Origin of the sequence: Novosphingobium sp. ES2-1 (assembly GCF_015169775.1) — a bacterium.
Classification (GTDB): Bacteria; Pseudomonadota; Alphaproteobacteria; order Sphingomonadales; family Sphingomonadaceae; genus Novosphingobium; species Novosphingobium subterraneum.
The window spans coordinates 1,405,994-2,316,249 of record NZ_CP063445.1 but is presented as its reverse complement, the minus strand read 5'-3'; the positions used below and the strand labels follow the sequence as shown (position 1 = coordinate 2,316,249).

At 63.0% G+C, this 910,256-nt stretch carries 893 protein-coding genes, 16 tRNA genes, 1 other RNA gene, 6 pseudogenes and 4 riboswitches (1 of these 920 cut by a window edge); of the genes and pseudogenes, 496 read left to right on the top strand and 420 right to left on the bottom strand.

Annotated features, from left to right (window positions below):
- Positions 1-89: 89 nt before the first annotated feature.
- Together IM701_RS11230 and IM701_RS11225 are read right to left on the bottom strand one after the other, a co-directional pair.
- Positions 90-1,778 (bottom strand): amidohydrolase, encoded by a 1,689-nt coding sequence (locus IM701_RS11230; RefSeq protein ID WP_193826988.1) that lies wholly within the window; start codon positions 1,776-1,778, stop codon positions 90-92.
- Positions 1,775-2,707, bottom strand: coding sequence for an NAD(P)-dependent oxidoreductase (locus IM701_RS11225; protein ID WP_052242354.1), 933 nt, complete (start codon positions 2,705-2,707; stop codon positions 1,775-1,777). Before IM701_RS11225 ends, IM701_RS11230 begins: the two co-directional genes overlap by 4 nt.
- A 95-nt stretch (positions 2,708-2,802) precedes the next feature.
- Between IM701_RS11225 and IM701_RS11220 the strand changes: the two genes are divergently transcribed.
- The 5 genes from IM701_RS11220 to IM701_RS11200 all read left to right on the top strand — a co-directional run bounded on the left by IM701_RS11220 (position 2,803) and on the right by IM701_RS11200 (position 11,966).
- Positions 2,803-3,189, top strand: a complete 387-nt coding sequence (locus IM701_RS11220; protein WP_052242334.1) for a hypothetical protein — start codon at positions 2,803-2,805, stop codon at positions 3,187-3,189.
- 37 nt (positions 3,190-3,226) lie between these two features.
- Positions 3,227-4,477 (top strand): threonine ammonia-lyase, encoded by a 1,251-nt coding sequence (locus IM701_RS11215; RefSeq protein ID WP_039334181.1) that lies wholly within the window; start codon positions 3,227-3,229, stop codon positions 4,475-4,477.
- 217 nt (positions 4,478-4,694) lie between these two features.
- Positions 4,695-5,561 (top strand): arginyltransferase, encoded by an 867-nt coding sequence (locus IM701_RS11210; protein ID WP_039334179.1) that lies wholly within the window; start codon positions 4,695-4,697, stop codon positions 5,559-5,561.
- Positions 5,530-7,761 (top strand): autotransporter assembly complex family protein, encoded by a 2,232-nt coding sequence (locus tag IM701_RS11205; protein WP_230487679.1) that lies wholly within the window; start codon positions 5,530-5,532, stop codon positions 7,759-7,761. The genes IM701_RS11210 and IM701_RS11205 overlap by 32 nt, the downstream gene beginning before the upstream one ends.
- Entirely contained in the window at positions 7,761-11,966 is a 4,206-nt protein-coding gene (locus IM701_RS11200; protein ID WP_193826986.1) for a translocation/assembly module TamB domain-containing protein, read from the top strand. The genes IM701_RS11205 and IM701_RS11200 overlap by 1 nt, the downstream gene beginning before the upstream one ends.
- A gap of 66 nt (positions 11,967-12,032) precedes the next feature.
- Here the strand turns inward: IM701_RS11200 and IM701_RS11195 are convergent, their stop codons facing one another.
- Positions 12,033-13,457, bottom strand: a complete 1,425-nt coding sequence (locus IM701_RS11195) for an aldehyde dehydrogenase family protein (protein WP_193826985.1) — start codon at positions 13,455-13,457, stop codon at positions 12,033-12,035.
- 122 nt (positions 13,458-13,579) lie between these two features.
- The gene (locus IM701_RS11190; protein WP_118073370.1) at positions 13,580-13,726 is read right to left on the bottom strand and encodes a lmo0937 family membrane protein; all 147 of its coding nucleotides are present in this window, start codon (positions 13,724-13,726) and stop codon (positions 13,580-13,582) included.
- Between the two features lie 115 nt (positions 13,727-13,841).
- Here IM701_RS11190 and IM701_RS11185 point away from each other — a divergent pair, with 115 nt between their 5' ends.
- A complete protein-coding gene (locus IM701_RS11185; protein ID WP_230487678.1) occupies positions 13,842-16,172 on the top strand; it encodes a bifunctional diguanylate cyclase/phosphodiesterase in 2,331 nt (776 codons plus the stop codon).
- Here IM701_RS11185 and IM701_RS11180 read toward each other — a convergent pair whose 3' ends face one another.
- The 6 genes from IM701_RS11180 to IM701_RS11155 all read right to left on the bottom strand — a co-directional run bounded on the left by IM701_RS11180 (position 16,173) and on the right by IM701_RS11155 (position 21,528).
- On the bottom strand, positions 16,173-16,865 hold the full coding sequence (locus IM701_RS11180) for a tetratricopeptide repeat protein (protein ID WP_193826984.1): 693 nt from the start codon (positions 16,863-16,865) through the stop codon (positions 16,173-16,175).
- Between the two features lie 101 nt (positions 16,866-16,966).
- Positions 16,967-17,452, bottom strand: coding sequence for a CHAP domain-containing protein (locus tag IM701_RS11175; RefSeq protein WP_039334400.1), 486 nt, complete (start codon positions 17,450-17,452; stop codon positions 16,967-16,969).
- A 214-nt stretch (positions 17,453-17,666) separates the two neighbouring features.
- On the bottom strand, positions 17,667-19,076 hold the full coding sequence (gene glnA, locus IM701_RS11170) for a type I glutamate--ammonia ligase (protein ID WP_039334175.1): 1,410 nt from the start codon (positions 19,074-19,076) through the stop codon (positions 17,667-17,669).
- 155 nt (positions 19,077-19,231) lie between these two features.
- Positions 19,232-19,570 (bottom strand): P-II family nitrogen regulator, encoded by a 339-nt coding sequence (locus tag IM701_RS11165; RefSeq protein WP_039334174.1) that lies wholly within the window; start codon positions 19,568-19,570, stop codon positions 19,232-19,234.
- 272 nt (positions 19,571-19,842) lie between these two features.
- Positions 19,843-20,673 (bottom strand): type I methionyl aminopeptidase, encoded by an 831-nt coding sequence (gene map / locus IM701_RS11160; RefSeq protein ID WP_174544569.1) that lies wholly within the window; start codon positions 20,671-20,673, stop codon positions 19,843-19,845.
- A gap of 54 nt (positions 20,674-20,727) precedes the next feature.
- Positions 20,728-21,528, bottom strand: coding sequence for a DUF4163 domain-containing protein (locus IM701_RS11155; protein ID WP_193826983.1), 801 nt, complete (start codon positions 21,526-21,528; stop codon positions 20,728-20,730).
- 53 nt (positions 21,529-21,581) lie between these two features.
- Here IM701_RS11155 and IM701_RS11150 point away from each other — a divergent pair, with 53 nt between their 5' ends.
- From IM701_RS11150 to argC, 3 genes are all read left to right on the top strand, one after another.
- Positions 21,582-22,964 carry a M17 family metallopeptidase gene (locus IM701_RS11150; RefSeq protein ID WP_193826982.1) on the top strand — a complete coding sequence of 461 codons (1,383 nt, stop codon included), beginning with the start codon at positions 21,582-21,584 and terminating at the stop codon, positions 22,962-22,964.
- Between the two features lie 84 nt (positions 22,965-23,048).
- Complete coding sequence (locus IM701_RS11145) at positions 23,049-23,402, top strand: SH3 domain-containing protein (RefSeq protein WP_230487677.1); 354 nt, start codon at positions 23,049-23,051, stop codon at positions 23,400-23,402.
- Entirely contained in the window at positions 23,399-24,328 is a 930-nt protein-coding gene (argC, locus tag IM701_RS11140; RefSeq protein ID WP_193826981.1) for an N-acetyl-gamma-glutamyl-phosphate reductase, read from the top strand. The genes IM701_RS11145 and argC overlap by 4 nt, the downstream gene beginning before the upstream one ends.
- 130 nt (positions 24,329-24,458) lie before the next feature.
- On the opposite strand, the gene IM701_RS11135 is transcribed toward argC, so the two are convergent.
- Together IM701_RS11135 and IM701_RS11130 are read right to left on the bottom strand one after the other, a co-directional pair.
- Positions 24,459-27,440 carry a TonB-dependent receptor domain-containing protein gene (locus IM701_RS11135; protein WP_230487858.1) on the bottom strand — a complete coding sequence of 994 codons (2,982 nt, stop codon included), beginning with the start codon at positions 27,438-27,440 and terminating at the stop codon, positions 24,459-24,461.
- Between the two features lie 595 nt (positions 27,441-28,035).
- The gene (locus IM701_RS11130; protein WP_039334168.1) at positions 28,036-28,353 is read right to left on the bottom strand and encodes a 2Fe-2S iron-sulfur cluster-binding protein; all 318 of its coding nucleotides are present in this window, start codon (positions 28,351-28,353) and stop codon (positions 28,036-28,038) included.
- A gap of 137 nt (positions 28,354-28,490) precedes the next feature.
- Here IM701_RS11130 and IM701_RS11125 point away from each other — a divergent pair, with 137 nt between their 5' ends.
- Together IM701_RS11125 and IM701_RS11120 are read left to right on the top strand one after the other, a co-directional pair.
- The gene (locus tag IM701_RS11125; protein WP_193826979.1) at positions 28,491-29,108 is read left to right on the top strand and encodes a DNA-3-methyladenine glycosylase; all 618 of its coding nucleotides are present in this window, start codon (positions 28,491-28,493) and stop codon (positions 29,106-29,108) included.
- A 35-nt stretch (positions 29,109-29,143) separates the two neighbouring features.
- The gene (locus IM701_RS11120) at positions 29,144-29,947 is read left to right on the top strand and encodes an SDR family oxidoreductase (protein WP_193826978.1); all 804 of its coding nucleotides are present in this window, start codon (positions 29,144-29,146) and stop codon (positions 29,945-29,947) included.
- Positions 29,948-29,978: 31 nt separating this feature from the next.
- Here IM701_RS11120 and IM701_RS11115 read toward each other — a convergent pair whose 3' ends face one another.
- Together IM701_RS11115 and IM701_RS11110 are read right to left on the bottom strand one after the other, a co-directional pair.
- The gene (locus IM701_RS11115) at positions 29,979-30,164 is read right to left on the bottom strand and encodes an NTF2 fold immunity protein (RefSeq protein WP_230487857.1); all 186 of its coding nucleotides are present in this window, start codon (positions 30,162-30,164) and stop codon (positions 29,979-29,981) included.
- Positions 30,165-30,331: 167 nt separating this feature from the next.
- The gene (locus IM701_RS11110; RefSeq protein ID WP_193826976.1) at positions 30,332-30,622 is read right to left on the bottom strand and encodes a 4a-hydroxytetrahydrobiopterin dehydratase; all 291 of its coding nucleotides are present in this window, start codon (positions 30,620-30,622) and stop codon (positions 30,332-30,334) included.
- An 86-nt stretch (positions 30,623-30,708) separates the two neighbouring features.
- Between IM701_RS11110 and ccmA the strand changes: the two genes are divergently transcribed.
- The 32 genes from ccmA (at position 30,709) to IM701_RS10950 (ending at position 63,894) form a co-directional block, all read left to right on the top strand.
- The gene (gene ccmA, locus IM701_RS11105) at positions 30,709-31,284 is read left to right on the top strand and encodes a heme ABC exporter ATP-binding protein CcmA (RefSeq protein ID WP_193828430.1); all 576 of its coding nucleotides are present in this window, start codon (positions 30,709-30,711) and stop codon (positions 31,282-31,284) included.
- A complete protein-coding gene (ccmB, locus tag IM701_RS11100) occupies positions 31,281-31,943 on the top strand; it encodes a heme exporter protein CcmB (protein ID WP_039334158.1) in 663 nt (220 codons plus the stop codon). The genes ccmA and ccmB overlap by 4 nt, the downstream gene beginning before the upstream one ends.
- 76 nt (positions 31,944-32,019) lie before the next feature.
- Positions 32,020-33,018, top strand: a complete 999-nt coding sequence (locus IM701_RS11095; protein ID WP_193826975.1) for a cysteine synthase A — start codon at positions 32,020-32,022, stop codon at positions 33,016-33,018.
- Positions 33,019-33,032: 14 nt separating this feature from the next.
- Complete coding sequence (locus IM701_RS11090) at positions 33,033-33,449, top strand: hypothetical protein (RefSeq protein ID WP_062347729.1); 417 nt, start codon at positions 33,033-33,035, stop codon at positions 33,447-33,449.
- A complete protein-coding gene (locus IM701_RS11085) occupies positions 33,450-34,166 on the top strand; it encodes an ABC transporter (RefSeq protein ID WP_193826974.1) in 717 nt (238 codons plus the stop codon).
- A 310-nt stretch (positions 34,167-34,476) separates the two neighbouring features.
- Positions 34,477-34,974 (top strand): division/cell wall cluster transcriptional repressor MraZ, encoded by a 498-nt coding sequence (locus IM701_RS11080; protein WP_039334154.1) that lies wholly within the window; start codon positions 34,477-34,479, stop codon positions 34,972-34,974.
- Positions 34,971-35,957 (top strand): 16S rRNA (cytosine(1402)-N(4))-methyltransferase RsmH, encoded by a 987-nt coding sequence (gene rsmH, locus IM701_RS11075; protein WP_193826973.1) that lies wholly within the window; start codon positions 34,971-34,973, stop codon positions 35,955-35,957. Before IM701_RS11080 ends, rsmH begins: the two co-directional genes overlap by 4 nt.
- Positions 35,954-36,772 carry a hypothetical protein gene (locus IM701_RS11070; RefSeq protein WP_193826972.1) on the top strand — a complete coding sequence of 273 codons (819 nt, stop codon included), beginning with the start codon at positions 35,954-35,956 and terminating at the stop codon, positions 36,770-36,772. Before rsmH ends, IM701_RS11070 begins: the two co-directional genes overlap by 4 nt.
- Positions 36,769-38,514 (top strand): penicillin-binding protein 2, encoded by a 1,746-nt coding sequence (locus IM701_RS11065; RefSeq protein WP_193826971.1) that lies wholly within the window; start codon positions 36,769-36,771, stop codon positions 38,512-38,514. The genes IM701_RS11070 and IM701_RS11065 overlap by 4 nt, the downstream gene beginning before the upstream one ends.
- Positions 38,511-39,959: a UDP-N-acetylmuramoyl-L-alanyl-D-glutamate--2,6-diaminopimelate ligase gene (locus IM701_RS11060; protein ID WP_039334150.1), complete on the top strand. Its 1,449-nt coding sequence runs from the start codon at positions 38,511-38,513 to the stop codon at positions 39,957-39,959. The genes IM701_RS11065 and IM701_RS11060 overlap by 4 nt, the downstream gene beginning before the upstream one ends.
- Entirely contained in the window at positions 39,956-41,425 is a 1,470-nt protein-coding gene (gene murF / locus IM701_RS11055) for a UDP-N-acetylmuramoyl-tripeptide--D-alanyl-D-alanine ligase (protein WP_193826970.1), read from the top strand. The genes IM701_RS11060 and murF overlap by 4 nt, the downstream gene beginning before the upstream one ends.
- Positions 41,426-42,490, top strand: a complete 1,065-nt coding sequence (gene mraY / locus IM701_RS11050) for a phospho-N-acetylmuramoyl-pentapeptide-transferase (RefSeq protein ID WP_039334147.1) — start codon at positions 41,426-41,428, stop codon at positions 42,488-42,490.
- Positions 42,487-43,818: a UDP-N-acetylmuramoyl-L-alanine--D-glutamate ligase gene (gene murD / locus IM701_RS11045; protein ID WP_062347724.1), complete on the top strand. Its 1,332-nt coding sequence runs from the start codon at positions 42,487-42,489 to the stop codon at positions 43,816-43,818. Before mraY ends, murD begins: the two co-directional genes overlap by 4 nt.
- Positions 43,819-43,856: 38 nt before the next feature.
- Positions 43,857-45,050, top strand: coding sequence for an FtsW/RodA/SpoVE family cell cycle protein (locus IM701_RS11040; RefSeq protein ID WP_193828429.1), 1,194 nt, complete (start codon positions 43,857-43,859; stop codon positions 45,048-45,050).
- The gene (locus IM701_RS11035) at positions 45,047-46,291 is read left to right on the top strand and encodes a UDP-N-acetylglucosamine--N-acetylmuramyl-(pentapeptide) pyrophosphoryl-undecaprenol N-acetylglucosamine transferase (RefSeq protein WP_193826969.1); all 1,245 of its coding nucleotides are present in this window, start codon (positions 45,047-45,049) and stop codon (positions 46,289-46,291) included. The genes IM701_RS11040 and IM701_RS11035 overlap by 4 nt, the downstream gene beginning before the upstream one ends.
- Positions 46,288-47,700, top strand: a complete 1,413-nt coding sequence (gene murC, locus IM701_RS11030) for a UDP-N-acetylmuramate--L-alanine ligase (protein ID WP_193826968.1) — start codon at positions 46,288-46,290, stop codon at positions 47,698-47,700. Before IM701_RS11035 ends, murC begins: the two co-directional genes overlap by 4 nt.
- Positions 47,697-48,590 (top strand): UDP-N-acetylmuramate dehydrogenase, encoded by an 894-nt coding sequence (gene murB / locus IM701_RS11025; RefSeq protein WP_230487676.1) that lies wholly within the window; start codon positions 47,697-47,699, stop codon positions 48,588-48,590. Before murC ends, murB begins: the two co-directional genes overlap by 4 nt.
- Positions 48,587-49,540: a D-alanine--D-alanine ligase gene (locus IM701_RS11020; RefSeq protein WP_039334137.1), complete on the top strand. Its 954-nt coding sequence runs from the start codon at positions 48,587-48,589 to the stop codon at positions 49,538-49,540. The genes murB and IM701_RS11020 overlap by 4 nt, the downstream gene beginning before the upstream one ends.
- Positions 49,541-49,543: 3 nt before the next feature.
- A complete protein-coding gene (locus IM701_RS11015; RefSeq protein WP_193826967.1) occupies positions 49,544-50,509 on the top strand; it encodes a cell division protein FtsQ/DivIB in 966 nt (321 codons plus the stop codon).
- A gap of 9 nt (positions 50,510-50,518) precedes the next feature.
- Positions 50,519-51,802 (top strand): cell division protein FtsA, encoded by a 1,284-nt coding sequence (gene ftsA, locus IM701_RS11010; protein ID WP_062347718.1) that lies wholly within the window; start codon positions 50,519-50,521, stop codon positions 51,800-51,802.
- Positions 51,803-51,997: 195 nt separating this feature from the next.
- Positions 51,998-53,479, top strand: coding sequence for a cell division protein FtsZ (gene ftsZ / locus IM701_RS11005; RefSeq protein WP_193826966.1), 1,482 nt, complete (start codon positions 51,998-52,000; stop codon positions 53,477-53,479).
- A gap of 66 nt (positions 53,480-53,545) precedes the next feature.
- Complete coding sequence (locus IM701_RS11000; RefSeq protein ID WP_193826965.1) at positions 53,546-55,807, top strand: SPOR domain-containing protein; 2,262 nt, start codon at positions 53,546-53,548, stop codon at positions 55,805-55,807.
- A gap of 212 nt (positions 55,808-56,019) precedes the next feature.
- A complete protein-coding gene (locus IM701_RS10995; protein WP_039334116.1) occupies positions 56,020-56,523 on the top strand; it encodes a YbjN domain-containing protein in 504 nt (167 codons plus the stop codon).
- 170 nt (positions 56,524-56,693) lie between these two features.
- The gene (gene proC / locus IM701_RS10990) at positions 56,694-57,500 is read left to right on the top strand and encodes a pyrroline-5-carboxylate reductase (RefSeq protein ID WP_193826964.1); all 807 of its coding nucleotides are present in this window, start codon (positions 56,694-56,696) and stop codon (positions 57,498-57,500) included.
- A gap of 123 nt (positions 57,501-57,623) precedes the next feature.
- Positions 57,624-58,367, top strand: a complete 744-nt coding sequence (locus IM701_RS10985; RefSeq protein ID WP_039334114.1) for a Bax inhibitor-1/YccA family protein — start codon at positions 57,624-57,626, stop codon at positions 58,365-58,367.
- 213 nt (positions 58,368-58,580) lie between these two features.
- Entirely contained in the window at positions 58,581-59,315 is a 735-nt protein-coding gene (locus IM701_RS10980) for a hypothetical protein (RefSeq protein WP_062780387.1), read from the top strand.
- A 99-nt stretch (positions 59,316-59,414) separates the two neighbouring features.
- Positions 59,415-59,490: transfer RNA gene (locus IM701_RS10975), tRNA-Ala, on the top strand.
- Positions 59,491-59,626: 136 nt separating this feature from the next.
- On the top strand, positions 59,627-60,685 hold the full coding sequence (gene obgE, locus IM701_RS10970) for a GTPase ObgE (protein ID WP_193826963.1): 1,059 nt from the start codon (positions 59,627-59,629) through the stop codon (positions 60,683-60,685).
- A 70-nt stretch (positions 60,686-60,755) separates the two neighbouring features.
- Complete coding sequence (gene proB / locus IM701_RS10965) at positions 60,756-61,889, top strand: glutamate 5-kinase (protein WP_039337326.1); 1,134 nt, start codon at positions 60,756-60,758, stop codon at positions 61,887-61,889.
- Positions 61,889-62,809 carry an NAD(P)-dependent oxidoreductase gene (locus tag IM701_RS10960; RefSeq protein WP_039337328.1) on the top strand — a complete coding sequence of 307 codons (921 nt, stop codon included), beginning with the start codon at positions 61,889-61,891 and terminating at the stop codon, positions 62,807-62,809. Before proB ends, IM701_RS10960 begins: the two co-directional genes overlap by 1 nt.
- A gap of 202 nt (positions 62,810-63,011) precedes the next feature.
- The gene (locus tag IM701_RS10955) at positions 63,012-63,455 is read left to right on the top strand and encodes a DUF805 domain-containing protein (RefSeq protein ID WP_193826962.1); all 444 of its coding nucleotides are present in this window, start codon (positions 63,012-63,014) and stop codon (positions 63,453-63,455) included.
- 22 nt (positions 63,456-63,477) lie between these two features.
- Positions 63,478-63,894, top strand: a complete 417-nt coding sequence (locus tag IM701_RS10950) for a DUF805 domain-containing protein (protein ID WP_193826961.1) — start codon at positions 63,478-63,480, stop codon at positions 63,892-63,894.
- Here the strand turns inward: IM701_RS10950 and IM701_RS10945 are convergent.
- The gene (locus tag IM701_RS10945) at positions 63,891-66,428 is read right to left on the bottom strand and encodes an ABC transporter permease (protein ID WP_193826960.1); all 2,538 of its coding nucleotides are present in this window, start codon (positions 66,426-66,428) and stop codon (positions 63,891-63,893) included. The two genes, IM701_RS10950 and IM701_RS10945, sit on opposite strands and share 4 nt — an antisense overlap.
- Entirely contained in the window at positions 66,425-67,132 is a 708-nt protein-coding gene (locus IM701_RS10940) for an ABC transporter ATP-binding protein (RefSeq protein WP_193826959.1), read from the bottom strand. The genes IM701_RS10945 and IM701_RS10940 overlap by 4 nt, the downstream gene beginning before the upstream one ends.
- 68 nt (positions 67,133-67,200) lie before the next feature.
- On the opposite strand from IM701_RS10940, the gene IM701_RS10935 reads away from it, so the two are divergent.
- Positions 67,201-67,896, top strand: a complete 696-nt coding sequence (locus IM701_RS10935) for an arylesterase (RefSeq protein WP_193826958.1) — start codon at positions 67,201-67,203, stop codon at positions 67,894-67,896.
- Between the two features lie 3 nt (positions 67,897-67,899).
- Here IM701_RS10935 and recF read toward each other — a convergent pair whose 3' ends face one another.
- Complete coding sequence (recF, locus tag IM701_RS10930; RefSeq protein ID WP_039337337.1) at positions 67,900-68,973, bottom strand: DNA replication/repair protein RecF; 1,074 nt, start codon at positions 68,971-68,973, stop codon at positions 67,900-67,902.
- Positions 68,974-69,041: 68 nt separating this feature from the next.
- Positions 69,042-70,070: a phage shock protein operon transcriptional activator gene (gene pspF / locus IM701_RS10925; RefSeq protein ID WP_039337338.1), complete on the bottom strand. Its 1,029-nt coding sequence runs from the start codon at positions 70,068-70,070 to the stop codon at positions 69,042-69,044.
- A gap of 181 nt (positions 70,071-70,251) precedes the next feature.
- On the opposite strand from pspF, the gene IM701_RS10920 reads away from it, so the two are divergent.
- The 15 genes from IM701_RS10920 to IM701_RS10855 all read left to right on the top strand — a co-directional run bounded on the left by IM701_RS10920 (position 70,252) and on the right by IM701_RS10855 (position 75,506).
- The gene (locus IM701_RS10920; RefSeq protein ID WP_169745747.1) at positions 70,252-70,410 is read left to right on the top strand and encodes a hypothetical protein; all 159 of its coding nucleotides are present in this window, start codon (positions 70,252-70,254) and stop codon (positions 70,408-70,410) included.
- The gene (pspA, locus tag IM701_RS10915) at positions 70,410-71,231 is read left to right on the top strand and encodes a phage shock protein PspA (RefSeq protein WP_370584311.1); all 822 of its coding nucleotides are present in this window, start codon (positions 70,410-70,412) and stop codon (positions 71,229-71,231) included. The genes IM701_RS10920 and pspA overlap by 1 nt, the downstream gene beginning before the upstream one ends.
- Before the next feature lie 3 nt (positions 71,232-71,234).
- Positions 71,235-71,531, top strand: coding sequence for an envelope stress response membrane protein PspB (gene pspB / locus IM701_RS10910; RefSeq protein WP_039337340.1), 297 nt, complete (start codon positions 71,235-71,237; stop codon positions 71,529-71,531).
- A complete protein-coding gene (gene pspC, locus IM701_RS10905; protein ID WP_039337341.1) occupies positions 71,528-71,902 on the top strand; it encodes an envelope stress response membrane protein PspC in 375 nt (124 codons plus the stop codon). The genes pspB and pspC overlap by 4 nt, the downstream gene beginning before the upstream one ends.
- Positions 71,903-71,932: 30 nt before the next feature.
- Positions 71,933-72,217 carry a hypothetical protein gene (locus IM701_RS10900; RefSeq protein WP_039337342.1) on the top strand — a complete coding sequence of 95 codons (285 nt, stop codon included), beginning with the start codon at positions 71,933-71,935 and terminating at the stop codon, positions 72,215-72,217.
- Complete coding sequence (locus IM701_RS10895; RefSeq protein WP_039337344.1) at positions 72,214-72,516, top strand: hypothetical protein; 303 nt, start codon at positions 72,214-72,216, stop codon at positions 72,514-72,516. The genes IM701_RS10900 and IM701_RS10895 overlap by 4 nt, the downstream gene beginning before the upstream one ends.
- Complete coding sequence (locus tag IM701_RS10890) at positions 72,513-72,785, top strand: hypothetical protein (RefSeq protein WP_039337347.1); 273 nt, start codon at positions 72,513-72,515, stop codon at positions 72,783-72,785. Before IM701_RS10895 ends, IM701_RS10890 begins: the two co-directional genes overlap by 4 nt.
- 11 nt (positions 72,786-72,796) lie before the next feature.
- Positions 72,797-73,042, top strand: a complete 246-nt coding sequence (locus IM701_RS10885; protein ID WP_039337349.1) for a hypothetical protein — start codon at positions 72,797-72,799, stop codon at positions 73,040-73,042.
- Between the two features lie 33 nt (positions 73,043-73,075).
- Positions 73,076-73,288, top strand: a complete 213-nt coding sequence (locus tag IM701_RS10880) for a hypothetical protein (protein WP_039337351.1) — start codon at positions 73,076-73,078, stop codon at positions 73,286-73,288.
- Positions 73,285-73,461 (top strand): hypothetical protein, encoded by a 177-nt coding sequence (locus IM701_RS10875; RefSeq protein WP_169745748.1) that lies wholly within the window; start codon positions 73,285-73,287, stop codon positions 73,459-73,461. The genes IM701_RS10880 and IM701_RS10875 overlap by 4 nt, the downstream gene beginning before the upstream one ends.
- Positions 73,462-73,500: 39 nt before the next feature.
- Positions 73,501-73,626, top strand: coding sequence for a hypothetical protein (locus tag IM701_RS22125; RefSeq protein ID WP_255527728.1), 126 nt, complete (start codon positions 73,501-73,503; stop codon positions 73,624-73,626).
- A 9-nt stretch (positions 73,627-73,635) separates the two neighbouring features.
- Positions 73,636-74,049, top strand: a complete 414-nt coding sequence (locus tag IM701_RS10870) for a SufE family protein (protein ID WP_039337353.1) — start codon at positions 73,636-73,638, stop codon at positions 74,047-74,049.
- Positions 74,050-74,065: 16 nt separating this feature from the next.
- A complete protein-coding gene (locus tag IM701_RS10865) occupies positions 74,066-74,416 on the top strand; it encodes a YbaN family protein (RefSeq protein WP_193826957.1) in 351 nt (116 codons plus the stop codon).
- A gap of 74 nt (positions 74,417-74,490) precedes the next feature.
- Entirely contained in the window at positions 74,491-75,063 is a 573-nt protein-coding gene (locus tag IM701_RS10860; RefSeq protein WP_193826956.1) for a hypothetical protein, read from the top strand.
- Between the two features lie 29 nt (positions 75,064-75,092).
- On the top strand, positions 75,093-75,506 hold the full coding sequence (locus IM701_RS10855) for a hypothetical protein (RefSeq protein WP_230487675.1): 414 nt from the start codon (positions 75,093-75,095) through the stop codon (positions 75,504-75,506).
- Between the two features lie 4 nt (positions 75,507-75,510).
- On the opposite strand, the gene IM701_RS10850 is transcribed toward IM701_RS10855, so the two are convergent.
- Positions 75,511-76,026, bottom strand: a complete 516-nt coding sequence (locus tag IM701_RS10850) for a sterol desaturase family protein (protein WP_039337359.1) — start codon at positions 76,024-76,026, stop codon at positions 75,511-75,513.
- 136 nt (positions 76,027-76,162) lie between these two features.
- On the opposite strand from IM701_RS10850, the gene IM701_RS10845 reads away from it, so the two are divergent.
- The 8 genes from IM701_RS10845 to IM701_RS10810 all read left to right on the top strand — a co-directional run bounded on the left by IM701_RS10845 (position 76,163) and on the right by IM701_RS10810 (position 82,420).
- Complete coding sequence (locus IM701_RS10845) at positions 76,163-76,543, top strand: hypothetical protein (protein ID WP_193826955.1); 381 nt, start codon at positions 76,163-76,165, stop codon at positions 76,541-76,543.
- A 109-nt stretch (positions 76,544-76,652) separates the two neighbouring features.
- On the top strand, positions 76,653-78,092 hold the full coding sequence (gene leuC / locus IM701_RS10840) for a 3-isopropylmalate dehydratase large subunit (protein ID WP_193826954.1): 1,440 nt from the start codon (positions 76,653-76,655) through the stop codon (positions 78,090-78,092).
- Positions 78,093-78,100: 8 nt separating this feature from the next.
- Complete coding sequence (locus tag IM701_RS10835; protein WP_193826953.1) at positions 78,101-78,631, top strand: hypothetical protein; 531 nt, start codon at positions 78,101-78,103, stop codon at positions 78,629-78,631.
- 200 nt (positions 78,632-78,831) lie between these two features.
- On the top strand, positions 78,832-79,914 hold the full coding sequence (locus tag IM701_RS10830) for a zinc ribbon domain-containing protein (RefSeq protein WP_230487674.1): 1,083 nt from the start codon (positions 78,832-78,834) through the stop codon (positions 79,912-79,914).
- Positions 79,911-80,408 (top strand): DNA-deoxyinosine glycosylase, encoded by a 498-nt coding sequence (locus IM701_RS10825; protein ID WP_193826952.1) that lies wholly within the window; start codon positions 79,911-79,913, stop codon positions 80,406-80,408. Before IM701_RS10830 ends, IM701_RS10825 begins: the two co-directional genes overlap by 4 nt.
- A 60-nt stretch (positions 80,409-80,468) precedes the next feature.
- The gene (locus IM701_RS10820; protein ID WP_156135865.1) at positions 80,469-80,630 is read left to right on the top strand and encodes an LPXTG cell wall anchor domain-containing protein; all 162 of its coding nucleotides are present in this window, start codon (positions 80,469-80,471) and stop codon (positions 80,628-80,630) included.
- A 90-nt stretch (positions 80,631-80,720) separates the two neighbouring features.
- On the top strand, positions 80,721-81,329 hold the full coding sequence (leuD, locus tag IM701_RS10815) for a 3-isopropylmalate dehydratase small subunit (RefSeq protein WP_193826951.1): 609 nt from the start codon (positions 80,721-80,723) through the stop codon (positions 81,327-81,329).
- A gap of 89 nt (positions 81,330-81,418) precedes the next feature.
- Positions 81,419-82,420, top strand: a complete 1,002-nt coding sequence (locus tag IM701_RS10810; protein ID WP_193826950.1) for an NADPH:quinone oxidoreductase family protein — start codon at positions 81,419-81,421, stop codon at positions 82,418-82,420.
- A gap of 51 nt (positions 82,421-82,471) precedes the next feature.
- Here the strand turns inward: IM701_RS10810 and IM701_RS10805 are convergent, their stop codons facing one another.
- From IM701_RS10805 to IM701_RS10755, 11 genes are all read right to left on the bottom strand, one after another.
- A complete protein-coding gene (locus tag IM701_RS10805; RefSeq protein ID WP_230487673.1) occupies positions 82,472-83,131 on the bottom strand; it encodes a trimeric intracellular cation channel family protein in 660 nt (219 codons plus the stop codon).
- Positions 83,132-83,135: 4 nt separating this feature from the next.
- Positions 83,136-83,333: a hypothetical protein gene (locus IM701_RS10800; protein WP_039337375.1), complete on the bottom strand. Its 198-nt coding sequence runs from the start codon at positions 83,331-83,333 to the stop codon at positions 83,136-83,138.
- A 65-nt stretch (positions 83,334-83,398) separates the two neighbouring features.
- Complete coding sequence (locus IM701_RS10795; protein WP_193828426.1) at positions 83,399-84,094, bottom strand: spermidine synthase; 696 nt, start codon at positions 84,092-84,094, stop codon at positions 83,399-83,401.
- 54 nt (positions 84,095-84,148) lie between these two features.
- Complete coding sequence (locus IM701_RS10790) at positions 84,149-84,484, bottom strand: DUF6481 family protein (protein ID WP_039337378.1); 336 nt, start codon at positions 84,482-84,484, stop codon at positions 84,149-84,151.
- Between the two features lie 143 nt (positions 84,485-84,627).
- A complete protein-coding gene (gene lpdA, locus IM701_RS10785; RefSeq protein ID WP_193826949.1) occupies positions 84,628-86,028 on the bottom strand; it encodes a dihydrolipoyl dehydrogenase in 1,401 nt (466 codons plus the stop codon).
- A gap of 80 nt (positions 86,029-86,108) precedes the next feature.
- A complete protein-coding gene (odhB, locus tag IM701_RS10780) occupies positions 86,109-87,353 on the bottom strand; it encodes a 2-oxoglutarate dehydrogenase complex dihydrolipoyllysine-residue succinyltransferase (RefSeq protein ID WP_193826948.1) in 1,245 nt (414 codons plus the stop codon).
- Positions 87,354-87,381: 28 nt separating this feature from the next.
- Positions 87,382-90,234, bottom strand: coding sequence for a 2-oxoglutarate dehydrogenase E1 component (locus tag IM701_RS10775; RefSeq protein ID WP_193826947.1), 2,853 nt, complete (start codon positions 90,232-90,234; stop codon positions 87,382-87,384).
- 218 nt (positions 90,235-90,452) lie between these two features.
- Positions 90,453-91,337 (bottom strand): succinate--CoA ligase subunit alpha, encoded by an 885-nt coding sequence (gene sucD, locus IM701_RS10770; protein ID WP_062343955.1) that lies wholly within the window; start codon positions 91,335-91,337, stop codon positions 90,453-90,455.
- 117 nt (positions 91,338-91,454) lie between these two features.
- Positions 91,455-92,417: a malate dehydrogenase gene (mdh, locus tag IM701_RS10765; RefSeq protein ID WP_039337385.1), complete on the bottom strand. Its 963-nt coding sequence runs from the start codon at positions 92,415-92,417 to the stop codon at positions 91,455-91,457.
- Positions 92,418-92,743: 326 nt separating this feature from the next.
- A complete protein-coding gene (locus IM701_RS10760) occupies positions 92,744-93,043 on the bottom strand; it encodes a hypothetical protein (protein ID WP_039337386.1) in 300 nt (99 codons plus the stop codon).
- A 258-nt stretch (positions 93,044-93,301) separates the two neighbouring features.
- Positions 93,302-94,474, bottom strand: a complete 1,173-nt coding sequence (locus IM701_RS10755) for a cell wall hydrolase (RefSeq protein WP_193826946.1) — start codon at positions 94,472-94,474, stop codon at positions 93,302-93,304.
- 179 nt (positions 94,475-94,653) lie between these two features.
- Positions 94,654-94,855: riboswitch (cobalamin riboswitch) on the top strand.
- A gap of 68 nt (positions 94,856-94,923) precedes the next feature.
- On the opposite strand from IM701_RS10755, the gene IM701_RS10750 reads away from it, so the two are divergent.
- The 4 genes from IM701_RS10750 to IM701_RS10735 all read left to right on the top strand — a co-directional run bounded on the left by IM701_RS10750 (position 94,924) and on the right by IM701_RS10735 (position 99,543).
- Entirely contained in the window at positions 94,924-96,864 is a 1,941-nt protein-coding gene (locus IM701_RS10750) for a TonB-dependent siderophore receptor (protein WP_230487672.1), read from the top strand.
- Between the two features lie 74 nt (positions 96,865-96,938).
- Positions 96,939-97,853 carry an ABC transporter substrate-binding protein gene (locus tag IM701_RS10745; RefSeq protein WP_230487671.1) on the top strand — a complete coding sequence of 305 codons (915 nt, stop codon included), beginning with the start codon at positions 96,939-96,941 and terminating at the stop codon, positions 97,851-97,853.
- Positions 97,850-98,812 carry an iron ABC transporter permease gene (locus tag IM701_RS10740; protein ID WP_193826945.1) on the top strand — a complete coding sequence of 321 codons (963 nt, stop codon included), beginning with the start codon at positions 97,850-97,852 and terminating at the stop codon, positions 98,810-98,812. The genes IM701_RS10745 and IM701_RS10740 overlap by 4 nt, the downstream gene beginning before the upstream one ends.
- Positions 98,812-99,543, top strand: a complete 732-nt coding sequence (locus tag IM701_RS10735) for an ABC transporter ATP-binding protein (protein WP_193828423.1) — start codon at positions 98,812-98,814, stop codon at positions 99,541-99,543. The genes IM701_RS10740 and IM701_RS10735 overlap by 1 nt, the downstream gene beginning before the upstream one ends.
- 6 nt (positions 99,544-99,549) lie before the next feature.
- Here the strand turns inward: IM701_RS10735 and IM701_RS10730 are convergent, their stop codons facing one another.
- A complete protein-coding gene (locus tag IM701_RS10730; protein ID WP_039337394.1) occupies positions 99,550-99,765 on the bottom strand; it encodes a hypothetical protein in 216 nt (71 codons plus the stop codon).
- A 263-nt stretch (positions 99,766-100,028) separates the two neighbouring features.
- Here IM701_RS10730 and IM701_RS10725 point away from each other — a divergent pair, with 263 nt between their 5' ends.
- Both IM701_RS10725 and IM701_RS10720 read left to right on the top strand, forming a co-directional pair.
- Positions 100,029-100,925 carry a hypothetical protein gene (locus IM701_RS10725; protein WP_193826944.1) on the top strand — a complete coding sequence of 299 codons (897 nt, stop codon included), beginning with the start codon at positions 100,029-100,031 and terminating at the stop codon, positions 100,923-100,925.
- A gap of 294 nt (positions 100,926-101,219) precedes the next feature.
- Positions 101,220-103,799, top strand: coding sequence for a transferrin-binding protein-like solute binding protein (locus IM701_RS10720; protein WP_193826943.1), 2,580 nt, complete (start codon positions 101,220-101,222; stop codon positions 103,797-103,799).
- Between the two features lie 15 nt (positions 103,800-103,814).
- On the opposite strand, the gene IM701_RS10715 is transcribed toward IM701_RS10720, so the two are convergent.
- Complete coding sequence (locus IM701_RS10715) at positions 103,815-104,186, bottom strand: hypothetical protein (protein WP_193826942.1); 372 nt, start codon at positions 104,184-104,186, stop codon at positions 103,815-103,817.
- Positions 104,187-104,426: 240 nt separating this feature from the next.
- Between IM701_RS10715 and uvrA the strand changes: the two genes are divergently transcribed.
- Entirely contained in the window at positions 104,427-107,345 is a 2,919-nt protein-coding gene (uvrA, locus tag IM701_RS10710) for an excinuclease ABC subunit UvrA (protein ID WP_193826941.1), read from the top strand.
- A 388-nt stretch (positions 107,346-107,733) separates the two neighbouring features.
- Here uvrA and IM701_RS10705 read toward each other — a convergent pair whose 3' ends face one another.
- The gene (locus IM701_RS10705) at positions 107,734-109,617 is read right to left on the bottom strand and encodes an NACHT domain-containing NTPase (protein ID WP_193826940.1); all 1,884 of its coding nucleotides are present in this window, start codon (positions 109,615-109,617) and stop codon (positions 107,734-107,736) included.
- Positions 109,618-109,950: 333 nt separating this feature from the next.
- On the opposite strand from IM701_RS10705, the gene IM701_RS10700 reads away from it, so the two are divergent.
- Entirely contained in the window at positions 109,951-111,132 is a 1,182-nt protein-coding gene (locus IM701_RS10700; RefSeq protein WP_193826939.1) for a hypothetical protein, read from the top strand.
- On the opposite strand, the gene IM701_RS10695 is transcribed toward IM701_RS10700, so the two are convergent.
- The 6 genes from IM701_RS10695 to IM701_RS10670 all read right to left on the bottom strand — a co-directional run bounded on the left by IM701_RS10695 (position 111,026) and on the right by IM701_RS10670 (position 117,640).
- Entirely contained in the window at positions 111,026-112,909 is a 1,884-nt protein-coding gene (locus IM701_RS10695; protein WP_193826938.1) for an ABC-F family ATP-binding cassette domain-containing protein, read from the bottom strand. The genes IM701_RS10700 and IM701_RS10695 overlap by 107 nt on opposite strands.
- Before the next feature lie 116 nt (positions 112,910-113,025).
- The gene (locus tag IM701_RS10690) at positions 113,026-113,850 is read right to left on the bottom strand and encodes a hypothetical protein (protein WP_193826937.1); all 825 of its coding nucleotides are present in this window, start codon (positions 113,848-113,850) and stop codon (positions 113,026-113,028) included.
- Positions 113,847-114,572 (bottom strand): SIMPL domain-containing protein, encoded by a 726-nt coding sequence (locus IM701_RS10685; protein ID WP_193826936.1) that lies wholly within the window; start codon positions 114,570-114,572, stop codon positions 113,847-113,849. Before IM701_RS10685 ends, IM701_RS10690 begins: the two co-directional genes overlap by 4 nt.
- Before the next feature lie 193 nt (positions 114,573-114,765).
- Positions 114,766-114,842: transfer RNA gene (locus tag IM701_RS10680), tRNA-Ile, on the bottom strand.
- Between the two features lie 48 nt (positions 114,843-114,890).
- Entirely contained in the window at positions 114,891-115,901 is a 1,011-nt protein-coding gene (locus IM701_RS10675; protein ID WP_193826935.1) for a polysaccharide deacetylase family protein, read from the bottom strand.
- Positions 115,898-117,640: a HAMP domain-containing histidine kinase gene (locus tag IM701_RS10670; RefSeq protein WP_193826934.1), complete on the bottom strand. Its 1,743-nt coding sequence runs from the start codon at positions 117,638-117,640 to the stop codon at positions 115,898-115,900. Before IM701_RS10670 ends, IM701_RS10675 begins: the two co-directional genes overlap by 4 nt.
- A 258-nt stretch (positions 117,641-117,898) precedes the next feature.
- Between IM701_RS10670 and IM701_RS10665 the strand changes: the two genes are divergently transcribed.
- The gene (locus IM701_RS10665) at positions 117,899-118,375 is read left to right on the top strand and encodes an Lrp/AsnC family transcriptional regulator (protein ID WP_039337420.1); all 477 of its coding nucleotides are present in this window, start codon (positions 117,899-117,901) and stop codon (positions 118,373-118,375) included.
- Positions 118,376-118,399: 24 nt separating this feature from the next.
- Here the strand turns inward: IM701_RS10665 and IM701_RS10660 are convergent, their stop codons facing one another.
- Positions 118,400-118,690 carry a chorismate mutase gene (locus tag IM701_RS10660; protein WP_039337422.1) on the bottom strand — a complete coding sequence of 97 codons (291 nt, stop codon included), beginning with the start codon at positions 118,688-118,690 and terminating at the stop codon, positions 118,400-118,402.
- Positions 118,691-118,790: 100 nt separating this feature from the next.
- Between IM701_RS10660 and IM701_RS10655 the strand changes: the two genes are divergently transcribed.
- Positions 118,791-119,804, top strand: a complete 1,014-nt coding sequence (locus tag IM701_RS10655) for a polyprenyl synthetase family protein (protein ID WP_062342872.1) — start codon at positions 118,791-118,793, stop codon at positions 119,802-119,804.
- 31 nt (positions 119,805-119,835) lie between these two features.
- Positions 119,836-120,852: an aldo/keto reductase gene (locus IM701_RS10650; RefSeq protein WP_193826933.1), complete on the top strand. Its 1,017-nt coding sequence runs from the start codon at positions 119,836-119,838 to the stop codon at positions 120,850-120,852.
- A 2-nt stretch (positions 120,853-120,854) separates the two neighbouring features.
- On the opposite strand, the gene IM701_RS10645 is transcribed toward IM701_RS10650, so the two are convergent.
- A complete protein-coding gene (locus IM701_RS10645) occupies positions 120,855-121,001 on the bottom strand; it encodes a hypothetical protein (protein WP_156135869.1) in 147 nt (48 codons plus the stop codon).
- Positions 121,002-121,109: 108 nt separating this feature from the next.
- Here IM701_RS10645 and hrpB point away from each other — a divergent pair, with 108 nt between their 5' ends.
- The 3 genes from hrpB (at position 121,110) to ffs (ending at position 124,019) form a co-directional block, all read left to right on the top strand.
- Positions 121,110-123,560, top strand: a complete 2,451-nt coding sequence (gene hrpB / locus IM701_RS10640) for an ATP-dependent helicase HrpB (protein ID WP_193826932.1) — start codon at positions 121,110-121,112, stop codon at positions 123,558-123,560.
- 33 nt (positions 123,561-123,593) lie between these two features.
- Positions 123,594-123,872, top strand: coding sequence for an ETC complex I subunit (locus IM701_RS10635; protein WP_193826931.1), 279 nt, complete (start codon positions 123,594-123,596; stop codon positions 123,870-123,872).
- A gap of 52 nt (positions 123,873-123,924) precedes the next feature.
- Positions 123,925-124,019, top strand: an RNA gene (gene ffs / locus IM701_RS10630) — signal recognition particle sRNA small type.
- Here the strand turns inward: ffs and IM701_RS10625 are convergent.
- A complete protein-coding gene (locus IM701_RS10625; RefSeq protein ID WP_193826930.1) occupies positions 124,017-124,505 on the bottom strand; it encodes a DUF4188 domain-containing protein in 489 nt (162 codons plus the stop codon). The genes ffs and IM701_RS10625 overlap by 3 nt on opposite strands.
- 98 nt (positions 124,506-124,603) lie before the next feature.
- On the opposite strand from IM701_RS10625, the gene IM701_RS10620 reads away from it, so the two are divergent.
- The 3 genes from IM701_RS10620 (at position 124,604) to IM701_RS10610 (ending at position 127,920) form a co-directional block, all read left to right on the top strand.
- Positions 124,604-126,445 carry a DNA polymerase III subunit gamma/tau gene (locus IM701_RS10620; protein WP_039337430.1) on the top strand — a complete coding sequence of 614 codons (1,842 nt, stop codon included), beginning with the start codon at positions 124,604-124,606 and terminating at the stop codon, positions 126,443-126,445.
- Positions 126,442-126,777 carry a YbaB/EbfC family nucleoid-associated protein gene (locus tag IM701_RS10615; RefSeq protein WP_193826929.1) on the top strand — a complete coding sequence of 112 codons (336 nt, stop codon included), beginning with the start codon at positions 126,442-126,444 and terminating at the stop codon, positions 126,775-126,777. The genes IM701_RS10620 and IM701_RS10615 overlap by 4 nt, the downstream gene beginning before the upstream one ends.
- A 129-nt stretch (positions 126,778-126,906) precedes the next feature.
- A complete protein-coding gene (locus IM701_RS10610) occupies positions 126,907-127,920 on the top strand; it encodes a VacJ family lipoprotein (RefSeq protein ID WP_230487856.1) in 1,014 nt (337 codons plus the stop codon).
- Between the two features lie 67 nt (positions 127,921-127,987).
- On the opposite strand, the gene IM701_RS10605 is transcribed toward IM701_RS10610, so the two are convergent.
- On the bottom strand, positions 127,988-129,022 hold the full coding sequence (locus tag IM701_RS10605) for a hypothetical protein (protein ID WP_193826927.1): 1,035 nt from the start codon (positions 129,020-129,022) through the stop codon (positions 127,988-127,990).
- Positions 129,023-129,233: 211 nt separating this feature from the next.
- Here IM701_RS10605 and lon point away from each other — a divergent pair, with 211 nt between their 5' ends.
- Together lon and IM701_RS10595 are read left to right on the top strand one after the other, a co-directional pair.
- A complete protein-coding gene (lon, locus tag IM701_RS10600) occupies positions 129,234-131,639 on the top strand; it encodes an endopeptidase La (RefSeq protein ID WP_193826926.1) in 2,406 nt (801 codons plus the stop codon).
- A gap of 211 nt (positions 131,640-131,850) precedes the next feature.
- Positions 131,851-132,123, top strand: a complete 273-nt coding sequence (locus tag IM701_RS10595; RefSeq protein ID WP_039337436.1) for an HU family DNA-binding protein — start codon at positions 131,851-131,853, stop codon at positions 132,121-132,123.
- A gap of 73 nt (positions 132,124-132,196) precedes the next feature.
- Here IM701_RS10595 and IM701_RS10590 read toward each other — a convergent pair whose 3' ends face one another.
- Together IM701_RS10590 and rlmB are read right to left on the bottom strand one after the other, a co-directional pair.
- Positions 132,197-133,057: a hypothetical protein gene (locus IM701_RS10590; protein ID WP_193826925.1), complete on the bottom strand. Its 861-nt coding sequence runs from the start codon at positions 133,055-133,057 to the stop codon at positions 132,197-132,199.
- 18 nt (positions 133,058-133,075) lie between these two features.
- A complete protein-coding gene (gene rlmB / locus IM701_RS10585; RefSeq protein ID WP_039337438.1) occupies positions 133,076-133,891 on the bottom strand; it encodes a 23S rRNA (guanosine(2251)-2'-O)-methyltransferase RlmB in 816 nt (271 codons plus the stop codon).
- Positions 133,892-134,066: 175 nt separating this feature from the next.
- Here rlmB and IM701_RS10580 point away from each other — a divergent pair.
- The 4 genes from IM701_RS10580 (at position 134,067) to IM701_RS10565 (ending at position 136,736) form a co-directional block, all read left to right on the top strand.
- Positions 134,067-134,152 (top strand) — tRNA-Tyr (locus IM701_RS10580).
- 92 nt (positions 134,153-134,244) lie between these two features.
- Positions 134,245-135,108, top strand: coding sequence for an alpha/beta fold hydrolase (locus IM701_RS10575; protein ID WP_039337507.1), 864 nt, complete (start codon positions 134,245-134,247; stop codon positions 135,106-135,108).
- Between the two features lie 39 nt (positions 135,109-135,147).
- Positions 135,148-135,897 (top strand): phosphatidylserine decarboxylase, encoded by a 750-nt coding sequence (locus IM701_RS10570; RefSeq protein WP_039337508.1) that lies wholly within the window; start codon positions 135,148-135,150, stop codon positions 135,895-135,897.
- The gene (locus IM701_RS10565; protein WP_193826924.1) at positions 135,894-136,736 is read left to right on the top strand and encodes a phosphatidylcholine/phosphatidylserine synthase; all 843 of its coding nucleotides are present in this window, start codon (positions 135,894-135,896) and stop codon (positions 136,734-136,736) included. The genes IM701_RS10570 and IM701_RS10565 overlap by 4 nt, the downstream gene beginning before the upstream one ends.
- Here IM701_RS10565 and IM701_RS10560 read toward each other — a convergent pair.
- Positions 136,684-136,962 carry a hypothetical protein gene (locus IM701_RS10560; RefSeq protein WP_193826923.1) on the bottom strand — a complete coding sequence of 93 codons (279 nt, stop codon included), beginning with the start codon at positions 136,960-136,962 and terminating at the stop codon, positions 136,684-136,686. The two genes, IM701_RS10565 and IM701_RS10560, sit on opposite strands and share 53 nt — an antisense overlap.
- Positions 136,963-137,429: 467 nt before the next feature.
- On the opposite strand from IM701_RS10560, the gene rpsB reads away from it, so the two are divergent.
- The 13 genes from rpsB to IM701_RS10495 all read left to right on the top strand — a co-directional run bounded on the left by rpsB (position 137,430) and on the right by IM701_RS10495 (position 149,297).
- A complete protein-coding gene (gene rpsB, locus IM701_RS10555) occupies positions 137,430-138,188 on the top strand; it encodes a 30S ribosomal protein S2 (protein ID WP_039337510.1) in 759 nt (252 codons plus the stop codon).
- 124 nt (positions 138,189-138,312) lie between these two features.
- Positions 138,313-139,239 carry a translation elongation factor Ts gene (tsf, locus tag IM701_RS10550; RefSeq protein ID WP_039337443.1) on the top strand — a complete coding sequence of 309 codons (927 nt, stop codon included), beginning with the start codon at positions 138,313-138,315 and terminating at the stop codon, positions 139,237-139,239.
- Positions 139,240-139,381: 142 nt separating this feature from the next.
- Positions 139,382-140,104 (top strand): UMP kinase, encoded by a 723-nt coding sequence (gene pyrH, locus IM701_RS10545; protein ID WP_039337444.1) that lies wholly within the window; start codon positions 139,382-139,384, stop codon positions 140,102-140,104.
- Positions 140,105-140,107: 3 nt separating this feature from the next.
- Positions 140,108-140,665, top strand: a complete 558-nt coding sequence (gene frr / locus IM701_RS10540; RefSeq protein WP_039337446.1) for a ribosome recycling factor — start codon at positions 140,108-140,110, stop codon at positions 140,663-140,665.
- A 62-nt stretch (positions 140,666-140,727) separates the two neighbouring features.
- Complete coding sequence (gene uppS / locus IM701_RS10535) at positions 140,728-141,372, top strand: polyprenyl diphosphate synthase (RefSeq protein ID WP_230487855.1); 645 nt, start codon at positions 140,728-140,730, stop codon at positions 141,370-141,372.
- Positions 141,362-142,108 carry a phosphatidate cytidylyltransferase gene (locus IM701_RS10530; protein ID WP_230487670.1) on the top strand — a complete coding sequence of 249 codons (747 nt, stop codon included), beginning with the start codon at positions 141,362-141,364 and terminating at the stop codon, positions 142,106-142,108. The genes uppS and IM701_RS10530 overlap by 11 nt, the downstream gene beginning before the upstream one ends.
- 6 nt (positions 142,109-142,114) lie before the next feature.
- Entirely contained in the window at positions 142,115-143,272 is a 1,158-nt protein-coding gene (locus IM701_RS10525) for a 1-deoxy-D-xylulose-5-phosphate reductoisomerase (RefSeq protein ID WP_193826920.1), read from the top strand.
- On the top strand, positions 143,272-144,393 hold the full coding sequence (rseP, locus tag IM701_RS10520) for an RIP metalloprotease RseP (protein ID WP_082013475.1): 1,122 nt from the start codon (positions 143,272-143,274) through the stop codon (positions 144,391-144,393). Before IM701_RS10525 ends, rseP begins: the two co-directional genes overlap by 1 nt.
- A gap of 211 nt (positions 144,394-144,604) precedes the next feature.
- A complete protein-coding gene (bamA, locus tag IM701_RS10515) occupies positions 144,605-147,238 on the top strand; it encodes an outer membrane protein assembly factor BamA (RefSeq protein WP_052242655.1) in 2,634 nt (877 codons plus the stop codon).
- Positions 147,238-147,921 carry an OmpH family outer membrane protein gene (locus IM701_RS10510; protein WP_193826919.1) on the top strand — a complete coding sequence of 228 codons (684 nt, stop codon included), beginning with the start codon at positions 147,238-147,240 and terminating at the stop codon, positions 147,919-147,921. The genes bamA and IM701_RS10510 overlap by 1 nt, the downstream gene beginning before the upstream one ends.
- Before the next feature lie 24 nt (positions 147,922-147,945).
- Positions 147,946-148,419 (top strand): 3-hydroxyacyl-ACP dehydratase FabZ, encoded by a 474-nt coding sequence (fabZ, locus tag IM701_RS10505; protein ID WP_193826918.1) that lies wholly within the window; start codon positions 147,946-147,948, stop codon positions 148,417-148,419.
- Between the two features lie 99 nt (positions 148,420-148,518).
- Complete coding sequence (rpmE, locus tag IM701_RS10500) at positions 148,519-148,743, top strand: 50S ribosomal protein L31 (protein ID WP_039337458.1); 225 nt, start codon at positions 148,519-148,521, stop codon at positions 148,741-148,743.
- 113 nt (positions 148,744-148,856) lie between these two features.
- A complete protein-coding gene (locus IM701_RS10495) occupies positions 148,857-149,297 on the top strand; it encodes a MarR family winged helix-turn-helix transcriptional regulator (protein ID WP_062343414.1) in 441 nt (146 codons plus the stop codon).
- Positions 149,298-149,300: 3 nt separating this feature from the next.
- Here IM701_RS10495 and IM701_RS10490 read toward each other — a convergent pair whose 3' ends face one another.
- A complete protein-coding gene (locus tag IM701_RS10490) occupies positions 149,301-149,933 on the bottom strand; it encodes a 2OG-Fe(II) oxygenase (RefSeq protein ID WP_193826917.1) in 633 nt (210 codons plus the stop codon).
- Between the two features lie 97 nt (positions 149,934-150,030).
- On the opposite strand from IM701_RS10490, the gene IM701_RS10485 reads away from it, so the two are divergent.
- The 15 genes from IM701_RS10485 to IM701_RS10415 all read left to right on the top strand — a co-directional run bounded on the left by IM701_RS10485 (position 150,031) and on the right by IM701_RS10415 (position 161,227).
- Entirely contained in the window at positions 150,031-150,489 is a 459-nt protein-coding gene (locus IM701_RS10485; protein WP_230487669.1) for a GspH/FimT family pseudopilin, read from the top strand.
- Positions 150,479-150,853: a type II secretion system minor pseudopilin GspI gene (gene gspI / locus IM701_RS10480; protein ID WP_193826915.1), complete on the top strand. Its 375-nt coding sequence runs from the start codon at positions 150,479-150,481 to the stop codon at positions 150,851-150,853. Before IM701_RS10485 ends, gspI begins: the two co-directional genes overlap by 11 nt.
- Complete coding sequence (gspJ, locus tag IM701_RS10475; RefSeq protein ID WP_039337463.1) at positions 150,850-151,446, top strand: type II secretion system minor pseudopilin GspJ; 597 nt, start codon at positions 150,850-150,852, stop codon at positions 151,444-151,446. Before gspI ends, gspJ begins: the two co-directional genes overlap by 4 nt.
- Positions 151,443-152,426, top strand: a complete 984-nt coding sequence (gene gspK, locus IM701_RS10470) for a type II secretion system minor pseudopilin GspK (RefSeq protein WP_193826914.1) — start codon at positions 151,443-151,445, stop codon at positions 152,424-152,426. The genes gspJ and gspK overlap by 4 nt, the downstream gene beginning before the upstream one ends.
- Positions 152,427-152,516: 90 nt before the next feature.
- Positions 152,517-152,593, top strand: a tRNA-His gene (locus tag IM701_RS10465).
- 153 nt (positions 152,594-152,746) lie between these two features.
- Positions 152,747-153,475, top strand: a complete 729-nt coding sequence (ccmC, locus tag IM701_RS10460; RefSeq protein ID WP_039337467.1) for a heme ABC transporter permease CcmC — start codon at positions 152,747-152,749, stop codon at positions 153,473-153,475.
- 7 nt (positions 153,476-153,482) lie between these two features.
- On the top strand, positions 153,483-153,623 hold the full coding sequence (locus IM701_RS10455) for a hypothetical protein (RefSeq protein ID WP_169745750.1): 141 nt from the start codon (positions 153,483-153,485) through the stop codon (positions 153,621-153,623).
- A complete protein-coding gene (gene ccmE / locus IM701_RS10450; protein WP_230487668.1) occupies positions 153,620-154,099 on the top strand; it encodes a cytochrome c maturation protein CcmE in 480 nt (159 codons plus the stop codon). The genes IM701_RS10455 and ccmE overlap by 4 nt, the downstream gene beginning before the upstream one ends.
- A complete protein-coding gene (locus IM701_RS10445; protein ID WP_193826913.1) occupies positions 154,096-156,051 on the top strand; it encodes a heme lyase CcmF/NrfE family subunit in 1,956 nt (651 codons plus the stop codon). The genes ccmE and IM701_RS10445 overlap by 4 nt, the downstream gene beginning before the upstream one ends.
- Positions 156,048-156,596 (top strand): DsbE family thiol:disulfide interchange protein, encoded by a 549-nt coding sequence (locus IM701_RS10440; RefSeq protein WP_039337470.1) that lies wholly within the window; start codon positions 156,048-156,050, stop codon positions 156,594-156,596. Before IM701_RS10445 ends, IM701_RS10440 begins: the two co-directional genes overlap by 4 nt.
- Before the next feature lie 14 nt (positions 156,597-156,610).
- Positions 156,611-157,018 (top strand): cytochrome c-type biogenesis protein, encoded by a 408-nt coding sequence (locus IM701_RS10435; protein WP_062343445.1) that lies wholly within the window; start codon positions 156,611-156,613, stop codon positions 157,016-157,018.
- Positions 157,015-157,713, top strand: a complete 699-nt coding sequence (locus IM701_RS10430) for a tetratricopeptide repeat protein (RefSeq protein ID WP_193826912.1) — start codon at positions 157,015-157,017, stop codon at positions 157,711-157,713. Before IM701_RS10435 ends, IM701_RS10430 begins: the two co-directional genes overlap by 4 nt.
- A gap of 166 nt (positions 157,714-157,879) precedes the next feature.
- On the top strand, positions 157,880-159,814 hold the full coding sequence (locus IM701_RS10425; RefSeq protein ID WP_193826911.1) for a potassium transporter Kup: 1,935 nt from the start codon (positions 157,880-157,882) through the stop codon (positions 159,812-159,814).
- Between the two features lie 96 nt (positions 159,815-159,910).
- Positions 159,911-160,693 (top strand): sensor histidine kinase, encoded by a 783-nt coding sequence (locus tag IM701_RS10420; RefSeq protein WP_193826910.1) that lies wholly within the window; start codon positions 159,911-159,913, stop codon positions 160,691-160,693.
- Between the two features lie 96 nt (positions 160,694-160,789).
- A complete protein-coding gene (locus tag IM701_RS10415; RefSeq protein WP_230487667.1) occupies positions 160,790-161,227 on the top strand; it encodes a response regulator in 438 nt (145 codons plus the stop codon).
- Positions 161,228-161,278: 51 nt separating this feature from the next.
- Here IM701_RS10415 and IM701_RS10410 read toward each other — a convergent pair whose 3' ends face one another.
- The 7 genes from IM701_RS10410 to IM701_RS10380 all read right to left on the bottom strand — a co-directional run bounded on the left by IM701_RS10410 (position 161,279) and on the right by IM701_RS10380 (position 167,781).
- Positions 161,279-161,584 carry a hypothetical protein gene (locus IM701_RS10410; RefSeq protein ID WP_062343423.1) on the bottom strand — a complete coding sequence of 102 codons (306 nt, stop codon included), beginning with the start codon at positions 161,582-161,584 and terminating at the stop codon, positions 161,279-161,281.
- A 147-nt stretch (positions 161,585-161,731) separates the two neighbouring features.
- Positions 161,732-162,304 carry a urate hydroxylase PuuD gene (locus tag IM701_RS10405; protein ID WP_193826909.1) on the bottom strand — a complete coding sequence of 191 codons (573 nt, stop codon included), beginning with the start codon at positions 162,302-162,304 and terminating at the stop codon, positions 161,732-161,734.
- A 143-nt stretch (positions 162,305-162,447) separates the two neighbouring features.
- Complete coding sequence (locus IM701_RS10400) at positions 162,448-163,107, bottom strand: inner membrane-spanning protein YciB (RefSeq protein WP_193826908.1); 660 nt, start codon at positions 163,105-163,107, stop codon at positions 162,448-162,450.
- On the bottom strand, positions 163,104-164,042 hold the full coding sequence (gene ftsY / locus IM701_RS10395; RefSeq protein WP_193826907.1) for a signal recognition particle-docking protein FtsY: 939 nt from the start codon (positions 164,040-164,042) through the stop codon (positions 163,104-163,106). Before ftsY ends, IM701_RS10400 begins: the two co-directional genes overlap by 4 nt.
- Positions 164,039-165,259, bottom strand: coding sequence for a MiaB/RimO family radical SAM methylthiotransferase (locus IM701_RS10390; RefSeq protein WP_062343425.1), 1,221 nt, complete (start codon positions 165,257-165,259; stop codon positions 164,039-164,041). The genes ftsY and IM701_RS10390 overlap by 4 nt, the downstream gene beginning before the upstream one ends.
- A complete protein-coding gene (gene dapF / locus IM701_RS10385; RefSeq protein WP_193826906.1) occupies positions 165,256-166,065 on the bottom strand; it encodes a diaminopimelate epimerase in 810 nt (269 codons plus the stop codon). The genes IM701_RS10390 and dapF overlap by 4 nt, the downstream gene beginning before the upstream one ends.
- Before the next feature lie 51 nt (positions 166,066-166,116).
- On the bottom strand, positions 166,117-167,781 hold the full coding sequence (locus IM701_RS10380) for a bifunctional diguanylate cyclase/phosphodiesterase (RefSeq protein WP_193826905.1): 1,665 nt from the start codon (positions 167,779-167,781) through the stop codon (positions 166,117-166,119).
- Between the two features lie 334 nt (positions 167,782-168,115).
- Between IM701_RS10380 and ffh the strand changes: the two genes are divergently transcribed.
- The 12 genes from ffh (at position 168,116) to IM701_RS10320 (ending at position 177,704) form a co-directional block, all read left to right on the top strand.
- Positions 168,116-169,603 carry a signal recognition particle protein gene (gene ffh, locus IM701_RS10375; RefSeq protein ID WP_193826904.1) on the top strand — a complete coding sequence of 496 codons (1,488 nt, stop codon included), beginning with the start codon at positions 168,116-168,118 and terminating at the stop codon, positions 169,601-169,603.
- 45 nt (positions 169,604-169,648) lie between these two features.
- Positions 169,649-170,077 carry a 30S ribosomal protein S16 gene (rpsP, locus tag IM701_RS10370; protein WP_039334735.1) on the top strand — a complete coding sequence of 143 codons (429 nt, stop codon included), beginning with the start codon at positions 169,649-169,651 and terminating at the stop codon, positions 170,075-170,077.
- Positions 170,078-170,079: 2 nt separating this feature from the next.
- The gene (gene rimM / locus IM701_RS10365; protein ID WP_039334736.1) at positions 170,080-170,577 is read left to right on the top strand and encodes a ribosome maturation factor RimM; all 498 of its coding nucleotides are present in this window, start codon (positions 170,080-170,082) and stop codon (positions 170,575-170,577) included.
- A 30-nt stretch (positions 170,578-170,607) separates the two neighbouring features.
- A complete protein-coding gene (locus IM701_RS10360) occupies positions 170,608-170,967 on the top strand; it encodes a hypothetical protein (RefSeq protein WP_230487666.1) in 360 nt (119 codons plus the stop codon).
- A complete protein-coding gene (locus IM701_RS10355; protein ID WP_193826903.1) occupies positions 170,964-171,338 on the top strand; it encodes a type II toxin-antitoxin system VapC family toxin in 375 nt (124 codons plus the stop codon). Before IM701_RS10360 ends, IM701_RS10355 begins: the two co-directional genes overlap by 4 nt.
- A complete protein-coding gene (locus IM701_RS10350) occupies positions 171,338-171,688 on the top strand; it encodes a hypothetical protein (protein ID WP_193826902.1) in 351 nt (116 codons plus the stop codon). Before IM701_RS10355 ends, IM701_RS10350 begins: the two co-directional genes overlap by 1 nt.
- On the top strand, positions 171,685-172,425 hold the full coding sequence (gene trmD / locus IM701_RS10345) for a tRNA (guanosine(37)-N1)-methyltransferase TrmD (protein ID WP_039334739.1): 741 nt from the start codon (positions 171,685-171,687) through the stop codon (positions 172,423-172,425). The genes IM701_RS10350 and trmD overlap by 4 nt, the downstream gene beginning before the upstream one ends.
- 2 nt (positions 172,426-172,427) lie before the next feature.
- Complete coding sequence (gene rplS / locus IM701_RS10340; protein ID WP_011445066.1) at positions 172,428-172,796, top strand: 50S ribosomal protein L19; 369 nt, start codon at positions 172,428-172,430, stop codon at positions 172,794-172,796.
- Positions 172,797-172,949: 153 nt separating this feature from the next.
- Positions 172,950-175,220: a S9 family peptidase gene (locus IM701_RS10335; protein WP_193826901.1), complete on the top strand. Its 2,271-nt coding sequence runs from the start codon at positions 172,950-172,952 to the stop codon at positions 175,218-175,220.
- A 105-nt stretch (positions 175,221-175,325) separates the two neighbouring features.
- Positions 175,326-176,351 carry an aspartate-semialdehyde dehydrogenase gene (locus IM701_RS10330; RefSeq protein ID WP_039334753.1) on the top strand — a complete coding sequence of 342 codons (1,026 nt, stop codon included), beginning with the start codon at positions 175,326-175,328 and terminating at the stop codon, positions 176,349-176,351.
- 7 nt (positions 176,352-176,358) lie between these two features.
- Positions 176,359-177,111 carry an alpha/beta fold hydrolase gene (locus IM701_RS10325; RefSeq protein ID WP_193826900.1) on the top strand — a complete coding sequence of 251 codons (753 nt, stop codon included), beginning with the start codon at positions 176,359-176,361 and terminating at the stop codon, positions 177,109-177,111.
- A gap of 113 nt (positions 177,112-177,224) precedes the next feature.
- Positions 177,225-177,704 carry a YbjN domain-containing protein gene (locus tag IM701_RS10320; RefSeq protein WP_230487665.1) on the top strand — a complete coding sequence of 160 codons (480 nt, stop codon included), beginning with the start codon at positions 177,225-177,227 and terminating at the stop codon, positions 177,702-177,704.
- A 96-nt stretch (positions 177,705-177,800) separates the two neighbouring features.
- On the opposite strand, the gene IM701_RS10315 is transcribed toward IM701_RS10320, so the two are convergent.
- Positions 177,801-179,237 (bottom strand): AMP nucleosidase, encoded by a 1,437-nt coding sequence (locus tag IM701_RS10315; protein WP_193826899.1) that lies wholly within the window; start codon positions 179,235-179,237, stop codon positions 177,801-177,803.
- Positions 179,238-179,370: 133 nt separating this feature from the next.
- On the opposite strand from IM701_RS10315, the gene IM701_RS10310 reads away from it, so the two are divergent.
- The gene (locus IM701_RS10310; protein ID WP_193826898.1) at positions 179,371-180,366 is read left to right on the top strand and encodes an amidohydrolase family protein; all 996 of its coding nucleotides are present in this window, start codon (positions 179,371-179,373) and stop codon (positions 180,364-180,366) included.
- Positions 180,367-180,430: 64 nt separating this feature from the next.
- On the opposite strand, the gene rplI is transcribed toward IM701_RS10310, so the two are convergent.
- The 3 genes from rplI to rpsF are packed head-to-tail and all read right to left on the bottom strand — an operon-like array spanning position 180,431 to position 181,633.
- On the bottom strand, positions 180,431-181,030 hold the full coding sequence (gene rplI / locus IM701_RS10305; RefSeq protein ID WP_039334765.1) for a 50S ribosomal protein L9: 600 nt from the start codon (positions 181,028-181,030) through the stop codon (positions 180,431-180,433).
- A 12-nt stretch (positions 181,031-181,042) separates the two neighbouring features.
- Positions 181,043-181,267, bottom strand: a complete 225-nt coding sequence (gene rpsR, locus IM701_RS10300; RefSeq protein ID WP_011445073.1) for a 30S ribosomal protein S18 — start codon at positions 181,265-181,267, stop codon at positions 181,043-181,045.
- Between the two features lie 3 nt (positions 181,268-181,270).
- Positions 181,271-181,633, bottom strand: coding sequence for a 30S ribosomal protein S6 (gene rpsF, locus IM701_RS10295; RefSeq protein ID WP_039334770.1), 363 nt, complete (start codon positions 181,631-181,633; stop codon positions 181,271-181,273).
- 208 nt (positions 181,634-181,841) lie between these two features.
- On the opposite strand from rpsF, the gene IM701_RS10290 reads away from it, so the two are divergent.
- Positions 181,842-182,618: an enoyl-CoA hydratase gene (locus IM701_RS10290; protein WP_193826897.1), complete on the top strand. Its 777-nt coding sequence runs from the start codon at positions 181,842-181,844 to the stop codon at positions 182,616-182,618.
- A 21-nt stretch (positions 182,619-182,639) separates the two neighbouring features.
- Here IM701_RS10290 and IM701_RS10285 read toward each other — a convergent pair whose 3' ends face one another.
- Positions 182,640-183,797, bottom strand: a complete 1,158-nt coding sequence (locus IM701_RS10285) for an acyltransferase family protein (protein WP_193826896.1) — start codon at positions 183,795-183,797, stop codon at positions 182,640-182,642.
- Between the two features lie 248 nt (positions 183,798-184,045).
- On the opposite strand from IM701_RS10285, the gene IM701_RS10280 reads away from it, so the two are divergent.
- Together IM701_RS10280 and IM701_RS10275 are read left to right on the top strand one after the other, a co-directional pair.
- The gene (locus IM701_RS10280) at positions 184,046-186,124 is read left to right on the top strand and encodes an EAL domain-containing protein (protein WP_230487664.1); all 2,079 of its coding nucleotides are present in this window, start codon (positions 184,046-184,048) and stop codon (positions 186,122-186,124) included.
- A 92-nt stretch (positions 186,125-186,216) separates the two neighbouring features.
- Positions 186,217-187,158, top strand: a complete 942-nt coding sequence (locus tag IM701_RS10275) for a DUF808 domain-containing protein (protein WP_193826895.1) — start codon at positions 186,217-186,219, stop codon at positions 187,156-187,158.
- 4 nt (positions 187,159-187,162) lie between these two features.
- Here IM701_RS10275 and IM701_RS10270 read toward each other — a convergent pair whose 3' ends face one another.
- Positions 187,163-187,531: a PilZ domain-containing protein gene (locus IM701_RS10270; RefSeq protein WP_052242402.1), complete on the bottom strand. Its 369-nt coding sequence runs from the start codon at positions 187,529-187,531 to the stop codon at positions 187,163-187,165.
- Positions 187,532-187,748: 217 nt separating this feature from the next.
- Between IM701_RS10270 and IM701_RS10265 the strand changes: the two genes are divergently transcribed.
- On the top strand, positions 187,749-188,282 hold the full coding sequence (locus tag IM701_RS10265) for a GNAT family N-acetyltransferase (protein WP_193826894.1): 534 nt from the start codon (positions 187,749-187,751) through the stop codon (positions 188,280-188,282).
- 67 nt (positions 188,283-188,349) lie between these two features.
- On the opposite strand, the gene IM701_RS10260 is transcribed toward IM701_RS10265, so the two are convergent.
- Entirely contained in the window at positions 188,350-189,819 is a 1,470-nt protein-coding gene (locus IM701_RS10260; protein WP_370584309.1) for a Mur ligase family protein, read from the bottom strand.
- A 41-nt stretch (positions 189,820-189,860) separates the two neighbouring features.
- Between IM701_RS10260 and IM701_RS10255 the strand changes: the two genes are divergently transcribed.
- The 5 genes from IM701_RS10255 (at position 189,861) to IM701_RS10235 (ending at position 195,422) form a co-directional block, all read left to right on the top strand.
- Entirely contained in the window at positions 189,861-190,688 is an 828-nt protein-coding gene (locus IM701_RS10255; protein ID WP_039334775.1) for an LD-carboxypeptidase, read from the top strand.
- Between the two features lie 74 nt (positions 190,689-190,762).
- Positions 190,763-191,698, top strand: coding sequence for an ACP S-malonyltransferase (gene fabD / locus IM701_RS10250; protein WP_193826893.1), 936 nt, complete (start codon positions 190,763-190,765; stop codon positions 191,696-191,698).
- A gap of 4 nt (positions 191,699-191,702) precedes the next feature.
- The gene (fabG, locus tag IM701_RS10245) at positions 191,703-192,467 is read left to right on the top strand and encodes a 3-oxoacyl-[acyl-carrier-protein] reductase (protein ID WP_039334779.1); all 765 of its coding nucleotides are present in this window, start codon (positions 191,703-191,705) and stop codon (positions 192,465-192,467) included.
- Between the two features lie 202 nt (positions 192,468-192,669).
- A complete protein-coding gene (gene dnaN, locus IM701_RS10240; RefSeq protein ID WP_062343443.1) occupies positions 192,670-193,797 on the top strand; it encodes a DNA polymerase III subunit beta in 1,128 nt (375 codons plus the stop codon).
- Positions 193,798-193,976: 179 nt separating this feature from the next.
- Positions 193,977-195,422, top strand: coding sequence for a globin-coupled sensor protein (locus IM701_RS10235; RefSeq protein ID WP_193826892.1), 1,446 nt, complete (start codon positions 193,977-193,979; stop codon positions 195,420-195,422).
- Between the two features lie 55 nt (positions 195,423-195,477).
- On the opposite strand, the gene IM701_RS10230 is transcribed toward IM701_RS10235, so the two are convergent.
- The 3 genes from IM701_RS10230 to IM701_RS10220 form a co-directional block, all read right to left on the bottom strand.
- Positions 195,478-197,226: an amidohydrolase family protein gene (locus IM701_RS10230; protein ID WP_193826891.1), complete on the bottom strand. Its 1,749-nt coding sequence runs from the start codon at positions 197,224-197,226 to the stop codon at positions 195,478-195,480.
- A 113-nt stretch (positions 197,227-197,339) separates the two neighbouring features.
- Positions 197,340-198,650, bottom strand: coding sequence for an FAD-dependent oxidoreductase (locus IM701_RS10225; protein ID WP_193826890.1), 1,311 nt, complete (start codon positions 198,648-198,650; stop codon positions 197,340-197,342).
- Positions 198,651-198,731: 81 nt separating this feature from the next.
- On the bottom strand, positions 198,732-199,550 hold the full coding sequence (locus tag IM701_RS10220) for an alpha/beta fold hydrolase (protein ID WP_230487662.1): 819 nt from the start codon (positions 199,548-199,550) through the stop codon (positions 198,732-198,734).
- A 109-nt stretch (positions 199,551-199,659) separates the two neighbouring features.
- Between IM701_RS10220 and IM701_RS10215 the strand changes: the two genes are divergently transcribed.
- A complete protein-coding gene (locus IM701_RS10215; RefSeq protein ID WP_193826889.1) occupies positions 199,660-202,338 on the top strand; it encodes an EAL domain-containing protein in 2,679 nt (892 codons plus the stop codon).
- A gap of 4 nt (positions 202,339-202,342) precedes the next feature.
- Here IM701_RS10215 and rlmN read toward each other — a convergent pair whose 3' ends face one another.
- Complete coding sequence (gene rlmN / locus IM701_RS10210) at positions 202,343-203,641, bottom strand: 23S rRNA (adenine(2503)-C(2))-methyltransferase RlmN (protein WP_193826888.1); 1,299 nt, start codon at positions 203,639-203,641, stop codon at positions 202,343-202,345.
- 238 nt (positions 203,642-203,879) lie between these two features.
- Here rlmN and IM701_RS10205 point away from each other — a divergent pair, with 238 nt between their 5' ends.
- Positions 203,880-204,551 (top strand): outer membrane protein, encoded by a 672-nt coding sequence (locus IM701_RS10205; protein ID WP_062342626.1) that lies wholly within the window; start codon positions 203,880-203,882, stop codon positions 204,549-204,551.
- 53 nt (positions 204,552-204,604) lie between these two features.
- On the opposite strand, the gene IM701_RS10200 is transcribed toward IM701_RS10205, so the two are convergent.
- From IM701_RS10200 to IM701_RS10175, 6 genes are all read right to left on the bottom strand, one after another.
- Positions 204,605-205,087: a hypothetical protein gene (locus IM701_RS10200; RefSeq protein WP_193826887.1), complete on the bottom strand. Its 483-nt coding sequence runs from the start codon at positions 205,085-205,087 to the stop codon at positions 204,605-204,607.
- Positions 205,084-205,263 carry a DUF4169 family protein gene (locus IM701_RS10195; protein ID WP_193826886.1) on the bottom strand — a complete coding sequence of 60 codons (180 nt, stop codon included), beginning with the start codon at positions 205,261-205,263 and terminating at the stop codon, positions 205,084-205,086. The genes IM701_RS10200 and IM701_RS10195 overlap by 4 nt, the downstream gene beginning before the upstream one ends.
- Complete coding sequence (locus IM701_RS10190) at positions 205,263-205,892, bottom strand: phosphoglycerate mutase family protein (protein WP_193826885.1); 630 nt, start codon at positions 205,890-205,892, stop codon at positions 205,263-205,265. Before IM701_RS10190 ends, IM701_RS10195 begins: the two co-directional genes overlap by 1 nt.
- A 16-nt stretch (positions 205,893-205,908) precedes the next feature.
- Positions 205,909-206,394 carry a transcription elongation factor GreB gene (gene greB / locus IM701_RS10185; protein ID WP_039334807.1) on the bottom strand — a complete coding sequence of 162 codons (486 nt, stop codon included), beginning with the start codon at positions 206,392-206,394 and terminating at the stop codon, positions 205,909-205,911.
- Between the two features lie 185 nt (positions 206,395-206,579).
- Positions 206,580-206,891, bottom strand: a complete 312-nt coding sequence (locus IM701_RS10180; protein ID WP_193826884.1) for a hypothetical protein — start codon at positions 206,889-206,891, stop codon at positions 206,580-206,582.
- Positions 206,892-206,939: 48 nt separating this feature from the next.
- Entirely contained in the window at positions 206,940-208,958 is a 2,019-nt protein-coding gene (locus IM701_RS10175) for a lytic transglycosylase domain-containing protein (RefSeq protein ID WP_193826883.1), read from the bottom strand.
- A gap of 100 nt (positions 208,959-209,058) precedes the next feature.
- On the opposite strand from IM701_RS10175, the gene dapA reads away from it, so the two are divergent.
- The 4 genes from dapA (at position 209,059) to IM701_RS10155 (ending at position 213,616) form a co-directional block, all read left to right on the top strand.
- Complete coding sequence (gene dapA, locus IM701_RS10170; protein WP_062342622.1) at positions 209,059-209,940, top strand: 4-hydroxy-tetrahydrodipicolinate synthase; 882 nt, start codon at positions 209,059-209,061, stop codon at positions 209,938-209,940.
- Between the two features lie 86 nt (positions 209,941-210,026).
- Complete coding sequence (gene smpB / locus IM701_RS10165; RefSeq protein WP_039334817.1) at positions 210,027-210,509, top strand: SsrA-binding protein SmpB; 483 nt, start codon at positions 210,027-210,029, stop codon at positions 210,507-210,509.
- A gap of 105 nt (positions 210,510-210,614) precedes the next feature.
- The gene (locus IM701_RS10160) at positions 210,615-211,175 is read left to right on the top strand and encodes a DUF2062 domain-containing protein (protein WP_039334973.1); all 561 of its coding nucleotides are present in this window, start codon (positions 210,615-210,617) and stop codon (positions 211,173-211,175) included.
- Positions 211,175-213,616, top strand: a complete 2,442-nt coding sequence (locus IM701_RS10155; protein WP_193826882.1) for a response regulator — start codon at positions 211,175-211,177, stop codon at positions 213,614-213,616. The genes IM701_RS10160 and IM701_RS10155 overlap by 1 nt, the downstream gene beginning before the upstream one ends.
- Before the next feature lie 338 nt (positions 213,617-213,954).
- Here the strand turns inward: IM701_RS10155 and IM701_RS10150 are convergent, their stop codons facing one another.
- The 3 genes from IM701_RS10150 to IM701_RS10140 form a co-directional block, all read right to left on the bottom strand.
- Positions 213,955-214,377, bottom strand: coding sequence for a type II TA system antitoxin MqsA family protein (locus IM701_RS10150; protein WP_021245886.1), 423 nt, complete (start codon positions 214,375-214,377; stop codon positions 213,955-213,957).
- Complete coding sequence (locus IM701_RS10145) at positions 214,370-214,687, bottom strand: type II toxin-antitoxin system MqsR family toxin (RefSeq protein ID WP_100237894.1); 318 nt, start codon at positions 214,685-214,687, stop codon at positions 214,370-214,372. The genes IM701_RS10150 and IM701_RS10145 overlap by 8 nt, the downstream gene beginning before the upstream one ends.
- Positions 214,688-214,760: 73 nt before the next feature.
- On the bottom strand, positions 214,761-215,396 hold the full coding sequence (locus tag IM701_RS10140) for a DeoR family transcriptional regulator (protein WP_193826881.1): 636 nt from the start codon (positions 215,394-215,396) through the stop codon (positions 214,761-214,763).
- Between the two features lie 201 nt (positions 215,397-215,597).
- On the opposite strand from IM701_RS10140, the gene IM701_RS10135 reads away from it, so the two are divergent.
- From IM701_RS10135 to IM701_RS10125, 3 genes are read left to right on the top strand one after another with little or no spacing between them, the layout of a single operon-like run.
- Positions 215,598-217,091 carry a recombinase family protein gene (locus tag IM701_RS10135; RefSeq protein ID WP_193826880.1) on the top strand — a complete coding sequence of 498 codons (1,494 nt, stop codon included), beginning with the start codon at positions 215,598-215,600 and terminating at the stop codon, positions 217,089-217,091.
- A complete protein-coding gene (locus IM701_RS10130) occupies positions 217,091-217,990 on the top strand; it encodes a plasmid partitioning protein RepB C-terminal domain-containing protein (RefSeq protein ID WP_193826879.1) in 900 nt (299 codons plus the stop codon). Before IM701_RS10135 ends, IM701_RS10130 begins: the two co-directional genes overlap by 1 nt.
- Positions 217,983-218,942, top strand: a complete 960-nt coding sequence (locus tag IM701_RS10125; protein ID WP_193826878.1) for a plasmid partitioning protein RepB C-terminal domain-containing protein — start codon at positions 217,983-217,985, stop codon at positions 218,940-218,942. Before IM701_RS10130 ends, IM701_RS10125 begins: the two co-directional genes overlap by 8 nt.
- A gap of 228 nt (positions 218,943-219,170) precedes the next feature.
- On the opposite strand, the gene IM701_RS10120 is transcribed toward IM701_RS10125, so the two are convergent.
- The gene (locus IM701_RS10120) at positions 219,171-219,998 is read right to left on the bottom strand and encodes a DUF3883 domain-containing protein (protein ID WP_230487661.1); all 828 of its coding nucleotides are present in this window, start codon (positions 219,996-219,998) and stop codon (positions 219,171-219,173) included.
- 191 nt (positions 219,999-220,189) lie between these two features.
- On the opposite strand from IM701_RS10120, the gene IM701_RS10115 reads away from it, so the two are divergent.
- The 5 genes from IM701_RS10115 to IM701_RS10095 all read left to right on the top strand — a co-directional run bounded on the left by IM701_RS10115 (position 220,190) and on the right by IM701_RS10095 (position 227,292).
- A complete protein-coding gene (locus tag IM701_RS10115; RefSeq protein WP_193826876.1) occupies positions 220,190-223,309 on the top strand; it encodes a helicase-related protein in 3,120 nt (1,039 codons plus the stop codon).
- A 4-nt stretch (positions 223,310-223,313) separates the two neighbouring features.
- Positions 223,314-225,017: a hypothetical protein gene (locus IM701_RS10110; protein WP_193826875.1), complete on the top strand. Its 1,704-nt coding sequence runs from the start codon at positions 223,314-223,316 to the stop codon at positions 225,015-225,017.
- Positions 225,018-225,188: 171 nt separating this feature from the next.
- Complete coding sequence (locus IM701_RS10105; protein ID WP_230487660.1) at positions 225,189-226,061, top strand: WYL domain-containing protein; 873 nt, start codon at positions 225,189-225,191, stop codon at positions 226,059-226,061.
- On the top strand, positions 226,058-226,681 hold the full coding sequence (locus IM701_RS10100; protein WP_230487659.1) for a DUF1819 family protein: 624 nt from the start codon (positions 226,058-226,060) through the stop codon (positions 226,679-226,681). Before IM701_RS10105 ends, IM701_RS10100 begins: the two co-directional genes overlap by 4 nt.
- A gap of 20 nt (positions 226,682-226,701) precedes the next feature.
- On the top strand, positions 226,702-227,292 hold the full coding sequence (locus IM701_RS10095; protein WP_230487658.1) for a DUF1788 domain-containing protein: 591 nt from the start codon (positions 226,702-226,704) through the stop codon (positions 227,290-227,292).
- A gap of 159 nt (positions 227,293-227,451) precedes the next feature.
- Here the strand turns inward: IM701_RS10095 and istB (IM701_RS10090) are convergent, their stop codons facing one another.
- The 37 genes and pseudogenes from istB (IM701_RS10090) to IM701_RS09915 form a co-directional block, all read right to left on the bottom strand.
- Complete coding sequence (istB, locus tag IM701_RS10090; RefSeq protein WP_193826872.1) at positions 227,452-228,234, bottom strand: IS21-like element helper ATPase IstB; 783 nt, start codon at positions 228,232-228,234, stop codon at positions 227,452-227,454.
- Positions 228,224-229,750: an IS21 family transposase gene (gene istA / locus IM701_RS10085; protein WP_193826871.1), complete on the bottom strand. Its 1,527-nt coding sequence runs from the start codon at positions 229,748-229,750 to the stop codon at positions 228,224-228,226. The genes istB (IM701_RS10090) and istA (IM701_RS10085) overlap by 11 nt, the downstream gene beginning before the upstream one ends.
- Before the next feature lie 90 nt (positions 229,751-229,840).
- Positions 229,841-230,575: a hypothetical protein gene (locus tag IM701_RS10080; RefSeq protein WP_193826870.1), complete on the bottom strand. Its 735-nt coding sequence runs from the start codon at positions 230,573-230,575 to the stop codon at positions 229,841-229,843.
- Positions 230,572-234,714 carry a phage tail length tape measure family protein gene (locus IM701_RS10075; RefSeq protein WP_193826869.1) on the bottom strand — a complete coding sequence of 1,381 codons (4,143 nt, stop codon included), beginning with the start codon at positions 234,712-234,714 and terminating at the stop codon, positions 230,572-230,574. Before IM701_RS10075 ends, IM701_RS10080 begins: the two co-directional genes overlap by 4 nt.
- Positions 234,711-235,061 (bottom strand): hypothetical protein, encoded by a 351-nt coding sequence (locus tag IM701_RS10070; RefSeq protein ID WP_193826868.1) that lies wholly within the window; start codon positions 235,059-235,061, stop codon positions 234,711-234,713. The genes IM701_RS10075 and IM701_RS10070 overlap by 4 nt, the downstream gene beginning before the upstream one ends.
- 104 nt (positions 235,062-235,165) lie before the next feature.
- Positions 235,166-235,582, bottom strand: a complete 417-nt coding sequence (locus IM701_RS10065; RefSeq protein WP_193826867.1) for a hypothetical protein — start codon at positions 235,580-235,582, stop codon at positions 235,166-235,168.
- 29 nt (positions 235,583-235,611) lie between these two features.
- Positions 235,612-236,073 carry a hypothetical protein gene (locus tag IM701_RS10060; RefSeq protein WP_193826866.1) on the bottom strand — a complete coding sequence of 154 codons (462 nt, stop codon included), beginning with the start codon at positions 236,071-236,073 and terminating at the stop codon, positions 235,612-235,614.
- Positions 236,074-236,103: 30 nt separating this feature from the next.
- Entirely contained in the window at positions 236,104-236,508 is a 405-nt protein-coding gene (locus IM701_RS10055) for a DUF3168 domain-containing protein (RefSeq protein WP_193826865.1), read from the bottom strand.
- The gene (locus IM701_RS10050; protein ID WP_193826864.1) at positions 236,505-237,068 is read right to left on the bottom strand and encodes an HK97-gp10 family putative phage morphogenesis protein; all 564 of its coding nucleotides are present in this window, start codon (positions 237,066-237,068) and stop codon (positions 236,505-236,507) included. The genes IM701_RS10055 and IM701_RS10050 overlap by 4 nt, the downstream gene beginning before the upstream one ends.
- Entirely contained in the window at positions 237,065-237,412 is a 348-nt protein-coding gene (locus IM701_RS10045; RefSeq protein ID WP_193826863.1) for a phage head closure protein, read from the bottom strand. Before IM701_RS10045 ends, IM701_RS10050 begins: the two co-directional genes overlap by 4 nt.
- Entirely contained in the window at positions 237,403-237,945 is a 543-nt protein-coding gene (locus tag IM701_RS10040; protein ID WP_193826862.1) for a phage head-tail connector protein, read from the bottom strand. The genes IM701_RS10045 and IM701_RS10040 overlap by 10 nt, the downstream gene beginning before the upstream one ends.
- On the bottom strand, positions 237,945-238,145 hold the full coding sequence (locus tag IM701_RS10035; RefSeq protein WP_193826861.1) for a hypothetical protein: 201 nt from the start codon (positions 238,143-238,145) through the stop codon (positions 237,945-237,947). Before IM701_RS10035 ends, IM701_RS10040 begins: the two co-directional genes overlap by 1 nt.
- Before the next feature lie 57 nt (positions 238,146-238,202).
- Positions 238,203-239,435, bottom strand: coding sequence for a phage major capsid protein (locus tag IM701_RS10030; RefSeq protein WP_193826860.1), 1,233 nt, complete (start codon positions 239,433-239,435; stop codon positions 238,203-238,205).
- 24 nt (positions 239,436-239,459) lie between these two features.
- Positions 239,460-240,119: an HK97 family phage prohead protease gene (locus IM701_RS10025; protein ID WP_021245853.1), complete on the bottom strand. Its 660-nt coding sequence runs from the start codon at positions 240,117-240,119 to the stop codon at positions 239,460-239,462.
- Positions 240,116-241,375: a phage portal protein gene (locus IM701_RS10020; RefSeq protein WP_193826859.1), complete on the bottom strand. Its 1,260-nt coding sequence runs from the start codon at positions 241,373-241,375 to the stop codon at positions 240,116-240,118. Before IM701_RS10020 ends, IM701_RS10025 begins: the two co-directional genes overlap by 4 nt.
- The gene (locus IM701_RS10015; RefSeq protein WP_230487657.1) at positions 241,372-243,195 is read right to left on the bottom strand and encodes a terminase large subunit; all 1,824 of its coding nucleotides are present in this window, start codon (positions 243,193-243,195) and stop codon (positions 241,372-241,374) included. The genes IM701_RS10020 and IM701_RS10015 overlap by 4 nt, the downstream gene beginning before the upstream one ends.
- Positions 243,125-243,607 carry a phage terminase small subunit P27 family gene (locus IM701_RS10010; RefSeq protein WP_193826858.1) on the bottom strand — a complete coding sequence of 161 codons (483 nt, stop codon included), beginning with the start codon at positions 243,605-243,607 and terminating at the stop codon, positions 243,125-243,127. The genes IM701_RS10015 and IM701_RS10010 overlap by 71 nt, the downstream gene beginning before the upstream one ends.
- Before the next feature lie 3 nt (positions 243,608-243,610).
- A complete protein-coding gene (locus IM701_RS21900; RefSeq protein WP_230487656.1) occupies positions 243,611-243,895 on the bottom strand; it encodes a hypothetical protein in 285 nt (94 codons plus the stop codon).
- A 310-nt stretch (positions 243,896-244,205) separates the two neighbouring features.
- Positions 244,206-244,715, bottom strand: a pseudogene (locus tag IM701_RS22280) (DNA cytosine methyltransferase); the annotation flags it as partial.
- A 13-nt stretch (positions 244,716-244,728) separates the two neighbouring features.
- Positions 244,729-245,970, bottom strand: a complete 1,242-nt coding sequence (locus IM701_RS10000; RefSeq protein ID WP_193826856.1) for a site-specific DNA-methyltransferase — start codon at positions 245,968-245,970, stop codon at positions 244,729-244,731.
- A 35-nt stretch (positions 245,971-246,005) separates the two neighbouring features.
- Positions 246,006-246,371 (bottom strand): hypothetical protein, encoded by a 366-nt coding sequence (locus IM701_RS09995; protein WP_193826855.1) that lies wholly within the window; start codon positions 246,369-246,371, stop codon positions 246,006-246,008.
- A 186-nt stretch (positions 246,372-246,557) separates the two neighbouring features.
- On the bottom strand, positions 246,558-246,824 hold the full coding sequence (locus tag IM701_RS09990) for an HNH endonuclease (protein WP_193826854.1): 267 nt from the start codon (positions 246,822-246,824) through the stop codon (positions 246,558-246,560).
- 169 nt (positions 246,825-246,993) lie between these two features.
- Positions 246,994-247,575 carry a hypothetical protein gene (locus tag IM701_RS09985; RefSeq protein ID WP_193826853.1) on the bottom strand — a complete coding sequence of 194 codons (582 nt, stop codon included), beginning with the start codon at positions 247,573-247,575 and terminating at the stop codon, positions 246,994-246,996.
- On the bottom strand, positions 247,559-247,828 hold the full coding sequence (locus IM701_RS09980; protein ID WP_193826852.1) for a DUF6378 domain-containing protein: 270 nt from the start codon (positions 247,826-247,828) through the stop codon (positions 247,559-247,561). Before IM701_RS09980 ends, IM701_RS09985 begins: the two co-directional genes overlap by 17 nt.
- The gene (locus IM701_RS09975; protein ID WP_230487654.1) at positions 247,825-248,364 is read right to left on the bottom strand and encodes a hypothetical protein; all 540 of its coding nucleotides are present in this window, start codon (positions 248,362-248,364) and stop codon (positions 247,825-247,827) included. The genes IM701_RS09980 and IM701_RS09975 overlap by 4 nt, the downstream gene beginning before the upstream one ends.
- 445 nt (positions 248,365-248,809) lie before the next feature.
- Positions 248,810-251,095, bottom strand: a complete 2,286-nt coding sequence (locus IM701_RS09970) for an AAA family ATPase (RefSeq protein ID WP_230487653.1) — start codon at positions 251,093-251,095, stop codon at positions 248,810-248,812.
- The gene (locus tag IM701_RS09965; RefSeq protein WP_193826850.1) at positions 251,092-251,859 is read right to left on the bottom strand and encodes a PD-(D/E)XK nuclease family protein; all 768 of its coding nucleotides are present in this window, start codon (positions 251,857-251,859) and stop codon (positions 251,092-251,094) included. Before IM701_RS09965 ends, IM701_RS09970 begins: the two co-directional genes overlap by 4 nt.
- Positions 251,859-252,131, bottom strand: a complete 273-nt coding sequence (locus IM701_RS09960; protein WP_193826849.1) for a DUF6511 domain-containing protein — start codon at positions 252,129-252,131, stop codon at positions 251,859-251,861. Before IM701_RS09960 ends, IM701_RS09965 begins: the two co-directional genes overlap by 1 nt.
- Before the next feature lie 210 nt (positions 252,132-252,341).
- On the bottom strand, positions 252,342-254,021 hold the full coding sequence (locus tag IM701_RS09955) for a DEAD/DEAH box helicase (protein WP_193826848.1): 1,680 nt from the start codon (positions 254,019-254,021) through the stop codon (positions 252,342-252,344).
- A gap of 10 nt (positions 254,022-254,031) precedes the next feature.
- On the bottom strand, positions 254,032-254,607 hold the full coding sequence (locus IM701_RS09950) for a hypothetical protein (RefSeq protein ID WP_230487652.1): 576 nt from the start codon (positions 254,605-254,607) through the stop codon (positions 254,032-254,034).
- Between the two features lie 20 nt (positions 254,608-254,627).
- Positions 254,628-255,497, bottom strand: a complete 870-nt coding sequence (locus IM701_RS09945; protein ID WP_193826847.1) for an ATP-binding protein — start codon at positions 255,495-255,497, stop codon at positions 254,628-254,630.
- Positions 255,494-255,976, bottom strand: coding sequence for a hypothetical protein (locus IM701_RS09940; RefSeq protein WP_193826846.1), 483 nt, complete (start codon positions 255,974-255,976; stop codon positions 255,494-255,496). Before IM701_RS09940 ends, IM701_RS09945 begins: the two co-directional genes overlap by 4 nt.
- An 11-nt stretch (positions 255,977-255,987) precedes the next feature.
- Positions 255,988-256,197, bottom strand: coding sequence for an AlpA family transcriptional regulator (locus IM701_RS09935; RefSeq protein ID WP_193826845.1), 210 nt, complete (start codon positions 256,195-256,197; stop codon positions 255,988-255,990).
- Between the two features lie 167 nt (positions 256,198-256,364).
- Entirely contained in the window at positions 256,365-257,297 is a 933-nt protein-coding gene (locus IM701_RS09930; protein WP_230487651.1) for a hypothetical protein, read from the bottom strand.
- Positions 257,290-258,471, bottom strand: coding sequence for a hypothetical protein (locus IM701_RS09925; RefSeq protein WP_193826844.1), 1,182 nt, complete (start codon positions 258,469-258,471; stop codon positions 257,290-257,292). The genes IM701_RS09930 and IM701_RS09925 overlap by 8 nt, the downstream gene beginning before the upstream one ends.
- Before the next feature lie 116 nt (positions 258,472-258,587).
- Entirely contained in the window at positions 258,588-259,304 is a 717-nt protein-coding gene (locus tag IM701_RS09920) for an ImmA/IrrE family metallo-endopeptidase (protein WP_193826843.1), read from the bottom strand.
- Between the two features lie 13 nt (positions 259,305-259,317).
- Positions 259,318-259,644 (bottom strand): helix-turn-helix domain-containing protein, encoded by a 327-nt coding sequence (locus tag IM701_RS09915; protein ID WP_193826842.1) that lies wholly within the window; start codon positions 259,642-259,644, stop codon positions 259,318-259,320.
- A gap of 549 nt (positions 259,645-260,193) precedes the next feature.
- Between IM701_RS09915 and IM701_RS09910 the strand changes: the two genes are divergently transcribed.
- From IM701_RS09910 to IM701_RS09900, 3 genes are read left to right on the top strand one after another with little or no spacing between them, the layout of a single operon-like run.
- Positions 260,194-260,655, top strand: coding sequence for a DUF2924 domain-containing protein (locus tag IM701_RS09910; protein ID WP_193826841.1), 462 nt, complete (start codon positions 260,194-260,196; stop codon positions 260,653-260,655).
- A complete protein-coding gene (locus IM701_RS09905) occupies positions 260,652-261,974 on the top strand; it encodes a recombinase family protein (protein ID WP_193826840.1) in 1,323 nt (440 codons plus the stop codon). Before IM701_RS09910 ends, IM701_RS09905 begins: the two co-directional genes overlap by 4 nt.
- Positions 261,971-262,366, top strand: coding sequence for a hypothetical protein (locus tag IM701_RS09900; RefSeq protein ID WP_193826839.1), 396 nt, complete (start codon positions 261,971-261,973; stop codon positions 262,364-262,366). The genes IM701_RS09905 and IM701_RS09900 overlap by 4 nt, the downstream gene beginning before the upstream one ends.
- A 103-nt stretch (positions 262,367-262,469) precedes the next feature.
- On the opposite strand, the gene IM701_RS09895 is transcribed toward IM701_RS09900, so the two are convergent.
- Both IM701_RS09895 and IM701_RS09890 read right to left on the bottom strand, forming a co-directional pair.
- The gene (locus tag IM701_RS09895) at positions 262,470-263,291 is read right to left on the bottom strand and encodes a hypothetical protein (RefSeq protein ID WP_193826838.1); all 822 of its coding nucleotides are present in this window, start codon (positions 263,289-263,291) and stop codon (positions 262,470-262,472) included.
- A 439-nt stretch (positions 263,292-263,730) separates the two neighbouring features.
- Positions 263,731-263,821, bottom strand: a tRNA-Ser gene (locus IM701_RS09890).
- 75 nt (positions 263,822-263,896) lie between these two features.
- Between IM701_RS09890 and IM701_RS09885 the strand changes: the two genes are divergently transcribed.
- Both IM701_RS09885 and IM701_RS09880 read left to right on the top strand, forming a co-directional pair.
- The gene (locus IM701_RS09885; protein WP_193826837.1) at positions 263,897-264,892 is read left to right on the top strand and encodes a peptidylprolyl isomerase; all 996 of its coding nucleotides are present in this window, start codon (positions 263,897-263,899) and stop codon (positions 264,890-264,892) included.
- The gene (locus IM701_RS09880) at positions 264,889-265,209 is read left to right on the top strand and encodes a DUF1905 domain-containing protein (RefSeq protein WP_193826836.1); all 321 of its coding nucleotides are present in this window, start codon (positions 264,889-264,891) and stop codon (positions 265,207-265,209) included. Before IM701_RS09885 ends, IM701_RS09880 begins: the two co-directional genes overlap by 4 nt.
- Here IM701_RS09880 and IM701_RS09875 read toward each other — a convergent pair.
- Positions 265,206-265,655: a tRNA (cytidine(34)-2'-O)-methyltransferase gene (locus IM701_RS09875; RefSeq protein WP_039334991.1), complete on the bottom strand. Its 450-nt coding sequence runs from the start codon at positions 265,653-265,655 to the stop codon at positions 265,206-265,208. The two genes, IM701_RS09880 and IM701_RS09875, sit on opposite strands and share 4 nt — an antisense overlap.
- A 125-nt stretch (positions 265,656-265,780) precedes the next feature.
- On the opposite strand from IM701_RS09875, the gene IM701_RS09870 reads away from it, so the two are divergent.
- On the top strand, positions 265,781-267,070 hold the full coding sequence (locus tag IM701_RS09870; RefSeq protein WP_193826835.1) for a cystathionine gamma-synthase family protein: 1,290 nt from the start codon (positions 265,781-265,783) through the stop codon (positions 267,068-267,070).
- 42 nt (positions 267,071-267,112) lie between these two features.
- Here the strand turns inward: IM701_RS09870 and IM701_RS09865 are convergent, their stop codons facing one another.
- Entirely contained in the window at positions 267,113-267,577 is a 465-nt protein-coding gene (locus IM701_RS09865; protein WP_193826834.1) for an Lrp/AsnC family transcriptional regulator, read from the bottom strand.
- A 96-nt stretch (positions 267,578-267,673) separates the two neighbouring features.
- Here IM701_RS09865 and putA point away from each other — a divergent pair, with 96 nt between their 5' ends.
- The 6 genes from putA (at position 267,674) to IM701_RS09835 (ending at position 277,018) form a co-directional block, all read left to right on the top strand.
- Positions 267,674-271,261 (top strand): trifunctional transcriptional regulator/proline dehydrogenase/L-glutamate gamma-semialdehyde dehydrogenase, encoded by a 3,588-nt coding sequence (gene putA, locus IM701_RS09860; RefSeq protein WP_370584305.1) that lies wholly within the window; start codon positions 267,674-267,676, stop codon positions 271,259-271,261.
- A 187-nt stretch (positions 271,262-271,448) separates the two neighbouring features.
- Positions 271,449-271,973 (top strand): hypothetical protein, encoded by a 525-nt coding sequence (locus IM701_RS09855; RefSeq protein ID WP_144905386.1) that lies wholly within the window; start codon positions 271,449-271,451, stop codon positions 271,971-271,973.
- A gap of 302 nt (positions 271,974-272,275) precedes the next feature.
- Positions 272,276-273,322, top strand: coding sequence for a nuclear transport factor 2 family protein (locus IM701_RS09850; protein ID WP_193826833.1), 1,047 nt, complete (start codon positions 272,276-272,278; stop codon positions 273,320-273,322).
- 10 nt (positions 273,323-273,332) lie between these two features.
- On the top strand, positions 273,333-274,685 hold the full coding sequence (locus IM701_RS09845) for an SRPBCC family protein (RefSeq protein WP_193826832.1): 1,353 nt from the start codon (positions 273,333-273,335) through the stop codon (positions 274,683-274,685).
- Between the two features lie 39 nt (positions 274,686-274,724).
- Complete coding sequence (locus IM701_RS09840; RefSeq protein ID WP_193826831.1) at positions 274,725-276,380, top strand: FAD-dependent oxidoreductase; 1,656 nt, start codon at positions 274,725-274,727, stop codon at positions 276,378-276,380.
- A 125-nt stretch (positions 276,381-276,505) separates the two neighbouring features.
- Positions 276,506-277,018, top strand: coding sequence for a hypothetical protein (locus IM701_RS09835; protein WP_039334890.1), 513 nt, complete (start codon positions 276,506-276,508; stop codon positions 277,016-277,018).
- A 2-nt stretch (positions 277,019-277,020) separates the two neighbouring features.
- On the opposite strand, the gene IM701_RS09830 is transcribed toward IM701_RS09835, so the two are convergent.
- From IM701_RS09830 to IM701_RS09785, 10 genes are all read right to left on the bottom strand, one after another.
- Positions 277,021-278,439, bottom strand: coding sequence for a sensor histidine kinase (locus IM701_RS09830; RefSeq protein WP_193826830.1), 1,419 nt, complete (start codon positions 278,437-278,439; stop codon positions 277,021-277,023).
- A 191-nt stretch (positions 278,440-278,630) separates the two neighbouring features.
- Positions 278,631-279,557: a YncE family protein gene (locus tag IM701_RS09825; RefSeq protein ID WP_193826829.1), complete on the bottom strand. Its 927-nt coding sequence runs from the start codon at positions 279,555-279,557 to the stop codon at positions 278,631-278,633.
- Between the two features lie 145 nt (positions 279,558-279,702).
- Positions 279,703-281,472 (bottom strand): allophanate hydrolase, encoded by a 1,770-nt coding sequence (gene atzF / locus IM701_RS09820; protein WP_193826828.1) that lies wholly within the window; start codon positions 281,470-281,472, stop codon positions 279,703-279,705.
- Entirely contained in the window at positions 281,469-285,077 is a 3,609-nt protein-coding gene (gene uca, locus IM701_RS09815) for an urea carboxylase (RefSeq protein WP_230487650.1), read from the bottom strand. Before uca ends, atzF begins: the two co-directional genes overlap by 4 nt.
- The gene (locus tag IM701_RS09810) at positions 285,074-285,706 is read right to left on the bottom strand and encodes an urea amidolyase associated protein UAAP2 (protein WP_062347451.1); all 633 of its coding nucleotides are present in this window, start codon (positions 285,704-285,706) and stop codon (positions 285,074-285,076) included. Before IM701_RS09810 ends, uca begins: the two co-directional genes overlap by 4 nt.
- A 14-nt stretch (positions 285,707-285,720) precedes the next feature.
- Positions 285,721-286,557: an urea amidolyase associated protein UAAP1 gene (locus tag IM701_RS09805; protein WP_193826827.1), complete on the bottom strand. Its 837-nt coding sequence runs from the start codon at positions 286,555-286,557 to the stop codon at positions 285,721-285,723.
- A complete protein-coding gene (locus tag IM701_RS09800; RefSeq protein ID WP_193826826.1) occupies positions 286,554-287,027 on the bottom strand; it encodes a CopG family ribbon-helix-helix protein in 474 nt (157 codons plus the stop codon). The genes IM701_RS09805 and IM701_RS09800 overlap by 4 nt, the downstream gene beginning before the upstream one ends.
- Positions 287,027-287,785 (bottom strand): ABC transporter ATP-binding protein, encoded by a 759-nt coding sequence (locus tag IM701_RS09795; protein WP_193826825.1) that lies wholly within the window; start codon positions 287,783-287,785, stop codon positions 287,027-287,029. The genes IM701_RS09800 and IM701_RS09795 overlap by 1 nt, the downstream gene beginning before the upstream one ends.
- Positions 287,782-288,597, bottom strand: coding sequence for an ABC transporter permease (locus IM701_RS09790; protein ID WP_193826824.1), 816 nt, complete (start codon positions 288,595-288,597; stop codon positions 287,782-287,784). Before IM701_RS09790 ends, IM701_RS09795 begins: the two co-directional genes overlap by 4 nt.
- 28 nt (positions 288,598-288,625) lie before the next feature.
- Positions 288,626-289,705: a putative urea ABC transporter substrate-binding protein gene (locus IM701_RS09785; RefSeq protein ID WP_193828411.1), complete on the bottom strand. Its 1,080-nt coding sequence runs from the start codon at positions 289,703-289,705 to the stop codon at positions 288,626-288,628.
- A gap of 218 nt (positions 289,706-289,923) precedes the next feature.
- Between IM701_RS09785 and IM701_RS09780 the strand changes: the two genes are divergently transcribed.
- Both IM701_RS09780 and IM701_RS09775 read left to right on the top strand, forming a co-directional pair.
- The gene (locus tag IM701_RS09780; RefSeq protein ID WP_193826823.1) at positions 289,924-290,820 is read left to right on the top strand and encodes a sterol desaturase family protein; all 897 of its coding nucleotides are present in this window, start codon (positions 289,924-289,926) and stop codon (positions 290,818-290,820) included.
- 128 nt (positions 290,821-290,948) lie between these two features.
- Positions 290,949-291,025 (top strand) — tRNA-Met (locus IM701_RS09775).
- Between the two features lie 167 nt (positions 291,026-291,192).
- On the opposite strand, the gene IM701_RS09770 is transcribed toward IM701_RS09775, so the two are convergent.
- The 9 genes from IM701_RS09770 to IM701_RS09730 form a co-directional block, all read right to left on the bottom strand.
- Positions 291,193-292,062 (bottom strand): hypothetical protein, encoded by an 870-nt coding sequence (locus tag IM701_RS09770; protein WP_193826822.1) that lies wholly within the window; start codon positions 292,060-292,062, stop codon positions 291,193-291,195.
- A gap of 54 nt (positions 292,063-292,116) precedes the next feature.
- On the bottom strand, positions 292,117-292,533 hold the full coding sequence (locus IM701_RS09765) for a hypothetical protein (RefSeq protein ID WP_193826821.1): 417 nt from the start codon (positions 292,531-292,533) through the stop codon (positions 292,117-292,119).
- Between the two features lie 370 nt (positions 292,534-292,903).
- Complete coding sequence (locus tag IM701_RS09760; protein WP_193826820.1) at positions 292,904-293,704, bottom strand: hypothetical protein; 801 nt, start codon at positions 293,702-293,704, stop codon at positions 292,904-292,906.
- Between the two features lie 55 nt (positions 293,705-293,759).
- Positions 293,760-294,419 (bottom strand): hypothetical protein, encoded by a 660-nt coding sequence (locus tag IM701_RS09755; RefSeq protein WP_193826819.1) that lies wholly within the window; start codon positions 294,417-294,419, stop codon positions 293,760-293,762.
- A complete protein-coding gene (locus tag IM701_RS09750) occupies positions 294,416-295,816 on the bottom strand; it encodes a hypothetical protein (protein ID WP_193826818.1) in 1,401 nt (466 codons plus the stop codon). The genes IM701_RS09755 and IM701_RS09750 overlap by 4 nt, the downstream gene beginning before the upstream one ends.
- Positions 295,813-297,885 (bottom strand): M23 family metallopeptidase, encoded by a 2,073-nt coding sequence (locus IM701_RS09745; RefSeq protein WP_193826817.1) that lies wholly within the window; start codon positions 297,883-297,885, stop codon positions 295,813-295,815. The genes IM701_RS09750 and IM701_RS09745 overlap by 4 nt, the downstream gene beginning before the upstream one ends.
- Positions 297,885-298,451 carry a hypothetical protein gene (locus tag IM701_RS09740; RefSeq protein WP_193826816.1) on the bottom strand — a complete coding sequence of 189 codons (567 nt, stop codon included), beginning with the start codon at positions 298,449-298,451 and terminating at the stop codon, positions 297,885-297,887. Before IM701_RS09740 ends, IM701_RS09745 begins: the two co-directional genes overlap by 1 nt.
- Positions 298,444-298,737, bottom strand: coding sequence for a hypothetical protein (locus tag IM701_RS09735; RefSeq protein WP_193826815.1), 294 nt, complete (start codon positions 298,735-298,737; stop codon positions 298,444-298,446). The genes IM701_RS09740 and IM701_RS09735 overlap by 8 nt, the downstream gene beginning before the upstream one ends.
- Before the next feature lie 3 nt (positions 298,738-298,740).
- The gene (locus tag IM701_RS09730) at positions 298,741-299,001 is read right to left on the bottom strand and encodes a hypothetical protein (protein ID WP_193826814.1); all 261 of its coding nucleotides are present in this window, start codon (positions 298,999-299,001) and stop codon (positions 298,741-298,743) included.
- 123 nt (positions 299,002-299,124) lie between these two features.
- Between IM701_RS09730 and IM701_RS09725 the strand changes: the two genes are divergently transcribed.
- Positions 299,125-299,472, top strand: a complete 348-nt coding sequence (locus IM701_RS09725) for a hypothetical protein (RefSeq protein WP_193826813.1) — start codon at positions 299,125-299,127, stop codon at positions 299,470-299,472.
- A gap of 139 nt (positions 299,473-299,611) precedes the next feature.
- Here IM701_RS09725 and IM701_RS09720 read toward each other — a convergent pair whose 3' ends face one another.
- The 8 genes from IM701_RS09720 to IM701_RS09685 all read right to left on the bottom strand — a co-directional run bounded on the left by IM701_RS09720 (position 299,612) and on the right by IM701_RS09685 (position 304,471).
- On the bottom strand, positions 299,612-299,974 hold the full coding sequence (locus tag IM701_RS09720) for a hypothetical protein (protein ID WP_193826812.1): 363 nt from the start codon (positions 299,972-299,974) through the stop codon (positions 299,612-299,614).
- 1 nt (position 299,975) lies between these two features.
- Complete coding sequence (locus IM701_RS09715; protein WP_193826811.1) at positions 299,976-300,491, bottom strand: terminase small subunit protein; 516 nt, start codon at positions 300,489-300,491, stop codon at positions 299,976-299,978.
- Positions 300,488-300,766: a hypothetical protein gene (locus IM701_RS09710; RefSeq protein ID WP_193826810.1), complete on the bottom strand. Its 279-nt coding sequence runs from the start codon at positions 300,764-300,766 to the stop codon at positions 300,488-300,490. The genes IM701_RS09715 and IM701_RS09710 overlap by 4 nt, the downstream gene beginning before the upstream one ends.
- Complete coding sequence (locus IM701_RS09705) at positions 300,763-301,044, bottom strand: hypothetical protein (protein WP_193826809.1); 282 nt, start codon at positions 301,042-301,044, stop codon at positions 300,763-300,765. Before IM701_RS09705 ends, IM701_RS09710 begins: the two co-directional genes overlap by 4 nt.
- Positions 301,045-301,196: 152 nt before the next feature.
- Positions 301,197-303,185 carry an AAA family ATPase gene (locus tag IM701_RS09700; RefSeq protein ID WP_193826808.1) on the bottom strand — a complete coding sequence of 663 codons (1,989 nt, stop codon included), beginning with the start codon at positions 303,183-303,185 and terminating at the stop codon, positions 301,197-301,199.
- On the bottom strand, positions 303,182-303,364 hold the full coding sequence (locus IM701_RS09695; protein ID WP_193826807.1) for a hypothetical protein: 183 nt from the start codon (positions 303,362-303,364) through the stop codon (positions 303,182-303,184). The genes IM701_RS09700 and IM701_RS09695 overlap by 4 nt, the downstream gene beginning before the upstream one ends.
- A gap of 187 nt (positions 303,365-303,551) precedes the next feature.
- Complete coding sequence (locus tag IM701_RS21890; RefSeq protein ID WP_230487649.1) at positions 303,552-303,836, bottom strand: AlpA family transcriptional regulator; 285 nt, start codon at positions 303,834-303,836, stop codon at positions 303,552-303,554.
- Positions 303,833-304,471 carry a hypothetical protein gene (locus tag IM701_RS09685; RefSeq protein WP_193826806.1) on the bottom strand — a complete coding sequence of 213 codons (639 nt, stop codon included), beginning with the start codon at positions 304,469-304,471 and terminating at the stop codon, positions 303,833-303,835. The genes IM701_RS21890 and IM701_RS09685 overlap by 4 nt, the downstream gene beginning before the upstream one ends.
- A 275-nt stretch (positions 304,472-304,746) precedes the next feature.
- On the opposite strand from IM701_RS09685, the gene IM701_RS09680 reads away from it, so the two are divergent.
- Entirely contained in the window at positions 304,747-305,514 is a 768-nt protein-coding gene (locus tag IM701_RS09680; protein WP_370584303.1) for a lactonase family protein, read from the top strand.
- Positions 305,515-306,264: 750 nt separating this feature from the next.
- Here IM701_RS09680 and IM701_RS09675 read toward each other — a convergent pair.
- On the bottom strand, positions 306,265-306,948 hold the full coding sequence (locus IM701_RS09675; protein ID WP_039333793.1) for a response regulator transcription factor: 684 nt from the start codon (positions 306,946-306,948) through the stop codon (positions 306,265-306,267).
- On the bottom strand, positions 306,945-308,489 hold the full coding sequence (locus IM701_RS09670) for a HAMP domain-containing sensor histidine kinase (protein WP_193826805.1): 1,545 nt from the start codon (positions 308,487-308,489) through the stop codon (positions 306,945-306,947). The genes IM701_RS09675 and IM701_RS09670 overlap by 4 nt, the downstream gene beginning before the upstream one ends.
- Before the next feature lie 285 nt (positions 308,490-308,774).
- Between IM701_RS09670 and IM701_RS09665 the strand changes: the two genes are divergently transcribed.
- Positions 308,775-308,978: a hypothetical protein gene (locus tag IM701_RS09665; RefSeq protein WP_062345115.1), complete on the top strand. Its 204-nt coding sequence runs from the start codon at positions 308,775-308,777 to the stop codon at positions 308,976-308,978.
- 10 nt (positions 308,979-308,988) lie between these two features.
- Here the strand turns inward: IM701_RS09665 and IM701_RS09660 are convergent, their stop codons facing one another.
- The 5 genes from IM701_RS09660 to IM701_RS09640 all read right to left on the bottom strand — a co-directional run bounded on the left by IM701_RS09660 (position 308,989) and on the right by IM701_RS09640 (position 313,698).
- Positions 308,989-310,113, bottom strand: a complete 1,125-nt coding sequence (locus IM701_RS09660) for an NAD(P)/FAD-dependent oxidoreductase (RefSeq protein ID WP_230487853.1) — start codon at positions 310,111-310,113, stop codon at positions 308,989-308,991.
- Positions 310,114-310,163: 50 nt separating this feature from the next.
- Positions 310,164-311,783 (bottom strand): NAD(P)/FAD-dependent oxidoreductase, encoded by a 1,620-nt coding sequence (locus IM701_RS09655; RefSeq protein ID WP_193826803.1) that lies wholly within the window; start codon positions 311,781-311,783, stop codon positions 310,164-310,166.
- A gap of 42 nt (positions 311,784-311,825) precedes the next feature.
- On the bottom strand, positions 311,826-312,404 hold the full coding sequence (locus tag IM701_RS09650; RefSeq protein WP_039333798.1) for a nitroreductase family protein: 579 nt from the start codon (positions 312,402-312,404) through the stop codon (positions 311,826-311,828).
- An 83-nt stretch (positions 312,405-312,487) separates the two neighbouring features.
- The gene (locus IM701_RS09645) at positions 312,488-312,904 is read right to left on the bottom strand and encodes a DoxX family protein (RefSeq protein WP_039333799.1); all 417 of its coding nucleotides are present in this window, start codon (positions 312,902-312,904) and stop codon (positions 312,488-312,490) included.
- Between the two features lie 59 nt (positions 312,905-312,963).
- On the bottom strand, positions 312,964-313,698 hold the full coding sequence (locus IM701_RS09640; protein WP_193826802.1) for a pirin family protein: 735 nt from the start codon (positions 313,696-313,698) through the stop codon (positions 312,964-312,966).
- A gap of 123 nt (positions 313,699-313,821) precedes the next feature.
- On the opposite strand from IM701_RS09640, the gene IM701_RS09635 reads away from it, so the two are divergent.
- Complete coding sequence (locus IM701_RS09635) at positions 313,822-314,751, top strand: LysR family transcriptional regulator (RefSeq protein WP_062345091.1); 930 nt, start codon at positions 313,822-313,824, stop codon at positions 314,749-314,751.
- A 31-nt stretch (positions 314,752-314,782) separates the two neighbouring features.
- Here the strand turns inward: IM701_RS09635 and IM701_RS09630 are convergent, their stop codons facing one another.
- From IM701_RS09630 to IM701_RS09605, 6 genes are all read right to left on the bottom strand, one after another.
- A complete protein-coding gene (locus IM701_RS09630) occupies positions 314,783-315,019 on the bottom strand; it encodes a hypothetical protein (RefSeq protein WP_039333803.1) in 237 nt (78 codons plus the stop codon).
- Positions 315,020-315,189: 170 nt separating this feature from the next.
- A complete protein-coding gene (locus tag IM701_RS09625; RefSeq protein WP_039333806.1) occupies positions 315,190-315,639 on the bottom strand; it encodes a MaoC family dehydratase in 450 nt (149 codons plus the stop codon).
- Positions 315,639-317,510, bottom strand: a complete 1,872-nt coding sequence (locus IM701_RS09620) for a biotin carboxylase N-terminal domain-containing protein (protein WP_193826801.1) — start codon at positions 317,508-317,510, stop codon at positions 315,639-315,641. The genes IM701_RS09625 and IM701_RS09620 overlap by 1 nt, the downstream gene beginning before the upstream one ends.
- A gap of 14 nt (positions 317,511-317,524) precedes the next feature.
- Entirely contained in the window at positions 317,525-319,126 is a 1,602-nt protein-coding gene (locus IM701_RS09615) for a carboxyl transferase domain-containing protein (RefSeq protein WP_193826800.1), read from the bottom strand.
- On the bottom strand, positions 319,123-320,109 hold the full coding sequence (locus IM701_RS09610) for an alpha/beta hydrolase family protein (RefSeq protein ID WP_193826799.1): 987 nt from the start codon (positions 320,107-320,109) through the stop codon (positions 319,123-319,125). The genes IM701_RS09615 and IM701_RS09610 overlap by 4 nt, the downstream gene beginning before the upstream one ends.
- 33 nt (positions 320,110-320,142) lie before the next feature.
- Complete coding sequence (locus IM701_RS09605; protein ID WP_193826798.1) at positions 320,143-321,306, bottom strand: isovaleryl-CoA dehydrogenase; 1,164 nt, start codon at positions 321,304-321,306, stop codon at positions 320,143-320,145.
- A 97-nt stretch (positions 321,307-321,403) separates the two neighbouring features.
- Here IM701_RS09605 and IM701_RS09600 point away from each other — a divergent pair, with 97 nt between their 5' ends.
- Complete coding sequence (locus IM701_RS09600; RefSeq protein ID WP_193826797.1) at positions 321,404-322,264, top strand: LysR family transcriptional regulator; 861 nt, start codon at positions 321,404-321,406, stop codon at positions 322,262-322,264.
- Here the strand turns inward: IM701_RS09600 and IM701_RS09595 are convergent.
- A complete protein-coding gene (locus tag IM701_RS09595) occupies positions 322,257-322,814 on the bottom strand; it encodes a murein L,D-transpeptidase catalytic domain family protein (RefSeq protein ID WP_230487648.1) in 558 nt (185 codons plus the stop codon). The two genes, IM701_RS09600 and IM701_RS09595, sit on opposite strands and share 8 nt — an antisense overlap.
- A 206-nt stretch (positions 322,815-323,020) precedes the next feature.
- On the bottom strand, positions 323,021-324,211 hold the full coding sequence (locus IM701_RS09590) for a cytochrome P450 (RefSeq protein WP_039333813.1): 1,191 nt from the start codon (positions 324,209-324,211) through the stop codon (positions 323,021-323,023).
- A 106-nt stretch (positions 324,212-324,317) separates the two neighbouring features.
- On the opposite strand from IM701_RS09590, the gene IM701_RS09585 reads away from it, so the two are divergent.
- Together IM701_RS09585 and IM701_RS09580 are read left to right on the top strand one after the other, a co-directional pair.
- On the top strand, positions 324,318-325,202 hold the full coding sequence (locus IM701_RS09585; RefSeq protein WP_193826795.1) for a helix-turn-helix domain-containing protein: 885 nt from the start codon (positions 324,318-324,320) through the stop codon (positions 325,200-325,202).
- A gap of 125 nt (positions 325,203-325,327) precedes the next feature.
- Positions 325,328-325,975 (top strand): alpha/beta hydrolase, encoded by a 648-nt coding sequence (locus tag IM701_RS09580; RefSeq protein WP_039333817.1) that lies wholly within the window; start codon positions 325,328-325,330, stop codon positions 325,973-325,975.
- 3 nt (positions 325,976-325,978) lie between these two features.
- On the opposite strand, the gene glgX is transcribed toward IM701_RS09580, so the two are convergent.
- The 7 genes from glgX to IM701_RS09545 all read right to left on the bottom strand — a co-directional run bounded on the left by glgX (position 325,979) and on the right by IM701_RS09545 (position 337,520).
- The gene (gene glgX, locus IM701_RS09575) at positions 325,979-327,745 is read right to left on the bottom strand and encodes a glycogen debranching protein GlgX (protein ID WP_193826794.1); all 1,767 of its coding nucleotides are present in this window, start codon (positions 327,743-327,745) and stop codon (positions 325,979-325,981) included.
- Positions 327,742-329,370, bottom strand: a complete 1,629-nt coding sequence (locus IM701_RS09570; protein WP_193826793.1) for an alpha-D-glucose phosphate-specific phosphoglucomutase — start codon at positions 329,368-329,370, stop codon at positions 327,742-327,744. Before IM701_RS09570 ends, glgX begins: the two co-directional genes overlap by 4 nt.
- A complete protein-coding gene (gene glgA / locus IM701_RS09565; RefSeq protein ID WP_193826792.1) occupies positions 329,367-330,824 on the bottom strand; it encodes a glycogen synthase GlgA in 1,458 nt (485 codons plus the stop codon). The genes IM701_RS09570 and glgA overlap by 4 nt, the downstream gene beginning before the upstream one ends.
- On the bottom strand, positions 330,821-332,080 hold the full coding sequence (gene glgC / locus IM701_RS09560) for a glucose-1-phosphate adenylyltransferase (RefSeq protein ID WP_193826791.1): 1,260 nt from the start codon (positions 332,078-332,080) through the stop codon (positions 330,821-330,823). Before glgC ends, glgA begins: the two co-directional genes overlap by 4 nt.
- 16 nt (positions 332,081-332,096) lie before the next feature.
- Positions 332,097-334,262 (bottom strand): 1,4-alpha-glucan branching protein GlgB, encoded by a 2,166-nt coding sequence (glgB, locus tag IM701_RS09555; RefSeq protein WP_193826790.1) that lies wholly within the window; start codon positions 334,260-334,262, stop codon positions 332,097-332,099.
- A complete protein-coding gene (locus tag IM701_RS09550; protein ID WP_193826789.1) occupies positions 334,259-336,682 on the bottom strand; it encodes a glycogen/starch/alpha-glucan phosphorylase in 2,424 nt (807 codons plus the stop codon). Before IM701_RS09550 ends, glgB begins: the two co-directional genes overlap by 4 nt.
- A gap of 298 nt (positions 336,683-336,980) precedes the next feature.
- Positions 336,981-337,520, bottom strand: coding sequence for a cytochrome b (locus IM701_RS09545; protein ID WP_193826788.1), 540 nt, complete (start codon positions 337,518-337,520; stop codon positions 336,981-336,983).
- 202 nt (positions 337,521-337,722) lie between these two features.
- On the opposite strand from IM701_RS09545, the gene IM701_RS09540 reads away from it, so the two are divergent.
- The 3 genes from IM701_RS09540 (at position 337,723) to IM701_RS09530 (ending at position 340,436) form a co-directional block, all read left to right on the top strand.
- Positions 337,723-337,926, top strand: coding sequence for a hypothetical protein (locus tag IM701_RS09540; protein ID WP_039333830.1), 204 nt, complete (start codon positions 337,723-337,725; stop codon positions 337,924-337,926).
- Between the two features lie 184 nt (positions 337,927-338,110).
- Entirely contained in the window at positions 338,111-339,532 is a 1,422-nt protein-coding gene (locus IM701_RS09535) for an ATP-binding protein (RefSeq protein ID WP_230487647.1), read from the top strand.
- Positions 339,519-340,436, top strand: a complete 918-nt coding sequence (locus tag IM701_RS09530; protein ID WP_039333832.1) for a response regulator — start codon at positions 339,519-339,521, stop codon at positions 340,434-340,436. The genes IM701_RS09535 and IM701_RS09530 overlap by 14 nt, the downstream gene beginning before the upstream one ends.
- 94 nt (positions 340,437-340,530) lie before the next feature.
- On the opposite strand, the gene IM701_RS09525 is transcribed toward IM701_RS09530, so the two are convergent.
- Positions 340,531-340,845 carry a UrcA family protein gene (locus IM701_RS09525; RefSeq protein ID WP_039333834.1) on the bottom strand — a complete coding sequence of 105 codons (315 nt, stop codon included), beginning with the start codon at positions 340,843-340,845 and terminating at the stop codon, positions 340,531-340,533.
- Between the two features lie 455 nt (positions 340,846-341,300).
- Here IM701_RS09525 and IM701_RS09520 point away from each other — a divergent pair, with 455 nt between their 5' ends.
- The 4 genes from IM701_RS09520 to IM701_RS09505 all read left to right on the top strand — a co-directional run bounded on the left by IM701_RS09520 (position 341,301) and on the right by IM701_RS09505 (position 346,493).
- A complete protein-coding gene (locus IM701_RS09520) occupies positions 341,301-342,293 on the top strand; it encodes an NADPH:quinone oxidoreductase family protein (RefSeq protein ID WP_193826786.1) in 993 nt (330 codons plus the stop codon).
- Positions 342,294-342,681: 388 nt separating this feature from the next.
- Positions 342,682-344,082: an aldehyde dehydrogenase gene (locus tag IM701_RS09515; RefSeq protein ID WP_193826785.1), complete on the top strand. Its 1,401-nt coding sequence runs from the start codon at positions 342,682-342,684 to the stop codon at positions 344,080-344,082.
- Positions 344,083-344,111: 29 nt separating this feature from the next.
- Complete coding sequence (locus tag IM701_RS09510) at positions 344,112-344,966, top strand: p-hydroxycinnamoyl CoA hydratase/lyase (protein WP_039333838.1); 855 nt, start codon at positions 344,112-344,114, stop codon at positions 344,964-344,966.
- A gap of 129 nt (positions 344,967-345,095) precedes the next feature.
- Positions 345,096-346,493 carry a M20/M25/M40 family metallo-hydrolase gene (locus IM701_RS09505; protein WP_193826784.1) on the top strand — a complete coding sequence of 466 codons (1,398 nt, stop codon included), beginning with the start codon at positions 345,096-345,098 and terminating at the stop codon, positions 346,491-346,493.
- Here IM701_RS09505 and IM701_RS09500 read toward each other — a convergent pair.
- Complete coding sequence (locus tag IM701_RS09500) at positions 346,474-347,088, bottom strand: TetR family transcriptional regulator C-terminal domain-containing protein (protein ID WP_062342833.1); 615 nt, start codon at positions 347,086-347,088, stop codon at positions 346,474-346,476. The two genes, IM701_RS09505 and IM701_RS09500, sit on opposite strands and share 20 nt — an antisense overlap.
- A gap of 60 nt (positions 347,089-347,148) precedes the next feature.
- Here IM701_RS09500 and IM701_RS09495 point away from each other — a divergent pair, with 60 nt between their 5' ends.
- The gene (locus IM701_RS09495) at positions 347,149-348,330 is read left to right on the top strand and encodes an aromatic ring-hydroxylating dioxygenase subunit alpha (RefSeq protein WP_193826783.1); all 1,182 of its coding nucleotides are present in this window, start codon (positions 347,149-347,151) and stop codon (positions 348,328-348,330) included.
- A gap of 26 nt (positions 348,331-348,356) precedes the next feature.
- Entirely contained in the window at positions 348,357-349,958 is a 1,602-nt protein-coding gene (locus tag IM701_RS09490; RefSeq protein WP_193826782.1) for an NAD(P)/FAD-dependent oxidoreductase, read from the top strand.
- Here the strand turns inward: IM701_RS09490 and IM701_RS09485 are convergent.
- On the bottom strand, positions 349,912-351,213 hold the full coding sequence (locus tag IM701_RS09485; RefSeq protein ID WP_193826781.1) for an amino acid permease: 1,302 nt from the start codon (positions 351,211-351,213) through the stop codon (positions 349,912-349,914). The genes IM701_RS09490 and IM701_RS09485 overlap by 47 nt on opposite strands.
- 80 nt (positions 351,214-351,293) lie before the next feature.
- On the opposite strand from IM701_RS09485, the gene IM701_RS09480 reads away from it, so the two are divergent.
- Both IM701_RS09480 and IM701_RS09475 read left to right on the top strand, forming a co-directional pair.
- Entirely contained in the window at positions 351,294-352,925 is a 1,632-nt protein-coding gene (locus IM701_RS09480; protein WP_230487646.1) for a sulfotransferase, read from the top strand.
- A gap of 109 nt (positions 352,926-353,034) precedes the next feature.
- Positions 353,035-355,593 (top strand): TonB-dependent receptor, encoded by a 2,559-nt coding sequence (locus IM701_RS09475; RefSeq protein WP_193826779.1) that lies wholly within the window; start codon positions 353,035-353,037, stop codon positions 355,591-355,593.
- A gap of 21 nt (positions 355,594-355,614) precedes the next feature.
- Here IM701_RS09475 and IM701_RS09470 read toward each other — a convergent pair whose 3' ends face one another.
- Entirely contained in the window at positions 355,615-356,580 is a 966-nt protein-coding gene (locus IM701_RS09470; RefSeq protein ID WP_230487645.1) for a ketopantoate reductase family protein, read from the bottom strand.
- A gap of 131 nt (positions 356,581-356,711) precedes the next feature.
- Here IM701_RS09470 and mdlC point away from each other — a divergent pair, with 131 nt between their 5' ends.
- The 3 genes from mdlC to IM701_RS09455 are packed head-to-tail and all read left to right on the top strand — an operon-like array spanning position 356,712 to position 360,057.
- Entirely contained in the window at positions 356,712-358,220 is a 1,509-nt protein-coding gene (gene mdlC, locus IM701_RS09465; protein WP_230487644.1) for a benzoylformate decarboxylase, read from the top strand.
- The gene (locus IM701_RS09460; protein ID WP_193826777.1) at positions 358,217-359,560 is read left to right on the top strand and encodes an SRPBCC family protein; all 1,344 of its coding nucleotides are present in this window, start codon (positions 358,217-358,219) and stop codon (positions 359,558-359,560) included. The genes mdlC and IM701_RS09460 overlap by 4 nt, the downstream gene beginning before the upstream one ends.
- Positions 359,557-360,057 (top strand): aromatic-ring-hydroxylating dioxygenase subunit beta, encoded by a 501-nt coding sequence (locus IM701_RS09455; protein WP_062342819.1) that lies wholly within the window; start codon positions 359,557-359,559, stop codon positions 360,055-360,057. Before IM701_RS09460 ends, IM701_RS09455 begins: the two co-directional genes overlap by 4 nt.
- On the opposite strand, the gene ald is transcribed toward IM701_RS09455, so the two are convergent.
- Complete coding sequence (gene ald, locus IM701_RS09450) at positions 360,058-361,173, bottom strand: alanine dehydrogenase (protein ID WP_062342817.1); 1,116 nt, start codon at positions 361,171-361,173, stop codon at positions 360,058-360,060. It lies immediately after the preceding gene.
- A gap of 141 nt (positions 361,174-361,314) precedes the next feature.
- On the opposite strand from ald, the gene IM701_RS09445 reads away from it, so the two are divergent.
- Entirely contained in the window at positions 361,315-361,800 is a 486-nt protein-coding gene (locus IM701_RS09445; RefSeq protein ID WP_193826776.1) for an Lrp/AsnC family transcriptional regulator, read from the top strand.
- Here the strand turns inward: IM701_RS09445 and IM701_RS09440 are convergent.
- The gene (locus IM701_RS09440; RefSeq protein WP_193826775.1) at positions 361,778-362,461 is read right to left on the bottom strand and encodes a TetR/AcrR family transcriptional regulator; all 684 of its coding nucleotides are present in this window, start codon (positions 362,459-362,461) and stop codon (positions 361,778-361,780) included. The two genes, IM701_RS09445 and IM701_RS09440, sit on opposite strands and share 23 nt — an antisense overlap.
- Before the next feature lie 148 nt (positions 362,462-362,609).
- Between IM701_RS09440 and IM701_RS09435 the strand changes: the two genes are divergently transcribed.
- From IM701_RS09435 to IM701_RS09370, 14 genes are all read left to right on the top strand, one after another.
- On the top strand, positions 362,610-363,797 hold the full coding sequence (locus IM701_RS09435; RefSeq protein WP_230487643.1) for an amine dehydrogenase large subunit: 1,188 nt from the start codon (positions 362,610-362,612) through the stop codon (positions 363,795-363,797).
- A gap of 1 nt (position 363,798) precedes the next feature.
- Entirely contained in the window at positions 363,799-364,284 is a 486-nt protein-coding gene (locus tag IM701_RS09430; protein WP_193826774.1) for a MauE/DoxX family redox-associated membrane protein, read from the top strand.
- Positions 364,284-364,871, top strand: a complete 588-nt coding sequence (locus tag IM701_RS09425) for a thioredoxin fold domain-containing protein (protein ID WP_193826773.1) — start codon at positions 364,284-364,286, stop codon at positions 364,869-364,871. Before IM701_RS09430 ends, IM701_RS09425 begins: the two co-directional genes overlap by 1 nt.
- A gap of 3 nt (positions 364,872-364,874) precedes the next feature.
- A complete protein-coding gene (locus tag IM701_RS09420) occupies positions 364,875-365,432 on the top strand; it encodes a methylamine dehydrogenase light chain (RefSeq protein WP_039333863.1) in 558 nt (185 codons plus the stop codon).
- Positions 365,429-365,887 (top strand): cytochrome c, encoded by a 459-nt coding sequence (locus IM701_RS09415; RefSeq protein WP_039333864.1) that lies wholly within the window; start codon positions 365,429-365,431, stop codon positions 365,885-365,887. The genes IM701_RS09420 and IM701_RS09415 overlap by 4 nt, the downstream gene beginning before the upstream one ends.
- On the top strand, positions 365,884-366,357 hold the full coding sequence (locus IM701_RS09410) for a hypothetical protein (protein ID WP_039333865.1): 474 nt from the start codon (positions 365,884-365,886) through the stop codon (positions 366,355-366,357). Before IM701_RS09415 ends, IM701_RS09410 begins: the two co-directional genes overlap by 4 nt.
- Positions 366,358-366,393: 36 nt before the next feature.
- Positions 366,394-367,203 carry a TonB-dependent receptor gene (locus tag IM701_RS09405; RefSeq protein ID WP_230487642.1) on the top strand — a complete coding sequence of 270 codons (810 nt, stop codon included), beginning with the start codon at positions 366,394-366,396 and terminating at the stop codon, positions 367,201-367,203.
- A gap of 42 nt (positions 367,204-367,245) precedes the next feature.
- The gene (locus tag IM701_RS09400; protein ID WP_193826772.1) at positions 367,246-368,649 is read left to right on the top strand and encodes an aldehyde dehydrogenase family protein; all 1,404 of its coding nucleotides are present in this window, start codon (positions 367,246-367,248) and stop codon (positions 368,647-368,649) included.
- Complete coding sequence (locus IM701_RS09395) at positions 368,646-370,280, top strand: AMP-binding protein (protein ID WP_193826771.1); 1,635 nt, start codon at positions 368,646-368,648, stop codon at positions 370,278-370,280. Before IM701_RS09400 ends, IM701_RS09395 begins: the two co-directional genes overlap by 4 nt.
- Before the next feature lie 534 nt (positions 370,281-370,814).
- On the top strand, positions 370,815-371,429 hold the full coding sequence (locus IM701_RS09390; RefSeq protein ID WP_193826770.1) for a hypothetical protein: 615 nt from the start codon (positions 370,815-370,817) through the stop codon (positions 371,427-371,429).
- A gap of 75 nt (positions 371,430-371,504) precedes the next feature.
- A complete protein-coding gene (locus IM701_RS09385; protein WP_193826769.1) occupies positions 371,505-372,104 on the top strand; it encodes a hypothetical protein in 600 nt (199 codons plus the stop codon).
- A 31-nt stretch (positions 372,105-372,135) separates the two neighbouring features.
- Complete coding sequence (locus IM701_RS09380; protein ID WP_193826768.1) at positions 372,136-372,657, top strand: hypothetical protein; 522 nt, start codon at positions 372,136-372,138, stop codon at positions 372,655-372,657.
- Positions 372,658-372,696: 39 nt separating this feature from the next.
- The gene (locus IM701_RS09375) at positions 372,697-373,287 is read left to right on the top strand and encodes a hypothetical protein (protein WP_193826767.1); all 591 of its coding nucleotides are present in this window, start codon (positions 372,697-372,699) and stop codon (positions 373,285-373,287) included.
- A 6-nt stretch (positions 373,288-373,293) separates the two neighbouring features.
- The gene (locus IM701_RS09370; RefSeq protein WP_193826766.1) at positions 373,294-373,917 is read left to right on the top strand and encodes a hypothetical protein; all 624 of its coding nucleotides are present in this window, start codon (positions 373,294-373,296) and stop codon (positions 373,915-373,917) included.
- A 3-nt stretch (positions 373,918-373,920) separates the two neighbouring features.
- On the opposite strand, the gene IM701_RS09365 is transcribed toward IM701_RS09370, so the two are convergent.
- Positions 373,921-374,334, bottom strand: a complete 414-nt coding sequence (locus tag IM701_RS09365; RefSeq protein ID WP_156135756.1) for a hypothetical protein — start codon at positions 374,332-374,334, stop codon at positions 373,921-373,923.
- Positions 374,335-374,605: 271 nt separating this feature from the next.
- Between IM701_RS09365 and IM701_RS09360 the strand changes: the two genes are divergently transcribed.
- Both IM701_RS09360 and ligD read left to right on the top strand, forming a co-directional pair.
- Positions 374,606-375,460, top strand: a complete 855-nt coding sequence (locus IM701_RS09360; RefSeq protein ID WP_193826765.1) for a Ku protein — start codon at positions 374,606-374,608, stop codon at positions 375,458-375,460.
- Between the two features lie 3 nt (positions 375,461-375,463).
- Positions 375,464-377,989 (top strand): DNA ligase D, encoded by a 2,526-nt coding sequence (gene ligD, locus IM701_RS09355; RefSeq protein ID WP_193828406.1) that lies wholly within the window; start codon positions 375,464-375,466, stop codon positions 377,987-377,989.
- 27 nt (positions 377,990-378,016) lie between these two features.
- On the opposite strand, the gene fumC is transcribed toward ligD, so the two are convergent.
- The 3 genes from fumC to IM701_RS09340 are packed head-to-tail and all read right to left on the bottom strand — an operon-like array spanning position 378,017 to position 380,008.
- Positions 378,017-379,399 carry a class II fumarate hydratase gene (gene fumC, locus IM701_RS09350; RefSeq protein ID WP_039333894.1) on the bottom strand — a complete coding sequence of 461 codons (1,383 nt, stop codon included), beginning with the start codon at positions 379,397-379,399 and terminating at the stop codon, positions 378,017-378,019.
- A gap of 6 nt (positions 379,400-379,405) precedes the next feature.
- Positions 379,406-379,816, bottom strand: a complete 411-nt coding sequence (locus IM701_RS09345; protein WP_039333896.1) for a low affinity iron permease family protein — start codon at positions 379,814-379,816, stop codon at positions 379,406-379,408.
- A 3-nt stretch (positions 379,817-379,819) separates the two neighbouring features.
- A complete protein-coding gene (locus IM701_RS09340; RefSeq protein WP_193826764.1) occupies positions 379,820-380,008 on the bottom strand; it encodes a DUF3008 family protein in 189 nt (62 codons plus the stop codon).
- Positions 380,009-380,148: 140 nt separating this feature from the next.
- Here IM701_RS09340 and IM701_RS09335 point away from each other — a divergent pair, with 140 nt between their 5' ends.
- The gene (locus IM701_RS09335; RefSeq protein WP_230487641.1) at positions 380,149-381,693 is read left to right on the top strand and encodes a sulfotransferase; all 1,545 of its coding nucleotides are present in this window, start codon (positions 380,149-380,151) and stop codon (positions 381,691-381,693) included.
- A 125-nt stretch (positions 381,694-381,818) separates the two neighbouring features.
- Here the strand turns inward: IM701_RS09335 and IM701_RS09330 are convergent, their stop codons facing one another.
- Positions 381,819-384,275, bottom strand: coding sequence for a TonB-dependent receptor (locus IM701_RS09330; RefSeq protein WP_193826762.1), 2,457 nt, complete (start codon positions 384,273-384,275; stop codon positions 381,819-381,821).
- Between the two features lie 314 nt (positions 384,276-384,589).
- Here IM701_RS09330 and IM701_RS09325 point away from each other — a divergent pair, with 314 nt between their 5' ends.
- The 3 genes from IM701_RS09325 to IM701_RS09315 all read left to right on the top strand — a co-directional run bounded on the left by IM701_RS09325 (position 384,590) and on the right by IM701_RS09315 (position 391,079).
- Entirely contained in the window at positions 384,590-387,949 is a 3,360-nt protein-coding gene (locus tag IM701_RS09325; RefSeq protein WP_193826761.1) for an ATP-binding protein, read from the top strand.
- Positions 387,939-388,868: a DNA-binding response regulator gene (locus tag IM701_RS09320; RefSeq protein WP_193826760.1), complete on the top strand. Its 930-nt coding sequence runs from the start codon at positions 387,939-387,941 to the stop codon at positions 388,866-388,868. The genes IM701_RS09325 and IM701_RS09320 overlap by 11 nt, the downstream gene beginning before the upstream one ends.
- A gap of 81 nt (positions 388,869-388,949) precedes the next feature.
- A complete protein-coding gene (locus IM701_RS09315) occupies positions 388,950-391,079 on the top strand; it encodes a penicillin acylase family protein (RefSeq protein WP_193826759.1) in 2,130 nt (709 codons plus the stop codon).
- On the opposite strand, the gene IM701_RS09310 is transcribed toward IM701_RS09315, so the two are convergent.
- From IM701_RS09310 to IM701_RS09295, 4 genes are read right to left on the bottom strand one after another with little or no spacing between them, the layout of a single operon-like run.
- Entirely contained in the window at positions 391,067-391,627 is a 561-nt protein-coding gene (locus tag IM701_RS09310; RefSeq protein WP_062346229.1) for an NTP transferase domain-containing protein, read from the bottom strand. The two genes, IM701_RS09315 and IM701_RS09310, sit on opposite strands and share 13 nt — an antisense overlap.
- Positions 391,624-392,562 (bottom strand): XdhC family protein, encoded by a 939-nt coding sequence (locus tag IM701_RS09305; RefSeq protein ID WP_230487640.1) that lies wholly within the window; start codon positions 392,560-392,562, stop codon positions 391,624-391,626. The genes IM701_RS09310 and IM701_RS09305 overlap by 4 nt, the downstream gene beginning before the upstream one ends.
- A 46-nt stretch (positions 392,563-392,608) precedes the next feature.
- Entirely contained in the window at positions 392,609-394,771 is a 2,163-nt protein-coding gene (locus IM701_RS09300; protein WP_193826757.1) for a xanthine dehydrogenase family protein molybdopterin-binding subunit, read from the bottom strand.
- A complete protein-coding gene (locus IM701_RS09295; RefSeq protein ID WP_039333915.1) occupies positions 394,768-395,244 on the bottom strand; it encodes a (2Fe-2S)-binding protein in 477 nt (158 codons plus the stop codon). Before IM701_RS09295 ends, IM701_RS09300 begins: the two co-directional genes overlap by 4 nt.
- 188 nt (positions 395,245-395,432) lie before the next feature.
- Between IM701_RS09295 and IM701_RS09290 the strand changes: the two genes are divergently transcribed.
- From IM701_RS09290 to IM701_RS09265, 6 genes are all read left to right on the top strand, one after another.
- Positions 395,433-396,113 carry a TetR/AcrR family transcriptional regulator gene (locus tag IM701_RS09290; RefSeq protein WP_062346222.1) on the top strand — a complete coding sequence of 227 codons (681 nt, stop codon included), beginning with the start codon at positions 395,433-395,435 and terminating at the stop codon, positions 396,111-396,113.
- A gap of 88 nt (positions 396,114-396,201) precedes the next feature.
- Positions 396,202-397,377 (top strand): amine dehydrogenase large subunit, encoded by a 1,176-nt coding sequence (locus IM701_RS09285; protein ID WP_052242288.1) that lies wholly within the window; start codon positions 396,202-396,204, stop codon positions 397,375-397,377.
- 20 nt (positions 397,378-397,397) lie between these two features.
- The gene (locus IM701_RS09280) at positions 397,398-397,934 is read left to right on the top strand and encodes a MauE/DoxX family redox-associated membrane protein (RefSeq protein WP_193826756.1); all 537 of its coding nucleotides are present in this window, start codon (positions 397,398-397,400) and stop codon (positions 397,932-397,934) included.
- The gene (locus tag IM701_RS09275) at positions 397,931-398,536 is read left to right on the top strand and encodes a methylamine utilization protein MauD (protein WP_193826755.1); all 606 of its coding nucleotides are present in this window, start codon (positions 397,931-397,933) and stop codon (positions 398,534-398,536) included. The genes IM701_RS09280 and IM701_RS09275 overlap by 4 nt, the downstream gene beginning before the upstream one ends.
- 38 nt (positions 398,537-398,574) lie before the next feature.
- Entirely contained in the window at positions 398,575-399,117 is a 543-nt protein-coding gene (locus tag IM701_RS09270) for a methylamine dehydrogenase light chain (protein ID WP_062346216.1), read from the top strand.
- 10 nt (positions 399,118-399,127) lie between these two features.
- The gene (locus IM701_RS09265; protein WP_193826754.1) at positions 399,128-399,646 is read left to right on the top strand and encodes a cytochrome C; all 519 of its coding nucleotides are present in this window, start codon (positions 399,128-399,130) and stop codon (positions 399,644-399,646) included.
- On the opposite strand, the gene IM701_RS09260 is transcribed toward IM701_RS09265, so the two are convergent.
- Positions 399,647-400,261 (bottom strand): TetR/AcrR family transcriptional regulator, encoded by a 615-nt coding sequence (locus IM701_RS09260; RefSeq protein ID WP_039333926.1) that lies wholly within the window; start codon positions 400,259-400,261, stop codon positions 399,647-399,649.
- A 184-nt stretch (positions 400,262-400,445) separates the two neighbouring features.
- Between IM701_RS09260 and IM701_RS09255 the strand changes: the two genes are divergently transcribed.
- From IM701_RS09255 to IM701_RS09230, 6 genes are all read left to right on the top strand, one after another.
- The gene (locus tag IM701_RS09255) at positions 400,446-401,207 is read left to right on the top strand and encodes an SDR family NAD(P)-dependent oxidoreductase (protein WP_193826753.1); all 762 of its coding nucleotides are present in this window, start codon (positions 400,446-400,448) and stop codon (positions 401,205-401,207) included.
- Between the two features lie 40 nt (positions 401,208-401,247).
- Positions 401,248-402,441 carry an acyl-CoA dehydrogenase family protein gene (locus IM701_RS09250; protein ID WP_193826752.1) on the top strand — a complete coding sequence of 398 codons (1,194 nt, stop codon included), beginning with the start codon at positions 401,248-401,250 and terminating at the stop codon, positions 402,439-402,441.
- Positions 402,441-403,508 carry a phosphotransferase gene (locus IM701_RS09245; protein ID WP_193826751.1) on the top strand — a complete coding sequence of 356 codons (1,068 nt, stop codon included), beginning with the start codon at positions 402,441-402,443 and terminating at the stop codon, positions 403,506-403,508. The genes IM701_RS09250 and IM701_RS09245 overlap by 1 nt, the downstream gene beginning before the upstream one ends.
- A gap of 430 nt (positions 403,509-403,938) precedes the next feature.
- Positions 403,939-404,139, top strand: a complete 201-nt coding sequence (locus IM701_RS09240; protein WP_039333932.1) for a hypothetical protein — start codon at positions 403,939-403,941, stop codon at positions 404,137-404,139.
- 321 nt (positions 404,140-404,460) lie between these two features.
- On the top strand, positions 404,461-404,646 hold the full coding sequence (locus IM701_RS09235; protein WP_039334070.1) for a YezD family protein: 186 nt from the start codon (positions 404,461-404,463) through the stop codon (positions 404,644-404,646).
- A 95-nt stretch (positions 404,647-404,741) separates the two neighbouring features.
- Positions 404,742-407,159, top strand: coding sequence for a TonB-dependent receptor (locus IM701_RS09230; RefSeq protein ID WP_193826750.1), 2,418 nt, complete (start codon positions 404,742-404,744; stop codon positions 407,157-407,159).
- A gap of 72 nt (positions 407,160-407,231) precedes the next feature.
- Here the strand turns inward: IM701_RS09230 and IM701_RS09225 are convergent, their stop codons facing one another.
- Positions 407,232-408,065 (bottom strand): TIGR00266 family protein, encoded by an 834-nt coding sequence (locus IM701_RS09225; RefSeq protein WP_039334072.1) that lies wholly within the window; start codon positions 408,063-408,065, stop codon positions 407,232-407,234.
- Between the two features lie 120 nt (positions 408,066-408,185).
- On the opposite strand from IM701_RS09225, the gene IM701_RS09220 reads away from it, so the two are divergent.
- On the top strand, positions 408,186-409,454 hold the full coding sequence (locus IM701_RS09220) for a YceI family protein (RefSeq protein WP_193826749.1): 1,269 nt from the start codon (positions 408,186-408,188) through the stop codon (positions 409,452-409,454).
- On the opposite strand, the gene IM701_RS09215 is transcribed toward IM701_RS09220, so the two are convergent.
- From IM701_RS09215 to IM701_RS09195, 5 genes are all read right to left on the bottom strand, one after another.
- Positions 409,429-410,145 (bottom strand): TetR/AcrR family transcriptional regulator, encoded by a 717-nt coding sequence (locus IM701_RS09215; protein ID WP_193826748.1) that lies wholly within the window; start codon positions 410,143-410,145, stop codon positions 409,429-409,431. The genes IM701_RS09220 and IM701_RS09215 overlap by 26 nt on opposite strands.
- The gene (locus tag IM701_RS09210) at positions 410,093-410,275 is read right to left on the bottom strand and encodes a hypothetical protein (protein ID WP_193826747.1); all 183 of its coding nucleotides are present in this window, start codon (positions 410,273-410,275) and stop codon (positions 410,093-410,095) included. The genes IM701_RS09215 and IM701_RS09210 overlap by 53 nt, the downstream gene beginning before the upstream one ends.
- A gap of 93 nt (positions 410,276-410,368) precedes the next feature.
- The gene (locus IM701_RS09205; protein WP_193826746.1) at positions 410,369-411,826 is read right to left on the bottom strand and encodes an efflux transporter outer membrane subunit; all 1,458 of its coding nucleotides are present in this window, start codon (positions 411,824-411,826) and stop codon (positions 410,369-410,371) included.
- A complete protein-coding gene (locus tag IM701_RS09200) occupies positions 411,826-413,397 on the bottom strand; it encodes a DHA2 family efflux MFS transporter permease subunit (RefSeq protein WP_039333948.1) in 1,572 nt (523 codons plus the stop codon). Before IM701_RS09200 ends, IM701_RS09205 begins: the two co-directional genes overlap by 1 nt.
- A 14-nt stretch (positions 413,398-413,411) precedes the next feature.
- The gene (locus IM701_RS09195) at positions 413,412-414,554 is read right to left on the bottom strand and encodes an HlyD family secretion protein (protein WP_193826745.1); all 1,143 of its coding nucleotides are present in this window, start codon (positions 414,552-414,554) and stop codon (positions 413,412-413,414) included.
- Positions 414,555-414,896: 342 nt separating this feature from the next.
- On the opposite strand from IM701_RS09195, the gene ahpC reads away from it, so the two are divergent.
- The 4 genes from ahpC (at position 414,897) to IM701_RS09175 (ending at position 420,837) form a co-directional block, all read left to right on the top strand.
- Entirely contained in the window at positions 414,897-415,460 is a 564-nt protein-coding gene (gene ahpC / locus IM701_RS09190) for an alkyl hydroperoxide reductase subunit C (protein ID WP_039333951.1), read from the top strand.
- Positions 415,461-415,634: 174 nt separating this feature from the next.
- A complete protein-coding gene (ahpF, locus tag IM701_RS09185; protein ID WP_193826744.1) occupies positions 415,635-417,194 on the top strand; it encodes an alkyl hydroperoxide reductase subunit F in 1,560 nt (519 codons plus the stop codon).
- Between the two features lie 170 nt (positions 417,195-417,364).
- Positions 417,365-419,296: a glycoside hydrolase family 3 protein gene (locus IM701_RS09180; protein WP_230487639.1), complete on the top strand. Its 1,932-nt coding sequence runs from the start codon at positions 417,365-417,367 to the stop codon at positions 419,294-419,296.
- Between the two features lie 74 nt (positions 419,297-419,370).
- Entirely contained in the window at positions 419,371-420,837 is a 1,467-nt protein-coding gene (locus IM701_RS09175) for an ATP-binding protein (protein WP_193826743.1), read from the top strand.
- Positions 420,838-420,854: 17 nt separating this feature from the next.
- Here the strand turns inward: IM701_RS09175 and IM701_RS09170 are convergent, their stop codons facing one another.
- Positions 420,855-421,409, bottom strand: a complete 555-nt coding sequence (locus IM701_RS09170; protein ID WP_230487638.1) for a DUF3237 domain-containing protein — start codon at positions 421,407-421,409, stop codon at positions 420,855-420,857.
- A gap of 202 nt (positions 421,410-421,611) precedes the next feature.
- On the opposite strand from IM701_RS09170, the gene IM701_RS09165 reads away from it, so the two are divergent.
- The 5 genes from IM701_RS09165 (at position 421,612) to IM701_RS09145 (ending at position 429,559) form a co-directional block, all read left to right on the top strand.
- Positions 421,612-422,091, top strand: coding sequence for a MarR family winged helix-turn-helix transcriptional regulator (locus IM701_RS09165; RefSeq protein WP_062780402.1), 480 nt, complete (start codon positions 421,612-421,614; stop codon positions 422,089-422,091).
- A gap of 63 nt (positions 422,092-422,154) precedes the next feature.
- Positions 422,155-422,532 carry a cytochrome c family protein gene (locus tag IM701_RS09160; protein ID WP_193826742.1) on the top strand — a complete coding sequence of 126 codons (378 nt, stop codon included), beginning with the start codon at positions 422,155-422,157 and terminating at the stop codon, positions 422,530-422,532.
- A gap of 155 nt (positions 422,533-422,687) precedes the next feature.
- Complete coding sequence (locus IM701_RS09155; protein WP_193826741.1) at positions 422,688-424,796, top strand: bifunctional rhamnulose-1-phosphate aldolase/short-chain dehydrogenase; 2,109 nt, start codon at positions 422,688-422,690, stop codon at positions 424,794-424,796.
- 22 nt (positions 424,797-424,818) lie between these two features.
- Complete coding sequence (gene rhaI, locus IM701_RS09150) at positions 424,819-426,111, top strand: L-rhamnose catabolism isomerase (RefSeq protein ID WP_193826740.1); 1,293 nt, start codon at positions 424,819-424,821, stop codon at positions 426,109-426,111.
- A 40-nt stretch (positions 426,112-426,151) separates the two neighbouring features.
- Complete coding sequence (locus IM701_RS09145; protein WP_193828403.1) at positions 426,152-429,559, top strand: glycosyl hydrolase; 3,408 nt, start codon at positions 426,152-426,154, stop codon at positions 429,557-429,559.
- Here the strand turns inward: IM701_RS09145 and IM701_RS09140 are convergent.
- A complete protein-coding gene (locus tag IM701_RS09140) occupies positions 429,519-430,565 on the bottom strand; it encodes a LacI family DNA-binding transcriptional regulator (protein WP_193826739.1) in 1,047 nt (348 codons plus the stop codon). The two genes, IM701_RS09145 and IM701_RS09140, sit on opposite strands and share 41 nt — an antisense overlap.
- A 202-nt stretch (positions 430,566-430,767) precedes the next feature.
- Between IM701_RS09140 and IM701_RS09135 the strand changes: the two genes are divergently transcribed.
- From IM701_RS09135 to IM701_RS09120, 4 genes are all read left to right on the top strand, one after another.
- Entirely contained in the window at positions 430,768-432,981 is a 2,214-nt protein-coding gene (locus IM701_RS09135) for a beta-glucosidase (protein WP_193826738.1), read from the top strand.
- A 109-nt stretch (positions 432,982-433,090) separates the two neighbouring features.
- Complete coding sequence (locus IM701_RS09130; protein ID WP_230487637.1) at positions 433,091-434,521, top strand: carboxylesterase/lipase family protein; 1,431 nt, start codon at positions 433,091-433,093, stop codon at positions 434,519-434,521.
- Positions 434,522-434,669: 148 nt separating this feature from the next.
- The gene (locus IM701_RS09125; protein WP_039333968.1) at positions 434,670-435,104 is read left to right on the top strand and encodes an Rrf2 family transcriptional regulator; all 435 of its coding nucleotides are present in this window, start codon (positions 434,670-434,672) and stop codon (positions 435,102-435,104) included.
- A 51-nt stretch (positions 435,105-435,155) separates the two neighbouring features.
- Positions 435,156-435,962, top strand: coding sequence for an outer membrane protein assembly factor BamD (locus IM701_RS09120; protein ID WP_039333970.1), 807 nt, complete (start codon positions 435,156-435,158; stop codon positions 435,960-435,962).
- Positions 435,963-435,969: 7 nt separating this feature from the next.
- Here IM701_RS09120 and IM701_RS09115 read toward each other — a convergent pair whose 3' ends face one another.
- From IM701_RS09115 to IM701_RS09105, 3 genes are all read right to left on the bottom strand, one after another.
- Positions 435,970-436,824, bottom strand: a complete 855-nt coding sequence (locus IM701_RS09115) for a DUF481 domain-containing protein (protein ID WP_230487636.1) — start codon at positions 436,822-436,824, stop codon at positions 435,970-435,972.
- A gap of 162 nt (positions 436,825-436,986) precedes the next feature.
- The gene (locus IM701_RS09110) at positions 436,987-438,051 is read right to left on the bottom strand and encodes a glycosyltransferase family 1 protein (RefSeq protein ID WP_193826736.1); all 1,065 of its coding nucleotides are present in this window, start codon (positions 438,049-438,051) and stop codon (positions 436,987-436,989) included.
- Complete coding sequence (locus IM701_RS09105) at positions 438,048-438,959, bottom strand: UDP-2,3-diacylglucosamine diphosphatase (RefSeq protein WP_082013349.1); 912 nt, start codon at positions 438,957-438,959, stop codon at positions 438,048-438,050. The genes IM701_RS09110 and IM701_RS09105 overlap by 4 nt, the downstream gene beginning before the upstream one ends.
- A gap of 146 nt (positions 438,960-439,105) precedes the next feature.
- Here IM701_RS09105 and recN point away from each other — a divergent pair, with 146 nt between their 5' ends.
- From recN to IM701_RS09085, 4 genes are read left to right on the top strand one after another with little or no spacing between them, the layout of a single operon-like run.
- Positions 439,106-440,770 carry a DNA repair protein RecN gene (gene recN, locus IM701_RS09100; protein ID WP_193826735.1) on the top strand — a complete coding sequence of 555 codons (1,665 nt, stop codon included), beginning with the start codon at positions 439,106-439,108 and terminating at the stop codon, positions 440,768-440,770.
- Positions 440,771-440,784: 14 nt separating this feature from the next.
- Positions 440,785-441,459 (top strand): GNAT family N-acetyltransferase, encoded by a 675-nt coding sequence (locus tag IM701_RS09095; RefSeq protein WP_193828401.1) that lies wholly within the window; start codon positions 440,785-440,787, stop codon positions 441,457-441,459.
- Entirely contained in the window at positions 441,459-443,525 is a 2,067-nt protein-coding gene (ligA, locus tag IM701_RS09090; protein ID WP_370584300.1) for an NAD-dependent DNA ligase LigA, read from the top strand. Before IM701_RS09095 ends, ligA begins: the two co-directional genes overlap by 1 nt.
- Positions 443,525-444,028: a CinA family protein gene (locus tag IM701_RS09085; RefSeq protein ID WP_193826733.1), complete on the top strand. Its 504-nt coding sequence runs from the start codon at positions 443,525-443,527 to the stop codon at positions 444,026-444,028. The genes ligA and IM701_RS09085 overlap by 1 nt, the downstream gene beginning before the upstream one ends.
- On the opposite strand, the gene IM701_RS09080 is transcribed toward IM701_RS09085, so the two are convergent.
- The 3 genes from IM701_RS09080 to bla form a co-directional block, all read right to left on the bottom strand.
- Entirely contained in the window at positions 444,013-444,810 is a 798-nt protein-coding gene (locus tag IM701_RS09080) for an enoyl-CoA hydratase/isomerase family protein (RefSeq protein WP_193826732.1), read from the bottom strand. The two genes, IM701_RS09085 and IM701_RS09080, sit on opposite strands and share 16 nt — an antisense overlap.
- Before the next feature lie 65 nt (positions 444,811-444,875).
- Complete coding sequence (locus IM701_RS09075) at positions 444,876-445,832, bottom strand: 50S ribosomal protein L11 methyltransferase (RefSeq protein WP_193826731.1); 957 nt, start codon at positions 445,830-445,832, stop codon at positions 444,876-444,878.
- A complete protein-coding gene (gene bla, locus IM701_RS09070) occupies positions 445,829-446,689 on the bottom strand; it encodes a subclass B3 metallo-beta-lactamase (RefSeq protein WP_193826730.1) in 861 nt (286 codons plus the stop codon). Before bla ends, IM701_RS09075 begins: the two co-directional genes overlap by 4 nt.
- 160 nt (positions 446,690-446,849) lie before the next feature.
- On the opposite strand from bla, the gene sdhC reads away from it, so the two are divergent.
- From sdhC to IM701_RS21880, 4 genes are all read left to right on the top strand, one after another.
- On the top strand, positions 446,850-447,275 hold the full coding sequence (gene sdhC, locus IM701_RS09065; RefSeq protein WP_039334091.1) for a succinate dehydrogenase, cytochrome b556 subunit: 426 nt from the start codon (positions 446,850-446,852) through the stop codon (positions 447,273-447,275).
- Positions 447,276-447,314: 39 nt separating this feature from the next.
- Entirely contained in the window at positions 447,315-447,698 is a 384-nt protein-coding gene (sdhD, locus tag IM701_RS09060) for a succinate dehydrogenase, hydrophobic membrane anchor protein (protein ID WP_193826729.1), read from the top strand.
- 3 nt (positions 447,699-447,701) lie between these two features.
- Positions 447,702-449,516, top strand: a complete 1,815-nt coding sequence (gene sdhA, locus IM701_RS09055) for a succinate dehydrogenase flavoprotein subunit (RefSeq protein WP_039333993.1) — start codon at positions 447,702-447,704, stop codon at positions 449,514-449,516.
- A 138-nt stretch (positions 449,517-449,654) separates the two neighbouring features.
- Positions 449,655-450,377 (top strand): hypothetical protein, encoded by a 723-nt coding sequence (locus IM701_RS21880; RefSeq protein WP_305082405.1) that lies wholly within the window; start codon positions 449,655-449,657, stop codon positions 450,375-450,377.
- 24 nt (positions 450,378-450,401) lie between these two features.
- Here IM701_RS21880 and IM701_RS09045 read toward each other — a convergent pair whose 3' ends face one another.
- Entirely contained in the window at positions 450,402-451,076 is a 675-nt protein-coding gene (locus IM701_RS09045) for a hypothetical protein (RefSeq protein WP_174544572.1), read from the bottom strand.
- 74 nt (positions 451,077-451,150) lie between these two features.
- A complete protein-coding gene (locus IM701_RS09040) occupies positions 451,151-452,008 on the bottom strand; it encodes a neutral zinc metallopeptidase (protein ID WP_193826728.1) in 858 nt (285 codons plus the stop codon).
- A gap of 95 nt (positions 452,009-452,103) precedes the next feature.
- Here IM701_RS09040 and IM701_RS09035 point away from each other — a divergent pair, with 95 nt between their 5' ends.
- From IM701_RS09035 to IM701_RS09015, 5 genes are all read left to right on the top strand, one after another.
- Entirely contained in the window at positions 452,104-452,889 is a 786-nt protein-coding gene (locus IM701_RS09035; RefSeq protein ID WP_039333997.1) for a 3-hydroxybutyrate dehydrogenase, read from the top strand.
- 119 nt (positions 452,890-453,008) lie between these two features.
- Positions 453,009-454,541 carry a M28 family peptidase gene (locus IM701_RS09030; protein ID WP_193826727.1) on the top strand — a complete coding sequence of 511 codons (1,533 nt, stop codon included), beginning with the start codon at positions 453,009-453,011 and terminating at the stop codon, positions 454,539-454,541.
- Between the two features lie 91 nt (positions 454,542-454,632).
- Entirely contained in the window at positions 454,633-456,090 is a 1,458-nt protein-coding gene (gene guaB / locus IM701_RS09025) for an IMP dehydrogenase (RefSeq protein WP_039334097.1), read from the top strand.
- A gap of 10 nt (positions 456,091-456,100) precedes the next feature.
- Entirely contained in the window at positions 456,101-457,288 is a 1,188-nt protein-coding gene (locus IM701_RS09020; RefSeq protein WP_193826726.1) for an RsmB/NOP family class I SAM-dependent RNA methyltransferase, read from the top strand.
- 66 nt (positions 457,289-457,354) lie between these two features.
- Positions 457,355-457,861, top strand: coding sequence for a hypothetical protein (locus IM701_RS09015; RefSeq protein WP_230487634.1), 507 nt, complete (start codon positions 457,355-457,357; stop codon positions 457,859-457,861).
- Positions 457,862-457,873: 12 nt separating this feature from the next.
- Here IM701_RS09015 and IM701_RS09010 read toward each other — a convergent pair whose 3' ends face one another.
- Positions 457,874-458,359: an RNA pyrophosphohydrolase gene (locus IM701_RS09010; protein ID WP_039334001.1), complete on the bottom strand. Its 486-nt coding sequence runs from the start codon at positions 458,357-458,359 to the stop codon at positions 457,874-457,876.
- A complete protein-coding gene (locus IM701_RS09005; protein WP_193826724.1) occupies positions 458,356-459,309 on the bottom strand; it encodes an alpha/beta hydrolase in 954 nt (317 codons plus the stop codon). The genes IM701_RS09010 and IM701_RS09005 overlap by 4 nt, the downstream gene beginning before the upstream one ends.
- Before the next feature lie 203 nt (positions 459,310-459,512).
- Here IM701_RS09005 and IM701_RS09000 point away from each other — a divergent pair, with 203 nt between their 5' ends.
- The 3 genes from IM701_RS09000 (at position 459,513) to IM701_RS08990 (ending at position 463,534) form a co-directional block, all read left to right on the top strand.
- Complete coding sequence (locus IM701_RS09000; RefSeq protein ID WP_039334010.1) at positions 459,513-461,462, top strand: 2-oxoacid:acceptor oxidoreductase subunit alpha; 1,950 nt, start codon at positions 459,513-459,515, stop codon at positions 461,460-461,462.
- Positions 461,459-462,511, top strand: a complete 1,053-nt coding sequence (locus IM701_RS08995; RefSeq protein ID WP_193826723.1) for a 2-oxoacid:ferredoxin oxidoreductase subunit beta — start codon at positions 461,459-461,461, stop codon at positions 462,509-462,511. The genes IM701_RS09000 and IM701_RS08995 overlap by 4 nt, the downstream gene beginning before the upstream one ends.
- 84 nt (positions 462,512-462,595) lie before the next feature.
- Positions 462,596-463,534 (top strand): metal-dependent hydrolase, encoded by a 939-nt coding sequence (locus IM701_RS08990; protein WP_193826722.1) that lies wholly within the window; start codon positions 462,596-462,598, stop codon positions 463,532-463,534.
- On the opposite strand, the gene IM701_RS08985 is transcribed toward IM701_RS08990, so the two are convergent.
- Entirely contained in the window at positions 463,531-464,271 is a 741-nt protein-coding gene (locus IM701_RS08985; protein WP_193826721.1) for a phosphatase PAP2 family protein, read from the bottom strand. The two genes, IM701_RS08990 and IM701_RS08985, sit on opposite strands and share 4 nt — an antisense overlap.
- Before the next feature lie 53 nt (positions 464,272-464,324).
- On the opposite strand from IM701_RS08985, the gene IM701_RS08980 reads away from it, so the two are divergent.
- Both IM701_RS08980 and IM701_RS08975 read left to right on the top strand, forming a co-directional pair.
- Positions 464,325-465,746 carry a deoxyribodipyrimidine photo-lyase gene (locus IM701_RS08980; RefSeq protein WP_193826720.1) on the top strand — a complete coding sequence of 474 codons (1,422 nt, stop codon included), beginning with the start codon at positions 464,325-464,327 and terminating at the stop codon, positions 465,744-465,746.
- 37 nt (positions 465,747-465,783) lie between these two features.
- Positions 465,784-467,052: a cyclopropane-fatty-acyl-phospholipid synthase family protein gene (locus IM701_RS08975; protein WP_193828400.1), complete on the top strand. Its 1,269-nt coding sequence runs from the start codon at positions 465,784-465,786 to the stop codon at positions 467,050-467,052.
- 3 nt (positions 467,053-467,055) lie between these two features.
- Here IM701_RS08975 and IM701_RS08970 read toward each other — a convergent pair whose 3' ends face one another.
- From IM701_RS08970 to purF, 3 genes are all read right to left on the bottom strand, one after another.
- Positions 467,056-467,409 (bottom strand): PilZ domain-containing protein, encoded by a 354-nt coding sequence (locus IM701_RS08970; RefSeq protein ID WP_039334022.1) that lies wholly within the window; start codon positions 467,407-467,409, stop codon positions 467,056-467,058.
- 91 nt (positions 467,410-467,500) lie between these two features.
- Positions 467,501-468,208 carry an SDR family NAD(P)-dependent oxidoreductase gene (locus tag IM701_RS08965; RefSeq protein WP_039334023.1) on the bottom strand — a complete coding sequence of 236 codons (708 nt, stop codon included), beginning with the start codon at positions 468,206-468,208 and terminating at the stop codon, positions 467,501-467,503.
- Position 468,209: 1 nt separating this feature from the next.
- Entirely contained in the window at positions 468,210-469,715 is a 1,506-nt protein-coding gene (purF, locus tag IM701_RS08960) for an amidophosphoribosyltransferase (protein ID WP_230487632.1), read from the bottom strand.
- 348 nt (positions 469,716-470,063) lie between these two features.
- Between purF and IM701_RS08955 the strand changes: the two genes are divergently transcribed.
- The 9 genes from IM701_RS08955 (at position 470,064) to IM701_RS08915 (ending at position 479,843) form a co-directional block, all read left to right on the top strand.
- Positions 470,064-470,999: an MASE1 domain-containing protein gene (locus tag IM701_RS08955; RefSeq protein ID WP_039334024.1), complete on the top strand. Its 936-nt coding sequence runs from the start codon at positions 470,064-470,066 to the stop codon at positions 470,997-470,999.
- Between the two features lie 100 nt (positions 471,000-471,099).
- Positions 471,100-472,341: a lipoprotein-releasing ABC transporter permease subunit gene (locus tag IM701_RS08950; RefSeq protein ID WP_039334026.1), complete on the top strand. Its 1,242-nt coding sequence runs from the start codon at positions 471,100-471,102 to the stop codon at positions 472,339-472,341.
- On the top strand, positions 472,334-473,023 hold the full coding sequence (locus IM701_RS08945) for an ABC transporter ATP-binding protein (RefSeq protein WP_039334028.1): 690 nt from the start codon (positions 472,334-472,336) through the stop codon (positions 473,021-473,023). The genes IM701_RS08950 and IM701_RS08945 overlap by 8 nt, the downstream gene beginning before the upstream one ends.
- A gap of 52 nt (positions 473,024-473,075) precedes the next feature.
- Positions 473,076-473,339, top strand: coding sequence for a hypothetical protein (locus IM701_RS08940; protein ID WP_052242298.1), 264 nt, complete (start codon positions 473,076-473,078; stop codon positions 473,337-473,339).
- Between the two features lie 64 nt (positions 473,340-473,403).
- On the top strand, positions 473,404-473,637 hold the full coding sequence (locus tag IM701_RS08935) for a hypothetical protein (RefSeq protein ID WP_193826719.1): 234 nt from the start codon (positions 473,404-473,406) through the stop codon (positions 473,635-473,637).
- The gene (locus IM701_RS08930; RefSeq protein WP_039334031.1) at positions 473,634-474,122 is read left to right on the top strand and encodes a glutathione peroxidase; all 489 of its coding nucleotides are present in this window, start codon (positions 473,634-473,636) and stop codon (positions 474,120-474,122) included. Before IM701_RS08935 ends, IM701_RS08930 begins: the two co-directional genes overlap by 4 nt.
- Positions 474,123-474,197: 75 nt before the next feature.
- Positions 474,198-477,788 (top strand): DNA polymerase III subunit alpha, encoded by a 3,591-nt coding sequence (dnaE, locus tag IM701_RS08925; protein ID WP_193828399.1) that lies wholly within the window; start codon positions 474,198-474,200, stop codon positions 477,786-477,788.
- A gap of 19 nt (positions 477,789-477,807) precedes the next feature.
- Entirely contained in the window at positions 477,808-479,427 is a 1,620-nt protein-coding gene (locus tag IM701_RS08920; RefSeq protein WP_193826718.1) for a long-chain fatty acid--CoA ligase, read from the top strand.
- Positions 479,424-479,843, top strand: coding sequence for a DUF1330 domain-containing protein (locus tag IM701_RS08915; RefSeq protein WP_052242300.1), 420 nt, complete (start codon positions 479,424-479,426; stop codon positions 479,841-479,843). Before IM701_RS08920 ends, IM701_RS08915 begins: the two co-directional genes overlap by 4 nt.
- A gap of 890 nt (positions 479,844-480,733) precedes the next feature.
- Here IM701_RS08915 and IM701_RS08910 read toward each other — a convergent pair.
- Genes IM701_RS08910 through IM701_RS08895 form a run of 4 tightly spaced genes read right to left on the bottom strand, consistent with a single transcriptional unit; the run spans position 480,734 to position 484,921 of the window.
- Complete coding sequence (locus IM701_RS08910; RefSeq protein ID WP_193826717.1) at positions 480,734-481,801, bottom strand: PA0069 family radical SAM protein; 1,068 nt, start codon at positions 481,799-481,801, stop codon at positions 480,734-480,736.
- A gap of 51 nt (positions 481,802-481,852) precedes the next feature.
- Positions 481,853-482,380, bottom strand: a complete 528-nt coding sequence (gene moaB / locus IM701_RS08905; RefSeq protein WP_193826716.1) for a molybdenum cofactor biosynthesis protein B — start codon at positions 482,378-482,380, stop codon at positions 481,853-481,855.
- Positions 482,370-484,166 (bottom strand): lytic transglycosylase domain-containing protein, encoded by a 1,797-nt coding sequence (locus tag IM701_RS08900; protein WP_193826715.1) that lies wholly within the window; start codon positions 484,164-484,166, stop codon positions 482,370-482,372. The genes moaB and IM701_RS08900 overlap by 11 nt, the downstream gene beginning before the upstream one ends.
- Complete coding sequence (locus tag IM701_RS08895; protein WP_193826714.1) at positions 484,142-484,921, bottom strand: uracil-DNA glycosylase family protein; 780 nt, start codon at positions 484,919-484,921, stop codon at positions 484,142-484,144. Before IM701_RS08895 ends, IM701_RS08900 begins: the two co-directional genes overlap by 25 nt.
- A 110-nt stretch (positions 484,922-485,031) precedes the next feature.
- Between IM701_RS08895 and IM701_RS08890 the strand changes: the two genes are divergently transcribed.
- From IM701_RS08890 to IM701_RS08855, 8 genes are all read left to right on the top strand, one after another.
- Positions 485,032-486,681, top strand: coding sequence for an electron transfer flavoprotein-ubiquinone oxidoreductase (locus IM701_RS08890; protein WP_039332007.1), 1,650 nt, complete (start codon positions 485,032-485,034; stop codon positions 486,679-486,681).
- Positions 486,682-486,722: 41 nt separating this feature from the next.
- The gene (locus tag IM701_RS08885) at positions 486,723-487,226 is read left to right on the top strand and encodes an endonuclease domain-containing protein (protein WP_193826713.1); all 504 of its coding nucleotides are present in this window, start codon (positions 486,723-486,725) and stop codon (positions 487,224-487,226) included.
- The gene (locus IM701_RS08880) at positions 487,226-488,023 is read left to right on the top strand and encodes a 4-(cytidine 5'-diphospho)-2-C-methyl-D-erythritol kinase (protein WP_193828398.1); all 798 of its coding nucleotides are present in this window, start codon (positions 487,226-487,228) and stop codon (positions 488,021-488,023) included. The genes IM701_RS08885 and IM701_RS08880 overlap by 1 nt, the downstream gene beginning before the upstream one ends.
- Complete coding sequence (locus IM701_RS08875) at positions 488,020-488,742, top strand: N-formylglutamate amidohydrolase (protein WP_193826712.1); 723 nt, start codon at positions 488,020-488,022, stop codon at positions 488,740-488,742. The genes IM701_RS08880 and IM701_RS08875 overlap by 4 nt, the downstream gene beginning before the upstream one ends.
- 122 nt (positions 488,743-488,864) lie before the next feature.
- Positions 488,865-490,712, top strand: coding sequence for a dihydroxy-acid dehydratase (ilvD, locus tag IM701_RS08870; protein ID WP_193826711.1), 1,848 nt, complete (start codon positions 488,865-488,867; stop codon positions 490,710-490,712).
- Positions 490,712-491,068 (top strand): hypothetical protein, encoded by a 357-nt coding sequence (locus IM701_RS08865; protein WP_230487631.1) that lies wholly within the window; start codon positions 490,712-490,714, stop codon positions 491,066-491,068. The genes ilvD and IM701_RS08865 overlap by 1 nt, the downstream gene beginning before the upstream one ends.
- Entirely contained in the window at positions 491,052-492,494 is a 1,443-nt protein-coding gene (locus IM701_RS08860) for an NAD(P)H-hydrate dehydratase (RefSeq protein ID WP_193826710.1), read from the top strand. The genes IM701_RS08865 and IM701_RS08860 overlap by 17 nt, the downstream gene beginning before the upstream one ends.
- On the top strand, positions 492,495-493,700 hold the full coding sequence (locus tag IM701_RS08855; RefSeq protein WP_193826709.1) for a class I SAM-dependent RNA methyltransferase: 1,206 nt from the start codon (positions 492,495-492,497) through the stop codon (positions 493,698-493,700).
- 1 nt (position 493,701) lies between these two features.
- Here the strand turns inward: IM701_RS08855 and IM701_RS08850 are convergent, their stop codons facing one another.
- The 3 genes from IM701_RS08850 to IM701_RS08840 form a co-directional block, all read right to left on the bottom strand.
- On the bottom strand, positions 493,702-494,136 hold the full coding sequence (locus IM701_RS08850) for an MAPEG family protein (RefSeq protein ID WP_039332019.1): 435 nt from the start codon (positions 494,134-494,136) through the stop codon (positions 493,702-493,704).
- Positions 494,137-494,161: 25 nt separating this feature from the next.
- Positions 494,162-494,593, bottom strand: coding sequence for an MAPEG family protein (locus IM701_RS08845; protein WP_193826708.1), 432 nt, complete (start codon positions 494,591-494,593; stop codon positions 494,162-494,164).
- A gap of 64 nt (positions 494,594-494,657) precedes the next feature.
- The gene (locus IM701_RS08840) at positions 494,658-495,662 is read right to left on the bottom strand and encodes a threonine/serine dehydratase (RefSeq protein WP_193826707.1); all 1,005 of its coding nucleotides are present in this window, start codon (positions 495,660-495,662) and stop codon (positions 494,658-494,660) included.
- A gap of 91 nt (positions 495,663-495,753) precedes the next feature.
- On the opposite strand from IM701_RS08840, the gene IM701_RS08835 reads away from it, so the two are divergent.
- The 4 genes from IM701_RS08835 to IM701_RS08820 all read left to right on the top strand — a co-directional run bounded on the left by IM701_RS08835 (position 495,754) and on the right by IM701_RS08820 (position 500,931).
- On the top strand, positions 495,754-496,959 hold the full coding sequence (locus tag IM701_RS08835) for a saccharopine dehydrogenase family protein (RefSeq protein ID WP_062342074.1): 1,206 nt from the start codon (positions 495,754-495,756) through the stop codon (positions 496,957-496,959).
- A 108-nt stretch (positions 496,960-497,067) separates the two neighbouring features.
- Positions 497,068-498,267 carry a carboxynorspermidine decarboxylase gene (locus IM701_RS08830; protein WP_193826706.1) on the top strand — a complete coding sequence of 400 codons (1,200 nt, stop codon included), beginning with the start codon at positions 497,068-497,070 and terminating at the stop codon, positions 498,265-498,267.
- Between the two features lie 41 nt (positions 498,268-498,308).
- On the top strand, positions 498,309-499,535 hold the full coding sequence (locus IM701_RS08825; RefSeq protein WP_193826705.1) for a serine hydrolase: 1,227 nt from the start codon (positions 498,309-498,311) through the stop codon (positions 499,533-499,535).
- 172 nt (positions 499,536-499,707) lie between these two features.
- Positions 499,708-500,931, top strand: coding sequence for a type III PLP-dependent enzyme (locus tag IM701_RS08820; RefSeq protein WP_062342033.1), 1,224 nt, complete (start codon positions 499,708-499,710; stop codon positions 500,929-500,931).
- Between the two features lie 57 nt (positions 500,932-500,988).
- Here IM701_RS08820 and IM701_RS08815 read toward each other — a convergent pair whose 3' ends face one another.
- The 5 genes from IM701_RS08815 to murI all read right to left on the bottom strand — a co-directional run bounded on the left by IM701_RS08815 (position 500,989) and on the right by murI (position 505,328).
- Entirely contained in the window at positions 500,989-501,372 is a 384-nt protein-coding gene (locus IM701_RS08815) for a YkvA family protein (protein WP_039332029.1), read from the bottom strand.
- Between the two features lie 37 nt (positions 501,373-501,409).
- Entirely contained in the window at positions 501,410-502,093 is a 684-nt protein-coding gene (locus IM701_RS08810) for a nitroreductase (RefSeq protein ID WP_230487630.1), read from the bottom strand.
- Between the two features lie 117 nt (positions 502,094-502,210).
- Complete coding sequence (gene hemA, locus IM701_RS08805) at positions 502,211-503,431, bottom strand: 5-aminolevulinate synthase (protein ID WP_039332033.1); 1,221 nt, start codon at positions 503,429-503,431, stop codon at positions 502,211-502,213.
- A gap of 140 nt (positions 503,432-503,571) precedes the next feature.
- Positions 503,572-504,489 carry an MBL fold metallo-hydrolase gene (locus IM701_RS08800; RefSeq protein ID WP_193826704.1) on the bottom strand — a complete coding sequence of 306 codons (918 nt, stop codon included), beginning with the start codon at positions 504,487-504,489 and terminating at the stop codon, positions 503,572-503,574.
- A 26-nt stretch (positions 504,490-504,515) separates the two neighbouring features.
- Positions 504,516-505,328 (bottom strand): glutamate racemase, encoded by an 813-nt coding sequence (gene murI / locus IM701_RS08795; protein WP_193826703.1) that lies wholly within the window; start codon positions 505,326-505,328, stop codon positions 504,516-504,518.
- A 94-nt stretch (positions 505,329-505,422) separates the two neighbouring features.
- Between murI and plsY the strand changes: the two genes are divergently transcribed.
- From plsY to topA, 3 genes are all read left to right on the top strand, one after another.
- Positions 505,423-505,992 carry a glycerol-3-phosphate 1-O-acyltransferase PlsY gene (plsY, locus tag IM701_RS08790; protein WP_193828395.1) on the top strand — a complete coding sequence of 190 codons (570 nt, stop codon included), beginning with the start codon at positions 505,423-505,425 and terminating at the stop codon, positions 505,990-505,992.
- Entirely contained in the window at positions 505,989-507,104 is a 1,116-nt protein-coding gene (dprA, locus tag IM701_RS08785) for a DNA-processing protein DprA (protein WP_193826702.1), read from the top strand. The genes plsY and dprA overlap by 4 nt, the downstream gene beginning before the upstream one ends.
- An 86-nt stretch (positions 507,105-507,190) precedes the next feature.
- Positions 507,191-509,791, top strand: coding sequence for a type I DNA topoisomerase (gene topA / locus IM701_RS08780; RefSeq protein ID WP_193826701.1), 2,601 nt, complete (start codon positions 507,191-507,193; stop codon positions 509,789-509,791).
- Positions 509,792-509,809: 18 nt separating this feature from the next.
- On the opposite strand, the gene IM701_RS08775 is transcribed toward topA, so the two are convergent.
- From IM701_RS08775 to lepB, 5 genes are all read right to left on the bottom strand, one after another.
- On the bottom strand, positions 509,810-511,360 hold the full coding sequence (locus IM701_RS08775; RefSeq protein ID WP_193826700.1) for a hypothetical protein: 1,551 nt from the start codon (positions 511,358-511,360) through the stop codon (positions 509,810-509,812).
- Between the two features lie 185 nt (positions 511,361-511,545).
- The gene (locus IM701_RS08770) at positions 511,546-512,370 is read right to left on the bottom strand and encodes an SGNH/GDSL hydrolase family protein (RefSeq protein WP_193826699.1); all 825 of its coding nucleotides are present in this window, start codon (positions 512,368-512,370) and stop codon (positions 511,546-511,548) included.
- A complete protein-coding gene (gene era / locus IM701_RS08765) occupies positions 512,358-513,263 on the bottom strand; it encodes a GTPase Era (protein WP_193826698.1) in 906 nt (301 codons plus the stop codon). Before era ends, IM701_RS08770 begins: the two co-directional genes overlap by 13 nt.
- Before the next feature lie 61 nt (positions 513,264-513,324).
- The gene (rnc, locus tag IM701_RS08760; RefSeq protein ID WP_193828394.1) at positions 513,325-514,023 is read right to left on the bottom strand and encodes a ribonuclease III; all 699 of its coding nucleotides are present in this window, start codon (positions 514,021-514,023) and stop codon (positions 513,325-513,327) included.
- Positions 513,996-514,856 (bottom strand): signal peptidase I, encoded by an 861-nt coding sequence (lepB, locus tag IM701_RS08755; protein ID WP_062342068.1) that lies wholly within the window; start codon positions 514,854-514,856, stop codon positions 513,996-513,998. Before lepB ends, rnc begins: the two co-directional genes overlap by 28 nt.
- A gap of 167 nt (positions 514,857-515,023) precedes the next feature.
- Between lepB and pgi the strand changes: the two genes are divergently transcribed.
- The 3 genes from pgi (at position 515,024) to IM701_RS08740 (ending at position 519,196) form a co-directional block, all read left to right on the top strand.
- A complete protein-coding gene (pgi, locus tag IM701_RS08750; protein ID WP_193826697.1) occupies positions 515,024-516,547 on the top strand; it encodes a glucose-6-phosphate isomerase in 1,524 nt (507 codons plus the stop codon).
- Between the two features lie 87 nt (positions 516,548-516,634).
- Positions 516,635-518,005 carry a glutathione-disulfide reductase gene (gene gorA, locus IM701_RS08745; protein WP_193826696.1) on the top strand — a complete coding sequence of 457 codons (1,371 nt, stop codon included), beginning with the start codon at positions 516,635-516,637 and terminating at the stop codon, positions 518,003-518,005.
- A gap of 174 nt (positions 518,006-518,179) precedes the next feature.
- A complete protein-coding gene (locus IM701_RS08740) occupies positions 518,180-519,196 on the top strand; it encodes an NAD-dependent epimerase/dehydratase family protein (protein ID WP_039332047.1) in 1,017 nt (338 codons plus the stop codon).
- Here IM701_RS08740 and IM701_RS08735 read toward each other — a convergent pair.
- From IM701_RS08735 to crtY, 6 genes are all read right to left on the bottom strand, one after another.
- Positions 519,193-519,942 (bottom strand): molybdopterin-binding protein, encoded by a 750-nt coding sequence (locus IM701_RS08735; RefSeq protein WP_193826695.1) that lies wholly within the window; start codon positions 519,940-519,942, stop codon positions 519,193-519,195. The two genes, IM701_RS08740 and IM701_RS08735, sit on opposite strands and share 4 nt — an antisense overlap.
- Positions 519,939-520,787: a cytochrome b/b6 domain-containing protein gene (locus tag IM701_RS08730; protein ID WP_370584299.1), complete on the bottom strand. Its 849-nt coding sequence runs from the start codon at positions 520,785-520,787 to the stop codon at positions 519,939-519,941. The genes IM701_RS08735 and IM701_RS08730 overlap by 4 nt, the downstream gene beginning before the upstream one ends.
- A gap of 91 nt (positions 520,788-520,878) precedes the next feature.
- On the bottom strand, positions 520,879-521,844 hold the full coding sequence (locus IM701_RS08725; RefSeq protein ID WP_062342006.1) for a phytoene/squalene synthase family protein: 966 nt from the start codon (positions 521,842-521,844) through the stop codon (positions 520,879-520,881).
- A 3-nt stretch (positions 521,845-521,847) separates the two neighbouring features.
- Positions 521,848-522,429: a TIGR00730 family Rossman fold protein gene (locus tag IM701_RS08720; protein ID WP_039332369.1), complete on the bottom strand. Its 582-nt coding sequence runs from the start codon at positions 522,427-522,429 to the stop codon at positions 521,848-521,850.
- Between the two features lie 14 nt (positions 522,430-522,443).
- On the bottom strand, positions 522,444-523,922 hold the full coding sequence (locus IM701_RS08715) for a phytoene desaturase (RefSeq protein ID WP_193826694.1): 1,479 nt from the start codon (positions 523,920-523,922) through the stop codon (positions 522,444-522,446).
- Positions 523,919-525,115, bottom strand: coding sequence for a lycopene beta-cyclase CrtY (crtY, locus tag IM701_RS08710; protein WP_193826693.1), 1,197 nt, complete (start codon positions 525,113-525,115; stop codon positions 523,919-523,921). Before crtY ends, IM701_RS08715 begins: the two co-directional genes overlap by 4 nt.
- Before the next feature lie 101 nt (positions 525,116-525,216).
- On the opposite strand from crtY, the gene IM701_RS08705 reads away from it, so the two are divergent.
- Positions 525,217-525,810, top strand: a complete 594-nt coding sequence (locus tag IM701_RS08705; protein ID WP_193826692.1) for a DUF2585 domain-containing protein — start codon at positions 525,217-525,219, stop codon at positions 525,808-525,810.
- A gap of 141 nt (positions 525,811-525,951) precedes the next feature.
- A complete protein-coding gene (locus IM701_RS08700) occupies positions 525,952-527,472 on the top strand; it encodes an NAD(P)/FAD-dependent oxidoreductase (RefSeq protein WP_193826691.1) in 1,521 nt (506 codons plus the stop codon).
- A gap of 34 nt (positions 527,473-527,506) precedes the next feature.
- Here the strand turns inward: IM701_RS08700 and IM701_RS08695 are convergent, their stop codons facing one another.
- The 3 genes from IM701_RS08695 to IM701_RS08685 form a co-directional block, all read right to left on the bottom strand.
- The gene (locus tag IM701_RS08695; RefSeq protein WP_230487628.1) at positions 527,507-528,931 is read right to left on the bottom strand and encodes an NAD(P)/FAD-dependent oxidoreductase; all 1,425 of its coding nucleotides are present in this window, start codon (positions 528,929-528,931) and stop codon (positions 527,507-527,509) included.
- 85 nt (positions 528,932-529,016) lie between these two features.
- Positions 529,017-530,300 (bottom strand): PepSY domain-containing protein, encoded by a 1,284-nt coding sequence (locus IM701_RS08690; protein WP_193826690.1) that lies wholly within the window; start codon positions 530,298-530,300, stop codon positions 529,017-529,019.
- Positions 530,300-532,390: a TonB-dependent siderophore receptor gene (locus tag IM701_RS08685; protein WP_052242019.1), complete on the bottom strand. Its 2,091-nt coding sequence runs from the start codon at positions 532,388-532,390 to the stop codon at positions 530,300-530,302. The genes IM701_RS08690 and IM701_RS08685 overlap by 1 nt, the downstream gene beginning before the upstream one ends.
- Positions 532,391-532,532: 142 nt before the next feature.
- Positions 532,533-532,640: riboswitch (TPP riboswitch) on the top strand.
- Between the two features lie 48 nt (positions 532,641-532,688).
- Between IM701_RS08685 and thiC the strand changes: the two genes are divergently transcribed.
- Positions 532,689-534,572, top strand: a complete 1,884-nt coding sequence (gene thiC, locus IM701_RS08680) for a phosphomethylpyrimidine synthase ThiC (protein ID WP_193826689.1) — start codon at positions 532,689-532,691, stop codon at positions 534,570-534,572.
- 71 nt (positions 534,573-534,643) lie between these two features.
- Here thiC and IM701_RS08675 read toward each other — a convergent pair whose 3' ends face one another.
- The gene (locus IM701_RS08675; RefSeq protein WP_193826688.1) at positions 534,644-535,408 is read right to left on the bottom strand and encodes a DUF2726 domain-containing protein; all 765 of its coding nucleotides are present in this window, start codon (positions 535,406-535,408) and stop codon (positions 534,644-534,646) included.
- On the opposite strand from IM701_RS08675, the gene IM701_RS08670 reads away from it, so the two are divergent.
- Positions 535,407-535,883 carry a surface antigen gene (locus IM701_RS08670; RefSeq protein WP_039332062.1) on the top strand — a complete coding sequence of 159 codons (477 nt, stop codon included), beginning with the start codon at positions 535,407-535,409 and terminating at the stop codon, positions 535,881-535,883. The genes IM701_RS08675 and IM701_RS08670 overlap by 2 nt on opposite strands.
- Positions 535,884-535,926: 43 nt before the next feature.
- Here the strand turns inward: IM701_RS08670 and IM701_RS22120 are convergent, their stop codons facing one another.
- Together IM701_RS22120 and IM701_RS08665 are read right to left on the bottom strand one after the other, a co-directional pair.
- Positions 535,927-536,061 (bottom strand): hypothetical protein, encoded by a 135-nt coding sequence (locus tag IM701_RS22120; RefSeq protein WP_255355085.1) that lies wholly within the window; start codon positions 536,059-536,061, stop codon positions 535,927-535,929.
- 66 nt (positions 536,062-536,127) lie between these two features.
- A complete protein-coding gene (locus tag IM701_RS08665) occupies positions 536,128-536,595 on the bottom strand; it encodes a YaiI/YqxD family protein (protein WP_039332376.1) in 468 nt (155 codons plus the stop codon).
- A 245-nt stretch (positions 536,596-536,840) separates the two neighbouring features.
- Here IM701_RS08665 and IM701_RS08660 point away from each other — a divergent pair, with 245 nt between their 5' ends.
- Both IM701_RS08660 and IM701_RS08655 read left to right on the top strand, forming a co-directional pair.
- Positions 536,841-537,047, top strand: coding sequence for a cold-shock protein (locus IM701_RS08660; RefSeq protein WP_039332064.1), 207 nt, complete (start codon positions 536,841-536,843; stop codon positions 537,045-537,047).
- 70 nt (positions 537,048-537,117) lie between these two features.
- Positions 537,118-537,546 (top strand): DUF4440 domain-containing protein, encoded by a 429-nt coding sequence (locus tag IM701_RS08655; RefSeq protein ID WP_193826687.1) that lies wholly within the window; start codon positions 537,118-537,120, stop codon positions 537,544-537,546.
- On the opposite strand, the gene IM701_RS08650 is transcribed toward IM701_RS08655, so the two are convergent.
- The 3 genes from IM701_RS08650 to IM701_RS08640 all read right to left on the bottom strand — a co-directional run bounded on the left by IM701_RS08650 (position 537,529) and on the right by IM701_RS08640 (position 539,152).
- Positions 537,529-537,927 carry a hypothetical protein gene (locus tag IM701_RS08650; RefSeq protein ID WP_193826686.1) on the bottom strand — a complete coding sequence of 133 codons (399 nt, stop codon included), beginning with the start codon at positions 537,925-537,927 and terminating at the stop codon, positions 537,529-537,531. The two genes, IM701_RS08655 and IM701_RS08650, sit on opposite strands and share 18 nt — an antisense overlap.
- Before the next feature lie 342 nt (positions 537,928-538,269).
- The gene (locus IM701_RS08645) at positions 538,270-538,560 is read right to left on the bottom strand and encodes a hypothetical protein (protein ID WP_039332377.1); all 291 of its coding nucleotides are present in this window, start codon (positions 538,558-538,560) and stop codon (positions 538,270-538,272) included.
- A 286-nt stretch (positions 538,561-538,846) separates the two neighbouring features.
- Positions 538,847-539,152 (bottom strand): alkylphosphonate utilization protein, encoded by a 306-nt coding sequence (locus IM701_RS08640; protein WP_062346733.1) that lies wholly within the window; start codon positions 539,150-539,152, stop codon positions 538,847-538,849.
- Between the two features lie 166 nt (positions 539,153-539,318).
- Between IM701_RS08640 and IM701_RS08635 the strand changes: the two genes are divergently transcribed.
- Positions 539,319-539,834, top strand: coding sequence for a GNAT family N-acetyltransferase (locus tag IM701_RS08635; protein ID WP_039332379.1), 516 nt, complete (start codon positions 539,319-539,321; stop codon positions 539,832-539,834).
- Here the strand turns inward: IM701_RS08635 and IM701_RS08630 are convergent.
- From IM701_RS08630 to IM701_RS08600, 7 genes are all read right to left on the bottom strand, one after another.
- The gene (locus tag IM701_RS08630; protein ID WP_039332071.1) at positions 539,827-540,579 is read right to left on the bottom strand and encodes a sulfite exporter TauE/SafE family protein; all 753 of its coding nucleotides are present in this window, start codon (positions 540,577-540,579) and stop codon (positions 539,827-539,829) included. The two genes, IM701_RS08635 and IM701_RS08630, sit on opposite strands and share 8 nt — an antisense overlap.
- Positions 540,580-540,583: 4 nt before the next feature.
- Positions 540,584-540,988: a DoxX family protein gene (locus tag IM701_RS08625; RefSeq protein WP_193826685.1), complete on the bottom strand. Its 405-nt coding sequence runs from the start codon at positions 540,986-540,988 to the stop codon at positions 540,584-540,586.
- Positions 540,985-541,416, bottom strand: coding sequence for a cupin domain-containing protein (locus IM701_RS08620; RefSeq protein ID WP_193826684.1), 432 nt, complete (start codon positions 541,414-541,416; stop codon positions 540,985-540,987). Before IM701_RS08620 ends, IM701_RS08625 begins: the two co-directional genes overlap by 4 nt.
- Before the next feature lie 35 nt (positions 541,417-541,451).
- Positions 541,452-541,805, bottom strand: a complete 354-nt coding sequence (locus IM701_RS08615; RefSeq protein ID WP_082734707.1) for a hypothetical protein — start codon at positions 541,803-541,805, stop codon at positions 541,452-541,454.
- An 18-nt stretch (positions 541,806-541,823) separates the two neighbouring features.
- The gene (locus IM701_RS08610) at positions 541,824-541,982 is read right to left on the bottom strand and encodes a hypothetical protein (RefSeq protein ID WP_169745699.1); all 159 of its coding nucleotides are present in this window, start codon (positions 541,980-541,982) and stop codon (positions 541,824-541,826) included.
- 110 nt (positions 541,983-542,092) lie between these two features.
- Positions 542,093-542,929: a 2,3,4,5-tetrahydropyridine-2,6-dicarboxylate N-succinyltransferase gene (gene dapD, locus IM701_RS08605; protein WP_062346734.1), complete on the bottom strand. Its 837-nt coding sequence runs from the start codon at positions 542,927-542,929 to the stop codon at positions 542,093-542,095.
- 46 nt (positions 542,930-542,975) lie between these two features.
- Complete coding sequence (locus tag IM701_RS08600; protein WP_193826683.1) at positions 542,976-543,665, bottom strand: pyrimidine 5'-nucleotidase; 690 nt, start codon at positions 543,663-543,665, stop codon at positions 542,976-542,978.
- 95 nt (positions 543,666-543,760) lie between these two features.
- On the opposite strand from IM701_RS08600, the gene IM701_RS08595 reads away from it, so the two are divergent.
- Positions 543,761-546,073 carry a S8 family peptidase gene (locus tag IM701_RS08595; protein ID WP_193826682.1) on the top strand — a complete coding sequence of 771 codons (2,313 nt, stop codon included), beginning with the start codon at positions 543,761-543,763 and terminating at the stop codon, positions 546,071-546,073.
- 86 nt (positions 546,074-546,159) lie between these two features.
- Entirely contained in the window at positions 546,160-546,624 is a 465-nt protein-coding gene (locus IM701_RS08590; RefSeq protein ID WP_193826681.1) for a HEAT repeat domain-containing protein, read from the top strand.
- A gap of 79 nt (positions 546,625-546,703) precedes the next feature.
- On the opposite strand, the gene IM701_RS08585 is transcribed toward IM701_RS08590, so the two are convergent.
- Entirely contained in the window at positions 546,704-547,849 is a 1,146-nt protein-coding gene (locus IM701_RS08585) for a PQQ-dependent sugar dehydrogenase (RefSeq protein WP_193826680.1), read from the bottom strand.
- Between the two features lie 49 nt (positions 547,850-547,898).
- Between IM701_RS08585 and IM701_RS08580 the strand changes: the two genes are divergently transcribed.
- The 3 genes from IM701_RS08580 (at position 547,899) to folP (ending at position 550,945) form a co-directional block, all read left to right on the top strand.
- On the top strand, positions 547,899-548,489 hold the full coding sequence (locus IM701_RS08580; protein ID WP_193828392.1) for a ribonuclease HII: 591 nt from the start codon (positions 547,899-547,901) through the stop codon (positions 548,487-548,489).
- Positions 548,490-548,696: 207 nt separating this feature from the next.
- Positions 548,697-549,839 carry a site-specific DNA-methyltransferase gene (locus tag IM701_RS08575; RefSeq protein ID WP_305082404.1) on the top strand — a complete coding sequence of 381 codons (1,143 nt, stop codon included), beginning with the start codon at positions 548,697-548,699 and terminating at the stop codon, positions 549,837-549,839.
- On the top strand, positions 549,839-550,945 hold the full coding sequence (gene folP / locus IM701_RS08570) for a dihydropteroate synthase (RefSeq protein WP_370584295.1): 1,107 nt from the start codon (positions 549,839-549,841) through the stop codon (positions 550,943-550,945). The genes IM701_RS08575 and folP overlap by 1 nt, the downstream gene beginning before the upstream one ends.
- On the opposite strand, the gene IM701_RS08565 is transcribed toward folP, so the two are convergent.
- Positions 550,942-551,709, bottom strand: a complete 768-nt coding sequence (locus IM701_RS08565) for an SDR family NAD(P)-dependent oxidoreductase (protein WP_193826678.1) — start codon at positions 551,707-551,709, stop codon at positions 550,942-550,944. The genes folP and IM701_RS08565 overlap by 4 nt on opposite strands.
- A gap of 19 nt (positions 551,710-551,728) precedes the next feature.
- Positions 551,729-553,147: a sigma-54 dependent transcriptional regulator gene (locus tag IM701_RS08560; RefSeq protein ID WP_193826677.1), complete on the bottom strand. Its 1,419-nt coding sequence runs from the start codon at positions 553,145-553,147 to the stop codon at positions 551,729-551,731.
- A 168-nt stretch (positions 553,148-553,315) separates the two neighbouring features.
- On the opposite strand from IM701_RS08560, the gene IM701_RS08555 reads away from it, so the two are divergent.
- The 12 genes from IM701_RS08555 to gcvPB all read left to right on the top strand — a co-directional run bounded on the left by IM701_RS08555 (position 553,316) and on the right by gcvPB (position 563,996).
- Complete coding sequence (locus IM701_RS08555) at positions 553,316-553,438, top strand: aa3-type cytochrome c oxidase subunit IV (protein ID WP_082013273.1); 123 nt, start codon at positions 553,316-553,318, stop codon at positions 553,436-553,438.
- A gap of 19 nt (positions 553,439-553,457) precedes the next feature.
- Positions 553,458-554,573 (top strand): NAD(P) transhydrogenase subunit alpha, encoded by a 1,116-nt coding sequence (locus tag IM701_RS08550; RefSeq protein WP_193826676.1) that lies wholly within the window; start codon positions 553,458-553,460, stop codon positions 554,571-554,573.
- A gap of 11 nt (positions 554,574-554,584) precedes the next feature.
- Positions 554,585-554,869, top strand: a complete 285-nt coding sequence (locus IM701_RS08545; protein WP_011445494.1) for an NAD(P) transhydrogenase subunit alpha — start codon at positions 554,585-554,587, stop codon at positions 554,867-554,869.
- Positions 554,869-556,281: an NAD(P)(+) transhydrogenase (Re/Si-specific) subunit beta gene (locus IM701_RS08540; protein ID WP_193826675.1), complete on the top strand. Its 1,413-nt coding sequence runs from the start codon at positions 554,869-554,871 to the stop codon at positions 556,279-556,281. The genes IM701_RS08545 and IM701_RS08540 overlap by 1 nt, the downstream gene beginning before the upstream one ends.
- Positions 556,281-556,601 (top strand): hypothetical protein, encoded by a 321-nt coding sequence (locus tag IM701_RS08535; RefSeq protein WP_062346751.1) that lies wholly within the window; start codon positions 556,281-556,283, stop codon positions 556,599-556,601. The genes IM701_RS08540 and IM701_RS08535 overlap by 1 nt, the downstream gene beginning before the upstream one ends.
- Before the next feature lie 79 nt (positions 556,602-556,680).
- Positions 556,681-557,370 (top strand): aspartate/glutamate racemase family protein, encoded by a 690-nt coding sequence (locus tag IM701_RS08530; RefSeq protein ID WP_193826674.1) that lies wholly within the window; start codon positions 556,681-556,683, stop codon positions 557,368-557,370.
- On the top strand, positions 557,351-558,550 hold the full coding sequence (locus IM701_RS08525; RefSeq protein ID WP_230487627.1) for a deoxyguanosinetriphosphate triphosphohydrolase: 1,200 nt from the start codon (positions 557,351-557,353) through the stop codon (positions 558,548-558,550). Before IM701_RS08530 ends, IM701_RS08525 begins: the two co-directional genes overlap by 20 nt.
- Positions 558,543-559,220 carry an NAD(P)H-binding protein gene (locus IM701_RS08520; RefSeq protein WP_193826672.1) on the top strand — a complete coding sequence of 226 codons (678 nt, stop codon included), beginning with the start codon at positions 558,543-558,545 and terminating at the stop codon, positions 559,218-559,220. The genes IM701_RS08525 and IM701_RS08520 overlap by 8 nt, the downstream gene beginning before the upstream one ends.
- A 53-nt stretch (positions 559,221-559,273) precedes the next feature.
- Positions 559,274-559,374: riboswitch (glycine riboswitch) on the top strand.
- A riboswitch (glycine riboswitch) is annotated at positions 559,375-559,500 on the top strand.
- A gap of 75 nt (positions 559,501-559,575) precedes the next feature.
- On the top strand, positions 559,576-560,712 hold the full coding sequence (gcvT, locus tag IM701_RS08515; protein ID WP_082013284.1) for a glycine cleavage system aminomethyltransferase GcvT: 1,137 nt from the start codon (positions 559,576-559,578) through the stop codon (positions 560,710-560,712).
- Positions 560,712-561,083, top strand: a complete 372-nt coding sequence (gene gcvH, locus IM701_RS08510) for a glycine cleavage system protein GcvH (protein WP_039332096.1) — start codon at positions 560,712-560,714, stop codon at positions 561,081-561,083. Before gcvT ends, gcvH begins: the two co-directional genes overlap by 1 nt.
- Before the next feature lie 4 nt (positions 561,084-561,087).
- Entirely contained in the window at positions 561,088-562,446 is a 1,359-nt protein-coding gene (gene gcvPA / locus IM701_RS08505) for an aminomethyl-transferring glycine dehydrogenase subunit GcvPA (RefSeq protein ID WP_039332098.1), read from the top strand.
- Complete coding sequence (gcvPB, locus tag IM701_RS08500; protein WP_039332100.1) at positions 562,443-563,996, top strand: aminomethyl-transferring glycine dehydrogenase subunit GcvPB; 1,554 nt, start codon at positions 562,443-562,445, stop codon at positions 563,994-563,996. The genes gcvPA and gcvPB overlap by 4 nt, the downstream gene beginning before the upstream one ends.
- A 61-nt stretch (positions 563,997-564,057) precedes the next feature.
- On the opposite strand, the gene IM701_RS22115 is transcribed toward gcvPB, so the two are convergent.
- Together IM701_RS22115 and IM701_RS08495 are read right to left on the bottom strand one after the other, a co-directional pair.
- Positions 564,058-564,189, bottom strand: a complete 132-nt coding sequence (locus tag IM701_RS22115; RefSeq protein ID WP_255355086.1) for a hypothetical protein — start codon at positions 564,187-564,189, stop codon at positions 564,058-564,060.
- Between the two features lie 88 nt (positions 564,190-564,277).
- Positions 564,278-565,180 carry a DMT family transporter gene (locus IM701_RS08495; protein WP_230487626.1) on the bottom strand — a complete coding sequence of 301 codons (903 nt, stop codon included), beginning with the start codon at positions 565,178-565,180 and terminating at the stop codon, positions 564,278-564,280.
- Between the two features lie 72 nt (positions 565,181-565,252).
- Here IM701_RS08495 and IM701_RS08490 point away from each other — a divergent pair, with 72 nt between their 5' ends.
- Positions 565,253-565,471 carry a hypothetical protein gene (locus IM701_RS08490; protein ID WP_052242026.1) on the top strand — a complete coding sequence of 73 codons (219 nt, stop codon included), beginning with the start codon at positions 565,253-565,255 and terminating at the stop codon, positions 565,469-565,471.
- Positions 565,472-565,478: 7 nt separating this feature from the next.
- On the opposite strand, the gene IM701_RS08485 is transcribed toward IM701_RS08490, so the two are convergent.
- The 6 genes from IM701_RS08485 to IM701_RS08460 form a co-directional block, all read right to left on the bottom strand.
- On the bottom strand, positions 565,479-567,023 hold the full coding sequence (locus IM701_RS08485; protein ID WP_052242028.1) for a CpaF family protein: 1,545 nt from the start codon (positions 567,021-567,023) through the stop codon (positions 565,479-565,481).
- Between the two features lie 96 nt (positions 567,024-567,119).
- Entirely contained in the window at positions 567,120-567,968 is an 849-nt protein-coding gene (locus IM701_RS08480; protein WP_230487625.1) for a bifunctional 2-polyprenyl-6-hydroxyphenol methylase/3-demethylubiquinol 3-O-methyltransferase UbiG, read from the bottom strand.
- Positions 567,965-569,041, bottom strand: a complete 1,077-nt coding sequence (locus IM701_RS08475; RefSeq protein WP_230487624.1) for a glycosyltransferase — start codon at positions 569,039-569,041, stop codon at positions 567,965-567,967. The genes IM701_RS08480 and IM701_RS08475 overlap by 4 nt, the downstream gene beginning before the upstream one ends.
- 56 nt (positions 569,042-569,097) lie before the next feature.
- Positions 569,098-569,811: a hypothetical protein gene (locus IM701_RS08470; RefSeq protein ID WP_193826670.1), complete on the bottom strand. Its 714-nt coding sequence runs from the start codon at positions 569,809-569,811 to the stop codon at positions 569,098-569,100.
- Positions 569,812-570,013: 202 nt separating this feature from the next.
- On the bottom strand, positions 570,014-571,687 hold the full coding sequence (locus IM701_RS08465) for a glycosyltransferase family 39 protein (protein ID WP_193826669.1): 1,674 nt from the start codon (positions 571,685-571,687) through the stop codon (positions 570,014-570,016).
- Positions 571,684-572,700 carry a glycosyltransferase family 2 protein gene (locus IM701_RS08460; RefSeq protein WP_193826668.1) on the bottom strand — a complete coding sequence of 339 codons (1,017 nt, stop codon included), beginning with the start codon at positions 572,698-572,700 and terminating at the stop codon, positions 571,684-571,686. The genes IM701_RS08465 and IM701_RS08460 overlap by 4 nt, the downstream gene beginning before the upstream one ends.
- Positions 572,701-572,902: 202 nt before the next feature.
- Here IM701_RS08460 and IM701_RS08455 point away from each other — a divergent pair, with 202 nt between their 5' ends.
- Positions 572,903-573,781: a DMT family transporter gene (locus tag IM701_RS08455; protein WP_230487623.1), complete on the top strand. Its 879-nt coding sequence runs from the start codon at positions 572,903-572,905 to the stop codon at positions 573,779-573,781.
- Positions 573,781-574,062, top strand: a complete 282-nt coding sequence (locus IM701_RS21875; RefSeq protein ID WP_230487622.1) for an HNH endonuclease — start codon at positions 573,781-573,783, stop codon at positions 574,060-574,062. Before IM701_RS08455 ends, IM701_RS21875 begins: the two co-directional genes overlap by 1 nt.
- Here IM701_RS21875 and IM701_RS08450 read toward each other — a convergent pair.
- From IM701_RS08450 to IM701_RS08430, 5 genes are read right to left on the bottom strand one after another with little or no spacing between them, the layout of a single operon-like run.
- A complete protein-coding gene (locus IM701_RS08450) occupies positions 574,059-574,901 on the bottom strand; it encodes an HAD-IIA family hydrolase (RefSeq protein WP_193826666.1) in 843 nt (280 codons plus the stop codon). The genes IM701_RS21875 and IM701_RS08450 overlap by 4 nt on opposite strands.
- On the bottom strand, positions 574,898-576,370 hold the full coding sequence (locus IM701_RS08445) for a biotin carboxyl carrier protein (RefSeq protein WP_193826665.1): 1,473 nt from the start codon (positions 576,368-576,370) through the stop codon (positions 574,898-574,900). The genes IM701_RS08450 and IM701_RS08445 overlap by 4 nt, the downstream gene beginning before the upstream one ends.
- Positions 576,367-577,701, bottom strand: a complete 1,335-nt coding sequence (locus tag IM701_RS08440; protein ID WP_193826664.1) for an acetyl/propionyl/methylcrotonyl-CoA carboxylase subunit alpha — start codon at positions 577,699-577,701, stop codon at positions 576,367-576,369. The genes IM701_RS08445 and IM701_RS08440 overlap by 4 nt, the downstream gene beginning before the upstream one ends.
- Before the next feature lies 1 nt (position 577,702).
- On the bottom strand, positions 577,703-578,152 hold the full coding sequence (locus IM701_RS08435; RefSeq protein ID WP_193826663.1) for a biotin/lipoyl-containing protein: 450 nt from the start codon (positions 578,150-578,152) through the stop codon (positions 577,703-577,705).
- 4 nt (positions 578,153-578,156) lie between these two features.
- Positions 578,157-579,278, bottom strand: coding sequence for a Tm-1-like ATP-binding domain-containing protein (locus tag IM701_RS08430; RefSeq protein WP_230487621.1), 1,122 nt, complete (start codon positions 579,276-579,278; stop codon positions 578,157-578,159).
- A 234-nt stretch (positions 579,279-579,512) separates the two neighbouring features.
- Here IM701_RS08430 and IM701_RS08425 point away from each other — a divergent pair, with 234 nt between their 5' ends.
- The 12 genes from IM701_RS08425 (at position 579,513) to IM701_RS08370 (ending at position 591,557) form a co-directional block, all read left to right on the top strand.
- Positions 579,513-580,289, top strand: coding sequence for an IclR family transcriptional regulator C-terminal domain-containing protein (locus tag IM701_RS08425; protein ID WP_230487620.1), 777 nt, complete (start codon positions 579,513-579,515; stop codon positions 580,287-580,289).
- A gap of 79 nt (positions 580,290-580,368) precedes the next feature.
- Complete coding sequence (locus IM701_RS08420) at positions 580,369-581,388, top strand: NAD(P)-dependent alcohol dehydrogenase (RefSeq protein ID WP_230487619.1); 1,020 nt, start codon at positions 580,369-580,371, stop codon at positions 581,386-581,388.
- A gap of 54 nt (positions 581,389-581,442) precedes the next feature.
- A complete protein-coding gene (locus IM701_RS08415) occupies positions 581,443-581,988 on the top strand; it encodes a VOC family protein (protein WP_062346772.1) in 546 nt (181 codons plus the stop codon).
- Between the two features lie 34 nt (positions 581,989-582,022).
- Entirely contained in the window at positions 582,023-583,264 is a 1,242-nt protein-coding gene (locus IM701_RS08410; RefSeq protein ID WP_193826662.1) for an MFS transporter, read from the top strand.
- Between the two features lie 17 nt (positions 583,265-583,281).
- Entirely contained in the window at positions 583,282-584,223 is a 942-nt protein-coding gene (locus tag IM701_RS08405) for a helix-turn-helix domain-containing protein (protein WP_193826661.1), read from the top strand.
- A gap of 150 nt (positions 584,224-584,373) precedes the next feature.
- Positions 584,374-586,878, top strand: a complete 2,505-nt coding sequence (locus IM701_RS08400; protein ID WP_193826660.1) for a TonB-dependent receptor — start codon at positions 584,374-584,376, stop codon at positions 586,876-586,878.
- A gap of 74 nt (positions 586,879-586,952) precedes the next feature.
- On the top strand, positions 586,953-587,486 hold the full coding sequence (locus tag IM701_RS08395) for a 2,4'-dihydroxyacetophenone dioxygenase family protein (RefSeq protein WP_193826659.1): 534 nt from the start codon (positions 586,953-586,955) through the stop codon (positions 587,484-587,486).
- A gap of 13 nt (positions 587,487-587,499) precedes the next feature.
- Positions 587,500-588,045 carry a 2,4'-dihydroxyacetophenone dioxygenase family protein gene (locus IM701_RS08390; RefSeq protein WP_039332131.1) on the top strand — a complete coding sequence of 182 codons (546 nt, stop codon included), beginning with the start codon at positions 587,500-587,502 and terminating at the stop codon, positions 588,043-588,045.
- Positions 588,046-588,052: 7 nt separating this feature from the next.
- Positions 588,053-588,586: a 2,4'-dihydroxyacetophenone dioxygenase family protein gene (locus IM701_RS08385; RefSeq protein WP_039332133.1), complete on the top strand. Its 534-nt coding sequence runs from the start codon at positions 588,053-588,055 to the stop codon at positions 588,584-588,586.
- A gap of 10 nt (positions 588,587-588,596) precedes the next feature.
- Positions 588,597-589,673 carry an aromatic ring-hydroxylating dioxygenase subunit alpha gene (locus IM701_RS08380; protein WP_193826658.1) on the top strand — a complete coding sequence of 359 codons (1,077 nt, stop codon included), beginning with the start codon at positions 588,597-588,599 and terminating at the stop codon, positions 589,671-589,673.
- A 26-nt stretch (positions 589,674-589,699) separates the two neighbouring features.
- Positions 589,700-590,539: an SDR family NAD(P)-dependent oxidoreductase gene (locus tag IM701_RS08375; protein ID WP_039332135.1), complete on the top strand. Its 840-nt coding sequence runs from the start codon at positions 589,700-589,702 to the stop codon at positions 590,537-590,539.
- A 10-nt stretch (positions 590,540-590,549) separates the two neighbouring features.
- Positions 590,550-591,557 (top strand): zinc-binding dehydrogenase, encoded by a 1,008-nt coding sequence (locus IM701_RS08370; RefSeq protein WP_039332137.1) that lies wholly within the window; start codon positions 590,550-590,552, stop codon positions 591,555-591,557.
- A 70-nt stretch (positions 591,558-591,627) separates the two neighbouring features.
- Here the strand turns inward: IM701_RS08370 and IM701_RS08365 are convergent, their stop codons facing one another.
- Positions 591,628-592,551 carry an intradiol ring-cleavage dioxygenase gene (locus tag IM701_RS08365; protein ID WP_193826657.1) on the bottom strand — a complete coding sequence of 308 codons (924 nt, stop codon included), beginning with the start codon at positions 592,549-592,551 and terminating at the stop codon, positions 591,628-591,630.
- A 320-nt stretch (positions 592,552-592,871) separates the two neighbouring features.
- Between IM701_RS08365 and IM701_RS08360 the strand changes: the two genes are divergently transcribed.
- The 3 genes from IM701_RS08360 to IM701_RS08350 are packed head-to-tail and all read left to right on the top strand — an operon-like array spanning position 592,872 to position 597,449.
- On the top strand, positions 592,872-594,194 hold the full coding sequence (locus IM701_RS08360; protein WP_052242041.1) for an MFS transporter: 1,323 nt from the start codon (positions 592,872-592,874) through the stop codon (positions 594,192-594,194).
- The gene (locus tag IM701_RS08355) at positions 594,194-596,293 is read left to right on the top strand and encodes an alpha-galactosidase (RefSeq protein ID WP_193826656.1); all 2,100 of its coding nucleotides are present in this window, start codon (positions 594,194-594,196) and stop codon (positions 596,291-596,293) included. Before IM701_RS08360 ends, IM701_RS08355 begins: the two co-directional genes overlap by 1 nt.
- A 22-nt stretch (positions 596,294-596,315) precedes the next feature.
- Positions 596,316-597,449 (top strand): glycoside hydrolase family 68 protein, encoded by a 1,134-nt coding sequence (locus IM701_RS08350; protein WP_193826655.1) that lies wholly within the window; start codon positions 596,316-596,318, stop codon positions 597,447-597,449.
- Positions 597,450-597,455: 6 nt separating this feature from the next.
- On the opposite strand, the gene IM701_RS08345 is transcribed toward IM701_RS08350, so the two are convergent.
- The gene (locus tag IM701_RS08345; RefSeq protein WP_193826654.1) at positions 597,456-598,475 is read right to left on the bottom strand and encodes a LacI family DNA-binding transcriptional regulator; all 1,020 of its coding nucleotides are present in this window, start codon (positions 598,473-598,475) and stop codon (positions 597,456-597,458) included.
- 266 nt (positions 598,476-598,741) lie between these two features.
- Here IM701_RS08345 and IM701_RS08340 point away from each other — a divergent pair, with 266 nt between their 5' ends.
- The 4 genes from IM701_RS08340 (at position 598,742) to IM701_RS08325 (ending at position 605,629) form a co-directional block, all read left to right on the top strand.
- Positions 598,742-601,252, top strand: a complete 2,511-nt coding sequence (locus tag IM701_RS08340) for a TonB-dependent receptor domain-containing protein (protein WP_193826653.1) — start codon at positions 598,742-598,744, stop codon at positions 601,250-601,252.
- A 159-nt stretch (positions 601,253-601,411) separates the two neighbouring features.
- A complete protein-coding gene (locus IM701_RS08335) occupies positions 601,412-602,914 on the top strand; it encodes a tryptophan halogenase family protein (RefSeq protein WP_193826652.1) in 1,503 nt (500 codons plus the stop codon).
- A complete protein-coding gene (locus IM701_RS08330; RefSeq protein ID WP_193826651.1) occupies positions 602,911-604,305 on the top strand; it encodes a putative 2OG-Fe(II) oxygenase in 1,395 nt (464 codons plus the stop codon). Before IM701_RS08335 ends, IM701_RS08330 begins: the two co-directional genes overlap by 4 nt.
- Position 604,306: 1 nt before the next feature.
- Positions 604,307-605,629 (top strand): glycoside hydrolase family 32 protein, encoded by a 1,323-nt coding sequence (locus IM701_RS08325; RefSeq protein ID WP_193826650.1) that lies wholly within the window; start codon positions 604,307-604,309, stop codon positions 605,627-605,629.
- Here the strand turns inward: IM701_RS08325 and IM701_RS08320 are convergent.
- The 3 genes from IM701_RS08320 to IM701_RS08310 all read right to left on the bottom strand — a co-directional run bounded on the left by IM701_RS08320 (position 605,608) and on the right by IM701_RS08310 (position 609,183).
- Positions 605,608-606,507: an ROK family protein gene (locus IM701_RS08320; protein ID WP_193826649.1), complete on the bottom strand. Its 900-nt coding sequence runs from the start codon at positions 606,505-606,507 to the stop codon at positions 605,608-605,610. The genes IM701_RS08325 and IM701_RS08320 overlap by 22 nt on opposite strands.
- Complete coding sequence (locus tag IM701_RS08315) at positions 606,504-608,009, bottom strand: MFS transporter (protein ID WP_193826648.1); 1,506 nt, start codon at positions 608,007-608,009, stop codon at positions 606,504-606,506. Before IM701_RS08315 ends, IM701_RS08320 begins: the two co-directional genes overlap by 4 nt.
- A gap of 139 nt (positions 608,010-608,148) precedes the next feature.
- Entirely contained in the window at positions 608,149-609,183 is a 1,035-nt protein-coding gene (locus tag IM701_RS08310; protein ID WP_039332154.1) for a LacI family DNA-binding transcriptional regulator, read from the bottom strand.
- Positions 609,184-609,533: 350 nt separating this feature from the next.
- On the opposite strand from IM701_RS08310, the gene IM701_RS08305 reads away from it, so the two are divergent.
- From IM701_RS08305 to IM701_RS08250, 12 genes are all read left to right on the top strand, one after another.
- Positions 609,534-612,254: a TonB-dependent receptor gene (locus tag IM701_RS08305; protein ID WP_193826647.1), complete on the top strand. Its 2,721-nt coding sequence runs from the start codon at positions 609,534-609,536 to the stop codon at positions 612,252-612,254.
- Between the two features lie 171 nt (positions 612,255-612,425).
- The gene (locus tag IM701_RS08300; protein WP_370584362.1) at positions 612,426-613,895 is read left to right on the top strand and encodes a tryptophan halogenase family protein; all 1,470 of its coding nucleotides are present in this window, start codon (positions 612,426-612,428) and stop codon (positions 613,893-613,895) included.
- A gap of 4 nt (positions 613,896-613,899) precedes the next feature.
- Entirely contained in the window at positions 613,900-615,711 is a 1,812-nt protein-coding gene (locus IM701_RS08295; protein WP_230487618.1) for an alpha-amylase family glycosyl hydrolase, read from the top strand.
- Positions 615,708-617,342, top strand: coding sequence for an alpha-amylase family glycosyl hydrolase (locus tag IM701_RS08290; RefSeq protein WP_193826644.1), 1,635 nt, complete (start codon positions 615,708-615,710; stop codon positions 617,340-617,342). Before IM701_RS08295 ends, IM701_RS08290 begins: the two co-directional genes overlap by 4 nt.
- Positions 617,342-619,390, top strand: a complete 2,049-nt coding sequence (locus IM701_RS08285) for a glycoside hydrolase family 97 protein (RefSeq protein WP_193826643.1) — start codon at positions 617,342-617,344, stop codon at positions 619,388-619,390. The genes IM701_RS08290 and IM701_RS08285 overlap by 1 nt, the downstream gene beginning before the upstream one ends.
- Before the next feature lies 1 nt (position 619,391).
- Positions 619,392-620,303 carry an alpha/beta hydrolase gene (locus tag IM701_RS08280; protein WP_230487617.1) on the top strand — a complete coding sequence of 304 codons (912 nt, stop codon included), beginning with the start codon at positions 619,392-619,394 and terminating at the stop codon, positions 620,301-620,303.
- A 170-nt stretch (positions 620,304-620,473) separates the two neighbouring features.
- The gene (zwf, locus tag IM701_RS08275; protein ID WP_039332162.1) at positions 620,474-621,922 is read left to right on the top strand and encodes a glucose-6-phosphate dehydrogenase; all 1,449 of its coding nucleotides are present in this window, start codon (positions 620,474-620,476) and stop codon (positions 621,920-621,922) included.
- Positions 621,915-622,541, top strand: a complete 627-nt coding sequence (locus IM701_RS08270) for a 6-phosphogluconolactonase (protein ID WP_193826642.1) — start codon at positions 621,915-621,917, stop codon at positions 622,539-622,541. Before zwf ends, IM701_RS08270 begins: the two co-directional genes overlap by 8 nt.
- Positions 622,541-624,379 carry a phosphogluconate dehydratase gene (edd, locus tag IM701_RS08265; RefSeq protein WP_193826641.1) on the top strand — a complete coding sequence of 613 codons (1,839 nt, stop codon included), beginning with the start codon at positions 622,541-622,543 and terminating at the stop codon, positions 624,377-624,379. The genes IM701_RS08270 and edd overlap by 1 nt, the downstream gene beginning before the upstream one ends.
- Before the next feature lie 28 nt (positions 624,380-624,407).
- The gene (locus IM701_RS08260) at positions 624,408-625,376 is read left to right on the top strand and encodes a glucokinase (RefSeq protein ID WP_039332166.1); all 969 of its coding nucleotides are present in this window, start codon (positions 624,408-624,410) and stop codon (positions 625,374-625,376) included.
- A 166-nt stretch (positions 625,377-625,542) separates the two neighbouring features.
- Positions 625,543-626,325: an enoyl-CoA hydratase-related protein gene (locus IM701_RS08255; protein WP_039332424.1), complete on the top strand. Its 783-nt coding sequence runs from the start codon at positions 625,543-625,545 to the stop codon at positions 626,323-626,325.
- Between the two features lie 38 nt (positions 626,326-626,363).
- The gene (locus tag IM701_RS08250; protein WP_193826640.1) at positions 626,364-626,816 is read left to right on the top strand and encodes a DUF488 family protein; all 453 of its coding nucleotides are present in this window, start codon (positions 626,364-626,366) and stop codon (positions 626,814-626,816) included.
- Here IM701_RS08250 and aroB read toward each other — a convergent pair.
- The gene (gene aroB, locus IM701_RS08245) at positions 626,813-627,919 is read right to left on the bottom strand and encodes a 3-dehydroquinate synthase (RefSeq protein WP_193826639.1); all 1,107 of its coding nucleotides are present in this window, start codon (positions 627,917-627,919) and stop codon (positions 626,813-626,815) included. The two genes, IM701_RS08250 and aroB, sit on opposite strands and share 4 nt — an antisense overlap.
- Positions 627,910-628,491 carry a shikimate kinase gene (locus IM701_RS08240; protein ID WP_039332172.1) on the bottom strand — a complete coding sequence of 194 codons (582 nt, stop codon included), beginning with the start codon at positions 628,489-628,491 and terminating at the stop codon, positions 627,910-627,912. The genes aroB and IM701_RS08240 overlap by 10 nt, the downstream gene beginning before the upstream one ends.
- A 97-nt stretch (positions 628,492-628,588) precedes the next feature.
- On the opposite strand from IM701_RS08240, the gene IM701_RS08235 reads away from it, so the two are divergent.
- The 5 genes from IM701_RS08235 (at position 628,589) to IM701_RS08215 (ending at position 634,121) form a co-directional block, all read left to right on the top strand.
- A complete protein-coding gene (locus tag IM701_RS08235; RefSeq protein ID WP_156135713.1) occupies positions 628,589-628,732 on the top strand; it encodes a hypothetical protein in 144 nt (47 codons plus the stop codon).
- 242 nt (positions 628,733-628,974) lie between these two features.
- Complete coding sequence (locus IM701_RS08230) at positions 628,975-630,654, top strand: hypothetical protein (protein ID WP_193826638.1); 1,680 nt, start codon at positions 628,975-628,977, stop codon at positions 630,652-630,654.
- Between the two features lie 46 nt (positions 630,655-630,700).
- Positions 630,701-631,540: a tyrosine recombinase gene (locus tag IM701_RS08225; protein WP_052242050.1), complete on the top strand. Its 840-nt coding sequence runs from the start codon at positions 630,701-630,703 to the stop codon at positions 631,538-631,540.
- 32 nt (positions 631,541-631,572) lie between these two features.
- A complete protein-coding gene (locus IM701_RS08220) occupies positions 631,573-632,517 on the top strand; it encodes an acetyl-CoA carboxylase carboxyltransferase subunit alpha (RefSeq protein ID WP_039332178.1) in 945 nt (314 codons plus the stop codon).
- 122 nt (positions 632,518-632,639) lie between these two features.
- Complete coding sequence (locus tag IM701_RS08215; protein ID WP_193826637.1) at positions 632,640-634,121, top strand: M48 family metalloprotease; 1,482 nt, start codon at positions 632,640-632,642, stop codon at positions 634,119-634,121.
- 91 nt (positions 634,122-634,212) lie between these two features.
- Here IM701_RS08215 and IM701_RS08210 read toward each other — a convergent pair whose 3' ends face one another.
- Both IM701_RS08210 and IM701_RS08205 read right to left on the bottom strand, forming a co-directional pair.
- Positions 634,213-634,392 carry a Flp family type IVb pilin gene (locus IM701_RS08210; RefSeq protein WP_193826636.1) on the bottom strand — a complete coding sequence of 60 codons (180 nt, stop codon included), beginning with the start codon at positions 634,390-634,392 and terminating at the stop codon, positions 634,213-634,215.
- A gap of 100 nt (positions 634,393-634,492) precedes the next feature.
- Positions 634,493-634,675: a Flp family type IVb pilin gene (locus tag IM701_RS08205; protein WP_193826635.1), complete on the bottom strand. Its 183-nt coding sequence runs from the start codon at positions 634,673-634,675 to the stop codon at positions 634,493-634,495.
- A gap of 72 nt (positions 634,676-634,747) precedes the next feature.
- On the opposite strand from IM701_RS08205, the gene IM701_RS08200 reads away from it, so the two are divergent.
- The 5 genes from IM701_RS08200 to IM701_RS08180 all read left to right on the top strand — a co-directional run bounded on the left by IM701_RS08200 (position 634,748) and on the right by IM701_RS08180 (position 638,196).
- Positions 634,748-635,182: a (deoxy)nucleoside triphosphate pyrophosphohydrolase gene (locus IM701_RS08200; RefSeq protein ID WP_039332184.1), complete on the top strand. Its 435-nt coding sequence runs from the start codon at positions 634,748-634,750 to the stop codon at positions 635,180-635,182.
- A 28-nt stretch (positions 635,183-635,210) separates the two neighbouring features.
- A tRNA-Arg gene (locus IM701_RS08195) sits at positions 635,211-635,287 on the top strand.
- Positions 635,288-635,350: 63 nt separating this feature from the next.
- Positions 635,351-635,427: transfer RNA gene (locus IM701_RS08190), tRNA-Arg, on the top strand.
- 362 nt (positions 635,428-635,789) lie between these two features.
- The gene (gene pdhA / locus IM701_RS08185) at positions 635,790-636,800 is read left to right on the top strand and encodes a pyruvate dehydrogenase (acetyl-transferring) E1 component subunit alpha (protein ID WP_230487851.1); all 1,011 of its coding nucleotides are present in this window, start codon (positions 635,790-635,792) and stop codon (positions 636,798-636,800) included.
- A 1-nt stretch (position 636,801) separates the two neighbouring features.
- Positions 636,802-638,196 carry a pyruvate dehydrogenase complex E1 component subunit beta gene (locus tag IM701_RS08180; protein ID WP_039332188.1) on the top strand — a complete coding sequence of 465 codons (1,395 nt, stop codon included), beginning with the start codon at positions 636,802-636,804 and terminating at the stop codon, positions 638,194-638,196.
- A gap of 57 nt (positions 638,197-638,253) precedes the next feature.
- Here the strand turns inward: IM701_RS08180 and IM701_RS08175 are convergent, their stop codons facing one another.
- The 6 genes from IM701_RS08175 to IM701_RS08150 form a co-directional block, all read right to left on the bottom strand.
- Entirely contained in the window at positions 638,254-638,928 is a 675-nt protein-coding gene (locus IM701_RS08175) for a TadE/TadG family type IV pilus assembly protein (RefSeq protein WP_193826633.1), read from the bottom strand.
- On the bottom strand, positions 638,925-639,518 hold the full coding sequence (locus IM701_RS08170) for a TadE/TadG family type IV pilus assembly protein (protein WP_039332192.1): 594 nt from the start codon (positions 639,516-639,518) through the stop codon (positions 638,925-638,927). The genes IM701_RS08175 and IM701_RS08170 overlap by 4 nt, the downstream gene beginning before the upstream one ends.
- Entirely contained in the window at positions 639,515-641,320 is a 1,806-nt protein-coding gene (locus IM701_RS08165) for a Tad domain-containing protein (protein WP_193826632.1), read from the bottom strand. Before IM701_RS08165 ends, IM701_RS08170 begins: the two co-directional genes overlap by 4 nt.
- A gap of 263 nt (positions 641,321-641,583) precedes the next feature.
- On the bottom strand, positions 641,584-642,033 hold the full coding sequence (locus IM701_RS08160; protein ID WP_039332197.1) for a TadE/TadG family type IV pilus assembly protein: 450 nt from the start codon (positions 642,031-642,033) through the stop codon (positions 641,584-641,586).
- Complete coding sequence (locus IM701_RS08155; RefSeq protein WP_193826631.1) at positions 642,030-642,506, bottom strand: TadE/TadG family type IV pilus assembly protein; 477 nt, start codon at positions 642,504-642,506, stop codon at positions 642,030-642,032. The genes IM701_RS08160 and IM701_RS08155 overlap by 4 nt, the downstream gene beginning before the upstream one ends.
- Complete coding sequence (locus tag IM701_RS08150) at positions 642,503-644,122, bottom strand: TadE/TadG family type IV pilus assembly protein (protein ID WP_193826630.1); 1,620 nt, start codon at positions 644,120-644,122, stop codon at positions 642,503-642,505. Before IM701_RS08150 ends, IM701_RS08155 begins: the two co-directional genes overlap by 4 nt.
- 143 nt (positions 644,123-644,265) lie before the next feature.
- Here IM701_RS08150 and IM701_RS08145 point away from each other — a divergent pair, with 143 nt between their 5' ends.
- Together IM701_RS08145 and IM701_RS08140 are read left to right on the top strand one after the other, a co-directional pair.
- Positions 644,266-644,853 carry a hypothetical protein gene (locus tag IM701_RS08145; protein WP_193826629.1) on the top strand — a complete coding sequence of 196 codons (588 nt, stop codon included), beginning with the start codon at positions 644,266-644,268 and terminating at the stop codon, positions 644,851-644,853.
- Between the two features lie 78 nt (positions 644,854-644,931).
- Positions 644,932-645,402 (top strand): EF-hand domain-containing protein, encoded by a 471-nt coding sequence (locus IM701_RS08140; RefSeq protein ID WP_193826628.1) that lies wholly within the window; start codon positions 644,932-644,934, stop codon positions 645,400-645,402.
- 4 nt (positions 645,403-645,406) lie between these two features.
- On the opposite strand, the gene trmFO is transcribed toward IM701_RS08140, so the two are convergent.
- Complete coding sequence (gene trmFO, locus IM701_RS08135; protein ID WP_193826627.1) at positions 645,407-646,774, bottom strand: methylenetetrahydrofolate--tRNA-(uracil(54)-C(5))-methyltransferase (FADH(2)-oxidizing) TrmFO; 1,368 nt, start codon at positions 646,772-646,774, stop codon at positions 645,407-645,409.
- Between trmFO and IM701_RS08130 the strand changes: the two genes are divergently transcribed.
- Positions 646,766-647,503 (top strand): lysoplasmalogenase, encoded by a 738-nt coding sequence (locus tag IM701_RS08130; protein WP_230487616.1) that lies wholly within the window; start codon positions 646,766-646,768, stop codon positions 647,501-647,503. The genes trmFO and IM701_RS08130 overlap by 9 nt on opposite strands.
- A gap of 3 nt (positions 647,504-647,506) precedes the next feature.
- Here IM701_RS08130 and trpC read toward each other — a convergent pair whose 3' ends face one another.
- The 5 genes from trpC to IM701_RS08105 all read right to left on the bottom strand — a co-directional run bounded on the left by trpC (position 647,507) and on the right by IM701_RS08105 (position 653,418).
- Positions 647,507-648,295, bottom strand: coding sequence for an indole-3-glycerol phosphate synthase TrpC (trpC, locus tag IM701_RS08125; protein WP_039332204.1), 789 nt, complete (start codon positions 648,293-648,295; stop codon positions 647,507-647,509).
- Positions 648,296-648,363: 68 nt separating this feature from the next.
- Positions 648,364-649,353, bottom strand: coding sequence for an anthranilate phosphoribosyltransferase (gene trpD, locus IM701_RS08120; RefSeq protein ID WP_193826626.1), 990 nt, complete (start codon positions 649,351-649,353; stop codon positions 648,364-648,366).
- Positions 649,350-649,937 (bottom strand): aminodeoxychorismate/anthranilate synthase component II, encoded by a 588-nt coding sequence (locus IM701_RS08115; RefSeq protein ID WP_039332206.1) that lies wholly within the window; start codon positions 649,935-649,937, stop codon positions 649,350-649,352. The genes trpD and IM701_RS08115 overlap by 4 nt, the downstream gene beginning before the upstream one ends.
- On the bottom strand, positions 649,934-651,472 hold the full coding sequence (locus IM701_RS08110; RefSeq protein ID WP_193826625.1) for an anthranilate synthase component I family protein: 1,539 nt from the start codon (positions 651,470-651,472) through the stop codon (positions 649,934-649,936). Before IM701_RS08110 ends, IM701_RS08115 begins: the two co-directional genes overlap by 4 nt.
- 5 nt (positions 651,473-651,477) lie before the next feature.
- Positions 651,478-653,418, bottom strand: coding sequence for a peptidylprolyl isomerase (locus IM701_RS08105; RefSeq protein ID WP_193826624.1), 1,941 nt, complete (start codon positions 653,416-653,418; stop codon positions 651,478-651,480).
- Positions 653,419-653,699: 281 nt separating this feature from the next.
- On the opposite strand from IM701_RS08105, the gene tpiA reads away from it, so the two are divergent.
- The 4 genes from tpiA (at position 653,700) to IM701_RS08085 (ending at position 657,496) form a co-directional block, all read left to right on the top strand.
- Entirely contained in the window at positions 653,700-654,470 is a 771-nt protein-coding gene (gene tpiA, locus IM701_RS08100; protein WP_193826623.1) for a triose-phosphate isomerase, read from the top strand.
- 95 nt (positions 654,471-654,565) lie between these two features.
- Positions 654,566-654,949 (top strand): preprotein translocase subunit SecG, encoded by a 384-nt coding sequence (gene secG / locus IM701_RS08095; protein WP_039332434.1) that lies wholly within the window; start codon positions 654,566-654,568, stop codon positions 654,947-654,949.
- Between the two features lie 153 nt (positions 654,950-655,102).
- Positions 655,103-656,734, top strand: coding sequence for a CTP synthase (locus IM701_RS08090; RefSeq protein ID WP_039332212.1), 1,632 nt, complete (start codon positions 655,103-655,105; stop codon positions 656,732-656,734).
- Between the two features lie 72 nt (positions 656,735-656,806).
- Complete coding sequence (locus tag IM701_RS08085) at positions 656,807-657,496, top strand: Crp/Fnr family transcriptional regulator (protein ID WP_039332214.1); 690 nt, start codon at positions 656,807-656,809, stop codon at positions 657,494-657,496.
- A gap of 54 nt (positions 657,497-657,550) precedes the next feature.
- On the opposite strand, the gene IM701_RS08080 is transcribed toward IM701_RS08085, so the two are convergent.
- The gene (locus tag IM701_RS08080) at positions 657,551-658,012 is read right to left on the bottom strand and encodes an Hsp20 family protein (protein WP_039332216.1); all 462 of its coding nucleotides are present in this window, start codon (positions 658,010-658,012) and stop codon (positions 657,551-657,553) included.
- A 172-nt stretch (positions 658,013-658,184) separates the two neighbouring features.
- Between IM701_RS08080 and grxC the strand changes: the two genes are divergently transcribed.
- From grxC to IM701_RS08055, 5 genes are all read left to right on the top strand, one after another.
- On the top strand, positions 658,185-658,451 hold the full coding sequence (gene grxC / locus IM701_RS08075) for a glutaredoxin 3 (RefSeq protein WP_039332218.1): 267 nt from the start codon (positions 658,185-658,187) through the stop codon (positions 658,449-658,451).
- Positions 658,452-658,480: 29 nt separating this feature from the next.
- The gene (locus IM701_RS08070; RefSeq protein WP_193828385.1) at positions 658,481-659,278 is read left to right on the top strand and encodes a carbon-nitrogen hydrolase family protein; all 798 of its coding nucleotides are present in this window, start codon (positions 658,481-658,483) and stop codon (positions 659,276-659,278) included.
- Positions 659,275-659,751: a DUF1178 family protein gene (locus tag IM701_RS08065; RefSeq protein ID WP_062344759.1), complete on the top strand. Its 477-nt coding sequence runs from the start codon at positions 659,275-659,277 to the stop codon at positions 659,749-659,751. Before IM701_RS08070 ends, IM701_RS08065 begins: the two co-directional genes overlap by 4 nt.
- Before the next feature lie 45 nt (positions 659,752-659,796).
- A tRNA-Arg gene (locus IM701_RS08060) sits at positions 659,797-659,873 on the top strand.
- An 851-nt stretch (positions 659,874-660,724) separates the two neighbouring features.
- Positions 660,725-661,033 (top strand): septum formation initiator family protein, encoded by a 309-nt coding sequence (locus tag IM701_RS08055; RefSeq protein WP_193826622.1) that lies wholly within the window; start codon positions 660,725-660,727, stop codon positions 661,031-661,033.
- Between the two features lie 27 nt (positions 661,034-661,060).
- Here the strand turns inward: IM701_RS08055 and IM701_RS08050 are convergent, their stop codons facing one another.
- Entirely contained in the window at positions 661,061-661,747 is a 687-nt protein-coding gene (locus IM701_RS08050) for a trans-aconitate 2-methyltransferase (protein ID WP_039332224.1), read from the bottom strand.
- A gap of 199 nt (positions 661,748-661,946) precedes the next feature.
- Between IM701_RS08050 and IM701_RS08045 the strand changes: the two genes are divergently transcribed.
- The 4 genes from IM701_RS08045 to IM701_RS08030 all read left to right on the top strand — a co-directional run bounded on the left by IM701_RS08045 (position 661,947) and on the right by IM701_RS08030 (position 665,412).
- Positions 661,947-663,464 carry a phospholipase D-like domain-containing protein gene (locus IM701_RS08045; RefSeq protein WP_230487615.1) on the top strand — a complete coding sequence of 506 codons (1,518 nt, stop codon included), beginning with the start codon at positions 661,947-661,949 and terminating at the stop codon, positions 663,462-663,464.
- A gap of 12 nt (positions 663,465-663,476) precedes the next feature.
- Positions 663,477-664,091, top strand: a complete 615-nt coding sequence (gene folE, locus IM701_RS08040) for a GTP cyclohydrolase I FolE (RefSeq protein WP_039332226.1) — start codon at positions 663,477-663,479, stop codon at positions 664,089-664,091.
- A gap of 110 nt (positions 664,092-664,201) precedes the next feature.
- Entirely contained in the window at positions 664,202-664,651 is a 450-nt protein-coding gene (locus IM701_RS08035) for a hypothetical protein (protein ID WP_193826621.1), read from the top strand.
- Between the two features lie 14 nt (positions 664,652-664,665).
- Positions 664,666-665,412, top strand: coding sequence for a TorF family putative porin (locus tag IM701_RS08030; RefSeq protein WP_039332229.1), 747 nt, complete (start codon positions 664,666-664,668; stop codon positions 665,410-665,412).
- A gap of 45 nt (positions 665,413-665,457) precedes the next feature.
- Here the strand turns inward: IM701_RS08030 and IM701_RS08025 are convergent, their stop codons facing one another.
- Positions 665,458-665,937 (bottom strand): peroxiredoxin, encoded by a 480-nt coding sequence (locus IM701_RS08025; protein ID WP_039332231.1) that lies wholly within the window; start codon positions 665,935-665,937, stop codon positions 665,458-665,460.
- Positions 665,938-666,168: 231 nt separating this feature from the next.
- Between IM701_RS08025 and ahcY the strand changes: the two genes are divergently transcribed.
- From ahcY to trxA, 8 genes are all read left to right on the top strand, one after another.
- Entirely contained in the window at positions 666,169-667,578 is a 1,410-nt protein-coding gene (gene ahcY, locus IM701_RS08020; RefSeq protein WP_193826620.1) for an adenosylhomocysteinase, read from the top strand.
- A 143-nt stretch (positions 667,579-667,721) separates the two neighbouring features.
- Positions 667,722-670,070 (top strand): PAS domain-containing sensor histidine kinase, encoded by a 2,349-nt coding sequence (locus tag IM701_RS08015; RefSeq protein WP_193826619.1) that lies wholly within the window; start codon positions 667,722-667,724, stop codon positions 670,068-670,070.
- Entirely contained in the window at positions 670,067-670,516 is a 450-nt protein-coding gene (tsaE, locus tag IM701_RS08010; RefSeq protein ID WP_039332235.1) for a tRNA (adenosine(37)-N6)-threonylcarbamoyltransferase complex ATPase subunit type 1 TsaE, read from the top strand. The genes IM701_RS08015 and tsaE overlap by 4 nt, the downstream gene beginning before the upstream one ends.
- A complete protein-coding gene (locus IM701_RS08005; RefSeq protein WP_193826618.1) occupies positions 670,507-671,490 on the top strand; it encodes an aminoglycoside phosphotransferase family protein in 984 nt (327 codons plus the stop codon). The genes tsaE and IM701_RS08005 overlap by 10 nt, the downstream gene beginning before the upstream one ends.
- The gene (locus IM701_RS08000) at positions 671,487-672,209 is read left to right on the top strand and encodes a nucleotidyltransferase family protein (protein ID WP_193826617.1); all 723 of its coding nucleotides are present in this window, start codon (positions 671,487-671,489) and stop codon (positions 672,207-672,209) included. Before IM701_RS08005 ends, IM701_RS08000 begins: the two co-directional genes overlap by 4 nt.
- A gap of 1 nt (position 672,210) precedes the next feature.
- Complete coding sequence (gene addB / locus IM701_RS07995) at positions 672,211-675,183, top strand: double-strand break repair protein AddB (protein WP_193826616.1); 2,973 nt, start codon at positions 672,211-672,213, stop codon at positions 675,181-675,183.
- Positions 675,180-678,671 (top strand): double-strand break repair helicase AddA, encoded by a 3,492-nt coding sequence (addA, locus tag IM701_RS07990; RefSeq protein ID WP_370584290.1) that lies wholly within the window; start codon positions 675,180-675,182, stop codon positions 678,669-678,671. The genes addB and addA overlap by 4 nt, the downstream gene beginning before the upstream one ends.
- Before the next feature lie 60 nt (positions 678,672-678,731).
- Positions 678,732-679,052 (top strand): thioredoxin, encoded by a 321-nt coding sequence (gene trxA, locus IM701_RS07985; protein ID WP_039332242.1) that lies wholly within the window; start codon positions 678,732-678,734, stop codon positions 679,050-679,052.
- A 40-nt stretch (positions 679,053-679,092) separates the two neighbouring features.
- Here trxA and IM701_RS07980 read toward each other — a convergent pair whose 3' ends face one another.
- Positions 679,093-679,902 (bottom strand): inositol monophosphatase family protein, encoded by an 810-nt coding sequence (locus tag IM701_RS07980; protein WP_039332244.1) that lies wholly within the window; start codon positions 679,900-679,902, stop codon positions 679,093-679,095.
- Entirely contained in the window at positions 679,899-681,125 is a 1,227-nt protein-coding gene (gene argJ, locus IM701_RS07975; protein ID WP_193826614.1) for a bifunctional glutamate N-acetyltransferase/amino-acid acetyltransferase ArgJ, read from the bottom strand. The genes IM701_RS07980 and argJ overlap by 4 nt, the downstream gene beginning before the upstream one ends.
- 98 nt (positions 681,126-681,223) lie before the next feature.
- On the opposite strand from argJ, the gene IM701_RS07970 reads away from it, so the two are divergent.
- The 7 genes from IM701_RS07970 (at position 681,224) to IM701_RS07940 (ending at position 698,798) form a co-directional block, all read left to right on the top strand.
- Positions 681,224-681,832, top strand: coding sequence for an energy transducer TonB (locus IM701_RS07970; RefSeq protein WP_193826613.1), 609 nt, complete (start codon positions 681,224-681,226; stop codon positions 681,830-681,832).
- A gap of 55 nt (positions 681,833-681,887) precedes the next feature.
- Positions 681,888-682,148 carry a hypothetical protein gene (locus IM701_RS07965; RefSeq protein ID WP_193826612.1) on the top strand — a complete coding sequence of 87 codons (261 nt, stop codon included), beginning with the start codon at positions 681,888-681,890 and terminating at the stop codon, positions 682,146-682,148.
- A 102-nt stretch (positions 682,149-682,250) separates the two neighbouring features.
- Positions 682,251-684,986, top strand: coding sequence for a preprotein translocase subunit SecA (gene secA, locus IM701_RS07960; RefSeq protein WP_062344563.1), 2,736 nt, complete (start codon positions 682,251-682,253; stop codon positions 684,984-684,986).
- Between the two features lie 190 nt (positions 684,987-685,176).
- Positions 685,177-686,940, top strand: a complete 1,764-nt coding sequence (locus IM701_RS07955; protein ID WP_193826611.1) for a ShlB/FhaC/HecB family hemolysin secretion/activation protein — start codon at positions 685,177-685,179, stop codon at positions 686,938-686,940.
- A complete protein-coding gene (locus IM701_RS07950) occupies positions 686,940-695,282 on the top strand; it encodes a hypothetical protein (protein ID WP_193826610.1) in 8,343 nt (2,780 codons plus the stop codon). Before IM701_RS07955 ends, IM701_RS07950 begins: the two co-directional genes overlap by 1 nt.
- Complete coding sequence (locus IM701_RS07945) at positions 695,279-698,362, top strand: CHAT domain-containing protein (RefSeq protein WP_230487614.1); 3,084 nt, start codon at positions 695,279-695,281, stop codon at positions 698,360-698,362. The genes IM701_RS07950 and IM701_RS07945 overlap by 4 nt, the downstream gene beginning before the upstream one ends.
- Positions 698,363-698,474: 112 nt before the next feature.
- Positions 698,475-698,798: a hypothetical protein gene (locus IM701_RS07940; protein ID WP_193826609.1), complete on the top strand. Its 324-nt coding sequence runs from the start codon at positions 698,475-698,477 to the stop codon at positions 698,796-698,798.
- A gap of 182 nt (positions 698,799-698,980) precedes the next feature.
- Here IM701_RS07940 and IM701_RS07935 read toward each other — a convergent pair whose 3' ends face one another.
- The 15 genes and pseudogenes from IM701_RS07935 to IM701_RS07870 form a co-directional block, all read right to left on the bottom strand.
- Positions 698,981-699,202: an AlpA family transcriptional regulator gene (locus tag IM701_RS07935; RefSeq protein WP_193826608.1), complete on the bottom strand. Its 222-nt coding sequence runs from the start codon at positions 699,200-699,202 to the stop codon at positions 698,981-698,983.
- 142 nt (positions 699,203-699,344) lie between these two features.
- Positions 699,345-699,545 carry a hypothetical protein gene (locus IM701_RS07930; protein ID WP_193826607.1) on the bottom strand — a complete coding sequence of 67 codons (201 nt, stop codon included), beginning with the start codon at positions 699,543-699,545 and terminating at the stop codon, positions 699,345-699,347.
- Positions 699,545-699,796 carry a DUF2312 domain-containing protein gene (locus IM701_RS21870; RefSeq protein WP_370584361.1) on the bottom strand — a complete coding sequence of 84 codons (252 nt, stop codon included), beginning with the start codon at positions 699,794-699,796 and terminating at the stop codon, positions 699,545-699,547. The genes IM701_RS07930 and IM701_RS21870 overlap by 1 nt, the downstream gene beginning before the upstream one ends.
- 90 nt (positions 699,797-699,886) lie before the next feature.
- Positions 699,887-700,063: pseudogene (locus IM701_RS21865) on the bottom strand (DNA translocase FtsK); the annotation flags it as partial.
- 99 nt (positions 700,064-700,162) lie between these two features.
- Complete coding sequence (locus IM701_RS07920) at positions 700,163-700,423, bottom strand: hypothetical protein (RefSeq protein ID WP_193826605.1); 261 nt, start codon at positions 700,421-700,423, stop codon at positions 700,163-700,165.
- On the bottom strand, positions 700,413-701,114 hold the full coding sequence (locus IM701_RS07915) for an NERD domain-containing protein (protein ID WP_193826604.1): 702 nt from the start codon (positions 701,112-701,114) through the stop codon (positions 700,413-700,415). Before IM701_RS07915 ends, IM701_RS07920 begins: the two co-directional genes overlap by 11 nt.
- Entirely contained in the window at positions 701,114-701,293 is a 180-nt protein-coding gene (locus IM701_RS07910; protein WP_193826603.1) for a hypothetical protein, read from the bottom strand. Before IM701_RS07910 ends, IM701_RS07915 begins: the two co-directional genes overlap by 1 nt.
- The gene (locus IM701_RS07905; RefSeq protein WP_193826602.1) at positions 701,290-701,514 is read right to left on the bottom strand and encodes a hypothetical protein; all 225 of its coding nucleotides are present in this window, start codon (positions 701,512-701,514) and stop codon (positions 701,290-701,292) included. The genes IM701_RS07910 and IM701_RS07905 overlap by 4 nt, the downstream gene beginning before the upstream one ends.
- Positions 701,514-701,861 carry a hypothetical protein gene (locus IM701_RS07900; protein WP_193826601.1) on the bottom strand — a complete coding sequence of 116 codons (348 nt, stop codon included), beginning with the start codon at positions 701,859-701,861 and terminating at the stop codon, positions 701,514-701,516. The genes IM701_RS07905 and IM701_RS07900 overlap by 1 nt, the downstream gene beginning before the upstream one ends.
- A 101-nt stretch (positions 701,862-701,962) precedes the next feature.
- A complete protein-coding gene (locus tag IM701_RS07895) occupies positions 701,963-702,358 on the bottom strand; it encodes an ogr/Delta-like zinc finger family protein (protein ID WP_193826600.1) in 396 nt (131 codons plus the stop codon).
- 5 nt (positions 702,359-702,363) lie between these two features.
- A complete protein-coding gene (locus IM701_RS07890; RefSeq protein WP_193826599.1) occupies positions 702,364-702,813 on the bottom strand; it encodes a hypothetical protein in 450 nt (149 codons plus the stop codon).
- The gene (locus IM701_RS07885) at positions 702,810-703,115 is read right to left on the bottom strand and encodes a hypothetical protein (protein WP_193826598.1); all 306 of its coding nucleotides are present in this window, start codon (positions 703,113-703,115) and stop codon (positions 702,810-702,812) included. The genes IM701_RS07890 and IM701_RS07885 overlap by 4 nt, the downstream gene beginning before the upstream one ends.
- Positions 703,112-703,357, bottom strand: a complete 246-nt coding sequence (locus IM701_RS07880) for a hypothetical protein (protein ID WP_193826597.1) — start codon at positions 703,355-703,357, stop codon at positions 703,112-703,114. The genes IM701_RS07885 and IM701_RS07880 overlap by 4 nt, the downstream gene beginning before the upstream one ends.
- Positions 703,354-703,566 carry a helix-turn-helix domain-containing protein gene (locus IM701_RS07875; RefSeq protein ID WP_230487613.1) on the bottom strand — a complete coding sequence of 71 codons (213 nt, stop codon included), beginning with the start codon at positions 703,564-703,566 and terminating at the stop codon, positions 703,354-703,356. Before IM701_RS07875 ends, IM701_RS07880 begins: the two co-directional genes overlap by 4 nt.
- A gap of 154 nt (positions 703,567-703,720) precedes the next feature.
- Positions 703,721-704,584 carry a hypothetical protein gene (locus IM701_RS07870; protein WP_193826596.1) on the bottom strand — a complete coding sequence of 288 codons (864 nt, stop codon included), beginning with the start codon at positions 704,582-704,584 and terminating at the stop codon, positions 703,721-703,723.
- A 96-nt stretch (positions 704,585-704,680) separates the two neighbouring features.
- Between IM701_RS07870 and IM701_RS07865 the strand changes: the two genes are divergently transcribed.
- Positions 704,681-705,328 carry a hypothetical protein gene (locus IM701_RS07865; protein ID WP_193826595.1) on the top strand — a complete coding sequence of 216 codons (648 nt, stop codon included), beginning with the start codon at positions 704,681-704,683 and terminating at the stop codon, positions 705,326-705,328.
- A gap of 4 nt (positions 705,329-705,332) precedes the next feature.
- Here the strand turns inward: IM701_RS07865 and IM701_RS21860 are convergent, their stop codons facing one another.
- Positions 705,333-705,917, bottom strand: a complete 585-nt coding sequence (locus IM701_RS21860) for a PEPxxWA-CTERM sorting domain-containing protein (protein ID WP_230487612.1) — start codon at positions 705,915-705,917, stop codon at positions 705,333-705,335.
- 962 nt (positions 705,918-706,879) lie between these two features.
- On the opposite strand from IM701_RS21860, the gene IM701_RS07855 reads away from it, so the two are divergent.
- Positions 706,880-707,794 carry an IS1595 family transposase gene (locus IM701_RS07855; RefSeq protein WP_193826594.1) on the top strand — a complete coding sequence of 305 codons (915 nt, stop codon included), beginning with the start codon at positions 706,880-706,882 and terminating at the stop codon, positions 707,792-707,794.
- Between the two features lie 205 nt (positions 707,795-707,999).
- On the opposite strand, the gene IM701_RS07850 is transcribed toward IM701_RS07855, so the two are convergent.
- Complete coding sequence (locus IM701_RS07850) at positions 708,000-708,779, bottom strand: hypothetical protein (protein WP_193826593.1); 780 nt, start codon at positions 708,777-708,779, stop codon at positions 708,000-708,002.
- Positions 708,780-708,925: 146 nt separating this feature from the next.
- Between IM701_RS07850 and IM701_RS07845 the strand changes: the two genes are divergently transcribed.
- Positions 708,926-709,147, top strand: a complete 222-nt coding sequence (locus IM701_RS07845) for a hypothetical protein (RefSeq protein WP_193826592.1) — start codon at positions 708,926-708,928, stop codon at positions 709,145-709,147.
- Positions 709,148-709,311: 164 nt separating this feature from the next.
- Here the strand turns inward: IM701_RS07845 and IM701_RS07840 are convergent, their stop codons facing one another.
- From IM701_RS07840 to IM701_RS07795, 10 genes are all read right to left on the bottom strand, one after another.
- The gene (locus IM701_RS07840) at positions 709,312-709,797 is read right to left on the bottom strand and encodes a phage virion morphogenesis protein (protein WP_193826591.1); all 486 of its coding nucleotides are present in this window, start codon (positions 709,795-709,797) and stop codon (positions 709,312-709,314) included.
- 2 nt (positions 709,798-709,799) lie between these two features.
- Entirely contained in the window at positions 709,800-710,303 is a 504-nt protein-coding gene (locus IM701_RS07835) for a phage tail protein (protein WP_193826590.1), read from the bottom strand.
- A 123-nt stretch (positions 710,304-710,426) separates the two neighbouring features.
- Positions 710,427-710,816, bottom strand: coding sequence for a hypothetical protein (locus IM701_RS07830; RefSeq protein WP_193826589.1), 390 nt, complete (start codon positions 710,814-710,816; stop codon positions 710,427-710,429).
- Between the two features lie 5 nt (positions 710,817-710,821).
- Positions 710,822-711,040 carry a tail protein X gene (locus IM701_RS07825; RefSeq protein ID WP_193826588.1) on the bottom strand — a complete coding sequence of 73 codons (219 nt, stop codon included), beginning with the start codon at positions 711,038-711,040 and terminating at the stop codon, positions 710,822-710,824.
- Entirely contained in the window at positions 711,025-711,234 is a 210-nt protein-coding gene (locus tag IM701_RS07820) for a hypothetical protein (RefSeq protein ID WP_193826587.1), read from the bottom strand. Before IM701_RS07820 ends, IM701_RS07825 begins: the two co-directional genes overlap by 16 nt.
- On the bottom strand, positions 711,234-711,707 hold the full coding sequence (locus IM701_RS07815) for a head completion/stabilization protein (protein WP_193826586.1): 474 nt from the start codon (positions 711,705-711,707) through the stop codon (positions 711,234-711,236). The genes IM701_RS07820 and IM701_RS07815 overlap by 1 nt, the downstream gene beginning before the upstream one ends.
- Before the next feature lie 92 nt (positions 711,708-711,799).
- Positions 711,800-711,994, bottom strand: coding sequence for a hypothetical protein (locus tag IM701_RS07810; protein WP_193826585.1), 195 nt, complete (start codon positions 711,992-711,994; stop codon positions 711,800-711,802).
- A gap of 5 nt (positions 711,995-711,999) precedes the next feature.
- Positions 712,000-712,749: a phage terminase small subunit gene (gpM, locus tag IM701_RS07805; RefSeq protein WP_193826584.1), complete on the bottom strand. Its 750-nt coding sequence runs from the start codon at positions 712,747-712,749 to the stop codon at positions 712,000-712,002.
- Between the two features lie 238 nt (positions 712,750-712,987).
- On the bottom strand, positions 712,988-714,022 hold the full coding sequence (locus IM701_RS07800) for a phage major capsid protein, P2 family (protein WP_193826583.1): 1,035 nt from the start codon (positions 714,020-714,022) through the stop codon (positions 712,988-712,990).
- Between the two features lie 60 nt (positions 714,023-714,082).
- Positions 714,083-714,973: a GPO family capsid scaffolding protein gene (locus IM701_RS07795; RefSeq protein ID WP_193826582.1), complete on the bottom strand. Its 891-nt coding sequence runs from the start codon at positions 714,971-714,973 to the stop codon at positions 714,083-714,085.
- On the opposite strand from IM701_RS07795, the gene IM701_RS07790 reads away from it, so the two are divergent.
- Both IM701_RS07790 and IM701_RS21855 read left to right on the top strand, forming a co-directional pair.
- Positions 714,972-716,060: a terminase large subunit domain-containing protein gene (locus IM701_RS07790; protein WP_193826581.1), complete on the top strand. Its 1,089-nt coding sequence runs from the start codon at positions 714,972-714,974 to the stop codon at positions 716,058-716,060. The two genes, IM701_RS07795 and IM701_RS07790, sit on opposite strands and share 2 nt — an antisense overlap.
- Entirely contained in the window at positions 716,053-717,033 is a 981-nt protein-coding gene (locus IM701_RS21855) for a phage portal protein (RefSeq protein WP_230487611.1), read from the top strand. Before IM701_RS07790 ends, IM701_RS21855 begins: the two co-directional genes overlap by 8 nt.
- Before the next feature lie 345 nt (positions 717,034-717,378).
- Here the strand turns inward: IM701_RS21855 and IM701_RS22275 are convergent.
- From IM701_RS22275 to IM701_RS07775, 3 genes and pseudogenes are all read right to left on the bottom strand, one after another.
- Positions 717,379-717,579, bottom strand: a pseudogene (locus IM701_RS22275) (Arm DNA-binding domain-containing protein); the annotation flags it as partial.
- A 137-nt stretch (positions 717,580-717,716) separates the two neighbouring features.
- Positions 717,717-717,791 (bottom strand) — tRNA-Asn (locus IM701_RS07780).
- An 80-nt stretch (positions 717,792-717,871) separates the two neighbouring features.
- Complete coding sequence (locus IM701_RS07775; RefSeq protein ID WP_156135716.1) at positions 717,872-718,651, bottom strand: NAD kinase; 780 nt, start codon at positions 718,649-718,651, stop codon at positions 717,872-717,874.
- Between the two features lie 151 nt (positions 718,652-718,802).
- On the opposite strand from IM701_RS07775, the gene IM701_RS07770 reads away from it, so the two are divergent.
- A complete protein-coding gene (locus IM701_RS07770; protein ID WP_193826579.1) occupies positions 718,803-720,089 on the top strand; it encodes a bifunctional diguanylate cyclase/phosphodiesterase in 1,287 nt (428 codons plus the stop codon).
- Here IM701_RS07770 and mfd read toward each other — a convergent pair.
- From mfd to IM701_RS07755, 3 genes are all read right to left on the bottom strand, one after another.
- Positions 720,086-723,580: a transcription-repair coupling factor gene (gene mfd / locus IM701_RS07765; RefSeq protein WP_193826578.1), complete on the bottom strand. Its 3,495-nt coding sequence runs from the start codon at positions 723,578-723,580 to the stop codon at positions 720,086-720,088. The genes IM701_RS07770 and mfd overlap by 4 nt on opposite strands.
- 27 nt (positions 723,581-723,607) lie before the next feature.
- Entirely contained in the window at positions 723,608-723,889 is a 282-nt protein-coding gene (locus IM701_RS07760; RefSeq protein ID WP_193826577.1) for a succinate dehydrogenase assembly factor 2, read from the bottom strand.
- A gap of 127 nt (positions 723,890-724,016) precedes the next feature.
- Positions 724,017-724,403 (bottom strand): host attachment protein, encoded by a 387-nt coding sequence (locus tag IM701_RS07755; protein WP_193826576.1) that lies wholly within the window; start codon positions 724,401-724,403, stop codon positions 724,017-724,019.
- Positions 724,404-724,548: 145 nt separating this feature from the next.
- Between IM701_RS07755 and recG the strand changes: the two genes are divergently transcribed.
- On the top strand, positions 724,549-726,606 hold the full coding sequence (gene recG, locus IM701_RS07750; RefSeq protein WP_193828381.1) for an ATP-dependent DNA helicase RecG: 2,058 nt from the start codon (positions 724,549-724,551) through the stop codon (positions 726,604-726,606).
- 71 nt (positions 726,607-726,677) lie between these two features.
- Here the strand turns inward: recG and IM701_RS07745 are convergent, their stop codons facing one another.
- Positions 726,678-727,289: a hypothetical protein gene (locus IM701_RS07745; protein WP_193826575.1), complete on the bottom strand. Its 612-nt coding sequence runs from the start codon at positions 727,287-727,289 to the stop codon at positions 726,678-726,680.
- A gap of 392 nt (positions 727,290-727,681) precedes the next feature.
- Here IM701_RS07745 and IM701_RS07740 point away from each other — a divergent pair, with 392 nt between their 5' ends.
- The 18 genes from IM701_RS07740 (at position 727,682) to IM701_RS07660 (ending at position 732,985) form a co-directional block, all read left to right on the top strand.
- Positions 727,682-727,819, top strand: a complete 138-nt coding sequence (locus tag IM701_RS07740; protein WP_193826574.1) for a hypothetical protein — start codon at positions 727,682-727,684, stop codon at positions 727,817-727,819.
- Between the two features lie 107 nt (positions 727,820-727,926).
- Positions 727,927-728,199 (top strand): hypothetical protein, encoded by a 273-nt coding sequence (locus tag IM701_RS07735; RefSeq protein ID WP_193826573.1) that lies wholly within the window; start codon positions 727,927-727,929, stop codon positions 728,197-728,199.
- Positions 728,171-728,443 (top strand): DUF551 domain-containing protein, encoded by a 273-nt coding sequence (locus IM701_RS22270; protein WP_370584288.1) that lies wholly within the window; start codon positions 728,171-728,173, stop codon positions 728,441-728,443. Before IM701_RS07735 ends, IM701_RS22270 begins: the two co-directional genes overlap by 29 nt.
- Positions 728,436-728,579 carry a hypothetical protein gene (locus IM701_RS07725; protein ID WP_193826571.1) on the top strand — a complete coding sequence of 48 codons (144 nt, stop codon included), beginning with the start codon at positions 728,436-728,438 and terminating at the stop codon, positions 728,577-728,579. Before IM701_RS22270 ends, IM701_RS07725 begins: the two co-directional genes overlap by 8 nt.
- A gap of 315 nt (positions 728,580-728,894) precedes the next feature.
- Positions 728,895-729,194, top strand: coding sequence for a hypothetical protein (locus IM701_RS07720; protein WP_193826570.1), 300 nt, complete (start codon positions 728,895-728,897; stop codon positions 729,192-729,194).
- Complete coding sequence (locus IM701_RS07715; protein WP_193826569.1) at positions 729,191-729,460, top strand: hypothetical protein; 270 nt, start codon at positions 729,191-729,193, stop codon at positions 729,458-729,460. The genes IM701_RS07720 and IM701_RS07715 overlap by 4 nt, the downstream gene beginning before the upstream one ends.
- Entirely contained in the window at positions 729,460-729,654 is a 195-nt protein-coding gene (locus IM701_RS07710; protein WP_193826568.1) for a hypothetical protein, read from the top strand. The genes IM701_RS07715 and IM701_RS07710 overlap by 1 nt, the downstream gene beginning before the upstream one ends.
- Entirely contained in the window at positions 729,654-729,956 is a 303-nt protein-coding gene (locus IM701_RS07705) for a hypothetical protein (protein WP_193826567.1), read from the top strand. Before IM701_RS07710 ends, IM701_RS07705 begins: the two co-directional genes overlap by 1 nt.
- A 3-nt stretch (positions 729,957-729,959) precedes the next feature.
- Entirely contained in the window at positions 729,960-730,094 is a 135-nt protein-coding gene (locus IM701_RS22110; protein ID WP_255527719.1) for a hypothetical protein, read from the top strand.
- The gene (locus IM701_RS07700) at positions 730,091-730,447 is read left to right on the top strand and encodes a hypothetical protein (protein WP_193826566.1); all 357 of its coding nucleotides are present in this window, start codon (positions 730,091-730,093) and stop codon (positions 730,445-730,447) included. Before IM701_RS22110 ends, IM701_RS07700 begins: the two co-directional genes overlap by 4 nt.
- Positions 730,444-730,755, top strand: coding sequence for a hypothetical protein (locus IM701_RS07695; RefSeq protein ID WP_193826565.1), 312 nt, complete (start codon positions 730,444-730,446; stop codon positions 730,753-730,755). Before IM701_RS07700 ends, IM701_RS07695 begins: the two co-directional genes overlap by 4 nt.
- Positions 730,752-731,054 carry a hypothetical protein gene (locus IM701_RS07690; RefSeq protein ID WP_193826564.1) on the top strand — a complete coding sequence of 101 codons (303 nt, stop codon included), beginning with the start codon at positions 730,752-730,754 and terminating at the stop codon, positions 731,052-731,054. The genes IM701_RS07695 and IM701_RS07690 overlap by 4 nt, the downstream gene beginning before the upstream one ends.
- A complete protein-coding gene (locus tag IM701_RS07685; protein WP_193826563.1) occupies positions 731,044-731,244 on the top strand; it encodes a hypothetical protein in 201 nt (66 codons plus the stop codon). The genes IM701_RS07690 and IM701_RS07685 overlap by 11 nt, the downstream gene beginning before the upstream one ends.
- Positions 731,234-731,461: a hypothetical protein gene (locus IM701_RS07680; protein WP_193826562.1), complete on the top strand. Its 228-nt coding sequence runs from the start codon at positions 731,234-731,236 to the stop codon at positions 731,459-731,461. The genes IM701_RS07685 and IM701_RS07680 overlap by 11 nt, the downstream gene beginning before the upstream one ends.
- Positions 731,454-731,780, top strand: coding sequence for a hypothetical protein (locus IM701_RS07675; RefSeq protein ID WP_193826561.1), 327 nt, complete (start codon positions 731,454-731,456; stop codon positions 731,778-731,780). The genes IM701_RS07680 and IM701_RS07675 overlap by 8 nt, the downstream gene beginning before the upstream one ends.
- Positions 731,777-732,166, top strand: a complete 390-nt coding sequence (locus IM701_RS07670; RefSeq protein ID WP_193826560.1) for a hypothetical protein — start codon at positions 731,777-731,779, stop codon at positions 732,164-732,166. Before IM701_RS07675 ends, IM701_RS07670 begins: the two co-directional genes overlap by 4 nt.
- The gene (locus IM701_RS07665; protein ID WP_193826559.1) at positions 732,159-732,413 is read left to right on the top strand and encodes a hypothetical protein; all 255 of its coding nucleotides are present in this window, start codon (positions 732,159-732,161) and stop codon (positions 732,411-732,413) included. Before IM701_RS07670 ends, IM701_RS07665 begins: the two co-directional genes overlap by 8 nt.
- Positions 732,414-732,796: 383 nt before the next feature.
- Positions 732,797-732,985, top strand: coding sequence for a hypothetical protein (locus IM701_RS07660; protein ID WP_193826558.1), 189 nt, complete (start codon positions 732,797-732,799; stop codon positions 732,983-732,985).
- A 422-nt stretch (positions 732,986-733,407) separates the two neighbouring features.
- Here the strand turns inward: IM701_RS07660 and IM701_RS07655 are convergent, their stop codons facing one another.
- On the bottom strand, positions 733,408-733,635 hold the full coding sequence (locus tag IM701_RS07655; protein ID WP_193826557.1) for a hypothetical protein: 228 nt from the start codon (positions 733,633-733,635) through the stop codon (positions 733,408-733,410).
- Between the two features lie 260 nt (positions 733,636-733,895).
- Here IM701_RS07655 and IM701_RS21850 point away from each other — a divergent pair, with 260 nt between their 5' ends.
- On the top strand, positions 733,896-734,432 hold the full coding sequence (locus tag IM701_RS21850) for a PEPxxWA-CTERM sorting domain-containing protein (protein WP_230487610.1): 537 nt from the start codon (positions 733,896-733,898) through the stop codon (positions 734,430-734,432).
- Here IM701_RS21850 and IM701_RS07645 read toward each other — a convergent pair.
- The 10 genes from IM701_RS07645 to IM701_RS07600 all read right to left on the bottom strand — a co-directional run bounded on the left by IM701_RS07645 (position 734,401) and on the right by IM701_RS07600 (position 744,609).
- A complete protein-coding gene (locus tag IM701_RS07645) occupies positions 734,401-737,115 on the bottom strand; it encodes a hypothetical protein (RefSeq protein WP_193826556.1) in 2,715 nt (904 codons plus the stop codon). The genes IM701_RS21850 and IM701_RS07645 overlap by 32 nt on opposite strands.
- Positions 737,116-737,411: 296 nt before the next feature.
- The gene (locus IM701_RS07640) at positions 737,412-737,747 is read right to left on the bottom strand and encodes a hypothetical protein (RefSeq protein WP_230487609.1); all 336 of its coding nucleotides are present in this window, start codon (positions 737,745-737,747) and stop codon (positions 737,412-737,414) included.
- 139 nt (positions 737,748-737,886) lie between these two features.
- Complete coding sequence (locus IM701_RS07635) at positions 737,887-738,156, bottom strand: hypothetical protein (protein WP_193826555.1); 270 nt, start codon at positions 738,154-738,156, stop codon at positions 737,887-737,889.
- 91 nt (positions 738,157-738,247) lie between these two features.
- Positions 738,248-738,862, bottom strand: coding sequence for a glycoside hydrolase family 19 protein (locus tag IM701_RS07630; protein WP_230487608.1), 615 nt, complete (start codon positions 738,860-738,862; stop codon positions 738,248-738,250).
- The gene (locus IM701_RS07625) at positions 738,859-739,188 is read right to left on the bottom strand and encodes a hypothetical protein (protein WP_193828281.1); all 330 of its coding nucleotides are present in this window, start codon (positions 739,186-739,188) and stop codon (positions 738,859-738,861) included. Before IM701_RS07625 ends, IM701_RS07630 begins: the two co-directional genes overlap by 4 nt.
- On the bottom strand, positions 739,188-741,869 hold the full coding sequence (locus IM701_RS07620) for a hypothetical protein (protein WP_193828280.1): 2,682 nt from the start codon (positions 741,867-741,869) through the stop codon (positions 739,188-739,190). Before IM701_RS07620 ends, IM701_RS07625 begins: the two co-directional genes overlap by 1 nt.
- The gene (locus IM701_RS07615) at positions 741,869-742,258 is read right to left on the bottom strand and encodes a hypothetical protein (protein ID WP_193828279.1); all 390 of its coding nucleotides are present in this window, start codon (positions 742,256-742,258) and stop codon (positions 741,869-741,871) included. The genes IM701_RS07620 and IM701_RS07615 overlap by 1 nt, the downstream gene beginning before the upstream one ends.
- On the bottom strand, positions 742,255-742,941 hold the full coding sequence (locus IM701_RS07610) for a hypothetical protein (protein WP_193828278.1): 687 nt from the start codon (positions 742,939-742,941) through the stop codon (positions 742,255-742,257). Before IM701_RS07610 ends, IM701_RS07615 begins: the two co-directional genes overlap by 4 nt.
- Before the next feature lie 44 nt (positions 742,942-742,985).
- Complete coding sequence (locus IM701_RS07605) at positions 742,986-744,380, bottom strand: hypothetical protein (RefSeq protein ID WP_193828277.1); 1,395 nt, start codon at positions 744,378-744,380, stop codon at positions 742,986-742,988.
- Positions 744,304-744,609 (bottom strand): hypothetical protein, encoded by a 306-nt coding sequence (locus tag IM701_RS07600; RefSeq protein WP_193828276.1) that lies wholly within the window; start codon positions 744,607-744,609, stop codon positions 744,304-744,306. The genes IM701_RS07605 and IM701_RS07600 overlap by 77 nt, the downstream gene beginning before the upstream one ends.
- Before the next feature lie 1,181 nt (positions 744,610-745,790).
- On the opposite strand from IM701_RS07600, the gene IM701_RS07595 reads away from it, so the two are divergent.
- Positions 745,791-746,063, top strand: a complete 273-nt coding sequence (locus IM701_RS07595) for a hypothetical protein (protein WP_193828275.1) — start codon at positions 745,791-745,793, stop codon at positions 746,061-746,063.
- A 28-nt stretch (positions 746,064-746,091) separates the two neighbouring features.
- Here IM701_RS07595 and IM701_RS07590 read toward each other — a convergent pair whose 3' ends face one another.
- The 29 genes and pseudogenes from IM701_RS07590 to IM701_RS07460 all read right to left on the bottom strand — a co-directional run bounded on the left by IM701_RS07590 (position 746,092) and on the right by IM701_RS07460 (position 762,469).
- Positions 746,092-746,631: a hypothetical protein gene (locus IM701_RS07590; RefSeq protein ID WP_193828274.1), complete on the bottom strand. Its 540-nt coding sequence runs from the start codon at positions 746,629-746,631 to the stop codon at positions 746,092-746,094.
- Positions 746,525-748,105: a phage tail tape measure protein gene (locus tag IM701_RS07585; RefSeq protein WP_193828273.1), complete on the bottom strand. Its 1,581-nt coding sequence runs from the start codon at positions 748,103-748,105 to the stop codon at positions 746,525-746,527. The genes IM701_RS07590 and IM701_RS07585 overlap by 107 nt, the downstream gene beginning before the upstream one ends.
- 318 nt (positions 748,106-748,423) lie before the next feature.
- The gene (locus IM701_RS22105) at positions 748,424-748,549 is read right to left on the bottom strand and encodes a hypothetical protein (RefSeq protein ID WP_255527809.1); all 126 of its coding nucleotides are present in this window, start codon (positions 748,547-748,549) and stop codon (positions 748,424-748,426) included.
- Between the two features lie 182 nt (positions 748,550-748,731).
- Complete coding sequence (locus tag IM701_RS07580; RefSeq protein WP_193828272.1) at positions 748,732-748,995, bottom strand: hypothetical protein; 264 nt, start codon at positions 748,993-748,995, stop codon at positions 748,732-748,734.
- Between the two features lie 315 nt (positions 748,996-749,310).
- Positions 749,311-749,760 carry a hypothetical protein gene (locus IM701_RS07575; protein ID WP_193828271.1) on the bottom strand — a complete coding sequence of 150 codons (450 nt, stop codon included), beginning with the start codon at positions 749,758-749,760 and terminating at the stop codon, positions 749,311-749,313.
- Positions 749,761-749,799: 39 nt separating this feature from the next.
- A complete protein-coding gene (locus IM701_RS07570) occupies positions 749,800-750,030 on the bottom strand; it encodes a hypothetical protein (protein WP_193828270.1) in 231 nt (76 codons plus the stop codon).
- A 56-nt stretch (positions 750,031-750,086) separates the two neighbouring features.
- Positions 750,087-750,515 (bottom strand): DUF3168 domain-containing protein, encoded by a 429-nt coding sequence (locus IM701_RS07565; RefSeq protein ID WP_193828269.1) that lies wholly within the window; start codon positions 750,513-750,515, stop codon positions 750,087-750,089.
- Positions 750,512-750,619, bottom strand: coding sequence for a hypothetical protein (locus tag IM701_RS22265; protein WP_193828268.1), 108 nt, complete (start codon positions 750,617-750,619; stop codon positions 750,512-750,514). Before IM701_RS22265 ends, IM701_RS07565 begins: the two co-directional genes overlap by 4 nt.
- A gap of 83 nt (positions 750,620-750,702) precedes the next feature.
- Positions 750,703-750,921: pseudogene (locus IM701_RS22260) on the bottom strand (HK97 gp10 family phage protein); the annotation flags it as partial.
- A 5-nt stretch (positions 750,922-750,926) separates the two neighbouring features.
- Complete coding sequence (locus tag IM701_RS07555; protein WP_193828267.1) at positions 750,927-751,325, bottom strand: hypothetical protein; 399 nt, start codon at positions 751,323-751,325, stop codon at positions 750,927-750,929.
- Positions 751,298-751,672 (bottom strand): DUF4054 domain-containing protein, encoded by a 375-nt coding sequence (locus tag IM701_RS07550; RefSeq protein ID WP_193828266.1) that lies wholly within the window; start codon positions 751,670-751,672, stop codon positions 751,298-751,300. The genes IM701_RS07555 and IM701_RS07550 overlap by 28 nt, the downstream gene beginning before the upstream one ends.
- Positions 751,673-751,936, bottom strand: coding sequence for a hypothetical protein (locus IM701_RS07545; RefSeq protein WP_193828265.1), 264 nt, complete (start codon positions 751,934-751,936; stop codon positions 751,673-751,675).
- Positions 751,937-752,004: 68 nt separating this feature from the next.
- A complete protein-coding gene (locus IM701_RS07540) occupies positions 752,005-752,274 on the bottom strand; it encodes a hypothetical protein (RefSeq protein WP_193828264.1) in 270 nt (89 codons plus the stop codon).
- Positions 752,275-752,285: 11 nt separating this feature from the next.
- Positions 752,286-753,377, bottom strand: coding sequence for a DUF2184 domain-containing protein (locus tag IM701_RS07535; protein WP_193828263.1), 1,092 nt, complete (start codon positions 753,375-753,377; stop codon positions 752,286-752,288).
- 12 nt (positions 753,378-753,389) lie between these two features.
- Positions 753,390-753,857 carry a hypothetical protein gene (locus IM701_RS07530; RefSeq protein WP_193828262.1) on the bottom strand — a complete coding sequence of 156 codons (468 nt, stop codon included), beginning with the start codon at positions 753,855-753,857 and terminating at the stop codon, positions 753,390-753,392.
- Positions 753,858-753,869: 12 nt separating this feature from the next.
- Entirely contained in the window at positions 753,870-754,943 is a 1,074-nt protein-coding gene (locus IM701_RS07525; protein WP_193828261.1) for a DUF2213 domain-containing protein, read from the bottom strand.
- A 43-nt stretch (positions 754,944-754,986) separates the two neighbouring features.
- Positions 754,987-755,166 carry a hypothetical protein gene (locus IM701_RS07520; RefSeq protein WP_193828260.1) on the bottom strand — a complete coding sequence of 60 codons (180 nt, stop codon included), beginning with the start codon at positions 755,164-755,166 and terminating at the stop codon, positions 754,987-754,989.
- Positions 755,167-755,194: 28 nt separating this feature from the next.
- The gene (locus IM701_RS07515; RefSeq protein WP_193828259.1) at positions 755,195-756,016 is read right to left on the bottom strand and encodes a phage minor head protein; all 822 of its coding nucleotides are present in this window, start codon (positions 756,014-756,016) and stop codon (positions 755,195-755,197) included.
- Position 756,017: 1 nt separating this feature from the next.
- Positions 756,018-757,034 (bottom strand): anti-CBASS protein Acb1 family protein, encoded by a 1,017-nt coding sequence (locus IM701_RS07510; protein ID WP_230487849.1) that lies wholly within the window; start codon positions 757,032-757,034, stop codon positions 756,018-756,020.
- Between the two features lie 243 nt (positions 757,035-757,277).
- Positions 757,278-757,823 carry a hypothetical protein gene (locus IM701_RS07505; protein WP_193828258.1) on the bottom strand — a complete coding sequence of 182 codons (546 nt, stop codon included), beginning with the start codon at positions 757,821-757,823 and terminating at the stop codon, positions 757,278-757,280.
- On the bottom strand, positions 757,820-758,065 hold the full coding sequence (locus IM701_RS07500) for a hypothetical protein (RefSeq protein WP_193828257.1): 246 nt from the start codon (positions 758,063-758,065) through the stop codon (positions 757,820-757,822). Before IM701_RS07500 ends, IM701_RS07505 begins: the two co-directional genes overlap by 4 nt.
- Positions 758,062-758,319, bottom strand: a complete 258-nt coding sequence (locus IM701_RS07495) for a hypothetical protein (RefSeq protein WP_193828256.1) — start codon at positions 758,317-758,319, stop codon at positions 758,062-758,064. The genes IM701_RS07500 and IM701_RS07495 overlap by 4 nt, the downstream gene beginning before the upstream one ends.
- A gap of 268 nt (positions 758,320-758,587) precedes the next feature.
- The gene (locus IM701_RS07490) at positions 758,588-759,847 is read right to left on the bottom strand and encodes an AAA family ATPase (RefSeq protein ID WP_193828255.1); all 1,260 of its coding nucleotides are present in this window, start codon (positions 759,845-759,847) and stop codon (positions 758,588-758,590) included.
- A complete protein-coding gene (locus tag IM701_RS07485; RefSeq protein ID WP_193828254.1) occupies positions 759,844-760,737 on the bottom strand; it encodes a hypothetical protein in 894 nt (297 codons plus the stop codon). Before IM701_RS07485 ends, IM701_RS07490 begins: the two co-directional genes overlap by 4 nt.
- The gene (locus tag IM701_RS07480) at positions 760,734-760,919 is read right to left on the bottom strand and encodes a hypothetical protein (RefSeq protein WP_193828253.1); all 186 of its coding nucleotides are present in this window, start codon (positions 760,917-760,919) and stop codon (positions 760,734-760,736) included. Before IM701_RS07480 ends, IM701_RS07485 begins: the two co-directional genes overlap by 4 nt.
- On the bottom strand, positions 760,919-761,356 hold the full coding sequence (locus IM701_RS07475; RefSeq protein WP_193828252.1) for a hypothetical protein: 438 nt from the start codon (positions 761,354-761,356) through the stop codon (positions 760,919-760,921). The genes IM701_RS07480 and IM701_RS07475 overlap by 1 nt, the downstream gene beginning before the upstream one ends.
- Entirely contained in the window at positions 761,353-761,541 is a 189-nt protein-coding gene (locus tag IM701_RS07470) for a hypothetical protein (protein ID WP_193828251.1), read from the bottom strand. Before IM701_RS07470 ends, IM701_RS07475 begins: the two co-directional genes overlap by 4 nt.
- Positions 761,542-761,576: 35 nt before the next feature.
- Positions 761,577-761,771, bottom strand: coding sequence for a hypothetical protein (locus tag IM701_RS07465; protein ID WP_193828250.1), 195 nt, complete (start codon positions 761,769-761,771; stop codon positions 761,577-761,579).
- The gene (locus tag IM701_RS07460) at positions 761,768-762,469 is read right to left on the bottom strand and encodes a helix-turn-helix domain-containing protein (RefSeq protein WP_193828249.1); all 702 of its coding nucleotides are present in this window, start codon (positions 762,467-762,469) and stop codon (positions 761,768-761,770) included. The genes IM701_RS07465 and IM701_RS07460 overlap by 4 nt, the downstream gene beginning before the upstream one ends.
- A gap of 46 nt (positions 762,470-762,515) precedes the next feature.
- Here IM701_RS07460 and IM701_RS07455 point away from each other — a divergent pair, with 46 nt between their 5' ends.
- Complete coding sequence (locus IM701_RS07455; protein WP_193828248.1) at positions 762,516-762,947, top strand: hypothetical protein; 432 nt, start codon at positions 762,516-762,518, stop codon at positions 762,945-762,947.
- 321 nt (positions 762,948-763,268) lie between these two features.
- Here the strand turns inward: IM701_RS07455 and IM701_RS22255 are convergent, their stop codons facing one another.
- Positions 763,269-763,493: a carph-isopro domain-containing protein gene (locus IM701_RS22255; RefSeq protein WP_370584356.1), complete on the bottom strand. Its 225-nt coding sequence runs from the start codon at positions 763,491-763,493 to the stop codon at positions 763,269-763,271.
- Here IM701_RS22255 and IM701_RS07450 point away from each other — a divergent pair.
- The 11 genes and pseudogenes from IM701_RS07450 (at position 763,446) to IM701_RS07400 (ending at position 770,365) form a co-directional block, all read left to right on the top strand.
- A complete protein-coding gene (locus IM701_RS07450) occupies positions 763,446-764,171 on the top strand; it encodes a LexA family transcriptional regulator (protein ID WP_230487836.1) in 726 nt (241 codons plus the stop codon). The genes IM701_RS22255 and IM701_RS07450 overlap by 48 nt on opposite strands.
- Before the next feature lie 330 nt (positions 764,172-764,501).
- Positions 764,502-764,894: a hypothetical protein gene (locus IM701_RS07445; protein WP_193828247.1), complete on the top strand. Its 393-nt coding sequence runs from the start codon at positions 764,502-764,504 to the stop codon at positions 764,892-764,894.
- Positions 764,894-765,202, top strand: coding sequence for a hypothetical protein (locus IM701_RS07440; RefSeq protein WP_193828246.1), 309 nt, complete (start codon positions 764,894-764,896; stop codon positions 765,200-765,202). Before IM701_RS07445 ends, IM701_RS07440 begins: the two co-directional genes overlap by 1 nt.
- Entirely contained in the window at positions 765,199-765,861 is a 663-nt protein-coding gene (locus tag IM701_RS07435) for a hypothetical protein (RefSeq protein ID WP_193828245.1), read from the top strand. Before IM701_RS07440 ends, IM701_RS07435 begins: the two co-directional genes overlap by 4 nt.
- A gap of 2 nt (positions 765,862-765,863) precedes the next feature.
- On the top strand, positions 765,864-766,088 hold the full coding sequence (locus tag IM701_RS07430; protein WP_193828244.1) for a hypothetical protein: 225 nt from the start codon (positions 765,864-765,866) through the stop codon (positions 766,086-766,088).
- Positions 766,088-766,324, top strand: a complete 237-nt coding sequence (locus IM701_RS07425; RefSeq protein WP_193828243.1) for a DUF2312 domain-containing protein — start codon at positions 766,088-766,090, stop codon at positions 766,322-766,324. Before IM701_RS07430 ends, IM701_RS07425 begins: the two co-directional genes overlap by 1 nt.
- A gap of 48 nt (positions 766,325-766,372) precedes the next feature.
- Positions 766,373-767,455, top strand: coding sequence for a phage Gp37/Gp68 family protein (locus IM701_RS07420; RefSeq protein ID WP_193828242.1), 1,083 nt, complete (start codon positions 766,373-766,375; stop codon positions 767,453-767,455).
- Between the two features lies 1 nt (position 767,456).
- The gene (locus tag IM701_RS07415) at positions 767,457-768,641 is read left to right on the top strand and encodes a DNA cytosine methyltransferase (RefSeq protein ID WP_193828241.1); all 1,185 of its coding nucleotides are present in this window, start codon (positions 767,457-767,459) and stop codon (positions 768,639-768,641) included.
- On the top strand, positions 768,638-769,228 hold the full coding sequence (locus IM701_RS07410; RefSeq protein WP_193828240.1) for an MT-A70 family methyltransferase: 591 nt from the start codon (positions 768,638-768,640) through the stop codon (positions 769,226-769,228). The genes IM701_RS07415 and IM701_RS07410 overlap by 4 nt, the downstream gene beginning before the upstream one ends.
- Positions 769,167-769,322 (top strand): annotated as a pseudogene (locus IM701_RS22250) (hypothetical protein); the annotation flags it as partial. The gene IM701_RS07410 and the pseudogene IM701_RS22250, both read left to right, overlap by 62 nt.
- 59 nt (positions 769,323-769,381) lie before the next feature.
- A complete protein-coding gene (locus tag IM701_RS07400) occupies positions 769,382-770,365 on the top strand; it encodes a site-specific integrase (RefSeq protein ID WP_230487835.1) in 984 nt (327 codons plus the stop codon).
- A gap of 89 nt (positions 770,366-770,454) precedes the next feature.
- On the opposite strand, the gene IM701_RS07395 is transcribed toward IM701_RS07400, so the two are convergent.
- Positions 770,455-770,531, bottom strand: a tRNA-Pro gene (locus tag IM701_RS07395).
- A gap of 152 nt (positions 770,532-770,683) precedes the next feature.
- On the opposite strand from IM701_RS07395, the gene thyA reads away from it, so the two are divergent.
- The 10 genes from thyA to IM701_RS07345 all read left to right on the top strand — a co-directional run bounded on the left by thyA (position 770,684) and on the right by IM701_RS07345 (position 778,752).
- A complete protein-coding gene (gene thyA, locus IM701_RS07390) occupies positions 770,684-771,628 on the top strand; it encodes a thymidylate synthase (RefSeq protein WP_193828237.1) in 945 nt (314 codons plus the stop codon).
- A gap of 146 nt (positions 771,629-771,774) precedes the next feature.
- Positions 771,775-772,797, top strand: coding sequence for a VOC family protein (locus IM701_RS07385; RefSeq protein ID WP_193828236.1), 1,023 nt, complete (start codon positions 771,775-771,777; stop codon positions 772,795-772,797).
- Positions 772,798-772,958: 161 nt separating this feature from the next.
- Positions 772,959-773,717 carry an SDR family NAD(P)-dependent oxidoreductase gene (locus IM701_RS07380; protein ID WP_193828235.1) on the top strand — a complete coding sequence of 253 codons (759 nt, stop codon included), beginning with the start codon at positions 772,959-772,961 and terminating at the stop codon, positions 773,715-773,717.
- Between the two features lie 227 nt (positions 773,718-773,944).
- Positions 773,945-775,240: a 3-methyl-2-oxobutanoate dehydrogenase (2-methylpropanoyl-transferring) subunit alpha gene (locus tag IM701_RS07375; RefSeq protein ID WP_230487834.1), complete on the top strand. Its 1,296-nt coding sequence runs from the start codon at positions 773,945-773,947 to the stop codon at positions 775,238-775,240.
- Positions 775,237-776,292 (top strand): alpha-ketoacid dehydrogenase subunit beta, encoded by a 1,056-nt coding sequence (locus tag IM701_RS07370; RefSeq protein WP_039332271.1) that lies wholly within the window; start codon positions 775,237-775,239, stop codon positions 776,290-776,292. Before IM701_RS07375 ends, IM701_RS07370 begins: the two co-directional genes overlap by 4 nt.
- A gap of 4 nt (positions 776,293-776,296) precedes the next feature.
- The gene (locus IM701_RS07365; protein ID WP_193828233.1) at positions 776,297-777,637 is read left to right on the top strand and encodes a dihydrolipoamide acetyltransferase family protein; all 1,341 of its coding nucleotides are present in this window, start codon (positions 776,297-776,299) and stop codon (positions 777,635-777,637) included.
- Between the two features lie 29 nt (positions 777,638-777,666).
- Positions 777,667-778,239: a YdeI family protein gene (locus IM701_RS07360; RefSeq protein ID WP_193828232.1), complete on the top strand. Its 573-nt coding sequence runs from the start codon at positions 777,667-777,669 to the stop codon at positions 778,237-778,239.
- Positions 778,240-778,342: 103 nt separating this feature from the next.
- Positions 778,343-778,419: transfer RNA gene (locus tag IM701_RS07355), tRNA-Asp, on the top strand.
- 138 nt (positions 778,420-778,557) lie between these two features.
- Positions 778,558-778,634: transfer RNA gene (locus IM701_RS07350), tRNA-Asp, on the top strand.
- A gap of 41 nt (positions 778,635-778,675) precedes the next feature.
- A tRNA-Asp gene (locus IM701_RS07345) sits at positions 778,676-778,752 on the top strand.
- Positions 778,753-778,805: 53 nt separating this feature from the next.
- Here the strand turns inward: IM701_RS07345 and IM701_RS07340 are convergent.
- From IM701_RS07340 to IM701_RS07320, 5 genes are all read right to left on the bottom strand, one after another.
- A complete protein-coding gene (locus tag IM701_RS07340; RefSeq protein WP_193828231.1) occupies positions 778,806-779,183 on the bottom strand; it encodes a limonene-1,2-epoxide hydrolase family protein in 378 nt (125 codons plus the stop codon).
- Between the two features lie 68 nt (positions 779,184-779,251).
- A complete protein-coding gene (locus tag IM701_RS07335; RefSeq protein WP_062348370.1) occupies positions 779,252-779,470 on the bottom strand; it encodes a DUF2842 domain-containing protein in 219 nt (72 codons plus the stop codon).
- The gene (locus IM701_RS07330; RefSeq protein WP_193828230.1) at positions 779,467-780,054 is read right to left on the bottom strand and encodes a 5-formyltetrahydrofolate cyclo-ligase; all 588 of its coding nucleotides are present in this window, start codon (positions 780,052-780,054) and stop codon (positions 779,467-779,469) included. Before IM701_RS07330 ends, IM701_RS07335 begins: the two co-directional genes overlap by 4 nt.
- Positions 780,055-780,250: 196 nt before the next feature.
- Complete coding sequence (locus tag IM701_RS07325; protein ID WP_193828229.1) at positions 780,251-780,604, bottom strand: cell division protein ZapA; 354 nt, start codon at positions 780,602-780,604, stop codon at positions 780,251-780,253.
- Between the two features lie 38 nt (positions 780,605-780,642).
- Positions 780,643-780,849, bottom strand: coding sequence for a hypothetical protein (locus IM701_RS07320; RefSeq protein WP_193828228.1), 207 nt, complete (start codon positions 780,847-780,849; stop codon positions 780,643-780,645).
- Positions 780,850-781,069: 220 nt separating this feature from the next.
- Between IM701_RS07320 and tkt the strand changes: the two genes are divergently transcribed.
- The 5 genes from tkt (at position 781,070) to IM701_RS07295 (ending at position 786,814) form a co-directional block, all read left to right on the top strand.
- Positions 781,070-783,037: a transketolase gene (gene tkt / locus IM701_RS07315; protein ID WP_193828227.1), complete on the top strand. Its 1,968-nt coding sequence runs from the start codon at positions 781,070-781,072 to the stop codon at positions 783,035-783,037.
- A 21-nt stretch (positions 783,038-783,058) separates the two neighbouring features.
- Positions 783,059-784,066 (top strand): type I glyceraldehyde-3-phosphate dehydrogenase, encoded by a 1,008-nt coding sequence (gap, locus tag IM701_RS07310; protein ID WP_039332288.1) that lies wholly within the window; start codon positions 783,059-783,061, stop codon positions 784,064-784,066.
- Between the two features lie 12 nt (positions 784,067-784,078).
- Positions 784,079-784,549, top strand: coding sequence for an MOSC domain-containing protein (locus tag IM701_RS07305; RefSeq protein ID WP_193828226.1), 471 nt, complete (start codon positions 784,079-784,081; stop codon positions 784,547-784,549).
- Complete coding sequence (pgk, locus tag IM701_RS07300; RefSeq protein WP_193828225.1) at positions 784,546-785,733, top strand: phosphoglycerate kinase; 1,188 nt, start codon at positions 784,546-784,548, stop codon at positions 785,731-785,733. Before IM701_RS07305 ends, pgk begins: the two co-directional genes overlap by 4 nt.
- 175 nt (positions 785,734-785,908) lie before the next feature.
- Positions 785,909-786,814 carry a fructose bisphosphate aldolase gene (locus IM701_RS07295; protein ID WP_193828224.1) on the top strand — a complete coding sequence of 302 codons (906 nt, stop codon included), beginning with the start codon at positions 785,909-785,911 and terminating at the stop codon, positions 786,812-786,814.
- Positions 786,815-786,886: 72 nt separating this feature from the next.
- Here the strand turns inward: IM701_RS07295 and IM701_RS07290 are convergent, their stop codons facing one another.
- The gene (locus tag IM701_RS07290; RefSeq protein ID WP_193828223.1) at positions 786,887-787,249 is read right to left on the bottom strand and encodes a hypothetical protein; all 363 of its coding nucleotides are present in this window, start codon (positions 787,247-787,249) and stop codon (positions 786,887-786,889) included.
- A gap of 80 nt (positions 787,250-787,329) precedes the next feature.
- Between IM701_RS07290 and thiE the strand changes: the two genes are divergently transcribed.
- From thiE to IM701_RS07275, 3 genes are all read left to right on the top strand, one after another.
- Positions 787,330-787,974, top strand: coding sequence for a thiamine phosphate synthase (thiE, locus tag IM701_RS07285; protein ID WP_039332295.1), 645 nt, complete (start codon positions 787,330-787,332; stop codon positions 787,972-787,974).
- A 55-nt stretch (positions 787,975-788,029) separates the two neighbouring features.
- Complete coding sequence (locus IM701_RS07280; protein WP_062348393.1) at positions 788,030-789,202, top strand: L,D-transpeptidase; 1,173 nt, start codon at positions 788,030-788,032, stop codon at positions 789,200-789,202.
- 64 nt (positions 789,203-789,266) lie between these two features.
- A complete protein-coding gene (locus IM701_RS07275) occupies positions 789,267-791,219 on the top strand; it encodes an OPT family oligopeptide transporter (protein ID WP_193828222.1) in 1,953 nt (650 codons plus the stop codon).
- Here IM701_RS07275 and IM701_RS07270 read toward each other — a convergent pair.
- Entirely contained in the window at positions 791,211-791,588 is a 378-nt protein-coding gene (locus tag IM701_RS07270) for a hypothetical protein (protein ID WP_052242072.1), read from the bottom strand. The genes IM701_RS07275 and IM701_RS07270 overlap by 9 nt on opposite strands.
- Positions 791,589-791,696: 108 nt before the next feature.
- Between IM701_RS07270 and efp the strand changes: the two genes are divergently transcribed.
- The 5 genes from efp (at position 791,697) to IM701_RS07245 (ending at position 794,306) form a co-directional block, all read left to right on the top strand.
- Entirely contained in the window at positions 791,697-792,260 is a 564-nt protein-coding gene (gene efp, locus IM701_RS07265) for an elongation factor P (RefSeq protein ID WP_039332301.1), read from the top strand.
- 3 nt (positions 792,261-792,263) lie between these two features.
- A complete protein-coding gene (locus IM701_RS07260) occupies positions 792,264-793,088 on the top strand; it encodes an inositol monophosphatase family protein (RefSeq protein WP_193828221.1) in 825 nt (274 codons plus the stop codon).
- 40 nt (positions 793,089-793,128) lie between these two features.
- Positions 793,129-793,212, top strand: a tRNA-Leu gene (locus IM701_RS07255).
- Between the two features lie 96 nt (positions 793,213-793,308).
- Positions 793,309-793,923: a hypothetical protein gene (locus IM701_RS07250; protein ID WP_193828220.1), complete on the top strand. Its 615-nt coding sequence runs from the start codon at positions 793,309-793,311 to the stop codon at positions 793,921-793,923.
- A 2-nt stretch (positions 793,924-793,925) separates the two neighbouring features.
- Positions 793,926-794,306: a hypothetical protein gene (locus tag IM701_RS07245; protein WP_193828219.1), complete on the top strand. Its 381-nt coding sequence runs from the start codon at positions 793,926-793,928 to the stop codon at positions 794,304-794,306.
- Positions 794,307-794,444: 138 nt separating this feature from the next.
- Here the strand turns inward: IM701_RS07245 and istB (IM701_RS21845) are convergent, their stop codons facing one another.
- The 5 genes and pseudogenes from istB (IM701_RS21845) to IM701_RS07225 all read right to left on the bottom strand — a co-directional run bounded on the left by istB (IM701_RS21845) (position 794,445) and on the right by IM701_RS07225 (position 798,485).
- Positions 794,445-795,095: an IS21-like element helper ATPase IstB gene (istB, locus tag IM701_RS21845; RefSeq protein ID WP_305082411.1), complete on the bottom strand. Its 651-nt coding sequence runs from the start codon at positions 795,093-795,095 to the stop codon at positions 794,445-794,447.
- 24 nt (positions 795,096-795,119) lie between these two features.
- Positions 795,120-796,175, bottom strand: a pseudogene (gene istA, locus IM701_RS07240) (IS21 family transposase); the annotation flags it as partial.
- The gene (locus IM701_RS07235) at positions 796,163-796,621 is read right to left on the bottom strand and encodes a hypothetical protein (RefSeq protein WP_193828218.1); all 459 of its coding nucleotides are present in this window, start codon (positions 796,619-796,621) and stop codon (positions 796,163-796,165) included. The gene IM701_RS07235 and the pseudogene istA (IM701_RS07240), both read right to left, overlap by 13 nt.
- Before the next feature lie 53 nt (positions 796,622-796,674).
- On the bottom strand, positions 796,675-797,271 hold the full coding sequence (locus IM701_RS07230; protein ID WP_193828217.1) for a recombinase family protein: 597 nt from the start codon (positions 797,269-797,271) through the stop codon (positions 796,675-796,677).
- A gap of 266 nt (positions 797,272-797,537) precedes the next feature.
- On the bottom strand, positions 797,538-798,485 hold the full coding sequence (locus tag IM701_RS07225) for a hypothetical protein (protein ID WP_193828216.1): 948 nt from the start codon (positions 798,483-798,485) through the stop codon (positions 797,538-797,540).
- A gap of 110 nt (positions 798,486-798,595) precedes the next feature.
- On the opposite strand from IM701_RS07225, the gene IM701_RS07220 reads away from it, so the two are divergent.
- Positions 798,596-799,615, top strand: coding sequence for an IS110 family transposase (locus IM701_RS07220; protein WP_193828215.1), 1,020 nt, complete (start codon positions 798,596-798,598; stop codon positions 799,613-799,615).
- A 176-nt stretch (positions 799,616-799,791) separates the two neighbouring features.
- Here IM701_RS07220 and IM701_RS07215 read toward each other — a convergent pair whose 3' ends face one another.
- Both IM701_RS07215 and IM701_RS07210 read right to left on the bottom strand, forming a co-directional pair.
- Positions 799,792-800,601, bottom strand: a complete 810-nt coding sequence (locus IM701_RS07215; protein WP_193828214.1) for an ATP-binding protein — start codon at positions 800,599-800,601, stop codon at positions 799,792-799,794.
- A 724-nt stretch (positions 800,602-801,325) separates the two neighbouring features.
- Positions 801,326-801,847: a hypothetical protein gene (locus IM701_RS07210; protein ID WP_193828213.1), complete on the bottom strand. Its 522-nt coding sequence runs from the start codon at positions 801,845-801,847 to the stop codon at positions 801,326-801,328.
- Between the two features lie 119 nt (positions 801,848-801,966).
- Here IM701_RS07210 and radA point away from each other — a divergent pair, with 119 nt between their 5' ends.
- The 9 genes from radA (at position 801,967) to IM701_RS07165 (ending at position 813,076) form a co-directional block, all read left to right on the top strand.
- A complete protein-coding gene (gene radA, locus IM701_RS07205) occupies positions 801,967-803,334 on the top strand; it encodes a DNA repair protein RadA (protein WP_193828212.1) in 1,368 nt (455 codons plus the stop codon).
- 12 nt (positions 803,335-803,346) lie between these two features.
- Positions 803,347-803,901 (top strand): CvpA family protein, encoded by a 555-nt coding sequence (locus IM701_RS07200; protein ID WP_193828211.1) that lies wholly within the window; start codon positions 803,347-803,349, stop codon positions 803,899-803,901.
- A gap of 1 nt (position 803,902) precedes the next feature.
- On the top strand, positions 803,903-804,331 hold the full coding sequence (locus tag IM701_RS07195) for a Fe-S cluster protein (protein WP_039332313.1): 429 nt from the start codon (positions 803,903-803,905) through the stop codon (positions 804,329-804,331).
- 88 nt (positions 804,332-804,419) lie between these two features.
- A complete protein-coding gene (locus IM701_RS07190) occupies positions 804,420-806,036 on the top strand; it encodes an MFS transporter (protein WP_193828210.1) in 1,617 nt (538 codons plus the stop codon).
- A gap of 1 nt (position 806,037) precedes the next feature.
- A complete protein-coding gene (alr, locus tag IM701_RS07185; RefSeq protein ID WP_193828376.1) occupies positions 806,038-807,096 on the top strand; it encodes an alanine racemase in 1,059 nt (352 codons plus the stop codon).
- Between the two features lie 78 nt (positions 807,097-807,174).
- Positions 807,175-807,726, top strand: a complete 552-nt coding sequence (gene phaR, locus IM701_RS07180; RefSeq protein ID WP_193828209.1) for a polyhydroxyalkanoate synthesis repressor PhaR — start codon at positions 807,175-807,177, stop codon at positions 807,724-807,726.
- Between the two features lie 83 nt (positions 807,727-807,809).
- Entirely contained in the window at positions 807,810-809,357 is a 1,548-nt protein-coding gene (gene proS, locus IM701_RS07175; RefSeq protein WP_193828208.1) for a proline--tRNA ligase, read from the top strand.
- Between the two features lie 80 nt (positions 809,358-809,437).
- On the top strand, positions 809,438-810,757 hold the full coding sequence (locus IM701_RS07170) for a M28 family peptidase (RefSeq protein ID WP_193828207.1): 1,320 nt from the start codon (positions 809,438-809,440) through the stop codon (positions 810,755-810,757).
- Between the two features lie 39 nt (positions 810,758-810,796).
- Positions 810,797-813,076, top strand: a complete 2,280-nt coding sequence (locus IM701_RS07165; RefSeq protein ID WP_193828206.1) for a ribonuclease R family protein — start codon at positions 810,797-810,799, stop codon at positions 813,074-813,076.
- On the opposite strand, the gene IM701_RS07160 is transcribed toward IM701_RS07165, so the two are convergent.
- Positions 813,077-813,535 (bottom strand): universal stress protein, encoded by a 459-nt coding sequence (locus tag IM701_RS07160; RefSeq protein WP_039332326.1) that lies wholly within the window; start codon positions 813,533-813,535, stop codon positions 813,077-813,079. It abuts the gene before it with no gap.
- 171 nt (positions 813,536-813,706) lie between these two features.
- On the opposite strand from IM701_RS07160, the gene IM701_RS07155 reads away from it, so the two are divergent.
- From IM701_RS07155 to lpdA (IM701_RS07145), 3 genes are read left to right on the top strand one after another with little or no spacing between them, the layout of a single operon-like run.
- Complete coding sequence (locus IM701_RS07155; protein ID WP_193828205.1) at positions 813,707-814,996, top strand: pyruvate dehydrogenase complex dihydrolipoamide acetyltransferase; 1,290 nt, start codon at positions 813,707-813,709, stop codon at positions 814,994-814,996.
- 36 nt (positions 814,997-815,032) lie between these two features.
- Entirely contained in the window at positions 815,033-815,419 is a 387-nt protein-coding gene (locus tag IM701_RS07150) for an acyl-CoA thioesterase (RefSeq protein ID WP_039332329.1), read from the top strand.
- A gap of 13 nt (positions 815,420-815,432) precedes the next feature.
- On the top strand, positions 815,433-816,857 hold the full coding sequence (gene lpdA / locus IM701_RS07145) for a dihydrolipoyl dehydrogenase (protein ID WP_193828204.1): 1,425 nt from the start codon (positions 815,433-815,435) through the stop codon (positions 816,855-816,857).
- A 72-nt stretch (positions 816,858-816,929) separates the two neighbouring features.
- On the opposite strand, the gene IM701_RS07140 is transcribed toward lpdA (IM701_RS07145), so the two are convergent.
- Complete coding sequence (locus IM701_RS07140) at positions 816,930-817,457, bottom strand: hypothetical protein (protein WP_052242076.1); 528 nt, start codon at positions 817,455-817,457, stop codon at positions 816,930-816,932.
- A 135-nt stretch (positions 817,458-817,592) separates the two neighbouring features.
- Between IM701_RS07140 and IM701_RS07135 the strand changes: the two genes are divergently transcribed.
- Complete coding sequence (locus IM701_RS07135; RefSeq protein ID WP_156452230.1) at positions 817,593-817,736, top strand: hypothetical protein; 144 nt, start codon at positions 817,593-817,595, stop codon at positions 817,734-817,736.
- 5 nt (positions 817,737-817,741) lie between these two features.
- On the opposite strand, the gene IM701_RS07130 is transcribed toward IM701_RS07135, so the two are convergent.
- Positions 817,742-817,831: transfer RNA gene (locus tag IM701_RS07130), tRNA-Ser, on the bottom strand.
- 110 nt (positions 817,832-817,941) lie between these two features.
- Here IM701_RS07130 and IM701_RS07125 point away from each other — a divergent pair.
- Genes IM701_RS07125 through IM701_RS07085 form a run of 9 tightly spaced genes read left to right on the top strand, consistent with a single transcriptional unit; the run spans position 817,942 to position 826,066 of the window.
- Positions 817,942-818,988 (top strand): lytic transglycosylase domain-containing protein, encoded by a 1,047-nt coding sequence (locus tag IM701_RS07125; protein WP_370584355.1) that lies wholly within the window; start codon positions 817,942-817,944, stop codon positions 818,986-818,988.
- Positions 818,972-819,928 carry an SPOR domain-containing protein gene (locus IM701_RS07120; protein WP_193828203.1) on the top strand — a complete coding sequence of 319 codons (957 nt, stop codon included), beginning with the start codon at positions 818,972-818,974 and terminating at the stop codon, positions 819,926-819,928. The genes IM701_RS07125 and IM701_RS07120 overlap by 17 nt, the downstream gene beginning before the upstream one ends.
- A 42-nt stretch (positions 819,929-819,970) precedes the next feature.
- Complete coding sequence (locus IM701_RS07115) at positions 819,971-821,146, top strand: D-alanyl-D-alanine carboxypeptidase family protein (RefSeq protein ID WP_193828202.1); 1,176 nt, start codon at positions 819,971-819,973, stop codon at positions 821,144-821,146.
- A complete protein-coding gene (tmk, locus tag IM701_RS07110; protein WP_193828201.1) occupies positions 821,143-821,778 on the top strand; it encodes a dTMP kinase in 636 nt (211 codons plus the stop codon). Before IM701_RS07115 ends, tmk begins: the two co-directional genes overlap by 4 nt.
- Positions 821,775-822,743, top strand: coding sequence for a DNA polymerase III subunit delta' (locus IM701_RS07105; protein WP_230487833.1), 969 nt, complete (start codon positions 821,775-821,777; stop codon positions 822,741-822,743). Before tmk ends, IM701_RS07105 begins: the two co-directional genes overlap by 4 nt.
- A gap of 35 nt (positions 822,744-822,778) precedes the next feature.
- Entirely contained in the window at positions 822,779-824,344 is a 1,566-nt protein-coding gene (gene metG, locus IM701_RS07100) for a methionine--tRNA ligase (RefSeq protein ID WP_193828200.1), read from the top strand.
- Positions 824,344-825,120: a TatD family hydrolase gene (locus tag IM701_RS07095; protein WP_193828373.1), complete on the top strand. Its 777-nt coding sequence runs from the start codon at positions 824,344-824,346 to the stop codon at positions 825,118-825,120. The genes metG and IM701_RS07095 overlap by 1 nt, the downstream gene beginning before the upstream one ends.
- On the top strand, positions 825,117-825,884 hold the full coding sequence (locus IM701_RS07090) for an MBL fold metallo-hydrolase (RefSeq protein ID WP_193828199.1): 768 nt from the start codon (positions 825,117-825,119) through the stop codon (positions 825,882-825,884). Before IM701_RS07095 ends, IM701_RS07090 begins: the two co-directional genes overlap by 4 nt.
- Positions 825,885-825,895: 11 nt before the next feature.
- A complete protein-coding gene (locus tag IM701_RS07085; protein ID WP_156452231.1) occupies positions 825,896-826,066 on the top strand; it encodes a hypothetical protein in 171 nt (56 codons plus the stop codon).
- A gap of 202 nt (positions 826,067-826,268) precedes the next feature.
- Here IM701_RS07085 and IM701_RS07080 read toward each other — a convergent pair whose 3' ends face one another.
- From IM701_RS07080 to IM701_RS07070, 3 genes are read right to left on the bottom strand one after another with little or no spacing between them, the layout of a single operon-like run.
- The gene (locus IM701_RS07080) at positions 826,269-826,748 is read right to left on the bottom strand and encodes a hypothetical protein (RefSeq protein ID WP_011445585.1); all 480 of its coding nucleotides are present in this window, start codon (positions 826,746-826,748) and stop codon (positions 826,269-826,271) included.
- Complete coding sequence (locus IM701_RS07075) at positions 826,745-828,877, bottom strand: tyrosine-type recombinase/integrase (protein ID WP_010890943.1); 2,133 nt, start codon at positions 828,875-828,877, stop codon at positions 826,745-826,747. Before IM701_RS07075 ends, IM701_RS07080 begins: the two co-directional genes overlap by 4 nt.
- On the bottom strand, positions 828,868-830,082 hold the full coding sequence (locus tag IM701_RS07070; protein WP_010890944.1) for a tyrosine-type recombinase/integrase: 1,215 nt from the start codon (positions 830,080-830,082) through the stop codon (positions 828,868-828,870). The genes IM701_RS07075 and IM701_RS07070 overlap by 10 nt, the downstream gene beginning before the upstream one ends.
- A gap of 172 nt (positions 830,083-830,254) precedes the next feature.
- Here IM701_RS07070 and mazG point away from each other — a divergent pair, with 172 nt between their 5' ends.
- Positions 830,255-831,040, top strand: coding sequence for a nucleoside triphosphate pyrophosphohydrolase (gene mazG / locus IM701_RS07065; protein ID WP_193828198.1), 786 nt, complete (start codon positions 830,255-830,257; stop codon positions 831,038-831,040).
- On the opposite strand, the gene hflX is transcribed toward mazG, so the two are convergent.
- The 7 genes from hflX to dusB form a co-directional block, all read right to left on the bottom strand.
- Positions 831,017-832,366 (bottom strand): GTPase HflX, encoded by a 1,350-nt coding sequence (hflX, locus tag IM701_RS07060; RefSeq protein WP_193828372.1) that lies wholly within the window; start codon positions 832,364-832,366, stop codon positions 831,017-831,019. The genes mazG and hflX overlap by 24 nt on opposite strands.
- Positions 832,363-832,938 carry an RNA chaperone Hfq gene (gene hfq, locus IM701_RS07055; RefSeq protein WP_082013224.1) on the bottom strand — a complete coding sequence of 192 codons (576 nt, stop codon included), beginning with the start codon at positions 832,936-832,938 and terminating at the stop codon, positions 832,363-832,365. The genes hflX and hfq overlap by 4 nt, the downstream gene beginning before the upstream one ends.
- A gap of 189 nt (positions 832,939-833,127) precedes the next feature.
- Complete coding sequence (locus tag IM701_RS07050) at positions 833,128-834,513, bottom strand: sigma-54 dependent transcriptional regulator (protein WP_062348433.1); 1,386 nt, start codon at positions 834,511-834,513, stop codon at positions 833,128-833,130.
- A gap of 13 nt (positions 834,514-834,526) precedes the next feature.
- A complete protein-coding gene (locus tag IM701_RS07045) occupies positions 834,527-836,701 on the bottom strand; it encodes an ATP-binding protein (protein ID WP_062348434.1) in 2,175 nt (724 codons plus the stop codon).
- A gap of 139 nt (positions 836,702-836,840) precedes the next feature.
- Complete coding sequence (locus IM701_RS07040) at positions 836,841-838,280, bottom strand: sigma-54 dependent transcriptional regulator (RefSeq protein WP_193828197.1); 1,440 nt, start codon at positions 838,278-838,280, stop codon at positions 836,841-836,843.
- The gene (locus IM701_RS07035) at positions 838,280-839,395 is read right to left on the bottom strand and encodes a nitrogen regulation protein NR(II) (RefSeq protein WP_039331021.1); all 1,116 of its coding nucleotides are present in this window, start codon (positions 839,393-839,395) and stop codon (positions 838,280-838,282) included. The genes IM701_RS07040 and IM701_RS07035 overlap by 1 nt, the downstream gene beginning before the upstream one ends.
- A complete protein-coding gene (dusB, locus tag IM701_RS07030) occupies positions 839,392-840,435 on the bottom strand; it encodes a tRNA dihydrouridine synthase DusB (protein WP_193828196.1) in 1,044 nt (347 codons plus the stop codon). The genes IM701_RS07035 and dusB overlap by 4 nt, the downstream gene beginning before the upstream one ends.
- Before the next feature lie 103 nt (positions 840,436-840,538).
- Here dusB and IM701_RS07025 point away from each other — a divergent pair, with 103 nt between their 5' ends.
- From IM701_RS07025 to IM701_RS07015, 3 genes are read left to right on the top strand one after another with little or no spacing between them, the layout of a single operon-like run.
- Positions 840,539-841,699: a bifunctional 2-C-methyl-D-erythritol 4-phosphate cytidylyltransferase/2-C-methyl-D-erythritol 2,4-cyclodiphosphate synthase gene (locus IM701_RS07025; RefSeq protein ID WP_193828195.1), complete on the top strand. Its 1,161-nt coding sequence runs from the start codon at positions 840,539-840,541 to the stop codon at positions 841,697-841,699.
- A 20-nt stretch (positions 841,700-841,719) separates the two neighbouring features.
- On the top strand, positions 841,720-842,271 hold the full coding sequence (locus IM701_RS07020; protein WP_156135680.1) for a hypothetical protein: 552 nt from the start codon (positions 841,720-841,722) through the stop codon (positions 842,269-842,271).
- Positions 842,272-842,274: 3 nt separating this feature from the next.
- Entirely contained in the window at positions 842,275-842,784 is a 510-nt protein-coding gene (locus tag IM701_RS07015) for a CinA family protein (protein ID WP_193828194.1), read from the top strand.
- Here the strand turns inward: IM701_RS07015 and IM701_RS07010 are convergent.
- A complete protein-coding gene (locus tag IM701_RS07010) occupies positions 842,745-843,206 on the bottom strand; it encodes a type II toxin-antitoxin system RatA family toxin (protein ID WP_062348447.1) in 462 nt (153 codons plus the stop codon). The genes IM701_RS07015 and IM701_RS07010 overlap by 40 nt on opposite strands.
- Before the next feature lie 7 nt (positions 843,207-843,213).
- On the bottom strand, positions 843,214-844,152 hold the full coding sequence (gene lipA, locus IM701_RS07005; RefSeq protein ID WP_039331029.1) for a lipoyl synthase: 939 nt from the start codon (positions 844,150-844,152) through the stop codon (positions 843,214-843,216).
- Positions 844,153-844,218: 66 nt separating this feature from the next.
- Here lipA and IM701_RS07000 point away from each other — a divergent pair, with 66 nt between their 5' ends.
- On the top strand, positions 844,219-844,869 hold the full coding sequence (locus IM701_RS07000) for a carbonic anhydrase (protein WP_193828193.1): 651 nt from the start codon (positions 844,219-844,221) through the stop codon (positions 844,867-844,869).
- Between the two features lie 75 nt (positions 844,870-844,944).
- Here the strand turns inward: IM701_RS07000 and IM701_RS06995 are convergent, their stop codons facing one another.
- A complete protein-coding gene (locus IM701_RS06995) occupies positions 844,945-846,255 on the bottom strand; it encodes a lipopolysaccharide assembly protein LapB (protein WP_039331032.1) in 1,311 nt (436 codons plus the stop codon).
- Positions 846,256-846,572: 317 nt separating this feature from the next.
- On the opposite strand from IM701_RS06995, the gene gyrA reads away from it, so the two are divergent.
- Both gyrA and IM701_RS06985 read left to right on the top strand, forming a co-directional pair.
- Positions 846,573-849,329: a DNA gyrase subunit A gene (gyrA, locus tag IM701_RS06990; protein WP_193828192.1), complete on the top strand. Its 2,757-nt coding sequence runs from the start codon at positions 846,573-846,575 to the stop codon at positions 849,327-849,329.
- On the top strand, positions 849,326-849,679 hold the full coding sequence (locus tag IM701_RS06985) for a DUF952 domain-containing protein (RefSeq protein WP_193828191.1): 354 nt from the start codon (positions 849,326-849,328) through the stop codon (positions 849,677-849,679). The genes gyrA and IM701_RS06985 overlap by 4 nt, the downstream gene beginning before the upstream one ends.
- A 26-nt stretch (positions 849,680-849,705) precedes the next feature.
- On the opposite strand, the gene IM701_RS06980 is transcribed toward IM701_RS06985, so the two are convergent.
- Together IM701_RS06980 and IM701_RS06975 are read right to left on the bottom strand one after the other, a co-directional pair.
- Positions 849,706-850,887, bottom strand: coding sequence for a serine hydrolase (locus IM701_RS06980; RefSeq protein WP_039331035.1), 1,182 nt, complete (start codon positions 850,885-850,887; stop codon positions 849,706-849,708).
- A 61-nt stretch (positions 850,888-850,948) separates the two neighbouring features.
- Positions 850,949-851,698 (bottom strand): NYN domain-containing protein, encoded by a 750-nt coding sequence (locus IM701_RS06975; RefSeq protein ID WP_039331036.1) that lies wholly within the window; start codon positions 851,696-851,698, stop codon positions 850,949-850,951.
- A 225-nt stretch (positions 851,699-851,923) separates the two neighbouring features.
- Here IM701_RS06975 and moaC point away from each other — a divergent pair, with 225 nt between their 5' ends.
- From moaC to IM701_RS06955, 4 genes are all read left to right on the top strand, one after another.
- Entirely contained in the window at positions 851,924-852,397 is a 474-nt protein-coding gene (gene moaC / locus IM701_RS06970) for a cyclic pyranopterin monophosphate synthase MoaC (protein WP_193828190.1), read from the top strand.
- Positions 852,394-853,599: a molybdopterin molybdotransferase MoeA gene (locus tag IM701_RS06965; protein ID WP_193828189.1), complete on the top strand. Its 1,206-nt coding sequence runs from the start codon at positions 852,394-852,396 to the stop codon at positions 853,597-853,599. The genes moaC and IM701_RS06965 overlap by 4 nt, the downstream gene beginning before the upstream one ends.
- 119 nt (positions 853,600-853,718) lie before the next feature.
- Positions 853,719-854,438, top strand: a complete 720-nt coding sequence (lexA, locus tag IM701_RS06960; protein ID WP_062344410.1) for a transcriptional repressor LexA — start codon at positions 853,719-853,721, stop codon at positions 854,436-854,438.
- 249 nt (positions 854,439-854,687) lie between these two features.
- Positions 854,688-855,356, top strand: a complete 669-nt coding sequence (locus IM701_RS06955) for an energy transducer TonB (RefSeq protein ID WP_193828188.1) — start codon at positions 854,688-854,690, stop codon at positions 855,354-855,356.
- 109 nt (positions 855,357-855,465) lie between these two features.
- Here the strand turns inward: IM701_RS06955 and IM701_RS06950 are convergent, their stop codons facing one another.
- Positions 855,466-857,055 (bottom strand): ComEC/Rec2 family competence protein, encoded by a 1,590-nt coding sequence (locus IM701_RS06950; protein WP_230487832.1) that lies wholly within the window; start codon positions 857,053-857,055, stop codon positions 855,466-855,468.
- A complete protein-coding gene (locus tag IM701_RS21840) occupies positions 856,977-857,768 on the bottom strand; it encodes a DUF4131 domain-containing protein (RefSeq protein ID WP_230487831.1) in 792 nt (263 codons plus the stop codon). Before IM701_RS21840 ends, IM701_RS06950 begins: the two co-directional genes overlap by 79 nt.
- Before the next feature lie 29 nt (positions 857,769-857,797).
- Between IM701_RS21840 and gltX the strand changes: the two genes are divergently transcribed.
- The 3 genes from gltX to IM701_RS06935 all read left to right on the top strand — a co-directional run bounded on the left by gltX (position 857,798) and on the right by IM701_RS06935 (position 860,929).
- Positions 857,798-859,261, top strand: a complete 1,464-nt coding sequence (gene gltX / locus IM701_RS06945; RefSeq protein WP_193828187.1) for a glutamate--tRNA ligase — start codon at positions 857,798-857,800, stop codon at positions 859,259-859,261.
- Between the two features lie 94 nt (positions 859,262-859,355).
- Positions 859,356-860,594: a citrate synthase gene (locus tag IM701_RS06940; protein ID WP_370584360.1), complete on the top strand. Its 1,239-nt coding sequence runs from the start codon at positions 859,356-859,358 to the stop codon at positions 860,592-860,594.
- A 143-nt stretch (positions 860,595-860,737) separates the two neighbouring features.
- A complete protein-coding gene (locus tag IM701_RS06935; protein ID WP_039331050.1) occupies positions 860,738-860,929 on the top strand; it encodes a hypothetical protein in 192 nt (63 codons plus the stop codon).
- Between the two features lie 3 nt (positions 860,930-860,932).
- Here the strand turns inward: IM701_RS06935 and IM701_RS06930 are convergent, their stop codons facing one another.
- Genes IM701_RS06930 through IM701_RS06920 form a run of 3 tightly spaced genes read right to left on the bottom strand, consistent with a single transcriptional unit; the run spans position 860,933 to position 864,361 of the window.
- Positions 860,933-862,312, bottom strand: coding sequence for a sensor histidine kinase KdpD (locus IM701_RS06930; protein WP_193828186.1), 1,380 nt, complete (start codon positions 862,310-862,312; stop codon positions 860,933-860,935).
- Positions 862,313-862,336: 24 nt separating this feature from the next.
- The gene (locus IM701_RS06925) at positions 862,337-863,311 is read right to left on the bottom strand and encodes a hypothetical protein (protein WP_062344423.1); all 975 of its coding nucleotides are present in this window, start codon (positions 863,309-863,311) and stop codon (positions 862,337-862,339) included.
- 9 nt (positions 863,312-863,320) lie between these two features.
- Entirely contained in the window at positions 863,321-864,361 is a 1,041-nt protein-coding gene (locus tag IM701_RS06920; protein WP_230487830.1) for a hypothetical protein, read from the bottom strand.
- Between the two features lie 3 nt (positions 864,362-864,364).
- On the opposite strand from IM701_RS06920, the gene IM701_RS22100 reads away from it, so the two are divergent.
- Positions 864,365-864,490 (top strand): hypothetical protein, encoded by a 126-nt coding sequence (locus IM701_RS22100; RefSeq protein ID WP_255527803.1) that lies wholly within the window; start codon positions 864,365-864,367, stop codon positions 864,488-864,490.
- A 190-nt stretch (positions 864,491-864,680) separates the two neighbouring features.
- Here IM701_RS22100 and IM701_RS06915 read toward each other — a convergent pair whose 3' ends face one another.
- On the bottom strand, positions 864,681-864,986 hold the full coding sequence (locus IM701_RS06915) for a hypothetical protein (protein WP_039331057.1): 306 nt from the start codon (positions 864,984-864,986) through the stop codon (positions 864,681-864,683).
- A gap of 71 nt (positions 864,987-865,057) precedes the next feature.
- Between IM701_RS06915 and IM701_RS06910 the strand changes: the two genes are divergently transcribed.
- Entirely contained in the window at positions 865,058-867,613 is a 2,556-nt protein-coding gene (locus IM701_RS06910) for a hypothetical protein (protein ID WP_193828185.1), read from the top strand.
- 10 nt (positions 867,614-867,623) lie between these two features.
- Here IM701_RS06910 and IM701_RS06905 read toward each other — a convergent pair whose 3' ends face one another.
- Genes IM701_RS06905 through IM701_RS06895 form a run of 3 tightly spaced genes read right to left on the bottom strand, consistent with a single transcriptional unit; the run spans position 867,624 to position 873,721 of the window.
- Entirely contained in the window at positions 867,624-871,040 is a 3,417-nt protein-coding gene (locus IM701_RS06905; RefSeq protein WP_193828184.1) for an error-prone DNA polymerase, read from the bottom strand.
- A 3-nt stretch (positions 871,041-871,043) separates the two neighbouring features.
- Positions 871,044-872,477: a UdgX family uracil-DNA binding protein gene (locus IM701_RS06900; RefSeq protein WP_193828183.1), complete on the bottom strand. Its 1,434-nt coding sequence runs from the start codon at positions 872,475-872,477 to the stop codon at positions 871,044-871,046.
- Positions 872,474-873,721, bottom strand: coding sequence for a putative DNA modification/repair radical SAM protein (locus IM701_RS06895; protein ID WP_039331064.1), 1,248 nt, complete (start codon positions 873,719-873,721; stop codon positions 872,474-872,476). Before IM701_RS06895 ends, IM701_RS06900 begins: the two co-directional genes overlap by 4 nt.
- Before the next feature lie 124 nt (positions 873,722-873,845).
- Here IM701_RS06895 and IM701_RS06890 point away from each other — a divergent pair, with 124 nt between their 5' ends.
- Positions 873,846-874,742, top strand: a complete 897-nt coding sequence (locus IM701_RS06890; RefSeq protein ID WP_039331066.1) for an alpha/beta fold hydrolase — start codon at positions 873,846-873,848, stop codon at positions 874,740-874,742.
- Positions 874,743-874,746: 4 nt separating this feature from the next.
- Here IM701_RS06890 and IM701_RS06885 read toward each other — a convergent pair whose 3' ends face one another.
- Complete coding sequence (locus IM701_RS06885) at positions 874,747-876,324, bottom strand: DNA polymerase Y family protein (protein ID WP_230487829.1); 1,578 nt, start codon at positions 876,322-876,324, stop codon at positions 874,747-874,749.
- Positions 876,233-877,000 (bottom strand): hypothetical protein, encoded by a 768-nt coding sequence (locus tag IM701_RS06880; RefSeq protein ID WP_230487828.1) that lies wholly within the window; start codon positions 876,998-877,000, stop codon positions 876,233-876,235. Before IM701_RS06880 ends, IM701_RS06885 begins: the two co-directional genes overlap by 92 nt.
- A 161-nt stretch (positions 877,001-877,161) precedes the next feature.
- On the opposite strand from IM701_RS06880, the gene IM701_RS06875 reads away from it, so the two are divergent.
- On the top strand, positions 877,162-877,644 hold the full coding sequence (locus IM701_RS06875; protein WP_193828182.1) for a pyridoxamine 5'-phosphate oxidase family protein: 483 nt from the start codon (positions 877,162-877,164) through the stop codon (positions 877,642-877,644).
- Between the two features lie 72 nt (positions 877,645-877,716).
- Here IM701_RS06875 and IM701_RS06870 read toward each other — a convergent pair whose 3' ends face one another.
- On the bottom strand, positions 877,717-879,237 hold the full coding sequence (locus IM701_RS06870) for an amino acid permease (RefSeq protein WP_039331072.1): 1,521 nt from the start codon (positions 879,235-879,237) through the stop codon (positions 877,717-877,719).
- Between the two features lie 205 nt (positions 879,238-879,442).
- Here IM701_RS06870 and panB point away from each other — a divergent pair, with 205 nt between their 5' ends.
- Positions 879,443-880,312 (top strand): 3-methyl-2-oxobutanoate hydroxymethyltransferase, encoded by an 870-nt coding sequence (gene panB / locus IM701_RS06865; RefSeq protein WP_193828181.1) that lies wholly within the window; start codon positions 879,443-879,445, stop codon positions 880,310-880,312.
- Between the two features lie 32 nt (positions 880,313-880,344).
- On the top strand, positions 880,345-881,412 hold the full coding sequence (locus tag IM701_RS06860; RefSeq protein ID WP_039331076.1) for a DUF475 domain-containing protein: 1,068 nt from the start codon (positions 880,345-880,347) through the stop codon (positions 881,410-881,412).
- A 4-nt stretch (positions 881,413-881,416) separates the two neighbouring features.
- On the opposite strand, the gene IM701_RS06855 is transcribed toward IM701_RS06860, so the two are convergent.
- The 6 genes from IM701_RS06855 to IM701_RS06830 form a co-directional block, all read right to left on the bottom strand.
- The gene (locus tag IM701_RS06855; protein WP_193828180.1) at positions 881,417-882,478 is read right to left on the bottom strand and encodes a CaiB/BaiF CoA-transferase family protein; all 1,062 of its coding nucleotides are present in this window, start codon (positions 882,476-882,478) and stop codon (positions 881,417-881,419) included.
- Positions 882,479-882,551: 73 nt separating this feature from the next.
- Positions 882,552-884,147 carry a tetratricopeptide repeat protein gene (locus IM701_RS06850; RefSeq protein ID WP_193828179.1) on the bottom strand — a complete coding sequence of 532 codons (1,596 nt, stop codon included), beginning with the start codon at positions 884,145-884,147 and terminating at the stop codon, positions 882,552-882,554.
- Positions 884,113-885,489, bottom strand: coding sequence for a PEP-CTERM-box response regulator transcription factor (gene prsR, locus IM701_RS06845; RefSeq protein ID WP_039331473.1), 1,377 nt, complete (start codon positions 885,487-885,489; stop codon positions 884,113-884,115). Before prsR ends, IM701_RS06850 begins: the two co-directional genes overlap by 35 nt.
- Positions 885,482-887,623 carry an XrtA/PEP-CTERM system histidine kinase PrsK gene (gene prsK / locus IM701_RS06840; RefSeq protein ID WP_193828178.1) on the bottom strand — a complete coding sequence of 714 codons (2,142 nt, stop codon included), beginning with the start codon at positions 887,621-887,623 and terminating at the stop codon, positions 885,482-885,484. Before prsK ends, prsR begins: the two co-directional genes overlap by 8 nt.
- Before the next feature lie 12 nt (positions 887,624-887,635).
- The gene (locus IM701_RS06835; protein ID WP_039331082.1) at positions 887,636-889,021 is read right to left on the bottom strand and encodes a TIGR03013 family XrtA/PEP-CTERM system glycosyltransferase; all 1,386 of its coding nucleotides are present in this window, start codon (positions 889,019-889,021) and stop codon (positions 887,636-887,638) included.
- Between the two features lie 201 nt (positions 889,022-889,222).
- On the bottom strand, positions 889,223-889,495 hold the full coding sequence (locus IM701_RS06830) for a hypothetical protein (protein ID WP_230487827.1): 273 nt from the start codon (positions 889,493-889,495) through the stop codon (positions 889,223-889,225).
- A 128-nt stretch (positions 889,496-889,623) separates the two neighbouring features.
- On the opposite strand from IM701_RS06830, the gene IM701_RS06825 reads away from it, so the two are divergent.
- On the top strand, positions 889,624-891,933 hold the full coding sequence (locus tag IM701_RS06825; RefSeq protein ID WP_193828177.1) for a patatin-like protein: 2,310 nt from the start codon (positions 889,624-889,626) through the stop codon (positions 891,931-891,933).
- Between the two features lie 98 nt (positions 891,934-892,031).
- On the opposite strand, the gene dnaJ is transcribed toward IM701_RS06825, so the two are convergent.
- Both dnaJ and dnaK read right to left on the bottom strand, forming a co-directional pair.
- A complete protein-coding gene (dnaJ, locus tag IM701_RS06820; RefSeq protein WP_039331086.1) occupies positions 892,032-893,162 on the bottom strand; it encodes a molecular chaperone DnaJ in 1,131 nt (376 codons plus the stop codon).
- 70 nt (positions 893,163-893,232) lie between these two features.
- On the bottom strand, positions 893,233-895,140 hold the full coding sequence (gene dnaK / locus IM701_RS06815; protein WP_193828176.1) for a molecular chaperone DnaK: 1,908 nt from the start codon (positions 895,138-895,140) through the stop codon (positions 893,233-893,235).
- A gap of 168 nt (positions 895,141-895,308) precedes the next feature.
- On the opposite strand from dnaK, the gene IM701_RS06810 reads away from it, so the two are divergent.
- Positions 895,309-895,860 carry a copper chaperone PCu(A)C gene (locus tag IM701_RS06810; RefSeq protein ID WP_193828175.1) on the top strand — a complete coding sequence of 184 codons (552 nt, stop codon included), beginning with the start codon at positions 895,309-895,311 and terminating at the stop codon, positions 895,858-895,860.
- The gene (locus IM701_RS06805) at positions 895,857-896,351 is read left to right on the top strand and encodes a vgr related protein (protein ID WP_193828174.1); all 495 of its coding nucleotides are present in this window, start codon (positions 895,857-895,859) and stop codon (positions 896,349-896,351) included. The genes IM701_RS06810 and IM701_RS06805 overlap by 4 nt, the downstream gene beginning before the upstream one ends.
- Here IM701_RS06805 and IM701_RS06800 read toward each other — a convergent pair whose 3' ends face one another.
- Positions 896,352-896,612: a YMGG-like glycine zipper-containing protein gene (locus IM701_RS06800; RefSeq protein ID WP_039331092.1), complete on the bottom strand. Its 261-nt coding sequence runs from the start codon at positions 896,610-896,612 to the stop codon at positions 896,352-896,354.
- Positions 896,613-896,777: 165 nt separating this feature from the next.
- Between IM701_RS06800 and IM701_RS06795 the strand changes: the two genes are divergently transcribed.
- A complete protein-coding gene (locus IM701_RS06795; protein WP_193828173.1) occupies positions 896,778-897,455 on the top strand; it encodes a cysteine hydrolase family protein in 678 nt (225 codons plus the stop codon).
- 108 nt (positions 897,456-897,563) lie between these two features.
- Here the strand turns inward: IM701_RS06795 and IM701_RS06790 are convergent, their stop codons facing one another.
- Both IM701_RS06790 and hrcA read right to left on the bottom strand, forming a co-directional pair.
- Positions 897,564-898,139 carry a nucleotide exchange factor GrpE gene (locus IM701_RS06790; RefSeq protein ID WP_193828172.1) on the bottom strand — a complete coding sequence of 192 codons (576 nt, stop codon included), beginning with the start codon at positions 898,137-898,139 and terminating at the stop codon, positions 897,564-897,566.
- Positions 898,136-899,200, bottom strand: a complete 1,065-nt coding sequence (gene hrcA, locus IM701_RS06785) for a heat-inducible transcriptional repressor HrcA (protein WP_193828171.1) — start codon at positions 899,198-899,200, stop codon at positions 898,136-898,138. The genes IM701_RS06790 and hrcA overlap by 4 nt, the downstream gene beginning before the upstream one ends.
- Positions 899,201-899,277: 77 nt before the next feature.
- Between hrcA and rph the strand changes: the two genes are divergently transcribed.
- Genes rph through IM701_RS06765 form a run of 4 tightly spaced genes read left to right on the top strand, consistent with a single transcriptional unit; the run spans position 899,278 to position 902,720 of the window.
- Positions 899,278-899,994 (top strand): ribonuclease PH, encoded by a 717-nt coding sequence (gene rph, locus IM701_RS06780; RefSeq protein ID WP_144907197.1) that lies wholly within the window; start codon positions 899,278-899,280, stop codon positions 899,992-899,994.
- On the top strand, positions 899,994-900,668 hold the full coding sequence (gene rdgB / locus IM701_RS06775) for an RdgB/HAM1 family non-canonical purine NTP pyrophosphatase (RefSeq protein WP_039331102.1): 675 nt from the start codon (positions 899,994-899,996) through the stop codon (positions 900,666-900,668). Before rph ends, rdgB begins: the two co-directional genes overlap by 1 nt.
- 10 nt (positions 900,669-900,678) lie before the next feature.
- Positions 900,679-901,830: a radical SAM family heme chaperone HemW gene (hemW, locus tag IM701_RS06770; protein ID WP_193828170.1), complete on the top strand. Its 1,152-nt coding sequence runs from the start codon at positions 900,679-900,681 to the stop codon at positions 901,828-901,830.
- Entirely contained in the window at positions 901,827-902,720 is an 894-nt protein-coding gene (locus IM701_RS06765; protein WP_193828169.1) for a tyrosine recombinase XerC, read from the top strand. The genes hemW and IM701_RS06765 overlap by 4 nt, the downstream gene beginning before the upstream one ends.
- On the opposite strand, the gene IM701_RS06760 is transcribed toward IM701_RS06765, so the two are convergent.
- The 3 genes from IM701_RS06760 to IM701_RS06750 all read right to left on the bottom strand — a co-directional run bounded on the left by IM701_RS06760 (position 902,721) and on the right by IM701_RS06750 (position 905,219).
- The gene (locus IM701_RS06760; RefSeq protein WP_230487846.1) at positions 902,721-904,049 is read right to left on the bottom strand and encodes a sensor histidine kinase KdpD; all 1,329 of its coding nucleotides are present in this window, start codon (positions 904,047-904,049) and stop codon (positions 902,721-902,723) included.
- A gap of 82 nt (positions 904,050-904,131) precedes the next feature.
- Entirely contained in the window at positions 904,132-904,809 is a 678-nt protein-coding gene (locus IM701_RS06755; protein ID WP_039331476.1) for a response regulator transcription factor, read from the bottom strand.
- Between the two features lie 113 nt (positions 904,810-904,922).
- Positions 904,923-905,219, bottom strand: coding sequence for a PepSY domain-containing protein (locus IM701_RS06750; protein WP_039331477.1), 297 nt, complete (start codon positions 905,217-905,219; stop codon positions 904,923-904,925).
- A gap of 111 nt (positions 905,220-905,330) precedes the next feature.
- On the opposite strand from IM701_RS06750, the gene IM701_RS06745 reads away from it, so the two are divergent.
- The 3 genes from IM701_RS06745 (at position 905,331) to IM701_RS06735 (ending at position 908,986) form a co-directional block, all read left to right on the top strand.
- A complete protein-coding gene (locus IM701_RS06745; RefSeq protein ID WP_039331478.1) occupies positions 905,331-907,127 on the top strand; it encodes an ABC-F family ATP-binding cassette domain-containing protein in 1,797 nt (598 codons plus the stop codon).
- Between the two features lie 97 nt (positions 907,128-907,224).
- On the top strand, positions 907,225-907,797 hold the full coding sequence (locus IM701_RS06740; RefSeq protein ID WP_039331111.1) for a helix-turn-helix domain-containing protein: 573 nt from the start codon (positions 907,225-907,227) through the stop codon (positions 907,795-907,797).
- A 1-nt stretch (position 907,798) separates the two neighbouring features.
- Positions 907,799-908,986, top strand: coding sequence for a glycosyltransferase (locus IM701_RS06735; RefSeq protein WP_193828168.1), 1,188 nt, complete (start codon positions 907,799-907,801; stop codon positions 908,984-908,986).
- A 35-nt stretch (positions 908,987-909,021) separates the two neighbouring features.
- Here the strand turns inward: IM701_RS06735 and secF are convergent, their stop codons facing one another.
- Both secF and secD read right to left on the bottom strand, forming a co-directional pair.
- A complete protein-coding gene (gene secF / locus IM701_RS06730) occupies positions 909,022-909,999 on the bottom strand; it encodes a protein translocase subunit SecF (RefSeq protein ID WP_039331115.1) in 978 nt (325 codons plus the stop codon).
- A gap of 15 nt (positions 910,000-910,014) precedes the next feature.
- A protein-coding gene (gene secD, locus IM701_RS06725; RefSeq protein WP_193828167.1) for a protein translocase subunit SecD crosses the window boundary here: on the bottom strand, positions 910,015-910,256 show its 3' end. Its footprint extends 1,366 nt past the window's final position; only the last 242 of its 1,608 coding nucleotides appear in the window; the start codon falls outside the window, past its right edge; it ends in the stop codon at positions 910,015-910,017.

The window sequence follows — 910,256 nt, the reverse complement described above, 5'->3', positions numbered from 1 at the left end:
GCGAAACCTCAGGTGAGAGGGCGGGTTCCGCGACGCAGCCGTTGGGCAGCATCCGGAAAGAGCGCCCCCAAGCCTTCCGCGTCGCCACCCTAACGCTTTGAAGGCGTTTCGGTTTCCACCCCTTTTTCGGCGGACCAGACCTTGCCCCCGCCAATCCACGTTTCCAGGACTTTCGTCTCCCTGAGCTGTGCAGGATTTGCGGTGAGTGGACCGGTGTCGACCAGCACGAAGTCTGCCCTAAGACCGGGCGCAAGGCGGCCGAACCGGCTTTCGGCAAATCCGGCATAGGCAGCATCGACAGTATAGGCCGCCAGTGCTTCGGCGGGCGTCACGCGCTCCTGCGGCTGCCAGCCACCCGCGGGCTGATCGTCCGGTCCCTTGCGACTGACAGCAGCGGCAATCCCCGACCAGGGGTCGGCCACTTCGACCGGAGCGTCGGACCCGAAGGCAAGACGCACGCCAGCGGACTTGAGCGATTTCCAGGGATAGGCGCCGGCAAGGCGGTCCGGACCGAGCCTCGCTTCGGCCATCACGCGGTCAGAAGTCTGGTGTATCGGCTGCATCGAGGCGATGGCACCGCTCGCCGCGAAACGGGCGATGTCGTTCGGATCGACGATCTGGGCATGTTCGATGCGCCAGCGGCGATCGCCCTTGTAGGTCTCGGAAAGGTCGGCGATTGCGCCGATGACGGTGGCATTGGCCTGATCGCCGATAGCGTGGATCGCGACCTGGAAGTTGTCCATCGCCGCGCGGCTCATCAGGTTGCCGAGCTGGGTCTGGTTAAGTTGCGGGAGCCCGCGCGTGGCAGGCGCATCGGCATAGGGCGCTTTCAGCCAGGCACCGCGCGATCCCAGGGCGCCATCGACGTAGAGCTTTACGCCGTTGAGCCGGAGCCGGTCTTGATAAAGCCAAGGCGAGGGGCCGGGGCCGCCGATGAGAACCATCTGCTCGGTGCCGCGGGCATAGGCCATGATGCGGACATAGAGCTTGTTGGCATCGCCGGCGCGGCGATAGGCCTGCCAGTCCTCGATTGCGGTGCCCATGTCGGCCACGGCGGTGACACCCCGCTTGAACAGGATCTGCTGGGCATTGGCGAGCGCGAGATCGCGGTCTTCGGGGCGAGGCGCCGGGACCTTGCTGCCGACGAGCTCCATTGCGGCATCGACCAGCACGCCTTGCGGGCTGCCATCGGGGGTGCGTTCGACCTTGCCGCCTGCCGGGTCCTTGGTCGAAGACGAGACCCCTGCAGCCTTGAGGGCTGCGCTGTTGGCCCAGCCGGCGTGGCCGTCAACCCGCTCCAGCCAGACCGGGCGGCCACCAGTGACCGCGTCGAGTTCGGCAGCGGTGGGGAAGCGGCCGAGTTTCCAAGCTTCCTGATTCCAGCCTCGCCCGATGATCCACGGACGGTCCGGGTGCTCGGCGCTGAACTTGGCGATGCGGTTCAGCGCATCGGCAAGCGAGGTAGTGCCGGATAGATCGAGGCTCAAGGCGGCGAAGCCGATGTCCATCACGTGAACGTGCGCATCGATCATACCCGGGAGCATGACGCGGCCCTTGCCATCGATGTGGTACTGGTAATCCTTGCGCGGTTTAGGCTTCTTTTCGCCGGTATGGATCACGCGCTTGACGACGCCCGCGCTGTCGAACAGCAGGCCGGTGAATTGCTCCACCTGGCCATTGGCGCCGATTGTCGTGCCGCGCACATTGTCGACCAGGGTATCTGCATAGGCGGCTGGAGCGGTGGCGAGAAGCAGTGCAGCGAGGGTGAAGCGCTTCATGCCTTCTTCGCCCGGCGCGGCAGGCGACGGATAAGCGCCGAGGTATCTTCACGCCCATGGCCCATGGCCTGCACGTCGACATAGAACTGATCGACCAAGGCCGTAACCGGCACGCTCGCGCCAAGGTTTCGTGCCTCGTCCATGGCCAGGCCGAGATCCTTGCGCATCCAGTCGACCGCGAAGCCGAAGTCGAATTCGTCCTTGGCCATGGTGTGGAAACGGTTGTCCATCTGCCAGGACTGCGCAGCTCCTCCCGAGATCGCCTCGAAGACCTTGTCGAGATCGAGATGGGCGATCTGGGCAAAGCGGATCGCTTCAGACAGCCCGGCCAGCGTGCCGGCAATGCACATCTGGTTGGCCATCTTCGCGGTTTGCCCGGCACCGGACTTGCCGACATGGACGACGCGTTTGGCATAGGCAGCAAGGATCGGGCGCGCGGCATCGACAGCCTTGGCGCTGCCGCCGCACATGATGGCAAGGGTGCCAGCTTCCGCGCCTGATTGGCCGCCGGTCACGGGGGCGTCGACGCAGAGCAGCTCCTTGTCGCGGCCCTCGACCGCGATCTGCCGGGCGATGCGGGCCGATACCGTGGTGTGATCGATGTAAAGCGCGCCGCGCTTCAGCGTCGAGAACACGCCGTTAGGGCTGAGCACGACATCGGCAAGATCGTCGTCGTTGCCGACGCAAGTGATGACGGCATCGGCTCCGTCAGCGGCTTCGGCAGGGCTGGTGGCGATGCGGACGGAAATACCGGGATTGGCCGCCGCCCAGGCTTCGGCACGCGCCGTGGTGCGGTTGTAGATCGTGAGAGTGTGTCCCGCCTTGCCGAGATGCCGCGCCATCGCGCCGCCCATTACGCCAAGGCCAAGGAAGGAAACGTTTGCGGGGGCAGCTGCTGGCCCGGTCGATGCTGGTGTCTGGTCGCTCATGATGCGCATTCATATCCGGTTTGCTGCCGAGTGCCAGTAGCTCCGTGCCAGTAGCCGCTTGCCTGCAGAACAGGGGCAAAGCATAGCGGTTAGCGATGCAGCGCTTGATCGACCTTACCTCCCGCGTCGCACGGTTTGCGTTCTGGCCGGCTTTCGCATTTGCGCTCATCATGGCTGTCCTGCCCAAGCCTCCGAGCCTGCCGATCGACAGTCTGGGCGACAAGTTTGCGCACATGCTGGCGTTCTTCACGCTCTCGCTGCTTGCTGGCGTCGGCTGGCCGAGGGCATCGTTGCTGCGTGCTGCGTTGTGGCTTTCAGTTGTCGGGGCTGGCATCGAAGTGGTGCAACTGATCCCGTTCCTCCACCGCGACTCGGACTGGCGTGACTGGGTGGCGGATAGCGCGGCCATACTCGTGGCGATGGTTCCGGTGACCGGTTTTCGCTGGTTCGCTGTCTCCCGCGCCGAATCCGGTAAAGCTTGAGGTTTTCTTGGGGGCCGCTTTCCGTTAGGGCGCGGCCATGGAAAACGTAGCGCTCAAGCCCGCCATGCAGGGAGATTCCCTGCTGACCCTCGCCGATGTTCGTGCCGCGGCGGAGCGTATTTCGGGTCAGGTTGTGCGGACGCCCACGCTTTACAGCAAGACGCTCAGCAACATCACCGGGGCCGACATCTGGCTCAAGTTCGAGAACCTGCAGTTCACTGCCGCCTACAAGGAGCGCGGCGCGCTCAATGCGCTGCTGCAGCTGACCGAGGAGCAGCGGTCGCGCGGGGTGATCGCGGCGTCGGCCGGGAACCATGCCCAAGGCCTGAGCTATCATGGCACGCGGCTGGGAATGCCCGTTACCATCGTGATGCCGCGCACGACGCCGACAGTGAAGGTGATGCAGACCGAATCCGTGGGGGGCAAGGTCGTTCTCGAGGGCGAAACCTTCGATGAAGCCTATGCACATGCGCGCAAGCTCGAAGGCGAACTGGGCCTGACCTTCGTCCACCCGTTCGATGATCCGCGCGTGGCAGCCGGGCAGGGCACTGTCGCGCTCGAAATGCTGGAAGACGCGCCGGAGATCGAGACGCTGGTGGTTCCGATCGGCGGCGGTGGCTTGCTGTCGGGCATGGGCACCGCTGCGCGCGGCATAAAGCCGGGCATCGGGCTTGTCGGCGTTCAGGCGCAACTGTTCCCGTCGATGTATGCCAAGCTCAAGCATCTCGATCTGCCTTGCGGTGGCGATACGCTGGCTGAAGGCATTGCCGTGAAGGAGCCGGGCGAGTTTACCTCGAAGGTTCTCGCCAACATCGTCGATGATGTCGTGCTGGTCAGCGAAGCCGCTCTGGAGAGTGCGGTTGCGGTGCTGCTGCAGATCGAGAAGACTGTTGTCGAAGGTGCGGGCGCAGCAGGGCTGGCCGCCGTGATGACACACAAGAAGCGGTTTGCCGGGCGCAAGGTCGGCATCGTGCTGTGCGGCGGCAATATCGATACGCGCCTGCTGGCCAATGTGCTCCTGCGCGATCTGGCCCGCTCGGGCCGGCTTGGCCGCCTGCGCATCACGTTGCAGGATCGCCCAGGCGCACTGTTCAAGGTGGTCGAGGAGTTCAACCGGCACCAGGTCAACATCCTCGAAGTCTGGCACCAGCGCATCTTCACCTCGCTTCCCGCCAAGGGGCTGACGGCTGAGATCGAGTGCGAGGCGCGGGACCGTGAGCAGATCGACAGGCTGGTCGCAGGGCTGCGTGCCAAGGGCTACGATCTGGAGCAGGTTGAGCTGGGCTGATACAGCCAAGCCGCCTCGCTCGGCGTTAACCTTCGGGGCGAGGACTGTCCTGCGAAGGGACTCGTGCCGTCGGCCATGGCCAAATCGCCATTCCGGTCAGGAAATGGCGCGAATTTGTGCATGAAAGGTAGTTAACGGGCTTTTAGGATTTGCCTGGCTGAGGCATGTTTGTTGCTGACACGCCGGATAGTCCGGCCTCAGGAGCACAAGCCCCGCCGTGACCGCGCCCGTTCGCTTCCCGCGCTTTTTCGTCACCAGTCCCGCGCCGTGTCCGTACCTGCCGGGGCGGAGCGAGCGAAAGGTGTTCACCGAGCTCAAAGGCCCCAACGCGGACGAGCTGAACGATGCGCTGGGCCGCATCGGATTCCGCCGCAGCCAGACTGTTGCCTACCGCCCCAGCTGCGTCGAATGCACTGCCTGCATCTCGGTGCGGGTGGTCGCCAATGCGTTTCAGGCCTCATCAACGCAGAAGCGGATCTGGAAGCGCAACCGCGATCTTGTCGTAAGTGTGTGCAAACCTTGGTCAACTCCGGAACAGTTCGAGCTGTTGCAGCGTTATCTCGCCGTGCGTCACCCGGGCGGGGGGATGGCCGCCATGGACGAGATGGATTTCGCGGACATGGTGGAACACACCCCGGTCAAGAGTTACGTCATCGAATACAGGGAGCCGACCACCGATGGTTCGCAGGGCAGACTGGTAGGGGCCTGTCTGACCGACGAGCAGGGCGATGGTCTCTCGATGATCTACAGTTTCTACGATCCACAACACGAGACGCGGTCCGGGCTTGGCACTTTCATCATCCTCGACCATATCCAGCGAGCAGGCCAGGTCGGCTTGCCGTATGTCTATCTCGGCTACTGGGTCGAAGGATCGGAGCGCATGCAATACAAGGTGCGCTTCCGCCCGATGGAGAAACTGGGCCGCGATGGCTGGGAACGGTTCGAACCTGCTGAACAGGCCAGCGCCATCGAGCGCGCCGTCACTGCACGGCAGGGCGCTGATGCCGATCTGCCGCGAAGCGGCATCGAAGGGAGCCTCAAGGACGGGGTTCATGGGGCGCAGGAGCGCTACGCCCACACCTGACCTCCCGCTCGCGCGCATTCTGGCGGCGGTCTTGCTGCTTGCTCTGCCGACGCAGGCCTTGGCACAGTCGCGTGATGCGGATCAGGAGCTTGAGGCCCTGATCCCCGACTCGGCCCTCGATAATGCGGATACATGGGCGCTTGATACCGAGGCTGCTCGCACCGGCGCGCCGGCTGCGACCGTGATCGAGCAGATTGAGGCCGATACCGCCATGCCGGATATTCCCGGCATGACCATTCCGTGGCCGGACGGGAGCGAGATTCCCGATATCCAGCCCCTCACGCCCGATCCCGATATCGACGTGGCCGAACAGTCCACCGATGCGGCAGTCGATGCCCTTCCCGGGCAGGAAGAGGGTGACTTGCCCGCCGGCGTGCGGCTGGCTGATGCCGACGTTTCGCGCGTGGGCAAACAGGTGGAGGTCGCGTTTCCCAGCGGCAAGGACGCCATTGCCGATGCGGGCGACATCGTCGACCGGTTCGCCGGACTTTCGAGCCTCAAATCCTTCGACGACGATGAAGACAACCTTGCCCAGATCGTCCGGCGCGCCAGAACCGATCGCGAGACGCTGGCCGAGGTCATGCGCGTTTACGGCTATTACGATGCGCAGATCTACCAGACCCTCGGGGGACTCGAGGATCGCGCCGAGGGCGAAGCCACAGGGCCGATCGATGTCGAGAAGGTGGTCGTGCGCTTCGACGTGCAACCCGGCCCACAATACAAGGTTGGCCAGATCGCGCTTGGCGATCTCTCCGCGACCGGGCCGGACTATGAGGCTTTGCGCGGGGCCTTCAAGATACAGCCCGGGGACGCGATCAATGGCGACAGGATCGTGGCCGAGCGCCTCTCGTTGCAAACGGCATTGGGCGAGACAGGCTACGCCTTTGCCAAGCTTGGCGATCCCGACCTGCTGATCGACCACGAACGGCGCGAGGGCGACCTGACGGTGCCGGTAACGCCGGGCGGGGTCTATCAGTTCGGCAAGATCAACTCTTCGCGCGACCGCTTCCTGAGTGCGCGGCATCTGCAGCGGATCGCGCGATTCGATCCGGGCGATCGCTTCAAGCGTTCGGAAGTGGACGATCTGCGTCAGGCAATCCTGGCGACCGGACTTGTTTCCTCGCTGACCGTCGAGGCACGCGAGGTGGCAAAGCCTGACGGGCGAACGCCAGGCACGGTCGATGTCGACGTAACGCTCACCCCTGCACCCCTGAGGACCATAGCCGGGCTGATCGGTTACTCCAGCGGTGAAGGCTTCCGTGTCGAGGCCAGCTGGGAGCACCGCAACTTCTTCCCGCCCGAAGGTATGGTGCGCGTACGCGGAGTTGCCGGAACGCAGGAGCAACTTGCCGGCCTCACCTTCCGCCGCAACAATTTCCTGACGCGCGACCTCGTGCTCAATGCCGATCTCTATGCGCGCAACCAGACAAGCAGCGCCTTCGAGGCGCGCACGGTTTCGTTCACTGCCGGGATCGAGCGGCAGCAGACGCTGCTGTTCCAGAAGCCGTGGGTGTTCTCGGCAGGGGTCGAGATATTGGCCACGGGCGAGCGCGATGCGGCGGCGATCCTCGCCCGCCAGGCGCGCAAGACCTATTTCATCGGCGCACTGCCGATGCGCGCTGCCTACGACGGCAGCGATGACCTGCTCGACCCGACACGGGGTTTCCGGGTGGGTCTGCGCGTCTCACCGGAGATCTCGGTGCAGAACGGCGTGAAGTCGAGTTATGGCAAGGCACAGCTCGACGCGAGCTATTACCAGCCGGTGGGCGAGAAGCTGGTCGTGGCGGGCCGCGTACGGTTCGGCACGATTCTGGGCACAGACATCACCAACATCGCGCCGTCGCGCCGGTTCTATGCCGGCGGTGGTGGATCGGTGCGTGGGTATGGCTATCAGCTGATCGGCCCGCGCGACACCGCAGGCGAGCCGAGCGGCGGCCGCGCCCTGAGCGAATTCTCGCTCGAGGCGCGCGTGAAGACCGGGCTGCTGGGAGGCGCAGTGAGCCTGGTGCCGTTCGTCGATGCCGGCGCGGTGGACACCACGACGACCCCGCGCCTGCGCGATATCAAGGTCGGCGCGGGCATCGGCCTGCGTTATGAAACCAACTTCGGACCCATCCGCATCGATCTGGGAACGCCGCTGAACCCGTCCAAGGGCGACAGTCGCATCGGCGTCTATGTCGCGCTGGGTCAGGCTTTCTGATGGCGGACGATGTGCCTTTGCCAGAGCAGCCTGCAGCCGAGCCTGCAAGGCCGGTGCGGTCGCGCAGGTCGCGCTTCGTGCGTGGCGCGGCGCGACGGGTGGCGATCCTGTTCGTGGCGGGCATCGCGCTGGTGCTGGCTGCCCTGGTGGTCCTTGACTCCTCGCTCGGTCACCGTCTGCTGGCAGATCGCATTGCCGCGATCACGCCGGGGTCGGGCCTGCGGATCGAGATCGGCCGGATCGATGGGTCCATCTACGGAGCCGCGAAGCTGCGCGACATCAGGGTGAGCGATCCGGAAGGGGTTTTCCTGACAGTGCCCGAGGCGGAGCTGGATTGGCGGCCGCTTGCCTGGCTCAGGACGGGGCTCGATGTACGGTTGCTGGCCCTTCATCGCGGCGTACTGCGCCGGGCGCCCCGCCTGCGACCAAGCGAAGACCCTGATGCGCCGATTCTCCCGAATTTCGACATTCGCGTCGACAGACTGGTCATCGACAACCTGACGGTATCTCCGGCCATGGCAGGGCAGAAGCGCCGGGTGGACGTGGTTGCCAAGGCGGATATTCGTGGGGGCCACGCCATCGTGGACGTCAACGGTCGGGTCGCAGGCGATCGCGTCGTTTTCAGGCTGGACAGCGAACCCGATCGCAACAAGTTCGATCTCCAACTCGCCTATGATGCGCCACGCGATGGCATGATGTCCAAGATGTTGGGCGCCGATGGCGACATTCGCGTGCGTGTTGGCGGCAAGGGCGGCTGGACGCGCTGGGACGGCGTGGCGTATGCGACCATCGGTGAAGAACGATTGGCCGCATTTCAGCTGGCAAATCGCGCTGGTGCCTACAGCCTTGGCGGCCAAGTGTGGCCGGGCAAGATGCTGAAGGGCACGGCAGGGCAGGCAGTCGGGCAAACGCTATCGCTGCTTTACGACGGGACCTTTGTTGACAGGGCGTTCGACGGCACGCTCCGTGCGGCGGGCGATGCTTTCAAGGTAAGGGCCGAGGGCAAGCTCGATCTTGCGAACAACGAAGCCGAGGATCTCAAGGTGCGGGCACTGGTGCTCAGGCCCGAACGGCTGATGACTGCGCCGCAGCTTTCCGGTGTCGCGATCGATGCTACTTTCAACGGCGCGTTCTCCGATCTCTCCATCGAACATCAGGTGGCGGTGCAACGGCTCAAGCTGGGCACTCTTGATGCGCAGGGCCTGCGCTCGTCCGGCACGGCGGCATGGGACGGCAAGCGGTTTGTCCTGCCGCTGAATGTCAGCGCGCAAAGGGTCGTCACTGGCAACGCAATGATCGATCCACGCTTTCCCGGTGCGCGCGTAAATGGAGACCTGGTTTTCGCCGGTAATCGTCTCACTTCAGACAACCTCGCGCTGACGATGAAAGGCCTGGCCGCGCGCCTTGCCCTGAGCGGCGACATGGCGCGCGGAGGTTATGCTCTGGCGGGGCCGGTGGTGGCACGAGGATTTGCGATCGAGAACCTCGGTGCGGTCGACGGTACGGCCAAGATCCTGTTCAAGATCGGCAATGGCGTGCCGTGGACCCTGCAGGCAAACCTTGCCGGGCGCATGACGCGGATCGACAACGCCACCTTGCAGTCGCTGACGGGCGGTGGCGTGCGGTTTACTGGCGGACTTGCTCTTGGTGAGCGCATTCCCGTCACATTCCGCAAGGCACGGATAAGCTCGGCCAAGCTGCAGATGGCGCTGGATGGCAAGGTGTTGCCCGGTGGTGCCGCATCGCTGCGCGGTAGTGGCCGTCATGCCGACTATGGCGCCTTCACGGTGCAGGCGGCGATGACCAACGAAGGTCCGAATGCAGTGCTGGTATTCGCCAGCCCGCTTCCCGCAGCAGGACTGAAGGACGTTCGCGTGGCGCTCTCGCCCATTGCCGACGGATTCCGCATCGAGACGGCGGGCGATTCCACGCTCGGGCCGTTTACGGGGACACTGGGCCTGTTCATGCCTCCGGGGCAGGGCACCCGGATCGATATCCAGCAGTTCCGCGTCTGGCAGACGGACGTGACGGGCGGAGTGACGCTTGGCAAAGATGGCGTTGCCGGTCAGATCGCGCTGGCCGGGGGTGGCTTGAATGGCACGGTATTGCTCAGCCCGCGTGAGGGCGGTCAGGGCTTCGATGCCAATGTCATCGCCCGCAACGCCCGGTTCGGTGGGGCGCGGCCGCTGTCCATCGGCAATGCCAAGATCGACGCAACCGGCCTGATCAAGGATGGGCACTCGACCATCGAAGGCACGCTGCTCGCCGAAGGCATCGGCATGGGCAAGGTATTCATCGGCAAACTTGCCGCTTCTGCCTATCTGCAGGACGGCAGCGGATCGGTGACCGCTTCGGTCTCGGGCCGGAGAGGTACGCAATTCGCGCTGCAAGGGACCGCGGCCTTCTCGCCCGAACAGATCGTGACCTACGTCTCGGGGGAGTACGCCGGACGGCAAGTCAGAATGCCCCGCCGCGCGATCCTGACGCGCGAGGGGGAGGGCTGGCGCCTGTCGCCCACCCAGATCGGCTTCGGGCGAGGCATCCTGATTGCCGAAGGCCATGTTCTGGGCGGGCCTACACAGCTGCGTCTTCTGCTTTCGCGCATGCCGCTTTCGGTGGCGGACATTGTCGTGGCTGACCTTGGCCTCGGCGGCGTTGCCTCAGGCATCGTCGAGTACAACAACGACGGGCAGGGTGCGCCTTCGGGCAATGCTGCGCTGATGGTGCGGGGGCTGTCGCGGTCGGGGCTGGTCCTCACATCGCGTCCCATCGATGTGGCACTTGTCGCAAAGCTTGATCCCGACGCCCTGCAGATGCGAACCGTGCTTCGCGAGGGCAACGACATTCGCGGTCGGCTCCAGGCCGTGGTAAACGGCCTGCCGCGCGGCGGCGGCTTCATGGACCGGCTCGAAAGCGGACGGCTTGCCGGGCAACTGCGCTATTCCGGTCCCGCAGAATCGCTCTGGCGCCTATCAGGCGTGGAGATATTCGATCTTACCGGGCCATTGGGCGTGCGGGCCGATATCTCGGGTTCCATCACCGCTCCGGTACTGCAGGGCGCGGTCGCCTCGAAAGGGTTGCGTGTGCAGAGCACGCTTACCGGCACCGATCTGCGGCAGGTGGAACTGGCAGGAACCTTCACCGATTCCCGCCTGCAACTGGCCCGATTCTCCGGCGTGACCACGAATGGTGGCAGGGTCAGTGGGAGCGGCTCGATCGGGCTTGCGGAATTGTCCGAACATGGCCCGACCATCGATCTCAAGCTCTCTGCTCGCAATGCACAGCTGATCTCGCGCGATGACATGGCCGCGACCGTGACCGGCCCCTTGCGCATTGTGAGCAATGGCGTGGGCGGAACCATCGCCGGCCGGGTGAGGATCGAAAGTGCGCGCTGGGCACTGGGCCGGGCCAGCGCGGTGCAGGAACTGCCGGTCATTGCCACGCGCGAGATCAATGCCCCTGCCGATGCTGCGCCCGCCAGGGCCGCCGCAGCGCCGTGGCGCTTTCTGATCGACGCATCGGGCGCCAACCGCATCGATGTGCGGGGCCTGGGCCTTGAAAGCGAGTGGGGCGCCGATATTCGCCTGCGCGGTACGACCGCCGCTCCGCAGATCATCGGCACCGCCGACCTGGTGCGAGGCGGCTACGAATTTGCCGGCAAGCGCTTTGAACTGACGCGCGGACGCATACGCTTTACCGGCGAAGTCCCGGTCGACCCGCAACTGGACATTGTCGCCGAGGGCGATGCCAACAACATCAACGCCAAGATTTCGATCACCGGCACCGGTAACAAGCCGATCATCGCATTCTCCTCAACGCCCTCGCTGCCTGAGGAAGAACTGCTCAGCCGTATCCTCTTCGGCAGCTCGATTTCGCAGATCTCCGCGCCCGAAGCTGTGCAGCTGGCATCGGCCCTGGCCAGCCTGCGCGGCGGCGGCGGGCTCGATCCGATCAACAAGCTGCGTGCTGCGATCGGTCTCGATCGCTTGCGCATCGTCGGGGCGGACCCGACAGTGGGATCGGGGACCAGCATTGCCGTGGGCAAATATATCGGGCGCCGCTTCTTCGTCGAACTCGTGACTGATGGCGCGGGCTACAATGCGACCTCCGTCGAGTTCCGCATAACCCGCTGGCTTGCGCTGCTCGGTACGGTTTCGACGATTGGCGATGAAAGCCTCAACCTCAAGGTCAGCAAGGACTACTGATTGCGCAAAAGCGAAAGGGGCCACTCTTGCGAGCGGCCCCTCCGGCTTTCTGCTTTTCGTCGTGGATCAGGCGGGCAGGCCGCTGATCGCCTTCATTTCCATGAAGTCCTTGAGGCCATAGAGCCCGCCTTCACGGCCATTGCCCGATTGCTTGTAGCCGCCAAACGGCGCACCCGGCGTCGGGCCCCAGTTGTTGATTGCCACCATGCCGGCCCGCAGGGCAGGGGCTACTTCCGCAGCCTTGGCCGGATCACCGGTGATGCAGGCAGAAAGGCCATACGCGGTGTCGTTGGCAATCTCGATAGCCTGTTCGAGATCGTCGTAGGTCATGATCGTGGCAACGGGACCGAAGATCTCTTCCTGCGCGATGCGCATGTCCGGTGTCACGCCTGAAAACACCGTCGGCTTGATGTAGTAGCCGCGATTGACGTTGGACGGCAGGTCGGGACCACCGGTCTCCAGCTTGGCGCCCTCGTCGATGGCGGATTGAATCAGTCCGCGGATCTTGTCGAACTGTGCCTTGTTCACCACCGGGCCGAGATGCTGGCCTTCCTGCAGAGGATCGCCAACGGGCGTCGCGGCATACATTGCCGAAACGAACGCTGCAGCTTCGGCCTCGCGCTCCTTGGGCACAAGGATGCGGGTCGGCGAAATGCAGGATTGGCCCGAGTTGACCAGCGGACCGGAAGCCGTCGACGGCAAGTGCTTGGCAAAGTCCGCATCGGGCAGGACAAGGTTGGGTGACTTGCCGCCCAATTCCTGATGGACGCGCTTCACCGTGTCAGCAGCGGCCTTGGCAACGAGAATGCCCGCGCGGGTCGAACCCGTGAAGCTGACCATGTCGATACCGGGGTGCGAACTGATCGCCGTGCCAACGCCCGGTCCATCGCCCTGAACGAGGTTGAAGACGCCAGGCGGAACGCCTGCCGCATCAAGGATCTCGGCAAAGATCGCCGCATTGGTCGGGCACTCTTCGGAAGGCTTGAGGATCATCGTGTTGCCAGCAGCCAGTGCAGGTGCGACCTTCAGTGCGATCTGGTTGAGAGGCCAGTTCCAGGGCGTGATCATCCCGACAACGCCGATCGGCTCGTAAGCGACCTTGTAGGCGCCGTTGTCTTCCATGAAGTTGAAGTTCTTGAGCGCGGCCATCGTGCCCAGGAATCCGCCGATACCGGCACCGACCTGAGCCGTGCCGGCGAAGCTCACCGGGGCGCCCATTTCCTCGGCCATGGCGACCGCAAGTTCCGGCGCACGTTTCTTGAACTCGGCGACGATGCGATCCATCAGGGCAAGGCGCTCTTCACGAGTGGTCTTGCTGAAGGTCTTGAACGCACGCTGGGCAGCGGCCACAGCCTTGTCGACATCGGCCTGCGTGCCAAGCGTAATGGCGCAGACGGGTTCTTCGGTTGCCGGGTTGATCACTTCGTGGCGCGTACCACCTTCGCTATCGACCCATTTGCCATCGATGTAGTGCTGCAGCCTCTCGCGCATTGCCGTCTCTCCCGAAGTGAGTGCGCCGAACCGACCGTCCGGCCCTTTGCCTTCGGAAAAGTAGGTGCGTGCGTTGCATTCCGCAACCGGTCAGGCCTGCCGGATCATGTCATATTGCCGCGTCAAATCCGGCGCCCGCGAAAGAGGTGGACCAGTCCGATCAGGATGGCGATGACCAGAACGACATGGATGAAGGCTGCGGTAACCTTGAAGGCAAACACGCCCAGCGCCCAAAGGACAAAGAGAATCAAGGCAAGAGTGAGAAGCATGTGACGATCTCCGCTGCGTTCCTCCCGCCCGCGCCCGTCTGATTTCTCAATCCGCCAATTCCTTCGGGGTTCCGGATATCTGTTCAGATTGCATCTACGAATACGAACATCCGGATTGATAACGATTTCTTCGGAAGCGGCCTCTAGACAAGGCCGGATGGGGACGGGACCTACCCTCAGTCGCGCCGCGTCGCGGCGCCACCACACCGGGGCACGCGGCGCCGTATGGATCGTCGTGGGCACGTTTCTTGCGCTTGTGGCGCTGACAACCGCACTGGTTGCGGCTTTCGTCAATTCGACCAGCATTGCCGATGTTTTCACCCGCCAGGAGGAGCAGCGGCTGGTCCATCGCTTTCTCGAGCGGAGCGAGCGACAGATCATGGAGGCCGATCGGCTTCAGATCACGTGGGACGATGCCGTCGTGAAGCTCAACGCGCCCGACGCAGAGGGATGGGCGCGCAACTATCTGGCGGGCTACTTCTGGGGCAGCCACCGCATCGACCGCATCTACCATGTCAGGTTCGATGGCACGCTGGTGCGCTGCTGGAAGGGCGGCAAGATCACGCAAGAGTGCCGCTACAACCAGATCGGGGGAAAGGTTGCAGACCTGATCCGGCAATCCCTGAAGGACGATCCGGGATCGGAGAAAGTCGGCGAATGGCGGAAATTGGGTGATGTACGCTGGCCGTACAGTGCGAAGGGTCTGCCTGTTGGCCGTGCTGCAGCTTCGATGGACAATTTCGACGGTAAGCCGGCGCTGATAGCGGCGGCGTCGATAGTGCCGGACGTGACTGCTTCGTTGCTCAAGGGACCGCCCGATTACATCGTCCTCGTACGCTACGTCGACGCGCGCATGATTGCCGATTTGCAGTCTGCGCTGTTGCTCGACGATGTCCGGTTCGATCAGGCGCCTGATGCAGACGAGAAGCGCAACTCGCTCGCGGTCACGAACCTGAGCGGAGAGCGCATCGGATGGTTCTCGTGGATTGCAAAGCCACCGGGCCCGGCGATCCTGCGCCAGACGGCACCGCTGCTGGCAGTCTATATCCTCTTCTTCATGGGTGTCGTGGCCGGTGGAGCGATCATCGTCCGCCGGATGCGGCGGACGACCAGCGAACTCATTGCCAGTGAAGCGCAGGCTCAACACAATGCCTTGCACGATGCGATGTCGGGATTGCCGAACCGCGCCCATTTCATGCAGAGGCTGCGACAGGAATTGTCTGCCTGCATCGAGCGGCCTGAGCTCGGCGATGTCTTCATCGCCTATCTGGATATCGACCGTTTCAAGGTGGTGAACGATACGCTGGGTCACCATGTCGGCGATGAACTGGTCCGGCAGGTCGCCCTGCGCCTGCGTCGTTCGCTTCCACCCGGCGATTTCCTTTCGCGCTTCGGGGGGGACGAATTCGTGCTGTTGCGGCGCTCCACAGGCGGGCGCGCTGCGGCCGACATGCTCGGGCGGCAACTGATGGCGCTGGCCCTCGAGCCTTTCGTGATTTCGGGCAACAATCACGAAGTCAGCCTGTCTTGCGGGATAAGCTGGGGGCCGGAGCAGAGCGAAGACCCGGGCGAGCTGCTGCGTCGCGCCGACATCGCGCTATATCGGGCGAAACAGCGGGGCCGGGCGCGCTATCGCCGGTTTACTCGCGACATGGATGCTTCGGTCAAGCTGCGGCGCGACATGGAGATGGAGCTGCGCCGCGCGATCAATCGCGATGAGTTGGCCCTGGCCTATCAGCCGATCGTCAATGCCGCGGACGGTGCCGTGGAGGGCTTCGAGGCGCTATTGCGCTGGACACATCCCGAGCGCGGGCCGATCCGTCCCGGCCTGTTCGTGCCGATTGCAGAGCAGGCGGGACTGATGATGCCGCTGGGGCAATGGGTCCTGCGCCGTGTCTTCGAGGATTGCCGCGACTGGCCGGACTGCGACATCTCGGTAAACCTCTCGCCGCTGCAGATCATGGCGAGCGACTTCCTGCCGGAAATCGACCGACTGGTGCGCGAAACTGGCGCCGATCCGCGCCGGTTCGTGCTCGAGGTGACCGAGGGGGTGATGCTGGATCGCAGCGAGCACGTGGTCGACGTGCTCAAGGGTTTGAAATATCGCGGTTTCCGCATTGCTCTCGACGATTTCGGGATCGGCTACTCATCGCTGAGCTATCTGCGCTCGTTCCAGTTTGACCGGATCAAGATCGACCGCTCGTTCGTGCAGAACATCGAAGCCGATCTTGATGCCCATTCGATTCTGCGTGCAATCGTTTCGCTCGGGCACACCTTGCGCATGAAAGTCGTCGCCGAGGGCGTTGAAACCCCGATGCAGCGCGCGCTGGTGCAGGCTGCCGGATGCCAGATGATCCAGGGCCACCTGTTCTGGCAGGCCATGCCTTTGCACGAAGCGCGTGCCCTGCTGGAGCCAGCAGCAATGGAAAAGCGCCGAACTGCCTGATCAGGTGTTGGGCTCGCCGCGTATCTGTTTGATGTACTTGAGCTCGTTGGCGGCTGCAGGGCTGTCAGGCTGATAGGTCAGGGATTCGTTGAAAAGGGTCTCTGCCTCGTCGAGCTGGCCCATCTCGATCTTGTTGAAGCCCATGCCGCGCAGCGCTCGTGCCTTGTATAATGCGCGCTGGCCGTCCGGTGCTGTCTCAGCCGACCTCAACGCTTCTTCGAACAAGCCGAAGGAACGCTTCCAGTCCTTCTGGGCCTTGAACCATTCCGCCAGCTCGTTGGTGTAGTGCGCATTGAGCGGCGCACGGTCATGCGCCAGCTGCAGCCACGGCAGCGCTTCGCGTCCACGGCCGAGATCGATCAGCGCATAGCCCTTGTAGAAATATCCGTCGCACCATGCGGGGCCGACGATCGTGAGCTCCATCGTGACTTCGGCATCGTTCTTCTTCGCCAGTGCCTCGGCCTGTTCCTGCGATTCGGCGCATGCGTGGGCGCGCTTTGCCTGGCGGACATTGAACGCAGCGATCAGCTCATCAGCCTTGTCGATGGCCGAGGCAGGTTTGCCTGCAACGATGTCATTGAAGATGGCCGAGGAAAGCTGCTCGACCTGTGCGTCGGTCATCAGATCGGCCGCTGCGGCGGGCGTCGCGATCAGGCAAACTGCCGAGGCGATGATGGTACGGCGGAACGGCATGGGCAGCTCTCCCTTTCTGGGAAGAGTGCAGTCCCGCCGCTGAACTTGCAAATGCAATTCCCGCCTCGACGGCGGCAATCTCTTTTCGGGTTCAGGGGAGGTCAGCCCTTGGCCGAGGTGGCCTTCGTCGCGTCTGCCGTCATGGTGCGGGGATAGATGAAACCGTGGGCCGGGCTGGCGCGCAGGCCGACCGACTTGGTCGGAGCGTACCACACGCGCACTTCGCTCCAGTCGCCAGCGGCCGAAACGTCAACCGCCATTACGCCCTTTTCGACCATGCCCGGGCCGGACCAGTTCGCGTGGTCGATCAGGATGTGGCGGTCATCGACGACCTTGCGGACAACGGCAACGTGTCCGTAGGGCATTGCACGCGTGCCGCTGAAGGCGAGGACGGCGCCGGCTTTTGGCTGCTGGCCACGGTCATAGGTGCCCGCAGCATTGCTCCACCAGTCACGGGCATTGCCGCTGATCTGAACGTCGGAAATCTGGCGGGCGTAGGTCACGCACTGGAGGCGGGCCTGGGCAGCGGTCGGCAGAGCGACGACTGCGAAGAATGCCAGGAATGCTGCGACCGCGTTCTTTATCATGGGCAGCATCACTAAGGATTTCGGCGGATTCGAGGAGTCCTGCGCCCTTCCGTTCATCCTGCCGCAATCACAGCTCGTCTCGCTTCGTCGCAAAAAGTTCGTGCGCTGTGGATAAAATCACAAACTCGTGCGTTTCCCGCTGCAGGCGGTGCTTCAAACCAAAAGGGCGCCCGGTTTCCCGGACGCCCCTTCGTATCTTCGCCGATCGTGTGGATCAGAGCGAGTAGTACATGTCGAACTCGACGGCCGACGGCGTGGTTTCCCAGCGCATCACTTCCGGCCACTTCAGTTCGATGTAGGCTTCGATCTGGTCCTTGGTGAACACGCCACCCTGGAGCAGGAAGTCGTGGTCGGCTTCGAGGCTTTCCAGCGCTTCACGCAGGCTGCCGCATACGGTCGGAACCTGGGCGAGCTCTGCCGGCGGCAGGTCGTACAGGTTCTTGTCCATGGCTTCGCCCGGGTGGATCTTGTTCTTGATCCCGTCGAGGCCGGCCATGAGCAGTGCCGAGTAGCACAGGTAAGGGTTGGCCATCGCGTCGGGGAAGCGGAACTCGACGCGCTTCGCCTTGGCACCGGCGCCATAGGGGATGCGGCACGAGGCCGAACGGTTGCGGGCCGAGTAGGCCAGCAGAACGGGGGCTTCATAGCCCGGCACCAGACGCTTGTAGCTGTTGGTGGTCGGGTTGGTGAAGGCGTTGAGCGCCTTGGCGTGCTTGATGACGCCGCCGATGAAGTACAGGCACATTTCCGACAGGCCAGCATAGCCGTTGCCGGCGAAGAGCGGCTTGCCAGCTTCCCAGATCGAGATGTGGGTGTGCATGCCCGAGCCGTTGTCGGTCTTGATCGGCTTCGGCATGAACGTCGCGGTCTTGCCATAGGCATGGGCGACCTGCTGCACGACGTACTTGTAGACCTGCATGCGGTCGGCGGTCTGGACCAGGGTGCCGAAGGTCAGGCCGAGTTCGTGCTGGGCCGAGGCCACTTCGTGGTGATGCTTGTCGCAGGGCAGGCCCATCTCGATCATGGTGCGGACCATTTCGCCACGGATGTCGACGCAGCTGTCGACCGGAGCGACCGGGAAGTAGCCACCCTTGGCGCGCGGACGGTGGGCGAGGTTGCCGCCTTCGTAGTCCTTGTTCGAGTTGGTCGGCAGCTCGATGTCATCGATGCGGAAGCCGTTGCCGTCGTAGCCGTCGTAGAACTTCACGTCGTCGAACAGGAAGAACTCGGCTTCCGGACCGACGTAGACAGTGTCGCCGAAACCGGCCGACTTGACGAAGGCTTCTGCGCGCTTGGCGGTCGAACGCGGGTCACGGCCATAGAGTTCGCCGGTCGAAGGTTCGACGATGTCGCAGTTGATGATCAGCATCGGCGAGGCCGAGAACGGATCGACATAGACCGAGTCGAGGTCGGGCTTGAGGATCATGTCCGACTCGTTGATGGCCTTCCAGCCTTCGATCGACGAACCGTCGAACATCAGGCCGTCTTCCAGTTCGTCTTCGCCGAGAACGGTCGAGACCATGGTCAGGTGCTGCCACTTGCCCTTCGGGTCAGTGAAGCGCAGGTCGACCCATTCGATTTCCTCGTCCTTGATGCGGGCGAGGATGTCCTTTGCAGTTGCCATCGCTGGTCCTTCTTCTTCATTGCCTCCGGTGGAGAGCTCCGGAGGGTATCTGGGGTGGTTGTCGTCTGGAGGCTTGCCCGTCCACAGGCCCACCCCCGCTATGCTGCCCGGCGGGTCAGGCCCGCCGCGGCATCAAACTTGTCATGTCGTTCTGATCAGATAGCGTCGTCGTTGCGCTCACCGGTACGGATGCGCAGGGCGCTCTCGATCGGGATCACGAAGATCTTGCCATCGCCGATGCGGCCGGTCTGTGCTGCGGCAGCGATCGCTTCGACCACGCGGTCGACCAGCGCATCGCCAACCACGACCTCGAGCTTCACCTTGGGCAGGAAATCGACGACGTATTCGGCACCGCGATAGAGCTCGGTGTGGCCCTTCTGGCGGCCGAAGCCCTTCGCTTCGGTCACGGTGATGCCCGATACGCCAATCTCGTGCAGCGCTTCCTTCACTTCATCGAGCTTGAAGGGCTTGATGATCGCTTCGACCTTTTTCACGTCGTTCAGACCCCTGCAACGCGGGCCGGACCGCCAAGGTCGGCGTTCCGGCAATTTATCCCGTGTGTGGCAACGACGTTACAAGAATCGTGCCACGCGCTGAGGGCAAGCACTAGGCTATCGCGCTGCAACGCGAAAGCCGTAAAATCAGGGGCTCGGCAAGATTTGAATCGAATGCGCAAGGCTTCCATGCGCAAGATTGCGCAGCATTGTTCAAATCATGCACATTTTTTACGCAGGGGCTGCCTTATTTTTGGGCAGGCCCTATATCGTCAAGCTGCGTAAGGCGGCTTGTCCAAGCCTTTCGGACTTGCGGTAAAGATCTCGCAGCCGTCCTCGGTGATGCCGATAGAATGCTCGAACTGGGCCGAGAGCGAGCGGTCTCGCGTCACAGCCGTCCAGCCATCGTCGAGGATCTTCACGCCCGGCTTGCCCAGGTTGATCATCGGCTCGATCGTGAAGAACATGCCGGGCTTCAGCTCCGGCCCAGTCCCGGCGCGCGCGGCGTGGACAACTTCCGGTGCGTCGTGGAAGAGCCGGCCGAGGCCATGACCGCAGAATTCCCTCACCACGCCGTAACGCTGCTTTTCGGCATGGGCCTGGATCGCCGCGCCAATGTCGCCAAGCCGCGCACCGGGCTTTGCCTGCTCGATGCCGATCATCAGACACTCGTAGGTGACGTCGACCAGGCGCTTTGCCTTCAACGGCACGTCGCCGACGAGGTACATCCGGCTCGTATCGCCGTGCCAGCCATCGAGCAGGGGCGTGACGTCGATGTTGACGATGTCTCCGTCCTTCAGCGTCTTGTCCGAAGGGATGCCGTGGCAGACCACGTGGTTGATCGAGATGCAGCACGAATGGGTATAGCCCCGATAGCCAAGCGTCGCCGGCACGGCGCCGCCATCGAGTGTCATCTTCCGCACCACATCATCAAGGTAGTCGGTCCGTACGCCGGGCACCACCAGCGGGGCCAGCGCATCGAGGATCTCGGCCGCGAGCCGGCCGGCCTTGCGCATGCCATCGAAGCCCGCGGGGCCGTGGAGCTTGATCGTGCCGTCGCGCAGCAAAACGTCGTGGTCTTCAACAGTCAGATATTCGGTCATGCCGTCCATGTAGCGACAAAACCGGCAAATTGCGAGAACCGGACTAAGGGCATTTCATCTTGCGACGAACGCGGCCTTGAATTCGGGCCTGACAGCATCGAGTACCTTCTGTGTCACCGGGAGGGTCACTTCATAGTCCCCCTCGGCATAGGGACCTGCAGCATAAGGCGCGACGAGAATGCCGATCCGGTCGAACGCCTTGCCGTTCGAGGAGCCGAGGATCACGGTCTGCTCGGTGGGATCGATGCAGTCGCTGAACTCCGGGATATCTCCCCTGCCTGAACCAGCGCGCTTCCTGGCGCGCTGGCGATCGAGCTCCTCGCAGAACCGCGCCCGGATCGCCCCGCGCAGCGCCTCCTTCGATGTGAACAGGTCCACCGGCGCACGGCGCTTGGCGGCGATCCTGTCCCACAGCACCGTGTCGTAAACGTAGTTCGGGTGTGCCCCGCCGCTGTAGAATCCGACCAGCGTCGAAAGGCTGATCCAGGCCGGCAAGTCGGTGACCACCTTCCATTCGACGGTATGCGTATAGGGATGGTACGGAAAGCCGCTCTCCTTTGCCGCCTTGCGTCCTTCGGTCGCCTGCGCCTTGAGCTCGCGGCGCGCTTCTTCCAGTTCCTTGTCGAGCAGCGCCTTCAGTTCCGGCACCGCCCCCGCGACCGCCGGATAGGAATAGTCGAATTCATAGAGCTCGTTCTTCTCGTGCACCTCGCGCGCGGTGACCGGCGTCTGTACAGGCGGCCCCGGCGGCATCGGCAGGGCGACGGGAGCATTGGTGCTCGGCGCCGGGGCAGGGGGCTTCTCGCCCGAACAGGCGGCCAGTAGCACCAGTGGGGTCAGAAACAGCACACGCATCAGGCAATTTCCTCTCGCAACGTGCCGCGCTCTGCGGCATGTCCTTGTGCAGCATGACCGACAGACAAGCACTGATCCAGCACGATCGCGGCCAGCCGGCAACGGCGCTCCACCTCGTCGACAAGGCAACGCTGCCCGACTTTCTCAAAGGGCTTAACGCCGGACAGCGCGCTGCCCTTTCCGCGCAGAAGTTCGAAGGCGGCGGATACGAGCACGCGATTGTCCCCGATGGCGACGCATGGTTCGCCGTGGCGGGCGTCGCCAATATCGATGACCTGTCCTCGTGGTGCATGGCCAAGCTCGCCGACGTTCTCCCCGGCGGTACCTATCGCCGCGCAGGAGGGGAGCCCGGCAAGGCGCTCCACGGCTGGATCACCGGTCAGTACCGCTTCGACCGCTACCGCAAGGACGCGAAGGACGCCGAACCGCGCATCCTGCTGACCAAGGACGTTGCGTTGATCGAGCCGGCGACCGCCGAGGCAACGGCCGTCCTCATGGTCCGTGACCTCGTCAACACGCCCGCCGAGGACATGGGGCCGCTGCAACTTGAAGCCGAGGCCCGCGCGCTGGCCAAGCGCCACCATGCCGAAGTCCACGTTGTCTCGGGCGATGCGCTCGAGCACGACTACCCGATGGTCCACGCCGTCGGCCGTGCCGCGGCGCGCAGCCATGCTCCGCGCCTGATCGAAATGACGTGGGGCGATGCCAGGCACCCGCGCGTCGCCATCGTCGGCAAGGGGGTTTGCTTCGATTCGGGCGGGCTCGACATCAAGCCTTCCTCCGGCATGGCGCTGATGAAGAAGGACATGGGCGGGGCGGCTCACGCGCTGGCCCTGGCCGGTCTGATCATGACAATGGGCTTGAAGGTCCGGCTGCACGTGCTTGTTCCTGCAGTCGAAAACGCGATCTCCGGCAACGCGTTCCGTCCCGGCGATATCCTCCGGTCGCGCGCCGGGCTTTCGGTCGAGATCACCAATACCGACGCCGAGGGGCGGCTCGTGCTCGGCGACGCGCTGACTCGCGCTACTGAAATGAAGCCCGAACTCGTCATCGACTTCGCGACCTTGACCGGCGCAGCCCGTGTCGCGCTGGGGCCGGACCTCCCGGCGATGTTCGCGCGGCAATGTCCAACTGCCACCCAACTCCTCGAGGCAGGGCGGCAACTCGACGACCCTTGCTGGCAACTCCCCCTGCATGAAGGCTACCGCGAGTACCTCAAATCCGACGTTGCCGACCTGCAGAATTCGCCGGCCAACGGATTTGCGGGCGCGAGTGTCGCCGCACTGTTTCTCGACCGATTTGTCGGCGAGGGGATCGACTGGGTGCATTTCGATACCTTCGCCTGGCGCCCTGTTGGAAAGCCCGGCCGACCGAAGGGCGGCGATGCCCTGGGGCTGCGTGCGGCGTGGGGGCTGCTCAAGGCGCGCTACGGCTGAGGGGGCGGGCAAGTGCACCATAGCTTGCCTGATGACGCGAGCGCCGCTAATCGCCCGGCTTTCCTGCTGCGGGGACACCCTGAATTGACCGTCGAAGCCATGCCTCTTTCCACCGAACTGCCCACCGGCCAGCTCCAGCTTTCGCGCGCTGCTGACCGTTCGGACAAGCCGCACCTGCCGGTGCGCGGCGATCTTGCGCATATCGGGCTCGCCGGAAAATACTTCGTGCCGCACTACGCGGTGCCGATGGCGCATGGCGTGAAGGCCGAAACGGCGCTGCGTGCTGCGGGCAAGCAGGATGGGGCGGAATTGCGCGCCCTGGTGGCCGGCGAAGTCTTCGATGTTCTCGACATGGCAGGAGGCTGGGCCTGGGGGCAGGCGAAATCCGATCTGCTCGTCGGCTATGTCGAGATGAGCCAGTTGGAGGCCTGCGCATGACCACATCGGTCTTCATCGACGGTGCTGCGGGCACCACCGGCCTCGAAATCGCCGAGCGGCTTGCCGGGCGCAGCGAATTCGCCATGATCGCACTCGATGATGCCCGCCGCAAGGACGATGCCGCGCGCGCCGAAGCGATCAATGACGCCGACGTGGTGATCCTGTGCCTGCCAGATGACGCTGCGCGCGATGCCGTGGCGATGATCCGCAATGACCGGACAAAGGTGATCGACGCTTCGACCGCACACCGCGTGGCTGACGGCTGGACTTACGGATTCCCTGAAATCGTCGGCCGCGAGACCGTCGCTGAATCGAAGCGGGTGTCAAATCCGGGATGCTATCCGACGGGGTTCATCGGCCTGCTCGCCCCGCTTGTTCACAACGGCCTGCTGCCCGCCGCCTGGCCATACAGCTGCAATGCGGTCACCGGTTATTCGGGTGGCGGCAAGGCGCTGATCGGCCGCTTCGAGGCTGAGGCCGACATCGCCTGGCGAGGGTACGGCCTGACTTTCGGGCACAAGCACATTCCCGAAATGCAGCGCTACACCGGCACGGCAATCGCCCCGTTGTTCAGCCCGGCCGTGGTCAATGCCCATCGCGGGATGGTCGTCGAGATTCCGCTGCCGCTGGGCGTCATGCCCGGCAACGTGCCAGCCGAATTGCTGCGCGCTGCTCTTACGCAGTTCTATGACGGCTCGCGGGTGGTCACCGTGGCGCAGGATCTTCCTGCCGACGGCGAGATGCTGCTGCGCGCTGCGATGGAACCATGGGACGGTCTTGCCCTTCGCGTCATGGGCAGCGCCGACGGCGAACAGGCCCGCCTGGTTGCCTTGCTCGATAATCTGGGCAAGGGCGCCAGCGGTGCAGCAGTGCAGTCGCTGAACCTGATGGCCGGCCTCGACGAAACCGCAGGCCTGCGCCTCTAATTCCATTAGCGCCGACTTCCAAAAACGCCTCCGCGAAAGCGGGGGCGTTCTTGCGCGTGCCCTTCGGGAGCAAAAAAAGGGGCAGCATCTTGCGATGCTGCCCCCAAGTCGGACACGTGGCACCAGACCTTTAGAAATCAGCCTGGAAACCAACCTTGAAGTAACGGCCCAGAATGCCCTGGCCGCCCTGGATCGGATTGTAGAGGTGCGCGCCGTAGGTCACGACATCCACTGGCGGCATGTTGTCGAACAGGTTCAGCGCGGTGAGTGACAGCGTGAAACGGTCGTTGACCTTGAAGCGCGTCTGCAGGTCGAATGTGATGTAACGCGGAATGTCGCAGCCGGTCGGACTGTAGCCCGGGTTCTGGCCGCAGTCCTTGTAGAGATCGCCCTGATCCATCGCCGAGAGGTTGTAGCCACCAAAGTAGTTGACGGTGGTGTTGATCTCCAGGTTGTCATCGAACTGCAGGCCATTCAGCCAGTAGCCATGCCACTTCGGCGTGCCCGAACCTGCGGTCAGGTTGAAGTTGCCCAGCGTACCGTCATAGCGCTCCAAGCCACCGCCGCTGTTGGTCAGGTCCGATTCCAGCTTGATGATGTAGCTGGCTTCAAGGTGACTGGTGAAGCGGATGTTGTCGGTCAGGTTGATCCGGCCGTCGATCTGGAAATCAAGGCCTGACACGGTCTGCGTGTTGGCGTTGATCAGCTGCGACTGGATGAAGGCGAGGCGTGGCGTCGCATTCGGGAAGTCGGGGCTGACGGCATCGGCGATCACGGTGTAGCCCGCCGGGATCGGCTGGCCAGTGTAGTAAGCCTCGAGCGCGGGTGCGTTCGAAGGCTGCGTGATCACGCCGGTCTTCTTGATGTTGTAGTAGTCGACCGACAGCGTGAAGTTGCGGACCGGTTCGAACACGAACCCGGCGGTGAAGCTGCGCGACCGCTCCGGCTTCAGGTCCGGCGAGGCCAGCGTGGTCTGGCCGTAGGAAGCGGAGCGAAGGTAGGTCGGGCAGTCGCTGAACGTGGCAACCGTGCAGCCATACTGGCTGAGATAGGCATCGTTGAAGATGCCTGCGCTGTTGGTCACGAAGCCCGTGGTCGGAAGGGCGTTGGCCTCACCGAACGAAGGGATGCGGAAGCCCTTCGACCACGTGCCGCGGATCAGCAGTTCGTCGACCGGCTTGAACTTGATGCCGGCCTTGGGGCTGAATGCGTTCTGACCGCTCGAATACTTGTCGTAACGACCGGCAAGGTTGATCTCGACCTTGTCGAGAACCGGCGCGTTGATTTCGGCAAAGCCCGAATAGACCCAGCGGCTGCCCTTGGTGCCGAAAGCGTTCAGGGTGAAGTAGCGCTGCGTCGGGCCGAAGTAGTCAGGGTTACCCGAAGGCGCGTCGACCGCTTCGTAACGGGCGCCTGCGCCCACTGCGACCTGCAACTTGCCGCCCGGAAGTTCGAACAGATCCGCACCGAGCGTGCCCTGGAACTGGACCTGATCGGAGGTGGCGTTCAGGATCTGGGTAGGACGCAGGAAGTCATTCTGCTCCTGCGTGTTCTGCGTCGGGTCAACGAAGTTGTACGTGCCACGCGCGATGGCCGTCAGCAGGTTGGCTATGTAGACATAGCCCTTCTGCGTACGACGAAGATCGTCATGCATCGCGGTCGCGCCGAAGTCGAAGTTGATGTTATCGGTAAGGTCGCCTTTGACGCCGATCGCACCGCGATAGGCGCGGTTGCGGGTTTCATTGTAGGTGGGCTGGTCGAACAGACGGCCCTGGATGCGGGCAAGCTGTCCGGCACCGGCGAACGGGTTGTTCGGGTTGAGCGTGCCGTTGGTGGCGTTGCAGCCCGTGTTGAGGCCGCTAGCGTCGCCCACACCGTTGGCGCAGACATAGACCGGCAGGGTCAGCGCGAACGAACCGGGCGCGCGGCTGGCTGCATTGTTCGACGTCGAAAAGCCCGGGAACAGGATACCAGCGTTAGCATTGCGCGAGATCGCTTCGGGCAGGCCTGTGTAGGCCGATTTGCTCTGCAGGAAGTTGAATTCGGCATAGCCTTCGATGCTGTCGCTGAGGGCCGCCGTGACGCGGGCAGAGACGCCCCAGCGCTCGATTTCCGGCTGGATCACGCCGTACTTGCGGGTGAGGTCTACGGTGCAGGTCTGCAAGGGAGCTGCCGCGCTGGCGGCAAGCTGCGCAGCCGTCAGTGTGTAAGCACTGTCGCAGCCGACGTTGTTGAGCAACTGGAAGCGGCCGAGTGCAGTGGTGTTGGTGGGATCGTAAGGACGCACGACAAGCGGGCCGCCGGCACCGGTAAAGCTGGTGGCGGTGGGTGAATTGATGCGGTCGTCGCTGCCGCACTCGCCATCGGGCGAACACACGCCGCGCAGGTCATCCGTGTTGAACGGATAGGGACGGTCGCGGTTCATGAGCTTGTTGCTCTTGTAGTAGAACCCGGAGACGTAGGCATTGTAGCCGTTCTCGTCGATGTCGCCCACGCCGGCGGTCAGCGACAGGCGATACTGCGAGGCATCGCCGCGATCGGAAAGGCCGGCTTCGCCACGGGCGCGCACGCCCTTGAATTCGCGCTTGGTGATGATGTTGACCACGCCTGCGATGGCGTCGGCACCATAAGCCGCCGAGGCGCCGTCACGCAGGATCTGCACGCGGTCGACAATGTCGTCCGGAATGGTGTTGAGATCGACGAAGTTGCGCGAACCGTCATCGGCCAGCGGGTAATAGGCCGCCCGCATACCGTCGAACAGCACGAGCGTCGAGTTGGTCGAAAGGCCGCGCAGCGAGATCGCCGAGGCACCGGCCGCGAACGCGCCGTTGGCGGTGAACGAGTTGGTCAGCGCCGGGCCGTTGTTGGCGGCGAGCGTCTGCAGGCCTTCCTGCACGGTCGAGATGCCGCGCTGGTCAAGGTTCTCCTGCGTCACCGTGGTGACCGGCGAGACGGTCTCGGTGTCTGTGCGGCGCAAGATCGAACCGGTGACGACGATCGCCTGGGTGTCGCCGCAGCTGGGATCATCCGGTGTGGTGCTGCAGTCGACGCTCTGCGGTGCAGCCGTCGTTGCCGCATCCTGCGCAAAGGCTGCGGTGGAGACCAGCGCCATGCCGATCGCCAGAGGGGTCGCGCCCGAACGGAGCGCGGAGAGATACTTGATGTTCACGTGGCAGTCCTCTTGTCCTGAACGTCTGCCGCCGTGGGGAACGGCGACAGGCCCGCGCGCCCAGTCCATATGCCGCCGCATTTGCGGTCAGCCGGGGTATGGATGCGAGAGAGGCGCCTGTCTGACGAGGCCAAGCTGCGCTTTCAAACCAGAAACACGTAGTTTCACATTAAACGATAGTTAGTGTGGTGTTCATGTGACAACGCAATGAAAAACCTAGAGAAATTTCGAATTGAAACATTTTGTTACAAACTGGAATTGTATGCCAATAACTTTCGATATGGAGTAATTTAATTTCCTCTGTAACTACCCAAATCGCATGGATGATGCGTTGCCGCATGCCACAAAGGCCGCCAGGCAGGCGCAGAAGCGCCGCGGTACGCCTGAGGCGCGAAACCGTTCCCCAAAAAATCGACGAAGCGATCCACTTTCTGCAAAAGGGTGGCCCAACATTGCCGTTCACCGGTGCGGCTGACACGAAAAAGGCCCGCGCTCCTGCTGGAGGCGGGCCCTTCAAGCGGCGCAAAGGCTGGATAGATCAGTCTTCCGGCGCGATCGTGACGCGAAGACCGTCGAGGTCGCCGGTGATCTGCACCTGGCAGGAAAGGCGCGAGGTTTCGTTGCGGTGGTCCGAGCTGTCGAGCAGGTCGTTCTCGTCCTCGCTCATCGGCGCGACCTTGTCGGCGAATGCAGGGTCGATGTAGACGTGGCAGGTGGCGCAGGAGCAGCAGCCGCCGCACAGGGCGAGCAGCTCGTCGAAGCCATTGTCGCGGATCGCTTCCATCACCGAAAGGCCGGCATCGGCCTCTACCGTCTTCTCTTCACCCGCACGATTGACAACCACGATCTTCGGCATCGTTCGTTCTCCAAATGCGGCGACGGGCACCAACGCAAGACCCGCGTCCCCTGTTCGCCTTTGGACGGGGCTGCTATCGCGCCATTTCGGCTTTGGCAACTGTCGATCCGGCCAAAACACTGTTGCGGAGAACTAGGGTGGGACTGACGGCAGAGGCGCTACGCGAAGGACTCGACTACATCGCCGCCCGCAGCCCCGCCATGGCGAGTGCCATTGGCCGCGTCGGATATCCCGAGCCACGCATTCGTTCGACCGGCTATGGCACCTTGCTGCGCACCATCGTCGGCCAGCAAGTCAGCGTGGCCGCCGCTGCTTCGGTGTGGAACAAGCTCGAGGCACTGCTGGGGGAGGATATTCCTCCGCACGACCTGCTTGCCGCTGACTTCGACGCCTTGCGCGCCTGTGGGCTATCGCGCCAGAAACAGGGCTATGCGCGGTCCTTGTGCGAACTGGTGATATCGGGCGAACTCGATCTTGATGCGCTGCCAGCGGACGACGAAGAAGCGATTGCGGAACTGGTCAAGATCAAGGGCATCGGTCGCTGGTCGGCCGAGATCTACCTGCTGTTCGCCGAAGGGCGCCCCGATATCTGGCCTGCGGGCGATCTGGCGGTGCAGGTGGGCCTTGGCAAGCTGCTCGGCCTTGCGGAACGGCCGAGCGAGAAGGAGACGCGCGCTCTGGCCGAGGACTGGCGGCCGCATCGCGGCGCGGCGGCGATCTTCACCTGGCATTGCTATAACAATCCGGCGCTGTAATGTCTTGCTGACAACAATGTGAGCAGGGGGTGCCAATGGCGCGCAAGACGATCTTCATCACCGGCGGCGCTTCGGGCATCGGCCGGGCCGTGGCGCAGCGCTTTGCACAAGGCGGGTGGTTTGTCGGCATCGCGGATATCAACGAGGCTGGCATGGCCGAAACCGCAGCGCAGCTTCCCGCCGGGCTTAGTTCTTGCCACCGTCTCGACGTGCGTGACCGCGCGGCATGGGACATGGCGCTATCGAATTGTGCAAAGGCGGCTGGCGGGCAGATCGAGGTGGTGTTCAACAATGCCGGCATCCCTATCGGCGGTGGCATTGTCGATCTGACGGCCGAGGAGATCGAGCGCACGCTCGACATCAACCTCAAGGGCGTGATCTTCGGCGCACAGGCGGCGTTCCCTTGGCTCAGGGCGAGCGCGCCGGGTTCGTGCCTGCTCAACACCGCCAGCGCGGCTGGGATCTATGGCTCACCCGGCGCATCGGTCTATTCCGCCACGAAGTTCGGCGTCAGGGCGCTGACAGAATCGCTCGACGGGGAATGGGCCGAGTACGGCATAAAGGTACGCAGCCTGATGCCGGGATTCATCGAAACGCCTTTGCTCGACCACGCCCCCAACCGCGCCAGCAACGAGGACATCCGCACGCGCGTGCGCGGCGCGGGCCTGGAAATCACGCCGGTGAGCGAAGTCGCCGAGGCGGCGTGGGCGGCGGCGCATGGAGACAAGGTGCACACTTTGGTCGGCAAGACCGCGCGGCGGCTCGCGTTCGCCTCGCGCTGGATGCCGGGTACTTTGCGCAAGCAGATGCGGTCTGGCGGGAGGCCTTTGGGGAAGTAGCGGCGTTACGTCCCTTCTGATACTGCATTGCTCACTTGTCGTGAAAAATGCGCAAAACTTTGCCGTTCCGGCGGCAAATCGAGATGTGTGCGACGCCGCCATCCAAGCCTCTTGGTAGCGAGCCTGTCACTATCCAGACACCGTCGCGCAGTGTAGCCTTAAAGGGTCGCTGCCCTTCAATCTGTTTGGTGCCATAAACGGGCTTCAGGTAAATCATGGCCACTGACTTTGCCGTCTCTGCCGACCCTACAACACCCGTCTTGGGCTGAAATGAGGCGACATTCTCAGCGCAAGTGGGAGGTTCGGCACGGGCAACTTGTACCGATAGCAAGATGAGTAGCGCGGCCGAGCCATGCCGTAACCAATTGCTCGGTGAGGTGAGCTTCACAGAAAGCCTTCCATCGCCCGCGCCATCGCCGCATCCCGTGTCGAGAGGCCATCGGCATCGTGCGTCGTCAACGTCACCTCGACGCGGTTGTAGACGTTGAACCATTCGGGGTGGTGGTCAGCCTTTTCGGCGTAGAGGGCGACGCGGTTCATGAAGGCCCAGGCCTCGGAGAAATCGGCAAAGCGGAAGGTGCGCACGATGGCTAGGCCGTCTTCACGCAATTGCCATTCCGGGAGCTCGACCAGCAGGGAAACGCGTTCGGAATCGGTCAGGCGGGCGACGGTCATGCTTGGTCCTTTGGCATCCTTGGCAGTTGCCGCCGTTTCCCCTATCGCCCGATTTCATGCAAGCCCCTCCCATGCAGTCCCACGCCATGCAAGAGTGCGGTCTCGTCGCCATGGATATTGCCTGCCGGCGCGGGGACCGGGTTCTGTTCCGGGGGCTGTCGTTCGATCTTGCGCCGCGTGAAGTCGTCCATCTTGCCGGCCCCAACGGCATCGGCAAGTCGAGCCTCATCCGCATCCTTGCCGGATTGCTGCGGCCGTTCATGGGGTCGGTTGAGCGTCATGGTGCGCTTGCGCTTTCGGATGAGCGGCTGGCGCTGGACGGCCACGAACCGCTCGAGAACGCGCTGGCGTTCTGGCAGCGGATCGACCGCGCACCGCAGGGCAACGCCGATTTCGGGCTGGCCGACCTGCTTGACGTTCCGGTGCGCTATCTTTCCACGGGGCAGCGCAAGCGGGCGGCCCTTGCCCGCGTGGCGGGAAGCGGTGCGCCGATCTGGTTGCTGGACGAGCCGCTCAACGGGCTCGACACCCACTGGTCGTGCATCGCGCAGGCGGCGATCAAGGCGCATTGCAATGCCGGTGGGGCGGTGATCATTGCATCGCACCAGCCGCTTTCGCTCGACGCGGTAAAGGTGATCGAATTGCTGGATTTCCAACCGTGATCGCCAAGCTTCTTCCGATCTTCCTGCGCGATCTGGTGCTGCTGACGCGAGGGAGCCAAGGGCGCGGTGGAGCGGTTCTGCCGCTGCTGTTCTTCCTTGCTGTGGCGATGCTGTTTCCCTTTGCCGTCGGCCCCGATGCCCGGTTGCTGGCACGGACCGGTGCGGGCGTGATCTGGGTTGCGGCGCTGCTTGCGGCGATCCTCCCGCTGGACCGCCTGGTCGAGCCGGACGTTGAAGCCGGCATGTTCGACCAGTGGGCCTTGCGCGGCATTGCCGAGGAGGCGCTGCTCCTGGTGCGCATCCTGGCGCACTGGCTGAGCTTTGGCGTGCCGCTGATGCTGGCAGCACCGATCTCGGCAGGGCTGCTCGGCCTTGATGGCCAACAGTTGTGGACGGTGGAAGTCGGGCTGCTGCTCGGCACGCCCGGTCTGGCGGCGATCGGCGTTACCATCGCGGCGCTGACGGCAGGGTTGCGGGCAGGTTCGGCGCTGGGCGGATTGCTCGCGATCCCTCTGGCTGTGCCGCTCCTGATCTTCGGCGCGGGATCGCTGCAACCGGGGGGCGAGGGGGGCTTGCTGCTGCTGGGCGCGTGCAGCCTTGTGGCGCTGGCCGTTGCGCCGTTTGCGGGCGGTGCCGCTATCCGGGCCGGGCGCGAATAACGCAGCGAGCAGGGCTTGCACGTCGCAAAGCGCAAATTCGTTGGCAATCGTGCAAAGTCTCCCTAACTCGGGGACCATGACTGCACCTTCGATTACACCCGATACCATTTCGCTCATCGGCAACACGCCGCTCGTCCTGCTGAAGGGGCCGAGCGAGGCGGCAGGCGCCGAGATCTACGGCAAGTGCGAGTTCGCCAATCCCGGTGCTTCGGTGAAGGACCGCGCTGCGCTGTGGATCGTGCGCGATGCCGAGGAGCGGGGCGTGCTGCAGCCCGGCGGGACGATCGTCGAAGGCACGGCGGGCAATACCGGCATCGGCCTTGCGCTGGTGGCCAACGCTCGCGGGTACAAGTCGGTCATCGTCATGCCCGAAACGCAATCGCGCGAGAAGATGGACACCCTGCGGGCGCTGCGGGCAGAACTCGTGCTGGTGCCGGCGGCGCCGTTTTCCAACCCCGGCCACTTCGTCCACACCTCGCGCCGGATTGCCGAGGAAACCGAAGGGGCGGTCTGGGCCAACCAGTTCGACAATATCGCCAATCGCCGCGCTCACATCGAAAGCACCGCGCCCGAGATCTGGGAGCAGATGGAGCACCGCATCGACGGCTTCACCTGTGCTGCGGGCACGGGCGGGACGATCGCGGGCGTGGGCCTGGGGCTCAAGGCTTTCGACGAGAACATCACGATCGCCCTGACCGATCCGCACGGCGCGGCGCTCTACAACTATTACGCCAATGGTGAGCTGAAGGCCGAGGGCTCCTCGGTGGCCGAGGGCATTGGCCAGGGGCGCATCACCGCGAACCTCGAAGGCGCACCGATCGACACGCAGTTCCGCATTTCGGACGAGGAAGGGCTTTACTGGGTCGAGCGCCTGCTGGCCGATGAGGGGCTGTGCCTTGGCCTGTCGAGCGGGATCAACGTGGCGGGTGCCGTGGCGCTGGCCAGGCAGCTTGGCAAGGGCAGCCGCGTGGCGACGATCCTGTGCGATACTGGCTTCCGCTACCTTTCGTCGCTCTACAATCCCGAGTGGCTCAAGGCCAAGGGGCTGCCGGTGTTCCCTTGGCTGGATCAATAGGCTAGGCTGCGGTCATGGCACTGTTCGGTTTCCCCGCAGGCAAGCAGGCATCCGCCCCGACCGAGGCGGAAATTGCCGCTGCCAGCGCACTGGCCCATGTGCCGCCGACCACGCGCGAATTGCGGGCGCAGGCGGTTCATCGGCTGCAGGTCGGGCTGTTCGGGCTGGCCGGGATGCTGCTGCTGGTCAGCCTTGCCAACGTGATCATGGATCGGGCCAAGTTCATCGACGCCAGCGCGGTCAATACCGCTGCGCCGAAGGTCGAGGCGAGCGAGACATCGGCGAAGGACCCGTTGGCCGACATGGGGGTGGCTCCGCAACTGCCGGTCACGGCCAAGGAAAAGCCGACCGTCACGATCTCGCCCGCTCCGCCCGCGCCGACTCCGGCCCCTTCGGTCCCGGCCCCTTCGGTTAACGCGCCGAAGAACTGAGTGCATCGCCGGATCGCTCTTGCCGTGCTGGCAGCGGTTGTCGCGCTGGCGGGCTGGTGGGCGTTCTCCGCCGAGCCTGCCCCTGACAGGACCGTGGGCCTGTTTACCAGCCTGCCGATCGTGTGGAACGAGGCGGACGATATCAAGGGCATGATCGACCCGCCAGCCGCGCCGCACTGGGCGCGCGCCGTGCTGGAGTCCAAGGGCAAGGTGATCGCGCTCGATACGCTGCTTCAGCTCGAACAAGTCGACTTGCTGGTCGTGGCGCAGCCGCGCCCGTTGGTGCCGGAGGAGAATCTTGCGCTTGATGCCTGGCTGCGGGCAGGCGGTCACCTGCTGATGTTCGTTGATCCCATGCTGACGCAGGAGAGCGCATTTGCGCTGGGTGACCGACGCCGCCCGCAGGACGTGGCGCTGGTTTCGCCGATCCTGGCGCGTTGGGGGTTGGAACTGCAATTCGACGACAGGCAACCCGGTGGTCTGCGGGAAAGTGCGGGCGAGGGGCTGCCGATCAATCTGGCAGGCACTTTCAAGGCAATCCCGGGCGGGCACGAAGCGAACTGCGCGATTGCAAGGGACGGTCTGATTGCGCGTTGCACGGTCGGCCAGGGCCAAGCAACGCTGGTGGCCGACGCCGCGCTTCTGGAGCCGGAAGCTGTGGGGGATCGGCGGGCGGTCCAGCTTCAACGCCTGCTCGAAGGGGCAATGGCGGAGTGATCCCTTTTTGTTCGCGGGAAACTATGGGCAAGGTGCCAGGCACGGCCGAGGACTTCGGCAAAATGCCCGCATCTGGGCGATTACTTTTGCAGCAGGTGATGGTTACTCAAGCGGTAAGATGTAGAGAAAATGCTACGGAATCATAGCTAGTCCGCATTTTCCCGCATTTTCCCCTTTTCGCCCGCCCCGTCCCGCGTTAGTGGTGTGGTTATCGGGACGAACTCCAATCGCATCCGCGGGGGATGAGTCGGCAACGCGCGATGGCGCGGGGTCGAGCGATGGAGCTTTGTCCGCGAGCGGGGTGTCCAGCGTGGCGGGAGGGCCGGTAAATCTGGTGGGACAGGGCTTTTCGCCGCGTGGCGAAAAGGGCCGCTTCGTCCTGCCTGCCGACTTCCGCTCCGACATCTACGCAGCTTCCGCCAACCAGCGCGTTCTCTGCCTCGACAAGCACCCCCGCCTGCCTTGTCTGACCGGATTTGGCCTTTCCCGCCTGGACGAACTGGCTGCAGAGATCGATCGCGAGGAAGAGAAGAAGCTCCGGCTGGGCCTCGATTTCGACCGCGATATGGCCGAAGCGCAGGCCTACGGCTTTACCCGCGTCAGCTTCGATGAAAGCGGCCGTTTCGTCCTGCCCGAGTACCTGTCCGAACTCGGTCAGGTGGAGGATGGCCTCTATTTCCATGGTGGCGGCCGCCAGATCACGATCTGGAACCCGCAAATCCTGTTCGAGCAGGGCGATGGCTGGGCCAGCGCCAAGGCTGGCTGCCGAGCGAAGATGGCCGAAGCTGCAAAGGGGAAGCGCAAGTGACCGCCGCAGCGCCAAAAGCCCCGCATATTCCCGTGCTGCTCGAAGAGGTCGTGGCGGCCCTTGATGCAAAGCCGGGCGATCTGATCGTCGACGCGACTTTCGGCGCGGGCGGCTACACCCGGTGCCTGCTGGAATCGGGCGCGACGGTTCACGCCTTCGACCGCGATCCCGATGCGATTGCGGCGGGAAGGCTCTGGGGAGAAACCTGTGGAAAAGATCCGCGCCTCGTTCTGCATCCCCGTCGCTTTTCCGAACTTGCGGAAGGACTTGCAGAGGCCGGAATTGCGGGCGTTCAGGGCGTCGTGTTCGACATCGGCGTGAGCTCGATGCAGCTCGATCAGGCGGGGCGCGGATTTGCGTTCTCGTCGGACGGACCGTTAGACATGCGGATGTCACAGGACGGTCCAAGTGCGGCGGATTTCCTGAATGAAGCGGACGAGGGGGAAATAGCAGACGTTCTCTATCGCTACGGCGAGGAACGCCAATCGCGCCGGATTGCCCGCGCCATCGTGGGCGCCCGTCCTCTCACCACCACCGGCCAGTTTGCCGCGGTCGTACGCAAGGCGCTTGGCTATCGTCCGGACATCAAGGGCCCCAAGGCGCAGAAGGACCCGGCGACCCGCAGTTTCCAGGCGGTGCGCATCCACGTGAATGGCGAACTGGACGAACTGATCGAGGGCCTCGCTGCGGCGGAGAAGGTGCTGGTCCCCGGTGGACGCATCGCGGTGGTGAGCTTCCACAGCCTCGAGGACCGCATCGTCAAGCAGTTCCTGCGCGAGGCCGCGGGCGCCGTGCCGGCCAGCTCACGCCACATGCCGCAAATGGCTTCGAAGGTTGAACCGGTCTTTGAAAAGCCCTCGGCTGCCATCCGTCCGACGCCCGAGGAAGAGGAGCGCAACCCGCGCGCCCGTTCCGCCACGCTGCGCTGGGCCGTGCGCACTTCCGCGCCAGCACGCAATCGTGCCGGGAGGGCTGCGGCATGATCTCGACGACAAGCCGTCTTCGCTCGGTTGGCTGGGTGGTCTTGCTGGGCTTGTGTCTGGCGCTGGTCGTGGCGCTGGCATTCCGGGTCAATGCCTTGCGGAGCCAGATCCATCATGCCGAAGCGCGCATCGTCGCATTGAAGCAGGAGAAGATGTATCTCGAGACGGAATTCGAGACGCGCTCCAATCAGCAGCAGTTGAAAGCCTGGAACGACGTCGAGTTCGGCTATGCCGCGCCCAACGCCAGCCAGTACCTCGAAGGCGAGCGCCAGCTTGCCGCACTGAGCGTCCCCGCCACGCCGGATGCGCCCGCACCGATCCGCGTCGCCAGCGTGGATGACAGCGTGATCGCTTCGGCCGCGTTCCCGGCGATGGTTTCGCCGCTTTCGGGCAAGGCCTTGGCCAGCAATGATAGCAAGGCCGTTGCCGACGATGCCGACGAGGACCGTCCGGCGCGCACTGTCGATCATGCTGAAGCGGTCGAGACGCTGAAAGACCGCCTTGGCAAGGTCGTTGACGCCCGCCCGCGCGGGCCGGTGCGGAAGGAAACGGCTTCGGACAAGGAGCGCCCGGTCAAGAAGGACAAGTCCGAGTCCGCGACGTCGGCCAAGCCCAAGGTGGCGCAGAAGGCTGCTGCCAAGGGCGTTGTTTCCAAGGAGAGGGCAAAGACTGCGAAATCTGACGCGCGACCGGCCAGCAAGCCTGCTGCCAAGGTCAAAGCTGTCGCAACTGCGGAAAAGTCAGGCGCAAGCAAGGCCAAGTCCAGTTCGGCCCCTCGCGCTGCCAAGGGCAAGGAGGCTAAGGCAGCCCGGTGAACGCACTCACCGCCTCAGCCGCCATCGCTTCCGGCCGCGTCCTGCTGGCCAACGTCCGTCAGCGCTCGCTGGTCGAGGCCAAGGTCCGTGCGCTGGTGGTGGCGGGCTTCATCCTGTTCTTTGGCTTCGCGGCGCTCGCAAGGATCGCCCAACTCGGCTTTTTCGAAGGCTCCCCTGAGCGTCGTTCACGGGCCGAAGCGCTGCTCCCCCCGCGAGGCGAGATCACCGATCGCAATGGCGTTCCGCTGGCGCGGGCGTTCCCGGCCTATGCGCTGTGGTACAATCCCAAGGCATTCGGCGAAAACGGCACTCCGCTCGTCAAGTCGCCCGAAGAGGTGGCCAAGGCGCTTGTCGCCATCTTCCCCGACGCCGACTACAACGACCTGCTCCGGCGGCTGAAGTCTGACAAGCCGAGCTATCTGCGCCAGCGTGTGATGCCGGAGGATGCCAACCGCATCTTTGCCTTGGGCGAGCCTGCGCTGGAATTCCCGCGCGAGAACCAACGCTATTACCCGCAAGGATCGCTTGGCGCACACGTGCTCGGCTATGTCGACAGTGAAGGCCATGGCCATGTCGGCATGGAGCAGGTGCTTGAGAAGCAGCTGCTCGATCCTGCCCGGCGTGGCAAGCCGGTGGCGCTTTCCATCGATATGCGGGCACAGGGCGCACTTGAGGACGAACTTGGTCGCGGCATGCTGGAGACCGAGGCCAAGGGCGCGGCAGGCATTGTGCTTGACGTCGACACCGGGGAAATCGTGGCCTTGGCATCGCTGCCTTCGTTCAATCCGAACCGTTCTGACCAAGCGCTCAACAACCTCGTGTTCAACAAGGTGACCAATCAGGTCTACGAACTTGGGTCCACCTTCAAGCCGTTGAGCATCGCTGCGGCAATTGACGCAGGTGTGGTGACCGACCTTTCAGTGCGCTACCCGTCGGACAAGCCGCTGGCGATCGGAGGCTTTCATATCCGCGACAGCCACAGCTTCGGCGCTTCGCTGAACGTGCCCGAGGCGCTGATCCATTCCTCGAACATCGTCACCGCGCAGGTAGCCGACAAGCTTGGCGGGCCGGGTTTGAAGAAGACCATGGCTGCTCTCGGCATGAACGAGCGGCCTTATATCGAACTGCCGGCGCGCGGCTTCCCGCTCTGGCCGCGCGGCACCAACAAGAACGGCGACTGGGCGCGCATCACCACGATGACGGTCAGCTATGGCCATGGCATCGCGGTGACGCCGCTGCACCTGGCAGCAGCCTATGCTGCAATGGTCAACGGCGGCATCTGGCGACCGGCAACGCTGTTCAAGCGTGAGCCGACGCAGATCCCTGAAGGCCGCCGCGTCTACAAGGCTTCGACCAGCGCCCGCATGCGCCAGCTTCTGCGCATGATCGTCGTGGACGGCACCGGCAAGAGCGCCAATGCCTCGGGCTATCGCGTCGGAGGAAAGACCGGCTCGGCGGAAAAGCCCGGCGGGAAGGGCGGCTATAACCGCACTTCGCTCGTCGCGACATTCGCTGCGGCCTTCCCGATGGACAAGCCGCGCTATGTGGTGATTGCCATGCTCGACGAGCCGAAGGGAACGGCGGCGACATCGTACCAGCGCACTGCCGCATGGAACGCCGCGCCAATCGTCGGCCGCGTCGTTCCGCGCATCGGGCCGTTCCTCGGCGTCGTTCCCGACGATACACGCGATATCGACATTTCGGACTTGTCGCCGCTGGTCGGCAACGGAGATGGTGAATGAAGCTCGGCGCGATCCTCGAAGCAGCGGGTTTCGCAGGTGAGAACGGTGATGCGAACGTCACCGGCTTTGCTATCGACCATCGCAAGGTCGCGCCGGGCACGATCTTCGGCGCGTTCCCCGGCACCCGCTTCAATGGCGAGGACTTCATTGCGGACGCCGTGAAGGCAGGCGCCGTCGCCGTGGTCGCGCGTCCGGGGGCGAAAGTCGAAGGGGCGGTGCACGTTGCCGATGTAGAGCCGCGCCGCGCGTTTGCCGCGCTTGCCGCGCGCTTCTTCCAGCCCGTGCCCGAGACGGTGGTTGCCGTCACCGGGACCAACGGGAAGACGTCCACGGTCGAAATGACGCGCCAGATCTGGCGCATGGCCGGCCATTCTGCTGCATCGATTGGCACGCTCGGCGTGACAACGGCGGACGAAAGCGTCTCCACCGGGCTGACCACGCCGGACATCGTGACGTTCCTGTCGAACATGACCGGCCTTGCCCGCGAGGGCGTGACGCATGTTGCCTATGAAGCGTCCAGCCACGGCCTCTCGCAGTACCGCAACGAGGGCCTGCGTGTCGGTGCAGGCGCCTTCACGAACCTCAGCCGCGACCACCTCGATTACCACGCGACGATGGACGATTATTTCGCGGCCAAGATGCGCCTGTTCGACCATGTCGTGGAAGAGAGCGGCACGGCGGTCGTCTGGATGGACGACGAATGGTCGGGACGGGCAGTGGAGCACGTCCGAGCAAGGGGTCTGCGGCTGCTCTCGGTGGGCGAGCAGGGGACCGACATCCGCCTCCTCGCCCGTACCCCTACGCAACTGGGGCAAACGCTCGAAATCGCGTTCGAAGGCCAGGCGCGCAAGATCAACCTGCCGCTGATCGGGGCCTATCAGGCCGCGAACGCACTGGTCTCGGCAGGGCTGGCAATTGCTTCAGGGACCGATGCGGCGAAGGTATTCGACGCGCTTGGACGGTTGCAGCCCGTACGCGGGCGGCTGGAGCGCGCGGCGATCAATCGAGCCGGGGCGCCGGTCTATGTCGACTATGCCCATACGCCGGACGCCATCGAGGCCGCGATAGCCGCATTGCGGCCGCATACCTCGGGCCGCCTGATCACGGTGTTCGGTGCCGGTGGCGATCGTGACGGCGGCAAGCGTCCGGAGATGGGCCGTGCAGCCTGTGCCGGCTCGGATCTGGTGATTGTCACCGACGACAATCCGCGCGGCGAAGATCCGGCGGATATCCGCCGCGCAGTCATGGCCGGCTGCGATGGCAAGGCCCGCGAGATCGGGGATCGTCGCGCCGCCATTGCTGCGGCCATTGCCGAGGCAGGCCGTGAAGACATTGTCCTTGTTGCAGGGAAGGGGCACGAACAGGGACAGATCGTGGGCAGGGGCGATGCTGTCCGCATCCTGCCGTTTGACGATGTTCAGGTCGCCAGGGAGTGCACCACATGACCGCCCACCCCGCTTTGATCGCATGGCCAGAGGACCCGTCCGACGCGGCGGGTCTTGCGCTTTGGACGAGCGAGGAAATCGCTGCGGCGACAGGTGGCCGGGCCAGCGCGAAATTCGCGGTTTCCGGTGTCGAGATCGATAGCCGCGAGGTGGTGGAAGGCGACCTGTTCTTTGCCTTGAAGGGCGAAGCTTCGGACGGTCACCGCTACCTCGAGGGCGCATACGGGCGCGGCGCGGCAGGCACGGTCGTCGAACATGCGACGTTCGGCTCGCACGTGCTGGTCGGTAATACGATGGCCGCGCTCGAGGACCTTGGCCGAGCGGCGCGTGCACGCGTCGATGCCGGCATCATCGGCGTCACGGGTTCCGCAGGCAAGACCGGCGTCAAGGAAGCGCTCTATGCGGCACTCGACCGTGCCAGCAGGGGCCGCGCCCACCGCTCTGTAAAGAGCTACAACAATCACGTCGGTGTTCCGCTGAGCCTTGCGCGGATGCCCGCGCGGACCAGCTTCGGCGTCTTCGAGATGGGCATGAACCACGCAGGGGAACTGGCCGCACTTACCCGGCTGGTCCGTCCCCACGTCGCCATCGTCACCACCATAGCGCCTGCCCACATCGGGCACTTTTCGGGTGAAGAAGCGATTGCCGATGCCAAGGCGGAGATTTTCGAAGGTCTCGAACACGGCGGCGTCGCCATCATCCCGCGCGACAACCGCCACTACGAACGTCTCCATGCCAAGGCGACAAGGCATGCGGGACGGGTGGTCAGCTTCGGACAACATCCCGATGCAGGCGCGCGCCTTGTCGATGCCGTGGCGGCGCCGGGCGGTGGAACCTTGGTGACGGCGGACCTTTCTGGACGCAAGGTCTGCTACACGATCTCGCAACCGGGCGACCACTGGGTCGCCAATTCGCTGGCCATAATGGCTGCTGTCGAAGCGATCGGCGGCGACCTGGGCGCTGCCGGACTGGCGTTGGCCGAGATGGAAGGCCTCGCCGGGCGCGGTGCCCGCCACGAGATTGCCGCTACTGGTGGCGATGGCTCTGGCAAGGCCCTGTTGATCGACGAAAGCTACAACGCCAATCCTGCCTCCATGGCCGTCACCCTGCGCCAACTGGGCGCGACGCCCGCCACCCGCCGCGTTGCCATTCTCGGCGCGATGAAGGAGCTGGGCGAGGCCGAGGCACGCTATCACGCAGAGCTGGCAGGCCCCGTTTCTGAGGGCAAGGTCGACAGGCTGGTGCTGGTAGGCGCCGAAATGGCGGCGTTGGCTCACGCGCTGGGGAAAAGCGGGGCGTTGTCGCTTGCCGGTAAAATCGATGTGGCGCATGTGCAGACGGCTTCGGAAGCGGCGGAATGTCTGGCTGCCGACGGTGTGCGCGGGGGTGATGCGATCCTCGTGAAGGGGTCGAATTCGGTGGGGCTGGGCGCGATCGTGCGTTCGCTCACCACCAGGGAACGGTGAATGCTCTACCAGCTGGCCGAGTGGCTGCATTTTGAGGGATTCAGCAACCTCATCCGCTACCAGACGTTCCGCGCGGGCGCGACGTTGCTGACCGCGCTGATGATCGGCCTGATCATCGGTCCGCGCTTCATCAACATGCTGCGCGTGCGCCAGGGGAAGGGGCAGCCGATCCGCGAGGACGGCCCGCAGTCACACCTCGCCAAGCGTGGTACGCCGACCATGGGCGGTCTGATGATCGTCACATCGCTCACGCTGTCGTTGCTGCTGTGGATGGATGTGACCAGCCGCCTCGTCTGGTCCTGCGTGGTCGTGACGCTCGGCTTCGGCCTGATCGGCTTTCTCGACGACTACGACAAGGTGACCAAGTATGCGCACAAGGGCGTTCCTGCCAAGGTGCGCCTCGCCGGTGAGTTCGTCGTGGCCGGGATCGCCGCGTGGCTGGCGGTTGGTGAAACGCACCTTTACGTTCCGCTGTTCAGCAATCTCTATGTGCCGCTCGGGCCGTTTTACTATCTGTTTGCGATTTTCGTGATCGTTGGCGCGGGCAATGCGGTGAACCTTACTGACGGTCTGGACGGCCTTGCCACCATGCCTGTGATCATCGCGGCCGGCACTTTCGCAATTATCGCCTATCTTGCCGGCCGTGTGGACTACTCCACCTACCTCGGCATTCCGCACGTGAAGGGCGCCGGCGAACTTGCCATCTTCTGCGCCGCTATGATGGGGGCGGGTCTTGCCTTCCTGTGGTTCAATGCGCCCCCGGCGGCTGTGTTCATGGGTGACACCGGCAGCCTTGCGCTTGGTGGCGCGCTGGGCGTGATCGCGGTCGCGGCGCATCACGAGATCGTGCTGGCCATTGTCGGCGGACTGTTCGTCATGGAAGCCGTCTCGGTCATCGTGCAGGTGGCGGTCTACAAGCGTACCGGCAAGCGCGTGTTTCGCATGGCACCCATCCACCACCACTTCGAGCAGCTCGGCTGGAAGGAATCGACTGTCGTGATCCGCTTCTGGATCGTGTCGATCGTGCTTGCGCTGATCGGCCTTGCCACGCTGAAGGTGCGATGATCGTCTCGCCCGCCTTCACGGCCAAGCGCTTCGCCGTGCTCGGCCTTGCCCGTTCGGGGCAGGCGAGCGTCGAGGCGCTGCTGGCAGGCGGGGCGGAGGTCACCGTGTGGGACAGCCGTGAGGAACCGCGCGCCGCCTACGAAGGGCGCTGCACCATTGCCGATCCACTGTCGATCGACCTGACCGGATTTGCGGGCGTGGTGGTCAGTCCCGGCGTGCCGCTTAACCGTCATCCGATTGCTGCCCATGCCGCTTCATTCGGCGTGCCAGTGATCGGCGACATCGAGCTTTTCGCGCAAGCCCGCGCCGACCTGCCGCCGCATCGCGTCGTCGGCATCACCGGCACCAACGGCAAGTCGACCACCACGATGCTGGTCCATCACATCTGCCAGGCGGCAGGTCTGCAGGCCCGGCTTGGTGGCAATATCGGCCTGCCGGTCCTTGGGCAGGAGCCGCTGCCCGAAGGCGGCGTCTATGTGCTCGAGCTTTCCAGCTACCAGATCGACCTGACGCAGAGCCTCGATTGCGATGTCGCCGCGCTGATCAACCTCAGCCCTGATCACCTCGACCGCTACGATGGCTTCGATGGCTACGCTGCGTCCAAGGCGCGGCTGTTCCGGATGCAGTCGTCGCGCCATCACGCGGTGTTCGGTTGCGGGGACGAGCACACCCTGAAGATCGCGCGCGAGACTTCGGCCACGCACGACGTGGGCTTCGTCCATGTGGTTCAGCCCGATGCGCTGGAAGGACAGGCGGCATGGCCTTCGCTGCAGGGGCCGCACAACCTGCAGAATGCTGCGATTGCGGTTGAGATCGCCCGCCAGCTCGGCATCGGCGAAGACGTATGGCGTCCGGCGCTGGCCAGCTTTGTCGGCCTGCCGCACCGCATGGAGCGCGTGGCCGAGGCCAACGGCGTCCTTTTCGTAAACGACAGCAAGGCCACCAATCCCGCCTCGACCGCGCCTGCGCTTGGCGCCTACCCGCGTATCCACTGGATACTTGGTGGCCTGCCCAAGAGCGATAATCTCGACGAGTGCGCGCCCTACTTCGACCATGTCGTCGCAGCCTATACGATCGGCGAGGCCGGTCCGATGTTTGCGCAACTTCTTGAACCGCTCATGCCCGTCACCCGCAGCGAGATGATGTGCGATGCGGTTCGCCAGGCGATGGAAGCTGCGCAACCCGGAGACGTGGTAATGCTCTCTCCAGCGTGTGCCAGCTTCGATCAGTTCCGCGATTTCGAGGCGCGGGGCGACAGCTTCCGCCAGATCGTCGAAGCGCTGATCGAGGATCGCGAGGCACCCTGTCCGCCAGGAACCGGGTCATGAGCACGACGCCAACTCCGACACGCCTTGTGACCACCACCATGCCCGATGGCGGCGTGCGCGTGGTCGGCCACGGTGCGCGCTTTCGCCGCAGCCGTCGCAGCGAACTGCTGATCTGGTGGCGCGAGATCGATCGGGTGCTGTTGACGCTGATCCTCTCGCTGGTGACGATCGGCTGTATCGCCGTCGCTGCTGCTTCCCCTGCTTCGGCGCATCGCCTTTCCACGAACCAGAAGTCGCTCGGTGATCTTTACTTCTTCTGGATTCACCTGCGTTGGGTCGCGGTGGGGCTGGTCGCGATGTTCTTTGCGTCTGTCCTGCCCAAGGAGGCGGCTCGACGCGGGGCCATCCTGCTCGCGGCGGCGATGATTTTTGCGCTGGTGCTGGTGCCGCTTGTCGGCAGCGAGGTTAAGGGTGCGAAACGCTGGCTGTGGATCGGCTTCAGCCTGCAGCCTTCGGAATTTCTCAAGCCCGGTTTCGCCATTGCCCTCGCCTGGATCCTGTCGTGGCGGGTGCGCGATCCGAACATTCCCGTCATACCCATCACCGTGGCGATCATGGGGCTGGTCGGCATCCTGCTAATGGCCCAGCCGGACTTCGGTTCCACCATGCTGTTCGGCGGCGTGTGGTTCGTGCTGGCGCTGCTTTCGGGCCTGTCGGTCAACAAAATCCTTTACGCCATGGGCGGGCTGATCCTGGTGGTCATTGCCGCGTACTTCTTCTACCCGAACGCAACGCACCGCATCGACAACTTCATTTCGGGTGGCAGCGAGTTTGACCAGGTCGACCTTGCCATGCGCACGCTGATGAACGGCGGGTGGAGCGGGACCGGCCTGTGGCTCGGCAGTCGCAAGAATGCGCTGCCCGAAGCGCACACCGATTACATCTTTTCGGTGGTCGGAGAGGAATTCGGGCTGATCGCCTGCGCGGTGATCGTCACGATCTATTGCGCGATCGCGCTGCGCGTGCTGATGCGCCTGCTCGATGAGGACGATCTGTTCACCATCCTTGCGGCAGCCGGGCTGACCGCACAGCTGGTCGGGCAGGCGTTCATCAACATTCTTGTGAACCTGCAACTTTTCCCTTCGAAAGGCATGACCTTGCCGCTGATCAGCTACGGCGGATCGTCCACCATCGCGCTGCTCATGGGCGTCGGGCTGCTGCTCACGATCACGCGGCGCAACCCCTACCTTTCGCGCGAGAAGTTCGACGTTACGGAACTGGTGCGCAAATGAGTGGCGCTTCTCGGCATTATGTGCTCGCTGCGGGCGGCACGGGCGGACACCTTATTCCGGCCTTCGCGTTGGCGGTCGAGCTGGAACGCCGCGGCCACCACGTGGCTCTGGTTACGGACGAGCGCGGCGCGAAGATCCCCGGCAAGCCTGATTTCATGCCGGCGCACGTTCTTCCGGCCGGGCGTCTGGCAAAAAGTCCGGTGGCGCTGCTCAAGGGCCTGAGCGCGATCTGGCAGGGCAGAGCGATGGCTCTGCGCCTGTTCGAAAGCTTCGAGCCGTCGTGCGTGATCGGCTTTGGCGGTTACCCCGCACTGCCAGCGCTGCTGGCGGCTCATTCGGCGAAGATCCCCACGGTGATCCACGAACAGAACGCGGTGCTGGGCCGGGTCAACCGCTTCCTTGCCAAGCGTGTGGACGCCATTGCGACGGCTTACGGAGAAGTGGATCGGCTTGATCCCAAGCTTTGGGGCAAGGTCCACCGCGTCGGCAATCCGGTGCGTCCAGAGGTGCTGGCACTGCGCGGCGAACCGTTCCCCGAGTTCACCGAGGACAGCCTGTTTCGCGTGCTGGTGACCGGTGGCAGCCAGGGCGCTTCGGTTCTTTCGGAAGTCGTACCCGATGCTCTTGCGATGTTGCCACCAAGCTTGCGTCACCGCTTGCAGGTAACGCAGCAGTGCCGCCCGGAAGACCTGGAAACAGTGCGCGCACGCTATGCAACGCATGAGATTCCTGCGGAGCTCGGCACGTATTTCGAAGACATGGCTAGTCGGCTTGCGGGCACGCATCTGTTTATTGGTCGCGCGGGGGCTTCAACAATTGCGGAGTTAACTGCAGTAGGCCGGCCTGCCATACTGTTGCCTCTCCCCATTGCAACTGACGACCATCAAGCGGCGAACACGCGTGAAATGGTTACTGCGGGCGGTGCCCGTGCCATTCGCCAGCCTGCGCCGACTATGCTGGAGCCGGACACATTTTCAGGCGAAAAGCGAAACGCAGTGCTTCGTCAGCGCGCTGATGCAATACAAAAGCTTTCCAAGGACATCTGCTTGCAAATCCAGGCAATTGCGCAACATCCGCAGGCGTTGGTGAATGCCGCGCATGCCGCGTGGAACTGTGGCCTGCCCAACGCCGTCAGCGATCTTGCCGATCTGGTCGAGAGCTTCGGGGGCGAGCCGATCATGGACGTGATCCGCGTTGATACGCGCAGTGCTGCGCCTGCGGGGCAGGAGCAACTGGCATGAAGGGCGTCGGCACCGAGATCGGGACGATCCACTTCGTCGGCATCGGCGGCATCGGCATGTCGGGCATTGCCGAAGTCATGCACAACATGGGCTATTCGGTGCAGGGTTCCGACATGGCCGAAAGCTATGTCGTCGATGGCCTGCGCTCGCGTGGCATCAAGGTGATGATCGGGCAGAAGTCCGAGAACGTTGATGGCGTGGCTGTGGTTGTGACTTCAACCGCCGTGAAGCGCGACAATCCCGAAGTCGTCGCTGCGCTGGAAAACCGCATCCCGGTTGTACGCCGCGCCGAAATGCTGGCCGAACTGATGCGGCTGAAGAGCACGGTCGCGGTTGCTGGCACGCACGGCAAGACGACGACGACCTCGATGGTCGCCTGCCTGCTCGATGCCGGGGGCATAGACCCCACGGTGATCAACGGCGGCATCATCAATTCCTATGGCTCCAACGCGCGTCTGGGCGACAGCGAGTGGATGGTGGTCGAGGCGGACGAGAGCGACGGCTCGTTCCTGCGGCTCGATGGCACGCTGGCGGTCGTCACCAACATCGACCCGGAACACCTCGATCACTACGGCAGCTTCGACAAGGTGAAGTCGGCCTTCGTCGAGTTCATCGAGAACGTGCCGTTCTACGGCGCAGCCATGCTGTGCATTGATCACCCTGAAGTGCAGGCGATCATCCCCCAGGTACGGGACCGCCGCGTCGTGACCTACGGCTTCTCTGCGCAAGCCGACGTGCGCGGCGAAGCCGTCACGCCGATCCCTGGCGGCAATCGCTTTACTGCCGTGCTGCGCCAGCGCGATGGCTCGTTCCGCCGCATCGAGGGCATCGAACTGCCGATGCCGGGCCGCCACAACGTCCAGAACGCACTCGCTGCGGTCGCGGTCGCAGTGGAAATGGGCGTTTCCGACGAACTCATCCGCACCGGCTTCGGCAAGTTCGGCGGGGTCAAGCGCCGCTTCACCAAGGTTGGCGAAGTCGATGGCGTTACGGTGATCGACGATTACGGCCACCATCCTGTGGAAATCCGCGCCGTTCTTGCTGCCGCGCGTGAAGGCGTGCAGGGCCGGGTCATCGCCGTGGTTCAGCCGCACCGCTTCACTCGCCTTCGCGACCACATGGATGACTTCCAGGGCGCCTTCAACGATGCCGACGTCGTCTATGCCGCGCCGGTCTATCCCGCTGGCGAACAGCCGATCGAGGGCGTGGACAGCGCCGCGATGGTCGAAGGCATCAAGGCGCGCGGCCACCGCTCGGCGCATCTGACAGCCGGGGCCGACGCGCTGGCAAAGGAACTCGCCGCAACGGCGCAGCCCGGTGACATGGTCGTCTGCCTCGGCGCGGGCGACATCACCAAGTGGGCAGCGGGTCTTGCCGACGCGATTGCGCGTGAAAGGGGGCAGGGGTGACCACTCTTGCGCTGCCTTCGGTTCGCGGCAAGCTGACACCGAATGCCCCACTTGCCCCGTTGGTATGGTTCAAGTCCGGCGGCACGGCCGATTGGCTGTTCGAGCCCAAGGACATTGCCGACCTGAAGGAGTTTCTCGCGGGTCTGGCGCCGGACGTGCCCGTCATGGCGCTGGGCCTGGGCTCCAACCTGATCGTTCGCGATGGAGGCGTTCCGGGCGTCGTAATTCGTCTGGGCAAGGCTTTCGCCAAGGTCCAGAAGGTCGACGAGGTCACGCTCAACTGCGGCGGCGGAGCCAGCGGCATTCTCGTATCTTCCACTGCGCGTGACAACGGCATCGCGGGCCTCGAATTCCTGCGCTCGATCCCCGGCACTGTCGGCGGCTTCGTGCGCATGAACGGCGGCGCCTATGGCCGCGAGGTCAAGGACGTGCTGATCGATTGCGATGTGGTGATCCGTTCGGGCGAGGTGGCGACGCTGCCGGTCTCCGAACTCGGCTATACCTATCGCCACTCCGACTTGACCGATGGCTCCATTGTCGTCGCCGCGCGTTTCCGCGGGCATCCGGGCGAGCCCGCAGCGATCCAGGCTGAAATGGACCGTATCAGCGCGGCGCGCGAAGCTTCGCAGCCGCTGCGCTCCAAGACTGGTGGCTCCACCTTCAAGAACCCTGATGGCGCGAAGGCGTGGGAACTGGTCGACAAGGCCGGTTGCCGTGGGCTCACGATGGGCGGCGCACAGGTTAGCGAAAAGCACACCAACTTCCTGATCAACACCGGCGAGGCCACCAGTGCCGAGATCGAAGCGCTGGGCGAGGAAGTGCGCAAGCGCGTGAAGAATATGTCGGGCGTGGAGCTCGAATGGGAAATCAAGAGGATTGGCAGACCGTGACGCTTTCAAAACTCCACGTCGCGGTGCTGATGGGCGGCTGGTCGAGCGAGCGCCCCGTCAGCCTCATGTCGGGCGAAGGCGTGGCCAAGGCGCTTGAGTCGAAGGGCCACAAGGTCTCGCGGATCGACATGGATCGCGAGGTTGCCCTGCGCTTGGCTGAAGCCAAGCCCGATGTCGTGTTCAATGCGCTTCACGGCACGCCCGGCGAGGATGGCTCGATCCAGGGTCTGATGGATATCATGGGGCTGACCTATACCCATTCCGGCCTCGCCACCTCGGTCATCGCGATCGACAAGGAACTCACCAAGCAGGCGCTGGTGCCGCATGGCATCCCCATGCCGGGCGGACGAATCGTGCACACGGAGGAGCTCTACAAGGCCGATCCCCTGCCGCGTCCCTATGTGCTCAAGCCAGTGAACGAAGGCTCGTCGGTTGGCGTCGCGATCGTCACGGCAGACGGCAATTACGGCAATCCGATCAGCGCCGACGCGCGCGGGCCATGGCAGGAGTTCGACGAGCTTCTTGCGGAACCCTTCATTCGCGGCCGCGAATTGACCACGGCGGTGATCGGCGACCGTGCGCTGCTCGTCACCGAACTGCGCCCCAAGTCCGGTTTCTACGATTTCGATGCAAAGTACACCGACGGCATGACCGATCACATCTGCCCGGCCGAGATCCCGGACGAAATCACCGAGGCATGCAAGCAGATCGCCCTGCGCGCGCACCAGTTGCTCGGCTGCAAGGGCACCAGCCGCTCCGACTTCCGCTGGGACGACGAGCAGGGGGTGGAAGGCCTGTTCCTGCTGGAGGTCAACACTCAGCCCGGCATGACTCCGCTCAGCCTCGTACCCGAGCAGGCCAGGGCACTGGGCATGGACTATCCCGATCTGGTCGAGGCGATCATCGCCGAGGCCCTGAAGGACTCCGGCAAGGCAATGGGGAAGGCCTGAACCATGGCGCAGACGATCAAGCGTGGCGGAAAGGGCGTGCGGCGGGCAGCGGCCGCACGGACGACGCAGCGCAAGGTCCAGGCTGCGCGCCAGCAGACCGGTTCAGTGCTCGACACCGTGATGCACTGGCTGCCGTTCAGCGAGGAGACGCTGCACCGCATCCTCATGACGCTGATTCTGGCGGCTGCAGCCGCAATCGTGTGGACCGTGGCGGTCATGGCTGGAATCCCGACGCTTGCGTCCGAACAGGCGGCGCTGATCGCGTCCGATGCCGGGTTCAAGGTCAGCCATCTCGAAGTTCGCGGCGTCAACCGCATGAACGAGCAGCGTATTTACGAGCGTGTGCTGGGTCAGAATGACCGCGCGATGACCACGCTCGATCTCGCGGCTTTGCGCGACGAACTGAACCAGTTGCCGTGGGTCAAGGATGCCCGCGTTTCGCGCAAGCTGCCCGACACGTTGGTGATCGACATCGTCGAGCGCAATCCGCATGCCGTGCTGCGCAAGCCCGACCGCATGGTGCTGATTGACGATTCCGGCGTGGAGCTCGAGACCGTGAAGTTCGACAAGGCCAAGGGTATGCTCGTGCTGTCGGGCCTAGGCGTCGGCCAGCGTGTTCAGGACCTCACGCGGCTGCTGGATGCCGCGCCTGCCTTGAAGCCGCAGGTTTCGGAAGCCGAATGGGTTGGCAATCGCCGCTGGAACCTCACGTTCAAGACGGGGCAGGTTCTTGCCCTGCCTGAAGGCGACGAGAAGTCTGCCGGAGCGCTGCTGAGTTTCGCCCGGATGGACGGGGTGAACCGGCTGCTCGGAGGCAAGGTCGCCGCGTTCGACATGCGCGCGCCCGACCGCATCTACATGCGCGTGCCGGGGCACGCCGACGAAGTTGCGGCGGAAAAGCGCGCTGCCGATCAGGCCAAGGCCGAAGCCAAGCACATCGCGGCTGCGGCCAAGAGCGACGAGGGCTGATCCACCGCAATGGCAACGCCCCGCATCACCAAGGTCTTTGCTGCCGTAAACATCGGCTCGTTCCGCGTTTCCGCGATGATCGCGGGGCTTTCGGAAACGGGCGAGATGGTCGTTCTTGGTTCCGGGCACCGCGCCGCCCAAGGGATCAAGCGCGGCTATGTCACCGACATGCAAGCGGCGACCCATTCAGTGCGCGACGCGATCGAGCGTGCCGAGAAGATGGCCAATGTCGATATCCAGAAGGTCTGGATCGGCTGCGCAGGAGCGGGCCTTGCCAGCACCACTGCGCGGGTCGAGGTCGAGGTCGGCGGACGGCGGATCGAACAGGACGACATCGAGCATCTGCTGGTGGCCGGACGTGGCGTGATCCAGCCAGACGGACGCACCGTGCTTCACGCCCAGCCTGCGCACTACACGCTCGATGGCGCCCACGGCGTGCCCAACCCCAAGGGCCTTCATGCCGAACGGCTTGCCGTCGACATCCACGTGATGCTTGCCGATGGCGCGCCGGTTCGCAATCTTCGCGAGGCAGTGCAGAACGCCCATCTTGAGGTCGAGGCTGTCGTCGGATCGCCGGTCGCAGCCGGGCACGCATGCCTCACGCCGGAAGAGCGGGAACTGGGCGTGGCGCTGGTCGAGTTCGGGGCGGAGGTCACGACGGTATCGGTCTATGCGGCGGGCATGCTGCTCGGCATGCAGGTGATCCAGTACGGCTCGGGCGATATCACCGACGCGATCGCCTCGGCCTTCGGCATTCGTCGCTATCAGGCCGAACGGCTCAAGTGCATGTCCGGCTCGGCAATTGCCAGCCCTGCTGACCATCGCGAGATGATCCCGGTCAACGCGCCGGGAGATCCCGAAGGCGGTCCGGTTGCTCGTCATGCCGATGACAAGAACCGCATTCCGCGGGCAGAGCTGATCTCGGTCATTACCCAGCAACTGGGCTTCTTCACCGAGGAAGTGGGCAAGTCCCTGAAGTCGATGGGCTTTGTTGGCCAGACCGGGCAGCAGGTCGTGCTGACCGGAGGTGGCGCGCAGCTTCCCGGGCTTGCCGACTATGCGCAATCGGCGCTCGGTCGGCCGGTACGCATTGGTTCGCCGCCGACGATGCTCGGCCTTCCGCCGGGCCATGCCACGCCAAGTTCCTCCACCCTTGTAGGGCTCGTCCTGTTCGCTGCGGCCGATCCGGTGGACATTCGCGCCATCGGTCCAGCCAACGATCCGGTTGGCGGAGCATATGGCGGCAAGAAGCTGCTGATTCGCCTCATGCGGGCGGTAAGGGATTACTTCTGAACGGCCTTTCGGCCCGGTTCAGCGCTCTCGGGGCGCGAAGTTGGCCCGTCATGGTGTTGCAACCTGTGGAAAAGGTTGCTGCGCCTTTGATTCGCCGCGCAGCCTTGTGCAACAGGTTAATGTGAAGCTTTCCAATCTCGTTTGGTGCGCGTTCCGGCCAGCAGCGAGACATATGACCCGATTGGGAGACCGACTATGAGCATCAACATCGGACCGCCGGCAATTGACGAACTTCGTCCCCGGATCACGGTGATCGGGGTTGGTGGTGCAGGCGGCAATGCCATCGCCAACATGATCAACGCGCAGATCGAGGGCGTCGAGTTCATCGTCGTCAATACCGACGCGCAGGCGCTCAACAATTCGATCGCCGAGAACCGCATCCAGCTCGGGCCGGACATCACGCAGGGCCTTGGTGCAGGCGCCCGTCCCGAAGTGGGCCGCGCTGCTGCGGAAGAGACGATCGAGGAACTCGAGCGCGCGCTTGAAGGCGTGCACATGGTGTTCATCGCGGCCGGCATGGGCGGCGGCACCGGCACGGGCGCGGCTCCTGTGATTGCTGAAGCGGCGCGTCGCAAGGGCGTGCTGACGGTGGGCGTGGTGACCAAGCCGTTCCTGTTCGAAGGCACGCGCCGCATGCGCTCGGCCGAAAGCGGCATCGAGGAGCTGCAGAAGCACGTCGATACGCTGATCGTCATCCCCAACCAGAACCTGTTCCTGGTGGCCAAGGCCGAAACGACCTTCAAGGAAGCGTTCCAGCTGGCTGACGAAGTGCTGCAGCAGGGCGTCCGCTCGATCACCGACCTCATGGTCATGCCGGGCCTGATCAACCTCGACTTTGCCGACGTGCGGTCGGTCATGGGCGAGATGGGCAAGGCGATGATGGGTACGGGCGAGGGCGAAGGTCCGAACCGTGCGCTCGAAGCTGCCGAACGCGCCATCGCCAATCCGCTGCTCGATGGCGTGTCGATGCAGGGCGCCAAGGGCGTGATCATCTCGATTATCGGCGGCGACGACATGAAGCTGCTCGAGGTTGACGAAGCCGCCAACCACATTCGCGAACTGGTCGATCCGAACGCGAACATCATCTGGGGTTCGGCCTTCAATCCCGATCTCGATGGCAAGATCCGGGTTTCGGTTGTCGCAACCGGCATCGAACAAAGCCAGGAGCAGGCCGAAATCGCGTCGCGTCCGGTCTCGATTCCGAGCAGTGCGCGCGGTCCTGCCGTGCCAACGGCTGCGCCGGCTGCACCGGTCTACACGCCACCGCCACCCGCCGCCCCGGAGCCTGCTCAACCGGCATGGACGCCGGCGGCCGAGCAGGTCCAGCCCGAAGTGCCAGCGGCGCCTGAGCCGGAACCGCTGGATCTTACGCTGGATCTTTCTGCCGCGCAGGAAGAACCCGCTTCGGAAGAGTTGCTTCTGGGTGGCCTGGAGGCTCCTGCCGAACCGCCAGTGGCCGCGCCGGCACCCGCGCCCGCGCCCGATCCTGCGCCCCAGATGCCCCGCCTTGGCCGCGCGCCGGAGCAAGAGCCTGCAAAGCCTGCCGGTGGCAGCACCCTGTTCGAGCGCATGGCCAATCTTTCGCGCGGTAACCGCGCGCCCACCGGCGACGACGATGGCGATGAAGGCGGCTCGCTCAACATTCCGCGCTTCCTCGGTCGCCAGAACAACCAGTAACCAGTTGCGAAGCGGCGGCCCTTGTTGCCGCCGCTTCATCTTCAAGACGGTAAAGAGCGCGGCAGGATGACGAATCGGCTCCCCATCGCGCAGTTCTCGGGCTCATCGCGTCTAAGGCTTGCTCTGGCGCTCCTGCTTTGCGCTGCGTCGCCGCGGGCGTTAGCCCAAGCGGACGACGATCCTGATGGCCCCGCGACGGTATCGCGCCCGGTGGTGCAGTCTACTGCCCCCAGTCCCAGCCGCGAACTCAATGCCGCTTTGGCTCGGCTCGGCGCCGATCCGAGGAATGTTACCGCCCTATTCGATGCGGCAAGCGCCGCGTTGAAGCTGGGTGACAGCGATGCCGCGATCGGGTTCCTTGCCCGGGCTGACGAGGTCCAGCCGGGCAATGTCCGAACCAAGGCCCTGCTTGGCAAGGCCCAGCTTGTCGCGGAAAATCCCGTTGAGGCCATCCGCGCCTTTGACGAGGCAGAGCGAACCGGTGCCGATACCTTTGCCATGGCTGCGGATCGGGCGCTCGCCTACGATCTCGTCGGGGACAATGGACGCGCACAGCGTTGGTATCAGGTTGCGCTGAGCCGGGGCGGGGATGACGAGATCACGCGCCGCTATGCAATGAGTCTTGCCATATCGGGCGATCGGCGCGGGGCCGAGGCCCTGCTGGCCCCGCTGATTGAAAAGCAGGATCGTGCAGCGTGGCGCACCCGCACCTTCGCGATGGCGGTGACGGGTGGTCCGGACGAGGCAGTGGCCATTGCCTACGCCTCGATGCCGCAGGATCTGGCATCGGGCATCGCGCCCTACTTGCGCTATATGCCGCGCCTAACTCCGGCGCAGCAGGCGGCTGCAGCAAACTTCGGGCGCTTTCCCCGCGCAGCAGACATCGGGCGCGATGATCCTCGAGTGGTGCAATATGCTGCGCTCAACCCGCGTGCCCCGCGCACGGCGGAAGCGGGCCTTATTCCGGCAGGTGCGCCTCTTGGCCCTTCCGTCGCGGCCAGCGAAAAGCCCAGTCGCGAAAAACGCCGCCGCCCCGGCAAGAGCGACAGTGCCGCATCTGCCACGGTCGTTGTCCGTCCTGCAGTGCGCACCTCGCCGCCGGCTGAACTGCCGCCGGTCCAGACTTATGCGAGCGCCGCGCCAGCAGTGCGGCCGGATCCTCCGTCAAGCACGACTCCGGTCGTTCCCCGACCGACGGTGCTTTCGGCGCTCGATGTACCACCCGGATCGGTGCGCCCCGCAGTTCCACCCATTCGCCCGGCGCCATCGGCACCCGCCCAGTCGCCGGTTGCGAGGCCGCTGACAACTCCGGCACCGACGACGACGATCGCGCCATCGGCAAACCCGATTGCAAGGCCCGGCTTCCAACAGGACCCGACCGCTGCGCCAGCGAATAATCCTGCCCGAGCAACGGCCTCGCCCCCTGCTCAGGCAAGCAGCTTAGCAATTGCATCCGCTGCGCCGGTGAGAGCGGGTCCCACGGCCACTACCCAACCAGCTTCGCCCGTTGGTGCTGCCAATAGCCGGCCAGCACCATCGCTCACGCCGGCGGGCGGGTTTGATCTGGCCAAGGTCGGACCGGCTTCTGTCCCCCCGCCTGCGACTGCTGCTTCTCCGACAACGGCATCCGCAACAGCGCCAGGCGCTGCGCCTGCCCCGGTTGGTGCTCAGGTTGCAATGCCCGCTGCGGTCGCGCCCGTGTCATCATCACCCGAGGTGCAGACGGCAGCGGCCAACACGCCGCCTCCTGCGCGCGACCTCGCAACCTTGTTCAAATCCTTCGCTCCTCCTCCAGAGGAGCGCGCCACTTCGGTCCCTGCAGTCGACATAACGCGGATTGCTCCGGCATCCGCCGCCAAGGCCATCAAGCCCGACCCACGCGGCGAACGGCCCGATGGACCAACGGACGTTTCGCGCGTGCCCACGAAAGAGCCACAGAAGCCCTCGGCCAAGGACGCGGTGAAACTGGGCAAGGACGGCAAGCCGGTCAAGGATCCCAAGGCTGCAGCGAAAGAGGCGCAAGAGGCCAAGGCCAAGAAGGCCGGCCCCAGCCATCCAAGCCGGATCTGGGTGCAAGTGCTGACAGGGGCGAACAAGGACGTCATGGACACCGAGTGGCGCCGTCTCTTGAAGGAAGCACCTGCGCTCCTGCGCTCGCGCAAGCCTTATCTGTCGCCCTGGCGCAGCAATTTCCGCCTGCTGACCGGCCCCTTCGCTAGCGAGGCTGAGGCGCAGGATTTCGTCACGAAGCTCAAGAAGGACGGGGTTTCGAGTTACCAGTGGACCAGCCCGGCGGGTCAACCGGTCGATACTCTCTCTCTCAAATAGGGTGGGAGGCGGAACCTCGGGCGGAGTTTGCTGTTCACTCCTTGTCCACAGCTTTCCCACAAGGTTGTCGAGTTTTGCCCAACCGCCTGTTAACCCGCGATTGTCGGGCGGGGGTGTGAACCGCCATTGACGTTTCGAGCAGCAGTCAGGGCAGATCGCCCTGCCGGGCCAACCAGCCGAGGAGGCCCGATCAAGTGTTCAGGGGACGTACCATGCGGACCGGCCATGACGACAACGAGCGCGAGGAGGCAGCGCCTGTCGACATGATCGCCTCGCTTTTCGAAGCGCGCGGCTGGCCATGCGAATTTGTCTCGGACGACGAGGTTACCGGCGAAATTCAAGGCTCCTGGGCCAATTATCAGTTACGGGCCATCTGGCGCGTCGAGGATCACGTCCTCCAGATTCTCTGCCTGCCCGATATCCGCATTCCCGACGACAAGAAGGGGGCCGTCTATGAATTGATGGCCCTGATCAATGAGCAAGTGTGGATCGGTCACTTCGACATCTGGTCCAATGGTTCTGTCCTGCTGTACCGCCATGGCCTGATGCTCGGTGACGAGGGTCTGCTCAGCATCAGTCAGGCCCAGGCGGCGATCGAAGCAGCGGTGGACGAGTGCGACCGGTTCTATCCGGCGTTCCAGTTCATCCTGTGGGGCGACAAGAGCCCGGCCGACGCGCTTGCCAGCGCCATGGTGGATGCGGCGGGCGAGGCCTGAACCTGCTCGACGCTGATGCGTCCCCGCGCAGGCGGGGCCTCGGTGGTCTCTCGGAGCGTCAGCGTAAAACGACTGAGGCCCCGCCTTCGCGGGGGAGCAGGGCTTAAGCCATTGCGATAAGCCCACCGTCCCGGCATTGACCGCGCAAACGCGACTCAAGGAAATCCCCCATGACCAAAACCATCCTCCAGTTCGGCTGCGGCAACATGGGTGGAGCCATGCTCAAAGGCTGGCTCGCAGGCGGCTACGCGCCCGAGATTTTCACGATTGTCGATCCCTACCTGGAGGTCGCGCCGGAAGGCACGCGCCTGCTGGGCTCCGCGCCTGAGGGTGAAGGCGCGTTTGATGTGGTGCTGCTTGGCTTCAAGCCGCAGCAGTTGCCCGATGCGGTCGCCTCGGTCCGGCCCTACGTCGGCACGAACACGCTCCTGCTCTCGATTCTGGCAGGCGTCGATCTCGCCACCTTGCGCGCCAGTTTTCCTGCTGCCCGCGCAATCGTCCGCGTCATGCCGAACCTTGCCGCCGCTCTCGGCAAGTCGCCAATTGCGCTGGTCGGTGATGCGGACGATGCTGCGCGTGCCGAGACCGATGCCCTGATGACCCCTCTGGGACAGGCCGAATGGCTGTCTGGCGAGGATCAGATGGATCTCGTCACCGCACTTGCGGGCTCAGGCCCTGCGTTCGTCTACCGTTTCATCGATGCGCTCGCCCAAGGCGCGGCTGCACTGGGCCTGGCGCGGCAGCAGGCGGACCGGCTGGCGCTGTCGATGGTCGAGGGCGCGGCGATGCTTGCGGCCAGGTCCGAGCATTCGCCCGCTGAACTCGCCCGCCGGGTCGCCAGCCCGGGAGGAGTCACCCAGGTCGGCATCGACGTGCTTGATGCCGATGATCGCCTGGTTCGCCTCATCGAGGATACATTGCGCGGCGCGCGTGATCGCAGTGCCGAGATGACAGAGATGGCGCGGAAGGCGCGCTGAACGCGGCAACAATTCGTTACAGTCGGCGACCTGTCGGTTGGTCCGGTTTCCCTTGAAAGCACAGGCGAAAGCGCCGATATTCCGCGTACGTGGCCATTGGGGCCACAGAACGGAGCTTTGAAAATGGCAAACTGGAACGACCCTCGGCCCACCGGAACGGGCTTCGGCGCGTCTCCGAGCCTTTCCGGCGTTTCCGCTCGCGGCGAAGTGTTCGACGCGGGTCTGCGCCGTCACATGCTGTCGATCTACAATTACATGGCCTCGGGCGTGATGCTCTCTGGCATCGTGGCGCTGCTGTCGGCAACCACCGGCTTCACGCTGACGCTGCTCGGCACCCCGCTGATCTGGCTGGTGATGCTTTCGCCGCTCGCCTTCGTCATGTTCATGAGCTTTGGGGCGAACAAGTTCTCGACCACGGCTCTTCAGGGCATGTTCTGGGGCTTTGCGGTTGCCATGGGCCTTTCGCTGTCGACGATCTTCCTCGTCTACACGGGCGCTTCGATCGCGACGACGTTCTTCGCCACGGCCGGCGCTTTCGCGGGTCTGAGCCTTTACGGCTACACCACCAAGAAGGACCTGTCGGGCATGGGCAGCTTCCTGATCATGGGTGTCTTCGGCATCCTGATCGCGTCGCTGCTTAACATCTTCCTGAAGTCGTCGGGTCTGGGCTGGGCTATCAGCTTCCTCGGCGTGCTGATCTTCGCGGGCCTGACCGCCTATGATACCCAGCGCCTCAAGGAGCAGTATGCCTACGTCGCCGGAACCGAATTCGCCGGCAAGGCCGTCGTTCTCGGCGCGCTGAGCCTCTACCTCGACTTCATCAATATGTTCCAGTTCCTGCTGCAGTTCATGGGCGAGCGCCGCTGATCTGAAAAGCACCCGAACCGAACCAGATTGACCCGGCGGACCGCAACGGTTCGCCGGGTTTTTATTGTCTGGGGGATTCTCATTTGCCCGCGCGGGCGCTACGCTTACCTTCATCTTGCATACAGGATGGTTCGTGCAGCATTTTGACACGCTGCAGCAAGGGACCGTCTGCCTGTCACGGTCCTTTTCGGGATCGGAATTGGGGGAATGCCAATGTTTCGTTTCCGGCGTATCGTCGCGCCAAGTCTTGTTACTGCAGGGTTGGCCATCGGCCTTGCTTCGTGCGCGCCCAAGCCGCCGCCGCCTCCGCCACCCCCGCCACCCCCGCCACCCAAGGTCGTGGTCATTCCGCCAAAGCCCAAGGCACCCAATGGCGCTTCGGACAACATCGCGGTTCCGCCAGCCGATGCAAATGGACTGCGCCAATCGCTGAACCGCAACATCTCGTCGGCCCAGATGGTGTGGAACCTTCGCTCGGCCTACAATGTGGCCGCGCTGAACTGCAACGCCCCGGTCCATGCCGACATCCTGCCCCGCTACAAGGCTTTCCTGACCACGCACAACAAGGTGCTGAACGCGATTAACAAGCGCCTCGATGTCGAATTCAAGGCCAAGTACGGTGCCAAGTTCATCGCTCCGCGTGAGGCTTACATCACGCAGGTGTATAACCACTATGCCCTGCCACCGACGCTTTCGGACTTCTGCGATGCCGTGATGGCGGTCAGCCGCGATGGTGCGGCCGTCAAGTCGGCCGATCTTGAGGCCTTCGCCGTGCGCAGCCTGCCCAATATCGAAGTCGTGTTCGACGACTTCTATCGTCGTTATGAGGTCTATCGCACGGATCTTGCCATCTGGCAGGCCCAGTACGGCAGCCTTGTCAATCCGCCGCAGCAGGCGGTGAAGATCACCGCGGCGCCTGTTCCGGACGGTACTGCCGCCGGGCACTGAGCCGGACTGGACAGGCAAAAAATTTCTTTTCAGTGGGGAGGCGCTGCGCTAATGGCGGCGCTCCCTGCGGTGAGCACACCGTGGGGCGATACCGGGAACGGGGCCGTAGCTCAGATGGGAGAGCGCGTCGTTCGCAATGACGAGGTCAGGGGTTCGATCCCCCTCGGCTCCACCAGGTATCACCGAACCGCCTGATATGGCAGGCGCCTCGCGGTTCGGCGTTACAAGCTCTCCATGAACGGGTAAAAGGCTCGCTTCCGGGGCGGCGTGTTGCATTTGCTCCGGGCCTGTCATTGGAAACAGTTACCCGCATGCATTTTCTCGATCAGGCCAAGATCTTCATCCGTTCAGGGCAGGGCGGCCCAGGCGCGGTCAGCTTCCGGCGCGAGAAGTATGTCGAATACGGCGGTCCCGACGGCGGCAACGGCGGCAAGGGCGGCGACATCATCTTCGAAGCCGTCACCAGCCTCAACACCCTGATCGACTTCCGCTATACCCAGCACTTCAAGGCGCAGCGAGGCGGCGGCGGCGCGGGCCAGAACCGTACTGGTGCGGGCGGCAACGACCTCGTCATCAAGGTGCCGGTCGGCACGCAGGTTCTCGACGACGATCGCGAGACCGTCCTGCTCGACATGACCGAAGTGGGTGTCCAGAAGGTTCTTCTGCGCGGCGGCGATGGCGGCCGGGGCAATGCCTCGTACAAGTCGTCCACCAATCGTGCGCCCCGCCAGCACGGTCCCGGTTGGCCGGGTGAGGAAATGTACGTCTGGCTCCGCCTGAAGCTTCTCGCAGACGCTGGCCTTGTCGGCCTGCCCAATGCGGGCAAGTCGACCTTCATCAACCAGATCACCAACACCAAGGCCAAGGTTGGCGATTACGCCTTCACCACGCTGCGTCCGCAACTGGGCGTCGTGCGCCATCGCAACCGCGAGTTCGTGTTGGCGGACATTCCCGGCCTGATCGAAGGCGCGGCCGATGGTGCAGGGATTGGCGACCGCTTCCTCGGTCATATTGAACGTTGCCGCGTGCTGATCCACCTTATCGACATCCACAGTGAAACCGATCCTGTCGAAGCCATGCAGATCGTCGAAGGGGAACTCGAAGCCTACGGTGCCGGGCTCGATGAAAAGCCCCGCCTGATCGCACTCAACAAGATCGATCTTGTCGATGCCGAACTGGTCAAGGCCTTCACCAAGGAACTGCGCGAGGCAGGCGCAAGCAAGGTCTATCCGATCTCCGGCGCGACCGGGAAGGGCATGGACGCCTTGCTCGATGCAGTCCTCGAACACCTGCCGCTCGCCACGGCAACCGAGCGGCCGACGGGCGAGGTGGAGGAAGAGGCTGACCAGAAGCCGTGGTCGCCGATCTGATCGCCCAAGCGCTCCGCCAGCGGGACTGACAGCCCTTCACGATCCGTCACAATTGCCCTAAGCGGCCCTCATGAAGATCAGCCAGCTTGCCCACCTGACCGACGCCTCTGCCTGTCCGCGCCTGGTGGTCAAGGTCGGTTCGGCGCTGCTCGTGGGCAAGGACGGTGCGCCGCGGCGTGAATGGCTGTCCGCGCTGGTTGCCGAAATAGCGGCGGCCCGCGCTGCCGGTCAGGAAGTCATCGTCGTCTCCTCCGGCGCAATTGCCCTGGGCGCCCGCAGGCTCGGCCTTGCCAAGGGTGGGCGCGGAAGTCTTTCCGATGCGCAGGCTGCGGCCTCGGTCGGCCAGATCGCGCTTGCAGGCCTGTGGGCCGAATTGCTTGCCGCACACGGGCTTGCTGCGGCACAAATCCTGCTGACGCTTGAGGATCTCGAAGACCGTCGCCGCTACCTTAACGTCACCGCTACGCTCGGGACGCTGCTGGCCGCAGGCGCGGTGCCGGTGATCAACGAGAACGATTCTGTCGCCACGCAGGAAATCCGCTTCGGCGATAACGACCGCCTTGCCGCGCGCGTCGGGCAGGCAGCCGGGGCTTCGGGTGTCCTGCTGCTGTCCGATATCGACGGGCTGTATGACCGCGATCCCCGCCAACCCGGAGCCGTGCGCATTCCAGTGGTGAAGGGCGTGACGCCCGAAATTCATGCCATGGCGACAGGCGGTTCCTCCTCCGGCCTCGGATCGGGTGGCATGACGTCCAAGCTGCAGGCGGCAGAGATTGCCGAACTCGCAGGCATGGCACTCGCCATCATCGACGGTCAGCCCGTTTCGCCGATCCACGCTGCCCTGAGCGCCGATCGCGGTACGCTTTTCCTGCCGCGCGGCCGCAAGCAGGCGCGGAAGGCATGGCTGGGCGGACGCATGCGCATGCGCGGGAGCGTCCATGTCGATGCCGGTGCCGCTGCCGCTCTCGCGCGCGGCTCCAGCCTGCTTGCTGCCGGCATTCTGCAAGTCGAAGGCGATTTTCAGCGTGGCGATGCCATTGCCGTGATCGCACCCGATGGCCAAACGCTGGCGCGGGGGCTGTCGGAATATGACGCAGCCGAATGCCTCCGCCTCAAGGGCCATCACAGCCGCGAGCATGAGCAGATTCTTGGCTACGCTCCCCGCTCGGCACTGATCCATCGCGACCAGATGGTGCTGCTGTAATGGCGGCGGAACTGCTGGCGATTACCGGAGCCACCGGCTTCGTCGGCCAAGCCGTGCTCGACTACGCCGCCCGCGCCGGGATCGAGGTCCGCGCGCTCGCCCGCCGCCCGCAGGATGCCCGCGTCGGCGTCGAGTGGGTTCAGGGTGATCTGGGCGACAAGCGCGCGCTGCAGCGTCTCGTCGGACGTGCGAGCGTGGTCCTGCATATTGCCGGGGTGGTCAGCGCGCCGGATGAGCAGGGCTTCGAGGACGGCAACGTCTGGGGCACGCTGAATGTGGTCAATGCGGCGCTGGAAGCCGGCGTCCCGCGCTTCGTCCACGTCTCATCGCTCTCTGCGCGCGAGCCGGACCTGTCGATCTACGGCCGGTCCAAGTTGCGGGGCGAAAAGATCGTCAAGGCCAGCAGTCTCGACTGGACGGTGGTACGGCCGCCCGCCGTCTACGGCCCGCGCGATACCGAGATGTTCGAGCTGTTCAAGCTCGCCCGCCGGGGCATCGTGCCGCTTCCGCCGCAAGGGCATCTCTCGATCATCCACGTCAACGACCTTGCGCGCCTGCTGCTCGCGCTGATTCCGGGCGGCGAGGACGTCACGCACCTGACCTTCGAGCCCGATGACGGCACCCCGGGAGGCTGGACCCACAACGATCTCGCCAAGGCCATCGGCATGGCGGTAGGCAGGCGCGCCACCGCGGTAAACCTCCCCGCCAGCATCCTGCGCCTTGGCGCCAAGCTTGACGCCACGTTCCGTGGAAAGGGCGCCAAGCTCACGCTCGATCGCGTCGGCTACATGTGTCACCCCGATTGGCGCGCCGGCGAGGGCAATCAGCCGCCTCCCGGACTCTGGCTGCCACAGGTCGAAACGGCAATGGGCTTGCATGCCACCGCCGCGTGGTATCGCGAGGCCGGCTGGCTCAAATGAATGTCGGGGCCCGTGCGCACTGTTTGACAAGTTTGGTCTGACCCTCGTTTCCGAACCGGGATCTGCGCCAAAGACCACCCCGGCATCTTTCCTGCGCGTGGCCAATTGACGAGACGGATATCGCACTGCGCTTGCAGTCTCCGCGAAATAATGGTCACTTGTCATCTCGCGTTGGTCACGCGGAAAGACTTGGGGGAAAATCATGGAATGGATGCTGATGCCGTATCGCCGTTACGCGGAATTTTCCGGTCGGTCCCGGCGAAAGGAATACTGGATGTTCACCCTGTTCACGGTGATCGTCTATGCCTTGATTGGGGCTTTCATGTTTGCCGGCGGCCTTGGTACAGCGCTTTCCGGCGTCGAGGACCCTCAGTTCGGAGTTTCGTTCTGGATCGGCGCCGTCCTGATGGTGGTGTTCTTTCTCGGTACTCTTGTGCCGGGCATCGCAGTGATCGTGCGCCGCTTGCATGATCGCGACATGTCTGGCTGGTGGTATCTCGGTTTCATCGTGCTGGGCATGATCCCGTTCGTGGGTTGGATTGCCAGCATCGCGTTTCTCGTCATCCTGTGCCTGCCGGGCACCGCAGGCTTGAACCGCTTTGGCGATGATCCGAAGAACCCGGCTGGTTACGACGTGTTCGGCTGACCCAACGCAAGGGGCTTTCGCGATGAACTGGATGATCCTGCCCTATCGCCGCTATGCCGAATTCTCGGGGCGCTCTCGGCGCAGGGAGTACTGGAGCTTCGCGCTGTTCTATGTGTTGGTGATGATCGTGCTGAACGCGGTTTTCGGCACCAATGAGGTGACGCGAGGCGAGGGGGCGTTTGTCTATGGTTCCCGGCTCGTGGGGGCCGGGGAATGGATCGGCGGGTTGTTCTGGCTCGCCTCCATCGTTCCGGGCCTTGCCGTGTCGGTGCGGCGCCTTCACGATCAGGACCGCACGGGTTGGCTCCTGCTGCTTTGGCTCATTCCGTTCCTGGGCTGGTTCGCGCTGGTCGTCCTGATGTGCCTCGAGGGCACGCGTGGCCCCAACCGCTTCGGACCTGATCCCAAGAACCCGACGCCAGCGGACGTATTCTCCTAAAGCTCGCGCAGCACTTGTGCCGGTCGGGTTCGCAGCAGCCCGACCGAGCCGGTGATCGCCAGCACCATCACCAGCGCCACGCCAGCGCCCAGCACGCCAAGGATACGCGGCCAGTCGGGCAGCCAGTCGAACTCGAACAGCAGCACGATCACGCCCCAGGCCACCCCTGTGCCCAGCACCAGCGCCACGCCCGCCAGAAGCGCGCTGAGCAGCCCGTATTCGGCCACGAGAAGCACCAGCAATTGCCTGCGGCTTGCTCCCAGCACGCGCAGGATGACGTTGTCGTAGGTCTTGCGTTCGCGCGCGGCGGCAATTGCGCCTGCCAGCACGGCCATCCCGGCAAGGATCGCCACGCTCGCCGCAGCAAGGATGGCCGCTCCCATCTGCGACAGGATCTCGCGCGCCTGACCCAGCACCGGCCCGATTTCGATCACCGAGCTTGAAGGCAGGGCCTTGACCAACCCGCCAAGGATCGCTCGGCGCACGTCCGGTGTCTTCGCGCCTTCCGGCAGGCTGATCGTGGCAGCCAGATTGTGCGGAGCATCGGCAATGGCGTTGGGGCTGAACACCAGCACATAGTTGAAGCCCATATTCTCCCAGTCGATCCGGCGGAACGAGGCGATCTTCGCACTGCGCTCAACGCCAAGGATCGAGACCGCGATACGGTCGCCCAGCTTCAGCCCGAGCGCCTCGCGCAGGTCGTCGTCAACCGACACCAATGGCTCGCCAGAATAGGCCTTGGGCCACCATTCACCTGCGGTGAGCACATTGCCTTCGGGCACTTCGTCGGCATAGGTCAGCCCGCGGTCGCCGCGCAGGGGCCAGGCATTCTCCGGAATTTCCTTGAGATCGGCGACCCGAGTCATCGCATCCGCTGGTCCATAGGCAACGATCGACCCGCGCAGGGCAGGGACCTTGCGGACTGCCGCATCAGGCGCGGCGCGCTGCACGATCCGGTCGAACTCCGCAGTCCTTCCCTGGGGCAAGTCGAGCACGAAGTAGTCGGGCGCCCGGTTCGGCACCCGCAGTGCGATGTTGCCGTCCAGACTGGTCTGTACGCCTGCCAGCAGAACGAAGGCGGCAAGCCCGAAGCCCAGTGCGACAACCAGCGCCGAAGTCTGCGCTCCCGGCCGATGCAGATTGGCCAGCGCCATCCGCGCAATCGCACCCCTGGGCCGGGGCAGCTTTGCCGCCAGCCGTTGCAGCCCCCAACCGAGGGCGGACAGCAGGAGGAACAGCGCCGCCGCGCCGGCCAGAAATCCGGCGGCGAGCAGCTTCTGCGGTGCGGTCAGCACCGCCAGCGCCACGATCCCGCCAAGCCCGAGCGCGACCGGCAGCGCCGCGCCCTTCCAGCCGCCCGCCAACGGACTGACCCGCGCCCGCATCAGCGCCATCGCCGGAAAGGCCTTGGCCCGGGCCAAGGGCGGCGCGGCGAAAGTCAGCGCAATCAAGGCGCCATAGGCCGCTGCGATCGCCAGAGCGCCCCAATCAAGTACGAAGCCGGCCTCGATCGGCAGAAGGCCTTCCAGCGCCTTGCCGATCAACGGCGTGATGCTCACCCCGATCACCAGTCCGCCAAGAATCGCCAGAGACGCAGCGGCGGCCAGCTGCAGCAGATAGATCCGCGCAATGTCCCGGCTCGAAGCGCCGAGGATCTTGAGCGTCGCTATGCTCCCGCGCCGCGCTTCGAGGTAGGAGTTCACCCCATTGCCGATGCCGATCCCGGCAATCGCCAGCGCCGCCAGCGCCACCAGCACCAGAAACTGCCCCATGCGCGAGACGAAGCGGTCCAACCCCGGCGAGGCCTTGTCGCGCGTCCGCACCTCATACCCGGCCAGCGGAAACTGCGCCTTTATCCGCTCCCCCATTGCCACCGCGTCGGCACTGGCAGGAAGCTTCACGCGCAGCTTGGTCCGCACCATCGATCCCGGCTGCACCAGCTTCGAAGCATCGAGCGCTGCCTTGCTGACAATCACCGTCGGCCCCAGCGAAAAGCCTTCTGCCAGCCGATCCGGCTCGGACCCGATGACCCCGCCGACACGAAGCTCGACCTCTCCCACGCGCAGCTTGTCACCGATCTTTACGCCGAGCCGGTCCGCCACGCCCGGCGCAATCCATGCCGCCATGCCTTGCGGCGCGCCCGCCACCTTGCCGCCTTCCAGCGTGAACCGCCCGTAGAGCGGCCACTTGGCATCGACCGCCTTCAATTCGACAGGCGTCGTGCGCGTATCGTCATCCGGCACCCGCGCCATTGCCTGCAATCGCGCGCCTTCGGAAAGGTCGCCCATCGCGGCGATGGCGGCCCGCTCCTCCGCCGAGGGCTGGCGCGCCGCCAGGGTGAATTCGAGATCCGCGCCCAGCATCTCCCGCCCGCGCGTCGCCAGTTCGCGCTCGATCGCGCCCGTCAGGGTGCCTATCGCCGAGAGCGCCGCCGTGCCCAGCACCAGGCAGACCAGCAACAGCCGCAAGCCCTTGAATCGCCAATCCAATCCGCGTCGCGCCAACGCCCATGCGGCGCCCCACGAAAGGTTCACGAAGCCTTGTCCGAAGCGATCTGCCCATCGGCCAGCCGCACGATCCGCCTGCACCGTGCCGCCAGGGCTTCGTCATGGGTGACCATGATGAAGGTCGCACCGGCCTGCGCCGCGCGCGCGAACAGCAGGTCGGCCACCGCCTCGCCGGTCGCATGATCGAGATTGCCGGTCGGCTCGTCGGCAAACAGGATGGCAGGGCTCGGCGCGAGTGCCCGTGCAATCGCCACGCGCTGCTGCTCTCCGCCCGAAAGCTGCGCCGGATAGTGGTGCAGGCGATGGCCCAGCCCGACAGCCACCAATTCGGCTTCGGCCCGCGCCATGGCATCGGCCTGACCCGCCAGCTCCAGCGGCGTCGCCACGTTTTCCAGCGCGGTCATTGTCGGCAGAAGGTGGAAGGCCTGAAGCACGATGCCAATCCGCCCGCGCCGCGCGGCGGCCAGGCCGTCCTCGTCCAGTAAAGTGAAATCAGCACCGGCCACATTGAGCGACCCGCCGCTTGCCCGCTCCAGCCCGGACAGGATCGCAAGCAGCGATGACTTGCCTGAACCCGATGGCCCCAGCAGCGCCAAGGTCTCGCCTGCTGCCACGGTCAGGTCGATGCCACGGAGGATTTGCACCTGCGCGTCCCCGGTGCCGAGAGAGAGGGTGAGGGCGGATGCGGCGATTACCGGCGCCGATGAACTTGAAAGGGGGGTGCTTGTCACAGGCCTCACGTGGCATAGATTGGTTGCAGCGTGCAACCGGCACTTGGGGGCGCGCTAATGGAGTTTCAATGCGCCGCTTCGCTCATGCCGCCACCCTTGTTCTCGCCGCCTGCTCGCCAGAGAAGGCCCCCGAACCAGCTGCCACCCCTACCGCATCGGCATCCGCACAGGCGCCGGCACCGGTCCCGGCCGATGCCCCTGTCATACTGGCATTCGGCGACAGCCTTTACGCCGGCTACCAGCTCAACCCGGGTGAGGGCTATCCGCCGCGGCTGGAAGCGGCGCTCAATGCAGGGGGCGTGCCCGCCAAGGTCGTCAATGCGGGCGTCTCGGGCGATACGACTGCAGCGGCCCTCCAGCGCCTGCAGTTCACGCTCGATAACCAGCCGGTCAAACCCACCCTCGCGCTCGTCGGCCTCGGCGGCAACGACATGCTGCGCGGGCTGCCCCCGGCCGAGACGCGCGCCAACCTTGATGCGATCCTGACCGAGTTCGACAGCCGAGACATTCCGGTGGTGCTGACGGGAATGCTCGCCGCTCCAAATCTGGGCGCGGACTACCAGAAGCAATTCAACCCGATCTGGCCCGATCTCGCGAAGAAGCACAAGGCTGGCCTGGTCCCGTTCTTCCTTGCGCCCGTCCTCGGCAAAAAGGATCTGATGCTGGAAGACAATGTCCACCCGAACGCCCGAGGCGTCGACAAGATCGTCGCAGAGACAAGGGATCAGGTGGCAAAGGCGCTGAAAGCGGCCACGGCCGAGTAGCGATCAGAGCGGTTCGACCAATCCGTCGCGCACCGCCCACACGGCGCTGGACCCGGAAACTTCAGCAAATGGCGCCATCTCGGTGCCCGTCATCCACACTTGCGCCCCGCTTGATTCCAGCCGCTCGAACAGCGCCGTGCGCCGCACCGGATCGAGGTGCGCGGCAATCTCGTCGAGCAGCAGCAGGCGCGGGCGCTCGCCCGCCGTCAGTTCCGCATGGGCGAGGACAATGGCGATAAGCATCGCCTTCTGCTCACCCGTCGAACAATCGGCGGCGGGCGCGTTCTTCGCCGCCAGCGTCACGGCCAGGTCATCGCGATGCGGCCCGATCAGTGATCGCCCTGCCGCGCGATCCCGACGCCGCCCTTCGCGCAGCATGCTACGCAGCGCGTCCGCCTCGATCGGCACAGCGCTGGCATAGACCAGTGAAGGCCGCGCGAACGGCTGCTCCGGCACAGTCTCCAGCACGCGCCCGAGGGCTGCCACGAGTGCGGCCCGCGCCGCTGCCATGGCCGCACCGCTCTCGGCCATCTGCGCCTCGATCCCGTCAAGCCACAGCGGATCGGGTTCCGTCGGGTCGCCCAGCAGCCGGTTGCGCTCGCGCAGCGCCGTTTCATAGCGGGTCGCATTGCGCGCATGGCCCGGCTCGCGCGCCAGCACCAGCCGATCGAGAAACCGTCGGCGTGATCCGGCACTTTCGGCGAAAAGCCGGTCCATCGCCGGCGTCAGCCAGGTGATCGAAAGCCATTCCCCCAGCCGCGCCGCCGGCCCTTCCGCACCATTGATCCGCACCAGCCGGCGATTGGGAGCCTCGTGCGCGGTCGACGTGCCGATCTGCACTGCCCCGTCCTCGATTTCTGCCGCCACTGCGAACCCGCCAGACCCATCGCGTCCCGCCATCTCGGCCGGCTGCGCACGTCTGAGGCCGCGCCCCGGCGCCAGCAGGCTGATGGCTTCGAGCACGTTGGTCTTGCCCGCGCCGTTCTCTCCCACCAGCACGTTGAACGCGCGCATCCCTTCCAGCCGTGTCGCGGCATGGTTGCGAAAGTCGCGCAGGGTCAGGCGGGTGAGGGACATTGCTTTGAGGCGTTAGTGGGTTTGCGCGACAAGCGAAACCTCCAGTCTTGTCGCTCAGGCCCTCTCGCTCAAGTCTTGTCGCTCAGGCCATGTTTCTTCATGCAATGGCGCAACTGGTCGTAGGTCAGGCCCAGCGCCTTGGCTGTCTGGCGCTGATTGTAGCGGTTGCGGCCGAGATGGTGCTCCACGATCGCGCGCTCGTGCGCATCTACCGCCGCACGCAAGTCCGCCACGCTATCGAAATCTGCTGACGGCATGGCGCTCCGCACCGGCACTGCCCCCTCGCTCTCCGCCACTTCCGACCGCATCGATGCCACCGGCTTCCACGGGCTCTCGAACGGATCGAACTGCACATGCCCGATGGGCTGGCTCCAGTCGTCCCAGCGATAGACGGCGCGCTCCACCACGTTGCGCAATTCGCGCACGTTGCCGGGCCAGAGGTACTCCTCCATGGCCTTCTGGACTGGACCTGCAAAGCCGGGCCAGGAATCCCAGTGCAGTTCCGCCGCCATGCGTCGCCCGAAGTAGTCGGCGAGAACTGCAATATCCCCTTCGCGCACACGCAATGGGGGGAGGGTGATCACCTCGAAGCTCAGCCGGTCAAGCAGGTCGGCGCGGAAGCGGCCCTGGTCCGCCAGCTTCGGCAGGTCCTCGTTCGTTGCCGCGACAATGCGCACGTCCACGCGGACCGGCTTGCTCGACCCGATCCGCGTCACTTCGCCATATTCGACCGCGCGCAGCAGCCGCTCCTGCGCCCCCATCGACAGCGTGCCGAGTTCGTCAAGGAACAGCGTGCCCCTGTCGGCTTCTTCGAACCGCCCGGTCCGCGCCCGCGTCGCGCCGGTAAAGGCGCCTGCCTCGTGTCCGAACAGTTCGGCCTCGATCAGGGTTTCGGGAAGCGCCGCGCAGTTCATCGTCACCAGCGGTTCCTGCCAGCGCGTCGACAGGCGGTGGAGGCGCTCGGCGATCAGTTCCTTGCCGGTCCCGCGCTCGCCGATGACCAGCACCGGGCGGCGCATTGGCGCCGCGCGGCTGGCGCGTTCGACCGCGTCGAGGAACGCGCCCGATTGGCCGATGAACTGAACTTCCCTGTCCATGCCACAGGTTTAGCGCATTTTCCCAAGTCTCGGCAAGAATTCCCAACATTAAAGATAGGTGACGCACCAAGAGTGGCGGAATTCCGGGCAAATCGCAGTTTGGCACACCCCTTGCTCTAACATGAACATCCGGCACCGAGCCGGCCCGAACTGACAAGTAACCTGCCGAAAGGTCACGAAAATGTACACCGCCCGCTTTTTCTCCACCTCGCTCGGCCGCGCCAGCCTCGCCAGCATTGGTGCGATGGTCGTGATGTGCTGTTTTGCCCTGACGCAGCAGGTGAACGCGGTTCCGACCGTCGTGGCTTCCACCGCCGCCATCACTGGTGAGCTGGCATGATGACCGACGAACTCACCCCGATCCGCTCCGCACGCGACGAAGGTGGTCGCACCACCCGCCTCGATGCGGAACTGGATCGCCTGCGCAATTTCAGCAATGGTGGCGGCAATGGCCAATCCCGCCCCCTCTTCACTCCCGGAGCAAACCTGATGGGTATCTTTTCGCGGACGCGCGACATCATTGCAGCCAATTTCAACGACTTGCTTGATAAGGCTGACGATCCTGCCAAGATGATCCGGATGATCATCATGGAGATGGAGGAGACGCTGGTCGAAGTCCGCGCCTCGGCTGCCCGGACCATCGCCGATCAGAAGGAGATGGGCCGTCACGTGTCCAAGCTGGAACGCCTTCAGGCCGATTGGTCTGAAAAGGCCCAGCTCGCGCTGTCGAAGGACCGCGAGGACCTCGCCCGTGCCGCTCTGGTCGAGAAGAAGAAGGCCGCAGACATGGCTGACCAGCTCAAGACCGAGATCACCGTGCTCGACGATGCGATGCGCGCCTACGAGCAGGACATCGAAAAGCTGCAGACCCGCCTGCGCGAAGCCCGCAGCCGCCAGACCGCGATCGCAGCGCGCCTTGAAAGTGCCGAGAATCGCGTCCGCCTGCGGTCCTTGCTCGCCAGCGAGCGCGTCGATGAAGCCATGGCACGGTTCGACCAGCTGGAACGCCGCGTCGATTACGCCGAAGGCCGCGCCGATGCACTGAGCCTTGCCGACAACTCCAAGCCCAGCCTCGCGGACGAGATCGCCGCGCTCGCTGGGCAGGACAAGATCGACGAGGAGCTTGAAGCGATGAAGCGCCAGCTTGGAAAGGAAGGCTGAGCCATGGAAGACGTCGTTGCAATTGCTGCCATTTTCCTTGGTCTGCCGTGGATCATTTTCCACTACATCACCAAATGGAAAACTGCCGCCACGCTGACCAATGGCGATGAGGCGCTGCTGGAAGAGCTCTACCAACTCGCCCGCCGCCTCGATGAACGCATGGATACTGTCGAGCGCCTCGTCGCTGCCGACAATCCCGAATTCAGGCCTGCACGCATCGTGCACGACCGCGAAACCGACAATCAGAAACTGCGCGAACTGGATCGCCTTTTCGCCGAACAGGGAAGGACCTCGAAGTGAACAGCCCCCGCACCCGCTTTTATCGCGACAAGGTCAATGGCAAGTTCATGGGCGTCTGCGCCGGAGTTGCCGATTACACCGGGGTCGACGTGCTCTGGGTCCGCCTCGGGTTTCTGATCCTGGCATGTTCGATGGGCTGGCCGTTCCTGGTCTACTTTGCCTTGGGCTTCCTTGCCAACAAGAAGCCGGCAAACCTCTACGGCGATCGTCAGGAGCAGCAGTTCTGGCAACGTGTCCGCCAGTCGCCCGCCCGCACCGCCCGCGAGGTCCGCGCCGAATTCCGCGACATCGACCGCCGCCTGGCCGACGTCGAGAGCTTCTACGTCAATTCGAACCCGCGCCTCTCGGCCGAAATCGAGAAGCTGCGCTGAGAACACAACCGTCCTGAGGGGGACTGAACCATGGGACCTGACACACTGGGGCCGCTGATCCCAATCGCGGCTCTGATGATCCCGATCGTCGCGATCTGGACCAAGCACCGCACCAAGATTGCGGAGATGCAGATCAATGCGACGGCCGAACTGAGCGCCGAAAAGGCGGCCCAATACGCCCAGCACACCCGCGAACTCGAAGAACGCGTCCGCGTTCTGGAACGCATCGTCACCGACAAGGGCTTCGACACCGCCGCGCAGATCGAGGCGCTCCGCCGCGACAGCGCCGCACTGGAAGACCGGAGGGCGCAATGAACTGGGGTGGTCCCGAATTCGTCCTGGCGATCATCGCCATCTCCACTGGCGGCTGGGTGATCAACAACTGGATCCGCGCACGCCACGGCTATGCCCTTGAGGACGAATGGGGCGGCAAGACCGATCGCGCCGATCAGGAAGCCTACGCCAAGCTGCGCGAGGAGAACGCCTTCCTGCGCGACCAACTGGACAAGACGCACCAGCGCCTTGCCAACGTCGAAGCCATCGTCACCGACAGCGGCTTCGACGTCTCCCGCCAGATCGAGGCACTGCGCCCCGCTCAGGAGAAAGCGCAATGAACGAAGACGTCATCATGGTGCTGGTGTTCATGGTCATCGTCGTGCCGATCGTGCTCGGCGTCGGGGCCGACATCTACAAGCGTCGCCTCGCTTTCCGGGAACGCGAACTGGAACTGCTCTCGAAGCAGACGGCCGAGAAAGCCGCACAGTACGCTGCCCAGGCCGAACGCCTTGAACAGCGCGTCCGCGTGCTCGAACGCATCGCCACCGAAAACAATTCCGACCTCGCGCTGCAGATCGAGAACCTGCGCGAAGTCAAGGTCAACTGAGGACGCAACAAGTGGGCCCCGGATCAACCATCGTCGCGATCATCGCGATCATCGCCTTCGTCATCATCCGCACCAACCGGGATCGCTATCGTGCCGGCAGCATGCAGCAACCGCCGTTCGATCCCGCTTACACCGCCAGCCTCGAACGCGAAGTCTCGGACTTGCGCAAGCGGCTCGAAGTCCTCGAACGCATCGCTACCGACGAGGGTGAAACCCGCCGCCTGTCGCGCGAGATCGAATCCCTGCGCGACCGTTGATTTGCGAAAGGTAATTATAAGGGAGTTGCTGACATGACCCCGGATCTCGTCCTTTCCCTCTCCGGCCTCACAGGGCTTGCCATGGTCGCCCTGGCCGCCCTTCGCGGCTGGGACGGCTGGCTCGCCCTCAAGCGTATGGAACTTGAACGCGCCGATACGGGAGACGCCGGCAGCCTCATCGAACTTGCCGACATGCGCGAGCGCCTGCGCAAGCTTGAAGCCATTGCCTCGGGCGTCGACCTGTGAGCCGTCACACGGAAGGTGCAGCCAAGGCCGGCATCGGCCTCGGCTCGGCGATTGCCATCACCATTTCGTGGAGTCTGCACAAGTCCATCGTCTGGGCACTGATTCACGGCGTGCTCTCGTGGATCTACGTGATCTGGTATGCGCTTACGCGTCCGGGCGGCCTTTCGGGCTGACATCGCACACCCTCGTCACCCCGGCGAAGGCCGGGCCCCATGACTTCTCAAGTGGGACCGATCGGAGCGTCATGGATCCCGGCCTTCGCCGGGATGACGAGGGTTCGTGGCTGGATCGCCCGCCTGCCCAATCAGGCCATGGACGCCCCCCGCCGCGCCCGCTAATGCGTGCCCATGCGCAGCCTTGAAGACATTCTCGAAGAGTACGAATTCCTGGATGGCGACGAGCGCTATCGGCTCCTGATCGAGCTTGGGCGCGAGCTTGAGGACATGCCCGATGCCCTCAAGACCGACGCCACGCTGGTGCGCGGCTGCTCGGCCAGCGTCTGGGTCTACCCCACGCAGGGTGAGGGCGGGAAGCTCCACTTTCTTGCCGATAGCAACGCCGCAATCACCAAGGGCATCGTCGCGCTTGTTCTCGCTGCTGTGCAGGACAAGCCCGCGGCAGACGTCGCCGCGACGGATATTGCCGAGGAACTCGCGCCCTTCGATCTGAAAAGGCAGCTCTCGTCCAACCGCACCCAAGGCGTACCCAACATGATCGCGCTGGTTCGCGAGCACGCCGCGCGCATCGCCGCCACGGCCTGACGGCAGGGCAGGGAACTTGCGCCGCCACCTCTATCTCGCTGGCGGCGTGATCAGCGTGGCCTTGGGCGCGGTCGGGGCATTCCTTCCGATCCTGCCAACAGTCCCCTTCCTGCTCCTTGCCACCTTCTGCTTTGCCCGCTCGAATCCCGAGTGGGAGCAGCGCCTGCTAAATCACCCGCGCTATGGCCCGCCCTTGCGCCAATGGCGGGACCGCCGCGCGATCTCGCGCAAGGCCAAGACGGGCGCGCTGATCGCGATGGGTGCAGGGGTGGTGCTGACCGGGGTGACCGCAGGGTGGCCCTGGGTCCTGATCCCGGCTGTGGTCATGGGTGTGACCGGCACCTGGATCTGGACGCGCGCCGAATAGTCACTGCCATCTGTTCCACTTTTGTTCCAAATCCGATAGAGTTGTGGTGGACTCGAACGGATTGGATGTGAACGATGATTTCCCTGACTGTCGGCCCAGCTGGATCTGACATCGGTTGGCTTGACTGGACCGCCTCGGTGCTCGCTGCCTTGGCATGGCCAGTCTCGGCGCTGGTGATCGCCCTGATTTTCCGCCGCCCCCTGCTGGCGCTGCTAGCCCGTCTCGACGAACTGAGCTGGGGCGACAAGTCTGCCCGTTTCGCACAGCGGCTGGACCGCCTCGAATCCGAAGCCAGCCCCGCGCCGCCCGGGCCTGAAGGCCCCGAGATCGCCCTGACCGGCGATCACGCCCGCTTCCTCAAGCTGCTCGATCTCTCGCCCGGAGCGGCCGTGCTCGATTCCTGGGCGGGGGTAGAGGACGCGCTGCAATCGCTCGCCATCGAGCATGCCCTTGCCACCCCCGATGTGTCAGAGGCGGGCCGAACCCTGCAGAAGCGCGGCGTCCTTCCCGCGCGCACCGTTGGCATGATCGAGGACATGCGCGCGCTTCGCAACGCCGCCGCGCACGATCAGGCCATCTCCGTCTCCGACGCCCTGCGCTTCCGCAACCTGGCCAAGGGTGTGCTGAACGAGATCAGGCTGGCCTAATTTATAACCACAAGGCTTTGCGAGATATCGTGATTGAAGTATTCGACTGGACCATGGAGTTTTTCTTCGAAATCTTTTTGCAGTTTTTTGGCGAGATTATCGTGCAGGTGCTTGCCGAGCTACTTGCAGAGTTCGGCATCCGGTCATTGGCCGATCCCGTGCGCGAACCCCGCACGCCTGTTTACTCGATGGTCGGCTACACACTCTGGGGTTTGATTGCTGGCGCAATCAGCCTGTTTCTGTTTCCGGCGTCGGCAATCCGGAATCCCGCTTTCCGCACAATCAATCTAGTGGTCACACCGCTAGTGATCGCTGCCATCATGGCGATGCTCGGCAGGGCTCGAAACAAGCGTGGCCAATTGCTCGTCCGGCTTGACCGCTTTGGCTATGCTTACCTGTTTGCGTTCTCAATGGCGCTGGTACGATTTATTTGGGCTAGCTAGCGCCTCAATCCACCGCTTCCCTCAGCACCGCAATCCCCTGCTCGCGCTGCGCCCGCAGTTCCTTTTTCAGCACTTGGGGATCGCGCGCGAAGATGAAGCCGAAGCTTACTCCGCCTTCCTTGCCTATGGTTGCGTGGTGCAGCTTGTGGGCCTGCACCAGCCGCTTGGCATAGCCTTTCTTCGGAACCCATCGGAACCAGCGCTGGTGAACCAGCCCATCATGCACCAGCGTGTAGATTGCGCCATAGGCCATCACGCCAAGGCCGATGAACGTCGCCGGCCACCAGGCCTCGGTGCCCATCACCAGCGGGCTGCCGATCATGAAGAAGCTGATCGAGATGGCGGCACCGACCACCGCATAAAGATCGTTCTTCTCGAAAAACCCATTGTGCGGTTCATGGTGATCGCGATGCCAGCCCCAGCCGAACCCGTGCATCACGTACTTGTGGCTGGACCACGCCACGAATTCCATGACCAGCACGGTGGCAACGATGATCAGAATGGCAACAAGCGTCTGCATGGCGCTCCCATACACTCGCTTCGGCGCGCCCGCGACACATTCTTACACTTTGCCCGAAAGTCGCGACGGCTCGTTTTTCTGGTGTTCAGGCGCTGGCGGGCAGTTTGTCCTCACAGACCAATGAGGAGCTTTTCCCATGCGCAAGACCGTTCTCGCCGTAGTCCTTTCCAGCCTCGTCGCAGGCGTTGCCACTCGGGCTCTGGCTCATGGCGGTGACCGCTATCCCGGCAACAACCGCGCCGAAGCGGCCTACCTGACCCCTGCGCGCAATGCCGAAATCCGTCGAGAGATATACCAGCTCGACAACCGCATCTACCGCGCTCAGGTCAACCGGACGATTTCCCCGCGCGAAGCAGAAGGCTTGCGCCGCGATGCCCGCAATCTCAAGGTTGCCTATAACAATTCCGCCAATCGTGGCCTCTCGATCCGCGAATACCGCGAACTCGATCGCCGCGTGGCGACGATCAACCAGCGCCTGCGTGCCGAAAAATGGGACCGTGATGGTCGCCGGGGCTGATCGAGTGGCGGATAATGCCCAGAAGGCGTAACAAAATTACGCCGACGCGCCTCTTGGCCCGCCCTTTCCTGCTTGAATTGCGGGAAGGGCGGGCCTAACCGCTTGCACCATGTCGAACACCGCAGCACCCCGCACGCTCTACCAGAAGATCTGGGACGCCCACGTTGTCGAACAGCGCGACGATGGCACCGCGCTCATCTACATCGACCGCCACCTCGTCCACGAAGTGACGAGCCCGCAGGCGTTCGAGGCCCTGCGCGCGGCAGGCCGCAAGGTGCGCCGCCCCGATCTTACGCTCGCCGTTCCTGACCATAACCTGCCCACCACCGCGCGCCGCACCGCCGATGGCCAGCGCGTGCCCATTGCCGATCCGGAAAGCGCGCAGCAGCTCGAAGCGCTCGAGCGCAACGCACCCGCTTTCGGCATCCGCTACATCGGCGATGCTGATGCGGAACAGGGCATCGTCCACGTCGTCGGGCCGGAGCAGGGCTTCTCGCTCCCCGGCGCCACCATTGTCTGCGGTGACAGCCATACCGCCTGCCACGGCGGCCTCGGCGCGCTGGCCTTCGGCATCGGCACCAGCGAGGTCGAGCATGTGCTCGCCACGCAAACCCTGTTGCTCAAGCAGTCGAAGTCGATGGAAGTCCGCGTCGAAGGCACGCTGATGCCCGGCGTTACTGCCAAGGATGTTGTCCTGCACATCACCGGCGTGCTGGGTGCGGCTGGCGGCACCGGTTCGGTCATCGAATACACGGGCCAGGTCATCCGCGACCTTTCCATCGAAGGCCGCCTGACCATCTCCAACATGGCGATCGAGCACGGCGCCCGTGCCGGCCTGTGCGCGCCCGATGAAAAGACCTTCGCCTACCTCAAGGGCCGGCCTTATGCGCCGAAGGGCGAGGATTGGGACAAGGCCGTCGCCTGGTGGAAGAGCCTCGCGACCGACCCTGGCGCCAGTTACGACAAGGTCGTGGTGATCGACGCCAAGGACATTGCGCCGTCCGTCACCTGGGGCACCAGCCCGGAAGACGTCCTGCCGATCAGCGGCTTCGTCCCGGCGCCTGAAAGCTTCGCCGATCCATCCAAGCAGGAAGCCGCCAAGGCCAGCCTCGCCTACATGGGGCTGACCCCGGGCCAGCGGATGGAAGACGTCGAGGTGCAGAACATCTTCATCGGCTCATGCACCAACAGCCGCATCGAGGACATGCGTGCCGCCGCCGCGATCCTGAAAGGTCGCAAGAAGGCCGACAACGTCAAGTGGGCGATCGTCGTCCCCGGTTCCGGCCTCGTCAAGAAGCAGGCCGAGGACGAAGGGCTTGATCGCATCTTCACCGAAGCGGGCTTCGAATGGCGTGAACCGGGCTGTTCGGCCTGTCTCGGCATGAACCCGGACAAGGTGCCAGCAGGCGAACGCTGCGCCTCGACCTCGAACCGCAACTTCGTCGGCCGCCAGGGCCCTGGCGCCCGCACGCACCTTGTCAGCCCCGCGATGGCCGCTGCCGCTGCCGTCACCGGCCGGTTGACCGACGTGCGCAAGCTGATCGGCTGACGCAGCCCGTGGCAGGCCTTCCGACAGCCGCGCTCCAGCTCGCCGGGTTCCTCATGGCCCACGCGTTCTGGACGGCGTCGGACCTGCCGCCCGGCGGCCATTACCAGCCGCAATCGCTGTGCATACGCGCCGATGGCAGCCGCCAGCTCCAGACCTTCGACGGCGCCAGCCCCAGGGATCAGGACGCTGCCGCCCGGGCCTTCATCGGTGGCGGTGCAGCCCAGTGGCCCGATTGCGCCATTGCCCGGCAGGTCAAGGTCGACACGCCCACGGGCGAAGTCGATGCCCTGGTGATAGACGTCGTCCAGTACGGCGGCAGCGTGATGACCGTCGTGCAGGCCTTCCGTCCCGGCCCGCAGGACTTCCGCTTGCTGGGTGACGAACTCATGCTCGGCGATAACGGCCCGCTCCCGCCGCTCCCCGCCGCCCAGGCCGCCGCCGCCATGCGCGAAGGCGCGCTCGATCACACCGGCCTCGGCGACAAGTGGCAGCAATGGGAAGCAGGGCGCGACCCGGTGAGCCCGCTGGTCCAGAAGTAACCACGCCATCGCCCCAATCATGAGCCCGTCACCCTGAACTTGTTTCAGGGTCCATCTCTCCCCACGAACGGACCGTGGTTGCCGAAAGATGGATGCTGAAACAAGTTCAGCATGACATCGTGTTGTAACGCAATCCTGCGCCCAATTTACATCGCCCCGCTCGAAGCTTAGCCTCACTCCAAACCAAGGAGGGGTGATCCATGGACATGATCAAGGGCGTGCGCGTGCCGGAACGCGTCTATCGCGGCGTGCTTTGGGCCGTTTCCATCGTCTTCGCCGGCTTCATCATCGGCTTTGGCAACCTCGTCATCGGCGATCTGCCGATGGTCGAAGGCCAGGTCTACACCGCGCCCGCTGATGACACTCCGGCCATTCGCGCGGTGCGCGACGAGATTCGCAGGATTGGCGACAGCAAGACCGCCATCGACGACAAGCTCGAGATACAGCGCCTCCAGCTCGAACAGGCGCAGCGTGCCTCGGGCACCGCGAACGAGACGTTCAAGGCCTGGATCGCCGCCCGTACCGCCACGACCAATCCGGCGCAGGACCCTGAAGTCCTCGCCCGCACCCGCGAACTTGAGCAGCTCAAGGCCAACGAACGCAGCATCCAGCAGGCAATCGCCAATCTCGAGAATGAGCGCGCCCCGCTTGACCAGCGCGAAAGCACGCTGCGGCTGCGCGAAAACCAGCTGATCTCCGACGCCATTCCGGCGCAGGAGCGCGCGATGTTCTGGCAGGAACTGCGGGTCTTCGGCCTGCGGCTGCTCATCACCCTGCCGATGCTGGCGGTCGCCGCGTGGATGGTGGTGAAGAAGCGCAAGAGCGATCACTGGCCACTGATGCGCGGCTTCGTCCTCGCTGCAGTCTTCGTGTTCTTCGTGGAACTCGTGCCCTACCTGCCCAGCTACGGCGGCTACATCCGTTACGCCGTGGGCATCGTCCTGACCTTCGCGGCGGGTCACTTCCTGATCAAGAACATGCGGGCCTATCTTGCCCACCGTCAGGAAGTGGAGGCGCAAGCCGAGAAGGAGCGCCGCGCCCGCGTCAGCCATGACGAGGCCTTCAAGAAAATGGCCGCGAAGGTCTGCCCCGGCTGTGATCGCCCGATTTCGACCACCGGCGATGCCGAAGCCAACTTCTGCGTTCACTGTGGCATGACCCTGTTCGACCACTGCCACAGCTGCAACACCCGCAAGATGGCCTTCTTCCGCTTCTGCATGACGTGCGGCACGCCTGCGAAGGATGAGGTGGCCAGGAACGACCTCACTCCAGCGCCCGCGTGACCGACCGCAAGTCGTCCTTCGCGCCCGTTGCCGATCCACACACGCGGGTGCTTATCCTTGGAAGTCTCCCGGGTGAAGCCAGCCTCGCCGCCGCGCGCTACTATGCCAACCCGCGCAACCAGTTCTGGCGGTTGGTCGGAGCGGTGATCGACGTCGATCTTGTCGCGCAGGACTATGAAAGCCGCCTCGAAACCCTGCTCGCACATCGCATCGGCCTGTGGGATTCGATCGGGTCGGCCACGCGTTCGGGCAGCCTCGATACCGCCATTCGCGATGTCGCGCCCAATGCGCTGGCCGCTCTAGCCGCCTCGCTCTCGCATCTGCGATGTATCGCCTTCAACGGTGCCAAGTCCGCCAGCGTCGGCACGCCGCAACTGGTCGGGGCCGGGGCATTCGCGCTCCTGCGCCTGCCTTCCAGCAGCCCGGCCCATGCCTCGCTCACCTTCGAGGCAAAGCTTGGCGAGTGGACGAAGCTGCGGAAATTCCTCGCCTGAGCCTTGCAATCGCAGAACGCCCGGCCAATCTTGGCGTCACGTTTCAAGGAGTTCTCAAGCGTGACCAAGAAGACGGACTGGACCGGCAAGGCAGCCATGGCGGGCGCGGCAATCGGCTCGGCAGCACTCGCCGCCGCCTTGCTCTATGCGTCGCGCCGCAAGGAACGGGCCGAAAAGACCGAACCCAAGGCCCCGCCCGCCGACGCACCCGAGACCGACTGATTTCGGAATGTCCGCCACGCAATAATCTTGCGCCAAAGCTCCCCCAAAACGGGCATTGCATCACCTAACGCGCAAGCTATAGCGACGGTCATGGAACCGGTGAACCAGATCGAAGGACGGGCCATCCCGTTCGGCCGCAAGAACGTCGATACCGACGTGATCATCCCTGCCAAGTGGCTCAAGACGATCACCCGTCAGGGCCTCGGCAAGGGTGCGTTCGAGGCCTTGCGCGCAGATCCTGACAACATCTTCGACAGCGCGGAATTTTCCGGCTCGCCGATCCTGATTGCCGGCGACAACTTCGGCTGCGGCTCCAGCCGTGAACACGCCGCCTGGGCCTTGGGTGACATGGGCATCAAGGCCGTGATCGCACCTTCGTTCTCCGACATCTTCTCGGGCAACGCCTTCAAGAACGGCATTCTCACCGTCGTCCTGCCGCAGGAAGCGATCGACCGTCTGATGGAAGTCGCGCAGACCGATCCCGTCTCGATCGATCTTGAAACCCAGACCGTGACGACCCCTTTCCAGGACCGCTTCACCTTCGAGATCGACCCGTTCCGCAAGCACTGCCTGCTCAATGGCCTGGACGAAGTCGGCCTGACGATGGCGCGTGGGGACGCTATCTCCACGCACGAGGCGAAGATGCGCGACAGCCTGCCCTTCCTGGCACGCGGCACGGATGCCGTAGCGGCAGCTTAATCGTACGCTTAACAGGGCTTCCCAAGCCGCGCAAAACTTGCTTCCCTGATGCGGAGCGGATCGAATCCGCAACTATTGGGAGAAGTTGAATGAAGGCTCTGCGCACCCACGCCGCGGGCGGCCCTGAAACGCTGGTCATGGACGAATTGCCCGATCCCGTGCCGGGCAAGGGCGAAGTGCTGGTGCGGGTCCACGCCTGCTCGATCAATTTCCCCGACACGCTGATGATCCGCGATCTCTACCAGTTCAGGCCCGAGCGTCCCTATGCGCCCGGCAGCGAACTGGCTGGTGAGATCGAGGCGCTGGGCGAGGGCGTCACCGGCTGGAACGTCGGCGATCGCGTGATCGCGATGATCGGTAACGGTGGCCTTGCCGAAAAGGTCGTTGCTCCGGTCGCGCGCCTGTTCCCGCTGCCTGATGGCGTCGACTACGCCACCGGGGCATCTCTGCTGATGACTTACGGCACCACCATCCACGGCCTCAAGGATCGCGGACACATCAAGGCTGGCGATACGGTTCTCGTGCTCGGCGCTGCGGGCGGTGTCGGACTTTCGGCAGTCGAACTCGCCAAGGCCTTCGGCGCCCGCGTGATCGCCGCCGTTTCCAGCGAAGAGAAGGCACAGGTCGCGCGCGATGCAGGCGCAGACGACGTCGTGATCTATGGCCGTCCGCCCTTCGACAAGGCCCAATCCAAGGCACTGGCCGAGCAATTCAAGGCAGCCTGCGGCCCCGACGGCGCGGATATCGTCTACGATATCGTCGGCGGCGACTATTCCGAACCGGCCCTGCGCGCGATTGCCTGGGAAGGCCGTTTCCTCGTCGTTGGTTTCCCCGCCGGCATCGCCAGGCTCCCGCTGAACCTGACGCTGCTGAAGTCCTGCGACGTCTGTGGCGTTTTCTGGGGGGCGTGGACGGCCCGCGAACCCGCCGCCTTCAAGGCGGAGGTCGAGGAACTCTTCGCGCTGCTCAAGGCGGGCAAGATCAACCCCCGCGTCTCCCAGCGCTACACGCTCGATCAGGGGCGCGAAGCCATCGCCCTCCTCGAAAACCGCCAGGCCATGGGCAAGGTCGTCGTCGAAATGATCGGCTGACAATCTGTTTTCTCCCCTCCCGCATGCGGGAGGGGTTGGGGCTGTGCCTGCTCAGCCCTCGCGCTCGCCCGAGGAATAGACCGGCAAACCCAGCTTCCACCAGATCGCCGCCCCCCTCAGTGCGAACCCGGCCAGCGCAGCCAGCGGCCAGACCATCCCTCTTTCCAGCCCGAGTACTGCCCCCCCTGCGCAAATGCCTGCAGACAGGGCCGCGGCCGTCACATAAAGCTCGGGTCGCATCAGGATGGAGGGTCTGCCTGCCAGCACGTCGCGGATGATCCCCCCGACGCAGCCGGTAATCACCCCCATCAGCACCGCTGGCACCGGAGTCACGCCAAAGGCCAGCGCCTTCGCCGTCCCCAGCACCGCATAGGCGCCGAGCCCTGCCGCGTCGGCCCATTCCAGAACCGGCCAATTTCCGACTGGTTGCACCCACCAGCGGTGCGGCGTGAACCACGCCACCAGCGCCACGCCAAGGCACACCGGCGCCACCCACGGATCGCGCACCCAGAAGACAGGCGCGCCGATCAGCAGATCGCGCACAGATCCGCCGCCCACGCCTGTCACCAGCGCGAAGAACGCCATCGTCACGAACGTCTGTCGCAACTGCGCCGCCAGCAGCGCTCCCGTCAGCGCGAACACGGCGATGCCAACGAGATCCAGCAGCCCAATGAGGGCAGAAAGGTCTGCTGTGGGCAGAGCGGTGGGCACGGGCTCAGTTGCCCAGCAGCGCTTCCAGTTTGCCCTTCAGCGCCTGGATGCGTTCGGCTGCTTCGGTGAAGGTCTTGACGTCCTCGCGGTTGTTGTTGCCGCGCGCTTCCTTCGCCGCTTCGACATAGCCCTCAAGATCGGCTTCGAGCGCATCGATCAGGATTTCGGTCTCGTCTTCGGTCAGGGTCAGCTTGATGGCCATCGTGGCACTCCTTCGATTCAAACCCTGCGGTTACCGTCAGCAGCCGCAGGGCACAAACAAAAGGTTCAGGCTTTCGTCGCGAAGAAGATCACGTGGTGCAGCGGCTTGCGCCCTTCGCGCGGTTCTTCTCCCGCATCGACGCTGGCCACGTCGACGGTAAATCCCGCGTGCTCCAGCAACTCGACGAAAGCCGGGTCCTGAAATGCCGACCACACCGCCAGAATTCCGCCCGGCCGCAAGGCCCGCGCAGCTGCCTGCAGCCCGTCGGGCGAATAGAGCCAGCCGTTGAGCGCCCGGGTCAGCCCTTCGGGGCCATTGTCGACATCGAGCAGGATCGTGTCATAGGCGTTGCGCGCTGCATCGATCAGCATGGCAACGTCGTCATGGACCAGTTGCACGCGGCTATCGTCAAGGCACCCGGCGGTCAGCACCGCCATCGGCCCGCGCGCCCACTTCACGATCTCGGGCACGATCTCGGCCACGGTGACGTGTGCCGTCTCGTCCAGCACTTCCAGCGCCGCCCGCAGCGTGAAGCCCAGGCCATAGCCACCGATCAGCATCTGCAGGTTTGAACGTCCTGCCAGCCGTGCGCAGGTCATTTCCGCCAGTTGCACTTCCGAAGCGCAAACGTCAGTGCTCATCAGCTCGTTACGGTCTAGCAGGATGACGAAGTCCTCGCCGTTCCGCACCAGCCGCAGCCGCGCGCCATCCGGCACGCAACACGTGTCGATCAATTCGTCACCGTCTTCGAGCTCCCACATCGGGGGAGGGGCTACAGGCGAGGTTCCTTGAACCGGGAGGGTGGCGTCCAACGCCTACTTCTTCCGCGCCTTGCGGGCGGCATAGCGGGCATCGCGGGCCGCCTTCTGCGCGGCTTCCAGCTCTTCCTTGCTCGGTGGAGGCGGCACGTTGGCCTTCTCGGCCGCGATCCGCGCCTTTTCCGCCTTCTCTTCCTCGCGCTTCAGGCGGGCCGCCTCGCGCTTTTCGGCCTCGGCCTTCTCCTTGGCCTCGGCGCGGGCAAGCTTCTCGGCCAGCACCGCCGGGTCTACCGGAGCCTTCGCCTTGGCCTTCAGCGCCTCGATAGCCTTGGCGCGTGCCTCGGCCGAAGCGTTACGGCGGTCGCCGAGACCGGGTTCCTTGTATCCTGCCATGATATTCGTCTGCTTTCTCAATTCTTGCTTGGCCGCTAGCAGCGCAGGCCAAGGATGTCACGCTGCAACGCCGCAGTCGTTCCCGGCAAACGAAAAGGGCCGCCCCGAAGGACGGCCCCGTTCATCAACATGACCCGGCGCGATCACATGTGGATCGGCTTGCCCGTCACGGCCATCGCCGCTTCCTTCAGCGCTTCCGAATGGGTCGGGTGCGCGTGGCAGGTATAGGCGATGTCCTCGCTGGTCGCACCAAACTCCATCGCCTGCGCGGCCTGCGCGATCATCGTGCCGGCAACCGAGGCGATGCACCATACGCCCAGCACGCGGTCCGTCTTGGCGTCCGAGATGACCTTCACGAAGCCGTCCGGCTCGTGGTTGGTCTTGGCACGGCTGTTGGCGAGCATCGGGAACTTGCCGACCTTTATCTCGCCCTTTTCCTTCGCCGCCTCTTCCGTGAGCCCCACGCCCGCGAACTCCGGCATGGTGTAGACCACGCCCGGGATCACGTCGTGGTTCACGATGCCCGTGAGCCCGGCAATGTTCTCGGCCACGGCAATGCCTTCGTCCTCGGCCTTGTGCGCCAGCATCGGACCGGGGATCACGTCGCCCACGGCCCATACGCCCGGAACCTTGGTGGCAAAGTCGTGGTCGGTCTCGATCTGGCCGCGCGCGTTCAGCTCCAGCCCAATCTTGTCGAGGCCGAGGCCATCGACATTGGGACGGCGCCCGATTGCCACCAGCACGCAGTCGGCCTCGATGGTCGCCGCCTCGCCACCCTTTGCAGGCTCGACTGTCAGCGTGGCCTTTCCGCCTTCCACTGCAACGCCGGTCACCTTCGTGCCGAGCTTGATGTCCATGCCCTGCTTCTTGAAGATCTTGGCCGCTTCCTTGCGCACGTCGCCGTCCATGCCGGGCAGCAACTGGTCGAGGAATTCGACGACCGTGACCTTCGCGCCAAGGCGGCGCCACACCGAACCAAGCTCGAGCCCGATCACGCCGCCACCGATGACCACCATGTGGTTCGGTACGCGGTTCAGCGCCAGTGCACCGGTGCTGTCGACAATCACGCCCGCATCGTTGTCCACTGTCACGCCCGGCAGTGGCGTCACGCTCGAACCGGTGGCGATCACGATGTTCTTCGCGGTCACCTTCTGGCCCGCCACGGTCACGCTGTGCGCGTCCTCGAACGTGGCGTAGCCCTTGAGCCAGGTCACCTTGTTCTTCTTGAACAGAAACTCGATGCCGCCGGTGAGGCCCTTGACCGAATCCGCCTTCTGCGCCTGCATCGCATCCAGATCCAGCTCGACAGCGCCGGTCTTGATCCCATAGCTGGCGAACGTGCCGTTCTTCGCCTCGTCGAATTTCTCCGACCCGTGCAGCAGCGCCTTCGACGGAATGCACCCGACGTTGAGGCAGGTCCCGCCCAGCGTCTCGCGCCCTTCGGCGCAAGCGGTCTTCAGCCCCAGCTGCGCCGCGCGGATCGCCGCGACGTAACCGCCGGGGCCACCACCGATGACAAGGACGTCGTAATCGTATTCAGCCATTTTCGGCCTCCGTTGCGCGGTCATGCTTCGACAAGCTCAGCATGATCGGCGTCAGAATCAAGTCAGTCGCGAAACATCAATCACAGATCGATCAGCAGCCGCGTCGGATCCTCGATCGCTTCCTTGATCGTCTTGAGCGCGGTCACCGCCTCGCGACCGTCGATGATACGGTGGTCGTAAGACAGGGCGATGTACATCATCGGGCGCACCACGATCTCGCCATTGCGGACCACCGGGCGGTCCTCGATGCGGTGCAGGCCGAGCACGGCGGACTGCGGCGGGTTGATGATCGGGGTCGACATCAGACCGCCGAACACGCCGCCGTTCGAGATGGTGAAGGTGCCGCCCGCCATGTCCGCCATGGTCAGCGTGCCGTCGCGCGCCGCCTTGCCGTAGCCCGCGATCGACTTCTCGATGTCGGCAAAGCTCAGCTTGTCGACATCGCGCACCACCGGCACGACCAGCCCGTTCGGAGCCGAAACCGCGACCGAGATGTCGACATAGTCGAAGTAGACGATCTCATCGCCCTGGATCTGTGCGTTGACCGAAGGGATGTCCTTCAGCGCCAGCACCGAGGCCTTGGCGAAGAACGACATGAGGCCGAGCTTCACGCCGTGCTTCTTCTCGAACACGTCCTTGTACTTGGCGCGCGCTTCCATCACCGCGCTCATGTCCACGTCGTTGAACGTGGTCAGCAGGGCGGCGGTTTCCTGCGCGCTCTTCAGGCGCTTGGCAATGGTCTGGCGAAGGCGGGTCATCTTGACGCGTTCTTCGTTGCGACCACCGGAAACTGCAGCCGCTGGTGCTGCCGCAGGAGCCGAAACGGCCGGTGCGGGCGAGGCCTGCTTGGCCGCAGCCGCTGCCATCACGTCTTCCTTGGTCAGGCGCCCGTCCTTGCCGGTGCCCTTCACGGTCGAGGGGTCGATGCCGTATTCCAGCACCGCGCGGCGCACTGCCGGCGAAAGTGCAGCAGCATCGCCCGATGGCGCAGCAGCAGCGATCGGGGCAGCAGGCGCTTCCGAGGCCGAAGCGGGCGGAACCGGCGCTTCGGTGCGCGGGGCAGGGGCCTGTGCGCCCGCAGCCGCCACGCTGTCCTCGATCAGCGCCAGCAGCGCGCCGACGTTCACCGTATCGCCCTCGTTGGCCACCAGCGCGCCAAGCACGCCTGCCGCCGGAGCCGGAACCTCGACCGCGACCTTGTCGGTCTCGAGGCTGACGATCGGCTCGTCCAGCGCCACGGCTTCACCCGGCTTCTTCAGCCACTGGCCAACGGTTGCTTCGCTGACGCTTTCACCCAGCGTCGGAACCTTCACTTCAATCGACATAATTCACGTTCCTCGGGGAGAAGGAAAATCAGTGCTTCTTTTGGCGGCGGATCTCGCCACGAACCGAAAGGCCCAGCGCATCGGCCACCAGCGCGCCCTGCTCGCTGGTGTGACGGCTGGCGAGACCCGTGGCGGGCGATGCCGCTGCGGCACGGCCTGCATAACGGGCACGGGCAACCTTGCTCTTGGCAGCCTTGAGCGCGTCCTCGATCATGGGCTCGACGAAGAACCACGAACCGTTGTTGCGCGGCTCTTCCTGGCACCACACCACTTCCTCGAGGTTGGTCATGCGCGAAAGGCGCAAGGCCAGCGGCTCGCCGGGGAAGGGATAGAGCTGTTCGAGGCGGATGATCTGCGTGTCGGTGATTCCGGCGGAGTCGCGCGCTTCGATCAGGTCATAGGCGACCTTGCCCGAACACAGGATGACCTTGCGGGTGTCCTTGTCGGCTGCCGGGTTGATGTCCGACAGGATGCGCATGAAGTGCCCGTCGCCGATGAAGTCCGAAGCGACCGACTTTGCCAGCGGATGGCGCAGCAGGCTCTTGGGCGTCATGATGATCAGCGGCTTGCGGAACGGACGGTGCATCTGCCGGCGCAGCACGTGGAAGTAGTTGGCCGGCGTGGTGATGTTGCACACCTGGATGTTGTCTTCGGCGCAAAGCTGCAGATAACGCTCCATGCGCGCCGACGAGTGCTCCGGACCCTGGCCTTCGTACCCGTGCGGCAGCAGCATCACGAGGCCGTTGGCGCGCAGCCACTTGGCTTCGGATGCGGCGATGTACTGGTCGATCACGATCTGCGCACCGTTGGCAAAGTCGCCGAACTGCGCTTCCCACAGCACGAGGCTCTTGGGGTCGGCGCTGGCATAGCCATACTCGAAGCCGAGCACGCCATATTCCGAAAGCGTCGAATCCAGCACTTCGAACGAGCCGTGCGGCAGCGTCTTCAGCGGAACGTACTTGCGCTCGTCCTTCTGGTCCACCCACACCGCGTGGCGCTGGCTGAAGGTCCCGCGGCCGCAGTCCTGCCCCGAAAGGCGCACGCCATAGCCCTCGGAGACGAGGCTGCCGAATGCCAGTGCCTCACCAGTCGCCCAGTCGAAGCCCTGGCCCGAGCTGAACATCTCGCGCTTTGCATCAATCACGCGTGAGAGCGTCTTGTGGACCGTGAGGTCCTCAGGAACGGTCGTCAGCGTGCGGCCGAGGCTGTCAAACAGCTTCTGGTCGATGCCGGTTGCCACGTTGCGGCGCGCGGTCACAGGATCGGCCGGCTTGTTCAGGCCCGACCAGCGTCCGCCGAACCAGTCGGCTTCGTTGGCCTTGTAGCCCTTGGCCGCCTCGAACTCGGTCTCGAGCGTCGCCACGAAGTGGCTTTCGATCTCGCCCTTGTAGTTGGCGTCGATCACGCCTTCGGCGACCAGGCGCTTGGCATAGATGTCGCTCACGCCCGGATGCTGGCGGATCTTCGCGTACATCAGCGGCTGCGTGAATGAAGGCTCGTCACCCTCGTTGTGGCCGAAGCGGCGATAGCACCACATGTCGACGACGATGTCGCGGCCGAACTTCTGGCGGTAGTCGATTGCCAGCTTGCAGGCGAAGGTCACCGCTTCCGGATCGTCGCCGTTCACGTGCAGGATCGGAGCCTGCACGCCCTTGGCCACGTCCGACGGGTACGGGGACCCGCGCGAGAACTGTGGGCTCGTGGTGAAGCCGATCTGGTTGTTGATGATGAAGTGGATGCAGCCGCCCGTATTGTAGCCGCGCACGCCCGAAAGGCCGAAGCACTCCCACACGATGCCCTGACCTGCAAAGGCTGCGTCACCATGGATCAGGACGGGCAGCACCTGCTTGTGGCGGGCATTGGGCCCCACATCGTCGCCGATGTCGTCGCGGAACACCTGCTGCGCACGCACCTTGCCGAGCACGATCGGATCGACCGTTTCAAGGTGCGAGGGGTTCGGCACAAGGCTCATGTGAACCTTGGTCCCGTCAAACTCGCGGTCGGTCGAGGTGCCAAGGTGGTACTTCACGTCGCCCGAACCGCCGACGTCCTCCGGGTTGGCCGAACCCCCTGAGAACTCGTGGAAGATCACGCGATAGGGCTTGGCCATCACGTTGGCGAGCACGTTGAGCCGGCCGCGGTGGGCCATCCCGTAGACGATTTCCTTGACGCCCAGCTGGCCGCCGTACTTGATCACCGCTTCCAGCGCCGGGATCATCGATTCCCCGCCGTCCAGGCCGAAACGCTTCGTGCCGACGTACTTCTTGCCCAGGAACTTCTCGTACTGCTCGCCACGCACGACGGCAGCGAGGATCGCCTTCTTGCCTGCAGGCGTGAAGTCGATCGACTTGTCGCCGCCCTCGATGCGGTCCTGGATGAACTTGCGTTCTTCCACGTCGGCGATGTGCATGTATTCGAAGCCGACATGTCCGCAGTAATTCGCACGCAGGATCGCGACGAGTTCCTCAAGCGTCGCCCACTCGAGGCCCAGCACGCCACCGAGATAGATCTTGCGCTTGGCATCGGCGGCCGTGAAGCCGTGATACTCGGGCGAGATGTCGGCCGGGAGCTTCTGACGAGCAAGGCCGAGGGGATCGAGGTCTGCCGCCAGATGACCGCGCACGCGATAGGTGCGGATCAGCGTCATCGCGCGGATCGAATCCATCGCCGCCTGCTGCAGCGCCGCTTCGTCCAGCGCTACGCCGCCCTTCTTGGCCGACTTCTCGATGACGAGTTTCAGCGCCATCGGGTCCATCGCCTGGGTCAGGTCGTCGCCCGCCGCGGCATCGGTGATCGGCCAGCGCTTGTTGGCCCACGAAGGGCCGGGCTGCGGACCTTCCTGTGCCGGATCCACGTCGAAATCGTGCAGTTCAGAACCCATCATCAACTCCTGGTCCCCCCGGGGAGGTTGGGGGCTTCGGACTTCTTCCGCTCCACTGACCGTGGAACCGACCCTTCTGGCGCTCGCCTCGAAAGACTTGCGCAAAAATCCATAACTGAGGCAGGCCGCTTCCGTTGCGGTGTCTACCCTGAAATCTTCAAGCATCCGCCCGGTGGCACCTTACGCAAGGTAACCTATCCGGGCGGTAGCTTTTGGCCTCAGCCCTTCAGCACCTCGGCCAGCGTCTCACCCAGCAGCGAGGGCGAGGCGGAGACCTTGATGCCGGCGGCTTCCATGGCCGCGATCTTGCTTTCAGCATCGCCCTTGCCGCCCGAGACGATGGCGCCGGCATGGCCCATGCGGCGGCCCGGAGGCGCGGTGCGGCCCGCGATGAAGCCGGCCATCGGCTTCTTGCGGCCACGCTTGGCCTCGTCGATCAGGAACTGTGCGGCCTGCTCCTCGGCATCGCCGCCGATCTCGCCGATCATGATGATCGACTTGGTGGCTTCGTCGGCCAGGAACAGTTCGAGCACGTCGATGAAGTTGGTGCCGTTGACCGGGTCGCCGCCGATGCCGACAGCGGTGGTCTGGCCAAGGCCGATGGCCGAGGTCTGGAACACCGCCTCATAGGTCAGCGTGCCCGAGCGCGAGACCACGCCGACCGAGCCTTCCTTGAAGATCGAACCGGGCATGATGCCGATCTTGCACTGGTTGGGCGTCAGCACGCCGGGGCAGTTCGGACCGATCAGGCGGCTCTTCGAACCCGACAGCGCGCGCTTGACCTTGACCATGTCGAGCACGGGCACGCCCTCGGTGATCGCCACGATCAGTTCCATCTCGGCATCGATCGCCTCGAGGATGGCGTCGGCGCAGCCCGAAGGCGGCACGTAGACGCACGAAGCGGTCGCACCGGTGACGGCCTTGGCCTCGGCCACGGTATCGAACTGCGGCAGGCCGATGTGGGTCGTGCCGCCCTTGCCGGGGGTCACGCCGCCAACCATCTGCGTGCCGTAGTCAAGCGCAGCCTGCGTGTGGAAGCTGCCGGTCTTGCCGGTCATCCCCTGCGTGATGACCTTGGTGTTCTTGTCGACGAGAATGGACATCAATCACTTCCGGATATTGCGTCCCCGCGAAGGCGGGGACCTCGGTGTTGTTACGCAACACCTGCGTAAACCGACTGAGGCCCCCGCCTGCGCGGGGGCGCACGTCATCCTACCAAATTAAGCCAGCGAGCTATCGATGCCCTTGCAGGCTTCCAGCAGTTCCTTGACCGCGTCGACCGAGACCTGGAGGTTCGACTTGGCTTCGTCGTCCAGCTCGATCTCGATCACCTGCTCAACGCCGTTCGCGCCGATCAGCACCGGCACGCCAACGTAGAGGCCGTCAACGCCGTACTGGCCATCGACGTAGGCAGCGCAGGGCAGGATGCGCTTCTGGTCATTGAGGTAGGCTTCGGCCATGGCGATGCCCGAAGCGGCCGGGGCGTAGAACGCCGAGCCGGTCTTGAGCAGGCCGACGATCTCGCCGCCGCCCGAACGGGTGCGCTGCACGATCGCGTCGATCTTCTCCTGGGTGGACAGGCCCATCTTGACGAGGTCGGGCACCGGAATGCCGTTGACCGTCGAGTACTGGGTGACGGGCACCATGGTGTCGCCGTGGCCACCAAGCACGAACGTGTTCACGTCGCGGATCGAGACGCCGAATTCCCAGGCGAGGAACGTGCTGAAGCGCGCCGAGTCGAGCACGCCGGCCATGCCGACGACCTTGTTGTGCGGCAGGCCGGAGAATTCGCGCAGCGCCCAGACCATCGCGTCGAGCGGGTTGGTGATGCAGATGACGAAAGCGTCGGGCGCGTTGTCACGGATGCCTTCGCCAACAGCCTTCATCACCTTGAGGTTGATGCCGAGCAGGTCGTCGCGGCTCATGCCCGGCTTGCGGGCAACGCCTGCGGTCACGATGATCACGTCGGCACCGGCAATGTCGGCATAGTCGTTGGTGCCGGTGATCTTGGCGTCGAAGCCTTCGACCGGGCCGCACTGCGAAAGGTCGAGCGCCTTGCCCTGCGGCACGCCTTCGACCACGTCGAACAGGACGATGTCACCCAGTTCCTTCTGGGCGGCGAGGTGGGCCAGCGTGCCCCCGATATTGCCTGCGCCGATAAGCGCGATCTTCTTGCGTGCCATGCTCTACGGTCCTTTCCCGTTCGCGGGGACAAGCATACAAATGCCAGCAGAGCTTTCGCCCAGGTCCCTCCCGTGCCCCGCGAGACAGGAAGGTTCTGGCAGAATGAATCGGGCCCTAGGCCCGCGCGCACACGAATGCAACCGCGAAAACCCGCTATATCCGGGGTTTTTGTGATATCAGTTCGCAATAGCAAAAGGTCTGTTTCCGAGGTGTTGCGCAACCTCGCAATGCAACGTCGGCGGGCAATCTATCCGACCAGCAAAAAGCCCCGGCGTCTCCGCCGGGGCTCCATTTTGTTTTTCCTCTCCGCAAACTCTTGCGCGGATCAGCTGCGCTTGCGCTTCAGGAAGTCACGCGCCATCCGCCGGTCGAGCGTCGCGCAGACCTCGACCCAGAATTCCACGCGGCTCGGCTCGCCGCTGCGTTCGGCAATGACCGCAGCGTCTCGTGCGCGCGCCGCCGCCGAGAAGCCATGGGCGGCAAACAGGCGCAGCGCGGCGTCCAGCGCCTCATCCTGACAGATCGAGCCTGCCCCATTGTCGTTTACCGCCCGCAGGTGCCGCGCCTGGATCCGTCGCGAAAGACAGGGGGAAATGATGCCGTAACGGGGGGCAAATCGCAGCATGGTGCCTCAACTCTCTGACGGCGCCGGGGACAATCGGTGCCGTTCTCCACGACCCCGCCCTAGACCCACCTGCGCTAAGAGTGTGTGTGACGACACGGTAAAGGAACGAATAACCATCCGTCCTGAAACGGTTTTGCGACGAGCGGAATGGAACAGGTCTGCGGAATCCCGAACCCGCTCGTCCTGAGCCTGTCGAAGGACGCAGGCGCAGCATCAGATGTCTCCACAAGCTCAGCATGAGCGGACTTCACCGTCTGCTCAAGCCCCCGGCTGCGCGATCCACTTGTTGGCGTTCTCGTACCCCGGCAGCACCGACCCGCTTCCCGAAACCGGCGCGCTGGTCGCGCCCGCCTTCACCCCCGGCAGCACTTGCGGGCGGACGAGGTTCTGCTGCGCCGCAGCTTGCGGAACCGCCGCCACCGGAGCAAGTGTCGCGGCAGCACCCGGCGCCACGATCCGTCCTTCCTCGAACGCCTTCTCCAGCGCCAGCGGATCGGCGATGTCGACGGGCGAGGGCGTCCATGTGCGCGGATGCGGCGCGGCAATCGGCTCGCCGCCGAGATAGCGCGCGGTGAACGCCGCCGGACGCCCCGCTGCCCCTGCCCAGCGATAGAAGCGATGCGCCCCGATCGTGCCGATGAACGAAAGGCTCGGCGCCCAGTAGGGATGCACCGCCGTCGTATGATAGTGTGTCGCCAGCCCCACCGGCGCGTAGACGTACCCAGCCAGCGCATCGGCGGCCACGCGCCGCGCCCGGTCCCAGAATGCCTTCATCGGCTTGCGCGCCAGCGAGCCATCGCACGCGAACGAGAACTGGCACCCCGGCCGCTCCGACCCCTGGTAGACTACGCCGCACACCGTGTTCGGCCATGCCGGATGCGCCACGCGGTTGAGCACCACTTGCGCCACCGCGCGTTGCCCGCCGTCAGGCTCGCTCGCCGCCTCATAATAGATTGCTGCGGTCAGGCACTGCAGAGCCCGCCAGCGGTCCTCGCTCGACCCGGCCGCCGACACCGGACGGGCCGAGAGGATCTCGGCATCCGAATGGCTCTGGTCCCATTTCGCCTGCGCTTCTGTCGGCGCGATCAGCCCGCTGTCGCTGGTGTCGAGCCAGTAGAACGCCGAGCCCGGAAAGCTGTCACCCCCGCGCTCAAACGGTTGCAGTCCCGCCATCTGCGCGCGCGCGACAGCCGCTTGAACGCCGCCCGGTTCGCCCCACCCGGTCGGCCCGAGCAGCAGACCCAGCACGCCGAACATCGCCACGCCGCCCAGCCGCTGCCGCATAAGCGAAGGCGCGCGCAAGGCGTTACGGATCGAGCGCATATCCCGGCGCCGGATCCGCGCCGCAAAATCGCGCGGACGCTGCTCGCCATAAGCCGTCGCTGCCACGCCGGGCAGTTCGATCGGGCGATAGGCAAGCTCGAGAGGCATGGGGCTGGGCTGAATCCTGAAAATCCTCAATTGCGCTAACCTTTTGCGCCCCCTCGCGCACGGCCGCATTTCCCGCTGTCCCGATGCGGCACAAGCTCCTGCGATCCGGTTAACCTCCACCGCCGACTTGCCCCCAAGTACGTAGTTCCTCTTGCAGCGCAGCAAAGTTCCCGCTAGTTCCCCGCGCCGACGCCAACGGTGCCCGGTAACACGGGCTAAGAGGGAAGCCGGTTCCAATCCGGCGCTGCCCCCGCAACTGTAACCGGAGAGCGCGCTGTCCAGTGATGCCACTGGTGCCGGATTCGATCCCCGGTACTGGGAAGGCGGGCAGCGGGCGATGACCCGGGAGCCAGGAAACCTGCCGATGGTAGTCGTTCCGCGGCCGGGCGGGGTGTACCGGGCGCACGCGACGAGGCGCGCCAGATTCATGGCCCAGCGCACCTCTCGCCATGGACGGCATCAACCGTTCGTGGCCGGAGTTGCGTCCTGTGAAGAAGTACCTGCTTTCCGTTTCCGCTTCCGCATTTCTTGGCGCGTTTGCCGCCCCGGCATTTGCGCAAGAGGCCGACGATGTCGTTGTCGCTGACTACAAGATCGACCCGGCAACCATCACCGTCATTGCCACCGGCAGCGAAACCCCGCTCAGCAAGACCGGCCAGCCCGTCACCGTCATCACCGCCGACGAAATCCAGTCGATCCAGGGTCCCGACATCACCCGCGTCCTCGAACGCGTCCCCGGCCTGACAATTACCCGCAACGGCGGCCCCGGCAGCTTCACCGGCGTGCGTCTGCGCGGCTCGGATGCCGAGCAGGTCCTCGTCCTCGTCGATGGCGTTCGCCTCGAAGACGTCTCGGCCCCCTCGGGCGGCTTTGACTTCGGTACGCTGACCCCCGGCGGCGTCGAGCGGATCGACGTGCTGCGCGGCTCCAACTCCATCGTCTGGGGCAGCGCGGCCATCGGCGGCGTGATCGCGGTCCAGTCGCGCGATCTCAACGGCATTGAAGCCAGTGCCGAACTGGGCGCGAACGACAGCTATCTCGCCGATGCTGCAGCAGGCATCGCGTCAGACTTCGGTGCGCTCACCGTCAACGGCGGCTACAGCCGCAGTGATGGCGTCTCGGCCGCAGCGGTCGGCACCGAGCCCGATGGCTTCCGCCAGTGGCGCGTCGGCGGGCGCGGGCGCATCAACCTCTCGCAAGACCTCGCAATCGTCGCCACCGCCCGCTATGCCGACACCCGCACCGACATCGACGGCTTCGCCCCGCCAACCTACAGCTTCGGCGATACCCCTGAGTATCAGGACACGCGACAGGCCTCGGGCCGCATCGGACTGCGCTTCACCGGCAGCAATCTCACGCTCAACACCGGCTTCGCGATCTCGGATACCAAGCGCGACTACTACGACCCGACCTTCGGCACTGATCCGTCCTACGGCTACAAGGGCCGCTCGGAGCGCGTTGACCTGACGGGCCGCGTCAACCTGCCTGCCGATTTCACGCTCGATTTCGGCGGTGACAGCGAATGGACGCGCTTCTCGAGCACTTTCGATGCACAGGCCAAGGCCAACCTCACCTCGGGCCACGCCCTGCTTGGCTGGAGCAGCGATCGCGCCAGCCTCGCCGCCGGTGTCCGCATTGACGATCACAGCCGGTTCGGCACGGCCTGGACCTTCGGTGCCAACGGCGCGTTCGAATTGGTCGATAACCTCCGCCTGCGCGCCAGCTATGGCGAGGGCTTCAAGGCCCCGACGCTCTACCAGCTGCTTTCAAACTATGGCAACGCCGCGCTCAACCCCGAACGCAGCAAGAGCTACGACGCCGGCCTCGAATGGGGCGCGCCCTACGGCAAGCTTCACGCTGCGGTCACGGTCTTCCGCCGCGATAGCCGCAACCTGATCACCTTCGTATCTTGCGCCAGCCTCAACGCCTGTGCCACGCGTCCTTTCGGCCTCTACGACAACGTCGGCCTTGCCCGCGCACAGGGCGTCGAAGCCGAACTCGGCGCGCGTCCTACCGACACGCTCCACCTGCAGGCCGCATACACCTACCTCGAAACCGAGAACCGCACGCGCGGCACCGCCAACTTCGGAAAGGACCTCGCGCGCCGTCCTGCCCACGCGCTGACCCTCTCGAGCGACTGGACATCTCCCCTCGCAGGCCTCACCCTCGGTGCCGACTTGCGCCTCGTCGGAGACAGCTTTGACAACGCGTCGAACACCCGCCGCCTCGATGGCTACGCGTTGACCACCGTGCGCGCCAGCTTCCCCCTGACCGAGAAGGTGGAACTCTACGGCCGTGTCGAGAACGTGTTCGACGTGAATTACCAGACCGTCGCCGACTACGGCACCTGGGGCCGCTCTGCCTATATCGGCATCCGCGCGAAGTACTGATGGCGAGGCGTTTCGTCTCGCTGGCGAAACGCCTTCTGCTCCCCTCCCGCATGCGGGAGGGGGTGGGGGAGGGCATGTTCTCCCGAACCCCCCTCGCCAGAACGGCCCTCCTCCTCACTGCCGCCGCCTTGAACAGCTGCATCCCCCAAGGCAAGGCCACTCCCGAATCCCGCGCAACCGCGCACCCGACCATCGTCAGTCTCAATCCCTGCACCGACGCGATCCTCGCCGAAGTGGCAGATCCGGCGCAGATCCTCGCCATTTCGCACTACAGCAAGGACCCCCGTTCCGCCTCGATGGACGCGCGCCTCGCAAGCGTCCTCCCGGCCACGCGCGGCACGGTCGAGGAAGTGCTGGCACTCAAGCCCGATCTCGTGCTCGGCAGCACGTTCATCGACCCCGCCACGGCCAGCGCCTACCAGCGCCTTGGCCTGCGCCTCGAAACCCTCGGCATGGCCAGCACCATCGAGGCCAGCCAGGAGCAGATCCGCCAGATCGCCACGCTCTCCGGCCATCCGGAGCGCGGCGAGGCGCTGATCGCCCGGATCGACGCCGCACTTGCCGCCGCAGCACCGCCAGCCGGAGTGCGCCCTGTCGAGACCGTCGTATGGCAGTCGGGCGGCATGGTCCCCGGTGATGGAACGCTGATCGCCGATCTCCTGCGTCGCACTGGCTACACCAATTTCGCCGCTGCCCGCGGGCTCGGCCAGGCCGACCTGCTCCCGCTCGAAAAGATGCTGGCCGACCCGCCCGAACTGATCCTCGTCGCCGGGCAGAGCGCCGAGACCGGAAAAGGCGACGACCGCGTCCTGTCACATCCCGCGCTGAAGGCGCTCAAGTCCACCCGCCGCGAGCGCCTCGATCCGAAACTCCTCTACTGCGGCGGCCCCACCCTGATCGCCGCCGCGCAAAGGCTGGCGCAAGTCCGCAATTCCTCCCCGGCAGGGGGAGGGGGACCATCGAAGGTGGTGAAGGGGCACTCGCGGTGACCCGCCCCGTCATTTCCCTTTGCGCCGCCCTGGCACTGGCCCTCCCGCTCTCGCTCCTCGCCGGGCAAGTGTGGATCGACCCCTTCGGCGCCCCCGTCCCCAACGCCACCGCGATCCTCATGGAATTGCGCCTGCCGCGCGCGCTTCTTGCCCTGACGCTCGGCGGGGGCCTCGGCGCTGCCGGCGCGGCCATGCAAGGCTACCTGCGCAACCCGCTGGCCGACCCCGGCCTCTTCGGCATCGCCCCGGCTGCAGCGCTCGGCGCGGTCCTCTCGTTCTACACCGGCTACGAAACGCAAGCGCTCACGCTCCCGCTCTTCGCCCTCGTCGGAGCCGCCGGAGCCATGGCCCTGCTTGCCCTGATCGCCGGGCGAAGTGGCGGCATTGCACTGTTCACGCTGGCGGGCATGATGATCGCCAGCCTTGCCGGGGCCATGACCAGCCTCGCCATCAGCCTTTCGCCCAATCCCTTCGCCCTGTCCGAGATCGTCACCTGGCTGATGGGGGCGCTGGCCGATCGCGGCTGGCACGAGGTGCGCCTGGCTGCCCCGCTGACCGTGCTGGGCCTCGCTGCCCTGTGGCGCGCCGGCCCCGCGCTCGATGCCCTTGCCTTGGGCGAGGCCGCCGCCCGCTCTCTGGGAGTCGAACCTGCGCGCCTTCTTGGCATCATGATCGTCGCCATCGGCCTGATCGTCGGCAGCGGGGTCGCGGTGGCGGGCATGATCGGTTTTGTCGGCCTGATGGTCCCGCACTTCGTCCGCCCGTTCACCGACCAGCGCCCCTCGGCCACGCTCCTCCCCTCCGCCCTGGCCGGAGCGCTGCTGCTGCTCGTCGCCGATTGCCTGTGCCGCGTCCTTCCCCTGCAAGGCGGCGAGCTGCGCCTCGGCATAGCGCTCAGCCTTGCCGGCGCGCCGTTCTTCCTGCGCCTGCTCCTCAAGCTGCGGAGGGAACTGGCATGATGCTAGAAGCGCTTGGGCTGACCATCCCCCACCGCCTGCAGGGCGTCACCGCGCAACTGCGAGCTGGCGGTGTCACTGCCATTGTCGGTCCCAACGGTGCAGGCAAGTCCACGCTGCTTGCCGCGCTTGCCGGCCTGATCCAGCCCGCAACCGGCACCGTCACCCTTGCCAGCCAGCCGCTGGCGCAGATGCTGCCGCAGGAGCGCGCGCGCCGCATCGGCTATCTTCCGCAATCGGGCGAGGTCGCGTGGAACCTCTCGGTCCGCACGCTCGTCGGACTTGGCCGCCTGCCGCACCGCGCAAGTCCCGCCGAGGACGCCGAAGCCGTCGCCCAGGCCATCGCGACGATGCAGCTCGAACCTCTGGCCGAGCGCTCGCTGTCCACCCTGTCAGGGGGCGAGCGCGCCCGCGCCCTGCTTGCCCGGGTGCTCGCCACGAAGCCGCACTGGATTCTGGCCGACGAACCGCTCGCCGCGCTCGATCTGGCCCACCAGCAGGCCTTGATCCAGCGCCTGCGCGGGCTCGCGGAAGAGGGCAGGGGAGTCGTGCTCGTCGTCCACGATCTCGCCCTGGCGATGAACCATGCCCATCACGTGGTCGTGCTCGACAGGGGCCGCATCGCTGGACAGGGCAAGCCACGCGATGCTCTCTCGCAGGAGGTCATCGCCCGCGTCTGGAATCTCGATGCGCGCTGGCTGGGTGAGCCCGGCCACATGGCGCTGGCGATGTAAAAAGTCTTACGCCGCGGTCGGGGCGATCTGGTCGTTTTCGTGACGATGCTCGGTCATCGCGGCGGCAAAGTCGGCTGCGAAATAGGCGGCAAAGCTCTCGCGCACCCGCATCGAGATCGCCGGACGATCCTCGCGCGCGCCAGCGCTGCGGCAGAACAGGCTCTGCGCCGGTGGGTTGCCGGATGCTGCCGGAATTGCTGGCAATGTACGGTCGGCGCTCATGCTTGGTGGCCCTGAAACCCTATCTTTGGTTAGCAGGACCTAGCAAAGTTTCGTCACGCGCGATTGTATGGTTTCGACAAAGTTACGTAGTTGACCGACGAAATTTCCCCTCAGAGTAGCCATCATGCACCTTTGCGCACGCAAGGATTGTGATGAAAATCACATGCTTGGCCCGTCTTTACGTTCGCGCCCTTACGGGTTTGCCTCTAGTTCTAGTCATCGGGTTGCCCGGTGCGGAGATTCGGGCAGCAACAGAGGGCAACATGATCACGACGCTGCGCAACGCCACCGCCACCCTTTCGCTTGCAACCTTGCTGGCCTCATGCGGCGGTGGCGATGGTGGCGGCGGCATGGCATCCACGCCTCCGCCGGTCACATACAAGACGCTTGCCGAACTGTCCGGCGATCAGACCTTCCAGTCGGGCGGAATTACCGGCGTGCCCGTCGGCCCGGAACTCAGGAACCAAAGCACCCTTGCTTTCGGCCAAGGCGTGGAGATCAGGTATTCGGCCGCGACCGATTCCTACAACCTCAACAACGGCAGTGGCCTAGTTGTCGAATTTGCGCCCGCGCAGGTCGTCAATCGTAACGATACGACCGTCACCTGGCAGAAGCCTGCCGGCAACGGCGCTGTCGATTTTCTTTCAATCTCCAATCCCAGCATCAACGGTGTGAAGCTCAGCTACGCGCTGTTCGGCAACTGGACGCATTATCAGCCGGGAGCGGACCGATCTTACAGCCTTGTCGGCGGCGTGCCCACCCAGGCCACCGATGTGCCGCGTAGCGGCAGCGCCACTTATGCGACCCAAGTCGTCGGGCTCGCCGCCAGAAGCGGGCAGGGCTACTACCTGATTGATGAATCGACCGGCACATTCTCGGCCAATTTCGGCAGCAATTCGGTCAGCACCAGCCTGACGCTCGCGGGCAAGGCACCCAATAGCACCGTGGTCACCTCGTTTGGCAATTTCAACGGCACCGGCACGATCAGCAGTTCCGGCCCGGGCTTCACCGGCACGCTTTCGGGAAGCAACGCTTCGGGCGCCTTCAGTGGTGCATTCTTCGGCCCGCGCGGGATCGAGGCTGGCTACACCTTCTTCCTCAATGGCACCACCGACACCACGCTCAGCATTCAGGGCGCTTTGTTCGGCAAGAAGAACTGAGCCCGTTCCCTGCTTTCAACAAGGTGGGGGGCATCCGCAGGTTGGTGGAGCGGCCCGAATGGGACAGCGCCTTGCAGAAAAGGGCGAAAACCAACCTCTTTGCCCCCTCCGGAAAGCGGGAGGGGTTGGGGTGAGCCTTCCTCGCACGCGGTCCCACGACTAGAAGTCTCCAAAACGTGATTAAAATCACACAATTGATCCAAATAGATGTTCGCGATTAACATCGGTTCTGGCTAGTTCTTCCTCCGAATTGGTGTCTGAATACAGGGATTCGGGCCAGCAACGGGGGCAGCCGTGAACCGCAAGATTTTCGCCACAACAGCCACGACAACGCTCGCCCTCCTGCTGGCCTCATGTGGCGGTGGTAGTGGCGGCGGTGTGAGCAGCACGCCAACGCCTGTTCCCACTCCGACGCCGACGCCCACGCCCACTCCGACGCCTACGCCGAGCCCCACGCCTACGCCGACTAGCAATCCGGATCTTATCGCCCCGTTGGCAAGTGAAACCTTCACAGGTAAGCGCGGGACAGCCGACGGGCGCTTCAGCTCCAGCAGTGCCCCGCCAACTGAAACGTCGGCCACCTCGGGCGCGATCACGCTTGCCTATAACGCCACCAACAGAACATATACGTTAACTGCAGCCGGTCGGACCCAGGTGTTCGGTCCTGGTGACATCGATGCCGCCCAAGGCAATGCTGCCGTCGTCGTCTATGTGAAGAAGACTGCCACCTCGCAGGATACACTCACGTTGACCAAGGCGGACACCTCCGGACGCTTCACATACCAGTATGTCGGCGCCGGTTACTGGGAGCGCGCTACCTCCGTTGGCGACGGCAGCATCCGCGGTTCGGTCGACGCTTTCGTCTATGGGGTGACAACGCCCGATGCCTCACTGCCCAGAAGCGGCGCAGCGCGGTACGACGTCGATATGCTCGGTGTGCGCACCGATATCGGGAAGCTCACCGCCATGGTGGGCGACGGCACCTTCACCATCGATTTCGCTCTTGGCGCCTTTGCTGCCAGTGGCACGATGGCTGAGGAAGGCGGGGCACTGATATCCTTCGTTGCGGACGGCAGGCTGTCATCGACGGCCAACAGCTACACCGGTCGCGTGTCGATTCAGAGTCCGACCGTACGCTACACCGGCACGATCAATGGCCAGTTCTTTGGCCCCTCGGCTACGGAAGTCGGCGGTGCGTGGAGTGCCAGTGACGGTTCCATCACCGGCTCTGGCGAGGTTGTCGCGGGCACCATCACCGGCCGCCGGAACGACCAGGCAGCGGCAGCATCTTTTTCGACGCAGACCTCGACCACGATATTCAAGGGTACCGGCTTTCGCACACAGATATCGGCAACCGCGCCGTCCCGGAGCATCGCCACGGTTTCGATCAGCCGGAACCCGGCTGACAACACCTATAGCTGGACAGTTCCGGAGGCTTCCGGGACGTTCCCGTCCACGGACATCATCAACAATTCCTACCTCGGTGGCAGCGATTATCACGTCACCGCGGCGAACGACTACGTGCAGGGTGCCGAATGGTTGCGGATCACGCCCGGAACGCCAACGGTCAGCAAGATCGATTCCGTGGTCTTCGGCTTTCAGACCCCCGATGCCGAGCTTGTCCGAACCGGGACTGCATCTTACCGCCTCGATCTGTTCGGCACCTCGTTTGCTGAATCAGAGCGAGCAATCTTTGGCGTCGGCAAGCTGAACGTAGATCTCGGCTCGGGCACGGTTAGCTATAAGGGAAGCTTCTATCCCGAAAATCAGCCAGACCGTTTGGGCGGCGCTTTCTCAGGCGCCGGCACTTTGTCGTCCACGACGAACAGCATCAGCGGTTCGATTTCCATCAATTACACGCAGGACCGAAGCACCGGCGCAATCACCGGCGCGTTTTACGGACCGAAGGGCGTCGAACTTGGCCTTGCCTTCTCCGCCAAGGGCGCTGGAGGACAATTCACCGGCACCATTCTCGGCGTCAAGGATTCCAGCCTCTCTGGTGGCCAGGATCCGCTGTCTGCCTATGCTACCCCGTCAACATGGTCTTATGGAGTGATCAGCGATCTCGGCAAGGCTGGGCTGGGCGGCGCGGCCAGAAACTCGATATTCGATCTCGATCCGGTAACAGCGAAACTGGCCATCACCTGGAATCCGGTCAAATCAACTTACTCGATCCTCACCACGACCATCGAATACAGCGTTGATCCGGTGCGCTACACGTTTACCGGAGCCGAGAAGATCGCTGCCGAAAGCAACGCGAGGTTCGACGTCTATCGGATCACACAAGGGGCGGTCACCAACACGCTCCATGTCTACAAATACGGGCAGAACGAACTGCCGTTGTCTTATGCCAGCTTCGCGCGCTTTGCGATCAACGATCATAGCGGCGCGCCGGCAAGCGATCCCACGTCACTCCTCTCCGACGTCGATCGTCGCGTCTTTTTCCTGTTCGGCAGTGAAACCGCGGCTACCGCGATGCCGCGTACCGGATCAGCCAATTACCGGGGGCTGGCCTACGGTACCGGGGCGCAGACTGGAAGCAACAACTTGCGCAAGCTGTTCGACGTCATTGGCACCGCCGATCTCGCCGCAAACTTCGCGACCGGCGCGATCACGACCCGTCTGGCTCTATCAGGTCAGCAGGTCGGGACCAGCCAGACAGTCGATTTCGGCAGCTACGATTTCACGTCGAAGCTGACCGGCGTCCACTTTGTCGGCAGCGGCAACTCCGGTGGATCGACCGGCACTATCGATGGACGTTTCTATGGACCTTCGGCCAACGAAGTCGGCGCTAACTGGCTGATTCAGCAGCCTCTCTCGTCCGGAGCGAGATACGATCTGGCTGGCGTACTGCTTGGCCAGACAGTGCCCTGATCCACCGCGTCCCAATCAACGCGCGCAGTATTCGTAGCGCCCCGCACGGCACGCCGCCACCGCGCGGCGCCATTCGGCCATGCGCTGCTCGTAATCGTCCTGGGCCTGGGCATAGCCGCGGTCGGCATCGCGGCCTCCACGGCCACTGCGGGCGTTGTGCTGGCGCCACGCCGCCCAGTCTTTCGCATAGCGGGCATCGCGCTCGCGCACGCGGGCTAGTTCCTGCTGGTTGAGCTTGCGGATGATCGCCCGGTCGCGTTCGCGCGCGGCCTGCGTGCGCATCTGCGGGTCATGGGGATCGTCGGCCAGCGCCACGCCCGGCAGAGCCACAACCCCAAGCGCCAGCGCGCTGCACATCATCCGCACGTTCATTCCCGAGACCCTCATGTTATCGCTGCTTCATCCCGCGGCCGCGGCACCCGCGCAATCCACCTTGCGCCGAACCGTTGGCACCCGGTCGCAGCCACCGTCCCTTTCGTCGCGACCGGGGATGGGGAAGCGAAACCGTGCCCCCGAAAGCCCATATTGCACTGCAATGGTCCGCTCCCCACATGGCGCTTGCAACCGGGCCGGCACTCGCGTCCGAATCCCTTGCGAAACCCGAACAAATATGGAACACCGCCGCGCATGTCTCTCACTACCATTTCCGTCCGCGGCGCCCGTGAACACAATCTCAAGGGGATCGACGTCGATCTCCCCCGCGATAGCCTGATCGTCATCACCGGCCTCTCGGGCTCGGGCAAGTCGAGCCTCGCGTTCGACACGATCTATGCCGAGGGCCAGCGCCGCTACGTGGAATCGCTCAGCGCCTATGCGCGCCAGTTCCTCGAGATGATGCAGAAGCCCGATGTCGAGCATATCGACGGCCTCTCCCCTGCCATCTCCATCGAGCAGAAGACCACCAGCCGCAACCCGCGCTCGACCGTCGCCACCGTCACCGAGGTCTACGACTACATGCGCCTGCTCTGGGCGCGCATCGGCGTGCCCTACAGCCCCGCCACCGGCGAGCCGATCAGCGCGCAGACCGTCAGCCAGATGGTCGACCGCGTCATGGCCCTGCCCGAAGGCACCCGCGCCTACCTGCTCGCCCCGGTCGTGCGCGGCCGCAAGGGCGAATACCGCCGCGAGCTCGCCGAATGGCAGAAGGCCGGCTACACCCGCGTCCGCATCAACGGCGAGATCATGCCGATCGAGGACGCGCCTGCGCTCGACAAGAAGCTCAAGCACGACATCGAGGTGGTGGTTGACCGTATTGCCGTCCGCGACGGCATCCAGACCCGCCTGGCCGACAGCTTCGAACAGGCCCTCAAGCTGGCCGACGGCCTTGCCTACGTCGATCTCGCCGATGGCGTCGTCCCCGGCCGCGAGGAAGAATCGGACGCCAATGGCAAGAAGGGCGCCCAGAAGACGGGAATGAAGAAGACCGGCCTTGCCGCCAACCGCATCGTCTTCTCCGAAAAGTTCGCCTGCCCCGTCAGCGGCTTCACCATCGAGTCCATCGAACCGCGCCTGTTCTCGTTCAACGCCCCCCAGGGCGCATGCCCCGCCTGCGACGGCCTCGGCGAAAAGCTGCTGTTCGATCCGCAACTCGTCGTGCCGAACGAGAACCTCTCCTTGAAGCAGGGCGCCGTCGTCCCCTGGGCGAAGTCCAACCCGCCGTCGCCCTATTACATGCAGGTCCTCGCCAGCCTCGCCGCGCATTTCGGCTTCAGCCTCGATACGCCATGGGACGCGCTGCCGGCCGAGGTCAAGATCGTCATCCTCTATGGCACCGCCGGCAAGGCCGTGCCGCTGACCTTCATCGACGGGAAGAAGAGCTACACCGTCAACAAGGCCTTCGAAGGCGTGATCGGCAACCTCAACCGCCGCATGCTGCAAACCGAAAGCGCCTGGATGCGCGAGGAGCTGGGCAAGTTCCAGACCGCGCAACCGTGCGAGACCTGCGAAGGCAAGCGCCTCAAGCCCGAGGCGCTGTCGGTCAAGGTCGCCGGGCGCGACATTTCCTCGGTCACCCGCCTTTCCGTCGCCGCTGCGGTCGAATGGTACGCCAATCTCGATAGCCAGCTCACCAGCCAGCAGAGCCAGATCGCCAGGGCCATCCTCAAGGAAATCAACGAGCGTCTCGGCTTCCTCAACAACGTCGGCCTCGATTACCTCAACCTCGATCGCACCTCGGGCACCCTCTCGGGCGGCGAGAGCCAGCGCATCCGCCTCGCCAGCCAGATCGGCTCGGGCCTCTCGGGCGTGCTCTACGTGCTCGACGAACCCTCCATCGGCCTCCACCAGCGCGACAATGACCGCCTCCTCGAAACCCTCAAGCGCCTGCGCGATCTCGGCAACACCGTGATCGTGGTCGAGCATGACGAGGACGCCATCCGCACGGCTGACCACGTCGTCGATCTTGGCCCCGGCGCGGGCGTCCATGGTGGCGAGATCGTCGCGCAGGGCACGCTGGACGATATCCTCAACAACCCCAACAGCCTCACCGGCCAGTACCTCACCGGCGCGCGGAAGATCGAGGTCCCCAAGACCCGCCGCAAGGGCAACGGCCTGTTCATCGGCGTGGAGGGCGCCCGCGCCAACAACCTCCAGAACGTCAGCGCCAGGATCCCCTTGGGCACCTTCACCTGCGTCACCGGCGTCTCCGGCTCGGGCAAGTCGAGCTTCACCATCGACACGCTCCACGCCGTCGCCGCCCGCACGCTCAATGGCGCGCGCGTGATCGCCGGCGCGCACGATCGCGTCACCGGGCTTGAACACTGCGACAAGGTGATCGAGATCGACCAGTCGCCCATCGGCCGCACCCCGCGCTCCAACCCCGCGACGTACACCGGCGCCTTCACCCTCATCCGTGACTGGTTCGCCGGCCTCCCCGAAAGCGCCGCGCGCGGCTACAAGGCCGGCCGCTTCAGCTTCAATGTGAAAGGCGGCCGCTGCGAGAAGTGCCAGGGCGATGGCCTGATCAAGATCGAGATGCACTTCCTGCCCGACGTTTACGTCACGTGCGAGGAGTGTGACGGCAAGCGCTACAACCGCGAAACGCTCGAGGTGAAGTTCAAGGGCCTCTCCATCGCCGACGTGCTCGACATGACGATCGAGGACGCCGAGGAGTTCTTCAAGGCCGTGCCCCCGATCCGGGACCGCATGCACATGCTCAACGAAGTGGGTCTGGGCTACGTCAAGGTCGGCCAGCAGGCGACGACGCTATCGGGCGGCGAAGCCCAGCGCGTCAAGCTCGCCAAGGAACTCGCCCGCCGCAGCACCGGGCAGACGCTCTACATCCTCGACGAGCCCACCACCGGCCTCCACTTCGAAGACGTGCGCAAGCTCCTCGAAGTCCTCCACCGCCTCGTCGAACAGGGCAACTCGGTCGTCGTGATCGAACACAACCTCGACGTCATCAAGACCGCCGACTGGATCATCGACCTCGGCCCCGAAGGCGGCGTGAGAGGCGGCGAAATCGTGGCGGAAGGCACCCCGGAGCAGGTGGCCCAGAACCCCCGCAGCTTCACCGGCCAATACATGGCCCCGTTGCTGAAACGCTAATTCCTCCCTCACCCGCTCATCCTGGGCCTGTCGAAGGAGGGAGGGGGACCCCAGTTCCTCCCCGTCCGCTCATCCTGAGCCTGTCGAAGGAGGGAGGGGGACCATCCGCAGGATGGTCGAGGGGCACCCTCGCAACACCACCACGTCGAAACACAAACCCCGTCACCCTGAACGCGGCTCAGGGTCCATCCTTGCCCACAAGCGGAGGCATAATCGGCAAAATGGATCCTGAACCAAGTTCAGGATGACCAAGCAGGTGAAAACCACATCACCGCCCAAGCCCCGCTCATCCTGAGTCTGTCCAAGGATGTCGGCGCAACGCCGCTACTCGCGGACGCTTGGCCTCGGGAATACTTATAGTGAGGGCTAATTGGGGATTTTGCACGTCTCACTGCAATTCCCATTTCCGTTTAGAATTCTCAATTCTGCTGAAGGACTGGGCGCGCCGTTCTTGGTTCGCGTAAATCTGCTTGACGAGAGCTTTAACGCTCTGACGGGTCTCTTGAAATGCCTCATGCAATCCACTGTAAATAAGCCAAGGCGCGTCCTTAGCTTTTACGTCAGCACAATCGTTTTCGATAGAGCTTCCCTCCCTCTCCTGGACCAGCTTAGATCTCGCGACAAACTCGTTGTATAGAATACTCGCTTTCCGGTCATCGGGGGGGATCAAATCAGCGATGACATCCAAAGATCTAAATGTTCTTAAAAATACGGAATTCGCAAAAACAAGGTCCGTGTAAACACTTTCTATCAGCGAAAGCCATCCACAAGACTCCTTGCCCCAACCCAGTCCATAATTAAGGATGCGACCGGAATAAGAGTATCCTAAACTTTGATATGTATTCTCAAAATAGGTCCTTAAGCCGCTTTTGGTATTTAACCTAACGCGACCGACTGAATCAAGCCATAAGTTGCACCGCTTTAAGAGCCATTCTCTTTCAAAAAGGTCTTCGCTAAGTTCAGCTAAGAATCCCATCAGATTTCTATTATAAATTCCTCTGCTGACTCCGTCTATCTTTTCGAAGATATCTGGTCCCCTATAGTCCTGTAGAAAGCGCGCTGCAAAATATTCTTGAAAGCTTTTGTGTGAAAATTCATATTGATTTCCATCCTTTACTATTAAGCTTGCTACGTGAATGACATCTTTTGCAAATTCCTCTGGGTCTACTTCGTGCCCAAAGTAGCCGAGTGCCTGACGAAACCTAGCGATGAGCTTTGTGTAATCAAACTCCAGCTCGTTCTCCCGAAGAGTATTATAGCAAAAAACAGAGAAAACTTTTTCGAATTGATCGATCTGTAGCTTTGAATGGTATTCACGACGGAATGAACCTTTATGGACGTCATGACGTAGGTACAGCGACTCAAAGGCTTCTTTGTAGAATAAAGTTTGGCGATTCGGAATATCCGCACTATTGCTGAAGGAAAGAAGCATGATTGTCGCCATAAGGGGGCTTATGAGGAAGTCTTTGTTGCGCTCAAAGTATCCGGAATTTAATTTTGAAATAAGATTAGTTTTGATCGTGTCATCAAAGTCAATTTTCGAGATAACTTCAATAATCTGGGCCTGATTCATCGATAGACTACGGTAAACAGAAAACTCCTGGATGCTTTCTATCTGGTCATCTGGCCTTGTAGACAAAACTATTCCGCATTCGGGGTAATCCCTAATAAACCTTGTTAGGTTCTGCAGAACTCTTTCGCGGAATTTTGGATTTATCTCATCAAAGGCATCCAAGGTAATTAAAAAGAAACCTCTTTGCAATCCAATTATGAATTGCTGAAAAGTTGATTTGTCCTTCGACGAGGCGGAATTGTCAAATAGTATGCTTTCGAACGGCATTTCCGCATGCTTTTCATCGATATTCCTAAGTTCGAAAAATATAGGATAAAGTTGATGTTGTTCATGGGATTCAATTATATTAAGTGTAGACCATTTCATGAACATTGTTTTTCGAAAGCCGGCTCTGCCAGATATAATTATTTTTTTTCTATTTAAAATTGCGTCCTGCAAAGTATCGTCTGTTACTTCATTCTCATCGATAGCAAAATTTATGTTGACATATAGATCGCGCAGGTTAGCAGGAGTTCCACGATATATAATATTCTTTACAGAAGAGCATCGATTTTTAGCTACATTGATACTGCCTGAAAAAATGTTCGTTAGATCGACTCTTAGCTCGTCTATTTTAACTTTCATCATGTTGCTTAGTGGCGTTTTTGAGGCTTCCCAGAGCGCTTTTCCACCAGCCATGAGCATTGCTTCATAGGTCATAAAATTCACCTGTTTCGTTTCTTCAGATTTATAGCGAGGCATTTGGTTTCAAGCAAAGTCTAATGGTGATGGGTGCACTCGTGGGTTGTTCTGAGACTGAAGCGTTTCTTCTTTGCCATGGCTTCGAGCTACATCCTTGCGTAAAACCATTTTCCTACACCCCCCATCCTCGCCTAGAAGTTCCCGTTTCGTTCTAAACGGGAGCCGCCCATGCCGCACGCAGCCGATCCGCATCAGCCTTCCTCCTTTGGGCGCGGGTGGATTCCCGCGAGCCGGGATATCGGGCTGCCTGATGATGCTTTGCCTGCGGTTGGCGCGAAGGGGCGGGGGCGCGTGGCTTCAATTCCCCTCCCGCAGGCGGGAGGGGTTAGGGGTGGGCATTCGCCGGTAGGCGAACAAGGGTGTGGTGGGCATTCGCCGGTAGGCGAAGGGGCTTTCGCGTTCAGGGAAGAAGAAGGAAGGGCCCACCCCCGGCCCCTCCCGCTTGCGGGAGGGGAGAATGCTTCAGCACTTCTCCACCCCAACCAGTTCACGCCCACGCGCATCGCGCTGTTTCTCGAGCATCTCAGCCGCCACGGGCAGGTGCGCGCGGCGGCGCAGGTGGCGGGGGTGTCCTCGCAGACGGCCTATGTCCGCCGTCGCCGCGATCCGGCCTTTGCCGCCGCGTGGGACGCTGCGCTGCTCCATGCGCGCGAGGCGGCCGAGCAGGTGCTCGCCACCCGTGCGCTCCACGGCACTACCGAGACGATCTGGTTCCGGGGCGAGGCGGTGGGCGAGCGGCGGCGCTTCGACGCGCGCCTGCTCCTTGCGCACCTCGCCCGGCTCGACGCCCGCGCGGCGCAGGCGCCGAGGGAAATCCACCACCTTGCCGAGGACTTCGACCGCATGCTGCTTGCTCTGGCCGAGGGCGCCGACGTCGCCGCCGCCACCGGCTTTGCCGACCCGGCGCAGGACCGCTTCCTGAAGGCTTGCGAGAAGCAGGCCGAACAGGACTTCAAGCGCGCCTTCCCCTATCCCGCCGACGACGAGCCCGACGAGGCCTGGGACGACTGGCAGGAAGCCCACGACGCCCACATGGAAAGCGCCCGCCAGCTCGCCCGCGAAAGCTGGTCCGCCGCCCAGAACCGCCGCGAAGCCACGCTCCACGCCCTGTTCGGGGAAGAGGATGAGGAAGATCAGACCGAAATCAGGGAAGCCTGCTCCCCCGCGCAGGCGGGGGCCTCGTTGTCGTTACGGAACGAAAGCGAGAAACCCGAAGCGGTCCGTAAACCGACCGAGGTCCCCGCCTGCGCGGCGACGCCGGAGGAGGAACGCGGAGAGCAAAGCGCCCCTGAACCGTGTAAACCGCGTAAACCCCTCGGGCTGCTGCGGTGCGGAACGTCGCCCTCGGCGCTGCTGTCGGCGGGCCTCAGTTGGCCCCCTCTAGCGCCTCGCCAGCTTCCAGCCACGCCAGTTCCGCTTCCTCCAGCGCCTGCGCAACCTTGCTTCGCCGCTGTGACAGGTCACTCATGGTGAGCTTGGCGAATTCCGGCGCGGCGCTGCCCGGCTCGAACATCGCGCGGTCGATCTGCGCCAGTTCGGCCTGCAGTTTGGCCACGCGCTTTTCCGCTTCGGTCTGTGCTTTCTGCAGCGCCTTGTACGTCTCGCGCGCCGCGGCGCGGGCCTTGCGGTCCTGCTGCGCGCCGCCCTTGGCTGGCGTGTCGCTGCTGCCGCTCTCGGTCTTGGGCTGGTTGCGGCCGAGGATGAAGTCGATGTAGTCCTCGATGCTGCCGTCGAACGGCTTGGCGGTGCCGCCGTCGACGAGGACCAGCCGGTCGGCCACCAGTTCGGCCATGTGCCGGTCGTGGCTGATCAGGATCACCGCGCCCTTGTAGGCATTCAATGCCTGCACCAGCGCCTCGCGCGCATCGATATCGAGGTGGTTGGTCGGCTCGTCGAGCACCAGCATGTGCGGCGCGTCGCGGGTGACGAGGGCGAGGGCAAGCCGCGCGCGTTCACCGCCCGACAGCGTGCCGACCTGCGCGGTGGCGCGGTTGCCGGAGAAGCCGAAGCGCCCGAGCTGCGCGCGGATGGCGGCGGGGCTCTTGCCCTCCATCGCCCGCGTCATCAGTTCGAGCGGGGTGCCGCCATCGGCGATCTCCTCGACCTGGTACTGGGTGAAGTAGCCGACCTGCATCTTCCCCGTCGCCGTCATCGCCCCGTCCATCGGCGCGAGCTGCGCGGCGAGCAGGCGGGCGAGCGTGGTCTTGCCGTTGCCGTTGCGGCCGAGCAGTGCGATGCGGTCATCCGGATCGATGCGCAGGTTCAGCCGCTGCAGCACCGGCTTGCCCGGCGCGTATCCGACGCTGGCAAGATCGAGCGTGATCAGCGGCGGGCGCAGTTCCTCGGGGTCGGGGAAGTCGAAGCTGAGCGAGGGGTCCTCGACCACCGCCGCGATCGGCTGCATCTTGGCCAGCATCTTGGCGCGCGACTGCGCCTGCTTGGCGGTCGAGGCGCGGGCGGAGTTGCGGGCGATGTAGTCGCGGAGCCGATCCGCCTGCGCTTCCTGCGCGGCGCGCGCGGCGGCCTGCTGGGCAAGCCGTTCGTTGCGCTGGCGCTCGAAGCTGTCGTACCCGCCCGGATAGAGCGTGAGCTTGCCGGCGTGGAGGTGGACGATGTGGTCGGCCACGTTGTTGAGCAGATCACGCTCGTGGCTGATCAGCAGCAGCGTGCCGGGATAGGCCTTGAGGAAGTTCTCCAGCCACAGCGTCGCTTCAAGGTCGAGGTGGTTCGAGGGCTCGTCGAGCAGCAGCACGTCGGGCGCGGAGAAGAGCAGCGAGGCGAGCGCGACGCGCATCCGCCAGCCGCCGGAGAAGCTGTCGAGCGGGCTGCCTTGCATCGCCTCGTCGAAGCCGAGACCGATCAGGATGCGCGCGGCGCGGGCGTCGGCGCTGTAGGCATCGATGGCGAGCAGGCGATCGTGGACATCGCCGAGGCGATCGGGATCGCTGCAGGTCTCGGCCTCGGCGAGCAGCTGGGTGCGCTCGACATCGGCGGCGAGCACGGTTTCGAACGGCGTGGCGCTGCCTGCGGGGGCTTCCTGTGCGAGGTAGCCAAGGCGAGTGCGGCGAGGCATTTCGATCGCGCCTTCGTCAGGCTCGATCTCGCCGATGATTGCCTTGACCAGCGTGGACTTGCCCGCCCCGTTGCGCCCGACCAGACCGACGCGCGCGCGCGGCGGCACGGCGACTGAGGCGCGGGAAATGATGTCGCGTCCGCCGAGGCGCACGGTGATGCCGTTGATGGTAAGCATGGGGAGAGACAGGCGTCCGGTTGGAAAAGTCAGGGAAAATCGGGCGCGCGAGTCCCTGTCACACTCCCCCGGTGTAGGCAAGCGGAGTTGAAACCCATCAGGCTGTCGTCAGCCGATCAGCGTCGTACCGTGTAGGCATAGGGTATGTAGAGGTAAACCTCCGTATTGCTGACCTGCGCCCAGGCGATGGCGCGATCGAGCCCGGTCACTTCGACGCCGTAACCCGGGCCGTAAGGGCTGGCTGCCTGAAGCGCGCTTCTGGCGATGCGGGCATTGATTTCCTCGCGGTACTGCTCGGGGTTGACGATGGTCAGCGCCATCGTGCCGAGCTGGCGAATTTCGGAGCGGCCCGTGGCGGGGACGGACTGGACGAAGGCCGAAACCTTGCGCTGCGCCTCGTCGATCGTGCCGGTGAGCTTGGCCTTGATCATCAGCCGTGCGGTGGCGGTACTTCCGTCGTCCTCGAAACCGGGCTGGACCTTGCCGTTACCTTCGTCCTCATCGTCGTCTTGACTGTCGTCATCATCCTCGTCATCCGAGGTGGTGGAGGGGCTGGCGAGAGCGGGGAACAGGGCGCGCCAGTTCTCGCGCGTGACTTCCTTAACCTCGAGTTCGCCGGTGACGAGGCTGAGGCCTTCGCGGCTGGCGCGGTCGAGTGCGGCGAGCAGCATGGCCTGCACTTCGCTGCGGCGCATGTCCTCGCTGCGGGAGTCCGAGCCGATCTCGATCCGGCGCACGACGCCGTCGGCGGCGCGGCGCAGGCCGATGGCAGGGCGGCGATCGAGATAGGGCAGGCTGGTCATCACCGAGGGAAGCCGCTCGCTGCGCCGAGTGGCGGTGACGATGACTTCGCCCATGCCCTCATCCTCTTGCGCCGACACCTGCAGGGGCGCAGCGAGCATCGCGAGCGCGACAAGGCGTGACAACGTGCGCTCGATCATGGTGCGGTCCTCCCGTCGGACTGCCTTGGCGTTATTGCGTAGCGGTATGGAATATACAGGAAGACATCGCTGGGGCTTGCCTGGGTCCAGATCACCTGCCCATCCACGCCTGTTACGCTGAACGTGAAGTCAGACCCGAAGATCCCGGCGGTGGTGCGCGCATCCTGGGCGACGAGGGCAAGGATCCTTTCGCGGTACTGGTCGGGATTGTCGACGCTGAGCGAAGTTACCGAAGTCGTCTCGATCGTCGCGCGGCCATTGCCTTTGAGCGAGGCGATGAACACCTTCAGCTTGTCCTGCGTGGCGCGGGACGAACCCTCGAACTTGCCCCTGACCATCAGTTCGACCCTGCTGGTATCCACCCGGCCGGCGGGCAATTGCGGAAGGCTGCGGTAGTTCGCCTTGGTCACGGGTTCGAGCTGCACGGTCCCGGTCACAAGCTGGAAGCCCGACGCGACGGCGCGATCAATGGCGGCGAGCAGAGCTGCGTCGATCTCGCTGCGGCGGGTAGCGGCGTCGCGGGTATCGGAGACAATTGTGAGGTTCATGACCATGCCATCTGCCTGGCGCCGCAAACCGACGACCGGGCGGTCCTTCTGCCAGAAGCGGGCATCGTTGCGGCTGGCGCTGACCAGCACCTCGCCGAGGCCCGCCGACTGCGCAATTGCCGAACTCGCGCCAAGCCCCACGAGCAACGGGACAATCCCCAAAAGCATTCGCATCAGTGCTGCCCCCTCCAACCAGTTGCCGGGATGGATGCTACGGTGGAGGCGGCGGGCAGCCAAGGCAATTCATCCGCGCGCCTGAGCTGGCAGGGGCCGCAGCCGGTTCACGTGAGGATTCCGTGACAACACCGAGGCCCCCGCCCGCGCGCGGGGAGCAGGGTCATTTGTCCGACTCTATCGGTGGGAATGATGGTGGGCCCGGCAGGACTTGAACCCGCGACCTAGCCGTTATGAGCGGCCAGCTCTAACCAACTGAGCTACAGGCCCATCGCTGATCCCGCTAGCGGCGCAGTCGCGGCTTGGCAAGATCACTCGTCAGACTTGCGCGGCGGTGATGATCTCGCTGACGCAGGTCGGACGGACGCGGTGGCGGGCGAGATGGGCGAAGACGCCGCGCCACCAGTCATAGAACTGGTCGAGGTCATCCTCGCTGCGGACGTAGGGCGTGTAGCCCGGCCGAAGCGAGGGGCTGTGGAAGGAGAAAACGAGCAGGGGCAGGCGGCTTTCCAGCGCCATGTCGATGCCAGTCAGCGCTTCGAGCAGCGTGACACCTTCGGGAGTCAACGGGATCCGATCGAGCAGGCCGAGCCGGGCGAGCGCCCCGCGAAGGCGTGGCACGCGCCACAGGGCGGGGTAGACTGCCGGTCCGTGGCGGCGAAGGTGCCCGGCGAAAACCGTGGTGAGCGGCATTTCCATCAGCCCGTTGCGGCGGTCGATCCACCAGGGGCGCAAGGGGTGGTCGCGGAAGTTGGGGCCGCCGGTGGAGCTGTAATCGAAGCGCGAGCGGACCGAGGTGTCGATCGCGATGGCGCAATCTGACAAGATGGCTGCGGTATTCGGGCCGACACCGTACCGCCCTGCGCGGTAGATCAGCGGGCCGACCCCGAAGGCCTGCTCGATCGTGTCGCGCAGCTTGCGGAACTTGGCACGTTCCAGATCGGCCGGAAGGTTGCCGGCGAAGCTGTTGTGGACATTGACGAGTTCATCGTAGGGCGGGTTGACCCATGGGTGCAACTGCACGCCGATTTCGGCACGCCCGGCGGAAACGGCGGCGCCGAGGACTTCGGCAGCGCGCGGGTCGCTCGCCACCGGGTAATCGACAAGGTAGACCGGGACAACACCGAGGCCCTCGCAGAACTGCTGGAACTTGGCGAGGCGGGGAATGTGATCAAGGCCGTGGCTGGTGCGATCCAGCGGCTTGGACCAGTCAAACTCCTCTTCCGTATCGACCGTCAGGATGAACCGGGTGCCAAATTCGGGCGCGAAAGTGACGAAGTCTTCCGGCGACGGCAGGCGAAGGATCTGAGGAGAAGCCGAGGCTGTCATGCGCGGGCCTGCATCGGCGCGGCATCGCTCGGCGGTTCGTCCGCCAGCGGAATTGTGGCGACGAACTGCGAATGCTCCCGCAGCAGGGATCCGCCGCCGGATTCAAACTCTGCCCGGGCAAGGCGCAAGGCAAAGCCGTTGCCAAGCATTGCCGAAGCGGCCAGCACGCCACTGCCCGTCGGCGCTTCGGGCGCAAAGAGGGCCGCATCGTCAAGCCGGTCGAGCGCGGCAGGCAGCGTGACTGACAGTCTGGCGCAGCGTTCGCGCTGTTCAAGCGCGATGGCGATGCGTTCGCCGGGCGCGACGCTGGTCGCGATGACCGAGAGCAGCCGCCACACGCTGCGTTCGATTTCATCGGCAGCGAATGCCACTGCAAGCGGGCCTTGTGGCATGCTGACGGAAAGCCGGACGTTGCGGGCTGCAAGAACGGGGGAAATCTGTTCGACAAGCCCGGCGACCAGCGCAGCCGCATCGGCAAGGCCGGTGTCGATTGCAAGCGCGCGCGATTCCAGCTTCACCAGCCGCTCGATCTCTTCGAAGCCGGCGAGCATCTGTGCCGCATCTGCCGCAATGCTGGCAGCCATGGCGCGGTACTGGTGCGGCGTGGTGCCGAAGACCTGGGACTGGATCATCTCGGCAAAGCCTTGGATCGCGTTGATCGGCGTGCGCAGCTCGTGCAGCAGCTGCCGCAGACGGTCTGCCTCGGCCGAGACGGAGGGCGTTTCCGGAGCCAGTTCCGCAGCTGGCACTTGGACATGGCGGCGCAGGCGCAAAAGGTAGCCGGCGAAGCGACCACCATCGCGCGTGAAGATTGGCGTGCCATCGGCCTGCCAGTGGCCAGCCACGAGATCGGCGCCCTCGATCGACAAGAAACCGGCCTCGATCGGCTGGCGCTGTCGGAATGCGCGAGCGGTGGTTTCATCGCACCGCATCGGTGCGGCGGCATCGGCACAGAACATTTGGCTGCCGAGCAGGACCCCCGGCGGGTCGATGCCTGCGTGAACGACAAGCCCAAGCGCATCCGTGCGCAGATCAATCGTCGCGACCGGCTTGCGCGGTGCGGCGTTCTCCTCGCCGAAGGGCAGGAGCGGGGCAAGACCATCGCCGCGAGCGGCCTGAGGCGCAGTGGCCTCGCGTTCCTCGCGCTTGCGCCGGAAGGCCTCGATGCGGCGGACGATCGCGCCGATGCCGTCGTCGGCCGGGATGGGCTCGGGCACAGGCTCGGGCTCGGGCTCGGGCTCGGGCTCGGGCAGGGGGGCCGCCTGTCTGTCAGCTCGGCCCTGTTCGATTGCGACCGCAGGTTCGGGCTGGGGCAGCAGGAAATCGTTGATGCCAAGGCGTGATAGCAGCTGGCGGACCGGCTCTCCCAGATCGGCGCGATGGCGCACGAAGCCGCGCGCCTGTACCGGGAGGCGCGGGATAACGGCGAGCCAGTCCTCGTCGGTCAGCCGGGCGGCCGATACTGCAGCCGCCGCGGTACGGGGACCGCCTTGGGCAAAATGGTAAACCAGCACGGCAGAGCGGTGCGGGGCCGAGCGAAGAACTGCGGCGCATTCCTCGTCGGTCAACATGGCGCAAAGCGAATCCATGCGCTGGAGCGCGCCAGCGTGCTGCCGATTCCACGCGGCGAGCGGGACGGGGCCGAGCAGGTCAACCAACTGGCGCAGCTGCGTTCTGGCTGCCGTCTTGCCGGCCGCGTGGGTGCGCAGCACGGTCTCAAGGCGGTCGTCAACGATCATCAGAGCTCCGCGTGTGGCCTTTCGTGCACCGTAGCGTGAAGCTCCGGACAGGTTGCTAATCCGCTGAACTAGCCCGGAGAAGGCTAACAAATCGTGCCGGTTGCGGGAAGGTGACTATCCACTGCGTTGCAATGTGGGACGGTTGCACTATGAAACAATAAAATTATCTTGGACGGCGGATTTTGTGCGGAAAGTTGCGACTCCCGCTTCTTTCCGAATTCCCCGACCGGGGCTTTGCGAAACGGACGAACACGAAGAATGGCAACCCTTGATGGTATCGACCGGCGCCTGCTTGCCGAACTGCAGGCCGAGGGCCGCGTGACCAACGTGGAATTGGCGCAGCGCGTCGGACTTACCGCACCCCCATGCCTGCGCCGGGTGCGCGCTCTGGAAGATGCCGGAGTGATCCGCGGTTACCACGCTGATCTCGACGCCTCGAAGCTCGGCTTTGCGATCACCGTGTTCGCTCTTGTCAGCCTCAAGAGCCAGGCCGAGGAATCGCTGCGTCAGTTCGAGGACCATATGCGCACCCTGCCCGAGGTGCGTGAATGCCACATGCTCAACGGCGAGATCGACTTCATCCTCAAGATCGTCAGCCGCGATCTGCAGAGCTTCCAGGAATTCCTTACCAGCAAGCTGACGCCTGCGCCCAACGTGGCAAGCGTCAAGACCTCGCTGACGATCCGCACTGCCAAGCAGGTGCCGGGGGTGCCGCTGGAAGATCAGGTCGGCTAAGCCCCGACCATCCCCTCCAGGGCTTCAATCGGCAGATCCGGCCGCTTTCTCGTGGTGGCGGATCACTTCCTGGATGATGAAGCGCAGGAACTTTTCGGAAAATTCCGGATCGAGCTTCGCGTCTTCGGCAAGCTTGCGCAGGCGTGCGATCTGGCGCTCCTCGCGGCCGGGGTCGGAGGCGGGAAGCTTGTTCGCGGCCTTGTAGGCGCCGACGGCCTGGGTGATGCGGAAGCGTTCGGCGAGGATGTGGATCATCGCCGCATCGATGTTGTCGATGGACTGGCGATAACCTGCCAGAACCGGATCTTCGCTCATTCCCTTACCCCGTCTTTTGGTCTGCGCGTTCGTGTCTGGGCCGCTACAGTGCAAGTTGCGTCTTGCCAAGCGCTGCCCTTGCCGCCAAGCGGTCAATCCGATGACTGCGACCATCCATACCCTGCCGCGCAAGGCCGAACCTTCGCTGGCGCCGATGATGGCCCTCGTTGCCGAGGGCATGAACAGCGTCAACGCCGTGATCCTCGATCGGATGCAATCGCGCATTCCGCTGATCCCGACGCTGGCCGGGCACCTGATCGCGGGCGGTGGCAAGCGCATGCGCCCGATGCTGACCCTGGCGAGCGCCTCGCTGCTGGGGTACGGCGGATCGCGCCATTACAAGCTGGCGGCGGCGGTGGAATTCATCCACACCGCAACGCTGCTGCATGATGACGTGGTCGATGGCTCGGACATGCGGCGCGGCAAGAAGACCGCCAACATTGTCTACGGCAACCCGGCGACGGTGCTGGTGGGCGACTTCCTGTTCAGTCGCAGCTTCGAACTGATGGTCGAGGACGGCAGCCTCAAGGTGCTGCGCATCCTCTCGAACGCCTCGGCGGTGATCTCCGAGGGCGAGGTCGACCAGTTGGTCGCGCAGCGTCAGATCGAGACGACCGAGGAAATGTACCTCGACATCATCGCGGCAAAGACGGCGGCGCTGTTCTCTGCGGCATGCCGGATCGCGGCGGTGGTGGCCGAGCGTGACGAGGCGGACGAGCTGGCGCTCGATTCCTATGGTCGGAACCTCGGCATCGCGTTCCAGCTGGCTGACGATGCGATCGACTATGATTCCGAAGTTGCCGAAATGGGCAAGGACCAGGGCGACGACTTCCGCGAAGGCAAGATGACCCTGCCGGTGATCCTCGCCTATGCGCGGGGCGACGCCGAAGAGCGCAAGTTCTGGCAGGAGGCGATTGCGGGCGACCGGTCTTCGGACGAAGACCTTGCCCACGCGATCGAGCTGATCCGCCGGCACGATGCGGTGAACGCCACGCGCGAACGGGCGCGGATGTATGCGCAGCGGGCAATCGACGCCATTGCCGGCTTCCCGGCCAGTGCTGCCAAGGTCGCCATGACCGAGGCCGCGCTGTTCGCCGTCGCGCGGAGATTCTGATCCAGTTTCATACGTATAGCGGGAGAGCCTGATGCAGCATCGTCGCCTCGGCCGGTCGGCCATTGTCGTTTCCGATATCTGCATGGGGACGATGACCTTCGGCAGCCAGGTGGATGAAGCCGAAGCGCTGCGGGTGCTGGATCGCTGCCATGACGCAGGGATCAATTTCTACGATACCGCCGAAGGCTATCCCGTGCCGCCGGACGTCAAGTGGGTGGGGCGGACGGAAGAGATCGTCGGCAAATGGCTCAAGACCAAGCCGCGCGATGCGATCGTGCTGGCGACGAAGGTTTCGGGGCCGAGCCATGTCTGGTTCCGCTCACCCTGTCGCAACGGCATGACCGCACTGGACCGGCGCAATATCGAGACGGCAATCGAGGCCAGCCTGAAGAGGCTCGGTACTGACTACATCGATCTTTACCAGACCCACTGGCCTGATCACGACACGCCTTATGACGAGACCATGGAAGTGCTGCACGAGCTGGTGCAGGCGGGCAAGGTGCGGATTACCGGCTGTTCGAACGAGACCAGCTGGGGCCTGATGAAGTCCCTTGCGACTGCCGAGCGTCTCGGCACGGTGCGCTACCAGACGATTCAGAACAACTTCAGCCTGAACAACCGTCGCTTCGAGGACGAACTGGCACAGGTCTGCCGACAGGAAGGCGTGAGCCTGATCCCTTACTCGCCAATTGCGGGCGGCGTGCTTTCGGGCAAGTACAACGGTGGAGCACGGCCTGAGGGCGCGCGGTTCTCGCGCTACCTGGCAATGGAAGGGCGGCAGGCGCAGATGGGCAAGCGCTTCGTCAACGATCGCAGCATTGCCGCGACCGAGCGGTTCATGGCCATTGCGGCGGAGGCCGGGCTCGATCCCGTAACGATGGCGGTGGCATGGTCAAAGCAACACGACTTCGTGGCTTCGACCATTGTCGGCGTCGGTGCCGAAGGTCAGCTCGACCCGATTCTTGCCGCGGCCGACCTCGTGCTGAGCGACGAAGTGATGAAGGCGATCAACAAGGTGAGCCGCGAGATCCCCTATCCGATGGGCTGACCTTACTTGCGCCTGCCGAAGCGGCGCCAGAGCCAGTAGCAGCTGCCGCCGCAGACCGCTCCGATGCTCAGCATGATGGCGCCGATCATCACACCGCTGAACAGCAGGCCGGTGGTCAGCGCCACGACGAATTCCAGCGTGCTCTTCATCTCTCCCCGCCTAGCATGCTTGTGCAGTCTGGACCATGAACGTTCTGTAAGGGTCTGCGTTTCCCGGAACATTGCCTTGGGCGGGCAAAGGCCGTTAAGGCGCATGGCGTGAGCGACCTGCCGATCCATGCCGTCCTGCCCGACCTGCTTGCAGCCTTGCGTGAGGGGCCAAGCGCCGTCCTGATCGCGCCGCCGGGTGCGGGCAAGACGACAGCGGTCGCGCCGGCGCTGCTGGGCGAGAAGTGGTGTGGCGGGCAGGTCATCGTGCTGTCACCGCGGCGTGTTGCGGCACGTGCCGCAGCCGAACGAATGGCCGAGCTGCTGGGCGAGGAAGCGGGGCAGACCATTGGCTATGTCACGCGCCTCGATGCCAGGCGCTCATCCCGAACGCGGGTGATCGTGATGACCGAGGCGATCTTTGTCTCGACCATCCTGAACGATCCCGAATTGCAGGGCATTTCCGCCGTACTTTTCGACGAGGCGCATGAGCGGCATCTCGACAGTGACCTCGGGCTGGCGCTGGCGGTTGAAGCGCAAGGCGTGCTGCGGGAGGATCTGCGCATCGTGGTGATGTCGGCCACGATTGACGGTTCGCGCTTTGCCGCGCTGCTCGGTGACGCACCGGTTGTAGAGAGCGAGGGCAAGGCGCACCCGCTGACGGTCAAGTGGCTGGGCGCGCGGCCGGACCTGAAGATCGAGGCTGCGATGGCTTCGGCAATCCAGACGGCGTGGCGCGATGAGAGCGGCGACATTCTCGCTTTTCTGCCGGGCGTGGCGCAGATCGAGCGGACGGCGGATCTTCTGGCCGAGCGCTTGCCGCAGGCGCTGGTGCTGCCGCTGCATGGACAGGTTGAGCCGGCAGGGCAGCTTGCGGCCATCCGGCGCGATCCGCAAGGGCGCCGGCGCGTGGTTCTGGCGACCAGCATTGCCGAGACTTCGCTGACGCTGGATGGCGTTTCGGTGGTGGTCGATGCAGGCCTTTCGCGACGGGCGGAGTTCGACAAGGCGGCCGGGGTGACGCGGCTGGTGACGACGCGGGCGAGCCAGGCTTCGGCAGCCCAGCGTGCAGGGCGCGCGGCGCGACAGGGACCGGGCGTCGCCTATCGCCTGTGGGAAGAGGCGGCGCACGCGGGGCGGCCCGCTTTCGATCCACCAGAGGTGGTTACGAGTGATCTTGCGCCGCTGGCGTTGACGCTAGCGCAGTGGGGGGCGGGTGACCCGGCGGGGATGGCGTGGCTCGATGCGCCACCGACGGCAGCGATGGCGGCGGCACGGGGGGCCTTGCAGGCCTTAGGCGCACTGGACGGCGAAGGGCGGATCACGGCACACGGGCGGGCGATGGCGCGCCTGCCGATGGAGCCGGCGCTGGCGCACATGCTGTTGTTTGCAGCCGAGCGCGGGCAGGCGGACGAAGCGGCGCAACTGGCCTTGCTGTTGCAGGAACGCGGGCTGGGCGGTCGCGGTGAGGATCTGGCGCGGCGGCTTGATCGCTGGGCGGGTGAGCGCGGGAGCAGGGCCGAAGGATCGCGCAAGCTGGCGGCGCGGTGGGCGCAGATGGCAGGCAGGCTGGGTGCGCGCGGGAAGGCTGGCGAGGTGCCGCTGGGCGTGTTGCTTGCGGAGGCGTTTCCCGACCGGATCGCGCGGGCGCGGGGGGCTTCGGGCGAGGACTGGCTGGCTTCGGGTGGCCGCGGCTATCGGCTTGATCCGGCATCGCCGCTGGCAACGGCGGAGTGGCTGGTGATCGGAGACGCGCAAGGCGAGGCCAAGGGCGCGCGGATCACGGCGGCGGTGGCGCTGGAGGAGGAAGACGTTGTCCGACACCTCGCGCATCGGATCGAGGAGCGGCATTCCCTCACCTGGAACGCGATCGAGGGTCGCGTCGAAGCGCGACTGGAGCGCAAGCTGGGGGCCATCGTGCTGGCGCGGGTGCCCGACCCGAAGCCGGACGCCGAGGCTGTTGTGGCGAAGCTGATCGAGGTGGTGCGCGATGGCGGGTTGGCGCTGCTCCCGCTGGGCGAGGCCGCCAAGGCTCTGATCGTGCGGGCGGGGTATGCGGGGCTTGAGGCGCTGTCCGAAGAGGCTCTGCTTGGCGCGCTTGAGGACTGGCTCGGGCCATTGCTGGCGGGGCGGCGCGATCTGCAGATCGGCGCGGGCAGGCTGCACGAGGCGCTACTGAACCGGCTCGACTGGAACGAGCGGCAGGCGCTCGACAAGCTGGCCCCAGCGGAGTTCCGCTCGCCCGCCGGGACCAGCCACGCGATCGACTATGGCCACGAGGGCGGGCCGTGCGTGGAACTGCGGGTGCAGGCACTGTTCGGGCTGGAGCGGCATCCGTGCGTGGGCCATCCGCCCAAGCCGCTGCTGCTGAGCCTCACCAGCCCCGGTGGCAAGCCGATCCAGACGACGGGAGATCTGCCCGGCTTCTGGCGCGGATCGTGGCGCGATGTGGTGAAGGACATGAAGGGGCGCTACCCCAAGCACCGCTGGCCAGACGAGCCCTGGGCCGAAGACCCGAGCCTCAAGACCAAGAACGCCTTTAACGCGCAAAAGCGGACTTGATTTGCGACCTGATTCGTGTGCAAGCGCGAAGCCATGTCAGCACGCATCTATCAGCGCCCGAAGAATGCCATGCAGTCCGGCAAGGCCCGGACCAGCGACTGGCTGCTCGAGTTCGAACCCGCCGAAGCACGCCGCCCCGACCCGCTGATGGGCTGGGCTGGTTCGGGCGACACGCAGAGCCAGGTGACGCTTGCGTTCAATTCGCAGGAAGATGCGCAGGCCTATGCCGATCGCTATGGCATCGATGCGCGCGTGATCCCGACGCCGCCGCGCAAGCTGAAGCTGCAGAGCTACGCTGATAATTTTAAGTAAGCAGAGTTCGGCGAGGGCTGGACAAGCCTCCGCTTCCTCTCCATATGCCGCGCCGGGAGTCGGTCGGACGCTTGCGTCCGCCAACCTGGTCAGGTCCGGAAGGAAGCAGCCACAACGGGTTGCGGCGGGTCGGCCGGCTCCTTTTTACCCCTCCGTTGCTGTTTTCATGCGCGAGCGGGCCTCGTTGCGCTTTCCGGTGGCGGGGATGAGTCCGGCGACCTTGCCGAGGCCGAAGGGTGGCATGTTGCCATAGATCGTTTCATGGGCCCCGGCTGATACGGCATAGGTCTCGTGAAAGATGCCGACGGTGCCGTCGGCGCCCACGGCCTTGTTGAACGCGGTCCAGGCTGGCCAGTGTTTCTGGTCCCGATCGCGGGCATAGGCTTCGAGACTGTCGAAATCACGCCAGTATTGCAGGAGCACGATGGTGCGCAGATCGCGCAGCATCGTTTCCGTGCCGAGAAAGCCGCTTTGCGGATTTCGCGCGAGTTCGGCGAGCATCGGCCCCATGGCGCGAGCGACTGGGAGCCACTTTCCCACCTTGTGGAAGTGATTGATGCGCATGCCGATGACGAATACCACCAACGAGCGATCGAAATCGGCGGTGAGGCGACCGGGAAGAACCTTGCTCATGAAGTTAAGGTTGCATTTTGCAACCTATGATTCAATCCACCGATTCTCCCCCTCGGGGCATTCGACAATCGGGCCGGGAGTGCTTACCTAAGGCAGCAATGGCCGATTCCACCGACATGTTTGGCGATCCTCCGCAAGAGGAGGAGAACAAGCCCTCTGCTGCCGAGCTCGAGGCGGCGGGCCAAAGTTCGATGTTCGGCGATCCGGCGCCGGTCGCAGCGCCTGTAGCGCCTGCTCCGGCTCCTGCAGAAGTGGTGCGGGAGACGGCGCCACCGCCACCGGTCGCGCCCGCAGCGGCATCTGCTGCGCAACCCTATCGCGTGCTGGCGCGCAAGTACCGGTCGCAGACCTTTGCCGAACTGATCGGGCAGGACGCGATGGTGCAGACGCTGGCCAACGCGATCAAGCGTGACCGGCTGGCCCATGCCTTCCTGATGACCGGCGTACGCGGTGTTGGCAAGACTTCCACCGCGCGCCTGATCGCCAAGGCGCTCAACTGCATTGGCCCGGACGGGCAGGGCGGGCCTACGATCGATCCGTGCGGGTCTTGCGAACCATGCCGGGCGATTGCCGAAGGCCGACACATCGACGTGATCGAGATGGACGCGGCGTCGAACACTGGCGTCGACGACGTGCGCGAGATCATCGAGGCGGTTCGCTATGCGGCGGTTTCGGCGCGCTACAAGATCTACATCGTCGACGAAGTCCACATGCTGTCGCGCAATGCTTTCAACGCCTTGCTCAAGACGCTTGAGGAACCGCCGGCGCATGTGAAGTTCCTCTTTGCGACGACCGAAGTGGACAAGCTGCCGGTCACGGTCTTGTCGCGCTGCCAGCGGTTCGATCTCAAGCGCATTCCGGCGCCGCTGCTCGCCAGCCACTTCGGCATGATCTGCGGCAAGGAAGGTGTCGAGGCCGAGGACGAGGCGCTGGCGATGATCGCCGCTGCCGCCGAAGGTTCGGTGCGCGATGGCCTTTCGATCCTTGATCAGGCGATCAGCCATGCCGATCTGGTTGGCAGCGAGGATGGCAAGACCCGGGTAACGGCCGAGCAGGTCCGGCAGATGCTGGGCCTTGCCGACAAGACCATGCAGCGCCGGCTGCTCGACGCCGTGCTTTCGGGCAAGGGCGGGACGGTGCTGGAGGAAGTGGCGCAGCAGTATGCGCTGGGGATCGAGCCGATCGCGATGATGCGGGCGCAGATGGATGTGGTCCATCGGGTGACGGTTACGCAGATCGGCGGCGTGGGGCCGGACATCCGCTCGACCGAGGAGCGGGAGGCTCTCGAGGGCTGGGCCAAGGCGCTTTCGGCGGGGCAGTTGCACCGGTTGTGGCAGCTGCTGCTCAAGGGTTACGAGGAAGTGAAGGTGGCGCCTGATCCGCTGGTGGCGGCGCAGATGGCGCTGTTGCGGGTGATGCACGCGGCGGACCTGCCCGATCCCAGCGGGCTGGTGAAGAAGCTGGAAGAGATTGCTTCCCGGCCCGTGGTCATGGCGCAGACCGCCGAACCGGGCGCTGTCGCGGCTCCCGTGGCGCAAGCGACCGCGGCGCCCGCGATGGACTGGGAAGCGCTGGTCGAGCAAGTCGAGCATGTCTCGCCATTGGTCGGATCGACGATGCGGCTGGGCGTGCGGGTGGTTGAACTCAAGGCCGGTTTGCTGCGCTATCAACTGGCGCCGGGATTGCCGAACGATCCGGCGGCGGATATCCGCCGCGCGTTGAACCACGTGACCGGCGAGGCATGGATCGTCGAGCGCGGGGAGGGCGATGCCCTGCCCAGCCTCGAGGAAGCCAAGGCCGAGAAGGTGGCGGCGGCGGACGCGGCGATGAAGGAAGATCCCTTGGTCAAGGCGGCGCTCGAAGCCTTTCCGGGCGCGGTGATCATTGATGAGGAAAGCTCGCGAGAGCACGAAAAGAGACCCTGGAGCAAACGCGCATGAAGTCGATGGAAGAGATGATCCAGGCCGCCCAGAAAGCGGCGCAGACCATCCAGAAGCAGATGGAGGACGCGCAGGCGACCTTGGACAACATCGAGGTCGAGGGCGCGGCTGGTGGCGGGCTGGTGAAGATCAAGGCTTCGGCCAAGGGCCGCGTGATCGGTGTCAACATCGACGAGAGCTTGTTGGTTCCGTCCGAGAAGGGCATCCTCGAGGATCTGGTTGCGGCAGCTTTCAACGACGCGCGCGGCAAGGCCGATGCTGCGGCTGCGGAAGAAATGCAGAAGGTGCAGATGGCGGCCGGCATTCCGCCGGGGTTCAAGCTGCCGTTCTGACCGGTGGCTTGACCGGTCAGGCCGGTGTGGGCTGGCGATGAATTGATGGTGTAGGACTTGCGGCGTGGCTGGGGGCGGGCCAAGGCTGTGCGGTAAACTGATGAACCGGACGGGAATTCCTGCTTGAGTGTGACCTTGCTTGCCAGCGCTGCCCTGCTTGCCGTTCCTGTTGCGGACGGACCAGCGGTGCCGGAGGTTGCGCTGGTGCAGGACGCACAAGCCGCCCCTGCCGGTGCAGCAACGCCGCTTCCTGACGAAACCCCGTCTGAGCCGCAGCCCACAACACCTGTCGCCTTGCCACAGGCACCCGCGCCATCGCTCGACCAGATCGAGCAGGACGAGCAGGCGATCGTCGTATCGGGCGAGAAAACTCCGCGGCAGGACCCCATGCAGGCGGTCAATCAGGCCAGCTATGATGCGGTGCAGGCCGTCGATGATGCAGTCATCGCGCCGGTTGCCAACGTCTATGAAAAGGGCGTGCCGCGCCCGATCCGCATGGGCCTCAGGAACTTCCTGCGCAACCTGACCGAGCCGATTGTTGCGCTGAACTATCTGCTGCAACTGAAGCCGGGCAAGGCGGCCGAGACGGTCGGGCGGTTCGCGATCAATTCGACGATCGGCGTCGGCGGTGTGATCGACGTCGCCAAGAACAAGCCCTTCAACCTGCCGTATCGGCGCAACGGCTTTGCCTATACCTTCGGATACTACGGTATCGGGCCGGGACCCTACATGTTCCTGCCGCTGGTTGGCCCGACGACGCTGCGCGACGTGATCGGGCTGGGGCTCGACCGTTTCCTTTTGCCTTTTGCCGTTGGCGGACCGCTGCGCAATCCGGGCTATGTCTATGGCAGCTTCGTCATCCGCTCTCTCGACGAGCGCGTGGCCAATGACGAACTGTTCAAGCGCATCCGTGAGGAATCGAACCCTTACGCTTCCTATCGCGAGCTTTATCTGAAGACCCGGCAGGCGGAGATCGACGCACTGAAGGGCAAGGCGGATTTCCAGAAGGAAGGGTCGATCACCCTGCCGGCGATCACGCCGACACCACCGCCGGCGATGCCTCCTGCGGCCAGCGAACCCGTTCCTGCTACGCCGCCCGCGCCGATATTCGTCTCGGAGCCGGTGGTGCAGCCGCTTCCCTGATCAGAGATGCGCGGCCCGGTTTGGGCTGGTTCCGTAACAACACCGAGGTCCCCGCCTGCGCGGGGACTCAGCTTTCCAGCAGCAGCGAATAATCGCGCAGGACTTCCCAGGCCTTGCCCGGCGAGATCATCAACTGGTCGGCGCTCTCCAGACCTGCGAGGCGGCGAATCATCTGGGCGACGGTGGCGGCGTTGCCGCTGCTCATGCCGTAAGTGGAGATGAGCACTTCGGGATTATGCGAAAGTGTGTTCTCGAAAAGCAAGTCGACATTCTGGGGCTGGAAGCCGAAGCCGAGGAACACGAGGCGTTTTGCGCTGGCGACCGACAGGCGGATGTCGCGCAATGCATTGCGATCGGCGCTGCGTTCGTTGAGCGACTTCAACTGGGCAGCGATCGCATGGATGTTCCATGGCTGCTCGACACCCCATTCGGCCTGGGGTGCCTCACCCTTCTGCCATGGCAGACGGCCAACGGAGCCATGCGGGTGCACGATGTCGAGCTTCTCTGCAATGACTTGCTGCGCCTCCTTGAGCTCGATCCCATAAGCCATGACCAGCGCGTAAGGCAGGAAGTGTTCGACTGACCGATCGTAGTTGAAGTTTATGATGGTCAGCTGTTCGAGCGTCTGTCCGATCTTGCTCCGGGGAACGCCAGAGTTGATCAGCTGGCCGAGCTGATAAATCCAGTATTCGGCAATCTTCCCTTGAAGCGGCAGCTCACCTTCCACGCGCGGGATATCCTTCAGGTTGCTGCGCGATTCAGCCTGGCCCATGAAGAATGTGATCGCCAGCTTGCCGCAGGCGACAACGAGCGGGTCATGATCGTACTGTTCAAGCACGGTATCGATCGAGCGACCGAGGCGGCAGGCGTTGCGCAGGCGCTCGGCGGCAGCGGCAACATCCTCGACCTTCTTGTTCAGCTTTTCAGCAAGCTTGTAGATATTGCGCAGAAGCAACTGGCCGTCGCGTGTCGAGGTCTCCGAGTTGGTGCGCTTGAAATCATAGCCCTGGATGATGCGAGCCAGCAGTTCCGCGTTGGTCGGAAACTGCAATTCTGCGCTCGCCCCTGCGCCGACGATCAGCGTTGTTCGTGTACGCAGCATGCGATGTGGCAGCCTCCCAGTCCTTCACGTCCAATGCGTATTTATACCTAACATTCGGTTTACGGCTCTCGCCGACAAGTGGGTCAAACTGGCCAGGAGATGTCGTGATCCACAGCCGATATGGCAAAAGCCATTGCGACAGGCGCGCGGTCTCCCCATATCCCGGGAAAGCGCCGGGCGGCGTGCCCGGCAGGACGGAAACGAAGTGCCCATGAATCTCTATCCCCTGCTTCCCCTTCGCGACATCGTCGTGTTTCCCGGCATGGTCGTGCCCCTCTTTGTCGGGCGCGAGAAATCGGTAGCGGCGCTGGAAGCGGCCATGGCCGGCAACAAGGATATCTTCCTGCTCGCCCAGCTCGATCCGGGCTGCGACGATCCGGATCGCGACGATCTTTATGATACCGGCGTGATTGCCAGCGTCCTGCAACTGCTGAAGTTGCCGGATGGCACGGTCCGCGTGCTCGTCGAAGGACGGGACCGCGCGGTGCTTGAGGGCCTGCGCGAGGAAACGACGACGCATGGCGCGATGCTCGTTGCGCAGGTCGAGCCGCAGGAAGCCGTGGTGGCCGAGAGCACCGAGATTTCTGCGATGATGCGGTCGGTCGTCGATCAGTTCGCCGAGTATGCGAAGCTTTCGAAGAAGCTGCCGCAGGACGCCGGCGGCCAGCTTGGCGATATCGAGGATGCTGGCAAGCTGGCGGATTCGGTTGCCGCGAACCTTGCTGCCAAGGTGGCTGACAAGCAGGCGGTGCTTTCCGAATCCGATCCGATGAAGCGGCTCGAGATGGTGCTTTCCTTCATGGAGGGCGAACTGGGCGTGCTGCAGGTGGAGCGCAAGATCCGTGGCCGCGTGAAGCGCCAGATGGAAAAGACGCAGCGCGAATACTACCTGAACGAGCAGTTGAAGGCGATCCAGTCCGAGCTGGGCGGTGGCGATGGCGAGGAAGCCAACGAGATCGCCGAGCTTCAGGAGAAGATCGACACTCTCAAGCTTTCCAAGGAGGCCAAGGCCAAGGCGACGGCTGAGCTGAAGAAGCTCAAGACCATGCAGCCGATGAGCGCCGAGGCGACTGTCATCCGCAATTACCTCGACGTGTTGCTGGGTCTGCCATGGGGCAAGCGCAGCAAGCTCAAGAAGGACATTCCCGCGGCGCAGGCGATCCTCGACGCCGATCACTACGCGCTGGACAAGGTCAAGGACCGCATCGTCGAATACCTTGCGGTGCAGGCGCGCACCAACAAGCTGAAGGGGCCGATCCTGTGCCTCGTCGGCCCTCCGGGCGTCGGCAAGACCTCGCTCGGCAAGTCGATCGCCAAGGCGACCGGCCGCCAGTTCGTGCGCCAGTCGCTTGGCGGCGTGCGCGACGAGGCCGAGATCCGCGGTCACCGCCGGACCTACATCGGCTCGCTGCCGGGCAAGATCGTGACCAACCTCAAGAAGGCAGGCACCGCGAACCCGCTGTTCCTCCTCGACGAGATCGACAAGCTCGGCCAGGACTTCCGGGGCGATCCGGCTTCAGCGCTGCTGGAAGTGCTCGATCCCGAACAGAATGCGAAGTTCCAGGACCATTACCTTGAGCTCGACTTCGATCTTTCGGACGTGATGTTCGTCTGCACGGCGAACAGCCTGAACCTGCCGCAGCCGCTGCTCGATCGCATGGAGATCATCCGTCTCGAGGGTTACACCGAGGACGAGAAGGTCGAGATCGCCGAGCGCCATCTGGTGCGCAAGCAGGTGGAGGCGCATGGTCTCAAGAAGGGCGAGTTCACGCTCGAGACCGAAGCACTGCGCGATCTGATCCGCTATTACACCCGCGAGGCCGGCGTGCGCACGCTGGAGCGCGAGGTAGCGCGTCTGGCGAGGAAGTCGCTGCGCCAGATCCTGGAAGGCAAGGCCAAGAGCGTGACGATCACGCCCGAGAACCTTTCCGACTTTGCCGGTGTTCGGAAGTTCCGCCACGGCGTCTCTGACGAGGAGAACCAGGTCGGCGCGGTTACCGGCCTTGCCTGGACCGAGGTTGGTGGCGAACTGCTGACGATCGAGAGCGTGACGGTGCCCGGCAAGGGCGCGGTCAAGACTACGGGCAAATTGGGCGAGGTGATGAGCGAGAGCGTCCAGATGGCGTTCAGCTTCGTCAAGGCGCGCAGTCCGGCCTATGGCATCCGGCCTTCGATCTTCAACCGCAAGGACCTGCACATCCACTTGCCCGAGGGTGCCGTGCCCAAGGATGGCCCGAGCGCTGGCATCGGCATGGTGACCGCCATGGTCTCGACGCTGACCGGCATTCCGGTGCGGGCGGACGTGGCGATGACGGGCGAAGTGACGCTGCGTGGCCGCGTGCTGGCCATTGGTGGCTTGAAGGAAAAGCTCCTCGCGGCACTGCGTGGCGGGATCAAGACGGTGCTGATCCCCGAGGAGAACCGCAAGGATCTTGCCGAGATCCCGGCCAACATCAAGGAAGGTCTGGAAATCGTCCCGGTAAGCCATGTCGACCAGGTGCTGGCACGTGCGCTGGCATCTGTGCCGCAGGCGATCGAGTGGACTGAAGCGGACGATCTCGCCTCTCAGCCGACCGCGCCGGCCGGAGCGGCAGGCGCTGCGCCGACTGCCCACTGACAGTTCTCAACTGCAAGTTCGGAAGGGGTGTGCGCACATTTGTTGCGCGCAGCCCTTTCGTGTTCTGAAAAGTGCCTAAAAATAAGGTGATTCCGGGCTGGACTGAGCCGATTAGGCTTTGACAGGTGATTGTTTCTCGGCTTGTTTCCGTGCACCCGAAAGGCGACTCAATTCCATTCAACCCAAGACAAAAGACTTAGGGGGTTCCGCAATGAACAAGAACGATCTCATCGGCGCCGTCGCCGATGTCAGCGGCCTGTCGAAGGGCGATGCGACCAAGGCCGTCGAGGCCGTCTTCGAATCGATCTCCGGTGCGCTGGCCAAGGGCGACGAAGTGCGCCTGGTCGGTTTTGGCACCTTCTCGGTAGCCAAGCGCAAGGCGTCGACCGGTCGCAACCCGCGCACCGGAGAGCCGATGTCGATCAAAGCCTCGGCGCAACCCAAGTTCAAGGCTGGCAAGGGCCTCAAGGATGCGGTCAACTGATCGCAGCCTGACCGGGCCTACTGCCTGGTGAGTTTCGGAGCCGCGTCGGTCAGGCAGACCGGCGCGGCTTTTTTCATGGTGCGATGCGGATGAGCGCGGTGGGCGCTTCCTTGGTGCGCTCGTTTACCTTCCACTGCAGCGTCTTGCCGGAAGGGGAGGCGACGGGCCCTTCGTCGGTATTGTTGGCGAGAATTTCGCCGTCTGTGCTGAGCATCAGCACGCCGTCGAGCACAGGCATGCCATCGCCGCCGGCCTTTCCGCTCTTTTCATCGGCAGCCATGGCAGCCATGCCCATGATCGGAGAGCTTGCCGCACCGGAGGCAAACGCAGGGGCATCGATGCGCACGCTGCCATCGGCGCGACGGATGAAGGTGACGAAGGGCATGACCATCGGCAGCTTTTCGATCATCGGGAAGCTGAAATCGTGGGTCAGCTTGCCGGTGATCGCGTATTCCACTTCGAACTTGCCGTCGCCCTTGTCGATGACTGACTTCCAGCCCTTCTGGCGGCGCAGGCGTTCGGCGAATTCCTGCGCTGCGCGCGGGTCTGAAGGATCGATGCCACCGAGCATGGCCTTGGCCATCTGCTCGTCGGATTTCTGCTTCTCAGCCGCGGCAGCCTTGCTGGCGGCGACATCCTCTTCCCAGGCTTTCTTCTGCTCCGCGATCTCGCCGTCCGTGCAGGCCCGTTCCTCGCCCTTCTCATCGTCGAAACAGCTCGAAGGTTCGAAAGGGGCGGTCTCGTTCTTGCGGTTGCGCTCTTCGGCAGCGAGCTTCGACAGGGCGAGGACATGGATTTCACCCTTGTAGGTGAAGCTGAAGCTGCCGTCCCTGCGCAGGTCGATGGTGGAAGTGAACTTGCTGGGGAGAAGCAGGCAGCCTGCCAGCAGGAGTGTGGCGAGCGTTGCCGCCGCCAAAGCCCAAGAACGCTGCATCTGCCCCTCCTGTCGCGCTTACCCCTCGCGCGTGGCCACCGCGTAGAGCGCGATCGCCGCCGCGTTCGATACGTTAAGGCTTTCAATCGCGGACGCAATCGGCAGGCGCGCGATCGCATCGCAGTGCTGGGCAACATTGTGGCGCAGCCCTTCGCCCTCGGCACCGAGGACCAGTGCAACCGGACCTGCGGGGACGGCGGAGGGGAATACTGCCTTGCCATCACCGTCGAGCCCGATGCGCCAGTAGCCTTCCTCGCTCATCCGCTCGAGCGCGCGCGACAGGTTCACCACTCGGACCCACGGCACGATTTCCAGCGCGCCTGAGGCAGATTTGGCGAGCGTGCCCGATTCGGGCGGGGCATGGCGGTCCTGCGTGACGAGCGCGGCGACATTGAACGCAGCGCAGGAGCGGAGAATCGCGCCGACGTTGTGCGGATCGGTTACCGAATCGAGCACGACAATCGTGCGGCCATCGGATTCGTCGAGAACATCGTCGAGAGCGACATCGTCGAGTGGGGCACAATCGAGCACGAGGCCCTGGTGGGGTGCATCCTTGGCAACAAGGCGCGCAAGGTCGGCGGCCTGAGCGTATTCCACCGGCAACGAGGCGGGCAGTTCGGCATCGTGATCGTCGAGCATGGCCTGGATTGCCTCGCGCGTGCCCCAAAGCTTCTTGGCGTCGCGGTTGGGATTGGTCAGCGCAGCCTCGATCGCGTGGCGGCCCCACAGGCGGATCGAGCCCGCGCTGCCCCGGCCCGAACCGCGTCCGCCCTTGTTGCGGCCGGCGCGGCCGCGCAGCGCACGGCCCTTCGGTTGATCGTCATTGCGGGGCATCAGGAGACCTTCTCTGCAAGCTTGTTGAAAAATTTCGTGTCGCGCATGCCAGCCTGCCCATTGACAGGCAAGTCCAGCTTCGCCAAAGGGGCCGCCACTCGGCCGGACGGTCTCCTCGGAGACTTCGAAAATCGGCTCTTCCTTCGGGAGGAACCGGCACCGGCAGCACTGGTGTGGACAGGTGGCCGAGTGGTTAAAGGCAGCAGACTGTAAATCTGCCCGCGCAAGCGTACGCTAGTTCGAATCTAGCCCTGTCCACCACCGCTGCTTCTCGATTACGAGAGAATTCCAGGCCTTAATCGGCCAATTAATTCCTGTTGCATGGCGCGGGATGTTGCGCAACGCTGCGCAGCATGACGACGATCCGCATTCCCGCAGCTGGCGGTTTGGCCATCGTGGCCGACGAACTGGGCAACCCGGATGCGCCTACCGTGATCCTCGGGCACGGCGGTGGGCAGACGCGGCACAGCTGGGACCGCGCCGGGCATGAACTGGCCGAGGCCGGCTATCATGTCATCAACTACGATCTGCTGGGCCACGGTGAGAGCGACTGGGAGCCTGATGGCGATTATTCCTATGCCCGCCGTGCTGCTGACCTCACAGCCATCGCAGCGCGGGCGCGGGGACCATTCGCGTTCGTCGGTGCTTCCCTGGGGGGACTTTCGTCGATGGCGGCGGCAAGCCTTGGGACGATGCCGGCAGCGATGGTGCTGGTGGACGTGGTGGTGCGTCTGTCCGAATCCGGGGTGGACCGCATCGTCGAGTTCATGTCGGCCAATCCGCGTGGTTTCGGTTCGCTTGAGGAAGCTGCAGATGCGATCTCGGCCTATTATCCGGACAGGAAACGCCCGGCGCGGCTCGATGGCTTGCGCAAGAACCTGCGCGAGGGTTCCGATGGGCGGTTCTACTGGCACTGGGACCCGAAGTTCCTGATCGGAGGGCGGCCTCACGGCGCACTCGAAGACCTGATCGAGAACGCGGGTTGGACCGCGACTGTGCCGACATTGCTGGTCCGCGGCATGAAGTCGGACATCGTTACCGACGAAGGCGTGGCGCATCTCGCAGAACGGATTGCGCGGCTCGAGGTCGTCGACATTGGCGGCGCGGGACACATGGTTGCCGGCGATCGCAACGACCTTTTCAACGAGGCGGTCATCGGCTTTCTGGCGCGTGTGATGCCGCCTGTGACGGGCGAAGCGCTGCGCGAGCCGGGATGATTGCTTGTCCCGGCGCGAGGCAGCGCCTAGATGGGAAGCATGTCCGGAGAAATTCTCGATAACCGTGGTCGCGGTTCCGCCGGTTGGTCATGGCCATCCATCCATCCCGAAGGGCGCAAGTTTGGCCTGATCGCTGCTGCGTTGAGCGCGGGCGCCGCCTTCATGGCGTGGGAGACCATCGCCTGGCCGCTCGCCTTTCTGACGCTGGGCGTGCTGGCCTTCTTCCGCGATCCCGTGCGCGTTACGCCGCGGGACGACAGGTTCGTCGTATCGCCCGCCGACGGTCTGATCACGCTGATCCAGAAGGTGCCGCCGCCGCGCGAACTGTGCGCCGACGATGGTTCTGGCGTCCGCGGCATGAACCCCGAGCCGGTCACCCGCGTGTCGATCTTCATGTCGGTATTCGACGTGCACATCAACCGCACCCCGATCGCCGGGACGATTCGCCGTGTCGTCTATATTCCCGGCAAGTTCGTGAACGCCGACCTCGACAAGGCGAGCGACGAGAACGAACGACAGCACTTCCTCGTCGAACGTGGTGATGGCGTACAGATCGGCTTTACGCAGATCGCAGGGCTTGTAGCGCGCCGCATCGTGCCGTTCGTCAAGGGTGGAGACATCGTGGCGGTGGGGCAGCGCGTGGGACTTATCCGTTTCGGCAGCCGTGTTGACGTTTATCTGCCTGCCGGGACCGAGCCGAAGGTGCTCATGGGCCAGAAGTGCGTCGCCGGGGAGACGATCCTTGCCGAGATCGGTGAAGCTCCGATGATCGAAGGCATCGGCCAATGATCGACGAGGGCAGGGCGGCTCGCCTCCGTCGCGGGCGCCTGCCCGGGGGGCTGACGTTGCGGGCGATGGCCCCGAATGCGATTACCACTGCCGCGCTTTGCTCGGGCCTGACCGGGATACGGTTCGCGGTTACTGCAGCGTCCGGCACCGATCCCGTGCAGGTGGCCGAGGATTGGCGCAAGGCAGTTGCTGCCGTCATCATCGCAGGCCTGCTCGACGGCATCGATGGCCGCATCGCCCGCCTGCTGAAGGCGCAGTCGCGCTTTGGCGCGGAGCTCGACAGTCTGGCGGACAACGTCTCGTTCGGCGTAGCGCCCGCTCTCATCCTATTCCTATGGTCTCTGCAGGAGGCGCCCCGCGTCGGCTGGTTTGCCGCACTTGCGGTAGCGATCGCTTGCGCGCTTCGGCTTGCCCGATTCAACGCTCGCATCGACATGGAGGAACAACCCCACAAGTCGGCAGGTTTCCTGACAGGTGTACCTGCGCCGGTTGGGGCGGGGCTGGCGTTTCTGCCGCTCTACCTCTGGATTGCCACGGACAACCCGATGTTCCGCGAACCCTGGCTGGTCGGGCCGTGGCTCGTTCTGGTGGCGTTCCTGATGATTTCCAACATCGCTACGCTGAGCTGGTCGTCACTCCGACCCCGTCGCAGCGTACGGTTGGAACTGATTGCACTGTTCGGTCTGGTGATTGCGGCGCTGCTGAGCGAGCCTTGGCTGACCTTGTCGGGGATCTGCATCGTCTACCTGCTGCTGATCCCCGTAGGCGTGGTGCGCTACGCCAGAGTCAGGCGGCAGCGCGCCGCGAGCGTGCGGAGCGAACCGCATCCGCCTGCTTGAACGCGCGGCGCGGCGTGCGACGGAGCTGAGGCGCGGCGAAAGCCCGGGGCGCCTCGGCTTCGTGGCTGGTGACATGGACCAGAAATTCGCGGTCACGCTCCAGCGAGCGGTATTCTGCCAGAAGAGCAGTGATCTGCCCTTTTCGCCCCTGCATCGTCACGAAGACCGCGCCCACGGCGAAGGTGGCTGCAGCTGCGAAGACGAGTGTGCAAACAAGAGCGAGCATTGGACCATTCCCTGCGTTCTGCCAGATCCACCTGGTTAAGAATCCATTTACGATTCACCTGTGGATAACCTGTGGATTGAGCTATCGTTCCTGACTGTCCGAAGACTGATTCGGATATGGAGCTAATGTTCCTGTTTTGTTCCGATCCGTCAAGCTGGAACAGGCGTGCCAACAGCCAAATTGCTGCCAAACGACCCATATCCTTGATTTGAAACGGATGTTTATTGCAGCGTGATCGGATTAATCTCGATCAAGCACGGCGTTCGCCTAGGGACCAGCGGCGCGATTCAATGCTGGATTTTCCCGCATTCCTCATCTATCGGCGGCGCGATCGCATGAGTCCGTTCGGCATGGTGCTGGCGGAACAAGGCGAACAATCCACACGGGATGCACTTTCACCGGTGCCGCCAGCGGGAGCTCCGCAGCGGTTCCAGCGTCCCGGAGGCACAACCGGAAAGGAATTACCCATGGCGGCACCAGTCGTCACGATGCATCAGCTTATCGAAGCCGGGGCTCATTTCGGCCACCAGACCCACCGCTGGAACCCGCGGATGAAGCCGTACATCTTCGGCGCCCGCAATGGCATCCACATCCTTGATCTGTCGCAGACCGTTCCCCTGTTTGCCCGTGCGCTCGAGTTCATCTCGGCGACGGTCCAGGCTGGCGGAAAGGTCCTGTTCGTTGGCACCAAGCGCCAGGCGCAGGAGCCGATCGCGCAGGCTGCGCGCGCTGCCGGTCAGCACTACGTCAACCACCGCTGGCTGGGCGGCATGCTCACCAACTGGAAGACCATCTCGGGGTCGATCAAGCGCTTCAAGGCTCTTGAAGAGCAGCTCGCAGGCGATACTGCCGGTCTGACCAAGAAGGAAGTCCTTCAGCTGACCCGCGAGCGTGACAAGCTCGAGCTGTCCCTGGGCGGCATCCGCGACATGGGCGGCATTCCGGACGTGATGTTCGTGATCGACGCCAACAAGGAAGAGCTGGCGATCAAGGAAGCGAACGTCCTCGGTATCCCGGTCGTCGCGATTCTCGATTCGAACGTCTCGCCCGATGGCATCGCATTCCCGGTTCCGGCAAACGACGACGCAAGCCGCGCCATCCGTCTTTACTGCGAAGCCGTTGCTGCTGCTGCCACCAAGGGTGGCCGTGACGCGGCGATCGCTTCGGGTGCCGACCTTGGCGCCATGGCCGAGCCGCTGGCAGAAGAAGCCACGGCTGAAGCCTGATCCGGATTTTCGTGTGGCGGCCTTGCCTTGCAATGGCGGGCCGTCACCGAACTGACCCGGGTACGATTTACGAGCCGCGGCAGTGCTGCGGCTTCCTGTGTTTTCAAGATAAAGGATCAACGCAATGGCTTACACCGCCGCTGACGTGAAGAACCTGCGCGAGCGCACCGGCGCCGGCATGATGGACTGCAAGAAGGCTCTCGACGAGGCCGGCGGCGATTTTGAAGCCGCCGTTGACGCACTGCGCGCCAAGGGTCTGGCCGCTGCTGCCAAGAAGTCGAGCCGCACCGCCGCCGAAGGGCTTGTCGGTGTTGCTGTTTCGGGCACCAAGGGCGTTGCTGTCGAAGTAAACTCGGAAACCGACTTCGTCGCCAAGAACGACCAGTTCCAGGACTTTGTCCGCAAGGCCACCGAAGTTGCGCTGAACACCGGCGCTTCGGACGTCGAGACGCTGAAGGCCGCAGCCTATCCGGACGGCGGTTCGGTTGCTGACAAGCTGACCAACAACGTCGCCACCATCGGCGAGAACCAGCAGCTGCGTCGCATCAAGCATGTCGAAGTCTCGAACGGCGTCGTCGTGCCCTACATGCACAATGCGGCCGCCACCAACCTTGGCAAGATCGGCGTGCTCGTCGCGCTCGAATCGGATGCTGCTGCCGACAAGCTCGAGGCGCTCGGCAAGCAGATCGCGATGCACATCGCCGCTGCCTTCCCGCAGGCTCTCACTGCCGACCAGCTCGACGCCGAACTGATCGCTCGCGAGCGCAAGATCGCCGCCGAGAAGGCTGCGGAGAGCGGCAAGCCCGCCGAAGTCCAGGCCAAGATGGTGGACGGTGCCGTCGCCAAGTACGCCAAGGAAAACGCACTGCTGTCGCAAATCTTCGTGATGGACAACAAGTCGACCATCCAGCAGGTCGTCGACGCCGCTGGCAAGGAAGCTGGCACGAAGATCGTGCTGAAGGACTATGTCCGCTTCCAGCTCGGCGAAGGCATCGAGAAGGAAGAGACCGACTTCGCTGCCGAAGTGGCTGCTGCCGCCGGCATCAAGTAAGTCTGCGTTGAACGATCCCCGCATGGACGGGCCGGATATCTGGCCCGTCGGTGCGGGGATTGTTATGCCTGCGCCCTTGGCAGGCCCCTTCACAGGGCTATAAGGGCGGCCACTTCCCTTTGGTTACGAGTGCATCCGATCCATGAGTGTCCCCAGCTACAAGCGCATTCTTCTGAAGCTCTCGGGCGAAGTGCTGATGGGGGAACAGCAGTTCGGGATCGACACGGACTACGTCGCCCGCGTGGCGCAGGAAGTGAAGGACGCGCGGGACAGCGGCCTCGAGATATGCCTGGTCATCGGTGGCGGCAACATCTTCCGCGGCATGGCCGGAGCTGCCAAGGGCATGGATCGGGCGCAGGCCGACTACATGGGCATGCTGGCTACGGTGATGAACGCGCTGGCGATGCAGTCGGCGCTGGAACAGCTTGGCGTCCCGACCCGCGTGCAATCAGCGATCGAGATGGACAAGGTGTGCGAGCCGGTGATCCGTCGTCGTGCCGAGCGTCACCTGGAAAAGGGCCGCATCGTGATTTTCGCAGCCGGCGTAGGCGCACCCTATTTCACCACTGACTCCGGCGCTGCGCTGCGCGCTGCCGAAATGAAGTGCGACGCCTTGCTCAAGGGGACCAGCGTGGACGGCGTCTATGATGCTGACCCGAAGAAGGATGCCACGGCAAAGCGTTATGAAACCGTGGATTATGACACGGTGCTGGCAGACAACCTGAAGGTCATGGACGCAAGCGCAGTGGCGCTGTGCCGTGACAACAACATTCCGATCGTCGTCTTTTCGATCCGCGAGCGCGGCAATCTTGCCCGCGTGCTTGCGGGCGAGGGGACGCAGACGATCGTCAAGCAAGGAGCCTGAGCCATGGCAAAGTACGACAAGGCCGATCTCGAACGCCGCATGAAGGGCGCTGTTGAATCGCTCAAGGGCGATCTTTCCGGCCTGCGCACCGGTCGCGCCAATACCGCGCTGCTCGATCCGATCATGGTCGAGGTTTACGGCAGCCACATGCCGCTCAGCCAGGTGGCCAGCGTCTCCGCGCCGGAACCGCGCATGCTTTCGGTACAGGTGTGGGACAAGTCGAACGTGACTCCGGTCGAGAAGGCCATCCGCTCGGCAGGCCTGGGCCTTAATCCGATCAGTGATGGACAGACCCTGCGCCTCCCGATCCCGGACCTCACCGAGGAGCGCCGCAAGGAACTGGCCAAGCTTGCGAGCAAGTATGCCGAGAACGCCCGCATCGCGATCCGCAATGTGCGCCGCGATGGCATGGATGCTCTCAAGGCCGACGAGAACAAGAAGGAAATCTCGGAAGATGAGCGCAAGCGCGCCGAGACCGACCTGCAGAAGCTGACTGACGATATCATCAAGCAGGCCGATGAAGCGGCTGTGGCCAAGGAAAAGGAAATCCTCGGCAAGTGACGGCGGTCCCCGCCTCGACGGGCGGCAGCGCGTCCCATGGCGCGCGGCACGTCGCGATCATCATGGACGGCAATGGCCGGTGGGCGAAGAAGCGGATGATGCCGCGCGCCTTCGGCCACAAGCGCGGTGTAGACACGGTGCGGGACATTGCCCGCGCCGCGCGCGACATGGGGCTTGAGGCGCTGACGCTCTATGCTTTCTCGTCGGAGAACTGGAAGCGTCCGGCGGACGAGATTGCCGACCTGATGGGGCTGTTGCGGACATTCATCCGCAATGACTTGGCGGAACTCGTTGGCAACAACACGCGACTGAAGATCATCGGCGATTATCAGGCGCTTGCGCCCGATATGGTGGAATTGATCGAAGATGCGATGGCGCGGACAGCGGGCAATACTGGCACGACGCTGGCAATCGCGCTGAATTACGGCTCGCAACAGGAAATCGCCCGGGCGGCGGCCAAGGCCGCAGCGAAGGGGCCGGTCACGCCCGAAGCTATCGAGGCGGAACTGGACACCGCGTGCCTGCCACCCCTTGACCTGCTGATCCGGACTTCGGGCGAGGTTCGCCTTTCGAACTTCCTGCTGTGGCAGGCGGCATATGCCGAGATGTGGTTCACGGACGTGCTCTGGCCGGACTTTACCGCGGCGCACCTGCGGGAGGCACTTGAGCAGTTCGGATCGCGCGAGAGGCGCTTCGGTGGACGCTGAACCCCAAGTCGCACCGAGCGCGGCAGAAGCTCCCAGAAAATCCGATCTCGGCGTGCGTGTTGCTTCCGCTGTGGTGATGCTCACGATCGCCGGTGCCGCCTTCTGGGCGGGCGGCCTGTGGCTGGACCTGTTCGTGGCCGTCGTGGCTTTCGGTGTATTCGTGGAGTACGTGCGACTGGTCGGCAAGATCGCTGACAATGCAGCGCGCCTCTCGTCGATGGTGATCTTCGGTGCGGTCTACGTCGGCTGGGGCGGGCTTGCCCTTGCCGTCATGCCCGAGCCGTTGATGCTGGCGGTGCTGGGCCTGGTGATCTGCACCGATACGGGCGCCTACTTCACCGGCCGTTCGCTCGGCGGGCCGAAGATCGCTCCCAGGATCAGCCCATCAAAGACATGGGCCGGGCTGCTCGGGGGTATGGCGGCAGCAGGCATCTGGGCATCGTTGGTGGTGCTTTCCGCAAGCTATCTCGTCTCTGCTATCGGGCCCACGGGGCCAAGCGTGGCGGCGGCGCTGGAAGTCGCCAACCTTGGCATGGCTGCCATCGCGGGCGCGGTGCTGGCCGTTTTTGCCCAAGTCGGAGACTTTTACGAATCGTGGTTGAAGCGCCGGGCAGGGATGAAGGATTCATCGCGACTGATTCCAGGACACGGTGGTCTGTTCGACAGGGTTGACGGACTGCTCCCGGTTGCCATCATCGTCGGCACGGCTTGGGCCGCAACGAAGGCAGGACTTTAGAGGCAGATGGCGCGCTCCATTTCCGTTCTGGGCGCAACCGGCTCGATCGGTGCCTCCACGCTCGACCTGATCAGACGCAATCGCAATGACTGGCGCGTCGTTGCCTTGACCGCCAATGGTGACGCCGAGGGTCTGGCCAGGCTGGCCCGCGAGTTCGGTGCCGAAGTTGCGGTGGTGGCCGATGAGGTTGCGCTGCCCGCTCTCCGCGAAGCTCTTGACGGGACCAGCATTCACGCAGCAGCGGGACCGGCAGCCCTGATCGAGGCGGCCTCGCGTGGGGCCGACATTACCGTGGCAGCGATTGTGGGATGTGCCGGGCTTGCCCCGACGATGGCGGCAATCGAGCGCGGCGGTGTGATCGCCTTGGCCAACAAGGAAGCGCTGGTTTCCGCAGGAGACGTGATGACTGCGGCCGTCGCGCGGCACGGCGCAACGCTGCTTCCGGTCGATTCCGAGCACAATGCCATCTTTCAGTGCCTGGCTGGCAATAGCCTTGAGCACGTCCACGCGATCACGCTGACGGCGAGTGGCGGGCCTTTCCGCGATTGGGCGCTCGAACAGTTGCAGCGCGCAACCCCGGCCGAAGCGGTCAAGCATCCCAACTGGTCCATGGGCGCCAAGATCAGCGTGGATTCCGCCACGATGATGAACAAGGGCCTTGAGTTCATCGAGGCGTTTCATCTGTTCCCCGTCGGGGTGGAACGCCTGCGCATCATCGTCCACCCGCAATCGATCGTGCATTCGATGGTCGAGTATCGCGACGGATCGACTCTCGCCCAGCTTGGCCCCTCGGACATGCGGGTGCCGATTGCTTCAGCGCTCGCCTGGCCCGAGCGGATGGACACACCCTGTGCTCCGCTCGATCTCGCCGCCATTGGACAACTGACCTTCCGCACGCCGGATGAGATCCGCTTTCCGGCTACGCGCCTTGCTCGTAATGCTGTGATCGAGGGCGGGGCGGCCCCTGCCACTATGAACGCGGCCAACGAGATCGCCGTGGCAGCGTTTCTGGATGGTCAGATTGCATTCACCCGGATCGTGCAATCGGTTGAGGATGTGCTTTCGCGCAGCGCCATGCCGGCGCCCACCTGCCTTGACGATGTCATCGCGATCGATGCCGAGGCGCGGGCAAGGGCGCGCGAACTGATGGAACCCGTACGCTGATGTCGCCGATGGAAAGCCCCGGAATTCTCGTCACTTTGCTCGGTTTCGTGCTGGTGCTGGGGCCTTTGGTGTTCATCCACGAACTGGGCCATTATCTTGTTGGCCGCTGGTTCGGGGTAAAGGCCGACGTCTTCTCCATAGGATTCGGCAAGGAAATCGCGGGCTGGACCGACAAGCGCGGCACGCGATGGAAGCTCTCTGCCTTGCCGCTGGGCGGCTATGTCCAGTTCGCCGGGGACATGAATGCGGCGAGCCAGCCCAGCCCCGAATGGCTTGCTCTCCCGGCCGAGGAACGCAATCGCACCTTCCAGGCGAAGCCGCTGTGGCAACGGGCGCTGATCGTGCTGGCGGGGCCGGTTACAAACCTTCTGTTCGCGGTGCTGATCCTGGCCGGGTTTACCCTCGCCTACGGCAAATCGGTCGTTCCTCCTGTGGTGGGCGAAGTTCAGGCGGGTTCCGTTGCTGAGCGTGCAGGGGTGAAGGTAGGCGACCGCGTGGTTTCCATCCGAGGTCGTGCGATCGAGTCTTTCCTCGATATCCGTCTCGAGGTTGGCCAGAATCCGGGGGAACCACTCGATCTGGTCGTGTTGCGGGAAGGTCGCCAGATTGACGTGCCAGTCAGCGCCGCTGTGAAGGTCGAAAGCGACCGGTTCGGCAACACGCAGAAGATCGGCTTTCTTGGCATCGGTCCCAAAAGTTACGAGATCGTCAGGGTCGGGCCAGTTGAGGCGGTAGTGGACGGCGTCAGGCAAACCGGCAACATCATCGCGATGATGGTCAACGGCATTGGCCAGATTGTCATGGGCAAACGCGAGGTCAAGGAACTCGGCGGACCGATCAAGATTGCCAAATATTCGGGTGAGCAGCTGGTTTCCGGTTGGCAATCGTTCGTCGGCTTCGTGGCACTTATCTCGATTAACTTGGGGTTCATTAACCTCCTGCCAATTCCGGTTCTCGACGGGGGCCACCTCGCTTTCTACGCGGCCGAGGCAATCCGCCGGAAGCCGGTTGGCCAGCGCGGGCAGGAGTGGGCATTCCGCACCGGCCTGGCGTTCGTCATGGCATTGATGCTGTTCGTCACGATCAACGACGTGGCGTCGCTCAAGCTGTTTGGAGGGTGAGGCGAGTTTGACTGCGTCCGGTGCGGGGACGCGTGGTATTCGGCGGTCAGGGGTGGCAGGCGGATTTCCACATAATGTCTTTCCACAGAAATGCGGGGCAATGTTTGCTTGATTGGCCTTGTGGCATCGGGCAGAGGGCTACATTGCTTGCCGTGGCCGGACTTCCTCGGGGGCGTCCTGCTGCCACTTTATTACGGGATGGCGCTTGGTGATGATTGGACGTAACGCGGGCCGGGCAGAGAATCGGAACGCCAGGACTTCCCCGCTGTGCGCAGGCCTTCTGGCCACCAGCGCCTTGGTGGCTGTTCCAGGAATTGCCTCGGCGCAGGCCGTGGCTCCTGTTTCGCAACCTGCAGCCCCGGCTCCGGTGGTGCAGGCGCCGGTACCTGCCGGAGACGTCATTCGCACTGTGACTGTGCAGGGCTCGCAGCGCCTTGAGCCGGACACGATCCTTTCGTACATCCGCCTGCGTCCGGGCCAGACATATACGCAGGCGCTGGGTGACCAGGCGCTGAAGGACCTTTACGCGACTGAACTCTTCGCCGACGTCTCGATCCGCAACAACGGCGGTGACGTTGTGGTTCAGGTCAAGGAAAACCCGGTCATCAACCGCATCATCCTTGAAGGCAACAAGCGCCTCAAGGAAGACAAGATCCTCCCCGAGATCAAGTTGGCGGCTCGCCAGATCTTCACGCGATCAAAGGTCCGGGCCGACGTTGCGCGCATCATCGAACTCTACAAGCGGCAGGGCCGCTTTGCCGCGACGGTCGAGCCGAAGATGGTCATGCTTGACCAGAACCGCGTCGACATCGTGTTCGAGATCAGCGAGGGGCCGAAGTCCAAGGTTCGTCAGATCAACATTATCGGCAACGAGAAGTTTTCGGACGGGAAGCTTCGCGGCGAGATGGTGACCAAGCAGGCGCGTTTCTTCCGCCTGTTCTCCTCGGGCACCAGCTACGACCCCGACCGTCTGGCCTTCGATCAGCAGAAGCTGCGCCAGTTCTATCTGACCGAAGGCTATGCCGACTTCCGCGTGGTTTCGGCCGTGGCCGAACTGACTCCGGACAAGCGTGACTTCATCATCACCTACGTGGTGGAGGAAGGCGATCGCTACAAGTTCGGCGACGTGAAGGTTGACAGCCAGCTGCGCGATTTCGACAGCGATGCGATGTCCAAGCGCCTGCCGATCAAGGCGGGTGACTGGTACAACGCCAAGATGGTCGAGGACCAGGTCGACGCGTTGACCGAAACCGCAGGCGCGTTCGGCTATGCCTTTGCCGACGTCCGCCCGGACTTTTCGCGCAACAAGGATGACCTGACGATGTCGGTCACCTTCCGCATCGCCGAAGCGCCTCGCGTCTATGTCGAAAGGGTCGACGTCAACGGCAATACGCTGACGCAGGACAAGGTCGTGCGCCGCGAGTTCCGTCTGGCCGAGGGCGACGCGTTCAACACGTTCCAGGTCAAGCGTTCGACCAACCGCATCAAGTCGCTGGGCTACTTCCAGGAAAAGTTCGAGATCGAGCAGAAGCCGGGCAGCGCGCCCGACCGCATCGTGCTTGAAGCTAACGTGGAAGAGCGGCCCACCGGCGAACTTCAGCTCTCTGCCGGTTTCTCAAGCCTCGAGAGTTTCATCTTCCAAGGCTCGATCCGCCAGAACAACTTCCGCGGGCGTGGCCAGACGATTGGCCTCTCGGTCGACTACTCTCGCTTTACGCGTTCGGTTCAGGTGAGCTTCACGGAACCGTACCTCTTCGACAAGAACATCTCGCTGGGCGTTGATGTCTATCGGCGCGACCTCAACAGCTTCAACCAGTTCAACTCCAATCGCAACACGACCTACAAGCAGGCAACCACGGGCTTTTCGGCGCGTATCGGCGTGCCGCTGTCGGAGTACATGTCGCTGATAGGACGCTACACGTTCAATCTCGATGACGTCACTCTGGACCAGAGCACGTTCTATGTGAACGGCCAGTGCAGCATTCTGCTGGCAGGGCGTTACCTGTGCGATGCCATCGGCAAGCGGACAAGCTCCATTCTTGGCGCTTCGCTGGTCTACGACACGCTGGATAACCGCCTGCGTCCGAGCCGGGGCACGCAGTTCGTCGTCGGCGCCGACGTTGCCGGGCTGGGCGGTTCGGTCCGCTATGCACGCATTACTGCCAACGCAGCCAAGTTCTGGCCCGTGGGTGGAGGATTCATCTTCTCCGTCCGCGCCGAAGGCGGCGCGATCAAGGCGCTTTCGAGCCGTTCCAGCGATCCCACCATCGACGACGTGCGCCTGACGGACCGCTTCTTCCTGGGCGAACCCCAGATCCGCGGCTTCGACATTCGCGGTGTCGGACCCCGCGTCCTGCGCAAGTTCCTGACGATCGATACCAACAACGACAACATTCCCGACACGGCATCGACTGACCGCAACCAGTGGGTCGATGACGCTCTGGGCGGCAAGTATTATTACCTGACCCGCGCCGAGCTTGAGATTCCGCTGGGATCGGGCGCACGCGAACTCGGTCTGCGTCCGTCGATCTATGTCGACGCCGGTGCCGTCTGGGGCATTGCCAACCCGCTCACGCAGAACCCGAACAACGTCGTCTATTACACTGATGCGCTGACCGGGAAGATCACGAACAGCCCGACCGCATCGGATGGTACGGCAAACACTGCCACGCGCTATATCGAAGAGTACGTTGGCGATACGCTGTCGCCGCGCGTCTCCGTCGGCATCGGCGTGAACTGGAATTCGCCGTTCGGCCCGTTCCGCCTCGATTTCGCCAAGGTTCTCAAGAAGGCCAATGGCGACGACCCCAAGACTTTCACTTTCAACGTGGGAACCCAGTTCTGATGAAAATCCGTTACGCTTCCGCGCTTCTCGCGGGCCTCGCTGTTCTTTCCGTTTCGCCGACCGCTGCCGTGGCGCAGGCCACCTCGGGCACGGTCACGCCCGGTATCGCCATCGCCAATCCCTCGGCGGTGGTCGCCGCATCTGCTGCATATCAGACCGCCCAGCAGCAGCGTCCGACGACCTACAAGCCGCAGATCGACCAGGCCAATGCACGCAAGGGCCAGATCGAAGCGCAGCTCAAGCCTCTGATCGACAAGCTTCAGGCGGATTCGAAGGCGGCCAACCCCAACCGTGCGGCGCTTCAGGCCCAGTACGAGCAGATCCAGCAGATCGAACAGGCCGGCCAGGCAGAGATCCAGAAGATTCTCGAGCCGCTGAACCTTTCGCAGCAGTACGTGCTCGAGCAGATCGGCGACAAGCTTGACGCTGCCACCCAGGCCGCGATGGACAAGAAGAAGATCACGCTGGTGATCGATTCGCAGTCGGTCATCAAGGCTGGCCAGGTCTACAATCTCAACCAGGACATCCTGACCGAGCTCAACAAGGCCATTCCTTCGGCACAGCTGGTGCCGCCGGCTGGCTGGATGCCGCGCGCGCAGCGTGAGCAGCAGGCTCAGGCTCAGGCCGCACAGCAGCCGGGAACCGCCGCGCAGCCTGCGAAGAAGGCACCCGAAGGCCGCTGAGGTCTTCGGTTTGGGGGCCGGGTAATGTCCAAGGATCAGAACGCGCCGCAGGGCGTGATCACCGACTATGACGTGCGCAAGGTTATGGCGGCGCTTCCGCACCGCTATCCGCTCTTGCTGGTCGATCGTGTCGCTTCGCTCACCCTGAACGAGCGTATCCACGCGGTTAAGGCCGTGTCGATAAACGAGCAGTTCTTCCAGGGGCATTTCCCCGGACGCCCGATCATGCCCGGCGTCCTCCAGATCGAGGCGCTGGCCCAGGCGGCTGGCGTGCTCGCGGTGGAATCGCTCGGCCTCGCAGGTTCCGGCAAGCTGGTCTACTTCATGGCGATCGAGGATGCCAAGTTCCGCAATCCCGTGGAGCCCGGCGTCCTGCTCGACCTGCATGTCGAGTTCACCCAGAAGCGTTCGCGCGTGTGCAAGTTCGCTGGCAAGGCGATGGTCGGTGACAAGGTGACCTGCGAGGTCGGCTTTACCGCGATGATCGCAGACAGCTGAGGCTGCAGCCGCTGGACAACCTTGCGGCTTTCCGCTAGGCGCGCGCCCTTACAGATTCTAGCGGCCGGTCGGAACCGGCTGCGCACCGGAGCAAGACCCATGAAGACTGGCATTCACCCCGACTACCACATGATCAAGGTGCAGATGACCGACGGCACCGTTTTCGAGACTCGCTCCACCTGGGGCAAGGAAGGAGACACGCTCGCTCTCGAAATCGACCCGACCTCGCACCCGGCATGGACTGGTGGTACGCGCCAGCTGGACCAGGGTGGCCGCGTTGCCCAGTTCAACAAGCGCTTTGGTGGTCTTTCGCTCAAGCGCTGAGCGCTGGCAACAGGACATTGACGGGAAGGGCGGCTTCGGTCGCCCTTTTCTTTTGCGTGAACGGTTTGCCATGGCATATTGCTATCACCGATAGCCGTCCTAAAGATCAGGCCATGACGCTGACCAATTCCCTCGAGAGCCGCCTCGGCTATCAGCTCCGCCGCGCATCCGCCGTGATGATGGCAGACCTGGGGCGCGAGCTTTCCGATCTTGACCTGCGTCCGGCCGAAGTGACGACGCTGTTGGTCATCGCCGAAAATCCCGACTGTTCGCAGACCGAGGTCGGGCAAGTGCTGGCGATCAAGCGGGCCAACATGGTTCCGATCATATCCCGGCTGATGGAACGAGGCCTGGTCGAACGTCGGCGTCTGGATGGGCGCAGTCACGCACTGACGTTGACGGACGCTGGCCGCAGGATGGCAGACGATGCCGTGGCGCGGATCGACAAGCATGAAACCCGATTTACCGCCTTGCTTGGGGATGCGGACACGGGCGTTCTGTTTCGGTGCCTTCCGACCATCCGAAGCGCGCGGAGTGGTGAAGAGGAAAGCTGACCGTCAACCCCAGGGTCTTTCACGATACCATTTGGTTATCACGTACTTGAGGCCCTTGCGCACCTTCATGGCATGGTGAAGCGTGGCCGGGTTCACCGAACCATCGGGACGACGATTGTTCCAGCACACCAGCTTGCCTTTTTCGGGCTGGATGATCTTGTCGATCACCTTGAACCGCGTTGCACCGCCCGCCTCGACATCGTTGAGATAGACCATGAAGGTCCACGTGCGCTGACCTGCTACGTGGCAATATCGCTGGAAGTCTGCGCCATGAGGATCGAAGTAATCCGTGTGCGATTTGAATTCCTGCCCCGGTTCGTACCGCTGACCCTGAATGGGTTCGCCGAACTGTCGATCAATTCCCGAGATTGCCGAGATCTTTTCGTCCAGCGCAACGATCTCCGGCTCCTGCATCGGCAGATCGCAGGTTTCGCTCGTCCGGAAATAGTGGTCACCGTTGGCATCTGCGATTGTGGAAGGCCGGCGGTCACGATCGATCCTAGCGATGAGCGAAGCGCATTCCCGATCGCTTAGAAATCCGCGCAGCATGAACATCTCGAGTCTGGGCGTTGGCACGCGCATCATTCCCGGCAAGGTCAGCAAGCGGTCGGCAGAAGCTTCATTGGCGGGCGTCATCGCCGGTTCTCTACTCCAGCGACATGCCAGACTGCAACTTGAAGCCTCTGGTGTCTTGGTCGTAAAACCGTCACGTTCCTGCCGCATGCGAGCTACCGTGCCCTGTCAGAGTCCATCCTGCGCTGTCCGCAACGGCTTCTCGTTGGTCGAGATGATGGTGGTCCTGCTCGTGATGGGGCTGCTGGCGACCGCTGCAGTGCTGACGATCCCCGGCGATGGGCGCAAACTTCGCGACGAGGCCGAGCGCTTTGCAGCGCGAACGCTCGCGGCGCGGGACGAGGCCATTATCGGCGCGCGACCTGTGTCGCTGGTAGTGAGCGAGAGGGGATACTACTTCGAAGGGCGCCGCGAAGGTCGTTGGCAGCCCTTGCCGGGCCGGGGCTTTGAACTTACGGGGTGGAATGCCGAGACCATTGTCGACGGCCAGCGGCAACGCATCGTGTTCGATTCGCTGGGGCTTGCCAGCAGCGAAGCCCTTATCCGCTTGCGGCGTGCTGAAGCGGCGCTTTCAATCCACCTGCGCCGCGACGGGAGCGTGATCGTCGATGGCGGCTGAGCGCAATGGCTTCACCTTGCTCGAACTGCTCGTTGCACTTGCCGTGTTTGCGATCGCGGCGCTTGCCCTGCTGCAGATGGAAGGCGCGAGTATCTCCCGCACCGCAGATCTGGACCAGCGCCTGCTCCGGGAAATCGTGGCGCAGAACATGGCGGCCGAGATACTGACCGATCCAGCGCCGCCGCCTGTCGGATCGGCTTCGGGCACCATAGAGAATGCGGGACGCCGCTTCCAGTGGACCCGCACCGTCGAGATGCAGCAAGATTACGGCGTGTTGCGCATTGCTCTGTCGGTCCGCGAGACGACTCCGGGCGCGCAGAGCCAGGCTTTCACTCTCGATTTCACCAGGCTGCCGGGAGCATGAGGCAGGAACCCTCGCCCAACGGCTTCACCTTGGTGGAGATGCTGGTGGCGCTTGCCCTGTTCGCGGTAATCGCGGTCGGCGCACTGGGACTGCTGCGGTTCTCGGTGGACGCGGAGCTTGCGAGCCGGGACAAGACGGAAAGCATCGCCAGCCAGCGACGGTTCCTGTCAGTTTGGACAGCGGATCTGGCTCAGGCGGTGCCGCGCCCTTCGCGTGACGCATCCGGCACGAGCCACCCGGCCTTCGAAGCCGATACCGATGGCGTGATGATCCGTTTTACCCGGAGCGGCTGGGACAATGTCGATGGCGCGCCGCGTCCGAGCTTGCAGAAGGTCGAGTACCGAATCGCCGCAGGAGCACTGGTTCGCGCAGGCTATCCCTTTCCCGATGGCTCTGTCGCAGAAGCCGGTGCGGATGTTCTCTCCCTCAGCGCGCCGGCCACGGTGCGTTTCCGGGCGAAAGACGGCAATTGGCGCGATCGCTGGGACCCGCAACTGTCGACCGAACTGCCCGTGGCGATCGAGCTGCTGATCCCGCAAAAGGGCGTGCCGCCGTTGCGGGTGGTCTCCCTTGTCGGGGTGAACTATCAGTGAGGCAGGATGACCCTCGCGAGCGTGGCGCAGCGTTGCTCTCCGTCCTGCTGCTGGTCGCCATGATGGCAGTCATTGCGGCGTTGATGCTCGACCGTCTCAATCTGGCCACGCGCCTTGCCGCCAATGGCCAGGCCATGACGCAAGCGAGGCTCTATGCGGCAAGCGCCGAGACGCTGGCGATGGCGCGGATCAAGGCGCTGGTCGAAACCTCCCAGGAAAGAACGGTAGATCGCAGCGGTCTGCTCGGTCGAGACTTTCCGCTGCCCTTGCCGCGCGGCACCGTGATGGCGCGCGTTGATGATGCGGGGAACTGCTTCAATCTCAATTCGCTCGTCGAAGCCGATGTGCAAGGCGCCTTGCGCCTCAGGCTGGTCGGGCTGGGCCAGATGCGGGCATTGATGAAGGGTCTGGCCATTCCCGAAGCGGAAGCGGCCATCATAAGCGATTCGGTTGCCGATTGGATCGACAGTGACAATGCGCCGGCTCCAAATGGTGCCGAGGACGACAGCTATCAGGGCCGGGCTGTCCCGTACCGCACGGCCGGCCGGTTGATCAGCGACGTCAGCGAGATTCGCGCGGTGCGGGGGATGACGCCGCAATTCTATGAGCGTTTGCGCCCATGGCTCTGTGCCTTGCCCGGGGCGGACCTGTCGCCGATCAACGTCAACACGCTGCGCCCGGATCAGGCCCTCCTGCTGACGATGATTGCACCCCAGGCGATTCCCGCGCAGCGCGCCCGCGCCATGTTGGCGGCACGACCTGCGCTTGGCTGGAAAAGTCCCGATGAGGCCTTGCGTGGCGTGGGAGGGGAGGGCGCTGCCGTTCCTCTCAACCAGTTGCAGGTGCGCAGCCGCTGGTTCCTGCTTATGCAGACAGTGACGGTCGATTCGGTCAGCGTGGAGGAGCAGGCATTGATCGATGTCGGCGTGAACCCGCCGCGCGTCGCTTTCCGCAGCTGGGGGGACAGGTTCAGCCGCTGAATCGTCGCCACCCGCAAATTTCCGCTTCCATTTGTCCCGCCTTTCTGCAAAGGGGCCACCCCGCGCAGAGCAAACCTGCGCAGCAATGTGGCGACCGTAGCTCAGTTGGTTAGAGCGCCGGTTTGTGGTACCGGAGGTCGTGGGTTCGAACCCCATCGGTCGCCCCATTCTCTCCTGACATCAAAGGCATTTTCGCCATGTCGTATCGCCTTTTGGTACGGCTCGGCGCCATTGCGCTTGCCCCGTGGCGCGGCAAGTGGCAGAGCGATAATGGACCGGCGGCGGGGGTCGCCGGGAGAAGGATCAGATTCCCCGCGCCCATGCACGGATTTGCCAATCCCGCCCGTTTCCTGCGCCTTGCCCGCTGGATGATGCCGTTGCTTCTGGTGTCCGGCCTGCTCCTGTCGATGGGGGCGGTACTCTATGGCGCAATCGTTGTGCCGCCCGATCGGCTCATGGGCGATACGGTCCGCATCCTGTTCATTCATGTTCCGGCAGCCTGGCTCGGGATGGCTGGCTGGTCCACCATTGCCATCGCCAGTCTCGTCGAGCTCGTCTGGCGGCACCCGTTGGCAGCCATTGCAGGGCGGGCGGCCGCGGTTCCCGGCGCGACGTTCACGGCAATCTGCCTCGCCACCGGCTCGATCTGGGCGCGGCCTACGTGGGGCACGTGGTGGGTCTGGGATGGGCGCCTTACCAGTTTCCTCGTCCTGCTGTTTCTTTACTTTGGCTATATCGCACTGTCCGGCGCGGCGCAGCGCGACATGGCAGGCGGAGGTGGCGGCAGTCGCATCACGGCTATCTTCGGGCTGGTCGGTGCCATCAACATCCCGATCATCAATCGTTCAGTGGTGTGGTGGAACAGTCTGCATCAACCTCCATCGATCACGGCCGGCAAGTCTGCAATTGATGGAACCTTTCTGTGGCCCCTGCTGATTGCCGCACTCGGCTTCAGCCTCGTGTTCGGCGGCGTGGTCCTTGCGCGGATGCGCACTCTTCTGGCCGATATCCAGGCCGAGGCGCGGCTGCGCCGGAAAGCGATGGCGTAAACGTACGATGCGCGAAGGTCTTCAGCAGTGGGATTACGTGGCAGCAGCCCTGGCAATCGGCGTGATCGGCACGCTGGTGCTGGTCGGCTGGACGCTGGTGGCGATGATCCGGGCGGAACGCCGTCGTGACAAGGTGAGAGGCAAGTGAGCAGCATTTCCAGCGGCGGGCCAACCGGCGGCATCAAGCCGAAGCATCAGCGGCTCGTCCTGCTGGTCATTGCACTTGCTGCGCTGATCGGGGCGGGGCTCCTTGCGGCCTATGCCTTGTCCAACCAAGCCAGCTACTTCTACGTGCCGAGCGACCTGGTGAAGGACAAGCCGGAGCAGGGCCGCGCCATCCGCCTCGGCGGCATGGTCGAGCAGGGCTCGCTCAAGACGCAGGCGGATGGCGTAACGATCGATTTCATCGTCGGCGATGGCAAGGCCCGCGTGCCGGTCCGTTATACCGGCATCACTCCGGACCTCTTCGTCGAGGGATCGGGCGTCGTCGCCGAGGGCCGGATGGAGGGCGACACCTTCGTCGCTGACAATCTTCTCGCCAAGCATGACGAGAAGTACGTTCCCCGCCAGATGGGCGACATGACCGCCGCACAGGCCAAGCAAGTGGTGGCCGAAACCAAATGATCGCAGAACTCGGTCTTGCCGTATTGTGGATGGCGGCAGCTCTTGCCGTGTTGCAGCTGTTTGCCGGGTTCTCGGCGCTTCGGCCGGGCGGCAAGGTGCTGGCCGGCGTGGTTCGGCCGCTTGCAGTGATGCAGGGGGCACTGGTTGCGGTGTCCTTCCTCTGCCTGATCGACCTGTTTCTCGAGACCGATCTTTCGGTGAAGCTCGTCGCCGAGAACAGCCATTCGATGAAGCCATTCATCTTCAAGCTGGCTGGGACCTGGGGCAACCACGAAGGCTCGATGCTGCTGTGGGTGACGATCATGGCGGTTTCGGGCGGCATCGTTGCCCTGGTCGAGAAGCGCCTGCGCGAGGAAACGCTGCTGGCCACGCTGGCGGGGCAAGCCTTCGTCAGCCTTGGCTTCTATGCCTTCCTGCTCCTGTCGTCGAACCCGTTCGAACGACTGCCGGAACCGGCACCGGAAGGGGCAGGGCTCAACCCGCTTCTCCAGGATATCGGCCTCGCGTTCCACCCGCCGACGCTATACGTCGGCTATGTCGGTCTTTCGGTCGCCTTCAGCTTCGCCATTGGCGCGCTGATCACGCGCGATGTTGGTCCCGCGTTTGCCCGGGCGATGCGTCCCTGGGTACTTGGTGCGTGGATTTTCCTTACCATCGGCATCACTGCCGGTTCCTACTGGGCATACTACACGCTCGGCTGGGGCGGCTGGTGGTTCTGGGACCCGGTCGAGAACGCTTCGCTGATGCCCTGGTTGGCGGCGACGGCGCTGCTGCATTCGGCTTCGGTGCTGGCGAGCCGCAATGCCTTGCGGGCCTGGACCGTGATGCTCGGCGTGATTGCTTTCTCGATGTCGATGGTGGGCACGTTCCTTGTCCGCTCTGGCATTCTGACCTCGGTTCACGCCTTCGCAGTCGATCCTGAGCGCGGCTCGTTCATCCTTGCGCTGCTGGCGATTTACATCGGCGGTGCATTGGCTCTGTTCGGCGTTCGCGCCTCGACCGTCACCGAAGGTGAGCGGTTCAGCGTGTTCAGCCGCGAATCCAGCCTGGTGTTCAACAACGTGATGCTGTGCGGCATTCTCGGCATCGTGCTTCTGGGCACGCTTTACCCCCTGCTGACCGAGGCGTTCGGAGCCAAGGTCTCGGTCGGTCCGCCGTATTTCAATCCGGTCTCGGCCATTTTCGCGATCCCGATGATGATGGTCATGGCGGTCGGACCATTGCTGCGCTGGCGCAAGGACAAGCCGGGGCGGATAACCGCCACCGTCGCGGTGCCCGCATTGCTGGCGGCATTGGTGCTGCTGGCCGTTGCGGTCATGGCGCCGGGCATTCGTGTGCTGCCGATGCTGGGCATCGCCGTGGGCGCAGGGCTCGCAGTGGCGAGCTGGTTCCCGCTGCGTGGCCGCAATCTGCGCCGCACGCCGCTGGCGGTCTATGGCATGGTTTTCGGGCACTTCGGCATTGCCGTGGCGCTGCTTGGCGCGGCGGCGGAAAGTGCATTCTCGACCGAGCGCCTCGCCGCCATGAACGTGGGCGATACGCAGACCGTTGGGCCGATCTCGCTCAAGCTGCAAAGCGTCGAGCCGGTGGCGGGTCCGAACTGGACCGCGCTGGAGGCCACCGTCAGCGCATCGTACAATGGCGGTACGCCGGTAACGCTGCACCCGCAGGCGCGCACTTTCACCTCGCCGCCGGGCGAGCGCACCGAATCCGCGCTGCACACGCGGTGGAACGGCCAGCTCTACGCAGTCTTGGGCAACGAGGGTGAGGACGGCCGCTGGCAGATGCGCTTCTGGTGGAAGCCCTTCGTGCCACTGCTATGGCTGGGTGGCCTGCTCGTGGCCTTTGGCGGCCTGCTCGCCTTGATTGGTCGCGTGGCGCACGACGTCCGTCGCCTGCGCGCTGAAGGGAAGATTGCCTGGCGCAAGTCGCAGCAGGAGCAGCTCAAGTGACCGAGCCCGCGCCAAAGCGCTCCAGACTCGCCATCTGGCTGCCACTGATCCTGTTCGGCGCGTTCTTCGCCCTCGTGATCTGGGGCCTTGTTCGCCCGGCTGACCGCGAAGTCGCAAGCACCTTCATCGGCAAGCCTCTGCCGAGTTTCGATCTCCCGGCAGCAACCGATGACAGGCCTGGGCTGAACACTGCAGAGATGAAGGGCAAGCCAAGGCTGCTCAACGTCTTTGCGAGCTGGTGCATTCCTTGCGCCGTGGAAGCCCCACAGTTGGAAGCGCTGCGCCAGCAGGGCATCGAAATTGACGGTGTTGCCTTGCGTGATCGCAAGCAGGACCTTGAGGATTTTCTTGCCAGAAACGGCAATCCCTTTGCCCGCATCGGCAAGGACGACCTCTCCGAAGTGCAGCTCGCCATTGGCTCATCCGGCGTGCCGGAGACGTTCGTCATCGATGCCAAAGGGGTGATCCGGTACCAGCACATTGGCGAGATTCGCCCCGAGGATGTGCCGCTGATCCTTGAAAAGCTGAAGGAGGCGCAATCGTGAAGCGCCTGTTCCTCATGATCGTGGCGTTGCTGGCGTCTCAGCCCCTGTTCGCTCAGGATCAGCTGCCACCTGCGCCTTATGCCTACAAGCAGCTTGAAGACCCGACGCTGGAGGCCAAAGCACAACGGCTGATGGAAACGCTGCGCTGCCTCAAGTGCCAGAGCCAGGCCATTTCGGATTCCGATGCGCCGATGGCCGGTGACATGCGGCATCAGGTCCGCACCCGCATCAAGGCGGGCGAGGATCCCGAGGCCATTCGCGCCTGGCTGGTTGAACGCTATGGCGATTACGTCAGCTACGCGCCGCAGAACAAACCGATCATGTGGCCGCTGTTTGCGGCACCGCTCGTCATTCTGCTCCTCGCTGCCGTTCTGCTGCGGGGGCGCTTCCGCAGGAGCATCAAGCCGGAGGACGGCCAATGACCTGGGTCCTGATCCTGCTGATTGCCGCGATCGTCTTCGTGCTGTTGGCTTTCGTGTTGAAGATGCCGCGTGCCGGCTGGGAACTGTCAGGCGCGGCGTTGCTCGTGGGGATCGCAGGCTATGCGCTGCAAGGCCACCCGGGCGCGCCCGGCGCGCCCAAGGCGCCGATCGAGAACAAGCGCGCCGCAGACGAGGCTCTGGTCAAGCAGCGCCAGCAGATGGGTGACCAGTTTGCCCAGGGGCAGAGCTGGATGATCCTGGCAGACGGACTTGCCCGGCAGGGGCAATACGGCGCGGCCGCGGAGGTTTTGCGCAAGGGGACGCAACAGTTCCCCCAGGACGCCGACTTGTGGGTATCGCTCGGCAATGCGCTGGTCGGTCACAGCGATGGCATAATCACTCCCGCAGCGCAGTTCGCGTTCCAGAAGGCCGCGGCGATTGCGCCGGATCATCCCGGCCCACCGTTCTTCATGGGGCTGGCACTCGCTCAGTCGGGCAGGCTTGCCGATGCTCGCGCGATGTGGGCCGAACTGCTCCGGCGCTCTCCTGCAGACGCTCCCTATCGCGCCGATCTCTCGGAGCGAATCCAGCGCATCGACTCGATGCTTGGCGCAACCTCGGGCGCGTCGACTGCCGGAGCGCCGGTTGCGGTGCCCTCAGGAGAGGCTGGCGAATCTGATCAAGCTGCTGAATAAAAATCAGAATTTTCTGATTAGGAACGGCCCCGTATGCCGTTCGTTAGGCTCCCGCGCGCCCGTGTTCCAGCCCATTGCGGGGGCATTGGGGCAGTGCTAAAGCGCCGCGCCGCGCCGCCCTTTCGGCGGTCGCGATCAAGGCTATGAGGCCGGGGGCACTGTTGCCATGAGTAATGCTGTCAGCAATGCCGAACCAGCCCGTGGAAGCGCACCTGCGCATTCCGCAGGGCACGGTCATCCCGGCCATTCGCACGGCCCCCTGCTGAAGCTTGCCGTCGGCGCCATCGGGGTCGTGTTCGGCGATATCGGTACCAGCCCGCTTTACGCGCTGCGCGATACGTTTGCCGGCCATCACAAGCTCCCGCTCGACCTGCTGCACATCTACGGCATCATCAGCCTGATGTTCTGGTCGATGATGATCATCGTAACGTTCAAGTACGTCTCGATCATCATGCGCGCCGACAACAAGGGCGAAGGCGGCAGCCTTGCACTGCTTGCGCTGATCAACCAGCACACTGACGGAAAGCGCTGGGGCAAGGGGATCATCCTTCTGGGGGTGTTCGCCACCGCGCTGTTCTATGGCGACTCCATGATCACCCCGGCGGTTTCGGTAATGGGCGCAATCGAAGGCGTCGCGGTTTACCGACCTGACATGCATCCGCTGATCGTGCCGCTGGTCGTCGGTATCCTGATTGGCCTGTTCTTTATCCAGAGCCGCGGGACCGAGAAGGTTGCTGCGTTCTTCGGGCCGATCATGCTGGTCTATTTCGGCACGATTGCGGTGCTCGGGAGCTTCAGCATCGCTGAATACCCTCAGGTCATCACCGCGCTCAGCCCCCACCACGCGGTCACCATGTTCATCTCCGACCCATGGCGAGGCTTCCTGGCCATGGGCGCCGCCGTACTCGCAGTGACCGGTGCCGAGGCGCTTTACGCAGACATGGGCCACTTTGGCCGCAGCCCGATCCGGATGTCGTGGCTGGTCTTCGTCCTTCCGGCGCTGGTGCTCAACTATCTCGGCCAGGCATCGCTGCTGATCCGCAATCCCGCGGCGCTCGAAAGCCCGTTCTATTATCTTGCGCCGGAGTGGTTCCAGTGGCCGCTGCTGTTCATTGCCTCCTGCGCTGCCGTGATCGCCTCGCAAGCAGTGATCTCCGGCGCATTTTCGGTGACGCAGCAGGCGATCCAGCTTGGTTTCATCCCGCGCATGACGATCAAGCACACCTCCACTGCGGCCGGCCAGATCTACATCCCCGTGATCAACTGGGCGCTGATGATTGCGGTGATCCTGCTGGTGCTGGTGTTCCAGCGCTCATCGAACCTCACGGCCGCCTATGGCATCGCGGTCACCGGCGCGATGCTGATCGACAACTTCCTTCTTGCCGTTGTGCTGTTCAAGCTGTGGCATTGGAAGGCTCCTGCGGCCGTCGTCATGCTGGCCTTGTTCTTCGCGATCGACGGGGCATACCTTGGCGCGAACATGACCAAGATCCCCGACGGTGGCTGGGTTCCGCTGGTGATGGGCATTGCCATCTTCACCCTGTTGACGACATGGTCGCGTGGCCGTGCCCTGATGCGGGAGAACATGGCCGAAGGCACGATCCCGCTTGAGGTGTTCACAAAGTCTGCCCATTCGAGCGCGGCGCGCGTGTCCGGCACGGCGATCTTCATGGCGTCGACTGCCGCTGGCGTCCCTTCGGCCTTGCTACACAACATCAAGCACAACAAGGTCCTGCACGAGCGCGTCGTGATCCTCACGGTCTCGATCGAGGATGTGCCCTACGTTGACGAGGGCGATCGCTATTCGGTCAAGGACTTCGGCAACGGCTTTTACCGGCTGAACCTTCGATTTGGCTTCCTCGAAGAGACGGACGTGCCCGGCGCATTGAAGGGCGTGAGCATGTGTGGCGAGCCGTTCAACATGATGAAGACCAGCTTCTTCCTCTCGCGCCAGACGCTCATCCCCTCGGAAAAGCCCGGCATGGCTTTGTGGCGCGAGAAGTTGTTTGCCTGGATGTTGCGTAATGCGGCAAGCGCCATGGAGTTCTTCCGGCTTCCCACCAACCGCGTTGTCGAACTGGGCAGTCAGTTGAAGATTTGAACGGTCCGCTTCGGTTCGTCCGGTTTTCAGTAGCGGATATTGGAATTCGGGAGAATTCCGTTACTTCTTGCCCAACGTGGCAACAGGGACGCCCACATGGCCGATAGCGCGCTTCTGCGCGAGATTCTCGATGCTCAGCTTGAAACCGTCTGCCGTTTTCGGGCGGACGGCACGATCCTGTTCGTCAATCGCGCCTACGCAGCAACCTTGGGGCGCGAGCCGCACGAACTGACGGGGCGGAACCTGTGGGATTTCGTCACGGGTGAAGATCAGGCGCATGTCCGCGCCATGTTGCTCAACCTGACCCCTGCGCAGCCTGAACTGACCATAGAGAACCGTTTCGAAGCTGCGGGCGGGACCCGGTGGATGCTGTGGCGCAATCACGCCCTCGAATTCGATGATGCGGGCGCATGGTCGGTTGCCCAATCGACCGGCATCGACATTACCGAGCGCAAGCAACTGGAAGAGCAACTCAAGCTGCTCGTCGACGAGCTGAATCATCGCGTGAAGAACACGCTCATGGTGGTTCAGGCGATGGCTCATCAGACGTTTCGTGGCGAAGGCGCAGCCGATGGTCGCATCAGCACATTCAGCGACAGGCTTGCCGCGCTATCCGGTGCCCACGACGCCCTGAGCCGGACAAACTGGGCCGGAGCGCGGCTGGCCGATATCGTGAACCATGGGCTGTTGATATGCAGAGCCGATGACATGCGGATCGATGTGTCGGGGCCGGAAGTGATCATGCCTGCGAATGCCACTGTTTCGCTGGTCATGGTCCTGCATGAACTGGCTACCAACGCCATGAAATACGGCGCGCTGTCGGGCCTTACCGGCCGAGTGACGGTGCGTTGGCGCTCGATGACTCCGAAATGGTTGTAATAGATTGGGTCGAAAGCGGTGGCCCTGAGGTGAATATGCCGGAACGCAAGGGTTTCGGCTCGCGCCTGTTGGCCGAAGCGATACCTCGCCAGCTTGGTGGTCGCGTCGATCTGGACTATGACAGGGCCGGGTTACGATGCCGTATCGCAGTGCCGCATTTCCGGCCATTTCCTGGGACGCAAGATGATTGACGGGAAACGCATACTGGTCGTTGAAGACGAGTTCATTGTCGCGGCAATGCTTTGCGATACCCTGGAGGATCATGGCGCCATGCCTGTGGGTCCGGTCGGCAGGGTGAGCGAGGGGCTGGAGGTGATCGCCGCAGGCGGCATTGACGCTGCGGTACTTGATTGGAACCTTGCCGGGGAATCCGGTTCGTCACTGGCAGAAGCGCTGGCTGCGCGAGACGTTCCGTTCATCATCGCCACGGGTTATGGTTCGGTCGATGCGCCGTTCAACGAGCGGCCAATTCTGAGCAAGCCGTACGTGTCGGCTCATCTCATTGAAAAGCTTTCCGGTCTTTTCACCGGCTGATTTGCAAAACCGTTGAACCCCGGAGCGGCATTGCCGCCCCGGGAATTCAGATCAGTCCTTCTTGGCTTCCGCCACGGATTCGTTGTGAAGGCTGGCTTCGGCTTCGGCGGCTTCCTGCTTGGTAGCCGCAGCTGCCTTGTCGGCCATTTCGTCGGTCTTTGCGGCCGCGTTGTCGACGGCAGCAGCGGCCTTGTCACCCAGCTCGTCAGTAGCGGCCGCCGCGTTGTCGGCAGCGTTGGCAACGTCATTACCGGCCGATTCCGCCGTCGTCTCGGCAGCTTCCTGCGTCTTTTCCGAGCAAGCGGAAAGCGTCAGGGCGGTCGCCGCGGCGGCAGCGAGGATCGTGAACTTGCGCATGTGGTGAATTACTCCCCTTGGTGTCGTACCCGCAGTGCGGGTTGAGGGGGCAACGCATGAACACGCATTAGTATCCCGTCGCAGAAAAAGGGCGCGGCATCCGAGAATGCCGCGCCCCCAGTTCCAGCGCATCAAAGGCTAGAGCCATCAGCCAAGGTTTGCGCTCACCATGCAGTACAGCATCGGCAGCGACAGCAGCAGATTGGTGCGGCTTGCGGCCAGCGCGCGCGGTGCGGCGGCAGCCTTTTCCTCAGCCGATGCCTCGACGATGCCGAGAATCTTCTTCTGGGCGGGCCAGATGATGAACCATACGTTGAACGCCATGATCAGCGCCAGCCACATGCCAAGGCCGATCATGTTGACGTTGCCTTCGCCCGAGAAGGTCATCGCCTGATGGCCGTATCCGTTCACGAACGCGATGACGAGGCCGGTGATGACCGTAAGCAGCGCGGCATAGCGGAAGAAGAAGAACACCTTGGGTGCGATGTGACCCGTGATCGCGCCCTTCTGTTCGGTCGGGATCTTCGGCATGGTCGGCACCTGCACGAAGTTCAGGTAGTAGAGCAGGCCGATCCACAGGATGCCGAAGAAGGCGTGGAGCCAGCGGAACACCGAGTTGGCGTCGACCGGAGCGGATGCGCCGTAGCCCACCATCACCGCAATGGCAGCGACGAGACCGACTACGAGTACGAGATGAAGATTGCCAAAGAATTTGGCCATGTGATTTCCCCCTATGTGCAACCGTCATATGGCAGGAGCACGACCATGCCCCCACGGTTGCCGCGCATATTAGGCAGCGTGCCGCAAATGTCACACAAAATTAGGGTTGGGCTGCCAGCCTCTTCGGGAAGGACAGGCGCGCCTCAGTCGTGCGGAGGGTTCTGTTCCACCTCGGTCTGTTCGTCCATTGCCAACCCGTGCTTCATCAGCATGGGTATCTGGGCGAACGTGAACAGGAACGACAGTGAGGTCACACCCCAAAGCTTTGCCTGCAGCCAGATTTCGAAGTTGCCGTTGGCCGTATTGAAGAAGTACCGCAGGACTTCATTCAGCCCGGCCAGGAACAGGAAAAAGAACGCCCAGTTCCGCGACAGCTTCAGCCAGCCTTCCTCGTTCAGACCATCGAATGCGGCTTCGAGCAGGTAGCGCAGCATGGCCTTGCCCTTGGCAAGGCCAGCGAACAGCACGCCAGCAAAGAGCAGATATATCGCCGTTGGCTTGACCTGGATCCAGAAGGGATCGCCCAGCAGGACAGTCAGCGTCCCGAACCCGAGGATCAGCACGGTCGACAGCCACAGCATCGGCGAAATCTTGCCGAGCCGCAGCTTCGAGACGATCAAAGCCACGACGGTTGCGACCATGAAGGCTGCAGTGCCTTTGGTAACGGCCACCACCTCGGCCAGCCCGGCATCACCACTGTCGCGCTTGAAGTAGCGATAGGCGAGGAAGAACACGAGCAGCGGACCGTAATCGACCAGCAGGTTCAGCCAGGACGATTTGGGCTTCTTTTGGGCCTCGCTCACCGGAACACTCCTGCGATGACCTTGGCGACAAGGTCGGGATCGAACGGGCGCAGATCGTCGATCTTTTCGCCCACGCCGATCGCGTGGATCGGCAAGCCGTACTGCTCCGCCGCCGCCACCAGCACGCCGCCGCGCGCGGTGCCGTCAAGCTTGGTCATGATCAGGCCGGTCACCCCTGCCACTTCCTTGAAGATCTCGATCTGCTGCAGCGCATTCTGTCCGTTGGTGGCATCCAGCACCAGCACCACGTCATGCGGGGCTTCCGGATTGAGGCGGCCGAGCACGCGGCGCACCTTTGCCAGTTCGTCCATCAGCTCGCGCTTGTTCTGGAGGCGGCCGGCGGTATCGACGATCAGGGTGTCGATGCCGGTGTCGGTGGCGGTCTTTACCGCATCGAACACGATGGCAGCCGGGTCGCCGCCCTCGGGGCCGGTGACGATGGGCACGCCGAGGCGATCGGCCCATACCTTGAGCTGGCCTATCGCCGCCGCGCGGAAGGTGTCGCCCGCTGCCAGCATCACGCCGTAGTCCTGCTCCTGGAACAGGTGGGCGAGCTTGGCGATGGTGGTTGTCTTGCCCGATCCGTTGACGCCGATCACCAGGATCACCTGCGGACGAGGAAACGCCACGATTTCCAGCGGCTTGGCAACCGGGCGGAGGATCGCGGCGATCTCTTCGGCCACTGCTTCCTTCAGTCCCCGTTCGTCCACGCCGTTCTCGAACCGGGCGCTTTTCAGGCGTTCGCGGATGCGGTCGGCGGCACGGGGGCCGAGGTCGGACAGGATCAGCGCGTCCTCGATATCATCGAGTTGCTCGTCGCTCAGGCGGCTGCTGCCGACGATCCCGCCGAGATTTTCGGCAAGCCGCTCGGACGTCTTGCGGAATCCGCCGAGGATGCGGTCGGACCAGCTGGGGCTGGCGGTTTCGGCACTCATTCGAGTATTCCTTCAAAAATCCTGGTCGGCGTTACCGTGACGAGGCTCCCGACGGGAGTGCCTTCCGGAACGCGGTAGGTCGCAAAGTGTCCCGCATGGCCGGTTCCGTCGCGCTCGGCAAGGACTTGCGCAGGCGTGCCGAGGAGCGACTGCAGCCAATCCCGGCGTTGCCTGGCCACTTCGGCCCGGACTTCGGCCGCGCGTTCCCTGACGAGCACGGGATCGACTTGCGGCATGCGCGCTGCCGGCGTGCCGGGACGAGGGGAGTAGGGGAAGACGTGGCCGTGGACGACCGAGCAGTCGCGCACGATCGAGACATTGTCGGCGTGCATTTCGGGCGTCTCGGTCGGAAAACCTGCGATCAGGTCGGCGCCGATTGCTATGCCTGGGCGTCGCGCCTTCAAGCGCTGCACCAGATCGATCGCGTCATGGCGCGAGTGCCGCCGCTTCATCCGCTTGAGCACCATGTCGTTGCCGGACTGCAAGGACAGGTGGACGTGCGGCATCACGCGCGCCTCCTGCGTGATCAGTTCGAACAATAGCGGATCGATCTCCACGCCGTCGAGAGAGGACAGCCGCAAACGGGGCAGGGCGGGAAAAGCGTGCAGGATCGCCGCGACAAGATCACCAAGCCGCGGGCTACCGGGCAGGTCCGCGCCCCATGAAGTGACATCGACACCCGTCAGAACCACCTCGTTGACGCCCTCGAGCCGCGCGATCGCTTCGATGACTGCTGCTGTCGCGAGCGAAACGCTGGTCCCCCGGCCTTGCGGGATGATGCAGAAGGTGCAGGCGTGATCGCATCCGTTCTGCACCGGCACAAAGGCGCGTGTGTGAGACGTGCCGCTTCCCCGCGAAGGCAGGGGCCGCAGCCGGTTTACGGAAGGTTCCGTCGCAACACCGAGGTCCCCGCCTTCGCGGGGACGCCATGTGGCGGGCTTCAGCTTGTCGGCATTCGGCACCACCGCATCGACCTCGGCCATTCCGGCGAAGGCGTCCTGCTCGATCGTGGCGGCGCAGCCGGTCACCACGAGCCGGGCATCGGGATTTTCTCGCCGCAGCCTGCGCACTGCGCGGCGTGACTGGCGCACGGCTTCGGCAGTCACGGCGCAGGAGTTGACGACCACGGTCGGCGGTCCATCAGCGAGAAACCCGCTGATCGCCTCGCTTTCGGCAATGTTGAGGCGGCAGCCGAGAGAGACGACCTGTCCGCTCATGTGGGGAAATCAGCGTCCTCGAAGGAGCCTTCGAAGCTCAGCGCGGCAGGACCGGTCATTTCGATCGAGCCGCCTTCCGGCCAGGCGATGGTGAGGGGGCCGCCGGGCAGGTCGACGCGGACCTTGCGGCCGGTCAGCTTGCGACGCATGGCTGCCACGGCGGTCGCGCAGGCGCCGGTGCCGCAGGCGCGGGTCAGGCCTGCACCGCGCTCCCACACGCGCAGTCTGAGGTGATCGGAGCCGACCACGCTGGCAACATTGACGTTCACGCGCTCGGGAAAAACCGCATCGTTTTCAATGATGGGGCCCAGTCTTTCGAGCTCTACCGCATCGGCATCAGGCACGAAGAATACCGCATGGGGGTTGCCGACATTGACGCCGACGGGATTTTCCAACTCTTCCCAGCCAAGCGGCAACTCCAAGGTATCCATGGCATAACTCAGGGGTATCTCCTGCCAGCCAAACCGGGGCAGGCCCATGTCCACGGTCACGCCATCCTCGCCCGCCTCGGAGCGGATCAGGCCACCCAGGGTCTCGATCGAGTTCGTGCCCCCGAGCAGAAGTCCAACAGCCCGGCTGGCATTGCCGCAAGCCTCGACCTCGCCGCCGTCGTTGTTGAAGATGCGCATGCGCACGTCGGCGACCTGCGATGGTTCGAGCACGATGAGCTGGTCGCAGCCAACGCCGGTGCGGCGGTCGGCCAGCGCGGCGGCGCGGCGGGTGGTCATTGCCACCGGCGTCTCGCGTGCGTCGATCACCACGAAATCGTTGCCGAGGCCATGCATCTTGCGGAAGGGAATGCGCATGGCGCGCGACTTAGGGATTGCCGCGCCTCGTGGCAATCATTTCGCCGAAAATCAGGCCGTGGCCGCTCGCGGCATTTCGGGCAGTTCGTTGACCGAGATCGCGGGGGCGCTGGGCAACAGGTTGTAGCTGGCCAGCAGGGCCCGTACGGCGTCTGCGTCTTCAGGCTGACCGTAGAGATAGCCCTGGCCCTTGAAGGAGCCGTATTTGCGCAGTTCGTCGAGCACTTCCGGGCTTTCGATGCCTTCGGCAGTGATCGGCAGGTCCATGCCCTTCCCGAGCGACGAGATCGCTTCGATGATGGTACCGCTGTCCTTGCTCTTGCCGAGCGTCGAGACGAAGAAGCGGTCGATCTTGATCCGGTCGAAGGGCAGGGTGCGCAGCTGCGCCAATGACGAATAACCGGTGCCGAAATCGTCGAGGCTGATGCGGATGCCTTGATTCTTCAGGCTGGTGATCAGGGTGCGCACGACGCCGACGTTTTCATGCAGGCATGTCTCGGTAATCTCGATGTCGAGCCGGTGCGGCGGGAAGTTGGCTTCGACCAGCAGTTTGAGCAGCTTCTGGGCAAACCACGGATCGCGCAGCTGCAGCGGCGAGATGTTGACCGAGAGAGTGAGGCGAGGATCCCATTCGCGCGCATCGCGCAGCGCCTGACGGATCAGGCTTTCCGACAGCTCCGAGATCAGGCCGATTTCTTCTGCGATCGGAATGAAAAGTTCGGGCGAGAGCAGGCCATGCCTGGGGCTCTTCCAGCGGGCAAGCATTTCGAAGCCGGTCAGCTCGCCGGTGTCGAGATCGACTTGCTTTTCGTAATAGGGCACGAATTCGCCGCGAGGAATACCTTCGCGGATGCCGCGTTCGAGTTCGCTGCGGAAGCGCAGTTCGCTCTCCATGTTCTGTTCGAACCAGTAGTAGCGGTTCCGTCCGCCCTTCTTTGCCTGGTACATGGCCAGGTCGGCGCGGTGGATCAGCAGTTCCGCCAGGGTGCCGGCGTCGTTCGGGTCGGCCGGTCCCGTGTTGGCAAGGCCAATGGAGGCTGTCACTTCAAGTGCGAGTCCGTCGATTTCCACCGGGCGCGCGATCGAAGCGTTCAGGCGGATCATCAGGCGGTCGATGGCTTCGACATGATCCGGATCGTAAATGGTGGCAAAGGCGAATTCGTCGCCGCCAAGGCGCGCCATGATCGATTTCTCGGGCAACAGCGCGCGAATCCGTTCGGCGGTCTGCAGCAGCACGGCATCGCCAGCCTGGTGGCCGTGCGCATCGTTCGACTTCTTGAAGTTGTCGAGATCCATCATCATCGCCACCACCTCATGACCGGTGGCCCGGGCGGTGTGGATCATGTCCTGCAGGGCAGGGCCGATACTCCGGCGGTTGAGGCAGCCGGTGAGGGGGTCGGTATGGGCCAGTCTGTGGGCCACTTCCTCGGCAACTCGGCGCTGGCCGACTTCGCGGGTGAGATCGACATAGCGCCGCCAACCGAACAGGAGGAGGGCGATATTGAGCACAAGCGCGGTGCCGAGCATCGGTTCTTGCGGCCTTGCGCCCGTCGCGAGTGAATGCAGGAAATCGCGCAGCACGGATGAGCCGTTCGCCACGAAGAGCAGCACGGCTGCAATGATGACGCCGAGACCCACGATGTCGTGATCTCGCCGGTCCTTGAGCGCGATGCTTGTGGCATCCGGCTCGTTGAACTTGATAGGCGCTGTCGCCATGCCCCCGCTTTCATCTCTGCCGCATGTCCTGCGGCCCGATTCCGTCAGGGCCATGGCTAAGGGAACGTCCTGAAATTTTGGTTAAGGACTGTTTCTTACGCAGGGCAGGCGTTGCGGGCGGACAGCAGGCCGGGTGGCCAATCGGCCCAAGCTGCTTGCCTTGCGGGCAAAGCGAGGCTAAGGGGCAGGCCTGCGAGCGCCATTGCGTCTTGCGGATTCGACAACGGCCCCTGTTCAGGATGCCACACGCTGGTCGGCGAGGTTTCGCCCACCGGCGTTTTTCGCGTTACGCGAAAGTGGTTCCCGATCAAGGGCATGATGATGGGAATCGCGCGTGTTCGACAGTCTTTCAGACCGGCTTGGAGGCGTATTCGATCGCCTGCGTGGCCGCGGCGCGCTGCGTGAGGAAGATGTCCTTGCGGCGATGCGCGAAGTGCGGATCGCGTTGCTTGAGGCCGACGTTGCCCTTCCCGTCGTTCGCCGATTTATTGACTCCGTTTCGGAGCAAGCCGTTGGCCAGTCGGTCCTGAAGTCGGTCACGCCCGGCCAGCAGGTCGTCAAGATCGTCAACGATGCGCTGGTCGAGATGCTTGGTGGCGGCACGGCCGAGCTTGACCTGAACGCCGCGCCGCCCGTTGTGATCATGATGGTCGGCCTGCAGGGGTCGGGCAAGACCACCAGCACGGCCAAGATCGGCAAGTTGCTGAAGGAAAAGCAGGGCAAGAAGGTCCTGATGGCCTCGCTGGACGTCAATCGTCCGGCGGCGCAGGAACAGCTTCGCGTTCTGGGCGAACAGGCGGGCGTTGCCACGCTGCCGATCATCACCGGGCAGCAGCCGGTCGACATCGCCACCCGCGCCGTGAACGCGGCCAAGCTGCAGGCGGTCGACGTCCTTCTGCTCGACACCGCAGGCCGACTCCACGTCGATCAGGCGCTGATGGACGAGATGAAGGCGGTTGCCACTGTCTCGGCCCCGAAGGAAACGCTGCTCGTCGTCGACTCGCTGACGGGCCAGGATGCGGTCAACGTTGCACAGTCGTTCTCGGGCGAAGTCGATCTTACCGGCGTGATCCTCACCCGCATGGACGGTGATGCGCGTGGCGGTGCGGCGCTGTCGATGCGGGCCGTTACCGGCAAGCCGATCAAGTTTGCCGCAACCGGCGAAAAGCTGGACGCGATCGAGCCGTTCCATCCGGAGCGCGTCGCTGGCCGTATCCTCGGCATGGGCGACATCGTGTCCATCGTCGAGAAGGCGGCGGCGACGATACAGGCGGAAGACGCCGAGAAGCTCGCCCAGCGCATGGCCAAGGGTCAGTTCGACATGAACGACCTGCGCACCCAGTTGCGCCAGATGCAGAACATGGGCGGTCTTGGTGTGCTGGCGGGCATGATGCCGGGCATGAAGAAGGCCAAGGCGGCGATGGCGCAGTCCGGCATGGACGACAAGGTGCTGCTGCGGATGGACGCGATCATCGGTTCGATGACGCCCAAGGAACGCGAGAAGCCCGAACTGCTCAACGCCAAGCGCAAGATCCGCGTCGCCAAGGGTTCCGGCACGCAGGTGCAGGACGTCAACAAGCTTCTGAAGATGCACCAGGAAATGGCCAAGGCCATGAAGCAGATCAAGAAGATGGGCGGCCTCAAGGGGCTGGGCGCGCTTTTCGGCAAGGGTGGCCTTGGCGCCGCGATGCCGGGGCTGGACCAGCAGATGGGGCCCGGGGGCTTGGGCGGCGGTCTCGGCGGTCTGGGTGGGGGCGGCCTGCCCGGTCTGGGTTCGGGCGGCTTGCCGGGCAATCTCGGCGACCTGCTCAAGAAGAAGTGATTTCGAGTTTCGCAGTTCACACAGTTTGATTGAAAGGTAGTTCAAATGTCCGTTTCTATGCGTCTTTCGCGCGGTGGTTCGAAGAAGCGCCCGTATTACAAGATCGTCGTTTCCAACAGCCGCGCCCCGCGTGACGGCAAGTACCTCGAGCAGGTCGGCACCTACAACCCGCTGCTCGCCAAGGACGACGAGAACCGCGTGCGCCTGGTCGAAGACCGCGTGCGTTACTGGATCGGCGTTGGCGCGCAGCCGACCGATCGCGTTGCCCGCATGCTCGACAAGGCTGGCATCAAGGAGCGCAAGCCCACCAACAACCCGCAGGCTGGCGAACCCGGCAAGAAGGCCAAGGAGCGCGCCGAGGAAAAGGCCGAGAAGGCTCGTGAAGCTGCTGAAGCCGCTGCTGCCGCCTCGGCTGCTCCGGCCGAGGAAGCTCCGGCTGCCGAAGCTGCTGCTGAAGAGCAGACGGAAGCCTGATCTTGCGCGACCGGCCCGTCACGCTCGCCGCCATCACTGGCGCACATGGGGTGACGGGCGAGGTCCGCTTGAAGCTGTTCGGTGAAGGCGTGGCGGCGCTCAAGCGCTACCGCGCCTTCAACGATTCTGGCGATGGTTCTGGGCTGACCGTCGTAAAGCTGAAGGACGACGGCAAGGGCGGCGCGATCGCCCGCTTTGCCGAAGTGCCCGATCGCACAGCGGCGGAGAAGCTGCGCGGCACGGCGCTGACCGTGCGCCGCTCGGAAATGCCGCCCCTGCCCGAGGGCGAGTACTATCACGCCGACCTGATCGGCCTGCCGGCAGTCTCGACCGATGGCGAGGCGCTTGGCGAATGCATCGCGGTCGAGAACTTCGGCGCGGGCGACGTGATCGAGATTCGCAAGGCCGATGGCAAGAAGTTCATGGTGCCGATGAAACCGCAAGCGGTTCCGGAATGGACCGACGAGCGGATTGTGATTGAGGCGGGCTGGGTCGAGTAGTATATACGTCGCGTATATACGGAGGCCGTGATGGCACAAGACGACAAGGTCCGCGAAGAACGCAAGAAATTCAACATGCGGGTGTTCGGTTCTGCCCCTTGGCTGAAAGCCATCGAGAAGCAGCGTCACCGCACCAAGGTGTTCAGGTCGGGTAACTCTCTTGCCGTCCGCATCCCGGCTGGCACCAAGCTTTCCGCCGGAATGGAGATGGACCTTTTGGTCGAGGATGGGCAGTTCCTGTCCTACGAGCCTGTCGAGCAGCCCAAGCGGATGTTCAATATCGACAAGGTGGCGGGGTCGGCTACGAGCCTGAAGCCGATCCGGCGCGAGGATCGTATTTTCGAAGACCGCCCGCTGCGCAGTCGTGACTCTTCAAAGGACGAGCAGTGAAGTACCTGCTCGACAGCAACATCATCATCGCACTGGTCATGAACCAGGATTCGGGCGTCTATGCACGTGCATCGCAATGCGAGGCGGGTGAGATGGTGACGTCCGCCGTTTGCTATGCCGAAGTCGCCTACGGTTCTGCAAACGAGAAGCCGCCTGCGACTGAACAGCTTCGCGCGCTTGTCGAGGAAGTGCCCATACTGGACTTCGATTTCAAGGCGGCGCAGGCTTATGCCACACTCCCGTTCAAGCGCGCGAGCTATGACCGGCTGGTCGCGGCGCATGCACTGTCACACGGGTTGATCGTGGTGACGGACAACGAGGCGGACTTCCGGGATGTGCCGGGGTTGGTGGTTGAGAACTGGACGGTTTGATGTTCGATCTCAGCTCCCTCTGTGATGTATCTGGAGCCGACGAGTTACTCGTTGCCGCATGTACGGCGTTCATTGGCGCTGTTTTAGGGGCGGGAGCGAAGGTCTTGCCGTCCCTCGTTTGGCTCGGTCCACCGATTGAGGCGATGTCCTTATCCGGCTTCGGGCTGGGCTGTCCTACTCCCATTGGATTGACCATCGCGCTAGCTGTCGTAGTCTCCATGATCGTGCCCGGCGTAGAAGAGTGCGCATCTACCGATGTCATTGTCTATCCGCTGTTGGCGCTTCTGTTGGGCCCAGTCTCGATCTACGGGGCATTCTTCCTGACCTCCAAATTCAGTAGATTCAAATGACCTTCGCCGCCACCGTCCTGACTCTCTACCCCGAGATGTTCCCCGGTCCGCTCGGCGTCAGCCTTGCCGGACGCGCGTTGCGTGAGGGGACGTGGGCGATGGATGCGGTGCAGATCCGGGACTTTGCCATCGACAGGCACAAGACCGTTGACGACACGCCGGCAGGCGGCGGGGCGGGGATGGTGTTGCGGGTGGATGTGCTCGCCAAGGCGATCGACCATGCGCGGGAAGAGCATCCCGGCTGCCCGGTGATCGCCATGACGCCGCGCGGCAAGCCGCTGACGCAGGAGCGGGTGCGGGAGCTTGCCGAGGGGCCGGGCGTGATCGTCCTGTGTGGCCGTTTCGAGGGCTTCGACGAGCGCATTTTCGAAGGCCGCGACGTCGAGGAAGTCTCGGTCGGCGATATTGTTTTGTCCGGCGGCGAATGTGCCGCGCTGATGCTGCTGGACGCTTGCATTCGGCTGCTTCCCGGCGTAATGGGCGCGGCTTCTAGCGGGCATGAGGAGTCGTTCGAGAACGGCCTCCTCGAATACCCGCACTATACCCGACCCCAGGAATGGGAAGGGCGCACGATCCCTGAAGTGCTGCGATCGGGGGATCATGCGAAGATCGCGGCTTGGCGCAAGTCACAGTCCGAGATCGATACACGGTTACGCAGGCCGGACCTTTGGGAGCGCCACATCGGCGTTCGGGTCCAGTCTGCCTCTGGCGCGCAGCATGAAGTGCAGGATGATTGAAAATGAACCTGATTCAGCAGCTTGAAGCTGAAGCCATCGCCGAATTCAAGGCGAAGAAGGAAATTCCGGACTTCCGCGCTGGCGATACTGTCCGCGTTGGCGTGCGCGTCGTCGAAGGCGAGCGTACCCGCGTCCAGGCCTACGAAGGCGTGTGCATCGCGCGTTCGAACCGTGGCCTCGGCTCGAACTTCACCGTTCGCAAGATTTCGTTCGGCGAAGGCGTGGAGCGCGTGTTCCCGCTCTACTCGCCCAACATCGATTCGATTACCGTGGTGCGTCGTGGTGTCGTGCGTCGTGCGAAGCTTTACTATCTTCGTGGCCGCACGGGTAAATCGGCGCGTATTGCTGAGCGTAAGGTCACCAAGGCCTGAGCAACGCCCCGACGCGGATAACGTGTTCAGAAAGGCGTCCTGGCTCAGAGCCAGGGCGCCTTTTCTGCTTTCATACGCAACCATTTCGGGCCACCTAGGCGCATCGCAAACACGCCCCGGACTTGGAGCCGGGCCAGAGGATACCGAAAACCCATGCGTCACTTCCGCCTGCTCGCCGCCTGCGCGCTTGTCTCTTTCGTCGCTGCGCCTGCGCTTGCCCAACAGGGAACCCCGATGACCACTGCCGCGTCCGCTCCAGCCCCGGCCGAAGCGAAAGACCTGACGTTCGAGCGCGTGTTCGCCAGTCCGAGCCTCAATGGCCCGGCGCCGCGGGCGGTGAAGCTATCGCCCGATGGTCGCTACCTGACGCTGCTGCGCAACCGCGCCGACGACCGCGAGCGCTATGACCTGTGGGGCTTCGACCGCCAGACGGCTGAGTGGAAGATGCTGGTGGATTCGCTCAAGCTCTCGTCCGGCCGCCAGTTGAGCGAGGCCGAGAAGATGCAGCGCGAACGCCAGCGCATCGGCGATCTCAAGGGCATCGTGTCGTACGAGTGGAGCGCGGACGGCAAGTCTGTGCTGGTGCCGGTGGACGGCGATCTGCTGCTGGCAGGGCTCGACGGATCGGTGCGCAAGGTTGAAGGAACCAAGGGGGGCGAGCTGACGCCGAAGCTGGGGCCGAAGGGCGAGCACATCGCCTTTGTGCGCGACCGCCGTCTGTGGGCAGGGCCGGTGACCGGTGGGGCAGCGCAGGCGATCACGCCGGAAGAGGCGAATGCCGACGTCCATTGGGGCGAGGCGGAGTTTGTCGCACAGGAGGAAATGAACCGCTTCAACGGCTTCTGGTGGTCTCCCGATGAAAGCCGCATCGCGGTAGAGCGCTTTGACGAAAGCATGGTCGGCGTGGTCACGCGCGCCGCTATCGGTGCGGAAGGCACCAAGACTTTCGATCAGCGCTATCCGGCTGCGGGCACGCCCAACGCCGAAGTCTCGCTCTACGTGATGGGGCCGGATGGCTCGAACCGCGTGCAGGTCGATCTGGGCAAGGACAAGGACATCTACCTCGCCCGCGTCGACTGGGCGCCCGATGGCAAGACGCTCTACGTCCAGCGCATGAACCGTGAGCAGACCGTGCTCGACATGCTCAAGGTCGATCCTGCGACCGGTAAGTCGAGCGTGCTGTTCAGCGAGAAGGCGGCGGACAGGCACTGGATCGATCTTTCGGACAGCTATCGCTTTCTTTCGGACGGCAGCCTTGTCTGGTGGTCGCAGCGCGATGGCTTCGGGCATCTGTACCGCTTCAACAAGGGCAAGTGGAGCCAGCTGACCAAGGGTGAGTGGGTCGTCACCGGCCTGGTCGGCGTCGACGAGAAGGGCGGCAAGCTTTACCTGACGGGCACCAAGGACGACGTTCTGGCGCAACAGGTCTATGCGATGGACCTCAAGGCGCCGGGCAAGTTGACCCGTCTTACCGAACTCGGCTGGGTCAACAGCGCGGGCATGGACAAGAGCGGCCAGACGCTGATGATCACGCGATCGTCGGACGCACAGCCGGCGCAGTCCTATATTGCGGACACCACGGGCAAGCGCCTGGCGTGGATCGAGGAGAACAAGGTCACTGGCTCGCACCCCTATGCGCCCTACCTTGCCAGCCATCGTCCCGCGCAATTCGGCACCATCCCAGCGGCTGATGGCACGCCGCTGCACTACATGATGATCACGCCACCGCTGGAACCCGGCAAGAAGTACCCGGTGTTCACCTACCACTACGGCGGGCCGACCGCGCAAGTGGTAGCCAAGGGCTTCCAGGGCGCGCTGGCACAGGCGATTGTCGACAAGGGCTACATCTACTTCGCGATCGACAATCGCGGGTCGGAGAACCGCGGCGTGAAGTTCGCCTCGGCGCTGCACCACGCGATGGGCACGGTCGAGGTCGAGGACCAGCTGGCAGGCGCCAACTGGCTGAAGAAGCAGAACTTCGTCGATGCCGACAAGATCAGCACCTTCGGCTGGTCTTATGGCGGCTACATGTCGATCAAGATGCTCGAGGCCAATCCAGGCGCCTATGCGGCGGGCATTGCCGTTGCGCCGGTGACCAAGTGGCAGATGTACGACACGACCTATACCGAGCGTTACCTGGGCGATCCGAACAAGCTGCCGCAAGTTTACGAGAAGTCGAACGCGCTGGCCGACACCGGCAAGATAAGCGATCCGCTGCTCGTCATCCACGGCATGGCCGACGACAACGTGGTGTTCGAGAATGCGTCGGCGATCATCGCCAAGATGCAGGCCGAGGCGGTGCCGTTCGAGATGATGCTCTATCCCGGCTACACGCACCGCATCAGCGGGCCGAAGGTGAGCCAGCACTTGTACGAGACGATTTTCCGCTTCCTTGACCGTAATGGCGCAGGGAGTGGCAAGTAGCCTCACTTCATGGGCCTAAAGCCCAAAACACTTGGCTGGTCGGAACCAGCCGCTAGGGAACGGCCCGTCCGCTGTTGAAGGGCGGGCCGCAGGAAGGGAATGGAAATGGGTTACCGGGTTGTAGTGGTCGGTGCGACGGGGAATGTGGGCCGCGAGATGCTCAACATTCTGGCCGAGCGCGAGTTTCCCTGCGACGAGATCGCGGCGGTTGCTTCGTCGCGTTCGCAGGGCACCGAGATCGAGTTCGGCGAAACGGGCAGGATGCTGAAAGTCCAGAACGTCGACAATTTCGATTTCACCGGCTGGGACATTGCCCTGTTCGCAGCGGGTTCGGGCCCGACGCAGGTTCATGCCCCCCGCGCTGCCGCCGCAGGCTGCGTAGTGATCGACAACTCGTCGCTCTACCGCATGGACCCGGACGTGCCGCTGATCGTGCCCGAGGTTAACCCGGATGCAATCGACGGCTATACCGCGAAGAACATCATCGCCAATCCGAACTGCTCGACCGCGCAGATGGTCGTTGCATTGAAGCCGCTGCACGATGCTGCGAAGATCAAGCGCGTCGTCGTCTCGACCTATCAGTCGGTTTCCGGCGCGGGCAAGGAAGGCATGGACGAGCTGTTCGAACAGAGCCGTGCGATCTTCGTCGGCGACCCGGTCGAGCCCAGGAAGTTCACCAAGCAGATCGCCTTCAACGTGATCCCGCACATCGACGTCTTCCTTGACGATGGTTCGACCAAGGAAGAGTGGAAGATGGTCGCCGAAACCAAGAAGATCCTCGATCCCAAGGTCAAGGTCACGGCCACCTGCGTGCGCGTGCCGGTGTTCATCGGTCACTCGGAATCGCTGAATATCGAGTTCGAGAACGAGATTTCGGCCGAGGAAGCGCAGAACATCCTGCGCGAAGCGCCGGGGGTGATGCTGATCGACAAGCGCGAGAACGGCGGATACGTGACGCCGGTCGAATGCGTGGGCGATTTCGCCACTTTCGTTTCGCGCGTGCGCGAGGATTCGACCATCGACAACGGCCTGAACATCTGGTGCGTTTCGGACAACCTGCGCAAGGGTGCGGCACTGAACGCGGTGCAGATCGCCGAACTGCTCGGCCGTCGCCACCTCAAGAAGGGCTGATCATCGCATGACGGAAGCAACCACCGAGTTCTTCCCAGGCTTTGGCGGAGCGCAATTGGCGCTGCATCGCTTAGGCGCGGGAAGACCGGTGGTGCTTCTGCATGGCCTGTTTTCCTCCGCCGAGGTCAACTGGATCAAGTTCGGAACGGCGGCGAAGCTGGCCGAGGCGGGCTTCGAATGCTTCATGCCCGACCTGCGCGTGCATGGGCGCAGCGCTGCACCGCATGACCCGGCCGCCTATCCCCAGGACGTGCTGGTGCGCGATCTTGAGGCTTTGGTGGCGCATCTTGGCCTGACAGACTTCGATCTGGTCGGTTTTTCGCTGGGCTCGCGAACCGCAGCGCGCGCAGTGATTGGTGGCATGAGACCGCGCAAGTTGGTGCTTTCGGGCATGGGACTCGAAGGGCTTGCCGGCTGGGCGCGGCGGCAGGACTTCTTCCTCGACGTCATCAACCGGTTCGGCACCATCAAGCGCGACGATCCGGCATACTTCTCGCAGCAGTTCCTCAAGACCATGGGCGTTGACCGGCTGGCGGCGCGGATGCTGCTCGGCACCATGGCGGACACCGATCCGGCAGAGCTGTCCGCGATTACCATGCCGACACAGGTGCTGTGCGGCGATCAGGACAATGACAACGGATCGGCCGAACGGTTGGCCGAAGCCCTGCCCGATGCGACGCTGACGTTCATCCCCGGCACGCATATGAGTTGCGTGACACGTCCGGAAATGGGGGAGCGTCTGGCCGAATTCCTCGCCTGAGGGGACGCAAAAAAGGTTGTCAGAGCCCTCTTGCCGACAGCGTGCAATGATGGCAGCTTCGATCCCACAAACGAACGGGCCGGCAAGAGCCCTTTTCGGGATTGAGAATGCGAATGATCTGGAAGAGCCTGCTGGCGGCGGCTGCCGTCAGCGTTCTTGCCCCTTCGGCAGCTGAGGCGGCAACTGCCACCGTCAGCGCGGTAAAGCCCGAAGGTGTGGCTGAAGCGTTGAAGAACCTCGGGTATACTGCCGAACTCGCCAAAGACGCCAACGGCGATCCACTGATCAACACAGAGATCGGGGGCTGGCAGGCAGCGCTGCTGTTTTACGAATGCAACGAAAAGACCCATGACGGGTGCCAGTCGCTGCAATTCGTGGCGAATTTCACGCCCGAGAAGAAGTTCACTGCCGAAGACGCCGTGCGCTTCAACCGCAATACCCGTTTTGCCTCGGTCTCACTGGGCAAGGACGATGCCGTGATGATGACATGGGACATGGTCACCGGGAAGGGCATAGACTTCGAGGTTTTCTCCAACTCGGTCGATATGTTCCGCAGCGCCATGGATACGCTGGGCGCGGAAGTCTTCAAGTAATCAGGACCCCGCTTCGGCCACCCCGAAGCGAAGGGACGCAACCTCGGCAATCCGCAAGCAGGGCTAGCTGCTTCGGATTGCCTTTTCTTTTGTGACTTAACGAAACGGCGGTTCGTTAAAGGCGCGCAGCTTGCGGCTGTGGAGGCGGGGGCCTTCCTGTCGTAGCAGGTCACAAGCGGTCGTGCCGATGGCGAGATGGGCGGCGATGGCTTCCTCGTAGAAGCGGTTCGCCTGGCCCGGCAGTTTGATCTCCCCGTGCAGAGGCTTGTCCGAGACGCACAACAGGGTGCCGTAGGGCACGCGGAAGCGATAGCCCTGCGCGGCGATCGTGGCGCTCTCCATGTCGATGCCGACCGCGCGGCTGAGTGACAGGCGACGGGCGGAGTGGGTGTAGCGCAGTTCCCAATTGCGATCGTCGGTGGTGACGATCGTGCCGGTGCGCATGCGCTTCTTGAGATCGGTGCCGCCTTCGCCTGACACGAGCTCCGCCGCCTTCTGCAGTGCCACCTGCACTTCGGCAATTGCGGGAATAGGGATTTCGGGCGGGAGGACGGGATCAAGCACGTGGTCATCGCGCAGATAGGCGTGGGCGAGGACGTAGTCGCCGATCTTCTGGGTCGGCCGCAAGCCGCCGCAATGACCGATCATCAGCCAAGCCTCGGGGCGCAGCACCGCGAGGTGGTCGCAAATCGTCTTGGCGTTGGAGGGGCCGACGCCGATGTTCACCAGCGTGATGCCCGACTTGTCCGGCGCCACGAGGTGGTAGGCCGGCATCTGGTGACGCCGCCAGGCGGTGTCGGACAGGCGGGCGCGGGCGTTCTCGGTTCGTGCATCCAGGGAAAGGCCGCCCGCGCCGGTGAGGGCGATGAAATTCTCGCCATTGATCTGCTGCGCGGCCCAATCGACGAACTCGTCGACATAGCGGTGATAGTTGGTGAACAGAATGTAGCGCTGGAAATCGTCGATCTGCGTCCCGGTATAATGCGCCAGGCGGGCGAGACTGAAATCGGTGCGCAAGCCGTCAAACAGTGACAGCGGCAGCGGGCCATCGCCCACATCATAATCGGCATCCGCGATTTCGTCGCCGATGTGGGCGAGGTCGGTGGCGGGGAAGTGCTGCGCCAGTTCCTGCGGGTTTATACGGCCGATCTGGGCGCCATAGGCACCGTCGAGCACATAGGGGAAGGGTATTTCCTGCCGCGAGGGGCGGACCGCGATCTCGACCTCGAAGCCTTCGCGGATCAGGTCGATCTGCTCCTTCAGGTAATCGTCGAACAGCGCGGGCCGCGTGACCGTGCACGAATAGTCACCACGCTGGGTGAGACGTCCGAACGCCCTCCCTGTCGATTCATGGCTTGGCTCCGCATTGAGGCGGACGTGCAGTTCGGGGTAGCAGTAGCTGCCGTCGGTCCGCCGCTGCGAGGGGGGCAGGGTGCCGTGGTTGGCGTAGTCCGCTATGTCGGCCCTGAGCGTGGCGACGGCGTTGTCGTAGATGCGGGAAAGTTCGGCGACGATCGTTTCAGTTGTTTCCATCCCCACTTGTCTAGCGCGGCTGCGTGTCCCTGCAAAGACACAGCCATGCGCACGAAGTCAGCAATCCAAACAGATCTTGCGCCTTGCAGGCGTTCGAATGATAACGCTGTCAAATATTGGGAGAACCACGAAGATGCGCCTTGGATTGAGTTCGCTTGCGATAATCGCGCTGGTGGGAGCCGGCTCGGCCTCGGCCCAGAACACCACTGCCGCCGTGGCACCGATAATTGATGTTCACATGCACGCCATGGCCGACGCGCCCTGGGCCACGCCCGTTTGCCCGAATCAGGCGCGCTTCGAAGCCTCGGATCCGAAGAATGGACCCGAAGCACCGTTCGGCTGGTCCAGCGAGGAGTGTTCGCCCAAGCTCTATCCGGCACCCAAGGGCGAGTACATGAAGGCAGTCCTGGCCGAGATGGAGCGCCTCAATGTGCGCGGCGTCGTCTTCGGCGATGTCGAGGCGGTGAAGACGTGGCAGGCGGCGGCGCCGGCGCGCGTCATTCCAGGAACTGCGTTCGGCCGGGTTGAAGGCGGGGATCCAGCCAAGCAGCTCAAGATGCTGGAGGTTGCCTTCACCAAGGAGGGCTTCAAGGTCATGGGCGAGATCGGCTTGCAGTACGAAGGCATATCGCCATCGGACATGCGCGTCGATCAGTACTTCGCGCTGGCAGAGAAGCTGGACATTCCGGTGGCGATACACATGGGCACGGGCGGTTCTGGCCGCGCCAACATTGCGATGCCGACGTATCGCGGCTCGATGGGCAACCCGCTGTTGCTGGAGGAATTGCTGGCGCGACACCCGAAGCTGCGGGTGCAGGTGATGCATGCCGGGTATCCGATGATCGACAACATGCTGACGCTGCTGCAGGCCAACAGCCACGTCTATGTCGATATTGCCGGACTGATCTGGAGCTACCCGCGCAAGGACGTGAACCGCTACATCGAGCGGCTTGTCGATGCCGGCTTTGGCGACCGCGTGATGTACGGGACGGACCAGCTCGCATGGCCTGGGCTGATGGCTTACTCGATCGGGCTGATCCAGAACGCGGACTATCTGAGCCCAGAGCAGAAGCGCGACATTCTCTACAACAATGCCGCGCGCTTCCTGCGGCTGGAACCTGCGAAGTAAGGCCAAAGAAAAAGGGGCGCCCCGAAGGACGCCCCCAATTCTGTTGCCGAAAAGCGATGAAGCCTCAGGCTTCGGTCGCTTCCTCGCCGCCTTCCAGCAGCTCGGCCGGGATTTCGCCCGGTTCTGCGTTCGGATCGTAGGCTTCGGTGAAGCCGCCGGTCTCGTTGTCGAACATCGCGTCGATGACGTTGACGCCCTTCGACTGCAGTTCGGCTTCGTCGGGCGAACGCGCGACGTTGACCTTGACGTTCACCGAGACTTCCGGGTGCAGCGAGACCTTGACGTCGTAGACGCCGAGGGTCTTGATCGGGCGTTCGAGCACGATCATGGCCTTGCTGACCTTGGCGCCCTGTTCGACCAGAGCGTCGGCGATGTCGCGAACCGAGACCGAGCCGTAAAGCTGGCCAGCGTTCGAAGCGGCGCGGATGAGCACGACTTCCTTGCCTTCGACGTTGCCCGATTCATTCTGGGCGTCTTCGCGGCGGGCGGCGTTTTCGGCTTCGATGCGGGCGCGGTTGGCTTCGAAGACCTTGCGGTTGGCTTCGTTGGCGCGCAGGGCCTTCTTGTTGGGAAGAAGGAAGTTGCGGGCGTAGCCGTCCTTCACGGTGACTTCGTCACCGATCGAACCCAGCTTCTCGATGCGCTCGAGCAGGATGATCTGCATGGATAGCGCTCCTTACTTCACGATGTAGGGCAGGAGGCCGATGTGCCGGGCGCGCTTGATCGCCTGGCTCAGCTCACGCTGCTTCTTCGCCGAAACGGCGGTGATGCGCGACGGAACGATCTTGCCACGCTCGGACATGAAGCCCTGCAGCAGGCGCACGTCCTTGTAGTCGATCTTCGGCGCGTTCTTGCCCGAGAACGGGCAGCTCTTGCGGCGACGGAAAAACGGACGAGCCATGTCTTATTCCCCTTCGCGTTCGCGGCGACGGCTGCGCTCGCGATCGTTCTTGCGCATCATCACGGACGGGCCGGCTTCATGCTCGTCAACGCGGACGGTCATGTAGCGGATCACGTCTTCGTTGATCTGCGTTTGACGCTCGAGCTCGGCGATCACGTCGCCCGAAGCTTCGATGTTCAGCAGCACGAAGTGCGCCTTGCGGTTCTTCTGGATCTTGTATGCCAGCGAACGGAGGCCCCAGGTCTCGGTCTTGGTGACCTTGCCGTTGTTGCTCTCGACGATTTCGGTGGCGGCGGCCGCGAGCGTATCAACCTGAGCCTGGCTCAGATCCTGGCGCGCGAGAAAGACATGCTCGTAAAGCGGCATGCTTCGTGCTTCCTTATCTAACTAACCGATCGCTGGCTTGTCCGCGGGATTGCGGGGCCCCTCCGGCTTTCTTCGGTTTTCACGGGACATCCCGCGAAGGGGCGGCGCATAGCGATTCTGGCGTGGAAAGCAAGCCTGAACTTGGTCGGCAGTGGCTTGCCAAGGCCTGATGACTTGCCTTTAATCGCCCCCTTAAGGGAGATGCAGGATGCTGGTCAAAGTCGAACGCCACGATGCCGTGGCCGTGGTTACGCTCAACCGCCCGGAAGCGATGAACGCCTTGTCTTCGGCTATGCGCGCCAAACTGGCGCAGGTGATGCGCGATGTCGATGCGGACGAAAGCATCCGCGCGGTTGTGCTGACGGGAGAAGGGGAGCGTGCGTTCACGGCTGGGCTCGATCTCAAGGAGCTTGGGTCCGATACCTCGAAGCTGGGCGATGCCAACGCCGGTGAGGCCGAACGCAATCCGGTCAAGGCGGTGGAGCAGTGCCGCAAACCGGTGATCGGTGCGATCAATGGTGTGGCCATCACCGGTGGCTTCGAACTGGCGCTGGCATGTGATGTGCTGATCGCCAGCCAGAATGCGCGCTTTGCCGATACCCATGGGCGCGTCGGAATCATGCCCGGCTGGGGGCTCTCGCAGAAGCTCTCGCGGATGATTGGCATTTCGCGAGCGAAAGAGCTGTCGCTGACGGGCAACTTCATCAGTGCAGATCAGGCCTGCGCCTGGGGGCTGGTGAACCGCGTGGTTCCGACAGCAGACCTCCTGTCCACATGCATTGCGCTGGCGCAGGACATGGCAAGCATCGAGCCGCGTATGACAACGGCTTACAAGGCCTTGATCGACGACGGCTACGCCTTGGCCTTCGCTGAGGCACTGGCGCTTGAAGGCCAGGTCTCCCGAGCAATGAACGGGAAGGTCGATGCGAGGCAAGTCGAAGCGCGCCGCCGCGAGGTAATGGAGCGGGGCCGCGCGCAGGGGTAAGGGGGCCGCCGGCCATGCTCGTCAGAAGCGCGCAGGCGAAACCGGCGGGGCAGCAGAGGCGGTCTGCTTCAATGGGGCGCCACAGAACAGGATCGAGGTCAGGTTTGTGGTGCGGACGGCGAGGTAGCTCAAGACCGCCAGCAGCAGGACAGCGCCGGCGCTGACCAGCCATTGGGCCTCGGTCGGCAGGGGTAGTGACCGTGCCTGCGGCAGGACGATCATCGCCCAGACCAAGTGGAAGAGATAGATCGCCAGTGCGCCGTTGACGAAGAAGGTCACGACCTTGCTCGGTCCTCTCACTGCCCAGGCCAGCAGGCGAAACAGCGCAAGCGACATAAGATAGGCCAGCGGCAGTTCGAGCGCGCGCAGCGCCAGCGTCCCGGCGAGGTCAGGATAGATTTCCTTGCCCAGCGCAGGTCGGATAAGCGGATCGAGCGGGACGTAGGGTACCAGCAGCACTGCGATGCCGGGAATGATCCAGCGGCTGCGCAGCGCGAAGATATGCTCGCCAAGCTGGCCGTGCCAGGCCACCACACCAAGCGCGAACCCCGCGGCGTGGAACACGTATTGCTGCCACAGCAGGGTCTCGCTCGGCGCGTTCGGGATCGGCGGGACCTGTTCGATTGCGTAACGCAACAGGCCCCACAGCGCGAGCGAGGCCAGCAAGACCAGCCCTCCGGGGCCTTCGAGCAGCATGGCGCGCCGGACACCGGAGCCGGGCTTCAAGCGCTGCATCGGCATGGCGGCATAGGTGACGCAGAAGCCCAGCAGCACGACCAGAAACCAAAGGTGATCGAGCGCCAGGGGCAGTCCGAGAAAGGTCGGCGATGCCTTGTGCAGTAGCAGGTCCTGCAAGCGGAACTGCACCGCGCCGAGTGTGATAAGGCTCGCCGCGAATGGCAGGCCAAGCCGCCGGGCCCGCTCCGCCAGCCACGCTTTCGTGCCTTTCCGTTCGCGGATCATGCCAGCAAAATACCCGGCCAGCATGAAGAAGGCGAACATGCGGAACACGTGTGTCAGCGAGGCCCAGCCACCGATCACCAGCGATTGCTGGAAGTCTGTTGCGGGCGGTGCGCTCTCGAAGATCGCCTTGGTCGCGACGTGAAAAGGCAGGCCCAGCAGCAGCAGCAAGGCACGGGCGGCATCGAGATGGTGCAGGCGTTTCGCGGGCGAGGACATCGTCGCGCTCTAGCGGTTCCCGCCCGTCTAAGCGAGATAGGCATTCCTATCGGTGGCATCGTCGATGGGCGGACGGCGTTAGGGTGAAAGTAACCACCGCCGTTTAGTCTGAGACGCTGAAAATCCTGCAACTTTTGCTTGAACGAAACTGTCTGATGGTCAGAGGCATATTCAGGGGGCTGGTAAAGCCGGGGGTAGTAGCAAGCGCTGACTGCCCTTCCGCGAAGCCCCCTGCCGGCTCTCCGGCCATGGATCATGTCGATTCAGCGGTCCGGCTTGCGGTTCTGGACGGGTTCGAAGAGGGCGGTCTGGGCTGGCTTTGGGCCACGGACGGCGAAGGCCGGTTGAGCTATATCACGCAGACGATTCTCGACCATGCACAGTCGTATATCGGGCGCCCTTTTCCGAGCGTGGTCGAAACCGACAACAGCGCCGCCGCAGGCCAGCCATCGCGTTCCCTGGCTTTCCAGTTCTCTGCCCACAGCCGGATATCGGATGTCATCGTGCGCTTTGCCGTCCGCCGTGATGACCAGCGTTGGTGGTCCTTGTCCGGACAGCCAAGGTACACGCCGGAAGGCACATTCACCGGTTACGTGGGCTTTGCCCGTGACGTGACGCAGGAATATGCGCGGCAACGCGAGGATGAACGCGCCGCCGAATTCGATTCACTCACCGGTCTTTTCAACCGGCACCGCATGACGCGCAAGCTTGATGCCATACTGGCGGCCTACCGCGCTTCCGGCCGCTGCTGCAGCTTGTTGATGCTCGATCTCGACAAGTTCAAGCACGTCAACGATACGATGGGCCATCCCGCCGGGGACGAACTGCTGCGCCAGGTGGCCGAACGCCTGCGCAAGGTAGTCGGGGATCGTGGCGATATCGGCCGCCTCGGCGGTGACGAGTTCGAGGTCATCCTGCCCGACATCGAAGATCGTGGCCGTTTGGGCGAGATTGCCTCCAAGCTGATCCAGATGATCTCGCAGCCCTATGTCATCGAAGGCAAGCGTGCAGTCATCGGCACTTCGGTTGGTGTTGCCGTGGCGCCGCACGATGGCGAGGACCGCGAAGCGCTGGTGGCATCGGCCGACCTTGCGCTCTATGCCGCCAAGAACGGCGGTCGGGGGCAATTCCGCTTCTTTTCGGCCGAGCTCAAGGACGAGGCGCAGGAGCGCACGATCCTCACCGAAGATCTGCGGGAAGCACTGGGGCGCGGTGAACTGGAACTGCATTACCAGCCTGTCGTCCGGATTGCCGACAACTACGTGGTGGGATTCGAGGCGCTGATGCGCTGGAATCATCCCGAACGGGGACCCATCGCGCCTTCGGTGTTCATTCCGATCGCCGAAGAGAGCAACCTCATCGTTCCCTTGGGGGAATGGGCCTTGCGGCAGGCTTGCGCCGATGCAGCCCAGTGGCCGGACAATGTGCGCTTGTCGGTCAACGTCTCGGCCGTGCAGTTTGCCGTGTCCGGTTTCGTCAATGCAGTGGCGTCTGCAGTGGCGGCGAGCGGGATCGATCCGGAGCGTCTGGAGCTCGAACTGACCGAAACCGTGTTCATGCGGGACAGCGAAGCGGTTGACGAGGTGCTTGCGTCGCTGAAAGGGCTGGGTGTGCGCCTTGCCCTCGATGACTTCGGAACGGGCTACTCCTCGCTCAGCTATCTGCGTTCGGCTCCGTTCGACAAGCTCAAGATCGACCGCAGCTTTGTCGAGACTTGTGCGGCTAAGGACAACAACAGCGCCAAGATCATCTCCGCGATCATCGGTCTGGCCGAGGCGCTCGGCATGGAGACGACGGTTGAAGGCGTCGAGGCGTTCGACCAGCTCGACGTGGTGAAGAAGCGGGGGGCCAAGCTCGTGCAGGGACACCTGTTTGCCCGTGCCATGCCTCTGGCCGAGGTGGAGGCAAAACTCGAGAGCGGCGATCTGAAGCTAGAGCCCAACGGTCCGAAGCGGCATCGCCCGGAAAGAAGGTCGGTATTCCGCCGCGTGACAGTGATCCATGAGGACCACCGCTACGAAGCCGTCATGCGCGACCTTTCTCGTACCGGTGCGCGGATCGACGGCTTGCTCGGCGTGCCGGTAGGGACCAGCCTTGTCGTCGACCTGGGCGGGGGGCAGCTGGTCGTCTCTATGGTGGTGCGTTCGGAGGAGGCGGTGATCGGCGTCGAATTCGAACAGCCCCTGACCAGCGATGGCGCTGGTGGCTTGTGCACACGTCACCGGGTGCCGCCATCGACGTTACAAGCTGCGGGCGCTGCTGCCGAACCGAAAGGCAAACCACGCTTCATCCAGGTTGCCGTGCCGGGCTCGCGCGAGAGAACCTGACAAAATTGCGCTGAACGGGACCCTTGCACTCGTCTCATCGTTCCCGCACATCGCACTTTCGATTTTCCGCCTCTGCAAGGATCCCACCCAGAATGCCTACCGGCCTTGTCGCCCTGCTTGACGACGTGTCCGTCATCGCCCGTGCCGCTGCTGCCTCGCTTGACGATGTGAGTGCCGCCGCAGCTAAGGCCGGGACCAAGGCCGCAGGCGTGGTCATCGACGACGCGGCGGTGACCCCCTCATACGTGACCGAGTTCACCCCGGATCGCGAATTGCCGGTGATCGCGCGCATCGCAAAGGGCAGTCTGTTCAACAAGCTGGTGATCCTGCTGCCTGCAGCTCTGTTGCTCAGCGCGTTCCTGCCATGGGCGATCACGCCCTTGCTGATGGCCGGGGGGCTGTTCCTCTGCTTCGAGGGGGCGGAGAAGCTTCTGGAAAAGCTGGGGGCTGAGAAACATGGCCAGACCCTGGAAGACCAGCCAGCCGATGCAGCGTCATTCGAGAATGAACGCGTTTCCGGTGCGGTGCGGACAGACCTGATCCTGTCGGCCGAGATCATGGCGATCGCCCTGGCCGAAGTGGCTGATCAGGGCATCATTCAGCAGGCGCTGATTCTGGCGCTCGTCGGTGTGGTCATCACCATCGCGGTTTATGGCACCGTCGGCTTCATCGTGAAGATGGACGATATCGGACTGCATCTTGTGAAGCGGACCTCGGCCACGGCCAAGGCCATCGGCGGGTTTCTTCTGCGAGCGATGCCAGTGTTGCTGGCAGTGCTGGCCACGGTCGGCACGGCGGCGATGCTTTGGGTCGGCGGCGGCATCATCCTCCATGGGCTGGAGGTTCTGGGCATCTCGGGGCCGGCACACCTTGCACACGAGGCGCAGCATTGGGTGGAGCATGCAACGGGCGCACTTGGTGGAGTGCTGGGCTGGCTCACCTACGCGGTGCTTTCTGCCTTGGTCGGCGTGGTGCTTGGTACGATCGTCGCCTTTGTCGTGCATGCCATAGGCAAGGCGCGCGGAAAGCACTGACGCTTCAGGCTGCGCGGCGGACGGGCGCCTGCTTCGGCGAATGCCCCTCGCGATAGTGGCGGATGGCAAACTCGCTCACCAGGCGTTCGAACACAGCGTCGTGCAGGCGATGTTCGAACTCCAGCCCCGAGACCCGATCCCGGCTCCACACCACGAACGCCAGCTTGGGCTGGAGGCCCGGCAGCATCAGGTAGAGCGGTTCGTCGATCCGCAGCTTCTCGAGTCCCTCGATCCTCGCGCCGTAAGGATTGAGATCCTTAAGCATAACCGTTGACCGTGTTGCGCCGTGCTTGCAGCGAACCGGAAGCTCGATTCCCACGCGTGAGGCGCGGCGCTTTACATCGAGTTCTTCGGAACTGGTATCCAGCCACATGACAGGTCCTCCTCTGGTATTAACCACATGGATAAGGACGGAGCGTCGGGACAGGATTTCAGGGCGGTACGTGTTTGCCACAAGACCCGTGCGTCAGTTGCAAGCGGCACAGCTTGATTTGCAAGTGTAACGCGAGGCCAGCTTGCGCTGGATCAAGGCTCCGACTGTTGAGGGCATTAATCACGCATCAGCTTCACAGGATGCCAAGGAGATCCTCATGACCGCCGCAAGCCTTGCCGAACTCGCCCCGCTTCGTCCCTTTGCAACGCGCGACGGCACGCGCCTGGATGTGCGTGCGGCCTTTTCCGAAGACGAGGCGGTGCTGGAAAGCTTCTTCGAAAACGTCAGCGCTGAGGACCGCCGCTTCCGTTTTCTCGCAGCAAGCCGCCATGTCGGACACGACCAGCTCTATCCACTGACCCATTGCGATCACTGGCGCACTGAAAGCTTCCTGGCATTTGATCATGAGAGCGGGGTGCTCGTAGCCTCGGCGGTACTCGCCTGCGACGCCAAGATGGAGACCGGGGAAATCGCCGTCTCGATCCGCAACGACTGGCGCGGTCGCGGCATCGGCTGGGCGATGCTCGACCTGCTTGGTGAAGAAGCGCGCAAGCGCGGGCTGCGGCGCGTGATCTCGATCGAGGATCGTGACAACCATGCCGCCATCGAACTTGAGCGCGAACGCGGCTTCGTGCCCCGTGCCATCGATGGGGACCCGCGCCTCGTGCTGCTGGAAAAGCGCTTCGACTGACGCAGTTCCTCGGGTCGCATCGAGGCTGCAGCCGGGGCAGGGGAAGGCCTGCTCCGGCTTTTGTTACTCAGGGTAATCGGGCGAGCATATCCCGCGCAAACAGCGAAAGCGTGTCGTCGCGCGCGCCCATGATTACGATCCGGTCGCCCGGGCGGGCAAGGGCAACGATCCGGTCGGCGCAATCATCGCGCGAGGGGAGGTATTCGGCCTGCCCGCCATGCTCGCGGATCATGCCGACGATGCGCTCTGACCCGACCGAGCGATCCACCGTTCCACCGAAGTAGACAGGATCGCACAGGATCGTGACGTCTTCCGGAGACAGTCGGGTCGCCAGGACTTCTGCGAGTTCGTGGCCCATCTGTCGCAGCGGACCATAGCCGTGCGGCTGGAAGAACGTGATCACCCGGCCCGGGTGGGCCTTGAGGGTGGCGAGAGTGGCCGCGACCTTTTCAGGGTTATGACCGAAATCGTCGATGACCGTGATCCCGCCGGCGCTGGTGCCGACGATGTCGAAGCGGCGGGCCAAGCCGGAAAAGCCTGCAAGGTGCCGAACACCGTCGTTCAGCGGTACTCCGGCGGCCTGCGCTGCAGCAAGGGCCGCCAGCGCATTGGCAAGGTTGTGGCGGCCCGGCACCTTGAGCGTGAGCGGATAGGCGGCGCCGTCGTTGCGGTCGATGACCGTCGCGGAGATTGAAGTGGGCCCTTCCGCAATCGTGCCTGGTTCTACGAAGATGCGCGCATTGCCTGCAAACCCGAACGTCACTGCCTTGTTGGCGCGATGTACCAGTGCAAGGCTTTCCGGGTCATCGGCGTTGATTACTGCAATCGCCGCCCGGCCGAGGAAATCGCCAAACAACTCGTGCAGTTCCTCAAGGCTCTTGTGATCGAGACTGACGTTGTTCAGCACTGCAATCGAAGGTTCGTAGAGCGCGATGGAGCCATCGCTCTCGTCAACCTCCGAAACAAAAATGCCGCCAGAGCCGACTCTTGCTGAGGCGAACGGTGCATCCGCCGCAACAAAGTTCTTCATCACCGCGCCGTTCATGATCGTGGGATCCCGCCCTGCGGCGGTGAGGATCCACCCGATCATCCCCGTCACGGTGGATTTGCCGCTGGTGCCGCCCACCGCAATGCTATGCGCACTCGCGTTGAACAGTCTCGACAGCAACTCTGCGCGGCTCATACGCTCACAGCCGAGCGCCTTGGCTTGGACGACTTCGGGGACAGTATCCTCGACAGCCGCCGAGGCTACGAGCACTTGGCCTGCCGAGGTCAGGCCTGAACCATCCTGCGCATACAGCTTAAAGCCGAGCGTTTCCAGCCATGCGAACTTCTCCGGCGTCCTGCCCTGATCGCGGCTGCGGTCAGACCCTGCAACCTGGGCCCCCATTCCCCGCAGGATCAGCGCGAGCGGCAACATCCCCGAGCCGCCGATCCCGCAAAAGAACCAGTTGCGCGTGGTGAGATCGGAAGGGGCTTCAGGATCGGTCGTGGTCATGCCCTTGCGGTATGCGCCCGCGCGGCTGGTGACAACCATCCGATTGCCGCTTTTACCGCAGCGGAGAAACCGGCTAGGGAATGCGGGTGACCAGACGCATCGCCATCTGCGCGCCTTCGACGCCGTTCACACGGGAAGACGCCGCGCGCGTGATTGCCTTGGCCGAGGCGGAATCCCCCGAACTCGAACTTGTTTTCCACGAACAGTGCTTTGTCAGCGATGGGCACTTCGCCGGATCGGACGCACTGCGGCGCGCAGCATTCGTCGAATGCGCCAATGATCCCGCGTTCGAGGCGGTTTGGTTCGTGCGCGGTGGTTACGGCGCCAATCGCATCGCCATGGATGCGTTGCCCGAGCTCAGCGCGTCGGCCTATGACAAGCAGTATCTGGGCTACTCGGACGGCGGGACTTTGCTCGGACTACTGTACCGCGCCGGCATTGGCCGGCAGGTCCATGCACCTATGCCGGTCGATCTGCGCCGGCCGGGCGGCGAGGCTGCTGTCCTGCGCACGCTGGATTGGCTAAACGGAGGTCGTGCCGGCCTTGAACCTTCGCTTGCCGGCGGGAAGCCCGCCGTCGCATTCAACCTGATGACGCTCGCAATGCTGTGCGGAACGCCACTGATGCCGAATCTTTCCGGGCACGTCGTGATGGTCGAGGAGGTTGCCGAGTACCTCTATGCGGTGGACCGGCTGCTGTTCCATGTCACCGGCAGCCTTTCCTTGGTTGGCGTGGCAGGGCTTCGCCTTGGCCGCGTCAGCGACGTGCCTGAAAACGACCGCCCCTTCGGTTGCGAGGTCGAGGACATGGCGCGACACTGGTGCTCGCGCACCGGGATCGCCTATCTCGGGCAGGCCGACATCGGCCACGATATCGACAACAAGATCGTCCCGTTCGGGCTTGCCTGAAGAGAACGGCGGCAATAGGGCGCGCGCCACAGTAGTGACGGCAACCAATTCGGGCGCGATTGAGGAGAGTTGCAATGCGAGCTTTCGTTTTTCCGGGGCAGGGCAGCCAGAAGGTCGGCATGGGCCTCGAACTCGCCGAAGCCAGCGCCGTGGCGCGCGAAGTGTTCGAGGAAGTTGACGACGCGCTTGGCCAGAAGCTTTTCCAGAACATGAAGGAAGGCCCGGAAGACGCTCTGACCCTTACCGAAAACGCCCAGCCCGCGATCATGGCCAACGCGATCGCCGTGCTGCGCGTGCTGGAGCGTGAAGGTGGCATCACCTTGGCCGAGAAGGCCGATTTCGTGGCCGGGCACAGCCTTGGCGAATACACTGCGCTTTGCGCTGCGGGCGCATTCAGCCTTGCCGATACCGCACGCTTGCTGAAGCTGCGCGGCCAGTCGATGCAGGCTGCGGTACCTGTCGGACAGGGCGCGATGTGCGCGTTGCTGGGGGCCGACATCGAGAAGGCGACTGCCTTGGCTGAAGCTGCAGCCGAAGGAGAAGTCTGCACTGTCGCCAACGACAATGATCCGACGCAGGTCGTGCTTTCCGGCCACAAGGCGGCGATTGAGCGCGCGGTGGCGATGGTCAAGGATCATGGCATCAAGCGCGGCGTGCTGCTGCCGGTGTCCGCGCCGTTCCACTGCCCGCTGATGCAGCCTGCGGCCGATGCCATGGCCGAGGCGTTCGAGAAGACTCCGCCGTCCGCGCTGCGCGTCGCGCTTTTCGCCAATGTCACCGCCGCAGTGGTGACCGATCCTGCGGAAGTGAAGCGTCTTCTGGTCGAACAGGTCACCGGCCGCGTCCGCTGGCGCGAAAGCGCGATGGCGATGAAGGATGCGGGTGTGGAGCAGTTCGTCGAACTTGGCGGCAAGGTCCTTGGGCCCATGATCAACCGCTCGGTCGCCGATGTGTCCGTCACCAGCGTCATCGGCATGGCCGACATCGAAGCCATCCTCAAGGAGCTCTGAGCCCATGGAAAATCGTCTTTTTGACCTTAGCGGCATGACCGCCCTCGTCACCGGCGCTGCCGGAGGCATCGGCTCCTCGATCTGCCATGCACTGGCAAAGCAGGGTGCCCGCATCGCCCTGTCGGGCACCAATCCCGCCAAGCTGCGCGCCTTCCGCGAGGAACTGAACGACACATACGGTCATGACCACGTCGAGATCACCTGCGATCTTTCGAACACCGAGCAGGTCGAGCATCTCGTCCCGGCGGCGATGGACACGCTGGGCAAGCTCGACATTCTGGTGAACAACGCCGGCATCACCCGTGACAACCTGGCCATGCGGATGAAGGACGAGGAATGGGACGCGGTCATCCGCGTCAACCTCGAAGCCGCGTTCCGCCTGATGCGCGCCGCGACCAAGCCGATGATGAAGGCCCGCTTCGGCCGCATCGTCACCATCACCAGCGTTGTCGGTGCGACCGGCAATCCCGGCCAGGTCAACTATGCAGCGGCCAAGGCCGGACTGGTCGGCATGTCCAAGTCGCTGGGTCAGGAACTCGCCAGCCGTGGGGTGACTGTGAACTGCGTCGCGCCCGGTTTCATCCGCACGGCGATGACCGATGTGCTGCCCGATGGCCAGAAGGACGCGCTCAACGCCCGCATCCCGATGGGGCGCATGGGCGAGGGTTCGGACATCGGCGCTGCCGTCGCCTATCTCGCCTCGAAGGAGGCGGGCTACGTCACCGGCCAGACGCTGCACGTCAATGGCGGCATGGCGATGATGTCGTAATGCTCTCCTGAGCCCCGCCACAGGCTGATTCTGGCGGTTTTATCCCCAACTTAGGGGACAAGGGCGGGGCCGGTGCTTGCCGAGTCCCGCCTCTGCGTTAAGACAGGTAGTCCGAACCAAACGCCGGGGAGCGTGATTCCCCGGTTCAGCCATATTCACGGGGCAGGGCCATCCGGCCGCTCCCGGGGGGATCGAGACGAGAATGAAGGCGACGATCGAACGCGCGACGCTCCTGCGCTGCCTGTCCCACGTCCAGTCGGTGGTCGAGCGCCGGAACACGATTCCGATCCTGTCCAACGTGCTGATCGAGGCCGCGCCCGACAACACGGTCCGTCTGATGGCGACCGACCTCGATCTCCAGATCGTCGAGACCATGGCTGCCGTCTCGGTCGAGAGCCCGGGGGCCATTACCGTTTCGGCGCACCTGCTGTTCGATATCGCGCGCAAGTTGCCGGATGGCTCGCAGGTCAGCCTTGAGACGTCGGACAATCGCATGATCGTGAAGGCTGGCCGCAGCCGCTTCCAACTGCCGACGCTGCCGCGCGATGATTTCCCGGTGATCGTCGAGGGTGACTTGCCCACCAGCTTCGAAGTTCCCGCGCGCACGCTGGCCGAACTGATCGACCGCACCCGCTTTGCGATCTCGACCGAAGAGACGCGCTATTACCTCAACGGTATCTTCCTCCACGTTTCGGACGATGCGCAGCCCGTGCTCAAGGCCGCCGCCACCGATGGCCACCGCCTTGCCCGCTTCACCATCGCTCGCCCCGAAGGCGCAGAGGGCATGCCCGACGTGATCGTGCCGCGCAAATGCGTGGGCGAGCTGCGCAAGCTGCTGGAAGAAGTGCTCGATTCGGCCGTGCTGATCGACCTTTCCGCCAGCAAGGTCCGCTTCACCCTTGGCGGTGAAAACGGCGTAGTGCTCACCAGCAAGCTGATCGACGGCACCTTCCCGGATTATAGCCGAGTCATCCCGACCGGCAACGACAAGCTGCTCAAGCTTGATCCGCGCTCGTTCTTCGAAGGCGTCGATCGCGTGGCGACGATCGCCACCGAGAAGACCCGCGCCGTGAAGATGGCCTTGGAGAATGACCGCGTGACGCTTTCGGTCACCAGTCCGGACAACGGCACTGCTGCCGAAGAACTCCCGGCAAGCTATGCTGCCTCCGGCTTCGAGATCGGCTTCAACGCCAATTATCTGAAGGACATCCTCAGCCAGATCGACGGCGACACGGTCGAACTGCACCTTGCCGATGCCGGAGCGCCGACGCTCATCCGCCGCGATGATAAGTCACCTGCGCTTTATGTGCTGATGCCGATGCGCGTCTGATGCTACTACGGTCCGTGCGATGCACGGACCGGCGGCCGGCACCGGTCTGATCACCATCGTTACAAGACACGATGTTGGGTTAACGAAAGTAAGTTTTGCCTCTGGTAGTGCCACTGTAGTGCCAATTACCGTATTTGAATTGCAAGGTAGAATAGCGTGCTCGAACAGGAGTATCGAGCATGCAGAGTTCCCACGATCCCCAGGCGGTGGCCAAGAAGCTGGCTTTCTTTAACATCGGCAGCGAGGATCTGGCCCGCTTCCCTGAGATCGCATCGGCGTTGCGCAAGCACGCACCGCCTGCACTGGACAATCTTTACGACCAGATTTCCGCAACCCCGGAGACATCCCGCTTCTTCGGTTCGCGCGCTGCGATGAACCATGCTCGCGACAAGCAGATCGAGCATTGGGCCGGGATGTTTGGCGGCTCTGTCGACAAAGCCTATTTCGACAGCGCGGAGCGGATTGGCAACGTGCATGCCCGGATCGGACTTGAGCCGGGCTGGTATATTGGCGCCTATGCCTCCGTGCTCGAGAACATCGTAAACAAGATGTTCACAGGCTTCACGGCAATCTTCCGTCGGCGGCAGGTGGCCAAGTCTGTCGGTTCCATGATCAAGATGGCGCTGCTGGACATGGAGGTGGCGCTTTCGACGTACTTCAAGGCCGAGGAAGCTGCGCGAGTTGCGGTCATCGACGAAGTGAGCGCAACCTTGCGCGCGATGGCGGAAGGTGATTTTGCCACTCCGGTGCCGGATTTGCCAACCGCGTTTGCGGAACTGCAGAAGCATCTCGACGGCATGCGGGTCCAGGTTTCAGGCGTGTTGCGCAACGTGGCCGACACATCCGGCTCGGTTGACGTCGGGGCCAAGCAGATCCGCCAGGCTTCCGACGATCTGGCGCGCCGTACCGAACAGCAGGCGGCGAGCCTGGAGGAAGCATCGGCGGCGGTCACTGCGCTGGCCTCAACCGTCAATACGACGGCAGGCGATGCGGCGCACATGCACGATTCGGTGCAGCAGGCGCATGTCGAGGCGATGCGCGGCGGCGAAGTCGTCAGCGAAGCGGTCCAGGCCATGAACGATATTCACAATTCGGCGCAGGAGATCGGCAAGATCATTTCTGTCATCGATGGCATCGCGTTCCAGACAAACCTGCTTGCGTTGAACGCGGGCGTAGAGGCGGCCCGTGCCGGAGATGCTGGCCGGGGGTTCGCGGTCGTGGCCACCGAGGTTCGCGCGCTGGCGCAGCGCACTGCAGACGCCGCCCGGGATATCAAGCACCTGATAACGGCCAGTTCGACGCAGGTAGAGCGCGGGGTGAGCCTTGTGGGGCAGACCGGGGATACCTTTGCCCTTATCGTGGAGCAGGTCGGCCATGTCGCCCAGCTTGCCAGCAGCATCGCCGCGATGGCGCAGGATCAGGCTGGCAGCATTGGCCAGGTTCGCGAGACCGTGCGTGAGATGGACACCATGACCCAGCAAAACGCTGCGATGGTCGAGGAAGCCACGGCAGCGGCACGAAGCCTTGCGGGCGAGGCCAACCGCCTGTCTTCGCTGGTTTCGCAATTCAGGCTTGAGGGCAACTTCGGCCATTCTGCGAATGCAACGTTCCGCAACGCTGCCTGAATTAACGTGAAAGCCGGCAGGCCCGCCCCCGAATGAAGGGGCGGGCCTGCTTGCGTCATTCTGCTGCTTCGAGCAGATCCGCCCGCTGCGGGCCGCGGATCAGCACGCCCGGCGTCGCCCCGGTCCATTCTCCCTTGCGGAACGTCACCTTGCCGCCCTTGATGGTGTAGTCATACCCCTCGGCTTTCTGAAGCAGGCGCTTGCCGCCCGCAGGCAGGTCAAACGCCAACCAAGGCTTGAGCAACTTGATGTTGTCGAAGTCGATGATGTTGATATCGGCCAGGTATCCCGGTGCCAATATGCCGCGATCGTCCAGCCCGTAGAGCCTCGCCGTGTCGTGGCACTGGCGCTTCACGGCATGTTCCAGGCTGATCCTGCCGCCACGCTGGCGATCCCGGACCCAATGCTGTAGCATGAACGTCGGACTGGCCGCGTCGCAGATCGTTCCGCAATGCGCTCCGCCATCGGAGAGCGAGTTCACGGTATCTTCGGATGCTTGCAATGCCTCCAGGAAATCGAGGTTGCCATCGGCGTAATTCAGGATCGGCAGGTAGATGAAGCCGGTTCCGTCATTCTCCATCAGCTTGTCGTAAGCATAGGCGTCCGGCGCAACGCCTGCCGACTTTGCACGGGCGAGCACGCTGGCTTCGGCCTGCGGCTCGTAATCGAAGCCGTCGTCCATGATGAATTGGTTGTGCCAGCCTTGCGAGATCATCATCAGCAGGCCGATGATGTCGCTTTCCGGGTACTCGTTTGCTTCGGACAGGACTTTCTCGCGGAAGGCCGGGTCCTTGAGGTGGGCGAGTTGCTCTTTCCATGGCAGGTCGGCAATCGCCACATAGCTTGGCCGGAAGCGGAAGGGGTGGATCGTGCCCTGCCAGGCCATGATCACGCCGTTTCCGCGCAGAGCGATCTGGGCGACGATGTTTGCCCCTTGCGCGTTCTGGCGGCGCATTTCCGCAATCTGTTCCTCGAGCGGCATTTCCTTGGCGATGGACTGCAGCGCCGCATAGGTGACGGGCAGCCCGGTCTCACGGCTGAGCGCCCCCATCCAGCCGAATTCATCCCATTCGCGGCGCATGTCGGAAGCCATTTCGAACACGCCATGGCCAACACGGCCCATCGCGCGCCCGATCTCGATCAGCTCTTCCGCCGTGGCCGTGGTGCCGGGGACCACTTCACCGTCGACCGACTTGTGGATCACCGTGCGGCTGGTCGAAAAGCCGAGCGCGCCGGCACGGACACCTTCCTCGACGATCTCTGCCATCTTGCGGATGTCGTCCTCGGTCGGGATTGCACCCGGTTTCTCGCGATCACCCAGCACATATGCGCGTACCGCCCCGTGCGGCACGTGCGTGCCGATATCGACCGCGCGCGGCATCTTCTCCAGCGCATCGAGGTACTCGGGGAAAGTCTCCCAGTCCCAGGTCATGCCCTCGGCCAGCGCAGTGCCCGGAATGTCTTCCACGCCTTCCATCAGGCCGATCAGCCAATCGTGGCGATCAGGCGCGGCGGGGGCGAAGCCGACGCCGCAGTTGCCCATGACCACGGTGGTCACACCATGCCAGGAAGAAGGCGCCATTTCGGCGTCCCAAGTCGCCTGACCATCGTAGTGCGTGTGTACGTCCACCCACCCCGGCGCAACGACACGGCCGGTGGCATCGATCTCCTCGGCAGCATCGCCGCGCACAGTGCCGACGGCGGCAATGAGGCCATTCTTCACGGCAACGTCGCCGGTAAAGCGCGGCGCGCCGGTTCCGTCGACGATCGTTCCATTGCGGATGATCAGGTCATAGGCTGGCATAAGCTGGCTCCTTCTCCCCGCGCAGGCCGACTCAAGCTGGTCGCCTGTCGCGTTAACCGGGCGATTAAGTCAGAGGTTTGCCCGACGGTCAACTATGCGGGCGGAGCGTTGCATCAATCATGGCCGCTGGCCCTAATCATCTCTTCGACGTCCACGAATTTCTCGCGCGGAGCATCGTCCCGTGCGCGCAACGTTTCGGCTTCCTCAATCTTCTTCCAGTCGTCGAAGCTGACCACGTCCAGCTTGCGGGCCGCTGCGAGGGCATCGAAGCCAACGCGCCCGGTCTTGCGTTGGCTCTGGGGAAAGTCCTCAGCGATCATTTCGACGATGCCGAAGCCATCCGGACGGTTGGTACCGATCGTGCCCGAAGGCCCCCGCCGCGCCCAGCCCGCGCAATAAAGGCCGGGGAGGATGCGCCCTTCGTCATTGGCAAAGCGGCCGGCGCGATCATCGAAGGGCACGCCTTCGATCGGCGAAGTCTGGTAGCCGATGCACGAGATCACCAGGTTCGCCGGTATCTCGTAGAACTCGCCTGTGCCGACCGCGCGGCCCGCCTCGATACGCGTGCGCTCAACGGAAATCGCCTGCACCTGGCCTTCGCCCATCAGCCCCCGGGGCGAGGCGAAGAAATCGAATTCCACCTCCAGCGGAAGGTCGGCGCGATGGCTTTCCGGGATGGCCGCGAAAGAGCGCAAATGTGTCACGGACTTGCGGATGCCCGGTTCAAGCAGCGCGTCTTCCACTTCTTCGGGCAAGTCGCGCGGATCCACCCACGGGGCGGTTCGGGAAAGGTGGCCAAGCTCACCCAGTTCCTTGGGCGTCATCATGATCTGGTGAGGTCCGCGCCGCCCGAGAATGACAATTCGCTTGATCTTCGAGGCCATCAGCCGTTCAAGCGCGTGCGCCACGATGTCGCTTCCGGCAAACTCCTCGCGCGTCTTGGAAAGGATGCGCGTCACGTCGAGTGCGACGTTGCCCATGCCGATGACTACGGCGGTGTGGCCGGACAAATCGGGATCGAGCGCGGCGAATTCCGGGTGGCCATTGTACCATCCGACAAAGGCCGCGCTGCCGAAGACGTTTTTCAGATGGTCGCCCGGAACGCCGATGTCCTTGTCACGTGGCGCGCCAGTGGCAAGCACGACCGCGTCGTACAGGCCCTGCAGTTCGGCAATCGAGACGTCCTGGCCAACCTTGACGTTACCGACGAAGCGCACGTTGTCGGCAAGCGCGGTCTGTTCATAGCGCCGGGTTACGCCCTTGATCGACTGGTGATCCGGCGCGACCCCGAAGCGAATGAGGCCGTAGGGCACCGGCAGCATGTCGAAGATGTCGATGCGGACGTCATCGCCCCACTGCTTTTGCGCGGCTTCCGCGGTGTAGTACCCGGCCGGTCCCGAACCGACGATCGCGATATGCCGCATGGCCTCTCCTCAGCCTTTCGAGTCTTTCTTCGATGCTATCGTCAAGACAGCAAAAGGAAAGCGGGCCAGCGAGGTTCACGATCAGCCGCGGTGGATATCCTCGTCCAGGAAGGCGCGCAGCTTTTCGATGAAGCGGTCACGCTGGGACAGCATGAACAGGTGACCACCGCCGTGGAACATCTCGATCCGGCTGTGGGGAATGGCATTGTGAAGGAAATGGGCATTAGAGGCCGGAACCAGCTGGTCCTCCTCGTCGGCCATGATCATCACCGGCATGGACAGAAGCGGCAGGAACGGCACGCTGCTCCATGTCGCAAACGCCATCATCTGATATGAGAAGCCAAGCGGCGAGGGCGCCTTGGCCGCATTGAGCGAGACCTTTCCGCTGCCCCCACCATTATAGATCGAGGCGAGGTTTCGGCGCAGTGTCCGCTCTACCGTGTACTCACGTGGATCGGACAGGTGGGCGAGCATGGAGCTATTGCCGGGCACCATGGTCGCGCCGCCGGATGCCGTGGCCGCAAGAACGATCCGCCCGGTCCGTGCGCGGTGCTGGAAGGCGAATTGCTGGGTCAGCGCGCCGCCCCAACTGATCCCGAGGATATCGACCTGTTCGATGCCCAGAAGATCGAGCAGCGACGCCGTGGTTAGCGCCATGCTCGGAATCGTATAGGGCAGTACTGGATCGGGCGAGCCACCGATGCCCGGCATGTCGAAGCAGATCACCTCGCGCTCTGGCAGCGCCCGGGCGACGGGGGCAAGCAGTTCGAGGTTCATGCCGATACCGTTGAGCATGAGCAGAGGGCGAAATTGGCCTCTTCCGGCCCCTTCGTGCCAGCGCGCAATGTTGAGACGACGTCCGGCAACGCCGATCTTTGATTGTTTCGGTGTACTGTTCACTATGACCCCACGCTACAGCCGCTGACTAGCACCTTCGCACTCGCAGCAAAAGTACACGAATGCGGATCGCTTAACGCTTTCTCAAAGCACCGTCGTGCAAACACGCGGCATGCCGGGAGACGCTGAAACTCAACCAAACAGGCAAACTGCCACGCGCGACTTCGCGCGTACGCGCCGGCGCGAGCGTCCTGTCGTCCCGGCAGCGCCCGAAGCAGGGGCCAGTTTTCTGTTTGGCAGCGATTCGGCGAACCGCCTGATAGCGCCGGAATGGCCGCAAATGGCCTATGTCATGCTGGTGCTTCCGCTGCTGGTTGCCGGTTTCAACCTGGTAATCCCGAACCCGCTTGCAGCACTCTTGGCGGTTGTCGCCGCTATTGCGGCGCACCTTTCGAAGCTCGCGGTGCGCCGTGAAGCGCAAAGCGAGATGGAGACCGGGCAGCGGATGGCGCTGATGGGCGTGGCAGTTGCCTTGCCCATGTTTCTGTTTGGCTCTGCCATGGGCGTCTGGGGCACTTCGGGTCAGATCGATTGGTTCTACTGCCTCGTCGCAGTGGCAACTGTTTCGTTGCTGGCGACAGTGGTGCTCTCGGGCCGGTTGGTGGGCGTACTGGCGGCTCAGATCTCCGTGTGGTCGGGTGTCACCTGCGTAGCCAGCACGTTCGGCGGCTACTTCTCTTTGCTGGTAGGTGTTGCGATTGCCGTCGCAGCCTACCTGCACCAGCGCAAGATCGACCTGCTGCTTCGCGAGAAGCTGGAGAACGACCAGCGCGCTTCCACCCGCGCACAGGAAATTCTTTCCGATTATGAAGAGACGGGGCAGGGCTGGTTCTGGGAAACTGATCGTCGTGGTCAGCTGACATATCTTTCCACACCCGTTGCCGAGATTCTCGGTCGCAAGGTCGACGATCTGATCGGCCGTCCCTTTGCCGAGCTGTTCAACCTGTCCGAGCAATCGGGCGAAGGCGAACGTACGCTGGCCTTTCACCTCTCCGCGCGATCCAGCTTCGGCGAACTTGCGGTGCGGGCAGCGACAGCGGAAGAGGAACGCTGGTGGTCGATTACCGGCCGGCCGACCTACGACACGTTCAACAACTTCACCGGTTTCCGCGGCTCGGGCACGGACCTTACCGAAAAGCGTCGTTCGCAGGAGCATGCTTCGCGGTTGGCGCACTTTGATTCGCTGACAGGCTTGTCCAACCGCTTCCGCATGTCGCAGACGCTGGAGAAGATCCTTCTCGCTCCGCAACTGCATCAGCGCGCCTGCACGGTCTTCCTGCTCGACCTTGATCGCTTCAAGCAGGTGAACGATACGCTAGGCCATCCCGCCGGCGATGCGCTGCTCAAGCAGGTCGCGCAGCGTCTGGAGCGGGTCGTGGGCAAGATGGGCCGTGTCGGCCGCCTCGGTGGCGATGAATTCCAGGTGATTTTGCCTGGCAAGATCGAGCGCGAGCAACTTGGCCATCTGGCCCAGCGCATCATCGAGAGCCTGTCGCAACCGTACTCAATCGAGGGCAGCCGCGTGATGATCGGCGCCTCGGTCGGCATCGCGCTGGCGCCGGACGATGGCGTGACCAGCGAGGCGCTGATCCGCAATGCCGACCTGGCGCTTTATGCAGCCAAGGATGGCGGTCGCGGACGGTTCCACTTCTATGCGCCGGACCTGCACAGCGATGCCGAAGAGCGCCGCCAGATGGAAGAAGACCTGCGCGATGCGGTCTCGAATGGTGGTCTTGAGCTTTACTATCAGCCAGTCGTGCAGACAGCGACCGAGAAGATTACCGGATTCGAGGCGCTGCTGCGCTGGAACCATCCCGAGCACGGCTGGATCAGCCCGAGCCGGTTCATACCCATCGCAGAAGATACCGGTCTGATTGCGCCGATTGGCGAGTGGGCGCTGCGCACCGCTTGTCAGGACTTGGCGCGCTGGCCCGATAACGTGCGCGTAGCCGTAAACGTGTCACCGCTACAGTTCGCCAATCCGTCGCTTCCAGTGATCGTCACCAACGCGCTGGCAAGTTCGCAGGTGGCAGCAGAACGCCTCGAACTGGAGATCACCGAAAGCGTGTTCCTCAATGACGACGAGGGCACCGACCAGATGTTCAAGTCGTTGAAAGCCATCGGCGTGCGCCTGGCGCTGGACGATTTCGGCACAGGCTATTCCTCGCTCGGCTACTTGCGGTCTGCGCCGTTCGACAAGATCAAGATCGACCAGAGCTTCGTGCGCGGCGCGACGCAACCCGGCAGCCGCAACGGCGCGATCATCGCCTCGATCGTCAGCCTTGCCGAGGCACTGGGCATGGAAACGACGGCCGAAGGTGTCGAGACGCTGGACGAACTGGATCTGGTCCGCATGCTCGGCTGCAGCCACGTGCAGGGCTATATCTACGAGCGTCCGCTGTCGGCGATGAACGCCGCTGCCCGTCTTTCGACCGGCCTCATGGCTATCGCGCAAGGGCCACGTTCCGCGCGCGCCGCGCGCCAGTCCATGCTGCGCAAGGTCGTGCTCGATCACGGCGGCCATCGCTACAACGCGATGGTCCGCAATATCAGCCAGACCGGGGCGCTGATCGAAGGCTTGTGGAACGTGCCTCCGGGAACGATCTTCCGGGTGCTGTTGGCAGAGAACCACGTGGTTACGGCAACCTGCCGCTGGTCAAGCGATGACCGCATGGGCGTGGAATTCTCCATGCCGCTGCGGCTCGACGAGGGCGGGCGCATCGCTGCCGTATCGGGCATTCCGCCGGTCAGAAACGAGCCCGAACCGGTCGTTCAGCGCAAGGTGGGATGACTGCTCAACCGAGCGCGGCCATCTTCTCTTCAGCAAGACGGTCGAGTTCGGCGCGGCTCTTCTTCTCCGCTGCCGTCTTCAACTGCCCGCAAGCTGCGTCGATGTCGCGCCCGCGTGGCGTGCGCACCGGTGCGCTGATCCCTGCTTCGAACACGATGTTCGCGAAGCTTTTGATCCGCTCCGGGCTGGAGCACTCGTAGGGTGCGCCGGGCCAGGGGTTGAAAGGGATCAGGTTGACCTTGGCCGGCAACTTGTACTGACGGATCAGGCGCACCAGTTCGCGCGCGTCATCGTCGCTGTCGTTCTTGTCCTTGAGCATCACGTACTCGAAGGTGATGCGGCGGGCGTTCGAAGCGCCGGGATAGTCGGAGCAGGCCTGCAGCAGTTCGTTGATGCCGTACTTGCGGTTGATCGGCACGATCTCGTCGCGCACGTCCTTGGTCACCGCGTGGAGAGAGACCGCGAGGTTCACCCCGATCTCCTCGCCGCAGCGCTCCATCATCGGCACGACGCCGCTGGTCGAGAGCGTGATGCGACGCTTCGACAGGGCAAGCCCGTCACCGTCCATGACCAGCTTGAGCGCATCGCGCACATTGTCGAAATTGTAGAGCGGCTCCCCCATGCCCATCATCACGATGTTCGTCAGCAGGCGACCATCGGGGGTGTAGGCGCTGGCAGCTTCCTCGTCCTCATCGTCGAAGTCGAGCCCCGCCATCGTACCGCCAGCCTTGGGCCATTCGCCCAGCGCATCGCGCGCGAGCATGACCTGGCCGACGATCTCGCCCGGTGTCAGGTTGCGCACCAGGCGCATCGTGCCAGTGTGGCAGAAGCGGCAGTTGAGCGTGCAGCCGACCTGGCTCGAAACGCAAAGCGTGCCGCGATCCGCATCGGGGATGAACACCATCTCGAAATCGTGCTTGTCTGCCGTGCGCAGCAGCCACTTGCGCGTGCCATCGGTCGAAACCTGCGCCTCGACAATATCGGGGCGGCCGATGACGAAGCGCTCCGCCAGCCATGGACGCATCGTCTTGGCGATGTCGGTCATCGCTTCGAAGTCGGTCACGCCGCGATGATAAAGCCAGTGAAACACCTGCTTCGCGCGCAGCTTGGCCGCCTTGGCATCAAGACCCGCGGCTTCGAATAGCGAGGCGATCTGCTTCTTCGGCAGGCCGATGAGGTCCACCCGTCCATCCTCGCGCGGCGTCACCTCGCGCGGCACCGGAACGGGATCAACGTGCCCGGCGATGGGCATGTTGGCGGGAAGCGAGGGGCTGGGATCGATCTGGCTCTGCATCGCGCGCATATAGTGATTCGAGGCCCCGGGCGCAAACCGAAGGCTCGCGCGAACGCCTTGGGGGCGTCGGTGTTCCAGTATTTCATCGCCCGTGTGCTGCACTTCATCGAATTTTATGTGTCTGAAATGTCACGGTTTCCTGTTGTGTGAGGTTCAGGAAACCGGATGCAGTTCCACTCATTCCACCGGTCACTGTCGGGTCGCAACGACAACAGGACCGGCAGGAAGTTTTCGAATGGAGTGAGACATGAAGAAGATCTGCGCAATTCTCGCCGCCGGCACCGCCATCGCCGCCGCCCCTGCGTACGCGCAGGACGCTACCCCTGCCGAGGCGTTCAGCGGCTTCCGCGCTGAAGCTCTCGTCGGCTACGACCACAACCGCTCGGGCAGCACTGAGGACGTCGACGGCGACCGTGATCTGAAGCAGTCGATCGACGGCGTCGAATACGGTGCCGCCATCGGTTACGATATCCCGCTAGGCACCAACCTGGTCGCCGGCGCCGAAGCCGAAATCACCGACAGCAGCGCCAGCTGGGACAACAATAACGACCAGCCGAACGTGTTCAATCTTGGCCGCGTCGAAGCCGGTCGCCAGTACTATGTCGGCGCCCGTCTTGGTTACGCGATGAGCCCGAGCACCATGGTCTACGTCAAGGGTGGTTACAGCAACGCCCGTTACAACCTGCAGGGCACGAACGGCACGACCAATCTGCGCCAGCGCCTCGACACCGATGGCTATCGCGTCGGCGCGGGCGTCGAGCAGAACATCGGTACCAACGCCTTCGTGAAGCTCGAATACAAGTACGCCAACTACAGCGAAGGCGAATTCGACTTCAACGGCGACACGCCGGACTCGAGCCGCTTCAACATCGACACCGACCGTCACTCGGTGACTGCTGGCGTCGGCATCCGCTTCTAAGCGTCAAGCTTGAAGACAAAGGGAAGGGCGGGCCGCCAAGGCTCGCCCTTTTCCTATCCGGCACACCCCAACGCCGCGGCATCCATGGCAGAGGCTGCACCGCCAAGCGTGTATACATCGCGGAACTTCCGTCCGTCTGCCCCTTGCGCCGTCACCACCACGCGCGGCGCGCTGCGCAAGGCGGCTACGATCCCGGCGTTGGCGCGCTGGTCCATCGGCCAGGCATCGGCCTGTCCCGCCTGCAGCGTGAAGTTGGCTTCGGGAAACGAGACGTTGACCGACGACCCCGGCGCCAGGCGCCTTGCAAGGCGCAAATGCACTGCACCGCGAATGCCGCGCTTGGGCCAGTAGCCCACGGTGAAGTAGGGCTGGAAAGTCTGCTCCCGCCCGTTGACCTTCTCCGCCATGGCAATCGCATAACAGCGCGGCACACCCGGATCGCGAAACGCGCCCCAAGTGCCGAACACGCCCAAGCTGTCGCGCGCGACGGCGGTCCCGCCAAGCACCAGTGCTGCCAGAACCAGCAGCCGCCTCACGGCTCCTCCCGTTTCGCGCCATCGAGCTGTCTTGCTGCTCGTTCCGCTTCTTGCGCCTCGCGCGGCTTTTCGCCCTTGGTCCGCCCGAACTTGGCCCGGTTGGCCTGCGCCTCAACCTCGCGCGAAACCCGCGCCTTGGCCTTGCGCGCTGCTCGGAGATTGACGACATCGCCCATCAGGCGTGCTCGATCCCGCGTTCCGAGCCGAACAGGACCGATTCTTCGCCGTCCTGGATCAGCGCAATTGAACCTTGCACGAGCGACGGCGCAATTGGTGCGCCGTGAAGGGGATGCACCGGATAGCCCGCCATGATCCCGCGCAACACGCGGCTGGAGATGCCGTGCATCACGACGATGTGATCGCCGCTCTCGGCGGTCAACCCCTCGAGCCAGCGGTTCAGCCGCGCCGCAATCATCGGGTAGTCCTCGCCATCGGGCGCCGGACGCAGCAGGTGGTCTTCGATCACGATCGGGCCGACCTCGTCCTCGACATCACTGTAGGATCGGCCGCACCACGATCCCATGTCGATCTCCTTGAGATCCATCGTCCGCTGCCCGGCGAACCAGTCTAGCCCCAGTTCCTCGGCAATCAGCGCCGCCGTCTGCAAGGCGCGCCCGGTGTCGGAGATATGCAGCGTCACTTGTGGTCGCTCGCCCAGTTCGGCCCGCAGCGCGCAGCCCATCGCCACCGCCTGCTCGAAGCCCTGCCGCGTAAGCGGCGTGTGGATGTGGTTCGCCTGCAGCCGACGCGTCGCATTATAGACCGTCTCGCCGTGGCGCATGATGTAGAAGCGACCCCGTTTCATGGGAACGCTCATAGCGCTAGGCTTCGGGATAGGAAACGCTCATGATTTCCCACTCCTTCTCGCCCGAAGGCAACCGCACGACGCGCAAATCCCCGACCCGCGCCCCGCGCAAGGCCTTGGCAATCGGCGCGCTCCAGCCGATCAGCCCCTTCGAAGCATCCTGCTCGTCATCGCCGACCAAGGTCAGCACCTTGCGGTTGTCATCCTCGTCCGCAATCTCGACGCAGGCCCCGAACAGCACCCGCGACCGATCTTCCTGCCGCGCGGGATCAACCACCCGCGCCGCCTTCATGCGCCGCGCGAGGAACGCCAGCTCCCGATCAATCTCCCGCATCCGCTTGCGCCCATAGAGATAATCACCGTTCTCGCTACGGTCGCCATTGCCCGCAGCCCAAGAGACGATCTCGACAATGGCCGGGCGCTCTGTGCCGAGCAGATGATCGTAACGCGCGCGCAGGGCGGCAAATCCGGCGGGGGTAATGGGATGACCGTCAGGTTTCATGAGATGGCTTTAGGGTTGGGCGGAACGGCAGGGCAAGTGTCGAGTTTGCCGCAAACTTCCGCCTCCTCTATCCGTCATCCCGGGCTTGACCCGGGATCCCGCTTCTTTTTTCACGCGCTCGCCAGAAGAAAGCGGGACCCCGGATTAAGTCCGGGGTGACGATGAGTTGGGTATTTGTCTAGAATTTAGCACCTGTTGCGGATGTAATGCTTCACTGCCGGTGAAAAGTGTCTTGTCAAATGCCCTTCACGATCGATCGCGGGGAGGTGTTCCAGAAAGCACGTGCCAATGGCGTTCTCGAGACTGTCATCGATAGCGATGCATTCCTCGATCAACCGCGCAAGCCATTGAAGCTGTGCAGGATTGGCGGAAGCCGCAACAAAGTAAGATGAAAATTCAAACATAACCGTGTGGAGTGTGCAATCTCCATCGAGATAGTTCTCTTGAGTTTCGTCATCCCAGAAGTCGCTGAAAATCTCCGTCAGGGCGGATGCCAAGCCAAATGGTTGCGTAATAGCGCTACGTGACGGTGGGTTAGGTCGCACTCACCCCGGCTCCCGCTTCCCGATAAAGTAGCTCATCGGATTGCTTCCCCGATAGCTCGCATATTGCGGGTTCATCGCCTCATAGACCACCGCGTTTTCCAGCACGCGCTGGACGTAGTTGCGGGTTTCGGAGAGGGGGATCTTCTCGATCCATTCCACCCAGTCGATCCCGCCGTTGCGGGGGTCGCCATTGGCGCGCAGGAACTTGTTCACGTTGCCGGGGCCAGCGTTGTAGGCCGCCACCGCCAGCGGCCACGAGCCGCCGTAGTAATCGAGCATGCGCTGGAAATAGCCTGACCCCAACTGGATGTTGTACCCCGCATCCTGCGTCAGCGACGAGGCGTTGTACGAAAGGCCCAGCTTGCCCGCCTGCTCGTTCGCCGTGCCCGGCATCAGCTGCATCAAACCCCGCGCGCCGGCATGGCTGACCGCGTTCTGCGCGAACTGGCTTTCCTGGCGGCTGATCGCGTGAATGCCGGTCCACTTGCTCTCATAGCCCGGCGGCACGGGGATCAGCGGGAAAGCGATATGCTGGAAATCGAGGTAGCCGCGCGCCGCCGCTGCCTGCCCGACGATCACGCCGAGGTCGCGCCGCCCCAGCTCGCGCGCCAGGTTCGCCACCATCATGTGCTGCGCTTCGGTCTGCTGCTGCTCGGCCACTTCCTTGAAGAAGCGCACGGTCGTCTTCCAGTCGCCATTGCGGGCCACCTCGCGCACGGCGAGCGTCAGCGGCTGGTTGTAGAACCGGCTGCGCTCGTCCGCCGGGACCTGCACATCCGAATCCTTGGCATATTGCGGCACCGGACGTCCCAGCCGCTCCAGTGCCAGCAACCCATAGAACTGGTCGCCATACTGCGCCGCCATCTCGAAATAGCGCCGCGCCTCGGCCTGCCGGCCGGCCCGCGCCGCTGCCTTTCCGGCCCAGTAGAACCCCTTCGAGCGCGTCCCCGGCGTCCGCGCCGCCGCACCATAGCGCCAGAACAGCGGCGCTGCGCCCGCATAGTCGCCAGTATTGAAGTACCCCTGCGTGCCGCCCAGCCACATCAGCGAGGTATAATCGTCACGCAGGCCATAGTTGAGCTGGCTGACATCCTCGCCAGGAGCAAAGGCATCGTCGATCCCCGCTGCGATGCGCATGGCCGCGCGGGCATCGCCCGACGTCGCCGCGCCACGCGCGTTGACCAGAAGTTCCTCGACCCATTTGTCGCGATCAAGCGGCTTGCGAGAGAGCAATGGACGGTTGGACAGCAGATCGCGCGCTGCTGCGCCCTGGCCAGATTTGCGCAACTGGCGCACGCGCTGAAAAATGAAACCGGGATCGGCATTGAACTGCTGCGCGGGAACCCCTGCCAACAGGCCATAGGGATCGCCCCCCTGCATCGCCGCCAGCCGCGCGCTGTCGATGCCCTCGCGCGCCGGGCTGACCCAGACGATCTGCCGTGCCGCCTGATCAGTCGATCCAGACCACAGCAACGCATCCATCCGCGCATCGTGATCGTCGGGCGTGAAGCTGGTGCCCCATGCGGCGAGCAGAGCGGCCTCGGCCGCATCGGTCATCGCCCCACCGCGCCAAGCCGCCCGCGCGGCTTCCCGCGCTTCGGGCCGACCGAGCTGCGTTAACGCCAGCGCATATTGGGCGCGGCCAAGGTTGGTCAGCGGCGGCTTCTGGCTGAAATAGGCAACCAGCCGCGAAGGCTCGGCAAAATCGCGCTCCAGCGAAAGCTCGGCATAGCGCCGCAGCTTCTCCTCGTCGGGAAAGCCGGGATACGACAGCACGAAATTCGAGTAATCGGAAAAGCCGAAGCGGTTGGAACTGGACAGCAGCTTCCATCGTTCCACAGCAGCCATCATCGGCCCACCCTGACTGGCGGTGAGATTGGCGCGGGCGCGGTCCCAGTCGGATCCATCGGCGCCGTCGGCGCCGCTCGCGTGCACTGCGCTCGAGGCGACCACCGTCTGGAGCAGAACCCCGGCAAATCCCCAGCGCAACATCAAGGCTTTCACGTCCATGCCGGACATACTATGGAGCGGCTCCTTATCACGCGCTGAACAGGCCCCCAGCGGGTTCGGATCACGATGAACCGAACTGCATCATGGGGCAAATTGAGGGGTATTGTCCATGTTTTCCGGCTCGATTCCGGCCCTAGTGACTCCATTTCGCGATGGAGCGTTTGACGAGAAAGCGTTTCGCCGCCTCGTCGACTGGCAGATCGAGAACGGATCGTCGGCGCTGGTCCCTTGCGGCACCACCGGTGAGGCTTCGACCCTGTCCAATGCCGAACACCACCGCGTCATCGAAGTCTGCGTCGAACAGGCCGCCGGTCGCGTTCCGGTGATTGCCGGCTGCGGCAGCAACGATACGATGAACGCGCTGCTGCACATGAACTTCTCGAAGAAGTGTGGAGCCCAGGCGGCGCTCTGCGTCGCGCCCTATTACAATCGGCCAAGCCAGGCGGGCATCATTGCCCACTTCAGCTATCTTGCAGAGCACAACGACCTGCCGATTGTGCTTTACAACGTGCCTGGCCGTACGGTGACCGACATCCTGCCCGAAACGGTCTGCGAGCTGGCGAAGCGCTATCCCGAGAAGATCATCGGGATCAAGGACGCCAGCGGCGACCTGTCGCGCGTCACCGATCACCGCATGGGCATCGGCAAGCATTTTTGCCAGCTTTCGGGCGACGATGAACTGGCGCTCCCGGCCAACGCTGCCGGTGCCGTGGGCTGCATCTCGGTCACCGCCAACGTCGCGCCGAAGCTCTGCGCCGAGTTCCAGGCCGCTTGCGCCGCCAACGATCTCGAAAAGGCGCGCGAGCTTAACGACAAGCTCTATCCGCTCCACTACGCGATGTTCGAGGATGCCTCGCCCGGCCCGGTCAAGTACGCGCTCAGCCGCGTCTTCCCGGATATCTCGGACGAACTGCGCCTGCCCATGGTTCCCTGCAACGACGCGGCCCGCAAGGCGGTCGACGCGGCGCTGGAGCATGCCGGCCTGATCTGACGCGTCGCGTCCGGAAAACTGCTGTCCGACAAAGTGCGAAGTTCCCCTTCCGCTTTGTCGGGTCAGCGCCTACATGCAGCCGCATCATGGCTCGTCCCGTTCATCCAGAATTCGACAAGAAGAAAATCGTCGCCGAAAACCGGCGCGCCCGCTTCGAATACTTCATCGAGGAGAAGTACGAGGCCGGCATCGTGCTGACTGGGACCGAGGTCAAATCCCTCCGTTTCGGTGAGGGCTCGATTGCCGAAAGCTATGCCGAGGTGAAGGGCGGCGAAGTCTGGCTGGTCAATTCGAACGTGCCCGAATTCAGCCACGGCAACCGCTTCAACCACGTGCCCAAGCGCCCGCGCAAGTTGCTGCTGAAGGAACGGCAGATCGCCAAGTTCACCGGCGCGGTCGAGCGCAAGGGCATGACGCTGGTTCCGCTTTCGATCTACTTCAACAGCCGTGGTCGCGCGAAAGTCGAGCTCGCGCTGTGCAAGGGCAAGAACGTCGCCGACAAGCGCGCGACGATGAAGGACCGCGACTGGAAGCGTGACAAGGCGCGGATCATGAAGGACCACGGCTAGGTCGATCCGGGGTGAGGCACTTCACCGACCGGCAAGGAAATCCGGTCTAAGCGAACAAACGGGCCCGTGGCGGGGCGGACGGGAAACGGATACAACAGACGCGCAATGTTCGAGCGGATCGTCAACTGGGCGCGGGCCAACATGCCAACGCGCGAGCAGATGGAGCAGAACCGCTTCGCGCGCCCGCTTGCCGCCCGGCATGAACTGTGGCGCTTCACGCGCCGTTCGGTGCCACGCGGAGTCGCCGCCGGACTTTTCATAGGCATCTTCGCGCTGATTCCCGGCATCCAGATCATCGGTGCGGCCTTGATGTGCGTGCCGTGCCGGGGCAACATCCCGCTTGCCGTGCTGATGACCTTCATCTCGATCCCGCCGACAACGCTGTTCGTGTTCCTTCCAGGCGCCATTGCCGTGGGCAACAGCTTCGGTTTCCACGCGGACTTCTCCACCGTGCAGGCCATGGTTACCAAAGGCGCGGGCATCGGCGAATGGCTCGTCTGGCTTGGATCGGATGCGGCGCCGTCCCTTGTCATCGGGCTTTTCCTGATCTCGATTGTTTCGGCCGCAATCGGCTATGTCCTTGCAGCGTTCGGTTGGCGCTGGTGGACCGCGCACAAGCGCAAGGTGCGCAACATGCGGGCCGCCGCGCGGGACTTTCCCGACTGATGGCGAACGTGGCCAGCGAAGGGGCGGCTGTGGTCACGCCGACCGTACCCTTGCGCGATTGGCTCATGCTATCAGGCGCGGTTGCGGTAAGCGCTGCAGCGCTTTGGGGGATCTCCGGCCAACCGCTGCTCGCCGCCGGGTTTGCAGGAGGGGTCACTGTCATCGGCGCAGCCTTGCGCGTTTTGCTTCGCCCCCGCCAGGATGCAGTTACCGAGGATTTCGCCGTTCCGGATTGGACGGTCACCAATGCCGCGATCGCGCGCGACGATGTGGGCATCGCCATCACCGACAGGGCAGGGCGGCTGGTCTGCGCCAATGGCCTGATGGGGGCCTGGTTCGGTATCACCGCCGCACCGCCACGTCTTCCAGTCGAGCGCGGCTCGGTCGAGCTGCTCGAAGCTGCAACGCGAGCTGCGTGGCGAGATGGCTCTGCAAAGGCCGACGGCGTTGCGTCCAGCCAAGGCACGTGGACGGCAGAGATTCAGCGCGTCGGCCGGGGCGAGGACTACCTCGTCTGGCGTTTCGTGCCGGTCGTCACGCAGGATCTTGTGGCAGACATGGCAGGGCACATCGCCGGCAAGGTCGGCCGCGCTCTCGCCCGCGAAGGGTTGCAGGCAGCCGTGGTCTCGCCCGAAGGCGTGATCCTCGCGGCCAACGCAGCCTTCGCCCAGCGCGCGACGGGTTCGGTCAGCGCCCAGATGGCAGGCGCCGATTTCGTCTCCTTCCTCGCCAGCGACGAAAGCGACCGCATCTACTACGCCCGCGAGGGCGGCAAGGGCACGCCGGTCAAGCTCGTCCACGTGCCGGTGGCCGACCCCGATGGCGTCGCCAACACCGATCCATCACGCACAACCTCGTTGTTCCTGCTCATTGACAATGGCGGTTTCGGGCAGGGCATCGGCGATGTCACGGCGGGCCTTCCGCAGATCGAGGCGCTGCTTGCCCGCCTGCCGCTGGGTCTGGCGATGACCGACCGTGACGGGCGCTTCCTTTTCGCCAACGCCGCATTCCTGCGCGCTGCCGGGCTTGACGATACGATCCCGCCGCCATATCCGTCGGACCTTGTCATCCGGGAAGACAAGGGCGCGCTGGTCGATGCCGTGCGCCGCTATGCGCAAGGGCAGGCAACCGCAGGCGACGTGGCCGTGCGCTTGCGTGCCGCACCGGACGAGCCGGTCTCGCTCAGCCTTGCGGGTGTGCGCGGGCTTGGGGAAGGGGCCGTCCTTCTCAGCCTCAAGGATTCCTCGGAAGAAACCCGGCTCAAGCGTGAGATCGCGCAGGCGACGAAGATGCAGGCCGTTGGCCAGCTTGCCGGTGGCGTTGCGCACGATTTCAACAACGTGCTTACCGCGATCATCGGCTACTGCGATCTGATGCTGATGCGCCACACGCCTGGCGACAGCGATTACGACGATATCCAGCAGATCAAGGCCAACTCGAACCGCGCAGCATCGCTCACGCGGCAGCTTCTTGCGTTCTCACGTCAGCAGACATTGCGGCCGCAGGTGCTGCAGTTGCCCGACGTGGTCGCCGAAGTCTCCGCACTGCTGAAGCGTCTGATCGGCGAGAAGATCACGCTCGAGGTCGTGCACGATCGCGACCTCGGCTTTGTTCGTGCAGACCCCACACAGCTTGAACAGGTGCTGCTGAACCTGGCCGTCAACGCGCGTGACGCCATCAATGACAAGCTTGCCGCTACGGGGGCCAAGGGCGGTGGCGTGGTCAAGTTGATGACCCGGCGGGTGACGGCGGCTGACGTGCGCGCGATGAAAAGCGAGATCCTGCCGCTCGGGGATTACACTGCGCTTGTCGTCGAAGATAATGGTCACGGCATAAAGCCGTCGCAGATCGGCAAGATCTTCGAGCCGTTCTTCACCACCAAGGAGAAAGGCAAGGGCACCGGCCTTGGTCTTTCCACCGTGTACGGCATCGTGAAGCAGTCCGGCGGTTTCATCTTTGCCGAAAGCGAGGTGGGCAAGTTTACCCGCTTCAGCATCTATCTCCCGGTCCATGTACCCGATGCCAGCGAAGCGCCCGCGCGCCAGTTAGCAAGCCCCGAACCGAAGCGGGAATGGTCAGGCGGCGGCCGGATCCTGCTGGTTGAGGACGAGGACACCGTTCGTGCCGTTGCCGAGCGTGCGCTCGTGCGCCAGGGCTATGAGGTGACCACGGCGGCGGACGGCGAGGAAGGGCTCGAGGCGATCGGCCGGGGGCAGTTCGATCTGGTCGTGTCCGACGTAGTCATGCCGACGATGGATGGCCCGGCCATGGCCCGTGAGATTCGGGCACTCCGCCCGGACATGCCGTTCCTCTTCATGTCGGGCTATGCCGAGGAGCAGCTACGCCGCGAGATCGATATCCCGAACATGCATTTTCTCGCCAAGCCTTTCTCCGTCCAGCAGATCTGCGACGAGGTGGAGAAGGTCCTCAGGGTACGCTGAGGGTGCCGGGGAACCCGAACATCGTCATCGTCAAGGTCACAGTGATCTGCGAGCCCCCGTCCCCGAACTGACTGTCCATCGAATTGTCTCGACGAGACCATCGAGGAGCGGGCAATACAATCGCGCTAGTGCCTTACGGCTAACCTGTCACGTCTCGCCGCGCTACGTCGGGTCAGGTAAACGATGCCACGAGGTCATTCGAGGGTCGGCGTCCCATCGTATGAAGTGGCGGTGGGAGAGAGCTTGCGGACGAACTCTCTCGTCGAAGGGCATCTAAGCAGGCAGTAAGCCTGCGAAAAGTTGCGGTCGGCTCTTGCGGATAAGCAATCGCAAGAGGCCTATGCCGCTTCCTTCCGGTGGACCCGCTGCTTCAGAACAGAGAGCCCGGACGGATCCCTGTCGAGCAGCAGCAGGGCACTCATCACCGCATGACTGACAACCACGTCACCGCTCTCGTACTTCTGGAAGGCGTTGGGCCCGCCCCCGATCAGGCGACCGGCATCCTTCTGGGTGAGATGCAGGCGCTTCCTAATGCGGCGCACCGCCTCGGGATCGAGCAAGCCCTCCACCTGGGCCTTGAGCCGGTTCAGAGCCCGATCCGAAACCTTCATGTCGTCACCGGTGTGAATGCTCTCGTCGCTTGCATCACAATACCAGCCGGGCATGTCGAAGGTGGATTCGTGCCCCTTGTAGGTGATGGTCATCGGCCGAACGTCACGGAACATCGGCTGGCCCGTTTCTGGGCAGGTGGGGTTAGTCATCGCCCTTCTCCTTGAACGACAGAAGCAAAAACTCGGTCACGGCATCGGCCGTGAATTTGACGTACAAAGCCCCCTGCTCGGAGGGAACGTGGTAGACATCCTGCCAGACACGGTGATCGGCAAAGGATGTCATGGACTTATAAAAATGGCGTCGCTCGATCGTCTGGATGGTTGCGACGATTTCGCTTCGGCCAAAACCAAGCGAAGCCGCTCCTCTCAGAGCGGAACCTGTGACATTGAGCTTCTCGACCGTCGAGAAAACGGCTTTGACCGCTTCAATGTCATAGGTCGGCTTTCGCTTCTCGGTCATCACCCTTGATAACACCACTGTGGTGTTTTTTCAATAGGGCCGATTCCGTCAGTCCGCCGACTGTCGCGCACGTCTAAGTTGGCCGGCTTTCCACATAGAAACCGCGCCGATGGCGGCCCAGATATCGTATCAGCCCTCTGTCCTTCAGGCTGGCAATGTCGCGTTTAGCGGTACGGCTGCTGACCTGCCAGTGCACCACAATGTCTTCAAACGTACATCGGTCGCCCTGCGCGACTCGCGCCAGCAGCCACTCCTGACGCTCGTTCAGCGGCAAATTAATGGTGACATGGATGTCACCATTAATGTCACCATTCGTGTCACCATTAACGCCGTTGAAGAGGCCCAATTGTGCTCCCGATTCTGACCCGGCCGGTCCATGCGCGAAAGACGCAGCCGTGCCATTCGGGAGTGCTTCTGCCGGTGCCGTTGACGGATCCATATCGGCCAGGAACTGCCGAACCAGCTCGCGAACTGCCGGAGACTTCATGCAAAGTCTCATTAGAAAATAACCGCTTGGACCGGAAACACCGCCCACCCAGTTCTTTACGCTACGCTCGCTGGCGCCGGTCCAGCGCATGACGGTCTTGACCGTTCGGTGGGTCTCATCATGCTCGCGGCGCAAAGCGTCCGCGATCAGTTCCGCATAGTCCTTCGCCGACTTCGCCAGCCCGTTCCATGGGTGCAACATTCTGCCCTTTTTCGGCAACATCCTCCGCTCCTTCCGCCGCTACATTCACGTGTGAGCGGAACGGTAGGCAGAGGTGCTCTTCGGGCTGCAGTTGGTGGATGCCCTGGACTGCTGCAGCGGCTGAACCGGAAAGGGCGACGCTTGAAGGATTGGCAGAACGAAAAGGACCAACCCCACCATGACCCGACAGCCCGCGTCGTACGGGCCGCCGAATACGTCCGCATGTCCACCGATCACCAGAAATACTCGACCGAGAACCAGGCCGATGCGATCCGTCATTATGCGTCATCGCGGGGCATCGAGATCGTCAGCACCTATGCTGACGACGGCAAAAGCGGCCTGTCGATCGACGGACGCGCTTCGCTGCAGCGCCTGATTGCCGATGTCGAATCCGGCGCTGCCGATTTCGAGATGATCCTGGTCTATGATGTCAGCCGCTGGGGCCGCTTCCAGGATGCGGACGAGAGCGCCTACTACGAGTACATCTGCCGCCGGGCCGGGATCCAGATCGCCTATTGCGCCGAGCAGTTCGAGAATGACGGCTCACCGATGAGCACCATGTTCAAGGGCTTCAAGCGGGCCATGGCTGGCGAATATAGCCGAGAGCTCTCGGTCAAGGTTTTTGCCGGCCAGGGGCGGCTCATCGAGAAAGGCTACCGCCAGGGCGGCCCCGCTGGCTTCGGGCTGCGCAGGACGCTGATCGATGAACACGGCGCGACCAAGGCGGTACTCGGCCGCGGTGAGCAAAAGAGCCTGCAGACCGACCGGGTGATCCTGACACCCGGGCCGGACGAGGAAATTGCCGTCGTGCAAGAGGTCTACCGAGCCTTCGTCCATGATGGGCAGACCGAGCGCGAGATCGCCGAGGCGCTCAACGCCCGCGGCATCCTCACCGATCTTGAACGCCCATGGACGCGCGGCACCGTCCACCAGCTCCTGATCAACGAGAAGTATGTCGGCGACAATGTCTGGAACCGCCGCTCGTTCAAGCTGAAGAAGAAACGGGTCCGCAACGCCCCGGACATGTGGATCCGGTCACAGGGCGCATTCGAGGGGATCGTCGAACGGGAACTGTTCGAGGCGGCCCATTCGATCATCTCGGCGCGCTCGTTCCGCCTTTCTGACGAGGAAATGCTGGAAGCGCTTCGGGGGCTCTACGCCAGCAAGGGCCTGCTGTCCGGCATCATCATCGACGAATGCGACGGTCTGCCGTCGAGCAGCGCGTACAGTTCCCGGTTCGGCAGCCTCCTGCGCGCCTACAGCCTGGTGGGGTTCACGCCCGACCGGGACTACCGCTACGTTGCGATCAACCGGGACCTGCGCAAGCTACATCCCGATGTCCTGCGGCAAGTGCTCGACGGTTTGCGCGAACAGGGCAGCGAAGCCTGGCAGGATCTCGAGACCGACCGGGTGATCGTCAACGGCGAATTCAGCCTGTCGGTCGTCATCGCCAGGTGCCAGACTACGTCGACTGGGCTGCTGCGCTGGAAGCTGCGGTTCGATACCTCGGTCATGCCCGACATCACCATCGTCGTGCGCATGGACACTGACAACCGGGCACCGCTCGATTTCTACCTGTTCCCCCGCCTTGATGTCGCGTCCGACCGGGTGCGATTGGCCGAAGACAATGGCCTCAGTCTCGACGCCTACCGCTTCGATACCCTCGACTACCTTTATGACATCGCCGCCCCAGTGCGCATCGCGGAGGCCGCCTGATGACGGAATCACGCCCCCAGCAGATCGAAATGATCCCGATATCCCGGATCACCGTGCTCAACCCGCGTTCGCGCAACAAGCGACAGCACCGGGAGATCGTGAACAACATCGAGGCGATCGGCCTTAAGCGCCCCATTACCGTAAGCCGGCGCCAGGGGCCAGGCGGGCCCCGGTACGACTTGGTCTGCGGGCAAGGCCGCCTCGAGGCCTTTCAGATGCTCGGGCAGACGGAGATCCCGGCCGTCGTCATCGAGGCGGCAGAGAACGAATGCCTGGTCATGAGCCTGGTCGAGAATATAGCGCGCCGGGTGCAGCGCCCCATCGACGTCATGCGCGAGATCGGTGAGCTCCGGAAACGCGGGTACAGTGAGGCGGACATCGCCCGGAAGATCGGTGTCCATAACTCGTGGGTCAGCATGGTGGTGTCGTTGCTCGAACGCGGCGAGGAACGGCTGTTGGCCGCGGTCGAAACCGGCCTGATCCCCGTCACCATGGCGATCGAGGTCGCTCGCGCCGAAACCGAGGAAGCCCAGAACCTGCTGCTGGAGGCTTACGAGACCGGTAAGCTGAAGGGAAAGAAGCTCGCCTCCGTCCGCCGCCTGCTCGATCATCGCCTTCGGAGCCGGAGTAAGGGCATCGGCTCCAGCCGCATGGGACCCCGCGCGGGCAATCGCCGCATCACGGCAAACGACCTGCTTCAGGTCTATCAACGCGAGGCGGAGAAACAGCGCATCCTTGTCAAGAAGTCGGATTTTACCCAGACGCGCCTGCTGTTCGTTGTCGAGGCGATCAAGGACCTCCTTGGCGACGAAGGGTTCGTCACCCTGCTGCGGGCCGAGGGGTTGGAAACCATGCCGCGTGCCCTCGCGATCAAGATCGCCGGAGGCCTGGATGGCTGACTGGCAACCCGAACACGTAATCGAGCCGGGAGGCGATCCGCACGTTCATCTGGCCTTCGAGCGCCAGACCATCACGATTGCGATATCGGCACTCGTCCCTCTGAAATCACTTCGCGAGGGCGTGCGCGAGAGCAAGAAGTACGCCCAGATTGTCAGTTCCATCGAGGCGATCGGACTGGTCGAGGCGCCGGTCGTCATCGCCGACACCCAGCATCCCGGGCAGTATTTCCTGCTCGATGGCCATCTGCGCATTGAGGCCCTGAAACAGCTCGGGACCGAGATCGTCGATTGCCTGGTTGCAACGGACGACGAGACCTACACCTACAACAAGCGGGTCAACCGCCTGCCGCCTGTGCAGGAGCATCGCATGATTGCGAGGGCCGTAGAGCGAGGGGTGGCTCCGGCCGTCATCGCCGAGGCTTTGGGGTTGGAGGTCGGTTCGGTGCACCGCAAGTTTCGTCTGCTGGATGGGATCTGCCCGGAAGCGGTGGACATTCTCAAAGACACCACCTGCCCGATGAACGTGTTCGAGGTGCTGCGTCGCATGTCGACGATGCGCCAGATTGAGGCCGCCGACCTCATGGTTGGGCAAAACAACTTCTCCCTGATTTTTGCGAAGGCACTCCTGGCTGCAACGCCAGATGATCAGCTCGTCAAGCAGGCGAGGAAGGGCCGCAAGGGTGACGCGAATGGCCCGACCACCCAGCAGATTGCCCGTATGGAGCGCGAACTGGCGGCGCTGCAGACCCAGGTGAAATCGGTCGAGGACAGCTACGGCATCAACAACCTGCATTTCACGGTAGCCCGGGGCTACATCGCCAAGTTGCTGGGTAACGCCCTGATTGTCCGATGGCTCTCTCAGAACCGACACGAATACCTCGGCGAATTCCAGCGCATCGCCGAGATCGAAACGATCGCGCCAGTGCCACCGCCCGCACTGGGGCAGGAATGAATGTGATGGGGACCCGGACCCGATAAGCGCGGGGACCATGGGAGACGCCGCACCGTGGGGCGGATCGAGCATGGTGGTGGGAATGGCGGCGAACCCGCATGGAGCCCACTAGGCCGGCCGTCATATGGACCGGCTGCATGCCGCAGTATTGCGCATGTCAGGCAAGGGCGTGTCGGCATATCCGGGACTGTCGGCACGCCCAACCGCCCAAGGCGATCTCACCGCCTTCTATCGCAGCCCCGCCAGAAAACTGGTAGCGGTCAGCTCGAGATGCGCCTCGAGCGGAGGACGCAGCATATAGGCATGTGGCACACGGGCAAAGCTCCAGACCCGAATGAGATGCCATTCGTCACGGCGAGCATCGGCGACGGCCAGTTCATTTCGGGAAATATGGAAAGGGGTGCGTTCCCATCCATTGGTCGTCTTGACCTCGATCAGGCGGTCACGACCGTCAGATTCGAAGCTGGCAATGTCGAAGCCGTAGCCGTCCCCGTCTTGGACTGATGTCCAACGTACCCTTTCCGCCAGATCCTCACGGCCGGCGAATTGCAGTGCCTGCCTTTCGCTGTGCAGGACGAGTTCTTCACCAGCCTTTCCAAGAGCTCGGTTGCGTGCGTCGCGCTCCGCGACATCGAACTTCCGCCCCATCGCTGCAATGAACTCCGGATCGACAGGAGATGGTTCGTTGCGCTGGGTCGGCGGTGGACCGAACTGCAGAAGCGGCGCATTTATCGGCACAGTCCGAGATGGGCGACTAGAGGGTGCCAGCCAATCCGGATGGGCGTCGAGCCATCGGAGGACCCCGTCTACCAAAGCATTCTGGAAATTGGCTGCCGGTTTGTAACCAGTGATCCACGGTTGCCCGAGGCCGAGCATGACGGCGCTGATGTTCTGGTGCTTGAATTCGATTGAGCCCCGACTGCGAGGGATGAGTTCTTGCAGCGCGCGATTGCGTTCAGCCTTTTTGAAGAGTTTACCAGAAATTTCCGCGCCGAGCATCGCGAAGTAATCGGCGACGATCAGGTCGATTTCAGTTTCGCTCCAGGCTTCGGACATCAAGCGATGGTAATCGGCTCAACGGGCTTTGACCAGGCAGGACCTGACCATGCATAAGAGCCCAGCGGAAACAAGCCGGTTGCTGCTTACGGTATTCCCAGTTAGATAATTTGAGGGTCAACTTTCTGTGCGGGTCAATTAACTGATTCGCATCTGCGCGGTTGATAGGGGAACGGGGGGCGCTTGAACCGATGAACTTCAAGCCTGGAGAACGAGTGCGCCTTAAGCGCGATCCTTCCGCAGTGGGGGTCGTTACGGACACGCCCCCGCAAGAGATGACCGGTCGCCTCATGATAGAGGTGGAATTTCCCACCGGTCGCGCCCGCCGCCCAGCCAGCCAGCTTGAACGCGTGGAGGCAGAAGTCGACGCGCTCGAGGATCTTCGCAATGGCAAGCTTTCCTCACCGATTGATCTGCGGCGTACGATCAATCACCTGAGGATGACCGGCAAGCTAGCAGACATGATCTACGCCATGGGTGCCACCAACACCCAGTTTCATGCATATCAGTTCAAACCCCTGTTGAAGCTGCTCAACGCTCCGGCGCGAGGGCTTTTGATTGCGGACGAAGTCGGTCTGGGTAAGACCATTGAAGCAGGGCTGATCTGGACCGAACTGGTTGCCCGCTTCGACGCTCGGCGGCTGCTGGTCGTGTGTCCCAAGCCCCTCGTGGAAAAATGGCGGGCTGAGCTGCGCTCAAAGTTCAACGTGGAAGCCAAGGCGTGCAATGCGGCGGAGCTGATGGACCTGCTGCGCGACGATGCCGAGCGCAAGCAGGGCTTCGCCGCCATCGCATCACTTTCGTCGCTGCGGCCTCCAGCGAAATGGAATGACGATGTGGAGCCTGACCAGTCCGCGAGGGGGCAACTGGCTCGCTACCTGGCTGATGAACGAGATGATGAGCTGTTCGACCTGGTGATCTTCGATGAAGCCCACCACATGCGCAATGCCGATACCGCCAATCATAAACTCGGACAGCTGGTCACCGAGGCTGCAGACTATAGCCTTTTGCTATCCGCCACCCCCATCAACCTGCGCTCGAACGACCTGCGGGTGCTGCTGAAACTGCTTGATCCGGACACGTTTGAAAACGAATGGCAGTTTGCAATCCTGCAGGATGAAAACGCGCCCCTGGTCGCCGCCTGCGAAGCAGCCAGAAATCCGGGTGTTCCCATAGCCTCAGTGGCAAAATTGATAGATGAGCTGCCGCCTGGGCGGATTCTCAAAACCGGGGGGCGTCTCAAGCGCCTTCGCGCTGAACTGAAGTCTGGCGTAGAAGATACCCCTGAAACCAGGGTGCGTTTGGCCGCCCGGCTAGAGGAGATGTCGCTGCTTGGTTCGATTGTGAACCGAACACGACGCCGGGATGTGGCTGAGTTCAAGGTCGAGCGGCGGCCCAAGACCATTCCTTGGGAAATGTCAGCGGACGAACGCAAATTCTATGATCGAATTACGCATGCGATCGAGCGTTACGCCTATGACCGGGATCTCAATGAACGGTTCCTGCTAGCTCAGACACAGCGTCTTCTGGCGTCCAGCCTGGCGTCGGCTTATCGCCATTGGGGGGAGAAGACCGGCAATCTTTCGCTGGATGAAGAGGACGACGACGCGCCGAAATCGGTCCCAGGTCCGCTTGTCAGTGCTCTTGGCGAAATCTGCAATGACCGCACGGTCCTTGCTGAGCTGGAACGGAACGATACCAAGTTCGAGAGGCTGAGCGCTGCGATCAAAGACCTCAAGTCTGCAGATGGCGACCAGAAGCTGATAGTCTTTTCAAGCTTCAGGCGCGTCATCAGCTATCTCAAGGGGCGATTGGAATCCCAGGGGATTAATGTCGTGGAACTCCACGGCGGGATCAAAGAGGACCGCCAGCAGACCGTTGAACGGTTCGCGGATGCGCCAGGCGGCACCGTGCTCCTGACCTCAGAAGTCGGCGGCGAAGGTCTTGACCTGCAATTCTGCCGCATCGTGCTCAATTGGGATCTGCCCTGGAATCCCATGAAAGTTGAACAGCGGATCGGCCGCGTCGATCGTATTGGTCAGCAGTCCGAATCCGTGGACATCATCAATCTTATTGCCAGCAATACCATCGAGGAGATCGTCTATGATCGCCTCTATCAGCGCCTCGACATCATTCGATACGCCCTAGGCGATTTCGAGCCGATTCTGGGCGAGATCGTCAAGGATCTCGACATCATCCTGTCTGACCCCACGCTGAGTCTCGCTGAGCGAGCAGCAGAGATCGACCGCGCGACCCAAGCGGCCGAAGCCCGCAAGCAGCAGGCGGATCAACTGGAGCGTGAGGCGCCTGGGCTCATCGCCCACGGAGAAAACATCCTCAACCGCATCAAGGAGGCCAACGCACCTCACAAAATGCTCTCGAGCAGCGACCTTCGGGACTACATCGTCAGCACGCTCGTGGAGAATTTCCCCGACACCAGATTTGATCGGGTGCCGGGCGCGTCGGTGGAAATCTATGAAGCGCGTCTGTCCTCGCGCGCACAGGCAGAATTCGCACGGTTTCTGGACAGTTCGGCCAAGCGTTACCCGACGCGCTTCAGAAGAGATGCTGGATCTGGTGTCCGTGTCGTATTCGGCAGCAATCCCGACCCGGGCCGCTTTCGCGCGATCGATACCGTACCCATGACACACCCGTTGGCACGGTTCGCATCCGAGATCCGCCAACGCCGCCTCGCCGGTCTCGCCATTCGGCCTGTCACATCGCTTAAGATTTCCCGACAGGAAGCCGGCGGTCTGAAGCAGGGGCGATACGCAGTCGCGGTAGAACGCTGGTCGATCGATGGCCTCGTTCCCGTCGACAAGCTGTTTTATCTCGCATCCGAAATCCGGACGGGCGAGGTTGTCGGACCTGACGATGCCGAAAAGCTGCTCATTCAGGCCCTGACCTCTGATCCCAGCCTCTCGGCACTTACTCCGGCGGAACTGAACAGCGCGATCGATGCTGTCGAAAACAGGATCATCCCGCTCATTGCCAACGCTCGGGACGATTTCGAGAATGCTGAGGCTGCTCGGCATTATGACCAGATCGAAACCCAAATTGCACTGGTCCAGGAACACCGGGAACGAAAACGCACCGACATGAAATCCCGGATTCTCGATCTGGAACTGTCAGGCGGCGATGTCCAACAGAAGGACAAGAAACTGCGATCTGCCAAGATGCTCCAAGGGAAGCTCGATAAATTTCTTGCCCGGATGGACGTCAAACTGGACGATCTGAAGGTCAAGGAGGATGCCTTTGAGATCGCCCAGCCGCAACTCGTCGGCGTGGCGATCATTGAAGTGGCGGGCTGATCCGATGAGCCGAAATCACCGCTTTCCGAAGGCTACGCTCGGTGATCTCGGGTCCGCGCTTGGGGATCTGAAACGCACGTTGATCAAATCTGAAGCCGCAGCTGCTGAAGCCAGACGTCAGCAAGAGGCCGAAGAGAAACGGCGCGCGGCCTCGCAACCGGCAAGGCCGGTTCAGCAGCCGACAGGTCCCAAGCCGAAATTGACGGCGGCAGCCTTGGAACGCCTAAACACGCCGTTACCAGGCGAAGCCAAGGAAGACGCAGCGGAGGGATGGCAGCCGACCGCGTCTCCAACGCCCCACAAACCTGTCGAGGCCGCAAAACCGGTTGCTCGGCCAGCACCTGCGCAAAAGCCCAAGCCTGCCGTGGCCGACGATCCCGCGAAGTTGCGAAAATCCGCTGCGGATCGTGTGCGGGCGCTGGTCGGCGGTTCCACACCTTCGGTCGAGGAGCGGCCGCATTCGATTTCCAATGCGAGCAAAGCAATTATTGACCGCGCCGTTGCTGCTGGATCAGCCATCTTGCGGGATCGTCCAGAACCAGACGAAGACGGTTACATCATTGGCTTCGATTTTGGCACAAGCTCGCTCAAGGTAGCCTATCGTCAGCCTTATGTGGCCGACGATCCTGTGGCCGTGATACCTGTACCAGATGAACTTCGATCCGCACAGCATCCTGGCCTGTGGCAGAGCGTCATCTGGTATCACCCAGGAAACGAGGAATTCTCGCTATATCCGGTGGATGGCGCGATTGCGCTCGACGGTTTCAAAACAGGGTTGATTGCCGGTCATGGCTCGAACCCTATGCCACAGGTGCCTCAGGTCACAAGAGCTGAAGCCGCAACGGCATTTCTGGCTCTGCAGTTCGCCTATATGGTCGGGGCCTACGCTCTTGAGCAGCCACTGCACCCGGTCGGCGCGGATCATTTCGTACTCATCAACATCGGAATTCCAGTCGCTGTTCGTGATGACAAGAGAGCTTTCACGGAGTTTTCCCGCCTGGTAACAGCAGCCTATGCGCTGGCGCCGAAAGTTCGCTCGTTGAACCTGCAGGCATTGAAGGCAGAGCTGGCGGCTGCGCCGTCCACCCTGCCTCCCTACTTGCAGCTTGTGCCTGAACTGACCGCAGCGATCGCTGGATATGCAGCAGACCCCATGGTCCAGCACGGCGCCCATATTCTGATCGATGTGGGGGCATCGACGCTGGATATCGTCTCGTTCAATTTGCAGGCCCAGCTCAGGGCGTCAGTGTTCACAGCGGGCGTGGATCTGTTCGGAGCAGGTGCTCTTGAAGTCGCCCGATCTGCTGGGATCGATGACACCACCTTCGCGCGGGCATGCGATTACCTTTTCGAAGATGTGTATGGGAAGGCCAAGGCCGACACGCGAGCGCCCAGCTTGTTCAAGCCAGGCCGCAGGCGGATGCCGGTCCAATTGGTGATTACCGGAGGCGGGTGCGACACCGACCTCCACACCCGCTATATAAATTTGCTCCCTCAAGACCAGGTGCTTGGGGCCATCCCGTTGAAGCGCCCAGCTCCACCATCGAAGATCCTTCGAGAGAACGGAGATCAGTCGCGTCTCCTGCTCGCCTACGGATTGACCCGTGACGTCACCGAGCTTCACGAATTACGGCTCCCATCAGAGATAGACGACATTCCGCCGCTTCCTGTTCAAACCTTTCGGATGATCGATAAGGATATGGTCTGATCGCGGGCCGCACATCAATCGTTGCAGGACGGACGGGCATCCCGATTGGCCATGCAGGATGGCCTTGGTGGCAACAAGCTGATTGCTGCTGAAGCCATTCCCAGTTAGACGATTTGAGAGTCAACTTTCTGGGCGGGTCCAAAAATTGATTCGCAGGCAAGGGGATTGGCCGTGGACGAGAAACCGAATTTGAGATGGGGCGTCGAGCGCAAGCTCGAGTTCATCGAATTCAGGCTTTTCTGGGAAGGCTACGTCAATCGCGGAGATATCATCGACACCTTCAACGTGTCAGTCAATCAGGCGTCTACGGACCTGAACCGTTACCTCGGCCTGGCACCGGACAACATGAGTTACGATAAGAGTGCCCGAACCTATGTCCGAACATCAGCATTCAAACCGCTTTTCCTGAAACCCGATGCCAGCCTCTACCTGTCGCAAGTGCGTTCGCTGTCGGATGGCCTCCTCGATAAGCATGAGGCATGGATCGGAAACATCCCGGATTTCGGGAGCATCCCTTTCCCGGCCAGAGGCGTGCTTCCGACGGTTCTTCGCACGATCGTAATTGCCATCCGTCGTCATGAGGCGGTCGAAGTTTGCTACCAGTCGATGTCCTCACCAGAGCCGCAATGGCGCTGGATCATTCCCCACGCCCTTGGGTTCGATGGCTTCCGCTGGCATGCACGCGCGTTTTGCGAGCAAAGCGGGCAGTTCAAAGACTTTGTTCTGTCCCGCATCGCGGAAACCAAGCAAAGTCGCCCGGCGGATGCGCGGGCGACAAATGACACGGCGTGGCATGAGTTGGTGCATCTGGAAATCGGGGCTCATCCAGCACTCAGTGATGGTCAGCGTCGCGCTATCGAGCTCGATTACGGGATGACCGATGGGCAAGTGACTATCCCGGTGCGGCGTGCCTTGTTGTACTATGCATTGAAGCGTTTGGGGCTGGACACGGATCCCACAGCCAGGCGCCCTCAGGATCAACAGATCGTGCTGCTGAACGCGGACAAGGTGGCGTTCCTGAACGGGAATGGCGCCAACTCATGATTCAGAAGGCGAGCACCTCAAAATATCGGATGTCCTTCGGCACCGGCGGCCTGTTCCTGAACGAGAGCGTTGCGATCGCACGCCTCTATCAGGAGCTAGGAGACTGGACTGCGGTCAAAAAGGCCGCAGGTGAAAAGGGAGTCATCCCATTCCGCAAACAGTCATCGGTGACCCGCTCGGTCCGGGAGATCGCCAATCGCCTCGAAGTTCTCAAGGCGGACGAGATCGATCTTCTTTGTCATGGTGATTACGCCGATCAGCTTTCGGTCCTCTGGCTGGCACTGTGCCGAGGCTATCGGTTCATTGGTGAGTTCGCGGTTGAACTCCTGTCCGAGCGTTTCCTCAGTTTCCGCACCCACATCACCTACGACGACTTCGATGCGTTCTATGCGGCCAAGGCTGAATGGGAGCCCGAGCTTGAAGCCATCAGCACTTCGACCCGCGAAAAACTGCGTCAGATTCTGTTTAGGCTCATGAGAGAGGCGGGGATCCTTAACCAGGAGGATCATATTTGTCGGGCGCTGCTCTCGCCGAGCTTCATGGCCCTGATGGCGCAATCCGACCCGCATGAACTGCGATATTTCCCGGGCGCGGAGCTCGGCAGGCAAAGGGGTGCCTGATGACAAGAGATACAAACACGATGACGCCCCGAGAGCGTCAGGACCATTTGCTGGAAGTCGTTTCAAGCCAGCGCTTTCTCAGGAAGCTGGGCCTGGGGAACGAGGTTCCTTTCTTCATCTGCCCTTTCCCGGCTGGCGACGCTGTGGACATGGAACAGGTGCGGGGCCAGCTGGTCAGGCAGCTGGCCAATCGCGGCGTCACGGTGCTGGATATCAATCTCTATGATCTGGCAATCGAAATGCTGCGCGAGCGCGGGATCTGGGATGAGCTGATCGCTGCCGAGCCGGGTGTCACAAAGGACGAGCTACAGGAGCTTTTGCAGAACGTCCTTGATCCCGAGACGCACCTCATCCCCGAAATCGGCAAGAGGCTGGCAAGCCAATCGTTTGACGTCCTGTTCCTTTCCGGCGTGGGTGAAGTATTCCCCTATATCCGTTCGCATAACGTGCTGAACAATCTGCAGAGCACGGCCAAGGAAAAGCCAACTCTGATGTTTTTCCCTGGAAACTACACGCACGCCTTGGCCAGCGGGGCCTCGCTGGATCTTTTCGGAATTCTGCACGACGACAAATATTATCGTGCTTTCAACATCTTCAATTACGAGGTCTGAGGGGGCCGATATGACCATTTTGCGCGACATATTCGAGAAGCCCGTCGACCGCCCAATCGAAGGCGTCATCAAGGTGTTGATTTCCGCTGAGAGTTGACCCGGGATTTTCATCGAGAAGTGACCCGGGTTGAAGTTATGTCCCGCGATGCGGGGATGGGGTCAAGCGGGTGATTTTTCCTTTCGTGTTTTGGGCGCGGCGGCGGTGCTGGCTCTGAAGCGGAAGCTGTCGTTTCCGGTCTCCAGGATGTGGCAGTGATGGGTAAGCCGATCGAGCAGCGCGGTGGTCATCTTGGCATCGCCGAACACGCCAGCCCACTCGCTGAAGCTGAGGTTGGTGGTAATGACGACGCTGGTGCGCTCGTAGAGTTTGCTGAGCAGGTGGAACAGCAATGCACCGCCTGACGAGCTGAACGGCAGGTAGCCGAGCTCGTCGAGGATGACGAGGTCGAGGCGCAGCAGCCGTTCGGCCAGCTGGCCCGCCCTGTTCATGGCCTTTTCCTGCTCGAGCGCGTTGACCAGGTCGACGGTGGCGAAGAAGCGGACCTTCTTGCGATGATGCTCGACCGCCTGGATGCCGAGCGCGGTGGCGATGTGGGTCTTGCCGGTGCCCGGCCCGCCGATCAGCACGACGTTGTGTGCGCCGTCGATGAACTCGCCGCGGTGCAGTTGGCGGACCATGGCCTCATTGATCTCGCTGGAAGCGAAGTCGAAGCCGGCGAGGTCCTTGTAGGCGGGGAAGCGGGCGGCCTTGATCTGGTAGGCGATCGAACGGACCTCACGCTCGGCGACCTCGGCCTTGAGCAGCTGTGACAGGATCGGCACCGCGGTATCGAAGGCCGGTGCGCCCTGCTCGACGAGTTCGCTGACGGCCTGGGCCATGCCGTACATCTTGAGGCCGCGTAGCATGACCACGACGGCAGCACTGGCAGGATCATGACGCACGGGCGGTCTCCTTGTTGCGGAGCGCGTCGTAGCGCTCGACGTTGGCCCTGGGCTCGCGGACCAGGCTCAGCGCCTGTGGAGCGTCGATCCTCGGCGGAGTACCGGCCTTGCCGTCGGTCAGCCGGTGCAGGATGTTGAGGATGTGGGTCTTGGTCGGAACGCCGGCCTCGAGCGCCAGCTCGACGGCGCAAAGCACCGCCTGCTCATCGTACTGCAGGACGAGCGCGAGGATCTCGACCATCTCCCGGTCACCGCCGGGACGTTTGAGCAGATGGCCCTGCAGCCGCCGAAACGCATCGGGCAGTTCGGCGAAGGGCGCGCCATTGCGCAGGGCGCCAGGCTTGCGCTGGATCACCGCCAGATAGTGCCGCCAGTCGTAGACCGTCCGCCCCGGCAGGTGGTGCGAGCGTTCGATGATCCGGTCATGCTCGCACAGGATCTGGCCTTCGGCGGCAATGACGATCCGGTCGGGATAGACGCGCAGGCTGACCGGCCGGTTGGCGAAGGATGCCGGCACGCTGTAGCGGTTGCGCTCGAAGTGTATGAGGCAGGTCGGCGAGACCCGCTTGGCGTGCTCGACGAAGCCGTCGAAGCTCCGCCCCAGCGGCATCAGGCTGACTACCTCGTCGGCCCAGGCATCGGCGATCGTGCCGGGCAGGACGCCATGCTGGATCTGGCCCCATTGTTCGATGCAGCGCTGTTCGAGCCAGGCGTTGAGCGCCGCCAGATCGGGGAAGCTGGGCAGTGGCTGCCACAACCTGCGCCGGGCATCCTGGACGTTCTTCTCGACCTGTCCCTTCTCCCAACCGGCGGCCGGGTTGCAGAAATCCGGCTCGAACAGGTAGTGGCTGGCCATCGCTGCGAACCGGGCGTTGACCTGTCGGACCTTGCCGGCGCCGATCCGGTCGACCGCGGTCTTCATATTATCAAAGATCCCGCGCCGGGGGACGCCGCCTAGAACCCGGAATGCCTGGGTCAGCGCGTCGAACAGCATCTCGTGGGTCTGCAGCAGATATGCCCTGACGATGAACGCGCGGCTGTGCGACAGCTTGCTGTGCGCCACCTGCAGCTTGGTCCGCTCGCCGGCAATGATCGCCCAGTCCTCGCTCCAGTCGAACTGGAACGCCTCGCCCGGCGCGAACGCCAGCGGGACGAAAGTGCCGCGGCCGCTGGTCTGGGCATCACGCTGCCGCTCGGCCTTCCAGGCTCGCACGAACGCGGCGACGCGGTTGTAGGAACCGTCATAGCCGAGTGTTACCAGATCGGCGTGCATCTGCTTGGCCGTGCGCCGCTGCTTGCGCGACCTGCCGACCTCGATCCGTAGCCATGCTGACAGCTTCTCGGCGAACGGGTCGAGCTTGCTTGGCCGCTCGGGAACCTTGAACTTGGGCTCTACCGTGCCGGCGCGCAGGTACTTGCGGATCGTGTTGCGCGACAATCCGGTACGTCGCTCAATCTCCCGGATCGGCATCCCTTCGCGGAAATGCCAGCGCCGGATTACGCTCAATAACGCCATGTCGATCACTCCTTGATCCCCCGACGCAAATGCCAGGGGGAAGCTCAGAACATGGGTCACTTCTCAGTGGAAACTTTGGACCTTCCCGGGTCAACTCTCAGCGGAAATCAACAGCATGACGACCCGAGCGGTCATGCGCTTGGCAAAGGCGCGCTCCACAACCGAGATGACGCCAAACTGGTCGGCTTCCTTGCGGCTGTAATCGATGATGCCGATGTCTACGCCGTGTTCGGTGTCTCCCAGCGAGAGCTGACGCCCCAGCAGCAACGACCCGCACGACACGATGTCGGCCGGATTATCGCGGGTGATGGTGACGGTGACGACGCCATTGGCGTAGACCGGCACATCGAGGAACAGCAGCGTCGACTTGCGCCCGATCGGCTCGAAGAACCAGGAGAACCAGTTGTCGATGGCATTGCCGCCGAGGTTGAAGCTCAGCGTGCTTGTGTAGTTGGTCACCCCATCGACGGTCAGCGTGACGGTGGCGCTTTCGGCATCGGTATCGATCAGCGCCACGGCATCGACCGCGCCTGGCGCCAGGACGGCCTGGAGTGACGCCGCCCGGGTGCTGGCCGTGCCGACCCGCGCATCAAACATCGCCCAGCGGTTGGTGGGACCAAGGTCCAGCCACTTCGTCGGATCGGTCGCCGGGTTGACCCCGGTCGAGGCCGCCAGTGCCTCGTAGCGCCGGTGGGTTGAGGCAAGGATCACCCGGTTGCCGGTCACGTAGGCTGTGCCGACACTCCAGGCCGGATGGTCATTTTCGGGCACGGTGCTGCTGGTCAGCATGGCATCGGTGATCGTGACGGGACGTAGCAGCTTCATGCCGCCGTCCTCGTCGACAGGGCGTCGCCATCCGGGGTCACCCGTTCGAGGATGCGAGCGGTCTTGCTCGTCCCCGAAGCGATCGCGGCCGAGGCAATGCGCTGTTCACCGCGCAGGTCCGCCACTTCCTGCCGCAGCGCCCGAAGTTCATCGAGCAGCGCCGACTGGCCACCATTCCCTGGAACGGATGCCGTGCCCATCTGGTTGGCCGCGAACTGCTCCCACCAGCCGGGTGCGCTGGATGCGGCCGCGCCTGTATCGGTGGCCGTGCCGCTCCCGGCAGCCTGACTGATGATCGCCAGCGTCTGTTCCAGACTGACCGCCGTCAGGCCCTGCAGGCGCGCAAGATCCTCGGACGACCGGGCGGTTTCGGCAGCCTGTGACAGCAGCGCCTGGCTCAGACCCGGCAGCGCCTTGGCGGCCTCCTGGTCACCACCGCGAGCCAGCATGGAAGCATTGTTGAACTTCGCCAGCGCCTCGGCATAGCTGCCGGACTTCGTGCCCATGACGCCGCGGATCCGCTCGATCTCGGCCATCAGGGCATCGGTGATCGCCGCCCATGCCGAGCGCAGCTTCTCGGCGGCACTGGCTGCCGCTTCAGCTGCCTGCCGCTGGTCCTCGAGCGCCCAGATCTGCTGCTGCAGCGCCCGGTTGGATGCGTCGAGCTGGGCAAGGTCGAGCGCCCGCAGCGCCGCGGTATCGCCCTGCAGTTCCAGCAGGCGGCGCTCGAGCGACAGGCGTTCGTCAGCAATGGCGGCCGCGCTGGCCGCATCCTGTGCTGCGCCCACCAGGTCCGCGAACGCCGGGGCTAGCTGGACCAGGGCGACATAGGCAGCGCGCCCGGCCTCAGTGGTGAGGTCCTGCGCTTCGACCAGCGCCCGGAAACCGGCGATGCTGTCGGGCATGGCAAGCCCCATGCTGGCCAGCGCCTTCGTCATTTGGGCCGTGCGGGCGGCGGCCTGTTCGGTGCCGGTGTAATAGAGCGCAAAATACTCAGCCGTAGCCGCGGTCATGTCGCTGACCGTGCCGAACATTTCGACCAGATCCATCGACGCGGCGATCGTCAGCTGTGTGGACCGGCCCAGCATGGTCATGGCGCTGGTGACCGCCTCGACGCTCGAGGCGACCCGGATCAGGGTCTCGAAATAGCCTTCGCCAACCTTCTGGAACTGGTCGAGACCGGCAATGGCGTAGCGGGCCAGGTTGTCGGCCGCCGCGCCGAACACGGCCGCCAGTTTCTCCTGGATCTGCGCGCCGGTCAGGCCCTTGAGGTCAATCTTGCCGATGTTGATGACGAAGCTGTCGAGCCGAGCCTGCACCTCGTCGAGCGACAGACCCAGCGGTCCGGCAGCGGCCGAGATGGCATCGTAGAAGCCGGTGAAGATCAGGCTGAACTGACGTTCCAGTTCGGCGCTGGCCTCGGAATATTGCGTGCTGTAGCGGGTGCTGGTCGTGATCCCGAGGAACTTCTTCTTTTTCTGGATGTCGGTGTAATACTGGCCCTGGAACCCGCCGGCCATGATGCCGCCGAGCGACTGGGCACCGCCATAAATACCCTGGCCGACAACGCTGGTCTTGGTGCCGAACAGCGAACCGATCAGCTTGCCGATCGCGCCCACGACACCGCCGAGGATACCGCCGATCACCGGGATCTTGTCGAGGACCGAGCCCACTTTCTGCATCGCACCGCCCAGGATGGCGGTGACGCCGGTCGGCTTGAACCCGGTCTGCACGCCGGCAGCAAGGTCTTCGGCGCCATTGGTGCGGATGATGAGATTGGTGAGCCCGCCTATATTGGCCTCGATGCTTCGCAGCGACGCCAGCATGGCCGCCGAATAGCGCATGGTCAGCGTGTCGACCTCGCGCAGGTGATCGATGGCTTTGGCGATGCTTTCGGACTTGGCTTCCGCATCCCCGAACACCGTGCCGGTGCCGTCGTTGGCAGGTTCAAGTTTCGGTCCACCACCGCCAAAGGCCCCCCCGATCGCGACACCGAGCGAGGCAATGACCCCGGCCGTGACCGCGCCGGCCGCAATGTTGAGCGGGAACGGCAGCGAGCGGATCGCATTTACGACGGCCTCCACCGCCTTGATGCCGGTGGTGATGATCGAGTTGCCCTGTTCGACACCGGCCCGCGCCGTATCGGACGCGTCCATGGCAGTGTCGGAGGCAACCTTGGCGGTCGTCTGCGCACCGATCAGCCCGATCTTTACCGCGGCGTTCTTGATCGCGACGGCCAGTTCATAGGCCCGGAAGGCCTTCTCGGCCGCTTCCAGCGCCTGGAACCCCTTGGACCCCGCCTTGAAGAAGCCCTTCGCGGCGCTGGCGAGATTGCCGTAGTGGTTGATCTCGGCCGCTGCCTGCGCAGTGCGGGCTGCGGCATACTGAAACGAAGACCGGCCATATTCGCGCTCGGCCTCGGCAATGCGCCGGGTGGCGGCCTCCTGGTCAGCAGCATAGCGCGCAAACTCTGCAGCGACTGCCCCGATGGCACCGCCGACACTGCCGAAGGCTTCGGCCATGCCCTGCGCGGCGGTCTGGGTCTGGTCCGCCATCTCCTGGAGCGTATCGAGATACTGCTCCTGTTCCTTCAGGCCGAAATCATGCTCGATCAGCTGGTTGCGCGCGGCGCGATAGCGTTCCCACGCCTCGACCCCGCGCTCGAGCACGATCTGCTCGCGTTCGGCCTCGAGATTGGCCAGCGCCTGCGCGCGGGCCGACTGGCCGAGCAGCGAGACCTGCAGTTCGAGCGGGGCCACCGTCTGGCGCAGGAACTCCGAGGTCGCGAAAGCGCGGGTGGCCTGCTCCCAGGCTTCGCCGGCTTCGAGAATGGCAATGCGCGCGGCGTCAGTCGGGGCTTTCAGTGCCGCCATGGCGACTTCCATCCGCTTGATCTCGATCGGCGTCTTGCCGATCTTGGCGGTTTCCAGGGCAAGATTGGCGGCAAACTCCTGAGCGGCCTGGAGGGCGCGCTCGGCTTCGCTTTCCTCGCGGCTGCTGCGGCCGGTTCCGGTGCGGCCGGCCCGGTCCGAGCGATCAGCGCGGATCCCTGCCGCATCGGCAGCGAGCCGATCGCGGGCCGCCTGCAGCGTGTTCTCGCGCCACTGTGCCGAAAACGCATCCATCATGGTCATGGCGTCGCCAAAGGCCGAGGTGAACTCGTCGCGCACCGTGGCCCCCATGCGGGCGGTCGAGCCGGCAAAGCTGTTTTCCATGCGCGGCAGGGCAACCGTCTCGATCTGGCTGATGGTGGCAAGGCCGACCCGATCGAGCACCGGATTGACCCAGCTGGCCAGCCAGTTGAGCGCGGCGATGGCCTTGTTGGCAAGATACTCGATCCCGCTGATGGCCAGGTTGGCGGCCCCAACGGCGGCTTCGCCGATCACGCCGGGCAGCGCCTGCCAGACGGTGCGGATCGCGCTGAACCCGCCGACCCACCCGGCATAGATCACTGCGATGCTGATCTTGCCGACCTCGAGCACCTTCTGGAATGCCCAGACTGCCCAGTCCTTGAGGCTGGAGAAGACTGCGCCGAGGTTGAGCCCGTCGCTGATCGTGCGCCAAAGCCCGCGCACGACGTCGCCGGCCGTGATCCCGACCGGCCCCAGCTTTTCCATCTCCTTGGCGGTGAGGCCAAGGCTCTGGGCATAGCGGTCGAGTTCGCCCGACTGCTTGACGCTCGACTGGAACATCTTGAACGCGCCGAACGCAATCCCGGCTGCCGCTGCTGCAGCCAACAGATAGGGATTGGTGAGCGCGGCAGCCGCTGCACTGGCAGCAAGTCCCAGCACCGCCCGGGCCATGCCGCCAATGCCGACACCGGCCTGCATCGCGATCTGGCCGATCTGCGAGCCCTGCTGCATGAACACGGTCATCGGCTTCTGGCCCGAGGCCAGGCTCACAACCACATCGTTCAACTGGTAGACGAGGTTCTGCATCTGGTGACCGGCAAGCTTTGCAGACCCGCCCATGCGGGTCATGCCGCGCGTACCGACTGCCTCAATAGCCCGGTCAGCGCGACCGGAGGTCGCCGCGATATCGCCCATGGCGCCGCCAACCGCACGCTTCATGTCGGCCATCTCCTTCTGGAGCCGGGCAACATTGGTGATCATCTCGATTTCGAGGGTGCCGGCTTTCATGAGGCATCCTCCTTCGACAGGATCAGCGCCCGGAAGGCCTGGGAGACTTTCCGGGAGATGGTGGTTCGGTTGTGACCTTCGGCAATGTCGGTCCATGGCGCTGGGCAATCGGGTTCGCGCGCATTCTGGCTTTCGGTGACGAACTCGACCGAGAGACGGCGGAGCAACCGGCAGAGCCAGGGCGCGAGGTCAACGCCCATGCACGACTGCCAATGGGTGATAGTCGCCCACGACAGCGGCACCGGTCCCATGGCGCCGGGTTCGGATGCGCCGATGTCCATCAGGGTATCGATGATCCATGGGGCCCGGACCGGCGGCATGTCAGGGACGATACCGTCCGCTGTCATGCGCTGGAGCCGGGTCTGCGTATCAGGATCTTCCGTTGCCTTGCTGCCGGACTGGCGCGGCTTCGGCGCGGTGCCGAGCCAGGCCAGCTGCCGGACGTAGAGGCTCAGCTCGCGGCCGAGCTCGTCGTAAAATTTGCCCAGTCATTGATGTGGGTCGCGACCTGGGCCGCGATGAAGCCGATCGAGGGATCCTCGTAGGCCTTGCGGAACAGGGCGGCGCCTTCCAGCCCTTCGGCCGGCGGATAGGTGAAATGGTTGAAGCTGACCGTGCAGGCAGCGAGGAACTCGGCCTGTTCGCCGAGCTTTTCCTCGGCCGTCTGATCCATGCGCCCACGCTTCTTGATCTTGTCGACCAGCAGGTTCTGCTGGCGGGCCTGGGCGCGCTGGTAGATCCGCGTGCCCGGCCCATAGACCGTGATCGAGAGACGGTTGCCGTCTGCATCATGGAGCGGCGCGTCATCGCCGCCCACCAGTTCCACGGTGGAGGTCTCGGTGGCGGCGAGCTTGGTAATGTCGAACATGGGTGGTCTCCGTCAGAAAATGTCAGGGATCAGGGCGCGAGAACTTCAACCACGCCGACACCGGCGGAGTTCGTGGTGAGTTCGAGGGTGACGCTGGCCGTGGTGATCTGGTCAACCGAGCCGACGTTGACCTTGAAACTCATGACCTGCGCCTGGAAGTAGTATTTGTCGCCGTTCTGGGTGGTGACGCAGAAGCTGTGGTCGCTGTCCGAGGTCGAAGCGGATTTCAGCAGGATCTGACCGGCATCGTCGGTATCGAGGCCCATCTGGATGGTCATCGTGCCCTGGTTGAAGCTGCCCTTCTTCTTGACGACGCCGCGGCTGCCGACCGGATTGAAGGCGACAAGATTGTATTCCCGGCCGAACTCACCGAGGTCCGATACCTCGCCGACCAGCGTCATCACGAGCGCATTGTATCCGGTGGGATCGAAGGTCGCAGGAATGGAGGCCGACACCTTCAACGTGGTGCCGGCGGAAGTCCGAACGGTCATGGCAGTGGTTCCTTATTGAAGGTGGGAGGCTCAGCGCGCCTCGTTGAATGAGACGCGGAAATCCTGCGTCTGCATGTGGATGCCGGTCTCCTCGTCGAGGAAGTCTGGTCCGGCGGAGTCGGTGTGGACGGTCACGTCGGTGAGCCCGTCGGTTGCGGGCATGCTGTCGGCTGCGGCCGCCCTGACCGCGCGCATAATGGCCTTGGCGGCCGGATAGCTGGCAGCCAGCACCGTGACCTGCACCCGCTCGATCACCCGGCGTTTCGGACCCGGAGCGGGAATATTCCGGTCCGTGCTGCTGACCGACATGAGTGAGATCGCCGGCAGCGCAGTGCCCTGCGGCAGCATTCCAGCGGCAATCCGCACTGCGGGCACAAGCGCCGTCACCCCGGTGTCAGCCACCAAGAGCGAACGGACCGCGATGACCCCGTTCATTCGTCATCGACCTCGAGGCTGGGCGCCTTCAGGTTCCCGATCTGAACCCGGTGCGCGATGTAGGCGCCCATGGCGTTGACGGCTTCTTCGGCCTTCTGGTCGAGTGCCGGGCGGAGGAACGGCTTTGCGGCATGCCCGGGATGCATGACCATCGGGCCGACAAAATGTTCGCCGATCTTCAGGCTGCCGCGCTTCACCATCTTGTTGATCGTGCCGATGCTGACCTTGCGGGGACCGTGGCGGGTGTTGCGCTCGGGCTTGTCGGCCTCGGAAACCGAAATGAGGTGCGGCGCGACGCCATATTCGATGAACAGGCCGAGATAGGAGCCAGACCCACGCAGCTTGACGTACGAACTGAGCCGACTGCCGTGGGTGCGGGTGCCGATCCCGATTGCGCGCTTCAACTGCCCGGTCTTCACCGGCACATTGGCCTTGGCCTGCTGCTGGATGACCTTGGCGCCCGCGCGCAGGCCGCCACGGATGACGTTGCGCTCGAGGTTCTTGGGCAGTTCATCGAGCAGGCGCAGCAGTTCGGGACCGCCCTTGAGCCAGATCGTCATGGTGCGGCTCCTTCGCTGGTGTGCTGCTCGACAATGAGCTCGATGCCCTCGCGGCGACCGATTTCGGCCGGGCCTGACACGATCTGGAGAGTCCGATCGCCGATGATCACCCGCATGTCCGGGGTGATCCCGGCGAGATGGCGCATCCGGATCCGCGCCGGCCGGTTGGCGATGACAATTCTGTCGGCCAGGCGTTCGGCCCTGCTGGGCAGAACGTCCTCGACCTCGGCCCAGACCGTTGCGAATTCCACCCAGGTGACGGCTTCGGTGCCATACAAAGGGTCAGAGGTGACGGATTTGCGCTCGATCCGGATCCGGGTGTCGAGCCTGGATGCTAGACCCATCGCGCGGCCAGCTGGTTCACGAGGGTATCGAAGGCTAGGCAGGAAGCACCCTCGCGGTTTTCGAACAGGGAGGCGGTTTTCACGAGGACCGCGGCCCGGGAGATCTCCAGATTCGGGTGATCCTCGGCAAAACCGGCCGACAGGGTAATGGTGATCTGCCCATCTGGAGCGAGCTCAGGCCATGATTTACCGGCTGCTGGCCGGATCCGCATGAATCCATGGCGTGCCCGGGCAACATAGTCGGCCTCAGGCAAGCTAACCGTCGCACCGCTGGTGGCAGTGTAGGTGATGGCCGCAATGGTCACCGGCCGGACCGGCACGGTGATTTCATCGGGCCAGGCGTCCAGCACCATGGCCAGTGTCTGCGGACACACCCGCAGATCGGCGAGCCATTCAAGCTCGGCCTGGGCCGCATCAAGGTGGATGGCCAGCAGCATGTCCTCGTCATGGGTATCGAGACGCAGCTGCTGGCGTGCTTCCTCAAGCGTCACGGGACGGTCCTGGGGCGGCTCGATCGTTACAATCTCGGACATTATTCCGCCTTGGTGCGGTGCGTGGATCCCGATTTGCGCGTGACCGCCGGTGCAGGTTCGTCGGATGCAACTTCCACCGCGAGCCCGCGTTCGATCAGCTGGCGGCCGAAGTGGTCGTCGAGCTCGAAGCTCTGGCCGGCCAAGATGTTGTTGGAGCTGACCGAGCTGATGTGCAGGGTATCAAGGGCTTTGAGGATCATGGGTTATCCCTTCCGGTGGATGAGAGGGGCCGGAACGAGCCGGCCCCATCATCATCATCAGGCGGCCGTTGCCGCGGTGGCAGCTGCCGCGAAGTCGCCCTTCACGAAAGCCTCGGGCCGGTAGACCGCGAGCGCGAGACGCTCTTCGGCCAGGACCGTCACGAGGTTCTTGCGGAAGTTCTGGTCGTCCTCGGTCGAGATTTCGACCATGGCATCCATGCGGTCGAAGATCTGCGCACCGAGCTGGAAGGCGCCGGTCAGGAACTTGCCCGTCGCCATCGACTGCGTTGCCACCACCGGCTGGCCCCAGAGAGTCGGCGAGAGGTTGCCCTGCGGATTGCCGATGATGAACTGGCCGGTCGTGTCCTTGAGCAGTTCGATCGCCGCCCAATCCGACGGATGCAGCACGACTACCGTCGACATGAGCTCGGAAAGAGCCGTCTGCAGCATGGCGAGGCGCAGGACATCAATGCGGGTGACAGGTGCCGGGATCGTGATCGGCGGCGCGAATGCAGTCGCCTGAGTGTAAACGCCGTGCAGGTCGGTGCCGGTGCCGCCGCCGTTCAGCAGCTGGTTCTCTTCAACGAGCGCCAGGCCATAGGTCAGGCGGCCGTCGATGTAGGACTGCAGCATCGGCACGTCGTCGAGGATCTGGCGGGTGGCCAGAACCCAGTGAGCGATCGTGGTGACGCTGCTGGTCACGACATCGAACTTGATGTCGGTCTGCGGCTTGGAGGCGCCGGCCGTTTCCGAAACGGTGGCCGCTGCATTCGTGAAGCCGGTTTCCTTCACATACTGCACCGCATTGCTGTTGGTGCGACCCGGGGTCAGCAGGTCGCGAACAGTCAGGCGGCGCTGGCCTGGGGTGATGATCCCCGGCTGACGATCGGGCACGATGAGGTCGCCGGCCGAGCCGTTGGCATCGGTCGTGAGGGCAGAGACAATCGCCTTGACCTCGACACTGGCGCGGCCGCGGGCGGTCTTGCTGTTCAGGAACGGCTTGATGGTGTCGGACGAAACGACGCGTTCACCGATGGTCCGATAGTCGGAGCGTTCGTCGTCCTGCTTTTTGCGGGCGAGCTTCTGCTCGACTTCGTCGAGGCGAGCCTTGGCTTCATTGAGCGCGGTTAGCGCCTCGTCGGCCAGCTGCTTGGTCGCAGCCGAGAGCTCTTCACCCTTGGCAGCCTTGCCCAGCGCCTCTTCGGCGATGGCTTTCACCTGGTCATGGCGCGTATCGAACGCAGCCTTCACTTCTTGCGCCAACTGGTCGGCGCTCTTGGTCTCGGTCATGGGATTGCTCCGTAGGAGGTGGGTTCAGCCGCGGATTTGCGCGGCAAGAGCCGACAGAAAGTCGGTGTTGGACTCACTGCCGGACTCACTCCGGAGCAGCGATTTGAGGCCTTTCCCCGCAATTGCGGTGGCCTGGCTTTTCGAGAACCCTGCCTCGCGCAGGAAATTCTCAAAATCGGAGAGCGACGGCATCGTCTGCCCGTCGGTGACGGTCTTGACCGCTGTCACTTTGGCCTCGGTGTTCATGGGCATGGTGACGAGGCTGATTTCGCGAAGATCAATCTTCTTGAGGCGCAGGACACCGGCCTTGTACGGGTCAGGAGCCGCACCGCCCTTGGGGATGGTGTAGCCAATCGAGAGACCGCCAAGCGCCCCATGCTTCAGCTTGCCATAGGCACGCTGGGCGACGGGATCGCCGTCGAGGATCAACTGGCCGCGCACAAACAGGCCGCGGTCATCCTCGAAGATATCGCGCCATACGCCGATCGGTTCGCGTTGGTCGTGCTGCCAGAGCATCGGGATGCCCCAGCCTTCGGCGCGAGCCTTGGCGACACTCTCCCGGAAAGCGCCCGGTTCGATGAGATCGCCGCCTTGGTCGACATTGCCGAAGGTCGAGGCGTAGCCCTCGAACTGCCCGGTGTCCTGCAGGTCACTGGATTTGAGGGTCAGGGTGAGATGTTTCATCTAGGGGGCTCCGATGGGGCATTCGCTCCGGTTGGCGGGAAGATTCCGGCAGGGGCATCGGCCTGCGTGATGGGGACGTTCTGCATCTGCATGCGGGGGACATCGCCGCCTTCGACGGGCGGCAGGTTTTCAAGCGCGCGGACCTCGTTGATGGTCATCACGCCACTCCCCAGCATCGACTGGTAGAAGGAGGCGCGCGCCGCGCTGTCACCGCGCAGCAGGCCTTCGAGGTTGAACTCAATGACGAGTCCCGCCTGCCGGTCAGCAGGCGAGAGCAGCTGCTTGGCCAGCGCCTGTTCGATGCGCTTCAAACGCCTGCGCAACGTGAACTTCTGGAACCCCAGCGTCTGCTGTTCGAGGCCGGTGCCCCAGCTGGTGGTCTTCTCGGTGTGGCCGACCATGAAGGGCGGAACGCCAAAGAAGCGGCAGACCTCCTCGACCGAAAAAGCCCGGCTCTGGAGCATCTGCGCATCTTCCGGGCTGATCGAGAGTTGGACCCAGTCCATGCCCCGGTCGAGCAACATCGGCCGCCCAGCATTGATCGCGCCGGCAAACTTCTCCTGCAGCAGTTCCTCGGCCTGTTTGCGCTGATCGAGGGTCAGGCTGTCGGCAGTCTTCAGAAGTCCTGATGGCCGGACCCCATTGCGGAAGGTGTCGCCCGAGGCCCGCTCGATGGCCTGCGCCAACCCGAAGGTCTGGCGGCCGAAACTGAGGGTCGAAAGACCGCCCAGAGGATTGCCGCCGAAGCCCCGGATATGGAGCATATTGTCCTGACTGACGATGGAGCGAACGCCGCTGTCCGACCACTCATATTCGAGGCCGCCATCGCGGAGACGGCGCACCGTCATGAGCTCAGGCGCGATCGGAACACTGAGCGCCACGACCCGGCCATTGCTGCCCCGGATGATCTCGGCATAGGCATTGCCGCTCAGTTCAATCGAAGCGCAAATGAACTCCCAGAAGTCGACCGCAGTCTGGTCGGCATTCGGGCTGTCGTGCAGGATCCGGTAAAGTGGATGGTCGGTCGCGATCATCCGCGCGCCGCCTTTGGTCCGATAGACCATGAGCGGAAGCGAGGCGATCGTGCCGGCCAGCAGGTTGACGCAGGCCCATGCTGAGGCGAGCCCCAACACCGAGCTGGTCGAAACCACTTCACCGGTTGTTGTCGTGCGGCCGCCGACCGCCTGCACCAGCCGCAGGTCGGTAAGGCCGATCGAGCGCGCGATGTAGCCGAGCGCCTTTTGCAGCAGGTTCATGATGCTAGGCTCTTCAGCCAGTCATCGATGGAGCCGGAGGTGTCGCCTGCCATCGCTGCCCCCACTGCCATGCACAGCGCGACGGCTGCGTCGATCTTGTTGATGGCCCGCTGCTTGGAGAGCCACTTGTTGTCCCAGCGGTCGGTCTCGGTGACCGCCGACATCATTGCCGAGATAAGGACCGGATTGCGTTTGAGCCGGATGCGGCCCTCAAGGATCAGTTCTTCCAGATGCCGGAGCGAACCCGGCATCCAGAGGCCTTCGGTCATTTCGCCCACAGGCTTGGCCCGCTTGGTGCCGCCCTGCGGGTGTTCAACAAAGGCAAGGTCGAGCCCGAGTTCGGCGACCTCTTCCTCGAACCGCCGGAACGCATAACGGTCATAGGCCACGGCCTCGACCCGGTAGTCCGAGGCCATTTCGGCCAAGGCCTGGGCTACATGGCGAAAGCTGATGTTCTCGCCGGCCGGTGCGTTCAGAAACCCGTCGGCGACCCAGAGGTCGTAGGGCTGTTTGTCCCGCAGTACCCGGGCAGCCAGCGTATCGCCCGGCGTCCAGACCTCTACCCATGCGTCAAAGCAGGGTTTGCAGTCCTTCTCGCCATTGCGCTGAACGGCAGCCAGCGCGGTCAAATCCCTGTTCTGGCTTAAATCGAGCCCGAGCCAAACGGCCCCACCAGCCTTGGGTTCGAACTCTGCCAAGAGCGGCTCGATCGTCGAGCGCGCCATCCAGGCGGTTTCAGCGTCGGTCCACACGCAAAAGTGCAGTCGCAGGATCCCGTTCAATTGCCCCGGGATGGCCTTGGCCTGCGCCACGACTTCTGAGAGGTATTGCTCGGTGATCGTGACGCCGAGCAGCGGGTTCGCCTTTATCCAGCAACTGGGGTCGGTCAGCGGGTCGTCGTCTTCATCAAGCCCGCAAACATAGCTGAACGTCGTGTCGTCGAGGACTTGGCCCAAGAAAGTCGGATCGGTCACCGCATCGGAATTGCCAGCTGCCACCCGGATCGCGTGTTCGTGTTCCTCCCATGCGACGGAATTGCGGTCCGAGCCTGAGTTGGTGATCGTGAACAGCAGCGGGTCGCGGCGGAACTTGAAGCCGCGCTCCAGCATCTCGATGATCGAGCGGTCGGGCAGTTCGTGGACCTCATCCGCCAGCACGAAATAGGGGCGTGGCCCCGAGCCAGTCTTGCCGGTATCGCGCGAGACCGGGCGGAAGAAACTGCCCGAGGACAGATGCGCAATGTTGAACTCGCGTCCCGGGCCGCCCGAGAACTCCAGCCGCCGTGCCAGCGCTGGCGATTGCCGGACCATCCGCACAGCGTCGCGAAACAGGATGTTGGCCTGCTCCTTTTTGGCCGCAGCTGCATAGATCTGGGCACCAGCTTCCTTGCAGGCGGTCATCCCGTAAATGCCGATGCCGCCTGCAACCGGCGACTTGCCGTTGCCCTTGCCCTGCTCGATATAGGCGCGGCGGAAACGGCGGCGACCGTCCTTGCGCTTCCAGCCGAACAGCGAGCCGACAATGAAGGCCTGGCTCGGTTCAAGCCGGAAAGGCTCGCCTTCGAACTGGCCCTCGGAAAGCTTCAGCACCTCTTCGAAGAAGGCGAAGGCGTGATTGGCAGCATCCTGGTCGAACCAGATGCCGTCCTTGCGCTTCAAATCGGCGATGTGCCGTTTGCAAGCGTTGCGAACGTGTGGCCCGGCGACGATCTCGCCTGAAGTCACCGCCTTGGCATAAGCCAGTGTCCGGTCAGGCGAAGAAGCGGTCGGCGGGGTCCGCGCCTTCTTCTGGCGGCTGGGCCGCGATCCTGCTCCTGGCACTCGGCGTCATCCCGAATTCTGCGGCGTAACGCATCATGTCCGCCGCCGCCTTGTTGGCGGTGCCCACCAGCGGGTTCTGGATCGCGTTGCCGTTCGATGTCTTGATCATGAGGCCGCCGGTCAGCTGGTCCTTCTCGGCCATCTTCGCGATTGCCCGTTCGGCCTGGACCCAGCGACCATAGGCCATGGCGTAGGCGGCGAGCGCCGCCCGATCGATCTCGGAGAGGATCCCGAGGTTGTAGAGCTCGGTCGCCACCCGGTTCCATTCCTCGACCGCATCAGCGGTCAGGTGGTGGGGCGGTGCCGGGATGGCTGCCTTGGCCTTGGCCTCCTTGCGGTTCAGCGTCCGCTTGCCGGGGTTACCCGTGACCAGCTTCAGATGGGTCGGTTTGGGTTTCGTTCCGGGTTTCATCCGTCACACCTTGGGTTTCCCGATGCCGGACGAGTTCAGATGCGAGAGTTCGCAGCGCATGCGCCGCAACCAGGGGGACCACTCCGTTTCCGCAAAGTCGAAGCCGGTCCACCCGGTGGGCCAGCCCATCAGTGCCTCGACGAACAGCGGGTTCAAGGTCCGGCGCGTATCCGAGGTATCTGTCCCACGCGGCGGTGTCGTCAGGACCTGGCGGCCAAGCAGGCCGTTCACCGGCACATTGGCAAGACTGGTCGACCCATCCTTGTAGTCCCGGGCCGTCGGGGTCATCCATATGGCCGCCACATGGGTAAGGTCCGCCGTCCTGCGGTTGCCCGCACTCGGTTTGCTCCCGTCGCTGGCCATCGGCGTTGGCCACTGGGCCGCAACCTCCTGCAGGTCCGGGCCACCGGCTCCCCGTTCCGCGCGTTTCGAATTCGCACCGCCCGTAATTGCCTTGGGCGTCGGCCAGTCCCGCGCCATGCGGTCCAGACCTTTCTCGTGTTTCCGGTCTCCGCCACGACTGCGAAAGCTGTCGGTTTGCGGCGTCGGCCAGCTCGTCACCCTCGCGCATTGCAAGGATGAACAGGCGCTCGCGTCGGTGCGGTGCGCCGACTTCCGCCGCCGTAAACAGTCCTGCCGCAAGGACGTAGCCCATGCCGACCAGCTCTCGGGCGACCTCGAGAAATCCGAGGCGCAGATGATGGGCGACATTTTCGAGGAAAACGATCGGGGGATCGCATTCCCGGATGATGCGCGCGACATGGGGCCAGAGATGGCGCGGATCAGCTTCGCCGAGACGCCGCCCGGCAACCGAGAATGGCTGGCACGGGTAGCCCGCAGTGAGGACATCCACGAGTCCGCGCCATGGTCGGCCGTCGAAGGTGTTAATGTCGTCCCAGACAGGTGCCGGATCCAGGGTCTTGTCTTCCATCCGCGCCACGAGAGCGGCTGCTGCGAAGGCTTCCCGCTCGATGTAACCCACAGTGCGATATCCGGGACAGGCGATGTGGAGGCCGAGGTCGAGCCCGCCGACTCCGGCGCACAGGGAAAGTCCGTGCAGGCATGCGTCATCGCGCCCCGGAGCGTATCCGGGGGGAGATAGAGCCATGTCATGCACGTTGTTACCGTGGTTGTTCGCAGACGTCGGCGAAGGTTCGCCCGTCGGCTTCGAGGGTGGCGGCCTGGCCGGTAAAGTCCTGCCAGCGCTTGATGATCACGTCGCAATAGCGCGGATCGAGTTCCATCAGACGCGCAATGCGGCCGTTCTTCTCGGCTGCGATCAGGGTGGTGCCCGATCCGCCGAAGCTGTCGAGCACGATGTCGCCGCCCTTGGTGTTGTTGAGCATCTGATATTCGAACAGGGCGACCGGTTTCATGGTCGGGTGTTCGCCATTGCGCGACGGCTTGTCGAACTCGAGAATGGTCGTCTGCTTGCGGTCGCTGGCCCACAGGTGCCCGGCGCCGTCCTTCCAGCCATAGAGGCAGGGCTCGTGCCGCCAGTGATAGTCCTGTCGCCCCATCACCTGGGACGACTTTTTCCAGATCAGGCACTGACGTACTGTCCAACCGGCATCGCGCGCTGCGCCACGGAAATTGTAGCCTTCGCTGTCCGCATGCCAGATGTAGAACACTGCGCCCGGCTTCATCACCGTGCTGGCGGTTACATAGGCATCGCGCAGGAACTGGCGGAACTGGTCGTCCGCCATGTTGTCATTCTGGATGGTCAGCTTGTCCTTGGTGCCGCCCTCATAGGCGACATTGTACGGCGGATCAGTGAGCCACATGTCGACCATCTGCCCGGCGGTCAGCTTTTCCATGTTATCGACACTGGTGCTGTCGCCGCACATCAGCCGGTGTTTGCCGAGCAACCAGACGTCGCCCGGGCAACTCACCGGAATTTCCGGTGGGTTGGGAGCCTCGTCGGGATCGGTCAGGCCGTCGGTCTTTTCGGTCAGCAGCTTGGAGAGTTCATCGTCCGAGAAGCCAGTCAGGCCGAGGTCGAAATCGAACGCTTGTAGATCCGCCAGTTCGACGGCCAGCAGTTCGACATCCCAGCCGGCGTTCAGCGCCAGCTTGTTGTCCGCGATAACGTAGGCCCGCTTCTTCGCCTCGGACCAGCCGCGAGCAACGATTACCTCGACTTCAGTTTGCCCAAGCTTACGGGCGGCCATAAGTCTGCCGTGGCCGCAAATTACGCCGCCATCCTCGTCGATCAGGATCGGGTTGGTCCAGCCAAACTCGCGGATCGATGCGGCAATCTGCGCAACCTGCTCATCCGAGTGCGTGCGGGAATTGCGTGCGTAGGGGGTGACGGCATCGATCGAACGGATTTCGATCTGCCGGTCATCGGCTGCCTGCGACATGGCGCTCCCTTGGGTGAGCGCCGCTGCCGGCGCTGTCAGTCGGCCTGTTCGGCCTCGATTGCAAAGTGGGTCACGAAGCCGGTCAGGTAGGGCTGTCCGTTGGGGATGCCGGTTTCGCGAGCGGTGTTGCGGCTGATGGTCCAGCCCATCCAGCGGGTGATGGCTGCGTCGATCGCCGCCTCGGGATCGAGGCCGGCGTGGATCCCGTTGTGCACGTCGTCGGCGAAGTGGCGGCCGTGGCGGCTGTCGAGAAAGTCCCGAACCCCTTCGGCGGTGGCTCTCGCCGCCTTGGCAACCGCCGGAAAGGCGATGGCCCACGCTGCGTCCGCATCCGTGAACCCGGCGGTCGAGCCGTAGAAACCCCAGGCTTCGTTGCGGGTCGAAAGGTGCGAGTTGGGCATGTCAGTCTCCGTGGTTGGCGGAGACGACTAACGCTCTGTTCGCAGGCACTATCCAGTCAAAAAGACGGTTTTCCGTCACTTTCCCGGGTTCCACCCCCGGTCGCTAACTCGCGGGCGTGAAAAGTTTGGGCCAGGCGCGGTTTCCTTGCCCAAGGCCCCAGAGTTTCGACCCGCCCCCCGGGGGGATCAGCCGATCGGCCAGCCATCGGGGCCGGTGCCGACCGTCCGGCGAAGCCCGAACTGCTGAGCCGTGCGGGCCTTGTGGCAGTCGGGGCACAGGCAGCGGATGTTGCTGTCGTCATCGCTGCCACCCTTGGTGAGCGGCACGATGTGGTCGGGGACGGTGGCTTCCCGGACGATGCCCTTGGCGGCGCAGTCCCGGCAAAGCGGTTCGGCACGTAATCGTCGCAGACGCTGCGCAACTGCCCGACGTCCCCGTTGCCGTTCAGCCATGCGCAACGCCTGAAACGAACAACGCCCGGAAACTGGTGGGCTCCAGGCGCAGTTCTCAATTCTCTATTTCGGAAGGTCTACAGTATCGCGCAATTCTGGTCAATATGAAATTCATGAATAACACAATAGATTCAGTTTGTTACTTCACTTGATAGGCAAGTGAATCTGATCACGAACTGTCGCTTCCAATGCGAAACAGGCGACGCAAGGCATCCAGACCATGGCCAAGGTTGATGATGTCGGCTGCCGACCAGTTCGATGCTTCGGCCTCGTGGCAAACCACTGCATGTACAAGAGCGCTGGGCTTGCGACCAACCGCACCAAGCGCATCGTGGTCAGCTGTGCGCAGCATCATGATTGCGGCAGCAGCGCGGCGGCGAACCTTATCGACCAAATCTGGGTCATGGTCAGGCGCGCTACCACCGAAGATACCCTCGTTGATAAGCAGGGCTGTGACAGAGCGCGGCTGATCCATGGGCAGGCCCATTACCGCACGGTTGCGGGCCATGATTTCACCGTACATCTCGCCTGCCGCATATTGGTCTAAAGTGATCTTGCCCGCGAAGGCGACCCGGCCAAGAGCCGTGCCCAGCCGGTCGTCCTTCGCCTGCCTCTCCGTCACGCCGTAATGGCGCTGCCGGGCTTCGAGCACAGTTGCAACGACTTCACGCTGGGTCTCGCCCACGCTGGCAGGGGCCAGTTTTCCGCAGGGGTGGCGGCGGCCCGCCTTTCGCTTACGACCGCGGGCCACGGACAATCTCCGGAATGAGCGCCGCGTAGCCGATCACGTCGATCGGACCGTCAGCATAATTGGGGTCGTGGGCGAGCCGAGCCAACTTCAGGTCGATCATGCACAGCGCAACCTGCTGCGCCGTTACGGGCGTTCCCAGGGTGATCGACCAGCGCCGGGCAATAGCCTCCATCTGGGTCTTGGGATCGCCGTAGGCAGCACCGCGATCTTCCAGAACCTGCGCCACGCGCTTCAGGAAATTGGCCGCGCTCACCGGACACCTCCACGGGTCTCAATAGCCCAGAGCAGGATGGCGATGGCATCAGCCTCATTGTCATCGGCAGGGGTAAAACCCTTGGCGCGAACGGCCGCGATCACGGCTGCCTTGTCGGCATTGCCTTTGCCGGCGATGAACCGCTTGATCGTGCCGACAGGAACGCCTTGGTAGGCAATTCCCAATTCCTCGCCCCAGGCAGTAAGAACTGCAAGCAGGCCGCCGTAGATGTGGGCGGCATCGGTCCCGAGGTGGCGTCGGACCTCCTCAAAATGGACGGTCGCAATCGGCCCGGCATCAACATCCAGTTGATCGAGCCATTTGCGAAACCGCACGAAACGCATGCCGCCACCGTCGTAGCGGGAAGGCTTGAGGCTGAGGGTGCCACTGACGATCGGACCTGCTGTCGGGCGCATGGCCCAACCGGTGGTGGTCCCCAGATCCAGCGCAAGCATGGTGGCAGACGGGGCGATCAGCCCCGCAGTTGTTGCAGGGGGTGCAATACCTGAAGGCAAAGCGAGGGTATTCGAAGCCATGATGGTCTCCGTTCGGAAATGTCTGAATGATGTTTGCGGAAGATCGGGATCAGGGATCAGGGTGGTGCGCGCTGCTGCCTTGGAGCGACGGCCCGCGGGTTCCCATGCTGAAGGTGGACGCACACCCTACGGGGTGCGTCCCCATCCTTTAGGATGGGGGTTTCACACCCACAACTTGGGGTTGATCTCAACGCCTTGGAAAACTGCCAGAAATTCAAGTTGTGGCAGTTGGGAATGGTCGATCCCTCCGCAACTGGATTGCGGGCGGCACAGCGTGCCCGTGCGAAGTCATGCGGGGGTAGTTGGAAAAATCGTCCGCAACTGGATTGTGCGTATCCGCGCGGGCGCACGGGTGTTTGTGCGGACCCAGTTGCGGAAATCGTCCGCAGCTTCCCCAACTGGATTGTGCGTGCCCATGCGTAGCCCAGAATGGCCGGCCCGAGGATCATTGCTCGTCCTCCGGATAGACCCAGACCCGGGGGTTCTCGACCGGCAGGGACCCGCCTGACTGGGGGCATTTGAAGTGGCTGGGCAGCACCTCCAGCATCGTGGGGGATATTTCACCGGTGTCGGGATCCGCCGTTTCGCCATTCCCGGGAATGACCATGCCTTCGGTGCAGAGGTAGCCGAACTTCGATGTCGTTCTGGCCATGCCGTAGGGCGAGCCATCGCGGACAAACTTGATGTAGCCCTTGGTCGCCAGGACCGAGATGCGGTCCCTGATGGTATAGGTCCCGCCAAGGCCGCCTTTGTTCTCGAACTTCTCCGCGAACTGCAGCGACGTATAGAGCCGCCCGGCAGCGGCCTCGTCGAGCAGGATGCCGAGAATGACATCATGCTTGCGCACACGCTCAGCATCGAGCCTGGCGCCGACATCCTTGCGGATCAGCCGTTCGCTGCTTGCGTCGAGTTCGACCCATTGCCCGCTGCGTTTGTCCACCAGCATCGGGCCGATCGCTGGACCATTACGCAGCTCGATCTCAAGCTTGCGCGCCGGCATGTCCTCGTCCGGCCGGTACATGATGATGCCGGACGTATAGAAACCGCGCAGCGCACTGGCGCCTGACAGCGCCTGGAACGGGTCCTCGGCGACCTGCTTCTTGTTCAGCTTCTTGGTGTGGTGAGCGAGGATCACGCCGGCATCAGGGGCGACGGCGTCGCGCAGCTGCTCGACCCGCTGCTGCAGGAAGAACATCATGGCGTTGTTGTCGTTTTCGCCGCCGCCGTCAGGCCCGCCGTCAAACACGTTGCGGATCGGATCGATGCAGATGATGTCTGGCGGATCGCCCGGGAAATGGGATTTGATGGCATCGACCGCCAGCGCCACGCCGCGCTCGTCGAGCAGAAGACGCAGCTTGGGAGTGACCACCAGGTTGTCGCGGGCGGCGGCAATGACGGCAGGATCGAGCCGGATGGCCTGCAACCGCTCGCGCAGATAATGGTACTGGATCTCTGCCTGGAGGTAGAAGATCCGCAGGGGGCGCGGCGGTGTGAAGCCAAGAAACGCCACGCCCGCAGCCATGTGCGCGAGAAAGCAGATCAGGAAATCGCTCTTGCCGACCTTGGGTGCGCCGCCGAGCACGAGCAGACCGCTGGGTGTCAGAAGCCGGGGTGCGACGATGTCAGCGGGCATCGGGCTGGCGTCATCCAACAACGCGCCAAAGGTGAAGGCGGGCATGTCTGCCCTGCGTGCGGCTTCAGCAGAACGGAGCAGCGGCGGGCCATTGCGCTCGACATGCAAGCGCCACAGCCGATCGGATTCCGCCTTCAGGCGATCGAGCGGCCAGCTCGGCCGCAGCATTGCGGCATTGTACTGACAGATCGCTTCCCAGCCTTCGTCCGGACTGATGCGACCATCATGGACCTGACGGATAAAGTGACCGATGGCGGCGCTCGCGCCCTCGAACCGCGACCAGGCATCAGCCCCGCCTTCATGGACCGGCGTCGTCAGCACATCGGCAAGAGCGGGCTTTTCGGGCGATGAGGCAGAAGCCGCGCCAATCCCGGGCATGGGCGGCATGGCCGAGACCATCTCGGCAAAATCAGCAAGGTCAACTTCACGTTTGGCGGCGTGCTGCAGGATCTGCACCATGCGCTGGCTACCACCCTTGTGGTAGATGGTGCCAGGGACACGGATCGGCTGGTGCGCGGAGCGGAAATGGGTGTCGCCGGCTACCTTGGCGGCAATGGCACCGCGCAGAGCGCAAACCTGGTCGACGTCGGCATCGGTCGCAGGCTCCGAGAGCTTCCACCAGACATGGAGCTTGTGCGCACCCTCAGGCGTTCGCCCGCCGCTTTCCACGATCAGAGTGGGGTCGCCCAGATGTTGGGTCAGATGGGTGAGCTTGGCTCCGATATCGCCCGTGTCGATGTCGACGACGATCGCCTGCATCGCAGTGATGTCGGCCGACTTTGCCTGGCCGCTCTCCGCCACCGTGCCGGGGATCACGTAAACCGCCGCGCCCTCGCGTCCTGCCCAATGGGCAAAGGTCGTGAGCTTTTCCGGTGCGGATGCATCCGCATCAATCCAGATATTATGGGGCTTGCCCTCGATGCCCTGACCCTTGTCGATGAAGCTGCGGACCGGGATCAGGCCGTCGCAATAGTCGAAAACGACATCAAAAAAGGCAGCGATCTGGGCCGGATCTGGCTCGAGGAGCAGCTCTTCCAGCGATGCGGCATCATTGAAATCCCGCCAGGGGTTGAAGTGGATGATGTTGTCTTCGGTCACTGGGGCATCTCCCAGCAACGGGTAGCCCACGAGCAGAAGCGGCACTCGAAATGCTCACGTGTTCGGGTGAAGCGCGGCAGCAATTCCTCGGCATCGGTGGCCGACAGGATCCGCACGGCCTTGTCACTCATGCGCTGGGCCAGTTCTGCATCGAACGGGACCAGTTCGTGGTGGAGTTCGGCCGTGTCCTTGTTGATCGCCGTGAACAGCGCTGGGGCTGCCGAGATGCTCGGCACGCTGGCTTCCATATAGGCCTGGTAGAGCGCGATCTGGGCTGCATAGACCGGCTTCGACAGCACAACGCCCTTCGACACAGTCTCCCGCCAGTTCTTCGCGTTCATGGTCTTGCATTCCCAGAGCGCGGGGACACGAAGTCCAAGTGCTGCAGGAGCGCCGGCGATGATCCCGTCGACGTGACCGCGCAGTCGTCCGCCAGCGGACGAGAAGCCGAACTGCTCCCCGTCCGGACGATTGCCTGTGCGGGTGAACAGATCGAGGCCGGCACCGCGAAGCCAGGCTATGGCGAGGTCCTCCAGGGCGTGACCCATCGCGAAAATCCTCAGGGTTCGGCCCGAGAAGTCCGCATTTTCGTCCTTGGGCGTGGCCGTGAACTCGAACTGGAGCGCGCGTTCGCAGGAAGCGCCGACCCGCGAGCCGCCGAGATAATCCCGGGGGCTGCGCGCGGCGTTGTCTGCCACGAGATGGCTATCGACGAGGGCGTTCAGACGTTCGCCAAATGCGGGACGGTGATTGAAGTCCAGCATCAGAACGGCACCTCCATGGGATCGTCCACGGCTGCCTGATGCATCGCGGTCTGGAAGCCATCGATCGCGACGGTGATCAGCTGGAGCATCTGCTCCTGCGACCATGCGGATGGCGGGGACTGCCAGCCGATCGCGACGGTGATCAGCTGGAGCATCTGCTCCTGCGACCATGCGGATGGCGGGGACTGCCAGCCGATCGTGTCGATCAAGGCTGCGACAGGTTGCAGCGTGGCGCGGATCGCGGCCCCTTCCTGGGCGGTCAGATCAACCATGTCCTGCACCTTGCGCGCCCGCAGCCAGAAGAAGCGCTGGCAGCTGATTGAGCAGAACCACACAGAGGGGCCCGATCGTTTCGTACGTTGCGGGCCCGACCAGCCGAAGCCAGAGGTTGGACGAAGGCAGACTGCACACAGCAATCCGCGTGGATGCCAGCACCGCAGTCGCTTGTCGGCAGAGGGCGATTTTTCCATGGGTGGTGTCCATCACGCCGCCTCCCGCAGAGCATGCGGATCCGCGCCCATCACGAGGCCGCGGATGGCTGACTGGTTGAAGCGGAAGGAGAGCAGCGCCGAAGCGTGGTAACGCGTCAGGCCGTAGTCGGTCCGATAAGACGGCGGCAGGACGGCCAACTGCTTGTCGGTCGGCGGTTGCCGCAGCCAGCCACGGCTTTTGTGGGCAGATTCATCGCTCTCATGGGTGTTGAGCCAGTCGTCTGCGGCAGCGAGGCAAATGCTGCGCTCACCCATGGCCAGAAGATGTGCGGACTTTTTGGGCTGGCCGCCGATGCCGTACCAGCGACCGTTCAGGAAAAAGACGCCGGCCCATGCGTGAAAGCCGTTGGCGACGAGCGCAGCATCGTCCCCGAACAGATCCACCCACTCGAAGCTCGACCGCTTCAACAGGTCAATTTCGGCCATGATGAACTGGCCGAGCGGTTCGGCGGGATCGCGCGCCGAGCCTTCCCAGATGTGACCGCACAAAGGGCATTCGGTAACGGCTGCCGGGACGACAGCGCCGCATTCAGGGCATTCCTTGGTCGGCGCGTCACCGATGGTCTGCTTGCCATCCAGATCGACGTCCTGCTCAAGCGAGCCATGGATCAAGGTCGACGTCCCGAAGTCGAGGACGACGCAGTCGGTCTTGACAATGCTGGGATACTCTTCTGGGTTCACGGTGCGCAGGCCACGCCCGATCATCTGGATCATGGTCGATTTGAACGAGCTGGGGCGCAGCAGGACGACGCAGGATGTCGGGGGGTGATCCCAGCCTTCGGTCAGCACCGCGACATTAACGACCACCTGAATGTCACCGGCATCGTAGGCGGCCAGGGTGGCACCACGGGTCGCCTCATCCAGATCGCCATGTACGACTGCCGCGGGAATGCCGTTTGCGTTGAAGGCGTCCGCCACGTTCTCGGCATGACTGACGGTCGAGCAGAATACGACCGTCTGGCGGTCGCCGGCCTTTTCCCGCCAATGCGCAATGACCTGGTCGGTCACGGGTGCCTTGTTCATGATGGCATCGACCTGGCCCATGTCGAAATCGGCAGCCGTCTTGCGAACCTTGCCGAGATCTTCACGAACCCCGACGTCGATAACGAAGGTGCGCGGCCGCACGAGATGCCCGGAGGCGATCAGTTCCCCCATGCGGATCTGGTCCGCAACGTTAGTGAAGACCTCGCGCAGGCCTTTGCGGTCTCCGCGATTGGGCGTGGCGGTCACTCCGAAGATGCGCGCCATCGGATTAAGATGGAGGACACGATCGATGATGCGGCGGTAGCTGTCGGCGACCGCGTGATGCGCCTCGTCGATCACCAGCAGGTCGACCGCCGGCATGGCGTCGAGATTGGCAGGCCGGGAAAGCGTCGGCACCATCGCGAAGGTGACCTGCCCATCCCAGTTCTTGGTCCCGGCATCGACGACCGATGTCGAAATGCCGGGATTGACCCGGGAGAATTTGTCCCGGTTCTGGTCAGTCAGTTCATCGCGGTGGGCCAGGACACAGGCTTTGGCGCGGCTGTTGCCGATCATCTGGCCCGCGACTGCGGACAGGATAATCGTCTTGCCGGTGCCGGTCGGAGCCACACCGAGCGTGTTGCCGTGGGTGTCGAGCGCAGACAGGCTGCGCTCAACGAAAAGGGACTGTCGTGGACGAAGGATCATGGCGCGCTCCTCACTGTGCCCAAGCGGGGCGCCCGCCGGTTGCAGGTGCCGAGGAGAACTGAGGCGATGCAGCCGCCGGCGTGGCCGCGACCGATCCCATCAGCGCCGAGTACTCGCGGTGGTCCGGAGTGACGGCGGTGCGGATGTCATTCTTGTCATCGCCATTGCTGTCGGTGCCGACATCAATGCGGGCGACGAACTCCAGTCCGTCGAGGTCTCCGAAGCCGCTGATGCGGCGAGACGCCTGGGCCTGCGGGCTGTTGTCCTTGTCGGAAATCCCGCGCGCCGAGTTCAGCATGGAGCGCACCAGGCCGCGCCCCATATTGGCCCAGTCGGGACCCTTCGGGCTGTAGAGACCGATCATGCCGAACACCTTGCGCTTGGCAAAGGGGCCCTCGAGCACCGTGTATTCAATGTTCAGATAGACCGAACCAGCGGTACCACGGGTGGCGTAGCCACCAGTCCAGCCCTGGCTGGGATCGTCGTGACCGCCGGGCCGGATGGTCATCCGGACCTTGGCGAGAGTGCCCTTCGGGATGATATTCGAGGTCTGCTTGGCGTCGTTGAAATCGTTCCAGCTACCCACGATGGGTCTCCTTGTTCAGGTCAGTTTTGGGGGGATTGGGTGTTGGCTGCCGACACGTCGGGCAGGCCGAATTCCAGCCGGTCGCTGGCGGGCGTAACGGGGCCACGGATCTTGGCCATCAGCCGCCCCAAGTGCGGTTCCTCGACCAGTGCGAGACGGCCGGACCGGTCCTTGGCCGGGTAGGACCAGGGGTTGATCGTCTGGCAGATGAAGGCACGCGAAGCGTTTCCGGCCTCGTCCTTCACCTCGGCCATCGTCAGGACTTCATCGACGATGCCCGGCAGCTCGAGTCCGGTCTTGGAACCGTCGATCTGCGGCTGAAAAACCTTGCGATTGAAGTCGTCCAGCTTCTCGTCGAGGATGCCGACGAACCAGACATTCTTCGTCCGGGTGTGCTGGAGATGGGTCAGCCAGGCGATCATTTCCCGGCCGTGCAGACCATAGGCACCGCGCATGTCGGGCTTGCCGGTCTTGTCGGAAAACGCCTCGGGCTGGCCCTTGCACCACTGGAAGCACAGGCGCCCGGCAACCGTGATCGAGTCGATGAAGACCGTCTCGTACCGGTCGATCGCCGCGGCATCGCCGAACCGGGCGCACACTGCATTGTAATGCGCCTGGCTGTAGACCTGATCGTCGCGCAGCGCCGGGTTCGGCCCGCCAATGAACACCGCAAAGTCACGGCATTCCTCCCAGGTGCGGGGACGAATGCTGTCGCCGGTCCAGCCTTCGATCGCGAGATCACCCGCCTCGAGGTCGAAGAAAAGCGCGGTCGAGGCCGGGAGCGTCCAGAGCAGGCTGGTCTTGCCGATGCCGGATTTGCCGAAGATCACGCCCTTGATGCCGCGGTTTTCCGCGAGACGCTGATCTGCCGAAATAATCGGAAGAGTCATGCTGCGCCCTCCAGCTTGAGTTTGAAGCTGGGGGAGCCGCTGCGCACCGTGCGGGCGGTAGTGAAGGCGCTGCGGATATGGCTGGGCCAGGCCGCGAACTTGCGCTCGGAGACCTTGAAGCTGATGTCGACATATTCGCGGGGGTCTTCGCCGTCGGCTTTGATGCGCTCGACCAGCTGGGCCAGTTCGAACTGATCCCAGTCGACCTTCTTCGGCAGGTCCGCGACGATCGTCACATCGCCGTCGGTGAAGCGCGCAGCGCCAAAATCCTTACCAGCGTCGGCACGCACCTGCTGGGCGCGATCGGCATATTTGAGAGCGAGTGCGCCATTGAGCCACTCGCTGGCCGTCTTGGTAAAACGCAGGCGCTCCTCGATCTCCTGCTGGAGATTGGCGAGCATCTCGGCCGGCAGGGCGACGATCTCGCCCACGGCCATGTGAACGAAATCGTCCACGCTGATGTGGTTGGGGATGGTCATATCGGCCGCCCTCACGCCACGGCCTGCGCATCAGCGCGGGAGGTGTTGTGCCGGGCCTGGGCGGCTTCGAACGCCTCGACATCTTCGAGGCGATAAACGACGCGACCGCCGAGCTTGATGAATTGCGGGCCTTCGCCCGTCCACCGCCAGCGCTCGAGCGTGCGGTGGGAAAGGTTCCAGCGAGCGGCAAGCTCGATCTGGGAAAGGTGTCTGGTAGCCATTGGCGTCTCCTTGGGTTCGGTTCGAAAACCTGCGGAGACATTGGCGCTGGCGAAGGTAGGAGCCGGGAAGGAGCGAGGTAGGACTCAGGGTAGGAATCAACGATTGAGCGGGCAGGACAAAAAAAAGCCGCCCGAAGGCGGCTTTCGTTGCAGGATAACCGGAGTGGTCAGCACTGGATCCAGCAGCGACCACCCTCGACCTTGATGAACTCCTGCCAGTCCTTTCGGCCGGAAAAGGCCTTGGTCAGCGTGTTCACGCTATTGGCGCAGTCGGCCGCCTCCAGCACCGCGTCGGTCAGGCATTCGGGCTCCCCGTTCTCCCAGGCTTCATAGAGATGTCGGATAATGGCCCGCTGCTTCGGGCCGGTGAAAGTGTAGCGTTTCCCGCGCACCGTGACAGATCCTCCGTCAGCAGACATGGAAATCGGCACATCCGCCGGCAACGTGCCGGTCCTGATCCGAACTGCTAACAGCGCAGGATCCACGGCAATACCGGCCGCGTGGTCGGCCACATCGCCGACGCCGACGATCTCATGACCCGCGAACATCTGCTTTGGCAGACGGCCGGTCGGCGTCGTACTCAGCACGATCCTCAGCCCCGGCGCCGGACGCACGCGCGTGGCGGTCACGAACGCGGACCAGCAATCTGGATCAGACAGGCGCCGCGCGACCCACAGCGGAACGGGCTTGCTGCGCCCGGGCAAACGGACATTGCCGATTTCCCATACCGCATCCGGAACCAGTGCAAGGGGCTCGGCCCCGCCCACGATCTCCAACTGCGCCAGCATCCGCACCAGCAGCGCCGGCATGTTGACCCCGAACATGCTCAGACGGTCGGGGGTCACCGCCACCCAGTCCGCACCCGGGCTGTAATAGCCATAGCCACCATGTTCGCCGGACCAGATCAGCCGCACCGGCTCATCGTCATGATCGAGATCCAGCGGCGCCGCGAGCGTCTCCCCTTGTGGCATCAGCAGATTGGCTTCCATCAGCTGCCTGCCGTGCCTGGGATGGAAATCGCTGAGCACCGATCCCGCGATCCTCGCACCGGGCGTTTCGGCAATCGTCAGCATCAATCGGGCGGCCGCCTGATCAATCATCGCTGCCAGTGTCCCCGGACAGGATGCCCCAACGGCGCAGGTACTTTTCGCCAATCAGCTGCTCTTCCGGGGTCAGATCCTTGAGATTGCAGCCATGCGGCATCGTGATCGTCAACGACAGAACACGTCCACGCCGCGCTTCTCCCTTGGGAAGGAAAGCGATCGTGAGCTTTGCCTGCGTGACCACCCAGCCGCCAAGGAGCGGATTACGATCGCCAAAATGCCCCGCGGCCATTTCCCAGATGGTCTCCTCGCTGCCGCGCATGCATTCCAGCGTCACGCGCTGACCCTGATTGTCCATCGGCATCAGGCGCAGCTGCTTCAAGGTGACGGACTCGATTCCGTCGGCAGCGTCCCGCGGGAAAGCATGGTGCTGTTGAAGCGAACTGAGATCATAGTTGCGGGACGGCAATTTCTCGCTGGTGAATTCGATCTGGAGCAGATCACGCACCATGATCCGGGCCATGGCTTCACGGCTCTTGCTGTCGTTCGCGACCACCTCAACCACGCCGGTGGCGGGTTCATAGGTCAGGGCGGCCTCGAATACCGGGCTGCGCACCCGGCGAACCAGATCGCCTGCGTCAAACTCCAGAACATCATCCGGCAAGCCCTCGCGGTACACCGCGATCTGGATCAGTTCGCAATCCTCACCGTCGAAGGTGGGGCGACGGCGGTCAAAGATATCGATGTGGATGTTAGACGAGGCGAAACATTCGCGCAGCGCCGTCTTGAATGCGTCGAGAGCGGCCGGATCCTTGTTCAACGGCTGATCGGCGGCGACAATGAAACCCGCCCACGAACGCCCACGGCGACGTTCGTCGGTGTAGCGGACCTCCTCGGCGCGGCGGAAGCGGTCCGGATGATTGAGAAACATCCAGAATGCGCGGTCGTGCGCGCCGCCAAGGCTATCGAGAACGGCCTTGTCTTCGGCAACGCTGTAAAGTGCGATCTGGCCAACTTCATTGACCAAGTCGCCAATCCGACCCGCGTCGAGCGCCAGACGGGCCTTTTCAGTATCCGTCAGTTCATCGACCGCCTTCAGAAGGGGCGGCAGGATTTCCGGCTCGGGGACCGCCCAGTCGATATTTGCAGGCAGGCCAATGCCGCTGTGCTCAAAATAGGCACGGAGGGTGGGGGTGGAGGTTTTGCGAATGATGGTGGCAATCGAGGTCATGGGGGACTCCTTGAGCAGAATCAGGCGCCCTTGCACGCCGATCTGCTAAAGAGCGTATTTACGCCCATGTGGCGGGTCAGTCGAAAATCTACGCAGATTAGCGGATTTGCTGTGGATTAACCGAACAGCGATCCCTGACGATCAGATTCCCCCAATAGTTTGAGCACCTTGAGCCTGACCTGAGCAGCTTCCTCGGAAACCTGAAACGTCTCCATCACTGCGCCAACGATCTGTCGGCCATGGTCTGACCGCACTGCCACGGCCGCGTGGAGATCGCGTTCCTGGCAATAATCGGACACCAATCGGCGGATCGATGTGACCGGCATCAGTATCGCGCCGCTGACATAACCGGCCTGCCACTCCATCCAGTCATAGTTTGCGGCTTGAATGATCGTGTCGCGCTTGCAGATCGCCTTGTTTTCATGACTGCTGCGGTCGAACAGCTGGCCATGCTGAAACTTGCCCGCCCATAGGTGCCGGTGGAAATGCACATGGCCGAACTCATGGGCCAAGGTCGTTCGCAAACGGTTCTCACGGCGAGGATCGTTAGCCAGCCGATCGGAGATTGCGACTTCGGGTTCTCCATCTGGATGGAAGGCCGTGACGCCCTCGACATCGTCCCCGTAGATTGTCAGGTCGGCAGAGGAATCCAGGCTGGCGTCGTTGAGCTCGATCAGCAGATGGAGTTCATCGGTCGTGATACGTGGACGTGCTTCCTGGTTCCGCTTGCGGTGCAGATCCCTGACAAGCCGCTCACACTCCCGATCGAGTTCGTCGTTCGTGTAATAGGGGCGCTCTGGAAATCGGCCTTTTGGGTCCCGTATCATCCTCATCGCCGTCGCTCCGTCAGTTGGTGATGGCGCGACGGAAATTGACGAATGCCTCGGCCGCCTTGGCCGGGTCACTGACTTTGCTGCGGAGGTCGTCGGGTATCTTCCCTGCCAGCAAGAACAGAACGCCTTCGTCGATGTTCAACACCTCCGCAAACTGCCGGATCAGATGATCCGAAGTGGGGCTGCGCCGATCATGCTCGATATCGTTAAGGTACTGCGGTGAAATCGCTGTGCCGTCTTCCTCTTTCATGATTTTCGCAGCCAGCTCCTTCTGGCTGAGAGCCTTGGCCTTCCTGGCTTTGGAAATCTGACGTCCAAAACTCGTCCCGTCAGTGGTCATCGGTTCATCATGGCTTGGGCCAACCCTCAAAATCACGCTTCTATGCGGATTAGCGTAGTTGCGAGGGGTTCCAGGGTCAAGAACGCATTGCCGTGAACTCCGGCCGCACACCCGGGAGCCGATGTCAGAATGTAGCCGATCAGCGACCCTCCGCGAATCAAATTGCGAAGAATTTCGCAGGCGTTCCGACCGACACCTCATAGATGTGGATCGTGACCACCAAGCAATGCTCATGATTTCGCAAGACTGCGATAAACATTTGAAATATATTGTTTTGTGAGACTTTTCGGACCTACCGTGTCGCCAGCCACCCACTATTGCGAACGTTCTCATGTCCTCCGTTACCTCCAATCCAAATGGGCTTTGCCCCTCCAAGATGTCGTCAGACGCCCGGCTCTCCGAGTTGGGGCGCATCGTGGCCGCCGGCGTGCTGCGCATACGCGAACAGTCCAGTCCTTTATCTGCCGCGAGCGGAGATAGTTCACTCGCAATCCTGCCCACCAGGAGCGTCAGTCGTCCCCGGGCAAAGGCTCGGAATGGAGGACAATGATGCACAAACAGGATGACAATGCGCAGGTGCTGGCCAGGTTGGCGGCGCTGAAGGCCATGTCGGTCAAAGAGCTCAAGGCCGAGTGGGAAAAGCTGTTCGAGACAGAGGCGCCGAACAACAGCCGCTCGTTCCTGGAGCAACGCTTGGCCTACAGGATTCAAGAGCTGACCTTGGGCGGTCTGTCGAAGCCCGTGCGCCAGCTGCTCGATGCCCTGGCCGACGAGGTCGAGGGCAAGAAGGTCCGGAAGTCAGTGATCAGCGACCCTCGCAACCCGGTCATCGGCACGCGGCTGGTGCGCGAATGGAACGGGGCCGAGCACGTCATCACCGTGCTGAAGGACGGGTTCGACTGGCAGGGCCGCCGCTACAAGTCCCTGTCGGCCATCGCCCGCGACATCACCGGCACGCAGTGGAACGGCTACCGCTTCTTTGGCCTGCGGGAACGAAAGGACGCTGCATGACAAACATCACGGCACCGATGCGGCGCCTGCGTTGCGCCGTCTACACCCGCAAATCCAGCGAGGAAGGGTTGGACATGGAGTTCAACAGCCTCGATGCCCAGCGCGAGTCCTGCGAGGCCTATATCGCCAGCCAGCGCGCCGAGGGCTGGGTCTGCATGCGTGAACGTTACGACGACGGCGGGTATTCCGGCGGATCGCTCGAACGGCCGGGGCTGAAAACCCTGCTTGAAGACATCGAGGCCGGGCTGGTCGACGTCATCGTCGTCTACAAGATCGACCGCCTGTCACGATCGCTGATGGACTTCGCCAAGCTGGTCGAGGCCTTCGACCGCAACAACGTGACCTTCGTGTCGGTGACGCAGGCGTTCAACACCACGACCTCCATGGGGCGGCTGACGCTGAACATCCTGCTGTCATTCGCCCAGTTCGAACGTGAGGTCACCGGCGAACGCATCCGCGACAAGTTCGCTGCCAGACGCGCCAAGGGCATGTGGATGGGCGGGTTCGTGCCGATGGGGTACGACATCGTCGACCGCAAGCTAGTGATCAACGAGGCCGAGGCCGCTACGGTCCGCCACATCTTCCAGCGGTTTGTCGAGCTGGGATCGGCCACCCTGCTGACCCGGGAGCTGGTGGCGGGCGGCACCCTGAACAAGCGCGGCAAGCCGATCGACAAGGGGTTCCTGTACAAGCTGTTCCGCAACCGGCTCTACCTCGGCGAGGCCGTCCACAAAGGCACGAGCTATCCCGGCGAGCATCAGGCCATCATCGACGAGCCGCTCTGGGATCAGGTCCATGCCATCCTGCAGGAAAGCCCGCGCCAGCGCGCGGCCAACACCCGCACCCAGACTCCGGCGCTGCTGAAAGGTCTGATCTTCACGGATCGCGGCATCGCCATGACGCCGACAGTGACGAAAAAGGGCAGCCGGCACTACCGCTACTACACCTCGATGGATGCGATCCGGAACCGGGCCTGCGAAGGGCGTGACAGCTTTGTCCGTCTCAATGCCGGCATGGTGGAAACGGCCGTGGTCCAGCACATCCGGTCGCTGCTGCGCGCACCGGAAATCGCGGCACGGGCGATGGAGGCAGTGCGCCGGCCCGATCCCGACATGACCGAAAACGATGTGGTCAGCGCGCTGGCGGGTTTTGATGGGCTATGGGAGTCGCTGTTCCCGGCCGAGCAGGCCCGCATCGCGCGACTGCTAATCGAGCGGGTCACCGTCAGCGCCGATGGCCTTGCAGTCGACCTGCGCACCGAAGGCCTCGGGTCGGTTGTCCGGGAAATGATCACGCCGAAACAGGAGTTGGCAGCATGAGCGCCCCAACCACCATGAGGGTGTTCATCCCGCTCACCATCCGCAAACGCAACGGGCGACCGAAGATCGTGCCGCCCGCCGACATGGCGCCCGACACCGACGGCGTGGATCCGCATGTGCTGAAGGCGATCGCCAAGGCGTGGAGCTGGCGGCGGAAGCTGGAGAGCGGGGATGCGGCGACCATTCAGGATATCGCGCAGGCGGAGGGCATCTCAGACCGTTATGTCGGCCGAATGCTGCGGCTGGCCTATTTGGCACCGGCGGTGATGGACAGGCTGCTGGTAGGGCGAATGCCACCCACCGTGTCAGTCAAGGATATGGCTGCAGCCACCGAGCTGCCATGGCCCGAACAGGTTGCGACGGTGTTTGGAAACGGACAGCTACGCCAATGAACTTTGGGTTTGTTTATAGCACGTTGCTCTAGCCTACTTCGGCTAAAACGTTCGACGCGACAGTGAGAATGTCTGTGATCGGAAAACGACTGACCACAGGGATTTAGCGGATTAACCCTTTCCGACGGACTGCCTCCAATGCGGGCGCGATCCGAGTTGCGACTATGGCTCGTTTGTCGCGGTGCGCTTCGATAAACAGCCCTATCAGCATTGGAGAGGGAGGCTCTGCAATGCTCTGGGGATCTGACAGTCGGCCAATGTCGATCACCGCGCCGCCGCTAAAGCCATTCGGTTTAATCGAGCACACCCGCTTTCCTGCCTCGTCGCGCGAATATTTGAAGTTGAAGTCGATCAGAATATGCGTCTCATTCCTATATTTCTGACCGAGCCGGTCCATTGGCACGCCGTTGCTCGTGTAGGCTGCCATGACGGGGCTAACGCTTGTGTCAAAATGGGGAGGCGTTCGGTTCTTCGAATTCGGATAGCCGAGGCAAGTGTAAGTTCGACCTGGGGTGTCGGCCACCGATTTGCTGATGTAATCCTCGCCGATGAAGCGTTCGAGTCCGATCTCAGCGACAAGCGGGTCGGGCAGCCTAGCAAAAGCAAAATCGTAAACATCGTCATCCCGGCTGCCGTCAACTGTTGCGCTCAAGATCGCAGTCAACTCCAATTTCTCAGCCTTACGGACACCTAGATAGAGGCTGGTTGTGGAATTCCAGTCGAGATTATGGGCAGCGGTGAGCATGAAGGGGCCTTCCGCTAGCTGGAGCAGAATAGCGCTACCGAGGTGTTCGGGCCGGCCATCTTTGGTTGCGCCGTAGATCGGCCTTATGCACTGACGGAATATATCTCGGGCTGTTTGTGTCCCCTTATTAATCATCTCCCTCGTTATCTCTTGAACAGTCTTGATGCTTGATTCACCCACGCCTGATCCTTCTCCGCTTCCGGCGCCATCGTATTACTGTGTTCACTAAGATCCGCGCAGGGATAGTTCGCTATGCGCATCGCATACGCCAAGGGTATGGATGCACAAAGACTAGCGCAATGCAGCTCGCTACAATCGGGTGTCCTTCATCCCAGTTACGTTGCAACACGTCCACTTTAGGTTCTTTGAATGCAGCGACAACCATGATTGCTCAGGGAACTGCCAGTCAGACGAAACATTCAAGCCACTGATTGGATGAGATAATTATGACCAGAACCTTTTCAGATGAGGTTCGGGTGAAAAGAGACGAAAGCCGATCAGAGACCGAATTTACCGGTTTCGGCAGTCTCTGGAGTTCGGTCGCCATTGGCAAAACGGCGCGGAAGCTGGGGATTTTCTGGCCCTAGGAGGCCCATCTCATTGATTCGTATTGAGATGTTGGCGGAGCGGGAGGGATTCGAACCCTCGATACGCTTTTGACGTATACTCACTTTCCAGGCGAGCGCCTTCGACCACTCGGCCACCGCTCCGCATTGCTCTGGAAGGCGCCCACTAGCCGCACAAGATCGCTTTCGCAAGGCGTGGCTTCCTGCAATGATGAAGTTATGTCGTTTCTTCTTGCTTTGGCCGCCGTTGCGGCTTCGCCTGTGTCTGCCAAGCCTGCCGCCGCGCTGTCGCCGGGGGAGGTCGTGGCGGCTTCTCCGGCCCCGGACTGGCAAGCGATTTCGCCCGATGACCTGCTGGTGATGGACCTCGCACCCGCTTCCAACGGCAGACCCCGACGCGTGGTGATCCAGCTGATGCCAGAGCCTTTCTCGCAAGGCTGGGTAGGTAACGTGCGCAAGCTTGCGGCGGCGCACTGGTGGGACGGGCTGACCGTCTACCGTGTGCAGGACAACTGGGTGTCGCAATGGGGCGATGCCGATGGCGAGGACAAGACCAAGGCCAAGCTTCTGCCCGCAGGTATCGAGCAGGTGCCGCAGGCGCGCTATGTCGTGCGGCCTGAAGGGCCCGAGCGCAGCGCCACCCACGAAGAACTGGATACGTGGCTGGCGACGATCGAGGGCACGCATGCGGCGTGGCATGCGCTGGCGCGGAAGGGGTCGAAGGTCAAGGATTCCGATCCTTACGCCGACGAGACCTTCTTCTATCGCGGCTGGCCGGTGGCGGCATCGCAAGCGGGACCGAGCGCGTGGCCGGTGCACTGCTATGGCAGCATTGGCGTTGCGCGCGACATGCCGCCCGATACCGGGACCGGGGCCGAGCTATATGTCGCCATCGGGCATGCGCCGCGCCAGCTGGATCGCAACCTGGCGGTGGTCGGGCGGGTGATCGAGGGAATGCAGTTCATGTCCTCGCTGCCGCGCGGGCCTGCGCCGATGGGCGTCTATGCCGATCCGGCAGAGCGCACCCCGATTGTCTCGGTCCGTCCGGCGAGCGAGGTGGCGGACCTGCCGGTTTACGAGTTCCTGTCAACCGAAAGCGCATCGTTCCGCAGCTATGCCGAGGCGAGCGCCAACCATCGCGAGCCGTTCTACGTGCAGCCAGCCGGCGGGGTGGACATCTGCAATCTCAAGGTGCCGGTGCGTCGCCGCAAATGAACGACGAAGTCTACAGCCTGGCTACGACGTTGTGGCGCTGGGTGGGCGGCGCAAATGGCGGCGACTGGTTCTTTGCCACCATCGACGACCCGGTGGGTGAGGCGCTTTCGGGGACCGCAGTGATGCACAGGCTGGAAAGCGGGCGGCGTTCGGGGTGGGGGTCGGTCAAGGTCGTGGCAAAGGTTGGCCAGACCGAGTGGCGAACCTCGGCATTTCCCTCGAAGGCGCTAGGATGGATGGTGCCGATCAAGTCAGCGGTGCGCAAGGCTGAGGGATTGGTCGAGGGCGAGCCCTTTACCCTTTCGCTCATCTTCTAGGGAAGGCCGCCTGTCTGTCGCAGGGCCTCTGCTACGGCGATCGAGGCGGAGGTCGCGAGGTTCATCGAGCGGACCTCTGGCCGCATCGGGATGCGCACCCGGGCGTCGGCGATGTCCGAAATCTCTGCAGGGACGCCAGCGCTTTCCTTGCCGAACAGCAGGATATCGCTGGGCGCGAAGGTGAAGTCGTAGATCGAGGCGCTGCTCTTGGTTGTGAAGAGTACTAGACGGCCGGGTCCAGCCGCCTCGCGGAAGAACGCGAAGCTGGGGTGCCGGATCACGCGCACGTGGTCGATATAGTCCATTGCGGCGCGGCGTACACGCTTGTCCTCCCACTGAAAGCCCAGCGGCTCGATCAGGTGGATCTCCACGCCGAGGCAGGCGCCGGTCCGCATGACGGCGCCGACGTTTCCAGCGATTTCGGGTTCGAACAGGGCAATGCGCATGGCGGCTGATTGGCGGTGGTGCGGGGCAAAGGCAAGACCCATGCGAAGGCCTTGTCGCCAGGATGCAACCGGGCGTTGCCTCAGGCGTTGTACGCACAAGATCGACAAGGCAGGAGGAGGACGCCATGAACGCACCGCGTGAGAGCAAGACCGCTATCGGCAATCACGAACTGCATCCCGAAACGCTGATGCTGAACTACGGATACGACCCGTTCCTGTCCGAAGGCGCGGTCAAGCCGCCGGTGTTCCTGACTTCCACCTTCGTGTTCCCCACGGCCGAGGAAGGACGCGACTTCTTCGACTACGTTGCGGGGCGCAAGGAGCCGCCGCCGGGGCAGGGCCGCGGCCTAGTCTATTCGCGCTTCAACCATCCCAACAGTGAAATCGTGGAGGACCGGCTGGCGGTCTACGAAGGGGCCGATGCCGGGGTGGTTTTCTCATCCGGCATGGCTGCGATCACCACGACGTTGCTTGCCTTCGTACGGCCATGCGAAGTGATCCTGCATTCCCAGCCGCTCTATGGCGGGACCGAGACCCTGCTGGCGAAGACGTTTGCCAACCTCGGCATCGGGGCCGAAGGCTTTTCTGATGGTCTCAGCGAGAGCGCGGTCTGGGCAGCAGCGGAGCGCGCCTTGGCGCGCGGCCCAGTTCCGCTGGTGATGATCGAGAGCCCGGCCAATCCGACCAATGCGCTAGTCGATATCGCGATGGTGGCGCGGGTTTGCGAAGAGATCGGGCAGCGTCAGGAGAAGCGGCCGCTGCTGGTTTGCGACAACACGTTGCTTGGCCCAGTCTACCAGCAGCCGCTGCAGCATGGTGCGGACATTTCGGTCTATTCGCTGACCAAGTACGTCGGTGGGCATTCGGACCTTGTCGCGGGTGCGGCCCTGGGCTCCGCCAAGCTGATGCGCGACGTCCGATTGCTGCGCAGCGCAATCGGAACGCAGCTCGACGCTCACAGTTGCTGGATGCTCGGGCGCTCGCTCGAGACGCTAGGGCTTCGGATGGAGCGGGCCAATGCCAATGCCGTCGCGGCAGCAGAATTCCTAAAGGATCATCCGGCGGTGGAAAGCGTGGCCACACCCATGTTCGCCGACGCAGGTTCCATGGAGGCGGAGGTGTTCGCGCGGCAATGCGGCGGGGCGGGATCGACCTTCTCCTTCGACATTCGTGGCGGGCAGCCGGCGGCGTTCCGCTTCCTCAACGCACTGCAGATCTTCAAGCTGGCGGTCAGCCTCGGCGGTACAGAATCGCTGGCAAGCCACCCAGCGACGACAACCCATTCCGGCGTGCCGGTGGAGTTGCGCGACAAGTTCGGCGTGCGCGATGCAACGGTCCGGTTGTCGATCGGGATCGAGAACCGCGACGATATCGTTGCCGACTTGTCGCAGGCCTTGGCCGCTGCGGAACAATGAGTGATAAAGCGCGCGCTCCTTATTGATCCGCCTTGCGCCGGGCTACTCCTTCACCGTCTCCATCGCCACGAAGGTCGAGGTGCTTGCCACGTGCGGCAGGCTCGAGATCTTTTCGCCCAGCACGGTCCGATAACGGCGGATGTCGGGGGTGCGAACTTTCAGGAGGTAGTCGAAGCTGCTGGCGATCATGTGGCATTCCTCGATCTCGGGGATGCGCAGGACGCCGGCGTTGAATTCGGCCAGCGCCTTGTCGCGCGTGTCGGACAGCTTCACTTCGGCAAAGGCGACGTGGTCCATGCCGAGGCGCGCGTAATCGACCTGGGCGGCGAAGCCGCGGATCACGCCGCCTTCGACGAGGCGTTTGAGGCGGACTTGGCAGGGAGTCTTGGACAGGCCCACCTTTTCGGCAAGCGCGGTGACGGGAATGCGGCCGTCAGCCTGCAGGACCTTCAGGATCTTGCGGTCGTGATCGTCCAGATCGACCGACAATAGGCCGGATTTGTGCATTATCGTCCTTCATATGCCGCATCAAAAGGCAATATAGCTTGCTTATGGAGCCAGTTCGGTCAGATTGCCGTGTGGCCTCGTGGTATGTCAATTGCCATGATAACGCCCTTCGCCTCGTTCGCCCCGCCTGTCCGCCCTGCCACGCCGCTGCGCCGTGAGATTACGTCTGCGGCGCGGATCGATGAGGCCGAGGCTCTCGCGCCGCTGTTGCGCGCGGCGACGTTGCCCGAGGACATGCGCGCGGCCATTCGAACGACGGCGAGCCGGCTTGTGACGGCGCTGCGCAGCGAGCATCGCGGCACAGGCGTTGAAGGGCTGGTGCAGGAATACTCGCTGTCGAGCGAAGAGGGCGTGGCGCTGATGTGCTTGGCCGAGGCGCTGCTGCGCATTCCGGATACGGCGACGCGCGATGCGCTGATCCGTGACAAGATCGCCGATGGCGACTGGAGCGCGCATCTTGGCGGCGGGCGCTCGCTGTTTGTCAACGCAGCCTCGTGGGGGTTGGCGGTGACGGGCAAGCTGGTGAGCAGCGTCGACGATCGCGGCCTTGGAGCGGCGCTGACACGGCTGGTGGCGCGGGCCGGTGAGCCGGTGATCCGGCGCGGCGTGGACCTGGCCATGCGCATGATGGGTGAGCAGTTCGTGACCGGCGAGACCATCGAGCAGGCGGTGTGCCGCGCGCGTGAACTGGAAGCGAAGGGCTTCCGCTACAGCTATGACATGCTGGGCGAGGCGGCGACGACGGCGGCGGATGCGGCACGCTATTATGCCGATTACGAGAAGGCGATCCACGTGATAGGCGCGGCTTCGGCCGGGCGCGGCATTATCGAGGGGCCGGGGATCTCGATCAAGCTTTCGGCGCTGCATCCGCGCTATTCGCGGGCGCAGGCAGGAAGGGTGATGGACGAGCTGCTGCCGCGGGTGAAAACGCTGGCGAAGCTGTGCATGGGCTATGACATCGGGCTGAACATCGATGCCGAGGAAGCCGACCGGCTGGAGCTGTCGCTTGACTTGCTGGAAAGCCTGGCGACCGATCCGGAGCTGGCGGGCTGGAATGGCCTGGGCTTCGTGATCCAGGCTTATGGCAAGCGCTGCCCGGCGGTGATCGACTGGATCGTCGATCTGGCGCGGCGGTCGGCACGTCGGATGATGGTGCGGCTGGTCAAGGGCGCCTACTGGGACGCCGAAATCAAGCGCGCGCAGGTGGAAGGGCTGGAGGACTTCCCGGTCTATACCCGCAAGGTCCACACCGATGTTGCCTATGTGGCATGCGCGCGCAAATTGCTGGCCGCGCCCGATGCGGTGTTCCCGCAGTTCGCGACGCACAACGCGCAGACGCTGGCGACGATCTATCATTTGGCTGGGCCGGACTATCGACCGGAAGACTATGAGTTTCAGTGCCTGCACGGCATGGGCGAGCCGCTCTACGCCCAAGTCGTCGGCGCCGACAAGCTGAACCGGCCGTGCCGCATCTATGCACCGGTGGGGACGCACGAGACGCTTCTGGCGTACCTGGTGCGCCGATTGCTGGAGAACGGGGCAAACAGCAGCTTCGTCAACCGCATCGGCGACCCGTTAGTGCCGGTGGCCGAGCTTGTCGCCGACCCGGTTGAGGTGGTGCAGGCGATGCCGCACCCCGGGGCGCGCCATGACGGGATTGAACTGCCCACGGCCATCTATCCCGACCGGCGCAATTCGGCGGGGTTGGATCTGGCCTCCGAAGCAGTGCTGGAAAAGTTGACGCGGGATCTGCAAGCGAGCGCGGCGGTGGACTGGCGCGCGGGTGAGGGAGAAGGGCGGGCAGTGCTCAACCCTGCGGATCACCGCGACGTTGTGGGGCATGTAGCCGAAGTCTCGCCCGACCAGGCGGTCGCCGCCGTGGCGCGGGCGGCGGCTTCGCGATGGTGGCAGGAACCGGTGGCGAGCCGGGCGGCGAAGCTGGAGCGGGCGGCGAGTGCGATGCAGGCGCGGATGCCGGTGATGCTCGGCCTGATCATGCGTGAGGCGGGCAAGTCGTTGCCCAACGCGATTGCCGAAGTGCGCGAGGCGATCGATTTCCTGCGCTATTATGCCGCGCAGGCGAGGGCCACGTTCGGCGCGGCGCAAGTGCCGCTGGGGCCGGTGGTGTGCATCAGCCCGTGGAACTTCCCGCTGGCCATCTTCACCGGCCAAGTCGCGGCGGCACTGGTGGCGGGCAATGCGGTACTGGCCAAGCCCGCCGAGGAGACGCCGCTTATCGCTGCCGAAGCCGTGCGCCTGCTGCACGAGGCGGGCGTGCCGGAGGATGCGCTGCAGCTGGTCTGCGGAGATGGTGCGATCGGGGCGGCGCTGGTGGGCGCAGAGCAGACGGCTGGGGTGATGTTCACCGGATCGACCGAAGTGGCCCGGCTGATCCAGCGGCAATTGGCGGGCAGGCTCTCGGCGGATGGCAGGCCGATCCCGCTGATCGCCGAGACGGGCGGACAGAACGCGATGGTGGTCGACAGTTCGGCGCTCGCCGAACAGGTTGTGGCCGATGTCATCGCTTCGGCCTTCGACAGCGCCGGCCAGCGCTGCTCGGCGCTGCGGGTGCTCTGTCTTCAGGAAGAGGTGGCCGACCGGACGCTCGCCATGCTGAAGGGGGCGTTGCAGGAATTGCGGATCGGGCGGACCGATGCGCTCGATGTCGATATCGGGCCGGTCATCACCGCTGAGGCGAAGGGCCATATCGAGCGACACATTGAGATGATGCGGGCAAAGGGACTTGCGGTGAGCCAGCTGGCGCTGCCGGACGAGTGCGCGCAAGGGACGTTCGTAGCGCCGACGATCATCGAGATCGGCTCCATGGCAGACCTTGGCCGCGAGGTGTTCGGGCCGGTGCTGCACGTATTGCGCTTCCGGCGCGAAGGGCTGAACCGGCTGATCGATGAGATCAACGCCACCGGCTATGGCCTGACCTTCGGCCTGCACACGCGGCTGGACGAGACGGTGGCGAACGTCACCGCGCGCATTCGCGTCGGCAATATCTACATCAACCGCAACGTGATCGGCGCGATTGTCGGCGTGCAGCCGTTCGGCGGGCGCGGGCTTTCGGGAACGGGACCGAAGGCGGGCGGGCCGCTCTATCTCGGGCGGTTGGTCAGCCGCGCGCCAGTGTTTGCCGGGCGCGGGGGGCGCGTGCCGGGCGCAGCGCAGGACCTTGCCGACTGGCTCGACGCGCAGTGCGAAGCTGACCTTGCGCGCAAGGCGCGACGCTATGCCCAAGCCTCGGCGCTGGGGGCGGAGCTGGAGCTGGCGGGGCCGGTGGGTGAGCGCAATCTCTATGCGCTGCATCCGCGCGGGAGTGTGCTGCTGGTGCCGGAGACGCGCGGCGGGCTGATCGAGCAGATGGCGGCGGTGCTTGCCACCGGCAACCGCGGCGTGGTGCAGGGGATGGCCCTTCCGGAAGGGCTGCCGGAGAGCGTGGCGCGGCGGTTTGCTGCCGGGGGCGAGGGCTTTTCGGTCGCGCTGGTCGAGGGCGGGGCGGAGCGGGTGCGGGCGGTGCTGGCGCAAGTTGCCGGGATGGAGGGGCCGATCGTTACCGTCCATGCGGGCGATGCGGGGGCGCCGCTGGTGTGGAACTGCGACTGGCTGCTGGAGGAAGTCTCGACCTCGATCAACACGACTGCGGCGGGCGGGAATGCGAGCTTGATGATGATCGGGTGAAGGGGCTTTTGGCGGCGCAGGAGGCGCGTTTGCGATTTGAGCGGGCGCGCGGACGCAAGAAAAGCCAAGTCCCGGATCAAGTCCGGGACGACGGGTTTTCGGTACTCACTGTTGCGGGCTGAATGGCTGGTTTGGGGTGGTTAGCTGCCAGTATACGCTCCAATCTCCTTGTGCGCCGACAATAAGCATGGTTTTTGAGAATATGCGCTTCAACGTCACGCAACACGGATGCATGCTGGCTCTTGCCCTTCCATTTGCGATTTTGCTGTTAATAGCTGGACCAGTTAATTGGGGGCTGCGCTACCAAAGCTGGTCTCAGCTTTCCAAAGATAAACTCATCCAATCCGCGAACTCGTATATCGCGAACCGCGCACCGGGCAACGGTGCCTGCCTTTTCGCAGTTGAATGTAAAAGTGGCCGAGCCCGCCTAAAATTAATCAAGTCAATGAAAGATTGGGACTTCGAGGCGTCCAAGCAAATCGCTTGGGATCGTAAGTTTGACGGTATCTGCCAAGGTCTTACTGCAAACTTCGCATTAGAGTTGGCAAACGACAATCCGCAAAGTCACAATACCTACGAGGGCAGCAGACGCGCTGTTTGGTCTTTTTACAATGATAAGTTCGTTCCCACCAGAACTCGCTTAGGATTTGCAGCATTTAGCGAGGCTGAGACTGAGACTTGCGTAAACTCATATTCGGTCACAACGCCATAAAAATCAAAACCTAATCACCAATTTCGTGGGTTGAACAATGTCCGCAATGGCGTCGTGTCCTGACTGACTGCTTTATGGATCAGATTGCCCGGAAGCCGCCGCTGATCCTCCCTGTTTTTGCGGAGCACAAATGGGGAGGATTTAGCGGAGGATCCGAGCTCGCTCCATCCCCTCCTGCCAAAAGGGCCAGTAGGCATCGCGCACACCACTCTGCGATGAAACCGGCAAGGCTGCCGGATTCACAGGTGGCCATAACGCAAGGTCTTGTTTTTGCAGGGCCGGGAGAGCGGGGAATTGGCCGGGTGTTGACTGCCGATGATCTGATCGCGCGCCATGGCGTTCTCAATGCACTGGCCAGTCACAGCCGGGGCGTCGACCGGGCGGATGCGAACCTGCTCGGGTCTGCTTATCATGCCGATGCCACTGTGGACTACGGGTTCTATGCCGGGCCTGCCGCGACGCTGGTGGAGATTCTGGCGGGCGCGCAGAAGGGGGCGCTGCCGACGCTGCATCGCACGTCCAACTGCTGGACCAGGGTCCGGGGTGAGCGGGCCACTGCGGAATCCTATGTGATTGCCTATGTCGAGGAAGCGGAACTGCAGCGCTTCGTGCTGGGCCGCTATCTTGACCGGCTCGAGTGCCGCGACGGGGAATGGCGGCTGAGCCATCGAACCTATGTGCTCGACGGCAATGTGAACCGCCCCAACAGCGCCGCGCGCGCCGATCCGCCGACGGGCTTTGAACATTTCGTCCCCGCTGGCGGCAAGGGTGCCGCCGATCCAGGCCGGGCGCTGCTAGCCTTCCACGCCGCAAGTGCAAGGAATACAACGATGTCCACGTCACCGAACAAGGAAGCCGCGCTGGATGCGGCGCTCGCCCGCGCCGAGATCCACGATCTATGCATGGCCTATGCGCGGGGGGTGGACCGGGCCGATGCCGAACTGCTCGCCTCGATCTTCACCGAGGATTCGACGGTGATTTCAGGCGTGGTCAACGGTTCGGGTAAGGACTTTGCCCGCGAGATCACCGCGTTCGTCTCTGCCAATCTCGAGATGTGCTTCCATTCGGTGGCGAACGAATGGGTCGAGGTGCGCGGCGACGAGGCGGTGGGCGAGCACTACGTCATCGCGCAAATGGTCCAGGCCGGGACCGAGGTGCTGACCGGCGGGCGCTACATCGACCGCTATGTCCGCCGCGACGGGCGCTGGCTGATCCAGAGCCGGACTTTCGTGGCCGACTGGAGCCATTCGCACGAATCCACGATGCAGCGCGACGGCTTCTACGAGGCGCTGACCGACCGGGGCTGCTTCGGTCGGCAGGACCCTGTCTATGCCCACTGGGCGGCTTGAGGAAGGACGCATGATGAGCATTCGCGGACACGTTCCCCTGCCGATGGACGGGCGCGATCCTTCGCACCTGCGCGGCGATCCGATCACCGGTGAGCGCTACTTCTCCGCCGAGTTTGCGAAGAAGGAATGGGACCACATGTGGACGCGCACCTGGCATATTGCCGGGCGCACCGCTGACATTCCCGAAGCCGGGGATTTCCTCGTCCACAACTTCATGAAGGAATCGGTGATCGCGGTTCGCCAGGAAGATGGCACGGTCCGGGCCTTCTACAATTCCTGCGGCCATCGCGGGATGCGGATGGTCCATGATTCAAGCTCGGTCGAGGCGTTCCACTGCCCCTACCACGGCTGGAAGTGGGGCATCGACGGCGTGCTCAGGCACGCGCAGGACGCCGACGTCGATTTCAGGGTGGGCAACCCCTGCGGAAAGCTGAAGCTGAAGGAACTGCGCTGCGACACCTGGGGCGGCTTCGTGTGGTATTCGATGGCGGACGACAGCCCGTCGTTGATGGAATTCCTCGAGCCGATGCCCGAGCTTTACCGCAACTACCCGATGGACAAGGCCGTGCGGGTGGCGTGGTACCGGATCGAGATCAACGCCAACTGGAAATTCGTCACCGACAACTTCTCGGAAAGCTACCACACCCGCACCGCGCACCCGCAGGTGCCGCCGTGGATCGACCAGGACGTGGATTCGGCGCGGCATGAGATGTGGCCCAGGGGCCATGGCCGCACGGTGCAGCCGATGCGCCCGTCGCTGACTGACCGGCCTGAGGGCGGCGGCAATGCCATGTTCGAGGCGGAGCTGGCCAAGTGGGACATCGATCCTGCGTCCTACGCAAGTTACGAGGACTTCGCGCTGCAGGGCTGGCTCGACCTCAAGGCGGCCAAGCAGAAGCTGTGGCGCGAGAAGGGCTATCTCCACTACGAGCACATGGATGACGAGGAGATCACCGACAGCCCGCATACGGTGATGTTCCCCAACGTGACGATCAGCTTCCTGCCCGACAACCTGATCCTGTTCCGCAGCGAACCGCACGCGACCGATCCGGAGAAGTGCTACTTCGACCTGTGGTGCATGGCCTTTCCGGTGGAGGGGCAGACCGAGGTGCAGTCGATCATGGCCGGCATGAAGCCCTTGCGTGAGGTGGCCGAGTGCGAGCACCGCGTGTTCGATAGCGGGCGCGGGGTTCCGGAACTTGCCGGGCAGATCGTCTATCAGGATATGGAACTGGCCGAGGCGATGCAGGCGGGCATGCATTCGCGCGGGTATGCGGACGCCTATCTCTCCGATCAGGAGACCCGCATCCGGTTCTTCCACGAAGTGCTGAACGACTGGATCGAAGGGCGGCAAGGTCGCTGACACCATCAAGCAAAGAAGAATTTCCCGGAGAGAGACCCGATGAGTGGTGATGAGATGACGTGGGATCGCGAGGCGGATGTTGTCGTGCTCGGTTCGGGCGGTGCAGCACTGACGGCGGCGATTGCGGCGCATGACCACGGCGCGAAGGAGGTGGTGATCCTCGAGCGCTCCGGAATGGTCGGTGGCACCACTGCGATGTCCGGTGGTATGCTGTGGATTCCGGGCAATCATCACCAGCTCGCCGCAGGGATCGAAGATTCGGACGAGGACGTCGTTGCCTACCTTGACGGTCTTGCGCCGGGGGCGCTTGACCCTGAAACCCTATGGGCATTCATGCAGGGCGGGCCTGAGATGTTGCGCTATCTGGAAGAGAATTCGCCAGTGCGGATGTGTTCCTTTTCAGACTTCCCGGACTATCAGCCCTATTCCCCGGGCGCGAAGCCCGATGGCGGACGCTCGCTCGACAACGAGGCGTTCAGCTTTGCGCGGCTGGGGAAGTGGGCGGCGCGGGTCAACCCGAGCAAGATGGCCTACCCCTTGCGCGGCAGCCTGATCGAGGCGACGCGCGGCACGCTCGACGAGGCGACGCTGGCCGAGCGCGAGGCAGGCGACTATCGCGGGCTGGGACAGGCGCTGGTCGGCGCGCTGTTCCTCGGCGTGATCGAGCGCGGCATTCCGGTCGAATTCGAGAAGCGCGCGCGCAAGCTGGTCAAGGATGGTGAGCGGGTAATCGGCGTCGTGGCCGAGGACGCAAACGGCAAGGACTTTCGCGTGCGGGCGCGGCGCGGCGTGGTCATCGCCACTGGCGGGTTCGAATGGAACGAGACGCTGGTGAAGGCCTTCATTCGCGGACCGCTGACCGGCCCGGTGAGCGTGCCCGAAAATGAAGGCGATGGGCTGCTCATGGCAATCGAAGCCGGGGCGCAGCTTGGCAACATGCAGAACGCCTTCTGGATGCAAAGCGCGCTGGAATTCAAGCCACAGCACCGCAATGCCAAGCCGAATTACATGCTGGGATCCGATGAGCGCGCACGCCCCGGGGCGATCCTCGTCAACCGCAAGGGCAAGCGCTTTGTCAACGAGGCGGCGAATTACAACGCGCTGGGCAAGTCGCTCCATGCCTTCGAGGGCGGCACGCATGAGTATGCCAACCTGCCTTACTGGCTGATCATCGACCAGCGTTACCGCGACAAGTACCCGCTGTTCAATTCGCAGCCGGGAAGCCCGACACCGAGCTACGCCATCGAGGCTGCAACGCTGGCCGAACTGGCGGAGAAGGCCGGCATCGATCCGGCAGGGCTGGAGGCCGAAGTTGCGCGCTTCAATCAGATGGTTCGCAACGGTCATGACGACGATTTCAACCGCGGCGATACCACCTATGACAACTTCTACATGTGGGGCGACATGGCGTTCGACCCTCCCTACCGCACGCTCGGGGTGATCGATCAGGGACCGTTCTATGCGGTGAAGATGGAGGCGGGAGCCTTGGGTACGGCAGGCGGCCCGAAGACCAACGCCGATGCGCAAGTGTTGGACTGGAGCGGCAATCCCATTCCCGGACTATACGCGGCGGGCAATGCCATGGCGGCCGTGCTGGGCGAGGTCTACGGCGGTGCCGGCGGTACGCTGGGGCCGGGGCTGACCTTCGGCTATCTGGCGGGCAAGCATCTCGGTTCGCACATCTCCAACCATTGATCCATGTTGGCTTGCGGCGTGCTTGCCAGCATGGCCATCGCACAGGGTGACCGCTTGGTCCTTCGGGGCGGAACTGGTGGATGAACAGAAGCTTCTCTCGGCTCAAACCCTGAGGAGAGACAGCAATGCCCGCATCCGCCATTTTCGACAACCACGCACAAGCGGAACGCGCCGTCGGAGATCTCCGCGGCCTTGGCGTGCGCGACAGCCAGATGTCAGTCATCGCGCACCACGGAGGCACGACCACGACACGCTCTGGCGATGGCGAGGTGACGGACGAACATCACCGCAATGTGTTGCGCGGCATAATCGGCGGCGGCGCATTGGGCGCAGGGTTGGGCGTTGCAGCCTTGGCAATACCCGGCGTGGGACCCTTGGCTGCGGCTGGCGCGATCGCGGCTTCGGCGGTGCCCGAGGCTATCGGCATCGGCGCGGCGCTTGGCGCGATTGGCGGTTCGTTGAACGAGGTGCTGACCAAGCACGGCATCGATGAGGCCGACGCGACCTACTACAATGACCGGATGAAGGACGGAGCCGTTCTTGTGACGGTCGAGGACGACTTCGCCGACAGTAATCAAGTAACGGAAATCCTGCACCGCAATGGCGGCCACAACGCGACCACGCCCCGGATGATCTGACCTTAACGCAGTGCCGTGCGCGGAATGCTGATGGCGCAGAATACACCTTCGGGGCGGAACTGGTAATCCAGTTTCCCCCCGATGCCGTGGGTGACCGACCGTTCTATCAGCCTTGTACCAAAGCCTTTTGCGGAAGGCTCTGCAACGGCGGGGCCGCCCGCTTCTGCCCATCTCAGCACCAGCGCCGCGTCGTCCTCGGACGAACTGCTGCAGGTAACCTCGACGCTGCCCTCGGTCGAGAGCGCGCCATACTTCGCCGAGTTCGTCGCCAATTCGTGAAGAACCATGCCCAGCGCCTGGGCCGTGGCAGACGTCAGAATGAGGTTGGAGGTTTCGTCCCCAAGTGCAAACTCGATTCCGTAAGGCGTCAGTTCGTCTGAGATGAGCGCCTGCAATGGCACGCCGTTCCAGCGGTTTTCCGACAGGTGACTGTGGGCGCGGCTGATGGCGGAAATGCGACCGATCAGGGCATCCTTGAATTCGCTGACTGTGCCCTGCGCTTTCATCATCTGGACGATCGACTGGACCACGGCGAGCAGGTTCTTGGCGCGGTGATCGACTTCACGCGTGAGCAGATCCTCACGTTCGCGCGCTTGCTTGAGGTCGGTGATCTCGACGCAGAAAATACCTACGCCCCGCCGAAATCCGTCTGGGCCGTGAACGGGGTAGAACACTTCCGACCAAGTGCGCTTCACGCCTGGCTTTGCCGGTGTCTCGCCGGTGATCTCCACCCCGCGCAGCACTTCGCCGCTTTCCAGGACCTTGCCCAAGAGCGGTTCCGCCGAGGAGCGCAAGTCGGGGAGAAGATCCCACACGCTTTGCCCTAGATGATCCTCGGCTGAAAACCCGTTCATATCCGCAAGAGCCGCGTTGATGCGCGCGAATTTGAGATCGCCATCGAGCAGGCCAAGGCCGACAGGAGCCTCGTCATAGATTGCCTGCAACTCGTCGATCACGCCAAGAAGATGGGCTTTCTGTTCGGCCTGATCGCGGCCTTCGCGTTCAAGCGCCTCTTTTGCGGCGATGAGGTTCATCGCGCTGGTGCAGAGCGAGTGGACGACTTCGAGCACGATTATGGTGCTGGGAATATAGACCAGCATGGCCACCGGCGCGCCCGGCTGCATGCCAAGGCCCGTCCCGGAATTCAGGAACAGATAGCCAGCGCATATCCATGCCAGAGTCGCCGCGATATAGCCTGGTAAGCGGCCTCCGAGAAAAGTCGCGATGACAATTGACGGATAGAAGGGCAGAAGCGGCGCAGGTGGCGGCGTGCCCATGGCGAGCCGAACCACGAGAGCGAATGCGATCACGCCGATGGCGGACAGTACGCCAGGAACGGGGCGGCCGAGAAAAACATGGCACAGTGAGAACGGCCATCGACCAAACAGGTGCGCTTCGCCTTGCTGGCGACCCGATTGCATCCCCCATCACCCTTTCGGCAGGTGCACGCGCAGCCGGATGACTGCGTATGCTCATCTTGCCCGAGTTTGCCTGCGTGGCAATCCCTGCGCGATGCTGAACCCTTGAAAAAGCGTCAATTATGGCAAAGTGAAACGCGGCTGGCGCGCATGTCACAACATAGGTTAGCGAACCTGCGATGAGCTGCGACAGGTCATGGCTTGGCCGCGGTCGCCAATCCGTTTGCAGGCCACCAAGACAGCGTGTGCACATCGTGCGCCGAGGTCCAGATGCCCTTGGGCGTATAACGCAGTGCGCCGCTGCCCGCTGGCTTTCCACCACGCTGGGCGACGGTCATGGTCACCGGATCGATTGCCGCCCAGACCTGATCGTCGGTGGTGCGCAGCCAGACCTTGCCGCCGCCGGTGTCGATATCACCCCATTTGAGGTTGGCCCCGACCTTGACCCGTCCGACGACCTGGCCCGTGGCCGGATCGGCGCGAACGAGCGTGCCATCACCCTGTTCCTGCACCCACACGCCACCTTCGCCCGCAGCGAGGAAGCCCGGCATCGTGCCGAGCGCAGCGCGGGCGACGACGGTGTTGGTGGCGGGATCGATCTTCTGCAGCGTCTGCTTCGTGGCGCTGACCGCCCAGACGGCGTCATAACCGAAGGTCACGTACCAGGTATCGGGATCGACCGGGATGGAGGCGACGACGGTGTTGGTCTCGGGATCGACACGAGCGACCGCGCCTTCGGGCTTGCTCGCCAGCCAGATCGAGCCGGCACCATTGGCGACGATCAGCTCGCCCTGCTTCTGGTTGGCAATTCCGGTGGGGATCGTGGCGGTGATCTTCGCGGTTTCGAGATCGATCCGCACCAGCGAGCCATCGGCGCAGTTGGCGACCCACAGTGAACCGAACGCCACGGTCAGCGCACCGCAGGGGCGGGCGACGGCAACTTCCGCAAGTTTGCCGGTGCGTGACCACTTTTCGACCTTGCCGCGATTGGTCGCCCACACAGCGTCGCCATCGACGGCGAGGAAATCGGCGAAACCGGGAACGGTCTGCGCCTGCTCGACCTGCGCGTGGGCGAGGGTGGGGACGAGGGCGGCGGCGGCGAGAAGCAGTTTGCGAAGCATCTGTTTTCTTCCTGACAGCTCCGGAAACCCTCCCCGCTGCGACTAATTTCGCCTTTGGCTCAATAAGTCTCGCTCCCCTCCCTCAAGGGAGGGGTGGGGGTGGGTTTACGACGCCTGTTTTGGCAAACGACGTGGACTTTGGGGCTTAGCTACGCGAGGCGATATAGGCGCGCCATCCGCCAAGGTGCGTAATGTCTTCGGCTCCGGTAAGGGCGCGCGGTTCGGCGACGAAGCCCTTTACGCTGCTGCCGTCCGCCAGCGTGACGGTGCCGATGGCGAGCGGCGGCGGAACCTCGACGGTGAAGCTGCCGAACTCGGCGACGCCCAACTCGTAGACCTCCAACTTGATTGCCGCCCCACCTTCATCGAATACTAGCGCGGGCTTCGGCGGCACGCTGTTGGCGATCGCGTAGAGCCTGTACGTCGGTGCGGTTTCAAAGGCGCCGACGAACTTCGCATTCCGGGAGGTCAACTGCCAGTGCAGCGGCATGCCTTCGAGGTGTGCGCCAACAACGGCCAGTTTCACGGTCTGCATCTTGCCCTCCAGATCGAGCGGGGGTGGGGGAGAAAGGTTGGCGGCAGCGAGCCACGCATCGGCGGCATCGAGCAGGGCGCGATCTGTGGCGGCCGGGCCGATCAGGGTGATGCCAAAGCCGGTGCCGTTGTGGCGGGTGCCGGCCGGCACGGCGACGGCGGCCATGTCGAGCAGGTTCACGAAGTTGGTGTAGAACCCGAGGTTGCTGTTCAAGGCGACAGGGGCGACCGCCAGTTCGGCCACGCGATAGGTCGTGCCGGTGGTGGGGAAGGCCAACATATCGACGCTTTGCCACAACTGATCCGCATGGCGTTTCAGCTCGGCCATGCGGTACACGCCGTTCCACAGTTCGACGGCGGTCTTGTCCCACCCTGCCTCGACCACGGTGCGCACGGTGGGGTCGACAGCTTCGGGGTTGTCCTTGAGCAGTGCGGCGATGGCAGCGGTGCGTTCGGCCACCCACGATCCGCCATAGAGCAGTTGCGCGGCTTCGAGCAGCGGGGCGATATCGATCTCGACCACTTCTGCACCTTGCGCCAGCGTGGCGAGAACCAGATCATAGAAGAACTCGGACTCGCCATCGCCAAAGAATGCCCGCTGATCGCGGCGAGGCACGCCGATGCGCCTGGGGTTGAGCGGGGCTTCGGTGAGTTGGCGCGACCATGGATCGCCAACGTCAAATCCGGCCAGCGCATGGTCGACGAGACGCGCGTCGATGGTGTCGCAGGCGAACACGGTGATGCAGTCGATCGAGCGGCAGGCCGGAACAAGGCCCCTGGTGCTCCAGCGGCCCTTGGTCGGCTTGAAGCCGATCAAGTGGTTGAACGCGGCGGGCACGCGGCCCGAACCTGCGGTATCGGTGCCAAGCGCGATGGGCACCAGGCCAGCGGCAACCGCGATGGCTGAGCCGGAGCTGGACCCACCGCTGACGTAGTCCCGGTTATAGGCATTGCGCGGAATGCCATAGGGGCTGCGCGTACCGACAAGGCCGGTAGCGAACTGATCGAGGTTGGTCTTGCCCACGCAGATCGCGCCTGCGGCCTTGAGCCTGGCAATGACCGTGGCGTTTTCCGCGGGCGCATAGGCGAAGGCCGGGCAGGCCGCGGTGGTCTGGAGCCCCGCCACGTCGATGTTGTCCTTTGCGGCATAGGGCACACCGGCGAGGGGGAGGACTTCGCCGGCTGCAATCCGGGCGTCGACTGCTCGGGCCTGCGCAAGCAAGTCCTCCGCCGTGGCGCGGCTGATCCACACTTGCGGCTGGACCGCATCGTAGGTGGCAATGCGGGCGAGCGTTTCCTCCATGACGGAGACGGCGGGCGTCGTGCCGGCATTGACCCCGGCAGCGATGGCTGCGGCGCTGCGGCGGTCGAGCACGGTCATGCGCTCCTCCGCAGGGCCAGCATCGGCGTGCCGGGCTGTAGCGGCTGTCGTTCCTTGATGTAGAGCGCAGCCACCGTGCCGGCGCCGGGGCTTTCGACCGGGCATTCCATCTTCATTGCCTCGATCACCGCGATGGTCTCGCCCGCCTGAACCGTGTCGCCGGGCTGAACGAGCAGCTTCCACACGCTGCCGCCGAAGGGTGCTTCGATCAGGTCCGCGCCCTCGGGCACGTCCACCGCGTTTTCTGCCGGAGCCTCGCTTTCGGCAAGCGCACTGACCCGGTCGAACTCGCCCCGGCGCTCCCACTCGGCGCGCTCGGCATCGAAGGCGGCCGTGCGGCGCGCTTCGAACGCGGCGATGTCATCGGCGTTGTCGGACAGGAACTTGCGGTAGTCCGACAGGCGAAATTCCGACGGTTCGATCTTCAGGGAGCGCTTGCCGCTGGGGAAATCGCGGCGCCACTCGGCCAGTTCCTCGGCGCTGACCGGATAGAAGCGGATCTGGTCGAAGAAGCGCAGGAGCCAGGGCTTGCCCTCGATGAAGTCTGCCGTCTGCCGGTGCGTGTTCCATACCTGCACGGTGCGGCCGAACAACTGGTAGCCGCCGGGTCCCTCCATGCCATAGATGCACATGTAGGCGCCGCCGATGCCGACGACATTGGGCGGCGTCCAGGTGCGCGCGGGGTTGTACTTGGTGGTGACGAGGCGGTGGCGCGGATCGACCGGCGTGGCAACCGGCGCGCCGAGGTAGACATCGCCCAGCCCCATGACGAGATAGCTCGCCTCGAAGATCAGGTTCTCCACCGCCGCCACGTCGGGCAAGCCGTTGATGCGGCGGATGAACTCGATGTTGTCCGGACACCATGGCGCATCGTCGCGGACCGCGCTCATGTACTTCTCGATGGTCTCGATCGTGGCCGGATCGCGCCAGCTGAGCGGCAGGTGGACAATGCGCGAGGGGATGGCGAAGTCCTCGAGATCGCCGAGGCGCTCCTCTGCCGCCATGAGCGCGGACAGGGCTTGGGTCTGCGTAAGGTTCCGGCCGTCGAAATGCAGCTGGAGCGAGCGGATGCCCGGCACGACGTCGATCACGCCGGGCAGGGCCATGCGCTCCAACTCCGTCATCAGTGCGTGGACGCGGATGCGCAGTTCCAGATCGAGGACGAGCGGCCCGTATTCGACGAGGATGTTGCGATCGCCCTGCTGGCGATAGACGACGCCGGGGCGTCCGGGCGCGGCCTCGATTGCCCCGAGGATCGGAGTCTGGGTGGCGGCATCGCAGGGGCGGCTGGAGGCGGGCTTGGCGCCAGTTGCGAGGTATTCCTGCTGGGCACGGTCGGCGGCAGTCGCCTCCTCCATTGTTACGGGCACGAAGCGCACCCGGTCACCTGGAACGAGCTGGCCGATCTTCCACCGATCAGCCGCGATCACCACGAAGGGGCAGACGAAGCCGCCAAGCGAGGGACCATCGGGGCCGAGGATGATCGGCATGTCGCCGGTAAAGTCCACCGCACCAATGGCATAGGCGTTGTCGTGGATATTGGACGGGTGCAGGCCCGCTTCCCCCCCATCACGCCGCGCCCATTCGGGCTTGGGGCCGACAAGGCGCACGCCAGTGCGATTGGAATTGTAGTGCACCTGCCACTCGGCGGTGACCACCATGTCGATGTCGGCTTCGGTAAAGAAGTCCGGCGCGCCATGGGGACCGTAAAGCACGCGAACGCACCATTCATTGGGGAGAGCGGGGAGCGCGGCAGGAGCGAGTGGTTTGCCAGTCGGTTCATGGGCGAGGTGAAGGACATCCCCGGCGACGAGGCGGCGCGCCGCGTGGCCGCCGAACTGGCCGAGTTCGAAGGTGCTGCGGCTGCCGAGGTAGGGGGCGATGTCGAGCCCTCCGGCGACGAGCAGGTAGCCGCGCATGCCGCCACCCTTTGCCCTGCCGACGACCAGCGTTTGCCCTGCCTTTGCCTCGAAGAGTTGCCCTGGAGTTACCGGTTTGCCTTCGAGAGTTGCGCCGAAGTCCGCACCAGTGAGGCACAGGGTTGCATCGGCGCCGAACAGGAGCGTGGGGCCGGTGACGGTCATTTCCAGCCCGGCCGTACCTTCGGGGTTGCCGAGCAGGCGGTTGCCGAGGCGGAAGGACTGGTCGTCCATCGGGCCAGAGGGCGGCACGCCCACGGCCCAGAGGTGCTGGCGGCCGGGCCAGTCCTGCACGGTGGTGGCCGTTCCGCCACTCAGCACGCGGATTGATTGGGTTCTGAAAACAACGTCTTCGAGTGCGCGTGTTGAGACTTCACCTGAAGTGAAGGCAGGCGCGGCGACGACGCTGCGCAGCCAGCGCAGGTTGGTTTCGATGCCATCGACGCGGGACTTGACCAGCGCTTCCTGCATGGCAGAGACGGCCTCGGCGCGGGTGGGCGCGTGGACGATCAGCTTGGCAAGCATCGGATCGTACCAGGCGCTGACCTCGGTGCCCGCCATGACCCAGGTTTCGGCGCGGATGTCGGCTGGAAACTCGACACAGGTCAGGGTGCCCGAGGTGGGGCGGTAATCGAGCGCGGGGTCTTCGGCGTAGAGGCGGATCTGAACCGAATGGCCGCTGGGGGTGGTGGGGGCTCTATCGAGGAAGCTGTAGTCCCCAGCCGCGCCGCGGATCATCCATTCCACCAGATCGACACCCATGACCATTTCGGTCACGCCGTGTTCGACCTGCAGCCTGGTGTTCATTTCGAGGAAAAAGAATTCCTTGCGCTCGGAATCGTAGAGGAATTCTACGGTGCCCGCCGAACGATAGCGGGCTGCTTCGCCGAGGCGGATGGCGGCTGCGTAAAGCGCCTGACGGACCTCTTCGGGCAGGAGCGGGGCGGGGGCTTCCTCGACGACTTTCTGGTTGCGGCGCTGGAGCGAGCAGTCGCGCTCGCCCAAGGCGACAACGCGGCCCTCGCCATCGCCGAAGATCTGAACTTCGACATGGCGGGCGCGGCGGACGAAGCGTTCGAGGAAGACACCGGCGTCGCCAAAATTGCTTTGGCCGAGGCGGGCAACGGCGGCAAAGCCTTCGCGGATGTCGTTAGGGGTTTCGCACACGCGCATGCCGATGCCGCCACCGCCTGCCGTGGCCTTGAGCATGATCGGGAAACCGATGGCGTCTGCTGCGGCGAGCGCTTCGTCCTCGCTGGTCAGCAGGTTGCTGCCCGGCGCAAGGGGGACGCCATGGGCAGCGGCAAGCTCGCGGGCGCTGTGCTTTAGGCCGAAAGTGCGGATGTTGTCGGGCGTGGGGCCGATGAAGACGACGCCGGCTTCGGCACAGGCGGCGGCAAACTCGGTGTTTTCGGAGAGGAAGCCGTAGCCCGGATGGATTGCACCGGCGCCGGTGCGCTTGGCCGCTTCGATGATCGCGGCGATGTTGAGGTAGCTTTCCGAAGGTCTCGCGCCGCCAATGCACACGGCCTCGTCAGCATGGGCAACATGGAGCGAGGCTTCGTCGGCCTCCGAATAGACCGCGACCGAGCGCAGGCCCATCTTTCGCAAGGTGCGGATGATGCGTGTGGCGATGGCGCCGCGATTGGCGATCAGTACCGTGTCGAATGCGGGGGCCATGCTCATGCCGCGACGATCATGCGGACGGGGGTGGGGTTGAAGGCGTTGCAGGGGTTGTTGATCTGCGGGCAGTTGGAAACGACGACGATCACGTCCATCTCTGCGCGCAGGTCCACTGTGAGGCCAGGGGCGGAAATGCCGTCAACGATGCCAAGCGCCCCGTCAGCCTCGACCGGCACGTTCATGAAGAAGTTGATGTTGGAGACGATGTCGCGCTTGCCGCGGCCTTCCCAGAGGTTGGCCTCAAGAAAGTTCTCGACGCAGGCATGTTGCGATTTGGTGTGATGTCCATAGCGCAAGGTATTGGATTCGCACGAACACGCGCCGCCGATGGTGTCGTGATACTCGACCGCGCTGCCGGTGATGGTCATCAGCGGGCGGCCTTCGTTGGAAAGCAGCACGGTGCCTTCGCGCAGGAACAGGTTCCCCTGTGCGGCGACAGTATCCTGCGCGCTGTAGCGTTCGGAATCATCGGCGGCGCTGTAGATCAGGAAGTCGACCGCCTGGTTGCCTTCGAGATCGACGATGCGCAGCGTCTCGCCCTGCTTCACGTGGTGCGCCCACGGCGCGCGGGCGGGGACGATCTCGTCGTGGACGATCTTGCCGGAAAGGCCGGAGATGTGGGGATCGGTCATCGGTCCTGTCCTTTTCAGCGGCGGTAGTAGTCTTCGACATTGAGGAAGGCCCGCTGGCCCTCCGGCGTCGCGTTGCGGATGGGGTCGCTTTGGGTTGTCACAGGTCCGCGCCATGCGGTGAGGCGCAGCGGAGTGACACTGTATTCCGGCCTTGGATCAAGGACATGCGGGCAGTTCGTGACAACAACGATGATGTCCATCTCTGCGCGTAAAACCACGCTGCGTCCGGGCGCATAGGGGCCAACCTGCGGCGTGATCGTGCCGTCATCCTCAATGCGGGTGCCCTTGAACAGGGTGACGCAGGGGTGAACATCACGGCGACCGAGGCCGTGCTTGGCAGCGCCCAGCAGGAAACGGTCGCGCCCGTTGGGATAGCTGCCGCTATTGCAGCCTTCGCCGTATTTGGCGGCATTGGTGGCGGCATTCGAGGTGCCGCAGAAGCAATCGTGCGTGCCGGCATCATCCGCCTCGATGCTCATCAGCACGCGGCCCATATCCGACAGGAGAAGCTTGCCGGTGCCAAGGTAGGCATTCCATTGGACCTTGACCGTATCGGCGAAGTTCAGCCGCTCCGTCGGCATTTCGGCGTTGAAGATGTTGAGCGAGGCGCAGGCATCACCCTTTACGTCGATCAGCCGCAGACGGGTGCCGCGAGCGATGCGGCGCGTGGCGTACCCGCCGGGGGCAACGGTTTCTTCCCAGAGCAGGTCGTCAGCGCTGACGCCATCGGGAAGGTCTGCCGCGATTGGGGGAAGGATCGGCATGGCTTCCACGACCGTTCCCGCCATCGAGCGGGCGTGATCGCGGGCGGCGTTGGGGTTTGCCAGTGTGCTGGTTGGGGCGTCGGTCATGCGGCCGCTCCTTTCTTCGATCCGGGGCCAGCCTCGGACAGAGGCGGCAACAAGGCGGTGGTGGTGACAAGCTGGAGTTGCTGGACTCCGCGCACACGGCGCAGAGCGTCGGCAAGACCCTTGAGCCGGGCGGCGGGGCCTTGCACCAGCAGGACTTCCAGCGACTGGTCGTCCTTCAGAAAGACGTGCTGGGTGGAGATCACTTCGGTCTGAAAATCGGCCTGCGTGCTTGCGAGTTGCTGGCGCACGCGGCCGCGGTCTCCACGGTAGACGAGGGTGATGGTGCCGGCGAGGATCTCGTCCGGGCGAGTCAGTGCCTCGTGCGCTGCAAGGGCGTGGCGGATCAGCTCCGCAATCAGCTGCGAGCGCGAGGGGAGCTGGCGTTCCTCGACCATCATGTCGAGCTTGCGGAACAGGTCGGCCGGCAGGCTCATGCTGAGGCGGGCGAGGCTGGCGGGTTCGGTCGACATCACGCCGCTTCCGGTTCTGGTTCAGGCGCAGGCTCGTCCTTGCGCAGTGCCAGATCGTAGACTGCCGTCGCGCCGAAGCGGTGCGGGGCGTGGGGATCGTGCCGGCGCTTGTCGAGCGCGAGAACGCGGGTGCCGAGCGAGAAGGCTTCCTTGATGTCGTGCGTGACCATGATGATGGTCAAGCCGAAGTCCTTCCAGAGCTGGCGGATCAGCACGTGCATGTCGGCACGGATGCCGGGATCGAGCGCGCCGAAGGGTTCATCGAGCAGGAGGATGCGCGGGCGCATGATCAGGGCCTGCGCGATGGCCAGGCGCTGCTGCATGCCGCCCGACATCTGGCTGGGGTAAAGGTTCAGGCTGTCGCCAAGGCCGACCGCCTGCAGCATCGCCGCGGCTTCCTCGGCGGCACGCTTCTTTGCATCGCCGAAGAGACGCGCGAGCAGCGGGGCCTTGGTGCATTCGAGGCCGAACATCACGTTCTGAAGGACGGTGAGGTGCGGGAAGACCGAGTAGCGCTGGAACACCACGCCGCGATCGGGGCCGCATTCGCGGGCGAGGGGCTGTCCATCTAGGGTGATCGTGCCGGAAGTGGGCACTTCCTGGCCGAGAACGACGCGCAGGAACGTGCTCTTGCCCGCGCCGGACGGACCGACGACCGAGACGAACGAGCCTTCTGCGACGTCGAGATCGACCTTTTCGAGGACGACCCGGTCGCCGTATTCGACCCAGACGTTGCGGAGAGAAAGGAGCGCGCTCAATGGCTTGCTCCGTGTGCCCAGGGGAACGCCCTCTGGCTCAGGGTCTTGAGGCCCCAGTCCATGGCGATGGCGAGCAGGGCAATCCACGCGACGTAGGGGATGATCACGTCCATCGCGAGGTAGCGGCGGACGAGGAAGATGCGGTAGCCAAGGCCGACATCGGACGCGATGGCCTCGGCCGAGATCAGGAATACCCAAGCCGGGCCGAGCGCAAGGCGCAGCGCAAGGATTAGGCGCGGCATCGCCTGAGGCAGAGCGACGCGGATGAGGATTTGCCATGAGCCTGCGCCCAACGTCTGTGCCTTGGCCAGCATTTCGCGCGGGAGGGTGCCGACATGGCCGGCGACGTCGCGGATCATCACCGGCGCAATGCCGATGACGATCAGGGCGACCTTGGCTGTTTCACCGAGGCCCAGCGCGACGAACAGGATGGGCAGGAGCGCGATCGGCGGGATCACCGCAATACCTGTTACGAGTGGTCCGAAGGTGGCGCGCACCGGGGGCAGCGCGCCCAGGGCAAGGCCGACCAGCAGGGCCATGAGCGTGGCGATGGCAAGGCCAAGGCCCAGACGCTGGAGGCTGGCGAGGGTATCGGCCCAGAACACCACGCTGCCCGTTAGCACGTCGACCTTGGTCATCTGCGCCCAGAGCGCCGTCGCCATACCCGAAGGCAGCGGCAGGATCTTGTCTGCCGGGTTCCCCGCATGCCGGCCATAGGCAGCGAAGAGGTAGACGATGACCAGCAGCAGGATCGGCACGGCGCCGAGCGCGAGGCGCTGTCTGCGGTCCGGTTCGCGGTTTACCCAGCGCATGAAGAGTTGTCCCGAAGTATCTAGGAGATCAGAGCTTTCCGTCGGCGGCAAGCTTCATGAAGCTGTCGTCGAAGCGCAGGGTGACGCGAGCCGGATCGCCCAGTGTCTTGCCGCCGGGGAAGGCCATGCCCACTGCATCGGCGGAGGATGCGCCGGGGAAGAGGCCCTTGGAGAAGCTGAAGTCGCGCACGCGGGTCATCGTCTCGATGAGCTTTGCGTCCTGCGTGGCGGCTACCGCGTCCTTGGCCTGGGCGTAGAGGTAGGTGGTCTTGAGCTGGGCTTCGAAGACGTCCGGCGTCGTTCCGGCGAGCTTGGCCATCGCGGCACGGGCCTGCTTACCCTGCTCGTCCTGCGCGGTCATCACCTTCATCGTATCGTACCAGATGCCGGCGAGGGCCTTGCCGAGATCGGGGTTGGCCTTGAGCGTTGCGGTATCCACGACGAGGAGGTCGAGGATCTCACCCGGGATGTCCGCCGAGGTGAAGACCTTCGACACGCCGGGCTGCGCGGCCATGACCGAGAGTTGCGGGTTCCAGGCGACAGCGGCCGTTGCATCGGGCGAAGCGAAGGCGGCAACGATGTCCGCATCGGACGTGTTGATTGTCTTGACGTCGGTCAGCGCCATGCCGTTTTTGCCGAGCGCGCGGGCGAGCAGGTAATGCGAGACCGAGAGTTCGGCGAGGTAGACCTGGCGGCCCTTGATCGCGGCCAGAGCGTTTGCGCCTTTGAGCAGGATGCCGTCATTGCCGTTGGAGTAATCGCCGACGATGATCGCGCTGGTGTCCTTGCCGCCGGCGGCGGGGATGGTGAGTGCATCCATGTTGGCAACCGTCACGCCGTCGAACTTGCCGGCCGTGTACTGGTTCACAGACTCGACGTAGTCGTTCACCTGCACCACGTTGATCTTGATGTGGTACTTGTCGGCCCACTTCTTCACGATGCCGGCCTGCTGGGCATAGGGCCATGGCATCCAGCCCGCATAGATCGACCAGCCGATGCTGAATTCGGTGCGCTTTTCGGCGGCCTTCTCACCGCCCGAGCACGAGGCGAGGGCGAGTGCCGCACCGATCAGCGCGGTCTTGCCGACTTTTCCGATATGAGTCCGCAAGCGCGTCGCGAAGGCATGTAGCACCAGCCATTCCCCTTGATGGAGTGAAGCGTTGTCGCAGCCCCGGACCGGCTGGTCCCTGGTATTACGATCAGCTGCTTTGGTAATACCCGCCCTGCCGAAAGTGCGGATACGTCGATTGACGTAGCGCCCGGTTTGGCGGGTTGGGCCTAAGTGCGTTATATCTGCTTCGTTCAGGGGTTTTGCGGGCAAGCGACATGAACATCAGGAAATTTGCAGTCGATATGCTGCCGCCGGTGACGCTGGCGATTGTCGTTTCCTTCTGGGGACTTGCTCCGAAAGCCTGGGTGGAAAACACCTGGACCGCAATCATCATGACCGCGCTTGTGACGACATGGGTGCTGGGACTCGAGATGGTGTTCGAGCGTCATGCCGGGTGGCGGATGAATCGCCAGGAGTTCTTCACCGACCTGTTCTACATGGTGTTGAACGCGACGCTGATCTCGAACGTTTCGCAGCTTGTTGGGGAAGCCCCGCTGATGACTTTTAAGAAGGCAGCGGGCATCGAGACGCCTTGGGCGGCAGAGATGCCGTTTCTGGCGCAAGTGGCGCTGGTCTTGTTCGTCTATGAGTTTGGCCAGTACTGGATGCATCGCCTGATGCACAATTCGATGCCGTTCTGGCTGACCCATGCGCCGCACCACCACATCACGCAGCTCAACGCAATGAAAGGCGCGGTGGGCAACCCGATCGAGCTGGTGCTGATCAGCCTCAGCATCGTCGTGCTGTTCGACGTATCGCAGGCAGCAGTGCTGGGCGCATTCGGCGCAACGGGGGTGATCTCCACCTTTGCGCACGCCAATGTGCGGTCGGACCCGCCGAAGTTCTACTCGTTCTTCTTCACCACGATCTGCCACCACAGCCTGCACCACTCGGTGCCTTACGAGGACACGCGCTGCAACTATGGCAATTCGCTGATCCTGTGCGACCGCATCTTCGGCACCTACAAGGAAGGGGAGGCCAGTGTGGTCGGGCAGGACGATCGCAGGCGGCTGTCTATCCGCGAGCAGTGGGTCTTCCCCTTCGTGCCGCTGTTCAAGGCGTGGCAGTCACGGCGCGCCAATGCGCAAACGGGCAGCAATGGAGTGGTTTAGCCACGTCGGTGCCGATCGGAGGAGCGCAGCCACAAGGGCTGTAAAAAATCCTGCTTACCCGGTTGACCGGACAGGCAGCCACAGCTAGAGGCCCGACCTGCCCAGCGGACTTCAGTTTCGCGCACCGGGGCGGAGTAGCTCAGCAGGTTAGAGCAGCGGAATCATAATCCGCGTGTCGGGGGTTCGAGTCCCTCCTCCGCTACCATCCTTTTTACAATGAAATCAGTAACTTAACAAAAGCCCCTCGGGGCAATCGTTAACGTGGGTGCTGTTTTCGTTTACCATAAAATCCCCATAAATCCGGGCATTTCCAGAGATTCCGGCAGTTCCGTGCAACATGGATGCGACATGGAATGAGCGCATTTAGAGCAATCATTTTCGGGCGAGTGCTGAGATTTGCCGCTGTCGCTCGCGCTCTTGCTCCTCTGCCTCTCGGCATGTCTTTGCCCACGCTGATTCATCCAGTGCCGCTCTGACTGCCGCAGCATTCTCAATGCTTACGACTTGGCACTTTGGATCTATCGGAGCGCGATGTGCGACCTTGTGACCGAACACGTCGGAAAGAAGCAGGTTCTGCATTTCAACATTGAAGTCTTCAACCACCGTCTCGATGTCAGAAAGCGTCTGCAGCGCTCGTTCGACAGACGCGATCGCCTCTGCCCACAACTGGCGGGAAAAGGGCGCGCGGTGAACCACTTCACCCATCGGTGTTGGCACCACATACATGAGATGGCTGGGAAACTCCTGCGTGAACACGCTAGACAGATCATACAGCTTGGAGACGAGGTAATCTCGGAAGATGATAATCTCTGGGTCAACAAATCGCCGCTCTTCGATCAAGAAGACTAAGGCAAGGCAATCGCTGCTAATCTGCGCATGGAGATCCGAGAGCTGTTGGAGGGTGCGATTCGGTGTCGGAATGGCCGGATGCGGTCCTCCAGCCTGGAGCTCGTGTCCTAAGCTTACTGAAGCAACGCGCAGCTTGGTTGAGAGTTCAATGGAGGAGTTCGAGACCTGACGCGCAAGCCTCAGTCCATCATCATACATTGCGGCTTTGATCTTACGGGATTCACCGTCGATGATTGCTTGGCGCGATAGTCCGGCCTGAGCCCTAATCTGCCAGCCAATACCCAAGACTGCCAAAGCAGCCGCGACCAATGTGCTTCCCGCTTGTATCCACGCAGCGCCAATTTCTGAGGGCATTTGAACGGCGTCGAGCAAGGCAGAGCAGATTGGCTTCATGTGCCTAGCGTAAATGTTAGCGAAGGCGTGCGCCAGAGCAGCCGCGTAAGCATATCACTTGCTCTGCAGGTAGCTGACCTGAATTTGAAGAATACGTTGCTGATACTGGCTCAGGTGGCCCAAGATCGGGCTTTTGCAGCCGGGTGCTGTTTCGAAGAATTCTTCGCAATAGGGAAGCTCGACAGTCCGCGTCAGGCAAAAGCGGGTGGCGCACTTGAGCCCGCACATATCCATGTCGTCTAACTTCGCGATGGTGAAGTTTGCATTCCCACCACGATAGGGGTCGACGGATGTTCCGTAGACGACTCGAACCCATGGATTACCGTCCTGATCGGCGAACGCTTGTCGAATCAGGCCAGGACGAGCTTTAGGCGCGGGTAGGTCCGGCTCTTCCGCATACGGAAACCGGCACCATACCGTGTCGTATGGTGCCGGTGCCATTGATAGGGGATAAAAGGTCCAGCCTGTCACTCACCAACCCGCGTCACTGAGCGGTTCAAGGCTGAAATTGGCGGGTTTCTTGTCGTCTACCGCCTTCTGCATTGCCTCCAAATAGGCATCGCTTACCTCGGTGTGATAACCGGGTTGCATCCGAATTTTAGGCGACGCGAAGGCGATTGCCGAACCGGCTCGCTTTCTTGGATGTCGCATGTCGTCTCCTAGTCTGAGGGGTGGCCGATTGTCCGGCCTCAACTCATAAACGCCCAATTGGCGGTTTAGGTCGCATCTTACAACAAAAAGTTGATGACCGACTGCTGAACCAACCTAGAGCGACATTACGACGTTATCCACAGCCCGGAGATTCTGCAACTGGAGATGAAACCCATCAGCGAGAAGGATCTCATGTCACATTACGTGACAGAAAGTCCGCGTCTGCAGCCATCGAAACGCGTGAACTTTGATAGACTGCTGGGGTAGATGTTCCGGCCTGTGACTCCACTATGCGTGCTTGCGCCGTGAAAACTTCATCGATCGTGAAGCCCAAAGTGTCTCGCCAGACTACGCGAATGTAGGACCTGACCGTGACCCAGCTGTCAGTCCAAATCGCTCGAAGCGCTTCACCATCGATCGAGGCAAATCGAGTGATGTCCGCTCCGTCGCCGGGTTTCAAGCTGAACGCACCATCCTCTAGAGGTATCTCGCGAGGCGCTTCGGGCATTACGCTATCATCGGGTAGATAGATCTGAGAGACAATTCCGACGCGGATGTCCGCCGCATCGCTAGCCCCCTCCAGTGTGAAGGGTAAGAGAAACTGTATGGCGTCTGGCCTCGTCTCCAACGACACCCGGCCCAGCGATAATTTAGGACGCATCGACGCGGCCTGTGCACGCCATTGGGCCTGGGCTATTCGTCGAGCATCTTCGACACCCTGAATGGCAGCTGCAGAGGATTTGACTGCCTCTTCTGCTTGCCGTTCAGCAGCATTGGAGGCGCGTCGAGCCTCGCGAAATGCAAAGGCAGCTGCCGCGAGCGCCAGAAATGAGATTCCGGCTCCGATCCCACTTATTAGGTTTGCGTTTTCAGCCGCGTTCGCGCTGCGCAGTGAAGCATCAACAGATGTCCATTGCACAAGTTGGTCACATTGGGGGCCAGATACACCTTCATGTCTGCACACAGGCGGCGTAAATTTTTGGAGCTGCATGGCTTCAAGCTATCACTGCTGGCGAGACAGTCCAGATAGGGTCTCAACCGCGATGCTAATCGCCAGCCAGGTTTCCGACCACGCCCCCAAAATCATGCAGAGGAAAATCTGCGACGCCGTCAGCGTTCACTTTGGTCAGCAATATCTCTCCCGCCACCGCGCAATCAAAGGCGTCAAACTTGTGCTGACGCTGCGCATGGACGAAATCCATGAAGTCGGTGTGAGGATTGAACTGTGACGGATCAGGCAGGTTGCGCTTGATGTCCGCTCCCCAAACCTCAGACGGCGGCACCATAGGCATGATGACCGTTCGGGCAGGATACCAGGTCCAAGGCTCCCGGCCCGATGCTTCCCCATCCTTGGCATGCGTAAACATTGTGAAGCCAAGCGGTCGACCGAGTTTGCGAGAATAGTAGGCAGCGACCCACCGGGAATAGTGCGCATCCTCATCAAGCCCCGCGCCTTCGTGAACGCCACGGACAAAATCACGGAAGGCATCCAGCGAAAAGCCGTCAGAAGACTTCGCCCATGGATTGAGCCGGAACACATCGATCAACGTGTTGCCGCTTCCCACGCATGCCAGAGCGATCGGCACATCTGGTAGCACGATCGACTTCGGCGCAGTCCCAAGCAACCGCCCGTCTGGACCGAAGAAGCCGGAGTCCGTCACGATGTAAGCTGCGTCAGGCTGGACCAGCAGGTTTGCGATGCTCAAGCGTAGGCCTCACTCTGCCCGATGTAGTCCTCACAAGGCGCACACGGGATATATGCAGCCTCAATGCCATGCGCTTCAGCCGTCTGCCCCACGAGCTTTGCAAAGCCCTCAGGATCACGCTGACGGAACTTGCTGGCATTCGCAGCCTTCTCGACCTGATCGAGGAAGCTGGCTGTCCTGGTCGCGTCCTCTGCCTCTCTCAACTGGCGTTCGACACGAGCCGTCGCACGGGCCGTCTCAGGCGTCTGTGCCCTGCTGGCAAGCGCCGAAGCGCCACCAAGGGCACCAGACATCACCAACACCCCTAGCGCCGTCTGGTAGGCCGCAGCGGGCCTTTCCGCGAAATACTCGCCCCAAGTCTTGTTCGGGTTGGCGATGGCGGTGTCGACCGCATCTTGGGCAATGGTCGTCGCCTGTTCCGTCGCCATCTCCTTTACGAAGATCTCTGCGAGAAATTTGCTTGTCGCGCCTTTGCCGAACTTGGACACGACTGCGCCCATCGGGATAGCCTCAAATCCCGCTTCGATCGTACCTTCAAGCAGCCCGCCCGTGGTAGCCTCTGCCACCGTGCCGCCGCGCACTCGATACTTGCCGTAAGCAGTTGTCCCGACCTGAGTGCCCGCCACAGCCATTGCAGGCACAGGAGAGCGGGTCAGGATCGATGCACCAATTGCCGGAGCCATCTGCGCCAGTGACGAAAAGCCACCGTATAGCCCGCGACCTGTTTCGGTCTTGAATGCAGGCGTAGCTTTCTCGACGTCGTCCTGTGCCTGCACAAAGTCAGATCGCAGCCGGTCGGAGTAGGCCTTCCCGCCCTGCATCCATTTTGGTGCGGTCACGCGATCGTCGATCATCATCGAGAGCGCGGTGTCCATTTGCTTCCAGCCACCGACCAAGCTGGACCAGACGCCTTTCGCGCTGTTCCACAAGGTAGGCTCGACAGGTTCAGGCGCACTTATCCGCCAGCCCCGCGAAAGGTCTTGGTCAGCGAACGCACGACCCAACATGCTGAGGGCGCGAGTGTCATCTGCCGCCACAGCCGCATCGCGCGGATTGGCCTCTGCCCATGTTCCAATGCGCGGAAACAGCCGGGTCATGTTGATGAAGCTGGTCGCGCGGTCTGCAATCTGCAGCACCTGCAACTTCGGATCAACCGCCGCCGCTGGCAGTCCTTTCTCGCGGGCTATGCGATTGGCTTGTGCCGCTTGGTCCGGAGCAGGGGATGCTCGCAGGGTCGCACCCAGCACGCGCCCGCGCCGCCGCTGAATGATCGCGTCGAATTCGTTCCCGTCCGCTTCCGCCTTGATGGTGGTAACCGGGTCAGGTTCAGGTCGATAGGTGTTGAAGGGCCGATCGCGCTTGCGGCGAACGATTTCATCGAAGGGGTTTTCGCTCACTTTCCGGACACTCCCTCGACGTAAAGCACAATGCGGTTGGCATCCGTGACCGCGAGACCATTGCGCCGGAGCGCGGCATCTATCTGCCCAAGGATCGCTTGCGGGATATCCGACACGGTAAGGTCATGGGCGGGAATGGACTTGTCGTTCGTGCCCCACAGCAGCCCCGGACGCTTGGCCACGACAGTGCGGGTCGCGAGCGAGAAGGCGTCTTCGAGTTCCTTATCAGTCGGCATGCGCTTGCCGCCCGTTGCCTGCAGAACGCTTGCCTGCATGAGGCCGAAGGTTTCGATGAAGTCCTCTTTGTTCTTGTCGCCAGTCAGGTGCATGTCAGGCGTCGAGAAGGTGTTGATGTGCCCCGCGATGGCCGACCGGATGCTAACTTCGTTTCCGCCGCGCTGCAGCTTCGCTTGGTCCGCATCGAGGCGCGCCAGTTCCCCCGGCGTAAGGTACGAGGCCGAGCGCGTCAGATCGAGACCCGCGAACTGTTCCGGCGCTTCAATCGCCAGACGCTGCAGGCGCAGGAATTCGGCACCGTTTGCCGCGACCGGCTTGGGAGCCGCATTGGCCTTCGCCATGTCCGAGAAGGAGGCGGTGGCATCGATGCTCATGCGGTCGCGAACGGTCTTCGGTATCTGATCCAGTGACCGGAAGTTGTCGCCAAGGCCCAGCACGACCCTCTTGGCTTCGTCGTCGGCCTCCCGCTCTTCGCGCGCATCGATCGAATCCTTCCGTGAGAATTCACGATCGACCCATTCCTTCGCCCGCTGCTTGCGCTCGAAGGTCCAATCCGCATTGGCATCTATCGCCGCATAGGCAGAGCGCTTGTCCCACTCGCCCGCAGCTTTCGCCGATGGTGCGTTCTGCCCGATGAACTGCAACGGATCGACCGGCTTGCCGTTCTGGCGGGCAACGACGTGGACGTGAGGGCCGGTGGTATGGCCTGTCATGCCGACAGGGCCGAGAGTTGTGGTAGCAGTCACACGGTCGCCCTGTTTGACGCTATGGCCCCCGAGGTGCGCGTAGCTGGTGGTCAGGCCGTTGCCGTGATCGATCATCACATAGTTGCCGGACTTCGCGTCAGAGCCGACGCCAACGACTACACCGCTCGCGATAGGCGTAACGGCTGAACCTTCCGGAGCAGCAAAGTCCGTCCCGTTATGCGACCGCCCCTTGCCGCGATCCACGCCGAAGCCCGAGGTGACGCGACCATTGCGAACGGGCGCTGAGTACTTCGCCCCCGGCGTCGAGGCGGGAACAGGCCCACCCTGCGAGATAGCCCACTGCGCATCGCCCGCCGCCTGTCTGGTCTCAATTGCACCGCGCAGCGTGGCAGAGACAGCCGTCTTGTCGCCCAGCGTCATGCGCGTGAGATGAGCCCTGCCGTAATCCAGCGCACCATCGATATCGCCCTGCGCATTGCGTTCCTCGACAATGCCACGATGCACCGAGCTTTCGTATTCCTGTTCGGCCTGCGCAATCGAGGTTTCATCGCGCCCGAGCAGGCGTTCCTTGTCTCGGATCGCACCACGACCAAGCTCAATCTGCGCAGCCACCGCATCGGCGGACAGCCATTGCCGTGCCGCTTCCTCGCGGGCTTTCGCTGCCTGGGAGATGTAGCTTTCTTCCGCCGCCGCACGGGTCTGGCTGATTTCGTGTTCGGCGAGTTCGGCCCGATACGACGCAAGGAATCCATCGGTGCGCATCTTGAGGAGGTCGCGCGCCCGAGGGCTGCGAGACTGCCCAAGCATCTGTTCCCGTGTCGACAGCAGTTGCTCTTCCGCCGCCTTGTATGCAGCCCCGGCATCCACGCCGCGCGATGCCTTGGCCTTCGCCAGTATCTGCCCCGCCGCATCCTGAAACGCGACGGCATTGTTTCCTGCGTCGGCTTTGTCCTGTTCGATCGTCAGCGCGTTCTTGACTTGGGCATGATGCTGCAGGGCCTGTCCGACGCCATCCAAGGCGCGGGCGACCATCTCACCACCCGTAGGCCCCGAGGGCGCACGGAACCGCGCTTCGATCGGCGCAACACCCTGCGTCGTCGGGTTATAGACCGGCGCGCGAGGCATCAGAAAATCACCGGGTTAGAGCCGATCGTGTCGCGCGCGCTTGGCGTTAGCCGAGGCACGTTGCGCCACATCTTGTCCTGCTTCATTTGGCCGTACTGTGAGGCCGCACTCAAGACCGTTGAACCCATATCCAGCGCGCCGCCGATGAGCGCGCCGGTTGCCTGCGATCGAGCCATGTTCGCCTGCGCCGTGAAGTTCGAGGCGTTGATGTCACGTGACTTCACCGCACGATCGCCAGCGGTGTAGATACGCTGCACATCTTCGCGCCCGAGCATCTGGGTATCCGCGACCACATCGGAGGCGGTCCCGAAATCAAGACCAACCCCGTTCGCCGCCGCTGCGAGGCGCTGTTGTCCCTGCACCTTCGACATCTCGCGATAGCGCGCCAACGCCGCAGTGCGCGTGTTCTCCATTTCATCACGGGCAGCATTGCGTTCCATGGCTGCATTGCGGTCAGCAATCTTGGCCTGCGCATGGGCCTGTTGCGACGCCATCACCGCGCTGAAGCCGGTCGAGACGGCAGACAAACCCGCGCCGACCAGCAGGAGCGTACCGGGGTCACACATTGGTCGCACCCCAACCAGAGGGCGGATAGGTCGGGGTGTTGACCGGCAAAGTTCCCGGAGGCAGCGCCTCTTCAGCGTCTTCAAATACCCCGCTGATGTTGTGGCGTTGGCGTTCGGCGTCGACACGTTCGGGCTGTGCCGTCGTTTCCTCCCACGTAGCGCGCGCCTCTATGTCGAGAGGTTCAAGCTTCCAGTCCGGAGCGCCGTCGTAATCGACAGTCTGCCCACGATACCAAAACGTGCTGTCAGGGCGCTGCATTGTCACGAGTATGCGATGGGTTGCCATGGCTTAGACCTCCTTCGGCGCGAGGTGACGAAGGCTACCGCGCAACTGTTCGGCAAAGCGCTGTTCGCGCTCTTCGGCGGATAGTTGATCGAAGAATCCACGATTGCCGACGATCATACTGGACTGCAAACCACCGAGGGCGAGTGCTGCGCCCGTGGCCGCGCCAGTCTGCAGACGGAATGCAGCCGAATTGTAGTCCCGTTCGGCGTAAGAAATCCCTCGTTCGAGTTCGCCACGCTGCTTTGCGTATTCATCGGCGGTCATGGGTAAATCCCCCGTGACGGCTGCAGTGCCCTTTGCCCCGCGATCAACCGTCTGCACCAAAGGTGCAGGGATATTCAGCCGGTTTGAATCGCGGTAAGGTCGCCACGAGCAAGGGGAACCGCGATGTCTGCTTTCGTATTGGCTATGTTGCTGGGGACTGGTGAACCGGCTGATGCTCTGCTCGCCTCCGGTGATATGCTTCCAATCGCGTCCGAAAAGCTGCGCGAATGCGTCGTTTATCATGCCGTGCGTGTTGATGACGGCTCCGCGCCAGTGGATGACCTGATTGCAGCTGCGCGAGTGCATTGCGCTACCAAACTATCCATCTTCCGCTACATCTTGCGCGGTTTCGTGAAGGCCAAGAACCCTAGTGCTGATGCCGACGTTATCACCGAAGGTTCTGAACTCTCGGTATTCCGGCAAGCCAGCAATGAAGTATCAAAGCTGGTCGAGGCTGGCCGGAACAACTGAATATCGACCGTGCTTCCAGTTGGGATTGTCCCGACCACGAGCCGCGCCAGGTGCCTTACCGCCATGACGGTGACAGCGACCGTTGCGCATGGCTCTCGCACCACAGACGCCGCCATCACGCCGACGCGCACCGCAGACGTTACGAGAACACATCGGTCACGCTGATGTCGCTGTGAGGAAGTGACGAGCCATCACAGACAGCCTTGCAGTACTCATTGACCGTCCTACCATCGCCGCGCCGCTTAAGCTCAGCTTCGATCAACTGTTCATGCCCCATGCCGTCAGCACGCAGACCATCTGACAACGCGTGCACCCGCTTGCGTCCTGCCTCAAGCAGTGCCGCGCGGTCGGCCTCCTTGGGATCGCGAAACTTCGACAGCACAAGGTCTATCTCGGCTGTGAGGTTAGGCCGCTCTTTTCCGTCAGCGAATGCCAGGAAGATTTCGCCGATCTCGCGGCGCTCCTCTGATGTGGTGCGCTTGAGGGCTTCCAGTATGTGCATGTTATCCGCCTTTCCTTTTTTGAACTGCGTGCATGATTGCCGCAATTCTCACTGCCCGTTCTTCAGTGGTCATCTGGACTTTCTCGCCGCCGAGTTCATCCATGCCGCCCAGGCGCACTGCAGTTGAATCTCCGTAGCGCTTTGGGGCCAGCTTGGCCGCGAGCCACTTGCGACTATCGACGCGAAGCTTTGACCGCTGCACATGCTCAGGGTTGAAGGCCTTGCCGTTCGGTCCTTCCGAGAAGTCACCGCTGCTATCGTCGCTGATGTCGAGGATGTCTTCCGACAGCGTCTCAGCGAGCAACCGCTTTGCCAGTTCATAGGCCGAGCGGAAGCGGTCATTGGATACCAGCCATTGGAACACGGTGGACTGCGCAGGCATGTGTTCGTCCTTGCAAATCCGTCGCACACTTTCGCCCAGCATGAGGCGCTGACAGATCTCCATTTGCACGTCTGTCAGGTCGTCTTCCTCGCGCACGCGCGCGGGCACGCGCGGGTCATGCTCCGATTGCGTCACTGTAGGCCCCCTTCCGTTGGCATAACGACCGCCTCAAACTTGAGCGTTGCCTTCATCCAATACGGCTCAGGCAAGGCCCGTTGCAGACACAGAAGCTCGTAACGCCCCTTCGGTGTGAGCCGCGCCTTGTCAGGATGGAGAAGCGTGTAGTCCTCGACATCGCCGCTTTCGCCAAAAACAGCCGACACCACACCGCCGAGCGACTGGAATGTCGAAAGCCAGGCTTGCGTTTCGTTGATCATGCGCTCTGCAGCGCCGTCCAATGGACCGGTCACGATGCACCCCCGATATCGCTGATGTCGTCATCCAACTCACCCGGAGCGAGCCGCGATGAGCGAGAGGGCCTTGGCCCCCGGTCCTGCCTTGCCGCACGCCGAGGTGCCGCGTCCTGTTGCTTGGGTTGCGAGACGTAGACCTGCCACGTCGGATCGTCTGCCTCCCGATCGAGGAACGCGACGACCGAAGCCTTGCCCAGCCACCCTGAGAGGTAGCGATTGCCGTTCGCGCTGGTCCGTTCGCGAAGGTCGAAGAGATGCACCTTACCGTCCTTCATATCTCACCCCGAAATCCGATGCGATCTTCCGCACCTGCAAATCCTTACCTGCTTCCCCGCACCACACCCCGCACCCCTATAGAGGTGGGGGTGCGGAGTGCGGGCGTCCGTACCTCCGCACCTTTCCGCACCAACCTTGCAAGGTGCGGAAATCATGCCGGGGAGCCCACTTCAATGAACTTGCGAACCTCGCTTCGGTGGTCCTTACGCTCGACCACGACCAGCGCACCGTTGGCTATCCAAGTCTTGAGGAGCGCCTTGACCTTCGCCTTGTCTGAGACCCGCGTGAGGTCGAGGCCGATGGCCTCTGCAACTGCTTTGCCGACCCAATCCGACGCCTGGTTGTTCTCGCGCCATTGACCATCCGCGACCTTGCTCTGCACCGCGCGGAGATGATCGACCGTGATGTCTTCGAATGGGTCCGGCAGTTTCGCCTGTACCGCCACGCCGACACTATCGCCGCCGTTAGGGCCATTTCCGAGGCTTACTGAAGTAAGATAGAACCAGTCGGCTTTTTCTGCCGGAGCGCGATTGTGCTTATCGTCACCGACGCTGAAGTACCGCTTGCGCTCGCCTTCATCGAAGCCGAGTTCCTGGGCCTTCTTTTCCTCCAAGCGGTTCAGGACGAGCGCCGAGCGGGTCGCATCTGTGAGGGACACAGCGCCTCGCGATGAGTGTGTTGTAACCGTCCCTGCACCCTGCTTGCTGGTGTGGTGTACAAGGACAACGACGCAGTTCGCATCGTTTGCAACCCGCGCCCAAGCTTTTGCCACCTTGTCTACCAGCGAGTTCGCGTTCTCTTCGATCTCGTGGCTCGACACGAACGGGTCAATCACGAGGACGTCGATACCCCGTTTGGTAATCTCTGCAGTAATCTGCTCGTACACGGGAGCCAGCAGCTTGAAGCCGTCTGCGCCGTCGATGGCCGTACACAGGCCGGCACCTTCCATGGCGCAATCGACGAAGAGCTGCCCTTCTACATCCTCCCGGCGTAGGCCGTGATGCATTGCCGCAGCCTGTATTGACCGCTCCATATCTTCAAGGCCGTCTTCAAGGTTCCAGATCCAGACCTTTTGAGGCCCATCCCATACCGTCTTACCGAGAAGTTCGCGGCCCGTGATCAATGACAGAGCAGCACTGGCGAGGAACGTCGTCTTACCAACGCCGCCAGGAGCAACCACAGCGGCCACAGTGCGACGCAGCAGCCAACGCCCAAGCACCCAAGGCCGCAGAGGTATCGTTTCCGGATCACGCCACTGATAAGGCGTGGCTGTGATCTTAGGTGGCAGCGCAGGGTCAGACTCGATCGGCAGCAATGCAGATTCGGCCAGTGACTGCAGCTCAAAAGCCGAACCACCCGCATCTAGCCAGTCGGACACGTCCCCCTTTTCAGGCAGGTGAGGCAAACAGAGCCGCGCAACTTCCGTTGCAACAGGTCCGATCATGGCAAGGCCAGCGATCGCATGAGATGCGCCCGCCTCGTCATTGTCTTGCAGAACAACTACGCGCCGACCGCGCAAATGCTGACTGATGCACTCGGCTACAGCGTCGAACTTGCCAGCTCCTCCCGGGTGGGTTGTGGCGACAAGTCCAAGCTGCGCCAAGCGGTCAGCGTCTTTCTCGCCTTCACAATAGAATACCGGTTCGCCGGGGTCGGCTGCGACCAATTCAGGCAAGCGGTACAGGATGCGCTTAACGCCCGCCATACAGCCGGTTTTGCAGGCAAAGCCTCCATTTCCGTCTGGACCGTGCTGCAGGAACGTCTTGCTATTGCCGCGCTGCTTGCGTTCCACGCGGAAAACAACGCGCCCAACCTCATCCCGATAATCGTAAAACGTCGATGAAGGCCTCGCGTCTGCAGGCCCAGACGTTTCCTTGATGCCCTTGGCCTCAAGCCACTGGAAAGCGCCCGCGTCGTCTTTAACGCCGCCTTTGTGCTTGATCAGTTCGAGCACGCCGCCCCTTACGTCGCTTTCGTAGTCGGAGAACCAGCCCTCGCGGGTGTTCACTTCCATTGAGCCCTGCGAGCCGAAGCGGAACACTCCATCGCGCGGACGAGAGAGCCTATCGTTAGGCTTGCCCAACAACGCCTTGGCGACGTCGTGCATCATCGGTGCCAAATCTGGCCCGTGCCCGGTCATGCCGCAGCCTCCCGCTGCAGGTGCAGCATCTGGATAATGGGCAGGCCCTGGCGCACGTCACGGCGCACCAGCGCATCCATGACGAGCGAAAGGGGGCCGATCGCGGTCCTGTCGGGGCCGTCGTCGAGAAGATCGCGCCCGCCTACGAGTTCGCCACGGAACCCGTCGTCAATCGGCACGACAACCCACGCCCGGACAGCGCAATGAGGAAATGCCAGGATCATCCGACGCGCACGCCCACCATGGGGCGCAGTCGGCGTGCAGCCAACCTTGCGCCGAGTCTGCCGATGCGGTAGAATCCGTGCCGTTCCGACGCCTGCCAGCTGAGAACAGCGCCCGCTTCGTGCGGGCGTTTTCGTGCCTGCTTCACGCAGCCGCCTCCCGCGCATTGATCCACGCATCTAGATCCGCACGGCAGTAGCGAACGCCGCGACCACACAGATACTTGCGGGTGAAGGTCGGGCCGTTACCACGCGCACGCATCGCAGCGAGGGTGCGTTCGTGAACGCCGATGTAACGGGCCGCTTCGGGCGCAGTCATCATTTCCATGGCTGGAACTCCAAGGTTCGGTTTCGCCATGTTGAGCATGATGACCACGCCGTTTGAATCGCGGCCCGTTGTATGCAGATGCTGGACAACAGAGGGCTTCATGCGCCGACGCTCTCCACCCATGCAGCAGCACTTGGGCATTCAATGAGGTCGACCAGACGGAAGCCATCACCGGTCAAATCCTCGTCGATCGAAACCGGAGCCCACTTCGACTGCCACATGTCGATCGCCCTGCCGGTGTACCGGCGCGCTTCGATCTTGATGCGATCGCGCGCAAGCCGACCTTCCATCATGTCGAGGAACATGTCGCCCATCACGTCGTCACGGATGGACGCGTCGGGCACGTGTCGGGTTGCAGCCTTCAGTTCTGCCAGAATTGCCGCTGCGTCCCTTCTAGCGGCGTTTCTCGTGCCTCGGAGTGTAATGCCATGCCCACGCAAGCGCTCGTCGCCCTTGAGGCCCTTACGGAGTCCTGCGGCGGCGTTCCTTCCGCACCCTATGGCTCTGGCGACCTGCCTGACGGTTGCGCCCTCCCGCAGCATCTTGCGTCCACGTTTTCGGCGTTCGGCGGATAGGTGCGGCTGCACGTTGACAATGACATTCGGCGGCAATCCCTCCCGTTGTCGCCATCGTGTTGCGCCGCTCTGGGTAACTCCGAAGTGTCGGGCAATGTCGCCATCACTCTTGCCCTGTGCGTGAAGCTTGCGGGCCTCGTCGGTGTCGATCTTGTATTTCATGCGTCGGGCCTCCCCGATGGCATGAGGTCGGGAACGGGCTCGAACGCCGGGAAGGACGGATTACAGAGAGGTAGGGACTGGTCGATCCCATAGCCTGCGCACAAGCCGAAATCGTCGTAGTCGCCAGCGCTTCCAGCGGAGCCACAGGCAGCTATCGTCAAGCGGTCGTAGCAGGTGTTTACGGCTTATGGTGTGCTGACCTGCAGACTGCTTGGTTCGTCTGCGAACAAGAGGCCGGGCAAGTCTCCGGTTGGCGTCTGGAAAACGATCGGTGGGTGCCCTTGGGGAGCGTCTCGACGGGCGGTGCCGCGCCGTGCTTTCTCGATATCTCTCCGGACCACTCACTTCTTGCCGTGGCAAACTACGAAAGCGGTTCCGTGGCCACCATCGTGCTCGATGCTGCGACGGGAGCGCCGTTGCACCGTAGCGGGTTCCTGCAAAACAGCGGCAAAGGACCTGATCCCGATCGGCAAGCTGGTCCGCATGTACATTGCGCACGCTTTGCCGATAAAGGAGGTACGCTATATTTCACTGATCTCGGCCTTGACCGGGTATTTGCAGCCTCGGTGGATAGTGGAGGCGAACTGCAAGACAAGCGCGTGATGTTTTGCGCACCGCCAGGATTCGGGCCCCGACACCTTGTGGCATTGGCAGACGAGGTCATGGTCAACGGCGAATTGTCAAGCGGTCTGGTGGCACTCGCAAAAACGGACGGCACTTTCATACCAATGGACTCCCTGCGAACTGACCCGTCGAACAAGCCTGGCAATCTCGGTGGGCATCTGTTGGTTGAGGACGAGCTGATTTGGACAAGCAACCGCGGAGCCGACACGTTGGTGGCTTTCCGAGTGATGCAAGGCGCGCTGCACCAAGTTGCTTGCTTTCCCAGTGGTGGCCAATCGCCACGCCATCTCGCGAGAGTGAACAAGCACCTTGTGGCAGCTCACGAAAAAGATGGAACAGTTTCCTCGATCGACGCATCTGTAGGCAATGTCCTCTGCGATGTCATTGTGCCGGGGGCCGCATTCCTGATGAGCGCATGAAAATCGGTCGCTGCTGCGGCTTGGCCAGATCTCCGCGAGGGCCTGAATTTGTCGAATGGGATCTCGCAGTCTTCCTGTGCCCGTTTTTGCCGAAGGAGAATCGTCGTGGGACATTCAGATCTTGATGCTGCCATGCACGATCGGCCGCCATCGAATGCAGGGCAGAATGTTGGCCCGAAATGCACTTCGCGCAGGCGAGACATCAGGGCAATTCGCTTTATCACGACGCACGCATACGCAGTCGTGAGCGCGCGTTGTACGACCACGCCATCGATAGCCAGCTGAGAGGCTGCGATTTGATGAAATTCCGCATTAGAGGACCTTGTGAGCGGCAGACACATCAGAAATCGCGCAACCGTGATCCAGCAAAAGAGGGACCGACCTGTCCAGTTTTAAGTCAGGACTGAAACGCGACTGACGCTAGAACGCTGGCTTGAACAAGAGGTGGGAGAATCAACGATTTCGTGTTCATGCTGCGGGCAGATGCGCGGATGTGGATATCCTCACAGATAAGCCAGTTCAAAGTGTAGAAAGTCGACCGAGGTGGACAACCAGCACACGCTCTGCTGGTGCCTTGCAGGACCTGAACCTGAAAAACGGGGTAAAAAAATGGGGGTAAGAGCGGGGGTATGGCTTTGGGGGTATCCAATTTTCGTTGGGTGACGGCGGCCTGCAGTCTACGGTGACGCGGGAGAGCGCGCCTCGCTGTGACGCGCTCGTGTAGCAATCGTCACTTCAGACAGTGCGCCTTCAGGCCGTCAGTCGGTAGCCGAATCCGCGGACGTTTTCGACGATGGGCGGGCCCAGCGCGTGAAGCTTGCGGCGCAGGCGGCTGAGGTAGACTTCGACGATATTGGTCAGCGGATCGTCCTCGATTCCCCACACCGCACGCAGGATTTCGGTTCGTGAAATCACCGTGCCGGGGGATTCCATCAGCAGCCGCAGCACGCCCATTTCCTTGACGGTCAACTGGACCGGCGAACCGGCGCGAGTGAGGGTCATGGTCCGGGGATCAAAGTGGAGATCGCCCACGGTAAGGCTTCCGTCCGGCTGGATCGGGCTGAATTGCGGCCGCTCCATCCGGCGCTTGACCGCGTCCATCCGGGCCAGCAATTCCTCGAATGCGAAGGGCTTTGGCAAGTAGTCATCCGCACCCCCCTTGAGACCGCGAATCCGGTCCGCCACGTCGTCGCGAGCGGTGACCATGATGATCGGTGTCGTCACGGCAGCTTCGCGCAGTGCCGAGCAGATATCAAATCCGCTCATGTCTGGCAGATTTACGTCGAGAAGAATGAAGTCGAACGCAAGGTTTGTCGCCAACTCAAGACCAGTTGCACCGTCGGTTGCCAGCGTGACCTTGTGGCCCTCCTGCGCGAGGCCGCGATGCAGGGTTGCGGCGAGTTCGACTTCGTCTTCAATGAGAAGCAGTTTCATGTGCTTGCACCATCTATCGCCGATGCGGGCGACATTAGAGGGAGGCGTATGGTGACGACCGTGCCGACATTGACCCGGCTGGTCAGGCTGATTGTTCCGCCCATGGCTTCGGTGATCGAACGGGCAATCGACAGTCCTAGACCTTGCCCGCTGCCGCTGCGCTTGCTGCCCCTGCGGAACCGCTGGAAAAGATAGGGCAGGTCTTCGGCCGGTATGCCATCGCCGTGGTCGGTGATGGTTATGACGGCATGATCCTCTTCCACGCTGACCGATGCTTCGACATTGGGAGCGTGCGTGGAATAGCACACGGCGTTGTCAACGACGATGCGGATGACCTGCTTGAGGCGGGCTTCGTCGCCTTCAACGATGATGCTGGAGGGTCCCTCGTGAAGCACGATCTTCCCGCCGTCTGCTTCGATGACGCGGTGGAAGTCGGCGATGCTGTCGGTCACTGCCGCCACCGCGTCGACCGGTTCGATGGTGGTATGCAGCATCGGCTCTTCTGCACGCGCCAGGTTCAACATGTCTTCGATCATTTCGGCCATGAGTTCTGACAGGCGGACCACCCGATCCAGCGCGCCTCGCAGGTCAACCGATTGCGCCGAGGCATCGCGCAGCGTGATCTCCGCCTCGCTGCGCATGATGGATAGGGGGGTACGCAGTTCATGGCTGGCATCGGCCAGAAACTGCTGACGCAGGCGGTTCGATCGCTCCAGCGAACGGTTGGTTGCGGCAAGTTCACTGGTGCGCCGGGCAACGGCACGCTCGAGCTCTTCGTTGGACCTGCGCAGCGTATCGGCACTTTCGCCCACGCGAGAGGCCATGATGTTGAAGCTTTCTGCGATCGCACGGAATTCCGTCGTGCCGACAATCGGCACGCGCTGTGTGTAATCGCCTTCGGCCATGGCGCGCGTGCCTTGCAGCAGGTTTCCGAGCGGGCGGATCAGCTGGCGCTGTCCCCAGAAGACGGCGAGCAGACCGCAAATGGTCACGACCGTCACCGTCAGCGTCATCGTGTCGATGACGCCCTGGAACGTCTCGATCGAGCTGCGGTGGTACTCTTTCGCCTCGCGCTCCTCGATCTTGATCGCTTCGAACACGAGGTCTTCCCAGACCGTGTCTGGCTTATCGCCCTTCAACGAGCGCTCGAGGCTGGCACCGATCTTCTTCAGGGTTTCCCGTTGTTTGACTTCCTCTTCTATCTCCGAGGCGCGCTGCTTGCGCTTGAGCGGTGTCACGCTGATCATCTTGATTTCGGCGTTGATGTAACGCTCCGCATTTGTGACGTGGGAACGGACGCCATCGATGTAGAGTTCGCGATCCTGGACGAACGCGCTTGGATCGGTGTAGCGCTCCTGCTGCAGGGTATATCCTAGAACCGCGAGCCGCTGGAACGCGCTGAGTGATTGCGACGAGGCTTCGGACCTTGCCTGCTGCGCACGGATGACTTTCACTGCATGGTTGGCAATCACGCCCGGCACTGCCACGATGAACAGCATGAACACCAACGAGACCCACAGCTTCAGGCGCAGCGCGTTCATGCGCACATCGCCCGCAGCATGGCGAAGCGATTGCGGGCACTATGCCTGGCGTCGGGCGATGACACGCCTCGCTTCAATCGTAACATAGAAATGGTGTTCCCCTGCCTGTGCCGCTGCTTCGAGCTCAAGTAACGGCACACGCCCTGACCTCTCACTCACATTGTCCTGACAACGCTTTCCGATCAACGAATTGACCGATTAAATTTCCATGAATGCGGCAGACGCCACATCTGGTTCGACATGCTGATGGATGACAATGCGCTGCGTCCATGGCATCGCAGTCGGATGCGCACCACTCACGATCACGCAAGCGTTCGCCTTTACCATCTGGGAGATGGGCCGGAGGGCGGTTCGGCCGACACGCTGTTCTATGGGCCGCTGAGCGAAGCCCTGCGGATCGCGGCGGAGCAGCCACTTGAACTTCAGGAAGGACTCTTCATCGCGACCGACAATGATGTCGTGGCTTATCTCGACCTGATCGAGGGCTGAAGTCTGGTGTTCACACAGCTTCGCCTGCAGCGCGGCCGCTGGCCCATGCCCATTGGAAATTGTATCCTCCCAGCCACCCGGTTACATCCACGGCCTCGCCAATGGCGTGAAGGCCGGGCACTTTTGCTGCAGCCATGGTCTTCTGATTGAGCGCGCGGGTGGAAACGCCGCCGGCGGTGACTTCCGCCTTGGCATAGCCTTCGGTGCCGTTTGGATTGAACGGCCAGCGCGCGAGTTGCTGCTGGGCCTTGCGCAAGTCAGCGTCTTTCATGCCAGAAAGCTCGCCCTCCAGGCCAAGCCGGCTGCCAAGCGCTTCTGCAAGCCGTTCCGGCAGTCGGCGGGCAAGAGCCGAGCGGAAAGCCGCGCGGGGGCGATTGCGCTTTTCCTCGATCAGCCAGTCGGCGCCCTCTTCAGGCAGGAAGTTGACGGCGATTGGCGTGCGGTGCTGCCAGTATGAGGAAATCTGCAGCATGGCAGGGCCAGACAGGCCCTTGTGCGTGAACAACGCCGCTTCGCGAAACGCTGTCTTGCCCCAGTGCGTGACGACATCGGTCGAAACGCCCGAGAGCGAACGGAACAGCGCCTCGTCCTCACCCAGGGTGAAGGGCACGAGGGCGGGGCGGGTCTGCACCACCTGCAAGCCGAACTTGCGCGCGATCTCGAAAGCGAAACCCGTCGCCCCCATCTTCGGGATGGACAGGCCCCCTGTTGCCAGGATCAGGGCAGGGGCGTGATGATCACGGCCATCGATGGTCACGCGGTACAGGCCGTCGGCATGATCGACCGTGCTCACGCTCTGGCCAAAGGCGAACGTCACCCCGCCATCGCGGCACTCTGCCATCAGCATGTCCACGATCTGCCGCGCTGAGCCGTCGCAGAACAATTGGCCCAGCGTCTTCTCATGCCATGCGATGCCGTGGCGATTGACCATCCCGATGAAGTCTGCAGGCGTGTAGCGAGCCAAGGCCGATCGCGCGAAGTGCGGGTTTTCGGAAATGTAGCGGTCGGCGGCAGTGTGGATGTTGGTGAAGTTGCACCGCCCGCCGCCCGAGATCAGGATCTTCTTGCCTGGCTCGTCGGCATGATCGACAAGCAGCACGCGCCGCCCGCGTTGGCCTGCGGTCAGCGCAGCCATCAGCCCCGCCGCGCCCGCGCCGAGGATGATCGCGTCGTAGTTGGCGGCGTTCACGCGAGGAGTTCGGTGGCGAGGGCCTCGGCGACCTTGATCCCGTCGACCGCGGCCGAAAGGATGCCGCCGGCATAGCCTGCGCCTTCGCCGGCAGGGTAGAGGCCGCGTGTGTTTAGGCTCTGGCAATCCTTGCCGCGCTTTATGCGCACCGGGGAAGACGTGCGCGTTTCCACACCGGTCATCACCACGTCAGGGTGGTCATAGCCCGGGACCATGCGACCGAACGCGGGCAGGGCCTCACGAATGGATTCGATCACGTAGTCGGGCAGGCACTTTTTGAGTTCGGTCAGGTGCACGCCGGGCTTGTAGCTCGGGATAACGCTGCCGAACTCCGTGGAAGGACGGTCGGCAAGGAAGTCGCCCAGCTTCTGGCCCGGCGCCATGTAGTTGCGCCCACCCGCTTCGAAGGCGAGGCTTTCCCAGTGACGCTGGAAAGCCATGCCCGCCATCGGTCCGCCGGGGTAATCCTTGCTCGGATCGATATCGACGACAATGCCCGAGTTCGCATTGAACTCGGCGCGCGAATACTGGCTCATGCCGTTGGTGACGACGCGGCCCTCTTCGCTGGTCGCGGCAACGACGCGCCCGCCCGGGCACATGCAGAAGGAGTAGACCGTGCGCCCGTTCTTGCACTTGTGCGAGATCGAATAGGCGGCAGGGCCGAGGATCTTGTTGCCCGCACTCGGTCCATAGCGCGCAGTGTCGATCCAGCTTTGCGGGTGCTCGATACGCACGCCGATGGCGAACGGCTTGGCTTCGATGTGGACGCCACGATCGTACAGTACCTGGAAGGTGTCGCGCGCGGAATGGCCGACTGCCATGATGACGTAGCGCGCGGGCAGGAACGAGCCGTCCGACAGGTGAAGGCCCGCAATCCGGCGTGTCCCATCGGCGCCGGTCTCGATCTCGAAGTCTTCCACGCGGGTCTGGAAGCGGTATTCACCGCCAAGGCTTTCGATCGTCTCGCGCATCGACATGACCATGGTGACGAGGCGGAAGGTGCCGATGTGCGGGTGGGCTTCGGTAAGGATATCCTCCGGCGCGCCGGCCTTTACGAACTCCACCAGCACCTTGCGCCCGAGATGGCGCGGGTCCTTGATGCGGCTGTAGAGTTTGCCGTCGGAAAACGTACCAGCGCCACCTTCGCCGAACTGCACGTTCGATTCCGGCTCCAGCACCGAGCGCCGCCACAAGCCCCAAGTGTCCTTCGTGCGTTCGCGCACCGCCTTGCCGCGCTCGATGATGATCGGCTTCAGGCCCATCTGCGCGAGGATCAGCGCAGCCAGCAATCCGCACGGGCCCGCCCCGATGACAACCGGGCGCTCACCATCCCAGCCTTCGGGGGCCATGACCGGGAACTTGTAGGAGGTGTCAGGCGTGGGCTTCACGTTCTGGTCGTCCGCAAAGCGGGCGAGCACTTCGCCCTCGTTCGCCACGACGCAATCGACCACGTAGGTCAGCAGGATCGCGTGCTTCTTGCGGGCATCGTTGCCACGACGGAAGATCTGGTATCGCGTGAGGTCTGCTGGCGCGATGTCCAGACGTGCGCAGATCGCCGCCGGAAGATCTTCGGCAGCGTGATCGAGGGGCAGTTTCAGTTCATTGATACGAAGCATGGCGCCGCCCTAGCGAAATCGCGCGGGCGGCGCCACTTGTGCTTATGCCGTGAACGGCCCGGCGAAAGCGATTTCGCTCACCGGCTTGCGGTCGCTCACCACTTCGCGCTCTTGGAGCATTTCGGGCAACTGCGACTTGTCGCCCTGCTTGCCGATCACGAAAGCCATTTCCACGCGATAGCCTTCCGGCAGGTTGAGCACTTCGGCAGCCTTGGCAAAGTCGACGCCGGTCATGCCGTGGGTGTGATAACCAAGGTGCAGGGCCTGCAGTGCCGCATTGGCCCATGCCGCACCGGTATCGAAGCTGTGGCTGTGGTTGGGGTTGTTGCCCTTGTCGCTGCGCATGAATTCGTCGGACACGGCGAAAACGAGCACGCCCGCATCCTTGGCCCAACTCTGGTTGAAGGGCACCAGTGCCGAGAGGAACGCGTCGAAGTTTGCATCGCCCTTGTGGGCATAGGCAAAGCGCCAGGGCTGGTAATTGTAGGCGCTGGCGGCAAGACCTGCGGCTTCGAAGATCACGTCAAGGTCAGACTGCGGCACGGCCGAGCCGTCGAATGCGCGGGGGCTCCAACGATCGACGATGATCGGCAGGACGCTGGGGGAAGCGGTACGGGTCATTGAATGCTCCTTGGGAGAGGTTGGAGAGAGATAAGGGGGTAGGGCCGGAGCGCAACTGCACTCCGGCCCGCGGGGGGTAGGTTTCAGCGGCGGTCGAAGCCGAAGCGGCCCGAGCCGAAAGCGGTCACCTGCAAAAGGCCACCGGCCAGCGCCACGTTCTTGAAAAAGTGGATGAACTGGTTCTGGTCAGCCAGGTTGGCGTGGAAGCCGAAGGCGGCGGCAAGGCTGAATGCAGCTATGGCCGAAGCAACGATGCGGGTGCGGATGCCGGCGATCAACAGCAGGCCGCCGACAAGTTCCACCGCCACGGCAGCGCCATAGGCAAGGCTGGGGGCAGGCAGGCCCGCGCTGGTGATGTAGGCGATCGTGCCAGTCGGATCGGCAAGCTTGGAAACACCGCTCAGCACGAAGATCGCCGCGAGAAAGACGCGGCCGGCTGCCGCCAGCAGGTCAGAAGTGGTGGATGAGCCGCCGCGCGTCTCGAGAGCGAGGGAAGTCATGGGATCGGTCCTTTGCAACAGTCGTAATTGGGGAATGTGAGAAAACAGTTCGGTCACGGTCAGGCCGCGTCGACGAGCACCAACTCGGCTTCCTCGAGAGCGGTAATGACGATCTCGGTCACCCCGGTAATGGCAACGCCATCACGGGCATTGGCTTCGATTTCGCCGATGCGAATCTTGCCCTTGGCAGGAACAAGATAGGTGTGGCGGTCTTCGGTCAGTTCGTAGCGGACCGTTTCGCCGGCCTTCACCGTCGCGCCCAGAACGCGGGCGTTCGCATTGATCGTCAGCACATCGGTGTCACCAGCGATGCCCGAGGCGAGGGGAACGAACTTGCCTTCCCGGCTATCCTTGGGGAACGGCCGGGCACCCCAGCTTGGCGCGTGGCCCCGGCGATCGGGGATGATCCAGATCTGGAACAGGCGGGTTTCCTCGTCTTCCAGATTGAATTCCGAGTGGGCGATGCCCGTGCCTGCCGACATGACCTGCACGTCGCCCGCTTCGGTGCGGCCTTCGTTGCCCAGGCTGTCGCGATGGGTGATCGCGCCCCTGGTCACGTAGGTGATGATTTCCATGTCGCTGTGCGGATGGGTGGGGAAGCCGCTCTTCGGCGCGATGCGGTCGTCGTTCCATACGCGCAACGCACCCCATTGGACGCGTGCCGGATCGTGGTATCCGCCGAACGAGAAGTGGTGGTGGGCATCGAGCCAGCCGTGGTTCGCCGCGCCGATCGAGGCGAAGGGGCGCAGTTCGATGTGAGCCTTTGTAGCGGTCGTGTTGGCAGTCTGGGTCATGGCGATTTCTCCAAACGGGCGGCTTGGGGTCCGTCCTGTTGGGGTGTAGATAGGCCTTGCAGGTCATTCGGAATATCCCGATAAGATAAATCAGAATGTTCGAATTCCTTGAAAGGGTTTCTCTTGGACGTCGGCCAGCCAACCCTTGACCAGCTGCGCCTGTTCCTCGCCGTGGTCGACGAGGGCAGCTTCAATGGCGCCGCGCGCAAGCTTGGGCGGGCGATCTCCGTGGTGAGCTACGGCATCGTCACGCTGGAGTCGCAGCTCGGCGTGACGCTGTTCGATCGCGAAGGATCGAAGAAGCCGGTGCTGACGCCCGCGGGGAAAGCGATGCTGGCCCACGCGCGTGCCGTAACCGACGATGTCGATGCGTTGATCGCGGGGGTTCGCAACTTCAACCAGGGCCTCGAAGCCGAACTCGGCTTGGCCATCGACGTGATGTTCCCGACGCATCTCATTGCGGAAGTGCTTCGCGAGTTTCAGGCGCTTTTTCCTACGGTGCAAATGCGGCTTTTTGTGGAGACATTGGGTGCGATTGCAGCGCTGGTGGTGGATGGGCGCGCGGAACTAGGCATCTCGGGGCCGGATCTTGTGGCCTTGCCTGACCTTGAGCGCGAAGCGATCGGAGAGGTTGAACTGCTTCCCGTCGCAGCGCCCGATCACCCCTTGGCCCGCATGGCCAAAATCCCGCCAGGCGAAGTGCGCAAGCATCGCCAGCTGGTACTGACCGATCGGTCGAACCTGACGCAGGGGAGGGACTTCTCGGTTTTCGCGGCGAGCACATGGCGGTTGGGAGACCTTGGTGCGCGCCATGCCTTGCTCCGTGAAGGAATTGGCTGGGGCAACATGCCTCGCCACTTGATCAATGCTGATCTCGCCAGTGGAAAGCTCAAGCGACTGGCCCTGCCGGAAGCACCAGGCATGGCCTATCGCTTTCACGCCTTGTGGCGGCGAGATTGTCCAATCGGCCCAGCGCGCGCCTGGGTGCTGGACGCCCTGCGTGAGCGGCTTTCACGTTGCCCCGATGCAAAAGCGCCCCGCCAGACTGACTGACGGGGCGCCGAAAGATACTTTTCGATTTGATTCAGGTGCCCGCGCTCTTGCGCTTGAAGGCCGCGTTCTCGTTGGCCTTGATCTTGGCAATCTCAAGGCCAGGGCTGGGCGGGAAGCCGTTCTTCGGTCCCGGCGCCGGATTTCCGTTGCTGGGTGAGGCCGCCACCACAATCGGCGGGCTCGCACGTGTTCCTGCGCTGGCTGCAGTCGGCAGAATCAAGCCCGCAGCAATTCCTGTGGCAAGAAGCCACTTCTTTCCGTCCATCATTTGTGAATGCCCCCGAAGTTTGTCCCTGGACAGGCAGTTTTCATCGGTCCCGAAAACCGCTGCCCTTGTTCATGATTTGGGGGCAGCCGGTTTACTGAAATGAAATATTCTTAATTAAATTGATATTTACCACGATTATTGGCTCCAAAATGACCAAATGGATCTGCAGATTACGGCCGTTTCTTGAGCAGCGCAGAGCGCAGGCAGCGGCAGACAACCTCGCCGCGCTGGTTCAAGAGTTCATGCCTGAACGTGGTGATGCCGGCCTCCGGTCGCGATTTACTTTCTCGCAAATCAACAACTTCACTGGTTGCGCGCATCGTGTCGCCGATGAACACCGGCGCCGGCATCACCAGTTTGTCGTAGCCCAGATTGGCCACCAGCGTTCCGAGCGTGGTGTCACCGACCGACAGGCCAACCATTAGGGCGAAAGTGAAAGTACCGTTCACGAGAATCTGCCCGAACTCGCTTTCCTTGGCCGCTTCCACATCGATGTGGAGAGGCTGCGGGTTGTGGGTCATGGTTGAAAACAGCAGGTTATCCGTCTCGGTCACGGTCCTGCGAATCTCGTGCTCGATTCGGTCGCCGATTCGCCACTCGTCGAAGTACTTGCCCGCCATCAGCCTTCCGCCTTCTTGATCTGCGCCAGCGGCGCCTCGACCTGAACCTGCGCCCCGGCCACGGCGTTCAGCTCCTCCACCACGCCATCGAACGGCGCGGTCAGGGCATGCTCCATCTTCATCGCTTCGAGCACCATGAGCTTCTGGCCCTTGGTGACGGACTCACCGGGCGCGACGTCCACCGAAATGACCTTGCCGGGCATGGGGGCGATAATCGCGCCATCCGATGCGGCGCCCCCAGCGCCGCCTTCAGTTCTGGCAAGTTGCACAAGGAAGCGCTCGCCACCTTCGTCGATGCTTGTGACGGGTTCCCCCGGCCAGTAGTCGACCGCCGGCTCCTCAGGCATTTCGACAATGAACGCCCGTCCGAACTGGTCTGCCAGATGCACTTCGCGCCGTGCGGCGGCATTCATGCGAAAGCCTGACTGGCTGGTCCAGGGACTGCCGCCCGGCGTGCCAACCAGCCGCATTGCCGCAAGCCCAAGCGCTTCGGACGTCGGTTCCGGACGGGTGGTGAGGCTTTCGAGGTTGCGTTCGATCAGCCCGGTATCGACCACCCCGGCTTGGAACGCGGCGTGCCCCAGCAAGCGCCACAGGAACCCGCTATTGGTGATCAGCGGGCCGACCACGCCCTCGTCCAGCGTCTCGCGCAGGCCCGCTATGGCCTCGGCACGCGTCTCGCGGTGCACGATCACCTTGGCGATCATGGGGTCGTAGAACGGCGAAATCTCCGCCCCGGCTTCAGCACCGGTGTCAATGCGCGCCTGATACTGATTGAAGTGGAAGTCCTCCACGCGGCCGATACTGGGCAGAAAGCCCTTGGTGGCATCTTCGGCATAGAGCCGCGCTTCCATGGCCCAACCGTTTATCGAGAGTTCGTCCTGTCGCTTGGGCAGCGGCTCGCCGCTGGCAACACGCAGTTGCCATTCGACCAGATCGACGCCGGTGATTTCTTCGGTCACCGGATGCTCGACCTGCAGGCGCGTGTTCATTTCCATGAACCAGATGCGGTCGGCGCGCAGGCCTTCACTGCCATCGGCGATAAACTCGATGGTGCCCGCGCCCTCGTAGTCCACGGCCTTGGCCGCGCGGACGGCGGCAGCGCAGACCGCTTCGCGCGTGGTCTCGTCCATGCCGGGGGCAGGTGCTTCCTCGATCACCTTCTGGTGCCGCCGCTGCAGTGAACAATCGCGCTCGAACAGGTGGACGACATTGCCATGGGCATCGCCGAAGACCTGCACTTCGAGGTGCCGGGGCGAGAGGATGTACTTCTCGATCAGCACGCGATCATCGCCGAACGAGGACGCCGCCTCACGCCGACACGAGGCCAGCGCCTCGGCAAAGTCGGCAGAGCTTTCAACCCGCCGCATGCCCTTGCCGCCGCCACCGGCGACGGCCTTGATCAGCACCGGATAGCCGATGGCATCAGCCTCGGCCTGCAGGCGCTCAGGCGTCTGGTCCTCGCCGAGATACCCCGGCGTCACCGGCACGCCCGCCGCGATCATGCGCGCCTTGGCCGCATCCTTGAGGCCCATCGCCGTAATCGAGGCAGGCTTCGGCCCGACCCAGACCAGCCCCGCATCCAGCACCGCCTGCGCGAACTCGGCATTCTCCGAAAGGAAGCCATAGCCGGGATGGATCGCCTCGGCTCCGGTAGCCTTGGCCGCCGCGATGATCTTCTCAGCCAGAAGGTAGCTCTCGCGCGCAGGCGACGGGCCGATGTGCACGGCTTCGTCTGCCGAGCGAACATGCAGCGCCTTGGCATCCGCATCGGAATAGACCGCCACCGTGCGAATGCCCAAGCGGCGTGCAGTCCGGATAACCCGACAGGCGATTTCGCCGCGATTGGCGATGAGGAGGGATTTGATCATTGCATTCGCCTCCATCACATCCTGAACACGCCAAAGCGCGGAGCATCGGCAATCGGCGCTTCCAGACAAGCCTCCAGCGCCAGCCCCACCACGTCGCGCGTCTGCACCGGGTCGATCACGCCATCGTCCCACAGCCGTGCCGTGGCGTAGTAGGGATTGCCCTCGTCCTCGTACTTCTGGCGGATCGGCGCCTTGAAGGCTTCGGCTTCCTCAGGCGTCCACTTGTCCGCATCGCGGTGCACCGTCGCCAGAACGCTTGCCGCCTGCTCGCCACCCATCACGCTGATGCGCGCATTGGGCCAGGTGAACAGGAAGCGCGGCTGATAGGCTCGGCCACACATGCCGTAGTTGCCTGCGCCGAAGCTGCCGCCGATCAGCACGGTGATCTTGGGCACCTGCGCTGTCGCCACCGCTGTTACCAGCTTGGCGCCGTGCTTGGCGATGCCCTCCGCCTCGTACTTGCCGCCGACCATGAAGCCAGAGATATTCTGCAGGAATAGCAGCGGGATCCGGCGTTGGCAGGCCAGTTCGATGAAGTGCGCCCCCTTCTGCGCGCTTTCCGAAAACAGCACGCCGTTGTTGGCAAGGATCGCCACCGGTGCCCCGTGGATATGGGCAAAGCCGCAGACCAACGTGGTGCCATAGAGCGCCTTGAACTCGTGAAACTCGCTACCGTCGACGACCCGTGCGATCACCTCATGCACGTCGTAAGGCGCGCGCACGTCCTCGGGGATGATCGAGTACAGCTCTTCCGGATCGTACTTCGGCGGCACCGGATCACGCCGCGCAACGCCCGCATCTCTTGCGGGGCCAATGTGCGATACGATGTCGCGCACGATTGTCAGCGCATGCTCGTCATTGTCGGCAAGATGATCGACCACACCGGACTTGCGTGCGTGGAGGTCTCCGCCACCCAGCGCTTCGGCGGTGATTTCCTCGCCTGTCGCAGCCTTTACCAGCGGAGGCCCGGCAAGAAAGATCGTCCCCTGTTCGCGCACGATCACCGTTTCGTCGGACATGGCCGGCACATAGGCGCCGCCGGCGGTGCAGGACCCCATCACGCTGGCAATCTGCGGGATGCCCCGCGCGCTCATGTTCGCCTGATTGTAGAAGAACCGGCCGAAATGGTCGCGGTCAGGGAAGACCTCGGCCTGGTTGGGCAGGTTGGCGCCGCCACTGTCGACCAGATAGATGCAGGGCAGGTGGTTCTCCTGCGCAATCTCTTGCGCGCGCAGGTGCTTCTTTACCGTCATCGGGAAGTAGGTACCACCCTTTACCGTCGCGTCATTCGCGAAGACCATGCAATTGCGGCCTGAGACGCGGCCAATGCCCGCGATGATGCCTGCGCCGGGCACCTCGTCTCCGTACATCCCGTTGGCGGCAAGCTGGCCGATTTCGAGGAACGGCGAGCCCGGATCGAGCAGGCGCTCAACGCGGTCGCGCGGGAGCAGTTTCCCGCGCGATACGTGGCGTTCTCGGCTGCGCTCGTCACCACCCAGCGCGGCCTTTGCCACCCGCTCACGCAGCTCCCGAGCCAAGGCCCGGTTGTGCGACGCGCGGGCTTTGGCTTGGTCAGAGTTCAGATCGACGTTGCTGGAGAGGACCGGTGCGCTCAACGCGTGCTGCCTTTCAGGTGCTTGGAGAAGAAGGGCAGCACATGCGTGCGGAAACGCTCCTTCACCCGGTTGCCGTGGTCGCCCACATAGATTTCCCAGTCGTGCGCAATGCCGAACCGGGTCAGGGTTTCGTGGATCAGTTCATCGTCAGCGCGCACGAAGTCGGTATCGCCGGTATCGATGGCGATGCCACTCATGCGGCGCAGCGAGGGGAGGTACTGCGAAGCCATCGCTACGGGCGAATTTGCGGCCCATTTGGCGATGACCAGATCGTTCACCTTGCCATCGCTGGTGCCCAAATCGGCATAGAACGGAGGCTTGGCGGGATTGGGTGACCAGGCCGTGGCCACCGCGAAGTTGCCCCGGCTCATCCAGTCCGCCGTCAGTGCCTGATCGACCGACCAGCCTTCGTACTTCGGATCGGCTGAAGATGTCGGGCGCGGAATCTGGCAGCACGGGTTCATCGCGTAAAGCGCGCCGAACACGTCTGCGCGCTTCATGCCGAGCTTCAGCGTGCCGTAGCCGCCCATGGAATGCCCGGAAAGGCCGCGCGCCTCGCGCGAAGGGATCGTGCGAAAGTGCTTGTCGGTCCACGCCACCAGGTCTTCGGCGATGAAGTCCTCGAAGTTTCCGACCGTGGGAGAGTTCGAATACATCGAACCGCCCCACTTGGTCATGCTGTCGGGCACGACAATGATTGCTTCCGTGCCAGAGGCCTTCAGCGCGGCATCGAAGTCATTGCGCTCGACGTACTGGTCTGCGGTCGAATTATACCCATGCAGGAAATAGACGACCGGATAGCGCCGGCCCTTGGACTTGTCATAGCTGTCCGGCAGGAACACGTAGACCGTGCGATCGGCCGAATTGCCCTCTAGATTGCTTTCGACTGCGGCGCTGTGAACGGTCGCCTTCTCCATCCGGGCCATCGCCGGGTTGGCGATCCCGAGCAGGGCAGCACAGGCAAGGAAAGCTCTCAGGCGCATGGTTCTCTCCGCAAGATTGTTATCGTCTGCAGATCAGCGCGCTCCAATAAGCTCACGACCGATCAGCATCCTGCGGATTTCATTGGTTCCGGCACCAATGTCCAGTAACTTGGCGTCGCGCAGGTAACGTTCCACCGGCCAGTCCTTGGTATAGCCCGCGCCGCCCAGCGCCTGTACCGCTTCGCCCGAAACGCGGAAGGCATTCTCGCTGGCGAGCAGGATCGCGCCCGCAGCGTCAAAGCGCGTGGTCTGCCCGGCGTCGCAAGCCTTGGCCACGGCATAGACATAAGCGCGAGCCGACTGGATGGCGACGTACATGTCGGCGACTTTCGCCTGCATCAGCTGGAAGGTGCCGATCGGCTGGCCGAACTGCTTGCGCTCGCGCACATAGGGGATGACCGTGTCGAGACAGGCCTGCATAATGCCGATCTGCATGCCCGCCAGCACCACGCGCTCGTAATCGAGCCCGCTCATGAGGACGCCGACACCACCGTGGAGCGGACCCATCACGTTCTCTTCCGGTACAAAGCAGTCGTCGAACACCAGTTCGCAGGTGGGCGACCCGCGCAGGCCCATCTTGTCGATCTTCTGCCCGATCGAGAATCCGGCCATCTCCTTCTCGATAAGGAATGCGGTTATGCCGCGACTGCCAGCTTCGGGCGAGGTCTTGGCATAGACCACCAGCGTATCGGCATAAGTGCCGTTGGTGATCCAGAACTTGGTGCCGTTGAGGCGGAAGCCGCCTGCAACCGGTTCGGCACGCAGCTTCATCGAAACGACGTCCGACCCGGCGCCCGCTTCCGACATCGCGAGGCTGCCGACATGTTCACCGGAGATCAGCTTGGGCAGGTACTTCGCCTTCTGCTCGTCATTGCCCCAGCGGCGGATCTGGTTGACGCACAGGTTCGAGTGCGCGCCATAGGACAGGCCGACCGAGCCCGATGCGCGGCTGACTTCCTCGACCGCGATGACGTGATCCAGATAGCCGAGGCCCAGTCCGCCGAACTCTTCCTCGACCGTGATGCCGTGCAGGCCCAGCGCACCCATCGGCTCCCACAGCTCGCGCGGGAAGCGGTCGTTACGGTCGATCTCGGCGGCGAGAGGCGCAATCTGCTCGTCGGCAAAGCGACCCGCAGCCTCGCGGATCATCAGGGCGCTTTCGGTCAGGCCGAAGTCGAAATCGGGCGTGGCGCGCATCTTGGGCATCCTCTGCAAACTTGTCGGGGCGAAGGATACCATCGTAGAACCATCGCTCAAAATTGATTTACATCGGGGTTTGCGATAGGTTTTTCCTATGATGAAGCGCGCCCATCTCCGGCAGTTCCTGGCCGTGGTCGAGACCGGGAATTTTACCCGTGCGGCCGAGCGGCTGGCAATCTCGCAGCCGACATTGTCCGCCGCCATTGCCGAGCTTGAGCGCCTTGCCGGAACGCGGCTGTTCCTGCGCGAGCGGCGGCAGGTCCGCCTGACCGAAGCAGGCGCGCGGCTGGTCAATCACGCGCGTGCCATCGAGCGGGAATTCCGCGCAGCCGAAGCCGCCTTTGCCGAGGCGCCCGTGCCGCTCAGCCCCTTGCGGCTCGGAGTCCTGCCCTCGATCGCCACGCTTGCGCTTTCCAGTCTTGCCCGCCGCCATGCCGGACCGCAGCCGCTGACCATGGCCGAAGGCACTGATGCGGAACTGCGCCGCAAGCTGGGCGAGGGGCAGGTCGACGCCATTCTGACGCTGATGCGGCCGGAAGACGCGGACAGGCCTTCGCTGCCGCTGCTGGAGGAAGGCTATCGCCTGCTCCTGCCCGAAGGACATGCCCTTGCCGGAGCGAGTTTGCTCGACGCCAGCGACGTTGCCGCGGAAACCATGATCGCCCGCCGCTCCTGCGAAATCCTCGGCGAGACCAGCCGCTGGTTCACCCAGCGCGGCGTGCGCCCGCCCTTCTTCCTGCGCTCGTCCAACGACGATCGCTGCATCGAGATGGTGAGGGTCGGAATGGGCGTGACGACCGCGCCGCAATCACTCGCGCGCGACGGCGTCGTCGCGGTGCCGCTGGCCGATTACGATTTCCGGCGCACCATCGTGCTGATCGCTGCGCGCGAGCGTCCGGACCTGGTCGAAGAAGGCAGTGCGCTGGCCGAAGCCGCGCGCGCCGCGTTCACTTGACGGCGTAGAGCAGGCGGCCTTCGCCCAGCCGCTCGAGCACGCCGTTGATGTCGCTGTTCGAAAACGCGAAGCAGCCCTGGCTCCGTCCGATGCGGCCTTGCGTTGCGGCCATGTCCTCGCTGACATAGCTCGCCGCGTGGATCACGATACCGCGCTCGAGCGCGGCGCTGTTGGCGTCCTCAAGCCCGATCAGGCGGCGCGAACGGCCATGCTTGCCGTAATAGGTCACGCCGGTGAGGAAAGCGCCGGGGCTCGAGGCGTTGGAGCCATAGGCGTTCGAAAACCGCTGTACCCAGCCGCTGTTCGCCGGATCCGATCCGCTGCCGTGCGAGACGAGGTGCGAGGAGACGAGCTTGCCGCCTGCGACATCGACCAGATGGAAGCGAGCCTCGCGCGAGGCCTTGCCGAAATCGACCAGACCGACGAGATCACGATGGCGGATATGCGCGCCATGCGCATCGAGCGCGGCAATCGCGCGTTGCACTAGCAACGGCGGCGTCGGCCGGGCGAACGGCGAGACTTCCGGCTCTTTCACAGGTGTTACTGCCATCGCCGGCTGGCCCGAAACCGCCATGCTACCCAGCGTTGCAACCATGGCGCCCAAAAATTGGCGCCGATCAGGAACCATTATGCGAGACCCCGGTTATCGTCCATTGGGCCTCAAAATGTATGCGGTACATCACATCTGCAAGAGGGGCGGCCCGGGCTTGCGACGAGTCGTGCATGACCCGCCACCTGCCGAGCCGCCGGGTTAGCTTAGCCCGCCTTCTTCAGCCGCAGCGCTTTCGGACTGCGGAAGTTCGAGGATGAAACCCAGTCGAGCTTCTCATCCACCCGGGTGAAGTCCGGCACGACCTTGAGCAGTTCTTCGTAGGCAATCTGCGTCGCCAGCCGCCCGATCATCGAACCTAGGCAGGCATGGACGCCGCCGCCGAACCCGAGGTGCCGCTTCGCCTTGCGGGTAATGTCGTAGACGTCCGGATTGTCGAACATCCGTTCGTCGCGATTGGCCGAACCATAGGCGAGGATCACCGCATCGCCCGCCTTCATGACCTGCCCATGCAGTTCCACGTCCCGCGTCAGCGTCCGCTTGAAGCGCTGCGCCGATGTATTGAACCGCAGCGATTCCTCGATCGCATCCGGGATCAGCGAAGGATCCGCGACCAGCGCGCGCCGCGCCTCCGGGTAATCGGCGAGGTTCAACCCGAACATCGCCATGAAGCCCGAAAGGCTCTCGATCCCGGCCATGATCAGCGTGGTGACCGTCAGCTGCACTTCCTTGTCGAGCAGCTTCTCGCCATCGATCTCGGCGGTGATGAAGTTCGAAAGCAAGTCGTCGCCCGGGTTGGCCTTGCGCGCCGCCACCAGCTTTTCCGCATAGTCCGCCATCCAGTGGAACGCGGCGAGGTGTTCCGGTCCCTTCTTGCGCGTCACTGGATCGGTCTGCACCATCAGCACGGCGTTGTGCCGCACGAGGTCCGCGTTCTCCTCGGGCAGTGCGAACAGGTAGAAAAGCAGGTCCACCGTCAGCTTCGAGGTATAGTCTCCGACAAGGTCGAACACCGGCTTGTCGGCAATCGCGGCCAGATGCGCGCGGGCCGCTGCCCTCGCAGGCTCGACGATGTGCTCCAGCGCGCGCTTGGTCACTGCCGACTGGATCAGCGCCCGCAGGCGGTCGTGGCGCGGCGGATCGCTGGAGCCCAGCGTCGATCCGGCGCGGCCCGGAAACTCGTCCACCAGATTGCCCTGCGCGGAGGAATAGGTCCGCCAGTCCTGCAGCGCATTGAGCACGTCGGAATAGCGCGAAAGCACCCACTTCCCGGCCTCTTCGGACCAGAAGCAAGGGTATTCATCGCGCAACGTCTTGTAGGCCGGGAACGGATCGGCATCGGTTGCCGGGGAATATGGGTCAAAGCGAAACGCGGGCCGCTCGATGACGGTAGCCATGACAGGTCTCCTCTCTCGATTGATGCTGCACGCGAAGCGCAAATGGCGCGACGCACCGCGCGCGCAAAAACTTGCACTTTTCGCGCAGCCTGCGAGATTGCGGCAGATGCGGAAGGAAGGCTTCAGTCGCTACACGCTCTACGGTGAGGAGGGGATTTCCCTGCCGCCGGAGTTCGTCCATCTCGAACGCATCCGCGATCGTGCCACCTTGCACGATTGGACAATCGATCCCCACGCGCATCCCCACATCCTGCAATTGCTGGTGGTGGAGAACGGCGGCAGCGAATTGCATGGGGAGCGTTCTGTCCAGAGCTTCGCAGCTCCGGTTCTGGTGATCGTCCCGCCCGCCTGCGTGCACGCCTTCCGCTTTGATGCAGGTGCCGAAGGCTGGGTGTTGTCCGTCGCTGCCGACCTCGCCAACGATCCGCGTCTCAGGGGCTTGCTCGGCAGCATGGAAGCGCTTGGCGGCAGTGCCTTGGCTATATCACTCGCCGCCCACCCGCTGATACTCCAGCGCCTTGCATGGTTGCTGGGGGATCTTGGCCAGCGCCTGGGGCAGGAGGATCAGGTCGGCCCGACACTGCTGGCCCAGGTCGCGCTTATCCTTGCCACGGCCATCGAAGCGGGCACAGGCAACCTCGATGCGCCGGCCGATGGGCGCGAACCCCTTGTCGCCCGCTTCAGGGCACTGGTCGAGCGGCACTATCGCGAGCATCTGCCTGTTGCCGACTACGCCGCCCGATTGGGCACGACCACGTCAACCTTGACCCGCGCCACGCGAGCGCTGATCGGAAAGCCGCCTGCCGAGATCGTGCATGATCGCCTGGTCCTCGAAGCTCGCCGCAATCTTGCCTTCTCGGGGGCCAGTGCGGCGCAGATCGCCTATGCCTTGGGCTTTGCCGACCCGGCCTATTTCGCCCGCTTCTTCAAGGCGCGGACCGGGCAGACCACCACAGCCTTCCGCCGCGCACGAAGCTCCAAAGGCGCGTAATCAGTCTGACGCAAACGGCCTGCAATCCGGCGCACACCTCTTGTCTATCAAATTAGTTGAGTTATCTCTGCTGAATGTCGGGACGTAATCCGAGTCGACCGGCCTTCCTTTTCTGGAGACAGCACATGACTCACCAACGCTCGTTCGCGGGGCAGGACCCGCTTGTCCTTACCGTTCCCGGCCTCGGCAACAGCGGCCCCGGCCACTGGCAATCGCAGTGGGAGCAGGACCTGCCCGATTGCGAGCGCATTGATCTCGGCCTGTGGGACGACCCGCATCGCAATACCTGGGTCAACAAGATCAACCTCGCCGTGCACAAGGCCGATCGTCCGGTCGTGCTAGTCGCTCACAGCCTGGGCTGCCTGGCGGTCGCCTGGTGGGCCGAGTTCGAAAAACCTGCAGACGGAAGGGTTCTGGGCGCATTGCTCGTTGCCCCGCCCGATGTCGAAGTGCGCCCGATCGACCGTCGGCTTACCCGTTTTGCGCCGTTCCCGCATGGAGAGCTGCCGTTCCCGTCGATCCTCGTCGCCAGCAGGAACGATCCTTACATGGGCATCGGGCAGGCCCGCCAGCTCGCCCAGGCGTGGGGCAGCCGCTTCGCCGACGCGGGTGAGGTCGGGCACATCAATGCTGAATCCCGCCTCGGTGAATGGACGTTTGGTCGGCTGCTGCTGAACCAGCTCCTGCCCAGGCCGGTCACGCTGGAAAGCGGTGAGCGCGTGCCGCTCGGCTCCTTTCACCCCGACCGCGCATTGCGCCGTCTGGGGGCATGATGATCAGGCCGGACCGGCGTTCGGTCCGGTCCGGTCTATAAGAAGGCAATAGTCCGGGCCTTCCCACGAGAATCCGCGGGTCTGCGGCCATTCCCAGTCTCCCGGATGCATGGGCGCCCCATCCAGCCGACGCCATTGGCCGTTTTCTGAGAAGCGCACAAATGCGCTCGATCGTTCGTTGCGCCACGCGGCCAATCCGAAGACAAAGCTCTCGAGGTCGCGGTCACGGCCTTCCCAGTCGATCCAGGTGATCGCATTGTCCTGCGCATAGGCGTTGTTGTTGCCGAGCTGGCTGCGGCCGAACTCGTCCCCGGCGGTCAGCATGATCGTTCCGGTCGAAACGAACAGCGTGCCGAGCATGGTGCTGGCAAAGGCAGAGCGCCGGGCGAGGACTTCCGGATCTTCGGTCACGCCCTCGGCGCCGTTGTTCCAGCTGAAGTTCTCGCCGTGTCCGTCGCGATTGTCCTCGCCGTTGGCGTCGTTGTGGCGGTGCTCGTAGGCCAAGGTGTCGGCCAGCGTGAAGCCGTCGTGCGCGGCCAGGAAGTTGACCGAGCGGCAGTCTTTCCCGAACAGATCGGAGGAACCGGCAACGCGCGTGGCCAGCACGTCAACGCCAGCCTCGCCTTTCCAGAACCGGCGCACGTCATCGCGATACCTGTCGTTCCATTCGAGCCAGCCCGGGGGGAAACTCCCCAGTTGGTACCCGCCGGGGCCAACGTCCCAAGGCTCGGCGATCATGACGCGGTCGGCCAGGAGTGGATCGGCGGCAATCTCGGCAAAGATCGGAGCATCGGCGGCAAAGCCCGGGCTTCTTGCGAGGATCGGGGCGAGATCGAAGCGGAAGCCGTCAACGCCGCAGTGGCGGACGAAGTGCCGCAGGCTATCGAGCGCCAGTTGGCGCACCGCGGGATTGCCGAAGTCAAGGGTGTTGCCGCATCCAGTGTCGTTGATCAGTCTGCCGTCAGACGCTTTGGCATAGGCTCCGTCGTCCAGCCCGCGCAGCGACAGGACCGGCCCGAGCACGTCGGACTCGCCGCTGTGATTGAGCACGATGTCGAGGATCACGCCGATCCCTTCGGCGCGCAGTGCGGCAACGGTTTTGCGCAGTTCGGCAACGCCGCCGGGGCACAGCCGCGGGTCCAGCGCCATCATCGCCACCGGGTTATAGCCCCATGCATTGCTGAGGCCGAGCGGCGGGAGATGCCGCTCATCGATCCAGGCGACCACCGGCATGAGTTCCACGGCGGAAACGTGCAGGCGCTTGAGGTGCGCGATCACCGCCGGATGCGCGAGCGCGGCGACAGTGCCGCGCAATGCCTCGGGCACATCTGGGTGCAGCTTGGTAAAGCCGCGCACGTTGAGCTCGTAAATCAGGCCTCCGTGCCGGAATAGCGGCGGTGCAGGGGTAGCCGGTTCGTAGAGGCCTATCACCGCCTTCGGCACAATCGCCGCCGTATCCACGCCATAGACTGATAAGCTGGCGTCGTAGGTGAAGGGGCGGTCGAGTTCGATGGCGTAAGGATCGACCAGGAGCTTGGCGGGATCGAACCACTGGCCGGCCGCCGGATTCCACGCTCCCGAAGCGCGGTAGCCATAACCCATGCCGCACAACGCGCCGGGCAGTTCGGCCGTCCAGTTCTCGCCCACGCGCGTCATGGCCACGCGCTGTTCAGGCTCGCCGTCAAACAGGCAGAGCGTCAGGGCTTCGGCATGCGGCGAGCGGACGGTGAAGCGGGTCTTGCCGTCCGTGATCTCGACGCCGGGCGTCACGTCACCACGTCGGGCGCAGTCCGTCCGGTGTGCCGCGCAATCCCGGCGATGGCATCGGCTGCCGCGATCAGGTCGGCCAGCATGTCGGGCGTTTCGCGATCGAGGTCGCCGCCAACCGGTTCATAGCGTTCGAGGTAGACGCGCAAGATCGCCCCTTCGGTACCGGTGCCGGAGAGGCGGAAGACCACGCGCGAGCCGCCCGCGAACATCACGCGCACGCCCTGGTTGCTGCTGGTAGAGCCGTCGACCGGATCGAGGTAGGAGAAGTTGTCGGCCTGGGCGACTGCGAGCGATCCGAAAGTCTGGCCCGGAAGGCTTTCGAGTGCAGCTTTCAGTTCCGCCATCAGCGCGTCGGCCTTGTCGGTTGGCAGCGCTTCGTAATCGTGGCGGGCGTAATAGTTGCGGCCGAACTTCGCCCAGTGCTCGCGCGCAAGCTGGTCGACGCTGATCTTGCGGACGGCAAGGATGTTGAGCCAGAGCAGCACGGCCCACAGGCCATCCTTCTCGCGCACGTGATCGCTGCCGGTCCCGGCGCTTTCTTCGCCGCAGATCGTGGCCATGCCGGCATCCAGCAGGTTGCCGAAAAACTTCCAGCCGGTCGGCGTCTCGAAACAAGGCAGACCAAGCGCTTCGGCAACGCGATCAGCCGCGGCGCTGGTGGGCATCGACCGGGCAATCCCCTTGAGGCCGCTCGCATAGCCCGGTGCGAGATGTGCGTTCGCCGCAAGCATGGCGAGGCTGTCCGAAGGCGTGACGAAGCGGTGACGCCCGACGATCAGGTTACGGTCGCCATCGCCGTCCGATGCTGCGCCGAAATCGGGCGCGTCAGCACCGAACATCGTCTCGAACAGTTCGTGGGCATGGACCATGTTCGGATCGGGGTGATGCCCGCCGAAGTCCTCCAGCGGAACGCCATTGCGCACCGTGCCCTTGGGAAATCCCAGACGGCCTTCTAGGATTTCAGTGGCATAGGGGCCGGTTACGGCGCTCATCGCATCGAACGCCATGGTGAAACCGGCGCTGACATTGGCGCGGATGGCGGCGAAGTCGAATAGCTCTTCCATCAGCTCGGCATAGTCGGCAACGGAATCGATCACCTCGACAGTGAGGTTGCCAACCTGCGTCGTGCCCAGCGTGTCGAGATCGACATCGGGGGCATCGACGGTCAGCCAGCGGTCGATGGTCCGGGTGCGGGCATAGATCGCCTCGGTCACGCCTTCGGGGGCAGGGCCGCCGTTGGCAATGTTGTACTTGATGCCGAAGTCTTCGTCGGGCCCGCCAGGGTTGTGGCTTGCCGAAAGGATCAGGCCACCGCTGGCGCCGTACTTGCGGATCACGTTCGATGCGGCGGGGGTGGAGAGGATGCCGCGTTGGCCGACCAGCACCTTGCCATAGCCATTGGCCGCGGCGATGCGGATCACTTGCTGGATCACGGTGCGATTGTGGAAGCGACCGTCACCGCCGAGGACCAATGTACTGCCCGGCTCCCGCTCGACCACATCGAACACTGCCTGGATGAAGTTTTCAGCGTAGCCCGGCTGCTGAAAAACCTTCACCTTCTTGCGCAGGCCGGAAGTGCCGGGCTTCTGGTCGGAGTAGGGCGTCGACAGTACGGTACGGGTCATTGGTCCTCCGCGATGAGGGCGGCATAGAGGTCCGCATAGGCCCTGCCGGAGCGGTTCCAGGAGAAGTCGGTCTTCATTCCGGCGCGCTGCATGGCACGCCAGGTATCGCGTTGCCAGTAGAGTGTGACAGTGCGGCTGATGGCATCGGCAAGGCTCGCATAATTCACGCCATCGAACTGCACCCCCGTCGCCACGCCGCCCATCACGGCCGCCAGATTGGCGTCGATCACGGTGTCCGCAAGCCCCCCAGTCCGCGCCACCACCGGCACGCACCCATAGGCAAGGCCATAAAGCTGCGTCAGGCCGCAGGGCTCGAAGCGCGAAGGCACGAGGATCGCATCGCCACCACCCTGCATGCGGTGCGAAAGGCCTTCGTCATAGCCGATCCGCACACCGACCTTGCCGGGGTGGCGCATGGCCGCGGCGTCGAAGGCGTTCTCCATCGCCTTGTCGCCGGAGCCGAGGAGGGCGAGGCGCCCGCCGGTGCCGACGAGGTGGTCGATGCACTCGAGAAGGACGTCGATGCCCTTCTGCCAGGTGAGGCGGGTGACGGCGATGAAGAGAGGACCGTCGCTCGCTTCAAGTCCGAATTCTGCCTCAAGTGCGCGCTTGTTGGCTACCCGTTTGCCCAGGGAGAGTTGCCCGTATGCCTGCGGGAGTTGGATATCGGTTGCCGGGTTCCATTGCACGGTGTCGATGCCGTTGACGATGCCTATCACCCGATCGGCTCGACTGACGATAAGTCCTTCCAATCCCATGCCAAATTGGGCGGTGCGGATCTCGCGCGCATAAGTCGGGCTGACCGTGGTGATCATGCTCGCCGCCTCGAGTCCTGCCTTCAGGAAGCCGACGCCGCCGTGATATTCGACCCCGTCCATTGCCCAGGCATGGGGCGGCAAACCGAGCGCCGGGAAAACGTCCGCGCCGTAGTGCCCCTGGAACGCCATGTTGTGAATGGTCATTACCGAGGGCACGCGCTTGCCACCGTCGGGCGGCGAAAAACGCAGGTATGCCAATGCCATGGCCGCCTGCCAGTCATGCGCGTGGACCAGGTCAAACTCGCGTCCCTTGACCATGCACCCACCAACATCCGCCGCCGCCCGACCGAATGCGGCAAAGCGACGCCAGTTGTCGGCCCAGTCGCGGCCCGAAGAGTCGACGTACGGGTTGCCATCGCGCTGAAAAAAGGCTGGTGCATCAAGGGCTAACAACGGGTGGCCGTCGATCTTGCCGCCGACCAGCCGCGCCTTTTCGCCCAGCAGGTTGTCCCAGGTATGCAGCGCTCGAGGGCGGGAAAGCGCCTTCATCACTGCCGGATAGCCCGGAAGAAACGTCGTCATTTCAACGCCATGCGGCGCAACCGCAGCAGGCAGCGCTCCTGCCACGTCGGCAAGGCCGCCGGTCTTGACCAGCGGCACCGCCTCGGAGGCAACGGACAGGACCCTGATCGTCATGCCAGCCGGTCGATCATCCGCTTGGTGATGAGGCAAACCCCGCTTTCGGAGCGGCGGAAGCGGCGGGCATCGAGTTCCGGATCCTCACCCACGACGAGGCCTTCGGGAATGCGCACGCCGGAATCGAGGATCACGCGGCTGAGCCTGGCGCCACGACCGATGTTGCAATAGGGCAGGATCACCGCTTCCTCGCAGGAAGAGAACGAGCCCATTTTTACCCCTGTAAACAACAGGCTGCGCCGGGCGATGGCGCCGGAGACGATACAATCCTGTGAGATCAGCGAGGAGATCGCCATGCCTCGACGGCCATCTTCGTCGTGCACGAACTTGGCCGGCGCGGCGATGATCTGGTCGGTCCAGATCGGCCAGTCGCGGTCGTACATGTTGAGCTTGGGCACCGTGTCGGTAAGATCGAGATTGGCCTCGAAATAGGCGTCGATCGTGCCGACATCGCGCCAGTATTCCTCGATTTCCTCGGCCGCACGGATGCAGGAATTGGTGAAGCGATGTGCCACCGCCTTGCCGTTCTTCACGATCTTGGGGATGATGTCATTGCCGAAATCGCGGCTTGAGTTCGGGTCGTCAGCGTCTTCCTGCAGCATCTGGAACAAGAACTTCGTCTCGAAGACATAAATGCCCATCGAAGCCAGCGCCATTTCCCCGTTGCCGGGAATGCCGGGAGGATCGGCAGGCTTTTCAATGAAGTCGGTGATCGTGTCGTGCTTGTCCACGGCCATCACGCCGAAGCCGGTGGCTTCCATCCGCGGCACCACGAGGCAGCCGATGGTGACGTCTGCGCCGCTGTCGACGTGCTGGCGGAGCATCAGCTCGTAGTCCATCTTGTAGATGTGGTCGCCAGCGAGGATGACCATGTACTTGGGCGCATAGGAGGCGATGATGTCGATGTTCTGGAACACGGCATCGGCAGTGCCTTCGTACCAGTGATCTTCCGAGACGCGCTGCGAGGCGGGCAGGATGTCGAAGCTCTCGTTGCGTTCGGGACGCATGAAGTTCCACGCGCGCTGCATGTGGCGGATCAGCGAGTGCGCCTTGTATTGCGTGGCGACGCCGATGCGGCGGATGCCCGAGTTGATCGCGTTGGAGAGGGCAAAGTCGATGATGCGTGATTTGCCGCCGAAGTAGACCGCAGGCTTGGCGCGGTTGTCGGTCAGTTCCTTCAATCGGCTGCCCCTGCCGCCAGCCAGGACATAGGCCATCGCATCGCGGGCCAGTGGCTGAGAGTAAGTTTCGCGCATCCCCTGTTCTCCGTTCTTATCCCTGGAATTCGAGTATCAGCGTGGCCAGTGGTGGCAGCACCACGAAGGCGGCACCGCCTTCGGCCGTGACCTGCCCGAGATTGCCGATCCCGCTGCCGCCGTAGTCCTGCGCATCGCTGTTGAGCACTTCACGCCATTCGCCGTCGTTCGGCAGCGGCAGGCGGTAGTGGTCGTGCACCTGCGGCGTCATGTTGCAGATCACCGCGATGGGCCTGGCATCGGGAGCCTTGCGCAGCCAGGCGAAAACCGAGGCCTGTGCATCGTCGACGACCAGCCATTCGAAGCCATCCGGCTCGCAATCGCGGGCATGGAGGGCGGGGCGGGTTGTATAGACGCGATTGAGATCGCGGACCCAGCGGCGGACGCCTTCGTGGGCCGGGGCATTCAGAAGGTCCCAGTCGAGCGAGCGGGCCTCGCTCCATTCCCTTCGCTGCGCGAATTCCTGCCCCATGAACAGCAGCTTCTTGCCGGGATAGCCCCACATCAAGCCGTAATAGGCGCGAAGGTTGGCGAATTTCTGCCAGTCATCGCCGCTCATCTTGTTCAGGAGCGAACCCTTGCCGTGGACGACTTCGTCATGGCTGAGCGGGAGGACGAAGTTTTCGCTGAAGGCGTAGGTCAGCCCGAAGGTGATCTCGTTGTGGTGGTACTGCCGGTGGATCGGGTCACGCGCCATGTACTGCAGCGTGTCGTGCATGAAGCCCATGTTCCACTTGAAGCCGAAGCCAAGGTGCTCACGCGGGGCCTCGTCGAACGCTGGTTTGCTGACGCCGGGCCAGGAGGTGGATTCCTCGGCGATCGTGAGGAAGCCGGCGTGGCTGGCATAGACCGCGCGATTCATCGCCTTTAGGAATTCGACCGCTTCCCAGTTCTCACGCCCGCCTTCGGCATTGGGGATCCATTCGCCCGCCTTGCGCGAGTAATCGCGGTAGAGCATCGAGGCGACGGCATCCACGCGCAAGCCGTCGACGTGGTAACGCTCGGCCCAGAAGAGCGCATTGTTGACGAGGAAGCTGACGACTTCGTGGCGGCCGAAGTTGTAGATCAGCGTGTTCCAGTCAGGATGAAAACCGAGGCGAGGGTCTTCATGTTCGTAGAGTGCAGTGCCATCGAAGCGGACGAGGCCGTGTTCATCGGTGGGGAAGTGGGCGGGTACCCAGTCAATCAGCACCGAAACGCCGGCGCGGTGCGCACCGTCCACGAAGCGAGCGAAGCCCTCTGGTGGGCCGAAGCGGGCAGAAGGGGCATACAGGCCGGTGGTCTGGTAACCCCATGACGGATCGTAGGGGTGTTCCGAGACGGGAAGGAATTCGATGTGGGTGAAACCCATCTCCGCGACGTAGGGGATCAGTCGGTCGGCCAGTTCGTCCCAGGTGTAGAAGCCCTCGTCATGCGGCTTCTGCCAGGAACCCGGATGGACCTCGTAGATGGACATCGGCTGGCGACGAGCATCGACGCTGGCCCAGTGGGCGCGGTGATCGGCGTCGCCCCAATCCACCTTGACCGGGTGCGTTGTGATCGAGGCCGTGCTGGGGCGGAATTCTGCGGCCTGGGCGAAGGGGTCCGCTTTCAGGGGCAGCACTGTGCCGTCGGCGCCGATCACGTGGTATTTGTAGGCGCAGTGTTCGCCGATGTCGGGGATGAAGATTTCCCACACGCCGATGTCGGCACGACGCCGCATCGGGTGGCGACGCTGGTCCCAATCATTGAAGTCACCGACAACGCTGACGACCTGCGCATTCGGCGCCCAGACGGCGAAGTGGACACCGCTGGCGCCCTCATGGTCGATCAGGTGGGCGCCCAACTTGTCGAACAGGCGGTGATGGGTGCCCTCGGCAATAAGGAAATCGTCGAGCGGGCCTAGGACAGGGCCGAAGGAGTAAGGATCGGTTACCAGCCATTCGTGCGTGCCTGCCGTGCAGGCGTACCGAACCGGCTGCCGCGGGCCCTTGACCTTCCCTTCGAACAGGCCGCGCCCGTCGACCCGCGTCAGTTTGCCGAGCCTCTTGCCGGAGAGTGACCATGCCACCGCATCTTCGGCACCGGGCAGGACCGCGCGGGCGAATGCGCCCTCTGGTCCTTCGTGGATGCCGAGAAGCGAGAAAGGATCGGCGTGCGTCCCGTCAAGCAGGGCATCGATGGCGCTCGCCGGTGGCTTCATGCTGGCTCTCGGACCCCCCAGATATCGCGGGCGTATTCGCCGATCGTGCGATCGGACGAGAACCAGCCTACGTTGGCAATGTTGCGGATTGCCGAAGCGCGCCACGATGCCTGCTGTTCCCAGCGGCGGTCGATGTTGCGTTGGGCGGAATGGTAGGCGTCGAAGTCGGCCGCGACCATGAACCAGTCGTGGTCATAGATCCCGCCCATGAGCCCGGCGTAGCGCTGCGGATCGTCAGGCGAGAATACCCCGGTGGCGATGGCGGCGATGGCCTGCTGCAACTCGCGCGAGGCTTCGATGACTTCACGCGGGTTATAGCCGTTGGCGCGCTTATCCTCGACCTCTTGCGCGGTCAGGCCGAAAATCTCGATGTTGGGATCGCCGACGCGATCCTTGATCTCGATGTTCGCACCATCGAGCGTGCCGATGGTGAGAGCGCCATTCAGTGCAAACTTCATGTTGCCAGTGCCCGAGGCCTCCATGCCGGCGGTGGAGATCTGCTCGGACAGATCGGCCGCCGGAATGATCCTCTCGGCGAGGCTGACATTGTAGTTCGGGACGAACACCACCTTGAGCAATCCGCCGACGGAAGGATCGGAATTGACGCGGCGGGCGATGTCGTTCGCCAGTTTGATTATCAGCTTGGCATTGTGGTAACTTGAAGCTGCCTTGCCGCCGAAGATCTTCACGCGCGGCACCCAGTCGCGTTCCGGGTGGCTGCGGATCTGGTCGTAGAGAGCAACCGTCTCGATCAGGTTGAGCAGCTGGCGCTTGTACTCATGGATGCGCTTGATCTGGACGTCGAACAGGGCATCAGGATCGAGGCGGACGCCCATCAGGTCCTTGATGTGCTTGGCGAGCGCGATCTTGTTGGTGCGCTTGACCTCGGCAATGCGTTCGCCGAGCGCGGCATCGTCAGCCAGGGCGTTGAGATCGGCAAGCTTTTCGGCATCGTCGAGGAAGGCCGGCCCGATCGCGTCCTTGAGCACTGACGTCAGGCCCGGGTTGCACTGCTGCAACCAGCGGCGCGGGGTGACGCCGTTGGTCTTGTTGTTGATGCGGGTGGGGTAGAGCTTGTGCAGATCGGAGAAGACGGTGGTCTTCATCAGATCGGTATGGAGCGCCGCCACCCCGTTGACGCTGTGCGCGCCGGTGAAGGCGAGGTTGGCCATGCGCACCCGCCTTTCGCCGCCCTCGTCGATCAGGCTGATCGCGGCGATTGCGGCATCGTCCATCCCGGCCTTGCGAGCTTCACGCAGGACGCGGCTGTTGATGGCGTAGACGATCTGCATGTGACGCGGCAGCAGGCGCTCGAACAGCGGCAGCGGCCAGGATTCCAATGCTTCGGGAAGGAGCGTGTGGTTGGTGTAGGCGACGGTCGCCTTGGTGACTTCCCACGCCTCGCTGAACTCGAGCCCGTGCACGTCGACCATCAGGCGCATGAGTTCGGCGACGGCAACCGCAGGGTGCGTGTCGTTGAGCTGGATCGCGGCCTTTTCGGGCAGGCTGCGGATGTCGCCATGATATTGGACATGGCGGCGGACGATGTCCTGGATCGAGGCGGAGGTGAAGAAGTACTCCTGCCGCAGACGCAGTTCCTGGCCGGCGGGCGTGGAGTCAGCGGGGTAGAGCACGCGCACGAGGCTGTCGGCACGGACCTGTTCGGCAAGCGCACCGAAATGGTCGCCGGCGTTGAAGGCATCGAGCCGCAGGGGATCGAAGGCGTGGGCGGTCCACAGGCGCAGGGTATTCACGCGCTTGCCGCGCCAGCCGACGACCGGGGTGTCGACCGCGCTGGCTTCGACCTTCTCGGCCGGGCGCCATTCGACCGCATCGCCATTGGCGACGACTTCGCCGCCGAAGCCGATGATGTAGGCGCTTTCGCGGCGATCGAATTCCCAAGGGTTGCCGTGGCTGAGCCAGGTTTCGGGCAGTTCGACCTGCCAGCCATCGTCGATCCGCTGGCGGAACATGCCGTTCACGTAGCGGATGCCGTAGCCATAGGCGGGAATGTCGAGGCTGGCGAGGCTCTCCATGAAGCAGGCGGCGAGGCGGCCAAGACCGCCATTGCCGAGCGCCGCGTCGGGCTCAAGGTTCTCCAGCGCCGAGAGGTCGAATCCGTGATCGCGCAGGGCCTTTTCCATTTCGCGCGTGAGGCCCATGTTGGATAGGGCATCACGCAGCAGGCGTCCGATCAGGAATTCCAGGCTCAGGTAGTAAACCCGCTTGCCGCCCTGCTCATAGGTCTTGCGGGTGGAATCCATCCACTGGTCGATGATTGCATCGCGAAGGGTCAGGACAGTCGCGGTGTACCAGTCATGCGGCTTGGCGGCGCGTTCATCCTTGCCGACGCGGTGGCGCAGCACGTCGATGATCTTTGCGTCGATCTCGCTTGCGCCTGATTGTCTCATGATGCTCATCGCACAAGTCCCACCCTGATTGACGCCAGATGCGCGCTGCTGGGGACAGCGAGCGCCGAGCGTCTGTTGTACCGACCTGTCAGGACAGCGTGCCGCGCTCCACCTTGCCGCGGAGGATGACTGTCGCAGCGCCTTGCATCACACTCTCGAGCAGGACGGTAGGCGAGGCTTGGGCGCAAGGGCAAGCGTGGAGTGTGAGCCAAGTCAGTCATGGCAGAAATCCGTCGCCCCCAATGCACGTTTCGATGGGGCTAGTACGTATTCTGCCTCGGTTTGTCGGTCAGAATACGTCTGCGCTTCAGAGCATGCGGCGCAAGACATTGTCCTTGATGACAAAATGATGATGCAGCGCTGCGGCAATATGCAGAATCACAAGGCCTGCCATCAGGAAGCCGAGAACTTCGTGCCCTTCATGCGCGGCTTCGGCGAGGGCAGACCCCTTGGCGACCGGAAGCTTCGGCCAGTCAAACAGGCCGTAGATCGAAAGGGGATACTTGCCCGCCGAGGAAAAGATCCAGCCCGTAAACGGCACGACGATCATCAGGGCGTAAAGCGCACCATGCGTCAGGCGCGCCACGCTTTGCTGGAGCTTCCCCATGCTTGCCGGCCATGCCGGCATGGTCCAGGTGAAGCGCCAGGCGAGCCGGGCGAGCGAGAGAAACAGGATGAGGATGCCGGTGGCCTTGTGTGCAGGGAAGGGCTGCCAGATATCTTCGATGGCCTCGCCGAAGATCCCGGTCAGGATATTGAACAGAACCAATGCCGCAATGACGGCGTGAAACAGGCGCGCAACTGCATTGTACCGGACGAGATCGTGCGTGCCAGATAACGTGGCCATGACCATTCCCCTCGACTTGATCTGGAGCCACGATAGTGCGCAGTCTTTCGCTCGTCACGTATCCGATTGTAGCAGGATACCTAAGGTGGCCGGCTCGCCAAAATATGACAGATGTCAAGTAATGGGATGCGGCAAATGACGTATGCCTGTTCGCCCCTGCAAAAAATATGGTGTCGGCAGAAACCATAGTCCGTGAGGGAACATGTCAACGCCGCGTCTCACCCAAGTCGAGCCCGCTGTCGTCCACAAGATGGCGTCCGTCCTCAAGAGCCAGAAGCCAGAGGTTATCCAGAACCATTTCGGTATCGGGCTCAACACATGGGTAAAGCTGCGCGAGGGGAAGGCAATCCGCCACTCCGTCGCGGTGCGCCTGCTGCAACGGTTGCAGCGAGACCAACTGATCTGAAGGGACAATCTGCCCTGCCGGGCACAGCTTGACAGGGCTTGAGTTCAAGCTGGTTGCAGTGCACAATCGCCGCGTGCCTCATACAACGACACAGGCACGCGGGGTCATTGAAATGCAGACTTCCCGGCGCGGCCGGAGCAGACAAGGGGCACAGGCAGGTCGACGGCTGCCCCGGCAGTCGCGAGTGGAAACGCAGGATCAGGTGGCAGAGCTTCGCGCACGCTTGGCTGCGGCCGAAGCGGCCAACGAGGCGAAAAGCCGGTTTCTTGCCAATGTCAGCCACGAAATACGATCGCCGCTCAACGCAATCTATGGCTATGCCCAGCTCGTCGAGCGGGGCGCCCAGGTCGATCCATTGGCGGCTGCGCGAGTCATTCGCCGCAGCGCCGAACATTTGACCAACCTCGTCGAGGGCCTGCTGGATATCGCCTCGGTCGAACAGGGTGTGGTCCGGGTCGATAACGGGGTGATCCGGCTCGGGGCGCTGGTTGAACAGGTAGCCGAGATGTTTTCGCCACTGGCGGCGCATAAGGGCCTGTCGTTCGTCTGCAGCATACAGGGCCGGCTGCCCGAGTTCGTGCGGCTTGATGAACGGCGCGTACGACAGGCATTAATCAATCTGGTGTCGAACGCGGTAAAGTTCACGCAGCGTGGGGAAATCCGGCTCGTGCTGCGGTGGTCGGGCCAGATCGCCACGATCGAAGTTCATGACACCGGTCCCGGCATTGCGCTTGATCGGCAGGAGCAGATCTTTGCGCCCTACGAACGTGCCGATGCTGCATCCGAGGCCGAGAAGACAGGGGCGGGCCTTGGTCTCGCCATCACGCGCGCTGTCGTGAACATGCTGGGTGGCGACCTCAAGCTGGACAGTGCGGTTGGCCGTGGGAGCTGCTTCAGGGTCAAGCTCATGGCGCCGCAGGTTGCGGGAATGGTCGATCATGCGGCCGACAAGGTCCGCCCTGCCGGATACAAGGGGGACCGGCGCGCGATCCTGCTGGTCGACGACGACGCTGATCACCTGTGTGTCTTGCGCACCGTTCTTACCGAGGTCGGCTTCGACGTCGCAGAGGCGGGTGATGGAGCCACGGCGCTGGCACTGGCCGATGCGCAGCCTTTCGACGCCATAATCTGCGATGTCAGCATGCCCGGCATGTCGGGTTGGGATGTCGCCGAACGTCTGCGCGCCATGTGCGGACGCGATCTCAAGATCCTGATGTTGTCCGCCAACGCGTTCGAGCGCCACGGTCTGTCCGGTCAACAAGCCAGCCACGATGCATTTCTGCTCAAGCCAGTGGATCTGGGGTCGCTGCTCGACGCATTGGGGCGCCATCTTCAGCTGGAATGGATCATGCCTGAAGTGCGGGAAACTGGCACTGGCGCGCGTGACAGCGTTCAGGTTTCGGCCGCAACGCGCGAACACGTCGACAGGTTGAGGGCGCTGGTCCAGATCGGTCACGTCAGGGCTCTTGAAGGAGAGATCAAGTCGCTGGCGACCGCTGATCCTGCTGCAGAAGCGCTAGCCACGCGGCTGTTCGATCATCTCGACCGCTTTGATCTCGCCGGGATCGGAAGGATACTGGAGGACCTGCCCGATGAGTGGCGATAACTTGCGTCGTGATACGGTTCTGGTCGTCGACGACGAGCCGGATTCGCTCCGTTTCCTGACCGATGCACTTGAAGGGGCGGGAATCACGGTGCTGGTTGCCATATCGGGGGGCGCCGCGCTGGACCTGCTTGAGCATGTCGTGCCCGACCTGATCCTGATGGATGCCGTGATGCCGGGAATCGATGGGTTCGCCGCAACCAGGCAGATCAAGGCACGCTCGCAGCTTTCGCACGTGCCGGTGATGTTCATGACCGGGCTTACCGAGAGCGAGCATGTGATCGAAGGCTTCGAAGCTGGTGGCGTCGATTATCTGCGCAAGCCGGTCAACGTGCACGAACTGCTGGCGCGGGTTCGAGTGCATCTGGGCAATGCGCGTGCGATGCAGGCGAGCGCTACCGGCCTCGATGCAACCGGACGGCTGATGATGTCCGTTGATCCCCAAGGCGGTTGCCTCTGGTGCACGCCACTCGCCGAACGCGCCATCCTTCGGGTAAGCCCGGAATGGAGCCGGGAGGAGCGGCAGTTGCCCGATGCGATCCGCCTGCCTTTGCTTCGCGTGCTGGCGCGAAATGCCACGGGGGCATCGGTCCGGATCGAGCAAGGGGAAAGCGCGCTCGAACTGGTCGTGATTGCACAATACCGCGACAGTGAAGTGCTGATCCGGCTTAACGAACTCAATCCCAAGGCTGACGTGTCCCAATTGCAGCTCAAGCTGGGGTTGACCGACCGCGAGGCCGAAGTGCTGCTCTGGATAAGCTACGGCAAGTCCAACGGGATGATTTCGGAGGTGCTGGCGATCAGCCCGCGTACCGTGCAGAAACACCTCGAACGCATCTACGAGAAGCTGGGCGTAGAGACACGGGCTGCCGCGGCAGCGGTCGCGATCAAGGTGCTCGGCACCTGAAGGCGCTCACGCCGCCGGAAGGGGAAACACTCCTCCAGGCGGCGTTGCGCCCCTGGCCAAACTTCACGCCAGCGTGAGGCTGGTCCAAGGTCGATCAGCGGCGAGCCATCTTCCCGCTGCGGGCGGCGAGCGCAAGCTCCTGAACCATCGGTTCGACACTCGCAATCGCGGCACGGCGGCACTGATAATCAGGCATCGGTGTGACGATCATGCGGTCAGCCGGATCACAGGCTTCTGCAGCGGCGTCGGCAATGCGGTTCCGAAGACGGCGCATGTCCGAGGCGCGCGACAGGTCGAGGCCGTCGGCCGAGATGGCAATGTTGACGGTCTGTGGGGCAGGTGCGGCAAGAGCGATCTGCGGCGCAGACAGCAAGCCGACCGCCAAAGTGGCGGCGATAAGGGTCTTCATGAGCATTCTCCTGCGTACTGTCTTTATGTGCGGGTACCGTTTTTCGGCCTCGCTTATTTTGGTGGACCGTGCGGTTTTGCCCGGCTTGTTGATCCGTGCATAAAATAGGCTGAGGGCACACGTCGGACAAGCCATTTTTATTGCAAAACCCTTGGATTTACGGGGTTTTCGCTGTTGCCACGCAGCATCTAGGCGGCGGCTGCAACGGAGATTTCATGCACGATTCCTCCACCTGAGAAGGCCGAGTTAGGACGCTTGTTCAAAATTCTTGGCAGAAGTCAGCCATTTGGCGGATGGGCTTCATCAAGATTGCAGAAAGGCGCTGGACCCATGCGCATTAGGCCATTTGCTTTGTGCGCTGCAGCAATGGCGCAGGAAATTTTATTGGTGATCGGTCAAGAAGTGGCAGTTGGAGAGCCCATCGGAATGCGTCACGCTCTGCGGGGGAGATGGAGATGACCAGAATGATGCGAGCGCTGCAGGTCCAGAATCTGAGCGCCGACCTGTCCGGTGTTAGCATTGTGGATACCGCGATTCCGGAGCCGCAGTCGGACGAGGTCCTGGTACGGATCGAAGCCGCAGCGCTTGGATTTCCCGATCTTCTGATGACCCGCGGGGAGTATCAGGCAAAACCGGCCTTGCCATTCATTCCGGGCATGGAAGCTGCGGGCGTAGTGGTTCGGGCGAAAAGCGATGGGCCTTGGCGCGAAGGCGACCGTGTGATTGCAGGGATGCTCACCGGTGGGGTCGCCCAATTCGGGTGTTTTCCCGAAGGAGCTCTCCTCAGGCTGCCAGACCGGCTGTCGATGGCCCAGGGCGCGGCCTTGCGGGCTGCCTACCTGACTGCCTGGGTGGCACTAGTATGTCGTGGAGTGGCGCAGGCAGGCGAATGGTTGTTGGTGCACGGGGCGGCTGGCGGCGTGGGACTGGCTGCCGTCGATCTTGGGGTGGCTCTTGGCCTGAAGGTCATTGCCGTGGCCTCCACGCAGGAAAAGCGGGAAGCGATCGGCGGGCTCTACAAGCCCGCCCACGTTATCGACGGCAGCGCGGGCTTCCGTGAGCAGGTGCTGACCATTACAGGCGGCAGAGGCGCGGACCTCGTCTACGATCCCGTCGGTGGAGGCGTGTTCGATGAATCGACGCGCTGCATCGCGTTCGACGGTCGGTTGCTGGTTGTCGGCTTTGCGGCCGGCCGGATTCCGCAGATCGGTGCGAACATTCCTCTCATCAAGGGGTTCTCGGTGGTCGGCGTAAGGGCAGGGGAATATGGGCGCCGCTTCCCCGATCGAGGCAGGGAGAACATCGCGCATATCCTGGAATTTGCGGATCAAGGCAGGATCAAACCCCACGTCCACGCCGCCTTCCCCTTGGATGACTGGAAGCTCGCGTTCCAGGGCATGGAGCAACGCAGTGTCATCGGGCGGAGTGTCGTCCTGCCACACGGCTGACGCGGACACGTCGCGCGAGGGCTGCACAAAGACAAAAAATGGGCCGCACCGTTGCCGGCGCGGCCCTGAAAAGTTTGGGAGAGGATGCCTGAAAGGCCTTTCCGAAATGGGGAAACTGCGCTCTGTGTGCAAGTGCGAAAGCCACATATCTAGTTGCGTTTATTGCAATTGAGTGTGTGAGTGCGCGCATTTGTGTGTGGGATTGCCCGGCGTCAAAAGCCCGGATTTCCTGGGGATTTCGCTGCGTCGTCTCCAAGCTGTTCATCCTTCCCCCGACCGCTGACGATGCATTCCCTGCACAAAAGATCAGGTGCGGGGTTTTGCAAATGACCTGTTGCGACCACAGACATTGATTGCTATAACCCATAACAGAAATGGGAGAGAGCACATGCTGTTTGAGCGCATCAATCCAATGACTGGCGCGGTAGCTTCGACGGCCGAAGCCATGCAGGCGTCGGATATTCCTGCAATCACCGCGCGTGCAGCTTCAGCATTTCCAGCTTGGGCGGCCATGGGACCCAATGCCCGGCGCGCTGTATTGATGAAGGCGGCTGCTGCGCTCGAGAGCCGCGCCGATGCCTTCGTCGAGGCGATGATGGGCGAGATCGGGGCGACCAAGGGCTGGGCGCTCTTCAACCTCGGGCTGGCCGCAAGCATGGTGCGTGAAGCCGCCGCCCTGACGACGCAGATTTCGGGTGAGGTCATCCCTTCGGACAAACCTGGCTGCGTGGCCATGGCCTTGCGCGAACCGGTCGGGGTGATCCTCGGCATCGCACCGTGGAATGCGCCGATCATTCTGGGCGTTCGCGCCATCGCCGTGCCCCTCGCCTGCGGCAACGCCGTGATCCTCAAGGCCTCGGAGCAGTGCCCGCGGACGCACGCCCTGATCATCGAAGCCTTTGCCGAGGCTGGCTTCCCTGAAGGTGTGGTCAATGTCGTCACCAATGCCCCGAAGGATGCGGCCGACGTCGTCGGGGCACTGATCGACGCGCCGCAGGTGAAGCGCATCAACTTTACCGGGTCTACGGCTGTGGGCAGGATCATCGCGGTTCGCGCGGCGCAGCATCTCAAGCCCTGCCTGCTGGAATTGGGCGGGAAGGCCCCGTTGATCGTTCTGGACGATGCCGACCTTGATGAAGCCGTAAAGGCAGCTGCGTTCGGCGCGTTCATGAACCAGGGTCAGATCTGCATGTCGACCGAACGCATCATCGTGGTTGATGCTGTTGCGGACGCCTTCGCCGAGAAGTTCAAGGCAAAGGTAGCCGCCATGCCGGTAGGTGATCCGCGCGAGGGGACGACCCCGCTGGGTGCGGTGGTGGACGCAAAGACAGTCGCACACTGCAAGAGCCTGATCGACGATGCGCTTGCCAAGGGAGCGCAACTGCTGACCGGGGGCGAGACCACGCACAATGTCTTGATGCCGGCGCATGTCGTCGCGGGCGTTACCCAGGACATGAAGCTGTTCCGCGACGAAAGCTTTGGTCCGGTCGTTGGCGTTATCCGTGCGCGCGATGAAGCCCATGCCATCGAACTGGCAAACGACACCGAGTATGGGTTGTCGGCCGCAGTCTTCACCCGCGACACGGCACGCGGCCTGCGCGTGGCGCGGCAGATCAAGTCTGGCATCTGCCATGTGAACGGCCCCACCGTGCATGACGAGGCGCAAATGCCTTTCGGCGGCGTCGGGGCGTCTGGATACGGGCGCTTCGGTGGCAAAGCCGGCATCGACAGTTTCACCGAGCTGCGCTGGATCACGATGGAGACGCAGCCCGGCCATTATCCCATCTGAATTTGCACGATTGCCCTAGAGGAAAGACCATGACCGAACAGCAGAAGATCGAGCGTGCGGAAGAAGATACCGTCGCTTTCACCGTGGAAGACGGCATTGCCTGGGTGAAATTCAACCGCCCGGAAAAGCGCAACTGCATGAGCCCTAAGCTTAATCGCCGGATGAAGGCGGTGCTTGAGGAACTTGAGTTCCGCGACGATGTGAAGGTTCTGGTGCTGACCGGCGAGGGTGATGCCTGGACCGCAGGAATGGATCTCAAGGAGTACTTCCGCGAGACCGAGGCTCAGGGGCTTGGAGCGGTGCGCAAGTCACAGCGCGAGAGCTATGGCTGGTTCGAGCGTCTGCGCTGGTACGAGAAGCCAACTATTGCGATGATCAATGGCTGGTGCTTTGGCGGCGGTTACGGCCCTCTGTTTGGCTGCGACATCGCGATCGCAGCTGAAGATGCCCAGTTCGGTCTTTCCGAGATCAACTGGGGTATTCTGCCCGGTGGCGGAGCATCGAAGGTCGCCCAGGAACTGATGCCGTTCCGCAAGGCCATGTACCACGCCATGATGGGCGAGAATCTTACCGGCAAGCAGGCCGAAGAACAGGGTCTCGTCACCGAAGCCGTCCCTGCTGACAGGCTGAAGGCGCGCGTTCTGGAGATTTGCGAAGCGCTCAAGAAGAAGGACACGCATGCTCTGCGTGCAACCAAGTGGACGATGCGCCGCATGGTCGACATGACCTACGACAACGGTCTGGAGTACCAGATCCGTGCGCAGGAAGCGCTGCACAGCTTTGGCGGCGCCGCTGCTCGCAAGGAAGCCACGCGCCAGTTCCTGGATGAAAAGAGCTTCAAGCCCGGCCTCGGCACGTTCGACACGAGCAAGGTCAAGGCCTGATCATCTAGACGGGTTTCGGAAGGCCCCGGACGCAATCGCGTCCGGGGCCTTTCTGATTTGATATGCCCAGTAAAAGCGGTTGCCTGTAGTCTCGCAAGAGGTCAGCTTGGCGGAAGAGGAGTCTTGTACATGCCGCCCAAGTTCCGAATTGTCCTTGCCGCTTCAATTGCGTGCTCCATGCCTGCCGTCGCGAAGGAGCCCACTTATCCAAAGGCCGAGGCTCAGGTACTCGACCTGTCGCAGAAGGCCATTGCCATTCGCTCGGTGCGGGGGGACGGCAACAAGACCATCGATGTCGCCAGGCTTTTCGGTGACGCGCTGGTGGCGGGCGGCTGGAGCACCTCGGATATCGAGATCACGCCGGTGGACGATACCGCCTATATCATCGCGACGTGGAAGGGCAGCAATCCGGCGCTCAAACCTCTGGTGATCTCGGGTCACATGGACGTGGTCGAGGCCAGGCGCGAGGATTGGGAGCGCGATCCTTTCGTGCCAGTGGTTGAGGACGGCATCCTCTATGGCCGTGGCGCGAGCGATATGAAGTTCGACGGGGCGCTGGCCCTTTCGACGCTCATCGAACTGCGCCGACAGGGCTTTAAGCCCAGGCGCACCATCGTCATCGAGTTTTCCGGAGACGAGGAAACGACGATGAAGACCAGCGCGATCATAGCCGAGAAGCTGAAGAACGCGGAATTGGTCATCAATGTTGATGGCGGTGGCGGACTCCTCGACGAGGCGACTGCCAAGCCTCTGTTCTGGACCTGGCAGGGCGCGGAGAAGACCTATGCCGACTATCGGCTGGAGGTGACCAATCCAGGCGGGCACAGTTCCGCGCCCCGGCCGGACAATGCGATCGTGCAACTCTCGCAAGCATTGGTGAAAGTTGGTGCCTACAAGTTCAAGGCCGAGCAGAACGAAATCACCAAGGCCGCGTTCGAGAAGGCAGCGCCATTTACCGAAAAGCCGGAGGTAGCTGCTGCGATGCGCGCCTTTGCGGCCAATCCTGCCGACGAGACGGCCTTGGCTACTCTGCGGGCCGATCCGGCCATGGTCGGACTGGTTGGCACTACATGTGTGCCGACGATGCTGGGCGGTGGGCACGCGGAAAATGCCCTGCCGCAGCGGGCCTTCGCCAACATCAACTGCCGCATCTTCCCGGGCCATTCCAAGGAAGAGATCATGGCGGAACTGGTCAAGGTCATTGGTGATCCGGTGGTAAAGGTCACCGATGTCACGGTCGGGTCGGTGGCTTCGCCGGCATCGCCGCTACGGCCTGATGTTATGGCCGCAGTGGCGAAGGCGATGGCCAAGGCCTATCCCGGTGTGCCGTTGATCCCCTCGCAATCATCTGGGGCATCTGATTCAATGTGGTTCCGCGCTGTCGGCGTGCCGAGCTACGGCCTGAGTCCGACGTTTGCGAAGGACTCGGAGTCGTTCGCCCATGGCCTCAATGAGCGGACCCGCCTCTCCAACATCCGTCCGGGGATCACCTATTACTTGAGCCTGATCACCGACCTGACGAAGTGATGGATGCGAGGAAGCCGCGGGCGATGTCCCGCGCTTCTCCGGCTGTGAAACACCCGGGCGACAGGCACAGTTCGAGCCAGAGCCCGTCCACCAGCGCCGTGACCGCGATGGCGTGTCGACGGCGTGCCGAGACAGGCACGCCGCAATCTCCTAACAGGGCTTCGAGCCGGGCGCGGTAAAGGGCGTATTGCTCGTCATGCTGACGAGCAATGTCCTTGCGTGCCGTGACAAGGCTCCAGAACGCGATCCACGTGGCCAGCAGGGCCGTATCTGCAATCGGCGGCGCAAAGGAGGCCGTGACGAAAGCTTCCAACCTGTCCTGAGGCGCGGGGCCGGCCTCGGCGACTGCAAGGTCGAGCGCTTCGGCAACACGGCGATCGACATGTTCGTACGTTGCGGCAACAAGCGCATCAACGCCACCGAAGTAGTGACCCACGAGGCCGACCGAGGCACCTGCTTCCTGCGCAATGGCACGGACGCTCGCCCCGGCTGCCCCGTTGCGGGCAAGCACGCGGGCACAAGCTTCGATAAGGCTCAAGCGCCGGACGTCGGGTTCTGTGCGACGGAACGCGGGGGATGCTGCTGCTTCGCTCATCTCTTGAACAATCTGCCCGTTGTTGTACGATTGTTCAACAGACAATCTGGATTCGGGTTCATGGGCGATCTATCCGGCGCATTCCGCCATATCTCATCGGACGAAGTCGATCCTGACGCGGACTGGAGCCTGCCGGGCTGGCTTTATACCGATCCGGAGTACTTTGCCGTCGAGATGGAGCGGGTGATCCGGCCGTCGTGGCAGATCGTCTGCCATGTAGGCGACCTTGCCGCTGCCGGAGAATACCGGACGCTGGATTACCTGAACGAAAGCGTAATCGCGATCCGAGGAGACGATGGCGTCATCCGCGCCTTCACCAACGTCTGCCGCCACCGCGCCATGCGTCTTGTCGAGGGCCCTGCAGGTTGTGCCAGAAAGCTGGTCTGCCCCTATCACGCCTGGACATTCGAGCCTGACGGACGGCTTTCGGGCGTGCCCATGAAGTCGGATTACCCGGCGCTGAAACTCGAAGATAATGGCCTAGTGCCGGTTGCGGTCGAGATCTGGCGTGGTTTTGTGTTCGTGCGTCTGGTTGATGCAGGCTTCCCGAGCGTCGCTGAAATGATGGCGCCGTTCGAGGAAGAGGTTGAGCCTTATCGGTTTGAGGATATGCGCCGCATCGGCGACGTGCGCCTGCGCGAGAGGCAGGTGAACTGGAAGAACGTTGGCGATAATTATTCCGACAACTTGCACATCCCGGTTGCGCACGATGGCCTGACGCGCATTTTCGGGAAATCGTACGAGATCTCCGACCACGGCTGGGTTGACCGGATGAAGGGCGATCTTGTCGACAAGCCTTCGGCGAATTTCTGGGAACGGTTCTATCAGACGCACCTGCCAGAAGTGCCGCATCTTCCGCAGCAATCGCAGCGCCGGTGGCTGTATTACAAGCTCTGGCCGAACATGGCGTTCGATATCTATGCCGACCAGATTGATTTCATGCAGTGGTTGCCGTTGACGCCCACGACTTCGGTGCTGCGCGAGATGTGTTTTGCGCTACCGGACGAACGCCGAGAGATGAAGCTGGTGCGCTATGCAAATTGGCGGATCAACCGGGTGGTCAATGCAGAAGATACCTGGCTGATCGAACGGATTCAGCAGGGCATGGCGTCGAACTCCTACGGGGCAGGGCCGATTGGCAAGAGCGAAGTGTGCCTGCGCAGCTTCGCCCGCAAAATCCGCGCGATCACGCCCGAGGCGCGACTGCACAGGGCTCCGTCGGCTGGCTGGTCGAAGAAGTAATCACGATGGTTTCGGGGAATAATCGCATGTCCAACCGTTACGACGCACTGATCATCGGCGGCGGCCACAATGGCCTGGTCTGCGCATTCTATCTCGCCAGGGCGGGAATGAAGGTGCGCGTGCTGGAACGTCGCGACATTGTCGGTGGCGCAGCAGTCACCGAGGAATTCCACCCCGGCTTCCGCAACTCGACCGCGAGCTACACTGTCAGCCTGCTGCGGCCCAAGGTGATCGCAGACATGAAGCTCCACGATCATGGCTATCGCGTGATCGAGCGGACAATCAGCAACTTCTTTCCGTTTCCCGATACGTACCTCAAGCTGGGTGGCGGGCCGGGGCGCACGGAGGCGGAGTTCGCGCGCTTTTCCAAGAAGGATGCCGAGGCCTATCCCAGATACGACGCCGCGCTGGAAAAGGTCGCCAACGTGCTGCGCGACATTTCGCTGCAGACGCCGCCGAATGTTGGTGGCGGCATTGCTGCGCTGAAGTCTGCTGCAATGCAGGGGTGGCCGATCGCCAAGCTCGACATGGCAACGCAGCGTGACCTGCTGGATATCTTCACCAAGTCGGCGCGCGATTTCCTTGATGGCTGGTTCGAGGACGATCACGTCAAGTCGGCATTCGCGTTTGACGCGGTGGTGGGCAACTATGCTGGCGTTTCGACGCCCGGCTCTGCCTATGTGCTGCTCCACCATGTCTTTGGCGAGGTAAACGGCAAGCTGGGCGCATGGGGCCATTCTGTCGGCGGCATGGGCGCGATCACGCAGGCGATGGCCAAGGCCTGTGCCGAGGTCGGCGTCGAAATCAGCCTTGAAGCACCGGTTTCCAAGGTGCTGGTCAGCAACGGCAAGGCTGCGGGCGTGAAGCTGGAAGGTGGCGAAGAGCTTTACGCGCCGATCGTCGCTGCCAATGTCGGCCCCGCGCTGCTTTACCGGCAACTGGTCGACTCCTCGGATCTCGAAGAGGACTTCAACCGCCGGATAAAGGGCTACAAGACCGGTTCCGGCACCTTCCGCATGAATGTCGCGTTATCCGAACTGCCGGATTTCACTGTGCTGCCCGGCAAGGAACAGGCCGAACATCACACGGCCGGAATCATCATCGCGCCAGGCATGGATTACATGGATCAGGCCTTCATCGATGCCCAGCAGCACGGCTGGTCGAAGAAGCCGATCGTGGAGATCAAGATCCCGAGCACCGTCGACGACAGTCTGGCGCCTCCGGGGCAGCACGTAGCGAGCCTGTTCTGCCAGCAGTTCGATCCGAACATCGATTGGGATGCGCATCGCGAAGAAGTGGCGGACCTGATCATCGATACCGTCACCGAGCATGCGCCGAACTTCAAGGGTGCAGTCATCGCACGGCAGATACATTCGCCTTTGGACCTGGAGCGCAAGTTCGGGCTTATCGGGGGCGACATCTTCCACGGCACCATGGGCCTCGATCAGCTTTGGGCTGCGCGCCCGGTGCTTGGTCATGGTGACTATCGTTCGCCGATCAAGGGCCTCTACATGTGCGGATCGGGAACCCATCCTGGGGGCGGCGTGACCGGAGCGCCCGGCCACAACGCGGCGCACGAGATCATCCGTGACCGTTCAGTGCTGTGGAAGCTGCTGCATCGCTCCTGACCCAGAGATAGACCGGCAATCCGAGCGCAATGAAGCCCGCGCCATAAGAAAGGGCTTCGCCGCCGAGGCCCCATGCCGCCCAGGCAATGAAGCCTGCTCCGATGAGAGCTGCGACGGCCAGAATGCGCTCGCCCGGTAGCAGGCGCACGGCCGAGAGCATGGCGAGGAAATAGGACAGCATGCCGGCGGCGAGGCTTACGGAGGCGATGAATGCGAAGAGGTCTCCCATCCCGCGACCGAAGTTCAGCAAGGTCACGATGCTCAGCAAGACACTTGAAACCAGGTGCGAGCGTACCGGTGTGCCGCGGGACCCTTCTGTTGCGAACCAGCGCGGGAAGACGCCGCCCTTCGCCATAGCCCAAGGCACTTCGCCTTGAAGAAGGATGAAACCATTGAGCGTGCCGAACGCGCTGATCGCGGCGAAGACTGCGACGATCTGACCCACACCGGACCCGAAGAACCGCGCGAGAAAATCGGCCACTGGCGCAGGAGATGCGGCGGCAGCTTGCATGGGCATGTAAAGTGCGAAGGCGGTGGAAATGCCGATGTAGACGAACCCGGTCAGTGCGACGCCGATTAGTGTGGCGCGCGGGACGACCGAGGCGGCGTTCTCCACCTTGTCAGCAGGGACGGTTGCTGACTCAAGGCCGAGGAAGCCCCAGAAGGTGAGGCCAGCTGCCGCTGCAACCACCGTGCCTGACAGCGGCACCGCAGGCTGCACTGCACGGGGGGCGCCAGTAAGCAGCAACCACAGAGTCAGGCCAATAAGGCCAACCAGCGGCACCAGTTTGAGTACCGTGGTGACAACCGATACATCGCCAGCGGCGCGGACACCCCGAATGTTGACCGCGGTGAGCAACCACACGCACCCGACGGAGATGATCGCAGGAAGCCCGGGAACGCGGCCCATGACGGGAAAGATCAGGCTCAGGTTGGATACGACCGCGACTGCTACGGCGCCGTTGCCCGCCCAGATCATTGTCCAATACGACCAGGCAGTTACAAAGCCTCCAACCGGTCCGAATGCGGCCTGCGCATACGCATAGGGTCCTCCCGCCAACGGCAGGCGTGCCCCAAGGCGGGCAAAGGTGAAAGCAAGGCACAGCGCACCGGTGATCGTCACCGCCCAGCCAATCAACTGGTTTTGACCCAGGGGTGCAAGCGTTGCGGGCAGGATGTAGATTCCCGAACCGATCATGTTGCCAACGACCAGCGCCAGCGTCATCCAGAAGCCCAGCTTGCGCGTCGCGATCATTGGCAACTGGTTCCCTTCATTGTGCTTGGGTGAAGACTAGCGCTTGATCGCGAGGCGTCACCATGTTTGTGATGCAGTTGATGACCAATGTGACCACGTCTTCGCCGCGCATTGCTGCACCGGTCTACGATCCCCGGCTTGTCCGTGCGGCAGTCGCCATGAACGAGAACGACTTGCCAACGGCCGAGCCGCTTCTGCGGTCGCTGCTGAAGGACGATCCCTTCGATGTCCGCGCCATCCGACTGTTTGCCGAACTGGCGGGACGTATCGGGCGCTATAATGACGCAGAGAACCTGTTGCGCAGGGCAATCGAGCTTGCTCCGCAGTTCACGGCAGCAAGGGCGAATCTCGCGCTGGTCCTCTACCGCACAAACCGGGCACCGGAGGCGCTGGAAGAGCTGGCAAAAGTCACGGCTGACGATCCGGACAACGCCGGGCACGCCAACTTGCAGGCAGCTGCCTATGGCCGCATAGGCGAGTTCGACGAGGCTCTTGCGCTCTACCAACAAGTGCTGCGGCAAGCGCCCAACCAGCCCCGCGTCTGGATGAGCTATGGCCATATGCTCAAGACCGTTGGGCGGCAGGCGGAGGGTATCGCCGCCTACCGCAAGGCCATCGAACTTCTGCCAGTGCTTGGAGAGGCCTGGTGGAGCCTTGCAAATTTGAAGACGGTGAAGTTTAGCAATGACGACATAGCGGCCATGCAGCAGGCACTGGCGCGGACGGACCTCACTGCGGAAGATCGCTGGCATCTCGATTTCGCGCTGGGCAAGGCTTTCGAGGATCGAGGAGAGGCAGAGGCGTCGTTTGCGCACTACGCGGCAGGCAACGAGTTGCGTCGTCGTCGGATACCATATCGAGCGGAAGATGCGACCCAGAACGTGAATGCTGCGATCGCAGCTTTCACGCCGGCTGTCGTCGCTGGATTGCAGGGGAAGGGGTGCACAGCGCCTGATCCAATCTTCGTTCTTGGCATGCCCCGCGCGGGCTCGACGCTGGTCGAGCAGATCCTGTCCAGTCACTCGCAGGTGGAAGGTACGAGCGAACTCTCCGACATCGGCTTCCTTGCACGCAGTGTCGAAGGCTATCCCGAAGCGCTGTCAGCTCTCGATGGTGACGAACTGCGCAAGCTTGGCGAAGCCTATCTTTCGCGAACCCGGGTGCAACGGCATACGGCACGGCCATTGTTCATCGACAAGATGCCGAACAACTGGCTGCATGTGCCCTTTATCCATGCGATCCTGCCGAACGCCAGGATTATCGATGCCCGTCGTCATCCGCTCGCCTGCTGCTTCTCGAACTTCAAGCAGCATTTCGCGCGGGGGCAGGGCTTCAGTTATTCGCTGGATGACATGGGCCGCTATTACCGCGACTATGTGCGGGCGATGGCGCACTTTGATCAGGTGCTCCCGGGCGTCGTGCACAGAGTGATATACGAGCGGATGGTAGAGCAGACGGAAGCCGAAGTTAGGGCTCTGCTGGCCCATTGTGGCTTGCCATTCGAGGAGTCCTGTCTCGCGTTCCATGAGACCGAACGCGCAGTGAGGACTGCAAGTTCGGAACAGGTGCGTCGCCCGATTTTTCGCGATGGAACAGAGGCATGGAAGCCTTTCGAGCAATGGTTGGAGCCTCTCAGATCGGTGTTGGGTGACGTTCTCGAGGCCTATCCGGATGCGCCGGCAGACTTCGGAACCGACATCGTTGTAAATTAGCCACGCTTGCAGGGTTAACGCTCGCTTCGTGCAGTATCCTGCTTGACGATAAGGATCGCGGAAGAGCAGCATCGTCGCGCAAAACAGAAACATGAGGGTAAATTCTGCTATGCGCGGGCACACCAAGATCAATCGTCGTACGCAGTTGGCCAAGGTTCTCATGTTGGCGGGGGCGGCAGTTAGTTTCCCGGCGATGGCGCAGGAAGCACAGACGGATGCTGCGGAATCCGACCCCAACGTCATCATCGTTACCGCGCAAAAGCGCAGCGAGAACCTGCAAAACGTGCCCATTTCGATCCAGGCGCTTGGCACGCAGAAGCTGGAGCAGCTCGGGGTCGCCAGCTTCACCGACTATGCGCAGCAGCTGCCATCGGTCACGTTCCAGGCGCTCGGCGGAACGCCAGGTACGAACGTTGTCTACATGCGCGGTGTGGCCTCGGGCGGCGATGGCAATCACTCTGGCTCGCTGCCGTCGGTCGGGGTCTATCTCGACGAGCAACCGGTTACCACCATCGGCGGCAACCTTGACGTGCATGTCTATGACATCGCCCGCATCGAAAGCCTCTCTGGCCCGCAGGGCACGCTTTACGGGGCATCGTCCGAGGCCGGGACAATTCGCATCATCACCAACAAGCCCGATACGTCCGGCTTCTACGGCAGCGTCGACGGCGAGGTGAACACGGTCCGCAAGGGCGGACAGGGCTACAAGCTCGAAGGCATGATCAACGCGCCGCTGTCCTCCAACGCGGCTTTGCGTGTGGTGGGCTGGTATCAGCGCGATGCCGGCTTCATCGATAATGTGCCAGGCACGCGCACGTTCTGCGGCACGCCGACATTCGACGACGAAGATAATATCAACGGCTGCATCAAGGATGGCGTCAGCGTCAACAACGCGGCCTTCGTCAAGAAGGACTACAATTACACCGACATCTACGGTGGCCGCGCTGCGCTCAAGGTCGATCTGGACGAAAATTGGACCGTCACGCCGCAGTTCATGTACCAGGAAACCAAGAGCCGCGGGTCTTATGGATATGATCCGTCGGTCGGTGATCTTCAGGTGCAGCACTTCTTCCCGGAGTTCCGCAACGACAAGTTCTGGCAGGCTGCGCTGACGATCGAGGGCAAGTTTGGCAACTGGGACGTGACTTACGCAGGCGCGTATCTTGATCGCAAGACCTTCCAGTCAAGCGATTATACCGACTATTCGGAAGCTTACGATTCGCTGTATGAATCCGTTGGCGGCTTGGCCAACTACTTCTATTATCAGGACTCTCTCGGAAACACGATTGATCCTCGGCAGAACGTGATCGGCACCGATCACTTCAAGAAATTCAGTCAGGAGTTTCGGGTCGCTTCCCCTTCGGCAGAGGCCTTTCGTTTCGTTGGGGGCCTGTTCTATCAGTATCAGTCCAACCTCATTCATCAGGACTACAAGATCAACAATCTTGGTCCGCTTGTTTCGGTGAATGGCTTCCCGGGCACGCTCTGGCTCACGCAACAGAAGCGCGTCGACAAAGACTATGCGATGTTCGGGGAGTTCAGTCTGGACTTGTCACCGACGGTGACGCTGACAGCAGGTGGCCGCGCCTTTATCTATGACAACTCGTTGATCGGTTTCTTCGGCTTCGGCAGGAATCCCGGCAGCGACTTCAACGACACTCCGTTCAATGGTGCCGGCAGCTTCGCCACAGGCGTAGGTAGTTGCTTCACAAGCAACGGCGAACGCCTGTTCACCAAGGACGAGAACGGTGATTGGCAGCGTACCGGCTCGGGCACATTGTTGCCGGCTGTCGTTGCGGGTAGTCCCTGCAACAATCTCGGGCGCGTCATCAATGGTGAGGTCAAGCCGGTCAGGGCGATCGGTTCGGGCGGTACATACCGCTTCAATGCAACTTGGAAGCCGAACAGCGACGTGCTGGCTTACGCTACGGTGTCACGCGGATTTCGTCCGGGCGGCATCAACCGCAGAGGCGACTTCGGCGCTTATCAGCCCGATTACCTTACCAACTACGAACTTGGCTTCAAAACGACGCTGGCGAACGGCCTGCTACGCCTGAATGGTGCGGTTTATCAGCAGGACTGGAAGAATTTCCAGTTCTCTTACCTTGGCCCAAACAGCTTCACAATCATCACCAATGGTCCGAATGCGCGGATTCGTGGCTTTGACTTAGATGCAGCGATTTCGCTGGATCGCCTGAGCATCAATCTGTCCGGTGCCTATACCGACGCGAAAATCCGCAACAATCTTTGCGCAGCCATTGATCCTACCTTCACCTGCTCCGACCCCGATAATTCGCTGCAGGCGCCGGCAGGAACCCGCCTTCCGATTACTCCGCAGTGGAAGATGAGCGGAACCGCTCGCTACGCGGTGCCGATGGGCGAGGGCAAGGTCTACGGACAGGTCAACGCGACGTACCAAAGTTCCGCAAGCTCGGACCTTCGCGTTGATTTTGCAGCGGCGCAGGGGCGGCTAGAGGGCTTTGGCCAAGTCAATCTTGCGATCGGGGGTGAGTGGTCGAGTTATTCGATCGAAGCCTTTGTACGCAATTTGACCGACGAACGTGGCCAATTGTCGCGCTTCGTTCAGTGCGGCGCCTGCACGCAGCGTCCCTACATCGTGCCTACAACGCCGCGCATGTTCGGGCTGCGGGCCGGCGCAAAGTTCTGACAATGCGCCGCCCGGTCGGGATCAAATCCGGCCGGGCTCGCCCATCCTGACAAGTTCGGCGAGCGTCTCGGTAACCGGGGCGGCAAGTCCTGCTCGTTTTGCTGCTGCAATGATCTGACCGTTGATCGCCTCTATCTCCGTTGTGCGACCTGCCTGTCTGTCTTGTAGCATGGACGGCTTGTGCGCCCGGTGGTTGGTGAGCGCGAAATCGGTCTTGGCCAGGAGGCGGTCCCTATCCATCCGGATGCCCTGCGCGTTCGCCACTGCGATCGTCTCGTCGATTACTGCTGTGGCAACTCTTCGGCCTTCCGGGGAATCGAGGCCACCAACAGGACGTTCGAGGATGGTCGCAAGCGCGTTCAGTGCGGCATTGAAGGCTGCCTTCTCCCAGATTGCTGCAAGCACGAGGGGATCATGCTGCGCCTGCATTGCTGCAGCATTGAGACATTTGACAGCTTCGACTGCCGAGCTTTGTCCACCTGCCGTGAACGATCCAAGCCAGACGTGGCCCGTCCCGTGCGCCGCCACGGCGTTGGGAGGGGACAGGTCCGCTGGCCAGTCTGTCACGCCGACAAGCGTACGGTCTGGCGTGAACACCTCCGAAATGGCCTCGGCATTTCCCAAGCCATTTTGAAGGGTCAATGCACAGCAATGCCCGTCTGCAAGGTGGGCAACGGATTGAATCGCAGCACGACTGTGCATGGCCTTTGTGAAAAGCAGCAACAGATCTGCGTTGGGTGCGCCGGCTGCCAGGGCAGTGCCTACGGCCATCACGCAGTTGCCGCATTCGTCGTGGAGTTCGACGCCCCTTTTTGCAATCGTCTCGAGGCGGTCCGCATCGATGTCCACCAAGGTGACCATTTTTCCTGCACGGGCCAGACGTCCGGCGAAAAGACATCCCATGGCTCCCGCACCTACCACCACCACTCGTTCCATGTTCCCTCCCAGGCGGGGTGGGCTTACAAAGTGTGCCCAACTCTGTTTCACTTACGGGGGGCAGCAAGATATAACAATTGTGCGCATGCCAATGACGCACCATGCTTTGCACCGGGTGAACCTAGAGGAGCGAGATGCCGAGAGTTCGAGAAATTTCGCTAGAGGTGATGCGCGAAGTTGGGATGACGACGGTTTTCGGAAATCCGGGCTCTACCGAATTGCCGATGTTCCGGGATTTTCCGGCGGACTTTCGCTATGTGATGGGGCTGCAGGAAAGCATCGTTCTCGGCATGGCCGATGGATATGCACAAGGAACGGGCCGTGCGGCGCTCGTCAATCTCCATAGCTCGGCCGGGGTCGGGCATGCTTTGGGAAACCTGTTTACCGCGTACAAGAACCAGACGCCGCTGGTGGTGACGGCTGGGCAGCAGGCTCGGTCCTTACTGCCATATGAGCCATTCCTGTTCGCAGAGCGCGCCAGCGAGTTTCCTCGGCCATTCGTTAAATGGTCGTGCGAGCCGGCGCGCGCGGAAGATGTTCCTGCAGCCCTTCACCGCGCTTGGTTGGTGGCGATGGAGCCACCCCGAGGCCCCACGTTCGTTTCGATCCCGATCGACGACTGGGATCGCGAGTGCGAGCCATTTGTATTACGCAAAGTCCATCCCGCCCGCGCTCCGGACAGCATTGCACTGGCCGAATGCGCCAATGCCCTAGCACGTTCCGATCGCCCTGCGTTCGTTGTCGGAGCAGGTGTTGCGCGCGACGGGGTGTGGGATGAGGTCGTCGCGCTGGCCGAAAGGCACAATGCCGCGGTCTGGGTTGCGCCGATGTCCGCACGGTGCAGCTTTCCCGAAAATCATCCGCTCTTCGCCGGCTTTCTCACGGCGGCCCGCGAAGCCATCGTTTCTGCACTTGCTCCATATGACTTCGTTCTGGCCCTCGGCGGACCCATGAATCTGTATCATGTCGAGGGAGGCGGGCTCCATGTTCCCGAAAGCTGTGAAGTCTGGCTGATCGGCGATAATCATGTGCACGCAGCATGGGCGCCAGCGGGAACGGCAATAGTTGGCAATTGCAGAGATGCGATTGTCTCGCTGCTTGCCAAAGGCGGCCTTGCGCCGCGAACGGCACCCATGTCGCGACTGCACCCTGAACCGCTCGATGGTGCGGTCATGTCGGACGCGTTCGTCCTGCAACGACTTGCGGCCTTGCGTGATCCGCACAGCATTATCGTTGAGGAGGCTCCGTCAAGTCGTGGCGCAATGCATGACCGCTTGCCGATCGTGCACAAGGATACCTTCTACACCACGGCCAGCGGCGGTTTGGGGCATGGCCTGCCGGCCGCAGTGGGAATGGCGATGGCGCGTCCTGAGGAGAAGGTGGTTGCCGTACTTGGGGATGGCTCTGCCATGTATGCAATCCAGGGCTTGCACGCAGCGGTGCAGCATGGGCTTCCAGTCAGCTTCATCATAATCAAGAACAACCGCTACGAAGCATTACACCATTTCGGGCATCACTTCGGAATGCAGGAGCTCGTCGGGACCAAGTTTCCGGAACTCGATTTCTGCAAGATTGCCGAAGGCCATGGCTTGACGGCGCGGAGGGCTGTTGACGCAGCCTCGCTTGATGGCGCGCTTTCATGGTCGCTGGCTTCGAAGGCGCCCACGCTTGTCGAAGCAATTGTGGCATGACGCTGCGTCTTACAGACCTCATTGACGACAGACCTGATGAAGGCGTGTTCCGCGTGAGCCGTGCGATCTTCGCCGATCAACGCGTTTTCGACGCCGAGATCCGGCGATTGTTCGAGGGCGGCTGGATATTCCTCGGACTGGAAAGCCAGGCGAGCGGGGCACACGACTTTTTCACGACTTTCGCCGGGCGGGTGCCGGTCCTCGTCCAGCGAGATGGTGAGGGCATCCTGCGAGGCTTCATAAACTCCTGTCCTCACAAGGGAGCGCGCCTGGCGCAGGTGCGACAGGGCAACGCGCGCCTGCACGTCTGTCCTTACCACAGCTGGTCGTTCGACAGCGCGGGCAGGAACAAGGCGGTGAAATGGAAGGCGGCCGGGTGCTATTCGGAGGCCTTCGATCAGGACAATCACGGGCTCGTGCCTTTGGCGCAGTTTTCCAACTATCGCGGTTTCCTGTTTGGTAGTCTGGCGGCAGACGTCCCGCCTCTGGTGGAATACCTTGGCGAGGCCGCCAAGTTGCTCGATCTCGTTGCCGACCAGAGCGCCGATGGCTTGGAGCTTGTACCCGGTCAGGTCACCTTTACCTTCGAGGCCAACTGGAAATTGCAATTGGAGAACTGTTCGGACGCTTATCACTTCACCTCTGCTCACCCGTCCTACATCCGAGTTCTCGAGCAGCGGCAGAAGGAGTTGAGCGCGGACGTCGTCGCTTCGGTCTGGGAAAACAGCGATTACTGGAAGGAGGATACGAAAGGTATCGGCGGTGGCAGTTTCAGCTTCGCCAACGGGCACGTGCTGAACTGGGGCGTGTTTGGCGTGACGCCAGCCATACCCCTGTATGAACGGGCGGAAGCGCTTGCTGCGCAACATGGCGAGGCTAGGCGTGACTGGATGTTCAACATGCGCAACCTCACCATCTTTCCGAACCTACAGATTGCGGAGAATGCTTCAAGCCAGCTGCGCGTGATACGTCCGCTCGGGCCGGGCTTAACGGAAATGCGAACGTGGTGCATCGCGCCGAAAGGGGAGAGCGATGCCGCCAGGCGTCAACGCATTCGCCAGTACGAGGATTTCTTCAATCCCACCGGCATGGCCACGCCCGACGACACGGTATCGTACGAGAACTGCCAGATCGGCTTTGCTGCAGAAATCGAACCTTGGCTACAGGGTTACGCACGAGGGATGACGGCGTCCGCCATAGGGGGAAATCGCTTCTCGGACAGAATTGATCTCTACCCGGAACGCAGTGTTTTGGCTGATTCCCAGCTTTGCGACGAGACGCTGTATCACAGCTACTACCGTGCGTGGGCAAAGCGCATGAGCGCGGAGTTTGCGGAATGACGCCAGCGATGACGCGAGAGCAGGCCGAGGAACTCCTTTATCTGGAGGCCCTGCTGATCGATACTGGTCGCTTCGACGAGTGGCTCGACCTGTTTACTGGAGACGTGGAATTCTGGATGCCGGCGTGGCGTGATGAAGTGACGCTTACCGATGACCCGGATCGAGAGTTGTCGCTGATCTACTACAGGGGGCGCCGCAACCTTGAGGATCGGGTCATGCGGCTTACGTCCGGTTTGTCTACCGCTTCTTCGCCTTTGCCCCGCGTGGTTCACCAGGTAACGAACGTTCTGTTGACTGACGCAGGGGACGGATATGCCGAAGTGTGCGCAGCATTTAACTGCCACCGCCATGACGTGCGCATGAACCGGTCGGACTGCTTTTTTGGCCGATACGAGTACCGTCTGGTCATCTCCGACGGGCGGTGGCGGATCGCACGCAAGAAGATCACTCTTCTCAACGACACGATCCCTACCGTGGTTGATATCAACGCCGTCTGATCAGGCGAGGACCTCTCCAACCGGAACGAAGTCGTACCCGAGTTCACGGGCAACGGCTTGATATGTAACCTTGCCTTCGTGAACGTTGAGACCCTCGGCGAGATTGAGGTCGGCCTTCAACGCTGCCATCCAGCCCATGTTGGCAATCCGCAGCGCGTGGGGAAGGGTGACGTTGTTCAGGGCATAAGTGCTGGTGCGTGCCACAGCGCCAGGCATGTTCGCCACGCAATAGTGAACGACGCCATCGACGATGTATGTCGGCTCGGCATGAGTTGTCGCCTTCGAGGTCTCGAAGCACCCGCCTTGATCGATGGCAACGTCCACCAGAACGGCGCCTGGCTTCATGGTCGACAGCATGTCGCGCGTAACGAGCTTCGGCGCGGCTGCTCCGGGGATGAGCACTGCGCCGATGACCAGATCGGCATCGGCAATGAGAGAGGCAAGCGCAGCCTTGCCTGAATAAAGCGTGCGGGCGCGGCCTTCGAAGTGGTTGTCGAGGCGCTCGAGCACGTCCGGGTCACGATCAAGGATCGTTACGTCCGCGCCAAGCCCAACGGCCATTTGTGCCGCGTTGAAGCCGACGACGCCACCGCCGATCACGACGACCTTTCCGGGCAATACGCCGGGTACGCCACCGAGGAGCACGCCGCGTCCGCCATGTGCCTTTTCAAGAGCCGTCGCGCCCGCCTGAATTGCCATGCGGCCTGCAACCTGGCTCATCGGCTTGAGAAGAGGCAGGGTGTTGCCCGTGCCCGTAACCGTCTCGTAGGCGATGGCCGTGACGCCGGACTTTACCAGATCGGCAGTCTGCTCGGGATCCGGAGCGAGGTGGAGATAGGTGTAGAGGATCTGGCCCTTGCGGAGCATTGCCCGCTCGACCGCCTGCGGTTCCTTGACCTTCACGATCATCTCGCAGCCGTCGAAGACGATCTTGGCGTCAGCTTTGATCATAGCGCCGGCGGCTTCGTAGTCCGCATCACTGGCCCCAATGCCGTTCCCAGCGCCGGTCTCCACCCACACCTCGTGTCCGTGTGCGGCCAATTCCCGAACGCTTTCCGGCGTCAGGCCGACGCGATATTCGTGATTCTTGATTTCCTTGACGGTGCCGACGCGCATTGAATCGCTCCCAGAAGCAGGTCTATTCAGTGCGGGCAGAGTATCGCGGTATGGCCGGCAGTTTTTGCCTAATTTTCGCGTTGAACAGCATCGTGGTGGTGATATTCTTCGCATAGTCGGAGATCAGTGGGATATTGTCCTTTGGACCGTGCAGACCTCGCCCTGCTTGAAGCCTTGCAAAACGACTCGTCCTTGTCCGTGTCCGACCTTGCGGAGAAGGTCGCTCTGTCCTCTTCCGCCTGCCATCGTCGCATCAAGGCGCTGGAGCAGAGCGGCGTCATTGCGCGGTATGGCGCAGTATTGGATCCAGGTGCACTTGGCCTGTCGGTCGAGGTATTCGTGGAGATCACGCTGACTAGCCAGAGCCGCGAGGCGATGGACCGCTTCGAAAGGTCGGTTTGCGATTTCGATGAAATTCTCGAATGTCATTTGATGTCCGGTGCAGCGGACTACATTCTGCGCGTAGCAGCAAAGGATCTGGAGCAATACGATTGGGTGCACCGCGAGTGCCTTGCTCGCCTGCCCGGTGTTTCTGCGATGAGATCCAGCTTTTCCTTGCGCCGGATAAAGCAGATGCGGGGCTATCCCGTCAGGATTGGCGCAATCAGGAGTGGCCAAGCCCCTTGATTTCGCTTTCGCTTATCGTCTTGACCAGCAGTACAAACGAACGCGCTGCAATACGTTCGATCTGCGGCATCCGGCGTTCGAACGGCTTGCCGTGCCCAGCGAAGATGGTCATTCCCTCCATCGATCCCGAAATGAAGAGAGCCACCGTTTCCCGGCTGGCCTCATCCAGATCGGGACGCATTTCGGCGATGATCTCGAGAAGGGGGGCGCGAGCCCGGACGTAGAGTTCCTGAACGCGTTCCAGAACGAACGTGTCGTGGTTCGACAGCGCCCAAAGTTCCGGAAAGAAATTGGTTGTCTTCTTCGATCGGATGTCGTCCAGGATGAGGTTGCAGATCCGGCATAGCCGCTCCTCTGCCGGTACTCCCGGCATGTGCACGATCTCGACAAACTCGAGTTCGTAACTGCGGATCACGGCTTCGAGCAGCTCCCGAACCAGGTCTTCCCGACTTCTATAATGGTACGTCAGGTTGCCGAACTTCATACCGCTGGCAGCTGCGACTCGGCGCATCGACATAGCCCGATATCCCTCATCAATCAGGATGGATAGCGCCGTGCGGAGAATGTGTTCGCGAGTTTCATTACCTTTGACGTAGCCGCCTTCTCGCTCCGGCATGACCATGTCCGTCACGTACTTCGGCGCATCATCAGCCTGATTCATCACAATAACCCTTCAACTCAATTCTAACATATCGCCACTTCGGACCCCTGTCACAAAGGATATTTAGGTCACTTGACAGATTTGTTGCTCCTCTGAGACTATGGTTCGCAGCCGATGAGCGGGCTCGGCGGACAAGGGGAGTGCCGGCATGAGAATTGTTGGATTGACCATGGCTTTTACCCTGGCAGCCAGTGTTGCAGCGGGTGCTGCTGCTAACCCCGTAAAAGCCACTTCCCGGTTTCCCGAGCCGCTACCTGAAGAGCCCATTCCTTCGGTCAGAGGCCTGCCAACAGCTTGGCCAGCAGCATGGGTGCTTATCCACGATTTCCATTTCAGCTCGATCGTTGATGGTCGGGTCATGCTCGTGGACACCTCGTCCGAAGACCAGCCCCTGAAAGGCATCGTGCGCGCTGCGCAGTTCGCGAACATGCTCGTCTCCCCTCGGCGCGGAGAGGTCTTGACTGCAGAGACCTTTTACTCGCGCTTGACGCGTGGCGATCGGACAGATGCGATTACCATCTGGGACATGGCCACGCTTCAGCCGAAAGGTGAAATTGTGTTGCCGGGCGGCAAGCGCCAGCAGTCGGTCACCTATCCGCAGCTGTTCCAGTTCACCAATGCGGACAAGTGGGCACTTGTCGCAAATTTCACACCTGCTCAGTCAGTTAGCGTTGTCGATCTCGACTCGCGTAAAGTCCTGGCGGAAGTCGATCTCCCTGGCTGCGCACAGGTTTATCCCACTGGTGAGCGCGGGTTCTCAAGCTTCTGTGCGGATGGTTCAATCTTGAGCGTGACGCTTGGCGCTGACGGACAGGCCGTGTCGTCGAAGACGCTCGAGAAGGTTCAGGATATCGACAATCAGCCGCTGTTCAGCACCCCGGCATGGGTCGGGCGCACAGCATGGTTTGTCAGCTACCGTGGACAGATCAAGGCTTTCGATTTTTCGGGGGATGTTGCGCGCGCGCTCGGCGGATCCTTCAACGTCGGGACCGCAGACGGTGGCGCGCCGGAATGGCGGCCGGGCGGCTGGCAAGTGATCGCAGCCGATGGCGCAGGCAAGCTGTTTGTCCTGATGAGTCCCAATGGCCGCGAGGGAAGCCATAAGGATGGCGGGACGGAAGTCTGGGTTGTCGATACGGCGTCCAAGGCACGCGTGGCTCGAATTCCCCTGCGCGCAGTGGCATCGGCAATTGCGCTGACAAGGGAAAGCAAGCCACAACTTGTTGTCGCTCGCGGTGACGGGGTCATCGATATTCACGATGCCGCCACCGGCTCGTTCGTGCGCTCCCTCGGCACTGCAGGTGGCGCAAATCCCATCTTGATCACGGCGCCCTGATATGGCCCCGGTCATTATCTTTCTCGCCATGCTGCTTGCCGGATCAGCCGTGCACAAGGCAGTTTCTCATCGGCGTCTGGCCATTGCCGCAGCACGATTGGTGGGCATGCCGTCGCAGGGTCAGCTGTTTCTCATCATCGCCGGCACGCTGGAAGTAGCCGCTGCTGTTTGCCTGCTGGTTGCGCCGCTTCAGAAGACCGGTGCGATGCTGGGTATGGTCGTGTGGCTGGCTTATGCTGCAGCCCTGCTGGCGCATCGCGGACAGAGTCTCGACTGCGGTTGCGATCTTGTCGGTCGCGAGAGGCCAGTTGGCTGGCTGACTATCGCTCGTCCCACAGCGCTCGCCATGCTTGTCGCTATCGCTTCCACCCTGCCGGCGGCATCGATCGGAGTTGACGCTCCATTTGCTGCCGCCGGCCTTTTGGCGCTCTATCTCGCCGCTTCGGAACTGCTGGCCATTCCCCTTCCACGCTGGAGGAAATCGTGATGTTGACGTCCCAGATTCTCTTGTGGACCGCTGTGGTCGTGCAGGCTTTGTTGATCGCGGCCCTCGCTCGCCAGGTTGGCATCCTTCACGAACGCATTGCCCCTGCTGGCGCGTTGACGCTGCACCAGAAGGTAGAGGTCGGAGAAGTCGCCAGTCCGATGACCGTCACCACGATTGAGGACGCGCCCATCGAGATTGGTGGCAAGCGGGAAGGGCGCAGCCAATTGCTGTTCTTCGCCTCGCCTGACTGCCCGGTTTGCAAGACCTTGCTACCAGTTGTGCGATCGGCGGCGAGCGCCGAAGCCGATTGGCTTGATGTCGTAATCGCTGGAGATGGAACCAAGGCTGAATACCTGCGGCTCCGCGGCACGCATGGTCTCGAGCGTGTTCCCATTGTCCTTTCCGAAGCGGTCGGCAGGGCATTCGGTGTCTCCAAACTGCCTTATGCGGTCCTGCTGGACGAAAATGGCCGCGTTGCCTCGCTCGGTCTCGTCAACAGCCGCGAGCATCTGGAAAGCCTGTTCGAGGCGAAGGAGCGCGGTGTTGCCTCGATCCAGGAATTTCTCGCACGCCGAAAGGAGGCCTGATCAATGGCTGGCTTCGACAAGTGGACTGAGCGCCTGACCCGCAGCATTGCACGGGGAACATCGCGGCGCAGCACTCTCGCCTGGCTGGGAGCGACGATTACCGGTGCGGCAGTGTTTCCGGTCCTGCCCGTTGCCCGGGCGGCAAGCGGATCATCGCATGCCGATGGCGGCAAACACGCTCCCATCTCATCCGGCAATCCGCAGGATCCGGGCGATCAGTCTTCGTGCGATTACTGGCGCTACTGCGCGATCGACGGGTTCTTGTGCTCGTGCTGCGGCGGGACTGTCAGCTCCTGCCCTCCCGGCACCGAAATGTCGCCGATTACGTGGATCGGCACGTGCACCAACCCGGCCGACAACCGCGCCTACGTGATCAGCTACAACGATTGCTGCGGCATTTCCTCGTGCGGACAGTGCCTGTGCAACCGTAACGAAGGGGACCGTCCACAAGTCCGCCCGCAATCGAACAACGACTACAATTGGTGCTTGGGCACGGAAAGCAGCATCTACAACTGCTCGACCGCAGTGATCGTCGGCGTAGCGTTGGACGCACCGAAATGAGAGCGCTTGTCGGTCTGATCCCGGTCATGGTGATGGCGGCAGTGGCGCTGCCTGCCACTGCCGCCCCCGATGGCGCGGCAGTGTTCCAGCGCTGCGCTGCGTGCCACACCAAGACTGGTGCGGGCGTGCCGGGTGCCTACCCTCCGCTCGGGGCGGATTTTCGGGCCTTGGCAACCAAGCCGGCAGGGCGCCGCTATCTTGCGCTTGCAGTGCTGCGCGGTCTGTCAGGCCCGATCACGGTCGAGGGAAAACCCTATCGCGGTGTCATGCCCGCTCAAGTGCTGGACGATGCTGCGGTGGCCGCGGTGTTAAACCATATTGGTACGCAGGTCGCAAAGACCGGGCCGAAATTCACGCCGTACAGCGATAGGGAGGTTGCTGCCCATCGCGATTCCGGCGCTTCGCTCTCTGCAGCGGATGTCGCAAGGCTTCATTCGGGAGCCGGCGGGAAATGAAGCGCCTGGCGCTCGCTCTGGTTGCCGTCCTCGCTGCGCTGGCAGCGGGGGCCGGCGTCGAGGCGGGCGAGCCGGTAATGCGTGGCGTCAGCAATCCACAGCAGGCTCGGATCGATTACATACTGAAGTGCCAGGGGTGCCATCGCCCCGATGGCGGCGGCGATGATCGCTCCAATCCGCCGATGAAGAATGTTGTCGCCCGATTTCTACAGGTCCCGGGCGGGCGAGAATTTCTCGGTAGGGTGCCGGGTGTCTCGACCGTCGATCTCGATGACGTGCGTCTGGCAAACCTCCTGAACTGGACACTCTACACTTACGACCCGGCGCACATGCCGGCCGATTTCAGACCATACACGGCTCAGGAAATCGGCAGCCTGCGGCGCCACCCCCTGAGACTGGAAAGAGCGCCGATGAGGGCGCGGCTTGTCGCAGGGTTCGAGCAGGAAAGAACACAAACGCAATCACCCTGAACTTGGGAGCAAAGACAATGAGGGAACGTCTTTTCCGTGGGATCGCGCTGGCTGGGGTATTCGCAGGACAACCTCTCGGGCAAGATTGGTCTCGATTACAAGCTGGCCGACGGCAACCTTGTCTATGCAAGCATCAGCCGGGGCTATCGTGCGCCGAGTTTCAACGCTCAGGCCTTTTTCGATCCGTCCGAGTTGTCGATCGCCAAGCCGGAGCAGGTCACGTCCTACGAGGTGGGAGCCAAGACACAATTCGCTGACCGCAAGGTCACGCTCAATGTCGCTGGCTTCTATTACGACTATCGCAACCAGCAGTTCATCAATGTCGATCCGGCGTCGGCTGCACAGACACTGCTCAACATTCCCAAATCCCGTATCTATGGCGGTGAGGCCGAGCTGACCATCCGTGCGAGCGACCGGCTGACTTTCCATGGCGGCATGGGCCTGCTGGCGACCAAGATTCAGCGTGGCAGCGTGAGCGGCGTGAACGTGGCAGGCAACCGCCTTTCAAATGCGCCGACGCTGACCTTCAACGCGACCATCGACCTGACGGTTTTCGACGGCGGAATGGGCAAGCTCTCGCTGCATCCTGACGTCGCATACCAATCGAGCCAGTTCTTCGAAGTCCTCAATGTTCCCCGCTTGCGCCAGTCCTCCTACGCTCTGGTCGGCGGGCACATCGACTGGGAAAGCGCGGACGGGCGGTTCAATGCCTCGATCTGGGGTAAGAACTTGACCGACAAGTTCTACTTCACCTCTCGGGTTGATCTGCTGGCAGGCTTCGGGTTCGACTACAACCACATCGGCATCCCTCGCATGTACGGGGTCACGCTGGGCGCAAAATTCTGACGTTCTGACATTGCAAGGCGGCAAAGCCGCCAGGAGAGGACCATGGCTGACTACAAGCTGCTGATCGGCGGCAACCTCGTCGATGGCGATATGACGATGGATGTGATCAATCCCGCAACAGGGGAGCCGTTCTGTACGGTTCCCCGAGCCTCCGTCGCTCAGGCAGATGCGGCTATCGCAGCAGCCAAGATGGCCGTCCCCTCTTGGTCAGCCGTGCCTTGGGCCGACCGGCAGGCAAAGCTCCTTGAGCTCGCGGACGCAATTGCTGCTCGCAAGGACGAACTGGCTCGGACCTTGACCATGGAACAAGGCAAGCCGCTTGCCGAGGCCATGGGCGAACTGGCCATGACCGATAGCTATCTGCGCCATTATGCCACGCTGGAGCTGCCCGATCGTGTCATCCAAGACGATGAAGCGGGTTACATCGCGGTCAAGCACCGTCCGTTGGGCGTGGTGGTCGGAATTATCGCCTGGAATTTTCCGCTGCTCGTCGCCTGCTGGAAGATTGGTCCTGCGGTTCTGGCGGGCAATGCCATTGTGCTCAAGCCCGCGCCGACAACGCCGGTCTGTGCGCTGATCCTTGGCGAGATCTGCCGGGACGTATTCCCCGCTGGCGTGGTCAATATCATTACAGATGCCAATGACCTCGGACCGCACCTGACAGCTCATCCGGACGTCGCCAAGGTCGGCTTCACCGGTTCTACGGCCACTGGCAAGCGCATCGCTGCAAGCGGTGCCGACACGTTGAAGCGCGTTACTCTGGAGCTGGGCGGTAACGACCCTGCTATTGTACTGGAAGATGTGGATGTTCGCGAGACGGCGCAGGCGATCTTCGGCAACGCCTTCTTCAACAACGGGCAGGTCTGCCTTGCCGTGAAGCGCGCCTACGTCCACGCTGACATATATGACGCCATGTGCGAGGAGCTCGCCCGCCTTGCCGAAGCTGCCGTCGTGGACGACGGGCTGCAGCAAGGCACCCAGATCGGGCCGATCCAGAACGCGATGCAGTTCGAGAAGGTCAAGGATTTCATCGCGGCGGCACGAGCCGATGGCACGATCGTTGCGGGCGGCGAAGTGATGGAGCGTGCGGGGTACTTTATCCGCCCTACCATCGTCCGTGACGTGACCGACGGTGACAGGATTGTCGATGAAGAGCAGTTTGGCCCCATTCTTCCAGTAATCGAATTCAATGATGTCGAAGATGTGATCGCACGCGCCAACGCATCGGACTATGGTCTTGGCGGTTCGGTATGGTCAAAGGATGTAGCGCGTGCGGCGGACATTGCTTCGCGGATCGAAAGCGGGCAGGTGTGGGTCAATCAGCACATCGCGATTGGCCCCCACATTCCGATGGCCGGTTTCAAGTCCAGTGGCCTTGGCGTGGAACAATCGGTCGAGGGCCTTGCCGAATACACACAGACCCAAGTGGTGAATATCAAACGATGACGCATTTTTCCTACAGCAAGGGCGCCACGGAAGAGCCGCTCCTGGAAAAGACGATCGGACAGGCTTTGCGCGACGCGGCGCAATCATGGGGAGGGGAACTGGCTCTCGTCTCTCGCCATCAACGCATTCGCTGGACGTGGGCGGAATTGGACATCGAGGTCGATCGGATTGCCACCGGCCTGCTTGATCGTGGGGTGGCAAAGGGCGATCGCGTCGGCATCTGGGCACCCAATTGCGCTGAATGGACCGTGCTGCAGTTTGCCACGGCCCGGATTGGCGCGATTCTGGTCACTATCAATCCTGCCTACCGCACCAGCGAGGTGGAATATGCGCTCAACAAGGTCGGCTGTACCTTTCTCGTCACCGCAGCCAGCTTCAAGACCAGCGACTACATTGCGATGCTGCGCGAACTGGGACACGCCAAGTTGCCGATGCTGCGCGGCATGGTTGCTCTTGGTGATGCGGTACATGACGGCTTCGAACCGTGGGACGCCTTGCGCGCCGAACCTGATCATGGTCGGCTAACGGCCGTAGACGCCACGCTTAGTCAGAACGATCCGATCAATATCCAGTTCACCAGCGGCACGACCGGCTTCCCCAAGGGCGCAACGCTCACCCATCGCAACATCCTCAACAATGGCTACTTTACGGCGCGGACAATCAAGCTCGGGGTGAGCGACCGCATCTGCATTCCGGTCCCGCTGTATCACTGCTTTGGTATGGTCTTGGGCAACCTCGCCGCCTTGGCGAGTGGCGCGGCCATGGTCTATCCCGGTGAGGCATACGATCCCAAGACGGCGCTTGAGGCGGTGCAGGCTGAAGGTTGCACTGCGCTGTACGGCGTCCCCACGATGTTCATCACCATCCTCGCACAGCCCGACCTCGATGATTACGACGTCAGCACATTGCGTACCGGAATCATGGCGGGCTCGCCTTGTCCAGTTACCACGATGCGCCAGGTCATGGATCGCCTCAACATGACGGAGGTCACGATTGGTTATGGCATGACCGAGACCAGTCCGCTGACCACGCAGACGGCTACCGACGATCCAATTGAGGAGCGCGTTGGCACCGTCGGCCGCGTCCATCCCCATGCCGAGGCCAAGATCGTGGGGCTCGATGGCGAGGTCCTTCCGATTGGCGAACAGGGCGAGTATTGTTCGCGCGGTTATGCCGTCATGCTTGGTTACTGGGATGATCCTGCCAAGACTGCCGAAGCCATCGATGCTGACGGCTGGATGCATTCCGGCGATCTGGCTACCATGGACGAGAATGGATACATCCGGATTACCGGCCGTATAAAGGACATGATCATCCGCGGTGGTGAAAACATCTACCCGCGCGAGATCGAGGAGTTCCTGCTCACCCACCCGGGCGTTCAAGACGCGCAAGTGTTTGGTGTTGCGGACGAGAAGTTTGGCGAGGAAGTCTGCGCGTGGGTCATCGCCCGGGCAGGGGAAGACCTCGGCCCGGATGATGTGCTGGCGCACTGCAAGGGGCGCATCGCGCACTACAAGGTCCCCAGTCACATCCGCATAGTCGAGGCTTTCGCCATGACCGTGACTGGCAAGGCCCAGAAATTCGAGATGCGGAAGATGATGGAGGCAGAGCTTCAGTCATCTCGCCGGTAGACGCTGCGAATCGGAAGCGAACAGGTGCAAATTCTCTGAGATTTTGATTGATTCTTGTCATTCCTAACGGATCGGCGTCTGCCGGTAATTAACTATATTCTTTAATATTATCAGTTTCTTCGCTCTTCTGAGTGTAGATAAGCTCTCGGCGAGTGGCGGTAAAAAATCACCAAGATACGAAAACAAAAGGAATTTTCGGTTTTACCAGCTGTTCCCTGTTTCAAGCGACGGGGCCAGGTGAAGCCTGTTTACTCTATTTTTTAATTCTCCAGATGCGACGCATCTGGGGCAAATTCTGTCGGATTTGGATGCATCGTGAGTCACGGCAGGCGTTGTGTCGAGCGTAAAAGGTTACCTGCAAGTTAACCAATTCAGGCGCATTGCCACCGAAGACGAACACTGAAGCCAATTTCATCCGCTTGGAGATGTCGACCTACATTTCCAAGGTTGAAGAATTGCGCCCGTAAAAGGGCAAGTGTTTCCATCGCAAGGCAAGCGCGCCGAGTTGCCGTAAGGCAGCAGGGAGCAGTGCGCATGTTGATGCACAAGATCAGGATCGGCTTGACGGCGATTGCGGCCACGTGCCCGTCTGCCGTTCTGGCACAGTCAACCATCGCGGGGCCGACGGCATACGCCGGTGGTACTCCCGTGTCGCTGACCCTACCTGTCACCGCATCTGTTGGTGGCCGGTGCGGCTTCGCTATTGGCGGTGCACCATCCGGCAGCTTCGATGCCGGGCAAATTGACCAGTCAGGTTGGTCCAATCAGTTTCCCTTTACATTGAATTGCAATGGCGCCGCGCGCGTTGCTGTCACGTCCGCAAACGGTGGATTGCGCAGCGGTACTCAACCCTCGGAGCCAGGATATACGGGGATCGCCCCCTATCTGGTGACACTCAACCTGGTTGGCACCGGAGGTGGCAGCGTGACCGATCAGTGCGAGGCAGCCACCCTTTCCATCACGGCGGGCACGCCTTGCTCGTTCATAGGACCTGCCACGCAAAGCCAAGGGCTTCGTGTCGCTCCCAGTTCCCAGAACCTTGCTGGTGCCTACCTCCAGATAAGCGCCCCGGCATACACGGGCCCGTCCGTTCTGGTTCAGGGGACCTACTCTGACACCCTGACCGTGACGGTTTCCGCCGCTTTGTAACCTGACGATTCCAGCCGCGCTTGTCCCGGCACCAATTCACGCCGCCTGTGGCGGCAGACTGAAAGGCCGATTGCCATGAAGACCGTGCTGTCCTTGCTCGCCGCAACTACCGCAATTGCAATCACAACCGCTTCCGCACAGGCGCAGACGGTGACGACTGGCACGGTCAATGTCACTGGCAGCGTCCTGGGAAGGTGCTCCGTTGTTGCACCGGGCGGCTCGGGGACCCAGGCCTTCACCGGCACGATCGCGCTAGGCGCGCTGGACGCCTCGGACGGCACCTTGGCGACCGGCTTCACCACCACCACCAGTGCAGCCTCGGGCGGAACCCCGGTCGCCACGCGCGTGGTCTGCACTTCGGCTAGCGTCTCTCTTGCGATAGTGGCTGACCGTCTCAGCACAGCTGCCGCCGCCGTTTCGGGCTACTCCAACGAGATAGACTATACCGCCGAAATGCAGGTCGCGCTCGCGGCCGGCGGAAATGGCACCGTGACATACAGCACCGCCACCGGCGCCACCGCAGTCAATTCAGCGACTGTCGGCCGTCTCGCAGCTTCGGGGAACAACATAGCCGTCAAGGCCTATGGCTTCGCGACCAGAGGTGGCGCGTCGAACCTGCTCGTCGCCGGCAATTACACCTCCACCATCACCGTAAACATCCAACCCGTGGCCTGAATTGATCGAGCCTTTTTCCAGGAGAAATGAAATGCGTAAGATCCTTCTCGCGGCGACCGCCGCAGCAACCTTCTCGGCAATGCCTGCTTCTGGTCAAAGCGTTACCGGCACTGTCAACATCACCGGCTCCGTAGCCGCCAAGTGCAAGTTCGTGACGTCCTCGCAGGACCTGCCGCTGGGCGAACTGGCTGACGCAGACGGCGGCCTCGACACCAGCAAGGTTGATGGTCAGACCCGCACGCTCACCGGTTGGTGCAACAATTCTGCAGCCACCCTCTCTGTCAAGGCGACCGCGTTGACCGGAGACCAGCCGGTCACCTCCGGCGCCGAGGCGGCGTTCACCGACACCGTCAACTACACTGCATCGGTCTCTGCGAACGGCAAGAGCTTCTCAGACATCAGCACCGATGCTGTCGCCAGCACTGCCGCCAACGTCGACATGTTTTCCGGCAACATCGCCGTCACTTTGGGCTCGTCCACGGCCGCAAGCAAGAAGCTCGTCGCTGGTGCCTACACGGGCAAGGTCGAGGTCTTCCTCTCACCCACCGTCTGATCTGCATTGCGCGTGAAAAGTTCATCCAGGAGCACGACGATGAAATCCGCACTGTTCAAGTCCAGCCTGCTTTTGCTGCCTCTATATGGGATGGCTGCGCCTGCGTCTGCGCAGGAAACGGCTTCCGACACAGCGTCGGGTCAGGTCGCTGTGACGGGATCCGTCGCACGGTTGTGCATTCTGGGTGAACCTTCGCGCGCGGTAGTCGATCTCGGCCAGATGGTGCAGACTTCTGGTACATCCGTCGGACGGATTGCCGCGCTCGCCACGCAGTCGGTCTCGCTACCCGGAAGCTTCTGCAACTTTGCCGGCTCGGTGCTCGGTGTAAGCGCGACCGCATTGCTTGGCGATTCAACAATTGCGCCGCCGCCCGGATTTTCCCGTGCCGTGAACTACATAGCTACCGCAACCGGATGGGGCAATAGCGGTACTGCTGCGACAACCAATGCTGCGGCCGACGGGGCCTCTCCCGATTCTGCCGCGACGGGAAGCACGCAGCCCAGCCCGAAACTTGGTGACATCGAAGTCGCGCTGTCTTCGTTCTCGGCGCCTCAGAACGCGCTGCTCGTTGCGGGAAATTACAGCGGCCTGGTCACTGTAACCCTCGGTCCCGTACCGGTAACGGAGTAAGCGGCCATGAACAGGCTTAAGCTTTTCACAGCTATCTCTTCCGTTGTCGTTTCGGCTCCGGTCCAAGCCCAGAGTACCAGTGACTCGGCAGACTTCGCGGTTGTCGGAACTGTTCCGGCAATCTGTGTCGGTGGCTCGGTGACGGAAGCCGGTGGCATTTTCGACCTGGGCATTCTCGTCGATACGACCACAGGTCTCCTCCGCTCCGATCTCAGTGCACCTTCCCAAGTGCTGGCGGGGAGTTTCTGTTCGTCACGCAGTTCGATCGCGGTTACTGCCACGCCCGTAGTTGCGCAGACATTCACCGCCACTGCGCCGACGGGTTTCTCACGCAGCGTTGATTTTACGGCGACGGCGGCCGGCTGGACGACAGTTCCCGCCAGCTTCAGCACCGCTTCGGCAAGCAACCCTGCAGCGATCCAGCAACGGACGACGGCCTTCAGCCAGACATGCGCCCGCGCCGGGATTGGCGATGCGATCGAAGACCGTCTGCCAGTGCAAGGAACCCTGATCGATGGCGGAGCGACCAAGGCGATCTCCCCGAACTATTCGGAGAACCTGGTCGTCACGATCACTCCGCTCGTTGCTGGATCAGTTGCACCAACGGACTGCGGCAGCATCCCGCTCTGAAAGTCAGCGTGGCTCGATGCGGAAGCGGATCGAGCCAGCAGCCTTGCCGTCAGCTTCAATCGCTATCGAGCGCGTCGTTGCGGCGGCGTGGCTCACGTCACTGATGACGACTTCGCCTGAACCGTCGAGGGCAATTGTGCGGCCATCAACGATCAGTCGGCCCGCAGCAAGCTGCTTGGAATAGGTCGCTACCACCCGGTAACCTGCACCGTTGTTGCAGAACTCGCGCAGTTCGCTCTTGTTGCCATTGGCGCTGAGCATTGCGCTGGCGCTGTTGTCCACCGCAACGCGGCAAACCAACGGCACTTGTCCGGTGATCGTGATCGAAGCGGACCCTTGCGATGCTTGCACCGCACTGCCTGCGGCAACCGTACCCAACGCGGCGAGCGCCAAGGCCGCCATCCTGCCAGAAATCATGATACAATCTCCATTAACACTCAGGCATCATGCATCGGTGCCCGCCAACGTCGGGTTCCGGTTTCTGGTTAACAATTTCCGGAAAAGCTTTAGGAATGGCGGGATTCCGGCGTTTTTTCTCCGCGACCTGCCTAAGTTTCATTACCTAAGCCGCTCGAAAAGTCTGAACGTCCCTTCCTTCTCTCCGGGAACCGCATCCGCCATTCGCGCATAGAGCCAGCGAAGCTGTCGCATCATCGCGCGTCAGTCAGGATCCGGAAGGAAGCCCGCCATGGCCGCTCGCGCATACTGGCAAGGGCAATTGCGCCTTGCCCTGGTTTCGATCCCGGTCGAAATCTATCCGGCCACGCGAAGCGGTGCGGCCATTTCATTTCACCAGATCCACGAACCCAGCGGCAAGCGCATCCGCTACGAGAAAGTGGCGCCCGGCGTCGGTCCAGTCGATCGCGAGGAGATCGTGAAGGGCTACGAGGTATCACGCGGCAATTACGTTCTGCTCGATGACGAGGAGATCGAATCCGTGCGCATCGAAAGCCGCAAGACGCTCGAACTCGTCCAGTTTGTCGGTTCGGACGAAATCGATGTGCTCTATTATGAAAAGCCCTATTTTGTCGTGCCGGCCGATGACCTTGCAGAGGATGCCTACATTGTCCTTCGTGAGGCGCTCAGAAAGACGAGAACTGTCGGGCTGGGACAACTCTCGGTCCGTGGGCGCGAGCAGTTCGTTTCGCTCAAACCGTGCGGGCGCGGACTTATCCTCGAGGTTCTGCGCTATGCTGACGAGGTACAGCGCGCGCACAACTGGTTCCGCGATATTCCCGCACGTGACGCCGACCCCGAGCTTCTCGATCTGGCAGCCAGCCTGATCGAGAAGAAGACGGCGAAGTTTGCGCCCGACAAGTTCCATGACCGCTATGTCGATGCACTCCACGCGCTGATCGAAAAAAAGATCAAGGCGAAGGGGGAGCGCATTATCGAGGATCCCGATGCTGACGAGGCTCCGCGTGGTGGCAACGTTATCGACCTGATGGCAGCGCTCAAGCAATCGCTGGGACACGACGACGAAGACGCCGACGAGGGCAGACCCCGCAAACGCGCATCTCCACCGCGCCGCAAGCGGGCTTGAGTGATGGCCGCCCGCGATCCCCTCGCAGCCTACAACGCCAAGCGCGATTTTACCCGCACGGGAGAACCTCCGGGCAAAAAGGCATCAAGCAAGACTGGCAACCTCTTCATCGTTCAGAAGCACGACGCCACGCGGCTTCACTGGGACTTCCGCATCGAAGTTGACGGGGTACTGAAGAGCTGGGCGGTAACGCGCGGCCCCAGTCCAGATCCGGAGGACAAGCGCCTTGCCGTGCAGACCGAGGATCACCCGCTGAGCTACGCCGAGTTCGAAGGGACCATACCCGAAAGCGAGTATGGCGGCGGAACCGTGATGTTGTGGGATCGCGGGACCTGGGCACCGATCGAGGGCAAAAGCGCGAAGGACCTTGAAGACGGACATCTGCATTTCCGTCTTGATGGCGAGCGGATGAAAGGCGAATGGCTTCTCATCCGCCTGAAGAAGCGGGGCAACGAGAAGCGCGAAAACTGGCTGCTGCGCAAGATCGATGACGCGTTTGCTGCAGAGGGAGATATCCTCGTGGAACGCGCGCTCACCAGCGTGCTTACCGGGCGGACCATGGCCGAAATCGCCGCCGACAAACGTTCGAGTCATTCGCTGAAGGGGAAGCGGGGAGCGGACTTCGCGGCCGAGATGCAAGCAGCAAGCAAGCACAATGCGCGGATGTCCAAGGCCAAGTCACCGCGCAAGAAGCGCAGCAACGCACCACTGTCAGCGTTTCAACCAGTCCAGCTTGCAACATTGGTCGACAGTGTGCCTGAAGGACGCCAGTGGCTCCATGAAATCAAGTTCGACGGCTATCGGGCCCTCATCGCTGCAAAAGGCAAGAATGTAAGGGTGTTCACCCGCAGTGGCCTCGATTGGTCCGAGAAGTTCTCCCCACTGATCTGCCACTTCGCAAGCCTCGATCTGCCTTCATGCCTGCTCGATGGCGAGATCACGGCCTCGGACGCCGAAGGCAACCCGGATTTCTCGCGCCTGCAAGCCGTGCTGAAGCGTGGCCATGGCGAACAGGGCGAAGAAGATGCTCTTTCCTTCCATGCATTCGATCTCCTTGAACTTGACGGCGAGGACCTGAAACCGCTGTCCAATGTGGAGCGCAAGCAACGGCTTGCCGGCCTCTTGGCCGACGCTCCTCCGCCAATTCACATCGCCGATCACATCATTGGCGGGGGCGAGAAGCTGCTGGAGGCAATGTGCCGCGCCGGGCAAGAGGGCATCATCGCCAAGCGGGCTGACGCACCCTATCTGCCAAAGCGGACGCAAAACTGGCTGAAGGTCAAGTGCATCCTCCGCCAGGAATTCATCATCGTCGGCATGACGAAATCGAATGCCCGCCGTCGGCCCTTCGCGTCGCTCCTGCTGGCGCAGCGAGAAGCTGACGTATTGGTCTACAAGGGAAAGGTCGGCACGGGGTTCAATGAAGAACTGCTTGACGAACTGGCCGTCCGTTTTGAACCGCTGAGGCGAGAAGACCGCGCGCTCGAAGTGCCCAAGGCCGAAGCTCGCGGGGCGTCGTGGCTCGAACCGGTGCTCGTTGCCGAAATTGCCTTTGCCGAGTTCACCGGCGAAGGCAGGGTCCGCCATGCCAGCTTCGTCGGTTTGCGCGAAGACAAGAAGGCCGAGGACGTGACGCCAGAGAAACCTGTCCGGATCGAGAGCCCGACGGAGATCATCGCGATAAGCAACCGCTCGCGGGTGATCTTTCCCGAGAGCGGGCAGACCAAGGGCAATCTTGCAGACTACTACGCTCAGCTTGCTCCAGCGATGCTCCCGTTTCTCGCCAATCGTCCGGTCAGCCTCGTGCGTTGCCCGCAGGGGAGGGCAAAGCAGTGCTTCTTCCAGAAGCATGATAGCGGCTCGTTCGGCGAACATGTCCATCATGTCCCGATCCGCGAGAAGGATGGCGATAGCGAAGACTATCTTTATGTCGACGATGCTGCGGGCATTCTCACCTGCGTCCAGATGGGCACCATTGAATTCCACGGGTGGTGCGCACGAACCGATGATGTCGAAGCGCCGGACCGCATGGTCATCGATCTGGACCCTGACGAGGGACTTGATTTTGCGGACGTCAAACGTGCGGCGAATGATATCCGGTCACGCCTGTCTGATCTCGGTCTGGTAAGCTTTGCGATGCTTTCGGGCGGGAAGGGCGTTCACGTCGTCGTTCCCCTGCGTCGCGATCATTCCTGGGAGGCACACGCCAGCTTTGCCGAGCGTTTTGCCAAGGCGCTCGGTATGGCCGACCCTGAGCACTACGTTGCCAACATGAGCAAGGCCAAGCGCAAGGGCCGAATTTTTGTCGACTGGTTGCGCAACCAGCGCGGCAGCACGGCAGTGATGCCCTATTCCGCCCGGGCACGCGCCAATGCTCCGGTTGCAGCGCCGATCGATTGGAACGAACTCGACGATTTCGACAAGGCCAGCACTTTCACTATTTCGGACGCAGCCGCCCTGCTGAAGCGAAGCGAGGGCAAGCTGCTGCGAGGATGGGGAGTCGCAGAGCAATCACTTCCTGACGTGTGAGGCTTTCCCGCGCGCGGTAATAATCCGTTACACCATGTTCTCTGGACGTATCAGGCGATCGAACGTCGGTTCGTCGATCAGGTTTAGGGCCAGCGCAGCTTCTCTCAGGCTCAGATTCTCCTGGTGCGCGTGCTTGGCGATCTTCGCGGCATTGTCGTAGCCGATTTCGGGGGCAAGCGCGGTCACCAGCATGAGCGAGCGTTCGACCAGTTCCGCAATGCGCTGTCGGTTCGGTTCGATCCCTTCGACACAGCGTTTGGCAAAGCTTTCCATTCCGACCGCCAGAAGGTGCATCGAGCGCAGCACCGCAGCCCCGATCATGGGCTTGAAGACGTTGAGCTCCAGGTGCCCCTGCATTCCCCCAACGGTCACGGCTTGATGGTTCCCGATCACTTGCGCGCAAACCATTGTCAGCATCTCTGCCTGTGTCGGATTGACCTTGCCGGGCATGATGGAACTGCCCGGCTCGTTGGCCGGAAGCTCCAGTTCACCGAGGCCCGAGCGTGGACCGGAGGCAAGCAGACGGATGTCATTGGCAATCTTGGTCAGCGCCACCGCCAGCGTCGACAGGGTTCCTGAAAGCTGGACCAGCGCATCGTTCGAAGCCAGCGCCTCGAACTTGTTGGGCGCCGTGCTGAAGGGTTTTCCCGTAAGGTCGGCTATTTCCGCAGCGATCTCTTCGGCAAAGCCAGCAGGTGCGTTCAGCCCGGTGCCAACCGCCGTTCCGCCTTGTGCCAGTCGAAGCAGGTGCAGCTCGATGTGTCGCAGATGATCGTGCGCATTGCGGAGCTGCTGTGCGTAGCCCGAAAACTCCTGTCCGAGAGTCAGTGGCGTGGCATCCTGCAGGTGGGTGCGTCCGATCTTGACCAGACCCTTCCACGCTATCGCACATCCAGCGAGCGCACCGGAAAGCTTGTTCAGGGCGGGGACCAATTCGGCGTTCAGCGCTTGCACCGCCGCCACATGCAGCGCGGTGGGAAAGGTATCGTTCGAGGATTGCCCCATGTTCACGTGATCGTTGGGGTGCACCGGACTCTTGCCGCCGCGCTCACCGCAAAGCATCTCGTTGGCACGACCCGCGATGACCTCGTTCGCATTCATGTTGGTCTGTGTTCCGCTGCCGGTTTGCCAGATCACCAGGGGGAAATGGTCATCAAGTTTTCCGGATGCGACTTCGGCCGCAGCCTGCTCGATGGCGCCGGCAAGATTGCTGGCAAGCCCATGCCGACGGTTCACCCGGGCCGCGGCTTGCTTGATGATACCCAGCGCATGCACCACCCCCAAGGGCATCCGCTCCATTGAACCGAACGGGAAATTGTCGATGCTGCGTTGCGTTTGTGCGCCCCAGTAGGCCTCGGCCGGCACGCGCACTTCGCCCAGGCTGTCGCTCTCGATACGCTGCATTCGCATCTCCGGTCAGGTTCGGTCGAGCAGTCGCTCCACTGTCTCGTCTGCTGTACCCTGCTTGTCGGTCGATGCACCAACTTCGCGTTCAAGCGCAGATCGCAGTCGGCAGATCTCGTCATCGGTGAGATGTTCGATGCCGACAAAGCCTTCGCGGGCCTTGTCTACCGCACGGATCAGCTCGTCCAGCTTCGCCTGCATGGCGGCAGCATCGCGGTTCTGGCTGTTCTGGATCAGAAAAACCATGAGGAAGGTGATGATCGTGGTGCCGGTGTTGACCACGAGCTGCCACGTATCGCTCCACTGGAACAATGGGCCGCTCAAGCCCCAGCCGATGATGATGGCGAGCGCGATGACGAAGGTTGCGGGGCGTCCGGCCCATCCGGAAACCCGGTTGGCGACGGCGGTGAAAGCCTGATCCACCGATCAATCCTTGCGCACGTGCTCTGGCTTGCCTTTGCGACTTGTCGCGGCCAGCTCCTCCAACTCCTTCTCGGTCATCGATTTTTCCATCGATCGAGATGCACCTTTGAGGTCGTCCTTGTCGGTCTCGCCACGTTTGGCCGACAGTGCAGCGCCGGCGGCTTTCTGTTGGGCAGCTGATTTGGCTGGCATCGTCGTTCTCCGAATTGTTCCCGACGTGAACGTTCGGGCAGGTTTGCCGTTCCGAAATCCCGGCCCGCAACTGCGCCGATTTGCGTAGCGCCTGCCGTCGTGCGTGGAGCTAGGCTTCAACTATGGCGGCGGGTTCATCATTGCGACAACTGCTTGGCTCGGGGCGAATTTCCGAGGCTCTGGTCAAGGCGGGAGAGGCGCTTGCGGCCAATCCGCACGACGTCGAGGCCGGGTTCGTTGCCGCAGTTGCTCTGGCGGAGAGCGGGCGCGTTGCCGATGCGCTGAAGGCGATTGGGGCAGTGCTCAGAGCCGAACCCAGCAACGCCGAGTATCTTGCTCAACAGGCGAGATTTTTTCTTCTGGCCCGGCGGGAGGCCGATGCACTTGCCGCGGCGCGGCGGGCAGTAGATGCAGGGAGTTCGGAGCCGCTGGTGCTGGACACGATCGGCTGCGTGTTTGCCCGCCTTGGCGCGCATGACGAGGCGCTGCCCTTGTTCGAAAAGGCCGTGGCGTCTGCCCCGGAAGTGATTGAATTCCAGTTCAATCTTGGCAGCACGCTGGGGTTCTTCGGCCGAGTTGACGAAGCTGCCCGCGCTTATGAGGCCATACTTGCGCGCCAGCCCGGTCATGGCCGGGCGCATCTTGCCCTTGCAGGACTGCGCCGAGCCTCCGCCGGGGCTGGAATCGCCCGGATTGCGGCTGCCTTGTCGCAAAATCCCGATCCCGAAGAGGAAGTCAGGCTGCGCTATGCCGCTTTCCAACTCTACGAGGCAGAAGGGCAACTCGACGAGGCAAACGCACAACTCTCCCTGGCCAACGTGAGGCACAGGGCCAACCTCGGCTACCAGTTCGAGACCGATCAGGCGCTGTTCGAGATCATCCGCCGCACCTTCGTTCGCGACCTGCCACTGACCTCCGACAGCCGCCTCGACGACGCACCGATCTTCGTCGTCGGACTGCCTCGCACCGGCACGACCCTGGTTGACAGGATCCTGTCCTCGCATGGCGACGTGACTTCTGCGGGGGAGCTTCAGGCCATGCCGCTGGCGGTGAAGCAATTGTCCGGGACATCATCGCGGCTGGTCCTCGACCCGGCGACAGTGGAGGCGAGCCGGGGCGTTTCGGCGCAGAAGATGGGGGAGCTCTATCTCGCTCGTGCGCGTCAGAATGCCGGGGCCTCCGGGCCCCGGTTTACCGACAAGTTTCCTCTGAATTTCATGTACATAGGATACATCCTCCAGGCGCTGCCGCATGCGAGCATCTTCTGTCTGCGGCGCGGGGCGATGGACAGTGTGTGGAGCAACTACAAGCACCTGTTCGCCTTGGGTTCGCCCTACTATCGCTGGTCCTACGATCTGATGGACACGGCGCGCTATGTGCTTCTGTTCCAGCGCTTGATGGCGTTCTGGCGCCAGCGCTTTCCGGGCCGAATTCATGAGGTTACCTATGAATGGCTGGTTGCGGATCAGGAGACTGAGACCCGCAAGCTGCTGACTCACTGCGGGCTTGAATGGGATCCGGCCTGCCTCGACTTCCACCGGAACGAAGCAGCCGTGTCCACGCCAAGCGCGCAACAGGTGCGCCAGCCGATCAATACGGGATCGGTTGGCCGGTGGCGGGACCATGAAAGGCACCTTGGCGAGGTCATGGAATTCTTCGCCGCGAATGGCATACCGCTCGATTGACCAGACAGAGTTGATGACGAAAAAAGGGCCGCCTGTCTTGCGACGGGCGGCCCAGTCTTCGCAGGAACTCTTGGCGTCCATGGCAGGACAAGCGGCCGGTCTGCTGAAACAGACCGGCCCGATATTCAGAACCTCAGGAAGTACTCGATGCCGACCTTGCGGGGGGCGATGACCGAGTTGCTGTAATAGCGCGAGACGATGCCATCGTTGATGATGCGGCGCGAACGGTCTTCGCCGACCGACGATATTGCGTAAGTGTTGAACAGATTGTCTGCGTAGATGCGGACCTCGTACTTGTCGCGGCGGTAGCCGATCGACGCTCGGGCCAGGAGGTAATCGGGAATGGTTTCGCCCCCGGCGCGGCCACCGATGCGCGAAAGGACTTCGCCCTGGTAGGTGGCGGTAAAGTTGGTCGAAAGAACCGCGTCAGAACCGAGGTTCATGTCGTAAGTCATGCCGAGGCTTGCGGTATGCCGTGCCGTGCCCGGCAGGCGATCGCCATCGAAGACGGTGACGCGAATGTTCTTGGGCCGCCGATTGAGGTTCTGGTTGCGGATTGTCAGCAGGCCGACCACGTCCTCGGTCAACCGTGAGTCATTGTAGGAGTAGCTGCCGGTGATGGTCACCCCGTCGTCCGGCTTTGCGTTGAAAGTGGCTTCGATGCCCTTCGATACCGCAGAGCCCCCGTTGGCAGTGATTCCGGCGATGCCGTATTGCGTTTGCGAGGCGAGCTGGATGCCTTCCCACTTGATGTGGTAGCCGGAAATCGTGGTCTGAAGCTTGCCGCCAAACAGCGTGGCGCGGATGCCGATTTCCTTGTTCTGGGTCTTGTCCGGACCGTAGAACTGTTCGTTCGGCAAGGCGCAGGCGTTCTGGACGTCTTCAAGGTCTTCAGGGCAAGGCGGGACGCTGTTTGGACCGCCGATGCGATACCCTTCGCTGTAGGTCCCGTAGACCATCAGGTCTGGCGTGATCTTGAATGACGTGTTGAACTTCCACACCACGCCGTCCTGGCCGGAGTCACCGCCGCCCGTATCAAAGCGCAGCACCGGTACCGGTTCGAGCAGAGGCAGTGAAATGCCACCGTCCGTCTTTGCATCATAATCAAAATAGCGGCCACCGGCGGTAACCTGCCACTGCGGCGTGATCTCGAAGGTACCTTCGCCGAATATGGCCTTTTCGATGATCTTGCTGTTGTTGAAGCTCGCGTACTCGATCGGCTCGGGATAGGCGGGCGAATAGGTTACCGGGCCAAAGTAGAATTCGGGCAGGCCGGGGGTCACTTCTCGGTATGTGCCCCTGGTCTTGCGCTCGTTGTAGAAGCCGCCGACCACCCAGCTGAACGGTCCGCCGTGCGTCGAGACGAAGCGCACTTCCTGGTTGAACTGCTTGATGTCTGTTGCCGAGCGGGTGAAGCCCGAGAACTGCGGAAACAGTTCATAGCCATAATCGAGGTCGAGCAGAAGGTCGGTAACGTCTGCTGAACTGCGGATTTTCTGATGCGAATAGGCGGTTGCCGAGACCATCTGGGCAATGTCGCCCAACTCGATCTGGACTTCGCCGCTGACCAGGTGGACCTTGCGCCTTGACGGTTCCAGATAGCGCGAAACCGCTTCGTATCGACCGGTCCCGAAGACGCCGGCGCCATTGACCTGACGACCGTTGGTCGACGTGTCCTGGAAAGCATAGTTGATGTAGATGCCAATGGTTTCCGAGGGAAACAGTGCGAGCGTGTTGCGGGTGGTGAAGGTATGCTCGAAGTTGGCATCCTTGTAGGTATAGAGGTTGGCCGCAATCTGCTCCGGGGTTCCGAGCGGATCGGTGCGCGACGTGGTCGGGCCGCCAGGCTGGGGTAGTGAGACGCCCGGTTCGCGCAACAGCGCGACATAATCGATGAAGCCCGGATCGTTGTAGTACCCGACCGTCGAGCGCAATGCGATCTTGTCGGTAATGATCGGAATGTTGATCGTGGCGTCGGCCTGGAAGCCGGGATCGTCAGCCTGCGCCACGTCATAGACACGGCCGTGGAAGCTGGCCGACCAGCGTGTCGGGTCCGGCCGGTTGGGGATGTAGCGGATGGCACCGGCAAGGGTTCCGACGCCGTACAGGGTGCCTTGCGGGCCAAGCAGCGTTTCAACGCGCGCAATGTCGAGGAGCTTGAAATCCTGGTAGAGCGGCACCTCGCCAAGATAGATGGCGACGGCGTTGTCGGAGTTGTTCCCGGTCACACCGACGTCCGCGGCAGAAAGGCCGCGCATCACGATCGAGCCGGTAGAACGCGGACCGGTGTCGAGGATCGTGAGGCCGGGAGTGAAGGCTGCGAGGCCACGGACATCGTCGATGCGCTTTTCCGTCAGTTCGGCACCACCGACTGCAGTGATGTTGATCGGAACATCCTGGAGAGAAACGGCCCGGCGCGTGGCAGTGACGACGATGGTGCCGCCCTCGCTTGCAGCGTCAGCTTCGGCTGAAACTTCCGCGCCGTCGGCGGCCGGGGCTTCCTGTGCGACAGCAGGAAGAGCCGCGATGCTGGCCAGCGCGCTGGCTGAAAGGAGCGCTGCGCGCTTCAGGGAAAACGTCATGAAACCCTCACTTTGTTGTTTTGTCTCTTGTGGCTTCAGTCACCCTCGCCATCGGTGCAGCGCTGGCTCTGGCTTGAGCTCTGTTCGCGGCGCCGATGCATTTCTCCCCGGTATTCGATCCGGAATGGGGCGAAGCTAACCGCTGCATGCCGCGCGACTATGGGTCATTTGACGTACTGCAGCGGCCTTCGGGGCGGGTTCGCACCTTTGGGTGTACGTAGATCGGCCCATCCTCTGACGGCGCGGTCTTGGCCACTATCGCCTGCATGGAACGAGCCAGGCTGGATTCTGCGGGACGGGCGGCTGCATCGGGCATGTCTCGCTCCACCACGATCGTTCCCGAGCGTCGCTCCTACAATCAGTGGGCGGCGGTCCAGACGCTCGATGACTTCGCACATCGCCATACCGGTGAGGAAGCGCGACAAGGCCCGGCTTCGCGCGTCGTGGCAGCAGCGCTGGGGACGAGTTCCTCGCTGGTCTACGAGGCAATCGGAGCGGCCATCACCGTGCTGTACGGCCTCAAGGTCGGCATTGCGGCGATTGTTACGGGTTGCCTGATCCTGCTCCTGATCGGTCTTCCGATAACCCTGAATGCTGCGCGGCGAGGGATCGATGTCGATCTGATCTCGCGCGGGAATGGCTTTGGCTACCTCGGTTCGACCATCAGCACGCTGATCTACGCCACCTTCACCTTCCTGTTGCTCGCGCTCGAAGCGAGCATCCTTGCTGACGCGCTGCGGCAGGCGACGGGCTTTCCGCTCGAGCTCGGTTACTTTGTCGCGACTTTCGTCGTAGTGCCGCTGGCGCTCCAGGGCATGCGTTTCATCGCACGTTTTCAGGCGTGGACGCAGCCCATTTGGATTGCGCTGCAACTGGTGCCGGTTGCCTACATTGCCTGGAACATTGGCGACGTCGGAGACGTGTGGAGCGGGTTCAACGGGGTATACGCGCCACGCTCTGCCCTCGTTTCGTTCGGTTTTGCGCTTTCGGTCATGCTCTCGCTGCTGCCGCGGATCGGTGAACAGGCCGGGCACCTGCGCTTCCTGCCTCCGCCAGAGCAGATCGGAGTGCAGCGATGGTGGAGCGCGGTGCTGCTCGGCGGTTCGGGCTGGGTCGTGATTGGCGGCCTGAAAATGGCCATCGGCGGGGTGCTGGCAGCCTGGACGATTGGCCGGGGAATTGCGCCCGATGCCGCGGCATCAGTCAGTCGCATCCACGTGCAGGCTTTCGCCGCCATCGGAGGTGGCCGCGAGGCGGGGGTGCTGCTGGTGCTGCTGTTCGCGGTGGTCTGTCAGACGCGTGCGAACCTGACCAACGCCTTTGCCGGGTCGGTTGCGTGGTCGAACCTGTTTGCGCGGCTGACGCAGGGGTACTCTTCCCGCCATGTCTGGCTGCTGTTCAATGTCGGGCTGGCAGCCATGCTGCTGTTCTTTGGCATCACCCGTTCGTTCGACGTGGTGATGATCCTCTATGCAAGCCTTGCAGCAAGCTGGATCGGACCACTCGCGGCGGACCTTGTGGTGTCACGGGCCTTGCGGCTCAACCCGGCCGACCCCGAGTTTCAGCGGGCTTACCTCTATGATGTGAACCCTGTCGGCATCGGGGCGATGCTGTTGTCGCTGATCGCTTCGGCGGTATGCCAGCTCGGGTTTGCGGGGGAAGTGGCGCAGGCCTTTTCGCCGGTCATCGGGCTCGTCGTGGCATGCCTTGCCGCGCCGCTGCTCGCCGGGCTTACGCACGGGCGCTATTATCTTGCCCGCAGGAGAGAGGCCGGGGCTCCGGCGCGGGTCGCCTGCGTGATCTGCGAGAATAGGTTCGAGCGAGCCGATACTGCACATTGTCCGTTCTATTCCGGCGCGATCTGTTCGCTGTGCTGCACGCTGGAGACGCGGTGCCACGATGCCTGCAAGCAGGGTGCCCGCGCCACCGAGCAGTTCACCAACATCGCCGAGCGCCTGCTGCCGCGCGTCCTGGCGCGCCATGTCCACACCACCACCGGGCATTTCGTTGGCGTGGCCGGAGCGTTCACGCTGGCCAACATGCTGGTGCTGGGCCTGATCGGACGCGAGTATGCGCGCTACTATCCGGCACTTTCGACCCACGTCTGGTCGATCCTGTTTGCGGTGTTCCTGGTGTTCTTCTTCATGTCGGGCGTGGGCTCCTGGTTCATCGTGCTGGCGCATGAAAGCCGGCGGGCCGCGCTGGACGAGACACGGCGGCATCTGGGGGAACTGGAGCAGGAGATCGTCGCGCATGAAGCGACCGACGCCGCGCTGCAAAAGGCGCGCGAGGTGGCCGAGAATGCCAATGCTGCCAAGAGCCGTTACCTCGTTTCGGTGAGCCACGAAATCCGCTCGCCGCTCAATTCGATCTATGGCTATGCCCAACTGCTGGAGCGCGGGAGCGACCTGAATCCGGGCGAGGTGGGCAAGGTCATCTGCCGGTCGAGCGAGCACCTTTCCAATCTGGTCGACGGGCTGCTGGACATTGCACAGGTCGAGGCTGGCGTGCTGCGCTTGTCGCGCGATACGATCCGCCTTCCGGCGTTCGTCGAGCAAATCGCCAACATGTTCCGGCCGCAGGCGCAGGCCAAGGGGCTGACGTTCCGCCTGGAGACGCCCAGGCAACTGCCCGAGTTCGTGCGGGGCGACCAGAAGCGGTTGCGGCAGGTGCTGATCAACCTGATCTCGAACGCGATCAAGTTCACGCCGGCCGGCTCGGTGACCTTCCGCATCGGCTGGCGCGGCGAGATCGCGACGTTCGAGGTGATCGACACCGGCATCGGCATCGCGCCCGAGGACATGGACCGTATCTTCGGCGCGTTCGAGCGAGGGAACAGCAATTCCGTGGCGGGGCAGCCGGGGATAGGTCTTGGCCTCGCGATCACCTCGACGCTGGTGCACGTGATGGGCGGAGACCTGACCGTCGACAGCACGCTGGGGGAGGGCACGCGGTTTGCGTTGCGGCTGATGCTTTCCCGGCCGGTTACGCAACCGGTGCAGAGCCATCGCGCGGATGTCATCACCGGGTATGAAGGCGAGCGGCGCCGGGTGCTGGTGGTTGACGACGATGCAGCGCAGGCTTCGGTCATCGAGAACCTGCTGCGGCCACTGGGCTTTGTTGTTACCGGTGCGCGCGACGGGGACACCGCGATCGCGCTGGCTGCGGCGACGCGGCCCGACATCGTGTTCATGGACATCTCGATGCCCGGCAAGACCGGGTGGGAGACGGCCGGCCTGCTACGAGCGGCGCACGGCGGTTCCTTGCGGATTGTCATGGTTTCGGCCGACGCGCACCAGTTCAGGCGGGGCGGAGACGGGCACGATCCGCACGACATGTTCCTGACCAAGCCGATTGAACTCGACAGCCTGCTCGATGCGCTTTCCTGGCAGTTGGACCTGACCTGGACCGTGCAGGATGGCAGTCCGCGAAAATCGCCCGCGGCCGCGACGGTGGAACTGCACTTGCCGGCTGCAGCACTGCCTTTTGTACCCGAGATCGAAAGCCTCGCGCGGATCGGCAATGTCCGCGCGATCCAGACCCGCCTCTCAGAGCTTGAGGATGCCGTCCCCGATGCAGCCCGCTTCGTCGCACACCTTCGTTCCAGTCTCGAATGCTTCGATTTCAAGGGCCTGCGCGAAGCCCTCCGACGAGGCGTCGTCAATGTTCAGTGATACCATTGCCGGGCAGGCCGGGCGCGACACAGTGCTTGTCGTCGACGACAATCCGGAATCCCTGCATTTCCTGATCGACACGATCGAACGGGCCGGGATGACCGTGCTGATCGCCACGAATGGTGAGAATGCCCTCGAGCTGCTGGAGCACGTTGCTCCGGATCTGATCCTGATCGATGCGATCATGCCGGGACTGGACGGGTTCGACACGACGCGAGCGATCAAGAAGCAGCCGCGGCTGGCGGACATCCCGGTGATCTTCATGACCGGTCTTACCGAGACCGAACATGCAGTCCGGGCGCTGGACGCGGGCGGAGTGGACTATGTCCGCAAACCCATTGCGATCGAGGAACTGCTGGCGCGGATGCGGGTGCATCTTGCGGGCGCGCGGGTCTCGCAGGCGGGAAGGTCCGCTCTCGACGCAACCGGCAGGCATCTTTTCGCGGTGGACCGTGCGGGGCAGCTGCTTTGGGCAACGCCGCAAGTGGAGCACCTGATGGCGTCGATGGGCGGCGGGGATCGGTTGCCACCGGACTTTGCCGGGCCGGTTGCCCGCTTGATGGCCCTGCGTGACAATCCGGACGCGACCTTGCGTTTCGAGGCCGGGGCGCAGGTCGTCGAACTGGTCCTCGTCGGACCCGTACGTCGCGACGAGGGCGAGGGGCGGGAGGTGCTGGTGCGGTTGAATCTCATCCGCGAAGGCGCCGACCTGGAGCGCCTGCGAGACCGTTATGGGCTGACCCAGCGGGAGGCCGAGGTTCTGCTGTGGATCAGCTATGGCAAGCCCAACCGGGTGATCAGCGAGATCCTGGGGATCAGCCCGCGCACGGTGAACAAGCATCTGGAGCAGGTTTTCGAGAAGCTGGGCGTCGAGACACGAGCGGCGGCGGCGGCTTTCGCGGTGCGGACAATTGCCTGAGGCCGTGCCCGGTTACCGAATTGGCGAAGGGTCCCGCTCTCTTCCTTCGCCATGCTGCGGGAAAGGCGCTAGGACAGGTCGATGACCTTCGGAGCCCTTTCCCGCAGCGCCTTGCTGGCCCTTCTTATGGCTGCCCGACCTGCGCACGCAAGCAGCCATGACGTCAAGATAACCCGCGATGACTGGGGCATTGCCCATGTCGATGGCAGGACCGATGCCGATGCCGTATTCGGCGCAATCTATGCGCAGGCGGAGGATGATTTCCCGCGCATCGAGGCGAACCTGCTGACTGCGCTGGGGCGACGGGCGGAGACCGAGGGCGAGGACTTTCTGTGGCAGGACCTGCGACAGCGGTTGTGGATCGATCCGGACGCTCTCAAGCGCGACTATGCGGCTTCGCCGGCTTGGCTGCGCAAGCTCATGGATGCCTGGGCGGCCGGCCTGAACCATTACATCGCGACCCACCCGCAAGACACGCCGAAAGTCCTGACCCGCTTCGAGCCATGGATGGCGCTCTCATTTACCGAAGGATCGATCGGTGGGGACATCGAGAAGGCAGCGCTCAAGCCTCTCGCCGCGTTCTACGGTGGCGAAGCAAGCCCCCTGGCGCTGGCAAGGGAAATGCTGCGGGACGACGAGCCGCGCGGTTCGAATGGGATCGCGATAGCGCCCAAGCGCACGGCGAATGGCAATGCTTTGCTGCTTATAAACCCGCATACCTCGCTCTTCTTCCGATCCGAGCTGGAGATGAAGAGCGGGGAAGGGCTGCATGCCTATGGCGCCTCAACCTGGGGGCAGTTCTTCATCTATCAGGGCTTCAACGAGAAGCTTGGCTGGATGCACACCACCAGCGGTGCCGACAACGTCGACGAATTCGTCGAGACAATCGCGCGAAGGCGGGGCAAGTGGCTTTACAAGCGCGGATCTGCATTCAAGCCGTTCGCGGTGAAGCCGATCGTTCTGCGCTTCCGCAAACCGGATGGAAGCCTGGCCGAGCGAACCTTCCGGACTTACGCCAGCGACCATGGACCAATAGTGCGACAGAGCGGTGAGGGAAAGAGCCGCAAGTGGATTGCCCTTTCCTTGATGCACCGGCCAATAGCTGCGCTCAGCCAGTCATGGTTGCGCACAAAGGCCCGCGATAAGGCGGAATTTCTCAGGATCGCCGAGTATCGCGCCAATTCGTCGAACAACACCCTGTACGCCGATCGTGCCGGCAATATCGCGCTGCTCATGCCGCAATTCGCGCCCCGTCGGGATGCGAGGTTCGACTATCGCGAACCGGTGGATGGGAGCGATCCTGGAGCCGATTGGAAGGGGCTATATGGGCCGGCAGAGCGGCCTGACGTGGTCAATCCGCAGTCAGGCTGGGTCTACAATTCCAACGATGCGCCGTGGCGCGCGGCAGGGGAAGGCACGCTGAATGCGGCGCGCTGGCCAGCGACGTTCGACCAGGTCGGGGCCAATCCACGCGGCGACCATGCGCTTGAGCTGCTGGGCAAGGCGCAGGGGCTCGATCTGGAAAGCCTGCGGGCGCTCGCCTACGATCCGCACATGCCGCTGTTCGAAGACCTGATTACGGGGCTGGCGCAGGTGGCTGCAACAGATCCGCTGAGCGGGCCGGTTGCGCTACTCAAGGGCTGGGACCGGCGATGGTCGGCAGGTTCACAGGCCATGAGCCTTGCACACTATTGGGGCGACGAACTGGAGGCTGACGTGCGCAAGTCGCTGCCGCGCACCGGCAACGTCTTCGCCGCGATGCGGGCGACGACGGAGCAGCAGCGCAGGGCGGCGCTTGCACGCGCGGTTGCGCGCTTGCAGGCCGACTTTGGCGGGTGGCAAGTGCCTTGGAGCGAGGTCAACCGCTATCAGCGCACCACTTCGGACATCATCCAGCCGTTCGCTGACGACAAGCCCAGTTTGCCCGTGGCATTCTCTTCAGCCCGCTGGGGTTCGTTGGCATCGTTTGGGACGAAGCAATATCCGGGAACCAGGCGGTGGTACGGCACGAGCGGGAACAGCTTTGTGGCCGTGGTCGAGTTCGGCCCGAAAGTGAAAGCCATGGCGGTATCGTCGGGCGGGGCCAGTGGCCGCGAAGGGTCACTCCATTTCAACGATCAGGCGGAGCTATATGCGGCAGGAAAGATGAAGGCGGTCTACTTCTACCCCGAAGACATCAAGGGGCATGTCGAGAAGACCTATCGCCCCTGAATGATCGCTTCAGCGCGCGCCAGGTCTTCGGGCGTGTCGATATCAAGGGCAAGATGCTGATCCAGCGGGATTGCTGGTGCATTGCGCAGCAGGGCAGCGGCTCCGCGATCACCTTGGAGCGAGCGCAGAGCCGGAAAATGCCGCGCGCCGAAGATGGCAGGAACCATCGTGCGATCGGCCACGCTGGTGCCAATGTGATCGCCATCGAACGCCTGAATGAGATTCTCAAAATGGCTGGTCGGCACGAGCGGCATGTCTGCGAGGGCAATCAAGGCAGCGCAGGCATCGGGAATTTCGCCAATGCCAGTGGCAATCGAGCGGGACAGTGGAGCGCCGATTGGTTCGAGCGCGATCCTCTCGAAGCCTTCGACCTCGGGCGTAGCTTCGGAGCAGATGATCAGCTTTCGCTTGAACGGCAAGGCTGCCAGACGGTCACCGAGGTGCCGGGCCAGTGGCCGGCCTGCAAGCGTCGCGGCAAGCTTGCTGCCGCCGAAGCGACTTCCGCGCCCGGCAGCGAGGAGAACGACGACGATGTCGGCAACTGTCATTGCTCTGCGTCGGCCAGGGATTCGCCTGTCCAGTAGGTCCAATGCGCGAGAGTGTTGTATTCGGCAACGAGTTCGGCGAGCAGGGAAACGGCAAGCGTTGCCGGATCGCGGGTGGAAGGAATAAGCCCGATATGGCCGCGCAGACGCGCGATCTGTTCCAAGGGGACGCCGCTTGCCTGCAAGGCATCAAGCCTTGCGCGATGTGTGCGCCGACTGCCGATGGCGCCGTGGTAGAATGCCGGGAGCGCAAGCGCCTGCGGCAGCAGATGCTCTTCCCAATCGCGCCCGTGAAACAGGAACACGATAGCGGACCAGTGATCGGACGCGGTCAATGGTAAGGTTGAGCGCACCTGGATGCGGGTGGTCGCGATCTCGAGAGCGGCAAGGTCCATGCAAGTGCCGACGTCGGGGGATAGTGCATGAACTTGTGCGCCGAAGGCTTTGGCCAATCTGGCAAAAGCCGTAAGATCTTCGCCTTGGCCCAATGCATGAATGCGCAATGCCGGCTGGTAGCAGTGGGTCAGACATTCGCCATTCCATGGCGCATCCTGCGTGTCTGTCACCACTGTGACCCGATCGCATTCCAACCGAAGCGCGGCTGGCTGGCGTTCTCCCAGCAAATCGAGAGCCTTGCGGATCGACGCAGTATCCGGGCGAGGCGTGAACAGGAGATCTATTCCCCCACCGCACGGCAGGCGAATGTCGATATAGGGTGAACCGATACCGTAACGGACCACATGCCCCCAGCCGTCGGCCAGCGTTTCCAGTGCCTCCGCCGCCACGGCGTCTTCGATACAACCGCCTGAGAACGAACCAACCCGTCGACCGTCTGCCGCGACGGCCATTTGCGTGCCAATGCCGCGCGAGGATCCGCCGATCACCGCAACCAGAGTGACGAGCACGGTCTCCACGCCTTCATCCGCACGAGCGGACAAGAAGCGAAGAATGTCTAAGGGAGTCGTCGCGACCATGCGCCGCGGGCTATATCATCTCCAACGGAAGGCGGCGATGCCGTTTTCCTGTGAGCGAGTAGATTGCGTTCGCCAGGGCAGGAATGACCGGAGGAAGAGCCGGTTCGCCAAGACCGGTCGGCGGGAAGTCTGTCTTAACGAATTCGACCACGATTTCTCGAGGCGCCGCATCAATCCGCATGAGGGCGAAGTCCCCGAAATTCTCGGCGGTGATTGCGCCGTTCTCTTGCACGATCTTCTGTCCAACGAGCGCCTGGCCAATTCCATCGATCACGCAGCCTTGCGCCTGGTTCAGCGCGTTGATCGGATTGATGACGTGGGCGCCGATGTCGCCTGCCACCCAGACCTTATCGATCTGGATGTTGCCGTCCTTCATCGAAAGATCAACAATTTCAGCGAAATAGCCAAGGTGGCTGAAGTAGAAGCCGAAGCCGCGGCCCTTTTTGCGGCCTTGCCATCCAGCGGACTTGCACACCGCGTCGATCACGCCGCGCGCCCGGCCGGTGTGGAACTTCACGCGCTCGCCCGGGATCTCGCGCGGTGCCCCGAGGGTGCGGCGCATGAACTCGGGGAGATCGAGCCCTGCGACTTCGGCAACCTCGTCCATGAACGACTGCCACACGAACGACATGGCGTTCGAGGTCGGCGCGCGCAGCCAGCCGGTGGCGAGGTTGGTCGCCATGTAGCTGGCGCCGAGGTCGACGTTGGGCACGACCGGCGCGGGGAACTCGCTCGGCGCCATCTGCGCGGCGCGGATCGGCTTGCCATCAGCGCCGAACGTCACGAAGTGGTCCTTGAGGGCAATGAGCGCCCCGTTGGCATCGAGACCGGCGGTGAAGCGGTGCCGGCCGGCGGGGCGGTAGAAATCGTGGCGGAAATCGTCGGTGCGGTCGTAGAGGACCTTGACCGGCTTTCCGGGCATGGCCTTCGCGACCTGGCCGGCGATCACCATGTAGTCATTCATCAGGCGACGTCCGAAGCCGCCACCGATCCGTGTCAGGTGGATGGTAAGGTCATCGGCGTTCAGGCCGCATAGCTTGGCGGTTTCCTCGCGGCCGCCCGCGGGCGCCTGGCTGGGCGCCCAGATCTCGAGCTTGCCGTTCTGGAACATCGCAGTGCAGTTTTGTGGTTCGAGCGATGCGTGGGCGAGGAAGGGGTATTCGTAGTCCGCCTTGACCACCTTTGCCGCCTTGGCGAGCGTGGCGTCCGGATCGCCGACCTTGAACAGGCTGGCTTGCGGGGCGTTGCCGACGATCTTCGCGGCGTCGGCTTCGTATTTGGCGGTTGAGAAGCCTGTGACGGCAGCGTCGTCCCATTTCACGGCGAGCTTTTCGCGTGCCTTGCTGGCTTTCCACCAGCTGTCGGCGATGACGACCACCGTGTCGGACTTGCCCTGTGGAACGAAGCCGCTGTTGACGGCGACGACGCCGAGCACGCCGGGGATGGCTTTTGCCGCCGCGTCATCGAACGAGGCGACCGTGCCGCCGTGGGCCGGGCACTTGACGATGGCGGCGTGAACCATGCCCGGGAGGCTGGTGTCGATGCCGTAAAGGGGCTCGCCCTTGACGATCTTCGGCACGTCGACACCGGGCTTGGATTTGCCGATGATCGTGAAGGTTTTCTCGTCCTTCAACTGGACCTTGGCGAGATCGGGCGGGGTTTCGGCAGCGGCGGCCCTGGCCAGAGAGGCGTAGGTCAGGCTCTTGCCGGAGGACGGCTGGATCACGGCACCCCTGGCCGTGGTGAGGCTGGCGGGATCGACACCCCACTTCTTTGCTGCAGCGGAAACAAGCATGGCGCGGGCTGCGGCGCCGACCTGGCGCATGGGTAGCCAATTGCGCGGTGTTGCCGTGCTGCCTCCTGCGGTCTGTACGCCATAGATCTTTTCGTTTGCATCGGTCTGCTCGATGCGAACCTGCTCCCACGCAATGTCCATTTCCTCGGCGATCAGCATGGGCAGCATGACCTTTACGCCCTGTCCGATCTCCGGGTTCTTGGCACCGATGGTCACGGTGTTGTCGGCATTGATGCGGACGAAGGCGTTGAGGACGTCGGCGGGTGCAGTGGCCGTTGCAGCGGCGAGGACGACCGATGCGTCGAGAGTGAGTGCCGTGCCGCCAGCCAGCGAGGCGGCGATGAACGAGCGGCGGGAGAGGGTCAACTGGTCGCTCATGCTGCGGTCTCCTCAGCCGGAAGGCCTGCGGCGGTGCGGATGGCGGCTCGAATGCGCATATAGGTTGCGCAGCGGCAGATGTTGCCGCTCATCCAGCCGTCGATATCGGCCGGTGTAGGTTTCGGGTTCTGCTTGAGCAGTGCGGTGGCGGACATGATCTGCCCGGCCTGGCAATAGCCGCACTGCGGCACGTCGAGCGCGACCCATGCGTCCTGCACGCGCTTGCCGAGCGCATTGAGGCCGATGCCCTCGATCGTGGTGATCGACTTGCCGGCGGCATCGGCAATCGGCGTCTGGCACGAGCGAACGGCATCGCCATCGAGGTGAACGGTGCAGGCACCACACAGGCCAGCGCCGCAGCCGAACTTGGTCCCCGGCATGTCGAGATCTTCGCGTAGTACCCAGAGCAAGGGCTTGTCTGCCTCGGCTTCGACAACGCGTTTGCGGCCGTTTACGGTGAGGGTAATGCTCATCGCCTGAAATCCCTGGATGATCCGGAAGGGCAAAGCGGGACGCCTGATGGCACCGGCTTGTGACTTCCGGAATCTGGACAGGCATCCGGTGTGGGTCAAGCGCCTTGTTGGGCAAGTAACCGTTGGGCGGCAATCGGTGCAAGCGCGACCTTGGTCTCTGGGCGGCGCGGTGTTATGCGCGGTGCGTAATGGCTGCGCTTCCCGAGACCTTAGACACCGACTTGCCATCCGCCCGGCGGCCGGGAACCTACGCTCGTGGGACGGAGACGGTCGACGCGATCATCAAGGCGGCGCTGCGCGTCCTGATCGATGAGGGGGCAGGGGCCTTTACCATTCGGCGGATCGCTGCGGAATGCGGGATGAAAGTGGGGAATGTCAGCTACCACTTTCCCAAGAAGGAACTGCTGATCCAGACGCTGCTCGATGACATCATCGGGAACTATGACAAGCTTCTCGAGCGCACCGTCCGTCAGCCTGGTCTCGACGCCGAGGAGCGGCTGCGACTGATCGTCGTCATGTGCCTCGACGACATCGCGGGCAAGCGAACCACCAGGCTGTTCACGGAGCTGTGGGCTCTGGCCAACCACAACGAATTCGTGGCCGACCGTGTACGCCTGTTCTATCAGCGCGTGCACGAATTCATCGCGGAGTATATCGCTGAACTGAACCCGTCACTGAGCGCGCAGGAGGTCCGCGATGTCGCGCTGTACATCAGTGCGTCCATGGAGGGGGCGACGCCTTTCCTCGGATACCAAAAGCCTTGGGCCTCCCGGATGAGCGCCTATACCGCAATTGCGACACATGCGCTGGTATCGCTTGCCAAGTCGATAACTTCGGCAGAAATTGCGGGCTTGACCAACCGCAGGTAGCGCATCGTTTCGCACACGCAAAAAAGGCGTTGACCGAATCTGGACATGCGTCAAGTCTCTGCCCTGCGGACTGGCAAAGGGGGCCGAGATGACGCTTCAACGCAAGGTGGCGCGAGTTGTTCTGGGTTCGATGCTGACCGGAGCGCTGGCAGGTCTTCATGCCATGCCGGCATTCGCCGAAACCGTGGTGCCGGAGGCCGAAGAGCCTGGCGTGATGACCTTGGAGCCGCCCAAGGCAAGCTGGTTCTACGTCCGTGGCGGCTGGGGATCGGCAGGTTCGAGCATCTTCGACGCTGGCACGGGCAAGATGGTCGGCATGGTCAACACCAGCCGCGATTCCGATATGGCGATCGACCCATCGGGCAAGTTCTACTACGTTGCCGAAACAATCTGGTCCAAGGTCAACCGTGGCACGCGCCAGGATCTGGTTTCGGTCTACGACAGCAAGACTCTGAAGCTGGTAAGCGAAATCCCCACGCCGGGGCGCCTGATCGTCGGCGGGTTTACGACCAACTTCGTGCTGACTGACGATGGCAAGACCGCCTACGACTACAACTTCGATCCGGCCTCGTCGGTGAACATCATCGACATGGTGAAGCGCAAGTTCGTGCGTGCGGTGGAACTGCCGGGGTGCGCGGGGATGATTCCCAATCCGGGCGTGGGGTTTTCCTCGCTCTGCGCAGACGGCACGATCGCGACCGTGGCCATCAAGGGCACAACGCAGGACATCACGCGGACCGAGCCGTTCTTCGACGCTGCGGCAGACCCGATCTTTTCGAACACCGTCTATGATCGCAAGAAGAAGCAGGCGGTGATGGTCAGCTATACCGGCCTGATCCGCACGGCTTCGATCGGTGCCAAGGTCGAGGTCAGCACGCCGTTTTCGATCCAGGAAGCGGGCGGGATGAAGTCCGCCGATGTCAAGCCGCTCGATATTGCCTGGTATCCCGGCGGGATGCAGCCGGTTGCGCTGCACAGGCCCAGCGGCACGCTGTGGGTACTGATGCACAAAGGCGAATACTGGAGCCACAAGGAAGGCGCCGAGGAAATCTGGGGCGTGGATCTGGCGGCCAGGAAGCTGGTCAAGCGCATTCCCGTGGAAGGCAAGCCGGGCAACATCCAGATCACGCAGGACGATGCGGCCATGATCATGGTCAACGGCTACAAGGGCGATGCGCAGGTCATTGATTCCAAGACAGGCGAGGTGAAGCACGAGATCGAAAACGCCGGTGGCGGCTTGATCACCGTCGTGGAGCCGATGTGATCACCGGCGACGCCTTGAGCATGCAGACAGCAATGGGGATCGCCGGCACGGCAGGCGCGATCGGTGTTGGCGCGGTGTTCGTTGGCGCTGGCATTGCAAAGTTGCGCAGCCGGCGGATATTTCCCGGCGTCGTCGCCAACTATCGCTTGCTGCCGGAGGCATTGGTTCCGGTGGTCGCGGCGACGCTGCCTTTTGCCGAAGTGGCGGTTGGGGTTGCGCTGATCTGCGGCGTTCGCCTTGCAGCAGTGCCGGCCGGTCTGTTGCTGCTGGTCTTTGCGGCGGCCATGGCGATCAACATCGGCCGGGGCCGTTCGCACATCGATTGCGGGTGCGGCCGGTCAGAACTTCGCCAGCCCCTCAGTCGCGCGCTCGTGACACGCAACCTCGTGCTGGCTCTGCTGCTGGTTCCCGCGCTGCTGCCACAGCCGCAGTTCGCTTCGGCACAATGGCTGATCGGTCTAGCCGCTGGCACGGCACTTTATCTTATAACCCTTCTGGCCAACACATTGGCGGCGCTGGCCCAAGGGCCTCTCGCCATGGAAAGGAATTCGCGATGATAACGGCACTGATCGTTGGGCAGGTCCTGTCATGGCTGGTGATCATAGCCCTGGTGGTGGCGCTGCTGGCGCTGGCGCGGCAGGTGGGCGTGCTGCACATGCGGGTGGCTCCGGCGGGCGCCTTGCAGACCAGCGGCGGGCCTGCGGTCGGGGGCAAGGCTCCTGCGGTTCCGGCGCAAACATTGGATGGCAAGGACGTGATCGTTGGTGGACCTGCTAAAAACGTGCCGCTTCGGCTGTTGATGTTCGTCTCGGCAACGTGCCCGCTGTGCAAGGGCCTGATCCCGGCGGCGCGCTCCTTTGCCAAGGACGAGCGGGTCGAATTGACCTTCGTCGGCGACGACGACGCGCAGGTGCAGCGCGGGCTGATTGCGGCGCAGGGGCTGGAAAGCTACCGCTTCATCAACGGTCCCGAGGTGGGGCAGGCGTTCGAAGTGGGCAAGCTGCCTTACGCGGTGCTGCTCGATGCGGACGGCACGATCCTGTCAAAGGGCCTGGTAAACAGCCGCGAGCATCTAGAGAGCCTGGTGGTGGCGCATGAAATGGGGATCGCCACGGTGCAGGATTACATCGGCAAGCTGAAGACCGTCGCTGCGGCCTGATCGGTCACGCGCATCCAAAGGATCATAGGGGGCATTCGATGAAGCGTTTCAATCCCGATGCGATGGGCGAGAAGCTTTTGCGGCGCTTTGCTGGCGGAACATCGCGTCGTGGCATCCTTGCGCGGATGGGGGCGGCGCTGGTGGCTGCACCGGTCTTCCCGTTGCTGCCGGTGAGCCGCGCCGAAGCGGCCAAGCCTGATCGTTCGCCCGAGGCCAAGACCGCGTTTGCGCGCAGCGCGCAGACGACCGACCAGACCAAGTGCAACTACTGGCGTTATTGCGCCATCGATGGCGCGCTGTGCACCTGCTGTGGCGGGGGCATCCATACTTGCCCGGCAGGCGCCGAACCATCGCCGGTTTCGTGGGTGGGTTCGTGCATCAATCCGGATGACGGCAAGGCCTACATGATCGCCTATCGCGATTGTTGCGGAAAGCCCGCCTGCGGCCAGTGCAATTGTGACAATATCGATCGCGAGACGCAGCTCTATCTGCCGCAGCTCAACAACAATATCATCTGGTGCTTCGGTACGAGCAGCATGGAGTATCACTGCTCCACCGCGATGATGATCGGCGCGGCCTGAGGATCGGGCGATGCGCGTGTTGGCCTTGGCCGGAGTTATCGCGGCGCTGGCAATTGCGATTCCTGCGGTATCTGCGGGCGATCCGCGCGCCGAGACGGTTGCGAATGGACTGGCGGCGATCGGCGATCCTGAGCTGGCCAAGGCCGATTATGTCGAACATTGCGCCGGGTGCCACGGGGTGCAGGGCCTTTCTGCGCCAGCCAGGCTGCCGGAATTGCGCGAGCGCGTAGGCTACATGATGTGCACGGCTGATACCCGCGCCTATCTGCTGCGGCTGCCAAACATCGCCAAGAGCCGGATCAGCGACAACCAGCAACTGGCTGACATGCTCAACTTCATGGTCTTCGGCCTTGGCGGCACGAGCGTCCTAGCGGGCACGAAGCCTTTCACGGCGGCGGAGGTCGGCTATGAGCGTCAGTTCGCGCTGACCTCGGCCTCGCTGGTGCGTGAGCGCAAGCGGCATGTGGAAACGGCGATCGGCAAGTGCGGCGCACCTGCCTCGTTCCGCAACTTCTACAACGGCAATTGATCAGCGCGGAGCAAGGCCCGCTGTGAGGAAGTCGACCAGCTTTACGGCAATCTCGCGCTCGGGCAGTTCGCCATCGGGGCGATGCCAGCGGGAGGGGCCATTAAGTGCGCTCGCCAAGGTAAGCGACGCGAGCTTGGGGTCGCACGGGGCGGCGGATCCATCGGCTATCGCCTCGGCGACAAGCTCGCGCAGTGTTGCGTCGATGCGGCGCTTGCGAAGGCGTATCGTCTCACGGGCGTCTGGCGACAGGGCTTCGTTGGCCGTCAGGATGTTGCAGCGGCCAAAGTCGTTCATGTTGATCTCGGCATAGTCGATCAGGAACGCGCGCAGACGCTCCAGGCCGAGGCCATGGATCAATCGCGCCTGTTCGGCTGCGGCTAGCAACTGGTTCATGCCAATGGTGAGGCATTCGATCAACACCTGCTCCTTGTTGCCGAGGTAGTGGTAGATCGTCGGCTTGGAGATGCCGAGGCTGGCGGCCACGTCGTCCAGCGAAGTCTGGTGATAGCCGCGCGCGTTGAACATGCGCACTGCAGCGGTCAGCACGGCCATGCGCTTGGCTTCACGTTCTTCGCTGCGTTCTGCGGCGGTCTTGAAGGGCGATCGTGGGGCCAAGGACGGTTACCTGCGTGTTCTGCCAGTTGGAAACTCGACGCGAGCGGCGCTTTTGTCGCGCGCAGGGTAGGGCAGTCTTGCGACTGACACCATACCCAAAAGAACAATACCTACTCGTGAGTATATATTGTTCCAGTGGGTCGGGAAAAGCTTCTGGCTTGCTGCTGATAGGATTGGATTGGCTATGGAAATCAATGGTCTGGCTGCGATCGTAACTGGTGGTGCTTCCGGTCTCGGCGGAGCGACTGCGGCGCGACTCGCTGAACTTGGCGCGAAAGTTTCGATCTTTGACCTGAATGAAGACCTGGGCCGGGCGCACGCGGCAACCATCGGAGGCAGCTTCTTCAAGGTTGACGTGACCGACGAAGACGCGGTCGACAACGCCATTCTTGAAGCTGAGGCGATGAACGGCAAGGCACGCATTCTGGTGAATTGCGCCGGGATCGGCCCACCCGCCAAGGTCATCGGCCGCGATGGCAGGGCCATACCTCTCAAGGATTTCAGCAAGATCATCCAGATCAATCTGGTCGGCACGTTCAACGTGCTTTCGAAGTTCTCGGCCCGCATCTTCGATGCCGAACAGGTTGGCGAGGAGCGCGGTGTCATCATCAACACCGCCAGCGTCGCAGCGTTCGAAGGGCAGATCGGGCAGGCCGCCTATTCTGCGTCAAAGGGCGGCGTTGTCGGCATGGCGCTGCCGATTGCGCGGGAGTTTGCGCGCTACGGCATCCGCGTGAACACGATCGCGCCGGGTCTGTTCCTGACGCCCCTGCTGCAGTCTCTGCCGCAGGAAGCGCAGGATTCGCTGGGGAGCCAAGTCCCGTTCCCGAGCCGTCTCGGCAAGCCCGAAGAATACGCGCGCATGGTCGAAAGCATCGTGACGAATCCGATGCTCAACGCCGAGGTCATCCGCCTTGACGGCGCAATCCGCATGGCGCCGCGCTGATACGATCATCAAACGATCCCGCGATTGAGGAGTGAAGCAAATGGCAACTGGCATCGGCATGGACGCCGCATTGGAAATCGCGGATCGGGTAGAGCGGTTCGTTCGCGAGGAAGTGATCCCGTACGAGAGCGATCCACGTCGTGACGATCACGGCGCGCCGCTTGACGAGATGGTCATGGAAATGCGCGAGAAGGCCCGCGCGGCGGGCGTGCTTACGCCCCACATCCTGGCCGATGGTCGCCACCTCAGCCAGCGCGAGACGGCGGTCGTGCTGATCCGTTCGGGCCTCTCGCCGCTCGGCATGCTGGCAGTGAACACGCAGGCGCCGGACGAGGGCAACATGTACCTGCTCGGCAAGGTTGGCAGCCCCGAACTGAAGGAACGGTTCCTCAAGCCGCTGGTGTCGGGCAAGGCGCGGTCGGCGTTCTTCATGACAGAGCCTGCGGAGACCGGCGGAGCGGGTTCCGACCCTTCGATGATGCAGACAACCTGCCGCCGCGACGGCAACCACTGGGTGATCAACGGGCGCAAGGCGTTCATTACCGGTGCCAAGGGTGCCAAGGTCGGCATCGTCATGGCGAAGGACGAGGAGGGCGGGGCGTGCATGTTCCTTGTCGACCTGCCCGATCCGGCGATCGAGATCGTGCGCGTGCCGAACACCATCGACAGCAACATGCCCGGCGGCCATGCGGTGATCGACATCAAGGACCTTCGCGTTTCGGCAGACCAGATGCTGGGCGAGCCGGGCGAGGGCTTCAAGTATGCCCAGGTTCGCCTGAGCCCGGCGCGCCTATCGCACTGCATGCGTTGGCTCGGCGGCTGCATCCGCGCGCAGGAGATCGCTTCCGATTATGCCAACAGGCGCATGGCGTTCGGCAAGCAGTTGATCGATCACGAAGGCGTGGGCTTCATGCTGGCCGAGAACATGATCGACCTGAAGCAGGCCGAACTGATGATCGACTGGTGCGCAGGCGTCCTTGATACCGGCTCGCTCGGCACGGTCGAAAGCTCGATGGCCAAGGTTGCTGTGTCCGAGGCGCTGATGCGCGTGGCCGACAAGTGCGTGCAGGTGATGGGCGGAACGGGCGTCACCTCCGACACGATCGTCGAGCAGATGTTCCGTGAAGTGCGCGCGTTCCGCATCTATGATGGCCCGACCGAGGTCCACAAGTGGAGCCTTGCCAAGAAGATCCGCCGCGACTGGCGCCACGCACAGGCGGGGACGGCACACTGATGGGCGGCACGGCGCAGGAGGCAAATGCCGGCACCACGCCGGTTCGCGAGGGCTACCGCTTCGATGAGGCCGCGCTTGCGAAGTGGATGGAGGCCAATGTCGAGGGCTTTTCGGGGCCGCTTGAGGTGGAGCAGTTCAAGGGCGGGCAATCGAACCCGACCTACAAGCTGATCACGCCAGGCCGCGCCTATGTCCTGCGCCGCAAGCCACCAGGGCCAGTGCTGAAGGGGGCACACGCGGTCGAGCGGGAGGCCAAGGTCCTCTTGGCTCTCGGGTCCGTTGGCTTTCCGGTGGCGCATGTCCATGGATTGTGCACCGATGAAAGTGTCATTGGCAGCTGGTTCTACGTGATGGAGATGGTCGAGGGCCGCATCTTTTGGGATGCGACCTTTCCTGACGTTTCCCGCGAAGAGCGGCCGGCCTATTTCGACGCGATGAACGCAACGATCGCGCAATTGCACTCGATCGACCATGAATCTGTGGGGTTGGGCGACTACGGCAAGCCTGGCAACTACTTCGTGCGCCAGGTCGGCCGCTGGTCGAAGCAGTACCTCGAGGACGAACTTGCCGGGCGGGATCCGAACATGGATGCCCTGGTCGATTGGCTGCCGACAGCCATTCCCGAAGGCGACGAGACCAGCATCGTTCACGGGGACTTCCGCTGTGACAACATGATCTTTCACCCCACCGAACCGCGTGTGATTGCCGTGCTCGACTGGGAGCTGTCGACGCTGGGGCACCCATTGGCCGATTTCGCCTATCACGCGATGATGTACCACATGCCGCCCAGTATCGTGGCCGGGCTGGAAGGGGCGGACCTGGCAAAACTGAACATTCCCGGCGAGGCCGAGTACGTCGCTGCCTATTGCCGCCGGACAGGGCGAGACTCGATTGCGTCGTGGGATTTCTATGTCGCCTTCAACTACTTCCGGCTCGCCGCGATTTTCCACGGCATCAAGGGGCGCTACCTTCGGGGTACTGCCGCATCAGCGCATGCCAAGGACCGTGCGGAGGCATTTCCGGTACTCGCGCGGCTGGCGAGAGAAGCCATGGAGCGCTGCCGGTAGGTGATTGGTTCGAATCCGAACCTTAACAGTTCTTGGTGATTTGCGGTCTGCGCCGATCCTTTCGTCCGTCGAGCGCATGTTTGCTTTGTCGCTCTTGTGGGGAAAACCCGCTGCTGATTCGGCGGCCGATGCATACTGGAAAGCAGGTGCAAAAGCGCGGAGGTGCCGGGCCTGTCGATACTGCCAAAGCGGAGGCGATTGATTCTGGCGGCGGCAGGTCGCCGGCATGCTGCAGCGCAAAGGAGGGGGCTGACTAACTGTCAGAGAGGTAAGTAAATCTCCGTGGCAACGTCCTCCATCTGTTTCCACCTCGGTTTCCGGTTGTTCATTTCCGGTGCAATCTTCCCTTTCTGCCTGCAAATTCGCGGTTAGGAGTTGGCATGCAACAGGGTCCGTCCGGTTGTGCGGGGCAACAGGAACAGTCTACGCCATGCAGGTAGCAGCCAAGCCACTAGTCGAAGTTTTCGAAGCCCTGTCGACTGCGCTCGACGAACTCGACACGCACGGTGAGGCTATGGCCGCCCTCCATCTTGCCATGGCAGTGGAATGCCTCGCTCACAGGCTAGAGGACGACGAACCGCACGCTCCGCGGAGGGCGCCGCCGATACTGCGTCTGATCAAGAACGACTGAGCCGCCGGGGCGGGGTGTCGAAAACTCCAGCAGGGCTGCCGCGCGAACTGTCGCGCGCTGACGCCCGTTCGTCGCATGAGCATTGTCTATCTCTTCGATAGAGTTAATCGAACTGGACGGCGCCAAGTGCGCGACAGCCTATCGCATCGGCAAAAGGAAAGCTTTGAGCCGTAACAGACGAAGTTTAATGTCTACTAAAAAACTTGAGTATAGAAGCTGAGCAACGGCGACGATTCGCCGGAAACCGCGCAGGAAAGGGGCAAGGCAATCATGCGAACACAATCGACGGGCACCCTTCGCGCCAACAGGATCGAACGGGAGATGACCGAACCCACCAAACCAGGAGCTGGCAACCAGGGTGAGTCCGAACGCCATCTCGAAGAAAGCATTGCAAGCGTGCGCGAAGCCCTGACCGGGCTGCGCTACGGGGCCGTGCAACTGACCGTCCATGAAGGGCGTGTCGTCCAGATTGACGTGACCGAGAAGCGACGGCTCAAGCCGAACTGATCGTTCCACGCACCCAATACCAATAAACAAGCAGAACTACCGCACCGCTGACCGGACCACCGGAAGCATCGTTCGGGAACACATGAGGTCCTACGATGAATTTCCGCGTCCTTCTTGCGGGTGGCGTTGCGCCGCTCGCCCTGGCTTCGCATGGCGTCTACGCTGCCGAAGCGCCTGCCACCACCACCAACGCCGCAGTGCCCGCACCCGAGGACGCCCAGACGACTTCCGTCGGAACGGGGGCCAGTGACAGCGGCGAGATTGTCGTTACCGCGCGTCGGCGCCAGGAAACAGCGCAGGATGTGCCGCTGGCAATTTCTGTCGTCGGGGGCGAGCATATCGACAATACCGGCGCCTTCAACGTCGGCCGTTTGCAGCAGTTGACGCCAACGCTGCAGTTCTACTCATCGAACCCGCGCAACACTGCGGTGAACATCCGTGGCCTTGGCGCGCCGTTCGGCTTGACCAACGACGGCATCGAGCAAGGCGTCGGCATCTATATCGACGACGTCTACAACGCGCGGGTCGCCTCGGCGACGTTCGACTTCCTGGACGTGAAGCAGATTGAGGTCCTGCGCGGGCCACAGGGCACGCTCTACGGCAAGAACACTACAGCCGGCGCGATCAACATCACCACCAACCAGCCGACCTTCGACTTTGAAGGCAAGGCGGAAGTAAGTTTCGGCAACCTGAATTTCGTGCAGGCGAAGGCTGCGGTGTCTGGGCCGATCACGGATACTCTGGCAGCGCGCTTGGCGGTGTCCTCAACCAACCGCAGAGGTACGATCTACAATGTGACGTCGAAGCAGTGGGTTCAGGGGCAGGACAACCTCGGCCTGCGGGGCCAGCTGCTGTTCAAGCCGAGCGACGCGCTGAGCATCACGCTCGCCGGTGACTATAGCGAACAGGACGCCGCATGCTGCGGTTCGGTCTATGTCCGGACCGGAACCACGCAGCGCGCTGCCGATCGTCAGTTTGCAGCGCTTGCCGCGGCACAAGGCTATACCGTGCCGAGCACCAATCCGTATGACCGGCTGACCGACCTCGACGCCACCCTTCAGGCGGGCAACAAGATCGGTGGCGTCTCGCTCAAGGCCAAGTGGGACATCGGGCCGGGTACGCTGACCTCGGTCACTGCCTGGCGCTTCTGGGACTGGCAGCCTCAGAACGACCGTGACTTTACCGGTCTGCCGATCGTCACAAAGTCGCAGAACCCGTCGCAACAGGATCAATACACGCAGGAGCTGCGCTACAACTACAGCGGCGATCGCCTTGATTTTGTGCTGGGAGCCTTCGGGTTCTACCAGCGTATCGACACGCAGGGCACCGAGCAGCATGGCAGCGCGTCGACCAAATGGAACCTTGCGCCAAGCAATGCCCTCTATAACTCCAACGTGCTGAACGGGCTGACGGCGCTCAACACGCAGTATCTCAAGAATACCAGCGTGGCGGTTTACGGGCAGGCGAGCTGGAAAGTGACGCCGGAACTGACCCTGCAGCCGGGCGTGCGCGTGAACTATGACAAGAAGGACGGCTTCTACCAGCGGCGCGTCTTCACGGCCTCGGGCAGCGAAATCCTGATCGACGGAACGACCAGCCCGGTGAAGACGGCGCAACTCGGCATCTTCACGCCGCAGACCATCTCCCCCAAGTTCAGCGACTGGAACTTCAGCTACGATTTTACCGCCAGCTACAAGGTCGCACCCGGCATCCTGTTCTATGCTACGTTCGCCAAGACCTTCAAGTCAGGCGGCATCAACCAGAACGGGGTGCCCACGGATGCCGCGAACAACCCGATCCTCGGGGCGGCTACGGTCAAGCCGGAATCGGTGCAGCACTACGAAGCAGGCCTCAAGACCGAGTTCAGGGACCGGCGGGCCATCCTCAATCTGTCGGCCTACCGCACGGACATCAAGGACTATCAGGCCAACGTGAACAACGGCCAGTTCGGCGTTCTGCGCGGCTATCTCGCCAACGCCGGAGCGGTTCGCTCACAGGGAGTCGAGGCCGATTTCTCGGTCCGGCCGAGCGAGCGCTTCAATGTCTATGTGAACGGAGCCTACACCGACGCCACTTACCGCAAGTTCGTCGACGCTCCGTGCCCGCCGGAGCTTTCGGGCGGAGCCAGTAGCCCCGCCAACTGCGACATTTCGGGCCAGCGCCTGCCTGGTGTATCGAAGTGGTCACTGTCCTTCGGGCTTGAAGCCAATGCTCCAGTCACGTTTCTCGAGCAGGAGGGGCAGGTCTACTTCGGCTATGACGGCAGCTATCGCTCGAACTTCTCGTCGAACCCGACGCCCTCGATCTACACTTGGGTTGATGGTTATTCGCTGTCGAACTTCCGCGTTGGCTTCCGCACTGACGACGGGTTCGACATTTATGGCTGGGTGCGCAATGCATTCGACCAGAATTACATCGACCAGCTCTTCGTCGGCCCAGGCAATACCGGCCTGATCGCGGGACTCCCGGGCGATCCGCGCACTTGGGGCGTAACCTTGCGCAAGAGCTTCTGAGGCCGAAACACCCCGCAGCGCATTCGGTAATCAAGGGCCGGTGGAGCATTCCACCGGCCTCTTTTCGGATCGTCAGTTGTTGCCGCCGATGAAATCGCCCAGTTCGCCCAGAATCGAACCTTCGCCCCGGTTCTGTCCACCACGCGAACCGGCTGCGGCGAGCATCCGGCCGGCCAGGCGGGAGAAGGGCAGGGACTGGATCCAGACCTTGCCGGGACCGCGAAGGCGGGCGAAGAACAGGCCTTCTCCGCCGAACAGGACAGATTTCACGCCGCCTGCGGTAACGAGGTCGAAATCGATGCCAGGCGTATAGGCGGCAAGGCAGCCGGTATCGACGTGGAGTTCCTCGCCGGGGCGCAGTTCCTTCTCCACCAGCGTGCCGCCCATCTGCACGAAGACCCAGCCATCCCCGTCGAGCTTCTGCATGATGAAGCCTTCGCCGCCGAAGAGGCCGGTCATCACGCGGCGCTGGAAGGCAACGCCGATGGAGACGCCGCGCGCGGCGGCGAGGAAGCTGTCCTTCTGACAGATCAGCGTGCCGCCCACTTCCGACAGCTTGATCGGAAGGATCGCGCCAGGAGTGGGCGAGGCGAAGGCCACGCGCGCCTTGCCCGAACCATTGTGCGTAAAAACGGTGGTGAACAGGCTTTCGCCGGTCACGAGCCTCTTGCCCGCACCGAGCAGCTTGCCCATGAAGCCGCCCTGCTGATCGGCACTGCCATCGCCGAATACGGTGGTCATCCCGACTGAGCCGTCCTTCCAGACGAGGGCACCAGCTTCGGCGACCGCGCTTTCGCCGGGATCGAGCTCGATCTCGAGAAACTGGAGTTCCTGCCCCTTGATCTCGAAATCGATGTCGTCAGCAATGCTTGCGCTACGGTGATGGGCCCACGGACTGTTGGACATTGAGGTCTCCCAAGGATTGATGTGCATAGATGTAGCAATCCACTACGCCGATACGAGAGGGCATATCATGTCTTCGTCGGCGCTGTTATGACGCTTGTCGGATCGAGGGGTATTTTGACAATGACGACGCTGCAGCCCGAACGGTATTCTGCGCTTGCCATCATCCTGCACTGGGCGATCGCCTTGTTGCTGCTGTTCCAGATCGGGCTGGGCTGGGCGCTGGAAGACCTTCCCAAGGGCGCGGTGCAGTTTTCGGGCTACCAGTTCCACAAGTCGGTGGGCATCGCGATCCTGCTGCTGAGCCTTGCGCGGCTGGTGGTGCGACTGTTCAAGGCGCGTCCTGCACCCGTGCAGGATGGCAAGGCGCAGATGTTGCTCGCTTCTGCTGTGCACGTCCTGCTGTATGCGGTGATGATCCTCGGGCCACTGACCGGGTGGATCATTGTTTCGACGGCCAAGGTGCGGTTGCAGACGATGTTGTTCGGCAAGGTGCCATGGCCTGACCTGCCGGTTGGCCAGGCCTTCCATGAGCCTGCCGAAGTTCTGCACGGAGCCTTGGGAACCGTCGGCATGGCACTGATCGTGCTGCACGTCGCTGGCGCCTTGTATCACCACTTCAAGCGCGAGGACGTGATTGGCCGGATGCTGCCTGCGGCGATCCGCTCGCACGGCGCGATAGGTATTGCCGGATTTGCAGCAATTGCTCTTGGGGCCGGGGCGCTGATCTGCGGCCTGTTCCTTTCGTTTTCCGGGAACAAGAGTCCGGGTGCTAAGCCGCCAGGCGAAGTGGCTTCTGGAAGTGCTGCCGATGTGCCGATCGAAGAGCCCTCAGCACCCGCGAGTTCCGAACCCGCCGTTGCCGAGAGCGCGGCAGCGACAGCGGCCAAGGCGAGCCCGTGGAAACTGGAGAAGGGCGGACGCTTGGGCTTTGCGGCAGAATACAGCGGAGAGGCCATCAATGGATCGTTCTCGCGCTGGGATGCGACGATCGTCTTCGATCCCGAAGACCTGCCGGGCTCATCCATCCGTGCGACAATCGATCTCGCCTCGGTCGACAGCGGCGACAGCCAGCGCGATGATATGCTGCGTAGCGACAGCTTCTTCGCCGTCGGCGCACATCCCAAGGCGCAGTTCGTCTCGACCAACATTAAGGAGGCGGGCCAAGGCCGCTACGTCGCCAATGGAACGCTTTCGCTGCATGGACAGCGCAAGCCGATGGCGTTGCGGTTTGCCCTCAAGATCAGCGGCGACAAGGCAACCGCCACCGGCAATGCAACCCTGCAGCGGCTATCCTTCGGAGTCGGTGAAGCAGAATGGTCCGCGACCGATCAACTGAAGGATGCGGTCGGCGTCAGCTTCAATCTCAAGGCTGCGCGGCAGGCCCCTTGATCGCGCCAGTGTGGCGCAGGCCGCCAAAGAAGAATTCGGAATAGGCTCGAGCCCATTTTTCGTTGGCACTGTCGTCGATCTCCTTGACCGAGCCTGTAAGACGGGCATGGCCGAGCAGGCCCTCCAGCCAGAAACCCGCAGCCAGTGCAGGATCGACCAGTTCGAGGTTCTGCACTCGCGCGGCCTCGCGGATCTCTTCCGAGATACTGACAAGGGCATCGGCGTACATCGCCTGGCGGTAGTTCACTTCGTCAGTCCCGAATTCCTGGTCGCACCAATCGACCAGCCGCTCCATCATCCGGCCTTCCGCCGAATGAAGCACCCGTATTACAGCCGCGGCGCGAATGCAGAACGCTTCGACGATGGGCAGGCCGGCGCCGAGCTTCATGATCTGGAGCCGACGCTCGATGGTCTTGTGAGCCAGGAGCGCTTCGAGAAATTCGCGTTTGCCGGCAAAGCGCGTGTAGATCGTTGCCTTGCCAATGTGCGCATGGCGCGCGACGCGATCAAAGGTGAAGGCTTCGAAGCCGTGGTCCCGCAGGACTTCCCAACCGGCTTCAAGGATTCGCGCGGGGAGACGTTGCGCTTCCTCCAGCGAAGGACGGCCGCGCTTGGTGGCCGTCTTACTGCCTGAAAGATCAGTGGACGGTGATTTGCTGCTCGGCGATTGCGGCGAGGGCGGCAGTGTCATGCGGCTGATCCCGGTCGCACAGCCGGTCGGCCAGAGCTTCGGCGATCCGGTTGTGAACCGGGCAGGACATTTCGAGTCCTTCGCGATAGGCCTGCCAGAAGCGGAGGCCCGCATCGGTAATCCAGCGCATCTTTCCCACTTTCTCGCCTTTGCGGCGTTTCTGGTGGATAGAGTGCCTCAGGCATGGCTGGAGTCAATATACTATAAAATGGGCGAATTCGTTTCATTTATTGACCCCTGACGCCGCTGCATCGGCGGTCCAGCCAAGGCCAAGTGCCTTTTCTACCGCAATAAACCCTGTCGTAAGCTCTGCTCGAGCGGCCGCGGTTGCCATCGCCAACTGCAGCGCTTGCCGCTCTGCATCAAGACGGTCGGGCTTGCCGATGGTCCCTGCCTGCACGCGTTGCTGCTGCAGATCGACGTTCTTGCGAGCCCGCCCTTCCGCATCAAGCGCCTTGCCGAAAGCGACGCGCTGCGCGCCAAAGCGCGCGAGCGAGCCTTCGGCATCCTGTAGCGCGGTCAGCACTGTCCTACGGTAATTCGCTTCGGCTTCGGCATAGGCGCCCTTGGCGGCTTCGACCTGGCGGTCAGCGCGCCCGCCATCGAAAAGGTTCCACTTGATCTGCGGCAGGGCAATGCCGACGATGTTCGCAGGGTCGAAGATGTCGCCGATGTTTTGGCCGCCAAGACCCAGCAGCCCGAGGAATGATATTTTGGGGAACTTGTCGGCAATCTTCACACCGACATCGGCATTGGCCGCAGCGAGTTGGCGCTCTGCCAAGCGAATGTCGGGGCGGCTTCGCAACAGGCTGGCCGGGTCGCCGATGGATACTTCGGCAGGCGGCAGGGGCACCGGTGCCGGAGTTTGCAGAAGAGCGTCGAGTGCTCCAGGCTCCTTGCCTGTCAGCACTGCAATCTGGTCCATCAGCACGGCGATTTCGGCGCGAGACTTGGCAACGTCCGCCTCGCTGGCGAACGCCTGAGCCTCGGCTGCGTTTACGGGCTGTTGCGGGATCGTCCCGGCGGCGTAGCGCTGTTGCGCCAGCGCGACCAGTTCCCGATCGATGCCCACCTGCCGATCTTGGAGCGCCAACATCGCCTGCCGCGCGCGCAGGCCGACATAGGCACGGGCGATTTCGGCGGATAGTGTCACCCGCGCGTCTGCCGAGGCTGCCTCTGCGGCCTCTGCGCGCGCCAGCGCGGCTTCCACCTTTCGGCGCGTGCCGCCGAAGAGATCAATTTCCCATGAGGCATCGAAGCCGAGGTTGTAGGCGTTGATCTCGTCCCTCCCGCCACCGTTTCCGGCAATGTTGCCCGGAACGTTGAGGTACGGGGCGGCAAACGATGTGTTCACCGTCGGCAGTGCGGCAGTTCGGTTGGCAGCAAGAGCCGCGCGTGATTGGGCGATGCGGGCATTGGCCACGGCGATTCCCGGACTGTCTTCAAGAGCGGAGATGACCAGCTGGTTCAGGACCGGATCGCCCAGGCTCTCCCACCACCTTGATGAAGGCGTTGTCTGTTGCATGGCCTCTCCGGCGCGGACGAACTTGCCGCGCGAAGCGGCGACGGGGGCGGCTTCGGGAGCGCCATTGTAGTTCGGGCCGACAGTCGTGCAGCCTGCCAGTAACGCGGCGAGGATCGGGGCGCTGCCGATGCGGCGAAGGGATAGCGAGGCAGTCATCAGTGCGCAGCCTTTGCGTGATAGCCCTTGGGAAGCGGGCGCAGAAGAAGAACGAGCGGGGACACGAGCAGAATACCCAGCGTCAGCGCCATGAAATCATCGTTGAAGGCCATGACGAGTGCATCGCGCAGGATCATCCCGTCGAGCGAACGGAGTGCGGCCGCCATTCCATCGGGGCCGCCGCCGTAGGTCATCGCCTGCTGGCCGACCCAGTCCTGAACGTTGAGGTCGTTCGCGCCGAGCGCACTGTGCAGGGTCCAGCGATGGAACTCCCAGCGCTGATCTTGCAGCGTGGCGAGAAGGGCAAGGCCGACCGAACCACCGAGGTTGCGCGCTGCATTGAACAGGCCCGCTGCGTCACCGGCGTCCTCCCGGGAAACGGAACTGATTGCCGCCTGGTTCAAAAACATCATGCAGAACACGGTGCCAAGGCCACGCATCAACTGCGTCTCGACGAAATCGCCGCCGCGCGATTGCGCAGTGAGCGTGACGTCGAGGTAGCAGGACATCGCCAGCAGAGCGATCCCGGTGCCGACGATCACGCGCAGATCGACGCGCGAAATCAGGATCGGAAACAGCGGCATCATCATCATTGCGGGAATGCCGGATATGAAAACGATGCGCCCTGCCTGCATGGCGTTGTAGTCGGCAATCGCCGCCAGGAACTGCGGGATGACGTAAGCAGTGCCAAACATCACGGCGCCGAGCACGAAAGCCAGCACGAACACCGCCGCGAAGGATCTGTTGCGAAGCAGGGCCAGCTTGATTACCGGGCGCGTTGCCTTGAACTGGCCAATGGCTATGAAAATGAAGCCCAGCAGCGTGACTGCGCTGAGTTTCCAGATCAGGGCGGATTCGAACCACTGCTCGCGATGGCCTTCCTCGAGCACCACGGTGATGCCGCCCAGGCCAAGGATCAAGCCGATCACGCCGAACCAGTCAGCGTTCACCAGCTCGCCCAACTGCATCTTCCCCTTGGGCAGACCAACCAGCAACAGCGTGATCAGGATCAGGCTGATCGGCACGTTGACGAAGAAGGCATAGTGCCAGCTGAACGTCTCGGTCAGCCAGCCGCCTACCAAGGGGCCCAGGACCGGGCCCATGATAACGGTCAGGCCGAACAGGGCCGTTCCCACCGGCTGCTGGTTGGGCGGCAGGCGGGTGGCAATGATGGTCAAGGCGGTCGGGATCATCGCACCGGCGGTGAAGCCCTGGCCGACACGACCGAGGATCATCATTGTCAGCGAAGAGGACAGCCCGCACATCACCGAAAAGCCGGTGAACAGGATCGCCGCGATCAGCAGGAAGCGGCGCAGGCCGAACACGCGTTCAAGCCAGCCCGTAAGGGGAATGATGATGATTTCGGCCACGAGATAGGCGGTGGCGATCCAGGTGCCTTCGCTCGACGAAGCACCGATCTCACCCTGGATCGTGGGCAACGATGCGTTGACGATGGAAATGTCGAGCGTCGCCATCAGCGAGCCGATGGCGCCTGCAGCCACCGCCAGCCAGGCGGTGATGTCGGCCTTTTCGCCGCTTGCGGCGGCCGGCGGCATTGCCGCCTCATCCATGGCTGCCGACTGGCTCACTTCGACGCAACCCGATCCTGCTCGTTACGGATCGTCTCGATTGCCGACTTTGCCGAACGCGTGTCGACTTCGACCGAGAGCGAAAGGCCGGGAACCAGCACCTTGCGTGATTCCGGCCCGGCATTAATGCGGATGCGGACTGGGACTCGCTGGACGATCTTGGTGAAGTTGCCGGTCGCATTCTGTGGCGGGATCAGCGAGAAATTGGCGCCGGTGCCCGGCGTGATGCTTTCCACCGTGCCGTGGAAGTCGACGTCGGGCAGCGCGTCGACGTGGACAGTTACCGGCTGCCCCGGACGCATAAGGCCAATCTGCGTTTCCTTGAAATTGGCTTCGACGTAGATCGCTTCGGTCGGCACGATCGTCATCAGTCGCTGGCCGGGCTGCACGAACTGGCCGACGCGCACGGTGGAGTTGCCGATCTTGCCCCCGATCGGGGCCGCAATGCGGGTCGTCTCCAGATCCGTGCTGGCAGCCTCGCGCTGGGCTTGTGCTGCCTTGATTTGCGCCGCGCTCTGGCCGGCCTGGGCACGCGCGCTTGTCACGCGATCGCTTGCGGCCGACAGCCCGGCCTGTTTCGCAGCAACGTCTGCCGCAGCCTTGTCGCGGTTGGCGACGAGCTGGTCGAACGCCTGCTTCGGTTCGGCACCGCTAGCCACCAGGGGCCGCATCCGGGCAACTTCGCCGTTCAGGTAAGCGAGTTCGCGCTGGGACGCCTGCAGCGCTGCGCGGGCCTGACCCACTGCGGACTGTGCTTCCTGAATGGCTGCAACGGCGGCCGTCTCCGTGGCCCGGGCGACGTCGACCTGTGCGCTGCTCTGCGCGAGGCGGGTGCTGTAATCGGTCGGATCGATCTGGACCAGCAGAGTACCCTGATCGACCGCCTGATTGTCGCTCACTGCAACACGGCGCACGTAACCGCCAAGCTTGGAACTGATGGTGACGCCGTCTGCTTTCACATAGGCGTCTTCCGTATCCTGCATGAACTTGCCGACAGTCTCGTATTCATACAGCGCATAGGCACCGTATAAGGCACCGGCTGCCAGAGCGCCGAGCGCGATACGACCGATCAGCTTCTTGCGGCCCTCGCCGGTATGATGGGAATCAGCTGCAGGTGTCGTGTCGGTCGAGGCGGCCATTTTTGATCCATTCGGCAGTAATTGAACGAAATCGTTCCGTTGCGAAATGCCACTTGGTTCAGGCGCGAAAGGATTTCAAGTGCTGAAATTGCGGCAGGCAGTGCAAAAAGTGCACGCGCACGGCGCAACGCTCTCGCCATTGCGGCGTTCCTGGGATTCATCAGGACCTGCACTTTAGGTCACGGCTTCATAGACATCCGGAAAGTGCAATATAATTTCCGCTATTGATCGATCCAATCAATCAAACAAGGCGAATTTGCTCATTGGAAATTCGACTGCTCATGCCCTACCTCACCATTCGTATCCCGGTTCACCAATCCACAACGAGAAGGATTTGAGTCTATGTCGATCGTCGGAAGCAAGCTGAAGCCATTCCAGGCAACCGCTTTCCACCAGGGCAAGTTCGTCGACGTCAGCGATGCGGACGTACTCGGCAAGTGGGGCGTGTTCTTCTTCTACCCGGCCGACTTCACTTTCGTCTGCCCAACCGAACTGGAAGACCTTGCCGACATCTATGGCGAACTCCAGGGCCTCGGCGTCGAAGTCTACTCGGTTTCGACCGATACGCACTTCAGCCACAAGGCATGGCATGAAACCTCGCCGGCTGTCGGCAAGATCAACTACTACATGCTCGGCGACCAGAACCACACGATCTCGAACAACTTCGGCATCTTGCGCGAAGGCGTCGGCCTTGCTGACCGTGGCACTTTCGTGACCGATCCGGACGGCACCATCCAGCTGGTCGAGATCACCCCCGAGGGCGTGGGCCGCAACGCTGCGGAACTGCTGCGCAAGATCAAGGCTGCCAAGTACTGGCGCGAAAATCCCGGCCAGGTCTGCCCGGCCAAGTGGGAAGAAGGCGCCGAAACGCTGGCTCCGTCGATCGACCTCGTCGGCAAGATCTGATTGTTCTGGCAGGGCGCTCACCGCGTGGGGTTGAACGTCCTGCCATAGCCACCGGACGGGCCGTGCCGCTTGTGGGCGGCCCGCCGGCTCCACGATCCCGATCAAATTCGAACTGATCCCCCGTGCGCCGACCATTCGGTGACGCGCGGTCTGTAATGTCCAAAGGAAATGACCATGCCCGTTCTTGACGCCGCCACCACTGCCCAGCTCAAGTCCTATCTCGGCAACCTGCGCCGTCCGATCGAGCTGGTTGCAACTCTGGACGATAGCGCCAAGTCCGCCGAGATGCGGTCGCTTGTCGAGGAAATTGCTGCGCAGTCGGACAAGGTCAGCGCCCGCTTCGACGGAACGGACGAGCGGGCGCCCAGCTTCGCCATCCGGTCAGACGAGGGCAGGGCGGAAGCCGTGTTTGCCGGTCTGCCGATGGGGCATGAGTTCACCTCTCTGATCCTAGCGCTGCTCCACGTTGGCGGGCACCCGCCGAAGGAAGACGCCGAGCTTCTCGACCAGGTGCGCGACCTTGACGGTCCGCTACACTTCGAGACGTTCTTCTCGCTGACCTGCCAGAACTGCCCCGACGTGGTACAGGCGCTCAACATCATGGCAGCGCTCAATCCCAACGTGACGCATGTCGCCATTGACGGCGCGCTGTTCAAGCAAGAGGTCGAGCGGCGCCAGATCATGGCCGTGCCGACCGTGTTCCTGAACGGACAGCCCTTCGGCTCGGGCCGCATGGACCTGGCGCAGATCGTCGCCAAGCTGGATACCAATGCTTCTGCCCGCGCCGCCGAAAAGATTGCCGCCAAGGAGCCGTTCGACGTGCTCGTCGTCGGCGGTGGTCCGGCCGGTGCAGCTGCTGCGATCTATGCCGCACGCAAGGGCATCCGGACCGGCGTGGTGGCAGAGCGCTTCGGCGGGCAGGTGCTCGACACCATGGGGATCGAGAACTTCATCTCGGTCCAGCACACCGAAGGTCCGAAGCTTGCCGCCCAGCTGGAAAGCCACGTCAAGGAATACGACGTCGACGTGATGAACCTGCAGAAGGCGACGGCGCTGTTGCCAGGCAGCGAAGGTGCACTGCATGAGGTACAGCTCGAGAATGGCGCAAGCCTCAAGGCGAAGACGCTGATCCTCTCGACCGGCGCGCGTTGGCGGCAGATGGGTGTTCCCGGCGAGGACGAGTACCGCAACAAGGGTGTGGCCTATTGCCCGCACTGCGATGGTCCGCTGTTCAAGGGCAAGCGCACGGCAGTGATCGGCGGCGGCAATTCGGGCGTCGAAGCGGCGATCGACCTTGCCGGCATCGTTGCTCATGTGACGCTGATCGAATTCGACAGCCAGCTTCGAGCTGACGCGGTGCTGCAGGCCAAGCTGAGGTCCTTGCCCAACGTCACGATTGTGACCTCGGCTCTGACCACCGAGGTACTGGGCGACGGTGCAAAGGTAACCGGACTGGTCTACCGGGACCGTACGAGCGAGGAACTGCATACGGTCGAGCTTGAAGGCATCTTCGTGCAGATCGGGCTTGTGCCCAATACGGAATGGATCAAGGGCGCAATCGATCTGTCGGCGCGAGGCGAAATCGAGGTCGATGCCGGTGGTGCGACCAGCGTTCCGGGCATCTTTGCGGCGGGTGACGCCACCACCGTGCCCTACAAGCAGATCATCATCGCCATGGGCGAAGGTTCCAAAGCTGCGCTTTCTGCCTTCGACTACCTGATCCGACAGAGCTAAGCATAACACTCGGTTTCCGAAGGGCTTTCCCCTTTTAGCCCGACGGGTCGCAGAGGCGGCGGCGCGAGCATTGCGTCGCCGCTTTTTCTGTCTTGAGGCGTTGCCCGATCCGCATCCTTTTACTAACGTCCCGATGTCCTGCGCTGTCAATCCGCAGGCGGGAGAGATTCATGTCGCGTTCGTTGACGTCGCTTCTTGCGGGTTCCGTAATCTTGCCGGCCCTTGGGGCGGCCATGCTTGTCCACCAGCCAGCCAGCGCAGGCGGAACTTATCGCGATCTCAATCACAACGGTCGACAGGACGTCTACGAGAACCCGGCAGCCCCGACGGCTCGTCGCGTAGAGGATCTGCTGCGGCAGATGACGCTGGAGGAGAAGGTCGCGCTCATGCTCCATGGCACGCTGTCGGCTGAGAAAGGGTCGGCCATCGGGGTTGGATCGGCTTACGACAAATCGGCAGCGCAGGCGCAACTCACTCGAGGCGTGAACAGTGCGATCACCCGCCTTTCGCCCGACGCCAGGACTTTTGCGGAAGAGAATAATGCCATCCAGCGGTTGGCAGAAGCCACGCGCCTCGGCATCCCTGTGACGATCAGTACGGATCCGCGCAACCACTTCCAGGTGACAGTGGGCGTGAGTTCGGATTCTGGTGGCTTCTCGCAATGGCCGGAGACGCTGGGGATGGCAGCAATCGGCGACGAGAAGCTGGTCGAACGGTTTGGTCGCCTTGTCGCTGCCGAGTACCGGGCAGTCGGCATCCACATGGCACTGAGCCCGCAAGCCGATCTTTACACCGAGCCACGCTGGCCTCGCGGCGTGGCGACCTTTGGTTCGGACGCTGCGACGGTGTCCCGGCTTGCAGGGGCTTATGTGCGCGGTTTTCAGGGCAGCTCTACGGGTCTCGTCCGTTCTGGCGTCGCCACCGTGGTCAAGCACTGGGTCGGTTATGGCGCCGAGCCGGAAGGCTTCGACGGGCACAACTACTACGGCCGCATCGCCCGCCTCGACAACGAGAGCTTTGCCCAGCACGTGGCCGCATTCGACGGCGCGCTCTCCGCGAAGTCCGCTGGCGTGATGCCGACCTACGTCATCGCCAACGGCGTAAGTATCGAAGGCATGCCGCTGCCACAGGTCGGCGCGGGTTTCAGCAAGCCGCTGATCGACGGTCTTTTGCGCAAGGCCAAGAAGTTCGGTGGCATCGTGATTTCCGACTGGGCGATCACCAACACCTGCCTGGAACCTTGCAAGGCGCCCACGGCGGAAAAGCCGCAGGGCTATAACATCGCGATGCCTTGGGGAGTGGAGGATCTTTCCGAGGAAGACCGCTACGCCATGGGGGCCAATGCCGGGATCGACCAGTTCGGCGGCGTCGATGATCCAGCGCCGCTGCTTGCTGCAGTGAAGCACGGTAAGGTCAGCCTCGCCCGGGTCGATGAAGCGGCGCGGCGCGTGCTCAAGCTCAAGTTCGACCTCGGCTTGTTTGACAATCCCTATGTAGATGTGGCCCAAGCCGGGAAGGTAATCGGCAATCAGGCGACCCAGGCCGAAGCCGACAAGGCGCAGCGCGCCGCGCAGGTCCTGCTTGAGAACAGGAATGCACTGCTCCCCTTGGCGCCGGGCCGCAAGGTTTGGCTGTCAGGCGTGGGTGCTGAAGCGGCGCGCGCCGGAGGGCTGACGGTTGTGGATACGCTGGATCAGGCCGATGTCGCTCTGGTGCGTGTCGCCACGCCGTTCGAGGTGCTTCACCCCCACCACTTCTTCGGCTCGCGTCAACATGAGGGCAGGCTCGATTTCCGTGCTGACGACGAACCAACGAAGGTGGTTGCGATGGCGTCTGCCAAAGTGCCCACGATCGTGGCGGTGGACCTTGATCGTCCTGCCGTTCTGACCGCATTCCAGGCCAAGGCCGCAGCACTCTACGGTCTGTTCGGAGCCAGCGATGCTGTGCTCGTCGATCTCGTGACCGGCAAGGCAAAGTCGCAGGGGCGTCTGCCGTTCGAACTGCCCTCATCGGCAAAGGCGGTGGAAGAGCAGCATCCCGGGCGGCCCGATGATAGTGCCGCGCCGCTGTACAAGCGCGGTGATGGCATCATCCTGCCGTAAAAGGCGTTGAAGGCGGGGGAAATCACAAGGCCACGGCCTTGCCGACTCTCCCCGCCTTCGCCAGAGCGACAGGCGTGAGCGCATCAATCGTCATCGGCGCCGACCGGTCCGGCGCGTCTGTCAGGATCGACGTCGAGGAACTTCTTGCAACCCGCCTGCTCGTGCAGGGCAACAGCGGGTCGGGCAAGTCGCATCTGCTGCGCCGCTTGCTGGAAGAGAGCGCGAGCATCGTGCAGCAGGTGGTAATCGACCCGGAGGGTGATTTCGTCACGCTGGCCGAACCGTTCGGCCACGTCGTCGTTGATGGTGCGGCCTACGATGGCCCGGAAATTGCCAAGCTTGCAGCGCGCATTCGCAAGCACCGGGCTTCGGTGATCCTCGCCCTCGATGGACTCGAGCTCGAAGCGCAGATGCGGTGCGCGGCGGTTTTCCTGAACACTCTGTTCGATGCCCCGCGCGACGAGTGGTACCCGGCACTGGTGGTGGTCGACGAGGCGCAGATGTTCGCACCGGCCGCTGCCGGGGATGTGACCGACGAAGTGCGCCGCCTCAGCCTTTCGGCAATGACCAACCTGATGTGCCGCGGGCGCAAGCGCGGACTCGCGGGGGTCATCGCCACCCAGCGCCTCGCCAAACTGGCCAAGAACGTCGCGGCTGAAGCATCGAACTTCCTGATGGGCCGCACTTTCCTGGATATCGACATGGCGCGTGCGGCCGACCTGCTCGGCATGGAGCGGCGCGAGGCCGAGAAGATCCGCGATCTGGAACGGGGACATTTCCTTGGTCTTGGGCCAGCCATTGCCCGCCGTCCGGTCAGCGTCCGCATCGCCGATGTCCAGACCCGCGCGCGCAACGTGGTGCAGGGCCTGATGCCATTGCCCAATGCGGCCGGTGCTGAGATGGAATCGATCCTGCTGTCAGAGCCACTAGCAATGGAACTGCCGCCGCGCGCGCCCGAACCGGAAGCGCCAGTGCCTGAGAGCGGCGAACTGCTTGAGCAGATCGCAGGCTACGTTCCCGCGGCCGAGCAGGTCGAACCGCCCGCAGCGCCCAGCCTGTTCGAGGCGGAGGAAACAGCGGCCAGTATCGCGTCGATTCTTGCCGAGATGGCGGCCGAACCAGATTGCACGTTCCAGCCGGCGTCGCAGCTCTATCAGGACTTCACCGTCCGCTGCCGCATGTTGCGGATATTGCCAGGCATGGACCTCGGCGTGTTCCGGCGCCGGCTCGCGATGGCGGTTGCAGGGATCCATGACGACAAGGCGGCGCAGTGGCAGGATCTGCTCCGGATAGGCAAGGATGTGCCCGATGACTTGCTGGCCCCCTTCCTGACATTGGCCCGTGCAGCGATGGAGGGGGCGCCTTGCCCCGATGATGAAAGACTCGCGGAAATCTACGGAACACGCTCTTCCGGGCGCATACGGCGCCTGTTGGAGCATCTTGAAAAGGGCAATCTGATCGTCGTCCGGACCGATTACGGGGGCAGGCGCTCGGTCGGCATCCCCGCATTGGGAATGACCACGGCGCCGGTCGAAGCCTGAGGCGCTGCCGTCTTTCGCTATTCCACCGTGTAAAAGTCGATCACAACGCCATCAGGCTTGCGAATGCCGCGAGCGACGAACACCCTGCGTCGCATCCATTCGTGCGGACCTGAGCGCACGGAGAAGCGCGGCGTTGTGCGGAAATAGTAGGCGGAAGGATCGACCTTTTCTCCGTTGGCGAGCTTTTCGATAATCTCCGGCGCTGCCGTACGGACTCCCGGATTGGTCACTTCGATTACCGTTCCGTCCGTAGCCTTCAGAAAATAGCGCGCCTCTATCGAAGTGAGACCGCCAGGGAGGATTTCCTGCCAATCTCCATCGCCAGGCAGTACCTGCCCGGCAAGCGCCGGCCCACTCACCGTGCCGCCTGTTATCGGGATGAAGCGCTTGCGCCCGGTATCGATTTCACCTTGCTCAACCGGAGGAGCGAGGGAGGCCTGAACAGTGAACGCGTACGCGAGAGTCGGGGCAGGGGCGCTGGACCCCGCATCGGCGTAAGCGGCCGGATTCGCAAAGAGTGCAGCCATGCTTGCGAGAAAGGTTTTTCGGGACACCACCATCGCTCCAGTCATGTGCAATCGCCGTAATTGTTGTTGGTCGCATTTTATGCGATTGTCATCCTCCAATCGGGCGCCATGCCGCAATGTGCATTGCACAAAAGGCATTGCAGAATTTGTTTGTGTTACTAATGGAAGGAGCCGGACGCAGCGCGATCTCTGCCTGCAATTCGGCCCTTTACAGGGGCTTTGTGCGCCAGCGTTGGAAGGAATATCCGTGGCTACGGCAGTGATCAACCGACAATCCGTCGTACCTGAACTGGATCTCGACGATCTCGACTCCGTTCTCGGTCTGCACATCGGCACCGTCAACACGCTATTCGTCACGCGGCTGGAAAAGCGGCTGGACACGATGAGCGTGACGCCGAAGCAGGTGGCCATCCTTTGGCTGGTCAATGCCAATCCCGGTTTGAAGCAGACCGATCTTTCAAAGTTCTTCCAGATCGAACGCCCCACCGTGCATCAGTTCGTGCGCCAGTTGATCAAGAACGGCTTTGTGGTGAACGAGCCTTCGAAGCTGGACAGAAGAGCCGGAGGCCTGTGGTTGACCGATGAAGGTCGCGAGGTGCTTGCCCGTTCGCGTCTGGCCATTGCCGAGCACGAGATGGAACTGACCTCGAAGCTCACAGCGCGTGAAAAGTCCGAGCTTTTCCGGATATTGATGAAGCTGTATCTGACGGCGCCGGCCAAGGATTGATCGTTCAGCAGCGGGACATGCCTTGGCAGGCATAATGCCATGATGACCAAAGGATTCCGCTTCATGAAGCCAGTCGCACTAATCGCCGCCGCTTCGTTCGCCATTGCCGGCAGCGCGATGGCACAGCAGGCATCTGGGGATCCGGTCAGGGGCAAGACCGTGTACGCCCGTTGCGCCGCATGTCATGACCTGAACACCGGTGCGACGCGTCTTGGCCCGTCGCTCAAGGGCGTGGTGGGTCGCACGTCTGGCACCATGCCGAACTTCAATTATTCGCAGGCCCTCAAGGACAAGGCCGTCGTCTGGAATGCGCAGTCGCTGGACGCGTTTCTGGCTGGTCCGGCGAAGTTCGCACCGGGCAACCGAATGGCCTTTCCTCCGCTGGCAAATGCGCAGGACCGCGCCGATCTCATCGCATTCCTGGAGCAGTCAGCGCGCTGATTGCAACTTAACCGCAAAGAGCCTCGCACTCATCGGTGCGGGGCTTTTCTGTGCCCAGCATTAAAAACAATCATAAATGATCATTCTTGATCGTTTTTGCGCAAAGTGCTACTGAGTCGCCGACCGCGAGATCGCGCAACAGTCTGCAGGATGCCATGAACGCCCACACCCAGATTACCGCCGCCCTTCCATTCGCCGTGCCTGCCAGCCGCTGGGACGACGCGATAGCGGCAAAGCTCAGCCCGGCCGAACTGCTGCTCTATCGCTCGAACCTGCTCGGCAGCGACCTGACGGTGACGAACTTCGGCGGCGGGAATACCTCGGCCAAGCTCGAGGAGGTCGATCCGCTTACGGGCGAGAAGGTTGAAGTTTTGTGGGTCAAGGGTTCGGGCGGCGATATCGGGTCGATGAAGCTCGATGGCTTTGCCACGCTCTATCAGGCCAAGCTGCTGGGGCTGGAGGCGCACTATTCTGGTCCTGACGATGACGACAAGATGGTCGGCTTCCTGCCGCACTGCACCTTCAATCTGAACGGCCGCGCGGCCAGCATCGACACGCCGCTGCATTCGTTGCTGCCGTTTGCCCACGTCGATCACGTCCACCCGGACGCGATCATTGCCTTGGCCGCTTCTTCGGGCGGCGAAGCAGCTACACAGGAAATCTGGGGCGGCAAGATCGGCTGGCTGCCGTGGAAGCGGCCCGGTTATACCCTGGGCGTGATGCTGCGCGATTACGTGAAGGCCAATCCGCATGTCGAAGGCGTGATGCTGGCAGGCCACGGGATCATCTGCTGGGCCGATAGCGCGAAGGCCTGCTACGAGCATACCGTGCGACTGATTGCAGACGCTGCGAACTATCTGAACGCCAAGCTTGGCAGCGCACCTGCTTTCGGCGGCCAGAAGGTTGCGCCGAACCCGGATCGCGCTGCCATTGCCGCCGACCTCATGCCCCGCCTGCGCGGCTTCATGACCGGTGCGCGCCAGAAGCTCGGCCACTTTTCGGACGACGCCGAGGCGCTGGAGTTCACAGGCTCGGTCGACTTCGAGCGCCTCGCCGCGCTTGGCACGTCGTGCCCCGACCACTTCCTGCGCACCAAGATCGCACCGCTCACGCTCGATCCGGCGCGCCTGCAGGACGATGCCTATCTGGCGCAGAAGATCACCGACTATCGCGAGATGTATGCGGCGTATTATGAGCGCTGCAAGCGGTCCAACTCGCCTGCGATGCGTGATTCCAACCCGGTTGTCGTGCTCGTGCCCGGCGTCGGCCGCATCACCTTTGCCACCGACAAGACGACTGCCCGCCTCGCGGGTGAATTCTACGGCAATGCCATCAACGTGATGCGCGGCGCCGAGGCGATCGGCGACTACATCGCGCTCGATGAGCAGGAAGCCTTCGATATCGAGTACTGGCTTCTCGAGGAAGCCAAGCTGCAGCGCATGCCGGCGCCCAAGCCTCTGGTCGGCAAGATCGCGCTGGTCACCGGCGGGGCAGGGGGCATCGGCGCCGCCTCTGCCGCTCGCCTGCTGCGCGAAGGTGCCTGCGTGGTGCTGGCGGATCGCGCGGCCGATGCGGTGGAGGAAGTGCGCGCCGGTTTTGCCAGGCAGTTCGGCAAGGACGTCGTACGAGCGGCGGTATGTGACGTGACCGATGAAGCGCAGGTCAAAGCTGCAATCGATGTGGCGGCGCGCGAGTTCGGTGGTCTCGACATTCTCGTCGCCAATGCCGGCATCGCCTCGTCCGCACCGATCGAGGAAACCACTATCGAGTTGTGGAACCGCAACTACGATGTGCTGGCGCAGGGCTACTTCCTTACCGCCAAGGCGGCTTGGCCGCTGATGAAGCGGATGAAGGAGCAGGGCGGTGCGTCGGTCGTCTTCATCGGTTCGAAGAACGGCGTTGCTGCGGCGACAAATGCCAGCGCCTATGCCTCGGCCAAGGCCGCCGCGAACCACCTCGCGCGCTGCCTTGCGCTGGAAGGTGCGCCTCACGGCATTCGCGTCAACACCGTGAACCCGGACGCCGTCATCAAGGGCAGCAAGATCTGGGACGGCGACTGGCGCAAGGAGCGCGCCGGAGCTCACGGCATCGACAGCGGCAAGGAACTGGAAGAACACTACCGCCAGCGCTCGATGCTAAAGCGCGACGTGCTGCCTGAAGACATTGCCGAAGCGGTCTATTTCCTCGGTTCGGACATGAGCGCAAAGTCCACCGGCAACATGATCAATGTCGACGCGGGCAACGCGCAGGCCTTCACGCGCTAAGTCTCCGGGAGAGGATGAAGAGATGACCGAACTGCCCATCTCGGCGGACCTGATCGCCGAACGCAATGCCCTTCACGCCGAGGCGCTGGAGGAGGATTACGCAGCACTTGGCCGCAAGCTTTCCCGTACCGGGATCGACATCGATGCAATCAAGGACCGCGTGGCGGGCTTCTCGGTCGCCGTGCCGTCGTGGGGCGCAGGGCGCGGCGGCACGCGCTTTGCCAAGTTCCCGATCGCCGGTGAGCCGACCAACATCCACGAAAAGCTGGAAGACTGCGCGGTCATCCAGCAGCTCAGCCGCGTCACTCCTCGCGTCTCCCCGCACTTCCCGTGGGACAAGGTCAGCGATTACAAGGCACTGCGTGAAGAGGCTGCTGCGCTCGGCCTTGGCTGGGACGCGGTAAATTCGAACACCTTTCAGGATCAGGTCGGTCAGGCGCATACTTACGTCAACGGATCGCTTGCCGCGCAGGACGCCGCCACGCGCCAGCAGGCAGTCGATCACAACATCGAGTGCATCGAGATTGGCCAGCAGCTCGGCTCGACTGACCTCACCGTGTGGGTCGGCGATGGCACCAACTTCCCCGGCCAGCAGGATCTTGGCCGCAGCCTCGACCGCTATCTGGAAGCCGCCTCGAAGATCTATGCGGCGCTTCCCGATGACTGGCGGATGCTGCTCGAGCACAAGATGTTCGAGCCGGCATTCTATTCGACCGTGATCAGCGACTGGGGTTCCTCGATCCTTGCCGCGCAGGAACTGGGCCCGAAGGCAAAGTGCCTTGTCGACCTCGGCCATCATGCGCCAAACGTGAACATCGAACAGATCGTTGCCCGTCTGCACCGCTTCGGCAAACTCGGCGGATTTCACTTCAATGACAGCAAGTATGGCGACGACGACCTCGACAGCGGCTCGATCAACCCGCACCAGCTGTTCCTGGTGTTCAACGAACTGGTCGAGGCTGAGCTGAATCCGCGTGATGGCTTCAACCCCAGCTACATGATCGACCAGTCGCACAATGTGACTGACCCGATCGAGTCCATGCTTTCGAGCGCCGAGACGATCACCCAGTGCTTCGCCAAGGCGCAACTGGTGGACCGCGAGGCGCTCCATGCGGCGCAGGAAGCCAACGACACGATGATGGCCTTCCAGGCCCTGCGCCGCGCCTACAATGTCGACGTTGCGCCGATCCTGGCAAAGGCGCGGATGGAAGCCGGTGGCGCCATCGATGTGCTCGAAGCCTATCGCCTCAGCCAGTACCGGGGCCGCAAGGCGCAGGAGCGCAAGGCCGTGGGGCTGGGCGCCGGCATCGTCTGATTTGCTATTCCATAAAAAGAAAAGGTCTGGAGAGAACATGATGAACATTCGCCGGCGCATTTCGGTCGCATCGATCCTTGCCTGCAGCACGCTGCTCTCTCCGGTTGCCTTTGCCGAGGCGCCTACGGCCGAGCAGGGGGCAACGAATCCTGATCCGCTTGCCCAGCAATTCCAGGATCCGCCAATGGAAGCGCGCCCGCGCGTATGGTGGCACTGGATGAACGGCAATGTCACCAAGGACGGGATCGCCAAGGATCTCGATTGGATGAAGCGCGTCGGCATTGGCGGCCTGCAGAACTTCGATGCAGGACTCCAGACCCCACAGGTCGTGGGCAAGCGTCTCGTATACATGACGCCGGAATGGAAGGACGCCTTCCGCTTCGCCGCCAGCGAGGCCGACCGATTGGGCCTTGAACTTGCTATCGCAGCCTCGCCGGGCTGGTCGGAAACGGGTGGTCCTTGGGTAAAGCCGGAAGACGGTCTGAAAAAGGTCGTTTGGGCTGAAACGCGGCTCAAGGGTGGAAAGCGTTTCACGGGCAAGTTGCCTATGCCCCCGGTCACGACCGGCCCTTTCCTCGACATGCCCGATTCAGACCCGCTGGCTTCGATCACCGGCGAACATGGCTTCGAGGCCCCCGAGCTATATAGCGATATTGCAGTGCTCGCGCTGCCGGATACGGCAGCGGAAGATGTGCTTCCTTCCTTCAGTTCGGATGGCAAGCCGATCTCCGCCGCGGCACTGGCGGATGCCAGCCTGCAGACTGGCGTGACCTTGCCGCGCGGTCCGGCGGAGGCGCCAACCACTCTGGTGGCGAGCTACGCCAAGCCACAGGCGATACGCTCTGCGACGATCGCCATTCCCGGTGCGAAAAGCATGTTTGCCGGGCCGACTCTCCACATTCGCCTCGAGGCCAGCAACGACGGCACCACATGGCAGCCTGTTGCAAGCATGCCGGTCACCGGCGCCCCGTCCACAGTCAGTTTCGAGCCGGTAACCGCGCGGCATTTCCGTCTGGTTTTCGTACCCCTGCCATTCAATGGCTCCAATTTGGGCGATCCCACACCCGGTGTCGTCGTTGGCGGTTTTGTCGACATGATCGCGGCTAGCGCGAAGGCGCCGCTCGAGATCAAGCAATTCCGCCTGACCTCCGAAACCATAATCGATCAGTTTGAAGCCAAGGCAGGCTATGCGATCGCACGGGATTACGACGCGCTCGGCGAACCAGATAGGGCGGCCGTTGGCGTTGACCCTTCGAGGATCGTCGACCTGACAGGCAAGATGCGTCCTGACGGCTCACTCGATTGGACACCGCCCAAGGGGAAATGGCGCGTGATCCGTCTTGGATCTAGCCTGCTTGGCACAACCAATCATCCCGCGCCGCCCGAGGCGACGGGCCTCGAAGTCGACAAGTTCGACGGTGCTGCCGTTCGTCGCTATCTCGAGCACTACATCGGCACGTATAAGGATGCGGCGGGCGGGGATCTCGTCGGCAAGCGCGGTGTTCGCGCTCTGCTGACGGATTCCATCGAAGTGGGGGCGGCCAATTGGACGCCGCGCATGATCGAGCAGTTCAAGCGCCTGCGCGGCTATGACCCGATGCCTTACCTGCCGACGCTTGCCGGCGTATTGGTCGGCACGCGCGAGCAGTCGGACAAGTTCCTGCGCGATTACCGCCAGACTCTCGCCGATCTCATGGCATCGGAACACTACGGAACAGTTGCGCAAGTGGCGCACGAGAATGGCCTGAAGGTCTATGGGGAGGCTCTCGAGGACAACCGTCCTTCGCTTGGCGACGACATGGCAATGCGCAGTCATGCAGATGTGCCGATGTCCGCCTTGTGGACCTTCGGCCGCAAGGCCGGGCCCAACCCCAGCTACCTTGCCGACATGAAAGGCGCTGCCTCGGTGGCGCATGTCTATGGCCAGAACATCGTCGCGGCAGAATCGATGACGTCAGCCTTGGCGCCTTGGGCCTACGCTCCCAACGAATTGCGCCGCATCATCGATCTGGAATTCGCCAGCGGCGTCAACCGCCCGGTCGTGCACACCTCGGTGCATCAACCGGTTGACGACAAGGTGCCGGGCCTTTCGTTGGCCTTCTTCGGCCAGTTCTTCAACCGCCATGAGGCGTGGGCTGAACTTGCCCGGCCTTGGGTTGATTACATGGCGCGGTCCTCTCTGCTGTTGCAGGCAGGCCGCAACGTTGCAGACGTCGCCTATTTCTACGGCGAGGAAGGACCGCTCACTGCGCTTTATGGGCGCAAGCCGATCGGTGACGCACCATTGGCACATGCCTATGATTTCATCAACCGCGATGCGCTTTTCGATGCGATCGAAGTGCAGGATGGAGAAATCGTCGCCAAGGGCGGGGCGCGTTACAAGGCGATCCAGCTTGGCGGATCGACCCGGCGCATGACCGTCGCAACCTTGCGGCGCCTCGCCACGCTTGTCGAAGCGGGCGCAACCGTCGTCGGCCACGCACCCGAAAGCTCGCCTGCACTGGCTGACGGCAAGGCGGACTTCGCCGCGCTGGTCGCGAAGCTGTGGTCCGGGGCACCGGTGACGCGGCTTGGGGCAGGGCAGGTCATCGCCTCTGCCGATATCGACGCTGCGCTTGCGAAAGCAGGTGTGTCGCCCGATTTCAGAATGTCCGGAGCAAGTGCGGATGCTCAGGTACTGTTCGTTCATCGCGCCCTGGGTGACGGCGATCTGTGGTTTCTGAACAACCGCAAGACGGTGGATGAGCGCGTAGAGGCGCGTTTCCGCGTCACTGGAAAGCAACCAGAGTTGTGGCACGCGGATAGCGGGCGTTCCGAACCTGTATCCTACCGCATCGAGAACGGTGAGACGATCGTCCCGCTGACGCTCGGCGCAGAGAGTTCCGTCTTTGTCGTGTTCCGTAAGCCCGCCAAGGCCAACTCGCTGATGATCAAGAAGGTGGTGCCCGCGGCTGCGGCGACGCTGGACAGCCCGTGGCAGATCGCTTTCCAGGCAGGCCGTGGCGCACCGGCAGGCATCACCTTGCCGAGACTGGCATCGCTGAGCGATCAGGCTGAACCGGGTGTCAGGTACTTCTCGGGCATGGCGACCTACACCAGCAGCTTCACCTTGCCCAAGAGCGTGAACGCTGGCGCGCCACTTTGGCTTAATCTCGGCGAAGTGGGCGAGATCGCTGAGGTGTCAGTCAATGGCAAGCACGTTGGCTATGCCTGGCACAAGCCCTATCGCGTCGACCTGTCAGGTGTGGTGAGGAAGGGCGTGAATTCGGTGGAGGTGAAGGTCGCAAACCTCTGGGTCAATCGCCTGATCGGCGATGCGCAACCCGGTGCGGAAAAGGTGACGTGGACGTCGTTCCCAACCTATCGTGCCGACACCGCGCTCCGCCCTTCGGGCCTGATCGGCCCGGTTACCCTTGAGTCTGCCGGGGAGGCGCAGTCGAATCCCTGATCACCAGCTGGAACCCAAGCTGGGAAATCTTGCCTTCCTGCTCATCTCTCCTGAGCAGGAGGGCTGCGGCAGCCTGGCCCATTTCCTCGATCGGCTGATACACGGTCGTCAGATAGGGCCAGACTGACCGCGCAATCCAGCTGTCGTCGAAGCCGCAGACAGAGATGTCGTCCGGCACCTTCAATCCTGCCTTCGAACATGCGGCCATCACGCCAGCAGCGCTGTCGTCATTGCAGGCGAAGACGGCGGTTGGCCTGGGGCTCTGAGCGATCAAGGTTTCGCCTGCAGCAATACCGCCTTCAAAAGAAAACCCGCCATCGGCGTCGATGATCGGGGTGGCGCTGCCCAGCCGTTCCAGTTCCGCGATGAAACCGTCGCGTCTCCGGGCAGCGGCCATGTGCGATGCGGGGCCCCGCATGACTGCGAAGCGGCGGTGGCCAAGATCCCACAGATGCTGGGCCATTGCCGCCGCCGCAGCAGCGTCGTCGATGGCAATTCCAGGGCCACGAGCATTGTCGAGCGCGGGGGCGATCCGGACATAGCGGATCTTGCGCGCCTCAAGAAAGTCCAGGAGAAGCAGATTGTCCGACAGCGGGGGCGTCAATACGAACCCATCGCAGCGATTGTTACGAATAAGGGCTTCCAACTGCGCGGAAAATTGTTCGTCCGGTACGGTGGAATCGACATTGTCGATGCGCAGGTGATACTGGTGGGACCGTACGACGTCGTAGACGCCCTTCTGGATTTTCATGGTGTAGTGCGGGCTCGGATTGTCCAGCAGCAGGCCAATGATGAAGGTGCGTGATCCGGCCAGCGAACGAGCAGCGGCATCAGGGACATAGTTCAGTTCTGCAATTGCAGCCTCGACCTTGGCGCGCAGGTTTGCCGACACGTGAGGCTCGCCATTGATGACGCGAGACACGCTTTTCAACGACACGCCTGAAAGACGTGCCACATCGTCCATGGTGGCCCGCGCGGAATTCGCCGGAAAGGTCAGGGGGGTCATGCTTCTCTTTGTGACAATAGAGGGATGGAAACCGCTCTGCGAACATTCTCAATTTGAAACCTAGTCTGTGCGTGTGCGCATCACAAGGACCCTATTTTACGCATCGAGGTTTCTACGTGAGCCGCTTGACAGCGCTGCCAATACTCTGGCACGTCCACGGCTATCGAGTGGTCAATCCGCTGTGAAATTCAGGAGACAATGGATGTCGAAGGTGTGGCGCCTCTTGGTGGCGGCGAGCACGATGGTGGTTGCTGGCACGACGGACACCCGGGCCCAGCAGGCGCCAGCCGTGGACATGAAGGCGGCCGACGCGCGCGCTGCGGCGACGGTGAAGCAGATGACGGCGGACGAGAAGGTGGTGCTGACGCATGGCATCATGCCGCTGCCCTTGGGTGGGCCGACCCCTCCGATCCCTTCCGATGCGATTGCCGGTGCCGGCTATATTCCGGGGATCGAACGCCTTGGCGTGCCGGCGCTGAAGGAAACCGATGCCAGCCTTGGCGTGTCCTACGTCATGGGCATCCGCAAAGACGGGGCGACGGCGCTGCCGTCTGGCGTCGCGCAGGCGGCTTCGTGGAACCCGGACCTGATGTATCGCGGCGGCGCGATGATTGGATCGGAGGCGCGGGCCAAGGGCTTCAACGTGCTGCTGGCCGGCGGTGTCAACCTGATGCGCGATCCGCGCAATGGCCGGACTTTCGAATATCTTGCCGAAGATCCGCTGCTTTCGGGCATTCTGGTAGGCGCAGCGATCCGCGGCATCCAGTCGAACAACATCATCTCGACGATCAAGCACTTCGCGCTGAACGGGCAGGAGACCGGGCGCAAGTATGTTGACGTCAAGATCAGCGAAGGCGCCGCGCGCGAGAGCGACTTGCTCGCCTTCCAGATCGGTATCGAACAGGGCCAGCCCGGCTCGGTGATGTGCGCCTACAACCGCGTGTGGGGCGAACAGGCTTGCGCCAACGACTGGCTGCTCAACAAGGTGCTGAAAGGGTCGTGGGGCTACAAGGGCTTCGTGATGTCCGACTGGGGCGCGGTGCCGAATATCGACGCGGCGCTGAAGGGGCTTGACCAGCAGTCGGGCGAGCAGCTCGATCCGGCCGTGTTCTTCGGTGACAAGCTCAAGGACAAGGCGGCGGCAGACCCCGCGTGGAAAGCGCGGCTCGATGACATGAACCGCCGCGTGCTTACCGCGATTTATGCCTCGGGCCTCGACAGGAGCCCGGTCAAGGCCGGCGGCAAGATCGATTTCGCAGCCAATGGCGCGGTGGCGGAGGAAGTTGCCAAACAGGGTATCGTGCTGCTCAAGAACAACGGCGCACTCCCGCTGGCCAAGTCGGCAAAGTCGATCGCGATCATCGGTGGCTATGCCGATGGCGGCGTGCTTTCGGGCGCAGGTTCGAGCCAGGTGCATGGCGAAGGCGGCCCTGCCGTGACCCGTCCTATTGGCGGCAAGGGTGTGTGGGCCGGTTTCATTGCCCAGCAGTACCACCGCTCCAGCCCGATGGACGCGATCCAGGCCCTGGCCAAGGACGCCAAGGTGACCTTCCGTGACGGGCGCTACATTGCCGATGCAGTGGAGAAGGCCAAGCAGTCGGAAGTCGCCATCGTCTTTGCGACGCAGTGGACCACGGAAGGCCTCGACGTGCCCGACCTGTCGCTGCCTGACGGTCAGGATGAACTCATCGCAGCGGTCGCCGCCGCCAATCCCAACACCATCGTTGTCCTGGAAACCGGCGGGCCGGTGAAGATGCCGTGGCTGGACAAGGTCGCAGGCGTGATCGAGGCGTGGTATCCCGGCGCACGCGGCGGGCCAGCGATCGCTTCGGTGCTGTTCGGCGATACCAACCCTTCGGGCCGCCTGCCTCTGACCTTCCCGGCCAGCGAAGCGCAATTGCCACGGCCCAAGCTAGATGGCAGCGATTGGGTCGAGCCCGACTTTTCCGGCGGGCCATCTTCGGGCAGCGACAAGCTGACTGCCGACTATGACATCGAGGGTTCGGACGTCGGCTACCGCTGGTTCGCGAGGCAAGGGGCGAAGCCGCTGTTCCCGTTTGGCCACGGCCTTTCGTACACGACCTTCGAGAGCACCGGTCTGAAGGTGAAGGGCCTGACCGCAAGCTTCACGGTGAAGAACACCGGCAAGCGCGAGGGCGCCGACGTGGCGCAGCTTTACCTTGTCGACCGTGCAGGACAGGCCAAGCGCCGCCTTGCCGGGTTCCAGCGGGTGAATCTCGCTGCAGGCGCATCGCAAAACGTCAGCCTGACCATCGATCCGCGCATCCTCGCTGACTGGAAGAACGGCGGCTGGACAATGCCGGCTGGCGAATACACCTTCGCCCTAGGCAAGGACGCCGAAACGCTGGGAACGCCGGTGAAGGTCAGAATGCCGGCCAAGACGTGGAAGGATTGAGGATGCGTGTCATTGCAACGCTCGCATTGGGTGCCGGAATTTTCGCCCTGTCATCAGGTGTCGGCCATGCTGCCAAGCCGCGAGCCGGGTCTTCAGACATGACGCTGAAGTGGTCGTTGAAACCGCTTTGGGCCCAGTTCGCGGCGTTCAGGCGGCAAACGGCGTCTCGGCCTTTCTTGGCATTCCTTATGCCGCACCTCCGGTAGGAGAAAACCGCTGGCGCGAGCCACAGCCGGTGGCGACATGGAGCTCGGTGCGCGATGCCACCAAGTATGGGGCGGATTGCCTTCAGGCACCATTCCCGCCCGATGCAGCGCCGATCCGCACCACGCCATCGGAAGACTGCCTCTTCGTCAACGTCTGGAAACCCTCATCGGCCAAGCCGGGGGCCAAATTGCCAGTGATGGTGTGGGTCCACGGTGGAGGGTTCGTCAACGGTGGCTCGTCCCCTGCGGTCTATTCGGGCGAAAACTTTGCGCGCGATGGCGTCGTGCTGATCAGCCTGAACTATCGCCTGGGTCGCTTTGGCTTCTTTGCCCATCCGGCCTTGGCGGCAGAGGGGTACGGCGGCAACTTCGGCTATCTCGACCAGATCGCGGCGCTCCGCTGGGTAAAGGCCAACGCCGAGAGATTTGGCGGTGACCCGGCGAACGTCACTGTCTTCGGGGAAAGCGCGGGCGGCATGTCGATGCACATGCTGTTGCAGGCTCCAGAGGCGCGTGGGCTGTTCCAGAAGGTGATCATCGAAAGTGGTGCCGGGCGCGAACGCTCCTTGCCTACGCCAACCATAGCCGGTGCAGCAAAGGCCGGGGAAACTTTCGCAGCCGGTCTCGACGCAGCAGGGCTGCGCGCCTTGCCGGCGGAGAAGGTGACCGGCGATCTCTCCATGATGACGATGGCGCAGCCGTCCTATTCCGGACCGATGGTCGATGCCCGTACGATTTTCGGCAGCCCGGTCGAGGCAATCGCCGCCGGACTTTATGCCAAGGTTCCGATCATGGTCGGCGCAAACTCTGCCGACGGACTTCCGTTTGGGACCGACAAGGCCAAGATCTTTGCCAGCTATGGCGAACGGGAAGCAGAAGCGCGAAAGCTATATGATCCGACTGGCGATGGTGCACCTTTGCAGGTTGCGGTCATGACCAGCGCCGATCGCACGTTCATCGAACCGGCACGTGCCGTGGCAAGGGCCCTATCAAAGCGGGGACAGGCGGCTTTTCTGTATCGCTTCGACTATGCCCATCCGGATTTCCGCAAGGCAATGGGGGGCGCGCCGCACGCCAGCGAACTGCCCTATGTCTTCGACACCGTTGCAGCCCGCACGCAGTGGAAGATGGCCCCTGGCGAGCAAGCGGTCGCAACCACCACGCACAAGCTGTGGATCGATTTCGCAACGCATGGAACGCCGGGGCCGGCGTGGCCGGCCGCCACCTTTGACGATACCAAGGTCATGCTTATTGCTGAAGGGGGCGCCAATCACGTCGAGGACCCCTACCGCGCCCGCCTCGATTTCGTGGAAAGCACTGCCGAAGCAAAGTGAACTTCGCGCTGACGTATTGGCGGGCTTGAGTCAGGCTGGCCCGGTTCCCGCGGGGAACCGGGCCGGACTATCGGCAAAGTGCAAGAGACCCCACCAGTAATTCTACCAAGCGCGTTGACATTCGCGTTCGAGTGTTCATGTCTTTCTCATGCTCTCGCAAAAGACGCGATATACAATCCGGGCGCTTCAGCATCTCTCCGACCTATTCGGACAAGGCCCCGTGCGCCTGGATGCGATTGCCGAGGCGCAGAACATCCCGCGCAAGTTTCTCACCGTCATCCTTTCTGAAATGGCGAGGGAAGGGATTGTCATCTCGCACCGGGGGCGGGACGGCGGATACGAACTGGCGCTTCCGCCTGTCGATATTCGCTATGGTGACATCATCCGGTTGACACGCGGAAGCCTTGCGCTGGTGCCTTGCGCAGCGCGCAATGCTCATGAAACCTGCAACAACTGCCTGCCCGAGGCGGAGTGCCGCTTGCGCGGATTGATGCTGCAATTGCGTGACGAAACGGCCGCCATTCTCGATCGCATGACCCTGGCCGATCCGATTGCGGTCGAGCCTCCTTTCACCGAGGCGTAAAACACCGCAACTTCACTTGGCGTTCAGGAACCGGCTGGCTATAGGGTCGGCATGACCGTCCTCGATATGCGCCGCCCGCTGCGCTTCGCCGTCCTCGCCGCCGCTACCGTCGCCATGGGCGTGACTGCCGGTTGTGCGGGCGGAGGAAACAAGAAGAAGGACGTGGCCTACGTCGCGCGCGACGTCGATACGCTCTACACGGCGGCCAAGGACCGGCTCGATCGCGGCGATTCGAAGCAGGCCGCCGCACTGTTCGACGAGGTCGAGCGTCAGCATCCCTATTCGCCCTGGGCCCGCCGCGCTCAGCTGATGAGCGCATTCAGCTATTATGTCGCCCGCGACTATTCGAAGTCGGTCCAGTCAGCCCAGCGCTTCCTGTCGATCCACCCCGGCAACAAGGATGCGCCATACGCCTATTACCTCGTCGCGCTCTGCTATTACGAGCAGATCTCTGACGTCACGCGCGACCAGAAGATCACGCAGCAGGCGCTGACCGCGATGAACGAGCTGGTTCGCCGCTATCCCAATACCGATTATGCTGCCGACGCACGGCTCAAGATCGACCTGATCAACGATCACCTTGCCGGCAAGGAAATGGAGATCGGCCGCATGTACCAGCGTAGCGGCAAGTGGCTGGCCGGTACGCTCCGCTTCCGCACCGTGGTTGAAAAGTATCAGAGCACCAGCCACACGCCCGAGGCGCTATACCGCCTGGTCGAGAGCTATCTCTCGCTTGGCTTGCCGCAGGAGGCACAGAAGGCTGCGTCAGTGCTGGGTACCAATTACCCGGGCAGCAAATGGTACGAGCGCTCCTACGATCTGATGAACAAGTACGCGCCGGGCACAACTGCCGCCTGAACGCGCTTCAGAACCCGTAGACCAGCGTCAGCCGACTCGTCGTATCCGTGCCGAGTCGGCCGAGTTCAGGTGCAGTTTCGTGCTGCACCATGTACGAAAGCCGGGCCTTCAGCTTGCCGATCAGTCGTGAATCGAGAGCCGCAAGGGTATAGAACGTGCTGCCCTGCGCATCGAAATAGGCGCTGGCATCCTGACTGTATTCCAGGCTCGGTGTCAGCTTGATCTTGGCTTCCAACGATGCCAGCCCTGCCACGACGGATTCGCGATCGCCATCCACCGGGTTCGTCACGCGCCATGCTGGTCCGGCCTTGACGCTCAGCTTGGCATGATCGGCTTTCAGCAGGCTGTAGCCCAACCCGCCCGAGATGCTGTAGCGCGATGCAAAACCCTGAAAGCGGTCCTGCTCGAACTGCCCGAGACCGTAGAGATAGCCTCGGCTGTCGAACTTGTAGTTCGGCTCTGCAGAGAAGCGATATTGTTCGCGGGTGACCACGTCAGCCGTTTCCTGGTAATCTGCACGGGCAGTCGTGGCGATGCGCCAGTTTGCGCCTTCCGCCAGCAGCTTGAAGCCGCCCACCAGACCAATGCCCGGGGCATTGCCGGTGTTGGCAAATGCTCCTGCTTCCCCTTCGCCGGTAACTTTCGGTTCTTTCGCGGGTGTGCCTGCGGCTTCTGGCCTTTTGGGTTCGCTGGCGTTCCTCGCTTGTGCCGGAACCAGGGCGAAGCCGGACGATTTGCGTGTGGCGACCCTCTTGTCGATCGCTTCTGCGGCATTTGGGAACGCAAGCTTGGCAGAACGAATAACAGCTTCGGCATCGGCGCGATTGCCTGATGCCAGTGTTGCGTCAATCAGATCTGCCACACCGGCCGGCAACTCCCGCGAGGCTGCGGCTTCGTTCGTTTCCGATGCGATTACAACAGGTTGGGGCGGGGCATCTGCAAGCATTGGGGCGGGTCTCCGTGGCCGCGCCCATAGCATGGCACTCCGGATAGATGCCACCGCCTTTTGTCTGATTACATGACTTCAGGCGAACTCGCGTGCAGCGGGCTCGCGTATGGCGTCGCCCACGGCCTCGAGGAACTGATCGGTCGCGCGATCCCAGTTGTATCGCGCGCCTTGGACGGCCGCGCCGATCCGATCGCAGCGCAAGGCCTTCTGGATCGCCAGGCCAAGTTCTTCGTCCAGAGCGCCGATTTGCATGGGCAGGTCACCGGACGGGCCGCGCCCCTCACGCCCGATGATGTCGAGTGGACCCGGCACGGGATAGGCTGCAACCGGAACTCCGCAGGCAAGAGCTTCGATCATGACAAGACCGAATGTGTCGGTCCTGCTCGGAAAGACGAAGACATCGGCCGAAACATAGGCTCGCGCCAATTGCTCGCCATGGCACGCGCCCAGGAAGATCGCTGCGGGATACTGGGTCTGCAGTCTTGCCAGAGCGGGGCCGTCTCCCACGACCACTTTCGTGCCGGGCACATTTGCATCGAGGAAGGCGGTCAGGTTCTTCTCGATCGCCACGCGACCGATATTAAGCATGATCGGGCGTGGCAGATCTGCCAGTTCAGGCAATGGATCATGATCAGGATGGAACAGGTCCCGATCGATGCCGCGCGTCCAGATCCGGGTTTGCGTCACGCCGTGGCTCGCCAGTTCACCCGCCAGCGTTCGCGTCGACACCAATACCGCTCGGCTCGCACCATGAAAGCGGCGCATGACTGGCCAGAAGCGCTCGGGTTTCAAGCCGGTACGGACAGCCGCATACTCGGGAAAACGGGTATGAAAAGCGCTGGTGAACGGCACGTTATTGGCTTTGCACCAGCTCCTTGCGCTCCATCCGATCGGGCCTTCCGTGGCAATGTGCACAACGTCGGGAGCGAAGTCTGCCAGGGTGCGCCGCGTGCCGAACCGGGGCAGCATGGCGAGGCGTATCTCGCTGTAGCCAAGCAGCGGCATCGTCAGGAACTGGCTCGGCGTGACCAGTTCGATTTCGTGACCTCGCCTGATCAGGCGGTCGACAGTTGCAGCAAGGGTCCGGACGACACCGTTCACCTGCGGATGCCAGGCGTCCGTGCAGATCGCAATCCTCATGCCGGTTGCTCCTCCAACTGCGGAATGGGCTTGAGCGCTGCCTTGACTGCAGCCGCGCGCCGCGTGTCCTCGGCCCAGTCGATGATCGACATGCTGCCGTCGAACTCTTCGGCAAGCGCCGTGCAACTCTCCACCCAGTCACCATCGTTGTAATATGTCACGTCGCCGATCTGGCGGATCTCGGCGCAGTGGATATGGCCGCAAACCACACCATCCACGCCTATGTCGCGCGCGGCATGGGCAACCGCCTCCTCGAAGTCGCAGACGAACTGGACTGCGTTCTTGACCTTCTTCTTCAGGTAGGCCGACAGGGACCAGTAAGGCATCTTGAGGTGCCGACGCGCGATGTTGAACAGCACGTTGGCGCGCAGCAGCAGCGAATAGGCCTTGTCGCCCAAAAACGCCAGCCAGCGCGCATAGAGCACCACGCCATCGAACCCGTCACCATGGGTCACCAGCAGGCGGCGTCCGTCAGCGGTTTCATGAATGGTCTCGAGCGCCAGTTCCACCCCGCCAAAGCTCATGCCGGCATAGGGGCGCAGCATCTCGTCGTGATTGCCGGCTATCAGGATCACGCGCGTGCCCCGGTGCGCCATCTTGAGGATGCGCCGGATCACTTCGTTGTGCGCATCGGGCCAGTACCAGCCCTTGCTCAACCGCCAGCCGTCGACAATGTCACCGACAAGGTACAGCGTCTCGCATTCGATGGCTGCGAGGAAATCGAGGAGCATTGGTGCGTTGCAGCCGCGCGTGCCGAGGTGGACATCGGAAATCCACACGGTGCGCAGGCGGCGCTTGGGTCGAAAGCCGCGCGGTTCGGGCAGGTCGAGCCACGCTGGAGCAGACGAAATCAGATCTGCGGCGGATTTGAACGGCCTCGAGCCCTCGAGTTTCGCATGCGATGCCATGAGCGAACCTTTCTCCATCTGGAGCCGCCAATGGCGGATTCGCATTGCGGGCGTGTGGCATGCTGTCACTCGAATGAAACAAGTGGAGAACGAAAGGCTTCTCCGTGCGTGGACGAGCGCGCCACAACCGGCTAGAGAATCGCGCGATGCTCACCAGCCTGTCGATCCGCAATGTCGTGCTCATCGAGGCGCTCGATCTCAGCTTTGCCAGCGGGCTTGGCGTGCTGACGGGCGAAACCGGCGCCGGCAAGTCGATCCTGCTCGATGCGCTGGGTCTAGTTCTGGGCGATCGGGCGGACAGCGGGCTCGTCCGGGCTGGCGAAGATCAGGCCAGCGTCACCGCCACGTTCGAGTTTGACCGGATGCCCGTAGCCATTCGCTCGGCTCTGAATGACGCAGAAGTCGACATTGAACCGGGTGAGCCTTTGATCATCAAGCGCCGCGTCCGTGCCGATGGTGGGTCGAAGGCGTTCGTCAACGATCAGCCCGTCGGCGTTGCTCTGCTTCGCGAACTGGCCCGCAGCCTTGTCGAACTTCACGGCCAACACGATGATCGCGGCCTCGTAAACGCGCGCGGCCATCGTGCCCTGCTTGACCGTTATGCCGGGGCCGATGTCGCAGGCGTGGACAGCGCATGGATCAAGTGGCGCAAGGCAGAGGATGCGCTTCAGTCGGCCCGTGCCGCAGTCTCGCGCGCTGCCGAAGAACAGGACCTTCTGCTCGCCCACTTGGCCGAACTCAATGCCCTCGCTCCGATCATCGGCGAGGAGGACGAACTCGCTGGTCAGCGCGCCGATATGCAGAAGGGTGAGCGGCTTTCTGGCGACCTCGTCGAACTGCAGCGCCTGTGGGAGGGCTCCGACTCCGCCCTTGCCACGCTGCGCAGCGCCGCCCGCCGGCTTGACCGCATCGCCACCGAGCACCCCCTGCTGGCCGAAGCGCTCGAAGCGCTTGACCGGGCGGTCATCGAGGCGAGCGAGGCCGAGGACAAGCTGGCACGCGCCGCCGAGGTCCTGGCCCACGATCCCGCTCTGCTCGACCGCATCGAGACGCGGCTGTTCGACCTGCGCGCGGCTGCCCGCAAGCACGGCTGCACCGTCGATGAACTCCCCCACAAGATGACCGAGATGCGCGCTGCGCTTGACGCCATCGAAGGGGGAGAGGCCCAGATCGCAGGTCTCGAACGGACCGCGCGCGATGCGGCGCTGGACTATCAGGCGAAGGCCGAGACGCTCTCGGTCCAGCGCGCCGAAGCTGCCCGCAGGCTCGACAAGGCAGTGGCGGCTGAACTGGCCCCGCTTAAGCTTGATGCTGCCAAGTTCCACACAGCGGTCCTACGACTGCCCGATGATCGCTGGGGCGCTGGCGGAATCGATGCTGTCGAGTTCCTGATCTCGACCAACCCCGGCGCGGATTTCGCCCCACTCGGCAAGATCGCCTCGGGCGGCGAACTTTCGCGTTTCATCCTCGCGCTTAAGGTCGCGCTTGCTGAAGAGGGCGGCGCGGCAACGATCATCTTCGACGAGATTGACCGTGGCGTCGGCGGTGCGGTGGCGAGCGCGATCGGCGACCGGCTGGCGCGCCTCGCCAGTGGCGGGCAGTTACTTGCCGTCACGCACAGCCCGCAGGTCGCCGCGCGCGGCGACCGCCACTACATGATCGCCAAAAGCTCGGATGGCACCGTCACCCGCACGTCGGTCGCGTTGCTCGATGCAGCGGCGCGCAAGGAGGAAATCGCGCGCATGCTTTCGGGCGCTGAGGTTACTGCCGAAGCTCGGGCACAAGCCGATCGCCTGCTGGAGCGGGCGTGATCGAAATTTCGCAAATGGTGCAACTCAATTTGCTCGACCGCCCTGTCTGGCACTCGCTTGGCGGGCCACAGAACGCACTCGACGTGGGGACGGGGTCGGTGCGTCGTCTTAATCCTGCTTATGGACCGTTTGCCGCAGCAGATCCCGGCAATGAGGGAGACCTGGCGCAGCATCTGCACGGGGGTGAGATCTGGCTTGTCGAGCCCGAAGCCTTGCCTGCGCCCGTGGGCCTGCAGGTCTTGCGCGAGGCGCCGCTCCTGCAGATGATCGCCGATGCTCCCATCGCCCCGATCCAAGATGCCGAGATCGTGGCACTGGGCGAAGCCGATGCAGCCGAGATGGCGGAACTGGCTCTTGCGACCGAGCCGGGACCTTGGGCACCGCAGACTTGGCGCTATGGCCAGTTTCACGGCATCCGCATCGATGGCCGCCTCGCCGCGATGGCAGGCGAACGCATGCGCCCCGCAGCTCACCTTGCCGAACTCAGCGGTGTCTGTACCTGGCCGGAATTCCGGGGCAGGGGCCTTGCCGCGCGTCTGATCCGGAAGGTCATGGCCGGCATGGCAGCGCGGGGCGAAGTGCCGTATCTGCACAGCTACGCCAGCAACGTCTCGGCGATCCGACTTTATGAAAGCCTGGGCTTCCGCGCCCGTCGCCCGATGGTTGCCACGCTCCTTGGACCAGCATGATGATCGAGATAACCGAAGCCGAAGCCGCCAACGAACTCATGCGGCTGGCGCGGCAGATTGCAAAGCATAACCGCCTTTACCATGCGGAGGATTCGCCCGAGATTTCCGACGCCGAGTACGACGCGCTGGTGCGCCGCAATGCCGAGCTTGAAGCCGCATTCCCGCATCTGATCCGGCCCGATAGTCCCAGCGCGCAAGTCGGGCACGAAGTTGCAGCCTCGCCGCTGGGCAAGGTCACCCACGAGGTTCGCATGATGAGCCTCGACAACGCCTTCACCGATGAGGAAGTCGAGGAATTCGTCGCCCGCGTCCGCCGCTTCCTCGCGCTGCCGGAAAGCGCCGAAGTGGTTATGACCGCCGAGGACAAGATCGACGGCCTGTCCTGCTCGCTGCGCTACGAGAACGGCAGGCTGGTCCGAGCAGCGACGCGCGGTGACGGGCAGGTCGGCGAGGACGTGACCGCGAACGTGGCGCATATCGCCGATATCCCGCAGGAGCTGAAGGGTGCAGGTCTTTTCGACGTGCCCGCAGTCTTCGAGATTCGCGGCGAGGTCTACATGGCCAAGGCCGACTTCCTCGCGCTCAATGCCCGGCAGGCCGAAGCAGGCGACAAGGTCTTCGCCAACCCGCGCAATGCCGCTGCGGGTTCGCTGCGCCAGAAGGATGCGAGTGTCACCGCCGCCAGGCCATTGCGCTTTCTCGCCCACGGTTGGGGTGCGACGAGCGAGGTGCCCGCGCCCACGCAATTCGAGATGATGCGCAAGATTGCACAGTGGGGTGTGCCGGTTTCGCCACTGCTGGTGCGGTGCTCGTCGGCTGCCGAGATGGTCGCGCATTACCGCACGATCGGCCAACAGCGCGCCGATCTGCCCTATGACATCGACGGCGTCGTCTACAAGGTTGACCGGCTCGACTGGCAGGAGCGTCTCGGCTTCGTCGCCAAGGCCCCGCGCTGGGGCATCGCCCACAAGTTCCCCGCCGAAAAGGCCGAGACGACTCTCGAGGCTATCGACATCCAGGTCGGCCGCACGGGCAAGCTGACGCCGGTGGGCCGTCTCAAGCCGGTACTTGTCGGCGGCGTCACCGTTACCAACGTCACCCTGCACAACCGCGACGAGATCGGGAGGTTGGGGCTTCGCGTCGGCGATCGCATCGTGCTCCAGCGCGCGGGCGACGTGATTCCGCAGGTGGTCGAGAACCTCACGCGCGACGAGCCGCGCGAATCATACCACTTCCCGGACCATTGCCCCGAGTGCCAGTCCGAAGCGGTGGCGGAGGAGGGGGAGGTCGACGTTCGCTGCACCGGTGGCCTCATCTGCCCCGCCCAGCGAGTCGAACGCCTCAAGCACTTCGTCAGCCGCGCCGCGCTCGACATCGAAGGGTTGGGGGAAAAGACGATCATCGAGTTCTTTCAGCTCGGCTGGCTTGAAAGCCCGGCCGACATTTTCCGCCTGAGAAAGCGCCGCAGCGACATCGTCGGGCGCGAAGGCTGGAAGGACAAGTCTGTGGACAACCTGTTGGCAGCCATCGAGGCCAAGCGCCAGCCCGACGCGGCGCGCCTGCTCTTCGGCTTGGGGATTCGCCACGTCGGTGCTGTCACGGCACGCGATCTGATGAAGCGCTTCGTTACGCTTCCCCACTTGCGCGACGCCGCCATTGCTGCGCGGGAAGGCGGCGATGCGACTGCAGACCTCCTCTCCATCGAGGGCGTCGGCCCAGTGGTAGTCGAAGCGTTGGGCGACTTCTTCCACGAACCGCATAACATCGCGGTGTGGGAGGACCTGCTCTCGGAAGTCACCCCGCCACCCTACGTGGTCGAGACAAAGGACAGCGCCGTGGCCGGCAAGACCATCGTCTTTACCGGCAAGCTCGAAACGATGAGCCGTGACGAGGCCAAGGCCCAGGCTGAAGCCCTGGGCGCGCGCGCGGCCGGTTCCGTCTCTGCCAAGACTGATCTTGTAGTGGCAGGACCCGGCGCAGGTTCCAAACTGAAGCAAGCGGCCGCGCTGGGCATCGACGTTATAGATGAAGCGGCTTGGGCCGAGATCGTGCGGAGCGCAGGTTGATGCTCCACGACTTGGCCGCCATAGCCGCTGCGGCAGGAACCCTGCTCAAGGCGCGCAACCAGACCATTGCCGTCGTCGATGGCTCCACCGGAGGCCTCATCTCTGCGAGCTTGCTCGCCATGCCCGGCGCATCGGCGTTTTACCTTGGCGGCGGGGTGATCTACACGCTCAAGGGGCGGCGCATGGTGCTCGGCCACCCGCCAGGCTCGCTACGCGGCTACACTTCGGCGCAGGAGGACTATGCTCTGGCGCAAGCGCGGCTGATGCGCGAACGCTACAGTTCCGATTGGGCCATCGCCGAAACCGGCGCTTCCGGCGGTAGCTCACATCCCTTGGGCGTCGCTTCCGGCACCAGCGCGATTGGCGTCGTCGGGCCGGACGGGATCGAGGCGTCAGTGCGGGTTATGACCAACAGTGACGACCGTCTTGCCAACATGCAGGCTTTCACCCGCGCCGCGCTGATCCTGTTGCGTGATACCTTGGCCGCTCACTCCGGCACGTAGTTCGGCTTTCGCTTCTCCAGAAACGCCTGCATTCCCTCGCGGAAATTGGGGCTGGCCGCCGTCATCAACTGATTGCGGTTCTCGATCGCCATTGCCGCCTCCAGGCTTGGCGCGTCGATGGCAAGGTTGAGGCCCTCCTTGGTCATCCGCAGACCCATAGGCGAGGCGGCAAGCAGGTCATCGACATACGTCTGGCCGACCGCTTCAAGTTGCTCGTCGGGTACGACTTCCGAAACGAGCCCGGTCGCCAGGGCGCGAGGGGCGTGGATGAAACGCCCCGTCAGCATCAGTTCGCTCGCTACCGAAGTGCCGACCAGACGTGGCAGGAAATAGCTGCAGCCCATGTCGCAGGCCGAGAGTCCGAGCTTGATGTAGGCGGCGTTCATCCTCGCGCTTGTCCCCGCAATGCGAATGTCCGAGGCCAGCACGAACGAGAAGCCACCGCCACAGGCCGCACCATGGACTAGGCTGACAATCGGCTGTGGGCTGCGCCGCATCTTTATATAGACGTCGGCCAGATAGCCCTGAAAGCTGAACCCGCCCGCAAACGGGATATCCTCGCGGTTCTCGGCGCGTTCCTTGATATCCAGCCCTGCGCAGAAGGCCTTGCCCGCGCCGCGCATCACAACGACGCGGGTATCACGGTCGTGGAACAGCTTGCCAAAGTAGTCGGATAGCTCGCGCACCATCTGCAGCGAGATCGCGTTGAGCACCTTCGGCCGGTTCAGCGTTACCCAGTCCGCTGCGCCCCGCTTTTCGATGGTGAAGGTCTCGTAGGTCATCGCGCATCTCCCGCCTTAACCGAATGATCAATCGAGCGCGGGCGATGCACAAGCCCCGTAGCGCGCTACCAGCGCTTCGACCACTCCGGCAGAGTGCCAACCCGGCTTGCGCGCACACCGCCTGCCGCGCGCCGTCGCAACCACAGGATCGACCAGTCGCCGCGCACCATCCGCGCCGCCAGCCTCAGGCCCGCCTTGCGATAGGCTGCCCGGACAGTGGCTTCCTGCGTTTCAAGCAGTCCGGCCAGCAGCACGCTGCCACCCGGCACAACGGCGCGGGCGAATTCCGGTGCCAGTTCGACCAGCGGCCCGGCAAGGATGTTGGCGATCAGCAGGTCATAGGGCCCGGCCGCCTGGAGCAGGGGATGGTCCATTCCGGCGGCGATGACCATGGCCATGCGTCCAACGCCATCGCCCAGCGGAATGCCGTTGTTGGCCGCGTTCTCTGCCACGACCGGGCCGCAAACAGCATCGATGTCACTGGCGATGGCCCGGGCGGTCGGCCACAGATGCAGCCCGGCGAAGCCGAGCAGACCGGTGCCGGTGCCGATGTCAGCCAGGTTGCGCACGGTCACGCCTTGCCGCTTCATGTGGCTCAACATGGCGAGGCAGCCTGCGGTAGTTGCATGCTGGCCGGTGCCGAACGCCTGGCTTGCAGGGATAACGAAGTCTCGAACGCCACGCTCGAGGAGCGGCGGATATTCGGGCGTGTGAACATGAAAGACGCCCTCGCGGATGGGTTCGACGCCTTGCTGGCTCAGCGTCACCCAGTCGGTATCGGGCAGCTTCTCGATCTGCAGCGTGGGCGGCGCCCCTTCGAACAGATCGGCAATGGCGTTCTGATCAGCCTTGGTCGGCTTGCGGTCAAGCCAGGCTTCCAGCTGCCAGTCCTCGGGCTTGTCCTCGGCGATTTCGCTGCCAGCAATGACGATGTCGTGGTCCCAGTCCCAGGCATCCTCATGCGCGATCAGGGCGGCCTGAATCACATCGCGCGGGGCGTAGATAGTGACTTTCCAGCTCATTTACGCAGTGCCTTTTCCAGACGATCCCGCGCGCCTGCCGCCAGCGCCTTGCAGGCATCGGGGTCGGCAAGCGGTTCGGATCCACTCATCCGCTCAAACATGGCGCTGGCCGAAGGATGCGGCGTCAGCAGGACGCCGCATTCCAGCGCCTCCACTTGCGCGAAGGTCTTGCGGAACATCGCCACGCGCTCGGGATGATCGGCAAAACGATAGGTGCCGAGCGGGAGAGCGGTCAGGCTGTCGACGTATGTGATCGTGCGGCAGTCAGTCCCCTCGCACGATTTCCAATGCCAGCTGGTCGAACCCTCGGTGTGGCCGGGAGTCTGGAAAGCCGTGATCTTGAGCGGCCCGACGCTGAACACGTCCCCGGTCTTCAATGCGAAGTCTACTCTTGCAGGGCGACTGCCATGAATTTCCTGCACTTGCGGGTCAGCGGGGCTGACTTTGCCGCTGCGTATTACCTTGGCCGCTTCTGCCGTGGCGACGAAGCGCGCACCGGTTGCCTTCTCCAACGCGGCGAGACCGCCAACGTGGTCGAAATGCTCATGGCTTGAGACGATCAGGCCGATGTCCTTCGGGTTGAATCCCAGCTTGCGGATATTGGCAAGGATTTGCGGCACTGCCTCTTCCACCGCTGCATCGACCAGGATGTGCCCCTGCGGGCCGGTGATCAGCAGGACCGAGACGTTGCAGGTGCCGACATACCAGACATTGCCGAAGATCTGGGCAGGCGGGGCGGGATCGGAGAAGTTCTCCTTGCCCTCGCACTGGCGAATGATTGCACGGGCTGCGGCAGTATCGGCCGGGGCGGGCGTCACCGCAGTCGCTGCGGCCAGGACGGCGAGTGTCATGCTCATGAGGGTCGTCTAGGGACCGCGCTGGACAAGCGCAACCGGCTGTCCTTTTTTACATCCCGCATACGCTTGCGCAGGCGGTCTTTTCGACTAATAGGACTCGCAATCCGTCGCGGGGGCTGTCCTTTCCGCGATCCTTGTACCTAGTCGAGGGGGTATGTTCATGGCGCAGGCGCGCAAGGCACGGCCGATTTCTCCGCATCTCCAGATCTGGCGCTGGGGCCCGGCCATGCTGGTTTCGATCCTGCACCGCATCACCGGCAACGGCCTTGCGTTTGCAGGTCTGGGGCTTCTGCTGTGGTGGATCGGTGCGCTGGCAAGCGGGGCAGGGGCCTATCAGACGTTCCTGGACTACGTGTGGCTCGGCACTGGCGGTGGCCTGCAGACGGTTACCGCGATCCTCGGCAAGATCGTGCTTGTCGGCCTGACCTGGGCCTTCTTCCAGCACGCCGCTTCGGGCATCCGCCACCTGATCCTCGATATCGGCGCGGGATACGAACTGGAAACCAATGCCCGCTGGTCGAGCCTGACAATCGTCATCTCGGTCCTCCTCACCATCGCATTCTGGGCTTTCGTGCTGCTGCGCTGAGCGCCGGCACGAACCGTCAAGCAAGGAAGGCTTACTCCCATGGGTAACGGCACCTCCATCGGTCGCGTGCGCGGGCTGGGCTCCAGCCACGAAGGCACCCATCACTGGCTCACGCAGCGCCTCACGGCGGTGGGCAACCTCGTCCTGATCACGTTCCTGATCGTCAGTCTCGCGCTGCTGCCGGACTACACCTATGCCACTGTGCGCGGTTGGGTCGCGCGGCCGCTGCCGTCGATCGCGCTCATCCTGATCATGATCAACACCTTCACCCATGCCCGTATGGGCGTGCAGGTCATGCTCGAAGATTATGTCCATGAAGAAGGCGGCAAGGTTGTCGCCTGGCTTCTGGTCAATGCAGTGCCCTTCGCGGCCGCTGCCTTCGGCATCCTTTCGGTTCTGCGCATTGCGCTCGGGGGCGCATAAGACATGACTTCGACTCAGCCTGCCTACAAGATCATCGACCACACCTACGACACCGTCGTCGTCGGTGCCGGCGGTTCGGGCCTGCGCGCCACCATGGGCTCGGCCCAGGCCGGCCTGCGCACCGCCTGCATCACCAAGGTCTTCCCGACGCGCTCGCATACCGTGGCAGCGCAGGGCGGTATCGCCGCCTCGCTCGGCAACAATTCGCCCGATCACTGGACCTGGCACATGTACGACACCGTCAAGGGGTCGGACTGGCTGGGTGACCAGGACGCCATCGAATACATGGTGCGCGAAGCTCCGGCTGCGGTCTATGAACTCGAGCACGCCGGCGTGCCGTTCAGCCGCAACCCGGAGGGCACGATCTACCAGCGTCCGTTCGGTGGCCACATGCAGAACATGGGTGAAGGCCCGCCGGTGCAGCGCACCTGCGCCGCGGCTGATCGTACCGGCCACGCCATGCTTCACGCGCTGTACCAGCAGTCGCTGAAGTACGACGCGGACTTCTTCATCGAATACTTCGCGATCGACCTGATCATGGAAAACGGCGAATGCCGGGGCGTGATCGCGCTGTGCATGGACGATGGCTCGATCCACCGCTTCCGCAGCCATGCGGTCGTGCTGGCCACTGGCGGCTATGGCCGTTCGTACTTCACGGCCACCTCGGCCCACACCTGCACCGGTGACGGCGGCGGCATGGTCCTGCGTGCGGGCCTTCCTCTGCAGGACATGGAATTCGTCCAGTTCCACCCGACCGGCATCTACGGCGCCGGCGTGCTCATCACCGAAGGTGCACGTGGTGAGGGCGGCTACCTCACCAACTCCGAGGGCGAGCGCTTCATGGAGCGCTATGCCCCGTCGGCCAAGGACCTCGCCTCGCGTGACGTCGTCTCGCGTTCGATGGCAATGGAAATCCGCGAAGGGCGCGGCGTCGGCCCGCACAAGGACCACATCTACCTGCACCTCGATCACATCGATGCAGGCGTCCTGGCTGAACGTCTGCCGGGCATCACCGAAAGCGGCAAGATCTTCGCAGGCGTCGACCTTACGCGCCAGCCGCTGCCGGTCGTGCCGACCGTCCACTACAACATGGGCGGCATCCCCTGTAACTACCACGGCGAAGTCGTCACCATCGGTGCCGACGGCAACCCCGAGACGGTCGTCCCCGGCCTGTTCGCAGTGGGTGAAGCCGCCTGCGTTTCGGTCCACGGCGCCAATCGCCTCGGCTCGAACTCGCTGATCGACCTTGTCGTGTTCGGTCGTGCCACTGGCCTGCGCCTCAAGGAACTGATCAAGCCGGGCACCTCGCACAACTCGCTGCCCAAGGACAGCGCCGACCTTGCGCTGACCCGCCTAGATCACTTCCGCCACGCCAAGGGCGGCTCGCCCACGGCCGAGGTTCGCGTCGAAATGCAGCGCACGATGTCGGCCCACGCCGCAGTGTTCCGCACCGACGAACTGATGGCTGAAGGCAAGGTCAAGCTCGCCAACACCTACAAGCGCATGGAGGACATCCATGTGTCCGACCGTTCGCTGATCTGGAACTCGGATCTCGTCGAGACGCTCGAACTCGACAACCTGATCAGCCAGGCCTCGGTCACCATGCATTCGGCCTACAACCGCAAGGAAAGCCGCGGCGCCCACGCGCACGAGGATTTCCCCGAGCGCAACGATGCCGAATGGATGAAGCACACCGCAGCCTGGTTCAACGGCTGGGGCGGCAAGGGCGGCGAAGTCCGTCTCGACTATCGCCCGGTCCACGAATACACGCTGACCGACGACGTCGAGTACATCAAGCCGAAGAAGCGCGTGTACTGACCTGACGCCAATTCCTCGACACTGGTCCATGCGGACTGGCGGTTTGTCGAACGTGAGATGATCTGATGCCGGGGTAGGAATACTCCGGCATCAGTCATTTTCGGCCCGGTGAGACGGGCAGCCTGGGGAGGCAGTTCGATGAAAAGCGGTTGGAAGCATTCGAAGCTGACGCTTATTGCAGGAGCCGCGCTGGTCATCAGCGCTGCGGGGGCCATGGCACAAGGCATTACGGACATGCCGCCGCCACCTGCTCCGCCCGCGCCGCCCGCACCTCCGGCTCCCCCGTCACCTCCCGCACCGCCAGCGCCGCCTGCGCCAAGCATGGGGCAGCAAACCGTCATCATCGAAAAGCATGGCGGCGCAGATGGGCAAGAGCACGTCCGCACCGTCACCCGCGATGGCAAGACCTTCGTGTTCAAGAGCGACAAGCCATTGTCTGACGCGGACGTCGAGGCGAAGATCGCCCGTGCGGAGGCTGGCATTCCGCCCGTCCCGCCCATGCCTCCGGCTCCCCCGCTGCCTGGCAAGGGCGAGCGCCGCATGCAGCGCGTGATCGTGATCAACGGCGAGAACGAAGGCGTGACCGACATCATTTCCGAGGACGGTCCGCATTGCCGGGGCAAGAATGCCTACGCCAACGTCGATGCCTCCGAGGAGAACGACGGCAAGGTCACTCGCGTGCGAATCCGCACATGCGGCAGCGAGGCAGACATCGAGAAGCATGCCATGGCCGAAGCGCTCGCCGGCATTCGTCAGGCGCGCGAGGAAATCGCCCGCGACAAATCGTTGTCAGACAGCATCCGCAAGCAGGTCCTCAAGGAACTCGACGCTGAAATGGCCAAGCTCAAGGCGAAGGGATAAGCGGTATCTGGCCGAGAAGGTCTTTCAGTCAGCCTTCTGGACGACCGGTTTGCTTTCGAAGCGGATCGGATCGGCGTTGCCCGGCTTCGATTTTGCGGACTTCTTGTCGTCGTCCTTCTTGCTGTCGTCCTTCTTTTCGCGTTCCGCCTTGGCCTCTGCTGCTTCGCGTGCGGACCACAAGGCTGAAACATCCTTTGGCGTTGCCGCGCTCGCCGGGTATTTGCAGCCGCGCTGTTCGCCGACGCCCTTAAGATAGGCGCGGCGCACCGACCCTGCGTAGATCGCCTCGTTCCACTTGCGCTGCTGGGCATTTGCGCCACTGATTTCGCGGATTACGCCGCCGAACGGAATCAGTGAGCCAACGAGTGACTTGGCAATATTGCCCATCTTCAGCGTCGAATTGCCATCGTCCCGTGCCACGTCGATGTCGTCACCAAGAACAGCGTCAAGCTTGGTGATCTCTGCGGCGATGGCAGGACACTTGCGCATGCCGGCAAGATCATAAGGCTTCTGCCGCGCAGCGACGAGAATTTCCGGCACTTCGTCCTTCTTGATGTTCAAGTCGGACAAAGGCTTCGTAACCACATCACTCGCCGTCACCTTTTCCTCCGAAACCGCAGTCTGTGCGGCGAGAGGGAAGGCAACGGCAAGCGTGCAAGGCAGTATCGTTGCGAACCGAAGGGCCTTGGTAAACTTCATTGTCTGCTCCCCGTTTAACGGATGAAGTCTTCAGGCCCTTCGCGGTTCCGTGAATTAATGTTAACAAACACTCATCACAGCGCGGCGAACGTGTCGCACTGGTCCTCGTCCGCTGTCTCGATTCCCTTGCGCAGCCACTGCATCCGCTGCGAGGCGCTGCCGTGTGTGAACGCATCCTCCACCGGACGGCGGCCTGCCGCCTTCATCAAAGTATCGTCGCCGATCTGGTGTGCTGCACGCATGCCTTCCTCGATGTCGCCCGCTTCGATGCGATCCCGATTGCGGCCTGCCCAGACGCCGGCATAACAGTCGGCCTGAAGTTCGAGAGCGACTGAGTAGCGGTTGGCCTGGCTCGGACTGCTCTGCTGCAACTGCCGCACCTTGGCTGACGTGCCGAGCAGGCTCTGGATATGGTGGCCGTATTCGTGCGCCATCACATAGACACGGGCAAAGTCGCCGCCGGCACCCATCTGACGGTCCATTTCGGTGTAGAAATCGGTGTCGATATAGATGCCGCTGTCGCTCGGGCAGTAGAACGGCCCCATCGCGCTCTGTGCCGCGCCGCAGCCCGACCGGCCATTCTGCGAGTAAAACACGAGAGTCGGGGCTTCGAACGGGATATTGGCCTGCTGGAACAGTGGGCCCCACGTCTTGTTGAGCGAGGACAGCGCGTTGCAGCTTTCCTTGCTGAATTCGTTGACGGAGCAGCTTTCTGCCAAGGAGGCGCCACCCTGCTGTTCAACTGGTGCCGAAACCTGGCCCTGCTGCATCGAACCCAGCATCTGCATCGGGTCGACGCCGAACACCACTGCGGCAATCAATGCGATCACGATCGAGCCGCAACCCACCTTGCCGCCGCCGCCGAACGGGAAGCCGCCGCCGCCGCGTTGATCCTGGACATTGATGGAACTGTCGAAATCGTCGAGCCGCATGGGCAATCCCCTTTTTTGCGTTTGCGACTGGACAAGCGGCGAGCCGCCCGCGATGCCAGCGCGATCAATCCATCCAGAAACCCCGGAGTAATCGAATGTTCCTGAAGGGCAAGTGCGCGCTCATCACCGGCTCCACCTCGGGCATCGGCCTCGCCTATGCGCGGGCGCTGGCCGCAGAAGGAGCGGACATTGTTCTCAATGGCTTCGGTGATGCCGAACAGATCAAGGCGCTGTGCGAAGAACTTGCCTCTGTCAGCGGCGGCCGGGCGATCTTTGCCGCAGGGGACCTGACGAAGCGCGAAGGCACCGAAGCGATGGTGGCGACGGCGTTGGCGGAGTTTGGCGCGGTCGACATCCTGATCAACAACGCGGGAATGCAGCACGTCGCCCCGGTCGAGGAATTCCCGGTCGACAAGTGGGACACGATCATCGCGCTCAACCTCACGGCCGCGTTCGACGCCTGCCGCCTGTGCATTCCGGGCATGAAGGCCAAGGGATGGGGTCGCATCCTGTTCACGGCCTCGGCCCATTCGCTCACGGCTTCGCCTTACAAGGCCGCCTATGTGGCGGCCAAGCATGGCATTGCCGGGCTGACCAAGACGCTTGCCCTGGAGCTGGCAACCGACGGCGTGACCGCGAACTGCATCAGCCCCGGCTACGTCTGGACGCCGCTGGTCGAGAACCAGATTCCCGATACGATGAAGGCAAGGGGCCTGACGCGCGATCAGGTCATCAACGATGTCCTGCTGGAGCGGCAACCCACCAAGCAATTCGTCCAGCCGGAAGATTGCGCGGCGCTCGCGTTGTTCCTGTGCCGTCATGAAGCGCGCAACATTACCGGGGCGAATTACAACGTCGACGGTGGCTGGGTGGCGCAATAAAGGGCAACCACCAACCTCCTATGTAAAGTTCTGTTCATCATCCACGCCCCAATTGGGAACTTGCGCCTCGCTCCCGCTTTTGAGAGCAAGGGTCTGCGACGAGGCGTTTGGGGTCGGCGATGAAGCGTTACGGGGGGTGGACAGTAGCGATAAGGGGAAGCTTGGTCCTCGGCGCGCTGCTCCTCGTCTCCGCGAGGCCGGCGCCGAAGAAGCCCGGCCCGGTGGAGATCGCGCTCAAGGCCCACGTCGAAACCCTGGCGAGCGACGCCTTCGATGGACGCGAACCGGGCACCGAGGGTGAAACCAAGACGCTGCGCTATCTCGCGCGTCAGTGGTTCGACATCGGGCTGTCTGCCGGGACCAACATGCCTGGCAACGGCTGGTTCGCCCCAGTGGAACTTGTCGAGCGTGAACCGGTGCTGTCACGTGCCAGCTTCATGCGCGGTCGCAAGCGGGTGAACTTGCCGATCGACAGCGTGTTCGTGGTAACGTCTGGCCTGCGCAGCCTTGTGCAGGATGCGCCACTGGTGTTCGTCGGGCAGGCCACGTCACCCGTCACGTCGCGCGCGGAACTTGCCGGCCGGGTTGCCGTGATGCTCGACAGCCTGCCCGAGGGCCTTGCGCGAGATCGGGCAGGTGATCGCGCGGGGCGGTTGCTGGATGCCGGCGCGCTGGCGGTTGTCACCGTACTTGATGATGAGCGGGGTCTGGAAGATGTGATCGCCCGCCGGCGTCGCGCCGGCTATGCGGTCGCAGGCGAAAGAATCGGAAATGAGATCGAGGCATTCCTGTCGTCGGCAACGGCCGAGACGCTGCTCGCCGGAACGGCACGGCCGACCGTGGCCCGGCTTCAGGCAGATGCCCGGGCAGCAGACTTTTCGCCTTATCTTCTCGGGATTTCCGGCAATTTCGAGGCAACTAGCCGCGAAACGCGGATCAAGACCCACAACCTGATCGGCAAGCTGGAAGGGCGCAATCCTTCGGCGGGGGCCGTCCTGATGATGGCGCACTGGGACCATTTCGGCGAGTGCGGCAGCGCGCCGGCCGAGGACCTGATCTGCAACGGCGCGATCGACAATGCATCGGGCCTTGCGGTCATGACCGAAACCGCGCGCATTCTCTCGCGCGGCAAGCCTCTGGAGCGCGACGTCTATTTCCTCGCGACTACGGGGGAGGAACTCGGCCTGCTCGGCGCGATGGCCTTTGCCGAAAACCCGCCGATCCCGCTCGATCGGTTCGTCGCCGCGTTCAATGTCGACAGTACCGGGCTGGTCCCGCCGGGTGGGCCGATCGGCGTGGTCGGCAAGGGGCTGACGCCGCTCGATCCGCTGATTGCCGATGTCGTCAAGCGTATGAAGCGCAAGCTCGCGCCGGGTGATGCGCCCAACGCCTATATCCGGCGGCAGGACAGCTTCATCCTGATGCAGCACGATGTCCCGGCGGTGATGGTCAGCAACTCCTACGGCGACATGGAGCGGACCGAGCGGTTCATGGAGGATACCTATCATCGTCCCAGCGACCAGCCAGGGCCGTGGATCGACTACGCCGGGATGGCCGACGACGTGAACCTGCAGGTCGAACTGATCCGCGCCTTTGCCGATCCGAAACGCTACCCGGCGCGCGCTTCGGCCCCGTCTGCAAAGCGCCCCTGATTTCGGGAACCAAACCCTCTAGCGGAACTGCCCCTTCCTGTTTACATGGGCCGCCACGAATCTCCCCGGACCTTTAGAAGTGGCGCGCATCATGGACATCCCTCTCGGCCTTACCTTCGACGACGTGCTGTTGCGTCCTGCCGAGTCGGATATCGTGCCTTCAATGGCCGACACGCGCACGCGGCTGACCCGGGGTATCAATCTCAACATTCCGGTCCTGTCGTCGGCGATGGACACCGTGACCGAGGCCGACATGGCAATCGTCATGGCGCAGCTGGGCGGGATCGGCGTGCTCCACCGCAACCTTTCGATCGAAGAGCAGTGCGCCGCGGTGCGGGCCGTCAAGCGCTTTGAAAGTGGCATGGTCGTCAATCCGATTACCATTTCGCCCGATGCGCCGCTGGGCGAGGCACAGGCCCTGATGCGCCAGCACAAGATCAGCGGCATCCCGGTGGTCGAGGCTTCGGGCAAGCTTGTCGGTATCCTCACCAACCGCGACGTCCGCTTTGCCGACAATCCGCAGCAGCCTGTGCGGGAACTGATGACGCACGAAAATCTCGCCACGGTAAAGCTCGGCGCCAGCGGCGATGATGCGCGCCGCCTGCTGCACCAGCGCCGGATCGAGAAGCTGCTGGTGGTTGATGATGCATTCCACTGCATCGGCCTGATCACGGTCAAGGACATCGAAAAGGCCGTGACCTTCCCGGACGCCACCAAGGATGCTGCCGGTCGCCTGCGCGTTGCTGCCGCCACCACCGTGGGCGAGAAAGGCCTGCTGCGCACGCAGGCGCTGGTCGAGGCCGAATGCGACGTCGTCATCATCGACACCGCTCACGGCCACAACCGTGACGTCGCCCGCGCTGTCGAAGCGGCGAAGAAGCTGTCGAATTCGGTCCAGGTGATCGCCGGCAACGTCGCCACGGCCGAAGCCACCCGCTCGCTGATCGATGCCGGCGCCGATGGCGTGAAGGTCGGCATCGGTCCCGGCTCCATCTGCACCACGCGCATCGTCGCGGGTGTTGGCGTGCCGCAGCTGACGGCCGTTATGGAGTGCGCCGAGGAAGCCGAGAAGTCGGGCGTTCCGGTGATTGCCGACGGCGGCCTGCGCACCTCGGGCGACGCTGCCAAGGCGCTTGCCGCCGGTGCCAGCTCGGTGATGATCGGCTCGATGCTGGCCGGCACCGAGGAAGCGCCGGGTGAGACGTTCCTGTACCAAGGCCGCGCCTACAAGTCGTATCGCGGCATGGGTTCGGTCGGCGCAATGGCGCGCGGCTCGGCCGACCGTTACTTCCAGCAGGACATCAAGGACCAGATGAAGCTGGTGCCTGAAGGCATCGAAGGCCAGGTGCCCTACAAGGGGCCGGCCAAGGACGTGGTCCACCAGCTCGTCGGCGGCGTGAAGGCCGCGATGGGCTACACTGGCAGCCGCACGATCGAAGACCTGCGCAAGCGAGCGCAGTTCGTGCGCATTACCAATGCGGGCCTTCGCGAGAGCCACGTCCACGACGTGACGATCACGCGCGAGGCGCCGAACTACAAGGTCGGCTGAGGGCGGCTGAATGACGCCTCCGGCGCGGGTTCAGGCCGCGATCGATCTGCTTGATGCAGTGATTGCGGCAGCCAGGGCGCAAGGGGCTTCGGCAGACCGGATTGCGGCGGACTGGTTCCGGGCGCGGCGCTATGTCGGCTCGAAGGACCGACGCGCCATTCGCGAACTGGTATGGAATGCGATCCGGGCATGCGGCGAGGTGCCGGTGTCCGGGCGCGCCGCGATGCTGCGTCTGGCGCAAGCGGACGCGGCTCTGGCCGGGTTGTTCGATGGATCGAACTATGGGCCAGCGCCGATTGAGGCAGGTGAGCCGGTGGCGTCCGGTGGCGTTGCGCCTATGTGGCTGGCAGAACGACTTGCGGCTTCGGGTCTCGATGATCAGGAACAGGCCGCGCTGCTGGGAAGGGCGCCGCTCGATATCCGGGCCAATACGCTCAAGACCACGCGAGACGAATTGCGTTCGCGCCTGCCTGTCGAGGCCGACCTAGCTATCGCCCCACAGGGCTTGCGGCTGCCATCGGGTACGGCAGTCGAATCGTGGCCGGAATTCGCCGAGGGGCTGTTCGAAGTGCAGGACGCCGGGAGCCAGATCGCCTGCATGGCGCTTGGCGTGCAGCCCGGCGAAGCGGTGGTCGATCTGTGCGCGGGGGCGGGCGGCAAGACGCTTTCGCTGGGGGCAGCAATGGGCAATCGCGGCAAACTCCTCGCCTGCGACATTGACCGGCCCCGCCTGTCCCGCCTTCCGGAGCGCGCCAGCAGGGCAGGGGTCCTGGTTGAAGCGCGCCTGCTCAACCCCGGACGCGAGGCTGAGATGCTGGCCGACTGGCAGGGCAAGGCCGAAGCGGTGATGATCGATGCGCCGTGTTCGGGCACAGGCACCTGGCGCCGCAATCCCGAGGCGCGCTGGCGGCTCGATGCCAAGGCGATCGAGCGCTACTGCGCGATGCAGGCCAATGTGCTCGATATCGGGGCTTCGCTGGTAAGGCCGGGCGGTCGGCTGACTTATGTGGTCTGCTCCCTGCTCGATGCTGAAGGTGCAGACCGGATAGAGGCATTCCTTTCGGCCAATCCCGGCTGGGATGTCGCGCTGCCCCCGCTGCCTGCGGGCCAAGCGCGGGGCAGCGGCTGGCGGCTTACACCCTTTAGGGATGGCACCGACGGGTTTTTCTTCGCAACGCTCGTACGCCGTGTTAACTGAAGCGTCATGGACGCGGGTTCATTCAATGATGGTCCTTCAAAAGGTAATCGGACCAAGGAGCTGTTGATGCGTTACGCCCCCATTGCCCTCGCTCTGTCACTTGTCGTTGGCGTGACCGGCAGCATGGGCGTGGCGAAGAACACGGCGGCGTCCGACCCGCGCGTCGAAGCCTTGCTCAAGGACGGTCGTGCATCACTCGCCAAGGGCGACGTCTCGGCGGCGACTGACAGTTTCGAAGCGGCGCTCGCCCTTGATCCCGCCAGCAATCCTGCGCTGCTGGCGCTGGCCGATGCCGCTCGGCGCGATGGGCTGCAGGGCAAGGCGATCCACTATTATCGCCAGGTGCTCGAACGCGATCCCAATAATGTCGTCGCCATTTCCGGCGAAGGCGGCGCGATGGTCGAGAAGGGCGCTCTTGAGAAGGCCCGCCGGAACCTGACACGGCTCGAAGGCCTGTGTGGCAAAGCTTGCGCGGAAACCGCCGAACTCTCGGCCGCCATCGCGCGCGGACCTGCCAAAAAGGTCGTGTCGGCCGAAGCTGTCATCCCAGCCGAGAAGGTCGAGACGAACTGACGCCAGCGGACGTCAGATCAGTTCGCGGAATTCCTCGACCACCTGCCGGTAGACGCGCTTCTTGAACGGCACGATCAGTTCCGGAACCTGCTCCGGTTCAACCCAGCGCCATGCCTCGAACTCGGCATGTTCATGGGCGTTGAGGTCGATGTCGGTATCCTCGCCTGAAAAGCGCATCAGCAGCCACTTCTGGCGCTGGCCGCGAAACTTGCCGCCCCACATCTTGCCCATCAGGAAATCGGGCAGGTCATAAAGCAGTTCGTCGCGCGTTTCCGCGATGATCTGCACGAGGTGGGAGGAGACGCCGGTCTCCTCCTGCAGCTCGCGCAGGGCGGCGGCGTGGAGATCCTCGCCGTCGTCGATCCCGCCCTGCGGCATCTGCCAGGCGTCCATCTCCTTGTTGTCGATCCGCTTGCCCACGAACACGCGCCCGGCGCTGTTCACGAGCATGACCCCGACACAGGGACGGTACGGAAGCCCGGCAAATTCGTCTGTCATTTCAACCTTTCCAGTAGCAGCCGGACCGCCTTGAAGATCGACTGCATGTCGGCCTGCGCGCTCGGGATTGCCTTGCGCACCTGCGTAAACCCGTGGATCGTCCCTTTCATTTCAAGAAAGACGACTTCTGCTCCAGACCGGATGAGTTCCGCCCCATAGACCCGCCCGCTGTCGCGAATCGGATCGAGCCCTGCCGTCACTAGCACCGTCGGAGGCGTGGTCGAGTGGTCGCCATAGATCGGATAGGCGCGCTTGTGGCCGGTAACCGCCTGATAGGCATTGGCGAACCAGTTCATCGAATCCGAGGTGAGGAGGAAACCCTCGGCGAAATCGAGGAAAGACTGGTGATCGGGCTTGTCGTCGGAAAGCGGGTAGATCGGCACCTGCATGACCACCGGCACCGCCGCGGGGCTTTCGACCAGCGCCTGGGTCACGACGATCGTCAGATTGCCGCCGGCGCTGTCGCCCATGGGGATCAGGCCGGTGATTTCGCGCCCCAGCGTGGCCGAGTTCGCAGCGATCCAGCGTGCCGCGGCCTCGCAGTCGTCCGGCGCGGCGGGGAAGGGGTGTTCGGGCGCCAGGCGATAGTCCACCGCGATGACCGGCAGATCGAGTTCCGCGGCGATTTCGGTGCACAGGCTGTGATGGCTTTCGAGATCGCCGATCACGAAGCCGCCGCCGTGGAAGAACACCACCGCCGGACCTGCCTCGCGCGTTTCGCGCAGGTCATAGAGACGAAGCGGGATGTCGCCGGCGGGGCCGGGGCAGGTCAGGTTTCGGACCACTGCCAGTTCGCGCGGGTCTGCTTCGGCAAGTTGACCCATCGCAATGTAACTGGCGCGCGCAGCCTCCAGACCCATCTGGCTCATCGGCGGGGCATCGGTGCTGTTGAGGAAAGCCAGGAAGGCTTGAACGTCGGGGCGTACGTAGTGGGTCTTCTGATCGGTCATGACAGTTCCTCGTCCCGCAAACAGGATTCGTTATAAACACCGTGGTAAGTTGGCTTTTGCAACTTGACTGGCAAGCGCGATGGGAATCAAGAGCGCAGGAGGATTTTTCGCCCTGCGCAGATTTTCTTCTTTGCGAACGGAACACGAGGGGCATAGGCGCGTGTCAGCACTGGGTGAAACTCCCGGGCGCAGCAGAGGACGATATGGCTACACTAGTTGAAGGACCGGACGCGCTGACGGGCGGCAAGGAATCACCGACCCCCGAGGCGGTGGTTGTGCGCTTTGCTGGTGACTCGGGCGACGGCATGCAGCTGACCGGCGGTCAGTTCACCCTTTCCACGGCGCTGGCGGGCAACGACCTTGCCACTTTCCCGGACTTCCCGGCGGAAATCCGCGCGCCGCAAGGCACGCTGTTCGGCGTCTCTGCCTTCCAGATCAACTTCGGCTCGACCGAGATCGACACTGCGGGCGACCAGCCCGACGTGCTCGTGGCAATGAACCCGGCAGCGCTCAAGACCAACGTCGGTGCGCTCAAGGCCGGCGGCCTGATCATTGCCGACACCGGCGAGTTCAACAAGCGCAACCTCGAGAAGGCCAAGTACGAGGTCAACCCGCTTGAAGATGGCAGCCTCGAGAAGTGGCAGCTGCTGGCGTTCGACATCTCGGCGCTGACGCTCGAAGCGGTGAAGCCCTTCGGCCTTGGCAACAAGGAAGCGCTGCGCTGCAAGAACATGTGGACGCTGGGCCTTGCCCTGTGGATGTTCGATCGTGACCGCCAACCGCTGGTCGACTGGTTGAACGCCAAGTTCGCCAAGAACCCGGTTCTGGCCCAGGCCAACATCGCCGCGCTGAACGCCGGCCACGCCTATGGCGAAACCGCCGAGCTGGCAGGGCCGCTCAAGCAGTACCACATCGCTCCGGTCGAGAGCGAGCCGGGCCTCTACCGCACGGTCACCGGCGCCGAAGCGATCAGCCTTGGGCTTGTTGCCGGCGCGCAGCTGGCCGATCTGCACATGTTCTTCGGGGGCTATCCGATCACGCCTGCCTCGGCGATCCTGCACAACCTTGCCCGGCTCAAGGAATACGGCGTCACCACCTTCCAGGCGGAAGACGAGATTGCCGCAATCGCCTCGGCCATCGGCGCGAGCTATGCGGGCCAGCTGGGCGTGACCTCGTCGTCTGGCCCCGGCATTGCGCTCAAGGGCGAGGCGATGGGCCTTGCCATCATGACCGAGCTGCCGCTGGTCATCGTCAACTCGCAGCGCGGCGGCCCGTCCACGGGCCTTCCGACCAAGACCGAGCAGTCGGACCTCTACCAGGCGGTCTATGGCCGCAACGGCGACGCGCCGATGCCGGTGATCGCCGCGCGCAGCGCTTCCGATTGCTTCGAAGTCGCCATCGAGGCCTGCCGCATCGCGGTGGAATACATGACCCCGGTAATGCTTTTGACCGATGGCTACATCGCCAACGCGGCCGAGCCGTGGAAGGTGCCGGACCCGGAAAGCTTCAAGCCGTTCCCGGTGACGTTCCTCGAAGAGAAGAACGGCCCCAACGGCGAACTGTTGCCCTTCGCGCGCGACGAAAAGGGCGCGCGTCCGTGGATCAAGCCCGGCACTCCGGGCCTGATGCACCGCATCGGCGGCATCGAGAAGAACCCCGGCACCGGCAACATCGACTACAGCCCGGCGAGCCACCAGATCATGACCGACGCACGCAAGGCCAAGGTCGAAGGCGTGGCGAACTCGATCCCCTTGCAGGAAGTCAGCCACGGCGAGACCTCGGGCAAGCTCGTGGTCGTCGGCTGGGGCAGCACCTATGGCCCGATCTATCAGGCCGTGCGCCGCGCCCGCCGCAAGGGGCTGGACGTCAGCCACGTCCACGTCCGCCACATCTGGCCGATGCCGTCGAACCTCGGCGATCTGCTGCGCGGCTATGACAAGGTGCTCGTGCCCGAGATGAACACCGGCCAGTTCAAGACCGTGCTGCGCGACCAGTTCCTGATCGACGCCCAGCCGCTCAACAAGACCAGCGGCCAGCCCTTCACCATCGCGGAAATCGAAGCCGCGATCGTGGATGCGCTTGGCGACCACGCCGGAGGCGAGGTCGATGCCGACAAGACGCAGCTGCCCAGCATCAAGAGTGACAATCCATGAACGAGATGACCAAGATCGCGGTCCAGACCACGCTCAAGGACTGGGAAACCGACCAGGAAGTGCGCTGGTGCCCGGGTTGCGGCGATTACGCGATCCTCAAGGCGGTGCAGCGCACCCTGCCGGAGATCGGCGCCGATCCTTCGAACACCGTGTTCGTTTCGGGCATCGGCTGCTCCAGCCGCTTCCCGTACTATGTGGAAAGCTATGGCTTCCACACGATCCACGGCCGTGCGCCCGCCTTTGCCACCGGCATCAAGCTCGCCAATCCGGAACTCGACGTCTGGCTGGTGACGGGCGATGGCGATGGCATGTCGATCGGCGGCAATCACACGATGCACATCCTGCGTCGTAACGTGAACGTGCAGATCCTGCTGTTCAACAACGAGATCTACGGCCTGACCAAGGGCCAGTTCTCGCCGACGAGCCGCGAAGGCACCAATTCGCCGACGTCGCCGCTCGGCTCGGTTGACCGTCCTGCGCTCCCCTGCGCCTTCGCGCTGGGTTCGGGCGCGCGCTTCATCGCGCGGGCCTATGACGTCTCGAAGAACCTGCCCGGCGTGCTCAAGGCGGCTCATGCCCACAAGGGCGCGGCCTTCGTGGAAATCTTCCAGAACTGCATCGTCTACAACAAGGACCGCTTCGACGACTTCGTCGCCAAGGGCGTGGCCGACCAGAACCAGCTGTGGCTGACCGATGGCGAGCCGATGCTGTTCGGTTCGGAGAAGTCGGGCGGCGTGAAGGGCATTGCGCTCGACATGGACACGCTGACGCTCAAGGTCGTCGACGTGAACGATGGCGACTGGCAGGCGGCGGGAGTGCTCGTCCACAACGTCAAGAACCGCGCGCTGGCACACATGCTCGTGGAGATGCCGTTCGGCCCGTTCCCGATGGCGCTGGGCGTGATCTACGACGATCCGCGGCCTTCCTATGAGGACGTGCTGCTCGGCCAGGACGAACAGGCCCGCAAGGGCAAGGACGCCAACCTCGCCAAGCTGCTTGGCAAGGGCCAGACCTGGACCGTCAGCGGAACAGCTGCCGATCCGGTCTGATTTCCGGGTTTCCCAAAGGCTTCCAAGGCCGCAAGGATGCGACGCGGGTCGTGCCCTTGCGGCCTTTCTGTTTGAGGTCACCGATTGGACAACCTGACGCACAGCCTTGTCGGTTGGGCACTCGCGGAAACGGGTCTGAAGCACCGGTCGCGCAAGGGCCTTGCCGCGCTGGTGCTGGCGGCGAACATGCCGGATATCGACGTGTTCTTCGGCTGGGCGCCGTGGGCGCCGCTCGCCATGCATCGCGGGTTCACGCATGGGCTGGTGGGTGGCGTGGTGTTGATGCCGCCGTTGCTGGTAAGCCTTCTGTGGCTGTTCGATAGCTGGCAGGCTTCGCGCGGGAAGATCGCGCGGGAGGCGCCGCCGCTGCGCTTGGGCTGGCTGGTGTTGCTTAGCTACCTCGGTGCGATCACGCATCCACTGCTCGATCTGCAGACTGTCTATGCCGTCCAGCTGCTGTCGCCGTGGAGCGAACGGTGGTTCCACTCTGATGGCCTGTTTATCGTCTCGCCCTGGGTTCTCGCGATGTTGGGTGGTGGCATATGGGCAACGCGGCGTTTTGCCTCCGGCGCGATCGCGGTGGCTTGCCTGGGACTGGTGGCAGCGTTCATCCTGCTCAATGTCGGCATATCCGCGCTGGCCTGGCAGGCACCGCGCAGCGACGCCCCTTATGCCATTCCCGACCGCGTGTTTGCCGCGCCCGAGGCGATGATGTTCTGGCGGCGCGATGTGGTCTGGCGTGAGCGCGGCAGGATCACATTCGGCAAATACGATCCACTCCGGCGGCTTGGCGGTCTTTTTAGCTTCGGCGCTCCGATCGCTGACAACATGAGCGATCCGCTCGTCCGCAAGGCAGCGAACGCAACGCCCGAGGCGGTCAAGTTCCTCGCTTGGTCGCAGATGCCGGTTGCGAAAGTGCAGCGCTCCGGCTGCATGGCGAGGGTGACTTTCGCGGATGCGCGGTTCACTGGCCCGACGATGGCGCGAAACTTCAACACGGTGGTTGAACTTCCGACCTGCTAGGCGCCGGGCGTCAGTGTCTTGAGCATGTCGTCGGCCTGCTCGGCGACGGCTTTCGCTGGCTTGTGCAGCAGCGCCGAGGCGAGGAACGCCCAGCCTGCGCCGCCAAGCCATCCCGCTGCAACGTCAGTCGGAAAATGGACGCCGAGCCAGACCCGGCTGATCGCAATGGCAATGCTCAGGGCGATGGCGCTGATGATCAGGGTCCAGCGAATCGAGCGGCGCGGGCTCATGGCCGCGAAGGCCAGCGCGATGGCAATGTAGATCACCGCGGAATTGAAACTGTGCCCACTGGGAAAGCTCTGCCCGCCCGCCTCGGTCAGGTGCGGCACGATCATCGGGCGGGGGCGGCCGACAGCAATCTTGACCAGCGAGTTGACCAGCCATCCGCCCATCACCGTGGCCGTCAGCAACACTGCTTCGCGCTTCAGGCGCAGAAAGAGCAGCGCCGCCAGCACGCCGATCAGGATGAGGTTGCGCAGCAGGACCCCGCCAAGCGCCGTCAGATCCCGCACCGCCTCGAGAAGCCATTGCGGACCGGCGGGAACAAGGTCTGCCCCGCGTCGCCAGAACAGCAGGCCGGAACTGTCGATCTCGCTGCCGTGCCCTGACAGCACGAGCGAGGCGACCAGGACAAAGCCGATCCAGCACAGCGCCGACGCGATCAGGGCATGGCGCGGAGATATTCTCCAGCTGCGCGCCCTTTGGGGCAGGTGGCGTTCGGGGGCGGCTTGGACCATCGGTTGCTTGGAACGAGATTGCCGCAAACCTTGTTCCCGAACAACGGTTTGTGATGCCGGCTTGCAAGGGCCGCATAACAGGAGAAAGGGAACTGGTGTCTGCATCGACGCAGGCCGAACCGACGATTGTCTGGTTCCGCCGCGATCTTCGTCTGGCCGATCAGGCGGCGCTTCTGGCAGCCGCCGAGGCCGGGCCCGTTATCCCGGTCTACGTGCTTGATGACGAGACGCCCCGGCACTGCCGCATGGGCGGTGCCTCGCGCTGGTGGCTGCATCACAGCCTGGCCAGCCTGGATGCCGCGCTTCGCAAGCTGGGATCGCGACTGATCCTGCGCCGGGGCAAGGTGCATGAGGAACTGGCGGCGGTGCGCCGCGAGACCGGGGCACGGGTCGTCCACGCGCTGCACCACTACGAGCCGTGGTGGCGCAATGCCGAGAAGGCCGTCGCCAAGGGTATGCAGCTTGTCCTGCACGATGGCAACTACCTGGCCCCGGCCGGTGCGGTGAAGACCGGAAGCGGCGCGCCCTACAAGATCTTCACGCCATTCTGGCAGGCCCTTAAAGAGCGGATGCCGCCCGCGCACCCAGCGCAAGCACTAGAGCAGCTGGTCGCGCCGGAGCACTGGCCGACGAGCGACACGCTCGACGACTGGAAACTGCTGCCCACTGCGCCGGACTGGGCGGGCGGGTTCCGCAAAGAATGGATCCCCGGCGAAGCGGGTGCGCACAAGCGGCTGGAAGCCTTTGCGGTGCGGGCGGCGCGGTACGAGCAATGCCGCAATCTGCCGTCGATTGCAGGAACTTCGCGCCTGTCGCCGCATCTCCACTTCGGCGAGATTTCGCCGGCGACGGTGTGGCAGAAGGTGGCCGATGCCGGCGGATCGGTGGACGTATTCCTCAGCGAGCTGGGCTGGCGCGACTATGCCCAGAACGTGATCGTGCAATTCCCAGACTATGGCTCGAAGAATGCGCGGGAGGCCTACGACCGGCTGCAATGGCGTGACGATCCCGAGGGGCTGCGGGCATGGCAGCAGGGGCGCACTGGCTACCCGATCGTCGATGCCGGGATGCGCGAGCTTTGGCACACCGGGTGGATGCACAACCGCGTGAGGATGATTGCGGCAAGCTTCCTGGTGAAGCATCTCCTGATCGACTGGCGTGAAGGCGAGCGTTGGTTCTGGGACACCCTGGTTGATGCGGATTACGGTTCCAACGCGGTCAACTGGCAGTGGACGGCAGGGACGGGCATAGATTCCAACATGTTCGTGCGAATCATGGCACCACTCACCCAGTCGGCGAAGTTTGACGCAGCAGGCTATATCCGCAAATGGGTGCCGGAACTGCGCCATCTGTCCGACGCCGAGGTCCACGATCCCACGTTCCCGCCACCGGGCTATGTCCGCAAGATCGTGCCCCATGCGCAAGGCCGGGCGCGGGCTTTGGCGGCACATGATGCAATGAAGGCGCATGGCTGACCTTGCGCGTTACGCTGCGGAGCCGCATATCCCGCCCATGACTGCACAGACGCCATCGAGGGGACGGCATCTGGTGGCCGGTGGCTGGAACATGTCTGCCGTCGGCCGCTGGGTCGCACACCTGTTTGCCGGACCGTTCGAGCGCGTTGTCGAAAGGATCGACCGCGGTCTCGTTCTTGGCACGATCCACGCTATCTTGCCGGACGGCAGCCAGCGCACTGTCGGCGGGCGGGGCGAGGGGCCTGTCGCGCGAATTCACCTGCATAGCTGGAATGCGCTTGTGCGGCTGGCTACGGCTGGCTCGATCGGCTGGTATGAGGCTTGGGTCGAAGGCGAATGGGATAGCCCCGATCCCGTGCCGATCTTCGATCTGTTCATGCGCAACGCCGCCACCTTGGGCGACGTCGGCCGGGCTAAAGGTCCGTGGCGTCTGGCTGGCCGGGCGCTCAACTTCCTGCGCAAGAATTCGCGAGCGCAGGCGCGGCGCAACATCGCGGCGCACTATGACCTTGGCAATGACTTTTACCGCCAGTGGCTGGACTCGACCATGAGTTACTCGAGCGCGTTGTGGGACGGCATTTCGGCAGATTCACCCTTGGCCGAGGCTCAAGCCAACAAGGTTGACCGATTGGGGGCGCGTCTGGCGCTCACACCTCGCAGCGAAGTGCTCGAGATCGGTTGCGGCTGGGGCTTTCTGGCGCGGCGCCTCGCCGAGACGACCGGGGCGCGGGTGACCGGCATCAGCCTATCGGACGAGCAGCTGGAGTGGGCGCGCGAAGCCCTCACTTCATCAGGGCTGGGCGGGATCGAGTACCGTCATCAGGATTACCGCGATGTCGAAGGAACATTCGACGCTATCGCCAGCGTCGAGATGGTCGAGGCCGTGGGTCGCGAATATTGGCCGTCCTACTTCGACTGCCTTGCCCGCTGTCTGAAGCCCGGAGGGCGTGCGGCGCTGCAATACATCACCATCCGCGATGACCTGTTCGATGCCTATGCCGCCAGCGCCGACTTCATCCAGGCCTATGTCTTCCCCGGCGGCCTGCTGATCAGCGAGCGGGAGTTTGCACGACTGGCGCACGAGCGCGGGTTCACATGGCAGGATCGCCAGGACTTCGGTCTCGACTATGCCCGCACGCTCAAGCTGTGGCGCGAGGCGCTTGATCTTGCCGTAGTCGAAGGGAGGCTGCCTGCCGGGTTTGACGAGCGGTTCGTCAACCTGTGGCGCTATTACCTGATGTATTGCGAAGGCGGGTTCCGCGGTGGCGGCATCGACGTCAGCCAGGTGACGCTGGTAAAGCAGTAAGCTTCAGGGACGCCTGAAAACTCCGTCCCCGCGATATCGCGCGAGGATGTTGTCGTGGACGATGGGGCTGAGCAGGTTGGCGAAGGCGCAGCCGACGCGGCCGGAATCCCACCACACCACCTCGGCCTGAAGGGATTCCATGCCGGGCAGGGTCAGCCAGCAGCGGTTGCCGGCGTGCATGCGTTGCAGCGCATTTGCGCAGAAGCCGCCTAGCGAAAGGTCAAGCACGACGGTCTGGAAGCCCTTGCCGCCGGATGGCCTGAGCGTTGCCGGAATGTTGACACGTTGGCGTGGCGCACTGCGGTCCTCGAGCGCGGCCTGCCCATAGATGTTGGTATTCCAATCCGTCGTCGTCATGCCGGGCGACCTCGACCCATTGCGTTTCCGGTCTGCCGACGGATCGGCAAACCTTTGCAAAGAATCGCGCGGCTACGTTAATTAGGCGCTATCAGTCCTGGTTAACGCGAATGCGGTGCGGACTGGCAAACTGTTCACCAAGAAGCGTAACGATCCGGTCAGCAACGACTTCCGGAGCCTTGACCGTCTGCGGGTCTTCTCCGGGGTAGGCGCGGGCGCGCATCTTGGTGCGGGTTGCGCCCGGATCGACCACGGCAACTCGGATGGCCGCGGTGTTGCGCACTTCCTGCCCATAGCTGCCCAGCAGGTTGTCAAACGCCGCCTTCGAAGCGCCGTAGGCACCCCAGTAGGCGCGGGGGGTGGCGCCGACGCTGCTCGTCACGCCGATGACGCGGGCGTCCTGGCTCTTGCGCAGCATGCCGTCGAAGCCGGCAAGAAGTGCCTGCGTTGCCAGCACGTTGAGAGTCAGCGCCTGGTTGAACTCGCGCGCGTCGATCTGCCAGACCGGGGTGAGGGTGGGCAGGACGGCGGCGTTGATCACCAGAATGTCGAGTGCCTTCCAGCGGCCCGAGATGGCGGTGGCGAGACGGGCGATGCTGTCAGCCTCGGAGAGATCGACCGGCGCAATCGTGGCGCTGCCACCGGCCTCGAAGATCTCTTCCTCGATCTTCTCGAGGTCCTTGGCGTTGCGCGCCACAAGAACGACGTGCGCTCCGGCAGCGGCCAGTGCCTTGGCCGTGGCCGCGCCAATGCCGCGGCTTGCGCCGGTAACCAGCGCGACCTGACCCGCAAGGCTCATCTTACGCGACCTTTCCGACCGGCAGCGAAAGCTGATCGGGGCTCTCGCGATCGGCAAGATCGGTCAGGCGTGTGGGGTATTCGCCAGTGAAGCAGGCGTCGCAATACTGCGGGCAAGACTTCTTGCGTTCGGCCTCACCCACGGCGCGGTAGAGGCCGTCGATCGAGACGAAAGCAAGGCTGTCGGCGTGGATGAACTCCGCCATCGCGGCGACATCCATGCGTGCAGCGAGCAGCTTCGAGCGTTCGGGCGTGTCGACGCCGTAGAAACACGAATGCTCGGTCGGCGGGCTGGCGATTCGCATGTGCACTTCGGCGGCGCCTGCATCGCGCATCATCTGCACGATCTTGAGGCTGGTAGTGCCGCGCACGATCGAATCGTCGATCAGGACAATGCGCTTGCCGGCGACCAGCGCACGGTTGGCATTGTGCTTGCGCTTCACGTCGGCGTTGCGGGCACCGTCCGAGGGCTGGATGAAGGTGCGGCCGACATAGTGCGAGCGGATGATGCCGAGTTCGAACGGGATGCCGGACTGCTGGGCGTAACCTAGCGCAGCAGGCACGCCGCTGTCAGGCACGGGGATGACGAGATCGGCGTCTGCCGGGCTTTCCATCGCCAGTTGCGCGCCGATGGCCTTGCGTACCTGGTAGACCGAGCTGCCACCCATGACCGAGTCCGGGCGGCTGAAATAGACGTGTTCGAAGATGCAGGGGCGCGCGTTGGGCTTGCCGAACGGCCTGTGCGTGCTGAGGTTGCCGTCGAGATCGACCTGGATCAGCTCGCCGGGCTCCACTTCGCGCACGAAGTCTGCGCCGACGACGTCAAGCGCAACGGTTTCGCTGGCGAAGACCACCGCGTCACCGAGCTTGCCCATGACGAGCGGGCGGATACCGAGCGGATCGCGGCAGGCGATCATGCCCTCGGGCGTCATGCAGATCAGCGAATAGGCGCCCTCGATCAGGCGCAGGGCATCGACGAAACGGTCGAGCAGGGTGGGGTAACGGCTCGTCGCAACGAGGTGAATGATCACCTCGGTGTCCGACGTCGACTGGAAGATCGCGCCCTTGCGGACGAGATCGCGCTTGAGGAACATCGCGTTGGAGATGTTGCCGTTGTGGGCGATCGAGAACCCGCCCGAGGCAAGGTCTGCGAAGAGCGGCTGGACGTTGCGCAGACCTGCACCGCCCGTCGTCGAATAGCGGACGTGGCCAGAGGCCATCATGCCCGGCAGTTCGGCAATGGCCGATCCGGTCGAGAAATTCGCCGCCACATGGCCAATGCCCTTGCGCGAGTAGAATTCCTGTCCGTCGAAGCTGGTGATGCCCACGGCTTCCTGCCCGCGGTGCTGCAGGGCATGGAGACCTAGCGCCACTGTCGCCGCAGCGTCACGTACGCCGAGTACGCCGAAGATGCCGCACTCCTCGCGCAGCTTGTCGTCATCGGCGCCGATATCGCCCCGCCCGATATCCCAGGGCGTTGCATCGAGAAGTTCGTGATCTGTGGTCATGGGTCCCGTGGACTCGCGTGGGCGCGTGCGCGCCGGCCGGTTTCTGGCGCCCAAATGGCGACGTTTGCGCACAATGGCAAGGGCAAGGTTCGCAATGCATCGCTTGAGGCCGTTCCCGGCCCGGGGAACCGCGAGTCTTCTGGGGCGTAGTTGGGGCCACGGACAGGCGGAGCATGGAGTGGCTGGTGAGGATAATCGGTATCGGGCTGTTGGCTCTGGTGGCGCTTTTCGTGATTGGGGGGACGATTTCCTACCTGCTCAACGTGGTTTTTCACTGATCTGCGCAGTCGATGATTGTGCGTGATTTGCGCTGGGAAAAATTAACCAGGGCAGTGTTAGGGCACGGCAATGCGCGTTGCCCGTACTCTTGCCGATCCGGTCTGTACCGCCGTCGCATACTTTGCGTTGGCCTATGGCGCAGTGGCGTTCGGTCGGTTCACCGGCGGCGTTGCCATGGTCTGGATCGCCACAGCGCTCCTGGCGGGGCGGCTGGTGCATCTTCCGTTCCGCCTCTGGTTGAAGTGGGTGGTCCCGTGCTGGTTCGCGAGTACCATCGCAACCGGGTACTTCGGGTTTGGCTGGGTCCTGGCGGTGCCACTGGCTTTCATAAATATGGCCGAAGCTATCGCCGTCGCGTTCGTCTGGCGGCGGATCACCGATGCGTTCTGGCCGCACGACATCCTCGAATGGGTGACGTCCTTCTACCTCGGCATCGGTCTGACCATCCCATTGGTGACCGGTTGCATCGCATCGTTCCTGGCCTGGTTCTCCTTTGGTCAGCCGCTGGTCGAGAATTTTACCCGATGGATCATCGGCCACGCTCTCGGGCTGGTCGCGTGCCTGCCCGTGTTCCACTATGTCTACCATCGCCTCGCACGCGGACGAAGCTTCCTGCCGCCAGCGCGCCAACTGCCCTTGGCAACGCTCGTGTTCGGGTCGTTCACGGGCCTGACCGCGCTGGTATTCCTGCTCGACATGCGCGCGCTGCTGGTGTTCCCGCTGGTATTCCTGATGGTTTCCTCGGCCCTGGTGCCAGCTGCGATCACAACCTTGATGCCTCTGCTGCTGATCGCCATCGGCGGCACGATGACTATCCTGGGGTTCGGGCCGATTGCCGGCATGGACATCGAGTTCGGCGACCGCATCCAGTTCTTCCAGCTCTATGTCGGAGTGACGGTGCTGGCAGCCCTGCCGCTTTCGTGCGAGCGCCATCGGCGCATCATAGAGATGCAGCAGATGCAGCACCGGATTTCGGAACTCGAACGGACAAGCGCGGCACTCTGAACGTCCGGTTCTTGCAGCCATTGCCGTTTGCTGCGCTCCAGCCTACATCCGCAGCCGTCTCCGGGAACCCGGAGGCGCATTCCTGCCAGGGGACTTCTGCTTGATCCTGTCGCCATTCGAATGGACCATCGCCAAGCGCTACATGCTGCCCGGGCGAGGCGAGGCATTCATCGCGCTCGTCGCGGGCATCAGCCTTGTCGCGGTAATGCTCGGTGTGGCCGCGCTGGTCATCGTGATGAGCGTGATGAACGGTTTCCGCGCCGAACTGCTCGACAAGATCGTGGGCCTGAACGGCCATGCGATCATCCAGGCCTACGGCGGGCGGCTGGACAACTGGCAGGACATCCTCAAGAAGGTTGAGGCGACGCCCGGCGTTACCCATGCCTCGCCGCTGATAGAGCAGCCGCTGCTCGCCAGCTTCAATGGCAGGGTCGAGGCGATTCTTGTGCGCGGCAATACTGCGGGCGATATCAAGCGGCTGGAGGACAAGCGCGTCGATGGCGTGATCGCCTCGCTGCGGCCAGAGTCAGGCAATGTTGCCATCGGTTCGCGCCTTGCCCAGAACCTTGGTGCGCGGGTGGGCGACAGCATCACGATCATCAACCCGCAAGGTCGAGCTACGCCGTTCGGCACTGTCCCGCGCGAGATTGCCTATACCGTATCGGCAATCTTCGAAGTCGGCATCTACGATTATGACAACGCCTATGTGGTCATGCCCATCGCGGATGCGCAGACATTGCTGCTGACCGGTGACTCAATCGGCATGATCGAGGTCACTACGACCAATGCCGATACCGTGTCCGAGACCCTTGCTCCCATTGCCAAGCAACTCGAAGGCACGGCGGTCGTCACCGACTGGAAGACCATCAACGCCAGCCTGTTCGAGGCACTGGCGGTGGAGCGCGTGGCGATGTTCATCGTGCTTTCCATCATCGTGCTGGTCGCGGTGTTCAACATCCTTTCGTCGCTGATCATGCTCGTGCGCGCCAAGACGCGGGACATCGCGATCCTGCGCACGATGGGGGCAACGCGGAAAAGCCTGCTCAAGATCTTCGTCACGATCGGCTTCGTGATCGGTGCTCTTGGCACCGTTTCCGGACTTCTGCTGGGCTTCGTCTTCCTGTTCTTCCGCCAGCCCATCGTGAACGCGATCCAGTGGGTGACAGGGCAGAACCTGTGGGACCCGTCGATCCGCTTCCTTACCGAGCTGCCGAGCCGTTCGGACCCGGTCGAGATCACGACCATCTGCCTGATGGCCTTGCTGTTCTCGTTCCTTGCCACGCTTTATCCGGCGCTGAAGGCTGCCAGCACGGACCCGGTTCAGGTGCTGCGTTATGAGTGATCCCGTCGCCAAAAATCCTGTGGTTCGATTGCGCGACCTGCGCCGCTCGTTCAGCCAGGGCGGGGTGACCATCGACGTGCTGCGCGGCGTGAACCTCGAGATCCGCCCCGGCGAGATCGTTGCGCTGCTGGGGCCTTCGGGTTCGGGCAAGTCGACCATGCTGCAGGCGATCGGACTGCTGGAAGGCGGTTTTTCGGGGCTGATCGAGATCGCCGGGACGAATGCCTCGCAGCTTTCGGGCGATGACCGGACGGCGCTGCGCCGCGATCACCTGGGCTTCGTCTACCAGTTCCATCATCTTTTGCCCGATTTCAACGCGATCGAGAACGTGGTGCTGCCGCAGATGGTGGCAGGCAAGACGCGGGGCGAGGCAGAAACCCGGGCGGCCGAGTTGCTTACTGCGCTGGGGCTTGCCAAGCGTCTCGATCACCGGCCCAGCCAGCTTTCGGGCGGCGAGCAACAGCGTGTCGCCGTGGCGCGTGCGCTGGCCAACCGGCCGGAAATGGTGCTGGCCGACGAGCCAACCGGCAACCTTGATGAGGCCACTGCCGACCGCGTGCTCGAGGAGTTTCTCAAGCTGGTGCGTGGCGAGGGCAGCGCGGCGCTGATCGCCACGCACAACGAGCGCCTCGCCCTGCGCATGGACCGCGTTGTGCGGCTGCATGAGGGTGTGCTCGAATAGGGATACATCGTTCTCCTGAAGCGTTTTCGTGTGCAAAAGGAGATCGTACCCCATGAACACCACGATCCGCGCCGAAGCTGCCGATGCGGCTGCATTCTGGAACGACCACGCCGTTGTCCTGCGCCGTGAGGCTGCAGACGGCGTGTTCCACGGCTTTGCCTCGCTGCATTCCGGAACCTTCGCCGACATGGTGCGAATGGTTGCGCGCATGTCGGAAAGCGAGCGGGCGAACCTGGTCATCGAGAAGTCGGGCGACCGGCAGTATTCCCCGGCCGAAATTGCGGCACTGGCCCATCGCATCGATTTTCCCGCCTAAGCCCATTTGCCGTTGATCAGCTTCCCTTGTCGTGCGAACCATTTGCATGACAAGGGGAGAAGTCATGTCCGGTCTTGATTGGAATGCCGAAGCCACGTTGCATGAGCGCGACGATGCCGGCTCTGAGATGCAGTACAATTTCAGCGTCCTCAAGAAAGCTCCCTTGCGGGACCTGGTGGCGGAAGTGGCTGGCATGGGTGCCGCCCAGCGTGCCCGCCTGGTGATCGACGTGGCGGGAGGCAAGTCGCTCAACGTCGGCGAAATCCTCGAACTTGCGGATCGGGAGGGCCTGACATGAGCGAACCGACCACGATAGCCGATTTCAAGGCGAAGAAGCCAAATGGCGAAGTGATCGATCTGGCCGAGAAGAAGGGCAAGGTCTTGCTGGTGGTCAACACCGCGTCAAAGTGCGGCTTTACCCCGCAGTACGACGGGCTCGAGAAGCTGTGGAAGGACTATGGCGACCGGGGCTTCGAGGTGCTGGCCTTCCCCTGCAACCAGTTCGGCGGGCAGGAGCCGGGCTCGGCCGACGAGATCGAGAGCTTCTGCAAGGTCAACTTCGGCCTGAGCTTCCCGCTCATGGCCAAGATCGAGGTCAATGGCGACAATGCCGACCCGCTCTACGACTGGCTCAAGAAGGAAGCGCCGGGTGTGCTGGGCACGAAGGCGATCAAGTGGAACTTCACCAAGTTCCTGATCGGCCGCGACGGCAAGGTCGTCCGCCGCTATGCGCCGACCGACAAGCCGGAAAGCATCGCGAAGGATATCGAAAAGCTGCTCTGACAGCAGCATTCGGTTCGGGGGAAAAACAGGCCGCGCCTCTCGCAAGAAGGCGGCCTTTTTCCTACCTTGGCCGACATGCCCCACGCCCCCTTCGTTCCCTTGCGCATCTTCTCGTCCTACACGATGCTCGACGGAGCGATCGATCCCAAGGCGATTGCCAAGACGGCGGCGGAGCGGGGTTTTCCGGCGGCGGCGATTACCGATCGCAACGGGCTCTATGGCAGCGTCGCCTATGCCAAGGCATGCAAGGACATGGGCGTGCAGCCCGTCATCGGCACGATGCTGGCGGTGGCGCGGCCCGAGCGTGATGGCGCGGCGACGGGGTTCGGGCCTGCTGCACCGACCGTCGACTGGCTGGCGCTCTATGCGCAGGATGCACGCGGCTATGACAACTTGTGCCACCTCGTCAGCCGCGCGCATCTTGAGCGGCCTCTGGAGTTCGAGGCGCATGTCGTGCTGGCGGACCTCGTTGGCCACACCGATGGGCTGATCTGCCTGACCGCGGCGGGCGAGGGCGCGCTGGCGCGGCTGCTTGCGGGGCAGCAGCAGTCTGCGGCCGAAGCTTACCTCGATCGCTTGCAGGAACTGTTCCCCGAGCGGCTCTACATCGAGATCGCGCGGCGCAACGAGCCGGTGGAAGAGGCGTCTGAAGAGGCGCTGATCGATCTGGCCTATGCTCGAAACCTGCCGCTGGTGGCGACCAATCCCGCCTGTTTTGCCGAGCGCGGGTTCTACGACGCGCACGATGCCATGCTGTGCATCGCCAGTTCCACCCACGTTGACAGCACCGACCGTCCGCGTTCCAGCAAGGAGTGGTGGATCAAGCCTGCGCCGGTAATGGAGGAAATCTTCAAGGACCTCCCCGAAGCGCTCGCCAACACGCTGGTCGTAGCACAGCGCTGCGCGGTGATGCCGCCCAAGCGCAAGCCGATCCTGCCGAGCCTTGCCGGTGACCAGGAAGGCGAGGCGCGGATGTGTGCCGAGGACAGCCGCAAGGGCCTCGTCCTGCGGTTGAAGCCCTATTACCCGGAAGCCGCCCACGCCGAGCTGGAGCGCGTGCTGTGCCTTGGCCCGGATGCCGAGCCGGACGCTGCCGATTATCCGCAGCTCAATGTCGCGGGCGTGTGGGAGGAAGTGCTCGACTACCGCAAGCGGCTCGAGTTCGAGATCGCGATCATCAACCGCATGGGTTTTGGCGGCTACTTCCTGATCGTCGCTGACTTCATCAAATGGGCCAAGGAGAACGACATTCCGGTGGGGCCGGGGCGCGGTTCGGGCGCGGGCAGCCTTGTGGCATGGGCGCTGACCATCACCGACCTTGATCCGATCAAGCTGGGCCTGCTGTTCGAGCGCTTCCTCAACCCGGAACGCGTCTCGATGCCGGACTTCGATATCGATTTCTGCGAAACCCGGCGCGGCGAGGTGATCCGCTATGTCCAGCGCAAGTACGGGCTGGATCACGTGGCGCAGATCATCACCTTCGGCAAGCTCAAGGCTCGCGCCGTGCTGCGCGATACCGGGCGCATCCTGCAGATGAGCTATGGGCAGACCGACCGCCTGTGCAAGATGGTGCCCAACCATCCGACCGACCCGTGGCCGCTGCCGCGCGCGCTGAACGGGGTGGTGGAACTCAAGCGCGAGTATGACCGCGATCCCGAGGTCAAGCGCCTGATCGACCTTGCGATGCAGCTGGAAGGCCTGCCGCGCAACAGCTCGACCCATGCGGCCGGCGTGGTGATCGGCGACCGCCCGCTGGCGCAGCTGGTGCCGCTCTACCGCGATCCGCGCTCGGACATGCCGGTGACGCAGTTCGACATGAAGCATGTCGAGGATGCGGGCCTCGTGAAGTTCGACTTCCTCGGCCTCAAGACGCTGTCGGTGCTGCGCAAGGCGGTCGACCTGATGGCCAAGCGCGGCATCAGCATCGACCTTTCGGCGCTCGCCTGGGATGACGAGCAGACCTACAAGCTGCTGCAGTCGGGCGATACGGTGGGCGTGTTCCAGCTGGAATCCGAAGGCATGCGGCGCACGCTGGCGGCAGTGAAGCCGACCAACTTCGGCGACATCATCGCGCTCGTCTCGCTTTACCGTCCGGGCCCGATGGACAACATCCCGCTGTTCGGGCGGCGCAAGAACGGTCTCGAAAGCATCGAGTATCCGCACGAGAAGCTGGCGGGAATTCTCGCCGAGACCTACGGGATCTTCGTCTACCAGGAACAGGTCATGCAGGCCGCGCAGATCCTGGCGGGCTATTCGCTCGGCGATGCAGACCTTCTGCGCCGCGCGATGGGCAAGAAGGTGCAGGCCGAGATGGACGCGCAGCGCCAGCGCTTCGTCGATGGCTGCAAGACGGTGTCCGACATTCCGGCGGCCAAGGCCAACGAATTGTTCGACTTGATCGACAAGTTCGCAGGCTATGGCTTCAACAAGTCGCACGCTGCCGCTTACGCGCTGCTGGCGTATCAGACGGCGTGGCTGAAGACGCACTATCCGCACGAGTTCTATGCGGCATCGATGTGCTTCGACATGCATCAGTCGGAAAAGCTCTCGGTCTTCGTCGACGACATGCGGCGCAATGGCGTGGCGCTGGCCGGGCCGGACATCAACCATTCCGAGGCCGAGTTCACCGTCGAGCGGACGCAGGACGGCTTTGCCGTGCGCTATGCACTGGCGGGCCTGCGCAATGTGGGCGAGAAGGCGATGGAGCAGATCGTCGAGGAGCGCGAAGCGAACGGGCCCTTTGCTTCGCTCGACGACCTGTTCAAGCGCATTCCGGCAGGATCGATGAACCGGCGGCAGCTGGAAGCGCTGGCTGCGGGCGGTGCGCTCGATTGCCTTGAACCCAACCGCGCGCAGGTGATTGCCAATGCCGAACTGCTGATGGCGGTGGCGGACGAAGCGGCGCGCTCTCGCACGTCGGGGCAGGGTGGCCTGTTCGGCGGGGACGATCATGCCACGCCCGCCACGCGCCTTGCCGAGACGAAGCCGTGGAGCCGGGCCGACCAGATGGCGGCGGAGCGCGAGAACTTCGGGTTCTATTTCGCGGCGCATCCGGTGGAAGAATATCGCGCCGTGGCTTCGGCCAACGGGGCGAGATCGTATGGCAGCCTGATGACCAGCAGTGGCGAGCCGGGCGGGCGTTCCGGCGCGGTCATGGCGGCGCTGGTGGAGAACGTGCAGAAGCGCAAGACGAAGAAGGGCAAGGACTTCGTCATGGCCGACTTCTCCGACAGTTCGGGGCTGTTCTCGGCCTCGTGCTTCGAGGAATCGCTGGTCGAGCCGTTCCAGCAATGGGCGAAGGACGGGACCTGCGTGCTTCTCAATGTCGAACTTGACCGGCCCAATCCCGACGAGCCGCCGCGCGTGACGGTGCGGGGGGCAAGGCCGCTGGCTTCGGTGACAAGCTCGTCGCGGATGATGCTCAAGCTCGAGGTGAGCAAGCCCGAGGCGATCTCGGAGCTGGCGATGCTCCTGCCGCGTGGGTCTGGCGGGACGGGCGAAGTGCTGGCGCGCCTTCGGACTGGCGGACCCAAGGAGCCGCTCGTGCGGCTCGGCAATGATTTTAAACTGGACAGCGACTTAATCGAGCGATTGATTCCGATAGAAGGACTCGCCAATGTCGCCCTGACCGCAAGACCGGAAAGGCATCTGCGGCTGGTCGAATAAGAACCGGATGGAGAGAGAGATGACTCAGCAGCTTGGCGCAATGCAGGACTGGAAGCTGCGGGTCACACATCTGATAGACCACGCCGCGCGCGAACACGGTGCGCGCGAGATCGTCAGCCGCTGGGCCGATGGCAGCGAGACGCGGACCAACTGGGCCGGCATACGCCACGATGCGCTGCGCATGACGCAGGCCTTGCGCAAGCTTGGCGTGCAGCCCGGGGACCGGATCGCGACGCTGGCGATGAACCATCATCGGCATCTGGTTTCGTGGTATGGCGCGGTGGGCGTTGGCGGCATCCTCCACACGCTCAACCCCCGGCTGTTCGACGATCAGCTCGAATACATCGTCAATCATGCCGAAGACCGGGTGATGCTGTTCGACAAGGTCTGGGCGCCGATCATAGAGCGGATGAAGCCGCGCTGGCCGACGGTCGAACACTACATCTGCTTTGACAGCAGCGAACCGGCGCTTCACTTCGAGGAATGGATTTCGGGCGAGGACGGCGTGGCCGAGTGGCACGACGGTGACGAGCGCGATCCCTGCATGCTGTGCTATACCAGCGGCACCACCGGTAATCCCAAGGGCGTGCTCTATGAGCATCGCTCGACCATGCTCCATGCGCTGAGCGCGATCAGCCCGCCCGTGTTCGGGATGGACTGTCGCTCGGTCATGCTGCCGATCGTGCCGATGTTCCATGCCGCCAGCTGGGGCCTGCCCTGGGCCGGCGCGGCGGCAGGGGCCAAGTTCGTCTATTCGGCGGTGAACGACGGCGCAGTGCTGTGCGAGCTGATGAACCGCGAGAAGGTGACCTGTTCGGCCGGGGTGCCCACCGTGTGGCTGGCCCTGCTGCAGCATGTCGACACCCACAACGGTGGCGAAATCCCGCCGAGCTTGCAGACCATCGTCTGCGGCGGTTCGGCGATGCCGCGCGCGATGATCGAGCGCTTCATGCGCGCCGGGCGCCGGGTGGCCCATGCCTGGGGCATGACCGAGACATCACCGATCGGCACGACGGGGGCCGAAACCTGGAACTGGGACGAGCTTTCGTTCGACGAGCAGGTGACGGTCAAGGCGATGCAGGGGCGGCCGCCGTTCGGCGTGGAAATTCGCTGTGTCGATCTGGGCGATCCGGAGAAGGTCCTGCCGCGCGATGGCGTGACGGCGGGAGCCTTGCAGGTGCGCGGGCCGTGGATCGTCAAGCGCTACTTCAAGGCCGAGGCCGATGCGGTGGTGGAAGGGCAATGGTTCGATACCGGAGACGTAGGCCTGATCCATCCGGACGGAACCCTGCAACTGACCGATCGCACCAAGGACGTGATCAAGTCCGGCGGCGAATGGATCAGCTCGGTCGAACTGGAGAATGCTGCGATCGGTCATCCGGCTGTGGCCGAGGCGGCAGCGATCGGCGTGTACCACCCGAAATGGGATGAGCGGCCGTTGCTGGTTGTGGTGAAAAAGCCGGGCGCCGAGTGCAATGAGGAAGAAATCCGCAGCTTCCTTGCGCAACATGTCGCCAAGTGGTGGGTGCCCGATGCGGTAGCCTTCGTGGAACAGATCCCGCACACGGGCACCGGCAAGATCAGCAAGAAGGACCTGCGCGAACAGTTCCGCGACTTCGTGTGGGACAAGGTGGCGTGAGCGAGCGCCCGGTCTACATCGATCCGAGCCGCGAGAACTTCGAGGTCTTCAAGTCGCTGCCGCGCGACCGGCCGATCCACATGCTCAACCTGATCAAGTTCCGCGATCTTGCCGAATACCCGGAAGGGCACCCCAACCATGGCAAGGGCCTGACCGGGCGCGAGGCCTATGCGATCTACAAGGACGCGTTTCAGGCGCTGGTAAGGGATTCCGGGGCGGCGATGGTGTGGCACGCGCCGATGGAATGCGTTGTCACCGGGCCGCAGGGCGAGTGGGACGAGGCTTTCGTGATGGGCTACCCCGACGCCGGGGCATTCTTTGCGATGGTGAAGGACGAGGCTTATGTCCGCGATGCGCTTCCGCATCGCACAGCGGCGGTGGCGGACAGCCGGTTGATCCGGTTCAACGGGGCTTAGCGTTTCCTTGGCGTGGAGCCGGGTGCCCACCCCGCTGCGACTAGCTTCACTACGTTCAGCAAGTCTCACGGCTCTCCCGCCTGGGGGAGGGCATCGCATCGCGGAACCCCGGTGCGCCCCCGCAAAGGCGGGGCCTCATTGGTTTACTGTGAGGTTCCGTAAGAACAACGAGGTCCCGCCTTCGCGGGGACGCCGCGAGGTGGCGCGAGAGATCATCCGCTGGCGAATGCGGACCATAACGCCTGTGGGAGTTCACAGATCGCGCGACCGGTGCGGTGCCGTTGTGGCACGCAAGGGATGGGGCGCGGGACCGGTTGCGAGTGGCCGGGGGCGGTTCCGGGCCCCTTGTCGGCTCAGCCTGATGGTCGGACACATGCGAAAGGACGAAGCCTTGGCAGCGGCTCGCGTACTGCCTTGGCTTCTGGCAAGCGGCTGCGTGAAAAGAACCTGTCGTTTGTGCTGACACAGTCGCACAATCATGGCGGGTTCCGCATCCGCAGCGTCGCTCAGGGTTCGGCGCCGTGCTATCAGCCCTGGGTTGTCCTGTCTGTCCTTGGGTAACGGCAGGGTTTGCCCGGTGGGCCTTGGGCTTTACGCCCCTCGTTGAACCCGCTGCGCACCTGCCGCACCGATCGCGCCGGAAGCCTCCGCACACAGCGTCAGCTTCCGAAGGAGAGGAGCGGGTTGGCCTTGTGCCCTCTCCTGACCTGTGGGTGGAGCATATAACCTATATGGTTCTTTTTGTCAAGTTGTTCCAGCACCACCCTTCATCGTCATCCCGGGCTTGACCTGGGATCCCGCTTCCTTGGTTCACAGGAAGCGCAGAAGAAAAGCGGGGCCCCGGGTCAAGCCCGGGGCGACGGTAGGTTTGGAGAATGTCTGGTGTGTGCTCAGAACAGGTCCAACTGGCCGTTGGCGCTGGGCTTTCTGAACTGCGCGCAGTCCAGATCGATGTGGGCCTTGCCGATGCCGTGCTTGCGACAGGCGACGCGGAAGCGGGTGCGGATGAGGTCGGCCCAGATGCCATTCGGCTTCATGCGGGTGAAGAACTGCGCGTCGTTGTCCTTGCCGCCGCGAACCGACTGGACGATCCCCATGACTTTCGATGCGCGATCCGGGAAGTGCGTGTCGAGCCATTCGCGGAACAGCGGGGCGACTTCGTGTGGAAGGCGCAGCATGATCCAACTGGCCGACCGCACGCCACGGTCTGCGGCGGCCTCAAGGATGCCTTCCATGAACTGGTCGGTGATCGAAGGAATGACCGGGGCGACCGAAACATGGGTGGGGATGCCGGCGGCAACAAGCTTTCCAAGGGCTTCCAATCGCTTGGCAGGACTGCTTGCACGCGGTTCGAGAAGGCCGGACAGGCGCGGGTCGAGGCTGGTGACCGAAATGCCGACCGCGGTCAGATTGCTGCGGGCGAGTTCGGCCAGCAGGTCCAGATCATCCAGTACGCGCGCGGACTTTGTGGTGATGGTGACCGGGTGGCGCAATTCGAGGCAGAGTTCGAGAACCTGGCGGGTGATGCGGTAACGGCTTTCGATCGGCTGGTAGGGATCGGTATTTGTGCCCATGGCAATGGGAGCGGGCATGTAGCCGGGCTTGGCCAGGGTTTCACGCAGCAGCTTTGCCGCATCGGGTTTGGCAAAGAGCTTCGTTTCGAAATCGAGGCCGGGCGAGAGATCGTGCCAGGCGTGGGTGGGCCGAGCGTAGCAGTACACGCAGCCATGCTCGCACCCCCTGTAGGCGTTTACCGAACGATCAAAGGGGATGTCGGGCGAGCGGTTGAAGGTGAGGATCGAGCGGGAATGTTCTTCGGTGACCGTCGTGCGCAGCTTGGGACCGGGACCGTCGATATCCTCGCGAGCGTCGAGCCAGTCGCCGTCAACCTCGCGCGTGGCGAGGCCGAAGCGTGTCGGGACATTTGCGGATTGTGCGCCTCTGCCATGGACTGCCATGGCTGGATTGGAACATAAGTGGAACGAAAATGCAATAGCGATTGGAAAGACTTACTTTTCCAGCAGCCTCGGCATCAGTTCGACAAAGTTGCAGGGCCGGTTGCGGCTGTCGAGCTGTTCGTCGAGGATGCCGTCCCAGCCGTCCTTCACCGCGCCATTCGAGCCGGGCAGGGCGAAGATATAGGTGCCGCGCGCGACGACGGCGCAGGCGCGTGACTGAATCGTGCTGGTGCCGATGGTCTTGTAGGACAGCCAGCGGAACAGTTCGCCAAAGCCCGGGATGTCGCGCGTCTTGACGCGTTCGAGCGCTTCGGGAGTCACGTCGCGGCCGGTGAGACCGGTGCCGCCGGTGATGACGACGGCATCGACGGTGCGATCGTCGATCCAGTTGTTGAGGCGGCTGGCGATGCGGTCGGCATCGTCCTTTTCCATGGCGCGGGCAGCGAGCTTGTGGCCCTTGGCCTTGATGCGTTCGGCGAGGATATCGCCCGATGTATCCTCGGCCGGGCCGCGAGTGTCGGAAACGGTCAGCAAAGCAATGTTGATCGGCTTGAATTCGCGCGAAGTATCAATTGCCACGCGATGCGATCCTCACATTATCTGCGCCTGAAAGGCCGGGGAACTTGGGCCACATGCCCTGGACAAGGCCCATGCGGCTTTCCGACGGGCCGCCGGCCTGCTTTTCGTACATCCAGTAATTGCGCATGACGATGGAAACGTAGCCGCGCGTTTCCCAGTAGGGGATCGATTCCATCCACAGCAGCGGATCGCTGCCGCCGCGGATTTCCGTGTTCCAGCGGCTGATCGGCAGGGGGCCGGCATTGTAGGCGGCCATGACCTTGGGCAGGAGGCCCTGCGTCGCATCGGAATCGCGCAACTGCTGGAGGTACTGCTGGCCGAAGGCAAGGTTGACGTCAGGCAGGTCGAGCTGGCGATCGCGCCCGGCCATTGCCGGCTCTACGCGGGCCATGTCCTTGGCCGTGCCGGGGCGGACCTGCATCAGACCCTTGGCCCCGGCCGGGCTGGTGACGGCCGTGCGGAAGTTCGATTCCTGCAGCGAATGGGCAAAGAGCAGCGCGGGATCGACCTTCCAGCCCGTGGCCGGCGTCCACTTCGGCGCAGGGAAGCGCGCGGATTCATCGGGACGGGCCCCTGCCGGGGCATTGTAGGCCATCCACAGCTGGGTAGAGGGGAGGCCCAGATCGCGGGCAAGGCGCGAGAGCGGGGCATATTGCCCGGGCGCGCCGATGCGGGCCTGATGGCGCAGGACTTCGTCGGCAAGGCCGTCTTCGCCGATTTCGGCAAGTTGCACGGCGGTGCGGATGTTCGGAACGTCGCGCAGCTGCTGCCAGTCATTCTGCGAGAAGTCCGGCGCGACCGGCGGCGTGCTTTCGCGCATGCCCAGCGCTTCGGAGGCCATCATGCCGTAGAGCGTTTCGCGGAAGCGGGCGGCGTTGCGCAGCGAGGCCGAGACTTTTTCCGGCTTGCGGCAGCGCAGCCAGGCGCGGCTGGCCCAGTAGTGTGCGGCGGACGCCAGTTCGTCGTTCTGGGCCGATCCTGCGGTCTTTTCAAAGGCGTCGGCGGCGGCGAGGCAGTCGCTCAGGCGCCAGCTTGCAAGGCCTGCGGTCCAGTAGGCTTCCGCGACCCACGGGCCGGTGCCTTCGGCGGCGGTGAGCGAAAGAGCGCGGGCGGTGGCGTCGTCGTTCTCGATATAGAAGGCCCAGCCGACCTTCTGCCGCCATTCGGCGCGAGCAGCGGGCGAGAGCGTGGCATCGACCCCATCGAGCAGGACGCGGGCACCGACGGGATCGTCAAACTTGATGCGGTCCTGAATCGCGGCGGCGACGCCGGCCGGCATCGTACCGTCATCGATCGGGCGCGGCTTGATGCGCTTGGAGACGGTGGGAAGGCTGACAAGACGCTGTGCCTGCGGCAGGGCGGGCATGTCGGTTGCGCCGCGCTTCAGGGCGAGGCGACCGAGCTGCTCCGCCCACGGCAAGTCCGGAGCCTTGGCCAGCACTTCAGTGATCGGGGCGAGCTCTGCCTTGGGCGAGGTTGCGGCCAGCATGTACTGGGCGCGGGCTACCGTATGGAGAGGCCCATCGGTCCGCTGGGCGAACAGCGTCTGCACCTGCGTCCAATCCTCGCGCTCAATCGCGGAGAACAGGCTCTTGTAATAGGAGCGATCGTCGGCGCTCAGCAGCGAGGGGACGGCGGTGCGATCGGCGCGGCCACGGAAATAGTCGACCGCGGCGCTGTTGGCGTGAGCCGGGACAGCCGAAAGCCCAAGCGACGAGGTCGCGAGCGCGAGCAGCGTGAACGTCTTGGCGCGAGCCAGCTTCAAATCGTTTCGGTCCCCGTCCATTCGAGCCAGCGGCTCCACAGACCTGCCTTGAGGGCAGGGCGCTGCAGCATGGATTCGAGATCCCACGCCGGCAGCGCGGGAAGTGGTGGCCCTTCTTGATTAATTGCCCGTAAACTTTGAGCCAAATTCGGCGGGTCGTTGCCGAGAAGCGCCGAAATGCCTGATGCGCCCAGGATCAGCAGTCGTTTCGGAGCGGCAAGAGTGATGTGGTGGAGGAGAACTTCGCCGAGGCCCGACTCCTTGTGGAGGTGCCAATCGGGCATCGGCACGTGGGCTGGAAGGGCAGAGGCGATGTAGGTTCGGGACCGGTCAAGGCCGAACGCGGCCAGCATGGCATCGAGCAATCGGCCTGCACGCCCGGAGAGAAGGGTATCGCCATCGTCTGCCGAGGGCATCGGCACCAGGATCATCAGGTCCGCACCTTGCGCGCCGACCGGAGGCAGGCGATGCAACCCGGCGGGCGCGAGGGCGGGTTCGGCCAACCACCAAGGTGCGAAGGCTTCAAAGGTCTGCGGCCAATCAGCCCTGGCGCTAACCTTGGCCACCTTGGGCGAATCATCGCGCTCTGCCGTGAGTTCGCGCAGCGGCTTCATCGGGGCCGGTGGTGCAGCTTCCCTTGGCTTGCGCGCTTCGGCCAACCAGTCTTGCGGATCGTCAACGAAGGCATGGTCCACGCCCGCATCGCGCCACCAATCGAGCGCGGCCGTAACGGCATCGCGCCACTGATGATTTTCTGCGTTAGCGATATCGGGCAACCTGTCTTTCCTTCCAGTCCAATTTGCGGTCTTGACCTTGCCTGTGCCCTCTTTCAAGGCACATTCGAAATTCAATCGTGCGTTTAGCAGCAGTCGGGAGATATCGGGGCATGAGCGAACGGGAATCGATGCCGTATGACGTCGTCATCGTTGGCGGAGGGCCTGCGGGCCTGGCTGCTTCGATCCGGCTTAAGCAGGTGAACCCGGAAATTTCGGTCTGCATCCTGGAAAAGGGTTCGGAAATCGGCGCGCACATCCTTTCGGGCGCGGTGGTAGACCCGAAAGCGCTCGACGAACTGCTTCCGCAATGGCGCGAACAGGGCTGCCCGATGGCCGAAGTGCCGGTGACCGACAATTGGCACTGGGTGCTGTCGAAGAAGGGCAAGGTCTCGATCCCGCACTGGCCGATGCCGCCGTTCATGTCGAACGATGGCAATTATACCGGCAGCCTTGGCAACCTGTGCCGCTGGCTTTCGGAACAGGCGATGGAACTGGGCGTCGAGATCTTCCCCGGCTTCCCCGCGGCGGAGATCCTGTTCGACGAGAATGGCGCGGTCATGGGCGTCGCGACCGGCGACATGGGCATTGCCAAGGACGGTTCGAAGAAGCCCGATTATCAGCCGGGCATGGAACTGCACGCCAAGTACACGCTGTTTGCCGAAGGCGCGCGCGGGCACCTGACCAAGCGGCTCAAGGCGCATTTCGACCTCGAGCGCGATTGTGAGCCGCAGGTCTATGGCATCGGCATCAAGGAGCTCTGGGACATCGATCCCGAGAAGCACGTTCCGGGCCGGGTGATCCACACGCAGGGCTGGCCACTTTCGGAATCGAATTCGTGGGGCGGCGGGTTCCTCTACCATCAGGCCAACAACCAGGTGGCATTGGGCTTCGTTACCGCGCTCGATTACGCCAACCCCTATGTCTATCCGTTCGAGGAATTCCAGCGCTGGAAGCAGCATCCGGAAATCCGCGCGATCCTGGAAGGCGGACGCCGCGTGTCGTACGGCGCGCGTGCGATCAATGAAGGCGGCTGGCAATCAGTGCCGCGCCTGTCGTTCCCGGGTGGCGCGCTGATCGGCTGCTCGGCCGGCTTCGTCAACGTGCCGCGCATCAAGGGCAGCCACACCGCGATGAAGAGCGGGATGCTGGCCGCGGAGTCCATCGCGGCGGCGATGGCAGCTGGCCGCGAGAAGGACGACATGGTCGAGTACGATGCGGCCGTGCGCGAAAGCTGGATCGCCAAGGAGTTGAAGAAGGTCCAGAACGCGCAGCCGCTGGTGGCCAAGTTCGGCGGTGAGCTGGGCACGGTGCTGGCTGGCGCGGACATGTGGCTGCGCACGATCGGCGGCTTTGGCATCTGGAAGCCGATGAAGCACCACCGCGACAGCGAGGCGACGCAGCGCGCCGACCTGTACAAGCCGATCGCGTACCCCAAGCCTGATGGCGTCATCACCTTCGACCGCCTGACCAGCGTCTCGTTCTCGTACACCAATCACGAGGAAGACCAGCCGAGCCACCTCGTGCTGAAAGACCCGACGGTGCCGACGCGGATCAACCTGCCGCTCTATGCGGGCCCCGAGCAGCGCTACTGCCCGGCGGGCGTCTATGAGTACGTCGGCGTGGAGGAAGGCAACCCGCGCCTGCAGATCAACGCCCAGAACTGCGTCCACTGCAAGACTTGCGACATCAAGGACATGACCCAGAACATCGAATGGGTCACGCCTGAGGGCGGCGGCGGGCCGAACTATCCGAATATGTGAGGTTGAGTTCCTCCCCGGCACGGGGAGGGGGACCATCGAAGATGGTGGAGGGGTACGCGCAAGTTTGCCAACCCCTTGAAAGGATCCCCAAGCTGATCACCGGACCAAAAGGCACGGTCAAGCTCGCCCGCAAGCTGCGGAGCGAGATGACCTTGCCCGAAGGTCTGCTGTGGCGCGAGTTGCGCAAGCGACCGGGCGAGCTGAAATTTCGGCGTCAACATCCGGCAGGCGCGTTCGTGATCGACTTTTATTGTGCGGCGGTGAAGCTGGCCATTGAAGTCGATGGCTTTGCCCACGACACTGCTGAAGGGATCAGGCGGGACACGGTAAAGTCACATTTCCTGCGGTCACAGGGGATTGCGACCCTGAGGGTTCCGGCGAAGGCTGTGTTTGAGGATATCGAGTTGGTGGTGCGGCGGATTGTTCAGGTCTGTGAGGAGCGGGCGTTGCGGTTGGAGGGGGCTGGCCGGGTGCGTTCGGGAAACTTGGCGGTGCCCCTCCACCATCCTGCGGATGGTCCCCCTCCCCGGGACGGGGAGGAATGATGCGAGAGACCGCCTACGCCAAGATCAACCTTGCGCTGCATGTGCGGCGGCGCAGGGAGGATGGGTATCATGAGCTGGAAACGCTGTTTGCCTTCGTGGATGCGGGGGATGTGCTGAGCACTTCGTCTGCGCAGGCGGATTCGCTGCGCGTTGTCGGCGAGTTTGGCGGCGCTTTGGACGGTCCGTTTGGCAACATCGTGGCCAAAGCCTTGCAATCCCTGCCGCATGGGCCGGGCTGGGCGGTGACGCTGGAGAAGAATCTGCCGGTGGCGGCCGGGCTGGGTGGCGGATCAGCCGATGCCGGGGCGATATTCCGGATGGTTCGGGACAGCCATGGTTTGCCGGAGGACTGGCATGCGCGGGCGGCGAAGCTGGGGGCGGATGTTCCGGCTTGCGTCGAGAGCGTGGCGTGCATCGGACGCGGAACCGGAACCGAGCTGGAGCCGATTGCCAACGATCTGGCGGGGACGCCTGTGCTGCTGGTCAACCCTCGCATTCCGCTGGCGACCGGGCCGGTGTTCAAGGCTTGGGATGGCGTTGATCGCGGGCCGATGGAAGGTGACAACCTCAGGGAAATGGCGCTTGCGGGCCGCAATGATCTGGAAGCTCCGGCACTGACGCTCGTGTCAGAAATTGGCGATGTGCTGAGAGCCTTGGAGCAGACGGGCGCGTGGTTGACGCGTATGTCAGGATCAGGCGCGACGTGCTTCGCGCTCTATGATAGGCCTGAGCTGCGCGATGCCGCCAAGGTGGCTATGCCGGCGGGGTGGTGGACCTTGGCGGGGGCCCTGCGATGAGCGAGGCCTTTGCGATCCTTGGTCAGCCGCGCTTCGGGGGCATTCTGGTGGTGTCGGACCATGCTTCCAACCGCGTGCCTGATGACATCGACCTTGGCATCGCTCCCGAACTGCTGAACCAGCATATCGCGGTTGACATCGGCGTAGCCGAAGTCGGCTCGTTGATGGCTCAGCGGCCCGGCATTGCGGCGTTTCAGGGCGGGGTGAGCCGTCTGGTCTGCGATTTCAACCGTGACGAGCATCTGCCGACCGTGGTGCCGATTGCCAGCGATGGCCATGCGATCCCCGGCAACGCGCTCGATCATGCAGGCCATGAGGCGCGGCTGGCGCGGTTCTTCCGGCCCTATCACGATGCGCTGGCCGACCTTCTGGCCGATGTGCCGCAAGCGCTGATCCTGTCCTTGCACAGCTTCACGCCGCAACTCGCCTCGAGCGATGAGCCTCGGCCCTGGCACGTGGGCGTGCTCTACAACGAGGATGATCGCGCAGCGCGGATCGCCATTCCAATGCTTGAGGCCGAAGGGCTCTGCGTCGGGGATCAGCTGCCCTATTCGGGCAGGCTGCTTAATGCGACAATGAACCGCCATGCCGAGGCGGATGGAAGGCCCTACCTGGGCATCGAGGTGCGGCAAGACCTGATCAGCGATGCTAAGGGCCAAGCTGAATGGGCCGAGCGGCTGGCGCGGATTGCCAATCAGGTTGCGGTCGCAATCAGTTAGGTTTTCTGCCACTTTTGGCTGACATAGTTGTATTTAATACTTTCGACAGCGGCTGATTCCGTGGGCTAGGGAACGATCCCAAGTCGCTCGTAAAAACTGATTCCCTGTCCGGAGTTCGCACAATGCCCCCCTATCGTTCACGCACCACCACCCATGGCCGCAACATGGCGGGCGCGCGCGGACTTTGGCGCGCAACGGGCATGAAGGACGAGGACTTCGGCAAACCGATCATCGCGGTGGTCAATTCGTTCACGCAGTTCGTGCCGGGCCATGTCCACCTCAAGGACCTCGGCCAGATGGTGGCGCGCGAGATCGAGGCGGCTGGCGGCGTTGCCAAGGAATTCAATACCATCGCGGTCGATGACGGGATCGCCATGGGCCACGACGGCATGCTCTATTCATTGCCGAGCCGTGACCTGATCGCCGACAGCGTGGAATACATGGTCAACGCCCATTGCGCCGACGCGATGGTCTGCATTTCCAACTGCGACAAGATCACGCCTGGCATGCTGATGGCGGCAATGCGGATCAACATTCCGGTCGTGTTCGTCTCGGGCGGGCCGATGGAAGCGGGCAAGGTAATCCTCAAGGGGAAGGAGCACGCGCTCGATCTGGTCGACGCTATGGTGGCCGCGGCCGACGACATGATGACCGACGAGGAAGTGACTGCGATCGAGCGGTCGGCCTGCCCGACCTGCGGTTCGTGCTCGGGCATGTTCACGGCCAATTCGATGAACTGCCTGACCGAGGCGCTGGGTCTTTCGCTGCCGGGCAATGGCTCGACGCTGGCTACCCACGCTGATCGCAAGCGCCTGTTCCTCGAAGCGGGGCGCCTCGCCGTGGACCTGTGCAAGCGCTACTACGAGGACGACGATGCCAGCGTCCTGCCGCGCTCGATTGCCAGTTTCGATGCGTTCGAGAATGCGGTTTGCCTCGATATCGCGATGGGCGGTTCGACCAACACGGTGCTGCACCTGTTGGCGGCGGCGCACGAAGCGGGCGTGAACTTCACCATGTCAGACATCGATCGGCTGAGCCGCCGGGTGCCGTGCCTGTCGAAGGTCGCGCCGGCCAAGAACGACGTGCATATGGAGGACGTCCACCGTGCGGGTGGCATCTACGCCATTCTTGGAGAGCTGGATCGTGCGGGCCTGATCCACACGCACTTGCCGACGGTGCACAGCCGCACGCTGGCCGAAGCGCTGGATCGCTGGGACATCAAGCGCACCAATTCGCCAAGCGTGCAGGAATTCTTCAAGGCGGCGCCGGGCGGCGTGCCGACGCAGGTGGCGTTCTCGCAGGACCGTCGCTGGAAGGAACTGGACCTTGACCGCGAGACCGGCGTGATCCGTTCGGCCGAACACGCCTTCAGCAAGGACGGCGGGCTTGCCGTGCTCTATGGCAACATCGCGCGCGATGGCTGCATCGTGAAGACGGCGGGCGTCGATGAGAAGATCCACAAGTTTGCGGGGCCGGCCAAGGTCTATGAAAGCCAGGACGCGGCGGTGACGGCGATCCTGACCGGGCAGGTCGTGGCAGGGGACGTGGTGGTGATCCGCTACGAAGGGCCGAAGGGCGGCCCGGGCATGCAGGAAATGCTCTATCCCACCAGCTACCTCAAGTCGAAGGGGCTGGGCGCAGCTTGCGCGCTGCTGACCGACGGGCGCTTTTCAGGTGGCACTTCGGGCCTTTCCATCGGCCATGCCTCGCCGGAAGCGGCCGAGGGTGGCGAGATCGGGCTGGTCGAGAACGGCGACATGATCGAGATCGACATCCCCAACCGCACCATCCATCTGGCGGTGAGCGACGAGGAATTGTCGCACCGTCGTGCGGCCCAGGACGCCAAGGGCTGGAAGCCGGCGCAGGAGCGGCCGCGCCAGATCTCGACGGCGCTCAAGGCCTATGCCGCGATGACCACCAGCGCGGCGCGCGGTGCGGTGCGCGACCTCAAGCAGCTGGGCATCGACTGATGCGCAAGGGGCTGCCAGCGCTGCTGATCTGCGGGGTGCTGGCTGCCTGCTCCAAGGCTGAGGACGCACCGCAGGGGCGCGTGATCGATTGCGCGGTGGGCGGATCGGCGAAGTTCCTGCCGGAATGCTTTGTCGAGGACTCGCGCGTGGGTGACAAGCGCTTCCTGACCGTGCGGCACAAGGCCGGGGGTTTTCGCCGGTTCGAGATGGTGAACGACGGGCGTGGCGTGGTATCGGCTGACGGGGCCGACGAGGCGACTGCGCAGTGGTCGTCGCAAGGCGTGCTCGAAGTTTCGGTCGCGGGAGACCGCTATCGCTTTCCGGCAAGGATGAAGGACGATGCCCCGCAGCCGTGAGCCTTTGCTTTCGCAAGTACTCACAGTGGCGCAGATGCGCGCCGCAGAGGAGGACCTGATTGCGGCGGGCTCGACTGTCGATGCGCTGATGCAACTGGCCGGGCGCGGGGCGGGCGAGTGGGTACGCCGGATCGCGGGCGGCGGTTCGGTTACCGTGCTGTGCGGGCCGGGCAACAACGGCGGCGATGGCTGGGTCATCGCCGAATACCTTCGCGAACATGGCAATGCCGTGCAGGTCTTGGAGGCGCGCGAGCCGGTGACGGATGCGGCGCGCAATGCCAAGGCCCTGTATCGCGGGGCGGTCGTTTCGGCGGGAAGTGTGACGGCGGGGGACGTGTTCGTCGACTGCCTGTTCGGAAGCGGGCTGACGCGCGCCTTGCCGGATGATCTTCTTGCCCTGCTGTGCGATTTGGCGGCGCTGCATCGCCATCGCATTGCGATTGATCTGCCGAGCGGAATCGAAAGTGACAGCGGCGCCGCGCTGAATGAGGGCTTGCCGGAGTGGTCGTTGACAGTGGCGCTGGGGGCGTGGAAGCATGCCCACTTTGCCATGCCTGCCTGTTCGAAGATGGGCGCGGTCAGGCTGGTTGATATCGGCGTGGCGGCACTGCCGGGCGCGGCGCGGGTCCTGGCGAAACCGAAGCTGGAGGCACCTGCAGCCGATGCGCACAAGTACCGGCGCGGGATGCTCGGGATCGTCGCCGGAGAGATGCCAGGCGCAGCCTTGCTGGCGGCGACGGCCGCGCTGCGGGCAGGGGCGGGATACGTGAAGCTTGCAGCGCAGGCAGCGCCCTTGGTGGTCCCGCCGGAGTTGGTGGTGACCGGCGACGCTGCGGGAATGCTGGCCGACGCGCGGACCTCGGCGCTACTGGTAGGGCCGGGTCTGGGCCGGTCTGATGAAGCGTCGCGCCTGCTCGCTGCTGCGCTCCATGCTGGCCGACCGACAGTGGTGGATGCCGATGCGCTGGTCTTGTTGCGACCGGCGATGTTGTCTGGTGCACAATGCATTCTGACCCCGCACGAGGGCGAGATGACCGCGCTGGAGCGGGCTTTCGGGCTGTCGGGGGCTGGCTTGCGGCGAGATCGCGCGCTCGCTCTGGCTGAGGTTTCAGGCGCGGTCGTGGTGCTGAAAGGGCCGGACACGCTGATTGCCGCGCCCGGTGGCGAGACTGTTCTGGCACCGCGCGCTTCATCGTGGCTTTCGGTGGCGGGTACGGGTGACGTCCTGGCGGGAGCCATCGCCAGCCGCCTTGCCACGCATTGTCAGGACTTGGAGCAAGCCTTGCGCGCCGCCGAAGAAGGCCTATGGCTCCACGGCGAAGCGGCGCGGCTGTGCGGGCCTGCGTTCACGGCCGGAGAACTGGCCCATGCCGTGCAGGCAGCGCTGAAGGCCTGCCACGGAGGTGGCTACGAAGGAACTTCTTGAATGAGCGAGTCAGATCTGATCGTGCGTGTTGCCGCCAAGGGGGAAGGCGCAACGGCAGACGGCAGATACGCGGCGCTGGCGGCTCCCGGCGATGTGCTGCAGGCTGATGGTTCGCTGGTGCACGGTCCCAACCACGTCGATCCGCCGTGTCGGCACTTTCCCGCCTGCGGCGGTTGCCAGTTGCAGCACCTGTCCGAGAATGCGCTGGCCGAATACGTGCACGATCGCGTCGTAGGTGCGGCAAAGGGACAGGGGATCGCGGACGTGGTAGCCACGGCGGCGCACATCTCCCCGCCACGTTCGCGCAGAAGGGCGACCTTGCATGCGCAGGCGATCGGCAAGCGCGTGGTCATCGGGTTTCGCGAGCAGGGTTCGCACAAGATCGTCGACATGCGCGAGTGCCATGTTCTGGCGGCTGAACTGTTTGCACTGGTAGCCCCCTTGCGCGCCCTGCTCGAGCAATGGGGCGACCGCAAGCTGGCGGTCGATGTCGAGCTGGCGCTGGCCGATCAGGGTGTGTCCGTCGGCTTGAAGGGGCTGACTGCCGAAGGTCTGGCGAAGACCGAAGCCTTGCTCGACTTTGCGCGGGCCAACAGCCTGGCGCGGCTGACGATGGATTCTGGCTATGGCGCCGAGGGCGTGTGGGAGCCGGAGCCGGTAACGGTCACCCTTGGCGGGACGCCGGTTTCGTTGCCGCCCGGAGTTTTCCTGCAGGCGACTGCCGATGGCGAGGCAGCGCTTGTGGGTGCGGCGCGCGAATGGCTGGCCGGGGCACCCACGGTGGCGGATCTGTTTTCAGGGCTTGGCACCTTCGCCTTTGCCCTTGCGGGTCCAAAGACAAAGGTGCTGGCAGCCGAAGCGGCGCGCGATGCGCATCTTGCCTGCCAGACGGCGGCGCGAATGAACGGTCGGCCGGTCCACCCGCTGCACCGGGACCTGTTTCGCAATCCGCTGCGGGTGGAAGAACTGGATCGCTTTGCTTCCGTCGTGCTCGATCCACCACGGGCGGGCGCGCAGGAGCAGGTGGAGCAGATCGCCCTGAGCAAGGTTGCGCGCGTGGTCTATATCAGCTGCAACCCCGCGAGCTGGGCGCGGGATGCGATCAAGCTGATCGCGGGCGGTTACAGGCTGGCGGAGCTGCGGCCGATCGGCCAGTTCCGCTGGTCGACGCACGTGGAGCTCGCCAGCCTGTTCGTCCGCGATTGAATCAGGCGGCGAAGACGATCTTCGCGGCGTGGTAGATCAGCGCCATGAGCGCGACGCTCGACAGCGAGAACAGGATGAAGCGGACCATGACCTTGTTCACGGTCGCCTGCACCAGTGAGTGGACAACGCGCAAGGCTACATAGGCCCATGCCACGGTCGCGCTGGTGCCGTTGCCGGCTCCTGCGACAGCGATGACGAGGCAGACCGCGTAGAACAGCGTCGGCGCTTCGTGCAGGTGGTTGTAGTTGTGGGCCTTCCATTGGACGCTGGCGGGAAGCAGATCGTCGAGCGTCCTGGTGGGGTCCTTGGCGAGACTGTCTGGATCGAGCTTTGCCGCATTCATGGCCGGAATGCGGGTGACGTACATCCACAGCCACATGACCATGGTCCACGCCATAAGTGCAACGGCAGGTTGCAGGATATGGGCAATCTTCATTGGCATTTTCCCCCTTTTTTATGGCTTATCCGTGGCCCATGGTCGCTCCCAGCGCGCGCAGGGCCAGCCCGATCAGGCACAGCGTTGACAAAAGGAACAGGCTGAAGCGCACAGGCACGCGGTTGACGGTTGCCTGCCAGATCGAGTGGACGATGCGCAGGACAACGTAGCCCCATGCCAGCATGACATCGAGCGAGGCTGCCCCCATGATCGCAAGGATCATCACGGTGGCGTAGAACAGCGTCGGCTGTTCCATGAGGTGGCTGTAGTTGTGCGCCTTCCAGTTGATCTCGTCGGGCAGCACGCCTTCGAGGTCCTGTCCGCGCCCGCCGGGCTTGGCTTTGCCGAGGCCACCCTTTTGCTTGAGGGCTGGCAGCCGCGTTCCGGCCATCCAGAACAGCATGACAATCGACCACAGCACAAGCACCGTGGCGGGCGTGAGGATTTGCGCCTGCATCTTCAGATCTCCCCCGAGAATTGCCGGGAGAGTGCGAGGTGCGAGTTAGATTGTCAAATGCAACTTATCCGTGGTGCGCAATCACTTGGGCAAAGGCGGCCGGGTCGACGTTGCCGCCCGAGAGCAGAACGGCGGTACGGCCATCTGCTGCCACCTTGCCGGCGAGCAACGCGGCGAGGCCTGCTGCTCCGCCCGGCTCGACGACCAGCCTCAGCTTGCTGAAGGCATAGCGCTGGGCGGCGCGCACTTCCGCTTCGGTTACGCTCAAGCCCCTGAGGCCCCGCGCGGAGAGGACGGCGAAGTTGATGGGGAAGGTGGCGGGCGTCTGCAGCGCGTCGCACGCTGTGGGAGGGGCGTCGCGAGGGACGCGCTGGATCGCGCCACTGACGAGGCTCCGGGCGACATCGTCCCAGCCTTCGGGTTCGACGGGCACGATCTCGGCGTCGGGCAGGGCAAGGGCGAGACCGGCAGCAAGGCCGCCGCCGCCGCAGGGCGTGACGACGCGGGTCGGGCCACCATCGGCGAAACATTCCATCTGCGCGGCCAGTTCGATTCCGGCGCTGCCCTGACCTTCGATCACCCATGGATCGCCAAAGGCATGGACAAGCGTTGCCCCGCTTTGCGCAACAAGTGTAGCGGCCACGGCATCGCGATCCTCGCCGCCGGGCCGATCATAGAGCACGACGTCTGCGCCAAGCTCGCGCGTGGCGGCGAGTTTCACTTGCGGCGCGTCATTGGGCATCACGATCCGGGCCGCAATGCCGAGCCGGCGGGCGGCCCAGGCCACGCCTTGCGCGTGGTTGCCGCTCGATACGGCGATGACGCCGCGGCTGCGCTCGTCATCGGTCAGGTCAGACAGCCGGTGCCACGCGCCGCGAATCTTGAAGGCGCCGACGGGCTGGAGGCATTCGGCCTTGCACCACACGGTTCCGCCATTCGGCAGTTCAAGCGGAAGCAGCGGCGTTTGCGGCAGAAGCTGCGCCATCTTTTCCGCGGCGCGGAGGACCCCTGCGCGGGTGGGAGCGCGCTGATCTGACGAAGCATTCGGGTTAGGACTTGGGTTTGTCATGGCTCTACTCTAAAGGGCCTGCCCATGAATGTCCTGCGCGTTCGATCGAGAGGTCCGGAACGCGACGGGACAAATGGCATTTGGAGCAATCATGGCAAAAGTTCTCGTCATCGGCGCAGGCGGCGTCGGCTCGGTCGCGGTCCACAAGATGGCGATGAATTCCGATATCTTCACCGGCATTGCGCTGGCGAGCCGCACCAAGTCCAAGTGTGATGCCATTGCCGCTTCGGTGAAGGAGCGCACCGGAGTCACGATCGACACCTACCAGATCGACGCGGATGACGTTGCCGCGACCACGGCGCTGATCAACGAGGTCAAGCCCGTCCTCGTCGTCAACCTCGCGCTGCCGTACCAGGATCTCAACATCATGGACGCCTGCCTTGCGGCCGGCGTCAACTACATGGACACCGCGAACTACGAGCCGATCGACGAGGCCAAGTTCGAGTATTCGTGGCAGTGGGCCTATCAGGACAAGTTCAAGGAAGCGGGCCTGATGGCGCTGCTGGGATCGGGCTTCGATCCGGGGGTGACCAGCGTCTTTGCCACCTGGCTGAAGAAGCACAAGCTCGACACGATCCGCACGCTCGACATCCTCGATTGCAATGGCGGCGATCATGGCCAGCACTTTGCCACCAACTTCAATCCGGAAATCAACATCCGCGAAGTGACCGCGCCTGCGCGGCACTACCTCAACGGCGAGTGGGTGGAGACGCCGGCGCTGACCATCCGCCAGCAGTTCGACTTCGAGGAAGTCGGCCCGAAGAACATGTACCTGATGTACCACGAGGAACTCGAAAGCCTCGCGCATCACCTGCCCGAGATCGAGCGCATCCGCTTCTGGATGACGTTCGGCGATGCCTACATCACGCACCTGACCGTGCTGCAGAACGTGGGCATGACCCGGATCGATCCGGTGATCTACGAGGGCAAGGAAATCATCCCGCTGCAGTTCCTCAAGGCGGTGCTGCCCGAACCGGCTTCGCTCGGCCCCACGACCAAGGGCAAGACCAACATCGGCGATATCGCCACGGGCCTGAAGGATGGAGAAGAGAAGACCTTCTACATCTACAACATCTGCGACCACGAGGACGCCTATCGCGAGACCGGCAACCAGGCGGTGAGCTACACCACCGGCGTGCCCGCGATGATCGGCGCGGCGATGATGGTGCAGGGCATCTGGTCGGGCGCCGGCGTGTTCAACATGGAACAGTTCGATCCTGATCCCTACATGGACATGCTCAACAAGCACGGGCTACCGTGGCAGGTGAAGGAACTGGCGGGTCCGCTCGCGTTCTGATCTTTCTGCGTCCCCGCGAAGGTGGGGGCGTTCCACGTCTGATGTCGTGTTGGACGGAATGGGGCCCCCGCCTGCGCGGGGGTCCATTGTTTTGAAGTGAGGCTTAGCATGGAAACCAGAGCGGGCGATCCGGGGGCTTTTGCGCAGTTTGACCTGAACCGGGTGGATAGCCCGGCATTCGTGGTCGATGCGGCGAAGTTGCGGGCCAATCTGGCGGTGCTGGCCGACGTGCGGGACCGCGCCGGGATCAAGGTGCTGGCGGCGCTCAAGGCGTTTTCGATGTGGAAGGTGGCGCCAATCGTCGGGGAGTATCTCGACGGCGTGTGCACGTCCGGCCTGTGGGAAGCCAAGCTGGCGGCCGAGCACTATTCGGGCGAGATCGCGACGTACTGCGCGGCCTACAAAGCTGAGGATCTGCCCGAGATCCTGCGGCTATCGGATCATGTGATCTTCAATTCGCCCGGCCAGCATGCGCGGTTTGCGGGCGAGATCGCGGCAGCGCAGGCTGTCGGAGACAAGTTCGACATCGGCCTGAGGATCAATCCACTGCACGCCGAGGGCGAGGTGCCGCGTTATGACCCTTGCGCGCCGCATTCGCGTCTGGGCTTCCCGGTGGATCAGTTGTTGCCAGAACACCTGGAAGGCGTATCGGGCCTGCATTTCCACACGCTGTGCGAGCAGGATTTCGAGCCATTGAAGCGCACGTGGGAGGCGCTGGAGGCACGGATTGCGCCGTACTTCGGGCAGCTCAAGTGGCTGAACTTCGGCGGCGGCCACCACATCACCCGCGCCGATTACCAGCGTGAGGACCTGATCGCATTCCTGCGTGAGGTGAAGGCGCGCACGGGTTGCGAGATCTATCTGGAGCCGGGCGAGGCCGTGGCGCTGGATGCGGGAATTCTGGTCGGCACCGTACTCGACACGCACTGGAACGGGATGCAGCTTGGGATTACCGACATTTCGGCGACCTGCCACATGCCCGACGTGATCGAGGCACCTTATCGTCCGGCAATGCTGGGCGAACTGCCCATCGACGAGTACGAGGATGGCGGGGAGGGAGGCGCTCCGGTGCGTCTTGGCGGGCCTTCGTGCCTCGCGGGTGATGTGATCGGCGATTACCGCAAGCCCGGGTTGGCGCAGCCGGGCACGCGCTTTGCGTTTCTCGATCAGGCGCATTATTCGATGGTCAAGACCACGACCTTCAACGGCGTGCCACTGCCGTCGATCTGGCTGTGGGACAGCAAGAGCGATGCGCTCGAGAAGGTGCGCGGCTTCACTTACGAGGACTTCCGCGACCGTCTTTCCTGAGGCATGCTGCCTGCTGACAACAATGTTGGCGGGAGAAGGCAATGGCGGGCGATTTGCTCGATGGTGTGACCAGCGATCCGGTGCGCATGGGCTGGATGCAAGGTTCGCCGCCGCCTGCCGACAAGATCCTGCTCGCCTCGCGCGCGGACCACATGCGGTTTCCGATGATCCGCTGGTCCTATTCCAACATGCGCCAGTTCGTGCCCTCGCGACGTGTGGCCGCGGCGGACGAGAGCAAGGCGCTTGAACGGGCAATTGACGAGGGGCTGGGGCAGATCCGTTTCGTACCGCTGAATGCGGATGAGCCGATGTCGCTGGAACAGTCGCTGACGCAGGCCTTCACCGATGGCATTCTGGTCCTGCACCGCGGCAAGGTGGTGTTCGAGCGCTGGTTCGGCGTGACCGGGCCGGAGACGAGGCATATCGCCTTTTCGGTAACCAAGAGCTTCGTCGGAACGCTTGCCGAGATGCTGGTCGAGGAGGGCAGGCTTGATCCTGCGGCGCTGGCGTCGGATTACCTGCCGGAACTGACCGGGAGCGGGTTTGGCGATGCGACGGTGCGCCAGGTGCTGGACATGACCACCGCGCTCGATTTCTCCGAGGATTATGCCGATCCCAACTCTGGCATCGGGGCCTACAGTGCGGCTCTTGGGCTGACGCCGAGGCCGGTGGACTATGCCGGGCCGATTGATCTTGCGTCGTACCTGCCCCGCATCGGCAAGGCGGGGCAGCACGGGACAGGCTTCACCTATCGCACGCCCAATACCGAAGTGCTGGCGTGGATGATTGCGCGGATCGAGCGGAAGCACTTTGCCGAGGTGCTGTCGGAGCGGATCTGGCGGCCGCTGGGCATGCGGGGCGATGCCGACCTCATCGTGGATCAGGCGGGAACGGCCTTTGCCGGTGGCGGGCTGAACCTGAGGCTGGAGGACCTGGCGCGGTTTGGTGAGGCGATGCGCCTTGGCGGGCTGGGGGTCATTCCCGAAGCCGTGGTGCAGCGGGCGACGCATGGCGGAGAGCCGGCGCATTTCGACCGCAACCGCTATCCGCAACTGCCGGGTTGGAGCTATGGCAGCCAGTGGTGGATCAGCAACAACAACCGCGGCTGCTTCTCCGCGCGGGGCATCCACGGGCAGACTCTGTGGGTCGATCCTGCAGCGGAAATGACGGTGGCACGATTCGCATCGCACCCCACAGCTGCCAATGGCGCCAACGATCCGCTGTCACTCCCGGCATGGGCTGCACTGGCCGAAGCATTAAGTTCCTGATTTTTCGCGATCTGTCTGGATTTGTTTCATTTTCCTGACAGGACTTTTGGGCAGCGTTATTTTCACTTGAGATTCATGCGCAGGGCCTTATTTACCCCCCTCTCGCTGCCCCATGGGGACTTCCAAACCGCAAGGCAGCTTCGTTCAACGTTCCGTTTGGGGGTCCCTTGAGTTGCACATCCATCCTGACGCACTGGCTGTAGTTCGCGCCTCCGCGCCTGAACAACCCGCCATTTTGAACCGTCCGCACGCCGCCGCGCGCGCTGCCCGCTTCTTCGTCGAGAAGTTTCCGGGCAAGTCGCTGTATGCGGTGAAGGCGAATCCGTCGGCCGATCTGATCCGCATCCTGTGGGATTCGGGCGTAACGCACTATGACGTCGCCTCGATCGCGGAAGTGCGCCTGGTGCGCGAGACGCTGCCCGAGGCAGTGCTGTGCTTCATGCATCCGGTGAAGGCTCCGGCTGCGATCCGCGAAGCCTATCACACCTATGGCGTGCGAGTGTTCAGCCTCGATTCGATCGAGGAGCTGGAGAAGATCAAGGCTGCGACGGCAGACTCGGAGGGCAACGTGCCCGAAGACCTGACGCTGTGCGTGCGCCTGCGCGTTTCGTCGGAATACTCGGAGCTGAGCCTCGCCTCGAAGTTCGGCTGCGATCTGGCCAATGCGGCAGAACTGCTCCAGGCGACCCGCCAGGTGGCGGACTCGCTGGGCGTGTGCTTCCATGTCGGCAGCCAGTCGATGAGCCCGCATGCCTATGTGCAGGCGTTGGAGCGTGTGCGTGCCGCGATCGTCGATGCTTCGGTCCTTGTCGACATCATCGACGTGGGCGGTGGCTTCCCCTCGATCTACCCGGGCATGGAACCGCCGCCGCTCGAAGACTACTTCGGCGTGATCGACCGTACCTATGAATCGCTGCCGGTTTCCTACTCGGCCGAACTGTGGTGCGAGCCGGGCCGTGCGCTGTGCGCGGAATACAACTCGATGATCGTGCGCGTCGAACGTCGCCGCGGCGCCGAGCTGTACATCAACGATGGCGCTTATGGCGCGCTGTTCGACGCGGCCCATGTCGGTTGGCGCTTCCCGGTGCGCGTGCTGCGCGACGAGGTGGCGAACGATGTCGACACCGAGATCGAGCTGGAGCCGTTCAGCTTCTATGGCCCGACCTGCGACGACATGGACCACATGGAAGGTCCGTTCGAACTGCCGGTGGACATGAAGGTTGGCGATTACATCGAGATCGGCATGCTCGGCGCCTATGGCGCGGCAATGAAGACCGCGTTCAACGGCTTCGGCGCCACGGAAGTGTTCGAAGTGACTGACGAGCCGATGTCGAGCCAGTATCGGGGCGATCGTCGCGATCCGCGCGTTTCGGACAACGTGGTCTCCCTGCGCTGATTGCCGGCGCGATTGAGCAAACAACGAAGGCCCCGCCGCGAGGTGGGGCCTTTCTCGTTACGGCTGTGCGAAGACGGCGCGATAGATGACTGCCGCGGCAACCAGCCACAGTACCATGACAGCGATGAGCCCGCCGGTTGAGCGTGGCTTGCCGACTGCGCTGGCACGTTCGCGCAGGTCCTGCATGAGCGGTGCGGGGATCATCCTGACGGCAAGCGCGATGCCAAGCGGCACGAGGATCACGTCGTCAAGATAGCCGAGGATCGGGATGAAATCGGGGATGAGGTCAATAGGGGACAGGGCATAGGCGGCGATGATGGCGGCGGCGACTTTAGCTGCAACCGGCACGCGCGGATCGCGCGCGGCAAGCCACAGGGCCACCACATCACACTTGATGCGCCGGGCCCATGCCTTGAGATCCTGGAGTGCCTTTACTGCCACCAGCTCGAAGTAGGAGCGCGGGCCGCGGTTACAAGCTTCAGTCGAAGCCGACGAACCGGGCGGCTTCCTCCACGCTCTTGCGTTTGCTGACGACTGCATTGGCGGGGAATTCAGGATCGGGCCAGCCCAGCGCGACCGCTTTCATGATGACCTGATCGTCAGGGATGCCGGCATGTTCGCGCACGACCGGGGATTGCATGATGCCTTGCGAGTTGATGACGCAGCCGAGGCCGCGCGACCATGCCGCGTTGACGAGTGCGGTGGTTACGGCGCCGCAGTCAAACGCAGTATCGTCGCTGCCGGATAGCTCACGGTCATACGTGACGATAACGCAGACCGGTGCGTCGAACTGGCGGAAGCCGCGCAGCACCCAGTCCTGGCGCGCGGGCGCATCGTCGCGGGCAATGCCCATGGCGCCGAACAGCTGCTTGGCAACTTCGACCTGCCGGTCACGATGAACGCCGGCGAAGGGATTGCCCTTGCGGAACTCGCGGCTGTCAGGCTCGCCTGCGAGGATGCGCTCGGTATTGCCCTGGCGAATTTGGTTGAGCGGTTCGCCAGTGACGACATGGAAGTGCCAAGGCTGGGTGTTCATCGAACTGGGAGCGCGCATCGCCAGCGCAAGGATTTCCTCGATCAACACGCGCGGCACCGGCTTGTCGAGATAGCCGCGGATCGACCGGCGACCAAGGACCACTTCGTCGTAGGACAGAACCGACATGCACTCTCCCGGTCTTTAATTGATCGGTTAAGGTTAGCGCCGGGGGCAGGAAAGGCAAGCCCAACGAAAAAGCCCTCCCGGTTGGGGAGGGCTTTTTGACTTGCAGAAGCGCAAAGATCAGGCCGCCTTCTGGATTTCCATTTCCATGCGCTGCCAGATCTCCACCAGCGCCTCGGTCAGCTCGTCCATCATCGCCTCGGTGTGCGAAGGGCCGGGGGTGAAGCGCAGGCGCTCCGTGCCGCGGGGGACGGTGGGGAAGTTGATCGGCTGGACGTAGACGCCGTATTCGGCGAGCAGGATGTCGCTGATCTTCTTGGCACGGACCGGATCGCCGACCATCAGCGGCACGATATGCGTGGTCGATGGCATGACCGGAAGGCCCGCGTCGGCAAAAGCCTTCTTCAGATAAGCTGCAGCGGCCTGCTGGCCTTCGCGTTCCTCGCTCGACGCCTTGAGGTGGCGGACCGAGGCGAGGACGCCTGCGACCAGCACCGGGGAAAGCGAGGTGGTGAAGATGAAGCCGGGGGCATAGGAGCGGATCACATCGATGATCTTGCGATCAGCCGCAATGTAGCCGCCCATGACGCCGAAGGCCTTGCCCAGCGTACCCTCGATGATGTCGATGCGGTGGGCAGCTTCGTCACGATCGGTGATGCCGCCGCCGCGCGGACCGTACATGCCGACAGCGTGGACCTCATCGATGTAGGTCAGTGCGTTGTACTTCTCGGCAAGGTCGCAGATCGCGTGGATCGGGGCGACGTCACCGTCCATCGAATAGACCGATTCGAAAGCGATCAGCTTGGGCAGGGCGGGGTCCGTCTCTGCCAGAAGCTGTTCGAGATGCTCGACGTCGTTGTGACGGAACACCTTCTTTTCCGCGCCCGAATTGCGGATGCCCGCGATCATCGAAGCGTGGTTCAGCTCGTCCGAGAAGATCACGCAGCCGGGCAGGATCTTCGCCAGCGTGGACAGCGTGGCGTCGTTCGAGACATAGCCCGAGGTGAACAGCAGCGCGCCTTCCTTGCCGTGCAGGTCGGCCAGCTCTTCCTCAAGCTGGATGTGGTAGTGCGTGTTGCCACCGATGTTGCGCGTGCCGCCCGAGCCGGCGCCGACATTGTGCAGCGCCTCTTCCATCGCCTCGATCACCTTGGGGTGCTGGCCCATGGCGAGGTAATCGTTCGAGCACCACACCGTGATCGGCTTCGGGCCATTGTGTCCGGCAAAGCAGCGCGCATTGGGATAGGCGCCCTTGTTGCGCAGGATGTCGATGAAGACGCGGTAGCGACCTTCGGAGTGCAGACGCTCGATCGCAGAATCAAAAACCTGATCGTAATTCACCCCGCCGCTCCTTCCTGCAACGAAAGCGCATCCGCGCTCCCGAGGCCCGATCCCGTTGGGCCACCGGCGAATGGGCGGCTTCTACGCCTGTTCAAAACGCATTGCCAGCCTCATTTGGCATAACTGCCCGAAAGTCGGAGCTATTTGGTTGTCCTGGCCTTACGTAGTTCCGGCGCAAGCGTGATCCCATACTCCGGCCCCTTGGCCATCACCCATTCGGCGTCGTGGGAAGGGACGATCACGAGGTCTTCATGTTCTTTCTTCAGAGCCTTCAACCCCTTCAGCCAGCCCATGACGGAGGAGCGGTCCTCAGGCACCAGCCAGTCCGCCAGGAGGCGCGAACGCGGCGTTGGAATCTCGACATTGGCGGCGAGCGACGCGGTGTCTCCGGCGAAAATGTATTCCCGGCCCGAGGCGAGACGCACGTAGATCATTTCCGAGGCCGGAGTGTGCCCCGGGGTCTGGATCAGCACCACGCCCGGGGCAACTGCCTCGATCGCGGCGAACTTGCGCGGGGCGTGGAGCAGCCGGGCATTCTCGCGCCAGAGTGCGTTGATATTGCCCATCATGCCTTCGGAAACGACGGCTTTTCCTTCGATGCTCTTGAAGCGGGGGTGATCGAGAAATCCACCCACATGATCGATGTGCGCATGCGTGAACAGGATCATCGCAGCACGATCCATCCACCCGTTCACCAACTGCTGTGCCCGGGGCCTGTATACCTCGAAGCCCATGCTGCGGGCGTCGTCTCCCGAGATGCCCGGATCGATCACGATGCTGCCCTCGGGAGTCTCGATCCGCCATGCCGTGATGGCGCTGGTGATCTGTCGCAGGCCCGTGCCGGCAGCCAGCGCGGCACCGGGAACATCGCGCATTGCCACTGTGGCAAAGGTGATGGCCGTGGGCTTGTCGCCCTTCATGGCATCGGCCGCCTTGCGCAGTGCACCAAGGTCAATCCTGCGTGCCGGCACTTGCGGTCCGGCGTTCACCAGAAGCCAGTAATAGGCAAAGCCCAGAACTGCCAGCAGCACGATCATGAACTTGGAAATCTTGCCCAAGGCCTGTCCTCCCGGTCGTGCCTGCGTCAAAACGTCTCTATCCGATCAAGCCCGTGCCGCGCCAGAGCCTGACGCAGGGCTGCCACGTCTTCGCCATCGCGGGTGAACAGGGCAAGATCCGGCCCGGCGCGATGCCATGACTGGCCCTGCGTCAGGTAGGCAATGCGGCGGGCGATGCCATCCGAACCGTCCACGAATTGAACGCCAGGCCCGAAGGCCTCGGCAAGTTCATCCTGCACCAGTGGAAAATGCGTGCAGGCCAGCACGACGGTATCGATCCGGTCGCCGCCGGGCATCTCTTTCAGCGCTCGTGCGGCGCGGCGGTAGATGGCCGGATCGACCGTCTCGCCGCGCAGCTTGGCCTCCGCTGCAGCGACCAGTTCGGGCGCGCCATGGCGCAGGAGCAGCTTGTCGCTGGCGAACTCTGCCTCCAGTCGATCGACATAGGCCTGCCGGATCGTGGCAGCCGTGCCGAGCAGGCCGATGACGCCGGTTTTGGTCATGGCCGCAGCGGGCTTGATCGCCGGCACGGTGCCGACGATGGGCACTTCCAGTACCTCGCGCACGGCGGCCAGCGCAATGGTCGAAGCGGTGTTGCAGGCGATGCACACCAGCCTCGGGCGGAGGCGCTCGGTCAGCCTGCCGAGCAGCCCGGAGACCCGCGCCGCGATCTGGGCCTCGGTCTTGTCGCCATAGGGCAGACCGGCATTGTCTGCGACGTAGATCACCGGCGCAGCGGGCAGGACGCTCCGCACCTTCTTCAGCACGGAAAGCCCGCCCACGCCCGAATCGAACAGGAGCAGCGGCGCGGCGGCATCGGGTTGGGGAGAAGCGGTCATCTGGCGGGCTTGTATCGGGAATGGCGATAAAATGGAAAGTGGCCTCTTTCGCTTTTGTGGAGGGACAGGATATGAGCGGGGCGTGGAAACGCTCATGCCCCTGCTCGTCGGCTATCTGCTTGGCTCCGTGCCTTTCGGCCTCGTCCTTACGCGATTGACCGGGGGTGGCGATCTGCGCGCCATCGGTTCAGGGAACATCGGGGCGACGAACGTGCTGCGCACCGGCAAGAAAGGCGTCGCCGCAGCAACGCTCCTGCTCGACATGGGCAAGGGGCTGGCGGCGGTGCTGCTGGCTCGCCATCTCTGGCCGGGAAGCGAGCCGCTGGCAGCGCTTGCCGCCGTGCTCGGCCATTGCTTCCCGGTCTGGTTGAAGTTCAAGGGCGGCAAGGGCGTGGCGACGATGATGGGCGTGTCGCTGGGGCTCGCCTGGCCTATCGGCCTTGCTTATGCAGTGGTCTGGCTCGGCGTGCTCTTCGCCAGCCGCATCTCGTCGCTGGGCGGGATGAGCGCCGCTTTGGCTGCTCCGGCTGCAGCGCTGCTTCTGGGCTACACCGCGTACGCTCCCGTCCTGGCGCTGCTGGCGCTGCTTGTCCTGTTTTTGCACCGCGAGAACATTGCCCGCCTCCGCGCCGGGACCGAGCCCAGGGTCGGCAGCAAGAAGTGAGCGCGGCGGCTGAAGCCACCCTCTCTCGCGACGAGGCCTTCGCCCGCATCCGCCTGCTGCGTTCGCCCAATATCGGACCGGTCAGCTACACCCAGTTGCTGCGCCGCTTCGGCACGGCCAGCGCCGCACTAGAGGCTTTGCCTGATCTGGCAGCGCGGGGCGGGGCGCCCTACCGTCCGGCTGCCATCGACCGTGTTGAGCGCGAGATCGCTTCGGTGCGCAAGGCCGGAGCCCGCTACCTGTTCCATGGCGGGCCGGATTATCCCGTTCTGTTGGCCGAGCTCGAAAGCCCCCCGCCAATCCTGACGGTCCGGGGAGACGTGGCGCTGCTGCAGCGGCCTTCGATTGCCGTGGTCGGGGCGCGCAATGCCTCGGCCGCCGCGGTGAAGCTATCGCGCGACTTTGCCACTGCTCTGGCCGGCCAAGGGTACGCCGTGATCTCCGGGCTGGCGCGCGGGATCGATGCGGCAGCCCATCGCGGCGCGCTGGCAGGCATGGAGCATGGCGGCGGTACGGTCGGCGTGATCGCCAGCGGGATCGACATCAGCTATCCGCCCGAGAACGCCGAGCTGCAGGAACAGGTGGCCTGTGAGGGGCTGCTCATCGCGGAAATGCCGCCGGGCACCGAACCGCTCGCCCGCCACTTTCCGCATCGCAATCGCATCATCGCCGGGCTGGCCACCGGGACACTGGTGGTGGAAGCCGCGCCGAAATCCGGATCGTTGATCACGGCGCGACTGGCGGCAGAGGCGGGGCGCGAGGTCATGGCCATTCCCGGATCACCGCTGGACAGCCGTTCGCACGGCTGCAACCAGCTGATCCGGGAAGGGGCCATTCTGGTGCAAAGGCCTGAAGATGTGGTGGAACTGCTGGTCGGCTTTACCGGACAGCCGCGTTCGAGCTTCCGCGAACACGCGCCCGATTACGACAACCCCCTGGACGATGACAGGGCCGACATTGCAGCGATGCTGACACTTGCCCCGGTGGCGGTTGATGAACTCATCCGCCAGAGCGGTGCCAGCGCCGGGGCCGTCCAAATGGCATTGCTCGAACTGGAACTGTCGGGCAGGCTGGTCCGTCACGCAGCAGGGCGGGTAAGCCTAATGTCCTGAGCCTTGCCCAACCATCCGCTTGACGAACCGCGAAGCCAATCCCCACCCTCGCGCGTACGTACACGTAAGGACTGCTTTTCATCGCCATGCAGCTTGTCATTGTTGAATCCCCGGCCAAGGCCAAGACCATCGAGAAGTACCTCGGCCCCGGCTTCAAGGTTCTCGCCTCCTACGGTCATATCCGCGATCTTCCGGTAAAGGATGGCTCTGTCCGTCCCGACGAGGACTTCGCGATGGATTGGGAACTCTACGGGGACAAGCAGTCCCGTGTGAAAGCCATCACCGATGCGGCCAAGGACGCCGATCGCCTTATCCTGGCGACCGACCCTGATCGTGAAGGCGAGGCAATTTCCTGGCATGTCAGGGAGTTGCTGAAGAAACGTAAGGCACTTCCGAAGGAAGTGGAGCGGGTTACCTTCAATGCAATCACCAAGCAGACGGTGACCGATGCGATGAAGCGCCCGCGCGAGCTCGACCAGGACCTGATCGATGCCTACCTCGCCCGCCGCGCGCTCGATTACCTGTTCGGCTTCACGCTTTCGCCGGTGCTGTGGCGCAAGCTGCCCGGCGCGAAGTCGGCAGGGCGCGTGCAGTCGGTGGCCCTGCGCCTCATCGTCGAGCGCGAGCGCGAGATCGAGGTTTTCAAGGCGCAGGAATACTGGTCGGTCATTGCTCGGCTCGAGCAGGGCGGGACGGAATTTGCCGCACGGCTCGTCAAGTTCGATGGCCAGAAGCTCGACAAGCTGACGTTGGGTGACGAAGGGGCCGCGATGAAGGCCAAGGCCGTGGTCGAGGCTGGCACGTTCCGCGTCGAGGACGTCGAGACGAAGCCGACGCGCCGCAATCCCTATCCGCCGTTCACCACATCGACCTTGCAGCAGGAAGCCGCGCGCAAGCTCGGCTTCTCGGCCAGCCACACCATGCGTGTGGCGCAGACGCTGTATGAAGCGGGCGCGATCACCTACATGCGTACCGATGGCGTGCAGATGGACCCGAGCGCGATTTCGGCGGCGCGCAAGGCGATCTCGGACCGGTATGACGGGCATTACCTTCCCGAAAAACCCCGTCATTACGAGACGAAGGCGAAGAATGCTCAGGAAGCGCATGAAGCCATCCGGCCAACCGACTTTTCGAAGGATCGCTATGGTTCGGGCGACGAGGCGCGCCTTTACGACCTGATCTACAAGCGGGCGATGGCGAGCCAGATGGCCTCTGCCAATATTGAACGGACCAGCGTGACGCTGCGCGACGGGACCGGCAAGCACGAGCTGCGCGCGACGGGGCAGGTGGTGAAGTTCCCCGGCTTCCTTGCCGTCTACGAAGAAGGCCGCGACCAGAAGGCCGATGGCGATGACGAGGATGGGAGCCTGCTGCCTTCGCTCAACAAGGGCGACACGCCGGCCAAGCGCGGTGTCGATGCAACGCAGCACTTTACCCAGCCGCCGCCGCGCTATTCGGAAGCCAGCCTGGTGAAGCGCCTAGAGGAACTGGGCATTGGCCGGCCCTCGACGTATGCCGCGACGCTGCAGGTGCTCAAGGACCGGAACTACGTTCGGACCGAGAAAAACCGTTTCTTCGCAGAGGAATCGGGCCGACTTTTGACATCGTTTCTTGAACGCTTCTTCACCCGCTACGTGGCTTACGAGTTCACTGCGGGCATGGAAGAGGAGCTTGACGATGTGTCGGGCGGGCGTGCCGAATGGAAGAAGGTGCTTGCCGAGTTCTGGCGCGACTTCAAGCCCAAGTCCGACGAGGTGATGGAGAAGAAGCCGAGCGAGGTGACGGCCGAGCTGGACGAATTCCTTTCCGACTACCTCTTCCCGCCGCGCGAGGACGGCAGCGATCCGCGGCTTTGTCCCAAGTGCGAGGCGGGACGCCTTTCGCTGCGCGGTGGACGTTACGGGGCGTTCGTCGCCTGCTCGAACTATCCGGAGTGCAAGTACACCCGCAAGTTTGCGCAGCCCGGCGGATCAGACGGTGACGGTGGCGAGGACGGCGTTCTGGGCAAGGATCCTGAGACCGGACTTGAAGTCGTGCGCAAGGCTGGCCGCTTCGGTCCCTACATCCAGTTGGGTGAGGGCAAGGAGGCCAAGCGTGCGTCGATCCCCAAGGACATTGGCGAACTCGATCTGGAGTGGGCGCTCAAGCTGCTGTCTCTGCCGCGTGAGGTGGGCAAGCATCCTGAAAGCGGCAATCCGATCACGGCGAGCATTGGCCGCTACGGGCCCTATCTCGCACATGACGGCAAGTACGCGAGGCTGAAGTCAACAAGCGAAGTGTTCGAGACCGGAATGAATGCTGCCGTCATGCATCTCGCTGCGGCAGCAGCGGGCGCGGGTGCGCGTGGGGGCCGGACGGCAGCCGAACCGCTCAAGGTTTTTGGTGCACACCCGACGTCTGGCGGTGAGATCAAGCTGATGGCGGGGCGCTATGGTCCCTATGTCACCGATGGCACCACCAATGCGACTTTGCCGAAGGACAAGCAGCCCGAAGCCCTGACGCTGGAAGAGGCGATCACCCTGATCGACGAGCGGGCTGCCAAGGGCCCGGCCAAGGGCAAGAAGGGCGCGAAGAAGGCCCCGGCCAAGAAGGCGGCCCCAAAGAAGGACGCGCCGAAAAAGGAAGCGGCCAAGAAGCCAGCGGCAAAGAAAGCGCCGGCGAAGAAGGTTGCGAAAAGCGCCGAGTAAGCTTTCTACCGGTCGCGCTTAACGGCGCGGCCGGTAGAGCCAGTATTCCTTGTTGCCCAGAGGTACACGGGCATAGCGTTCATACTTGCGGGCGAGTTCCGTCTGTATCATGCGCCGCGTGTCCATGTTTGGCAGGTAAAGCTTCTTGTTCAGGCCGCGCATCACGATCACGCCGGGCTTGCTGGCCAGGATTTGCGCGAGTTCGGCGGAAGGATCGACCCCGATTGCGGGGGCTTCGACATAAGTATTGAGGTGGTTGGGGAAGATCCACCGTGTCGGCAGGCAGGTGTTGGTCGTCCGATAGAACGCCATCTCGCCTTCGTAGATATATAGGCAGCCCGCGTGCAGTTCCTGGGCGATTGCCGCGTTCATCGCTTGGTACTGCCTGGAAGTTCCGTGCTGATTAAGCTGATAGAGCATCACCACCACGCCAGCGATTGCGCCAAATCCGAGCAGCAGGCGGCCATACCACCGCTCACCTGGCGTCGCACGCGCCAAGGCCGGAGCGGCCAGGACCGCAAGCGGCATGAGCACGGGCGATACGTAATGGTCGTACCACGTGCCGAAAGCGAGAAACCCGGTGCAGGCTGCCATACCCCAGAGAGCGAGCACGCGGTGGCCGACCAGGTTGGCCCCGGCCAACGTATCGAACATCCTGGGTGCTCTGAAGATCGCCAGCCAGAACGGCGTCAGGACCACGACTTCCTTGAGCAGGCGCCAGTACGATACCCAGCCATCCGAGCCGCGATCAAAGATCGAGACGAAATTTGCATAGATGAAGGCATCGAGCTGTCCGATTCCGGCATACCAGGCCATCGCGGCAAGCGTCGGCAAGAGTGCGACGCCAATCCAGAGCAGGCCGGTTGCAGCCAGGCGCTTGAACGACCAGACATCGGCAAAGCCGCGCGCCAGCAGGATCAGGCCGAACGCGGCACCTTCGAATATCACCGTGTACTTGATCTGGATGGCAAGCCCCAGCAGCAGCATGACGAGGCAGCCCCGCCAGATCAGCGGGGGGTGCTCAGGGCGCTTGACGCTGTCGACCACACCCCATGCCGCCATGGCGACGAGCAGGTTGTAGAAGACCGGCGCCTGTCCCATGCCGGCATTGAAGATCGGCATGAACAGGACGTAGGCGGCACCAGCCTGCCACGCGGCCCTTGGAGAGGCAATTTCGCGCGCCAACCGGGTCAGGACCATGGCCGTCAGCGTGAAGCTGATGCCTGCGCCGACCTGATAGGCAATCACAGGATCGAACGGTAGCGAAGCCAGCGCTTCGTAAAGCAGGAAGAGGCCGATCGGCTTGCGGTCCCAGATGTCGACATAGGGCACCGCCCCATCGCGCATGCGTTCCGCGACGAACAGGTAGAACTGCTCGTCGATATGGACCACCGGATTGCCGAAGAGAAAACTGCGCGTGACCATGAAGATCAGGGCGAACCCGGCGGCCTCTAGCAGCCAGGCGGGCAATACCTTGGGCCTGCGCAAGTTCCTGATGGCGGATGGGAAAGACCGGCCGGGCAGCGCGCCTACTGTGGCCGCTGCCAAAACGCCGCCAGTTTCGTTCATGCTCGCACTCCGTCCACCATTGCACCCGGGACGTTAACGGGCGAGCTGCCCGTTCCCTTCGCGCGGGCGACGCTAGGGGGCAAACGTCAATTGTCGATGTCAATTCCGTGCTGCAGTGCAACAAAGCCAGAGAACGGCGACAAACTGCCCTGTGCGGCCGACGAACCGTTAGTAACGATCGCCGGTCAGCGCAGAAACCGGGCCAGACCCTCAGCTGCGGCCTCATGACCGGCGCGGTTGGGATGGATCGGGATGCCGTCCCCCGACGGCGCATTGAGGCCGTTGCTCCAGGGATTGGCCGAGCAGGGTGCGTGATCTTTCGACATCGCAGAGAAACGGAAGAGTTCGGCGCCTTCCTCACGCGCGACCTTGGCAGTCAGCTTGGCGAGACGCTTCGCCGCGTGGCGGCTCTGGTTCATCCGCTCGACACTGATCGGAAGGGAGGCGCATGTACCCCTGGGAGGCAGGACAGTGATGTAGTCGACGAAGACAACGCGTGCTTCCGGAGCCCGCTGGCGCACTTCGCGGACGATGCGGCGCATGCGCTCCTCGTCGGCCTTCCACACGTCCTCGCCGATGTCGCGCCACTTCTGGCAGCGCGCATCCGGTGTCGGCATCAGCTCGCACGCTGCGGCAAAGATGTTGCCGACGAAGTTCACGTCGTTGCCGCCGATGGTTACAGTGACAAGCCGGACATCGGCGGTAACGCTCTCGATCTGCGCCGGTATTTCCTTCCACGGGCCGAGGACGTGTTCGGTTGTTGCGCCGCTGCAAGTGGCGTCAACCAGCGAAAGCTTCAGCCTTGTCGCCAGCAGGTTGGGATAGTTCAGGGTTCCCCGGCCACAGCGATCCGGCGTGCCGGGCGTGTTGGGGCCAACGCCCGGGCCGGCCGCGAAAGAACTGCCCAGCGCCACATACTGCGCGCCTTCCGGAAGCGGGGCGGGTCCGGCAAGAGCTGGGTTGGCAACAAGCGCAAGCGCTGCAAGAGCAAGCCGCATCACTTTACCCATTCGAGTCCGATTTCCTCGTAGATTTCCTTGGCGTCGGCCCAACGCTCGTCGACCTTCACGTGAAGGAAGAGATGCACCTTGGTGTCCAGCAGTTGCGCCAGTTCCTTGCGCGCCGCTTCACCGATTGCCTTGATCTTCGCGCCGCCCTTGCCCAGCACGATCGCGCGCTGGGTTTCGCGGGCGATCACGATCTGCTGGTGGATCTCTACCGAGCCATCCTTTCGCTGGATATACTTCTCCGGCCGCACGGTGCTGTCATAGGGCAGCTCGTCGTGAAGCTGGCGATAGAGCTGCTCGCGGGTAATCTCTGCAGCCATCAGGCGTTCGCTGGCATCCGACACCTGGTCTTCGGGATAATGCCACGCGCCTTCGGGCATGAGTGCGGCAAGGCGCTGCTTGAGTTCGGGCACGCCATCGCCGGTGAGCGCGGAGACGAAGAACACCTCATCGAACTCGGCTTCCTGGGTCAGCGCCTCGGCCATGACCAGCAGCGGTTCCTTTGGCGTGGAGTCCACCTTGTTCAGCACCAGGAGCTTGCGTTCCGGTCGCCCTTTGAGTGTTTCGAGAATGGGTTCGAGATAGTCGCGCTTCTTCTTGCGGGCGTCGACCACCAGCAGGATCGCGTCGGCTTCCTGCGCGCCGTCCCATGCCGCGCTGACCATTGCGCGGTCGAGGCGGCGACGTGGTTCGAACAGGCCGGGCGTATCGGCCAGGATGATCTGCGCCTTGTCCTCGCCGATGTCCGCAAGGGCAATGCCCATGAGGCGCGCGCGCGTGGTCTGCGCCTTGGGTGATACGATCGCAACTTTCTGGCCGACGAGGGCATTGACGAGGGTCGACTTGCCGGCGTTAGGTGCGCCGAGGACGGCCACGAGGCCACATTTTTCGGTCATTATTCCAGTTCTTCAGAAGAGTTGCGGCCATCTTAGGCCAAATGGGCGCGCGCCGCTAGATTTAGCCGAAATCCTGCATGAAGGCGCGGGCGGCGGAGGTTTCGGCCTCCTGCTTGCTGCTGCCGCTGGCGCTGGCCGTGCCGACGCCCTTCACTTCGACCGAGACCGTGAACCGGGCCGCATGATCGGGTCCTTCGCGCGCGACCAGAGTGTAGACCGGGGGCTTGCGGCGGTTGCCTGCTGCCCATTCCTGCAGAGCAGCCTTGGGATGCTTGCGCTGGCCGGTCCCTGTGGCCATCGGCTTGTCCCACACCCTGCGCACGAAAGCGCGTGCGGCATCGAACCCGCGTTCGACGAAGAGAGCGCCGATCAGCGCTTCCATCACGTCGCCCAGGATGTTGTCGCTCTGCGTCCCGCCATCATCGCGCGCCTGCTTGCCGAGCCGGATGTGGCTGGGGAGGGCAATATGGCGTGCAACATCGGCGCAGGTTTCGCGGCTGACCAGGGCGTTGAGCCGCTGCGAGAGCTTGCCTTCGGCGGCATCGCTCTTTTCATGCAGCCACTCGGCAATGGCAAGGCCCAGCACCCTGTCGCCAAGAAACTCCAGGCGCTGGTAATCGCGTGCCTCGCCCATCGAGCCATGGGTGAGGGCTTCGGTCCACAGATCGACGCGTGTCGGTGCCCCCCCGGTAAGGTCCGTAAGGTAGCCCAGCGTTTCAGGCGGCAGCGCGCTCAGAACGTGCCCCCGATGCGGTTCCAGCGCGCCGCGGTGAACCAGGTCCAGGGCAGGAACCAGTTGGCGCTGCCATCGGTGGACCACATCATCACCGTCGCGCGGCCAACGAGGTTCTCCTGAGGGACAAGGCCGATGCCGCCGCCTTCCATTGCCGGGAAGCGGCTGTCCATCGAGTTGTCGCGGTTGTCGCCCATCATGAACAACTGGCCCTCTGGCACCACGACCGGCACGGTGTTGTCGGCATCACGCTGGCCAAGGTCGAGCACGTTGTAGCTCTTGCCGTTCGGCAGCGTCTCGCGGAATTGCGGGTAATGGCAGGTCTGGCTGCCATCAGCTTCGGTCACGACAAATTCGGCCGAGAGGCAATCGGTGTTGGGGCTGACGGGGATGACGAAATCCTCAACCTTCACCTTGGGCACGGCCTGTCCGTTCAGGTGCAGCACGCCGTCGATCATCTGTACGGTATCGCCGGGCAGGCCGATCACGCGCTTGATGTAGTCGACATCATTGCCGGGAGGCGCCTTGAAGATGGCAATATCGCCACGTTCTGGCTGGCTGGCGAAAATGCGCTTGGGCAGCAGGGGCGCGCTGAACGGCAGCGAGTAGCTGCTGTAGCCGTAGGGCCATTTGGCGGCGAGGAGATAGTCACCATTCTCGAGCCGCGGCAACATCGATTCCGACGGGATGTTGAACGGCGAGAAGATAAAGCTGCGGAAGATCGCGACGACGATCACCAGCTTGATCAGGAAGACAGGGAAGCTGTCCTCCTTCTTTTCCTTCTTCGGTTTGGCCGGTGCAGGTGCGGGCGCGGCCGGCTCTACCGGAGTGGGGCTGCTGGCTTCGGGCGTGTCGTTCATCGTCGCGGTCATGTTGCCAGCAAGGCCCTTCGTCAAGTGTGTTGTTTGTATAATACAGCGGCGAAATACGTCTGCGCAGCTTGCGCGGCGATGAACAGCGCGCTTGGCGCGGCGTCCCCGAGAGGGCATTAGGGCTATTACGCAGTTGCGAAAGGATGAGGTTGGACATGTCGGAAGGCGACGCACATCAATTTTGGACGGCACTGGAGAAGTTGCCGCGGCCAACCCTGAAGACTCTGTTTTCCGACGCTGCGCGGCTAACACGCTATTCGACCACGCTGGATCTGCCCGGCGGCCCGGTGATCTTCGACTGGTCCAAGACGCACCTTTCGCCGGAAGTCGAAGCCTTGTTCGGCTCGGTTGCAGCCGCGAAGGACCTTGAGGAGCAGCGCGATGCGCTGATTGCGGGCGAAAAGATCAACAACACCGAAGGCCGCGCTGCCGAGCACACCGCGCAACGCGGGGTCGGCAAGGACACCAGTGTCGAGGAGGCCGAGGCGTTGCATGCCCGAATGCGGATGCTCGTCGAAGCCATCCACGAAGGCGCGCTGGGCGAAGTGAAGAGCCTGATCCACATCGGCATCGGGGGATCGGCGCTTGGGCCGGCGCTGGCAATCGATGCTCTGACCCGCGAAGGGGCGAAGGTTGCCGTTCATGTCGTTTCCAACATCGACGGCTGTGCGCTTGAGGCTGCGATCAAGGCCTGCGATCCCGAGACGACGCTGATTGCCGTGGCCTCCAAGACTTTCACGACGACCGAGACCATGACCAATGCGCATTCGGCGCTGGAGTGGTTGCGTGAGGGCGGTGTCGCCGATCCCTACGGACGCGTGATTGCGCTCACTGCATCTCCCGAAAAGGCAGTCGAATGGGGCGTGGATGAAACCCGCGTACTGCCGTTTTCGGAAACGGTGGGCGGACGCTATTCGCTGTGGTCATCGATCGGCTTCCCGGTGGCCATGGCACTGGGCTGGGAAGGCTTTGCCGAGTTCCTCGATGGCGCTGCAGCGATCGACCGGCACTTCATCGACGCCGACCTTGCCGAGAACATCGTGGTGCGCGCGGCCTTCGCCGACCTTTATTACACGCAGGTTCGAGGCTGCCAGACGCGCGCGGTATTCGCCTATGACGAGCGGCTGAAGCTGCTGCCCGACTATCTCCAGCAACTCGAAATGGAATCGAACGGCAAGAGCGTGCTCGCCGATGGCTCTCCTCTGACCCGCGCCAGCGCGCCGGTAACGTGGGGCGGCGTCGGCACCGATGCGCAGCATGCGGTGTTTCAGCTGCTCCATCAGGGCACGCACCTGATCCCCGTGGACTTCCTTGCCGTGAAAACGCCTGGTCACGATCTTGACCCGGCCCACCATGAGATTCTCCTGTCGAACTGCTTTGCCCAAGGGGCGGCGCTGATGGCGGGCAAGGCGTCTGACGACGGTGCCCGTGCCTATCCCGGCGACCGGCCTTCGGCGACGATCCTGTGCGATGACCTGAACCCTGCCACGCTGGGCGCGCTGATCGCGTTCCACGAGCACCGCACGTTCGTTTCGGCCGCAATGCTGGGAATCAACCCGTTCGACCAGTTCGGCGTCGAGCTGGGCAAGGCGATTGCAAAGCAGATCGAGGCTGGCGGCGGCGCTGGCTTCGATCCGTCGACGGAAGCACTTCTCTCCGCTGCAGGAATTGGCGGCTGATAGTTTGCAAGGCTAACAATATCGCCTAAATGCCTCTGGTCTTGGCCGAGACCAGAGGCCATATGCGCTTCACCAACAGGAGTGCATATGGCTGAGCAGGTTTCCGGGCAGGACTTCGACTACGATCTCTTCGTGATTGGTGCAGGATCGGGCGGTGTGCGCGCCAGCCGCATTGCCGCGAGCCATGGCGCGCGGGTGGCGGTGGCTGAGGAATACCGCGTCGGCGGCACCTGCGTGATCCGCGGCTGCGTGCCCAAGAAGCTGCTGGTCTATGGATCGCATTTCGCCGAGGAACTGCAGGACGCGGCCAACTACGGCTGGACAGTCGAGAAGATGACGTTCGACTGGCCGACGTTACGTGACGCCGTGCTCCGGGATGTCGACCGGCTCAACACGGCCTACACCAACACGCTGGAGACCAACAAGGTCGAACGCTTCCTTGAGCGCGCAGAGGTGGCGGGGCCGCACAGCGTGCGGCTGGCGTCGGGCAGGGAAATCAGCGCGAAGTACATCCTGATCGCAACCGGCGCCTGGCCGGTGATGCCCGAATTTCCGGGTAGCGAGCACTGCATTACCTCGAACGAGGTTTTCCATCTCGAGAAGTTACCCAAGCGCGTCGTAATCTCTGGCGCTGGCTATATCGCGATGGAATTCGCCGGGATTTTCAATGCGCTGGGCTGTCACGTAACGGTGGTCAATCGCAGCGAGACGATCCTGCGCGGGTACGATGAATCCCTCCGGGACCGCCTGCTCCAGATAACCATGGCCCGCGGGATCGAATACAAATTCAATTGCCCGTTCGATCGGGTGGAGAAGCGGGACGATGGATCGTTCGACGTCTATGTCGGCAAGCAACCCGATCCGATCCACGCCGACGTGGTGCTGGTGGCGACCGGCCGTCGGCCCAAGACCGATGGCCTTGGCCTGGAAAACGCCGGAATTACATTGGGTTCGACGGGCGAGATTCCGGTCGACGATCATGGCAGGACTGCGTGCGACAGCATCTATGCCGTGGGTGACGTAACGAACCGCGTGCAGCTTACGCCTATCGCGATCCGCGAGGGCCAGGCCTTTGCCGACCGCGTGTTCGGCGGCAAAGACACTTCGGTGAGCTATGATGCCATCCCCAGCGCGGTGTTTTCGCAGCCACCGCTGGCGGGCGTGGGCCTGACAGAAAGTCAGGCGCGTCAAGCATTTGGCAGCAATATCAAGGTCTACTCGTCCGACTTCCGCCCGATGAAGAACATCTTCGGGCATCGGCCTGAGCGCGGGCTTTACAAGATGATCGTCGATGCCTCGACCGAGAAGGTGCTGGGCATTCACATGATCGGGCCGGACAGCCCGGAGATCCTTCAGGCGGCGGCGATTGCGGTGAAGGCGGGGCTGACCAAGGCTGACTTTGATGCGACGGTGGCTTTGCACCCGTCAATGGCGGAAGAGCTTGTTCTGATGCGATAATCCGGAGAATTGCCCGTTTTCCAACTCTCGCAGGCAAACGGGCAACTCCCACCTGACTCTCCCGCAACTCTGCCGAACGCAGGGCCTACTGCCGCAGGCTGAACCGTAGCGATTTGCAACCGGACGCCCCCGCGCTATCCTCTCCTCAAATCGATCGATGGGGAGAGCGGAAAAATGGCGGGCACGGTCCTCGTATCGGGTGGCAGCGGCTACATCGCCGGGTTCCTCATCCGCCAGCTTCTGGCCGAGGGGTGGACAGTCCACGCCACGGTCCGTTCCCTGTCGCGCGAGGCGCAATTGCGGCCGCTCCTTGGCGGGACCGCTGAGACGTTGCGGTTCTTCGCCGCGGACCTCACGGCCGATGCCGGGTGGGCCGAGGCGATGGCCGGGTGCAGCCACGTGGCGCATGTCGCCTCACCGTTCCGGGCCGATGCGCCACGACATGAGGACGAGCTGATCATCCCGGCGCGCGAGGGGGTGTTGCGTGCGTTACGTTACGCACGGGACGCCGGGGTGACGCGGTTCGTGCAGACCTCGTCGGTAGCCGCGATTGCCTATGGCCATGGCAAGGGGGTGTTCGAGTTCACCGAGCGGGACTGGACCAACCTGGATGGGGCGGATGTCTACGCGTACGTGAAGTCCAAGACCATTGCTGAACGCGCGGCGCGGGACTGGGTGGCCTCGGAAGGCGGGGGAATGGAGTTCGTCTCGGTCAATCCGGCGGCCGTGCTGGGGCCGGTGTGGTCCGGCGACTTCTCGCCATCGATCGAGGTCGTGCGGCAACTGCTGTCGGGCGCCCTGCCGGGGTGCCCGGACTTGGGTTTCGGGATCGTCGATGTGCGTGACGTTGCGGACCTTCATGTGCGGGCATTGACCGCGCCGGGAATCGCGGGCGAGCGTTTCATTGCCTCGGGTCCGTTCCTTAAGATCGCCGACGTGGCCAAGGTGCTCAAGGCAAACCTGGGGCCGCAGGCGCGCAAGGTGCCGACGCGCAAGCTGCCCGACTGGCTGGTGCGGACGGTTGCGCTGTTCAACCCGGTGATCCGTCAAGTAACGGGCGAGCTTGGCAATGTGCGTGGCGCAAGTTCGGACCATGCCCGGTCGCGGCTGGGCTGGACCATCCGGCCGGTGGAGGACTCCATTCTCGATTGCGCTCGCAGCTTGATCGAGCGGGGTGTGGTGAAGGTCTAGATCCCGGCGAACCACTGGTAGCCGGAATGGTCCTCCCAGTAGCCGCCTCCGCCACCGTGGATGCCGGCAAGAGTTTCGACCGCTTCGATCCGCATGACGTACTTGGCGTGCTTGTAGCCGAGCGCACGTTCGACGCGCAGGCGGATCGGGGCGCCGTGGCCGACCGGAAGGGGCTGGCGGTTCATCGTGTGGGCGAGGATCGTCTGCGGGTGCATGGCGTCGATCAGGTCGATGCTCTCATAGTAGGGAATTCCTGAGAAATCATCTGCACAATGGAAGACAATGTATTGAGCAGTTGAGGAAATCTGCGCGTGACGCAGCAGCAGGCTGAGCGGCACGCCAGTCCATTCGCCGATCGCGCTCCATCCCTCGACGCAATCGTGCCGGGTGATCTGGGTACGCTGCGGTGCGGCTTTCAATTGGGCGAGAGTGAGGCTGAACGGGCGGGCGACCTTGCCGCCGATTTCTAGCTTCCAGTCGGCGAAGTTGCTGGCCATGTGGGCCTGATATTCCGCTGAAGCGGGCAAGCGATTGCCGTTCATGCGGAACCTGGGCGAGAGATCGGCGCGGGTGAATTCCGGCGCGAGGGCATTGCGATCCGTCACCAGGCGCTGGCCGGACAGCGTGGCTTTCTCACCTAATGTCAGGACCTTGCGGACAGTCGGGGACGCGGTGATCTTCTCGCACCCGGCCAGAAGCAGACCGCTGGCACCGACGATGGCGTTGCGTCGCGTGACAAGGGTCATGGACGTTCCTTTCGCGGTGTGGGGAGCCGATACCATCCGGTGACGATCGAGCGAAGTTCGTTGAATGGACCGGCCAGCAAAACCATGAGAAGATGGATGAGTATGAACGCCAAAAAGCCTGTCGCACAAAGGAAATGTATCGATCGCGCCGACTGCCTGCCGCCGAAGATATCGAGCAACCACGGGAAGGCAGCATTCAGCGTGGGCGACATGGTCATTCCAGTGAGCACGACCAGCGGGATCAGCACGAAGATGACGCCAAGGTAAGCGATCTTCTGCAAGGGGTTGTAGGCTTTGGCCGCTTCGCCGGTGGGAAAGCGCAGGCGGGCATGCTCCTTGATGTCGTGCCACAGATGCGCGAGCTTGCGCTCTTCAGGTTTTAGGGCAAGATCGCGTGACAAGTGTTTTGAAAACAATGCATAAATGACGAAGAGGGTAAGAGATATTACCAGCACCCATGCGAAGAAGAAGTGCCATTGGCGACCTTCGGCCAAGCTGTAGTAATTGGGGATCGTGACGAGAGGCGGAAAAGCCCGGGTCGAGTGTTCCGTCCATCCCAGGAAGCCGGTCGTATCGAACTGGAGGTTTCCGAGGCGCAGGAAGCCTTGCTGGCCTTGTCGCCCGATCTCCAGCCATGGCGTTTCGAAGGTGGCGCCGTACTTGCCCCAGTAGAGGCGGGGGTGAGCGTTGAAGATCGTCGCCCCGCTCATCAGCATGGCGAAGATCGTGACCGCGTTGGTCCAGTGCCAGATCCTGACCGGCAACCGCGTGCGATAAACCAGAGGCTGCGACTGCGCCGCGGGGCTTGGGTCCTGTGACGTAACGATTGCTGGCGCGGCATCCACGGCGGGGTTCCTGCTCCTGTCCTGTGGTCAGAGTGCCACATTCAGCAGCGCGGAAAAAGCCTCTGGAACGACGCGCGTGGAAACGGTGCGGCTAGGCCGGATGGCGCGCCGCCAGCGCGATCAGATCAGCGCGGCTGAAGCGGCGCTGGCTGGCGCGGGCGATGCAGGAGCGCGGGACGGGGCGGAGCGCGGACCAAGCGGCCTTGCCGATGAAGCCGAGCTTGCGAGCGTTAGTAACGACAGTGCGATGGTCCCAGGCATGGTCGCCGCGTTTGGCGACTTCCCGGGCAATCTCGCCGTAGATGCCGGCGGCGGCGAGGATGGCCCAGCGCTGGCGGCCCTTGAGGCGGGCGGCGCCAATACGCGCCGAGCATTCGTGAATTTCCGCCGTCTCGCACATCCGCGCGACGAGCCGGGTGAGCGCGGGGCGGTAGTGCGGCTTCATCTGTTCGCCGGGCGGGATATCGAGCTCGGAAAGCCAGTCTAGCGGGATGTAGCAGCGGTCGGCGGCGTCATCCTCCTCGATGTCGCGGGCGATGTTGGCTAGCTGGAAGGCAAGGCCGAGATCGCAGGCGCGGTCGAGCGTGTCTTCGTCATCCGGCGAGACGCCCATGACCACGGCCATCATCACGCCGACTGCCCCGGCAACATGCCAGCAGTAGCGCATCAGGTCGGCCTCGCTGTGAGGCTGCCATTCGGCGGCATCGAGTGCAAAGCCATCGATCACGGCGCGAGCCATCTCGATCGTCAGGCCGGTTTCCCGGGCGACCAGGCCGAGGGCGTCGAAAGCAGGATCGCCGGTTTCGCGGCCGGCGAAGGCGAGCGCGGTCTTCTCGCGAACCAGCGCAAGACGCTCGGCTGCGCCTTCCTGAAGGCCGAGTGCGCCGCCATGGTCCTGCGCATCGACGATATCGTCGCAGCGACGACACCAGGCGTAGAGCAGCCAGACGCGCTCGCGCGTCTCGCGATCGAACAGGTGACTGGCGGCAGCGAAGCTTTTCGAGCCCTTCAGGATCGACTTGCGGGCGTTACTAACGAGAGACTTGCGATCCTGCATCACTCAGAGGTCTTCGGCCTTCATCGCGAAGATCGGCCTGTGCGGAACGTGGGCTTCCATGCGGGCCAGCAGGATATCGAGGTCAGGCTCTGCGATGATGATTCCGGCGTGGGCTTCGCGGATGAAGCCGACTTCGATCATGTGGCGGTTGAAGGCGAGCAGGTGGTCGTAGAAGCCATAGGCGTTGAGCAGGCCGACCGGCTTTGCGTGGTAGCCCAGCTGCGCCCAGCTGACCGCTTCCCACAGCTCATCCATCGTGCCGACGCCGCCGGGAATGGTGAGAAAGCCGTCCGACAGGTCGGTGAAGGCCTTCTTGCGTTCATGCATGCCGGGGACGACGTGCAGTTCTGTACAGTCGTGATTGGCGACTTCGCCGCCGACGAGAGCTTCCGGGATCACGCCGATCACTTCGCCGCCGGCATCAAGCGCGCCGTAAGCCACTGCGCCCATCAGGCCGAGCTTGCCGCCCCCATAGACGACGCCGATGCCGCGCCGGGCGAGTTCGGCGCCGATCTGGCGGGCGAGTGTTACGTAACGAGTGTCGGCAGGTGAGGCAGAGCCGCAATAGACGGCGAGACGTTTGATCGAAGTGCGGCCGGTCAAGCAAGATCCTCCAGCATCAGTTTCGCGGTGGCCTTGGCCGAGCCCACCACTCCGGGAATCCCGGCGCCCGGATGGGTTCCCGCGCCAACCAGATACATGTTGGAAATGGCATCGTCACGGTTGTGAGCGCGGAACCATGCGCTTTGCGTGAGCAGCGGTTCGAGACTGAACGCGCTGCCAAGATGGGCGGACAGGTCGGTCTTGAAGTCCGACGGCGCGTAGTGAAACTTCGTTACGATACGCGAATGGATGTCCGGGATGAGGCGGCGGCCAACTTCATCGAGGATGCGCTTTTCGAGGATCGGGCCGATCTCGTCCCAATCGACCGGAAGCTTGCCCATGTTGGCCACGGGAACGAGCGCGTAGAAGGTGCTCATCCCTTCAGGCGCGACAGAGGGGTCGGTCACGGTCGGGTGGTGGAGGTAGATCGAGAAATCCTCAGGCAGGACGCCGTGCTTGTAGATGTCGTCAAGCAGGCCCTTGTAGCGCGGGCCGAACAGGATCATGTGGTGAGGAATGCCGGGCCAGGTCCCTTCGACACCGAAGTGAACTACGAACAAGCTTGGCGAGAATTTCTTTTTGGTCAAAGCCTTTGCGCGACGTTGTGCATGTGGATTGTCAGGCATCAGATCGCGGTAGGAATGGACGATGTCGCCGTTGGAGGCGACGGCATCGAACTTTGCCGACCAGCCGCTCTTCGTGGTGACGCCAGTGACTCGCGTGCCCAGCGTCTCGATGTGGGTGACCGGATCGCTCATGCGCACTTCGCCGCCAAGGCGCTGGAAGTGGGTGAGCATGCCTTGGATCAGCTTGTTGGTGCCGCCCTTGGCCCACCACACGCCGCCGTCCTTCTCCAGCTTGTGGATCAGGGCATAGATCGAACTCGTGTTCATCGGGTTGCCGCCGACGAGCAGGGTGTGGAAGCTGAACGCCTCGCGCAGGCGTTCGTCCTTTACGTAGGACGACACCATCGAATAGACCGAGCGCCAGGCCTGATAGCGGGCAAGCGCGGGCGCGGCCTTGAGCATGGACGCAAAATCAAGGAACGGGATCGAGCCCAGTTTCACGTAACCTTCCTCGAACACGCCTGCGGAGTATTGCAGGAACTCGTCGTATCCGGCGACGTCGGCCGGATTGAGCTTGGCGATCTCGGCGCGGAGGTGGGTCTCGTCGTTCGAGTAATCGAAGTTGGTGCCGTCGGGCCAGTTGAGGCGATAGAACGGCATCACCGGCATGAGCTCGACGTCATCGGCCATGCGGTGGCCCTTCAGGGCCCAGAGTTCTTGCAGGCAGGCAGGATCGGTGACGACGGTGGGGCCGGCGTCGAAGGTGAAGCCGTCCTTCTCCCAGTGGTAGGCGCGGCCGCCGGGCTTGTCGCGCGCTTCGATCACGGTCGTCTGGATGCCGCCGGACTGGAGGCGAATGGCGAGGGCGAGGCCCCCGAAGCCGGAGCCGATTACGCAAGCGCGCTTCATCGTGGGGTTCCTGCAAGGGTAAGAGGCTTGGGCCGCGCGCCGAGGCCGGTGAGCACGCCCAAGGCGCGGGTGATCGGCAGCGGCGGCTTGCCCGCGAGGATGCGGGCCTTGTCGAAGACGGTGGTCTTGCCGGCGTAGAAGCGCTCGATCAGCCCGTGGCGCAGGCTGTAGAAGCGTTCGAGTACGCGGTAGCGCTTGTCAGGCTCGGCGCCTGCAAAGAGCAGCGCGGAGAGCTGGCGCAGGTAGGCGGACTGGGCCCAGTGTTCGCGCGCCCAGTATTCGCTGAACTGGGCGAGAGCTTCGCCAGACAGGTCCTGCTGGCGGGCGAGGGCCAAGGCGTACTTCACGGCATCGGGCAGCGAATAGCTGGTGACGGCCTGGAACAGCCCGGCGCGGACTCCGGCGCGGGCGACAGGGCCGCCGCTGGCGCGCCAGAAGGCGTCGAAATTGCCACCGGCGACAACAGGCAGCACGCCCTGCTCCTCTTCCAGCACTTCGGCGACATGCCAGCCCTTGGCGGCAACGTAAGCGTCGATGCGGGCGCGAATGGCGTCGGCATCGAGGGCGGGGCCGTCGGAGTAGTAGGTGTCCTCGACGAAGATTTCGTCTGCGGTGAAGGGGAGCGAATAGACGAAGCGGTAGCCGTCGATTTGCTCGACCGTGGCGTCCTTGACGATCGGCGCTTCGAGGCCGTGGGGGGCCGAGAGGCGAAAGCGACGGCCGACGAACTTCTGCCAGCCGCCGGTGAGGTCTGTTACGTTACGCAGGCCGCGAGCGTCGATCACGCCCTTTGCCTCGAGCCGGGTGCCGTCGGACAGGGTGGCGTTGGTGGCGCTGCAGGCGAGGGCGCGGACGCCGGTCATGATCGATGCCTCACCGAGGCGCTGGCGGACGACCTTGTCGAAGCGGTGGGAGCTGATCGAGTAGTAGCTGGTCTTCAACCGGCGTTCGTAGCGCGGGAAGCGGACGGTGTATTCGGGCCAGGCCGCAACGACCATGCCATCGAGCAGTTCGCGCCCGGCCTTGTTCACGTCAGTGCCGAAAAACGACCAGACGTGGTTGCCGCCGATCGTTTCGCCCTGTTCGACAAGGACGAGGTCGAGTTCGGGGCGGGCCTGGCGCAGGGCCAGGGCGACGAGGCCGCCAGCCAGCCCTCCGCCGAGGATCGCGATGTCGCAGTGTCGCACGCTCATGACCATAGCGCTTAGGGGGATGCGGTTGCCGGTGCAACCATGGGCTTGTCGCTGTCAGCTTCACCCGTCAGAAAGGGCATGGAACGGGGGAGTAGCGGCAAATGGCAAGCAAGGTTTCATTGCGGCCCGGCAGGGCGGGGTGGATTGCGGCCGCAGGTGTCGCGCTGGGGATCGTGATTATCCTGCTTGGCATGGCGAGGCCGCCGATCTGCCCCTGCGGAACGATCCGGCTGTGGCAGGGTGTGGTGGAATCGGCCGAGAACAGCCAGCAGATCTCCGACTGGTACAGTTTCAGCCACGTCATCCATGGCTTCCTGTTCTACGGCGCGGCGCATTTGCTGTGGCGGAGGGCCGGTTTCAAGGCGATTTCGCCGCAGTGGGCGTTGGCGCTGGCGGTGTTGGTGGAGGGTTCGTGGGAGATCCTCGAGAATTCCCCGATTATCATCGATCGCTATCGTGCCGTAACGATTTCGTGGGGCTACTCGGGCGACAGCGTGCTCAACTCCTTCTGCGACATGGCGTTCATGGCGCTGGGCTTCGTCTTTGCCAGTCGCGCGCCGGCGACCGTGACGATACTGGTGGGCGTGGCATTCGAGCTGTTCACGCTGGCCATGATCCGCGACAACCTGACGCTCAACGTGCTGATGCTCGTTTGGCCGGTCGAAGTGGTGCGGCAGTGGCAGGCAGGCGGCTGACGGAAAGTCCTCGAGCGTTTCATTTTCTTGACCGAACGCTTCATCCTCATGCGCAGCCGGTTGCATGTTGACGACGATCAATGTCACTTTCTGCAGTGAGCCGAAAACGGCCGCAATGGCGTCAGACCATGGAGAGGCATGATGAGCGAGCACGCAGCATCGGGCGGCGACTTCGACGTATTGATCGTCGGCGCGGGCATTTCCGGCATAGGCTCTGCCTGGCATCTGCAGGAGCAGTGCCCGGGCAGGACTTATGCGATTATCGAAGCCAAGGACACGTTCGGCGGCACGTGGGAGACGCACAAGTATCCCGGCGTGCGATCGGATTCCGACCTGTACACCTTCGGCTATCGCTTCAAGCCCTGGGTCGGCGCGCCAATTGCCAGCGCGCAGGCAATTCTCGACTACATGGGCGAGGTGATCGAGGAAGGCGGGATCGACCGGCACATCCGCTATGGCCACACGATTACCAGTGCAAAGTGGGATAGTGCCAGCAACCGGTGGACGCTGGAAGCACGGACCAAGGACGGAAACACGGCCGCGTTCACGGCCAATTTTTTGTGGATGTGCCAGGGCTACTATGACCACCAGGTGCCCTACATCCCGAAGGAGTGGCAGGGCGTTTCCGACTTCAAGGGTCTGTTCGTCCACGCCCAGCTGTGGGACCCGGCGACTGACGTTTCGGGCAAGCGGGTTCTCGTGATCGGATCGGGCGCCACGGCGGCCACAGTGGTCCCGGCGCTGTGCGATCTGGGAGCCAAGGTCACGATGCTCCAGCGCTCGCCAACCTGGTTCTATGCTGCGCCTAACGTGAGCGAACTGGCCGAGCGGTTGCGCACGATCGGGATCGATGAACCGACGATCCATCGCGTTGTGCGGCAGGACTACATCTACAACTTCCATGAAATGGACCGTCGCAGTCGCGAAGAGCCCGAAGCCATGGCCGAGGACCTGCGTGCCCTGATCCGCGGGTACGTGGGCGAGGATTTCCAGTTCGAGCCGCACTTCGCCCCGCGCTATCGCGTTTGGCAGCAGCGGCTGGCCCAGTTGCCTGACGGTGATCTGTTCCAGCAGGTCGTGGCGGGCAATGCGACGGTAGTGACCGACACGATCGACCGGTTCACCGAGACGGGGGTCCTGACCAGCAGTGGCGAATTGCTGGAAGCAGACATCATCATGGCCTGCACCGGCTTCCGGCTGAAAGTGCTGGGCGATATTCCTTTCGAGGTGGATGGCCAGGCCGTGGATTGGGGCAAGACGGTGACCTACCGTGGCATGATGTTCACCGGCGTGCCCAACATGGCTTGGGTCTTCGGCTATTTCCGGGCGAGCTGGACCTTGCGCGTCGACATGATGGCCGACTTTGTCTGCCACCTGCTGAACCATATGACAGAGCGCGGTGCGAAGAAGGTGGAAGTCGCCTTTCGCGACGAGGATGCGGGCATGGAGATCTTGCCGTGGATCGAGGAAGACAATTTCAATCCCGGCTATCTGATGCGCGACATGGACAAGCTGCCAAGGCGCGGGTCAAACGATGTCTGGCGGCACAACCAGAACTACTGGCTGGAGCGTGAGGCCTTTCCGTCCATCGACCTGGATGGGCAGGAGTTCATCTACGACGGGGTACGGCGGGATGCGCCCCTTGCGGAGGCGGCCGAGTAGCCGCGCACGGTTGGACAAGACGATCGCGCTTTGATCAGACAGGTGGAGAGGATCGGGCGGGGATCGGCCGACGGTTGCCCTCGGCCCGGGCTCGCCTTGCGCCCGCGGCGAGTTCCTTGTTCAAGGCGCGAACATAGGCGTCGAAGTCCAACTGGATCGTATGGCGCCGTGCGGCATAGTACTGGCCGGTATGGTAGGCTTCGTCGGCCGCGATGATGCGATGCATTTCGGCTGGTGATGGCGGGGCATAGTCACCTGCAAGGTAGGCGGCGACGAGCTTCGACTGCTGTTCGGCGAAATTGACCAGGGTCGGCAGGGGCTGGGCGAGGCCGACATAGAACAGATCTGGTACTTCGGGCTTCATGATGCGCTTGAACAAGGGGGGCGGGCGATTGTCTGCATCGGCGGTGAATGCGGGATCGTCGAAGAACGGAAAGCGAATGTCATAGCCGGTGGCCCAGATGATCACGTCCACCTGCTCGCGGGTTCCGTCGCTGAAGGCGACGCCATCGCCGTCGAGCCGCTCGATGCCAGGCTTCATGATGATGTCGCCCGAGCCGGCGCGGAGCAGGAATTCGCCCGAGACGGTGCCGTGGCTCTCGAACGGACCGATATCGGGTTCGGGCAGGCCGTACTGGCTCATCCGGCCGACCAGCTTCTTTATCATGCGCGTGGCCAGCCAGTTGCGCAGCCGCTTGGGCATCCATGATGGGGCGGGATTCTTGTCGAGCGGCTGGCCGCGGTAGTATTTTGGCAGGACCCAGACCCCGCGCCGGGTGGAAACGAACAGCCGCGAGGCGATCGGGCGCTGCGACAGCTCCGAAGCAATATCCATGGCGCTGTTGCCCATTCCGACAACGAGTACGCGCCTGCCGACGCAATCGACCGGATCGAACGGACTGCGATAGGCATGGCTGTGGATCTGGGGACCGGAGAAGTGGCCTGGATAATCGGGGATGCGCGCAGCCCAGTGATGGCCGTTGGCCACGACAAGTGCATCGAAGCGCTCGGTCTCACCCGTGGAAAGGGAGATATTCCAACCGCCTTCGGCTCGTCGCGTCGCACTCTCTACCCGCGTGTTGAACTGGATGTGCGGGCGCAGGCCGAAGTGATCAACGTAATCGTGGAAATACTGCAGAAGCTGGGCATGATGGGGGTAATCCGGCCATTCTGTGGGGACGGGATAATCTTCGAACGCCAGCCGCCATTTCGACGTGTCGATGTGCAGGCTCTGGTAGCAGGCCGACATGCCGTTGGGATTGTTGAAGTACCAGTTCCCGCCAATGTCGTCGGACGCTTCGTAAACGACGAAGGGGATGCCACGATCCTGCAGGCGTTTGGCGGTAGTGAAACCCGAGCAGCCTGCGCCGATGATGCATACGCGCGGGAGCGGACCAGGCGCTTCGGGCGCGGCGACAGGCGCGATTTGCGGTGATGACACCAATTCGGTCATGGCCATGATCCTGCTCCATCGTCCGGGCTTGCGGGCCTGGAGCAGGAATATCCTTAATCGCGTGATTAAGTCCAGCCGGCCGGGTGATCGGTCAAGTATTGCGGACGCGGAGGGAACGACCCGCACGCGCCGAGCGCTTTTTCAGCCAGATGACCACTCCGGTGACGGACAGCATGGTGACGAGCAGACCCAGCATGCTGACGAAGATCCGGTAGGGCAGGCCAAAGACCTGCGCCATGTGCAGCGCCGTGAGCCAGTTGCTGAACGTATTGGTGCCGTTGACGCCGCTGGGCCAGTAGACAGCCTTCATCTCGCCGGTGTTGCTGTCGAAAGCGATACCTGTGCCGCCGCCGTGATGGCCGATATCTGCCGCGGTGGTAAAGCCGTAGACGTACATGCCGCTGGTTGGCACGTGCCATAGCCAGCTTTCGCCCTCTTCGAGCGGCACAAGTCCTTGCTTCATGGACTCCTGTTCAGCGAGTTGCCTGGCGCGCTCGGTTGCGGCGCGGAAATCGAGGACGGGGTTGTTCCGAGGAACAGCCAGGGCGCTTTCCTCCAAGATCAGCCGCGGATCTTGCGCGCCCAGAGCCTGCATCACGGGCACATGGACCTGCGGCAGGTTGAAGGACACGCTCGACCAAGCAAAAACCAGCAGAAGCGGCCATAGCCACAGGCCGCCGGCGCGGTGGAGGTCGAAGTTGAGCTTGTAGGGTGTGGACTTCCAGCGGATGCGCCAGCTCGGGCGCCAGCGATCGAGGAAGGATGTGCGCGCAGGCTTCGGAGCCTTGGGCGGCAGCGTGAGGTAGAAGCCGACGAAACAGTCTACCGTCCAGACAAGCGCGGCAATCCCGAAGATCAGGGTCCCGAATGTATCGAGGGCAAGGCTGTAGTGCAGGCGATAGAGGAAGGGCATCAGGTTCTTCTGCCCTTGGGCAATGTTGCCCCATTCGCGGCGGCCTTGCTCCTCGCCGGTGACGGGATTGAGGAACAGGTCGTCCCATTCGGGCACGCCCGGCCCGTGTTCACGCTCGAGCCCGGTCTTCGGATCGAGCCAGTGGAGGTGGAGGCGCAGCGCCTTGCCCGGTTCCACCGAGAGCGGCAGGAAATCGAGCGCGGCACCGGGGTAGCGCGCCAGCACCTCTTCGCGCACGCGCAGGGGATCGGGCGTGCCGGTCCAGCTTGAATTGTGCAGTTCGGGCGCGGTGGCGGCTTCGAGTTCCTCGATCCATGGCAAGAGAGAACCGGTAAGGCCCGCCACGGCAAGGAACAGTGCAAGGGTGAGGCCTGCCCAGCGATGGACCATGACCCAGAATGCGCGCCCCGGCAGCGCGAGGCGCCGGGGCGATGGGACAGACTGTTGGGCGGTGGTGGCCATCAGAAGGTCATCCTGACAGAACCGGTGACGCTGCGCGGCGGCGAAAGGAAGGATTGATCCCAATAGAGGCTGGCGAGATGCTTGTGATTGGTGACATTGGCGACGTTGAGGTTGAAGCTCACGTTGTCATTGAGCTTGTAGCCGGCCTGGAGCTGCAGGGTGGCGTAATCGTCCTGGCGGATCGTGCCTACGCTGTTCGTGATGAACACCGAATCCTGCCAGCGCATCGCCGCGCCAAGTTGGACCTTCTCGACCGGCTCCCAGCGAAGCAGCAGGTTGGCAGTGGTGCGCGGAACATAGGTGCGGACGGGATCGCCGTTGCGCCCTTCGAGAGACAGGTGGGTGACGCCGCCCTGCACGGTCAGGCCGGGAGCAATGCGGCCGCCGACTTCCGCCTCGACGCCCTGGCTGCGCACGAAGATGCCGTTGTAGAGCGTCTGGCCGAGAGTGACGTCATATCCTGCGGCTTCGGCAAGGTTCGACTGTTCGGAGCGGAACAGGGCGAGCGAGCCGAACAGGGCCTTGTCGGCGGTCTCGCCCTTGAGGCCGGCTTCCCAGCTCTTGCCCTTGGCCGAGCCTACGGGCTTGAGGTTTGTGCCGAGTTCCTTCTGCGGATTGAAGATGTCGCTGTAGCTGCCGTAGAGGTTGATGCCCGGCAGGATCCTGAAAGTCGCGCCGACGAACGGGCTGACCGCGCTCTCGCTGCGGGCGGCGCTGACGCCGAAAGTGAAGCCGGTGGTCTGCACGTCAATGTAGTTGGCGCCAAGGATCAGGCTGAGGCGGTCGGTCAGCTCGAGATCGGTGGCGGCACGGACCCGCCATTGCTTGTCCGAGATGCGCGCGCTTTCTACGGCATCGCCAAAGGCCGGGAATGGGACTTCCGTACCGTCCCAGCCTGATTGCAGGGCGGGGAGGGCACCCCAGGCCGGGTCGGTGCCGGGGACGGGGTAGGTGAGGTAGCCGAACTTCGCTGCGGTGCGCTGGACACCGAGGGTCAGCTTGTGGTCGCGGCCGAAGAGCTTGAAGGTGCCATCGAGGCGATTGTCCCAGATCCAGCCGCGTGCGGTGGAAAGGTAGCCGCCGGGGTAGCCGAACAGGCCGAGGCCCGTTTCGGCATCGGGCGTGCCATAGACGTAGAACAGCCGCGAGGGTTCGTCGTTGATGCGGCGCGAGAGATGGGTTTTGACGCTCCAGCCAGGAGCGAAAGCCCATGTGGCTTCTCCGAACGCGGTCTGGTCCTTGCTTTTCCAGTAGGTCCAGTCCTGCGTGGTCGACGTGGAGAAGTCCCAGTCGAGCTGGTTGCCCTCGCTGTCAAGCAACGGCAGCGCGCCCCACAGCACGCCGCGCGAGGTGCCCTGCTGGCGGGCGTAGCCGAAGGACAGCGCCAGGTTATCGGCAATGCGGCCATCGACCACCGCCTGCAATGCCGTGCGGTTCGAGCGGTAGTCCCGCAAGTAGGAGTCCGCATTCTGCGCTGCACCGACAAGGCGGACGCCCCAGTTGCCATCCGACGTCAGCGGCATTTCGATATCGACTTCGCCGCGTACCCGGTTCCACGAGGCGGCAGTCAGTTCGCCGGTGACGCGGCGCTGGCCGGTGTAATGGCGACGGCGGTAATTGATCGTGCCAGAAGGATTGCCGACGCCCGACAGCAGGCCATTGGCGCCTCGCACGACCTCGATTGAATCCCACATCACGGTATCGAGCGACCCAATCGCAGGCCCCCAGATGTTCGGCAACTGGATCCCGTCCACCATGGCTTCGGTGATGTCGAAGCCGCGGGCGTTGTAGTAGGTGCGGTCCGTCTCGGCCTCCTCGACGTTCACGCCGGTGACGTAGCGCAGGACGTCGTTGACCTCGTCGAAGGCAAAGTCATCGAGCAGGGTGCGATCGACGACGGTTACCGATTGCGGCGTGTCGATGATGGCCAGAGGGAGGCCGGTTGCGCCGCTGGCAACGCCCTCAGCCCGGTCTCCGATCACGGTGATGCGGTTTTCGGTGTCCTCAGCTTCATCGGCATATGCCGGATGTCCGCCAAGGACGAGGGCGGCAAGGGACGTAGCTGAAAGGAAATGCAAGCGATGCGACACGTTAGGCTCCCGTCTGTGATGGGCGGGCCTTAGTGCGATTCATTCGCAAGAGTCAATGCAAGTAAGAATCATTCGCATTAAAGATGTGTGAACCCTCATGGATTGGCTGGTTGCCAGTGTCGGCAGACCGCATTAGAAGTGCGGCCATACCCCGGGGAGCCAGTGTGGCTGAGAGGGGCTGGTCACGCAGCCCGACCCGTCGAACCTGAACCCGTTAGCACGGGCGGAGGGAAGGGCAGTGCCAGAGGTCAGAGCCATGGCACCCGCGCTCCCGATGCCTGACGAGAGGAGCGCTTGCATGGCCGACATCAACTCCAAGCTGGAAATCGGCGTTACCACTGGGCCGATCCGCGGCAGCCGCAAGATCCATGTGGAAAGCGCGCGCTTTCCGGGGCTGACCGTGGCGATGCGCGAGATTTCGCTGGAGCCTTCGAGCGGCGAACCGCCGGTGCGCGTCTACGACACGTCCGGCCCTTATACTGACACCAACGTCATGATCGACATTGCGGCGGGCCTGCCCAAGCTGCGGCGCGACTGGATCGTCGGCCGCGGCGACGTCGAAGAGTACGATGGCCGGGCAGTGAAGCCTGAGGACAACGGCCTGAAGGGGCCGGACCGGTCGGCGGGCGTGCCGCCTTTCCCGAATGTGGTGAAGCGACCGCTGCGTGCCAAGGCGGGGCAGAACGTCAGCCAGATGCACTATGCGCGCCAGGGCATCATCACCCCGGAAATGGAATACGTGGCGGTCCGCGAGAACCTTGGTCGCAAGCAGGCCAAGGAAGCGCTGATCCGTGATGGGCAGGACTGGGGCGCTTCGATCCCTGACTACGTGACACCGGAGTTCGTGCGTGATGAAGTGGCGCGCGGGCGGGCCATCATTCCTTCCAACATCAACCACCCCGAGAGCGAGCCGATGGCGATCGGGCGCAACTTCCTCGTCAAGATCAATGCGAACATCGGCAATTCGGCGGTGGCATCGGACGTTGCGAGCGAAGTCGACAAGATGGTCTGGTCGATCCGCTGGGGCGCCGACACCGTGATGGATCTTTCGACGGGGCGCAACATCCACGACACGCGCGAGTGGATCCTGCGCAACTCGCCGGTGCCGATCGGCACGGTGCCGATCTACCAGGCGCTGGAGAAGGTCGGCGGCGTGGCCGAGGACCTGACGTGGGAGATCTTCCGCGATACGCTGATCGAGCAGGCCGAGCAGGGCGTCGACTATTTCACGATCCATGCGGGCGTCCGCCTGCCCTACATCCCGCTGGCCGCCAAGCGCATGACCGGGATCGTCAGCCGTGGTGGTTCGATCATGGCCAAGTGGTGCCTGGCGCATCACAAGGAATCGTTCCTCTACGAGCGTTTCGACGAAATCACCGAGATCATGAAGGCCTATGACGTGGCCTATTCGCTTGGCGATGGCCTGCGCCCCGGATCGATCTACGACGCCAACGACGAGGCGCAGTTCGCCGAGCTTTACACCTTGGGCGAGCTGACCAAGCGCGCCTGGGCGCAGGACGTGCAGGTGATGATCGAGGGCCCTGGCCACGTGCCGATGCACAAGATCAAGGAGAACATGACCAAGCAGCTCGAAGCGTGCGGCGAAGCGCCGTTCTACACGCTCGGGCCGCTCGTCACCGACATCGCGCCGGGTTACGACCACATCACCAGCGGCATCGGCGCGGCGCAGATCGGCTGGTACGGCACGGCGATGCTTTGCTACGTGACGCCCAAGGAACACCTCGGCCTGCCGGATCGCGATGACGTCAAGGTCGGCGTGGTCACCTACAAGCTGGCGGCCCACGCGGCCGACCTTGCCAAGGGCCACCCGGCAGCGCAGGTGCGCGACGATGCACTGAGCAAGGCGCGCTTCGAATTCCGCTGGCGCGACCAGTTCAACCTGTCGCTCGATCCCGATACTGCCGAGCAGTATCATGACCAGACGCTGCCAGCCGAAGGCGCCAAGTCGGCGCACTTCTGCTCGATGTGCGGGCCGAAGTTCTGCTCGATGAAGATCAGCCAGGAAGTTCGCGATTTTGCCGCCAAGCAGAACCAGCCGATCGAGACGTTTGTCGCGGCTGACGAAGCCGAGGCGGAAGCCGGCATGAAGGCGATGAGCGCCAAGTACGACGAAATGGGGCGCGAGCTTTATATCGGCGCGGGTGGTCGCGAACACGATTGATCGTCAAATGCCGATCCGGCTTGCTGCGTCACCGATGCGGCAAGCCGGATCGGCGCGAGATGCGTGAACGCTCAGGCGGTCTGGCGCAGCAGACCTTGCAGCAGCAGTCTGACCTGTGCTGGCGTCTGGTTGCTCATGACCTCGACATAGCCAATGCCTGCCCGCCGCAGAGCTTCCTTCTTCACGGCGTCTCTTGCTGCAGTTTCTGCCCCGAGGTGATGACCGCTGCCTTGAAATTCCACTGCATGGACAGGACGGCAGCTGTCGTCGACGATGAGCAAATCGACGCGCTTGGAATTGATGGCCCAATAGGCATCCTTGTCATCACTCAACAGGATTTCGCCAAGCGATACCTGACCCATTGCGCGCCAGGTGGGCTTTTCTTCGCTCAAGGCCTTGTCGAGCACGGCGAGTAAGCGCCTTTCCGACTGGTTCAACGGCGGCCTGCTCTTGAAATCGGCCTCCATGACTCGGCGGAGTTGCTCTGCTGCAACTTCTGTCTGGCTCTTGTGGGAGAGCGTGGGGGCCTGGTGTGGACGGTATTTTCGTTCAGCCGATTTTCGACCCCGCCAGAAGGCCCGGCGTTCGGCGCGCTCCAAACCCTCGGCAAAGCGTTCGACCGCGATGCCGATAGCAGCGCCAATGGCGAGGAGGAGGGCAAGTAGGTGCGGCTTGTCTATCAGACTGACGATTTCGGATGGCATGGCAGAGGGATAGGGCAGGGGCAGTAATCGGAATCTTAATGCTGGCCGGGGAACTGCCGTCTTCACCATCCATTGGCTGAGCAACTGGGCGACGATTACGTTCGCTCTTCGGGAAGCATTGGAGAAGGCCATGACGAAAGCTCGCAAGGCGGCAATTGTGCTGGCAGCGGCTGCTGCGACGACTTTGACTGCAGCATGCACGAACAATGGGTATTATGACCGCCCCGGCTATGCGGATGGCTATGGCGATTGGGGTTATTACGATCGAGGGTATTACCAGCAGTATGGCCGGTATGATTACAACAATCCCGATCCGCGCTATGGCGGCTATTATGCCGACCGCTATTATCGCGATAATGCCCGCTATCGCGAGCGCCAGCTTTCCTACGATGACCGGGTCTATCGCGGGCGAGACGGGCGCTATTACTGCCGCCGTTCGGACGGTTCGACCGGACTGATCGTCGGCGGCCTTGGTGGCGCGGCGGCAGGAGCGATCATCGCCGAAGGTGACAGCAAGCCGCTCGGCGCGATCATCGGCGCGATCGGTGGCGCGGCGATCGGTGCGGCAATCGACAGTCGCAATCGCAGCAACGTGCGCTGCAGGTAAGTGATGGATGAACGGTGGGCTCCATGGGGAGCCCACCAGTTCGTCAGGTATTCTTGATGTTATCCAGCCCTGCGATCACACCGGGTTTCATCGACGGGTTCGATGCGTTGGGCTTCTTGGGCTTTTCGGCTTTGGGCTTGCGAACCTCGCGGTTCGACTTTTTCTGGCTCTTCGCCATTATCGTTCTCCATGCGGGCGCGTGCCCGAAGGCCTCGCTAGACGCATCGGCCTGTAATAGCGACCTTTAACGCGTCAGTCTTGCCAAGGTCTCGTCCAGCGCAGACAGAAAGCGCGAGCGATCCGCCTTGGAGAATGGCGCCGGGCCTCCGATCACGTCGCCACCGGCGCGCAGATCGGCCATGATCGCGCGCGTGGCGATCTGACTGCCGATGGAGCTTGTGGTAAAGGGTTTGCCAGCCGGAGAAATCACTGCCGCGCCCGCTTTCAGGCACCGGTCTGCCAGGAGTATATCGGCGGTGACGACCACGGCTTTGGAACCTGCCGCTTCGGCAATCCAGTCGTCGGCGGCGTCGAAGCCATCGCTGACCACCACGCGGCGGACAAGAGGATGTACTGGCACGCGGAAGGGTGAGTTGCTGACGACGGTTACTGGCACGTTCCGGCGGAAGGCGACCTTGTAGATCTCTTCCTTGACCGGGCATGCATCGCCATCGACCAGGATGCGCACGGCGTCGGTGGGCGTTTCAGGCATGATCGTCCAGTAGCTTTGCCGGAGCGGGATGGCCACTGTCCGATTAAGTTCGCCAAAGCGCGGGCGGGGTGCTACAAGAGCATCGCTGACGTCGAATTTTGCGACGGACTTCGGCATTGACTACCACGCTGGCGCTTCGGTTCTCGCGGGGCCTTCGACGACGATTTCCTTTCAATTGACGAACCACGCACGGCTCGGCGGCACTTTCGCTTCCGGGCAACACTCGTTCTTGGAAGGAACATCCCATGCCAGTAGGCACCGTAAAATTCTTCAACACCGAAAAGGGCTACGGCTTCATTCAGCCCGACAACGGCGGCGCTGACAGCTTCGTGCACATCTCGGCCGTCCAGGCTGCCGGCATGGCCAGCCTCGATAAGGACCAGCGCGTAAGCTACGAAGTCGAGACCGGCCGCAACGGCAAGGCTTCGGCCGTGAACCTCGTTTCGGCCTGATCGGAACCAACCTCGGCATCGACAGGCAACGGGGCTTTGCAAATTGGCTGAGCCCTGTCATCGCAACGCGATGAGCAACCCTGCCGATGCCGAACTGCAAGTCCGCCTCCGCCGCGCCGCGTTCAACCGCGCGCTGGCGGAGGGGGATCTTGCCGCGATTGCGCCGCTTCTCTCGCCCGATGTGGTTCTGATCACCGGCAGCGACAGTGCAGTCATTTCTGGGCGTAAGGCGCAACTGGCGGCTTGGAAGCGAGATTTCGCGCAAGCTCCTCGAGCCGTCTACGTGCGCAGCACCGATAGCGTGATCGCTTCAGCCGTAGAACCGATCGCCATGGAGCACGGGCGCTGGAGCGCAACTGTTCAGGAATCCGGCGAAGTGACGGCCGCCGGGACCTATGCCGCCAAGTGGCGCAAGATCGGTAACGGCTGGGTTTTGATCGCGGAAATTTTTCTTGACGCTCGGCTGAGCCCGCCAATGCCTTCACGAGGCGGTTGGTAAGATATTCATAACGATAGCTTCCTGTCGCATTTCCCGGTCCGCCTGAGCCGGCAGATCCGCCTCTTCGTCTTCGATGACCTGGGGGTCAGGCGCAATTTCGTAATCCTCATATTCCGGAATCGCCTCTGCCGGAGGCAGGTCCTCTGGCTCTTCCCAAGGCTGCTCCCAATAAGCAATACGCATGGGGCGATGGAAAATAGGTGCCGGAGCCACCGGATAACTCTCGTAGGTGACGGCAGTGATTTCGGGATAGGCGTCCGGTCGCGCAACAGGGTATGGTCGCTCCGGTGAGGGCATGCGCGTCGGTATCGTGCTGGTCGCGGCAAGGCCCAAGCCGGCGCCGATGGCGATCATGACGGTGGCAAAGCGATCGAACAACACGAACCTGGCTCCTGCAACCCTCCCTTGGGGAAGGAATGCCGGAGCGTTGCGGCGGTTCCGGGGCGACCGGTTCGCCCGTCAATTGACAGTGGATCAGCCCCGGCGGGGCCGAGTCCAGCAACCGATCCTCGCGGTCCTGACGTTGGCAACACAGCGCTGGTGCTGACGGCGCGTGCTTGGGAAGGCAACCAGATTCAAAACAGAAAGGGCGCCTCCTGCGGGAAGCGCCCTTTGCTGGGATCAGCGGTGCAGCACGAAGCTGGCCTTGCTCACGGGTGAGGCGCTGCTTGCAAGCTGGCGACTTTGCGCCGAGCCTCTGGGCAGTCCCGTGTTGCGGGGCAGTCAATCGTTGCTGGCAGCAGCCTTGCTGGAGATCTTCTTGACGTCCTTGACGTCGAAGGTGACCGGGCGACCGTTGAAGCGGCCGGTGACGGTGCGCTTGGTGACCTTCAGTTCGAAGGGAACCTTGCCGGCATAGGCCGAGCCCTTGAGAACCTTGACGTCGCCCTGCTGTTCGGCGGTGTAATCGTACTTCACGCCCTGGTACGTGAACGAGCCGGTTTCCGGTTCTGCAGCAAACACGGGGGTGGCGACGAGGACGGCAGCAGCGGCAGCGAGGATAGTCTTGATCATGGCAATATCTCCTGGAAGATAAGGAAAGATTGCCTTCAGCACCCTTATCTTGTTGCGTTGCAGCATACTAATCGTGTGCAGTGCGGCAATTGTATTTGCCGTGCTGTCAGTTGCATGATTTGCAACTCGGTGCTTTTCGCCGCGAAAACAGGCGTTTGCCAGAGGTTGCGCCAACCGCGCCATGCCCCTTCATACGTAAGCATGCATAACGATTCGTCGCAGGGGTGCCGTCGAATCGAAAGCTGCGCTGGCGGGGGGCAACTTGCCGACCCCACGCCTCGGCCGGTCAGCGTTTGCGAACGAATTCGGCCCGCAGGACCAATCCCTTGATGCCGGGATACTTGCAGTCGATCTCCTGCGGGTCGCCCGTCAGCCGGATCGACTTGATCAGCGTGCCCTGCTTCAAGGTTTGCCCGGCGCCCTTGACGTCGAGATCCTTGATCAGGGTAACCTGGTCACCATCAGCCAGGAGGTTGCCGACGGCGTCGCGAACCTCAACGGCGCTGGCGGCTTGGCGCTTTGCCGCGAGTTCGGATGCTGGCAGCCATTCGCCGCTGTCCTCGTCGTAGACATAGTCTTCATCTTCGCTCATCGTTCCCTCCATTCGCGCATCCCCGTGGCACGCGGGGGCGCTGCTTGCCAGCAAAAGCGGCATTCGAGGGAGGATATGCTTGGATCGGACAATCGTTCGCCTGGGACCTGGCGATGCTGACGCAGCGACCGAGACGTTGACTGCTGCCTTCCGTCAAGATCCGGCGATGAACTGGATGTTTGCCAATGATGAATCCCGCGAGCGTCGAATGCCGCAGTTGATCCGCTGGATGTTCCACGATCACCTGCGGCACGGTATGGTACTGGGAACGGCCGGATGTGAAGTCGTCACGCTGTGGCGGCCACCGGGGAGCGTTCATGAGCATGCAAGTCTGACGCCGCCGGCGCTGGTGCGCTTTATCGCGATGCTCGGCACGGCCGTGCTGCGGGCGGAGCGCGCGGACCGGATGATCGGCAAGCATTTGCCGAAGGGTGAGCGCCAGTTCTATCTGCGCATGGCCGGTGTTCGACCTGACAGGCAGGGGCAGGGCCTTGGCGGCCTTGCCATCCGGGCTGGCCTTGCCGAAGCCGACGCTGCGGGGCTACCGGCCGTTCTGGAAACCGCGACGGAGAGCAATGTCGGGCTTTACCGCTCGATGGGTTTCGAACTGATCGACACGTGGCCGGTCGCCAGAAAGGGCCCGACATTCTGGACCATGGCCAGGCCGGTGCCGTTCAGGTGAAGGCATCGACCATCAGCTTGCCGCCAAGCATGACCATCAGCAGGTAGATGATGGTGTAGAACCGATCAGGCTTGAGCGCGCGGACGACACGGACAGAGATCAGTGTGGTAATGACCGCCAACGGGACGAGCAGAGCGGCGGCCACCACCACTTCGTGGGTGAAGGCCCCAAGCATGATATAACTTGGCACCTTGAGCCAATTGATCGCGGCGAAAAGGATCGCGTTGGTTCCGGCATACATCAGGTGCGGAAGCTTGCGCGGGGTGACCCACATCTGGAAGGGCGGACCGCCCGCATGGGCGACCTGGCTGGTAAAGCCGGTGGCCATTCCGAACAGCGCGCCGACCCAGCCCGGAGATGCAGACGCGGCGGCCACGCGATTGCCACGCTCGATCCACAGGCGGTAAAGGCCGAACATGAGCGTGATGCCGCCGAGAACGCCCATGAGTGCCTTCTCGTCGATACTGGCAGCAATGGCCCAGCCGATGCCGATGCCGACCATCGCTCCCGGCAGCATCCAGCCGACGATCCATTTGTCCCAGGCATGCCGGAAGGACCAGACGCTGACGACGTCCTGAACGATGAGGATGGGCAAGAGGATGGCGGCGGCGGTCGATGGCGGAAGAGCCAAGGCGGCAACGGGTGTGCCAAGTGCTCCGAGACCGGAAAATCCGCCCTTGGCCATGCCAACGAGAATGACAGCCACTGCGCAGGCGGCGAGGGTTGCAGGATCGGAAAGGAGCATCTGTCTATCGGGTCCGTGGCTTCCATGGCCATTCGATGACCCCGCCGGCCCACAGCGCAAGCCAGACGAGCACCGGTTGCGCAAACATGCGAGGGACATGATAGGCGAGGCCCGCGCCGTGATCCGACTTTGCCAGATCAATCGCAAAGTGGTTGATGTTGGCCGGGAAGACACACACCGCATAGAGTGCGAGACCTATGGACGCAGCCCGGCGGATCGGCAGGGAAGCGCCTTGCGCCAGGCCAACAGCCCCGAGCAGTTCGGCAATGCCTGTCCACAGCACGACAGCTTCGGGGGCAGGGACCCATTGCGGCATGATGATCAGGAACGGGCGGGGCGATACGATGTGGATCACGCCCGCCGCGAAGTAGAACAGTGCCAGCGCCAGACGGGCAGCGGCGCGGATCATGCGCCGGGTTTCCAGCCGGGCGGGGCGAGGGTGAACCCGGCAAAGTCAAATCCCGGCGCCACAATGCACGAGACAAGCACGTAGCCATGTTCACCGGCGACAGGTTCGGCGGCTTGCCAGTGCCCGGCAGGAACGATCCCCTGCAGATCTTGCGTGGCGAGATCGTTTCCGAGGATCAGCGTCGAGGGTGCAGTTGTGGATTCCGCTGCAGTGTGCAGTGCAAGAGCATCACCCGCCTGCCAGATCCAGATCTCGTCAGCATCGACGCGGTGCCAGTGTGATCTTTCGCCAGCTGCCAGCAGGAACAGGATCGCCGTGCTCGAGGCGCGTCCGCCGCCGACTCCACGCGCACGCCAAGTTTCCCGGAACCACCCTCCCTCAGGATGGGGCGCGAGGTTCAGGCTGGAAATGATTTCATGCGCGGGCATCACGAAACGGTTGCCCGACATACGCGCTGAGTCAATCACCACAGTGCTGGGGTAAGTTGAAGGGGAACAGGAGAAACTTCGGTCCAGCCAAGCGCCGCGATAGCCGAGTTGCTTTCCTTGGCAGTCCTGTGTTCAGCGAGCGACCAGGTTATGTGCCAAGTGCCGCCGTCTGGTCTGCCAGTCGTCCCATCAATTGAAACGATATATGCCTCAACCCCTTCAGCATCGTCGACATATCCGACAATTTCAGCACCATGCACCGCTTCTGGCGGGATTGTTCCTGCGACTGACAGAGTCACGTGGTCAGCAATGGCTCGCTCGTAACGAGGCGGGAGGGCGGCAAGGAGGTTTTCGCGCTGGGTTCTGTCCAGCTTCCAACCCAGTGTCATGCCGCCCCCTCGTTCATTTTACTGGGGCGTGGTGAGCGCCCCGGTTACCCAGATGACTGTCAATGCACCGATGGCCAGGACCAGGCTGATCAGCAGGACCCAGCGTACCACGTTGAGGCCTTCGCCCCCGCGAGCCTCTTCGGTGGTGATGTGCGTTTCTTCGCCGCGTCGTTCCATGGCGCTTCTCCTTCGGTAGAACCGTGCTTGGCGACTCTACGCGCAGGCAAGCGCCCTGTTCCGGCAATGCCCCCATGGACATGACCGGAACGGTGATTAATTCAGATCAATCAATCGCGCAGGAGTTCGTTGATCCCGGTCTTGCTACGGGTCTGCGCGTCAACCGTCTTGACGATGACGGCGCAGTAGAGCGACGGGCCGGGGGTGCCGTCGGGCAGGGGCTTGCCCGGCATGGCACCGGGAACGACGACCGCATAGGGCGGCACGCGGCCAACGTGGACTTCACCCGTGGCGCGGTCGACGATCTTGGTGGAAGCGCCGAGGTAGACGCCCATCGACAGCACTGCGCCTTCGCCGACGATGACGCCTTCGGCCACTTCGGAGCGGGCGCCGATGAATGCGCCGTCTTCGATGATGACGGGGCCTGCCTGCAGCGGTTCGAGCACACCGCCGATGCCGGCGCCGCCCGAGATGTGGACGTTCTTGCCGATCTGCGCGCAGGAGCCGACCGTTGCCCAGGTATCAACCATGGTGCCTTCATCGACGAAGGCGCCGATGTTGACGAAGCTTGGCATCAGCACCACGCCCTTGGCAATGTGTGCGCCCTTGCGCGCGACGGCACCGGGGACGACGCGGAAACCGGCTTCGCGGAAGCGGTTCTCGCCCCAGCCTGCAAACTTCGAGGGCACCTTGTCAAATGCAGGAGCGCCGCCCGAGCCGGCCTCGATCACTGCGTTGTCGTTCAGGCGGAACGAGAGCAGCACGGCCTTCTTGAGCCACTGGTTGACGCGCCATTCGCCGTCCACCTTTTCGGCAGCGCGGGCCTTGCCGCTGTCGAGCAGTTCGAGCGCGGCCTCAACCACTTCTCGCACGGCATCGCTAGCCGGGGTGACATTGGCGCGGTCCTCCCAGGCGGCTTCGATGGCAGCTTGCAGCTGGTCTGTCATGGCGTTTCTCCGTGCGGGATCGGTATGGAACAAAATTGCGTGGCGACTAGCCGAGCGTTGCCTGATCGGCAAGCGCCGCAATCGTATGATCCAGCCATGCGACGACATCGTCTGTGACCACGTCGATTGCGGCATCATCCTTGGCGCGATCGCCCCAGTCCGTGGCGAGATCGAGCCAGACCGTCTGCATGCCGAGGGCCTTGGCCGGGGCGAGGTTGCGCGCCATGTCTTCGACGAAGACCGAAGTCTCGGGATTGACGCCCAACGCTTCGATCATGCTGGTGTATGCCGTGGGCTCGGGCTTGGGTTTGTAGGCCATGGCGTGGATGTCCCACAGCCCGTCGAAACTGTCGGAAAGATCGAGTCCGGCAAGCACCCTGGCGGCATAGGCATCATCGCCATTGGTGAAGAGGATCTTGCGGCCCGGGAGTTTCGCCAGCCTGTCTGCCAGACGCGGTGCGGCAGCCAGCGGGGTAATGTCGATGTCGTGCACGAAGCCGAGAAAATGGTGCGGATCGGTGGCGTGGTAATGCATCAGGCCTGAAAGGGTGGTGCCGTGATCGTGGAAGTAGAGCTTCTGCACGCGCCGAGCCTCCAGCTCGTCGCAGCCGAGCAGTTCCTTGATGAACAGGCCCATGCGCTCATCGATCTGATCGAACAGCCGGGTCGATGGGGGATAGAGCGTGTTGTCGAGATCGAAGATCCAGCAGTCAACAATCGTGGGATCGAAGGGCATTTGCGCATTCCAGTCCGGAACTGTGTCATTCGGCATTTACGGCCAACGGGTTATCAGCAAGACTTGGGCAAAGCTACCGGAGCCGGGGTGCGGTGATGTCGGAAATTCGCTGGTTTGGTTACGCCGCAGTGGCCGCGCTGGCTGCTGGATTGGCGGCATGCGGAGGGGGAGGCAGCGTCTCCAGCACGCCCGCGCCTGCGCCGGCCCCGACGCCCACCCCAGTCCCAACGCCAACTCCCACGCCAACCCCCACTCCCACTCCGGTCAATTTCGTTACCGCAGAGTATCGCCGGTCGGATGGGCCTTCGCTTCATGGCGCGATCACGGCCTGGCAATCGGGCGCGAGTGGGGCAGGGACCACGATTGCCATCGTCGATTCCGGTATAAATACGTCCAATACCGAGTTTGCCGGAAGGATTGCCTCATCATCGACCGACGTGGTGCAATCGCGCGGATTGGACAACGCCGACGATGATCACGGGACGCAGGTTGCCCTGACGGCAGCAGCGGCCCGCAACAATTCAGGGATCGTCGGGATCGCCTGGGGCGCAACGATCCAGATGCTGCGGGCCGATACGCCGGGTTCGTGCGCGGCGTCGGATGGCTGCACTTTTGCCGACAGTGCGATAGCGGCGGGCATCAATGCTGCGGTCGCCTCGGGCGCAAAGGTCATCAATCTTTCGCTCGGTGGCGATCCCGCGAACTCGACCCTGCGGTCGGCTGTTGCCCGGGCGGCCGCGGCGGGCGCGGTGATCATCGTTTCAGCCGGGAACGACGGCGACAGCACCGATGCCGGGATCGATCCCAACAACCCCGATCCCTTTGCGCAATCACTGCTCCAGGCGGGCGGAAGCAACGTGATCATCGTCGGCTCGGTCAATGCCAGCGGCGTGGCTTCGGCCTTCAGCAACAAACCGGGAAGCTCGGCGGCGTCGGTGCTGATGGCGCAGGGCGAGGACGTCTGCTGCGTGTACCAGGGCAGCCAGATAAAGACCGAGACGAATGCGCAGGGAACATTCGTGACAGTGGTCAGCGGGACAAGCTTTGCCGCGCCGCAGGTTTCAGGCGCGGCCGCGCTTCTGGCGCAGGCTTTCCCGAACCTGACCGGCACCCAGATCGTCGACCTGCTGCTGCGGACCGCGCGCGATGCGGGGGCGACGGGGACGGATACGATCTATGGCCGCGGCATTCTGGACATTGCGCGGGCATTCTCGCCGCAGGGGCAGACCGGGTTGGCGGGGACGCAGGTGGCAGTGTCGCTCGACAGCCTTGCGGGCACGAGCAGCGGGGCGATGGGCGATGCCTTGGCGGGAGCCTCGCTCGGCACGGTAATGCTGGATGGCTACCAGCGGGCTTACAGGCTGAACCTTGCGGCGGGCTTGCGGTCAGGCCAAGCGAGGTTGCCTTTGCATGAAGCGCTGGCGGCGGGCGGCAGGCCGGTGGCGATGGATGCTTCGGGCTTTGCGCTGGCGTTTACGGTGGACCGGCGCTTCGGCGCGGTGCCCTTGCGACTGGCGCCGGGTGAGGGGCAGCAGGCGCGGGTGCTGGCGTCCTCGGTGGTGACACGGCTGGACCGGTCGCTCGATCTGGCGCTGGGCTGGAAAGTGAGCGCGGAGAGCCTGACCGCGAGGTTGCAGCAGCGGCACGAGCCGCAGTTCCTCGTCGCGGGGATGGCGAGTGGCGTGTTCACGCGGCCCGAGACGGGCATGGGGGCGCGCTATCGGTTGGGGCGTATGGGGCTGACGGTTTCGGCGGAGCGCAGTGTGCTGGTGCGCAGCGATCCGCTGCGAGAACGGCGCGAGGACCGGATGACGCAGTTTGGCTTGGCGCTGGATGGCGGGCAGGGTGGCGCGTTGGATTGGCGGCTCGGCCTTGGCCTGATGCGTGAGGAGCGCACGGTGCTGGGCGCGCGCTTTGCCGATGCGCTGGGCGGCGGCGGGGCGACGACGGCGACGGTATCGCCGGGGCTTGGCTGGCGCTTCGGGGATGGCTGGGCGCTGGGGGCGACGGGCAGCCTGGGCTTCACGCGGATCGACAGCGGGGCGGTGGCGACAAGCGGCTCGCGGCTGGTGTCGTCCTCATGGAGCGTCGATCTTTCGCGCGAGGGTGTCTTGGCGGGCGGCGACCGTCTGGCCTTGCGCCTCTCACAACCCTTGCGGGTGGAGCGCGGCGGGCTGGACCTGAACCTGCCGGTGGCGTGGGACTATGCAACGCAGAGCGCCACCTTCGCCCGCGTGCCGCTGTCGCTGGCGCCGAAGGGGCGGGAGCTTGACGCGGAACTGGCCTGGGCGACGGCGCTGTGGGGTGGGGACGCCTCGGCCAGCGTGTTCTTCCGCAAGGAGCCGAGGCATTTTGCCAAAGCGGGGGGGGATGGCGGAGTTGCGGTGCGGTGGTCGCGGGGGTTTTGAGTAGGTTAAGCGACACACGCACGGTAATTGGTGTTTTGCACTATTGGTGGTTAGCTGGCTGTCGTGTCTGATAGCATGAGGGACTGATGGAAGAGCGCTACTTACCCCCGTCTGACTTCCTCCAAGCTGTCATCAACGAGGATGTGCCATTTGGCGAACACGATTTTGGCGAGAAGAACCTTGCCCGCCTGATCGAAATGACGCGGGATGCAGATCCGGCGAACCGCGACTGGGCAACTCTTTTGCTTTCGCAGCTGGGGATGGATCGGCCCGATGTTCGCGCGGCCTTGGTAAAGGCAGCAGAAGATGAAAATTCGGCAGTACGTGCCGAGGCCATCCTTGGCTTGGCGCAAATGCATCGCGGGTTGGCACTGCCGCTTTTAAGAAAGGAACTTAAGGGCTGGCACGTGAACATGCCACTACTTGAAGCGGCGACAATCGTTGCAGATGTGTCGTTGGTGGAGGATCTCGAAGCCTTCGCTGAGCCCTCCGGTAACAAGCTGTTAGACCAGATGGTTGTCGATGCGATCAACGCGTGCCGCCCGGTTTGATTACTAACAAAAACTGGCGAACCAGACGTTTAGACAACTCCGGTATGCTCCGGAAATTTCTAAACTGGCGCCACGATCCTCACCCCTGCGGCACCAAATGCCGCAACTTAGCACCTTCACCATCCTCAAGCACATATAGCGTCCCATCCGGTGCCTGCTCGATCTCGCGGATGCGGTTGCCGAGGTCTATGCGTTCGAGTTCGGTGGCTTTTTCGCCTTCGATCTTCACGCGGACGATTCCGCCTGAGCCCAGACCCGCGATCAGGGCCTGGCCTTGCCATTGGGGGAAAGCCGAGCCTGTGTAGAAGATCATGTTGCCCGGCGCGATGACGGGGTTCCAGCTGATCGCGGGCTGGGCGAGGTCGGGGCGGGTCTTGTTGCGAGGGATCGGCTTGCCGTCGTAATGGTCGCCGTCCGATACCAGCGGCCAGCCGTAGTTCCTGGCCGGTTCGACGTGGTTGATCTCGTCACCGCCGGCAGGGCCGTGCTCGATGTCCCATAGCCGGCCATCGGGCGAGAAGGCGAGGCCGAGCAGGTTGCGGTGACCGTAGGACCAGATCTGTGCCGAAACGCCGCCCTTGCCCGCAAACGGGTTGCCTGGCGCAGGAGTGCCATCGGGCAGCAGGCGGATGACCTTGCCGAGGTTCGCGTTCAGGTCCTGCGCGGGCGTGAACTTCTGCCGGTCGCCGGAGGTGATGAACAAGTATTTGCCATCGGGCGAAAAGGCGATGCGATGCGAATAGTGGCCGCGCCCGGTGACCTTGGGAAATTGCCGCCAGATGATGCTGAGGTCCTCAAGGCGTGGGGCGAGGCGGGGGGCATCGCCCATCACCAGTCTGGCGCGAGCGACGACTGCGCCGCGCGTATCGTTCTGACCCGCTTCCGCCCAACTCAGATAGACCATGCCGCTCTGCGCGAAATCGGGCGCGGCGACGACATCGCCAAAGCCGCCTTGTCCGCCGTAATCGACCGTGGGGGTGCCCGCGATCTCGACGGTCTTATCGGTGCCTTCGGTCCAGAGCTTGAGCTTGCCCTTCTTCTCGGTGATCAGCGCCTGGTTGGTGCCGGGAAGGAAGGTCATCGCCCAAGGCTCGTCGAACGTGGCGACATCGGTGATCGCGATGCCCGCTGTGGAAGGGTCAGCGCCCTGGGCAGAAATCGATGAGCCGCAGCTTGCGAGGAGCAGGGCGAGAGGCGATAGCGAGCGCAGGATCGGATTCGTCATGCAGCCCACAATGCCTCTGAACGCCAGTTGTGCCACCTCCTTTTCGTCCATGGTCACCATCGGCGTGGACGAGGCGGGGCGTGGGCCGCTGGCTGGGCCGGTCGTGGCGGCGGCGGTGGTGCTGTGCAAGCCGCGTCCATCGGGGCTGGATGACTCCAAGAAGCTGAGCGCGGCGCGGCGGGCGGAACTGGAAGAGAAGATCAAGCGGCGCTGCCGGTGGGCGGTGGGTGTGGTCGAGCCCGAGGAGATCGACCGGCTGAACATCTTCGGTGCGACGATGCTGGCGATGACGCTTGCGGTGCAGGCGCTGTGCGAGCAGATCGCGCATGACGAAGGCGTGGGCGAAGTGCTGATCGACGGCAACCTCACGCCGCACGGCCGTCGCCCGGAATGGTGCTGGCCGGCGCGGCCGATCGTCGGCGGTGATGCCCTCGAGCCGTGTATTTCGGCCGCCTCGATCATCGCCAAGGAACATCGCGACCGGATCATGCGCGAGGCGGCGCTGACGCATCCGCACTACGGGTGGGAGCGCAATGCGGGCTATGGCACACCCGAGCATCGGGCGGCATTGCGTGAGCATGGGCCGACGCCATTGCACCGGCGCAGCTTTGCCCCGGTGGCGCAGTTGCAGCTGCTCTAACGAAAAAATTTGCCGGTGAGTCCGTCCGGGCACACCACTAGATGTTGAGTCCCACGCCGCCAGCCAGACTCAACATGTCGAAATAGACTCTTTTCGTTCTCATCCCGGATGGCGCGCGACTCGCCGGAATCTGGCGAGTCGAAGCTTGACGGCGAGTCTCCGATGACTCAAACGGTGCCCTTATCCACAAGGGGTCAGGGACAAGATATGGCAGTTGCAGTCAAGGAACGCGCGAAGGCTTTGCGTGCGGCGCCGGCAAAGGTGCTCAAGGCAGATGTTGCGCTTCCGGTGAACCAGATCCTGCGCGGTGACTGCATTTCGGAAATGCGCAAGCTGCCCGATGCCTCGATCGACATGATCTTTGCCGACCCGCCCTATAATCTCCAATTGGGCGGTGATCTGGCGCGGCCCGATGGCAGCCATGTCGATGCGGTGACCAACGACTGGGACAAGTTCTCGAGCTTTGCCGTCTATGACCAGTTCACGCGCGAGTGGCTGACCGAGGCACGCCGCCTGCTCAAGCCCGATGGCTCGATCTGGGTGATCGGCAGCTATCACAACATCTTCCGCGTCGGCACGATCCTGCAGGACCTCGGCTTCTGGATCCTCAACGATATCATCTGGCGCAAGGCCAACCCGATGCCCAACTTCAAGGGCACGCGCTTTACCAATGCGCACGAGACGCTGATCTGGGCGTCAAAGAGCGAGAAGTCGAAGTACACCTTCAACTACCGCGCCATGAAGACGCTCAATGATGAACTGCAAATGCGCTCGGACTGGGTCCTGCCGATCTGCTCCGGCCCCGAACGCCTGCGTCGCAACGGCACCAAGGCTCACCCGACGCAGAAGCCCGAGGCGCTGCTCTATCGTGTGATGCTGGCAACGACCAACAAGGGCGATGTGGTGCTTGACCCATTCTTCGGCACGGGCACCACAGGCGCGGTGGCCAAGCGCCTGGGTCGCGACTGGATCGGCTGCGAGCGCGAGGACGACTACATCGAAGTGGCGCAGGAGCGCATCGAACTGGCGCTGCCGCTTGACGAATCTGCGCTTGTTACGATGCAGTCGAAGCGCACGGCGCCCAAGGTTGCCTTCGGTGCGCTGGTTGAGAGTGGCTATCTGGCCCCCGGCACCCGCCTGACCGCCAAGAAGGGCAAGTTCGAGGCAGTGGTGCGGGCTGATGGTTCGCTTCAGGCAGGCGCGGAGATCGGTTCGATCCATGGGCTTGGTGCAAAGTTGCAGGGCGCGCCATCGTGCAATGGCTGGACCTTCTGGCATGTCGAGCACGAGGGCGAGGTGAAGCCGATCGATGCGCTGCGACAGTTGTACCTGCTCGCCGTCGAGGATTGATGCCTCGCGTCTATATCCGTCCGATCGCGTTCGCCGACAGTCCGCAAGCGGAAGATGGCGAGACGATCAGGCTGGGCGGGGGCCTGATCTACGCCAGCCGCTTTGTCCTGATCGTGCGCGAGGGCGGAAAGGTGGTCTCGCGGCAGAGGTTTGGCGCGGGCGATGTTCAGAAGGCAATTGCCACCTTGCCCGATGCCTTGGCCGCCGATGCAGCGGAGCAATGGGACAACTTGCGCTGCACGCACGCGCCCATCGCCTGCGGGCAGCGGATGGTGCGGTTCGATCAGCCGGTGGTGATGGGTATCCTCAATGTGACGCCCGACAGCTTTTCCGATGGTGGCCAATTCCTCGACAAGCCTGACGCCGCGCTTGAGCACGCCCACGCGATGCTATCAGCCGGGGCGGGGGTGATCGACGTCGGTGGTGAATCCACCCGCCCCGGCGCCGCGGCGGTGTGGGAAGGCGACGAGGCAAAGCGCGTGGTGCCGGTGATCGAGCAGCTTGCGGCAGCAGGCGCAGCGATTTCCATCGACAGTCGGCGCTCCTCGGTAATCGAGGCGGCGCTGGCGGCAGGGGCACACATCGTCAACGATGTTTCGGCTATGCGTCATGACGCCCGGACGACTGAGATCGTGGCTCGTTCCGGGGCTCCGGTGGTGCTGATGCATGCGCCTGGCAACGACGGCGATCTGCATGCCGATGGCGACTACGCCGACGTTGTGCTCGATGTGTTCGATGCCTTGCGCGAACGCCGTGACGCAGCCGTCGCGGCGGGGATTGCGCGGGAGAAGGTCCTGCTGGATCCCGGCATAGGCTTTGGCAAGTCGCTCGCGGAGAACCTTGCGCTGATCAACGCCCTGCCATTGTTCCATGCGCTTGGTCAGCCGATCCTGTTCGGGGCCAGTCGCAAGCGGATGATCGGGGCGCTTTCCAACGAGGTGCCAGCCCATCAGCGCATGGCCGGTTCGGTCATGCTGGCGCTCAAGGCGATGGATGCCGGCTGCCAGATGGTGCGCGTGCACGATGTGGCCGAAACCGTGCAGGCCATGCACGTCTGGCGCGGCCTGCGCGATGCGGCGCTGACGGATTTCAGCCAGCTTGCCTAGAGCGAGACGCCGCCATCGCTGACCAGGCAGGTGCCGGTGATGGTCGCTGCTGCGTCGGACAGCAGGAAGCCGATCTGCGCCGCAACCTCATCCGCGCTGGCGAAGCGCCCAAGTGGCGTAGCCTCCTTTGCCATTGCGGCAAGCGCTTCGGCGCGTCCACCATGCTGTTCGATCAGCGGTGCGAACCATTCGGCGCGGTCCCAAATGCCAGTGTCGACGCCGCCCGGTGCGATGGCGTTCACCCGCACGCCGTACCTTGCGGCTTCGGCAGCCGCGACCTTTGCCAGCTGGATCGTCGCGGCCTTCGATGCGGAATAGGCCGCGGTTCCGGCGGCTGCCTTGATGCCGGAGACCGAGGCCGTCAGCACGACCGCTCCGCGGTTTGCCCTCTTCATGGCGCGCAAGGCGGTACGCAGCGAAAGGAACATGCCGTCGAGATTGACCGACAGTGTCTTGCGCCAGGCGGTGATGTCGAGGTCAGTGATCTCGCCGTTGCTGGCGATACCGGCATTGAGCACGGCGTAATCGATCCGAGGCACTTCGCGCTCCAGCAGTTTCCAGAGCGAGGGATCCGAGACGTCGCCGCCAAAAGGATGGACCTTGCAGGACAGGCCCAGCCGGTCGAGCGCTGGCCTGTCAATATCGACCAGAACGAGCTCGCCGATCCCCTGCGCATCGAGCCAGCGCGCGGCGCTGGCACCTATCCCCGCGGCGGCACCGGTGACAAGCGCGATGCAACCTGCAAATTCCCTATTTCCCGTCATGCCGGGAAGCTAGCGCGGGTCAGGCCGCGTTGTCGATGCCAAGTTCCGAAAGCTTGCGGTAAAGAGTGGAGCGGCCGATACCAAGGCGGCGGGCAACTTCGGTCATGCGACCGCGATAGTGGCCGATTGCCAGCCGGATGACGTCGGCCTCGATGTCTTCGAGAGGTCGCAGGTTGCCATCGGGTGCGAACAGGGTGATGCCGGCGCCATCGGTAACATTCGGTGCGCGGCGGCTGGATTCCCCGATCAGGTTCGAAAGGCTGGGGAAGTCTTGTGCCGTTAGCGCCTCGCCATCGCAGAATACGGCGGCGCGGAACAGGGTGGCCTGCAACTGGCGGACATTTCCAGGCCAATCATATGCCGACAGAAGTGCCAACGCTCCATCAGTAATGCCGAGCGGCCTGAGCCCTGGCTGTTCGCCGATGCGGGTCAGGAAATGCCTTGCAAGGGCCGGAATATCGGCGGAGCGCTCGCGCAAGGCGGGCAGCAGGACCTGTGTCTGGCTCAGCAAGGCATGGAGTTCGGCGCGGAAGTCGCGGGTCTCGACAAGGTCCCGCAGGCCAGCATTGGCGCAGGCGATCACTCGAACATCGACGCGGAATGAATGCCGAGCTCCGATGGGCTGGACGTCACCCCGTTCGAGAAAGCGGATCATTCGCTCCTGCACGTAATCCGGCAGGCGATCGACCTCGTCGATGACAAGGGTGCCGCCATCGGCGTGCTGGAGCAATCCGACGTGACGTTCGAATGCTCCGGCGAAAGCGCCTTTCTCGTGTCCGAACAACGCGGATTCAACCTGATTGGCAGGCATGCCGCCGACGTTGATGGTCTTGAGTGCGGCCCGGCTGCGCGGGCTGGCGGCGTGCATGGCGCGGACCAGCATTTCCTTGCCTGTGCCGCTTTCGCCTTCGATCAACACGCTGCCATGGGTGCGCGCGGCCTTTGCCGCCACGGCCAGCGCCGCGCGGAAGGCCGGGGTTGCACCGATCATCGAATCGAAGTCGAGCGCGGCGCCGAATTTCTCGGTCAGGGGTTGCAGTTCACTGGCGTCGGTCTCGCGCGAAGTCGCGCTGCGCAGGGCCTGGAGCAGGCGTTCCGGCGCGACCGGCTTGATCAGGTAATCGGTGGCGCCTGCGCGCATTGCCTCCACAGCGAGCAGGGGCGAGTTGCTGGTAGTCAGCATCAGGATCGGAAGTGCGGGACGGCGTGCCTTCAATTCGGCGATGAGTGCGCAGGCATCGTCGCCCGGAACCCATTGATCCAGAATGATCGCGCCGAGTTGCATACCCTGGCGGGTGCCCAGCGTGGCGATCGCGCTTTCCGAGTCGCGGGCGATGACCGTGCGCCAGCCCTCCCGCGAAGCCAGCGCCGAAATCAGGCGGCACTGGGCGGGTTCATCGTCGATGAGCATGAGAAGGCGCTGTTCGGGCTCCTGCATGACCTAGTCTTTTGACTCCCCCGCAAATACGTCAGGAGCATTGCTCTAGGCCGATAGGGTAAAGAGCCGATTAAGCGCGATGAGACTGCTCCGCACTTGAGCGCAGGGGCGGCCATCGCTAGAGCATGCACGTCGCGCCCCAGTGGCGCATGGTTTTTGGGGAAGAAAATGGCTCCGGCAAACGACATCAAGGCTGCAAAGTCGACGTACGAAGGTTTCGTGAACATGGTGAAGTGGGCCACGCCGGCGATCTGCGCGCTGGTTTTCGTGGTCATCCTGGTGATCCAGTAAGAGCGCCGTGGCGGGGGCAATGAAGATCGCCGTCCTTCGGGAACGCGCGACAGGGGAGAGCAGGGTTTCGGCATCGCCCGAGACCGTGAAGAAGTTCATTGCCCTCGGGGCCACAGTGGCCGTCGAGATCGGGGCGGGGATTACCGCTTCGATCTCGGACGATGATTACCGCGCCGCCGGGGCCGAGGTTGCGGACAATGCGGTGCAGGGCGCGGACATCGTGCTTGGCGTGCAGGGACCGGAGCCTGAGCAGCTGGCAGGCGCAAAGCCCGGCGCATGGATCGTCGCCGGGCTTGATCCCTTCGGCAAGCGGGCACGAGTGGATGCCTATGCCGCTGCCGGATACGAAGCGCTGGCGATGGAGTTCATGCCGCGCATCACGCGTGCGCAGTCCATGGACATTCTGTCTTCGCAGTCGAACCTTGCCGGGTACAAGGCAGTGCTGGTCGCAGCGAACCTCTATGGCCGCGCGTTCCCGATGATGATGACGGCGGCAGGCACGGTCTCGGCTGCCAAGTGCTTCGTCATGGGCGTCGGCGTTGCCGGTCTTCAGGCGATTGCCACGGCGCGCCGCCTCGGTGCGCAGGTCTCGGCGACCGACGTGCGCTCTGCCACCAAGGAGCAGATCCAGTCGCTCGGCGCCAAGCCGATCTTCGTGGAAAGCGTCGCCGGTATCGAAGGCGAGGGCGCCGGCGGCTATGCCACGGAAATGAGCGAGGAATACCAGAAGGCGCAGGCCGAGCTGGTCAGCGCGCACATCGCCAAGCAGGACATCGTCATCACGACTGCGCTGATCCCGGGCCGTGCCGCGCCGCGCCTGATCTCGGATGCGCAGATTGCGACGATGAAGCCGGGCTCGGTGATCTTCGACCTTGCCGTGGCGCAGGGCGGTAACGTCGAAGGTTCGGTGCCCGATCAAGTCGTCGAAAAGCACGGCGTCAAGATCGTCGGCTATTCGAACACGCCGGCGCACCTGCCGGCGGATGCCTCGGCGCTGTTCGCGCGCAATCTCTACAACTTCCTCTCGGCCTTCTGGGACAAGGAGCAGGGCAAGCCTGTTCTGGACGAGGAAATCGGCAACGCCATCCGCCTGACGCAGGGCGGCAAGGTTGTGAACGAACGACTGCTCGGCTGAGGGGGAAAGCCATGGACTTCATATCGATCCTGAGCATTTTCGTGCTCGCCTGCTTTGTCGGGTACTACGTAGTCTGGTCGGTCACGCCGGCTTTGCATACGCCGCTGATGGCGGTGACCAACGCGATTTCGTCGGTCATCGTGGTGGGCGCGCTGGTCGCTTCGGCGGCTGCAGGTAGCCCATCGGCCAAGTGGCTGGGGCTGGGCGCCGTGGTGCTGGCTTCGGTCAACATCTTCGGCGGGTTCGCCGTGACGGCGCGCATGCTGGCGATGTACAAGAAGAAGGAGAAGAAGTGATGGAACACGTCGCTGTCTCTCCTTGGGTGGCGCTGGCCTATCTGGTCTCGGGCGTCCTCTTCATCCTCGCGCTGCGCGGGCTTTCCAGCCCGGCGACGAGCCGTGCGGGCAACCGCTATGGCATGATCGGCATGACCATCGCGGTCGCCACCACGCTGCTGACACACGAGATCGCCAGCTTGCCGGAAATCATCGTGGCGCTGGCCATCGGTGGCGGCATCGGCTTCGTCATCGCCCGCAAGATCGCGATGACCGACATGCCGCAGCTGGTCGCCGCGTTCCACTCGCTGGTCGGCCTTGCCGCCGTGCTGGTGGGCCTTGCCGCCTACCTCAATCCCGATGCCTTCGGGATCATGCTGCCTGACGGCCAGATCAACCCCGTCAGCCGCATCGAGCTAGGCCTTGGCATTGCGATCGGTGCGATCACGTTCTCGGGCTCGGTCATCGCGTTCCTCAAGCTTGCGGGCAAGATGAGCGGATCGCCGATCCTGCTGCCGGGACGCCACGTGCTGAACCTCGGCACGCTGGTGGCGATCATCGGCCTTGTGGCCTACTTCACGCAGAACCAGTCGTCCTGGGTGATCGCGACGATCACGGTTCTCAGCTTCATCATCGGCTTCCTGCTGATCATCCCGATCGGCGGCGCGGACATGCCGGTCGTGGTCTCGATGCTCAACTCGTACTCGGGCTGGGCGGCTGCGGCGATGGGCTTCACGCTGCACAACACCGCGATGATCGTGACCGGCGCGCTGGTCGGTTCCTCGGGCGCGATCCTTTCGTACATCATGTGCAAGGCGATGAACCGCGGGTTCCTTGCGGTTATCGCGGGCGGGTTTGGCGCCGAGGCCACTGCCGCTGGTGGCGCTGCCCGCGAGCAGCGCCCGTGGAAGCGCGGGTCTGCCGAGGATGCGGCCTACATGATGAGGGAAGCCGAGAACGTCATCATCATCCCGGGCTACGGCATGGCCGTATCCCAGGCGCAGCACGCGCTGCGCGAGATGGGCGACGTGCTCAAGAAGGAAGGCGTCAACGTCAAGTACGCCATCCACCCTGTGGCGGGCCGCATGCCCGGGCACATGAACGTGCTGCTGGCCGAAGCCAACGTGCCGTATGATGAAGTGTTCGAGCTGGAAGACATCAACAGCGAGTTCGCGCAGGCGGACGTGGCCTTCATCATCGGCGCCAACGACGTGGTCAACCCGGCGGCCAAGACCGACAAGTCCTCGCCGATCTACGGCATGCCGGTGTTCGACGTCGACAAGGCCAAGACGATCTTCTTCGTCAAGCGCTCGATGGGCGGCGTGGGCTATGCCGGCGTCGACAACGACGTGTTCTACATGGACCAGACCATGATGCTCTTGGCTGACGCAAAGAAGATGGTCGAGGATATCGTCAAGGCGCTGCAGCACTGATGCGCAAGGCTGCCGCTGTCATCGCCACGGCCTTGACGCTGGCAGCCTGCTCGCCATCAAAGCTGGCTTATGGAAAGGTCCGCTCGGCGCTCGTCGATGCGGGCCTTTCCGATTCCAACGCTTCGTGCATGGCGGAGCGCATGACCGACCGCCTGAGCATCGGCCAGTTGCAGCGGTTGCAGTCGCTTCAGGCACCTAAACGCGGGTTGGCCGATTATGTCGCCACGGTGAAGCGCCTTGGCGATGCCGAACTGCTTGGTGTCACGACAAGCGCCGCAGCGCTCTGTGCAAGCGGTCTGGCGCCAGAGAGGAAGCGTTAGCGGTCTGGACCTCCCGCGCCGCCTTTCGTAAGGCCGGTGCAAACAGGGGCCTGTCATTCAAGCCCGGGGAGTTATCGTTTTGCGCAAAATCGGCCTTATCGGCGGCATGAGCTGGGTTTCGACCCGCACTTATTACGAAGACATCAACCAGCTGGTGCAGGCGCGCACCTCGAAGACGGCCAGCGCGCCGCTGCTGATCGAAAGCCTCGATTTCACCAACCTTATCCGCCTTTCGACGCCGGAGCAGTGGGACCATGCCGCTGAAGTGCTGACCGACAGCGCCCGCAGGCTGGAGCAGGCGGGGGCCACCGCGCTGCTGATCGGGGCCAATTCGATGCACAAGGTCTATGACAAGGTGGTCGACGCAGTGTCGATCCCGGTGATCCATATTGCGGATGCTGTCGGCGCGAAGATGAAGGAAACGGGCGTAACGAATGCCACGCTGATCGGCACGCGCAACGTCGTGATGGAGAGCTTCTATCGCAAGCGCCTCGTCGCTCATGGCGTGAGCCTGCTGCCACCCGTCGTCGAGGAAGTCGAAGCGATGGACAAGATCATCTATGACGAGTTGATGCTGGGCAAGGCCTCGCGCTCGGCCGAGCGGACGTTCAAGACCATGCTGACCAACATGGGCCAGCGTGGTGCAAAGGGCGCAGTGCTGGCCTGCACCGAACTGGACATGGTTATCGACGTGGACGCGAACGTGCTGCCGATCTTCGATGGTACGCGCATCCACGCGCAGGCCGCAGTTGACTGGATTCTCGGTTGAGCGCAGCGTGATCGAGGGCCGCGCTTCTTATGCCAGCGACCCTGCGCGCACGCGCGGGCGGGAGTTCGGGCTGGACGACAAGGCCTCGCGCGGGCCGCGCAGCGCGTTCCAGCGCGATCGCGACCGCATCATCCATTCGATCGCGTTCCGCCGGCTGCGCCACAAGACGCAGGTCTTCATCGCGCCGGATGGCGATCATTACCGTGTGCGGCTGACGCATAGCCTTGAGGTGGCACAGATCGGCCGGGTGATCGCCCGCGCGCTGGGGCTGGACGAAGACCTGACCGAAGCGCTCTGCCTTGCGCACGACATTGGTCATCCGCCGTTCGGCCATGCCGGAGAGGATGCTCTGGAAGAGGCAATGGCCGGGGCAGGCGGCTTCGACCACAACGCCAACACTCTGCGCGTATTGATGCGGCTGGAGAGCCCTTATTGCGGGCACGAAGGCTTGAACCTTTCCTGGGAAACGCTGGAGGGCCTGGCAAAGCACAACGGGCCGATCCTGAAGCCGACCTGGGCTCTGGAGGAACTGGACAGGGCATTCTCTCTGGAACTGTCTTCCTTCGCCTCGCTCGAGGCGCAGGTCGCGGCGATTTCGGACGATATCGCCTATGACAATCACGACATTGATGATGGCCTCAGGGCGGGGTTCCTGTGTCTCGATCAATTGCTCGAACTGCCATCGCTGGCAGAGCAGTGGCGCGCGATCGAGCGTCGGTTTCCCGGTGCACCGCAGGACCGCCTGTTGCGTGAACTTGTGCGTGGACAGATCGGCCGGATGGTCAATGATGTCATCACCACGGCTCGGGCCAACATCGCGGAAACGGGGGTCGTTAGCGTCGAGGACGTGCGCGCGGCTGGGCTTGCGCTGGCCACGTTCTCGCCTGCGATGGGCGAGGAAGAGCGGGCACTCAAGCAGTTCATGTATGACCGGCTCTACCTGCACGAGGAGCAGTGCCAGACGGCAGATCGCGCACGCGGCGTGATCGCGGCGCTGTTCCGGGCCTATGCCGAGGACCCTGTGCAGATGCCCGAAAGCTGGCGCGCCTCGCTTCCCGATGCGGAACCGGCACGGACGCGGCACATCGCCGACTTCATTTCGGGCATGACCGACCGCTACGCGATCGACAGCTATGCGCGACTGTTCGGTCAGGCGCCGGAGGGCTTGCGCAATGTCTGAGCAGACCCGCGTGGTTCTCGTCGGCGCGACTGGGCTGATCGGTCGTGCGGTCATGGTCGAGGCGGTCGGTCGTCCCGACATCCATCTGGTCGCCGTTGCGCGTCGCGAGGTTCCGCTGCCGCCCGGCGCGCGCATGGAAATGCTGCTGTCTGATACCAGCCATTGGCCTGATGCCATAGCGGCGGGACGCCCGCATACCGTGGTCATTGCGCTGGGCACCACGATCGATGCCGTGGGCGGAAGCCGCCAGGCCTTTCGCGCCGTGGACCATGACCTTGTCCTGGAATGCGCGGCAGCAGCCAAGGCCGCAGGGGCGCGCCAACTTATCGTCGTGTCCCCGGTGGGGGCGCAGTTCTCGTCGAAGAACTTCTACCTTTCTGTAAAGGGCGAGGTCGAAGACAAGCTGGCGAAGCTGCACTTCGATCGGCTCGACGTAATCCGGCCCGGACTTTTGCGCGGCAAGCGCGATGGTTCACCCAGGCCCGCCGAAAGGATCGGCATGATCCTCAGCCCGCTGACAGACCTTCTGATGCTCGGCAGTTTGCGCAAATATCGTTCCGCCAAGGCCAGCGACGTGGCGAAAGTGATCCTGAAGTTGGCTGGCACGAAGCAGCATGGGCGTGTGGTGCACCAGCACGACGAGATGCAGCGCATCCTGCCCAGGGGATAAGCTGGTCTCACTCCAGTTGACTTCCTGCTGCACTGCAACGATGAGGAAGCGTCGCTGATCGCGCGGGAGAGCTCTCTCGATTCGTTCAGGGTCGAGAGACGCCGAAGGAGCAACCGCCCCGGAATCTCTCAGGCAAATGGACCGCGTTGGTCGATAGCGACACTCTGGAAAGTGCCGCTTCCCGCAAAGGGAAGGGCCGCCGAAGGGGTAACCCCATCCAAACCCGTCTGGAGAGGCGGGCGGGGGAAAGCTCTCAGGTTTCCGTGACAGAGGGGGCGCCGCATGGCGTCTGAACTGCACGGGACTGATATTTGTGAGCGACACATACAATACCTCTGGCAATAACTCTGGCGATATTTCCGATATCGACCCTGACGTACCTGTCGGCCCGCTGACCTTGCCGCTTGATGCGTGGCACCGTGCGCGCGGTGGACGGATGGTCGATTTCGCGGGCTACTGGATGCCGGTCCAGTTCGAAGGGATCATCGCCGAACACCTCTGGACGCGGACGAGCGCCGGGTTCTTCGATGTTTCGCACATGGGGCAGCTTTATGTTTCGGGTGAGGGTGCTGAGGCGGCGCTGGAAGCAGTCCTGCCGATCGACCTTTCAACGCTGCCTGTGGGCGGCGTGCGCTACTCGCTCCTGCTCAACGAGGATGGCGGGATTCTCGACGACCTGATGGTCACGCGCTGGGGCACCGGCTTCTACCTCGTCGTCAACGGCGCGACCAAGTGGGACGACATTGGCCACCTGCGCGAGCACTTGCCCGATGCCGTAACCCTGAACCACCTTGAGGACAGCGCGCTGTTTGCCTTGCAGGGGCCGAAGGCGTTCGAAGCGCTGGAACGGCTGGTTACTGGCGAATACGCACTCTCGGCGCTCACTTTCATGCGTGGCGGGCAGTTCAAGCTTGGCGGCGTCGACGCATGGATCAGCCGCTCGGGCTATACCGGCGAGGATGGATTCGAGATCGCGGTCCCGGCCGAAAGCGCCGCTGAACTTGCCGATCTGATTTGCGGTCAACCGCAAGTAAAACCGATCGGCCTTGGCGCACGCGACAGTCTGCGGCTTGAGGCCGGGCTGCCGCTCTACGGCCACGACATGACCGAGACGGTGGATCCGGTCAGCGCCGACCTGCTGTTCGGGATCAACAAGCGCCGCCGCATCGAAGGTGGTTTCATCGGTGCGGACAGGGTGCTGCCGCGCATCGCCACTGGTGCTGCCAACCGCCGTGTGGGCCTCGCCATCGACGGCCGCATGGCCGCGCGTGAGGGCGCCAAGGTGCTTTCGGGCGAAACCGAAGTTGGCACTGTCACCTCCGGCGGTTTCTCGCCCAGCCTCGAGCGTCCCATCGCCATGGCTTATTTGCCGGTCGATCTTGCCGCTGCCGGCACTCCGCTTTCCATCGACGTTCGTGGCCGCAAGCTTGCTGCCAGCGTCGTGCCCATGCCTTTCGTTCCCCATCGCTACCATCGCAAAGGAGCCGCCTGATGACCCGCTATTTCACCAAGGACCACGAATGGATCGCGGTTGAAGGCGATGAAGCAACGGTCGGGATCACCGACTATGCCCAGAGCCAGCTGGGCGACATCACCTTCGTGGAACTGCCCGGTGCAGGCAGTGAGGTGGGCAAGGGCGACAGCGCCTCTGTTGTCGACAGCGTCAAGGCAGCGTCGGACGTCTATGCCCCGGTTTCGGGCACCGTCACGGTTGCCAATGCCGCCCTCGAAGAACAGCCGGAGCTGGTCAACTCCGACCCCGAAGGTGAAGGCTGGCTATGGAAGATGACCCTTTCCGAAGCCGCCGAACTCGATGGCCTGATGGACGAGGCCTCCTACCAGGCCTACGTCGCGGAGCTTTGATCCTATGCGCTATCTTCCCCTGACCGACGCCGACCGGAGCGCGATGCTTTCGGTCATCGGTGCCGGCTCGATCGACGAACTATTCGCCGACGTGCCTGCCGAAGCGCGTCTCTCTGCGCCCATTGCGGGCCTGCCGAACCACGCCAGCGAAATGACGGTCGAGCGTCACATGGCGCGACTTTCGGCAGACAATACGACCGCCGGATCTGTGCCATTCTTCCTCGGTGCCGGTGCCTATCGCCACCATGTGCCGGCCACCGTCGATCACATGATCCAGCGCGGCGAGTTCCTGACCGCGTACACGCCCTATCAGCCGGAAATCGCGCAGGGCACGCTGCAAGTCCTGTTCGAATTCCAAACCCAGGTCGCACGGCTCTTCGGCACGGACGTAGCCAACGCCTCGCTATACGACGGCTCTACCGCGTGCTGGGAAGCGATCGCGATGGCTGGGCGCATCACAAAGCGCGGCAAAGCGATCCTCTCGGGCGGGCTTCATCCCCACTACGTCGAAACCGCGCGCACGATGGCGAAGTTCACGGGTGACGTTCTCGACACCACCGTTCCCGATCTTGCGACGGATCCGGACGATGATGCACTGATTGCAAAGATCGATGTCGAAACGTCATGCGTCGTTGTGCAGTACCCGGATATTCTGGGCCGCATACCTGATCTGGCAAAGATTGCAGCCGCCGCGCAAGGCGCAGGCGCGCTGCTGATCGCCGTTGTGACCGAACCGGTTGCGCTTGGCGTGCTGCAGAGCCCGGGTAGCCTGGGCGCGGACATTGTCGTGGGCGAGGGTCAGTCGCTCGGGGTCGGCCTGCAATTTGGCGGCCCCTACCTTGGCCTGTTCGGATGCCGCGAAAAGTATCTGCGCCAGATCCCAGGCCGTCTCTGTGGCGAGACGGTCGATGCCGATGGCAAGCGCGGGTTCGTGCTTACGCTGTCTACGCGCGAACAGCACATTCGCCGCGAGAAGGCGACCAGCAACATCTGCACAAACTCCGGTCTGTGCGCGTTGGCTTTCTCGATCCACATGACCCTGCTGGGCGGTTCGGGCCTGTCAGACATGGCGAAGTTGAGCCACCTTGCCGCACGCAAGACCGCCGCTGCGCTGGCCGAAGTCCCGGGCGTGGAGGTGGTGAACAGACACTACTTCAATGAATTCACCGTGACCCTGCCGCGCGATGCGCGCCAGATCGTGCGCGAACTTGCTGACCGCCAGGTACTTGGCGGCATCTCGCTCGGCCGGCTCTACCCGCAGGAAGAGAGCCTCGCTAACGGCATGGTCGTGGCCGCCACCGAATGCACGACGGATGAAGACATCGCTGCGCTGGTCGCGGCGCTGAAGGAGGTGCTGGCATGAACGCGATCAACCCCACCGGATGGCGTCCCTCGATGGGCGAGAATGCGCCCGACAACGGTATCCAGACCTTCACCGGCAACCGCGCGCTGCAGCTGGAGGAAGCGCTCCTGTTCGAACTCGGCAATGCCGATCGCTCGGGCGTGGACTTTCCAGCAACAGACGGGATCGATCTCTCGGCATTGGGGCCAATGGCCCGTGCCGAACGTCCCGATCTGCCGGGGCTGTCGGAGCCGGAAACGGTGCGTCATTATACGCGCCTCTCGCGCCAGAACTATGCGATCGATCTTGGTCTTTTCCCGCTCGGCTCGTGCACGATGAAGCACAATCCGCGACTGGACGAGAAGGTGGCGCGCATGCCCGGCTTTGCCGACGTGCACCCGCTGCAGCCAGTCCAAACAGTGCAGGGCGCGCTCGGCGTTATCAACGAACTGGCGCATTGGCTGATCGAGCTGACAGGCATGCATGGCGTCGCAATGACGCCCAAGGCCGGGGCTCACGGCGAACTCTGCGGGCTGCTCTGCATCCGTGCCGCGCTGGAAGCCAAGGGCGATCCGCGTGATGTCATCCTTGTGCCGGAAAGCGCGCACGGCACCAATCCCGCAACGGCGGCCTTCGCCGGGTTCAAGGTCGAAAACATCCCGGCCACTCCGGATGGCCGTGTCGATACCGCCGCGCTGACCGCGCGGCTTGGTCCCGATGTGGCGGGCGTGATGATCACCAACCCCAACACCTGCGGGTTGTTCGAGCGTGACCTGAAGATCATTGCCGACGCGGTTCACGCCGCTGGCGGCTACGTCTATTGTGATGGGGCGAACTTCAACGCCATCGTCGGGCGCGTGCGTCCCGGTGATCTTGGCGTCGACGCCATGCACATCAACCTGCACAAGACCTTCTCCACCCCGCACGGTGGTGGCGGTCCGGGTTCGGGGCCGGTGGTTCTGTCCGAAGCGCTTTCGCCATTTGGTCCGCTGCCATTTACCGCGAGGCAGGCCGATGGTTCGATCAAGCTCATCGAGGAAGAGCAGGCGCATCAGGAGCACCCGCAAGCATTCGGCCGGATGTGCGCATTCCATGGCCAGATGGGCATGTACACCCGCGCCCTTGCCTACATTCTCAGCCACGGCGCGGATGGCTTGCGGCAGGTCTCGGGTGATGCGGTGCTAAACGCCAATTACGTTCTGCGCAGCCTTGATGACGTGCTTGATGCGCCCTTCGGTGGCGCCGGACCATGCATGCATGAAGCGCTGTTTTCGGACGATGGCTTTGCTGAAGGCTTCTCGACCAACGATCTCGCCAAGGGTCTGATCGACGAGGGCTATCACCCGATGACGGTCTACTTCCCGCTGGTCGTCCACGGAGCCATGCTCGTGGAGCCGACCGAGACCGAAAGCAAGGCTGGGCTTGACCAGTTCATTGGCGCGATGCGATCCTTGGCACAGCGGGCCAAGGCAGGGGATGAGCTGCTGAAGTCCGCGCCGCATTTGGCTCCGCGGCGTCGTCTCGACGAGACACTTGCAGCGCGAAAGCCCAAGCTGGTCTACAAGGACTGAGGATACGAAAAGGGCCGCCCCGGAAATCCGGAGCGGCCCTTTTTCTCAACCACAAGACCGATCAGTTGATCGCTTCTTCGGTTTCATTGGCTGCCGACTTCAGGTCGTCGCCCGCACCGCGCACGGTGTTGCAGGCAGTGGCGCCGAGCAGAAGACCACCCATCATGGTGGCAAATACGAACTTGCGGATCATGGCTTACACCTTTCGAACTTTGGGGTGAGGCGGGGGAACCTCACGATCTGGACAAGAGGCGAAACGCCGCAATTGCGGCGCGGTTCCATCATGCAGCCAGAGGGGCACGTTCCCGAGCGCGGGCCAAGAGATGTTCGCGCCAGGCAATCAGGAGGCTAGCCCCGATGATGATCGGCGCGCCCAGCCAGGTGGTTGCCGGCGGAAGGTGATTGAAGATCAGCCAACCCCAGAACGTCGCCCATGCCAGTTGGATGTAGTCAACCACGATGACGCTCGACACCGAGCCGAAGCGGAGCGAAGCAGTCATCGCAATCTGTGCGAACAGCCCGGAGATACCGATCCCTGCCAGCATCGCCCAGCCAACGGCGTCATGGCCAAGATCCTGTCCGATCAGTCCAAGCGCCAGAACGGGGGCACTGAAAGCCGAGAAGTAGAACACGACCGTAATCGGTTCCTCGGTGCGGCCAAGATCGCGGACCTGGATGGTCACCAGCGCGACCATGAAGGCGGCGCCAATGCCAACCGCAACGCCGAACGGCGGCAGGCTGGTAGTGTCGGGCCCAGCAATGACCACGACCCCGAGCAGGCCCATTATGACCGCAGTCCAGCGCCACGGGCCGACCTTTTCCTTGAGGAACAACGCAGAAAGGATCACGGCGAAGATCGGCGTCGTGAAGCCCAGTATGGTCGCTTCGGCCAGGGGCAGCAGCCTGACCACGCCCAGAGTCAGGAACATGCCTGTCCCGCCGATCAACGCGCGCCGGGCATGAATCCAGGGGCGCTGTGTCCTCAACCGCCCGATTTGCCCGCGCGCCGCCAGCCACCCGAAGATCGATAGCGCCGGCAGGGCTTGCCGGAAGAAAAGCGTTTCGGGCAGCGCTATGTTTCGCTCGCCAGTGAGCTTGACCAGCAGCAGCATGACCGAGAACAGAACCGTCGCAACCAGTCGCAGGCCGAGGGCCAGCATGGGGCGATCGTGGGCGCTGGACATCGCTTTTGCCATGAGCGGGCCATAGGCCATTGCCCCTTGCGATCAACCCCCTCGTTGCCCATCTGGCGAGCAATGGAAGACTGGTTCCCGCATATCTGGCAATATCACTTCGCCGCCGGCGCACTTGCGCTCGCTGTCGCGACAACATCGGTCTGGGCTGAACGTCGGCGTTTCCGTCGTGTAAATCTTGACGCGGTGGGCTTCATGCCGTGGACCGTGATCTATATGATCGCGTTTCTGGCAGCGTGCGTATTCCTCGGCCTGGCCGCGAGGGAGTGGTTCGCGGCCTGATCCGATATCAGAGGCAGGCTTCCAGGTAGGCTTGGTCAAAGCCGAACTGACGTGCCTTTTCGAGCGTGTAGGGCCGCAGGCCTGACGGCCGGAATTCGCCGATGATCTTGCCTTCTTCGGTCTCGTCCAGATACTCGAACTTGAACAGTTCCTGGGTCACGATCACGTCGCCTTCCATCCCGATCACTTCGGTGATGTTGGTAGTGCGACGCGAACCGTCGCGCAGGCGCTTGACCTGAACGATGATGTCCACCGATTCCGCGATCTGGCGGCTGATGGCTTCCTTGGGGATCTTGATGTCGCCCATCAGGATCATGTTTTCCATACGGCCCAGACATTCACGCGGGGAGTTGGCGTGAAGCGTGCACATCGAGCCATCGTGGCCCGTGTTCATCGCGGCCAGAAGGTCGAAGCACTCCGCGCCACGAATTTCGCCGAGGATGATGCGGTCAGGACGCATACGCAGGGCGTTCTTAACGAGGTCGCCGATGGTGATTGCACCCTGGCCTTCGAGGTTCGGCGGGCGCGTTTCGAGCGGCAGCCAGTGCGGCTGCTGCAGGCGCAGTTCGGCGGCGTCTTCGATGGTCAGCACGCGCTCGCCGGGGTCGATCATCTTTGACAGGGCGTTGAGCATGGTCGTCTTGCCCGAACCGGTACCGCCCGAGATGACGATGTTCATGCGGCAGGCACCTGCGATCTTCAGCGCAGTGCACATCTTGTCCGACATCGAACCGAAATCGCGCAGCATGTCGAGCGTGATCGGCTTTTCGGAAAACTTACGGATCGAGATGGCCGTGCCACGAAGCGACAGCGGCGGGACGATCACGTTGACGCGGCTACCGTCCTTGAGGCGGGCGTCGGCCAATGGCGTCGTCTGGTCAACGCGGCGGCCGACCTGGTTGACGATGCGCTGCGCGATCTGGAACAGGTGGCTTTCATCGCGGAAGCGGATCGGGGCGAGCTGGAGTTTGCCCTTCTTTTCAATGTAGGTCTGCTCCGGGCCGTTGACCATGATGTCCGACACGTCAGGGTCGTTGAGCAGCTCTTCCAGCGGCCCGAAGCCGAGCAGCTCGTCGATCAGCACCTTCTCCAGCGCGAACTGTTCACGCCGGTTCAGGGTGACCTTGAGTTCGGCCAGCACTTCCAGGATGATCGGGCGGAATTCTTCGGAAAGCTCGTCCTTGGTCAGCGTGGCCGCCGCTTCGGGATCGACGCGCTCGAGCAGGCGCGGCAGCACCTGTTCCTTGATCTTGTGAACCGAAGCCTCGAAGCCCTCGGCCTGATAGTTGCCTTCGTTTACGCCGTTCGCACGGTCGGCAAGGCGGGTGAGGGCATCAGCCTTGAGCGATGCGGCGTTGATCGGGGTATCAACTGGATCGAGCGGTGGCAGGGGCGGGAACTGATCACCGCCCATGGGCATCGGCACTGCCGTCGGTGCTGCGGGCACCGGCGCCGCAGATTCGCCGCTGCGCATCGGCCGGGCAACACCAAACGAGGGGCGAGCCCCGGCGGCGTTGCCTGCAATCCCGTTCTTTCGCCCGAAAGCGCTCATTCGCAGTTCCCGTCAGTGTCCCGACGATCATCCGGCCAATCTGGTCAGCGATCCGTCTTCAGGAATGGTGAATAGACTTGAAACTTTGAAGATTCCCTAATTTGTGTCACTTCCGGACTTTCGGGCGATGACAATGTATCCGTCGCCGAAGTCAGTCCTGCGGAATAGCCGCTGGGTCTGGCAGGCAAGCGCCATTGCGAAGCGACCGAGCCAGCTCTGTTGCATGCCAAAATAGGAGAGGTCGACAGACCGATCCGTTCCGCTGGCTGCCGTAGCGGTGTGCGGATCATCTGCTCCGCCAGCCATGTCCTTGTTGCGGAAGCGCTTGTTTGCGAGCCAGTTGGTAAAGGTTGCCAGCGGATAGCCGTAACACTCCAGGCCTTCGAGGCGCAGGTTGGATCGCGCAGTAAGTCGCATGATGTCGGCACGGTCGTACCTGCGTACATGGCCCGCCCATTCGTCGCGCCTGCTCCAGCTGCGCATGTGAGCGGGCATCGAAAGCATGACGAGACCGCCGGGCTTCAACCAGGTCAGCCATTCCCGAAGAGCTTGCTCGTCCTGTTCGATATGTTCGAGGACCTCGAAGGCCAGGAGCGTGTCAAAGCTCTCCTTCCAGTCCGGAGCAGGTTCGCTCACGATCTGGGTGGCGCCGGTGCCATTTGTCATCGTTCTTGCCACCGACGCTGCGGCAGGTGCGGCTTCAAGGCCGATACATTTGTGTCCGAGATCAGCCAGTTCGCGCAGCAACGCGCCCGCACCGCAGCCGACTTCCAGGACACGTCCCGGCGCATGTCCGGCCAGAGCTGCCATGATGCGATCCCGTCGTAGCACATAGCGTGGGGCGGGTACCCAAAGTCCCTCCAGCATCGGGCCGTATTGCCTGTCCTTGCAAAACAGGCCTTCGTGGGTGTCAGACCGGGCGTGGAGCATCGTAGTCGTATTCACTGTGTCTCCAGCGCACTTGCAAGTTGATCCCTGACCACAGTCATCCCGACCGTGGTCATTTCCTTCTGCGCCGCCTTGTGGATTTCGACGGACTTTGCCGGATCACACAGTTCTTGTGCCAGTGTGATCAATGCGTTGGCAAGGTCGAAGGGATCTCCAGGACGAACAAGGCGGATTGACCTGCCTGGAGCGATGATTTCCCGGATCGCAGGACAATCCATGGTTACAAGTGGCCGCCTTGCTGCAAGGATCTGAAAGACCTTGTTTGGGATCACGCGAGCAGCTTTCCCTTTGGCGGCAAATACGCCCAGGCAGATCGAGGCCTCGGCGATTTTCTGCGCGAGGAGCCGGTAGTCAACCCATGGAATGCGCTTCACATTCTTGAGCTGATGCAGCTTTATCATGGCATCGACGGCGGGCTGTTCCTGACCGGTGCCGATTATGGTGAATTCCATGGCAGGCGCTTCGGAGCGAGAGGCTATTTCGCAGATGGCCTCCACGATGACCGGCAGGCCGTGGAGGGGGATGAACTGGCCGTAGAAGAGCACTTTGACAGGCATTCCGGCGGGCGGATTGCTGACCGGCGTGAAAACGTCGCCTTCAACTCCGACCCACACAGTTCCTGTCCTGGACAAGGGCAAGCGATAGAGCGCTGCAATGTAGCGGGCGTGTTCGCAGGTATCGAGCAGTATGGTTGCGGCAGCGCGAGTGGCCAACCATTCGGTCGAATAGAGAAGCTTGGCGAACAGGCTGCCTTTCCGAATCATCTGACGGTCGATCACGATCGTGTCATAGGCGGAAAGGAACATGTCCCAGCAGATCCGCGCACCGCGCAATCTCGCGAAGGGGTAGAGCACCAGAACATCAAGTATACCGGGATAAGGCACGACAACGCGGTTATGCTGCGGTGTGCGCAGATAGGCCAACAGCAACGCAGGATAGGCTGCGAGCAAGCGCAGGAAGACGATCAGGCGTGCACCTGGGCCCAACATCGACTTGTCTTCGATCTCGTTCCATGGGGAGCGGTGGCAGATGACAAGGTCTGGCTCAAGCGAGCGCAAGGCTTCCAGCATAATTCGCACGCGTGGCTTGCCGCAATCGAACGTACCCCAGACAATCGTCCTGCCATTCATATGTCATCGCCCAGGGATGATCGGTTCGGTGCTTTCGACATCAGATTTGCCACTACGGCAACGGCGCTCGCCGTCAGGCAGGCAAGGCGATCAAGCCCCACGGCAAGGAACGCCGCCGCTGGCGCAACTTTGACGGAATTTGCAACAAGCGCCGCAAGGCTCTCGCTGATGCCAAGGCCTGCTGGAGCAATGGCAGCAGCAGAGCCAGCAATGTTGGCCAGGGCAAACGGGAGCGTATGCATCGGAGGTACGTGCAATCCTAGACAAAGCAGTGCAATATGAAGGCGCAGCGCAATCAGAGCCAATCCGGCAAGGCGGTGGCCGACCGTCAACAAAGTCAGCACTACCCCGACATGCCGCAGCATCCACAAGATCGTTGGTAACATTCCCATCAGGCCTGCCACGGCCATCACCCAGCTGGCATTGGCCTCATGAAGCCATAGGGCAAAGCTACATCCAAGGCTTGCAAGTGCAATCCAGAGCACCGCCGTCATCAGCACCAATAGCGAACTTTGCGCCGCGCTGGCTCCAGCCGCCATCAGCGCGCCGACCCGAACCATTGCTCCGCCCGGTATGGGAAGGGCTTCGGCCAAGGTGCCGTATGAAGCGATCATCGTGGCCTGTTTAAGGGTGGTGCGTGCCCCCGCGCAGCGTGAAAGCAGGGCAAACCCCAGTCCAGAGTAGAGCAGCGAGAGCGGCATGAGCAGCACAGTGGCCAGAAGCGCCTGGGGATCAAGATCGCGTGGGGCCAGACCAAGCGTCCGAAAGGCGTACCAGCTGCCGCTGGCGAAAAGTCCGGTAGCCGCAAGAAGCAGCGGCATTCTTCGGCGCGCAACAAGGGACTGTATCCTTCCGCGCAGGTCGGTGAGCCAGTCGATCTGGAGGGCAAAGATTGAGGCCGGCTTCATTGTTTCAGAACGACGTGAAGTAAGGTTCGGACGGCGCTGGTTGCGTGGGAATGCGAAGGCCTCGTCCCCAGAGAAGGCGCGCGGCTCCGGCGTTCGTAAACGCCTTGTGCGGCCCCCGTTCCAGTTCGACTACGGTACCGGATTCATGACGCACACCGTCGATGACGATGCTTCTGCCGGAGGCAACGGTGTACAGACCGGGTACCACCACAGTGAAGATTGACGGCGCTGTAGTTTGTGGAAGGTCGAAACCCGCGATCCAGAATGGACCCCAGAAGTGCAAATAGCTTTTGCGCAGCATCGCAAGATCGGAAGGCAGAAGTTGCGGAACGTCTGCCTTCGAGTTTAACGCATTCGCAAACATCTGGTCGTCGTTCACCACCAGCGGGACTACGCGTTCGCGCTGGATCTGCTCAAGGCTCGGCAATTCGCCGCGCAAGTAGCGCTCGGTGCCCCATGGCGTCATGAAGCCGTTGGCTTTGGGAAACTGCCCAAGCATGGCGCAACTGTCGAAGTAGCCTACCGGCGAGCCGAAGATTTCGTTCGCTGCAGCAACCAGCAGGCGCTGCTTTTCCAGCGTGCCGGTCTCCTCGCGGCTCATGGTTATCGCTGCCCCGGCCATCAGGGACAGGGCGACCAGCAACGTGCCGTAGCGCCGGGTGGCAAGCCGGATCCCGACGCATGCTGATGTCGTCACCGGTGCCAGCATGAAGACGTGATAGTACGGCGCGGTGTTATGGTAGAAACCCAGCGTCGTAAGCGGCAGCCAAAGTCCCGCCAGAGCGACACGCTCTGCGCCGGGACGGTCGCTGCGCAACAGGACAACGGGCACCGCAAGCACCAGAAGCGTCGTGGCAGGCGAAAATATTGCGCCCTTGACGTTGTGCCGCCAGTAAGGATGGGTCGTAAGGCTGAACATCTTTTCTGCCGATGCGCCGACGATGTCTTTCGCTCCGCGCCCGCTTGCTTCGCTGATGTTGCTGGCATGAAACGCATAGGCAACCACAAAGGTCAGCGCCGCTGCAGCGACCATCGCGGCCACGGCCTTGAGGTAGGCGCGATCCTTGCCGGCTTCGGTCCAGCGAAGCCAGAACACGCCTGCGAAAGCAGGTGCGTAAAGAACGGACTTGATCGTGGTGAGGCCCGCCAATCCGCCGAGAACGCCGGCGAACAGCATCCATGGCAGGCTTGCCGGACGGCTCAGCAGAACCCATAGACTTGCCATCAGGAGGGCGGTTGCCTGCGGATCGAAGCGGAAAGACGTGCCGTGCTGCAGGACGTACCCCGCCGACAGATAGGCAAGCGCGGATAGCAGGCCGGTTGTCTTGTCGCTGAACCGCATCGCGATGCTGGCAACGCAGGCCAGAGTCACCAGTTCGCAGCCGAACATGAACAGGCGGATCAAAACCACATGGTCCACCGCATTGCCGGGCAGCGCTGGCACCCACATGAATGCCCGCGTGAAAAACGTCTGCAGTGGCTGGTCCAGCTCGCCCTTCATCGCCAGGACAGTCAGGCTGTAATGCCAGAACTCGTCCCAATTGATTGCGCGATTGAACGTAAGCTGGAGTTGCAGGGCCGATACAATGAGAAGTGAGCATAGTGCGATCAGATACGATCTGTCACCGTGGTTCACGGTCGGTTTGATAGAGGTCGCCGCCTGGAATGCGGCAGTCATGCCGCTTCCTTGTCCGAGCCATTGTTCGAAGACCAACCAGTATGCGGCGAGCTGCCGTCCTTGAGCGTCGCGATGTCCTGTTCAAGTCTGCGAATATGCCCAAGCGCTGCCTCTAGGAGTTTGCGGTTGGCGCCGATGAGTTCGGCCAGGACGCCGAGGAGTCCCGTAAGAGTTCCCATGACGATAAGTGCTCCGCCGAGCACCAGCGACTGGATGTGGCCCGAACCGTCGCCCATGACCCACAGGGCCAGGAAGCGCAGGACCGGGAGCAAGCCGACTAATGCAATGGTACCACCAATCACGGCGAACGTTCGCAGGGGATTGTAGGTGGCGTATGCCCGCCCCATGGTCATCAACTGGCGCATGATGAATTGAGGGATTGACTTGAACAGCCGGCTTGGGCGCTCGGTCGCATTGGTGCGGATCGGGACACTGACTATCTTGAAGCGCTTGCGGCCTGCCTGGATCAGCATGTCGGTCGTGTAGCTGAATTCGGTGGTGATGGTGATGCGCTGCGCTGCTGCGCGGCTGATCGCACGGAAGCCGCTGACCGCATCAGTGACCTCGGTGCCCGAGAGGTTTCGCACGACGGCACTGCCAAGGCGCTGCAGGCAGCGTTTGATCGGTCCGAAATGTTCATTCCGACCCACGCCTCGATCACCGATGACCAGATCGGCCTCGTTTGCCACGATCGGTGCTACGAGCTTGGCGATGTCCTCACCAGCGTATTGCCCATCGGCATCGGTATTGACGATGATATCGGCACCAGCGGCAAGGGCGGCGTCCAGACCGCTCTGGAATGCGGCGGCAAGGCCGCGGTTGCGGCGGTGACTGACAACATGATGCGCCCCGAAGCGCCGGGCGACTTCGGCCGTGCCGTCGGTACTGCCATCATCGATGATCAGTATCTCGATCTTGTCTATGCCGGGGATTCGCCGGGGCAGGGCGACCAGCGTGTCAGGCAGACTGTCAGCCTCGTTAAGGCAGGGTATCTGGATGATCAGCTTGGTCATGGCCCTGTTTCCGTCCTTGTGGGGGCGCCCCCGGTGCCCCGCAACTCCGTATTCCTAAGCTGCCATGGTTAACTGCCGGTAAAGTGCCGCACTTCGCACTGGAGCTGTCGTGTCCATCCCGCTAGGACTTCGGTTATGATCAATAACAGGTTCAACAAGGGCAACGGGATTTCGCATCTTGCAGGATAGTCACAGGTCCGGATTGCTCTTTGCCCTTGGCGGTTTTGCTCTACTTTCGCTGGGCGATGTGCTGGTTAAGAGCATGGCAGGCGCGTGGCCCGGTACCGCAATCGCAGCCTTGCGCTATGTGTTCGGAGCGCTGGGGCTCGGCATTATCCTGCTCGTTCGCGAGGGGCCCCGGGGTTTTGCCTTCCCGAAACTGCGCTGGCAGGTTCTGCGTGGCTTGAGCGTGGCTATGTCCGCCGTAAGCTTCTTCAGCGCTGTCCACCTGATGCCCATCGGTGAGGCAACGGCCATTTCCTTTACCAGCCCGATGATTACGGCCCTTCTTTCCGCGATCCTGTTGGGCGAGCCGATGCGCAAGGAAACCTGGATCGCTACCGTGGTGGCGTTTTCAGGGGTGCTGGTGATCTTGCGGCCCAATCTTTCGTTGCTGGGTCCGGTTGCACTGTTGCCGGTAGTTGCAGCCAGCGGCATGGCCCTGCTCATGGTGGCAAACCGCAAGGTTGCCGGCACGGGCAGCCTGCTGTCGATGCAGTTCAATGTGGCGCTGATCGGCGCTGGTTTCCTGTGCCTGGGCACGTGGGCGGGCCACGAAAGCGGCATCCACTTCTTCCGGGTTCCCGCGCTGCCAATGCCTGTCCTCATCAAGTGTGCGGTCATCGCGATCTCGGCGAGCTGCGCTCACGCCCTGATCTACGTTGCGACTACGCGGGCCGGACCGGCCTCGATTGCACCGATGACTTATGTCCAGCTTCTGCTTGCCGGCACGTTCGGGTGGGTCCTCTTCGGTGAGCGGCCGGATCTCGTGGCAGCTTTCGGAGCGTTGGTCATCGTTGGCGCGGGGCTTTACCTGTGGCGCGCTGGCAAGCCGCCTTCAGAACCGGCCATGACCCGTTGATGGACGCGCTTGCCAAGCCCTGCTGGCTTTGCGGGCGGCGCTTGGGGAAGCGCGCGGAGTTCCATCATCCCGTACCCAAGAGCCGGGGCGGGCGGCAGACCGAAGCGGTCCACCCGATCTGTCACCGGACGCTTCACGCAACGTTTTCGAACGGGGAACTAGGGCGCTTCGGCGCAGACCGGGAGGCTCTCATAGCCAATCCCGACATTGCCCGGTTTCTGGTGTGGATTGCGGACAAAGACCCGGATTTTCATGCGCCCACTGCGGCGAGAAAGCGCTAGAGGACGTCGAGCAGAGGCTTGAGGTCGCTCAACAGCGCTGACGGGCGGTCCTTCTCGAGAAGCTGGGCATCGGTTCCCATTATGCCCGTCGCAAGCCCGATCGAATGTGCGCCGACGGCATTTGCCATCCGCATTTCCAGTGCCGGATCGTCGCCAATCACGACAACACTTTTCGCTGCGCTTTGCGGCAGGCCCATGATCGTCAGTGCCGTCTCGAACGCGATCTTCGAAGGCTTGCCGAGGATACGGGGGCGTTTGCGCGTCATTGCCGTGAGCATGGCATTGATCGGAAAGCTGGCGCCGATTGCCCGGCCATTTTCCGTGGCGAAGAAGGGCACATTGCTGGCCGTGAACAGCCGTGCACCGTTCCACAATGAATGGCAGGCAGCCTCAAGAGCGGCAAAGTCAAACTCTCGGAACCAGCCGGTGTAAACTGCCTCGACACCTTCGGCCTCTTCGGACGGACCGACCACATGGAGGCCTGCATCCGAAAGCGGTGCGGCACAACCGGCATTGCCGAGAACCCGCACTTTGCTCACCCCGTTCTTCGAAAGCCATACGGCCGCCGACGATGATGGTGTCAACATCTGGTCATCGTCCACCGGAAAGCCTGCGTTTCGCAGCGAGTTTGCGTAGGCGGCCGGCGGCTTGGCTGTGCCGTTGGTAAAGACGACGAACGGCTTCCCGCTATCCTTCAGCGCGCCCAGCACCTCGGTTGCGTGCGGCAGCGCGCGGTGCCCTCCGCTCTTGGAGTCCCCCAGCGCAATCGTGCCGTCCATGTCGAAAATGAAGCCGGCTGCATCGCGCAGGCGAGCCTTGAAATCCGAGGTCAATGTCAAAGCGCAGCTCCCGCATGAAGGGCTAAACGGAAAGAGCCGCGCTCGATCACGATGTCGCGTGCATTGGGCTTGGCGGCAAGCTTGCGTAGCAGCGAGAGGATCGGGGCGACCTTTGGCGAATAAGTGGCACGCGATGGTCCCGCGGCAAGCATCGCATCGACCTGCTCGGCTGGCATTACCGCGCGCAAAAGGAATTCCTCGTCTGGCATGTCGTAGCCAAACTGGCGGCGAAGATCCCCCAGAGCAGGGAAGTTTGGCTCCTTCTCCAGCTCGCGCGAGCGTGGCCGGTCCATGATCGTGGCGAGCACCTCGCGGTCGACCGGTGAAGTGGGCTTGCCGAACTTGCCCATGCAGTAGCGAATAACCTGATCCGAAACTTGAGCGTAACGCCGCTCACCAATCACGTTGAACAGGGCTTGCGTCATGACCATCTGCGGAAATGGCGTGACCATGATCGGAAAGCCAAGGTCGGCTCGGACCTGACCGGTTTCCTCGATCACGGCATTCATCCGGTCCGAGAGGCCAAGCTCCTCGAGCTGACGTGCGATGGTGGTCATCACTCCGCCTGCGATCTGGTGACGAAGGAAGCTGGCGTCGAAGTTCTGCGGCGTGCCCGGTGGCAGGCCCTCGGCCAGCGCGACGCTTTGCCAGTAGGCCGTCAGGCGCTTGAGCGCGGCCTTGTCGACACCGACAGAGAAGCCTGCTTCTTCGAGGTTGGCGACCGTACGGTTTGCTTCGGGTAGCGACGAGCCATCACCGCCTGGACCGACGCCAACGTGAATGGCCGAAATGCCGAGCTTGGCGGCTTCGAGACTCGCCAACATGCCTTGGCCCACCGTGGTGTGCGCGTGGATCTCGAGCGGGCGATTGCCGATCACGGCCTTCACTGCCGGGACAAGCGTGCGCGCACGGTCCATAGATAGCAGGCCTGCCGGGTCCTTGATGTAGAACAGGTCGATGTTCGGGCTCTGCCCCACCGCGCGGGCAAAATCGGCGTAGAACTGGTCTGTGTGTATTTCGGAAAGCGTGAAGGTGAGGGCTGCCATGACCTCGGCGTTGCCCTCTTCCTTCACCAGCTTTGCCGCCTCGATCACCGCGGGCACTTCGTGCATCGGGTCAAGCAGGACAAAGCGCCCGACCCCGTTGGCCTGCAAGGCACGGTATACAAGGCGCATGAACTCGGGATCCGCCTGCTGCCAGGCAATGAACCGGAGGCCGGTGGTGATGAACTGAAGCGGCGTTGTCGGCATGGCAGCCGACATGCGGCGGAGACGCTCCCAGGGATTGTTCTGGAAGTAGCGCACCGCCACGGCCATGTGGCTCGATGAGGTGAAGTCAATCGCCCTGAACCCGCACGCTTCAGTCAGCGCAGCAGCTTGCAGCATGTGTGCGGTGTTGAGGCCGGTCGCGCCCCACAGGCTCTGGTTGCCGTCGCGCATGGTGACGTCGACGAGACGGATCTCGGTCATTGAGCAAGTCCCGCGAGGAAGCCGGTATCGACGCCGCCAGCGATAAAGCGCGGATCGGCGACGATACGGCGGTGGAGTGAAGCGGTGGTTGGCAGTCCTTCGATGTGAAGCGAGCGCAGCGCGTCGGAGAGCCGTGTCACGGCCTGTTCGCGCGTATCGCCGTGCACGATCAGCTTGCCCATCAGCGAATCGTAGAACGGTGGCACCTCGCCCCCGATGCCGATGTGAGTGTCGACACGAATACCCTCGCCGGCCGGCCACGCGGCGCGGACCGCACGTCCGGGCGACGGGCGGAAATCGGCGTCCGGGTCCTCGGCATTGATGCGTACTTCGATAGCATGGCCGCGCGGACGCACCATCGCCTGCGTGAGGGACAGCGGCTTGCCCATGGCGACCAGCAATTGCTGCTCGACAAGATCGACGCCGGTAATTGCCTCGGTCACCGGGTGTTCGACCTGGATGCGTGCGTTCAGTTCAAGGAAGTAGAACGAGAAGTCCTCGGCATCGACAAGGAACTCGGCCGTTCCCGCGCCGCGATAGCCGATGTGTCGGGCGAGCCGTACGGCCGCCTGTTCGATACCTTCACGGGCCTGCGGAGGCATGGCCGGGGCAGGTGCTTCCTCTACCAGCTTCTGGAAGCGGCGCTGGATCGAGCAATCGCGCGTACCAAGGTGGATGGCCTGCGTGCCATCGCCAAGAAGCTGCACTTCGACGTGGCGCCCCCGCGCGACGAACCGCTCGACATAGACTGCTGCATTGCCGAAAGCGGCCTGCGCCTCGGCTTGAGCCATGTCGAGAGCGCTGTCGAGATCTTCGGCGCGATCCACGCGGCGCATGCCCTTGCCGCCGCCGCCTGCCACGGCCTTGAGCAGCAGCGGATAGCCCGTCTGCGCTGCGCGAGCGTGCACGTCGGCGCGCGTTGCCGCCTCGCCGCCCGGAAGTACCGGGAGCCCAGCTTCAACGGCAAGCGCACGGGCAGCAAGTTTGTCGCCCATGCCTTCGAGTGTCTTGATGTCCGGTCCGACAAAGCGGACGCCTGCGGCCTGCACTGCGCGCGCAAACGCGGCGTTCTCGGACAGAAAACCGTAGCCCGGATGCACCGCGTCGCAGCCTGACTTCACCATCGCGTCAACCACGCCATCGATGGCCAGGTAGCTTTGCGATGATGGCCCGGGGCCAACGATCTGGACATGGTCTGCAAGCTGCGCCGGAAGCGATGCAGCGTCGGCTTCGGAAGCTCCGAGGACGGTTTCGATCCCCATTGCGCGCGCGGTGCGGATCACGCGGAGTGCAATCTCCCCGCGGTTGGCGATGAACAGCTTGTGGATCATCTCAGGTCAGCCGGACCAGAGCTTCGCCCTTGGCGACCAAGGTTCCGTTCGCGACGACGATCGCGGCAATCGTGCCGGTGCGGCCGGCGTGCACCGGGTTCATCAGTTTCATCGTTTCGACGATGCCGATCACTGTTTCGGGGCCGACTTCGTCGCCCGGCTGCACGAACGGCGGCGCTCCGGGCTGTGGGGCATGGTAGAAGGTGCCGGGCAGGGGCGAGCAGATTGCGTTCGGATCGACGACTGCCGCGCTTGCTTCGGTCGAGACTTCGGGTCCCGATCCGGCCCATTGCCATTCCTGGGTCACGCCGCCCTGTGCATCGACGCCTTTGGCCACGCGCAGCCGGAAGCGCCGCGTCGAAAGGTCGAGTTCGCGGTAGCCTGACTTCTCCAGGATCTCGGCGATCTCGGCGATGTCTTCGTGGGTCAGGGGAATGTTGTCGGTCATCATCGGATCAGTTCTTTGCGGCCAGCAATTCACGGGCAGCGGCGATCACCGCACTCGAGAATGCTTCGTCGTTGAAGTGGGAATCGATCGCGGTGACAGGCACATGATCGGGCATCACCTGCGCGAGGTACTCGGCGAACGGGCCTGGCACGCTGAGGTCCTGCAGATGTCCGGCTGCGCTATCGTGGCTGGAAAAGCCCCTGAGCGGGGTGAAAACCCGAACCGGCCCCTTGGCTTCGCGCACGTTTGCGGCAAGGTGGTCGGCCAGCTTCTTGAGATCATCCACCTTGGTTCGCACCGCTGTCAGCTGCGGGTTGTGCTGATGGTAGCGGCGGCCGGGGAACTGCACTTCTGCTGCATCGATCGGTCCGCCGATGATGAAGTCGGCATTACCAGGTGCCAGGATCGTCGGTATGCCCTTGCGCAGCGCTGCGCGACCGCGATCGGGGCCGGAGTCTGCCAGCCCGCCGAAGAGATGGTCGAGGATCTCGGTCTGCGAAAGATCCAGCACCAGCGCCACGTCCTTGTCGGTGGCCAGACCATCAAGGGTGGGCCCGCCCGCGCCGGAGGAGTGGAATACCATTACCTCGCAGCCATCGCTTTCCAGAGCCTGTCGGATGCGCTTCACGCTGACTTCGGTGGTGCCGAGAGTGGTAATCAAGACCAGCGGCTTTTCCGGGCCCTTGTCGCGATCATAGCCTTTGGCCATCCCTGCAACGGCGTTGGCGGCGTTGCGGAAGACGTCGCGGCTGATGGTGTTGATGCCCGATATGTCGGTCACCGCGTTCATCATCGCGATGTCCTTCACGCCCATGTATGGCTTGGTGAATCCCGAGGCCATGGTCGAGACGATCAGCTTGGGCAGGCCATAGGGAAAGCTCTGCATCAATGCCCCGGCAAGCGCCGAGCCCATTGAGCCGCCGACGGCAAGAATGCCCGAGACGGGCGACTTGGCGTCCCGCGCGTGGGCTGCTGCGATTGCACCGCCAATCATCGCATCCTGGCACTTGCCTTCGTGGCCAAGTGCCCGGACCTCCTCGATCGTCATGCCGGCGGCCTCCGCAACCATCTCGGGCGAGATTTCCGCACCGCCGACAGTGCGGCGGACGCTGGGATCGAGATGGACCACGTCAACTCCAGCCGCTTCCAAAGCGGCTCGGGTGAAGCGGGCTTCCTCTTCTTGGTATCCTGCGTGCAGATGAACAGGACGCTTGGCTTCGTCATCGTCAGGTTTTCCTCTCCGTCCCCTATTGCTGCGACAGCGCGGTTGACTTTGCACGGGGGTTTCGTGATTTTGCGTTGCATAAGGTGAAACGCAGAATTTGCCGGAGCAGGATGGATGCTGGAACGCAGGGTCAAGACCGTGCGCGCGCTCGAGCGTGGACTGGACGTGTTGATTGAGGTGCAGACGCGCAAGGCGGCAAGCCTGCACGAACTCCACCAGGCGACGGGGTTGCCCAAAGCGACCTTGCTGCGAATGCTTGTCACCCTCGGGCAAAAAGGGCTGGTTTGGCAGCGTCTGGCAGATGGTGCCTACCTTCCGCATGTCGATCGGATCGAACGCGCGTCTTTCACCTCAGCTGCGCATATTGCCGAAGTCGCTTCTCCACACCTGAAGGCGCTTTCGACAAGGGTGGCCTGGCCGTCCGTGCTGGCCGCCCCGCGGCTTGATCACATGGAGATCCTCGAGACCAACAGCCCGCTTTTCCGGCTGGATTCTGCTATTCTCGGTCCAGTGGGCGTCAAGCTATCCTACATCCATACCGCGACTGGGAGAGCATACTTGGCGGCATGCGGAGATGCCGAGCGCGACTCGATCATCGACCGCCTTCGCCCCGCCAATCCACCTGACGGCAGCGAGGCTGAGCTTCGGCAGATGCTGCAGCAGGTAAAGCAGCGGGGGTATGCAACCCGCGATCCGCTGCTGCCCTGGCCAGATCGGTCGAAGCAACTCGTCTTGCGAGACGGGCGACGGTCGATGGCTGTACCGATCATGGTGGGTGGATCGCCAATAGCAACCATCAACGTGACCTGGCCGGGCAGGCGGGGAGCGGACGAAGCAGTTGTCCAGAGACATCTGGAAGCTTTGAAGGCAACTGCGCGAGCAATCGCGGCGGCGCTCGAAGCCAACCCAAACTAGGTTTCACTCCGTGAAATCGGTTTGTCCAACTGATTAATTTGTGACGCTGGATCGGTGATGATCGTCTCACAGGGAGAAAATGCCGATGCGCCAGTGGGTGATAGCCGCAGGCTCTACGTCGCTGAATGATCTGCGGCTGGACGAGACCGACATTCCGCAGCCCGGTCCGGGCGAAGTGCTGGTGCGCGTTCGTGCGTGCTCGCTGAACTACCGCGACCAGATCATTCCGCTCGGCTTCTACATGGGCGGTGTCGTACAGCAGGATACCGTACCGCTTTCCGACGGCGCCGGCGAGATTGCCGCGGCGGGCGAGGGCGTTGCCTCGCTCAAGGTGGGTGACCGCGTGGCCGGTATATTCTTCCAGGACTGGATGGACGGCCCGCCCAACCCAGGCATGGGCGCAGCCCTTGGCGCACCGCCTGCGCCGGGCATGCTGCAGGATTATGTTGTCCTGCCCGAGCATGGCGTTGTCCCGCTGGCTGAAACCTTGGACTTCACGCAGGCGGCCTGTCTGCCCTGCGCCGGTGTCACAGCGTGGAACGCCCTCATGGAGGGACCGCGCCCGGTAAAGGCGGGGGACACCGTCCTGGTTCTTGGCACCGGGGGCGTCTCTCTCCTGGCGCTGCAGATTGCCAAGGCGGCAGGTGCCACCGTCATCGCCACTTCGTCCTCGGACGAGAAGCTCGAGCGGGTGAAAGCGCTGGGTGTCGATCATGTGATCAATTACCGCACCACGCCCGAGTGGGGTGCCGAAGCAGCACGGCTCGCTGGTGGCGGCGTTGACAAGGTCGTCGAGGTGGGAGGCGCAGGTACGCTCAAGCAATCCATCGCCGCGGTCGGCTTCGCGGGCGAAATCGCCCTGATCGGCGTGCTGACGCGCGAGGGCGACACCAACCCGCACGGCCTGATGTTTAAGGGGGCCTCGATCCGCGGCATTTTCGTCGGTTCCAAAGGCATGGCCGAGCGCCTGAATGCCTTCATTGACCAGCATGGGATCGAGCCCGTGGTCGACAAGGTATTCCCCATCGAGAAGGCCCGCGACGCTTACGCTTACCAGTCATCGGCAGGCTTGTTCGGCAAGGTCGCAATCACGCTTTAGCAGCATTTGGTACGCTTCCGTCCGCCAGAGGCGGGGCGTGCGGAGAGGACAGAAATGGCAAGGATGCTCGGCTTCGGCCAGCCGTTCGGCGGCGTCATGCAGACCGCGTTCGTGGTCGAGGATGTCCGCGCGTCGATCGCGCACTTCCAGAAGGATTGCGCCGCCGGGCCGTTCTTCCTGCTCGACCATTTTCTTGGTCCCGACCAGTTTTATCGGGGCGCGCCATCGAACGCAGATGTCACGATCGCGATGGGCTTCATCGGTCACATGCAGGTCGAACTGATACAGCCTCTCGACGGCAACCCGTCCGTTTACCGCGAAACCATCGAGAAGAGCGGCTACGGCTTCCACCACTTCGGCATCGCCTGCGAGGACGTAGAGGCTGAACTGCCCGGCTATCTCGCACGGGGCTACAAGCTTGCGTTCAAGGCTGCTGTGCCGACAGGCGGCAGCGTTGCCTATCTGGAAGGCGGGAATGCTGCGGCACCGGGCTTTCTTGAACTGATCCCGGCCACGCCCGGGATGGACGCGCATTTCACGGCAATGTGGCAGGCTTCGCAAGGGTGGGATGGCGCCGACCCGGTCCGTCCATTCATCTGAACCATAACAACGATAGCAGGGACGGGAGATCGGGATGAAGGGCACACAGGCAAGAGGCAGCGGCTATCAGGTGTGGGTTACCGCGCTCCTCAGCCTCAATTTCGGCATCCTGTTCTTTGACCGGAACGCGCTCAACTTCCTGATGCCGTTCGTCCAGCCGGACCTGCAATTGAGCAACACGCAAGTCGGCATGTTCAGCTCGGCCCTGTCGCTCACTTGGGCGCTGTCGGGCCTGTTGGTCGGGCGCATCTCGGACAAGCTGGGGTCGCGCAAGCCCGTGGTTGTAGTGGCGACGGTGGCATTCTGCTTGTGCTCCTTCATCTCTGGCGCCGCCTCTTCGTTTCTGATGCTGCTTGGCGCGCGCCTCTTGATGGGGGCTGCCGAGGGTGGTGTCATGCCGGTCAGCCATTCTATCATTGTTGCCGAGGTCGCCCCTGAGCGCCGCGGCCTGGCCATGGGAGTCGCGCAGAACCTGGGTTCCAATCTGCTTGGTTCAGGACTTGCCCCCTTGCTGCTGGTGCCGGTGGCTGTTGCCGTTGGGTGGAGGACCGGGTTTTACCTCGCTGCACTGCCCGGACTCGTGACGGCGGCCCTGATCTGGTTCACGCTGCGCGAGCCGCCGGTGGCGGCGCATGACGACACCGCATCCAAAGTCACGCTGCGTGAGGCATTTGGCCATCGCAACGTGATCCTTTGTGCCCTGATCTCGATCCTGCTGGTTTCCTATCTGGTTGTGTGTTGGGCCTTCATGCCGCTGTTCCTGACCAAGGCGCGCGGGTTTGATCCGGACACAATGAGCTGGCTGATGGCAACGCTCGGGATTTCCGCGGGTCTGGGCAGCTTCGCTGTACCGGCGATCTCCGACGTCATTGGCCGCCGCCCGGTGATGATCTTTTTCTCTTTCCTTGGTGTGATCCTGCCCTTGGGTGGCCTTTATTACGAAGGGTCTGCGTGGGTCCTCGCAGCGATCTTCTTCTTCGGCTGGGGCCTCAACGGGCTTTTCCCGATGTTCATGGCCACGATCCCGTCGGAATCGGTCGACCCGCGGTTGACCGCAACGCTCACAGGCGTCGTCATGGGGACAGGCGAGGTGCTCGGCGGGGTTCTGTCCCCGTTCCTCGCCGGAACCTTGGCTGACGCTTACGGTCTTGCTGCCCCGCTGTGGCTGATGCTCGGCTGCACCGTGCTGGCGGGCTTCCTGACACTTGGACTTATCGAATCCGCACCGCGCGTCGTTGCGCGGCGCTCCGGCAACGCGATCCCCTCGATCGCCTGACACGACGGAGAAGAACCATGGGTGCGCTTCTCAAATTTCACACTGCTGACGTGGCTCCCCATGATCGGGCGCGATATTGGAACGAGATTGCCGATCGGGCCTTTACGGGCACATTCGTCAACGTGCCGGGAGAAGACTTCGCGGGGAAGATGCTGTCCTGGCGCGTCGGCGAGCTCGACATGATCCGCACGGATTCATCCCACTCGGCAGTAGGGCGCAATCCTCTGCCACAGAATGACGAGCGCCTGATCCTCCACCTTCAATGCCGCGGCAACAGCGAGCATATGCAGGGGCGCAGCGAATGCACACTCCAGCCGGGCGATTTCGTTCTCGCCAGCCCGCACCAGCCTTATGCGATCCGCCTCACAGGCCACGAACTGCTTGTGGTCGAGTTTCCGCGAGCGCCTCTGGCCGAGCGTTTTCCGGGCATCGATGATGCGCTGATGCAACGCATGTGCGGCGCGACGCCTGGCGGGCGCGTGTTCCACGATTTCCTGCTTTCGTTGTGGCAGCAGGGCGAGCGCGCCTCAGAGGATCCGGAATGGGAAATCGGTGTCAACGCCGTATTCTATGATCTCGCCGCAATGGCCGTACGCGGGGCGCAGCGTCCTTCAACCGACGCAGGCGAGGCCGACATGCGCCGCCGCGTCCTGGCCATGGTTGCAGCCAACCTCGAGGACCCGGCCCTGCGCACTACGTCCATAGCCGATGCCTGCAGCATATCGGTTCGTACGGTGCAGAACATCTTCGCGGCGATGGGTACTACGCCCACGGCCTACATCCTTGATCAGCGCCTGCGCCGCGCGGCTGACAGGCTGGTGGCCAGACCCGATTCCAGCATAACCGAGATCGCATTCGAGCTGGGCTTCAATGACAGTGCCTACTTCACGCGCTGCTTCCGGCAGCAGTTCGGCGCTGCCCCGCGCGACTGGCGAATGGGCAGAAAGTCACCAGCATGACGTAAGGGAATGCCGCGCAGCAGGACTTTTGCGCGGCAGTCCTGATCAGCTTGCGCGTGAGTGCAAGCGACAAGTTCCGCCAGTGCCTATCAAGCTGGCGAAATTCCGGGGCAGCGGCCCCTTTCGGACATAAACAGGGAGAGGAAAACCATGAGAATAGCATCGGTTTCCATTGCAGCCATGGCGACGGTCCTTGCGGCGCCAGCGTTTGCACAGGCTCAGGCTCAGGCCGAAGACAGCGGCGGCGGCATCGCCCAGATTGTCGTGACTGCACAGAAGCGCGCGGAGAACGTCCAGGACGTGCCGATCGCGATTTCCGCATTCAGCGCAGATGCTCTGCAGGAACGTGCCGTCGGCAGCGTTGCGGGTCTTTCGAACATTTCGCCCAACGTCACGCTGGACGCCGGTACGCCGTTCTCGGGTTCGTCGGCGGTTCTCTCGGCCTATATCCGTGGCATCGGCGCGAACGACTTCGCGTTCAACATCGATCCTGGCGTGGGTGTCTATCTCGACGGCGTCTATCTTGCCCGTTCGGTCGGTGCGAACCAGGATCTTCCCGACGTGGAGCGCATCGAAGTGCTCAAGGGCCCGCAGGGCACGCTGTTCGGTCGTAACACCATTGGTGGCGCAATCTCGATCGTCACGCACGATCCGGGCGACGAGTTCCGTTTCAAGGGCGATGTGACGACGGGCCGTTTCGGCCTCGTACAGACCCGTGGCACAGCGGACCTGCCGCTGACTGACGGTCTTGCAGCGTCGGTCAGCTTTGCAACCAAGAACCGCGACGGTTACGTCAAGCGCGTTGCATTCCCCGGCGCGAACAACTTCGCCTCTACGCCGATCACCAATTACAAGGCCGCTGGTTACAACAATATCGGCTACGGCAGCGAAGGCGGCGACAACAGCTGGAACCTGCGCGGCAAGCTGCGCTACGACAACAAGTCGAACCTGCGGGTCACCGTTTCGGGTGACTACAGCAACATCGACCAGTCCCAGCTCGCCAATACGCTGATCAAGACGACCCCGGCCGTGTTCGCAGGCACCTACAACTGCGCCATTCAGGGCGTTGTCGTTGGCGATTGCGGTGGTGGTCCGCCCTCGTTTGCGTATATTGGTGGCATCGGCGGCCTGAACAGCATTTTTGACAATCCGACCGTCTTCGGCGTCAACGCCGATGCCAATCCGGCCAACAATCGCCTGCCTTACGACGACCGTTTCGTGTCCAAGGACATCGACGTTTCGTATGCGAACGGCAACAACTACTCGAAGCTGAAGACCTACGGCGGTTCGGGCACCATCGAGTTCGATCTTTCGGACACGATGATGGTCAAGTCGATCACGGCCTATCGCGAACTGCACTGGAACGCCGGCATGGACCTCGACGGTTCGCCGCTGAACTTCCTGCACACCAGCTTCACCATGAACCAGTGGCAGTTCAGCCAGGAACTGCAGCTCAATGGTTCGGCGATGGACAAGAAGCTGAACTACGTTCTGGGCGCATACTTCTTCAAGGAAGCGGGCGACCTTCACGACTACGTGACGTTCGCCGAAGGTCTGCTGCAGGTTGACGGTCCGAACGATCTTTCGACCAAGAATTATGCCTTCTTCGGCCAGATCGACTACCGTCCCACCGAACAGTTCGGCATCACCATCGGCGGTCGCTACACCAAGGAAAACAAGACCTTCGAGGGCTTCCAATCGGATGCCAACGGCCTGACCTACAAGATCCTGAATCAGATCGGCGTGCCGCAGTGCGCCTCGATCAATCCGATCTCCGATGCATGCCGTATCGCTGCGGGTTTCCCCAATCAGGGTCAGCCACTGCGCTACTACGTCGCCGGAACGCAGCGTAAGTCGTTCAGCGATTTCTCGCCCAAGATCGGCCTTCAGTATCACCCGACCGAAGACGCCATGCTCTACGCCAGCTGGTCGAAGGGCTACAAGACCGGTGGCTGGACGACACGCCTCTCCAACCCGCTGCCCACTGCGCCTGATTTCAACGAAGAGAAGGCAACGACCTGGGAAGTGGGCGTGAAGTCGATGCTTCTGGATCGTCGCCTGCAGATCAACGCAGCTGCGTTCCTCACCGACTACAAGGGCATCCAGCTGAACTTCCAGCAGGGCGTTTCGCCGACCATTCAGAACGCCGGCGATGCGCGCATCAAGGGCTTTGAAGTCGAGGTCGTCGCAGCTCCGACGGATGGCTTCCTGATCAATGCCTCGGTCGGTTACACGGACTCGTACTATACTGCGGTTCTTGCGGGAGCGCAGGTTGCTGCAAATCCGTTCCAGGCTGGCGTGTTCCCGGGTGCCGATCTGCCCAAGACGCCGAAGTGGAAGTTCAACGTCAGCCCGCGCTACGAACTTTCGATGGGCGGGGATTCCAAGCTTGTCGTGCTGGCTGACTGGACACACACCACGTCGCTTTGGAATGATACCGAGCGCGCCTACCTGCTCCAGCGTGGGCCGACTGACATCATCAACGGCAACATCACCTACAAGTCGGGCAACCACTGGGACCTGACTGTGGGCATGACCAACATCACCGACGAGCGTTATCTGGTCACCGGCCAGGCCCAGATTGCCGGTGGTCAGTTCTACGGCACCTACAGCCGCCCGCGTGAGTGGTTCGCGCGTCTCGGCGTGGAGTTCTGATAAACTGAACAAGTGCGCGGGCGGGGTCGTATCCCCTTCGGCTTCGCCCGCGTCCATCAATACGGAGAGAGACAATGCCTGAAGCGGCGCACACAGAGTTCTGGAAGGACATCAAGCCGGTCGACAAGGTCTTCCATGAAGGCGGTCTGCCCGAAGTCTACATGCCCAAGATCGCCGAGGGCGACGAGCGCTACTGGGTGCCAATCTCCGAAACGGTATTTTCGAAGCCCGTCTGGATCAGCCCGGCAAAGAACATGTGGGCGGACGTCCTGATGAGCAAGCAGGCGGGTCTGGTGAACCGCCACTATCACCCGCATCCGATCTGGGCCTACACGATCAGCGGCAAGTGGGCCTACCTCGAGCACAGCTGGACCGCCACTGCCGGTGACTTCGTTTACGAAACCCCGGGCGAGAGCCATACGCTGGTCTGCTACGAGCATGAGGACCCGATGAAGGTTTTCTTCGTCGTCTCCGGCCCGCTCATGTGGCTCGATGAAGAGGGCAACACTGTCGGCCACTACGACGTGTTCGACTACATGAAGGCAGCGCGCGAACACTATGACGCCGTCGGAATCGGCGCCGACTATGTCGACACGCTGATCCGTTGAGAGGACCTGCACAATGAGCACCGCCACCGTGATGACCGCGCCGCCCTCGGACAAGGCCGAGATCGTCGATGTTCCTTTCGCGCACAAGGACCTGGTCAAACGCCTCAGCCCCGGCGGTCGCTACATCGACGCGCAGACCGACGTCGACAGCCCGTGGGTGCCGTTCGGTGAAAACGCCGCGATCAAGCACCTCGCGTTTGATGTGCGCCAGAACCTGTTCTCGAACATCCTGTGGGTGAAGGGGCCGGGCGTCATCGGCACGCACTTCCATCGCGGCACCATCACCATGGTCTGCCTCGAAGGCAGCGTCCGCTATCTCGAGTATGATTGGGTTGCCACACCGGGCGGTCTGATCCTTGAGACGCCCGGCGAGAGCCATACGCTCGTCACCGACCACCCGGAAGGTTGCAAGCTGTTCGGCTGGATGCAGGGCCCCATCGAATTCTACGACGAGAATGCCGTTCTGGTCGACACCACCGACGTCTGGTGGTTCATCAACCACTACGAGACGTACTGCCGCGAGAACGGCATCGCCATAAACCCCAAGCTCTATCTCTGAGGCTGCCATGGGTACCATGACCGCACCCCCATCGGGTGCCTACAAGATCGTCAATGTTCCTGAACTCTACGGTGACCTGATTCGCGCCAAGGGTGTTGAAGGCACCTACGTCGGCTCGTCGGAAGTCGAGAGCCCGTGGGTTCCCTTCGGTGACAACGCGGCGATCCGTCACCTTGCATTTGACGTCCGCGAGAACGTCTACGTCAACGTGCTGTGGATCAAGGGACCCGGCGTCATCGGCACGCACAAGCACCGCGGCAAGGTCTGGGCGATCGGCCTCGAAGGCTCGTTCCGCTATCTCGAATATGACTGGGTTTGCCGCCCCGGCGACTTCATTACCGAGACGCCGGGCACCGCGCACACCCTCGTCACTGACGACCCGAACGGCATGAAGGCTCTGTTCCACATGCAGGGTGCGAACGAGTTCTTCGACGAGCATGGCAATCACGTCGAAACGCTCGATGTCTGGTGGTTCATGAACCACTACGAAAGCTACTGCCGCGAGCACAACATCGCGATCAACCCCGCCCTCTATCTCTGACGCTGCGATCGTGGGCGAGGAGAGGGCACCGGTTCCACGGCTCGGGCAGGAGCCACGGGGGACATACCTGCGCAACACCTGGTACGTGGCAGGCTGGGCGAGCGATCTAGGTACACAGCCGCAGCAGCGCACGTTCCTTGAAGAGCCGGTAGCCCTGTTCCGCGACGCAGCAGGCGTGGCGCAGGCCATCACCGCCAGCTGCCCCCATCGCTTCGCGCCGCTCGGTCATGGTACGGTGGTGGATGGCGCGCTGATGTGCCCGTATCACGGCCTGCGCTTCAGCGGCGCCGGTGTGTGCGTCCACAATCCGCACCCGGGCGGCCAGCTGCCCGATGCGAACCTTCAGGTCTACCCCCTTGTCGAACGCCATGCCCTGCTCTGGATCTGGATGGGCGACGCGGCAAAGGCCGACGCCTTACTGATCCCGGACTTCTCCTGGCTCTCGGACCCGAAGTGGGAGGCCGTCCGTGGCGTAACCGTCGCCGAAGGGCATTACGAGCTCTACAGCGACAACATCCTCGATCTCAGCCACGCCAACTTCGTCCACCCCGCGCTGGTAGCCAGTGCTTTCACGGAGGGGGAGCGGAAATTCTGGCAGGATGGCAGCAGCGTCTTCGCTGAATACATCCGCCTGAACGATCACCTCTCGGTTGGCATCTCCGCGGTCATGGGCACCGAGGGGCGCCGACAGGACTTCTACGGCCTCGTGCAATGGCACGCGCCCGCCGTGCTCTACTTCGACTTCCGCGCCGGCGATCCCGGTACCCCTCGTGAGGAGTGCACGCTGCTGCCCTCGCTGCACGCCTTCACGCCAGAAACGCCCGACACCACTCACTATTTCTGGGCAACGGCCCGCGACTACAAGCTGGGCGATGCCGAGTTCACGGCGGCCATGCGCGGCGCGCTCGAATTCGCGTTCGAGCAGGAGGACATGCCGATCATCCGTGACAGCCACCGCCTGATGCGCGGGGCAGACTTCTGGGATCTGCGCCCGGTCATTCTCGGTGGAGACGGCGGTGGCGTGCGCGCGCGCCGGATGTTGCAGCGCCTGATCGACCGCGAGCGCGAGGCCAGCGCCGCTGCCTGAACGAAACCAAGAACAAGAGGATGCAAATGGGAACGCTCGACAAGTTCGACATCAAGGGGCGCTCGGCGCTTGTAACCGGCGGCGCATCGGGGATCGGCCTCGCCTATGCCGAGGCCATGGCGGAGGCGGGCGCTGCAGTGACGCTGACCGACATCGATGCCGATGGCGCTGCCCGGGAAGCGGCACGGTTGCGGAGCGAGGGGTATGAAGTCCGCTCCGATCAACTGGACGTTTCCAACTGGGAGAACGTCGTCGCCGCCTTCGACGCGCACGATAGCGCTTATGGTGGGCTCGACATCTGTTTCGCCAACGCCGGCATCGACACCGGCGCCGGCTTCTGGAACCCGGCAGGCCACCGCAACGATGATGGCCAGGTCGATACTTACGATCACAACCGCTGGGACCGTTCGATCCAGGTCAACCTCAACGGCGTGTTCTATACCGTGAGCAACGCCGTGCGGATCATGAAGAAGGGGGGGCGTGCCAGCGGTCGTAGCGGCGGCTCGATCATCACCACCGCGTCCAACGCCGGGCTCGTCACCGAACCGATTGTCGGCTTGCCCTACATGCCCGCCAAGGCTGGCGTTCTTCACATGGTGCGCGCGCTCGGCCTCGAACTCGCCGAGTTCAAGATCCGCATCAATGCCATTGCTCCGGGCCCGTTCGTCACCAACATCGGCGGCGGTTGGCTCAAGAAAGACCCGGTTGCCCGGGCCGCATGGGACGCCATCGTCCCGCTCGGTTCGGTTGCAGAGACAGACCAACTCAAGCCGCTTGCGCTGCTGCTCGCCTCGGATGCTTCGGACTACATGACCGGCAGCCACGTGGTGATCGACGGTGGCATGATGCTCGGCAAGTACAAGTAAGGATCCCGTTATGCGCGCCGCCGTGATGCAGGGGCTGCACAAGCCCTTGGCCGTCGAGACCATCGCCGACCCGACGCCGGGGGAGGGCGATGTCGTGGTAAAGGTCGGCCGCTGCGGCATCTGCGGTTCGGATCTGCACATGACCGAGGACCCGGCCTATGGGCAGGGTGCCGGTTCGGTGCTCGGCCATGAATTCGCTGGCGAGGTCGTCGCTCTCGGCAAGGGCGTCGAAGGTTTGCGCAACGGCGATCTGGTCTCGGTAATACCGCTGCAAAGCTGCGGCCACTGCCATGCCTGCCAGACTGGCGAAGTCCAGTGGTGCGAGCGCTTTGGCTTGCAGGGCGGGGGGTACGCCGAATACGCCCTGACCCGTCCGAACCAGTGCGTGCGCCTGCCATCCAGCGCCAGCCTCGCCGATGGCGCGATCGTCGAACCGCTGGCCGTTGCACTCCACGGCGTCGTGCTCAGCCGAATGAAGATCGGTGACAAGGTGCTGGTCCTGGGGGCCGGGCCCATTGGTCTCGCTGTGGCCTTCTGGGCGCGGAGGTTCGGGGCGGGGCGCGTAGTCGTGCAGGACCTTGCCGACTGGCAGCGCGATCGTGCGCTGCTGATGGGGGCCCATGATTTCGTGGTAGAGCCCGCCGATCCCGTTGGCAGCGCCGACCGCGCGCTCGGCGGCAAGGCCGATGTCGTGTTCGAATGCGTCGGGGTTCCGGGTCTTATCGCCCAGGCTGTGGATCAGGTGCGCAACGATGGCACGATCACACTGCTAGGCCTCTGCACCCGTCCTGACAGCATCAACAGCTTCGCCATGCTGTCAAAGCAGGTGAAGCTCGTGACCTCTGCCTTCTTCACCCGGCAGGAGTACGAGGCAGCACTTGACGCCCTTGACCGCGGCGCCGTCGAACCACGTCTGCTGGTAACCGACACGATCTCGCTCGCCGCAACGCCAGACGTGTTCGAGAGCCTGCGCAAGCGTACGCATCAGTGCAAGGTGCTGATAGATCCCGGGCAATGATGTGTGAGACTTGCTGAGGCTGAGCCTTTTCAGGGCAAGGTTGAAGGCTAGGCTCGGCCCCGCAGGACCGTCAGGTTGCGATGCCGATGGTCGTCGTGCCGGTGTACCCCGTAGTTGTCGAGCCGGTCACCGTGGGTGTCATTACCGCGAGCTGTGCGTCGGTGTTGTCGCCGAAGACGTTGTCGCTGGAAAGCGTAACGTTTGCAAAGTTCGTCTTGCTGCTTGGATACGCCGAAAGTGCATAGACTTCGTTGCAGGCTGCCGCAGGCAGTGCGAGCTGCGAAATCAGTCGGGCGTAATTCGCGTTGGTCGCGTTGGCGAGGCTTGAGAACACCTCGAAGTGGATGTGCGGGTAGCGGCCGGAATAGCACCCCGGGAAGATCGTGGTGAATGTAACCTGCCCGTTGGTATCGGTTACCTGCACGCCCCGCAGGTAGCTTTCATTCGGCAGGGTATAGAGCGAATAATACCCATCTGCCGTGCAGTGCCATATATATACGGCGTAACCGGCAAGTGGGGCACAACCGTTGTTCACGTCGACCACGGTCAGCGTAAGCGTCAGTTGAACGCCGACGGCGGTGGCTGTCGAACTGCCGAGGAAGCTGGACCTGATGTCGCTTCGGACGATTCCGCTGGCTGTAAGAGCGTTCGAGGTAAGGCCAGAGGTGGTGTTCGTACCGTCTGCCGGGTAGGGACCGTTGGTCTCGGTCGCGGGGACGGTGCAGGTGCCAGCAGTCGCAGTAGCTGTCGCAGTTGCAGTCGCCGAAGCTGTCGCCGTTGCCGTTGCGGTGCTGGTTGTTACTGTCGTTGTGCTTGATGCTGCCCCATCGCTGCCGCCGCAGCCAAACAGCAATGCGCTGCCGCCGGCCGAGCCGAAGAGGGCAAGGGCGCGACGCCGTCCCACTCGCAGGCGTTCGATCTGGGCTAGATCGGCAGCAAGACCCTCGGACTGATGGTCGTGCGAGGTGTCTTCGGTGATGTCGCCATGCTGCATTGGATGTCTGTCCCTTTGTCCCGCTGATATCATCGTTTGCCGATGTCTAACGTCCTGCGGATCGAAACCCTTCACCAAGACCTGGCTTGAGTTTGCATATATTTCGCAAAGGTCTGTTTTCTGGTAACTTATTGCATTCCATCAAAGCTTCCGATCACAGCCTCGAGTGTGGGGTCAGGTATTTCTGCAATCGATTGTTGTAAGGCTCGACATGCTGTGGCAAGAAGCGGCGAGAGGGCCGGAATAGGTCCATGGGAGAGCCGGACGTGGGAACCAGTAACATCGCCAGACCCAAACTGTCCTTGGCGCGCATTCTCGAAATGAATCTTGGATTCCTCGGCCTGCAGTTCAGTTTCGGCCTGCAACAGGGCAACATGGGGCCGATCTACAGTTATCTCGGTGCTGATGAATCCCAGTTGCCCATGCTCCAGCTGGCCGGGCCGATCACCGGCCTGCTTGTGCAGCCAATCATCGGAGCCTTGAGCGATCGGACTGCCAGCCGGTGGGGGCGTCGCACACCCTATTTCCTGATCGGTGCAGTACTGTGCTGCCTGGGCCTGTTCTTCATGCCGCTGTCGAGTTCAATCCTCATGGCGATGTCGCTGCTGTGGATCCTCGATGCCGGCAACAATATCACGATGGAGCCCTACCGCGCCTATGTCTCTGATCGGCTTAATCCCGATCAGCGCCAGGCGGGCTTCCTCTCGCAAAGCGCCTTTACTGGTCTCGCGCAGATGCTTGCGTTCCTCACGCCCTCACTGCTTGTCGGCTTCGGCATGAACCAGGACTGGGTAGACAGCCATGGAATTCCCTACACCGTCCGCATCGTGTTCATGATCGGTGCGGTACTTTCGCTGACCACGATCTTGTGGTCGGTGCTTCGCGTTCCCGAACTCCCGCTTACGGCAGACGAGATCGCCCACATCAAAGCCCAGCCGAGGGGTGTTTGGGCGACCTTTAGCGAGATTGGGGCAGCGATCGCCGACATGCCCGTCGCCATGCGCAAACTGGGCCTTATGAGCCTGTTTCAGTGGGCCGGCATGTCCGGCTACTGGACGTATGCCGTCTATTCGATCAGTCGGACAGTCTATGGGACCGCCGATGTTCACAGCAGTGCCTTCCACACGGCGGTACTGACCAACGGCGAAGTCGCCGCATTCTACAATGCCATTTCCTTTGTGACCGCCTTCGCCATGGTTCCTCTCGTGAAGCGCATCGGACCGGGGCCACTCCATGCACTTTGCCTGTTTGCCGGTGGCGTCGGCATGTTTCTTCTGCCGAACGTGACAGACAAGGCGTTCCTGTTCGTTCCGGCCATCGGCATTGGCCTGGCGTGGGGCAGCATCATGGGTAACCCCTACGCCATTCTGACAAACTCAATCCCGCCGCAGCGCACGGGCGTCTACATGGGCATTTTCAACATGATGATCGTAATCCCCATGCTGCTGTTTGCTGTGGTGATGAGCAGGCTCGATCTTGGCTTCGTCTCGATCGGCTTCGATGCCTACAAGCTCGCGCTGGGTGGCGATCCGCGCAACATGTTGATGTTCTGTGGTGTCTCGCTTGCACTTGCAGGTGTTTCGGTTCTGTGGGTCCGTGAAGGGCGGGTCGGAGCCATGTCGCAGCAGGCAGTGGTTGCGTGATGTCTCGCACTTTTGCCTTGCATACGGGGACTGCGTCCCTAGCTTGGGAGACGGCAGAAGGCAGGGCGCCGGTCTGGCGACATTTCGGTCCGACGGTCGAGACGCAAGGCCTGCCGCCATCGCCGGACCTGCGCGGTCCCGCTTCGTATTCACTCGACCACGACGTGCCGTTCTGCTCGGTTCCGGTGTCAGGCCTTGGCTGGTTCGGCCCTGCATTCCTGAAGGTCAGCAGCGCCGGGAAATGCCTGGATATCGACTTTTCTGCTGTGGACGTTTCCGACGGTGCTGGATGCGTGATTATCCGCTGTCGCGATGAGGATTCTGGCGTTGAAGTTGAACAGACTTTCGAGGTCTCGGGTAGGGCATGCGTATGCCGCAGCGTCGTCCACAACGTAGGTGATTTGGCTTTCTCGGTGGATTGGCTCGCCAGCGCCATGCTGCCGCTCCCGTCAACTTCAGGTCAGATCGTGTCATGGCGTGGCCGTCATAACGCTGAGCTGGTGGAATGTTGTGAGGCCATGCCTCAGCAGTCGTGGGTGCGCGAGGTGCGGCGGGGCATTTCCGGGCACGGTGGACCGGGTGGTGTCTTCGTGCTCGATCATGGTGCGACTTTGCACCAAGGCACCGTTCGCGCATTGCAGTTGGCGTGGTCGGCCGACAATCGCGTTGAAATAGAGCGCGACGATGAAGGCTGCTGGATCATGAGCGCAGGTGCTCTTCTGCAGCCGGGCGAGGTCACTTTATCCCCTGGAGATAGCTGGACAGCACCAGACGCGATTTTCACGGTGTCAACCGAGGGGCGGAACGGTGCGGCATCTGCGTTCCACGACGCGGTGCGTGCCCGGCTGCGGTGGCCTGGCCGCAGTATGCGCCCCCGTCCCGTGCATCTCAACTCATGGGAGGCCTGCTACTTTGACCATGACGAAGCACGCATCGTTGCCTTGGCCGAGGCAGCGGCATCGGTTGGTGTAGAACGCTTCATTCTGGACGATGGCTGGTTTCGCAATCGGGATGATGACACTTCCGGACTGGGCGACTGGACGGCCGATCCGCGAAAGTACCCGAACGGCTTGAAACCCCTAGCGGACAGGGTGAACGCCTTGGGCATGGAGTTCGGTCTGTGGGTCGAGCCGGAAATGATCAACCCGGATAGCGACCTTTATCGTGCTCATCCCGATTGGGCACTGTCCCTGCCGGGCCGGCCGCAGCCGACAGCTCGCAACCAGCTCGTCCTGGATATGGCTCGAACGGATGTCCGTGACTATCTCTTCGACTGTCTCGACGCTCTTCTGACCGAGCTGCCGATCACATACCTCAAGTGGGATCACAACCGCGATCTTGCGCCAGCCGGCGGTGCCGCGCAGTTGCGTGGAGTCTATGCTCTGCTTGCGAGAGTTCGTGCCGCGCATCCTGGAGTTGAGGTAGAGTCCTGTGCCGGTGGCGGTGGCCGTAACGATGCCGGAATGGCTGAATTTTGTCATCGCTACTGGACCAGTGACAACATCGACGCAGTCAGCCGGATCAGTATACAGCGCGGATTTCTCTCGTTTTTGCCGCCAGAAGTGATGGGGGCGCACATTGCTGCGAGCCCCGCACATGCGACTGGTCGCAGCCATCCTCTCGCTTTTCGCGCGGCGATGGCGCTGACTGGTCATCTCGGCGTGGAAATGGATCCGCGCACGCTGTCGGAGGGCGAGCGCGCAGAACTTGCGGGCTGGATTTCCTTTTACAAGCAATGGCGTGACTTGCTCCACCAAGGCCGTGTCTGGTTGGGTGAGGGCGCTGACGGGATACTCTGGCAGGCGCAGGGCAAAGAAGACGAACTCCTGCTTTTCATCATCCGTGCAGAACCTCCGGCAGATCGGCGGCCGCAACCACTTCCGCTGCCTTTTGCAGCCGGAGGAGGCTGGTGGGATGTGCAGTTGATGAGGATTGCCGGGGGTGAGGGCGGCCATGCCATGCAAAGCGCCCCATTGTTCGAAGCGATGATCGCCGAGCCGCAAAAGTTCTCTGCAAGCTGGCTTGCGCACTCCGGGCTGCCGTTGCCGCCGTCCAAGGCCGAGACAGTTTCCATTTTTCACATGCGCAAATGCGCCTGACCGCACTTCGAGAAAGCTCACGATGTCTCAAATTTCAGCGCTGATCCAGAAGGTAGCACCGTTTGGTGCGAGCCGTTGGGAACCAACATGCTTTGGCGATGCACCCCGCATCCCGATTATCGGCAGGGACGATGTGGTGCGTTTGTTTGACCACATCGATTTATGGGACTGCTGGCCACTTGCTCACGAAGATGGCAGGACAGTGCAACATTTGGGCCGCAGCTGGTGGTTCTTTCTCTCTGCGCCGGTTTTTGCCGACCCGGTTGAACGTCATGGTCATGCCCGGATCAGGCTGCTTTCGATCGGGGATGGGGGGTGGATCGATCACGGGAATGCTTTTCCCGATGGCATGACGCCCGGCAGCCGCGAATGGGCCGGATCGGCGGTACTGATGGACGACGGCGTAACCGTGCAGCATTTCTTCACCGCAGCCGGTCGGCGCGGCGAACAGGCGATGACTTTCGAACAGCGAATCTTCTCGAGTGAGGGGCGGTTGGGTGATGCTGGCCCGGGGCAATGGCAGGAGCCGCGCGAAATTCTGATCGCAGACGGGGTGCGGTATGTTTATGACAAGCAGGATGCGGGAGCGCCCGGCCTGATCAAGGGGTTTCGTGATCCGGCCTGGTTGCGCGATCCCGCAACCGGGCTGGCCCATCTTTTGTTCACCGGCAGTGCTGCCTGGACCGATCACGCCTTCAATGGAAATGTCGGCATGGCGACCCTGATGGATGGCGAGTGGAAGCTGGTAGATCCCCTGATCGAAGCGACAGGGGTAAACAATGAACTTGAACGCCCTCACGTGATCGTGCGCGATGGGCATTATTATTTGTTCTGGTCAACACAGACCCACACCTTTGCTCCCGGTGCGGTAGCTGGTCCGAATGCACTATACGGCATGGTGGCCGACAGCCTGGCAGGGCCGTGGAGACCGATCAACGGAACAAGCATCGTCGCCGCCAACCCCGACGCCGAGGCCAAGCAGTCATACAGCTGGTGGGTTACTGGAGAAGGCGTCGTGTGGAGCTTCGTAGATTATTGGGGCATGGAGGGGCGAACCACTGCAGAGTGCCCTGCATTGCTGCGCAGCAATTTCGGCGGAACACCTGCACCGCGCTTTTCCCTGAACTTTGACGGCGACAGTGTGACGATTGCCTGATCCAGATCAGGCACTTTCGCGCACAACCAGTTCCGGCTGCATGACAGTCGATGGAGCATCCTCTCCGGCGATCCTGCGGCGCAACGCATCGACCATTGCCTTGGCACCCTCGGCGATGTCCTGCTTCACGGTGGTCAACTGCGGCACCATCCGGGCGGCTAATGGGAGGTCGTCGAAACCGGTGACGGCAACGTCATCCGGGACGGTGACTCCTCTTTCGTGGAGAATTCGGATGGTTGTCATCGCGATGATGTCGGATGCACACACGATGCCGTCCACTTCGCCGGCAAGGGAGTCGAGATGCGCTGTTATCTGGCTTGCCATCTCATCACTTGCCAGGTGGGTCGGAAAATTGGCGAGACTGACATCGGATAGCCCGGCGATCGCCCGTTCTACACCGCGCAGGCGTTCGGCAATTTCTGGTCCGTTGGTATCACCAAAGAAGGCGAGACGTTTGGCTCCGCGCGCCAGCAGGCGCCGTGTTGCGAGCGCTCCGCCAGCCGCGTTGTCCACGCCCACCGTGCATTGGACCTGACCCTCGCGATAGCTGCCCCAAACGACCAACGGTCGATAGTGTTTTGCGACCCGTTCGATCACGTCGAACTGGTTTGACTGTCCGATGACCAGGGCGCCATCGAGCATGCCGGAGTCCACGATACGGTCGAGCCACTCGTCGTCCCCAGGAATGACGCGAGAGAGCATAAGGTCGTGTCCGCTCTCTGTCAGCTCGTCGGCGAGGTAGCCGAACAACGTCATGAAAAAGGGGTCCGAGATGTGCTGGCGCCGTTCATGGCCAAGTGGAATGACCACGCCGATCACGCCGGTCTGCTGCGTGCGCAACCGACGGGCCATCTGATTGGGGCGGAACCCGTGTTCCCGAGCCAGGGCCTGGATGCGTTCTCGGGTCTCCTTGTTTACCAGGGATTTGTCGGCAAGTGCGCGCGAAACCGTTCCGGCGGAAACGCCAGCAATCTTGGCTAACTCGGCAATATTCCTGATCTTGCCGGGCTTTTTTACGTCGTCCATGGAAAATGCATGTCCTGCACAAGCGCTTCTCTGCGCGATTTTGCGCAATGTCTTCGGGCGATTGATGCGCCGCACGGAGGCGGCGTGTCAATGACTATGGTGCCCGAGTTCTCGTAGGGCTCGGCGCCCGGTGTTGCATGATAAACACGATTTGCGCATTCACTGCAATCGATTGTTATTTGGACTTGCAAACGATTGCAGTAGGGTTTAGCGAACATCTGACTGATTCCTGCAGCTGCTGCAGGAGCATCTTGGTGGGAGGAAATATGAAGCTTACACCCCTTTACGGCTGTGCCTCGCTTGTCGCGCTCTGCAGCGCGATCTCGGCCATGCCCGCTCTCGCGCAGGACGCAGCACAGGCTGACAGTGCCGAAGCCGCTCCTGAGACAACCGGCCTTGACGCTATCGTCGTGACCGCATCGGGCCGTGACAAGACGCAGCTCAACAGCGCAGTCTCGGTCAGCTCGATTTCGTCCGAGACCATTCAGGCGATCCGTCCTACCTCAGAAGCCGAAGTGTTCCGCGCCATCCCGGGCATCCAGGTTGCCGGTACCGCCGGCCCAGGCGGCAACTCGAACATCGCCGTGCGCGGTCTTCCGGTCGCCACCGGTGGTTCGCCGTTCGTGCAGATCCAGGAAGATGGCCTGCCGACCGTGCTGTTCGGCGACATCCAGTTCGGCAACAACGATTACTGGACCCGCTTCGACGGATCGGTGCAGAACATCGAAGGCGTGCGTGGCGGTTCGGCCGGCACCTTTGCCTCGCAGGCACCCGGCGCGGTCATCAACTACATCAGCCACACCGGTAAGCAGGAAGGTGGCTTTGTCTCGATCAACCGCGGCCTCGGCTATGACGAGACCCGCGCCGACTTCCGTTATGGCGGTCCGATCAACGACACGATGTACTTCCACATCGGCGGTTACGTGAAGAACGGTCGTGGTCCGCTTAAGGCCGACTATACCGTGTCGGATTCGTTCCAGGTCAAGGGCAACCTGACCAAGGAGTTCAACGAAGGTCGCGGCTATTTCCGCCTCAACTTCAAGGTGGCCGATACGCAGGAGCCGAACTACACTGGCGCACCCGCACTTGCGACGATCACCGGCAAGAAGGTCTCGAACATTCGCCCCTATCCGGGCTTCGATGGTCGTGATTCCTCGAACTACTCGATCTACAATCAGGACTTCCTCATCTATAACCGTGAGGGCAACCTCGAGCGCGTCAAGATGGACGGCATCACCACCCAGGCGCAGTCCTTCGGTGGCCAGTTCCACTATGATTTCGACGGCGGGATCACTGTGGATAACAACATGCGCTACACCAGCATGAGCGGTGCGTTTGCCTCGCCGTTCCTCAACACCGCGCTGACCTCGTCGGTGCTCGGGTCGACCGTCAACGGCCGCACCGTCGCCGCGATCCGCTATGCCAGCGGTCCCAAGGCCGGTCAGCTGTTCACCGATCGCTACCTCGACAACAACGTCAACGTGCGCACCAACATCCGCGACATCGGCAGCTTCGCCAATGACCTGACCCTGGCCGGCAAGTTCGACGTAGCTTCGGGCAAGCTGACCACCCGCGCTGGTCTGTTCTACATGAACCAGAAGATCGCGATGGACTGGCACGTCAACAAGTCGCTGCGCGAACTGAACGGCGACAACCCCTCGCAGCTCGACCTGTTCGACAGCGCAGGCAACAAGCTGACCCAGGCCGGCACTTCTGGCTACAACAACAATTGGGGCGAATGCTGCGCTCGCGACTACGACCTGTCGTATGCGAACACGGCGCCGTACCTCTCGCTCGACTTCGACCACGACCAGTTCGGGCTCGATGGCTCGGTCCGCTTCGAGCGCATCAAGTCGACCGGCTATGCCATCGGCGGCGGGGCCGAGTTCCCGATCAACAGCAATGGCGTGACCATCCCTGCGATCACTGCCAACGGCGTGCGCGAGAACCTGAACTATACCCGCAGTTACACCTCGTGGACCGTGGGCGGTCTGTTCAAGGTCACGCCGAACGTGACGATCTTCGCCCGCACCTCACGGGGTGGCCGCTTCAACAGCGACCGTCAGACGCTGGGCGGCAAGATCCGCAACGACGGTGCGCTGTGCCGTGCGAGCGACATCGGCAGCAACGGCTGCTCGGCTGATGGCGTGACGCCTTCGGTTGACTTCGTCACCCAGCACGAACTCGGCATCAAGAGCCGTGGCGATCTGTTCGGCGGCCAGTTCACGATGGAAATGACGCTGCTCAAGGGCAACTTCAAGCAGTCGACCTATGAGCTGTCGGCCACCCGCTGCCCTGGTGGTTCGGGCGGTTGCGTCATCGATGCCAAGTTCAAGTCGACCGGTGCGGAATTCTTCGCGACCTACCGCAACGGCGGCTTCAGCTTCGTCGGCAACGCCACCTACTCAAAGGCAAAGCGGCAGTCGGCAGGTGCCACGTCCTACACTCGTTCGCCCAACCTGCCTGACCTGATCTACACGGCATCGGCCAATTACGACATCGGCGATATCGCCACCGTCGGCGTGGCGATGACCGGGCAGACCAGCGCGATTGACGATGCGGGCTTCGAGTATCCGGGCAAGGCCATCTTCAACCCGTCGCTTCGAGTCTATCCGATGAAGGACCTCGAACTCGGCCTGCAGGTCTACAACGTGTTCGATACCTTCGACCTGCGCGGCAACGGCGGCATTGCCGACCCGACTGCCAACCCGGTCGTGATCGGCGGTGCGCCTGCACTGGGCCGCACGGTCTCGGCTTCGGTCCGATACAACTTCTGATGCTGGCGGGAGAGGCCTGGCGTCTCTCCCGGTCACTTCGGGTCGCATGAGGGAGGGGCGGGGCGCTGATGCGTTCCGCCCTTCCGTTCCAATATCGCCGGAAGAGCGATAGGACAGAAGGGACGCCAACGAGAGGCACGCCTGAATGAGCGGTATGACATGAGCAATCCCGACCTGATGATCCGTTCCATCGCCGTGATCGGTGGCGGCACCGCAGGCTGGATGACCGCGGCCGCCCTGGCTCAGGCGCTGCGGCACAACTGCAGCATCACGCTGGTCGAGTCCGACGAAATCGGCACGGTCGGCGTAGGCGAGGCGACGATCCCGCCGATCCGCACCTTCAACGAGACGCTCCAGATCGACGAGCGCGAGTTCGTGCGCAAGACCAAGGGCTCTTTCAAGCTCGGCATCGAGTTTGTTGACTGGGGCAGCCTCGGCAACAGCTATTTCCATCCGTTCGGTCCGCATGGACGGGCGTTCGATATCGTCAACCTTCACCACTACTGGCTACGGGCGCGTGAAGCGGGCGAGACTGCGCCGCTGGACGAGCATTCGATGGCGTGGGCTCTGGCAAAGGAGAACCGGTTTGCTCCGCCGATGCCAGATCAGCGCAATGTGCTTTCGACCTTCGATTATGCCTATCATTTCGATGCAGGCCTCTATGCGAAGTTTCTGCGCGAATACTCAGAAGCCAGGGGCGTGACGCGCATCGAGGGCAAGGTCGCCAGCGTGCAGCAGGACGCCGAGACCGGCTTTGTCACAGGGGTAACGCTGGATGATGGGCGAGCGGTCGAAGCGGAGTTGTTCGTGGATTGCTCGGGCTTTCGCGGCCTGCTGATCGAAGGTGCGCTCAAGGCGGGCTACGAGGACTGGACGCACTGGCTGCCGTGCGATCGGGCAATGGCCGTACCATGCGAGAATGCAGGGCCGCTGACGCCCTACACCCGGTCGACTGCGCGGGAAGCGGGGTGGCAGTGGCGCATTCCGCTGCAACATCGCACTGGCAACGGCTACGTTTTCTGCAGCCAGTTCCTGTCCGAGGATCAGGCTGCGGACAAGCTCCTGTCGCGCCTGGATGGCAAGGCGTTGGCCGATCCCCGGCCGCTGCGTTTTGTCACTGGTCGGCGCAAGACTTTCTGGGAAAAGAATGTCATTGCGGTTGGCCTCTCCAGCGGGTTCATGGAGCCGCTGGAATCAACCTCGATTCATCTGATCCAGGCCGGCATTTCCAAGCTGCTTGCCCTGTTTCCCGACCGCACCTTCGATCCCATCGTGATCGAGGAATACAACCGCATTGCCATCAACGAGTACGAGCGGATCCGCGATTTCCTGATCCTGCACTACAAGCTCACCACGCGCGATGACTCCGAGCTTTGGCGCTATTGCGCGGCAATGGACATTCCCGATACGCTCCAGACCAAGATCGAGCATTTCCGTCGCTACGGCCGCCTGGTTCAGCGCGATGCCGACCTGTTCGGCTCGCCGTCGTGGCTGGCGGTGCACGTCGGGCAGGGAAACATTCCAGAGCGCACCGATCCGCTTGCAGACTACCGCGGGATCGACGGACGCGAGTGGCTTGGCAAATTGCGGGCCGCCATGCACCACGCTGCGCTTCAGCAACCCACGCATGAGCAGTTCATCAAGGCCAACTGCGCGGCATGAGCGAGGCGGAAGCCTTGTTCCGGCGCGCCGTCGCGTTGCGCGAAGTGCAGGACCTTGGCGGTGCTCTGGACGCGATCCTGCTGGCGGCCAAAGCCGCGCCTGGCGATCCCAACGCGGCGCTGGGACTGGCGCAGATCTCGTTTGAGGCGGGGCTGAATGCTGCAGACCTCTACGCCGAGGCGGCAAGGCTGCAGCCACAGCGGATAGACCTCCAGCGCAGCCGTGCGACTGCCTTGGCGGCCGAAGGACGACAGCTGGAAGGTGAAGACCTGCTGGAAGGCGTGCTGGCTGCAAATCCCGGTTGGATCGAAGGTCACCGCTGCCTGTGCGGAATGCGTGCGACTGTCGGCGATCCGGACTTCGCGCGCAGCTTTCCAGCCGCGATCGAGCGCGATCCTGCCAACTTCGGCCTGAGGATGGCGTGGTTCCACGTGCTTGCCACGGCCCGGCAATGGGACGATGCCCGCGCCGTCATAGCAGACGCCGAAGCGGCATTGGGCGAACGCCAACCTTCGCTGCTCGGCAAGCTGTTCATTGCCAGCGAGAGCGGTGAAGCGGCGGACAACGCGGCATTGTTCGACGGCGTGGAACACGTTCAGGACGTGGGGCTCGATCTCGCCCGCGTTCGACACTTCCTGCGTGGTAGGCAGATGGAACGCGCCCGCGACGTTTGCTTGCGCCACGCCGGAACCGCAGCAATGCGCGCTTTCTGGCCCTATCTTTCGCTCGCCTGGCGGCTCCTCGGTGATGCCCGTGTCGATTGGCTCGACGGCGGGATGCGCGATGTCCGGGCGTTCGATCTTGGCTTCAGCGCTGAAGAATTGGCGGAACTGGCACGGACGCTTCGCCGGCTTCACACCATGAACGAACCCTGGCACGAACAGTCGGTTCGCGGCGGCACGCAGACCGAGCGGCCGCTGCTGCTGCGGATCGATCCCGTCATCGCTGCAGCGAGGAGCAGGATCGAAGTGGCAGTCGCACGCTACATCGCCGACTTATCCTCGCCTGACCCCGCGCACCCGCTGCTTGCTGCGCCGCGGGGGCGGTCTCTGTTCGCCGGTAGCTGGTCGGTAAAGCTGCGGCCCGGTGGATATCACGCGATGCACACGCACCCTATGGGCTGGATCAGCTCTGCACTTTACGTTACCGTGCCGGAGGAGCCCCGGCGGGGGGCGGCGCCGGCGGGTTACCTGCAATTCGGAAAACCGCCGCCCGAACTCGCGCTGGCGCTTGAGCCTTACGGCTTGATCGAGCCCAAGCCAGGTCGGCTCGTGCTGTTTCCCTCGACGATGTGGCACGGCACTGTGCCGTTCCCCGATGGAGAGCGAATGACCATCGCTTTCGATGTCGTTCCAGCTCCCGCAATCCCCAACCCGCCCGCAAAGGCCTGAGATGCGCCCTCGCTATCATTATGCCCCCGCCGTCAACTGGCTGAGCGATCCCAACGGCCTCGTCTGGCAGGATGGCGCGTGGCACATGTTCTACCAGTACAATCCTTTCGGTGAAGAATGGGGGCACATGTCGTGGGGGCACGCTGTTTCGTCGGACCTCGCACATTGGCGGGAGCTGCCGGTGGCACTGGCCGAGGAAAATCAGACCATGATCTTTTCGGGTTCGGCAGTCATCGATCATGCCGACAGTGCTGGCTTCGGACATGGCGCGATGATCGCAATCTACACCGGCGCAAGAACCGATCGCCTGCATCAGTTCCAGTGTATTGCCGCAAGCACCGACCAGGGGCGCACTTTTACCAAGTATTCCGCAAACCCGGTGCTGGACCGCAAGATGGAAGACTTCCGCGATCCCAACGTGTTCTGGCATGAGCCGACGCGGCGCTGGATCATGACCGTGGTCCTGTCCGACGAGAATCGCGCCTTGATCTATGGATCGGGCGACCTGAAATCATGGGAAGAGCTGTCTGAGATACCGACAGACGGCGCGCCGGGACACTTGTGGGAATGCCCGTTCCTCGTCGAACTACCCATTGAAGGCTCCGCTGAGACACGCTGGTTGTTCAAGGTCGATGTGCTTTCAGGCGCACAGGGATCGGGCGCTCTTTACCGGGTCGGCAGCTTTGACGGTATCCGGTTCAAAGCTGAAAGCGCCTGGCAGGTGGCCGATTACGGCGACGAGTTTTACGCCGCTATTGGCTGGACCGAACCGCGCGACCGACTGGACAGGCCGACGTGGATTGGCTGGATGGGTAACCATTCCGTTCAGAAGCACTTGCCGCTGCAAGGGTGGCGCGGTGCGATGAGCCTCCCTCGCAGGCTTTCGCTCAGGCGGCGCGAGGACGGCTTCGTGCTTGTCCAGTCGATCGAACCATCATGCCGCGCACTCTTCGGTGGAGCGGAGAAGATCGAGCTGGATCACGGCTGCTTTCCGCTGCCGGGTTGTGCCATGCTAACAGCTAGTGCTGGCGATTGGAGCTTCACGCTTTCCGATGACGCAGGACGCTTGCTCGCATGCTCTTGCAAGGCGGGCAGGATCGAGGTCGTGCGCAAGGATGCGGTAACGCCGCAGCTTGATCGGAAGTGCGAAATGGAGCTCACCGGCGATGGACCAGTCGAGATCTGGCTCGACCATGGCAGCATCGAGATTGTCGCAGGGGCAGGGGCAGATTGCCTCACCTTGCAGCATCGCCTTGCCGGTGAGGCTTGGGCGCTGCGCGGCACCGGCACGCTCTCTGCCCGTTACCTTGCCGCGAGCGCTTGACGCCCGAGTTCGATGGCGCCGGTGATTCCCGCATCATCGCCAAGGCCCGGCGTGACGATGTAGCTTTCCAGCCCGGCGTCGAGCCGTGGATGCTGAACATAGCCATTGAGCTTGCAAGCCGTAGCCTTGCGCACCGCTTCAACCAGCCCCGGCGCCTTCATCACGCCACCGCCGAAAATCAGCCGGTCCGGCATGTGCAGCAGGACGAGCGTCGAGGCGAGGTGGGCGATGTAGTCCGCGACGATATCCACTTCCTGTGGCCCCAGCTTGTCGAGGCTGGTGCCCCAACGTTTCTCAATAGCCGGACCGCAAGCAAGTCCTTCAAGGCAGTCCCCATGGTAAGGGCAAATGCCAGGAAAAGGATCGCGCGACGGATCGCGCGGCGGTTGGATATGGCCGCTCTCGAAGTGCGAAATGCCCATGAGTGACTGGCCGTCGCGCACCACGCCCGTGCCAACCCCGGTGCCGATGGTGGTGTAGGCGAGGGTGCGACAGCCTTGACCCGCCCCGGCCATCCATTCGCCGATCGCAGCGCCGTTCACGTCGGTATCCACCTTGATTGGGGCGCCAAATCGGGACAGCACGTCGTGAAACCGTGCGCCTGACCAGCCCGGCTTGGGCGTGGTGGTAAACGTGCCGTAGGCGGACGACGTCGGGTCGATGTCGATCGGGCCAAAACTTGCCACGCCGAATGCCGCGATCGGACCATGCTGTGCGCTTGCTTCTTCGAAGAATGCCTGCATTGCCGGCCATGTCTCTGTCGGCGTGTTCGTCGGCATGCGCGTGCGGGCGAGGATTTCACCCTCATGCGTCGCAAGCGCAAGCACGAACTTGGTGCCGCCAGCTTCGACCGCTCCGATCAGACCTTTCTCGCTCATTCGCCCGTCACTTTCGCATTCTCTTTAACCAGTATCATGGCAGCTGCTGCCGCCGTCATCATCAAGGCCGCCACTAGCATCGTCCAGCGCGGTTCTCCGGGGAAGAAGCTGCGCATCACACCACCCATCAGTGTCGCCACGACGAGTTGGGGTATGACGATGAAGAAATTGAAGATGCCGATGTAGATCCCGAACTTTCGCGGCGGCAGCACTCTTGTCAGAATGACATAGGGCATCGAAAGCACCGATGCCCAGGCAATCCCCATGCCGACCATCGGCAGTAGCAGCGCATCCGGGTTGCGGATCAGGAGAATCCCGACGAATCCTGCCGCCCCGCACAGCAGGCCGACTGCATGAGTTGCGGCATTGCCGATGCGCCGCGCCAGAATTGGCAGCAGGAACGCCGCAACCGCGGCAACGCCGTTGTAGAATGCGAACATTATCCCGACCCAGTCCGCGCCTTCGTTATAGGCAAGGCTGGTCGTGTCGGTCGCGCCAAACGCCTGTGCCGTCACCACCGGCGTGGTGTAGATCCAGACGATGAAAAAGCCGATCCAGGTAAAGAACTGCGCGAAGGCCAGTTGGCGCATCTGGACGGGCATCTGGGCAAGGTCGCTGACAATGTGCGCAAGCGCTCCTCGGGCTGACGTGGCACGAACGCCGATCTGGATGAGGCCGAATGCGCAAAGCCCGGCTCCCAGCACGTAAAGCTGCTTGTCCAGGGCGAGCGCCTGGACAAGCCCAAGCATCACGATTCCTGCAATCGTCCACAACGGCCCGCTGCGCGGATAGATCAGTGGCTCGTGCTCCGCGCCATGATCGTTGGTGGAGCCCGGATCGAACTCTGCCATTTCATCGGGTGAGTATTCGCGCACTCTGAGCACTGTCCAGCCCACGCTGAAGACCATCGCTGCCGCGCCGAGATAGAAGCTGTAGCGGACGGACGGCGGGATCACCCCCTCCGGCGCGACGTTAGGAATACCTAGCCAGTTGAACAGCGCCGGCGCGAGGCTGCCAAGCACGGCGCCCGCGCCGATAAAGCAAGTTTGAAAGGCAAAGGCCTGCGCGCGCTGGTCGTCCGGTGTCATGTCTCCGGCAAAGGCGCGGAAGGGCTCCATTGCGACGTTGAGCGAAGCATCTAGAAGCCACAGGAAGGCGGCGGCGAGCAGGAGCAGCCCGGTGTTGGGCAAGCCGATCAGGGCCAATCCGGCGAGCACCGCACCGGCAAGGAAATAGGGGCGGCGGCGGCCAAGGAAGCCCCAGGTCCGGTCCGAATGATAACCGATCAGCGGCTGCACGATAAGGCCCGTTACCGGCCCCGCGATCCACAGGAATGCGAGATCGTCGACGGAGCTGCCAAGTGACTGGAAGATGCGGCTGACGTTTGCGTTTTGCAGTGCGAAAGCGATCTGGATGCCGAAATAGCCAAAGCTGATGTTCCACAGTCCCCAGAAACTCTGCCTGGGTTTTTCCCTAGCGGGTTGGCGGATCGAGGTGGTCATCGGCTCTCCATCGGGGCGCTGTTGGCGCGCCAGGTGGCCGTCTCACGCGGCCATTGCATTGCAATCAGGCGTCGCGAAGTCGCAGAATCCGGGCGTTCCTGCAATCGATGCGCATACGAATACCAAGACCGTTGGCGGTTCACCCGCCGCTGCTTGCCCGAACCACAAGCCGCGCCGGCAGCACGCGTGGGTTGCCTGGGCGACCTTCGACTTGTGCAAGGACGCTTTCCACCAGAGCTTCACCAGCCAGCCGGATATCCTGCATGATCGTGGTCAGCGGAGGCGAAGTGAAGGCGGCAGCGGGAATGTCGTCGAAGCCCACGACGGCGACATCGTCGGGAACCGACAGTCCGGCTTCGGACAGTGCGCGCATGGCGCCTACCGCGATAAGATCGCTCGCGGCAAAGATCGCATCGAACGACGCCTCCCGCGATAGAAGCTCACGCGCAGCGTGATAGCCGTTCTCCTCGGATGAAACGGCGTCGACAAGCAGGGATGGGTCGGGCGCGAGGCCTGCAGTCACCACAGCTTTGGCAAGGCCGGCATAGCGCTGCTCGAATTCCGGATAGTGCGAATCCGCCTGGCCGAGGAAAGCGATCCGCTTGCGTCCACGTGCCAGAAGGTGCTCGCCAGCAAGCCGCCCCGCGCCGAAATTGTCCGATCCGACCGTGGCCCCGATCGTGCCGTCGTCAACCGAGCCCCAGCGTACGAAATGCGTGCCCGAGCGGATCAACTGGCGCAGTCGCGGCTCGTATGCCGTGTAGTCGCCATAACCAAGCAGGATCAGTCCGTCCGCGCGATGGCTGTCCTGGTAACGCTTGTGCCAATCGTCATCCAGTTTCTGGAACGAGATCAGCAGGTCAAGACCGCGATTGGCGCAATGCCGCGTGATCGATCCCAGCATGGCGAGAAAGAACGGGTTGATGTTGGATTCATCAGGCGTCGGATCCTCGAAGAACAGCAGAGCCAACGTGTTCGACCGCTGCGAACGCAGTGAAGAAGCATTCTTGTCGACCGTGTAATTGAGTTGTCGAGCAATCGCCTCGATCTTCTGCCGTGTCGCGAGACTGACCGATTTGCTGCCTCGCAACGCCCTGCTCACGGTGGGCTGGGATACGCCGGCAAGGTAGGCAATGTCGAAACTGGTTGGTTTGTTGGAAGGCCTGCGCCCCATATCCCGATCACTCCCACCGCCCGGTGTGGTCCCGTGGTCGGTCAACCCGGACTTTATGCGTGATGTCTCAGTCATGCAATGGCTCGGCGGTTGCGCTGCCAGAATCAATGGGAAATGCCGATTTCCCAAGGGTTTTTCTCACGGCGGGAGCGTTGCCAAATAGCATCAACTGAAACCAATCCGGGGGGCGGCGCATGCATAGTATACGTATGCCATATTCGCCATTCTTCATCGCTCCCTTAAGCCGGAATGGAGCGGAAGGCCGGGATCAGCGGCACCGCCGAGTGCAATCACGGTTTCAACAGAAGGTTCAGGGTCGGAGCTTCCGGCTTGGGGGAGTGAATTTCAACATGGCAATTCGCACATTATCCGCTGCTGCCGGCGTATCGCTCGCAGCGATGACAGTCGCCCTCGTTGCGACTCCGGCCATGGCGCAGGACGCCACCCCGGCGCAGGATCAGGCGCAGGCAACTGACGCGGCTCCGGAGGCGCAGGAGCAGGCCATCGTCGTGACCGGTTTCCGCGCCGCGCTCGCCACGGCCGTCAACGTCAAGAAGACCTCGCCGGTGATCGTGGAATCGGTCTCGGCCGAAGACATTGGCCGCCTGCCCGATGCCTCGATCGGTGAATCGATCGCTCGCCTGCCGGGTCTTACCACCCAGCGCCTGTTCGGCCGCGCCAACTCGATCGCTATCCGCGGTTCGAGCGCGGACCTTTCCTCGACCACGCTGAACGGTCGCCCGCAAACCTCGACGGGCGAACAGCGCAACGTCGAGTTCGATCAGTTCCCTTCGGAAATCGTCAGCCGCGTTGACGTCTACAAGACGCCGCAGGCGAACCTTGTCCACCAAGGCCTCGTCGGCACCGTCGACATCAAGACGATCCGTCCGCTCGAATTCGGCAAGAGCCTTCTCTCGTTCGGCGGCCGCGGCACTTACGCTGACCTTGGCAAAGTCAACAAGGACAGCAACGAGTTCGGCTATCGTGCGACGGCGACCTATGTCGGCCAGTTCATGGAAGACCGTCTCGGCGTGGCTCTGTCGGCTGCTTACACCGATGAGCCATATCAGGCTCAGGAATTCGAGGCTTGGGGTTACGCCGACGGCCCGAACAATACCAAGATCATCGGCGGCATGAAGCCTTTTGGCGTATCAACGCAGCTCAAGCGTCTCGGCATCCAGGGCACCGTGCAGTTCAAGCCGGTCGACGAGCTGACCCTGACCGTTGACGGTTTCTACGGCAACTTCAAGGACAAGCAGATCAAGCGTGGCATCGAGTTTCCGCTGGCCTGGAGTGGTGCGCAGCTGTCGCCTACCGGTATCGAGACCAACGGCAACCTGATCACCAAGGGCACGTTCTCGGGCGTCGAGGCCGTCGTCAACAATCATGGCTACGAACGCAACTCGGACATCTTCTCGGGCGGTTTCAACGCTGCTTGGGCCGGTGAGGATGGCTGGTCGGCCTCGTTCGACTTCGGCTACTCGAAGACCGATCGCAACGAACTTACCCTTGAAACCAACGCGGGCACCGGCCCGGGCGCTGGCGTCGGTGCGACCGATACGCTGACCTTCGTCAGCGGTCCGACCGGAACCAGCTTCACCAGCCACGTCCTCGATTATGGCAACTACAACACCATCGTCCTGACCGACCCGCTCGGCTGGGGTGGCGGCGCGCCGAATGGTTCGCAGGAGGGCTACTACAACGACCGCATCATCGACGACGAAATCAAGAGCTTCCAGGTCGAAGTCGGCAAGGAACTGGAAGACAGCTTCCTCTCGAAGCTGACGGTCGGCACGGCTTACGTCGATCGCACCAAGGCAAAGACGCCGGTCGAGTATTTCCTGAACCTCGCCGGCGGCGCCAAGTCGCTGGTCGTGCCGGAGAAGTACCGCACGGGCGCAACCGACCTTGGCTTCATCGGTGCCGGTCCGGTCATCGGCTACGATCCCTTCGCGCTGCTCGAAGACGGAGTCTACGTAAAGACGCTGAACGCTTCGAAGGACGTTCCGGCAAAGGCTTACTCGGTCACCGAGCGCGTCATGTCGATCTATCTCAAGGGCGACCTCAAGGCGACGCTCGGCGATGTCGAGATGGACGGCAATATCGGCGTTCTTGCACAGAACACCGAGCAGAAGTCGCGTGGCTTCGTGAACCTTGCGGCTGCCTCGCTGGTGCCTGTCACCCGCGGCGCGCGTTACTGGGACATCCTGCCAAGCCTCAACCTTAATTTCCGCATTCCGGGTGACTGGGTGGTACGCTTTGCCGCAGCGCGCGAGATCCAGCGTCCGCGCTTCGAGGACATGAAGGTTAGCCTGGACTACAGCTACAACGTCAACAGCGGCGTGATCACCGGTAACGGCGGCAATCCGCAGCTGCGTCCGTATCGCGCATGGGCAGCTGACCTGAACATCGAAAAGTACTTCGGCCGCAAGGGCTACGTCGGCCTGCAGATGTTCTACAAGAAGCTCGACAACTACATCTACAAGGATGTCGTCCCTTACGATTACACCGGCCTGCCGATCGTCGCCCCGGTTCCGATCACGAACTTCGTCGGTACGATCAACACGGCGGTCAATGGTTCGGGTGGCAAGCTTTATGGTGTGGAACTCGCTGGAACTCTTCCGTTTGAAGTCATCACCCCGGCGCTCGAGGGTTTCGGCTTCACGGGCGGGCTTGGTTACACCAAGACCTCGATCAAGCCGGGTCCGAACGCCAATTCGATGGACCTTCCGGACTACTCGCGCTGGGTTGCTTCGGGCACGCTGTTCTTCGAGAAGGCCGGCTTCAACGCCCGCGTCTCGGCCCGTCACCGCTCGTCGTTCCAAGGAATCTTTGTCGGCTTCGGCGGCGAGCGTGAACTGCGCCGCGCGCTGAAGGAAACCATCGTCGATGCGCAGATCGGCTATGACTTCCAGGAAAGCAGCCCGCTAAATGGCCTGTCCCTCTTCGTGCAGGGCCAGAACCTGACCGACGAGCCCTTCGTTTCGGTCGACAATGGCGCACCGCTGCAGATCCGCAACTACCAGACCTACGGTCGTCGCTTCATGGCAGGCTTCAACTACAAGTTCTGATCCCTCCGGAGGGAGCGGCCTCATCCCGCTCCCTCCACCCTTTCGGGACAGAGACGTTGCAAGAATGTGCCCGCAGAAGGCACTCTCGAGAGAATTCACTGCGGGAGAACGGACGTGTCGGCTACAGATCAGCGCAGGATCGTCATTGCAGGTGGCGGCACGGCAGGATGGATGACCGCCGCTGCTCTTGCCCGGCTGGCTTCGCCGCACTGGCAGGTGACATTAATTGAGTCCGAGGAAATCGGCACGGTCGGCGTCGGTGAGGCGACCATCCCGATGGTTCGCCTGTTCAACCAGACACTGGGTATCGACGAGGCCCAGTTCCTGCGCGAAACGCATGGCACCTGGAAGCTTGGGATCGCTTTCGAAGGCTGGGGTGGTTTCGATGACCGCTACATCCACGGCTTCGGGCTTACGGGTCGCAGCCTCGGTGTTCTGCCGTTCCACCACTACTGGCTGCGAGGCCGTGCACATGGCCTTGCCGGTCCGCTGGGCGAATACGTGCTCAACGCCGTCGCTTCCGATGCAAACAAGTTCGCGCATATCGACCGTCCGCAAGGTAGCGCCTTGCCGCCGATGCCATACGCCTACCATTTCGACGCCTCGCTTTATGCCGCATTCCTCAGGCGTTACGCTGAAGGCCGTGGCGTTCGCCGGATCGAGGGGCGGATCGTCGGTTTCGACCGCGATGTGCTGAACGGCAATCTGGCGGCACTTCGTCTCGAACGTGGCGACGTGATCGACGGCGATCTCTTCGTGGACTGCTCTGGCTTCCGCAGCCTGCTTCTGGGGCAGGAGATGGGCGTCGGTTATGTCGATTGGAGCCAGTGGCTGAAATGCGATCGCGCAGTGGCGGTGCCCTGCGACAGGGCTGAGCCGCTTGTTCCTTACACCCGTTCAATTGCCCAGCCCGCCGGCTGGTGCTGGCGCATTCCGCTTCAGCATCGTACCGGAAACGGCCACGTCTTCTGCTCCGACCTGATGAGCGAAGACGAAGCCACAGCGCGGCTTATCGGCCGCCTCGATGGCGAGCAACTGGCCGATCCGCGCACCATCCGCTTCAAGGCCGGGCGGCGCGAGAAGTTCTGGGAGCGGAACGTTGTGGCGATCGGGCTCTCCTCCGGCTTCATTGAGCCTTTGGAATCCACCTCGATCCACTTGATCCAGACCGCAATCAGCCGTCTCGTCGATTTCATGCCCAATGGCCCTGTTCAGGATGCTGATCGCGATGCTTACAACCGCATCGCAGCTTTCGAAATAGAGCGCATCCGCGATTTCGTGATCCTGCATTACGTCGCCAATGGCAGGCACGGCGAACCCTTCTGGGACTCTCTGCGGCAGATGGAGGCAGCCGGACAACTGCCCGATGCGTTGGGCGAACGTCTTGCGATGTTCCGGGCGTCGGGACGCATCGTGCGCGAACACGACGAACTGTTCGACGTGCCCGGTTGGGTGCAGGTCATGATCGGGCAGGGTGTCGTGCCCGCACGCTGGCATCCGCTTGCCGACCAGGTTGCGCCCGAAAGCCTCAAAGCCTTCCTCGATACCGTGCGCGGTGCCTACGAAAAGGACGTTGCCCGAATGCCGTCTCACGCTGAATACGTGTCGCATGTTTGCGGACAGGTGCCGGCACATGCGTAAGGTCATGGGTCTTTCTCTTCTGGCGCTGCTCGCCTCGCAACCCGCGCAGGCCGACGTGCCGCTCGCCGAAGTCCGGGCGCGTCCGGCAGCGGGGGAGACGATCTATTTCCTCCTGCCCGATCGGTTCGAGAATGGCGACAAGGCCAATGATCGCGGCGGCCTGAAGGGAGATCGCTACAAGACCGGTTTTGATCCCGCCGCCAAGGGCTTCTACCACGGCGGCGACATCAAGGGGCTGACCCAGCGATTAGACTACCTGCAGCGGCTTGGCGCCACCGCGATCTGGGTGGCACCGGTCTTCAAGAACAAGCCGGTGCAGGGCGGGCCGGGGCTCGAGAGTGCCGGATACCACGGCTATTGGGTGACCGACTTCACCCGCGTCGATCCGCACTTCGGCACCAATGCCGACTTCAAGGCGCTTGTCGACGCGGCCCACGCCCGGGGGATGAAGGTCTACATGGACATCATCGCCAACCACACCGCTGACGTAATCCAGTACAAGGGTGGCCAGTACACCTACCGCGACAAGGCGAACTGGCCCTATTCGCGCAAGGGTGGCGTGAATGGTGAGCCGGTCAATCCTGGGTTCGCCGGAGACGCGGACTCGAGTGCAGCCAACTTCGCCAAGCTGACCAATCCCGGCTTTGCCTACGAGCCATTCGTTCCGCCAGCCGAAGCGCACGTGAAGGTGCCCGATTGGCTTAACGATCCGATCTATTACCACAACCGCGGTGACAGCACGTTCCGCGGCGAGAACAGCCGCTTCGGTGACTTCGCCGGCCTTGACGACCTTTTCACCGAGCATCCCCGGGTACGCGCCGGCATGATCGAGATCTATGCCGATTGGATCAGGCAGTTCGGCATCGACGGCTACCGCATCGACACGGCCAAGCATGTCGATCCGGGTTTTTGGCAGGCGTTTATACCTGCGATGCTGGATACGGCGAAGCAGGCCGGCATACCCAACTTCTCGATTTTCGGCGAAGTGGCGCACGAAGGGTCGGACCCCGGCACCATAGCCCGTTACACCCGGCGTGACGGCTATCCGGCAGTGCTGGACTTCGCCTTTCAGGGCGCGGTGCGCGCCGTGCTGGGGAAGGGCAAGGGTACCGAGGTCCTCGCCGATACTTTCGATGGCGATGTGCTCTATGAGGGCGGCGAAGAAGCCGCGCTGGCGATGCCGACGTTCCTTGGCAACCACGACATGGGCCGGTTCTCCACGCTGCTCGCCAAGGACATGCCGGGGATTTCAGACGCCGAACTTACCAGGCGCGTCGAGCTTGCCCATGTGATGTTGCTAACCCTGCGTGGTTCGCCAGTGATCTACTCTGGCGACGAGCAGGGCTTTATGGGCGATGGCAACGATCAGGACGCCCGCGAGGACATGTTCGCCAGCAAGGTCGCGAGCTACAACGACAATCGTCTGCTTGGCACTTCGGCAACCAACGCAACGGCCAACTTCGATCCGGCCCACCCTTTTTACAGGTTGATCGCGACCCTGGCCCAGCTGCGCAAGGCCCACCCGGCGCTGGCGCGAGGTCGGCAGGTTACGCGAACGTATTCGGAAGCGCCCGGCTTGTTTTCGGTCTCCCGCTTTGATCCGGTTAGCGGTACCGAATACTTCATTGCCTTCAATACCTCGGACAAGCCGATCGCCATGCAAAGCGTGATCGGGGTGTCCGCAGCAAGCCTTGAGACGCTCTATGGGCGATGCCCGGCGCAGGTTTCCGCGCCCGGCAGCGTTACGGTCGAGCTACCCGCCTTCGGCAGCATGGTTTGCCGTGTTGCTCCCTCCCCGGAAACTACCGTTCGATGAAGACTTCCGAAGCCGTACTTCCCAGCACCAAGCCACAGCCTGACGTGCCGTGGTGGCGTGGCGCTGCGATCTATCAGATTTATCCGCGCAGCTTCTGTGATTCCAATGGTGACGGCATCGGCGACCTGCCGGGCATCACGCAACGTCTGGAGCACGTGGCGCGCCTCGGCGTGGATGCAATCTGGGTCTCTCCGTTCTTCAAATCGCCGATGCGCGATTTCGGCTATGACGTGGCCGACTATTGTGACGTCGATCCAATTTTCGGCACGCTCGCCGATTTCGACGCAATGGTGAGACGCGCCCACGAACTGGGGCTGAAGGTCACGATTGATCAGGTCTACGCCCATACTTCGGACCTCCATCCATGGTTCGAGGAAAGCCGACAGGATCAGCTGAACGACAAGGCGGACTGGTACGTCTGGGCCGATCCCAGGCCCGACGGTTCGCCACCCTCAAACTGGCAATCAGTGTTCGGCGGTCCGGCATGGACCTGGGATGCGCGGCGTAAGCAGTATTACCTGCACAACTTCCTTTCCAGCCAGCCGCAGATGAATGCGCACAATCCTGATGTGCAAGATGCGCTGCTTGGCGTCATGCGCTTCTGGCTGGATCGTGGCGTGGACGGGTTCCGTCTCGATGCGCTCAACTTCCTCATGCATGACCCGACGCTGCGCGATAATCCGCCAGCGCCCGATGACGGGCGTCGCAAGACGCGCCCCTTTGACTATCAGCTCAAGATCTACAACCAGTCGCACCCGGATATCCTGAGGTTCATCCAGCGCGTGCGGGAACTGTGCGATCAGTATGGCGCGGTGTTCACTGTGGCTGAAGTGGGTGGCGATCTGGCCGAGACCGAGATGAAAGCCTTCACCGCGGGCGAGGATCATCTCAACAGCGCCTATGGCTTCGACTTCCTCTATGCGGACAAGCTGACTCCGAAATTCGTCGAGCAGGCCGTTGCCAAGTGGCCGGACACGCCGGGTATCGGATGGCCGAGCTGGGCTTTCGAGAACCACGACGCTCCCCGCGCACTGTCGCGCTGGTGCGGCCTCGATGATCGCGAGGCGTTTGCACGGCTGAAGGCCATGCTTTTCACGTCGCTGCGGGGCAACATCATTGTCTATCAGGGCGAGGAACTGGGGTTGACCCAGGTCGAGATCCCCTTCGAGCAGTTGCAGGACCCGGAAGCGATTGCCAATTGGCCGCTGACGCTTTCACGCGATGGGGCCCGCACGCCGATGCCGTGGGTGGTGCAGTCAGGCGAGGGGGGCTTCACATGCGGAGCGCCGTGGCTGCCGTTGGGCGAAGAGAATCTGGCGCGCGCGGTAGACCGGCAGGAAGCCGATCCGTCGTCGCTGCTCAATCTGACCACGCGCCTGCTGCGTTTGCGCCGTGAAAACGATGCGCTACGCCTTGGCTCATTCCAGGTTCTCCATGCAGACGAATGCCTGCTTGCTATCCGTCGCGTCTCGGGAGAGCAATCGATTGCAGGACTTTTCAACCTGTCCTCCGTCCCGGTGGTCTGGCCGCAAGGACTGGTTCGGGATGGCAAGGAACTCGCGTCGGTAAACGGCGCCACTGTTGGGCAGTTGCCGCCGTTTGGCGCACTGCTGATCGAAGAGAGGATCTGATGCGTAACTTTCTGAACGTTGCAGCGCCGCTGGCGCTGACCCTTTCGTGCGCCCTCGTTTCGCGGGCTCTTGCTGAAACCGTGACAGCATCATCCCCGGACGGATCGTTGGTCCTTTCCGTCACAACCGACAATGACGGGCACCCGCTTTACAGCCTGACCCGCAAGGGCAAGCTGCTGCTGGCGTCGTCGATGCTGGGCTTCATCACCAGCGACGGGCCGACGATGCAGCGGGGCCAGAAGATCATCGGCAGCGAGACCGCATCGGGGAAGGAAACCTGGGAACAGCCGTGGGGCGAGCGTCGCTATGTCAGCGACAACCACAATGAATTGCTGGTCAGGTTCGAACAGACGCCGGACTGGGGTGCCCGACGCATGAATGTGCGCTTCCGCCTGTTCAATGACGGCTTCGGCTTCCGTTATGAGATCCCGGAACAGCCCGCCATGAAGGTGATGAAGATCGCCGATGAACTGACCGAGTTCAACATCGCGCAGAACGGCACCGCATGGTGGATCCCCGGCGGCGAATGGAACCGTTACGAGCAGGTCTACCAGAAGACCCCGATCGACGCCGTCTCCACCGCCCACACGCCGATCACGATGAAGCTCGATGACGGCACCCACCTGTCGTTCCATGAAGCCGCACTGGTCGATTATTCGGGAATGTGGCTCAAGCGTCAGACCGGCACTTCGTTCCGGGCGACACTGGCCCCTTCGTCCAGTGGCCCGAAGGTTGTACGCGCAGTGCCATTCAACACTCCATGGCGCACGCTGCGCATCGCCGACAGTGCCAAGGGCCTGGTCGAGAACGACCTCGAATTGAACCTCAACGAGCCCAACAAGATCGGCGATGTCTCCTACTTCAAGCCGATGAAGTACATTGGCATCTGGTGGGGCATGATCCGCGGTGATTGGTCGTGGGCCGAAGGGCCCAAACATGGCGCGACGACCGCGCGGACCAAGCAGTACATGGACTTTGCCGCCAAGCACGGTTTCGGCGGGGTGCTGGTGGAAGGCTGGGACAAAGGCTGGAACGGCACATGGTTCGGCAACGGCAAGGACTTCAGCTACACCCAGGCAACGCCCGACTTCGATATCGAAGCCGTCACCAGATACGGCGCGAAGAAGGGCGTCATGTTGATCGGCCACCACGAAACCGGCGGCAATATCGCGAACTACGAGGCCCAGCTCGAAGACGCCATGAAGCTTTACGACCGGTTGGGCGTTCGGGCGGTGAAAACTGGCTATGTCGCTGACGCCGGTGGCATCCTTGCCCCCGGTGACACGCCGGACACGTACAAGATGGAATACCATGACGGCCAGCGGCAGGTTCAGCATCACCTCAAGGTCGTGGAGATGGCGGCGAAGTATCGCATCGTCGTCAACGCCCACGAACCGGTGAAGGACACTGGCCTGCGCCGCACCTATCCCAACTGGATCGATCGCGAAGGCGCGCGGGGCATGGAATACAATGCCTGGGGCCAGTTTGCCAACGGACCGGACCACGAGCCTACGCTGGTCTACACCCGCATGCTGTCCGGGCCGATGGACTACACGCCGGGCGTGCTGAGCCTTGAAGGCGCAAACAAGGTGCCGTTGGCCTCCACGCTTGCCAAGCAGCTCGGCCTTTACCTTGCCCTCTATTCTCCGATCCAGATGGCAGCGGACTTCATCGAGAGCCTCGAGGCCCATCCCAGGGAACTGGCCTTCATCAAGCAGGTGCCCGCCGACTGGTCCGAAAGCCACCTGATCGCCGGTGAGGTGGGTGACTTCGCGATCTTTGCGCGCAAGGACCGCAACAGCGAGGACTGGTATGTCGGGGGCGTGAACGATGCGACGGCGCGCGACGTTTCGCTGAGCCTCGACTTCCTCGACCCGGGCAAGACCTATACCGCCACACTGTGGAAGGACGGCGAGGGCGCTACTTACGAGACCGAGGCCCGGCACCGTATCGCCTATGGCACGCTGAAGGTGAAGAAGGGCGATGTCCTGCCGGCCTGGCTGGCACCCGGCGGCGGTCTTGCCGTGCGTCTGCATCCGGAGAAGTGACATGATGCTGCGCCTGCTTGCCGGGATGGGGATGCTCCTGCTGGCGATGACCACGCATCCGGCGGCGGCGCAGGATCAGGGCCGGATCATCGAATATAGCGATATTGCGGCGGCAGGGTTGCCGCCGCAGCGACTGAGCATCTGGCTGCCGCCTGGATATGACGGGTCAAATCGTAGCTATCCGGTGGTCTACATGCACGACGGGCACAACCTGTTTGACCGGCGCAATTCCAACTTCGAAAAGATCTGGGCGGCGGACAAGGCCATGCTTGCTGTCATGGGTAAAGGCATCGAACCGCGGATCATCGTCGGGATCTGGGCTCCGGGTGAGGATCGCTTCCGCCAGTATCTGCCGAAGCCGGCCTACGATGCCGCTCCGCCGGAACTGCGGGCGAAGATGGACGTGATGGCAAAGGGACCTGTGACCTCGTCTCGATACCTCGCGTGGATCGGTGATGTGCTGAAGCCTTGGGTTGACCGCTCGTTCCGCACGCGTCCAGCAAAGATCAACACCGCGATCATCGGCTCGAGCATGGGCGGCCTGATGAGCTGCTATGCCATTGCCGCCAGGCCCGAAGTGTTCGGGCGTGCGGCCTGCATGAGTTCGCATTGGCCGGCAGCGATCCCCGACGCGGTTGCTGGCTATGACGCGCAGGCCGCGAAGGTGTGGCGCGACTATTTCTCGTCGACTCTGGGCAAGCCCGATGCTCGCCGGGTGTGGATGGACCATGGCGACGCGACGCTCGACCAGTTCTATGCGCCTTACCAGAAGGAGGTCGATCAGGCCTTCGCAAGCGCAGGATGGCAAGAGGGTGCAGATTTCGAGAGCCGGTTCTATCCCGGTGCGCCCCATGACGAGGACGCCTGGGCAGCCCGCTTGCCGGAAGTGCTCGAGTGGCTCTTTCGCCCCTGACGGTTGCCCAGCGCCTGTCGGAGTGCAAGGATGTCTACCCGGCGCCAGCGCATAGCTATCCTGCATACATATGCGTGCTGAACCGGAAGGACTAAGGGTCTAGGGCCGGTGCAAGGCACGGGTCCGGCGCCGATTTCGGCGGGCCGCATTGCCAAGGGAGATTAGCGTCGATGATCGAAACCAGTTGCTCGGCCCTGCTGCTGTTCGGCGCGACCGGGGACCTTTCGCGGCGCATGCTGCTGCCTTCGCTTTACGCACTGCACGAGGACGGGCTGATCCGGCCCGACCTGCGCATAGTCGGCACCGCCCGTTCGGAGCATGACGACGCCGAGTTCCGCGAGTTCGCCCGTAACGCGCTAGCCGAGTTCCTGCCAGAAGACCGGCGCGATGACGAGAAGCTGGCAAGCTTCCTCGAACGGCTCGAATACCAGACGCTTGATGCCTCGAATGTCGATGGCTTCGGCGCGCTCGCTGAGAAACTGGGTGATACTTCGTGCGGCCTGTCGATTTTCCTGTCGACCGCACCCTTCCTGTTCGAACCGACCATTGAAGGCCTGAAGAGGGCGGGGCTGGCGCATGCCAATGTCCGGATCGGCCTTGAAAAACCGCTGGGCAACGATCTCGCTTCGTCCACCCGGATCAACGATGCTGTCGCCGCCGCCTTTGCCGAGGAACAGATCTTCCGGATCGACCATTACCTTGGAAAGGAAACGGTTCAGAACCTGATGGCGCTGCGCTTTGCCAACATGATGTTCGAGCCGTTGTGGAACGCGGGCGGCATCGATCACGTGCAGATCACGGTCAGCGAGACGGTTGGCCTCGAAGGCCGAAAGGGTTTCTACGACGATACCGGTGCGCTGCGCGACATGGTGCAGAACCATATGCTGCAACTTCTGGCGCTGACGGCGATGGAGCCGCCAGCCAGCCTCGATGCCACTTCGATCCGCGACGAGAAGGTCAAGGTGCTGCGCGCACTGCGCCCGGTAAAAGCCGAGGAGATGGTGCGCGGCCAATATCGCACCGGCGCAGTCAAGGGCGCTTCGGTGGCGGGCTATCAGGAAGATCTTGGCGAGGCATCGGATACCGAGACCTTCGTCGCCATCAAGGCGCACGTCGACAACTGGCGCTGGACCGGGGTGCCGTTCTACCTGCGCACCGGCAAGCGCCTTGCCGAGCGGCGCAGCGAGATCGTCGTCGAATTCAAGCAGGTGCCGCACAACGTCTTCGCCGAGCGTGGTGGCCGCCTGCGCGCCAATCGCTTGGTCATCCGCCTTCAGCCCGAGGAATACGTTCGCCTGCAGGTCATGGCGAAGGAGCCGGGGCTGGATCGCGGTGGGATCGTGCTCCGCGAAGTGAACCTGGACCTGTCGCTGACTACGGCGTTTGCGAAGGCGCGCCGTCGCATTGCCTACGAGCGTTTGCTGCTCGACCTGATCGAGGGCGAGCAGACGCTGTTCGTGCGCCGTGACGAAGTGGAAGCGCAGTGGAAATGGGTCGACGCTATCCGCAAGGTCTGGGCTGACACGGAGATGGAAGCTCGGCCCTATGCCGCTGGGTCGTGGGGGCCGAACGCCGGCATTGCCCTGACCGAACGGGACGGGAGAAGCTGGAATGACTGACCTCGTGCCGGCAAGCGTGCGGTGGGCGCAGCCCGGCGATGCTGCGGCAGTGGCGGATCATATCGCGCGAGTCGTTTCGGCAGCGGGCCATAAGCGGATCGCGTTCACCGGGGGCTCCACGCCGATCAAGGTGCTGGCCCTGCTCAAGGATCGCCCGCTCGACTGGTCCAGCGTCACCATTGCCCTGACTGACGATCGCAGGGTGGCGGACGACCATCCGGCAAGCAACTTCGGCAAGATCCATGCAGCGCTCGGGGATTCCGGTGCGCAATTCGAACGCCTCGCAGAAGGCGCGCAAGTCGCGCCATTCGACCTCGTCTGGCTCGGCATGGGTGAGGACGGGCACGTCGCCTCGCTGTTCCCGGAAATGACAGCGCATGTCCGACCCGGGCCTGCCGTCATCGCGACCACGCCCATCCCGCTGCCGCAGGAAGCGCCGTTCGATCGGCTCACCTTGAATGAAAAAGCACTCAAGGCGACGAGGGAGATCATCCTTGTCGTGACTGGCACCTCGAAGAAGGCGCTGCTCGATGCGGCACTTGACGGTGATGAGCGTTATCCCGTCACAGATTTCCTCCGCGGCTTTGGCCCGCCCGTTACCATCTACTGGAGCGAATGATGCCCTCCAATTCCAGTGTCGCCCTGCACCCTATCGTCGAGCGCGTCACCCAACGCATCATCGAACGTTCGCGCCCATCGCGTGCCGCCTACCTCGACCTGATCGAGCGATCGCGCGAACAGGGCCTCAATCGCCCGCAGCTTTCATGCGGCAACCTTGCCCACGGCTTTGCGGCCTCGGGCGAGGACAAGACGCTGATCAAGAGCGGCAAGGCGATGAACATCGGCATCGTCACCGCCTACAACGACATGCTTTCTGCGCATCAGCCCTATGGCCGCTACCCTGAGCAGATCAAGATCTTTGCCCGTGAGGTCGGTGCGACGGCGCAGGTGGCGGGCGGCGTTCCCGCGATGTGCGATGGCGTGACGCAGGGACAGGACTCGATGGAGCTGTCGCTGTTCAGCCGCGACAATATCGCGATGGCTGCGGTCGTCGGGCTTAGCCATGCCATGTTTGAAGGCGCACTGCTGCTGGGCATTTGCGACAAGATCGTGCCTGGTCTGCTGATCGGCTCCTTGCGTTTTGGACACCTGCCGACGATCCTCGTCCCAGCCGGCCCGATGCCGAGCGGCCTGCCCAACAAGGAAAAGGTCCGCATCCGCCAGCTCTATGCCGAGGGCAAGGTAGGGCGCGACGAACTGCTCGAAAGCGAGAGCGCAAGCTACCATTCGCCCGGCACCTGCACCTTCTATGGCACCGCCAACTCCAACCAGATGATGATGGAAATGATGGGCCTGCACATGCCGGGCTCCAGCTTCGTCCAGCCCGGCCTCAAGCTGCGCCAGGAACTTACCCGCGCTGCGGTGCACCGGATCACCCGGATCGGATGGGACGGTGACGACTACCGCCCCCTCGGACTGTGTGTGGATGAAAAGGCGATCGTCAACGCAATTGCCGGTCTGCTGGCGACCGGAGGTTCGACCAACCACGTGATCCACCTGCCAGCCATCGCGCGGGCCGCGGGCATCCAGATCGACTGGGACGACATGGATGAGCTGAGCCGCGCCGTCCCGCTGATCGCCAGCGTCTATCCGAACGGGGCCGGCGACGTGAACGCTTTTGCTGCGGCCGGTGGCATGCCCTACGTTATCCGCGAATTGATCGGCGCAGGCCTCGCCCATGCGGATATCATGACCGTCTACGGCAAGTCGCTCGAAGAGGGCGCGCAGGAGCCGGTCATGGATGGCGACACGCTCAAATGGAGAGCCGCGCCAGAGGTGTCGGGCGACGAGAAGATGTTGCGCCCGGTAGCTGCACCATTCCAGCAGGAAGGCGGCTTCCGCCTGCTCAAGGGCAATCTCGGCCGCGGCACGATCAAGGTCAGCGCTGTGGACCCCTCGCGCTGGACGATCGAAGCGCCTTGCCGGGTATTCAGCGACCAGAACGACGTTCTGGCAGCCTTCAAGGCCGGCGAATTGGAGAAGGATGTTGTGGTCGTGGTGCGGTTCCAGGGACCCGCGTCGAACGGCATGCCCGAGTTGCACAAGCTGACACCGCCGCTCGGAGTGCTGCAGGACCGCGGCTTCAAGGTGGCTCTGGTCACTGACGGCCGCATGTCTGGCGCGTCCGGCAAGGTTCCTGCTGCGATCCACGTGTCGCCGGAAGCGAAGACCGGTGGCCCACTGGCCAAACTGCGCGACGGCGACATCGTGCGCGTCTGCGCAGATACAGGCGAACTGGCCGCCTTGGTCGATGCTGCTGAATGGTCCGCGCGCGAGAATGCGCCTGCTCCCGAAGCAGCCATGGGCGTTGGGCGTGAACTGTTCGCCTTGATGCGCCTGCATTCGGACGAGGCCGAACGCGGTGGTTCGGCGATGCTGGCTGCAGCCGGGCTCTGACGGCAACGAAAGAGAATAGGGGGACAGGATGCAGGTAGTTGCCGTCGATATTGGCGGGACCCACGCCCGCTTCGCGATTGCGGAAGTGACGGGGGGAAGGGTCGTTTCCTTGGGTGAAGCGGTCACGCTGAAGACCGCCGAACACGGGTCTTTCCAGCTCGCCTGGGAGGACTTCGGGCGGATCGTCGGCAGGCCATTGCCGTCGGCAGCAGCGATCGCAGTTGCGGGTCCGGTTGGCGGCGAGATCATCAAGTTCACCAACAATCCGTGGATCATCCGACCGGCTCTGATTCCCGAAAAGCTCGGTGCGGAACGCTACGTGGTGGTGAACGATTTTGCCGCCGTGGCTCATGCAGTGGCGCAGGCGGACGATAGTCATTTCCTGCATCTCTCCGGCCCGGAAACGGATTTGCCATCCACTGGCGTGATCAGTGTCGTCGGCCCCGGCACCGGCCTCGGTGTCGCGCAACTCTGGCGGAACGAAAGCGCCTATCGCGTTCAACCGACCGAGGGCGGGCATATCGATTACGCGCCGCTCGATGCGATCGAGGATGCGATCCTCGCAGGCCTGCGCAAGCGTCATCGCCGGGTATCGGTCGAGCGTGTCGTGGCAGGGCCGGGCATAGTCGACATCTACGAGGCTCTCGCGCTGTTGGAAGGCCGCCCATACACCCCCCGCACCGACCGCGAGCTTTGGGAACTCGGCACTTCAGGTGGCGATAGCCTCGCGGCGGCGGCGGTTGACAGATTCTGCCTGTCGCTGGGCAGCGTTGCCGGCGACCTCGCGCTCGCGCACGGTTCGACTGGCGTGGTGATGGCGGGCGGACTTGGCCTGCGCATCAAGGACACGCTAGTGCGATCGGGATTTGCTGACCGGTTCCGCGCCAAGGGTCGCTTCGAAGGGCTGATGGCGGCGATCCCGGTGAAGCTGATTACCCACCCGCAGCCGGGCCTGTTCGGTGCAGCAGCAGCCTACGCCCAAGCCTATCCAGACTGATCAATGTGTGGATAGGCGCGCGGTGCCTCGCCCGCCTATGGATGGGACCAGATAGACCGGCATTCTCGCTTTAATCGGGCAATTAATTCTGGTGGATTCGTTCTGCCGAAGCGGTATTGCTTGGGTCGGAAGCATGAATGCGGATGCCGAAGGAGAAGGTGCCCAGATGGAATACGAGACCATTCGCGTCGAGCGTGCAGGCGATGTCCTCAAGATCGTGCTGAACCGGCCGGAGCGGCTGAACGCCTGTCCGCCGAACATGGCGCTTGAATTGGCCAATGCCGTCAACGATCTCGGTGGAGCACGTGCCGTCGTGATCACCGGAGAGGGCCGCGCGTTTTGCTCCGGCGCTGATCTTGCCGCGCGGGGTGATCGCTCGATTGCAGGCGGGCGAGGTGCCTACACTGCGCTGACGCAGGCCTATAATCCCTTGATGCTTGCATTATCGCGCCTGCCGGTTCCGGTGGTCACGGCGGTCAATGGACCTGCGGCAGGCGTCGGATGCTCGATAGCGCTGGCAGCCGATTTCGTGATCGCCGCCCGCAGCGCCTACTTCCTCCAGGCTTTTGTCAACATTGGGCTCGTGCCCGATGGGGGCGCCTCGTGGATGCTTACGCGTCTCGTCGGCAAGGCGCGTGCCACCGAGATGATGATGCTGGGCGAAAAGATCGGAGCGGAGAAGGCAGAAAGCTGGGGCCTGATCTACAAGGCTGTGGACGATGCCGCTCTTCAGGACGAGGCGATGGCTCTGGCTACCCGACTGGCAGCAGGGCCAACGGTTGCCCTCGGCGTGATGCGGCAGAACATCGCCAAGGCGCTTGAAGCGGACTACGCCAGCGCCTTGCTCGTCGAAGCCGAAGGACAATGGAAAGCCGGCGACAGCGCCGATGCGGCCGAAGGTGGAAAGGCGTTTCTCGAAAAGCGCAAGGCGGCGTTCACCGGGAAGTAAGCCCTTGATATGCGGATGGTCTACCCCACTTCAGGGGTATGACCACCCGCAGGATCTGGACTATCGGCTATGAGCAGGCAACCGTGCCTGCGGTGATGAAAGCGCTGCGTGAGGCGGGCGTTGAGGTGCTTGCCGATGTCCGGGCCCTTCCTCTGTCTCGCAGGCCGGGCTTCTCTAAGTCGGCGTTGGCGGCAAATGCGCGCGATGCCGGGATCGAGTATGTGCATTTCAAGGCGCTCGGAACCCCGGCCGAAGGACGCGCGGCGGCACGGCGCAACGATCACGCAACTCTCGAGCGGATTTACGAAGGCCAGCTCGAACTTCCCGAAGCGATTGCGGCCGGTGCCAGGTTGGCCGACATGGCAAGCGAGCGCAAGGTTGCTCTGCTCTGCTATGAGCGCGAGGCACACGGCTGCCATCGCGCCTTGCTGCGGCAGGCCATCTTGCCGGACTTCGAGGTGATCGACCTGATCCCCGTGGACGCTGCCTAGGCGCGCAATTCCTCATCGAGGAACGCTGCCACGTCGGCGAGGTCGACGTCCTTTGCAAGGAATGTCTGCCCGATCCCCCGCATCAGCAGGAAGGGCAAAGTGCCTGCGTCCATCTTCTTGTCGTGCAGCATGTGGTCCACAAGGCGGCGGCCATCGCAGGCAAGGCCAAGCGATTGCAGTGATGATGGCAGGCCGACCGCTTCCATGTGGGCCGCTATCCGACGCGCATCCTGTCCGTTCATGAGCCCTCGACGTGCCGAGAAGCGCGCGGCGAGTACCATGCCCAGGGCAACGCCTTCCCCATGGAGCAGGCGGTCCGAAAAGCCGGTCTCCGCTTCCAGCGCGTGGCCAAAGGTGTGGCCAAGGTTCAGCAACGCGCGGATTCCGGCAGTCTCCTTCTCGTCTGCGGCGACGATCCGGGCCTTTGCTGCAACGCTCCTGGCAATTGCAGTTTCCCGCGCGCCGCTGTCACCTGCGAGCAACCTTGTCCCATTGGCCTCGCACCATTCGAAGAAGGGCGCGTCGTCAATCAGGCCGTACTTGATGACCTCGGCGTAGCCTGCACGGGTGTCGCGCAAGGGCAGCGTGTCGAGGGCCAGCGGATCGGCGAGTACCAGCGAGGGCTGGTGGAATGCGCCAACCAGGTTCTTGCCGGCGGGCGTGTTGATTGCGGTCTTGCCCCCGACACTGGAATCGACCTGGGCAAGGAGCGTGGTGGGAATCTGGATGAACCCGCAGCCCCGCTTGATCATCGAGGCGGCAAATCCCGTCAGGTCTCCGATCACGCCTCCGCCGAGGGCAACGATGTTGTCCTTGCGCTCGACTTCCAGTGCCAGCAGCCAGTCGACAACTTCGGCGAGGCACTGCCAGCTCTTGGTGCTTTCGCCGGCGGGCAGAACGAGCCATTCGCTGCGGATGCCTGCAGCCGTGAATGAGGCCGCAACCACTTCGCGCCAGTTTGCGGCGACGTTCGCATCGGTGACAACGGCAACACGGTCCTTGCGAAGGAATGGCCGGCAATGCTGGCCCGCATTGGGCAGAAGCCCTGCCTCGATGCGCACTTCGTAAGGGGCGCCAGCGATGGCGACGGGGATCACAGCCATTTGTCGATTGCCTTGAGTATCTTGTCGGCAGTCACATGATGCGGCTGCGCACTGCTGGTGACGTGAATCGGGGCCTGGGAGTAGAACGGTTCCCGTTCTGCTTTGAGGCGAGCCAGGATCTCGCGCGGGTCTCCCGACCGAAGGAGGGGGCGGTTGTCCTTCCGGCCTACCCGCTCGACAAGGGTTTCGACGTCGCTGTCGAGCCAGACTGCAATGCCTTTTTCAAGGATCAGTGCGCGGGTTTCGGCATTGCAGAACGCGCCGCCGCCGGTGGAGAGCACCTTGCGGTCCGTGTGCTGGCCCGTGCCCATCAGGCGAACGATGACGCGACGCTCACCATCGCGAAAATATTGTTCGCCATATGTCGCGAAAATCTCGGGGATCGGCATGTGTGCGGCGCGTTCGATCTCTTCGTCCGCGTCGAGGAAAGGCAGGTGCAGCATTGTCGCCAGCTTTCTGCCGACGGTCGTCTTTCCCACACCCATCATGCCGACGAGCACCAACGGTCGTGCAATCCGCCGCGCGATGCGGGCGATTTCGGACGAGCTGAGCGGATGCGCGTCATGTTCCATTGCCGCGCCGCCTATACTTGCGCTAGTGCCCGTTGCAAGCACCGCCTCGACTGCACGGCGGTGCAAAAGGGTTTGTCGTCTGGTACCGGGTGGTTGAATGAAGAGGATTGCCGTGGTCGCTCTGGCAGCAGTTGTAGTGGTGGCCTTGTTGACGGTGATCTGGATCAGAGGTGGAACACAGCCGATGCAGTGGGTTGAACAGCCGGTCGGCGAACCTCCGGTCGGGGGCAATGCGCAGTGAGCAGGCGGGTGTCCGGAAGGATGACGTTCTGGCTGGGCGGCGTTGCTGCCCTGGCTTCCCTGTCCGGGGCCTTGCTTGCGCAGGAATCCCTGCTCCCACCGGGCTTTGATAACCCTCCTGCGCCCACGCGCCCTGCGCCCACGCGCCCTGCGCCACAGCGATCCAGCGCCCCAGCACCGGCACCGGCACGCAACGCGGCTCCCGCGGCAGTGCGTCCAGCTGCTTCGGGATCGGCGGCTCCCATGCCGACAGCTTCGCCCGTCGTGCAACCGTTGCCCGACACGGTGCAACCCGTAGCCACGACCGGGGGCGGTCTCAGCGATCAGGCATTGCTCGATTCGATCGACCCGGCACTGCTCGCCAAGCTTATAGATTCGGCGAGGCCCAAATCGGACATTCCGCCGGCCGGACGGCGCAGCCTCGATGTCGTGGGCGTGATCGACCAGAGCGATGGCGGCTTCCCGGTCGGCTCGACGCATTACCTCAACGGCCCGTTCGTCGAGGGCGTGATCACGAAGATGCGCGGACGCTTCGTGTCGCGCTGGGGCCACATCCTCGCACGCAGGGTGATTGCCAGCAGGCTGGCAACACCTGTCGGCATGAACGGGGCGGACTGGGCAGCGATGCGTGCGCAGCTGCTGCTGCGCATGGGCGAGGCGGACGCGGCGCGGGCGATGGTGCAATCGGTCGACAGCGGAAATTTCACCCGTGGTCTCGAGGATGCGGCGATGGCGAGCTTCCTTGCCACGGCGGATCCCGTCGGGCTGTGTCCCATCACAGCACTCACTGCAGCAGGCCGGCCCGGGTGGGACTGGGAACTTTCGCGTGCGATCTGTTCTGCCTTCACCGGCGAAGGTTCGACCGCGATGGCCACGCTCGACAAGGCCTTGCGCAGGGGAACCGGAACCAAGATCGACATCTTGCTGGCACAGAAGTTCGCCGGAGCGGCAACGAACGCGCGGCGTGCTGTCAAGATCGAGTGGAACGATGTGGAGGCACTGACGCCCTGGAGCATCGGCATGTCCTTTGCCACAGGGCTTGAGCCTCCGGAGGACCTGCGCAAGAAGGCTGGCGAGAACTATGCCTTGCTGGCGGCGCGGGCGCCGATGCTCTCCATTTATTCACGGGCCGCGGCTGCCGATGTTGGCGCTGCACGTGGCGTACTGTCGTCGCGGTCACTGATCGACCTCTACAGCGCGATCTATGCTCAGCGCGATGCCGAGGCAGCAGACGCCACTGAGGATGAATGGACCCAGCGGGCAGCGACCCTGCGCACCGCCTATGTGGCCGAGGCGCAGGAAGACCGGCTTGACGCGATCCGCAGCCTGTGGGGCGATGGCAATGATCCGGAGCGGGCCTATGCAGGGCTGGTCCTGACATCTCATGCATCAGCACGGATGGTCCCCTCCGAGGCACTGGCCGATAGCGCGGCGCCCTTGATTTCGTCGATGCTGACCGCCGGACTCGATCGCAACGCGATAAAATGGGCACCGTTCTGCCCGGTTGGAACGGAGGCCTGGGGATTGCTGGTCCTGTCAAATCCGGGCCGGGCGAACCGAACTGGGTCTGAAGGGCTGAACGCATTCGCTGACAATGACGACTCCGATAACGCGATCAGATCGCGCTTCCTGCTTGCGGGCATGATGGGGCTCGAGCGGGTCGACCCTGCCGCCGCGCGCGACTTTGCAGGCAAGCTGGGCGTTGATTTCAACCGGCAGACTCGTTGGACCCGGGCGATCGATCAGGCTGCGGCGTCGAACAATCAGGCCTTGGTGGCTTTGCTTGCGGCCTTTGGCATGCAGGGCGATGGCTGGGGCCGGATGACCCCGTTGCACCTCTATCATGTGGTGTCGGCCCTGCACCGTGTCGGGCTCGGTAACGAGGCGCGCATGATTGCTGCCGAAGCCGTCGCTCGCGTCTAAGGGGGTGAAAGCCAGGGCAGAGCCTGCAGTCGAAGATTTTCTGTCGATGCTGGCTGTCCAGCGCGGAGCGGCACCCAATACAATCGCCGCCTATCGCCGCGATCTTGCGGGTGCGGCCGAGGCGATCGGGTGCTTGTCGACAGCAACGCGCGAAGACATTTCGCGGCTTTCGGTCGCCTTTGCGGACCTGGCGCCAGCCTCGCTGGCACGAAAGTCTTCGGCTTTGCGGCAGTTCTACGGCTTCCTTGTCGACGAAGGGGTGAGAGAGGACGATCCGTCCGGCGCCTTGCCACGGCCAAAGACCCGTCGCGCTCTCCCCCGCCTGCTCGGCCATGAGGAGATCGGCGCTCTTTTCAGGCAGGCGGAAGAGGATGCCGCGTCCCGGACTCCGGAGGGTCTGCGGATGCTGGCGCTGTTGGAGCTTCTCTACGGGTCTGGCCTGCGAGCGACTGAGCTGGTTTCGCTCCCATTGGCGGCGGTGCCTCGTGATGCACCGTTCCTGACGATCACGGGAAAGGGAGGGACGCAGCGGATGGTGCCGGTTTCCGCCCGGGCCGTGAAGGCGTTGTCCGATTGGCTGGTAGCGCGGGGAGGGGGCGGGCGATTCGTCTTCCCATCGCCGCGAGGTGGGTTCCTGTCGCGCGTTCGATTGTTCCAGTTGCTAAGGGATTTGGCGCTTCGGGCTGGCCTGGACCCGGAAAAGGTCAGCCCGCATGTGCTGCGCCATGCCTTCGCCACCCATCTCCTGGAGGGCGGCGCTGACCTGCGCGTGTTGCAGACCTTGCTGGGCCACGCCGATATCGCGACCACGCAAATCTACACACACGTTGACTCCGCGCGTCTGGTCGCCCTCGTAAACCAGCGTCATCCGCTTGCCCGGAGTTGACCAAATCCGCGCTCGCGCCTAGCGGATTGGCCATGATTTCCTACCTCGAGTTCGAAAAGCCGGTCGCCGCGCTGGAAGCCCGCATCGCCGAACTGCGCCAGACTGCGCAGGGCGGAGACATCGACATCTCGTCCGAGATCCGCAGGCTTGAAAGCAAGTCGGCCGAATTGCTTGCCAGCACGTACAAGGCGCTGACCCCTTGGCAGAAGACGCAGGTTGCACGGCACCCTTCACGTCCGCATTTCAAGGACTACGTCGAGAAGATCTTTACGGATTTCATGCCTTTGGGCGGGGATCGTCTGTTCGGTGAAGATCAGGCGATCGTCGGTGGTTTCGCCAAGCTGGATGGTCGCCGGCTCATGCTTATCGGCCATGAAAAGGGCAACGATACCCAAAGCCGCATTCGCCACAACTTCGGCATGGGCAAGCCCGAAGGCTATCGCAAGGCGATCCGGCTCATGGAAATGGCGAGCCGATTCGGGCTGCCTGTCGTGACGCTTGTGGATACTTCGGGAGCCTTCCCGGGCGTAGAGGCGGAAGAGCGCGGTCAGGCTGAAGCAATCGCAAGGTCAACGGAGGCCTGTCTTGCGCTGGGCGTTCCGATGGTGGCGACCATTGTGGGCGAGGGCGGATCGGGCGGCGCAGTGGCGCTGGCAAGCGCAGAACGCGTCCTGATGCTTGAACATGCCGTTTATTCGGTCATTTCTCCCGAAGGATGTGCCTCTATCCTGTGGCGTACGGCCGAGAAGGCTGCAGATGCGGCAGAGGCCATGAAGGTGACGGCGCAGGATCTGCTTTCGCTTGGCGTGATCGACCGCATCGTGCGCGAACCTGTTGGTGGAGCGCACCGCGATCCTGACGCGACCTGTGCGCTCCTGGGCAAGGCCATCGGCGAAGAGCTCGATGCCCTCGTCGGAAAGCCGGCGGACGAGCTGCGCCAGATCCGGGCAGAACGCTTCCTGCGCATCGGCGCCTGATCGCGGGCGCCATCTGGCGCTCGGGAACCGGATTTGCGACAAGACGGTTATCGGACCAGTCCCGTAGCGGGCGGGTGTTCTGCACTCGCGTCCCGCTAGACCTTCGCCTTGGGGAGTTGAAGATGCCGTTATTCCGCCGTTCGCGTGCAGCGTTTCTGACTGTGTCAGTCATCGCGATGTCGTCTCTGCCTGCGTGTGTCAGTCAAACTGGCAGTCCGGCAAGCGCGCAAGGCGCGACGCAGGCTATCAGCGCAGCCGACAAGAAGCAGGGCGCTGAGGCGCATCCACAACTGCTTCAGGAATTTGGCGGAGCGATGACGGGGGCGCAGGCCACCTATGTCGAAACGGTGGGCAAGAATATCGCGATCCAATCCGGCCTCAGCAACGCGCGCGGTGATTTCACCGTCACCTTGCTGAATTCCCCGGTCAACAATGCTTTCGCCATCCCTGGTGGCTATGTCTACGTAACGCGTCAGCTTGCGGCGCTGATGAACAACGAGGCCGAACTGGCCGGCGTGCTGGGGCATGAAGTCGGTCACGTGGCCGCACGCCACGCGGCCAAGCGCGAAAGCCAGGCGACTCGCAATTCGTTGCTCGGAGCGCTTGGATCGATCCTGTCGGGTGCCTTGCTCGGTAACAGCGCCCTTGGCCAGCTTGGCCAGCAGATTTTCTCGACCGGCAGCCAGTTGCTGACTCTCAAGTATTCGCGCGGGCAGGAAACCGAAGCGGACAACCTCGGGATCACCTATCTTCAGCGGGCAGGCTACGATCCTCGGGCGATGTCGACAGTTCTGCAGAGCCTTGCCAACCAGAACGCACTCGATGCCAGCGTTAAGGGGACGACGAATCAGGTGCCGGAATGGGCCAGCACCCACCCTGACCCCGCGTCGCGTGTCCGGGCAGCATTAACCCGAGCGGGCAACACCACCGGAAGAACGAACCGCGATACCTTCCTCGCTGGCATCAACGGGCTGACCTATGGGGATGATCCTGCCCAAGGCATCGTCGACGGTTCCAGCTTCGTGCATCCCGCTCTGCGGCTTGCCTTCCGGGCCCCCAATGGCTTCTACCTCGTGAATGGCACGCGGGCCGTCTCCATCTCCGGGCAAAGCGGGAAGGGCGAGTTTTCGACCGCAGCATATAGTGGAAATCTCGAGAATTACGTGCGCTCGGTCTTCACCAAGCTTTCAAGCCAACAGCAGCTCGCGCCTGCAACGCTTGAACGGACCACGGTCAACGGCATCCCCGCCGTCTACGGTACAGCCCGCGTAAACAGCGGCAATGGACAGGTTGACGTTGTGGTGTTCGCGTATGAATTCGGCCCGCAGCAGGCCTATCACTTCACGACCATCAGCCAGGCGGGGCAAGCCTCGCAGTTCGATACCATGTTCCGGTCCATCCGGAGGATCAGTGCAGCCGAAGCATCGGCGGTCAAGCCTCGCCGTCTGTCGGTGGTCACTGTAAAATCGGGCGACACTGTCGAATCCCTGGCGAAGCGGATGGCTTATACCGACCAGCCGCTGCAACGGTTCCTGGTGCTCAACGGTCTTTCCTCAGGGAGCCGTCTGGTTGCGGGGCAGAAGGTCAAGCTGGTCGTCTATTGACGCTGCTTCTTCTGAATTCTCGACGAACATACGAAAAGAGGCAGGTGCCATGGCACCTGCCTCTACAAATCCTCTGACGAGGAGCCGACTATTAGTTGGCCTGGTCAGCGGTGTCCATGTCGTTCGACACGTCGGTGAAGGTGTTGCTCAGCGAGTTGCCCAGCGAGGTCATGGCGCCGATGGCAGCGACAGCAACGAGAGCAGCGATCAGGCCGTATTCGATCGCGGTTGCACCTTCGTTGTTGGCGAGCAGGTTACGGAAAAGCTTCATGTTCGGTCTCCTAGAGGTGGTGCTTCATTCTTCCCGTCCCGCCCCATTTTGTCCCCGGAGCGAGCATTCGTACTCTTACTTACAAAAGACTAAGGATTCGTTAATCCGTATTCGTCTTCTGGTTAGTGTTTTCATCTACAGTGACGTACAAGTTGTACAAAGCTGCGGTGAAGTTCTTCATGCCAAAGGTGGCAGCAAGGCCGATCAACGAGATAAGTAAACCGTATTCGACAGCTGTAGCGCCGCAATGGTTACGGAAGATTTTCAGAAGAAGGGTCTTCATTTCCGTTTCCATGGTTGCAGCGTAGGTTGGTCTACGTTGCCATTCCTAAGAAAAGGTTGATAGGCGCGCAGAATGGAAAAATTCTCGACAGTCATGATCGTCGTGGCGGTAGCGATCCTTGATCGGGCAGGGCGCGTGCTGATGCAACAACGCCCCCCGAACAAGCAGCACGGCGGCCTCTGGGAGTTTCCCGGCGGCAAGGTGGAGGCGGGGGAGACCCTCGCTGCTGCGGTTGTAAGGGAAATCGACGAAGAGCTAGGCCTTGCGATCGACGCAGAAGGCCTGTTCCCGATTTGCTTTGCCAATGATGCGCTGGCCTCCAGCTCCCGGCAGATCCTCCTTTTGCTCTATGGCGCGCGAATCTGGGGTGGCGTGGCAATGGCCAAGGAAGCTGGGAGCGCCATTCGCTGGGTAGACGCCAAGGAACTGGCAGGTCTGCCGATGCCCCCGTTGGACATTCCGCTAGCCCAGGCGGTAATTCCTCTGCTTGGGGGTTGCCAAAGGTGAATCAGCCCCCTAAAGGCGCGTCTCCCAAGCACCCGTAGCTCAGCTGGATAGAGCATCAGACTACGAATCTGAGGGTCGGACGTTCGAATCGTTCCGGGTGCGCCACCTTCCTTCGGTAAGGTGATTCGGGAAGGCTGTGCCGCTGGTTCAGCCAGGACATGATGGTGAGCACCCGTAGCTCAGCTGGATAGAGCATCAGACTACGAATCTGAGGGTCGGACGTTCGAATCGTTCCGGGTGCGCCATCACCGTTTCTCGAAAGAGCCCGCCTTTGCGCGGGCTCTTTTCGTTTCTGGCAGCCCATGCATTTGTGCGACCGCGAACTGCGAGCCAGAACGGTTCGCGGAATTTGCATAGGTATCCATAATAGCTTCGTATTGACCGAACAGCGTTGCGAACGGGCTGTGCTAAGGTATAGGCTCGCCTGTGCGTTCCTGACCCTACGGAACCCGAGGCTGCCAGAAAAGGAAACCCAGACTTGGCGAAGTCCCCGAGGCCCAGAGCCAATACATCTGCCACGAAACCTACCGCTAAGCGTGCGACTACTTCCGTTGTCGGGACCGAGCCGGTGATTGCGTCCGACGTAGCCGAAGAAGCGGCCTTCGCCTTGCGGAGTCTCCAGCAGGCGCATGCGAACAACAAGCGCTACGATGCCAGTGATGAGGAACTGCTGAAGTTCTACGAACAGATGGTTCTGATTCGCCGCTTTGAGGAAAAGGCGGGTCAGCTTTACGGTCTCGGCCTGATCGGCGGGTTCTGCCATCTCTACATTGGCCAGGAAGCTGTCGCCGTTGGCCTTCAGTCCGCCCTCAAGGAAGGGCACGACAGTGTGATCACCGGGTATCGCGACCATGGCCACATGCTCGCTTACGGCATCGATCCCAAGGTCATCATGGCAGAGCTTACCGGACGCGGCGCAGGCATTTCGCGCGGCAAGGGCGGCTCGATGCATATGTTCAGCACCGAGCACAAGTTTTACGGCGGTCACGGCATCGTCGGGGCACAGGTTCCGCTTGGCGCAGGTCTCGCCTTTGCGCACAAGTACCGCAATGACGGCGGCGTCTGCATGGCGTACTTCGGCGACGGTGCGTCGAACCAGGGCCAGGTTTACGAGACTTTCAACATGGCGGCGCTGTGGAAGCTGCCGATCATTTTCGTGGTCGAGAACAACGGTTACGCGATGGGGACGGCGGTAAAGCGCGGTTCGGCCGAAACGCACTTCTATCGCCGTGGCACGGCGTTCCGGATTCCGGGCATGGACGTGAACGGCATGGACGTTCTCGAAGTCCGTCAGGCAGCGGAAGTTGCGCTTGAGTACGTCCGCGCCGGCAATGGCCCGGTCCTGATGGAACTCAAGACCTATCGCTACCGTGGCCACTCGATGTCTGACCCTGCAAAGTATCGCAGCCGTGAGGAAGTGCAGGAAATGCGCGACAATCACGATCCGATCGAGGGCGCCAAGGCCGAACTTCTCAAGCGCGGTGTGACCGAGGAGAAGATCAAGGATATCGACAAGCGCATTCGCCAGGTTGTCGCCGAGTCGGCGGACTTCGCCGAAACATCGCCCGAGCCGGATGTGGCCGAGCTTTATACCGACGTGCTGGTGGAGAACTATTGAGATGGCCATCGAACTGAAGATGCCTGCGCTCTCCCCGACGATGGAGGAGGGCACGCTTGCCAAGTGGCTGGTCAAGGCCGGAGACGAAGTGAAATCGGGTGACATCCTCGCCGAGATCGAGACCGACAAGGCAACGATGGAATTCGAAGCTGTCGACGAGGGTACGATCGGTGAAATCCTCGTGGCAGAGGGCACCGAGGGCGTGAAGGTCGGCACTGTCATTGCGACCATCAAGGGCGAAGATGATTCGGCTGACGCGGCACCTGCAGCTGCAGCCGCACCCGCAGTCGAACAGAAGGCAGCCGAAAGCGAAGCGCCTGCCGGACAGGACGCCAAGGCCAAGGCAGCGGCCGCGATCGCGCCCAAGAGCGATGCCAAGCCGGCCGCCGATCCCGAGCTTCCCGCTGGCACGGCGATGGTTCCGACCACGGTTCGCGAAGCGCTTCGCGATGCCATGGCCGAGGAAATGCGTGCCGACGATCGCGTTTTCGTGATGGGCGAGGAAGTGGCCGAGTACCAGGGCGCGTACAAGGTAACGCAGGGTCTGCTCGAGGAGTTCGGCCCACAGCGCGTCATCGATACTCCCATCACCGAGTATGGCTTTGCCGGTATCGGCGCAGGCGCTGCCATGGGCGGCCTTCGCCCGGTCATCGAGTTCATGACGTTCAACTTCGCCATGCAGGCGATCGATCACATCATCAACTCGGCCGCGAAGACCAACTACATGTCCGGTGGCCAGATGCGCTGCCCGATCGTGTTCCGCGGCCCCAACGGTGCTGCCAGCCGCGTCGGTGCGCAACACTCGCAGAACTACGGTCCATGGTATGCCAACGTCCCCGGCCTCGTCGTCATCGCGCCCTATGACAGCGCCGATGCAAAGGGCCTGCTGCGCGCGGCCATTCGCAGCGAGGATCCGGTAGTCTTCCTCGAGAACGAACTGGTCTATGGCCGCACTTTCGACGTGCCGCAGATCGACGATTTCGTCCTGCCGATCGGCAAGGCGCGCATCGTTCGTCCGGGCAAGGATGTCACGATCGTTTCGTACTCGATCGGCGTCGGCTTCGCGCTCGAAGCAGCCGAAGCGCTTGCCGCCGAGGGCATCGATGCAGAAGTGATCGATCTTCGCACGCTTCGCCCTCTCGACAAGGAAACGGTTCTCGCCTCGCTGGCGAAGACCAACCGCATGGTCGTGGCCGAGGAAGGCTTCCCGGTCTGCTCCATCGCTTCCGAGATCATCGCGATCTGCATGGAAGAGGGCTTCGATCACCTTGACGCCCCCGTCCTGCGCGTATGCGACGAGGACGTACCGCTGCCTTACGCGGCAAATCTTGAAAAGCTGGCCCTGATCGACGCCAGCAAGATTGCGGCTGCCGTGCGGAAGGTCTGCTACCGCTGAAGTGGTTGATCCGCTGAAAGTTCAGGGGCGCCGGAGCGATCCGGCGCCCTTTTGCATTCAGTCGTATCCGTCATAGACGTTGCATCGTGCGATGGGGTTAGGCGCGGCGGCGTTGCGTTGGTAGATCTGGGTCAGGTCCCGATCCGCACGGACGTTGAAAGTTGCGGTGGTCCGTATCACGGCATCGGGTACGAAGCGTTCGCTGACGAGCGGCTGGTAAGCGTACTCGATCTCGACGAAAATGACCGCATCGCCTTCGGTCGCGGTCACTTCCTCCCCTGCTGGCCCCATTCCTGACAGCGAGCCATCGGTTCCCGTTCCTTCACCACCGTACGACGATTGAAAGTTCCGCTTACCCTTGCAGCGCTGCCAGTGGATGTATTGGGTATCTTCAGTGCCCGGCACCACCTCGAGGCTGCTGATGACCACGCGGCCATGCTCGAACAGATCGAGCTTGCCCGCCTGGATGTTGGCGCCAACCAGCAGGTCGTTGATGTCGCTTTCGTAAATCTTCAGGTTTTCGAGCATCGACTCGTCGCCAATGCGTGACCCGTTATCGGCCAGTTGCATGGCAAGCTGGCTGACACGCATATGAGTGATGGCAAGATTGCCCAGTTCCGCTCCCCACAGCCCGAGAGTTAGCACAAGTGGCGCCCCAAGAGCGAGCTCCACCGCCGCGACGCCGGACCTGTTGCGGACCAGGCCCGCCAGGCGTTCGACAATCCGCTTCATGTACAGTTCCCGAGTTTCGCCCGGCTTTTCTGGGCATCGTAGGGCTGGTTCCGGAGTACCGTGCTGGCGCTGTTGGTTACTGTTTCGCTGAGGCCAATCAACGACGCCATCGGGAATTTGCGACTGTAGGTCATGGTCGCGGTATAGACGACCGCGTCGCGCGCTCCTCCCAGACCATTGGCGCCTCTGTCGCGATCCCATGTGCCGCTGCCGTTGGCGTCCTCGTAAGGCTCTCCGTCATCGCAGACGCCGTTTTCGTTGGCGTCGGTATAGTCTTCTTCCAGCCCGATATCCGTGAAGTTTGCATAAGCCTTGCGCGAAAACGCGATGGAAGCGTCGGGGACTACGCGGTGGACCTCTGCCTTCACCGCATCATCCAGCGTGGTCAGCGTGCTTGCTGCCCCTTCGACAGTGGAATCGCGCGCGGCGCGCTGCAGCGCCCCTTGCAGCATGGTGTTTGCATATACCGAGTACCCCATGTCGAAGAGCCCCATCAACAGGAGCACTAGAACAGGAGATGCCAGCGCGAATTCCACCACCGTTGCGCCATCCGCATCCGTGCCGAGGCTGTGCAGTTGGCGCCTGATCATTGGGCCAGTCTCAGGTCACCGATCGAACGGGCGATCTTCCGGAAGGCGTTCTGCAGCTCTTCGGCATTCTTCGCGCTGAAATAGTGGCCGCTGCCCGCACAGTCGGTCATGATTGGGTTGAGATCGGTGCCGAATGCGACGAACCAGACCGTGACGTTGCGCTTCTTTACTTCCTCGCAGACGAAGGAAAACCGCTTTTCGATCGTCTGCGTGAGCGTGAGGGGCGAACTGGGATGCCAGCGCCGCTGCGCGATCGGTTCCACGCCATAGGAACTGTAACTGATGTCCAGCGAGGAGGTCTGCCCGTCAGTCAGGAAGATCAGGTGGCGACTGGTCCTCTGACGGGTGGAGACATCGGCGTTCTCGGCCGCGAAGATTCCGCTCGGAGACAACAGTCGCGCCGCCCAGATCATGCCGATGTCGTGGTAAGTGCTGCCTGCGGCAACCAGTCCGTCGATGTAGCCGTCGAAGGCGCTCTGGTCCCAGACCTGCAGTTTGCGCGCTGACGTGGGGCAGGCAGCGAATCCGGCAATGCCGGGAGCAAGGAACTCGCTGTTGGTGGTGACTTCGCTGGTGGTGAAGCTGCCCGAGCCATCCCAGAGCCTGGCGCGCTCATAAATCATGGCAGGATACATCGGCCGCCACTGCGTGTCAGGCGCGCCGGCGGTCGGCACGGTGTCGATATCGAGATCGAGAGCGCGATCGAGATCGACATTGTCGTAGTCGTCGATCTCGTAGGTGGATCGCTCTTCAATGCAACCGTTAGACGCTGTGCGCCAGTCGCTCGTGTCCTTCAGCACATCCTTGTAGAGCCAGGAACTGCCTGAAGCGAGACTGGGCTCGGTGATATACTTGAAGGTGTCGACGTAGCTTGCGTAGGTCGTGGTGGAAAGCGTGCAGGTACTGCCTGAACGAGAGACGGAGTAGGTGTTGCCGTTCCTCGTACGATTATAGGTGTAGGTTGTCCTTGTGCCGGACGGATTGCTCACTTGGGCGGTCGTCGTGGACATGAGTTGCGTCGACGTTGTCAGCGTGTTCGCCGGTGCGGAACAGGTATATCCGCCACCGGCCTCCGTCGCGGCAAACGTCGAGGTGGTGGTGTAATAGGTTCCGGAGACTGGAGAGACCGCACTGTAATAGCCATAAAGCCCGCCGCTTCCACTGGTGCCAACCAGGGTCCGCGATGGATAGCGCCACTGCGGGACCACCCACTCGTCCTTGAGCAAGCCGCCGACGTTCACGTTCGTTGAATAGGGAACGAAGCCATAGCGAATCCGGCTTTGTGGCTGGCGATTCGCTTCCATGGTGGCGTAGAAGCCCTTCACCACCGATTTCAGCACGGCGATCTTGGGCGAGGTGTCGTCGGGGTTGCTCTCGGCCATCGAGCCGGTGACATCGAGAGCCATCATGATGTCGGTGTTGGGCACGCTCAGTTCGGCGCGGCAATTTACGGAAATGGCAATTTCGTCCTTGCCGAAGAACTGCATGATGTCGGTGGGAAGGATGACGGACGCAATGCCGCCGACGGATTGATCGTCCTCCAGCGTCATCACGAAGTCTCGGTCGACGGAGTTGTAGATGCCGTCGGCAAAGTTCGCGTTGAAGAAGTGCGTGCCCTTGCTGATGACCGCTGCTCCGTCGATGTCCGGGTCGAAGTCCACGATCGCGCCCAGTTCCTTGCGTGCACCCAGGACGCCGGCATCACAGGCCTGTTGAAGTCGGGATTCGACGAGATAGGCGCGCCCCATGTCTATGCTTGAGCCAACCAGGGCAAGCAGCGGAACGACCGACATCGCAAGCATGGTCAGGGCATTGCCTGACTCATCCCGGCAGAGACTGCGCAGGCATCTGACCGTCGAACGATAATGCGTTCGAAGCCACGAATGACGGCAGGAAAGATAAGCGTCTGACGACATGATTAGACGACTACGCAGAAACCCCTAATATTAAGGATAACTTTCATCGTAAAATATTTCCTAAAGTGTCCGGAGCGCACAGAGGAAATCGTATAAGGCGTGCTTAACCCAAAGCCGTGTACGCGATTTGGTGACGCCCCAATGGATATTCAGCTTTCCATCAAAAAAAGGGGCTGAGTATATGTGATGGGAAATGCATCAACCCCAATAAACGACAGCACTGTCGGTATGCTGTAAGTCATGGTTACGGTTTTCTCGACAGTCCCATCTATACGCGGATCGATTACATTCGTTACGCTGATCGCCAGACGCGCGCTTTCCAGCTTGTAAGGACTCTTTATCGCGATGGATCGCAGGTAAAACCGGATCTGATCGTTGGTAAGCTCATTTCCGGTCTGATAGTTCACCACAGCATAACGCATCACGTCTGACGCAACCGAACGCATCGCGTTGTAGTTCTGCATGCCAATGCCGATCTGCAAAACCCCGAGCATCAATGCGAGGATCGTGGGTGCGAGAAGAGCAAACTCCGTTACCACGGAACCCTGCTTCTGGCGCAGCAATGCACGGAGCGTTCTGGCCAAGCGTCCGGTAGTCATGCCTTTGTCCTCTGACCGAAGAGAACATAACGATTGACCTGGAGCGAAATGGTCGAGCCCAAGCCGAACTCCGTCCAGATCGGCACGTAATCGTAAGACAACGTGACCTGCACATACCGCGAAACATTGTCGCCTGTCGCGCACGTGCTTTCCAAGGCGACATAGGCGTTCGAGGAATTGCAACGATAAGCCGCCGCCACCATGACCTGTTCGGGTTCAAGTCCGGCTGTGGCAACAACCACGTTCTTGAGTGCGTTCAGTTCGTCCGACGTGTCAGGGTCGGTGGCAAGTGCGACGGATTCGGCCAGCGTCATGGCGCTCTGCAACTCGCTTTGCCGCGCAACCAGGCTGCTTACCTGGTAGGCGCCAAGGCTGAACAGCACCATGAGCGGGGCGATGATGGCGGTTTCCACGGCCATCGCCCCGCTTGGATCGCGGATCAGGCGTTGCAGAAGCGATCGGGCTGGGATCATACGATCAGCTTCACCTTGCTGACTTCCTTGGCCACCACGGTGTCTTCAGTCAGTCCGGGCGGACAGAAAGAGCTCATGTTGGCCGTGCCGGAGATCGCGATCGTGTCAGCCGCGATCATCAGGCATTGGCTGGTAACCCTTGCGGTCCCCGTGAAGTCGATGCCGCTGTTCGGAAGGTAAATGGTGCCGTTAAGGACCGTATCGGAATCGCCGTTGATCTTGCTGCGGTCAGTTCCGGTGGAGGCGCGATCTTCGAATACCAGCATGCCGGCCAGCGCGTTGGCGTTCGTTTCCGATACACCACGGCTGACCAGTTCCGAAGCCTGAATGGCAGTGAGGTTGATGTTCGAGCCGCCATTGATCTTGATGTACGCACCATTCTTGAGCACGAACATCACACCGCTGCCGACGACGGCGTACTGACCGCTGATCTCGACCCCGCCACCGTCGATGATGTAGACGCCCGGCGCAAACGTCGTGGCGCAAGACACCTTTATGCCCCCGACATAAGTCCCGGGCAGCGCAGAGGCCAGGTCGGCGGTGGTCGTCTTGCTGATGTTGGACAGGGTGGTGGCAACAACCGTTTCCATCTTTTCCCAGACGATGTTGTTACCAGAACCGTTGTTCGTCTGGGTCCACACCACGGTGGTCGTGTAGGTCGTGCCAGCCACGGCCGTGTTTTCGACGATGACATAGCTGTCGTTGCCCTCGGTCGAATAGTCCTTCTTGGCGTTCTTGCTTCCGCTGACCTGCTCGGTCGCAGTTTGCCATGTCGCACCCTTCCAGTAGGTATAGGTGACAGTGGTCTTCTTGTTTCGGTCGGCTCGGGTCGTGGTCGTACCTTTCACGCAGTAGTAGCTGCGCGCCACCTGGCTTTCAGCCGGGTTCGGCGGCGAAAGGTTGGCATAGGGATCGAACAGGCCTTCGAGATAGTCGTGGACCTCGTCGTCCGTGTGGTTGCTGAACCATTCGTCGATGCCGCCGCGAGAAAGCACCCAACCGGCATCGATGTCGGGATTGCCGTCGACGAGGATGGACGAGTCGGAGGTCGAAAGGGCCGCAATGCCGCACTTGGCCTTCAGCACGGAAGTGCCGCCGATCGTGACGGCGCCGCTATCGTCTTCATCAAGCGCGAGCAGACAGGACGTAAAGGACGTGCCGGACGTATAGGCTGCCTGCGCCGATGCTGTGACCGTGGTGCCTTCTCCCGTCAGAAAGCTCGAGAAGGGCAGGGTGTCCCGCACCGTCGCGCTCACCGTGACGCTGTTGTTGCTGCCACCGGCATAGCTCGACAACGTAACCGAGGGCGGGCCCACGGTGATGTCGTTAACGGTTGAGATGTTGGCGTTGAATTCCTGAAGCGCCCGGTCCGAATAGATGGCGCGCGTCGCGCTCTGCGTTCGGGCCCAGGCGCCGGCCAGAGCTGCCTGATCCACGGCGAACTGCAATTCGCGCTTCCACATGTACCACTGTGCGGTATCGACCGCCAAACCCGCCCCGCCAATGAATGCCGGCATGCCCAGGGCAAGCAGCAGCGTTGCATTGCCGCCCTTGTGCCGGGCAAGGCGCTTGCACAAGTGGACCAACCCCGAGAGTGATCGAAATGCTGAGAGCATGCTGCTACCGTTTTCTCATTCCGTCGGCGGCTGCCGATGCCAATCCCGCGAATCGTTAAGTAGATTGTCGTGGTAAGTTCATCTTGAAGCCATCTGGTTGACGGCCCGTTAAACAATACGGGATTTGCGAGAGTTGTTTCTTAATGTCGAAGTTACCATCGAAACCCGCCGAAACCCTGGATATCACGCGTAAAATTGCCCTTGCCTATGCTCCTGCGGCGGCGCGCCCTGCGTGGCTGGCCCTGTTCATGCTTGAGCAGAAACTGGCCGAGACCGCCCGCCCCGGGCGCGAACCCTTGATGGTCCAGTTGCGGCTGTCGTGGTGGCGGGATCGCTTGAACGAGAGCGGTGAGGCATGGCCGGTCAGCGAACCGGCACTGGCATCGCTCAAGGCGTGGAAGGGGCAGCACGGTCGGCTGGTGGAACTGGTCGACAGCTGGGAGGCTCGCGCCATGGGCGAGGAACAGGAAGACGAATTCGCCTTGGCCCTGACCAATGCCTATCTCGCACTGGCCGAGGTGCTTGACGTTCGAGACAACGGCGCGATCGCGGCTCATGCGCGATATCTGGCGGGTGAGGCAACCTCAGGCGGGCGGAGAGGTGCATTGCCCCGTGCGATGCGGCCACTTGCCGTGCTTTGCGCCATGAAGGACAGTGCCGATAACCCGGGAAAGGGACGCCAACTTATCGATTTTCTGCGGGTGGTCCGCGCAGGTGCGCTGGGCTTCTGAGTTCGTGCCAAAGCGGTAGCATCTACCGCTGCCGCAACAAGCCTGCGGCGTTAGACCCTTCATCAAGGAGGGTGAAAAATGGTTCGTGCCTTGCTTGGTGGTCTCGCTGCCCTGATGCTTTGCGCTGCAGGCGTCTTCTGGTGGCAGGGCCGTGCCGAAACACGCGAAGGGACTGCCCCGCCATTGCCGGTCGCCGATGCTGCCATCGCTCCGGAAGGTCTGCCAAGCGCCGACATCGAAGGGCTTACCGGTGTCGCCCCTCCCGAAGCAACGTCTGTCGGCAAGGAGACCCGCAGGTTCAATCTGGTCGACAAGGACCGGGACAACCGGATCAGCCGCACCGAAATGCTGAGCCTGCGCGCATCGGCGTTCCGCAAGCTCGACAAGGACGGCAACAATCTGCTGACCTTCGAGGAATGGGCCTATGTCACTGTCGACAAGTTCAAGTCGGCCGATGGCAATGGCGACCTGTTTCTCACCCGCGAGGAATTCGCCACCACGCGGCCGAAGGCAGCACCCAAGCCAAAGCAGAAATGCTCCTGCAAATAGGGGCTTACGCCAGAGAACCGAGCCACCCGGCCATGTCCGCCTTGGCCCGCTCGGTATAAGCTTCCTTACGCGCCTTCTTCTTCACGTCGTGCAACGGCGGGAAGAGGCCGAAGTTGACATTCATGGGCTGAAAGCTCTCGGCATCGGCATCGCCGGTGATGTGCGACAGCAGTGCTCCCAAGGCCGTCGTTTGCGGAGGCGGTGTCCACGCGCGCCCTGCAATCTGCGCCGCTGTCATCAGGCCGGCCAGCATCCCGACCGAACCGCTTTCGACATAGCCTTCGCAGCCCGTGATCTGACCGGCAAACCGGATGTGCGGCGCCGATTTCAGTCGAAGCTGCCGATCGAGCAGCGTTGGCGAATTGAGAAAGGTGTTGCGGTGCAAGCCGCCCAGTCGGGCGAACTCGGCATTTTCAAGGCCGGGGATCGTGCGGAACACGCGAACCTGTTCGGCGTGCTTCAGCTTGGTCTGGAAGCCGACCATGTTCCATAGTGTGCCGAGCTTGTTGTCCTGGCGAAGTTGCACCACGGCATAGGGCCAGCGCCCATTGGGGTGTTCCGCTGTGGCCCAATGCGGATTGTCCAGTCCCACCGGCTTCATCGGTCCGAACCGGAGCGTCTCCTCGCCCCGCGCGGCCATGACCTCGATCGGCATGCACCCGTCGAAGTAGGGGGTGTTGGCTTCCCACTCCTTGAACTCGGTCTTCTCACCGGCGAGCAGCTCTTCCCGGAAGGCGAGGTACTGCGGCTTCGTCATCGGGCAATTGATGTAATCGCGCCCGTCGCCGCCGAGCGCGAGCGAGGCCTCCGCGCCCTTGTCCCAGCGCGAGGCCATCCACGCCACGCTCATGTCAATGGAATCGCGGTAGACGATCGGCGCGATGGCATCGAAGAAGGCGAGGCTGTCGGCGCCGGTCGTGCCACCGATGCTTTCGGCAAGGGAAGGGCTGGTGAGAGGCCCAGTCGCCACGATCGTCAGCCCCTCTCCGGGCAGTGAATCGATGCGTTCCCTTGCAATCTCGAGCGTAGGCTGCGCGCGCAGGGCCGCCTCGACTTCAGCAGAGAACACGTCCCTGTCGACAGCCAGCGCCGATCCTGCGGGCACCCGCGCCTTGGCCGCTGCCGCCATGAGCAGGCTATCGCACTGGCGCATTTCGTAATGCAGCAGCCCGACGGCGTTCTTCTCATCATCATCGGACCGAAAGGAATTCGAGCAGACCAGTTCGGCAAGGCCATCGCCGTTGTGTGCAGGGGTAGTGTCACCACTGCCGCGCATTTCGGAAAGTCTTACGCGAACCCCGCGACGGGCAAGCTGCCACGCCGCTTCGCTGCCGGCCATGCCGCCGCCGATGATATGGACCTGATGCGTCATGGGCTTGCCCTTGGCATTGCCGCGCCGTTGCGGCAAGAGCGTCCGCAGGGCAAAGGGAGAAGACGCCGGGTGCCGGGACGCGCATTGATCGAGAAACGGCCCTGGCTGGTCGCCAGTCTGATTGCCGGAACGAGTTACTGGCTTGCCGCAAAGGGGCAGGTGCCCGGCCTTTGGCTGATACTCTGGAAAGGCGCGGGCGTTGCCCTGCTCGCTGCATATGCCTGGGCGCATCATCCCTCGCGCAGCGCTCACCTGCTGGCTCTGGTCATGGCGCTGTGCGCGATTGGCGACATGGTGCTGGAAGTGGACTTCACCGGTGGTGCTGCAGCCTTCTTTGCGGGCCACATCGCCGCGATAGCGCTGTATCTGCACCATCCCCGCGCCAGCCCTTCAGGGCTGGACAAGGCCGTGGCAGTTGTATCTGTCATCGGCGTCCCGGCGCTGTCGTGGGCGCTTTCAGGCCGGATGGACGTTGCAGGCTATGCGCTGTTGCTCGGCGGAATGGCGACGGCCGCATTTGCCAGCGATTTTCCGCGCAGCCGGGTGGCGCTGGGCGCCGCCATGTTCGTCGTGTCCGACCTGCTGATCTTCGCGAGGATGGGCCCGCTGGCGCGCAGCGCGGTCCCGGGGCTGCTGATCTGGCCGCTCTACTACTTCGGCCAGTTCATGATCTGCACCGGCGTGATCGCCACTCTGCGGACGAGGGGCGAGTTCCCGGCCGTCCGGTAAGGTTCAGCCCTGCAGGAGGGCGCGGGTTGCCGCTTCAACGTCTGGCTGACGCATGAGGCTTTCACCGACGAGGAACGTGCGCGCGCCGCAACCTTCAAGGCGCAATATGTCGGCGTGGGTGTTGATGCCACTTTCGGCAACCAGCAAGGTGCCTTCAGGGGCCAACGGAGCAAGGCGCTCGGTCGTGCCAAGATCGGTCACGAAGCGCTTGAGGTCGCGGTTGTTGACGCCGATCAGGCGCGACTTCAGGCGGCTTGCGCGCTCCATTTCCTCTTCGTTGTGGACTTCGACCAGCGCATCCATGCCCTGTTCTCGGGCAGCGGCTTCGATCTCGGCCATCTGGCTGTCGGAAAGACAGGCGGCAATGATCAGGATGGCATCGGCCCCGATGGCGCGCGCTTCAAGGCACTGCCAGGGATCGACCATGAAGTCCTTGCGGATCACCGGCAGTGTGCAGGCAGCACGCGCCGCGACGAGATAGTCTTCATGCCCCTGAAAATATGGCGCGTCGGTCAGCACCGAAAGGCAGGCGGCGCCCCCGGCCTCATAGGCGCGGGCATGGTCTGCAGGGGCGAAATCGGCGCGGATCAGTCCCTTTGAAGGGCTGGCCTTCTTGATCTCGGCGATCAATGCATAGCCGGTCTGCGCGCGGGCACGCAGTGCCGCCTCGAACCCGCGCGGGGCGCTCTGCTGCGCGGCGCGCGCGGCCAGCTCGCCGATGCTGACAGCGGCCTTGCGGGCGGCGACTTCAACGCGCTTGGTGTCGCAGATTTCAGTGAGCTTGTCGGTCATGGCAGGGGCGCCTTAGCGAGGTTGAACCCGTTGGGGCAAGTGTATCGTGTGACCTGTGGCGCCAAGCGCTACTTCAGCGCCGCAATCCAGCAATTGAGCAGCGCGTTGGCCAGGCCCTTGTCGATTGCTTCGGCGGCCTCTTCAACGCCGCCGTGCCAGTCATGCGCCTCACCCGCAACGATCAGCGCGGCGGCGGCGTTGAACAGCACCGCGTCACGGTACGGACCTACTTCACCTTGCAGCAGGGCGCGCAAGGCTGCAGCGTTGAAAGCAGCATCGCCGCCACGAATGGCGTCGACCGGGGTTTGCGACAGGCCGACATCTTCCGGGCTGACACGGCGCATCAGCACTTCGTGCCCACGCACTTCGGCCAGTTCATTGCCGCCGGCAAGGCTCAGTTCGTCCAGCCCCTCGTCGCCCGAGATGACCATGCTGTGATCTGTGCCAAGGCGCCGGATTGCTTCGGCATAGATCGGTACATAGGCGGGACGCGCAATGCCGACCAGCTGGCGGCGCACGCCTGCCGGATTGGCCAACGGCCCCATCAGGTTGAAGATCGTGCGGCGGCCCAGTGCCTTGCGGATCGGCATGATGCGGCCCATCGCGGGGTGATGGCGCGCAGCAAAGAGGAAGCAGATGCCAAGGTCGGCCAGCGTTTCCTCGGCAGTTTCGGCGGCGCGATCGAGGTTGAGGCCGAGCGCCTCCAGCGTATCGGCGGCGCCTGCTTTCGAACTCGCCGCGCGGTTGCCATGCTTGGCCACCGGCACTCCGCACGCGGCAACAACGAGGCTGACTGCGGTAGAGACGTTGAGCGTGTGGTGACCGTCGCCCCCGGTGCCGCAGACGTCGATGGCATTGGCGGGTGCGCTGACCGGGATCATCCGCGCCCGCATCGCCCGGGCTGCACCGGCAATCTCGCTCGCCGTCTCTCCCCGGTCCGAAAGGGCGACGAGGAACTTCGCGATGGCTTCGTCCGCCACGGTGCCGTCGAGGATCGCTGCGAACGCGGCCTCTGCCTCGGCTTCCTCCAGCGGATGGGTGACGTCAGGCAGGCTCATGCCGGAAGCGGGTTGGTCTTGATGCCGCAGAGCTTCAGGAAATTTGCGACCATCGCGTGGCCGTGCTCGGTGGCGATGCTTTCCGGATGGAACTGCACGCCGTGGATCGGCAGCGAGGTGTGGCGAAAGCCCATAACGTGCGTGTCATCCGACCGCGCGTTGACTTCGAGGCAATCGGGAATGTCGGTCACGATCAGCGAGTGATAGCGCGTGGCGATGAACGGCGAGGGCAGACCCTCGAACACGCCGGTGCCATCATGGGTGACCGGCGAGGTCTTCCCGTGCATCAACCCACCGCGCACGACCTTGCCGCCGAAGTACTGCCCGATCGACTGGTGGCCAAGGCACACGCCGAGCAACGGCACCTTCGCATCCGCCGCCGCGCCGACCAGATCAAGGCTCACCCCCGCCTCGTTGGGCGTGCAGGGACCGGGCGAAAGCAGGAACCCCTGCGCCCCGGTCCTGATCGCCTGTTCGGCGGTGAGCGCATCATTGCGCACGACTTCAACCTCCGCGCCCATCTCCATGAGGTAGTGGACGAGGTTCCAGGTGAAGCTGTCGTAGTTGTCGATGACGAGGATCATTGGCCAAACTTTGCTTCTGTTGCCACCCGCACGGCCTCACGCGCCGCTGCGAACAATGCGCCTGATTTCAACTCGCACTCGCGCTGTTCGTATTCGGGGTTGCTGTCGGCGACGATGCCTGCGCCTGCCTGCGCGTGGAGCACGCCGTCCTTGATCACGCCGGTTCGCAGGACGATGCAGCTGTCGACCGAGCCGTCAGGGGCGAAGTAGCCGACGCCGCCGGCATAGGCGCCGCGTGTTTCGGGTTCCAACTCGGCGATGATTTCGCAGGCGCGGACTTTGGGAGCGCCGCTGACGGTGCCTGCGGGGAAGCCTGCGAAAAGCGCGTCTACGCTGTCAGCCCGCGAGGTGTCGAGTTGGCCGACCACGTTCGAGACGATGTGCATCACGTGGCTGTAGCGCTCGACCGTGTAGCTTTCGGTGACCTTGACCGTACCCGCCTTGGCCACGCGGCCCACGTCGTTGCGGCCGAGATCTAGCAGCATCAGGTGTTCGGCGCGTTCCTTGGGATCGTCGAGCAGGCTCAGCTCGTTGGCGCGGTCTTCCTCTGGTGTCTTGCCGCGTGGGCGGGTGCCGGCAATCGGGCGGATCGTCACTTCGCCATCGCGAATGCGGACCAGGATTTCCGGGCTCGATCCGGTCAGCGCGAAGCCCGGCATGTCGAGGAAATAGAGGAAGGGCGAGGGGTTGATGCGGCGCAGGGCGCGGTAGAGTGCGATCGGCGGCAGGGGGAAGGGCGCGGTGAAGCGCTGGGCCAGTACGACCTGGAAGATGTCGCCTGCCTCGATGTAGTCCTTCGCGGCACCCACCATGCGCGCATAGTTGGCGGCAGGCATGACCGGTTGCGGGGTTACGTCCACCGCCTCGACCAGACGGGCATCGGCCGGAACAGGCTCCGCCAGCTTGCGCAAGGCGTTGTCGATGCGTTCTGCCGCGGCTTCAAGCAGCCGCTCGGGCGCTCCGCCTTCGGCCCAGACCGGGGCTATGGCGAAGAGTTCGTCGGACAGGCGGTCGAACACCAGCACCACCGTGGGGCGGGTGAACAGCATGTCGGGCAGCACGAGGTCGCTCTGCGGAGCGCGCGGCAACTTCTCGACAAGGCCGATCGTCTCGTAGCCGAAATAGCCGACAAGACAGGCCAGCGCCGACGGAAGCGCGGCAGGAACATCGATCCGGCAGGCAGCGACAAGGGCCCTCAGCTCTGCAAGTGCGTCGCCGGGAAGCGGCGCGAAGGCGGCCTTGTCGTGCCGCCAGATGCGATTGATCTCGGCGCGTGTGCCGGTGGCGCGGAACACCAGATCCGGGTCGATGCCGAGCAGGCTGTACCGTCCCCGCACTTCGCCGCCTTGCACGGATTCGAGCAGGAAATCGCCCCGCCCGCTCTCCATGAGCTTCAGCGCGGCGCCCACGGGAGTCTCGGTATCGACAATCAGCTTGCGCCAGATCAGCGCGGGCTTTCCGGCAGACAGCTGCGCAAGCGCAGCCTCATGGTTCTCGGGGAGTGCGAAGGCAGTTTCGGCGAGGTCGATGGTCATGGGATTTACTGGGCGTTGCTGCCGGTCAGCTGGTCACGGACGGCCTTGATCCCGGCGTCGTTCCGTTCGACTCCAACATCCTTGCGGATCGCCAGGCGGAGCTGCTCGGCATATTCGCCGCCGGCATCCTGTCCGAATGAGCGGGCGGCCTGCTGGAAGATCTGATCGCCGCGCTTGACCTGGCCGAGGACGATTTCCTTGAGCGAAACGACGTACCAGCCGCCGTTGTTCGGCCCTTCGAGCCGCTTGTTGCTGCCCTTGGCCATGGCAAACATCAGCGCAAGCGGTGCAGGAACCTGTCCCTGCATCTGGGTAAGCGCCTGACGCGGCAGGTCCACGGGCTGGGGAGCAGGCAGAGCGGCGCCGGCGAGCTTGAGAGCTTCGGCCAGCGGCGTGCCCTTGTTCAATGCTGCCAGGATCTTGTCGCTGGCAGCCTTGGCTTTCGCTGCGCCCTGCTGAACGGCCCAGTCCCGGGCAACGACGCTCTTGATCTGATCCAGCGGGGCTGGCGTGGCGGCGACGAGCTGGCCGACATCGTAAACGGCAAACTTCTCGCCAGGCTTGATCTCTGCCAGCTGGGCTTCGCCTTCGCGCTCCATCGAAAACGCGGCCTGGACCAACGGGGCGATGTCGGCAGACACCTTCTCGTCCTGCTTGCCGAACACGCTGCCATTCGCTGTCAGCGGAGCCGTGGTGGAGACGGTCAGGTTCAGCGTCTTGGCGATATCGGCAAGGCCGGTGCCATTGTCGATTTCCTGCTCGACCTGTGCGGCAAGATCGGACAGCGCTGCGCGGCGCTTTTCAAGGGTCAGGGCCGCGACGATCTCGGGGCGCGCCTGTTCCAGAGTCTTTCCGGCATTGCGCTTGACGGCATCGACCTTGAGTACATGCCAGCCGAGGCCCGACTTGGCAGGCGTTGCCAGCGTGCCCGAAGCCGCGGCGAATGCAGCATCAGATACGGCACGCGACGTCTGGTTGGCGAGGGTATCGCGTGTCTGATCGGCAAGCTTGCTTGCGACCAGGCCCTTGGCACGAGCGGCATTGTCGAGCGAGCCGTTGGCGCCGACTTCTGCGGCAAGCGCCTTGGCAGCGGCCTCGGTAGGGACAATGACCTGCGTTACCGAGCGTTGTTCGGATGCGGAGTAGACTGCGGTGTTGAGCTTGTAGCGCTGGGCGATTTCGGCGTCGCTGGGCGCTGCCACGGTCTTCAGGCTCGCCTCGTCAACGATCGCATAGCGGATCGTGCGGCGTTCGGGCTGCATGTAGCGGCTCTTGTTGGCGTTGTAGAACGCGGCAAGAGTGCTGTCGGCCGGGGGCGACGTCGGCGCAAAGGCGAGCGATGGCACCGAGACGATGGTGCCGACGCGCTTCTCCGTCAGCAGCGCAGCATAGCGCTGGACCGCTTCGTCAGCCATCTGGGCGCCGAATGCAGCCGGCAACAGGATCTGGCGGGCCAGCAGGCCCTGACCGAGATCCTTGCGGACGTCCTTGTCTGTCAGGCCGCGCTGGGCGAGCAGCTGCTCATAGGCCGACTGGCTGAACTTGCCATCAGGACCCTGGAAGGCCGGGATCTTGGTGATTTCGCTGTCGATCAGGCGATCACCTGCAATCAGACCATGCTCGCGGCCCCACTCGGCCATGGCCAGCCTGTCTGTCAGGCCGGTGAGCACGGTGTCCATGCCACCAGCGTCGAGGAATTGCTTCATCGTCAGGCCGGGCTGCTTCTGCCGTTCCTGCTCGAACGCGTTAGTCAGCGCCTTGCCGAGTTCAGCCGTGCCGATGCGATTGGAGCCGACCTTGGCAGCGCGATCGCCACCGGCGATTCCGCCAAAGCCACTGCCGGTGACGTCGGCACTGGCGAATGCCAGCGCGATCAGGCCAAGAAAGATCAGGGCAACGGCAACGCCGATGCGCGACTTGAGGAACGAGCGGAAAAAGCCGAGCATTTGTGTAGTTCGTCTCTCGTCTGGGCACGGCAACGCACCCGAAGGTTCGGTTAGCGGTTGCCTTAGGAGGCAAACGCAATTCTCGCAATGGCTCCATGCCATCGATCGTCGCGCAATAGGCCGCGTGTGGCAGCGGCGCCTGCGGCAATCGGCGCTATGCCCGCTTATGCGATCAGGCGTTTTGCAGAATCAGTCCGGGTTTGATAGCCGCGCCGACGAAGCAGGGCGATCGATGTCCTGCAACCGATTGTATCTGCGAAATTCAGGGGAACGCGCCGATCATGCCGCACCGTCCTTACATTGTAGGCAACTGGAAGATGAACGGGACGCGCGCCATGCTCGCCGAAGCGCGGGCGATTGACCGGGCGGCGGGGCGTTATCCTGACGTTCAGGTTGCCATTGCCCCTCCGTTCACCCTGATTGGCGCTCTTCGCGAGGCGGTGAGCGCAATGGGGGTTGGCGGGCAGGATTGCCATGTCAACGCAAAGGGCGCGCACACCGGCGACGTCTCTGCGCAAATGCTGGTCGATACCGGAGCCGACTTCGTGATCGTCGGGCACAGCGAACGTCGCAAGGACCATGGCGAAGGCGACGACCTGATAAAGGCGAAGGCCGAAGCCGCACTTGCTGCCGGGCTCGGAATCATCGTCTGCGTGGGTGAGACGCTTGAAGAGCGCGATGGCGAAAAGGCCGAAGCGGTCGTTTCCGCTCAGGTCACTGCCTCGATGCCGGATGCCGATGCTGCTGCAGACGCAGTAGCGTCAGGCAAGGTGGCGGTTGCCTATGAGCCGGTCTGGGCGATTGGGACCGGGCGCGTGGCCGAAGTTGCAGACGTTGTCGCCATGCATGCCCAGATTCGCCAGCAACTGCTTGCTCTCTACGGCGAGATCGGTGCGAAGGTGCGCATCCTTTATGGCGGTTCGGTCAACGCCGGAAACGCCAGGGACTTGCTTGCTGCAGAAGGCGTGGGCGGTGCGCTGGTCGGCGGGGCGAGCCTGACGGCTGAAGCTTTCCTGCCGATCGTGGCCGCGGCCGACAACGGAGAGGCTTGAACGCCGCAACGCGCGGGTTGCGCCGAGGGCGCAGCAAGCCTACATGCCGCTCAAGATTCCCGCGCGGTTTCGCGCACGAGGTGTGATTCATGTCGTTGTTCATTTTTCTAACCGTGGTCCAGGCCATTGTCGCAGCGCTGCTGGTGGTCGTGATCCTGATGCAGAAGTCCGAGGGCGGTGGCCTGGGCGTGGGCGGAAGCCCGGCCGGCTTCATGTCTGCTCGCGGTGCGGCTGACTTCATGACGCGGTTGACGACGATTCTCGCCACAGCCTTTGTCGTGCTCAGCATTGCTCTGGCTGCTCTTGCGGTTGGCACGAACTCGAGCCGCGAGATTGATACTTCGCTGGAGCGCACCACGCCCGTGCAGAACGCACCGGCGGCGGATCCCCTGGCTCCGGCGCAGGGCGCGCAGCCTGGCACGGCTCCGGTCCAGTCGGCCCCGGCCAATGATCCGCTGAACGGCGCCGCCGGCCAGTAAACGGAATACCGCAGAGCGGCTCGCCGCCCCGCGACCGGACAGGTCGCGGGTCGGTTATCGTTTTGCTTTCGTCCACGGCTTGTGGATTGTGGCGAAGATTGCAGCCGCAACCGCTTGCCTAGTTGCAACTTCTGACGCTAAGGCCCGAATCCCATGGCGCGGTACATTTTTATCACCGGCGGCGTGGTTTCCTCGCTCGGCAAGGGACTCATGGCAGCAAGCTTGGCGGCTTTGCTGCAGGCACGCGGTTTTCGCGTGCGCATCCGCAAGTTCGATCCCTATCTGAACGTCGATCCGGGGACGATGAGCCCCTATCAGCACGGCGAAGTCTACGTGACCGACGACGGTGCTGAAACCGATCTCGACCTGGGCCACTACGAACGCTTTACGGGCGTTTCGGCACGCCAGGCAGACAACATCACCTCGGGTCGCATCTACCGCGACATCATCGCGAAGGAGCGCCGTGGCGATTACCTTGGCGCGACGGTGCAGGTGATTCCGCACGTGACCGACGCGATCAAGGATTTTGCGCAGGCCGAAACCGAGGACCTCGATTTCGTGCTGTGCGAGATCGGCGGGACTGTGGGCGACATCGAAGGTCTGCCGTTCATCGAGGCGTTGCGCCAGATGCACAACGAACTCGACCGGAACGAGACCTGCTTCGTGCACGTCACACTGGTGCCCTACATCGCGGCTGCCGGTGAATTGAAGACCAAGCCGACGCAGCATTCGGTGCGCGAACTCACCGGCCTTGGCATTCAGCCCGACATTCTCCTGTGCCGTTGCGAGAAGCCGTTGCCCGAAGGCGAACGGGCCAAGATCGCGCAGTTCTGCAACGTGCGGAAGTCTGCGGTCATTCCGGCTCTCGATGCCTCGAGCATCTACGCCGTGCCGCTGCAGTACCATGCAGAGGGCCTCGACAGCGAAGTGCTGCGCCATTTCGGCCTGACTGCGCCCGAGCCGGACCTGACGCGCTGGGACGATATCGTCGATCGGCACCAGAACCCCGAGGGCGAAGTGACCATCGGCGTCGTCGGCAAGTATGTCGGCCTGCAGGATGCCTACAAGTCGCTCAACGAAGCTTTGGTCCATGGCGGCATGGCAAACCGCGTAAAGGTGCGGATCAAGTGGCTCGACGCCGAGCTGTTCGAGAAGGACGATGCGGAAATCGCAGCGCATCTCGAACCGATGCACGGCATCCTTGTGCCGGGCGGCTTTGGAGAACGTGGCACCGAGGGCAAGATTGCCTCGGTGCGCTTCGCGCGCGAACGCAAGGTGCCGTTCTTCGGCATCTGCCTTGGCATGCAGATGGCCTGCATCGAAGGCGCCCGCAACACCGCCGGCATTCCCGGAGCTTCGTCTACCGAATTCGGCCCCACCGATGAACCGGTGGTCGGCATCATTACCGAATGGATGACTGCCGAGGGTCTCGAGAAGCGGTCGGAAGGCGGTGACCTTGGCGGAACGATGCGGCTGGGCGCCTATGATGCCAAGCTTGCAGGCAACAGCCATGTTGCCAACATCTATGGCGCGACCGAAATCAGCGAGCGCCATCGCCATCGCTACGAAGTGAACATCGCCTACAAGGAGCGGCTCGAGAAGGGCGGTCTGGTGTTCTCGGGCATGTCTCCCGACGGTCTCCTGCCGGAAATCGTCGAGCGTCCGGATCACCCGTGGTTCATCGGCGTGCAGTTCCATCCGGAGCTCAAGAGCCGTCCCTTCGAACCCCATCCGCTTTTTGCAGGGTTCATTGCCGCGGCCGTCAAGCAGGCGCGTCTGGTTTAAAAGCTCTTAAGGGACTGGTCATGGCGAGGTTTCCCTGATTATCTGCGCTGCAGCAATCTGGGGGACCTCGACATGGATGCGGCCAAGCTGGCTGAAGCGCTGACGGCACAAAGTCTTTTCGCGGACTGCGAACCGGCCGAGCTGTCCGATATCATCGCGCGTGGCCAGGTCCGCCAGTTCAAGCCAGGGCAGGAGTTGATGGCGCAAGGTGAAGAGGGCAAGACTCTCTTCATCATCCTCAAGGGGCTCGCGCGGGTCAGCATGCTGGCGGCAAACGGGCGCGAGATCATCCTCGACTATGCCGAGCCCGGCCATGTCCTGGGCGAGATCGCCTTTCTCGATGGCGGGGATCGCACCGCCACGGTCGAAGCCATCGAGCCGATCGAGGCGCTGATCCTTACCCGCGGGGCCTTTGGCGATATCATCGACAAGCACAAGGGGCTGGCCCTGCGCCTGCTCAAGGCGATGGCGCGCCGGTTGCGGCAGAACAACGCCGTGATCGAGGCCGACCGGGCCTACACATCCGGGCCAAGGCTGGCGCGTTTCCTGTTGCGCCTGATGATGGGGGACACGTCTGACACCGGCAATCAGCTCAAGATTGCGCTGAGCCAGGGCGAACTCGGAAACTTTGCCGGCATGTCGCGCGAACAGATCAATCGCCAGCTTTCCGCCTGGGTCGACAATGGCATCATTGCCCTGAAAGGCGGGCGCGTGACCATTCTTGATCGCGAGGCGCTGATAGACGTGGCCGAAGCCTGGTGATTCAGAAAGAGCGGACCGTACTGGCCCGCTCTTCCCTGTTTTTCCTGTGAGAGATCAAGCGGCGGCGGTATTGTCGCCTTCGATCACCTTGAGCTGGTTCTGCGCGCCGATCAGCACCTTCTTGGGCTTCATCGCCTCGGGCACTTCGCGCACGAGATCGATGGTCAGCAGGCCGTCGGCAAGGTCTGCGGCTTCAACGCGGACGAAATCGGCGAGTTCGAAGCGACGCTCGAAACCGCGGTTTGCGATGCCGACATGCAGGAATTCGCGGTCCTGCGGTTCGGGGCGCTGGCCCTTTACCACGAGCAGGTTCTGCTGGGCGGTGATGTCGATGTCCTCGGCCTTGAATCCGGCGACCGCCAGCGTGATGCGGTAGGCATCTTCGCCGCTACGCTCGATATTGAAGGGCGGATAATTGTCACCGGCATTGGCGCGGGCCTGGCGTTCGAGCAGGTCGAACAGGCGGTCAAAACCCACGGTGGTGCGGCGGTAGGGGGTAAAGTCAAAACGGTTCATGGCAATATCCTCTGATAGAGCAATCTGCACTTGCCTTTGCGAACCCGGAACCCGGCGCCCGCATCGGCTGTTTTACGAACGTATTCGTGATCAGGCCCGGCTTGCGGCGCATGACACGAAAACCCATGTGTGTTAGCGAAAACCGCATTTCAAGACCCAGATAGAGGTACCGATGTCCGATACGCCCAAGGTCGAAGTCTATACGAAGTGGGGTTGCCCCTACTGCGCGCGTGCCAAGCAGTTGCTGGACAGCAAGGGCGTGTCCTACGAAGAATTCGATGTGACGATGGGCGGACCCAAGAAGGCGGAGATGCTGGAACGCGCTCCCGGCCATACCACCGTCCCGTCGATCTTCATTGACGGCATTCATGTTGGCGGATCCGATGATCTTGCCGCGCTCAATGCGCAGGGCAAGCTGGACATGATGCTCGGAAAGTGACGGATCCGGCAAAGGTTGCGCTGTTCCAGATGACCAGCGGGATCGATCCGCTGGTCAATGCAGATGCGATCGTCGGCGCAGCGCGGAAGGCGGCGGACGAGGGGGCGGCGATGCTCTTCACCCCCGAAATGTGCGGGCTTCTCGATCGCGACCGGGCAAGGGCAACCCCGCATATCGTGACCGAAGCTGACAATCCGGTCCTTGCCGCCGCGCGATCGGCGGGACGGGATCTGGGGCTGTGGATCGATCTTGGTTCGCTGGCCGTGCTTCGCGATGACGGCAAGTGGGCCAATCGCGGCTTCATCATCGATTCCGACGGGGAAATCGCCGCGCGCTACGACAAGATCCACATGTTCGATGTCGATCTGGCAACGGGCGAGACCTGGCGCGAATCCACAGCCTACACGCCCGGCGATGCAGTGGTGACTGTCGAGACGCCGCTGGGCCGCCTCGGCATGGCGATCTGCTACGACATCCGCTTCCCGGCACTGTTCGAGGAACTGGGCCGTCGCCGCTGCGACGCGATCCGCATCCCGGCGGCATTCACCGTGCCGACCGGCAAGGCGCACTGGCACCTGATGCAGCGCGCTCGCGCCGTGGAAGCCAGCGCCTGGGTCATTTCCGCTGCCCAGGGCGGCGTTCACGAAGACGGGCGCGAGACCTTCGGGCATTCGCTCGTGGTCGATCCCTGGGGCGAGGTTGTCTACGATGGCGGTGAAGGCAGCTCGCTTGGCTTTGCATATGTCGACCCTGCCCGAACGGGCGAGGTTCGCGCACAGCTTCCCAGTCTTGCCAACAAGCGCGAAATCCCTAGATCGGCGGCATGATTGTCTTTGATCTGCAATGCGGGCCGAACGGGCATCGCTTCGAGGGCTGGTTCGGCTCCTCGCAGGACTATGAAAGTCAACTCGCTCGGGGGCTGGTGTCCTGTCCTTCGTGTGGATCGCCCGATGTCGCCAAGGCGGTCATGGCGCCCAATGTTGGCCGCAAAGGCAACCAGCTTGCGGCACCGGTGCCGGCAAAGCCTGCGGAATCCGCGCCCGTCGCTAATGTCCCGCTGCCGCCCGAGGCCGTGGCCATGCTGCAGGCCGTCGCTGCGATGCAGGCCGAGGCGATCAAGTCCTCGACCTGGGTAGGGGACAAATTCGCCGACGATGCCCGCGCAATGCACTACGGCGAGAAGGACCCCGGCGCCATCCACGGCCGTGCGACGCCCGATGAGGCGCGTGAATTGCTTGATGAGGGCATTGCGGTTGCTCCCTTGCTTATTCCCGTCGTTCCGCCGGAAGAAGCCAACTGAAAGAGCGTTGCCAGCGCCCGCGCCCCTGCCTAAAGGAGTGCTCGGGCGCCCGTAGCTCAGCAGGATAGAGCACCAGATTCCTAATCTGGGGGCCATGGGTTCGAATCCCGTCGGGCGCACCATTTTCCTAGAGCGTTGATGTCATTGCCGTGGTCGGGGACGCTGAGGTCCCCGCCTGCGCGGGGGACGCCGCGAGGTGGCGCGAGAGATCATCCGCTTGCGAATGCGGACCATAACGCCTCACAGATCACGCGACCGGTGCGGTGCCGTTGTGGCACGCAAGGGATGGGGCGCGGGACCGGCTGCGAGTGGCCGGGGGCGGTTCCGAACCCCTTGTCGGCTCAGCCTGATGGTCGGACACATGTGAAAGGACGAAGCTTTGGCAGCGGCTCGCGTACTGCCTTGGCTTCTGGCAAGCGGCTGCGTGAAAAGAACCTGTCGTTTGCGCTGACACAGTCGCACAATCATGGCGGGTTCCGCATCCGCAGCGTCGCTCAGGGTTCGGCGCCGTGCTATCAGCCCTGGGGTGTCCTGTCTGTCCTTGGGTAACGGCAGGGTTTGCCCGGTGGGTCTTGGGCTTTACGCCCCTCGTTGAACCCGCTGCGCACCTGCCCCACCGATCGCGCCGGAAGCTTTCCGCACACAGCATGGGCTTCCGAAGGGAGAGGAGCGGGTTGGCCTTGTGCCCTCTCCTGACCTGTGGGTGGAGCATTTAACCTATATGGTTCTTTTTGTCAAGCTTGTCCGCGCCCCTTTCCTCGTCATCCCGGGCTTGCCCCGGGATCCCGCTTTCTTGGTTCACAGGAAGCGCAGAAGAAAAGCGGGGCCCCGGGTCAAGCCCGGGGCGACGATTGTGTTTGTAGTGTGGTGGTGGTGTGCAGATTACATTTTTGTCTGTGCCGTTTTACCTATTGTGATGCGGGTGAAGGTGAAGGTCCTTGAAACGGCGCGGGATTTGTGATTCAATCGTGACATGAAATCCCGTCGCCCACTTCTCCCGAAAGACAGCCTTGCGCAGTCGATGGCGCTTGTCGTCCTGCTTGTGCTTGCTGCGGTCGGCGTTGCCGGGCCAAGCGGCCTGCTGGCCTGGGGCGAGAACGCGCGGGTGCTTGAACAGCGGCAGAAGGAAATTGCGTCGCTGACAGCTGAACGGGACCGGATAAAGAACCGTGTCGATCTGCTCGATCCTCGCCATGCGGACCCCGATCTTGTCGGCGAATTGCTGCATAGCAATCTCAACGTGACGCATCCTGACGACGTGGTGATGCAGCTCAAGGATTGAGCGGGTCTCCGCCAATGCAGCGGAGGCTTACCGCCGCTTCTGGAACATGGCGTCACTGTAACTCCCGTCCATGCGCGCATCGTCGGGTCCGTAGAGCAGAGTCATCGGATCGGCGCGCGTGAAGCGAAGGGAGCGCGCATGATAGCGCGCAGCGACGGGAGTATCGCTGAAGCGGAAGTGCGCATTCCAGATCGTGAGCCAACCGCCCGGGGCAAGATGGCGATCCAGCGCGGCAACCGTCTGCGCAAAGCGGGAGAAGGGCAGCCAGGCCGAACAGGACTGCGGCGCCTGGCTTTCCAGGGCGCCGTGTCGAAACACTGCCATGGCCAGAATGGCATCGAACGTCTGGCCTTCAAGCACCCCGACGTCGGCGGCCTCGATGTAGGAAATATCGGGGTCAGGGTGCAGCGCGAGGTGCGCCCGCGCGGTCCGGATCATCGCCGGGTTGGGGTCCAGACCGACAATGCGGGCGTTTGGGAACCACCGCCGCAGGCTGCGGACTTCGCTGCCATCACTGCACCCGAAGGAGAGGATGCGCGGGTTGGCGAGGGTCCACAGATGCGCGTCGAGCGCCGTGAAGATCTCGGGGTAGCGATCCTCGCAGGTCGTCGGCCAAGGTTGCAGGATGGCGCTGGAATGGGTGCGCTTCATGCGCGCGATGGCGCGGCGATCGGGGTCTGCCAGGTCCCTGATCCGATCGATCGTCGAACGCACTTGTGGAACTGCAAGCAGCCCGGTGCGTAGGGACGATATCAGGGTTGAGCCGCTTGCCATGGCTTCTGGATTGCGGTTGTGTCCGCTGCGGTAAAGCTGAAACGGACTTTTCCTTACTAGTGACAAAAAGATAGCAATCTATCGGTATGCAGGGGAATGTCGGTGGTGTGTGCTGGTAACATAATCGAAGTAAGTTTTTGTGGCTGAACACGAAGGCGTGACCGAGCAACAGGCCGGCGGCCTTGCCCGGATGCAGTCGGAATCCGAATCAGTCTGGCGCTATGCGATGGCCGACAGGGCGCATGCGGTGATCGATGCTGCGGATTACTTCGCGCTCATGCGCGAGGCGATGATGCGCGCGCAGCAACGGATTTTCCTGATTGGATGGGATTTCGATACGCGGATCATCATCGGCGGCGGCCGGCGATGGTGGAACCTGCCGCGAAGGCGCGTTTCGCCGGCGCGGCTTGGCCCCTTTGTCGTCTGGCTGGCCAACCGTCGCAAGCAACTCGATGTCAGGGTTCTCAAGTGGAACTTCGGCGCCTTGAAGGCCGTCTTTCGTGGCTCGATGATGCTTGATCTGTTGCGCTGGTGGAGGCACCCGCGCATCGTGTTCAAGCTCGACAGCGCGCATCCCCTGGGGTGCAGCCACCATCAGAAGATTGCGGTGATCGACGATCGCTTTGCCGTGTGCGGCGGGATCGACATGGCGGGCGATCGCTGGGACACGCGACAGCACATCGACGACGACAAGCGGCGCAGACGGCCCGGAGGCAAGCTCTATGGCCCGTGGCACGACTGCACCATGCTGATGGAAGGCGAGGCTGCCGCTGTCCTGGGAGCCTTTGGCAGAAAGCGGTGGGAACAGGCCGGGGGTAAGCCGTTCGAGCCTTGCGAGCCGCAACGAGCCTCTCCCTGGCCAACCACGGTGGAGGCTGAATTCCGCAATGTCGAGATCGGCATCGCGCGGACGCGATCACACTTTGCCGAAGCACGCGAGGTGCGCGAGGTGGAAGCGCTGTTTCTCGAGCATATCGCGCGGGCGAAGAAGTTCATCTACTTCGAGAACCAGTATTTCGCATCGCGCAAGATTGCAGAAGCCATCGTGAGGCGGATGGAGGAGCCGGATCCCCCCGAGATCGTGCTCATCAACCCGCAGAGTTCGGATGGCTGGCTGGAGCAGACGGCGATGGATGGGGCACGCATCCGGCTGGTGCGGGCGATCGAGCAGGTCGATCACGCAGGTCGCTTCTCTGTCTGGCATCCCTTCACCGCGAAAGGCACGCCGATCTATGTGCATTCCAAGCTGACAATCGTCGATGACGAGATCCTGAGGATCGGATCGGCAAACCTGAACAACCGGTCGATGGGTCTTGATAGCGAGTGCGATGTGTTCATCGACTGTGCAAGGCCTGCCAATGGTCACTGTGGCGAGGCAATCCGCCGGTTGCGAGTTTCCCTTCTGGCCGAGCATTGCGGTATCGGGCCAGAGCGGGTAGCGGAACTTCTGGACCAGCACGGTTCGATGGCTGCGGCCATCGCTGCTGCTCCGCAGGAGGGCAAGAGACTGGGGCGGTTCGTGCCGCACGACCTTACCGATGCGGAGAAGGCGCTGGCCGACAACGAGGTACTCGACCCAGAGCGTCCGGAGGAAATGCTGTCCTTCTACCGCCGGGGTCTGTTCAGGAGTCGCTTCCTGCGACGGCCTGCAAGGTAGCGGAGGAACGTGATGAGCAGTCTGGTGGGACCTGATGAAGATGACGATCTGGCCCAGGGCAAGCCACCTGTTCCCGAAGATGTCCAGGACGCCATCCGCACGCTGATCCGGTGGTCGGGTGACGATCCGGCGCGCGAGGGACTGCTTGATACGCCCAAGCGCGTCGCCCGTGCCTGGAAGGAATATTGTCTGGGCTATGGCGAGGATCCTGCCAGCCATCTGTCGCGCCAGTTCGAGGAAGTAGGTGGCTACGACGAGATCGTGCTGCTGAAGGACATTCCGTTCCAGAGCCATTGCGAGCATCACATGGCGCCGATCATCGGCAAGGCGGCGATCGCTTATCTCCCGCGGCACAAGGTCGTCGGCATTTCCAAGCTGGCGCGGGTCCTTCATGGGTTTGCGCGTCGCCTGCAGATTCAGGAGCGCCTGACCGCCGAAGTCGCGCAGTGCATCTGGGACAACCTCAAGCCGCATGGTGTGGCGGTGGTCATCGAGGCGAGCCACGCCTGCATGACCGCGCGCGGCGTGCGCACGCCTGGTGTTGGAATGGTGACGAGCCGGATGATGGGCACGTTCCTTGACGATACGCGAAGCCGCAAGGAAGTGCTCAGCCTGATGGGCTATTGAGGCAACCTAGCAAAGAAACATTACAAGTCCGTCGGTTGGTTGCACACAATCGCGGTTCTATCTTGCTTGTGTCACCGGAAAAAAGCCGGGACGTTTGCAGGAGACACAACATGAAGACGCTTGGCTTTGCAGGTCTTGCCGTTGCGCTCGGCTTCAGCGCTCCGGCGATGGGCATGGAGCACTCGACCGTCATCGAGCATGCTGCCGGCCCGATCACAGCCGATTACAGCGGAAAGACAAGGGTCGAGATGAAGCAGATCGGCTCGGCCGGCGGTGCCGGGCGGGCTTCCTCCTTGCGCTGCCAGTGGTCCGTATCGCTTTCGGTCGAGCGGCAGGCACGGGTTGGCGCAAACATGCAGGCAAGTCGTTCGATGCTGCGCGATGACGTGCTTACGGGATCGTCGCCGGGCTGGTGCTCGGAGCGCGGCAATGGCATCGACCGCGTGATCGAGGCGCGCCGCGATGACTTGCGCAGTGCGATGATGGCCATGGTTGCGCAGGATCGCGAAGTGATCCTCGTTGAAGCAGAAGGAGCCCACGCAAGGCAGCGCGAGGGCTGAGGAGAAATGAGTACATGACCCGCATCCACACTCTGAATGGCCTGGCAGTTCTTGGCGTGATCGCTTCGGTGCAGGCGCCGCAAGCGCTGGCTCAATCGGTGGACGTGGGCGTGGAGGCAACTACGGACGAAGTCCGGCGCGGGCTCAGCTGGAGTGACGGAGAAATCTCCGCCTCGGCTGATGCCAGCGTCGGCTTTGCCGGGCTCGATGCCTCGGTGCGCATGGCGGCGCTGCGCAAGTCTGACCGTCATGCCAATGCCGATGTCGTAGGCGACGTGGCTATCGGCAAGGATTGGGAAGCCGGGGCGATCACCCTGCGGACGGAAGCTATCGGGCATTTCTTCGGCGGCGCGGATATCGGCGCCGACTACGGGGAAGTGGGCCTTGGTGCGCGTTATTCGATCGGACCGCTGCAAGTGCGGGCCGATGCGTTCTATGCGCCGAAACAGGACGCGATCGGCGGGGACAATCTCTATCTGAGAGGGTCAGCGAACTTCGGCGTGCCGGCGCTGCCGATCAGTCTTTCCGCATCAGTGGGATACACCACGGGGGACACGAAGGATCTTCGCTCGGCAAGGCTGCGTCCGGCCGGGGACTATGCAGACTGGAGGCTGGGCGTGGAATACAACCAGTTTCCGTTCACGATCGGGCTCGACTACGCTGGCACCGACATCGACACTTCGGGTGTCTCGGTTTCGCCCTTTGCCGATCTCAAGCACGCCGGTGACCGGGTGCTGGGGAGGGTCCGGCTTTCGTTCTGAGTGCTCAAGGAAAAAGGCCCCCGCTTCCGGGGGCCTTTTGATAGATCAGATGTTCTCGATCATGTGCTCGGCGGAGCTGACCTTGAAGTCGCCCGGAGCTTCGACGAACAGCTGCTCGACGACGCCATCGTTGACGACCATCGAGAAACGCTGGCCGCGCTTGCCGAGGCCGAAGCCCGAACCGTCCATGGTAAGGCCGAGCGCTTCGGCGAGGTCACCGTTGCCGTCTGCCAGCATGGTCACGTCGCTCGATCCCGAAGCGGCGCCCCAGGCCTTCATCACGAAGGGATCGTTGACGGCGGTGCAGGCGATCTCGTCGATGCCCTTCGCCTTCAGATCGGCGGCCTTTTCCACGTAGCCGGGGAGGTGCTTGGCCGAGCAGGTCGGGGTGAAGGCACCGGGGACGGAGAACAGCGCCACGCGCTTGCCCTTGAAGTAATCGGCTGACTGCACGGCTTCCGGACCTTCGGCAGTCGCCTTGACGATCTTGACGTCGGGCAGCTTGTCTCCAACAGCGATTGTCATCCCCATCTTCCTTTCGTTGCGCCGGGCGAGGGGGCCCGGACGAGTATGGCGGGTTGGATATAGGCGCGCTGCGGTGGTCTGCAACAGTCCGGCAGTGCGGTAATCCCGAATAGCGATATAAAGACATCTTTATATTAAGTTTGCAGAGTGGGGGCGGGCACGCTATGGGCCCTGCAGGAGCGCGCCGGTACCTTGGTCTGCCGCGCAGATGATTTTTCAGGAGAAAGCTTCGTGGCCAGCGTGCTTGACGCCAAGAACGACTACGTGATCGCCGATATCGGCCTTGCCGACTTCGGTCGCGCCGAAATCAAGATCGCCGAAACCGAAATGCCCGGCCTGATGGCCCTGCGCGAGGAATTCGGCGCATCGCAGCCGCTCAAGGGCGCGCGCATCACCGGATCGCTGCACATGACGATCCAGACTGCCGTGCTGATCGAGACGCTGGTTGCGCTGGGTGCCGAAGTGCGCTGGGCCACCTGCAATATCTTCTCCACGCAGGACCACGCCGCCGCTGCCATCGCCGCTGCCGGCATCCCGGTCTTCGCGATCAAGGGTGAAACCCTTGCGGAATACTGGGACTATGTCGGTTCGATCTTCGACTGGGGTGACGACCAGACCGCCAACATGATCCTCGACGATGGCGGCGATGCCACCATGTTCGCTCTGTGGGGCGCGCGCGTGGAAGCTGGCGAGAAGCTGTTCGAGCCTTCGAATGCCGAGGAAATCGAGTTCGTCCGCGCGCTCAACGCTTTCCTCAAGAAGAAGCCCGGCTACCTCACGCAGTCGGTCAAGAACATCAAGGGCGTTTCGGAAGAGACGACCACGGGCGTCCACCGCCTGTATCAGATCGCCAAGGACGGCAAGCTGCCCTTCCCGGCGATCAACGTGAACGACAGCGTCACCAAGTCGAAGTTCGACAACCTGTATGGCTGCAAGGAATCGCTGGTCGACGCGATCCGTCGCGCCACCGACGTGATGCTGGCCGGCAAGGTCGCCTGCGTTGCCGGCTTCGGCGACGTCGGCAAGGGCTCGGCCGCATCGCTGCGCCAGGGCGGCGCTCGCGTGATGGTCACCGAAGTCGATCCGATCTGCGCACTGCAGGCGGCGATGGAAGGCTATGAAGTTGTCACCATGGAAGAAGCGGTCAAGCGCTGCGACATCTTCGTGACCGCGACCGGCAACGAGGACGTAATCACCGCCGAGCACATGAAGGCGATGAAGCCGATGTCCATCGTCTGCAACATCGGCCACTTCGACAGCGAGATTCAGATCGCTGCGCTCGACAACTACAACTGGACCGAAGTGAAGCCGGGCACCGACCTCGTCGAATTCCCCGATGGCAAGCAGATCATCATCCTTGCCAAGGGTCGCCTGGTGAACCTGGGCTGCGCCACCGGCCACCCGAGCTTCGTGATGAGCGCCAGCTTCACCAACCAGACGCTGGCCCAGATCGAGCTTTTCACCAAGGCCGAGAACTACAAGAACGAAGTCTACGTGCTGCCCAAGCACCTCGACGAGAAGGTTGCGGCGCTGCACCTCGAGAAGCTCGGCGTGCAGCTGACCAAGCTCAGCAAGAAGCAGGCTGATTACATCGGCGTGCCGGAAGCTGGGCCGTTCAAGCCGGACCACTATCGCTACTGATCGTGCGATAGCAGCCAGAACACCAGAGGGCGGCGCGGGAAACCACGCCGCCCTTTCGGTTCTCGGAATGAGTTATACCGGATCGATCAGTATTGTAGAGCGCCGGATTGTAATTCTTGGGGGCAGGCCCTAGCGAGAGGACGATGCCGCTGCTCAACCAGACCATCATGGTGTTGATCGGATTGCTGCTTGCCGCCTGGACCGCAGGGGCAGGCTGGCTGGTGCTTGTTGCACGAGCGCGCGCGCGCAAGGGCGAGGCGGTGCATCGCCAGGCGCGCCGATTGGCGAGGATGGTCGATGAATCGCCCGCCCTGCCATTGCTGGTGCGCGCCGATGGCAGGATTGAAGGCCCTGCGCGGCTTGCCGGATGGTTCGGCTTCGAGACGATGCCCGGCTACCTGACCGAACTGGACGCAGAAGGTGCAGGCTTTGACGAGGTGCAGCTTTCGCAATTGAGCGACGCTGTGCGAAAGGCGCAAAAGACCGGCGCGTCCTTCAGGCTGGCGCTCACGCCCAAGGATGGCAAACGCAGCCTTTCGGCCCAGGGACACCTGGCCGACCCCCAGATCTCTCCGGGTGGTGCAGCCTTGGTCTGGTTTTTCGACTTCTCGGAAAGCCAGGAAGAGCTGGTCCGGTTACGAAGCGAGACGACTGCGGCACGGGCGGATTTTGCCGGCCTTTCGGGCCTGATCGAGGCGGCTCCCTTGCCGATGTGGTTTCGCGGGCCGGACCTGCGCCTGCGTCTTGTCAACAGCGCCTATGTGAAAGCCGTTGGTGCTGCGAGCGCCGATGTGGTTATCGCTCAGGGCATCGAACTGATCGAACCGGTGGATGGTCTCTCCGCATCCCAGGTTGCCCGCCAGGCGCAGTCTCGCAAGGTGCCGATCGAGCGTTCGCTGCTGGCAACGATCAAGGGGCAGCGCCGCGCGGTGCGCGTCACGGACCTGCCGTTGGGCGAGGACGGGATCGCCGGATACGTCGTCGACATCGAGGAAATGGAGGAGCTGATCCGCCAGTTCCGCCGCTTCCGCGAAGCGCAGCGCGAAATGCTCGATACGCTCTCGGCGGGCATTGCCCAGTTTGACGAGAAGCGAAACCTGGTCTTCGCAAACCAGCCTTTCCTGCGCATATTCGGTGTGCCCAAGGCCTGGGTGGTGGATACACCGCCGTTCGACCGGGTCATTGACCGGATGCGAGATGCGGGCAGGTTGCCGGAAGTCCGCGATTTCCCCGAGTGGCGCCGCGAAAGGCAGGCCTGGTTCCTCGCCCGCGTGCCAATCGAGGAATCCTGGCACCTTTCCGGAGGGACCCATCTGCGCGTGGTCGGCCAGCCCATGCCGGATGGCGGGCTGTTGATGATCTTCGAGGATCGAACCGAACAACTGCAGCTCTCGGCGACGCGGGACACCCTGCTGCGGACGCGAACGGCAACTTTCGACAATCTGTTCGAATCGCTCGCCGTTTTTGCACCTGACGGCAAGCTGCAGCTGTGGAACCGAAGGTTTGCTGCAGATTGGGGGCTTGAGGAGGAGTTTCTCACCACCCATCCGCGGGTCGACGTTCTGCTTAACAGGCTGGCAACGCAACTTAAACGTCCCGCGCAGATTGGCACGATAGCGCAGGTTATCCAGGCGGCGACGCTGGAGCGCAAGCAGCGTTCCGGCCGGTTGACGCTTGCGGATGGACGCCATTTTGCCCTCGCTGGCGTGCCGCTTCCGGACGGGAACGGGATGCTCACGGTCCTGGACATCACCGACAGCCAGAAGGCCGAGGCGGCGCTGCTCGAACGCAATGCGGCGCTGGTCGAGGCCGACGCGGTGAAGACGCGGTTCATAGCGAACATGAGCTACGAATTCCGCACGCCCCTCACTTCGATCGGAGGCTTTGCCGAGCTTCTGCAAAGTGGCATCGCCGGGGATCTGACGCCCCAGCAGGACGAATATGTTTCGGCAATCCTCACTTCGGTCGCGCGGCTTGGGGAGCAGATCGAGAACGTGCTCGACCTTTCGCAGAGCGAGGCCGGAACGCTGCCGCTGGAACAGGAGCCGGTGGAGATATTCCCGTTGCTGACCGAAGTTGTCAACGAACGTGGAGAGCGGATCACGGCTGCTGGCCTTGCCCTCGATCTGCGCGGCGACAAGAGCGCCGGAACCGTGATCGGCGATGCCCGCAGGTTGCGTCGGGCCTTTGGGCAACTGGTTGACAATGCCGTGGCCGCTACACCCGAGGGCGGCAGGATCCTTGTCGTTGCCTCCCGAAGCAAGGGGGGACCGCTCCAGGTGGTCGTGTCCGACAATGGCCGCGGCATGGAGCCTGCGGTCCTTGCCCGCGCTCTTGAGGGGCTGAAGCTCGATGCCGAAGGCAAGGCGGTGGAGCGCCGGCAGGGGCTCGGCCTGCCGCTGGTTCGCCAACTGGTGGAAGCGCATGGCGGAACACTGGAGCTTGTGTCCGAGCCCGGCCTTGGCACCAGCGCCATCGTGGTGCTGCCGTGATCTTCGAGTTGCCCGACCTGGACAGTTCGGCTGTTCTCGCCCGCGAGATCGCCGCGAAACTGCGCCCGGGCGATGTGATTGCCCTCTCTGGCGGCCTGGGCGCGGGAAAGACAACCTTGGCGCGATCCATCATTGCCGCACTGGGACACGCCGGAGAAGTGCCCAGTCCCAGCTTTGCCATCATCGAGCTTTATGATCCGCCGTCGGTGCGTCTGCCCCTGGTCCACGCAGACTTCTACCGCCTGGACGATCCGTCCGAGGCGGAAGAGATCGGTCTGGATGACTATCGCGAAGGCGCGGCGCTGCTCGCTGAATGGCCGGAAAATGCCGGGGGCTTCGCGCATGAGCCCGGATGCCTTTCGATCGTGCTGGAATCCACGGAAAACGGCAGGCGGGCCATTGTAACGCCGGGGCGCGATTGGATAGAGCGAGTACCATGGACCTGACTATTCCTTCGGGCGTCGACGCCTTCCTGAACAAGGCAGGCTGGATCGGCGCTACTGTCGAGCCACTGCCGGGCGATGCATCGTTCCGTCGTTACTTTCGTATTCGCCGATCAGCGGGCAATGCGATGCTGATGCACGCGCCGCCGCCCAATGAGGATCCCGAGCCGTTCCTTCGCGCTGCCAAGTGGCTCGATGCGAATGGCCTGCGCGCGCCCCATGTCCTTGCCGAGGATCCGGCGCAGGGCTTTGTCCTGCTGGAGGATTTCGGTGACGTGCGCATGCGCGAATACCTCGATGCCTGGCCGCAGGATGAGGAAGAAGTCTATCGGCATGCCATCGACGCCCTGCTGCAGCTGCGCAAGCTGCCTGCGGGGCCTTTCACGGGATATACGCTGGCCGAGTATCAGCGCGAGGCTCGCCTGTTCATCGAGTGGTACGTGCCTACCCAGTCCCTCTATGTCGACGGGCGGGGCTGGAACGCGGCCTGGGAAGAGGTCCTGTCGCACCTTCTTCCGCGTCAGCGCCCCGGGGTCACTGTCCTGCGCGATTATCACGCCGAGAACATCATGCTGCTCAACGGCCTGGATCGACAGGGGCTGCTGGACTTTCAGGATGCCCTGAACGGCCACTCGGCATACGATCTGGTCTCGCTGCTGCAGGATGCGCGCCGGGATGTCTCGCCGGAACTCGAAGCCAGCATGCTGGACTATTACCTGCAGAAGACCGGCGAAGGCGACGATTTCCTGGCGGATTACGCCCGGCTTGGCGCGCAAAGGAATGCCAAGATCGTCGGCATCTTCGTGCGGCTTTGGAAGCGCGATGGCAAACCGCGCTACCTTGACTACATTCCTCGCGTCTGGGCTCTGCTGGAACGCGATCTCGCGCATCCGGCACTGGCTCCGGTTGCCGCCTGGTTCGATGCCAATATTCCGGCAGACCTGCGGGCCAGCATGGGCGGATCGTTTAGGGTATGAGCAAGCCTCTTGTCAGCGACGTGGCCATGGTTCTTTCGGCGGGCCTTGGCAAAAGAATGCGCCCGCTTACGGCCACGCGGCCAAAGCCTCTGGTGCAGGTGGCGGGCAAGCCCTTGATCGACCATGCGCTGGACAAGCTTGAGGAAGCCGGCCTGGCCCGGGCCGTGGTCAACGTCCATTATCTTGCCGACGCGATGGAAGCGTATCTGGCGCAACGCAAAAGCCCGGCCATTTCCATTTCGGACGAGCGGGCGCAGCTGCTGGAAACCGGCGGGGGCATGGTCAAGGCATTGCCCTTGCTGGGGACCGATCCGTTTTTCTGCCTCAACTCCGACAATATCTGGCTAGACGGGCCGCGGAACGTCTTTGCCCACCTTTCGGATCATTGGGACGCCGACAGGATGGATGCGTTGCTGCTGCTCGTGCCCCATGCGCGGGCGTTCAACTATCGCGGGAAGGGGGATTTCCACATGGATGCCCTGGGCCGGATATCGCGCCGTCGGACCGGTCGTGTGGCGCCTTTCATTTACAGCGGCATCCAGATTGTTTCGCACCGCCTGCTCCGTGACGCGCCGGAAGGTCCGTTCGGAACGATGGTGCTGTGGCAACGGGCCATCGAAGAGGGGCGGCTTTACGGATTGTCCCACCAGGGACTGTGGTATGAAGTGGGCGAACCCCAGATGATCGCCCCAACCGAGGCTGCGCTGAAGCGCGACTGACATGGCCGAGTTTTCCACCCGTCCGCGTGTCTGGTCCATCGCGGCGCACAGGGGTTTTGCCGACGCCTTGGTCGCCGGCCTGGTCCCTCGTTATCGCGAGGATCGGTTTGGCCTCGCGCGCCTGACGCTGCTGCTGCCAAGCCAACGCGCAATCCGCACGGTCACCGAAGCTTTCGTGAGGATAAGCGGGCAGGGACTGTTGCTGCCGCGCATGGCGGTAGTGGGCGACCTTGACCTCGACGAGACGCTGGGACCGTTGCTTGACCCGATCGGTGCCGGGGCGGGGATTCCCGATGCCGTGGACCCAGTACACCGGCTGCTCAAACTCTCCGCGCTGATCCGCGACGAACTGGGCGACGAAGCGCCCGGTGAAGCTGCCTTGCTGCGACAGGCCAGAAGCGTGGCACAAAGCATCGACCGGCTCCTCGTTGAAGGGGTGAGTCCCGAGGACATGCTCGACGAAGGCATCCTCGGCCTCTCGTCGGAACTGTCGGAGCACTGGCGGGAAAGCACCAAGCTGTTCGCCACCGTATTCTTCAAGTGGAAGGACGAACTGGCGCGGCTGGGCAGGATCGATGCGCCCGAACGACGCAATCTGCTTTTGGCCCACGCGGCGCAGGTGTGGAGGGAAACCCCGCCTGCCCATCCCGTGATCGCTGCGGGCGTAACCTCGGCCTCGCCTGCGGTCGCGAATTTGCTTCGGGTGATTGCGGATCTTCCGGACGGCGGCGTCATTCTGCCCGATCTTGATCTTGCGATGGATGTATCGGTCTGGGACGCGCTCGGGTCTGCAGGCGGACCTGACGGCAAGGTATTTCAGCGCGGGGATGTCGTAACGCATCCGCAGTATCACCTGAAGCTTCTGCTGAACCGCATGGGGATCGGGCGAGGCGAGGTTGAGCCGTGGCACCGTTCTGGCCTTGCGCCTGCGCCGCCGGAACGCAGCCGCGCAATCTCGAATCTCTTCCTGCCGCCGGAAGCCAGTGCTGCTTGGGCTTCGCTCGAGGCGAGGGAGCGCCGTCTTTCCGGCGTTCGGATGATGGAGAGCGCCAACCCGGAGGAAGAAGCGCAGGCCATTGCCGTGTTGGTCCGCGAAGCTCTTGACGAGCCAGAGCGCCGCGTGGCGGTGATCACGACGGACCGCAGTCTGGCGGCGCGGGTCGTGGCGCATCTTGGCCGCTGGAATATTGGCGTGGACGATACGGCCGGCCGGCCATTGCCGCAGACGGCGGCAGGCAGGGTGATCCTTCAATTGGCCGAAGTCGTTGCCGAGCGGGCCGCACCCGTCCCGCTGCTTGCCTTGCTTGGCCACCCGCTGGTCTGCGCAGGCGAGGGCAGGGCGAAATGGCTCGAGCGGGTGCGACAGCTGGATCTGGCCCTGCGTGGCCCCCGACCCGGCCCCGGACTGGCTGCCATCCGGAGCAAGGCGAAGGAACATGAAAAGCGGTATCCGGGTCTTGCAGACTGGTGGTCGGTCGTCGAGGACCTGCTGTTTCCGCTGCTGTCGCTCGATGGCCACGCGTCGCTGGATGCGGCGCTGATAGCTCTGTCCGAAGTGGGAGAAGCGCTGTGCGGGCAGGGGCTGTGGGCGCAGGCCGATGGGCGCTGTCTCGCGCAGTTCATCGAGACCTGGCGCGAAGCTGCTTCAGAGCATCCAGGCCTTTTGCCGCCCGAAGAACTGCCGGCACTGTTGCGCGATGCCATGGAGGAAGTCTCCGTCCGCCCGTCCTATGGGGGGCATCCGCGTCTGGCGATCTACGGCTTGCTCGAAGCGCGGATGAGCCGCGCCGATCTTGTCATCTGCGCTGGCCTGACCGAGGGCTCCTGGCCAGGCAGCCCGGCGACTGACCCGCTGCTGGCACCTGCCATCCTCCGCGCTCTGGGCATCCCGGGCGCCGATTTCCGCATCGGTCTTTCTGCACACGACCTTGCTGCTGCATTGGGAGCGCCCGAAGTCGTGCTCAGCCATGCGCACCGCGATGCAACCGGTCCGGTCATTCCTTCGCGCTTCCTGCTGCGAATTCACGCAATGCTTGGCGAGCAGCTTCGGCGCGAGACGCGCGCGGTCAGCCTTGCCCAAGCGTTGGCCGATCCCGAACCGGAGCAGCCTCACCCCCGGCCGCACCCCATGCCCAGTGCGGAGCAGCGGCGCGTTCCGATTGCGGTTACCGCACTGGACCGGCTGCGCGGCGATCCGTACCAGTTCTATGCCTCGGCGATCCTTGGTCTGCGTAGCCTGGATCCGGTCGATGCCGATCCGACGCCTGCCTGGAAAGGCACCGCAGTTCACGATGTGCTGAAGGCATGGCACGATGGCGGCGGCCGTCCCGGCGAACTCGTGCCGCTTGCCGAACGCATGTTCGACGAGATGAGCGCCCACCCCTTCATGCGGGCGATGTGGAAGCCGCGCCTGATCGATGCCTTGCTGTGGATCGAGGAGGAAACGGACCGCCTTGCCGGCGAAGGCCGCGACGTTCTGGCGATCGAGCGCAAGGGCGAGATCATGGTTGACGGCATCCGCATTCACGGCCGTGCAGATCGTATCGACAGGCTGGCCGACGGAACGCTGGCCGTAGTCGACTACAAGACCGGCACGCCGCCATCGGGCAAGATGGTCGCGCAAGGATACGCCCTTCAGCTTGGCCTCATTGGCATGATCGCCCGTGGCGGTGGCATGGAAGACGTCTCGGGCGAGCCAACGAAGTTCGAGTACTGGTCGCTTGGCCGGAACAAGGATCGCGGCTTTGGCTACATGAAATCTCCCGTCAAGGAAACGGCGCGGCAGACCGGCCTGTTGCTCGAAGAGTTCCTGCCCGAAACCGAGCGTTTCCTGCGTGAAGCGATTGCGCGTTGGTTGCTTGGCAGCGAGCCGTTCACGGCGCGGCTCAATCCCGATCTTCCGGGCTACAGTGATTTTGACCAGCTGATGCGTCTCGACGAATGGCAGGGTCGCGAAGAGGAAAGCGGCCAGTGAGCAAGGTCTATCCCCTCAGGGACAATCAGGCGCATGCGGTCCATCCGCAGCGCACCGTCTGGCTATCTGCGTCCGCAGGGACCGGCAAGACGCAGGTCCTTTCCGCGCGCGTTCTGCGCCTGCTTCTGCAGGAGGGTGTCGAACCCGAGCAGATCCTTTGCCTGACTTTCACCAAGGCGGGTGCCGCCGAAATGGCGACGCGCGTCAACGAGGTTCTCGCCAGCTGGGTGCGTCTTCCCGAGATCGAGCTCGCCGCGCAGTTGAAGGCGATTGGCGCGCCGTTCGGACCCGAAACCGTGGCCCGCGCGCGCAGCCGCTTTGCCGCCGTGCTCGATTGCCCCGGCGGCGGTCTCAGGATCGAGACCATTCACGCCTTCTGCCAGTGGCTGCTTGCATCTTTTCCCGTGGAGGCGGGATTGCGACCGGGCAGCCGAGCCATGGAGGACCGCGACAGGGCACTGCTGGTTCGGCAAGTGCTGGCCGAATTGCTGGTTTCGGCCGAAATCGAGGGCGACGAGGCATTGATCGACGGTCTTGCCTCGCTCTCGCGCCGGATGAGCGAGGATCAGGTGGAAGCCTTTCTGCTGCGTTGCGCCGGTGCACTGGATCTGTGGACAGGGCCGGGCGCATGGCAACCGCCACTGCGCCCGCGGATCAACCGCGTGATCGGGCTGGGCGAGGATGACGGGCCGGAGAGCCTTGCCGCCATGTGCGCCGATGATCGGTTCGATTGCGAGTCCGTCCGGCGCTGCATGGAGATGAACAGCGCCTGGGGCACCAAGAGTGGTATCGAAACCGCGAACACCCTTGGCGACTGGCTCGCCGCGGGCCCGGAAGGGCGCCTGAACACCTTTGCCGCGCTGAAGAGCCAGTTTCTCACGGCCAAAGATGAAGCCAAGTCGACCACGAACATCGAAAAGAAGCAGCCCGGATATGCCGACTGTGCCGCGCGGGTCATTGCCTGCGTCGAGGCAGTAAAGGCCCGCAAGGCACAGCTTGATCTTGCCGACCTGCTCGAGACAGCGCTTACCATCGGTCGCCGTTTTGCCCTGGCCTGGAGCGATGCCAAGGCGCGCGAGGGCTTCATCGATTTCGATGACCAGATCCGCACCGCCGCTGACCTTCTGACCAAGCGCACCAGCGCCGAATGGATCCGCTTCAAGCTCGATCGCCGCTTCGACCACATCCTTGTCGATGAAGCGCAGGACACAAATGCCTCGCAGTGGGAGATCGTGCTCGAAGGGCTGGTGTCCGACTTCTTCACCGGCGAAGGCCAGCGTGGGCCTGCCGTGCGCACGCTGTTCGTGGTGGGCGATTACAAGCAGGCCATCTTCGGTTTTCAGGGGACGAGTCCCGAGAACTTCGCGCAGGCGAGCCTTCGGGTCAGGGAGCAACTCGATCAGGTCGCGCAGATCCTCTCCGACCCGGACCGCAAGCTGCTCGAACTCGGGCTGGGCCAATCGTTTCGCACCTCAAGGCCGATCCTCGAATTCGTCGACCGTGCCATCGATCATCTGGGGTGGGATCGGCTGGGCCTTGATCGCAAGCCCGAGCGCCATGTCGGTCTGGATATCCCCGGCACGGTCGGCCTCTGGAAGATCGTCGGCGATGATGCGCCGGACGAGGAGGATGACGGTGGCGGGGGCGACCAGGGAGGGGGAGACGAGGGCGCCGAAAGCTGGCTCTCGCGCCCTGATCGCAAGCTGGCGGACCAGATCGCGCTGCAGGTGAAGGCGTGGATCGACAGCGGCTTCCCACTGGGCAAGGCTCAGCGCCATGCCGGTGCGGGCGACGTCATGGTCCTGGTGCGCAAGCGCAAGGAACTGGCGGGGCTGATCGTGGCACGTCTGCACGCGCGCGGCGTGCCAGTGGCGGGCGTGGACCGGCTGCGGCTTGGCGCTCCGCTTGCGGTGAAGGACCTGGTGGCCGCGCTGCGCTTTGCCGCGCAACCGCTGGATGACCTGAACCTGGCTGCGTTGCTGGTTTCTCCGCTGATCGGGTGGTCGCAGGAAGACCTGCTCGAACACGGCTATCGCAGGCAGGGCGTGCGGCTGTGGGACTGGCTGCGCCAGAACGAGGGGCCTGCGACTTTCGCAACGATGGAGCAATTGCGCAGCCTGCTTGCCCGGGCCGATTTCGATCCGCCGCAAGTGCTGCTGCATTGGTTGCTAGTGGGGCCTTGGGATGGCCGTCGCAGACTGGTCGCACGCCTTGGGCGTGAGGCCAACGATCCGATCGACGAACTGCTCAACGCAGCGATCGCGTTTTCCAGCGCCAATGTGCCCAGCCTGATCGGCTTCCTGCAGTGGTTCGACGCCGGGGAGGGTGAGCTCAAGCGCGAGGCAGGCAAGGCTGATGGCCTGGTGCGGGTGATGACCGTGCACGGATCGAAGGGGCTGCAGGCGCCGATCGTGATCCTCGCCGATGCTGCGGATGATCCGGACCTGTCTCCACCCCGCGGTCTTGAGCTTGTCGAAGACGTTCTGGGGTCCGTGCGCAAGGTCCCCCTGCCGTCGCTACGAAAGGGGGAGAAGGCACCCGCTGTTCTCGAGGCGGAGGCAGAAGCCAAGCTCGCCGAGCGCGAGGAGCATTGGCGTCTGCTCTATGTGGCGATGACGCGTGCCGAGGAAGCCCTGTTCATTGCAGGGGCGAAGGGCAAAAGGCGCAGGAAGGGGGCAGGTGACCTTCCCGAGGACAGCTGGTACGCACAACTCGAGCCGCTGTTCGAGGGCGATTGGCGCAGCGATCCGCTTTGGGGCGCGGTCAAGCAGATCGGCGGTCCTGCCAGCCTGAAAGGCCAGCCGGCCAAGCGATCCGGACGTTCTGCGCGGATTGAGGTCCCGGAGGTGTTGCGCGCTGCAGTCGGCCCCGAACCTCGCCCGCCGCGCCCGCTTGCACCTTCATCGCTGGGAGAGGACGAGGCCCCGGATCCGCCAGCGCCGCCCGGTCCTCATGCCATGCTGGCGGCAAGACGCGGGACGCTGCTGCATCGCCTTATCGAGCGTCTTCCGGAACTTCCGGTCGAGCGGCGACAGGAGGCTGGTCTCGCCTGGCTTGCCCGGATGGCGAGCGATTTCGACAATTCGGACCACGTGGCCATGGTGGCGGATGCCATAGCGGTAATCGACCAACCGGGCTGGAACGACGTCTTCGGCCCGGATTCCCTGGCTGAAGTGCCGCTGGCAGCGGTCGTCGGAGGCCGCGTCGTGAGCGGCACGGTGGACCGCCTTGTCATCTCGGACAAGGGCATACGGATCGTGGATTTCAAGACAGCGCGCCGCCCTCCGGCCTCGCTCGAGGAGATTCCTGCGGCCTACATCCGCCAGATGGCCGCCTATGTTGCCGCGCTTGAAGCAATACACCCCGGCCTGCCGGTTGAAGCTGCGCTGCTCTATACCCACACGCCGCAATTGTTCGTTATTCCCGATGACCTGATCGCAGCGCAAAAGCTGCGCCTTGCCGGGGTTCAGGAATCCTTGTCCGGCTGATCTGTTGCACCGCGCGCGCGAGTGCCTAGATTGCCCTCAACCACACAGGAGTTTCACGCAATGTCGACCAAGGCCGTTTCCGACGCCACTTTTGCCTCCGAAGTTCTGGGCAGCAGCAAGCCCGTCCTCGTCGATTTCTGGGCGGATTGGTGTGGGCCGTGCAAGATGATCGCCCCCGCGCTTGAGGAGATTTCCGAGGAACTGGCCGACAAGGTCGAGATCGCCAAGGTCGACATCATGGAGAACACCGATACGGCCAGCCAGTTCGGCGTGCAGTCGATCCCGCTGCTGATCCTGTTCAAGGACGGTCAGCCGGTCGCCCAGAAGCTGGGTGCTGCGCCGAAGAGCCAGATCAAGGGATGGCTCGAAAGCGTTCTTTGATTTCGAAGCAATTGCCCCCGCGAAAGCGGGGGTTCTTGTATCAGGCCGGCATGCGCGAAAGACGCTCGGCCAGTTCGTCGAACAGCCTGGGACTTGCCGCGCCGATCAGCCCGGGTTCCAGATGGCGATCGACGCGGTAGGGCGAACCGTCAGGTCGCGCTGCCTTGCCGCCTGCCTCGTTCAGGAACAGCACGCCTGCGGCATGATCCCACGCCAGTGTCTTCTCGAACAGGGACACGTCATTCTGGCCAAGAGCTATGCGGGGATACTGCTCGGCGGCGCAACGGGGGATATCGACCAGCGTGTAGTGCGGCGCGATATGCTCCATCAGCGACGCGCGCTTGGACTTGTCGACAAAGACCAGCGAGATCGCGGCAATCGGCGTGTCATTGCCGCTGCCTCGCGCGGTCAGCTTCTCGCCGTTGACCCAAGCGCCCTGGCCGCGATGCGCGGTGCACAGACGGCCCGAGAGCGGGTCGTAGATCCAGCCTGCAACAGTTTCGCCGCCTTGCGCCAGGGCAACCAGGATACCGAACGGCGGCTTGCCGACCGCATAGTTGTTCGTCCCGTCGAGCGGGTCGATGATCCAGCACAGCTTGTCAGACAGGCGATCGAAGATTGCCAGATCAGCATGGGCCGCTTCCTCACCGACGATCGCCGCCTCGGGCAGGATCCTTGCCAGCCCTTCGGCCAGCATGATTTCGCTTTCGGTGTCGGCAATGGTGACGACATCGTCGACCGCCTTGTTGCTCACCTCTTCAATGGCCAGCCGCTGGTAGTGCTTCAGCAGCGTCTTTTCCGCAGTGTCCCGCATGAGGGCGGCCACTGCATCGTCAAGGGACCGGCTCAAGACCGGTAATCCGCATTGATCGAAATGTAGCCGTGCGTCAGGTCGCAGGTCCAGACCGTGGCCGAGCCTTCGCCCAGGCCGAGATCGACCTCTATCGAAATCTCGCTGCCCTTGAGATGCGCGGCGACGGGCGCTTCGTCGTAATCGGCCAAGGGCTGACCGTCACGCGCTGCCCAAGTGCCGCCGAACCCGATCGAGAGGCGGTCGCGATCGGCTGGTTCGCCAGCCTTCCCCACGGCCATGACAACCCGGCCCCAGTTGGCGTCCTCGCCTGCGATGGCGGTCTTGACCAGCGGCGAGTTGGCGATGGCAAGCCCCACCTTGCGGGCGCTCTCGTCGGACACCGCGCCGGTAACGCTGACGGCGATGAATTTCTGCGCGCCTTCGCCATCCTTGACGACGAGGTGGGACAGCTCGCGACATACCTGTTCAAGCGCGGCGGCGAAGGCATCGGCACCGGGGCTGTCGAAGCTGGTCAGTTCGGCGTTTCCTGCCTTGCCGGTGGCGAAGGCGAGCACGGTGTCACTGGTCGAGGTGTCGCTGTCGACAGTGATGCATGAAAACGTCCGACGGTTTGCGGCCGAGAGGCACTCCTGCAGGAATGCCGGGCTGACGGCGGCATCGGTGAAGATATAGCCCAGCATCGTTGCCATATCGGGCGCGATCATGCCGCTGCCCTTGATGATTGCACTGAACGTCACACGGGTATCGCCGATCATCGCCGAAGCGGTCGCGCCCTTGGTGAAGGTGTCCGTGGTGCCGATGGTCCGGGCGGCGTCTTCCCATGAGCAGACTTCGGCCTGGAGTGCGGCTTCGATCCCCGCACGGGCCTTGTCCTTGGGCAGCGGCACGCCGATCACGCCGGTGGAGGAGACGAAGACCTGGTCCTTTTCGCAGCCGAGGTGTGCGGCGACTTGCGACATGATCTGCTCGACCGCCTCGCGGCCGCGATAGCCGGTGAAGGCGTTGGAGTTACCGGCGTTCACCACCAGCGCGCGGGCCTTGCCCTGCTGGACGTTCTGCCGACCAAGTTCCACTTCTGACGAGCAGCACACGTTGCGCGTGAAGACGCCCGCAACCGCCGTGCCCTCGGCAAGTTCGACATAGGTGAGGTCGCAGCGGCCCCAGTCCTTGTACCCGGCGCGCGCGATGCGCGGGGTTGCGCCTGCAATGGCCGGCAGGGCGGGGAAGGGCGTTGCGAGCGGGGAAACGGCGTCAGACATGGCGATGCGCCTAGCGCGCAGGCGCTTCCGGTTCAAGTTATGCGCAGAACACGGGTTTGTCGGCTTGTGCTTTGCAATGCACCTTGTAGCCTCAGTGGATGAATTCGATCCGATTTCTTGCGGCCTGCGTGGCCTTTGTCGTTGTTCAGCAGAATGCATCGGCCGCGGAGCCACAATCCCCCAAGCCCATGGGAAACCCGGGCGAGTGGGTTACCACCCATGATTATCCTTCCGAAGCCCTTCGGAACGAACAGGAGGGCACCGTCGCCTTTCGCATTCAGGTCGGAACGGACGGAGTTCCGTCCGGCTGTGAAGTCACCATGAGCAGCGGAAGTGCATTGCTTGATAGTGCCACGTGCGACCTGATCCAGTCACGGGCGCGTTTCAGCCCTGCCATGGATGGGCAGGGAAGGGCCGTCGTCGGGACCTATTCGAATTCGGTACGCTGGACGATCCCGGATGATCTTGTCCCGGCCTCGATTTCACCCACAACGCAAGTGCTGGCGTTTGTCGTTGACGAGCAGGGCAACGTGACCAACTGCCGCCAATCCATCACTACGCCGTCAGGTACGAGGGAGTTGCCAGGCGCCGGACCGTGTCCCGGCGGGCCCCCGAAAATGGCTCCGTTCAAGGACAAATCTGGAAAGCCGGTAAAAAGGCAGGTGCAGGTCACCACGAAGATAGAGGTGTTTGACGTCGCGCCTTGAGAGCTTTCCATATGGACGAACCGCGACGGAATGCCTATCTGTTGCGGCAATGCGCATGCTTCTTGCCCTTTTGGCCCTGATTACGGGTCTTTCCCTGCCCGAGGCGGCGCTTGCCGTCTCGCGCACGGAAGTGGCCGAAGCAGGCATGGCGACAGGCGCTTCAACTTCTGTCGAGCAGCGCCAGCAGCGTTGCGCGGCCCGCGGTGGCGCGGTGCCGCAGAAGCGCACGAATGCCCGCCGCAAGACGGTGTGGCTGCCCGCTCCGGCACTGATCCGGCCTTGCGGCATTGAATTGACTGACCGCGCGCGCGAATAGCGCCACGGACAGCATACCCTTACCGGCACGACACTGTCCGACGCTGCGCGCCGATGATGCGCATGGCCAACTACATCACAGATTCAACAGGAAAATCCGCCCATGTTCGGCTCTATCGCCAAGGCCTTGTTTGGCTCTTCCAACGATCGTTACGTCAAGTCGCTCGACAAGCTCGTTCGCCAGATCGCGGGTTATGAACCACACCTCCAGGCGCTTTCCGACGAGGAACTGGCTGCCCAGACGCCGAAGCTGCGCCAGATGCTGGCCGAGGGCAAGACGCTCGACGACATCATGCCCGAAGCGTTTGCCACAGTCCGCGAGGCTTCGGTCCGCACGCTCGGGATGCGTCACTTTGATGTGCAGATGATTGGCGGCATCGTGCTTCACCGCGGCGAGATCGCCGAGATGCGCACCGGCGAAGGCAAGACGCTGGTTGCGACACTGGCGGTCTATCTCAACGCGCTGGAAGGCAAGGGCGTCCACGTCGTCACCGTGAACGACTACCTCGCCCGCCGCGACGCCGAGACCATGGGCGTGCTCTACAGGTTCCTCGGGCTGACGGTTGGCGTGATCGTGCCGAACCTCAACGAGGAGCAGCGCCGCGAGGCTTACAATTCGGACATCACTTACGCGACGAACAACGAACTCGGGTTCGACTACCTGCGCGACAACATGAAGCACGAACGATCGCAGATGGTGCACCGCCCGTTCAACTTCGCGATCGTCGACGAAGTGGACTCGATCCTTATCGACGAGGCGCGCACGCCGCTGATCATTTCGGGGCCGACCGACGACAAGAGCGATCTCTACATCTCGGTCGACGCCATCGTGAAGCAGATCCAGCCCGATCTCTACGAGGCGGACGAGAAGACCAAGAACATCACGCTCACCGAAGATGGCGTCGAGTGGGTCGAGCGTGCGTTCGAGGAAGCCGGGTTGCTGGTCGGCTCGAACCTCTATGACGTCGAGAACACGATGGTGGTCCACCATCTCGACCAGGCTCTCAAGGCCAACGTCATGTTCAAGCGAGACATCGACTATATCGTCAAGGACGACAAGGTCGTGATCATCGACGAGTTCACCGGCCGTATGATGGACGGCCGGCGCTGGTCGAACGGCCTGCACCAGGCGGTAGAAGCCAAGGAAGGCGTGCGGATCGAGCCCGAGAACCAGACGATGGCCTCGATCACGTTCCAGAACTACTTCCGCATGTACCCGAAGATTTCGGGCATGACCGGCACGGCTGCCACCGAAGCGCCGGAATTCTTCGACATCTACAAGATGAACGTCGTCTCGATCCCGACGAACGTGCCGGTGCAGCGGATCGACGAGGAAGACGAGTTCTACAAGAACACGCTCGACAAGTTCGCGGCCATCGCGAAGCTGATCCGCGACAAGTACGAAAACGGACAGCCGGTGCTGGTCGGCACCGTGTCGATCGAAAAGTCGGAGCTGCTTTCCGAATTCCTGACCAAGGAAGGCGTGAAGCACAACGTCCTGAACGCCCGCTTCCACGAGATGGAAGCGCACATCGTGGCGCAGGCGGGCCGCCTTGGTGCGGTGACCATTGCCACCAACATGGCGGGCCGCGGCACCGACATCCAGCTTGGCGGCAATGTCGAGTTCCGCATCGAGGACGAACTGCGCGATCTGCCCGAAGGCCCGGAGCGCGATGCCGGGATCGCCCGGATCAAGGCTGAAGTCGCCGAGGAAAAGGCCAAGGTGCTTGCCGCCGGCGGTCTGTGCGTGATCGGCACCGAGCGTCATGAGAGCCGCCGCATCGACAACCAGCTGCGCGGTCGTTCGGGGCGTCAGGGTGACCCGGGCATGAGCAAGTTCTACCTCTGCCTCGAGGACGACCTGCTGCGTATCTTCGGCCCTGACACGCTCTTCGCCAAGATGATGAACAACAACCTTGCTGATGGCGAGGCGATCGGTTCGAAGTGGCTGTCGAAGGCTATCGAGACCGCGCAGAAGAAGGTCGAGGCGCGCAACTACGACATCCGCAAGCAGGTCGTCGAATACGACGACGTGATGAACGACCAGCGCAAGGTCATCTACGAGCAGCGCGCCGACATCATGGATGCCGAAGCCGTGGGCGATGTCGTGACCGACATGCGTCACGATACGGTAAACGCCATCGTCGGCGACGCCTGCCCTCCCGGCTCCTATCCCGAACAGTGGGATGTCGAAGGCCTCAAGGGCAGGGTGCGCGATGTTCTGGGCCTCGAGGTTCCGATCGAGGACTGGATGCAGGAAGAGGCGATCGAGCCGGATACCATCGAGGAGCGCATCCAGACGCTCGCCGACGAGCATATGGACCGCAAGATCGGCGAGATCGATCCGGTGGCCTGGCGCAGCCTCGAGAAGTCGATCCTGCTTGAGCGGCTTGATCATCACTGGAAGGAGCACCTCGCGACGCTCGACGCGCTTCGCCAGGTCGTGTTCCTGCGCGCTTACGCACAGAAGACGCCGATCAACGAGTACAAGCAGGAAGCGTTCGGCCTGTTCGAGAAGATGCTCGATGCCATCCGCGAGGATGTTACGCGCATTCTCACGACCAGCGAGATCCGCCTTCGCCCGTCCGAGGAATTCCAGCTGCCCGAACTGCCGGATTTCCTTACGAGCCACATCGATCCTTTCACGGGTGAGAACGACGCGGCTCCTCTGGCGCCGGCGCCAACCATGTTCGGCGCTCTGCCTCCGCAGGCTGGCGGCGGGCTGACCGTCGGTTCGTCGGCGGTGGATCCCTATGCGGGCCAGGGCATCAGCCGCAACGCGCCCTGCCCATGTGGTTCGGGGCAGAAGTACAAGCACTGCCATGGCGTTGCCGCCTGACCACTGGTTTCAGGTTTGCCGAGGGCATCTCGGTCAAGCTGATTTGATTCAAGGGCTTGAAACAAATGTTATTGTGCAATCGCCGGTCCTCGGCGATTGCACGATCCGCATTTGTTGCTAAACATGAACGAGCGATAAACAGAACAGAACGGGCCGCGTCGAAGAGTTATCCGACGGGGGCACTTGCAGAATGACGTTCAGGGAGATGCGCAAGCGGAGCTTGCTGGCAAGCGGAGGCGTTCTTGCCTTTGCGGCGATGGCCTCCACTACAGTTCCGGCGCTCGCGCAATCGGCACCCGGCCAGGCTACCACTCCGCCATCGCGCGATGAACTTCGCGGCATCACAGGGCAGGCTCCTCAATCTGCGCCACGCCTTTCGGTCAGGAACGAGATCGAGCGTTCGCCCTGTCCGCTGGAAGACCCGCAATATGCGGACATCAGGGTTACGCTGAGCGAAGTTACCTTCAACAACCTGAAGGAGATCGCACCGGACGAGCTTTCCGAGACGTGGAAGCCGCTTGCGGGAACGCCGCAGCCGATCTCTGTCCTGTGCCAGATCCGTGACGCTGCAGGAACCATGCTGCGCAACAGGGGCTACCTTGCTGCCGTTCAGGTGCCTACCCAGAAGATCGAGAACGGTCAGGTCCGGATGGAAGTGATCTATGCCCGGATCACCACCGTCCGAGCCCGCGGTGAGACTCAAGGGGCCGAGAAGAAACTGCAGCAATACCTTGGCGCCCTGACCGGCGAGGAAGTGTTCAATCAGCGCCGCGCCGAACGCTACCTTCTGCTGGCCCGCGATCTGCCGGGATACAATGTCCAACTTACGCTGAAGCCCGCAGGCACCGGAGCGGGCGATCTCGTGGCCGAGGTGAGCGTATTGCGCGAACCCTATGCTCTCGACCTGACGATCCAGAACCTTGCGTCTGAGGCTACCGGTCGATTCGGCGGACAGCTCCGCGGCCAGTTCTACGGGCTGACGGGAATGGGAGATGTCACGACGCTGTCCTACTATGCGACGTCCGATTTTTCGGAGCAGCATATCCTGCAGGGCAGCCATGAGTTCCGCCCCGGCTCACGTGGCCTCGTCGTCGGTGGCCAGTTCACCTATGCCTGGACCAAGCCCGATGTGGCGGGGCTTCCGGCCAATGTCTCGCTCGACGCGCGTACGCTCTATGCCAGCCTTCATGCCCGTTATCCGCTCCAGCGCTCGCTCGCTCAAAACATCTGGCTCAGCGGTGGATTCGATCTGGTCAATCAGGACGTCAACCTGATCGTGCCACTCACGCAGGACAAGATCCGCGTGGCATGGGGCCGACTGGACATGGATGCCGTCGATACGTCCCACGCCCAGCCGAGATGGCGCCTCGCGTCTTCGTTCGAAGCGCGCCAGGGGCTCGCCATCCTTGACGCGACGCGGCCATGCGCAGGCGCTTCATGTGCCACGGCACTACCCGCCAGCCGTGCAGATGCCTCGCCAACCGCTACGGTCGTGCGCTGGCAGGGTGAATACGAGCGCGCGCTTGGCAAGGTATCTTTTCTTCTCGCCCCTCGTGCCCAGTACGCCTTCAAGCCGCTGTTCGCGTTCGAGGAATTCTCGACCGGCAACTTCACGATCGGTCGCGGGTTCGATCCGGGAGAGCTGATCGGCGACGATGCCGTGGGCGCCACGGCTGAATTCAGGGGACCGCGCCTTCCGATCGGGAGCAGCCGGGAAATCCGCGTTCAGCCGTTCGTGTTCGCCGACGCCGCGTGGGTCTGGAACAAGGGGCTTGCGGGATCCGACCGCCTGACGTCTGCAGGTGGCGGTTTCCGCTCCGACATTGGCTCCCGCTTCCGTCTGGAGGCGACGCTGGCTGTGCCCCTGGAAAAGGTCGGCCTCCAGGCCCGCCGTTCCAAGCACCGCTTTCTCATGACTTTGACCACGCGATTGCTGCCGTGGAGGAACTTCTGATGCGCGCTCATGTAAAGGCCCCCCGCAAGCAACTGCTTTCAGCTTCCGGAATTGCGCTGGCGACGGCACTGGCGGCATCGGGTTCGGTTGCGCAGGCGCAATCGTTCCAGGCTACGCCGACATCGACGTTCGGCTCTGTCTCGATCAACACCGGTTCGGGCACGACCGACATCGTCGTTTCAAGCCCGAGCGCAGTCATCAACTGGACGCCGAACGATACCGCAGCAACGGGCGGGCCAATCATATTTCAGTCGGCCGGCACGACGGCTACGTTTACCAATAACCCTGCATCGAACGGCGACTTTGCGGTGCTCAACCGCATCATCCCTTCGGGATCGACACGTGCAATCCAGTTTGATGGGACGGTCGTTTCTCGTCTGCAATCAGCTGCGGGCGGCTCTGCTCCGGGCGGGACTGTCTTCTTCTACAGCCCTGGCGGCATCCTCATTGGTGCATCGTCGGTCTTCGATGTCGGCAATCTGGTTCTCACCACATCGGATCTCAATTACAGCACGACCGACGGCAGCTTTGACACCAGCGGCGCCTATGTCTTTCAGCCAGTCAGCGTGGCTGGCTCGCAGATCGTGGTCAGCGCAGGCGCTCAACTCGGCGCGACGACGGACGGCTCCTACATCGCCATGGTTGCGCCGTCGGTTACCAACAACGGCACCATCACTGTCAACGGTTCCGCCGCGCTCGTTGCTGCCGATGCTGCCACAATCACCTTTTCTCCCAACGGCCTGTTCGACATTCAGGTCGATTCCGGAACAAGCGCAACCGGCACAGTTGCGAGCAACAACGGTACGATAACCGGCCCAGCGGCGTCCAACCCGGACTTCTTCCATCGCATCTACATGGTTGCCGTCCCCAAGAACGACGCGATCACCATGGCCATCGGGGCCGGCAGTTCGCTGGGATTCGACATCGCAGGCGCGGCGGATGTCATTGGCAACACCGTCGTGCTGTCAGCCGGTAACGACGTGGCAGGCGGAAGCGCGCAGAGCTTCGCCTCCAGCGGGGGCGGAACCGGGCTCGCAAACATTTCGGGTGGCGATGCCGACTTCACGTCGAACCTGGAGGCCCGGCTGACTGGACAGTTTCAGCTTGGCTCGGGGAGCAGCGCAGGTCTGGATTTCGCGTCCAACGTCTTTGCGAGCTCGACCGGTGGTGACGTCAGCGTCTTTGCGAATGCCGGTGGGCAGGTTTCCTTCGGCGCCAACGTCGAATTCCATGCTGATAGAAGTGGGTCGAGTGCTTCGGTCCTTGCTGTTGGCGGCAGCGCGCATCTTTATGCGACTGATGGCGGCACGATCGATGTCACGGGCGATGTGCACCTCAGCGCCAATGGCTTTGGCGCTCCAGCGATTTCGCCCGATACCAACGCCGGAGACGCGCAGGGCGGCTTTGCCAAGATCCAGTCGAACAATGGCGGCCAGATCGACATTACCGGTAACGTCCAGCTTGATGCGATTGGCTTTGGCGGCCAGGCGCAGAGCGTGGGCACCGGCGCCGGAACCGGGACAGGCGGCACCGCGTGGATCCTTTCGACCGGTACGGGTGGTTCGCAGGTCAACATTCAGGGTACTGCACTCCTTGATGCCACGGGGCGAGGATATGACGGTGCCGGCTGTGTCACGTGCGCGCTTGACGGTGGTAGTGCGCAGGGGGGGCTTGCCGCAATTCGCGCCAACGGTGACTCCACCATAGCCATCGGCGCTGCTTCGGCACTGTCAGCCCGTGCGCAGGCGGGCAGTTCGGCAAGTGGCGCGGGCGGCAATGCCACGGGGGGGCTGATCAGCGTCTACGCGCTCGATACCGCCTCTCTGTCACTGCAGGCTCTCGATGGTTTTGCAGATGCAATCGGTGGAGATGGTGCAACTGTCGGTGGCTCAGCGCTTGGCGGCAATGTTTCGGTCTACACCATCGCCACCAGCGGCTCCGGATTGGTCATTAATGGACTGGCGCGTTTCGACGCTTCGGCCTTCGGGAGCAATGGTTTCGGATCGGTTGGATCATCAGGCAGTGCAAGCGGCGGTTCGGTCAATCTCTTCGCAAACACGACCAGTATAACGATCACTGGCGCCCTTGACGTAACAGCGAACGCCTCGGGCGCCTCTGGCACCGGTCTGACCACGCCGGCAACAGGCGGGTTCGTAACTGCCGAAGCGCGCAACGGGGCGACCCTTTCAGCTTCATCGGGCATTTCACTGACCGCAAATGCAACCGGCGCCGTCGCGGGTGATACGGCTGATGCGGGCGACGCGACTGGCGGCACCGTCGATGTCTTCGCCAACGGCGGCACCATCCAGACCACCGACTTGTTCATGTCTGCCAACGGCAGTGGTGGCGCTCAGTTCGGCAGCGGTGCCTCCGGGGATGGAACGGGTGGGCTCGCGCGGCTGCGAGTATCGACCGGAGGGTCACTGGCGGCGAGCGGAGATATCGCCGTCGCGGCAACCGGACGCGGCGGGGATGCGTCTGACGGTACGGGCGCGGGAGGCACAGGCACAGGCACAGGCGGCACCGCGCGGATAGCCATGACTGGCGGACAACTATCGGCCGGCGGTTCGTTTTCCTTTGTCGCAGAAGGTTATGGCGGCCCGGGGATGATCGCCGGTTTCGGCCAGGGTGGTCTGGTCGATATTGGTATCGCTGACGCTACGTTCGCGACCAGCGGCATCTCCTATATCGGCGCGATCGGTTCAGGCGGTGACGTGTTTGGCTTTGCGTCCGGCGGCAGCGCTGGCGGCGCGACCGGCGGGGCGATTTCGTTCAATGCCAACCGCAGTACGGTTCACCTCAGCCAGACTGGCAGCATTACCTTCGAGGCGACCGGTTACGCCGGTAGCGGTCGGTCCAGCGCAGATGGGCAAGGCGGAACCATTACGTTCACTGCCGGGAGTTCGACCGTCGATTCCTTCGACGGCCTGAACCTTTTTTCCGAAGGAGTAGGTAGTGATGGCCAGTCCGGAGGAAATGGCGGCACCGGACGCGGCGGCACCATCTCTCTGAATGCCAACGCCAGTCTGACCGCGCCCACGCTTATCACCGCGCCTACAGTCTCGATCAGCACGACTGGCCGTGGCGGAACGGGCGGGACGGGTGAACCCATAGGAGAAGTCGGCGGCGACGGCGGCCTCGGGCAGGGCGGCACGATCAATCTGAATGCGGCTGTCGACGGCGGCTTGATCAGCACTGGTCAACTCAACGCAAATGCGTCCGGCGTTGGCGGCAACGGCGCTCTGGGAACGATGAATTCTCCCACCGGTGACCGCGGTGGAAACGGCGGGGCCGCGCTTGGCGGACAGATCAATCTCAATTCTTTCGCAGCGTCAGGCGGCAGCGGAGCAGGCGGATACGAACTCGGTTTCGTCATCATCAACGCGGGTGCGCTTGGCGGCGCAGGCGGAGACGGAGGCGAAGGTCCGACGCCCGGCGTTGGCGGAAATGGCGGCTCGGCGACAGGGGGGACGATCAACCTGCTGTTCGACCGTGGCGGCAGTCTCCTCTCCTCCACTGACGGGTTCAATGCGCTTGCCGATGCCACCGGCGGCAACAGCGGAACTTGCGGCGTTACATGCAGCGCGGCTGGTGGAACGGCTGTGGGCGGCTCCATCAATCTGGGTTCGAACGGCGCGACCACCGGGAACGAGGTATCGTTCACCGCAGGCCTCAATCTTTCGGCGTTCGGCAGCGGCGGCGGATCGTCCGGCGGGGCAGGCGGCAATGGCACGGGTGGCAACATCGCCGTGCGGCTCGGATCGGGCCTGTCCTTCGCTGCCGACGATGTGACGATTTCGGCGACAGGCGAAGGTGGCGATCAGTTTACGTCGCTCAGCGGTGGCAACGGCGCGGGTGGCAACGCATCCTTCACCGCGTCGGGGACAAGCACCGCGGGCATCTCTGGCACATTGGCCATCTACTCGGACGGCACGGGAGGTGCTGGCCGCGATGTCGGGGCCAACGGTGGTAACGGAACCGGCGGTACAAGCCGTCTTTACAGCGACGGTGGAAGCATCACCATCGACGGCGGCGCAACCATCGAAGCGAGTGGCTTTGGTGGTGCCGGATACCTCAACGGACCGAGCGGACTCGGCGGCGCGGGTACCGGGGGCACCGCATTGCTGACGGTCGGCACGCCTGATGACCTTGGCAACAACGGTAGCATCGACATCGGCGGGTTCACGTTCGTGACTTCCGAAGGCACTGGCGGCGACAGTTTTGCCGGCGGCGTCGGTACCGGCGGGTTCGTCGGAATTTCGGCCAGGCAGGGAACGCTCGTTCTCGGCCAGACATTCGCAACCGCTGACGGATTCGGCGGCTTCGGCCAGTTCGGCGGCGCAGGCGGCGCTGCGCAAGGTGGCGAGGTCGAAGTGTTCGCCAACAGCGCGCTCGAAGGCGCGAGTTCTGTAACCATCAGCAATCTTGTTGCCGATTCATCGGCATTTGGCGGCTTTGGCGGATTGGCCTCGTCTCCCACCGGCAATGGCGGCGCGGGTGGCGATGCTACTGGCGGAACGGCCTTGATCTTTGGCACTGCAGGCAATGGCCAATTGCAGATCAATTCCGTCAACGTCTCTGCCGGTGGCTTCGGCGGCGGCGGGGGTGACGGATTGAACGGCGGAGCAGGTGGTACTGGTGCCGGCGGTAGAGTCCAACTCGGAACCGCCAGCGGGCTCGCTACAGGCGCGATCAACTCCGGATCGGCCACCTTCGGGTCTGTGCTTACCAGCGCTTCGGGCGTCGGCGGGGATGGCGGTGCAGGCGATCTGTCCTTCGGAACGGGCGGCAGTGGTGCCCTTGGGGCGGCAGGTGGATCGACATTGCTCGTTCGCGGCAGCCAGGTAACCATCACAGGCAGCGGCAGTTTCAACGCCCATGGGACAGGCGGCAATGGGGGTGACGGCGCAACTGCAGGTTCCAGCGGCAATGCGACTGTAGGCACTAATGTCGCGACCGACCGGGTTTCTGGTGCGGCCCTGGTGGTTACCCACCGGTTCCAGCAGCCGGGCCAACTTGGCAGCCTGACCGCAGGCGATCTCAGCTTCAGCGCGATTGCGGTCGGAGGCACGGGGGCGACCTCTGGAACCGGCACCATCATCGGCGATGCCATCGACATGGAGATGAATGGCGGCAGCTTGACTGGTACGAATGCTTCGTTCGTCGCGATCGCCGATAACGTGGCTGCAGGCGCTCTTGCGGACTACGTTTCGTTGACCAACTCCACCGCGGACCTATCGGGCAGCCTGTTCCTCTCGACGCCCAATGCATTCTCGATCCTGCTCGATCAGTCCACGCTGACAGCCGCAAATGTGGCAATCGACGCGGGCAACTGGGTTCTTCCGGGCACGGCTCCGGCAAGCGTCGGGACTTTGACTGGCACCAATTCGCTGAGCCTCTCTTCGGGCCAGGATATTGTCGGCTATGCCAACCTGTCGACGCAGGGCTCGCTAACGCTGCAGGCACTGGGGCGGATCGATCTGGGTGCTCTCTTCGCCGTCGGCGCAATCGACGTGACGGCGGGAGGGGCCATAAGCCTTGGCGACCTGACATCCAGCGATTCCATAGATCTCGAGACGCTGGGCGTCACCGTGACCGGCAACATGACAGCAGCGACATCTGTCACCGTGCAGTCGGCCGGCAGCGTGACGACCGGCAATATCTCGGCCGGAACGGGCACGCCGAACGGCAGCAACGGCGATCTCTATTCGGTCGGGATCACGTCTGGCGGCAGCGTCCAGACAGGTTCCATCTTTGCAGCTTCGGACGCTGGAATCAGTGCCGTTGGCAGCGTGACGACGGGCTTCGTGCGAGCCTATGACACCCTGCTTCTGGCCGGAACTGGCGTCACCATCGACAGTCTTTCGATCGTCAATCGCACCCTCATTGCCAACGCTTCGATGGCCGCGCTGGGCCAGACGGCCAATGGCTTCGACAAGGAACTGGTATTTGCAACAGCGCCCGTCGCAGTAGGCGGAGCGGTCCGGATCACAAACTCGTCCGGCTCCGGCAGCCTCACAGCAGGCGTGGGAGGCGATCTGACAACCGGCAACCTGTCGGTTTCCAACTCATTGAGACTTTCCGCGGGCGGAAGCCTGACTGTCGGGCAAGTCTCGGCGGGCTCGGGCACGCCAACCGCCAGCGGAGCGGGGCTGATCTCGATCGCGGCCGATGGCAATGTCAGCACTGGCAACCTGACCTCCAGCGGAGACGTCCGCGTTGCGTCCGGTGGCGGTCTCGGCACTGGTACCGTTGTCGGGTATGACGTACTGCTCGGCTCGGTTGGTGACCTCTCCATAACCGGTCTCAATGTCGTCAACCGTGTGCTCATCGCCAACAGTTCGATGCAGGCTTTGGGGCAGACCACGAACGGGTTCGACAAGGAACTGGTGTTCGGTGCGACGCCGGTGGCCCTGACCGGGGCGGTGACGATCTCCAACAATTCAAGCGTCGGTTCGTTGCGGATCGCCGCCGGGACCGGGGTGACCACGGGCAACGTGTTTTCTGGCGGCCGGATAGGGATAACGGCCAACGGTCCATTGACCTTCTCGAGCCTTCAGGCGCAGAACGATCGCATCGAGATTATCTCGCGCAATCAGTCGATTACCACAGCCTCACTCGTTTCGGGAAGCGACATCCTCGCAAGTGGCGCCACGGCGCTTAATCTCGGGACGGTGCGAGGCCGGGATGTGGTGCTGCTTTCAGGGGGAACCGCATCCGTCCAGACCGCTCTGGCAGGGGCCGTGTTCAGCGCGACGGGCCAACTGACGAATGCCACGGGCCGCTTGTTGATTGCGGGCAGTTCCATGCTGCCGACCACCGCGCAGCCCGGAAGTATCAACTACCCGGCAATCTTTGCGGCGACCCCGGCAGCTACCGGCAGCAATGTCACCATCGGCAATGTAGCGATTGCCGGGCGGATCGCAGTAGCCACGGAGGGCGACTTCTCCGGCGCAGGGATGCGGTCCTTCAACGACATCAAGATCGAGGCCGCCGGAACAGCGACGGTGGCACGGCGCTGGTTGGCCACGCAGGTCCGGATCGTGTCCGGCGACATTTCGATTATCGACAACGGTAACGCGACCCTTCCGACCGGCCAGACAATCCTTTCGGGTATCCAGACGGCGGAGACGGGCTTTGTCGACCTGATCTCCAATTCGACCAGGACCGCGCTGATCGGGGATGGGCTAGCCGCAAATGGCGGATACGCACTGAGCAATGCCGAGATCGGCCTCGTCTCGACCGGCGAGTTTGTCATCGCTGCGGTGGATCGCTCTGCCAACGCAACGGACATGTTGATTGGTAACGTTTCGCTGGTGGCGGGGGGAGCCATCGGATCGACCAATGTGGCGGGCACCACCGGCAGAGTCATCTTTGCCTCGGGCGAACTGCAGACGGAGATACCGGGCGGCGCAATCCGTGTTGTCGGCGCGATTACCGGGACCGGCTTTGCTCAGTCCAACGTTCTCGAATTCACGACGGGCCGTTTCGAGCTGGATGCCGCGACAGGATCGATCAATCTTACTTCGGCCAGCCAACTGGGGAGCACTGCCCCCCTTGGTGGCGTTCTGGAGATCAATGCGGACCATATCCATGTAGCGTCGGGCAGCATTCTCGAAAAACTTGCGGCAGATCCATTCTACGAAGGCAGGATCGCCGAACTGAATGCGCCGGCATCTGTCCAGCGACCGGAAGGGGTGCTTCGCAGCCTGGGGCTGGACCTTTATCCGACAGGCACGCTCTATATCCAGAACACCGGCACGACGCTCAATCCGGCTGGCTTCCTTGCAGATGCCGACCTGACCGATGTGACCGCGCCGACCAACTCGGCGGCAGGATCAATTTCCATTGTCGTCAATGGCGCTTTCCAGACCCCTGACGGGATCGTTACCGGAGCGGCGGCACACGGCCTTGTGGTCAATTCGCCGGACGCCGATTTCACGCCCTTCACGGCTGACAGCCAGATCAACGGCTGCCTGTTCTCCGTGGCGTCATGCGCTTCTGCCATGGAGGGCCCCGATACCATCGGGTCTATTTCGGGCCAGATTGAAATTATCTCCAACGAAACGCTGGGAAGCACGCCGGCGTTTGTCGAAGAACCGTCTGGGCCGACCTCTGACGAGAATAGCGATGATCCTGCACAGGAAGAGCAGCAGCAGGAGGAGCGGGCTAACGAAGGGGAGGATGCAGCCTCCAGCCCAATCGCTCCGCCACCGCAGCTGATCGACAGCAAGCCTCTCGATCCCGTGGGGCAAATCGAGCAACCGGTGGCCGGCAGTGGCAATCCGGCCCTGATCGGGTCGGTCGTGAACGAGGACAGCGCGGAAGGAGACGCCCAGTGAACGCGCGCATAAAGACAATTCGCAGCAGCGCCATGATGGCGGCACTCCTGGCATCGGCGGCAACGCCGTTGCAGGCGGCCGAAGGGCAGCAGCCTCTGTCGATCCGCAACTCGTTCCGTGTTGGCAGTTCGGGTGTGACCTGCACCGCGCAGAATGCTCCGCTGGACAAGCGGCTGGGCGGTATCTTCGATCGTGGTTACCGGGTCAGTTGTCGAGACGCCGCCGGGGCAGTGGGCAGTCTGATTGCCGTGAGGCGGGACATCTCCATGGGCAACGAGCCCACCGGCCTTCCCGGCGTGACTTTGGCTTGCGGGGGCGAAGGCAGCGTCGCGATCGAAACGCTGGGCCGGGTTAGCGCAGTGAACTGCCGCGACCAGAACGCCAATGTCGAATACAAACGCTATGCGGTGAAGCGCGGCGGGACCACCTACTTTGTTGAAGGGCTTGCAGGCTATGATCCGGCGCTGCGACTGGCTCTCGCGAGCGTTGTCAGCGACAGTCCGGTGCCGGGCGAAATCCGCGTGGCGACGACCGAGGTCAGCGATCCTGCCGCCTTCGCGCGCGTGCAGGCGGGGCAACTGGATCGCCTCGGTGCGCGGGACGAAGGCTATTTGCGCAACAATGGCGGCCGCTTTGCCGAATCCTCGGAGTTTTTCGAGGCGTTGGCCAGTCGTGATCGCTCGACCGGTGGGGCAGGACTTGCAGAAGCCCTGGCCAATCAGGGCCTGCAGCAATCCAATCTCGGCAACTTCACGGCAGCCGACCGCCTGCTTTCACAAGCAGCCGGAGCGCTTTCGCGGGGGGACGGCGTGACGCAGCGCCTGATCCGTAACTATCGTGCAATCAACCGGCTCAACCAGCGCAAGGCTGCGGCTGCGCTGAAGGAACTGGCAACGCCCGTGAGCGCCGTCGGGGACGTCTATGACCGGCCCAACCTTGCGGCTGGGGTGATCAATGCGCCGCTGGCCGAACAGATCAACCGCGAGAGTTCGTCGCTCAAGCGGCTGGGGGCGGTCGATCCCGGGCTTACCGACCTTGAGCGCGCAGAGATCCTCGATGCGCAAGCCGATGCCCTGAAGGCAACGGCGGCGCGCGTTCAAGGCAGGCTGGATGAAGCAGTGGCAGGATTTGAAGGCGCCAGCCGGAGGCTCGAAGCGGTAAGGGGCGGGCGCGTTGCCTCCGCCGGCTGGCTGCGTGCAGAAATCCAGATAGAGCTGGCATTGCTGGCCGAAGCGCAGGGCCGCAAGGCTGACAGCGGTGCGGCTTTCGACCGGGCAATTGCCCTGATCGGTGCATCCTTCCCGCAATCACCGGCCTTGCTGGCCACGCAGGCCCGCAAAGCGGCGTGGCTTGGCCGCAGCGGCGACGAGGCCGGAGCCCTGGCGCTTTATGGAAAAGTCGTCGAGGAAAGCCTGTCGGTCCCCGATGCCGGGACGACATTGCGCGATCTGCTCGGACCCTATTTCGGGTTGCTGGCCAAGAGCAACGGACCAGATGCAGCCAAGGCAACGTTTGTGGCCTCGCAAGTGCTTCAGCGTCCGGGCGTTGCCCAGACGCAGGCAGTGTTGGCGCGCCAGATGTCAGAAGGCAATGACGAGGCAGCGGCGCTGTTCCGTCTGTCGCTGGTCCGCACCCGTGACATCGCCCGCACCGAGGCTCTGGTCGAACAGCTTTCAGCGGTTGCCATGCCTGACGAGAAGCAGAGAGCCGCGCTGGTTGCGGCGCAGGACAACCTTGCCTCATTGCGTCGCGACCAGACGGCTTTGGTAAGCAAGTTGGCGGCGTTTCCGCGCTATAACGTGCTGGCGCCGCGTGGCGTTGAGCTGGCTGAACTGCAGGCCGCACTCAAGCCGGGGGAATCCTATTACAAGCTGATGCTGGTGGGCGACCGCGCCTATGGTCTGTTTGCGACAAGTGGCGATGCGCGCGTCGTGGACCTTGGCCTGACGCCAGCGGCCTTGGCCAGGCAGGTTCAGGACATTCGCGATACGATCGTGAAGGTCGAGAATGGCCAGCAGGTCAATTATCCCTTCGACCTCGACAAGTCCCGCGCGCTCTACAAGGCCGTGTTCGGACAGGTTGAGGATTTGCTGCCCGGCACGCGTCATCTGATCTTCGAACCGGATGGCGCCATGCTGCAGCTTCCGCCAACGGTTCTGGTAACCGGCGACAAGGGCATCGCGGAATACAAGAAGCGGATGGAGAGCCCGGACGGCGATCCCTTCGACTTCACCGGTGTCGAGTGGCTGGGCCGTGGGCGCGAGGTTTCGATTGCGGTGAGCCCGCGCGGATTTCTCGATATTCGGAAGCTCGCAGCCTCCGGGGCGCCGCGAAATTACCTGGGACTAGGGCATAATGCCAAGCCCACGCAACGGCCTATGGCGGCGGTGGCGGATGAATGCGATTGGCCGCTGGCCACTTGGCAGAATCCGATCTCTGCCGACGAGCTGCTCTTCGCGCAGAAGAAGCTCAGCCTGGGTGGTAGCGCGGTGAAGACCGATGCGCAGTTCAGCGACAGCGCCCTACTGAGCGAAAGTGACCTCGATCAGTATCGCGTGCTGCACTTTGCGACGCACGGCCTTGTCACGGCTCCGCGCGCGGATTGCCCGGCACGCCCCGCGCTGGTGACCAGTTTCGGGGACATGGGTTCTGATGGTCTGCTGAGCTTCCGCGAAATCTTCGACCTGAAGCTGAATGCAGACCTTGTGATCCTTTCAGCCTGCGATACGGCCGGGATGGCAACGGTGGCAGCCAGCCGGGAGGCGGGCGTCACCACCGGCGGCAATTATGCGCTCGACGGGCTGGTCCGCGCTTTCGTCGGCGCGGGTGCGCGTTCGGTGATTGCCAGCCACTGGCCGGTGCCGGACGACTTCGACGCCACCAAGCGTCTGATCGGCGGTGTCATCGATTCCAGGCCCGGGCAGGAACTCGCAAGTGCTCTGGAGGGGGCTCAGGAAAAGCTGATGGACGATCCCAATACGTCCCATCCTTTCTATTGGGCTGCATTCATCATCGTGGGCGACGGCGCAAAGCCGCTGGTAACCGGCAATGCACCGATGACGACGCAGGCTTCGCGATAAGCGCAGCTTTCGATGCTGGTACGTAAAGGCCCGCAGGTGATCCTGCGGGCTGAACTTTGCGGTTAACGGGCCGTCCTCAATCCTGTCGGGAATACAGGATCGGAGATGCGCAATGTGGCTTGAGAACAACGGCACGGCACGCCGCTCTCCGTACTCTGCAGGCGTTCCAGAGGGTCCGATCCCGGCGGCCTATCGCCGCGGCATCTTCAGGGCCAAGGTTAACGCCCATGAATTGACCGGTACGCACGCACAGATCGAATGTCTGGAGAATCCGAGCCCGGGCACCATGGTATGGCTGACCTTCACGGGGCTCGAATCACGGGCGGCGATTGTCGAGGATAGTGCAGCGTTCAGGATCAGGCTGCGGTTCGTCGAACCATTCCATCCCGCAGTGCTCGATGCCATCCTGCAGGGCAGGTTGGGCGTGTTTCACTGAGGCAAGGGCAAAGCCAGCCAACACCGGCGCAGCCGCTATGCCCTGAATGAAGGGCGGGGCATGATGCTGAATTGCTTGGAAGAAAGTGGCTCCCTGAGTAGGATGATCCGCGCATATTTTAAAGCCTTGTATTTGCGTATTTTTGTGTTGCGGGAGTAGTGTTGGTGACATCAGTCGTGCCATCAAGTTGGAGCGGCTAAGTCTCCATTGATGGCACGCTGCTTCCACGCCTCGATGTCGGCTTCGGTCCACGCGACTCGTCCGCCTCCAAGCGCTCGATTCTTGGGAAAGGTGCCTTGGTTCATGCGGCGGTAGATGGTGGCCACGCCCAGCGAGGTCTGCTCCACCACATCCTTCAGCTTGAGCAGACGGCCGGGCGATTTGAATTCAGGGTTGGCGCTCACAGGAGGGCTCCTTGGGCTGCTGATTGGCTCTCTTGGTCTCGGGTTTGGCGGTGGCAGGCGAAGCACATCCACGGCCCTCGTGCGCCGGTGTGGCTAATGGTGGGGTGCTTCGCGCCGCAGGCGCAACGGTCGGGTTTCCAGCTCAGGACCATGCCGCAACTCCACTCTGCGCTTCGACTTCGGCGAGGGTGCGGTGGGAGGCGAAGGGGAAGGGTTCGGCGCTAGGCTTGGGGCCGTTGGTCCGCTCGGCAAACTGGGCGAGATATTGATGCCCTGCAGGCGTTACCTCTAGTTTCAAGCGAAGCGCAGGGCGGGCGATCGGGGAGAGGAACGCGGCGCGCATCAGTCGATCCCCAGCGCGTTCTTGTAGGTTTCGAGGACCGCTTCCATGTCGCGGCGATCGTCGGGACGCATTTTGCGCAGGCGGACAATCTGACGCATGATTTTGGCGTCGTAGCCCGAGGCCTTCGCCTCGCCGTAGACATCCTTGATGTCGTCCCCGATGCCCTTCTTTTCCTCCTCAAGGCGCTCGATCCGTTCGATTAGGAGGCGCAGCCGATCATCGGGGGAGCGATGCTGTTCCGGGAGGTCGATGGGTATGGTGATCTGCGCATCGCCGTCGGAGTTGGCCTGGATGCGCGCACCCTTGCGATACAGATCCTCGGCCAGCTTCTGCAGCTTGCCATCTGCCTGCTGAAGCACCGTGCGGCGCCCAACGTGATCGGGAGCGGAAACCACGCCTTCGGCTTCCATCAGTTCGACGTGGCGCACGGCGACGTTGTACCCCACGCCCATCTGGCGCTGAAGCCAGCTGATCGAGGCTTTCTGATGATGCAGCACAAGAGCCTTGGCATCGTCGTAATCTGCAAGCGCATTGATGGGCGCGGTGGCAGGTGGGGCAGCGGCAGTCTGTACAGACATGATGAGTCCTTCCGTGAGGCGGGGTCTCAAGGGACCGGTTTAGTCGAGCCACCAGCGGCGCGGGGCCTCTGGTGTTGTGAGGGCCGGTTCCACAACAGGAGCCGGAATGGATTGACGGCGAAGTGGCCGGTTCATCGCGGCGCGCAGGCGCTCGCCTGACTCCCGCCACTGGCGATCTGCATCTTCGCGGCGGCGGGCTTCGCGCGCTTGGGCGGGCAGGCAGCCCATCTGCATTGCCAGGTCGAAGCTCTCGCGCGCGGCGCGATAACGTTGGGCTAGAGGCACGGCTTTACGCGGCATCGCGGCTCTCCTGATCGAAGGGGATGGCGGGATCAGCTTCGATGCAGTCCCGGGCGCGCAACGCTGCGCAGATCGCGCGGGTCAGTTCGGCCCCGGTCAGGTGCCATCGCAGAGCGCGACGCATGAAATCCATGGTGGCCCGGGAATTGGCTGCCACGCGGTGGCGGGCGCAGATCGTAACGAGTTCCGCCTGCCACAACATGTTCAGTGCGCCGGACGGGAGCGCCTCGGCAAAAACGGACTGGGGCGCCCGCCAAAGATAATCGTTGTATCCCCCGGCAGTGATGGCCCGGTTGCTCAAGGGATAGACCCACGGCATTACTTTGGTGCCGAGCCGATCGACAACATCGGGCAACGCTGCGCGGTAGAACTTGCCGTCCCGCTCGGTATGCGCGGCCCACTGGTTGGTCGGCGTTTCCACCAAGAACTTCTCGTGCAGCGCCACGATAACGTGATGCGCGACGCCGGTCATAGCCTTGACCTGGTCTGGCAGGCGATCAAGCTTGTCTTTCTTCGACTTGATCTCAACCGCCACGATCTCGGCCTTGTCGACCGCCAGCACATCGATGCGGTTGCCAAAGGTGGCAGCGTTGACCTCGTGCATGATGCGCGCCGCTGGCATCATCTGTCGCAGACGGGCCACGACGGCTTCGCGCACTTCGCCTTCATCGGGAGAGCGATAGGCCGGCATCAGTACACCCACGCAGCGACAGTCAGCGCGACGATACTGGGCACGGCGATCCAGCTTACGATGCATACGCGGGCCAGGAAAACAGCGGCCGCCGCTTCGCGTTGCTGCTGATCTAGGGCCCCATCGGACCGCTCGTCGGCCAGCGGGAGGTAATAGTCGCGGAAGTGGTTCTTGCTCATTGGAACATCCACGGAAGAAGGGTCGGGCCGCAGCGTCCCAGCATCCAGACAAGACCGACGATTGCCGCGGCAATGCCGAAGCTTCCGGCCGTCTCGGCCAACTCTGCGCGCTGGACGCGGGCGAGCAGGGCTTCGCTTCTCAGTTGCCTGAGCTCGGCCTTGTCGATCGACACGTGAGCGCTGGTCGGGACTGCGGTGAGAACCGCGGAGCTAGAGCGCATCACGCTGCGCTCGCGCTGACATCGGCGAGGAGTGCGTTGACGCGGGCAACCCACGCAATGCGCGGCTCCGAGCCCGGAGGCATCAAGCGCTGTCCTTCCCGGAGCAGTGCGATCACTTCACCGCGCAGGCGCAGACGGTCCGAGCGTGCATTCGACTTGCGGATCACGCGGGACGAAATGCCGGCCCGTGCGCAATCGAGGCAAAACACTGCGCCGGCTGTTTGCGTCCAGCCGACCGGCAGGCGTCCGTCGGCAGCGTGATGAACGGTGCCGCACTGGCATTGGAACGAAGGCACGGTCGGGAGCGGGGCAGCTTTGAAGCGAGGCCGGGTTTGCGCAGACGGCATGGAATTTCTCCGGAAACAGGCAAGGTGCCGAGGCAATTCTGGAGCGCTTCCGGAATCGCGTCCGGCAAAGCGCAGCGGGGGAATTGGGATTGGAAGTGCGGTCAGCCGCAGCCGGTGTCGGGCGCCAGCAGATCGGGTTGCAGGGCACTGAACAGTTCAGGCTTGGCCGGATCCTGGTCTCGCATCATCTCAAGCACGTCCTGCCGGTTGGGCACGCGCAGCTTCAGCTCGATCTTGGGGTCGGGGATGGCGCTGGGGCGCAGGCCGTGCTCGTATATCTCGCTCGACTTCCAGGCATGGCCGCAGAACAGGTTGGTGCACTCGTAGTAGAGTTCGCGGTTGGTGATCGCGATCTCGCGGCTAGAGCGGCAGTTGGCCGCGCTTTGGCAGTGCGGGCAGCGCGCGCGGGCGCGGCCCTTGTGGAAGAATGGAGCCTCGCTGATCGCAGCAGCCTGCTGTTCGGTGATTGCGGTTGCGATGACTGTGCCCTCGGACATGACGATCAGCCTTCCCGCTCTTGGGCATCGAGGGCGGCGATGCCCTTAGTCAGCGATGCGATGGCTTCCTCGCCTTCCTCTCGGGCCCGGCGGCGCTTGGCTGGATCGTTTGATGCCGCTGCGTCGATGATGGCGGAGACGGCCTCACCGGTCTCCTTTGCTGCTTCGGCGGCAACCTTCATCAAGTCCGCCTTGGCAACAGACTGCTCGGCGAGCTCCAGGCGCAAGGTCAGGAGTTGCTGAAATGGAGCATGATCGCCGCCTGCATCGATGAAGGCGCGATCGAGCCGTTCGGCGTCGATCATGCGGATGCCAGCCTGCGTGTCGGGCTCTGACCAGTTGCTGATCGCGCGACGACCGACGCCACAGATCCCGGCGCAGGTATCCCATCCGATGCGCAAGGCAACGGTGGCAAGTGTCCGCTCATACGTGAGGGGCTCGCGGCGCTTGGTCATGCGGCGGCTCCGATGGTGCGTTGCCGAAAGTCGATGTTTTGGCAAGAGACGTTTGGTGTTGCAGCGGTGTAAACTACCGGGATGACCGATTCTGAAACGCCAGTAACAAACGAAAACATTGGCCGCGCGCTGACCGAATTCGCAATGCGATTTACAACTGCGATGATGGAATCCCGGTTGATGGGTCCCACCGAAGCCAACGAAATGTTGGAAGGCATTGCGCGGGCACTAACGACCGGGAAGCTCACACCGGGCGTGACCGAGCGATACCAGGCCGAAAGGGACAAGCTGCGTAGCATCATCGGGTCACACCCTCAGCCTGATTAGCGTCCAGCAACCCAAGCTCGCGCAGTCGGGCATCAACGCGGGCGTCGACTGCCGCATCGAACTCAGCCTGTTTGCGGGCAGCTGCCTGCCTGTGATATTCCGGTTCTTCCACTTCAGCGCGGCGCAGGTTCTCTTGAAGTCGTTCAAAGGCGTCGGGCTGGCCACATTCGCGCATCCACTGCAGGTGAGCGGCCCACTCAGTCATGAGCCCGCTCATACGATCGCTCCCATGTCATTGTTGAGGTGCAAAACGGCGCCGTTTTGGAAAGAGACGTGGGTCTGGCCACGGTCTACGCCATGAAATGCGGGCGGAGCGTGGGGCACTTCGACGGGGTAGATATCGGGGCGAAGGACATGACGAGAAACACCGGTGGCGGCTTCAGCTTTGAGCACGAATTCTGCGGGCATCCGCTTGGAACTCTGCACCCATTTCCAGACAGAGGTATTCGAGCAACCGACAATGCGGGCGAGCGCAGATTGCGAAGGGCCGCGAGCTGCATCTGCATGGAGCTACGCTCCCTTTCCGATTGATCGGATGGACGAAAGAGAAAAACCGGTGCCCACTTTTTCTGCCATCCTTCTAGAACCCATCCTCGAAGCTGCGCAGAGACTTGCCGCGCTGGGACTGCTCGACAAGGCGGGCGACCCTCTCTGCCAGCGCCTGGGCGTCTTCACCCGGCTGCTGGTGAACGTGGATCTCCACCTTGCTCATCTGCGCCGCAGCGGCGGCAGGAGCGGCGCCAGCGGCGGGCGCGAGCGCCATGGCGCCCGCACCTGCCACTGCGCCCGCCATGCGCCCCATCGCGCGCACCGGTCGCCCGCGCCCCTGATCGAGGCCGATGCCGAGGCCGGAGGCGACGTGCCCGCCCATTTCCATCATCAGGCGCGAAGGGCTCTTGATGCCGAGGTAGTTCTTGAAGGCCTGCACGCCGGTCTTGGCCATCGAGATCAGCTTCACTGCCAGCGCCATGGGGTTGATCGCCATGAGCAGGCCTTCCATCATCATCCGGCCGATGTTGGTCATCCACCCGGGCAGCGCGCCGACCACGCCTTTCACCGCAGCAACCCCGGCGTTGAAGGCCCCCTTGATCCGGTCCCAATTGGCATAGACCAGGTATCCGAGCCCGGCGATGGCAGCGCCGATCAGCGCAACCGGCAAGGTTATCGTGCCAACGATCGCCGCCATGGCCGCGCCGATGATGGGCAGGGCGGCGGTGAAGAAGCCGCCCACCGTGACGATGATGGGGCCGAGCGTGGCAATCGCGCTGGCGATTGCCGCAACCCCGACCAGTACCGGGCCGAGCACGGCAGCGGCCCCGCCGACGATGACGATCCACTTGCGGGTTTCGGGTGAGAGCGAGGAGAACGACTCGATCAGGCCGGTGAAGGTCTGGACCAAGGGCGTGAGCGCGGGAATGAGCTGCTGGCCGACGATCAGCGACATGTTCTGCCATGCCGCCTCGGATGCGCGCAGCTGGTTGGCCCCGCTTCTTCACAGACCCTTGCGGCCAGCGCTGGTTCGCTGGGAACTCTGGCTTTGATGCGGCTTAATATGGCCGGGAGGCCAACAGCCAATACGACGATATTCGGATCGAGTGCGGGCACGCCAAAGGTTCTCGCGCAGATCCTGACCACAGGTCAAATCCGCATCTCACTGGCTGGCGCAACCGGCTCAGCCTTCGCAAGAATTGAAAGCAACTTTACCGGAGCTGTTCCCGGCGATGGTCTTTGTGACGGAAATGACCACGATATCCTCATTTCGTGGGATACCTCACAGGCTGATCAGGCGCTTGGGCGTAGCCTCTTTGTGAACGGCACCGATGCCGACAGTTCCGGCGCCACCTGGGCAACCGGCACAGTTGGTTATGCTACAGCGATCAACGCTTATCGTATCGGCAACGTGGGTGGTGGCACCAGAGATCTCAAACTCGGCGCTTTCATCCTTTGCTGCACCGAGCGCGTGGACCTTACCGATGGTGCGAAGCGCGCGTTGTTCGCTGCCGACTACCTCAGGGACGGTGGACTTGGTCCGTTCTCGGCTCGCCCTGCGTTCTTGCTGACTGGCACTGCAGGTCAAGCTGGGGGCTGGAACGATGCGACGACCGGCATGAATTGGGGCACCGGCTTCAAGTTCAAGCCGTTAGCGCCCTCTGCCGCCGTTGATGTGACGGGCGCCGCCTGGTCCTAGCGTGTCACACGACAATTGGGTTGGCTCGGCGTCTGCGAAGGGCAGCGCCTGCCAGCCCTATGCCAAGAATCATAAGTGCCCAGGTTGCAGGCTCTGGGACTACTGAAAACGAAACTGACGATATGCTGAAAGCGCTGCCGTCAGCAGAAAAGACACGGGAGGCGTATGTTCCTCCGGAATTCGTTATAAGGGCAGTTTGATAGCCTGGCTCCGCATCGGCTAAAATAGTCAGGGAAGGTCCGAACATATTCTGGCCGAAAATCAACAATGGCGCTGTCGAGGAAAAGGTAATCGAGTTGTAGCCGTGACGGCGGCTAGAACCAACTGCCAAGGACTGTTGTGCATCGAGGAAGACTGCGCCGTTGCTTACGTTAAGACTTTTTCGCTCAATATCAGCGCCGTAAGATGGTGCTGTGGTGTAGGCAAAATTTTCAAAGCCGAGGAATTGCTCACGCCAAACCAGGGTTCCTAAAGGATGGGTGATAAAATATCCGGGGCCGTTATCGAAGCTTACGATCTTCTCTGCCGCCCAACTTGGACCGGATCCGAAGCATAGTACTGCCCCGGCCAACAAAGCCTTGAAACGCATATAAATCTCCCAGAGTCGCCGCCCATGGGGATGCTTTCAGCGCGTTAACCAAGAGTCGAGTCTGAGAATCAGTCCGGATTGGCGGAAAGCCCCCGGCCGGAAAAGGGACAAATCGGCCGGGGGAGTGTCGGTCTGACGACGATCTGCGGAGTCGTCGTCTACAGGATACGCTCATTAACCATCCCGCCAATGCCTTTTGTTGCACAAGTTAGCACAGGGGCGAGATTGTAGAATCAAGTCTGTTCCACTTATGTTCTACCATGGGAAACAAGCGCCTCGACAAGATCGGTGACTACGTCCGGCATGGGTTCGACCTGCAGGCGTTCTGCAAGTGTGGGCACAAAGCGAAGATCGATGCTGCGGCCCTGGCAAATCGACTTCACATGCAGCGCCAGAGCCCGATGATGATGTTCATTGAAGCGAAGCTGCGATGCTCGAAGTGCGGGCGCAAGGACGTGACTTGCGGGCCTGGGTGGAAAGTTAGCTAGCGCTTGTTTGGCTTGTAGAGCCTCCACCCAGCCCCGGTGAGTTCAATCACTTTGGTGCATCTATGACACGCGGACCGCAATCCGGTTGCGGAGTGATGTAACAAGCTAGGATCTGGCCGGTGATAACCGACCAAGCACGCGATTGAGAACATTTGGGTGACCAGTGCGATGATTATCGCGTGCGGATAACCCATTGGAAAATATAGAGTCTATAGAGAGGTTGCGCGAAGTTGTGTAGCAGTCTCTCGGTTCGTCTCATTCTTTTGCCCGGGAACTAGAGGGACATTAACTCAAGTCAACTTTTGCCGTCCTCCGGCCGATGCCGCCTCTCACTGGACTGCGAGGGCTGGAACCGCTTCCGCTACATCAACGGCATGGCCTGGGCGATCTGGGACGAAGAGGGCGCCTGGCGGTGGTAGAAATATCGGCAATTATATACTTTACTTAGCAGCGTGATTGCGGCATACAATCCGCATGGCAACGAACATTACAGACCCGATCTTCCACGACGAAGCCAAGGCGCTTGCTCACATTGAAGCATCGCGCTGGAACGGTGAGCCTTCATGCCCTCACTGTGGTTCGCTTCGCGTTCGCCGGATGGAAGGCAAGACGCAGGCTGGCATGTTCCTTTGCAACGATTGCCGCGACAAGTTCACCGTTCGCACTGGCACAGTCATGGAGCGCAGCCATGTGCCGCTTCACAAGTGGCTTCTGGCAACGCATCTCATGGCCGCATCAAAGAAGGGCATGAGCGCAAAGCAGATGGAACGTATGCTTGGCGTCACCTACAAGACGGCGTGGTTCCTTTGCCACCGTATCCGCGAAGCTATGGACGGTGCGGCTCGTACGGGCCCCATGGGCGGCCCTGATGCCGTTGTCGAAGCCGACGAAACCTATGTGGGTGGCAAAGCTAAGAACCGCGCCACCCGTAAGCCTGCCGCGAAGAAAGCTGTTGTTGCCCTAGTGCAGCGTGACGGGATTGCGCGCAGCTTCCACGTTGCAAACGTGAACGCTTCAACCGTCCGTTCGCTGATCGTGACCAACATCGACCGCGCTTCGGTTCTCATGACCGACGAAAGCCCCGTCTACTACCGTCTCGGCAAAGAGTTCACCAACCACTACGCGGTGAACCACAGCGCCAAGGAATACGTGACCACTGGCGGCTTCAAGCACAGCAACACCGCTGAAAACTTCTTTTCCATCTTCAAGCGCGGCGTGATCGGCACGTATCACCACATGAGCGAAGCCCACCTTGGCCGCTACTGCGCCGAGTTCGATCTGCGCTACAACACGCGCGGTATGACTGATGGCGAACGCGCTGCACGCATTCTCAAGGGTGGTGAAGGCCGTCGCCTTACCTATCGGCGGATTGACAAACTCGCCGCCTAAGAAGGCGGTGATCCCCCGCCAGCGCGGGGAGAGACGCAAAGGCTACTTTGACTGACTCGACTCCTTGCCCCGCTTCCCGTTAGCCTTGTGTGGCTTGTGGGGGGTGGTGAGCATGCGCTTGAGCGCCGCCTCTCTTCGGGCTTCGGTTTCCGCTTCGGAATAGGTTTCGGGATCATCTGTCATGGCAAACCATATAACCTACCGCTCAAGCCGTGCCAAACTTGAGTGGGCGCAATCCCAGATGAACATTCTGGAACAGGGACTGGAATCCCTGGTCAAGCAACAGGACAACTCCGCTTTCTTCAAAATGGGCAAAGAGAAGGGGGAACTTCTCATCCAAGGTGCGCAAATCCATGATGTTCCCGATATCCTGTCGGTACATGTCGGACGCATCATTGGCGCACTGCGCAGCGCGCTCGATAACCTCATCGTTCAGACAGTGCAAACCGCCGATCCCACCGTAAACACCCGCAACACCGTATTCCCCATATCTGGGAACACTGAAAAACCGGGATGTCACAAGTGGATGGGAGAAAAGATAAGGGGCCTTCCCACCAGCTACCGTGACATTGTTGTCGATGCGAAGCCGTACCGTGGCGGGAACGATAAAATTTTTGCCATCCACAGTTTGCGAAACGAGGATGAACATCTCGCGATCAACATCGTGGCCCTGCGCCGAAACGCCGTCATTTCGAGCGGCTCTCATTTCGTCGTAGTCAAAAGCGAGGGTGCGGATGGCAAAATAATATACACACCCACCGTCACGCAGTTTCCCGACGAGTTCAGCGTTCAGACCAAAATTGAGTTTAGCGGAGGCGTTGCGGGCGGTTGGGAGGTTGTCCCGGCCATTAGCGACTTCATTGCCGCCGTAGGTGACATCATCCAAAAGTTTGAGGCCGTTTAACACCGGCTCGTCAACTGCCGAAATCACGCGGCTTGTGGTAATCTTGATAGCACCAGCCTGTCGCTGATTGGATTCGCACATCTCGGTTGCTCACTCAAGTATATAATTGCCGAAATATCCGTTAAAATATTGGCCTAGCCTCGTCCCAGATTTGGACGGCGGTGTAACGGTTCTTTCGCGAATCAAAAGTAATGTCATCTTCGACGCAACGATCAGCGGAGGATGCCATGCTTACAGTTGCAGAGCAGTACTCAAAGCGCCGAAATGTCGTGCGTCGTCACCATTACATCATGCTTCTGAAGTCGTCCGACGACCGTATGACCAAGCAGGTAGAAATGTTCGCAGCCGATATCCAAGAGGCGATCGACTTAGGCTGCAGATCGGAGATCTATAACGAGGTTGAAATCTGGGAAGATGGAGCAAGCCGCGGCGTACGCAAGCTGCATTGATCGACAGATCAATTGCACAATCGGGCGAATGGCTATGCAAGCCATCGATTGATGATCAAATGTCGGCGTGCCAACCGACTTGTGAAGGCAAATGATGTCCGGGGCATTTGGGACTTTCCAATGCGTGTGGAGAATTGAGCCAATTACAATCGCTCCGGCAACGCTTACTTTTCCAACAGCGCCAACACAACATCACCAAGCATTGCTATATCTTCCCCCGCAAAACCGAGCAGGCGGCGTCGGGGGTATCTGGTACGTACAGTCTTGCCATTGCGCGCGCGACCGACGAAGTCTTTCTTGCCGAAGTGGTGCGCGGCGGCGGTGTGACCGACCATGCCCTCGAACCCGAGCGAACCTTCGTCCTCGCCCGCGCGCAGGTTCATAGACCGGGCGAGCTTGATCCTGGGGAACATCTTCTTGGCGCGCCTTACACGGCCCTTGCCCGAAGCCAGGCGCTTCCGTGGCTTGCGCGGCTCCATGGCGCTGCCGTCGGGCTGGATGTTGGCGGCGATGCGCCTGGCGTTTTCACGTCGCAGGGCTTCCATGGCCTTGCGCATGGCCCGGCGGCGCTGACCGGGGCCAAGACGATTGAGGTATGCCGCGAGGAAGGGTTCGAGCTCGGCAAGGTCTGAGTTGTCAGGACTTGGCATGGTCAGTCGGCCTCGAACGGCGCGACCTTGATCGGCATGCCATCATTGGCGCGCGCCCAGAGCGAGGTAAGCGGGCCGGCGGCATCGCGCAGCGGCTCGGCATCGGGGAACAGCGGAACCTGCTCGGGCACGACGGCGAGCTGCCAGCCACCTTCACCCACGGCTGTTGCCGTCACGATCTCGCGCAGGGGCAGGGTCATCTTCACGTCGAAGGTAGTGTCGTTGATCACGTCCACCTCGAAGGGGAAGCCCGGCGCGTTGGGCTGGATCACATCGGGCTGCTGGGAGCGCAGCCAATCAACCACCACAAAGAACAGGCCCTCGGGCTCACGCGTGAAATCCTCGGCGACGACGATGAGCTGGTATTCCCAGGCAAAGCCGCGCTGGGCTGTTCCGCTGGCCCGCACGCTGCCCTGTTCAACCCACATCGCCAGCCTGTCGGGATCGCGGGCAAGTTCGGGATAGAGCGCCCCGATGGCGGCGCGGAGCAAGGCGGGCTTCTTCACGCGCTCAGTCCTTCCGCTGCTGTTTCAGCACTTCGATGTGCCAGGTGTGCCGCGCCGCCTTCACCAGCATGGCAAGGGCGAGCAGGCCGAACAGGATCGAGACGATCAGGAGTTCGGTGCGCATCACGCTCCTCCGTTCGGGCCGGGGGGCGGGTTGCCGGTCTGCAGGCCGATCCGCCTGCGGAACAGGAACGCCGCGCCATCGAGCAGCAGGGGAAAGCCGACGAAGCCCTGCCCGATCGAGAGCAGCACTGCGGCGACCGGATCGAGCTGCTGGTAGCTGACCAATACAACTGAAATTGTCGCAAAGGCGGGAAGGGCGGAAAGCTCTGCTAGGGCGATGTATTGCCGGCGGCGGCGCCAATGCAGTTCGAGCACGGGATCATCGGGGAATTCCGGCGATGCGCCATAGAGCTTGAGGCCGAGCCGCGCGACAACAACCGTGGTGGCGGCGAACAGCGATGCGGCCCACCAGAACAGGAATTCGCGCCAGTCTTCGAGGTTGCTACCCACGTTGATCAGTCCCACAGGTTCACGGTTTCGAGGGTTTGCGATGCGGCCGTCGGAGGATCCGGCAGCGTCACGGCGGTGCCCTCGGCAATCACGGGGCCAAGCGCGGCGAGCAGGGGATTGAGTTCGAGCGCAGCTTCCACAACGCCGCCCGATGTGGTGCCCAGCTCCCGCCAGCACATCGCGTCGAGCGTGTCGCCCCGCTGTGCGGTTACGGTGCTGGGCATGGCGCATCGCTCGGCGGATTGAAGGCATCCCATGACAGGCGGTACGGCCAGTAGAGCGGCCAGAGCATGCTCGCCAAGAACGCAGGCACGCCGGGGACAGGATCGCAAGCGCGAGCAAAGCGTGTGCCCTGATGACCGAAGGTCAGCACAGAACCCAGCAGGTAGATTGCTGCGAGGATGGAGAGCCTCTTCATCAGATCAGCTCCACGGTGGTGCGCGGTGCGCCGAGGATGTCGCGGATCGCGGCGGTGGCGTGCTTGCGATAGTCCTCGGCGGTGAGCAGCTGGGGCTCGGCGCGGGTCTGGCCATCGGTGGTGGCGGAAAGATCGCGGTGCAGCTCGGCCAGCTCTGCACCGGCGTGGAAGCGTGCGGCGCGGGTATAGAGCACGGTCAGGCGATGTTCGCCGCCGATGGTGCGTTCGGGATCGACCTCGGCCAGGGCAGCGAAGCCTTCGGATTCCTTCGTCGCGCGCCACCATGCCAGTTCGCCTTCGACGGTGAGCAGCCCGCCTTCGATCGCGCCGACCAGGCGCGCATGCGTGACCTGATCGGTGATGCGCAGGGCATCGCGCATCGCGTTGCAGTCAATGTCGGGATACCAGCCATCGCCCGCGACGACGGAGCTTTCCGGCGAGGTGGGCGAGGCTGGCAGCGCGACGAAGGACATGGCGGTCTCTCAAAAATGGGGGGTGGGGAAATTGGCCTTGCGGCTGCTGCCTCCGGTCACTTTCCGCCCCCCGGCTCGGGTGGAGCAGCTCGTTAAAACGGGTGTTCGATGGCGCTTTCGTTCCACCAGTGTTCAACCTGTCGACCGTCGGCGGCTTTGTACCGGACGAAGTAGGAGGTCTCGGCGTCGAGATAGGTGGCAACGCCGATGACGATGCCCGTTTCCTTTGACTGATCGAGGGAGACCTTTTCGCCAAGTCCGAACATGGGTTTGCGGGGCTGAGACATGCAGTTCACTCCTTGCTTGCGGGGGAATTTTCGGTGCCGGCCTTCTTGAGTTCGCGATCGAGCGCTTCGATCAGTTTCTTTACGCCAGCGCCCTTGTCGAGCGTCAGCGCGGACTGGAAGCAATCGCGGGCGTTCTTGAGCAGGGCAGATTTGCCACCGGCAACGGCATTGTCGGCGGTGGCGTCGAAGGCATCGGCGGCGCGCTGGAAAGCGATGCCGAGCGCCTTGTAGAGCTTGGCTTCGACCTGGTCGAACATGTCGCGGCCCTGCAGAAGCGCGTCGAACTTCTGCAGCGTGACCAGATCGACGTTCGGTTCGGGCGTAAGACCGGCTTCTGCCACCTGTTCGGCGATCAGGGTGGCGGGCTGGCGCTTGTAGCGCTCGGGCAGGGCGAGGCCGTGGCGCAGGAAGTGTTCGGCAAGGCGGTAGGCCAGATCCCAGTCAGCGATATCAAGCGACCAGATCAGCATGTTGCCGACGATTTCGTCCTGCGCCGGGGTCGCGGCCGCAAGCGCGCCTTCGACCCATGGCAGGTACTGGCCGATCATGCCGCGCTTGGCCTCGATCTTCTTGGCCGTGCCCTGGATCTGGCGCAGGCGGTTCATGTCGATCTGCAGAGCGGCGAGGAGCTGCTGGTACTCGGACGCAACAGGGCCCTCGGTTGGCATCGGAGCAGCTGCGCCTTCGCGCGCGATGGTACCACCGGCGAGAGCCGCGAGTTTGCGTTGAAAGCTGGCTTTGGCGGGGGACAGCATGGGCGGCTCCTCTGGTGGGGTGGCCAAGCTATTCGGCGCTTGGCCGGCCAGTTCGGTTAAGGAGCATCAGCTCCCCTTGCTGGCCTCTGTCTGGGCTCTTGCGGCCCCGCCCCGAATGGCAGGAACCGCCGTCAAAGCCTCCCGGTGGTATCTTCAAAAAACGCCCCTCTGGTTGGCTGACCAGACCAGAGGGGCAGTTGTCGCACCGAAGCGGGTCGAAGGCTTCGGCAGGGTCAGGTTACGCCGCGGCGTGCTCTTCGATGTTCTCGATGAGGCAGGCGTATTCGAGGTTCTCGATCACGTAGGCCTCGTTCGAGGACTGGTAATCGGTCACGCGATCGTATTCCGGCTCGTCCTTGATCAGGCGGCGGCGCTTGCCGTCCTGGTAATAGATCGAGAGGTTATCGAGGCGGGTGATGAACACCGTGCCGTTCGGGAAGCCCGGCACGCGCATGGCGGGCAGGCCACCCAGGCGCTTGGTGCTCATGATCACGTCGCGGGCGAGCTGCTCGGTCGGTGCTTCGTCCGAATTGATCATCGGGAAGTACTTGTCATGCAGCAGGTCCGAACCGACGATCGCCACCAGCTCGGTGTCGTTCTTGGCCCATTCGGCCAGGAGCGTTTCCTTGGCATCCCAGACTAGGGCGTCGAGCGTCTTGTAGTCTGCGCCGGCGGCGCTGCCGTAGGTCACCTTGCCAGCGACATCGGCGCCTTCATCCATGACGCGCGCAGCGTTCTCGAGGCGCATCTTCTGCAGCCAACCGATGTTGACGTCCTGAAGGCTGGCGTTCGCCGCGCGATCGGTGGCGGCAGCGGCGCTGGTGCCGTTGAAGCCGATCAGGATGCGATCGAGCGCGATGCGCTGCACGATGTTGTCGCGCCACAGGGTCTCGAATTCGGGGAACTTCGCCCAGAGGTCGATCTTGGCATAGCGCAGGGCGACGTCGAAGTTGGTCTGCACGCAGGCATAGGTGCGGTTGTCCATCGCCGAGGGATCGATGCCGTTGCGGCGGTTGCCGGCACCGGTGTTGGTGCGGCTTGCGATCGTGCTGCCGATGCCGAGGCCGATCAGCTCGCCCTGCATTTCATCGATCGGCGCGACGTTGATCATGCCGAGGAACGCGCTGCTTTCCTGCATGCGCTGTTCGAGCGTCTGCTGCACCGAAGGTTCAACGGTGAACTTGGCGGTCTGCGCGGTGGCCGCATCGATTTTGTTGAGCAGCGCGATGTGGCTGACCATCGCAAAGAACTTGGCCCGGGTTTCATTTTTCATGGATCGGTCCTCAAAAGTAGGGGAGGCAGTAGGGCGCGGGCGAGGTTGGAGTTTGCGGGATCAGCAGTCCGTGCGGGCTGCGTTGACGTTGCCACCGGTGGCGAGAGGGCGCTGGGTGAAGCCCTGCGGGTTCGAGCCGGGGACAATTGCCGGAGTGGCTTCGAGCTTGTCGGCCACGCTCTTCACGTCCGAGGTCAGCTTGTCGATCGACGCCTTGGTGGAGGTGGCGAGTTCCGTGACAGTGGTTGCCATCTGGGTGATAATCGCGCCGAACGCCGCCATGGCGGTGCCGTCCAGCTCGGGCGTCACCGGCGGCTCGACCACAACGACCGGCTCCTTCTGCTCCTGCTGGCCACCCGAGATGAAGCGGTCGAAGAAGGCCTTGGCCGAGGCAAGGACGCCGGTCGGGTCGGCATTGATCTCGGGCGCTTCTTCGATCTGCAGATCGGCCTCGATCGCGGCGGTGAACAGGTTCGCGGGATCCTGTTTGCGGGCGAGCAACGGGTTCTTGTCCCCCTGCGAGGCGGCGAACTGCAGCATCTCGGTGCCGAGGCTGGCGGGGCTGTCGGTCACGGCGAGGCCAACCAGGTAAGCCTTGCCGCTGTTGGCGAAGTTGGGGCTGATCTCGATCGAGGTGTAGAGCTTCTGGCGATCCTTATTGATCGCGAGCAGCTCGTCGGTCACGTCGAGCTCGGCGAAGAGGGCGAGCTTCTTTTCCTTCTTGCCGCCGAGCTCGATCTCGACATCTTCGGTCTTGAGCGAGAGCACGTCGCCATAGGACTTGAACGGCTTGTCGGCAGTGATGCCGCGAATGTGTTCCATGTTGACCCGTGCCGCGTAAGTTTCGCGGTTGTAGGTCGCGGCGGCGTCGGCCAGCCACTGCCGCTCGATCGTGCGGCCATCGGTGGTGGCACCTTCGACAGCCACTCGGAAAAATCGCGTCTTCGCCATGGGTTCGGCTCCGGTTTACCGCACTGCGCAGGGCTATCACGGCGATGTCATCATCGACGAGTGCTTCTGGATCTACGGCTTCGAGGAGTTGTTCAAGGTCGCCTCGGCGATGGCGACCCAGAAGCAATATACGATCACCCTGTTCTCGACGCCGAGCACGCTGGCCCACGAAGCCTATCCGATGTGGTGCGGCGATCGCTACAACCGCAAGCGCGCCAAGGCCGACCGGGTGCAGATCGACATCAGCCACGAGGCGCTGAAGGACGGGGATCTCGGCGCGGACGGGATATGGCGCCAGATCGTCACGATCTATGATGCGATCGACGGTGGCTTCGACCTGGTCGACCCCGAGCAGCTGCAGCAGCAGTATTCGCTCGAGGAATTCGACAACCTGTTCCGCTGCATCTTCCTCGATGACAGCCAGAGCATGTTTCCCTTCGCGATCATGCGCCGCTGCATGGTCGACAGCTGGGACGCCTGGGCCAAGGACTTCGAACCCTATGCTCTGCGCCCCTACGCGGGCGAGGTCTGGCTCGGCTACGATCCCAACGCCAGCGAGAACGGCACCGGCGACGATGCCGCGCTGGTGGCAGTGGCCGCGCCCGAGACGATCGGGGCCAAGTTCCGGGTTCTGGAAAAGAAGCGCCTGAAGGGCCTCGACTTTGCCGCGCAGGCCGAAGCGGTGCGCGAGATGCACGACAAGTACAACGTCACCAAGATCGGCATCGACGTGACCGGCCCGGGCAAGGCGGTGCACCAGCTGGTCGCCAAGTGGTTCCCCATGGCGCAGGCGATCACCTACTCGGTCGCCACCAAGACGCAGATGGTCCTGAAGGCCAAGAACGTCATCACCAGCAACCGTCTCGAGTTCGATGCCGGGTGGCTGGACCTGATGCAGGCCTTCATGGCGATCCGGCCCGAGATCACCAAGGGCGGTACGCAGGTGACCTATGTGGCGAGCCGCGCAGGCGGCACGGGCCACGCCGATCTTGCCTGGGCCGTGATGCACGCCCTGGCCTTCGAACCCCTCGACATCACCGAGCCCGCGAGCGGCACCACCACAGTGGAGGTTTACGATAATGACTAAGCGCAACAATCGGGCTCGGCGTTTGGCGCGGAACCATTCTGCCGACGTCGGGAACTTGCCGGTCTCGGCTAGCGCGATCAATGCGGATGGCACCAAGACGCCGGTTGAAGCCGACATCGCCTTCACCTTCGGCGATCCGGAGAGCGTGATCGACCGGCGCGAGATCTTCGACATGTTCGAGGTGGCGCACAACAATCGCTGGTACGAGCCGCCGATCAAACTGATCGGGCTGGGCCGCGCCTATCGCATGGCCCCGCACCACCAGAGCGCGATCCTGCTCAAGCGCAACCTGCTCACAGCGAGCTTCGTGCCCTCGCGCTGGCTGTCCATGGCCGAGTTCGAGAAGTGGGCGCTCGACTTCCTCGTGATGGGGAACGGCTACATGGAGCGAGTGGACAACCTGGCGGGCAGGCCGCTTGCGCTGCGATGCTCTCCGGCGGCATGGACGCGCGTCGGGCTGCAGCCTGACCAGTTCTTCTGGGCGCCGCGCACCGGGTGGATCTCCGATGCGATCGAATATCGCGCCGGGTCGATCTTCCACATGATGGAGCCCGACCCGATGCAGGAGATCTACGGCATGCCGGAATATCTCTCGGCCCTGCAGTCGGGCCTGCTCAACGAGGCGGCGACGATTTTCCGGCGGCGGTACTACCTCAACGGCAGCCACGCTGGCTTCATCCTCTACCTGGCCGATGAAGGCATCACCAACGAGAGCGCCGACGCGATCCGAAAGGCGCTGCGCGGGGCAAAGGGCATGGGGAACTTCCGCAACCTGTTCATCCACTCCGCCAAGGGCAAGCCTGACGGGATCAAGCTCCTGCCGATTGCCGAGGTGGGATCGAAGGACGAGTTCCTCAACATCAAGAGCGTGACCGCCGAGGACCTGCTGGCAGCGCAGCATTGCAGGCCGAAGCTCCGGCTCGCGGGGCTTCAACGCCTTCTTGATCAGCGCTGCCGGGTCCGTTTCGGCTAGCCCGCTCGAAATTGCCCAGACGAACACATCCGAGACGTGAATGCGAACGCGATGCGCCATTTCCAGTGCGCCGGTCTTTTCGATCTTCCGTATGGCATCTAGCACCATCGGCGCGGAAACCTTTTTGATCGGGATCGCGCCGAACTCCTTGAACACGTGCCGCTCGAATCGTTCTAGGATTTGTCGAGCGTATCGAGGTGCTCGATTCGACGTGGCTTCCCGGTGCCACTCCCGTGCCACCAGCTCGAAGCTGTCGAGAGCCTCCGCCCGCTTGGTGACCTTCTCCTGATGTCGCACCACCGAAGGGTCCTGCCCGTCGTCCACCAGCGCTTGAAGTTCGTTCCGCGCCTTCCTGGCTGCAGCGAGCGATAACTCGGGATAGGTGCCTAGCACGATTTGCTTCTGCTTCCCGGCAAATCGATAGCGGAAGCGCCAGGACTTCGTGCCACCGGGCAGGGCATGCAGGTAGAGGTTCCCGCCGTCCGCCAAGCGCAGTTCTGGCGAAGTCGCCTTCAGGTTCCTGCAGGCCTTGTCGGTCAGCTTCATTCGATACCACCAGCGGTGCCATCAAAGTGATGGCACAGGGCTGATAACGGGTGGCAAAGGATGGGAAAAGAGGGAGGCTGAAATTCAGCGTTTCCGGGCACTTTTGCCAATGTGTGGCAATGGCTGGGAAAGGAAAGTGGCTCCCTGAGTAGGATTCGAACCTACGGCCGCTCGATTAACAGTCGAGAGCTCTACCGCTGAGCTATCAGGGAGCAGCCCCAGTTCCCCGGGGCAGGAGCGCGCTAATAACAGGCGATTCTCGTTTGGCAAGCACCTGTTTCGAGATTTTTGCTCAGACCATGAATTGCTCGGCGAAGATGCGGTCTTCCAGGCTCTGGCCACGGTCGAACATCAGGGTAAGGCGGTGTTCGGGCCAAGCCTTCACACGCACTTCGCGGACATCGCGCACTTCCTTCTGATCGGCCACGACGAGAACCGGCCGCTTCACCGATTCGAGCGCCTTGAACACGATCTCGTAGGTGTCGGGCAGAATCGCGCCGCGCCACCTGCGGGGACGGAAGGGACTGATCGGCGTCAGCGCCAGCATGTTCGAGGACAACGGCAGGATCGGGCCGTTGGCCGAGAGGTTGTAGGCGGTGGAGCCAGCAGGGGTAGCGACGAGGACGCCGTCGCAGGCCAGTTCGGGCATGCGCACCTTGCCGTTGACGCTGACCTCCAACTTGGCGGTCTGGCGGGTTTCGCGCAGGATCGAGACTTCGTTGATCGCGCAGACCGAATGTTCTTCGTCCGAGTTGGTTATCGCAGTCATGCGCAAGGGCGAGACCGAGATCTGGGTGGCCTTGGCCAGTCGCTCCTCGATGCCACGGCTCGACCGGTACTTGTTCATCAGGAAGCCCACTGTGCCGAGATTGAGCCCGAAGGCCGGCACGACGTGGTCGATATCGAGCATGTGGTGCAGTGTCTGCAGCATGAAGCCGTCGCCGCCGATGACCACGGCCGCCTCTGCCTGATCGAGAGAAACCCAGTTCCTGCTCTTCAGAAGGCTCTCGTAAGCGTCCTGGGCGCGCTCGCTGGGCGAAGCTACAAGCGCAAGGCGAGTGAAGTCCGGCATCAGTATCAAAGCCCCCATCTGACGCGACTGCATCGTACCGGAGCGGGGATATGGGGCTAACTGAAGCCGCGCAATGCACAAAAGTACTGGAGCGGGGGCTTGCCGCGAACGGGGAACGCTTTGGCAAGGTTCCGCTGCTATTCGACGCATCATGCCTCACCGCCTGACCTTGCTGGATGCCGATGCTGGCCGGGATGCCCTCACTGGTTTGCCGGGACTGGCTGCGGCAAGATCGTGGCTGGCGCGGCATGAGCCGGACTTTGTCCATGCCATGCTTGTCGGTCTGCACCGCTTGAGTTCGGTCAACTTGGCTTACGGCCATGCGGGCGGAGATACTGCGCTGGCTGAAATAGGGCGACGTATCGCCGATTTTGCGGTCGACGAACTGGACCCTGGTTCCTTGGTGGCGCGCGTGGGCGGTGGCGAGTTCCTGATCGCCAGCGACGGCACTATCAGTCGTGAGCGCTGGCAGTGGCTGGCAGAAGCACTGACGCGCCGCATCTCTCGCGGTCTGCCGGTGCGGGGCGAGATGCTGCACCTGGTTCCACGAACGGCGCTGTTGCGCGGAATTCCGGGCGAGGCCGGGGCGGCAATGATCGACCGCCTGGATCAAGCGCTCGGCGCGGTACAGCAGCAAGCCGGACGCCGCATACTCTGGGCCGATGGCTCGCACCGGGCGCGAGGTCGGAGTGCGGCGCGGCTTGAAGCCGATCTGATCGGGGCTATGGCGCGGGACGAGATCGGACTCGTGTTCCAGCCACAGTATCGCGTGGCCGACGGCGTGCTGGTCGGCGTGGAAGCTCTCGCGCGCTGGGACCATCCCCAACTTGGCCGGATCGGCGCGGAGACGCTTTTCGCCCTTGCCGAGCGTGGCGATCATGTGGCGCAGCTCTCACGGCATATCGCGGGCAAGGCACTGGCGGCGGCGGCAGCGGCGGGGTGGGGCAAGCTCGCTTTGTCCCTCAACGTGACAGCCGAGGATCTGGCAAGCGAAGCATTCGCTGCAGACTTTCGCGAGCTGTTGGTCGGAACCGGGTTCGTGCCGACGAAGCTTGCGCTGGAAGTGACCGAACATGCGCTGGTGGCGGACTTTGCCCAATCAGCAGCGGCGCTGGCGGAGCTCGCTTCAGTGGGCGTGCGCGTGGCGCTCGATGATTTCGGGACGGGCTATGCGAACTTCCGCACGCTGAAGTCGCTGCCGCTCGATACCATCAAGCTCGACGCATCCATGGTCCGAGACGTCGACAGCGATCCCCGCGACAGGGCGATCCTGACGGCGATCGTTGCGATGGCGCGTGCGCTCGGGCTCAAGATCGTATGCGAAGGCGTCGAGCGCGAGAGCCAGCTTTCAGTGCTGCAGCAAGAGGGCTGCGACACGTTCCAGGGTTTCCTGCGATCAGGACCGATCAGCGCGGCAGAGGTCTCCGCTTTGCTTTAGGCGGCCTTCTTCGCACGCTTCACGATTGCAGCCAGACCCTTCGTCATCTGGACCAGGCCGTTCAGGCGTCCTTCGGCCGTGCCCCAAGCCCGGGTGATGACCAGCTTGTTGTCGGGACGAAGCTTGGCAACGCCGTTGAGCCTCTCGACATAGCCGATGAGGCCGACGGGGTCCGGGAAGGTGTCCTTGTGGAAGCTGACCAGCGCTCCCTTGGGGCCGACGTCGATCTTCGCGATATTGGCGGCGATGGCCTGGCGCTTGACCTCGATCAGGCGCAGCAGGTTCTGCGTGGGCGCGGGCAGGGGGCCGAAGCGGTCGATCATCTCGGCGGCGAGGGCCTCTACAGCGTCCGGTCCTTCGGCGTCGTTCATGCGGCGGTACAGGGCCATGCGCGCGGCAAGGTCGGGGACGTAGTCCTCGGGGATCATGATCGGCGCGTCGAGCGTGATCTGGGGGCTAAGTGCCTCGCGTTCGCGGGCGAGGCCGATGTCGCCGGCCTTGGCCGCAAGGATCGCATCCTCGAGCATCGACTGATAGAGTTCGAAGCCCACCTCCTTGATGTGGCCCGACTGCTCGTCGCCGAGGAGGTTGCCGGCGCCGCGAATGTCAAGGTCGTGGCTGGCAAGCTGGAAGCCGGCGCCGAGGCTGTCGAGATCGCCAAGAACCTTGAGGCGCTTTTCGGCGACTTCGGACAGCGCCATGTCCTCTGGCACGGTGAGATAGGCGTAGGCGCGGATCTTGCCGCGACCGACGCGTCCGCGCAGCTGGTAGAGCTGGGCCAGCCCGAAGCGGTCGGCGCGGTGGATGACAATGGTGTTGGCCGAGGGGATATCGATGCCGCTCTCGACGATCGTGGTCGAAAGCAGAACCTCGTACTTTTTCTCGTAGAACGCGCCCATCCGGTCCTCCACCTCGGTCGGGCTCATCTGGCCGTGTGCTGTCACGAAGCGGACTTCGGGCACATTGAGGCGCAGCCATTCCTCGAGCTCGGGCATGTCGGCGATGCGCGGCACGACGATGAAGCTCTGCCCGCCGCGCTGGTGTTCGCGCAGCAAGGCTTCGCGCATGACCATGTCGTCCCACGGCATAACATAGGTGCGCACGGCAAGGCGGTCCACCGGCGGGGTCTGGATCGTGGAAAGTTCACGCAGGCCCGACATGGCCATCTGCAGCGTGCGCGGAATCGGCGTGGCAGTGAGGGTGAGGACGTGAACGTCCGCCTTCAGTTCCTTGAGCTTTTCCTTGTGCGTGACGCCAAAGCGCTGTTCCTCGTCGACGATGACCAGGCCCAAGCGCTTGAACTCGACCGACTTGGAGAGGAGCGCATGGGTGCCGATGACGATATCGACCTTGCCGCTGGCCAGCCCGGCCTTGGTTTCGGCAGCTTCCTTGGCGGGGACGAGGCGCGAGAGGCGACCGATTTCCAGCGGGAAGCCGTTGAAGCGTTCGACGAAATTCGAATAGTGCTGGCGCGCCAGCAGGGTCGTCGGCGCGATGACGGCCACCTGGACACCCTGCATGGCTGCGACGAACGCCGCGCGCAGGGCAACTTCGGTCTTGCCGAAGCCGACGTCGCCGCAGACGAGGCGGTCCATCGGCTTCCCCTCGGCCATGTCGCCGAGGACGTCGTCGATCGCGCGTTCCTGATCCTCGGTTTCGTCCCATGGGAAGCGGTCGACAAAGGGGCCATAGCTCGCGGGATCGACGGGTAGCACCGTGCCCTGTCGCAGGGCGCGCTGGGCCGCCGTGGCCATGAGGTGGCCGGCCATCTCCAGGATGCGTTCGCGCATCCGCGCCTTGCGGCGCTGCCAAGCCTCGCCGCCCAGCTTGTCCAATGCAACGCCATCGGCATCAGAGCCATAGCGTGAAAGGACGTCGAGGTTTTCGACCGGGATGTAGAGCTTGTCGCCGCCGGAATATTCCAGCTGGACGCAATCGTGCGGGCTGTCGCCGACGCCGATGGCTTCGAGGCCGAGGTATCGGCCGATGCCGTGGTCCATGTGGACGACGAGATCGCCCGGCGTGAGCGCGGACAGTTCGGCGAGGAAGGCGTCGGCATCCTTGCGCTTCTTCTTGCGGCGGACGAGCCGGTCGCCAAGGATGTCCTGCTCGGTCAGCAGTTCCAGATCGTCGCTGGCAAAGCCCTGTTCGAGCGGGAGGACCACGGCGGCAGGCTTGCCCGTGGCCGCAAGGCCGAGCGCTTCCTGCCAGGTTTCAGCCATCTGTGGCGTGAACTTGCCGGCCTCGGCCAGCAGCGAGGCGAGGCGTGAGCGCGAGCCGGCAGTATAGGCCGCGATGATCGGCTTCTTGCCGCGCGTGCCCAATGCCGAAATGTACTTGGCGGCCGCTTCGTAGATGTTGGTCCCACCGGAGGTTGCGGCAGCGCGCTCCGGCGTGAAATCGTGGCTCGAAGTGAAGCCGAAATCGACAACCTGCTTCGATTCCGGCTCGGCAAAGATGGTGGTGCGGTGCACCGGCCAACCGGCAAGCGCCCGGTCCAGTTCATCGCGCGAGAGATAGAGCGCGGTCTCGGCCAGTGGACGGTAGCTGCCCGGCGCTTTGGACGAGGAATCGAGGCGCGACTGGTGATAGTCGGCAATGTCGGCAATGCGTTGTTCGGCAGCCTTGATCGCAGTCGTGTCGATCAGGACAAGGTCATCCTCGGCCAGATGATCGAACAGCGTGACGAGCCGGTCTTCGAACAGCGGGAGCCAGTGCTCCATGCCGGCAAGGCGACGGCCATCGGTGATGGCCTGATAGAGCGGATCGCCGGTGGCGTTCGCGCCAAACAGTTCGCGGTAGCGGCTGCGAAAGCGCTTGATGCTGTCATCATCGAGCAGGGCTTCGCTGGCTGGCAGCAGGAGATGCGTTTCGACCGGCTGCACCGAGCGCTGCGTGTTCGGATCGAACAGGCGCAGGGTTTCAAGCTCGTCGCCGAAGAAGTCCAGCCGAAGGCCGTGGTCGAGGCCAGAAGGATAGATGTCGAACACCGATCCGCGCACCGCGTACTCGCCAGCGTCGACGACCGTGTCGGTGCGCGAATAGCCTTGGCGCTGGAGGAGTGCGATCAGGCTTTCGCGGCCGATCTCGGTGCCCGGCGAAAGCAGGCGGGTGGATTCGCGGATACGGAACGGCGTCAGGACGCGCTGGAGCGCGGCGTTGATCGTCGTGACGAGCAGTTGCGGTCCGCTGCGCTTGCGCTGCAGCCGCTGCAGTGCGGCGAGGCGGCGGGAACTGACCGATAGCGCCGGGGAGGCACGGTCAAACGGCAGGCAGTCCCACGCCGGAAGGTCGATGACTTCAAGGTCCGGCGCGAAGAATGCGGCGCTCTCGACGATGGCCCGCATTGCCGACTCGTCAGGCGCAATGAAGACGGCGCGACCTTTGGCGGCGCGGGCGAGATCGGCCAGAACAAGCGGCTGCGCGCCACGCGCGACGGACGAAAGAGTTAGCGGCGTCTTGGCCGAAAGGATGCGGGCGAGTTCGGACATGGCAGGCTTAACGCGCGAGAGGCAAAATCAGCGCGGGATCTCGACGTAGTCCAGCTTGCGCATGGCGTCCATCATCGCACCGGCATACTTTTCGGGCACAGGCTGTGTGCCGAGGGCCCATGCCATGATCTCGACGTCGTCTTCCTCGATCAGCTCTTCGAACCAGGCGACCTGCTCGGCCGTCCAATTCGCGTGGTAGCGGTCGAAATAACAACCGATCATGTAGTCCGCTTCGCGCGTGCCGCGGTGCCAGGCGCGGAAGTGCAGGCGACGAAGGCTCTCGGGGGCGATTGCAGCAGGCTCGGTCATGCTCTGCCGTTAGGCCCATCGGCCCAGCGAGACAAGGGGCCTGGCCCCATGCCAAAGGGCATCCCGGCGCCTCCGGCCGAAGCCGTCCTTCCCCGCGCCGGAATGCCCCATCGCTTGGCCGCGCGAGTTACTTGCCCCGCAGCGCGGCGATGATCTCGGTGGGCTGGCGACCGACCATGTCCTTGGCCAGTTCCTTGATGATCGCGTTCTGGGTGCCCTTGCCGATCTGGTGACGCAGTTCGCCCAAGGCGCGCGGCGGAGCGATCAGCACGAGCTGGGCGATCTTGTGGCCCTTCACCTGCCGGTTGAGCCAATCGGCTACCGCGGCACAGTGGGCGGTTTCGTCCTGCTGATGCGGCGATGCGTGGCTGCCGCCGCTGGAGTGATTGTGCTCGACGAGCGCAGGCGTTTCCATGGCCGCGAGTTCGGGGGCGGCTTCGGTCCCGGCGTTGCGGTAGAGTTCCCAGGCCTTGCCATCGACGACGGCAATGACGGCTCCATGAGGGATCAACATCGTTTTGCTCCTGCTTTCGTTATCTTCGAAAGCAACTCAAGCACCGGCTCAGCACCTGAACCATGCGCTGGGTCAAAAATGGCCGTGAATTTCGCTTTGGGCGGCATTGGCGAAACGTGGCCTTGCAGCCTATGTCGGGCGGGCGATGCGTCCTGACCTGCTCAACCCCCTGTTCGCGGAAAGCTCCAGCCTCAAAGGCGTGGGGCCTGGTCTGGCGCGCCCGCTCGAGAAGCTCGGGCTGACCCGCGTCAAGGATATCGCGTACCACCTGCCCGATCGCTGGGTGCTGCGGCGGGCGGTGGCAAATCTAGCCGAGGCTGGGCTGGGGGAACAGATCGTGCTGCCGCTGACGGTTCGCGATTATCGCCAGTCGGCCGGGCGCGGTCCTTTCAGGGTCATGGCCGAGGATGCCGCTGGCAACTATGTCGCGCTTACCTATTTCGGGCGAGCGGCCTATACCGCGAAGAAGCAGCTCCCCTTGGGCGAGAAGCGCTGGGTGGCGGGCAGGCTCGACCAGTTCGGCCAGACCTGGCAGATCGTGCATCCCGATCATGTGAGCGAGGACAGCGCCGGCATGCTCGGCCAGCTGAACGAGCCGGTCTATCCGCTGTCAGAAGGGCTGACGCAGGGGCGGGTGCAGGCCTTGGTGGCGCAGTCGCTGGCGCACCTGCCCAAGCTGCCGGAGTGGATCGAGCCGGGCCTCATCGCGCGAATGGGCTGGCCGTCTTGGGACGCGGCGCTGCCGACTGCACACAAGGCCGAGGACAAGCTGGCCAAGGACCGGCTCGCCTATGACGAACTGCTGGCCAACAGCCTCGCCCTGATGCTGGTGCGGGAGAGCAACCGTGCGAAGAAGGGCACGCCGCTGCACGGGGACGGGCGATTGCGTGCAATGCTCAAGCTGCCGTTCGAACTGACTGGCGCGCAGAAGCGCTCGATTGCCGAGATCGAAAGCGACATGGCGCAAGGCGCGCCGATGCTGCGTCTGCTGCAAGGCGATGTCGGGTCTGGCAAGACGGCGGTGGCGCTCAATGCCATGCTGATTGCGGTGGAGGCGGGCGGGCAAGCCGCGCTGCTGGCGCCGACCGAAATCCTCGCGCGCCAGCATGCCGAGACTCTGACGCGGATGGCTGCAGGGACAGGCGTGAACATCGCGCTGTTGACCGGACGCGACAAGGGCAAGGCGCGCGAATCGATCCTGATGGGGCTGCTCGATGGCTCGATCGACATTTGCGTCGGTACGCACGCGATCTTCCAGGAGGCCGTCGCCTACCGCAATCTTGCGCTTGTGGTGATCGACGAGCAGCACCGCTTTGGCGTGGGGCAGCGCCTGATGCTGACCCAGAAGGCGCGGCGGACTCCGCATTGCCTGGCGATGACGGCCACACCGATCCCGCGCACGCTGACCCTGGCGCAGTACGGGGAGATGGACGTCTCGCGGCTCGACGAAATGCCGCCCGGCCGTCAGGCCATCGACACCCGCGTGATTTCGACAGAGCGCCTTGCCGACGTGGTCGAAGGAGTGGCGCGGCACATTGCCAAGGGTGCGCAGGCCTACTGGGTCTGCCCGATGGTGCGCGAGCTGGAGACGGAAGACATTGCTGCCGCAGAAGCGCGCTATGCTGCGCTGAAGGAGCGGTTCGGGGATACCGTGGTCATGGTTCACGGCCAGCTGCGGCCCGAGGCCAAGGATGCGGCCATGGAGCAGTTTGCCCGAGGTGACGCGCAACTGCTGGTTGCGACGACGGTAATCGAGGTCGGCGTCGACGTGCCTAACGCGACGCTGATGGTGATCGAGCAGGCAGAGCGCTTCGGTTTGGCCCAGTTGCACCAGTTGCGCGGGCGTGTCGGACGGGGCAGCCAGCAATCGACCTGCCTGCTGCTGCGTGGTGAGGCTCTCTCGGAAACCGGGCGCGAGCGGCTTGCTCTGATGCGAGAGACGCAGGACGGCTTTCGCCTGGCCGAGGAAGACTTGCGGTTGCGGGGCGGCGGAGAGCTGCTTGGCACCCGGCAATCGGGCGATACGCCGTTCAAGGTGGCGGACTTCGAACAGATCGCGCGGTTGCTGCCGCTAGCGCATGATGATGCACGACTGCTGATGGAACGCGACGGCGGTTTGTCGTCGCCAAGAGGGGAGGCGGCCCGCGTGCTGCTCTACCTTTTCGAGCGGGATTGGGGCGTGCAACTTCTCAGGGGCGGCTAAGAGGCTGATCCGAGGGAACGGTTGGGGCGGCGCGAAAAAGGGGTAAACGCGCCGCCCGCTCCCTGAATTGCTTACTTGCCAGCGGGCTTTGCGGCCGCTGCATTCGCACTCTGGTCGGCGCTCTTTGTAGCGTCTGCGAAACCTTGCGCGGTCATGCCGATCATCAGACCGGAGGCGCCCTTGGCGACCGAAGTCTTCGGCAGCTTCACGCGAACCGTACCCGCATCGAGCACGAATTCGGTATCGGTCACTTCGGCCACCTTGCCGAGCTGCGTGGTGCCATCCGAGGCGTAGACCGGCGCATCGACAACGATCGCAGCAGCCGTATCAGCCTTTGCCGCTGCAGCAGCCTTTTCGGCAGCCGCATCCAGTTCGACCTTGGTCATGCCGAGGACCGGGCCCTTGGGGCCGGTGCCAAGTGCGGTCAGTGCCAAGGTGGCGGTGTTCTTGCCGGTGTCGATCACGAAGTTGGGCGCGTTGACGCTCTTGATCTTGCCGACTTCGGCGCCGGCAGCATCATAGACAACAGCGCCGACGGCCGGTGTGGCCGCCGCCGGCGCGACCGTGGTGGCTTCAGCCGTGGCCGTGGCTTCGGTGCCAGCAGCTGCGTCTTGTGCGTTTGCTGCGGTGGCGATGGGTAATGTGGCGACGAGAAGGGCAACAGTGAGTTTGCGGATGGTCACGAATGGAGTTCCTGTCCAGTTGATTGGGTAACCCGGACAAGGTCGTCTTTGTCGTTCCGCAGCGAAACCCGGTTTGCGACTTTGCGAGACGGATTTGCGGGCCAAATGAAGGAGTTGTGGCGGGTGCGCGATGAACCGAGCAGCCTGGCCAAACGAAAAGGGCGACCCGAAGGCCGCCCTTTCGATCACCTTCGAAGGTGAAATGGTCGGGGAAAGAGGATTCGAACCTCCGGCCCCTGCCTCCCGAAGACGATGCACCTCACGGCATACAGCGGTTTTTCGCTGTTTTCCGTGCATCGCAGGTATCACCTGATGGCACGTTTTCTCGCCTTGTTCCCCCTATGAGGTTCAAGCTGTGGCTGCAAACCCCTGTTCATGGGGATGGATGCCGCATGATCTACATCCTCCTCATCCCCGGCCTGCCCTCGCTGGCAGTATTCGCCTGGCTGGCGATCGAATGGCGCCGAGCGCTGGCACAGTTCGAACTCGCCGGCCGTGGCGTTCCGATGGAGACGCACCATGACCTTTGAGAAAGCGTTAACCGCCAAGCCCGAATTTTCGGGGGTTTCAGGCCATATGGTCGGGGAAACGGGGGCAAATCCTTTTGAATACGTTAGGTGATGTGGGGGCAGCGTGGTTGCCGATCGAAAGCGCGCCGAAGGATAGGCATTTTTTTTTTTGGCCTGCGTTATGCGCGAAAAATCCGAGGCCACGCTTTTTTAAAGCGATATTTGGTTGGGAGCGTGATGAGGCCAATTATCGCCATGTAATTGTTGCCAGTCTAAGGCCTAAGCAGCGCAAAGGGCGGGTCTTTATGGCAGTAACTGGTCAACCTTTCTGGGCAACGCACTGGATGGAATTACCTGATTGTCCAGCCTTTAATGAAAAGGATTTACCCCGTGACTACTGACTGGAAACCAATCAGCACCGCGCCGAAGAACGAGGCTGGCGAGTTTCTAGGCCCGACGATCCTCATTTACTATCAAGCGGATGGTTTACCGTGGCCAGCCTATTGGGGGCCTTCATCGGATAGCCGGATTGATGGTGCATGGATGTGCGCCGATGACGACGCCGGGGAGTTCCGAACCGAGGATGTGACCCACTGGATGCCCCTTCCACCAGCCCCCACCCCACAAGAGGCCCGCCATGACTGACCTCTACCCCCTCGCAATCATCCTCACCCCCATCGCGCTCCTGTGCCTAGCCTATGTGGTCCGAGAATACCGCCGTGCCATGGATCAATTGCAGTTGGCGGGTCGTGGGGTGCGGCATTGGAGTGAAGCGGAATGACTGAGACTGCACATACGCCTTTGCCTTGTCCGTTCTGCAATGCTCATCTTTATCAAGATGAGGCAGTCCCGCGCCTTTGGTTTCATCCCGGCACTGTGACGGATGGGAAGTGCCTACTGTCAGGTAAAGGCTTTTACAAAAATGAACTCACAGCCTGGAACACGCGGGCAGACAGCCAACACCGGCTTGTTGAGGCGCTGGAGGTAATGCGCGGCTACGGATGTCCGGTCTGCAGTGGCGACTGTGGCAGCGCAAACCCGCCAGTCATGTCCTGCCCCATGCTGATGATCGACGCAGCACTCAAGGAGGCAGGCCGTGGATAAGACCTGTGGAACGTGCGGCAAGTCGGTGGACATGACGTTCTACGGTGATTGCCGCGACTGCCAGATCGATAGCTATGACGACGACGCCAACGACTGCCACAACTGCGGCGGCGAAGGCTTTACCTACGGCTGTGGCTGGGACTGGCAGTGCGACACATGGGACGGCGATAGCTGCCTCTGCACCCGGCGCTGCGAATGGTGCAATCCGCCAAAGCTGACACCCGAAGAACAACAGCAGCGCGAGGCAATGCGCCAACTGATGGCCAGCACTCTCAAGGGAGAACCGACATGACCAACGCAACGTATCAGTCAATCGTGGACAAGAACGCGATCATTGCCCTGATCGCAGACGCTATCAGCGACAGCCTTGGCCCTGACTGGACCGCGTTCGATGCGGCGCACCATGTGATGCAGTGGCTGACAGATGCCGGCTTGCAGATCGTGCCAGCACCCAAGCGAGGGACCGAATGCCCTTCCTCGCACGATGGCTTCCACCACGTCGATACGTCGATGGAGAGTGGGCCGAACAATTGCTTTCATTGTGAAAGGCCAATGTGATGACGTGGAGCCACGATAAGGAACTGAGCCTGCGGTTTGGCGAGAACAAGGCCATGCAAGAGGCGCTGGCAGAGTATGAGTTGGGCCAGATGATGCAGCGCGAGCCGTCACCATACCTCGCCAGCAGCCCCGGCGGTGAAGGAAACCGGGCCGAACGCCGCAAGCAAGCAGCACAAGCACGGAGGGCTAAGTGATGCGCGGAATACTACACACCAGCATCGTGATCGAGGATGAACTCGGCGGAACCGAGTATGACGTGCGCGTGCTCTACCAGTACGACAAGGGATACAAGGGCGACTATTATCAGCCGCCAGAACCCGCCAGCGTCGAGATCCTTGAGATCACACCCGCCGACAGCGCGCTTACCGTCCCCGAGCATTTCTATGAAGACGAGGGGCTGATTGCCGAATGCATGGCCGATGTTGCCGAGCAAGCCGCAGAAGCCGCTGAATGGCACGCGCAGTCTCGCCGCGATGCTCTCATGGGGGGATTTTGAGCCATGGACCTGATCCTCGTCAAGGCTTGCTTCACTCTCATCTTCATCATCGCGTTCCTGCTGGCGCGAAGGGGGAGCGCACTTTGCTTGCCTCTGGCGATTGTCGGCGCGGTTCTAGCTATTCAGGTGCTGCCATGACTGAGACTGCACATACGCCTTTGCCTTGGGTGGCGAACGATCAGCACAGTGGGGCGAACCCTTGGCGCATTGAAAGCGATGACGGAGTTTACGCAAACGATGGCTGGATCATCGCTGAGTGCATGGGGCCGGATGCAAAAGCCAACGCCGCCTTCATCGTCCAGGCAGTGAACAGCCATCACCGGCTTGTTGAGGCGCTGGAGGCGTTTGCGTTCGTCGGCGAGGATGACCCGAAAGACACGCAAGCCGTCTGGGAAATGATCTACCGCGACAGGGTGCAGGACTGGTTCTCGTATGAGAACTTTGAACGCGCCCGCGACCTTCTCGCAGCACTCAAGGAGGCAGGCCGATGACCACCACAGTAAGCCAAGAGGCGCGGGAAGCGGGAGTGACGCAAGACGACATTGGTTGGGCAACCAGTGCGGCACAACATCTCTGCTCCTCGCAAGACAGGGATGCTGCAATACGATTGCTTGCCCAAGCCTTCGCCCGCCACCGCCAGTCTGCCGAGCGCGGGGAGGTGGTGGGCTACATCATCCCAGAGATGTTGAACCGCAAGAGCGAGTTCGAAGCGAACGGAATTGTGCTGCATTCCCGTCCATCGGGCATGGCGACAATGCCCCTCTACACCCTCCCCACACCACCGGAGGCAGGGGCATGACTGCGGAAGAGATTGCGGCGGGGCTGAGTGCGGCACAGCGGAAAGCTGTTCTGTGGTGCCAGCAGGATGGAACGTCGCGCGTTCACGACAAGCAGGCGCCTCGCGAAGTGTCGTTCTTCGTTCTGGAGAAGGTGATCAAAGGTGTGCCGACGAAAGAGGTAGCCATCATGTTTTCGTTGATCACGCAGGGGAAGCACCCGACAATCAAGAATGGTCTTTGGCCCGCAAGGACATGGGCCCTCACCCCCTTAGGCCAGCAGGTCCGCTCTATTCTTGAAGGAACCAGCCATGCAGACTGAACCGGAACAGTGGGCGGTGGAGTTGATGGAAGCTGCTTTGGCGGTGTTCTGCGAGAATACCACAGAAGACGGCGCATTAGTTATCCAACGCGCCTTCGAGGATCAGACGCGGAAGCTGCGGGAGGACTGCATGACGCAAGCGGAGTTTGCCCTCCGCCAAGCCCTCAAGGAGACCCCCGATGCTCAGTGAAGCGATGAAGGCGGAAGGGTGGCTACCATGGAACGGTGAAGGGCCGTGTCCGGTGCCGCTGGATAGCAGGCCGGATGTGATGTTTCGTGACAGCGAAATAGAACGCGCAATGAAGGCGTCATTCTGGGCACAGCCTGGGCCTGACTGGTGGAAGCACCAGAGCGACATCCGATCAGAAGACATCATCGCCTACAAACCCGAGGCCCGCCATGACTGAGATAACCCATGAAGCGCTCAATGAGATAGCTGACGCGCTACGGAGAGGTTGCGACGGCTCCATCCCGATAGAGGCCGCAGAGAAGCTAGAGTGCATCGCAGGCGCCCTCCGCACCGGCCAGCTTGTCCATGCTGTGCCGAGCGGGGATGAGGTGGAGGCTGTGGCGATGGCGATCTGTGGGGCCAGCGGTGACGTTTGGCGCACCGGGGAAGGGATGCGCTCTCCGTTCGCAGCGCAGGCGGACAGGGTAAACAACCACTGGCGCTTCAAGGCCACCGCCGCAATCACCGCCTTGGACGCACACAGGGGGAAGCAATGAGCGACACAAGACAGGCATTGGAGGAGGCGTTCAAGGCGATCTACCCCGAGCCTTCCCGCGAGTGGGAGACGTGGGACGGTGCCCGTATCGCCGAGCAACGCGAAGAGGACAAAGCCTCCTTCATGCGCTGGAACGACTGGCGCATATGCAAAGAGGCCCGCTTCCGTCGCTTCCTCGACGCAGAAGCATGGACGGATGCTGCGATGTGCTTGGTGCCGGAAAGTCATCGCATCGTGACGTTGACTGAGCATGTGGATCGAGGCGGATGGTATGTGAAGCTGGCGGTCCATTCGCCCCACAAAGCATTGCCTGCCGTAGAAGCTCCCACCTTGGCCCTAGCCCTCGCACAAGCCTGCCTCAAGGCTAGGGAGAACGGTGATGGATGATCTGGTTGAGCGGTTGCGGGACGCTGGATATGTGCTGGTATCGCCGGGATTTCGAAAACTTGCGCACGAAGCCGCCGCCCACATCCAGGCCCTCGAAACCTCGCTTGCAGAGGCAGAGGGGCGGGTGATTGCTGAGGTGGTGGCTTGGTGCCTGCGCGAAATGTATGAGCCTTTCACACCGCTTGAACGCGCGAAGGCATTAAAGTCCATCGCCACCGCACTCGAAACAGGGGAGTGGAAGAAGTGAGGTGCGCGCACGAAGGCTGCTTGGCTTCGGTCATGTGGTTCGGCCACCCAGACGATCCCGCGATTGCAGTATTGGCGCGACAATCAGGTTGGCGCGTATTCGAGGGCAAAGGCTGGCTCTGCAAGCGGCATCAACCCCGCGCACTCGCATCAGATCCTTTGCTGGATAGGCATTCCCCTTCACCCCCGCCTGTGGTATAGGGGATGGGCTGCGGCAAGCGCCGGAACAACTCTGGGTTGCCGCCGGGTGGCAGCGCTTTATGCGTGGATCAAGAGCCGGGGGCCGCAGCAACGATATTCGAGATTGCTCCGCTGGCGTGGAGCGAAACAAGGGCGGCGAAGGATTGGGGGTTCCCGGTCGCGCCGCCCTTCCTATAATGGCCCATGGCCAGTCCCGAATCCCGCACCGCTCCCGACTTCACTTCGGCCCGGCATCATCTCCGTGCCGCGCTCGAAGCGCTCAGCACTGATCCAGACGTCTACGACAGGTCAGCGGTTAATTTGATCTGGGAGGACGTGCTCGACGCGACCGAACGTCTCGAGAAGATGATCGGGATCGACGGGACGCCGTAACGATGACCACCGCTCGGCGCCCTCGTCGTCCCACATCGCCCAGGCCATGCCGTTGATGTAGCGGAAGCGGTTCCAGCCCTCGCAGTCCAGTGAGAGGCGGCATCGTCCGGAGGACGGCGAAAGTTGACTTGAGTTAATGTCCCTCCAGTTCCCGGGCATAAGAATGAGACGAACCGAGCGACTGTTACGCAACTTCGCGTAACCTCACTATAGACTCTATATTTTCCAATGGGTTATCCGCACGCGATAATCATCGCACTGGTCGCCCAAATGTTCTCAATCGCGTGCTTGGTCGGTTATCACCGGCCAGATCCTAGCTTGTTACATCACTCCGCAACCGGATTGCGGTCCGCGTGTCATAGATGCACCAAAGTGATTGAACTCACCGGGGCTGGGTGGAGGCTCTACAAGCCAAACAAGCGCTAGCTATCTTTCCACCCAGGCCCGCAAGTCACGTCCTTACGCCCGCACTTCGAGCATCGCAGCTTCGCTTCAATGAACATCATCATCGGGCTCTGGCGCTGCTTGTGCAGTCGATCTGCCAGCGCCGCAGCATCGATCTTCGCCTTGTGCCCGCACTTGCAGAACACCTGCAGGTCGAACCCATGCCGGACGTAGTCACCGATCTTGTCGAGGCGCTTGCTTCCCATAGGAGAACAGAAGCGGTACGAACTTGATTCTGCAATCTGGCCCCGGTTCTAACCTGTGCAACAAATGCCATAGGCAAGATGGTTAATGAGCGTAAACTGCTGGCGGCGACTCAGCAGATCGTCGCCAAAGTGGAAACTCCCCGGCCAGTCAGGCTACTTCTGGCCGGGGCTTTTACTGCCAATCCGGACCGATTCTCAGACTCGACTCTTGGTTAACGCACTGAAAACATTCGCTCGGGCGGCGACTCGGGGAGACTGTTATGCGTTTCAAGGTTTTGTTGGCCGTTGCTGCCATCCTAGCGCCAATTCCTGCGGGTGCCGCGACATTCGTGTCGACATTGGAGCCCAGCGATCCGACTGCTCTTATTGGCACCGCAGGCAATCAAACCGTCATTGCAAGGGTGGTGTTCGACCGACCTGCAACCGGGTTCCTGGATTGGCGAGCATCATACAATCGGATCGATTGCGTCAAAGCCACGGGCTATTGTGAAACTAGGATTTCGCACAACGACGGTGGCGGCATTCTGAATTTCGATGACTCAAGGGTCGTGTACTATAGACTTACTGGCTTCAGCCGGCAGTACACTCTGACCACTGTAAAATATAAGTCATCCTACGGCCCGCTAACCCTACACGTCCCAAATTTGACCGCTCCCTTGGGCTACAACGCAAGCCTGAATTTTTTCGGCGTCCCCGAACCATCGACGTGGGCAATGATGATCCTGGGTATAGGGCTGGCAGGCGGCGCCCTTCGACGCCAGCGCCTCAACTCCAAGCCGATCCCGAAACCAGCGTAACCGCAGCCGAACCGACAGGGCTATGAACGCCACCGGAGCCACGGTTGAGCCCGGCATTCCACTGCGCATCGTTGCCGACCAAGAAGATCACCGGCTGCGAACCAGTTGGACCAGCGCCGTTGGTGCCGATCAGGTCGGCGCCGAACTTCGCGCGGTTGGATGCATCGGTCAGATCAACACGGGCAGCGACGTTGAGATAGAACGCGCCGATCTCGATGTTGTTACCTGTCGCTGGGCCGAACTGATAGGCGTTGATCGAGGCACTGTAGCTGACAACTTGCCCGCCCGTGCCCCACGTCGCCGCCGAGCTGCTGTCAGGCAGCCCATCGATATAGACGCTGCGCCCTGCGCTTTCGGTTGTCTGAGACGTGTCCCACGATACCAGAATATCGCGCGCCACGCCGTCGCAGACGTTGATATTGCTCTCGATCCGCCACAACTGCGAGGTGCCGTTGTAGAGGTTGATGCGCAGCTTGCCAGTTGTGCCGACAAGCTGCACCTGAACGCGGGCGGTGCCAGAGGACGAACCAAAGATCGTCTGCACCGCTCCCGGAGGCGCCGCCATCTTGAACCGGGTCAAGGCGATCGTGCCGACATTCGCATCGGCTCCCAGCGAGCCAGATGCACGCCTGAATAGATCGGGCGTTGCGGAATCCATCGCGACAACCGGATAGCTGGCTGCCGACGCCGTGGTGGAAGCGAAGGACCGCGCCCAACTGCCGTTGAAGGTGATCGTCGCGGTCGTGGCAGTCGAACCCGATGCACTGTTCGTCAGGTTGAGCCGCATGTACTTTCCGCGGGTATAGCTGCCGCTGGTTGTGGCCGCCGTCGCGTTGGTGCCCGCAACGTCATCGGCGAACTGCACCGTGCCGTTCGACACCGTGTAGGTTCCGGTCGCCGGGCCACCGAGGATCTTGCGCCACTCTGAACTGACGGCCGAGCCGGCCACTTGGTTCGACAGGTTGGTGAACTTGACGAATACCGGCTCCATTGCCGTGTTGATCGTCCGTGCCGCGTAATCGATGTAGCCGTCCGACCCGCCCGCGCCTTTGCCGACATAGCCTGCGGTCGGCGAGAACGCTGCCACGACGCCAGCGCGGGTTGTCGGCCAAGTGCCAGAACCTGCAGCCGCGGTAGGCGGTGAAGCGAACACGGTGGCATAGGGGATGCTGGCCCCCTGTGAGCCGAGCACCACCCCGTTGCCGGTGGTGACGCCACCGTCCATGCCGCTGAAACTCTCCGCGATATTGCTATCGAAGAAGGTCTGCTCCCCAACGGGATTCCAGCCAGGGTTGGGCGGCGTGATGCTGCAATTTACCGAATTCCCAACGTTGTCGGTGGCGTCATAGGCAAAGCGCGCAATCGTGTTGCGGTAGATGTAGCCGTTGCGGATACCCTCGGACTGCATGCCGACAGTGGAAAGGCGCGAGAGGCCGATGTTGCCGACAATGCGAACGTCCTTGTAGTAGATGTTCTGTGGGTTATCGGCCATCAGGATCATCTGGCCGTGACCGCGAGTGTCGCCGTCGAATACAACATTACCTTCGACCGTAATCGGACCCCAATCGACGGAAGTTTGAGTTCCACCGTTGTCGTCCATAAACATCTGCAACATCATGTCGGCGTGGGGATCGCCGGGATCGCCCTGTTGCGAGAAGCCCGTCGAAACGCTGTTGAAGCGCACCGTTACCGGCCCGCCCGTGGCGTTGTCCTGCGCAATCCCGAGGGCGATCGTGTCCATGTACGTGCGCCGGAATGTGCACCCTTCCAGGAACGCTCCGCCTGTCGGGATGAATTTTACGCCGTTCAAGAGATCAGCAAAGTCACAGTCAATCCATGACTGCAGGCCAGTAACGGTGATACCGGATTCGCGAACCACACCGAACTTCAGGTAGTCGATCATGCGCTGCTGACCGGCCCAAGTGATGATTTTCGAGCGGACGCCTACGCCAGTCAGCAGAGTGCCATTTGACGCTCCAGTTGTTCCCTTGGTCACGGTCGTAATGACACCGCCAGAGACGGTCATGGTCCAATCGGTAGGCAGCGTTGTAAACGTCACGCCGTCATTGGTGAATGTCAGCGGATAGGTGCCATCAGCCATCAGGCCCGCCACATTGTTGCGCGATATGCTGTAATCGACGACTGCGCCGGTAGCGTCAAAGACGGGAAGGATGCAGGCATATTCAGGATAGCGCGACGTGCCTGTTGGATCGATGTTGTTGTCCCAGAGATTGCCCGACGACCCCGGCCCGCCATAGCCACCCTTGAAGCCGCAGCGCGTCCAGGTGCAGGCTCCGACATTACCAGCCCCGGAATATGCAAACACGTCCGTATTGTTGGCTGTGCCCCAAGTGTCGGTGACGAAGCGCAAATCTTCGAAAAACAGGTTGGCCGCGCCTGCGCCAACCCTCCACCGGATCAGGTTCGGACGTGATGCCGGGTTCTGCGCAACGAAGGTGACCTTGCTTGCGGGTGCCAGCGTGATCGTGCGCTGCGCCCAGTTGGCGCTCGCAAGAGCAACCCGCTTGTTGTTGAGCGTGGCGGAGCCGAGCGCGAGGATCGCGGTCAACTCGCTTTCGGTTGTTGCGGTGTAATCAGCCGGCGTTGGTGTCGGTGTTCCTACGATGGGACGCGGACGCGGGCCAATAGCAAGTCCAACGCCAGCCAGTCGACTGATGCGCATCAGCGGATCTCCATCAGGCAAAAAAGGTTGGCGAAAGTCACTGTTTTTTCGCCGAATCACGGTTAAGGAGCGAGCGCGACCCGAAGGGCACATTGTGTGCTCTCAACTTCAGCCCTGCTGCTTGACTCTGTCCGGCGGCAGGGCCTTTTCTCAAGGCACTGGTCCACACCCTGATGCCGTCGACTTTCGCCCGACAGTCGCCCCAAGCCGCGCGCAGTCCGAGGATGTAATCGAGCGTCAGCGCATCCCTGCGCGCCTGATCCTCGCGTCCGGGCAGAGCAGGTGCCACCGGCTCGTCAGCGCACGTCAGCAGATCCGCCGGCGGGCTCGCCAGGGCCGGTCTTTCCTGCCCGCAGCCGGTCAAGGCCGGCGCGGAGAGGATCAGTGCTATCGAGAGCAGCCTTGCGCGCATCGTCATTTTCCTTTGCGAACTGTGAGGCATGTGCCGAGGCGACCTGGCCTGCGGTGTCATCGGCTATGGCGTCGGCTTCAAGCGCCGCATTGGCGCTTTCCTGTCGGTCGTTCTCGATGGCGCCATCGACATACCGATCTAGTGCCCACCAAAGCAGGGTCGCTGCTAAAATGATCGCGATGGGCACGCGCAGGCGCCAGAGGGGCGTAATCAAATCCATGTGACGCGCTCCATATTCCCCGTGCGAACAAGAGCTTGCGATGCAAACAGAACTGTGAGACCTTCGGTTCGTTGGGGCGCTTTCGGGCGCAGCGGCGGGCTCATGGAAGGCCCGCCGTTTCCATTTCCGGGCAAAGCGTTCATGCCTGCGCCTCCACCGGCACCGGGGAATCCGGACCATTCACAACAGCGACTGGTGCAGGTTCGCCATCCTTGGCCTTGCCGGCGCTTGAGGAGCCTATCCAGAACCCAAACGCCAGCGTCGCGAACGACTTCCATGTCCCCACGACGTCACCGCGAAGTGCGGCATCTTCGGTCCAGCCAAAGACCCAGATCGAGAAGCCGAGGTAGCCCAGGACAGCGAGAAGGCTGGCCGCAACCACTATGCGGACGTGAGGAACGCGGGTCATTGCAGCGCACTCCAGAGGCAGGACCCTACGCCGCAGGCCAGGACAAGGATCACAATGATCTCAAAGGCCGCCCGGGCGAGCAGACGCGCGCTCATGACAGCAGCGCCTTGATCCGGGCGACGTAGGATCGCCGTTCCGCAATGCCATTCGTTCCGCCGTTGATCCGGCGCGTGATCGTGTCCTCGAGGCCCTGATCGGCCAGCGCATTGAGCCCCCGTGACTGCCAGAACCGGCAGGCGGTCAGGACCGCGATGTCTGGACGCTCAGCCAGCTCGGGGCTTGATTCCAGCGGCTGCCCGATGCTGACGCCGATGTCGCGGTAGTTGGCACGGCCGGTCAGCTGGAAGATGCCGCGGCCTCGGAACCTGTAACCGTCTCCGGCTTGTGTGTTGCCGAGATCGCGGCGCCCTTCATAGCGCTTCTGGGCCTCGGTCGGCCCCCAGACCTCGCGCAAGTATCGGAATGCACCGGTCTCGTGCGCTGCCTGGCCCAGAAAGTTTGCCAGTCGCGCCGCTGTCTCGGTGATGCCATGCGCCGGGGCATGGACGGCCATGGCCTGCCCGAGTGCCTGTAGCGGCTCAATAGGGCGCTGGGCGACAAGGGCGAGCAGGGCGGTATGCGTCCGCTTGCCAGCGATACCGTCGGCGCTGCCGATATCGTAGCCCTTGGCTATGAGGCGGGTCTGTGTCCTGCGCCAGTCGATCACTGCCCACCCCCTTGCCTGTGGTAGCTTTCCAGCGTCGTCACCCGTCGTTCCAGATCGTCGACGCGAACATCTTTCACGGCTCCGCTTGCGATACGCTCATCGAGCCGGGCCAGCGTCAGCTGCATCTGGTTGACCGTACTGACGAGCCAGAGAACTGCGGAGACGAGCAAGGTAACTCCGACGCCGACGACTCCCTTCTGGAAGTTCGAAAAGCCGCTGTCCTTGCGGATTTCGGGATGCTCGGCCGCGAACTTGACGACGGCGGCTTCTGCCACCTGTTCGGCGATGATGCGGGTCTGGGCTGCGTTGCCGGTGCTGTCGGGCATCAGCTGACGCTCTCGAAGCCAAGCCGCGACAAGCTGACCAGCGGAGCCGCATGGAGATTGCCGCCCGTCCCGTAGTTCGTCCCGGCCTGATATTCGGCAGCACTGCCGCGAACGAAGATCAGCGGCGTCACCCCGTCTACCGTGCCTGCTGCGCCTAGATCAAGCGGTGCCTTTGTGGTCGGGTCGTAGAACAGCGCCCGCTTGGCCGGATCACCGATGTCGATGAAATCCTGCGCCAGCCAGAACATCTTGAGGTCGAAGTCCTTGAGGATGCTGGTCTGGGCACGGAACAGTTGCACCGTTCCCGTTAGATCGAGCAACGCATCGGCAGTCGGGACTGCGGTGTTGGCAGTCTCGCCGTCTGTTGCGGCCTTCAGGGTCTGCACACCGGTTGTGGTGTCCATCGTGAAGAACCAGGTGTGCCAGCCATAGGGATCGCTGGCCGGGAGAGGGCCATAGGCATTGGCGATGTTGGTGCCGTTGGCCGTGCGGGCTAGGAACCGGAGCTGCCGGTCTTCCTTGGTCAGGATCGTGTTGTCGGCGAAATTGTCCGTACGGATCGTTGCCAGAAGCGTCCCGTTGATGCGGTTGCGCATCCGGCCGGACACGACCATCGTGAGCTTCTTGCTCGCCGCGCCGCCTGTAAGTGCTGGCGTGACCAGCTGCCCGCCGCCGCCGACCGGAGTGGTCGCGCTGGCCTTGATCCGGACCGCTTGCGTCGGTCTGGTTCCGGCCATCTTCTTGCCGACGGTGATGCGCGCTTCGTTCGACGGTCCATTGGTGCCCTCGGCCTGGACGATCAGTTCTTCAAAGTCGGGCATGATGCCAATGGTCGAGCGCGCGATGAGCCCTGTTGTGGCATTGATGTTGAAGGCAAGGCTCTCGTTGCCGGACACAATCCGCCAGCGCAGTGCCGTCCCAAGGATGCGCGGTGCATGGACAGTCGCGCCGCTGGTATCGTCGGCGACCACGTAGTCGTCATGGATGTACGGCGCGCCCACACCGGCCAGCGCACGAGTCATCAGCGCCCATTCACGGCCCAGCACAGCCGCTCCGGCCGTATTGGGATGCCCCAGGGTATCCGAGGTCAGGCTGCTTGGAATGCCGCCGGTTTGCGTGGCGACGATCTCCGTTGCCGATCCTGCCGAGAACAACGCGAGATAGGCCTGACCGTCGAAGAATTTGGCACCGAGACTGGATTTCAGCGCCGCGCAGATGGCCCGGGCCTGCGCGTAGTAGCGAACATGATCGCCCTCCCACGGCCCCATGATGATCCGGTTCGAACTGATTGCCGCAACCGCCTGCATGTTGGTGACGACCGTCGAAACGACGTTCGCAACGCCCTGCAGAATGTCGTTTGTGCCGCCGTTGGTGATGCCGACATCATCCTTCTGCCCAGCGGACAGCGCCGTGAAGGTCGCAAGGATCTGGTCCGAACGGGTGCCGCCAACCGCGATGTTGTTGACCGTGCCAGTGACATAGCGGGCGACCACATCGGTACCCTTTTGGCCGGCAGTGACATGCGTGACCGAGTGCTCGACGAGGCTGTCACCGGAGAAAGTGAAGGCATCGGCCAGATTACGCGGGAACAGCCCGGCATGTGCGGCAAGTCGGTCATGGTTGCGGTTGAGGCGCGCGGCCAGGCGTTCCTGACTGCGCGCGGTGTTCTCGGCCGTGAGCGAAGCCACCGTGGTAAGCGATGAGCTCGCCAGACTGCGCTGCAACAGGCCGATGGCATGGCGCTGCGTCGTGGTCATGTTGGTGTAGGCCGCACCGGGTGTTGCCCTGCGCCCGCCGACATAACGCTGCTGCGAGACCGCCGTTACCGTGCGGAACGCGACGTTTGACGCAACTTCCGTGTTCGTGCCGTCCTGCGCTTCGATGGCTACCTTGTAGGTCTTGCCCGCAAGGATCGGCACCGGTTCATCGAGAACAAAGGCGTACTCGCGGCCTGCAACGTTGGGAGCGATGCCGTTTGCGCCGCCGTCCATGGCGATCGCATCAGCCAGAGCAACGCGCTTTTCAGCTTTCAGCGTGTCCCCTGCCTGCGGAGGGGCGGCGTTGACGTTGGCATCGGCGGTCGCGCACTCCCAGATCCGCACGTAAACCTGCGTGGCCGTAGAAGCCACGGTAATTTCCGCCATGATGGCGTCAATGATGCGCTCGACAGCAACCTGCGTTCCGGCATCGAAGGCGATCCAGCGCCCGCCCAAGGTAGGGTTGATCGCAGCAGCAACGGTCGGCGCTTCGTTGTAAAGTACGCTCCAGCTTTCCGCCAAAGAGGCCGAAACCTCGTTGTCGCGGTAGGGGCCGGAAAGAGCCTGACCGAGAGCTGTTGCTGTTGCCCCAGCTGCAGCCGCCTGATCGGATGCCACTTTGCCGTCGCTGTCGCCGGTACGTGCCCACGTCTTTGGGGAAAGCGAAGTAAGCGCGTAACGGCCATCGCCGACTACGATCGTGCTCATCCCTACAGCTAGAGCAGAGTTCGTGTAAGCGTTCAAAGCCGTGGTGTCGGCAAAGGGATTGCTGCCGAGATAGGCCTGCAGAGACGCTACCGCTTCGGCAGTTTCCGCAGCTTCCTTTGCAAGCGCGGCAGCGCCCGCCAGCGGAGCCAGAGTGTCCGCGCCGAACGGAACGACCTTGATCCGGCCATCAGCCGTCGAAACGATTGCGTCAGCCATCAGATCTGCGTCGAACCTCCGTGGACAATGAATGGGCCTTCCAGCCAGCGTGCCTTTGCTGAGCCGGCGCCAATGGTGAGGTCCCAGACCAGCTCGAGGTCGGTGCCCTTGGGGTTGGTGAAGGGCAGACTCTCGACCGTTGTTTCGTTGATCCGGATCTGGACCGTGGAAGTCGGGACGCCGTTGGTGGTGACGACGGTGACGGAGATGCCTTCGCCAGGACTTGCCGCATTGGCGAGCGTGATGAGTGCCGGATCGGGCGCGTCGCGATAGGCGCGGACCTCTGACTTGAAAGTCTCGCCGGTGAAGTCGTAGCCGACGAAATCGATCTCGATCTTGTTCGGCTGCCAGCGGTTGACCAGCACTGCGAGTTTGCCTGCGGCAATCATGCGTAACCGCCTCCGGTCGCGGGGAAGTGCTCGACGAACCTGATCGCGGAACCGGTCGCAAAGCCCATGTTGGATGGACTGCGCATCTCGCCTTCGAGGCGCATGACGCAGCGTGGATCGTGGAATTCGACAGCGACACCGCTGAGAGTTGCCTCGCGCAGAGGATGGCTGATCTTGATCTCAGCCGCGGTGCCGGACTGGCTGACGACCTCGTCGATCATGTAGGCGCGGTGACGCATCGTGACGTGATCGATCGAAAGCCACATGCCGGCACGAAGTGGGCCGGGAAGGAATTCGATTGCGAGATTGAGCGTCGTGGCACGCAAGACGGCATCAGCTGAAAGCGAGACACCACTGTCGCCGGTCAGATATTCAGCTTCGGTCCACCAAGGCAGGGATTTCGGGATCCGCAGGTCACGACCGAACTGGTGCCGCAGATCGCCAAGCGGGACGATGACTGGCACGACACCGCCTTTGAGCACCGATGCGCACGCCTTCCATGCCAGCGCCATTTCGGGTTCATCGAGATAGGGATCGCTGTATTGGGCGAAGACACGGCCGCCACCATCAGCGCCGACTACATCCTCTTGCCCAGACAAAGCAGTTCCGCCGGTGATGACCCGGCGCTCAATATCCGCCTCCATGTCGGAAAAGCCGAAGGTATATGTTGGAAAGACGCGCATTGCGCCTGATGGCTATGCTGCCGGCCGCTTGGAGGTTACCGCCGTCAACTCACCACGGCGCTGTCCGGACCGATCAGATCGCCTGGCGTACCGCCGGTGCTGTAGGCGCGGATCCAGTAATGATATGTGCCGGCCGTCAAAGTATCGGTGATGGTCACGATCGCACCGAGCCCGCCGCTGATATCGGAACCGACCTGAGATGCTGTACCGAAATCAGAGGACGTTGCACGATAGAGCTTCACGTAGCCAAAATTGATCGAGACGGGATTACGCCAGGTCACCGTTGCCGAACCGGTGCCATCAGCAGCGCTGAAATCTGCAGGGTCTGACGGCGGCGACGATGTTGTCGATGTCGAGATGCTTTCCAGCGGGGACCAATTCGAGATGCGACCATCACCGACCTGGTAGGCAACTTCGATCTCGATCTCGGTATCGAGCGTGACCGGCCCGACCCTCATGGCGACAGGGCTGCCGGGATCGGTGTCGGGATAGGATAGGTCCGGCCCCCAGACCGACGCGCCCGCCACACGCCAGTGCGCGAACCATGTCAGGTCGTCTCGGACCGGTCCGTCGATATCGAGCTCGATGTAGCCCGAGGAACCGTCGTAGCTGAATGCGATTTCAGTGATCTCCGGCGTCTCCAGCGCAGGCGGTGCGATGCGGCTACCAACCGAGGCCGGTTCACCCTCTTCGGTTGCTGGTGTCCAGGCATCGACGTTGGGATCGAACTCCACCCACTGGAACGTCACGCCGCCGGAAAGACTACGCGACAGGCCGGTGATTTCAGCGACGCCGTCGAAGAACACGGCACCGGCTTCCTCGATGCGCAGGTTGATGTACCGTTCGCCTCTGACGGCACGACCGGCAATGTTCGTCGTTATGGTGCCGCGATTGGTGGCGTTGGCTCGCGCCATCTTGCGCTTTGCCAGATATCTGACCTGCGCATGGCTCGGCACACCGGGCTCAAAGTTGGCACTCAGGATGCGCCCGCGCGCAGCGATATCGTCTTCGTCGCGCCAGGGATCGCATTGGACGGTGTTGTAGTCATGGAGTGAGGAGACGTAGCTGCAGACCAGCTCGTTGACAGCCTCGTCGTCATCGACCTGACCGCCGTCCCACGCATAGGAAACGATTTCGTCCGAACCGATGGAAACGGTCGGGAGGTAGGCTTTACCGGCGAAGACGACATATGCGCCATCGGCATCGGGAGCCATCCAGCCATCGAACGTGTCGAGAATGGCAGCCTTGACCTTTTCCGGCTCGTCGGTGTGCTTGTGCGCGATGCAGGCGCGGTATTTCGCCTCGGTGCCACCTGCGTTGAGTGAGCGCGCCTCGTCGCAAACCGCAGCTGCGTCGATCCAGTTAGTCCAGCGCAGGCGCGATCTTGCGGTTCCACCATTCGAGCCGCAGGGCAGAAAGCGCAGCGGCGTACCCGGCATCGCTACGGGGCAGGGCAGGGCGCGGTCCCTCGCGAACCAGCATGTAGTGCAGCAGATGGCGCACCGGATTCTCGGTCCAGGTCCAACCGGATTCGTCGAGGGGATCCTCAGCCGCCGGGTCCGGACAGGCCTGCCAGCGAGCGACAAGGGACGGAGCAGGCGGTGAAGCCTGAGGGTAAATGTCCTGAAAGTCCTCGGCCTTCACAGCTGCACAGAAGAGGGCGATCATTACGACGCCATCACCCCTGTGATCGCTTGACCAAACCGAGGGGCCCAGCAGCGAGGGTTGCGACCGCGAATTCCGTGCCGCCTGTCCCAGGCGTTGACCCGTCGGTCTCGTAGAAACTGACCTTGTTTCCGCCGTACCGACCATCAACGTTGGGTTGGAAAAGCCCGCCGCTTGTCGCGCCGGAGCCTACAACAAATTCGCCCGAGAGGGTGACTTGGTCGTCATTGAGATAGCGAAGCTCGATGCCGTCGAGTTTGCCATCATGGACCGCGTAGATGTCGACGGCCGCCCCGTTTGATGCGGTGTCATAGACTATCGACGCCCCCCAGAGACGCATCCGGCCATAGGCAGAGACACGCGGGGGGCGCGGGCTTTTGATGCGCGGTCTCGGCGGGTGTCTGGTTTGGGGAGGCCGGGGCCAAGGAGGCTCCCGACAATGCCTGAAATTCCCGCGCAGTGACCAGAGCAGCGCCAACGGCTTGCAAGCCGGGGATTCCGATTACGACAAGTCCCGCAATCGTGGTGAGGATCGAGCCCAGCAGCTTTACCCACGAGCTACCCTCCATGCCTTGAGGATCGATCCAGGGTCCAAGGATGCGAACGCCAGCCCACGGGGTGCGATCAGGGCCCAGCGCCGACCGGTAAAGATCGCGCCCGCCTCCTGACCCAGAACCGAGACGACGCCGACATCGCCTTCGGCAAAAGTCCTTTGTCGCCGGAATGCCAGCCCCGAACATGCCGGACGCGATCAGGGGCAGCAGGCCATCGTCCGCAGCGCTGGCGTCGATATAACCTCCACGCCAATCCGCCATTGGGTCCGGCCAGCCATTGAGCATGCACCAGTCTGCCGGGAAGGCTGCAGCAATCGTGCGCCCCATAGACGTGTTTTTTCCGTGCCGCTGCTGCGAGGTATTCACCCAGCATCACGACGGCCCCCACCTTCGAGTTGTGCCCTGCGAGATGCCGGCCACGTTCGAGGAACACGGCATCGTCTGGAAAATCGTAGCGCTGGTCGGCCATCGGTGAAGAAGGCGAGGGCGGGACGGCGACGGGAGGGATCACCGGCAACCACTGAAAGCGTAATCGCGCGGTTACGGCCCTGATCGCTCTGCTGGCTGCTGACGCTGAGCCCACGTGCCTCGCCGAACCATTCCCACTCGACGTCTACGATCTGCCAGGCAGTGTCGAACTCGATCCGTCCGATGCTGACCGCGGACCCAGCAATCGACAACGCTTCCTCCGCTGCAAATAGCAACGGTCTCCTCACTGACGCCCGACATGGTCACTTCGAGCCGCTGCGCCTTGCCGTTGATGAGCTGTTCCAGTGCCGGGATATCGACGAGCTCACCGGCGCCCATGATGACGACAGGATCCGGAACGACGTCATCGGCGGGCAGCAGCAAAAGGCCCATGACCGGACCAGAACACCGCTGGGGTCTGGGGTGGCGATGTAGAAGACAAAGCTTTCCCGGTAAGACGGCATCAGAAGCCATCCCGCTGGTACTGGCTCATCCGGCCCGGCATGGCCTTGAGCGTTGCCTGAGCGGCTTGGCCGTCCATCTGTGCGGCACGCTTCGCCGCCTCAGCCAAAATCCTTTGCTCAAAGCCCTCGGGATTCACGCTGTTCCGCGCATCCACAGTGATGTTGAAGACACGGCCACCACCACCCGGCTTGAGCGCATTCATGCGGCCCAGCGGCACGATGTGCCCGGAGCCCTGCGGAATGAAGCCCTCGACGCGGCCCGGCGATGCGCCTTCGTTGACGCGGTACATCTGGCCGCCGTTGACATATCCGCCGGATGCGCGGCCTCCGAGGAATGCGGTACCGATCGATGCAAGTGCGCCGCCGATGCCGCCACCGCCACCGCCCGACGCGTTGGCCAGCGCGTCTGCCAGCGGCTTCAGGATGACGTTTTCAATCAGCAGGTTCAGCAGGCCTGAGATCAGCGGATCCTTGACGCCGAGTTGCTTCTCGATTGCACCACGGATGCCGTCGCGGACATTGTTCAGTTTCGTCGACAACGTAGGATTCGACCTCTTCGTTGATGGCGTCCGAACTGCGGTTCAGTCGGCGCCGATAAGCGTCGAGCGGCCCTTCGTTGGCACGAGATGCCGTTTCCTGTCTTCCATCCGCCGTGGCGTTGACGCCTTCGAGCGCGATGCGGGCGCGTTCTTTCTCCGCTTCAGTTGCCGTTTCGGAGGCGATGATCGCTTCAAGCAATGCCTTCTGATAGCGCAGTTCGAGATCGACCATCTCGAGAGCCAAACGCTTGCGCTCACTTTGGCTGTCGGCGAGCTCGTACTGAACCTGCAGCGCGTCGCGGTCGTTGTTGTAGCGCTCTTGGGCGAGGTCTCTGGTGTCTTGTTCAAGTTCGGCCTTGCGGCGCTCCTCGATGCGCGCGCGCTCCGCGTCCGCTAAAGCTTCGATCTGGGACTTTATCCTGGCGCGTTGGTTCGCCGCCTCCTCCTGGCCAAGCCGTTCGAGATCAGTGTCGGTATCGACTTCGCGAAGCGCACGTACTCGGGCCAGCTCGACACTGCGCAACTCGAGTTCGGCCCGCTCATCGGCCGACTTGGCAACACTCTCCATCGCCGAGAGAGCCTGTTGCGCCATGGATGCCAGCTGACTGTCTATGCGGGCTAGGATTTCGGCAGAGGAGGGACCGCTGTCGGTCGCGGCGCTCGTCTTCGTCTTACTCGGGCTGGATGGCGATGTTCCTACTGGCCCCGAGCCAACCGAAGGCGTGCGCGACAGCAGGGCATCGAGCCCCTTGGTGCCAAATCCCACCGGCTTGCCATCCATGCGGTCGAGTTCGTACCGGAACCGAGTGGCGGTTCGCTGCGCCTCGGCCTTTTCCTTGTCGGAGAGGAACCAGCTCTGGGACTTGGCCTCATAGGTCCGCGCGCCCTGCTCAAGCTTGAACCGGCGATAGGCGTTAAAGGCCCTACCAGCCCAGTCCGCAACCGAGGCGAGCGCATTGGCAAGGCCAAGGATCGCGTTGGCGTTGTCCGCTACAACTCCGGCAATTCGGGCTTCGAGCACTTGCTTGATCGCAGAGAGCTTGTCCGCCGTCTCGTCGGCGCGTTGGATCTGCTCTTCGGACAGGACGACGCCGAGTTTGTGTGCCGCTTCGCGTAGTTCGTTGACTGCAGCAGAACCGCCACTGAGGAGCGGTTCGAGCTTTTGGCCAGCGCGCCCGAACAAGTCCATAAGGATGGCGGCGCGCTCTGCCGGGCTCTCGATCTTCTGCAGTGCGTCAGCGATGCGGGGAATTGCGATCCCGGCATCAATCACGTTGCCGTTGGCGTCCTTCACCGAGACGCCGAGCTTGTTGAACGCCTCGGCCTGAGCCTTCGTGCCGCCCACCGCTTCACCAATGCGCCGCGTAAGCTGCGACAGCGCCTGATCCATTTCCTCTTGACTGAGACCAGCCTGTGACGCGGCGTAGCGGTATTCCTGCAGCGCATCCGTCGTGATGCCGAGCTGCTGTGCCACTTCGCCCAGCGATGAGGCGTATTCGAGCCCTTTCTGCGCTGCCTGCACGACAGCATCAATGCCGAGGCTCGCTACAAAGCCAAGCGCCGCACCCTTGGCGAGATCAAACCCTTTACGAATGTTCTGACCCATTGCCACCCCGCGCGCTTTCGATCGCTGCGAGCTTGGTTTCGGTTAGGCGCTGGGCTCCTGTGAGGTCGGTCCGGTATTGCTTCAGGTCGGCCCGAAGCTCAAGAATTACGGGATCGATCTCTGGCATTGGGTCCGCTCCGGTGGCGGGCAGACCCTATGTGCCGTCAATTCGAGAGGTTACCGCCGTCAGGGCTTTCCGTTAATCGCGGCGACAATGCAGGCGCCGATCCAGCAAAGAACACCCGCCGTCAGGATGATCGCCGACAGTATCAGCCGCTGCACATAGGCTTGCTGCTCGGCCAACTGGACCATGTAGAGATTGCGGCGTCATCGAACTCTGCCTGAGGCGCGGCAGTCTTGAGCGTTGCCCATGCCAGCCAAATTCCGACGAATGCCAAGATCGTGCCGATTCCGGCCAAGGCGCGCACGATCCAAGGTCCTTGAAGATTCATCATGGCTGCGTGATGCCATTGTCCCGGGCCGGGCGTCAAACGCTACTCGCTGGAGTGAGCGGACAGGAAGCGAGAAAGGGTCCCGGTCTCGACTTCCTTGTCGGCCGGCTGCTCCGGATCGCGGGCACTCATCGCTTCGAGATACATCGAGATCGAGGTCCGCTCCCAGTCCAAGCCGACCTCCCCGCAGTTGACCAGGACAACGCCCTTCACGAAGGGCTGAACGTCTTTACGTCGCCCTTTTTTTTTGAGCCTTCGGGCAGCTTGATGCCGTAGATCCGCGGCGCGCAAAATTTTGAAGGCCATCGCGGCGTCATGGATCGCGGGGCAGGGCCGGGAAGCAGTAGGTCTGCACCAGATCGCGCGCTTCCTGTTCGCTTTCTCCGGCGCCGATGAGAGCGTTGCGGTATCAGCGCCTGGCACTGCTTCAATCGGGCTTCACTGCCGCCGATCAGCACCATGTCGCCGGATTCGGCAGCGCCGAGATTCTCGCCGAGGAGCATAGAACAGCGCAAAAATTGAAAGGTCAGCCTCGCGCTCGAAGGCAACAACACGCGACATCGGGAGCCAGAAGTCACGGTCCTCGCCTGCGAAGTGCAGGTTGATGCGAGTCTCCATGGCTTAGACTGCGGGCGTCCACGTCCACGCGCCGTGATTGGCGAGGGTGACTTCTGCGGTGCCACCGGTTTCGCGCGCGATCGCCATGTTGGCAGCGTTCATCACGAAAGCGCCCGCGAAGGTGCCGACCAGATCACCAGCGTCGGTGCCATCATCCGCGTAGAGTTCGATCTTGTAGTTCTTGGCCGTGCCGAGCGCGTCTTCGAAGATTTCGACGTGACCCTTGTCGATCAGGCCCGACCCAGTGATGTCGAGCTGCTTGCCGTTGACGCGAACCTTGCGCACCGGAACCTCGCCCGGCTTTGCGCAGTCGCGCACGAAGCGGTCCGAGCTGTTGGCGGTGCGGTTGACGTTCACATCCTGCAGGCCGCAGGCAATTGCGAACGTCTCGGAAGGCGTCGCTCCATCACCGATCTTGATAAGGGCGAAATCGGCTTCAACGGGCAATGACATGCGTGGCTCCTCGCAGGTTTGCGCGAGGTATGAGCCGCGTCAGGTCTGGTCGTTACCGCCGTCAGATTCGGCGGTCTTGTCTCGGTCTGCTATAACATACAGACTGGCGCGACGGCGGTCAGGATCATCAATCAAGTCGCTCAAGATCACGTCATTCAACGCCTTCACGACTTCCGCATCGCCTGCGTCTGTAAGACGCCGCCGCATCGTGTCAAAATCATCGACGCTCAAAATATTATTGCGCTGCAGCTGCGCGATAAGCACCGCCATGAGGGAGCCCAGCTGATCTTTGCTAAGATAATCCACAACAGCCGGATAACACGCTATCAGGTTGAAAGCACCCGCCAATTTATCTGCGCGAACCAGTGATAATGATCCGGATCGCCGTCCTGCAGCAGCCGAATATCGCTGAGCCGGATCCTAACCTTTGCCCCGTCGGGTAGTGCAAGCCAGTTGTCGGCCAATGCCATCTCAATCGCCGCACCAATCCTTCCGGCATGATCCTCGGCGGTTTCAACCACCGTCCCGGCCACGAGACGCTGACCCGCAAAGGCATGGATATCCCATGAACCCTGCCCGCCATTGACGCATGCTGCCTTCAGGCGTTGTGTGACCGGAGCGCGCAGGACGATGAAAGGCCAGGTCGGCGCCCCCGCTGGATTGATTGAGGCTACCGGAACCAGCGCAGTAAGTGCCAGATCAGCCTTGAGGCGGGGCAGGATGGCCCGTCGCACCAGTCGTTGCAGCCCCTTCATCGCCCAGACCTCTCAACCAGCTTACCGATCTCCTGCGCAAACAGACGCTGAATTTTCGGCTCGGAAGTGTCCCGCGCGGGCCGGACATGCGGACGCGCTTCCATCTTCGACGTGCCGAACTCCAGCGCCTCGCTATATATTCGGTCTCAGACCTGAATTCCGCACTGAGCGGACCGGTCTGTTCCGTCTTGAAGCCGTTCTGCAGCCCGCCGGTGTCGCGGTTCGGGTATTCGCCCGGGGTGCTCGGCACATGGTTTCTTCCCGATACCGAACCAGCACTGACGCCGCGGAACGCCTCAGCCCTGACCATATCGGCACCGACGAACACGACACGGCCCGCTGCCTTGACGACCTCGGGACCGCTCAGCCGCTTCAACCTGCGTAGATGCTTGTCGCGGCCCTTCATCGCCATCACGCCACCTTTCGAGCCCGGCATTCCCAACCGATACCTGCCGGATCGCCCTGGACCGATTCCAGCGACCATGTGCCAGCATGCTCACCGTCACCAACAACGACATTTGCAGCGCTGTCGAGAGTGCCGTCGAGCGTTCCCGAAAGAACGATGAGGCGCATATCCTTCTCGAGGAATCCGGGATCATTCCGCATGGCCTCGGTAGGCGCATCGAACTGTGCCTTGCAGGGCTTCTCGACAGGCGTACCCGGAGTGACGATCGAGCCGCCGTCATCATAGACCGCAGTGCCCGGCCAAGTAGCCGTGACCTCCTGAAACGGCGCACCGAACTGTGCCGCAAAGCCCGTGGCCAGGTCGGCGAAGAACTGGTTCAACACGTCTCGGTGCTCGGCTGCCATGCCAGACGCGGTCCGCCGAAGAGATTTCGGGCCAGCTGCCGGAATTCGCGTCCGTAGACGGTTGCGTCATAGCCGGTGCGTGATGCGATGCCATCCGAGACCGTCGCCGAGAAGGTGCCGGATTTGAAAGACGTGACCCCGGCGGGGACGGTGCCGGTGACGAGGCCAAGCTCAGCCATTCGGTGCGCGGCCCAAGCCATCTCACCGCGCGCCCGCTGATCATCAGGCCAGTGGGCCAGATCCTGCGCAGCCTCCGCCAGCCAATACTCGACTGTGGCATCCGCAACGGACGTAAAAGCCGGATAGCGCGCCTTCAGCGTGGCTGCGGTGGGAGCCGTGTAGGCCACTTAGCTGACCAGGTAGCACTTGGTCGGGCCGGTCATGGCCGTGATGCGAAGGGGGATAAATGGTAGCGGCATGCCCTTGATGACCGGAAAGCCGGTGATTGCCGCGCCTCCCGAGGTGTTTTTGACGCTGATCGTGCCATCGGCATCGAACAGGACCGCCTTTACGTTGATAGGCAGGTCTGCATCGGCGGGCGTATATTCGGCAACCGCGGTACCGATGGTGTCCGCCTCATTGGAGCGGGCCGTGCTGTACTTGTCTGGCATCAGAACCTCCTACGTAAAAGGACCGCCCGCCCGAGAGCGGAGCGGTCCTCTCACCACCCCTGAGCGGATTACTTGTCTTCGAGCGCCAGTTCGATGGCCGACAGGATGTCAGCCTTCTTCGTGGCGTCGCCGAGATCGATCTCGTTGGCCTCGGCAAAGGCCTTGAGCTCGTCCACGGTCATTTTGGTAAGCGAGGGGGCGTCATCGCCGTCGAGCTCCTGGAACCACTCCTCGGCAAAGTCGTCGGCCTCGACCGTCTGACCGACTTCGGCCATCGTCAGGACGCCCTTGAGATAGGCGCCCCGAGGACCGGTGCTGATGTTCTTGACCTGTGGCATGTCATCGCTCCTTAGAAGCTGTCGCGATAGACGATCGCCTTGGGCAGGCGGACGTCAACGCCACCGACGTTCATGATGCCGCCGACCTCATAGACGAGGCTCGACTTCTGGAACGCGGGCAGGAACTGGTGCGCACCAGGCAGCATGAACTTGAGCACCTGCGGGTTGTTGTCGTAGGCGATCATGCGCTTCGTCGAGCTGGTGCCGGCCGTTTCGAGCTCACGGCTCTTGAGGATGGTCAGAGCCTCGCCAGCCACGTTGTTCGCGAGCAGGAACGACAGGATGGTGCCGTCGCCCTGACCGACGCGGGTGGTCGCGATGTAGTTGTAGCTCGAGGTCGGCAGAACCAGTGTGTTCGCGATATGCGTTTCGCCGGTGCCGGTTTCGACGGCGGTCAGCGCTTCGTTGATATCGCGCAGGATCTGGTCCGGCGTCTTGGTCGACCAGGTGCGGGTCGAGCCGGTGCCGTCGGCAGCAACCTGAGCGGAGGGGGCCGAGGCGTTGTTGATGAAGCCGGTCCAGCCCTTTTCGCTTTCACCACGCGGCGTCTTGCCGGTCATGGCGATGCCGTAGATGAAGCGGTCGGCAGCCAGAACGGCGCCCTGCGCCTTGTCCGACGACAGCGAGCGTCCGAGCTTGGCGGCGCGCTGCATTTCCTGCGTGTTCCACTCGTAACCGATCGCAGCGAGATGGAAGTTGCGGGTCGCCTGGCTCATCTGGGTCGATGCGTAAGGCATGTCGAACGCGCCGCCGCCCATGAATTCGGCCTGGCCGACCTTGTCCATGGAGTAGACGACGGTGCCGACGTCCCACATGTCGCCCGACGTGTCGACGGTCATGAACCGCGTGATGTCGAACGAGGGGTAGCGGGTCATGTAGACCTCGGCCTCAATGCGGTGCAGCTGCGGCGTCAGGAAGGCGTAGCCGACCTGGGCGTCCTGCAGGAACGAGTCCACCTTGTCAGCAAACGTCGCGGCGTGGCGAGCGTTGTCGTTCGCCCACAGCGCGATGACCTGCTTCTTGGTCGCAGCGTCGGCGAGCATGAATGCGCCGGGATCGGTGATCTGGCCCGAAGCGCGGTCGAAGAACGAAAGTGCGGTCATGTCAGGTTCCCCTTAGCGCTTCACGATGCGGCAGATGCCGTCCGTGACAGTTTCGTCTGCGATCCAACCGGTCGCGATGTGGGTGGCATCGGCTGCGGTCGAGCCGACGAGGTCTGCAGCGCCGCCGCCGGTGCCGACAGTCAGTGCCGCGCCGTCCGTGACAGCACCCTTGACCGCGACATAAATCGCGCCCGAGGTGATGATGGTGGCGGTGTCGTACTGCTGGTACTCGTCGGCGTCCTGCCCGGCGACTGGGGCCATCGCCGAAGTGGCAACTGTCCAACCGAGGAACGTGGCGAGGGTGCCGACCGTGGCGGTGCAGCCGTGATCGCCGGAACCGCGATAGACGGGCTTGCCGAAAGCGATGCCGGCGGAATCTTCCACGGTGCGGCTGATGCGGTTCGAGGTTTCGCCATTGGCGATCATACCGGCGTAGCCCTTGGCGACGGTGCCGGTGTAGCTGGTCTGAAGTTCAGGCATCTATCGGCCTCCTTAGGCGTAGCGCGCGGCGCGGATCGACGCGACGGCAGTGGCGGAATCGGCGAACTTGGCCGGAGCGAGATTGTGGACCTCGGGCTTTTCGTCCTTGGCTGCGGTCAGCACCGCGAACGCACCGGCAACGCCAGCGTCATCGTTGGGGCAGGCATCGCCGAGCTTGGCGGCGACCACGGCGCGGCGAATTTCCGCGTCGGTCTTGCCATCGACGACCAAGTCGGGCGCGATCGCCTTGACCTTCGTCACCAGCGCGGCGCGATCGGCAACCAGCTGGTCGAGACGGGCCGGTTCGAGTTCGGCCTTGGCGTCGGCAAGCTGCTTTTCGAGCGCGGCAACCTTGCCGGTCTCGGTAGCGAGAGCGGACTGGGCGTCGTCAAGGGCGACTGCGGCCTTCGCGGCAGTGTCCTGCAGTTTGGCGATCGCCGCTTCGACGGCGGCTGCATCGCCCAGATTGACGGGGATACCGTCGAGCATGATCGTCTTCATGACAGGCTCCATGATGGTAGTCGGAATTGCATCGCAGTGCGCAAAAGCATCCGAGATGCGGCATTCGGGACCAGCACGGCCCCGATCCACCAAGGCGACGTGGTTGCCCTGGATGGAAGTCTGGCGCGCGACGCACCTGGTGCCGTCAGGCGCTGCGAAGTCGCCGAATTCGAGCGATGCGGCGTAACCGTTGCTGAGTTCGCGCTTGCCTGCATCGACCTTCGCGATGGCGTCGGCGTCGGTCAGCAGTAGGTCGAATGCGAGATAGTCGCCGTCGCGGATCGCACCCATGACAGTGCCCCGCGCATGCTGGCGCCAGTTGTCGGCGGTTACGGCTTGGGTGGGATGATCGTCGGTGACCGGCTTTCCGATGAAGGACTGCGCTGCAGCCTTGTCGAAGACGGTGGCCTCGTCGCGCAGGACCTTGACCATGCCCTTGTCGCGAAGGCCGTGCCGGTTTTCCGGATCGATCTCGGATCCGAGGTAGTCGTAAACGCCGACGCGCGCGGCCTTGGCGCGGACAGCCATGAAGCCGTCGCGGGTGCGGCGCGGTGCATCGAGGGTGAGGCGATCGACGAATTGCATCGACCGCAGCGATATGAGGTTGGGTTAGTGGTCGTTACCGCCGTCAGAGGGGTGGCGTAATCGCCTCAAGCACCGCCCGCGCCAGAGCCTCTAGATCAATCGTCGCATCGATCACCGTTGCAGCGGTATTGCTCGCGTCGAGGTAAAAAATCTGCCCATCGTTGGGCTCCTGTCTGCGGAGTTCGGCGACTATGGCGGAAACGGCGCGGTCGAGCTGGGTCATGCGCTCTCCTATCACGGCGCGCGCTGGCTCAGAACTCGCCATCCAGCGAAAGCACTGCGCGCGAGGTGCAGCCACAGAACGGCAACTGCCCCGGCCTGTCATTCGGCGGCGGCGCACCGTCCGCGGGATCATCGCTGTAGCGCTTCCCATCACGCGCGGCATGCTCTGCCCTGTAATTGACCTTGTGGCTCGACACCCATTCCCAAATCGAAAGTCCAGCCTGTCGGCGCCGCTCCTCGTTCAACGTCTCCGATGCCTTCGACAACTGGTCCGACGCGATGTTAAGCGCCCGACGTCGCCCCATTCCCACAGCCTCGCGAATCTCCTTAGCCACCTCGCGCGGCACCTTCTTTTCCGACAGGCCGCGCATCACGGACGAAGTGATCCTGTCGCGGGTCTGGTCGGAGACGGAGCGTACCAGCGCAACGTTGTTCTCGACCACGACGGAAAGCGGCTTGCGCACGTCGGCAGGCCCGACCATTGCCGAGATGTCGAGCCCCGTCGATCGCTTTACCGTCGCCGCCCACTTCGCGCGCTGGGCAGCTTCGACGCGCGCAGCCCACCGTTCCAGCCTGAGGCGCAGCGTGACCAGGAGGCGGTTGATACCAGCCTCAACCGATACGACGACGCCGGACAGTTCAGGGGCGGCATCGGTGGTCAATTCGGAATGGCTCCGCTCGTACTCGGCATTGATCGCGGAGAGGCCTTGCTCCCATTCGCGGATCACGAGGCCGTAGACCGAGGCGTAGAGGTCGGAGGCCAGCGTCGCGGGCAGGCTGATTTCGCGAAAGGCCACGGTGCGTTTGCGAGGCCTGCGCTGGGCGTACATCGCGGCGAGGTCGTAGCGCACCTCAGGCCTCCGCGATCTTCGACTTCCAATCCGGATCAAGTGGCTCGAAGATCTCGGGCCCGAAGCGGAGTTCGCCGGCATATGGCTTGATCGCTTCGAGATCGAGGTCTGCCGGCGCTTCGTAGCTGATCGTGACGTGAGGCAAATAGTCCGGCCAATCATGGGAGGCACCGGCCTGGACCATCTCGTTGTGCCGTGACTGCAGCGACCAGGACGCGAATTGCAGGACGAGCGCACCTTCACCGAAACGTTCGAGCGCGCGAGGGCCGCCTGCCTTGATCACAAGCCCGCCATCCGGATCGCTTGACCAGCCTTCGCCCATTGCCATTGGGTCGACAGGCTGCTTGGAATATAGGACAGTGACGTGGAGCTGGTCGGCAGGATTCGTTTTGACCCCAAGCCCCTGAGCCCAGTCGACCAGCTCACCGGCGTTCAAGAGCTTGCGATAGACGTAAAGCGGGCGAGGTGTCGCGTCATTCGCGGCAACACGGACAGGCGGCTCGGTTTCTGATCCGGAACCGCCTGCACCGGTAGAATCTGGACCACCTCCTTCCGTTGGATCGTCGACTGAGGGATCGGCAACGATGCCGTAGCGCTCGTCGTCGGGAATCTCGGACAGTGCTGCCTCAAGCTCAGGCAGGTAGCCCTCTGCGATCATCAGCGACTGGATACCGCGGTTGAATGCCTGCTCCGGCATCGCGTTGAGACCGGCAAGCTTGTCCGCCGCCTCCATTTGTTTCGCGAAGCGTTCGGCGCGCTCCTTGTCGGTCTCGATGTCGAGCGGGGCAAAGGCGTAGCTGGCACTCGGCTCGGCTTTGCCCAGTGCGGATTGTACCAGATAGATGTCAGCGCGATCGAGGCAGGGGCCGAGTTCGAGTGTCTGCATCGCCTTGATGCGCTTCGACCAGTCCTGCTGCTGAGAATCGCCGGAGCTGTTCATGCCCTCGGGCGCGCGGCCGAGCAGGCGGGTGGCGGGGATGTCGGCAATTGCGGCAACGAACTCGCCGTAGGCATTGATGACGTCTTTCGCGCCAGCGAAGCTGTACGCGATGTCGTCGATCTTTTCGGCCGGACCATTCCCCCCTCCTGGTCAAAGTCTGGCCCATGACATAGCGCCGCGCATTCCGAGGCTTTGCCCCCGTCATTGCGATCCACTTCCGGATCAGGTCGGTTCGGGCCCCGTAGAGCAGTTCAGCAGCCTCCCACCCACCACGGGCGAAGACGTCGGCGAACTCAGGGGGCGGCGGCGGTACGATGCGCTTCATGGCTGGAAATCCACTAGGCCGTGCTTCGACTTCTCGGCCATCTCGAAGAACTCGGATCGGACATTGCGACTGGCGCGGTTCCAGGCGCGAACCAGTGCGAGGAGCATGTCATCTTCATGATCCTCATCGCGGGGATAGATCTGCCCGATCTCGACTTTGCGCAGCATCGCCTCGATACGGAGATGGCGGGCGTCGAGATTTTCCGTCTCCGCCTTCTTCAGCAGTGGCAGCGCCTCCTGCGCCGGCATGTCAGCGACATGGGCATGATGATCGAAGGATAGCTTCGGCGATCTGAGATGGGGCGGAAAGGCCTCGACTGTCTTCTCGATCCGCTTGACCTGTTTCCGATCACCGAACTGTTCGAGGGCAAGCTCGACCTGTTCAGGGAATTGCTTGCGACCGAACGTGATCCAGTCGCCGATCAGCCAATCGATATGGCGCTTGCTGGCAGCGAGATTGCGACCGACATCGAGCCAGTCCGGAAACGCGATGTTGTCCGGAAGGGCGAGGGTTACGGCTTCGGTGTTCACTGCTGGGCTCATGAGCACTGGCTCCTCCTCGCTTCGTTCTCGTCGATGATGATGCGGGCAAGGTCTGCAGGAACCTTGCCGCGGTATTCAGGCCAGCGCTGGCGCATGGCGTCGCGGTTGCTGGTCTGCGCTTCAGTGGTGAAGGCGAAGATGGCAGCTGCGGCACTGAACGGATCGGGGTGGGCGGACACGTCCGCGTCTACAGGGCCGGTGTAGTAGGCTTCGGGGTCGTGCCAGAGGGCTTCGTCGATCATGCGACTACAGCCTTTCCTGGGCGCGTGTGCAGGTCGCAACGGCGGCGCTCCGGCCACCGGTTCGGTGCCGCCGTTGTCGTGAAGCCTTCGCCACACGTCGCGCACTCAGCTTGCCAGAGCATCAGCGTCGTCGTGGCTCCGTCTTTCGTCAGGTAAGGCTCATGCCCGATCAGGTCGAAGCGCTGACCGTTCACTTCGATCGACAGGCCGACAGGTGCGACGCCTGAGAGCGTGATGAGGTTGGTCTTCCTCATGGCTTTGCCCCAGTTCCTGGCAGTGGTCTGGAGCGCCCCAGTGAGCCTCCAGTTAAGGGGGGATATATATCCCCCCTAACTGGGGCACTGGGGCAGACCACTTGCCTGCCACGGTACGCCCCAGTTTGCCCCAGTTTTGCCCCAGTTCTGAAGACCAACTGAGGCACGGCAAAAAATCGCGGATTTCCGCCGTTTCGTGTGTGCCAGTGGGGCGCGTCAGACAGACGGCCTGCTTCCCCTGCCACAGTTGCCTCAGTCGTGCCCCAGTTCAGTCCGTGTGCCATGTTCCGACCTCCACGAACTTGCGGACATTGCGCTTTTCGTCAGTGCCCTCGACCTCGCGCAGCATATCGTTCTTGAGCCACTGCTTGAGGATATCCTTCACCCGTCCAGCCTTCTTCTCGACGTCCAGATCGAGAACCTGCGCGATGACGTGGCCAACCCATTGGGCACTGCGAACGTCGGCGCGGTAGCGGCCTTCTGCCACCCGCTTCTGCACTTCCTTGAGGTGCCAGGTGCTGATGCCTTCGAACGGATCGGGCCACTTCCACGGGCAGGCCACACCGACGCTGTCACCATTGGGGAGGTCGACGTTGTTCATGCGGAACCAGTCGGCCGCCTCAGGCGGAGCGAGGTTCGCCTTGTCGTTCTGGGTGCGGAAGTAGAAGCCGAGCATGCGCGGCTCGATGCCGGCGCGTTCACCCTCTTCCTTGGTCATGCGGTTGTAGACTACCACACTGCGGGCGGCACCGATCAGCGAGACGGCACCGCGACTGCTTTCGGCCGTCACTTCGGCGCCGTTGGTCTTGCGGACGTGGTGGACCAGGTTGATGGCGCAGTCGCAGATATCGGCGATGCGGCTCCATTCCTTCGCGACCATATCGATCGCACGGTTATCGTTCTCGCTGATCATGTGGCTGGACACGAACGGATCGATGCTGAGAACATCGATCCTGCGAGCCTTGAGCTGCTCGATCACGGCGTCAACAACAGGACGGATGATGCGGGCGCCGCCGTCGGTCTCCTCAGCGATGCAGATAGGCTGGTCGCGGCCGGAATCGACGAAGAGACGTTCCCCGACGTCTTCAGGCCCGATCTCAAACCATTGCGCAGCGGCGTGGATGCGGCGCTCCGTTTCCTCAGCCGGATCCTCAAGGTTGTAGAGCCAGACGTTAAGTGGGCCTTCATGGCAGTCCTTGCCGAGCAGGTTGCGGCCTGTCGTCATCGCCAGGGCTTCGACGATCTTGACGCTCGACTTGCCGAGGCCGCCGGGGGCGATGTCGAGCGAGAGAAACTTGCGGATCAAGTGCCGGCCGTAGAGCCACTTGCGTGGCGGGATGGTGGCAGGGTCGCGCCATGTGAAAGGGGTCGCCTTCATTTGTGGGCGTGGCTCGTCCTGCGGCTCGTCGTAGGGCGCGAAAGGCGGCAGGGTGCTGCGGCGCTGCGAGAAGGCATCGGCCACCTTTTGCAGGCCGAAGGTCACTGCAACGTCGTTCGCGTCGAAATTTCCGGCGTCTGACACGCTCACGCTGCCCCTCTCTGTGGTCTGCCCAGCGGGTACGCGACATTGGCGCCGATCTCGGCCGCAACGGCCTCGGCTGTCGCGATCCCGGGGTTCTTGTAGATCCCGCGCTGCTCCAGCTCTTTGCGAGCCGTTGCCTCGTCATCGTCGGCGAACACGGTGTAGTTCAGATCGGCCCGACGCTCAGCGAACAGGCGCGCGACTTTGGGCATGTTCGAGGTGTTGAACGTTACAACCACCGGCAGCCCTGTTGCCCGATGTACCGCATCGCCGGTGGCGTAGCCCTCGCAGATCACCGCTTCCTCGGTCTCGGGCGAGAAGCTGCCGACGATTGCGAACAGGCCATCGATGCGACCGCCTTTGAGGAATCGCTTTTCACCACAGGGCCTGATGCGCTGCAGGTTCCAGAGGATGCCGTGCTCGTCGCACATCGGTACCAGGAGTTCGTCGCCGAGTTGGCGCAGTTCGCCGGGCTCAATCTGCTTGCGCGCGACATAGGGATGTTCGACGTTAGCCGATGCCGCGCGCTGCCACAGATCGGCTGCGGCAAGCGCGGCCTGGCGCTGGTTATTGACCTGTTCGGCCTCGCGGCGCTCCTTGGCCTGTTTCCATTCCCGTTGCAGAGCTTCGCGTTCAGCAGGCGACAAGGCAGGGCGATCGTCGGCCGCTTTCCATTTCAGCGTGCCGGTGTTCATCCTGTAGTTGCCGAACGCGCCGGCAGGACGTTGGTCAAGGTACAGGATGGCCCAGCCATTCTGTCGGCCCTTGCCGTCTCCTTCGCAGCGGAATCGGATCAGCGATCCCGACGCAAGCCGCTGGGCAATGGGTTCGATCGGTGCAACACCGTTCGCCTCCATGAAGCCGATGAAGTCGGTGATGGCGTCGTGGATGCTCATGCGTCCTGCAGCCCGTGAAAGATGATCATGTCCTCGACGGTCTCGTCGTCGAGCTGGCCGTGCTCGCGTGCAATCAGAAGACGCGCCTTCATCTCGGCCTTGTCGCCGATCTCGGTCACGATGTGCCGGAGTACGATGCCTTTGAAGAGCGCACCGGCGCTGATGACGGAGGTCTCGCGCATTACGCCGCGATCCTCCCGATGGCAGGCATGCCCTGCTGAACCAGCCACTCGAAGGCCAGTTCAGGTGTGAAGAAGCACGCGACAGGAAAGCCCTGCCGGAACAGCTTGTTGCACTGGTCGATCTGCGCCTGGCTGAGCTCGCCGGCGCGACCCGCAGCGGTGTAGCCCTTCATCTCGACGAAGGCCTGACTTCGGACACCCCAAGTCACGGTGTAGTCGGGGTATCCGGCCACAACACCCATGGCTTTTGCCTTGATATGGTTGTGATTTCCCTCGTTCTTGGAATGCTGGATTGTCGCCTGCGGAGCGAGTTGGTGGACGAGCTTCACCAACGTCTTGCAGCGCGGATCCTCGCCGAGGATGCGGTTGCCGTCGGGCTTCTGCACAAAGAACAGCGGCTCCTCGCGCAGCGAGGATTCGAGTGCGCCCCAGTTCATGCGGCCTCCCGAACGCGGCGTGCTTCCACCGTCTCGGTCAGCTTCGCGAGCAGCTGGTCGAAGTCGTGGGTTCCTCGCCGAGCATGACTCGCCGCGATGCTTTCGAGCATGGCTGGTGTCAGCGTCTGCAACGGTGCCGTCGACGCCTTGGCGAACGCGGCGACAGCATTGTCTCGCTTCGTCACGTTCTCGCGGCTGCGTGGATATCGGGCGCCGGGTTTCACGCCGCCACCTCAAGCGAGGCCCGGACCTCAGCCCAATAGTTCCAGGCCGTGGCCTCGCAGATGCCCATGTCCATCGCTGCGGCGCGAATGGTCTGGCCATTGGCAACACGGTCGGCGAGTTCGTTCAGGCGGATGCGGCGCATAGCCGTCTGGCGCGCGCGAGCGCGCTCACATGCTTCGGCGCGGGTCATGCGGCCACCTCGTCCGCATCACTGACGAAAAAGGCCGCCACTTTGCGCATGTTGTCCGTGGCCTTCACGTCCCAGATTCGCAGGGCATACATGACCGATGTGTGGTCGCAGCCCAGGCGGCGACCGATCTGCGTGAGGGACTGACCGCGCTTGTGCAGGACATAAAATACGACATGCCGAGCACGAACGACGGCTTTAACTCGGGAGTTACCCACAACGTCGGCAACGACCACACCCATCGCCCGACAAACTTGATACACCGTCTCAGTCAGGAAGTGCGAACGCTGCGGTTCAGGGTCATCATTTGCCGGCTCAGCCTCGACAGCCTGCTCGACGACGGCGATGTCCTGATTTCGTTTGCGGTCGATTCGCTCCTGTACTTCCTTTGCATGCCGCGTCGGCAAAGGGCGATAATCGAGAGCATCGATGTCCTTTGGCGCAAGGCGGTCGCTCTCTTCGCGATAGCGCTGACGTTCGCCTTGAGCCTCATTAATAAGTTCTCGGCATTGCTCGATCGTCGGTGCACGGCCCCACTGGTACATGGTTCCAGCACGCACTTTGGACGGGTCGCGCATGTAGCGAGCAAGCTGCCGCGCGTAGTTGTGCGGTCCGATGCCGAGTTGCGCAGGGTTGATGCCGGAATGCGGATTGTGCAGCAGTTCGTTGCAGCACCGCACGACTTCTCCGCCGCGCTTCACGCCACCCCCGAATAACATCAGCCTCAGCGCACACGGCGTTCAAGCGATGGAGCAGCGGACGCATTACGCGCGCCAGCTCCAGCGTCTCACGATGGCAGCGTTGGCCATCCGAAAGAGCTTCGACCCACTTGCCTACGAGGTGGGACAGGTCTGCAACCGTCTCCATGTCGTTGGCTGCGGTGGCTTGCTTTGGCCGGATTTCGAGACCGTAAAGGTCGGCCACCTCGTCAAGTGCGGTCGGATCGACAGCGAGCGAATTGAACGCAGTGTGCAACTCCGGCGTGTTTTCGCCAGAAAGTGCGCGGCCGACCGTCTTCTCGTTGACGTCGATCTTGTCGGCAAACTTGCCCTTGCCGTGAATGGCAATGACACGCGCCCAGCCTGCCACCAGTCGGGCAGATACGTCCGTTTTGGAATGAACGGCAGGACGGACTTGTTTATCAGTCACTTGCTACCTCACCATTATGAAAGGAGTTGATCAGAACCGGGGCAGCGGCCGCGCAATTCGCGGCGTCAGGCGTGGCAGAACCCTCGGCCTTGCGCAGGGCTGCCCCGGCGATCTCGTTGCCATCCTTGAGCGCGCCAAAATGCGAACCGGCTGCCCCGCACGCGCTTGCAAACCTTCGGGCAGGATGACCTTCGTTCCCGTCGAGATTGCCGGGAATTGGAAAGGGCGGGACCGGTGTTGGGATAAGGGCGCTGTTCACCGCGCACCTCGGATGAAGCGGCCAATGAGGGGCGAGAGGATCGCTGAGGCGCAGAGCCAGATCGAAGCGATGATGAGCGCGCCCTGCATTGGTCAGGCTGCCTGCTTGGGGGAAAGCTCGCTCAGATCATCGGGCAGCGGCGTGCCGGCAGCCTGGGCGGCAAGTCGCAAGTGCGCCATGCGAGAGGCCGGGATTCCTATCCTCCGCCAGCTATGTACGGTGGAAAGAGGGGCCTCCAATAGCCGCGCAACGGCAGTCGAGCCCCCCAGATGATCTATGACGGCATTCGCGTCGCGGTTGAGGCTGGGGCTTGTCATGCGAGCAATATGCTAAAATCGCAGATAATGAGCAAGCAAAAAGTCTGCGAATTTAGCAGTTGCCAGAATCAGGCCAGCATTCACCAAGGGAGAATGACGCCGGAACAGATCAGAGCTGAGCTTCACGCCCGGAATATGTCGATCCGCGACCTCGCCGAGGCGACCGGGATCAACGAAAACTATCTGGCAAAATCGCTTGGGAAGGCTGGGCGCCGAATCCAGGTCGCGGAGATGGATGCAATTCGTGCGGTTCTCGTCGATGATCGGCCGCAGCCGCAAATTCCCACTGTTCCCCTATTGGGGAAAGTGCCGGCAGGGGCCTTCAAGGCAGCCGAGCAGTTGGGTGGTCGATGGATCGCCGCGCCCGACCCTGACCTTCCGACGAACGCGTATGCGCTTCGTGTTGATGGGGATTCAATGGATCTTCTCGTCCCGTCCGGGACCATCATCATTATCGACCCAGACGACAAAAACCTGTGGCCAGGGCGGCGTTACGTCATTCAGAACAGCGATGGCGAGACGACCTTTAAGGAATTTCAGGCCGATCCCGCCCGCCTGGTGCCGCTGTCCAGTAATCCCGAGCACAAGGAAATTGCACTCGGGATCGAACCGGTGGTCATCGCGGGGCGCGTGATAAGCTACAGCCTGCGCGATGCGGATTTGCAGCGGCGAGCTTGATAAACTCGTTTTCGTGCATCCATTCGATTTCAGCGGGCACTGAGAGATAAAAAGCGCCCCACTCGTCGTATTCTCCGAAACCAGCTTCAATTGCATCCTGTCGGGCGCGGCGCTTTGTTGCGCGCCAAGGTCCGAGCTCGCGGTCCAGGACCTTTGCTCGATAGTATAGCGCCACGATGTCCTCCTCGAATCCTTCAGAACGGAACATACTAAGAACACAGATTGCTCGCTAACGTCAATCTGCGAAAATCGCATTTTAGACGTTGACATCTAGTCTGCGAAAGTCGCATAACATCTCCAACAGCCCACCCCGGCTGAAGGAGATCCGAGATGTGGAACACCACCCCTCAAGCGCAAGCCATCCTCGCAGGCATCAACCCCGCCGCCCTGCGCATCGTGCGCCGCACCCCGCCGATCGGCCCGGCCTATTTTGCGTGGGGGACGGACAACGCCATTGGTGAGCGCCTGCAGGCCCTGCGTGAGGCCTATGTCGCCGAACTGACCGGAACGACCTTTGCCGACACGCCTGACCGTGGTGCTTGGCTTGAGGCCTACGAGAAGACTGGCAGCGTCGAAGAGGCACTGAGCGCCCGCTTCGGCGATCCCGACGGCTTGGCCGCAGCATGGGGCTACTTCGGCCGCAGCGACAACGATGCCGTGCATCGCATGAACGAGGCTTGGCAGGCTGAATGCGCCGGGCGCCCGGTGCGGGAGGCTGCGTGATGGCTCGTCCCGCAATCACCGGTCCGCGCCTCGACCGCGAAACCCGCGCCGAACGCCTCGCCTACGTCACCGCTCACATCCTTCTCGCGCTCTTCGATGCGGGAGCGACGGGCAGGGACATGGTGCAGTGGACAAAGGAACCGCGCCTTCTGCCGACATGCCCGCTGGGCAAGTTCCGCGGCGTGCCCTGGTCAGAAGTCGAAGCTGGTTTCCTCGGATGGATGCTGCGTCAGCCGACGATGGAAGAAGACCTCAAGTGGAATGCGCAGCGCGAGATCACGCGCCGCCAGAAAGGAGCAGGACTGTGAGTGAAGCAATCGACATGTCCCGGTTCGTCGAGGCCAAGAGCGACCAGCTCAATGCCGACGACCTGATCGGTGCCCCGCGCACCATCACCGTTCGCAAGGTGACCGGTAACGACGGCGATCAGCCGGTTTCGATCTTCTACGAGGGCGACAACAACAAGCCGTTCAAGCCCTGCAAGACCATGCGCCGCGTCCTGCTTGGTGTCTGGGGCCGCAACGCCGCCGATTACGTCGGTCGGTCGATGACGCTGTACCGCGACGATGCTGTCACTTTCGGTGGCCTCAACGTCGGCGGCATCCGCATCAGCCACATGAGCCACATCGACAAGAAGATGGTCGTGGTGGTCATGAAGACCAAGGGCAAGAAAGCGGGTATCGAGATCAATCCGCTGGTTGCCGAGGTGCGGCAGATGCCCGCTGCAAATGCGCAGATGGCAGACTGGACCGACAAGTTCATCGCTAAGGTTGCCGAAGCGCCGGATGCCGATGCGCTCAACAGCTACGTCGCCAGCCAGATCAAGTGGCTCGACAAGCTTCCCACCGATCTGCGCACCAAGGCCGACGACGCCGTCTCCGAGCGCCTGGCAATTTTCCACCCGCAGGAAGGTCGGCCCGACGAAGCGATGGGTGAGGGCTTCAGCGACGATCAGGGAGGGTTCTGACCATGGAACAGAACATCGCATTCGCACTGTCGCTCGTGACGATGATGGCGGCGCTATCGGCTTACGTGCGCAGCCGTCGCGATCTTCGCGACGCCGAGCAGCGCCTCAACGCCCTCCGCTCGAACTGCTCGATCCGCAACGAGCGCGGGCAGATGCTCCGCTATGTCAACGCCTCTCCGGAAGTGCGGGCGCGGGCTGAAAGCACCATCACCGAAAGGACTGCATAATGGCCGAAACCGCCGACGACCGCCTGCGCCTGCTCATCGAGCGCATCGAACGCCTCGAAGAGGAAAAGAAGGGCATCAGCGACGACATCAAGGATGTCTACAACGAAGCGAAGGCCACCGGCTACGACGCCAAGGTGATGCGCATCATCGTCCGGCTCCGGAAGATGAAGCCCGACGACCGCCGCGAACAGGAATGCGTCGTCGAGACCTACAAGAACGCGCTCGGCATCGACTGACTTTCCACCAAGGGAGCGGGGCGCGCCTAACAAGCCGCCCCGTGCATTATGGCCGACAACACAAAGATCGAATGGGCCGACGCCACCGTCAACGCCATCAACGGCTGCAGCGTCACCAGCCCCGGCTGCACGAACTGCTATGCCATGAAGCTGGCAGGCACGCGGATGAAGACGCACCCGACGCGGGCAGGCCTGACGATCGAGAGCAAGACAGGGCCCGTCTGGAACGGCGAGGTCCGCCTGCACGAACCCGCCCTACTGCAGCCATTGTCTTGGTCAAAGCCGCGCCGCATCTTCTGGAACGCCCACGGCGATACCTTCCACGATGCCGTGCCCGACGAGTGGATCGATCGCATCTTCGCCGTCGCCGCGCTCACCCCGCAGCACACCCACATGATCCTGACCAAGCGCAGCAAGCGCATGCGGGAGTACATGTCGGCGTGCGAAGTGCGAGTTGCCCAGCTGACGCTTGAGCTTGCATGCGCTACCGGCAAATCCCTCGATGACCCTCGAAGGCATCCTGCCTTTCGAATGGTTGGCGAGTGGGGCGCTTCGATCATGGACGCGCCTACGATTGGTGGCTTCGAACAATGGCCCGTCCCCAACGTCTGGCTTGGCGTCAGCGTCGAGGACCAGACCCGCGCCGACGAGCGCATCCCCGATCTGCTCGCCACCCCCGCCGCCGTCCGCTTCCTCTCCTGCGAACCGCTCCTCGGGCCGGTTGATCTCATGCACGTCGATATCGGCGCGTACATGAACGGCCTGACCGGTCGCGCGGCCCACGAATACGATCCGGTTTGCCGGTGGCCACTGATCAAGCCGTTTTACCACATGCAGTCAGGCCTCACCTCTCCGGGCATCGACTGGGTAATCGCAGGCGGCGAAAGCGGCCCCGGTGCCCGCCCGATGCACCCCGACTGGGCCCGCTCCCTGCGCGACCAATGCGCCGCCGCCGGCGTCCCCTTCCATTTCAAGCAGTGGGGTGAGTGGGCGCCCCGCGACATATTCGATGACGTTGCGGGTCTGACCACGCAAATCGTTCGGGTCGGAAAGAAGCGCGCCGGCCGCCTTCTCGACGGTGTTGAGCACAACGGATTCCCCGGTCAGGTCGAAGGGGAAGGGCGGAAGTGACATGGCTCTACGTACCCGGAATATCCTCAGCCTCTGCGCAGGTGTCGGAGGGCTTGAACTCGGCATCAGCCTCGCTCTCCGACTGCGCGGCGAACAATCTCGCGGCATCCTGTACGTGGAGAGGGAAGCTGCAGCAGCCGCAAGCCTGGTCGCGTCGATGGAAGCAGGGTGGCTACATCCGGCGCCTGTCTGGAGTGACCTGCTCACCTTCGACGCTCGACCGTGGCGTGGACTTGTTCATATCCTCGCTTCGGGAGATCCCTGCCAAGACAACTCCGTCGCCGGAAAGCGAGAGGGAGAGGACGGAGAGCGCTTCCTCGCTCCCGAAGTCGTCCGCATCGCCAAGGAGTGCCGGCCTGATCTTATCTTCCGAGAGAACGTCCCGGGGAACGCGGACGGACAGCTTGCAGCCATCGCGCCGCCACTGGAAGGACTGGGCTACCGCCTTGCGGCAGGAATATTCAGTTCGGCCGAAACCGGAAATACCATGCGCCGCGAGCGACTGTTCATCATGGCGTCGCCAATGGCGGGCTCTGCTGGGACGGAAGAATACAACGCAGCAGGGAACTCGGACTTCTCACGCAAGGCGATGGAGCAAGCGGAGGCGCTTCTGCGCTGGGCCGCCCCGACAGCATCGGACACGAATGGTCCGGGGGCTCATGGGGACGGCGGGACGGATCTGCGAACGCAGGTTTCGCAGTGGGAAGCCCCGAGCGTAGCGGTGACGGACGGATCTCGGATGACACGGGGCGGGGATCGATCGAACGAACTGCTCCTGACGGGGCAGGCAATGGAAGCCTCGAAACTTTGGGCTGGCCCGGCAGCGCAGAACCACAAGGGCAGCAGCGAGGGCAGCATCACACGGCAGGATGGCAAGTCAAGGGAGGACATTCTCTCCTATCAAGCCGAGCAATTCTTCCGCCCGCCGTCATCCCCGGACCGACCGATAGCCGGTGGATCAATGTCGTCGACCGATTCCCCGAACTCCAACCAGCACTCAGCCAAGAGGAAGCTGAATCCCATCTTCGTAGAGGCATTGATGCGCTGGCCCACCGGACTGAGCGGCTTCGAGCGACAGGCAACGGCGTGGACCCGGTGGCAGCAGCTTATGCCTTCCTTTCTCTTGATGCTTTGCTCTCAGCAGCAAGAGCAAAAGCAGCCTGATCTGTTCGGAGGAATGCTGTGACCACCTGGCCCTTCGGCGGCCTGCTGCCGCTCTCCTATGATGTCCTGCTGGTCGATCCGCCAACGCGATTCGAAACATGGTCTGCAGCCGGTGAAGGTAAGAGCCCTCAGGCCCACTACGAAACAATGGCGTGGGATGAACTTGCCGCAATGCCGGTGGGAGAACTTGCCCGCGGCGATGCCTTCCTCGTGCTCTGGGCCTGCTGGCCGACCATCCGGGAATCGATCAAGCTGATGGGCGACTGGGGCTTTGAGTACGTCACCGGTGGCGCCTGGCACAAGCGCACCAAGAACGGGAAGACTGCCTTCGGTGGGGGCTACGTCCTGCGCAGCGCCTGCGAGCCCATCCTAATCGGCAAGATCGGCGCGCCCAAGACCGCCACCAATGTCCGCAACATCCTCGACGCCGAGGCCCGCGGTCATTCCCGCAAGCCCGACTGCCAGTACGAGTTCTGTGAACGTCTCGCTCCCCATGCTGTGAGGTTCGCCGAACTCTTCGCTCGCCAGCGCTGGAGCGGAAAATGGGATGCTTGGGGCAAAGAGGTCGACAAATTCGAAGTGGAGGCAGCAGATGGCATCGCAGCCTGAAACCGAAGCACGGCCCTTTTCGGTGCCGCAATTGGCCGAGCGCTGGGGATGCAGCGAGGGCCTGATCCGGAAGATGATCCGCGATGGGCGCTTGCAATGCTTTCGCCCAGGTGCGCTGATCCGAATCAGTGCAACCGAAGTGGAGAGATACGAATGCCAAGTCAGCCAGCAGAATTCACCGTCCAGCGTTTCCGAGAGGGTTTCGCGATCGTCTGGAGAGAAGACGGCAAGCGCCGCCGTCGACAACTCGCATCGGTCGATCGGAAGAGCGCCGAGGCGGAAGCGCGAATCCTCTGGGAAGGGGCAGACAGTTCTCCGTGGACCGTGGGGCGGTGCATGACCTCGTACCTCGCCACGATCACGGAGAAGCCGTCTTACGCGCGCCGGCAGGATGCGTGGAAGGCTATGCGCCTGTTCTGGGAGAACGTGGACCCGGCGCTGATCGATGAGCCTATGTGCCGGAAGTACCGCGCGAGCAGGAAGGTCGGCGAAGCGACCGCGCGCTACGAACTGATGCAGCTTTCGACTGCTCTGGGCTGGGCCGCAGGGAAGGGTCATCTCTCGGCACGGCCGAAGATCTGGCTACCCACGCCGCCCGAGCGGAAGATGCGTCACCTCTCGCGCGCCGAGTTCAACCGCTTCTACGCCGCGGTGAAGGCCGATCACGCGAAACTCTACGTCATGCTGGGCATGGGCACCATGGCACGGCCGACCGCGATCTTGGAACTCTCTTGGGATCGCATCGACTTCGCCCGGCGCCGAATCGACTTCACGCCACCTGAGCATCGCAGGACCAACAAGCGCCGCACCATCGTTCCGATGAGCGATGAACTGCTTGTTGAACTGCAAAAGGGCTTTGCTGCGCGGACCTGCGAGTACGTGATCGAGCACGGCGGAGAACGCATCAAGTGCATCAAGAAAGCGTTCCAGGCGGCCAGCGAAAGGAGCGGTGTCCATGTGACGCCTTACACGCTTCGGCACACGGGCGCTGTCTGGGCTGCAGAAGCAGGCGTTCCGATGTCAGAACTGGCGCAATTCATGGGCCATGACGACGATCGAACGACCCAAAAGCACTACGCTCGCTTCAGCCCCGACTACCTGATGGGCGTTGCCAACGCTTTCAAGATCCGGGCCTGAGGTTCAATAAGAGGCTTCGGCCCCTGTCTATTTCGAGGCCCCCGAGGGGGAATTTGGAGCAGAAAATGGCGGAAATGCTAGGATTTAAATGGTCGGGGAAAGAGGATTCGAACCTCCGGCCCCTGCCTCCCGAAGACAGTGCTCTACCAGGCTGAGCTATTCCCCGACCGATCCGCCAACCGGTGACCCGGCTGCGAGGCAGGGGCGCCCTATACGAAGCAGTTCCAACGCTGGCAAGCGGGTAACGCCAAGTTTTTTCGCCGGGAAATTTCGGCGGCGATTTTGCTCGAGCCCGCCCGCGCAGCTAGAAGCGTAGCCATGCCTGAACGCGCCGATTCCGCCCGCCATTACGAACAGCAGTATCTCGATCTCATGCGCGAGATCTGGGAGCGCGGAGACGAGCGGGTGGATCGTACCGGCGTTGGCACACGATCGGTCTTCGGCGCGCAATTGCGCTTCGACCTTTCCGACGGGCGCATGCCCTTGCTTACGACCAAGCGGGTGTACTGGAAAACAGCGACCCGCGAGTTTCTGTGGTTCCTGACTGGCGATACCAATATCCGCAAACTGTGCGCTCAGGGTGTCGAGATATGGACGGACTGGCCGCTGGACAAATACCGCAAGGCTTCCGGCGATGACATTTCCCGCGCCGATTTTTCGGCGCGCGTGGTGGAAGATGAAGCGTTCGCCCGTGAATGGGGCGATCTCGGTCCGGTCTATGGCAAGCAATGGGTAGACTGGCCGGTCTATGAACCGGCAGGCGATGACCTGTTTCGCCGGCGGGAGCATGGGGTGAACCAGGTTGCCGACGTGGTCCGCTCGCTGAGGACCAATCCCGGCAGCCGTCGCCATATCGTCGAGGGCTGGAACGTGGCCGAGCTTGACGCGATGGCGCTGCCTCCCTGCCACAAGACCTACCAGTTCCACGTCAGCGGGAACCGGCTGAATGGTCTGCTCTACCAGCGCAGCTGCGACGTGGCGCTGGGCCTGCCATTCAATCTGTGGGGTGCGGCCCTGTTCATCCGCTTGCTGGCGCAGCAGTGTGATCTCGAACCAGGAGAACTGGTTTGGATGGGGGGCGACACGCATCTCTATCTCAACCACGCCGAACTGGTTGAAACCCAGCTCGCCAGAAAGCCTTCAGGAGATCCTCGGCTTTCGATCCTGCGCCGGCCGGACTCAATCTTCGATTACAGGATCGAGGATTTTCAAGTGACCGGTTATGCGCCGCAGGGCGTGATCAAGGCCGACGTTGCGGTCTGAACCGGCAAAGGGCGTGGACTTACTGTTCGGCATCCATGAAATTGATGCACTGTCCTTCAAACAATTCATGATCCGGATTTGATCTGGCGCAAGACGATTGGATGAGAACGCCGCCATTCCCTTGCAAGCAAGGCAGGAGAATTGGCGTGGCGATCATTGGCATCAGGCGGTTGACATGGATGGTAGAGGAGGTTGAACCTTGCGTTCGCTTCTTCCGCGATTTTGGGCTGACGTTGATCGAGCAGAACGATGGCTCGGCGCTTTTCGAAGCGGCCGACGGTTCTCAGTCATTGTTCTTGAAGCGCGGTCATCCCGATCTGCCCAAGGGTTCGGCGCAGACGACGAAGGGCGTCCATGAATGCGTTTGGGCGGTGGACAACGCGGAAGGGCTGGAACGCCTCAAGGCTCGCCTCGAGCGCGTCGTTGACCTGGCCACTGATGCTGAGGGCGCGGTCCATTTCGTCACGCCGTTCGGGCAGGCGATTGGGCTGCAACTGTGGCAGCCGCGTGCTGTCTTTGGCGCGCCAACCCCGCAGAATACGGTGGGCCGGATTGCCCGCCTCAACCAGCCGCGCAAATGGATTGATCGGGCGGTGCCAAAGCGCACGCACCACTGCGTCTGGACGTTTCCGGACGTGCAGGAGGCGGTGGCTTTCTATCAGGACATCCTCGGCTTCCGCATCACCGACATGCAGAAGGGCTTTGGCGTCTACATGCGGGCGGATGGCTGCTACGAACATCACAACGTGTTCCTGGCCGATGCGCACGCGCCAATGCCGGGCTTCAACGGGACGCTGAAGTTTCACCACGCCAATTGGGAAGTCGAGGATATCGACGAGCTGATGGTGGCCAAGAACTACCTCGACAGGCGCGGCTACACTTACGGTGACTGGAACTGGGGTTTCGGGCGGCACAGGCTGACCTCGGCCGCGTTCCTTTACGTGCCGTGTCCGGCGGGTGGCGAGGCAGAATACGGTGCAGATTGTGATTGCGTTGATGACAGCTGGAAGCCGCGCATCTGGGACGGCGCTTTCGGAACAGCAATATACATGACCAACCTGCCGGACTTCATGAAAGGCGAACCCAATTGGGACGTGCGATATGCCGGGCCTGACGAGTTGCGATATCACCCGGCCGAAATGGCACGTCTCTTGGACGCGGCCGAATAACCATGCATGGCATTGATTGGGGGGCATCCATGGATTGCCTTTGTCCTGCAACGGTCCATCTCTTATGCGCCCTTACGGTGCAAGCATATGGGAGAGGGTGTTACCGACATGGACGTGACGTTATCCGTGCTGGCTGACCAAGGCAGTCCTGTCGCTCGCGCATGAGTGGTCTGTTCGATCTTTCGGGCAAAGCGGCCATCGTTACCGGCTCGACGCGTGGGATTGGTCGCGCGATTGCAGAGGCGCTTATCGCAGCCGGCGCAAGAGTGATGATCTCGAGCGAGGACCCGGCCGATACTGCGCGCGTGGCCGCGGAGCTGGGTATGCCGGGTTGCCCCTGCGACGTGAGCGATGACGCAGCGCTGGCCCACCTAGTGGCTAAAAGCCTCGAGGTTTTCGGGCGGATCGACCATCTGGTTTGCAATGCCGGAATCACCGGTAATCCGGGTTCGTTCGCGCAGATCGACATGGACGATTATGCTCGTGTCATGGCAATCAATCTGCGGAGCCAGGTCGTGCTGTGCAATCTTGCCCTTCCGCATATCGCGGCGAGCGGCGGCGGTGCGGCCTTGCTGATGGCCAGTCTCTCGGCTCTGCGAGGCAACCTTAGGATCAATGCCTACGCTCTTGCGAAGGCGGGCGTAGCGCAACTGGCACGCAATCTCGCTGTGGAGTGGGGACCTAGCGGGGTGCGGGTCAATGCCATCTCTCCCGGGTTCATCGCCACGGAACTTTCGCAGCCGTTGCTTGACGATGCCGCTTTCATGGCGCGTCGCATGGCGATGACACCATTGCGTCGTCCTGGAACGCCGGATGAAGTGGCGGGCGCCGCGGTGTTCCTCGCTGCGCCGGCTGGCGCGTTTGTCACCGGCCACAATCTCGTGATCGATGGCGGAACTCTGATCACTGACGGCAGCTGACCGGAGCATCGGGCTCCTGTTGGAACAAGAGGCGCTTCGGCGCTTTGTGATCCTCGGACGATATATTAGCCTTGCTAGAAAAGACGTTTTTCGATCCGCCGGACGGCGGAAGCGAGAAAAGCTCTGTGAAATAAAATAACAAGAGTATATAACTTTGCGTCTGTCATGCTTTTCCATATGGAAAGCGCGATTCGATGTGGGAGAGTTCGGATGCAGGTGTTCGCAGCATGAGCGGAAGCGTGCGCGGCAACATGGCGCCGTTGGCGCTGCATGTGCCGGAACCGAAGTTCCGGCCGGGCGACGAGGTCGAATATTCGCACCTCGAAATCCCGCCGGCCGGTGCGCAGCCGCGTCCTGACGAGCAGTGCACGGCAGCGGAAACGCAGGGGCTGTGTTTCGACCTGGTTCGCGTGCTGGGCGACGATCATCGCGCAGTCGGCCCATGGGATCCCAAGCTCGATGCGGAAACCTTGCGGCGGATGCTTCGCACCATGGCGCTCACCCGAGCCTTCGACGACCGCATGTATCGCGGCCAACGGCAAGGCAAGACCAGCTTCTACATGAAGTGTACCGGGGAGGAGGCAACCTCCGTTGCCCCGGCGATGGCTCTGGCCTCTGACGACATGGTCTTTCCGAGCTACCGCCAGCAGGGCATCCTGATTTCGCGCGGCTACCCGATCGTCGAGATGATCAATCAGATCTACTCGAACCGGGCGGACAAGCTTAAGGGGCGTCAGCTGCCGATCATGTATTCGGCGCGTGAGGCTTCGTTCTTCACGATCAGCGGCAACCTCGCCACGCAGTATCCACAAGCGGTGGGCTGGGCGATGGCCAGCGCGATCAAGGGTGACACCCGGATTGCGGCCACCTGGATCGGCGAGGGATCGACGGCAGAGGGGGACTTCCATTCAGCGATGACCTTCGCAACCGTCTACAACGCGCCGGTCATCTTCAATGTCGTCAACAACCAGTGGGCGATCTCGAGCTTTTCGGGATTTGCCGGCGCCGAGCGTACCACCTTTGCCGCTCGCGCCATCGGTTATGGCATGGCTGGGCTGCGGGTGGACGGCAACGACCCCCTGGCAGTCTATGCGGCCACCAAGTGGGCAGCAGACCGCGCTCGATCGAACGCCGGGTCCACGCTGATCGAGCACTTCACCTATCGCGCCGAGGGCCATTCGACCTCGGACGATCCTGGCCAGTATCGTTCGGCGCACGAGCGTGAGGAGTGGCCGCTTGGGGATCCGATCAATCGGCTCAAGCAGCATCTGATCGCGCTCGGCGAATGGTCCGACGAGCAGCACGCCGCGATGGATCGCGAACAGATGGACATGGTCAAGGCCGCGACCAAGGAAGCTGAAAAGAACGGCATCCTCGGCCATGGGCTGCATCACCCGTTCCATACCATGTTCGAAGACGTGTTCGAAGACTTGCCCTGGCACCTTCGGGAGCAGAGCGAGCAGGCAATTCACGAGCGTCGGGTCAAATGGCCAGAGTGGTCCGAGGAGGGGAAGCAGCCATGACCCACGAAGAATCGCCGGTCAGTCTCGCCGAGGCTCCGACCCGCCGTCTCAACATGATCGAGGCAATCAACGATGCGCTCGACATCATGATGGAGCGCGATCCCAACGTCGTCGTGATGGGAGAGGATGTCGGCTATTTTGGTGGCGTGTTCCGCGCCACCGCGGGCCTGCAGAAGAAGTACGGCAAGACCCGCGTGTTCGACACGCCGATCAGCGAGTGCGGGATCATTGGCGTGGCTGTCGGCATGGGCGCTTATGGCCTGCGCCCCGTGCCCGAGATCCAGTTTGCCGACTACATCTATCCGGGGCTCGACCAGTTGGTGTCGGAAGCGGCACGCTTGCGCTATCGTTCGGCCGGCGAGTTCATCGCGCCGATGACCGTGCGCTCGCCGTTCGGCGGCGGCATCTTCGGGGGGCAGACGCATAGCCAGAGCCCCGAGGCGCTGTTCACGCATGTCGCCGGCCTGAAGACGGTCGTGCCGAGCAACCCGCACGATGCAAAGGGCCTGCTGATCTCGGCGATCGAGGATAACGATCCGGTGATCTTCTTTGAACCGAAGCGCATCTATAACGGCCCGTTCAATGGCTACTATGACAAGCCGGTCGAGCCGTGGTCGAAGCATGCCGACAGCGCGGTGCCCGAAGGCTACTATTCGATTCCCCTGGGCAAGGCGCGCATCGTCCGTCCGGGCAACGCTTTCACGGTCCTGGCCTACGGCACCATGGTCCACGTGGCCGCCGCGGTTTGCGCGGAGAAGGGCGTTGATGCCGAGATCATCGACTTGCGCACCCTGGTTCCACTCGACATCGAGACGGTGGAAAAGTCGGTGGAAAAGACCGGCAAATGCCTGATCGTCCATGAAGCGACGCGCACTTCGGGCTTCGGTGCAGAACTCTCGGCTCTGGTTCAGGAGCGCTGCTTCTATCACCTCGAAGCCCCGATCGAGCGCGTGACGGGTTTTGACACCCCCTATCCACACAGCCTCGAATGGGCCTACTTCCCAGGCCCCGTCCGCATCGGCGAGGCCATCGACCGCCTGACGAAAGCCTGAAGCCATGGGAACCTATACATTCCGCCTGCCCGACATCGGCGAAGGTATCGCCGAGGCCGAGATCGTGGCCTGGCACGTCGCCGTGGGCGACATGGTCGAGGAAGATGGCCGCTTGGCCGACATGATGACCGACAAGGCAACGGTCGAAATGGAAAGCCCCGTGGCGGGCAAGGTCGTCTCGATCGCGGGCGAAGTCGGTGATGTGGTAGCGATTGGTTCGGCACTGGTTGTCATCGAGACGGAAGGGGAAGGGGAGGCGCAGGCGCCTGCTGCGGCGCCAGCCCCTGCGCCCGCGCCCAAGGCGGAAATCGTTGAAGAGCGCATCGAGGTCGAGACGTCGGACGCTGGCGACGCGGCGCGGGTTGAGGCAGCTGCACCGCCGCCACCTTCTCCACCGCCACCTCCGCTTGCCACGGCAGTGCCTAAGCCTGCTCCCGCGCAGGCGGTCGAGCAAGTTCGCCGCGGCTACGATGCCAAGGTCCTCGCGAGCCCGGCCGTCCGCCAGCGTGCGCGCGATCTCGGCATCGATCTGTCCGAAGTGCGCCCGTCCGAGGAAGGGCGCGTGCGCCATGCGGATCTCGATCAGTTCCTCGCCTACAATGCAACGGGGGGCTATCGCTCCGCCGGTCCGGAGCGTGGCGATGAGGTGATCAAGGTCATTGGTATGCGCCGCCGCATTGCCGAGAACATGGCGGCATCAAAGCGCCACATTCCGCACTTCTCCTATGTCGAAGAGTGCGACGTTACGGCACTTGAAGTGATGCGCGAACAGCTCAACAGCAGCCGCGGCGACAAGCCCAAGCTGACGATGCTGCCGCTGCTCATCACCGCGATCTGTCGTACCCTGCCGCAATTCCCGATGATCAATGCCCGCTACGATGACGAAGCTGGCGTGGTGACCCGTTACGGAGCGGTCCATCTCGGCATGGCGGCGCAAACGCCAGCGGGCCTGATGGTGCCGGTGATCCGCAATGCGCAGTCCCTCAACCTGTGGCAGCTTGCGCGCGAGATTGGCCGTCTTGCTGAAGCGGCGCGTAATGGCAGCGCCAAGTCGGATGAGCTTTCGGGCTCGACCCTCACCGTCACGTCGCTTGGACCCTTGGGCGGCGTGGCGACGACCCCGGTGATCAACCGGCCCGAAGTCGCCATCATCGGACCCAACCGGATAATCGAGCGGCCGATGTTCGTGCCCGACGGCATGGGTGGCGAGCGCATCGAGAAGCGCAAGCTGATGAACATCTCGATCAGCTGCGACCATCGCGTGGTCGACGGCCACGATGCCGCAAGCTTTGTCCAGGCAATCAAGAAGCTCATGGAAACGCCGGTGCTGCTACTGGCTGACTGATGTGATAGATGTGCGGATCGGAGGTGCCCATGCCGACGACCGATCCGCGCATCGATCAGCATATCGCGAATGCAGGAGCATTCGCTCGACCGGTTCTCGAGCATTTTCGGGCGCTGGTGCATCGCGAGGTGCCCGAATGCGTCGAAGCCATCAAGTGGGGCATGCCGCACTTCACGTTGGGCGGAAAGAACCTGGCAGGCATGGCGGCCTTCAAGGCCCATGTCTCGATCTTCTTCCATAACGACGAGGTAGCGGGCGGGACGGGTCCGTTTCGCAGGATCGCATCGCTCGAGAATTTCCCGGACGAGGCCACTGTTGTCGAACGACTGAACTCCGCCGTCGCCCGGCTTTCTGCGCCAAAGGCAAAGTTGCCGCGCGCTTCTCCCAAGCCAGTGCCGGAACTCCCCGAACCCTTCAGCGCCGCTCTGGCAGTCGCTGGGCATGCAGAGCGCTTTGCGGCAATGCCTCCCGGTCAGCGCCGGGAGTACATCGAATGGATCGTCGAGGCGAAGACCGAACCCACGCGGGACAAGCGCATTGCGCAGGCGGTTGAATGGATTGGCGAAGGCAAGAGCCGCAATTGGAAGTACCAGAATTGCTGAAGGCACAGGCAGCGAGAAGAAAATGTCGATCGAGGCCAAATGCTCGTGGTTGAGCGTTGACAGCCTGCAAAAGCTGCCATAGAGGCGGCGCTCCCAACGGCGAGCGGGTGTAGCTCAGTTGGTTAGAGTGCCGGCCTGTCACGCCGGAGGTCGCGGGTTCGAGCCCCGTCACTCGCGCCATTGGGATGATGAAGAAGGCGCCTCCGGGCGCCTTTTTCTTTGTGCGCCGCGTGGCGCTCCGTTGTGGAAAAATTCCCGCTTTCAAGCCCGTTGACAGCCCACACGGCCTGCCATAGAGGCGCGGCTTCCAAGAGGTACGCGGGTGTAGCTCAGTTGGTTAGAGTGCCGGCCTGTCACGCCGGAGGTCGCGGGTTCGAGCCCCGTCACTCGCGCCACCACTTGGGGAAGTGCCTTCGTGGCACTTTTTTGACGTTACGCGGGTGTAGCTCAGTTGGTTAGAGTGCCGGCCTGTCACGCCGGAGGTCGCGGGTTCGAGCCCCGTCACTCGCGCCACGTCAGATGCGATGCAAAGGGCGCCTCAGGGCGCCCTTTCGCGTTCAGAGCGCCTAACCCTTGAACGGCGCGGTGTCGAAGTAATCGCGCCACTTCGCGATCTTGCCGTCAAGCACCTCGAAAATACCCATTAGGCGCAGGGATACGAAAGTCTCGCCTGCAGCGTTGATCATGTGGTCAACTCGCTCGGTCAGGACCGTATTGCCGTTGGCAGCAATCGCCAGCATGTCGACCTTGATGCGCGCAATCCCCATGTCGTTTTCGAAGCCTGCAACCAGCGCAAGGCCTTGCTCGATGCCGATGGTGTGGGTCATCCCCACATTTTCGTAGTCGGTCTGCTCTGTGAAGTATTCCCGCACCGCAGCGGCAAATCCGCCGGGTTGCTCCCACATCGCGCAGAAGGCTTCGACGGTTTCAATTGGACCAGGCATGCCATTCTCCCCTTTGCGTTAGGCAAAAGGGTAAGGAATCGCGTTGCACTGTCCAGCAACCTTTGCGCTCAACCCCAGCGGCCGGTTTCCATCCAGATCAGGAAGCGCCGCAGCGGCAGGAGCCAGACGGTTCCAAGCACGATGTAGGCAAGGGTCTGCAGCAGGACGTGCCATTGCCCGATGACGCCGGACAAAGCAGCGACGCCCAACGCATAAACGATCAGGCCCAGGACCAGACCGAGAATGCCAATGGGCTTGCGCCAGGTCGGCTTGTAATCTTCCCTCACCTTTGGCGCTCCCACGGACCATAGATTCGCGTCGGCGTTACCACGGCATGCAGCGGGGCGTCATGCGCCTCGCGGGGCAGGTGCTCGACCAGCTGGCAGTCCCAGGCAAGGCCGATGGGAAGGGTGGACGGATGCGCTTCAAGCCAGCGGTCGTAATGACCGCCGCCCTGGCCCAGGCGCCCACCATCGGCGCTGAAAGCAACCAGGGGCACGAAAAGCACTTCGGGCACAACCTCTGCGGCATCCTCTGCTGGTTGGACTATGCCCTTCCACGGTCCGGGCGCGAGCAGTTCGTCCACCCACGGCGAACTCCACTCGCGAAACACCATCGGCGACGAGCGGTCGGCAAACCACGGCAGTGCGATCTTGTGACCGGCCTCATGCAGCACCTGCGCGTAGGCGGTTGCCGGTGCCTCTGCCGGGCCGGCGAGATAGATCCCGACGGTCGCTCCTTCCGGTACCATCGCCATGACGGGCGAGGGCGGCCGGCGGAACATCAGCGCCTTCACGCGGGCATCGAGCGCTGCGACGTGGGCATTGCGCCGCGCTCTAAATTCGGTGCGCAACGCATTCTTGGCTTCCACAAGGTGCTCCGGACAGAAAGGAGGGGTGACGGGCCCACCATGGGTCGTTTGCTCGGAAAATCCTCTGACGCCTCGACGTCAGGTGGGGACCGCTTGCCCGGGACCAGGATCCCAGACAGGGGCAGCCCCCTTGGATTGCTTATAGCCTCAGGGATGTTCATGCGGCTCGTGCCGGGCAGATCCCGTCACGACCTAGTTAGGCGCTGACCGGCCCTTGCTCAAGGGCGGCAGCGAGTTTTTCGATGCGTTCTGCCAATGCGTTGACGCGATCGACCATTGCAGGGTCGATTTCCGTGCTTTCGATCGAGGCGGGAGCAGGCGTTACCGGTTGTCCGGCATCAGGGGCAGGAGCGCCCTTGTGCGCTTCGTGCAGCTCGTCTGCCATCATCAATGCCGCGAACAGAAGCATCCGCGTCTCGCTTTGCTGGCCACCGATCTTGCGAGCACGTTCGTCGACCATGCGGCCGAGCATCTCGATATGGGCTTCCTCGCCGTCAGCGCAGGACACCGCGAAGTTGCGGCCGCCGATCGGTAGACTGACGTTGCTCATGCCAAAGGGCTCATGCCAAGGGGCTCATAATAGCGGGCTCATTTCGGAAGACCTGCCAGCAACAGATCAAGCTGTCGCAATTCCTGGGCGACCGTGTCCTTCAGGCGTCGATGACGAACCTTGAGCAGCGCCAGCTCTTCGCCCGCTGCAGCCCCTGTGGTTCCCTGTTGCGCGACCGCTCCTTCGACCCGCACGAGCGCCTGCTCAAGCCTGTCCAGAGCGGCGCCGAGTGCTTCCGTCGCCATGGCTTGGCACGCTAGCACAATCGCATGGACGCGCAACACCATGGCAGGACTGCGCCGGGGAAAGTCGGGCGCAGAAGCTCATATTGTGCATCTGCAATAAAGAAGCCGCCCTGCCAGCCTTGACCCTCGGCCCCATGGTGACCAAAGAGACCCCGCTCCGAATCACCGGATTCATGCGGCCACAGCCGTTCGGCCGCTCGCAGGGAAGGGCTTTTTCAGCATGACACGCGATTCCACCGCGCTGGCTCCCATGGCCAACGCGATCCGTGCGCTTGCCATGGACGCGGTTCAGGCAGCCAATTCCGGTCACCCCGGCATGCCCATGGGCATGGCCGACGTGGCGACGGTGCTGTGGACGCAGTTCCTGAAGCACGATCCTGCCGCGCCGAAGTGGTCCGACCGTGACCGCTTCATCCTGTCGGCCGGTCACGGCTCGATGCTGATCTATGCGCTCCTTCACCTGACGGGCTACGAAAGCCCGACGATGGAGGACATCCGCAAGTTCCGCCAGATCGACAGCGTCTGCGCCGGTCACCCCGAGAACTTCCTGATCCCGGGCGTCGAATGCACCACCGGCCCGCTGGGGCAGGGCCTTGCCATGGCCGTCGGCTTCGCGATGGCCGAGCGTCATCTCAACGCGCAGTTCGGTGATGACCTGGTTGACCACCACACCTGGGTTGTCGCCGGTGACGGGTGCCTCATGGAAGGCATCAACCACGAAGCCGTGGGCCTTGCCGGGACGCTCAAGCTCGGCCGCCTCAATGTCCTGTGGGACGACAACAAGATCACCATCGATGGCGACACGTCGCTGTCGACCACCGAAGACATCCTCGGACGCTACACTGCTTCAGGCTGGCACGTGACCTCGTGCGACGGTCATGACTTTGCCGACATCGCCCGCGCCCTTGCCGAAGCCAAGGCAGATCCGCGTCCGTCGCTGGTCGCCTGCCGTACGGTGATCGGCAAAGGTGCGCCCAACAAGCAGGGTGGCCACAACGTTCACGGCGCGCCGCTCGGCGCTGACGAAATCGCCGCCGCCCGCGAATATCTTGGTTGGACATCGGCGCCGTTCGAAATCCCGGCAGATATCCTTGCAAACTGGCGCACGTCGGCAGAGGCTGGCAAGGCCGCTCGCGCCGAGTGGGAAAAGCGCGCTGCAGCCAACCCGCAGTCCGCTGAACTCGCCCGCCGCATGGCAGGTGACCTTCCGGCCGATACAGGTTTCGATGCCTACATCCAGTCGCTGATCGCCACCCCGCCCAAGGTTGCGACCCGCAAGTCCAGCGAAATGGCGCTCGAGGCGTTCACTGCAAACGTGTCCGAGATGGTCGGTGGTTCGGCGGACCTTACCGGTTCGAACAACACCAAGACCAAATCGACCGCCCCGTTCACGCCCGAAAGCTACGACGGCCGCTATGTCTACTACGGCATTCGCGAGTTCGGCATGGCCGCCGCGATGAACGGCATGGCGCTGCACGGCGGAATCATTCCCTACGGCGGCACCTTCCTGGTGTTTTCCGACTATTGCCGCAACGCCGTGCGCATGTCGGCCCTGCAGCACGTTCGCGCGATCTACGTGTTCACCCACGATTCGATCGGCCTTGGCGAAGATGGCCCGACCCATCAGCCGGTCGAGCATGTCATGAGCCTGCGCATGATTCCGAACCTGCTGGTGTTCCGCCCGGCCGACGCCATCGAAACGGCGGAAGCGTGGGCCCTGGCGCTGGCCAACAAGGATCGCCCGTCGGTCCTCGCGCTGACCCGCCAGAACCTGCCGCCAGTCCGCTTCGACGCCGAAATGAAGAGTGCCAAGGGCGCCTATCGTCTCGTCTCGTCCTCGGCCGCACGCAAGGTCGTGCTGCTGGCAACCGGCTCCGAAGTCGAAGTGGCGATGAAGGTTGCTGCAGCTCTGGAAGAAAAGGGCCTCGGCGCCGACGTTGTCTCGGTTCCGTGCTGGGAACTGTTCGACGAACAGGACGCCGCCTACAAGGCAGACCTCCTGCCTGCCGACGCGCTCAAGGTCTCGATCGAGGCTGGCGTCACTCTTGGCTGGCAGAAGTATGTCGGTGATGGCCTGTCGATCGGCATCGATACCTTCGGCGCTTCGGCTCCGATCGACGCCCTCTATGATCACTTCGGCCTCACCGCCGAAAAGATTGTCCCGCAGATCCTCTCGCGGGTTTCGTAATTCAAACAGGAGATACCTGACATGGCGATCAAGGTTGCAATCAACGGTTTCGGACGCATCGGGCGCAATGTCGCCCGCGCCATCCTCGAACGGCCCGATTGCGGCCTTGAGCTGGTCTCGATCAACGACCTGGCCGATGCCAAGGCCAACGCCCTGCTGTTCAAGCGCGACAGCGTCCACGGCGCGTTCGCGGGCGACGTTTCGGTCGACGGCAACGATCTGATCGTCGATGGGAAGCGCATTCAGGTAACGGCCGAGAAGGACCCGGCCAACCTGCCTCACGCCGCCAACGGCATCGACATCGCGCTGGAATGCACCGGTTTCTTCACCGATCGTGCCGGCGGCCAGAAGCACCTCGATGCAGGCGCCAAGCGCGTGCTCATCTCGGCACCGGCCAAGGGTGTCGACCTGACCGTCGTCTATGGCGTGAACCACGACAAGCTGACCGGCGATCACCTGATCGTCTCGAACGCCTCGTGCACGACCAACTGCCTCGCGCCGATGGCCAAGGTCCTGCATGAATCGATCGGCATCGAGCGTGGCCTGATGACCACGATCCACTCGTACACCAACGACCAGAAGATTCTCGACCAGATCCACAAGGACCCGCGTCGTGCTCGTGCCGCTGCCATGAACATGATCCCGACCAGCACCGGCGCCGCCGTTGCCGTGGGTGAAGTTCTGCCCGATCTCAAGGGCAAGCTCGACGGTTCGTCGATCCGCGTCCCGACCCCGAACGTCTCGGTCGTTGACCTGACCTTCACGCCGAAGCGCGACACCACCGTCGAAGAAGTCAACGGGCTGCTCAAGGCCGCTGCCGAAGGTGCTCTGAAGGGCGTGCTAGGCTACACGGAAGAGCCGCTGGTCTCGATCGACTTCAACCACGATCCGCACTCGTCGACCATCGACAGCCTCGAGACCGCCGTGCTTGAAGGCAAGCTGGTTCGCGTCCTGTCGTGGTACGATAACGAGTGGGGCTTCTCCAACCGCATGCTCGACACCGCGGGCGCGATGGCGAAGTTCCTCTGAGGAACTGACGCGATGAGCGGGCGTCTCGGAGGCATTGCACGGCATGACCGGCCGCGCGGGCCTATCGAGACGCTCGATCACGTTTCCGTCACGCGCGAACTTGGTGTTCGCGGTGACCTGCGCGGGGCAATCCGTCCCGGCAAATCCGGTCGCAGGCAGGTCTCGCTGATCGAAGCCGAAAGCTGGGATGCCGCGCTGGCGGACCTCAAGCTGACCGCAGATCAAATGCTTCCCTGGCACGTGCGCCGAGCGAACCTGCTGGTCCATGGCATCCGCTTGCCCCGCGAGGCGGGGAAGGTCATCGCCATTGGCAAGAGCCTGCGGATCGAGACAACCTGCGAATGCGACCCGTGCAGCCGCATGGACCAAATACTGCCCGGCCTGAAACTTGCGCTGATGCCTGACTGGCGCGGCGGGGTGCTCGGCCGGGTGATCAGCGATGGCGAAATTGCCGTCGGCGACGAAGTGAGGATCGAGGAATGAGCTTCAAGACTCTGGACGATATCGGCGATCTGACCGGCAAGACCGTGCTGGTTCGCGAGGACCTCAACGTGCCGATGCAGGACGGCGTGGTGAGCGACGACACGCGCCTTCGCGCCACCGTTGCCACGCTGAACGAGCTATCGGACAAGGGCGCCAAGGTTCTGGTGCTGGCGCATTTCGGCCGTCCGAAGGGGCAGCCTTCGGAAGAATTCTCGCTGAAGAAGCTGGCAGAGCCATTGTCTCACGTGCTGGGCCGCCCGGTCAGCTACATCGACTGGGAAGGCGACAAGGCTGCGGTCGCGGCACTTGCGCCGGGGGCTATCGCGGTGCTTGAAAATACCCGCTTCTTCGGCGGCGAGGAGAAGAACGATCCGGCTGTGATCGAGCGCTTCGCCAGCCTCGGCGATATCTACGTCAACGATGCCTTCTCGGCTGCACACCGCGCCCACGCCTCGACCGAAGGCCTGGCCCACGTGCTGCCCGCTTACGCTGGTCGCGCCATGGAGGCCGAACTCAAGGCTCTGCAGAAGGCCTTGGGCGAGCCGGAACGTCCGGTCGCGGCCGTTGTCGGCGGTGCCAAGGTCTCGACCAAGCTCGACGTGCTCAAGCATCTTGTGACCAAGGTCGATCACCTGATCATCGGTGGTGGCATGGCCAATACCATCCTCGCCGTGCGCGGGGTCAATGTCGGCAAGTCGCTGTGCGAACACGACCTGACCAACACCGCCGAGCAAATCCTCGACAATGCCGACAAGGCGGGCTGCACTGTCCACCTGCCCTACGACGTGGTTGTGTCCAAGGAATTCGCGGCCAACCCAGCCAGCTTGCGTACCTGCAACGTCCATGAGGTTGCCGAGGATGAGATGATCCTCGACGTGGGGCCTGCCGCCGTCGAGGCTCTGGGCGACGCGTTGAAGACCTGCCGTACGCTGGTGTGGAACGGTCCGATGGGCGCGTTCGAGACCGAGCCGTTCGATGCGGCCACTGTCGCTCTGGCCAAGACGGCCGCTGCGCTGACAAAGGAAGGGTCGCTGGTTTCTGTTGCCGGTGGTGGAGACACTGTGGCCGCGCTCAACCACGCCGGTGTTGCCGCCGATTTCAGCTACATATCGACGGCCGGCGGTGCGTTCCTCGAATGGATGGAAGGCAAGGAACTGCCGGGCGTGGCAGCCCTCGAACGCTAAAAAATTCCGGAGCGCGTGTTGCACTGCGGCACGCGCTCCTTTATGGCGCATAACCGCATAGGTATGCGCCATTTCAGACGCTCTTGGATCTTCGGGAGCGTCTTTCAAAAGCGCTTTTACGCATAGGTATGCGGAGACGGAATTCCGCCGTTTCTGCAAGGAACAGGACCCGCTGATGAACACGACCGAAATGACCGCGAAGATGGCCTCCGGCAACGGCTTCATTGCCGCACTTGACCAGTCGGGCGGTTCGACGCCGAAGGCTCTCAAGGGCTATGGCATCGAAGAAGGCGCGTGGGCCTCGGAAGAGGAAATGTTCGGCCTGATCCACGAAATGCGCGCCCGCATCATTCGTTCGGATGCTTTTTCGGGTGAGAAGGTCATCGGCGCCATCCTGTTCGAGCGTACGATGGACGGCACGGTTGATGGCAAGTCCGTTCCGCAGGCGCTGATCGAAAAGGGCGTCGTGCCCTTCATCAAGATCGACAAGGGCCTCGAGGACGAGGCAAACGGCGTCCAGCTGATGAAGCCGATGCCGACACTTGACGACCTGCTGACCCGTTCGAAGGCTCTTGGCGTCTATGGCACCAAGGAACGCTCGGTCATCAACTCGGCCAATCGCGAAGGCATTGCTGCCGTGGTTGCGCAGCAGTTCGAAGTCGGCAAGCAGGTGCTCAGCCACGGCATGATGCCCATCATCGAGCCTGAGGTAAACATCAAGAGCGAGACCCGCGCCGAGTGCGACGCGATCCTGCTGGAAGAAATCCTCAAGAACCTCGATGCCCTGCCCGAAGGTACGCAGGTGATGCTCAAGCTGTCGCTGCCGATCGTGCCGTGCACGTTCGACCCGCTCGTCGCGCACCCCAAGGTGCTTCGCGTGGTGGCCCTGTCGGGCGGATACAAGCGTCCCGAAGCTTGCGTCGAGCTTGCCAAGAACACCGGCATCATCGCCAGCTTCAGCCGCGCCCTGCTTGAAGACTTGCGTCACCAGATGACCGACGCGGAATTCGACGCTTCGCTCGCTGCGGCAATCGACGAAATCTATACCGGCTCGACGCAGAAGACCCTCGTCGCCGCCTGATTACCGTTTGAGAGGACGGAAAGGCCACCCCGTCACCGGCACAGCCGGGGCGGGGTGTTTTATTCTGCGGTGTTATCGCGCGACGCTGAAGTGAAACAGGTAGTCCGATGGCTTCAGCTTCTTGCCAGCAAGACGGCCGGGCTCGACTGTATCGAGCATGATCCCGTCGATCGGCTCACCAAGAGTGAAGCGCCTGGTCTCAAACGTGCCGCCGCGCTGCAGGGTTGCTTCGACGATCACGCGGCCAGCCCAGACGCAACGCGCATTCATCGGACAACGGCTGTCTTCGATCAGCGAATCGACGCGGACCTTGTCGGCGCCGACGAGCGTTGTCTGGCCAACCATCGCGTTCCCATCGGTGCGTTCTGGTTTCGTGGTGGTGGCGCAGGCGGCAAGAGCAACCGCAGGGACAAGGGCAAGGAAGGCTTTGGTCATCCCCCGACAATGCTCCCGCCGGATGAACCGTTCCGGAACCGAAGTTGCAGCAGCGGCGGCTAACCGATAAGGCGCGCGCCATGGCAAAGCTTTCCTCCGAACTCTACCTGATCTCGCCCCTCGATGTTGCGGGCACTTTTCCTGACAGGCTCGTGCGCGCCCTTGATGCAGGGCCGGTGGCCGCATTCCAGTTCCGGGTGAAGGACGTGGACGAGCACGAGGCTGCGCGCCTTGCCGAGCCGCTCCAGCGCATCTGCGCGGACCGTGACGTGGCTTTCATCGTCAACGATTCGATCAGCCTGGCCAAGCGTCTCGGTGCCGACGGCGTGCATCTTGGGCAAGATGATGGTGACGTGAAGGACGCCCGCGACCGCCTAGGCCGTAATGCGCAGATTGGCGTTACCTGCCACGACAGCCGGCATCTCGCCATGGACGCGGGCGAGGCGGGGGCGGACTATGTTGCCTTCGGCGCCTTCTTTCCTTCCAGCACCAAGGACACCAAGCACGTCGCCGGACTCGACCTCCTCGAATGGTGGCAGTCGATCTTCGAGCTGCCGTGCGTTGCGATCGGAGGAATCACGCCCCAGAATTGCGCGCCGCTGATACAGGCCGGCGCTGACTTCCTGGCGGTCAGCAATGCGGTGTGGGGTGGCGACGAAGTGGCCAACGTGGCAGCTTTCTTCGACGCCATCCGGGCAAATCCGCGACTGAACGAGGATAGCTGACGGAACCGGCGGCAAGGGCAGGGGGTTCTGGAGAGGAAATGTCTCCGGAGCGCCAATGTCCCGTTTCAACCTAGCCGCGTCGTCCTTACTCGTACTGAGTGCCCTGAGCCTCAGCGCCTGCAATTCGAACAAGCCTGAACCAGCCCCGAGCGAGACGGTGGCAAGTACGCCTGCGTTCGCGGTTCCCATGGCGTCGAACGATCCTGCCCCGGGTCAGCCGCCACAACAGGAAGACGCGGCGCGTCCGGTCATGCAGGCGCAAGTAGTTTTGGAACGGCTCGGGTTCTCACCCGGCATCATCGACGGCAAGACCGGCCTATCGACGACAAATGCCGTGAGCGGTTTCCAGAAGGCAAACGACCTGCCTGTGACTGGCAAGTTCGATGATGCCACGATGAAGGCCCTGTCGCGCTGGTCGAATATTGCGGCAACACGCGTCGTCACGATTCCCGAAGAGTTCGCCGCAGGCCGCTATGCACCGCTGCCCAAGGACCCGGCGCAGCAGGCCAAGCTTTCGGAAATCGGCTACACATCGCTCGAGGAGAAGCTGGCCGAGCGCTTTCATACCACGCCAGAGGTGTTGCGGGGATTGAATCCCGCCCTGGCGCAAGAAGCAGCAGCGCGCGAAGCTTCAATGAAAGAGCGCCAGACTCGCAACCCGCCCACAGCCGACACACCCCCGGTCGAACCGTACCGCGCCGGAATGCAGCTTCGCGTGCCTAACACCGGTGGCGACCGCCTTGATCCCGGCATGGTCGATAACAAGGGCTGGCTTTCGACACTGGCCATGCTTGGCGTGAGCGACGCTCAGCCTGAAGCTGCGCGCATCGTCGTCAGCAAGTCCAAGGGGACTCTCGAAGCCTACGACAAGTCGGACAAGCTGGTGGCCGTCTTCACCGTGACAACCGGCTCTTCCCATGATCCACTGCCGCTCGGCGACTGGAAGATCAACGGAACGTCCTACAACCCCGAATTTTCTTACGACGCCAGCCTGTTCTGGGACGTGCCCGACAGCAAGGGCGAACATCTCCTTCCGCCCGGACCGAACGGCCCCGTGGGCGTTGTCTGGATCGACCTTTCCAAGGAGCACTACGGCATCCACGGCACCCCTGAGCCGCAGACCATCGGACGCGCTGAAAGCCACGGCTGCGTTCGTCTGACGAACTGGGACGCAGCCCGGCTCGCGCAGATGGTAACGGGTGCGACGAAGGTTTCGTTTGTAAGCTGATGCCGCTTCCCATGCGTGCTTCATCGTGCAAGACAGGCCACCTGTTACACCGGATGGAGCGGAAATGAGCGGCATGGTCCCAAGGGAACTGACACTTCGTGGCGTGGTGCTGGGCGCGATCCTGACGATCGTGTTCACGGCCGCCAACGTCTACCTTGGCTTGCGTATCGGCCTGACGTTCGCGACTTCAATCCCTGCGGCTGTGATCTCCATGGCTGTTCTGCGTGCGTTTTCGGGCGCAACCATCCAGGAGAACAACATCGTCCAGACGATTGCGAGTTCGGCGGGCACGCTATCGGCGATCGTGTTCGTACTCCCCGGCCTCGTCATGGTCGGTTGGTGGGCAGACTTTCCCTACTGGGAGTCGGTCGCAGTCATTGCCGTCGGCGGCATCCTCGGCGTGATGTACTCGGTGCCGCTGCGCCGAGCCTTGGTGACCGGGTCCGACCTTCCCTATCCCGAAGGCGTTGCCGCCGCTGAAGTTCTAAAGGTGGGGGCAGGGGTCGGTGGCGCGGAGGAGAACCGGAAGGGTCTTGCTGCAGTGACTGCAGGAGGGCTCCTCGCTGCGCTCTACCCGTTGCTCGCCAAGATGAAGCTGGCCGTCGAGGAAGTGGGCGGGGCGTTCAAGGTCGGAACCGGCGGCTCGATGTTGACCGGTGGACTGTCGCTCGCCCTGGTCGGCGTTGGCCACCTCGTTGGACTTGCCGTCGGTATCGCCATGCTCGTCGGTATTGTGATCAGCTTCGGCATTCTGCTTCCACAACTGACGGCAGGCGGGATTCCGGCCGGAACCGAACTGTCCGAATTCGTCGGCACGGTTTTCCGCCAGAAGATCCGCTTCATCGGCGCTGGCACGATCGGTGTCGCGGCGATCTGGACGCTGCTTCGCGTAATTGGACCGATCGTGAAGGGAGTGACTGCGGCCATCGCTGCCAACCGCGCCCGCAGCGGTGCCGGAATGGGCAGCCTTGACCTGACCGAGCGTGACATTCCCATCGGCATCGTGGGGGGAACCATCCTTGCGGCGATGATCCCGATTGCCCTGCTGCTGGCAGACTTCGCCACCGGAGGCCCCGTCGCGGCCGCGCTCGGGCTATCGCTGATCACATCTGTAGTCTACGTCCTCGTCGCCGGCATCATCATCGCCTCGGTCTGCGGTTACATGGCCGGCCTGATCGGCGCGTCGAACAGCCCGATTTCCGGCGTTGGAATCCTCGCCGCGCTTGGCATCTCGCTCCTTCTCCTTGGCCTGTTCGGACGAGGCCTGGGCGAGGATGACACCAAGGCGCTGGTCGCCTTCGCCCTGTTCGTCACCGCCATCGTGTTCGGCGTCGCGACGATCTCCAACGACAACCTGCAGGACCTCAAGACCGGCCAGCTCGTCGGCGCAACGCCGTGGCGTCAGCAGGTCGCTCTCGTGTTGGGCGTGCTGTTCGGGGCACTCGTGATCCCGCCGATCCTAGACCTGCTCAACTCAACCTTCGGCTTCCAGGGAGCGCCAGGCGCAGGCGAGAACGCGCTTTCGGCCCCGCAGGCGTCGCTGATCTCCGCCATTGCCCAAGGGGTGCTCGGCGGCAATCTTGACTGGAACCTTGTTGGCCTTGGCGCGGCCATCGGCGCCGGCGTGATCCTTGTCGACGAGATCCTGAAGCGCACCGGCAGTCGCTCGCTCCCGCCTCTCGCTGTCGGCATGGGCATGTATCTGCCAACTTCGGTCACGGCGATGGTGATCCTTGGCGCGGTACTTGGCCACCTTTACAATGGATGGGCCGCCCGCCAGTCCGCGCCCGAATTTGCCGAGCGCATGGGCGTCCTCACCGCCACCGGCCTGATCGTCGGTGACAGCCTGTTCAACATTGCCTACGCCGCAATCGTCGCGGCTACCGACAATCCCGATGCCCTGGCTGTGGTCGAGGACTTCCCGGGCGCGCTGCCATTCGGCGTGATCGCGTTCGGGAGCATCATCGCCTACGCCTACTGGCGCATGCGGCGTGACAGTGCCGTGGGATCAGCCTGAGGTAGAGAGGTTGACCGGCCCGGCATGAACGCAACGCAGGTTGAGTTGCGTATCGTCCGTGGCCAGTTCGCGCAGGATTTCCTCGCCGTCCATCTGGAAGCGGCGGCCGGCGAACACGCCGCTGGTGATCGTCACCCGGTCTGCCAGGCGCAGATAGGTGCCGCGCGATCCATCAGGTGCGATATAGCTCGAATCCGGGATCGTCTTGAACCCCAGTTCAGGCTTCTCGACCGGAAGCACCGCGGCATCGCCCGGCACTTCGCAAGTCCAGCCGCCCTTGGGCAGGACCATCAGCCTGCCGCCCGGCACCGCCTGGGCAACGCCAGCAAGACCGAGAACTCCGACTGCGAAAACAACCATGCGCTTCATGCTCGTTGCGCTAGCACGTGGCAGCAGCGTTGGGCAATCGCGCTTGAAGCTTTGGGCCCGAACCGCTAAGGGCCGCGCTTCCCTACTCACGGTAAGGCTCTTTCCATCATGAAGATCAGCGGCGTGGACATCCGTCCGGGCAATATCCTGGAATACGAAAAGGGCATCTGGAAGGTCGCCAAGACCCAGCATACCCAGCCCGGCAAGGGCGGCGCCTTCATGCAGGTCGAGATGAAGAACCTCATCGACGGCCGCAAGACCAACGTCCGCTTCCGCAGCGCCGACACTGTCGAGCGCGTCCGCCTCGACACCAAGGACTTCCAGTTCCTTTACGCCGAGGGCGAGGACCTGGTGTTCATGGACGTCGAGACCTACGACCAGATCAACCTGCCCAAGGATCTGCTCGGCGATGCCGCAGCGTTCCTGCAGGATGGCATGACCGTTCTTCTCGAAATGTATGACGAGCGCCCGATCTCGGTGCAGTTGCCGGAACAGGTCGAAGCCACCATCGTCGAAGCCGACGCCGTGGTGAAGGGCCAGACCGCCTCTTCGTCGTACAAGCCCGCCATCCTCGACAATGGCGTGCGTGTGATGGTGCCGCCGCACATCGAGAGCGGCACGCGCATCGTCGTCGACGTGTATGAGCGCAGCTACGTCGGCAAGGCGAACTGATCGATGGCAGCCATTTCCGGCCTGATGCGCGTGATGGAGCGCGCGGCGCGCAAGGCGGGTGGCCGCCTGCGCCGCGACTTCGGCGAGATCGAGCATCTTCAGGTCAGCAAGAAGGGCCCGGCGGACTTCGTCTCGAAGGCCGACCAGCACGCCGAACGCACGCTGTGGGATGAACTCCGCGCCGCACGTCCGGGCTGGGGCTTCCTGATGGAAGAAGGTGGTGAGATCGCCGGTGAGCCGGGCAAGCCGCGCTTCATCATCGATCCGCTCGACGGCACCAGCAATTTCCTCCATGGCATTCCGCATTTCGCGATCTCGATCGCCGTGCAGGAACCCACGCTGGACGGGAAGGGCTGGGGCGAAGTCACCGCAGCGCTCGTCTATCAGCCGATCACCGACGAAAGCTTCTGGGCCGAAAAGTCGCAAGGTGCATGGCTGCAGGACCGCCGGTTGCGCGTTTCGGCGCGCCGCCATCTCGACGAGGCGCTGATTGCCACTGGCATTCCGTTCTCCGGCCGGGGTGACATGGGTGAATGGATTCGCATCTACAGCGAGCTGGGCCCCCGCATTGCCGGTATCCGCCGTTTCGGCGTCGCCTCGCTCGACCTTGCCTGGGTCGCAGCGGGCCGCTTCGACGGATTCTGGGAATCCGGTCTCTATCCCTGGGATACGGCAGCAGGTTGCCTTCTCGTGCGCGAAGCCGGCGGTTTCGTGTCCGATTACAAGGGGCGCTTGCACCCGATCTGCGACGAGACGATTCTCGCCGGCAACGATGCGCTGCACTCGAAGCTCCACAAGCTTCTTGTTGGCGCACTCCGTAACGCTTGACGTTGCAGGACGGCGCTGGCTAAGGCCGGTGCCGTCCAGTGCCCCTGTGGCGGAATGGTAGACGCGAACGACTCAAAATCGTTTGTAGAAATACGTGCCCGTTCGAGTCGGGCCAGGGGCACCATTTCAAGCAAAAAGTGCTGAAAACGTGGAAAAGGGCAGAAATCCACGCCTTTCGGGCGCATCGGTAGTCCAACCGGTGGTTCAAAAGGAGCCCGAGATGAGGGTGAAGGTCCCCTATCTCCGCCATGACCCCAAGACGGGCATGTTGCGCTATCGGCGAGTATTCCCCGCCGAGCTCCGCCCGTTTCTTGTGGATAAGTATCGGGGGCTCACCGAGCTCAAGATCACCCTCAAGGCCCGTAGCATTCACGAGCCGAGTGCCCTGGCGCTCTACCAGGACACCGCCGCACTCTACGACCGACTGGTCGAACGAGCCCGCAAGGCAGCCGAGGGTCGCTTTGACGAGCTGACGGAAGAGCGCATCACATTCATCACCGAGGCCTACCGGGTCCTTGAGCTCGCGCAGGACGAGGCTGCCCGCTTTGACCCTACGGTGAAGACCAGCGGCGAGATGCTAACCAGGATCATGGAGGAAGGGGGCATCGACATCCCGCCCCACCGCCCCACGGCACGCTGGTCGCAGAGCTTCCGTGTTGCTCACGGCTGGGCTCTGGAATGCTACAGGGCTCTGAGCGCCGATGGGGACCTCGACGGCATCCTGGACGCCTGGGGCGAGCAAGCGTCTGCACTGGCAACGCGCCTGGGCTTCAACCTGGACGATCGCACCGCAGCCTTCCGCACGCTCTGCAGGCGCACGTCCTCCGGCTGGTAACGATGCGCCGCGTCGAAGGATACCGCCCACTCGTAGACGAAGTCACACCGCTCGGTGCCGATCGTCCGCACGCCGTGGCACGGCAGGAGAACGCCTTGGCGCATATCGACCAGCCCGAAGTCCTCCCCAGGCGTGAGGCCCGCTTGGTGGAGCTTGGAGAAGACGAGGTCTGCGTCGTGCATGGACATGGCCACCAGCACCGAAAGATCGCCATTGCTCCGTGCGGGCTGCACGGCAGCGTCAAAGGCCGCGCAGCCGCCTGGGAAGCGTTCGGCCACCCTGTCGCGGCGCACGACCACGGAAAAGAAGCTGGTGGGCAGGGCGGACAGGGTCATGGCGTCACCGCCGCTCTGGTGCGCTCGTTGCCCGCCTGGAGCCGGTAGTAGGGGGTGCGGCTCTCGATTGTCAGGTCGGCTGCGGATTTCAGAAGTTCTGGACAGCCGTTTCGCAAAATCGCGGACAAGCGTTTCGCTAAGTCCCGGACAGTTGGCGCGGTTCGCTCATGGGTGCCTTGTTGATTTTCACGCTGCGATGATTTCGGCTTTGTCCGGTTCGGTCAAGAGGGACGGCGTGCGGGTTTTGCGCATGCTGTCGCCGTCGAGTGTGATCCTGTGGGCATTGTGGACGAGGCGATCGAGGATGGCGTCGGCGATGGTCGGCTGACCGATCATTTCGTGCCACTGCGCGACCGGCAGCTGCGCGGTGATCAGCGTCGATTTCCGCTTGTAGCGCTCTTCGAAGATTTCCAGCAGGTCGCCACGCTGTTGTTCCGTCAGGCCATGGCTGCCCCAGTCGTCTAGTATCAGGAGCTGGACCCGTGTCAGCTTGTCGATCAGTCGAGGGAAGCGGCCGTCGAGCCGCGCCATGCCGAGGTCTTCGAACATGCGCGGCATACGAACGTAGAGAACCGAGTAGTCGAGCCGGGCGGCCTGGCGACCGAACGCACACCCCAACCAGGTTTTGCCCGTGCCGGTCGGGCCGGTGATGATGAGGTGCTCGTGCGCCTTGAGCCAGTCGCCCTGCGCTAGCGCGAGAACGCTGCGGCGGTCGAGCTTGCGATGTGCAGCAAAGTCGATGTTCTCGACGCACGCGTCGCTGAACCGAAGCCGCGCGGCGGCAAGCCGGTTAGCAAGCCGCTTGTCGCTACGCGTGGCCACTTCGCGATCGAGCATCAGCCCCAGCCATTCGTCGCGGCTCGCTGAGCGATAGCCCTGCTCGGGATGGCGTCGATCGGTCATCATCCGCTCGACCATGATGGTCACATTGGCGCCCATCCTGGCCGCGCGTTCGATCAGCGAGGCCGGCGTCTGGTCGGCGTAACGCTGGTGCGCCTTGGGCATGTGGGCGTTGACGGTGATGTGGAACCCGCGCTGCGAGTTGCGCACATGGCTGGCGATCCGCTTGTGATTGTGGAAGATCTCGACCACCCGCTGGGTCAACCGCACGTCGACCTTGCGACCGATCAGGCCATGCGGAACCGAGTAGAAGTTGCGGTCGACCGCGACGTGGTAATCGGGGTGGACCTTGGCGGTCTTCCATTCCGCGTACTCGAACCGTCCGACCGGGAGCGGCTTGAGCGCCACGCGCTCGATCTGCTCGAACATCTCACGGCGCGAGCGTCCAACATGCCGCATCGTCTTGCCGTTGATCAGTTCGAGCAGCCCGGCGATCTCGGCATTGAGTACGGCCAGGTCGAAGAACTGCCGATTGCGCAGCCGGGCAATGATCCACCTTTCCGCGATCAGGACTGCCCCCTCGACCTTGCCCTTGTCGCGCGGTTTGAACGGTCGTGTCGGCAGAATTGTCGTGTCGTAATGCTCTGCCATCGCGGCGAAGGTCGCGGTCAGGGTGGGCTCGAACCATAGTGCCTTGGCGACCCCCGCCTTCAGATTGTCGCAGACGATCGAAGCAGGAACGCCGCCAAAATACTCCAGCGCACGAACCTGACCCTCAATCCAGTCCGGCAACCGCTGGTACAAGCTTGCCGTCGCGAAGGTATAACTCGACGCTCCAAGCACGGCGACGAACAGCTGGGCCTCGTGGACCTCTCCGGTGGCAGGATCGATGAGCGGGATGGTCTGGCCTGCGTAATCGGTCTGCATCACCGCGCCGGCGGCATGGCGGTGCCGGTAGGTCGGGTTGGCGCGCTTCGCGTGCTGACCGAACTTGTCGCAGAACCAGGTGTAGCCGAAGCCGCCGGGGTGGGCCTCGCGATATTCCTGCCACAGCAGCAGAAGCGTCACGCCTTGACGTGCTCCAGGAGACTAGCCGCCACGAGGGCGTCTTTAGCGTCATTGAACGCGGTGCCCTTGATTGCCTTGCCGGTGTCCTTGTCCCTCTTGGTAGTCCTTGCCGCCCAGCGCCCCTGGTTCGTTGCCGCCAGAAGGTCCCCCAGGATTGCCCCGAGCGCCGTCCGCAGCTTTTGGACCGACGTGGGCTTCACGACACCCCCGACCGCTGTGGCGGCTTTCGCGGGGACCAGGACACGAGTGAGAAGGTCCTCCACCATCTCCTCAGCTTGAGGGGACGACGGGATGCCCTGGAGCATCATGACGTAGGCCCGATCGCGATACTGGCGGCGCTCAAGGTCGCTGAGGGTTTCCCAGGGTCTCCAGAAATCGGCAGGAGCCCCACCGAGCCCCTTTTCGGTGGCCTCAGGAGTGGCCGACAGCAGCTCTGGCTTAGTTGCTGAAATCACACATAAATCCCTGATACAGTTCTAGATGATAGCAATTCCGCTACCCGATTATCTTAGGCGCTCACCTGCTCATTCGCTGCAGCCCAGTAGCGGGCGACGGTGGCCTTCGACAATCCGAAGTGCTCCATGGTCTCAGAGATGCTTTTGCCGTTCTCACGACGCCATGCCGCGACCTCCTGGGCGTTGGCCTTCATGGGCCGCCCCAGGCTTTCCTTGCCGCGATGCGTGCGGCCTGTCGCCTTGAGCGCCTCTTTGGCGGCCTCCCGTCCGGCGTCACACCGCTCTTTGATGCGCTGGCGCTCCAGGTCAGCGATCTGGGCAAGGACAGCGACGACAATCTCCCCCGCACCACGACCTACCGGGCCAATCCCGCGAACGTCCAGGACGACGCCTTTGTCCATGAGCTGCCGAACGGTGGCCTGGACGTCCAGAGCATCGCGCCCAAGCCGATCAAGAGCGTAGAGACAGACGGTGTCGCCTTCACAGACGTAAGAGAGCAGGGCAGCGAAGCCAGGCCGGTCCTTGGCCAGCGTAGCGCCGCTCACGCCCTCGTCAGAAAACTCACGATCGAAGGTGCCCCCGAGTGCGTGGCGCTGCGCTTCGACGCTCTGGTCCGACGTGCTGGCCCTCAGGTATAAAATCCGGCTCATTGGTCTGCCTATGTTTCGTAAGATACACCTTCCTTTTAGAGACCGTCTCATTATCCGTCAAGATATCTTATGATACATCTGCAGAAGGCGGAATGAAGGGGTCTCAAAGGTTAGAACTTTCGGGCCGGAATAGTGCGGCACCTTTTACAGAGAATCGGGTCCTTGGAAGGAGTATCGATAAAACTAGCCAGTTCGAAAAAGTCGATTACGACGATGCCTCTTCGTTCCACGCCCATCAAAGGTCCGAGAACCCTATCAATCGTCATTTATTGAGTCGGCAAACTGTGCTGTGCTGCAGGAAAAGCAGTGTAGAAATCATCAAGGTTGAGAACTGACCGGCGGACAGCTCTGAGGTCATCCTCAGGAATATAGGAATCGCCCTCTACATTCTGGTTCTCGAAAAGAAATCCGGTGGGCGCTTTAGACGTGTTGATGAAATCTGCGTAACAACCATAGTCTATCTTCCAAACCTTGTATCTAACTCCAGGCTCTTCCTTCGCAGAGTAAGAGCGCTTCGCAATGTGCAAAATGCGTTCATCAAATAGACGATCCAAGATCGTGTCTCTCACATCACTCCGCACCAAAAAGGCTCGAGCTTTACGGCCACCAATCACAGTGTCTACGACCCAATGAAGTAGGTCACTTCCAGCTTGATTACTGTCAATAAACGCCGCTTTATCGCGCTCATACCAGTCTTTCGCAGCACTTCTTATTGTAGGAACTGATATCTTGTGCTCTCCCGCCTTAGTCGCAGCGATTTGCAGTATATTGATAAAATCACGCGGAACGCCTTCTGATGCACGCACCAACTCGAGAAATGCGGCTTCTTGCGTGAAAGCTTGCTCTTGTAGTTGCTGCGCATTCTGAACTGGCAAACTTTTTATCGGGTAAATAGCTGTCAAATGACGGAAAATTAGCTCTCTGAAGAACTCAGCAGAGGCTTTTGGATTGTTTTCAAAAACCAAATAGTCATCGAGATTTATATCAGCAAAAGCATCGGAACCCAGCTCAATTCCGACTGGAAGGTGCTCTCCATCTTTCCGAAATTTAGAACGCTGCTCAATGGCCACGATCGTCACAGAAACTGAGTTTATTGGGAATACTACCCTCTTCAAGAAATCCGCAAGATAGGGCTGGAGAGCTTCGGGAATCGTGCTCCACTCGTCGATCAGCACCCAAAGCCGAGTTCCAAAAGCCGATGCAACTTGGGCCATTGCGCGGCTGGCAGAACCAAGATTTATGGATATTCGAGCTGAGTTAATCACTGCTCTGCGCCGTCGATGTGCGTCAGAATGTGGATCTCACGAAACAAGGAGACTCGCTCATGAACCATTATGCAGGACTGGATGTCTCGTTGGAGAAGACGGCGATATGCATCCTCAATGAAGATGGCATTGTCATCCGGGAACTGGTGGCTGCCAGCGATCCAGCGGCAATTGCGCAAGCGCTTTATCAGGTCGCACCGTGTTTCCGGCGCGTGGGCCTCGAAGCCGGCCCTCTGGCGCCCTGGCTCTATGCAGGTCTTGCCGATCTTGGTCTGCCGGCGATCTGCATTGAGGTTCGCCAGATGCGCGCGTTCGCCAAGGCATCGCCGGTCAAGACCGACAAGCGGGATGCGCGCCTGATCGCCCAGGCAATGAGGACCGGTCTGTTCAAGGCTACCCATGTGAAGACCGACGCAAGCCAGCGATTGCGGCTTCTTTTGCGACATCGACAGTCGATGATGCGGCGAAACAGGGATTTGCTCAATACCATCCGCGGCACGCTCAAGGCATTCGGCTACCGTATTGGCGCCGGGAAATCGTCGCTGTTCGCACGCCGCGTGCGTGAAGAGCTCGATGATGCCGAACTCCTCGGGATGACCGAGCCTTTGCTCAAGGCATATGAACAGGGGCTGGTCATGATGGCCGATCTTGACGCACAATTGCTCTCCGCCGCACGGGCAGATGATATCTGCCGCCTCCTGATGAGTGTGCCAGGCGTCGGCGCCATGACGGCGCTCGCATTCCGGACCGGAGTCGACATTGCCTCAAGGTTCGAAAAGTCCCAGACCGTCGGCGCCATCTTCGGTCTCACACCACGAATATATGCGTCCGGTGAGGTCGAGCAGAGAGGACGAATTACCAAATGTGGCGACGGCATGGTTCGTTGGCTGCTCTATGAAGCCGCCAACTCGGTCCTTACCCGCTGCAAAAGCCAGAATTGGCTCAGAGACTGGGCCCTCAATGTCGCGCGGCGGCGCGGGATGCGTAAGGCACGCGTCGCTCTCGCTCGCAGGCTCGCCGTCGTTATGCATCGCATGTGGATCAATCGCACGCCGTTCTCTGCCCTGAGGCCAGTATGACCTGATCGGATACGACCTGTCGTGGAATACGGGATCGTGTGGAGGTGGATGACCGCGTTGGACAACTTGTGACCATCGATCACGGCTTCGAGCTTGCGGCACCCGACCCACCCTTCGCCTCTCTCAGCCAGCGGCCAACCAGGACCGCGTACAGAAGCATGAGGCCCGTTTACCCGTCACCGCCCTTGAACGATTACAGAAGCTGTTCCAGACCTTGTGATCTGCGACGTTGAACCTGTGGATTCTGCACCCTTGATAGAAGCAGAGGCTTCACCTGAAGGGCCCGCAAGACCGATCTTGCCACTAACTTGAGCGGCACCCTCATCAGACACGGTAGAAGAAGACCCTGTCGTTTCTTCGAATTTCTCTGTGACCAAAACTTCCTTCGCCGTTGCACCGAGCATTTCAATCGCAGCATAGACATGTTCAAGTGAAAAATTGCTCTCTGGCCTCGTAACTTCATCGAGCAGCGCGGCGCAAACACCCTCAATAAAATCACGCAGCAGTCGGGTCGAGCGCTCTCCGACCGAAAGGGTTTCATCAGTATATATGTAGCTGTTTGAACCAACGTTCCTGAGGTCTAGCAGGATGGCGGCATGACCTTTTGCCCTTACACTGCTCGCCACAAAGGACAGCACGTGAGTTTTACCGGTGCCCCGTCGACCAAAAAGAACTCTGTGATCTGGGTTCATCAATGACTGAGCAACGTTCCCCAAGGAAACAAACGCAGCAGCCTGCTGTTGAGCATCGAGCCGTTCTGCTCGCCGCGAGATCATCGGAAGCGCAGAGTTTATCCCCGGGAACGGTGGCTCACTCTTCCCCAACATGCTTCGAGCAAGATTCGTCATTTCGCTAAACACACCTTTGCCCAAAACGACCCTCGCGAAAGTAGATAAGGAGGTAATGTAGAGTGAGCGACCGAGGCTGGCAATCGTCAATGCGGCAGCACAATCATAAGTTCTGAACTGATGCGTTTCCTTTCCCACAATCGATATTGACCGATAACCTGAAGTTATCCTCGGTAACATTCAAGATGTCGAAAGAAGTGTCGCGTAGCCAAACCTAAATTTTTGATCCGATTATGCCGTTCCCTTAGTTTAACTCGGCGGGCCGATCAGCGGTGTGGGAGGGTTCAGTGGAATTTAAATGCAGATGTCACGGGTCCCTCCTGGTCCGCTGTAGTTACATCCGCCGCTCTCGATCGAATGCAATTCGGGACAGGGCGCTTCCCTGCGAGCAAATATTCACAGCTCGGACCTTCACGCCTCTCGCGCCGTCCTGGAGAAATATGGAGCGCAGCACCAGGTCCCTCCCACCGCTCTGGGTCCCTTCTGCGGCCCCGCACGGAACCGCACCGAAAGCCCTCTGAAGCTGCGCGAGGGTCCAGCCCCTCTTGCCGTCAGATACCGGCGTCAGGCTGGCCATCAGAACTCCCGATTTCCTTGGGTTTCGCGTTAAATGCCCATGTAAGCACAACTTTCGGCCCCGAGAGGTCTGCGGCGTTACTGCTCACTTTAGGACAGCCTGCTGCCCGTCCTGGAGGGCGATAGAAGGGTTGACAGTGGTAGTCATCTTGTAGGCTCCCGTCTGGAGAAGGCTTGCAGGTGGTCCAAAAGGTGATACAAGCCGTTCTCGAATGATGCGCCAGAAACCGCAGATTTCCGCCATTTCTGGTGCTCCCGTCTCGTATCGGGCCAGGGGCACCATTCCCTAATTGACAGCATCCGATCCGGATCGCAGCGCCGATTGCGCGGCAAGCGCGCTGACCTGCTCGGGCGTCGGCGTCATTTGCCCCTGTTCGAGGCGCTTTTTCCGTTCTTCCTCAAGTTTCCGCAGATAGGCTGCGCGTTGCGCAGGAGTCATCCGGGCAAGTGCAGCCTGATCAACCTCGATGATGATCGTGCCGGGCGCGGTCGTCATTCCTTCGGGAATGATGCTGCTGTTGCCGTCCGACATCCCGCTGCCATCCATGGGCGCGCCGAACTGGCCATTGAAGCCGGACTGTCCCGAGGACGACTTGCGCTGGCTGGAGCGGTTGTCCACCAACTTGGCCTTGCCGCTCCGCGCCTTGGCAGCCTGGCGCTCGGCATGACGGTCGGCCTGCGCCATCGCCTCCTGCGCATCGCCGTTGGCGAACACGGCAATCACGGTCGACAGGGCAACGGTGAGTACCGCAAAGTGGCGGTACATCCGGGGCTGGATACCCAGAAAATGATCAGACGGCGCGGCCATGGCTAAGGGACATACCTGATCCGCCGTTAAGGATGATGCCCCACAGCATGGTTAGCAAAGAGCTACGGAAATGGCGGAGATGCGCTTGCGTTCCGCCTATGTTCTGGTAATCGCAACCCATGGCCAAACCCAAACGTCGCTTCGTCTGCCAGGCCTGTGGCAGCGTCACCACCCGCTGGCAGGGGCAATGTGTCGATTGCAGCGAATGGAACACGCTGATCGAAGAAGCGCCGGAAACGATCTTCTCGGCCAGGCATGACCTGTCGAGTGGCGGCCGCCGCGTTGCTTTCGTGCCGCTCGATGCGCCGGTCGCGCTTCCGGTGCGCCGGTCCACAGGCATTGCGGAGTTCGATCGGGCACTGGGCGGCGGGCTTGTGCCCGGTTGTGCTGTCCTGATGGGCGGTGATCCGGGCATCGGCAAGTCAACCTTGCTCCTTCAGGCGGCGGCACAGATCGCTATGGCCGGAGGCGAGGCAGTCTATATCAGCGGCGAAGAAGCGTCGGATCAGGTTCGTCTGCGGGCTGACCGCCTCGGCCTCGGCAAGGCGCCGATCCAACTGGCTTCGGCTACATCGGTGCGGGACATTCTGACCACGCTGGGATCGATGAACCCGCCCTCGCTGCTGGTGATCGATTCGATCCAGACGATGCATTCGGACCAGATCGAAGGTGCACCGGGCACGGTCAGCCAGGTACGCGGCTGCGCGTTCGAACTTATCCGCTATGCCAAGGAAACCGGCGTCTCGCTGGTGCTGGTCGGCCACGTTACCAAGGACGGCTCGATCGCGGGCCCGCGCGTGCTCGAACACATGGTCGATGTGGTCATGAGCTTCGAAGGGGAGCGCAGCCACCAGTATCGCATCCTTCGCGCAATCAAGAACCGCTTCGGCGCCGTGGACGAGATCGGCGTCTTCGCAATGGCCGGGGCAGGGCTGGAAGAGGTCGGCAATCCCTCGATGCTGTTCCTTTCGGGGCGCGAGGATCAGGTCGCGGGCAGTGCAGTGTTCCCGGCACTTGAAGGCACGAGGCCAGTGCTGGTCGAGATACAGGCGCTCACGGTCCGACTCGCGAGCGGGGCCACCCCGCGGCGCGCCGTGGTCGGGTGGGACAGTGGCCGGCTTGCAATGTTGCTGGCGGTGCTCGAAGCCCGATGCGGCTTGAGCTTTTCGACGGCCGAAGTCTATCTCAATGTCGCCGGCGGTTACCGCCTGACCGACCCGGCCGCCGATCTTGCCGTGGCCGCAGCGCTGATCTCAGCCTTGTCGGACCGTCCCTTGCCGGCGGCTTCGATCTGGTTCGGGGAGGTCTCGCTCGCTGGCGAAGTCCGGCCGGTGGCCCACACACCCGTTCGCCTGCGCGAAGCGGCCAAGCTGGGTTTCAGCCTCGGCTGCGGACCCGAAGCAGGCGCGGAAAAGGTCGACGGTCTGCGCTACTCCCCGCTCAAGCTGCTGCCAAATCTCATTGACCGCATAATGGGCGGCTCATAGGCTCGCGGCGCAATGACCGGTCTTGATTATGTCGTCCTGATTTTCCTGGGCATCGGTGCCGTCGGGGGATTCATACGTGGCTTCATCGAGGAAGTGCTCTCGCTGGCCGCGTGGTGCATTGCCTTGCTGGCAGTGCATTATCTCCACGCACCGCTGACGCTTTGGCTGGCCGGCCATCTGCCGACCGAGACTGGCGCCGGGGTCCTCGCCTTCTTCCTGCTGCTGTTGCTCCCCTATCTTCTCACGCGGATTATTGCGCGTCGGATGGGGTCTGCCAGTCGGGATTCGGCGATTGGACCGATTGATCGCGTGCTGGGTTTCGGGTTCGGCGCGGTCAAGGGCTTCATCATCGTCGTGCTGGGCTATTCGATCATCGTCTTCGGCTATGATCTCGTCTGGGGTGAGGATGGGCGTCCGGAGTGGATCGTGCAGTCGCGCGCCTATCCCTTCCTCAATGCCGCAAGCGAAGAATTGCTGACACTGATTTCGGAGCGCCGTGAAGAGGCTGCCGATCAGGCCCGTGAAGTTGCCAGGCGCAAGGCGCGCAAGCAGTTGCTGGGCGAATAGAATGACCACGCGCGGGCTCTACACGCCCGACATCCTGGGCCAGGCCATGGTTTTGGCACAGTATCCGTGGGTGCCGGATGCGCCGTATCACGGCGCGGCCAGATCACGCAGTTGTGGCAGTTCGATCGAACTTTCGCTTCGCACGGACGATACTGGCGCCATAGAGGCAGTCGGCGTTCGCCCGCACGCCTGCGCAGTTGGCCAGGCAGCGGCTGCGGTTTTTGCCGAGCAGGCTGCTGGCCGCTCCCGAACCGACATTGCACGGGCACGGGTGACGCTGGCGGCATGGCTGGCGGGGGAGGGCAACCAGCCTGAGTGGCCGGGCATCCACTTGCTCAATCCGGCGCTCGCCTATCCCGCTCGCCACGCCGCGATACTGCTCGCATGGGATGCCGCACTTGATGCCCTGCCGGAGCATGTCCTTCCCTGATCGAATGCGGGGCTTGCGGCAGGCGATGCCGCTTGGCTACAGCACCCTCCGATAAGAGTGACGCGGGGGAAATCGAGTGCCAGATACCATGAAACACGGGGCCGCGGTGGAGCCGAGCGCTTCCGACATCAGGCTGGTGATCGCTGCCAGTTCGGCGGGCACCGTGTTCGAATGGTACGATTTCTTCATCTACGGCACACTTGCCGCGATCATCGGCAAGACGTTCTTCCCATCCGACAACGCAACGCTCCAGCTGCTACTGGTGTGGGCAGGGTTCGCCGTCGGTTTCGGCTTTCGTCCTCTGGGCGCCGTGCTGTTCGGTTTCCTGGGTGACAAGCTGGGCCGCAAGTACACATTCCTCGTAACCGTGACGCTCATGGGCATCGCCACCGCAGGCGTCGGCCTTATTCCCTCGGCTGACAGCATCGGCCTTGTCGCCCCCGCCATCGTCATTCTTCTGCGAGTCCTCCAGGGCCTTGCGCTTGGTGGTGAATACGGCGGCGCTGCGGTTTACGTTGCCGAACATGCACCGGGTGGGCGCAGGGGCTATTACACCAGCTATATCCAGGCCAGCGTGGTCGGCGGATTCGTACTCAGCCTCATCGTGGTCCTGACGAGCAAGAGCGTGATGAGCGAGGCGGTGTGGAATTCCTGGGGCTGGCGCGTGCCATTCCTGGTCAGCCTTGCGCTGCTTGCGGTATCGTTGTGGATGCGCCTCAAGCTTTCGGAAAGCCCTGTCTTCAAGGCGATGAAGGAGCAGGGAGAGCTGGCAAGCAATCCCTTCGTCGAGAGCTTTGCCTATCCAGGTAACAAGCGCCGCATCTTCATCGCGCTGTTCGGGATCGCTGCTGGCCTGACCGTGATCTGGTATACTGCGATGTTTTCCAGCCTCGCGTTCCTCAAGTCCGCGATGCGACTTGACGACACTTGGGCGGAGGTCATCGTCGGCATAGGCGGAGCGATCGGCATGGCGTTCTACCTAATGGCCGGCGCACTTTCAGACCGGATCGGGCGCAAGAAGCCGATCGTGATCGGCTATGCCGTCACTCTCCTGCTGCTCTTCCCCACGTTCTGGCTTCTAGGGTCGGCCGCCAATCCGGAGCTTGCTGCAGCAGCGCAAAGAAGTCCTGTGCTCGTGTCCGGGGCGGAGTGTGATTACAGTCCGTTCAAGGGCGAACAGACAAGCAAGTGCGGAAAGCTGCTTTCCGATCTATCCGCCTCGGGGATTTCCTACTCTCTGGAGCAGAAGGGCAACTTTGCCGTAACTGTCGGAGGCGAAGCGCTAACTCTCTCGGACTATCCATGGGCTGAAAAGGCAACGGTAAGGGCGCAGGCACTCCAGAGCGAACTGGCAGCCTTCGGCTATGATTTTGCCAAGGTTAAGCCTTCGCCGCTCCGTCTTGCCCTCATCCTCGTCGCGCTGCTGCTGCTCATGGCGATGTCCGGCGCCACGTACGGCCCGGTCGCCGCCCTCCTGTCCGAGATGTTCCCGCCGCGGATCCGTTACAGTTCGATGTCGATCCCCTATCATCTTGGCACAGGATATTTCGGGGGTTTCCTGCCGCTGATTTCGAGCTACATCGTCGCCCGAACCGGCGATCCCTATGCCGGTTTGTGGTACACCTGGGTGATTGTCCTCGTCGCGTTTCTGGTCTCGCTGTGGGGCTTGAAGCCTGGACTGCCCGCTGATTTCACGGACGACTGACATCACCTTTCCTGCCCCGCCAGCCCCGACGCTCCGTCTCGGCTTCGATGCCGAAGCGCTCGCCGCCAACTGGCGCGCGCTTGATGCCCTGTCCGGCCGCGCGAGCGCTGGAGCCGCGGTCAAGGCTGATGCCTACGGGGTAGGCGCGGCGCGGGTGGTTCCGGTGCTTGCCGCCGCGGGCTGCGGCACCTTCTTCGTGGCGCACTGGACTGAAGCGGCAGAGATACTGCCTTACGTGCCCGCTGCATCCATAGCAGTGCTTCATGGTCCCTTGACCGGCGAAGAAAGCGAGTTTGCAAGGGCAACAGGTGTTCGTCCTGTCATCAACAGCCTGGAGCAGGCGCGGCGTTGGAGCAGTGGCGGAGGAGGCCCTTGCCACCTGATGGTCGATACCGGGATGAACCGTCTCGGCGTGCCGCTTGATCAGATTGGCGATCCCGCGATCAGTGCACTTCAGATCGACCTGTGCATGAGCCATCTGGCCAGTGCGGACGAGGACGTATCGCAGAACGAATCGCAGCTGCAGTTGTTCGAGGACGTCCGCCGCAGCATCCCGGCCCGGCGTTACAGCCTCGCCAACAGCGCCGGCATAGCGCTCGGCAAGGGCTATCACGCCGACCTGACCCGGCCCGGGCTTGCGCTTTATGGCGGCATCGCCAGACCCGAACTGGCGCCGCACATCCGACCGGTCGTCCGGCCCGAAGCGGCGCTGTTGCAGACTCGGACACTGCGGGCGGGCGACAGGGTGGGCTACAACGCACTGTTCACTGCCGATCAGCCGATGCGGATCGGGATCATCTCGCTCGGTTACGCCGACGGATACCTGCGATGCTGGTCCTGCATCGGCACGTTTCTTTGGCAGGACCGAAAGGCTCGGGTCCTGGGGCGTGTCTCGATGGACCTGACGATCGTGGATCTGGCGGAAATGCCCGATTGCCAAGAGGGTGAATGGTTAACCGCGGACTACCAGCTCCCTGCTGCAGCCGCGCAAAGCGGGCTTTCGCAATACGAATTGCTGACATTGATGGGCAAGCGCTTCTCCCGCCAAAATGGATTCTGACTGGGGTTGTTAAGATTTGTTGCGCCGCACATGCTGCACATGCTAATACTAAGCAACGTCGCAGTGGGGGCCCAAACCATGGCCAGTGAGTCCAAGTCCGGCGGCACGGTTATAATCAAAAAGTACGCAAACCGTCGCCTCTACAACACCAGTACCTCAAGCTACATCACGCTCGACCATCTTGCTCAGATGGTTAAGGACAATGTCGACTTTCAGGTGATCGATGCCAAGACGGGTGCGGATCTGACGCACGCGATTCTGACCCAGATCATCATGGAGGAGGAGTCCGCCGGCGAGCAGATGCTGCCGACCAATTTCCTGCGACAGCTCATCTCCATGTATGGCAATTCGATGCAGGCATTCCTGCCCGGCTATCTAGAAGCCTCGATGGAACATTTCCGCGAGAACCAGGCCAAGATGCGCAAGGCGATCGAGGAAAGCATCGGCGCCAATCCGCTCGCCCAGATCGCACAGCGTAACATGGAAATGTTTAAGGCTGCTGCCGCCGCTTTCGTTCCCGGCGCGGCCACCAAGGACGAGAGTGCCCCCGTTGCTGAGGGCGACGACCTGGACGTCCTGCGCAAGCAGATGGCCGACATGCAGAAGAAGCTCGACGAGCTTTCCAAGTAAGCGGTTTTCCTTCCCGCCTTTCCGTCATTTTGAGCTGATGACGGCATTGCGGGAAGCGCTTTTGCGCTTTAACGCGCTGCCTCATGAACAAGCCCGCAATCAAGCACGCGCTCAACGTCAAGCGCGCTGACGACTTCGCCCAGTGGTATCAGGCCGTGATTTCCGAGGCCGAGCTTGCCGAGGAATCCGGCGTGCGCGGCTGCATGGTGATCAAGCCATGGGGCTACGGCATCTGGGAACGCATCCAGAAGCTGATGGACTCCGAGATCAAGGAAGCGGGCGTCGAGAACTGCTACTTCCCCCTGTTCATCCCGCTGTCCTACTTCGCCAAGGAAGCCGAACACGTCGAAGGCTTTGCCAAGGAAATGGCGGTCGTCACGCACCACCGCCTGATTTCTGATGGCAAGGGCGGACTGACGCCCGATCCCGAAGCCAAGCTGGAAGAGCCGCTGGTTGTTCGTCCGACCTCGGAAACGGTGATCGGCGCGGCGATGGCGCGCTGGGTCCAATCGTGGCGCGATCTCCCGCTGATGGTCAATCAGTGGGCCAACGTCGTGCGCTGGGAAATGCGCACCCGCATGTTCCTGCGCACCAGCGAGTTCCTCTGGCAGGAGGGCCACACCGCGCACGCCGACGAGGCTGACGCGATGAAGGAGACGCTGCGCGCGCTCGAGATGTATCGCGCCTTTGCCGAAGGTCCGCTGGCGATGCCGGTCATCGCCGGGCCGAAGCCCGAGAACGAACGCTTCCCCGGCGCGGTCGAGACTTTCTCGATCGAGGCCATGATGCAGGACGGCAAGGCGCTGCAGGCCGGCACTTCGCATTACCTGGGTACGACCTTCGCGCAGGCCGCGGGCATCCGTTATCAGGACAAGGAGGGCCAGCAGGCGCTGGCGCACACCACGTCATGGGGCGTTTCGACGCGCCTGATCGGCGGCGTGATCATGACACATGGCGACGACGACGGCCTTCGCGTCCCACCGCAGGTGGCGCCGCAGCAGATCGTGATCCTGCCGATGCTGCGCGACAACGATGGGGACGAAGCGCTGCTAGCCTACTGCGAAGAGATCCGCAAGGCGCTGGCCAGCCAGTCTGCCTTCGGCGAGCGTGTGCGCGTCCTGCTCGACAAGCGTCCGGGCAAGGCCACGCAGAAGCGCTGGGCGTGGGTCAAGCGCGGCGTGCCGCTGATTCTCGAGATCGGCGGTCGCGACGCAGAGGGCGGGCAGGTTTCGGCGCTACGCCGTGACCGGCTGTGGCGCGAGGATGCCAAGCCCAACTTCGTCGGGCAGGCCAGGGAGGATTTCATCGCCTCGGCTGCGGCAGAGCTCGAGGCGATCCAGAATTCCCTCTACGAAGAGGCGCGCCAGCGCCGCGATGCGCAGATCGTGCGCGACGTGACGGACCTTGACGGCCTGAAGACCTACTTCGCCGAGGGTAACAAGTATCCCGGCTGGGTCGAAATGGGCTGGAGCAAGCCGACCGGTGCCGCGCTGGACAAGGTTGTCGAGCAGTTGAAGGCGCTCAAGCTGACGATCCGCAACACGCCCCTCGATGCCCGGAAGCCGGATGGGGTTTGTCCGTTCACCGGCGAACCGGCGGTCGAGAAGATCCTGATCGCCAGGGCTTATTGATCAACAAGGGTGGCAGGGAACTGCCACCCTTTTTGTCAGGGCCCCTTGGCTCTGCCGGTCGTGGCTCTAGTCTCGGCCGCATGAGACACGCGCTTTACCTCGTCCCGTTCCTGTATTCGTCTGTGGTTCTGGCCACGCCCGAGGACGCTATCTCCGAGGCACGGCTGCGGGCCGATGTGGAGAAGCTCGTCAGCTTCGGCACGCGCCATACGCTGTCGTCGCAGACCGACCCCGAGCGGGGGATAGGTGCGGCGCGTAAATGGGCGGAAGCGGAGTTTCGCAAGAGTTCGGCCGCTTGCGGCAACTGCCTGGAGATCGTCCTGCCGGAAACGGTGGTGAGCGGTGACCGTGTCCCGGTGCCGACCCGTCTCGTCAATGTGGTGGCCATCCAGCGCGGTACCGAACGTCCCAGCGAGGTTGTCATCGTGCAGGCGCACATCGACAGCCGCGTGTCGGACGTGCTCGACGCGACGAAGGATGCGCCGGGCGCTAACGACGACGGCTCGGGCACTGCGCTGGTAATTGAAGCTGCGCGTGTGCTGTCGAAGGAGAAGTTCCCCGCCACGATCGTCTATGCTGCGCTGTCGGGCGAAGAGCAGGGGCTGCTCGGCGGCAAGCTGCTGGCGGACTATGCGGCGCAGCAGGGCTGGACCGTGAAGGCCGTGCTCAACAACGATATCGTCGGCGGCTCGACTGGGTCCGACGGCTACAGGGACGATGCACACGTGCGCGTCCTGTCCGAAGGCCCTCGCGCCGATGCGACCGACGCCCTCCGCGCCCAGATGCGCCGTTATGGGGGCGAGAATGACAGTCCATCACGCAATATCTCGCGCTGGATTGCCAAGCTGGCGGATAAGGATGATGCCGGGCTGGCGGTGCGGCAGATCTGGCGGGCTGACCGGCTCGGCCGGGGCGGGGACCAGTTGCCTTTTTCCGACAAGGGCTACCCCGCGATCCGCTTCACCGTGGCGGTAGAGGACTACGAACACCAGCATCAGGACTTGCGCACCGAAGGCGGGGTGAAGTTCGGCGATACTGTGGACGAGATGGATTTTCCGTATCTTGCCAAGGTGACGCGACTGAACGTGCGTGCGCTGGCAAAGCTGGCGCGCACGCCGATGCCGCCCGCGCCCGTGGTCAAGGGCGCAGTGCAGCCCAGCACGGACATCGCGTGGCAACCGGTGCCGGGGGCCGCGCGCTATGTGCTGTGGCAACGCCGGACCGACGCGCCGATGTGGGAGACGCGCTTGCTCGAAACCGTGGAGACAAAAGCCAGCCTGCCTGGCGTTCGCGCGGACGACTGGCTGTTCGGCGTCAGTGCAGTCGCTGCCGATGGAGACGAAAGTCCCACCGCTTCGGCTGTACCGGGCGGTCAATTCGGCCCGTTACCCAAGCCGTAACTTCTTGCCATCGGCGGGCATAACGACCACATGCCGCCAATGGCCAAGAACAAGTTTCCGCAAGGGCTCCCGACGCGCCAGCAGGTGCTGGACTTCATTGCACAATCGGACGAGCCTGCGGGCAAGCGCGAGATCGCCAAGGCTTTCGGCCTGAAGGGCACCGAGAAGATCGCGCTCAAGACGCTGCTCAAGGACATGGCCGAAGAAGGCCTGATCGATGGCAACCGCAGCGCCTTCCACGCCATGGGTGGCGTGCCGCGCGTAACGGTGTTGCGCATTGTCGAAATCGATGAGGGCGAACCTGTCGCCATCCCCGACAGCTGGCAGCCGGAGGTCGCAAGCCCGCCGCCGCGGCTGCGGGTCGTGGAACCGCGGGGCAAGGCCAGGGACCGCGGCCCTGCGCTGCGCGTCGGTGATCGCATTCTGGCGCGCACTGAGGAAGCAGGGAAGGGCTGGCTCGCCCATCCGATGAAGAAGATTCAGGGCGGCGAAGAGCAGTTGATGGGCGTCGTCGAACTTGACGGCACCGGCAAGGGCTGGCTCGCGCCGGTCGACAAGCGCGTGCGCAATGCCGTGCCGATCTCGGACCTTGGTGGCGCAGAGGCGGGGCAACTCGTGCTGGCCGAGCCTGCGGGGCGCTCACCGCGTTCAGGCATGAAGGTGGTTGCCGTGCTGGGCGATCCGCTGGCGCCGCGCGCGTTCAGCCTGATCGCGATCCACAAGCATGGTATTCCGTTCGTGTTCCCCGAAGCCGCGCTCCGTGAGGCCGAGGAGGCGACGAAGCTGCCGCTCAGCGAAGACAAGCGCGAAGACCTGCGGCATCTGCCGATCGTGGCGATCGACCCGGCCGATGCGCGCGATCATGACGACGCCATCTGGGCCGAGCCGGACGGACAGGGCGGCTTCAACGCCCTTGTCGCGATTGCCGATGTCAGCTTCTACGTTCGTCCCGGTGGCCAGACCGACCGTGAAGCCCGCAAGCGCGGCAACTCGGTCTACTTTCCTGATCGCGTCGTGCCGATGCTGCCCGAAGTGCTGTCGGCAGACGTCTGTTCGCTGAAATCGGGCGCAGACCGTGCCGCGATGGCTTGCCACCTCTCGGTCGACAGCGAGGGGCGGATCAAGGATTGGCGCTTTACCCGCGCGATCGTGCGGATCGCCGAAGTGATCGCCTATGAAGAAGCGCAGCGGCGCATCGATTCAGGGGAAGCCGAGGCGCACCTCGCCAACTTGTGGGACGCGTGGCGGCTGCTGGAGAAGGCGCGCAATGCACGCGATCCGCTGAACCTCGAACTGCCCGAGCGGCGCGTGGTGCTCGACGAGCAGGGCAAGATCGCCGAGATCGCGATTCGCGAACGGCTCGATGCGCACCGGGTGGTCGAGGACTTCATGATCGCGGCGAACGTTGCTGCGGCCAAGGCGCTGGAGGCAAAGGTCGCTCCGGTCGTCTATCGCATTCACGAACCGCCGAGCCGCGAGAAGCTGGTGGCGCTCAAGGACTATCTGGCGACATTCGATCGCAAGCTTTCGCTGGGGCAGGTGATCACGCCCTCGCTCTTCAACCGCATGCTCAAGGACATCGCCGACGAGGCGGAAAAGGCGCTGATCATGGAGGCCGTGCTACGCAGCCAGACGCAGGCCTACTACGGTCCGCGCAATGCCGGGCACTTTGGCTTGAGCCTGGGGTCCTACGCGCACTTCACCTCGCCGATCCGACGGTATTCGGACTTGCTGGTCCACCGCGCGCTGGTCGACGCCTATGGTCTGGAGCAGCCACGGCCCAAGGCCGATCTGCCGCCGACGTCCGGTCTATCGGACCGTGACCGGGGCGACCTCGCGCGGGTTTCCGAAGCCATCAGCAATGCCGAGCGCCGCGCGATGGAGGCTGAGCGCGACACCATCGACCGTTACGTCGCGGCGTGGCTCTCGGGCAAGGTCGGCGAAGTGTTCGACACGCGAATCACCGGCGTCCAGAAGTTCGGTCTGTTCGCCACCATTATCGGTCTCGGTGGCGATGGGTTGGTGCCGGTATCGACCCTCGGGGCGGAGCGTTTCAACTATGACGAGAAGGCGCAGCGCCTGATCGGTGAACTGAGCGGCGAGGAGTTTGCCATGGGGCAGATTCTCAAGCTGCGGCTTGCCGAGGCCAACCCCCTTACAGGGGCGCTCAAGTTCGAGCCGGTTGACGTTGCCGAAGGCGTCCAACGCATCGAGCGGCGTGGCGGCAAGATGGAACACAAGCCCAGGCGGCAGGGAAACTATACCGCGGGCAAGCGGGGTCGCCCATCGAACATCCGGCACCAGGGCAAGCGCAAGTGATCAACTGAAACGGTCGATTTCCTCGTCGGAGATCGCGCCGGGGACGATCATCAGCGGGCAGGGGAGCTGCCCGGCAATGCCGGCGAAGTGGCTGACCAGCGGCCCGGGATTGCCGCCTCCGGCCGCGCCCAGCACCAGCGCGGAGACTTCGGGGTGCTCGCCCAGATATTCGCGCACGACTTTCGGGCCGTCACCCATACGCACCGAGATCTGCGGAGAAAGGCCTGACTCGCTGGCCAGGCTTCCGGCGGCAGTCATGGCGAGGACTTCCGCCCGATCGCGCGCTTCCTCCTCGATCGTGGCCTGTACCCCGCCGAATGCCACGAACTGCTGTTGCGGCACCAGGGCAAGAATGTGGACCGTGCCATCGGTGCGGACCGCGCGCCTTGCCGCAAAGCGCAGCGCTCCCTTGGCTTCGTCAGTCTCATCCATGATGACCAGATATATGCGCTGCGACATGGCGAACTGTCCTCTCGATGCACACGTATCGGCAAATTCGTATGCGGCGCAAGCGGCAAGCCACTTGACCCGACGCGCCATGCTGGTGAAATGGGCGTGACAAAAGGTGCAGGGGAGGTTTCCGCTACGGACTCCCTGCGGCTTGCCATCAGGACACGGAAAAACACGCCCATGCCCATCGCCATCAAGATGCCCGCCCTTTCCCCCACCATGGAAGAAGGGACGCTTTCCAAATGGCTGGTCAAGGTCGGCGACAAGGTTTCCTCGGGCGACATCATGGCCGAGATCGAAACCGACAAGGCCACGATGGAGTTCGAGGCTGTCGATGAGGGCACAATCGTTTCGATCGACGTTGCCGAGGGTGCCGAGGGCGTGAAGGTTGGCACCGTGATCGCGATGATCGCAGGCGAGGACGAAGATGTCAGCGCACCTGCGCCTGCCGCCAAGGCCGCTCCTGCTCCGAAGGCGGAAGCCGCGCCAACGCCTGCCCCTGCAGCATCGCCGACGCCGGCTCCGACCCCCGCTCCTACGGCAGTGCCCGCTCCCAAGGGCGACCGCGTGATCGCCAGCCCTCTGGCCAAGCGTATTGCCGCCGACAAGGGCATCGACCTTGCGGGGATCGCCGGATCAGGCCCCAACGGCCGCATCGTCCGTGCCGACGTCGAAGGTGCCAAGCCTGCCACCGCCGCGCCTGCGGCCACTGCACCAGCCTCTGCTCCGGCAGCGGCACCTGCTGCGGCTCCGGCACCTGCAGCCGTGCCCGACTTTGGCATCCCCTATGAGGCGACCAAGCTCAACAACGTACGCAAGACGATCGCTCGCCGCCTGACCGAGGCGAAGCAGACGATCCCGCACATCTACCTTACCGTCGACATCCAGCTCGATGCCCTGCTCAAGCTGCGCGGTCAGCTCAACAAGGCGCTCGAGGCGCAGGGCGTGAAGCTTTCGGTGAACGACCTCATCATCAAGGCGCTGGCCAAGGCGCTGGTGCAGGTTCCCAAGTGCAACGTCAGCTTCGCGGGCGACGAACTGCGCACCTACAGCCGCGCCGATATCTCGGTCGCCGTCGCGGCGCCTTCTGGCCTGATCACGCCGATCATCGTCGATGCCGGCAGCAAGTCGATCTCGGCCATCGCCACGGAAATGAAGACGCTCGCCGGCAAGGCGCGCGAGGGCAAGCTGCAGCCGCACGAATACCAGGGCGGCACGGCTTCGCTTTCCAACCTCGGCATGTTCGGGATCAAGAGCTTCGACGCGGTGATCAACCCGCCGCAGGCGATGATCATGGCCGTGGGCGCGGGCGAGCAGCGCCCTTACGTGATCGATGGCGCCCTGGGCATTGCCACGGTCATGTCGGCAACCGGCAGTTTCGACCACCGCGCCATCGATGGCGCCGATGGTGCCGAACTGATGCAGGCGTTCAAGAACCTGATCGAGAACCCGCTGGGTCTGGTGGCCTGAGCCTGATCGCCTGAAACAAGTCGCAGGGGTGCAATGATGGCCGATCCGCTACCACAGGGCGAACCGGCCATCCGCATCACGGCGATGCCAGCTGATGCGAACCCCGCCGGCGATATCTTTGGCGGATGGCTCATGGCGCAGATGGACATGGCGGCAGGCATTGTCGCGGCAAGAAGGGCCAAGGGCCGCGCCGCGACGATCGCCGTGGAGGGCATGACCTTCCATCACCCGGTCCATGTGGGTGACGAGGTTTCGGTCTATGCCTCTCTTGCCAAGGCGGGACGCACTTCGATGACCATCGATGTGGAAACCTGGCGCCGCGCCCGCACCGGCGAGGATCGCCAGAAGGTAACGCAAGCACGATTCTTCTTCGTCGCCATCGACGACGAACGCAAACCGCGGCCCTTGCCGCAGACAGACTGACAGGAGCATTTGCGTGGCTGACCAATACGACGTCATCGTCCTCGGATCGGGTCCCGGCGGGTATGTCGCGGCGATCCGCTGCGCGCAGCTCGGCCTGAAGACCGCCATTGTCGAGCGCGAGAACCTCGGCGGCATCTGCCTCAACTGGGGCTGCATCCCAACCAAGGCGCTGCTGCGCTCGGCCGAAGTGCTCAACCACATGAAGCATGCGGCCGCCTATGGCCTCGCCGCGGACAACATCCGCGCCGACCTCGACGCGGTGGTGAAGCGCTCGCGCGGTGTGGCCAAGCAGCTCAATCAGGGCGTCACGCACCTGATGAAGAAGAACAAGATCACCGTGCACATGGGCAACGGCGTGCTCAAGTCAGCGACTTCGGTCGAAGTGACCGGCGGCGTCGATGGCAAAGGGGGCACCGAGACGATCTCCGCCAAGCACGTGATCGTCGCAACCGGCGCCCGTGCTCGCGATCTGCCCTTCGCCAAGGCTGATGGCGAGCGCGTGTGGACTTATCGCCACGCGATGACGCCGAAGCAGATGCCGACCAAGCTGCTGGTCATCGGCTCTGGCGCGATCGGTATCGAATTTGCCAGCTTCTACAACGACATGGGCGCTGAAGTTACTGTCGTCGAGATGATGGATCGCGTCGTGCCGGTTGAAGATGCCGACGTGTCTGCATTCCTCGAAAAGGCGCTGACCAAGCAGGGCATGAAGATCATGACCGGCGCGGGCGTCGAGAGCCTTGCCGTCTCGGCCTCGGGCGTGAAGGCGAAGATCAAGGGCAAGGACGGCAAGGTTGCCGAGGCCGACTACAGCCACGTCATTGTTGCGGTCGGCATCGTGCCGAACACCGAAAACATCGGCCTCGAAGCATTGGGCGTGAAGGCCGAGCGCGGGATCATCGCCATCGACGGCTATGGACGCACCAACGTCAAGGGTCTCTGGGCCATCGGCGACGTGACGCCGGGGCCGTGGCTGGCGCACAAGGCAAGCCATGAAGGCGTGATCGCCGCCGAAGCCATTGCCGCCGAGCTCGGCAACAAGGACGTTCACCCGCACCCGATGGACCGCGCCAACATTCCGGGCTGCACCTACTGTCATCCGCAGATCGCCAGCGTCGGCCTGACCGAGGCCAAGGCCAAGGAAGCGGGCTACGCGTTGAAGGTCGGCACGTTCCCGTTCATCGGCAACGGCAAGGCTATCGCTCTGGGCGAGCCCGAAGGCTTCGTGAAGACAGTGTTCGACGCCAAGACCGGCGAACTTCTCGGCGCGCACATGATCGGCGCCGAAGTGACCGAAATGATCCAGGGCTATGTCGTCGGCAAGACGCTTGAGACGACCGAAGCCGAACTGATGCACACGGTGTTCCCGCACCCGACGATCAGCGAATCGATGCACGAAAGCGTCTTGGCGGCTTACGGGCGCGCGATCCACATCTGAGGATGGGCATCTGGCATCAAAAAGGGCGCGGACGGTCATCCGTCCGCGCCCTTCTTTGTCTAACTTGTGAAATCAGTAAGGGATACTGTCCACGGTGAACGCGTTCACAAACTGACCCGGCTGCATTACGGCTGACCGTCCGCTCACGAGCCACGTCGCGAAAACAGCCGCTACAGTGTTCCCCTTGCCTTCCTGGCGATGCACTCCGCGCATGGCATAGTCGGTGCCGCGGACGTTGATCTTGTTGAATGTCACTTCGAATTTCCCGGACTTGCCCCCGACGGCCTTCCCGGTCTTCCACGTGATAGTTCCTTCGACCTTGGACCCACGAGGAATAGCGACCGTTCCGTTTTCCAGCACATCGTTGACCACTGAAAAGTTGAACTTGTCACCGACCTCGACCTTTTTCGAAGTGATCTCGGTGTCGGGAGTTACCGGAACCAAAGTGCTCGCCGGCAGCAATCGGGCGGAGGTCTGAACAACTGCGGATTGGGCAGTAGGCGTTGCGGCGACTGTTGCAGTTTGGGATGTGGCTTCTTGCGCAAAACCAGTGGTGGCCGAAATCAAAAGGATTCCAGCGGCGCTTATGACGAACTTCATGTGTTGCTCCATTCCCCTGTTATTTCAGAGGCGTCCCGCACGTGTTGCTGAAAGACAAGGTCCAAATTGAAACAATTCTTGTTGGGAAGGAACGCTCGCCTTTCTCGTCGCTTTCCAAGGTGAGGAGAGAGTTCAATGGAATTCGAGATCGAAGAACCCGTGAATCCGCTGCCTTGGGAAGCAGAATGGCGCTGCAAGACGGTCAAGCCGGGTCATGCAGTCGACCGCGACGACATGAGCGTCAAGGCGCTGGAAATCCCGGAGTCAGAGGAAAGCTAAAAATTTGGCGGACAGGGTGGGATTCGAACCCACGGTGAGCTTCCACCCACGGCGGTTTTCAAGACCGCTGCCTTAAACCACTCGGCCACCTGTCCGCACTGCCGGCTTCGCCTTCTGGCGATGCTGGCTCGGCTCGCCGTTAGCGGGTTTGGCGTCGGTCGCAAAGGGGATTCCCAACCATGATGTTCCGTGCGACATCGGTTTGATGATGTTTCTGAAGAATGCGAAGGCGATCCGGGCGTTTGGAGTGGCTGCCATGGCCCTGCTCGCCGCCGGCCCTGCCGCTGGGCAGGCCGATGAGGAAGAGGCAGGCTTTCAAGGGTATCTGCAACTTCTTGCCGCGCGTGGACGGGCTGAAGGCGTCCGCGAATCGACAATTGCGGCAATGACTTCGGGCCTCACTCTCAACCAGCGTGTTATCCAGCTCGACCGTGCGCAGCCGGGATCATCGTCCGGCACCATCCCGGCTTTCGAGCCGTACCGTCGCCAGCATGTCGATTCGTCGCGCATTCTGCGGGGGCGTCGGCAATATGCGGCGGTGAGCGGCCAGATTGGCGCGATCGAGCAGCGCTATGGCGTGCCTGGGCCGGTCTTGATGGCAATCTGGGGCCATGAAACCGATTACGGGGGCTATACCGGCAATTTCGATCTGCCACGAGCGCTGGCAACGCTCGCCTACGAAGGACGGCGACGGGAGCTGTTTGCCGACGAATTTGTTGCGGCGATGAAGATGGTCGATCGGGGCGTGCCGCGGTCGAAGCTGGTCGGCAGCTGGGCAGGGGCTTTCGGCAATCCGCAATTCTTGCCCTCGGTCTATCTGCGCGTGGCGCAAGACGGCGATGGCGATGGTTTTGCCAACATCTGGAGCAGCCGCACCGATACGCTCGCCTCGATCGCAAATTACTTTCGCGATGCCGGTTGGCGTTCGGGGCAGCCTTGGGGCATTGCCGTCAGCGTGCCGGATGGGCTGGATCGCAACAGCCTTGGCACCACGCTGAAAAGCCCACGGTGCCCGCGCGTGTTCGACCGGCATACCGGGTGGAAGACCATGGCCGAATGGCGCGCTCTGGGCATAGTGCCGCGGAGCGGCAGCTGGCCCGGCGACAATGTCATGGCCAGCCTGCTCGAACCCGATGGCAGAGGGCGGACCGCCTATCTGCTAACCGGAAATTATAGGGTTATCCTCGATTACAACTGCTCGAACTTTTACGCTCTGTCCGTAGGACTTCTTGCAGATGAGATCTCCCGTTAGCCGAATTGCACTCGTTGCCACGCTGCTGCTTGCTGCTTGTGGCGGTGCGAATGCCCGCGTTTCAGCAGTTTCCGAGGCTGGTGGCCCAGGTCCAGCGGGCGATTATCCGATGGTGCTGGGGGCGCCGTTCGTCGTCGACGGGGTCACCTATACGCCCGCCGACACGCTGAATTACGATTCGGTCGGCTATGCCGAGGCTGTCGCCGGGGCGGGCGTTTCCGGTGCCCACAGAACCCTGCCGTTGCCGAGCTATGTCGAAGTCACTTCGCTCGACACCGGCAAGACCATCCTCGTCCGACTGACCGAGCGCGGCCCCATGACCGGCAATGGTCTGGTGGCGCTGTCGGCGGGCGCATGGACGCAACTCGGTGCTGCGCCAGGTGCGCGCCTGCCTGTGCGCGTTCGCCGTGTGAACCCGCCCGAGGCCGAGCGGGCGTTGCTCAGGACAGGCCATCAGGCTCCCGCACGGATGGATACGCCGCCGGGCTTGCTGGCTGCGCTGAAGCGGAAGCTCGGCATCGCGCCTGCTGCCTTGCCGGCCGACACCGTCGCCGAGCCGACCTTGCCGAAACCCGCCGCGCCCGCGAAGCCCGAACCGAAGGTTGCCGCCCAACCTGCCCCTGCCAAGCCTGCGCCCGCCAGGCTGGATGCGCCGGTTGCGGCCAAGGAAGCGCCCCCGCCTGCTACTCCGAAGCCCGCTACCCCGAAGCCTTTACCCACTTCTGCCTCGGCAAAAGGCTTTCTTATCCAGGTAGGCGCATACTCCACGCAGGCTCGTGCCGATGCCGCCGCCAAGGCGACCGGCGGTTCGGTGTCGCAGGTCGGCAAGCTGTGGCGCGTGCGTGTCGGACCGCACAAGGATCGTGGACAAGCCGATGCAGCGCTGGCGAAGGTTCGCGCGGGCGGCTATGCCGACGCAAGGGTCGTTGTCGCGCCGTGACCTGACAGTCGCGAAGCGACCGGCGTTGTCCGGGGATTGCACTTGCGTTTGAAGGTCGTGACAATTGCGATGGCTGCCACGCTGGCAGCCCTGCCGGTGCAAGCCGCGGCGCCAGAGTTCCGTGGAGCGGATCCGCTCGGTTCGATGCCCCGGATCGACGCGCCGATTGCGTTGATGCTTGATGTCGGCTCAGGGCGCGTGCTTTTCTCGCGCGATCCGCATCGGCGTTTCGTCCCAGCCTCGATCACCAAGATCATGACCAGCTACGTCGCGTTCGACCTGATTTCGAAGGGCAAGCTGCTGCTCGACCAGCGCATCCCGATCCGGCCCGAAACCTTCCGCAAGTGGCGCAATGTCGGCAGCACGATGTTCCTGCCCGCCGAAGCGCAGCCCACGGTGGCGGAGCTGATCGAGGGCATCGTCACGGTTTCGGCCAATGATGCCTGCGTCGTGCTGGCCGAGGGGGCAACCGGCTCCGTGCCCGCCTTCACTGCGCTGATGAATCAGGCGGCCGACGAGCTCGGCATGCGCGACAGCCACTTCAACACGCCAAATGGCTGGATGGACGAGGGCCAGACCTACGTTACCGCTGCGGACCTGGCGACGCTGAGCGGCGCGCTGATGACTCGCTTCCCGGACCTGTACCGTCGCTTCTATGGCCATTCGCAGATGACCTGGAACGGCATCACCCAGCCCAACCACAACCCGCTCTACGGCCACACCGAAGGTGCGGACGGCGTGAAGACGGGCTTTACCAACGAGGCGGGCTACGGCTTCGTCGGCTCGGCCCAGCGCAACGGGCGGCGGCTTGTCATGGTGCTTGGCGGCTATGACCGGCCGATTGACCGCACCAACCAGTCACGCGCGTTCATCGAATGGGGCTTTGCCGCCTGGGAGGCCAAACCTATCTATCGCAAAGGCTCTGCCCTTGGCTCGGCGGCGGTGCAGGGTGGCGAAGCGCGCCAGGTATCGCTTGTTGCGCCTCACGACCTGAGCGTGACCATGCCCAAGGGCGCGGCGAGCAAGTACAGGCTGTCGGTGCGCTACAAGGGTCCGTTGAAGGCGCCCATCCGCAAGGGTGAAACCGTGGCGAGCCTCCTCGTTCGCGTGCCCGGAGAGCCGGTTCATGTCCTGCCGCTCGCCGCCGGTGAGGATGTGGCACGCGGCGGCGTGTTGGCCCGCCTGCGCAATGGTGCAATGGGGCTGGTCGGCCTGTGAGCGCTGCACCGGGCCGCTTCATTGCGCTTGAAGGCGGCGAGGGCGTTGGCAAGTCGACGCAGGGGCGGATGCTTGCTGAAGCCTTGCGTGCCCGCGGGCTGGAAGTCGTGACGACGCGCGAACCGGGTGGGACTGCGGGCGCCGAGGCGATCCGCACCATGCTGCTCACCACCGAGGGGGAGGGATGGGGCGCCCGCGCCGAGGCCCTGCTCTTCGCCGCGGCCCGTGCCGATCACGTCGAGAAGCTCATCCGGCCTGCCATCGCGCGCGGGGCATGGGTGATCTGTGACCGCTTCGTCGACAGCAGCCGTGCCTATCAGGGCGGTGGCGGCGGGCTTTCCGACACTGACGTTCTTGACCTGCACCGCATCGGCAGCGAGGGCCTCTTGCCGGACCTTACGGTCCTGCTCACCGTACGCCCGGAAGTGTCGGCCCAGCGTCTCGCCATGCGTGATGGTGGCGCGGGTGATCGCATCGAGAGCCGCGGTGCACCCTATCATGCCCGTGTGGCCGAGGCTTTCCGCGCCTTTGCCGCGCAAGACCCGGACCGCTTTGCTGTGATCGATGCCGAGGGATCGCCCGCTGACGTGCATTCGAGGATCATGGCCCGTATCGCAGGCTTTCTCACATGAGCGAGCGCATGATTGGCCATGACGAAGCCTGGCGCATCTGGCGCGCGGCCATTGCCGGCGAACGCATGCACCATGGCTGGATTCTCGCCGGGCGCGAGGGCCTCGGCAAGGCCAGCTTCGCTCGTGCGGCTGCCGCAGAGCTTGTTGCCGAACCCGTAGTGCCGCAACCGCCGGTCGAGGCGCATCCCGACATTCTGACGCTCTTCCCGCTCCCCGCCAATGACGACGAGGCCAAGAAGCGCGACGAGGGCAAGCCCTATCAGTTGAAGCGCAGCATCTCTGTCGATCAGGTCCGCGCGCTGCAGCGGCGCCTCACGACCCGCCCAACACTGGGGCGGCGGCGTGCGGTGATCATCGATTCGGCTGACCTGCTTGAGAAGAGCGCGGTGAACGCATTGCTCAAGAGCCTTGAAGAACCGCCCGTCGGCACCTTCTTCCTGCTCGTCGTCCACGCTCTCGGCCGCTTGCTGCCGACAGTCCGGTCACGCTGCACCGTGGTGCGGTTCCATCCACTTTCGGCGAGCGACGTTTCGCGCGCCCTGGATCATGCAGCACCAGAACTCGATGCCGAGACCCGCAAGGGCGCATTGGCGGTCGCGGGAGGATCGCCCGGCGCGGCCCTGGCCTTCGCGGCGCAGGACCTGGGCAAGGCGCAGGCGCTGTTCGCCCGGATCGTCGAACATGGCGATCCTGACCTCTCGCTACGCGGCGCCTTGGCCGGGGCGCTCGGCGCGCGACCGGACCGTGAAAGGATCGCCGCCGCCATAGAAGCTGCGCGGATGACCGTGGTCGGCGCGCTCGATCGTGTCGACGATGCTGCCAAGGTGCGGCTTGTCGAAGTCCATGCCCGCCTTGTCAGGCTTGCGGGCGAAGCGCCGATCTACAACTTTGATCCATCGATGCTGACCATGGAAATCGGCTCCTTGCTGGCATCGGCCGCGCCGACTAGGGAAGGGGCGCGATAAGCCACCGGATTCCCTTTCAGAAAGCGACTGGCCCAATGGGCGAACCCTTCTACATCACCACCGCCATTTCCTACCCCAACGGGAAGCCGCACATCGGCCATGCCTACGAAGCGATTGCGGCTGACGTGATCGCGCGGTTCCAGCGGGCCATGGGGCGCGACGTGCGCTTCCAGACGGGCACGGACGAACACGGCCTGAAGATGGCGCAGAAGGCGCGCGAGCTGGGCATAACGCCGCGCGAACTTTCAGACGAAATGTCCTCGTATTTCATAAAGATGTGCGATGAGCTTAACGTTTCGTACGACGTCTTTATCCGGACAACAGAAGAACGCCATCACGCCTCGACCCAGGAACTCTGGCGGCGCATGGAAGCCAGCGGCGATCTCTACCTTGATCGCTACGAAGGCTGGTACTCGGTCCGCGACGAAGCGTTCTATGATGAAAGTGAACTGGTGGCCGGGGAAGGGGGCGATAAGCTCTCGCCGCAGGGAACACCGGTAGAGTGGACCGTCGAGGAATCCTGGTTCTTCCGCCTCTCGAAGTACGCCGAGCCTCTCCTGAAGCTTTACAACGAGAACCCGCAATTCATCCAGCCCGACAGCCGCCGCAACGAGGTGATGCGCTTCGTCGAAGGTGGTCTGCGCGATCTCTCGGTCTCGCGCACCAGCTTCGACTGGGGCGTGAAGGTGCCGGGCAGCGACGGCCACGTCATGTACGTGTGGGTCGATGCGCTGACGAACTACGTCACCGGGCTCGGGTTTCCCGATGAATCCGGCGACTTTGCAAGGTATTGGCCCGCGAACCTCCACCTGATCGGCAAGGACATCGTCCGCTTTCACACGGTTTACTGGCCGGCGTTCCTCATGAGCGCGAATATCGCCCTGCCCAAGCAGGTCTTCGGCCATGGCTTCCTGCTCAATCGCGGGCAGAAGGAATCCAAGTCGCTCGGCAACGTCACCGATCCGCTGGAACTGGCGGAGCGTTTTGGCGTCGATCCGCTGCGTTATTTCCTCATGCGTGAAGTCGCCTTCGGGCAGGACGGGTCGTACTCCCCGGAAGCGATTGTCACGCGCTGCAATGCAGAGTTGGCAAACAGCTACGGCAATCTTGTCCAGCGAACACTGTCCATGATTTTCAAGAACATGGACGGGACACTTGAGAAGTTTGCAAGCTCCGAGGCCGACGATGCGCTGCTCGCCACCGTGTTCACAGCCTGCCGGGACGAACTGCCGCGCGAGTTCGAGGCACTGAACTTCTCTGCAGGTATCGATGCGTGGATGCGCGCTGTCTTCGCATGCAATGCCTACGTTGACGAGCAGGCCCCCTGGGCCCTGCGCAAGACCGATCCGGAACGAATGAAGGCGGTGCTGCTTACCCTGTTCATGGCCATCAGGGATCTGACAATCGCGATTGCGCCGGTGGTGCCCGCCGCTGCTGCCAAGGTCCTCGACCAGCTCGGCGTACCCGGCGACGCTCGCACCTTTGCAGCCCTGACCGATGCCGACTGGTATCTGGCGCGCGTGGCTACCGGTGAAAAGCTCGCGCAGCCGGTGCCGGCGTTCCCGCGCCTCGAAATGCCCGAGGAGCCTGCCTCGGCATGATGCTGATCGATTCGCATTGCCATCTCAACTACAAGGGTCTGGTCGAAGATCAGGCCCAGGTTCTCGGGCGTGCGCGCGAAACCGGCGTACGCGGCTTTCTCAACATCTCGACCCGCCAGCGCGAGTGGGCCGATATCGTCGCCACGGCTGAGCGCGAAAGCGATGTCTGGGCGAGCATCGGCATCCATCCGCACGAGGCTGATGGCCATGCCGATCTGGGCGAGGGTGCGCTGCTGGAAGCCGCCGCGCATCCGCGGGTCATCGGCATTGGCGAGACCGGGCTGGATTACTATTACGACCATTCGGACCGGCAGGTGCAGCAGGACCTGTTCCGGGTCCACATCCGCGTGGCCCGCGAAACCGGCCTGCCACTCATCGTCCATACGCGCGATGCGGAAGACGACACGACGCGGATCATCGAGGAGGAAATGGGGAAGGGGGCCTTCCCCGCACTGATCCACTGCTTTACCGCATCCGCGCCGTTTGCTGCCAAGATGCTGGAACTCGGCCTGTCGATCTCACTATCTGGCATCGTGACGTTCAAGAATGCCAAGGACTTGCAGGCGATTGCCGCCGAAATACCTGAAGATCGAATCCTGGTCGAAACCGACGCGCCGTTCTTGGCGCCGGTGCCGCATCGGGGCAAGACCTGCGAGCCGGCGTTCGTGTCCGACACCTGTGCTTTCGTCGCTGGCCTGCGTGGCACCTCGCAGGAAGCCCTTGCAGATCGCACGGGTGCCAATTTCTTCAAGCTGTTCAGCAAGGCCAGCCTGTGAAGCTGACGATCCTCGGCTCCGGCACGTCGACGGGCGTGCCGCGCATCGGCAACGATTGGGGCGATTGCGATCCGAACGAGCCGAGAAACCGGCGCACCCGGGTTGCCATCATGATCGAAGGCTTTGACGGCAGTCGCCTGCTGGTCGACACCCCGACGGACCTGCGGCAGCAGTTTCTCAGTTGCGGCATCGATCGCGTTGATGGGGTACTGTGGACTCACGACCACGCCGACCACTGCCATGGGATCGATGACCTCAGGCCGCTCCGCTATGGTCGAGCAGGACCCATTCCGGGCTATGCGGCAAGCGAGACCGTCCGCCGACTGCGCCAACGCTTCGGGTATGTCTTCGCCGGGCAGCACGGTTATCATACCATTGTAGAGCTGGACAATCTCGACCGTGTCAGGATGTTGTGCGGCATTGGCATCGGTCATTGCCAGATGCCGCACGGTCCGGCGCAGTCCACCGCGTTTCGCTTTGATCAGGGCGGAAAAACAATTGGTTATGCCACAGACTTCAGCGAAATTACGAATGAAATGATCGACCTGTTCTGCAAGGTCGACGTTCTGGTCGTCGATTGCCTCAGGCGGCAGCCGCATCCGACGCATTCGCATCTGGGCATGGCGCTCGAACTGATCGAAGCCACAAGAGCAGGACACGGCATCCTGACGCATCTCGACAAGTCGATGGATTACCGGACATTGTGCGCCGAAACTCCGGACCATGTCGAACCTGCGTACGACGGGCTCGAAGTAAATCTCTAAGGCGGTGCCGCATGGACAGCTACGACACAGTGCGCATCATTGGCATTTCCATGGCGCTTGTCTTGGCCGTCGCCAACTTAAAGGGCCGTGAGATCGGATTGTCTGACGGCTTGAGAATGGCCGCTTTATGGGCCTTTCTGTTTATCGTCGTGGCTCTGGTATTCTCCGTGCTGGGATGGTGACGACGCGCTCCTCTCCGTGCTTAGTTTACATATATCAACACCAATTCGTGTCTTGTGTCCTAGTTTCAATGGTTTGCAGGCGATAAACCTGTCCATTGTGTTTCGCTCATAATTTGGACGATCAAGGGAGTTGGAAGTGCAAGACGCCGTAGGCGGCTCACTTCCTACTCGCTTGATCGTAACCCGATCGCAGCGTGACGGTTCAGTCTTCAGAGGAGGGCAGCGGCTCGGGCGACTGTCCCGGTGATACGCGAGCTAGGACAGCCGTGTAGAGCTGACGCCAGTGTTCCGCCTTACCGCGCTCACGCTCGGCCGTTCGGTCCGCCTTAGCCCTTTCGGCACGGGCATCCCGGAGCTCGGTCTCAAGGCGCTCGATCTTGTTGCGGAGTGCCGCTTCGATGTGCCGATATTCCTCGGGCGTTCGCAGCGGGACCTTCTTGCCGTCTATCACCTCGGTTTCCGCGCGGGTTTCGACGCGTTCCTCGCCGATCTCGTCGGCGAAGTTGTTGTAGAGGTACTGGCGGCTGACCTTTGCTTCACGTGCCACCGAGACGAACGTCACAGCCTGCCTGGTGTCGCGCAGCCGCATGATCGCATCCTCGACTGCAGCGCGCTTCTCTGCGCTACGACGGCTGCGGGCATCGTTGAGTGTTGCGATCCGCAGATCCGGTCCCATGGTCATGACGTCGCTTCCTCTCGAGCAGTGGCCGGCCTGTAGCGCTGCTTTTCACCCTTGTAGAGGCCGTGCTCCTCGATGGAGCGGATGATGGTGTCGGTGTTGTGGACCGCATCCTTATTGCGTTGCAGGCGCTTGCGCGTGATGTCGGCCATGCGGGTCTGTCCGCCTTCCTCGTAGTTCTGCGCTTCCTGCTCGAGCCCTTCGATCGCGGCGTAAAGTCCGGCCCGTTCACAGCGGAAGTGCTCCACGTCGCCGCCATCGGCGCGGAAGAACCGGCAGGTCAGGCAGGCGTGGGCGTGCTCGCACCATTCGCCGAGTTGCCCTGGCAGCGTGCAGGCGCCGCCGCAGACCCGCGTGGCCAGCATGGTTTCCTTGCGCAGCAGGAGATCGCCGACCGCTTCGTCGACCTTGCCCGCGATTGTGAAGAACTGGCCGCCACCCTTTCGCAGCAAGGCGTTCTTCTTGAGATCGAGACGCTTGTTGACGTACATCGACGCCATATCCGGCGAGGCATGGCCGAGCTCGAACATGATGCTCAGGATGTCGTGGCCTTCGGCCGCCATTTGTGTCCCTCGATGGTGGCGCAACGGATGCCATGAGAAGTCGAACGGCTTGCCTTCGCCATCGACGATCCCGTGCCTGAGGCACAGCATCCTGAGCTCCTGCAAGGTCCAGTTGTAGCCGAGGAACGATTCCCGCTTGCCGTAAAAGACGGGGAACAGGTATTTCGTGGCGCGCCCGTAACGCTGCCGGACGCGATCCTGCTGGGCTTCGATCAACTCGATCATGGCCCGGTGCGCGGGATCGGTCGCCAGCAAGGGCTTGGTGTTCCAGCGGCTGACCTTGTTCTGCCAGAACGTGAACAGCATGAACCGCTTGTCGTGCGGATCGGGCCGCAGGCAGTCGAAGAGCAAGGCATGCAGGTCTTCGGCTCGCGCACCGGTGGTGATCCCGATCATGAAGATTACCGGGATAGGGGCAGGCAGTTCATCGAGCCTGGCCATCATCGCGGCCAAGGCCTCAGGAGGCGCCGCCCGGTTGGCGCCCTCTCGCGAAGCGTAGAGCCGGTTGCGCGGGTCATCCGGTGCCTGCTTGTAACGGATGCGCCGCGCCGCGCGCTTGTCGAGCGCGATCCGCGGCCATTCCCCCGGCAGTAGCACCGGTGCTGCCCGCATCAGTTGGACGATGTCGGTGTACCAGTTCTTGCCGGCGGCATTGCGCGCGTTTCCCCATGCAAGATAGCGCTCCATCGTTAGTTCGTTGATCTTCGCAGGACCAGCGACGGATTCTTCGTGGAGGAACTGCGCAAACAGCCGTAACCGAGATCGCATCGCGATCACCGTTCTTGGCGCAAATTCCCCATGTGCGACCTTGTCGAGCAGGAAGCCGCGCATCAGCGGGCGCAGCCACGGCTCGAAGTTCAGGAAGTTGATATAGGTGTCGCTTCGCCGTTGCCGATCGCGGAAGCGTGTGTCCTCCTCGCTGTAGAGATCGTTGAGCAGGATGATGTCGCGGTCATGCATCGGTGCCATCTGCGCCCGGTTGATGATCGCGAAGCGATGGATATCACCGAACAGCTGCACTTCCGGTGAGCGGAACTCGCTGGTGACGATCTTGCCGCCCCGGATCCACTGGCGGGTCTGGCTTTGCCTGCGCCGTCCATAATTCGCGCCATACCAGGCGGCGTAGCACTCCAGCACTGCATCGTTGTGGTGGTTCCGTTTGCGCGCACCCTCGTCATCTGATGGCGCGAAGCCGGGGTGAGGGATGTCGGCAAGGCAGCCCGCCTCAAAGTGACCAAGCAGGTCCGCGCCTTCCTCTACCAGATAGCGGATCACCGGGATCCGGCGCTGGAACCAGTGGGCGTCCGCCTTGCGATCGTCGAGAACGGATACCGCCAGGTAAGCCTTGATCTCGTTGGTGAGTACCGGAACCGCAGCCTGAAGCGGCAAGCTTGCGTATGTCTGGCTCAGCCAGGGATGGCCGAACACCTCACCCATCATGGCGTCCGACCAAATGGGATTGGCGACGAGGAGGGGGGATATCTCCGCGAGGCGCCCCTCAAGCCAGTTGTTGTAGCGATCGGTATCGTGCGGCGTGCCGCCGACGAGCGCCAGCGGCGTCAGGCCCATCGCAGATCCTTTCCGAGCAGCTCAGCCTCGCGAAGTTTCTCAAGCCTTTCATGCACCTCGTCGGGTCCTGTGAGGTAAAGCCTGCGGATTTCCGAGGCGAACAGGTGCTGATAGAACGCCGCTGTCGTTTGCGGGCTGGCATGCCCGAGCCGGTCGGCCACTTCGAGCAGGCTGTATCCCGCCGCGATCGCCTCGGATGCATGGCTGTGGCGGAACATGTGCCAGCTGAAGGCGATATGGGTGCGCTGCTCCAGCAGGCCCGCGAGCTTCTGCGCGTAGGACAGGCTCATGGCGTGCCCGATGACGCCGGCTTTGACATTGGTGAAGACGTACTCGGCGCCGGACTCGAAGGCTGGCAGATATTCGTCGCTGGTGATGTAATCGACGTACATGTTGAGCACGTAGTCGTGCACCGGCACACCGCGCGTCCGGCCCGATTTCGCACGGGCCTCATTGGCATTGTCTTCGCGCGGAACGACCCAGATGACCTTTTCGGCGAGATCGATATCGACATGGCGCAGGCCCAGCGCTTCACCGATCCTAAGGCCGGTGTTGTAGAGCAGCACGACCAGGAAGGCGTCGCGCGCGAGCCCGCAGGCCTCGATCAGCCGCAGAACCTCGCTCGGCGTCAGCCGCTTCTTGAGCACCTGCTGCTGGACCCGGCCGGGATCGCCCGAGAGATAACGGTCTTTGCGCCGTGTCGTCCGTCGCTGGCTGATATGCTCAAGGAACGGCTTGTAGATCCGATGGCCGTCATAGGCCTTTGTGACCTCGGTCGTATCGACCGCGAAGTCGTCAGTGCCGTTGTAAAAGCGGTAGAACGATTTGACCGCGAGCTGGATCTGGTTGCGCGTCGATGGTGCCAGAATCCGCGTTTCCTGCTTGCGTAGCAGGATCAGCCGAGGACTTGGCAGCGCATCCTTTCGGCGGGCAAGCCGCCAGGCAAGGAAGCTGTCATACAGCGCAACCGTGGCTTCATGGATGCCGGCGCCGTTTGCGCCGAGGAAGCTAGCGAAGTCCACAACGTGGCGAACATAAGCGCGGATCGTGTTTGGTGACGCATGGGTCTGTTCGAGATGGACGATCCAGTGACGAAGGCACTCGACGACATCGCCGTCATCATCCAATACCGTCCACGACCGGCGACCGCCGGGCATTTCGATGCGCGCAGCCTGCCAGGGCGTCGTAGCGAACGGAGTGGACACGGTCGCTGATACTGTTGAAAGACCCCCGTGACTGCAAGCCTTTCGCCATCACACTGGACACAGTTTACATGGACAGTTATGGTATCGGTATTTACATAATCATTATTATCAAATCTGATTTGGCCGGTTGGATCGACACCCTAACTCCGGTCAACCGAACCGGGAAAATACCATGAGCGCAGCTTCCACGCCCAATCTATCGCGGCTCCTAGCCATCATGGCCCGCTTGCGAGATCCGGCGCGCGGTTGCGAATGGGATTGCGCGCAGACTTTCGCAACGATCGCGCCGTACACTATCGAGGAAGCTTACGAAGTCGATGATGCCATCGCCCGCAACGACATGGCCGCGCTGAAGGAAGAACTTGGCGACCTGTTGCTTCAGGTCGTGTTCCATGCACGCATGGCCGAAGAACTCGGTCTGTTCTCGTTCGAGGACGTGGCGGAAGCCATTTCCGCGAAAATGGAAGCACGCCATCCTCATGTGTTTGGCAACGAGCCTGACGAAGGCCAGTCGCGTGAGGACCGCTGGGAGAGCGCCAAGGCCGCTGAACGCAGGTCAAAGGGGGCGACCAGTGCCATGGACGGCGTAGCGCTGGCGCTTCCGGCGCTGATGCGGGCCGAAAAGCTCCAGAAGCGCGCTGTCAGGCAAGGCTTCGATTGGCCCGACCCATCCGGCGCAGCTGCCAAGGTTTATGAAGAGATACAAGAGCTTGCAGAAGCTTCCTCAGACTCTGAGCGCGTTGCGGAAGCCGGTGACCTGCTTTTTGCGGCGGTCAACCTTGTGCGCAAGCACGGCGTCGCGCCGGAAGAAGCGCTGCGCCAGGCTAACGCCAAGTTCGAGCGGCGCTTCAGGGGCATGGAGCAACTGGCCGAGGGCCGCTTTGCGCAGCTGACCCTCGACCAGCAGGAAGAGCTTTGGCAGGCAGTGAAAGCGTCAGAGCGCGGTGAAACGGCCTAGCTCACGCTGGGTCAACCGCACCTTGATGCGCAGCGCCGGATCGCCACCCGCAGTTTCCGCCTCGGCTTCCTCCAGGATATCGCCGTGGGCGTGCAGCCAGGCAATGCGCTGACCGTCTGACAAAGGAATCGTAAACTCCAGCATCTGCGCCCCGCCGGTGAGCATCTGGCCCAGCTGCTCGAGCAGCGCATCGACACCCGCGCCGGTCCAGGCCGAGATCGGCACCACCGGACTTTCGGCAATGCGCGCGGCAATGAGGTCCCGGCGCATCGCCTGCTCTTCGGCAGTCAGCAGGTCCCACTTGTTCCACGCCTCGACAATCGGGATCTTCGAGCCCCCTTCCCCGATCACATCAAGGTCGGCAAGGATCTGTTCGACTTCAGCCTTCTGATCCGCCGTCGCGGGATTGGAAACGTCGCGCACGTGCACGATCACGTCCGCCGCCGTGACTTCCTCGAGCGTGGCGCGGAAGGCCGCGACCAGTTGCGTCGGCAGCTCGGAGATGAAGCCCACGGTGTCCGACAGGATGGCCTTCTCGACGCCCGGCAGCCGGATTGCCCGCATCGTCGGATCAAGCGTGGCGAACAGGAGATCTTCCGCCATGACGTCAGCGCCTGTCAGGCGGTTGAACAGCGTGGACTTGCCGGCATTGGTGTAGCCCACCAGAGCAATCACCGGCCAAGGCGCTCGCTGCCGCCGTTCGCGGTGGAGACCGCGCGTGCGCCGGACCTGTTCCAGTTCCTTGCGGAGCCGCGCCATGCGTCCGCGGATCTGGCGACGGTCCGCCTCGATCTGGGTCTCGCCCGGGCCACCAAGGAAGCCGAAGCCACCGCGCTGACGCTCAAGGTGTGTCCATGATCGCACCAGTCGCCCGGCCTGATAATCGAGATGCGCCAGTTCGACCTGCAGCCGCCCCTCGGCAGTTGCCGCACGCTCGCCGAAGATCTCGAGGATCAGGCCGGTCCGGTCGATGACCTTGCGCTTGAGTTTTTCCTCAAGGTTACGCTGCTGGATTGCCGACAGCGAGCCGTCGACGATGACCAGTTCGGCGTCTGACTGGTTGCAGGCCACGCCGATGCGTTCCACCTGCCCCTCACCGAACAGGGTGGCGGGGCGGACGGCGCGGATCGGCAGAATGAAGGCATCGACCACTTCGATGCCGATGGCGCGGGCGAGGCCCTGCCCTTCTTCGAGGCGGCTTTCCGCATCCGAGCCAAGCCCCCCTCCCCGTTGCTTGATATCGGGGAGGACGACAACGGCGCGCGCGCCACGGGTGACTTCACCGGCTATTTCGCCGGTGTTGTTGCCAAATTCAAAAGTACTCAGGAATCCTCACCATCCCAGTCGCCGGTGAGATCAACATGACCGGCAGGCTGAATTGTCGAAACGGCATGCTTGTAGGCGAGCTGTACGTAACCCTCGCGCTCGAGCAGCATGCAAAAGAGATCATAGGACGCGACCTTGCCCTGCAGCATGACACCGTTCACGAGGAACATCGTCACCTGCACGCCGGAATCGCGCACGCTGGACAGGAACACTTCCTGCAGCAAGCGGGCCTTCTTGCCGTTTTCCTCACCACCCGTCTGGAAGTGCGCAACCGAAAGCTGCTGCCCGGGCATGATCGTCGAGATCGCATGCTTGTAGACCAGCTGCGACTGGCCATCGCGGCGCAGCAGGATCGAGAAGTTGTCGAACCACGTGACGATGCCCTGCAGCTTGACACCCTTCACGAGGAACATCGTGACAGGGATCTTGTTCTTGCGCAGGTGGTTGAGGAAAAGGTCCTGAAGGTTCTGCCCCTTACCTCCGCTCGGGCCGGTTACCGGTGCCGAAGCTTCCGCGACTGGAGCGGGTTCGGGCTTGGGCCGAGGGCGGGCAGACAAGGTCTTTCCGGTCATTTCACGTGACTCCGTTTTCTATTGGCTCAGCCCTGCCGGGGCCTTCGCGATCTGGCCTTCGTGCTGATCGCACTCTGGCCGGGTTCATTGACGAGTTTATGTCCCCCCGCGCGTTCCGTAAACATGGGAAATTGCACAGGGTTCCGAATTAATGCGTATTCACACGCGCGAAATCAATCTGTCGCGCGATTATTCGTCGTCCTCATCCTCCCGACGCTCCGCCATTCCCAACAGCTTGAGCTTGCGGTGCAGGGCCGAGCGTTCCATGCCGATGAAGCTCGCAGTCTTTGAAATATTTCCTGAAAACCGCCTTATCTGGACCTTCAGATACTCGCGTTCGAAATTCTCCCGCGCCTCGCGCAGTGGCACGCCCATCAGGGCAGAACCTGCAGACTCTCCGCCCATCGGAGTGCTGACGATCTCTGACGGCAACATGTCCGAGTCGATCCGCGCCAACCGGTCACGCGGTGCCAGAATCACCGTCCGTTCGACGACGTTGCGAAGCTGGCGCACGTTGCCGGGCCAGTCATAGCTTTGCAGGGCCGCCATCGCCTCGGGCGAGATTGCAGGCGGCGCTACGCCCTGTTCGCTGGCGTACCGGGCGAAGAAGTGGTCCACCAACGGCGGAATGTCGTCGCGCCGGTCGATCAGCGACGGAATGGCAACCGGCACCACGTTCAGCCGGTAATAGAGGTCTTCGCGGAACCGCCTTTCGGCGATCTCCTTTTCCAGCGGGCGCGACGAGGACGACACTACGCGGACGTCCACCCGCAGCTGGCGGTGGCCGCCGACCCTTGCAAAGGACTGCTCGGTCAGCACGCGCAGGATACGTGCCTGGCTGGAGGCGGGCATGTCGGACACTTCGTCTAGGAAGAGCGTTCCCCCGTCCGCCATCTCGAGCAGCCCCGCCCTCACCAGCTTGCCGTCGATTTCCTCTCCGAACAGCTCCTGTTCAAAGCGCTCGGGCGTGATGCGGGCGGAATTGACGGTGATGAACGGGCTCTGCGCCCGCGGGCTCCAGGAATGGAGCAGGCGCGCAGCAACTTCCTTGCCGGAACCGGCCGGGCCGGTAATCAGCAGGCGGCTACCGGTGTTGGCAACGCGCTTGAGTGTCGCGCGCACCTGGTTGATCGCCGAACTGTTGCCGGTGAACTCCTCGGCCATGGCAAAACCCTGGCGCAGGCGGGCGTTCTCACGGCGCAGGCGCTCGGTCTCGGTCGCCCGTTCCACCAGCAGCAACAGACGCTCGGCCTCGAAGGGCTTTTCGAGAAAATCCATGGCCCCGCGGCTGATCGCGGAAACGGCTGTGTCAATGTTGCCATGCCCTGAGAAGATGATGACGGGCAGCTCTGGCTCGCGCTTCTTGATCTCGTCGAGGACTTCCAGTCCATCCATCGGGCTGCCGTGCAGCCAGACGTCCAGCAGTACAAGGCTGGGCCGACGCTCGTCGATCGCGGCAAGTGCCGAGGTGCTGTCCGCCGCAAGCCTGCAGCCATAGCCTTCGTCGGAGAGAACGCCTGCGACCAGTTCGCGGATGTCGCGTTCGTCGTCTACGATGAGGATATCGAGTGCCATTGCTTGGGTCCTGTCAGTCCTGTTCGGCCATTGCGCTTGATGTGGAAAGCGGGTCGCGGGCAAAGCGCATGGTCACGCGTGTCCCTCCGCCCGGCTCGGGGGTGAAGGCCATTTCGCCGCCGTGCTCCTCGACGATCTTGTGAACGATGGCGAGGCCCAGGCCGGTGCCCTTCTCCCGGGTGGTCATGTACGGTTCGAGAATGCGCTCGCGCTCCGCTGGAAGCCCGATGCCATTGTCGGTGACGCTGACGGTCACCGTGTCGTGGTCGCCGGCCAGGGTCACCGCCACGCGCCCACGGTAATCGACGTCCTCGCTCTTTGCCCGCGTTTCAATGGCTTCGACGGCATTTTTCAGAACATTGGTCATCACCTGACCGAACTGATGGCGATCGCACTGCAACGGCATCGACGCGGCATCGCAGGCGAAGCTGAAATCGATCCCGGTATGCGCCACTTCCTGCAGGAACAGGGATTGCCTGACGAGGTCGCTGGCGTCCTCGGCCCGGAAGACAGGCTTGGGCAGCCGGGCGAACGAGGAAAATTCGTCCACCATCTTCCTCAGATCGCCGACCTGCCTGATTATGGTGCTGGTCAATTCCTCAAACAATTCGGGATCATTCTCGATCTGGCGGCCATAACGGCGGCGCAGACGTTCGGTGGCCAGCTGGATCGGTGTCAGCGGGTTCTTGATCTCGTGGGCGATGCGGCGGGCCACGTCCGACCAAGCCGCGCGACGCTGATCGAGCAGTTGCCGGGTAATGTCCTCAAAGGTGATGACGTGACCGTTGCTGTCCTGGACGACGCGCACCGCCAGCGTGCGCAGGTCACCATCGAGCGGATACTGGATCACGTTGTTGGGCTGACCCGAGTTCACGAGCTGCGCGAAAACCGGCGAAACTTCCGCGAGGGGACGGCCGATCGGGTTCTGGGCCGCGTCCGCAAGAAGCACGCGCTGTGCAGAGGAGTTGATCAACTGAACCGCGCCATCGCGCCCGATCGACACGATGCCCGCCGTGATCGATTCCAGAACGGCCTCGATGAACGCGCGTCGCACCTCGAGCTGCGCATTGGCGGTAACGAGAGCTTGCGTCTGGCCTTCGAGCTGCTGGGTCATGCGATTGAAGGCACGCGCCAGCAGCCCGACCTCATCGGTCCCGCTGCTCTGCGCCACGCGCATCGAGAAATTTCCGCTACCGATGGTTCGGGCTGCGGAAACCAGTTCGGCAAGCGGTGCCACCTGCCTGTCGGCAAAGCGCAGAGCTGCCCATACTGCTACCCCTACCAGTGCGAGGCTGACACCGAACAGGGCGAGGTTGAAGCGCAACTGCAGTGCCCTCGCCCGCGTCGTCAGCATGTCGTAGGACTTGAGCACGGTCTGCGCTCGCTCCCACTGCTGGAGCGCAAGTGCGTTCGACGTCCGCGCGGCAAAGAGATAGATGCCTCGGGCCTTGTCGATGGGCGTTACCGCCTCGATCCGTTCGGCCGATGCGCGGACGACCACGGCTTCGCCGGCATCGAGACGTTTCAGATCCGCCTGCGTCACGCGCTGCTGGCGGTCGGTCTTTTCGGGGTCGACTATGGCGGCAGTGCGAAGCGTGCCGTCGCCCGCGCGTTCGAGGATGGCGGACTCGTTGAGCTGGCGACTGAGAACCTGGAAGGAGTACCCTTCGGCAAATTCGGTTGAGGTGATCGGCGCCTGGTCGAGGTAATCGCGAATGTCACCAGCCATGGTGACCGTTTCGTTGCCGACGTCGCGCAGCTTGTCCTCGTAATAGCCCCGCGCGAGCTTGTTTGCATTCTCCAGCATTCCGCGGGAATTGTCAGAGAACCAGAATTCGACGCCGGACTGGAACAGGAAAGAGGCGAAGATCACGACCAGAAGCGTCGGAATTGCTGCGATCAGCGAGAACAACCAGACCAGGCGGACGTGGAGGCGCCCGCTCGATCCAAGCACGCTTTGCGCGGCGCGTCTGATTGCCAGTCTCCGGCCCCACAGTATCTGGAGGGCCATGGCCGGGACAAGCGTTCCGATCAGAAGACTCGACGTGAGGCGCGAAGGCAGGATCTGGCCTTCGCTGCCGCTGCCGGTGACCGTCAGCCAGCTGACTGCCAGCATCAACGCAAGGACCGTAGAGGCCGCCACTTCGAGCAGGAAGAACACGTTTGCGCGGCGCAGGCCGACGGCCATTCGCCGCACCCATCGCGGCATCCTGCGGACCGTGACTCTAGACTCCTGCATCATCGTTGCATGGTCACAACACCACTGTTGCAAAAATGCAAGAGGAAACCGACGAGTGTCTGGCGGTGGACGACAAGTGTCGCAACCATCAGTCGCGCAGGGCGAAGTCCTCCGCAATAATGCCAAGCTCGGACAGCCGCTTCCGCAACGTATTGCGATTTATGCCGAGGATCTGGGCAGCGCGCAGCTGGTTGCCACCGGTCTGGCTGAGGATCGCTGCAAACAGTGGGCGTTCGAATGCGGCGAGCGCTGCGTCATAGACGTATCCCGGTGCCGGACTGTTGCTCGAAAGCCAATGCTTTACAGCCACGGCGATGTCGCTTTGAGCAGATTCGGTCGTGTGCTGCAGTTCCTGAGCCGGAGAGCTGCCTTCAGCGTGAACAAGCAAGGGTTCGATCGCAGTGGCGTCGATGATCTCGTCGCGTGCCAGCAGGGCGAGCCGATAGATGAAGTTGCGCAGTTCGCGCACGTTGCCCCGCCACGGCTGGCGCGACAGCAGCTCGGCGCCGGACTGGGTCAACTGGCGGCGAGGCAGGCCTTCGGCTGCGGCATTCGCCAGAAAATGACGGGCGAGAGCCTCGATGTCGTCTGCCCGGTCTCGCAACGGTGGCAGCTCGATCGGCACCACGGCCAGGCGATAGTAAAGGTCTTCGCGGAACGTCCCTGCGGCAATCATCGGCAGGAGATCGCGATTGGTGGCGGCGACGATCCGGCAATCCAGTGTGATCTCGTCACGCCCGCCAACGCGACGGATCCGTCCAGACTGCAAGGCGCGCAGCAGGCGCGTCTGGGCCTGCATGGGCATGTCGCCGATTTCATCGAGGAACAATGTGCCACCGCTCGCCTGTTCGAACTTGCCGATCGAGCGGGCAACTGCGCCCGTGAATGCACCTTTCTCGTGGCCGAACAGCTCGCTCTCGATCAGCTCGGCGGGGATGGCAGCGGTATTGACGGCCACGAAGGGCCCGGACCGGCGGTTGCCGAGCTGGTGGATCGCTTCAGCCACAAGCTCCTTGCCCGTCCCGGATTCGCCCAGGATCAGCACGGTCAGATCGTTGCGCAAGACCCGCGTTATCATGCGGTAGACCGCCTGCATTGCGGCGCTACGGCCAACCAGCGGAAGGCCCTGCGTGACGTCCTGCGGCACGTCGATCTCGGCGGCTTCGGCCTTGCCGATGGCCTGCGTGACCGTGCGGACCAGTTCCTCAAGGTCGAAGGGCTTGGGGAAGTATTCGAACGCTCCGGTCTCGCTGGCGCGCACCGCCGTATCCAGCGTGTTCTGCGCTGAAAGGATAATGATCGGCATGGAGGGATGTGCATCGCGCACCGATCCCAGCGTTTCGATCCCGTCGCCGTCGGTCAGCATCACGTCGGTCAGCAACAGGCGATAGTCAGCGCCCGCAAGATGCCGGTCACGCCCAGCGACCGAATCGCAGTGATCGACGTCGAAGCCTTCGGCTTCAAGGGCAGCAGTGATGACGAGGGCGATCGAGGCGTCGTCCTCGACCAGAAGAACGCGCTTGGTCATCAGGGCACCGATCCGGCAACGGGGAGGTGAATACGGAAATGGGTGAGGCCGTTGGCCTCGTCCCGGTCATGCGTGATGCGCCCGTTCATTTCACGCACCAGCTTCTGGACCAGCGCAAGGCCAAGGCCCTGCCCGCTCTTTTTGCCGGTCACGAACGGTTCGAAGATGTGATCGCGCAGCTTGGGGTCGATGCCCGGGCCATTGTCTGACACGCGCAGCTCGATCGGCAGGCGCAACGGCTTTCCGCCCGGCCCGACATGCAGCTGGATGCCGCTGGCAAAGCGCGTACGCACCGAAATTCGCGGCTGCAGCTGGTGCTGGCAGGCTTCCCGCGCGTTGCTCAACAGGTTGAGCAGGACCTGCACCAGCGAATCCGCATTGGCTGTCACCGGGGGAAGCGATGGGTCGAACTCCTCCTCGATCACCACGTTCGAAGGGTGCCCGGCCACCAGCACCGCCTCGGCGCGCCGAACGGCCTCATGCAGGTTGCACTCCTGCGCCGGCTCGGCACTGCGCCGCGACAGCGACTGCATCTGGTCGATCAGCTTGGCAATCCGGTCGACCTCGGCCGTGATCAGCCCGGTCATTGCCCGGTCGCGTTCGCTCAGCTTGCGGTCGAGCAGCTGCGCCGCGCCGCGGATGCCGGCAAGCGGGTTCTTGATCTCGTGCGCCAGCACTTCCGGCGCACGCAGGGCCACGCCCTCGCCGCCGCCCGCGCCTCGCCCGTCGCCGGTCAGCGCCTCGACGCCGACGCCTTCGTGCAGCATCAGCAATTGCCAGCCCGGACAATGGGTCACCGGGCTCGTCATCACGTCGAACGTGCGCACCGGCTGCCCCATGATCCGCACGCCCACGCCGCGTGCAAACAGATTCGCCTCGCCATCTGCCAGACGCCCGAGGATCAGCGGTTCCTCGAATTCGAACAGTTCCGCCACGGACTTGCCGACCAGGCGCCGGTAGCTCTGGCCCATCAGTTGCTCGGCGGCGGGGTTGACCGAAGCCACCACCAGCTCCGGATCGAGCTGCAACAGGGCGAGCGGCAGGCTGGCGACGACGCGCTTGGGATCGGGCTTCTGCCCGGGCTCGGTCCTGCGCCAGTCGGGCAGCAAGCTCATGCCGCCGCGCGCTGCCCCACCTGTGCCGAAAGGCTGTGCTCGATCGCGCGCTTGTAGAAGTCGGCCAGGTTGGCGAGCACCGCCTTGGGGTCGTCGATGAAGTTGACCTTGTTGCGGAAATCGGCCGAACCGTGGAGGCCCTTGGTGTACCACCCGATGTGCTTGCGGGCCATGTTGACCCCGGTGACCGTCCCGTAGTGCTCCTGCATCGCCTCGTAGTGTTCGACGATCAGCGCATACTGTTCGGGGAGAGTTGGATCGGCCAAGCGCTCGCCCGTCTCCAGCCAGTGCATGACCTGGCCGAGCAGCCAAGGCCGCCCATAGGACCCGCGCCCGATCATCACGCCATCGGCACCGCTCTGTTCGATCGCGGCGGCAACGTCCTCGATCCCGCAGATATCGCCATTGACGATGACCGGGATCGACACCGCGTCCTTCACGCTGCGCACGAAACCCCAGTCGGCATTGCCCTTGTACATCTGGTTGCGGGTGCGGCCGTGGACCGTGATCATCTTCGCACCGATGTCTTCGGCAATCCGCGCGAGTTCGGGCGCGTTGAGGCTGTCATGGCACCAACCCATGCGCATCTTCACGGTCACCGGCACCTTCACCGCCTTGACCGTCGCCTCGATCAGGCGTGTGGCGAGAGGGATGTCACGCATGAGTGCGGAACCGGCATCGCCGTTCACCACCTTGCGCACCGGGCAGCCCATGTTGATGTCGATGATCGCCGCGCCCTGCTGCTCGACCAGCTTCGCCGCTTCGGCCATCTGCGCCGGGTCACAGCCGACCAGCTGCATCGAAACCGGCTCTTCCATCGGATGCCAGGCTGCCTTCTGGATCGACTGGCGCGTCTCGCGGATGGCAGCCGGGCTGGCGATCATCTCGGTCACGTTGAGACCCGAGCCGAAGCGGCGCACGATCGTGCGGAACGGCAGGTCCGAAACCCCGGTCATCGGTGCGAGCACGACCGGGCAATCGACCGTTACAGGGCCGACCTTGATGGGCTTGAGCACGGGCGGGACGGGAGCGTCGGACATCGGGATCAAATCTGCCTAAAAAACAGGCAGGCGCTTAGTCGATTACAGGTGAAACGGCAAGACGGTTGCTCATCCGCCCCAAGCGCTGGTAGAGGCGCCGCGAATGAGCGATCCCCTTCCCTCCCGCACCGGGCCGGTTGCCGCCGTCGTCGTGGCCGCGGGCAAGGGCTCGCGCACCGGCGGCAGCGTGCCCAAGCAGTTCGTCGCATGGCGCGGAAAGCCTCTCGTCCGCCATTCGGTCGAAGCCCTGGTGGAAGCGGGCATCGCCCCGATCGTCGTCGCCATACCACAGGGGTTTGAGGCCGAGGCGGCGCATGCGCTTTCGGGCCTCCCCGGCATCAGGTTCACGCACGGCGGTGCCACGCGGCAGGAATCCGTCCGCCTCGCCCTGGAAACACTGCAGCACGACGCGCCCGCGCGCGTGCTGATCCACGACGCGGCACGCCCAGCGCTGCCACAGGCCGTGATCGCTTCACTTCTAGGCACTCTCGACCGTGGCCTCGCCGCGATCCCGGTCCTCCCCGTGGTCGACAGCATGATCCGCGGTATCGACCACGCGATGGCGCAAAAGGTCATTCGCGAGGAACTCTACCGCGTCCAGACCCCGCAGGCCTTCGACTACGCCGCAATCCTCGCCGCGCACCAGGCGTGGACCGGCGAACCCGACGCGGGCGACGATGCACAGGTTGCCGCCTCAGCCGGCATTAATGTGCTGCTTGCCAATGGCGACGAAGTTCTGCGCAAGATCACATTCGCCGCCGACTTCGAGGAACAGGACATGACCCGATTGCCCCGCACCGGCATGGGCTTTGACGTGCATCGCCTGGTCGAGGGCGAGGAGCTTTGGCTCTGTGGCGTGAAGATCGCGCACAGCAAGGGGCTGTCCGGCCATTCGGACGCCGACGTTGCAATCCATGCACTGGTCGATGCGCTGCTGGGCGCCGTGGCCATGGGCGATATCGGCGATCACTTCCCGCCATCCGACCCGCAGTGGAAAGGCGCATCGTCCAACCGCTTCCTCGCGCACGCTGCACATCTGGTCCGGGATGGCGGGTACGAGATCGGCAATGTGGATGTTACCATTATCTGCGAGGCCCCGAAGATCGGGCCGCACAAGTTCTCGATGCGTGAGGCGCTTGCCCGGATTCTCGGGATTGACTCAAGTGCCGTCTCAGTCAAGGCGACGACTACGGAACGCCTCGGCCTCACCGGCCGGGGCGAAGGTATCGCGGCACAAGCGGTGGCGACGGTCGTCCCCCGCTGATCCGCAGGAGCAAAGACGTTATGGTCTCTTCCCGTATTCTTTTCGGCGCGCTTGCGGGTGCAGCGCTCATGCAGGCCCAGATGGCGCAGGCCGCAACAGCAACGGCGCCTTGTCTCAGTGAAAGCGAAGTGACCGCGCTGGTCGGCTACGCCCTGCCCTCGGTCATCGACGGCACGATGAAGGGCTGCAAGCCGCACCTTGCCGCAAATGGTTACTTCGCCACCCGCGGCAGCGAATTCCTGAACCGCTATGCCGCGCGCAAGGATCAGAACTGGCCGCTCGCCAAATCCGCATTCCTCAAGCTTGGCGGTTCGAAGGACGCCAAGATGGCGGACATGATGCAGAACCTGCCCGACAATGCCGTCCAGCCCTTCGTCGAGGCGATGGTCAGCGAAATGGTCAGCGGCGAGATCAAGCCCGATCAGTGCACTGCTATCGAACGCGGCGTGCGCATTCTCTCGCCCCTTCCGCCGGAAAACACGGCAGAGCTGGTGACCTTCATCCTGGTCATGGCGGACAAGCCGAAGCCCGGCAAAGCCTCGTCGTTCCCGATCTGCAAGCCGGCGGCCTGATCAATGCCGATAGAAAGCCTGCTTCCTGAAGAAATTGGCGATCTTGCACGTCGCGTGATTGCCGAGAATGCCGCTCTCGGTCGCAAGGTCGCGGTAGCCGAAAGCTGCACCGGCGGGCTTGTCGCTGCGGCCCTTACCGAAGTCCCCGGCAGCTCCGCCGTGCTCGATCGCGGCTTCGTGACCTATTCGAACGAGGCCAAGAACCAGCTTCTCGGCGTCTCGGAAGATCTCATCGATACCTTCGGTGCAGTTTCGATCGCCGTCGCGTGGTCGATGGCGCAAGGGGCGCTCAAGAAGTCCGGGGCCGATGTCGCCGTGGCCATCACGGGCGTGGCCGGGCCGGATGGTGGTTCGGAACAGAAGCCGGTCGGCACCGTCGTCTTTGCCTGCGCCAAGCGCGGCGAGGACCCCGAAGCAACCAACGCGGAGCTCAAACTGTTCGACAGCGCCAGCACGCGCGCCGAAGTGCGCTTTCAGGCGACGCTCACCGCGCTGGAACTCTTGCTGCCGTAAAGCTGCTCGGCCCTCTTCTCGAACGCGGCGACCATCTTGCGGAACGCCGCGTCGAGATACTGCCCAGCGAGCTTTTCGAAGATCGCGCTGCGGAACGTGAAATCGACGCAGAAGTCGATCACGCACCCCCCGTCGGGCCCTTCCCGGAACGTCCAGTCGTTCTCGAGCCGCTTGAGCGGGCCGTCAATGTACTCGACCTTGATCGACCGCGGTCGGTCCTTGACCACGCGCGAGGTGAACTTCTCGCGCAGTGCGCTGAAGCCTACGAGCATGTCGGCGATCATCTCGCTTTCGCTATCGGACTTGATCCGGGTGGCGACCACCCACGGCAGGAACTCCGCATAGCGACGTACGTCGGCAACAAGGTCGAACATCTGTTCGGCCGACCATTGCAGCGTCCGGGTTTCGGTAATCCTGGGCAAGTCAGGCCTACATTCCAACCTTGGCAGCAGCCTTGGCCAACTGGGCATCGCGCGCGGCGCGCATCGCGCGGAAATCGTCGCCTGCGTGATAGCTGGAACGGGTCAGCGGGCTCGCCGCAACCTGCAGGAAGCCCTTGGCGCGCGCGATCGAGCCATACGCCTCGAATGCCTTCGGCGTAACAAAATCGATCACCTTGGCGTGCTTCGGCGTCGGCTGCAGATATTGTCCCATGGTCAGGAAGTCGATCTGCGCTGAACGCATGTCGTCCATGACCTGGTGAACCTCGAGGCGCTCTTCACCAAGGCCCAGCATGATGCCCGACTTGGTGAAGATGCGCGGATCGTGGCGCTTGACCTGCTCGAGCAGACGCAATGACGCATAATAGCGCGCGCCTGGACGGATCGTCGGATAGAGGCGGGGGACCGTCTCGAGATTGTGATTGTAGACGTCCGGCCCCGCCTCGACGATCGATTCGACGGCCGCTTCCATCTTGTTGCGGAAATCGGGCGTCAGGATCTCGATCGTGGTGTTGGGTGTGAGCTCGCGCAGAGCCTTGATCACCTTGACGAAGTGGCCGGCACCGCCGTCGGGCAGGTCGTCCCGGTCGACCGAGGTGATGACGATGTGCTCAAGCCCCATCTTCGCCGCAGCCGTCGCCACGTTCATCGGCTCCATCGGATCGACAGCGCGCGGCATCCCGGTCTTCACGTTGCAGAACGCACAGGCGCGGGTGCAGACCTCGCCGAGAATCATCACCGTGGCGTGCTTCTTGGTCCAGCATTCGCCGATGTTCGGGCAGGCCGCTTCCTCGCACACGGTGTTCAGCCCGAGTTCGCGCATGAGGGCGCGAGTCTCGCCATAGCCCTTGCTGGTCGGAGCCTTGACGCGGATCCAGTCGGGCTTGCGCTGGCGTTCGGGGCGGAGATTCTGGGCCGGTTCGGTCATGGCGCCCAGATAAGCCGTTACGCCAGCACTTGAAAGACCCAATCTATGTGGTCATTAGCTCAGGCCATGACCCAGGCATCTCCCGAACTCGACCGCCTCATTGCAGGCTATCGCCGCTTCCGCGAAAGCGGCTGGACCCCGAAGCTTGAGCGCTGGCGCGAACTGCGCGAGGGTCAGGAACCGCAGGTGATGATCATTGCCTGCTCCGATAGCCGGGTCGATCCGGCACAGATCTTCGATGTCGATCCGGGCGAAATCTTCGTGGTCCGCAACGTGGCGGCTATGGTGCCTCCGTTCGAAACCAATCCCGGCCATCACGGCGTTTCGGCGGCGCTGGAATTCGCGGTACAGGTGCTGAAGGTCAAGGAAGTCGTGGTCATGGGCCACGGCATGTGCGGCGGCTGCAAGGCGGCCCTGACACAGAGCCTCAAGGGCACTGAGCCGGGTGAAGGCGGCTTTGTGGCTGACTGGATTTCACTGCTCGACGATGCACGAGAGGACGTCGTCTCGCACTTCGGGACCGAAGGACATGAAGCCGAGCGGGCGATGGAGCAGGCCGGCGTTCGTGCCAGCCTTGCCAACCTGCGCACATTCCCGTGCGTTCGCCGCAAGGAGGCGAGCGGCGAGCTCAAGCTTCGCGGTGCATTCTTCGCGATTTCAGACGGCGTGCTGCATGTGCTGGACGAACCCAGCGGATCATTCGCTCCGGTCAACTGACCACGGCAATCGCTCCAGAAGCAAAAAAGGGCGGCCTGCGAAGGCCGCCCTTTTCGTTTGCCAGAAGCCTCAGGCTTACTTTGCCTGGGTGTTGGCGAAAGCCAGCCACAGGCGGCCGAGCGTTGCACGGGCGCCGCCGACTTGGGCAAAGGTCGCCTTGGCATCGGCGAACTTGTCCTGGTCGAGCTGGGCGATACCCAGACGGGTCAGGGCACGGTCCTTGTCGATGCCACCCTTTTCGATGGCCATCTTGTAGAACTCTTCCGCCTTGGCGGCTTCGTCGTACGAAAGGTACGCATCGGCCATGGCCATCGGGCTCTTGCCGTCCTTGGCAGCGCGGGCTTCCTTGTCCAGCGCCGGGAGCGAGGCCTTGTCAGGCGCGATGCGACCCTTGGCCTGCGAGATGGCGTCCGTGACGAAAGCATCGTTCGCCTTCAGCACACCGGCCTGCACGCCCATGTTGGCAACCTTCAGCACTTCGCCCGGCAGACGACGCGGGTCAGCTGCTTCGATGTACTCGACGTATTCGCGCTCGACGTACTTCGGATCGTTCTGGAAACCGCCCGAACGCATCAGCAGACGGCCCAAGTCCAACGACTCCTGGTTGGTGAACTGGCTGAACTCGCGAACCAGCTGACCGGCACCGAGCCAGTTCAGCGGGGTCGGGTTGTTTTCCACCATCAGCGTCGACCATTCGATCGCCTGCGGCCCGAGCTTGTTCTTGTAGGCAATCAGGTTTGCACGCTTGAACCAGCCTTCGGGCACTTCGGCACCGGCTGCCTTGCGTGCATCCAGCGCCATCTTCAGCGCGGTCAGCGCTTCAGCGTTCTGGCCCTGCTGCGAGTACGAGTCCGCCAGCAGCTCGGCTGCCGTATCGTCCTTGTAGTTCGCCTGGACAACCGGGGTCAGCGCCTTGACGGCGGTGGCGTAGTCCTTGTTCGAATAGGCAAAGTTGCCGAGGTAGAACTGATACTCGGTCACGTTCGCCGCAGGAACCTGCCCGCTGTCGAGCATGTTCTGGATGCCGCGCTGGCGCATCGCGATGTCGTTCAGCGTACCGCCGATGCTGACAGCCCAGCCGCCTGCCGCCATACGGTCGAGCGGTGTCTTGATCGCAGCTTCCGCCGCAGCGAGTTCAGCCGGAGCGTTGGCCAGCAGCGCCTTCTGCGCGGCGGCATCGGCACCCTTCTTCTTGGCTTCGTCAAGCGCGGTCACGGTCTTCTGGATCGGGCCGGCAGCGGCCACGAATTCCTTCGAGTAGCTGGCCTTCTCAGCCTTGGCTTCCTTTTCCTTGGCGAATGCCGCGGTCGACGTGACCGACAGTGCGCCGGCCGAAAGCGCGAGGGCCATCGCCGTCTTGCCAATCAGTCCGAAAGTAGCACGCATAGAAATCGTCTCCTGTTCGACCGGATGCGTCTGGCGGAAGCGACCCTGCCCCGACACCTTCGCACCCCGGTGTCCTCTCACCTCTGGTCGATCCCGCTAGTGGCGCGGAATTGGGCCCTTGGCAACGGTTTGCGCACTATCCTTTTCACGGTGAACGCCATTTGAATGGCGTCTCGTCCGAATATTCATGCATCTGGTCGCAGGTGTGGAAAACCGGCTTCGTTTCAGGCCCACCGTGGCCCGATTGCTGGCTATCGTGCGGCAATTGGCCTAGGGCCATCTTTCATCCCTTGTAGCTATAACGAAAAGCAGTTCCCGTGAGCGACGACACCACGATCATCGACCCCCCAGTCCCCGCCCCGGAAGGCGAGTTCCAGCGGATCGACATCGTCGACGAGATGAAGACCAGCTACCTCGATTACGCGATGAGCGTGATCGTCAGCCGCGCGCTGCCCGATGTGCGCGACGGGTTGAAGCCGGTTCACCGTCGCATCCTGTGGACCAGCCACGAAAACGGCTTCGTCTCGACCAAGGCCTATCGCAAGTCCGCCCGTATCGTCGGCGATTGCATGGGCAAGTATCACCCGCACGGCGACGCCGCGATCTACGATGCCCTTGCGCGCATGACGCAGGACTGGTCGATGCGCCTGCCGCTGATCGATGGGCAAGGCAACTTCGGCTCGATGGACCCCGATCCGCCGGCCTCGATGCGTTACACCGAAGCGCGCCTTGCCAAGGTCGCGGATTCGCTGCTCGGCGATATCGAGAAGGACACGGTCGACTTCATCCCGAACTACGACGGGTCGGAGCATGAGCCGCAGGTCCTGCCCGCGCGCTTCCCCAACCTGCTGGTCAACGGCGCGGGTGGCATCGCCGTCGGCATGGCCACGAACATTCCGCCGCACAACCTCGGCGAAGTGATAGACGGCTGCCTTGCCTACATGGACAACCCGCTGATCTCGATCGACGAGCTGATCCATATCATTCCAGGGCCGGACTTCCCGACGGCCCCGCTGATCCTCGGCACCGCGGGCGCCCGCAAGGCCTACCATGAAGGCCGCGGCTCGATCATCATGCGCGCCCGCCACCAGATCGAGGAAGGCCGGGGCGATCGCCGCTCGATCGTGCTCACCTCGATCCCCTATCAGGTCGGCAAGTCCGGCCTTGTCGAAAAGATCGCCGAAGCCGCCAAGGACAAGCGGATCGAGGGCATTTCCGACATTCGCGACGAATCCAACCGCGAAGGCGTGCGCGTCGTCATCGATCTCAAGCGCGATGCTACGCCCGAAGTCGTCCTCAACCAGATCTGGCGCAACACCCCTGCGCAATCGAGCTTCCCGGCCAACATGCTCGCCATCCGTGGCGGCCGTCCGGAAGTCCTCAACCTCAAGGACATCATCGAAGCCTTCGTCCGCTTCCGCGAAGAGGTCATCACCCGCCGCACCAAGTTCGAACTGAACAAGGCGCGCGACCGGGCGCATATCCTGCTCGGCCTCGTCATCGCGGTGACCAACCTCGATGAAGTCGTGCGCATCATCCGTGGCTCGCCGAACCCCGCCACGGCGCGCGAAACCCTGCTCGCTCGCGAATGGCCGATGGGCGAGATCGCGCAGTACATCAAGCTGGTCGAAGCCATCGAAGACATCGGCGTGGCCGACGCTGCCACCTATCGCCTGTCCGAAATCCAGGTCCGAGCCATCCTCGACCTGCGCCTCCACCGCCTGACCGCGCTGGGCCGGGATGAGATCGGCGAAGAACTCGAAGGCCTCGCCACCGCGATTGCCGAATACCTCTCGATCCTGGCTGACCGCGTGAAGCTTTACGGCGTCATGCGCCAGGAACTGCTCGAAGTCCGTCAGGCCTTCGCCACGCCGCGCCGCTCGGAATTGACCGCGCCTGCCGATGGCATCGAGGACGAAGACCTGATCGAGCGCGAGGACATGGTCGTCACCATCACGCTTGACGGCTATATCAAGCGCACGCCGCTCTCCACCTTCCGCGCCCAGAACCGGGGCGGCAAGGGCCGGTCGGGCATGGCGACGAAGGACGAGGATGCCGTGGCGACGATGTTCGTCACCAGCACCCACACTCCGGTCCTGTTCTTCTCGACTGCGGGCAAGGTCTATCGCCTCAAGGTCTGGCGCCTGCCCGAAGGCGGGCCGACCACGCGCGGCCGCCCCGTGATCAACATGCTTCCGGCGCTCGACAAGGACGAGACCATCGCCACCGTGCTGCCGCTGCCGGAAGACGAGGCGGAATGGGGCAAGCTTTCGGTCGTCTTCGCCACGGCCAAGGGCAATGTCCGCCGCAACTCGATGGATGCCTTCGCCAACATTCCGTCGAACGGCAAGTTCGCGATGAAGTTCGATGAAGACAGCGACGATCGCCTGATCGGCGTCGCCCTGCTCGAAGCAATGGACGACGTGCTGCTCGCCACCCGCGCCGGGAAGGCCATTCGCTTCGCAGGCGACGAAGTCCGAGAATTCACCAGCCGCACCTCCACCGGCGTGCGTGGCATGACGCTTAAGGGCGACGACGAGGTCATCTCGCTGTCGATCCTGCACCGCGTCGGCACCACGCCTGACGAGCGCGAGGACTACGTCCGCTTCGCACCCTGGAAGGGCGAGAAGGAAGGCGAACCGGCCTTGTCAGCCGAGCGCTATGCCGAACTTCAGGCACGCGAACAGTTCATCCTTACCGTCTGCGCCAATGGCTACGGCAAGATGTCCTCGGCCTATGAATACCGCCGCACCGGACGTGGCGGTCAGGGCATCACCAATATCGACAACATTGCCCGCAACGGCCCGGTCGTGGCCAGCTTCCCGGCGACGCAGGCCGACCAGCTCATGCTCGTCACCGATCAGGCCAAGCTGATCCGCCTGCCGCTCGATTCGCTTCGCGTGATCGGTCGCGGCTCGGCGGGCGTGCGCCTGTTCAACGTCTCGGGCGACGAACATGTCGTCAGCGCCGTGCGTCTTGCCGAAGGCGAAGGCGAGGATGCCGAGACGACCGAGCCCAGCAGCGGCGATGAAAGCGCAGCACCCGCCGCACCGGAAGACGGCACCGCCGAATGACTGACCTCCCCCTCCTCGCCTACAAGGTCCTGACCGGCCCGCAGATGGCGCAGCTTGAAGCGGACGGCGTGTTCAAGGGTGCCGCGGTCGATCTGGCGGATGGCTACATCCACCTGTCGACCGAGGCGCAGCTGACCGAAACCGTCGACAAGCACTTCGCAGGGCAGGACGATCTCCACGTCGCCGCCGTCGATCTCGCCGCACTTGGCTCTGCGGTAAAGTGGGAGCCGTCGCGCGGCGGCCAGCTTTTCCCGCATATCTACGGCGATCTGCCGTTGAATGCAGTCGTCGCCTATTCTCCGATGGAGCGGGATCAGGACGGAACGGTCAGGTTGCCGATCGCAAGCTGACCGTCTGGGCTAGGGCGGAAACCGCTCTAGTTGCCCGCGTCGATCAAGGCCTGGACCTTCCGATAGAAGCTTTCGCGCGCCTCGGGCTGTGGTCCGGCGCTGGCGCGCGGCCAATCCGAATTGCTGGCAATCACCAGTTTGCGCTTGGGGTCAATGAAGATGCCCTGGCCGAAGATGCCTTGGGCGGCGAAAGTGCCATCGTCATTGGTCCACCACTGGAAGCCATAGCCGCGCCCTGCCCGGCCGATATCCCTCTGCTTGGTCGTCGCCTGTGCGAACCAGTCCGACGGCACGATCTGCCTGCCATCGCGCCCCTTGCCACCGTTCAGCACAAACAGGCCGAACCTTGCGTAATCGCGTGTCGCGGCCTGCAGACAGCAACCACCGATCTCGAGCCCGGTCTTCCCCAACAGCCACGTCGCCTCGGCTTCCATTCCGGCAGGTTGCCAGACCTTCTCCTGCAAATAGGCGGACAATGACTTGCCGGTGGCCGAACTCACAAGCACGCCGATCAGGTTGGTCTCGCCAGTGTTGTAATGCCACACCTCCCCGGGCGGATGGGCGCGCGGCAGCTTGCGCATATAGCTGACGGTGGCATCGAGGCCGTCCTCCGGCTGGGCCCGATTGAACTCGGCAACATCCGACTTCGGGTCTTCGTAATCCTCGTTCCAGCGTACGCCTGATGACATGGTCAGCAGCTGTCGCACGCTCACGTCATCGTAAGCGCTGCCCTTGAGGCCAGGAATATACTGGCTGACCTTGTCGTCCAGGCTCCTGATCGCGCCATCCTGCAAGGCTGCGCCGACAAGGGTCGAGGTGAATGACTTCGCCACCGAAAAGCTGGTCCAACGACCCTTGGCATCGAAGTCCAGCCCGTAGCGCTCCAATCGCACTTTGCCATCCTGCACGATCACCAACCCCGCCGTGCGCTGGCTTGCCATGTATTCGTCCAGTCCCGGCACGGTCAGCGGCTTGCCTGCTGGAAGAGGCAAAGGTTCGGCCGCAGGCGCAATCGTGTTGGCCTTGGCCAGAAACGGCAACCTGTCCATCGCCCGGAAAGCCGCATCACGCTGCCCTTCCCGCCAAGACAGCACGTCGGCATTGGTCGGTAGCGCAAGAAGAATTCCCCGCGTTTCCTTGTCAAGCGAGGCAAACCCGGCACCTCCGGCCAGCACGACCGCTCCTAACAAAACCCACCGCTTCCGCATCCACCGCTCCCGTTATTGACACTTGGGACAATAGCGAGCGCTGGCAGGGCGGCAAGTGACGTCAGGCCACCAACCGCACCTGCGATTGGGTGGAACCCGCAATCTTTTCAACGGCGAAGCGGCCGTCCTTCTTGAACACTTGCAGCCAGCTCCTTGATCCGAACGAGGCGGGTTGGAGCTTCGCCTTGCTCAGGACGGTAGCGAGCTCCGGCAATGCCACCCATTCCCGCTGGCTGGCCAACTCGTTCAAAGCTTCCCTGACTTTGGCCCAGTTGGCGGCTTCCGATTTGGACGGCTCTTGCGGGGGCTTGGCTTTGGTCGCAGCTGCCGTTGGTTTCTCGACTTTCTCAGAGGATGTTGCGGCAGCCTTCCTCGTGTTCAGAACGATATGGTATTTCGAGCAACTGTTTCGGAGTTTCAGGTCAGCGGCATCACCGCCGAAACCATGCACTTCGGCGCCCTCCCTGCGCAGAAATTCGACAAGTGGCTGAAAGTCACGGTCATTCGATGCAATGCAGACGCAATCAAACCCCTTGCGCAGGACGATTTCGACTGTCTCGACAGCCAAGGCGATGTCGGTGGTGTTCTTCTTGTTCTTTGAAGGTGTAACCTGTCTCACATCGAGCGGATGGTCTTTGGAATGGTCTATCCATTCGCCATTCGCCCCGTTTGCAAAGTTTCCATAGACACGGCGCAACTGCACGTCCCCCAACGACGTTGCGATCGCTTCAATCTTTGACATCGTGCTTGCGGGCACGTTCTCGCCATCAATCATGATGGCAACACGCTTCTTGTTCTGCACAGTATTCATCAATGTGCTTATTGCGGCAGAAGGCTAACGAAATCCCAATATGTAGTCACTTCGGATTGGAAACGCTTTCCTACAGGGCAGGTTTTTGCCATGGTGCCGACTGTCAGCGAAGCACCTTGAAAGCCCCGGAAATCCGCGCCAAAACTGCGTTCCAACTCCCGTTCCGCAGTTCTCTCTGGACAGTGTAAACCCCGTAAACCCCCATTCAGCATTCCAGGGACAACGATGAACGACCTCACCCATCTCGATTCGAATGGCACCGCTCGCATGGTCGACGTCGGCGGCAAGACCGAGACGCACCGCGTCGCGATTGCGCGTGGTATGATCCGCATGTCTGACGCCACGCTCGAGGCGATCAGGTCCGGCAATGCTCCGAAAGGCGATGTGCTTGGCCCAGCGCGGATTGCCGGGATCATGGCGGCGAAAAGGACCGGCGACCTCATCCCGCTCTGCCATCCGCTGGCGCTCGATGCGGTCAACATCGATTTCGCCTTCATAGCCGACGGCATCGAATGCACCGCCACCGCTTCGTTGACCGGTCGCACGGGCGTAGAAATGGAAGCGTTGACGGCGGTGAGCCTCGCCCTGCTGACGATCTACGACATGGCCAAGGCTCTCGACAAAGGCATGGTGATCGAAAGTGTCCGTCTGATCGAGAAGCGGGGCGGCAAGTCCGGAACCTGGCGCGCTCCGGAATGAAAGCGCCGCCACTGCCCCTCGCCGAGGCGCAGGCCCGCCTGCTCGCGCTCGCCCCCTCGCTTCCGCTGGAGCATCGCTCGGTTGCCGAATGCCTTGGCCATTACCTCGCCGAGGACCTCCTTGCCCGGCGCACGCAGCCAGCGGCAGCCCTTTCGGCGATGGACGGCTATGCCATGCGCAGCGCCGATCTTCCGGGCCCGTGGCGCGTGATCGGTGAAAGCGCGGCCGGCCACCCCTTCGGCGGCGAGGTCGGCCCCGGTGAAGCCACCCGCATCAGCACTGGCGCCATACTGCCCAAAGGCGCGGACATGGTGATGCTTCAGGAGGACAGCGCGCGCAACGGCAACGAGCTGAGCTTGACCGGCGAGCCACCGCAGCCCGCTTCGCGCCACGTTCGACCCGCAGGCATGGATTTCAGCTCTCGCGAAACGCTGATCTCTGCGGGTAGCCGCATTAGCCCTGCGCAAATCGCGCTCGCCATCGCCGGTGGCCACAGCCATCTCCCCGTGCGCCGGCGTGTCAGCCTGGCCGTCATCGACAGCGGCGACGAACTGGTTGCTCCCGGCCACCTGCCCGACCTGCACCAGCTTCCCGCCAGCAACGGGCCGATGCTCTGTGCGATGGCCGCCTCCCTGCCGGTCGATATCCGCCATGCCGGTCCTGTGGCGGACGAACTCGCAGAATTGGTCCGCGCGCTGGACGCGGCAAACAACTCGGACATCATCGTCACAAGCGGCGGGGCGTCAGTCGGGGATCACGATCTCGTTCGCCCGGCGCTCGAGGCCGTTGGCGCCTCGATCGACTTCTGGCGCATCGGCATCAAGCCGGGCAAGCCGCTGCTGGTGGCAACGCGTGGATCCCAGATCATTCTCGGCCTGCCCGGCAATCCCGCCTCGGCCTTCGTCACGGCCTACCTGTTCATGCTCCCCCTGTTGAGAGCGATGCTCGGCGCGAGTGCGCCTTTGCCAAAAGCCGTCCCAGCCCGGCTTGCAGAGCCACTGGCGCAGGGCGGGAGCCGAATGGAGTTCCTGCGCGCGATATGGGACGGAGCGTCGGTAAGGCTCGACCCGCTCCAGGATTCCGGAGCGCTCTCTCCACTTTCAAGGGCCAACGCGTTGGCCGTGCGTGAAGCAGGGGCCGAGGCCAAACCGGCCGGAACGGATGTTCCTATCTACCTCCTCGAAAATGGCGGAATTGCTTGACGAGTCGCAACAGGTTGCTTATCCGTTCCGCATTCGTTCGCCGGGATGGAACATTCACTCCCGGTCCATGAAAGACCAGCGGCTTTGCCTCGAAGCCGCGCATTGCGGAGTGGCCGCCGATGTTGACGCGCAAGCAGCACGAACTGCTCACCTTCATTCAGGTCCGGCTTGAAGAGTCGGGCATCTCCCCCTCGTTCGAGGAGATGAAGGAAGCGCTCGATCTGAAGTCCAAGTCGGGCGTCCACCGGCTGATCTCGGCGCTTGAAGAGCGTGGCTTCATCCGCCGCCTCCCCAACCGCGCACGGGCACTCGAAGTCCTCCGCCAGCCAGACAGCGCGGTGGGCAAGCAGAGCGCCGTTCGGCAGATTGCCAATGCAGATGGTGGAGCAACGGGCGGAAGCGTCACGGCGCTTCGTCCTGCACCAAAAGCGCCTCCCGTGCCTGTGGCGGCAAACGACGTGATCGAGCTGCCGCTGCACGGCAAGATTGCAGCCGGTGTGCCAATCGAAGCGCTTGAGACGACGGCGACCCTGCCGGTTCCTGCCGCGCTACTGGGCGCAGGAGAGCATTACGCACTCGAAGTGTCCGGTGACTCGATGGTTGAAGCCGGGATCTTCGATGGCGATTACGCGCTTGTCCGCAAGACCGATATGGCGCGCGATGGCGAGATCGTGGTTGCACTTGTGCGCGGGGAAGAGGCCACGCTCAAGTATCTCCATCACGAAAAGGGCATGGTTCGGCTGGATCCCGCCAACGCTGCCTATGATCCTCAGTTCTATCGCCCCGACGAGGTGACCGTGCAGGGCAAGCTTGCAGGCTTGTTGCGGCGCTACCACTGACGTTTGTTGCAACATAGCGCCCGGCCATCGGGCGTGCCTGATGACAAAGGCCGCTGCGCAGGAAATGCGCGGCGGCTTTTTTGCATCAGCAAGTTATGGCAAATATCAATCGATTTGGTTGAGATTCTTCTGGATGTGGTCCAGTGTGAGGTATAGTATCCGCTGTTACCGAATGCCCCGCCATGGGGCGCCCCTTTCCGGGACGGCCCGCCAGAACATGGGGCGTCGGCAACGGAAGAGGTGTTGCCAATGGCTTATGCAATCGAGAATACGAGACGCAGGCAGACACAGACCTTCATCGCGGTCGGGCTGCTTCATGGAGTGGCGATCTGGGCGATTGCTTCAGGGTTCGCCAACAGCATGGTCACGATCCTGACGGACCGACTTCCTGCCAAGCAGTGGGAGGACGAGGAGGTGAAGGTAACGCCTGTCGTGCCGCCGCCGGACGTGAAACCTTCCCCACAGCCTGACAGCCGCTCGCTGGTGGCCCCCCGCCCCGACATCGCGATTACGCCGGTGGATCCTTCAAGCACAGTCCGGGATATCGAGGTCATCCCGATCACACCAGTCGACCCTATCCCGAACGTCCTGCCCGAGCCCCGCCCCTCTCCCTCGCCGAGCTTTGCCGTGCGCACAGCATCGCCGAAGGGATCGCCGGGCTCATGGGTCTCGGACCGCGACTATCCCTCGGCCGCAATCAGAGAGGAAAGGGAAGGACTAACCCGCTTTCGGCTCTCGATAGGCGTGGATGGCCGCGTCACGGGATGCGAGATTACCGGATCGAGCGGGTCTCCTGACCTTGATGCAGCGACATGCACGAAAGTCAGCGCGCGGGCGCGGTTCACTCCTGCACTTGGCAGCGACGGCATGCCGACTGCGGGGAGCTACGTCGGTTCGGTGCGCTGGGTCCTCCCCTGATGAATTGAGCCGGGCGAACGTCAGGTTCGCCCGGCAAGTCTGGCGGAATGGAGCGCTGCTCCAAGATTATCGCCCGCCGGACAAGGGAATGGACCGCCCTGGGTCGCATTCATCGCTTGGAAGCCACTGGCGCCGTTACCGGCACGGTTGCATCAGACGCATCTGGCGTTTCGGCTCCGGCGTCGTGGAGGTGCGTTTGGCTGAGCGTCGGGCGCGGTACTGGCCAGCGATACCAACCATGCTGGCCCTGCGTTTCCGCTACGGTGCGAATCCGGCCAGAGGCAAGATCGATGGATATGCCTCCCGTATTGGCGAGATTGGGTCGGTCTGCCTTCAGCATACGCGGGCGGCACGATGCCGGAAGGCGTCGCTCGGCAATGACGATGTCGGCCCGCTCGCAGGCCGCCGCAAGCGCCATGTCGTCAATGTAGTTTCGGCTGCGGGCCATCAGGAGCGTAAAACGCCGTTCGTTTCTTAGCACGACTGCAACGCAGAAGTCTTCATTGCAGCGAGCACCCGGCCATTCATCGAGGCGACGAAGGCTGCCTTCCATTCCGGCAAGTTCGAGCAAGTTGTCCCGCATGTAATCGCCCCTTCCCATGCGCAGGACGATCAGGTCCGATCCTTCGCCGGCTATGCCGACATGATGGCCATCACCGGTGACAAGCACATCGGGCCGCGGCGTCAGGACCATGGCGGTGATGGCAAGACCGGCGGGTATGGTGCCAAGAAGGCGCACCTTGCCCACCCAGAGTGCCAGCCACAACATGCCGACGAGGAACAGCGCGTAGCTCCATGTTTCGAAGGGCGGCATTGCAGTTACTGAGCCGGGTTGTGATGCCACGAAGTGTGCCAGCGCCAGCAGCAGATCGAGGGACTTGCCAACCAGCCACCAAACCGGTGCGCCAAGGCCTGCGAGATCAAACACCAGGGCCAAGCCGATCAGCGGCATGGTCACGAAAGTGGTCAGCGGAATGGCAATGACGTTTGCCAGCGAGCCATAAACGCCAGCGCGATGAAAATGGAACAGGCCGATTGGCATCAGTGCGAGTTCAATGACCATGCCGGTAGCCAGCAACATTACGAAGCTTCGCCCAGCCCGGACCAGGGGCCCATGGTGTTCACCGGTGAGGAACGAGCGGACCGGGCCCGCCGAGTGAAAGGCGATGATCGCAATCACGGCCGCGAAACTCATCTGGAAGCTGGGGCCAAGGACGGCATCGGGCCAGAACAGCATGACGACAAAGCCGCCAACCGCGACCATTCGCATCGATAGTGGATCGCGTCCCAAGGCCAGCGCACCAAGGACAAGCAATGCCCCGATGCACGACCGGATGGTGGGCACTTCCGCTCCGGTCAGCAAGGTATAGCCAAATCCTGCCAGGGCGCCTGCCAGCGCAGCTGCAAGAGGCACGCGGATCCTGAGCGCAACCCAGGGAAAGAGCGCGAGCAAGCGCGCAACCAGCCAATAGACGGCCCCCACCAGCGCGCTGACATGCAAGCCGCTGATCGACAGGAGGTGGGTCAGTCCCGCATCGCGCATGGCGTCTTCATCGCTGGCAGCAATCGCCCCGCGATCCCCGCTGGCAAATGCGGCCGCAATTGTCCCCGCCGATCCGGTCAACCGTGAGCGGACATGCTCGGCCAGCGACTTCTGCAAGCTGCGAAGCGTGGTATCACGATCTGATCTTCCGACCACTCGCGCACATCGCCCAGCACCGTTCCCGTCGCTGCAAGGCCATCGAACCAGGCCCTGCGAGCAAAATCGTACGCGCCCGGAAGCATGGGAGCGGCTGGCGGCATCAGCCGCGCACGCAGGACGATCCGGGCACCCTCAGCCACATCGCCCGGATCCTTGTCGTAAGGCAGGTTGACCCGCACGCGGACAGGATCGGCCAGGCCATCCAGCATCACCCGCAATACGAGGCGCGCGCGCGCCTTTGCCGGCTCCTCCCGTCGTTCAAGAACTTCTCCGGAAAGACCCGAAACCTGCGGTCTCGCTATGCCCGGTTGCCCCACCAGCGCGGAGCGCGTCCAGATGGTGACCTCGCCGGCAGCCACCATGATCGCCAGTCCTGCCACGGCGAGGCGCAGGTGAGGCCGCTTCTCGGCATTGATCGCCAGCAGGGCAAGGATGGCGATGGCCCCAAGCGCCAACAGTGCGGCAATCCAGTCGGAGCGGGAGGGAAGCGCTACCCACAGCACGATGCCTGCGGCAAAGGCCACCACCAGCCAGAGCCCCCGTTCGAACGGGTGTGCATCCAGGAAGCGTTCTGCAGCGTCGATCCGACCATCAAGCATGCTGGACAATCGCGCGCGGATGTCCCAAGGCCGCGCGCGTTCGCCCGGTTCAGGGACCGGTTCGGCGGCGGGGTAGTCTGCCGCTGGCCGATCTGCAGCCGGAGACGCCATGACATTCAAAGCAAAGGAAAGCGCGGCCGATGGCAAGCGCCACTGACACCGTTTCTGCAGGATCGCCCGGCAATGCCCCGGTCGTCACCCGTTTCGCCCCTTCGCCCACTGGCTTCCTGCACATTGGCGGCGCGCGTACGGCGATGTTCAACTGGCTCTATGCTCGCCACAACGGCGGCAAGTACCTGCTGCGCATCGAGGATACCGATCGTGCTCGCTCGACCGATGCGGCCATCGAAGCGATCTTCGACGGGCTGAACTGGCTGGGTCTGGGCGGAGACGAGGAGCCTGTGTTCCAGTTCGCCCGCTCGGAACGGCACGCTCAGGTTGCGCACCAGATGCTGGAGGCCGGACACGCCTATCGCTGCTACCTGACGCAGGAAGAGCTCGCCGCTCGTCGCGAGAAAGCCCAGGCCGAGCGCCGCCCCTTCCGCATCGATAGCGAGTGGCGCGATGCGACGCCTGATCAGTGGCCGACCGACCAGTCCTACGTGGTGCGCATGAAGGCGCCGCGGGATGGCGAAACGACGATTCCCGATCGCGTTCAAGGTTTTATCACGGTCCAGAACAGCGAGCTTGACGACTTCATCGTGCTGCGTTCGGACGGCACGCCGACATACATGCTCGCTGTCGTGGTCGACGATCATGACATGGGCGTCACCCATGTGATCCGCGGCGACGATCACATCAACAATGCGTTCCGTCAGCTGGTGATCGTCCGTGCGATGAACGAGATCGAAGGTGGTTGGCCCGATCCGATCTACGCGCACATCCCGCTGATCCACGGTGCCGATGGCGCCAAGCTCTCAAAGCGTCACGGTGCGCTGGGCGTCGACGCCTATCGCGACGAGATGGGGCTGCTGCCCGAAGCGGTGTTCAACTACCTGCTGCGCCTCGGCTGGGGCCATGGTGACGAGGAAATCATCAGCCGCGATCAGGCGGTTGAATGGTTCGATATCGCCAACGTCAACAAGGGCGCATCGCGCTTTGATCTCAAGAAGCTGCTGAACCTCAATGGCCACTACATTCGCGAGGCTGATGATGCCCGGCTTGCCGGGCTGGTCGCCCCGCGTCTGGCTGTGCTGGAGCCTGGCTTCGACGCCAAAGCGGGCATGGATCTGCTGACCAGAGCGATGCCGGTGCTGAAGGTGCGCGCTGCCGATCTCAACGAATTGGCGACCTCGTCGGTGTTCCTGTTCGCGCAGCGCCCCCTGCCCATGGCGGAAAAGGCGGCCGCACTACTGACCGACGATTCGCGCGCGATACTGGCCAAAGTGGTGGCTGCGCTCGAGGCGGAAAACGGCTGGACAATCGAAGGGCTGGAGGCCACTTTGAAACAAATGGCCGAGGAGCTTGGGATAGGCTTGGGCAAAATTGCCCAACCGTTGCGCGCGAGCCTGACGGGACAGACTACCTCGCCGGGAATATTCGACGTATTGGCACTGCTCGGCAAGGACGAGTCGCTGGCGCGCATCCGCGATCAGTTGGCTTGAACCCGGGCATAAACTGTAAAGACAGAAGAAACAGGAGGGCTTAGGCGTGAGCGAAAACCAGGCTTCTTTGACCGCTGGCGGCAACAGCGTGGACATGCCGATCAAGAGCGGCACCATCGGGCCGGACGTCATCGACATCCGCAAGCTCTATGGCCAGACGGGCATGTTCACCTATGACCCGGGCTTCACTTCGACGGCAAGCTGCGACAGCGCACTGACCTACATCGACGGTGATGAGGGCGTGCTTCTGCACCGCGGTTACCCGATCGGCCAGTTGGCCGAGCATTCGTCGTTCATGGAAGTGAGCTACCTGCTGCTTAACGGCGAACTGCCGAGCCAGCAGGAACTTGCGGACTTCAGCCGCACGATCACCCGCCACACGATGCTGCACGAGCAGCTTGCCACGTTCTATCGCGGCTTCCGTCGCGATGCGCACCCGATGGCGATCATGTGCGGCGTCGTCGGCGCGCTCTCGGCGTTCTACCACGACAGCACCGACATTGCTGACCCGACGCATCGCAAGATCAGCTCGCACCGCCTGATCGCCAAGATGCCGACGATCGCGGCGATGGCCTACAAGTATTCGGTTGGCCAGCCCTTCGTCTATCCGGACAACAAGCTGTCCTATACCGGCAACTTCCTGAAGATGACTTTCGGCGTTCCGGCCGAAGAGTACGAAGTGATCCCTGCTGTCGAGAAGGCAATGGATCGCATCTTCATCCTTCATGCCGATCACGAGCAGAACGCTTCGACCTCGACCGTCCGTCTGGCCGGTTCCTCGGGCGCCAATCCGTTTGCCTGCATCGCGGCAGGCATCGCCTGTCTGTGGGGCCCGGCGCACGGCGGCGCGAACGAAGCCGCGCTCAACATGCTCAAGGAGATCGGGACCCCCGATCGCATCCAGCACTACATCGACCGCGCCAAGGACAAGAACGATCCGTTCCGCCTGATGGGCTTCGGTCACCGCGTCTACAAGAACTACGATCCGCGCGCGACCGTCATGCAGCAGACCGTGCGCGAAGTGTTCGACGCGCTGAAGGTCAACGATCCGCTGTTCGAGACCGCCCTGCGCCTCGAGGAAATCGCGCTCAGCGATCCGTACTTCGCGGAGAAGAAGCTGTTCCCGAACGTGGACTTCTACTCGGGCATCATCCTTTCGGCGATTGGCTTCCCGACGACGATGTTCACGGTGCTCTTCGCCCTCGCCCGTACCGTGGGCTGGGTCGCACAGTGGAACGAAATGATCAGCGATCCTGGCCAGAAGATCGGACGTCCGCGCCAGCTCTACACCGGCCCGACGCAGCGCGACTACGTGCCGCTGAGCGAACGCTGAGGCGTGAGAGGCGCGGCCGCACTTTTCGTGCCGGTTTCTCGAGAGAAACCGGATGGCCGCGCCGGCTCTACACCGGCCCGACGCAGCGCGACTGCGTGCCGCTGAGCGAACGCTGATCGATTGAGAAACAGGAAAGGGCGACGATGGCGACAGTTCTCAGGATTTTCGGCATCGTCGCCCTTCTCATGGGCGGCTTGTGGATCGGACAGGGGCTGGGCCTGATCATGTGGCCGGCATCGAGCTTCATGCTCGCCCAGACACAATGGGCCTATATCGGCGCAGGCTTGATGCTGATCGGCGCGCTTGCAATCTGGCGCGCATCGCGGCGTGGCTGAGCGTCAGCCCGCTGCGGTTGCCTGCGCGGCAGTGTCAGCCGGCAACAACAGCACGAATTTCGCGCCGCCATCTGGCGCCTGCTGGACAGTGAGATCGCCTCCCATCGCGCGTGCCAGTCTGCGCGAGATATAGAGGCCCAGTCCGCTGCCGCCATCGCCACTGCGACCAAGGCGCTCAAATTTCTCGAAAACCTTTTCGGCGTGCTCCTGAGCAATGCCCTGCCCCTGGTCCAGTACGGTGATCCAGGCGAACTCCCCATCGATGCCGCAATCGACCTCGACCCGGGTATGTTCAGGCGAGTACCTCACGGCGTTGCCGATGAGGTTGAGGAGAATTTGCAGCACGCGCCGGAATTCCGCGATGGCTGGCGCTGCCACATCGGGCGCGGGGAGTACGAACGCAATGCCCCGTTCCTGCGCCCGCACGCCGAGGATGCCTGCTGCGCGCCGTGCACAATCGACAAGATCGATGTGATCGGGAGCAGGTGCAAAGCCTTCATCTTCCACCGTCTCAAGGTCGGCAAGGTCTTCGACCAGAGACAGCAGGTGCCGCCCCGCCTCTGCAATATCGCCGGCGTACCCTACGTACTGTTCTGCCAATGGACCGGCGAGGCGTGTCCGGATGGTTTCGGCATTGGCCACGATCCGGTTGATTGGCAAACGCAGTGCCGGCGCCAGCTTGCGCCCCAGCAATCCCTTCCAGTCTGGCTGTGGGAGGGGTTCCGGCGCAGCAGCGACAGCCTTGGCCGGGACATTGATCAACACAGTCTCTGCTACGAGGAGCAGTTCGAACCCCCCGGCACGCAACGGAAGAATGCGCGTCTTCCACACACGGGACGAGCCGGGGACGGCCACCCGGGCTTCGTCAAGCAATCGCCAGTGCAGCGGTTGGCGGTGTGCATTGCCTTCAAGCGTTACGAGATCGGTCCAGTATTTGCCAAAGCCTTGCTGCAGGCCCGATGCGAGGTCGGCAAGATCGCCCGCCGTTACAGAACCCGATACGATGCGCTGCTCAGCGTCCAGAACAATGTGCGCCTCGGCCAATTGGCGCACCAGTGCTTCATCGGCGGATGCGGCTTCATCGCCCTGCCAGGCGTCCGAGGCGACCTTCCAGTCGCTGATCTCGATCCTCGTGCCCGCCCCATCGGGGATGGCGCGCGCCGAAAACGAAAGCGGTTGCCCTTCGTCCGTCACAGTCATGGCGGCACCCAGGGTTGCTCCCGCCATTCGCGCACGACGAACCAGCGACAGGAGACCGGGCAGCGCAATCACTCCGGGGTAACCCCCGCCCAGCCGAACCTGCAGCGCCGCAAGGATCTCGTCGGACTCGACCAGACGGTCCGCACTGTCGCAGCGGGCGCTGATTAGACCTGCGGTGGTCACGGGGACACCTTCATCTGCTGATCGCTATCCGAACGCTTCGCGACGCATCAGGGAAGACGCCAGCATCGCCGCAGCTGCATCAGGTACGATCTGATCGATGCCATCGGGCAAGCTGGTCTGCGGATGAAGCGCGGCGAAAGTGGTCACCAGATTCGTGCGGTCAGCTCCTGCAGCCGACAGTGCGAGAGCCATTCGCGCCATCTGACTTTCGGTCGTGCACATGATCGCCATCTCGCGCGACATGCCCGCTCCCGATGCAAGGGTCGATAGAAAGAGCGCAATGCCCGCAGTATCAATTTTCAGACCGCGGCCTGAATCTCCGGCCAATTGGCCAATGACGTGATCGAGAAGTTCAAGACGCGATGCCGCAGTCATCCGTTGCTGGCGCAGCGTGCTTTCTGCCGCCCCGGCAGCAGCCAGTCCGGATGGGTCCTCGGCAACATAGGCCTGCATCGTCATCAATGCGATATGATGAAGGTCGCCCGGAAGTTCCGAAAGCGGAATCTGCATGCGTCGCATCAATTGCCCGAATCGCGCCTGCGCCGCGAGCAGGTTCATTCCGCGCGCGGCAAGATCGGGATCGCGCGAAGCGATGATGTCTTGAAGCAGGGGGGTAAGCACAGGATCCAGTCCGAGCCTGCCCTGCATCTTCTCGGTGAGTTGCCACTCCACGGCCAGCATGTGCAGATGATTCAACAGGGCCTGGTTGCCGGCGAGCATATCCGCCAGGCCATCGCTCGCCTCCCGCGCCCAAGCGGCAGAATTGTCATGACCCGCAGCCTCGCCGACCGCTTGCACAAGCTGCCGGGCAAGATCGGACAGCATGCCCCGGACCCGGGCAATGATCTCGTCGCTGAAGATCGAGTTATCGTCGTTCCGGAGAAGATGCTGAAGGATCGGCCCCATGTGAATCATGACCTGATCGGCATGGGCGAGGTCATCGCGCAGAAGCGCCTCGATCGCGCCGGGATCGGGGGTAAAAGGTACGGTCAGTGCCATAAGTCGCTCTTACGGCCGACTGGTTAACTGCGAGTTAGGCGAACTCGCGGTTGCTGGCGATCTTCCAAGCTGAAGCAACAGGAGGCAGGTGCCGAGGAGCGCCAGAACGGCAAGTCCGATCGTCGCATCGAATGGCAGCGCCACGCTGACGATGGCGAGCAACAAGCCAAACACCAATCGATCTTCCAGCCAGGCGGAACGGGGGAAACCCGGCAAGGCAAGGCGCACAAGGCGCGCTCCGCCGACAAGCAGGATCGGGGTGAACCAGTTGAGTCCAAATGGAATCGCGCTGGTGTAGGGCAACTCGCTGCGCCACGCGGCCAACGTCACCAGTCCAGCGTCGACAATGAGATGGAACAGGGCCACGGCCTTGCGTTCAAGACCCGACGCCAGGAGCGAATCACGCTCCACCTGCCCCATGAGGCTGGCCACGCGCTCCACCAGCCAGGATAACCCGACAAGCAGGAACCCGGTGGCGGCGTTGCCAAGCCAGCCAAGGCCCAGACCGAGCAGCCCCAGTATCCCGGCAGCAAGTCCGATCAACGCAGGCCGGGTTCCTGCATGAAGCATGGCTGGCCCGAACCTGCGGACGAAGGCCATGGCCAGCAGCACCCCCGGAGACCCCTCCGCCGCGTCACCGGTAGCCGTATGCAGCCGCAGCCACTGGCGTTCTGCGGCATGGGCTTCTGGCTCGCTGCGGACCATGGTCCAGCGGCCATCTCCCAGCATGGCGGCAGATACACCGCGCAAAGGCAAGCGGCCCTGAACGGCGAGGCGCAGCAGCGCCGATTGCGCGTTCCATTCGGGCGGCAGGTCCGCGAGGCCTGCAGCGATCCGTCCCGGAAAGCGCATTGCTCCGGCAAATGCGTGGTTGATGTCGATGCGCTCGAACCCGAGCGGCAAGGCGCTTTCCGCTGGAAGAGTGAGGACACCCGGTCCTGCCTCGATCAGATCCCGAAACACATCGGGCATGGCGATCAATCCATCACCCACGACGATCACGTCGTCTTCGGGCGCGAGCAATGGCACGAGTGCGCGTGCGGTCGCCACGACATGAAACTGCGCTCCGCCTGCCTCGACAACATGCTGAAGCGCAACCAGCTCGCCACTGATCCCCTCGGCCATGACCACAAGGCGTTTGGCGCCCAGCGAGAGGGCCAGTCCGATCTGGTGGCGTAATAGCGAGCGTCCGCCTATTGGCAGATACCCGCGCAGCCCCGAAGGCGTCGTCGCCGACGCACCCGCAGCCTGCGCTGGATGGGAAGTTTCAATCAGGGAAAGAACCGCGACCCGCAACAATTGCCTCCTGTCGCACCATCGTAGGGACTGGCGACGGTCGTGCCAAGGCGGACCGCAGTCGTGTCGGGGATTAAGGTTCTATCGCCAAGTCGGCCAGCATCTGGCGAAGGCGACGAAGAATCGCCGGATCGCCGGGGGCGCCGTCCAGCGCCTCCTCTGCAAGGTCGATCAGGCCTTCGGCGTGGAAGCTTGCCGCAAGGCCTTTCAAACGCAAGGCAGCAACGTGCCAGTTGCCATCGCAGCGGGCCCGACCAAGCAGATCTACCTGCCGCTCGGCACTTTCGATGAATGCCGCGCGCAGTTCGCGCACGAGTTCGGGATCGTGCCCGGCAGCAGCGGCGAGGTTTGCGTCAAGGGAGGCGCCTTCATAGGCCATGTGAAAGCGCTACGGGCCGAAGCGTTAAGGCGGGGTTTATGGATGGGTCGAAATCGTGATATGACAGCGTCATGAACGGGGGAAGACGGATCATTCCGATCGATGGCGTCAATGAGGACGCCGGTGAGGCAACCATGGCCGGGCCAACTGCGCCCGACGATCCCGGTCTGGCATATGTGCCTCCAGCTTTCCTTGAAAAAGCGTCTGCAAGCGATTGGGATAGCTCTGAAATGCCTCCGCCTGACAAGGCTTGGCCGGTGCTCCTGTTGGCCGGTGGGGTGATCGCGGGTTGGACGGCCTTCTTCGTATGGGCCGTGATCCTTGCGCAGCCGGCACCCGCGTCCGCACAGCAATGGGCATGGTGGTCAACGCAATGGAGCGTGCCTGTCCTGCTTGTGCTCGTCCTGCTCCTGGTGGTCATGCGTACAAGCCGGCGGGAAGCGGCCCGCTTCGCCGATGCGGCGCGTCTGCTTTCGAACGAATCAGCCGACCTCGAAAGGCGCCTCGTCTCGATTAACACCGAACTCGCGCTGGCCCGCGACTTCATGGCCGCGCAAGGCCGCGACCTCGATTCGCTGGGACGGATTGCGGTTGATCGCCTTTCGGGCAGCGCCTCACAGCTTGATGGGCTGATCAGCAGGAACGGTGCGCAGATCGACAGGATCGCCGAAGTTTCAGCAGCCGCTCTCGACAACATGGAGAAGCTGCGTGGACAGCTGCCGGTCATTGCCAATGCCGCCAAGGACGTAACCAACAACATCGGCAATGCCGGACGCACCGCGCATCTGCAGCTTGAAGAACTGGTCTCGGGGTTTCAGCGCCTCAACGAGTTCGGCCTTGCGAGCGAACGGCAGGTCATGTCGTTTCGCGACCGGGTCGACAGTGCTCTTGAAGGCTTTGCCAAGGCTTCCGAAGACCTCGGCCTTCTTGCCGAGAATCGCTTCGACGCGCTGACGCAGCGCAGCGCCGATCAGGCAGCCCTGGCAGCCGATGCGGAGCAGGCTGCCCTTGCGGCTTGGCGGGAGCGCAGCGATGCGCATGCGGCATCCCTCAAGGAAACTCTCGCCCAACTCGGCGAGGCGCACGAGGGACTCATCGCGGACTCGGCCGGACGTCTGGCACGCTTCGAGGAGGCCGCGCGTTCGCTCACCGCAATGCTCGAAATCCAGGGCCGCGACCTTGACGAACAGCTGGCGCGCAGGCGGGCATCTGCCGAAGCTGGCGCTGCGGAACAACGCGTGGCTCTCGAAAAACGTCTGGCGGAAATTGACGAAGCCGTTGCCGAGCGCCGCTCTGCGATGGAGCGAGCCGCCGCTTCTGCTGCCGAAGCTTTGGCGTCCAAGCTGGCCGAGCTTGACCAAGCGATCGAGGCACAGCGCAGGACCCAACTTGTCGAGGCGGAGAATCTCGCCTCCAGATGCGAGGAAATCGGAAGCAAGGTCAGTGCTTTCTCCGAAGTACTTCGCAACTCTGGTGAACAAGGCGCGCAGACAGCGTCCCAGGTCGACCAAGCAATGGCCGACCTTAATGCGCGGTTGGGTGAAATGCGCCACGCGCTTTCGGGCACGGACCTGCAGATCGGTGAATTGACCGACTCCGCCGTAAGGCTTCTCGAACTGATCCAAGCCGGTGGCGACCACACGCGCACCCAGATTCCGGAAGCCCTGCGCAGCACCGAGGCCGGGCTCAAGGGTCTGGAGGACCGCGTGTTCACTTTGCGCGATACCTTGCGCGAGGCAGGCGACGGTGGGCGCAGCCTGGCCGAAACCGTTGGGTCTGCTCGCAATGAAGTTTCCAGCACGATCAAGGAATTGCAGAAGGCGCAGAAGACACTGTCCGAGCAAGCGGCCGAGCGCGAGAAGCAACTCGATGCGTTGCGAGAGGTGCTGGCAGGGGTGCGCGCGGAAAGCGATGCGCTTTCGCGTGACATCGAGAGCCGGCTTTCGGGAGCAATTGGCAGCTTGAACGAGGCTGCGGCCAAGGCTGGCGAAGATCTGCGCGCCAGCACTGCGGGTGAAATCGAAGGCTTGGCCGAAAGGCTTGGCGAACAGAGCAGCGCTGCCATTGCGCGCGTGCTTCAGGGGCGCGCGGCCGAACTTGTCGGTCGCCTGGAGGAAGCCATCGATGCTGCCGCGGCAGCAAGTCGGGACACCGCAATCCAGATGCGTGACCAGTTGGCCAAGGTTGATGAACTGGCCGGCAATCTGGAGGCGCGGGTCGATCGTGTTCGCGAAAAGGCAGAGGAAAAGGTCGATAACGACTTTGCCCGTCGCGCCGCCTTGATCACGGAATCGCTGAATTCGTCAGCCATCGACATCGCCAAGGCGCTTTCGACGGATGTCTCGGAAACCGCTTGGGCATCGTACCTGCGCGGGGACCGCGGCATCTTTACGCGCCGCGCCGTTTCGCTGCTGGAGAGTGCCGAAGCAAAGGCGGTTCAGGCGCATTATGAAGCCGAAAGCGAATTCCGCGAACACGTGAACCGCTACATCCACGACTTCGAATCCATGTTGCGCCAGTTGCTTTCCACGCGTGACGGTAACGCTCTGGGCGTTACGTTGCTCTCGTCCGACATGGGCAAGCTCTATGTCGCACTGGCGCAGGGGATTGAGCGCCTGCGTACCTGAGCTTGCGCCTCTAATGAAAATCGCGTGACTTGGGGATGATCCTCACGTCACGCGGGTGCGTGCGGGCACCGGGTCCGGCTCTTTCAGGGATCGGCCTGTTGCACTCGTCCGCGCGCGCAATCGGCGGCAGTAGCCTGTCGGCATCTGACAGCGCATCCAGGCTGGCGCTGGCGTCGGTCAAGTTCATGGCGATGACATGGATGACCTCGTCGTCGTACTCCACCCGCCCACGCACTTCCATCAGCCGTGCGCCCATGATGACCTTGCGCTGCTTCTCCATAAGGTCAGGCCAGATCACCAGATTGACCACGCCGGTCTCGTCCTCGAGCGTGATGAAGCAGACGCCCTTGGCGCTGCCGGGGCGCTGGCGCACCAGAACTACGCCGGCCACCAGCACCGTGGCGCGATACTTGTGGCTCCTGAGGTCTGCCGCCCGCACGAAGCCACGCTCGCCCAGCATCGGTCTCAGGAAAGCCAGTGGGTGCGCCTTCAGCGACAGGCGATGCGTCTGGTAATCAGCCACGACCTCTTCCGACAGCGGCATCATCGGCAGCACGGCGCGGGTACGCTCCTCGCCTTCCGAACGTGACGTCATGGCGGCAAACAGCGGCAGTTCCTTGGGCGCGACAAGGCTGCGGGCATCCCACAGCGCCTGCCTGCGCGACAGGCCAAGCGAGCCCAGCGCATCGGCTGCGGCAAGCCGCTCAACCACTGCCGGAGACAGCCCGGCCCGTTCCTTGAGGCTGGCCGCATCGGTGAAGGCCCCGCCCGCGCCCCTCGCCGCGACGAGCATGGCAGCCGCATGTTCGGGAAAGCCATCGATCTGCCTGAAGCCAAGGCGGAGCGCGCCTCCCCCCTGCTCCAGCGTACAGTCCCAGTCCGAGTGGTTCACATCGACCGGCAGCACCGGCACGCCATGCCGGGCCGCATCGCCCACGATCTGTGCGGGCGCGTAGAAACCCATCGGCTGCGAATTGAGCAGGGCACAGGCAAAGGCCGCCGGATAGTGGCACTTGAACCATGACGAAACGTAGACGAGGTGGGCGAAGCTGGCGGCGTGGCTTTCGGGAAAGCCGTACTCGCCGAAGCCCTTGATCTGGTTGAAACAGCGTTCGGCAAAATCGGGATCATAGCCGCGCTCAACCATGCGGCCGACCATCATGTCTTCAAGTTCGTGCACCATCCCTCGCGAACGGAACGTGGCCATGGCCTTACGCAGGCGATTGGCTTCAAGGCTCGAGAACTTCGCTGCATCGAGCGCAATCTTCATGGCCTGCTCCTGGAAGATCGGGACGCCTAGGGTGCGGTTGAGAATCGAACTCAGTTCATCTGCAGGGCCATGTTCTGGGCCGGGCGCAGGTATCTCCACCTTCTCCTCGCCCCGCCTGCGTTTGAGATAGGGGTGGACCATGTCGCCCTGGATCGGCCCCGGGCGGACAATGGCGACCTGGATCACGAGATCGTAGAACTGCCGCGGCCGCAGGCGCGGCAGCATGTTCATCTGCGCACGGCTTTCCACCTGGAACACGCCAAGGGAATCCCCCTTGCACAACATGTCGTAGACGGCCGGATCTTCGCGCGGGACTGTGGCCAGCGTCAGATCACGGCCGTGGTGCGCACCCAGCAGATCAAGGCACTTGCGAATGCAGGTGAGCATGCCGAGCGCGAGCACATCGACCTTGAGGATGCCAAGCGCGTCGATGTCATCCTTGTCCCATTCGATGAAGCTGCGATCGGCCATCGCGCCATTGCCGATCGGCACTGTTTCCGTCAGTGGCCCTTGTGTCAGGATGAAGCCGCCAACATGCTGGGAAAGATGGCGGGGCATTCCAATCATTTGCTGGGCTATGCTGATCACGCGCCTGAGGTAGGGATCGGTGCCGTCCAACCCGCTTTCGTTGACGTTCTTCTCGCCCACTTCGGTACCCCAGCTGCCCCAGACAGTGCGAGCGAGCGCGCTGGTCACGTCTTCGGAAAGGCCCATGGCCTTGCCCACTTCACGGATCGCCATGCGCGGCCGGTAGTGAATGACCGTAGCGCAGAGGCCTGCTCGGGTGCGACCGAAACGGCGGTAGATATACTGGATGACCTCTTCGCGTCGCTCATGCTCGAAATCGACGTCGATATCAGGCGGCTCCTTGCGCTCTTCGGAGATGAAGCGATCGAACAGCAACGCATGCTTGGCGGGATCGACTGCGGTGATGCCGAGGCAGTAACAGACCGCGGAATTGGCGGCCGAACCGCGTCCCTGGCACAGGATCGGCGGATCGCAGTTACGGGCAAAATCAACGATATCCTTGATAGTCAGAAAGTAGGTTGCAAGGTTCAGCTTGCCGATGAGGTCAAGTTCGCGACGCAAGGTTTCACCCACGCCATCGGGCACGCCTTCGGGATAGCGCCCGCGTGCGCCTTCCCAGGTTTGCATCTCCAGCCAGGATTGGGGAGCGTGGCCCTCCGGGCAGATCTCCTCGGGGTATTCGTAGCGCAACTCCCTGAGATTGAACCGGCAGGAGTCCGCCAGATTGCGCGTCGCTGCGATTGCCTCGGGCCAGCGTTCGAACAGGCGCACCATATCCTGCGGAGATTTCAGGTGCCGTTCGGCATTGGGTTGGAGCAAGTGCCCGGCCTTGGCAACGGTGGTCTTGTGGCGGATTGCCGTCATCACGTCTTGAAGCGGACGGCGGTTTGGTGTGGCGTAGAGCACTTCGTTGGTAGCCAGCAGGCCGAGGCCATTGCTCCGTGCCAGACCGTTCAACCTTTCGATCCGGGCGATGTCGTCGCCGACGTAAAGGTAGCTTGCAGCCAGATGGCGCATGGTCGGCAAGCTGTGGACAAGCCGGGGGAGAAAGTCGGGAAAAGGCAGGGAAAGGCTGTTCCTGACCTGTGGAAGAGCTGGGGACTCTGCTCCCGGAAAAGCATAGACATTGCTTTCGCTTTCCACCGTAAACATCTGATCCAGATCAGCAGGCGGCACGAGGATCAGGTGGATGCCCTCGGCATGGGCTGCCAGCATGGGCAGATCGATCTCGCAGGTGCCTTTCGCCTGCCACTCTCCGGTGAGCGTGCGCATTCGCCCTTCGGAGATGAGCCGACACAGCCGGCCGTACGCGGCGCGGTCCTGCGGATAGGCCAGAAAGACAAGGTCTTCGACGGTTTCGATCCGGCAACCGATAACCGGACGTAGCCGCGCAGCCTCGGCCTCGGTATGCAGGCGCACCACGCCAGCCATGGTATTGGCGTCGGCAATGCCAAGAGCATCGTATCCCAAGGCACGTGCCGTGGTGACGAGATCGATCGCGTCCGACGCGCCACGCAGGAACGAAAAGCAGGTCGCCAGGCCCAGTTCCACGAACGGTGCCGGCGGCAGGTCGCCCTCGTCCACCGGTTCGACATGGCGGCGGCGCGGTGTCAGCGGCTGTTCGGGCATGATTTATGCCGATAGTTCCGAAAGCCTCTGCGCTACCTTGCGCAAGTCTTTGGCAAACTTTGCCTCTTCCTCGGCACGACCGTGATCGTGCAGACGCAGCAGATAGCTGGGGTGCGTGGTGATCCACAGCTCGCTGCCATCTGCCAGCGCCTGAGGTTCGCCTCGCACTTTTTGCACGCTGACTGTTTTGCCGAGAAGGCTGCGTGCCGCGCTTGCGCCCAAGGCGAGAATGAGCCGGGGCTGGACCAGCGCGCGCTCGCCATCAAGCCACCAGCGGCAGATGTCGATTTCCTTGGCGGTGGGACTCTGGTGGAGGCGGCGTTTGCCGCGGGGGACAAACTTGAAGTGTTTGACCGCGTTGGTGACGTAAGTGCGTTCGTCCGAAATGCCTGCTTCTTCAAGATGCGAACGCAGCAGGCGGCCGGCCGGACCGATGAACGGACGGCCCTGCTCCTCTTCGGTATCGCCCGGCTGCTCGCCCACGATCATGAGTGCGGCGGATGAGGGCCCTTCGCCCATGACTGCCCGGGTGCCGTTGCAGCCGATCTCGCAGCGGCGGCAGCCGAGGATCGCTTCGCCAATCGCGCCAAGGCTTTGCGGCCGTTCGCCGAAGTCCTGTTCGCCCGCCTTCACCATCTGTGCCTCGCGTGCCTGCGCTCCGGCGATCAACTCGGGGATGAGCGCCGCCTCCGGCATGTTCTTCCAGTACTTGCGGGGCATTTCCTTGAGCATGGCCCCGACCTTCAAACGCGCAGGATTGAAGATCGACGCATAATACTTCCGCCACAGGGCCTCGACCGGATCGCCAGAGGGAGCATCGGCCCGGGTAGCCGGCGGGCCTTCCTGCAGCGCCTCGCCATCCCAGTGCAGGGTACCGCGCGGGGTGAGGATCGACCAGCGCATGGTGGTGAAGCGGCGCACGAAGAACCCGGCGTTGGCGCGCAGGATATGATGCTCGGGCTCGAACCAGGCGACATAGCGCTCGCTCCCCTCACCCTCGACGCTGCGGAAGCGGACGAAGGCGCGCATCTTGTGGATGTCGCGCCGGACCTGCCGCGCCAGATCCTCCATCGAGCGGACGTCGGGGTCCGCCTTGTCCTCCATCAGGCGCGGGCGGGACTGCAGGCGCCACAGCACGCGATAGAGCAGGGAAAAACGCGTGGAATCAGAATGAAGGATCGCGCTTTGGGCAAGTTGCAGGAAGTCTCGTGAAACGCGCGGTTGCGGGGCATCGGCAGGGGGCGACGGCAGGCGACGGTCCCCTTGGGCGAACAGGTCCGCTCCCGGATCGGCCGGCGATTCCCAGGTGATCCGGTCTGGCGGCACATCAGCGCGGACCATGCGACGGGCAGCATCACGCCAGCCTTCGAAATCATCGGGCGCGGCAAGCTGGATCCGGAACGCTTCGGCCAGGCGCATGTCGCGGAACGGCTTCATGCGAAGAGTTCCATCTGGGCAGGCTTGGTCGCGGGTACCAGAAGGCTGTGCAGATCTGCCCGGTCGGTCAGCATGACCGGCCGCCAATCCTCGGTGACGATGAACGGACGCACTTTGGCAATGGAGACGGTAAGCTTGCCGACATCGGCGAGACGCAGGCGGCGTTGGCGGCGCGCGGCGACGAGCGCGTTGACGGCTTTCACGCCCAAGCCCGGCACGCGCAGCAGCTTCTCGCGCGGGGCACGGTTGACGTCGACCGGGAAATCTCCGCGAAAGCGCAAGGCCCAGGCGAGCTTGGGGTCGATGTCGAGCGGAAGCATGCCATCGTTGCCGGCGGCCTGCTGCACCTCGTGCGGGGCAAAGCCGTAGAAGCGCATCAGCCAGTCGGACTGATAGAGCCGATGTTCGCGCATCAAGGGCGGACGCTTCAGCGGCAGGACTGCGCTGGCGTCGGGGATCGGGCTGAAGGCTGAGTAATAAACGCGGCGCAGGCGGAAGCGATCATAAAGCGTGCTGGCGCGGCCGACGATATCGGCATCGGTCGCGGCATCGGCACCGACGATCATCTGGGTGGACTGGCCGGCGGGGGCGAATTTCGGCGCATGGCGGAAGCGCTTGCGGGCGTCCTTGGCCTCGACAATCGCTTCCTTCAGCGACCCCATGGCCCCTTCGATCTGCGGTGCGGACTTGTCGGGCGCGAGGCGGGTCAGGCCGGCTACCGTTGGCAACTCGACGTTGATCGAGACGCGATCTGCATAGAGCCCGGCCTGGGCGACCAGCTCGGGATCGGCTTCGGGAATCGTCTTGAGGTGGATATAACCCCGAAAATCGTGTTCTTCGCGAAGGATACGGGCGACTTCTATCAACTGCTCCATGGTGTGGCTGGAGCTTTTGACGATGCCGGAGGAGAGAAACAGGCCTTCGATATAGTTGCGGCGGTAGAACGACAGGGTCAGGTCCACCACCTCCTGCGGGGTAAAGCGCGCGCGGCGGGTGTTCGAACTTTTGCGGTTCACGCAGTAATGGCAATCGAACACGCAGTGATTTGTCAGCAGGATCTTGAGCAGCGAGATGCAGCGACCATCGGGCGCATAGGCGTGGCAGATGCCCATGCCCTCGGTCGACCCGATGCCTTTTCCGCCCTTGCTGTTGCGCTTGGTGGTGCCCGACGAGGCGCAGGAGGCATCGTACTTTGCGGCATCGGCCAGGATTTCGAGGCGTTCGAGAACGGTAAGCTGCGACATTCGTTCCTTATATGTTCTTTCAACGTCCAGTGCCAGCCCGTACCTGTGGGCAGACGGGCATCGGAACGCGAAACGGGACGAGCCGTTCAGGCACCACACGGGCGGGGCCTGAGGAGACAGTTTGATGCCGATGATCGAGACCCGGGATGGGACCCGCCTTTATGCCAAGTCGTGGGGCGATGGGCCGCCGGTGGTGCTGATCCATGGCTGGCCACTCTCTGGCGACAGCTGGGACCCGGTGAGCAACGCACTGGCCGATGAAGGCTTCCGTGCGATTGCCTATGACCGGCGCGGGTTCGGACGGTCGGACCAGCCTTCGGATGGCTATGACTACGATACCTTTGCCGACGATCTGGCTGACGTCATGGCAGCAATGAATGCCAATAACGGCGCGGCTCTGGTCGGATTCTCGATGGGCGGTGGCGAGATCGCGCGCTACATGTCGCGCTATGGCGGGCAGGGCGTTTCGCGCGTGGCGCTGGTGTCATCGGTCGTGCCCTACATGCTCCAGACCGACGACAATCCCGAGGGCGTGCCGCAATCGACGTTCGATGAGATGACCGAAGGCATGCTGGAGGACCGTGCGAAATTTTTCACCGGCTTCTTCCGCGATTTCTATGGCGTGGGCATGCTGAGCAAGCCGGTCAGCGACGAGACGCTGAAGCTGTCCTGGGCGACCGCCATGCAGGCAGGCCTGAGGCCCACGCTGCTTTCGGCGAAGGCTTTTGCCACCACCGATTTCCGGGGTGACCTGCCCTCGTTCAGCGTGCCGACGCTGGTGATCCACGGGACTTCGGACGCCACTGTACCGATCGAGGCAACCGGACGCGCCGTGGCCAGGGCCGTGCCGCACGCGACGCTGATCGAGTACGACGGCGAGCCGCATGGCCTCTTTGCAACGCAGACCGAGCGTCTGACCAAGGACCTGCTCGATTTTGTTTCCGGTCGTCCGGCAGAGACCATGCCGCAGGAAGTGATCGATACGCTGACGGCACAGACCATCGTGGCACCATCGATCTGATACTTCAGGCAAAGAGCCCCTGGATGAACCATTCGGGGGCTCCGCCGCGGCCATCGCCGATCACGCCGTGGCGATAGATCCAGTAACGGCGGCCGGCTTCGTCCTCGATCCGGTAGTAATCCCGCAAGCGCACGGTAGAGCGTTCGCGCCACCATTCGGGGGCAATGCGTTCAGGCCCCTCGGCGCGGACAACCTTGTGCAGCTGGCCGCGCCATTGGAACTGGCGGGGTAGACCGTCCGGAGTTTCATAAATAACCGCAACTGATTCCGGTTTATCCAATATTTTCAGTGGCCTGTGATGAAAACGCAATTCTTCCTGTGAAGATGGCATATCTGCCAGTGGAGGCTGCCAGCGCTGGGCGCGTTCAGGCACATGGCTGCCATGAACGACCGGGCGGCGCACCGCCTCAGGCCCGAGCCGTACGGTCAGGCGATCGATACAGGCGGCAAAGCTGGTACCATGGCGCTCAGCCGCGGCATCGAGATCGGCCTGGGACAGATTCAGGGGTTCGGCCCATGGCACGCGCAGGCGCACGAGTTCTATCCCGAACCCGGCATCGAGATCATCGAGCCGCGCGGCAAACAGGCGGCAGATATGGGCCGGATCGCGCGAGGCGGCGGCCATCTCGAGCCGCCGCACCATGACCTCGCCATCGACCTTCCACATTCCGAGCTCGAGGCGACGTGCGCCCTGCCCCAGTCCTTCGAGCAAGCGCGCCAAGTCGGCAGCGAGGTCCTCGACCACGCGATCGAGCAGAGTGCGGTGGCGGATCGGTTCCATCAGACGGCGCTGAACCATCGGGGCGGGCACGCCCACGACAGGCAGCAGCGGTTCGGGCCGCAAACCGAAGATCTGATCAAGCCGCAACAGCGGGTTCGCTGCAGCCGATCGGTGGTTGCGGAAGCGACGGGCGAGGTTCTCGCGCGTCAGGCCTTCGATCTGACCCAATCGCTTGAGGCCGAGCCGGCGCAGCAGCAGGATCACATCGGCATCAAGACGCAAGGCGGCTACGGGCAGATCGGCGAGGAATGTGCGTGGGTCTGCCTCTGGGGGCTGGATTGCAGCCACAGGTCCGTGCCGCGCAAGCGCCCAAGCCGCGCCTGCAGTGGGGGCGAGCGCAGCACGGGCCGTCAAACCACGCTTGTTCAGCAGGGCCAACGTGTCAGCGATCAGGGCTTGCTCGCCGCCGAACAGGTGAGCCACGCCGCTGGTGTCGACGAGCAGGCCATCGGGGGGATCAAGCGCGCTCCATGGCCCCCAGCGTTGCGCCCACAGGGCAAGGTTTTCAAGAAAGGCGAGGTCGCCCGCAGCATCAGCGGGGCGCACGGCGAGCGCGGGACAGAGCGTACGCGCATCGGTGAGGCGCATTGACGGCACAGCCCCCGCGGCATGGGCAGCAGCGTTGGCGGCAGCAATGCGCGGGCCGTGGGCGGTATCTTCGATCAGAGCGAGCGGGGTGGCGTCGAGCCCTTCTCCGTGAGCCAGCCCCTCAACCAGTCGCCAGCGATCGATCGCCAGATTCGTGCACCAGATCGCCATGATCCGGCGTGAAGGGTTCGGCGACGAGGAGAGCGTCGTCATCGCACAAGATCCATTGTCCGGGGTGGAAGGTGTGGGCACGAAACAGATCGGCCCGCCATGTGGCGATGCCCGGCGCATGGGCATTCCAGCGCGGGCGTGGCGAAGGCGCGGGCGCAATCTCCCAGCGCATTCGCGCCGCGCCGAGATCGCGCCTGGCATCGAGCCGGACCAGCCATAACGGCACGCCATGCTTTTCCGCCGCGAGGCTGAGGCGGCGCGACGCGGTGAAATCGAGGGCGCGAGGATTGCCTGCAATCTCGCCAATCACAAAAGCCATATCGTGGCAGCGCAAGCCCTCTTCCAGCGCGAAGAGGGCATCTTCGGGCGTGGCGGCGGCAACGTGGACAAGGCGATGGCGCAAGTCGGCCGCCAGACCGGGCAGATAAGGCCTGCCGGAAAGACGCAGCGCCGCCTTGTCCTGCACCCACAGGAAGGGGCGGCGATCGTGCAGCTCTGCGGCGCGCTGCTGGCGCAAGGCATCGCGGGCCAGTGCCAGCGCCATTCCTGCCCCGCAGGCATCGCGGGCCCGCGCGAACAGTTCGACATGGGGGCAATCGAGGGCCAATCCCGGTGTCCAACGATGCGTCCGGTCCGACGCGCCGATACCGCGCACAAGGCCTGGAGCAAGAGTGCCGAGGGCTGCGACTGGATCGCGGATAGGGGCGTGTTCGATCATGCGATTCGTTCCTTTGTTCTTATTATGTTCTATTTTGAGGAACGCGCAATCCATGCATCCTTTCCCTTTTGTGCACAGCCTTGGGGAAAAACCTGGGGGGAACCTCACCCGCCTCGTCCCGTTCATCAGGCAACTGCCGACAAGCAAAGGACATTCCAGCGATGAAGTACGATCAGGGCAATCCCGAAGAGCTGCGCGAAAAATTCTGGAAGGCGATGTCGTCGTCGCCATATGTCATGCTCCAGCTCGACAACGATCCGGATTCGGCCGCGCCCATGACCGCGCAGCTCGACAAGGACGCCAACAGTGCGATCTGGTTCTTCACGAGCCGTGACAATCGCTTCGCCAAGATGGGCGGCGCCACCGCCACGTTCTCTTCAAAGGGACACGACGTGTTCGCCCGCTTCCACGGCATGCTGGTCGAGGAAACCGATCGCGCCGTACTGGAGAAGCACTGGAACAACTTTGTCGAGGCCTGGTTTCCCGGCGGGCCGGATTCGCCCAACCTGCTGTTCATGCGCATGACCCTGGGAGATGCATCGATCTGGGCTGGCGAAATGGGCCTGATCGGAACCGCAAAGATGGCGCTGGGCATGGACGTCACCAACGACGTCAAGGGCGGCTACACCGACACCCAACTCTAAGTCGTTCCATCGACAAAACGAAAAGGGCCGCCCCGGAAGGAGCGGCCCTTGTCATTTGCTCGAAGCAAAGGATCAGTCGATCGGCGGCACCGGCTGCGGCGGTGCGTCAGCGTCAGCTTCGTGCACTTCGACCGAACCGCGGCCCACGTGGCTGCGGCTGCGGCTGTAAGCATAATAGACCACCAGCCCGACCGCAGCCCAGATTACGAACAGCAGCTGGCTCTTCGCGTCGAGCTTGTAAAACAGGTAAAGGCAACCTGCGAACGCCAGCGGCGAAGTCAGGTAGATCGCCGGAGTACGGAACGGCCGATGACGGCCCGGTTCGCGGCGACGGATCACCAGAACCGCGATGGACACGGCGGCAAAGGCGAACAGCGTGCCCGAGTTCGAAATGTTGGCGAGCAGCCCGACCGGGAAGAACGCCGCGAACAGCGCCACGAAAACGCCAGTAATGATCGTGATCACGTGTGGCGTGTTGTAACGCGGATGAATCTTCGAGAACGAAGCAGGCAGCAGACCGTCGCGGCTCATCACGAAGAAGATGCGGGTCTGGCCGAACATCATCATCAGGATGACCGACGGCAAGGCAAGACCAGCGGCAAGGCCAATCAGGTTGCCGATCTGAGGCCAACCGATTTCACGCAGCGTCCATGCCAGCGCTTCCTTCGAGCAGACGACAGCCTGATCGCCCATGGCCATGCACTGCGCAGCAAGTTCCCGGCTCCCCGGCTCCATACCAAGACCGTTGGCGTCAAGCACAGGCTGTGCGCCGACCGAACCGATCACGCCCGCTGCAACCAGCAAGTAGAACACGGTGCAGATTGCAAGGCTACCGATCAGGCCGATCGGCATGTTGCGTTGCGGGTTCTTCGTCTCCTCCGCCGCTGTCGAGACAGCGTCGAAGCCAACGTAGGCGAAAAAGATCGAGGCCGCAGCCGCGCCGATCCCACTGAAGCCGAGCGGTGCGAAGGGCTCGAAGTTTTCCATCTTCATCACAGGCACGGCCAGAATGATGAACAGGGTGAGCGCCGAAACCTTGATCGCCACCAGCACCGCGTTGACCGAGGCGCTTTCCTTGGTGCCGATCACCAGCAGCCAGGTGACGAGCCCGGCAATCAGCATCGCGGGAAGGTTCACCACGCCGCCATCATAGGGCCCGCGCACCAGAAGGTCAGGTATGTCTATGCTGAAGGCGTTCTCGATCAGCCCGACGACATAGCCAGACCAGCCCACGCTGACCGCACCTGCCGCCACGGCATACTCGAGAATAAGTGCCCAACCTACCATCCACGCGATAAGTTCACCCATCACGGCGTAGCTGTAAGTGTAGGCAGAGCCCGAAACCGGGACCATCGACGCCATCTCGGCGTAACACAATGCCGCTACGGCGCAGACGAAGCCGGCGATGATGAAGCTGATCATCATCCCGGGGCCAGCCTTCTGCGCGGCCTCGGCCGTCAGCACGAAGATCCCGGTGCCGATGACAGCACCAACGCCGAGCATGGTAAGCTGGAAGGCTCCCAGCGAGCGATGCAACGATTTCTTTTCAGCAGTTGCTAGAATGGCGTCGAGCGGTTTGACGCGACCGAACATGAAATTCTCCCGCCTTGGTCCGGCACCTGAAACCAAAACGGTTGCGCCGGAAACCAGGTTATGGCGCGCAACGCTAGCGGGAACGTCCTTTCGCGCAAGCCATTTTTCCCCAGACTTGCATCAAAGATGTGCCACACATCGGGCCACCTTGCGGGTTTTCGACAAGCAAGTAGAAGCATCTGCCCGCTTCAGAGGATGCGCAACGATGTCCACGACCTTCCAGCTCGACACCGCCACCAGCCGCGCGAACCCTACGCCCGCACCGATGAAACGGCTGACGATCCCGGCGATCCGCCAGCGCAAGAAGGATGGCGTGACGAAGGAACCGGTCGTCATGCTCACCGCCTATACCGCGCGGCAGGCGCAGCTGCTCGACGCTCATTGCGACCTGCTGCTGGTGGGGGATTCGCTGGGCCAGGTGATCTATGGCTTGCCCTCCTCGGTGCCGGTCACGCTCGACATGATGGCCGCCCACGGCGCAGCGGTGGTGCGCGGATCCTACCATGCCGCTGTCGTGGTCGACATGCCGTTCGGTTCCTACGAAGCCTCGCCGCAGCAGGCATTCGAAAGCGCCTCAAGGCTCCTCAAGGAGACCGGTTGTGCCGCGGTCAAGCTCGAGGGCGGGGAAGCCATGGCCGAAACCGTCGCCTTCCTGACCAGACGCGGCATCCCGGTGATGGGTCACGTTGGCCTGACCCCGCAGGCGGTCAACGTGCTCGGCGGCTACAACGCGCGTGGTCGCAGCGAAGCCGAAGCCGCCAAGATCGTCGGCGATGCGCAGGCGCTGGCCGAAGCCGGCACCTTTGCCATCGTGATCGAGGGCGTGGTCGAACCCATCGCCATCGCCATCACGCAGGCCGTGCCCTGCCCCACCATCGGCATCGGCGCATCGGCGCAGTGTGACGGACAGGTGCTGGTGACCGAGGACATGCTCGGCATGTTCGAGCGGGTGCCGCGCTTCGTGAAGATCTACGAGAATATCGCCGAGACCATCTCCGGCGCAGCCGCCCGCTATGCTGCCGAAGTGCGCTCTCGCGCGTTCCCCGGTATTGAACAGACCTATCAGCCGAAGTAACGCGCCGCGACACGCCAACAAGGGAATTCCGCTTGCTCCGCTTCTACAAGGGTTCGATCCTTTTCACGCTGGTCTGCCTGGCATTGGCCGTCGCCTATGGCTGGATGCAGACCGGCACCGCCAGTGGCACCATGTCCCTGCTATGGATCGTGTTCGTCCTTTCCATCCTCGAAATCTCGCTGTCGTTCGACAACGCGGTGGTCAACGCGGCCGTGCTCGAGGAAATGGACGAAATCTGGCAGAAGCGCTTCCTGACCTGGGGCATGATCATCGCCGTGTTCGGCATGCGCATCGTATTTCCGCTGGCCATCGTGGCGATTGCAGCGGGATTGGGGCCGGTAGAGGCCTTGAACCTCTCCCTGAACGATCCCAAGCGCTATGAAGAGATCGTCAGCAGCGCGCACGTTGGCATTGCCGGTTTTGGCGGCGCGTTCCTTGCAATGGTTGGCCTGAGCTTCTTCTTCGATGGCGAAAAGGAAGTGCACTGGATCCGCTGGGTCGAGGAAAAGCTCGCCGTCGTCTCCAACGTCAAGGCTGCCGAGATCGCGCTGCTGCTGCTCGGAATTTATGGCATCTCCCTGATGCTGCCTGAAGCCGAAGCCCTGACATTCATCGTCTCGGGCGTGCTTGGCCTGGTGACTTTCATCGCCGTCGAGGCGCTGGGCACCATCCTCGAGATGCGCGACGAGGCACAAAAGGCCGCAGGCGTGGTGGTGCGCTCGGGCGTTGGCGGTTTCCTCTACCTCAACGTGCTTGACGCATCATTCAGTTTCGACGGCGTGATCGGCGCATTCGCCCTGTCCAACAACATGGTCATCATCGCGCTCGGCCTGTCGATCGGCGCAATGTTCGTCCGTTCGATGACGATCATGCTGGTAAAGAAGGGCACCCTCTCGGAATACCGCTACCTCGAGCATGGCGCGTTCTGGGCGATCATCGCGCTCGGAGCGATCATGCTGCTGTCCGCGAAGTTCCATATTCCCGAAACGATCACCGGCCTGATCGGCGCAGCCCTTATCGGACTGTCGCTGTGGTGGTCGGTCCGCCACAAGCGCAAGTACCCGGACAGCGAGATCGACGCCGCCATCCGGGCAGACTGACCTCTCAGCCCCGCCCGGCCAGTGAGGGCTTGGGCGCGGGCGTACCGAGGAAACGCGGCGCCGGCGCAGGCATGACCATCCCCTCGTCTTCGACGAACGTCTCGCGCGCGGTGTTGTGGGGATGCTTTGGAGCCTCGCGCAAGCTGAGAACCGGAGCGAAGCAGATGTCGGTGCCATCCATGATCGCGCACCATTCGTCTCGCGTCTTGGTCAGGAACAACGCGGCAAGTCGCGCCTTCAGGTCCGGCCAGACGCGCGGGTCCATCTGCGGGGCAAAAGCGGGATCGTCCTTCAGGCCGGTCTTTTCCAGCAGCAGGGCATAGAACTGTGGCTCGATCGAACCGATCGAGATCCACTTGCCGTCGCTCGTTTCATAGGTGTCATAGAAGTGCGCGCCGCCATCCAGCAGGTTGACGCCGCGCACGTCTTTCCACCGGCCAAGCCCCAGGAAAGTATAGGTCATGGCCGAAAGGATCGCCGCGCCATCCACCATGGCGCAATCCACCACTTGCCCCTTGCCAGTGCGCTGCGCCGAGAACACGGCGGCCATCACACCGAACGCCATCAGCATGCCACCCCCGCCGAAGTCTCCGACAAGGTTGACGGGGAACTGCGGCTTTCCGCCCGCCTGACCGAAGCTGTGAAGTGCGCCCGCCAGCGCGATATAATTGATGTCATGCCCGGCAAGCGGAGCCATCGGCCCGTCCTGCCCCCACCCGGTCATGCGCCCGTAGACCAGCCTGGGATTGTCGGTGAGCAACACATCCGGTCCCAGGCCAAGCCGCTCCATCACGCCGGGGCGATAGCCTTCGACTATGGCATCGGCGTCCTTCGCCATTTCGCGGATCCGGGCGATCGCGACGGGGTCCTTGAGGTCAAGCTCGATCCGTTCGCGATTGCGGTTCAGGATATCGCGGTTTCCGCTGTCCCCAACACGGTCACCCTTTGCCGGTCGGTCGATGCGGATGACGCGCGCCCCATGGTCCGCCAGCATCATGCAGGCAAACGGTCCGGGGCCGATCCCTGCGAATTCGAGTACCGTCAGCCCTTCGAGCGCCCCTGCCATGATCCGTCTCCGCATTTAATCGTTCGATTGAATTCGGATTAAGGTCATGGCGCTCCTCTGTCGAGGACAGAGTTCATGACAGATTGCGCAATGCTCGCTGCTGCAGGATGCCCTCGATCGCGTCCTGCCCGGAATTGGCACCCAATGCAGCGCGTCCCGCAGACAGCAGCTTCAGGGCCTGCGGACTGCCAGGGTTCTGCCGCAAGTAGCGGGCGAGAACGCCGTTTGCTTCCACGGGCTTACCAATTGCACGCAAGGCGTAGTCTATTCTCTGCAGTGTCGGCAGGTTGAAGCGAATGACCGCTGCCCGACCGTACTGGTCAAGCGCCCCGGCTTGATCCCCAGCCATGAGCCGGGCATCGCCTGCCAGCAGCCACGCCTCAGCTGCGCCGGGATTGGCAAGCCGGAGACGGTCCGCAACCGACACAGCCTGACCAGCATTGCCGCTCGCGATCAGTCCGCGGATGTAGGGCACGGCGTTCGCCGCAAAGTTTGGCGCATCGCCATACGCCAACGCGAGCACAGGCAATGGCTGATCTGCGGAAATAACCGTCGCAGTGCGTTGGCCAGTTGCTTTCGATCGTTCCCGGTAGGACGCGGCGGCGAGCTTGTTCCCAAGACCCGCCTCGGCATCGCCGGCGAGCACCAGCAGATAAGGCGTGGCAAAGTTCTGCTTCGCCCAGGCAGACGCAATCTCGCTCGCCTGCTGATGAAGGCCCTGTCGTTCCAGAGCCCGCACCAACAGCATTCGCGCCTGCAGGTTATCGGGCTGCACGCGCAGCAGCCGGTCGAAATGGCCGACGGCAAGGTTGGCGTTGCCGGCGCGATATTCGAGAATGCCGTTGAGCAGCATAGCCGCAGGCATGTCGCGCAAGGCAGTGCCAGTCTGCAGCAGGATCTTGCGGGCCAGATCGGTCTGCCCTGCCCTAGCCGCCAGGACCGCCTGAAGATAGAGCGCGCGGACGTTGCCGGGATCGACCTTGGCCAGCTTGCGGCAGACGACCAGCATGGCTCGGTATTGCCCCATGTCGCCAAGCGTTGCAGCATATTCGCCCAGCAGCCCCACGTCATCGGGCGCAGCGCGAAGCCCTGCCTCGAACCAGGGCAATGCAGCCTGCAGGCCAAACTGTTCGCGTATCAGCAACCCCCGCAATTCAAGCGCGCGTGGGTCTTGGGGCGCCAACTCTACCGCACGCTCTGCCGCCTCGATCGCCTGGGCCTGCTCGCCGCCGCTGAAACGCAGCCGTGCAATGTCGACCCACAACGAAGCATTGTCCGGCGAGAGGCGATAGGACTGGTCCAGCGCCTGCCCGGCCGCTGCCAGCCGGCCGTCCATTAGCTCGATGCGTCCGCGCAGTTGCCAGCCATGCGCAGCGCTTTCGGCCCGGAAGTCACCGCCGTAAAGCACCTTGCGCGCCTCGCGCCGGTCCCCTTGCAGGAGCAGTGCCTCGCCGAGTTCCGCCCGCACGTCATCGGGGGACGCTCCCTGCCGCATCGCCGCCCGCAACGGTGCCTCGGCTGCGATGCCGTCGCGCTTCGCGATGGCATCGCGCGCCTTGGCGAGCAGGTCCGCTGGCACGTCGCCCCGCACCGGTCCGCCAAGGACCAATGCAATCAGCGCGGCCGCGGTGAACCTAGTTATGGAGATCGTACTGCTTGAGCAGGTCATAAAGCGTGGGCCTGCTGATGCCGAGCAGCCGCGCGGTGCTGGAGATGTTGCCCTCGCTTCGCGCAAGGGCGTGGCGAATGACCTTGCGATCGGTCACTTCACGCGCAGTCTTGAGATTGAGAGGCGAGGCCTCCGGCGACTCGCCCGTCGGCAGATCGAGGTCGGCCGCAGAGACGAGCTTCCCGTCGGCCATGATCACCGCGCGCTTTACCCGGTTCTCAAGCTCGCGCACGTTACCCGGCCAGTTCCACCCATCGATGGCGGCCAGCGCATCGGGCGCGAAGCCCTTGACCGAAGGATTCATCTCCTTGGCAAAGCGCAGCAGGAATGACTTGGCGAGAAGCGTCGCATCGCCCGGACGCTCGGCCAGCCCCGGAATGCGCACCACGATCTCGGCCAGGCGATAGTAAAGGTCCTCGCGGAAGCGGCCGTCAGCGATCATTGCCTCGAGGTTCTGGTGCGTTGCGCAGACGATGCGCGTGTCGACCTCGATCGACCGCCGCCCACCGATCCGCTCGATGGTTCGCTCCTGCAGGAAGCGAAGCAGCTTCACCTGCAACTGCAGCGGGATGTCGCCGACCTCGTCGAGGAACAGCGTGCCGCCGCTCGCCATTTCGATCTTGCCCTCGGTCGTCTTTACCGCGCCGGTGAACGCACCCTTTTCATGCCCGAACAGTTCGCTTTCCAGCAGGTTTTCGGGGATGGCCGCGCAATTGATCGCGACGAATGCGCCCTGTGCCCGGCCCGAGCAATCGTGCAGACCGCGTGCAAGAAGCTCCTTGCCGGTACCGCTGGCTCCCAGCAGCATGACCGAGACATTGGTGTTGGCCACGCGCTCGATCGTACGCGCCACCTTGATCATCTCCGGTGCAGCCGTGATCATGCGACCAAGCACCTTGTTGTCCGACGAGGCCCGCGTCGCCAGGACACGGTTTTCCGCTTCGATCTGGGACAAATGCAGTGCGCGCCGCACGATTAGGCCCAGCGCGTCGATGTCCACTGGCTTCTGGTAGAAATCGTAGGCGCCCTTCTCGATCGCCTTCAGGGCCGATTCCCGCGCACCGTGCCCGCTGGCGACAATCACCTTGGTCTGGGGACGCAGCGCCATGATCTCGTCAAGCACGGCAAACCCCTCGGTCGTTCCATCCGGATCGGGCGGAAGGCCGAGATCGAGGGTCACGACAGCGGGCTCTTCCGACCTAAGCAGCGTCAACGCCGTTGCCCGGTCGCCGGCGATGACGACCTCGAAGTCCTCGTAGGCCCATTTGAGCTGAGCCTGCAGACCCGGATCGTCCTCGACGATCAGCAGCACCGGCCGCTGTCCGGACTTTGCGTCACTCATCATGCCACCTTTTTCCCATGGGGGTGCTTTCCCCCTCAATCGAACTGATCAGCCCCTGCGTTGCCGCCAGCGGCAGGCGCACCGTAAAGCGGCTGCCCAGCCCTTCGCGGCTTTCAACCTCAAGCTTGCCGCGCATTGCCCGCACCATTTCGCGCGCTTCGTAGGCACCGATGCCGAACCCGCCTTGCTTGGTCGACACGAATGGCCGGAACAGCCGATTGCGGATGAATTCAGCGCTCATTCCGCAACCGGTGTCGATGACTTCGATCGTGCCGTAGAGCCCGTCGACGTTGCATTGCAGGAAAACCGCCATGCCCTCGGCGCTGGCGTCGATCGCGTTCTGCACCAGATGCAGGACCACCTGCTCGAGCACTTCACGGTTGGCCAGGACACGGCACGGCGCATCATGCGTGACGTGGACCTGCAACTGCCCCGGCGCATTGTAGCGATTGGCCACTGCGCGGATCACTTCGCTCGCATCGATGTCTTCGACGCGCTCTGCAGCATTGCCACCATAGCGCGAAAGCCTGGCCAGAAGAGCGTTCAGCTTGTCGGCGGAATTGCGCAGCGTGATCAGCATGTCCGCCCGGAATGCCGGATTTTCCGCATGCTTCTCGGCATTGCGCGAAAGCAGGCTCAACTGGCTGGCAAGGTTCTTGATGTCATGCATGACAAACGCCATGCGACGGTTGAATTCCTCGAACCGGCTCGCCTCGAGCAGCGCCGACTGGCCCGCATGCTCGGCGAGGTAGCTGGCCAGCTGCATGCCGACGACGCGCAGCAGGTCGAAATCCTCCCAATCGAGCTTTCGAGCCACTTGCGGGCGCCCGAGCACCACCAGACCGACGAGACGATCAAAGTGAAGCAGCGGCACCAGAGCCCAGGCGGAATGCTCTTCCACCAGCCACTGGGGCACGGCGACATCCTCGCCCTGATGGTTCACGCCGGCACGCAGTTCGTCGAGGTCGACAATGAACCCACGTTTCTCGAAAAAGTCGACCCGGTCGATCGACAGCGCCTCGGCAGGAACGTCGGCAGTCGGCCACTGCCAGCGCGCGGAAAGCACCATCTCGCCATTCTCGCCCTGGCACAGAAGCAGGCCCGCTGAACTGTCGGTGATGTCGGCGACCGCCTGGACCACGCGCTCATGCAATGACGGCGCATGTGTGCCACCGCGGCCGATCGTTCGGGTGAAGCGCAGCCACTCCGAGCGATAGTCGTAGCGGTGCTGGAAGAAGTGCTTGGCGAGCATGACCTTCATCCAGCCACGCAGGCGCCCCGAGGGCAGAATGGCCAGTACGAGCACGCTGGTCACGAACACGAAGCCCAGCTGCGCAAGCTGCCCGGCGTCGCCGCCGAGCCAGGTCAGCGATTGGGCTGCGCCAACCATCAGGATCATGTAGGCGCCGATCACCAGCAGCGAGAGCGACTGGAACGCCACCGCGCGCGACGGTGAGAAGCGCAGCGCCGACCGTCCTCGCACCGCACCAATGGCAAGCAACAGGGCGACGCCGATCTGCGCCACGCCGCGCATGGCTTCGAGTTCGACCGGCAAGGTCCGCGCGAGATAGGCAATCGTGTAAAGGTTGAGGTCGTATCCCCAAACCGTTGCCATCGCGATGCAGCTCCAGCGCAGCGCCACGCGCTGTTGCGCCATGGCCCCGGCATAGAGGTTATGCACCAGCACCAGCGCGCCCGTTGCAACCAGCAGCCGGAACAGCATCGAGATCTGGAAGATCATCGCCTGCGCCGCAGCGTTGCCGCCATAACGCACATTCAGCATGAGCAGGATGAACTGCAGTGTTTCGACGAAGATCAGCGCCGCCATGACCGGCCTGATCGGCGCCACACTCGTATGGCGCCCATCGCGGGAAAACAGTACGAACGCGAGGCTGAGCCAGGCGAAAGTGCGGAAGCTTTCGAATACCTGCGCGACCAGCGTCGCATATCCGGTGCCTGCGACCACAAGCGCCCAGGCACCGCTTACGATGAAGGCACCAAGCTCTGCCCGGGCAGACCCCTCCTGCGCGTTACGCCGGCGCTCCCAGCGCCAGCCTGTCAGCATCAGGAAGCAGAACGCGGCAATGAGAAATGCCCATTGCCCGAAGCCCTGCCATGACAAGGGGGTCTGCATCACGGCGCCTCCTTACCTAGCGCCCTCGTGCCAGAGCACGACGCGCAGAGTCTGAAGAAGGATCAGCAGGTCCAGGAAAGGGGTGTAGTTCTTGGCGTAGTAAAGGTCGTACTCGAGCTTGTGCCGCGAATCCTCGATCGATGCACCATAGGGATAATTGATCTGCGCCCAGCCCGTAATGCCGGGCTTCACCATATGTCGCTCGGCGTAATACGGCAGCTTTTCCTCAAGATCCGATACGAACTCGGGCCTCTCGGGACGGGGGCCGACAAAGCTCATCTCGCCTTTCAATACCGACCATGTCTGTGGCAGTTCATCGATGCGGACCTTGCGGATGAAGCGGCCGATCCGGGTCACGCGGGGGTCGTTCTCCTGCGCAAACTGCGCGCCGTTCACCTCGGCATCGGTACGCATCGAGCGCAGTTTGATCACATCGAACGGCTCGCCATAGAGGCCGACGCGGCGTTGGCGGAAGAACGCCGGCCCCTTGCTGTCGATCTTCACCAACAACGCAAACAGCACGATCACCGGCAGGGTCAGGACCAGCAGCAGCAAGCTCGCCGTGATATCGAAGATACGCTTTGCCGCACTCGACAGCGCGCGGCCCGACGAAAACCCGTCCGAGAAGATCAGCCAGCTGGGGTTGACCGTGTCGAGATCGACCCTGCCCGTCTCGCGTTCCATGAACGTCGAGAAATCGTTGACGTGCACCCCCGTGGTCTTGATCCGCAGCAGATCCTTCAGCGGCAGCGCATTTCGGCGCTCTTCCAGCGCCAGCACGACTTCGCTTACACCCAGATTCTCCACATAGCGCGTGAGGTTGTTGATCGCGTCGCGGTGTATCGCTTCCTCGACAACCGGTGCGGCGCTGCTCATGCCGATATACCCGACAATGGCGAAGCCTGCCTCTGGCCGCTCGCCCAGCTTGCGCAGGCGATCCGCTCGCGCTCCGGCGCCCAGCACCAGCACGCGCCGACGGAATGCCGATGTCCCGAGAAGTCCTCCCAGCAGCAGACGGATCAGGACCAGGAAGGCCATGGCGATGAACATTGCGTAGAACAGGTTCGATCGCCACAGCGTGCGCCCCGGCAGCATGAAGTAGACGACGGAAAGGGCGATGATCCCGAGGCTCACCGCCACCAGCAGGCGGGCCGTAGCGTAGCGCATCGAACGCAGCGCGTCCGAGCCATAGACACCGACTGCGATCATCGCGGTCTGCACCAGCACCGCAAACAGCAGCAATGGCGTCAACCGCATGGGCACCATGCCCGGGTCGATGCCGATCTGGTGCGCGCGCAGTTGCCACCCCAGTTCGCCGGCGCCGATCAACAGGACAAAGTCCAGCAAGCCCAGCAGCAGGACGGAATGCGGTATGTAATGCTTGAACAGGCGGATCATTTGCCCGGCACTCGTCACCCCACTCGGGCACGGAATGGCCCAGTGGGGCGGTCTTACACCGCAAAGGGTAAAGCGTCGGTTACTCTGACACCGGCAAGCTCATAATCCGGAGCTCACATCTATCTGAAATATATAGAGAAAACTCCGCCCACAAAAACAATCTGTCGGCGGAGTTTACATTCTTGGTTGATCCGAGCGGATCTATTTGCCGTCGGCAACGTCCTTCGCCGCGTCTCCAATGTCCTTGGCCGCGCTCCCTACGTTATCGGCGGCACGCTCGATCGCAGTGTCGCGGCTCGCGCGGCTGTCCGCCATCTGCATGATGAAATAGCCACCAACGACCAGCGCGATCAAAAGGATAATGGCAACCAGCCAGCCACTGCCGCCGCTGCGCGGGCGTTCGTCATAGACTGTCGTATGCGTGTGTGCGGACCCGTCAGGTTCACGCACTTCTACCGTACGTTGCTCGACCATGGTTTCGTCCCTTCTGATGAAGCTTTTCCGTCCAACGCGCAGGCAAACATGACGTTCCTTTCATCCACATCCGCGCCTTCTCGCCAAAGCCTCTGGTTCGCGACGCGCTGGCGTGCCAATGTGCCTCAATGCGGCAGAAGGAACTGCGTCTCGCCATCATCTGCTACGGCGGCATCAGCCTTGCCGTGTACATGCATGGAGTAACGAAGGAACTCTGGCACGCCACGCGCGCAAGCCGGGCATTCCACTGCCCGCATGAACCGAGCCCCGGTGGTGTCGAGGCGGTTTACCTGAGATTGTTCGAAGAGATTGCCCTGACCCGTGATCTGCGGCTGCGTCTTCTGCCCGATATCGTCTCCGGGGCCAGTGCCGGCGGGATAAACGGCGTGTTTCTGGCGCAGGCCATTGCCACGGGGCAAAGCCTGGAACCTCTCACGGCAATGTGGCTTGAACGCGCCGATATCGACGTCCTGCTCGATCCCGACGCAAAGCCGTGGAGCCGCTTCGCCAAGTTCTGGGCGCAACCTCTTGTCTGGTTCGTGCTGAAGCGGCCGGGAAATGTCGTCAGCAGTACTGTCGCGCCCGAGACTCGCTCCGAAGTGCGCCGCAAGGTCTCACGCCTGATCCGTGCGCGCTGGTTCGCTCCGCCTTTCAGCGGCATCGGCTTTTCCCGAATGATCGCCGATGCGCTCGACGCCATGGCAGCCACGCCGATGGGCGATCCGCTTTTGCCCGAAGGCCATCCCATGGACCTGCTGGTAACGGCGACCGACTTCAACGGCCATCTCGAAGAACTGCGCCTAAACAGCCCCGAAACGGTGGTCGAGAGCGAGCACCGCCTCTCGATAGGTTTCCGTCGATCGACCAGCAGGCATGGCAATCGGGACCTCGCACCATGCCCCGAACTGGTGCTTGCCGCCCGATCCACAGCCAGTTTCCCCGGTGCATTTCCGCCCCTAGTCATCGATGAGATCGATCAGCTCGTCGCCGAACGTGGCGCCACTTGGCCGGGACGCTCGCAGTTTCTCCAGCGCATCATGCCCAGCCATTGGAAGCGCGGCGACCTTGGCAGCGTGGCGCTCGTCGATGGCGCGGTGCTCGTCAATCGTCCCTTCGCGCAAGCCATCGGCGTCCTTCGTGACAGACCCGCGCGTCGTGAGGTCGATCGACGCTTCGTATATGTCGATCCCAGTCCCGATCACATGCGCATCGCGCCGAAGGGCGGGCGCACGATCGGCTTCTTTTCGGCCATCTTCGGCTCGCTATCCTCGATCCCGCGCGAACAGCCGATCCGCGACAACTTGGAATCGCTCGAGCGGCAATCACGACAACGGCAACGCCTTAGAACCATCGTCGATGCCCTTCGCCCCGAGATCGAGGAGACCGTGGAAGGGCTGTTCGGCCGAACCCTGTTTTTCGATCACCCCAACCAGCGACGGCTCACCGCATGGCGCAACAAGGCCCAACAAGCTGCTGCCGAGCGCGCGGGATATGCCTTCCACGGCTATGCGCAAACCAAGCTGGCCGGAATCGTCACCGATCTTGCGGCGCTGATCCACGAAGCCGCGCCAGCTGCAGCCTCGCTTGACAAGGTCGAGGCTGCCTTGTGGGATCACCTTGCCAGTACGGGGCTCGACCGCCTGTCGGCCTTGCGGGGGGGCGCAACCGACAAGGCCATTGTCTTCTTCCGCACCCACGATCTTTCTTTTCGTATCCGCCGCCTCAAGCTGCTCGCCCGCCGCCTGACGCACGATTGGGAGGAAGGTGAGAACGTCAGCATTACCGACCGCGAGGCCGCGCGAGATGCTGTCTACCGTGCCCAGGCGCTCTACCAGGGTCGAGAGACTTTCGAGGGTCTCGGCCCGGGCTTTGCCGAAACAGCTGCCTTGGCCACGGTCGATCCCGGCGCGGTTCTCAACGCAATCGCCACGCGGCGCGATCTCGTCGGGCTGGACCTACAGGTCGATTCCATGCTCGTGGCCGCACTTGAAAAGATGGACAAGTCGCTCCGCCGCCGCTTCCTCCACGCCTATCTGGGCTTTCCGTTCTACGACACCGCCACTCTGCCGCTGCTGCAGGGTGAGGGGATGGGCGAGTTCGATCCGGTAAAGGTCGATCGCATTTCACCAGATGATGCCACGTCCATCCGCAAGGGCGGCACGTTCGCGTGTCTGCGCGGGGTCGAATTCTTCAACTTCGGCGCGTTCTTCAGCCGCGCCTACCGCGAGAACGACTATCTGTGGGGCCGCCTCCACGGCGCCGAGCGCGTGATCGACCTGATCTGCTCCACGGTGGAGAACCCGCTACCAGGCGAAGTGATCGCAGCCTTCAAGCGCGACGCCTTCCTGGCGATTCTGGAGGAGGAGCAGGGGCGGTTGACGGCCGAGCCGGGACTGGTGGACCGGGTCCGCACCGAAGTCGTTGCCGCATTTCAGTGAGCTGAACTGCGCCCCCGCGCAGCCGGGGGCCTCAGTCGGTTCAAGCAGCCGGTCTGTAACACCGCCCAGGTCCCCACCTGCGCGTGGACGCGGCAAGCTTACTCCGTCAGATCCGTCCAGGCATCCTTGATGCGCTCGAAGAAGCCCTTTGACTGCGGGCATTCCTCACCGGTCTCGGTCGCCTGGAACTCGCGGAGAATTTCCTTCTGGCGCGCCGAAAGCTTGGTCGGGGTCTCGACGTGGATCTCGACGACCAGATCGCCGATGCCGCGGCCCTGCAGCACGGGCATCCCGCCGCCACGTTTGCGCAACTGCTTGCCCGACTGGATGCCGGCCGGAATTTCAATCGTGTGAACCTTGCCGTCGAGGCCCGGAATCTCGATCTCGCCGCCCAGCGCTGCGGTCGTGAAGCTGATCGGGCAGCGTGTCAGCAGCGTCGTGCCCTCGCGCTCGAACACTTTGTGGCGCTGGATATGCAGGAACAGGTAGAGGTCACCCGGAGGCGCGCCGAACGGCCCAGCCTCGCCCTTGCCGGCAAGGCGGATGCGCGTGCCATTGTCGACGCCCGCCGGAATGTTCACCTGCAACCGCTGCTCGGCATCTACCCGGCCTTCGCCGCGACAGGCCTTGCACGGGCTCTCGATCACTTCGCCCCGGCCGTGGCAGTTCGGGCAGGCCCGCTCCACCATGAAGAAGCCCTGCTGCGCCCGCACCTTGCCGTGCCCGCCGCAAAGGTTGCAGCGTCGCGCCGAAGTGCCGGGTGTTGCGCCTGAACCACCGCAAGGGTCGCACTTCTGCGAAACCTCGACCGCGATCTCGGTCTCCTTGCCGTGGAATGCGTCCTCGAGGCTAATTTCCATGTCGTAGCGCAGGTCCGCGCCGCGCCGCGCCTGCTGACGGCCACCGCCGCCAAACGCACCGCCGAAGATCGTCTCGAAGATATCGCCGATATCGCCGAAGTCTCCACCACCGAAACCACCTTGGCCGCCACCTGCGCCCTGCTGGAACGCGGCGTGACCATAGCGGTCATAGGCTGCCCGCTTCTGCGGGTCGGAGAGGCAGGCATAGGCCTCGTTGATCTGCTTGAACTTGGCCTCGCTCTCTGCACAGCCCGGATTCTTGTCCGGGTGGAACTTCATGGCGAGTTTTCGGTATGCAGACTTCAGGACCTTCTCATCCGCAGTCCGCTCAACTTCGAGCAATTCGTAGAAATCGATCTCGGCCGACATTGCGCTTCCCTAACGCGAAGACCCGCCGCCAGCGCATTCGCGCGAGCGGCGGGCCGGTTTCATCGCAACATCACTTGTTGTCGTCGACTTCCGAGAACTCGGCGTCGACCACGTCGTCATCAGCCTTCGGAGCCTCGGCGCCCGGAGAAGCCGCAGCAGCCTGCTCCTTCTCGTAGATCGCCTGGCCCATCTTCATGGCCTTTTCAGTGAGCGCCTGGGTCTTGGCGGTCATCTCTTCCGAGTTACCACTTTCGACAGCCGTCTTGGCCTCGGCGATGGCGGCTTCGATCTCTGCCTTCAGCGATGCGTCGATCTTGTCGCCGTTCTCTTCAAGCTGGCGCTCGGTCGCGTGGATGAGGCTTTCGGCGTTGTTCTTGGCTTCCGCCTCGGCACGACGCTTCTTGTCCTCTTCGGCGAACTTCTCGGCATCGCGGACCATCTGGTCGATGTCCGCATCCGACAGACCACCAGACGCCTGAATGCGGATCTGCTGCTCCTTGCCGGTGCCCTTGTCCTTCGCGCTCACGTTCACGATGCCGTTGGCGTCGATGTCGAACGTCACCTCGATCTGCGGCACGCCGCGCCGGGCTGGCGGAATGCCGACTAGGTCGAACTGGCCGAGGAGCTTGTTGTCCTGCGCCATTTCGCGCTCGCCCTGGAAGACCCGGATCGTCACCGCCTGCTGATTGTCCTCGGCAGTCGAATAGACCTGGCTCTTCTTGGTCGGGATCGTGGTGTTGCGGTCGATCATCTTGGTCATGATGCCGCCCAGCGTCTCGATACCCAGCGAAAGCGGGGTCACGTCGAGCAGCAGCACGTCCTTGACGTCACCCTGCAGAACGCCAGCCTGGATTGCGGCACCCATGGCGACGACTTCGTCCGGGTTCACGCCGGTGTGCGGATCCTTGCCGAAGAAGTCCTTCACCACTTCGCGGACCTTGGGCATGCGGGTCATGCCGCCGACGAGAACGACGTCATCGATGTCCTTGGCCGAAAGACCGGCGTCAGCCAGAGCCTTCTTGCAGGGGTCGAGCGTGCGCTGGATCAGGCCTGCGACCAGCTTTTCAAGATCGGCGCGGGTGATCGTCTCCACCAGATGGAGCGGGGTGGTGCTGCCACCTTCCATGCGGGCGGTGATGAACGGCAGGTTGATTTCGGTCGTCTGGGCAGACGACAGCTCGATCTTGGCCTTTTCCGCGGCTTCCTTCAGGCGCTGCAGGGCAAGCTTGTCGCCGCGCAGGTCCATGTTTTCCTTCGACTTGAACTTGTCGGCAAGAAATTCCACCAGCGCCGTATCGAAGTCCTCACCACCCAGGAAGGTGTCGCCATTGGTCGACTTCACTTCGAACACGCCATCGCCGATCTCGAGGATCGAGATGTCGAAGGTGCCGCCACCGAGGTCATAGACCGCGATCGTCTTGCCGTCCTGCTTGTCGAGGCCATAGGCCAGCGCCGCAGCCGTCGGCTCGTTGATGATGCGCAGCACTTCGAGACCCGCAATCTGCCCGGCGTCCTTGGTCGCCTGGCGCTGTGCGTCGTTGAAGTAGGCCGGCACGGTGATCACCGCCTGCGTCACGGTCTCGCCAAGATAGGCCTCGGCGGTTTCCTTCATCTTCTGCAGGGTGAAGGCCGAGATCTGCGACGGGCTGTAGTCCTGGCCACCGGCCTTGACCCAGGCATCGCCGTTCTTGCCCTTGGTGATGGTGTAGGGGACGAGTTCCGTGTCCTTCTGGGTCAGCGGATCGTCAAAGCGGCGGCCGATCAGGCGCTTCACCGCGAAAATCGTGTTGTCGGGGTTGGTCACCGCCTGGCGCTTGGCCGGCTGGCCGATCAGGCGCTCGCCATCCTTGGTGAATGCGACGATCGACGGCGTGGTGCGCGCACCTTCCGAGTTTTCAATGACCTTGGGCGTGCCCCCGTCCATAACAGCAACGCAGCTGTTGGTCGTGCCAAGGTCGATGCCGATAACTTTAGCCATGAGTTCCCCAGTTCCTTCCATTCAAGACACCGCGTGGGAAAGCGATCCCCCTGCCGGGCAGACCGCCATGTGCGGCTCGATTGTCCGCGATATAGGTGCGCTTCTTCTTGGCACAAGGCCCCCACGCGCTTACCTCGGGACACATATTGGCAACAGGAGTCGCCCTTCATGCGCAAGCTTGCAATCATTGGACTTTCCGCCCTCGCCCTGTCGCTCGGCGCCTGCGGCCAGAAGGCAGAAGATCCGACGGATCAGGCCAGCAGCAGCGCCGCAGCCGGTCCCGAAAGCGCACCCGGCGTCACGGTGACCGACGCGATGGTCCGCCTGCCCGCAGTGCCGGGCACGCCGGGCGCTGCCTACTTCACCGTCTCGCAGGGCAGTGGAGCCCCGCGCAAGATCGCCTCGGTCTATGTCGAAGGCGCGCAGCGCGCCGAGATGCACGAAACCGTCACGAAGAACGGCATCTCCTCAATGCAGCAGGTCAAGGACGTGCCGATCGAAGCGGGCAAGAGCGCGGAGTTCAAGCCGGGCGGTCTTCACGTGATGCTGTTTGACGTGGCTGACAGCCTCAAGGCCGGCGGCACCACGGAACTCACGATCACGCTCGACAATGGCGACAAGGTCAGCGTTCCCGCCAAGGTCGAAGCGCTCGGCGGTGGCAGCGACGCCGACGCGATGGAAGGCATGGACCATTCCGGCCACGACATGAGCAAGATGTGAGAAAAGCCGACGCTCCCTGCCCGCCTGGCGGGGAGCGCCGCCTCACGCCAGGCGAATGCGCGCTGGTTTTCGAAGTGTTTGGCGCCGCCGTAGACACCCGACCCGTCCGCATCCGCCGCCGCCGCTGGTTTCCCTTCCAGCCGACGGCCACGGTCATGGCCCCGATGGGGCACCTCCACTTCGCTGCCGCCAGCCCGCACTACGAGCACGACTTCGCAGACGCACCGCTTCCGGCCCAAGGGCTGTTCATCCATGAAATGGTCCACGTCTGGCAGGCCCAGACGCGCGGCCGATGGTGGCTCCCGCTGATGCGCCACCCGTTCTGTCGCTACAGCTACACCTATGATCCCGGCCGCCCGTTCGAACGCTACGGCATCGAACAGCAGGCTGAGCTTGTCCGCCACTGGTTCATGGCAAGACGGGGCGCACCGTCACCGGCCGCCCCGCCATTGCAAGCGCTCGACGCGCTTGTTCCGTTCAATCCAGGCTGATCAGCAGCGGACTTCGTATTCCCGGCCATAGCGATCGACCTGATAGCAGCGATTGTCGCGCTTGCGGATCTGCGAACCGCCAACCGCGCCAACCGCGCCACCGATGGCCGCACCCTGCACAACGTCGCCGCCAGTCGCTGCGCCGATTCCTGCACCAACCGCGGCGCCCACAGCAGCACCCTCGCCTGCATAGTTCCTCGCGCAGCCGCCCAAAGTGACGGCCGAACCCATGATAAGCGATGCAATGATGATCTTGCGCATAATGTATCTCCGTTTCCCGGAGACGACGCGCCGACCTTCTTCGCGTTCCATGCCTTGCGATGAAGCGTTTTATCCAGCGTTTCTCCTGCCGAAACCGCGAAAGCCTGTTGAGGACAGTCGGCATGCGAACAGGCAAGATGGCCGGCAGCAGGAGATCTGACCGCCATGCCTCATGCCGTTGACCATCGCGCCATCCTTGCCCGCTTCGCCCCCACGCGCGGTGGTGATGGCAATATCTTCCAAGATATCGAACCCGCGCGGCTCGCCCATATCGTCGTCGACATGCAGAACGGCTTCATGGAGGAAGGCGCGCCGGTAGAAGTGCCGATGGCCCGCACCATCGTCGACAATATCAACCGCATCAGCGCCGCAATTCGTGCCAGCGGCGGCCACAACGTGTTTCTCCGCTACACCACACCGCCCGATGGCGGCCCGAGCTGGTCGAATTTCATGGTTCGCATGGGGAGCAAGGCGCAAGGGCACCAGGAGGCCTTCACCCCGGGCGCGCATTACTGGCAGCTCTGGCCAACGCTCGAAGTAGCCGCGAACGATACGGTGATCGACAAGCACCGCTTCAGCGGTTTCACGCCCGGAACCTGCATGCTCCACGCCGTCCTGCAGGATCGCGGCATAGATACGGTGCTGATTACGGGCACCCTCACCAACTGCTGCTGCGAAAGCACTGCCCGCGACGCGATGCAGCACAACTACCGCGTGCTGATGGCGGGCGATGCCATGGCCGCACTGTCAGACGAGGAACACGCTGCGACGCTCCACAACATGGCCTTCGTATTCGCCGATCTCTATTCGACGGATGAAATTGTCGGATTGCTCGGAGGGTAAAAAGCTCTGCGCTCCCGCGAAGGCGGAGGCCTCGGTGGTTTCACGAAGCATCAAAGCAAACCGGCTGAGGTCCCCGTCTCCGCGGGGACGCATCAGCGTGTGATAAAATCAGTCCGGCTTCTTGGCCACTGCCACCATTGCCGGTCGCAGCAGACGGTCCTTGATCATATAGCCTGCCTGCAGCTCCGAGATCACCGTGCCCGGTTCGGCATCGGCCGAGGGCATCTCGATCATCGCCTGGTGCTGGTGTGGATCGAGCGGGAGGCCCATTGCGGCGATGCGGGTGATGCCGTGGCTGCCGAACACCTTCTCGATCTCGCGCCCCGTGGCTTCAAGCCCGGCGACGAGGTTCTTGAACTTCTCGTCCTCGCGCAGGTCAGCCGGGATAGATTCCAGGGCGCGCGCCAGATTGTCCGCTACCGAAAGGATATCGCGGGCAAAGCCGGTCGCGGCATAGGCGCGGGCGTCGGCGATGTCCTTCTCCATGCGACGGCGCACGTTCTGCGTTTCGGCCTTGGCATAGAGCACGTCCTGCTTGGCCGCCTCAAGCTCCTCGCGCAGCCTGACCGCTTCATCGCCTGAAGAGGAATCCTTGGCGGAAGACTGGTCGATCATGTCCTCGGGCACACCCTTCAGTTCCGCCTCGACTTCAGCGTCAGTGGGGCGCGTCTCGTTATCGCTCATTTTCTCGAAAATCCGTCTTGTCCGATGAATCTGCCCAGCGTCTGGGCGGTGAAATCAACCATGGGGACGACGCGCGCATAATTCAACCGCGTTGGGCCGATCACGCCGACCACGCCGACCACCCGCCCCTCGCTGTCGCGCCATGGTGAGGCAATGACCGACGACCCCGAAAGCGAGAACAGGCGGTTCTCGCTCCCGATGAAAATACGCGTCGCTTGCGCCTCGCGCGCGGCATCCAGCACCCGCGCGATCGCCTCGGCGCTCTCCAGTTCGTCAAGTAGCTGGCGGACGCGTTCGATATCGCTCAGCGCCGCTTCGTCGAGCAGGTTGGCCTGCCCGCGCACGACCATCACTGGTCGCGCCGCGGCATCCTGCGTCCACACCACCAGCCCGCGCTGCACCAGATCGGCACTGGCTGCATCCAGCGCCGAACGTCCCCCATCGATCTCCGCTCGCACCACGCCAGACGCTTCGCCAAGCGTGCGACCCTGCAACCGGCTCGTCAGATAATTGCCAGCCTGCTCAAGCACCGCAGCACCCACCGGCTCGGGCAAGTCTATCACCCGGTTCTCGATCCCGCCGTCCTCGCTGACCAGCACGGCGAGCGCCCGCACGGGCGAGAGCGGCACGAACGAAATCTGCACCAGCCGGGGCTCGCGCTTGGGCACCATGACCACCGCAGCCCCCGCCGAAAGCTCCGACAGCGCCGAACTCGCCGCCGCCAGCGCATTCTCGATCGTCCCGCCGTGGGCAAGCCCGCGCTCGATCTGCGCGCGTTCGGCCACGGTCGGCTCCGCCACCTGCATGATCCCGTCGACGAACAGCCGCAAGCCCACCTCGGTCGGCATCCGGCCTGCACTGGTATGCGGCGCAGCGAGAAGCCCGGCGTCCTGCAGTTCCTGCAATACAGAGCGGATCGAAGCGGGCGACAAGTTCACGCCCCCCGGCCCAGCCAGCGCCTTTGAGCCCATCGGCTGTCCACTGGCGATATAACCCTCCACGACGAGACGGAAAATCTCGCGTGCGCGGTCGGTCAGATCGGAGAGCGTTGGGCCGTGCATGGTGACAATCTAATCCACGCTCTTGCAGGCTCAAGCCCGATGCGCCAGAGGCTGGCCAAACTTTTGAGGGAAAATCCATGCGACCTTCCGGCCGTGCGCCCGATGAAATGCGCCCCATCGTCATTGAAACCGCCTTCACCAAGCACGCCGAAGGCTCGGTCCTGATCTGCTTCGGCGATACCAAGGTGCTCGTCACCGCCTCGGTGGAAGAGCGCGTGCCGCCGTTCCTGCGCGGCAAGGGCGAAGGCTGGGTAACGGCAGAGTACTCCATGCTCCCCCGCGCTACCCACACGCGCGGCAGCCGCGAAGCGGCCAAGGGCAAGCAGTCGGGCCGCACCCAGGAAATCCAGCGCCTGATCGGCCGCAGCTTGCGCGCCGTCACCGATCTCAAGAAGCTGGGCGAGCGCCAGATCACTTTGGACTGCGACGTGATCCAGGCCGATGGCGGCACCCGCACCGCCTCGATCTCCGGCGCTTGGGTCGCCCTGCGTCTCGCCGTACAGAAGCTGCTTGATAGCGGCGCGATCAAGGAAGACCCGCTGACCGAAAAGGTCGCCGCGATCTCCTGCGGCATCGTCAATGGCCAGCCGGTGCTCGACCTTGATTACATTGAAGATTCCTCGGCAGATGCCGACGCCAACTTCGTCCTGATCGAAGGCGGCAAGATCGCCGAGGCGCAGGCCACGGCCGAAGGCGCGACCTACGACGAAGAAGGCCTCCTGCGCCTCCTCCGCCTCGCCCGCATCGGCTGCAACGAGATCTTCGCGGCGCAGGAAAAGGCGGTTCGCGGCTGATGTCTTCGCCCCGTCTCGGCACCGGCAAGCTGGTCATCGCCACGCACAACGCCGGAAAGCTCAAGGAAATTCAGGCCCTTCTCGCGCCCTACGGGATCGAGTGCCTGTCCGCCGGCGCACTCGGCCTGCCGGAGCCTGCCGAGACGGGCACGACCTTCGTCGAGAACGCGCTGATCAAGGCGCGGGCAGCGGCGGAGGCTTCGCAGATCCCCGCCCTCGCCGACGACTCCGGCCTCTGCGTCGACGCCCTCGGAGGAGCACCGGGGGTCTACACCGCGGATTGGGCCGAGGCGGACGTGTTCGAGGGAGGGCCCGGTCGCGACTGGTACATGGCGATGGGCAAGGTTGAGGGAAAGCTCGCGGGAGTTGAGGCCGAGTTCGCGAGAGTTGCGGCAGAGTCCGGGGAGAGTGCCCCAGAGTTGGAAAGAGGCTGCCACTTTGCCTGCGTGCTCGCCATCGCGTGGCCAGACGGCTCCCACGCGGTCTACGAAGGCCGGGCGCATGGCACTCTCACCTGGCCTCCGCGCGGAACAATGGGCTTCGGCTATGACCCGGTGTTCGTGCCCGTGGGCGACACTCGCACCTTCGCAGAACTCGATCCGGCCGAAAAGCACGCGATCAGCCACCGCGCCGACGCCTTCGCCAAGCTGGTAGCGGACCAGTTTTCGGCCTAAGGCTCTGGCCATGGCCCTAGCGCTCTACATCCACTGGCCGTTCTGCCTCGCAAAGTGCCCCTATTGCGACTTCAACAGCCACGTCCGTGATCGGACGGACATGGCGGCTTGGGCCGAGGCGCTGCTGGCGGACATGCGCCATGAAGCGCAGTTGACGCCGGGCCGGAAGCTTACCTCGATCTTCTTCGGCGGGGGCACGCCTTCGCTCATGCCGCCAGCGCTGGTCGAAACGCTGCTGCGTGAGGCACAAGGCCTGTGGGGCTTTGCCCCCGGTATCGAGATCACGCTTGAGGCCAACCCGAGCTCGGTCGAGGCTGCCAATTTCGGTGCACTGGCAAGCGCTGGGATCAACCGCGTTTCGCTCGGTCTGCAGGCGCTCGACGACAAGACGCTGAAGTTTCTCGGCCGACTGCATGGCGTCACGGAGAGCCTTGCCGCGCTGAACCTGGCGCAGTCCCACTTCAGCCGCGTCAGCTTCGATCTGATCTATGCCCGCCCTGAACAGACGCCAGCGCAATGGCAGGCAGAGCTGCAGCGCGCGCTCGCCTTCGGAACCGGCCATCTCAGTCTCTACCAGCTGACCATCGAACCCGGCACCCGCTTCGCCACGCTGGTGCGCGAAGGCCATCTCACACCACTCGACGACGATCAGGCCGCCGACTTGTTCACGCTCACCCGCGAACTGACTGCCACTGCCGGCCTCCCCGCCTACGAAACCAGCAACCACGCCCGCCCGGGCGAGGAAAGCCGCCATAACCTCACCTACTGGCGCTATCAGGACTACGTAGGCATCGGCCCCGGTGCACATGGGCGCAGGCTCGGCGCGGCGACTGTGCGGCACAAGAAGCCTGAGAACTTCCTGCGCGCGGTAAGCGAGCAGAAGCACGGCATTGCCGAGGAGCGGCATCTGATCCCCTCGGATCAGGCAATGGAAGCGGTGCTGATGGGCCTGCGACTGGCCGAGGGTATCGAGCCGGTGCCCCTCGCTGCGCGGTTCGGCTTCACTGCGAATGATCTTATCGACCCGGAAAAACGCGATTTCTACGTGCGGCTGGGCCATCTTGCCGAGGACCGCGGACGCCTGAGCGTGACCGAACAGGGCGCGCCGCTGCTTGAAGCCCTGCTCGCGGAACTCGTGCCGGCGGCGCTGGTCGGCGCATGACCACGGCGGACTTTCTCGAGGCTTGGCACAATCACTTGGCTCTCGGCCGCCGTCGCTCACCCCATACCGTGCGCGCCTATACCGCAACCGTCGCGCGCCTGCTTCATGCCTTGCCCGAAGGCCAAAGCTGGTCAACGCTCGCGCGGATCGACGCTACAACCTTGCGCAATCATCTGGCCGAGCGCCGCGCCGATGGCCTGGGCAATGTTTCTGCGGCGCGCGAACTTTCGGCGCTCAAGTCCTTCATCGCCTTCGCCCGCGAGCAGGCTGGAGAGGCTGACACCAGCCGCCCACGATTGCGCGGCCCGCGCGTAAAGAAGGGCTTGCCGCGCCCCGTCACGCCAGACGAAGCGGTCAATCTTGCCGAAATGGTCGCCGACGATGCGGGGGTACCATGGATCGCCGCGCGCGACCGTGCCGTCCTGCTTCTGCTTTATGGTGCCGGAATGCGCATTGCCGAAGCGCTGGCGCTGCCAGCCTCAACCTTGCCGCTGGGCGAAACTGTCGTGATTACCGGCAAGGGTGGCCGCCAACGCGTCGTTCCCCTGCTGCCGATCGTGAGCGAGGGTGTTTCCGACTATGTGGCGCAATGTCCTTGGCCGCTTGCCAAGGACGAACCGCTGTTTCGCGGCGCGAAGGGCGGTCCCTTGGCGCAGGGCATGGTGCAACGTGCTGTGGCAAGGGCGCGCACCGCGCTGGGTTTGCCGGCCACGGCGACGCCGCACGCCCTGCGTCACTCCTTTGCCACGCACCTGCTAAGCGCCGGGGCTGACTTGCGCTCCCTGCAGGAACTGCTCGGCCACGCGAGCCTGTCGTCAACCCAGATCTATACCCGGGTCGATGCGGCAACGCTGCTGGACGTCTACCGGAATGCCCATCCGCGGGCGTGATCACTGTTTGGCAGTGGCACTCCGTGGCAATCGCAGCACCGACAGCAACCCGCCGAGGTCTTCACTTTCCCTGAGTTCGACGCTGCCGCCGTAGATTTCTGCAACATCCCGCACGATAGCGAGGCCAAGGCCGGTTCCGGGCTTTCCGGTATCGAGCCTGGCGCCACGATCGAAGATACGCTCGCGGGACTCCTCGGGAATGCCGATGCCATCGTCCTCGACCCAGATTTCGCAGAACTTCGGATCGGCGGGTGCAGCGTCGATGGTAATGAAGACCGATCCGCCGCCGTACTTGGCCGCATTCTCGATCAAGTTGCCAAGGATCTCGTCGAGGTCCTGACGCTCGATCGATACCTCGGCGGTGCGGTTGCCGTCCATGTCGAAGCGCACGTTCGGGTAGAGGCGGACAACAGCCCGTTCCACTGCTTCGGCGCTTTCCCACACCTGGGCGCGTGACATGCCCACCGCGCGGCGACCGACTGCGCGCGCGCGCGCGAGGTGATGGTCGACTTGACGGCGCATGACCGCAGCTTCGCGGATCACCGTATCGGCAAGATCATCGGCCTTGGCGGTTGCCGCATTCATCACCACGGTGAGCGGGGTCTTGAGGGCGTGGGCAAGATTGCCTGCATGGGTGCGCGCCTCTTCGGCCTGGCGCTCGGAGTGTTCGAGCAGGGCGTTGAGTTCGACCACGAGTGGCTGGACTTCGAGGGGCAAGGGTTCGGTGACGCGGCTAGCCCCGCCCTCGCGCATGCGGGCTATCGCCAGCCTCACACGACGCAAGGGGCCAAGACCGTAGAACGTCTGCAGTCCCGCCATGGTGAACAGCCCGAGGCCGAGTGCGAGGAAAGACCAGATCAGGATCGAGCGGATGCGCCGGATCTGTGCGTCGATCTCGCCACGGCTGGCGGCGACCTGAAATTCCCACAGCGTGTTGGCACCCGGCAGGATCACAGAGCGCTTGATGATGCGCAGGCGCTCACCCTCGAACTGGTCGCTGTCGTCGATCTTCGGGTCGACATAGTTCTGATCGGGATCGGTGCGGAGCGAACGGTCCCACAGCGAGCGCGAAGGGAAGTCCTCGTGCCCTTGCCCGGAGATTTGCCAGTAAAGGCCGCTGTTGGGCTCAAGGAAGCGCTGGTCGCCGAGGGGGCGGTTGAAGAAGACTTCACCGTCCGGCCCGATCTCGGCCGAGGCGACCATTGCGGTCAGCATATAGCCGAGTTGTTCATCGAAATTGCGGGTGACCAGCCCAGTCAGCGTCTGGTCGAGCGCCAGACCACCACCGAGCAGGAGGACGCTGATCCATCCTGCCGCGATAAGCAGCATTCGCCGCGCCAGCGAGCCGGTATGCGGCGCTGGCTGCGGCGTGTCGTTGCTGCCCTTCTCCGGCACCTATTGCCTGCGCGGATTACCCACGACCGGGTTCGGCCGGATCATCGAGGCTGTACCCAAGACCGCGGATCGTGGTAATCACATCGGGGCCCAGCTTCTTGCGGATACGGGTGACGAAGACTTCGATCGTGTTGGAATCGCGGTCGAAATCCTGATCGTAGATGTGTTCGATCAGTTCGGTCCGGCTGACCACCTTGCCCTTGTGGTGGAGTAGATAGGACAGGAGCTTGTATTCCTGCGCTGTCAGCTTGACCGGTTCGCCGTTAAGCGTGACGCGGCCTGAACGCGTATCGAGGCGCACGTCGCCAGCGGTGAGTTCGGATGAGGAATTGCCGGAGGCGCGGCGGATCAGCGCACGCAGGCGGGCGATCAGTTCCTCGGTCTGGAAGGGTTTGGCAAGATAATCGTCAGCACCGGCATCGAGCCCGGCAACCTTGTCGGACCAGCTGTCACGCGCGGTGAGAACGAGGACGGGGAACTTGCGCCCCTCCTTGCGCCACATGCCGAGCACTGTCAGGCCGTCGATCTCGGGCAGGCCGAGGTCAAGGATGACGGCGTCATACTCTTCGGTAGAGCCCATGAAATGCCCGTCTTCGCCATCGACCGAAAGATCGACGGCATATCCGTTCTGTTCGAGCGTGTTCTTGAGCTGCTTGCCGAGAGTGGGTTCGTCCTCGACGATCAGAATGCGCATCATTTGCCCCTTACTGCACGCCGCACGGGCGCGAACACTTGCAGGGCTAGATGGGGCGCGAAACCTGAACGGTCAAGGAACTGGCGCGAAAGCCACCGTTCACCAACAGGCTCTCATCGACTTTCGCCGAGAACCTGACCGGTGCGGGCGTCAACATCCACGAACATGACCCGGCCATCACGGATGAACTTCAGGCGATAGACCATCGCGGATGGATCGTACTCAGGGCCGAGATACTGCATTCCCGGTTTGGTCGGCAGCACGCGGCGTTCGATATCGCGGAGCGAACGCACGTTGCCGGCGCGAAGGTCGCGGCGGGCCTCGTTCTGCTCGTCGGGCCGCTGCTGGGCGTGCGACGTTACGGGCAGGAGAGCCAGTGATGCGGCAAGAAGGGCAATGGCACGGTTCATGATGTGCGCATGCATAAGCCGAGGGCATTGAACAAGCGGTGAATGCGAAGCCGCGTTATCGTTCAGCGTCGGGCGTTGCGCGAGGGCAACGCTGCGGCTAAGCGGCAGGCCATGGCGGCACCGATACTCAGCTGGGAGGGCCTCGGCCTCGTCCAGGGCAATGGCTGGCTCTTTCAGGATCTCGACATCCATATCCAGCAGCGCGACCGGCTCGCGCTGATCGGGCGCAATGGCGCAGGCAAGACAACCCTGCTCAAGCTGTTGGGCGGGCAGGTGGATGCGGACAAGGGCACGCGCTCGATCCAGCCGGGGACAAAGATCGTCACGCTGGAGCAGGACCCGTTCTTCACCGGCTTCGATACGCTGATGGACTTTGCGCTATCCGGCAAGGACGCCCCTCCCCGTCACGAAGTCGAATCCATTGCCGGGCAGCTCGGCATCGACATGAACCGCAAGGCCGATAGCGCCAGCGGTGGCGAGCGGCGCCGCGCCGCCCTTGCCCGTGCGCTGGCTAGCGAGCCGGACCTCCTGCTGCTCGACGAGCCGACCAACCACCTTGATCTTGCCGCGATCGACTGGCTGGAAGACTGGCTGCAGCGCTATCGCGGGGCGTTCGTGGTCATCAGCCATGACCGCACCTTCCTAGAACGGCTGACCAAGGCGACGCTCTGGCTCGATCGTGGCTCGCTGCGCCGGAAGGATATCGGCTTCGGCGGATACGAGGCGTGGATGGAACAGGTCTATGCCGAGGAAGCACGCGCCGCCGACAAGCTCGATGCCAAGCTGAAGATCGAGGCGCACTGGCTCGAGCGGGGGGTTACCGCGCGGCGCAAGCGCAACATGGGACGGCTGGAAAAGCTCTACGAGATGCGCGCGCAAAGAGCGGCCATGCTCTCTCCGCAGGGCACTGCGAAGCTCGCCATCGCCAGTGACGATGCCAAGAGCAAGGCAGTGATCGTTGCGGATCACGTCAACAAGTCGTTCGGCGATCGCCCCATCGTCAAGGACTTCACCCTGCGCATCACGCGCAAGGACCGCATCGGCGTGGTCGGCTCGAATGGCGCGGGCAAGACCACCTTGCTCAAGCTGCTGACCGGTGAACTGGAGCCGGACAGCGGGACGATCACCCTTGCCAAGACGCTGCAGGGGATCATGATCGATCAGCAGCGCAGCCTGATGGCGCCCGACAAGCGCGTGCGCGACGTGCTGGCCGATGGCAGCGACTGGATCGACGTGCGCGGTGTCCGCAAGCATATCCAGGGCTATCTCAAGGACTTCCTGTTCGATCCGGGGCTGGTCGAAGCACGCATCGGCACGCTTTCCGGCGGTGAGCGTTCGCGCCTGCTGCTGGCACGCGAGTTTGCGCGCTTTTCAAACCTGCTGGTCCTCGACGAGCCGACCAATGACCTCGACCTCGAAACGCTCGATCTCTTGCAGGAAGTGATCTCGGACTACGACGGCACGGTACTGATCGTCAGCCATGATCGTGACTTCCTCGATCGCACGGTGACCATCACGCTGGGAATGGACGGCTCGGGCAAGGTCGACATCGTCGCGGGCGGGTACGCTGATTGGGAGAAGATCCGCAAGCAGAGGCAAGCAGGCAAGCCAGTTGCCCGGTCTGCAGGGGCGGACAAGCCAGAAGCGGCAGTGGCAGCGCCCGTCCAGCCTGCAAAAAAGGGCAAGCTTTCATACAAGGATCAGCGCGACTACGAATTGCTGCCCAAGCGGATCGAGGAACTCGACGCTGCGATTGCACGCGGCGAGGCTCAGCTGGCCGATCCCGATCTCTATGCCAAGGACCCCAGGAAGTTCGATGCTTTGATGGCTGCGCTGGAAAAGGTCCGGGCCGAAAAGGAAGCCGCTGAAGAGCGCTGGCTGGAACTGGCGGAGATGGTCGAAGGCTGAGGTCCCGCCGCGCAAAGCCCTTGCTTCGGCCTGCAATTTGTAGGTAAGCAAAAAATCACCGTTACGGTTAAGACGGTCACGAATAGGGGTCGCGCGCATGATCAATCGAATCCGCGATATACGCCGCCAGAAGGGCATGACGCTGGCCGATGTGGCTGCGCGCTGCGATCCGCCGACCACCGCGCAGACGATCGGCAGGCTTGAAACCGGCACGCGCAGCCTGTCGCTGACGTGGATGAACCGCATCGGCGCTGCGCTCGGGGTTGAGCCGCAATTGCTGGTCAAGGCCGAGGAGGATACCCCTACCCACCTCGTTGCCCGGCTCGGACCGAACGGCGCCGAGGCTCTTGCCAAGCCGATGGATGCCATCCTCCCCGTGGCCCTTGACGGTTCTGCCCGCCTCCTCGCGCTGGCGGTTGAGGCAAGCGCGGGCGAGTATCGCGCAGGCGATCAGGTGTGGTTGCGCCAGATCGATCCGGAGGACTTCGCCCGCGCCTTCAACCGTGATGTCCTTGCTCCACGCACTGCCGGTCGCTTTGCTTTCGGCCGCTTGATCGATCAGCGTGACGGGCGCGTTGCGCTGCTTCCGCCGGGGCCTGGGCAGAGACAAGTGGTGATCGATCGGCCGGCATGGCTGGGCGTTGCCGAAATGCTCGTGCGCAAACTTTGACGTGAAGCGCCTCCTCTCGATCTCCACGCTTTATCCCGCAACAGGTCGTCCCGGCTTCGGCCGCTTCGTCAGCCGCCAGATGCAAGCCCTGGCCGAACGGGGGGACTGGGACGTGACGGTCGTCAATCCGATCGGCATTCCACCGGTGCCAATTAAGCGCTACGCCACGCTTAAAGGTGTGCCGGAAGTTCAGGAACAAGGCGCGGTGACAATCCATCATCCGCGTTTTCTCCTGATTCCCGGTCTATCCGGACCGATCAACCCGGCGCTGATTGCCCACGCGATCCTGCCGCTGGCAAAACGGCTTCATGCCGAGCGGCCGTTCGACATGATCGATGCGCAGTTCTTCTATCCTGACGGACCTGCCGCGGCCAAGGTCGCGCGCGCGCTTGAAGTGCCGCTGGCAATAAAGGCGCGCGGGTCGGACATCCATCTGTGGGGGCAGCGGTCATGGCCGCGCCACCAGATGATCGAAGCCGCGCGCCAATCGGCCCTTCTGCTTTCCGTTTCCCAAGCGCTGGCAAACGACATGATAGCGCTGGGCATGCCCGCTGACCGTATCAGAGTTCATTACACCGGACTCGATCGATCGCGCTTCCGCCCGCTCGAGCGCCAAGCAGCGCGACAGTTGGTATCAGCTTTGCCGTCGCTTCAGATCTGGCCCGAGGGCCGTCTGCTGCTGTGCGTTGGCGCGTTGATTGCGATCAAGGGGCAGGCGCTGGCAATCCGTGCGATGGAGCTGCTGCCCGACGACGTCCGGCTCGCCATTGCAGGCACCGGCGCGGATGAAACCGGTTTGAAGCGGCTGGTCCAGCAGCTTGGCCTGGAATCGCGAGTCCACTTCTTGGGTTCGGTGGAACACGACATCCTTCCGCATTTGCTCTGCGCGACGGATGTCATGGTTCTGCCCTCTGAACGCGAAGGGCTTGCCAATGCCTGGATCGAATCGCTCGCCTGCGGGACGCCGGTCGTGATCCCCGACATCGGCGGCGCGCGTGAGGTGGTGGCCGATGTAAGCGCCGGGCGGATCGCGGAGCGCACACCTGAAGCCATCGCCGAGGCCGTGAGCGAACTGCTCCAATCACCCCCGACGCAGGATGCGGTTGCGGTAAACGCCGCACGGTTCAGCTGGGAAGCCAATGCCAGTGCGCTCGCCGCCATGTACGAAGAAGCGGCGACGAAGCGTTAGACTTCGCCGCCGCCAATCGGTTTGCCTACGCGGGATCAAACGCCTTCGCGTGCAATCCGCTCCTGCTTTTCGAGTGCCGTCTCGGTCGGCACGAAGCTGTTCGGGTTTACCTTCAGCCAGATCAGGATGGGCGCCGCCATGTAGATCGAACTGTAGGTACCGACGAAGATGCCGAGCGTGATGGCCGCAGTGAAGCCGAAGATGACGTCAGGCCCCAGCAGCAGCAAGGCCACCAGCGTGATAAGCATCGAGAGCGAGGTCACGATCGTCCGGTGCAGCGTCTCATTGACCGAGAGGTCGAGCAGTTCCGGCATCGGCATCCGGCGATACTTCTTCATGTTCTCGCGGATGCGGTCATAAACGACAATGGTGTCGTTCAGCGAATACCCGATAAGCGTGAGCAGCGCGGCCACGATGTTCAGGTCGAACTCCATGCCGGTGACGGCAAAGAGGCCTAACGTCAGAGTCACGTCGTGCACCAGCGCGAATAGCGCGCCCACGCCAAACTGCCATTCGAACCGCAACCAGATGTAGGCCGCAACCGCCAGAGACGCGAGGCCGAGCGCCTTGAACGCATCCCAGCCCAGTTCCTTGGAGACCTTGCCCGATACCGAATCGACGCCGTCGATTCGCGCGTCGGCATGGTTCTTCTTGATGTCTGCGGTGATGGTGCGGGCCATCTTGTCGGCAAGAGCCGCTTCCTGGCCTGCGCCTTCCGGCAGCTTCATGCGGATCGAGATTTCGTTGGGCTTGCCATAGCGCTGGATGATCGGTTCGCCGTAGCCAAGCTTGCCGACTTCTTCGCGCAATTCACCGACTGGCGCTTCGGCGCTGCGTTCGAACGTCACGCGGATCATCTGACCGCCGATGAAATCGACGCCCAGGTTGAGGCCCTTGGTCAGCACCAGTCCCCAGGAGGCCGCCATCAGGATGATGCTGATGACGTAGAACGGCACACGCCACTTGAGGAAGTGGATGTTGGTGTTGTCGGGTACGAGCTTGAGGAGTTTCATCGGTCTGTCCTCCTCTTAAAGGGCAATGTCGGTGGGGCGGGCACGGCGAAGCCACTGTGCGACCCACATGCGCGTCAGGGTGACGGCGGTGAACACCGACGTCGCGATGCCGATCATGAGAACCACGGCAAAGCCCTTCACCGGTCCCGAGCCGAAGGCGAACATCAGCACGGCGGCAATGACGTTGGTGATATTCGCATCGAAAATAGCGCGGCTGGCTTCCTTGTAGCCAAGCTCCACCGCCTGGACGACCTTGC

Coding starts and splice junctions, on each gene's coding strand:
- IM701_RS11230 (WP_193826988.1), bottom strand. CDS start 1,778: ATGAAGCGCTTCACCCTCGCTGCACTGCTTCTCGCCACCGCTCCAGCC.
- IM701_RS11225 (WP_052242354.1), bottom strand. CDS start 2,707: ATGAGCGACCAGACACCAGCATCGACCGGGCCAGCAGCTGCCCCCGCA.
- IM701_RS11220 (WP_052242334.1), top strand. CDS start 2,803: ATGCAGCGCTTGATCGACCTTACCTCCCGCGTCGCACGGTTTGCGTTC.
- IM701_RS11215 (WP_039334181.1), top strand. CDS start 3,227: ATGGAAAACGTAGCGCTCAAGCCCGCCATGCAGGGAGATTCCCTGCTG.
- IM701_RS11205 (WP_230487679.1), top strand. CDS start 5,530: ATGGGGCGCAGGAGCGCTACGCCCACACCTGACCTCCCGCTCGCGCGC.
- IM701_RS11200 (WP_193826986.1), top strand. CDS start 7,761: ATGGCGGACGATGTGCCTTTGCCAGAGCAGCCTGCAGCCGAGCCTGCA.
- IM701_RS11195 (WP_193826985.1), bottom strand. CDS start 13,457: ATGCGCGAGAGGCTGCAGCACTACATCGATGGCAAATGGGTCGATAGC.
- IM701_RS11190 (WP_118073370.1), bottom strand. CDS start 13,726: ATGCTTCTCACTCTTGCCTTGATTCTCTTTGTCCTTTGGGCGCTGGGC.
- IM701_RS11180 (WP_193826984.1), bottom strand. CDS start 16,865: ATGCCGTTCCGCCGTACCATCATCGCCTCGGCAGTTTGCCTGATCGCG.
- IM701_RS11175 (WP_039334400.1), bottom strand. CDS start 17,452: ATGATAAAGAACGCGGTCGCAGCATTCCTGGCATTCTTCGCAGTCGTC.
- glnA (WP_039334175.1), bottom strand. CDS start 19,076: ATGGCAACTGCAAAGGACATCCTCGCCCGCATCAAGGACGAGGAAATC.
- map (WP_174544569.1), bottom strand. CDS start 20,673: ATGACCGAATATCTGACTGTTGAAGACCACGACGTTTTGCTGCGCGAC.
- IM701_RS11155 (WP_193826983.1), bottom strand. CDS start 21,528: ATGCGTGTGCTGTTTCTGACCCCACTGGTGCTACTGGCCGCCTGTTCG.
- IM701_RS11150 (WP_193826982.1), top strand. CDS start 21,582: ATGACCGACAGACAAGCACTGATCCAGCACGATCGCGGCCAGCCGGCA.
- argC (WP_193826981.1), top strand. CDS start 23,399: ATGACCACATCGGTCTTCATCGACGGTGCTGCGGGCACCACCGGCCTC.
- IM701_RS11135 (WP_230487858.1), bottom strand. CDS start 27,440: ATGGCGCTGGTCTCCACCGCAGCCTTTGCGCAGGATGCGGCAACGACG.
- IM701_RS11130 (WP_039334168.1), bottom strand. CDS start 28,353: ATGCCGAAGATCGTGGTTGTCAATCGTGCGGGTGAAGAGAAGACGGTA.
- IM701_RS11120 (WP_193826978.1), top strand. CDS start 29,144: ATGGCGCGCAAGACGATCTTCATCACCGGCGGCGCTTCGGGCATCGGC.
- IM701_RS11115 (WP_230487857.1), bottom strand. CDS start 30,164: ATGATTTACCTGAAGCCCGTTTATGGCACCAAACAGATTGAAGGGCAG.
- IM701_RS11110 (WP_193826976.1), bottom strand. CDS start 30,622: ATGACCGTCGCCCGCCTGACCGATTCCGAACGCGTTTCCCTGCTGGTC.
- ccmA (WP_193828430.1), top strand. CDS start 30,709: ATGCAAGAGTGCGGTCTCGTCGCCATGGATATTGCCTGCCGGCGCGGG.
- IM701_RS11095 (WP_193826975.1), top strand. CDS start 32,020: ATGACTGCACCTTCGATTACACCCGATACCATTTCGCTCATCGGCAAC.
- IM701_RS11090 (WP_062347729.1), top strand. CDS start 33,033: ATGGCACTGTTCGGTTTCCCCGCAGGCAAGCAGGCATCCGCCCCGACC.
- IM701_RS11070 (WP_193826972.1), top strand. CDS start 35,954: ATGATCTCGACGACAAGCCGTCTTCGCTCGGTTGGCTGGGTGGTCTTG.
- IM701_RS11060 (WP_039334150.1), top strand. CDS start 38,511: ATGAAGCTCGGCGCGATCCTCGAAGCAGCGGGTTTCGCAGGTGAGAAC.
- murF (WP_193826970.1), top strand. CDS start 39,956: ATGACCGCCCACCCCGCTTTGATCGCATGGCCAGAGGACCCGTCCGAC.
- mraY (WP_039334147.1), top strand. CDS start 41,426: ATGCTCTACCAGCTGGCCGAGTGGCTGCATTTTGAGGGATTCAGCAAC.
- murD (WP_062347724.1), top strand. CDS start 42,487: ATGATCGTCTCGCCCGCCTTCACGGCCAAGCGCTTCGCCGTGCTCGGC.
- IM701_RS11040 (WP_193828429.1), top strand. CDS start 43,857: ATGCCCGATGGCGGCGTGCGCGTGGTCGGCCACGGTGCGCGCTTTCGC.
- IM701_RS11035 (WP_193826969.1), top strand. CDS start 45,047: ATGAGTGGCGCTTCTCGGCATTATGTGCTCGCTGCGGGCGGCACGGGC.
- murC (WP_193826968.1), top strand. CDS start 46,288: ATGAAGGGCGTCGGCACCGAGATCGGGACGATCCACTTCGTCGGCATC.
- IM701_RS11015 (WP_193826967.1), top strand. CDS start 49,544: ATGGCGCAGACGATCAAGCGTGGCGGAAAGGGCGTGCGGCGGGCAGCG.
- ftsA (WP_062347718.1), top strand. CDS start 50,519: ATGGCAACGCCCCGCATCACCAAGGTCTTTGCTGCCGTAAACATCGGC.
- ftsZ (WP_193826966.1), top strand. CDS start 51,998: ATGAGCATCAACATCGGACCGCCGGCAATTGACGAACTTCGTCCCCGG.
- IM701_RS11000 (WP_193826965.1), top strand. CDS start 53,546: ATGACGAATCGGCTCCCCATCGCGCAGTTCTCGGGCTCATCGCGTCTA.
- IM701_RS10995 (WP_039334116.1), top strand. CDS start 56,020: ATGCGGACCGGCCATGACGACAACGAGCGCGAGGAGGCAGCGCCTGTC.
- proC (WP_193826964.1), top strand. CDS start 56,694: ATGACCAAAACCATCCTCCAGTTCGGCTGCGGCAACATGGGTGGAGCC.
- IM701_RS10985 (WP_039334114.1), top strand. CDS start 57,624: ATGGCAAACTGGAACGACCCTCGGCCCACCGGAACGGGCTTCGGCGCG.
- IM701_RS10980 (WP_062780387.1), top strand. CDS start 58,581: ATGTTTCGTTTCCGGCGTATCGTCGCGCCAAGTCTTGTTACTGCAGGG.
- obgE (WP_193826963.1), top strand. CDS start 59,627: ATGCATTTTCTCGATCAGGCCAAGATCTTCATCCGTTCAGGGCAGGGC.
- proB (WP_039337326.1), top strand. CDS start 60,756: ATGAAGATCAGCCAGCTTGCCCACCTGACCGACGCCTCTGCCTGTCCG.
- IM701_RS10960 (WP_039337328.1), top strand. CDS start 61,889: ATGGCGGCGGAACTGCTGGCGATTACCGGAGCCACCGGCTTCGTCGGC.
- IM701_RS10955 (WP_193826962.1), top strand. CDS start 63,012: ATGGAATGGATGCTGATGCCGTATCGCCGTTACGCGGAATTTTCCGGT.
- IM701_RS10950 (WP_193826961.1), top strand. CDS start 63,478: ATGAACTGGATGATCCTGCCCTATCGCCGCTATGCCGAATTCTCGGGG.
- IM701_RS10935 (WP_193826958.1), top strand. CDS start 67,201: ATGCGCCGCTTCGCTCATGCCGCCACCCTTGTTCTCGCCGCCTGCTCG.
- recF (WP_039337337.1), bottom strand. CDS start 68,973: ATGTCCCTCACCCGCCTGACCCTGCGCGACTTTCGCAACCATGCCGCG.
- pspF (WP_039337338.1), bottom strand. CDS start 70,070: ATGGACAGGGAAGTTCAGTTCATCGGCCAATCGGGCGCGTTCCTCGAC.
- IM701_RS10920 (WP_169745747.1), top strand. CDS start 70,252: ATGTACACCGCCCGCTTTTTCTCCACCTCGCTCGGCCGCGCCAGCCTC.
- pspA (WP_370584311.1), top strand. CDS start 70,410: ATGACCGACGAACTCACCCCGATCCGCTCCGCACGCGACGAAGGTGGT.
- pspB (WP_039337340.1), top strand. CDS start 71,235: ATGGAAGACGTCGTTGCAATTGCTGCCATTTTCCTTGGTCTGCCGTGG.
- IM701_RS10900 (WP_039337342.1), top strand. CDS start 71,933: ATGGGACCTGACACACTGGGGCCGCTGATCCCAATCGCGGCTCTGATG.
- IM701_RS10895 (WP_039337344.1), top strand. CDS start 72,214: ATGAACTGGGGTGGTCCCGAATTCGTCCTGGCGATCATCGCCATCTCC.
- IM701_RS10890 (WP_039337347.1), top strand. CDS start 72,513: ATGAACGAAGACGTCATCATGGTGCTGGTGTTCATGGTCATCGTCGTG.
- IM701_RS10880 (WP_039337351.1), top strand. CDS start 73,076: ATGACCCCGGATCTCGTCCTTTCCCTCTCCGGCCTCACAGGGCTTGCC.
- IM701_RS22125 (WP_255527728.1), top strand. CDS start 73,501: ATGACTTCTCAAGTGGGACCGATCGGAGCGTCATGGATCCCGGCCTTC.
- IM701_RS10870 (WP_039337353.1), top strand. CDS start 73,636: ATGCGCAGCCTTGAAGACATTCTCGAAGAGTACGAATTCCTGGATGGC.
- IM701_RS10860 (WP_193826956.1), top strand. CDS start 74,491: ATGATTTCCCTGACTGTCGGCCCAGCTGGATCTGACATCGGTTGGCTT.
- IM701_RS10850 (WP_039337359.1), bottom strand. CDS start 76,026: ATGCAGACGCTTGTTGCCATTCTGATCATCGTTGCCACCGTGCTGGTC.
- IM701_RS10845 (WP_193826955.1), top strand. CDS start 76,163: ATGCGCAAGACCGTTCTCGCCGTAGTCCTTTCCAGCCTCGTCGCAGGC.
- leuC (WP_193826954.1), top strand. CDS start 76,653: ATGTCGAACACCGCAGCACCCCGCACGCTCTACCAGAAGATCTGGGAC.
- IM701_RS10830 (WP_230487674.1), top strand. CDS start 78,832: ATGGACATGATCAAGGGCGTGCGCGTGCCGGAACGCGTCTATCGCGGC.
- leuD (WP_193826951.1), top strand. CDS start 80,721: ATGGAACCGGTGAACCAGATCGAAGGACGGGCCATCCCGTTCGGCCGC.
- IM701_RS10810 (WP_193826950.1), top strand. CDS start 81,419: ATGAAGGCTCTGCGCACCCACGCCGCGGGCGGCCCTGAAACGCTGGTC.
- IM701_RS10800 (WP_039337375.1), bottom strand. CDS start 83,333: ATGGCCATCAAGCTGACCCTGACCGAAGACGAGACCGAAATCCTGATC.
- IM701_RS10795 (WP_193828426.1), bottom strand. CDS start 84,094: ATGTGGGAGCTCGAAGACGGTGACGAATTGATCGACACGTGTTGCGTG.
- IM701_RS10790 (WP_039337378.1), bottom strand. CDS start 84,484: ATGGCAGGATACAAGGAACCCGGTCTCGGCGACCGCCGTAACGCTTCG.
- lpdA (WP_193826949.1), bottom strand. CDS start 86,028: ATGGCTGAATACGATTACGACGTCCTTGTCATCGGTGGTGGCCCCGGC.
- odhB (WP_193826948.1), bottom strand. CDS start 87,353: ATGTCGATTGAAGTGAAGGTTCCGACGCTGGGTGAAAGCGTCAGCGAA.
- IM701_RS10775 (WP_193826947.1), bottom strand. CDS start 90,234: ATGGGTTCTGAACTGCACGATTTCGACGTGGATCCGGCACAGGAAGGT.
- sucD (WP_062343955.1), bottom strand. CDS start 91,337: ATGTCCATTCTCGTCGACAAGAACACCAAGGTCATCACGCAGGGGATG.
- mdh (WP_039337385.1), bottom strand. CDS start 92,417: ATGGCACGCAAGAAGATCGCGCTTATCGGCGCAGGCAATATCGGGGGC.
- IM701_RS10760 (WP_039337386.1), bottom strand. CDS start 93,043: ATGCTGCGATTTGCCCCCCGTTACGGCATCATTTCCCCCTGTCTTTCG.
- IM701_RS10755 (WP_193826946.1), bottom strand. CDS start 94,474: ATGCCTCTCGAGCTTGCCTATCGCCCGATCGAACTGCCCGGCGTGGCA.
- IM701_RS10750 (WP_230487672.1), top strand. CDS start 94,924: ATGGACGGCATCAACCGTTCGTGGCCGGAGTTGCGTCCTGTGAAGAAG.
- IM701_RS10745 (WP_230487671.1), top strand. CDS start 96,939: ATGTTCTCCCGAACCCCCCTCGCCAGAACGGCCCTCCTCCTCACTGCC.
- IM701_RS10735 (WP_193828423.1), top strand. CDS start 98,812: ATGCTAGAAGCGCTTGGGCTGACCATCCCCCACCGCCTGCAGGGCGTC.
- IM701_RS10730 (WP_039337394.1), bottom strand. CDS start 99,765: ATGAGCGCCGACCGTACATTGCCAGCAATTCCGGCAGCATCCGGCAAC.
- IM701_RS10725 (WP_193826944.1), top strand. CDS start 100,029: ATGATCACGACGCTGCGCAACGCCACCGCCACCCTTTCGCTTGCAACC.
- IM701_RS10715 (WP_193826942.1), bottom strand. CDS start 104,186: ATGAGGGTCTCGGGAATGAACGTGCGGATGATGTGCAGCGCGCTGGCG.
- uvrA (WP_193826941.1), top strand. CDS start 104,427: ATGTCTCTCACTACCATTTCCGTCCGCGGCGCCCGTGAACACAATCTC.
- IM701_RS10705 (WP_193826940.1), bottom strand. CDS start 109,617: ATGACCTATGAAGCAATGCTCATGGCTGGTGGAAAAGCGCTCTGGGAA.
- IM701_RS10695 (WP_193826938.1), bottom strand. CDS start 112,909: ATGCTTACCATCAACGGCATCACCGTGCGCCTCGGCGGACGCGACATC.
- IM701_RS10690 (WP_193826937.1), bottom strand. CDS start 113,850: ATGATCGAGCGCACGTTGTCACGCCTTGTCGCGCTCGCGATGCTCGCT.
- IM701_RS10685 (WP_193826936.1), bottom strand. CDS start 114,572: ATGCGAATGCTTTTGGGGATTGTCCCGTTGCTCGTGGGGCTTGGCGCG.
- IM701_RS10675 (WP_193826935.1), bottom strand. CDS start 115,901: ATGACAGCCTCGGCTTCTCCTCAGATCCTTCGCCTGCCGTCGCCGGAA.
- IM701_RS10670 (WP_193826934.1), bottom strand. CDS start 117,640: ATGATCGTTGACGACCGCCTTGAGACCGTGCTGCGCACCCACGCGGCC.
- IM701_RS10665 (WP_039337420.1), top strand. CDS start 117,899: ATGGCAACCCTTGATGGTATCGACCGGCGCCTGCTTGCCGAACTGCAG.
- IM701_RS10660 (WP_039337422.1), bottom strand. CDS start 118,690: ATGAGCGAAGATCCGGTTCTGGCAGGTTATCGCCAGTCCATCGACAAC.
- IM701_RS10655 (WP_062342872.1), top strand. CDS start 118,791: ATGACTGCGACCATCCATACCCTGCCGCGCAAGGCCGAACCTTCGCTG.
- IM701_RS10650 (WP_193826933.1), top strand. CDS start 119,836: ATGCAGCATCGTCGCCTCGGCCGGTCGGCCATTGTCGTTTCCGATATC.
- IM701_RS10645 (WP_156135869.1), bottom strand. CDS start 121,001: ATGAAGAGCACGCTGGAATTCGTCGTGGCGCTGACCACCGGCCTGCTG.
- IM701_RS10635 (WP_193826931.1), top strand. CDS start 123,594: ATGTCAGCACGCATCTATCAGCGCCCGAAGAATGCCATGCAGTCCGGC.
- IM701_RS10625 (WP_193826930.1), bottom strand. CDS start 124,505: ATGAGCAAGGTTCTTCCCGGTCGCCTCACCGCCGATTTCGATCGCTCG.
- IM701_RS10620 (WP_039337430.1), top strand. CDS start 124,604: ATGGCCGATTCCACCGACATGTTTGGCGATCCTCCGCAAGAGGAGGAG.
- IM701_RS10615 (WP_193826929.1), top strand. CDS start 126,442: ATGAAGTCGATGGAAGAGATGATCCAGGCCGCCCAGAAAGCGGCGCAG.
- IM701_RS10605 (WP_193826927.1), bottom strand. CDS start 129,022: ATGCTGCGTACACGAACAACGCTGATCGTCGGCGCAGGGGCGAGCGCA.
- lon (WP_193826926.1), top strand. CDS start 129,234: ATGAATCTCTATCCCCTGCTTCCCCTTCGCGACATCGTCGTGTTTCCC.
- IM701_RS10595 (WP_039337436.1), top strand. CDS start 131,851: ATGAACAAGAACGATCTCATCGGCGCCGTCGCCGATGTCAGCGGCCTG.
- IM701_RS10590 (WP_193826925.1), bottom strand. CDS start 133,057: ATGCAGCGTTCTTGGGCTTTGGCGGCGGCAACGCTCGCCACACTCCTG.
- rlmB (WP_039337438.1), bottom strand. CDS start 133,891: ATGCCCCGCAATGACGATCAACCGAAGGGCCGTGCGCTGCGCGGCCGC.
- IM701_RS10575 (WP_039337507.1), top strand. CDS start 134,245: ATGACGACGATCCGCATTCCCGCAGCTGGCGGTTTGGCCATCGTGGCC.
- IM701_RS10570 (WP_039337508.1), top strand. CDS start 135,148: ATGTCCGGAGAAATTCTCGATAACCGTGGTCGCGGTTCCGCCGGTTGG.
- IM701_RS10565 (WP_193826924.1), top strand. CDS start 135,894: ATGATCGACGAGGGCAGGGCGGCTCGCCTCCGTCGCGGGCGCCTGCCC.
- IM701_RS10560 (WP_193826923.1), bottom strand. CDS start 136,962: ATGCTCGCTCTTGTTTGCACACTCGTCTTCGCAGCTGCAGCCACCTTC.
- rpsB (WP_039337510.1), top strand. CDS start 137,430: ATGGCGGCACCAGTCGTCACGATGCATCAGCTTATCGAAGCCGGGGCT.
- tsf (WP_039337443.1), top strand. CDS start 138,313: ATGGCTTACACCGCCGCTGACGTGAAGAACCTGCGCGAGCGCACCGGC.
- pyrH (WP_039337444.1), top strand. CDS start 139,382: ATGAGTGTCCCCAGCTACAAGCGCATTCTTCTGAAGCTCTCGGGCGAA.
- frr (WP_039337446.1), top strand. CDS start 140,108: ATGGCAAAGTACGACAAGGCCGATCTCGAACGCCGCATGAAGGGCGCT.
- uppS (WP_230487855.1), top strand. CDS start 140,728: ATGGACGGCAATGGCCGGTGGGCGAAGAAGCGGATGATGCCGCGCGCC.
- IM701_RS10525 (WP_193826920.1), top strand. CDS start 142,115: ATGGCGCGCTCCATTTCCGTTCTGGGCGCAACCGGCTCGATCGGTGCC.
- rseP (WP_082013475.1), top strand. CDS start 143,272: ATGTCGCCGATGGAAAGCCCCGGAATTCTCGTCACTTTGCTCGGTTTC.
- bamA (WP_052242655.1), top strand. CDS start 144,605: ATGATTGGACGTAACGCGGGCCGGGCAGAGAATCGGAACGCCAGGACT.
- IM701_RS10510 (WP_193826919.1), top strand. CDS start 147,238: ATGAAAATCCGTTACGCTTCCGCGCTTCTCGCGGGCCTCGCTGTTCTT.
- fabZ (WP_193826918.1), top strand. CDS start 147,946: ATGTCCAAGGATCAGAACGCGCCGCAGGGCGTGATCACCGACTATGAC.
- rpmE (WP_039337458.1), top strand. CDS start 148,519: ATGAAGACTGGCATTCACCCCGACTACCACATGATCAAGGTGCAGATG.
- IM701_RS10495 (WP_062343414.1), top strand. CDS start 148,857: ATGACGCTGACCAATTCCCTCGAGAGCCGCCTCGGCTATCAGCTCCGC.
- IM701_RS10490 (WP_193826917.1), bottom strand. CDS start 149,933: ATGACGCCCGCCAATGAAGCTTCTGCCGACCGCTTGCTGACCTTGCCG.
- gspI (WP_193826915.1), top strand. CDS start 150,479: ATGGCGGCTGAGCGCAATGGCTTCACCTTGCTCGAACTGCTCGTTGCA.
- gspJ (WP_039337463.1), top strand. CDS start 150,850: ATGAGGCAGGAACCCTCGCCCAACGGCTTCACCTTGGTGGAGATGCTG.
- ccmC (WP_039337467.1), top strand. CDS start 152,747: ATGCACGGATTTGCCAATCCCGCCCGTTTCCTGCGCCTTGCCCGCTGG.
- IM701_RS10455 (WP_169745750.1), top strand. CDS start 153,483: ATGCGCGAAGGTCTTCAGCAGTGGGATTACGTGGCAGCAGCCCTGGCA.
- IM701_RS10445 (WP_193826913.1), top strand. CDS start 154,096: ATGATCGCAGAACTCGGTCTTGCCGTATTGTGGATGGCGGCAGCTCTT.
- IM701_RS10435 (WP_062343445.1), top strand. CDS start 156,611: ATGATCGTGGCGTTGCTGGCGTCTCAGCCCCTGTTCGCTCAGGATCAG.
- IM701_RS10430 (WP_193826912.1), top strand. CDS start 157,015: ATGACCTGGGTCCTGATCCTGCTGATTGCCGCGATCGTCTTCGTGCTG.
- IM701_RS10425 (WP_193826911.1), top strand. CDS start 157,880: ATGAGTAATGCTGTCAGCAATGCCGAACCAGCCCGTGGAAGCGCACCT.
- IM701_RS10420 (WP_193826910.1), top strand. CDS start 159,911: ATGGCCGATAGCGCGCTTCTGCGCGAGATTCTCGATGCTCAGCTTGAA.
- IM701_RS10410 (WP_062343423.1), bottom strand. CDS start 161,584: ATGCGCAAGTTCACGATCCTCGCTGCCGCCGCGGCGACCGCCCTGACG.
- IM701_RS10405 (WP_193826909.1), bottom strand. CDS start 162,304: ATGGCCAAATTCTTTGGCAATCTTCATCTCGTACTCGTAGTCGGTCTC.
- ftsY (WP_193826907.1), bottom strand. CDS start 164,042: ATGAGTGCCGAAACCGCCAGCCCCAGCTGGTCCGACCGCATCCTCGGC.
- IM701_RS10390 (WP_062343425.1), bottom strand. CDS start 165,259: ATGAGCGGACAGGTCGTCTCTCTCGGCTGCCGCCTCAACATTGCCGAA.
- dapF (WP_193826906.1), bottom strand. CDS start 166,065: ATGCGCATTCCCTTCCGCAAGATGCATGGCCTCGGCAACGATTTCGTG.
- IM701_RS10380 (WP_193826905.1), bottom strand. CDS start 167,781: ATGGCGACAGCGCCTATCAAGTTCAACGAGCCGGATGCCACAAGCATC.
- rpsP (WP_039334735.1), top strand. CDS start 169,649: ATGTCCGTTTCTATGCGTCTTTCGCGCGGTGGTTCGAAGAAGCGCCCG.
- IM701_RS10360 (WP_230487666.1), top strand. CDS start 170,608: ATGGCACAAGACGACAAGGTCCGCGAAGAACGCAAGAAATTCAACATG.
- IM701_RS10350 (WP_193826902.1), top strand. CDS start 171,338: ATGTTCGATCTCAGCTCCCTCTGTGATGTATCTGGAGCCGACGAGTTA.
- trmD (WP_039334739.1), top strand. CDS start 171,685: ATGACCTTCGCCGCCACCGTCCTGACTCTCTACCCCGAGATGTTCCCC.
- rplS (WP_011445066.1), top strand. CDS start 172,428: ATGAACCTGATTCAGCAGCTTGAAGCTGAAGCCATCGCCGAATTCAAG.
- IM701_RS10335 (WP_193826901.1), top strand. CDS start 172,950: ATGCGTCACTTCCGCCTGCTCGCCGCCTGCGCGCTTGTCTCTTTCGTC.
- IM701_RS10330 (WP_039334753.1), top strand. CDS start 175,326: ATGGGTTACCGGGTTGTAGTGGTCGGTGCGACGGGGAATGTGGGCCGC.
- IM701_RS10325 (WP_193826900.1), top strand. CDS start 176,359: ATGACGGAAGCAACCACCGAGTTCTTCCCAGGCTTTGGCGGAGCGCAA.
- IM701_RS10320 (WP_230487665.1), top strand. CDS start 177,225: ATGATCTGGAAGAGCCTGCTGGCGGCGGCTGCCGTCAGCGTTCTTGCC.
- IM701_RS10315 (WP_193826899.1), bottom strand. CDS start 179,237: ATGGAAACAACTGAAACGATCGTCGCCGAACTTTCCCGCATCTACGAC.
- IM701_RS10310 (WP_193826898.1), top strand. CDS start 179,371: ATGCGCCTTGGATTGAGTTCGCTTGCGATAATCGCGCTGGTGGGAGCC.
- rplI (WP_039334765.1), bottom strand. CDS start 181,030: ATGCAGATCATCCTGCTCGAGCGCATCGAGAAGCTGGGTTCGATCGGT.
- rpsR (WP_011445073.1), bottom strand. CDS start 181,267: ATGGCTCGTCCGTTTTTCCGTCGCCGCAAGAGCTGCCCGTTCTCGGGC.
- rpsF (WP_039334770.1), bottom strand. CDS start 181,633: ATGCCGCTTTACGAGCATGTCTTTCTCGCGCGCCAGGATCTGAGCCAG.
- IM701_RS10290 (WP_193826897.1), top strand. CDS start 181,842: ATGCTGGTCAAAGTCGAACGCCACGATGCCGTGGCCGTGGTTACGCTC.
- IM701_RS10285 (WP_193826896.1), bottom strand. CDS start 183,797: ATGTCCTCGCCCGCGAAACGCCTGCACCATCTCGATGCCGCCCGTGCC.
- IM701_RS10280 (WP_230487664.1), top strand. CDS start 184,046: ATGGATCATGTCGATTCAGCGGTCCGGCTTGCGGTTCTGGACGGGTTC.
- IM701_RS10275 (WP_193826895.1), top strand. CDS start 186,217: ATGCCTACCGGCCTTGTCGCCCTGCTTGACGACGTGTCCGTCATCGCC.
- IM701_RS10270 (WP_052242402.1), bottom strand. CDS start 187,531: ATGTGGCTGGATACCAGTTCCGAAGAACTCGATGTAAAGCGCCGCGCC.
- IM701_RS10265 (WP_193826894.1), top strand. CDS start 187,749: ATGACCGCCGCAAGCCTTGCCGAACTCGCCCCGCTTCGTCCCTTTGCA.
- IM701_RS10260 (WP_370584309.1), bottom strand. CDS start 189,819: ATGGTTGTCACCAGCCGCGCGGGCGCATACCGCAAGGGCATGACCACG.
- IM701_RS10255 (WP_039334775.1), top strand. CDS start 189,861: ATGCGGGTGACCAGACGCATCGCCATCTGCGCGCCTTCGACGCCGTTC.
- fabD (WP_193826893.1), top strand. CDS start 190,763: ATGCGAGCTTTCGTTTTTCCGGGGCAGGGCAGCCAGAAGGTCGGCATG.
- fabG (WP_039334779.1), top strand. CDS start 191,703: ATGGAAAATCGTCTTTTTGACCTTAGCGGCATGACCGCCCTCGTCACC.
- dnaN (WP_062343443.1), top strand. CDS start 192,670: ATGAAGGCGACGATCGAACGCGCGACGCTCCTGCGCTGCCTGTCCCAC.
- IM701_RS10235 (WP_193826892.1), top strand. CDS start 193,977: ATGCAGAGTTCCCACGATCCCCAGGCGGTGGCCAAGAAGCTGGCTTTC.
- IM701_RS10230 (WP_193826891.1), bottom strand. CDS start 197,226: ATGCCAGCCTATGACCTGATCATCCGCAATGGAACGATCGTCGACGGA.
- IM701_RS10225 (WP_193826890.1), bottom strand. CDS start 198,650: ATGCGGCATATCGCGATCGTCGGTTCGGGACCGGCCGGGTACTACACC.
- IM701_RS10215 (WP_193826889.1), top strand. CDS start 199,660: ATGCCGGGAGACGCTGAAACTCAACCAAACAGGCAAACTGCCACGCGC.
- rlmN (WP_193826888.1), bottom strand. CDS start 203,641: ATGCGCGCGATGCAGAGCCAGATCGATCCCAGCCCCTCGCTTCCCGCC.
- IM701_RS10205 (WP_062342626.1), top strand. CDS start 203,880: ATGAAGAAGATCTGCGCAATTCTCGCCGCCGGCACCGCCATCGCCGCC.
- IM701_RS10195 (WP_193826886.1), bottom strand. CDS start 205,263: ATGGGCGATGTCGTCAATCTCCGAGCAGCGCGCAAGGCCAAGGCGCGG.
- IM701_RS10190 (WP_193826885.1), bottom strand. CDS start 205,892: ATGAAACGGGGTCGCTTCTACATCATGCGCCACGGCGAGACGGTCTAT.
- greB (WP_039334807.1), bottom strand. CDS start 206,394: ATGAAACCTGACGGTCATCCCATTACCCCCGCCGGATTTGCCGCCCTG.
- IM701_RS10175 (WP_193826883.1), bottom strand. CDS start 208,958: ATGTCCGGCATGGACGTGAAAGCCTTGATGTTGCGCTGGGGATTTGCC.
- dapA (WP_062342622.1), top strand. CDS start 209,059: ATGTTTTCCGGCTCGATTCCGGCCCTAGTGACTCCATTTCGCGATGGA.
- smpB (WP_039334817.1), top strand. CDS start 210,027: ATGGCTCGTCCCGTTCATCCAGAATTCGACAAGAAGAAAATCGTCGCC.
- IM701_RS10160 (WP_039334973.1), top strand. CDS start 210,615: ATGTTCGAGCGGATCGTCAACTGGGCGCGGGCCAACATGCCAACGCGC.
- IM701_RS10155 (WP_193826882.1), top strand. CDS start 211,175: ATGGCGAACGTGGCCAGCGAAGGGGCGGCTGTGGTCACGCCGACCGTA.
- IM701_RS10150 (WP_021245886.1), bottom strand. CDS start 214,377: ATGACTAACCCCACCTGCCCAGAAACGGGCCAGCCGATGTTCCGTGAC.
- IM701_RS10145 (WP_100237894.1), bottom strand. CDS start 214,687: ATGACCGAGAAGCGAAAGCCGACCTATGACATTGAAGCGGTCAAAGCC.
- IM701_RS10140 (WP_193826881.1), bottom strand. CDS start 215,396: ATGTTGCCGAAAAAGGGCAGAATGTTGCACCCATGGAACGGGCTGGCG.
- IM701_RS10135 (WP_193826880.1), top strand. CDS start 215,598: ATGTCCACCGATCACCAGAAATACTCGACCGAGAACCAGGCCGATGCG.
- IM701_RS10130 (WP_193826879.1), top strand. CDS start 217,091: ATGACGGAATCACGCCCCCAGCAGATCGAAATGATCCCGATATCCCGG.
- IM701_RS10125 (WP_193826878.1), top strand. CDS start 217,983: ATGGCTGACTGGCAACCCGAACACGTAATCGAGCCGGGAGGCGATCCG.
- IM701_RS10120 (WP_230487661.1), bottom strand. CDS start 219,998: ATGTCCGAAGCCTGGAGCGAAACTGAAATCGACCTGATCGTCGCCGAT.
- IM701_RS10115 (WP_193826876.1), top strand. CDS start 220,190: ATGAACTTCAAGCCTGGAGAACGAGTGCGCCTTAAGCGCGATCCTTCC.
- IM701_RS10110 (WP_193826875.1), top strand. CDS start 223,314: ATGAGCCGAAATCACCGCTTTCCGAAGGCTACGCTCGGTGATCTCGGG.
- IM701_RS10100 (WP_230487659.1), top strand. CDS start 226,058: ATGATTCAGAAGGCGAGCACCTCAAAATATCGGATGTCCTTCGGCACC.
- IM701_RS10095 (WP_230487658.1), top strand. CDS start 226,702: ATGACGCCCCGAGAGCGTCAGGACCATTTGCTGGAAGTCGTTTCAAGC.
- istA (WP_193826871.1), bottom strand. CDS start 229,750: ATGGCGTTATTGAGCGTAATCCGGCGCTGGCATTTCCGCGAAGGGATG.
- IM701_RS10080 (WP_193826870.1), bottom strand. CDS start 230,575: ATGAAGCTGCTACGTCCCGTCACGATCACCGATGCCATGCTGACCAGC.
- IM701_RS10075 (WP_193826869.1), bottom strand. CDS start 234,714: ATGAAAGCCGGCACCCTCGAAATCGAGATGATCACCAATGTTGCCCGG.
- IM701_RS10070 (WP_193826868.1), bottom strand. CDS start 235,061: ATGACAGCGGACGGTATCGTCCCTGACATGCCGCCGGTCCGGGCCCCA.
- IM701_RS10065 (WP_193826867.1), bottom strand. CDS start 235,582: ATGTTCGACATTACCAAGCTCGCCGCCACCGAGACCTCCACCGTGGAA.
- IM701_RS10060 (WP_193826866.1), bottom strand. CDS start 236,073: ATGACCGTTCGGACTTCCGCCGGCACCACGTTGAAGGTGTCGGCCTCC.
- IM701_RS10055 (WP_193826865.1), bottom strand. CDS start 236,508: ATGAACGGGGTCATCGCGGTCCGTTCGCTCTTGGTGGCTGACACCGGG.
- IM701_RS10050 (WP_193826864.1), bottom strand. CDS start 237,068: ATGACGATCTGGCTCAAGGGCGGTCCCGAACTGCTGCGCCTGCTCGAT.
- IM701_RS10045 (WP_193826863.1), bottom strand. CDS start 237,412: ATGGGTCTAGCATCCAGGCTCGACACCCGGATCCGGATCGAGCGCAAA.
- IM701_RS10040 (WP_193826862.1), bottom strand. CDS start 237,945: ATGTCCGAGATTGTAACGATCGAGCCGCCCCAGGACCGTCCCGTGACG.
- IM701_RS10035 (WP_193826861.1), bottom strand. CDS start 238,145: ATGATCCTCAAAGCCCTTGATACCCTGCACATCAGCTCGGTCAGCTCC.
- IM701_RS10030 (WP_193826860.1), bottom strand. CDS start 239,435: ATGACCGAGACCAAGAGCGCCGACCAGTTGGCGCAAGAAGTGAAGGCT.
- IM701_RS10025 (WP_021245853.1), bottom strand. CDS start 240,119: ATGAAACATCTCACCCTGACCCTCAAATCCAGTGACCTGCAGGACACC.
- IM701_RS10020 (WP_193826859.1), bottom strand. CDS start 241,375: ATGAACCTGCTGCAAAAGGCGCTCGGCTACATCGCGCGCTCGATCGGC.
- IM701_RS10010 (WP_193826858.1), bottom strand. CDS start 243,607: ATGAAACCCGGAACGAAACCCAAACCGACCCATCTGAAGCTGGTCACG.
- IM701_RS21900 (WP_230487656.1), bottom strand. CDS start 243,895: ATGACCCCGACGGCCCGGGACTACAAGGATGGGTCGACCAGTCTTGCC.
- IM701_RS10000 (WP_193826856.1), bottom strand. CDS start 245,970: ATGTCGCAGGCAGCCGATGACCGGCAGATCGAAATCCGTTCGATCGAT.
- IM701_RS09995 (WP_193826855.1), bottom strand. CDS start 246,371: ATGCCCAACTCGCACCTTTCGACCCGCAACGAAGCCTGGGGTTTCTAC.
- IM701_RS09990 (WP_193826854.1), bottom strand. CDS start 246,824: ATGGCTGAACGGCAACGGGGACGTCGGGCAGTTGCGCAGCGTCTGCGA.
- IM701_RS09975 (WP_230487654.1), bottom strand. CDS start 248,364: ATGGCTTCGAATACCCTCGCTTTGCCTTCAGGTATTGCACCCCCTGCA.
- IM701_RS09965 (WP_193826850.1), bottom strand. CDS start 251,859: ATGCTGGACTTCAATCACCGTCCCGCATTTGGCGAACGTCTGAACGCC.
- IM701_RS09960 (WP_193826849.1), bottom strand. CDS start 252,131: ATGGTTGATCTGACCGCCCAGGAAGGGGCCGCGATCCGCGCCACGCTG.
- IM701_RS09955 (WP_193826848.1), bottom strand. CDS start 254,021: ATGATCCTTCGTCCACGACAGTCCCTTTTCGTTGAGCGCAGCCTGTCT.
- IM701_RS09945 (WP_193826847.1), bottom strand. CDS start 255,497: ATGACTCTTCCGATTATTTCGGCAGATCAGCGTCTCGCGGAAAACCGC.
- IM701_RS09940 (WP_193826846.1), bottom strand. CDS start 255,976: ATGACCATCCCCAACCACATCAGCGTGGACGATTTCGTTCACATGGCC.
- IM701_RS09935 (WP_193826845.1), bottom strand. CDS start 256,197: ATGGCTACCAGACACCTTTCCCAGATCGAGCTTGCCGCTCGCTGGAAC.
- IM701_RS09930 (WP_230487651.1), bottom strand. CDS start 257,297: ATGATTGATCAGGCGGCCGCCCGATTGATGCTGACGATTGCCGAAACG.
- IM701_RS09925 (WP_193826844.1), bottom strand. CDS start 258,471: ATGACCTCGATTGCCACCATCATTCGCAAAACCTCCACCCCCACCCTC.
- IM701_RS09920 (WP_193826843.1), bottom strand. CDS start 259,304: ATGAGGATGATACGGGACCCAAAAGGCCGATTTCCAGAGCGCCCCTAT.
- IM701_RS09915 (WP_193826842.1), bottom strand. CDS start 259,644: ATGACCACTGACGGGACGAGTTTTGGACGTCAGATTTCCAAAGCCAGG.
- IM701_RS09910 (WP_193826841.1), top strand. CDS start 260,194: ATGCACAAACAGGATGACAATGCGCAGGTGCTGGCCAGGTTGGCGGCG.
- IM701_RS09905 (WP_193826840.1), top strand. CDS start 260,652: ATGACAAACATCACGGCACCGATGCGGCGCCTGCGTTGCGCCGTCTAC.
- IM701_RS09900 (WP_193826839.1), top strand. CDS start 261,971: ATGAGCGCCCCAACCACCATGAGGGTGTTCATCCCGCTCACCATCCGC.
- IM701_RS09885 (WP_193826837.1), top strand. CDS start 263,897: ATGTCGTTTCTTCTTGCTTTGGCCGCCGTTGCGGCTTCGCCTGTGTCT.
- IM701_RS09880 (WP_193826836.1), top strand. CDS start 264,889: ATGAACGACGAAGTCTACAGCCTGGCTACGACGTTGTGGCGCTGGGTG.
- IM701_RS09875 (WP_039334991.1), bottom strand. CDS start 265,655: ATGCGCATTGCCCTGTTCGAACCCGAAATCGCTGGAAACGTCGGCGCC.
- IM701_RS09870 (WP_193826835.1), top strand. CDS start 265,781: ATGAACGCACCGCGTGAGAGCAAGACCGCTATCGGCAATCACGAACTG.
- IM701_RS09865 (WP_193826834.1), bottom strand. CDS start 267,577: ATGCACAAATCCGGCCTATTGTCGGTCGATCTGGACGATCACGACCGC.
- putA (WP_370584305.1), top strand. CDS start 267,674: ATGATAACGCCCTTCGCCTCGTTCGCCCCGCCTGTCCGCCCTGCCACG.
- IM701_RS09855 (WP_144905386.1), top strand. CDS start 271,449: ATGGTTTTTGAGAATATGCGCTTCAACGTCACGCAACACGGATGCATG.
- IM701_RS09845 (WP_193826832.1), top strand. CDS start 273,333: ATGATGAGCATTCGCGGACACGTTCCCCTGCCGATGGACGGGCGCGAT.
- IM701_RS09840 (WP_193826831.1), top strand. CDS start 274,725: ATGAGTGGTGATGAGATGACGTGGGATCGCGAGGCGGATGTTGTCGTG.
- IM701_RS09835 (WP_039334890.1), top strand. CDS start 276,506: ATGCCCGCATCCGCCATTTTCGACAACCACGCACAAGCGGAACGCGCC.
- IM701_RS09830 (WP_193826830.1), bottom strand. CDS start 278,439: ATGCAATCGGGTCGCCAGCAAGGCGAAGCGCACCTGTTTGGTCGATGG.
- IM701_RS09825 (WP_193826829.1), bottom strand. CDS start 279,557: ATGCTTCGCAAACTGCTTCTCGCCGCCGCCGCCCTCGTCCCCACCCTC.
- atzF (WP_193826828.1), bottom strand. CDS start 281,472: ATGACCGTGCTCGACCGCCGCAGCGCCGCAGCCATCGCTGCCGGGGTC.
- uca (WP_230487650.1), bottom strand. CDS start 285,077: ATGAGCATGGCCCCCGCATTCGACACGGTACTGATCGCCAATCGCGGC.
- IM701_RS09810 (WP_062347451.1), bottom strand. CDS start 285,706: ATGACCGATCCCCACATCTCCGGCCTTTCCGGCAAGATCGTCCACGAC.
- IM701_RS09805 (WP_193826827.1), bottom strand. CDS start 286,557: ATGACCGACGCCCCAACCAGCACACTGGCAAACCCCAACGCCGCCCGC.
- IM701_RS09800 (WP_193826826.1), bottom strand. CDS start 287,027: ATGTCGACCGAACCCGCCAGCCTCGCCCGCCTCAGCATGAGCCTGCCG.
- IM701_RS09790 (WP_193826824.1), bottom strand. CDS start 288,597: ATGCGCTGGGTAAACCGCGAACCGGACCGCAGACAGCGCCTCGCGCTC.
- IM701_RS09780 (WP_193826823.1), top strand. CDS start 289,924: ATGAACATCAGGAAATTTGCAGTCGATATGCTGCCGCCGGTGACGCTG.
- IM701_RS09770 (WP_193826822.1), bottom strand. CDS start 292,062: ATGAAGCCAATCTGCTCTGCCTTGCTCGACGCCGTTCAAATGCCCTCA.
- IM701_RS09760 (WP_193826820.1), bottom strand. CDS start 293,704: ATGCAGCTCCAAAAATTTACGCCGCCTGTGTGCAGACATGAAGGTGTA.
- IM701_RS09745 (WP_193826817.1), bottom strand. CDS start 297,885: ATGCCTCGCGCGCCGGTCTATAACCCGACGACGCAGGGTGTTGCGCCG.
- IM701_RS09740 (WP_193826816.1), bottom strand. CDS start 298,451: ATGTGTGACCCCGGTACGCTCCTGCTGGTCGGCGCGGGTTTGTCTGCC.
- IM701_RS09735 (WP_193826815.1), bottom strand. CDS start 298,737: ATGGCAACCCATCGCATACTCGTGACAATGCAGCGCCCTGACAGCACG.
- IM701_RS09730 (WP_193826814.1), bottom strand. CDS start 299,001: ATGACCGCCGATGAATACGCAAAGCAGCGTGGCGAACTCGAACGAGGG.
- IM701_RS09725 (WP_193826813.1), top strand. CDS start 299,125: ATGTCTGCTTTCGTATTGGCTATGTTGCTGGGGACTGGTGAACCGGCT.
- IM701_RS09720 (WP_193826812.1), bottom strand. CDS start 299,974: ATGCACATACTGGAAGCCCTCAAGCGCACCACATCAGAGGAGCGCCGC.
- IM701_RS09705 (WP_193826809.1), bottom strand. CDS start 301,044: ATGAAGGACGGTAAGGTGCATCTCTTCGACCTTCGCGAACGGACCAGC.
- IM701_RS09700 (WP_193826808.1), bottom strand. CDS start 303,185: ATGACCGGGCACGGGCCAGATTTGGCACCGATGATGCACGACGTCGCC.
- IM701_RS21890 (WP_230487649.1), bottom strand. CDS start 303,836: ATGAAGCCCTCTGTTGTCCAGCATCTGCATACAACGGGCCGCGATTCA.
- IM701_RS09685 (WP_193826806.1), bottom strand. CDS start 304,471: ATGAAATACAAGATCGACACCGACGAGGCCCGCAAGCTTCACGCACAG.
- IM701_RS09675 (WP_039333793.1), bottom strand. CDS start 306,948: ATGAAACTGCTTCTCATTGAAGACGAAGTCGAACTCGCCGCAACCCTG.
- IM701_RS09670 (WP_193826805.1), bottom strand. CDS start 308,489: ATGAACGCGCTGCGCCTGAAGCTGTGGGTCTCGTTGGTGTTCATGCTG.
- IM701_RS09665 (WP_062345115.1), top strand. CDS start 308,775: ATGCGCACCACTCACGATCACGCAAGCGTTCGCCTTTACCATCTGGGA.
- IM701_RS09660 (WP_230487853.1), bottom strand. CDS start 310,113: ATGGCTGCGCTGACCGCAGGCCAACGCGGGCGGCGCGTGCTGCTTGTC.
- IM701_RS09655 (WP_193826803.1), bottom strand. CDS start 311,783: ATGCTTCGTATCAATGAACTGAAACTGCCCCTCGATCACGCTGCCGAA.
- IM701_RS09650 (WP_039333798.1), bottom strand. CDS start 312,404: ATGACCCGTACCGCTTCCCCCAGCGTCCTGCCGATCATCGTCGATCGT.
- IM701_RS09645 (WP_039333799.1), bottom strand. CDS start 312,904: ATGACTTCCCTCGCTCTCGAGACGCGCGGCGGCTCATCCACCACTTCT.
- IM701_RS09640 (WP_193826802.1), bottom strand. CDS start 313,698: ATGACCCAGACTGCCAACACGACCGCTACAAAGGCTCACATCGAACTG.
- IM701_RS09630 (WP_039333803.1), bottom strand. CDS start 315,019: ATGATGGACGGAAAGAAGTGGCTTCTTGCCACAGGAATTGCTGCGGGC.
- IM701_RS09625 (WP_039333806.1), bottom strand. CDS start 315,639: ATGGCGGGCAAGTACTTCGACGAGTGGCGAATCGGCGACCGAATCGAG.
- IM701_RS09620 (WP_193826801.1), bottom strand. CDS start 317,510: ATGATCAAATCCCTCCTCATCGCCAATCGCGGCGAAATCGCCTGTCGG.
- IM701_RS09610 (WP_193826799.1), bottom strand. CDS start 320,109: ATGCGCCTGAGAGCTTTCCTTGCCTGTGCTGCCCTGCTCGGGATCGCC.
- IM701_RS09605 (WP_193826798.1), bottom strand. CDS start 321,306: ATGCGCGCCACGCCCGATTTCGACTTCGGCCTGACCGAAAGCGCCCTG.
- IM701_RS09600 (WP_193826797.1), top strand. CDS start 321,404: ATGATGAAGCGCGCCCATCTCCGGCAGTTCCTGGCCGTGGTCGAGACC.
- IM701_RS09595 (WP_230487648.1), bottom strand. CDS start 322,814: ATGGCAGTAACACCTGTGAAAGAGCCGGAAGTCTCGCCGTTCGCCCGG.
- IM701_RS09590 (WP_039333813.1), bottom strand. CDS start 324,211: ATGGCTACCGTCATCGAGCGGCCCGCGTTTCGCTTTGACCCATATTCC.
- IM701_RS09585 (WP_193826795.1), top strand. CDS start 324,318: ATGCGGAAGGAAGGCTTCAGTCGCTACACGCTCTACGGTGAGGAGGGG.
- IM701_RS09580 (WP_039333817.1), top strand. CDS start 325,328: ATGACTCACCAACGCTCGTTCGCGGGGCAGGACCCGCTTGTCCTTACC.
- IM701_RS09570 (WP_193826793.1), bottom strand. CDS start 329,370: ATGACCCGTACCGTACTGTCGACGCCCTACTCCGACCAGAAGCCCGGC.
- glgA (WP_193826792.1), bottom strand. CDS start 330,824: ATGACGATCAGGGTCCTGTCCGTTGCCTCCGAGGCGGTGCCGCTGGTC.
- glgC (WP_193826791.1), bottom strand. CDS start 332,080: ATGCGCGAAACTTACTCTCAGCCACTGGCCCGCGATGCGATGGCCTAT.
- glgB (WP_193826790.1), bottom strand. CDS start 334,262: ATGAAGCCACCGGCGAGCGCCATCGATGCCCTGCTTGACGGGACGCAC.
- IM701_RS09550 (WP_193826789.1), bottom strand. CDS start 336,682: ATGAGCATCATGAGACAATCAGGCGCAAGCGAGATCGACGCAAAGATC.
- IM701_RS09545 (WP_193826788.1), bottom strand. CDS start 337,520: ATGGCCACGTTATCTGGCACGCACGATCTCGTCCGGTACAATGCAGTT.
- IM701_RS09540 (WP_039333830.1), top strand. CDS start 337,723: ATGTCAACGCCGCGTCTCACCCAAGTCGAGCCCGCTGTCGTCCACAAG.
- IM701_RS09530 (WP_039333832.1), top strand. CDS start 339,519: ATGAGTGGCGATAACTTGCGTCGTGATACGGTTCTGGTCGTCGACGAC.
- IM701_RS09525 (WP_039333834.1), bottom strand. CDS start 340,845: ATGAAGACCCTTATCGCCGCCACTTTGGCGGTCGGCTTGCTGTCTGCG.
- IM701_RS09520 (WP_193826786.1), top strand. CDS start 341,301: ATGACCAGAATGATGCGAGCGCTGCAGGTCCAGAATCTGAGCGCCGAC.
- IM701_RS09515 (WP_193826785.1), top strand. CDS start 342,682: ATGCTGTTTGAGCGCATCAATCCAATGACTGGCGCGGTAGCTTCGACG.
- IM701_RS09510 (WP_039333838.1), top strand. CDS start 344,112: ATGACCGAACAGCAGAAGATCGAGCGTGCGGAAGAAGATACCGTCGCT.
- IM701_RS09505 (WP_193826784.1), top strand. CDS start 345,096: ATGCCGCCCAAGTTCCGAATTGTCCTTGCCGCTTCAATTGCGTGCTCC.
- IM701_RS09500 (WP_062342833.1), bottom strand. CDS start 347,088: ATGAGCGAAGCAGCAGCATCCCCCGCGTTCCGTCGCACAGAACCCGAC.
- IM701_RS09495 (WP_193826783.1), top strand. CDS start 347,149: ATGGGCGATCTATCCGGCGCATTCCGCCATATCTCATCGGACGAAGTC.
- IM701_RS09490 (WP_193826782.1), top strand. CDS start 348,357: ATGTCCAACCGTTACGACGCACTGATCATCGGCGGCGGCCACAATGGC.
- IM701_RS09485 (WP_193826781.1), bottom strand. CDS start 351,213: ATGATCGCGACGCGCAAGCTGGGCTTCTGGATGACGCTGGCGCTGGTC.
- IM701_RS09480 (WP_230487646.1), top strand. CDS start 351,294: ATGACCAATGTGACCACGTCTTCGCCGCGCATTGCTGCACCGGTCTAC.
- IM701_RS09475 (WP_193826779.1), top strand. CDS start 353,035: ATGCGCGGGCACACCAAGATCAATCGTCGTACGCAGTTGGCCAAGGTT.
- mdlC (WP_230487644.1), top strand. CDS start 356,712: ATGACGACGGTTTTCGGAAATCCGGGCTCTACCGAATTGCCGATGTTC.
- IM701_RS09460 (WP_193826777.1), top strand. CDS start 358,217: ATGACGCTGCGTCTTACAGACCTCATTGACGACAGACCTGATGAAGGC.
- IM701_RS09455 (WP_062342819.1), top strand. CDS start 359,557: ATGACGCCAGCGATGACGCGAGAGCAGGCCGAGGAACTCCTTTATCTG.
- ald (WP_062342817.1), bottom strand. CDS start 361,173: ATGCGCGTCGGCACCGTCAAGGAAATCAAGAATCACGAATATCGCGTC.
- IM701_RS09440 (WP_193826775.1), bottom strand. CDS start 362,461: ATGAATCAGGCTGATGATGCGCCGAAGTACGTGACGGACATGGTCATG.
- IM701_RS09435 (WP_230487643.1), top strand. CDS start 362,610: ATGAGAATTGTTGGATTGACCATGGCTTTTACCCTGGCAGCCAGTGTT.
- IM701_RS09430 (WP_193826774.1), top strand. CDS start 363,799: ATGGCCCCGGTCATTATCTTTCTCGCCATGCTGCTTGCCGGATCAGCC.
- IM701_RS09425 (WP_193826773.1), top strand. CDS start 364,284: ATGTTGACGTCCCAGATTCTCTTGTGGACCGCTGTGGTCGTGCAGGCT.
- IM701_RS09420 (WP_039333863.1), top strand. CDS start 364,875: ATGGCTGGCTTCGACAAGTGGACTGAGCGCCTGACCCGCAGCATTGCA.
- IM701_RS09415 (WP_039333864.1), top strand. CDS start 365,429: ATGAGAGCGCTTGTCGGTCTGATCCCGGTCATGGTGATGGCGGCAGTG.
- IM701_RS09410 (WP_039333865.1), top strand. CDS start 365,884: ATGAAGCGCCTGGCGCTCGCTCTGGTTGCCGTCCTCGCTGCGCTGGCA.
- IM701_RS09400 (WP_193826772.1), top strand. CDS start 367,246: ATGGCTGACTACAAGCTGCTGATCGGCGGCAACCTCGTCGATGGCGAT.
- IM701_RS09395 (WP_193826771.1), top strand. CDS start 368,646: ATGACGCATTTTTCCTACAGCAAGGGCGCCACGGAAGAGCCGCTCCTG.
- IM701_RS09390 (WP_193826770.1), top strand. CDS start 370,815: ATGTTGATGCACAAGATCAGGATCGGCTTGACGGCGATTGCGGCCACG.
- IM701_RS09385 (WP_193826769.1), top strand. CDS start 371,505: ATGAAGACCGTGCTGTCCTTGCTCGCCGCAACTACCGCAATTGCAATC.
- IM701_RS09380 (WP_193826768.1), top strand. CDS start 372,136: ATGCGTAAGATCCTTCTCGCGGCGACCGCCGCAGCAACCTTCTCGGCA.
- IM701_RS09375 (WP_193826767.1), top strand. CDS start 372,697: ATGAAATCCGCACTGTTCAAGTCCAGCCTGCTTTTGCTGCCTCTATAT.
- IM701_RS09370 (WP_193826766.1), top strand. CDS start 373,294: ATGAACAGGCTTAAGCTTTTCACAGCTATCTCTTCCGTTGTCGTTTCG.
- IM701_RS09365 (WP_156135756.1), bottom strand. CDS start 374,334: ATGATTTCTGGCAGGATGGCGGCCTTGGCGCTCGCCGCGTTGGGTACG.
- IM701_RS09360 (WP_193826765.1), top strand. CDS start 374,606: ATGGCCGCTCGCGCATACTGGCAAGGGCAATTGCGCCTTGCCCTGGTT.
- ligD (WP_193828406.1), top strand. CDS start 375,464: ATGGCCGCCCGCGATCCCCTCGCAGCCTACAACGCCAAGCGCGATTTT.
- fumC (WP_039333894.1), bottom strand. CDS start 379,399: ATGCGAATGCAGCGTATCGAGAGCGACAGCCTGGGCGAAGTGCGCGTG.
- IM701_RS09340 (WP_193826764.1), bottom strand. CDS start 380,008: ATGCCAGCCAAATCAGCTGCCCAACAGAAAGCCGCCGGCGCTGCACTG.
- IM701_RS09330 (WP_193826762.1), bottom strand. CDS start 384,275: ATGACGTTTTCCCTGAAGCGCGCAGCGCTCCTTTCAGCCAGCGCGCTG.
- IM701_RS09325 (WP_193826761.1), top strand. CDS start 384,590: ATGTCTCGCTCCACCACGATCGTTCCCGAGCGTCGCTCCTACAATCAG.
- IM701_RS09320 (WP_193826760.1), top strand. CDS start 387,939: ATGTTCAGTGATACCATTGCCGGGCAGGCCGGGCGCGACACAGTGCTT.
- IM701_RS09315 (WP_193826759.1), top strand. CDS start 388,950: ATGACCTTCGGAGCCCTTTCCCGCAGCGCCTTGCTGGCCCTTCTTATG.
- IM701_RS09310 (WP_062346229.1), bottom strand. CDS start 391,627: ATGACAGTTGCCGACATCGTCGTCGTTCTCCTCGCTGCCGGGCGCGGA.
- IM701_RS09300 (WP_193826757.1), bottom strand. CDS start 394,771: ATGAGCGACCAGTTGACCCTCTCCCGCCGCTCGTTCATCGCCGCCTCG.
- IM701_RS09295 (WP_039333915.1), bottom strand. CDS start 395,244: ATGAGCATTACCCTCACCGTAAACGGCCGCAAACGCGTTGTCGAAGCC.
- IM701_RS09290 (WP_062346222.1), top strand. CDS start 395,433: ATGGCTGCGCTTCCCGAGACCTTAGACACCGACTTGCCATCCGCCCGG.
- IM701_RS09285 (WP_052242288.1), top strand. CDS start 396,202: ATGACGCTTCAACGCAAGGTGGCGCGAGTTGTTCTGGGTTCGATGCTG.
- IM701_RS09280 (WP_193826756.1), top strand. CDS start 397,398: ATGCAGACAGCAATGGGGATCGCCGGCACGGCAGGCGCGATCGGTGTT.
- IM701_RS09275 (WP_193826755.1), top strand. CDS start 397,931: ATGATAACGGCACTGATCGTTGGGCAGGTCCTGTCATGGCTGGTGATC.
- IM701_RS09270 (WP_062346216.1), top strand. CDS start 398,575: ATGAAGCGTTTCAATCCCGATGCGATGGGCGAGAAGCTTTTGCGGCGC.
- IM701_RS09265 (WP_193826754.1), top strand. CDS start 399,128: ATGCGCGTGTTGGCCTTGGCCGGAGTTATCGCGGCGCTGGCAATTGCG.
- IM701_RS09255 (WP_193826753.1), top strand. CDS start 400,446: ATGGAAATCAATGGTCTGGCTGCGATCGTAACTGGTGGTGCTTCCGGT.
- IM701_RS09250 (WP_193826752.1), top strand. CDS start 401,248: ATGGCAACTGGCATCGGCATGGACGCCGCATTGGAAATCGCGGATCGG.
- IM701_RS09245 (WP_193826751.1), top strand. CDS start 402,441: ATGGGCGGCACGGCGCAGGAGGCAAATGCCGGCACCACGCCGGTTCGC.
- IM701_RS09240 (WP_039333932.1), top strand. CDS start 403,939: ATGCAGGTAGCAGCCAAGCCACTAGTCGAAGTTTTCGAAGCCCTGTCG.
- IM701_RS09235 (WP_039334070.1), top strand. CDS start 404,461: ATGACCGAACCCACCAAACCAGGAGCTGGCAACCAGGGTGAGTCCGAA.
- IM701_RS09230 (WP_193826750.1), top strand. CDS start 404,742: ATGAATTTCCGCGTCCTTCTTGCGGGTGGCGTTGCGCCGCTCGCCCTG.
- IM701_RS09225 (WP_039334072.1), bottom strand. CDS start 408,065: ATGTCCAACAGTCCGTGGGCCCATCACCGTAGCGCAAGCATTGCTGAC.
- IM701_RS09220 (WP_193826749.1), top strand. CDS start 408,186: ATGACGACGCTGCAGCCCGAACGGTATTCTGCGCTTGCCATCATCCTG.
- IM701_RS09215 (WP_193826748.1), bottom strand. CDS start 410,145: ATGACACTGCCGCCCTCGCCGCAATCGCCGAGCAGCAAATCACCGTCC.
- IM701_RS09210 (WP_193826747.1), bottom strand. CDS start 410,275: ATGCGCTGGATTACCGATGCGGGCCTCCGCTTCTGGCAGGCCTATCGC.
- IM701_RS09205 (WP_193826746.1), bottom strand. CDS start 411,826: ATGACTGCCTCGCTATCCCTTCGCCGCATCGGCAGCGCCCCGATCCTC.
- IM701_RS09200 (WP_039333948.1), bottom strand. CDS start 413,397: ATGGATGAGGCGGCAATGCCGCCGGCCGCCGCAAGCGGCGAAAAGGCC.
- IM701_RS09195 (WP_193826745.1), bottom strand. CDS start 414,554: ATGGCCGCCTCGACCGACACGACACCTGCAGCTGATTCCCATCATACC.
- ahpC (WP_039333951.1), top strand. CDS start 414,897: ATGTCGATCGTCGGAAGCAAGCTGAAGCCATTCCAGGCAACCGCTTTC.
- ahpF (WP_193826744.1), top strand. CDS start 415,635: ATGCCCGTTCTTGACGCCGCCACCACTGCCCAGCTCAAGTCCTATCTC.
- IM701_RS09180 (WP_230487639.1), top strand. CDS start 417,365: ATGTCGCGTTCGTTGACGTCGCTTCTTGCGGGTTCCGTAATCTTGCCG.
- IM701_RS09170 (WP_230487638.1), bottom strand. CDS start 421,409: ATGACTGGAGCGATGGTGGTGTCCCGAAAAACCTTTCTCGCAAGCATG.
- IM701_RS09160 (WP_193826742.1), top strand. CDS start 422,155: ATGAAGCCAGTCGCACTAATCGCCGCCGCTTCGTTCGCCATTGCCGGC.
- IM701_RS09155 (WP_193826741.1), top strand. CDS start 422,688: ATGAACGCCCACACCCAGATTACCGCCGCCCTTCCATTCGCCGTGCCT.
- rhaI (WP_193826740.1), top strand. CDS start 424,819: ATGACCGAACTGCCCATCTCGGCGGACCTGATCGCCGAACGCAATGCC.
- IM701_RS09145 (WP_193828403.1), top strand. CDS start 426,152: ATGAACATTCGCCGGCGCATTTCGGTCGCATCGATCCTTGCCTGCAGC.
- IM701_RS09140 (WP_193826739.1), bottom strand. CDS start 430,565: ATGACCCCCCTGACCTTTCCGGCGAATTCCGCGCGGGCCACCATGGAC.
- IM701_RS09135 (WP_193826738.1), top strand. CDS start 430,768: ATGTCGAAGGTGTGGCGCCTCTTGGTGGCGGCGAGCACGATGGTGGTT.
- IM701_RS09125 (WP_039333968.1), top strand. CDS start 434,670: ATGCTCTCGCAAAAGACGCGATATACAATCCGGGCGCTTCAGCATCTC.
- IM701_RS09120 (WP_039333970.1), top strand. CDS start 435,156: ATGACCGTCCTCGATATGCGCCGCCCGCTGCGCTTCGCCGTCCTCGCC.
- IM701_RS09110 (WP_193826736.1), bottom strand. CDS start 438,051: ATGAGGATTGCGATCTGCACGGACGCCTGGCATCCGCAGGTGAACGGT.
- IM701_RS09105 (WP_082013349.1), bottom strand. CDS start 438,959: ATGGCATCGCATGCGAAACTCGAGGGCTCGAGGCCGTTCAAATCCGCC.
- recN (WP_193826735.1), top strand. CDS start 439,106: ATGCTCACCAGCCTGTCGATCCGCAATGTCGTGCTCATCGAGGCGCTC.
- IM701_RS09095 (WP_193828401.1), top strand. CDS start 440,785: ATGGTGCAACTCAATTTGCTCGACCGCCCTGTCTGGCACTCGCTTGGC.
- ligA (WP_370584300.1), top strand. CDS start 441,459: ATGATCGAGATAACCGAAGCCGAAGCCGCCAACGAACTCATGCGGCTG.
- IM701_RS09085 (WP_193826733.1), top strand. CDS start 443,525: ATGCTCCACGACTTGGCCGCCATAGCCGCTGCGGCAGGAACCCTGCTC.
- IM701_RS09080 (WP_193826732.1), bottom strand. CDS start 444,810: ATGACCTACGAGACCTTCACCATCGAAAAGCGGGGCGCAGCGGACTGG.
- IM701_RS09075 (WP_193826731.1), bottom strand. CDS start 445,832: ATGAGCTGGAAAGTCACTATCTACGCCCCGCGCGATGTGATTCAGGCC.
- bla (WP_193826730.1), bottom strand. CDS start 446,689: ATGAGCATGACACTCGCCGTCCTGGCCGCAGCGACTGCGGTGACGCCC.
- sdhC (WP_039334091.1), top strand. CDS start 446,850: ATGGCGCAGGCGCGCAAGGCACGGCCGATTTCTCCGCATCTCCAGATC.
- sdhD (WP_193826729.1), top strand. CDS start 447,315: ATGGGTAACGGCACCTCCATCGGTCGCGTGCGCGGGCTGGGCTCCAGC.
- sdhA (WP_039333993.1), top strand. CDS start 447,702: ATGACTTCGACTCAGCCTGCCTACAAGATCATCGACCACACCTACGAC.
- IM701_RS21880 (WP_305082405.1), top strand. CDS start 449,655: ATGAAAAGCGGTTGGAAGCATTCGAAGCTGACGCTTATTGCAGGAGCC.
- IM701_RS09045 (WP_174544572.1), bottom strand. CDS start 451,076: ATGAAGTTTACCAAGGCCCTTCGGTTCGCAACGATACTGCCTTGCACG.
- IM701_RS09040 (WP_193826728.1), bottom strand. CDS start 452,008: ATGCGGCTCGACGATTTCGACAGTTCCATCAATGTCCAGGATCAACGC.
- IM701_RS09035 (WP_039333997.1), top strand. CDS start 452,104: ATGTTCCTGAAGGGCAAGTGCGCGCTCATCACCGGCTCCACCTCGGGC.
- IM701_RS09030 (WP_193826727.1), top strand. CDS start 453,009: ATGAAGCGTTACGGGGGGTGGACAGTAGCGATAAGGGGAAGCTTGGTC.
- guaB (WP_039334097.1), top strand. CDS start 454,633: ATGGACATCCCTCTCGGCCTTACCTTCGACGACGTGCTGTTGCGTCCT.
- IM701_RS09020 (WP_193826726.1), top strand. CDS start 456,101: ATGACGCCTCCGGCGCGGGTTCAGGCCGCGATCGATCTGCTTGATGCA.
- IM701_RS09015 (WP_230487634.1), top strand. CDS start 457,355: ATGCGTTACGCCCCCATTGCCCTCGCTCTGTCACTTGTCGTTGGCGTG.
- IM701_RS09010 (WP_039334001.1), bottom strand. CDS start 458,359: ATGACAGACGAATTTGCCGGGCTTCCGTACCGTCCCTGTGTCGGGGTC.
- IM701_RS09005 (WP_193826724.1), bottom strand. CDS start 459,309: ATGACCGATCAGAAGACCCACTACGTACGCCCCGACGTTCAAGCCTTC.
- IM701_RS09000 (WP_039334010.1), top strand. CDS start 459,513: ATGGCTACACTAGTTGAAGGACCGGACGCGCTGACGGGCGGCAAGGAA.
- IM701_RS08995 (WP_193826723.1), top strand. CDS start 461,459: ATGAACGAGATGACCAAGATCGCGGTCCAGACCACGCTCAAGGACTGG.
- IM701_RS08985 (WP_193826721.1), bottom strand. CDS start 464,271: ATGGTCCAAGCCGCCCCCGAACGCCACCTGCCCCAAAGGGCGCGCAGC.
- IM701_RS08980 (WP_193826720.1), top strand. CDS start 464,325: ATGCCGGCTTGCAAGGGCCGCATAACAGGAGAAAGGGAACTGGTGTCT.
- IM701_RS08975 (WP_193828400.1), top strand. CDS start 465,784: ATGACTGCACAGACGCCATCGAGGGGACGGCATCTGGTGGCCGGTGGC.
- IM701_RS08970 (WP_039334022.1), bottom strand. CDS start 467,409: ATGACGACGACGGATTGGAATACCAACATCTATGGGCAGGCCGCGCTC.
- IM701_RS08965 (WP_039334023.1), bottom strand. CDS start 468,208: ATGAGCCTTGCGGGTCAGGTCGCGCTGGTTACCGGCGCAAGCCGCGGC.
- purF (WP_230487632.1), bottom strand. CDS start 469,715: ATGACCACAGATCACGAACTTCTCGATGCAACGCCCTGGGATATCGGG.
- IM701_RS08955 (WP_039334024.1), top strand. CDS start 470,064: ATGCGCGTTGCCCGTACTCTTGCCGATCCGGTCTGTACCGCCGTCGCA.
- IM701_RS08945 (WP_039334028.1), top strand. CDS start 472,334: ATGAGTGATCCCGTCGCCAAAAATCCTGTGGTTCGATTGCGCGACCTG.
- IM701_RS08940 (WP_052242298.1), top strand. CDS start 473,076: ATGAACACCACGATCCGCGCCGAAGCTGCCGATGCGGCTGCATTCTGG.
- IM701_RS08935 (WP_193826719.1), top strand. CDS start 473,404: ATGTCCGGTCTTGATTGGAATGCCGAAGCCACGTTGCATGAGCGCGAC.
- IM701_RS08930 (WP_039334031.1), top strand. CDS start 473,634: ATGAGCGAACCGACCACGATAGCCGATTTCAAGGCGAAGAAGCCAAAT.
- dnaE (WP_193828399.1), top strand. CDS start 474,198: ATGCCCCACGCCCCCTTCGTTCCCTTGCGCATCTTCTCGTCCTACACG.
- IM701_RS08920 (WP_193826718.1), top strand. CDS start 477,808: ATGACTCAGCAGCTTGGCGCAATGCAGGACTGGAAGCTGCGGGTCACA.
- IM701_RS08910 (WP_193826717.1), bottom strand. CDS start 481,801: ATGGCAGTCCATGGCAGAGGCGCACAATCCGCAAATGTCCCGACACGC.
- IM701_RS08900 (WP_193826715.1), bottom strand. CDS start 484,166: ATGGACGGGGACCGAAACGATTTGAAGCTGGCTCGCGCCAAGACGTTC.
- IM701_RS08890 (WP_039332007.1), top strand. CDS start 485,032: ATGAGCGAACGGGAATCGATGCCGTATGACGTCGTCATCGTTGGCGGA.
- IM701_RS08885 (WP_193826713.1), top strand. CDS start 486,723: ATGGTGGAGGGGTACGCGCAAGTTTGCCAACCCCTTGAAAGGATCCCC.
- IM701_RS08880 (WP_193828398.1), top strand. CDS start 487,226: ATGCGAGAGACCGCCTACGCCAAGATCAACCTTGCGCTGCATGTGCGG.
- IM701_RS08875 (WP_193826712.1), top strand. CDS start 488,020: ATGAGCGAGGCCTTTGCGATCCTTGGTCAGCCGCGCTTCGGGGGCATT.
- ilvD (WP_193826711.1), top strand. CDS start 488,865: ATGCCCCCCTATCGTTCACGCACCACCACCCATGGCCGCAACATGGCG.
- IM701_RS08865 (WP_230487631.1), top strand. CDS start 490,712: ATGCGCAAGGGGCTGCCAGCGCTGCTGATCTGCGGGGTGCTGGCTGCC.
- IM701_RS08860 (WP_193826710.1), top strand. CDS start 491,052: ATGCCCCGCAGCCGTGAGCCTTTGCTTTCGCAAGTACTCACAGTGGCG.
- IM701_RS08855 (WP_193826709.1), top strand. CDS start 492,495: ATGAGCGAGTCAGATCTGATCGTGCGTGTTGCCGCCAAGGGGGAAGGC.
- IM701_RS08850 (WP_039332019.1), bottom strand. CDS start 494,136: ATGAAGATTGCCCATATCCTGCAACCTGCCGTTGCACTTATGGCGTGG.
- IM701_RS08845 (WP_193826708.1), bottom strand. CDS start 494,593: ATGCAGGCGCAAATCCTCACGCCCGCCACGGTGCTTGTGCTGTGGTCG.
- IM701_RS08840 (WP_193826707.1), bottom strand. CDS start 495,662: ATGACAAACCCAAGTCCTAACCCGAATGCTTCGTCAGATCAGCGCGCT.
- IM701_RS08835 (WP_062342074.1), top strand. CDS start 495,754: ATGGCAAAAGTTCTCGTCATCGGCGCAGGCGGCGTCGGCTCGGTCGCG.
- IM701_RS08830 (WP_193826706.1), top strand. CDS start 497,068: ATGGAAACCAGAGCGGGCGATCCGGGGGCTTTTGCGCAGTTTGACCTG.
- IM701_RS08825 (WP_193826705.1), top strand. CDS start 498,309: ATGGCGGGCGATTTGCTCGATGGTGTGACCAGCGATCCGGTGCGCATG.
- IM701_RS08810 (WP_230487630.1), bottom strand. CDS start 502,093: ATGTCGGTTCTGTCCTACGACGAAGTGGTCCTTGGTCGCCGGTCGATC.
- murI (WP_193826703.1), bottom strand. CDS start 505,328: ATGACCGCTTCTCCCCAACCCGATGCCGCCGCGCCGCTGCTCCTGTTC.
- plsY (WP_193828395.1), top strand. CDS start 505,423: ATGCCCCTGCTCGTCGGCTATCTGCTTGGCTCCGTGCCTTTCGGCCTC.
- topA (WP_193826701.1), top strand. CDS start 507,191: ATGCAGCTTGTCATTGTTGAATCCCCGGCCAAGGCCAAGACCATCGAG.
- IM701_RS08775 (WP_193826700.1), bottom strand. CDS start 511,360: ATGAACGAAACTGGCGGCGTTTTGGCAGCGGCCACAGTAGGCGCGCTG.
- IM701_RS08770 (WP_193826699.1), bottom strand. CDS start 512,370: ATGGGTAAAGTGATGCGGCTTGCTCTTGCAGCGCTTGCGCTTGTTGCC.
- era (WP_193826698.1), bottom strand. CDS start 513,263: ATGACCGAAAAATGTGGCCTCGTGGCCGTCCTCGGCGCACCTAACGCC.
- lepB (WP_062342068.1), bottom strand. CDS start 514,856: ATGAACGACACGCCCGAAGCCAGCAGCCCCACTCCGGTAGAGCCGGCC.
- pgi (WP_193826697.1), top strand. CDS start 515,024: ATGTCGGAAGGCGACGCACATCAATTTTGGACGGCACTGGAGAAGTTG.
- gorA (WP_193826696.1), top strand. CDS start 516,635: ATGGCTGAGCAGGTTTCCGGGCAGGACTTCGACTACGATCTCTTCGTG.
- IM701_RS08740 (WP_039332047.1), top strand. CDS start 518,180: ATGGCGGGCACGGTCCTCGTATCGGGTGGCAGCGGCTACATCGCCGGG.
- IM701_RS08735 (WP_193826695.1), bottom strand. CDS start 519,942: ATGACCCTTGTCACGCGACGCAACGCCATCGTCGGTGCCAGCGGTCTG.
- IM701_RS08725 (WP_062342006.1), bottom strand. CDS start 521,844: ATGCAGGATCGCAAGTCTCTCGTTAGTAACGCCCGCAAGTCGATCCTG.
- IM701_RS08715 (WP_193826694.1), bottom strand. CDS start 523,922: ATGAAGCGCGCTTGCGTAATCGGCTCCGGCTTCGGGGGCCTCGCCCTC.
- crtY (WP_193826693.1), bottom strand. CDS start 525,115: ATGAGCGTGCGACACTGCGACATCGCGATCCTCGGCGGAGGGCTGGCT.
- IM701_RS08705 (WP_193826692.1), top strand. CDS start 525,217: ATGGCAAGCAAGGTTTCATTGCGGCCCGGCAGGGCGGGGTGGATTGCG.
- IM701_RS08700 (WP_193826691.1), top strand. CDS start 525,952: ATGAGCGAGCACGCAGCATCGGGCGGCGACTTCGACGTATTGATCGTC.
- IM701_RS08695 (WP_230487628.1), bottom strand. CDS start 528,931: ATGGCCATGACCGAATTGGTGTCATCACCGCAAATCGCGCCTGTCGCC.
- IM701_RS08690 (WP_193826690.1), bottom strand. CDS start 530,300: ATGGCCACCACCGCCCAACAGTCTGTCCCATCGCCCCGGCGCCTCGCG.
- thiC (WP_193826689.1), top strand. CDS start 532,689: ATGGCCGACATCAACTCCAAGCTGGAAATCGGCGTTACCACTGGGCCG.
- IM701_RS08670 (WP_039332062.1), top strand. CDS start 535,407: ATGACGAAAGCTCGCAAGGCGGCAATTGTGCTGGCAGCGGCTGCTGCG.
- IM701_RS08675 (WP_193826688.1), bottom strand. CDS start 535,408: ATGGCCTTCTCCAATGCTTCCCGAAGAGCGAACGTAATCGTCGCCCAG.
- IM701_RS22120 (WP_255355085.1), bottom strand. CDS start 536,061: ATGGCGAAGAGCCAGAAAAAGTCGAACCGCGAGGTTCGCAAGCCCAAA.
- IM701_RS08665 (WP_039332376.1), bottom strand. CDS start 536,595: ATGCCTGAAACGCCCACCGACGCCGTGCGCATCCTGGTCGATGGCGAT.
- IM701_RS08660 (WP_039332064.1), top strand. CDS start 536,841: ATGCCAGTAGGCACCGTAAAATTCTTCAACACCGAAAAGGGCTACGGC.
- IM701_RS08655 (WP_193826687.1), top strand. CDS start 537,118: ATGAGCAACCCTGCCGATGCCGAACTGCAAGTCCGCCTCCGCCGCGCC.
- IM701_RS08645 (WP_039332377.1), bottom strand. CDS start 538,560: ATGATCAAGACTATCCTCGCTGCCGCTGCTGCCGTCCTCGTCGCCACC.
- IM701_RS08640 (WP_062346733.1), bottom strand. CDS start 539,152: ATGAGCGAAGATGAAGACTATGTCTACGACGAGGACAGCGGCGAATGG.
- IM701_RS08635 (WP_039332379.1), top strand. CDS start 539,319: ATGAACTGGATGTTTGCCAATGATGAATCCCGCGAGCGTCGAATGCCG.
- IM701_RS08630 (WP_039332071.1), bottom strand. CDS start 540,579: ATGCTCCTTTCCGATCCTGCAACCCTCGCCGCCTGCGCAGTGGCTGTC.
- IM701_RS08625 (WP_193826685.1), bottom strand. CDS start 540,988: ATGATCCGCGCCGCTGCCCGTCTGGCGCTGGCACTGTTCTACTTCGCG.
- IM701_RS08620 (WP_193826684.1), bottom strand. CDS start 541,416: ATGCCCGCGCATGAAATCATTTCCAGCCTGAACCTCGCGCCCCATCCT.
- IM701_RS08615 (WP_082734707.1), bottom strand. CDS start 541,805: ATGACACTGGGTTGGAAGCTGGACAGAACCCAGCGCGAAAACCTCCTT.
- IM701_RS08610 (WP_169745699.1), bottom strand. CDS start 541,982: ATGGAACGACGCGGCGAAGAAACGCACATCACCACCGAAGAGGCTCGC.
- dapD (WP_062346734.1), bottom strand. CDS start 542,929: ATGACAGACCAGCTGCAAGCTGCCATCGAAGCCGCCTGGGAGGACCGC.
- IM701_RS08600 (WP_193826683.1), bottom strand. CDS start 543,665: ATGCCCTTCGATCCCACGATTGTTGACTGCTGGATCTTCGATCTCGAC.
- IM701_RS08595 (WP_193826682.1), top strand. CDS start 543,761: ATGTCGGAAATTCGCTGGTTTGGTTACGCCGCAGTGGCCGCGCTGGCT.
- IM701_RS08590 (WP_193826681.1), top strand. CDS start 546,160: ATGGAAGAGCGCTACTTACCCCCGTCTGACTTCCTCCAAGCTGTCATC.
- IM701_RS08585 (WP_193826680.1), bottom strand. CDS start 547,849: ATGACGAATCCGATCCTGCGCTCGCTATCGCCTCTCGCCCTGCTCCTC.
- IM701_RS08580 (WP_193828392.1), top strand. CDS start 547,899: ATGGTCACCATCGGCGTGGACGAGGCGGGGCGTGGGCCGCTGGCTGGG.
- IM701_RS08575 (WP_305082404.1), top strand. CDS start 548,697: ATGGCAGTTGCAGTCAAGGAACGCGCGAAGGCTTTGCGTGCGGCGCCG.
- folP (WP_370584295.1), top strand. CDS start 549,839: ATGCCTCGCGTCTATATCCGTCCGATCGCGTTCGCCGACAGTCCGCAA.
- IM701_RS08565 (WP_193826678.1), bottom strand. CDS start 551,709: ATGACGGGAAATAGGGAATTTGCAGGTTGCATCGCGCTTGTCACCGGT.
- IM701_RS08560 (WP_193826677.1), bottom strand. CDS start 553,147: ATGCAGGAGCCCGAACAGCGCCTTCTCATGCTCATCGACGATGAACCC.
- IM701_RS08555 (WP_082013273.1), top strand. CDS start 553,316: ATGGCTCCGGCAAACGACATCAAGGCTGCAAAGTCGACGTACGAAGGT.
- IM701_RS08550 (WP_193826676.1), top strand. CDS start 553,458: ATGAAGATCGCCGTCCTTCGGGAACGCGCGACAGGGGAGAGCAGGGTT.
- IM701_RS08545 (WP_011445494.1), top strand. CDS start 554,585: ATGGACTTCATATCGATCCTGAGCATTTTCGTGCTCGCCTGCTTTGTC.
- IM701_RS08540 (WP_193826675.1), top strand. CDS start 554,869: ATGGAACACGTCGCTGTCTCTCCTTGGGTGGCGCTGGCCTATCTGGTC.
- IM701_RS08535 (WP_062346751.1), top strand. CDS start 556,281: ATGCGCAAGGCTGCCGCTGTCATCGCCACGGCCTTGACGCTGGCAGCC.
- IM701_RS08520 (WP_193826672.1), top strand. CDS start 558,543: ATGTCTGAGCAGACCCGCGTGGTTCTCGTCGGCGCGACTGGGCTGATC.
- gcvH (WP_039332096.1), top strand. CDS start 560,712: ATGACCCGCTATTTCACCAAGGACCACGAATGGATCGCGGTTGAAGGC.
- gcvPA (WP_039332098.1), top strand. CDS start 561,088: ATGCGCTATCTTCCCCTGACCGACGCCGACCGGAGCGCGATGCTTTCG.
- gcvPB (WP_039332100.1), top strand. CDS start 562,443: ATGAACGCGATCAACCCCACCGGATGGCGTCCCTCGATGGGCGAGAAT.
- IM701_RS22115 (WP_255355086.1), bottom strand. CDS start 564,189: ATGATCCGCAAGTTCGTATTTGCCACCATGATGGGTGGTCTTCTGCTC.
- IM701_RS08495 (WP_230487626.1), bottom strand. CDS start 565,180: ATGTCCAGCGCCCACGATCGCCCCATGCTGGCCCTCGGCCTGCGACTG.
- IM701_RS08490 (WP_052242026.1), top strand. CDS start 565,253: ATGGAAGACTGGTTCCCGCATATCTGGCAATATCACTTCGCCGCCGGC.
- IM701_RS08485 (WP_052242028.1), bottom strand. CDS start 567,023: ATGAGCGCTTTCGGGCGAAAGAACGGGATTGCAGGCAACGCCGCCGGG.
- IM701_RS08475 (WP_230487624.1), bottom strand. CDS start 569,041: ATGCTGGAAGCCTTGCGCTCGCTTGAGCCAGACCTTGTCATCTGCCAC.
- IM701_RS08465 (WP_193826669.1), bottom strand. CDS start 571,687: ATGACTGCCGCATTCCAGGCGGCGACCTCTATCAAACCGACCGTGAAC.
- IM701_RS08460 (WP_193826668.1), bottom strand. CDS start 572,700: ATGACCAAGCTGATCATCCAGATACCCTGCCTTAACGAGGCTGACAGT.
- IM701_RS21875 (WP_230487622.1), top strand. CDS start 573,781: ATGGACGCGCTTGCCAAGCCCTGCTGGCTTTGCGGGCGGCGCTTGGGG.
- IM701_RS08445 (WP_193826665.1), bottom strand. CDS start 576,370: ATGACCGAGATCCGTCTCGTCGACGTCACCATGCGCGACGGCAACCAG.
- IM701_RS08440 (WP_193826664.1), bottom strand. CDS start 577,701: ATGATCCACAAGCTGTTCATCGCCAACCGCGGGGAGATTGCACTCCGC.
- IM701_RS08435 (WP_193826663.1), bottom strand. CDS start 578,152: ATGATGACCGACAACATTCCCCTGACCCACGAAGACATCGCCGAGATC.
- IM701_RS08420 (WP_230487619.1), top strand. CDS start 580,369: ATGCCGATGCGCCAGTGGGTGATAGCCGCAGGCTCTACGTCGCTGAAT.
- IM701_RS08415 (WP_062346772.1), top strand. CDS start 581,443: ATGGCAAGGATGCTCGGCTTCGGCCAGCCGTTCGGCGGCGTCATGCAG.
- IM701_RS08410 (WP_193826662.1), top strand. CDS start 582,023: ATGAAGGGCACACAGGCAAGAGGCAGCGGCTATCAGGTGTGGGTTACC.
- IM701_RS08405 (WP_193826661.1), top strand. CDS start 583,282: ATGGGTGCGCTTCTCAAATTTCACACTGCTGACGTGGCTCCCCATGAT.
- IM701_RS08400 (WP_193826660.1), top strand. CDS start 584,374: ATGAGAATAGCATCGGTTTCCATTGCAGCCATGGCGACGGTCCTTGCG.
- IM701_RS08395 (WP_193826659.1), top strand. CDS start 586,953: ATGCCTGAAGCGGCGCACACAGAGTTCTGGAAGGACATCAAGCCGGTC.
- IM701_RS08390 (WP_039332131.1), top strand. CDS start 587,500: ATGAGCACCGCCACCGTGATGACCGCGCCGCCCTCGGACAAGGCCGAG.
- IM701_RS08385 (WP_039332133.1), top strand. CDS start 588,053: ATGGGTACCATGACCGCACCCCCATCGGGTGCCTACAAGATCGTCAAT.
- IM701_RS08375 (WP_039332135.1), top strand. CDS start 589,700: ATGGGAACGCTCGACAAGTTCGACATCAAGGGGCGCTCGGCGCTTGTA.
- IM701_RS08370 (WP_039332137.1), top strand. CDS start 590,550: ATGCGCGCCGCCGTGATGCAGGGGCTGCACAAGCCCTTGGCCGTCGAG.
- IM701_RS08365 (WP_193826657.1), bottom strand. CDS start 592,551: ATGCAGCATGGCGACATCACCGAAGACACCTCGCACGACCATCAGTCC.
- IM701_RS08360 (WP_052242041.1), top strand. CDS start 592,872: ATGAATCTTGGATTCCTCGGCCTGCAGTTCAGTTTCGGCCTGCAACAG.
- IM701_RS08355 (WP_193826656.1), top strand. CDS start 594,194: ATGTCTCGCACTTTTGCCTTGCATACGGGGACTGCGTCCCTAGCTTGG.
- IM701_RS08350 (WP_193826655.1), top strand. CDS start 596,316: ATGTCTCAAATTTCAGCGCTGATCCAGAAGGTAGCACCGTTTGGTGCG.
- IM701_RS08345 (WP_193826654.1), bottom strand. CDS start 598,475: ATGGACGACGTAAAAAAGCCCGGCAAGATCAGGAATATTGCCGAGTTA.
- IM701_RS08340 (WP_193826653.1), top strand. CDS start 598,742: ATGAAGCTTACACCCCTTTACGGCTGTGCCTCGCTTGTCGCGCTCTGC.
- IM701_RS08335 (WP_193826652.1), top strand. CDS start 601,412: ATGAGCAATCCCGACCTGATGATCCGTTCCATCGCCGTGATCGGTGGC.
- IM701_RS08330 (WP_193826651.1), top strand. CDS start 602,911: ATGAGCGAGGCGGAAGCCTTGTTCCGGCGCGCCGTCGCGTTGCGCGAA.
- IM701_RS08325 (WP_193826650.1), top strand. CDS start 604,307: ATGCGCCCTCGCTATCATTATGCCCCCGCCGTCAACTGGCTGAGCGAT.
- IM701_RS08320 (WP_193826649.1), bottom strand. CDS start 606,507: ATGAGCGAGAAAGGTCTGATCGGAGCGGTCGAAGCTGGCGGCACCAAG.
- IM701_RS08315 (WP_193826648.1), bottom strand. CDS start 608,009: ATGACCACCTCGATCCGCCAACCCGCTAGGGAAAAACCCAGGCAGAGT.
- IM701_RS08310 (WP_039332154.1), bottom strand. CDS start 609,183: ATGGGGCGCAGGCCTTCCAACAAACCAACCAGTTTCGACATTGCCTAC.
- IM701_RS08305 (WP_193826647.1), top strand. CDS start 609,534: ATGGCAATTCGCACATTATCCGCTGCTGCCGGCGTATCGCTCGCAGCG.
- IM701_RS08300 (WP_370584362.1), top strand. CDS start 612,426: ATGACCGCCGCTGCTCTTGCCCGGCTGGCTTCGCCGCACTGGCAGGTG.
- IM701_RS08295 (WP_230487618.1), top strand. CDS start 613,900: ATGGGTCTTTCTCTTCTGGCGCTGCTCGCCTCGCAACCCGCGCAGGCC.
- IM701_RS08290 (WP_193826644.1), top strand. CDS start 615,708: ATGAAGACTTCCGAAGCCGTACTTCCCAGCACCAAGCCACAGCCTGAC.
- IM701_RS08285 (WP_193826643.1), top strand. CDS start 617,342: ATGCGTAACTTTCTGAACGTTGCAGCGCCGCTGGCGCTGACCCTTTCG.
- IM701_RS08280 (WP_230487617.1), top strand. CDS start 619,392: ATGATGCTGCGCCTGCTTGCCGGGATGGGGATGCTCCTGCTGGCGATG.
- zwf (WP_039332162.1), top strand. CDS start 620,474: ATGATCGAAACCAGTTGCTCGGCCCTGCTGCTGTTCGGCGCGACCGGG.
- IM701_RS08270 (WP_193826642.1), top strand. CDS start 621,915: ATGACTGACCTCGTGCCGGCAAGCGTGCGGTGGGCGCAGCCCGGCGAT.
- edd (WP_193826641.1), top strand. CDS start 622,541: ATGCCCTCCAATTCCAGTGTCGCCCTGCACCCTATCGTCGAGCGCGTC.
- IM701_RS08260 (WP_039332166.1), top strand. CDS start 624,408: ATGCAGGTAGTTGCCGTCGATATTGGCGGGACCCACGCCCGCTTCGCG.
- IM701_RS08255 (WP_039332424.1), top strand. CDS start 625,543: ATGGAATACGAGACCATTCGCGTCGAGCGTGCAGGCGATGTCCTCAAG.
- IM701_RS08250 (WP_193826640.1), top strand. CDS start 626,364: ATGACCACCCGCAGGATCTGGACTATCGGCTATGAGCAGGCAACCGTG.
- aroB (WP_193826639.1), bottom strand. CDS start 627,919: ATGGCTGTGATCCCCGTCGCCATCGCTGGCGCCCCTTACGAAGTGCGC.
- IM701_RS08240 (WP_039332172.1), bottom strand. CDS start 628,491: ATGGAACATGACGCGCATCCGCTCAGCTCGTCCGAAATCGCCCGCATC.
- IM701_RS08235 (WP_156135713.1), top strand. CDS start 628,589: ATGAAGAGGATTGCCGTGGTCGCTCTGGCAGCAGTTGTAGTGGTGGCC.
- IM701_RS08230 (WP_193826638.1), top strand. CDS start 628,975: ATGCCGACAGCTTCGCCCGTCGTGCAACCGTTGCCCGACACGGTGCAA.
- IM701_RS08225 (WP_052242050.1), top strand. CDS start 630,701: ATGCTGGCTGTCCAGCGCGGAGCGGCACCCAATACAATCGCCGCCTAT.
- IM701_RS08220 (WP_039332178.1), top strand. CDS start 631,573: ATGATTTCCTACCTCGAGTTCGAAAAGCCGGTCGCCGCGCTGGAAGCC.
- IM701_RS08215 (WP_193826637.1), top strand. CDS start 632,640: ATGCCGTTATTCCGCCGTTCGCGTGCAGCGTTTCTGACTGTGTCAGTC.
- IM701_RS08210 (WP_193826636.1), bottom strand. CDS start 634,392: ATGAAGCTTTTCCGTAACCTGCTCGCCAACAACGAAGGTGCAACCGCG.
- IM701_RS08205 (WP_193826635.1), bottom strand. CDS start 634,675: ATGAAGACCCTTCTTCTGAAAATCTTCCGTAACCATTGCGGCGCTACA.
- IM701_RS08200 (WP_039332184.1), top strand. CDS start 634,748: ATGGAAAAATTCTCGACAGTCATGATCGTCGTGGCGGTAGCGATCCTT.
- IM701_RS08180 (WP_039332188.1), top strand. CDS start 636,802: ATGGCCATCGAACTGAAGATGCCTGCGCTCTCCCCGACGATGGAGGAG.
- IM701_RS08175 (WP_193826633.1), bottom strand. CDS start 638,928: ATGAAGCGGATTGTCGAACGCCTGGCGGGCCTGGTCCGCAACAGGTCC.
- IM701_RS08170 (WP_039332192.1), bottom strand. CDS start 639,518: ATGATCAGGCGCCAACTGCACAGCCTCGGCACGGATGCGGATGGCGCA.
- IM701_RS08165 (WP_193826632.1), bottom strand. CDS start 641,320: ATGCTTGCGATGTCGGTCGTTCCGCTGCTTGCCCTGGTTGGCTCAAGC.
- IM701_RS08160 (WP_039332197.1), bottom strand. CDS start 642,033: ATGACTACCGGACGCTTGGCCAGAACGCTCCGTGCATTGCTGCGCCAG.
- IM701_RS08155 (WP_193826631.1), bottom strand. CDS start 642,506: ATGATCCCAGCCCGATCGCTTCTGCAACGCCTGATCCGCGATCCAAGC.
- IM701_RS08150 (WP_193826630.1), bottom strand. CDS start 644,122: ATGCTCTCAGCATTTCGATCACTCTCGGGGTTGGTCCACTTGTGCAAG.
- IM701_RS08145 (WP_193826629.1), top strand. CDS start 644,266: ATGTCGAAGTTACCATCGAAACCCGCCGAAACCCTGGATATCACGCGT.
- IM701_RS08140 (WP_193826628.1), top strand. CDS start 644,932: ATGGTTCGTGCCTTGCTTGGTGGTCTCGCTGCCCTGATGCTTTGCGCT.
- IM701_RS08130 (WP_230487616.1), top strand. CDS start 646,766: ATGCGTCATGGGCTTGCCCTTGGCATTGCCGCGCCGTTGCGGCAAGAG.
- trmFO (WP_193826627.1), bottom strand. CDS start 646,774: ATGACGCATCAGGTCCATATCATCGGCGGCGGCATGGCCGGCAGCGAA.
- trpC (WP_039332204.1), bottom strand. CDS start 648,295: ATGACCGACAAGCTCACTGAAATCTGCGACACCAAGCGCGTTGAAGTC.
- trpD (WP_193826626.1), bottom strand. CDS start 649,353: ATGAGCCTGCCTGACGTCACCCATCCGCTGGAGGAAGCCGAGGCAGAG.
- IM701_RS08115 (WP_039332206.1), bottom strand. CDS start 649,937: ATGATCCTCGTCATCGACAACTACGACAGCTTCACCTGGAACCTCGTC.
- IM701_RS08110 (WP_193826625.1), bottom strand. CDS start 651,472: ATGACCATCGACCTCGCCGAAACTGCCTTCGCACTCCCCGAGAACCAT.
- IM701_RS08105 (WP_193826624.1), bottom strand. CDS start 653,418: ATGCTCGGCTTTTTCCGCTCGTTCCTCAAGTCGCGCATCGGCGTTGCC.
- tpiA (WP_193826623.1), top strand. CDS start 653,700: ATGCCGCACCGTCCTTACATTGTAGGCAACTGGAAGATGAACGGGACG.
- IM701_RS08090 (WP_039332212.1), top strand. CDS start 655,103: ATGGCGCGGTACATTTTTATCACCGGCGGCGTGGTTTCCTCGCTCGGC.
- IM701_RS08085 (WP_039332214.1), top strand. CDS start 656,807: ATGGATGCGGCCAAGCTGGCTGAAGCGCTGACGGCACAAAGTCTTTTC.
- IM701_RS08080 (WP_039332216.1), bottom strand. CDS start 658,012: ATGAACCGTTTTGACTTTACCCCCTACCGCCGCACCACCGTGGGTTTT.
- grxC (WP_039332218.1), top strand. CDS start 658,185: ATGTCCGATACGCCCAAGGTCGAAGTCTATACGAAGTGGGGTTGCCCC.
- IM701_RS08070 (WP_193828385.1), top strand. CDS start 658,481: ATGACCAGCGGGATCGATCCGCTGGTCAATGCAGATGCGATCGTCGGC.
- IM701_RS08065 (WP_062344759.1), top strand. CDS start 659,275: ATGATTGTCTTTGATCTGCAATGCGGGCCGAACGGGCATCGCTTCGAG.
- IM701_RS08055 (WP_193826622.1), top strand. CDS start 660,725: ATGAAATCCCGTCGCCCACTTCTCCCGAAAGACAGCCTTGCGCAGTCG.
- folE (WP_039332226.1), top strand. CDS start 663,477: ATGAGCAGTCTGGTGGGACCTGATGAAGATGACGATCTGGCCCAGGGC.
- IM701_RS08035 (WP_193826621.1), top strand. CDS start 664,202: ATGAAGACGCTTGGCTTTGCAGGTCTTGCCGTTGCGCTCGGCTTCAGC.
- IM701_RS08030 (WP_039332229.1), top strand. CDS start 664,666: ATGACCCGCATCCACACTCTGAATGGCCTGGCAGTTCTTGGCGTGATC.
- IM701_RS08025 (WP_039332231.1), bottom strand. CDS start 665,937: ATGACAATCGCTGTTGGAGACAAGCTGCCCGACGTCAAGATCGTCAAG.
- IM701_RS08015 (WP_193826619.1), top strand. CDS start 667,722: ATGCCGCTGCTCAACCAGACCATCATGGTGTTGATCGGATTGCTGCTT.
- IM701_RS08005 (WP_193826618.1), top strand. CDS start 670,507: ATGGACCTGACTATTCCTTCGGGCGTCGACGCCTTCCTGAACAAGGCA.
- IM701_RS08000 (WP_193826617.1), top strand. CDS start 671,487: ATGAGCAAGCCTCTTGTCAGCGACGTGGCCATGGTTCTTTCGGCGGGC.
- addB (WP_193826616.1), top strand. CDS start 672,211: ATGGCCGAGTTTTCCACCCGTCCGCGTGTCTGGTCCATCGCGGCGCAC.
- trxA (WP_039332242.1), top strand. CDS start 678,732: ATGTCGACCAAGGCCGTTTCCGACGCCACTTTTGCCTCCGAAGTTCTG.
- argJ (WP_193826614.1), bottom strand. CDS start 681,125: ATGTCTGACGCCGTTTCCCCGCTCGCAACGCCCTTCCCCGCCCTGCCG.
- IM701_RS07970 (WP_193826613.1), top strand. CDS start 681,224: ATGAATTCGATCCGATTTCTTGCGGCCTGCGTGGCCTTTGTCGTTGTT.
- IM701_RS07965 (WP_193826612.1), top strand. CDS start 681,888: ATGCTTCTTGCCCTTTTGGCCCTGATTACGGGTCTTTCCCTGCCCGAG.
- secA (WP_062344563.1), top strand. CDS start 682,251: ATGTTCGGCTCTATCGCCAAGGCCTTGTTTGGCTCTTCCAACGATCGT.
- IM701_RS07955 (WP_193826611.1), top strand. CDS start 685,177: ATGACGTTCAGGGAGATGCGCAAGCGGAGCTTGCTGGCAAGCGGAGGC.
- IM701_RS07950 (WP_193826610.1), top strand. CDS start 686,940: ATGCGCGCTCATGTAAAGGCCCCCCGCAAGCAACTGCTTTCAGCTTCC.
- IM701_RS07940 (WP_193826609.1), top strand. CDS start 698,475: ATGTGGCTTGAGAACAACGGCACGGCACGCCGCTCTCCGTACTCTGCA.
- IM701_RS07930 (WP_193826607.1), bottom strand. CDS start 699,545: ATGCGCGCCGCGTTCCTCTCCCCGATCGCCCGCCCTGCGCTTCGCTTG.
- IM701_RS07920 (WP_193826605.1), bottom strand. CDS start 700,423: ATGCCGCGTAAAGCCGTGCCTCTAGCCCAACGTTATCGCGCCGCGCGC.
- IM701_RS07915 (WP_193826604.1), bottom strand. CDS start 701,114: ATGCCGGCCTATCGCTCTCCCGATGAAGGCGAAGTGCGCGAAGCCGTC.
- IM701_RS07910 (WP_193826603.1), bottom strand. CDS start 701,293: ATGAGCAAGAACCACTTCCGCGACTATTACCTCCCGCTGGCCGACGAG.
- IM701_RS07905 (WP_193826602.1), bottom strand. CDS start 701,514: ATGCGCTCTAGCTCCGCGGTTCTCACCGCAGTCCCGACCAGCGCTCAC.
- IM701_RS07900 (WP_193826601.1), bottom strand. CDS start 701,861: ATGCCGTCTGCGCAAACCCGGCCTCGCTTCAAAGCTGCCCCGCTCCCG.
- IM701_RS07895 (WP_193826600.1), bottom strand. CDS start 702,358: ATGTCCGAGGGCACAGTCATCGCAACCGCAATCACCGAACAGCAGGCT.
- IM701_RS07890 (WP_193826599.1), bottom strand. CDS start 702,813: ATGACCAAGCGCCGCGAGCCCCTCACGTATGAGCGGACACTTGCCACC.
- IM701_RS07885 (WP_193826598.1), bottom strand. CDS start 703,115: ATGATGCTACGCAGCTTGTCCCTTTCGGCCTGGTATCGCTCGGTCACG.
- IM701_RS07880 (WP_193826597.1), bottom strand. CDS start 703,357: ATGAGCGGGCTCATGACTGAGTGGGCCGCTCACCTGCAGTGGATGCGC.
- IM701_RS07870 (WP_193826596.1), bottom strand. CDS start 704,584: ATGTCGCTGATCGTCGGCCAGCAGCTCATTCCCGCGCTCACGCCCTTG.
- IM701_RS07865 (WP_193826595.1), top strand. CDS start 704,681: ATGCGGCTTAATATGGCCGGGAGGCCAACAGCCAATACGACGATATTC.
- IM701_RS21860 (WP_230487612.1), bottom strand. CDS start 705,917: ATGCGTTTCAAGGCTTTGTTGGCCGGGGCAGTACTATGCTTCGGATCC.
- IM701_RS07855 (WP_193826594.1), top strand. CDS start 706,880: ATGGCAACGAACATTACAGACCCGATCTTCCACGACGAAGCCAAGGCG.
- IM701_RS07850 (WP_193826593.1), bottom strand. CDS start 708,779: ATGTGCGAATCCAATCAGCGACAGGCTGGTGCTATCAAGATTACCACA.
- IM701_RS07845 (WP_193826592.1), top strand. CDS start 708,926: ATGCTTACAGTTGCAGAGCAGTACTCAAAGCGCCGAAATGTCGTGCGT.
- IM701_RS07840 (WP_193826591.1), bottom strand. CDS start 709,797: ATGCCAAGTCCTGACAACTCAGACCTTGCCGAGCTCGAACCCTTCCTC.
- IM701_RS07825 (WP_193826588.1), bottom strand. CDS start 711,040: ATGCCCAGCACCGTAACCGCACAGCGGGGCGACACGCTCGACGCGATG.
- IM701_RS07820 (WP_193826587.1), bottom strand. CDS start 711,234: ATGAAGAGGCTCTCCATCCTCGCAGCAATCTACCTGCTGGGTTCTGTG.
- IM701_RS07815 (WP_193826586.1), bottom strand. CDS start 711,707: ATGTCCTTCGTCGCGCTGCCAGCCTCGCCCACCTCGCCGGAAAGCTCC.
- IM701_RS07810 (WP_193826585.1), bottom strand. CDS start 711,994: ATGTCTCAGCCCCGCAAACCCATGTTCGGACTTGGCGAAAAGGTCTCC.
- gpM (WP_193826584.1), bottom strand. CDS start 712,749: ATGCTGTCCCCCGCCAAAGCCAGCTTTCAACGCAAACTCGCGGCTCTC.
- IM701_RS07800 (WP_193826583.1), bottom strand. CDS start 714,022: ATGAAAAATGAAACCCGGGCCAAGTTCTTTGCGATGGTCAGCCACATC.
- IM701_RS07790 (WP_193826581.1), top strand. CDS start 714,972: ATGGGTTCGGCTCCGGTTTACCGCACTGCGCAGGGCTATCACGGCGAT.
- IM701_RS07795 (WP_193826582.1), bottom strand. CDS start 714,973: ATGGCGAAGACGCGATTTTTCCGAGTGGCTGTCGAAGGTGCCACCACC.
- IM701_RS21855 (WP_230487611.1), top strand. CDS start 716,053: ATGACTAAGCGCAACAATCGGGCTCGGCGTTTGGCGCGGAACCATTCT.
- IM701_RS07775 (WP_156135716.1), bottom strand. CDS start 718,651: ATGCCGGACTTCACTCGCCTTGCGCTTGTAGCTTCGCCCAGCGAGCGC.
- IM701_RS07770 (WP_193826579.1), top strand. CDS start 718,803: ATGCCTCACCGCCTGACCTTGCTGGATGCCGATGCTGGCCGGGATGCC.
- mfd (WP_193826578.1), bottom strand. CDS start 723,580: ATGTCCGAACTCGCCCGCATCCTTTCGGCCAAGACGCCGCTAACTCTT.
- IM701_RS07760 (WP_193826577.1), bottom strand. CDS start 723,889: ATGACCGAGCCTGCTGCAATCGCCCCCGAGAGCCTTCGTCGCCTGCAC.
- IM701_RS07755 (WP_193826576.1), bottom strand. CDS start 724,403: ATGTTGATCCCTCATGGAGCCGTCATTGCCGTCGTCGATGGCAAGGCC.
- recG (WP_193828381.1), top strand. CDS start 724,549: ATGCGTCCTGACCTGCTCAACCCCCTGTTCGCGGAAAGCTCCAGCCTC.
- IM701_RS07740 (WP_193826574.1), top strand. CDS start 727,682: ATGATCTACATCCTCCTCATCCCCGGCCTGCCCTCGCTGGCAGTATTC.
- IM701_RS22270 (WP_370584288.1), top strand. CDS start 728,171: ATGAAAAGGATTTACCCCGTGACTACTGACTGGAAACCAATCAGCACC.
- IM701_RS07725 (WP_193826571.1), top strand. CDS start 728,436: ATGACTGACCTCTACCCCCTCGCAATCATCCTCACCCCCATCGCGCTC.
- IM701_RS07715 (WP_193826569.1), top strand. CDS start 729,191: ATGACCAACGCAACGTATCAGTCAATCGTGGACAAGAACGCGATCATT.
- IM701_RS07710 (WP_193826568.1), top strand. CDS start 729,460: ATGACGTGGAGCCACGATAAGGAACTGAGCCTGCGGTTTGGCGAGAAC.
- IM701_RS07705 (WP_193826567.1), top strand. CDS start 729,654: ATGCGCGGAATACTACACACCAGCATCGTGATCGAGGATGAACTCGGC.
- IM701_RS22110 (WP_255527719.1), top strand. CDS start 729,960: ATGGACCTGATCCTCGTCAAGGCTTGCTTCACTCTCATCTTCATCATC.
- IM701_RS07700 (WP_193826566.1), top strand. CDS start 730,091: ATGACTGAGACTGCACATACGCCTTTGCCTTGGGTGGCGAACGATCAG.
- IM701_RS07695 (WP_193826565.1), top strand. CDS start 730,444: ATGACCACCACAGTAAGCCAAGAGGCGCGGGAAGCGGGAGTGACGCAA.
- IM701_RS07690 (WP_193826564.1), top strand. CDS start 730,752: ATGACTGCGGAAGAGATTGCGGCGGGGCTGAGTGCGGCACAGCGGAAA.
- IM701_RS07685 (WP_193826563.1), top strand. CDS start 731,044: ATGCAGACTGAACCGGAACAGTGGGCGGTGGAGTTGATGGAAGCTGCT.
- IM701_RS07680 (WP_193826562.1), top strand. CDS start 731,234: ATGCTCAGTGAAGCGATGAAGGCGGAAGGGTGGCTACCATGGAACGGT.
- IM701_RS07675 (WP_193826561.1), top strand. CDS start 731,454: ATGACTGAGATAACCCATGAAGCGCTCAATGAGATAGCTGACGCGCTA.
- IM701_RS07670 (WP_193826560.1), top strand. CDS start 731,777: ATGAGCGACACAAGACAGGCATTGGAGGAGGCGTTCAAGGCGATCTAC.
- IM701_RS07665 (WP_193826559.1), top strand. CDS start 732,159: ATGGATGATCTGGTTGAGCGGTTGCGGGACGCTGGATATGTGCTGGTA.
- IM701_RS07660 (WP_193826558.1), top strand. CDS start 732,797: ATGGCCAGTCCCGAATCCCGCACCGCTCCCGACTTCACTTCGGCCCGG.
- IM701_RS07655 (WP_193826557.1), bottom strand. CDS start 733,635: ATGGGAAGCAAGCGCCTCGACAAGATCGGTGACTACGTCCGGCATGGG.
- IM701_RS21850 (WP_230487610.1), top strand. CDS start 733,896: ATGCGTTTCAAGGTTTTGTTGGCCGTTGCTGCCATCCTAGCGCCAATT.
- IM701_RS07645 (WP_193826556.1), bottom strand. CDS start 737,115: ATGCGCATCAGTCGACTGGCTGGCGTTGGACTTGCTATTGGCCCGCGT.
- IM701_RS07640 (WP_230487609.1), bottom strand. CDS start 737,747: ATGGATTTGATTACGCCCCTCTGGCGCCTGCGCGTGCCCATCGCGATC.
- IM701_RS07635 (WP_193826555.1), bottom strand. CDS start 738,156: ATGACCCGCGTTCCTCACGTCCGCATAGTGGTTGCGGCCAGCCTTCTC.
- IM701_RS07625 (WP_193828281.1), bottom strand. CDS start 739,188: ATGCCCGACAGCACCGGCAACGCAGCCCAGACCCGCATCATCGCCGAA.
- IM701_RS07620 (WP_193828280.1), bottom strand. CDS start 741,869: ATGGCTGACGCAATCGTTTCGACGGCTGATGGCCGGATCAAGGTCGTT.
- IM701_RS07615 (WP_193828279.1), bottom strand. CDS start 742,258: ATGATTGCCGCAGGCAAACTCGCAGTGCTGGTCAACCGCTGGCAGCCG.
- IM701_RS07610 (WP_193828278.1), bottom strand. CDS start 742,941: ATGCGCGTCTTTCCAACATATACCTTCGGCTTTTCCGACATGGAGGCG.
- IM701_RS07605 (WP_193828277.1), bottom strand. CDS start 744,380: ATGCCGGGTACGCCGCTGCGCTTTCTGCCCTGCGGCTCGAATGGTGGA.
- IM701_RS07600 (WP_193828276.1), bottom strand. CDS start 744,609: ATGATCGCCCTCTTCTGTGCAGCTGTGAAGGCCGAGGACTTTCAGGAC.
- IM701_RS22105 (WP_255527809.1), bottom strand. CDS start 748,549: ATGGTCCAGTTGGCCGAGCAGCAAGCCTATGTGCAGCGGCTGATACTG.
- IM701_RS07580 (WP_193828272.1), bottom strand. CDS start 748,995: ATGGCCTTCAAAATTTTGCGCGCCGCGGATCTACGGCATCAAGCTGCC.
- IM701_RS07575 (WP_193828271.1), bottom strand. CDS start 749,760: ATGTCATTGCCCGTTGAAGCCGATTTCGCCCTTATCAAGATCGGTGAT.
- IM701_RS07570 (WP_193828270.1), bottom strand. CDS start 750,030: ATGGCGGTGCTTATCGCGCAGCTGCAGCGCAATAATATTTTGAGCGTC.
- IM701_RS07565 (WP_193828269.1), bottom strand. CDS start 750,515: ATGAAGGGGCTGCAACGACTGGTGCGACGGGCCATCCTGCCCCGCCTC.
- IM701_RS22265 (WP_193828268.1), bottom strand. CDS start 750,619: ATGGAAGCGCGTCCGCATGTCCGGCCCGCGCGGGACACTTCCGAGCCG.
- IM701_RS07555 (WP_193828267.1), bottom strand. CDS start 751,325: ATGGCAGCCGAGCACCGAGACGTGTTGAACCAGTTCTTCGCCGACCTG.
- IM701_RS07545 (WP_193828265.1), bottom strand. CDS start 751,936: ATGCCAGACAAGTACAGCACGGCCCGCTCCAATGAGGCGGACACCATC.
- IM701_RS07540 (WP_193828264.1), bottom strand. CDS start 752,274: ATGCCACAGGTCAAGAACATCAGCACCGGTCCTCGGGGCGCCTATCTC.
- IM701_RS07535 (WP_193828263.1), bottom strand. CDS start 753,377: ATGACCGCACTTTCGTTCTTCGACCGCGCTTCGGGCCAGATCACCGAT.
- IM701_RS07530 (WP_193828262.1), bottom strand. CDS start 753,857: ATGCCTGAACTTCAGACCAGCTACACCGGCACCGTCGCCAAGGGCTAC.
- IM701_RS07525 (WP_193828261.1), bottom strand. CDS start 754,943: ATGCAATTCGTCGATCGCCTCACCCTCGATGCACCGCGCCGCACCCGC.
- IM701_RS07520 (WP_193828260.1), bottom strand. CDS start 755,166: ATGACCCAGCTCGACCGCGCCGTTTCCGCCATAGTCGCCGAACTCCGC.
- IM701_RS07505 (WP_193828258.1), bottom strand. CDS start 757,823: ATGAGCCCAGCAGTGAACACCGAAGCCGTAACCCTCGCCCTTCCGGAC.
- IM701_RS07500 (WP_193828257.1), bottom strand. CDS start 758,065: ATGATCGACGAAGCCCTCTGGCACGACCCCGAAGCCTACTACACCGGC.
- IM701_RS07495 (WP_193828256.1), bottom strand. CDS start 758,319: ATGAGGAAGACCAACCTCATCACGCTCTCAGGCGTCGCACCTGTCGGC.
- IM701_RS07485 (WP_193828254.1), bottom strand. CDS start 760,737: ATGAGCATCCACGACGCCATCACCGACTTCATCGGCTTCATGGAGGCG.
- IM701_RS07480 (WP_193828253.1), bottom strand. CDS start 760,919: ATGCGCGAGACCTCCGTCATCAGCGCCGGTGCGCTCTTCAAAGGCATC.
- IM701_RS07475 (WP_193828252.1), bottom strand. CDS start 761,356: ATGAACTGGGGCGCACTCGAATCCTCGCTGCGCGAGGAGCCGCTGTTC.
- IM701_RS07465 (WP_193828250.1), bottom strand. CDS start 761,771: ATGACCCGCGCCGAAGCATGTGAGCGCGCTCGCGCGCGCCAGACGGCT.
- IM701_RS07455 (WP_193828248.1), top strand. CDS start 762,516: ATGGAGCAGCGGACGCATTACGCGCGCCAGCTCCAGCGTCTCACGATG.
- IM701_RS07450 (WP_230487836.1), top strand. CDS start 763,446: ATGATCTATGACGGCATTCGCGTCGCGGTTGAGGCTGGGGCTTGTCAT.
- IM701_RS22255 (WP_370584356.1), bottom strand. CDS start 763,493: ATGACAAGCCCCAGCCTCAACCGCGACGCGAATGCCGTCATAGATCAT.
- IM701_RS07445 (WP_193828247.1), top strand. CDS start 764,502: ATGTGGAACACCACCCCTCAAGCGCAAGCCATCCTCGCAGGCATCAAC.
- IM701_RS07440 (WP_193828246.1), top strand. CDS start 764,894: ATGGCTCGTCCCGCAATCACCGGTCCGCGCCTCGACCGCGAAACCCGC.
- IM701_RS07430 (WP_193828244.1), top strand. CDS start 765,864: ATGGAACAGAACATCGCATTCGCACTGTCGCTCGTGACGATGATGGCG.
- IM701_RS07425 (WP_193828243.1), top strand. CDS start 766,088: ATGGCCGAAACCGCCGACGACCGCCTGCGCCTGCTCATCGAGCGCATC.
- IM701_RS07420 (WP_193828242.1), top strand. CDS start 766,373: ATGGCCGACAACACAAAGATCGAATGGGCCGACGCCACCGTCAACGCC.
- IM701_RS07415 (WP_193828241.1), top strand. CDS start 767,457: ATGGCTCTACGTACCCGGAATATCCTCAGCCTCTGCGCAGGTGTCGGA.
- IM701_RS07400 (WP_230487835.1), top strand. CDS start 769,382: ATGCCAAGTCAGCCAGCAGAATTCACCGTCCAGCGTTTCCGAGAGGGT.
- thyA (WP_193828237.1), top strand. CDS start 770,684: ATGCCTGAACGCGCCGATTCCGCCCGCCATTACGAACAGCAGTATCTC.
- IM701_RS07380 (WP_193828235.1), top strand. CDS start 772,959: ATGAGTGGTCTGTTCGATCTTTCGGGCAAAGCGGCCATCGTTACCGGC.
- IM701_RS07375 (WP_230487834.1), top strand. CDS start 773,945: ATGAGCGGAAGCGTGCGCGGCAACATGGCGCCGTTGGCGCTGCATGTG.
- IM701_RS07370 (WP_039332271.1), top strand. CDS start 775,237: ATGACCCACGAAGAATCGCCGGTCAGTCTCGCCGAGGCTCCGACCCGC.
- IM701_RS07365 (WP_193828233.1), top strand. CDS start 776,297: ATGGGAACCTATACATTCCGCCTGCCCGACATCGGCGAAGGTATCGCC.
- IM701_RS07360 (WP_193828232.1), top strand. CDS start 777,667: ATGCCGACGACCGATCCGCGCATCGATCAGCATATCGCGAATGCAGGA.
- IM701_RS07340 (WP_193828231.1), bottom strand. CDS start 779,183: ATGCCTGGTCCAATTGAAACCGTCGAAGCCTTCTGCGCGATGTGGGAG.
- IM701_RS07325 (WP_193828229.1), bottom strand. CDS start 780,604: ATGAGCAACGTCAGTCTACCGATCGGCGGCCGCAACTTCGCGGTGTCC.
- IM701_RS07320 (WP_193828228.1), bottom strand. CDS start 780,849: ATGGCGACGGAAGCACTCGGCGCCGCTCTGGACAGGCTTGAGCAGGCG.
- tkt (WP_193828227.1), top strand. CDS start 781,070: ATGACACGCGATTCCACCGCGCTGGCTCCCATGGCCAACGCGATCCGT.
- gap (WP_039332288.1), top strand. CDS start 783,059: ATGGCGATCAAGGTTGCAATCAACGGTTTCGGACGCATCGGGCGCAAT.
- IM701_RS07305 (WP_193828226.1), top strand. CDS start 784,079: ATGAGCGGGCGTCTCGGAGGCATTGCACGGCATGACCGGCCGCGCGGG.
- pgk (WP_193828225.1), top strand. CDS start 784,546: ATGAGCTTCAAGACTCTGGACGATATCGGCGATCTGACCGGCAAGACC.
- IM701_RS07295 (WP_193828224.1), top strand. CDS start 785,909: ATGAACACGACCGAAATGACCGCGAAGATGGCCTCCGGCAACGGCTTC.
- IM701_RS07290 (WP_193828223.1), bottom strand. CDS start 787,249: ATGACCAAAGCCTTCCTTGCCCTTGTCCCTGCGGTTGCTCTTGCCGCC.
- thiE (WP_039332295.1), top strand. CDS start 787,330: ATGGCAAAGCTTTCCTCCGAACTCTACCTGATCTCGCCCCTCGATGTT.
- IM701_RS07280 (WP_062348393.1), top strand. CDS start 788,030: ATGTCCCGTTTCAACCTAGCCGCGTCGTCCTTACTCGTACTGAGTGCC.
- IM701_RS07275 (WP_193828222.1), top strand. CDS start 789,267: ATGAGCGGCATGGTCCCAAGGGAACTGACACTTCGTGGCGTGGTGCTG.
- IM701_RS07270 (WP_052242072.1), bottom strand. CDS start 791,588: ATGAAGCGCATGGTTGTTTTCGCAGTCGGAGTTCTCGGTCTTGCTGGC.
- efp (WP_039332301.1), top strand. CDS start 791,697: ATGAAGATCAGCGGCGTGGACATCCGTCCGGGCAATATCCTGGAATAC.
- IM701_RS07260 (WP_193828221.1), top strand. CDS start 792,264: ATGGCAGCCATTTCCGGCCTGATGCGCGTGATGGAGCGCGCGGCGCGC.
- IM701_RS07250 (WP_193828220.1), top strand. CDS start 793,309: ATGAGGGTGAAGGTCCCCTATCTCCGCCATGACCCCAAGACGGGCATG.
- IM701_RS07245 (WP_193828219.1), top strand. CDS start 793,926: ATGCGCCGCGTCGAAGGATACCGCCCACTCGTAGACGAAGTCACACCG.
- istB (WP_305082411.1), bottom strand. CDS start 795,095: ATGCTCGATCGCGAAGTGGCCACGCGTAGCGACAAGCGGCTTGCTAAC.
- IM701_RS07230 (WP_193828217.1), bottom strand. CDS start 797,271: ATGAGCCGGATTTTATACCTGAGGGCCAGCACGTCGGACCAGAGCGTC.
- IM701_RS07225 (WP_193828216.1), bottom strand. CDS start 798,485: ATGGCCCAAGTTGCATCGGCTTTTGGAACTCGGCTTTGGGTGCTGATC.
- IM701_RS07220 (WP_193828215.1), top strand. CDS start 798,596: ATGAACCATTATGCAGGACTGGATGTCTCGTTGGAGAAGACGGCGATA.
- IM701_RS07210 (WP_193828213.1), bottom strand. CDS start 801,847: ATGGCCGCGCCGTCTGATCATTTTCTGGGTATCCAGCCCCGGATGTAC.
- radA (WP_193828212.1), top strand. CDS start 801,967: ATGGCCAAACCCAAACGTCGCTTCGTCTGCCAGGCCTGTGGCAGCGTC.
- IM701_RS07200 (WP_193828211.1), top strand. CDS start 803,347: ATGACCGGTCTTGATTATGTCGTCCTGATTTTCCTGGGCATCGGTGCC.
- IM701_RS07195 (WP_039332313.1), top strand. CDS start 803,903: ATGACCACGCGCGGGCTCTACACGCCCGACATCCTGGGCCAGGCCATG.
- IM701_RS07190 (WP_193828210.1), top strand. CDS start 804,420: ATGAAACACGGGGCCGCGGTGGAGCCGAGCGCTTCCGACATCAGGCTG.
- phaR (WP_193828209.1), top strand. CDS start 807,175: ATGGCCAGTGAGTCCAAGTCCGGCGGCACGGTTATAATCAAAAAGTAC.
- proS (WP_193828208.1), top strand. CDS start 807,810: ATGAACAAGCCCGCAATCAAGCACGCGCTCAACGTCAAGCGCGCTGAC.
- IM701_RS07170 (WP_193828207.1), top strand. CDS start 809,438: ATGAGACACGCGCTTTACCTCGTCCCGTTCCTGTATTCGTCTGTGGTT.
- IM701_RS07165 (WP_193828206.1), top strand. CDS start 810,797: ATGGCCAAGAACAAGTTTCCGCAAGGGCTCCCGACGCGCCAGCAGGTG.
- IM701_RS07160 (WP_039332326.1), bottom strand. CDS start 813,535: ATGTCGCAGCGCATATATCTGGTCATCATGGATGAGACTGACGAAGCC.
- IM701_RS07155 (WP_193828205.1), top strand. CDS start 813,707: ATGCCCATCGCCATCAAGATGCCCGCCCTTTCCCCCACCATGGAAGAA.
- IM701_RS07150 (WP_039332329.1), top strand. CDS start 815,033: ATGGCCGATCCGCTACCACAGGGCGAACCGGCCATCCGCATCACGGCG.
- IM701_RS07140 (WP_052242076.1), bottom strand. CDS start 817,457: ATGAAGTTCGTCATAAGCGCCGCTGGAATCCTTTTGATTTCGGCCACC.
- IM701_RS07135 (WP_156452230.1), top strand. CDS start 817,593: ATGGAATTCGAGATCGAAGAACCCGTGAATCCGCTGCCTTGGGAAGCA.
- IM701_RS07125 (WP_370584355.1), top strand. CDS start 817,942: ATGATGTTTCTGAAGAATGCGAAGGCGATCCGGGCGTTTGGAGTGGCT.
- IM701_RS07120 (WP_193828203.1), top strand. CDS start 818,972: ATGAGATCTCCCGTTAGCCGAATTGCACTCGTTGCCACGCTGCTGCTT.
- IM701_RS07105 (WP_230487833.1), top strand. CDS start 821,775: ATGAGCGAGCGCATGATTGGCCATGACGAAGCCTGGCGCATCTGGCGC.
- metG (WP_193828200.1), top strand. CDS start 822,779: ATGGGCGAACCCTTCTACATCACCACCGCCATTTCCTACCCCAACGGG.
- IM701_RS07095 (WP_193828373.1), top strand. CDS start 824,344: ATGCTGATCGATTCGCATTGCCATCTCAACTACAAGGGTCTGGTCGAA.
- IM701_RS07085 (WP_156452231.1), top strand. CDS start 825,896: ATGGACAGCTACGACACAGTGCGCATCATTGGCATTTCCATGGCGCTT.
- IM701_RS07080 (WP_011445585.1), bottom strand. CDS start 826,748: ATGACCATGGGACCGGATCTGCGGATCGCAACACTCAACGATGCCCGC.
- IM701_RS07075 (WP_010890943.1), bottom strand. CDS start 828,877: ATGGGCCTGACGCCGCTGGCGCTCGTCGGCGGCACGCCGCACGATACC.
- mazG (WP_193828198.1), top strand. CDS start 830,255: ATGAGCGCAGCTTCCACGCCCAATCTATCGCGGCTCCTAGCCATCATG.
- hfq (WP_082013224.1), bottom strand. CDS start 832,938: ATGACCGGAAAGACCTTGTCTGCCCGCCCTCGGCCCAAGCCCGAACCC.
- IM701_RS07050 (WP_062348433.1), bottom strand. CDS start 834,513: ATGGCACTCGATATCCTCATCGTAGACGACGAACGCGACATCCGCGAA.
- IM701_RS07045 (WP_062348434.1), bottom strand. CDS start 836,701: ATGGCCGTCGGCCTGCGCCGCGCAAACGTGTTCTTCCTGCTCGAAGTG.
- IM701_RS07040 (WP_193828197.1), bottom strand. CDS start 838,280: ATGACCAAGCGCGTTCTTCTGGTCGAGGACGACGCCTCGATCGCCCTC.
- IM701_RS07035 (WP_039331021.1), bottom strand. CDS start 839,395: ATGAGCTTGCTGCCCGACTGGCGCAGGACCGAGCCCGGGCAGAAGCCC.
- dusB (WP_193828196.1), bottom strand. CDS start 840,435: ATGTCCGACGCTCCCGTCCCGCCCGTGCTCAAGCCCATCAAGGTCGGC.
- IM701_RS07025 (WP_193828195.1), top strand. CDS start 840,539: ATGAGCGATCCCCTTCCCTCCCGCACCGGGCCGGTTGCCGCCGTCGTC.
- IM701_RS07020 (WP_156135680.1), top strand. CDS start 841,720: ATGGTCTCTTCCCGTATTCTTTTCGGCGCGCTTGCGGGTGCAGCGCTC.
- IM701_RS07015 (WP_193828194.1), top strand. CDS start 842,275: ATGCCGATAGAAAGCCTGCTTCCTGAAGAAATTGGCGATCTTGCACGT.
- lipA (WP_039331029.1), bottom strand. CDS start 844,152: ATGACCGAACCGGCCCAGAATCTCCGCCCCGAACGCCAGCGCAAGCCC.
- IM701_RS07000 (WP_193828193.1), top strand. CDS start 844,219: ATGACCCAGGCATCTCCCGAACTCGACCGCCTCATTGCAGGCTATCGC.
- IM701_RS06995 (WP_039331032.1), bottom strand. CDS start 846,255: ATGCGTGCTACTTTCGGACTGATTGGCAAGACGGCGATGGCCCTCGCG.
- IM701_RS06985 (WP_193828191.1), top strand. CDS start 849,326: ATGACTGACCTCCCCCTCCTCGCCTACAAGGTCCTGACCGGCCCGCAG.
- IM701_RS06980 (WP_039331035.1), bottom strand. CDS start 850,887: ATGCGGAAGCGGTGGGTTTTGTTAGGAGCGGTCGTGCTGGCCGGAGGT.
- IM701_RS06975 (WP_039331036.1), bottom strand. CDS start 851,698: ATGAATACTGTGCAGAACAAGAAGCGTGTTGCCATCATGATTGATGGC.
- moaC (WP_193828190.1), top strand. CDS start 851,924: ATGAACGACCTCACCCATCTCGATTCGAATGGCACCGCTCGCATGGTC.
- IM701_RS06965 (WP_193828189.1), top strand. CDS start 852,394: ATGAAAGCGCCGCCACTGCCCCTCGCCGAGGCGCAGGCCCGCCTGCTC.
- lexA (WP_062344410.1), top strand. CDS start 853,719: ATGTTGACGCGCAAGCAGCACGAACTGCTCACCTTCATTCAGGTCCGG.
- IM701_RS06955 (WP_193828188.1), top strand. CDS start 854,688: ATGGCTTATGCAATCGAGAATACGAGACGCAGGCAGACACAGACCTTC.
- IM701_RS21840 (WP_230487831.1), bottom strand. CDS start 857,768: ATGGCGTCTCCGGCTGCAGATCGGCCAGCGGCAGACTACCCCGCCGCC.
- gltX (WP_193828187.1), top strand. CDS start 857,798: ATGGCAAGCGCCACTGACACCGTTTCTGCAGGATCGCCCGGCAATGCC.
- IM701_RS06940 (WP_370584360.1), top strand. CDS start 859,356: ATGCCGATCAAGAGCGGCACCATCGGGCCGGACGTCATCGACATCCGC.
- IM701_RS06935 (WP_039331050.1), top strand. CDS start 860,738: ATGGCGACAGTTCTCAGGATTTTCGGCATCGTCGCCCTTCTCATGGGC.
- IM701_RS06925 (WP_062344423.1), bottom strand. CDS start 863,311: ATGGCACTGACCGTACCTTTTACCCCCGATCCCGGCGCGATCGAGGCG.
- IM701_RS22100 (WP_255527803.1), top strand. CDS start 864,365: ATGAAACTGCGCTCCGCCTGCCTCGACAACATGCTGAAGCGCAACCAG.
- IM701_RS06915 (WP_039331057.1), bottom strand. CDS start 864,986: ATGGCCTATGAAGGCGCCTCCCTTGACGCAAACCTCGCCGCTGCTGCC.
- IM701_RS06910 (WP_193828185.1), top strand. CDS start 865,058: ATGAACGGGGGAAGACGGATCATTCCGATCGATGGCGTCAATGAGGAC.
- IM701_RS06905 (WP_193828184.1), bottom strand. CDS start 871,040: ATGCCCGAACAGCCGCTGACACCGCGCCGCCGCCATGTCGAACCGGTG.
- IM701_RS06900 (WP_193828183.1), bottom strand. CDS start 872,477: ATGAAGCCGTTCCGCGACATGCGCCTGGCCGAAGCGTTCCGGATCCAG.
- IM701_RS06895 (WP_039331064.1), bottom strand. CDS start 873,721: ATGTCGCAGCTTACCGTTCTCGAACGCCTCGAAATCCTGGCCGATGCC.
- IM701_RS06890 (WP_039331066.1), top strand. CDS start 873,846: ATGCCGATGATCGAGACCCGGGATGGGACCCGCCTTTATGCCAAGTCG.
- IM701_RS06885 (WP_230487829.1), bottom strand. CDS start 876,324: ATGACGACGCTCTCCTCGTCGCCGAACCCTTCACGCCGGATCATGGCG.
- IM701_RS06880 (WP_230487828.1), bottom strand. CDS start 877,000: ATGATCGAACACGCCCCTATCCGCGATCCAGTCGCAGCCCTCGGCACT.
- IM701_RS06875 (WP_193828182.1), top strand. CDS start 877,162: ATGAAGTACGATCAGGGCAATCCCGAAGAGCTGCGCGAAAAATTCTGG.
- IM701_RS06870 (WP_039331072.1), bottom strand. CDS start 879,237: ATGTTCGGTCGCGTCAAACCGCTCGACGCCATTCTAGCAACTGCTGAA.
- panB (WP_193828181.1), top strand. CDS start 879,443: ATGTCCACGACCTTCCAGCTCGACACCGCCACCAGCCGCGCGAACCCT.
- IM701_RS06855 (WP_193828180.1), bottom strand. CDS start 882,478: ATGGCAGGGGCGCTCGAAGGGCTGACGGTACTCGAATTCGCAGGGATC.
- IM701_RS06850 (WP_193828179.1), bottom strand. CDS start 884,147: ATGACCTGCTCAAGCAGTACGATCTCCATAACTAGGTTCACCGCGGCC.
- prsR (WP_039331473.1), bottom strand. CDS start 885,489: ATGAGTGACGCAAAGTCCGGACAGCGGCCGGTGCTGCTGATCGTCGAG.
- prsK (WP_193828178.1), bottom strand. CDS start 887,623: ATGCAGACCCCCTTGTCATGGCAGGGCTTCGGGCAATGGGCATTTCTC.
- IM701_RS06835 (WP_039331082.1), bottom strand. CDS start 889,021: ATGATCCGCCTGTTCAAGCATTACATACCGCATTCCGTCCTGCTGCTG.
- IM701_RS06830 (WP_230487827.1), bottom strand. CDS start 889,495: ATGGTCGAGCAACGTACGGTAGAAGTGCGTGAACCTGACGGGTCCGCA.
- IM701_RS06825 (WP_193828177.1), top strand. CDS start 889,624: ATGCGGCAGAAGGAACTGCGTCTCGCCATCATCTGCTACGGCGGCATC.
- dnaJ (WP_039331086.1), bottom strand. CDS start 893,162: ATGTCGGCCGAGATCGATTTCTACGAATTGCTCGAAGTTGAGCGGACT.
- dnaK (WP_193828176.1), bottom strand. CDS start 895,140: ATGGCTAAAGTTATCGGCATCGACCTTGGCACGACCAACAGCTGCGTT.
- IM701_RS06810 (WP_193828175.1), top strand. CDS start 895,309: ATGCGCAAGCTTGCAATCATTGGACTTTCCGCCCTCGCCCTGTCGCTC.
- IM701_RS06800 (WP_039331092.1), bottom strand. CDS start 896,612: ATGCGCAAGATCATCATTGCATCGCTTATCATGGGTTCGGCCGTCACT.
- IM701_RS06795 (WP_193828173.1), top strand. CDS start 896,778: ATGCCTCATGCCGTTGACCATCGCGCCATCCTTGCCCGCTTCGCCCCC.
- IM701_RS06790 (WP_193828172.1), bottom strand. CDS start 898,139: ATGAGCGATAACGAGACGCGCCCCACTGACGCTGAAGTCGAGGCGGAA.
- hrcA (WP_193828171.1), bottom strand. CDS start 899,200: ATGCACGGCCCAACGCTCTCCGATCTGACCGACCGCGCACGCGAGATT.
- rph (WP_144907197.1), top strand. CDS start 899,278: ATGCGACCTTCCGGCCGTGCGCCCGATGAAATGCGCCCCATCGTCATT.
- rdgB (WP_039331102.1), top strand. CDS start 899,994: ATGTCTTCGCCCCGTCTCGGCACCGGCAAGCTGGTCATCGCCACGCAC.
- hemW (WP_193828170.1), top strand. CDS start 900,679: ATGGCCCTAGCGCTCTACATCCACTGGCCGTTCTGCCTCGCAAAGTGC.
- IM701_RS06765 (WP_193828169.1), top strand. CDS start 901,827: ATGACCACGGCGGACTTTCTCGAGGCTTGGCACAATCACTTGGCTCTC.
- IM701_RS06760 (WP_230487846.1), bottom strand. CDS start 904,049: ATGCTGCTTATCGCGGCAGGATGGATCAGCGTCCTCCTGCTCGGTGGT.
- IM701_RS06755 (WP_039331476.1), bottom strand. CDS start 904,809: ATGCGCATTCTGATCGTCGAGGACGAACCCACTCTCGGCAAGCAGCTC.
- IM701_RS06750 (WP_039331477.1), bottom strand. CDS start 905,219: ATGAACCGTGCCATTGCCCTTCTTGCCGCATCACTGGCTCTCCTGCCC.
- IM701_RS06745 (WP_039331478.1), top strand. CDS start 905,331: ATGGCGGCACCGATACTCAGCTGGGAGGGCCTCGGCCTCGTCCAGGGC.
- IM701_RS06740 (WP_039331111.1), top strand. CDS start 907,225: ATGATCAATCGAATCCGCGATATACGCCGCCAGAAGGGCATGACGCTG.
- secF (WP_039331115.1), bottom strand. CDS start 909,999: ATGAAACTCCTCAAGCTCGTACCCGACAACACCAACATCCACTTCCTC.